General features: G+C 56.4%; 865 protein-coding genes, 13 tRNA genes, 3 other RNA genes, 5 pseudogenes and 1 riboswitch (2 of these 887 only partly in view). Of the genes and pseudogenes, 532 read left to right on the top strand and 354 right to left on the bottom strand.

Annotated features, from left to right (window positions below; all coding sequences use genetic code 11):
* The 8 genes in view from EUU25_RS07860 to EUU25_RS07825 are tightly spaced (at most 40 nt apart) and all read left to right on the top strand, a layout consistent with a single transcriptional unit that may run on beyond the window.
* Window positions 1–61: the 3' portion of an AAA family ATPase gene (locus EUU25_RS07860; protein WP_158899864.1), read on the top strand. Its footprint begins 923 nt before the window's first position; only the last 61 of its 984 coding nucleotides appear in the window; its start codon lies off the left edge, out of view; it ends in the stop codon at window positions 59–61.
* A 5-nt stretch (window positions 62–66) separates the two neighbouring features.
* Entirely contained in the window at window positions 67–1767 is a 1701-nt protein-coding gene (locus EUU25_RS07855; protein ID WP_158899862.1) for a hypothetical protein, read from the top strand.
* An 11-nt stretch (window positions 1768–1778) separates the two neighbouring features.
* A complete protein-coding gene (locus EUU25_RS07850; RefSeq protein WP_158899860.1) occupies window positions 1779–2921 on the top strand; it encodes an XrtA/PEP-CTERM system-associated ATPase in 1143 nt (380 codons plus the stop codon).
* A gap of 40 nt (window positions 2922–2961) precedes the next feature.
* Window positions 2962–3810, top strand: coding sequence for an XrtA system polysaccharide deacetylase (locus EUU25_RS07845; RefSeq protein WP_158899858.1), 849 nt, complete (start codon window positions 2962–2964; stop codon window positions 3808–3810).
* Window positions 3807–4877, top strand: a complete 1071-nt coding sequence (locus EUU25_RS07840; RefSeq protein ID WP_158899856.1) for a FemAB family XrtA/PEP-CTERM system-associated protein — start codon at window positions 3807–3809, stop codon at window positions 4875–4877. Before EUU25_RS07845 ends, EUU25_RS07840 begins: the two co-directional genes overlap by 4 nt.
* Window positions 4874–6085 carry a TIGR03087 family PEP-CTERM/XrtA system glycosyltransferase gene (locus EUU25_RS07835; protein ID WP_425505213.1) on the top strand — a complete coding sequence of 404 codons (1212 nt, stop codon included), beginning with the start codon at window positions 4874–4876 and terminating at the stop codon, window positions 6083–6085. Before EUU25_RS07840 ends, EUU25_RS07835 begins: the two co-directional genes overlap by 4 nt.
* The gene (gene xrtA / locus EUU25_RS07830; RefSeq protein ID WP_158899852.1) at window positions 6082–7668 is read left to right on the top strand and encodes an exosortase A; all 1587 of its coding nucleotides are present in this window, start codon (window positions 6082–6084) and stop codon (window positions 7666–7668) included. The genes EUU25_RS07835 and xrtA overlap by 4 nt, the downstream gene beginning before the upstream one ends.
* An 11-nt stretch (window positions 7669–7679) precedes the next feature.
* Window positions 7680–9572 carry an XrtA/PEP-CTERM system amidotransferase gene (locus EUU25_RS07825; protein WP_158899850.1) on the top strand — a complete coding sequence of 631 codons (1893 nt, stop codon included), beginning with the start codon at window positions 7680–7682 and terminating at the stop codon, window positions 9570–9572.
* Window positions 9573–9600: 28 nt separating this feature from the next.
* On the opposite strand, the gene truA is transcribed toward EUU25_RS07825, so the two are convergent.
* A complete protein-coding gene (gene truA, locus EUU25_RS07820) occupies window positions 9601–10341 on the bottom strand; it encodes a tRNA pseudouridine(38-40) synthase TruA (protein ID WP_158899848.1) in 741 nt (246 codons plus the stop codon).
* Window positions 10338–11246, bottom strand: coding sequence for a methionyl-tRNA formyltransferase (gene fmt, locus EUU25_RS07815; protein ID WP_158899846.1), 909 nt, complete (start codon window positions 11244–11246; stop codon window positions 10338–10340). The genes truA and fmt overlap by 4 nt, the downstream gene beginning before the upstream one ends.
* 42 nt (window positions 11247–11288) lie before the next feature.
* Here fmt and recR point away from each other — a divergent pair, with 42 nt between their 5' ends.
* Together recR and def are read left to right on the top strand one after the other, a co-directional pair.
* Window positions 11289–11885, top strand: coding sequence for a recombination mediator RecR (gene recR, locus EUU25_RS07810; protein ID WP_158899844.1), 597 nt, complete (start codon window positions 11289–11291; stop codon window positions 11883–11885).
* 45 nt (window positions 11886–11930) lie between these two features.
* Window positions 11931–12485, top strand: a complete 555-nt coding sequence (gene def, locus EUU25_RS07805) for a peptide deformylase (RefSeq protein ID WP_158899842.1) — start codon at window positions 11931–11933, stop codon at window positions 12483–12485.
* A 16-nt stretch (window positions 12486–12501) separates the two neighbouring features.
* Here the strand turns inward: def and EUU25_RS07800 are convergent, their stop codons facing one another.
* Window positions 12502–13671 carry a penicillin-binding protein activator gene (locus tag EUU25_RS07800; RefSeq protein ID WP_158899840.1) on the bottom strand — a complete coding sequence of 390 codons (1170 nt, stop codon included), beginning with the start codon at window positions 13669–13671 and terminating at the stop codon, window positions 12502–12504.
* A gap of 33 nt (window positions 13672–13704) precedes the next feature.
* On the opposite strand from EUU25_RS07800, the gene rsmI reads away from it, so the two are divergent.
* From rsmI to EUU25_RS07780, 4 genes are read left to right on the top strand one after another with little or no spacing between them, the layout of a single operon-like run.
* Entirely contained in the window at window positions 13705–14538 is an 834-nt protein-coding gene (gene rsmI, locus EUU25_RS07795) for a 16S rRNA (cytidine(1402)-2'-O)-methyltransferase (RefSeq protein WP_158899838.1), read from the top strand.
* Window positions 14535–14885 carry a YraN family protein gene (locus EUU25_RS07790; RefSeq protein ID WP_158899836.1) on the top strand — a complete coding sequence of 117 codons (351 nt, stop codon included), beginning with the start codon at window positions 14535–14537 and terminating at the stop codon, window positions 14883–14885. The genes rsmI and EUU25_RS07790 overlap by 4 nt, the downstream gene beginning before the upstream one ends.
* An 11-nt stretch (window positions 14886–14896) precedes the next feature.
* Entirely contained in the window at window positions 14897–15853 is a 957-nt protein-coding gene (gene gshB / locus EUU25_RS07785; RefSeq protein WP_158899834.1) for a glutathione synthase, read from the top strand.
* Window positions 15854–15857: 4 nt separating this feature from the next.
* Window positions 15858–16454, top strand: a complete 597-nt coding sequence (locus tag EUU25_RS07780) for a DedA family protein (RefSeq protein WP_158899832.1) — start codon at window positions 15858–15860, stop codon at window positions 16452–16454.
* A 29-nt stretch (window positions 16455–16483) separates the two neighbouring features.
* On the opposite strand, the gene EUU25_RS07775 is transcribed toward EUU25_RS07780, so the two are convergent.
* Genes EUU25_RS07775 through rph form a run of 4 tightly spaced genes read right to left on the bottom strand, consistent with a single transcriptional unit; the run spans window position 16484 to window position 19893 of the window.
* Window positions 16484–17377, bottom strand: coding sequence for a tyrosine recombinase XerC (locus tag EUU25_RS07775; protein WP_158899830.1), 894 nt, complete (start codon window positions 17375–17377; stop codon window positions 16484–16486).
* A 14-nt stretch (window positions 17378–17391) separates the two neighbouring features.
* Entirely contained in the window at window positions 17392–18552 is a 1161-nt protein-coding gene (hemW, locus tag EUU25_RS07770) for a radical SAM family heme chaperone HemW (protein WP_158899828.1), read from the bottom strand.
* Window positions 18549–19175 (bottom strand): RdgB/HAM1 family non-canonical purine NTP pyrophosphatase, encoded by a 627-nt coding sequence (gene rdgB / locus EUU25_RS07765; protein ID WP_158899826.1) that lies wholly within the window; start codon window positions 19173–19175, stop codon window positions 18549–18551. Before rdgB ends, hemW begins: the two co-directional genes overlap by 4 nt.
* A 4-nt stretch (window positions 19176–19179) precedes the next feature.
* A complete protein-coding gene (gene rph / locus EUU25_RS07760; protein WP_158899824.1) occupies window positions 19180–19893 on the bottom strand; it encodes a ribonuclease PH in 714 nt (237 codons plus the stop codon).
* 81 nt (window positions 19894–19974) lie between these two features.
* Between rph and hrcA the strand changes: the two genes are divergently transcribed.
* Window positions 19975–21018: a heat-inducible transcriptional repressor HrcA gene (hrcA, locus tag EUU25_RS07755; protein ID WP_158903217.1), complete on the top strand. Its 1044-nt coding sequence runs from the start codon at window positions 19975–19977 to the stop codon at window positions 21016–21018.
* Between the two features lie 112 nt (window positions 21019–21130).
* Complete coding sequence (gene grpE, locus EUU25_RS07750) at window positions 21131–21709, top strand: nucleotide exchange factor GrpE (RefSeq protein WP_158899822.1); 579 nt, start codon at window positions 21131–21133, stop codon at window positions 21707–21709.
* Window positions 21710–21798: 89 nt separating this feature from the next.
* On the opposite strand, the gene EUU25_RS07745 is transcribed toward grpE, so the two are convergent.
* Entirely contained in the window at window positions 21799–22239 is a 441-nt protein-coding gene (locus tag EUU25_RS07745) for an HNH endonuclease (RefSeq protein ID WP_158899820.1), read from the bottom strand.
* A 95-nt stretch (window positions 22240–22334) separates the two neighbouring features.
* Between EUU25_RS07745 and EUU25_RS07740 the strand changes: the two genes are divergently transcribed.
* A complete protein-coding gene (locus EUU25_RS07740; protein ID WP_158899818.1) occupies window positions 22335–23732 on the top strand; it encodes an MATE family efflux transporter in 1398 nt (465 codons plus the stop codon).
* Here EUU25_RS07740 and EUU25_RS07735 read toward each other — a convergent pair.
* Complete coding sequence (locus EUU25_RS07735; RefSeq protein ID WP_158899816.1) at window positions 23721–24185, bottom strand: vgr related protein; 465 nt, start codon at window positions 24183–24185, stop codon at window positions 23721–23723. The two genes, EUU25_RS07740 and EUU25_RS07735, sit on opposite strands and share 12 nt — an antisense overlap.
* Before the next feature lie 4 nt (window positions 24186–24189).
* Window positions 24190–24660, bottom strand: coding sequence for a copper chaperone PCu(A)C (locus EUU25_RS07730; protein ID WP_158899814.1), 471 nt, complete (start codon window positions 24658–24660; stop codon window positions 24190–24192).
* 211 nt (window positions 24661–24871) lie between these two features.
* Between EUU25_RS07730 and dnaK the strand changes: the two genes are divergently transcribed.
* The 3 genes from dnaK to EUU25_RS07715 all read left to right on the top strand — a co-directional run bounded on the left by dnaK (window position 24872) and on the right by EUU25_RS07715 (window position 28954).
* Window positions 24872–26782, top strand: a complete 1911-nt coding sequence (dnaK, locus tag EUU25_RS07725; RefSeq protein WP_158899812.1) for a molecular chaperone DnaK — start codon at window positions 24872–24874, stop codon at window positions 26780–26782.
* Between the two features lie 70 nt (window positions 26783–26852).
* Complete coding sequence (gene dnaJ, locus EUU25_RS07720) at window positions 26853–27974, top strand: molecular chaperone DnaJ (protein WP_158899810.1); 1122 nt, start codon at window positions 26853–26855, stop codon at window positions 27972–27974.
* A gap of 92 nt (window positions 27975–28066) precedes the next feature.
* On the top strand, window positions 28067–28954 hold the full coding sequence (locus EUU25_RS07715; RefSeq protein WP_246162958.1) for an MBL fold metallo-hydrolase: 888 nt from the start codon (window positions 28067–28069) through the stop codon (window positions 28952–28954).
* On the opposite strand, the gene EUU25_RS07710 is transcribed toward EUU25_RS07715, so the two are convergent.
* Window positions 28951–31308, bottom strand: coding sequence for a patatin-like protein (locus EUU25_RS07710; protein WP_158903213.1), 2358 nt, complete (start codon window positions 31306–31308; stop codon window positions 28951–28953). The two genes, EUU25_RS07715 and EUU25_RS07710, sit on opposite strands and share 4 nt — an antisense overlap.
* A gap of 93 nt (window positions 31309–31401) precedes the next feature.
* Here EUU25_RS07710 and radA point away from each other — a divergent pair, with 93 nt between their 5' ends.
* The 4 genes from radA (at window position 31402) to EUU25_RS07690 (ending at window position 35578) form a co-directional block, all read left to right on the top strand.
* Entirely contained in the window at window positions 31402–32766 is a 1365-nt protein-coding gene (radA, locus tag EUU25_RS07705; protein ID WP_158899808.1) for a DNA repair protein RadA, read from the top strand.
* Between the two features lie 81 nt (window positions 32767–32847).
* Window positions 32848–33366 carry a CvpA family protein gene (locus tag EUU25_RS07700; RefSeq protein ID WP_158899806.1) on the top strand — a complete coding sequence of 173 codons (519 nt, stop codon included), beginning with the start codon at window positions 32848–32850 and terminating at the stop codon, window positions 33364–33366.
* Complete coding sequence (locus tag EUU25_RS07695; RefSeq protein WP_158899804.1) at window positions 33366–33797, top strand: iron-sulfur cluster assembly scaffold protein; 432 nt, start codon at window positions 33366–33368, stop codon at window positions 33795–33797. The genes EUU25_RS07700 and EUU25_RS07695 overlap by 1 nt, the downstream gene beginning before the upstream one ends.
* Complete coding sequence (locus EUU25_RS07690; RefSeq protein WP_158899802.1) at window positions 33797–35578, top strand: monovalent cation:proton antiporter-2 (CPA2) family protein; 1782 nt, start codon at window positions 33797–33799, stop codon at window positions 35576–35578. The genes EUU25_RS07695 and EUU25_RS07690 overlap by 1 nt, the downstream gene beginning before the upstream one ends.
* Here EUU25_RS07690 and aroB read toward each other — a convergent pair.
* Window positions 35575–36675 (bottom strand): 3-dehydroquinate synthase, encoded by a 1101-nt coding sequence (aroB, locus tag EUU25_RS07685; protein WP_158899800.1) that lies wholly within the window; start codon window positions 36673–36675, stop codon window positions 35575–35577. The genes EUU25_RS07690 and aroB overlap by 4 nt on opposite strands.
* Window positions 36672–37190 (bottom strand): shikimate kinase, encoded by a 519-nt coding sequence (locus tag EUU25_RS07680; protein ID WP_158899798.1) that lies wholly within the window; start codon window positions 37188–37190, stop codon window positions 36672–36674. Before EUU25_RS07680 ends, aroB begins: the two co-directional genes overlap by 4 nt.
* Window positions 37191–37350: 160 nt before the next feature.
* Between EUU25_RS07680 and EUU25_RS07675 the strand changes: the two genes are divergently transcribed.
* The 5 genes from EUU25_RS07675 to EUU25_RS07655 all read left to right on the top strand — a co-directional run bounded on the left by EUU25_RS07675 (window position 37351) and on the right by EUU25_RS07655 (window position 42768).
* Complete coding sequence (locus EUU25_RS07675; protein WP_158899796.1) at window positions 37351–37491, top strand: hypothetical protein; 141 nt, start codon at window positions 37351–37353, stop codon at window positions 37489–37491.
* A complete protein-coding gene (locus EUU25_RS07670) occupies window positions 37488–39308 on the top strand; it encodes a hypothetical protein (protein WP_158899794.1) in 1821 nt (606 codons plus the stop codon). Before EUU25_RS07675 ends, EUU25_RS07670 begins: the two co-directional genes overlap by 4 nt.
* The gene (locus EUU25_RS07665) at window positions 39309–40235 is read left to right on the top strand and encodes a tyrosine recombinase (RefSeq protein ID WP_158899792.1); all 927 of its coding nucleotides are present in this window, start codon (window positions 39309–39311) and stop codon (window positions 40233–40235) included.
* Window positions 40232–41176 (top strand): acetyl-CoA carboxylase carboxyltransferase subunit alpha, encoded by a 945-nt coding sequence (locus tag EUU25_RS07660; RefSeq protein WP_158899790.1) that lies wholly within the window; start codon window positions 40232–40234, stop codon window positions 41174–41176. The genes EUU25_RS07665 and EUU25_RS07660 overlap by 4 nt, the downstream gene beginning before the upstream one ends.
* A gap of 95 nt (window positions 41177–41271) precedes the next feature.
* Window positions 41272–42768, top strand: a complete 1497-nt coding sequence (locus EUU25_RS07655; RefSeq protein ID WP_158899788.1) for a M48 family metalloprotease — start codon at window positions 41272–41274, stop codon at window positions 42766–42768.
* A gap of 93 nt (window positions 42769–42861) precedes the next feature.
* On the opposite strand, the gene EUU25_RS07650 is transcribed toward EUU25_RS07655, so the two are convergent.
* Both EUU25_RS07650 and EUU25_RS07645 read right to left on the bottom strand, forming a co-directional pair.
* A complete protein-coding gene (locus EUU25_RS07650) occupies window positions 42862–43020 on the bottom strand; it encodes a Flp family type IVb pilin (RefSeq protein ID WP_143774979.1) in 159 nt (52 codons plus the stop codon).
* A 113-nt stretch (window positions 43021–43133) separates the two neighbouring features.
* Window positions 43134–43307 carry a Flp family type IVb pilin gene (locus EUU25_RS07645; RefSeq protein WP_158899786.1) on the bottom strand — a complete coding sequence of 58 codons (174 nt, stop codon included), beginning with the start codon at window positions 43305–43307 and terminating at the stop codon, window positions 43134–43136.
* Window positions 43308–43391: 84 nt separating this feature from the next.
* On the opposite strand from EUU25_RS07645, the gene EUU25_RS07640 reads away from it, so the two are divergent.
* The gene (locus tag EUU25_RS07640; protein ID WP_158899784.1) at window positions 43392–43802 is read left to right on the top strand and encodes a (deoxy)nucleoside triphosphate pyrophosphohydrolase; all 411 of its coding nucleotides are present in this window, start codon (window positions 43392–43394) and stop codon (window positions 43800–43802) included.
* Here the strand turns inward: EUU25_RS07640 and EUU25_RS07635 are convergent.
* Complete coding sequence (locus tag EUU25_RS07635) at window positions 43799–44656, bottom strand: methyltransferase domain-containing protein (protein ID WP_158899782.1); 858 nt, start codon at window positions 44654–44656, stop codon at window positions 43799–43801. The two genes, EUU25_RS07640 and EUU25_RS07635, sit on opposite strands and share 4 nt — an antisense overlap.
* A gap of 15 nt (window positions 44657–44671) precedes the next feature.
* Between EUU25_RS07635 and EUU25_RS07630 the strand changes: the two genes are divergently transcribed.
* From EUU25_RS07630 to EUU25_RS07615, 4 genes are all read left to right on the top strand, one after another.
* Window positions 44672–45427 (top strand): ComF family protein, encoded by a 756-nt coding sequence (locus EUU25_RS07630; protein WP_158899780.1) that lies wholly within the window; start codon window positions 44672–44674, stop codon window positions 45425–45427.
* Window positions 45428–45435: 8 nt separating this feature from the next.
* Entirely contained in the window at window positions 45436–45744 is a 309-nt protein-coding gene (gene grxC, locus EUU25_RS07625) for a glutaredoxin 3 (RefSeq protein ID WP_246162957.1), read from the top strand.
* A 6-nt stretch (window positions 45745–45750) separates the two neighbouring features.
* Window positions 45751–46239: a DUF1178 family protein gene (locus EUU25_RS07620; RefSeq protein ID WP_158899778.1), complete on the top strand. Its 489-nt coding sequence runs from the start codon at window positions 45751–45753 to the stop codon at window positions 46237–46239.
* Window positions 46240–46274: 35 nt separating this feature from the next.
* Window positions 46275–46351, top strand: a tRNA-Arg gene (locus EUU25_RS07615).
* 27 nt (window positions 46352–46378) lie between these two features.
* Here the strand turns inward: EUU25_RS07615 and virB11 are convergent.
* From virB11 to EUU25_RS16620, 8 genes are read right to left on the bottom strand one after another with little or no spacing between them, the layout of a single operon-like run.
* The gene (virB11, locus tag EUU25_RS07610) at window positions 46379–47371 is read right to left on the bottom strand and encodes a P-type DNA transfer ATPase VirB11 (protein ID WP_158899776.1); all 993 of its coding nucleotides are present in this window, start codon (window positions 47369–47371) and stop codon (window positions 46379–46381) included.
* Window positions 47371–48477, bottom strand: coding sequence for a type IV secretion system protein VirB10 (gene virB10, locus EUU25_RS07605; protein ID WP_158899774.1), 1107 nt, complete (start codon window positions 48475–48477; stop codon window positions 47371–47373). The genes virB11 and virB10 overlap by 1 nt, the downstream gene beginning before the upstream one ends.
* Entirely contained in the window at window positions 48474–49286 is an 813-nt protein-coding gene (locus EUU25_RS07600; RefSeq protein ID WP_158899772.1) for a TrbG/VirB9 family P-type conjugative transfer protein, read from the bottom strand. The genes virB10 and EUU25_RS07600 overlap by 4 nt, the downstream gene beginning before the upstream one ends.
* Window positions 49283–50530, bottom strand: coding sequence for a TrbL/VirB6 family protein (locus tag EUU25_RS07595; protein ID WP_158899770.1), 1248 nt, complete (start codon window positions 50528–50530; stop codon window positions 49283–49285). Before EUU25_RS07595 ends, EUU25_RS07600 begins: the two co-directional genes overlap by 4 nt.
* Complete coding sequence (locus EUU25_RS07590) at window positions 50530–52956, bottom strand: VirB4 family type IV secretion/conjugal transfer ATPase (RefSeq protein WP_158899769.1); 2427 nt, start codon at window positions 52954–52956, stop codon at window positions 50530–50532. The genes EUU25_RS07595 and EUU25_RS07590 overlap by 1 nt, the downstream gene beginning before the upstream one ends.
* 3 nt (window positions 52957–52959) lie before the next feature.
* Window positions 52960–53244 (bottom strand): VirB3 family type IV secretion system protein, encoded by a 285-nt coding sequence (locus EUU25_RS07585; RefSeq protein WP_143774990.1) that lies wholly within the window; start codon window positions 53242–53244, stop codon window positions 52960–52962.
* A 3-nt stretch (window positions 53245–53247) separates the two neighbouring features.
* A complete protein-coding gene (locus tag EUU25_RS07580) occupies window positions 53248–53565 on the bottom strand; it encodes a TrbC/VirB2 family protein (protein WP_158903209.1) in 318 nt (105 codons plus the stop codon).
* Between the two features lie 13 nt (window positions 53566–53578).
* On the bottom strand, window positions 53579–54142 hold the full coding sequence (locus EUU25_RS16620) for a lytic transglycosylase domain-containing protein (protein WP_281347008.1): 564 nt from the start codon (window positions 54140–54142) through the stop codon (window positions 53579–53581).
* A gap of 243 nt (window positions 54143–54385) precedes the next feature.
* Between EUU25_RS16620 and EUU25_RS07570 the strand changes: the two genes are divergently transcribed.
* Window positions 54386–56215 carry a DUF1800 domain-containing protein gene (locus EUU25_RS07570; protein WP_158899765.1) on the top strand — a complete coding sequence of 610 codons (1830 nt, stop codon included), beginning with the start codon at window positions 54386–54388 and terminating at the stop codon, window positions 56213–56215.
* An 11-nt stretch (window positions 56216–56226) separates the two neighbouring features.
* Window positions 56227–57660 carry a DUF1501 domain-containing protein gene (locus EUU25_RS07565; RefSeq protein WP_158899763.1) on the top strand — a complete coding sequence of 478 codons (1434 nt, stop codon included), beginning with the start codon at window positions 56227–56229 and terminating at the stop codon, window positions 57658–57660.
* Between the two features lie 74 nt (window positions 57661–57734).
* On the opposite strand, the gene EUU25_RS07560 is transcribed toward EUU25_RS07565, so the two are convergent.
* The 4 genes from EUU25_RS07560 to EUU25_RS07545 form a co-directional block, all read right to left on the bottom strand.
* Window positions 57735–58031 carry a hypothetical protein gene (locus tag EUU25_RS07560; RefSeq protein WP_158899761.1) on the bottom strand — a complete coding sequence of 99 codons (297 nt, stop codon included), beginning with the start codon at window positions 58029–58031 and terminating at the stop codon, window positions 57735–57737.
* Window positions 58032–58102: 71 nt separating this feature from the next.
* Window positions 58103–58516, bottom strand: a complete 414-nt coding sequence (locus tag EUU25_RS07555) for a holin family protein (protein WP_158899759.1) — start codon at window positions 58514–58516, stop codon at window positions 58103–58105.
* Window positions 58517–58538: 22 nt separating this feature from the next.
* The gene (locus EUU25_RS07550) at window positions 58539–59087 is read right to left on the bottom strand and encodes a glycoside hydrolase family 108 protein (protein ID WP_158899757.1); all 549 of its coding nucleotides are present in this window, start codon (window positions 59085–59087) and stop codon (window positions 58539–58541) included.
* A gap of 134 nt (window positions 59088–59221) precedes the next feature.
* A tRNA-Pro gene (locus tag EUU25_RS07545) sits at window positions 59222–59298 on the bottom strand.
* A 180-nt stretch (window positions 59299–59478) separates the two neighbouring features.
* On the opposite strand from EUU25_RS07545, the gene yajC reads away from it, so the two are divergent.
* The 3 genes from yajC (at window position 59479) to secF (ending at window position 62470) form a co-directional block, all read left to right on the top strand.
* Window positions 59479–59805 (top strand): preprotein translocase subunit YajC, encoded by a 327-nt coding sequence (yajC, locus tag EUU25_RS07540; RefSeq protein ID WP_158899755.1) that lies wholly within the window; start codon window positions 59479–59481, stop codon window positions 59803–59805.
* 68 nt (window positions 59806–59873) lie between these two features.
* A complete protein-coding gene (gene secD / locus EUU25_RS07535) occupies window positions 59874–61472 on the top strand; it encodes a protein translocase subunit SecD (protein ID WP_158899753.1) in 1599 nt (532 codons plus the stop codon).
* An 11-nt stretch (window positions 61473–61483) separates the two neighbouring features.
* Window positions 61484–62470 carry a protein translocase subunit SecF gene (gene secF, locus EUU25_RS07530; RefSeq protein WP_158899751.1) on the top strand — a complete coding sequence of 329 codons (987 nt, stop codon included), beginning with the start codon at window positions 61484–61486 and terminating at the stop codon, window positions 62468–62470.
* 250 nt (window positions 62471–62720) lie between these two features.
* Here the strand turns inward: secF and EUU25_RS07525 are convergent, their stop codons facing one another.
* Window positions 62721–63881: a glycosyltransferase gene (locus tag EUU25_RS07525; RefSeq protein WP_158899749.1), complete on the bottom strand. Its 1161-nt coding sequence runs from the start codon at window positions 63879–63881 to the stop codon at window positions 62721–62723.
* Window positions 63882–63892: 11 nt separating this feature from the next.
* On the bottom strand, window positions 63893–64456 hold the full coding sequence (locus EUU25_RS07520; RefSeq protein ID WP_158899747.1) for a helix-turn-helix domain-containing protein: 564 nt from the start codon (window positions 64454–64456) through the stop codon (window positions 63893–63895).
* Window positions 64457–64545: 89 nt separating this feature from the next.
* Here EUU25_RS07520 and EUU25_RS07515 point away from each other — a divergent pair, with 89 nt between their 5' ends.
* The gene (locus tag EUU25_RS07515) at window positions 64546–65061 is read left to right on the top strand and encodes a DUF6456 domain-containing protein (protein ID WP_158899745.1); all 516 of its coding nucleotides are present in this window, start codon (window positions 64546–64548) and stop codon (window positions 65059–65061) included.
* Between the two features lie 7 nt (window positions 65062–65068).
* Here the strand turns inward: EUU25_RS07515 and EUU25_RS07510 are convergent, their stop codons facing one another.
* Window positions 65069–66874: an ABC-F family ATP-binding cassette domain-containing protein gene (locus EUU25_RS07510; RefSeq protein ID WP_158899743.1), complete on the bottom strand. Its 1806-nt coding sequence runs from the start codon at window positions 66872–66874 to the stop codon at window positions 65069–65071.
* 115 nt (window positions 66875–66989) lie between these two features.
* On the opposite strand from EUU25_RS07510, the gene EUU25_RS07505 reads away from it, so the two are divergent.
* From EUU25_RS07505 to EUU25_RS07485, 5 genes are all read left to right on the top strand, one after another.
* Window positions 66990–67838, top strand: a complete 849-nt coding sequence (locus EUU25_RS07505; protein ID WP_158899741.1) for a D-amino-acid transaminase — start codon at window positions 66990–66992, stop codon at window positions 67836–67838.
* Window positions 67839–67866: 28 nt separating this feature from the next.
* Entirely contained in the window at window positions 67867–68583 is a 717-nt protein-coding gene (locus tag EUU25_RS07500) for an SIMPL domain-containing protein (RefSeq protein WP_158899739.1), read from the top strand.
* Window positions 68584–68959: 376 nt separating this feature from the next.
* Entirely contained in the window at window positions 68960–69256 is a 297-nt protein-coding gene (locus tag EUU25_RS07495) for a hypothetical protein (RefSeq protein WP_158899737.1), read from the top strand.
* 71 nt (window positions 69257–69327) lie between these two features.
* The gene (locus EUU25_RS07490) at window positions 69328–69993 is read left to right on the top strand and encodes a response regulator (protein WP_143775006.1); all 666 of its coding nucleotides are present in this window, start codon (window positions 69328–69330) and stop codon (window positions 69991–69993) included.
* An 83-nt stretch (window positions 69994–70076) separates the two neighbouring features.
* On the top strand, window positions 70077–71387 hold the full coding sequence (locus EUU25_RS07485; protein ID WP_158903207.1) for a sensor histidine kinase: 1311 nt from the start codon (window positions 70077–70079) through the stop codon (window positions 71385–71387).
* 358 nt (window positions 71388–71745) lie between these two features.
* On the opposite strand, the gene EUU25_RS07480 is transcribed toward EUU25_RS07485, so the two are convergent.
* Entirely contained in the window at window positions 71746–72033 is a 288-nt protein-coding gene (locus EUU25_RS07480) for a chorismate mutase (RefSeq protein WP_158899735.1), read from the bottom strand.
* Between the two features lie 95 nt (window positions 72034–72128).
* Here EUU25_RS07480 and EUU25_RS07475 point away from each other — a divergent pair, with 95 nt between their 5' ends.
* Genes EUU25_RS07475 through EUU25_RS07460 form a run of 4 tightly spaced genes read left to right on the top strand, consistent with a single transcriptional unit; the run spans window position 72129 to window position 76105 of the window.
* A complete protein-coding gene (locus EUU25_RS07475) occupies window positions 72129–73142 on the top strand; it encodes a polyprenyl synthetase family protein (RefSeq protein ID WP_158899733.1) in 1014 nt (337 codons plus the stop codon).
* 2 nt (window positions 73143–73144) lie between these two features.
* On the top strand, window positions 73145–73333 hold the full coding sequence (locus tag EUU25_RS07470) for a hypothetical protein (protein WP_158899731.1): 189 nt from the start codon (window positions 73145–73147) through the stop codon (window positions 73331–73333).
* Window positions 73318–75771, top strand: coding sequence for an ATP-dependent helicase HrpB (gene hrpB / locus EUU25_RS07465; protein WP_158899729.1), 2454 nt, complete (start codon window positions 73318–73320; stop codon window positions 75769–75771). Before EUU25_RS07470 ends, hrpB begins: the two co-directional genes overlap by 16 nt.
* A 55-nt stretch (window positions 75772–75826) precedes the next feature.
* A complete protein-coding gene (locus EUU25_RS07460) occupies window positions 75827–76105 on the top strand; it encodes an NADH dehydrogenase ubiquinone Fe-S protein 4 (protein ID WP_158899727.1) in 279 nt (92 codons plus the stop codon).
* A 178-nt stretch (window positions 76106–76283) separates the two neighbouring features.
* On the opposite strand, the gene EUU25_RS07455 is transcribed toward EUU25_RS07460, so the two are convergent.
* From EUU25_RS07455 to EUU25_RS07435, 5 genes are all read right to left on the bottom strand, one after another.
* Window positions 76284–76697, bottom strand: coding sequence for a hypothetical protein (locus tag EUU25_RS07455; protein ID WP_158899725.1), 414 nt, complete (start codon window positions 76695–76697; stop codon window positions 76284–76286).
* Window positions 76698–76996: 299 nt separating this feature from the next.
* Window positions 76997–77515 carry an NUDIX hydrolase gene (locus EUU25_RS07450; protein WP_158899723.1) on the bottom strand — a complete coding sequence of 173 codons (519 nt, stop codon included), beginning with the start codon at window positions 77513–77515 and terminating at the stop codon, window positions 76997–76999.
* Window positions 77512–78201 carry a TPM domain-containing protein gene (locus tag EUU25_RS07445; RefSeq protein ID WP_158899721.1) on the bottom strand — a complete coding sequence of 230 codons (690 nt, stop codon included), beginning with the start codon at window positions 78199–78201 and terminating at the stop codon, window positions 77512–77514. Before EUU25_RS07445 ends, EUU25_RS07450 begins: the two co-directional genes overlap by 4 nt.
* A gap of 12 nt (window positions 78202–78213) precedes the next feature.
* Complete coding sequence (locus EUU25_RS07440; RefSeq protein WP_158899719.1) at window positions 78214–79017, bottom strand: TPM domain-containing protein; 804 nt, start codon at window positions 79015–79017, stop codon at window positions 78214–78216.
* 23 nt (window positions 79018–79040) lie between these two features.
* Window positions 79041–79649: a LemA family protein gene (locus EUU25_RS07435; RefSeq protein WP_158899717.1), complete on the bottom strand. Its 609-nt coding sequence runs from the start codon at window positions 79647–79649 to the stop codon at window positions 79041–79043.
* Between the two features lie 155 nt (window positions 79650–79804).
* On the opposite strand from EUU25_RS07435, the gene mscL reads away from it, so the two are divergent.
* The 8 genes from mscL (at window position 79805) to EUU25_RS07395 (ending at window position 87828) form a co-directional block, all read left to right on the top strand.
* Window positions 79805–80221, top strand: a complete 417-nt coding sequence (gene mscL / locus EUU25_RS07430) for a large conductance mechanosensitive channel protein MscL (RefSeq protein ID WP_158899715.1) — start codon at window positions 79805–79807, stop codon at window positions 80219–80221.
* Between the two features lie 55 nt (window positions 80222–80276).
* The gene (locus tag EUU25_RS07425; RefSeq protein ID WP_158899713.1) at window positions 80277–81530 is read left to right on the top strand and encodes an SAM-dependent methyltransferase; all 1254 of its coding nucleotides are present in this window, start codon (window positions 80277–80279) and stop codon (window positions 81528–81530) included.
* A 46-nt stretch (window positions 81531–81576) separates the two neighbouring features.
* Entirely contained in the window at window positions 81577–82779 is a 1203-nt protein-coding gene (locus EUU25_RS07420; protein WP_158899711.1) for a serine hydrolase domain-containing protein, read from the top strand.
* A gap of 149 nt (window positions 82780–82928) precedes the next feature.
* On the top strand, window positions 82929–84038 hold the full coding sequence (locus EUU25_RS07415; RefSeq protein ID WP_158899709.1) for an ABC transporter substrate-binding protein: 1110 nt from the start codon (window positions 82929–82931) through the stop codon (window positions 84036–84038).
* 3 nt (window positions 84039–84041) lie between these two features.
* A complete protein-coding gene (locus EUU25_RS07410; protein ID WP_222848836.1) occupies window positions 84042–84956 on the top strand; it encodes an ABC transporter permease in 915 nt (304 codons plus the stop codon).
* On the top strand, window positions 84956–85798 hold the full coding sequence (locus EUU25_RS07405) for an ABC transporter permease (protein WP_158899707.1): 843 nt from the start codon (window positions 84956–84958) through the stop codon (window positions 85796–85798). Before EUU25_RS07410 ends, EUU25_RS07405 begins: the two co-directional genes overlap by 1 nt.
* Complete coding sequence (locus EUU25_RS07400) at window positions 85798–86928, top strand: ABC transporter ATP-binding protein (RefSeq protein WP_158899705.1); 1131 nt, start codon at window positions 85798–85800, stop codon at window positions 86926–86928. Before EUU25_RS07405 ends, EUU25_RS07400 begins: the two co-directional genes overlap by 1 nt.
* 3 nt (window positions 86929–86931) lie before the next feature.
* A complete protein-coding gene (locus tag EUU25_RS07395) occupies window positions 86932–87828 on the top strand; it encodes a hypothetical protein (RefSeq protein ID WP_158899703.1) in 897 nt (298 codons plus the stop codon).
* Window positions 87829–87831: 3 nt separating this feature from the next.
* Here the strand turns inward: EUU25_RS07395 and EUU25_RS07390 are convergent, their stop codons facing one another.
* From EUU25_RS07390 to EUU25_RS07370, 5 genes are all read right to left on the bottom strand, one after another.
* Window positions 87832–88623 carry an FKBP-type peptidyl-prolyl cis-trans isomerase gene (locus EUU25_RS07390; RefSeq protein WP_158899701.1) on the bottom strand — a complete coding sequence of 264 codons (792 nt, stop codon included), beginning with the start codon at window positions 88621–88623 and terminating at the stop codon, window positions 87832–87834.
* A 72-nt stretch (window positions 88624–88695) separates the two neighbouring features.
* The gene (locus EUU25_RS07385) at window positions 88696–90084 is read right to left on the bottom strand and encodes an aspartate aminotransferase family protein (RefSeq protein ID WP_158899699.1); all 1389 of its coding nucleotides are present in this window, start codon (window positions 90082–90084) and stop codon (window positions 88696–88698) included.
* Window positions 90085–90255: 171 nt separating this feature from the next.
* Complete coding sequence (locus EUU25_RS07380; protein WP_158899697.1) at window positions 90256–90993, bottom strand: gamma-glutamyl-gamma-aminobutyrate hydrolase family protein; 738 nt, start codon at window positions 90991–90993, stop codon at window positions 90256–90258.
* Complete coding sequence (locus tag EUU25_RS07375; protein WP_158899695.1) at window positions 90990–91304, bottom strand: hypothetical protein; 315 nt, start codon at window positions 91302–91304, stop codon at window positions 90990–90992. Before EUU25_RS07375 ends, EUU25_RS07380 begins: the two co-directional genes overlap by 4 nt.
* The gene (locus EUU25_RS07370) at window positions 91301–92467 is read right to left on the bottom strand and encodes an isovaleryl-CoA dehydrogenase (RefSeq protein WP_222848835.1); all 1167 of its coding nucleotides are present in this window, start codon (window positions 92465–92467) and stop codon (window positions 91301–91303) included. The genes EUU25_RS07375 and EUU25_RS07370 overlap by 4 nt, the downstream gene beginning before the upstream one ends.
* 106 nt (window positions 92468–92573) lie before the next feature.
* Here EUU25_RS07370 and EUU25_RS07365 point away from each other — a divergent pair, with 106 nt between their 5' ends.
* From EUU25_RS07365 to fdxA, 4 genes are all read left to right on the top strand, one after another.
* A complete protein-coding gene (locus EUU25_RS07365) occupies window positions 92574–93812 on the top strand; it encodes an NAD(P)/FAD-dependent oxidoreductase (RefSeq protein ID WP_158899693.1) in 1239 nt (412 codons plus the stop codon).
* Window positions 93813–93815: 3 nt separating this feature from the next.
* The gene (locus EUU25_RS07360) at window positions 93816–96593 is read left to right on the top strand and encodes a helicase-related protein (RefSeq protein ID WP_246162955.1); all 2778 of its coding nucleotides are present in this window, start codon (window positions 93816–93818) and stop codon (window positions 96591–96593) included.
* Window positions 96594–96599: 6 nt separating this feature from the next.
* The gene (locus EUU25_RS07355) at window positions 96600–96863 is read left to right on the top strand and encodes a S4 domain-containing protein (RefSeq protein ID WP_158899691.1); all 264 of its coding nucleotides are present in this window, start codon (window positions 96600–96602) and stop codon (window positions 96861–96863) included.
* 106 nt (window positions 96864–96969) lie between these two features.
* Window positions 96970–97308, top strand: coding sequence for a ferredoxin FdxA (fdxA, locus tag EUU25_RS07350; RefSeq protein WP_143775031.1), 339 nt, complete (start codon window positions 96970–96972; stop codon window positions 97306–97308).
* 47 nt (window positions 97309–97355) lie between these two features.
* Here fdxA and EUU25_RS07345 read toward each other — a convergent pair whose 3' ends face one another.
* From EUU25_RS07345 to EUU25_RS07320, 6 genes are read right to left on the bottom strand one after another with little or no spacing between them, the layout of a single operon-like run.
* Window positions 97356–98654, bottom strand: coding sequence for an NADH:flavin oxidoreductase/NADH oxidase family protein (locus EUU25_RS07345; RefSeq protein ID WP_158899689.1), 1299 nt, complete (start codon window positions 98652–98654; stop codon window positions 97356–97358).
* Window positions 98651–98938, bottom strand: a complete 288-nt coding sequence (locus EUU25_RS07340; RefSeq protein ID WP_158899687.1) for a hypothetical protein — start codon at window positions 98936–98938, stop codon at window positions 98651–98653. The genes EUU25_RS07345 and EUU25_RS07340 overlap by 4 nt, the downstream gene beginning before the upstream one ends.
* Window positions 98939–98951: 13 nt before the next feature.
* Window positions 98952–99617 (bottom strand): lipoyl(octanoyl) transferase LipB, encoded by a 666-nt coding sequence (gene lipB / locus EUU25_RS07335; protein WP_158899685.1) that lies wholly within the window; start codon window positions 99615–99617, stop codon window positions 98952–98954.
* Window positions 99614–100201, bottom strand: a complete 588-nt coding sequence (locus EUU25_RS07330; RefSeq protein WP_158899683.1) for a GNAT family N-acetyltransferase — start codon at window positions 100199–100201, stop codon at window positions 99614–99616. The genes lipB and EUU25_RS07330 overlap by 4 nt, the downstream gene beginning before the upstream one ends.
* A gap of 6 nt (window positions 100202–100207) precedes the next feature.
* Entirely contained in the window at window positions 100208–101065 is an 858-nt protein-coding gene (hemF, locus tag EUU25_RS07325) for an oxygen-dependent coproporphyrinogen oxidase (RefSeq protein ID WP_158899681.1), read from the bottom strand.
* Window positions 101062–101523 (bottom strand): tRNA (cytidine(34)-2'-O)-methyltransferase, encoded by a 462-nt coding sequence (locus tag EUU25_RS07320; protein ID WP_158899679.1) that lies wholly within the window; start codon window positions 101521–101523, stop codon window positions 101062–101064. Before EUU25_RS07320 ends, hemF begins: the two co-directional genes overlap by 4 nt.
* Before the next feature lie 55 nt (window positions 101524–101578).
* Between EUU25_RS07320 and EUU25_RS07315 the strand changes: the two genes are divergently transcribed.
* The gene (locus tag EUU25_RS07315) at window positions 101579–102583 is read left to right on the top strand and encodes a glycosyltransferase (RefSeq protein ID WP_158899677.1); all 1005 of its coding nucleotides are present in this window, start codon (window positions 101579–101581) and stop codon (window positions 102581–102583) included.
* 337 nt (window positions 102584–102920) lie between these two features.
* Window positions 102921–103907, top strand: coding sequence for a cell wall hydrolase (locus EUU25_RS07310; protein ID WP_158899675.1), 987 nt, complete (start codon window positions 102921–102923; stop codon window positions 103905–103907).
* A 238-nt stretch (window positions 103908–104145) separates the two neighbouring features.
* Here the strand turns inward: EUU25_RS07310 and EUU25_RS07305 are convergent, their stop codons facing one another.
* From EUU25_RS07305 to petA, 7 genes are all read right to left on the bottom strand, one after another.
* Window positions 104146–105513: a sensor histidine kinase gene (locus EUU25_RS07305; protein WP_222848834.1), complete on the bottom strand. Its 1368-nt coding sequence runs from the start codon at window positions 105511–105513 to the stop codon at window positions 104146–104148.
* Window positions 105514–105569: 56 nt separating this feature from the next.
* A complete protein-coding gene (locus EUU25_RS07300) occupies window positions 105570–106289 on the bottom strand; it encodes a response regulator (RefSeq protein WP_158899671.1) in 720 nt (239 codons plus the stop codon).
* Window positions 106290–106422: 133 nt separating this feature from the next.
* Window positions 106423–107010, bottom strand: a complete 588-nt coding sequence (locus EUU25_RS07295) for an EF-hand domain-containing protein (RefSeq protein ID WP_158899670.1) — start codon at window positions 107008–107010, stop codon at window positions 106423–106425.
* Window positions 107011–107178: 168 nt separating this feature from the next.
* Window positions 107179–107252, bottom strand: a tRNA-Gly gene (locus tag EUU25_RS07290).
* Window positions 107253–107374: 122 nt separating this feature from the next.
* Window positions 107375–108220, bottom strand: a complete 846-nt coding sequence (locus EUU25_RS07285) for a cytochrome c1 (protein WP_158899668.1) — start codon at window positions 108218–108220, stop codon at window positions 107375–107377.
* 19 nt (window positions 108221–108239) lie between these two features.
* Window positions 108240–109535, bottom strand: coding sequence for a cytochrome b (locus EUU25_RS07280; RefSeq protein ID WP_158899666.1), 1296 nt, complete (start codon window positions 109533–109535; stop codon window positions 108240–108242).
* Window positions 109536–109549: 14 nt separating this feature from the next.
* Complete coding sequence (gene petA, locus EUU25_RS07275) at window positions 109550–110083, bottom strand: ubiquinol-cytochrome c reductase iron-sulfur subunit (RefSeq protein ID WP_246162986.1); 534 nt, start codon at window positions 110081–110083, stop codon at window positions 109550–109552.
* A 388-nt stretch (window positions 110084–110471) separates the two neighbouring features.
* Between petA and EUU25_RS07270 the strand changes: the two genes are divergently transcribed.
* The 3 genes from EUU25_RS07270 to EUU25_RS07265 are packed head-to-tail and all read left to right on the top strand — an operon-like array spanning window position 110472 to window position 112594.
* On the top strand, window positions 110472–111845 hold the full coding sequence (locus EUU25_RS07270) for a class II 3-deoxy-7-phosphoheptulonate synthase (RefSeq protein ID WP_158899662.1): 1374 nt from the start codon (window positions 110472–110474) through the stop codon (window positions 111843–111845).
* Window positions 111846–111859: 14 nt separating this feature from the next.
* Window positions 111860–112009, top strand: a complete 150-nt coding sequence (locus EUU25_RS16490) for a hypothetical protein (RefSeq protein WP_187351300.1) — start codon at window positions 111860–111862, stop codon at window positions 112007–112009.
* A 60-nt stretch (window positions 112010–112069) separates the two neighbouring features.
* Window positions 112070–112594, top strand: a complete 525-nt coding sequence (locus tag EUU25_RS07265) for a hypothetical protein (RefSeq protein WP_158899660.1) — start codon at window positions 112070–112072, stop codon at window positions 112592–112594.
* Between the two features lie 16 nt (window positions 112595–112610).
* Here EUU25_RS07265 and EUU25_RS07260 read toward each other — a convergent pair whose 3' ends face one another.
* The 5 genes from EUU25_RS07260 to EUU25_RS07240 all read right to left on the bottom strand — a co-directional run bounded on the left by EUU25_RS07260 (window position 112611) and on the right by EUU25_RS07240 (window position 118308).
* Complete coding sequence (locus tag EUU25_RS07260) at window positions 112611–114833, bottom strand: CHASE2 domain-containing protein (RefSeq protein ID WP_158899658.1); 2223 nt, start codon at window positions 114831–114833, stop codon at window positions 112611–112613.
* Between the two features lie 43 nt (window positions 114834–114876).
* Window positions 114877–116163 (bottom strand): FecR family protein, encoded by a 1287-nt coding sequence (locus EUU25_RS07255; RefSeq protein ID WP_158899656.1) that lies wholly within the window; start codon window positions 116161–116163, stop codon window positions 114877–114879.
* 23 nt (window positions 116164–116186) lie between these two features.
* Entirely contained in the window at window positions 116187–116882 is a 696-nt protein-coding gene (locus EUU25_RS07250; protein ID WP_158899654.1) for a response regulator transcription factor, read from the bottom strand.
* Between the two features lie 156 nt (window positions 116883–117038).
* A tRNA-Gln gene (locus EUU25_RS07245) sits at window positions 117039–117113 on the bottom strand.
* A 106-nt stretch (window positions 117114–117219) separates the two neighbouring features.
* Window positions 117220–118308, bottom strand: coding sequence for a branched-chain amino acid aminotransferase (locus tag EUU25_RS07240; protein ID WP_158899652.1), 1089 nt, complete (start codon window positions 118306–118308; stop codon window positions 117220–117222).
* 77 nt (window positions 118309–118385) lie between these two features.
* Here EUU25_RS07240 and EUU25_RS07235 point away from each other — a divergent pair, with 77 nt between their 5' ends.
* The 4 genes from EUU25_RS07235 to EUU25_RS07220 all read left to right on the top strand — a co-directional run bounded on the left by EUU25_RS07235 (window position 118386) and on the right by EUU25_RS07220 (window position 121220).
* A complete protein-coding gene (locus EUU25_RS07235; RefSeq protein WP_158899650.1) occupies window positions 118386–118895 on the top strand; it encodes a MarR family winged helix-turn-helix transcriptional regulator in 510 nt (169 codons plus the stop codon).
* Window positions 118895–119212, top strand: coding sequence for a phosphoribosyl-ATP diphosphatase (locus tag EUU25_RS07230; RefSeq protein ID WP_158899648.1), 318 nt, complete (start codon window positions 118895–118897; stop codon window positions 119210–119212). The genes EUU25_RS07235 and EUU25_RS07230 overlap by 1 nt, the downstream gene beginning before the upstream one ends.
* 3 nt (window positions 119213–119215) lie before the next feature.
* Window positions 119216–119593: a histidine triad nucleotide-binding protein gene (locus EUU25_RS07225; RefSeq protein WP_158899646.1), complete on the top strand. Its 378-nt coding sequence runs from the start codon at window positions 119216–119218 to the stop codon at window positions 119591–119593.
* 67 nt (window positions 119594–119660) lie between these two features.
* Window positions 119661–121220, top strand: coding sequence for an amino acid permease (locus tag EUU25_RS07220; RefSeq protein ID WP_158899644.1), 1560 nt, complete (start codon window positions 119661–119663; stop codon window positions 121218–121220).
* Window positions 121221–121458: 238 nt separating this feature from the next.
* On the opposite strand, the gene EUU25_RS07215 is transcribed toward EUU25_RS07220, so the two are convergent.
* Window positions 121459–122712: a multidrug effflux MFS transporter gene (locus EUU25_RS07215; RefSeq protein ID WP_158899642.1), complete on the bottom strand. Its 1254-nt coding sequence runs from the start codon at window positions 122710–122712 to the stop codon at window positions 121459–121461.
* A 39-nt stretch (window positions 122713–122751) separates the two neighbouring features.
* Entirely contained in the window at window positions 122752–123447 is a 696-nt protein-coding gene (radC, locus tag EUU25_RS07210; RefSeq protein ID WP_158899640.1) for a RadC family protein, read from the bottom strand.
* A gap of 111 nt (window positions 123448–123558) precedes the next feature.
* Between radC and EUU25_RS07205 the strand changes: the two genes are divergently transcribed.
* The 11 genes from EUU25_RS07205 (at window position 123559) to EUU25_RS07155 (ending at window position 134445) form a co-directional block, all read left to right on the top strand.
* Window positions 123559–126747 carry an intermembrane phospholipid transport YdbH family protein gene (locus EUU25_RS07205; RefSeq protein WP_158899638.1) on the top strand — a complete coding sequence of 1063 codons (3189 nt, stop codon included), beginning with the start codon at window positions 123559–123561 and terminating at the stop codon, window positions 126745–126747.
* A complete protein-coding gene (locus EUU25_RS07200) occupies window positions 126740–127012 on the top strand; it encodes a YnbE family lipoprotein (protein WP_246162952.1) in 273 nt (90 codons plus the stop codon). The genes EUU25_RS07205 and EUU25_RS07200 overlap by 8 nt, the downstream gene beginning before the upstream one ends.
* Window positions 127012–127401: a YdbL family probable chaperone protein gene (locus tag EUU25_RS07195; RefSeq protein ID WP_158899636.1), complete on the top strand. Its 390-nt coding sequence runs from the start codon at window positions 127012–127014 to the stop codon at window positions 127399–127401. Before EUU25_RS07200 ends, EUU25_RS07195 begins: the two co-directional genes overlap by 1 nt.
* Window positions 127402–127611: 210 nt before the next feature.
* Window positions 127612–127929: an AtpZ/AtpI family protein gene (locus EUU25_RS07190; protein WP_158899634.1), complete on the top strand. Its 318-nt coding sequence runs from the start codon at window positions 127612–127614 to the stop codon at window positions 127927–127929.
* Window positions 127930–128029: 100 nt separating this feature from the next.
* On the top strand, window positions 128030–128785 hold the full coding sequence (locus tag EUU25_RS07185) for a F0F1 ATP synthase subunit A (RefSeq protein ID WP_187351315.1): 756 nt from the start codon (window positions 128030–128032) through the stop codon (window positions 128783–128785).
* A 43-nt stretch (window positions 128786–128828) separates the two neighbouring features.
* The gene (locus EUU25_RS07180) at window positions 128829–129056 is read left to right on the top strand and encodes a F0F1 ATP synthase subunit C (protein ID WP_123153826.1); all 228 of its coding nucleotides are present in this window, start codon (window positions 128829–128831) and stop codon (window positions 129054–129056) included.
* A 61-nt stretch (window positions 129057–129117) separates the two neighbouring features.
* Window positions 129118–129612: a F0F1 ATP synthase subunit B family protein gene (locus tag EUU25_RS07175; RefSeq protein WP_158899630.1), complete on the top strand. Its 495-nt coding sequence runs from the start codon at window positions 129118–129120 to the stop codon at window positions 129610–129612.
* A 55-nt stretch (window positions 129613–129667) separates the two neighbouring features.
* Complete coding sequence (locus tag EUU25_RS07170) at window positions 129668–130273, top strand: F0F1 ATP synthase subunit B family protein (protein ID WP_158903197.1); 606 nt, start codon at window positions 129668–129670, stop codon at window positions 130271–130273.
* A gap of 228 nt (window positions 130274–130501) precedes the next feature.
* Entirely contained in the window at window positions 130502–131404 is a 903-nt protein-coding gene (locus EUU25_RS07165; protein ID WP_158899628.1) for a DUF2167 domain-containing protein, read from the top strand.
* A 155-nt stretch (window positions 131405–131559) separates the two neighbouring features.
* Window positions 131560–133497, top strand: a complete 1938-nt coding sequence (uvrC, locus tag EUU25_RS07160) for an excinuclease ABC subunit UvrC (RefSeq protein WP_158899626.1) — start codon at window positions 131560–131562, stop codon at window positions 133495–133497.
* Window positions 133498–133554: 57 nt separating this feature from the next.
* Window positions 133555–134445 carry an alpha/beta fold hydrolase gene (locus EUU25_RS07155; protein ID WP_158899624.1) on the top strand — a complete coding sequence of 297 codons (891 nt, stop codon included), beginning with the start codon at window positions 133555–133557 and terminating at the stop codon, window positions 134443–134445.
* Here the strand turns inward: EUU25_RS07155 and EUU25_RS07150 are convergent.
* Window positions 134442–134699 carry a YjhX family toxin gene (locus EUU25_RS07150; protein ID WP_158899622.1) on the bottom strand — a complete coding sequence of 86 codons (258 nt, stop codon included), beginning with the start codon at window positions 134697–134699 and terminating at the stop codon, window positions 134442–134444. The genes EUU25_RS07155 and EUU25_RS07150 overlap by 4 nt on opposite strands.
* A gap of 242 nt (window positions 134700–134941) precedes the next feature.
* On the opposite strand from EUU25_RS07150, the gene EUU25_RS07145 reads away from it, so the two are divergent.
* The 6 genes from EUU25_RS07145 (at window position 134942) to EUU25_RS07120 (ending at window position 139427) form a co-directional block, all read left to right on the top strand.
* Window positions 134942–135244 (top strand): hypothetical protein, encoded by a 303-nt coding sequence (locus EUU25_RS07145; protein WP_158899620.1) that lies wholly within the window; start codon window positions 134942–134944, stop codon window positions 135242–135244.
* Window positions 135245–135295: 51 nt separating this feature from the next.
* Window positions 135296–135886 (top strand): DNA repair protein RecO, encoded by a 591-nt coding sequence (gene recO / locus EUU25_RS07140; RefSeq protein WP_158899618.1) that lies wholly within the window; start codon window positions 135296–135298, stop codon window positions 135884–135886.
* Between the two features lie 64 nt (window positions 135887–135950).
* Window positions 135951–136997, top strand: coding sequence for a 3-isopropylmalate dehydrogenase (gene leuB / locus EUU25_RS07135; RefSeq protein ID WP_158899616.1), 1047 nt, complete (start codon window positions 135951–135953; stop codon window positions 136995–136997).
* A gap of 26 nt (window positions 136998–137023) precedes the next feature.
* On the top strand, window positions 137024–138232 hold the full coding sequence (locus EUU25_RS07130; RefSeq protein ID WP_158899614.1) for a trans-sulfuration enzyme family protein: 1209 nt from the start codon (window positions 137024–137026) through the stop codon (window positions 138230–138232).
* Window positions 138229–138639 (top strand): Co2+/Mg2+ efflux protein ApaG, encoded by a 411-nt coding sequence (gene apaG, locus EUU25_RS07125; protein WP_158899612.1) that lies wholly within the window; start codon window positions 138229–138231, stop codon window positions 138637–138639. Before EUU25_RS07130 ends, apaG begins: the two co-directional genes overlap by 4 nt.
* Window positions 138636–139427, top strand: coding sequence for a LysR family transcriptional regulator (locus EUU25_RS07120; RefSeq protein ID WP_158899610.1), 792 nt, complete (start codon window positions 138636–138638; stop codon window positions 139425–139427). Before apaG ends, EUU25_RS07120 begins: the two co-directional genes overlap by 4 nt.
* A 21-nt stretch (window positions 139428–139448) precedes the next feature.
* Here EUU25_RS07120 and EUU25_RS07115 read toward each other — a convergent pair whose 3' ends face one another.
* From EUU25_RS07115 to EUU25_RS07105, 3 genes are all read right to left on the bottom strand, one after another.
* The gene (locus tag EUU25_RS07115) at window positions 139449–140747 is read right to left on the bottom strand and encodes a serine hydrolase (RefSeq protein WP_158899608.1); all 1299 of its coding nucleotides are present in this window, start codon (window positions 140745–140747) and stop codon (window positions 139449–139451) included.
* A gap of 83 nt (window positions 140748–140830) precedes the next feature.
* Entirely contained in the window at window positions 140831–142819 is a 1989-nt protein-coding gene (parE, locus tag EUU25_RS07110) for a DNA topoisomerase IV subunit B (RefSeq protein WP_158899606.1), read from the bottom strand.
* Window positions 142820–142893: 74 nt separating this feature from the next.
* Entirely contained in the window at window positions 142894–143556 is a 663-nt protein-coding gene (locus EUU25_RS07105) for a GcrA family cell cycle regulator (RefSeq protein ID WP_158899605.1), read from the bottom strand.
* Window positions 143557–143725: 169 nt separating this feature from the next.
* Here EUU25_RS07105 and EUU25_RS07100 point away from each other — a divergent pair, with 169 nt between their 5' ends.
* A complete protein-coding gene (locus EUU25_RS07100; RefSeq protein ID WP_246162985.1) occupies window positions 143726–144505 on the top strand; it encodes an ABC transporter permease in 780 nt (259 codons plus the stop codon).
* Window positions 144506–144758: 253 nt separating this feature from the next.
* Here EUU25_RS07100 and EUU25_RS07095 read toward each other — a convergent pair whose 3' ends face one another.
* Entirely contained in the window at window positions 144759–145181 is a 423-nt protein-coding gene (locus EUU25_RS07095) for a DUF2147 domain-containing protein (RefSeq protein WP_158899601.1), read from the bottom strand.
* Window positions 145182–145274: 93 nt separating this feature from the next.
* Between EUU25_RS07095 and maiA the strand changes: the two genes are divergently transcribed.
* From maiA to EUU25_RS07070, 5 genes are all read left to right on the top strand, one after another.
* A complete protein-coding gene (gene maiA / locus EUU25_RS07090; protein WP_158899599.1) occupies window positions 145275–145910 on the top strand; it encodes a maleylacetoacetate isomerase in 636 nt (211 codons plus the stop codon).
* Window positions 145907–148042, top strand: coding sequence for a TonB-dependent receptor (locus tag EUU25_RS07085; RefSeq protein WP_158899597.1), 2136 nt, complete (start codon window positions 145907–145909; stop codon window positions 148040–148042). The genes maiA and EUU25_RS07085 overlap by 4 nt, the downstream gene beginning before the upstream one ends.
* Window positions 148042–148494: a MarR family winged helix-turn-helix transcriptional regulator gene (locus EUU25_RS07080; protein WP_158899595.1), complete on the top strand. Its 453-nt coding sequence runs from the start codon at window positions 148042–148044 to the stop codon at window positions 148492–148494. Before EUU25_RS07085 ends, EUU25_RS07080 begins: the two co-directional genes overlap by 1 nt.
* A 76-nt stretch (window positions 148495–148570) precedes the next feature.
* The gene (gene hppD / locus EUU25_RS07075) at window positions 148571–149665 is read left to right on the top strand and encodes a 4-hydroxyphenylpyruvate dioxygenase (RefSeq protein ID WP_158899593.1); all 1095 of its coding nucleotides are present in this window, start codon (window positions 148571–148573) and stop codon (window positions 149663–149665) included.
* Window positions 149662–150210 (top strand): VOC family protein, encoded by a 549-nt coding sequence (locus EUU25_RS07070; protein ID WP_158899591.1) that lies wholly within the window; start codon window positions 149662–149664, stop codon window positions 150208–150210. Before hppD ends, EUU25_RS07070 begins: the two co-directional genes overlap by 4 nt.
* Before the next feature lies 1 nt (window position 150211).
* On the opposite strand, the gene EUU25_RS07065 is transcribed toward EUU25_RS07070, so the two are convergent.
* Window positions 150212–151141: a C13 family peptidase gene (locus EUU25_RS07065; RefSeq protein WP_158899589.1), complete on the bottom strand. Its 930-nt coding sequence runs from the start codon at window positions 151139–151141 to the stop codon at window positions 150212–150214.
* A 113-nt stretch (window positions 151142–151254) separates the two neighbouring features.
* On the opposite strand from EUU25_RS07065, the gene EUU25_RS07060 reads away from it, so the two are divergent.
* Window positions 151255–152262, top strand: coding sequence for a fumarylacetoacetate hydrolase family protein (locus EUU25_RS07060; protein WP_158899587.1), 1008 nt, complete (start codon window positions 151255–151257; stop codon window positions 152260–152262).
* A gap of 62 nt (window positions 152263–152324) precedes the next feature.
* On the opposite strand, the gene EUU25_RS07055 is transcribed toward EUU25_RS07060, so the two are convergent.
* From EUU25_RS07055 to EUU25_RS07025, 7 genes are all read right to left on the bottom strand, one after another.
* On the bottom strand, window positions 152325–153320 hold the full coding sequence (locus tag EUU25_RS07055) for a type II secretion system F family protein (RefSeq protein WP_158899585.1): 996 nt from the start codon (window positions 153318–153320) through the stop codon (window positions 152325–152327).
* 21 nt (window positions 153321–153341) lie between these two features.
* Window positions 153342–154307 (bottom strand): type II secretion system F family protein, encoded by a 966-nt coding sequence (locus tag EUU25_RS07050; protein WP_158899583.1) that lies wholly within the window; start codon window positions 154305–154307, stop codon window positions 153342–153344.
* Window positions 154308–154373: 66 nt separating this feature from the next.
* On the bottom strand, window positions 154374–155630 hold the full coding sequence (locus tag EUU25_RS07045; RefSeq protein ID WP_158899581.1) for a CpaE/TadZ family protein: 1257 nt from the start codon (window positions 155628–155630) through the stop codon (window positions 154374–154376).
* Window positions 155630–156235, bottom strand: coding sequence for a CpaD family pilus assembly protein (locus EUU25_RS07040; protein WP_158899579.1), 606 nt, complete (start codon window positions 156233–156235; stop codon window positions 155630–155632). The genes EUU25_RS07045 and EUU25_RS07040 overlap by 1 nt, the downstream gene beginning before the upstream one ends.
* Before the next feature lie 21 nt (window positions 156236–156256).
* Window positions 156257–157759 carry a type II and III secretion system protein family protein gene (locus tag EUU25_RS07035; protein ID WP_158899577.1) on the bottom strand — a complete coding sequence of 501 codons (1503 nt, stop codon included), beginning with the start codon at window positions 157757–157759 and terminating at the stop codon, window positions 156257–156259.
* A gap of 1 nt (window position 157760) precedes the next feature.
* Window positions 157761–158810 (bottom strand): Flp pilus assembly protein CpaB, encoded by a 1050-nt coding sequence (gene cpaB, locus EUU25_RS07030; protein WP_158899575.1) that lies wholly within the window; start codon window positions 158808–158810, stop codon window positions 157761–157763.
* 44 nt (window positions 158811–158854) lie between these two features.
* A complete protein-coding gene (locus tag EUU25_RS07025) occupies window positions 158855–159328 on the bottom strand; it encodes an A24 family peptidase (RefSeq protein WP_158899573.1) in 474 nt (157 codons plus the stop codon).
* Window positions 159329–159389: 61 nt separating this feature from the next.
* Here EUU25_RS07025 and EUU25_RS07020 point away from each other — a divergent pair, with 61 nt between their 5' ends.
* The 3 genes from EUU25_RS07020 (at window position 159390) to EUU25_RS07010 (ending at window position 161738) form a co-directional block, all read left to right on the top strand.
* Window positions 159390–160325, top strand: coding sequence for an alpha/beta fold hydrolase (locus EUU25_RS07020; protein ID WP_246162950.1), 936 nt, complete (start codon window positions 159390–159392; stop codon window positions 160323–160325).
* On the top strand, window positions 160322–161431 hold the full coding sequence (locus EUU25_RS07015; RefSeq protein WP_158899569.1) for an NAD(P)/FAD-dependent oxidoreductase: 1110 nt from the start codon (window positions 160322–160324) through the stop codon (window positions 161429–161431). Before EUU25_RS07020 ends, EUU25_RS07015 begins: the two co-directional genes overlap by 4 nt.
* 130 nt (window positions 161432–161561) lie before the next feature.
* The gene (locus tag EUU25_RS07010) at window positions 161562–161738 is read left to right on the top strand and encodes a YegP family protein (protein WP_158899567.1); all 177 of its coding nucleotides are present in this window, start codon (window positions 161562–161564) and stop codon (window positions 161736–161738) included.
* A gap of 608 nt (window positions 161739–162346) precedes the next feature.
* On the opposite strand, the gene EUU25_RS07005 is transcribed toward EUU25_RS07010, so the two are convergent.
* The 9 genes from EUU25_RS07005 to EUU25_RS06965 form a co-directional block, all read right to left on the bottom strand.
* Complete coding sequence (locus EUU25_RS07005; protein ID WP_158899565.1) at window positions 162347–162673, bottom strand: hypothetical protein; 327 nt, start codon at window positions 162671–162673, stop codon at window positions 162347–162349.
* A 316-nt stretch (window positions 162674–162989) separates the two neighbouring features.
* Window positions 162990–163781, bottom strand: a complete 792-nt coding sequence (gene istB, locus EUU25_RS07000) for an IS21-like element helper ATPase IstB (RefSeq protein WP_158899513.1) — start codon at window positions 163779–163781, stop codon at window positions 162990–162992.
* Window positions 163778–165292, bottom strand: coding sequence for an IS21 family transposase (istA, locus tag EUU25_RS06995; RefSeq protein ID WP_158899511.1), 1515 nt, complete (start codon window positions 165290–165292; stop codon window positions 163778–163780). Before istA (EUU25_RS06995) ends, istB (EUU25_RS07000) begins: the two co-directional genes overlap by 4 nt.
* Window positions 165293–165829: 537 nt before the next feature.
* Window positions 165830–167857 carry a 6-hydroxypseudooxynicotine oxidase gene (ndpC, locus tag EUU25_RS06990; RefSeq protein WP_158903195.1) on the bottom strand — a complete coding sequence of 676 codons (2028 nt, stop codon included), beginning with the start codon at window positions 167855–167857 and terminating at the stop codon, window positions 165830–165832.
* A gap of 136 nt (window positions 167858–167993) precedes the next feature.
* Window positions 167994–168377 (bottom strand): nuclear transport factor 2 family protein, encoded by a 384-nt coding sequence (locus EUU25_RS06985; protein ID WP_158899563.1) that lies wholly within the window; start codon window positions 168375–168377, stop codon window positions 167994–167996.
* 120 nt (window positions 168378–168497) lie between these two features.
* Window positions 168498–168995 (bottom strand): c-type cytochrome, encoded by a 498-nt coding sequence (locus EUU25_RS06980; protein WP_158899561.1) that lies wholly within the window; start codon window positions 168993–168995, stop codon window positions 168498–168500.
* Window positions 168988–170433, bottom strand: coding sequence for a flavin monoamine oxidase family protein (locus EUU25_RS06975; RefSeq protein WP_158903193.1), 1446 nt, complete (start codon window positions 170431–170433; stop codon window positions 168988–168990). The genes EUU25_RS06980 and EUU25_RS06975 overlap by 8 nt, the downstream gene beginning before the upstream one ends.
* A 66-nt stretch (window positions 170434–170499) precedes the next feature.
* Window positions 170500–171900 carry an aldehyde dehydrogenase family protein gene (locus EUU25_RS06970; protein WP_158899559.1) on the bottom strand — a complete coding sequence of 467 codons (1401 nt, stop codon included), beginning with the start codon at window positions 171898–171900 and terminating at the stop codon, window positions 170500–170502.
* A 582-nt stretch (window positions 171901–172482) separates the two neighbouring features.
* Window positions 172483–172728: a hypothetical protein gene (locus EUU25_RS06965; protein ID WP_158899557.1), complete on the bottom strand. Its 246-nt coding sequence runs from the start codon at window positions 172726–172728 to the stop codon at window positions 172483–172485.
* Window positions 172729–173127: 399 nt separating this feature from the next.
* On the opposite strand from EUU25_RS06965, the gene EUU25_RS06960 reads away from it, so the two are divergent.
* From EUU25_RS06960 to EUU25_RS06945, 4 genes are all read left to right on the top strand, one after another.
* Window positions 173128–174267: an ornithine cyclodeaminase family protein gene (locus EUU25_RS06960; RefSeq protein WP_158899555.1), complete on the top strand. Its 1140-nt coding sequence runs from the start codon at window positions 173128–173130 to the stop codon at window positions 174265–174267.
* 67 nt (window positions 174268–174334) lie between these two features.
* Window positions 174335–174751, top strand: a complete 417-nt coding sequence (locus tag EUU25_RS06955) for a RidA family protein (protein ID WP_158899553.1) — start codon at window positions 174335–174337, stop codon at window positions 174749–174751.
* A gap of 67 nt (window positions 174752–174818) precedes the next feature.
* Window positions 174819–176117 carry an NAD(P)/FAD-dependent oxidoreductase gene (locus tag EUU25_RS06950; RefSeq protein WP_158899551.1) on the top strand — a complete coding sequence of 433 codons (1299 nt, stop codon included), beginning with the start codon at window positions 174819–174821 and terminating at the stop codon, window positions 176115–176117.
* A 272-nt stretch (window positions 176118–176389) separates the two neighbouring features.
* A complete protein-coding gene (locus EUU25_RS06945) occupies window positions 176390–178474 on the top strand; it encodes an oxidoreductase (RefSeq protein WP_158899549.1) in 2085 nt (694 codons plus the stop codon).
* A gap of 193 nt (window positions 178475–178667) precedes the next feature.
* On the opposite strand, the gene EUU25_RS06940 is transcribed toward EUU25_RS06945, so the two are convergent.
* Together EUU25_RS06940 and EUU25_RS06935 are read right to left on the bottom strand one after the other, a co-directional pair.
* Entirely contained in the window at window positions 178668–180098 is a 1431-nt protein-coding gene (locus tag EUU25_RS06940) for an NAD(P)/FAD-dependent oxidoreductase (protein WP_158899547.1), read from the bottom strand.
* A 182-nt stretch (window positions 180099–180280) separates the two neighbouring features.
* On the bottom strand, window positions 180281–181480 hold the full coding sequence (locus tag EUU25_RS06935) for an MFS transporter (RefSeq protein ID WP_158899545.1): 1200 nt from the start codon (window positions 181478–181480) through the stop codon (window positions 180281–180283).
* Window positions 181481–182129: 649 nt separating this feature from the next.
* Between EUU25_RS06935 and EUU25_RS06930 the strand changes: the two genes are divergently transcribed.
* A complete protein-coding gene (locus EUU25_RS06930) occupies window positions 182130–182639 on the top strand; it encodes a hypothetical protein (RefSeq protein WP_158899543.1) in 510 nt (169 codons plus the stop codon).
* Window positions 182640–183152: 513 nt separating this feature from the next.
* On the opposite strand, the pseudogene EUU25_RS06925 reads toward EUU25_RS06930, so the two are convergent.
* The 3 genes and pseudogenes from EUU25_RS06925 to EUU25_RS06915 form a co-directional block, all read right to left on the bottom strand.
* A pseudogene (locus tag EUU25_RS06925) lies at window positions 183153–184315 on the bottom strand (CaiB/BaiF CoA transferase family protein).
* Window positions 184315–185489 (bottom strand): annotated as a pseudogene (locus tag EUU25_RS06920) (acyl-CoA dehydrogenase). Before EUU25_RS06920 ends, EUU25_RS06925 begins: the two co-directional pseudogenes overlap by 1 nt.
* A 76-nt stretch (window positions 185490–185565) precedes the next feature.
* Window positions 185566–187032: an APC family permease gene (locus EUU25_RS06915; RefSeq protein ID WP_158899541.1), complete on the bottom strand. Its 1467-nt coding sequence runs from the start codon at window positions 187030–187032 to the stop codon at window positions 185566–185568.
* A 637-nt stretch (window positions 187033–187669) separates the two neighbouring features.
* Here EUU25_RS06915 and EUU25_RS06910 point away from each other — a divergent pair.
* The 9 genes and pseudogenes from EUU25_RS06910 to EUU25_RS16545 all read left to right on the top strand — a co-directional run.
* Window positions 187670–189955 carry a TonB-dependent receptor gene (locus EUU25_RS06910; RefSeq protein WP_158899539.1) on the top strand — a complete coding sequence of 762 codons (2286 nt, stop codon included), beginning with the start codon at window positions 187670–187672 and terminating at the stop codon, window positions 189953–189955.
* A 1058-nt stretch (window positions 189956–191013) separates the two neighbouring features.
* Window positions 191014–191766 carry a maleate isomerase gene (gene ndpH, locus EUU25_RS06905; protein ID WP_465270199.1) on the top strand — a complete coding sequence of 251 codons (753 nt, stop codon included), beginning with the start codon at window positions 191014–191016 and terminating at the stop codon, window positions 191764–191766.
* 10 nt (window positions 191767–191776) lie between these two features.
* Window positions 191777–192556, top strand: a complete 780-nt coding sequence (gene ndpF / locus EUU25_RS06900; RefSeq protein ID WP_187351299.1) for an N-formylmaleamate deformylase — start codon at window positions 191777–191779, stop codon at window positions 192554–192556.
* A gap of 19 nt (window positions 192557–192575) precedes the next feature.
* Window positions 192576–193652 (top strand): 2,5-dihydroxypyridine 5,6-dioxygenase, encoded by a 1077-nt coding sequence (gene ndpE, locus EUU25_RS06895; RefSeq protein WP_158899535.1) that lies wholly within the window; start codon window positions 192576–192578, stop codon window positions 193650–193652.
* A complete protein-coding gene (locus EUU25_RS06890) occupies window positions 193639–194307 on the top strand; it encodes an isochorismatase family protein (protein ID WP_158899533.1) in 669 nt (222 codons plus the stop codon). Before ndpE ends, EUU25_RS06890 begins: the two co-directional genes overlap by 14 nt.
* Entirely contained in the window at window positions 194304–195467 is a 1164-nt protein-coding gene (locus tag EUU25_RS06885) for an FAD-dependent oxidoreductase (RefSeq protein WP_158899531.1), read from the top strand. Before EUU25_RS06890 ends, EUU25_RS06885 begins: the two co-directional genes overlap by 4 nt.
* A gap of 7 nt (window positions 195468–195474) precedes the next feature.
* The gene (locus EUU25_RS06880) at window positions 195475–196431 is read left to right on the top strand and encodes an alpha/beta fold hydrolase (protein WP_158899529.1); all 957 of its coding nucleotides are present in this window, start codon (window positions 195475–195477) and stop codon (window positions 196429–196431) included.
* A 35-nt stretch (window positions 196432–196466) separates the two neighbouring features.
* Window positions 196467–197174, top strand: coding sequence for a TetR/AcrR family transcriptional regulator (locus tag EUU25_RS06875; RefSeq protein WP_158899527.1), 708 nt, complete (start codon window positions 196467–196469; stop codon window positions 197172–197174).
* A gap of 373 nt (window positions 197175–197547) precedes the next feature.
* Window positions 197548–197673: pseudogene (locus EUU25_RS16545) on the top strand (IS110 family transposase); the annotation flags it as partial.
* A 348-nt stretch (window positions 197674–198021) separates the two neighbouring features.
* Here EUU25_RS16545 and EUU25_RS06870 read toward each other — a convergent pair.
* On the bottom strand, window positions 198022–198561 hold the full coding sequence (locus EUU25_RS06870) for a 2Fe-2S iron-sulfur cluster-binding protein (protein ID WP_158899525.1): 540 nt from the start codon (window positions 198559–198561) through the stop codon (window positions 198022–198024).
* Window positions 198562–198714: 153 nt separating this feature from the next.
* On the opposite strand from EUU25_RS06870, the gene EUU25_RS06865 reads away from it, so the two are divergent.
* The 7 genes and pseudogenes from EUU25_RS06865 (at window position 198715) to EUU25_RS16695 (ending at window position 204697) form a co-directional block, all read left to right on the top strand.
* Window positions 198715–199164, top strand: coding sequence for a nuclear transport factor 2 family protein (locus tag EUU25_RS06865; RefSeq protein WP_158899523.1), 450 nt, complete (start codon window positions 198715–198717; stop codon window positions 199162–199164).
* Between the two features lie 249 nt (window positions 199165–199413).
* Entirely contained in the window at window positions 199414–199875 is a 462-nt protein-coding gene (locus EUU25_RS06860; protein ID WP_158899521.1) for a (2Fe-2S)-binding protein, read from the top strand.
* Window positions 199872–202136, top strand: a complete 2265-nt coding sequence (locus EUU25_RS06855; RefSeq protein WP_158899519.1) for a xanthine dehydrogenase family protein molybdopterin-binding subunit — start codon at window positions 199872–199874, stop codon at window positions 202134–202136. Before EUU25_RS06860 ends, EUU25_RS06855 begins: the two co-directional genes overlap by 4 nt.
* Before the next feature lie 99 nt (window positions 202137–202235).
* Entirely contained in the window at window positions 202236–203087 is an 852-nt protein-coding gene (locus EUU25_RS06850; protein ID WP_158899517.1) for an XdhC family protein, read from the top strand.
* Window positions 203084–203728, top strand: coding sequence for a nucleotidyltransferase family protein (locus tag EUU25_RS06845; RefSeq protein ID WP_222848833.1), 645 nt, complete (start codon window positions 203084–203086; stop codon window positions 203726–203728). The genes EUU25_RS06850 and EUU25_RS06845 overlap by 4 nt, the downstream gene beginning before the upstream one ends.
* A 211-nt stretch (window positions 203729–203939) precedes the next feature.
* A pseudogene (locus EUU25_RS16700) lies at window positions 203940–204356 on the top strand (FAD-dependent oxidoreductase); the annotation flags it as partial.
* The gene (locus EUU25_RS16695; protein ID WP_425505211.1) at window positions 204356–204697 is read left to right on the top strand and encodes an oxidoreductase C-terminal domain-containing protein; all 342 of its coding nucleotides are present in this window, start codon (window positions 204356–204358) and stop codon (window positions 204695–204697) included. The pseudogene EUU25_RS16700 and the gene EUU25_RS16695, both read left to right, overlap by 1 nt.
* 62 nt (window positions 204698–204759) lie before the next feature.
* Here the strand turns inward: EUU25_RS16695 and istB (EUU25_RS06835) are convergent, their stop codons facing one another.
* The 9 genes from istB (EUU25_RS06835) to ispH all read right to left on the bottom strand — a co-directional run bounded on the left by istB (EUU25_RS06835) (window position 204760) and on the right by ispH (window position 215672).
* Complete coding sequence (gene istB / locus EUU25_RS06835; protein WP_158899513.1) at window positions 204760–205551, bottom strand: IS21-like element helper ATPase IstB; 792 nt, start codon at window positions 205549–205551, stop codon at window positions 204760–204762.
* Window positions 205548–207062, bottom strand: coding sequence for an IS21 family transposase (gene istA, locus EUU25_RS06830; protein ID WP_158899511.1), 1515 nt, complete (start codon window positions 207060–207062; stop codon window positions 205548–205550). The genes istB (EUU25_RS06835) and istA (EUU25_RS06830) overlap by 4 nt, the downstream gene beginning before the upstream one ends.
* A 247-nt stretch (window positions 207063–207309) precedes the next feature.
* Window positions 207310–209235: a TniQ family protein gene (locus EUU25_RS06825; protein ID WP_158899509.1), complete on the bottom strand. Its 1926-nt coding sequence runs from the start codon at window positions 209233–209235 to the stop codon at window positions 207310–207312.
* Between the two features lie 9 nt (window positions 209236–209244).
* Window positions 209245–210246 (bottom strand): TniB family NTP-binding protein, encoded by a 1002-nt coding sequence (locus tag EUU25_RS06820; protein WP_158899507.1) that lies wholly within the window; start codon window positions 210244–210246, stop codon window positions 209245–209247.
* A complete protein-coding gene (locus EUU25_RS06815) occupies window positions 210239–212389 on the bottom strand; it encodes a DDE-type integrase/transposase/recombinase (protein ID WP_158899505.1) in 2151 nt (716 codons plus the stop codon). The genes EUU25_RS06820 and EUU25_RS06815 overlap by 8 nt, the downstream gene beginning before the upstream one ends.
* Window positions 212386–213102 (bottom strand): hypothetical protein, encoded by a 717-nt coding sequence (locus tag EUU25_RS06810; protein ID WP_158899503.1) that lies wholly within the window; start codon window positions 213100–213102, stop codon window positions 212386–212388. Before EUU25_RS06810 ends, EUU25_RS06815 begins: the two co-directional genes overlap by 4 nt.
* 183 nt (window positions 213103–213285) lie before the next feature.
* Window positions 213286–213726: a ribonuclease HI gene (gene rnhA, locus EUU25_RS06805; protein WP_158899501.1), complete on the bottom strand. Its 441-nt coding sequence runs from the start codon at window positions 213724–213726 to the stop codon at window positions 213286–213288.
* Window positions 213713–214705, bottom strand: coding sequence for a homoserine kinase (thrB, locus tag EUU25_RS06800; RefSeq protein WP_158899499.1), 993 nt, complete (start codon window positions 214703–214705; stop codon window positions 213713–213715). The genes rnhA and thrB overlap by 14 nt, the downstream gene beginning before the upstream one ends.
* Before the next feature lies 1 nt (window position 214706).
* Window positions 214707–215672 (bottom strand): 4-hydroxy-3-methylbut-2-enyl diphosphate reductase, encoded by a 966-nt coding sequence (gene ispH, locus EUU25_RS06795; RefSeq protein ID WP_158899497.1) that lies wholly within the window; start codon window positions 215670–215672, stop codon window positions 214707–214709.
* 135 nt (window positions 215673–215807) lie between these two features.
* Between ispH and EUU25_RS06790 the strand changes: the two genes are divergently transcribed.
* The 9 genes from EUU25_RS06790 (at window position 215808) to tatC (ending at window position 222935) form a co-directional block, all read left to right on the top strand.
* A complete protein-coding gene (locus tag EUU25_RS06790; RefSeq protein ID WP_158899495.1) occupies window positions 215808–216458 on the top strand; it encodes a hypothetical protein in 651 nt (216 codons plus the stop codon).
* Between the two features lie 26 nt (window positions 216459–216484).
* Complete coding sequence (gene argS / locus EUU25_RS06785; RefSeq protein WP_158899493.1) at window positions 216485–218206, top strand: arginine--tRNA ligase; 1722 nt, start codon at window positions 216485–216487, stop codon at window positions 218204–218206.
* A 25-nt stretch (window positions 218207–218231) separates the two neighbouring features.
* Window positions 218232–218909, top strand: coding sequence for an SPOR domain-containing protein (locus EUU25_RS06780; RefSeq protein WP_158899491.1), 678 nt, complete (start codon window positions 218232–218234; stop codon window positions 218907–218909).
* 154 nt (window positions 218910–219063) lie between these two features.
* Window positions 219064–220113 carry a glycoside hydrolase family 3 N-terminal domain-containing protein gene (locus EUU25_RS06775; RefSeq protein WP_158899490.1) on the top strand — a complete coding sequence of 350 codons (1050 nt, stop codon included), beginning with the start codon at window positions 219064–219066 and terminating at the stop codon, window positions 220111–220113.
* On the top strand, window positions 220110–220889 hold the full coding sequence (locus tag EUU25_RS06770) for a segregation and condensation protein A (RefSeq protein ID WP_158899488.1): 780 nt from the start codon (window positions 220110–220112) through the stop codon (window positions 220887–220889). Before EUU25_RS06775 ends, EUU25_RS06770 begins: the two co-directional genes overlap by 4 nt.
* A complete protein-coding gene (gene scpB / locus EUU25_RS06765; protein ID WP_158899486.1) occupies window positions 220886–221491 on the top strand; it encodes an SMC-Scp complex subunit ScpB in 606 nt (201 codons plus the stop codon). Before EUU25_RS06770 ends, scpB begins: the two co-directional genes overlap by 4 nt.
* Window positions 221492–221559: 68 nt before the next feature.
* The gene (locus EUU25_RS06760; RefSeq protein WP_158899484.1) at window positions 221560–221781 is read left to right on the top strand and encodes a twin-arginine translocase TatA/TatE family subunit; all 222 of its coding nucleotides are present in this window, start codon (window positions 221560–221562) and stop codon (window positions 221779–221781) included.
* A 48-nt stretch (window positions 221782–221829) separates the two neighbouring features.
* The gene (tatB, locus tag EUU25_RS06755; RefSeq protein WP_158899482.1) at window positions 221830–222165 is read left to right on the top strand and encodes a Sec-independent protein translocase protein TatB; all 336 of its coding nucleotides are present in this window, start codon (window positions 221830–221832) and stop codon (window positions 222163–222165) included.
* The gene (gene tatC, locus EUU25_RS06750) at window positions 222162–222935 is read left to right on the top strand and encodes a twin-arginine translocase subunit TatC (protein ID WP_158899480.1); all 774 of its coding nucleotides are present in this window, start codon (window positions 222162–222164) and stop codon (window positions 222933–222935) included. The genes tatB and tatC overlap by 4 nt, the downstream gene beginning before the upstream one ends.
* 11 nt (window positions 222936–222946) lie before the next feature.
* Here the strand turns inward: tatC and EUU25_RS06745 are convergent, their stop codons facing one another.
* The 3 genes from EUU25_RS06745 to EUU25_RS06735 form a co-directional block, all read right to left on the bottom strand.
* The gene (locus EUU25_RS06745; protein WP_158899478.1) at window positions 222947–223072 is read right to left on the bottom strand and encodes an entericidin A/B family lipoprotein; all 126 of its coding nucleotides are present in this window, start codon (window positions 223070–223072) and stop codon (window positions 222947–222949) included.
* A gap of 93 nt (window positions 223073–223165) precedes the next feature.
* A complete protein-coding gene (locus EUU25_RS06740) occupies window positions 223166–223288 on the bottom strand; it encodes an entericidin A/B family lipoprotein (RefSeq protein WP_143775107.1) in 123 nt (40 codons plus the stop codon).
* A gap of 77 nt (window positions 223289–223365) precedes the next feature.
* Window positions 223366–225399: a TonB-dependent receptor gene (locus EUU25_RS06735; RefSeq protein WP_246162948.1), complete on the bottom strand. Its 2034-nt coding sequence runs from the start codon at window positions 225397–225399 to the stop codon at window positions 223366–223368.
* Window positions 225400–225662: 263 nt separating this feature from the next.
* On the opposite strand from EUU25_RS06735, the gene EUU25_RS06730 reads away from it, so the two are divergent.
* The 27 genes from EUU25_RS06730 to EUU25_RS06600 all read left to right on the top strand — a co-directional run bounded on the left by EUU25_RS06730 (window position 225663) and on the right by EUU25_RS06600 (window position 255653).
* On the top strand, window positions 225663–226655 hold the full coding sequence (locus EUU25_RS06730; RefSeq protein ID WP_158903189.1) for a cysteine synthase A: 993 nt from the start codon (window positions 225663–225665) through the stop codon (window positions 226653–226655).
* Between the two features lie 56 nt (window positions 226656–226711).
* Window positions 226712–227002 (top strand): hypothetical protein, encoded by a 291-nt coding sequence (locus tag EUU25_RS06725; protein WP_158899474.1) that lies wholly within the window; start codon window positions 226712–226714, stop codon window positions 227000–227002.
* Between the two features lie 8 nt (window positions 227003–227010).
* Entirely contained in the window at window positions 227011–227847 is an 837-nt protein-coding gene (locus EUU25_RS06720) for a DUF4350 domain-containing protein (RefSeq protein WP_158899472.1), read from the top strand.
* Window positions 227848–228161: 314 nt separating this feature from the next.
* Window positions 228162–228653, top strand: coding sequence for a division/cell wall cluster transcriptional repressor MraZ (locus EUU25_RS06715; protein ID WP_158899470.1), 492 nt, complete (start codon window positions 228162–228164; stop codon window positions 228651–228653).
* A complete protein-coding gene (gene rsmH / locus EUU25_RS06710) occupies window positions 228650–229606 on the top strand; it encodes a 16S rRNA (cytosine(1402)-N(4))-methyltransferase RsmH (RefSeq protein WP_158899468.1) in 957 nt (318 codons plus the stop codon). Before EUU25_RS06715 ends, rsmH begins: the two co-directional genes overlap by 4 nt.
* A gap of 8 nt (window positions 229607–229614) precedes the next feature.
* Window positions 229615–230163: a hypothetical protein gene (locus tag EUU25_RS06705; protein WP_158899466.1), complete on the top strand. Its 549-nt coding sequence runs from the start codon at window positions 229615–229617 to the stop codon at window positions 230161–230163.
* The gene (locus tag EUU25_RS06700; RefSeq protein WP_158899464.1) at window positions 230160–231893 is read left to right on the top strand and encodes a peptidoglycan D,D-transpeptidase FtsI family protein; all 1734 of its coding nucleotides are present in this window, start codon (window positions 230160–230162) and stop codon (window positions 231891–231893) included. The genes EUU25_RS06705 and EUU25_RS06700 overlap by 4 nt, the downstream gene beginning before the upstream one ends.
* Before the next feature lie 2 nt (window positions 231894–231895).
* A complete protein-coding gene (locus tag EUU25_RS06695) occupies window positions 231896–233323 on the top strand; it encodes a UDP-N-acetylmuramoyl-L-alanyl-D-glutamate--2,6-diaminopimelate ligase (RefSeq protein ID WP_158899462.1) in 1428 nt (475 codons plus the stop codon).
* Window positions 233320–234705: a UDP-N-acetylmuramoyl-tripeptide--D-alanyl-D-alanine ligase gene (locus tag EUU25_RS06690; RefSeq protein ID WP_158899460.1), complete on the top strand. Its 1386-nt coding sequence runs from the start codon at window positions 233320–233322 to the stop codon at window positions 234703–234705. Before EUU25_RS06695 ends, EUU25_RS06690 begins: the two co-directional genes overlap by 4 nt.
* Window positions 234705–235775 (top strand): phospho-N-acetylmuramoyl-pentapeptide-transferase, encoded by a 1071-nt coding sequence (gene mraY, locus EUU25_RS06685; protein ID WP_158899458.1) that lies wholly within the window; start codon window positions 234705–234707, stop codon window positions 235773–235775. Before EUU25_RS06690 ends, mraY begins: the two co-directional genes overlap by 1 nt.
* Window positions 235772–237061, top strand: a complete 1290-nt coding sequence (gene murD, locus EUU25_RS06680; protein WP_158899456.1) for a UDP-N-acetylmuramoyl-L-alanine--D-glutamate ligase — start codon at window positions 235772–235774, stop codon at window positions 237059–237061. The genes mraY and murD overlap by 4 nt, the downstream gene beginning before the upstream one ends.
* The gene (locus tag EUU25_RS06675; RefSeq protein WP_158899454.1) at window positions 237058–238281 is read left to right on the top strand and encodes an FtsW/RodA/SpoVE family cell cycle protein; all 1224 of its coding nucleotides are present in this window, start codon (window positions 237058–237060) and stop codon (window positions 238279–238281) included. Before murD ends, EUU25_RS06675 begins: the two co-directional genes overlap by 4 nt.
* Window positions 238278–239459, top strand: a complete 1182-nt coding sequence (murG, locus tag EUU25_RS06670; RefSeq protein ID WP_158899452.1) for an undecaprenyldiphospho-muramoylpentapeptide beta-N-acetylglucosaminyltransferase — start codon at window positions 238278–238280, stop codon at window positions 239457–239459. The genes EUU25_RS06675 and murG overlap by 4 nt, the downstream gene beginning before the upstream one ends.
* Window positions 239456–240862, top strand: coding sequence for a UDP-N-acetylmuramate--L-alanine ligase (murC, locus tag EUU25_RS06665; RefSeq protein ID WP_158899450.1), 1407 nt, complete (start codon window positions 239456–239458; stop codon window positions 240860–240862). Before murG ends, murC begins: the two co-directional genes overlap by 4 nt.
* Window positions 240859–241755, top strand: coding sequence for a UDP-N-acetylmuramate dehydrogenase (gene murB / locus EUU25_RS06660; protein WP_158899448.1), 897 nt, complete (start codon window positions 240859–240861; stop codon window positions 241753–241755). Before murC ends, murB begins: the two co-directional genes overlap by 4 nt.
* On the top strand, window positions 241752–242675 hold the full coding sequence (locus EUU25_RS06655; RefSeq protein WP_158899446.1) for a D-alanine--D-alanine ligase: 924 nt from the start codon (window positions 241752–241754) through the stop codon (window positions 242673–242675). The genes murB and EUU25_RS06655 overlap by 4 nt, the downstream gene beginning before the upstream one ends.
* Complete coding sequence (locus EUU25_RS06650) at window positions 242675–243589, top strand: cell division protein FtsQ/DivIB (RefSeq protein WP_158899444.1); 915 nt, start codon at window positions 242675–242677, stop codon at window positions 243587–243589. The genes EUU25_RS06655 and EUU25_RS06650 overlap by 1 nt, the downstream gene beginning before the upstream one ends.
* Window positions 243586–244851: a cell division protein FtsA gene (ftsA, locus tag EUU25_RS06645; protein ID WP_158899442.1), complete on the top strand. Its 1266-nt coding sequence runs from the start codon at window positions 243586–243588 to the stop codon at window positions 244849–244851. The genes EUU25_RS06650 and ftsA overlap by 4 nt, the downstream gene beginning before the upstream one ends.
* A gap of 105 nt (window positions 244852–244956) precedes the next feature.
* Complete coding sequence (gene ftsZ / locus EUU25_RS06640) at window positions 244957–246450, top strand: cell division protein FtsZ (RefSeq protein WP_158899440.1); 1494 nt, start codon at window positions 244957–244959, stop codon at window positions 246448–246450.
* 114 nt (window positions 246451–246564) lie between these two features.
* Window positions 246565–248454 (top strand): tetratricopeptide repeat protein, encoded by a 1890-nt coding sequence (locus EUU25_RS06635; RefSeq protein WP_158899438.1) that lies wholly within the window; start codon window positions 246565–246567, stop codon window positions 248452–248454.
* Between the two features lie 39 nt (window positions 248455–248493).
* Entirely contained in the window at window positions 248494–249639 is a 1146-nt protein-coding gene (locus tag EUU25_RS06630) for a deoxyguanosinetriphosphate triphosphohydrolase (RefSeq protein WP_158903187.1), read from the top strand.
* A 4-nt stretch (window positions 249640–249643) separates the two neighbouring features.
* Window positions 249644–250294, top strand: coding sequence for an NAD-dependent epimerase/dehydratase family protein (locus EUU25_RS06625; protein ID WP_158899436.1), 651 nt, complete (start codon window positions 249644–249646; stop codon window positions 250292–250294).
* Between the two features lie 34 nt (window positions 250295–250328).
* Window positions 250329–250418, top strand: a riboswitch (glycine riboswitch).
* A gap of 132 nt (window positions 250419–250550) precedes the next feature.
* The gene (gcvT, locus tag EUU25_RS06620) at window positions 250551–251690 is read left to right on the top strand and encodes a glycine cleavage system aminomethyltransferase GcvT (RefSeq protein ID WP_158899434.1); all 1140 of its coding nucleotides are present in this window, start codon (window positions 250551–250553) and stop codon (window positions 251688–251690) included.
* Window positions 251687–252058, top strand: a complete 372-nt coding sequence (gene gcvH / locus EUU25_RS06615) for a glycine cleavage system protein GcvH (RefSeq protein ID WP_158899432.1) — start codon at window positions 251687–251689, stop codon at window positions 252056–252058. Before gcvT ends, gcvH begins: the two co-directional genes overlap by 4 nt.
* Window positions 252059–252100: 42 nt before the next feature.
* On the top strand, window positions 252101–253459 hold the full coding sequence (gene gcvPA, locus EUU25_RS06610) for an aminomethyl-transferring glycine dehydrogenase subunit GcvPA (RefSeq protein ID WP_158899430.1): 1359 nt from the start codon (window positions 252101–252103) through the stop codon (window positions 253457–253459).
* Window positions 253456–255027, top strand: coding sequence for an aminomethyl-transferring glycine dehydrogenase subunit GcvPB (gene gcvPB / locus EUU25_RS06605; protein ID WP_158899428.1), 1572 nt, complete (start codon window positions 253456–253458; stop codon window positions 255025–255027). The genes gcvPA and gcvPB overlap by 4 nt, the downstream gene beginning before the upstream one ends.
* A complete protein-coding gene (locus EUU25_RS06600; protein WP_158899426.1) occupies window positions 255024–255653 on the top strand; it encodes a DUF938 domain-containing protein in 630 nt (209 codons plus the stop codon). Before gcvPB ends, EUU25_RS06600 begins: the two co-directional genes overlap by 4 nt.
* Window positions 255654–255670: 17 nt before the next feature.
* Here the strand turns inward: EUU25_RS06600 and EUU25_RS06595 are convergent, their stop codons facing one another.
* Window positions 255671–256846, bottom strand: a complete 1176-nt coding sequence (locus EUU25_RS06595; protein ID WP_158899424.1) for an energy transducer TonB — start codon at window positions 256844–256846, stop codon at window positions 255671–255673.
* Between the two features lie 134 nt (window positions 256847–256980).
* Between EUU25_RS06595 and EUU25_RS06590 the strand changes: the two genes are divergently transcribed.
* A complete protein-coding gene (locus tag EUU25_RS06590; RefSeq protein WP_158899422.1) occupies window positions 256981–258540 on the top strand; it encodes a fatty acid--CoA ligase in 1560 nt (519 codons plus the stop codon).
* On the opposite strand, the gene EUU25_RS06585 is transcribed toward EUU25_RS06590, so the two are convergent.
* The 11 genes from EUU25_RS06585 to EUU25_RS06535 form a co-directional block, all read right to left on the bottom strand.
* On the bottom strand, window positions 258528–259826 hold the full coding sequence (locus EUU25_RS06585) for an O-antigen ligase family protein (RefSeq protein ID WP_158899420.1): 1299 nt from the start codon (window positions 259824–259826) through the stop codon (window positions 258528–258530). The genes EUU25_RS06590 and EUU25_RS06585 overlap by 13 nt on opposite strands.
* 8 nt (window positions 259827–259834) lie before the next feature.
* Window positions 259835–260872, bottom strand: coding sequence for a phosphatase PAP2 family protein (locus EUU25_RS06580; protein WP_158899418.1), 1038 nt, complete (start codon window positions 260870–260872; stop codon window positions 259835–259837).
* 206 nt (window positions 260873–261078) lie between these two features.
* Window positions 261079–262374 (bottom strand): UDP-N-acetyl-D-mannosamine dehydrogenase, encoded by a 1296-nt coding sequence (wecC, locus tag EUU25_RS06575; RefSeq protein WP_158899416.1) that lies wholly within the window; start codon window positions 262372–262374, stop codon window positions 261079–261081.
* The gene (wecB, locus tag EUU25_RS06570) at window positions 262352–263482 is read right to left on the bottom strand and encodes a non-hydrolyzing UDP-N-acetylglucosamine 2-epimerase (RefSeq protein WP_158899414.1); all 1131 of its coding nucleotides are present in this window, start codon (window positions 263480–263482) and stop codon (window positions 262352–262354) included. Before wecB ends, wecC begins: the two co-directional genes overlap by 23 nt.
* Window positions 263483–263554: 72 nt before the next feature.
* The gene (locus EUU25_RS06565) at window positions 263555–265063 is read right to left on the bottom strand and encodes a tryptophan halogenase family protein (RefSeq protein WP_158899412.1); all 1509 of its coding nucleotides are present in this window, start codon (window positions 265061–265063) and stop codon (window positions 263555–263557) included.
* The gene (locus EUU25_RS06560) at window positions 265063–265989 is read right to left on the bottom strand and encodes an alpha/beta hydrolase (protein WP_158899410.1); all 927 of its coding nucleotides are present in this window, start codon (window positions 265987–265989) and stop codon (window positions 265063–265065) included. Before EUU25_RS06560 ends, EUU25_RS06565 begins: the two co-directional genes overlap by 1 nt.
* The gene (locus EUU25_RS06555) at window positions 265989–268049 is read right to left on the bottom strand and encodes a glycoside hydrolase family 97 protein (RefSeq protein WP_158899408.1); all 2061 of its coding nucleotides are present in this window, start codon (window positions 268047–268049) and stop codon (window positions 265989–265991) included. The genes EUU25_RS06560 and EUU25_RS06555 overlap by 1 nt, the downstream gene beginning before the upstream one ends.
* Window positions 268050–268069: 20 nt before the next feature.
* Window positions 268070–269698 carry an alpha-amylase family glycosyl hydrolase gene (locus EUU25_RS06550; protein ID WP_246162944.1) on the bottom strand — a complete coding sequence of 543 codons (1629 nt, stop codon included), beginning with the start codon at window positions 269696–269698 and terminating at the stop codon, window positions 268070–268072.
* Window positions 269695–271497 carry an alpha-amylase family glycosyl hydrolase gene (locus tag EUU25_RS06545; protein ID WP_158899404.1) on the bottom strand — a complete coding sequence of 601 codons (1803 nt, stop codon included), beginning with the start codon at window positions 271495–271497 and terminating at the stop codon, window positions 269695–269697. Before EUU25_RS06545 ends, EUU25_RS06550 begins: the two co-directional genes overlap by 4 nt.
* Window positions 271494–273017, bottom strand: coding sequence for a tryptophan halogenase family protein (locus EUU25_RS06540; RefSeq protein ID WP_158899402.1), 1524 nt, complete (start codon window positions 273015–273017; stop codon window positions 271494–271496). Before EUU25_RS06540 ends, EUU25_RS06545 begins: the two co-directional genes overlap by 4 nt.
* Before the next feature lie 74 nt (window positions 273018–273091).
* Window positions 273092–275815 (bottom strand): TonB-dependent receptor, encoded by a 2724-nt coding sequence (locus tag EUU25_RS06535; protein ID WP_158899401.1) that lies wholly within the window; start codon window positions 275813–275815, stop codon window positions 273092–273094.
* 272 nt (window positions 275816–276087) lie between these two features.
* Between EUU25_RS06535 and EUU25_RS06530 the strand changes: the two genes are divergently transcribed.
* Both EUU25_RS06530 and EUU25_RS06525 read left to right on the top strand, forming a co-directional pair.
* Window positions 276088–277113 carry a LacI family DNA-binding transcriptional regulator gene (locus tag EUU25_RS06530; RefSeq protein WP_158899399.1) on the top strand — a complete coding sequence of 342 codons (1026 nt, stop codon included), beginning with the start codon at window positions 276088–276090 and terminating at the stop codon, window positions 277111–277113.
* Window positions 277114–277225: 112 nt separating this feature from the next.
* Entirely contained in the window at window positions 277226–278713 is a 1488-nt protein-coding gene (locus EUU25_RS06525; protein WP_158899397.1) for an MFS transporter, read from the top strand.
* Here the strand turns inward: EUU25_RS06525 and EUU25_RS06520 are convergent.
* Both EUU25_RS06520 and EUU25_RS06515 read right to left on the bottom strand, forming a co-directional pair.
* On the bottom strand, window positions 278705–281809 hold the full coding sequence (locus tag EUU25_RS06520) for an efflux RND transporter permease subunit (protein ID WP_158899395.1): 3105 nt from the start codon (window positions 281807–281809) through the stop codon (window positions 278705–278707). The genes EUU25_RS06525 and EUU25_RS06520 overlap by 9 nt on opposite strands.
* A gap of 6 nt (window positions 281810–281815) precedes the next feature.
* Complete coding sequence (locus EUU25_RS06515; RefSeq protein WP_187351298.1) at window positions 281816–282868, bottom strand: efflux RND transporter periplasmic adaptor subunit; 1053 nt, start codon at window positions 282866–282868, stop codon at window positions 281816–281818.
* Window positions 282869–283034: 166 nt separating this feature from the next.
* Between EUU25_RS06515 and EUU25_RS06510 the strand changes: the two genes are divergently transcribed.
* Genes EUU25_RS06510 through EUU25_RS06480 form a run of 7 tightly spaced genes read left to right on the top strand, consistent with a single transcriptional unit; the run spans window position 283035 to window position 291393 of the window.
* Window positions 283035–284189, top strand: coding sequence for an acyl-CoA dehydrogenase family protein (locus EUU25_RS06510; RefSeq protein ID WP_158903183.1), 1155 nt, complete (start codon window positions 283035–283037; stop codon window positions 284187–284189).
* 3 nt (window positions 284190–284192) lie between these two features.
* On the top strand, window positions 284193–285395 hold the full coding sequence (locus tag EUU25_RS06505) for a CoA transferase (protein WP_158899393.1): 1203 nt from the start codon (window positions 284193–284195) through the stop codon (window positions 285393–285395).
* Window positions 285392–286603, top strand: a complete 1212-nt coding sequence (locus tag EUU25_RS06500; RefSeq protein ID WP_158899391.1) for an acetyl-CoA C-acetyltransferase — start codon at window positions 285392–285394, stop codon at window positions 286601–286603. The genes EUU25_RS06505 and EUU25_RS06500 overlap by 4 nt, the downstream gene beginning before the upstream one ends.
* Complete coding sequence (locus EUU25_RS06495; protein WP_158899389.1) at window positions 286600–288192, top strand: acyl-CoA dehydrogenase family protein; 1593 nt, start codon at window positions 286600–286602, stop codon at window positions 288190–288192. Before EUU25_RS06500 ends, EUU25_RS06495 begins: the two co-directional genes overlap by 4 nt.
* The gene (locus EUU25_RS06490; protein ID WP_158899387.1) at window positions 288192–289049 is read left to right on the top strand and encodes an HTD2 family dehydratase; all 858 of its coding nucleotides are present in this window, start codon (window positions 288192–288194) and stop codon (window positions 289047–289049) included. Before EUU25_RS06495 ends, EUU25_RS06490 begins: the two co-directional genes overlap by 1 nt.
* A gap of 1 nt (window position 289050) precedes the next feature.
* Window positions 289051–290208 carry an acyl-CoA dehydrogenase family protein gene (locus tag EUU25_RS06485; protein ID WP_158899372.1) on the top strand — a complete coding sequence of 386 codons (1158 nt, stop codon included), beginning with the start codon at window positions 289051–289053 and terminating at the stop codon, window positions 290206–290208.
* An 18-nt stretch (window positions 290209–290226) separates the two neighbouring features.
* Complete coding sequence (locus EUU25_RS06480; RefSeq protein ID WP_158899369.1) at window positions 290227–291393, top strand: acyl-CoA dehydrogenase family protein; 1167 nt, start codon at window positions 290227–290229, stop codon at window positions 291391–291393.
* A gap of 31 nt (window positions 291394–291424) precedes the next feature.
* Here EUU25_RS06480 and EUU25_RS06475 read toward each other — a convergent pair whose 3' ends face one another.
* Entirely contained in the window at window positions 291425–292690 is a 1266-nt protein-coding gene (locus EUU25_RS06475) for a lipopolysaccharide biosynthesis protein (RefSeq protein WP_222848832.1), read from the bottom strand.
* Window positions 292691–292700: 10 nt separating this feature from the next.
* Window positions 292701–294131, bottom strand: a complete 1431-nt coding sequence (locus EUU25_RS06470) for a hypothetical protein (protein ID WP_158899365.1) — start codon at window positions 294129–294131, stop codon at window positions 292701–292703.
* A 115-nt stretch (window positions 294132–294246) separates the two neighbouring features.
* Here EUU25_RS06470 and EUU25_RS06465 point away from each other — a divergent pair, with 115 nt between their 5' ends.
* Both EUU25_RS06465 and EUU25_RS06460 read left to right on the top strand, forming a co-directional pair.
* Window positions 294247–295287, top strand: a complete 1041-nt coding sequence (locus EUU25_RS06465) for a D-alanine--D-alanine ligase family protein (protein WP_158899363.1) — start codon at window positions 294247–294249, stop codon at window positions 295285–295287.
* 19 nt (window positions 295288–295306) lie between these two features.
* Window positions 295307–296095 (top strand): NTP transferase domain-containing protein, encoded by a 789-nt coding sequence (locus EUU25_RS06460; RefSeq protein ID WP_158899361.1) that lies wholly within the window; start codon window positions 295307–295309, stop codon window positions 296093–296095.
* A gap of 6 nt (window positions 296096–296101) precedes the next feature.
* Here EUU25_RS06460 and EUU25_RS06455 read toward each other — a convergent pair whose 3' ends face one another.
* Both EUU25_RS06455 and EUU25_RS06450 read right to left on the bottom strand, forming a co-directional pair.
* Entirely contained in the window at window positions 296102–297436 is a 1335-nt protein-coding gene (locus EUU25_RS06455; RefSeq protein ID WP_158899359.1) for an alkaline phosphatase family protein, read from the bottom strand.
* On the bottom strand, window positions 297436–299649 hold the full coding sequence (locus tag EUU25_RS06450; RefSeq protein ID WP_158899357.1) for a TonB-dependent receptor: 2214 nt from the start codon (window positions 299647–299649) through the stop codon (window positions 297436–297438). The genes EUU25_RS06455 and EUU25_RS06450 overlap by 1 nt, the downstream gene beginning before the upstream one ends.
* A gap of 224 nt (window positions 299650–299873) precedes the next feature.
* Here EUU25_RS06450 and EUU25_RS06445 point away from each other — a divergent pair, with 224 nt between their 5' ends.
* From EUU25_RS06445 to EUU25_RS06365, 17 genes are all read left to right on the top strand, one after another.
* On the top strand, window positions 299874–300254 hold the full coding sequence (locus tag EUU25_RS06445; protein WP_158899355.1) for a tetratricopeptide repeat protein: 381 nt from the start codon (window positions 299874–299876) through the stop codon (window positions 300252–300254).
* A 288-nt stretch (window positions 300255–300542) separates the two neighbouring features.
* Window positions 300543–302114, top strand: coding sequence for a hypothetical protein (locus EUU25_RS06440; RefSeq protein WP_158899353.1), 1572 nt, complete (start codon window positions 300543–300545; stop codon window positions 302112–302114).
* 78 nt (window positions 302115–302192) lie between these two features.
* Window positions 302193–304913 (top strand): TonB-dependent receptor domain-containing protein, encoded by a 2721-nt coding sequence (locus EUU25_RS06435; protein WP_158899351.1) that lies wholly within the window; start codon window positions 302193–302195, stop codon window positions 304911–304913.
* A 189-nt stretch (window positions 304914–305102) separates the two neighbouring features.
* Window positions 305103–305933 carry a type II secretion system protein N gene (locus tag EUU25_RS06430; protein WP_158899349.1) on the top strand — a complete coding sequence of 277 codons (831 nt, stop codon included), beginning with the start codon at window positions 305103–305105 and terminating at the stop codon, window positions 305931–305933.
* On the top strand, window positions 305930–308119 hold the full coding sequence (gspD, locus tag EUU25_RS06425) for a type II secretion system secretin GspD (protein ID WP_158899347.1): 2190 nt from the start codon (window positions 305930–305932) through the stop codon (window positions 308117–308119). Before EUU25_RS06430 ends, gspD begins: the two co-directional genes overlap by 4 nt.
* Before the next feature lie 32 nt (window positions 308120–308151).
* Window positions 308152–309672 (top strand): type II secretion system ATPase GspE, encoded by a 1521-nt coding sequence (gene gspE / locus EUU25_RS06420; protein ID WP_158903181.1) that lies wholly within the window; start codon window positions 308152–308154, stop codon window positions 309670–309672.
* Window positions 309665–310879: a type II secretion system inner membrane protein GspF gene (gspF, locus tag EUU25_RS06415; RefSeq protein WP_158899345.1), complete on the top strand. Its 1215-nt coding sequence runs from the start codon at window positions 309665–309667 to the stop codon at window positions 310877–310879. Before gspE ends, gspF begins: the two co-directional genes overlap by 8 nt.
* A gap of 2 nt (window positions 310880–310881) precedes the next feature.
* Window positions 310882–311358 carry a type II secretion system major pseudopilin GspG gene (gspG, locus tag EUU25_RS06410; protein WP_158899343.1) on the top strand — a complete coding sequence of 159 codons (477 nt, stop codon included), beginning with the start codon at window positions 310882–310884 and terminating at the stop codon, window positions 311356–311358.
* Window positions 311330–311824, top strand: a complete 495-nt coding sequence (locus tag EUU25_RS06405; RefSeq protein ID WP_158899341.1) for a GspH/FimT family pseudopilin — start codon at window positions 311330–311332, stop codon at window positions 311822–311824. Before gspG ends, EUU25_RS06405 begins: the two co-directional genes overlap by 29 nt.
* Window positions 311811–312197 carry a type II secretion system minor pseudopilin GspI gene (gene gspI / locus EUU25_RS06400; RefSeq protein WP_246162942.1) on the top strand — a complete coding sequence of 129 codons (387 nt, stop codon included), beginning with the start codon at window positions 311811–311813 and terminating at the stop codon, window positions 312195–312197. The genes EUU25_RS06405 and gspI overlap by 14 nt, the downstream gene beginning before the upstream one ends.
* Before the next feature lie 5 nt (window positions 312198–312202).
* Window positions 312203–312838, top strand: a complete 636-nt coding sequence (gene gspJ, locus EUU25_RS06395; protein WP_158899339.1) for a type II secretion system minor pseudopilin GspJ — start codon at window positions 312203–312205, stop codon at window positions 312836–312838.
* A complete protein-coding gene (gene gspK / locus EUU25_RS06390; protein WP_158899337.1) occupies window positions 312835–313821 on the top strand; it encodes a type II secretion system minor pseudopilin GspK in 987 nt (328 codons plus the stop codon). The genes gspJ and gspK overlap by 4 nt, the downstream gene beginning before the upstream one ends.
* Complete coding sequence (locus EUU25_RS06385) at window positions 313818–314903, top strand: type II secretion system protein L (RefSeq protein WP_158899335.1); 1086 nt, start codon at window positions 313818–313820, stop codon at window positions 314901–314903. The genes gspK and EUU25_RS06385 overlap by 4 nt, the downstream gene beginning before the upstream one ends.
* A complete protein-coding gene (gene gspM, locus EUU25_RS06380; protein ID WP_158899333.1) occupies window positions 314900–315379 on the top strand; it encodes a type II secretion system protein GspM in 480 nt (159 codons plus the stop codon). Before EUU25_RS06385 ends, gspM begins: the two co-directional genes overlap by 4 nt.
* Window positions 315376–316074, top strand: coding sequence for a type II secretion system protein N (gene gspN / locus EUU25_RS06375; RefSeq protein ID WP_158899331.1), 699 nt, complete (start codon window positions 315376–315378; stop codon window positions 316072–316074). The genes gspM and gspN overlap by 4 nt, the downstream gene beginning before the upstream one ends.
* A 53-nt stretch (window positions 316075–316127) precedes the next feature.
* Window positions 316128–316838 (top strand): prepilin peptidase, encoded by a 711-nt coding sequence (locus tag EUU25_RS06370; RefSeq protein ID WP_158899329.1) that lies wholly within the window; start codon window positions 316128–316130, stop codon window positions 316836–316838.
* A 228-nt stretch (window positions 316839–317066) separates the two neighbouring features.
* A complete protein-coding gene (locus tag EUU25_RS06365) occupies window positions 317067–318362 on the top strand; it encodes a tyrosine-type recombinase/integrase (protein WP_158899327.1) in 1296 nt (431 codons plus the stop codon).
* Between the two features lie 7 nt (window positions 318363–318369).
* Here EUU25_RS06365 and EUU25_RS06360 read toward each other — a convergent pair whose 3' ends face one another.
* Together EUU25_RS06360 and EUU25_RS06355 are read right to left on the bottom strand one after the other, a co-directional pair.
* Window positions 318370–318579 carry a DUF5818 domain-containing protein gene (locus tag EUU25_RS06360; RefSeq protein ID WP_158899325.1) on the bottom strand — a complete coding sequence of 70 codons (210 nt, stop codon included), beginning with the start codon at window positions 318577–318579 and terminating at the stop codon, window positions 318370–318372.
* Between the two features lie 14 nt (window positions 318580–318593).
* On the bottom strand, window positions 318594–319268 hold the full coding sequence (locus tag EUU25_RS06355; protein WP_158903177.1) for a lytic transglycosylase domain-containing protein: 675 nt from the start codon (window positions 319266–319268) through the stop codon (window positions 318594–318596).
* A gap of 126 nt (window positions 319269–319394) precedes the next feature.
* Between EUU25_RS06355 and EUU25_RS06350 the strand changes: the two genes are divergently transcribed.
* Together EUU25_RS06350 and EUU25_RS06345 are read left to right on the top strand one after the other, a co-directional pair.
* Window positions 319395–320303 carry a DUF7146 domain-containing protein gene (locus tag EUU25_RS06350; protein WP_158899322.1) on the top strand — a complete coding sequence of 303 codons (909 nt, stop codon included), beginning with the start codon at window positions 319395–319397 and terminating at the stop codon, window positions 320301–320303.
* A 91-nt stretch (window positions 320304–320394) separates the two neighbouring features.
* The gene (locus EUU25_RS06345; RefSeq protein ID WP_158899320.1) at window positions 320395–324627 is read left to right on the top strand and encodes a strawberry notch family protein; all 4233 of its coding nucleotides are present in this window, start codon (window positions 320395–320397) and stop codon (window positions 324625–324627) included.
* 256 nt (window positions 324628–324883) lie between these two features.
* On the opposite strand, the gene EUU25_RS06340 is transcribed toward EUU25_RS06345, so the two are convergent.
* Entirely contained in the window at window positions 324884–326299 is a 1416-nt protein-coding gene (locus EUU25_RS06340; protein WP_222848831.1) for a UvrD-helicase domain-containing protein, read from the bottom strand.
* A complete protein-coding gene (locus EUU25_RS06335; protein ID WP_158899316.1) occupies window positions 326292–327998 on the bottom strand; it encodes an ATP-dependent nuclease in 1707 nt (568 codons plus the stop codon). The genes EUU25_RS06340 and EUU25_RS06335 overlap by 8 nt, the downstream gene beginning before the upstream one ends.
* Window positions 327999–328526: 528 nt before the next feature.
* Between EUU25_RS06335 and EUU25_RS06330 the strand changes: the two genes are divergently transcribed.
* From EUU25_RS06330 to EUU25_RS06295, 8 genes are all read left to right on the top strand, one after another.
* Window positions 328527–330548, top strand: a complete 2022-nt coding sequence (locus EUU25_RS06330) for a ParB/RepB/Spo0J family partition protein (RefSeq protein ID WP_158899314.1) — start codon at window positions 328527–328529, stop codon at window positions 330546–330548.
* Window positions 330549–330709: 161 nt separating this feature from the next.
* Entirely contained in the window at window positions 330710–331648 is a 939-nt protein-coding gene (locus EUU25_RS06325; RefSeq protein WP_158899312.1) for an ArdC family protein, read from the top strand.
* An 86-nt stretch (window positions 331649–331734) separates the two neighbouring features.
* Complete coding sequence (locus EUU25_RS06320) at window positions 331735–332112, top strand: MbcA/ParS/Xre antitoxin family protein (RefSeq protein ID WP_158899310.1); 378 nt, start codon at window positions 331735–331737, stop codon at window positions 332110–332112.
* Window positions 332084–332818, top strand: a complete 735-nt coding sequence (locus tag EUU25_RS06315) for an RES family NAD+ phosphorylase (protein ID WP_158903175.1) — start codon at window positions 332084–332086, stop codon at window positions 332816–332818. The genes EUU25_RS06320 and EUU25_RS06315 overlap by 29 nt, the downstream gene beginning before the upstream one ends.
* A gap of 278 nt (window positions 332819–333096) precedes the next feature.
* Window positions 333097–334050, top strand: a complete 954-nt coding sequence (locus tag EUU25_RS06310; protein ID WP_158899308.1) for a DUF2493 domain-containing protein — start codon at window positions 333097–333099, stop codon at window positions 334048–334050.
* A 126-nt stretch (window positions 334051–334176) separates the two neighbouring features.
* On the top strand, window positions 334177–334611 hold the full coding sequence (locus EUU25_RS06305; protein WP_158899306.1) for a DUF6878 family protein: 435 nt from the start codon (window positions 334177–334179) through the stop codon (window positions 334609–334611).
* Between the two features lie 11 nt (window positions 334612–334622).
* Entirely contained in the window at window positions 334623–335015 is a 393-nt protein-coding gene (locus EUU25_RS06300; RefSeq protein ID WP_158899305.1) for a DUF6915 family protein, read from the top strand.
* 334 nt (window positions 335016–335349) lie between these two features.
* Window positions 335350–335742, top strand: coding sequence for a single-stranded DNA-binding protein (locus tag EUU25_RS06295; protein ID WP_158899303.1), 393 nt, complete (start codon window positions 335350–335352; stop codon window positions 335740–335742).
* Between the two features lie 120 nt (window positions 335743–335862).
* On the opposite strand, the gene EUU25_RS06290 is transcribed toward EUU25_RS06295, so the two are convergent.
* The gene (locus EUU25_RS06290) at window positions 335863–336093 is read right to left on the bottom strand and encodes a DUF6437 family protein (RefSeq protein ID WP_158899301.1); all 231 of its coding nucleotides are present in this window, start codon (window positions 336091–336093) and stop codon (window positions 335863–335865) included.
* Window positions 336094–336431: 338 nt separating this feature from the next.
* On the opposite strand from EUU25_RS06290, the gene EUU25_RS06285 reads away from it, so the two are divergent.
* The gene (locus tag EUU25_RS06285; RefSeq protein WP_158899299.1) at window positions 336432–336668 is read left to right on the top strand and encodes a hypothetical protein; all 237 of its coding nucleotides are present in this window, start codon (window positions 336432–336434) and stop codon (window positions 336666–336668) included.
* Window positions 336669–336830: 162 nt separating this feature from the next.
* On the opposite strand, the gene EUU25_RS06280 is transcribed toward EUU25_RS06285, so the two are convergent.
* From EUU25_RS06280 to copC, 3 genes are read right to left on the bottom strand one after another with little or no spacing between them, the layout of a single operon-like run.
* Window positions 336831–337568: a hypothetical protein gene (locus tag EUU25_RS06280; protein WP_158899297.1), complete on the bottom strand. Its 738-nt coding sequence runs from the start codon at window positions 337566–337568 to the stop codon at window positions 336831–336833.
* On the bottom strand, window positions 337523–338467 hold the full coding sequence (copD, locus tag EUU25_RS06275) for a copper homeostasis membrane protein CopD (protein ID WP_158899295.1): 945 nt from the start codon (window positions 338465–338467) through the stop codon (window positions 337523–337525). Before copD ends, EUU25_RS06280 begins: the two co-directional genes overlap by 46 nt.
* 3 nt (window positions 338468–338470) lie before the next feature.
* Window positions 338471–338860: a copper homeostasis periplasmic binding protein CopC gene (gene copC, locus EUU25_RS06270; RefSeq protein WP_158899293.1), complete on the bottom strand. Its 390-nt coding sequence runs from the start codon at window positions 338858–338860 to the stop codon at window positions 338471–338473.
* A 129-nt stretch (window positions 338861–338989) separates the two neighbouring features.
* Here copC and EUU25_RS06265 point away from each other — a divergent pair, with 129 nt between their 5' ends.
* From EUU25_RS06265 to EUU25_RS06220, 10 genes are all read left to right on the top strand, one after another.
* On the top strand, window positions 338990–339256 hold the full coding sequence (locus EUU25_RS06265) for a hypothetical protein (protein ID WP_158899291.1): 267 nt from the start codon (window positions 338990–338992) through the stop codon (window positions 339254–339256).
* 1 nt (window position 339257) lies between these two features.
* Window positions 339258–339695, top strand: a complete 438-nt coding sequence (locus EUU25_RS06260) for a periplasmic heavy metal sensor (RefSeq protein WP_158899289.1) — start codon at window positions 339258–339260, stop codon at window positions 339693–339695.
* Window positions 339692–340264, top strand: a complete 573-nt coding sequence (locus tag EUU25_RS06255; RefSeq protein ID WP_158899287.1) for an RNA polymerase sigma factor — start codon at window positions 339692–339694, stop codon at window positions 340262–340264. The genes EUU25_RS06260 and EUU25_RS06255 overlap by 4 nt, the downstream gene beginning before the upstream one ends.
* Window positions 340265–340601: 337 nt before the next feature.
* Window positions 340602–342440, top strand: coding sequence for a copper resistance system multicopper oxidase (locus tag EUU25_RS06250; protein ID WP_158899285.1), 1839 nt, complete (start codon window positions 340602–340604; stop codon window positions 342438–342440).
* Complete coding sequence (locus EUU25_RS06245; RefSeq protein ID WP_158899283.1) at window positions 342437–343636, top strand: copper resistance protein B; 1200 nt, start codon at window positions 342437–342439, stop codon at window positions 343634–343636. The genes EUU25_RS06250 and EUU25_RS06245 overlap by 4 nt, the downstream gene beginning before the upstream one ends.
* A gap of 90 nt (window positions 343637–343726) precedes the next feature.
* Complete coding sequence (locus tag EUU25_RS06240) at window positions 343727–344092, top strand: hypothetical protein (protein WP_158899281.1); 366 nt, start codon at window positions 343727–343729, stop codon at window positions 344090–344092.
* A 67-nt stretch (window positions 344093–344159) separates the two neighbouring features.
* A complete protein-coding gene (locus tag EUU25_RS06235; protein WP_158899279.1) occupies window positions 344160–344879 on the top strand; it encodes a PepSY domain-containing protein in 720 nt (239 codons plus the stop codon).
* Complete coding sequence (locus tag EUU25_RS06230) at window positions 344876–345217, top strand: hypothetical protein (RefSeq protein WP_158899277.1); 342 nt, start codon at window positions 344876–344878, stop codon at window positions 345215–345217. Before EUU25_RS06235 ends, EUU25_RS06230 begins: the two co-directional genes overlap by 4 nt.
* Before the next feature lie 13 nt (window positions 345218–345230).
* Window positions 345231–345434 carry a hypothetical protein gene (locus tag EUU25_RS06225; protein WP_158899275.1) on the top strand — a complete coding sequence of 68 codons (204 nt, stop codon included), beginning with the start codon at window positions 345231–345233 and terminating at the stop codon, window positions 345432–345434.
* Between the two features lie 59 nt (window positions 345435–345493).
* Complete coding sequence (locus EUU25_RS06220; protein ID WP_246162940.1) at window positions 345494–345922, top strand: DUF411 domain-containing protein; 429 nt, start codon at window positions 345494–345496, stop codon at window positions 345920–345922.
* Window positions 345923–345935: 13 nt separating this feature from the next.
* Here the strand turns inward: EUU25_RS06220 and gnd are convergent, their stop codons facing one another.
* The 10 genes from gnd to EUU25_RS06170 all read right to left on the bottom strand — a co-directional run bounded on the left by gnd (window position 345936) and on the right by EUU25_RS06170 (window position 354805).
* Window positions 345936–346922 carry a phosphogluconate dehydrogenase (NAD(+)-dependent, decarboxylating) gene (gnd, locus tag EUU25_RS06215; protein ID WP_158899273.1) on the bottom strand — a complete coding sequence of 329 codons (987 nt, stop codon included), beginning with the start codon at window positions 346920–346922 and terminating at the stop codon, window positions 345936–345938.
* Window positions 346923–346934: 12 nt separating this feature from the next.
* The gene (locus tag EUU25_RS06210; RefSeq protein WP_158899271.1) at window positions 346935–347852 is read right to left on the bottom strand and encodes a ribose-phosphate diphosphokinase; all 918 of its coding nucleotides are present in this window, start codon (window positions 347850–347852) and stop codon (window positions 346935–346937) included.
* Window positions 347849–349399: a thymidine phosphorylase family protein gene (locus EUU25_RS06205; RefSeq protein WP_158899269.1), complete on the bottom strand. Its 1551-nt coding sequence runs from the start codon at window positions 349397–349399 to the stop codon at window positions 347849–347851. Before EUU25_RS06205 ends, EUU25_RS06210 begins: the two co-directional genes overlap by 4 nt.
* 117 nt (window positions 349400–349516) lie before the next feature.
* A complete protein-coding gene (locus EUU25_RS06200) occupies window positions 349517–349960 on the bottom strand; it encodes a DUF1622 domain-containing protein (protein WP_158899267.1) in 444 nt (147 codons plus the stop codon).
* Window positions 349947–350666, bottom strand: coding sequence for a cytochrome C (locus tag EUU25_RS06195; RefSeq protein WP_246162938.1), 720 nt, complete (start codon window positions 350664–350666; stop codon window positions 349947–349949). The genes EUU25_RS06200 and EUU25_RS06195 overlap by 14 nt, the downstream gene beginning before the upstream one ends.
* A gap of 5 nt (window positions 350667–350671) precedes the next feature.
* Window positions 350672–351400 (bottom strand): hypothetical protein, encoded by a 729-nt coding sequence (locus tag EUU25_RS06190; RefSeq protein ID WP_158899263.1) that lies wholly within the window; start codon window positions 351398–351400, stop codon window positions 350672–350674.
* The gene (locus EUU25_RS06185; protein WP_158899261.1) at window positions 351400–353349 is read right to left on the bottom strand and encodes a 2Fe-2S iron-sulfur cluster-binding protein; all 1950 of its coding nucleotides are present in this window, start codon (window positions 353347–353349) and stop codon (window positions 351400–351402) included. Before EUU25_RS06185 ends, EUU25_RS06190 begins: the two co-directional genes overlap by 1 nt.
* 26 nt (window positions 353350–353375) lie before the next feature.
* Window positions 353376–353774, bottom strand: a complete 399-nt coding sequence (locus EUU25_RS06180; protein ID WP_158899259.1) for a hypothetical protein — start codon at window positions 353772–353774, stop codon at window positions 353376–353378.
* 88 nt (window positions 353775–353862) lie between these two features.
* The gene (locus tag EUU25_RS06175; protein ID WP_158899257.1) at window positions 353863–354321 is read right to left on the bottom strand and encodes a heavy metal-responsive transcriptional regulator; all 459 of its coding nucleotides are present in this window, start codon (window positions 354319–354321) and stop codon (window positions 353863–353865) included.
* Between the two features lie 130 nt (window positions 354322–354451).
* The gene (locus EUU25_RS06170; RefSeq protein ID WP_158899255.1) at window positions 354452–354805 is read right to left on the bottom strand and encodes a hypothetical protein; all 354 of its coding nucleotides are present in this window, start codon (window positions 354803–354805) and stop codon (window positions 354452–354454) included.
* 609 nt (window positions 354806–355414) lie between these two features.
* Here EUU25_RS06170 and EUU25_RS06165 point away from each other — a divergent pair.
* Together EUU25_RS06165 and EUU25_RS06160 are read left to right on the top strand one after the other, a co-directional pair.
* A complete protein-coding gene (locus tag EUU25_RS06165) occupies window positions 355415–355744 on the top strand; it encodes a hypothetical protein (protein WP_158899253.1) in 330 nt (109 codons plus the stop codon).
* 273 nt (window positions 355745–356017) lie between these two features.
* Window positions 356018–357598: an oleate hydratase gene (locus tag EUU25_RS06160; RefSeq protein WP_158899251.1), complete on the top strand. Its 1581-nt coding sequence runs from the start codon at window positions 356018–356020 to the stop codon at window positions 357596–357598.
* A 271-nt stretch (window positions 357599–357869) separates the two neighbouring features.
* On the opposite strand, the gene EUU25_RS06155 is transcribed toward EUU25_RS06160, so the two are convergent.
* The 6 genes and pseudogenes from EUU25_RS06155 to EUU25_RS06135 form a co-directional block, all read right to left on the bottom strand.
* Window positions 357870–358268 (bottom strand): response regulator, encoded by a 399-nt coding sequence (locus EUU25_RS06155; RefSeq protein ID WP_158899249.1) that lies wholly within the window; start codon window positions 358266–358268, stop codon window positions 357870–357872.
* Between the two features lie 76 nt (window positions 358269–358344).
* A complete protein-coding gene (locus EUU25_RS06150) occupies window positions 358345–358971 on the bottom strand; it encodes a response regulator transcription factor (RefSeq protein ID WP_158899247.1) in 627 nt (208 codons plus the stop codon).
* The gene (locus tag EUU25_RS06145; protein ID WP_425505210.1) at window positions 358964–360499 is read right to left on the bottom strand and encodes a PAS domain S-box protein; all 1536 of its coding nucleotides are present in this window, start codon (window positions 360497–360499) and stop codon (window positions 358964–358966) included. Before EUU25_RS06145 ends, EUU25_RS06150 begins: the two co-directional genes overlap by 8 nt.
* Before the next feature lie 320 nt (window positions 360500–360819).
* Window positions 360820–361356, bottom strand: a pseudogene (locus tag EUU25_RS06140) (glycoside hydrolase family 130 protein); the annotation flags it as partial.
* Window positions 361357–362052: 696 nt separating this feature from the next.
* Window positions 362053–362145, bottom strand: a complete 93-nt coding sequence (locus EUU25_RS16690) for a hypothetical protein (protein ID WP_425505209.1) — start codon at window positions 362143–362145, stop codon at window positions 362053–362055.
* A 190-nt stretch (window positions 362146–362335) separates the two neighbouring features.
* Window positions 362336–362770, bottom strand: a complete 435-nt coding sequence (locus EUU25_RS06135) for a MerR family transcriptional regulator (RefSeq protein WP_187351297.1) — start codon at window positions 362768–362770, stop codon at window positions 362336–362338.
* Between the two features lie 76 nt (window positions 362771–362846).
* Between EUU25_RS06135 and EUU25_RS06130 the strand changes: the two genes are divergently transcribed.
* Genes EUU25_RS06130 through merA form a run of 3 tightly spaced genes read left to right on the top strand, consistent with a single transcriptional unit; the run spans window position 362847 to window position 365078 of the window.
* Window positions 362847–363242: a mercuric transporter MerT family protein gene (locus EUU25_RS06130; RefSeq protein ID WP_158899243.1), complete on the top strand. Its 396-nt coding sequence runs from the start codon at window positions 362847–362849 to the stop codon at window positions 363240–363242.
* A 13-nt stretch (window positions 363243–363255) separates the two neighbouring features.
* Complete coding sequence (locus EUU25_RS06125) at window positions 363256–363582, top strand: heavy-metal-associated domain-containing protein (protein ID WP_158899241.1); 327 nt, start codon at window positions 363256–363258, stop codon at window positions 363580–363582.
* A 38-nt stretch (window positions 363583–363620) separates the two neighbouring features.
* The gene (gene merA, locus EUU25_RS06120) at window positions 363621–365078 is read left to right on the top strand and encodes a mercury(II) reductase (RefSeq protein WP_158899239.1); all 1458 of its coding nucleotides are present in this window, start codon (window positions 363621–363623) and stop codon (window positions 365076–365078) included.
* Window positions 365079–365195: 117 nt separating this feature from the next.
* On the opposite strand, the gene EUU25_RS06115 is transcribed toward merA, so the two are convergent.
* The gene (locus EUU25_RS06115) at window positions 365196–365630 is read right to left on the bottom strand and encodes a MerR family transcriptional regulator (protein ID WP_158899237.1); all 435 of its coding nucleotides are present in this window, start codon (window positions 365628–365630) and stop codon (window positions 365196–365198) included.
* A 73-nt stretch (window positions 365631–365703) separates the two neighbouring features.
* On the opposite strand from EUU25_RS06115, the gene EUU25_RS06110 reads away from it, so the two are divergent.
* From EUU25_RS06110 to EUU25_RS06095, 4 genes are all read left to right on the top strand, one after another.
* Window positions 365704–366336: a cation efflux transmembrane domain-containing protein gene (locus EUU25_RS06110; protein WP_158899235.1), complete on the top strand. Its 633-nt coding sequence runs from the start codon at window positions 365704–365706 to the stop codon at window positions 366334–366336.
* An 81-nt stretch (window positions 366337–366417) separates the two neighbouring features.
* Complete coding sequence (locus EUU25_RS06105) at window positions 366418–368295, top strand: cytochrome c/FTR1 family iron permease (RefSeq protein ID WP_158903169.1); 1878 nt, start codon at window positions 366418–366420, stop codon at window positions 368293–368295.
* 43 nt (window positions 368296–368338) lie between these two features.
* The gene (locus EUU25_RS06100; RefSeq protein WP_158899233.1) at window positions 368339–369304 is read left to right on the top strand and encodes a bile acid:sodium symporter; all 966 of its coding nucleotides are present in this window, start codon (window positions 368339–368341) and stop codon (window positions 369302–369304) included.
* 181 nt (window positions 369305–369485) lie between these two features.
* The gene (locus EUU25_RS06095; protein ID WP_158899231.1) at window positions 369486–369797 is read left to right on the top strand and encodes a hypothetical protein; all 312 of its coding nucleotides are present in this window, start codon (window positions 369486–369488) and stop codon (window positions 369795–369797) included.
* Between the two features lie 194 nt (window positions 369798–369991).
* Here the strand turns inward: EUU25_RS06095 and EUU25_RS06090 are convergent, their stop codons facing one another.
* Together EUU25_RS06090 and EUU25_RS06085 are read right to left on the bottom strand one after the other, a co-directional pair.
* Window positions 369992–370429, bottom strand: a complete 438-nt coding sequence (locus EUU25_RS06090; protein ID WP_158899229.1) for a CBS domain-containing protein — start codon at window positions 370427–370429, stop codon at window positions 369992–369994.
* A 196-nt stretch (window positions 370430–370625) separates the two neighbouring features.
* Entirely contained in the window at window positions 370626–371024 is a 399-nt protein-coding gene (locus EUU25_RS06085) for a MerR family transcriptional regulator (protein WP_158899227.1), read from the bottom strand.
* Window positions 371025–371094: 70 nt separating this feature from the next.
* Here EUU25_RS06085 and EUU25_RS06080 point away from each other — a divergent pair, with 70 nt between their 5' ends.
* Complete coding sequence (locus EUU25_RS06080) at window positions 371095–371721, top strand: cation efflux transmembrane domain-containing protein (protein WP_158899225.1); 627 nt, start codon at window positions 371095–371097, stop codon at window positions 371719–371721.
* Window positions 371718–372545: a DUF3703 domain-containing protein gene (locus EUU25_RS16665; RefSeq protein WP_425505206.1), complete on the top strand. Its 828-nt coding sequence runs from the start codon at window positions 371718–371720 to the stop codon at window positions 372543–372545. Before EUU25_RS06080 ends, EUU25_RS16665 begins: the two co-directional genes overlap by 4 nt.
* A gap of 207 nt (window positions 372546–372752) precedes the next feature.
* Here the strand turns inward: EUU25_RS16665 and EUU25_RS06065 are convergent, their stop codons facing one another.
* A complete protein-coding gene (locus tag EUU25_RS06065) occupies window positions 372753–372965 on the bottom strand; it encodes a hypothetical protein (protein ID WP_158899223.1) in 213 nt (70 codons plus the stop codon).
* On the opposite strand from EUU25_RS06065, the gene EUU25_RS06060 reads away from it, so the two are divergent.
* The 17 genes from EUU25_RS06060 (at window position 372960) to EUU25_RS05980 (ending at window position 393320) form a co-directional block, all read left to right on the top strand.
* Complete coding sequence (locus tag EUU25_RS06060) at window positions 372960–374168, top strand: TolC family protein (RefSeq protein ID WP_158899221.1); 1209 nt, start codon at window positions 372960–372962, stop codon at window positions 374166–374168. The two genes, EUU25_RS06065 and EUU25_RS06060, sit on opposite strands and share 6 nt — an antisense overlap.
* An 11-nt stretch (window positions 374169–374179) precedes the next feature.
* Window positions 374180–375355: an efflux RND transporter periplasmic adaptor subunit gene (locus EUU25_RS06055; protein WP_158899219.1), complete on the top strand. Its 1176-nt coding sequence runs from the start codon at window positions 374180–374182 to the stop codon at window positions 375353–375355.
* A 1-nt stretch (window position 375356) separates the two neighbouring features.
* Window positions 375357–378611, top strand: a complete 3255-nt coding sequence (locus EUU25_RS06050; protein ID WP_158899217.1) for an efflux RND transporter permease subunit — start codon at window positions 375357–375359, stop codon at window positions 378609–378611.
* A gap of 12 nt (window positions 378612–378623) precedes the next feature.
* Entirely contained in the window at window positions 378624–379031 is a 408-nt protein-coding gene (locus tag EUU25_RS06045; RefSeq protein ID WP_246162936.1) for a hypothetical protein, read from the top strand.
* 52 nt (window positions 379032–379083) lie between these two features.
* Window positions 379084–381018: a heavy metal translocating P-type ATPase gene (locus EUU25_RS06040; RefSeq protein WP_158899215.1), complete on the top strand. Its 1935-nt coding sequence runs from the start codon at window positions 379084–379086 to the stop codon at window positions 381016–381018.
* Window position 381019: 1 nt separating this feature from the next.
* Window positions 381020–381946, top strand: a complete 927-nt coding sequence (locus EUU25_RS06035) for a cation diffusion facilitator family transporter (RefSeq protein WP_158899213.1) — start codon at window positions 381020–381022, stop codon at window positions 381944–381946.
* A gap of 390 nt (window positions 381947–382336) precedes the next feature.
* The gene (locus EUU25_RS06030; protein WP_158899211.1) at window positions 382337–382753 is read left to right on the top strand and encodes a hypothetical protein; all 417 of its coding nucleotides are present in this window, start codon (window positions 382337–382339) and stop codon (window positions 382751–382753) included.
* Window positions 382754–382776: 23 nt separating this feature from the next.
* Window positions 382777–383232 (top strand): SRPBCC family protein, encoded by a 456-nt coding sequence (locus tag EUU25_RS06025; protein ID WP_158899209.1) that lies wholly within the window; start codon window positions 382777–382779, stop codon window positions 383230–383232.
* Entirely contained in the window at window positions 383229–383669 is a 441-nt protein-coding gene (locus EUU25_RS06020; RefSeq protein WP_158899207.1) for a disulfide bond formation protein B, read from the top strand. Before EUU25_RS06025 ends, EUU25_RS06020 begins: the two co-directional genes overlap by 4 nt.
* The gene (locus tag EUU25_RS06015; protein ID WP_158899205.1) at window positions 383666–384322 is read left to right on the top strand and encodes a DsbA family protein; all 657 of its coding nucleotides are present in this window, start codon (window positions 383666–383668) and stop codon (window positions 384320–384322) included. Before EUU25_RS06020 ends, EUU25_RS06015 begins: the two co-directional genes overlap by 4 nt.
* Window positions 384323–384550: 228 nt before the next feature.
* The gene (locus tag EUU25_RS06010) at window positions 384551–384871 is read left to right on the top strand and encodes a hypothetical protein (protein ID WP_158899203.1); all 321 of its coding nucleotides are present in this window, start codon (window positions 384551–384553) and stop codon (window positions 384869–384871) included.
* 65 nt (window positions 384872–384936) lie between these two features.
* Window positions 384937–386175 (top strand): TolC family protein, encoded by a 1239-nt coding sequence (locus EUU25_RS06005; RefSeq protein WP_158899201.1) that lies wholly within the window; start codon window positions 384937–384939, stop codon window positions 386173–386175.
* Entirely contained in the window at window positions 386172–387416 is a 1245-nt protein-coding gene (locus EUU25_RS06000) for an efflux RND transporter periplasmic adaptor subunit (RefSeq protein ID WP_158899199.1), read from the top strand. Before EUU25_RS06005 ends, EUU25_RS06000 begins: the two co-directional genes overlap by 4 nt.
* A gap of 14 nt (window positions 387417–387430) precedes the next feature.
* Complete coding sequence (locus tag EUU25_RS05995) at window positions 387431–390604, top strand: efflux RND transporter permease subunit (RefSeq protein WP_158899197.1); 3174 nt, start codon at window positions 387431–387433, stop codon at window positions 390602–390604.
* Between the two features lie 35 nt (window positions 390605–390639).
* Window positions 390640–391320 (top strand): HupE/UreJ family protein, encoded by a 681-nt coding sequence (locus EUU25_RS05990; RefSeq protein ID WP_246162978.1) that lies wholly within the window; start codon window positions 390640–390642, stop codon window positions 391318–391320.
* A gap of 12 nt (window positions 391321–391332) precedes the next feature.
* Window positions 391333–391977, top strand: a complete 645-nt coding sequence (locus EUU25_RS05985) for a transmembrane anchor protein (protein WP_158899195.1) — start codon at window positions 391333–391335, stop codon at window positions 391975–391977.
* A gap of 11 nt (window positions 391978–391988) precedes the next feature.
* The gene (locus EUU25_RS05980) at window positions 391989–393320 is read left to right on the top strand and encodes an MFS transporter (protein WP_158899193.1); all 1332 of its coding nucleotides are present in this window, start codon (window positions 391989–391991) and stop codon (window positions 393318–393320) included.
* A gap of 294 nt (window positions 393321–393614) precedes the next feature.
* Here EUU25_RS05980 and EUU25_RS05975 read toward each other — a convergent pair.
* The 7 genes from EUU25_RS05975 to rpsD form a co-directional block, all read right to left on the bottom strand.
* Window positions 393615–393690 (bottom strand) — tRNA-Lys (locus tag EUU25_RS05975).
* A 50-nt stretch (window positions 393691–393740) separates the two neighbouring features.
* Window positions 393741–394262, bottom strand: coding sequence for a 2-amino-4-hydroxy-6-hydroxymethyldihydropteridine diphosphokinase (gene folK, locus EUU25_RS05970; protein ID WP_158899191.1), 522 nt, complete (start codon window positions 394260–394262; stop codon window positions 393741–393743).
* On the bottom strand, window positions 394249–395118 hold the full coding sequence (aguB, locus tag EUU25_RS05965; RefSeq protein ID WP_158899189.1) for an N-carbamoylputrescine amidase: 870 nt from the start codon (window positions 395116–395118) through the stop codon (window positions 394249–394251). Before aguB ends, folK begins: the two co-directional genes overlap by 14 nt.
* A 6-nt stretch (window positions 395119–395124) precedes the next feature.
* Window positions 395125–395988 carry a class I SAM-dependent methyltransferase gene (locus tag EUU25_RS05960; RefSeq protein WP_158899187.1) on the bottom strand — a complete coding sequence of 288 codons (864 nt, stop codon included), beginning with the start codon at window positions 395986–395988 and terminating at the stop codon, window positions 395125–395127.
* Window positions 395989–396052: 64 nt separating this feature from the next.
* On the bottom strand, window positions 396053–397033 hold the full coding sequence (locus EUU25_RS05955) for an agmatine deiminase family protein (protein ID WP_158899185.1): 981 nt from the start codon (window positions 397031–397033) through the stop codon (window positions 396053–396055).
* 6 nt (window positions 397034–397039) lie between these two features.
* Window positions 397040–398719 (bottom strand): M28 family metallopeptidase, encoded by a 1680-nt coding sequence (locus EUU25_RS05950; protein WP_158899183.1) that lies wholly within the window; start codon window positions 398717–398719, stop codon window positions 397040–397042.
* Window positions 398720–398830: 111 nt separating this feature from the next.
* Window positions 398831–399445: a 30S ribosomal protein S4 gene (gene rpsD, locus EUU25_RS05945; RefSeq protein WP_158899181.1), complete on the bottom strand. Its 615-nt coding sequence runs from the start codon at window positions 399443–399445 to the stop codon at window positions 398831–398833.
* Between the two features lie 179 nt (window positions 399446–399624).
* Between rpsD and EUU25_RS05940 the strand changes: the two genes are divergently transcribed.
* Window positions 399625–399942: a chorismate mutase gene (locus EUU25_RS05940; RefSeq protein WP_158899179.1), complete on the top strand. Its 318-nt coding sequence runs from the start codon at window positions 399625–399627 to the stop codon at window positions 399940–399942.
* A gap of 39 nt (window positions 399943–399981) precedes the next feature.
* Here the strand turns inward: EUU25_RS05940 and EUU25_RS05935 are convergent, their stop codons facing one another.
* The 6 genes from EUU25_RS05935 to rpiB all read right to left on the bottom strand — a co-directional run bounded on the left by EUU25_RS05935 (window position 399982) and on the right by rpiB (window position 403634).
* Window positions 399982–400227, bottom strand: coding sequence for a hypothetical protein (locus EUU25_RS05935; protein WP_158899177.1), 246 nt, complete (start codon window positions 400225–400227; stop codon window positions 399982–399984).
* A gap of 65 nt (window positions 400228–400292) precedes the next feature.
* Window positions 400293–401015, bottom strand: a complete 723-nt coding sequence (locus tag EUU25_RS05930; protein ID WP_158899175.1) for an RNA methyltransferase — start codon at window positions 401013–401015, stop codon at window positions 400293–400295.
* Entirely contained in the window at window positions 401012–401473 is a 462-nt protein-coding gene (nrdR, locus tag EUU25_RS05925) for a transcriptional regulator NrdR (RefSeq protein ID WP_158899173.1), read from the bottom strand. Before nrdR ends, EUU25_RS05930 begins: the two co-directional genes overlap by 4 nt.
* Window positions 401474–401824: a zinc ribbon domain-containing protein gene (locus tag EUU25_RS05920; protein WP_158899171.1), complete on the bottom strand. Its 351-nt coding sequence runs from the start codon at window positions 401822–401824 to the stop codon at window positions 401474–401476. It lies immediately after the preceding gene.
* Window positions 401825–401871: 47 nt separating this feature from the next.
* Complete coding sequence (gene glyA, locus EUU25_RS05915; protein WP_158899169.1) at window positions 401872–403185, bottom strand: serine hydroxymethyltransferase; 1314 nt, start codon at window positions 403183–403185, stop codon at window positions 401872–401874.
* A complete protein-coding gene (gene rpiB, locus EUU25_RS05910) occupies window positions 403182–403634 on the bottom strand; it encodes a ribose 5-phosphate isomerase B (RefSeq protein ID WP_187351296.1) in 453 nt (150 codons plus the stop codon). The genes glyA and rpiB overlap by 4 nt, the downstream gene beginning before the upstream one ends.
* A gap of 69 nt (window positions 403635–403703) precedes the next feature.
* Here rpiB and EUU25_RS05905 point away from each other — a divergent pair, with 69 nt between their 5' ends.
* A complete protein-coding gene (locus EUU25_RS05905; protein WP_246162935.1) occupies window positions 403704–403955 on the top strand; it encodes a hypothetical protein in 252 nt (83 codons plus the stop codon).
* 18 nt (window positions 403956–403973) lie between these two features.
* Here EUU25_RS05905 and EUU25_RS05900 read toward each other — a convergent pair whose 3' ends face one another.
* The gene (locus EUU25_RS05900; RefSeq protein ID WP_143775205.1) at window positions 403974–404630 is read right to left on the bottom strand and encodes an alpha/beta hydrolase; all 657 of its coding nucleotides are present in this window, start codon (window positions 404628–404630) and stop codon (window positions 403974–403976) included.
* Between the two features lie 114 nt (window positions 404631–404744).
* On the opposite strand from EUU25_RS05900, the gene EUU25_RS05895 reads away from it, so the two are divergent.
* From EUU25_RS05895 to EUU25_RS05885, 3 genes are read left to right on the top strand one after another with little or no spacing between them, the layout of a single operon-like run.
* Window positions 404745–405785, top strand: coding sequence for a cysteine desulfurase family protein (locus EUU25_RS05895; RefSeq protein WP_158899165.1), 1041 nt, complete (start codon window positions 404745–404747; stop codon window positions 405783–405785).
* Complete coding sequence (locus tag EUU25_RS05890) at window positions 405749–406828, top strand: cysteine desulfurase family protein (RefSeq protein WP_158899163.1); 1080 nt, start codon at window positions 405749–405751, stop codon at window positions 406826–406828. The genes EUU25_RS05895 and EUU25_RS05890 overlap by 37 nt, the downstream gene beginning before the upstream one ends.
* A complete protein-coding gene (locus tag EUU25_RS05885) occupies window positions 406825–407157 on the top strand; it encodes a 2Fe-2S iron-sulfur cluster-binding protein (protein ID WP_158899161.1) in 333 nt (110 codons plus the stop codon). Before EUU25_RS05890 ends, EUU25_RS05885 begins: the two co-directional genes overlap by 4 nt.
* 19 nt (window positions 407158–407176) lie before the next feature.
* On the opposite strand, the gene EUU25_RS05880 is transcribed toward EUU25_RS05885, so the two are convergent.
* Complete coding sequence (locus tag EUU25_RS05880; protein WP_158899159.1) at window positions 407177–407440, bottom strand: hypothetical protein; 264 nt, start codon at window positions 407438–407440, stop codon at window positions 407177–407179.
* A gap of 68 nt (window positions 407441–407508) precedes the next feature.
* Between EUU25_RS05880 and ssrA the strand changes: the two genes are divergently transcribed.
* Window positions 407509–407853: a transfer-messenger RNA gene (ssrA, locus tag EUU25_RS05875) on the top strand.
* 42 nt (window positions 407854–407895) lie between these two features.
* Here ssrA and EUU25_RS05870 read toward each other — a convergent pair.
* The 8 genes from EUU25_RS05870 to EUU25_RS05835 all read right to left on the bottom strand — a co-directional run bounded on the left by EUU25_RS05870 (window position 407896) and on the right by EUU25_RS05835 (window position 417484).
* On the bottom strand, window positions 407896–408120 hold the full coding sequence (locus EUU25_RS05870) for a hypothetical protein (RefSeq protein ID WP_158899157.1): 225 nt from the start codon (window positions 408118–408120) through the stop codon (window positions 407896–407898).
* 94 nt (window positions 408121–408214) lie between these two features.
* Complete coding sequence (locus tag EUU25_RS05865; RefSeq protein WP_158899155.1) at window positions 408215–409468, bottom strand: N-succinylarginine dihydrolase; 1254 nt, start codon at window positions 409466–409468, stop codon at window positions 408215–408217.
* A 3-nt stretch (window positions 409469–409471) separates the two neighbouring features.
* On the bottom strand, window positions 409472–410503 hold the full coding sequence (locus tag EUU25_RS05860) for an arginine N-succinyltransferase (RefSeq protein WP_158899153.1): 1032 nt from the start codon (window positions 410501–410503) through the stop codon (window positions 409472–409474).
* Window positions 410500–411708 carry a hydrolase gene (locus EUU25_RS05855; protein WP_158899151.1) on the bottom strand — a complete coding sequence of 403 codons (1209 nt, stop codon included), beginning with the start codon at window positions 411706–411708 and terminating at the stop codon, window positions 410500–410502. The genes EUU25_RS05860 and EUU25_RS05855 overlap by 4 nt, the downstream gene beginning before the upstream one ends.
* 267 nt (window positions 411709–411975) lie before the next feature.
* Window positions 411976–412800, bottom strand: a complete 825-nt coding sequence (gene rsmA, locus EUU25_RS05850; RefSeq protein ID WP_158899149.1) for a 16S rRNA (adenine(1518)-N(6)/adenine(1519)-N(6))-dimethyltransferase RsmA — start codon at window positions 412798–412800, stop codon at window positions 411976–411978.
* Window positions 412797–413810 (bottom strand): 4-hydroxythreonine-4-phosphate dehydrogenase PdxA, encoded by a 1014-nt coding sequence (gene pdxA / locus EUU25_RS05845; RefSeq protein ID WP_158899146.1) that lies wholly within the window; start codon window positions 413808–413810, stop codon window positions 412797–412799. The genes rsmA and pdxA overlap by 4 nt, the downstream gene beginning before the upstream one ends.
* Window positions 413810–415150, bottom strand: coding sequence for a peptidylprolyl isomerase (locus EUU25_RS05840; RefSeq protein WP_158899144.1), 1341 nt, complete (start codon window positions 415148–415150; stop codon window positions 413810–413812). Before EUU25_RS05840 ends, pdxA begins: the two co-directional genes overlap by 1 nt.
* Window positions 415151–415252: 102 nt before the next feature.
* On the bottom strand, window positions 415253–417484 hold the full coding sequence (locus EUU25_RS05835; protein WP_158899142.1) for an LPS-assembly protein LptD: 2232 nt from the start codon (window positions 417482–417484) through the stop codon (window positions 415253–415255).
* 179 nt (window positions 417485–417663) lie between these two features.
* Between EUU25_RS05835 and EUU25_RS05830 the strand changes: the two genes are divergently transcribed.
* The 4 genes from EUU25_RS05830 (at window position 417664) to ndk (ending at window position 420634) form a co-directional block, all read left to right on the top strand.
* Window positions 417664–419121 (top strand): leucyl aminopeptidase, encoded by a 1458-nt coding sequence (locus EUU25_RS05830; RefSeq protein WP_158899140.1) that lies wholly within the window; start codon window positions 417664–417666, stop codon window positions 419119–419121.
* A gap of 12 nt (window positions 419122–419133) precedes the next feature.
* A complete protein-coding gene (locus EUU25_RS05825; RefSeq protein ID WP_158899138.1) occupies window positions 419134–419571 on the top strand; it encodes a DNA polymerase III subunit chi in 438 nt (145 codons plus the stop codon).
* A 39-nt stretch (window positions 419572–419610) separates the two neighbouring features.
* Window positions 419611–420120 (top strand): hypothetical protein, encoded by a 510-nt coding sequence (locus tag EUU25_RS05820; protein WP_158899136.1) that lies wholly within the window; start codon window positions 419611–419613, stop codon window positions 420118–420120.
* 91 nt (window positions 420121–420211) lie between these two features.
* A complete protein-coding gene (gene ndk, locus EUU25_RS05815) occupies window positions 420212–420634 on the top strand; it encodes a nucleoside-diphosphate kinase (RefSeq protein WP_158899134.1) in 423 nt (140 codons plus the stop codon).
* Between the two features lie 174 nt (window positions 420635–420808).
* Here ndk and EUU25_RS05810 read toward each other — a convergent pair whose 3' ends face one another.
* From EUU25_RS05810 to purM, 3 genes are all read right to left on the bottom strand, one after another.
* Entirely contained in the window at window positions 420809–421792 is a 984-nt protein-coding gene (locus tag EUU25_RS05810; protein ID WP_158899132.1) for a Kelch repeat-containing protein, read from the bottom strand.
* A gap of 72 nt (window positions 421793–421864) precedes the next feature.
* Window positions 421865–422815 (bottom strand): phosphoribosylglycinamide formyltransferase, encoded by a 951-nt coding sequence (purN, locus tag EUU25_RS05805; RefSeq protein WP_158899130.1) that lies wholly within the window; start codon window positions 422813–422815, stop codon window positions 421865–421867.
* 18 nt (window positions 422816–422833) lie between these two features.
* Window positions 422834–423940: a phosphoribosylformylglycinamidine cyclo-ligase gene (gene purM, locus EUU25_RS05800; protein WP_158899128.1), complete on the bottom strand. Its 1107-nt coding sequence runs from the start codon at window positions 423938–423940 to the stop codon at window positions 422834–422836.
* A 61-nt stretch (window positions 423941–424001) separates the two neighbouring features.
* Here purM and EUU25_RS05795 point away from each other — a divergent pair, with 61 nt between their 5' ends.
* Together EUU25_RS05795 and EUU25_RS05790 are read left to right on the top strand one after the other, a co-directional pair.
* A complete protein-coding gene (locus EUU25_RS05795; RefSeq protein WP_158899126.1) occupies window positions 424002–425075 on the top strand; it encodes a heavy-metal-associated domain-containing protein in 1074 nt (357 codons plus the stop codon).
* A gap of 18 nt (window positions 425076–425093) precedes the next feature.
* A complete protein-coding gene (locus EUU25_RS05790) occupies window positions 425094–425678 on the top strand; it encodes a P-loop NTPase family protein (protein WP_158899124.1) in 585 nt (194 codons plus the stop codon).
* Here the strand turns inward: EUU25_RS05790 and EUU25_RS05785 are convergent.
* Both EUU25_RS05785 and rnd read right to left on the bottom strand, forming a co-directional pair.
* Window positions 425675–425986 (bottom strand): I78 family peptidase inhibitor, encoded by a 312-nt coding sequence (locus tag EUU25_RS05785; protein ID WP_158899122.1) that lies wholly within the window; start codon window positions 425984–425986, stop codon window positions 425675–425677. The genes EUU25_RS05790 and EUU25_RS05785 overlap by 4 nt on opposite strands.
* Window positions 425983–427167: a ribonuclease D gene (rnd, locus tag EUU25_RS05780; protein WP_158899120.1), complete on the bottom strand. Its 1185-nt coding sequence runs from the start codon at window positions 427165–427167 to the stop codon at window positions 425983–425985. Before rnd ends, EUU25_RS05785 begins: the two co-directional genes overlap by 4 nt.
* 95 nt (window positions 427168–427262) lie before the next feature.
* Between rnd and aspS the strand changes: the two genes are divergently transcribed.
* Window positions 427263–429047: an aspartate--tRNA ligase gene (gene aspS, locus EUU25_RS05775; RefSeq protein ID WP_158899118.1), complete on the top strand. Its 1785-nt coding sequence runs from the start codon at window positions 427263–427265 to the stop codon at window positions 429045–429047.
* 92 nt (window positions 429048–429139) lie between these two features.
* The gene (locus EUU25_RS05770; protein WP_158899116.1) at window positions 429140–429919 is read left to right on the top strand and encodes a polyphosphate kinase 2 family protein; all 780 of its coding nucleotides are present in this window, start codon (window positions 429140–429142) and stop codon (window positions 429917–429919) included.
* A gap of 207 nt (window positions 429920–430126) precedes the next feature.
* Here the strand turns inward: EUU25_RS05770 and EUU25_RS05765 are convergent, their stop codons facing one another.
* Both EUU25_RS05765 and EUU25_RS05760 read right to left on the bottom strand, forming a co-directional pair.
* Entirely contained in the window at window positions 430127–430615 is a 489-nt protein-coding gene (locus tag EUU25_RS05765) for a GreA/GreB family elongation factor (protein WP_158899114.1), read from the bottom strand.
* A gap of 14 nt (window positions 430616–430629) precedes the next feature.
* Complete coding sequence (locus tag EUU25_RS05760) at window positions 430630–432669, bottom strand: lytic transglycosylase domain-containing protein (protein ID WP_158899112.1); 2040 nt, start codon at window positions 432667–432669, stop codon at window positions 430630–430632.
* A gap of 88 nt (window positions 432670–432757) precedes the next feature.
* On the opposite strand from EUU25_RS05760, the gene dapA reads away from it, so the two are divergent.
* The 9 genes from dapA to alaS all read left to right on the top strand — a co-directional run bounded on the left by dapA (window position 432758) and on the right by alaS (window position 444816).
* Window positions 432758–433633: a 4-hydroxy-tetrahydrodipicolinate synthase gene (gene dapA / locus EUU25_RS05755; protein WP_158899110.1), complete on the top strand. Its 876-nt coding sequence runs from the start codon at window positions 432758–432760 to the stop codon at window positions 433631–433633.
* Entirely contained in the window at window positions 433633–434115 is a 483-nt protein-coding gene (gene smpB, locus EUU25_RS05750) for an SsrA-binding protein SmpB (RefSeq protein ID WP_158899108.1), read from the top strand. The genes dapA and smpB overlap by 1 nt, the downstream gene beginning before the upstream one ends.
* Window positions 434112–434678 (top strand): DUF2062 domain-containing protein, encoded by a 567-nt coding sequence (locus EUU25_RS05745; RefSeq protein WP_158899106.1) that lies wholly within the window; start codon window positions 434112–434114, stop codon window positions 434676–434678. The genes smpB and EUU25_RS05745 overlap by 4 nt, the downstream gene beginning before the upstream one ends.
* A 62-nt stretch (window positions 434679–434740) precedes the next feature.
* A complete protein-coding gene (locus tag EUU25_RS05740; RefSeq protein WP_187351295.1) occupies window positions 434741–436795 on the top strand; it encodes a M13 family metallopeptidase in 2055 nt (684 codons plus the stop codon).
* 45 nt (window positions 436796–436840) lie between these two features.
* The gene (locus tag EUU25_RS05735; protein ID WP_425505215.1) at window positions 436841–439210 is read left to right on the top strand and encodes a hybrid sensor histidine kinase/response regulator; all 2370 of its coding nucleotides are present in this window, start codon (window positions 436841–436843) and stop codon (window positions 439208–439210) included.
* Between the two features lie 181 nt (window positions 439211–439391).
* Window positions 439392–440477, top strand: coding sequence for a recombinase RecA (recA, locus tag EUU25_RS05730; protein ID WP_158899104.1), 1086 nt, complete (start codon window positions 439392–439394; stop codon window positions 440475–440477).
* A gap of 153 nt (window positions 440478–440630) precedes the next feature.
* A complete protein-coding gene (gene speB, locus EUU25_RS05725) occupies window positions 440631–441449 on the top strand; it encodes an agmatinase (protein ID WP_158899102.1) in 819 nt (272 codons plus the stop codon).
* Between the two features lie 9 nt (window positions 441450–441458).
* Entirely contained in the window at window positions 441459–442085 is a 627-nt protein-coding gene (locus tag EUU25_RS05720; RefSeq protein WP_158899100.1) for a glutathione S-transferase family protein, read from the top strand.
* Window positions 442086–442173: 88 nt separating this feature from the next.
* Complete coding sequence (alaS, locus tag EUU25_RS05715) at window positions 442174–444816, top strand: alanine--tRNA ligase (protein ID WP_158899098.1); 2643 nt, start codon at window positions 442174–442176, stop codon at window positions 444814–444816.
* Between the two features lie 3 nt (window positions 444817–444819).
* On the opposite strand, the gene EUU25_RS05710 is transcribed toward alaS, so the two are convergent.
* Window positions 444820–446583, bottom strand: a complete 1764-nt coding sequence (locus EUU25_RS05710; protein WP_158899096.1) for a cation:proton antiporter domain-containing protein — start codon at window positions 446581–446583, stop codon at window positions 444820–444822.
* Window positions 446584–446690: 107 nt separating this feature from the next.
* The gene (locus EUU25_RS05705; protein ID WP_158899094.1) at window positions 446691–447911 is read right to left on the bottom strand and encodes an NADP-dependent isocitrate dehydrogenase; all 1221 of its coding nucleotides are present in this window, start codon (window positions 447909–447911) and stop codon (window positions 446691–446693) included.
* A 152-nt stretch (window positions 447912–448063) separates the two neighbouring features.
* Between EUU25_RS05705 and EUU25_RS05700 the strand changes: the two genes are divergently transcribed.
* Genes EUU25_RS05700 through EUU25_RS05690 form a run of 3 tightly spaced genes read left to right on the top strand, consistent with a single transcriptional unit; the run spans window position 448064 to window position 450950 of the window.
* On the top strand, window positions 448064–448798 hold the full coding sequence (locus tag EUU25_RS05700; RefSeq protein WP_246162933.1) for a phosphatidylserine decarboxylase: 735 nt from the start codon (window positions 448064–448066) through the stop codon (window positions 448796–448798).
* A complete protein-coding gene (locus EUU25_RS05695; RefSeq protein ID WP_158899090.1) occupies window positions 448798–449565 on the top strand; it encodes a CDP-alcohol phosphatidyltransferase family protein in 768 nt (255 codons plus the stop codon). Before EUU25_RS05700 ends, EUU25_RS05695 begins: the two co-directional genes overlap by 1 nt.
* Before the next feature lie 53 nt (window positions 449566–449618).
* Window positions 449619–450950 (top strand): DNA recombination protein RmuC, encoded by a 1332-nt coding sequence (locus EUU25_RS05690; protein ID WP_246162931.1) that lies wholly within the window; start codon window positions 449619–449621, stop codon window positions 450948–450950.
* 6 nt (window positions 450951–450956) lie between these two features.
* Here the strand turns inward: EUU25_RS05690 and EUU25_RS05685 are convergent, their stop codons facing one another.
* Genes EUU25_RS05685 through EUU25_RS05655 form a run of 7 tightly spaced genes read right to left on the bottom strand, consistent with a single transcriptional unit; the run spans window position 450957 to window position 456126 of the window.
* Complete coding sequence (locus tag EUU25_RS05685) at window positions 450957–451760, bottom strand: TrmH family RNA methyltransferase (protein WP_158899088.1); 804 nt, start codon at window positions 451758–451760, stop codon at window positions 450957–450959.
* Entirely contained in the window at window positions 451760–452038 is a 279-nt protein-coding gene (locus EUU25_RS05680) for an HPr family phosphocarrier protein (protein WP_143775244.1), read from the bottom strand. The genes EUU25_RS05685 and EUU25_RS05680 overlap by 1 nt, the downstream gene beginning before the upstream one ends.
* The gene (locus EUU25_RS05675) at window positions 452025–452438 is read right to left on the bottom strand and encodes a PTS sugar transporter subunit IIA (protein ID WP_143775245.1); all 414 of its coding nucleotides are present in this window, start codon (window positions 452436–452438) and stop codon (window positions 452025–452027) included. The genes EUU25_RS05680 and EUU25_RS05675 overlap by 14 nt, the downstream gene beginning before the upstream one ends.
* A complete protein-coding gene (rapZ, locus tag EUU25_RS05670) occupies window positions 452435–453400 on the bottom strand; it encodes an RNase adapter RapZ (RefSeq protein ID WP_158899086.1) in 966 nt (321 codons plus the stop codon). The genes EUU25_RS05675 and rapZ overlap by 4 nt, the downstream gene beginning before the upstream one ends.
* A complete protein-coding gene (locus EUU25_RS05665; RefSeq protein ID WP_158899084.1) occupies window positions 453397–453873 on the bottom strand; it encodes an HPr kinase/phosphorylase in 477 nt (158 codons plus the stop codon). Before EUU25_RS05665 ends, rapZ begins: the two co-directional genes overlap by 4 nt.
* Window positions 453870–455450: a sensor histidine kinase gene (locus tag EUU25_RS05660; RefSeq protein WP_158899082.1), complete on the bottom strand. Its 1581-nt coding sequence runs from the start codon at window positions 455448–455450 to the stop codon at window positions 453870–453872. Before EUU25_RS05660 ends, EUU25_RS05665 begins: the two co-directional genes overlap by 4 nt.
* Entirely contained in the window at window positions 455419–456126 is a 708-nt protein-coding gene (locus tag EUU25_RS05655; RefSeq protein WP_158899080.1) for a response regulator transcription factor, read from the bottom strand. The genes EUU25_RS05660 and EUU25_RS05655 overlap by 32 nt, the downstream gene beginning before the upstream one ends.
* Before the next feature lie 147 nt (window positions 456127–456273).
* Between EUU25_RS05655 and EUU25_RS05650 the strand changes: the two genes are divergently transcribed.
* Window positions 456274–457875, top strand: a complete 1602-nt coding sequence (locus EUU25_RS05650; RefSeq protein WP_158899078.1) for a phosphoenolpyruvate carboxykinase — start codon at window positions 456274–456276, stop codon at window positions 457873–457875.
* Window positions 457876–457913: 38 nt separating this feature from the next.
* Window positions 457914–458366, top strand: a complete 453-nt coding sequence (locus EUU25_RS05645; protein WP_158899076.1) for a hypothetical protein — start codon at window positions 457914–457916, stop codon at window positions 458364–458366.
* A gap of 20 nt (window positions 458367–458386) precedes the next feature.
* Here EUU25_RS05645 and EUU25_RS05640 read toward each other — a convergent pair whose 3' ends face one another.
* Window positions 458387–458890 carry a hypothetical protein gene (locus EUU25_RS05640; RefSeq protein ID WP_158899074.1) on the bottom strand — a complete coding sequence of 168 codons (504 nt, stop codon included), beginning with the start codon at window positions 458888–458890 and terminating at the stop codon, window positions 458387–458389.
* A 173-nt stretch (window positions 458891–459063) separates the two neighbouring features.
* On the opposite strand from EUU25_RS05640, the gene EUU25_RS05635 reads away from it, so the two are divergent.
* Together EUU25_RS05635 and EUU25_RS05630 are read left to right on the top strand one after the other, a co-directional pair.
* Window positions 459064–460032 (top strand): helix-turn-helix transcriptional regulator, encoded by a 969-nt coding sequence (locus tag EUU25_RS05635; protein WP_158899072.1) that lies wholly within the window; start codon window positions 459064–459066, stop codon window positions 460030–460032.
* Entirely contained in the window at window positions 460029–460364 is a 336-nt protein-coding gene (locus EUU25_RS05630; RefSeq protein WP_246162927.1) for a cupin domain-containing protein, read from the top strand. Before EUU25_RS05635 ends, EUU25_RS05630 begins: the two co-directional genes overlap by 4 nt.
* 23 nt (window positions 460365–460387) lie before the next feature.
* On the opposite strand, the gene EUU25_RS05625 is transcribed toward EUU25_RS05630, so the two are convergent.
* Window positions 460388–460840 carry an NfeD family protein gene (locus EUU25_RS05625; RefSeq protein ID WP_158899070.1) on the bottom strand — a complete coding sequence of 151 codons (453 nt, stop codon included), beginning with the start codon at window positions 460838–460840 and terminating at the stop codon, window positions 460388–460390.
* 38 nt (window positions 460841–460878) lie between these two features.
* On the bottom strand, window positions 460879–461793 hold the full coding sequence (locus EUU25_RS05620; protein ID WP_158899068.1) for an SPFH domain-containing protein: 915 nt from the start codon (window positions 461791–461793) through the stop codon (window positions 460879–460881).
* Window positions 461794–461934: 141 nt separating this feature from the next.
* Between EUU25_RS05620 and EUU25_RS05615 the strand changes: the two genes are divergently transcribed.
* From EUU25_RS05615 to EUU25_RS05595, 5 genes are all read left to right on the top strand, one after another.
* A complete protein-coding gene (locus tag EUU25_RS05615; protein ID WP_158899066.1) occupies window positions 461935–462762 on the top strand; it encodes an HpcH/HpaI aldolase/citrate lyase family protein in 828 nt (275 codons plus the stop codon).
* Window positions 462763–462778: 16 nt separating this feature from the next.
* Entirely contained in the window at window positions 462779–464263 is a 1485-nt protein-coding gene (locus EUU25_RS05610; protein ID WP_158899064.1) for a M28 family peptidase, read from the top strand.
* A 66-nt stretch (window positions 464264–464329) separates the two neighbouring features.
* The gene (guaB, locus tag EUU25_RS05605; RefSeq protein WP_158899063.1) at window positions 464330–465790 is read left to right on the top strand and encodes an IMP dehydrogenase; all 1461 of its coding nucleotides are present in this window, start codon (window positions 464330–464332) and stop codon (window positions 465788–465790) included.
* 3 nt (window positions 465791–465793) lie between these two features.
* A complete protein-coding gene (locus EUU25_RS05600) occupies window positions 465794–466975 on the top strand; it encodes an RsmB/NOP family class I SAM-dependent RNA methyltransferase (protein ID WP_158899061.1) in 1182 nt (393 codons plus the stop codon).
* A 35-nt stretch (window positions 466976–467010) separates the two neighbouring features.
* A complete protein-coding gene (locus EUU25_RS05595; protein WP_246162926.1) occupies window positions 467011–467538 on the top strand; it encodes a tetratricopeptide repeat protein in 528 nt (175 codons plus the stop codon).
* 16 nt (window positions 467539–467554) lie between these two features.
* Here EUU25_RS05595 and EUU25_RS05590 read toward each other — a convergent pair whose 3' ends face one another.
* Both EUU25_RS05590 and EUU25_RS05585 read right to left on the bottom strand, forming a co-directional pair.
* Window positions 467555–468040, bottom strand: coding sequence for an RNA pyrophosphohydrolase (locus tag EUU25_RS05590; RefSeq protein WP_158899059.1), 486 nt, complete (start codon window positions 468038–468040; stop codon window positions 467555–467557).
* Window positions 468037–468996 carry an alpha/beta hydrolase gene (locus tag EUU25_RS05585; RefSeq protein ID WP_158899057.1) on the bottom strand — a complete coding sequence of 320 codons (960 nt, stop codon included), beginning with the start codon at window positions 468994–468996 and terminating at the stop codon, window positions 468037–468039. Before EUU25_RS05585 ends, EUU25_RS05590 begins: the two co-directional genes overlap by 4 nt.
* 147 nt (window positions 468997–469143) lie before the next feature.
* On the opposite strand from EUU25_RS05585, the gene EUU25_RS05580 reads away from it, so the two are divergent.
* From EUU25_RS05580 to EUU25_RS05565, 4 genes are read left to right on the top strand one after another with little or no spacing between them, the layout of a single operon-like run.
* Window positions 469144–471015: a 2-oxoacid:acceptor oxidoreductase subunit alpha gene (locus EUU25_RS05580; RefSeq protein WP_158899056.1), complete on the top strand. Its 1872-nt coding sequence runs from the start codon at window positions 469144–469146 to the stop codon at window positions 471013–471015.
* Entirely contained in the window at window positions 471012–472046 is a 1035-nt protein-coding gene (locus EUU25_RS05575) for a 2-oxoacid:ferredoxin oxidoreductase subunit beta (protein ID WP_158899054.1), read from the top strand. The genes EUU25_RS05580 and EUU25_RS05575 overlap by 4 nt, the downstream gene beginning before the upstream one ends.
* Before the next feature lie 59 nt (window positions 472047–472105).
* The gene (locus EUU25_RS05570) at window positions 472106–473068 is read left to right on the top strand and encodes a metal-dependent hydrolase (protein ID WP_158899052.1); all 963 of its coding nucleotides are present in this window, start codon (window positions 472106–472108) and stop codon (window positions 473066–473068) included.
* The gene (locus EUU25_RS05565) at window positions 473065–474462 is read left to right on the top strand and encodes a cryptochrome/photolyase family protein (RefSeq protein WP_158899050.1); all 1398 of its coding nucleotides are present in this window, start codon (window positions 473065–473067) and stop codon (window positions 474460–474462) included. The genes EUU25_RS05570 and EUU25_RS05565 overlap by 4 nt, the downstream gene beginning before the upstream one ends.
* 8 nt (window positions 474463–474470) lie before the next feature.
* On the opposite strand, the gene EUU25_RS05560 is transcribed toward EUU25_RS05565, so the two are convergent.
* Both EUU25_RS05560 and purF read right to left on the bottom strand, forming a co-directional pair.
* Window positions 474471–475181 carry an SDR family NAD(P)-dependent oxidoreductase gene (locus EUU25_RS05560; protein WP_158899048.1) on the bottom strand — a complete coding sequence of 237 codons (711 nt, stop codon included), beginning with the start codon at window positions 475179–475181 and terminating at the stop codon, window positions 474471–474473.
* Between the two features lie 3 nt (window positions 475182–475184).
* Window positions 475185–476642: an amidophosphoribosyltransferase gene (gene purF, locus EUU25_RS05555; protein ID WP_158899046.1), complete on the bottom strand. Its 1458-nt coding sequence runs from the start codon at window positions 476640–476642 to the stop codon at window positions 475185–475187.
* Window positions 476643–476772: 130 nt separating this feature from the next.
* On the opposite strand from purF, the gene hisI reads away from it, so the two are divergent.
* Window positions 476773–477132 carry a phosphoribosyl-AMP cyclohydrolase gene (gene hisI / locus EUU25_RS05550; RefSeq protein ID WP_158899044.1) on the top strand — a complete coding sequence of 120 codons (360 nt, stop codon included), beginning with the start codon at window positions 476773–476775 and terminating at the stop codon, window positions 477130–477132.
* Window positions 477129–477656, top strand: coding sequence for a hypothetical protein (locus EUU25_RS05545; RefSeq protein ID WP_158899042.1), 528 nt, complete (start codon window positions 477129–477131; stop codon window positions 477654–477656). The genes hisI and EUU25_RS05545 overlap by 4 nt, the downstream gene beginning before the upstream one ends.
* On the opposite strand, the gene EUU25_RS05540 is transcribed toward EUU25_RS05545, so the two are convergent.
* Window positions 477653–478693: an SPOR domain-containing protein gene (locus EUU25_RS05540; protein WP_246162924.1), complete on the bottom strand. Its 1041-nt coding sequence runs from the start codon at window positions 478691–478693 to the stop codon at window positions 477653–477655. The two genes, EUU25_RS05545 and EUU25_RS05540, sit on opposite strands and share 4 nt — an antisense overlap.
* A 243-nt stretch (window positions 478694–478936) precedes the next feature.
* Between EUU25_RS05540 and EUU25_RS05535 the strand changes: the two genes are divergently transcribed.
* Genes EUU25_RS05535 through EUU25_RS05525 form a run of 3 tightly spaced genes read left to right on the top strand, consistent with a single transcriptional unit; the run spans window position 478937 to window position 481681 of the window.
* The gene (locus tag EUU25_RS05535; RefSeq protein ID WP_158899040.1) at window positions 478937–479656 is read left to right on the top strand and encodes a ParA family protein; all 720 of its coding nucleotides are present in this window, start codon (window positions 478937–478939) and stop codon (window positions 479654–479656) included.
* Between the two features lie 23 nt (window positions 479657–479679).
* A complete protein-coding gene (locus tag EUU25_RS05530; RefSeq protein ID WP_158899038.1) occupies window positions 479680–480297 on the top strand; it encodes a hypothetical protein in 618 nt (205 codons plus the stop codon).
* A 31-nt stretch (window positions 480298–480328) separates the two neighbouring features.
* A complete protein-coding gene (locus tag EUU25_RS05525; RefSeq protein WP_158899036.1) occupies window positions 480329–481681 on the top strand; it encodes an SPOR domain-containing protein in 1353 nt (450 codons plus the stop codon).
* Window positions 481682–481722: 41 nt separating this feature from the next.
* Here EUU25_RS05525 and EUU25_RS05520 read toward each other — a convergent pair whose 3' ends face one another.
* From EUU25_RS05520 to EUU25_RS05505, 4 genes are read right to left on the bottom strand one after another with little or no spacing between them, the layout of a single operon-like run.
* Window positions 481723–482946: a dihydroorotase gene (locus EUU25_RS05520; protein ID WP_158899034.1), complete on the bottom strand. Its 1224-nt coding sequence runs from the start codon at window positions 482944–482946 to the stop codon at window positions 481723–481725.
* Window positions 482943–483938 carry an aspartate carbamoyltransferase catalytic subunit gene (locus EUU25_RS05515; RefSeq protein WP_158899032.1) on the bottom strand — a complete coding sequence of 332 codons (996 nt, stop codon included), beginning with the start codon at window positions 483936–483938 and terminating at the stop codon, window positions 482943–482945. Before EUU25_RS05515 ends, EUU25_RS05520 begins: the two co-directional genes overlap by 4 nt.
* A 42-nt stretch (window positions 483939–483980) precedes the next feature.
* Window positions 483981–484439, bottom strand: coding sequence for a Holliday junction resolvase RuvX (ruvX, locus tag EUU25_RS05510; protein ID WP_158899031.1), 459 nt, complete (start codon window positions 484437–484439; stop codon window positions 483981–483983).
* Window positions 484436–485557 (bottom strand): DUF3089 domain-containing protein, encoded by a 1122-nt coding sequence (locus EUU25_RS05505; protein ID WP_158899029.1) that lies wholly within the window; start codon window positions 485555–485557, stop codon window positions 484436–484438. Before EUU25_RS05505 ends, ruvX begins: the two co-directional genes overlap by 4 nt.
* A gap of 144 nt (window positions 485558–485701) precedes the next feature.
* Between EUU25_RS05505 and gatC the strand changes: the two genes are divergently transcribed.
* The 3 genes from gatC to gatB all read left to right on the top strand — a co-directional run bounded on the left by gatC (window position 485702) and on the right by gatB (window position 489165).
* The gene (gatC, locus tag EUU25_RS05500; protein ID WP_143775277.1) at window positions 485702–485989 is read left to right on the top strand and encodes an Asp-tRNA(Asn)/Glu-tRNA(Gln) amidotransferase subunit GatC; all 288 of its coding nucleotides are present in this window, start codon (window positions 485702–485704) and stop codon (window positions 485987–485989) included.
* Window positions 485989–487473 carry an Asp-tRNA(Asn)/Glu-tRNA(Gln) amidotransferase subunit GatA gene (gene gatA / locus EUU25_RS05495; protein WP_158899027.1) on the top strand — a complete coding sequence of 495 codons (1485 nt, stop codon included), beginning with the start codon at window positions 485989–485991 and terminating at the stop codon, window positions 487471–487473. Before gatC ends, gatA begins: the two co-directional genes overlap by 1 nt.
* Before the next feature lie 216 nt (window positions 487474–487689).
* Window positions 487690–489165, top strand: a complete 1476-nt coding sequence (gene gatB / locus EUU25_RS05490; protein WP_158899025.1) for an Asp-tRNA(Asn)/Glu-tRNA(Gln) amidotransferase subunit GatB — start codon at window positions 487690–487692, stop codon at window positions 489163–489165.
* Window positions 489166–489167: 2 nt separating this feature from the next.
* Here gatB and EUU25_RS05485 read toward each other — a convergent pair whose 3' ends face one another.
* The 3 genes from EUU25_RS05485 to EUU25_RS05475 all read right to left on the bottom strand — a co-directional run bounded on the left by EUU25_RS05485 (window position 489168) and on the right by EUU25_RS05475 (window position 491468).
* Entirely contained in the window at window positions 489168–490025 is an 858-nt protein-coding gene (locus EUU25_RS05485; protein ID WP_158899023.1) for a hypothetical protein, read from the bottom strand.
* Window positions 490026–490133: 108 nt separating this feature from the next.
* A complete protein-coding gene (locus EUU25_RS05480) occupies window positions 490134–490652 on the bottom strand; it encodes a hypothetical protein (RefSeq protein WP_158899021.1) in 519 nt (172 codons plus the stop codon).
* Window positions 490653–490817: 165 nt separating this feature from the next.
* Window positions 490818–491468: a hypothetical protein gene (locus EUU25_RS05475; RefSeq protein WP_158899019.1), complete on the bottom strand. Its 651-nt coding sequence runs from the start codon at window positions 491466–491468 to the stop codon at window positions 490818–490820.
* A gap of 305 nt (window positions 491469–491773) precedes the next feature.
* Here EUU25_RS05475 and EUU25_RS05470 point away from each other — a divergent pair, with 305 nt between their 5' ends.
* From EUU25_RS05470 to tig, 5 genes are all read left to right on the top strand, one after another.
* Window positions 491774–492370 carry a hypothetical protein gene (locus tag EUU25_RS05470; RefSeq protein WP_158899017.1) on the top strand — a complete coding sequence of 199 codons (597 nt, stop codon included), beginning with the start codon at window positions 491774–491776 and terminating at the stop codon, window positions 492368–492370.
* Window positions 492367–492591, top strand: coding sequence for a hypothetical protein (locus EUU25_RS05465; RefSeq protein WP_158899015.1), 225 nt, complete (start codon window positions 492367–492369; stop codon window positions 492589–492591). Before EUU25_RS05470 ends, EUU25_RS05465 begins: the two co-directional genes overlap by 4 nt.
* On the top strand, window positions 492581–493285 hold the full coding sequence (locus EUU25_RS05460) for a hypothetical protein (RefSeq protein ID WP_158899013.1): 705 nt from the start codon (window positions 492581–492583) through the stop codon (window positions 493283–493285). The genes EUU25_RS05465 and EUU25_RS05460 overlap by 11 nt, the downstream gene beginning before the upstream one ends.
* Window positions 493286–493401: 116 nt before the next feature.
* Window positions 493402–493486 (top strand) — tRNA-Leu (locus tag EUU25_RS05455).
* Window positions 493487–493579: 93 nt separating this feature from the next.
* Window positions 493580–495097: a trigger factor gene (gene tig / locus EUU25_RS05450; RefSeq protein ID WP_158899011.1), complete on the top strand. Its 1518-nt coding sequence runs from the start codon at window positions 493580–493582 to the stop codon at window positions 495095–495097.
* Window positions 495098–495171: 74 nt separating this feature from the next.
* On the opposite strand, the gene katG is transcribed toward tig, so the two are convergent.
* Entirely contained in the window at window positions 495172–497355 is a 2184-nt protein-coding gene (gene katG / locus EUU25_RS05445) for a catalase/peroxidase HPI (RefSeq protein ID WP_158899009.1), read from the bottom strand.
* 212 nt (window positions 497356–497567) lie between these two features.
* On the opposite strand from katG, the gene EUU25_RS05440 reads away from it, so the two are divergent.
* From EUU25_RS05440 to EUU25_RS05430, 3 genes are all read left to right on the top strand, one after another.
* Complete coding sequence (locus EUU25_RS05440) at window positions 497568–498203, top strand: ATP-dependent Clp protease proteolytic subunit (RefSeq protein ID WP_158899007.1); 636 nt, start codon at window positions 497568–497570, stop codon at window positions 498201–498203.
* A gap of 136 nt (window positions 498204–498339) precedes the next feature.
* Window positions 498340–499611: an ATP-dependent Clp protease ATP-binding subunit ClpX gene (clpX, locus tag EUU25_RS05435; protein WP_158899005.1), complete on the top strand. Its 1272-nt coding sequence runs from the start codon at window positions 498340–498342 to the stop codon at window positions 499609–499611.
* Window positions 499612–499882: 271 nt separating this feature from the next.
* Window positions 499883–503164: a TonB-dependent receptor gene (locus EUU25_RS05430; protein ID WP_158899003.1), complete on the top strand. Its 3282-nt coding sequence runs from the start codon at window positions 499883–499885 to the stop codon at window positions 503162–503164.
* A gap of 56 nt (window positions 503165–503220) precedes the next feature.
* Here EUU25_RS05430 and mtgA read toward each other — a convergent pair whose 3' ends face one another.
* The 3 genes from mtgA to EUU25_RS05415 form a co-directional block, all read right to left on the bottom strand.
* A complete protein-coding gene (gene mtgA / locus EUU25_RS05425; RefSeq protein ID WP_158899001.1) occupies window positions 503221–503922 on the bottom strand; it encodes a monofunctional biosynthetic peptidoglycan transglycosylase in 702 nt (233 codons plus the stop codon).
* A 53-nt stretch (window positions 503923–503975) separates the two neighbouring features.
* A complete protein-coding gene (gene rpoH, locus EUU25_RS05420; RefSeq protein WP_158898999.1) occupies window positions 503976–504881 on the bottom strand; it encodes an RNA polymerase sigma factor RpoH in 906 nt (301 codons plus the stop codon).
* Window positions 504882–504954: 73 nt separating this feature from the next.
* Window positions 504955–505896, bottom strand: a complete 942-nt coding sequence (locus EUU25_RS05415) for an RluA family pseudouridine synthase (RefSeq protein WP_158898997.1) — start codon at window positions 505894–505896, stop codon at window positions 504955–504957.
* Window positions 505897–505912: 16 nt separating this feature from the next.
* Here EUU25_RS05415 and EUU25_RS05410 point away from each other — a divergent pair, with 16 nt between their 5' ends.
* The 14 genes from EUU25_RS05410 to EUU25_RS05345 all read left to right on the top strand — a co-directional run bounded on the left by EUU25_RS05410 (window position 505913) and on the right by EUU25_RS05345 (window position 518940).
* Window positions 505913–506320 carry a M67 family metallopeptidase gene (locus EUU25_RS05410; protein WP_281347007.1) on the top strand — a complete coding sequence of 136 codons (408 nt, stop codon included), beginning with the start codon at window positions 505913–505915 and terminating at the stop codon, window positions 506318–506320.
* A gap of 57 nt (window positions 506321–506377) precedes the next feature.
* Window positions 506378–507019, top strand: coding sequence for a histidine phosphotransferase family protein (locus tag EUU25_RS05405; protein ID WP_158898993.1), 642 nt, complete (start codon window positions 506378–506380; stop codon window positions 507017–507019).
* Between the two features lie 81 nt (window positions 507020–507100).
* The gene (locus tag EUU25_RS05400; RefSeq protein WP_158898991.1) at window positions 507101–509482 is read left to right on the top strand and encodes a chemotaxis protein CheA; all 2382 of its coding nucleotides are present in this window, start codon (window positions 507101–507103) and stop codon (window positions 509480–509482) included.
* Window positions 509482–509916: a chemotaxis protein CheW gene (locus tag EUU25_RS05395; RefSeq protein ID WP_158898989.1), complete on the top strand. Its 435-nt coding sequence runs from the start codon at window positions 509482–509484 to the stop codon at window positions 509914–509916. Before EUU25_RS05400 ends, EUU25_RS05395 begins: the two co-directional genes overlap by 1 nt.
* Before the next feature lie 96 nt (window positions 509917–510012).
* A complete protein-coding gene (locus EUU25_RS05390) occupies window positions 510013–510378 on the top strand; it encodes a response regulator (RefSeq protein ID WP_158898987.1) in 366 nt (121 codons plus the stop codon).
* 12 nt (window positions 510379–510390) lie between these two features.
* Entirely contained in the window at window positions 510391–511476 is a 1086-nt protein-coding gene (gene cheB / locus EUU25_RS05385) for a chemotaxis-specific protein-glutamate methyltransferase CheB (RefSeq protein WP_158898985.1), read from the top strand.
* A gap of 2 nt (window positions 511477–511478) precedes the next feature.
* The gene (locus EUU25_RS05380) at window positions 511479–512336 is read left to right on the top strand and encodes a CheR family methyltransferase (protein WP_246162922.1); all 858 of its coding nucleotides are present in this window, start codon (window positions 511479–511481) and stop codon (window positions 512334–512336) included.
* A gap of 37 nt (window positions 512337–512373) precedes the next feature.
* Entirely contained in the window at window positions 512374–513066 is a 693-nt protein-coding gene (locus EUU25_RS05375; RefSeq protein ID WP_158898981.1) for an N-acetylmuramoyl-L-alanine amidase, read from the top strand.
* A 6-nt stretch (window positions 513067–513072) separates the two neighbouring features.
* Window positions 513073–513442: RNase P RNA component class A (gene rnpB, locus EUU25_RS05370), an RNA gene on the top strand.
* A 465-nt stretch (window positions 513443–513907) separates the two neighbouring features.
* Complete coding sequence (locus EUU25_RS05365; RefSeq protein WP_158898979.1) at window positions 513908–514543, top strand: Yip1 family protein; 636 nt, start codon at window positions 513908–513910, stop codon at window positions 514541–514543.
* A 51-nt stretch (window positions 514544–514594) separates the two neighbouring features.
* Window positions 514595–515128 (top strand): J domain-containing protein, encoded by a 534-nt coding sequence (locus EUU25_RS05360; RefSeq protein ID WP_158898977.1) that lies wholly within the window; start codon window positions 514595–514597, stop codon window positions 515126–515128.
* A 39-nt stretch (window positions 515129–515167) separates the two neighbouring features.
* Complete coding sequence (locus EUU25_RS05355) at window positions 515168–515560, top strand: hypothetical protein (protein WP_158898975.1); 393 nt, start codon at window positions 515168–515170, stop codon at window positions 515558–515560.
* A 51-nt stretch (window positions 515561–515611) separates the two neighbouring features.
* On the top strand, window positions 515612–517588 hold the full coding sequence (locus EUU25_RS05350) for a TonB-dependent receptor family protein (RefSeq protein ID WP_158898973.1): 1977 nt from the start codon (window positions 515612–515614) through the stop codon (window positions 517586–517588).
* Between the two features lie 11 nt (window positions 517589–517599).
* On the top strand, window positions 517600–518940 hold the full coding sequence (locus EUU25_RS05345) for a PepSY-associated TM helix domain-containing protein (RefSeq protein ID WP_158898971.1): 1341 nt from the start codon (window positions 517600–517602) through the stop codon (window positions 518938–518940).
* Here EUU25_RS05345 and EUU25_RS05340 read toward each other — a convergent pair.
* The 12 genes from EUU25_RS05340 to EUU25_RS05285 form a co-directional block, all read right to left on the bottom strand.
* Entirely contained in the window at window positions 518928–519332 is a 405-nt protein-coding gene (locus EUU25_RS05340; protein ID WP_158898969.1) for a SufE family protein, read from the bottom strand. The two genes, EUU25_RS05345 and EUU25_RS05340, sit on opposite strands and share 13 nt — an antisense overlap.
* Before the next feature lie 27 nt (window positions 519333–519359).
* Window positions 519360–519602 carry a hypothetical protein gene (locus EUU25_RS05335; protein WP_158898967.1) on the bottom strand — a complete coding sequence of 81 codons (243 nt, stop codon included), beginning with the start codon at window positions 519600–519602 and terminating at the stop codon, window positions 519360–519362.
* A 34-nt stretch (window positions 519603–519636) separates the two neighbouring features.
* Window positions 519637–519894 (bottom strand): hypothetical protein, encoded by a 258-nt coding sequence (locus EUU25_RS05330; RefSeq protein WP_158898965.1) that lies wholly within the window; start codon window positions 519892–519894, stop codon window positions 519637–519639.
* A gap of 2 nt (window positions 519895–519896) precedes the next feature.
* Window positions 519897–520187: a hypothetical protein gene (locus EUU25_RS05325; RefSeq protein ID WP_187351294.1), complete on the bottom strand. Its 291-nt coding sequence runs from the start codon at window positions 520185–520187 to the stop codon at window positions 519897–519899.
* Window positions 520188–520199: 12 nt separating this feature from the next.
* Window positions 520200–520499 (bottom strand): hypothetical protein, encoded by a 300-nt coding sequence (locus EUU25_RS05320; RefSeq protein ID WP_158903147.1) that lies wholly within the window; start codon window positions 520497–520499, stop codon window positions 520200–520202.
* Window positions 520500–520550: 51 nt separating this feature from the next.
* The gene (locus EUU25_RS05315; protein WP_158898963.1) at window positions 520551–520841 is read right to left on the bottom strand and encodes a hypothetical protein; all 291 of its coding nucleotides are present in this window, start codon (window positions 520839–520841) and stop codon (window positions 520551–520553) included.
* Entirely contained in the window at window positions 520838–520996 is a 159-nt protein-coding gene (locus EUU25_RS05310; RefSeq protein WP_158898961.1) for a hypothetical protein, read from the bottom strand. Before EUU25_RS05310 ends, EUU25_RS05315 begins: the two co-directional genes overlap by 4 nt.
* Window positions 520997–521020: 24 nt before the next feature.
* Window positions 521021–521293, bottom strand: coding sequence for a hypothetical protein (locus EUU25_RS05305; protein WP_158898959.1), 273 nt, complete (start codon window positions 521291–521293; stop codon window positions 521021–521023).
* Between the two features lie 25 nt (window positions 521294–521318).
* Complete coding sequence (pspC, locus tag EUU25_RS05300) at window positions 521319–521699, bottom strand: envelope stress response membrane protein PspC (protein ID WP_158898957.1); 381 nt, start codon at window positions 521697–521699, stop codon at window positions 521319–521321.
* A gap of 1 nt (window position 521700) precedes the next feature.
* Complete coding sequence (gene pspB, locus EUU25_RS05295) at window positions 521701–521991, bottom strand: envelope stress response membrane protein PspB (protein WP_158898955.1); 291 nt, start codon at window positions 521989–521991, stop codon at window positions 521701–521703.
* Between the two features lie 4 nt (window positions 521992–521995).
* Window positions 521996–522679 (bottom strand): phage shock protein PspA, encoded by a 684-nt coding sequence (pspA, locus tag EUU25_RS05290; protein WP_158898953.1) that lies wholly within the window; start codon window positions 522677–522679, stop codon window positions 521996–521998.
* Window positions 522680–522779: 100 nt separating this feature from the next.
* Complete coding sequence (locus tag EUU25_RS05285) at window positions 522780–522968, bottom strand: hypothetical protein (protein WP_143775314.1); 189 nt, start codon at window positions 522966–522968, stop codon at window positions 522780–522782.
* Between the two features lie 169 nt (window positions 522969–523137).
* On the opposite strand from EUU25_RS05285, the gene pspF reads away from it, so the two are divergent.
* Window positions 523138–524175 (top strand): phage shock protein operon transcriptional activator, encoded by a 1038-nt coding sequence (gene pspF, locus EUU25_RS05280; RefSeq protein WP_158898951.1) that lies wholly within the window; start codon window positions 523138–523140, stop codon window positions 524173–524175.
* Between the two features lie 64 nt (window positions 524176–524239).
* On the opposite strand, the gene EUU25_RS05275 is transcribed toward pspF, so the two are convergent.
* The 6 genes from EUU25_RS05275 to EUU25_RS05250 form a co-directional block, all read right to left on the bottom strand.
* Entirely contained in the window at window positions 524240–524806 is a 567-nt protein-coding gene (locus EUU25_RS05275) for a urate hydroxylase PuuD (RefSeq protein ID WP_158898949.1), read from the bottom strand.
* Between the two features lie 58 nt (window positions 524807–524864).
* Window positions 524865–525494 (bottom strand): inner membrane-spanning protein YciB, encoded by a 630-nt coding sequence (locus tag EUU25_RS05270; RefSeq protein ID WP_158898947.1) that lies wholly within the window; start codon window positions 525492–525494, stop codon window positions 524865–524867.
* Complete coding sequence (gene ftsY / locus EUU25_RS05265; protein WP_158898945.1) at window positions 525491–526423, bottom strand: signal recognition particle-docking protein FtsY; 933 nt, start codon at window positions 526421–526423, stop codon at window positions 525491–525493. The genes EUU25_RS05270 and ftsY overlap by 4 nt, the downstream gene beginning before the upstream one ends.
* Entirely contained in the window at window positions 526420–527673 is a 1254-nt protein-coding gene (gene mtaB, locus EUU25_RS05260) for a tRNA (N(6)-L-threonylcarbamoyladenosine(37)-C(2))-methylthiotransferase MtaB (RefSeq protein WP_158898943.1), read from the bottom strand. Before mtaB ends, ftsY begins: the two co-directional genes overlap by 4 nt.
* A complete protein-coding gene (gene dapF, locus EUU25_RS05255; protein ID WP_158898941.1) occupies window positions 527670–528476 on the bottom strand; it encodes a diaminopimelate epimerase in 807 nt (268 codons plus the stop codon). Before dapF ends, mtaB begins: the two co-directional genes overlap by 4 nt.
* 71 nt (window positions 528477–528547) lie before the next feature.
* Window positions 528548–530206: a putative bifunctional diguanylate cyclase/phosphodiesterase gene (locus EUU25_RS05250; RefSeq protein WP_158898939.1), complete on the bottom strand. Its 1659-nt coding sequence runs from the start codon at window positions 530204–530206 to the stop codon at window positions 528548–528550.
* A gap of 278 nt (window positions 530207–530484) precedes the next feature.
* Between EUU25_RS05250 and ffh the strand changes: the two genes are divergently transcribed.
* From ffh to EUU25_RS05210, 8 genes are all read left to right on the top strand, one after another.
* Entirely contained in the window at window positions 530485–531972 is a 1488-nt protein-coding gene (ffh, locus tag EUU25_RS05245) for a signal recognition particle protein (protein WP_158898937.1), read from the top strand.
* Window positions 531973–532018: 46 nt separating this feature from the next.
* The gene (rpsP, locus tag EUU25_RS05240; protein ID WP_158898935.1) at window positions 532019–532579 is read left to right on the top strand and encodes a 30S ribosomal protein S16; all 561 of its coding nucleotides are present in this window, start codon (window positions 532019–532021) and stop codon (window positions 532577–532579) included.
* A 3-nt stretch (window positions 532580–532582) separates the two neighbouring features.
* On the top strand, window positions 532583–533077 hold the full coding sequence (gene rimM, locus EUU25_RS05235) for a ribosome maturation factor RimM (RefSeq protein WP_158898933.1): 495 nt from the start codon (window positions 532583–532585) through the stop codon (window positions 533075–533077).
* Window positions 533074–533814, top strand: a complete 741-nt coding sequence (trmD, locus tag EUU25_RS05230; protein ID WP_158898931.1) for a tRNA (guanosine(37)-N1)-methyltransferase TrmD — start codon at window positions 533074–533076, stop codon at window positions 533812–533814. The genes rimM and trmD overlap by 4 nt, the downstream gene beginning before the upstream one ends.
* Before the next feature lie 7 nt (window positions 533815–533821).
* Entirely contained in the window at window positions 533822–534214 is a 393-nt protein-coding gene (gene rplS / locus EUU25_RS05225; protein WP_143775326.1) for a 50S ribosomal protein L19, read from the top strand.
* 175 nt (window positions 534215–534389) lie between these two features.
* The gene (locus tag EUU25_RS05220; protein WP_158898929.1) at window positions 534390–535415 is read left to right on the top strand and encodes an aspartate-semialdehyde dehydrogenase; all 1026 of its coding nucleotides are present in this window, start codon (window positions 534390–534392) and stop codon (window positions 535413–535415) included.
* 15 nt (window positions 535416–535430) lie between these two features.
* The gene (locus EUU25_RS05215) at window positions 535431–536213 is read left to right on the top strand and encodes a dimethylarginine dimethylaminohydrolase family protein (RefSeq protein ID WP_158898927.1); all 783 of its coding nucleotides are present in this window, start codon (window positions 535431–535433) and stop codon (window positions 536211–536213) included.
* The gene (locus EUU25_RS05210; protein WP_158898925.1) at window positions 536210–536857 is read left to right on the top strand and encodes a 2-hydroxychromene-2-carboxylate isomerase; all 648 of its coding nucleotides are present in this window, start codon (window positions 536210–536212) and stop codon (window positions 536855–536857) included. Before EUU25_RS05215 ends, EUU25_RS05210 begins: the two co-directional genes overlap by 4 nt.
* A 9-nt stretch (window positions 536858–536866) precedes the next feature.
* On the opposite strand, the gene EUU25_RS05205 is transcribed toward EUU25_RS05210, so the two are convergent.
* Genes EUU25_RS05205 through EUU25_RS05195 form a run of 3 tightly spaced genes read right to left on the bottom strand, consistent with a single transcriptional unit; the run spans window position 536867 to window position 539877 of the window.
* On the bottom strand, window positions 536867–538423 hold the full coding sequence (locus EUU25_RS05205) for a DHA2 family efflux MFS transporter permease subunit (protein ID WP_158898923.1): 1557 nt from the start codon (window positions 538421–538423) through the stop codon (window positions 536867–536869).
* On the bottom strand, window positions 538398–539444 hold the full coding sequence (locus EUU25_RS05200; RefSeq protein WP_246162920.1) for an HlyD family secretion protein: 1047 nt from the start codon (window positions 539442–539444) through the stop codon (window positions 538398–538400). Before EUU25_RS05200 ends, EUU25_RS05205 begins: the two co-directional genes overlap by 26 nt.
* Window positions 539437–539877: a MarR family winged helix-turn-helix transcriptional regulator gene (locus tag EUU25_RS05195; RefSeq protein WP_158898921.1), complete on the bottom strand. Its 441-nt coding sequence runs from the start codon at window positions 539875–539877 to the stop codon at window positions 539437–539439. Before EUU25_RS05195 ends, EUU25_RS05200 begins: the two co-directional genes overlap by 8 nt.
* A 125-nt stretch (window positions 539878–540002) precedes the next feature.
* Between EUU25_RS05195 and EUU25_RS05190 the strand changes: the two genes are divergently transcribed.
* The 4 genes from EUU25_RS05190 to EUU25_RS05175 are packed head-to-tail and all read left to right on the top strand — an operon-like array spanning window position 540003 to window position 543735.
* Complete coding sequence (locus EUU25_RS05190) at window positions 540003–540764, top strand: alpha/beta fold hydrolase (protein ID WP_158898919.1); 762 nt, start codon at window positions 540003–540005, stop codon at window positions 540762–540764.
* Complete coding sequence (locus tag EUU25_RS05185) at window positions 540761–541321, top strand: GNAT family N-acetyltransferase (RefSeq protein WP_158898917.1); 561 nt, start codon at window positions 540761–540763, stop codon at window positions 541319–541321. The genes EUU25_RS05190 and EUU25_RS05185 overlap by 4 nt, the downstream gene beginning before the upstream one ends.
* Window positions 541318–541848, top strand: a complete 531-nt coding sequence (locus EUU25_RS05180) for a hypothetical protein (RefSeq protein WP_158898915.1) — start codon at window positions 541318–541320, stop codon at window positions 541846–541848. The genes EUU25_RS05185 and EUU25_RS05180 overlap by 4 nt, the downstream gene beginning before the upstream one ends.
* A 54-nt stretch (window positions 541849–541902) precedes the next feature.
* Window positions 541903–543735, top strand: a complete 1833-nt coding sequence (locus EUU25_RS05175; RefSeq protein ID WP_158898913.1) for a M2 family metallopeptidase — start codon at window positions 541903–541905, stop codon at window positions 543733–543735.
* Window positions 543736–543830: 95 nt separating this feature from the next.
* Here EUU25_RS05175 and EUU25_RS05170 read toward each other — a convergent pair whose 3' ends face one another.
* From EUU25_RS05170 to EUU25_RS05160, 3 genes are all read right to left on the bottom strand, one after another.
* Window positions 543831–544316, bottom strand: a complete 486-nt coding sequence (locus EUU25_RS05170; RefSeq protein ID WP_158898911.1) for a hypothetical protein — start codon at window positions 544314–544316, stop codon at window positions 543831–543833.
* Window positions 544317–544381: 65 nt separating this feature from the next.
* Entirely contained in the window at window positions 544382–545827 is a 1446-nt protein-coding gene (locus EUU25_RS05165; protein WP_158898909.1) for an AMP nucleosidase, read from the bottom strand.
* Window positions 545828–545937: 110 nt separating this feature from the next.
* Window positions 545938–546417, bottom strand: coding sequence for a peroxiredoxin (locus tag EUU25_RS05160; protein ID WP_158898907.1), 480 nt, complete (start codon window positions 546415–546417; stop codon window positions 545938–545940).
* Between the two features lie 259 nt (window positions 546418–546676).
* Here EUU25_RS05160 and EUU25_RS05155 point away from each other — a divergent pair, with 259 nt between their 5' ends.
* The 9 genes from EUU25_RS05155 (at window position 546677) to trxA (ending at window position 560053) form a co-directional block, all read left to right on the top strand.
* Window positions 546677–547165 carry an S-adenosyl-L-homocysteine hydrolase gene (locus tag EUU25_RS05155; RefSeq protein WP_158898905.1) on the top strand — a complete coding sequence of 163 codons (489 nt, stop codon included), beginning with the start codon at window positions 546677–546679 and terminating at the stop codon, window positions 547163–547165.
* A 99-nt stretch (window positions 547166–547264) separates the two neighbouring features.
* Complete coding sequence (gene ahcY / locus EUU25_RS05150) at window positions 547265–548659, top strand: adenosylhomocysteinase (protein WP_187351293.1); 1395 nt, start codon at window positions 547265–547267, stop codon at window positions 548657–548659.
* 117 nt (window positions 548660–548776) lie between these two features.
* On the top strand, window positions 548777–551137 hold the full coding sequence (locus EUU25_RS05145) for a PAS domain-containing sensor histidine kinase (RefSeq protein WP_158898903.1): 2361 nt from the start codon (window positions 548777–548779) through the stop codon (window positions 551135–551137).
* Window positions 551134–551565 carry a tRNA (adenosine(37)-N6)-threonylcarbamoyltransferase complex ATPase subunit type 1 TsaE gene (tsaE, locus tag EUU25_RS05140; protein ID WP_158898901.1) on the top strand — a complete coding sequence of 144 codons (432 nt, stop codon included), beginning with the start codon at window positions 551134–551136 and terminating at the stop codon, window positions 551563–551565. The genes EUU25_RS05145 and tsaE overlap by 4 nt, the downstream gene beginning before the upstream one ends.
* On the top strand, window positions 551549–552541 hold the full coding sequence (locus tag EUU25_RS05135; RefSeq protein ID WP_158898899.1) for an aminoglycoside phosphotransferase family protein: 993 nt from the start codon (window positions 551549–551551) through the stop codon (window positions 552539–552541). Before tsaE ends, EUU25_RS05135 begins: the two co-directional genes overlap by 17 nt.
* Window positions 552538–553266 carry a nucleotidyltransferase family protein gene (locus tag EUU25_RS05130; RefSeq protein ID WP_158898897.1) on the top strand — a complete coding sequence of 243 codons (729 nt, stop codon included), beginning with the start codon at window positions 552538–552540 and terminating at the stop codon, window positions 553264–553266. The genes EUU25_RS05135 and EUU25_RS05130 overlap by 4 nt, the downstream gene beginning before the upstream one ends.
* The gene (locus EUU25_RS05125; RefSeq protein WP_158898895.1) at window positions 553253–556228 is read left to right on the top strand and encodes a PD-(D/E)XK nuclease family protein; all 2976 of its coding nucleotides are present in this window, start codon (window positions 553253–553255) and stop codon (window positions 556226–556228) included. The genes EUU25_RS05130 and EUU25_RS05125 overlap by 14 nt, the downstream gene beginning before the upstream one ends.
* Window positions 556225–559656, top strand: a complete 3432-nt coding sequence (gene addA / locus EUU25_RS05120; protein ID WP_158898893.1) for a double-strand break repair helicase AddA — start codon at window positions 556225–556227, stop codon at window positions 559654–559656. The genes EUU25_RS05125 and addA overlap by 4 nt, the downstream gene beginning before the upstream one ends.
* A 76-nt stretch (window positions 559657–559732) precedes the next feature.
* Window positions 559733–560053: a thioredoxin gene (gene trxA / locus EUU25_RS05115; protein WP_158898891.1), complete on the top strand. Its 321-nt coding sequence runs from the start codon at window positions 559733–559735 to the stop codon at window positions 560051–560053.
* Between the two features lie 57 nt (window positions 560054–560110).
* Here the strand turns inward: trxA and argJ are convergent, their stop codons facing one another.
* Window positions 560111–561295, bottom strand: coding sequence for a bifunctional glutamate N-acetyltransferase/amino-acid acetyltransferase ArgJ (argJ, locus tag EUU25_RS05110; RefSeq protein ID WP_158903141.1), 1185 nt, complete (start codon window positions 561293–561295; stop codon window positions 560111–560113).
* 85 nt (window positions 561296–561380) lie between these two features.
* On the opposite strand from argJ, the gene EUU25_RS05105 reads away from it, so the two are divergent.
* The 4 genes from EUU25_RS05105 to EUU25_RS05090 all read left to right on the top strand — a co-directional run bounded on the left by EUU25_RS05105 (window position 561381) and on the right by EUU25_RS05090 (window position 566511).
* The gene (locus tag EUU25_RS05105) at window positions 561381–562460 is read left to right on the top strand and encodes an energy transducer TonB (RefSeq protein ID WP_158898889.1); all 1080 of its coding nucleotides are present in this window, start codon (window positions 561381–561383) and stop codon (window positions 562458–562460) included.
* 72 nt (window positions 562461–562532) lie between these two features.
* On the top strand, window positions 562533–562814 hold the full coding sequence (locus tag EUU25_RS05100; RefSeq protein ID WP_158898887.1) for a hypothetical protein: 282 nt from the start codon (window positions 562533–562535) through the stop codon (window positions 562812–562814).
* A gap of 98 nt (window positions 562815–562912) precedes the next feature.
* Window positions 562913–565642, top strand: coding sequence for a preprotein translocase subunit SecA (secA, locus tag EUU25_RS05095; RefSeq protein WP_158898885.1), 2730 nt, complete (start codon window positions 562913–562915; stop codon window positions 565640–565642).
* A gap of 122 nt (window positions 565643–565764) precedes the next feature.
* Window positions 565765–566511 (top strand): sulfite exporter TauE/SafE family protein, encoded by a 747-nt coding sequence (locus tag EUU25_RS05090; RefSeq protein WP_158898883.1) that lies wholly within the window; start codon window positions 565765–565767, stop codon window positions 566509–566511.
* A gap of 7 nt (window positions 566512–566518) precedes the next feature.
* On the opposite strand, the gene EUU25_RS05085 is transcribed toward EUU25_RS05090, so the two are convergent.
* From EUU25_RS05085 to moaA, 3 genes are all read right to left on the bottom strand, one after another.
* Window positions 566519–566593, bottom strand: a tRNA-Asn gene (locus tag EUU25_RS05085).
* A gap of 73 nt (window positions 566594–566666) precedes the next feature.
* Window positions 566667–567443, bottom strand: coding sequence for an NAD kinase (locus EUU25_RS05080; protein ID WP_158898881.1), 777 nt, complete (start codon window positions 567441–567443; stop codon window positions 566667–566669).
* Window positions 567440–568435: a GTP 3',8-cyclase MoaA gene (gene moaA, locus EUU25_RS05075; RefSeq protein WP_158898879.1), complete on the bottom strand. Its 996-nt coding sequence runs from the start codon at window positions 568433–568435 to the stop codon at window positions 567440–567442. The genes EUU25_RS05080 and moaA overlap by 4 nt, the downstream gene beginning before the upstream one ends.
* Before the next feature lie 82 nt (window positions 568436–568517).
* Between moaA and EUU25_RS05070 the strand changes: the two genes are divergently transcribed.
* Window positions 568518–569813 carry a GGDEF domain-containing phosphodiesterase gene (locus EUU25_RS05070; protein WP_281347006.1) on the top strand — a complete coding sequence of 432 codons (1296 nt, stop codon included), beginning with the start codon at window positions 568518–568520 and terminating at the stop codon, window positions 569811–569813.
* Between the two features lie 226 nt (window positions 569814–570039).
* Here the strand turns inward: EUU25_RS05070 and mfd are convergent, their stop codons facing one another.
* Both mfd and EUU25_RS05060 read right to left on the bottom strand, forming a co-directional pair.
* Window positions 570040–573525 (bottom strand): transcription-repair coupling factor, encoded by a 3486-nt coding sequence (mfd, locus tag EUU25_RS05065; protein ID WP_158898875.1) that lies wholly within the window; start codon window positions 573523–573525, stop codon window positions 570040–570042.
* A gap of 149 nt (window positions 573526–573674) precedes the next feature.
* The gene (locus EUU25_RS05060; protein WP_158898873.1) at window positions 573675–573953 is read right to left on the bottom strand and encodes an FAD assembly factor SdhE; all 279 of its coding nucleotides are present in this window, start codon (window positions 573951–573953) and stop codon (window positions 573675–573677) included.
* Window positions 573954–574013: 60 nt separating this feature from the next.
* On the opposite strand from EUU25_RS05060, the gene recG reads away from it, so the two are divergent.
* Entirely contained in the window at window positions 574014–576074 is a 2061-nt protein-coding gene (gene recG / locus EUU25_RS05055) for an ATP-dependent DNA helicase RecG (protein WP_158898871.1), read from the top strand.
* A 1-nt stretch (window position 576075) separates the two neighbouring features.
* Here recG and EUU25_RS05050 read toward each other — a convergent pair whose 3' ends face one another.
* Both EUU25_RS05050 and tyrS read right to left on the bottom strand, forming a co-directional pair.
* A complete protein-coding gene (locus EUU25_RS05050; protein ID WP_158898869.1) occupies window positions 576076–576399 on the bottom strand; it encodes a PilZ domain-containing protein in 324 nt (107 codons plus the stop codon).
* Between the two features lie 97 nt (window positions 576400–576496).
* On the bottom strand, window positions 576497–577723 hold the full coding sequence (gene tyrS / locus EUU25_RS05045) for a tyrosine--tRNA ligase (protein WP_158898867.1): 1227 nt from the start codon (window positions 577721–577723) through the stop codon (window positions 576497–576499).
* A gap of 32 nt (window positions 577724–577755) precedes the next feature.
* On the opposite strand from tyrS, the gene EUU25_RS05040 reads away from it, so the two are divergent.
* Together EUU25_RS05040 and EUU25_RS05035 are read left to right on the top strand one after the other, a co-directional pair.
* Window positions 577756–578316 (top strand): DOMON-like domain-containing protein, encoded by a 561-nt coding sequence (locus tag EUU25_RS05040; protein ID WP_158898865.1) that lies wholly within the window; start codon window positions 577756–577758, stop codon window positions 578314–578316.
* Window positions 578313–579512, top strand: coding sequence for an exo-beta-N-acetylmuramidase NamZ family protein (locus tag EUU25_RS05035; protein ID WP_158898863.1), 1200 nt, complete (start codon window positions 578313–578315; stop codon window positions 579510–579512). Before EUU25_RS05040 ends, EUU25_RS05035 begins: the two co-directional genes overlap by 4 nt.
* A gap of 39 nt (window positions 579513–579551) precedes the next feature.
* On the opposite strand, the gene EUU25_RS05030 is transcribed toward EUU25_RS05035, so the two are convergent.
* On the bottom strand, window positions 579552–580862 hold the full coding sequence (locus tag EUU25_RS05030; RefSeq protein ID WP_158898861.1) for a DUF418 domain-containing protein: 1311 nt from the start codon (window positions 580860–580862) through the stop codon (window positions 579552–579554).
* A 148-nt stretch (window positions 580863–581010) separates the two neighbouring features.
* Window positions 581011–582195 carry a vWA domain-containing protein gene (locus tag EUU25_RS05025; protein ID WP_158898859.1) on the bottom strand — a complete coding sequence of 395 codons (1185 nt, stop codon included), beginning with the start codon at window positions 582193–582195 and terminating at the stop codon, window positions 581011–581013.
* 131 nt (window positions 582196–582326) lie between these two features.
* On the opposite strand from EUU25_RS05025, the gene EUU25_RS05020 reads away from it, so the two are divergent.
* On the top strand, window positions 582327–583727 hold the full coding sequence (locus EUU25_RS05020) for a methyl-accepting chemotaxis protein (RefSeq protein WP_158898857.1): 1401 nt from the start codon (window positions 582327–582329) through the stop codon (window positions 583725–583727).
* A gap of 3 nt (window positions 583728–583730) precedes the next feature.
* On the opposite strand, the gene EUU25_RS05015 is transcribed toward EUU25_RS05020, so the two are convergent.
* On the bottom strand, window positions 583731–584576 hold the full coding sequence (locus EUU25_RS05015) for an AAA family ATPase (RefSeq protein ID WP_143776296.1): 846 nt from the start codon (window positions 584574–584576) through the stop codon (window positions 583731–583733).
* Between the two features lie 84 nt (window positions 584577–584660).
* On the bottom strand, window positions 584661–585362 hold the full coding sequence (locus EUU25_RS05010) for a DUF6975 family protein (protein WP_158898855.1): 702 nt from the start codon (window positions 585360–585362) through the stop codon (window positions 584661–584663).
* 291 nt (window positions 585363–585653) lie between these two features.
* Between EUU25_RS05010 and EUU25_RS05005 the strand changes: the two genes are divergently transcribed.
* On the top strand, window positions 585654–587663 hold the full coding sequence (locus EUU25_RS05005) for an acyltransferase family protein (RefSeq protein ID WP_158898853.1): 2010 nt from the start codon (window positions 585654–585656) through the stop codon (window positions 587661–587663).
* Between the two features lie 53 nt (window positions 587664–587716).
* Here the strand turns inward: EUU25_RS05005 and rpoD are convergent, their stop codons facing one another.
* From rpoD to EUU25_RS04990, 3 genes are read right to left on the bottom strand one after another with little or no spacing between them, the layout of a single operon-like run.
* Window positions 587717–589720, bottom strand: coding sequence for an RNA polymerase sigma factor RpoD (gene rpoD, locus EUU25_RS05000; RefSeq protein WP_246162916.1), 2004 nt, complete (start codon window positions 589718–589720; stop codon window positions 587717–587719).
* Between the two features lie 58 nt (window positions 589721–589778).
* Window positions 589779–591644: a DNA primase gene (dnaG, locus tag EUU25_RS04995; protein WP_158898849.1), complete on the bottom strand. Its 1866-nt coding sequence runs from the start codon at window positions 591642–591644 to the stop codon at window positions 589779–589781.
* A 1-nt stretch (window position 591645) separates the two neighbouring features.
* Window positions 591646–592098 (bottom strand): GatB/YqeY domain-containing protein, encoded by a 453-nt coding sequence (locus EUU25_RS04990; protein ID WP_158898847.1) that lies wholly within the window; start codon window positions 592096–592098, stop codon window positions 591646–591648.
* 184 nt (window positions 592099–592282) lie between these two features.
* Here EUU25_RS04990 and carA point away from each other — a divergent pair, with 184 nt between their 5' ends.
* The 5 genes from carA (at window position 592283) to EUU25_RS04965 (ending at window position 598539) form a co-directional block, all read left to right on the top strand.
* Entirely contained in the window at window positions 592283–593527 is a 1245-nt protein-coding gene (gene carA, locus EUU25_RS04985; protein WP_158898845.1) for a glutamine-hydrolyzing carbamoyl-phosphate synthase small subunit, read from the top strand.
* Window positions 593524–593865, top strand: a complete 342-nt coding sequence (locus EUU25_RS04980) for a hypothetical protein (protein ID WP_158898843.1) — start codon at window positions 593524–593526, stop codon at window positions 593863–593865. The genes carA and EUU25_RS04980 overlap by 4 nt, the downstream gene beginning before the upstream one ends.
* A gap of 3 nt (window positions 593866–593868) precedes the next feature.
* Complete coding sequence (gene carB, locus EUU25_RS04975) at window positions 593869–597189, top strand: carbamoyl-phosphate synthase large subunit (RefSeq protein ID WP_158898841.1); 3321 nt, start codon at window positions 593869–593871, stop codon at window positions 597187–597189.
* A 96-nt stretch (window positions 597190–597285) separates the two neighbouring features.
* Complete coding sequence (gene greA / locus EUU25_RS04970; RefSeq protein WP_158898839.1) at window positions 597286–597762, top strand: transcription elongation factor GreA; 477 nt, start codon at window positions 597286–597288, stop codon at window positions 597760–597762.
* Window positions 597763–597873: 111 nt separating this feature from the next.
* Window positions 597874–598539 carry a rhomboid family intramembrane serine protease gene (locus EUU25_RS04965; RefSeq protein WP_246162914.1) on the top strand — a complete coding sequence of 222 codons (666 nt, stop codon included), beginning with the start codon at window positions 597874–597876 and terminating at the stop codon, window positions 598537–598539.
* Between the two features lie 48 nt (window positions 598540–598587).
* Here the strand turns inward: EUU25_RS04965 and EUU25_RS04960 are convergent, their stop codons facing one another.
* From EUU25_RS04960 to EUU25_RS04940, 5 genes are read right to left on the bottom strand one after another with little or no spacing between them, the layout of a single operon-like run.
* Window positions 598588–598806 carry a DUF4170 domain-containing protein gene (locus EUU25_RS04960; RefSeq protein ID WP_158898837.1) on the bottom strand — a complete coding sequence of 73 codons (219 nt, stop codon included), beginning with the start codon at window positions 598804–598806 and terminating at the stop codon, window positions 598588–598590.
* A gap of 11 nt (window positions 598807–598817) precedes the next feature.
* The gene (locus EUU25_RS04955; RefSeq protein ID WP_158898835.1) at window positions 598818–599324 is read right to left on the bottom strand and encodes a DUF883 family protein; all 507 of its coding nucleotides are present in this window, start codon (window positions 599322–599324) and stop codon (window positions 598818–598820) included.
* A 14-nt stretch (window positions 599325–599338) separates the two neighbouring features.
* Window positions 599339–599644, bottom strand: coding sequence for a hypothetical protein (locus EUU25_RS04950; protein ID WP_158898833.1), 306 nt, complete (start codon window positions 599642–599644; stop codon window positions 599339–599341).
* A gap of 10 nt (window positions 599645–599654) precedes the next feature.
* Window positions 599655–600050, bottom strand: a complete 396-nt coding sequence (locus EUU25_RS04945; protein ID WP_158898831.1) for a phage holin family protein — start codon at window positions 600048–600050, stop codon at window positions 599655–599657.
* Between the two features lie 53 nt (window positions 600051–600103).
* Window positions 600104–600625 carry a hypothetical protein gene (locus tag EUU25_RS04940; protein ID WP_158898829.1) on the bottom strand — a complete coding sequence of 174 codons (522 nt, stop codon included), beginning with the start codon at window positions 600623–600625 and terminating at the stop codon, window positions 600104–600106.
* Between the two features lie 185 nt (window positions 600626–600810).
* On the opposite strand from EUU25_RS04940, the gene eno reads away from it, so the two are divergent.
* From eno to EUU25_RS04920, 4 genes are all read left to right on the top strand, one after another.
* On the top strand, window positions 600811–602085 hold the full coding sequence (eno, locus tag EUU25_RS04935) for a phosphopyruvate hydratase (protein WP_158898827.1): 1275 nt from the start codon (window positions 600811–600813) through the stop codon (window positions 602083–602085).
* A 44-nt stretch (window positions 602086–602129) separates the two neighbouring features.
* A complete protein-coding gene (locus EUU25_RS04930; RefSeq protein WP_143775380.1) occupies window positions 602130–602441 on the top strand; it encodes an FtsB family cell division protein in 312 nt (103 codons plus the stop codon).
* 126 nt (window positions 602442–602567) lie between these two features.
* Window positions 602568–603638, top strand: a complete 1071-nt coding sequence (gene pdhA / locus EUU25_RS04925) for a pyruvate dehydrogenase (acetyl-transferring) E1 component subunit alpha (protein WP_158898825.1) — start codon at window positions 602568–602570, stop codon at window positions 603636–603638.
* Window positions 603638–605002 carry a pyruvate dehydrogenase complex E1 component subunit beta gene (locus EUU25_RS04920; RefSeq protein WP_158898823.1) on the top strand — a complete coding sequence of 455 codons (1365 nt, stop codon included), beginning with the start codon at window positions 603638–603640 and terminating at the stop codon, window positions 605000–605002. Before pdhA ends, EUU25_RS04920 begins: the two co-directional genes overlap by 1 nt.
* Window positions 605003–605024: 22 nt before the next feature.
* Here the strand turns inward: EUU25_RS04920 and EUU25_RS04915 are convergent, their stop codons facing one another.
* From EUU25_RS04915 to EUU25_RS04905, 3 genes are read right to left on the bottom strand one after another with little or no spacing between them, the layout of a single operon-like run.
* Window positions 605025–605729: a TadE/TadG family type IV pilus assembly protein gene (locus EUU25_RS04915; RefSeq protein ID WP_158898821.1), complete on the bottom strand. Its 705-nt coding sequence runs from the start codon at window positions 605727–605729 to the stop codon at window positions 605025–605027.
* Window positions 605722–606348: a TadE/TadG family type IV pilus assembly protein gene (locus tag EUU25_RS04910; protein ID WP_158898819.1), complete on the bottom strand. Its 627-nt coding sequence runs from the start codon at window positions 606346–606348 to the stop codon at window positions 605722–605724. The genes EUU25_RS04915 and EUU25_RS04910 overlap by 8 nt, the downstream gene beginning before the upstream one ends.
* 5 nt (window positions 606349–606353) lie before the next feature.
* Window positions 606354–608696, bottom strand: coding sequence for a TadE/TadG family type IV pilus assembly protein (locus tag EUU25_RS04905; RefSeq protein ID WP_158898817.1), 2343 nt, complete (start codon window positions 608694–608696; stop codon window positions 606354–606356).
* 135 nt (window positions 608697–608831) lie between these two features.
* On the opposite strand from EUU25_RS04905, the gene EUU25_RS04900 reads away from it, so the two are divergent.
* Both EUU25_RS04900 and EUU25_RS04895 read left to right on the top strand, forming a co-directional pair.
* A complete protein-coding gene (locus EUU25_RS04900) occupies window positions 608832–609431 on the top strand; it encodes a squalene/phytoene synthase family protein (protein ID WP_158898815.1) in 600 nt (199 codons plus the stop codon).
* Window positions 609432–609471: 40 nt separating this feature from the next.
* A complete protein-coding gene (locus EUU25_RS04895) occupies window positions 609472–609939 on the top strand; it encodes a CREC-EF hand family protein (RefSeq protein ID WP_158898813.1) in 468 nt (155 codons plus the stop codon).
* An 11-nt stretch (window positions 609940–609950) separates the two neighbouring features.
* Here EUU25_RS04895 and EUU25_RS04890 read toward each other — a convergent pair whose 3' ends face one another.
* Both EUU25_RS04890 and EUU25_RS04885 read right to left on the bottom strand, forming a co-directional pair.
* Window positions 609951–610430 (bottom strand): GNAT family N-acetyltransferase, encoded by a 480-nt coding sequence (locus EUU25_RS04890; protein WP_158898811.1) that lies wholly within the window; start codon window positions 610428–610430, stop codon window positions 609951–609953.
* Window positions 610431–610435: 5 nt separating this feature from the next.
* Window positions 610436–611671: an MFS transporter gene (locus EUU25_RS04885; protein ID WP_158898809.1), complete on the bottom strand. Its 1236-nt coding sequence runs from the start codon at window positions 611669–611671 to the stop codon at window positions 610436–610438.
* Window positions 611672–611809: 138 nt separating this feature from the next.
* Between EUU25_RS04885 and EUU25_RS04880 the strand changes: the two genes are divergently transcribed.
* Window positions 611810–612667: a DUF1499 domain-containing protein gene (locus tag EUU25_RS04880; protein WP_158898807.1), complete on the top strand. Its 858-nt coding sequence runs from the start codon at window positions 611810–611812 to the stop codon at window positions 612665–612667.
* 23 nt (window positions 612668–612690) lie between these two features.
* Here EUU25_RS04880 and EUU25_RS04875 read toward each other — a convergent pair whose 3' ends face one another.
* Window positions 612691–613830 carry a PQQ-dependent sugar dehydrogenase gene (locus EUU25_RS04875; protein ID WP_158898805.1) on the bottom strand — a complete coding sequence of 380 codons (1140 nt, stop codon included), beginning with the start codon at window positions 613828–613830 and terminating at the stop codon, window positions 612691–612693.
* A gap of 181 nt (window positions 613831–614011) precedes the next feature.
* Between EUU25_RS04875 and rimP the strand changes: the two genes are divergently transcribed.
* From rimP to EUU25_RS04795, 16 genes are all read left to right on the top strand, one after another.
* Window positions 614012–614590, top strand: coding sequence for a ribosome maturation protein RimP (rimP, locus tag EUU25_RS04870; RefSeq protein ID WP_187351292.1), 579 nt, complete (start codon window positions 614012–614014; stop codon window positions 614588–614590).
* Window positions 614583–616193: a transcription termination factor NusA gene (gene nusA / locus EUU25_RS04865; protein WP_158898803.1), complete on the top strand. Its 1611-nt coding sequence runs from the start codon at window positions 614583–614585 to the stop codon at window positions 616191–616193. Before rimP ends, nusA begins: the two co-directional genes overlap by 8 nt.
* A complete protein-coding gene (locus tag EUU25_RS04860; RefSeq protein WP_246162912.1) occupies window positions 616171–616881 on the top strand; it encodes a DUF448 domain-containing protein in 711 nt (236 codons plus the stop codon). The genes nusA and EUU25_RS04860 overlap by 23 nt, the downstream gene beginning before the upstream one ends.
* Before the next feature lie 21 nt (window positions 616882–616902).
* The gene (gene infB, locus EUU25_RS04855) at window positions 616903–619428 is read left to right on the top strand and encodes a translation initiation factor IF-2 (protein ID WP_158898798.1); all 2526 of its coding nucleotides are present in this window, start codon (window positions 616903–616905) and stop codon (window positions 619426–619428) included.
* 142 nt (window positions 619429–619570) lie between these two features.
* Window positions 619571–619972, top strand: coding sequence for a 30S ribosome-binding factor RbfA (gene rbfA, locus EUU25_RS04850; RefSeq protein WP_158898796.1), 402 nt, complete (start codon window positions 619571–619573; stop codon window positions 619970–619972).
* Window positions 619973–620069: 97 nt separating this feature from the next.
* Complete coding sequence (locus tag EUU25_RS04845; protein ID WP_158898794.1) at window positions 620070–620588, top strand: hypothetical protein; 519 nt, start codon at window positions 620070–620072, stop codon at window positions 620586–620588.
* A gap of 22 nt (window positions 620589–620610) precedes the next feature.
* Window positions 620611–621192 carry a thymidine kinase gene (locus tag EUU25_RS04840; protein WP_158898792.1) on the top strand — a complete coding sequence of 194 codons (582 nt, stop codon included), beginning with the start codon at window positions 620611–620613 and terminating at the stop codon, window positions 621190–621192.
* Window positions 621193–621234: 42 nt separating this feature from the next.
* Window positions 621235–621663 carry a DUF6491 family protein gene (locus EUU25_RS04835; protein ID WP_222848829.1) on the top strand — a complete coding sequence of 143 codons (429 nt, stop codon included), beginning with the start codon at window positions 621235–621237 and terminating at the stop codon, window positions 621661–621663.
* Window positions 621664–621708: 45 nt separating this feature from the next.
* Window positions 621709–622626: a tRNA pseudouridine(55) synthase TruB gene (gene truB, locus EUU25_RS04830; RefSeq protein WP_158898790.1), complete on the top strand. Its 918-nt coding sequence runs from the start codon at window positions 621709–621711 to the stop codon at window positions 622624–622626.
* Between the two features lie 24 nt (window positions 622627–622650).
* Complete coding sequence (rpsO, locus tag EUU25_RS04825) at window positions 622651–622920, top strand: 30S ribosomal protein S15 (protein ID WP_158898788.1); 270 nt, start codon at window positions 622651–622653, stop codon at window positions 622918–622920.
* A gap of 169 nt (window positions 622921–623089) precedes the next feature.
* Window positions 623090–625414 carry a polyribonucleotide nucleotidyltransferase gene (gene pnp, locus EUU25_RS04820; protein WP_158898786.1) on the top strand — a complete coding sequence of 775 codons (2325 nt, stop codon included), beginning with the start codon at window positions 623090–623092 and terminating at the stop codon, window positions 625412–625414.
* A gap of 330 nt (window positions 625415–625744) precedes the next feature.
* The gene (locus EUU25_RS04815) at window positions 625745–627961 is read left to right on the top strand and encodes a M28 family peptidase (RefSeq protein ID WP_158898784.1); all 2217 of its coding nucleotides are present in this window, start codon (window positions 625745–625747) and stop codon (window positions 627959–627961) included.
* Between the two features lie 97 nt (window positions 627962–628058).
* Window positions 628059–628853: an outer membrane protein assembly factor BamD gene (locus tag EUU25_RS04810; RefSeq protein ID WP_158898782.1), complete on the top strand. Its 795-nt coding sequence runs from the start codon at window positions 628059–628061 to the stop codon at window positions 628851–628853.
* Between the two features lie 4 nt (window positions 628854–628857).
* Entirely contained in the window at window positions 628858–630513 is a 1656-nt protein-coding gene (gene recN / locus EUU25_RS04805) for a DNA repair protein RecN (protein WP_158898780.1), read from the top strand.
* Window positions 630514–630548: 35 nt separating this feature from the next.
* Window positions 630549–632564: an NAD-dependent DNA ligase LigA gene (gene ligA, locus EUU25_RS04800; protein WP_158903133.1), complete on the top strand. Its 2016-nt coding sequence runs from the start codon at window positions 630549–630551 to the stop codon at window positions 632562–632564.
* Between the two features lie 6 nt (window positions 632565–632570).
* Entirely contained in the window at window positions 632571–633461 is an 891-nt protein-coding gene (locus EUU25_RS04795) for a Crp/Fnr family transcriptional regulator (RefSeq protein ID WP_158898778.1), read from the top strand.
* A gap of 10 nt (window positions 633462–633471) precedes the next feature.
* Here EUU25_RS04795 and EUU25_RS04790 read toward each other — a convergent pair whose 3' ends face one another.
* Window positions 633472–634152 (bottom strand): DUF2459 domain-containing protein, encoded by a 681-nt coding sequence (locus EUU25_RS04790; RefSeq protein ID WP_158898776.1) that lies wholly within the window; start codon window positions 634150–634152, stop codon window positions 633472–633474.
* A gap of 16 nt (window positions 634153–634168) precedes the next feature.
* Between EUU25_RS04790 and phhA the strand changes: the two genes are divergently transcribed.
* Window positions 634169–635038, top strand: coding sequence for a phenylalanine 4-monooxygenase (phhA, locus tag EUU25_RS04785; RefSeq protein ID WP_158898774.1), 870 nt, complete (start codon window positions 634169–634171; stop codon window positions 635036–635038).
* Between the two features lie 41 nt (window positions 635039–635079).
* On the opposite strand, the gene EUU25_RS04780 is transcribed toward phhA, so the two are convergent.
* The 7 genes from EUU25_RS04780 to EUU25_RS04750 form a co-directional block, all read right to left on the bottom strand.
* Complete coding sequence (locus tag EUU25_RS04780) at window positions 635080–635649, bottom strand: fasciclin domain-containing protein (protein WP_158898772.1); 570 nt, start codon at window positions 635647–635649, stop codon at window positions 635080–635082.
* 96 nt (window positions 635650–635745) lie between these two features.
* Complete coding sequence (locus tag EUU25_RS04775; RefSeq protein WP_158898770.1) at window positions 635746–636432, bottom strand: anti-sigma factor; 687 nt, start codon at window positions 636430–636432, stop codon at window positions 635746–635748.
* Window positions 636429–636980, bottom strand: a complete 552-nt coding sequence (locus EUU25_RS04770; RefSeq protein WP_187351313.1) for a sigma-70 family RNA polymerase sigma factor — start codon at window positions 636978–636980, stop codon at window positions 636429–636431. The genes EUU25_RS04775 and EUU25_RS04770 overlap by 4 nt, the downstream gene beginning before the upstream one ends.
* An 82-nt stretch (window positions 636981–637062) precedes the next feature.
* Window positions 637063–638037, bottom strand: a complete 975-nt coding sequence (locus EUU25_RS04765; RefSeq protein ID WP_158898768.1) for a 50S ribosomal protein L11 methyltransferase — start codon at window positions 638035–638037, stop codon at window positions 637063–637065.
* A complete protein-coding gene (bla, locus tag EUU25_RS04760; RefSeq protein WP_246162910.1) occupies window positions 638034–638864 on the bottom strand; it encodes a subclass B3 metallo-beta-lactamase in 831 nt (276 codons plus the stop codon). Before bla ends, EUU25_RS04765 begins: the two co-directional genes overlap by 4 nt.
* Window positions 638865–638925: 61 nt before the next feature.
* Complete coding sequence (locus EUU25_RS04755) at window positions 638926–639618, bottom strand: SDR family NAD(P)-dependent oxidoreductase (protein WP_158898764.1); 693 nt, start codon at window positions 639616–639618, stop codon at window positions 638926–638928.
* A gap of 68 nt (window positions 639619–639686) precedes the next feature.
* Entirely contained in the window at window positions 639687–641024 is a 1338-nt protein-coding gene (locus EUU25_RS04750) for a methyl-accepting chemotaxis protein (RefSeq protein ID WP_246162908.1), read from the bottom strand.
* A 195-nt stretch (window positions 641025–641219) separates the two neighbouring features.
* Between EUU25_RS04750 and sdhC the strand changes: the two genes are divergently transcribed.
* Genes sdhC through EUU25_RS04730 form a run of 4 tightly spaced genes read left to right on the top strand, consistent with a single transcriptional unit; the run spans window position 641220 to window position 644652 of the window.
* Window positions 641220–641660: a succinate dehydrogenase, cytochrome b556 subunit gene (sdhC, locus tag EUU25_RS04745; protein WP_158898762.1), complete on the top strand. Its 441-nt coding sequence runs from the start codon at window positions 641220–641222 to the stop codon at window positions 641658–641660.
* Window positions 641661–641663: 3 nt separating this feature from the next.
* Window positions 641664–642053, top strand: a complete 390-nt coding sequence (gene sdhD / locus EUU25_RS04740) for a succinate dehydrogenase, hydrophobic membrane anchor protein (protein WP_158898760.1) — start codon at window positions 641664–641666, stop codon at window positions 642051–642053.
* Complete coding sequence (gene sdhA / locus EUU25_RS04735; RefSeq protein ID WP_158898758.1) at window positions 642053–643855, top strand: succinate dehydrogenase flavoprotein subunit; 1803 nt, start codon at window positions 642053–642055, stop codon at window positions 643853–643855. The genes sdhD and sdhA overlap by 1 nt, the downstream gene beginning before the upstream one ends.
* The gene (locus tag EUU25_RS04730; RefSeq protein ID WP_158898756.1) at window positions 643852–644652 is read left to right on the top strand and encodes a hypothetical protein; all 801 of its coding nucleotides are present in this window, start codon (window positions 643852–643854) and stop codon (window positions 644650–644652) included. The genes sdhA and EUU25_RS04730 overlap by 4 nt, the downstream gene beginning before the upstream one ends.
* 6 nt (window positions 644653–644658) lie before the next feature.
* Here the strand turns inward: EUU25_RS04730 and EUU25_RS04725 are convergent, their stop codons facing one another.
* Window positions 644659–645645, bottom strand: coding sequence for an LLM class flavin-dependent oxidoreductase (locus EUU25_RS04725; protein ID WP_158898754.1), 987 nt, complete (start codon window positions 645643–645645; stop codon window positions 644659–644661).
* Here EUU25_RS04725 and EUU25_RS04720 point away from each other — a divergent pair.
* Window positions 645644–646336, top strand: coding sequence for a LysE family translocator (locus EUU25_RS04720; protein ID WP_222848828.1), 693 nt, complete (start codon window positions 645644–645646; stop codon window positions 646334–646336). The two genes, EUU25_RS04725 and EUU25_RS04720, sit on opposite strands and share 2 nt — an antisense overlap.
* Window positions 646337–646451: 115 nt before the next feature.
* Complete coding sequence (gene creD / locus EUU25_RS04715) at window positions 646452–647861, top strand: cell envelope integrity protein CreD (protein ID WP_158898752.1); 1410 nt, start codon at window positions 646452–646454, stop codon at window positions 647859–647861.
* Here creD and EUU25_RS04710 read toward each other — a convergent pair.
* A complete protein-coding gene (locus EUU25_RS04710) occupies window positions 647842–648990 on the bottom strand; it encodes an alpha-hydroxy acid oxidase (protein WP_158898750.1) in 1149 nt (382 codons plus the stop codon). The two genes, creD and EUU25_RS04710, sit on opposite strands and share 20 nt — an antisense overlap.
* Before the next feature lie 5 nt (window positions 648991–648995).
* Window positions 648996–649883, bottom strand: coding sequence for a KPN_02809 family neutral zinc metallopeptidase (gene ypfJ / locus EUU25_RS04705; RefSeq protein ID WP_158898748.1), 888 nt, complete (start codon window positions 649881–649883; stop codon window positions 648996–648998).
* 89 nt (window positions 649884–649972) lie between these two features.
* On the opposite strand from ypfJ, the gene EUU25_RS04700 reads away from it, so the two are divergent.
* The gene (locus tag EUU25_RS04700) at window positions 649973–650758 is read left to right on the top strand and encodes a 3-hydroxybutyrate dehydrogenase (protein WP_158898746.1); all 786 of its coding nucleotides are present in this window, start codon (window positions 649973–649975) and stop codon (window positions 650756–650758) included.
* 16 nt (window positions 650759–650774) lie between these two features.
* Here the strand turns inward: EUU25_RS04700 and EUU25_RS04695 are convergent, their stop codons facing one another.
* Window positions 650775–651206: a hypothetical protein gene (locus EUU25_RS04695; protein WP_158898744.1), complete on the bottom strand. Its 432-nt coding sequence runs from the start codon at window positions 651204–651206 to the stop codon at window positions 650775–650777.
* 334 nt (window positions 651207–651540) lie between these two features.
* Complete coding sequence (locus EUU25_RS04690; protein ID WP_158898742.1) at window positions 651541–653142, bottom strand: isocitrate lyase; 1602 nt, start codon at window positions 653140–653142, stop codon at window positions 651541–651543.
* A 153-nt stretch (window positions 653143–653295) separates the two neighbouring features.
* Between EUU25_RS04690 and EUU25_RS04685 the strand changes: the two genes are divergently transcribed.
* Window positions 653296–654714 carry a helix-turn-helix domain-containing protein gene (locus EUU25_RS04685; protein ID WP_158898740.1) on the top strand — a complete coding sequence of 473 codons (1419 nt, stop codon included), beginning with the start codon at window positions 653296–653298 and terminating at the stop codon, window positions 654712–654714.
* Here EUU25_RS04685 and EUU25_RS04680 read toward each other — a convergent pair.
* Complete coding sequence (locus tag EUU25_RS04680) at window positions 654711–656084, bottom strand: bifunctional AfsR/SARP family transcriptional regulator/alpha/beta hydrolase (RefSeq protein WP_222848827.1); 1374 nt, start codon at window positions 656082–656084, stop codon at window positions 654711–654713. The two genes, EUU25_RS04685 and EUU25_RS04680, sit on opposite strands and share 4 nt — an antisense overlap.
* A 116-nt stretch (window positions 656085–656200) precedes the next feature.
* Between EUU25_RS04680 and EUU25_RS04675 the strand changes: the two genes are divergently transcribed.
* Window positions 656201–656692 (top strand): class I SAM-dependent methyltransferase, encoded by a 492-nt coding sequence (locus EUU25_RS04675; RefSeq protein WP_222848826.1) that lies wholly within the window; start codon window positions 656201–656203, stop codon window positions 656690–656692.
* A gap of 17 nt (window positions 656693–656709) precedes the next feature.
* On the opposite strand, the gene EUU25_RS04670 is transcribed toward EUU25_RS04675, so the two are convergent.
* Window positions 656710–657609 carry a LytTR family DNA-binding domain-containing protein gene (locus EUU25_RS04670; RefSeq protein ID WP_158898736.1) on the bottom strand — a complete coding sequence of 300 codons (900 nt, stop codon included), beginning with the start codon at window positions 657607–657609 and terminating at the stop codon, window positions 656710–656712.
* Window positions 657610–657641: 32 nt separating this feature from the next.
* Here EUU25_RS04670 and EUU25_RS04665 point away from each other — a divergent pair, with 32 nt between their 5' ends.
* Both EUU25_RS04665 and EUU25_RS04660 read left to right on the top strand, forming a co-directional pair.
* Window positions 657642–658085, top strand: a complete 444-nt coding sequence (locus EUU25_RS04665; RefSeq protein WP_222848825.1) for a DUF2141 domain-containing protein — start codon at window positions 657642–657644, stop codon at window positions 658083–658085.
* Between the two features lie 23 nt (window positions 658086–658108).
* Entirely contained in the window at window positions 658109–659560 is a 1452-nt protein-coding gene (locus tag EUU25_RS04660) for a carotenoid oxygenase family protein (RefSeq protein WP_158898734.1), read from the top strand.
* 13 nt (window positions 659561–659573) lie between these two features.
* Here the strand turns inward: EUU25_RS04660 and EUU25_RS04655 are convergent, their stop codons facing one another.
* Window positions 659574–660611 carry a mannose-1-phosphate guanylyltransferase/mannose-6-phosphate isomerase gene (locus tag EUU25_RS04655; protein WP_158898732.1) on the bottom strand — a complete coding sequence of 346 codons (1038 nt, stop codon included), beginning with the start codon at window positions 660609–660611 and terminating at the stop codon, window positions 659574–659576.
* 169 nt (window positions 660612–660780) lie between these two features.
* Here EUU25_RS04655 and EUU25_RS04650 point away from each other — a divergent pair, with 169 nt between their 5' ends.
* From EUU25_RS04650 to EUU25_RS04635, 4 genes are read left to right on the top strand one after another with little or no spacing between them, the layout of a single operon-like run.
* The gene (locus tag EUU25_RS04650; protein WP_158898730.1) at window positions 660781–662169 is read left to right on the top strand and encodes a TIGR03013 family XrtA/PEP-CTERM system glycosyltransferase; all 1389 of its coding nucleotides are present in this window, start codon (window positions 660781–660783) and stop codon (window positions 662167–662169) included.
* A complete protein-coding gene (prsK, locus tag EUU25_RS04645) occupies window positions 662169–664262 on the top strand; it encodes an XrtA/PEP-CTERM system histidine kinase PrsK (protein WP_158898728.1) in 2094 nt (697 codons plus the stop codon). Before EUU25_RS04650 ends, prsK begins: the two co-directional genes overlap by 1 nt.
* Before the next feature lie 2 nt (window positions 664263–664264).
* Complete coding sequence (gene prsR / locus EUU25_RS04640; RefSeq protein WP_158898726.1) at window positions 664265–665626, top strand: PEP-CTERM-box response regulator transcription factor; 1362 nt, start codon at window positions 664265–664267, stop codon at window positions 665624–665626.
* A 13-nt stretch (window positions 665627–665639) separates the two neighbouring features.
* Window positions 665640–667604, top strand: a complete 1965-nt coding sequence (locus EUU25_RS04635; protein WP_158898724.1) for a tetratricopeptide repeat protein — start codon at window positions 665640–665642, stop codon at window positions 667602–667604.
* On the opposite strand, the gene EUU25_RS04630 is transcribed toward EUU25_RS04635, so the two are convergent.
* Both EUU25_RS04630 and EUU25_RS04625 read right to left on the bottom strand, forming a co-directional pair.
* A complete protein-coding gene (locus EUU25_RS04630; protein WP_143775431.1) occupies window positions 667587–667928 on the bottom strand; it encodes a GntR family transcriptional regulator in 342 nt (113 codons plus the stop codon). The genes EUU25_RS04635 and EUU25_RS04630 overlap by 18 nt on opposite strands.
* A 46-nt stretch (window positions 667929–667974) precedes the next feature.
* The gene (locus EUU25_RS04625) at window positions 667975–668544 is read right to left on the bottom strand and encodes a nitroreductase family protein (protein ID WP_158898722.1); all 570 of its coding nucleotides are present in this window, start codon (window positions 668542–668544) and stop codon (window positions 667975–667977) included.
* A 136-nt stretch (window positions 668545–668680) separates the two neighbouring features.
* Between EUU25_RS04625 and EUU25_RS04620 the strand changes: the two genes are divergently transcribed.
* Genes EUU25_RS04620 through EUU25_RS04605 form a run of 4 tightly spaced genes read left to right on the top strand, consistent with a single transcriptional unit; the run spans window position 668681 to window position 673714 of the window.
* Complete coding sequence (locus EUU25_RS04620) at window positions 668681–670300, top strand: peptide MFS transporter (protein WP_158903121.1); 1620 nt, start codon at window positions 668681–668683, stop codon at window positions 670298–670300.
* A 6-nt stretch (window positions 670301–670306) separates the two neighbouring features.
* Window positions 670307–671698, top strand: coding sequence for an amidohydrolase (locus EUU25_RS04615; RefSeq protein ID WP_158898720.1), 1392 nt, complete (start codon window positions 670307–670309; stop codon window positions 671696–671698).
* A complete protein-coding gene (locus EUU25_RS04610) occupies window positions 671695–672987 on the top strand; it encodes an amidohydrolase family protein (RefSeq protein WP_158898718.1) in 1293 nt (430 codons plus the stop codon). Before EUU25_RS04615 ends, EUU25_RS04610 begins: the two co-directional genes overlap by 4 nt.
* A 49-nt stretch (window positions 672988–673036) precedes the next feature.
* Window positions 673037–673714, top strand: coding sequence for an NnrU family protein (locus EUU25_RS04605; protein WP_246162906.1), 678 nt, complete (start codon window positions 673037–673039; stop codon window positions 673712–673714).
* A gap of 242 nt (window positions 673715–673956) precedes the next feature.
* On the opposite strand, the gene EUU25_RS04600 is transcribed toward EUU25_RS04605, so the two are convergent.
* Both EUU25_RS04600 and EUU25_RS04595 read right to left on the bottom strand, forming a co-directional pair.
* Window positions 673957–674952, bottom strand: coding sequence for an aldo/keto reductase (locus EUU25_RS04600; protein ID WP_158898716.1), 996 nt, complete (start codon window positions 674950–674952; stop codon window positions 673957–673959).
* Window positions 674930–676183: a dicarboxylate/amino acid:cation symporter gene (locus EUU25_RS04595; protein ID WP_158898714.1), complete on the bottom strand. Its 1254-nt coding sequence runs from the start codon at window positions 676181–676183 to the stop codon at window positions 674930–674932. The genes EUU25_RS04600 and EUU25_RS04595 overlap by 23 nt, the downstream gene beginning before the upstream one ends.
* 97 nt (window positions 676184–676280) lie before the next feature.
* On the opposite strand from EUU25_RS04595, the gene glmM reads away from it, so the two are divergent.
* From glmM to EUU25_RS04560, 7 genes are all read left to right on the top strand, one after another.
* On the top strand, window positions 676281–677621 hold the full coding sequence (gene glmM, locus EUU25_RS04590) for a phosphoglucosamine mutase (protein ID WP_158898712.1): 1341 nt from the start codon (window positions 676281–676283) through the stop codon (window positions 677619–677621).
* On the top strand, window positions 677618–678763 hold the full coding sequence (gene thiD, locus EUU25_RS04585) for a bifunctional hydroxymethylpyrimidine kinase/phosphomethylpyrimidine kinase (RefSeq protein WP_158898710.1): 1146 nt from the start codon (window positions 677618–677620) through the stop codon (window positions 678761–678763). Before glmM ends, thiD begins: the two co-directional genes overlap by 4 nt.
* Window positions 678760–679314: a ribonuclease HII gene (locus EUU25_RS04580; RefSeq protein WP_158898708.1), complete on the top strand. Its 555-nt coding sequence runs from the start codon at window positions 678760–678762 to the stop codon at window positions 679312–679314. Before thiD ends, EUU25_RS04580 begins: the two co-directional genes overlap by 4 nt.
* Window positions 679315–679534: 220 nt before the next feature.
* A complete protein-coding gene (locus EUU25_RS04575; RefSeq protein ID WP_158898706.1) occupies window positions 679535–680665 on the top strand; it encodes a site-specific DNA-methyltransferase in 1131 nt (376 codons plus the stop codon).
* Window positions 680662–681753: a dihydropteroate synthase gene (folP, locus tag EUU25_RS04570; protein ID WP_343032383.1), complete on the top strand. Its 1092-nt coding sequence runs from the start codon at window positions 680662–680664 to the stop codon at window positions 681751–681753. The genes EUU25_RS04575 and folP overlap by 4 nt, the downstream gene beginning before the upstream one ends.
* Before the next feature lie 85 nt (window positions 681754–681838).
* The gene (locus EUU25_RS04565) at window positions 681839–682255 is read left to right on the top strand and encodes a DUF2177 family protein (RefSeq protein WP_158898704.1); all 417 of its coding nucleotides are present in this window, start codon (window positions 681839–681841) and stop codon (window positions 682253–682255) included.
* A 290-nt stretch (window positions 682256–682545) separates the two neighbouring features.
* Window positions 682546–683127: a hypothetical protein gene (locus EUU25_RS04560; protein ID WP_158898701.1), complete on the top strand. Its 582-nt coding sequence runs from the start codon at window positions 682546–682548 to the stop codon at window positions 683125–683127.
* Window positions 683128–683291: 164 nt separating this feature from the next.
* On the opposite strand, the gene EUU25_RS04555 is transcribed toward EUU25_RS04560, so the two are convergent.
* Complete coding sequence (locus EUU25_RS04555; protein ID WP_158898699.1) at window positions 683292–684476, bottom strand: acyltransferase family protein; 1185 nt, start codon at window positions 684474–684476, stop codon at window positions 683292–683294.
* A gap of 291 nt (window positions 684477–684767) precedes the next feature.
* Between EUU25_RS04555 and EUU25_RS04550 the strand changes: the two genes are divergently transcribed.
* Entirely contained in the window at window positions 684768–685148 is a 381-nt protein-coding gene (locus EUU25_RS04550; protein WP_158898697.1) for a hypothetical protein, read from the top strand.
* 248 nt (window positions 685149–685396) lie between these two features.
* On the top strand, window positions 685397–685711 hold the full coding sequence (locus EUU25_RS16685) for a PilZ domain-containing protein (protein WP_158898695.1): 315 nt from the start codon (window positions 685397–685399) through the stop codon (window positions 685709–685711).
* Window positions 685712–685736: 25 nt separating this feature from the next.
* On the opposite strand, the gene EUU25_RS04540 is transcribed toward EUU25_RS16685, so the two are convergent.
* A complete protein-coding gene (locus EUU25_RS04540) occupies window positions 685737–687164 on the bottom strand; it encodes a sigma-54-dependent transcriptional regulator (RefSeq protein ID WP_158898693.1) in 1428 nt (475 codons plus the stop codon).
* 157 nt (window positions 687165–687321) lie between these two features.
* On the opposite strand from EUU25_RS04540, the gene EUU25_RS04535 reads away from it, so the two are divergent.
* The 7 genes from EUU25_RS04535 to EUU25_RS04505 all read left to right on the top strand — a co-directional run bounded on the left by EUU25_RS04535 (window position 687322) and on the right by EUU25_RS04505 (window position 693359).
* The gene (locus EUU25_RS04535) at window positions 687322–687456 is read left to right on the top strand and encodes an aa3-type cytochrome c oxidase subunit IV (protein WP_158898691.1); all 135 of its coding nucleotides are present in this window, start codon (window positions 687322–687324) and stop codon (window positions 687454–687456) included.
* 1 nt (window position 687457) lies between these two features.
* Complete coding sequence (locus tag EUU25_RS04530) at window positions 687458–688588, top strand: Re/Si-specific NAD(P)(+) transhydrogenase subunit alpha (RefSeq protein WP_158898689.1); 1131 nt, start codon at window positions 687458–687460, stop codon at window positions 688586–688588.
* A 10-nt stretch (window positions 688589–688598) separates the two neighbouring features.
* Complete coding sequence (locus EUU25_RS04525; RefSeq protein WP_143775446.1) at window positions 688599–688880, top strand: NAD(P) transhydrogenase subunit alpha part 2; 282 nt, start codon at window positions 688599–688601, stop codon at window positions 688878–688880.
* 3 nt (window positions 688881–688883) lie between these two features.
* Window positions 688884–690296 carry an NAD(P)(+) transhydrogenase (Re/Si-specific) subunit beta gene (locus EUU25_RS04520; RefSeq protein ID WP_158898687.1) on the top strand — a complete coding sequence of 471 codons (1413 nt, stop codon included), beginning with the start codon at window positions 688884–688886 and terminating at the stop codon, window positions 690294–690296.
* Window positions 690297–690378: 82 nt separating this feature from the next.
* Window positions 690379–691077 carry an aspartate/glutamate racemase family protein gene (locus EUU25_RS04515; RefSeq protein WP_158898685.1) on the top strand — a complete coding sequence of 233 codons (699 nt, stop codon included), beginning with the start codon at window positions 690379–690381 and terminating at the stop codon, window positions 691075–691077.
* A 66-nt stretch (window positions 691078–691143) separates the two neighbouring features.
* Window positions 691144–692343, top strand: a complete 1200-nt coding sequence (locus EUU25_RS04510) for a parallel beta-helix domain-containing protein (protein ID WP_158898683.1) — start codon at window positions 691144–691146, stop codon at window positions 692341–692343.
* Window positions 692343–693359 (top strand): SO2930 family diheme c-type cytochrome, encoded by a 1017-nt coding sequence (locus tag EUU25_RS04505; RefSeq protein WP_158898681.1) that lies wholly within the window; start codon window positions 692343–692345, stop codon window positions 693357–693359. The genes EUU25_RS04510 and EUU25_RS04505 overlap by 1 nt, the downstream gene beginning before the upstream one ends.
* Here the strand turns inward: EUU25_RS04505 and hspQ are convergent.
* Window positions 693353–693703 (bottom strand): heat shock protein HspQ, encoded by a 351-nt coding sequence (gene hspQ / locus EUU25_RS04500; protein WP_158898679.1) that lies wholly within the window; start codon window positions 693701–693703, stop codon window positions 693353–693355. The genes EUU25_RS04505 and hspQ overlap by 7 nt on opposite strands.
* A gap of 132 nt (window positions 693704–693835) precedes the next feature.
* Here hspQ and EUU25_RS04495 point away from each other — a divergent pair.
* The 3 genes from EUU25_RS04495 (at window position 693836) to EUU25_RS04485 (ending at window position 695835) form a co-directional block, all read left to right on the top strand.
* A tRNA-Ser gene (locus EUU25_RS04495) sits at window positions 693836–693925 on the top strand.
* Window positions 693926–694012: 87 nt separating this feature from the next.
* Window positions 694013–694735 (top strand): polysaccharide biosynthesis/export family protein, encoded by a 723-nt coding sequence (locus EUU25_RS04490; RefSeq protein ID WP_158898677.1) that lies wholly within the window; start codon window positions 694013–694015, stop codon window positions 694733–694735.
* 161 nt (window positions 694736–694896) lie between these two features.
* On the top strand, window positions 694897–695835 hold the full coding sequence (locus EUU25_RS04485; RefSeq protein ID WP_158898675.1) for a crotonase/enoyl-CoA hydratase family protein: 939 nt from the start codon (window positions 694897–694899) through the stop codon (window positions 695833–695835).
* Here EUU25_RS04485 and EUU25_RS04480 read toward each other — a convergent pair.
* The 3 genes from EUU25_RS04480 to EUU25_RS04470 form a co-directional block, all read right to left on the bottom strand.
* A complete protein-coding gene (locus tag EUU25_RS04480; protein WP_158898673.1) occupies window positions 695828–698332 on the bottom strand; it encodes an ATP-binding protein in 2505 nt (834 codons plus the stop codon). The two genes, EUU25_RS04485 and EUU25_RS04480, sit on opposite strands and share 8 nt — an antisense overlap.
* The gene (locus EUU25_RS04475; RefSeq protein WP_158898671.1) at window positions 698329–700476 is read right to left on the bottom strand and encodes an EAL domain-containing response regulator; all 2148 of its coding nucleotides are present in this window, start codon (window positions 700474–700476) and stop codon (window positions 698329–698331) included. Before EUU25_RS04475 ends, EUU25_RS04480 begins: the two co-directional genes overlap by 4 nt.
* A gap of 86 nt (window positions 700477–700562) precedes the next feature.
* Window positions 700563–700639: transfer RNA gene (locus tag EUU25_RS04470), tRNA-Pro, on the bottom strand.
* A gap of 130 nt (window positions 700640–700769) precedes the next feature.
* Between EUU25_RS04470 and thyA the strand changes: the two genes are divergently transcribed.
* The 4 genes from thyA (at window position 700770) to EUU25_RS04450 (ending at window position 705398) form a co-directional block, all read left to right on the top strand.
* Window positions 700770–701705, top strand: coding sequence for a thymidylate synthase (gene thyA / locus EUU25_RS04465; RefSeq protein WP_425505202.1), 936 nt, complete (start codon window positions 700770–700772; stop codon window positions 701703–701705).
* A 111-nt stretch (window positions 701706–701816) separates the two neighbouring features.
* Window positions 701817–703103 (top strand): 3-methyl-2-oxobutanoate dehydrogenase (2-methylpropanoyl-transferring) subunit alpha, encoded by a 1287-nt coding sequence (locus EUU25_RS04460; protein WP_158898669.1) that lies wholly within the window; start codon window positions 701817–701819, stop codon window positions 703101–703103.
* Window positions 703103–704131: an alpha-ketoacid dehydrogenase subunit beta gene (locus EUU25_RS04455; RefSeq protein WP_246162904.1), complete on the top strand. Its 1029-nt coding sequence runs from the start codon at window positions 703103–703105 to the stop codon at window positions 704129–704131. The genes EUU25_RS04460 and EUU25_RS04455 overlap by 1 nt, the downstream gene beginning before the upstream one ends.
* A 4-nt stretch (window positions 704132–704135) precedes the next feature.
* A complete protein-coding gene (locus EUU25_RS04450; protein WP_158898665.1) occupies window positions 704136–705398 on the top strand; it encodes a dihydrolipoamide acetyltransferase family protein in 1263 nt (420 codons plus the stop codon).
* Here the strand turns inward: EUU25_RS04450 and EUU25_RS04445 are convergent.
* The 4 genes from EUU25_RS04445 to EUU25_RS04430 form a co-directional block, all read right to left on the bottom strand.
* Window positions 705395–710512 (bottom strand): hypothetical protein, encoded by a 5118-nt coding sequence (locus tag EUU25_RS04445; RefSeq protein ID WP_246162903.1) that lies wholly within the window; start codon window positions 710510–710512, stop codon window positions 705395–705397. The genes EUU25_RS04450 and EUU25_RS04445 overlap by 4 nt on opposite strands.
* Window positions 710513–710530: 18 nt before the next feature.
* The gene (locus EUU25_RS04440) at window positions 710531–711628 is read right to left on the bottom strand and encodes a hypothetical protein (RefSeq protein WP_158898663.1); all 1098 of its coding nucleotides are present in this window, start codon (window positions 711626–711628) and stop codon (window positions 710531–710533) included.
* Between the two features lie 66 nt (window positions 711629–711694).
* Window positions 711695–712171, bottom strand: coding sequence for a DUF11 domain-containing protein (locus EUU25_RS04435; protein WP_158898661.1), 477 nt, complete (start codon window positions 712169–712171; stop codon window positions 711695–711697).
* Window positions 712168–713187, bottom strand: coding sequence for a hypothetical protein (locus EUU25_RS04430; RefSeq protein ID WP_246162901.1), 1020 nt, complete (start codon window positions 713185–713187; stop codon window positions 712168–712170). Before EUU25_RS04430 ends, EUU25_RS04435 begins: the two co-directional genes overlap by 4 nt.
* A gap of 372 nt (window positions 713188–713559) precedes the next feature.
* On the opposite strand from EUU25_RS04430, the gene EUU25_RS04425 reads away from it, so the two are divergent.
* A tRNA-Asp gene (locus EUU25_RS04425) sits at window positions 713560–713636 on the top strand.
* 13 nt (window positions 713637–713649) lie between these two features.
* Here EUU25_RS04425 and EUU25_RS04420 read toward each other — a convergent pair.
* From EUU25_RS04420 to EUU25_RS04400, 5 genes are all read right to left on the bottom strand, one after another.
* A complete protein-coding gene (locus EUU25_RS04420; RefSeq protein WP_158898658.1) occupies window positions 713650–713886 on the bottom strand; it encodes a DUF2842 domain-containing protein in 237 nt (78 codons plus the stop codon).
* Window positions 713883–714446, bottom strand: coding sequence for a 5-formyltetrahydrofolate cyclo-ligase (locus tag EUU25_RS04415; protein ID WP_158898656.1), 564 nt, complete (start codon window positions 714444–714446; stop codon window positions 713883–713885). The genes EUU25_RS04420 and EUU25_RS04415 overlap by 4 nt, the downstream gene beginning before the upstream one ends.
* Before the next feature lie 31 nt (window positions 714447–714477).
* Window positions 714478–714634, bottom strand: a non-coding RNA gene (gene ssrS / locus EUU25_RS04410) — 6S RNA.
* Between the two features lie 25 nt (window positions 714635–714659).
* The gene (locus tag EUU25_RS04405) at window positions 714660–714986 is read right to left on the bottom strand and encodes a cell division protein ZapA (RefSeq protein WP_158898654.1); all 327 of its coding nucleotides are present in this window, start codon (window positions 714984–714986) and stop codon (window positions 714660–714662) included.
* Window positions 714986–715177: a hypothetical protein gene (locus EUU25_RS04400; RefSeq protein WP_158898652.1), complete on the bottom strand. Its 192-nt coding sequence runs from the start codon at window positions 715175–715177 to the stop codon at window positions 714986–714988. The genes EUU25_RS04405 and EUU25_RS04400 overlap by 1 nt, the downstream gene beginning before the upstream one ends.
* A 226-nt stretch (window positions 715178–715403) precedes the next feature.
* Here EUU25_RS04400 and tkt point away from each other — a divergent pair, with 226 nt between their 5' ends.
* The 7 genes from tkt (at window position 715404) to EUU25_RS04365 (ending at window position 722720) form a co-directional block, all read left to right on the top strand.
* A complete protein-coding gene (gene tkt / locus EUU25_RS04395) occupies window positions 715404–717371 on the top strand; it encodes a transketolase (protein WP_158898650.1) in 1968 nt (655 codons plus the stop codon).
* A gap of 11 nt (window positions 717372–717382) precedes the next feature.
* Window positions 717383–718390: a type I glyceraldehyde-3-phosphate dehydrogenase gene (gene gap, locus EUU25_RS04390; RefSeq protein ID WP_158898648.1), complete on the top strand. Its 1008-nt coding sequence runs from the start codon at window positions 717383–717385 to the stop codon at window positions 718388–718390.
* A gap of 11 nt (window positions 718391–718401) precedes the next feature.
* Window positions 718402–719598: a phosphoglycerate kinase gene (locus EUU25_RS04385; protein WP_158898646.1), complete on the top strand. Its 1197-nt coding sequence runs from the start codon at window positions 718402–718404 to the stop codon at window positions 719596–719598.
* A gap of 78 nt (window positions 719599–719676) precedes the next feature.
* A complete protein-coding gene (locus EUU25_RS04380; RefSeq protein ID WP_158898644.1) occupies window positions 719677–720564 on the top strand; it encodes a fructose bisphosphate aldolase in 888 nt (295 codons plus the stop codon).
* A 70-nt stretch (window positions 720565–720634) separates the two neighbouring features.
* Window positions 720635–721258 carry a thiamine phosphate synthase gene (gene thiE, locus EUU25_RS04375; protein ID WP_158898642.1) on the top strand — a complete coding sequence of 208 codons (624 nt, stop codon included), beginning with the start codon at window positions 720635–720637 and terminating at the stop codon, window positions 721256–721258.
* An 80-nt stretch (window positions 721259–721338) separates the two neighbouring features.
* A complete protein-coding gene (gene efp / locus EUU25_RS04370; protein ID WP_158898640.1) occupies window positions 721339–721902 on the top strand; it encodes an elongation factor P in 564 nt (187 codons plus the stop codon).
* Window positions 721902–722720, top strand: coding sequence for an inositol monophosphatase family protein (locus EUU25_RS04365; RefSeq protein WP_158898638.1), 819 nt, complete (start codon window positions 721902–721904; stop codon window positions 722718–722720). The genes efp and EUU25_RS04365 overlap by 1 nt, the downstream gene beginning before the upstream one ends.
* 2 nt (window positions 722721–722722) lie before the next feature.
* On the opposite strand, the gene EUU25_RS04360 is transcribed toward EUU25_RS04365, so the two are convergent.
* On the bottom strand, window positions 722723–723265 hold the full coding sequence (locus EUU25_RS04360) for a YbjN domain-containing protein (protein ID WP_158898636.1): 543 nt from the start codon (window positions 723263–723265) through the stop codon (window positions 722723–722725).
* Window positions 723266–723457: 192 nt separating this feature from the next.
* On the opposite strand from EUU25_RS04360, the gene ndhC reads away from it, so the two are divergent.
* Genes ndhC through EUU25_RS04260 form a run of 20 tightly spaced genes read left to right on the top strand, consistent with a single transcriptional unit; the run spans window position 723458 to window position 741674 of the window.
* On the top strand, window positions 723458–723832 hold the full coding sequence (gene ndhC / locus EUU25_RS04355; protein ID WP_158898634.1) for an NADH-quinone oxidoreductase subunit A: 375 nt from the start codon (window positions 723458–723460) through the stop codon (window positions 723830–723832).
* On the top strand, window positions 723823–724359 hold the full coding sequence (locus EUU25_RS04350; RefSeq protein WP_158898632.1) for a NuoB/complex I 20 kDa subunit family protein: 537 nt from the start codon (window positions 723823–723825) through the stop codon (window positions 724357–724359). The genes ndhC and EUU25_RS04350 overlap by 10 nt, the downstream gene beginning before the upstream one ends.
* Complete coding sequence (locus tag EUU25_RS04345; protein ID WP_158898630.1) at window positions 724356–725111, top strand: NADH-quinone oxidoreductase subunit C; 756 nt, start codon at window positions 724356–724358, stop codon at window positions 725109–725111. Before EUU25_RS04350 ends, EUU25_RS04345 begins: the two co-directional genes overlap by 4 nt.
* Entirely contained in the window at window positions 725108–726319 is a 1212-nt protein-coding gene (locus tag EUU25_RS04340; protein ID WP_158898627.1) for an NADH-quinone oxidoreductase subunit D, read from the top strand. The genes EUU25_RS04345 and EUU25_RS04340 overlap by 4 nt, the downstream gene beginning before the upstream one ends.
* On the top strand, window positions 726316–726498 hold the full coding sequence (locus EUU25_RS04335; RefSeq protein WP_158898625.1) for a hypothetical protein: 183 nt from the start codon (window positions 726316–726318) through the stop codon (window positions 726496–726498). Before EUU25_RS04340 ends, EUU25_RS04335 begins: the two co-directional genes overlap by 4 nt.
* Window positions 726491–727159 carry a complex I 24 kDa subunit family protein gene (locus tag EUU25_RS04330; protein ID WP_158898623.1) on the top strand — a complete coding sequence of 223 codons (669 nt, stop codon included), beginning with the start codon at window positions 726491–726493 and terminating at the stop codon, window positions 727157–727159. The genes EUU25_RS04335 and EUU25_RS04330 overlap by 8 nt, the downstream gene beginning before the upstream one ends.
* The gene (locus tag EUU25_RS04325; RefSeq protein WP_158898621.1) at window positions 727159–727296 is read left to right on the top strand and encodes a hypothetical protein; all 138 of its coding nucleotides are present in this window, start codon (window positions 727159–727161) and stop codon (window positions 727294–727296) included. Before EUU25_RS04330 ends, EUU25_RS04325 begins: the two co-directional genes overlap by 1 nt.
* On the top strand, window positions 727296–728591 hold the full coding sequence (gene nuoF / locus EUU25_RS04320) for an NADH-quinone oxidoreductase subunit NuoF (RefSeq protein ID WP_158898619.1): 1296 nt from the start codon (window positions 727296–727298) through the stop codon (window positions 728589–728591). Before EUU25_RS04325 ends, nuoF begins: the two co-directional genes overlap by 1 nt.
* A 2-nt stretch (window positions 728592–728593) precedes the next feature.
* Window positions 728594–730594 carry an NADH-quinone oxidoreductase subunit NuoG gene (gene nuoG, locus EUU25_RS04315; protein WP_158898618.1) on the top strand — a complete coding sequence of 667 codons (2001 nt, stop codon included), beginning with the start codon at window positions 728594–728596 and terminating at the stop codon, window positions 730592–730594.
* Window positions 730591–731772 (top strand): NADH-quinone oxidoreductase subunit NuoH, encoded by a 1182-nt coding sequence (gene nuoH / locus EUU25_RS04310; RefSeq protein ID WP_158898616.1) that lies wholly within the window; start codon window positions 730591–730593, stop codon window positions 731770–731772. Before nuoG ends, nuoH begins: the two co-directional genes overlap by 4 nt.
* Window positions 731769–732257, top strand: a complete 489-nt coding sequence (gene nuoI / locus EUU25_RS04305) for an NADH-quinone oxidoreductase subunit NuoI (protein ID WP_143775498.1) — start codon at window positions 731769–731771, stop codon at window positions 732255–732257. Before nuoH ends, nuoI begins: the two co-directional genes overlap by 4 nt.
* Before the next feature lie 12 nt (window positions 732258–732269).
* Entirely contained in the window at window positions 732270–732890 is a 621-nt protein-coding gene (locus EUU25_RS04300) for an NADH-quinone oxidoreductase subunit J (RefSeq protein WP_158898614.1), read from the top strand.
* Window positions 732887–733192, top strand: a complete 306-nt coding sequence (gene nuoK / locus EUU25_RS04295; protein WP_143775500.1) for an NADH-quinone oxidoreductase subunit NuoK — start codon at window positions 732887–732889, stop codon at window positions 733190–733192. The genes EUU25_RS04300 and nuoK overlap by 4 nt, the downstream gene beginning before the upstream one ends.
* A gap of 7 nt (window positions 733193–733199) precedes the next feature.
* On the top strand, window positions 733200–735239 hold the full coding sequence (nuoL, locus tag EUU25_RS04290; RefSeq protein WP_158898612.1) for an NADH-quinone oxidoreductase subunit L: 2040 nt from the start codon (window positions 733200–733202) through the stop codon (window positions 735237–735239).
* A complete protein-coding gene (locus EUU25_RS04285) occupies window positions 735239–736804 on the top strand; it encodes an NADH-quinone oxidoreductase subunit M (protein WP_158898610.1) in 1566 nt (521 codons plus the stop codon). Before nuoL ends, EUU25_RS04285 begins: the two co-directional genes overlap by 1 nt.
* A complete protein-coding gene (gene nuoN / locus EUU25_RS04280) occupies window positions 736804–738246 on the top strand; it encodes an NADH-quinone oxidoreductase subunit NuoN (protein WP_158898608.1) in 1443 nt (480 codons plus the stop codon). The genes EUU25_RS04285 and nuoN overlap by 1 nt, the downstream gene beginning before the upstream one ends.
* Window positions 738243–738959, top strand: a complete 717-nt coding sequence (locus EUU25_RS04275) for a biotin--[acetyl-CoA-carboxylase] ligase (RefSeq protein WP_343032390.1) — start codon at window positions 738243–738245, stop codon at window positions 738957–738959. Before nuoN ends, EUU25_RS04275 begins: the two co-directional genes overlap by 4 nt.
* A 14-nt stretch (window positions 738960–738973) precedes the next feature.
* Window positions 738974–739753 carry a type III pantothenate kinase gene (locus EUU25_RS04270; protein ID WP_158898606.1) on the top strand — a complete coding sequence of 260 codons (780 nt, stop codon included), beginning with the start codon at window positions 738974–738976 and terminating at the stop codon, window positions 739751–739753.
* A 2-nt stretch (window positions 739754–739755) separates the two neighbouring features.
* On the top strand, window positions 739756–741399 hold the full coding sequence (locus EUU25_RS04265) for a ribonuclease J (protein ID WP_158898604.1): 1644 nt from the start codon (window positions 739756–739758) through the stop codon (window positions 741397–741399).
* Window positions 741396–741674, top strand: coding sequence for a DUF1467 family protein (locus EUU25_RS04260; protein ID WP_158898603.1), 279 nt, complete (start codon window positions 741396–741398; stop codon window positions 741672–741674). The genes EUU25_RS04265 and EUU25_RS04260 overlap by 4 nt, the downstream gene beginning before the upstream one ends.
* Here the strand turns inward: EUU25_RS04260 and EUU25_RS04255 are convergent.
* Window positions 741671–743983, bottom strand: a complete 2313-nt coding sequence (locus EUU25_RS04255) for a coiled-coil domain-containing protein (protein ID WP_158898601.1) — start codon at window positions 743981–743983, stop codon at window positions 741671–741673. The genes EUU25_RS04260 and EUU25_RS04255 overlap by 4 nt on opposite strands.
* A gap of 71 nt (window positions 743984–744054) precedes the next feature.
* On the opposite strand from EUU25_RS04255, the gene EUU25_RS04250 reads away from it, so the two are divergent.
* The 4 genes from EUU25_RS04250 (at window position 744055) to EUU25_RS04235 (ending at window position 747996) form a co-directional block, all read left to right on the top strand.
* The gene (locus EUU25_RS04250) at window positions 744055–744366 is read left to right on the top strand and encodes an Hpt domain-containing protein (protein ID WP_158898599.1); all 312 of its coding nucleotides are present in this window, start codon (window positions 744055–744057) and stop codon (window positions 744364–744366) included.
* Between the two features lie 269 nt (window positions 744367–744635).
* The gene (locus tag EUU25_RS04245) at window positions 744636–745652 is read left to right on the top strand and encodes a hypothetical protein (protein WP_158898597.1); all 1017 of its coding nucleotides are present in this window, start codon (window positions 744636–744638) and stop codon (window positions 745650–745652) included.
* Window positions 745653–745696: 44 nt separating this feature from the next.
* On the top strand, window positions 745697–746668 hold the full coding sequence (locus EUU25_RS04240) for a hypothetical protein (protein WP_222848824.1): 972 nt from the start codon (window positions 745697–745699) through the stop codon (window positions 746666–746668).
* Entirely contained in the window at window positions 746665–747996 is a 1332-nt protein-coding gene (locus tag EUU25_RS04235; RefSeq protein WP_158898593.1) for a sensor histidine kinase, read from the top strand. The genes EUU25_RS04240 and EUU25_RS04235 overlap by 4 nt, the downstream gene beginning before the upstream one ends.
* Before the next feature lie 11 nt (window positions 747997–748007).
* Here the strand turns inward: EUU25_RS04235 and EUU25_RS04230 are convergent, their stop codons facing one another.
* On the bottom strand, window positions 748008–749294 hold the full coding sequence (locus EUU25_RS04230) for a citrate synthase (protein ID WP_158898591.1): 1287 nt from the start codon (window positions 749292–749294) through the stop codon (window positions 748008–748010).
* A 318-nt stretch (window positions 749295–749612) separates the two neighbouring features.
* Between EUU25_RS04230 and EUU25_RS04225 the strand changes: the two genes are divergently transcribed.
* Window positions 749613–751688 carry a ComEC/Rec2 family competence protein gene (locus tag EUU25_RS04225; RefSeq protein WP_158898589.1) on the top strand — a complete coding sequence of 692 codons (2076 nt, stop codon included), beginning with the start codon at window positions 749613–749615 and terminating at the stop codon, window positions 751686–751688.
* Here EUU25_RS04225 and lexA read toward each other — a convergent pair.
* The 9 genes from lexA to EUU25_RS04180 form a co-directional block, all read right to left on the bottom strand.
* The gene (gene lexA / locus EUU25_RS04220; RefSeq protein ID WP_158898587.1) at window positions 751682–752368 is read right to left on the bottom strand and encodes a transcriptional repressor LexA; all 687 of its coding nucleotides are present in this window, start codon (window positions 752366–752368) and stop codon (window positions 751682–751684) included. The genes EUU25_RS04225 and lexA overlap by 7 nt on opposite strands.
* An 89-nt stretch (window positions 752369–752457) precedes the next feature.
* The gene (locus EUU25_RS04215) at window positions 752458–753636 is read right to left on the bottom strand and encodes a molybdopterin molybdotransferase MoeA (RefSeq protein WP_158898585.1); all 1179 of its coding nucleotides are present in this window, start codon (window positions 753634–753636) and stop codon (window positions 752458–752460) included.
* A complete protein-coding gene (moaC, locus tag EUU25_RS04210) occupies window positions 753630–754106 on the bottom strand; it encodes a cyclic pyranopterin monophosphate synthase MoaC (protein WP_158898583.1) in 477 nt (158 codons plus the stop codon). The genes EUU25_RS04215 and moaC overlap by 7 nt, the downstream gene beginning before the upstream one ends.
* Entirely contained in the window at window positions 754103–754882 is a 780-nt protein-coding gene (gene trpC, locus EUU25_RS04205; RefSeq protein WP_158898581.1) for an indole-3-glycerol phosphate synthase TrpC, read from the bottom strand. The genes moaC and trpC overlap by 4 nt, the downstream gene beginning before the upstream one ends.
* Complete coding sequence (trpD, locus tag EUU25_RS04200; protein ID WP_158898579.1) at window positions 754882–755859, bottom strand: anthranilate phosphoribosyltransferase; 978 nt, start codon at window positions 755857–755859, stop codon at window positions 754882–754884. The genes trpC and trpD overlap by 1 nt, the downstream gene beginning before the upstream one ends.
* The gene (locus tag EUU25_RS04195) at window positions 755856–756440 is read right to left on the bottom strand and encodes an anthranilate synthase component II (RefSeq protein ID WP_158898577.1); all 585 of its coding nucleotides are present in this window, start codon (window positions 756438–756440) and stop codon (window positions 755856–755858) included. Before EUU25_RS04195 ends, trpD begins: the two co-directional genes overlap by 4 nt.
* A gap of 42 nt (window positions 756441–756482) precedes the next feature.
* Window positions 756483–757547 carry an alpha/beta fold hydrolase gene (locus EUU25_RS04190; protein ID WP_158898574.1) on the bottom strand — a complete coding sequence of 355 codons (1065 nt, stop codon included), beginning with the start codon at window positions 757545–757547 and terminating at the stop codon, window positions 756483–756485.
* A 35-nt stretch (window positions 757548–757582) separates the two neighbouring features.
* Complete coding sequence (gene trpE / locus EUU25_RS04185; protein WP_158898572.1) at window positions 757583–759058, bottom strand: anthranilate synthase component I; 1476 nt, start codon at window positions 759056–759058, stop codon at window positions 757583–757585.
* Window positions 759045–760985: a peptidylprolyl isomerase gene (locus EUU25_RS04180; RefSeq protein ID WP_158898570.1), complete on the bottom strand. Its 1941-nt coding sequence runs from the start codon at window positions 760983–760985 to the stop codon at window positions 759045–759047. The genes trpE and EUU25_RS04180 overlap by 14 nt, the downstream gene beginning before the upstream one ends.
* A gap of 155 nt (window positions 760986–761140) precedes the next feature.
* Between EUU25_RS04180 and tpiA the strand changes: the two genes are divergently transcribed.
* From tpiA to pyrG, 3 genes are all read left to right on the top strand, one after another.
* On the top strand, window positions 761141–761887 hold the full coding sequence (gene tpiA, locus EUU25_RS04175; protein WP_246162899.1) for a triose-phosphate isomerase: 747 nt from the start codon (window positions 761141–761143) through the stop codon (window positions 761885–761887).
* Window positions 761888–761968: 81 nt separating this feature from the next.
* Window positions 761969–762328, top strand: coding sequence for a preprotein translocase subunit SecG (secG, locus tag EUU25_RS04170; RefSeq protein WP_425505201.1), 360 nt, complete (start codon window positions 761969–761971; stop codon window positions 762326–762328).
* 102 nt (window positions 762329–762430) lie between these two features.
* Window positions 762431–764065: a CTP synthase gene (gene pyrG, locus EUU25_RS04165; protein ID WP_158898566.1), complete on the top strand. Its 1635-nt coding sequence runs from the start codon at window positions 762431–762433 to the stop codon at window positions 764063–764065.
* A gap of 165 nt (window positions 764066–764230) precedes the next feature.
* Here the strand turns inward: pyrG and EUU25_RS04160 are convergent, their stop codons facing one another.
* Complete coding sequence (locus tag EUU25_RS04160) at window positions 764231–764713, bottom strand: Hsp20 family protein (protein WP_158898564.1); 483 nt, start codon at window positions 764711–764713, stop codon at window positions 764231–764233.
* 422 nt (window positions 764714–765135) lie between these two features.
* Here EUU25_RS04160 and EUU25_RS04155 point away from each other — a divergent pair, with 422 nt between their 5' ends.
* The 6 genes from EUU25_RS04155 to EUU25_RS04130 all read left to right on the top strand — a co-directional run bounded on the left by EUU25_RS04155 (window position 765136) and on the right by EUU25_RS04130 (window position 773218).
* On the top strand, window positions 765136–766386 hold the full coding sequence (locus EUU25_RS04155; RefSeq protein WP_158898562.1) for a lipoprotein-releasing ABC transporter permease subunit: 1251 nt from the start codon (window positions 765136–765138) through the stop codon (window positions 766384–766386).
* Window positions 766379–767050, top strand: coding sequence for an ABC transporter ATP-binding protein (locus EUU25_RS04150; RefSeq protein ID WP_158898560.1), 672 nt, complete (start codon window positions 766379–766381; stop codon window positions 767048–767050). The genes EUU25_RS04155 and EUU25_RS04150 overlap by 8 nt, the downstream gene beginning before the upstream one ends.
* A 40-nt stretch (window positions 767051–767090) precedes the next feature.
* Window positions 767091–767579 (top strand): glutathione peroxidase, encoded by a 489-nt coding sequence (locus EUU25_RS04145; RefSeq protein ID WP_158898558.1) that lies wholly within the window; start codon window positions 767091–767093, stop codon window positions 767577–767579.
* Between the two features lie 97 nt (window positions 767580–767676).
* Window positions 767677–771153 carry a DNA polymerase III subunit alpha gene (dnaE, locus tag EUU25_RS04140; protein WP_158898556.1) on the top strand — a complete coding sequence of 1159 codons (3477 nt, stop codon included), beginning with the start codon at window positions 767677–767679 and terminating at the stop codon, window positions 771151–771153.
* Window positions 771154–771179: 26 nt separating this feature from the next.
* Entirely contained in the window at window positions 771180–772778 is a 1599-nt protein-coding gene (locus EUU25_RS04135; RefSeq protein WP_158898554.1) for a long-chain fatty acid--CoA ligase, read from the top strand.
* Window positions 772779–772780: 2 nt separating this feature from the next.
* A complete protein-coding gene (locus EUU25_RS04130) occupies window positions 772781–773218 on the top strand; it encodes a DUF1330 domain-containing protein (RefSeq protein WP_158898552.1) in 438 nt (145 codons plus the stop codon).
* Here the strand turns inward: EUU25_RS04130 and EUU25_RS04125 are convergent.
* From EUU25_RS04125 to EUU25_RS04110, 4 genes are read right to left on the bottom strand one after another with little or no spacing between them, the layout of a single operon-like run.
* Window positions 773215–774303 carry a PA0069 family radical SAM protein gene (locus EUU25_RS04125; protein WP_425505200.1) on the bottom strand — a complete coding sequence of 363 codons (1089 nt, stop codon included), beginning with the start codon at window positions 774301–774303 and terminating at the stop codon, window positions 773215–773217. The two genes, EUU25_RS04130 and EUU25_RS04125, sit on opposite strands and share 4 nt — an antisense overlap.
* A gap of 54 nt (window positions 774304–774357) precedes the next feature.
* On the bottom strand, window positions 774358–774885 hold the full coding sequence (gene moaB, locus EUU25_RS04120) for a molybdenum cofactor biosynthesis protein B (protein WP_158898550.1): 528 nt from the start codon (window positions 774883–774885) through the stop codon (window positions 774358–774360).
* The gene (locus EUU25_RS04115; protein WP_158898548.1) at window positions 774872–776614 is read right to left on the bottom strand and encodes a lytic transglycosylase domain-containing protein; all 1743 of its coding nucleotides are present in this window, start codon (window positions 776612–776614) and stop codon (window positions 774872–774874) included. Before EUU25_RS04115 ends, moaB begins: the two co-directional genes overlap by 14 nt.
* On the bottom strand, window positions 776611–777342 hold the full coding sequence (locus tag EUU25_RS04110; RefSeq protein WP_158898546.1) for a uracil-DNA glycosylase family protein: 732 nt from the start codon (window positions 777340–777342) through the stop codon (window positions 776611–776613). Before EUU25_RS04110 ends, EUU25_RS04115 begins: the two co-directional genes overlap by 4 nt.
* Window positions 777343–777490: 148 nt before the next feature.
* On the opposite strand from EUU25_RS04110, the gene EUU25_RS04105 reads away from it, so the two are divergent.
* Genes EUU25_RS04105 through EUU25_RS04075 form a run of 7 tightly spaced genes read left to right on the top strand, consistent with a single transcriptional unit; the run spans window position 777491 to window position 785709 of the window.
* Entirely contained in the window at window positions 777491–779131 is a 1641-nt protein-coding gene (locus tag EUU25_RS04105; protein WP_158898544.1) for an electron transfer flavoprotein-ubiquinone oxidoreductase, read from the top strand.
* A gap of 22 nt (window positions 779132–779153) precedes the next feature.
* The gene (locus EUU25_RS04100; protein ID WP_158898542.1) at window positions 779154–780749 is read left to right on the top strand and encodes a tetratricopeptide repeat protein; all 1596 of its coding nucleotides are present in this window, start codon (window positions 779154–779156) and stop codon (window positions 780747–780749) included.
* Window positions 780749–781585 carry a 4-(cytidine 5'-diphospho)-2-C-methyl-D-erythritol kinase gene (locus tag EUU25_RS04095; RefSeq protein ID WP_158898540.1) on the top strand — a complete coding sequence of 279 codons (837 nt, stop codon included), beginning with the start codon at window positions 780749–780751 and terminating at the stop codon, window positions 781583–781585. The genes EUU25_RS04100 and EUU25_RS04095 overlap by 1 nt, the downstream gene beginning before the upstream one ends.
* Window positions 781582–782328 (top strand): N-formylglutamate amidohydrolase, encoded by a 747-nt coding sequence (locus EUU25_RS04090; RefSeq protein WP_158898538.1) that lies wholly within the window; start codon window positions 781582–781584, stop codon window positions 782326–782328. Before EUU25_RS04095 ends, EUU25_RS04090 begins: the two co-directional genes overlap by 4 nt.
* A gap of 26 nt (window positions 782329–782354) precedes the next feature.
* Window positions 782355–784076: a dihydroxy-acid dehydratase gene (gene ilvD / locus EUU25_RS04085; RefSeq protein ID WP_158898536.1), complete on the top strand. Its 1722-nt coding sequence runs from the start codon at window positions 782355–782357 to the stop codon at window positions 784074–784076.
* Window positions 784063–784473, top strand: a complete 411-nt coding sequence (locus tag EUU25_RS04080) for a hypothetical protein (protein WP_158898534.1) — start codon at window positions 784063–784065, stop codon at window positions 784471–784473. The genes ilvD and EUU25_RS04080 overlap by 14 nt, the downstream gene beginning before the upstream one ends.
* A gap of 30 nt (window positions 784474–784503) precedes the next feature.
* The gene (locus tag EUU25_RS04075; protein ID WP_158898532.1) at window positions 784504–785709 is read left to right on the top strand and encodes a class I SAM-dependent RNA methyltransferase; all 1206 of its coding nucleotides are present in this window, start codon (window positions 784504–784506) and stop codon (window positions 785707–785709) included.
* Window position 785710: 1 nt separating this feature from the next.
* Here EUU25_RS04075 and EUU25_RS04070 read toward each other — a convergent pair whose 3' ends face one another.
* The 5 genes from EUU25_RS04070 to EUU25_RS04050 form a co-directional block, all read right to left on the bottom strand.
* The gene (locus EUU25_RS04070) at window positions 785711–786154 is read right to left on the bottom strand and encodes an MAPEG family protein (RefSeq protein WP_158898530.1); all 444 of its coding nucleotides are present in this window, start codon (window positions 786152–786154) and stop codon (window positions 785711–785713) included.
* 12 nt (window positions 786155–786166) lie between these two features.
* Window positions 786167–786592, bottom strand: coding sequence for an MAPEG family protein (locus EUU25_RS04065; protein WP_158898528.1), 426 nt, complete (start codon window positions 786590–786592; stop codon window positions 786167–786169).
* Between the two features lie 67 nt (window positions 786593–786659).
* Complete coding sequence (locus EUU25_RS04060) at window positions 786660–787865, bottom strand: type III PLP-dependent enzyme (protein WP_158898526.1); 1206 nt, start codon at window positions 787863–787865, stop codon at window positions 786660–786662.
* A gap of 128 nt (window positions 787866–787993) precedes the next feature.
* A complete protein-coding gene (locus tag EUU25_RS04055; RefSeq protein ID WP_158898524.1) occupies window positions 787994–789148 on the bottom strand; it encodes a carboxynorspermidine decarboxylase in 1155 nt (384 codons plus the stop codon).
* Window positions 789148–790356 carry a saccharopine dehydrogenase family protein gene (locus EUU25_RS04050; protein WP_158898522.1) on the bottom strand — a complete coding sequence of 403 codons (1209 nt, stop codon included), beginning with the start codon at window positions 790354–790356 and terminating at the stop codon, window positions 789148–789150. Before EUU25_RS04050 ends, EUU25_RS04055 begins: the two co-directional genes overlap by 1 nt.
* Before the next feature lie 53 nt (window positions 790357–790409).
* Between EUU25_RS04050 and EUU25_RS04045 the strand changes: the two genes are divergently transcribed.
* Window positions 790410–791387 (top strand): threonine ammonia-lyase, encoded by a 978-nt coding sequence (locus EUU25_RS04045; RefSeq protein WP_158898520.1) that lies wholly within the window; start codon window positions 790410–790412, stop codon window positions 791385–791387.
* Here EUU25_RS04045 and hemA read toward each other — a convergent pair.
* Both hemA and murI read right to left on the bottom strand, forming a co-directional pair.
* Window positions 791384–792604 carry a 5-aminolevulinate synthase gene (gene hemA, locus EUU25_RS04040; protein ID WP_281347004.1) on the bottom strand — a complete coding sequence of 407 codons (1221 nt, stop codon included), beginning with the start codon at window positions 792602–792604 and terminating at the stop codon, window positions 791384–791386. The genes EUU25_RS04045 and hemA overlap by 4 nt on opposite strands.
* Window positions 792605–792731: 127 nt before the next feature.
* Window positions 792732–793535 (bottom strand): glutamate racemase, encoded by an 804-nt coding sequence (murI, locus tag EUU25_RS04035; RefSeq protein ID WP_158898516.1) that lies wholly within the window; start codon window positions 793533–793535, stop codon window positions 792732–792734.
* Between the two features lie 101 nt (window positions 793536–793636).
* Between murI and plsY the strand changes: the two genes are divergently transcribed.
* The 3 genes from plsY (at window position 793637) to topA (ending at window position 797958) form a co-directional block, all read left to right on the top strand.
* On the top strand, window positions 793637–794236 hold the full coding sequence (gene plsY / locus EUU25_RS04030; protein WP_158898514.1) for a glycerol-3-phosphate 1-O-acyltransferase PlsY: 600 nt from the start codon (window positions 793637–793639) through the stop codon (window positions 794234–794236).
* A 9-nt stretch (window positions 794237–794245) separates the two neighbouring features.
* Entirely contained in the window at window positions 794246–795337 is a 1092-nt protein-coding gene (dprA, locus tag EUU25_RS04025; RefSeq protein WP_158898512.1) for a DNA-processing protein DprA, read from the top strand.
* 80 nt (window positions 795338–795417) lie between these two features.
* Window positions 795418–797958, top strand: coding sequence for a type I DNA topoisomerase (topA, locus tag EUU25_RS04020; protein ID WP_158898510.1), 2541 nt, complete (start codon window positions 795418–795420; stop codon window positions 797956–797958).
* Window positions 797959–797976: 18 nt separating this feature from the next.
* On the opposite strand, the gene era is transcribed toward topA, so the two are convergent.
* Genes era through lepB form a run of 3 tightly spaced genes read right to left on the bottom strand, consistent with a single transcriptional unit; the run spans window position 797977 to window position 800359 of the window.
* Window positions 797977–798870, bottom strand: a complete 894-nt coding sequence (era, locus tag EUU25_RS04015; protein WP_158898508.1) for a GTPase Era — start codon at window positions 798868–798870, stop codon at window positions 797977–797979.
* The gene (gene rnc, locus EUU25_RS04010) at window positions 798867–799535 is read right to left on the bottom strand and encodes a ribonuclease III (RefSeq protein WP_246162897.1); all 669 of its coding nucleotides are present in this window, start codon (window positions 799533–799535) and stop codon (window positions 798867–798869) included. Before rnc ends, era begins: the two co-directional genes overlap by 4 nt.
* Entirely contained in the window at window positions 799532–800359 is an 828-nt protein-coding gene (gene lepB / locus EUU25_RS04005; protein WP_158903103.1) for a signal peptidase I, read from the bottom strand. The genes rnc and lepB overlap by 4 nt, the downstream gene beginning before the upstream one ends.
* Window positions 800360–800527: 168 nt before the next feature.
* Here lepB and pgi point away from each other — a divergent pair, with 168 nt between their 5' ends.
* Together pgi and gorA are read left to right on the top strand one after the other, a co-directional pair.
* Entirely contained in the window at window positions 800528–802030 is a 1503-nt protein-coding gene (gene pgi / locus EUU25_RS04000; RefSeq protein WP_158898506.1) for a glucose-6-phosphate isomerase, read from the top strand.
* Between the two features lie 97 nt (window positions 802031–802127).
* The gene (gene gorA, locus EUU25_RS03995) at window positions 802128–803474 is read left to right on the top strand and encodes a glutathione-disulfide reductase (protein WP_158898504.1); all 1347 of its coding nucleotides are present in this window, start codon (window positions 802128–802130) and stop codon (window positions 803472–803474) included.
* Here the strand turns inward: gorA and EUU25_RS03990 are convergent, their stop codons facing one another.
* The 3 genes from EUU25_RS03990 to EUU25_RS03980 are packed head-to-tail and all read right to left on the bottom strand — an operon-like array spanning window position 803475 to window position 806477.
* Window positions 803475–804101: a glutathione S-transferase gene (locus EUU25_RS03990; RefSeq protein WP_158898502.1), complete on the bottom strand. Its 627-nt coding sequence runs from the start codon at window positions 804099–804101 to the stop codon at window positions 803475–803477.
* A 3-nt stretch (window positions 804102–804104) separates the two neighbouring features.
* Entirely contained in the window at window positions 804105–805043 is a 939-nt protein-coding gene (gene trhO / locus EUU25_RS03985) for an oxygen-dependent tRNA uridine(34) hydroxylase TrhO (protein WP_158898500.1), read from the bottom strand.
* A gap of 27 nt (window positions 805044–805070) precedes the next feature.
* Entirely contained in the window at window positions 805071–806477 is a 1407-nt protein-coding gene (locus tag EUU25_RS03980; RefSeq protein ID WP_158898498.1) for a helix-turn-helix domain-containing protein, read from the bottom strand.
* Window positions 806478–806617: 140 nt separating this feature from the next.
* Between EUU25_RS03980 and EUU25_RS03975 the strand changes: the two genes are divergently transcribed.
* The 9 genes from EUU25_RS03975 to EUU25_RS03935 all read left to right on the top strand — a co-directional run bounded on the left by EUU25_RS03975 (window position 806618) and on the right by EUU25_RS03935 (window position 816021).
* Window positions 806618–808144, top strand: coding sequence for an acyl-CoA carboxylase subunit beta (locus EUU25_RS03975; RefSeq protein WP_158898496.1), 1527 nt, complete (start codon window positions 806618–806620; stop codon window positions 808142–808144).
* Window positions 808125–808529, top strand: a complete 405-nt coding sequence (locus EUU25_RS03970; RefSeq protein WP_158898494.1) for a hypothetical protein — start codon at window positions 808125–808127, stop codon at window positions 808527–808529. The genes EUU25_RS03975 and EUU25_RS03970 overlap by 20 nt, the downstream gene beginning before the upstream one ends.
* On the top strand, window positions 808526–808963 hold the full coding sequence (gene mce / locus EUU25_RS03965; protein ID WP_158898492.1) for a methylmalonyl-CoA epimerase: 438 nt from the start codon (window positions 808526–808528) through the stop codon (window positions 808961–808963). Before EUU25_RS03970 ends, mce begins: the two co-directional genes overlap by 4 nt.
* A gap of 38 nt (window positions 808964–809001) precedes the next feature.
* Window positions 809002–809784, top strand: a complete 783-nt coding sequence (locus EUU25_RS03960) for an enoyl-CoA hydratase-related protein (protein ID WP_158898490.1) — start codon at window positions 809002–809004, stop codon at window positions 809782–809784.
* A gap of 41 nt (window positions 809785–809825) precedes the next feature.
* Window positions 809826–811949 carry a methylmalonyl-CoA mutase gene (gene scpA / locus EUU25_RS03955; protein ID WP_158898488.1) on the top strand — a complete coding sequence of 708 codons (2124 nt, stop codon included), beginning with the start codon at window positions 809826–809828 and terminating at the stop codon, window positions 811947–811949.
* Window positions 811946–812479, top strand: a complete 534-nt coding sequence (locus EUU25_RS03950; RefSeq protein ID WP_158898486.1) for a hypothetical protein — start codon at window positions 811946–811948, stop codon at window positions 812477–812479. The genes scpA and EUU25_RS03950 overlap by 4 nt, the downstream gene beginning before the upstream one ends.
* Window positions 812476–813483, top strand: coding sequence for a biotin synthase BioB (bioB, locus tag EUU25_RS03945; RefSeq protein WP_158898484.1), 1008 nt, complete (start codon window positions 812476–812478; stop codon window positions 813481–813483). The genes EUU25_RS03950 and bioB overlap by 4 nt, the downstream gene beginning before the upstream one ends.
* Before the next feature lie 105 nt (window positions 813484–813588).
* Window positions 813589–815610 (top strand): acetyl-CoA carboxylase biotin carboxylase subunit, encoded by a 2022-nt coding sequence (locus EUU25_RS03940; protein ID WP_158898482.1) that lies wholly within the window; start codon window positions 813589–813591, stop codon window positions 815608–815610.
* Between the two features lie 6 nt (window positions 815611–815616).
* Window positions 815617–816021: an MAPEG family protein gene (locus EUU25_RS03935; protein WP_158898480.1), complete on the top strand. Its 405-nt coding sequence runs from the start codon at window positions 815617–815619 to the stop codon at window positions 816019–816021.
* On the opposite strand, the gene EUU25_RS03930 is transcribed toward EUU25_RS03935, so the two are convergent.
* Window positions 816018–816791 (bottom strand): cyclase family protein, encoded by a 774-nt coding sequence (locus tag EUU25_RS03930; RefSeq protein ID WP_158898478.1) that lies wholly within the window; start codon window positions 816789–816791, stop codon window positions 816018–816020. The genes EUU25_RS03935 and EUU25_RS03930 overlap by 4 nt on opposite strands.
* 110 nt (window positions 816792–816901) lie before the next feature.
* Here EUU25_RS03930 and EUU25_RS03925 point away from each other — a divergent pair, with 110 nt between their 5' ends.
* Window positions 816902–818488, top strand: a complete 1587-nt coding sequence (locus tag EUU25_RS03925) for an MFS transporter (protein WP_158898476.1) — start codon at window positions 816902–816904, stop codon at window positions 818486–818488.
* 30 nt (window positions 818489–818518) lie between these two features.
* Window positions 818519–819559, top strand: a complete 1041-nt coding sequence (gene alr, locus EUU25_RS03920; protein ID WP_158898474.1) for an alanine racemase — start codon at window positions 818519–818521, stop codon at window positions 819557–819559.
* Window positions 819560–819628: 69 nt separating this feature from the next.
* Here the strand turns inward: alr and EUU25_RS03915 are convergent, their stop codons facing one another.
* Together EUU25_RS03915 and EUU25_RS03910 are read right to left on the bottom strand one after the other, a co-directional pair.
* Entirely contained in the window at window positions 819629–822925 is a 3297-nt protein-coding gene (locus tag EUU25_RS03915) for a TonB-dependent receptor domain-containing protein (protein WP_158898472.1), read from the bottom strand.
* Between the two features lie 199 nt (window positions 822926–823124).
* A complete protein-coding gene (locus tag EUU25_RS03910; protein WP_158898470.1) occupies window positions 823125–826319 on the bottom strand; it encodes a TonB-dependent receptor domain-containing protein in 3195 nt (1064 codons plus the stop codon).
* Between the two features lie 456 nt (window positions 826320–826775).
* Here EUU25_RS03910 and phaR point away from each other — a divergent pair, with 456 nt between their 5' ends.
* The 4 genes from phaR to rnr are packed head-to-tail and all read left to right on the top strand — an operon-like array spanning window position 826776 to window position 831617.
* The gene (gene phaR, locus EUU25_RS03905) at window positions 826776–827324 is read left to right on the top strand and encodes a polyhydroxyalkanoate synthesis repressor PhaR (RefSeq protein WP_158898468.1); all 549 of its coding nucleotides are present in this window, start codon (window positions 826776–826778) and stop codon (window positions 827322–827324) included.
* 35 nt (window positions 827325–827359) lie between these two features.
* Entirely contained in the window at window positions 827360–828889 is a 1530-nt protein-coding gene (gene proS / locus EUU25_RS03900; protein ID WP_246162895.1) for a proline--tRNA ligase, read from the top strand.
* Between the two features lie 38 nt (window positions 828890–828927).
* Window positions 828928–829359, top strand: a complete 432-nt coding sequence (locus EUU25_RS03895; protein ID WP_158898466.1) for a GxxExxY protein — start codon at window positions 828928–828930, stop codon at window positions 829357–829359.
* Entirely contained in the window at window positions 829356–831617 is a 2262-nt protein-coding gene (rnr, locus tag EUU25_RS03890; RefSeq protein ID WP_158898464.1) for a ribonuclease R, read from the top strand. Before EUU25_RS03895 ends, rnr begins: the two co-directional genes overlap by 4 nt.
* Before the next feature lie 11 nt (window positions 831618–831628).
* Here rnr and EUU25_RS03885 read toward each other — a convergent pair whose 3' ends face one another.
* Window positions 831629–832084: a universal stress protein gene (locus tag EUU25_RS03885; RefSeq protein WP_158898462.1), complete on the bottom strand. Its 456-nt coding sequence runs from the start codon at window positions 832082–832084 to the stop codon at window positions 831629–831631.
* 153 nt (window positions 832085–832237) lie between these two features.
* Here EUU25_RS03885 and EUU25_RS03880 point away from each other — a divergent pair, with 153 nt between their 5' ends.
* The 9 genes from EUU25_RS03880 to EUU25_RS03840 all read left to right on the top strand — a co-directional run bounded on the left by EUU25_RS03880 (window position 832238) and on the right by EUU25_RS03840 (window position 840433).
* Window positions 832238–833518, top strand: a complete 1281-nt coding sequence (locus EUU25_RS03880; protein ID WP_158898460.1) for a pyruvate dehydrogenase complex dihydrolipoamide acetyltransferase — start codon at window positions 832238–832240, stop codon at window positions 833516–833518.
* A 49-nt stretch (window positions 833519–833567) separates the two neighbouring features.
* A complete protein-coding gene (gene lpdA / locus EUU25_RS03875; protein WP_158898458.1) occupies window positions 833568–834959 on the top strand; it encodes a dihydrolipoyl dehydrogenase in 1392 nt (463 codons plus the stop codon).
* Complete coding sequence (locus EUU25_RS03870; protein WP_158898456.1) at window positions 834959–835867, top strand: aminotransferase class IV; 909 nt, start codon at window positions 834959–834961, stop codon at window positions 835865–835867. Before lpdA ends, EUU25_RS03870 begins: the two co-directional genes overlap by 1 nt.
* On the top strand, window positions 835864–836598 hold the full coding sequence (locus EUU25_RS03865) for a sulfotransferase-like domain-containing protein (RefSeq protein WP_158898454.1): 735 nt from the start codon (window positions 835864–835866) through the stop codon (window positions 836596–836598). The genes EUU25_RS03870 and EUU25_RS03865 overlap by 4 nt, the downstream gene beginning before the upstream one ends.
* Before the next feature lie 13 nt (window positions 836599–836611).
* Entirely contained in the window at window positions 836612–837220 is a 609-nt protein-coding gene (locus tag EUU25_RS03860) for a hypothetical protein (protein ID WP_158898452.1), read from the top strand.
* A complete protein-coding gene (locus EUU25_RS03855; protein ID WP_158898450.1) occupies window positions 837210–837872 on the top strand; it encodes a phosphatase PAP2 family protein in 663 nt (220 codons plus the stop codon). Before EUU25_RS03860 ends, EUU25_RS03855 begins: the two co-directional genes overlap by 11 nt.
* Window positions 837873–837954: 82 nt before the next feature.
* Window positions 837955–839259, top strand: coding sequence for a Xaa-Pro dipeptidase (locus EUU25_RS03850; protein WP_158898448.1), 1305 nt, complete (start codon window positions 837955–837957; stop codon window positions 839257–839259).
* Window positions 839260–839381: 122 nt separating this feature from the next.
* On the top strand, window positions 839382–839726 hold the full coding sequence (locus EUU25_RS03845; protein ID WP_158898446.1) for a hypothetical protein: 345 nt from the start codon (window positions 839382–839384) through the stop codon (window positions 839724–839726).
* Between the two features lie 119 nt (window positions 839727–839845).
* A complete protein-coding gene (locus EUU25_RS03840; RefSeq protein ID WP_158898444.1) occupies window positions 839846–840433 on the top strand; it encodes a hypothetical protein in 588 nt (195 codons plus the stop codon).
* A gap of 48 nt (window positions 840434–840481) precedes the next feature.
* Here the strand turns inward: EUU25_RS03840 and EUU25_RS03835 are convergent.
* Window positions 840482–840571 (bottom strand) — tRNA-Ser (locus EUU25_RS03835).
* A gap of 290 nt (window positions 840572–840861) precedes the next feature.
* On the opposite strand from EUU25_RS03835, the gene EUU25_RS03830 reads away from it, so the two are divergent.
* From EUU25_RS03830 to mazG, 8 genes are all read left to right on the top strand, one after another.
* Window positions 840862–841839 carry a lytic murein transglycosylase gene (locus EUU25_RS03830; RefSeq protein WP_158903097.1) on the top strand — a complete coding sequence of 326 codons (978 nt, stop codon included), beginning with the start codon at window positions 840862–840864 and terminating at the stop codon, window positions 841837–841839.
* The gene (locus tag EUU25_RS03825; RefSeq protein WP_158898442.1) at window positions 841823–842800 is read left to right on the top strand and encodes a septal ring lytic transglycosylase RlpA family protein; all 978 of its coding nucleotides are present in this window, start codon (window positions 841823–841825) and stop codon (window positions 842798–842800) included. The genes EUU25_RS03830 and EUU25_RS03825 overlap by 17 nt, the downstream gene beginning before the upstream one ends.
* A 262-nt stretch (window positions 842801–843062) precedes the next feature.
* Window positions 843063–843695 carry a dTMP kinase gene (gene tmk, locus EUU25_RS03820; RefSeq protein ID WP_158898440.1) on the top strand — a complete coding sequence of 211 codons (633 nt, stop codon included), beginning with the start codon at window positions 843063–843065 and terminating at the stop codon, window positions 843693–843695.
* Complete coding sequence (locus EUU25_RS03815) at window positions 843692–844654, top strand: DNA polymerase III subunit delta' (RefSeq protein ID WP_158898438.1); 963 nt, start codon at window positions 843692–843694, stop codon at window positions 844652–844654. The genes tmk and EUU25_RS03815 overlap by 4 nt, the downstream gene beginning before the upstream one ends.
* Window positions 844655–844676: 22 nt before the next feature.
* Window positions 844677–846245 (top strand): methionine--tRNA ligase, encoded by a 1569-nt coding sequence (metG, locus tag EUU25_RS03810; protein WP_158898436.1) that lies wholly within the window; start codon window positions 844677–844679, stop codon window positions 846243–846245.
* On the top strand, window positions 846245–847021 hold the full coding sequence (locus EUU25_RS03805) for a TatD family hydrolase (protein WP_158898434.1): 777 nt from the start codon (window positions 846245–846247) through the stop codon (window positions 847019–847021). Before metG ends, EUU25_RS03805 begins: the two co-directional genes overlap by 1 nt.
* Window positions 847018–847620 (top strand): retropepsin-like aspartic protease family protein, encoded by a 603-nt coding sequence (locus EUU25_RS03800; protein WP_158898432.1) that lies wholly within the window; start codon window positions 847018–847020, stop codon window positions 847618–847620. Before EUU25_RS03805 ends, EUU25_RS03800 begins: the two co-directional genes overlap by 4 nt.
* A 53-nt stretch (window positions 847621–847673) precedes the next feature.
* Window positions 847674–848450, top strand: a complete 777-nt coding sequence (gene mazG / locus EUU25_RS03795; protein WP_281347003.1) for a nucleoside triphosphate pyrophosphohydrolase — start codon at window positions 847674–847676, stop codon at window positions 848448–848450.
* On the opposite strand, the gene hflX is transcribed toward mazG, so the two are convergent.
* From hflX to dusB, 7 genes are all read right to left on the bottom strand, one after another.
* Entirely contained in the window at window positions 848447–849787 is a 1341-nt protein-coding gene (gene hflX, locus EUU25_RS03790) for a GTPase HflX (RefSeq protein WP_158898430.1), read from the bottom strand. The two genes, mazG and hflX, sit on opposite strands and share 4 nt — an antisense overlap.
* Window positions 849784–850281 (bottom strand): RNA chaperone Hfq, encoded by a 498-nt coding sequence (gene hfq / locus EUU25_RS03785; protein ID WP_158898428.1) that lies wholly within the window; start codon window positions 850279–850281, stop codon window positions 849784–849786. Before hfq ends, hflX begins: the two co-directional genes overlap by 4 nt.
* 121 nt (window positions 850282–850402) lie before the next feature.
* Window positions 850403–851800 carry a nitrogen assimilation response regulator NtrX gene (gene ntrX / locus EUU25_RS03780; RefSeq protein WP_158898426.1) on the bottom strand — a complete coding sequence of 466 codons (1398 nt, stop codon included), beginning with the start codon at window positions 851798–851800 and terminating at the stop codon, window positions 850403–850405.
* A gap of 2 nt (window positions 851801–851802) precedes the next feature.
* Window positions 851803–854052 carry a sensor histidine kinase gene (locus tag EUU25_RS03775; RefSeq protein WP_158898424.1) on the bottom strand — a complete coding sequence of 750 codons (2250 nt, stop codon included), beginning with the start codon at window positions 854050–854052 and terminating at the stop codon, window positions 851803–851805.
* Window positions 854053–854150: 98 nt separating this feature from the next.
* Window positions 854151–855572, bottom strand: coding sequence for a sigma 54-interacting transcriptional regulator (locus EUU25_RS03770; RefSeq protein ID WP_158898422.1), 1422 nt, complete (start codon window positions 855570–855572; stop codon window positions 854151–854153).
* Window positions 855569–856663, bottom strand: a complete 1095-nt coding sequence (locus tag EUU25_RS03765; RefSeq protein WP_158898420.1) for a two-component system sensor histidine kinase NtrB — start codon at window positions 856661–856663, stop codon at window positions 855569–855571. Before EUU25_RS03765 ends, EUU25_RS03770 begins: the two co-directional genes overlap by 4 nt.
* Window positions 856663–857658 (bottom strand): tRNA dihydrouridine synthase DusB, encoded by a 996-nt coding sequence (gene dusB, locus EUU25_RS03760; RefSeq protein WP_158898418.1) that lies wholly within the window; start codon window positions 857656–857658, stop codon window positions 856663–856665. The genes EUU25_RS03765 and dusB overlap by 1 nt, the downstream gene beginning before the upstream one ends.
* An 83-nt stretch (window positions 857659–857741) precedes the next feature.
* On the opposite strand from dusB, the gene EUU25_RS03755 reads away from it, so the two are divergent.
* A complete protein-coding gene (locus EUU25_RS03755) occupies window positions 857742–858893 on the top strand; it encodes a bifunctional 2-C-methyl-D-erythritol 4-phosphate cytidylyltransferase/2-C-methyl-D-erythritol 2,4-cyclodiphosphate synthase (protein WP_158898416.1) in 1152 nt (383 codons plus the stop codon).
* On the top strand, window positions 858890–859402 hold the full coding sequence (locus tag EUU25_RS03750; RefSeq protein WP_158898414.1) for a CinA family protein: 513 nt from the start codon (window positions 858890–858892) through the stop codon (window positions 859400–859402). The genes EUU25_RS03755 and EUU25_RS03750 overlap by 4 nt, the downstream gene beginning before the upstream one ends.
* Here the strand turns inward: EUU25_RS03750 and EUU25_RS03745 are convergent.
* On the bottom strand, window positions 859366–859824 hold the full coding sequence (locus EUU25_RS03745; protein WP_158898412.1) for a type II toxin-antitoxin system RatA family toxin: 459 nt from the start codon (window positions 859822–859824) through the stop codon (window positions 859366–859368). The two genes, EUU25_RS03750 and EUU25_RS03745, sit on opposite strands and share 37 nt — an antisense overlap.
* Window positions 859825–859841: 17 nt before the next feature.
* A complete protein-coding gene (gene lipA, locus EUU25_RS03740; protein ID WP_158903093.1) occupies window positions 859842–860768 on the bottom strand; it encodes a lipoyl synthase in 927 nt (308 codons plus the stop codon).
* An 84-nt stretch (window positions 860769–860852) separates the two neighbouring features.
* Here lipA and EUU25_RS03735 point away from each other — a divergent pair, with 84 nt between their 5' ends.
* The 4 genes from EUU25_RS03735 to EUU25_RS03720 are packed head-to-tail and all read left to right on the top strand — an operon-like array spanning window position 860853 to window position 863365.
* Complete coding sequence (locus EUU25_RS03735) at window positions 860853–861800, top strand: sodium-dependent bicarbonate transport family permease (protein ID WP_158898410.1); 948 nt, start codon at window positions 860853–860855, stop codon at window positions 861798–861800.
* A gap of 3 nt (window positions 861801–861803) precedes the next feature.
* Complete coding sequence (locus tag EUU25_RS03730; protein WP_158898409.1) at window positions 861804–862115, top strand: P-II family nitrogen regulator; 312 nt, start codon at window positions 861804–861806, stop codon at window positions 862113–862115.
* Entirely contained in the window at window positions 862116–862739 is a 624-nt protein-coding gene (locus EUU25_RS03725) for a carbonic anhydrase (RefSeq protein WP_158898407.1), read from the top strand. It begins immediately after the preceding gene.
* Window positions 862736–863365 (top strand): pyridoxamine 5'-phosphate oxidase family protein, encoded by a 630-nt coding sequence (locus EUU25_RS03720; RefSeq protein WP_158898405.1) that lies wholly within the window; start codon window positions 862736–862738, stop codon window positions 863363–863365. Before EUU25_RS03725 ends, EUU25_RS03720 begins: the two co-directional genes overlap by 4 nt.
* On the opposite strand, the gene EUU25_RS03715 is transcribed toward EUU25_RS03720, so the two are convergent.
* The 3 genes from EUU25_RS03715 to ettA form a co-directional block, all read right to left on the bottom strand.
* A complete protein-coding gene (locus EUU25_RS03715; RefSeq protein WP_158898403.1) occupies window positions 863342–864118 on the bottom strand; it encodes a hypothetical protein in 777 nt (258 codons plus the stop codon). The two genes, EUU25_RS03720 and EUU25_RS03715, sit on opposite strands and share 24 nt — an antisense overlap.
* Before the next feature lie 164 nt (window positions 864119–864282).
* Complete coding sequence (locus EUU25_RS03710) at window positions 864283–865113, bottom strand: diacylglycerol/lipid kinase family protein (RefSeq protein ID WP_158898401.1); 831 nt, start codon at window positions 865111–865113, stop codon at window positions 864283–864285.
* 6 nt (window positions 865114–865119) lie between these two features.
* Window positions 865120–866799: an energy-dependent translational throttle protein EttA gene (gene ettA / locus EUU25_RS03705; RefSeq protein ID WP_158898399.1), complete on the bottom strand. Its 1680-nt coding sequence runs from the start codon at window positions 866797–866799 to the stop codon at window positions 865120–865122.
* A 115-nt stretch (window positions 866800–866914) separates the two neighbouring features.
* On the opposite strand from ettA, the gene EUU25_RS03700 reads away from it, so the two are divergent.
* The 7 genes from EUU25_RS03700 to EUU25_RS03670 all read left to right on the top strand — a co-directional run bounded on the left by EUU25_RS03700 (window position 866915) and on the right by EUU25_RS03670 (window position 874865).
* The gene (locus tag EUU25_RS03700; RefSeq protein ID WP_158898397.1) at window positions 866915–868288 is read left to right on the top strand and encodes a M28 family peptidase; all 1374 of its coding nucleotides are present in this window, start codon (window positions 866915–866917) and stop codon (window positions 868286–868288) included.
* Complete coding sequence (locus tag EUU25_RS03695) at window positions 868285–868518, top strand: hypothetical protein (RefSeq protein WP_158898395.1); 234 nt, start codon at window positions 868285–868287, stop codon at window positions 868516–868518. Before EUU25_RS03700 ends, EUU25_RS03695 begins: the two co-directional genes overlap by 4 nt.
* A gap of 302 nt (window positions 868519–868820) precedes the next feature.
* On the top strand, window positions 868821–869426 hold the full coding sequence (locus EUU25_RS03690; RefSeq protein WP_158898393.1) for a hypothetical protein: 606 nt from the start codon (window positions 868821–868823) through the stop codon (window positions 869424–869426).
* 121 nt (window positions 869427–869547) lie between these two features.
* Window positions 869548–870201, top strand: coding sequence for a hypothetical protein (locus EUU25_RS03685; RefSeq protein ID WP_158898391.1), 654 nt, complete (start codon window positions 869548–869550; stop codon window positions 870199–870201).
* A gap of 92 nt (window positions 870202–870293) precedes the next feature.
* The gene (locus tag EUU25_RS03680) at window positions 870294–871055 is read left to right on the top strand and encodes a fimbria/pilus periplasmic chaperone (protein WP_158898389.1); all 762 of its coding nucleotides are present in this window, start codon (window positions 870294–870296) and stop codon (window positions 871053–871055) included.
* Window positions 871056–871104: 49 nt separating this feature from the next.
* Entirely contained in the window at window positions 871105–873906 is a 2802-nt protein-coding gene (locus EUU25_RS03675) for a fimbria/pilus outer membrane usher protein (protein WP_158898387.1), read from the top strand.
* Complete coding sequence (locus EUU25_RS03670) at window positions 873903–874865, top strand: hypothetical protein (RefSeq protein ID WP_158898385.1); 963 nt, start codon at window positions 873903–873905, stop codon at window positions 874863–874865. Before EUU25_RS03675 ends, EUU25_RS03670 begins: the two co-directional genes overlap by 4 nt.
* Before the next feature lie 22 nt (window positions 874866–874887).
* Here EUU25_RS03670 and EUU25_RS03665 read toward each other — a convergent pair whose 3' ends face one another.
* The gene (locus tag EUU25_RS03665; protein ID WP_158898383.1) at window positions 874888–875316 is read right to left on the bottom strand and encodes a hypothetical protein; all 429 of its coding nucleotides are present in this window, start codon (window positions 875314–875316) and stop codon (window positions 874888–874890) included.
* Window positions 875317–875498: 182 nt separating this feature from the next.
* On the opposite strand from EUU25_RS03665, the gene EUU25_RS03660 reads away from it, so the two are divergent.
* The gene (locus tag EUU25_RS03660) at window positions 875499–876125 is read left to right on the top strand and encodes a GNAT family N-acetyltransferase (protein ID WP_158898381.1); all 627 of its coding nucleotides are present in this window, start codon (window positions 875499–875501) and stop codon (window positions 876123–876125) included.
* Window position 876126: 1 nt separating this feature from the next.
* Here EUU25_RS03660 and EUU25_RS03655 read toward each other — a convergent pair whose 3' ends face one another.
* The 5 genes from EUU25_RS03655 to EUU25_RS03635 all read right to left on the bottom strand — a co-directional run bounded on the left by EUU25_RS03655 (window position 876127) and on the right by EUU25_RS03635 (window position 882265).
* Window positions 876127–878925 (bottom strand): DUF3857 domain-containing protein, encoded by a 2799-nt coding sequence (locus EUU25_RS03655; RefSeq protein WP_246162893.1) that lies wholly within the window; start codon window positions 878923–878925, stop codon window positions 876127–876129.
* A 343-nt stretch (window positions 878926–879268) separates the two neighbouring features.
* A tRNA-Pro gene (locus EUU25_RS03650) sits at window positions 879269–879345 on the bottom strand.
* A gap of 110 nt (window positions 879346–879455) precedes the next feature.
* Window positions 879456–879532 (bottom strand) — tRNA-Ile (locus EUU25_RS03645).
* A gap of 65 nt (window positions 879533–879597) precedes the next feature.
* Window positions 879598–880632, bottom strand: a complete 1035-nt coding sequence (locus EUU25_RS03640) for a polysaccharide deacetylase family protein (RefSeq protein ID WP_187351291.1) — start codon at window positions 880630–880632, stop codon at window positions 879598–879600.
* Between the two features lies 1 nt (window position 880633).
* Complete coding sequence (locus EUU25_RS03635; protein WP_158898379.1) at window positions 880634–882265, bottom strand: histidine kinase dimerization/phospho-acceptor domain-containing protein; 1632 nt, start codon at window positions 882263–882265, stop codon at window positions 880634–880636.
* 165 nt (window positions 882266–882430) lie between these two features.
* Here EUU25_RS03635 and EUU25_RS03630 point away from each other — a divergent pair, with 165 nt between their 5' ends.
* Window positions 882431–882907 carry an Lrp/AsnC family transcriptional regulator gene (locus EUU25_RS03630; RefSeq protein WP_158898377.1) on the top strand — a complete coding sequence of 159 codons (477 nt, stop codon included), beginning with the start codon at window positions 882431–882433 and terminating at the stop codon, window positions 882905–882907.
* Between the two features lie 52 nt (window positions 882908–882959).
* On the opposite strand, the gene EUU25_RS03625 is transcribed toward EUU25_RS03630, so the two are convergent.
* Complete coding sequence (locus EUU25_RS03625) at window positions 882960–884294, bottom strand: hypothetical protein (protein WP_158898375.1); 1335 nt, start codon at window positions 884292–884294, stop codon at window positions 882960–882962.
* A 133-nt stretch (window positions 884295–884427) separates the two neighbouring features.
* On the opposite strand from EUU25_RS03625, the gene EUU25_RS03620 reads away from it, so the two are divergent.
* Both EUU25_RS03620 and gyrA read left to right on the top strand, forming a co-directional pair.
* A complete protein-coding gene (locus EUU25_RS03620) occupies window positions 884428–885123 on the top strand; it encodes an SDR family NAD(P)-dependent oxidoreductase (RefSeq protein WP_158898373.1) in 696 nt (231 codons plus the stop codon).
* A 126-nt stretch (window positions 885124–885249) separates the two neighbouring features.
* Window positions 885250–887970: a DNA gyrase subunit A gene (gyrA, locus tag EUU25_RS03615; protein ID WP_158898371.1), complete on the top strand. Its 2721-nt coding sequence runs from the start codon at window positions 885250–885252 to the stop codon at window positions 887968–887970.
* A 250-nt stretch (window positions 887971–888220) separates the two neighbouring features.
* On the opposite strand, the gene EUU25_RS03610 is transcribed toward gyrA, so the two are convergent.
* Window positions 888221–888898, bottom strand: coding sequence for a lysoplasmalogenase family protein (locus EUU25_RS03610; protein WP_158898369.1), 678 nt, complete (start codon window positions 888896–888898; stop codon window positions 888221–888223).
* Window positions 888899–888917: 19 nt separating this feature from the next.
* A complete protein-coding gene (locus EUU25_RS03605; protein ID WP_158898367.1) occupies window positions 888918–889751 on the bottom strand; it encodes an NAD(P)H-hydrate dehydratase in 834 nt (277 codons plus the stop codon).
* A gap of 59 nt (window positions 889752–889810) precedes the next feature.
* Between EUU25_RS03605 and trmFO the strand changes: the two genes are divergently transcribed.
* The 4 genes from trmFO to EUU25_RS03585 all read left to right on the top strand — a co-directional run bounded on the left by trmFO (window position 889811) and on the right by EUU25_RS03585 (window position 893588).
* Window positions 889811–891148 carry a methylenetetrahydrofolate--tRNA-(uracil(54)-C(5))-methyltransferase (FADH(2)-oxidizing) TrmFO gene (gene trmFO, locus EUU25_RS03600; RefSeq protein WP_158898365.1) on the top strand — a complete coding sequence of 446 codons (1338 nt, stop codon included), beginning with the start codon at window positions 889811–889813 and terminating at the stop codon, window positions 891146–891148.
* A 96-nt stretch (window positions 891149–891244) separates the two neighbouring features.
* On the top strand, window positions 891245–891796 hold the full coding sequence (locus EUU25_RS03595; protein WP_158898363.1) for a DUF1285 domain-containing protein: 552 nt from the start codon (window positions 891245–891247) through the stop codon (window positions 891794–891796).
* On the top strand, window positions 891793–892365 hold the full coding sequence (locus EUU25_RS03590; RefSeq protein ID WP_158898361.1) for a CoA pyrophosphatase: 573 nt from the start codon (window positions 891793–891795) through the stop codon (window positions 892363–892365). The genes EUU25_RS03595 and EUU25_RS03590 overlap by 4 nt, the downstream gene beginning before the upstream one ends.
* Window positions 892362–893588, top strand: a complete 1227-nt coding sequence (locus tag EUU25_RS03585) for a CCA tRNA nucleotidyltransferase (protein ID WP_158898359.1) — start codon at window positions 892362–892364, stop codon at window positions 893586–893588. The genes EUU25_RS03590 and EUU25_RS03585 overlap by 4 nt, the downstream gene beginning before the upstream one ends.
* Here the strand turns inward: EUU25_RS03585 and EUU25_RS03580 are convergent.
* Together EUU25_RS03580 and parC are read right to left on the bottom strand one after the other, a co-directional pair.
* The gene (locus tag EUU25_RS03580) at window positions 893546–895285 is read right to left on the bottom strand and encodes a putative bifunctional diguanylate cyclase/phosphodiesterase (protein ID WP_158898357.1); all 1740 of its coding nucleotides are present in this window, start codon (window positions 895283–895285) and stop codon (window positions 893546–893548) included. The two genes, EUU25_RS03585 and EUU25_RS03580, sit on opposite strands and share 43 nt — an antisense overlap.
* A gap of 83 nt (window positions 895286–895368) precedes the next feature.
* On the bottom strand, window positions 895369–897693 hold the full coding sequence (gene parC, locus EUU25_RS03575) for a DNA topoisomerase IV subunit A (RefSeq protein ID WP_158898355.1): 2325 nt from the start codon (window positions 897691–897693) through the stop codon (window positions 895369–895371).
* Window positions 897694–897819: 126 nt separating this feature from the next.
* Here parC and purB point away from each other — a divergent pair, with 126 nt between their 5' ends.
* From purB to EUU25_RS03525, 10 genes are all read left to right on the top strand, one after another.
* Entirely contained in the window at window positions 897820–899130 is a 1311-nt protein-coding gene (gene purB / locus EUU25_RS03570) for an adenylosuccinate lyase (RefSeq protein WP_158898353.1), read from the top strand.
* Window positions 899131–899436: 306 nt separating this feature from the next.
* Window positions 899437–899742 (top strand): hypothetical protein, encoded by a 306-nt coding sequence (locus EUU25_RS03565; protein ID WP_158898351.1) that lies wholly within the window; start codon window positions 899437–899439, stop codon window positions 899740–899742.
* Entirely contained in the window at window positions 899739–900413 is a 675-nt protein-coding gene (gene pyrF, locus EUU25_RS03560) for an orotidine-5'-phosphate decarboxylase (RefSeq protein WP_158898349.1), read from the top strand. The genes EUU25_RS03565 and pyrF overlap by 4 nt, the downstream gene beginning before the upstream one ends.
* A gap of 37 nt (window positions 900414–900450) precedes the next feature.
* A complete protein-coding gene (locus EUU25_RS03555; RefSeq protein WP_158898347.1) occupies window positions 900451–900897 on the top strand; it encodes a hypothetical protein in 447 nt (148 codons plus the stop codon).
* A gap of 65 nt (window positions 900898–900962) precedes the next feature.
* Window positions 900963–901328, top strand: coding sequence for a bleomycin resistance protein (locus EUU25_RS03550; RefSeq protein ID WP_158898345.1), 366 nt, complete (start codon window positions 900963–900965; stop codon window positions 901326–901328).
* Between the two features lie 23 nt (window positions 901329–901351).
* Window positions 901352–902029: a phosphoribosylanthranilate isomerase gene (locus tag EUU25_RS03545; RefSeq protein ID WP_246162891.1), complete on the top strand. Its 678-nt coding sequence runs from the start codon at window positions 901352–901354 to the stop codon at window positions 902027–902029.
* On the top strand, window positions 902016–903257 hold the full coding sequence (gene trpB, locus EUU25_RS03540; RefSeq protein WP_158898343.1) for a tryptophan synthase subunit beta: 1242 nt from the start codon (window positions 902016–902018) through the stop codon (window positions 903255–903257). The genes EUU25_RS03545 and trpB overlap by 14 nt, the downstream gene beginning before the upstream one ends.
* The gene (gene trpA / locus EUU25_RS03535; RefSeq protein ID WP_158898341.1) at window positions 903254–904039 is read left to right on the top strand and encodes a tryptophan synthase subunit alpha; all 786 of its coding nucleotides are present in this window, start codon (window positions 903254–903256) and stop codon (window positions 904037–904039) included. Before trpB ends, trpA begins: the two co-directional genes overlap by 4 nt.
* A gap of 2 nt (window positions 904040–904041) precedes the next feature.
* A complete protein-coding gene (gene accD, locus EUU25_RS03530; protein WP_158898339.1) occupies window positions 904042–904896 on the top strand; it encodes an acetyl-CoA carboxylase, carboxyltransferase subunit beta in 855 nt (284 codons plus the stop codon).
* Between the two features lie 132 nt (window positions 904897–905028).
* Window positions 905029–906366 carry a bifunctional folylpolyglutamate synthase/dihydrofolate synthase gene (locus tag EUU25_RS03525; protein ID WP_158898337.1) on the top strand — a complete coding sequence of 446 codons (1338 nt, stop codon included), beginning with the start codon at window positions 905029–905031 and terminating at the stop codon, window positions 906364–906366.
* A 10-nt stretch (window positions 906367–906376) separates the two neighbouring features.
* Here the strand turns inward: EUU25_RS03525 and EUU25_RS03520 are convergent, their stop codons facing one another.
* On the bottom strand, window positions 906377–907942 hold the full coding sequence (locus tag EUU25_RS03520; protein WP_158898335.1) for an AmpG family muropeptide MFS transporter: 1566 nt from the start codon (window positions 907940–907942) through the stop codon (window positions 906377–906379).
* A gap of 127 nt (window positions 907943–908069) precedes the next feature.
* Here EUU25_RS03520 and EUU25_RS03515 point away from each other — a divergent pair, with 127 nt between their 5' ends.
* From EUU25_RS03515 to cysK, 10 genes are all read left to right on the top strand, one after another.
* A complete protein-coding gene (locus tag EUU25_RS03515) occupies window positions 908070–908915 on the top strand; it encodes a pseudouridine synthase (protein ID WP_158898333.1) in 846 nt (281 codons plus the stop codon).
* Complete coding sequence (rsmD, locus tag EUU25_RS03510) at window positions 908915–909466, top strand: 16S rRNA (guanine(966)-N(2))-methyltransferase RsmD (RefSeq protein WP_246162889.1); 552 nt, start codon at window positions 908915–908917, stop codon at window positions 909464–909466. The genes EUU25_RS03515 and rsmD overlap by 1 nt, the downstream gene beginning before the upstream one ends.
* A complete protein-coding gene (locus EUU25_RS03505) occupies window positions 909463–910386 on the top strand; it encodes a DMT family transporter (protein WP_158898331.1) in 924 nt (307 codons plus the stop codon). Before rsmD ends, EUU25_RS03505 begins: the two co-directional genes overlap by 4 nt.
* A gap of 10 nt (window positions 910387–910396) precedes the next feature.
* Window positions 910397–912685, top strand: coding sequence for an ATP-dependent helicase (locus tag EUU25_RS03500; RefSeq protein WP_158898329.1), 2289 nt, complete (start codon window positions 910397–910399; stop codon window positions 912683–912685).
* A 74-nt stretch (window positions 912686–912759) separates the two neighbouring features.
* Window positions 912760–913650: an alpha/beta fold hydrolase gene (locus EUU25_RS03495; RefSeq protein ID WP_158898327.1), complete on the top strand. Its 891-nt coding sequence runs from the start codon at window positions 912760–912762 to the stop codon at window positions 913648–913650.
* Between the two features lie 214 nt (window positions 913651–913864).
* Window positions 913865–914521: a PilZ domain-containing protein gene (locus tag EUU25_RS03490; protein WP_281347002.1), complete on the top strand. Its 657-nt coding sequence runs from the start codon at window positions 913865–913867 to the stop codon at window positions 914519–914521.
* Window positions 914515–915846, top strand: coding sequence for a cyclic di-GMP phosphodiesterase (locus EUU25_RS03485; RefSeq protein WP_158898323.1), 1332 nt, complete (start codon window positions 914515–914517; stop codon window positions 915844–915846). The genes EUU25_RS03490 and EUU25_RS03485 overlap by 7 nt, the downstream gene beginning before the upstream one ends.
* 88 nt (window positions 915847–915934) lie before the next feature.
* Entirely contained in the window at window positions 915935–917077 is a 1143-nt protein-coding gene (locus tag EUU25_RS03480; protein WP_158898321.1) for an aspartyl/asparaginyl beta-hydroxylase domain-containing protein, read from the top strand.
* Window positions 917078–917149: 72 nt separating this feature from the next.
* The gene (locus EUU25_RS03475; RefSeq protein WP_158898319.1) at window positions 917150–918472 is read left to right on the top strand and encodes an MFS transporter; all 1323 of its coding nucleotides are present in this window, start codon (window positions 917150–917152) and stop codon (window positions 918470–918472) included.
* On the top strand, window positions 918469–919389 hold the full coding sequence (gene cysK / locus EUU25_RS03470) for a cysteine synthase A (protein ID WP_158898317.1): 921 nt from the start codon (window positions 918469–918471) through the stop codon (window positions 919387–919389). The genes EUU25_RS03475 and cysK overlap by 4 nt, the downstream gene beginning before the upstream one ends.
* An 84-nt stretch (window positions 919390–919473) precedes the next feature.
* Here cysK and EUU25_RS03465 read toward each other — a convergent pair whose 3' ends face one another.
* From EUU25_RS03465 to EUU25_RS16530, 4 genes are all read right to left on the bottom strand, one after another.
* Window positions 919474–919758, bottom strand: a complete 285-nt coding sequence (locus tag EUU25_RS03465) for a hypothetical protein (RefSeq protein WP_158898315.1) — start codon at window positions 919756–919758, stop codon at window positions 919474–919476.
* A 147-nt stretch (window positions 919759–919905) separates the two neighbouring features.
* Window positions 919906–921705: an acyl-CoA dehydrogenase C-terminal domain-containing protein gene (locus EUU25_RS03460; RefSeq protein ID WP_158898313.1), complete on the bottom strand. Its 1800-nt coding sequence runs from the start codon at window positions 921703–921705 to the stop codon at window positions 919906–919908.
* A gap of 51 nt (window positions 921706–921756) precedes the next feature.
* Window positions 921757–922209 (bottom strand): MerR family transcriptional regulator, encoded by a 453-nt coding sequence (locus tag EUU25_RS03455; protein WP_158898311.1) that lies wholly within the window; start codon window positions 922207–922209, stop codon window positions 921757–921759.
* Window positions 922210–922289: 80 nt separating this feature from the next.
* Window positions 922290–922746, bottom strand: partial view of a L,D-transpeptidase family protein gene (locus tag EUU25_RS16530; RefSeq protein ID WP_281347001.1) — the 3' portion only. It continues 86 nt past the right edge of the window; 457 of the gene's 543 nt are visible here — the last part of the coding sequence; the start codon falls outside the window, past its right edge — the gene reads right to left on this strand; the stop codon is at window positions 922290–922292.

Raw genomic sequence — 922746 nt, 5'->3', positions numbered from 1 at the left:
CACCAAATTCTCTCCGACCGGACGAAAGTTCGGCAATTACTACGGATATGGAGCTTCGTAATGCACATGCCTGTTTTGAAAATTGCATTGCTGGCAGGGGTCGCACTCTCGCCGTTACCAGCGTTGGCACAACAAATTGATCCGGACTGGTCGCCCGTCGAAGATAATTATGCCAGTTCCGATGAGGCGTCGGACGATGCAGCACCGGTGAGCAAAAAGCGTGGAAAGAAGCGCGCCGAGCCCCGTGTCGAAGTCGTACCTTATATCGAAGTGCAGCAGGTTCTGGTCGCCGATCTGAAAAATGGCGGGGATGTATTGACCTACTCCACGGTTGCGGCAGGCGTGGATGCGTCGATTGCGACCCGCCGGGCCGAAGGTCAGGTCAGCGTCCGCTATGAGCGGCTGATCGGTTATGACAATGGCGTTGATGATCAGGATATCGTGACCGGTCTGGCGCGTGGTTCTTTGGCGGTGACGCGGAACCTCAGCCTTGAAGCCGGCGCAGTTGCCGCACGCTCGCGCGTCGATGGTCGCGGTGCAGCCCCTGTCAATCTTGTGGGTAATCCCGACAATATCACGCAAGTCTATTCCGTTTATGGTGGACCTACTTTTACGACCCAGGCTGGGGACCTCAGTATCAACGCCGCCTACCGTGCAGGTTATACGAAGGTCGAAACCAAAGATTCGGTTGTCCTGCCCGCAGGCCAGCAGCGTTTTGACCAGTTTGACGACAGCGTCAGCCAATTGGCGACGGCTTCTGTCGGTATGCAGCCTGGTCCTTTGCCCATCGGATGGGCCGTCAGCGGCAGTTGGCAGCGCGAAGATGCGGGGCAGCTTGATGGCCGCTTTGACGGCAAATATGTCCGCGGCGATGTGACTGTTCCGGTGTCGCCCACCTTGGCGCTTGTTGGCGGCATTGGGTATGAAGATATCGAGATATCGGAGCGTGACGCACTGCGCGATGCCGGCGGCGTTCCGATCGTCGGCACGGACGGACGGCTTGTTAAAGACCCGAACTCACCCCGGCTGATTGCCTATCAAACCGATGGCCTGATCTGGGATGCAGGCGTACTGTGGCGTCCAAGTCCCCGGACTTCGGTCGAGGCGCGTTACGGTCGCCGCTATGGATCGGACATTTATATCGGTAGCCTCAGCTACCGGCCCGGACGCGACTGGGCGGTGAATGTGTCGGTGTACGATACGGTCACTGGCTTTGGCAGCCTGTTGAACGACAATCTGGCGGCGTTGCCTACGCAGTTCCGGACCACACGCAATCCGCTTTCCGGCGATATTGGCGGCTGCGCCTTTGGACAGAGCGGGGGGCTGTGCCTGAACGACGCATTGCAAAATGCGTCCTCAGCCGCATTCCGCCAGCGCGGTATCACGGCATCCTTTAGCGGGACGACTGGTGGCTGGGACACGGGTGTGGCGTTGGGGTACAACCGGCGCAAGGCGATAGCCTCAAGCTTGGGCGCGCAGGCCGTGGTGAATGGCGTGACCGATGAATTTTTCTTCGCGGCAGCCTATCTGGGAACCAATATCGACCAGCGGACCCGCTTTGAATCAAATATTTATGCAAGCTATTTCGATTCAGGATTTGCAAGCGCCAACGATGTTCTGCAAACTGGTGCAAATGCAGCGCTTTACCGCCAGATTATTCGTGGACTTTCTGCGAAGGCTGCGGTCGGCCTCGACAGCTATCGCCAAGAGGATTTCGACAGCGAACTGACGGCCTCCGCCCTGCTCGGTCTGCGGTATAGTTTTTAAGGGACATCACGATGTACGACCAATATTACAATCTATCCTCCCGTCCTTTTCAGCTCACGCCTGATCCGCAATTCTATTTCGAGAGCGCGACGCATCGTAAAGCCTTGTCCTATCTTGGCTATGGCCTTGCCCAGGGCGAAGGGTTCATCGTGATCACAGGGGAGGTCGGTGCAGGTAAATCGACCTTGGTCAGCCATCTGATGCAGAGCGTTGATAAGGCCCGGCTGACGGCGGCGACAATCGTTACAAGCCAGCTTGATGGACTTGATATGGTGCACATGACCGCCGAATCCTTCGGGATCGACACACGTGGGCTGGACAAAGCGGCAACATTGAAAAGCATCGAAAACTTCCTGCACGCCGAAGCGCGCGCCGGGCGTCGTTGTTTGCTGGTTGTGGACGAAGCGCAGAATCTTTCGGTGGATGCACTGGAAGAACTGCGCATGCTGTCCAATTTCCAGCTAGGTTCGTCCGCCTTGCTGCAGATTTTTCTGCTCGGCCAACCTGAGTTTCGCGACCTCGTCCGCGATGCCCCCGAACTTGAGCAATTGCGTCAGCGTGTGATCGCGACGCACCATCTTGAGCCGATGGATGCGAACGAAGTCGAGCCTTATATCGTGCATCGCCTTTCACGCGCCGGCTGGAATGGCCGACCTGAAGTTACGGCGGATGCCTATGCCGTGCTCTTTGCCGAAACGGCTGGGGTTCCCCGCAAGCTGAATACCCTTATGAACCGGGTCATGCTGATGGGAGCGGTTGAACAGGTCGACACATTGGACGGTCGCATGGTTGGCGCAGTCATTGCGGATATGGCAGGCAAGCCTTTCGCCTATGAAGCGCCGATGTCTACACATGCTCCGGTCCAGGAAACTGCACCTGAAGCCGAAAAGCGCTCGGCGGTTCCAGAACCTGAAATGACGAAAACGCCGGTAGAAGACGTGGCGACGGACAAAATTGCCATCGTCCCGCAGACTGCGCCATCATTTGCTGACAGCGCAGAATTGGAAGCGCTGACGGCGCGTATCGCAATGCTGGAACAGCGTGTGACGGAGCAGGAAGCCGCTCTGCGTCGCGTTCTGTCGATGATGATTGATTGGATGGATAAAGAAACCCGTCTCGACGCGCGGTTCATGCAGAATAATCGCGCAGCTTAATCGCGGCGTCCATATCGCTTTTTAAAGGGATTATCATTCGGTGCTTAACGCGCTCTCTGTGGATGTTGAAGACTGGTTTCAGGTCGGGGCGTTTGAAACCGTCATCGACCGGAACAGTTGGGATTCGCGGGAGTGCAGGGTCGAGCGCAACACCGATTTGGTGTTGGAATTGTTCGATGATGCGGACGTAAAGGCAACCTTTTTCACGCTTGGCTGGGTAGCCGAGCGTTATCCCGCGTTGATCCGTCGTATCGTTGAAAATGGGCATGAAATCGCCAGCCATGGTTACGGCCATGACCGCGTCTTTACTTTCACTCCGGAACAATTTGCCGCCGACCTCATCCGGTCGCGCGCGTTGATCGAGGATGCCGCAGGCGTCGCCGTGACCGGCTATCGTGCGCCCAGCTTTTCCATCGACCAGCGCACGCCATGGGCGCATGAAATTTTGGCCGAGCAGGGCTATGCCTATTCCTCCAGCGTCGCCCCGATCAAGCACGACCATTATGGCTGGGCAGAGGCCCCGCGCTTTGCCTTTCGCCCCGTTGCCGGAAGTGATTTTCTGGAAATACCGGTCACGACGGCGGAGCTTGGTCCAAAGCGCCTTGCGGCCGGTGGCGGAGGCTTCTTCCGTCTGTTGCCCTATGCCTTTTCGCGATGGGCGATCCATCAGGTCAACGAGCGCGATGGACGTCCGGCGGTTATCTATTTCCATCCCTGGGAAATTGATCCCGAACAGCCACGTGTCGCGAACGCACCGCTCAAGTCGAAAATCCGCCACTATACCAAGCTGGACGTGATGGCCGCCAAATTGCGCCGCTTGCCGCAGGATTTCCAATGGGAGCGGCTGGACAGCGTTGTCGCACGGGAAAAAGCAAGGCTCGCGGCATGAACGCCCCGCTGTTGCGGTCTAGGCTTGCTGTGCGCATGGCCAATCTAAAAGACGCGGACGAAGTGTCGCGCCTCGGTGCGTGGATCATGGCGCACGAACAAGGGTTGCCATTTCACCGGCCCAATTGGCTTTTGGCGATCGAAGAAGCGACCGGCCAAAGGGCGCATTGCCTGATCGCCGAGCGGGCAGGAGATATTGCCGCAATCCTGCCATTCCATCTCGTGCACTCACCACTTTTCGGGCGGGCATTGGTTTCGTCTGCATTTGCTGTGGGCGGCGGAATAGTGTCGAATAGCGCAACGGCGACGCAGCGGTTGGCGGCCGAAATTTGTGGTCTCGCCGAACGTTGGAGTTGCCCGACGGTCGAACTGCGCGGCGGATCGATGCCGGGGCGCGGCTGGATCGAAAAGCGGGATTCGCATGCAAATTTCCTGAAGCCATTACAGGCGGATAGTGAAGCCGAGCTTCTGGCGATACCGCGCAAGCAACGTGCCGAAGTGCGCAAAGGTCTGGAAAATGGCTTGGCTGTGGTCACGGGCCGCACCGACCGGGATCTGGATTGGCATTATCGTGTTTATGCGGAGAGTGTTCGTAATTTGGGCACGCCGGTATATCCCAAGGGATTGATGGCTGCAGTCCTGCAACGTTTCGGCGAGGATGCGGACATACTAACGGTGCTGCACGAAGGACAACCCGTCGCCAGCGTATTCAGCCTTTATCATAAGGGCATTGTCATGCCCTATTGGGGCGGCGGTGTGTGGGATGCGCGGCGGTTGCGGGCAAATGATGTCATGTATTACGCCTTGATGGATCACGCGCGCAATCGCCGCTGCACCCATTTCGACTTTGGCCGGTCAAAGACGGATTCGGGCGCCTATCATTTCAAGAAAAACTGGGGTTTTGAACCCGAGCCAATGGCCTATGCCATCCATACGGCGGATGGTCAGGAACCGCGCGATATCAACCCCAATAGCCCAAAATATCGGGCACAGATTGCGCTCTGGCAAAAACTGCCTTTGCCCGTTGCCAACTATCTGGGGCCATGGATTGCCAAAGGACTAGGTTGATGCGCGAGATCCTTTTTCTCGCCCACCGCATTCCTTGGCCAGCCGATCGGGGCGATAAAATCCGGTCGCACCATATTTTGAAGCGGCTATGCGAAATCGCGCCGGTCCATGTAGGCACTTTTGCCGATGATGAGCGCGACATGGGCTTTGCAGAGGCGATGGATGGACTTGTGGCATCCCGCCATGTCGAATTGCGCAGCAAGCCCCAATGGCAAGCGGGATTGGAAGGACTAGTCACCGTACAGGCCATATCTGTGCGCAGTTTCGCAAGTCGATCAATGCAAAACTGGGTGGATGCTACCATCGCATCGGGGCAAATCAGCCATATTTTCTGTTTTTCTGGGCAAATGGCGCAATATGTCCCAGCGGATTTTCATGGCCGCTTCATCATGGACTTTGTCGACGTTGATAGCGCCAAATTTGAAAGCTACGCCGAAGAGGGGCATGCCTTAATGCGCTGGGTGAACCGGCGTGAAGGGCGTGTGCTGGGCACGTTCGAAGCGGAAATCGCAGCCCGCGCCGATGCGAGCCTGTTGGTGAGCGAGGCGGAGGCAGAGCTGTTCCAAAGGCGCACAGCAGCCAGCACAGTGATGGCGTTGGGCAATGGTATCGACACCAGCTTCTATGATCCCGAAGGGCATTACAAAAAACTGCACCCACCTTTTCCCGATCCCTTGATCGTCTTCACCGGCCAGATGGATTACAGGCCCAATATCGAAGCCGTTTCGGATTTTGCGCAGCACGCCATGCCTGCAATTCGCGCGCAGCATCCCGAAGCCACCTTTGCGATTGTAGGGCGTAGCCCGACGCAGGCGGTTTCCGATCTGTCGATGTTGCCAGGTGTCCAAGTCACAGGCGCGGTCGACGACGTGCGGACATGGCTTGCTGCGGCGGATGTGGTTGTTGCCCCACTGCGTATTGCAAGGGGTATCCAGAACAAGGTGCTCGAAGCGATGGCGATGGCGAAGCCGGTTGTCGCTTCGCCTGCCGCAGCCGAAGGCATTGACGCCGAACATGGGCAGCATTTTTTCGTGGAAGAGAATGTCGGTGCAGAGGCCGCGCGCGTTTGCGCCTTATTGGCCGAACCCAGTTCAGGTCTCTCCATCGGAAAGGCCGCACGTGCCCATGTTATCAACCATTATGGGTGGCGCAGCCAGCTTACACCGCTTGATCGCCTGATGGGCCTTGGCACGGATGACCCGCAATGAGCGACGATGTGCCGCAGGACAATCCGGACGAGGAAACTATTCCTGAAACCGTCCCAGCCGAGACGGAAGAAGAACTCACCCCCGCTCTGACCGATTTTGTTGATCAATGGCATCGCCCGCTCCAGCTTCTCGCTGCACTTTGGGCTGCTCTGCTCCTGCTGTTCTGGCGCGACACGGCGGATATGGTGGCCATTTGGTGGAACAGTTCCACCTTTAACCATTGCCTTTTGATCGTGCCGATCCTCGGTTGGCTGGTGCTGCAACGCAAGGAATTGCTTTTCCAACTGAAGCCCGAGCCGTGGACACCAGCGTTACTTTACGGGGCCGTAGGCGTGGGCGGCTGGTTGCTCGGCGATGCCGCAGGATTGGCGGTCGCGCGACAGTTAGGCCTGATCATGATGCTTCAGGGCAGCGTGGCGGCAGTACTGGGTGCGAATGTCGCACGGGGCCTGCTCTTCCCGCTTTTCTATATGTTCTTTCTGGTGCCTATTGGCGAAGAGGCGGTGCCTGCTTTGCAAACGCTGACCGCGAAAATGTGCATGATCCTGCTCGGCTGGACCGGAATTCCGGCGCACATAGACGGGATATTTATCACAACCCCCACGGGCTATTTTCGTGTCGCCGAGGCATGCTCCGGCGTCAAATTCCTGATCGCAATGATTGCTTATGGCGTTTTGGTTGCCAATCTGTGCTTCAACCATTGGCCGCGGCGGATCGCCTTTCTTGCGGCATGTGTTGTCGTGCCAATACTAGCCAACGGCCTTCGCGCTTTTGGTACCATTTATATTGCCCATCATAGCAGCAATGAATTTGCATCCAGTTTTGACCATGTCTTTTACGGGTGGATATTTTTCGGCATCGTCATTGCGATCGTAATGGCCGCAGGTTGGCCCTTTTTTGACCGGAAGGCGGATGCGCCCGCTTTTGACCCAGCTGCGCTTCAGGCACCGGTGGGTCGATCGACCACATATCTGCGCGCCTCCATTGCAATTATGTTGGTCGCCGCACTGCCTTTTGGATGGTCGACCTATAGCGCAACCAAATCCTCCCCAACGCCCGAGCGCATAACATTGCCGCAGGTGGAGGGCTGGGACATTGTTCCTTACGCGCCGACGGTCCACTGGACGCCGCGTTTCGTGGGTGGCAGCCATTATTTGTCGGGGCGGTATCGGAATAAGGCAGGGCAGGAGGCCGATCTCTTTGTAGTCGTTTATGATCGGCAGAGCGAAGGGAGCGAATTGGTCGGCTTTGGTCAAGGTGCCATTGATCCGGATGGTTTCTGGTCGTGGACCGCAAACACATCTGCACCGCCCAATGGGAAAGCCGAACGTATAAAGACGCAAGGTGCAGCGCGCGAAGTGGTGAGCTTTTATCGTGTGAACGGCGTCACCAGTGGTTCGGGTCCGCGCATCAAACTGGCCACATTGCAGGCGCGCCTCTTGGCCGGAGACCAGCAGGCAGTGGCAATCGTTGTGTCGGCGGAACAGATCGGCAATCAGTCGCCTCGGCCCGCTATCGATGCTTTTGTCAAATCCTTGGGCGATATCGATAAAATGGCTGACCGCTTCGCCGGTTTGCGATAGGGACCGCCCCCATGTGTGGCATTGCAGGCATTTTTCATATCGAAACGGCCAAGCCGGTTGACCCTGAACGGGTAAAGCGGATGACGAATGCCATCGCCCATCGGGGCCCCGATGGATCGGGTGTATGGACCGCACCGGGAGTCGGGCTGGGCCATCGGCGCTTGTCTATCATTGATCTTGAAGGCGGGGCGCAGCCGATGCATTCGGACGATGGCGCGCTGACCCTGACCTTTAACGGGGAAATCTATAATTTCCGGGAATTGCGGAAAGAATTGGAAGCGGCCGGTTATAGCTTTGCGACCCAAAGCGACAGTGAGGTCATCCTGCACGGTTGGCGCCACTGGGGGCTAGACTGTGTATCGCATTTTCACGGCATGTTTGTCTTTGCGATCTTCGATGCCCGCACCAAACAGCTCTTCCTCGCGCGAGATCGGCTCGGTGTAAAACCGCTCTTTTACGCGGCAATTCCTGACGGCAGCATCCTGTTTGGGTCGGAACTCAAGGCGCTAACGGCCCACCCCGCATTGCGCCGCGAAATCGACCTTTCCGCCGTCGATGATTATCTCACCTTTGGTTATGTACCCGACCATAATTGCATCGTGCGGGGGGTCAGCAAACTGCCGGCTGGGCATTATCTTCTGCTGCAACTGGGGCAACCGCTTGGTAAGCCGGTTCAATATTGGGATCTGGATTTTAGCAAGCGGACGCGCGGCAGTCAGGGTGAACTGTCCGAAGAATTGCTACGTCTGATGCGGCAGGGTGTCACTTCACGCATGGTCGCGGACGTGCCGTTGGGGGCATTTCTGTCCGGCGGGGTCGACAGCAGCAGCGTCGTCGCGCTGATGGCGGAAGCCTCCCGCCAGCCGATCAAGACCTGTTCCATCGGCTTTGATGTCGGCGCGCTTGATGAAAGCGAATATGCCGAAACTATCGCTCGTCGTTTTGCAACCGACCACCGTAGCCGCAAAGTCGCCGCGGATGATTTCGGCCTGATTGACAAACTGGCCCATCATTTTGACGAACCTTTTGCAGATGCATCCGCCTTGCCCACTTATCGGGTGTGCGAACTGGCACGCGAGCAGGTAACCGTTGCATTGTCGGGCGATGGCGCGGACGAGGCGCTTGCTGGCTATCGGCGGCACGTGTTCCACCACAAGGAAGAGCAATTGCGCGGTCTTTTGCCGCAAAATGTGCGCGGTCCGCTGTTCGGTGCGCTGGGTAAATTCTATCCGAAAGCCGATTGGGCACCACGTCCGCTGCGCGCAAAAACAACGCTGCTGTCGCTCGCCCGCACCGGTCCGGAAGGCTATACCGATGCCGTCAGTCTGACCAACGCGGACCAACGCCACCGACTATATTCGCAGCGTATGCGCGGGGCGCTGGATGGATATCGCGGCGAAACCTATATGGAAAATCTGATGGCGAGGGCGCCCGCACAGAGCGGCCTTGATCAGGCCCAATATGCCGATATGAAAATGTGGCTGCCGGGCGATATCCTGACCAAGGTCGACCGCACCAGCATGGCCGTCGGCCTCGAAGCACGGGAGCCGCTATTGGACCACCGGCTGTTGGAATTTGCCGCAAGCCTTCCCGAGCGCATGCGTATCCGTGGCGGGCAGGGCAAATGGCTGATGAAAAAGACGATGGAAGGCCACCTTCCACACGATATTCTCTACCGGCCAAAAATGGGTTTTGTGACCCCTATTGACCAATGGTTTCGAGGGGCTTTGGCGGACGAAGCTCGTGCTCTTTCATCAAGCCGCATTTTTGCACAGATGGACCTGTTCGACAGCAAAATGATTGCGAAAGCCGCCGAGGATCATATCGCCGGACGCGTCAACAACGGGCGACTTTTGTGGCAGTTGGTTATGCTCGAAAAATCATTGGCCGGACTTTTCGGCTGACGAAACATGCGGGCCAGTTAAAGACCGATTACGGGTAACGCGCGGCTACAAAGTAAAGACCCTCCGGCGGGGCATTTTCCGCGAGCGCCGACCGGTTTCGCGCGGCAAGCGCTGCCTTTAAATCTTGTGTGGTCCAGCGACCTAATCCTACGGCGGCAAGGCATCCAACCATGGACCGGACCTGGTGATGCAAGAACGACAATGCTGCGGCCTCAACAATGATATGATCGCCCTCGCGCCGCACATTCAAACGGTCGAGGGTTTTGAGCGGGCTGGCGGATTGGCAGGCCGTGGAACGAAATGTTGTGAAATCATGCAGGCCGACGAGCAACTGGGCCGCCTCGTGCATGGCGTCCGCATCCATTTCTGGCCCGATCCGCCAAACGCGGCCCTTCTCCAATGTGAGTGGCGCGCGGCGGTTGAGAATGCGGTATTCGTAGGACCGGCCGATGCACGTGTAGCGGGCATGCCATTCCGGATCCACTTCCTCACAGGCCAAAATCGCGATGGGATGCGGACGCAGATGGGCGTTGATCGCGCCCATCAGGCGAAAGGGCGGCAAAAGTTTCTGGACGTCGACATGCGCCCGCATTCCTAGCGCATGCACGCCCGCATCGGTGCGGCCCGCACTGTAGACCAGCGTTTTCTCGCCGGTGGTTTTGAAGATAGCCTCCTCAATCGCACCTTGCACGGAAGGACCATGGTCCTGCCACTGCCAGCCCATATAGGGACCGCCATCAAATTCGATGGTCAACGCAAATCGGGTCATGCGAGCATGGTACCTTGTGCGATAGGCTTGCCGCGCAACAGATCGGCAGTCGGCATGGCAGGCTTTCCAGCGCGTTGGATTACGGTCGGGCGGATTGCATCCGTGCCGCACGCTATGGTGAGGCCGTCGTCCAATACTTCGCCTGCTGTTTGGGGCTGTGCTGGAATGATCTGCGCTTCCAATATGCGATAACGCTCGCCTTCATATTCGAACCAGGCGCCTGGGGCTGGGTTGAACGCACGGATTTGCCGTTCGACCACTTCGGCGGGTTGCAGAAAATCAATGCGGGTTTCGGCCTTGTCGATCTTGGCGGCGTAAGTAATGCCCTCGCCGGATTGCGCGATGGCCGGATGCGCTGCCATGTCCTGCAAGACAATGACCATCAATTCTGCCCCCAGTTCGGCGAGTTCGGCGGTCAATTCGCCCGTAGTTTTGCTGCCAATTTCAATCTCGGTCGTTGCGCGAACCGGGCCTGTGTCCAAGCCGGCCTCCATTTGCATGACCATGACGCCTGTGGTCCGGTCCCCCGCCAAAATGGCACGCTGCACTGGCGCAGCCCCACGCCAGCGAGGGAGCAGGGAGCCATGGACGTTGAGGCAGCCAAATTTCGGTGCGTCCAAAACGGCTTGCGGCAAAATCAGGCCATAGGCCGCGACGATAGCTGCATCGAGGTCAAGCGCGGCAAACTCCGCCTGCGCCTCTGCGGTACGAAGCGAAAGCGGACTTCGCACGGGCAGGCCAAGTTCCTCGGCGCGTGTCTGCACAGCCGACGGTGTCAGCTTTTTGCCGCGATTGGCAGGGCGCGGCGGCTGGGTATACACTGCGACAAGCTCATGCCCCGCAGCGACCAGGGCATCAAGGCTTGGAACCGCAAATTCCGGTGTTCCCATAAAGGCAAGGCGCATCGTGACTTTTCCTTTGTTTGAAAGCCCCCTAAGACGTGGTGCATGGCATCGCAAGAAATAGACGCATTGGCACAGGCCCTGTCAAAATTGCCGGGTCTTGGTCCCCGTTCGGCGCGGCGTGTTGTTTTGCATCTTATGAAGAAGCGTGAAACCGTGCTGCGTCCGCTTCTGCGCGCATTGGAACAGGTGGAACAACGTCTGGTCGTCTGTGACATTTGCGGCAATATCGATACCGGAAACCCCTGCGGGATCTGCGTCGACCCACGCCGCGACACGCGCTCTATTTGCGTCGTTGAAGATGTGCCTGATCTATGGGCACTGGATCGCTCACGCCTGTTTCCCGGTAAATATCACATCCTGGGTGGCCGTCTTTCGGCTCTGGATGGCGTCCGGCCTGAGGACCTCAATATCGACGGCCTGATTGCCCGCGTCGCCGCTGGCGGCGTGGACGAAGTCGTTCTGGCTATGAATGCGACGTTGGAAGGGCAAACGACCGCGCATTATCTGGCGGAACGGTTGGAGGAATATCCCATTCGCCTGACGCAATTGGCGCATGGCGTGCCGGTCGGCGGGGAACTGGATTATCTCGATGACGGCACGCTGGCGCAAGCGTTACGGGCGCGGCGTCCAGTGGGATGACAAGAGGGCGTTGATTTCCCCCTCGGCCATGCCTATCTGCGACCCATGGCCATATTACCTATTCTTGAAGTGCCCGATCCGCGGCTGAAAACCATCTCCACACCCGTGGAAAGCTTTGATGCGGACTTGAAAAAGCTTGTCGATGACATGTTTGAAACCATGTATGCCGCGCCTGGTATCGGCCTTGCGGCTATTCAGGTCGGCGTGCCCAAGCGCCTTTTGGTCATCGATCTGCAGGACGAAGGACCCGACGGCGAAAGCATCCGCAACCCCCGCGTCTTCGTGAATCCCGAAATACTTGATCCCTCCGAAGAGTTGTCCGCCTATAATGAAGGCTGTCTGTCGGTCCCGGATCAATATGCCGAGGTGGAACGCCCGGCTAAAATCCGTGCTCGCTGGCAAGATCTGGATGGCAAAGTCCACGAAGAGACGATGGACGATTTGATGGCCACCTGTCTGCAGCACGAGATGGACCATCTCGAAGGCATTTTATTCATCGACCATCTCTCGCGCCTGAAGCGGCAGATGGTGTTGAAGAAAATCGAAAAGGCCCGCAAAATGGGTGGCAGCCACGTTCATAACGAACACTGCAACCACTAAAATCTAGGTCTTCAGCCTATTTTGCAAAGGCTGTCGGCGCGGGATCTATCGTGACGAACTTGCCCGCCTGAATTTCCTGTACCTCCAGCATGCGCTCGGTCAGCCCGTTCGCCATGAAGCGGAATGCGCCATCGACGCCAATGAATCCCTGCGGGTCGGTCAATTGCGAAACAGGAAAGGCGGTGCCGGGCCGCCAATTGCGCGCAACGCGCGCCATTAGCAGGATGGAATCGTAACCAAGGCTGGACAAACGAAGCGGTGCGCGCCCGAAACGGGTGCGGTATTTGGCGGCATATTGGTTGTAGAGCGTGTCCGAAACGCTGGCGAACCATGCGCCATACATCGTGCTGTTGCTGGCGAGCGAGCCATCAATATTCCATAAATCTGTCCCTAGAACCTTGGCATTGCGAAGGCCATTGCGGCGAAGCGCCGGAACTGTAACGAGAGCCGCTCGGCCGCTATCGGCAACCAAAACGACGTCCATTGCACCGAGCGCAGATAGCCGCTTCGTCGCTGCATCCACCGATGCCGCGCCGCCCTCAACTTCTTCTACACCCACCAAAGTGCCGCCCGCGGCCCGCACGGATTGTGTCAGGGTCGCATAGGCGCGCTGTCCATAAGTGCTTTTGGGGACGAGTGCGCCGAACCGTGAGAAGCCCTTCATCCGCGCATAGCGGACCGCACGGTCGATCGACTGGTTCGGCAGATGCCCAAGCAAGAAGACATTGCGTCCCGCAACGCCAATATCGTTGGAAAAGCTGAGGATCGGGATGTTCTTGGGACGCGCGATATTTGCAACTTCCAACACCTGATCACCGCGCAAAGGGCCAAGGATTACCTTGTTCCCGTCCGCGACAGCGCGATTGGTCGCGGCTGTGACGCCCAAATTGGTGTCGTAGGTCGTGAGCTGGATATTGGTCGATTTGGTATCCGTCAGCGCCAGCGCAGTCGCATTGGCAAGCGACAAGCCGACATCTCCATCCGGACCAGTCAGCGGCAAAAGCAGAGCCACGCGGTGCATACCGTCAAGCGGGTCGGGCGATACCACCGGCGGCGGACCTTCACCGCCACGCGGGATTGCGGCGCACGCGGCCAGAAGCACCAGCATGGCGAGCGCCAGAATCCGTTTTAGCCCGCTCGCTATGGCTTGCGGCTGCGCGCCGGTTGCTGCAATGGTTGCGCTCATGATAGGGTCCTCAGCGAATAGCTTGTATTTTTGATGTCGTTCGAGTCGGGCTTATATGTCGTTGCGACCCCCATCGGCAACCTTGCAGATATGTCACAACGGGCAATTGCTGTTCTGGATGCGGCAGAAATCGTCGCAGTAGAGGACAGCCGCGTCACTGGTAAATTGTTGCATCATCTCGGTCTCAAGAAGAAAATGCGCCGCTATAATGACCATAGCAGCACAAATGATCGCGACAGCTTGATTGCCGCCGCCCGCGACGGGGTCGTGGCTTTGGTGTCCGATGCCGGCACCCCGCTGATATCCGATCCGGGCTACAAACTTGTCCGCGCAGCACGCGAGGCAGGCGTGCCGGTTTACACCATCCCGGGCGCGAGCGCCGTGATTGCAGCTTTATCCATTTCCGGCCTTCCCACCGATCGTTTCCTTTTTTCCGGCTTTTTACCCAATAAGGCAAAGGCGCGCGCCGATGCACTTCTGGAACTGGCGCCGATCAAGGCGACGCTTGTTTTCTACGAAAGCGGACCGCGTCTTGCGGCGTCGCTCGAGACAATATCGGAAATCTACGGTGACCGCGATGTGGCGGTTGCCCGTGAATTGACCAAGAAATTTGAAGAAGTTGTGACCGGCACCGCAGCCGAGCTTGCGGCACGCTATGCTGTGCAGGATCCGAAAGGTGAAATTGTCCTCATCATCGGCCCGCCCTCAGAGGATGCAGCGACCGCCGACGCAGGTGACGTCGATGCGGCTTTGCGCGAGGCGCTGCAAAGCATGTCCGCTGCGAAAGCGGCCGGTGCCATTGCCAAGAAATTCGGGCTGGAACGGGCCGCTCTTTATGCACGGGCAACGGAGATCAAGGGCCAATGAACCGTGCCATTGCCGAAAAGCGGGGGCGCAGGGGCGAAGCGGCGGCGGCGTGGTTTCTGCGCATCCGGGGGTGGCGGATCGTCGGCGAACGCGTGAAAACGCCGCGCGGTGAAGTCGACCTGATCGCCCGCCGCGGCAAAACTGTTGCCTTTGTTGAGGTTAAAATGCGCAGCAGGGCGCTGGACCTTGCCACCGCGATCGATGCTTATCGGTTACGCCGTGTTGCGGCGGCGGCCGAAATTCTCTTGCCCAAATATGGCAAGGACACTGAAAATATGCAGATTGATGTAATATTGGTTGCACCTTGGCGATGGCCACACCATCTGCAAAACGTCTGGCACGGATAGGGACCCACAGAATGACAATCAAAGTCGCAGTCCAGATGGACCCGATGGACGGTATCAATATCCACGGCGATTCCAGTTTTGCACTGATGCTCTCCGCCCAGGCGCGGGGATATGAGATTTGGCATTATGATGTCGGGACGCTGACATTGGACGCTGATGACCGGCTCACCGCGTGGGCGCATCCGGTATATGACGTCCAACGCGTTGAGGGCGCGCATTACCGTTTTGGCGAAGCCCGGCGCATTGACCTGGGGTCGGATATCGATGTCGTTCTGATGCGGCAGGACCCGCCTTTTCACGTGGGCTATATCACGGCAACCCACCTTCTCGAGCGGATCGAGGGTGAGACTTTGGTGGTCAATAATCCGGCAAGCGTCCGCAACGCACCGGAAAAGGTGATGGTGCTGGATTATCGTCGCTTCATGCCGCCGACGTTGATTACACGTTCGACCGACGAAATCCGTGCCTTCCAGAAGGAACATGGCGCAGTGGTTATCAAACCGCTGCACGGCAATGGCGGAAAGGCAATATTCCGGGTCCCTCCTGAAGGCGACAATCTGGGCGCCTTGCTCGAAGTGTTCAACGGTACATGGCCCGAGCCCCATATGGTGCAGCCTTTCCTGCCGGACGTGGCCAAGGGCGATAAACGGATCGTGTTAATCGACGGCGTTGTGGCCGGCGCGATCAACCGGCGGCCGGGGGAGGGCGAGTTTCGGTCCAATCTGGCGGTCGGCGGCAGCGCCGAAGCGACCGGGCTGACCCCGCGCGAGCAGGAAATCTGCGCCGCTATGGGACCACGTTTGAAAGAACTGGGCCTCATTTTTGTTGGCATTGACGTGATCGGCGGTGAGTGGTTGACCGAAATCAACGTGACATCGCCCACCGGGATCGTGGCGATCGACCGATTCAACGGAACAGATTCAGCCGGGATGATCTGGGATGCCATAAAGGCCCGCTTGGGGCGCTGAAGCAATGGATGACTGGATTATCCGGCTCGTCGATCAAGGCGGCTATTGGGGCGTTGCCCTTCTCATGTTTCTGGAAACCGTATTTCCGCCTGTGCCGTCGGAAGTGATCATGACTGTGGCCGGCGTTTCTGCGTCGCGCGGGAACATGACCTTTGCAGGGGTCGTGGGTGCTGGAACGGCAGGCGCCATGCTGGGCAATTATCTCTGGTTCTGGCTGGCGATCAAATTCGGCTCCGACAGACTGCACCGCTTTGCCGACCGCTATGGCCGCTGGCTGACGCTGAACTGGAAAGAGATTGAACGGGGTCAGGAACTGTTTCGCAAGCATGGCTCGATCATCGTCCTGATCGCCCGAATGTTACCCACCTTGCGTTCACTAATCTCGATACCCGCGGGAATTTTCGGAATGTCCCATCGCCGGTTTCTCCTGTTCTCCACCATCGGTACCGCGGGCTGGAGCGCCGCACTTGCCGGGGCCGGCTATGCGCTCGGTTCCCAATTTGAAGATGTCGAAAAGATATTGGGGCCTCTGTCGACGGCGGTTATCGTGCTTATCGTGATCGGCTATGTCTGGCGGCTTATTCGCTGGAAACCCGAATAGGCGAAGGTCGGTTTGGGCTAGTCCTGTTTCTAACCCGACGCGCGGGGATGCGCGTTGAAATATTCGTCGAGCAACATCGCCGTATCCACCGCTGTATAGACTTGCGTCGACGACAGGCTGGCGTGCCCCAACAATTCCTGCAGGCTCCGCAAATCCGCGCCGCCTGCCAGTAGATGCGTCGCAAAGCTGTGGCGCAATGCGTGTGGGGTGGTCCGTTCAGACAGGCCCAATCGGCCGCGCGCGCCCTGAACCGCACGGCGGACCAAGGCGGGCGATAATGCACCGCCACGTGATCCGCGGAACAATGGCTCATCGCGCATCATAGGGTAGGGGCATAGCTCGATATAGTCTTCAATTGCGGCTTTAACCGCTTCCAACAAAGGGACAATTCGTGTCTTGTTGCGCTTTCCGGTAACCCGCAAAGTGGATCCCAAGGGCAGTATGTCGCCCATTAGTCCTGTCGCCTCACTGACCCGCAGTCCGCTTCCGTAAAGCAGCAACAAGATGGCCCAATCACGTGCGCCGACCCATCCTTCGCGCGCTGTACTCGCGGCATCTTCGGCAAGAGCGACGACATCTTCCGGGTTAACTGGGCGAGGCAGGCTGCGCTGCACACGTGGCCCCTTCAACGCTGGTAGATGGGCATCTTCACCCAAAGCAAAGCGCAGAAAATGACGGACCGCCGACAGTTCACGCGCGGTCGAACGGTTGGTCAATCCATCGACGCGGCGGTCCGCAAGAAAGGCGCGTAAATCGCCTGCGCTGATTCTGACGAGCCCGGTGCGGTCCACGGCCCCGCCCCAATGCCGTTCCAGAAACCCGCTTAAACGTTCTGCCGTGGCCTGATACGCGCGCACGCTATGTGGCGACATATGGCGGTTGTCGGTCAAAAAAGCGTGATATTCGGCGAGCAGGGATGCCATCGCGGTAAACCTTATCAGGCAGGCGCGCTTGCCTCAACCGCTACTATTTCCGGCAGGATCGCATCGAGTAGGGGCATGCCCTGCGTCGTTACGATGACGCGACTGCCTGCGCGATGGATCAGTCCCAGCTTTGCGATGCGGTCGACCGCTTCCGTATCGAGCAGCGATTCAGGGGCCATGCCCGTTTTTTGGGAGAGTCGATCGACGCAAATCCCCTCCGAAAGACGCAAGCCCATCAGCAAAGCTTCGGTCGCGCGCGATTCGGGGTCGAGCGCTTCCTCGCTTGCAAGGGCATGTCCGTTGCGGTCTATCGCAGAGATGAAATTCTCTGGTTTTTTATGGCGTTGGGTTGCGTTGTTCAGGCGCCTTCCATGTGCACCCGGACCAATGCCGATATAGTCGTCATAGCGCCAGTAGCTGAGATTATGGCGGCTTTCCGAACCGGGCCGGGCATGGTTGCTGATCTCGTAAACCGGCAATCCAGCCGCCGCCGTTAAGGATTGCGTCATGTCATAAAGCGTCGCTGCTTCGTCATTGTCGGCCGCCACAAATTGACCGGTACGAACCATTGTTTCAAACCGGGTGCCGGGCTCAATGGTCAATTGGTAGAGCGACATATGGTCAGTGCCAAAGGACAGGGCCTGGCGTAATTCGGCCTCCCACTGTTCGCCCGTCTGGTCGGGGCGGGCGTAGATCAGGTCGATATTGACGCGCGCGAAGTGCTGCTGCGCTATCGAGAGGGCATCGAGGCTTTCGGCAACGCTATGCGCGCGCCCCAGAAAAGCGAGCGCGGCGTCGTCGAGTGATTGAAGCCCCAGCGACACCCGGTTCACTCCGGCTTGCGCAAGGTCGGCGAAGCGGGCCGCTTCAACCGAGGAGGGATTGGCCTCAAGCGTTATTTCTATATCGTCGGCAAAGCTCCAATGCGCCTGTGCAGCGTCGATCAAAGCTGACACGGTAGCAGGCGGCATCAATGATGGCGTACCGCCGCCGAAGAAAATGGAGGTGAGCGGACGACCCTTAGTCAGCCCGGCTTCATGCGCCATATCCTTCAACAGAGCGGTTCGCCATGCGTCTTGATCGATGCTTTCGCGGACATGGCTGTTAAAATCGCAATAGGGGCATTTGGAAACGCAAAAAGGCCAGTGGATATAGAGGGCGAGGGGTTCGCTCAAAAGACCGCCTCTACCAGTTTGCGAAAGGCATCGGCCCGATGGCTCATCGCATGCTTTTCCGCCGGATCAAGTTCGGCAAAGGTTTCTGTCCGGCCTGACGGCACGAACACCGGATCATAGCCAAAGCCCAATGTACCGCGCGGCGGCCATGTCAGGCTGCCTTGCACGCGTCCTTCGAACACCTCTTCATGACCATCCGGCCAGACAAGCGCGAAGGTGCAGATGAAATAGGCGCTCCGGTCGGTATCCGGTCCCTGTTCGGCCAGCTTACCCTCAACCTTGCCCATCGCCATGTACCAGTCGCGCCCGGGACCACCTTCAAAGCCCTGCTTCTCCGCCCAATCCGCGGTATATACACCCGGCGCACCAGACAGCGCTGCCACGCAAAGACCACTGTCATCGGCCAAGGCAGGCAAGCCTGATCCCTGGGCCGAGGCATGGGCCTTTAACAGCGCGTTCTCGGCAAAGGTCGTGCCTGTTTCTTCCGGCTCGGGCAAGCCAAGTTCGCCCGCCGAAACCGGTTCGATGCCGAAAGGGGCAAGCAGGGCGCGGATCTCCCGCACCTTGCCTGCATTGTGGCTGGCGATAACCAGCTTTCCGGGCAGGAGTTTGCGGTGCGTCATGCTTTTACTTCACCGCGTCTGCCTGCACCGCGAATATCCGGTCGGTGCCCATACGCGCTAGACGAAGCAGACGAAGGAGGCTCTCTTCGTCATAAGTCGCGCCTTCGGCGGTTGCTTGAACCTCGGCAATCTGGCCGCCTTCGATCAGCACGAAATTGGCATCGGCATCCGCGCTCGAATCTTCGATATAGTCGAGGTCGAGGACGGGTGTGCCGTTGTAGATGCCACAGCTGATCGCCGCGACGCGGCTGTTGATCGGGTCTTCCTTGATTGCTCCCGACGCCAGCAAGCCATCAACCGCCAGCCGCAAAGCCACCCAAGCACCGGAAATCGCCGCTGTGCGCGTGCCGCCATCGGCCTGCAGCACATCGCAGTCGAGCGTGATCTGATGCTCGCCCAGCTTCTTGAGGTCGACAACTGCACGCAAGGACCGTCCGATAAGGCGCTGGATTTCCTGTGTCCGGCCGGATTGCTTGCCCTTTGCCGCTTCACGCTGACCACGGGTGTGGGTGGCGCGGGGCAGCATGGAATATTCCGCCGTCACCCAACCTTCACCCTTGCCGCGCAACCATGGCGGAAGGCGGTCTTCGACACTGGCGGTCACCAGAACGCGGGTATCGCCGAATCCGATAAGGCAGCTACCTTCGGCATGCTTGGTAAAATGGGTTTCGATTGAAATGGGACGCATTTCGTCGGGCGCACGGCCAGATGGACGCATGATAATCTCCTGATAACGGGTTGAGGGCCGCCATAGCCTCCCCCGCTTGCTTTGCAAGCGTGCTGCGCTACATCTATGGTTGTGAGCCAGACACCGATCAATGAACTGAACGACCGTACACGCACCATTTTCCGGATGGTGGTGGAAAGCTATCTAGATAGCGGCACGCCCGTGGGGTCGCGGACCATTTCGAAATTTGCCGGACTTAACCTGTCGCCGGCATCGATCCGGAACGTCATGCAGGATCTGGAAGAGGCGGGTCTGCTCGCTGCACCGCATACAAGCGCTGGCCGTATGCCGACCGAAACCGGACTGCGGCTGTTCGTGGACGGTATGATGCAAGCGGCTGAACCGTCCGCTGAAGAACGCCGCGCCATCGAATCCCAGATAACCGGGGATGGCCCGATCGAAGAGGCGCTGGCAGCGGCAACATCTGCTCTGTCTGGATTGTCCGCATGCGCAGGCGTAGTGCTGGTGCCCAAACGCGATGCCGTGTTGAAAGCTTTTAGTTTCGCCCGATTGTCAGCGACACAAGTGCTGGCGATCATGGTTGGCACGGACAATAGCGTCGAAAATCGGGTGGTCTCCATCGACCCCGCGGTCAGCGACAGCGCATTGGTCGAAGCATCCAATTATATTTCGGCGCGGCTATCGGGACTTACGCTCTCCGAAGCACTGTCCCGCCTCGACAGTGAGATCCGTGCCGAAAAAGCCGAACTGGACAATGCCAGCGAAAAGCTGGTGCGCGCCGGATTGGTGGTCTGGTCACTCGACGCCAATGACCGCCCCGTCCTGATAGTCCGGGGGCAATCGAACCTGATCGACGAGGCGGCGGCGGCCGATCTCGACCGGGTCCGGCAATTGCTGGACGAACTGGAAAGCAAGGAAGAGATTGCCCGACTGGTCGACAGCGCCCGCGAGGCGCAATCGACACGGATTTTCATCGGATCGGAGAATAATCTTTTCTCGCTTTCGGGGTCCTCGGTCATCGCGGCGCCCTATCGCGAAGCGGGCGGCAAGGTGGTCGGCGTGGTCGGGGTCATTGGGCCTACCCGTCTCAATTATGCGCGCATTGTCCCGATGGTCGATTTTACCGCCCAGGCGCTTAGCCGGCTCATGAAGTAAAATTCTGACGCACCGAAACTATTGGGGTGCTTGATGATTCCCGCCAACTACCTATATGCGCATCGCAAGACGCGGCTTTGTCCGCCGCTCAACGAACAGGTTAATGCAGGTTATGACAGATAAGAAAAACGAAGCAGCCGACAGCGCCGCCGAAAAGGAAATGGAAGGCGTTCCCGAACATTTGCGCGAAGGCGGGGATGAGCCCGCCGCGAACGCCGATGCCGAACGCATCGCGATGCTCGAAGAACAACTAGCCGCTGCCAAGCAGGACGTGCTCTATGCGCAGGCCGACACGCAAAATGTCCGCCGCCGTATGGAAAAGGAAGCCGCCGATGCGCGGGCCTATGCCGCGACTAATTTTGCGCGCGATATTCTCTCGGTTTCCGACAATCTGACCCGTGCGCTGGATGCGATCCCTGCAGAATTGCGCGAAGATGAAAAGATGAAGCCGCTGGTCACCGGATTGGAAGCAACCGGCCGCGAACTGGAAAGCGTCTTCGCCAAGAACGGCATCACGCGCATCGCCGCCATGGGCCTGCCGCTTGATCCCAATCTCCACCAGGCGATGGTCGAAATCCCGAATGCGGAAAGCGAGCCGGGCACGATCATAACCGAAATGCAGGCGGGTTATATGATCAAGGACCGGCTGTTGCGGCCTGCTTTGGTCGGGGTGGCGAAGAAGCCGGATTGAGGGTTGCTCGTTTGAAAGGTTAGACTATGCGTCGCCTTTCGACGACTTGCGCGTCCGTCAAATAACCATACGTCACAGGGACGTGATTGTCATTTAGAGGTATCGATCCGTTTTAATCGATCTTCCACTTGCGCAAGAAGAGCGGTCAGCCATTCTTTGCCAGCATCCGGATGAAAAGCCTCAATCGGCAATGCCGCCTTTTTCTGATTGCATTTACGATGGGCAATCAGCAAATTTTGGATTGCTTTGCCGCCTTCATTGGACGTCGGTTCCACATGGTCGATGGACAAGTCAGCTTCCAAAATGGCTTTTTTGCAATAGAAGCAACTTCCACCGTGAATACCAAAAGCGACCTTTAGCGCTTTTTCTGCCTTGCATTTTGGAGCGCTTGATCCTCCTACAAAATAGAGAGGAACATTGTGCTGATTAAGTTCAGCAAAAACCACTGCGCGATAAGGCATCTCCGTTAGGCATGGGCGTGCTGCATTTTCCGGACGTTCAGAAGGCTTGGTTTTTTTAGCGGCAGTCATTTGAGACGGGCTAATTGAAAGGTCTCAACGCTAAGTTAATCTGCTGTCTAGTTTTGCTAGCCGCAAGGCCCCCATTCCGCTATCCGGCCCGTCCCATGACCACCCACGCAACCTCTCCTAACCTCCCGTCCCCGTGGCGCGAAGAGTTTCGGGCGACCTTGGCGTTGGCGTGGCCGTTGGTGCTGACCAATGTGACCATGGTCCTGATCAACTCGACCGATGTTTTCCTTCTGGCGCGGCTCAGTCCGGACGCGTTGGCGGCTTCGGCTCTAGGGTCGGGCATTGTGATTGCGGTGCTGCTGTTCGGCATTGGCGTGATCACAGCGGCCTCGCCCCTGATGGCGGCAGAGATCGGGCGCAAGGCCCATTCGGTGCGCGATGTCCGCCGCACGGTGCGGCAGGCGTTCTGGGCTTCGGTCGCGGTGTGTATACCGCTCTGGCTCATTCTCTGGTTTACAGGTCCCTTCCTGATCTGGGCGGGGCAACCGGTGCGCCTTGCGGAGGACACGGGGCTTTTTGTGCGGGCCCTCCAATGGATGATCCTGCCCACGCTCGGTGTGGTTGTGCTTCGGTCGTTCATGGCGGCGCTCGAACGGCCCAATTGGGCGATGGCCGCCGGAATCGCCGCGGTGATCGTCAATGCCGTCATCAATTACGGGCTGATTTTTGGCCATTTCGGCCTGCCACGACTGGAGCTTGTTGGCGCGGGTATTGGCAGCTCGCTGACCGCGCTTTTCCAGTTCATCTTCCTAGCCGCCGTCGTCATGCGCCACCCGAAATTCCGCCGCTACCATCTGTTCGGCCGCTGGTGGCGTGCCGACTGGACCCGCTTTTTCACCATCTGGCGGCTCGGTTTTCCAATCGGACTGCATATGGGGTTTGAGGCCATGGTATTTGCCGCAGCGGTGTTCCTGATGGGCTATATCGGTACCAGTTCGGTCGCGGCGCATGCGGTTGCGATCCAGATTGCTTCGATGACCTTTATGGTCCCGATGGGGCTGGGGCAGGCGGCGACCGTTCGGGTCGGGCTGGGCTTTGGTCGCCTAGACAAGGACGCGATCCGACGCGCGGGCTGGACGGCCTATATTTTGGGCGTCGGTTTCATGTCGGCAATGGCGCTGATCATCTGGCTTTTTCCCGCAACACTCGCCGGATTTTTCCTCGATCCTGAGCTAAAGGGAAATGTGGAGGTGCTGAACCTTGCGGTTTCATTCCTGTTGGTCGCGGCTGTTTTCCAGATTGTCGACGGTGCGCAAGTGGTCGGCACCGGGATGTTGCGCGGGCTGCAGGATACGACCTGGCCCATGCTGTTTGCGGCACTCGGCTATTGGGTGATCGGCATTGGCTTTGGCTGCTGGCTCGCCTTTTACCGCGGCTGGGATGGCGCTGGGATCTGGATCGGGCTTGCGGTCGGTCTCGGCATTGTCGCAGCGCTCGTGCTGACCCGCTGGTTGATGCGCGAACGGCTCGGACTGTTGCCCTTAAAAGGGTAGAATTCCATCATATTGGGAAAGCGGCGGCGCACCTGCCACCTTTGCTCCGTTGCGCAGCAGGAATATGTGGCGCACGATCTCGGCCTGCTGCTCAATCCCGTATCGCTCTAACGTCCATCCCGGTTTCAGGCTGTAATCATATCGGGAAAAGGGATGGCGGCGAAGGGGTAGGAACACACCCTGTTGATGCTGCCAGACATGGACAAGCTCATGGATGAACAGCCCTTGTAAGCCCAGATCGCGGTCGCAAAAATCGTCGCAAAACATTTGGTTTTTCGGATGGAACCAAAGGTGCCCGTCGGGGGCCATCGTCACACGCGAGGGTTGAAACCACCACCATTTGCGGTTGTGGATACGGATTTTGTCATAATCCAGCGCATCGCCAAATACGGATTTCGCCAGTGCACGTTCGCGCACTGTCAGGGGACGGCCGGATTTATGCGGACCGAACATCCGTTTAGTTAAGCGCCTTTTTCTCGTCCGGGTCTGTGCCGTCCATTTCCTGAACGCGCGCCTTTACCAGGATGCGTTCATTATTCGAAAAAAGGAATTCGGTCTCAATCTCGCCAAGGCGGCGCGGGATCAGGTTTACGCCCCACATCATGACGTGTTTGCCACCTTTTTTGAACTCGATCTTTTCACCAGAAGGGATAAGGACCCGGTTCATCGGCTTCATGGTCACGGCGCCGGTTTTGGGGTCAACCCCTACATCGTGCATCTCGGTGCGAATGGCGGAAGGCGAGCTGACACGCAGCAAATACACGTCCGTCGGGCCGCCATAGACGTTAAAATGGTAGGAGGACGGATTGCTGTCGACAGGCGACAGTGTCAGCACGGCTTCCTTCACTTTCAATTGGGGTGTCGGGCCGCAGGAAGTCAGAAAAAGCGCTGTGGCAGCGCCGAATAGGGCTAAAACCGGCTTGTTCATGTGCGACCTCATGTGCGTCCTTTAAAAATTGTCCAAAACTGGGGCGATACATCGCTTTTTGCTTATCTAGGTGCCCCCAAGCCTTGTGCCAAGCGAATTGGCACCTATATCGCCGCAGCAAGGACAATTTTCCGACAATAAGGGTGCCTGATGGGGCCCTTACGGAAAAGTCCGGTTTATAGTTCAATATAGAATTTCGGGGTAAGTTTTTATGGCTAAAGTTATTGGTATCGACTTGGGCACGACAAACAGCTGCGTTGCGGTTATGGACGGTGGCAAGCCCAAGGTCATTGAGAATGCAGAAGGTGCGCGCACCACACCGTCGATTGTTGCCTTCGCCAAGGATGGCGAGCGTCTGATCGGGCAGCCTGCCAAGCGTCAGGCCGTAACCAATCCGGAAAGCACTGTTTTCGCAGTGAAGCGTCTGATTGGCCGTCGTTTTGACGACCCAATCACCAAGAAAGATACCGAACTGGTTCCTTACAGCATCGTCAAGGGCAAGAATGGCGACGCATGGGTCAAGGCAGGCGGCGATGATTATTCGCCTTCGCAGATTTCGGCGTTCATCCTGCAAAAGATGAAGGAAACTGCGGAAGCTTATCTGGGCGAAACCGTGACGCAGGCCGTTATCACGGTCCCTGCCTATTTCAACGACGCCCAGCGTCAGGCAACCAAGGATGCTGGCCAGATTGCCGGCCTTGAAGTGCTGCGCATCATCAACGAGCCGACCGCCGCTGCATTGGCCTACGGCCTCGACAAGGACGAAAACAAGACCATCGCGGTTTATGACCTTGGTGGTGGCACGTTCGACATTTCGATCCTCGAAGTCGGCGACGGCGTTTTCGAAGTGAAGTCGACCAACGGCGACACCTTCCTGGGCGGTGAAGATTTCGACAGCAAGCTCGTCGAATTCCTCGCGGCTGATTTCCAGAAGGCCGAAGGCATTGATCTTACCAAGGACAAGTTGGCGCTGCAGCGTTTGAAGGAATCGGCTGAAAAGGCGAAGATCGAGCTGTCTTCGACCCAGACGACTGAAGTGAACCTGCCGTTCATTACCGCTGACCAGAATGGTCCGAAGCACTTGGTGAAAACCATCACCCGTGCCGACCTTGAAAAGCTGGTCGACGACCTGATCAAGCGCACGCTGGAGCCTTGCAAGAAGGCCATTGCCGACGCCGGGATCAAGGCCGACGCGATTGACGAAGTTGTGATGGTTGGCGGTATGACCCGCATGCCCAAGGTGCGCGAAGTTGTGAAGAGCTTCTTCGGCAAGGAACCGCACACCGGCGTGAACCCTGATGAAGTCGTTGCCATGGGCGCTGCTATTCAGGCTGGCGTTTTGCAAGGCGACGTGAAGGACGTGCTGTTGCTCGACGTTACCCCGCTTTCGCTGGGTATCGAAACGCTGGGCGGCGTGTTCACCCGCATGATCGACCGTAACACAACGATCCCGACCAAGAAGAGCCAAGTCTATTCGACTGCGGAAGACAATCAGAATGCGGTGACCATCCGCGTCTTCCAGGGCGAGCGTGAAATGGCGGCCGACAACAAGTTGCTCGGCAATTTTGACCTCGTTGGCATCCCGCCCGCACCACGCGGCGTTCCGCAGGTCGAAGTGACCTTCGACATCGACGCCAACGGTCTTGTAAGTGTTACCGCGAAGGACAAGGGCACCGGCAAGGAACAGCAGATCAAGATACAGGCCTCGGGCGGTTTGTCCGATGCGGATATCGATCAGATGGTTCGTGATGCCGAAGCTTTTGCCGAAGAAGACAAGAAGCGTCGCGAAGCGGCCGAAGCCAAGAATAATGCGGAAAGCCTCGTCCACACGACCGAGAAGCAGCTTGAAGAGCATGGCAGCAAAATCGATGCCGGCCTGAAGAGCGAGATCGAAGCCGCCGTGGCCGAGACCAAGACCGCCATCGAAAGCGGCGATGCCGAAGCGATGAAGGAAAAGGCAACCGCCTTGGCCCAGATCGCCATGAAGCTTGGCGAAGCCATTTACAAAGAGGAGCAGCAAGCTTCAGCCACGTCAACAAGTGACGCTGCAGAAGATGCACCGGCCGATGAAAATGTGGTCGATGCCGAGTTCTCCGAAGTCGAAGACGACAAAAAAGACTGATTTTAAAGGAGCTTCCGGCCGTCACCTTTCGAAACGCGGGTGGCGGTCGGGACCGGGGGTTTAATCAGCTATGAGTCTCGATGTTGATTATTATGAATTGTTGCAGGTTGACCGGACGGCGGATGAAAAGACGCTGAAGACGTCCTACCGCCGCTTGGCGATGGAATGCCATCCCGATCGCAATCCGGGCTGTGACAAGTCCGAAGCCAAGTTCAAAGCCATTAGCGAAGCCTATGACGTCCTGAAGGACCCGCAAAAGCGCGCCGCTTATGACCGCTTTGGTAAAGCGGCATTTGAAAATGGCGGAATGGGCGGCGGTCAAGGTGGCGCTGGCTTTGGCGATTTTTCGGATATCTTCGAAAGCTTTTTCGGCGATGCCTTTGGCGGCCGTCAACGTGGGCCTGCGCGTGGCGCAGACTTGCGCTATGACCTCGAAATCTCGCTGGACGAAGCCTTTCATGGCAAAGAAGCCGAAATCACGATCGATGTCGCTTCGGCCTGTGGAACCTGTGAAGGGTCCGGCGCGACCCCCGGTTCTGGCAAGCGGCGGTGCAATCTGTGCGGCGGGCATGGCAAAGTGCGCGCACAACAGGGCTTTTTTGTCGTCGAACGCACATGCCCGACCTGCCATGGGCGCGGCGAAGTTATCGAAGATCCGTGCAAGGTTTGCCGTGGCGAAGGCCGGGTGGATGAACGCAAGACTATTTCGGTCACGATCCCGCCCGGTGTGGATGAGGGCACACGCATCCGCGTGGCGGGTCGCGGCGAAGCCGGCCCCAATGGTGCGGCAGCAGGTGACCTGTATATTTTTATCCACATGTCGCGGCACAAAGTATTCGAGCGCGAAGGAACCACTTTATTCTGCCGCGCCCCGATCAGCTTTACGACGGCCTCGCTAGGCGGCGAAATCCGCATTCCGGGATTGGACGGGGCCGAGCATATCATCATTGTTCCCGAAGGAATTCAGTCCGGCAAGCAATTGCGTCAGCGCGGGGCAGGCATGCCCGTGTTGCAGGGACGGGGTCGCGGTGACATGGTGGTCCAAATTGATGTCGAAACACCGACCCGCTTGACCGCACGGCAAAAGGAATTGCTGCGCGAGTTCCGGGAAACCGAAACGGGCGCCGAAAGCCCGCAGTCCGCGGGATTTTTTGACAAGCTCAAGGGCATTTGGGACGAATTGACCGACTGAGTTTGCGTTCCGGGGTGTCGAAGGCATCTCGGCGCTGGCTTTTGCTCCGCATGGTCGCTAACTTTCCCCCAACTTCATTGGGAGAGTGTATCGTGAAAAAGCTTTCGGCCATCCTGTGCGCTGCTGCAGCGCTGTCTCCAGCGGCGGTTTACGCGCAGGATATGTCAAAGGTCGAGATCAAGGCCGAACAACTGGCGCCCGGTGTGGCGGTCTTGTTCGGTGCAGGTGGCAATATCGGCGTTTCCTATGGCGAAGATGGCACCATATTGATTGATGATCAATTCGCGCCGCTAACCCCGAAAATCCAGAAGGCCATCACTGATCTGGGCGCGCAGCCCGTCAAGTTCCTGATCAACACGCATTGGCATTTCGACCATAGCGGCGGAAACGAGAATCTCGGTAAAGCCGGGGCCGTGATCATGGCGCACGACAATGTCCGTGTTCGCATGGCGGCAGGGGCAACGGTCGCCGGAAACACCGTTCCGCCTGCGCCAAAGGCTGCGTTGCCCGTCATCACCTATTCCGACGGACTGAAGCTGCATTTGAATGGTGAGGAAGTGCGTGTGGTTCATGTCCCTGCGGCCCACACCGATGGCGACTCTTTCATCCACTGGACCAAATCAAATGTCATCCACATGGGTGATCTTTTCATGTTCAAAATCAGCTTTCCCTTTGTCGATGTGGGAAGTGGTGGCGACGTTCGGGGATTTGTAACGGCCGCCGATAAGGCCCTGGCCATCGCAAACGACCAAACCAAAATCATTCCAGGTCACGGCGCAGTCGCCACCAAGGCAGATTTGCAGAATCACCGGAACATGGTCGCAACCGTCATCGCGAAAGTGGAAGCGGGAATAAAGGCCGGCAAAACGCTTGATCAGATTAAGGCGGGCAAACCGACTGAAGGTTTTGGCATCAATGCCGACGGCTTCATAACGGCCGACCGCTTTGTTGAAACCGTTTTTAACAACCTGAAAAACTAGGGCGCAGTCCCGCCCAACGCCTCGATTTCGGAACGCAGCGACCGGATTAACGGCTGGATCCGGTGCAGGCGAGGTGACTCCTCGTCTAATATTGCGCCGAACATGGCCCGTTTGAAATTGCGAATCTCGGCGTCTGGTAGCGTTAGGGATTGGGGCAGGGACGAGAGTGTTATGTCGATCAAACGCTCCGCACCATGCAGGCGGCCCCACAGATAGTCATTTTCCCGGTAGGTCCGGCTGAAAAATGCGCCGAAGTTGTTGAACTCTATCCCTTTCAGGACGTTTGCAGCGCCTCCGGTCCGGATGGCGTTGCAATCTTCGGGTGAGATGCGGTCCACTTTGACAGGATCAAATTCATCCAGACCTTCGCCTTGCAGCAGGGGCAATGTGGCAATGTCGTAAAGCGGGTAGCCGATATAGCCGAGCAGCATGATCCGGCGGTTCTCGTCGGGCATCTGCAGCAGAGCATCGCACAGCATGCGGTCGGCAAGGCGGTCGGTTTCAATAAGCTTACGCCGATCGGCCAGCGCGTCGATCAACAAGCCAGGTTCGTCGATCCCGTCCTGCACCAACTGCACAAAATCATCGCCTAGATATTCCGATGTCTCCCGTTCCAGAAACAGCGACAGGCAGGCATAGATATTGTCGTGCATCGCCTTTGTGCCAATGCCCTCGGTCCCGTAATCCGCCTCGATTTCATGTGCCAACCGGCGCGCAAGGAAGCGTAACCGACGGATACGAAATCGGATGTCGTGATCGCGGAAAAACTCGATGGATTGCTTGGTCGCGCCCACGCCTTGGTCGCCCGACATAGCTTCCAGTCCCCTGCGGCGTATCTCCTCCCAAATAGCGGCGCGCAGCTTGCGATAATGCATGGAAGGCGCATCAGGATAGGCGCGCCGGGCGATGGCGATGATGTCATCGACGACGCCCGCCATTTTGAGATGCCCGTACGCAGGATAGCTATAACCGGCGGCCAACGCGCCCTTCTGGTTGGCCGTCGCACGCCATTTCTCCAGCCGCTGCGGGGTTGGTTGCGAAAGGAACCATGTTTTCCCGAGCATTTTCTCGATCGTGTTTTCGACCTCCTGACGCAAGCTGTCAGTGATCTGGCGCATACGTTCGACGCGCTCGGTGCGGCCCTCCAATTTTTCCAGACTGTCGCGGATGGGTTGTTCGCGGGGGATATTCGACGTGGCCCCGAAAATGGTCGAGAAAAAGCCGGGGGGCTTCATGCGCATCCCGTCTTTCGCGTTCGAACCGCCGCGCTTGCCGAAGCGAAAGCTTGGCCGACCGGGTTTTGGATCGATATAAACGAAGCGGCGGTCGACTTCGCGCCGGGCGGGCCTGTTTCGCAGTGCTTCAATCGCCTGATTGAAGGGCGCGTTCGCCAACACGGAGCCGTCAATCAGCATCGTATCGGCCGCAACACCCGCCGCGAATTGCTGTGGCAATATCCGCTGCAAAAAGCTGTCGCGACCTTCCCAAACCAGATTGCGCGCCGTGATCTGGGCATCCAGCTCATGCGCGGAAAAGGGAGGAAAGGCGCCAGGAAAGCTGGCCGTTGCCCGGGCGGCAAATACCAGTTCCGGTATTGCACCAATGTCCGTACCTATGCGTCCGCGGGTCGAAAAGCTGATGGTGATGCGATGTTCCGATTCAACGACCATCGACGGGCTATTGAGCATCAGGATCTGGTCGTGCCCGGCAAAGTCGGTGACCGTCACGAACAGGTCCAGGGGCTGGTGCTGTGGCAAGAGGGTCTTGCCGGTCATGCCCTTCGCCATCGCGTCGAACGCGTCGAGCAAAAGACCTGAAAAGACCCGACCTCCAAATGGCGGCGCAAACCATCGCGCGCGCACAAACCGTGACAGCTTGGTGGCGACTTCCTCTTTTGCTTCGTCGGCGACCAGACGGTCAATCGCACCGCCTTTTCGGCGCAGGATCATCCAGGCAATCGGAATGGCCCAGAATTTTGAGAAGCGAGAGAAGGGGCGTGCGTCGGGATCGAGCAGGACTTCGACATCAGCCTTTTCCAGCCAAAGGTCGGTTAGCGGTGCCAGCGACTGCCCCGTGACAATGGCCTGTGCCAAAAACACACCGTTGATTCCGCCAGCGCTGGACCCAGCGATGATGTCGGTAAAAATACGCAATTTTGTTCCGGCAGCATCTTCGATTTTTGCCAGCAAGTCGCGATAGACTTTCTCGCTGCCGCCCAGATCATCGTCACCATCATGGTAGGCACGGCTGGCACGGATGAGATGCCAGATCTCGCGCGTTACGCCGTGCATATAAATTGCGAGACTGACCCCACCGTAACAGATCAGCGCCAGTCTTAGTTCTTTCTCCCGCATGACAGGGATGTGGCACCGGTCGGCCATGCGCGCAAGCACAGAAGCGACCGGATTGGGGCTTGAGTTCCTGTTATGTTCTGTTATTCATCCTCCATGGCAAAAGCAAAACGCAGATATGTATGTCAGGCATGCGGCTCGGAAGCCTCGCGCTGGCAAGGGCAATGCGACGATTGCGGGGAGTGGAACACACTCGCCGAGGAAGCAAGCGCGACTGTTTTTGAAATGAAGCATCACCTGCGTTCGGGTGGTCGTTCCGTAGAATTGTCGGGCCTCGATAGCGATATCAAGCTTCCCGAACGGGCGTCGACGGGCATAGCCGAATTTGACCGCGCACTGGGCGGGGGACTGGTGCCCGGTTCGGCCACATTGCTGGGCGGCGACCCGGGGATCGGAAAATCGACCTTGCTGTTGCAAGCCGCCGCCAATCTTGCGCGACGCGGTCTGTCCGTCGCTTATATTTCCGGGGAGGAGGCCGTTGATCAGGTGCGGTTGCGCGCCAGAAGGCTCGGCTTGGGCGATGCGCCCGTGCAGCTCGCATCTGCGACATCGGTGCGCGACATACTGACAACGATCAGTCAGGGCGCGCCGCCGGCATTATTGGTGATCGATTCTATCCAGACGATGCATAGCGATCTTATCGAAGGCGCGCCGGGGACAGTGAGCCAAGTGCGCGCTTCGGCGCAGGAGCTGATCCGTTTTGCAAAGGAGCGTGGTTCGGCTCTCATGCTTGTCGGTCATGTTACCAAAGACGGCACAATCGCGGGGCCCCGTGTTCTCGAACATATGGTCGATACCGTGCTCGCCTTTGAAGGTGAGCGTAGTCATCAGTACCGGATCTTGCGGGCGTCCAAAAACCGTTTTGGCGGCACCGATGAAATTGGTGTCTTTGCAATGCAGGAAGAAGGGCTGGCTGAGGTCGGTAATCCAAGTGCCCTTTTTCTCACTGATCGCGCCGAGCAGGTCACGGGCGCTACCGTATTTCCCGCGCTTGAGGGCACGCGCCCTGTTCTCGTGGAAATCCAGGCGCTCGTCGTGCGGCTATCCAGCGGTGCGACACCGCGAAGAGCGGTTGTCGGGTGGGACAGTGGGCGTTTGGCCATGATCCTTGCGGTTCTCGAGGCGCGCTGTGGCCTCAGTTTTTCCACAGCAGAAGTCTATCTAAATATCGCTGGCGGATATCGCATCTCCGACCCTGCCGCCGATCTCGCGGTTGCAGCCGCTTTGGTGTCGGCCTTATCGGAGCGGCCATTACCTTCGGATGCTGTCCTGTTTGGCGAAGTCGCCCTTTCCGGCGAAATCAGGCCGGTGGCGCATGCGGCCTTGCGCCTGAAAGAGTCGGCGAAGCTTGGCTTCAGCCGAGCTCTGGTGCCCCCATCGGTAAAGGCGCAGTCAGGGGTTTCGACGCAGGAATTCCGCACTTTGGCCCAGCTTGTGGATCATATGCTCGGACGAAACTGAGAATAGAAAAGACAAACATCGTGCGAGCAAATTTCAATCTCGCTCTTGTCTTTGCATCCTGTCACCCTTAGCAACAGCAGCATGACGGCTCTCGATATCATCGTGCTCTTTTTGCTCGGGAGCGGGGCTGTATTCGGCTTTATTCGCGGATTTGTGCAGGAAGCGCTGTCCCTAATCGCATGGATAATGATCATCGCGGCGGTACGCATTTTTCATGCGCCCGCATCCGCGGCATTGAGCGAACCGATAGGGACCGATTCCGGCGCTGCCGTCCTCGCATTCCTCGCCATTGTGATTGTCACCTATGCGCTCGGCAAATGGATCGCGAAATCGATCGGGAAAAAGTCCCGGAAATCGGTGCTCGGACCCATTGACCGCGTGCTTGGGTTCGGGTTCGGGATGCTGAAAGGCTTGATATTTTCCACGCTGATATTCCTGCTCCTCGTGATGGGCTATGAAACGCTGTTTGGCGACAAGGAACCCCGACCCGACTGGATGGTGAAATCCCGGACATATCCCTTGTTGAACGCCAGCGGGAACGCCATGTCCGAATTCGTACGTCAACAGCGCGACACTCTTGAAACCAACACGGCCGAGTGATGGACAGCGGACTCTACAATAGGGATATTTTACGGCTCGCATCTTCTTTGGTGGCTGGTGAACGTCTTGAAAATCCGGATGGCGTTGCCGAGAGCCGCTCCCCTGTCTGCGGTAGCCGAATTCACGCCGAAATCGCGATGGCGGGTGACGGAACAATCGCAGCTGTCGCGCTGCGCGCCAACGCCTGCGCCTTGGGTCAGGCCTCAGCCGCTATCGTCCGCGCGCATGCGGCAGGCTTGGACCTTCAAAGCATCGCCGAAATCCGTGACGCGGTAGAGCAAGCCTTGAAACAAAGTGCGGAAATGCCAACGAAATGGCCCGAATTGGCCTCGCTTGCACCCGCGCGGGATTATCCGTCCCGCCACGCTGCCATATTGCTGCCTTATGACGCATTACTGGCCGCCGCGGCGCAAATGAAACTGGCGAGCTGATGGAAGAATCGACCCACCATCTGGCCGCCGATGTCATGTTCGGCGGCGTCGTTCTGCTGGGCGCTGCATTGATCGCGGTTCTGATTTTCCGGCGTTTGGGCTTGGGCGCTGTCCTCGGCTATCTGGTCGCCGGGATCGCGATTGGACCGGACGGACTGGGCCTGATTGGCGAAGCCGAGACGATCCTCGCTTATTCGGAAATCGGCATCATTCTGCTGCTCTTCCTAGTGGGGCTGGAACTGTCGCCGAGCCGGCTCTGGCTGATGCGGCGGGACATATTATTGTTCGGCCCGCTGCAGGTGGCGTTGTGCGGGCTTGCGATGTTCGCCGTCATCCAACTGGTCATGCCCAGTTTCAGCTGGGAAGCCGCACTGGTTTTGGGGCTGCCGCTGGCTCTGTCTTCCACGGCCCAGGTGCTGCCCCTGTTGCAATCGAGAGGGCGCCTGAAAACAGATTATGGGGAAAAGAGCTTCTCGATCCTGCTGTTTCAGGATTTATCGATCGTCCCGCTTCTGACTATCGTGGCCGCACTCTCCCGCGCGCCAGCCGAAGAAGGCGCGGTCAGCGGATGGCTGCTGGTGGTCTACGCCCTGTTGGCGATTGTCGGGCTGGTCCTCGCGGGTCGTTATCTTCTCTCACCCTTGCTGAAACTGGTCGGAAAAATTTCGGAACGCGAATTGTTCATTGTGACCGGACTATTTACGGTTTGTGCAAGCGCGGCCGTCATGCAGATGATCGGCGTTTCCGCCGCCTTGGGTGCTTTCGTGGCGGGTGTCATGCTCGCCGAGTCTCCTTATCGGCATGAGCTGGAGGCCGATATTGACCCGTTCCGCTCAATCCTGCTGGGTCTGTTTTTCCTTGCCGTGGGAATGCTGCTCGATCTGGATGTCATCGCTGCGCAACCGGGGGTTGTGCTGGGCCTTGCCGTCGCCCTGATCCTCGTCAAAACGAGTGTGATTTTTTTGCTGGCGCGGTTTTTCGGACTCAGTGGCTCGGCATCCATCATCACGGCCTTGTTGCTCAGCCAAGGGGGCGAGTTCGGTTTCGTGCTGTTTGCCGCAGCGCAGGGGGCATTGTTGATTGAGCCAGAGGCCGCGAGCCTTTTTGGTGCGGTCGTGACGCTGTCAATGGCGGCGACCCCGTTCCTGATGATCCTCGCGGGCAAGCTTGCGTCCCGCAAGCAGGCGAGCGAAGTGCAGCTTGATGATCCGGAATTGGCGGCGCAGGCGAATGTGATTGTCGTCGGGCACGGCCGCTTCGGCCAACAGGTCGCGCAGATCATGTTTGCCGCTGGCCGAAGCGTTACGCTGATCGACATTAATCCGGAAACGATCGACATTAGCGGCGAGTTCGGGCGGAAGGTCTTTTATGGCGACGGCACGCGCATCGATCTGCTGCAACGTGCCGGAGCGGACAAGGCGTGCGCCCTATTCTTTTGCATCAACGACCGCGATCTCGATGCGGAAACGCTGACGCCTGTGCGCCAGGCATTTCCCAAGACGCGTATCTTTGCCCGCGCCTATGACCGGCGGCAAGCCATCGAGTTGATGCACGACAAAGAGATCACGATTGTGCGCGAGGTGTTTGAATCCTCGATCAGGTTGGCAGTCGAGGGTTTGAAATCCCTAGGCGTTGCCAAGCCGCAGATTGAAAAAATTGTTAGCGAGTTTCGCGTTCGCGACCGAAGCCGTCTTACCGCGCAGTTTGAAAGTGGCGACATGCACGCGGGCCAGCGGCACAGTTTCGGCGGTGATGATTCCGACGATTTTATGTACGATTAGGCTTGGCCGTCCAGAAATGTAGCAACATCGGCAAGGTCGACATCTTTCGAAAGAAAGGTCCGGCCAATGCCGCGGGCCAGCAGGAACGGCAATTTCCCGCCCGCCATTTTCTTGTCGTGGAGCATATACTCCACCAGCTTCGCACCATTGGCGGTCACGCCTGCGTCCGCTAATGTGACCGGCAGACCGGCCCTGTGCAACACATCCGCAGCCCTGTCGGCATCGTCTTGACCGCACAGGCCGAGCCGCACCGAATAGCGGAAGGCCAAGGCCATTCCCGTCGCGACAGCTTCCCCATGGAAAAGCCGATCGGAAAAACCGGTATCCGCCTCCAACGCATGCCCGAAGGTATGGCCCAGATTGAGGAGCGCGCGTGTGCCGGTCAGTTCCTTTTCATCCGCCGCGACAATGCGGGCCTTGGACGTGACCGAATGTTGTATGGCATAGCGCCGTGCCTCGGCATCACCGGCAAAGAACGCGTCCAGATGGCTGTCGCACCAGTCGAAAAATTCCTGATCATCGATCAAGCCATATTTCACCACTTCGGCGAAACCAGCGGCCAGTTGGCGGCGCGGAAGCGATTCGAGCACATCGGGATCAATGAGCACCAGCGAAGGCTGATGGAACGCACCCACCAGATTCTTCCCCGCTTTGCTGTTGATCGCGGTCTTGCCCCCGACGCTGCTGTCGACCTGCGCCAACAGAGTCGTGGGAATCTGGATGAAGGAACAGCCCCGCTTGATGATGTGGGCGGCAAATCCTGTGATGTCGCCGACAACCCCGCCTCCCAACGCAAGGATGTGGTCGCTGCGTTCAATATGTTTTTCCAACAGCCAATCGGTCAGCTTTTCGAGCTGTTCCCAGCTTTTCCCGTCTTCTCCGGCGGGCAATATGAACAATTCGGCGGCAAGATTTGCGCGCGTGAGTGACGCGAGCACGTCTGGCCATACATCGTTGGCGACATTCGCGTCGGTAACGACAAGGAAACGACCGGATCGGGCATAACCCGAAAGCTGTTGCCCGATATCCTGAAGCAGGCCGGCCTCAATCCGGATGTCATAGGGCCGGTCGGCGAGATCGACGGTGACAGTGCTCATGCAGAAATGGCTTTCAGGATATTTTCGACGGTGCGGGCGTGCGGCGACGCGTCGCTTCTGATGTGGATGTTGGCCTCGGCATAGAGCGGGTTTCGGACCCTGCCAAGTTCGGTCAGCACTTCAACCGGGTCGCGTCCTTTCAGCAGTGGCCGGTTGTTCCGCCGCGATACACGGTCCGCCAATATCTGGATATCCGCATCCAGCCATATCGAAAGCGCACGCTCGCGGATCAGCGCGCGGGTCGCATCATTGACAAAGGCACCACCGCCCGTTGCGATGATTTTGGGCTTACCTTCAATCAGGCGGGCGACGACGCGCCGTTCGCCGTCTCTAAAGTAAGCCTCGCCGAATTTTTCAAAAATCTCTGCGATCGACATGCCTGCCGCGGTTTCGATTTCCTCATCGGCATCGACAAATTCGCACCCCAGCCGCGCAGCAAGTCTTTTGCCGATGCTGGTTTTTCCGACACCCATCATGCCGACGAGCACCACAGAACGCTCCAGGGGCGTCTTCATCGCCGGTCCCGCGGTGGGGCTATTCAGATCATCATGTGAACCCATTGCGATGGGGGCTATATATCGGCTAGGTGGAACCGGAAAGCAATTTGCCGCAAAACCGGACATACCGTTAAAACAAAGTCCGGCGGAAACGACGTAAGCAGGCAAGAGGAAACGCATGGCTGTTGGCATTTTTCCCGCTGTCGCATTGAACGTCGCGACGTTAAATGCACCGGGATGGTCCGGTGGCGAGCGGCCATTGCAGTACAAGGAAATTCCGGTACAAGCACCGGCAGAAGAAGCGGGCCCGCAAAGTTGACCAAAAAAGCTACAAAAACAGTGTTATTTGCCGCCAGCGCGCTTGCGCTGGTTTTTGCGTTGCCAGCCTTGGGTCAGCAAGGTCCCGAGTCCCTTTTGCCTGAAGGATTTGGCGATCCCGCGCCGCCACCGCCGAGTAACCGGCCAACGCCCAACACGACCGGACCAGCAACGCCGACGACATCGGCACGACCGACAACGCCGGGGGATCCTCTGGCTACGGCAACGACCGACAATCCCGATGATGCCAAAGAAGAGGATGAGGAAGAAGAAGACGAGGAAGAGGAAGAGCTCGTCATTCGGTATGACGTGCCGCCCGCGGCGCGGCGCTCACTCTCGGCTGTCGGCATTATTTCGAACGCATCTGGCGGGTTTCCGGCGGAATCCTTCGGTGCGCTTAATGGCACCTTTCTCAATCAGGTGGTCAACCGGACAACGGGTCCGATCGCGTCGCGTTGGGGGACAATATTGGGCCGCCGACTGCTTATAAGCCGCACAAACACCCCCAAGGGTGTCAATGGCGCGGACTGGACTGCGGAAAGAGCATGGCTTTTGCTGCGGATGGGCGATTCGGTGTCGGCCCGCCACCTGATCCAGGAAGTGGACGCGGGCAATTATACGAAGCGCATGCACGAGGTCGCGCTTCAGGTGTATCTCGCCAATGGCGATCTGTCGGGCATGTGCCCACTTGTCGAAAATGGTGTTCGTCTCGTCAACGACGGCCGCTGGAAAATGGCCCGCGCGATATGCGCGTCTTTATCCGGCGAGCAGGGAAGTGCCACTGCCTTCATCAATCAGGGCCGGTATCAGGGTTGGGTCCGGGGTGTTGACTATCGCCTGACCGAAAAGGCCGTCGGCGCGGGTATCAACGGACGCCGGTCGGTGAAGATCGAGTGGGAGGGCGTTGAAGGGATGAATCCCTGGCGCTTTGGCTTGGCCTCGGCAACCGGGCTTGAACCACCCGAACGGCTGTTCGCCAAAAGCGGCCGTCAAATGGCGGGCTGGCGCGTGCAATTGCCGATGTTCCAGGCTGCGGTCCGGGCCAAATATGCCCCCCAAGCTGCTGCGTTGGGAATATATTCCAATCGTGAAATGGTCGATCTGTACGGCCAGGTGATCGATGATGAAGAGGCGCCGGATCCCTTAAAGAGCCGTGCGGAAGGCTTGCGATCGGCCTATACTGCATCGGGCGACGCCGCCAAAGTTGCGGCGATGGCGTCCTTATGGACAGGTGCCGCCGCAGGTGCGGATTATCATGGCGCTTTGGTCATGACGGCGCGGGCTGCGGCGCTCATCCGGCCGGATGAAGCACATGCCGGTGCGGCGGACCAATTGATTGCATCCATGTTGACCGCCGGCCTTGATCGCAACGCTGCCGCATGGGCAGGTATTGTCGATGAAGGCTCACTGGGCTGGGCGCTGCTTGCTCTGGGAACCCCCACAAATATTGCGGCTGTTGATTCCGGTGCGCTTGGCGATTTCTATGGCAATGACAATAGTGAAAAAGCCCATAAGTCAGCCCTGTTGCTTGCGGGTCTCGCGGGACTGGGCCGGGTTGACGCAGGTGCCCAATCGGATTTCGGACGCGATCTGGAAGTGAATGTGACGCGTCAGACACCGTGGAGCCGCGCCATCACCGCCGCTGCCGAACGCGGGGAGCAGGGCACTGTCGCGTTGATGGCTGTTGCGGGAATGCAGGCGCCGAACTGGAGCTTGGTCCCGGCGAACCACCTTTACTATATCGTGCGCGCGTTAAAGCAGGTTGGGTTGGACGCAGAGGCGCGAATGATTGCGGCCGAGGCGGTAGCCTTCGGTTGAATGGCCTCAACCGACGCGAACCTGATTGATCGCTTTCTCGAAATGATGGCGGCCGAACGCGGGGTCGCCCGTAACACGATGCTGGCCTATCAAAGCGATTTGAGCGCGGCGTCCACTTTGACAGGTGGAAGACTAGCTTCCGCCGATGCCGCTGTCCTTGCCGATCTTGCGCATCAATGGGGAGGTCTGGCCAACAGCTCAGTCGCACGCAAGGTGTCCGCACTCCGGCGCTTCTATGCATTTTTGCAGGAAGAGGGCCTGCGCGACGATAACCCGTCATCTGCGCTGCCCAAGCCGTCGCAGGGGCGTGCATTGCCGAAAATACTCGACCCGCACGAGGTTGATCTGCTTTTCCAGATTGTGGAGAAGGCGCTGTCGAAACCCGAGCCGGGGGAAAGGGACTATCGTCTCGCTGCGCTTGTGGAGCTTCTCTATGGGTCCGGGCTGCGCGCAACCGAACTTGTTGCCTTGCCGCGCAGTTCGGTTGTTTCCGATCGTCCGTTCATCATTCTGACGGGCAAGGGCGACAAGGAACGGCTGGTTCCCATTTCGGACCGGGCGCGGCATGCGGTTGGTGCCTGGCTCGCCTTTGTCCCCAAAGATTCCCGCTATCTTTTCCCATCGCGTGGGAAGCATATCAGCCGCATCCGGCTCTACCAGATCATCAAATCCTTGGCGGCCAAGGCTGGATTGGATCCCGAAAAAGTAAGCCCACACGTACTTCGCCATGCCTTTGCCACGCATCTGCTGGCAGGGGGTGCCAATTTGCGAGCTCTGCAGGCGATGCTGGGCCATGCCGATATCGCGACAACGCAAATTTATACGCATGTCGACAGCAGCCGGCTTGTCGAACTTGTGAACAAGCGTCATCCATTGGCAAACCGCACGTTGACCCGAGGCGCTTCAGGTTCTAACCCGCTGCAATGACCGTCTATCTGGATTTTGAAAAGCCCATCGCGGCGTTGGAAGCGCGTATCATCGAACTGCAGGAAGCTGCGGATGAGAGTGAAGTCGACGTAGACGCAGAGATTGGCAAGCTGCGTGACAAAGCCGATAAGCAGCTCAAGGACACTTACAGCAAGCTAACCGCATGGCAGAAAACGCAGGTCGCGCGGCATCCGGAGCGGCCCCATTTCAAGCATTTTATCGCGTCGATGTTCGACGATTTTCTGCCATTGGCGGGCGATCGGGCCTTTGCCGATGATCAGGCGATTTTGGGCGGTCTTGCACGGTTGAACGAGCGCAAGGTGATGGTGATCGGGCATGAAAAGGGCGACGACACACAAAGCCGCCTGCGCCATAATTTCGGTATGGGAAAGCCGGAGGGCTATCGCAAAGCCATACGCCTGATGGAATTGGCAGACCGCTTTTCTATTCCCGTCGTCAGTCTCGTGGACACGTCGGGTGCTTTCCCGGGCATTCAGGCAGAAGAGCGCGGCCAAGCCGAAGCGATTGCCCGTTCGACCGAAAAATGTCTGCAACTGGGCGTTCCGATGATTGCCTGCATCGTGGGCGAGGGCGGGTCCGGGGGCGCAGTGGCGCTTGCGGCAGCCGATCGGGTGTTGATGTTTGAACATGCCGTTTATTCGGTGATTTCACCGGAGGGCTGCGCATCCATCTTGTGGCGTACCGGTGACAAGGCAGCCGATGCAGCGCAGGCCATGAAAATGACCGCCGAGGATCTGAAATCCCTGGGCGTGATTGACCGTATCGTCAAAGAGCCGATGGGCGGTGCTCATCGCGACCATGGTATGGCGGCAGCATCCTTGGGCAAGGCAATTGGTGAAGAACTGGACGCCTTGTCCGCGTTCAGCAGCAAAGAGCTTTTGCAGCAGCGGCGGGCCAAGTTTCTGTCAATGGGTGCCTGACGGTTCGAAGGTAAGCCTTTGCTGCGGGTCGAGATTTTACGCCCGCGGAACATAAATCATGCTATTCTGGTTCTCGCGACCCAAGGAGACCCGATATGCATTTCAGCAAGAAGACTTTGATTCTAGGCGGGGCAATATTGTCGCTGGCGGCCGTGAACACCGCTACACCCGTAGCAGCGCAAAAGAAATCCGCCGCTTCTGTACCCAAGCCCTTTACGGCGCAGGAAAAGTCCGAAGGTGCCAAATATCATCCTGAAATCCTGAAAGAATTTGGCGGCGCCATGCAGAGCCCGCAGACCGCTTATGTGGTGCGGGTGGGCAAGGGGATTGCCGTCCAGTCCGGACTGGGCAACGCCGAAAGTGATTTTACCGTTACGCTTCTCAACTCCCCGGTGAACAACGCGTTCGCGATTCCCGGCGGCTATGTGTACATCACGCGGCAGTTGGTCGCCCTGTGCAACAGCGAAGCGGAGATGGCAGGAGTTCTCGGCCATGAAGTCGGTCACACCGCGGCGCGTCACAGCCAGAAGCGCCAGAAGAATGCGACCTTGGCAAATATCTTGGGCGTCGGCGGTTCCATTTTGGGCGCCGTCATTGGGGACAGCGGTGGCTTGCTCGGCGCGCTGGGGGGCGGATTGAAGCAATATTCCGGAACCTTCGCGCAATTATTCAGCCTCAAATATTCGCGCGGGCAGGAGGAAGAGGCAGACGATTACGGCATCCGCTATCTAAGCAAAGCAGGCTATGATCCCTCGGCCTTGTCCTCCATGCTGAATTCGCTGGCCTTGCAAACCGCCGTCGATGTGCGGGTTGCAGGTATGGGCGATAATCGCGTGCCCGAATGGGCAAGTACGCACCCTGACCCGGCAAAGCGCGTCGTACGCGCCGCGAACGGAGCGAAGGCTTATCCGGTCAATAGCGTGCGAAAGGCAGACTCGCATTTGGCGGCCATCAACGGAATGCTCTACGGGGATGATCCGGCCCAAGGTGTGGTGGAAGGGCAGGAGTTTCTCCATCCGCTGATTAAATTGAAATTTGCCGCACCGACCGGATTCGGCATGCAGAACGGAACGGAAGCGGTTTCCATCAACGGCAACAGCGGAAAGGCTATCTTTTCACAGGGCAATTTCACCGGCGACCGGCAGGCCTATGTGGCTGCAGCCTTCAAATCCGTTTCCGGGCAGAATATGTCCATTCCAGTGGGTGATATAAGGCAGACTACCGTCAACGGCATACCTGCCTTCTACTCCTCCACCATCGTCAATACGCAGCAAGGCGCGCGTGAGGTAACGGTGTTCGCCTATGAGTGGGGCGGCAATGTCGGCTATCATTTCGTCACCATAACCGCTGCGAATTCCAGCCCGTTCAATACGATGTTCAGCAGCATGGCCCGTTTGTCCGATTCCCAGGCGGCGGCCATCAAACCGCGTAAGTTGCGCGTGGTGACGGTGGCCAAGGGCGATACCCTTTCGACCTTGTCAGCGCGAATGGCCTATACATCGTTGCAGACGGAACGTTTTAGGGCATTGAACGGCTTTTCTACCAATCAAAATGTGACGATTGGACAGAAGGTCAAAATCGTCACCTACTAATATTCGGCACGTTCGAACAAAAAAGGGCGGTAACCGAAGTTACCGCCCTCTATTTCCTGTCAGGCAACTAGTGCCCGAGCAGCACAGCTTCTATTAGAGGCTGTTGCTGACTTCAGTGAAGGTGTTCGACAAGTTGTTGCCGAGGCTGCCCATGGCAGTGATAGCTGCAACTGCGATCAGAGCGGCGATCAGGCCGTATTCAATTGCAGTCGCGCCGTCTTCGTTCTTGAAGAGTTTCTTGATAACTTTCATTTTAGGTCTCCTGTTGCTTGTTCAATTCACCCGAGCGGATATTTTTATTACTTATAAAACTATCCGACTTTGGCCTGATTATTCCTAAATCTATACCAAATCGTTAACGTCACTTAGCTTGCATTAATTATTTTATTCGACACGCTGTTCCACATACTTGTGGAACCTTCACCGAATTCACCAAGCGATGCCACGATTGCGATAACAATCAGTGAAACAATCAAACCATACTCCACAGCCGTCGCCCCCTGTTCGCATCGCGTGATACGACGAATTAGATCCAACATACTTGGCCCCACTTCTTTCCCTGGTTGCGAGCAGTCAGGATTTCCCACAGAAGCGTTAACAAAAACTTGCAAGGCGATGAGAAAATGGAAAAAAATCCGACAATGCTGTTTGTGGTTGCCGCTGCGTTAACCAACGAAGTGGGTGAAATATTGCTGCAAAAGCGGCCCGAGGGTCGTCAAATGGCAGGGCTGTGGGAGTTCCCTGGCGGCAAGGTCGAAAGCGGCGAATCACCCGAATCAGCATTGGTTCGCGAGCTGAAAGAAGAATTGGGCATCGATGTTGCCGGTCCGGATCTGATTCCTTTGACCTTTGCCAGTGCACAAAATGGGGACCGTTATATGGTCCTGCTCCTATATCGCTGCACAAGCTGGCAGGGGCAGCCGACCGCTTTGGAAAGTCCGGAGCTCTGTTGGCTTAAACCTGCCGACATGCATGCCCTACCAATGCCACCCGCCGATGAACCACTGGTGCACTTTTTGGAAAATTGGCCTTAGCCCTTGTCGGCAGGCCGCAAGATCGACGCCAAGGAAACCTCACCGCTTCCACGCCGGGCAGGTTTGGGTTGATTCGCGGACGGCGACCATCCGCTCAGGAACAGGTGCATAAATTGTTCTTCGCAGCGCCCGCTTGGATCGGCACCCGCCTGCCATGCGCGGTCCAGCCTCGCCATATAGTCGCGCCCCAGATAGCGCCGGGGTCCCGTCAGTGCGTTCCCGATTCCTGCATCCCGCAGATCGCGAACGAGCGTGCGCCAATCGCCATAGCGTACCGGCAACATATCGCCGTCTGCCACCGGCAGGGTAAATCCCGCGCGCGACAAAAGATCAGCGGCGCTGCGCAAATCAATCTGCGGATGGATATGGGGTGTCGCCACAGGCGCTTCCGCCGCCACCATTCGGGATTTCAGGGTGGCGAGCGAGCCCGCACCAAACATATGCCCCAGAAACAGTCCATCGGGCTTGAGAATATGCCGGATCTGAATGAGGGCACCCGGCAGATCGTTCACGCTGTCCAGCACACCGGCCGATACCACCAGATCAAAGCTGTGCTGCTTATAGGATAGCCTGTCTTCCTCCGCCCGCACCATCGAGGGCAGGGTCGGGTCGACTATATCGACGATGTGCACGGCGCAGCTCCGGTCCCCGAGAATTTCCCCGGCAAAGGCCGCGATGGGGCCGATCAAGAGCACATCCTGAAGCTCGCGGGTCACAAGGGCGAGCCGCTCCTTCAACTCCTGCGCTATATATTGCCAGAGAAAGGCGCGCGCCGCATGGCGATGCGCACGTTGCCGCATCGCGTACCGCCGTTTCCGGTCGAATATCTCGGGGGGTGCTTCAGAAGACTGCATTTCTGTCTTGTGGAGATGTCCGCATTATCCGACAAGAGGGCGATGCGGTTGGTGCTCAAAATAGCGAAGCCAGTGTTTGACTATGCGCTGCCCGAACGTTGTCCTTCCTGCGGAGAGATATCGACCGACGGAACCAATTTTTGCGCCAAATGCTGGCCGCACATCAGGTTCCTCAATCCTCCCTGGTGCGATAGCTGCGCGCTTCCTTTCGACTATGAACAGCCGGCAGGCGCGCGATGCGCCGCTTGTCTCGCCGATCCACCGATCCATGACGGTATCCGCGCCGCCGTCGCCTATGATGGCACGACCCGTAAAATTGCCCTGCGCCTCAAATATGGAGGCAGGATCGGACTCGCCAAATTGATCGCGCGCCATCTGGTACGCCATCTGCCCGCCGACCGTACCGGCATGATCGTCGTGCCGGTTCCGTTACACTGGACACGGCTGTGGTCGCGCAGTTTCAACCAGTCGGCATTGATTGCGCAGGAATTGGCTCGTCTGGGCGGGCTGGTCTATGCCCCGGATGTGCTTTTGCGGATAAAACGCACACCGAGTTTGCGCGGGCTTTCCGGAAAAGAACGGCGCAAGGCGGTCGCGCGCGTTTTTCGTATCAATCCGGCTAAAGCCCATGTGCTGTCGGGTGCCCGGGTGATTCTGGTCGACGATGTTTTGACGACCGGCGCGACAAGCGATGGCTGCATCAAGACCTTGAAAAAGTCGGGTGCCAATTGGGTGCAACTCTTCTGCTGGGCACACGCCGCCCCACTTTGAAGCGGGTGATGCTTGACTTGGCCGCGCAGGCACACCATTTCACGTTTATGACAGCAAAAGTTGAAATCTACACCAAGTTCGGCTGCCCCTATTGTGTGCGGGCGATGCACCTGCTCGACACCAAGGGCGTGGCCTATAGCGAATATGATGTGACCATGGGTGGCGCAAAGCGCGACGAAATGGTTGCGCGTGCGCCGGGTGCCCGGACCGTCCCGCAGATTTTCATTAATGATGTCGCGATCGGAGGCAGCGATGACCTTCGGGAGCTGGATTATGAAGGTAAGCTGGATTCATTGCTTGCCGTTGCCGGCAATTAACACCGAATGATCGCTTTTGATTTGAAGTGCGGTTCCGGCCATAGCTTTGAAGGCTGGTTCGCATCGTCACAGGACTTTGATGCGCAGAGGTCAGGTGGGCTGATTGTCTGCCCGCTGTGCAACACCGCCAATGTTGAAAAGGCGTTGTCGGTCCCAAATGTCGGACGCAAATCGAATCAAGGAAGCAACCTGCCGGCCGAACGGCCCGTCACCGCTGAACCTGTAACAGGCGAAGTGATGAACGCGCCGGCCTTGTCCCCCGCTATGGTGGAGATGATGCAGAAGCTGGCGGTGGCCCAATCCGAAATGTTGAAAGAATCCCAGTGGGTCGGCCGCGATTTTGCCGATACCGCACGCGCGATCCATTATGGGGAAGAGAATGAACGTCTGATCCACGGCGAAGCCAGCGTCGACGAAGCTGCCGCGCTCGCCGACGAAGGAATCGCGGTCGCGCCGCTACCCTTTCCTGTCGTGCCCCCTTCGGCAAAAAATTGACCCGCCAAAATCGCACAGCTATGGAAAGCCCCGGCGCACCCATAGCTCAGCAGGATAGAGCATCAGATTCCTAATCTGGGGGCCACTGGTTCGAATCCAGTTGGGTGCACCAACGTTCCAACAATAAAGACAGACCGGCTCAATCGCCCTTGAACTGGATATCCGCGATGGAACGTTGCCCGTTCTTCCGGTCGAGCTGCACGATGATGTCGATCATGGACCGTGCATAATCAATTGTCTCGTTGCGGCCGAGGCCGAGGTCGGCCTGCATGCACATCAGCGCCAGTTGTTCGAACGCGCCTTCCGTTGTGCTCGCATGGATGGTGCTGATCGAGCCGGGATGGCCAGTGTTTATGGCGCGCAGGAAAGTGACTGTTTCGGCACCTCGTAGCTCGCCTACGATCAACCGGTCCGGACGCATGCGCAAGGATGCGCGCATCAGTTCTTCGATGGTTACCCGCGCTTCGCCCTGATCGCCCGATACCGCGACGAGGCCGATGGAATTGTTGCGGCCGAGCTTGATCTCGGGGGTGTCTTCGATGGCGATGACACGCTCGTTTTGCGGGATTTCCTTCAGCAGGGCGTTGAGGAGGGTGGTTTTCCCCGACGACGTTCCGCCCGACAGCAATATGGTTTTGCGCATGGCCACCGCCTTTTTCAGGAAGGTGGATACATCGCCTTTTTCGAGCAACGCCGATAAAGACAGTTCGGATTTCGCTGCGTTCAGCGAACCCGTGCGGCATTGCGCCAGATATCCGTCTACGGTCATATCATGCAGCACATGTTTGCGGATCGCTATGGCGACCGATCCGCGTGTGGCGGGTGGCAGGACAATCTGGATACGCGCGCCGCCCGGCAGGATGGCCGCCAAAAGGGGGCTTTCGCGGTTGATGCCCTGATGGCTTATCCGTGCCACCTGTTGCGCAAGACGTTCGAGCAGCTGCGCATCAATGGCGGGCGCGTCATGGCACTCCATCTCGTCCGCGCCCATGCGCTCGACCCAGACTTCGTGCGGTTGGTTGACCAAAATCTCGGTGACATCGTCCGCCGCCAGCCACGCCTCAAAAGGCGCGAGGTAGCTGTTGAGGTAGACATTGCCGCCACTCCCCGAAAGCGGGGTCATCATGTTCATTACGAACCGCCGTCCGTGCCGGAGAAATCGAGATCGCGGGCAATGAAAATGCGGATCGCGGTGCCTTGGGCCACTTTGACCGTGGGCGGGATGCTGATGTCGCGCTGTAATGCGATACCGGCGACGCTTTTCGCATCATCCGCGGTGCGCACGACGACATCATTGCCGCCGCGCTGCAACAGACCGAGGCCGGATTGCACGACCGAGAGCAGAATGGCCGAACCGAAGCGTTTGAGGAAATGGCTGTCCACCTTGCCGCCAAGACCGGCGCGGCCCAGCGGGTCCGTGACGGGCGAGCCCAGCGATACGGTGACGCCGTCCGGGCGAGTCAGACGAGTCCAGACAATGAAGGCGCGCGATTGACCCGCTGCGAGGCCAGAACGATATTGGCCGATCAGGCGGCTGCCACTGGGGATCAGCACCCGGCGTCCGTCAAAGCCCATGACATCGCGGCTGACCACCGCGCGCACATAGCCCGGAAGGTCGGAGTTGATGGCGGTTTCCAGAACACCGGCGATGATTGCGCCCTGCGGCACGGTATAGCTGCTGTTGGAAATGCGGACTGCGCGCGCTGGCGCATTTTCTGCGGCAGCGACGCGGTCGGCGAATTTGTCGTCGGCGCTGAGGTCGTCATTCTTTACGCCCGCCAGTCCCGGTGTCGGCGGTAGGGCAGCCGCGCCGCCCTTGGTCAGATCGACGACGACGCCCGGCGACATCAGGCGGTTGGCACCCGGGACCTGCGACGCAACAACGCCCATGACCGGAGCCGTTACGTCCAGTGGCGGCGGGATCAGCGTGGGGGGCGGCAGCTCGGGCGGGCCGGGAAGCAGAACAGGCTTGGGAACCACGCCGCCTACCGGCATGACACTGGCCGTCACGGGCAGGGCCGGATTGGCGCCTGCTTGTGTTGCGTCACCCCGGCTGGAGGCCAGGGTCGTGAAGGTGAGGATACCGAGCAGGCCGATACCTACAAAGCCGAGCTTCATACCGGGCGACAATCCGGCCGGCATGGCAACCGGCGACAAGACCGGCGCATTGGCATCTTCCAGCGCGCCCGGCTCCATTGAGGTGCGGGGATCGGTCCCTTCGGGTTTCAGAACACTCATGGTTTTGCCTCCCGTGATTTGCAGCCGAACAGGCCGCACTTCTTTTTGGCCCGTTCACGCGGAGCATCCGCGCCGGGGGTTGGTGCGGCGTAGGCATCGTTGAAAATGATGGTCACTTCCTTGCCGTGCCGCAGGACGAATTGCGGGGCGATCTGTTCGACCACCACATAGGGGCCGCGCACCGCAAAGTTGACGATGCTTTCGCCCGCATCGGGGGTGATGCTGAAAATGGCGGGGGTAGCCGCGCCCGCAGCGAAGCGGAAATAGGTGGCTTTGCCGTCGTCAAAGACCTGATCGGGCACATTGGCCTTTGCGCCATCATAGCTGTAGGCGCGGTTCCACAATTCAGGGGGTGTCGCGATGATCGGCGGGGCGGCGGCGTTGGCGGCTTCGTCCACCGGCTTTTGCGGATAAGTGAACCGCACGGCATAGGTAACCTGGCTCGGCGCGACCTTCAGACCGGATTTTGCGACCAGCTCAAGATTATAGCGGCGCATGTTCGTAATGATCGACATGTTGGTCGTGCGCGGAATGCCCACAGGCTTCAGGAACATGACGGTGCCCGACCCGTTGGGCGTCACCTGCCAGCCGGAAGAATCGCCAAGGCCGACCGTTTCGATCCGTTCGCCCACGTCGAATTCCAGCGTCATCTGATAGCCGGTATGTCCGGTCAGGCGGACCACGCTATTGGGGTCGTAATGGACATAGCGGATATTGGGCGCGACCTTCACGGATTCCGTCGTCTGGGCCAATACGGGTGTTGCAAGGGGTAAGCTGGCGAACAGCAGGGCGAGATATTTGGCGGTCATGCGGCGTTCCTGACGGCTTTAATGGGGGCACGGACGGCGGTGACGCGTCCTCGGGTGATGCGGCGGTCAGCTTTCATTTCGGTCGCCCTTTGCGCGCGGCCTTCGGTTTCTACCCGATGTGGCAAAAGGATGGCGCGCTGGTTTGCAACGCTGTCGGTTGCGGTGACGCTTGCGGTCCGCTCGATGGCGCTGACCATGCTCTGCATGCGTTCATTGTAGATCATGGCAGGCGCAGAAGCCGTCGCGATGGTCTGTGCGCCTTGCGACTGCACAGTATCTGCGGTGCTATTCGAACGCAGGGACAGGGTCCATCCGCTGACGATGGTGCGGCCGATGCGGAACAACTGCACCGCCACCGCCACCGTGATCAGCACGATCACCAGGATCGTCAGCGCAGCGCGAAGCGAGAAGACGCCCTGACTTGCCGAGACATACATGTCGGCCAAGACAGGCTCGATCAACGCGGTCGATCCGGCGGTCGTCATGATGGCCATGACAGGGACCAGCGCCATCAAAACCGCGGCGCGCGCCCAGCCGAGCGTTAGGCCGCGTGTCACCGAGAACAGCCCCAGTACCGCAAAGAGCGGTCCGAGAAGAAGGAGAAGCCCTAATATAATCTTCGCCACCACCAGCACGCCTGCCGAAGCGAGCACCAGCAACAGCGCACTGAGCATCAGCATATTGGGGCCGAGCGAATCCTTGGGCGCGACGATCGCGGTAATCCCCGTTGCGGTCGGGGGAAGCGCTTCGGCCTCGTCCTTATCCTCGGTCGGCATGGCGGCGTCGGGCGCGGCATTTTCGGGGCGTGCGTCAAATTCGGTCCAGGCATCGGCAAGATCGACCATCCGCCCGGACAGCATATCCACGCGCTGGTTGACGCTGCTGCTCTGTCCGGCGGACGGATTGACGGCGCTGACAATTTCCTGCGGGCCGTCGGTGAGCACATCGTAGACAAGTATCTGGTAGGTTGCCCAATTGCTGGTCAGCGCGAGCACCGCGCCGATCAACAGCATCCGCGGCGCCATTTCGCCCATGCTGAGCGAGGAACGGCCGAAGATCAGGCGGTAGCCGACGATCGCGACGTAAATGGTAAGCGCGATTGTCAGCGCATAGCCGAACACGCTACCGGGGCCGAGCAAATTGGCGTAACCGGCCTGAACCGTCGACTGCATGTAGCAATCCACGGTGTTGACCATGGTTTCAGCCGAACCTGCTGTGGCGTTTATGGCAGCGCATTTCGCCATCAGCCGCGCGTTCCTGTCTTGGTGTTTTGCCACAAGGCCGACGGGCCTTCTTCGGCGGCCTGCAACAATTGCGGCATCCAGTCAGACGGCGCATCACCATGGGCATCGCGCAGTTCGTCCAATTTGCGGACGCTGCTTTCGCGGCCGGACAGGACGGTCATCGCATCGGGCATGTCACCCATATCGAGGCGGGCAACAACGCTGTTGCCGCTTTGCTTGACCAGCACGCAGCGCAAATGTTCGGGCAGCGAGCGGACGAGATCAAGCTCATGTTCGGTCAATCCGAAACCGTCGCAATAGTCCGAGGCTTGCGCCTTGGGATTGCTCATGAACAATTGCGTGGCCGATTGTTCGATGATGGTCGCGGCGATCTTGCTTTCGATAGCATCGCTCGCGCTCTGGGTTGCAAATCCGACCACGCCGTTGCGTTTCCGGATTGTCTTCATCCAGTCTTTCAGGCGGTGCACAAAGATTTCATCGTCCAACGCCTTCCATCCTTCGTCGATAACGATCATCGAAGGTGTGCCGTCCAGACGTTCGTCCACGCGGTGGAACAGATACATCATCGCCGGGGTCCGCAGCACGGGATTGTCGAGCAGCGATGTCATGTCGAAACCGGCGGTACGGGTATCAAGGTTCAGCTCGTCCCGTACATTGTCGAACAGCCACGCATGCTCGCCTGCACCATACCAAGGCGCAAGCCGCGACGCGAGGTCGCCACGCACAGGGCGTGCGCCACCGGCGAGAAGCTCAACGAGGTAGCGCAACTGGCGGTGCTCCATCGGCTGGTCAAAATTGGCCTCGACCGCGCTGGCAATGATCGCATTTTCATCGGCGGTCAGCTGACCGCCCATCGGCGTCAGCATCTGCGACAACCATTGCCGCAAAAACGCCTGGTTGGCAGCGTTGCTTGGCAGTTGCAGCGGATTGAAACCCGTCGGCTTGCCCGGACGCAGCACATCATAATGGCCGCCAATAGAGCGAATGAAGATTTCCGCACCCCGGTCCTTGTCGAAGAAGAAAGTGCGCGGATTGAACTTTTGCGACTGGGCAATCAGGAAATTCAGCACCACCGTCTTACCCGATCCCGATGGACCGATCAGTGTGAAGTTGCCCAGATCGCCGCTGTGCAAATTAAAGAAATAGGGCGTGCTTGATGTGGTTTCGAGCACGGTAATCGGCTCTCCCCATGGCCCGCCTGCTGGTGCGCCGATAGGAAATCCATGCAGGGAGATCAGCCCCGACAGATTGGCGGTCGAAACGAGCGCCTTGCGGGCGATGAATTCTGCATTGCCCGGAAACTGGCCCCAGAAGGCGCTTTCCAGATTGAGATCTTCGCGCACCGATACCGCACCAATGTCGGCGAGCGATGCCTGCACATCGGCAACCGCGGCGTCGAGCGCGGGCAGGCTGCCGGCGCGGACATGGACGCTTAAATGATGCTCGCCATAGGCGGCTGCACCACCGGTCAGCTCATCTTTTGCACCCAGCAGACCCTGCCGCAAAGTGGTGGTTTCATCGGACGCCGCCCGCAAACGGCGCAACGCCAATCCGATCCGTTCGTCGGCAATCTGCCGGTCCACAAAGGCAAAGCTTTCGGTCAGCGTCAGTTCGTGCGGCAGGCGCAGCAAATTGTCGAGCATGCCCGGGCTGGTCGTGGCGGGATAGTCCTTGATCGACACGATTGCGCCAAAGCGCGATGTCTCCGCACTTGATCCCTTCAGATGCAGCGCATCAAGGCCAAAGCTGATGCGCTTATAAGGCAGATACTGTCCGGCATCGCCCGTGGGTTCTAGCAACGGCTGCATTTCGCTATTGTACAATGCCGACAAAATTTCGAGAGGTTCGGAACAGATGCCGCTCGCACCCTGATAGCGTTCCAGAACGCGCGGGCCATAGCGGCTGAGTGCGGACAGAAGATTGGTGCGTGCGCTGTCCAGTTCGCGCAGTTCGCGGGCCTGTTCGGCAAGCTTCTCTTCCGGCGAGCGCTTGCCGCTACCCCATTTGGTTAGCCGTTCGACAAAGCCGACCTTGCCACGGGCGGGTCGGCGGACCAGCATCAGAATGATGTCGTTGATATAAAGCTGTTTGCCGCGCAACCGCTCCTGCCATGCAGCGTCGAGGTCGCGGGCAAAGCCCTCGGGCTGGGGCGTCGTCAATTCGGCGGCCACACGGCGCCGGATGACATGGCAATAGAGCATCAAATTGGAATTGGCGATGCCGCGCATCACGACATCGCGCACGGCGGCCATGTGGTTCAGTGTTTCGCTATCGGCGGTTTCAAACGCGATACCGTCGATCTGGATCATCTGGATCAGCTCGCCATTGCGGGTGGCCAATGTATGGTCATTGACATGGCCGGCATAGGGCAAACGGTCCCCGGCGCGCGGGTCCAACTTGGCAAGTTTTTGCGAAGATAGCTTCATAGGTTAGGGCCGATAGCTGTTGCAGCGCCACAGATCGTGCGTACGCGTCCGGCCGCAACGGCTGACCTTGGTAATCCAGAGGTCAAAGATGCGGGGTTCGCGCAAACAGGCCATGTAGCCGATGGCGTGGATCAGGACGGCGGCGGGTATCGCCCAAAAGGACCCGCTGATGAGGAAGATTTCCGTCGTCACGATCAGGTTGATGATGAAATAGCTATAGGTCACGCCCGCAAACATCTGCGGCTGGGTCAGAGCGCGAAAAACAGGCGTGCGGTTTAGCGGAGTCATTGATTAGCCCCCGATTGCGGCGACACGGATCCCCGAAACAATGGCAGTCGCCCCGAACAGGACGAAGCAACCCACGATGACCGTTGTGCCAAAGCGCCAGTTCATCCGGCCAGTCAGCATCATCATGCCGACAACAGCGACCGCGATGACGGCTGCTGTAGTTGCCACATTGCCCAACAGAGTGCCTTGCATCCAGTTCAGGGCATTGACGATAGGGCCTGATCCTTGCGGATCGGCGACGGCGGTTTGCGCCAGTGCCGCTTGGGGTAAGGCAGCGGTCAATGCGGCTAGTGCGGAAAATTTTGCTTTGAACTTCGTCATCGACATGCTGGCCTCATTCATAGGAGTTACGCTGGAGCGAAATGGCAGACAGCCTGCGCATGATCTGGCGGACATAATTCTGCGTTTCGCGATAGGGCGGTATCCCGCCATATTTCATCACCGCGCCCGGTCCCGCATTATAGGCGGCGAGGGCGAGGGGAACGTTATTGCCAAAGCGTTCAAGCTGCTGACGGAGATAGGCTGTACCACCTGCGACATTCTGGCGGACGTCATGTGGGTTGGTTACGCCCAGCGTACGCGCAGTACCGGGCATCAACTGCATCACGCCAATTGCCCCGGCGGAGGACCGGGCGCGTGGGTTATAGCGTGATTCCTGCCACGCGACCGCGTCGACCAGATCGCTGCTGATGCCATATTTGGCGGCGGCATGCTGGATATGCTGGCGTACGGTTCCCGTGGGCGGCGACGGCATTTGGGTCGGTGCGACGATTTCTGCGCCCACATAATCGGGCACCAACGCCGGTTCAGGCGTCCATGCCGGGCGCGAAATTTGAACAAAATTGCCATTGCTCGCCAGCTCGAACACTTCGGCTCGGGCGGCATGGGGTGTTGCCAAGGCTCCGCAAAGTACGAAAACCGTAGGAAGGATGCGACTTATGACCATGGCAAAAGGGGTAGATGCCACAGGTTGATAAATGGTTTATATTTACTAATCCATATCGTCGAAAAAACACGCTTAACGGGGATTTACCACCTCCCGAAACTATCTCTTGAGCAATGTCCCATAGCAGACCGTTAATGACGAAACCGGGTCCGGCATTTTCGGGTCTCGCTTTCGTCAATTTGGCGAGGGCGGGATATGAAGGAAGCACTGCATCAGATTTGCCTTGAGGGGGCGTCAGAAATTGAAATGCCGGACGATGTTGTTCCGGCGTTGGCCGAGGTTCCGGCACAGACTTCACCCTATGTATATGCGCTGCCTGCGGCATCATTGCTGGTGGCGGCGTGCGGCGGCGGTGGCGCGGGAGGTGGTTCGTCCACAACCCCTCCGCCGACAGCACAAGTTCCAAAACCGTCCACCGACGCCCAAGCATCACGGTTCATTCTGAAATCCAGCCTATCCGTCAGCGAGGCGGAGATCAGCAACATCAAATCAATCGGCTACGAACCCTGGCTAAACGCCCAGATGGATGCACCGATCAACCAGACCGGTGTGGCATGGCTGGCGTCGCGCGGCTATGATCAGGTTACCGCCGACAATTTCTTCGATAATGAATATCCCGGCGACTACATGATCTGGAACCAGCTCATGTCCGACGCAAACGGCGTCCGCAAACGCGTCGCGTTGGCGCTGTCCGAGTTTTTTGTCGTGTCGCTGACGGGACTGGACTTCAGTTGGCGCGCACAGGCAATTGCCTTTTTCTGGGATCAACTGAACTCCAACGCCTTTGGAAATTTCCGTAAATTGCTTGAGGATGTGACCCTCAATCCGGCGATGGGTTATTATCTTAGTACGCGCGGCAACCGGAAAGAAGATACACGTACCGGCCGCGTACCCGACGAAAATTATGCCCGTGAAGTCATGCAGCTGTTCACAATTGGTCTGTACCAGTTGAACAATGACGGCACACGCAAACTGGATGCCAACAACCAGCCGATCGAGACCTACACCAACAGCGACGTCACCAATCTGGCGCGTGTTTTTACGGGGTATAACTGGGACTTCACAGGCAATGTCAAAACGCCTGCGACTAATGATCCGACACGTCTGATCAACAGCACGGGCTATGTCCTGAAACCCATGACGATTGACCCCACAAAGTGGGAATTTCCGTCGACCACGAGCCAACATTCTGCATTGGAAGTAAACTTTCTCGGAACAAATATTCCGGCGAACACGGATGGAACGGTTGCGTTGAAGACAGCGCTTGATGCGCTGTTCAACCACGCCAATGTCGGACCCTTCTTCTCCAAGCAGATGATCCAGCGGTTGGTGACCAGCAACCCCAGCACGGCCTATGTCGACCGGGTTGCAAAGGTCTTCAACAACAATGGTTCCGGCACACGCGGCGATCTGCGCGCCGTGTTCAAGGCTATCCTGCTCGACGACGAAGCGATGAATGCTTCCGGCCTTACGGCCCCTACTTTCGGAAAAGTGCGCGAACCCATTCTCCGCTTCGTGCAATGGGGCCGGACTTTCGGCGCTGCGTCGACCAGTGGCAACTGGCGGATCGGCAATCTGTCCGATCTGGTCAGCGGGCTGGGGCAAAGCGCGTTGCGGTCCCCATCGGTTTTCAACTTCTTCCGGCCGGGTTATGTGCCCGCCAACACCGCCATTGCCACAAACTCGCTGGTTGCACCGGAATTCCAGCTCATCAATGAATCGAGCACGCCCGGTTATGTGAATTACATGACTTCGGCCATTGGTAGCACCAACGGGGTGGGGGGCGATGTGAAGGCCGCCTACACCAGCGAGCTTGCCATCGCGCATGACTCGACAGCTTTGCTCGACCGGATCTGCCTATTGCTGGCAGCGAACCAGATTTCGGACACGACCAAGGCAACGATCAAAACCGCGCTGGATGCAACAACAGTCACGCAAACCAGCACCACCGCCGAAAAGCAGCGCCGGGTCTATATGGCTGTGCTGCTCGTCATGGCCTCACCCGACTATCTCGTTCAGAAGTAAAGGCTTTCGCTATGCATATCGGTAAAGCAAACGAACTTTCGCGGCGTGCCTTTCTTCGTCGTTCGAAACAATTGGCGGTCGCGGGTTCTGCGTCGTCTTTCGCCCTTGGTCTCGCCGGAATTGGCGAAGCTGCAGCGTTCAGCGCGGGCAATGATTACAAGGCGTTGGTCTGCATCTTCCTTTACGGCGGGAACGACCACAACAGCACGTTGATGCCGTTCGATTCCACCAACTATGATCTCTACAGCGCCATTCGCGGAGGAGGTGCGGGGCAGACGGCAGGCGGGATTACCCTGGCGCGCTCCAGCCTTGCAGCGACAGCTTTAACGCCAAGTGGCGGGCAGGTGCTGACGAACAATTTGCAATATGCGCTCGCGCCGCAGATGACGCGGTTGAAGGCCCTGTTTGACGCCGGGCGGATGGCACCTTTGTTGAACGTCGGGCCCTTGGTCGCACCGTTGACGCTTGCGCAGTATAACAGCTCCAACCTGGTCGCGAACCCTCGCCCGGCGAAGCTGTTCTCGCACAATGACCAGCAGTCGACGTGGCAGTCCTCCAAACCGGAAGGCGCCACCGACGGCTGGGGTGGACGCATGGGCGACCTCGCCATGTCGAGCAACGCCAACGCCTTGTTCAACTGCATTTCGGCGACGGGCAATGCCGTGTTCCTGTCCGGCCAGCAGGCATTGACCTATCAGGTATCGTCGAGCGGCGCGCTGGCGGTCAACGGGATCAAGAACAACCTCTACGGATCATCTGCCGGCAGCGCGGCCTTGCGCACCTTGATGACGCAGACCAGCAACAATGTGTTCGAGGCCGAGTATAACCGGGTCGCCAAACGCTCGATCGATGCCGAGGGTGTCGTGACCGCAGCGTTGCAGCCCATAACGCTGGCTACCTCGTTCCGGCCTGCCACCGGACGCAATGGCCTGGCCGAACAGCTGCAAGTCGTCGCCCGCCTCATTGCAGCCCGCCAACCGCTGGGTGCACGCAGGCAGGTGTTCATGGTCAGCATGGGCGGTTTTGACCTGCACGACAATCTGATCAGCAATCAGGCCAATTTGATGGGGCAACTCGATTTCGCGATGGACGCTTTTTACCGGGCGACGGTGGAATTGGGCGTTGCGGATAAGGTCACCACCTTTACTGCGTCCGATTTCGGCCGGACGCTGCAATCCAACGGCGATGGTTCGGACCATGGCTGGGGATCGCACCACTTCATCATGGGTGGCGCCGTCAATGGCGGGCGCTTCTATGGTGTGGCGCCGCAAATCTCGGTCACCAGCCCCGATCAGGTCGGGCAGGGCCGCCTGTTGCCGAGTATCTCGGTTGACCAATATGCGTCGACGCTGGCAACCTGGTTCGGCGTATCGGCCAGCGAGTTGCCGAGCGTATCGCCCAATATTGGCCGGTTCTCGACCAGCAATCTGGGCTTCATGGCCTAAACGGGAGCCATTTCAGGCATAAAAAAGCCCGCCGCTGCGTATCGCAGGGCGGGCTTCTTTACAAAGAGCGCGATTTACTTCGCAGCTTCCTTCATGTCCTTGCCAGCTTCTTCGACAACGGCGCCAGCAGCGGCAGTTGCGTCCTTGGCAGCATCGGCGGTTGCGTCAGCAGCTTCGCCAGCGGCTTCTGCAGTCTTGTCTGCAGCGCCTTCAGCAGCTTCCATCGCGCCTTCAGCGCCAGCTTCAACAGCATTACCGGTTGCTTCTGCAGCTTCCGTGGTTTCTTCAGCAGCCTTTTCGGCTTCCTGGCCACATGCGCCAAGAGCTACGGTGAATGCCAAAGCGGCGGCGGTTGCGACAAATTTCTTCATTTCTAATCTCCTATATCCCTATGGCCCCTCTCGGGGACTTCGGCCTAACGGAAGAATCGCGCTTTATGCAACTATTTTTCGTTGCCTTTGCCCTTTCCCCATTGGCGCGCGAGCGTGTATCCGAGATAGCCTGTGCCAAAGAGGGCATAAAGCGGCTCGGGCAAGCCGCCCAGATAGGCGTTCATTCCCGCCGCAATCTGCGCAGCCGCTTCGGGGCGGACGGCAGCGATCAGGCCCATGGGGATGGCCCACAGGATCATCGCATACATGACATAGAGGAAACTCGGCCGCGCGCGGCTGGTCCATGGGTCGGGTGACTGCGCCTCTGCCAGCACCGCCGACAATTGGGTGCGCAGACTTTCCATCTCCAGACTGCCCTGCAGCTTGATGAGTTCCAACTTCGCCGCATCGCGCGCCTTGGGGTCGGGAATGATCTTGTCGATCAGGCCCGCAATGGGGCCGATGATGTTTTCAATAAGCGCCATATTCTATCTCCATGTGATGAAATTATCCAATACGGTTCGCAATCCAGCCATAAGCGAACGCCTCCTGCGACGGGTTTGTTTCGGCAAGATGGATGTAGTGAACCCCTTGCAGGGCATCGATCGCTTTGCGTAAAACCTCTTCGCCCTCCGCGCCGCGCACCCGCAGAAAGCTATCCAGCGCGCCGAGCGTTAGCGGCCCGATATGCCGGTCCACCACCAGATCGGGAAAGTCGCGGCCGTTGCGGTTCAGGGCATTGAGCGCGCGCTGCAAAAATCCCGTAGCCACCGCAGGCCCCACATTCACGCCGCTGTCGAGCAGCTCGATTGCAAGGCGCGGTGACCGTGTTGCGACTTTATCGAACGTGGGAGCAGTCCAGTATAAATCCCGATAAATCGCTTCGGCCCTGGCGCGGGGGAGGCGGCGCATGTCACCGGAATAGCCATTCTGCCGTGCCACGGCCTCGGTAATCCCCCACCGAGTTCGCCCTCCGCGGTCGGCGGGATGATCCACATAGCCGCCTTCGCGCGTAATCAGGGCGTCGATATAGGGACTTATATCACATATCGTCATTTCGTTCCTCACTTTCGCGAATCGAAATAACCGATATGGTTCGTTGTAGGAAAGCAGGGAATGTCGGGCACGCGAAACCCGAAGCCCGCGCAGAAAAGCCGCTTCTGCGGCGTTCTTATATGTTGGTAGAAAATTGGTCGGGACGACAGGATTCGAACCTGCGACCCCCACACCCCCAGTGTGATGCGCTACCAGGCTGCGCTACGTCCCGACCGCCAATGTCCGCGCTGCGGCATTGGAAGCGCGCCTATATGGTGGTGCTTTGGCAAAAGCAAGGCGGTTTCGGTGCTTTGACGTTGCGTCGCAGGGGTGCAGGTGATAATCGCGCCCGATTGTTTCACCGCACCGCTCAAAAGACGGTGCCTTAAAATCATTGTCGCAAGGATTTTCGATGGATTCGCTTCTTTTTTTGGCTGCTGCGCCAGCTGCCGGTGGTTCGGCTTTTTTTGTGCAGATCGTTCCGCTCCTCCTGATTTTCGTTGTTTTCTACTTCTTCCTTATCCGTCCGCAGCAAAAGCGCGCCAAGGAACATGAGGCCAAGATCAACGCTGTCCAGAAGAATGACGAAGTTGTGACCGGCGGTGGCCTGATGGGCAAGGTAACCAAGGTTGCCGACGATCATGTCGAAGTCGAAATCGCCCCCAATGTGCGCGTAAAGGCGTTGAAGGCGACACTGGCCAATGTCCAGTCGCGCGGCACCAAGGCGGCCAATGACTGATCCATTGGGGTTGAACGCTTAGGCCGTCGACCCCAAATTCCCTTTTCCAGTCCGTTCGGAACCCGATTATGTTAGATTTTCCCCGTTGGCGTGTATGGATGTTGAGCCTTCTGGTGCTCTTCGGCGTGATGCTTGCCATTCCCAGCGTTTTGCCGACCTCTATGCGTGCGCAGTTGGCACCCTATGTGCCTACGCCCACGATCAATCTGGGCCTCGATCTGGCGGGCGGTAGCCACATATTGCTGGAAGCCGATACGTCGCAATTGGCGGAAACCCGGCTGGAGGCGCTGGAAGATAGCGTCCGGTCCGCAATGCGCCGGGCTGATCCCCGCATTGCAATCGAGAATGTGTCCCGCGCGAATGGGCAGTTGAGCTTTACCGTCACGGACAGTTCGCAGATCGATGCGGCACGTGAAGCGCTTTTGCCCCTGACCAGCAACACATTGGGTAGTCGGGACTGGAATATCGGAGTCAACGACGGCAACCGCATTGTTCTCACCCCTGCCAGCACCGGAAACGAAACCGCGCTGGATCAGGCAATGGATACGGCGAAGGACGTTATTGACCGGCGTATCAACGCGCTGGGTACATTGGAACCGACCATTATCCGCCAGGGCGAAAATCGCATCGTGGTTCAGGTTCCTGGCCTGGACGATCCGGAAGCGTTGAAGGCATTGATCGGTAAAACGGCAAAGCTGGAATTCAAGCTGGTGGATGAGCAGGCCGATCCTGACCAGACGGCCAAGGGCGTTGCCCGCGTGGGCAGTCAGGTGTTACCCTATCCGGATAACCCCTCCGGACTTCCCAATATCGCGGTGCGCCGCTTGGGCGGTATCTCCGGCGACAAGCTGCTCAAGGCCGATCCGACCTTTGACCAGCAAACCAACGAACCCGCCGTGACCATCCAGTTCGACAGCGAAGGCGGCCAGAAATTTGCCCGCATGACGCAGCAGAATACCGGCAAACTCTTCGCCATCATCCTTGACGGACAGGTCATTTCCGCGCCGCAAATCAAGGAGCCCATCTTCGGTGGTATTTCCCAAATTTCCGGTAGCTTCACGGTCGAAAGCGCCAACGCGCTCTCGATTTCGCTGCGCTCCGGTGCGTTGCCGGTGGATTTGAAAATCGTCGAAGAACGCTCGGTCGGTCCAGATCTTGGTGCCGATTCGATCCGGCGTGGCGTTCTTGCCGCGGTTATCGGGACGACCGCCATTTTGGTGTTGATGTTCCTGGTTTATGGCCGTTTCGGCATGTACGCCAATATGGCTTTGGTCATCAATATCGGCCTTATCCTTGGCGTCATGGCGATGGCGAATGCCACGCTGACGCTGCCCGGTATTGCAGGCTTCGTGCTGACGATCGGTGCGGCGGTTGACGCAAACGTGCTAATTAACGAACGTATTCGTGAAGAATTGAAACGAGGGCGGCGCGTCGTGCAGGCGATCGAGTTCGGATATAAAGAAGCAAGCCGCGCCATTTTCGACGCGAACAGCACCAACGTCATTGCGGCGGTCCTGCTGTTCATCTTCGGCTCCGGCCCCATTCGCGGCTTCGCCGTCGTTCTGATGATCGGCATTGTCACATCGGTCTTCACGGCCGTCACGCTGACCCGCATGTGGGTCGCCGGCTGGGTGAAGCGCACCCGTCCGCAAGAATTGGTTATCTGAGGTAAAGTGCCATGAAATTACTCAAGCTTGTTCCCGACGATACCAATATCGACTTTCTCAAATGGCGCGTGATGGCCTTTGCGCTGAGCTTGGTGCTGATGGCGGCCTCAGTCGGTCTGGTTGCAACCAAGGGACTGAATTTTGGCGTCGATTTCATCGGTGGCCAAATGATCCGCGCGACCTTTACCCAAAGCACCGAGGCACCGGTTGCCGAACTGCGAAGCAAGGTTGCAACGCTTGGCTATGGCGAACCGACGATCCAGCGCTTCGGCAAGGAAAATCAGGTGTCTATCCGCATGAAACTGCCTGAAGGCGCGGACAAGAAACCGGAACTCGCCAACGCGATGGCTGTGAAAATTACCGACAAGCTGAAGTCCGATTATCCCGGCGTCCGTATTGACGGGGTCGATTCGGTGTCGGGTAAGGTGTCGGAGGAATTGTTCAGCAAGGGGATGCTTGCGCTTTTGGCCGCCATGGCCGGGGTCTCGCTCTATATCTGGATACGGTTTGAATGGCAGTTCGGGGTCGGGGCGATCTGGTCCCTTGTTCATGACGTGACGCTGACATTCGGGCTATTCTCGCTGCTGGGGCTGGAATTCGACCTCAATATCATCGCTGCGTTGCTGACGATTATCGGCTATTCCTTGAACGATACCGTCGTGGTCTATGACCGAATACGCGAGAATCTCATGAAATTCCGCAAGATGGATATGGCCGGTTTGCTGAACCTGTCGGTGAACGAAACATTGGCCCGTACGGTGATGACCAGCGTCTCGATCTCGCTGCCGTTGCTGGTGCTGGTGTTCTTCGGACCTGACGTGATTTTCGGGTTCAGCCTTGCCATGGCGTTCGGGATTATCATCGGGACCTATTCGTCCATCTATCAGGCTGCGCCGATCCTGATCTGGCTGAAGGTCGGACCGCACAGCTTCGTGCCCGGCGAAAGCGCAACGCCCAAGGCCGAGCGCATGGGCGAAAGCTTCGGCGCGCAGCCTTAAATTTTTTCGATCATGCGACTACCCTCTCCCCTTCAGGGGAGAGGATACGCAGCCTTATTGCTCTGGCAATTAGGCGAAGTTGGAGAGGGGCGAGTTCACGCGCGCACGTCACCGTCGCTCCCCTCTCCGCTGCGACTAGACGGCAAGCCGTCAAGTCTCGCGCCTCTCCCCTGAAGGGGAGAGGGTAGTTCTCTCTGTCATCCATGAAAAGGGGACAGTCCCTAAAGGGACAGTCCCCAACAACTCGGTCCTACCGCACCACATCCCGGAAAAACGCCGCCAGTTGCCGCGCATTTTCGTCCCATGAAAAGGCGCTGACATTGGCAGCGACGGCGTCGCGAGCGGGCGGGTTGGCGAGGATGTCGCGTGCGGCATCGGCCACGGCTTGCGGCGTGCGGGCGACGATACGGCCGGCGGCGGGCGTTTTGACAAGCTCCCTGATGCCGCCCACATCGCTCGCGATAATCGGCGTTCCGCAGGCGAGCGCCTCGACCCATGCATTGGCCAGTCCCTCGCTGGCAGATACCAGCGCCATGATATCGGCCGCCGCGAACAGGGCAGGCAGGTCGTCATGCGGCACGCTACCCAGAAAGGCGACGCGATCGGCGACGCCCAGCTCGGCCGCAAGGGCACGAAAATCGGCTTCGCTCTCGCCCTTGCCCGCCAAGAGTAGCATAGCGTCAGGCAGCGACGGGAGCGCAGCGATCAGCAGATCCTGACCCTTACGGGGGATGAGCGCCCCGACACTGAGGATGAGCGGACCGGAGATGCCGAGCTTTGCCTTTTCGGCGGCACGGTCGCGCGGCGCGAACCGGCTTTGATCGAGGCCGGTATAATGCACGCGGATCTTGTCCGCATCCATCCCGAGCGCCACCATGTCGGCCTTTAGCGCGCTGGAAACCGCCAGTAATCCAGCGGCCTTGTCGGCGGCCTCCAGCACTTGTGCCGCGCATCCGGGTTGATTGCCCCAATGGTGGATGTCGCCGCCACGCGCCTTGATCGTGAAGGGTATGCCGAGCTCGCGCGACAGCCGCATCGCCGCCGGACCGTCGGGATAGAAAAACTCGGCATCGATCAGGTCGAAGCCAATCTGCACATGCAGTTTGCGCGCAAGCGGCAGGACCGCGCGGGCGATCATCGCAGGGTTCATCCGCCCGCCGATCTTGGGGACGGCGGTGAAGCGGGGGCGATAAACATCCAGTTCGCCCCATTGCTCCTTTTCGGCGACATGGGTCAATGCGGGCTGGTCGGCCATCAGGCTGAGCGGCCAGGGGGCGACGCCGATGGGGTTAATCACCGTCACCGCAAAGTCCCGCACCGCTGTCAGCGCGGCTGTCTGGCGCTCGACAAAAATGCCGAAATTGGGCCGGTGTGCCGCCGGGAACAGGGTCGAGAGCGTGAGGATGCGCATGGGCTTTGCCCCTAAAGCTTGCGGATCAGCCGGACCGCCTTGGCAATCCATGCGGGATCAGTAACGACCTGCTGCCGCGCTCCGGCCTCCAGCGGGAGGATATGCAGCTTTCCGGCTTCGCGCCCCAAGAGCCGCCCAAAAAGGAACCGCCCGCCCGGACGCGGTACAAGGACATCAAGGTTGAGTGCCGTGGCGTAGGCATCGAGCTGCAATTGCTCCATCCACAGTTCATCGCCGCGCCTATATTCGCCCGTCGAAACGGCGATGCGCAGCCCGACCATCGTCCCGCCGATATTGGGGACCATGATCCGCTCCTCCTTGGTTGGCGCAAAGGTTCCGTCGTCCTGCAGCACGGCAGCGACGGGGAGATATTGCTGGTCGGGAAGGGCGACGAGATCGCTCGAATCGACGCCGAGAGCGTCGGCGATGCGGTTGATCCAGATGAGCGAGAGAACGCGCATTCCGGTTTCGAGCCGCCCGATGGTCTGCGCCGTCGTCGGTGGTGTGCAGCGTTCCGCCACATCTGCCAAGGTCAGCCCCTTTGCCCTGCGCACGTCCCGGATACGGCTCTGCATCGTTTCGTCTCCTATCACCAAATAGGTTTTTTCTTTCCTACATTATTTACCGGATGGCAAGGGTGATTCCTGTTGAATGGAGAAATGCAATGCCCCGTAAAGTCTGTGCCCTTCCACGCCATATCGATCCACGTCCCTTGGTGGAGCGCGAGCTGGCTGAACCGCTGTCGGAAGCAAAAGGGCGGGCGCGGGGACGGACGGTGACCGTCAATCTTGCGGAATCGCCCTTGTCCTGGCTCTATACGCGCGGCTTTTTGTCGGACCGGCAATTGCTTGCGGGGGAAACGTTGCGGGCGGATTATAGCTCTGCCGCAATGGAGCCGCGGGTGACGATGCGCTGGGATGCGGTTCCGTCTGTTCGGTCAAGGCGGAACGCGCCGGAGGGCTTGACTCCCAGCGAGCGGATGGTGGCCGCAAAGGCGCGCTTTGATGCGGCAATTGCGGTGGTGGGGCCGGATCTTGCCGATATTGCCTGGCGCGTGGTCTGTGCAGGCGAGGCGATCACGGTCGCCGAGCGGGCCCTGGCGTGGCCGGTGCGCTCAGGAAGGCTGGTGCTTAAAATCGCGCTCGACCGGTTGGCGGATTTTTACCGCCTGCCGCATTAGGCGGCGCTTAGCCCGCCATTTCCTCCACAAGCATCGCCAGTTCCAGCCACCGTTCCTCGGCCGCTTCCTTTTCGGCACGCAATGCTTCGCACTTCGCAGTCAGTTCCGAAAAGCGGGCGGGGTTGCGGGTGTAAAGCGCGGGGTCGGCCATCTCGGCCTCCGCCGCCGCAATCTCCCCGTCAATCGCCTCGATCCGCCCGGGCAGCAGGTCATAGTCGCGCTGGTCCTTATAGGATAATTTGGCGGGGCGGGCAGGGGGCTTGGGCGCGGATTGCTCCGCAGGGGCTGCGGCCTTGTCGGCTTTCTTGCGGGCATCGTTGGTGTCGCGGCGGTCGCGCTTGGCTTCCCAGTCGGCATAGCCGCCCGCGATGATGTCGACCTTGCCTGACCCATCAAGGCCGAGCGTCAGGTTCACCGTGCGGTCGAGAAAATCGCGGTCATGGCTGACGATCAGGACGGTGCCGTCATAATCGGCAATCACCTCCTGCAACAGGTCGAGCGTTTCCAAATCGAGATCGTTGGTCGGCTCGTCCAGCACCAGCAAGTTCGCCTCCCGCGCAAATTCGCGGGCGAGCAATATGCGCGACTGTTCGCCGCCCGACAGCGTGCCGATGCGCGCCTCGATCAGTTCGGGGTCGAACAGGAATTCCTTGAGATAGCCCTGCACATGCTTGCGCACCCCGCGCACATCGATCCAGTCGCTGCCGTCGGCCAGCACATCGCGCACGCGTTTTTCAGGCGAGAGAAGCTTGCGCTGCTGGTCGATGACGATGCCGGTCAGGGTTGGCGATAGCGTGATGGAGCCGGTGTCCGGCTGCGTCTCGCCGGTCAGGATGCGGATTAGCGTAGTCTTCCCCGTCCCGTTGGCACCGACAATCCCGATCCGGTCTCCGCGCTGGATACGCAGGGTGAAATCCTTGATGATCGTGCGGTCGCCAAAGCTTTTGCCGACGGCTTCGGCGTTGATGACGGTCTTGGTCTTGCTGTCGTCGCTTGCTGCCGCCAGTTTGGCGGTGCCTTGCGGCCCCATCATCGCTGCCCGCGCCGCGCGCATTTCGTAGAGCTTAGCGAGCCGCCCCTGATTGCGCTTGCGCCGCGCGGTCACGCCGCGTTCCAGCCAGTGCGCCTCGATCTTCAGCTTCGCGTCCAGCCGGTCGGCATTGCGCGCATCTTCGGCATAGACCCGCTCGGTCCAGGCGTCATAGCCGCCAAAGCCGATCTCATTCCGGCGCAGCAAGCCCCGGTCCAGCCAGAATGTCTGCCGCGTCAACCGCGTTAAAAAGGTTCGGTCATGGCTGATCACCATGAAGGCGCCGCGATAGCGGGTCAGCCAGTCTTCGAGCCATTCAATGGCCGCCAGATCGAGGTGGTTGGTAGGCTCGTCCAGCAGCAAAAGATCAGGCTCGCTTGCCAGCGCCCGGCAGATCGCAGCGCGCCGTTTTTCGCCTCCGCTTGCGGTTTTGGCTTCACGGTCGAGGTCGATGCCCAACTGGTCGGCAATCGCACGCACCGCATATTCGGGCGGGCCTTTTTCGCCATGCACCGCAAAATCCACCAGCCTGTCGAAGGAGGCGACATCGGGGTCCTGGTCAAGCATCACGATATTGGTGCCGGGCACCACTACGCGCTTGCCCTTGTCGGCCTCGACCGTTCCGGCAACCAGTTTCATCAAGGTCGTCTTGCCCGCACCATTGCGCCCGATCAGCGCGAGCCGGTCGCGCGCGCCGATGAACAGGTTGATATCTTCAAACAACCAACCGCCGCCCTGCTGCAGCGCGAGATTTTCAAAGGCAAAGATCGGGGGTTGGGACATGCCAGCGCGGATAGGGGGAGGGCGGTTGCATTGCAACCTTCTCTGCGGGGTTACACCGAACTTGTTTCTCGCCCGTCCGCGCTTTACGACCCAAGCCAGCGAAAGGGCCAAGCACATGCGTACCATCTACCTCAACGGCAGCTACATCCCGGAAACCGAAGGACAGGTGTCGGTGTTCGACCGCGGCTTTCTCTTTTCGGACTCGGTGTATGAGGTCGTCTCGGTTCTGGATGGCAAGCTCGTCGATTTCGGCGGCCATGTACAGCGCCTTGCCCGTTCTTTAAGCGAACTTGGCATAAAAGGTGCCCCCGATGCCGACGCGTGGCTTTCCATCTGCCGCGACCTGGTCGCGCGCAACGCAGTGGAAGAGGGCATGATCTATTGGCAGGTCACACGCGGCGCGCCATCGGACCGGGATTTTGTCTTTCCCGCACCCGGCACCGCGCCAACGGTGCTGGCCTTTTCACAAAGCCGCATTCTTGCCGATAACCCGTCCGCCGTACGCGGCATCCATGTCGTTACCTTGCCGGATTTGCGCTGGGGCCGGGCGGATATCAAGACGACGCAATTGCTTTATGCATCGTTGATGAAGAATGAGGCGATTGCCCGCGGTGCCGACGATGCCTGGATGGTGCGCGACGGGTTTATCACCGAGGGCACGGCGCAAAACGCGCATATCATTACGCAGTCGGGTACATTGGTGACGCACCCTCTCAACCGCGAGATATTACACGGCATCACCCGCGCTTCAGTTCTGCCGTTGGTTGGTCATCCTATTGAAGAGCGGCCTTTTTCTGTCGCCGAGGCGGAACAAGCTGCCGAGGCGTTTGTTTCCTCCGCCTCTGGCTTTGTAATGCCGGTTGTGCGGATAAATGATCAGATAATCGGTGATGGAAAACCCGGTTCGGCAACCGTTCAGCTTCGCAAAGCCTATATCGATTGGGCACGTCGCACCGCCACATGATCGGTCCGTGCACTGTAGGAGTATGAATATGCGTAAGTACATTTTGGCAGCGCTTTTGGCAGCGGGCAGCATGACAGCGGGGGAAGCGATGGCAACGCAGGTAAATATCACGGCAACAAATCCGGTCATTGACCTGACGATCAGCGATGCCGTTGAAGCCAAGCCCGACATCGCGGCATTTACCACTGGCGTACAGACTCTAGCTCCGACCGCGAGCGAAGCAGTGCGCCAGAATAATGTGCAAATGGCCTCCGTCGTCGCGCGTCTCAAGAAACTGGGCATTGCCGACAAGGACATCCAGACTACGCAAATCAGCCTGAACCAGCAATTCGACTATCGCGATGGCCAGCAGGTGTTCAAAGGCTATCAGGCATCGAATATGGTCAACGCCAAGCTGCGCGATCTGAAAAAGCTCGGCGCATTTCTGGATGCGCTGGCCGTGGATGGCGCGACCAATTTCAACGGTCCGACCTTCGGTATCGATGACGATAGCAAATACCGCGAAATGGCCCGCGACAAGGTGTGGGCAACCGCAATGGCTCGCGCAAAATCCATGGCGCAAAAGGCAGGCTACACCAATGTGCGCGTGCTGCGTGTTGAAGAAACCGAGGGTCAAGGCGGCGGTTATCAACCGATGCCGATGATGGCCCGCGCGATGGACGCATCGGAAAAGTCGACGCCAATCGCGCCGGGTGAACTGAGCGTCGGGGCGACGGTTTCGTTTACGTTTGAAATGGTGAAGTGATCGACTGTCGGGGCAAGAGCCGCGCCGTCGAACCCCTCACCAACTCCGCCTAGGCCATACGGCCAAGGCTCCGTATCCTCTCCCCTGAAGGGGAGAGGCCAAGCGCCATTTCCCTCTCCCCTTTAGGGGAGAGGTACGCAGTCTTACGGCTTTAGCCGTTAGACGAAGTGGAGAGGGGGAGGTCGTGCGCTGCTACATCCGTGGCAAGGCAACAATCCCGACGTCACCCTGAAACAAGTTCAGGGTGACGGGGGGGATTATCAAAATGCCAAGCAGCATAAGAGGTATTGCCAACGCCCTAAACGTCCCATCAACCCTAACAAAAGGTTGATACCCCATTCAGATTGTGTTCAAGCCGGATTGCTAAATGGGGGCTATGTTGAACCGAAAGAAATTTCTGTCATTGGCCATGCTGGCCGCGATCGCCGCAACACTGCCTGCCGAAGCACGGCGCGGTGAACAGGATGACGCGCGGGAAGATTGGCAGAACGGCAAGGTTAAATCCTTGCGGGAAATCGAAGGCACTGTCGTTCCCCGTATGCGCGGCATGCAATATCTTGGCCCTGAATATGACCCGACGGCTCAGGTGTATCGCCTGAAATTCATCAACAAGGATCGGGTTATTTTCGTGGATGTCGATGGCAGAACGGGCAGCGTCCTGCGCCAGCGTTGATAGGATTTTGCGTGCGGCGGCTAATCTGCTAGCCCATTTCCAACATCATTACAGCATTTGAAGGGGACAGCATGCGCATCCTTATAGTGGAAGACGAACCGACACTCGGCCAGCAGTTGAAATCAACGCTGGAGGGTGCAGGATATGCCGTGGATCTGTCGGTTGATGGCGAAGACGGCCATTATATGGGCTCGACCGAGAATTATGACGCTGTCATCCTCGATCTGGGTCTTCCCGAAATTGACGGACTGACCGTGCTGGACCGCTGGCGCAAGGAGGGGCGCAAATTCCCCGTTCTCGTGCTGACCGCCCGCGATAGCTGGTCGGACAAGGTCGCCGGATTGGACGCAGGCGCCGATGATTATCTCGCCAAGCCTTTCCAGACCGAAGAGCTGATTGCACGGTTGCGCGCGCTTATCCGCCGTGCGTCGGGCAATGCATCGTCGGAATTGACGGTCGGTGATGTGCGCCTCGACACGCGCTCTGGCCGCGTGACCCTTGATGGCCAGCCGGTCAAACTGACTGCGCAGGAATATAAGCTGCTATCCTATCTGATGCACCATAAGGGCAAGGTGGTGTCGCGTACCGAGCTGATCGAGCATATTTACGATCAGGATTTCGACCGCGATTCCAACACGATCGAAGTGTTCGTGACCCGTATCCGAAAGAAACTGGGGCAGGATGTCATTTCGACCATCCGTGGCCTTGGCTACAGCCTTGAGGAACCGGTCAGCTGAATCCGCCTGCCGTCATAAATACGGCGGTGAAACCCCCGTCATGGCGGAGCCAGTTTCAAAGCACGGGTTCGCTTACCCGCCGCATGATCCTGACAGCGGCGGCGTGGATTACGATCTTGCTGATTGGCGGCGGCGCGGCGCTGGACCGGGTTTTGACCAACTCGGTTGAACAGAATTTCGACAATCAGCTCGAATATGTTCTGACCGCCATGATCGCCTCGGCAGAGATTGGCCCCGATGGCGAAATCCGGATGAACCGGCCCTTGGGTGATCAGCGTTTTCTGGAACCCAATAGCGGACTTTACTGGCAGATTACCGGACCCGGCGCGATGCCGTTTCCGTCGCGATCTTTATGGGACCGCGCCTTGAAAACACCGGCGGGCCATAATGACCAGGCCGTCCATTTCCGCGATAGCGATGAATTCCGGGATGAACCGCTGCGCATTGCCGAGCGCAATATCAAGCTGCCGGACTCCGACATCAGCTGGACTTTCATGGTGGCGCAGAGCCGTGACAGTCTGGATGGCCAGATCCAGGAATTGCGCTCTGTTCTTGTGATCAGCTTTTTGTTGCTGGCACTGGGGTTGATCATATTGGCGGCGTTGCAGACATTTTACGGGCTATGGCCGCTGCGTGCGGTGCGGCAGGCGATTGCCCAGATGCGCAGTGGCCGGGAAAGCCGCGTGACCGATGCCTTACCCGACGAGGTGATGCCGATGGTCAATGAACTCAACGCGTTATTGGATCATAATGAGAAGCAGGCTGAGGAGTCCCGGCGTCATGCAGGCAATCTCGCCCATGCGCTGAAGACCCCGCTGACCGTGATCATGAACAGCGCGACGGCGCAAGCGCCCGACCTTTCGGAAACGGTGATCCGCGAAGCGACCACCATGCGGCGGCAGGTGGACCATCATCTGGCCCGCGCCCGCGCCGTCGGTCGGCGCGGCCATAGCCATAGCCGCGCGCAAGTGTGGGATAGCCTTGAATCGGTCGAACGCGCTGTCAGCCGACTTTACGCGCATGTACGGCTCGACATGGCCGGCGACAAAACGCTAGCGGCGCGTGTGGAGCGGCAGGATCTGGACGAAATGCTCGGCAACCTGATCGAGAATGCAGCCAAATATGGAGGCGGCAGTGTGTTCGTGACCGTCGAGGATGCGGGCGATTTTGTTGAACTGCTGGTCGAAGATGACGGCCGCGGTATCCCCGAAGGCGAACGCGAACGCCTGTTCGACCGCGGCGCACGGCTGGACACCGGCAAACCCGGAACCGGCCTCGGCCTCGCCATCGTGCGCGATGTTGTCGAAATCTACGGCGGGTCGGTCAAATTGGAAGAAAGCGAAGATCTCGGCGGTCTGCTCGTGCGGTTAAGGTTGCCCAAGGCGTTGGGGTAACTTCGCCGTTGCTGCCCCTCACCAACTCCGCCTAGGCCTGTCGGCCAAGGCTCCGTATCCTCTCCCCTGAAGGGGAGAGGCCGTGTCCCATTTCCCTCTCCCCTTCAGGGGAGAGGTACGCAGTCTTACGGCTTTAGCCGTTAGACGTAGTGGAGAGGGGGAGTTCGCGCTCGGTTTTGAGGGTGGTTTTGGCCGGGTATGTGGTATCCGTATTGTTTCACTCAGCCAGTCTAGTAAAAAGACTGTCACCCTGAACTTGTTTCAGGGTCTTAGTTTCGACGTCGAAGGAATAAGACCCTGAAACAAGTACAGGGTGACGGAATGGCGGAAGTAGGCAAGGTCTGGAAAGGACCCCCAATCACCCCGCGTCGCGGATTTGCTGGTGGTGGCGGATCACTTCATCAATGATGAACCGCAAAAACTTCTCCGTAAAATCGGGATCGAGCTTTGCATCGCGGGCCAATTGGCGCAGGCGTTCGATTTGCCGCTCTTCGCGGGCGGGATCGGCCGGTGGCAGGGCGGATACGGCTTTGAATTCGCCGACGGCCTGCGTGATCTTGAAGCGTTCGGCGAGCATGAACACCAGCGCGGCGTCGATATTGTCGATGCTGTCGCGGTAGCGTCTCAAAGTGTCTTCGTGGTCCATAAGGCACCATCTGCCGCGATTGCCGCATCAGGACAAGAGGAAAAGCCCCATTTGCACTTGCCTTGCCGCCTCCGGCTTGCCAGAGCGGAAGCGTTATGACAGCTACCATTCACCAAATCGGCGGACACCGCGCACCTTCGCTGGATCCCATCCTGAAACTCGTTGCGCCCGAAATGAACAAGGTGAATGCGGTCATCCTTGACCGGATGCAGTCGGAAATCCCCTTGATCCCCGAATTGGCCGGGCATCTGATCGCAGGCGGTGGCAAGCGGATGCGGCCGATGCTGACCCTGGCCTGTGCGCGCTTGCTCGATTATCCCGGGGAACGGCACCACAAGCTGGCGGCGGCGGTGGAGTTTATCCATACCGCGACGCTGCTGCATGACGACGTCGTTGATGGCAGCGATATGCGCCGGGGCAAGACGGCGGCGAACCTGATTTTCGGCAATCCTGCCGCTGTTCTGGTCGGCGATTTCCTGTTCAGCCGGTCCTTTGAGCTGATGGTCGAGGACGGATCGCTCAAGGTTCTGAAAATTCTTTCCCATGCATCGGCGGTGATTGCGGAAGGCGAGGTCAACCAGTTGACGGCGCAGCGGCAGATTACGACGACCGAAGAAAAATATCTCGACATCATTGGTTCCAAGACCGCCGCCCTGTTTGCGGCGGCGTGCCGGATTGCGGCGGTTGTGGCCGAAAGCGGCGAGGCGCAGGAAATGGCGCTCGACGCCTATGGCCGCAATCTTGGCATCGCGTTCCAGCTGGTCGACGACGCCATTGATTATGTGTCCGACGGGGCGACGATGGGCAAGGATATCGGCGACGATTTCCGCGACGGCAAGGTGACCCTGCCGGTCATTCTGGCGCACAGCCGGGGCTCGGCGGAGGAGCAGAAATTCTGGCATGATGCGATGCTGGGCAATCGCGTGTCCGACGAAGATCTGGTGCACGCAACGACCCTTTTGCGCGCCCATGACGCCATCGACGACACCATCGACCGCGCCCGTCACTATGGCCAGCGCGCCATCGATTCCATCGCCCATTTCCCGGGTGGTGAGGCCAAGGCGGCGTTGATTGAGGCGGTCGAATTCGCCATCGCCCGCGCCTATTGAGCATGGAGCCCCGCGAGCCTCTGTCAGACGGTTTTGACCCGATCGGGCCGTTCCATCCCTATGTGGTGATGGGCGCGGTCTTGCTGCTCGATCTGCTTGCTATATTGCTCGTCCTGTCGGCGCTGACCTTTGCCGGGGACAAGATTGAGGACATCATCTGGCCGGGCGGCAGGGAATGGGTCGACCTTTGAATGCGGGATTGCCGGTGGACGCTGTCTTGCCGGATTTGCTTGCCACTCTGGCCGCACAGCCCAATGCCGTTCTGATTGCTCCGCCCGGTGCGGGCAAGACCACGATGGTCGCGCCGCGCCTGCTGAACCAGCCGTGGTGCAGCGGCAAAATCCTTCTCCTGTCCCCACGCCGTCTCGCGGCCCGCATGGCGGCCGAACGGATTGCGGAGCTGATGGGGGAGCAGGTGGGCGGCCTTGTCGGCTATGCGACGCGCATGGACAGCAAGCAGTCCGCCGCGACGCGCATCCTGGTCCTGACGGAGGGGATATTCCGCAACCGCATCATCGCCGACCCCGAACTGGCGGGCATCTCCGCCGTGCTGTTCGACGAGGTGCACGAACGCAGCATCGACAGCGATTTCGGCCTCGCGCTCGCGCTGGAGGTGCAGGGGGCGTTCCGGCCCGACCTGCGGCTGGTCACAATGTCCGCGACGCTCGACGGCGCGCGCTTTTCCGCGCTGATGGACGGCGCGCCGGTCATTGAAAGCGAAGGGCGAAGCTGGCCGCTGGAGCTGCGCTACGTCGGACGGCAGGTCAGCCAGCCGGTCGAGACCGACATCGCCCGCACCATCCGGCAGGCACTTGGTGAGGAGAGCGGTGACCTGCTCGCCTTCCTGCCCGGCACCCGCGAGATCGACCGCACGGCAGAGGCGCTGGCCGGGATGCCGGACAGCATCGTCGTCCACAAACTGCACGGGCAAGTCGACCCCGCGGCGCAGCGGCAGGCGGTCCGGCCCGATCCCGAAGGCCGCCGCAAGATCATCCTTGCCACCAACATCGCAGAGACCAGCCTCACCATCGATGGTGTCCGCATTGTCGTCGACAGCGGCCTCGCCCGCCGTGCGCGCTTTGACCGGGCGGCGGGGGTGACGCGGCTGGTTACCGAACGCGCCAGCTTGTCCGCTGCCACCCAGCGCGCAGGCCGCGCGGCGCGGCAATCGGCAGGGGTCGCCTACCGCCTGTGGGAGGAGGCGGGCAATGGCGGCCTTCCGCCCTTTGATCCGCCGGAAATCCTGGAAAGCGACCTCGCACCGCTGCTGCTCGATTGCGCCTTATGGGGGGAGGGCGATCCCACCCGCCTGCGCTGGCTCGACGCGCCGCCCGCCTCGGCGCTGAACGAAGCGCGCAAGGCGCTGCTCGCCATCGACGCGCTCACCGACGGTGGAGCGATCACGCCCCTTGGCCGAAAGCTCGCCACCCTGCCGCTGCCGCCGCAGCTGGCCCATATGGTCCTGCGCGCTGCCGCGCACGGACAGGCAGACACCGCCGCAGAGCTTGCGTTGCTGCTGCAGGAGCGCGGGCTTGGCGGGCAGGGCGAGGATCTGGAAAGCCGCCACGAACGCTTCCGCCGCGACAAGGGTGGCCGCACCGACGCCGCCAAGGCGCTCGCCCGACGGATCGGCAAGATGGCAGGCGAAGGTGGCACCCAAGCCCCGCTGTCGGTCGGCGCACTGGTCGCACTGGCCTATCCCGAACGCATCGCCAAACGCCGCGATGCCAAGGGCGAGAACTGGATCAGCGCATTGGGCCGCGGCCTGCGTCTCGACCCGCTGTCGCCGCTGGCACAGGCCGAATGGCTCGCCGTCGCCGACCTGCAGGGTGCAGCATCCGGCGCGCGCATATTGTCCGCCGCCGCCCTCAGCGAGGCCGAGGTGTTGGACCTGTTTGCCGACCGTTTGGAGACAAAGACCGAAACCCGCTACGACGCCGCCAACGACCGTGTCGAAATCCGGCAACGGCAAAGGCTCGGCGCGATTGTGCTGCGCGAGGCAACCGTCGCCAAGGCGGACGAGGCTGTGCTGGCCGACGCGCTGCTGTCGGCGGTGCGCCAATGCGGCATTGCCGCGCTGCCCTGGTCCGATGCCGCCATTGCCCTGCGCCAACGCGCCGCCTTTGCCGGACATGAGGGATTGTCGGACGAAAGCTTGCTGGAGACGCTCGACCAGTGGCTGCCCCCTTGCCTGAACGGCGCGGCGCGGTTGCGGGATATCTCGAAACAGGCGCTGTCCGATGCACTCGACACCCTGCTCGGCTGGGACAGCAAGCAACAGGTCGAACGGCTTGCCCCCGCCCATTTCACCAGCCCCGCCGGCACCACGCACCCTGTCGACTATTCGGCGGAGGCGGGACCAACCGTCGAGCTTCGTGTGCAGGCGCTGTTCGGGCTGGACGCGCATCCGTGCATCGGCATGGAACGCCTGCCGCTGGTGCTCAGCCTGACCTCACCCGCAGGCCGCCCGATCCAGACCACCCGCAACCTGCCCGAATTCTGGCGCGGCACTTGGCGCGATGTCGCCAAGGAGATGCGGGGACGCTATCCCAAGCATAATTGGCCCGACGCCCCGTGGGAAAGCGTGGCCAGCCTGAAAACCAAAAAGGCCCAAGCACGCAGCGCTTGACGAATCCGCCCTATTTGGCGCAAGGCGACAGCAATCCCATAGTCAGGAAGTTCCGATGTCCGCACGTATCTATCAGCGTCCCAAAAACGCCATGCAGTCTGGAAAAGCCCATACGGACCTCTGGATTCTTGAATTCACGCCGTCGGAACCACGCAAGGCCGACCCGCTGATGGGCTGGGCCGGATCGGGCGACACACAGGTGCAGGTGCAACTGAAATTCCCGACCCTCGCCGCCGCACAAGCCTATGCCGCGAAAAAGGGCATCCACGCCACCTTCATCCCAACCCCGCCCAAGACCCTGAAGATTCAGGCTTACGCGGATAATTTCCGCTAGGGTCGGTCGGTCCTCCTCCGCCTTCTTGGGCTTTGGAGGGTGGGATTTGCTAGAAGGAATAAGGGAAAAAGGAAGAAGGCGTTGTGCCGCCTTTTGCGGTGGGCGCGGCTTTTTTATGTCTGGTTTTCCCGAATCGTAGTTGGATGCGGACTTTCGGGATTCGACAACATTGCGGACATCAGAACTTTCGGCTCGAGGCAAACCAGATGATAGCGCAGATGCTGCCGTAAATCGCGCCTATGGATATTCCGGAGGGAGTGAGGTATGAAAGCACCGCGTAGAGAAAACCTACGCCTAGGGCGGCTCCGACAAGGGCATAGATTAGCCAGTTTTCCAATCCAAGACGGCGTAGCAAGTAGGAGGTCGGGAAGCCTACAATTAGCAACGCCAGAAGAATGAACGGTATTGTCAAAGCATATGAGAATATTGCCTGAGTGACCGACGGCTCTGCGGCGTAAGCTTCAGGATCAAAATACTTCCTGTAAAGGAAGTTTAGCACCGCTCCGATAAATGCAGTTAATATTGCAGTCGCAAGCAATCTTGACGCGACCGAAATTGATTGTTTGCCAAGACTGTAGGGTCGGATCTGCATTTAAGAATCAATACCCAAGAAACGGTCGAATGTAACGTCAGAAATCCACAACATTCCAGACATTCCCGATAGTTTTTGAGCGCGCTCAAACCTGCCGTTCGTTCAGGGTGACGATAAAAAAAAGGCCTCGCACGTCTGTGCGCGAACTCCCCCTCTCCAACTTCGCCTAGGCCTGAAGGCCAAGGCTACATATCCTCTCCCCAAAAGGGGTGAAGGAAAGGAGCAACGCCTTCTTCCTTTTTGCCTTTTTCCTTTTAGCGAAAAAACGAGGCGCAACCTAAAGGCCCAACCGCCCCTGCCTAAAACACCATCCCCGGCAACATCAGCAACTTCACATCCACCACACAGCCTTCGGCCCGCTTGTCGGCGACAAAGGCCGGAAGCTGCGCAAGCGCCACGCGGTGGACGATGATGTTTTCGCCGTCGACCCCGCCGCCATCACCGACCTTGGTCAGGCCCGCGGCGCGGACGAGGGTGAAGCTTTCGCTGACCATGCCGGGGGAGGAGAAGAATTCGCCGACGATGTCCAGCTTGCCGGCGCGATAGCCGGTTTCTTCCTCCAACTCGCGTGCGGCGGAGGTGAGGGCGTCTTCGCCGGCGTCGTGATCGCCGATCAGCCCTGCGGGCAGTTCGATGCAGGATGTGCCCAAGGGCACGCGATATTGTTCGACGAGGAGGACATGGTCATCCTCGACCGCCAATATGACGGCGGCCTTTATGCCGCGTGCGCGGGAGACATATTCCCATTTGCCTGTTCTTTTGGCGGTGATGAAACGCCCCTGCCACATGATTTCTTCAGGCTCGGCATCGGTCGTCATAGTTCAATCAATCTGTCGGGTAACTCGTTTGGATTTTCATGGCCCTTGGGGAAATGTTCGGCAAGAACAATGCCCATTTGCCGCACGGCTTCGGCCATGCCTTCGCCCGGCTGTCCGGCCTTGACCCGTTCAATCAAGGCGACCATCGCATCGCCCCAGATTTCGGGGGTGACCAGCTTGGCGATTTCTTCATCGGCCACGATTTCCGCACGATGTTCCTTCATCGACAGATAGAGCAGCACGCCGGTGCGGCCCACGGTCTTGGCTTCGGTGCCGACCTTGAACAGGCTGATTGCGCGGGCGCGGACCCGGGCCATCTTGATGGCTTTGGGCGTGAGGGCAAGACGCAGCGGCAGCCATTTCAGGATCAACCATGTGCCCACCCATTTGAGGGCCATGGCGACAAAGATCATCGCCATGATTTCGCCCGCGCTATAATCATGTGCCCAGCCACCGGTCACGCTGTCGACAAGGCCCAGATAGAAATCGGGGAACAGGCCATAGGCCGCAAAGGCGAGGAACGCGGCAACGCTGGCCCAGAACAGGCCGATATCTTCATAATGGTCCGACAGGTCGGTGACGATCGTGACGATTTCGCCGCTTGTATGCAGTTCCGCGGCGGCAACCGCCTCGGTCACGCGCATATGGTCGGCTTGTGTCATCCGGTTTATTTTATGTAAGGCCATATCGTCCGCTCCTTACCAGCCGCCCGATGCGCCGCCGCCGCCGAAGCCGCCGCCGCCACCCGAGAAACCACCAAAGCCGCCGCCTCCGCCGCCGCCCCAGGAGGAGCCGCCACCGCCGCCCCAGTCGCCGCCACCCCAGATGATGACCGGGCCAACGCCGCCGCGCCGGTGCCTGCGCCCGCCGCCCTTCATGCTCTGCATGATGGGTAGCAGGACGAAGAAGAAGATGAAGAGAAGGAAGATAAGGGCGCCCAAGGGGAAGCCTTCGTCATCCTTCTGGTTTTTCTGCGCTTCGGCGGCCACTTTCGCGGCTTCGTCCGCAGGCAGTTCCAATTGCGTGACAATGCGGTCGACACCGGCATTGATGCCGCCGGGGAAATCGCCATCCTTGAAACGGGGGGTGATGTCGTTGCGGATGATGGATGAGGACAGGCCGTCGGTCAGTATGGGTTCGAGGCCGTAGCCGACCTCGATCCGCATCTTGCGCTCATTGGGCGCGACGATCAGGATCGCGCCGTTATCCTTTTCGCTTTCGCCCTTGCCATCCTGTCCGATGGCCCAATGCCGTCCGAGGCGGTAGCCATAGTCGGATATCTCATAGCCTTCGAGGCTGTTCAATGTCGCGACCACGAGTTGCCGGTTGGTGCGGGTTTCCAGACCTTCCAGCTTGGCGGTGAGCGCGGCCTCTTGCGCGGGGTCGAGCAGATTGGCCTCGTCCACCACACGGCCGGACAATTTGGGAAATGTCTGCGCGAGCGCCGACTGGCCGGTTAGGACCAGTAGCGCCGCGACGAGAAGGCCGATGGCCTTTTTCATTTTTATTTCCTAAGCGAGAAGGATTAGCCGGTTGGCGCCATATCAAGCTGGGGCGCGGCTTCTGCGCCCGGGGTGGTCGCCTGATAGGGGATCATCGGCTTTGCGCCATGGATGACCTTGGCACCGATGATGTCCGGGAAGGTGCGGATCGTCGTGTTATAGGACCGGACGGCTTCATTATAATCGCGCAGCGTGATGCGGACGCGGTTTTCCTGACCTTCCAACTGGTCCTGCAGCTTCAGATAGCCTTCCTGGCTCTTCAGCTCGGGATATTGTTCGACCGACACCAGCAGGCGGGACAGGCTGCCCGAAAGCTGGTTCTGTGCGGACTGGAACGCGGCCATCTTGGCCGGATCGCTCAAATCATCGGGGTTGACCTGAATATTGGGCGAAGTCGCTTTGGCGCGTGCCTCGATAACTTCGGTCAGTGTCTTGTTTTCCTGCGCAGCGGCACCCTTGACCACATTGGCAAGGTTGGGGATCAGATTGGCGCGTTCCTGAAACGCGGCCTGCACATCGGCCCATTTGGCTTTCGCATTTTCCTCAGCGGTCGGAACGCTGTTGATACCGCATCCGGCGAGTGACGCCGCAGCCACGGGAACCAAAAGAAATTTCGCAAAATTGGTACGCATCAATGGAACTCCTCTGACAGGCGATATGCCCAATAGAACACGAAGGCCGTGTATTACTCATATAAGGCGCGTGAAGATTTTACGCAATGACCGCTATCGTTTCTTTGCGAATTATGACATTTCGGCGCGGGGTTTTTCAAAATGGGAGTTTCATTATGTTGGGCGAATTCAAGGCTTTTATAGCACGTGGGAATGTTCTCGATCTTGCGGTCGGTGTTATTATCGGCGCAGCTTTCGGGAAAATCGTGACATCGATGACCGAAGACCTGATCATGCCGCTTATCTCGCTGGCAACCGGTGGCGGTGTTGATTTCAGCAGCAAATATATCGTGCTGGGCGGCGCAGACAAGGTGACTGCCGGTATGTCGTTGGCTGATGCGAAAGCCGCAGGCGCAAATCTGTTCGCTTATGGCAGCTTCATCACTGCGCTGATCAACTTCGTCATCCTGGCATTTGTCATCTTCATGATCATCCGTCAGGCGAACAAGGTGCTTCCGCCGCCTCCTGCGGCGACGGGTCCGACCGATGTCGATTTGCTCACCGAAATCCGGGACGAATTGCGCAAGAAGTAACTCTGCGGTGTTGGAGTAATTGCCAAGCGGCATAGGCTGTAGCATAGGCGCGGGCATGAATGCTCCGGAAGTGAAAAGAGGCCGCCATTTGACCCGCGCACGGGGATTGCGCGCGTTGACGGGCGGCCTTTTTGCGCGCGGCTTTGACCGGATAGTCGACCGTATCGATCGCGGGTTCGACTTTGGCACTGTCGAAGGCGTGTTGCCCGACGGTTCGGTGCGGATCGTCGGCGGCCGTGGCCCGGGGCCTGTGGCGCATATCACGATCCACCATTGGAATGCGCTGTTCCGGCTGGTGCGCGGGGGCTCGATCGGCTGGTACGAAGCCTGGGCGGCGGGCGAATGGAGCAGCCCTGATCCGGTTTTGATATTTGACCTGTTCATGCGTAACCGTGTGAAGCTCGGCAATGTGGGGCGGCCGTCGGGGCTGGCAAAGATTGTGGGCAAGATCGTCCACCGCCTGCGCGACAACAGCCGCAGCGGGGCGCGGCGGAATATCGAGGCGCATTATGACCTCGGCAACGACTTTTACGAGGCGTGGCTGGACCGCAGCATGACCTATTCGAGCGCGCTCTTTGCCGAGCCGGTTTTGGCGGACGAACCGCTTGAGGCGGCGCAGGCGCGCAAGATCGAAACGCTGCTGGCGCGGTTGGATTTGAAACCGGGGGATTCGCTGCTGGAAATCGGCTGTGGCTGGGGCAGTTTGGCGGAAATAGCTGTACAAAAACAAGGTGTTAAATATCATGGCATCACCCTGTCGAGCGAGCAGAAATCCTACACCAACGCCCGCCTCCCAACCCCTGCCGAAGCTTCAGCCGAGTTAACAGACTACCGGGATGTCACCCAAATCTACGACGCCATCGCCAGCGTCGAGATGGTCGAAGCGGTGGGGCAACGCTACTGGCCAGACTATCTTGCAACCCTGTCCCGCTGTCTAAAACCCGGCGGCAGGGCGGCCATCCAATATATCCGGATCGAAGACGATGTCTTCGAAGCCTATGCCAAAGGCACCGATTTCATCCAGCACTATATCTTCCCCGGCGGCATGCTGCTGTCGGAAAGCAGGTTCAGGGCACTCTCCGAAGCCAATGGTCTGGAATGGCGCGACCAACATGATTTCGGCCTCCACTATGCCGAAACGCTCAAACGCTGGCGGCAGAGGTTTGACGAAGCAATTGAAGGCGGCAGACTCCCCGGCGGCTTCGACGAAAAATTCATTTCACTATGGCGCTATTATCTGATGTATTGCGAAGGAGGATTCCGCGGCGGAGGTATCAATGTTGCGCAGGTCACATTGGTCAAACGCTAAAGCGACGCTGGCGGGATGATAGAGAAAACAAAAGGGGCGGGACGCGATGAAAAAACTGATATTGGCGATACTTCTTATTCTGGCAGGCGCAGCAGGAGGTTTCTGGGCGACTGCCGATGACGATATGAAGGCGCTGGTATCCAGCATGCCGACTGATGCAAACGTCCTGTTCTGGAATACCGCCCAACGCGACGCCGCATTCCGCGCCATGGACCGCATCCCGATCCTTGCCAAATCGCACATCATCGAGTCGGGAGACGATGTGTACCCGCTTCCCAAAGGCGCCCCGATCACAATCGGCACCGATGTCGACGCTTATATGAAAGCCCAACGCACGGCCGGCCTGGTCATCGTTCAAGACGGTAAAATCCGGATGGAAAAATATGGCCTGGGATTCACCGGCAACGGAAAGTGGACCAGTTTCTCGGTTGCGAAATCCTTTACCTCAACACTGGTGGGTGCTGCGATAAAGGATGGTTATATCAAAAGCATTGAGGACAAGGTTTCAACATATATCCCCGACCTTAAAGGTTCGGCTTATGACGATGTCACCATCAGGCAATTGTTGACAATGACCTCGGGCGTCAAGTGGAACGAGGATTATGCCGATCCAAAATCCGATGTTGCCTTGTTTAACCAGCATAAGGCGAAGGACGGCATGGACGTGACGGTCAGCTATATGCGCACTTTACCCCGCGAAGCACCGGCCGGAACCAAATGGGTTTACAAGACAGGCGAAACCAATTTGATCGGCGTTCTTGTAAGTTCGGCGACCAAGAAAAACCTGTCCGAATATCTTTCGGAAAAAGTCTGGGTGCCTTTTGGAATGGAGCAGGACGGTAGCTGGCTTCTGGGGTCCACTGGACATGAGATCAGCGGATGCTGCATCCAGGCATCGACCCGTGACTATGCCCGCTTTGGCCTTTTCATCATGGGCGGTGCGAAGGTCAACGGTGTATCTATTGTACCAGATGACTGGATTGCTCCTGCAACATCCACGCAGGCCGACATTGGTGCGCCTGGCAAAGGCTATGGCTATCAATGGTGGACCTATGACGATGGCAGCTTCGCGGCGCAGGGAATTTTCGGGCAGGGAATCTTTATAGATCCTGCGCGCCGTCTGGTTGTCGCATCGAACAGCAATTGGCCAAAGGCGACCGATCCGAACACTGTCGGAAAGCAACGCGAAGCCTTTTATAAAGCCGTGCAAGCGGCCGTGGATGCAGAGACAAAACCGGCGGCCGAATAACTTTGCTGCACCGCACAATTATTGCTGTAGCGAGACATAATATTACGTCGGGGTTATCCATGCAAAGGTCGGAAAAAAGGGGCTTTTCCTGAGGGATATTTTGGTCCAGCATGCACCTATAAATCGATAGGGTCAGCTGGAGAAAAAAGATGGACTTCAAGACATTTTTGCACGCAGGAAGCAACCGCCGCGCGATGTTGAAAGGCATGGGCGTCGCTGCCGTGGGCTTCAGTTTAACCGGCGCGCTCGCCGGATGTGGCGAAAAGAAAGCCGAGAAGTTGGCCAATGGCGAAGAAGCCAAACTGAACTTCTATAACTGGGACACCTATATTGGTGAGACTACGTTGGAAGATTATAAGGATAGCTCAGGCGTTGACGTCAATATGACGTTGTTCGCCAGTAACGATGAACTGTTCGCCAAATTACGAGCCGGCAATCCGGGCTATGATGTCATAGTTCCTTCGAACGATTTTGTGGAACGTATGGCAGCGGCCGACATGCTGATGGAGCTCGACAAAGCCCAGATTCCCAACTTCAAAAATGTCGCCAAAGACTTTCAGGATGTTCCTTACGATCCCGCCCGCAAGCATTCGATGCCTTACACATGGCTTGCTCTCGGCATCGGTTACCGCAAGTCGAAGGTCAACGGTGTCCCCGACAGCTGGAAAGTGCTGTTTGATAGCGATGAGTATAAAGGCCGGATCGCTGTATTATCCGAAGCCGGAGATATGTTCCGTTTATACGGCAAATATATGGGCAAGTCCGTCAATGCACTTACCGACGCAGATATCAAAACCATTGAGGCGATGATGATCAAGCAGAAGCCAAGCATCAAATCCTTCCATGAAGATAACGGACAGGACCTTCTTTTGAAGGGTGAAGTCGATCTGGTTCTCGAATATAATGGTGACATTGCTCAAGCAATGACCGAAGATTCCGACATTGGCTTCATTATTCCCAAGGAAGGAAGCCAGCTCAATTCCGACAATCTGTGCATTCCGAAGGAAGCGCCACACCCCAAAAACGCCCACGCATTTATCAACTATCTTCTGGATGCCGAAGCCGGAAAAAAGATTACAGAAACGATCCTATATCCTACGCCAAACGACGCGGCCAAGGCTTTGATGCCGGAAGAGTATAAGAGCAACGCGGTCATTTTCCCGCCAGCGGACGTGCTTGCGAAATGCGAATATGCGAAGTTCAACCCAGAGCTTCAGCCAAAATATGAGGAGGCCTTCACTCGCGTGCGGGCGGCCTAACCGGTGGCGGGGGCGTTGCAAGACTGGAAAAGCCAGAAAAAACCTTTCGCCGCTATTGCGTCGGTGCCGGTGTTCTGGCTCGCCCTTTTCTTTGTGGCGCCCATGGCTATCGTCTGGCTTTACAGCTTCGGCCAGAATGCAGGGCCAGCCGATATTGCGATTTCAGGAACGCTTGAAAATTACAAGCGCGCAACCGAGTGGTTGTATCTGTCGATCTTCCTGAAAAGCCTTGCGGTTGCGGCGCTTACTACTCTGATTTGTCTGATTATTGGTTTTCCGGTTGCGATGGCTATCACATTCGCGGCTCCCAAATGGCGCCCATGGCTACTGCTTGGCATCATGCTGCCTTTCTGGACCAATTTGCTGATCCGTACCTATGCATTGATGGCTCTCATGGGCACGAACGGATATATGAACAAGGGACTGGGTGGCCTTTGGGAAGGGGCAAGCTGGCTCCGCACTTTAGTTGGCATGCAGCCATTGGAGGCTTGGACGCCGGTTCAGTTGCTCTATAACAATTTTGCTGTCATATTGGGGCTGGTCTATGTGCACCTGCCATTCATGGTACTGCCACTTTATTCCGCACTTGATCGTCTGGACAAAAGTCTGATTGAAGCAAGTCTCGATCTTGGGGCAGGGCATTTCAAAACTTTCATGCAAATCGTGGTGCCGCTTGCGGCACCGGGCATTGTTGCCGGTGTCATGATTACACTCATCCCTGCGTTGGGGGCGTATTTGACACCCGACCTTATGGGCGGGACCGATAGCCAGATGATCGCCAACGTCATCGAACGGCAATTCAAACGCGCCAACGATTGGCCTTTCGGTGCAGCGCTTTCGTTCCTGCTAATCTACGCCATGTTCATCCTGATTGCCTTGCAATCGATGAAAGCGAATAAGACGAAGGAGGTGCGCTGATGGCTTTTTTCCGTTCTGCACCTATCGCACCGCTTGAATACACCCGAAAGCTATGGATGCGCAGCTGGGTCGGCCTGACCATGTTGTTTCTGTATGCGCCGTTGCTTGTGTTGATGGTGTTCAGCTTCAACGACAGCAAACGCAACGTCGTCTGGAAAGGTTTCACGCTTAAATATTATGAAAAAGCGCTCAATAACGACAGTCTGGTGGAGGCACTTGTCAATTCCTTGACCATAGCTTTCCTGGCGACCGTCGTGAGCCTTGTCATAGGTGCTTTGGCAGCGGTGATGCTCTGGCGTTTCCGGTTTCCATTTAAGGGCCTTATCGAAGGCACCATGTCGCTGCCGATCATCGTTCCTGAAATCTGTCTCGGCGTTGCGTTCCTGATCTTCTTTGCCAAGGTAGATTGGCCAACCGACCTCATCTGGCCGCTCAACCTGTCCGCAATTACCATAGCCCACATTACCTTTTGCTTCCCCTTTGTAGCGATGGTTGTGCGTGCACGGCTGGCGAGCTTTAACAAGGAAGAGGAAGAAGCAGCCAAGGACCTGGGGGCAACCGAGTGGCAAGCCTTTCGTGATGTCCTCCTGCCGCATATCAAACCCGGCCTTGTAGCAGGGGCGTTGCTGGCGTTCACGCTCAGCCTCGACGATTTCGTGATCACATTTTTCACCAGCGGCCCGGATACGATTACATTCCCTGTGAAAGTCTATTCCATGGTGCGCTTTTCGGTCACTCCTGAAGTAAACGCCGCCTCAACATTGCTCATCCTATTGACCGTCATCCTCACCTTCATTGCGCTGAAGTTGCAAGGGGTGAAGGGTATAGCGGAGACCCACTAATGACCGAAACAAAACAGCCCATCATTCAGATCCGCAACGTGTCGAAACGCTTTGGTAAAGTAACGGCGGTCGATAACATCAGCCTCGACATTCTAGCTGGCGAGTTCTTTGTGCTGCTTGGCCCGTCTGGCTGCGGCAAGACGACCCTGCTGCGCATGATTGCGGGGTTTGAAATGCCAACCGAAGGGCAGATCATCATTGACGGTCAGGATATGAGTTTGGTGCCGCCGAACAAGCGGCCCGTGAACATGGTGTTCCAAAGTTACGCGGTGTTTCCACACATGAATGTTACCGACAATGTAGGCTATGGACTACGCATTGCAGGTGTCGCCAAGGGTGAAATACGAGATCGCGTGGCGGAAGCACTCGAACTCGTCAAACTGGGTGGATTCGAAGATCGCATGCCCGATCAGATGTCGGGTGGACAGCGGCAACGCGTAGCCTTGGCGCGGAGCCTCGTCATGCGGCCCAAAGTTCTGCTTTTGGACGAACCGTTATCGGCATTGGATGCGAAATTGCGCGCTCAGATGCAATTTGAACTTTCGGATTTGCAGGACAAGGTCGGGATTACATTCGTTACCGTCACGCATGACCAGGATGAAGCGTTATCGATGGCCAGTCGTGTCGCTGTCATCAATAAGGGCGAAGTCGCGCAGCTCGCGGGACCTTCAGATCTCTACGAATATCCCGCCAACCGCTTCGTTGCTGACTTTGTTGGCTCGGTGAATATCTTTGAAGGCAAGCTCACTTTGGATGAACCTGACAAGGCGGCTGTCGACTGTCCCGGGTTGGGCAAGGTGTATCTCAATCATGGCGTGACAGGGCCTCATGGCGCTGATGTGTGGGTGGCATTGCGGCCGGAGAAGATATATCTGCACGTACCGGGTGAAGGTAAAGCCATCCGCGCCGCCGCGCAGGATGCACCGGACGGGCATAATTTGGCGCGGGGCACCATCAAAGGCATGAGTTATTTGGGCGACATCACCCTCTATGAAATCCAATTGGAAGGCGGGCAAATTATACGTGTTTCACGCCCCAATCTGTCACGGCACGATCAGGAAGACTTTACGTGGGACGACAAGGTCAGCATGCATTGGCGCGCAGACAGTCCTGTCGTTTTGCTGAGCTAATCTTTGAACCGCTCAGTAGCGTTTATTTCTTTAGTCGGCGTATTGGCGGCCGGACATGCCCTCTACGCCGAACAGCCTCCAAAGATATTGGAACTCAGCGGGGACTTTACAGTCCCACTCTTGATCGAAGGCAGGCCGATGCGGCTTCGGGTCGATCCCGATATCGGCAGTAGCCGCGCCTTGAATGCACAGGCTGCGCAAACACTCGGCTTAAAAGAGGGAATGATAAGGGGCGTCCATATGGTTGGCCCCGTGAAGTTGATTGCCGGTTCGCGGACAATCAGCATCGACTATGGCATCCAAAAAGCAAAAGACAGGGTGTTCTGGTTTTTTGACCGTGCCGCATCCCCAGTAGGGGACGGGATCATTGCGCCCACCGCATTACCTTATGACATCGTCATTTTTAAGCTTCGGGCGCCGATGACGGATGAGCAGCAATTTACTCTTCCGCTGAGCTCCAATGGACGGAATGCCCTGCTCACGGTTGGGACAGCGCAGATTGCAGTGGGCTTCAACCTCTTGCGAGAGGAAACATTAGCGACGGCATCTACTGGCAATCTGATTGCAGCTTCATTTAAGGGGGCTTTTGCAGAGAAGCAAAAGCTCGCGATGATACGCTTCGGCGTCGAACGGCCGGTGCGTGCAGTCAAGCTAGGGCTACCCTTTGATGTTGGAGGCCGTAATCTTAACGAGATACTGGTCCGGGTATCTGACTTCGGTGATGCCTCAGACATTCCTGAAACGCAGCGGGGCGATGAAGATGAAATTGTGGTGACGGCCAAGTCAAAGAAAAAGCCTAACTACAGCATGGCCCTAGGTCGGGCCTACCTTAACGGATGTTCTTCATTGACCTATGATTTCAAGGCTAAATTGGTGCGCATGTCGTGCGTCCCAAATTAGCTCTTACTCCGTGGCAGGAGCGGGGCGCACATCAAGCAGATCGACCCGAATGTTTATCTCAGGCTCGCCCGCTATCGCGCCATCTTCGGTTTTCGACTTAGGCAAGCAGAAGGTGTAGCTTGACCCGACCTTCATCATCTTGAGTGCCTCGACAAATACCGCTGTTGCCTGTGATAGTGGAATTTTTTCCCATTCCCTCTTTTCAAGGGAAGCACCCGTTTTGCCGTCAAAGGTGGTGAAGTCGACCAAAGCCATATCGGTTTCGGTCGGCGTTTTGCCATTGCCTTGCTTGATCGCCAGATAACCCAGTCCCGACCCGGTCGTATTTGAACAGGCACGCTCAGCCAAGGGGACCACTGGCTTAGGTGGCGGCGTAGTAAAAGACAGAAGATCCACTTCGAAAACAAGATCTGCATTCGCAGGTATGGGGCCGGTCCCTGATTCACCATAGCCAAGCTTTGATGGAATGCAGAGGCGATAGCTGCCCCCGGGCTGCATTAATTGCAGGCCTTGTGCAAAGCCCGGAATGACTCCGCCGACTTTGAATTCTACACTCTGGCCAGAATCAAACTCTTTGCCATCCGCCGTCAGCATGCCCTTGTAATTGACTTTTACCTTCGCGTCCGCTCCGGGCCGTTCGCCTTTGCCCGCTTTGATCACCGTATAAGATAACCCCTCAGGTGTCGCGATTTTACAGGAAAGCACAGGTGGTTTTGGTTTTGCCGGCTTTGGTGCCGCGATTGCGGGAGTCGACAAAAGCGCTGTGACGAGAAGGGTCGAAAGTATTTTGCTCATGTCACGGTCGTAACGCCTCATTGATGTTTGTCCAACAAGGATTATCCCCATCTCATCGAGATGGGGATTGTCTCAGATCGCGCGCAATTTTGGTTCAGCCTCGTCGAGCGACTTCCCGATAATGCCTACTAGGTCGTCAATCTGGGACGTTGAGATGATCAGCGGCGGACACATAACGATGCTATCGCGGATTCCGCGAACCATAAGACCATTGCGAATGCAAATATCACGAACCAGTGGCCCTGCTGTTCCTTCGGCACCACCAAATCTGGCTCCGGTTTCTTTGTCAGCGACAATTTCAACGGCACCGAGCAAGCCGACAGAGCGGGCTTCACCAACCAAAGGATGGTCGTTCAGCTTGGCGAGAGCTTTTGCCAGATAGGGTCCGGTTTCGTTTCGTGTGCGTTCGACGAGCCCTTCACGCTCCATGATTTCAATATTTCGCAAGGCCACTGCGGAAGCGACGGGATGGCCCGAGTAGGTGTAGCCATGTACAAAATCCCCACCGGTTTTCATGACCGATATGATTTCCGCGCTGACGGCGACAGCGGAAATTGGCAGATAACCTGACGAAAGACCTTTTGCCATCGCGATGATATCAGGCTTAACGCCCATTGTTTCATGACCCCACATGTTGCCGGTCCGTCCAAAACCGCAGATAACTTCGTCGCAAACCAGAAGGATGCCATACTTCCGGCAAATTGCTTCGACCTGGGGCCAATAATTGGACGGTGGAATAATCACACCACCAGCGCCCTGAACGGGTTCGCCGATGAACGCCGCGACATTCTCGGGTCCTACTTCGATAATCTTGTCTTCAATTGCTTGCGCACAGACGTTCCCGAACTCTTCAGGCGTCATGTCGCGGCCTTCATTATACCAATAAGGCTGACGAACATGTTCGATGCCCGCAAGTGGCAATATGCCTGGGGCAGGGAAGCCCTGTCCATGCATCGCTTTCATACCGCCCATGCTCACGCCTGCGACTGTTGAGCCATGATAGGCATTGTGCCGGCTGATAAAGATTGTTCGGCTGCTTTCACCCTTCACTTGCCAATAGTGGCGCACCATTCGCAAGATGGTGTCATTCGCTTCCGACCCTGAACTGTTAAAAAAGACATGAGGTAAGCGACCGTCTGTGAGGCTTGCAATTTTGTCGGCGAGCAAAACGGCGGGCGGGTTAGCGGTTTTGAAGAAGCTGTTGTAATAAGGCAGTTCCAGCATCTGTTCACGCGCAACTTCAGCCAGTTCATCGCGTCCATATCCTACATTGACGCACCACAAGCCCGCCATGCCATCCAATATGCGATTGCCGTCGCCGTCATGGATGTAGCATCCGTCGGCGTGGGTTATGATGCGGCTACCACCAAGATCTTCAATTTCCTGCCAATCCGCTTGAGCTGGAAGGTGGTGGGCGATGTCGAGGCGACGAAGTTCTGCGATGTCGTAATTGCGGGGCATAATGGTGTCCTTTTGAAATGGGTTTGTGCGAAAACACAGAGTAGCTGCAGTCGGGCGGTAATTACGGAGAGCAAAACTCCCCATCTTTCCCGACATGGCGTGATTCAAAAGGATGTCAGGGTGAAAAGCCTATCCGCGCCTGGTAGCGGTTATAACGGGTCACGCAACGGTTCATAACTCCCCTCTTAACGCCTTTCCCAGCAGGTGAAAATAGGTTTGGGAATCCGGGTCATTTTCTGTGCCCCATTCCGGATGCCATTGCACGGCAAGCAAGGGTGCGCCATTGGGGCGGGCGCTATACGCTTCGATCAGACCATCGGGCGCGCGCGCTTCAACCGACAGACCTTCACCCAGCTGACCGATGCCCTGATAATGGACTGAGTTTACATTCAGACTGGCTTTTGAATAGGCCGCCTCAAGCAACCCACCCGCAACAATCTCAACGGGATGGCGGTGGCTGAACATTGCGTCGAAACTAACGTCATCCGGCGCATGATGGCGGATCAGATCGTCGCTTGCGCTTGTGTCGCGCCGTAATGTCCCACCCAAAGCCACATTGATTTCCTGAAATCCGCGGCAGATACCAAAGACAGGTTTTTGCGCATCAATCATGCGAGCTACCATCGATAAAGCGATTTCGTCACGCGCGTCGTCGAAGGGGCCTTCGCCGCCATCCTGGTTATAACGCCGCGTTGCGACATTGGACGGACTTCCGGTTAGCAATATTCCGTCCAACCTAGGGACCACTTCGGCAGCGGACATCAAGTCCGGCAGAGAGGGTACAATGAGCGCGGCTACATTCGCATAGGCCATTGCCGCGCGGATATAGCGATCCATGACAGCCTGCGCGCTCTCGGTTCCAACAGTACGGTTGCAAGCGATCACGCCTAACACAGGTCTGGCGATCATTGACGGGTTTCCTTTACCACTTCCTGTTTCGCTTGATCGGCTATTTCTTCGGCCTTTTTGATTTCCAGTTTCTTCTTCCGGCTGATCAAAAACTGCCAAACGCCGAAAAGATTTATGAGTAATAACACCGCATTTTGGATTGCAAGTGGTGTGCCATCTTTTGCGGTGAGACCGGCATAAACCCACAAACACGACACGATCGAAAAAAGCAGAAAGCCAGTCCCGGTAACCCGCCGGCTATAGTCGGCAGCTACCATTGTCGCCGCTAAAATGGTGCCAAACGCTGCGATCCATTCGATTGGGCCATTCATGCCGCGCCGATCAGCTCGCGCCCGATTAGCATGCGTCGAATCTCATTTGTTCCTGCGCCAATGTCGAGCAGCTTTGCATCGCGAAACAGACGTTCTACCGGCCAATCCTTTGTGTAGCCTGCTCCGCCTAGAGCTTGAATAGCCTCTCCAGCGACCTTCACCGCATTTTCCGAAGCGAGCAGAATCACCCCAGCTGCGTCAAAACGGGTAGTTTGGCCGGCATCACAAGCGCGGGCAACGGCATAGGTGTACGCACGCGCCGAGTTTAGTGCGACGTACATGTCTGCGACTTTGCCTTGCATCAATTGAAACGCGCCAATGGGTTTGCCGAACTGTTTACGCTCACGCACGAAAGGCAGAACGACATCAAGACACGCTTGCATGATGCCGAGTTGTAATCCTGCAAGGACCACACGTTCATAATCCAGCCCGGACATCAGAACACCAACTCCCCCATGCAGTGGTCCGATTATCTGTTCTTCGCTGACAAAGCAGTCGTTGAAGACAAGCTCAGCCGTTGGCGATCCGCGCATACCCATCTTGTCGATCTTTTGACCGATCGAAAAACCATCCATTCCCTTTTCGATGAGAAAAGCAGTGATACCCCGCGAGCCGGCTTCCGGCGACGTCTTCGCATAGACTACAAGCGTGTCGGCATAGGGTGCGTTGGTGATCCAAAATTTTGTACCGTTCAGAACATAGCCGCCTTGAACGGCGTCCGCCTTTAATTTCATGGAGACAACATCCGACCCGGCACCTGCCTCGGACATCGCCAAACTGCCGACATGTTCACCTGATATGAGTTTTGGGAGATATTTTGCTTTCTGTTCAGGCGAAGCCCACCGCCGAATCTGGTTCACGCACAGGTTGGAATGCGCACCATATGACAATCCGATAGATGCAGACGCGCGGCTGACTTCTTCAACGGCAACGACATGCTCCAGATAACCAAGTCCAAGGCCGCCATCCTCTTCCTCAACCGTAAGACCGTGTAGCCCGAGATCGCCCATTGCGGTCCAAAGCTCATCACGGGGAAACCAGTCATCGGCGTCTATTTTAGATGCCAAGGGTGCGATTTTGTCGGTAGCAAAACGCTGTGTTGTGTCGCGGATCATCTCGGCATTTTCGCCAAGGGCAAAATCTAGATTCATATGTGTTGTCATGCCGATGTCCTGCCATCTATTTGGCTGTTCCGCAAGCTTAGGGCTGGCTATTCGGCTGCCATCTGCTTACCGCTTATGCAACGAATGGGAATAAGGATGCGGTTAAATGCAGCATTATGACGTGTTGATTGTCGGTGGTGGCCACAGTGGTGCACAGGCGGCAATTGCGCTGCGCCAGGCGAAGTTTGAAGGTAGCGTGGCGATCATCGGAGATGAAACTGAATATCCCTACGAACGCCCGCCACTGTCCAAGGACTATTTTGCAGGGGATAAGGCATTTGAACGTATATTGATCCGTCCTCCCGCATTTTGGGCGGAGCGTTCCATCGATATGCTCATGGGGAGGCGCGTCGAAAGCGTTGATCCTGTCGCGCAACAAGTTGCATTTTCTGATGGCGAACAGGTCGGCTATGGCCAACTGGTTTGGGCAACAGGTGGCTCTCCGCGTCGGTTATTGTGTGAAGGATCACAATTGGCGGGCGTACACGTCGTTCGGAACAAGTCCGATGTTGATGCAATGATCGGCGAACTTGACGATGTTGCCCGTGTTGCGATCATCGGGGGCGGCTATATCGGTCTTGAGGCAGCGGCTGTCCTGCGTAAAATGGGTAAGGAGGTGGTCGTCCTTGAAGCGTTGGATCGTGTTCTCGCCCGCGTAGCAGGCGAAGAATTGTCGCGCTTTTTCGAAGCGGAGCATCGCGCCCATGGGGTGGATATCAGGTTAGGCGTAACTGTCGAATCGTTGACGGGTGACGATTATGTGGATGGCGTCCAACTCGGCGATGGCGAAGTTATTGCAGCACAAATGGTCATTGTGGGGATTGGTATCATTCCGGCAGTCGCTGCTCTTTTGAACGCCGGTGCTGCGGGTGGCGCAGGGGTAGATGTCGACGAATATTGTCGCACTTCACTCCCCGATATCTATGCAATCGGAGACTGTGCTGCGCATGCCAACAGCTTCGCTGGTGGCGTGATTATGCGTGTCGAATCTGTGCAGAATGCGAATGATATGGCGAATGCCGTAGCCAAAAGCATCACTGGCGAACTTACAGCTTACCACTCTGTGCCGTGGTTCTGGTCAAACCAATATGATTTGCGCCTGCAGACTGTGGGTCTTTCGGTTGGCTACGACGATCATGTCGTAAGAGGCGATCCTGCGGCGCGAAGTTTTTCCGTAATTTACTTGAAGAGCGGGAAAGTTATCGCTTTGGATTGTGTAAACATGACCAAAGACTACGTGCAGGGCAAAGCCTTGGTCACGGAGGGAGCGCGCTTTACAAAAGAGCAATTGGCCGACACTTCCATTACACTGAAAGAGTTGAGTGCAGGCACGGCCAGCATCTGAAATTTGCCACACGAAAAAATTTCCCTGACGGCCATTCTTGGTCCTACCAACACCGGCAAAACCCACCTCGCCGTTGAGCGAATGTGTGCCCATTCGAGTGGTATGATCGGCTTTCCACTGCGCTTGTTGGCACGGGAAATTTATGATCGTGTTGTAGCGATCAAAGGCGTTGATCGGGTCGCGTTGATAACAGGCGAGGAGCGAATCGAGCCGCCACAGGCGCGCTGGTATTGCTGCACAGTCGAATCCATGCCGATCCAAAAGGATTTCGCCTTTGTCGCCGTTGACGAGGCGCAACTGGGTGCGGATCCCGAGCGGGGCCATATATTTACTGATCGAATACTGAATGCCCGCGGGCGTGAGGAAACGATGATTCTGGGATCGGAAAGTCTGCGCCCGCTTATCCGAATGCTTCTGCCGGAAGCTGAAATTATTTCGCGCCCTCGTTTCTCGACTTTAAGCTATGCTGGAGCGAAGAAGCTTTCCAGATTACCGAAACGCTCGGCAATCGTCGCATTCTCCATTGAGCAGGTATACGCCGTGGCGGAAACGCTCCGTCGTATGCGTGGTGGTGCAGCAGTGGTAATGGGAGCACTCAGCCCGCGCACTCGCAACGCACAGGTCGCTATGTTCCAGTCGGGCGAGGTAGACTATCTGGTCGCCACCGATGCTATTGGTATGGGTCTTAACCTGGATGTGTCCCACGTCGCATTTGCGAGTTTGTCGAAGTTCGACGGAGCACGCCGGAGGCGGCTGACCGTTGCCGAAATGGCGCAAATTGCAGGTCGGGCCGGCCGCCATCAAAGGGACGGAAGCTTCGGTACATTAGCCGGCGAAGGAAGCGAGTTTTCGCCCGAAGAGGTGTTGGCGGTTGAAAACCACAAATTTCCGCGCCTTGATTGGTTGTACTGGCGTGAGGCCGCGCCAAGATTGGATTCGGTTGCAGCGCTGATTGCCGATCTGGAGTCAAAACCCGATCGTCCGGGGTTAAAGCCGGCGCCCAAAGCTATTGATCTCGCAGTCTTAAAGCGGCTCGTGGAAATACCCGAAGTTATCATGCTCATCCGTCATCCCTTGGATGTGGGCCGACTATGGGAAGTTGCAAGCCTTCCTGATTTTCGCCAGATGGGCGAGGAGCATCACAGCCGCTTCGTCGCCTCCCTGTGGCAACATCTGGGGCAAGGTGAACGCGTGATACCGCAATCTCTATATGCGAACGAGTTGGCGAGGCTCGATAACATTCAGGGTGATGTCGATACCCTGTCGGCCCGGATCGCTGCTGTTCGCACATGGACATATATTGCTCACCGCGTTGACTGGCTTGCCAATCCAGCGGCCATGGCAGAACGGGCACGTGCTTTGGAAGCCAAGCTTTCTGACGCTTTGCACGATGCGTTGCGGCAACGTTTTGTCGACAAACGGACCGCCATGCTCTTGCGGAAAGCAGGTGGGGATACAGCGCTTTTCCCTGTCGAGATAGATGAAGCTAGTCGCGTTCTGGTCGACGGGGAAGATATTGGAACTTTACATGGCTTTTCGTTTCGGGTTGACCCAGGAGCGAAAGCAGGTGACCGGAAGCTGCTATTAGCTGCAGCAGAACGGCATTTGGCAGGAATATTAAGGCAAAAGGCGAGGGATGTAGCAATGGCTGAGGATAGTGACTTTGCACTTGCAGGCGACAGTGATGGTAAGCCGGCGATCTTGTGGAAAGGTGAGCTTCTTGGTTTCTTGACTAAGGGGCGCAGTCTGATGCAGCCTAACTTCACACCGGTCAAAGCAGTTGCCGGCTTGGAAGGCGATGCTTTGCGCGAAATAACTGTACGTGCTGAACAGTGGATTGAAACGCAGCTGGCAAAAGCCATGGGTGGGATTGTAGGCTTACAGGAACTTGCACAACAGGTAGATATTGACGGCAATGTCCGTGCGCTTGCTGTGCAGTTGGCCGACGCAGGTGGGATTGCTGGTCGCCATTATCTGGCTGAAGCTATTGCCGCCCTTCCAAAAGAAGCGCGCGGTGCGGCACGCAAAGGCGGTATCGTCTTTGGTGCGCTCGATATCTATCATCACGCCGCTTTAAAGCCTGCAGCAGCGAAATGGCGCGCCGCGCTATTCGCGGCACGAGATGGTCGTTCGATGCCGCCATTGCCTCCGGAGAGTGCCGTTCACTTGAAGGAATGGAAGTTTGCGCACCCGGGTGAAGCGCGAAATGCCGGCTACCGGCGGGTTGGAAATGAATATGTCCGTATCGATTTGGCCGAACGCGTCATCAAGAAGGCGCACGAGGCAAGAGGACAGTCGAACAATTTCAGCATGGATATGGCCTTCGCGACGTCCCTGGGGCTCAGCGATGCCGGTTTAAAAGCGTTGATGCGGGATGCTGGATTCCGCCATTTAGAGGCACCCGCCGAAAAGGCCGGGGCGCCAGAGGAGGCGGGTGCAGTTGTCGCAGAAACCGTTGTTTCTGAACCAGAGAAACAGGAAGCTGCTATTCCGGATCAAGCGGGAGGCGAAGCGAGTGCGCTTGAAAATGACCCGGTTGTCGAAATGCTGTCAACGGCGCCGGTGCCATCAATAAATCTTACCCATTGGCGTTGGGTCGGGTTGCCGAAGCCAAGGCCACAAGAACAGCGGTCGCATCGGACTAGACCCGTGCGACCCAAGTCAAAAGACACAGCCAAGGCGAAAGGCATGCCGGATCGCGCGCCGGCAAAGCCAAGGGAAGCTGCGCCACCTTCGGCGCTCGCGTTGCAACTGGCGGCATTAAAAGGTCTAAAGCTTTAAACAGCCATGCCGGAAACTGCGCTACGGATCGACAAGCTGCTGTTCCTTCTGCGTATAGCCAAAAGCCGGAACTTGGCGCTGAGCTGGGCTGAAAGTGGATTTATCCGCGTCAATGGACGAAGGATTGAAAAGGGTAGCGCCACAGTTGGTATAGGAGACGTGGTAACAATGCCCCGGGGCGAAGCAGTGCTCACATTCAAGTTGATCATAATGCCTATAAGGCGCGGTCCAGCGCCGGAGGCAAAGGCGTGCTATCAGATTCTGAGCTAAAAATTTATTGTGCGCTATACATCGGCGTTGACTTGACCGAGTGACTGACAATAGGCAAGAAAAGTGAAGCGGCTAATTCGCCGCCGCCTTTGGGAGAATTCCGCCGATGACTTATGTTGTTACCGATGCCTGCATACGCTGCAAATATATGGATTGCGTTGAAGTTTGTCCGGTGGATTGTTTTTATGAAGGCGAGAATATGCTCGTCATCAATCCCAATGAGTGCATCGATTGCGGTGTTTGTGAACCCGAATGTCCTGCAGAAGCTATTTTGCCTGACACCGAAAGCGGTCTTGAGCAGTGGCTTGAACTGAACGCTACCTATAGCGCTGAATGGCCGAATATCACGAGCAGTCGCGAACCGCCTGCCGATGCCGATGAGCATAAAGGCGAAGAAGGCAAATTCGACAAATATTTCTCTGCAGAGCCCGGCGAAGGGGATTGACCGTTAGAAGGTCTCGCTCCGAACAGGGTTTGGAGTGGGGCCGTCGTTTAACGGCGGGCTAAAGCGGCGCGTCGATTCCGCAGCCAGTTTTTCTGGTATGTTTCGACTTCGCGCAGAGCGGCAAATACGGTCATATTGAGATCTGTCCGACCCGTTCTGCCTAGTGCGTATATCTGACTGTAATACCAGAATTGTACGGCGAAGCTGTCAATAGCCCGTATCATTTTGATTTTGCGTAGCCCTGCGAGCCATTCTGGTAAAAGCGCCAATTGGGTTTCTGTTTTCGGTAAAATAGCCATGCCACCCAACAGACGTTTTGGTCCGTCGGGCATGACGCAGAGCGGACGCCCCAGGCCAATGACATCCGCAGCACCCGATTTCAGCGCTTGCTCCATAGCTGAAGCACTACGGAAGCCGCCCGTCACCATGAGCGGTATGGAAAGCTCGTCCTTCATTGCTTTGGCAAAATCCACGAAATAGGCTTCCCGGGCTATTGTCGATTCCGCAACAGCCTGCGGATCGGCCTCTTCCATTCCTTCAATACCTAATAGTTTAGGCTGCTCGTAGGTCCCGCCTGAAATCTCGATAAGGTCAACGCCCGCCTCTTGAAGCCAACGCGCCACAATCAAGCTGTCTTCAAATGCGAATCCCCCCCGCTGGAAATCAGCGCTGTTCAGTTTGACTGAAATGGGGAATTCAGGCCCGACTAATTGCCGGACTGTGTTGATTGTAAAAAGTAAAAAACGTGCGCGGTTTTCCAGACTCCCGCCCCACCGGTCATCGCGCAAATTGCTCAAGGGGCTCAAAAACTGGGAGATAAGGTAGCCATGGGCGGCATGTATTTGAACGCCGGTGAAACCTGTCTCCTTGCAGATTTGTGCTGCCTGACCGAAGCGACTGATCAATTGCAGGATTTCTGTTTCGGTTAATGCAACGGGCATCCCAAATTGACCGCCCGGCAAACTCAATTTTACCGCCGATGGTGCTTTCGGACGCGGGTTGACCGTTTTCATGGTCTGGCGCCCGGCGTGGCTAATCTGCGCCCAGAAATGATTCCCGCCACGGGTGGCCGCCTTTGTCCAGCGGATGAGGGATTCCCGCATCTCCGGTGTCGGCATTTGGTCGATTATGACGTTACCAGGCCGTTCCAGATGTTCGGCATCAATATGGATATTTCCTGAAAGATCGAGCGCTGCACCTCCGTCCGACCAAATTCCGTAAAGTTTCTCCAATTCCGCCGTCGGTTGTCCGTTTATATCGGCCAGACCTTCGGTCATGGCTGCTTTGGCAATCCGGTTCGACAGGTGGACGCCGCATGGCAACGTCAGGGACTCGGCAAGTTTCATTCGGCAGCTGCTTTGTCTTCTGTGATGGCCGCCGCAGGCCCCGTCATTTTTTCGGTGGATTTGTCGTCGGTCTTTGCTGTCGGCTTTGCTTCGATAGGCGGAGCTGCTTCGATAGGTCCTTCGTCTGTCGATGTGTCGGTGTTGACCATATCGTCGCTAATTGTGCCTTCAAGGCTATCGAGATCGTCCATTCTCGTTTCCGTTAACTGGCTGTCTTCCTTGTTGCCGCCACAGCCGGACAATCCCACCAAGATAAACGCTGCGATTAAAGTTCTGGCATGCATTAAAAATCTCCATTCACGGCATCGGGACCCTACAATCCCCATTCGCTTTGGCAAGGTTGTTGAGGAATTGGGGGAATGTGGAAAACAATGCCGCGTCAAAATCTGCTAACGACGCGGAGATGCCCAGATCTGCAAGACTGGTGACCGGATATTCTGCAATACCGCAAGGAACGATGCCTCCAAAATGACTGAGGTCCGGCTGAATATTTACTGCAAATCCATGCATGGTGACCCAGCGACGGATCCGCACTCCGATTGCACCGATTTTTGCTTCGCGTCCGTCGCGTGTATCGCACCAGATCCCGATACGCCCGTCGGCGCGGCGGGCTTCAACGTTAAATTCGGCCAAGGCATCGATGACCCAGCCTTCCAAAGCATGCACGAAACAGCGGACGTCTTTGCACCGTTTCGCCAAATCCAGCATCACATAGCCGACACGTTGTCCAGGACCGTGATAGGTGTAACGGCCGCCACGCCCTGTGTCGTAAACGGGGAATTGTCGGCTCAGCAGTTCCGCCGGGTCCGCACTGGTGCCGCCCGTGTAAAGGGGCGGATGTTCTAGCAACCAGATGAGTTCTGAGGCATCTTCTTCCCGGATCGCACTTTGCAACCTTTCCATGCGCGCCAAAGCGTCCGGGTAAGATGTTAAACCTTCGCTAACTTCCCAACTAACTTTCATGGGATGACCGGAATCTGGGGCGCGGCATCGGATGGTATCAGGCCTATCAGACGGGGGTCGACAAATGTTTCCACCTGCCGCTGATAGGGTGTGAAGCCTGAATTGATATAGAAATTAAGCGCGCCCGGCGCATCAAGGGTGCATGTATGCACCCATATGCGTTCAACGCCGGGTTCGCTCCAGCCGAATTGTAGCGCCATGGCCATCAACCATTTTCCATGACCCTTGCCCGTTAACTCGGGCACAAGCCCAAAAAAGGCAATTTCGCATTGTCCTGATTCACGAAAATCGAGTTCAACAATTCCGAGTTCGACTCCGCGTTGGTCAATTACCGCCCAAATCCGGACTTTTGGATCATGGATGATCCTGCATAATTCGGCATCATCAAGCGTAAGCCGGGAGAACCAAAGCCAGGGTTCTCCTATCCGGCGATACAGTGTGCGATATTTATCCGCAGTCGGATTGGGCCATCTCTCCAGCCGCAAATCCGTTGCAGGAAGCGCACGCAGCGAAGGCTTGTTTCGCATTTCCAGTGACGTCACGATCGCGCCAATTTCACCTTTGGCAATGGGTGTAAACGGCATAGTTTGTTAATCCCAAGCCACCTCGGGTGGCAGGCTCATCAAAATCGCATCCACATTTCCGCCAGTTTTCAAACCAAAGGTCGTGCCGCGGTCATAGACAAGGTTGAATTCGGCATATAGCCCACGCCAACGACGCTGCGCCTGCTTCTGCTCTGGCGTATATTCCATGTTCATCCGGCGGCGAACCAGTTTGGGGAAAATATCAAGAAATGCCTCGCCTACATCACGGGTTAGGCCGAAATTCTGTTCAAAAAGTGCATCGCTGCTGTTTTCCAGATGATCGTAGAAAATTCCGCCGACGCCGCGGTGAAGGCCGCGATGCGGGATCCAGAAATATTCTTCAGCCCATGCACGGTATTTTTCGTACACCTCGGGGCCATATGGCGCACACGCGGCCCGAAGTCGGGCATGAAAATCGGCCGTATCGTCTTCATAGGGAATAGGGGGATTGAGGTCGGCCCCGCCCCCAAACCAGCTTTTGGTCGTCACGAGATAACGGGTGTTCATATGCACTGCAGGGACATGCGGGTTGGACATGTGCGCGACCAGGCTGATTCCCGTTGCAAAGAAATTGGGGTCTTCTGCTGCGCCATGAATGGTCTTGGCAAATTCGGGATTGAAACTGCCGCCGACCGTCGAAACGTTTACGCCGACTTTTTCGAAAACCTTGCCCTTCATCACGCCGCGGACGCCTCCGCCGCCCGGTGATCCGTCATGATCGGTACGGTCCCACGGTGTATATTCAAACGCGGCATCCGAACCCATTTCACGCTCAATTTCTTCGAAGGATGCACATATCCTGTCTCTCAGCGATTCAAACCAGGTGCGAGCTGCCTGCTGACGTGTATCTAGGGTAAGGGTCACGCATCTTCTCCCGGGAATTGTCTGGTTTGTCGTAATGCTTCGGCTAAAGCGATGCCAGCCGACACCGCAACATTCAAGGACCGAAATTCGGGATGCATTGGAATGTGCACGCGAGCATCCGCGCGTTCATGCACCTCCATAGGGACCCCCGCACTTTCCGAACCCATTAAAATGATGTCATCCGGCTGAAACGCAAATCGGGTCAATGACGTTGATCCTTTTGTCGTCATCAATACAAGCCGCGCGCCGCCGATAGCGGTTTCAAAGGCGTCCCATTCCGCATGCCGTTGTAGCGAAGCTCCGGCGGCATAATCCATACCAGCCCGCTTCAATGCACGTTCCGAAAATGCAAACCCACAAGGCTCGATGATATCGCAGGGGACATTAAAACAGGCGGAGATCCGTAAAATTGTCCCCACATTTCCGGCTATGTCCGGCTGGTAAAGCGCGATGCGCATCAAAATTCCTGTCGCTGGAAACTAATTTGTGACGATTAGCGGTTAGAGGGTCCACATGGCAACAGGGTCCGCAATTTCGGTCATCATGAGCGTGTATAACGGCGCGCCGCATATACACGCCAGTGTACAATCGATTCTTCAGCAGAGCTTTACGAATTTCGAGTTGCTGATCCTTAACGATGGATCGACCGATAGCAGTTCGCACATCCTCAACGGATTGGCAGCCAGTGATCCTCGTATCCGATTGATTGAACGTGAAAATCGTGGCCTTGTGGCGAGTTTGAACGAGTTGATTGCAGCGGCAAAATCGCCGCTGCTGGCACGAATGGACAGTGATGATATCGCAATGCCGGATCGTCTCGGGCTGCAGTTCGATTATTTGGCGGCGAATCCAGGCATTGGAATAATCGGAACCAATACGCACGACCTGGATGAAAACGGCTTCTTGCAAAAAGCAGTGGAAAGATATCCATTAACGCCACAAGACGCCCGCCTCAGCTTGCGCAACGGTCCGCCTGTATGCCATCCTTCGGTCATGATGCGAACGGACATAATCCGTGCGCTTGGCGGCTATCGCGCTGCGTTTCGTCATGCCGAAGACTATGACCTTTGGTTGAGAGCGTCTTTGGTTACGGATATCTGCAATTTGCCTGATCGGTTGCTCCTATATCGGCGCAGCCCGCAGCAAATTAGCCAAAAGCACGCGGCCGAACAGGCAAAGGCGGCTGCTGTTGCGTGGCTTGATCATGTGCGTTGCAGTGAAGGCAAAGCCAGCCTTTTTGATCACATGCCGCATTTGCCCCACTATGATGCTTTGGATGCGTTGTTCGGTAATGAAAACTCTTCGGCTTATGTGCGCCGTAAGGTTGTGGAACGTATGCGCTATTCCAACGAAATGCTGAAAGGTCCCGAATTCAGCATGATGTTGCAGCAGGTGCGGGCCGGTGAAGGCTTCGAGGGTGTGGGCCGCACGATCTTACGACTGGGTCGCAAAGGGCGTATGTTGCGGGCCGTTGTTTTGGCGTCAGCAGCGGCCGGCGTACTGATAAGCGGTTCCTAAATCTCTCGATTTTACAATAATTAACATGTCCGACATTCCGCGTCCCATGCTGGCACAGGCCGAAAATCGGTGGCGCGGCCGTAAAAGCTTTCATGTAATGGGACGGCTTCTGGGGTTTGCCGAATCTCTTAATGCAAAGCGCGACATGATTCATGAGCACATAAACGAAGCGAACTTAGCGTCCGTGGGGACGAAAAGGAAAAGTGCGCCTCGTCGGTTGTTCGGTACGCGCGAAACTCTTTTAGTGCTTATTGCATTTGCCCTATTGGCCTTCGTTCCTTCCGTCGCGCAAATCTCGCCATTCGGTCGTTCGGACACAGAGACTACGCCAAGCAAAATGACTTGGGATGCCGAATTGCCCGGTGAAAATTTCCCTGGTTCGGCATTTTTTTACCTAGATCCCCAAAGCCTAACCGATGTGAAAGCGGCACCTGACGCGGACGCGGTATCCGGCTTAAAGGGTGATCTGTCTGATGGTGCAGGCGTTGCTCCAATGGTACTATCCGGTTCTAGTGCGCAGCCGTTCATTTTGAAGGCAGGGACTTCGGAACATAGCCGGGCGTTAAAATGCTTAACCGATGCGATCTATTATGAAGCCGCGAATGAACCGGAGGCAGGCCAACGCGCCGTGGCGCAAGTGATACTGAACCGCATGCGTCATCCGACTTTTCCGAACAGCGTATGCGGGGTAATCTATCAGGGTTCCGAACGCGCAACCGGGTGTCAGTTCAGTTATAGCTGCGACGGCTCCATGGCGCGTCAACCGGCACGGATATCGTGGTTGCGGGCCCAGAATGTAGCGGCTCAGGCACTTGCTGGATTTGTCTATGGTCCGGTGGGGATGGCAACGCATTATCATGCGACTTATGTCTATCCCTATTGGGCGCCCAGCCTGAATTTTGTCGGCACGATCGGTGCCCATCGCTTCTACAGCTGGAAAGGGAGTGCCGGCCGGCCGTCAGCATTCTTCCGCCGTTATGCAGGCTATGAGCCTTTTCCAGGGCCCAAGCCTCGGGTATTGCAGCCAACTTTGGTCGATGATCTTGACCCCATCAAGCTTCAACAACGTTACGAACGGGAATTCGCGGCCGCACGGGTCAAGGCCGAAGCCGACGCTTTGGCGGCATCTCATAATCCTGCCTATGCGGCCCAGCTTGCCACACGCCAACGCGAAACTACTGTCTATAATACCCCCAGCTATTCCCGCGAAGCTCTTGATCGAGGTGGCGATACGCAGTTTCGTGGTGAGCGATTACCTGCTGCAACGGATGTGCGACCCGAATATCAAAAGAGCGGGACTTGGAAGACGCAACCTGTTGGTTGAGAAGTCAATTTACCAGCTTCAAAAAAACTTTTCTAAATCGGTAAACTAATGCCGCGTCCTGCCGTTTTACATTTTAGACCGGCTGGACGGCCATTTCTTGAGCAGCGTAAGCTGCGATACTGGTCCATCTGAAATGGCTTTCTGCGCGGTCGGCAGAGGTTGGCGGCATAGACCCGCTACGCTCGAAAACATCGGCCTCCGGACGCGATCCCACATCCACGCGACCGGAGGCCGACAGTTACCCCTGAAATGAAAAGGTCGCTCTCAGGCCACCTTCTTCGCGATTTGACAAAGTCAGGTCACCACCATGCGCACGCGCAATGGCGCGCGAGATGGTAAGCCCCAGCCCCGAACCACCGGTTGACCTGCTGCGCGATTTTTCGGCCCGGGTGAAGGGTTCGAACATGCTCTCGATTTGGGTCGGATCGATACCGGGGCCTCTATCATCTATATTGATGGTCACGAGATTGGCGCGGCTATCAATTTGGATCGCAGCGACTCTTCCATATAGTATCGCATTTCCGATCAAGTTCCGAAGTGCACGCCGCAATAAAACGGGCCTGATGCTCGCAATAACGCGAGTATCAGGCATCTCGAACTCGACAGGTTCAAATTCACCTGCGACAGACTCGATCAACGCGCCGATGTCTACGGTTTGGAGCGCTTCGCCTGATTTGCCGAGACGGGCTAAGGTCAAGATATCATCCAAAATCGTGACCATTTCGTCGACGGTCGCGGCCATTTTTTCCCGTTCGTGATCATCTTCGACCGATTCAATGCGAACGCGCAATGCGGCCAAGGGCGTCTTTAGGTCATGCCCGATAGCGCCGAGCATGACGTCTTTTTCTCCCAGCAAAGCCGACACCCGCGCATGCATCGCGTTAAAGGCCTCTATCAGTTGCTTTACATCATCGGGCCCTGCAGGCTGAAGCACATCAACCTCGTCGGTTAAACCAACGCGCTGAACGCGTTGGGTCAGCTTGTTAAGTGGGTCCGCAATTCTGCGCGCGACTAGCGCGAGAGGGATCATGACCGCAATAAACAAGGTAAAGGTTTGCAGCAGCAGGGCAAAGATGGATGCACCTTCATCAGGTCGCACAAGCCCTGCGGCATTGACCCACGTTCCGTCTGGCAGTTGGGCCGATAGTAACACGGCTCGATTGGGAGCGCGCAGATTGGGGTCGCGCATGCGCCCGCCGTTCCATCGGCGCAACTGCGCTTCGCGCAGCGCTGCGGGAAGGAGTTTTACGGATACGGTCGATATGCGTACCGCCGATACATTAATCTCTCCTTGCCGGAAGAATTCCTGGGCTCGTTCGGATATCTCCTCTTGCACGTCGGATCGCTCAATCAAAATCGGGCCGGTGCCGACTGTGATAGCAACGGGGGGAGATCTGCGTCGCCTTTCTCCAGAACGGCTTTCTTGTCGTTTGAACCAGCGGTCTGGTTCGCCGACAGGGGTGCCTTCCGCTTCAAGTCTTTCTATTTGATTGGCGACCCGGCTTACAACCATGGCAGCCGTTTCCGAAACAGCGCGATTTCGCACGCCGAAGACCAACAAGGTGGCATTTATCGATTGCGCTATTAGTAGCGCAGAAGCGGTCACCAACAGGATCTGCCCATAAAGGCTCCGCGGCCAAAAACGAAATCCTCTCAGCATTGTCAGAGGCGCTTCACTTCGGTGGAAAAGCGATATCCGCCCCCCCAGATAGTTTTGATATGTTGGGGATCCTTGGGGTCTGCTTCAATTTTGCGTCGGAGACGGCTCACCTGATTGTCTATCGCCCGATCAAACGGGCCACCCTCCCGGCCGCGTGTAAGATCAAGCAACTGGTCGCGGGATAGAATATGTCCGGCGCGGCTGACGAGAGCTTCGAGCATACGATGTTCGCCAGAAGACAGTGGGATAAGCACACCATCGGGATCATGCAGGCTTTGTTCCGCCGTATTGAGGGTCCAGCCCGCAAAGCTGAAAACTTCACCCATCCGGTCGGGTTTAGGTGCGCCCGACGATATGCGGCGCAATACAACTTTGACACGCGCGACGAGTTCGCGCGGCGAAAATGGCTTTACGACATAATCATCTGCGCCGATTTCCAGGCCAATGATCCGGTCCGTTTCTTCTGACTTGGCGGTCAGTAATATGACCGGTGGCCCATCATTTGCCGAAATATGGCGGCACAGGCTCAACCCGTCTTCGCCGGGCATCATGATATCCAGAAGGACCAAGTCGATATCATAGGACAAAAGCATGGAACGCGCCGTCGACGCATCGGGTGCATCGCTAACGCGAAAGCCTTGCCGCTCCAGATATTTTCCAAGCGGATCGCGGATGGAAGCCTCATCATCGACAAGCAGCAAATGGGGACGGGATTTATTCATGCTGGTTTCAACCGATACGCTTTATCAGGCCTTCTGCAACAAAAAGGCCGGAGAAGAAGGAGGGGAAACTTCTCCGGCCAAGTTTTGACACGATCTCCAAAGGGGAGGGGAAAGATCGCGCCAGCAAAGCTCTTTATTTTGCGCCACTTTCAGGTGGCGGCGGGCGGCGGTCCCAGCGGTCCTTGCGCATTGACTTACGCTCTGCGGCAGTGATGGTCCCGTCATTATCTGTATCGGCCTTGGCAAAGCGCACTTCAGCTGCTTTTCGAAATTCGGCTTGTGTCACGGCCTTGTCGCCATTGCTGTCTGCAAGCGCCAGCATCTTCATGCCGCCGCGTCCATGCCCACCCATATGGCGTTCCGGTCGGTGACCTTTCGCATCGCCATTCGACTGGCCAGCGCGTTGTACATGGCGGTCTCTGCGTTCCGCTATGCGTGCTTCATGGGCAGCCAAAAATTCGGTTTCACTGATAGCGCCATTTTTGTCGCTGTCCATTTCTGCAAAATGCTTTTTAGCCATCGCAGTACGATCCGCGCTGTTTAGCGTACCGTCACCATTTACGTCCATTTTGGCGAAGCGCGCATCTGCCTGCGCAAGCGCTTCCGTTTTGGTCACGATCTTGTCACCGTCAGCATCCGCTTTCATTCCGGGAGCTGCGTAAAGCGCTGCGGTTGTCAGCGAGGCTGCAAGCACAGCTGCTATAATTTTTGTCCTATCCATCTTTTCAATCCTTATCATCAAGTCCGACGAAGTGGCCGGATGACTATGATGTAGGGATAATATGTCGCAGGGGTGTGTCAGCGCAATTGCTGCATTGTCGCAAAGTGTATCAGATGGCCGGAATGTTCATCTTGGCGCAAGTTCGGCTGAGCGCCTTATCTGCAGCTTTGGAGCGGGTAAGGGGAATCGAACCCCTCTAGCTAGCTTGGAAGGCTAGTGCATTACCACTATGCTATACCCGCGGTCACGGCGAACCGTTGAGCGGGCCGCTATTGCCAGCAAGTTGCCCTGTCGTCAACGGGTCGATTGCAAAAGAAAGGGGCCGCAAAGTGCGGCCCCGTCCAAATTAGCGCTGATTAAGCGATCAATGCTTTTTGTCGGCCCAGATGCTCTTGTAAGACATCCATGCAAGCCCAGTGAAGATAATAAGGAAGATCAGGGCTGCCCAACCTGCGCTCTTACGGTTTTCCATCTTCGGCTCAGCCGTCCAGGTCAGGAATGCGGCAACGTCCTTGGCCATCTGAGCCTTGGTTGCCTTCGTACCATCGTCATAGGTGACTTGGTCGTCAGCGGCCAAAGGTGCGGCCATCGCGATGTTGAGGTTCGCGAAATAGGGGTTGTAGTGCAGCCCGTCGGGAGTCTTTGCATCCGGGAACTTCTTCAGCAATTCCGCAGGCTGAGTTTCCTCATAGCCGATCAGCAACGAATACACATAGGCTGGGCCATCCGCACGCGCCTTGGTGATCAGTGAAAGATCAGGCGGAAGCGCATTGTTGTTCGCGGCGCGAGCAGCAACTTCGTTCGGGAAGGGTGAAGGAATACGGTCGGCAGGGATACCAGGCCGTGTAGCAGGCTCACCCGTTTCAGGGTTGATCGAGGGAACCTCGGTCTTCCAACCCTTGGCGATCGCCTTCACCTGTTCTTCATTGTAGCCCAAGGCTGCAAAGTCACGGAAGGATACAAGCTTCAAGCTGTGGCATGCCGAACATACTTCCGAATATACCTTAAGGCCGCGCTGCAGCTGTCCCTTGTTATATTTGCCCAGCGGACCGTCGTGCGGGAATTTTTCCGCAAGCGGCATTTTATGGAATTCATGCTCGGCAGTTGGAACGGCAGGTTCCTTGATTGCACCAATGATGGTGTCCCCAAGGCCGATCAGCAGCATTCCGCTGAAAAACACGCCTACCAAAAAAGCAATTAAACGAACCATGATAGTGGCTTTCCCTGTTTTACGCGGTCGCCGTTTGAAGCGGCTTTCCTGTCACGGCTTCGGTGATCGAATTTGGCAGCGGAAGCGGCCGTTCGATACGCGAAACGATAGGCAGGATGATCAAGAAGTGAGCGAAGTAATAGGCTGCTGCGATCTGGCTCAGTACAACCCACTGGGTGTAAGGAGGTTGCGCACCGCAATAGGTCAGCACGACAAGGCTCGGAATGAGGCCATACCAGAAGAACTTGCGGAACAGCGGACGATAATGGCCCGAACGCACCGGCGATGTATCCAGCCAAGGCAGGAAGAACAGCAACAGGATCGAACCGAACATGGCAAGCACGCCCATCAGCTTCGCTTCAATCAGCACGATGCCGGTGAAGGGAATGCCGAAGTTCACGGTGAACGCCTTCAGGATCGCGTAGAACGGCAAGAAATACCATTCGGGAACGATGTGTGCCGGCGTCGACAGCGGGTTAGCCTGGATATAGTTGTCCGGATGGCCAAGCAGGTTCGGTGCAAAAAATGTGATGGCGACGAAACCGATCAGGAATATGCCCAATCCGAAGCCGTCCTTTGCTGTGTAATAGGGGTGGAAGGGAACAGTGTCCTGTTCGGCCTTTACGCTGACACCCGTAGGGTTCGAAGACCCTGGGATGTGCAGCGCCCAAACGTGCAGGATGATCACACCAGCAATCACGAAGGGCAGGAGGTAGTGCAGCGAGAAGAAGCGGTTCAGCGCGGCCTGGTCAGGCGCAAAGCCGCCAAGCAGCAACTGGCGCAACGGTTCGCCAACCAACGGAATGGCGGAGAAGAAACCCGTAATTACCTGCGCACCCCAGAAGCTCATCTGGCCCCATGGAAGCACGTAGCCCATGAATGCCGTAGCCATCATAAGCAGGAAGATCACTACGCCCAGCAACCAGATCATTTCACGCGGAGCTTTGTACGAACCGTAGAAAAGGCCGCGGAAAATATGGATGTAGACCACGATGAAGAAGAAGCTGGCGCCGTTCATATGCGCGTAGCGGATGAACCAACCGGCATTTACGTCACGCATGATGTGCTCAACCGAGTTGAACGCGCCATCGACGCTAGCATAATAATGCATGGCCAGAACAATACCGGTCACAATCTGGATAACCAGCGCAACACCGGCGAGAACACCGAAGTTCCAGAAATAGTTCAGGTTACGTGGAACCGGATAACCGGCGCCCACTGCATTATACACCAAGCGGGGCAAGGGGAGACGTTCGTCCACCCACTTGGTTACCGCGTTCTGAGGCTTATACTCATTTGCCCAAGGGAAGCTCATCTTGTTTTAGCTCCTCAACCGATTTTTACGACTGTGTCGGAAAGAAATACATATTCTGGAACCGCAAGGTTCAATGGCGCGGGGCCCTTGCGGATGCGTGCGGCAGTATCATAGTGCGAACCGTGGCAGGGGCAGAAATAGCCGCCATATTCACCCTTAACTTCGCCGGATGCGGCACCAAGAGGAACGCAACCGAGATGGGTGCAAACGCCAAGGGTGATCAGCCAGTTTTCTTTGCCTGGCTGGGTGCGCTCTGCGAGTGTTTGGGGATCGCGAAGGGAAGCGGCATCCACCTTGTTGGCGTCTTCAATTTCAACCGGAGTCAGATTGCGGATGAAAACAGGCTGTTTGCGCCAGCTGGTCTTGATGGCCTGACCGGGCTGAATGGCGGCAACATCGACTTCGATCGATGCGAGCGCAAGAACGTCTGCGCTTGCGCTCATTTGCGAAACCAGCGGAATTGCCACTGCGACCGCGCCGACGCCAGCAAAGCTGACCGTTGCGATGTGTATGAAATCGCGCCGACGCACGCCTTCGCCTTCGTCCACAGTTGCTGTGGAGGTCGGCGCTGTTAACTCGGCTGACGCTTCAGCCGCGTTTTTGCGCGGAGCTTTGGATGTGCCTGTTGTCTTTTTGACCGTAGCCATATGCTGCCCTTATTAGCGACGCGGATTTGAAGCCCGCAATACCGTCGAAACCCCATGATACCCTGACACCAAAAGGATTTTCACCTATGCTGACAGGGCGATTCAGCGGGCCTGATAGACGTCTTTTGGCAAATTTGCCAACAGGGAATTTGGCAGATAATATACTAAAACATTGCGACGCAGTTGCAAATTGCGAAAGTGACGGAAAATTGCCGCTTTTGCTTGCTAGTGCACATAAAATGAGCCTAAAGGGCGCCCCTTTGAAATGAACAAAGCTGGAGTAATGGGCATGGCGACAGATTGGACGCCGGACAGTTGGAGAAACGCAAAGGGCATTCACATGCCCGAATATCAGGATGCAGCTGCGCTTGCGGCCACTGAGGAGACCTTGCGTAATTATCCGCCGCTGGTCTTTGCAGGAGAGGCCCGCAACCTGACCGCTGATCTTGCCAAGGTCGTCGAAGGCAAAGCCTTTTTGCTTCAGGGCGGCGACTGCGCCGAAAGCTTTGCCGAGTTCCATCCGAACAATATTCGCGATACCTTCCGCGTCATCCTGCAGATGGCTGTCGTTCTGACCTTTGCGGGCAAGGTTCCCGTGGTCAAACTCGGCCGCATGGCAGGCCAATTTGCCAAGCCACGTTCCACACCTACCGAAAAGATTGGTGATGTCGAATTACCAAGCTATTTCGGGGACATAATCAACGACATTGAATTCAATGCTGAAGGTCGGGCGCCCGATCCGGCGCGTATGGTCCGCGCCTATAGCCAGGCGGCATCGACGCTGAACCTGCTGCGGGCGTTCTCCAACGGGGGCTATGCCAATTTGCAGCAGGTGCATGCATGGACCCATGATTATATGGGACGCTCGCCATGGGCGCAGAAATATAAGGAAACGGCGGACCGTATCGGCGAAGCCTTGGCCTTTATGGAAGCCTGCGGAATCACCCCCGAAACCGTACCCCAGATCAAGGGCACCAGTTTCTACACCAGTCATGAAGCGCTGTTGTTGCCCTATGAGCAAGCCATGACACGTCAGGACAGCTTAACGGGTCGGTGGTACGATACCTCGGCCCATTTCCTGTGGATCGGCGATCGCACCCGCTTTGAAGGTTCGGCCCATGTCGAATATCTGCGCGGCATCGGCAATCCGATCGGGATCAAATGTGGACCAAGTCTGGAACCTGATGCTTTGCTGCGGATGCTCGACACATTGAACCCGTCGCGCGAAGCGGGCCGGATGACGCTGATCTCGCGCTATGGCTATGACAAGGTGGAAAGCGGATTGCCCAAGCTGGTCCGTGCCGTTCAACGCGAAGGCCATCCCGTAATCTGGTCCTGTGACCCGATGCACGGCAATGTGGTCAAGTCCGCTAGCGGGTATAAAACCCGTCCGTTCGAACGGATATTGGCCGAAGTGCGCGGTTTCTTTGCTGTCCATCGGGCAGAGGGCAGTTTTGGCGGCGGTATTCATATCGAAATGACCGGTCAGAATGTAACGGAATGCACGGGCGGTGCAGTCGCGGTTACCGACGAAGGCCTGGCCGACCGGTACCACACCCACTGCGATCCACGGCTTAATGCGGCACAGTCGCTTGAACTGGCGTTTTTGCTCGCCGAAATGTTGAATCAGGAACTGAACGAACGCGCCAAACAAGCCGCATGAGAAGGGACTTTGCCATGCAAGGAACAGTCGTCAAATCGGGGATCGGTTTCGGAAGCGCTTTGGCGATGGTGATAAGCTATACCGCGCACCAGTCGGTATTATGGGCAATCATCCACGGCATATTGAGCTGGTTCTACGTCATTTATTTCGTCGTTACCCGGTAAAGCGGTGTAACATGATGTAGAGGTTGCATGTAGGGGACCGGTATTGATAATGCAGGTCCCATGCACCGCTTACTTTGCGCCCTAGGCATTTCACTTTTGGTATCAGCCTGTTCTTCGGGGATCGAGACACGAGTCCAGAGCGCGGGTGTTACAACCCTTGAAAGCCAGACCTATGCCGTTGCCGCGACCGAATATGAGTCGGCCGACCTGAAGATCGCCCATGATCTTGTTGAAGGCGCGCTGACATCGCGTGGTTTTGCGCGTGCCGATACCGCGCCGCTTCATCTGCAGGTTACAGTCGACTCGCGCGATGCTTCCTTAGCGGTGGGAAGCACCGCCGGACCACAGAGCCTGTCGCCTGCCAAGCGCCGCAAGCCGCTCCAGAGCTGTGCCGACAAGGAATTTCGGGTGGGCATTACCTTGACCCGTGTGGCCGATGGTTCGGAAATGTACCGCAGCCGGGTTTCGGAATATCATTGCAGACTACCGCTGGCTGAAGCCTTGCCTATCATGATCAATGCGGCACTTGCCGATCTGGGCAAGCCTCGCGGAAGTTATTCCACCCTCCGCAGCGGGATCGAATAATCCGGCAATTTTATTGCTAGGCAATCGGCAGGGTGAAGCTGAATCTGGCACCGCCGTTCTCGCCGTTCCCCGCCCAGACCGTACCATTGTGCCGTGTAATAACAGCATGCACAAAGGCCAGCCCCAGACCGACGCCCTTTACCCGTCCGGCATGATTTCCTGTGGAGGCAAATCGGGTGAACAGGCTGGGCAACAGATCGGCTTCTATCCCGTCTCCGCTGTCGGATATTGTCACGATCACGTTCGTTCCGTCCTGCCGGCCAATGTCTATGCCGATGACTGCATCCGCCGGACTGAACTTGATGGCATTATCCACGAGGTTGCAGATTGCACGGTGCAGGCTTTCCGGTTCGGCCAGTACAAAGGCGCTGTCGCTTGTGTCGCGAACCGAAAAACTGATTCCACGCTCCCGCGCGAGCGGCCATAGACTGTCGGTCGCTTCCCGGACGAGATCTGCGAGCAAGACGTCTTGTCCGGCAAAGTCGGTCTCTCCCATGCGGGCGATTTCGACAAAGTCTTGGGCAAGCTGGATGGTCCGCCGGGCGTTCCGCTCGATCCGTTTCTTGGCATCGGCATCGACAGGGCCATCGAGCAAGGCGATGATGGATGATTGCGGTGCGCGCATGTCATGGGACAGAAGTTGCAACACCTCCTCCCGATCCCGCTCAGCCTTTGCCAATGCCGTTATGTCGGTCAGATAATGGATATGGCCATGCAGTACGCCTGAATCGCTACGCACTTCGGACCGGCGCATGACAAAAGTCTTGTCCGCGGGCGATACGAACCGCACATATTCCTGACCCTTGGCCTGTGGCTGCCCGATATAATGGTCGACTGCCGCGCGTTGTTCCGCAACGACCATCAGGTCGAGTGCATCGGACAGCAGCCATCCGGAAATATCTTTGTCCAGACTTTCATTGAGCAATTTGTTCGTAAGGGTGACCTTGTCGCCGGGGTCGGTCACAAACATCGGGTCGGGTAAATCCGCCAGCGTGTCCGACACAAAGCGACGCAGGTCGCGCATATGGTCAATCGCGCTCGCAAGAGCTTCGCTTTGGCGGCCCACCATATCCGTCGCCTGATTTGCGGGGATGGGAAGGGGGCGGACTTCGCCGCTTTGTTCGAGCGCGCGCAACTCGGAATCCATGAACACGCTCATCGCTTGCAAACGGCGCCATCCCCATAAGGGATAGACCAATAATATACCGAGCAGGGCGGCGCCGGGCGGAAACCACAGGCGGCTGAACAAAAGGGCTATGCTGATTGCGAGTATCCCTGCCAGCGAAACAAGGGAAACCATCAACACAACCCTTGGCCGAAACCGCAAAAAGCCGACCATCAACAACCACATAGGCGCAAGCGTCAGGGCATAGGTCCATGGGTCGGACAGGGGGCGGATGAAGTCATTTCGGCGCGCCGCGGCCAGAACATTGGCCATCACCTCTACCCCAGACAACATGCCACCTTCGCCATTGGGCGTCGGGAAATTATCACCCATGCCGGCGGCGGTCGCCCCGATGATGATATTTTTGCCGCGTACCAGTTCATCGGGCACATCGCCGTTCAAGATGTCAGCGTAGGAAATTTCGGAGAAGCTTCCCCGCTCGGCATAGGGGATGAGCAGGGGTGCGGAACATCCGGTCTTTGGAAGTTGCGGGCGCGTGGGCTCGAACAGGCGCGTAATCAAATGCGGCCATGCTTTACCGCCCTTGTCCGGCGTGAAGCAGAGCGTTGTGTGGCGCACAATACCGTCGTCATCAAACTGGATGTTGACATGCCCTATCCCTGCCGCCGCTTGTACAAAAACGGGCGCGGGCAATATCGTGTCATAGTCCCGGCCGTCGCTGCCCGGCGCATTGAAATGCAGCGGTATGAACAACGGCGCGGGGCCAGCCGCCATGGCAGCCGCAAGCCTTTCGTCCGATTCCGGTGTGCCCGGCTCGCTCAACAGGATGTCGAATGCGATGGCGCGCGGTTTTTTCTGCTGGAGTTTGGTAATCAGCCGCGCATGGATATCCCGGTCCCACGGCCATTTGCCGAGCGCGGACAGGCTGGGATCGTCGATGGCGACAATCAATATGTCGCCATCCGCCGGCGGACGCTCGACCGCGCTGAGCTGGTCATAGAGCAAATGGTCGAACGAAGCCGTCCCGCGCCAATAAAGTGTGGCGACGAGCAGGCAGGTCGCAAAAAGTCCGATTGCCAACCATTCGATCGCAAGGCGACGCTGCAAATTCACGACCGGTTTCAGCCTTTTTTACTCGGCGCGGGCAAGGCCACCGTCAAGGGCCTGCGACCGTGATTTTCTCGATTGGGGTCCAACTGGTGGACGCTTCGCCATCGGCATATTGGGTAGATCCCACGCGCCAATAATAATCGGCCGGGGGCAGGTCGGACAAGGTGATCATCATCGAATCCAAGCCTGCCTCATCGACCATCGCCACATTTGTGACGGCGTTGCGGAACAGTTGGAAATGGAATTTTTGCGGCCCGTCACCTTCGGCGCGCCAGCGGAAAACAAATCCGTCCTTTTCCTTGCCAGCGCTTCCCGTCACACTGTTCAGGCGTCGCTTGAACGTAAATGTAGCCGGTATTCCCTGCAATCCTGCTGCTGATATGGCGCGGGCACGGACGAAGTAATTGCCGTTGGGTAGATCGGCAAACTCCGCCTTTCCATCCTGCACGATGCTGTCTGCGATCTGTTCAATAAAGCCGGAGTCGGTTGCAATAGTGTAGCGGATGGGTCCGGACAGGGCGGCTGCGAAGCGGACTATTTTGTCGGCTTGCAGTTTTCCGGGCGTGAGCAGCTCAGGCGCGGGCAGCAGCGCTTCGGTCAGAACGCCGCCATCGGCTTTGACTGCGAGGCCATTTCCTGCGGGAAGGGCACGCGCATTTTCCCCACCGGTGTCGACCGAAAGTCCGCCTTCGACGACTTCGGCAAAGTCATTCTGGGTATCGGCATCATAGCGCGATTGGAAATCGGTGCCGCGGACGGCGGAAACCGCCTTGGGGGTGCGGACGCGGTAGCTGTCGTCGGGCGATTTCTGCTTCACCACCGACGACCGGATGCCGCCCCGGGCAACGTCGAAGTCGTAATCGAGGATATTGCCCAGAAGATATGTGCGTAAACGCCGGATGCGGATTGCACTATTGGAGGGCAGGGAAATGCGCGAGCCGTCGTCGAGCACCATGGTCGCAAAAGATGACGGCCCCGTCGTAATCGCAGTGCCTTCCTGCAATTTCTGCCCGGTCGTGGCGGCGCTATTGTCCTGTGTGACCTGACCGCGCACCGCAATGATTTCGGCAGAGGCCGGCCGGTATTTCAGCAGGCTCCGTGGAATGGACAGGATCTTGCCGATGGGAATCGCATAGGGATTGGCGATCCGGTTCTGCCGCTGCACAATCTTGTAGCTTTGCGGAGTACGGAAATAGCGGTCGCCCAGCCCGATCAGCGTATCACCCTTGCGGACGACATAGCGAATTGGCGCATCCTCATTCTGCGCTGCCGCCCCGGTTGTTGCACAAAGGCTTAGTACTAAACCCAAAATTGCAGTTGCAAGCCGTGGCATAGTTGGCCGCATAATATGTCCCGTCAGTTGCTTGTTGTAATCGTTTCCAGACGGTATCCATAACCGAAGACGGTAAAAATCCGAAATCCGTTTTCGGGTTGCAGGTCAAGCTTGGCGCGGACACGCGAAATATGCATGTCCAGCGTGCGCGTAGCGAGCACGGCATTGGTGCGCCAGATCGTTTCCATGATGTAATTGCGGGACAATGTGCGGTCCGCGTTGCGGAAAAACAGATCGGCCAGCTCGAATTCTTTGGCGGTCATGGTGATGGTCTCGCCATTCACGGTGACGCTTTGGTCCAGCCGGTTCAGATGGTATTTCCCGTAAACCGCCTCTGCATCAAATGCTCCGGCACCCGCATTGCGGCGGAGCATGGCGTTTATCCGTGCGGCGACAACCGAGCGGTCTTCCGGCTTGGTGATATAGTCATCCGCACCGGCATTCAGCGCATCGCTAATATCTTTTTTCGCAGACCGGTTGGTCATCATGATGACCGGAGGATGCTCGGGCAAAGCAGTCTGCATCCATTTGAGCAGATCAATCCCGTCTTTCCCGGGGATGTTCCAGTCCAGTATGACAAGATCGAATGTCTCACGCATCAGCGCCTGCGCCAATTTGTTACCGTCCGCAAAGCTGACGGCGATATGGCCCAGTTCTTCGACAATCGATTTCAGAAAAGCTACGACGTCCGCTTCGTCATCGGCAATAACAACACGCATATGTTCGACCCTACCCAACGGCACCAATTTTTTAACAGGTGTCCCTCGGGAGCCTAAATAAAAGGAATTGCCGGTTCGCGCCAGTGCGGGTTGCACGTTGTTACAACCATTTACAAAGCTTGCGAGGCGATGAAGCAAAAGCGGGTCGGAGGAAGATGGCTGGGGCGGCAGGGATCGAACCTGCGAATGGCGGCATCAAAAGCCGCTGCCTTACCGCTTGGCGACGCCCCATCATCTTGGCATTTTGCGCATTCAGCCGGCCGAAGCCACCTGTGCTGCGGCGGCCTTATAGCGCGAGTTTCGGCAATGGCAATTGCCGAAACGCGGGAATTTTCGATCAGCTGATCTGCTGCACCCAACCATGCGGATCGGGTGCGATACCGCGCTGGATATCGACCAGTTTGGCGCGCAATTGCTGGGTTATTTGGCCGGGCCCACCGGCTCCAATGGTGAAACTGCCATTTTGGCTATGGACGCTGCCGACTGGTGTCACGACCGCTGCGGTACCGCAGGCAAAAGCCTCAACCAGCTTACCGGACGTCGCATCGGCCCGCCATTGGTCGATGGCATAGCGTTCTTCGCGGACATTCAAGCCTTGTTCGCGGGCGAGCACCAGAATCGATTCGCGGGTAATGCCCTCCAGGATCGTGCCGTCCGTTGGCGGTGTGATCAACGTACCATCGTCAAAGAGGAAGAACAGGTTCATGCCGCCCAGTTCCTCAATCCAGCGATGTTCCGCTGCATCGAGAAAGACGACCTGGTCGCATCCGTTCCGGATGGCTTCGGACTGGGCAACCAGACTGGAGGCATAGTTGCCGCCGCATTTCGCTGCACCCGTGCCGCCCGGGGCCGCGCGGGTATAATGTTCGGAGACCCAGATCTTGATGGCGGGCGCGCCGCTCTTGAAATAATTCCCGGCTGCCGATGCGATGACCATATAGAGATATTCCGCCGATGGCTTGACGCCCAGGAACACCTCGCTGGCGATCATGAAGGGACGCAGATAAATGGAGCCGCCCTCAACCGGCGGGAACCAATGCTGATCGACTTCAATAAGCTGACGGCAGGATTGCAGAAACAAGTCTTCCGGCAATTCCGGCATGGCAAGGCGCTTGGCCGAGCGTTGGAAGCGACGCGCGTTCTGTTCGGGGCGGAACAGCGCCATCGAGCCATCGGCGAGTCTGTAGGCTTTCAATCCTTCGAAAATTTCCTGCGCATAATGGAGAACGGCCGTTGCCGGATCGAGCGTAAGTGGCGCGCGGGGGCCTACCTTGGCATCATACCATCCTTTGTCATCGGAATAGCGAATGGTGACCATATGGTCTGTAAAGACGCGGCCAAAGCCGGGGTCGGCGAGCAGTTCCGCGCGGCGGGCGGCATCAACAGGATTCGGGTTCGCCTCAAATGGAAATGCGCCAGCGGTCATATCTGCTCTCGATACCTAATTGTGTTCGTCCCTTAAGGGCTTGCACTGTCCTATGGGCTGCGCCAAGATACGTCAATATGGCTGTCCCATCTCCCGCACCTGCAACGCCCGCAGCTTCGCCGCTCTTCCTGCGTGAGCATGAGGTGCGCCGCGGCGTCGAGCTGCTGTTTTTCGGCTACACACGGCTCACCCGGTCGATTGATGAAGGATTAGCCGAGCATGGACTGGGGCGCGCGCATCATCGTGCGCTTTATTTTATTGCGCGGCAACCCGACCTGACAATCAGCGAACTGCTGAAGATATTGGCTATCACAAAGCAGTCGCTCGGACGTGTGCTGAACGATCTGTCCGCGCGCAATCTGGTCGAGACGCGTAGTGGTTCGGCGGACCGGCGGCAAAAGCTGTTGCGGTTGACCGATGAAGGCAAAGCATTCGAAGCGCAATTGTTCGAGGCGTTGCGCACCAGCCTTGCGACCGCCTATGCCGCGGCAGGACAGGAATCGGTCACCGGATTCTGGCGCGTGCTTGAAGGATTAATTCCGGTAGAAGACCGCGCGATGGTGGCCGCGCTGCAGAAGGATGTGTGATGAGCGATACGCTTAGCAGGCTGGAAATGGTGATTGCCGAACGGCGAGGTGCGTCTTCGGACAGCAGCTATGTTGCATCGCTCTTTGCCAAAGGCCGGGAGAAAATCGCACAGAAGGTGGGGGAAGAAGCCACCGAAACGGTTATCGCGTCCTTGTCCGGCGATCCTGCAAAATTGACGGCCGAGGCCGCAGACCTGCTTTTTCATTTGCTCGTCCTTTTGGCGGAAGGTGGCGTGTCGGTGGATGATGTTCTTGCCGAGTTGGATCGCCGCGACGGCATCTCGGGAATAGCAGAAAAGGCCAGCAGAACGGAGTGACCTATGCCCATTGACGCGACACAGCCCTATGATGACCAGAATATCTTCGCCAAAATCCTGCGCGGTGAAATTCCCAATCGGACAGTGTATGAAGACGAATGGGCATTGGCCTTTCACGACATAAACCCGCAAGCGCCCGAGCATGTCCTGGTCATCCCAAAAGGCGCTTATGTGTGCTGGGATGATTTCAGCGCCAACGCAAGTGACGCGGAGATTGCCGGATTCGTAAGAGCGGTGGGCCATGTCGCGCGCACCATGGGGTTGGTGGAGCCGGGCTATCGCCTGCTTGCCAACACCGGATTCGACGCACATCAGGAGGTTCCGCACCTGCATGTCCACATTTTTGGTGGAAAACCCTTGGGACCGATGCTTGTTCGTTGAAATTAAGTTGCGCGCTTTGCATTTGCGGTTAGTTTCCGCGAAATAACAATCCTTCGGGGAGAAGAAGATGGCGAGTGAACCGCAAACCGTGATGCAGCGCATGTTCGCGCGCAAAACGATCGCGCAAGTACAAAGAGAAACGGCCAGTAGCGAACTGAAACGTTCGCTGGGCAAATGGAACCTGCTTTTGCTGGGGGTTGGCTGCATCATCGGTGCAGGCATCTTTGTCCGTACCGGCAGTGCCGCGGCGCTGCATGCTGGTCCGGCTGTTATGCTCTCCTTCGTTGTGGCGGGCCTTGTCTGTGCTTTCGCAGGCCTGTGCTATGCCGAGCTTTCTTCAACCTTGCCGGTATCCGGCTCTGCTTACACATATAGCTACACCACGCTTGGCGAATTTGTTGCCTGGATCATGGGGGCGTTGTTGTTGCTCGAATATGGCCTTGCCGCGTCGGTGGTCGCGGTCGGGTGGAGTGGCTATGTGGTCAGTTTGCTTGCGGATTTTGGCCTTGTCATACCCGCACAGTTTACCGGCCCGACCGGTCAGGTGCTGATGCGTGATGGCGCACCATTGCTTGTCGATGGCGCGCAGGTGACCGCGATCTTCAACCTTCCTGCTTTCCTTATCTGCATGGCGCTCGCGCTGCTGTTGATGGTGGGCGTGTCGGAATCGGCGAAGGTCAACAACATCATCGTGGCGATCAAGGTCAGCGTATTGGCGGCCTTCATTCTTGTCGGCGGCTTTATCGTGTTGTCTAATCTCGGCGAATATATGGCGACCAACTGGACGCCGTTCATTCCCGAAAACACCGGTGACGGTGAATTTGGCGTGGATGGCATTATGCGCGCCGCTTCGATCGTGTTCTTTGCCTATATCGGTTTTGAAGCTGTTTCGACCGCAGGTCAGGAAGCCAAGGACCCGAAACGGGACATGCCCTTTGGTATCATCGGGTCGTTGATTGTCTGCACGGTCATCTACATGCTGGTTGCAGCCATTATGACCTTGCTGGTTCCCTACGCGTCGCTGAACGTGCCGGATCCTGTGGCCGTTGTTGTCGACAGCTTCGGTGCGCAATGGGCCTGGTTGGCCAAGACCATCAAGGTCGGTGCCATCATCGGTCTGACATCGGTGGTGTTGGTTCTGATGTACGCCCAGACACGTATTTTCTACACCATGGCGCGTGACGGTTTGTTGCCCAAGATTTTCTCGCGGGTGCATCCGAAGTTCCACACACCTTATATCAACACGATGCTCGTCGGCACGATCACAGCCGTTGCGGCTGGCTTCTTCGACATCAACGTGTTGGGCGACATGACTTCGGTAGGTACGTTGGCGGCCTTCGCTATTGTGTGTCTGTCGGTTATCTATCTGCGCCGTGCAGCACCTGATCTGCCGCGTGGCTTCTCGGTACCGCTGTACCCGATCACACCTGCACTGGGGATCTTGTCGTGCCTCTATCTGATCACGACCGTTCCTTTCAATGTGCTCATTTTCTTCATCTACTTCCTGGTTGGTGCGGTTGCGCTCTATTTCATCTACGGAATGCGTAATTCGAACCTTCAGCATGACCAGATGATGGATGATGCGCCGGATATGGGTGAATTCCCCGGACCCGTGCACGACAATTAAAAACTGTCGCATCGTGAAATAGAAAGGGAGGCTCCGGCCTCCCTTTTTGCGTCTGAATACCGTCACCCAAATTGAACACCAGACTGTCACTCGACAAACACCTCACCGTCACCCTGAACTTGTTTCAGGGTCTTAGATTTCAACGCCGAAGGACTAAGACCCTGAAACAAGTTCAGGGTGACATAGTTTGTGTATCGACGGCCGTATTTGTGTCTAAGAATAGCACCGTGCCGGGTTGTTACCCGCGTGGGTTGTTCGGTATTTTAGGGGTCGTTCCCGGGCGCGTGAACAGCAGGCCTTTTTCGCACCACAGGACAAGAGCAAGCGCGACAAGGCCACACACCAAAAAACCAGCCGCGACCGGCAGGACGCTTCCATCAAACTGCTGTCCAATGGCCGCGCCGATCCCCGCCGCCAAAAGCGTTTTGACAAAGGATTGGAAGGACGATGCCGCGCCAGCGACGTCCCCGAACGGGGTCATCGCAATCGATGAAAAATTGGACCCGATAAATCCGACCATGGCCATGTTCGCCGTCAACAGAGCTAGAAACAAGGGCAATGACGTCGGTGCAAATTCAGCGGCCGCCACCTGCAACGATCCCAAGATAATAAAGCTGATCAGCGCCGTCTGGGATACGCGGCGGGCACCAAACCGTTCGACAATTTTGGAATTGGTGAAATTCGATGCCGCAATGCCAAGCGCAACAATGGCAAAGCCAATCGTAAAGAAATCGGCCGCGTTGAAAACTTCATCAAATAACTGCGGAGAGCTGTTCAGATAGCCGAACAGGGCCCCTTGCACGATACCTGCGCCGATCATGTACCCAGCGGCATTGCGATTGGTGACCACTTTCGTCCACGCTTTAGCAAGCGCGTGCGGTTCGATGGGGATCACATTTTCCGGATGCAGCGTTTCCGGCAAGCGGTAGTAAACCCAGCCAGCGGCCATCAGCGCCATAAAGGCCATGAGGTCGAAAATGGTGCGCCATCCTGCGAACAGCAGGACGAATTGCCCGATGGTCGGCGCGATGATCGGCACAATCATGAAGATCAGGAAGATCGTCGACATACGCCGCGCCATGGCGTCACCTTCGAACTGGTCACGAATAACGGAAATCACAAGAACGCCCATCGCAGCGGCCATCAAGCCATGGCAAAAGCGCATCGCCAGTAACATCTCGAAACTGGTCGACAAACTGCAGGCAAGCGAAAACAGCGCCGCACCGACGGTCGCAATCAACAGGATCGGCTTGCGCCCGTAACGGTCCGACAAAGGGCCATGGATCAACGCGCCGATGCCGGTGCCTGCCAGGAATATCGAGATGATATACTGGATGCTGTTGGGGTTTGCGAGGCTGAGGTTGCCGACAATCGCCGGAAAGGCAGGCAACATGGAATCGATCGCCAAGGCATTGAGCGCCATTAGCGACGCCATCATGACGGTCAGTTCTTTATCACCAAGAGTCTTTTTGAGGGGGAGGGGAGAGTTCATGTGCAACCTATGCTGCACCCGCACAGTTTTGGCCACCCGCTAAATAAGGCCCGCGCTCCGCATACTGGAATAGCCGTCTTTACCGATGATGATATGGTCATGTACCGCGATGCCGAAGCTTTTGGCGGCGGTTATGATATCGCGCGTCATGGCAATATCCTGACGGCTGGGGGCGCTATCGCCGCTGGGATGGTTGTGGACCAGGATGATTGCCGCCGCGCCAAGGTCAATCGCACGTCTTATCACTTCGCGCGTGTAGATTGCGGCCTGATCGATGGACCCTTCGCTCGTAACCTCGTCGCGGATCAGCATATTCTTGCTGTTCAGATAAAGGGTGCGGACGCGTTCGATGGTCAGATGCGCCATGTCGGCGCGCAGATAGTCGAGCAGGGACTGCCACGATGCAAGCATAGGCTGCTCGCGAACCGGTTCGCTCAGCAGGCGTAGTGCAGCGGCCTGAACGATTTTTAGTGCCGCAGTGCTGGTTTCGCCCATTCCGGCCTGCCGCACGATATTTTCTGTATCCGCCGTCAGCAACGCCGAAAAGCCGCCATAGTGCGCCAGCAACTGCTTCGCCAAGGGCTTGGTGTCTTTGCGCGGAATGGCCAGTGCCAGAATATACTCGACCAGCTCATGGTCCAAAAGCGAGTCACCACCGGCTTCGAGCAGGCGCGTTCGCAAGCGGGCGCGGTGGCCTGTTCCATGGTGTGAATCAGTTCCGTGGGCGACCCCCATCGCAGCTATCCTTTTGCAATTTATCGCCTTTTCGGAAATTTTCGTCGTTCAGGCAAGCTTATAGATGCGAATGGCATTGCAACCCTATGCCCTTTCACGCATTTGATAGTCATGCAGGAACCTGCCGACACCGGTATAACCATGGATAGCGCGCCCGAACCCTTTCGCGGCTGGCGGTGGAAGCACATCATATTTGCCACCGTTGCGGCGCTTTTTGTCGGCCTGGTGTTGATCGCATGGGCACAGCGTAACACCATTGCGGACCGTTTCGTACAAAGCGAACTGCAAAGCAGAGGTATTCGTGCAACCTACAGCATCGATCAGATCGGCTTTCGCACCCAGCGTATCCGCAATCTGGTCATCGGCGATCCAGCACGCCCCGATTTGACCGCCGAAGAAGTTGAAGTCGACGTTGCCCTCAATTTTTCCGGCGCGAGTTTGCGCGATGTCCGCGCCAAGGGTGTTTCGCTGCGTGGGCGCTATGCCGACGGAAAGCTGTCCTTCGGTGAACTCGACAAATTCACCGACCCCACATCGAAGGAGCCTTTTGAATGGCCTGACATCGGGCTCGTCATCAAAGACGCAAAGGCGCGGATTGAAACGCCATGGGGGAATATAGGTGTCGGGCTAAGCGGTAGGGGGCTGCTCCGCAACCAGTTCGCCGCCCGACTCTCTTTGCGCTCGACCGCCATCGCCGCCGGTGGATGCCGCGCGCCTGCGGTCGCCTTTGACGGAAAGCTGTTGCTTGAATGGCGGCAGCCGCGTCTGATCGGACCATTGTCCGCATCTTCTTTGGGCTGCACGGCGCAGGGATTGGCCGTTGCAGCGCCCAAATTGGATGTCGATGTCAAATTGTCCGAGCGTCTGGACAAATGGGTAGGGGATGTCGGATTTGCCGCAGCCACCATCCGCTATCCCGGCATTGCCGCGACTGCGCCAAAGGGTGTCGTTTCGGTCGATGGTGGAATGCGCCGGACCAATTTTACGCTGGCTTTGGAAAAGGCAGGCCTGCGGTCGGCGCCCTTGACCGTTCCACGCCTGTCGCTGAATGCGAAGGGCTATGGAGGTCTTAACGACGGCAAATTCGCTCTGTCAGCCCGCGGAGACATGGCAGTTGCCAGTGGATCTCTGGACCGCGGATCATTGGGAAGCCTGCGCGCCTTGGTTGCGCAGACACGGGATACACCGGTAGGGCCGCTGCTTGCGCGTATTGCACCGGTCGTTGAGCGGGCAGGGGATCGCTTTGACGGCAATCTCGAATTTGATGCCTTCCGCGATTTTCAGGGGCGGATGGGCGCGACCATTTCGTCGTTGGCACTCAAAAGTGGTTCGGGCGCGCAGCTTCGCCAGAATAGTCCGCTGGTGATCCAGTCTTCTTCATCCGGTTGGCGGATCGGTGCGCCTGTCCAACTGGCGCTCGGTGGACGGGATGTTCCGAATGCCACGCTTTCCCTGCGTCCGGCTGCCGGATCGCAATGGGCTGGTAATTTAACGGTCGCGCCTTTTACAGGCGGGGCGGCCCGGCTGGCTATACCTGCATTGGCATTCAGCGGCAGCCCGGGCAGCGCGTGGCGCTTTAACGGTCAGGCTTTGGTGTCGGGACCGATACCGAACGGATTTGTCAGCGGCATGCAATTACCCCTGTCGGGCCGCTATGACGGGCAAGGGCTCGCGCTTTATGAAAGCTGCCAATCGGTCCGTTTCGATTCCCTGAAAATCGCCAATGTCGCCTTGCGATCGCAGAGCCTGCGGCTTTGCCCTGACGGGGGAAGACCGGTTTTTTCAACCGGCAATGGGCGGACCCGTTTTGCTGCGAACCTGCCGAATTTGGCGGTGCGCGGCAATCTGGGCAGCGCGCCCCTTTCAGCAAAAAGCGCGTCCATCCGGTTCAGTCTGGACGAAGGTTTTGTGGCGCGTGATGTAGCGGTCACTCTTGGCCAAGAGGAGAGCGCCACCGATTTTACCGTGGCGGAACTGACGGGCCGATTTGGCGGGGGCGGTATGAGCGGCACGTTGCAGGGCGGTTCCGGGCAGATCGGGAATATCCCTCTTCTGATCGACGAGGCGGCAGGCAATTGGCGTTATCTGAACAATGCGCTGACGCTGGACAGCAATCTGCAAGTGTTGGATGCCGAGCAGGTGGACCGGTTCCAGCCGGTGCGCGTTCCCGACATGCTGTTGACGCTGGAAAACAGCATTATCACTGCAATTGGTAACATTACAGAGCCGGAAACAGGCACGCGCGTTGCCGGAGTCGACATCCGGCATTCGCTGAACGACAGCAGCGGGCGAGCCTTATTGGCCGTCGATGATTTGCGGTTTACCCAACGCTTCCAGCCGTCCTTGCTTACACCCTTGGTGCTGGGTGTCTTTGCAAATGTCGATGGCGTCGTGAACGGAGACGGCCGTATTGAATGGGATAGCCAGGGGGTTCGGAGCAGCGGACGCGTGGCGACCACGGGCATGAATCTCGCGGCGGCTTTTGGTCCGGTTGAAGGACTGACCACCGAGATGGTCTTCACCGATCTTCTTGGTCTGGAAACCGGACCCTCGCAGATTGCCACAATAGCTTCCGTCAATCCGGGCATCCCGGCCCTGAACGGGTCGATCCGATACCAATTGCTCCCTGACCAGCAGGTCCGCATCGAATCCGGACGTTGGCCCTTTGCAGGAGGCGAGCTCTTATTGGAGCCGACGACGCTTGATTTCGGGGTTGAGAAAGAACGGCGGCTGACTTTTCGGGTAGTGGGCGTCGACGCGGAGCAGTTCCTCGCAGGCTATGACTTCCAGAATTTGCGTGTGACCGGCGTTTTCGATGGCACCTTACCCATGATTTTCAACCAGGACGGCGGCCGGATTGTCGGCGGGGCGCTGGTGTCCCGTCCCGGGGGCGGGGAGGTGAGCTATCTGGGGGAATTGGCGTATGAGGATATGGGGACCTTCGGCAACTTTGCGTTCCAGGCGCTGCGGTCCATTCGCTATTCGTCGCTAACCATCGGTGTTGGTGGTGAGCTGGACGGAGAGATCGTCACGGATATCAGCTTCACTGGCCTGCAACAGGGTAGCGGGGCGAAGCGCAATTTCATTACGAAGCAACTGGCGCGGATACCTATCAAATTCAATGTGACAATCACGGCGGAGTTTATGGCACTGATCAACAAAGTCAGGGACTATTACGACCCCAGTCTTTTTGTTCAGCGGGAGCTGCCGGGACTGATGGAAAAGAGACGGGAAGGGGCGTCTGAGCCGTCTTCGTCAAATGATAGCCCTGTTAAGAAAGATGAACAAACTGATGAATGACCCATTCAGCAAGGGGAAAGCGGACATGACGCATATGCAACGGCAATTGACGAACCGCATGGATAGTGCGATTCGCCGTAACATGGGGAAAGCGATACTCGTTCTGACACCGATCATGCTCTCAGTATTGTCCGGCTGCGTCCAGGTAACCGCGCCCGACAAACCGATAGTGATCAACCTTAACATCGCGGTTCGGCAGGAAATTCTGCTAAAATTATCCGCGGCGTCCGAGAAGGTGATTGAAGAGAATCCGGAGATATTTTGATGAAAGAGTCAGTTGAAATGGTCATTGCCGCATTGTTGCTTGGCGCTACGGCGTCGGGTGCAATTGCGTTTCAGTCTGGGCGTGATCCGGCATATCAGGGCGCGCGCGAAAGCGGGCTGGTCGGTGAAAAGGCCGATGGATATCTCGGCTTCGTGACCCCGCCATCGCCCGCCATCAAGGCGCTGGTCGATGATATCAACATCAAGCGCAAGGCGGCCTATTCCAAGGAAGCACTCGCCAATGGCGCGACGGTTGAGGAAATGGCGCTACGCAGCGGATGCCGCCTGATCGCCGAACGCACCGTTGCCGGCGAGAAATACCAGACCCCCGGCGGGCAGTGGAAAACGCGCGACGCCGGACGTCCTGAACTCGACCCGCGCTGTCCCTGATCTGACGGGATGAATGTCTCGAACCATATCGGGAGGCACATTGTTATATACAGAGCCGTACCAGCAATGGTGCGGCTCTTTTCTTTTGCGGCGCAACAAACTTGTGGTCGGCCTGTTGACTTGTCGGGAGGCCTCTCCTAAAGCGCCCGTGCCTAGGCGGGGTTGACCCGATTTCGTGGTGGTTTCTCTTCGCAAAAAGGTAGGAATCACATGGCATCGAACAACTCCGGGCAGGATGGCAACGGTAAAAGTGACGCTCGGCTCGATTCGTTAGACATGCAGCTGAAAGCGGCGCGGAAAGCCGAAGCGGTTCGTTCGGGTACAGATCAGGTTCCAGCCAAAGGAATGCGGCAAGGGAACAGGGTTCTAACCGAATTGATCGCAGGTCCTGCAGGTGGTGCTTTAGTGGGCTGGTTGTTTGACCGCCTCTTCGACACTTCCCCTGCGCTTCTGTTGGTCTGCATGTTTTTGGGCATCGCAGTCGCCTTCAGGAATATCATAAAGATCTCCAACGAGCGTCCGGAATAGCCCGGGCGCTTGCGTCGTATAATGTGCCCGCGTCCAAGTGCGCGGGTGGGTATTTTACAGGGTAGTGAACGTGGCAGGCGAAAGCGGCAAAATCGATCCGATGCACCAATTCCAGATTGAGCCGCTCGCGCCGCTCAATATTGGCGGTTATGACGTCTCCTTCACCAACTCATCGTTGTTCATGATGATCGTCCTCGGCGCTCTCTGGCTCTTCATGTGGGGCGGAATGAAGCGCGATCTGGTCCCCGGCCGCTGGCAAATGGCGGTCGAAGGCGTAACCGGCTTCGTCAACAACATGGTTTCTTCCAGCGTCGGTCCCGAAGGCAAGAAATATGTGCCTTTGGTGTTCTCGTTGTTCATGTTCATCCTGATGGCGAATTTCATGGGCATGATGCCATTCGGTATCGTTCCTGGCGTCCATCCTTTCACGGTAACCAGCCACCTGACCGTCACGGCCGTATTGGCAGTGCTCAGCTTCGGCACGGTATTGGTCGTCGGTTTCTGGCGCCATGGTCTCCACTTCTTCAGCCTCTTCGTCCCGCACGGCACACCTTGGTGGCTGCTGTGGTTGATCCCGCTGATCGAGCTTTTCTCGTTCCTGATCCGTCCTTTCAGCCTCGCACTTCGTTTGTTCGTGGCAATGACCGCCGGACACGTGCTGATGAAGGTGCTCGCCGGTTTCGTCATCAACGGTTTGAATGCACAGGCTGCATGGGTGCCGCTGGTGGTCAGCATACCGTCGTTCATTCTGATGATCGGCATCACCCTGCTTGAGCTGCTCGTGTGCGCCATTCAGGCTTATGTTTTCGCGCTTTTGACCTCGCTCTACATTAACGACGCGGTCAATTTACACTGAGTTTTTCCACTACCCATTTTAGTTTTGAACAGGAGTTAATATCATGGACGCAGAAGCAGCAAAGTTGATCGGTGCCGGTCTTGCAGCAATTGGTGCCGGCCTTGCCGCCGGTGGTGTGGGTAACGTCTTCGGATCGTTCCTTCAGGGCGCTCTTCGCAATCCTGCAGCGGCTGATGGCCAGCAGGGCCGTCTGTTCATCGGCTTCGCGGCTGCTGAACTTCTCGGTCTGCTCGCATTCGTCGTCGCTATGATCCTGATCTTCGTTGCTTAATTGACGGTTTAGCCCCGGCACATCGCCGGGGCCCAATCTTCAATAAGGACAGCCAAGTATCATGCCTCAAATTGCTCAAATTCTTGAAACCTATGCGTCGCAGTTTTTTTGGCTGCTGATTGTCTTTGGTCTGATCTATTTCACGATCGGCAAAGGCATGTTGCCAAAGATTGAAGCGAATATGGACGCACGTGATCGCAAGATTGCGGACGACCTTGCGGCCGCAGAACGCGCTCGCGCCGAGGCGGATAATCTGGGCGACAGCGGAGAAGCCGATCTTGCCGCAGCCCGTTTGGTTGCGCAGGCAAAGGCGAACGAAGCAAAGGCAAAGGCTGCGAAGGATGCTGAACAGCGTCTTGCCAAGGCGGATGCGGAAGTCGGCGTTAAGCTGGCGGCGGCTGAAGCCGACCTTGCAAAGGCAAGTGCCGCTGCGATGGCCAGCATCGAAAGTGTTGCAGCAGAAGCTGCAGCCGACATCGTTGCAAAGGTCTCGGGCGCAAAGGTAAGTGCGGCGCAAGCCGCATCGGCAGTGAAAGCGGTAATGGCAAATGGCTAATCAACAAGCTCCCGCTACAACAGCAACTGAAGCTGATCCGCATGCGGGTCACGATATGAGTGCATCGTCTTCGTCCAAGATCGGGGAAGCCGAGAAGGCACTCGACATGCTTGAAAATGACGAAGTGCCTGCGACACATGCCGGCACACAAGCGCATGGCGGTGAAGAGCATGCCACGCCATCTGCACTTGGATTTGATGCGACCATGCTTGTCGCGCTCGCCATGATTGTGGTGATTGCGCTGGCGCTTTGGAAAAAAGTACCGGCAATGATCGGCGCTGCGCTCGACAAGCAGATTTCGGGTATCAAGGAACAGTTGGACCAAGCCACCGCTCTGCGTGCCGAAGCTGAAGCCATCAAGGCTGAATATGAAGCCAAGGCGAAGCAAGCTGCAACAGACGCAGAAGCCATGAAGGCGGCGGCTGAAGAAGAAGCCAAGCTGATTGTTGCACAAGCGAAAGAAGACGCCACCGCGCTCATCGGACGCCGCGCCAAGGCAGCCGAAGAAAAGATTGCAGCCGCAGAACGCGCCGCCATCGCCGACGTTCGCGCAAAGGCAGCCAGCGCGGCTGCTGCGGCGGCAGCTCAACTGATTGCCACGCATCACGATGCAAAGGCGGATGCCACGCTCATTGACGAGTCGATAAACTCGCTGAATTGATCATTAGAAATCCGCCCGTTGCCCCCGCATTTGCCCTTAACGGGCAGGCGCATGGGCAGCGGGCGGTTTCTTTTTAAGCCGCTGGCAATTGGTTTTTCAAAATCGCGATTGCCAATGGCGTGAAGTAACACGGAGCATGTCCGGCACGCCCGCACAGTATAGCCCTAATATTTACCGTTGATTTTTAAGTGCTGACTTTTACCCTCTGGCCCATTGAGGGGGAAAGCTATGAAATTATCAGCCTATGTGACGCGTGCAGCTTTGGCCTTTCTGGCCATCACAGCGCAGCCGGTTCTTGCGCAAAATGATCAAAGTGCGACGCAAGCACAGGCGCAATTTCAAGCTTTACCTTGGGTAGAGGCTCCGCAAAAGCCGCAGGTGACGGATCGCGCATCGATCAAGTTGCCGAATATGGTGCAGTATCTGGATGCCGACGGGACCAACAAATTCCTGCGGCTGACCGGTAATTTGCCGGAAGATGATTCGTACACCATTGCATCCAAAAATTCGAACTGGTTCGCAATCTATAGCTTTTCTGACATCGGCTATGTGCGCGACGACGAGAAAATTGATGCCGATGCGCTGCTTCAGGAAATGAAGGACGGCGACGCTGCCCAGAATGAGGCGCGGCGTGAACAAGGGTTGGAACCGCTTACGACGGTCGGCTGGGCAGTCCCTCCGCATTATGACAAGGTGACGCATAATCTCGAATATGGCGTGATCCTTTCTTCACCGTCGGGTCAGAACATAAACTACCATATGCGGATTTTAGGCCGCCGGGGCGTGATGGATGCGGCGCTTGTAACTTCACAGGAAACGCTTCAATCCGATCTGGCTGCGTTCCGTGAAGCCAATAAGGGTTTCTCGTTCAACAATGACGAACGGTACGCGGCGTATAAGGATGGCGATAAAGTCTCTGAATATGGCCTCGCCGCGCTGGTCACAGGGGGCGCCGCGGCAGCGGTTGCGAAAACCGGACTATTCAAGGGGCTGTTGATCTTCCTCCTCAAATTCTGGAAGCTGATTGCGCTTGGCGTCGTCGGTTTGCTTGTATCGCTGAAGCGCTTTTTCGGATTTGGCGGCGATGACGGTAGCGACCAGGACGGCGATAACGACCGATACGCCTCATGAGCGTGCCCAATATGCTGCTTGTCGGCATATGTGCCGCACTGGGCTTTGGAATAGTGTGGCATTTCATGAGTTCGCGCGAGCAATAGACATAATTAAAAACAGGGTAGGGCTGGCAAATTTTGCCAGCCCATTTAAGAGGTCCAGACCCTAGACCTATGTCCAAAGCCGACCGCCCCGATCAGCCAAATGCAGCCTCCCGTTTCAACGAGGAGAAGGCAACCTATGCAGTGCGGGGTGCCGATGCGCCCGATCTGGAAACCGGTGTTGCGGCCATTCGCAATGTCCTGAAAACCCTGCCGCACAAGCCGGGTGTGTATCGGATGCACGATGCGCGCGGCGACGTGCTTTATGTCGGCAAGGCGCGTGCGCTTAAAAATCGCGTGAACAATTATGTGCAGATTGACCGGCTGCCTAACCGGTTGCGACGCATGGTCGCGCTGACGCGGTCGATGACGATCGTGACGACCAACAGCGAAGCCGAAGCCTTGCTGTTGGAAGCGCAGCTCATCAAGCGGTACCGTCCGGCCTACAATGTCCTGCTGCGCGACGACAAAAGCTTTCCGTTCATCCTGTTGCGCGCCGATCACAAATTCCCACGCATCCAGAAACATCGCGGGGCACGGCGGCATAAGGGGCAATATTATGGCCCGTTTGCCAGCGCAGGGTCGGTGAACCAGACACTGAACGCTCTCGAAAAACTGTTTCTCTTGCGCAGCTGCTCGGACAGTTTTTTCAACAACCGCGACCGGCCGTGCCTGCTGTACCAGATCAAGCGATGCTCCGCGCCATGCGTAGGCCGGATTGACGATGGCGCCTATGCCGACCTAGTTGCCGATGCCAAAGCCTTCCTCGATGGCAAATCCTCCGGCGTACAGGCGAAGCTCGCCGCCGAGATGGAGGCCGCTGCGGAAGGGTTGGACTTCGAACGTGCCGCCATGCTGCGCGACCGGCTAAAGGCATTGACCTTCATTCAGGGTAGTCAGGCGATCAACGCGCAGGGCATCGGCGATGCCGATATTTTTGCGCTCGCCCACCGCAACGGCGTCATGGGCATTCAAGCCTTCTTCATTCGCGGCGGACAGAATTGGGGGCACCGCTCCTTTTTTCCGTCGCATGTTTCGGAGCTTGGCGAAGACGAAGTGTTCACCAGCTTCCTCGCGCAGTTTTACGAAGATGTGCCGCCCGCACGTCTCATCCTGCTCGACCGAGAACTGGCTGAGGCCGATTTGCTGGCACAGGCGCTGTCGGAAAGGGCCGAGCGCAAGATTGAAATTGCCGTTCCCCAGCGTGGCGACCGTGTGCGTCTGGTCGCGCAGGCCACCCGCAATGCGGAAGAGGCGCTGGACCGGCGGCTGGCCGAGAGCACTACGCAGGGCAAGCTTTTGCAAGAGGTGGCCGATCTGTTCGAATTGTCCGAACCGCCCAAACGCATCGAGATTTATGACAACAGCCATATCCAGGGGACGAATGCCCTTGGCGCCATGGTCGTTGCCGGGCCGGAAGGGTTTATCAAAGGGCAGTATCGCAAGTTCAACATCAAGCAGGCGGCGACGGACGACGATTTCGCCATGATGCGCGAAGTGTTCCAGCGGCGCTTTGGCCGGGCGCAGGAAGAGGATCCCGACCGGGACAACGGACTCTGGCCGGATCTCGTTTTGATCGATGGCGGAAAAGGACAAATGAGCGCAGTGAAAGCCGCGCTTGAAGAAATTGGTGTCGAAGATGTTCCTTTGATTGCCATCGCCAAAGGACCGAACCATGGGCGCGAGGGGCGTGAAATCTTTCATTTCCCCGATGGACGGGAAATCACCTTGCCGGTGAACGCGCCGGTTTTATTTTACCTCCAGCGTTTGCGCGACGAGGTGCACCGCTTTGCCATTGGTGCGCACCGGACGAAACGGAGCAAGGCGATCACCGCAAGTCCTTTGGACGAAGTCCCGGGTATCGGCCCATCGCGCAAAAAGGCGCTTCTCATGCACTTCGGTACCGCCCGGGCTGTCCGCAGCGCGAGCCTCGAAGATTTGCAAAAGGCACCGGGCGTGTCGGCAGCGGTCGCGCAGACGGTTTATGATTTCTATCATAGCAGTGGATGAGCTAAGCATCATGCCACATAATCCGGACAGACATGAATTTGGGAGCAGGGGAAATATATGCCAACCATCAACGCCAACGGCATCGAGATTTATTATGAAGAAGCGGGCGCGGCTGATGCGCCGGTAATACTTCTCGTCATGGGCCTGGGGACGCAGATGATTGCCTGGCCGGATGACCTGATCCAGGGGCTGGTCGCCAAAGGTTTCCGGGTGATCCATTATGACAACCGCGACGTCGGATTGTCACAGCGCATGGATGGTGCCCCGGCGGGAAGCCTTGTGTGGGCCATGCTCGCGTCACGTTTCGGCCTGCCTGTGAAAACCGCCTATAGCTTGACGGACATGGCGAAGGATGGCGTAGCATTACTGGATGCCCTGGGCATCTCCCGCGCGCACATTGTCGGGGCCTCCATGGGCGGAATGATCGTGCAATTGATGGCGGCACATCATCCGGACAAGGTGCACAGCATGACATCAATCATGTCCTCCAGCGGCAAGCCCGGTCTGCCCGGACCGCGAGCTGACATCCGCAAACGTCTGATGGCACCGCGGCCGTCCAATCCGACGCGCGAAGAGGCGGTCCGACTGGGTGCCGAAGCGCTCGAATCCATCTCCTTTGCGGATCCGGCACGCCCGCCGAGCGCCTACGCCGAAATGGCCGCGCGGGCGTTTGACCGTGGCTATTATCCGGTGGGCATGAAGCGGCAGCTCCTCGCCATCGTCGCGGATGGCAGCCGGGTCGACCGGTTGAAATCGATCAAGGTGCCGACCCTCGTTGTGCATGGCGGTGCGGACCCGCTGGTGCCGAAAGAAGGCAGCGAAGACATTGCCCGCCATATCGCCGGTGCCCGACTGGAGATAATCGACGACATGGCGCACGACCTGCCACCGTCGCAGGTGGGCCGCATGACGGACCTAATCGCCAGCCATGCGGCCTCTGTGCGCTAACGGTTGTCGAGTTGCGACCTGACCGCGCATAGGCCCTCGCGCGTAATGCGGTAGGGCGCGCCACCTAAGCTGCCGATCAGCTTTCTGCGCCGCAGTTTGTGAAAGACGGCAAGCGTGCAATCGGCGAGGCGCCAGCCATCGCGGTTCATGCAGTCGACCTCGACGATATGTCCGCGTTCGTCAAAGCGGTGGATAATTGAACCGCCTTGGGCCAGCGCGTGCAGCACGCGCTGTTCCTGTTTTGAAATATTCATGGAATGTAACCCGTTGAATAGGTTTAGAGACCGGCCTGCGCCATGCGCATGGCCGGGGCTAAAACTTCAGGTCTGCGGATGATCCGCAGGCACTGAGTTAACGGGTGGCAATCTCGTGCATAAATTCCTCAGATAGAGCTTCAAGATATCGCCGGTAAGGATTTTTGCAAGTCCGCTTGATTTTGTGTTGCGCTGCACAATTTTACACTTGCGCGAAGCGGTGGCTGCGATAACTTGGCGTTATGTCTACAAATCAACTTCTGCTGGAAGCCATCGCACTGAAAAAATGTGTGACGGCGGTCTATAATGGCGTTGCCATGAAGCTTGCGCCGCATGTCCTGTACACCAAGAATAATGCGCTGTTCATCGATGCGATCACCCTCGAAAAGCACGGCGAGCCGCCGCGTGAAAAGAAGCTGGGGGCTTTTCATCTGCAAGGGTTGAACGATCTGCAGATTACCGACAGCCATTTTGAAATTGATGAGCTGTTCGAACCCGAGGCCGAAAAATATGAGGGCGCGGCGCTTTTCAAAATCTCGGCTTAGCAAATAGGGGATATCGCTTCCCCTATGGACACCGGCTTGGCATGATAGCCTATGCACATTAGCGCCACCGCCATAATCTGCTCGGTACGCAGCCACGGTGAGACCGGGGCCATCGTCAGGGCGTTCAGCGCCGATGACGGTTTGCTCGTCGGCTATGTGCAAGGCGCGCGGGGGCGGAATTTGCGGCCTGTGCTTATTCCCGGCAATGTCATCAAGGGCGAATGGCGGGTGCGTACACCGGGGCAATTGGCGTCTCTTGTGGCAGAGCCACTCCACAGCCGCGCGCATTTGCTTTCTGAACCGCTGGCGATCGCTGCGATTGACTGGGTGACGGCGCTGACCGCTGCGACATTGCCAGAGGCGCATCCCTATCCACGGCTGCACAGTGCGCTGGACGGTATGCTCTCGGCCATTGAGCTGGCGCCTGCTGCACGCATATGGGCGGGCGCGCTGGCGCAATATGAGACCCTCCTTCTTGCGGAGTTGGGCTATGCCGAAGAGGGCGGACCGGACGGAGCTCCGGTCGCCATGATGGCCCAGAACCGTGAGCGCTTGGTGGCGCATGTGCTGGGAGAACGCCGCACCGATGTGATGGCGGCGCGGGAACGTCTGGTAGACAGGCTAAAAAGGGCGGTTGCCTAATCGGGGCTGGGACGGCAAGGGAAACCGGACTTTTCATATCATATACCAGAAGGATATCGGACCCGTGCTCATTGCTTTGCTTCCCGGTGACGGAATTGGACCCGAAGTCATTGCGGAGACCCGCCGCGTGCTGGAAGCACTTTCGCTCGACTCGCTCCATTTTGAGGAGGCTCTAGTTGGCGGCGCTGCCTATAAGGCGACCGGACATCCTCTGCCGCCTGAAACGCTGGACCTGGCCCGACGTGCTGATGCCATTTTATTCGGTGCCGTGGGTGATCCTGATTGTGATGCGCTCGAACGGCATCTGCGCCCCGAACAGGCGATCCTTGGTTTGCGGAAAGAACTTGGCCTTTTTGCCAATTTGCGTCCTGCCAAACTATTTCCCGAACTCGCCGACGCCAGCGCCTTGCGTCCCGAAGTCGCCAGCCAGATCGATATGGTCATCGTGCGCGAATTGAATGGCGACGTCTATTTTGGCGAGAAGGGCATGCGCACCACAGCGGACGGAAAGCGCGAAGGCTATGACATCATGTCCTATGATGAGGATGAGGTCCGCCGGATTGCCCGGGTCGGATTTGAAACCGCCATGGCGCGGGGAAAAAAGCTGTGCTCGGTGGATAAGGCCAATGTGCTGGAGACATCGCAATTGTGGCGCGATGTGGTGATTGAAACCGCGCAGGAATATCCCGATGTCGCGCTCAGCCATATGTATGTCGATAATGCCGCGATGCAGTTGGTGCGCAACCCGGGGCAGTTTGATGTCATCGTGACCGGAAATTTGTTCGGCGACATCCTGTCGGATCAGGCCAGTATGTGCGCGGGATCGATCGGAATGCTGCCGAGCGCCTCGCTTGATAGCGCGCAAAAGGGGCTCTACGAGCCCATCCACGGAAGCGCGCCGGATATTGCAGGGCAGGGCAAGGCCAACCCGTTGGCGACCATATTGTCGGCGGCGATGATGCTGCGTTATTCGCTGAATCATGCCACCGCGGCGGACCGGATTGAGCGTGCGGTTGCCATGGCGTTGGCAAATGGTGCGCGCTCGCCTGATCTGGGCGGTACGCTATCCACCCGTGAAATGGGCGATGCCGTTCTTGCTGCCTTGACCTGAACCCTTTGCTACCCGAAAAGCGACCCATGAAGAAAACCACCGGCCAGAATCGCGCTATCACCAGCACTTGGCGCCCCGCCACCCAAGCTATCCGCGGCGGCACATGGCGCAGCGAACATGGCGAGACATCGGAAGCCTTGTTCCTGTCGTCCGGCTTCACCTATGACGATGCCGAGACTGTCGCGGCGCGCTTTGCCGGTGAAGCCGAGGGCATGACCTATTCCCGGCTGCAAAATCCGACGGTGCAGATGCTGGAAGAACGCATCGCGCTGATGGAAGGGGCCGAGGCGTGCCGCGCCCAAGCCACCGGCATGGCCGCAATGACGACGGCGTTGCTGTGCCAATTGGAACAGGGCGACCATGTTGTGGCGGCGCGGGCCGCATTTGGGTCGTGCCGCTGGCTGACCGACAATCTGCTGCCAAAATGGGGGATTACGACAACCACCATCGACAGCCGCGACAATGACGCGTGGAAAGCGGCTATCCAGCCCAACACCAAAGTCTTTTTCTTCGAAACGCCGGCGAACCCGACGATGGATATCGTAGATATGGCCTATGTGTGCGGGCTGGCAAAAGAGCATGGCATCACCACCGTTGTCGACAATGCCTTTGCCACGAGCGTGCTGCAACGTCCCATGGATTATGGCGCAGATGTCGTGGCCTATAGTGCAACCAAATTGATGGACGGGCAGGGCCGCGTGCTGGCTGGTGCCGTGTGCGGGACGCAGAAATGGATTGATGAGGTGCTGTTGCCGTTTCAGCGCAATACGGGGCCGAACATCTCCCCCTTCAATGCCTGGGTGGTGCACAAGGGGCTGGAAACGCTGGAACTGCGCGCGATGCGGCAGTCGGAGAATGCGCTGAAAGTCGGCAAATTTCTGGAAGGGCGCGTGCCGACGATCCTGCATCCCGGTCTTGCCAGCCACCCGCAGCATAATCTGGCAATGAGCCAGATGAAGGCCTGCGGCCCGATCTTTTCCTTTGTCCTCGACGGCGGACGCAAGCAGGCGCACCAGTTGCTGAATGCCCTGCAGTTGATCGATATTTCGAACAATATCGGCGATGCCCGCAGCTTGATGTGCCACCCGGCATCGTCCACACATCATGGCATGGGGCCAGAAGGCCGTGAAGCAATGGGGGTCGGCGAAGGGATGATCCGTATCAATGTCGGGCTGGAGGATCCGCAGGATCTGATCGACGATCTGGATCAGGCATTAAAGGTGGCCGGTTTATGAGCAATATTCTGGATTCCTTCTTCACCGCCAGCGCGACCACCAACGGCATCACGGTCCGCGTCGCACCCAATTATCTCAATGAACAATCGCAGCCTGCGCAGGGGCGGTGGTTCTGGTCCTATCATATCCGGATCGAAAATCACGGTGACGAACCTGTGCAACTGCTGACCCGCCATTGGAAAATCACCGATGGCCGCGCGATGGTGAACCATGTCGATGGCGACGGGGTTGTCGGCGAACAACCGCTGCTCAATCCCGGTGACAGCCATGACTATGTGTCCGGCTGTCCGCTCGGAACGCCGAGTGGTATGATGGAGGGGCAGTATCGCTTCATCCGCGCCGATGGCAGCACATTTCTGGCAGAAATCCCGCGTTTCCAATTGCTGGCACCGGCGACGACGCGATGAAACGGACGCATTTGCCGCTCAATGGTCTGCGCGTCCTCGACGCAGCCGCGCGGCATTTGAGCTTTACCAAGGCTGCAGATGAGCTGGCGGTTACGCCAGCGGCGGTTGGTCAGCAGATCCGCGCCTTGGAAGATATGCTGGGGGTGGTGCTGTTCCGGCGCACGCCCAAGGGTTTGGAATTGACCGGTGAAGGCACCGCAGGGCTGGAGGCTTTGCGTCAGGGCTTCCTTATGTTTGAAGATGCCGTGCGCGCCATGCAGGCGGGGCAGTCATCCAACTCCCTGACCATCGCCGCCCCGCGCGACTTTACCGCAAAATGGCTGGCCGCGCGCCTTGCGACATTTGGGCAGGCCAATCCCGATACGCGCTTCACCCTGATTTCGGCGGATGAAGATATCGACTTTACCGAAGCCAATCTCGACCTGGCGATCCGGCTGACCGATGGGCCCGGCGAGCATGAAGGCGTGCGGCTTGCGGAAGGCGCCTTTGTTACCGTCGGCGCACCCGAAGGTGGCGCGGATACACCTATTAGCTGGCCGCATTGCCCGATAGCTGACGGGCTTCCCGCGCTCCGTCTTGCCGATGCCGGACTTGCAATAGATGCGGCGGCCATTGGCCTTGGCCGGGCAAATGTTCCGCATTTATTGGCAGAGGCCGATTTGGCGGCCGGTCGGGTGAAGGCATTGGATAATGCCAAGGAAAGCCGGCTTGCCTACTGGCTCGTCGCGCCGCTGCCGCAGTGGCGCCAGAAAAAGGTGAAGGCGCTGGTGGAATCGCTCACCGCCTGATCCGGCAATTACCGCACTAAATCAGCTCGCAACACTGTCCAGCAGCCGGGCCATCAACGCGGCAAAAGCCTCGTTTTGCACCTCTTTCGTCGTGTCATTCCAGCTACCCGTGATGACATACCAGTTACCCGCTTTTGACTGGGCGAGGAAGCTCATGGAGATGACGCCGGGCTCGGAACCGCCCTTATAGCCGAGATACTGCCACTTATTGGCCGAAGCAGGGGCAACTCCTTTGTTGACGGCCATCACGTCAAGCGCGGTTTGGCTTCCGGTCTGGCGGATATTGCCGAGCAGATTGGCAATGTCGGAAGGGGAAGCGAACCATTCGATGCTGTCGATTGCAACAGGGCCTGAACCCAGATTTACCAGATCTACCTTCTCAAAGCTGAGCGAAGTGGCTTCCTTGTCGAGAATGTTGCGCTGTTCCGCCTCATTGGCTTTCTGGAAACGGGTCCGCAAATCCGCGTTGCTCTTCAAGGCAAATGCCTCGACCGTATTCAGCATGGGCAATGCCTTGTCGGGATCGCTATGCCCGATGGTCGCCAGTTTTCGTTCGACCGCATCCCGGCCAAGAACCCGCATGAGCGCATCTGTTGAGGCATTGTCACTCGCCGATATCATCCATGTCGCAAGCGTCTGCAGGGTGACCGGCGTGTTGCGGGGCCAGTTTACGGTGGCGCTGGACGAATGGCTGTTCGCAAGAATGGGGACGACATCCGACCAACTGCGGCGACCCGCCTGCACTTGGGAGGCGAGTTCGGCGAGCACATAAAGTTTAAAGGTCGAGGCTATCGCAAATTGCTGTCCGGTCGCGCGACCTGCAATTTGGGTCCGCCGCCCATCCGCGCCGATTTTTTCAACCAGATAGCCCGCTTTCCCCGGCAATGCGGCAAACGCGGCATCGATTTTTGCAGGACTGTCTCCCTTCACGTCAAAACCGGTGATCAGCAAACCCACAACCTTATGGGGCGCGGCTGGTTCAACCGAGATTTGCGCGGTTGCAATGGCCTTTTCATATTCGATTTTGACCGTGGCGCTGTTTTGCCCTTGGGGTTCAACCGAGATGATCTTCAACGGTTTGCCGTGCTCGGCGATGAATTGGTCGGATACCAATTTAAGTTGAGCGACCGGGACAGCAGCCAAAAAACTCGGCGCGAAAAACATATCATAGGGGAGCGTCCCGGCAAGTACCGAGGGAAGCTGTTCAATCCGCATATCCATCGGTTTTGCAGGGGTGGCTTCTGTCTTTGCCGGGGTTTGGGCATAGGCAGGTGAGCCTTGTAATGCCGCGAGCGAGAGCAGGAGTATCCATTTCTTCATGCATATTCTCCGATCATTGTCCCGGTCCGAATTTTGAAATCTGCCGGATCTGGGCAGTTTAACAGACAGGCTATGGCGTTTTATCAGGCGTCAATCGCCTCCTCGTCAAGCTGGGCTGCGTTGTCCTGAATGAAGTTGAACCGGTGCTCCGGATTTTTACCCATGAGACGGTCGACCAGATCGGTTACCGCCGCGCGCCGTTCATATTCGTGCGGCAATGTAATGCGGATGAGCGATCGGCTCTTGGGGTCCATCGTCGTTTCGCGCAACTGGCCAGGGTTCATTTCGCCCAGACCTTTAAAGCGGCCGACTTCGACCTTCTTATTCTTGAACACGGTCGCTTCCAATTCGGCGCGATGCGCGTCGTCGGCGGCATACACACTCTGGCTACCATGGGTGAGGCGATAGAGCGGCGGCCGTGCGAGGAATAGGTGACCCGCCTTCACAATCTCTGGCATTTCCTGAAAGAAGAAGGTCATCAGCAAGGTCGCAATATGCGCCCCGTCGACATCGGCGTCGGTCATGATGATGACACGTTCATAACGCAGATTGTCAGGGTTGCAGTCCTTGCGCACGCCACATCCCAGCGCGAGTTGCAGGTCGGCGATTTCGTTATTGGCGCGAATTTTGTCCGCTGTGGCGGATGCGACGTTCAGGATTTTACCCCGGATTGGCAAAATTGCCTGCGTCTTGCGGTCACGTGCCTGCTTTGCGCTGCCGCCGGCGCTGTCGCCTTCGACGATGAACAATTCGGTCCCGGTCGGATCATCCGAGGCGCAGTCGGTCAGTTTGCCCGGCAAACGCACCTTGCGGCCGGATGTCGCCGTCTTGCGCTTGACCTCGCGCTCGGCCTTGCGGCGGAGGCGGTCGTCCACCTTTTCCAGGATGAAGCCCATCAAGGCTTTGCCGCGTTCCATATTGTCCGTCAGGAAATGGTCAAAATGATCGCGGATCGCATTTTCGACCAAACGCGTCGCCTCGGGCGAGGTCAGCCGGTCTTTCGTCTGGCTCTGGAACTGTGGGTTCCGGATGAAGACCGACAGCATCAGCTCTGCTTCGTTGAAGATATCTTCTGCCGTGATCTGCGCGGCTTTTTTCTGTCCAACCAATTCGCCAAAGGCGCGCAAGCCCTTGGTCAAGGCTGCGCGAACACCCGCTTCATGCGTGCCGCCATCGGGGGTCGGGATGGTGTTACAATACCAGCTATAGGCGCCGTCGGAGTATAACGGCCACGACACTGCCCATTCGACGCGGCCCTGGCTGTCCGGAAAGTCTTGCGTTCCTGCAAAAAAGTCGGTGGTGGCGCAGGCGCGCGTCCCCAGCTGCTCGCGAAGATGGTCGGACAGGCCGCCCGGAAACTGGAACACAGCCTCTGCCGGAACGTCCGCGCTTGCCAGTTCGGGGTCGCAGCGCCAGCGGATTTCGACGCCCGCGAACAAATAGGCCTTGGACCGCGCGAGGCGGAAAAGCCGTGCCGGTTTGAACTTGGCATCCGGTCCGAAAATCTCTGGGTCGGGTGTGAAAGCGATGGTGGTCCCGCGCCGGTTCGGTGTGGGCCCTAATTCTTCAAGCTTTCCGAGGGGGTGGCCCTGTGCGAAGCGTTGGCGGTATAATTGCCTGTTACGCGCGACTTCGACCACGGTATCGATCGACAAAGCGTTCACCACCGAAACGCCGACGCCGTGCAAACCGCCTGAAGTGGCGTAAGCTTTGTCAGAGAATTTGCCGCCCGAATGGAGCGTGGTCAAAATTACTTCGAGCGCCGACTTGTCGGGGAACTTCGGATGGGGATCGACGGGGATACCCCGGCCGTTGTCGGTTATCGTCAACCGGTTACCAACGCCCAGATGGACTTCGATCCGGTTGGCGTGTCCAGCAACCGCCTCGTCCATCGAGTTGTCGAGCACTTCCGATGCAAGATGGTGGAGCGCACGTTCATCAACGCCGCCGATATACATGCCGGGCCGGCGCCGGACAGGCTCCAGACCTTCCAGCACCTCAATGGCTGAAGCGTCATATTCGTTGGAGGCGGCGGTCGCTGCGGCGCTGCCACCAAAAAGATCATCACTCATGCAGGTGCTATATGACGCGGGGAGTCAGCGGCGCAAGCACCGTCTAACTTTGCCCACAGGAAATATGCGCAGGATTAACGGACGCGCGGGCCGCCGAACGGCATGGGCGGCGGCGGACGACGGACACCGCGTGGCAACTGCGCCTGATAGGCGCGCCCACAATGTTCGACGCAATAGGGGAAGCCGGGGTTCACGGCCTCACCACAGAAATGGAAATCCGCTTCACCCGGATGTCCCAAAGGCCAACGGCACACCCGCTCGTTCAGATCGAGCAGCGAAGTCTTGTCGGCCATTTCGGGGCTTGGCTTTGCAGGCACCAGACGGCGGGGCGGGGCAGGCGGAATGGGTGCCTGTTGATCGCCAGGTCCCTGACGCATGAAGCCGCCCGGTCCGATTGAAACGATACGCGGCATCGAGGATGCAGGGCGCTCTGCGGGTGCCTCGCCCGATGCAGGCGCAGCTTCTGCTGTGCGCGGTGCCGGGGCAGAAGGTGCGACGCGGGGCTTGGCGATAGCAGCCGCAACGGGCTTTGCTGGCGCTGCCTTCTTGGGCGCTACCTTTTTCTCAGCCTCATTGGCCTTGACGGGTGACGGGCGTGATTTCAGGCCTAAACGGTGCGCTTTGCCGATAACCGCGTTGCGCGAAACACCGCCCAATTCGTCGGCGATCTGACTCGCGGTGAGCCCTTTTTCCCAAAGGTTCTTCAATTGGTCGATCCGCTGGTCAGTCCAGGACATAAATGCTTTCCCAAATTCTAAATTATATTGCCGCTTCGCTGGCGCAATTGCGCCTTGCGGTTCAAGCTGCAAGCCGATAGTCGATTGCGCGATGAGTATCCACCAAAAAACCGCACAAGGCCCAGATAGGGACTCGACGCCGATCGTTCAACTGCCCGATGGTGTCCGGATGATCCGCCACGTCAACTGGATCGGCCTGAAGACGCTCTATATGAAGGAAGTGCGCCGGTTTTTTAAGGTGCAGTTGCAGACGATCTGGGCACCGGCCATTACCACGCTTTTGTATCTGATCATCTTCACGGTCGCCTTGGGTACGGTAAAGCCCACGGTGCTGGGTGTGTCCTTTGCCGATTTCATCGCGCCGGGGCTTATCATCATGGGCATGATGCAAAATGCTTTTGCCAATTCGAGCTTCTCGCTTCTGGTCGGGAAGATCCAGGGAACGATCGTCGATTACCTGATGCCGCCGCTGTCCAATGCCGAAGTTTTGGCAGCGCTTACGGCGGCCGCCGTGACACGGGCGTTCCTTGTGGGCGGCACCATATGGTTGGCCATGGCGCTTTGGCCGGGGGTGAATGTAACACCTGCGCATTTCTGGGCGGTCCTGTGGTTCGGCCTGATGGGGTCCATGCTCCTTGCGCTCATCGGCGTCATGACGTCAATCTGGGCTGAGAAGTTTGACCACGCTGCGGCGATTTCCAATTTCGTGGTCGCGCCCGCTGCGCTTCTGTCCGGGACCTTCTATTCCGTCGACAAGCTGTCCCCGACCTTTCAGGTAATTAGCCACGCCAACCCGTTCTTCTACGCAATTTCCGGATTTCGCTATGGCTTTATCGGAAGCGCGGACAGTCCGGTCGAATTCGGTGCATTTTTGTTGCTCGGCATTAATTTGGCGCTGGCGCTGATATGCTATCTCTTGCTGCGCTCCGGCTGGAAACTGCGCGCCTAAATTCCGGGAGCTTTTTGCCGTTTACCCTTTGATAGAGGGGGCAAAATGGTCAAAGCTGCATTGGCAAAGCTGCAACATCGTTGCGAACGGCTGACATCGATTCTCGCATTCGGAACTGCCACCGAAATAAGTGCCGCCCGCGAATTGCTCCGGCAGTCGCTGGTCGAGCTGTATCAGCTTGGCTACTGGCGGGAACAGCCGGACCAATTCAAGCGTCATATGCGCCTGTTTAGGGCCAGCAGCTCAGATCAGTTCAGCGTGCCGGTGTCCATGTCTGCGCCTGACAGAAGGGGCCGATACATCCCTTGACGACCAGATTGCCGGACTTGCCTTTATAGATCACGGACCGGTAGGTTTTGCCGGATTTCGGATCGTAGATCTGGCCCTTCCACTCGTCACCCGCGGCTTTGAAGCCGGTCAATATGTTCATACCCAGCAAGGTCCGGCTGCGGAGTGCTTTATTCGGGTTATTTATATCTTTTTGTCCAACACCATTGGGTGGAGGGACGAGAAACTTCGCGAGCTTACCGCAGATGGTTGCACCGCATTCGTAAATTTCGACCACACCGTCTTTGCTTTGGGTGGTCCAGCGGCCCGTCACAGGTGCTGCCGCCTGCACCGAAACAGACAGAAAACCTAAGGCAATCAATGCCGCAGATGATTTGGGAAATGCCATAAACTCTCCTCGAACTGGTTCGATTACCATAACGCGCAATCCTGTTGCCGCAATGTTTTTGCCTTTTGAAGACATCCTGCTAACCCGATTTCCATGACAGAAATTGTTCTTTTCGATTATTGGCGCTCGTCCGCCAGTTACCGTGTTCGCATTGCGCTCAACCTAAAAGGCGTCAGCTACACTTCGGTTCCCACCAGCTTGGTGGAAGGCCAACATAGAGCGCCCGAATTTGTGGCGCGTAATCCGCAAGGATTTGTGCCCATGCTGTCCATTGACGGCCACGACCTGACACAGAGCCTTGCGATCATCGATTATCTCGATGCGCATTATCCGGATCCTGCCATGGTTTCTTCCAACCCGGCGGACAGGGCAAAAACGCTGGCGCAAGCGCTTGTCATCGCTGCGGACATTCATCCGGTGAACAATCTGCGCATTCTCAAATATCTCAAGGATGAATTAGGCCAAAGTCAGGAGGCTATCGACACCTGGTATCGCCACTGGATTATCGAGGGGTTCACAGCTTTGGAGGCGATGGCCCCCGCAGACGGTCTTTTTGGCGGCGATTTGCCGAATTTGGCGGATGTCTGCCTTGTTCCGCAAATGGCCAATGCACGGCGATTTGCAACACCGCTCGACGCATTTCCCCGGTTGGTCCGCATTGATGCGGCATTGACGCAAATGCCTGCATTTATCGCAGCTCATCCCGATGCGGTGAATCCCGACACATGAAAAGCGCACTGTTTTTAACCTTGCCGCTATGGATGGCGGCGACGCCCCTTTGGGCGCAGGATTGCCATTTGCCGGTGCGGGACGAAAATGATCAAGCCCATTACGGGTGTCGTCGCGCCAACGACTTACAAGTGCCCGTTGCGGTTGCAGCTCTAACTGATGCGGACATACTTGTTGTGGGAACGCTGTCCGAGCCACGGTCCGACCTCGCCTACCCTGTTACGCGCATTGACATCGCCGACCATCCGGGTGCCCGGCTGGAAACAGCATTGCAACAGGCGGCGGGTTTGCAGCAATTCCGTCGATCCGATGCACGCACGGCCAATCCGACAAGTCAGGGGATCACCATGCGCGGGCTCGGCGGAAATGCTTCGTCCCGCGTGCTGCTGGTTCTCGACGATGTGCCACAGGCCGATCCCTTTGGCGGTTGGGTCAGTTGGCCTGGTTATGACGCGCTCAATCTGGCCCGCATTACGGTCCGCCGGGGTGCGGGGCAGGTGACGTCGGGCGCAGGTGCGCTCGGCGGCGTCGTCGAACTCGACAGTCTTCAATATCGCGATCTGCTTTCAGGTCGCCTGGCCTATGGCAGCCGCGAAAGCGTCGATGCCAAGGCGTCGATCCTCCGCAACTTGGGCGCAGGCAGCATTTCGCTTTCCGGAAGCTATGCACGTGGCGATGGTTTTGTACCGGTTGTGAAAGGGCAGCGCGGTGCGGTGGACCGTCCGGCGCCCTATGAACAGGCCGGGCTTGCTTTGCGCGCCGTTGCGCCGGTTTCGGACAACACCGAATTGCAAGCAAACATGCGGGTGTTCACCGACGACCGCGACCGCGGCTTTGACTTTTCCGATAGCCAGAACAGCGGCGTCGATGCCAGCCTTCGTCTGGTCAACCGCACTGCCGGTGGCTGGCAATGGAGTGCGCTTGCCTATGTCCAAATCCGCGAATTCGCCAATCGCTTTGGCGCCATTGCGGCCGGAAGGAACAGCGTTGCGCTGACATTGGACCAATATTCCGTGCCGTCCACAGGCCTCGGTGCGCGGGTCGAGGTGCGGCCGCCCCTGAGCGACAAGGCCGAACTCCGCCTTGGCGGGGACTGGCGGCGCACGTCGGGCCAAACGAACGAGAATTTCTTTTTCACCGGCCTGATCCCGGGACGCAGCCGGCGCGCAGGCGGTCAAAGCGATGTTTTCGGGCTCTTTGCCGAGGGTAGCTACGCCCCGGTCGACAGCTTGACCTTGACCCTTGGCGGACGTGCTGACCGTTGGAAAATCACCAACGGTTTCCGGAAAGAAGTGAATATCGGCGGTACGGTGCGATCCGATGATGTTTTTGCGGACCGTTCGGGCTGGGAGGGAACGGGCAGGGGTAGCTTTGCCCTGTTCCTGAACGACGAAGTGAAACTGCGGGGCGCAGCCTATGCAGGTTGGCGGTTGCCGACCCTGAACGAGCTTTACCGGCCGTTCCGCGTAGGTGCGGATGCAACTGCCGCCAATGAATTGCTAGCGCCGGAAAAGGTGCGGGGTCTGGAGATCGGGGCAGATGTGGAGGCCGGCGCGGTCACCGTCCGCGCCACCGCCTTTGCCAATAGGTTGAAAAACGCCATCGCCAATGTGGGGCTAGGGGTCGGGCCCGGCAATTTCCCCGGCGTCGGTTTTGTCGCGGCGGGCGGCGTTTACCGGCAGAGGCAGAATCTGGACGCCATCAACAGCAAGGGTCTCGAATTCGAGGCCGATTATCGACAAGGCCCGTTCACGATGAGCGCGCGCTATGCCTATGTCGACGCAAAAGTTGATGCATCTGGCCCCTCGACCCTTCTCGACGGGTTACGTCCAGCCCAGGTTCCGCGCCACTTTGGGTCGGTCGGTGTCGCCTATGATGCTGCAGCGTTCAGGGCCGATGTGGATATACGGTACGTAGGCGGGCAGTTTGAAGACGACATCAACAGCCGCAATTTGGACGATGCGCTGACCTTTGACGCCGGACTGAGCTATCGCGTGTTTGATAACCTCAGGCTTGAACTGCGCGGCGAAAATCTGCTTGATAGGCAGGTGGAAGCTGCGGTCGGGAGCGACGGTGTGGTTGAACGGGCAACGCCAAGGACCATATGGGCGGGAATATCGGTGGGATTCTAATGTCCAAAGCAAAACAACAACTGAAACTGGCGGAGTTTCTCCCATACCAGTTGTCGATTACATCGAACGCGGTCAGCGACCTGATCGCACGGGCCTATCGTGGCCGTTTTGCACTTAAAATTCCCGAATGGCGCTTGATGGCGGTTCTGGGCGAAGTACCTTCCGCGACACAGCGCGAGCTGGTTGCTGCGACCGCTATGGATAAGGTGACGGTAAACCGCGCTTCCAAAGCATTGGAGGATCGGATGCTGATCGGCAGGGCACCCAATGTGGCCGATGGCCGGTCCCATCATCTCGCGCTCACCGACACAGGCCGCGAACTTTACGATCAGATTGTTCCGCTGGCGCTTTCGGTGGAAGCCGAGCTGGAAAAGATATTGGGCAGTGGTGAAGCGAAGGCGCTTGAAAAAATGCTCGCGCAGTTGCGCGCCCGTGTTGCCGAATTGGGATAAGTTAGCCCTTTCCAAATTTGGTTTCATTTGTTACCAGTTTTCGCACGAATGACCCCAAATGAAAGCGTGGATCCGGATGACTGACCTGTTTGAAAATCCCCTTGGGCTTGACGGCTTTGAATTTGTCGAGTTCGCTGCACCCGAAAAAGGTATTTTGGAACCCGTATTTGCAAGCATGGGCTTCACCCATATCGCATCGCACCGATCCAAGGATGTCGATTTGTGGAGGCAGGGTGAAATCAACCTGATCGCCAATTACGAACCACGCAGTCCGGCCGCTTATTTTGCAGCAGAACATGGCCCATCCGCATGTGGCATGGCATTCCGTGTAAAAGATGCGGCCAAAGCTTATCATGAAGCCATCGAACGTGGCGCCGAACCGGTGGAGAGCAAGACCGGTGTGATGGAATTGCGCATTCCTGCGATCAAGGGCATTGGCGGCGCGTTCATCTACCTTGTCGACCGTTATGCGACGCTCGACAATCCTGAAGCGCTATCAATTTACGACATCGACTTTGAATATCTTCCTGGCGTTGTCCGCAATCCGGTCGGGGCCGGTTTCCAGAAAATCGACCATCTCACACATAATGTCTATGGCGGGCGGATGGCCCATTGGGCAGGGTGGTACGAACGGATATTCAACTTCCGCGAAATCCGCTACTTCGACATCAAGGGCGAATATACCGGCCTCACCAGTCGCGCCATGACGGCTCCGGACGGAAAGATCCGCATTCCGCTCAACGAAGAAGGTAAGGCCGGAGGCGGGCAGATTGAAGAGTATCTGCGCGCCTATAATGGCGAAGGTATCCAGCACATTGCGCTGATTTGCGACGACCTCATCACATGCTGGGACAATCTGCAGAAACTGGGCGTGCCGTTTATGACCGCCCCGCCCGAAACCTATTACACGATGCTCGAAGGCCGTTTGCCCGGCCACGGCGAACCTGTGGCGGAACTGCAGAGCCGCGGCATATTGCTGGACGGTACGACCGAAGGCGGACAGCCACGGTTGCTGCTGCAGATTTTTGCCCAACCCCAGATCGGTCCGGTGTTTTTCGAATTCATCCAGCGGCGCGGTGACGAGGGCTTTGGCGAGGGCAATTTCAAAGCGCTGTTCGAGAGTATCGAGCGCGACCAGATAGAGCGTGGCGTGCTGGAGGTCTCCTCATGACCGTGCCTTTTACATCCGAACGGATCCATCATGTCGCTTACCGCTGCAAGGATGCAAAGCAGACGGTGGATTGGTATGAACGGGTCATGGGCTTTTCCTACACCAATGCCTTTGCCGAGGATTATGTCCCTTCGACAGGGGCTTATGACCCATATATGCATATCTTTCTCGATTGCGGCGGTGGCAATGTGCTGGCCTTTTTCGAGCTGCCGAACCAGCCCGAAATGGGCCGGGATGAGAAGACGCCTGCATGGGTGCAGCATCTGGCTTTCAAGGTGGCGGATTTCGATACGCTCAAGGCGGCCAAGGCGCATATCGAGGCGCAGGGCGTCGAAGTGCTTGGGCCGACCTATCACGGTATTTTCCGGTCAATTTACTTTTTCGATCCCAATGGTCATCGGCTGGAACTGGCCTGCGATATCGGCACGGACGAGCAATATGCGGAACTGAAGCGTGTCGCGCCGTTGATGCTGGAAGAATGGGACCAGACGAAGAAGGCGCCCAAGCACGCCGACTGGTTGCATATCGAACCCGGAGGCGAGTAAATCAGTTGAATGCTTCTATGGCCGGTTTACCTACTTTGGGCGTATCGGTTTTCGGCATCTTCGCCTCCAATGGCGCGAGCCAGACATTTGCCTTTTCGCCAATGAAAATCTGGGGACGTGAAGGGATCAATTGTTTCGAATTCTCCCAAGTGCTGATGAGGCTGACCGCCTCGGCTGTCGCATTTTCAAAACTTTGCGGTTTGCGCAGACTGTTGTTGATCAGTGCATCACCGAAGAAAGTCCAATCATTACCTGGTGCGCATCCGAACGAGGTTCTGTTTGATGCTGCCGCGGTAACAATGACCGTATTTTCGTTTGTCAAAAGCGGAAGGAAGACACCTGAATAGCATGCAGACAGCAATATCATCCGTCGTTCAAACCCCAAATCGTCCAACAGACGCGCAAGACGTACAGGGGCGATCATCCCGATCCCCTTCTCCCCGTCCCGATAGGCAAGCCCGCTATTGGGATCGCCATGCGATGTCGTGAAAAGGACAAGCACATCTTCTTTAAGGTTCATCTTAGACGCCACAGCCGCCAGCGCCGTTGCCAGATTGGGCGGCGATCCTTGTGGCGTGCCGACGCTCTGGTCGTCGGCACCTGCGGCGAGGTAGATGGTACGCCCGATGGCACCATAACGGCGGCTCAATACTTTTGCGGCTTCGCTGGCCTCTTTGGAAAAGACAGAATCGGAATCGAGTCCGATCGAAACAACGTAGGAATCAATCACTCCATTTCGTTGTGGTTGGAGCGCGGCTATGGCGGATGCCAGGCGCTTATGCTGTGCGAGATGCCAATTGGCGCTCCGGTTTTGCTCCATCGACCATCCGTTTTTAGCGGCATCCACCGGATTGAAGCCTTGCTGCCCCGTCGCCGGATTGGTCGCGATCATGGCGAGCGCCAGCGTTATCGCTTTCAGTCTTTTTCGCATGATGTCGCTAGTTCCCCCGCCATCGTCATTCATGGCCGGAATGTAAGACGACACAAACGGTTGCCGCAACCGGAATGTGCAGGCATCATACAATGCAACCAGAGAGGATATCTATGAAACTTGCATCCCTGAAATCAGGCCGTGACGGAAAACTGGTGGTCGTATCCAACGACCTCGCCTGGTACGCCGATGCCGGTCATATCGCGCCGACATTACAGGCAGCGCTTGACGACTGGGACCGTGTTGCGCCCCGACTTGAGGCGCTGGCGACCGACTTGGAACATGCTGCGATCCCGCGCGAACGCTTTCACGAGCATGATGCCGCAGCGCCGCTGCCCCGTGCCTATCAATGGGCTGATGGTTCGGCTTATGTAAATCATGTCGAGCTGGTCCGTAAGGCACGTGGGGCCGAGCTGCCCGCAAGCTTTTGGCATGATCCGCTAATGTATCAGGGCGGATCGGACGAGTTTCTGGGCGCGCGTGACGATATTCCGCTTGCTGACGAAGCCTGGGGTTGCGACCTGGAGGCTGAGATTGTGGTTGTCACAGGCGACGTGCCACGCGGCATCTCCGCCCAGGATGCGCTTTCGCACATCCGCTTGGTCGGATTGGTGAATGATGTAAGCCTGCGTAACCTGATACCGGCCGAACTCGAAAAAGGGTTTGGCTTTGTGCAATCCAAGCCGGCCAGTGCGCTGTCGCCCGTCTTTGTGACACCGGATAGCCTTGGTGATTTTTGGCAAGACGGAAAGCTGCATCGCACGTTGATCGTCGACCTGAACGGAGCGCCTTTCGGTCGCGCTGTTGCGTCAGATGACTGCACCTTTGATTTCGGAGTTTTGATCGCGCATCTGGCGAAAACGCGGAATTTGGGGGCAGGGTCGGTCATAGGTTCCGGCACGGTGTCCAACCGCGACGCTGACGGCGGGCCGGGGCGGCCGATTGCTGAAGGCGGTTTAGGCTATAGCTGCATCGCGGAAGTCCGGATGGTTGAAAAAATTCAAACCGGCGAGATGAAAATGCCATTCCTCAAAGATGGGGACATCGTGCGGATAGAAGTGCGCGACGATGCGGGGCATTCGATCTTTGGCGCTATCGAGCAATCGGTACGCAAGGTTTGAGATAGAAAAAGGGGCAGAGTTTTAACTCCGCCCCCTTTTTTTTATGTGCGTGTCTGGATGCCTTATTTCTTCGCGAAGGCATCGCCGATGGAACAGGCTGCTGGTCCAAGAATAACGATGAACAACACCGGCAGAATAAAAAGAATCAGCGGTATGGTCATAATGGCGGGAAGGCGCGCGGCCTTTTCTTCAGCCCGCATCATGCGTTCGTTCCGGAACTCTGCCGACAGAACGCGAAGAGCGGATGCCAGCGGCGTACCATATTTCTCGGTCTGGATCATGGTGGTCACCACGCCCTTGATCGAGTCAAGGTTCACACGGTAAGCCAGATTTTCAAAGGCCATACGGCGCTCTGTTAAGAATCCGAGTTCAATAGCCGTCAGTGCGAACTCATCACCGAGTTCGGGATAGCCACGGCCCAATTCCTTGGCCACGCGGTTGAACGAGGTGTCGACGGTCAAGCCGGCCTCTGCGCAAATCACGAGCAAGTCGAGGGCATCGGGCAGGCCTTTGCGGATGGCATCGGTACGCTTCTGGATCAGGTTGCTGAGATAAATATCCGCAGCCTTATAACCCAAAATTGTGATGATGGCGAACGCGGCAAAGCGTTTAAACGTGCTGTACGTTTCCATACCGCCGAAACCATAAATCCAGAGCGCAGCGCCACCGCCGAAGATAACGGGAAGTACGAGCCGGCTGAAGATGACCGTAACGGCCAGTTCCTTACGGCGGATCCCCGCTTGCGCCAGTTTCTGCTGAACGATCTTGATCTGGTCCTCTTGCAGAACCTGCAATTTGGACAGCATTTGCCGCATCTTGTCCGTTGTTTCGGTCTTACGGACAAGCTTCGCGCGCTTCTTCGACGTTGTTGCGGTAATACCAGCCTTCAACTGTTCGCGGCGTTCGCTCAGCGCTTTTACACGCTTCGTCATTGGATCACGTACGGTTACGGCAGCATAAATTGCGAAGATCACAGCTACGGCAGCAACGGCCGATAGCATCGTTGCGACCCACAAGACATCAATGCCTAAAAGTTGAGGTCCACCTGGATTGGTCATTTTTCTATCCCGCCCCCAAATTTAGATTTCGAAATTGACCATTTTGGCCATGATGAATGCGCCGATCGACATCCACACGATGCCAATCATGCCAGCAATCATCAGTCGCGGCTCAAAGAAGAAGCCTGCCAGATATTTCTGGTTCACCGACCAGACCATGCCGAAAACGAAGAACGGCAAGGAACCGACGATATAGGCAGAAGCTTTGGATTCCGACGACATAGCGCGAATTTTCAGCTTCATTTGTGCACGCTTGCGAAGCACATCGGCCAAATTCGCCAGAGTTTCCGCCAAGTTGCCACCCGTTTCGCGCTGAATGGCGAGGGTAATGACGAAAAACTGGAATTCGGGTGTGCCCATACGATCCGCAGTTTCCTGCAAAGCGTCTTCCATCGTCTTACCGATGCGCACCTTTTCGGTCACCATCTTGAACTCTTCGCCAACTGGGCCTGGAATTTCTTTCGCAACCATGCCCAGTGTTTCACCAACCGGGAGGCCCGACTTCAGACCACGAACGAGCAGTTCGATGGCGTCAGGAAAGTTGGTCGTGAATTGCTTGATACGCTTTGCCATCAGAAAATTGACAGCGAAATGGGGCAAGCCCGCACCCAGCATCAGTCCGCCAAACAGGGCCAGATACATGGGTGCACCTTTAATCCACAGCGCTGCCATGACGAGAAAGGCAATGCTGGCCGATGTGATCATATATTGCTGCAGGGTCCAGCTTTTGCCGGTCTGGGCGAGTCGCAAGCGCAACTGGTCAGTACGGCTTATGCTGCGGCCATCTGTAAAAATCATCGGACGACGCGCGGCGAGTGCCTTGCGCATCTGCTGTTCGACGCGCGCATCCGCGCTGTCGGAATGACGCATTTTCACGGCACCGAGACGGCGAGAGGTTGCCTTGCCTACATTGGGGCCCATGAATGCGAGTGCAATCAGGACCAAAACCAGCATGAAACCCGTTGCAAGTATAAGATTCTGCATCATTTTCCGCTCAGTTCGTGGTGGTCGATGGCGCTGTGTCCTGTCTGGACACAGCGGCCATCAAAACGATTATTTCTTTTTCAACAGCGACTTGAAGCCCGACATCACCGATTTCTTGGACTTCTCGTCTTCCGGAGCTGCCTCTGCAGCTTCTGCCGCGCTGCCCGCAATCATGTCAGCCAAGTTGACGATGCCCGCAGACAATTTGCTGCCACGTACGGCGTCGACCACGGGCTGGCCAACTTTGGCTGCCTGCGCAGTTGCCTTGGGATCGGACGGCAAGATTAGATCGATCTTACGTTCGATCGTGCTTTCAAAGTCTTTCCGGCTGATTTCGAGTGCGGCCGTCTGAACATTGTTTGCCACCACAAGTGTTTTGCAATGCGGCGCATTCTGTTTCAGCCATGCAAGCACACGGATCGTATCGCGTGCCGATGCCAGCGTGAGTTCGGTTGTAACAACCGCCATGTTCACGTCCTGCATAAGATGCGGGTAAGCGATGAGCATGCTTCTCGGCATGTCGATAACGGTGTTTTCAAAAGCCGCGCGGAATTCTTCCTGCAGCTGGTAAAACGCACTGCCGTCTGTCAGCACGGGGCTGCTCATCGGAGCTTCGGCGGACAAGATCGACAGCTTTTCGTTCGCCTTGATCATTGCGCGCTCAATAAAGAGCCCGTCGATACGGCTGGGATTGTCGATGGCGTCCGTCAGACCGCGACCTGGTTCCAGGTCCATGGCGAGAGCGCCGGTCCCGAAATGGACGTCGAGATCGAGAAAGCCGGTCGGATGACCTTGCGTTTGCGAAAATGTCCACGCGAGCGACGAAGCAATAGTCGACGCTCCACATCCACCGCGCGTTCCAATGACGGCGGTTGAAATATGGGGACGATCGGCCGAATGTTCCTCATGCTTGGGTGCGTTCAGGATCGTCTGTGCATTTGCAAATGCGTCGCGCAAAGAATCTGGGCTAAGCGGTTTCAGCAGATAATCCTGCAACCCGGACATGAGAAGGTCACGATACAGGCGAACATCGTTCACCTGGCCCACTGCGATAACAATGGTTCCGGGCTCACAAACCTCGGCCAAGCTGTTGATGTCCGAAATCGGATCGCCTGACTCGGAAAGATCGACCAGAAGGATCTGCGGGCTTGCCGATACCGAAAGCGACTGGATAGCGTTACGCAGACCGCCCTTATAGGCCTTGTCCTGGCTCCAACCCATTTCTTCGCATACGCCGCGAATGACGTCGAGCGTCATGTCGTCGCAGACATAGGCGTTTATCGGATCACGTGTACCGGCAACGCCGGATTTCCATGGAGCGTTCATTAGTTGCCTCCAGTTTTGGCGCGGTAGGTGTCGACCGCTCTTTTGCCGCTGTTCGTATCGAGCCGCTTGTTTTCCTGGCCACGGACGAGATCTTCCGGATTCGCGATCATCGCTGCGAGGTTGCTGTTAACAGAGCAGCCGTGATTGCTATGATTGCTGGCGTTATAGTTACGGTCGTGATCCGTCGTGAAGTCGGGGCAGGAAGGCACCGACGCCTTTGAACGCGTCACAATCACGCGAACCATGCCTGGTGCAATCTGACCAGCAGTTACCGGAGCAACCCCATCAAGGAGAACTCCCCGGTCTGAAGCAACTTTCGAAACGATTTTGGTTGCCGATTGATCAGCGTAGCTCGAACCGAAGTCGACCGAGACGCTATCGCCGTAGCCGAGCCGCAAGGCATCAAACCATTCGCCAAGGCGGTTTTGTTCTGCAGTTGAAATGCCACCGCCATCGCTGTTGAGATCGATAGCAAAGTTGGTACGTTCAACTACCGGCTGATGGACCGAGTACATCGAAGTGTTCGTTGTTCCCAGCGAGCCTGCAGCACATCCGGCCAATGTAAGACTGGCTGCAACTGCGGTCAGGAATTTCATGTTACGCATAGTCATTCTCCTGAACTGGGATTACTGGTCGAAGCTGAAACCGGGGCCAGAAGCCGCGGCTTGTGCTTTCGCTTTGTCACCTTTTTGCGGCAAGGCTGGCGCTGCTTCGCTGATGGAGCCCATTTCGGGTCCGCCAGAGGGGGCAGGGGCGATGGTCGGCATCGGGCGGTTCTTGTCACCATTTTTGTCGAGAACCTTGCCGAGCAAAACACGCTCCGCATCGTTCGCCGAATGGATGCCATCGGTCGGTAACTTGATCTCGCTATCCGAAACAGGTTTGACCAAATAGGGCGTGATGACGATCATCAATTCTGTTTCGTTGCGGCGCCATCCGTTGGATTTGAACAGAGCACCCAAAACCGGAATGTCGCCAACGCCTGGTGTTTTATCCACCGAGCTGTTCAACTGATTGCTGAGCAATCCTGCGATCATCATGCTTTGACCCGAGCCGAGCTCGACGGTTGTTTCTGCCATACGGGTCGTCGTGGCTGGAACTTCAAGACCACCCACGCGCACTGCGCCCTGCGACGAGATATCCGAAACCTCGGAACGGACGCGCAAAGAAATGCGGCCATCGGCCAAGACAACGGGCGTGTAAGTCAGGCTGACACCGTAGGATTGATACTGGACGGAAACGCCGTTGTCCGACGATGTCACGACGGGGAAGGTGCCCCCAGCCAGAAATTCTGCAGTTTCGCCCGACACCGTGGTCAGGTTTGGATTGGCGAGAGTTGAAACAAGTCCTGCGCGTTCGGACAAGTCGAATGCAGCTTCAACATCGATGCCGAACAACTTTCCGATGCCGGCAACCGTGGTGGTGCTTTCCGGAAATGTAACGGTTGTACCGGTCGTGAAGTCCCGGCCACGGCCAAGCCCGAAGAAATAGGGGTCGCCCGAACTGTTGGTTCCGGGTTTGCCGCCCTGTATGTTGCCCGATATTTCCTTGGAAAGTGAGCGACTAACTTCGGCAACACGCACTTGCAAATTGATCTGCAAGGGCGTGGCTGTTTTTATCCGGTTGACGATCTTTGACTGTCCGCCGCTAAATGCGGTTACAAGGTCCATCGCTTCGGATGCTTCTTCCGGCTGCTTTACCGTTCCGGTCAGCATGATGATACCATTCATCGTCGTGACTTTGATATCGGCATCCGGCATGGCCACGGCCAACATCTGGTCGATGGAGTCCAGGTTCATACCAACGCGGACGGTCGCCGAATAAACGGTACGTCCGGCGGCATCGGTTGCAACAATGCTTGTTTCGCCGGGATTCTTTGCCAAGATGTAGATCTGGCGACCGGATTTGACTTCGACATCGGCAACTTGCGGGTTAGCGACAACCACGTCCGTGATGGTGCTTCCCAGGTTGATCTGCTGACCGCGACCGATGGAAAGGGTTACGAGTTTCGCATCCTTTGCCGATTGCGCATGCGCTACTGTTGGAAGGGCAACAAGAGCGATCGTTCCCAAGGCTGCGGTCAACGCAGCGGCTGCAAAGCCGGATTTGAGTTTTGATATCTTGTTCATCTTACTGTCTCCGGCTTACGTCAACGACGGTTTCGGCACCTGCGCGTGACACGCGCACGGTTTGCGAGCTGACGACTTTCTGGACTTGTCTTTGAATGCGAACATTTTCGGCTGCGATTGCAAGCGGCGTCTGGGCAGGGATGCTGCTCCGCTGGAACCGCGATACGTCGCCTCCGGTCGTGTAGGTGCTTTTGCCTGCTACAGGACGCTGAGCCAGCTTTTTCATGATGGCGGCTTCCTGCTCTGCAGTTGCGCCTTCAGGAATGTTGACTTCACCCGAAGCCAAAGCTTGCTCAAGTTCCGCTGCATTGTCTGCGAGCGAACGAAGCGAAAGGCTGATCGTTCCGATAGACTGGGCAACCGTGATTCGTTCGGCGATCGATGGGGTCGCTTCCATCGTAACAAGCTTATATTTGCGGACGACGGTTTTACCTTCGGCATCCACAGCATTTGTAGAGCGTTGATCGGTTGCCAGAACGCGCATGTTACGCAGGATTGTTTCGGATACCTTCAGCGGCGGGCCGCCAGGGCCTGCGATATTCTGGGTCAATACAAGGTCGACGCGGTCACCGGGGAACACAAAGCCTGCAACACCGGTCAATGCCGACACAGGAACGGTCACAGCGCGCATGCCAGGGCCAAGCGCCGCAGCGAGGAACCCGCGATCACCCGGCTTCACCAAAGAACCCTTGGTGATGGGCTGACCTGCCGTGATGGCGTTGCGTACAACGGTGCCAACCAGCTCTTCAGGTGTGACGCCAGGCGATGCAGTTGCACCATCAGGGCCAGAGGTGCCGCCGGGGCCTTCGATGAAGTAGGCGTCCTCGACCAGTTCTTTCGGCCATGGCTGATAGCGGAAGCTATCGGCGGTGATGATTGTACCAACCGGCAATGCCTTGGTCGCGACCATGACCTTGGGTCCGGTTTCGACCGGTTTGGCTGCTGCCGCTTGTGGCGCAGCTGCTCCGGTGAACATGCTGCGCGCCATGAAGGCGGTAATGGCGGCGATGAAAAGCGCGGCCACCAGCAATATGACTTTTTTCCTATCCATGACGAACTGTCCCCTGAAAGGTCCCCTGATTGAAGAATGCTATTTCACGTAAAATGGTTAAAAATCCGTTCACCGGCTATCCACAAGCCGGCGAGGGCTATCGCGACCCCATAGGGTATGCGTGCCCTACCATCTTGTTGTTTTGCCTTGTGAATCATCACAAAAACAATGGTTACCAAGGCCCCGAGTATCGAGGCATAAAGAACCATCCGGACCACATCGATCCAATGCCACCACAGCGCCAAAGCCGCGAAAAGCTTGACATCTCCGCCACCCATCGCCCCAAAACGGAAGGCAATCAGGAAGAAGATGAAAACAATCGTGGCGGTGAGAAGGTGGAGGCCAATTTCCGGCAGGTTGAAACCGCCTGTTGCAGCCCAATAAGCAGGAGCCGCCAACGCGATAAGCAATGTTATCCTGTTGAAAATTAAGCGATATCGTACGTCGGTATAGATGGAGTAAATCAGCGCAATTGCCAATCCCCCAACTAGTGCGTAAGTGAGTGCTTCACCGTTCATTTGCCAAGCATTAACCATCAAAGCTTGCTAAAAGGTAACCATGCACGCCCAGAAAATTCACATGGACCGACGCGCAATCCCGTCGGATGCTACCGAAAGCCTCTGGACCGCCGAAGATGGCTGGTCGATCCGCCGGATAGACTGGGCGGGGGGACATGAACCGCGTGGATCGATGCTGTTCCTGCCCGGGCGCGGCGATCATTATGAGAAATATCTTGAGACGCTCGCGTATTATGCCGCGCGCGGCTGGAGGGTGACATCGGTTGATTGGCGCGGGCAGGGTGCGTCCGGGCGGCTGCTTGCCGATCCTGAAGTCGGTCATATCGATGATTTTTCAACCTGGATTGCCGACCTGCGTTATTTTTGGACGCGGTGGAAAGCCGAAACGCCCGGTCCTCACGTCGTGTTGGCGCACAGCATGGGTGGGCAATTGGCCATGCGCGCGCTGGTGGAAAAGGCTATCGATCCTGATGCCGTAGCAATGAGCGCGCCCATGCTCGGCATCCAGACGGCAGGACTGCCGCTTTGGTTGAACCATACCTTTGCGAAGATGATGTGCAGCATCGGCAGAGACGAGCTGCCCGCCTGGAAGGTGAGCGAGAAGCCATTATCGCCCATGCATGATCGCGGCAAAATACTGACAGGTGACAAGGACCGCTACGAGGATGAGCTTGCGTGGTGGGCCTTACGCCCTGAGGTAAAATTAGGCCCGCCGAGTTGGCACTGGATCGAACGCGCCATAGATTCGATCCGCTTGCTTGATCGCCCCGCTATGCTTGAGAAGGTGCAGACACCCATTTTGCTTCTCGCAACAACGGCCGACCAACTGGTCAGCACGCCCCGGATTATCAAGGACAGCAAGCGCCTGCCGCACGCCGAGACACTCATCTTCGGGAAAGAAGCCGCACATGAGCTTTTGCGCGAAGTGGACGCCGTTCGGGATCAATGCCTTTCGCGTATCGACGCCTTTTTGGACATGCACGCCCCAGTCAAATGAGCGATTTCGATATTGCCATTATCGGCGCCGGAATAGCGGGCGCCAGCCTTGCTGCCGAGATTTCGGCGCACAAGTCTGTTTTGCTGATCGAAGCTGAGGCGCATCCCGGTTATCATTCGACGGGGCGTTCCGCAGCATTTTGGGATGAGAGCTATGGTGGTCCGGCCGTTCAGCCGTTGACCACCGCTTCCGGTCCGTTTCTCGCAAATCCGCCGAGCGCCTTCCATGAAGGCCCCCTGATGCATCCGCGCGGGGCACTGCATTTGGGAACGGATGCGCATCATTTGCTGGCCGATGCATTGTTGACGGATTTTGCCGATAGCGGTGTCCGGTTTGAACGGCTTGATCGTCAGGGTATCGAAGCGCACGTGCCGGGACTGCTGCCAGCCTGGACGTCGGGCCTATGGGAACCTGATTGCTGCGATATTGATGTTGGCGGTTTGCACGGCGCTTATTTGCGACAGGCAAAGCGGCAGAATGTCATCCTGCAATGCAATTCGAGGGTGCAATCTGCGCAGTGGAATGCGGGGCGTTGGCATTTAGCCACGATTGGCGCGTCCTTTACCGCAGACATGATTGTCAATGCGGCAGGTGCATGGGCTGACGAGGTGGCGCAATTGGCACAAGTCAGGCCGCTCGGCATCCAACCCTATCGCAGAACAATTGCTCAATTGTCCGTGTCCCCGGCTGCTCCTGCCAATCTGCCACTCGTCATCGGGTTGGATGGCAGCTTCTATTTCAAGCCGGACAGTGGCGGGACGTTGTGGCTTAGTCCCCATGACGAAACGCCAACGCCGCCATGTGATACCGCGCCGGAGGAACTGGATGTCGCCCTTGCCATCGCGCGTTTGCAGGAAGTGGTCGACTGGGACATTCGGCGCGTCGAACATAAATGGGCAGGACTGCGAAGCTTTGCGCCTGACCGCAAGCCCGTGATCGGCCACGACCCTGTTACTCCATCCTTCTTCTGGCTGGCAGGGCAAGGCGGTTTTGGGATCCAGACGGCTCCCGCTGCTGCAATGCTCGCGGCCTCAATGCTTTCCGAAGCCGTCGCGCCGCCACCAAATGTCGATGGCAACGTCTATCTTCCCGACCGTTTACACTGATTTACTTGGCAACGGATTGTTGCTGGCTAAGGTTGGCTTTGCCCGGATTCGACGGTCTTTAGACGTTATGTTAAGTTCGCCCCGGGTTCGTGACCAACTGGCCTCACCGGCCCGGTAAGAGGAGGATTTCATGGCACATTATTTCGAAATCAAAAAGAACAAGAAAGGCGAGCATGTCGCCTATTTCAAATATAACAGCGAAGCTATTTTCTGGACCGAAGGCTATTCCAGCAAAGCGAGCGCCAAAAAGGCGATCGAGTCTATATTGAAGAACGGGCCCGGCGCCGAAATACGCGAAGCCGAATAAGGGTGTCGCTCGCCCCAAAAGTCTTCTGAATGCGTGGGGTAAATCGCGAAAACGCTAGGTTGGCGAAAAGCGGTTTGCCCCATATGGGGAGCAGATTCGCCGCATAAGTTCGTCTTTAGGGCGAATTTTGCCTCATAAGTTGCGATCGTTAATCCTGTTGGTGGGGCGGCAGAGCGTATAGGACGTGTTTTGACGAGATATAATTGTAACACTTTCAGTGGTTTAGCCGATAATTTTACGAACCATTTTTGCTTGGTGTTTATTGCTGTGGTAGGGGTGTTGTGGCGCTAGCCATGGGCCACACATCGGACATTCATCCGACAGTGCTCGGTACGCAAGCTAATATCCGAGCCCTTCATATATCCGCGGTTGCGCAATGGATCAGACAATATTGTTCGCCGACCCATCGTCAATCTATCGGTGGTGTCGTAATCGCGAATTCAGGCTGATGCAGTTATCTAAGCAACAGCTGATCAAACCGCATTAAAGAAAGCATGCAGTGTAGCTAGTATATTGCACCAAGCATGCGAGCGAAGGCACGCGGCATGCCCTTAAGCATCCGAATTACATCCGACATGTGTGGTGCAAGAGTGTCTGATGCTCAGGGGTCAAAGCTCCGAACAATTTGGCGCCATGATCGCCAGAAACATGCTCCCAATATCGACGTCTTCGGAAACTTCGAATGGGAAATCGGTCACGCCAAATATCGAGAATGCCTCCTCGGCAAGATCAATCGGGTAAAAGGCTTCCGCAAGGCTGCGCACATGCATATTGCAATCAAGCCCGACGTCGTTCAGCAAACTGCGATACTCGTTGAGTTGATCAAACGATGCAAACCTCGCCGAGATATTCGTGGCTGCCATGTGCCGGGCAATGCTATGCGCAATTGAACGACCTAGCTCATTCACGGTCAGGCGCAACACAAGGGCACGCATCGGCTCCTGCCAGATGCCGCCGGTCTCATGGACGACAAGTCGCCAATCACTTTTCCTGCCTACTAATCCCGATATGCTCGGTAACGCTGCAACAAGACAACAATCATCGACTGGGGTGCTAGGGGCAGGTGTAATGCTAGAATTCCAATCGGCCAGCGCTTTGACGGTGAAGTCCGGCCAACCCTCAGACTGTAAGCTGTCTGAAGGAATAAAATGGTCAGTAGGTATCTGTGTTGATTACCGCTGAGAGTTGACCCGGGATTTTCATCGAGAAGTGACCCGGGTAGTTGTTATGTCCCGCGATGCGGGGCTTGGGTCAAGCGGGTAATTTTTCCTTTCGTGTTTTGGGGGTGGCAGAGCTCGCACGGAACCGGAAGCTGTCGTTGCCGGTCTCGAGGATGTGGCAATGGTGCGTGAGCCGGTCCAGGAGGGCGGTGGTCATTTTTGCGTCGCCGAACACGTCGGCCCATTCGGAGAAGCTGAGGTTAGTAGTGATGACGACGCTGGTGCGTTCGTAGAGTTTGCTCAGCAGGTGGAACAGCAGCGCCCCGCCGGACGGGCTGAACGGTAAGTAGCCCAACTCGTCGAGGATGACGAGGTCGAGACGCAGCAGGCGTTCGGCAAGCTGGCCTGCCTTGTTCATGGCTTTTTCCTGCTCAAGCGCGTTGACCAGATCGACCGTGGAGAAGAACCGCACTTTTTTGCGGTGATGCTCGACCGCCTGGACGCCCAGAGCTGTTGCGATGTGCGTTTTACCCGTGCCGGGGCCGCCCAAGGCCACGACATTATGCGCGCCATCGATAAACTCGCCGCGATGGAGTTGGCGTACCAATGCCTCATTTACCTCGCTGGATGCAAAGTCGAACCCCGCCAGATCCTTGTAAGCCGGGAACCGGGCCGCCTTGATCTGGTAAGCGATAGACCGGACCTCGCGTTCGGACATCTCTGCCTTGAGCAGCTGGGAGAGGATCGGCACGGCGGCCTTGAACGCGGGCGCTCCCTGTTCGATCAGCTCCCCGACTGCCTGAGCCATGCCATACATCTTGAGGCCGCGTAACATGACCTCGACGGCAGCGCTTGCTGGATCATGACGCCCAAGACCGCTCATGCGCGCAGCTCCCGCAGGTTATCGTAGCGGCCGACATCGGCACGCGGCTCCTGTGTAAGACGCAGGGCCTGCGGCGCGTCGATCGGTGCAACCGGCGGCGCCTTGCCGTCGGTCAGCCGGTGCAGGATGTTGAGAACGTGAGTCTTGGTCGGCACGCCTCCCTTCAGCGCGAGCTCGACGGCGCACAACACCGCCTGTTCGTCATGTTGGAGGACCAGCGATAATATCTCGACCATCTCACGGTCACCACCGACACGCTTGAGAAGATGGCCTTGCAACTGGCGGAACGCATCGGGCATCTCGATGAACGGCGCGCCGTTGCGTAGTGCACCGGGCTTGCGCTGGATTACTGCCAGATAGTGCCGCCAGTCATAGACGATCCGCCCCGGCAGATGATGCGATCGCGCAATGATCCGGCCATGCTCGCACAAGACCCGTCCCTCGGCGGCAATGACGATCCGGTCCGGGTAAATCCGCAAGGACACAGGCCGGTTGGCAAAGGATGCCGGCACAGAGTAGCGGTTGCGTTCGAACGTCACCAGGCAGGTGGGAGATACCCGCTTGGTGTGCTCGACAAAGCCGTCAAAGGGACGGCCTAGCGGCATCAGACTGGTAACCTCTTCGGCATGGGCATCGGCAACAGTGCCGAACAAGCTGCCGTGCTGGATATGGCTCCATTGCATTATGCACTGCACCTCAAGCCATGCATTGAGCGTCTCGAGATCGGGGAAGCTGGGCATCGGCTGCCACAAGCGGCGGCGCGCATCCTGCACGTTCTTCTCAACCTGCCCCTTCTCCCAACCCGATGCAGGGTTACAAAACTCCGGCTCGAACAGGTAATGACTAGCCATCGCCGCGAAGCGCGCATTTATCTGCCGCGCTTTGCCCGAACCGATCCGATCAACTGCGGTCTTCATGTTATCGAAGATCCCGCGCTGGGGCACACCACCCAGTACACGGAAGGCTTGGGTCAGCGCATCGAACAGCATCTCGTGGGTCTGGAGCATGTATGCCCGAACGGTGAAGGCCCGGCTGTGTGACAACTTGGTATGCGCAACCTGCAGCTTGGTCTGCTTGCCCGCAATGATCGCCCAGTCCTCGCTCCAGTCGAACTGGAACGCCTCTCCTGGCGCAAACACCAGCGGCACGAATGTACCGCGTCCGCTGGCCTGGGCGTCCCGTTGCCTGTCCGTCTTCCATGCCCGCACGAACGCTGCGACACGGCCATAACCACCGTCAAAGCCAAGGGACACCAGGTCCGCATGCATCTGCTTGGCAGACCGCTTCTGCTTGCGGGACTTGGTCGCGTCTATCCGCAGCCAACCGGTCAGCTTCTCGGCAAACGGGTCCAGCTTGCTGGGTCGGTCAGGAACCCTGAACTTCGGCTCGACCGTGTGCTCACGCAAATACTTGCGGATCGTGTTCCGAGACAAGCCTGTACGCCGTTCAATCTCGCGGATCGCCATCCCTTCACGAAAATGCCAGCGCCGGATTACACTCAATAATGCCATGTAGATCACTCCATGTTGCCTCCAAACCTGCGTCCAGAGGTGGTTCAAACATGGGTCAGTTCTCGACGGAAATTTATATCCCTCCCGGGTCAACTCTCAGCGGTAATCAACACCAATACCAATGTAAGAAGACGGTTCGTGCTTCATCGCTTTAGATTATCCAAAGGCGAAACTAGCCGATTTCTGCCGCTCGGTCAAAGATTCCGAGTTTCGAGCATCTTCCAAAATTGGCGCTTCCCCGAAGCCACTCTGGCGCTAGCTTGAACTGAACCAGGAATTCTGGATCGTTTTGAGCCGGAAAAATCCGTTTTAGGATTGGGCCTGGATGATGGAAGCGATGTTGCAGGATTTCGTCTCATGAAACCTTTGAAGCCAGATCGGCAGCGCAAGTTCGGAAAATTTACGAAATCAATGTGTTGGACAGCCAAAAATTATTCATAAGCATGCAACTACATTTTTGAGTTGGCTCACGGGCGAAACTAACAAGCGACTTGCCCTATGTCACAGAACATAGTGAACGGGTGTCAGTCCATTTTCTCACCGCGCTAGCCCCCCAAATTGCATGCCGGCCTTTCGGCCATCTCTGGTGGCTTGGGCGATCTGTCCCGGGCCAAGGCAATCGCCGACGCGCTCCAAGGAGGCTATTTCTCCGGCTTCGCGTTTTTTGACAAGTTCATGATAGAGATTGTCGTCGGAAACCTGACCGGTAACCAATACCACCGCATCAGCAGGTCGGACTTGTTCGGCGCCGGTGAGCAGGCGGCTGGTTACGACTTTGCCCTCTGAAATGCTGACGATCGAAGTGCCGACGACAATTTCGATGCCGATTTCGTTCATGGAATTGATGACGTGGACCATTTCCAACGTGTTTAACGTCCAAGGCGCGGGATCGCTTGCGGTCGTAACATATGTAACCTTGCAGCCGGCACGAGCGAGACGTTCCGCGACCACCGTGGCCATGTAAAAATAATCTTCGTCATACACGATGACGTCGCCGCTTGGCAGCTTGCCGTCCAGTATGTTTTCGGGATTGAAAACATGGGGCAGCTCATGTCCTGGTATCGGCTCATCATGATTGCGGCCGACTCCGTCCCCACGCCATGTTGCACCTGACGCCACAATGACGTGGTCAGCCTCGAAACCGGCGACGTCCTCAGCGGTCAACATGCTGTCGAGGTACATGTTCACATTCACCATCGTCTGGAGCTGACCGACGCGATAGTCGACCACGCGCCCCCAAGTGCTTAGGCGCGGCATCTTGCGCTCGCGCACAAGGCGACCGCCCCATTCGGATCCTGCGTCGGCAATCGAAACCTGATAACCGCGCTTGGCGAGTGTGTGAGCAGCTTCCAGTCCGGCAGGCCCTCCACCCACAACAAGAATATTCTTGTCGGGGTCGTCCGCCGGTGGCACATTTTCGGGATGCCAGCCCATCAGATGCTCTTCACCGGCAGAGGGATTTTGCGTGCAGCGGATCCGCACGGACGTCATGACTTCCGCGGTGCAAGCGTTGCACCCGATGCATTCGCGAATATCGTCGTGGCGTCCCTCATTAATCTTGTTCGGCAGGAATGGATCGGCAATGGAGGGGCGGGCGGCGCCGATCAGATCCAGAATGCCGCGCTTGATCTGGCTTACCATGGCGTCGGGGGACGTGAAGCGCCCAACGCCGACCACCGGCTTGTTCGTCACCTTCTTCACGAAGTCTATAAACGGTTCCTGCTGGCCTTCTTCGAAGAAGCGGCTACTGCCGCTATCCCACGGCCAATCGCTTACGTTGACGTCCCAAAGATCAGGAACATCGGCCAAGGCTTCCACAACCCGGCGTCCGTCTTCCTGCGCGGTGATGTTCGATACTCTGCGTCGATCCTCCACGGCGAAACGAACGGCGACCGCACAGCTATCTCCGACCGCGTCCTTTACGTCGCATAGCGTTTCCCGGAGCAAGCGCACGCGGTTTTCGAACACGCCGCCATATTCGTCGGTTCGCTTGTTTGTCTTGGTATCGAGAAAGTCCTGCAACAGCGACAGATTGTGCGCGCAATAGACATAAATGATGTCGAATCCCGCTGTCTTCGCACGGACTGCCGCATCGCGATACCAGCGCCGGAAATCGGCGATGTCCTGCTTGTCGATTGTTCTGGCGGAAATCGGATTGTAAAAATAGTGAGGAAACTTGGCTGTTGGAGACAGCGGATGCTCGCGATAGTAGGCTGCCGGTCCCGACGCGCCGGCGTGAGCCAACTCGACCCCAGCCAACGCCCCATGTTCCTTCACGGCCGCGACAATGCGCGAGATTGGCTCGATATGCTTGTCATTGTACAGGCACGGATCGGGCAGGGGGGCGTGATCCGACGTTTCGTGGATCATCGTTTCTTCAATGCAGACCACCCCCCAGCCGCCTTCGGCGCGCGTTTTTCGGTAGGCGACCATCTCATCCATTGACGACATCCCCATGCTGATCGCGTGCGGGACAACGTAAAATCGGTTCTTGGTCTTGACCGGTCCGATTTGTACGGGTTCAAAGAGGATGTCGTAGCGTGGATCTCGCATAAGTCGCTCCATCGGCAAATTAACAATCAATGACCGCCTGGATGCTGGTTTTCGGAGTTCCTCAAATGCAATCCTGCCCTTGAAAGGGATCGGCGATTTCAAATACAGCAAGGTTCCCGGGCGATTTCCCGTCGAGAATTAGGCGGCGTCAAGCGACCTTCCGAATGGTGAGTTCGTTCGCCTTGCAGAAGGCATTCTTCAACACAATCTTGCCATCTTGGACGTGAAGTATATCCAGGCCGTCGATCGCGGATTTTGTTCCGTCCGGGGCAGTTATGACCAAAGTCCAAGTAACAAGCGCCATGGATTGGCCTTCATCGATAATGGTCGATGTAATCTGATAATGGGACTTGCTATCGGATACCTCAAAGCTGGGCGCGAGCGCATCCCCAATGGCGGAAACCCCGTTATGTTCGACGCCGTATGGATCGATGTAGACGCTGCCCTCCGAAAAGAATTCCAGCATCGCCCCAAAATCACCGGTGTTGAACGTCCCCATGAAGGAACTGACAATTTCAGATAGGCTTTTCATTTTGAAACTTTCATCACAAATTTGGTGCTAAAATCGGCTAAGATTTTGTTGAGGATCATAAGCGGGAATCGTCCAATCGCTCGACGAATGGGGCCGACAGCTTCATTGCGCCGGTGGGGGTCATTTCGGTTGAATACTTGCAAGATATGCGATGATCGCCTTGCGATCTGCCTCCTTCGCAAGCCCCCCAAAGGCCATCGAGGTGCCCGGATAAGCCGCCATCGGATCCTTCAGAAACACGTCGAGCTTCTCTGGAGTCCATGAGCCATCGGCATTTTTCAGCGCCTGCGAATAGCGGAAATCTTCTGCTCCGCCGATCTTGCGACCGACCACCGCTATGAGCTTCGGACCTGCTGGCGAAGGGTTGCCGGGATCGACCGAATGACACACCGCGCAGTTGCTGAACAGTTTCTTGCCCGCTTCGACTTGTCCCGCATCGGCGGCCAGCGTCGCATAGTCGCTTGATCCAGCAGCGGGGGTCGACGAGGTCGCCTCAACGCTGGCTCCGGGGTTGCTGTCTTTACTATCCTCCGCAGGCTCGGAACAAGCAGCCGTTCCGGCCAGGCACAGTGCCGACAAGAGCGCCAGCCTAAATTTGCCAATATGAGCTTTATCCATTTGCCGCCTCCTCACGCGCAAGCTTTTCAGTGACTTCCCGACAGGCGCGAATTCCGCTTTCCACCGCGCCGTCAATGTATTCGTGCCAGCCGTCGGCAGTAGCGGAGCCGGCGAAGAACAGGCGGCCTTCGGCTTTTGCCATGTCCTTGTATTTTTTGAACCATCCGACCTTGTAGGCCGGCCATGCTTGTTTCGAGAACGGATCCTTGACCCAATTATAGGGTGCGATGTCGGTGATTTCCGCATTGGGATGGATCTTTCGCAGTTCCGCACCGACAGCATCTAGATCGTTCATGTCGATCAGCGATTGCCGACCGAGCGTCGCCTTCAGGATCGTGCCGTCGTCACCGAATTCCTCGGTCTGGATTGCGTTCAACGGGTTGGGATCATCGCAAAAGGCAAACGTGTTACCGAGGTTGTTTTTTACTTTCATGTACATCGTGGCGCCGTCGGCGCTATCGCCATGGGCGATAAATTCACGTTTGGCGGACGACAGTCCTGGCTTGAAGTTGATGTCTGGATAGACAGAGGTAGGTAGAGTGAAGACAGCAGCTCTTGCCTCGACTGTTTGTCCGTCGGCAGTCCTGAGGGTGACGCCCTTATCTCTCTGTTCTACTTCTTTGACCACAGTGCCGAGCCGCACATCGGCCTTGCTGTCGTCAAGGATTGCCTTGGCCAATGCAGCGGTTCCGCCATTGGCGATATGCCAGTGCTTCTCCGAGTCAGTGAAGGTGAAAGGATCCCACGCCGCGAGAGCGAAAAGTTTGACGAAACTTGCATAGCTGAATGTTGATGTCGGGCCACCGGCATAGAGTACGAGTTCTGCGCTCAATGCCGCTTTCCCCAGCGGATCGAGGCCGAGCGACGCAAGGTGCTGAGCTGCCGAGATGTCATCGATCTTCAGAACTTCGGGGTTGGCGAAGGGCTTGTATGGTTGTGGAAACAATGTGCGCGAGTTGGCGCAGAATCTGTTGAACGCGTCGTTGTAAAGGGTGTCGAACTTCGCGGGCGGCACATTGTGGACGGCTCCATCCGACGTCATGATATAGGATGCGTCGAGATCGTAGAGAGGCACTTCTTCGAAGTCGAAGCCGTAGCGCTGCATTTCCGTGAAGACATGCGGCTGTACCCAGTGGACGGACGATCCTCCCAATTCCACTGGGCGGCCGAGAAACTCACTGGTGAAAGTGCGTCCGCCGATGCGCGGCCGCGCTTCCAGCACGACCACGCGCCAGCCCTTGGCGGCAAGGTCGCGCGCGGCCGTGATGCCGGCATAACCCGCGCCGATGACGGCGACATCATAAGGGCCGCCTTCGCCGCCGCCATCGCGTGTCTCGCGCCCCGGATTTTCCTTTGCGCAGCTCGCCAGCGCAACCGCGCCAGCTGCGGCAGCGCCGAACCTTATCAGTGAACGCCGGTCGACGGGCCGGTTCGTCATCGTTAGTTCTTCATCCGAATTCCTGATCACGGCATCCCCCTTTTCCATTATTCAATCCCCAGTCCATCATGTCGCGGCATTGATCACTTGGAGGCGGGTGAATTCGCACACGCCTTCAATGCCGCCCTCCGTTCCGACACCGGACTGCTTCGCGCCCGAGAAAGGTATGTCGGGGTAAATGGCGACATGCTGATTGATCCACACCGAGCCGGCTTCGAGTTCGCGCGCGAGCGCGCGAGCGCGATCGATGTCGCGCGACCAGATAGAAGCGCCGAGGCCGTAGGGGCCGACGTTGGCCCGGGAAATCGCATCCGTCTCATCAGAAAAGCGTAGAACCGGCACCACAGGCCCAAACTGTTCGTCGGCGACCAGCCTGGCCTCGTCGTCGAGATCGGCGATCACCGTCGGCTCTATGAAAAAGCCAGGACGCTTGGCGGTATGACCGCCGGTCAGGACCCTGCCATGGGATGCCGCCTCCTCGATAATCTCGCGTACTTTATCGAACTGCAGGCTGTTCTGGATGGGGCCGAGAGTGACCCCGTTTTCGTCCCCCGCGCCGAGCTTTAATGCTTTGGCTGCCGCGACCAGCTGTTCACAAAAAGCGTCGTAAATCTCGTCGGCGACATAAAGGCGTTTGGGCGCTGCGCAGATCTGGCCCGCGTTGAGGAACGCGGTGGCGGCGAGACCCTGCGCCGCGCCCTCCACATCGGCGTCCTTGAGGACGATGGCCGGGTCATTTCCGCCCAGTTCCAGCGTCACCCGCTTCAATGTCTCTGCCGCGCCTTGCATGACGCGCTTGCCGGTGCCGGTCGAGCCTGTGAAGGAGATCTTGGCGATGTCGGGGTGGCTGGTGAGGCGCGAGCCAAGATCGTTATCGTCAGCAATGACATTGAACACGCCCCGGGGAAAAATCTCGCACGCCAGCCGGCCCAATTCAAGGCTTGTCAGCGGCGTGGTCGGCGCAGGCTTCAATATCACGGTGTTTCCGGTCAGCAGGGCAGGGCCGAATTTGTTGCTTGCCAGGATCAATGGATAATTCCAAGGCGTGATCGCCGCAACGACGCCCAGCGGGCGGCGCTCAATCTGGTAGCTGCCATTTGCATGGCTTCTCGTTTCGGCAGGCAGTTCGACGCTGGCGTAATAGCGTATCCCCTGCACCGCGGCACCAATTTCGAACCGGGCCTCTGCCAGGGGTTTGCCCTGTTCTTTGACAAGCAGACGCGCAAAGTGATCGGCCTCTTCCTCAAGCCGTTGCGCGAACAGCAGGAGACAATCCCGACGCTTGCTCCAGGATGTTGCTGCCCAGGCGGGAAAAGCGCGTCGCGCAGCCGCCACGGCGGCGTTGAGCTGGTCTTCGTCCGCTACGGGGGCAGTCGTGAAGGGCTCGGCCGTCGCGGGATTGACGATTTCAATGGTCTTCGCGCCCTCAACCAGTTGTCCATCGATGAGCATTTTATAAGCGTACATGGTTTACCTAACTCTTGCATCAATTACCCGATTGCGCGCCTGACAACCCAGGCTGGTTGGCGCACATCCGTCGCTCAAGCTGTCCGCAAAATGCCGCACTTTTGATACATCGTCCAAAGGGGCATATATTCGCGCGCTTTTAGCCCAGCGCCGGATCGGCTGCGACGCTCTTCCGCACAGTTTGTTTTACAGCATATGTGTTGGAATTTGTAGCATCTCTCGTGCCATTCGCAACTAAATTCGTCAATCGCAGATATTTTCTAGGAGCATAGAGATGGCATTTTTGGCCCGTAGGTGAGCGCAAGAATGGAGACTAAATATATGATAATCCGTGAAATAAAGTGATATCATCCCATCAGATTCTTTGGAAAGTCGAGCTTAATTGACCGCCAATTCAACAACTGAAAGATTGTATAATTCCTCATAAAGACAATTATATAGGTCAACTGATAGTCGATGCGTCGCGATGGCGAAAAATGGCATCATCCGCCTTTCCGTTTGCTGCGAGTCGGGAGATATTCAAGCCATGAAACCTGTTTCAATCTCGATGTGTCGATGTCCCAGCTTGGTAATCAGGCGATATCATTCGTGCCCCGTCGGGCCTGCCTCATAGCAGAAATGTACCACGTCGTACTTTGCGGCAATCCGCTGCAAGACCTGCCGAATCGCATCGGGTGATGCGTCAACTTCACCGATGAAACGCACTTCGCCGCCACGTTCTGCATCCGCGACTGTGGTCGCATTGCGCGCTTTTCCAACATCGATTCCGATGGAAATGTGTGTAGAGCGAACTAACATATCCAGCGCGAAGAATATATGATCGTACACAAGGCCTAAAAAGTGGCGCTGCAGGGCCTTTTAAGTTCGGCCGTTTGGCGTAATGGGAACCTTCATCGACTTGTGGAGGATCTCCCAATCAGAGGAAAAAGTCGGCAGTCCGCGCCGTCCGACCGATGGCCCATCGCTGACTTTTTGATTGACACCAGTTTAAATTCCTCGATTGTATAATATAATTTTCTTGTGGGATTGAGACTGGGTGATGTGCCGCGCTGATCGGTCCGGAGGCGACAGATGTGGGGCCGCTGAGCAATTTTCCCTTTGGAAGGAAAAATTGGTCGGCCCACGACCTGTGGTGTCTTGTTTGATGTCTGTTGTTGAAAGCATGAAAGGTGTCATGCTTTCCAATGGTGTTGAGTCGAATGAGAGAGTGAGTTGGAGAGCAAAATAATGACCGGATCGGCAAAAATAGATTTCTTGTATCTGTCAGAGCAAGACATGATCAAAGCTGGTGTTACCGATATGGCAATGTGCGTTGACACCATGGAGGAAATGTTCAGCCTGTTATGGCATGGGGATTACCGCATGGCAGGGGCGAACAACGATTCCCATGGGGCGATGGTCTTGTTTCCAGAAAGCTCGCCGTTTCCTGACATGCCAAAGGGAACTGCTGACCGCCGTTTCATGGCAATGCCCGCTTATCTTGGCGGCCGTTTCCGGACCGCAGGCGTGAAATGGTATGGATCGAACCTCGAAAACCGGGAAAAGGGTTTGCCGCGTTCGATCCTCACTTTCGTACTCAACGACGCCGATACCGCTGCCCCGCTCGCCTTCATGTCAGCGAATCTCTTATCGGCTTACCGGACCGGAGCGATCCCAGGCGTGGGGGCACGTCATCTTGCGCGAAAAGACGCAAAGGTTTTCGGGCTTTTAGGCCCGGGTGTCATGGGCAAGACAACACTCATGGCGCTGCGTGCCGTCTGTCCTAAGATCGACACGATCAAGATCAAGGCGCGGGGGAAAGCGAGTCTTGAAAGTTTCCTCGATTGGTTAAAGTCGGACATGCCGCAGGTCACAAACATTGAGGTGGTTGATACGATAGAGGCTGTTGTTCGCGGTTCCGATATAGTTAGTTTTTGTGGCTCGGGCGCGGCGGGCGACCCTTCGACTTATCCTATCGTCAACCGCGAATGGGTGAAGCCGGGCGCGTTTCTGGCGATGCCATCGAGCTGTGAGATTGACGAGGCGATGGGGACTAAAGACGTCCGAAAGGTCGTCGACAACACCGGTCTCTACGAAGCCTGGTTTGATGAACTGCCCAAGCCTGCGCACAACATTATACCGATTATCGGTGTAAAGTTCATGGATATGATTGCCAGTGGACGGATGGAGAAAGAAGATCTTGAGGATCTTGGTCGCATCGTAGCTGGGGAGGCCCCGGGTCGGCAGAACGACGAGGAAATCATCATCTTGTCTGTTGGCGGAATGCCAGTCGAGGATGTTGCCTGGGGCACCGTCGTTTATCGCAACGCCCTTGCGCGCGGTGTCGGTCAGTCGCTCAATCTTTGGGATGTGCCAGCCTTGCGCTGACCCCGCAGCGTCGGCTGCGCCTCTCTGGTTTCCGCAGCATTATCTGTCCTTTTGAATTGGAGTTAATATGGTCGAGATTTTGAAGCTCAAAACGGGTTCACGATATGAGGACCTGGCGAGCTACTCACGGCTCGTCAGCGTCGATGATTGGATCTTCGTTTCCAACACCGCGGGGCGCAATCCTCTGACACAGGAGATTCCGGAAGACGTCACCGAACAAACCGAGCAGGTGCTGGCCAATATCGAGCGCGCGCTGCTGGCGGTCGATGCGAGTCTTGGCGATGTCGTGGCCTCGCGCATCTTCATTCAGAACCCCTCCGATACGTCGGCCGTCATGGCCAAGATTGGAGAGCGGTTTCGCGGTATCGATCCGGCGATGACTCTGACCTGTCCGCCGCTCAGCTCGAAAGACTATAAGGTCGAGGTCGAAGTCACTGCTTACAGAGGGGCTTCGAAGAGCAATATAGAAGTGAAAAACATATAGATTTCCATTTGGTTATACGCCGCGCTGCTCAATAGTCAGTCTGCGGTTCAACTTGAAAGATGGCCTGGTGGCACCCCATATCGCGCCCGTACAAACTTGTGAGGATTTTCCGTCTTCCGTTCCTGTAGTCATCATCGGGGGCGGGATTGTCGGTCTGGTCGCGGCGCTTACACTCAGTGAGCGCGGTATTCCTGTCATCGTGCTTGAGAAGGGCGTGGTCGCCGGCGAACAATCGTCACGCAACCAGGGCTGGATTCGCAAGACGAGTCGCGCTCCGGCCGATATGCCCCTCGCCGTCGCGTCCGATCGCCTCTGGGCTCGCCTTCCGCAAAAGGTGGGAACAGATGTCGGCTATCGAGAAGCGGGCATTCTTTTTCTTGCCAGGAACGAGGCAGAAATGGAGGCTCATGAAGCCTGGATCCATTCCGTGGAACCTCTCGATCTCGACTCGCGCCTTCTGACCCCTGGCGAGATCGATCGACTGGTGCCTGGGGGGCGGGGAAATTGGGCCGGCGGTATATACACGCCGTCCGATGGGCGCGCCGAGCCATCGCTCGCGGCGTCGGCTATTGCGCGCGCTGCAATGGCGATGGGAGCCATTATCGTCGAGAATTGTGCCGTGCGCTCACTCGTCCGCTCTGCGGGGCGGGTTACCGGGGTGGTTACGGAACGCGGCGAAATCGGCTGCGATACGGTCCTGCTTGCAGGCGGCTTATGGTCCCGGCGCTTCCTTGGGAACCTCGGCATCGACCTGCCGACCCTGCCGCTCACGGTTTCCGTGGCACGCACTGTTCCCATGGATGGCCCCACCGAGATCGCGGTTGGCGGACCGGATTTCTCTTTTCGCAAGCGCGCAGACGGTGGATTTGTAATAACCCAGCGCAGCGCCATCAAAGCCCCGATTACGTTCGATCATTTGCTTATTGGGCGTAAATATTTGTCGTCGCTTCGATCGCAGGGCCGCTATCTGCGTCTGGCGTTCGGACGCGACTTCATCGACGACCTAACGCTACCTCGTCGTTGGAAATCCGGAAGAATTTCACCCTTTGAGCGCATGAGAATCAAGGATCCCGCTGTTGACGAGGGCGCCATCCACGAAGCCTTTGTCGCACTGCGCGCGGCCTGGCCTATATTCGACGATGCCGAGATCGCGGAACTTTGGGCAGGAACAGTGGATGTGACGCCCGATTCCCTGCCGGTAATCGATCAGGTTTCGGAAATTGCAGGATTGATTGTCTGCTCTGGATTCTCGGGACACGGCTTCGGTACAGCTCCGGCGGCGGGCGAACTTGCCGCCGATATACTGATGGGTTCGACCCCGATCATTGATCCCAAACCCTATCGTTTTTCGCGTTTTGAGCGGTAATCGGACTGATCTGCGGCGAAGTAGCGCGAGGATTGCTCACCGTCGTGGCGACTGCCGACCGCTGCGCCGACGATGCGGCTGGATCGGCTCGAGTTACCGTAGCGGGGTGGTGGGGCACGAAGGTTGCAGGTTGATATGCTCACTGACCGGGGCTGCTCGTCACTGAGGCGCCCCATGGCGGAAAGATCGTCGGCACTGTGACTAGGCTGCGGCGTTGGTCTGCCGGGGATATTTGCGACCGGTGGGAACGGTAAACAGAAGGAGATGGCAAGATGCGCGATCCACGATTTGATATTCTCTTCGAGTCCGTGAAAATCGGGCCCAAGACCACCAAAAATCGCTTTTATCAGGTTCCGCATTGTACGGCGCTTGGTACATTTTCTCCGCACGCTACCGCAAAATTTCGGGAGATAAAGGCCGAAGGCGGATGGGGCGTCGTGAACACCGAACTCTGTATGATCCATCCTTCTTCGGATTCGTCCCCCAGCGGTGGGGAGCGGCTCTGGTCGGACGATGACAAGCCTGGGCTTCAGCTCATGGTCGAGGCGGTTCAAAAGCATGGCGCCCTTGCCGGGTGCGAATTGACCCATCAGGGTGCCCTGGCCGGAAACCGCATGTCCAGAGAACGCCCGATGTCGGCCTCGCCCAGGCCGGCAATGGATGTACCAGCTGTCGTCCGGCAGATGGACAAGCAGGATATCAGCGATGTCAGAAGATGGCACCGCGCTGCTGCCCGGCGCGCACGCGATATCGGCTTCGACATCGTATATGTTTACGCAAGCCACATGATGGGCTTGCCCGGCGACTTTATTACGCAGCGTGTCAACCGGCGAACGGATGAATATGGGGGCGTTATCGAGAATCGCGCCAGGCTTTTGCGTGAGTTGATCGAGGACACCAAAGAAGAGATCGGATCCGACTGTGCCGTTGCCGTCCGTTTTGGGGTGGACGAAGGCCTTGGCGATGCGGGTTACACCTGTAGCGGCGATGGTCGGCGGGTCGTCGAGATGCTGGCCGAGCTGCCCGATCTGTGGGATGTCAATGTTCAGAACATCAATCTCGATGTGATGACTGCCCGCTTTGCCGACGAAGGGTGGCAGGAGCCATTCACTGCCTTCGTGAAACAGGTGACAAGCAAGCCGGTGGTCGCTGTCGGGAGATACACGTCGCCAGATCGCATGGTGTCGCTCATCAAAAATGGGTTGGTCGATCTGATCGGTGCGGCGCGTCCGTCGATTGCCGACCCTTTTCTGCCAAAGAAAATAGAAGAAGGCCGCATCGAGGATATTCGTGAGTGCATAGGCTGCAACACGTGCCTTTCCATGCAATATATGGGCGGCGCAATTCGTTGCACGCAAAACCCGACAACCGGCGAAGAGTGGCGGCGCGGCTGGCACCCGGAGCGGGTTCCGGCAAAAATGTCCGATGAACGCATCCTGGTAATTGGGGGCGGCCCGGCAGGACTCGAAGCGACTCTCACGCTTGGAAGGCGTGGCTATTCTGTTGCGCTTTCGGAACGGAGCAATTTTCTGGGTGGACGCTCCGTGCTTGAATCGGCGCTTCCCGGTCTGTCCACCTACCGGCGCGTAGCCGATTATCGAATTGGTCAGATCCATAAGCTGGCGAATGTCGACATTTACCTCGGAAGCGAAATTCAAGCTTCCGATGTGGCCGATTTCGACTTCACAACGATAGTCGTCGCAACCGGATCGACATGGGACCGGGACGGAATCGGCAAAGCGAACAGATTTCCCGTCAACGGTTGGGACCAGCCGCACGTCATCACGCCCGATGACGTGATGGCGGGCCGGACGATCGAAGGGCCGGTCGTTATAAATGACGATGAAGGCTATTATCTTGGAGGTGTAATCGCCGAGAAGCTTGCCAAGCAAGGGCTGGATGTCACGCTCCTTACCCCTGATCCGGAACCTTCCCCGCTGCTCAAATATACATCCGAGCGAGAGGCCGTTCACCAGACCCTGCTTAAACTCGGCGTGAAGCTTGTTACAGCGAGACGCCTGGTCGAGATCGGTGCCGACGAGGTGGAGGCTCATTGTATCTATACCGGCAAAGCAATCCGTTTGCCCGCGGCGATTGTGGTTATGATCTGCCTACGGTCACCGAACGACGGCTTGCTTCACGATTTACGTAAAACAGTTGCAGAGAACTCACCGATGTTCACCGTCCACGCAATTGGTGACTGTTTTGCGCCAGGCACAGTCGCTGATGCGGTCCATTCAGGTCATCGGTTCGGTCGAGAGATGGACCAAACGCCAATCGGCGATATTAACTATTTGATCGAAAAACCTTTCGTCCGCGACCCGAACGGGTGGGACCAGTTTGCGAGCAGGCGTTAGGCTTGTGGTCAATGGATCGCTTCATTTTCGGAAAAAGGCGATTCAAGCTCCCTTTTGAGCGTGAAGGGATGGATCCGACCCGTTTTGTTGTGCGTCACGCGGTGTGATCGCGGCGAGAGGGGGAGGGGCTTTTGCCGGAGACGATGCGGCAGACGCTCCTGGTCGGCGACAAGCTGCCCGTCGCAGGCAGCCCTTATTCCTGGAGATCGCCGTCGCATCCCTCGAAAATGGACCCCCGTATCTGCTTACGCACTTTGCGCTTGAGCAAAGACCAGGCGAGTTGCTTGCCGATAAAATCGAGAGGCCAGACCGGCCAACTCTTGGGCTTCCGGTCGACAATCCAGAAATCGGTGAGGTCCGTTGACCGTTCCGCCAACATGTCTGCCACTGTCTGGCCATGCAGGTGGTTGATGGCAAGGCCATGGCCCCAGCAGCCGCCGATGTAGATAACGCGCTGATCACCGATACTCGTCAAGTGAGGGACCATGTCGCGCGTGGCCGACATGTGCCCGCCCCAATTATGCTCCAACCGGACGTCTCGGAGAGCCGGGAATATGCGTTTCAGATGTGCCAGCGAGACGTCCGAACCCTTGGCGCTGACCGCCGGTTCCATCTCATTGCGAACGGGATGGCCGCCATAATAGATGAAGTAGAACTGGATACGTTGGTCGGCGGTGGGCGCCATATAGTGAAACAGGTCAAGCGAGCTCTCGATCGCATTACCCTGCTCCCAGCCAACTTCGGCCCACTGCTTGTCCGAAAGCCGCTCCGTTACCGCGCCGCGCGCGAATACCGGCGCCTGGTACGAAGCGAGTTCTCGGCCCACTGGCCCTTGCAGTTGGTGCGTGAAAGCATTTGTGGCAATCACCACCTTGCTCGCCTGAATCGAGCCGCCCGGCGTAATGACCCATACGCCGCCCGGCCTTCGCTCGATATGTGTCGCGGAGGTGTTTTCATAGACCGTAACGCCCGCCGCTTCGGCCAGAGCCTTGAGCGCGCGCACCTGTTTGCAGGGGTTGAGCAAGCCAAGGTCCGTGTCGGAGATGGCCGCTTTGAAGTTGCTATTTCCGTTATAATGGGCCTGAACGTCCGGTGCGGTCAGCCATGACACCGTATCCACACCGATATCCTGGTAGGTGGAATACAGGTCATGGAGATCGTCCACCCAACGGTCGTCAAAGGCCACCCGCATAAGGCCGGGCGCGCGATAATCGCTTTCGATGCCGTTTTGCTCGATGATCTCGCGCGTATAAGCGGTTGCGCGCCGACAATATGCGAAGGCCGCTCTGGAACGCTCGACGCCATATGCCTTGCGGATGGACAATTGGTCCATCCCGAACTGGGGCATGATCCAGCCCGCCGCGCGGCCGCTCGCTCCGAAGCCGATGACCTCGCTCTCGATCAGGACAACCTTGCCCAAGCCGCTTTTTGCGGCATGCCAGGCCGATGAAAGGCCTGCAATGCCACCGCCGATGACGAGGATGTCGCAGTGTATATCCGTATCCAGGTCGGGATTTGAAGAATAGGCGCCAAAGTCACGAATCCAGAAGGACTTTCCGGCATGCGGCGGCGATGAACGGCCACCGGACCCGTGGGGCGTCGAATCATCAGCTGCCGCTGCCATTAGAGCGTCGCCCACAGATCGGAGGAATCGAGCATCGATGTGCTGCCGAAGTCAAAAATCTTTACCGGGTCGACCAAATCCTGGTCGTTTGAACTCGCCAATGATCTTACCTTTCCAAAGTTGAACCATTGCCACGCCGAACTAGGGCGACCCGCCAAGTCCCAGTCACGCTTCCGGCCAATCTAGAGGGATGCCGGCAAATTGCGCGGCTGCCGCGATGTATAAAAAGCTACCAAGAGCAGGGCACCTATTGCGGTTATAGGAGCAATCAAGAACACAATGGTGATAGGATAACCTATCAGTATCAGGGCGCCAATGGCGGGGCCAAGCGATTGAGCGGTAACATTTACGATATATATCGCCCGCGTATAATGTTCCTCGGGATCATTTTCCGCTACCACGGACATATAGTAGGCAAGGCCCATATTGAATACCGAAAGATATATGGAGAAGGCGACAATATATAGGGTAATTGTTGTGGCCGTGTAGAAGAGCCAAAGTGCAATGATGAAAAACGCAGTCGTTATAGACAGCCATTTTATCCGCCCGCCAGCTGCACCGAATATCGTCGGCAAAAGGCAACCGGCCAAGGAAAATATGCAGCCGATCGCGAAGGATCTGGCTATAGCGCTCGGCGCCAAGCCGTTGTCCAGTCCTACCCGTTCGGTAAAGCTGAAGCCGACGTTGGCGCTTATGGAAAAGAGTAGCAGCGCGATGAGGCCGACCTTGCCGAGTACGCGCATATTTGCCTGTTCCGGGTCGGCGCTGAAGGCGCCTGCCTTATCTGTCCGCCCGCGCAGGTCGCGAGGAAGCATCAGCGCAAGGCCCGCGGCGATGCAAAGCCACAGAGCACCCGATCCCAAGCTTGCGCTGTAGCCAAAATCCGTCCTTATCGCATCCAGCACCCAGATCGCGACGGCGGAAAGAAGCATGCCGAGCATCAGTCCAAACCCAAATGCACGGTCCGGGACGCGCGCGCGGGCCAGGGTGCATGCGGAGACTGTAGTCAACAGGACTACCGCAAACCCTGCGACAAACCTGATCAGGCACAGAAGTACGTAACTGTCGGCCAACGCCGTTGCCGCATTGGCCATCGTTGCCACGAACGCAGCGCAAAATGACAGCGTCCGCCAGGAGAGGCGCGGCATGAGAAAGAAGCCTAGGACGGCCCCGATGATGCCGCCTGCTTGATCAATGGTTTGGACAAACCCCGCTTCGCTCAAGCTTATGTGAAGCGTATCGACGTAGAGCCCGACAAAGAATGGCGCGATATTGATCAGGATGATCGAAAGCGCGTAAAGGATGCACGCGATAGCCAATGTCTTTACCGGCCGCACGCCGAGCCCGCTATCCATCCATTCCACCTTCGCAATGCGGTTCATTACCTGCCCGCTATGTGCGGCACCCGGGTCGGTCCGGTTGAACGCGTCGCGGCGAGACTACGGCTTATATTCCGCCACGATCCGACATGCAAATCAATTCTGCAATCGACGAATTATGGGCTTGCACTGCGAGACGAGCGACATGAGGAAAAGATTCTCGCGGCGCGCTCACTGCGGGTCGATGCGAGTCTTGGCGATGTCGTGGCCTCGCGCATCTTCATAGGACATGGCCCTCGCACTCTGCCCGACAAGACCATACCGTGGTTTGGCGATTCGAAACTTTCGTCTGCGGGCGGAGAGGACGTCGGCGCGGCAAGGCGGCTCGATGTCATCCCAGGTGTCTTTCGAGCAGGATTACGGCTCATTGGCGACCTGAACTCGATTTGGCGTGTCTCCTTTTGGCGTGGCCGGGATTTTCAGCAGTGGCGCGAGGGATGCGGCAGATCTAGCTGCTTATGCCCCGCCCGCCGCGATAGTGGTTTGGCCGGGCTGTGAGGCCCGATATGGAATGGGGACTTTCCAGGCATGCCGCCCAACCGCCAATCCTCGCTTGACACCCAAATCGCAGACAGATAATTATCTCGGTGTAGAATTAATTATATGCGGCCCAGTAAGCTGCCGTATTGTCACAGGGAAATGAGGAGATTATATGACCTGTAACCTTAAGACGCGCTTGGCTCTGCTCGCATTGATGTGTGCCCCTTCGCTATCAGCGGCGGCGCACGAAACGCCTGTGCAAGCGGCGCCAGCCGATGTCGTCCAGGAGCTCCATGCCTTCTACGCCGACCAAGATCAGGCCAATCGTGATGGTTTGACGTCGACCGAACTCGCAGAGCGATTTTATAGCCACGATGTGATTATCACCGGCGAGGGGGATGTTGCGGCGAGGCGTGGGATCGAGGCGTCCGTAAAAGCTCTTGACGACTGGTTTGCTTATCTTGGCCCCAATGGCAATAAGGGCTGCGCCTTTGCCGTGCAGGATACTGTTGTCTCGTCGGACCGGGACATGGCTTCGGTGTTTGCGGTATTGACTTGTCAGCCTAACCCGCCCGCGACCACGAAGCAAGAGACGATTCGCCAGCTTTTCGTGCTGAAGCGTACAGTTCATGGTTGGCGAGTAGTGCGGGAGATGTGGCAAGCAGGTGGCTTCGGCAACTGATTGCTTCTGGGAAGCCCATCGCGGTATTGAACCGCCGCACGATGTCAAGGGTCTTCCCGATCAAGTTCGGGGGCGCTGCACGCGGTGCACCCTCAGGTCATGTACAAGGCTCATTAGTCTGTCTTCCAGAGCCGGGCCGATTGGCTTTCCGGCCCTTTGCTGGATATTTCCGGTCCTTGCAGACGCCTTCGACTATGTCGGCTATGACATTCTCGACGTTGCGATCATCACTCGCGGCCGGAAGCCGAGAACTCCTCCTGTTCGGCCGGCAAGCTTACTGCAAAGTAGGCGCGGTCGGCGGGCGGGGCGGTGTCATCGTGTCTTTGTTGGGCCAATCGCGCTCGATGTGGGGACGGCGAGGTGCTTCAGTCGATCGCCCGAACCCGCTTTCATCGGTCGCCGAACAAGCGTAACAAGGAGTGACGTTGGCTTAGATTTGCGGCGGGCGCTGGTTGTTTCCTAGTGCTGCAATGCGTCCAATGTGACGATCGCTGCCTCGGGGAGTACTGACCTTCAAAGCCAGCAGGGCTGATCTCGTCCTAGCAAGGGCGATCCGCAGTCGAGTGACAGGCCGGCATGCTCAAATATAAGCGGCGTGCGTATCCCCTCGACCGGGGACGCGCCGGCTCGATCAAATCGTCTTACCAGTCCGCGCGCCGTAATCTGGGGATCAGCCAACACCTGGGCAACTGTATTGATTGGGCCAGCTGGTACCGTCGCGGCCTCCAGCGCACCCAGTAAGTCGTCACGCAACCAATTTTGCGTGATTGCGCTGATGATGGTGGTCAATTCGTCCCGGTTGGCTACCCGCGAAGAATTGGTCGCGAATGAAGACGACGCCGATAGTTCGTCGAGTCCGACTACTTTGCAAAAGCGGTCAAACTGACCATCGTTGCCCACCGCAAGTATTAGCCAGCCATCCTTGGCCGGGAACACTGCATAGGGTGCGATATTCGGATGTGCGTTGCCCAGTCGGACCGGATTTTCCTGCGTCGCCAGGTAGTTCATCGCTTGATTGGCAAGAACACCGGTCATGCAGTCAAGCAGGGCAACATCCACATGGTCACCGCGGCCGGTCCGTTCACGGCGCGTGAGGGCGGCCTGGATGCCGATGACGGCATATAGGCCGGTCACGATGTCAGCCAATGCCACGCCGATTTTCTGCGGTGCGCCGGCGGGTTCGCCTGTAAGGTCCATGATCCCGCTCAGACCCTGCACGATGAAATCATAGCCGGCACGAGCGGCATAAGGACCGTCCTGACCAAAGCCACTGATGGAGCAATATATGAGGCGGGGGTTCAGGGCCGAGAGGCTTGCATAGTCCAGCCCGAACTTGGCCAGACCGCCCACCTTAAAATTTTCGAAAACGACATCGGCTTCGATCGCCAGGCGGCGCACCTCCTCGAGATCTCGGGCCTGCCGAAGTCGGCGGTAATCGAACGCTTCCCGCGATTGCAGGCGTGGAAATAAGCTGCGTCATGTGTCCCGTTGCCATTGTCGATAAATGGCGGCCCCCATCGGCGCGTGTCGTCGCCGTCCGGACTTTCTACCTTCAATACGTCCGCGCCAAGATCCCCGAGGAGCTGTCCGGCCCACGGGCCGGCCAGAATTCGGGCCAGTTCAAGGACCCTTAGGCCCTTGAGCGGCTGGTTTACGCTCGCGGTTTCTTGCTGCATCAGAAAGCCGCGATCCCCGTGATGGCCCTGCCGATAATCAGGGCGTGGACATCATGGGTACCCTCGTAGGTGTTGACCGTCTCGAGGTTGACCATATGGCGGATGACCTGATATTCTTCTGAAATACCATTTCCACCATGCATGTCGCGAGCGGCGCGCGCAATGTCCAGCGCCCTGCCGACATTGTTGCGCTTGACCATCGAGATTATCTCGGGTGCGAAGCGATCGTCGTCCATCAGGTGGCCCACCCGCAGACTCGCCTGCAGACCCAAGGCGATGTAAGTTGCCATATCCGCCAACTTCTTCTGACAGAGCTGGGTTGCCGCCAGCGGTCGTTCAAACTGTTTTCGATCCAGCCCATATTGGCAGGCAGCGGCATAGCAAAACTCGGCCGCTCCAAGCGCACCCCAGCTGATGCCGTAGCGGGCGCAGTTGAGGCAACTGAATGGCCCGCGAATCCCCTCGACGCCTGGTAGCAGGGCATCATCCGGTACGAAGACCTCGTCCATCATGATCATGCCCGTGATCGAGGCGCGAAGTGACAATTTTCCAGATATCTTGGGGGCGTCGAGACCCTTGATTCCCTTTTCAAGGATAAACCCGCGGATCTTCCCGCCATGAACTTCCGAAGTCGCCCACACAATGAAGACGTCGGCGATCGGAGCGTTCGAGATCCAGGTCTTGGCTCCCGTCAGCACGTATCCTCCATCGACCTTGCGCGCTCGGGTTTTCATTCCAGCCGGATCGGATCCTGCATCCGGTTCGGTGAGGCCAAAGCAACCGATCAGTTCGCCGCTTGTCAGGCCGGGCAGATACTTCGCCTTCTGCTCTTCCGAGCCGAACGCATGGATCGGGTACATGACCAATGAGGATTGCACCGACATCATCGAACGATAGCCGGAGTCGACACGCTCAACCTCCCGGGTGACGAGGCCATAGCTCACATAACTTGCACCCGTGCCCCCGAATGCCTCGGGAATGGTGATGCCGAGCAACCCTTGCGCCCCATTTCCGAAAAAATCGCGGTATCGGTGTGTTCCTGAGCAAAAGCCTCGGCAACCGGGGGCTGCAACTCGTTCTGAGCGTAGGCCCGCGCGGCATCGCGGATCATGCGTTCTTCTTCACTCAGTTGGTCTTCAAGGTAAAAGGGGTCGGACCGTAAAAATTGATGCATCCAAAATCCGATCAAAATTCACATACATGTTGACTGCAGCCATGTTTGACGCGCCCTGCCGTTGAATGTCAGATCATCACAGGTCGTCCAGCTGCATCTCAGCGAACTTCGCTGGACGATAACGGCGGAGCCAAAGCGCGAACCCTATGCCGGCCGCCATTGCCAACGGTATGCCAATCGGAATGCGATTGACCACCGGATTCTGGCTGCCGCTCAGATATTCGAAGTTTGTCACCGCGAAGTACAGCGCCACCAACAACCCGAGAAACGCTAATATCGGCGCGATCACGTGCTGCCAGAGGTGACGTTCGGGATGCTTTCGGAAATAGGACACAACCGCAACACTGGTCAGAGCCTGCATGAACATTACACCTACCGCCGCAAAACCAAGAACGATCAAGCCCAGTCCAAGCATTGGGTGCAGCCCCAGAAATGCAGCGCTTGTAAAGACAATAAGCGCGACGACCGAAATCGAGGCGCTTGCTGCTGTTGGCGCGCCGTGTACCGGATGCGCGCGACCGAGCACGCGGGGCAGAAAGCCCTGACGGCCAAGCACGAACAGATAGCGCGCAGCAACATTATGCATCGAAAGAACGGTCGCAAACATGCTGGTAACGAGAGCCGCCTGGATGATAGTTGTAAATGCGTCATTTACATACTTATCACTCAGCTTGAAATAGACGAGGCCGACGTCTGCTTCGGGAATTCCCTTAATGTTGTCGGGTCCAATTGCACCTATAGTAATCCACGAAGTGATGAAGTAGAAGATACCGATTATGAAGATTGCGATGTAAGTTGCCCGGGCCACCGATTTTTGGGGGGACTTTGCTTCCTCGGAAAACAGTGCAGCGGACTCGATACCGAAATAGCAGGTAAACGCGAGCAGGATCGCAACACCGGGCGCACCACCTAACAGACCGCTGAAATCGAGCGATTGAGCCGGGAAAGCCGCGCTGCCCAACTGTCCAACAAGAATTGCATCGAAAAATAGCAGTAGCATGAATTCGATAAGGATGACGATCAGCACCACTCTGGCACTGAAGTCGATCTGGCGAAGGCCCAAGAAACCGATAATTACCCAGGCTACCAGAGAATAAACGACCCAGTGGAGATCGAATCCGAGCAAGTCGCTGAATGTGGTTTGCATCATATAACCGAGATAACTGAATCCCCCTGGCACAAACATTGTGTATGATGCGACCGCGACGCCGGCTGCTCCCAAGCCTACAACCGGACCGAGGCCGTGCGCGATATAGGTGTAAAATGCGCCGCCAGTCACCACTTCGCGACTGAAAGCGGAATAGCCCACTGCGAACAATGCCGTGACGACCGTCGCAACGACGAATGCCAGCGGGAGGGCCGTGCCACTACCGAACACAAGTGCCACGGGCAGCACCCCAATGACGCAGGCGAGTGGCGCGACGGCCGCGATAACAAAGACAGCGAGCCGGAATGTGCTCAGAGAGCGCGGAAGCGCAACGGATTGACCGTCAACGGCGGGCTGAACAGACCCAGATGCGACGGCGACCTTTGTTTGGGTCATATATTCCTCCATGAACGACCAATAATTTCATTGGATGCCGAATTTGACGGCAACAGTTCTGATCTCGAGGGCTTCAACGAAAGAGCATCCAACCCCTGCTTGATCGCAACACCGATGCCTGATCGATAGCGCCGTGAACGAAGCTCAACAATTCCCGTTTTCTGCATCCACCCCTCCATCTCGTTCGCACTGCCCCAAAGACAATTGCGCTATCGTCTGCAGGCAAACTGGCATTCGCTGCGTCGCCTGAAAATCGCGCTGGTCGCGAACGACTCACACTAGTAGCAAAATTGCTTTTCTCCACAACTAATTTATGCGAGTGGTGATTTTATGTCAGGATGGCAAGGTGGTCATATCTCCTCCGATTCGATCCATAAAAAATTTCATAAACTAATGATAATATGCTATATTCTAGGTGCTTTTTTGGCGCAGAGTGGACCGCGAGGGCAATTAAGATAGGCTTGCATTGACGTTGACAATGACATAAATTATGCAGTAGGATAATTATAGCAAAGGTGGTTTAACCGTACTTCTCTGGGCGGGAGTGCTTGTTCGCGAGCGGGAGGAGGATGGCGGAATTCGAATGCCATGGAGTCCTGATCGGTGGGAATGACATACATAAAGAGGGAGAATTGAAATGATTGCTCGATTGATACGCGGTTCAGCACATACTGCGTTGGCAGTTTCGCTCGCTTCGTTGCCGCTGGTTTATTCTTCGGCGGCTTATGCTCAGGATGCCGCAACGCCCGAGGAAGAGCAGCAGGTTGCAGGCGACTCCGGCGACATTATTGTTACCGCGCAACGGCGCGAGCAACGTCTCCAGGACGTTCCGGTTGCCGTCTCCGCCTTTGGCGAAGTGGCGATTGCGGCCCGCCAAGCGGTGCAGATTGGCGATTTGATGAAGGTTACGCCAAATACACAAGTCGCATCTCCCTTCGGTGAAGGCGGTCCGCCCAACTTTGTTATTCGGGGTATTTCTTCAACCGACTATTCTGCGAACCAGAGCAAGCCTATTGCCGTCTATATCGACGAAGGCATCCGCGGTCTTTCAACATTTGAAACGATGCCTTTGTTTGACGTCGAGCGCGTCGAGGTTCTTCGCGGCCCACAGGGAACGCTTTACGGGAAGAATGCGACAGGTGGTGCCGTAAACATCGTAACCAAAAAGCCTAGTTTTTCGACCGAAGGATATGTAACCGGCTCTTACGGTAACTTTAATCGTGTTCGGTTACAGGGAGCCGTGCAAGCTCCCTTGATAGATGGAGTGCTGGCGGTGCGCGTTGCTGCGCTCTACGTCCATGACACTGGCGTGCTTGAAAACGTGACGCCGGGCCTTGGCGATCTGGACCAGACGGACGTCTTTGCTTTCAGAGGGGCACTGCAGTTCGAACCCTCGAACAGCTTTGAGGCTACGCTACGTTACAACCATGTTAGGAGCGGTGGCCGTAACTATGCGCCGTTCGCCGGGAACATTGATTTCAATGATCCGGCAATTTTGTTTCCCGGCAATAATTTGTCCGGTCTTCCCGGATCGAACCGAAATGGCTTGGGCTTTTTTCAAACTGCAACGACCAACACGCCAGAGCGGACTATCCGCAGCGATGGGCTAAACCTGATCATGAATTGGGATGCATCCGATGTTATCAGGCTGACCTCTGTGACGACCTATGACTGGGGCAAGTGGGTCGATATTGGAGATGACGACGGCCTTGTTATCGAGGCGGATGACCCGATCGTCACCTTTGGCCGAGATATCAAGCAGTTCGTTCAGGAGTTGCGTTTGGCGACGTCATTTGATGGACCATTCAATGCTCAGGCCGGTCTTTTCTATTCGAAAGACTCGGTCAATGCCGGGTTCGATTATTCGCTCCTTACCGATCCGGGTTGCGGTCCCGCATGCAGCTTTGGATTTACGCCAACCGGAACGGGTTTTGTCCAGTCAAATAGTTTCGATCAAGAGCGCAAAAGCTATGCGGCTTATCTTCGTGGCGATTTAGAAATAACTGAGACAGTTTCCGTATATGGCGGTGTGCGATTCAGTCGGGATAAAGTCGCTGTTGCAAACTTCAACGCATTCCTAGGGGATAATATAGATCCCTTGGCCTTCCCAACCATAAGTGGCTATTCCGACCGCAGCACCTTTAGCAATACCAGCTTCGAAGTAGGTGTAAATTGGAAGCCTTCCGACGACGTCTTGCTCTATGCCTCCATGCGCGAAGGCTATCGCAGCGGTGCAGTGAATGCGCAAGCGTTCAGTGATCCGTCCGAAATCACCTTCGCGCCCCCTGAGACGGCGCGGACCTATGAAGCTGGCTTCAAATCTACCCTGCTAGATCGCACGCTGACGATCAACGGTTCACTGTTCCAGACCGACTACCGTAACCAGCAGGTCGTCGTGACTGAAGCGGGGGGGTTGTTTCCTCTCCGTTCGATCAGTGGTGCCCGCGTCCGCGGTATCGAAGCCGAGATAACTGCGCGGCCAATAGATCGGGTAACGCTTGGTGTGGGCATTGGTGCACTGGATCCCGAATATGACAACGATGCTGTCGTATCAGGTTCGAGCGGCACCATTGTCGCCGGGAACCAAATATCAAATTCTGCGAAATTTAGCTTAAACCTCACGGGCGGCTTCGTGCTCGCGGAAATTAAAGATGGGACGGTCGATCTCAACATTGATGCGTCTTATACCTCGCGCATCTATTTTGATATTGCGCAAACGACAGCGGTTTCCCAGAAGGGCTATTGGGTTTCCAACGCTCGGATTGCGTACAACGGAGATCGTTTTTCTGTTGGTGCAGGCGTGAAAAACCTCTTCAATCAGAAGTATTTCAACTACGGTTTAGCGTTGAGGTTTGCGGGGCTTGATTACCTCATTCGGGGCACGCCGCGCACATATGGCGTAGATGCTACTTTCCGGTTCTAACCCGGGAAGCCACAAACAAATCTCTTGGTAAACTTCCCCCGCTGCGACGCTGCAGCGGGGGCAAATTGAATGATAATCCTTCCGTGTCTGGTTTGACGTTAGCCGCCGCGTTTTTGAAAACTCGTATAGTGTTCGGCCTCTCGCCTATCGCAACCGGCAGCGATAAAACTGAATGTTTGATCATCATGCTTTGCGCGTGCCACATTCGGGAAAGAGGCAAGTATCCGCCATTTCACTGTGCTACCAAAGTGGTTTGTTGGTGTCCCATTGCGAGAGATGATTTCCTCAAGCGCTCACAAATCCACAATAGTGCATTGGAAAGCCAATGTTTGATCAGCGCTCAATTGCTGCTTCAAGTAGTTGAATGCGCGTAAAAGTTTGAGGGGATAAACGTCGCAGGCGTTACCCAGTGCCAAGGAGCTACGACTGCGAGAGCTTTCGCGTCGGGGGGAAGCATCGGCGGCGTCGGGTGGCAGCCCTTGAGGTATTCAATGGTAGTAAGCGACTAACCAGGTTGGAAAGTTCCTTCACCAAACGCCGGCAAAAAACATTGGGGATTGATGTTGTGATAGGTTTTATTTTGATCGCCTGCTTTCAAGTCGACTAATCGGCCCATGTGCTCGACCTGCATGAGTTAACGGGCGATTTTCAAGCAATGGTTGGCGGATCTGCAAAAATGGCTGCGCAGATTGGCCTCAGTTCTTTTGCTTTCGGCGCGGCAAGTACAGCCCAACAAAATTGATTGTGGACGTTTCAGAAAATACCGCATTCGCAGAATTTGATCGTATTGCAGAACTTTTTCATAATCGTCTGGCCTAGGCGAGATTGCCATAGCGTGGGAAGCCCTCACCGCTTCAAGCCAACAGCTTTGTACGGAGGTTTTTATGGCATACCCCTTATAGCTATGAAACTGTTACATTATATTGAGAGTGGTGGGTTGCTATGCGATTTTGTTACTGCAACGCTTCGCTCGGCGTGTATCCAATGCATGCGGCCGGCGAATTTCGCTTGTATTTATACGAGTGACTAATTAATATATATGAGTAAAGGAGATCCTCATGAGAACCTATCGCATCGGCCAGATCGTGCCGAGTTCCAACGTGACGATGGAAACCGAGATTCCGGCACTCTTGCGTGCGCGTGAGACGATTTCGCCTGAGCGCTTCACCTTCCATTCCTCGCGCATGCGGATGAAGCATGTCACGAAGGAAGAATTGGCCGCGATGGATGCGGCGAGTGATCGCTGCGCGCTTGAACTGTCCGACGCTGCGGTCGATGTGATGGGCTATGCCTGCCTCGTGGCGATCATGTCGATGGGGCATGGCTATCATCGCGAGTCGCAGGCGAGGCTGCATCAGGTCACCGTCGACAACGGCAATTCAGCGCCCGTTGTCTCCTCCGCCGGAGCGCTTGTCGATGGCATCAAGGCGATTGGCGCGAAGAAGGTCGCTATCGTTGCTCCCTATATGAAGCCGCTGACGGAGATGGTCGTGAACTATATCCGCAGTGAGGGTATTGAAGTGACGGAATGGCGCGCTCTTGAGATTTCCGACAATCTCGCGGTTGCCGGGCACGACCCGGCCCGTCTTCCCGGCATTGTCGCCAGCATGGAACAGATCGGCGACGTCGACGCGGTCGTGCTGTCGGCATGTGTGCAGATGCCGTCTCTGCCCGCTGTCTCGATTGTCGAGGCGCAGGTCGGCAAGCCCGTTTTGACCGCGGCGATCGCCACGACCTGGGCGATGCTCAAGTCGCTCGATCTCGACACGCGGGTGCCCGGCGGCGGCACCCTGCTTTCTGGCGCCTACTAAGGGGATGGCGATGCGCGGCTATAACGTCCATGCGAACGGCATCCGGCACCATCTGATTCAGCACGGTGAGGGCGGCCCGCAAATGCTGTTGATTCCGGGGATTACCTCGCCGGCGGTCACCTGGGACTTCGTTGCAAAACCCCTTTCGGAGCATTTCGAAGTTCATGTTCTGGATGTGCGGGGGCGCGGGCTCAGCCAAGGGGGAGACCTCGACTATTCGCTCGATGCGATGGCGGACGACGCTGTCGCTCTTGTTGAGGCGCTCGAAATGGACGCGCCTATCGTTCTTGGCCATTCGATGGGCGCACGCACGGCGATCCGCGCTGCGCGCAAGGCGCCGGGGGCCTTTGGCGGGCTGATCCTCGTCGATCCGCCGGTAAGCGGACCCGGCCGGCGTCCCTATCCCTCGGCCTGGCCCTGGTACGAAGACTCCATCCTGTTGGCACAGCGGGGCTGTTCGGCGGAGGACATGAAGGCCTTCTGCCCCACCTGGACCGAAGAGCAGCGCGCGCTGCGGGCTGAGTGGCTCCATAGCTGTGATCTTGATGCGATCGATACCGCCTATAAGGGTTTTCACGCCGACGACATTCATCAGGACTTGCCGCACCTCGATTTGCCGATGCGCCTGGTAGTGGCCGGCGCCTCTCCGGTGATCGAAGAGGCTGACATCACAGAGTTCAAGTGCCTTGCGCCGAACATCGAAATCACGACGGTCGAGGGCGCGGGGCACATGATCCCGTGGGACGACCTAGATGGTTTTTTGCGCGCCGTCAGCGATTTCAGAATTTGACAGAATTGGAGCGTCCGCAATGGATCGCGCAAGCTTTATCGAAATTTGCCTGCATCAACTGAAGATGTCCGGAGTGGGTGCGAACGAGCGCCTGATTGTCCTCACCCAGGGCGACGAACGCCTCGACTATGCGGATGCCTTCCTCGCTGCCGGCAGGACGTTGGGCGCGAATATTTATCACATGCGCCTTCCCGCGGCGTCTCCAACGGGGGGGTGGGCGGTCGGCCAGACGTCGCTCGCCGCCATGCCAGAGGCGGTTGAGGCCCTCAAGAACGCCGACATGCTCATCGACTGCATTTTTCTGCTGTTCTCGCCGGAGCAGATGGCGATCCAGGCGGCCGGCACGCGCGTGCTGACCGTGGTCGAGCCGCCCGAACTGCTCGCGCGCATGTTGCCGAACCCTAAACTGCGCGAGAAAGTCGAGCGGGCGGGGGAATTGCTGGCGCAGGCCAAGTCGATGCACATCACCTCTCCTCATGGAACCGATGTGATCTACAAGCTCGGCACATACCCCATCATCACCGAATATGCCTGCACGGACCAGCCCGGGCGTTGGGATCATTGGCCTTCAGGCTTCGTATTTACCGGCGGGGACGATGACGGTGTCGATGGTCAGATCGTCGTGGGGCCGGGCGACGTGCTCCTCCCCCAGAATATCTACGTTCGCGAGCCAATTACCTATACGATCAAGCGGGGATGGATCACGGACATCCGCGGTGGCTTGGAAGCCGACCTCGTCAAATCCTATATGGCCGACTTCGAGGACGAGCGCGGATTTGCCATGAGCCATATTGGCTGGGGGATGAATCCGGATGCCAAATGGCATCGAATGACGCCGGGCGAATTCCCCGGGGGCATGGGGATGGAGCCGCGCAGCTATCTCGGCAATGTGCTGTTTTCGACCGGCCCCAACAACGAGCTTGGCGGAATGAATGATACGGCCTGCCACCTCGATATTCCCATGCGCGGCTGCTCACTCTTCCTCGATGGCAAACCGGTGCTGATCGATGGTGAAATCGTGGTCAAGGAACTCCAGTTCGACCGAAATGGCAGTTCGAGGGAGACGGAAAGCAAGGTGTTTGATGTCGCAGGCTGAGGTTTATGAAAGGGCGGGATTCGGCCGCAGCGCTCCCAGAGGAATTCGTCCGGCGGTTATCGTGGTCGATTTCTCCTACGGCTTTACCGACACCAGCTATCCCACAGCCGCGGATATGAAGGCTGAGATCGCTGCGACCCGTCGGCTCACCGATGTTGCGCGCGAACGCGGTTTTCCCGTTATTTACACGACCATCGCCTATCAGCCATGGGAGGCGGAAACATTACCCTGGCTTCGCAAAGCGACCGGTATGAAGGCGCTGAAGGTGGGTACGAGGTTGGTCGAGATAGACAGTTCGACCGGCATCACCGCAGGCGATCCCATCATCGCCAAGCATGGCGCCTCGGCCTTTCACGGCACCAATCTTGCCGGTCTGCTTACCGCTGCCGGGGTCGATACGGTTGTAGTTACGGGAGCTACCACATCGGGATGCGTGCGCGCCACCGTCGTCGATGCCGTGCAATCCGGTTTTATTGTGCTGGTGCCGCGCGATTGCTGCGCGGACCGGGCGTCCGCGCCGCACGAAGCCAACCTATATGACATCGCCCAAAAATATGGCGACGTTACCAGCTCTGACGACATCCTGAACTGGTTCGGCCAGCTCGGGGCTTTGGAGGGGCGTCGCTCGGTTAATCAAGGAGAGGTAGATCAATGACCCAACATGTAATCATCGCCGGCGCGGGACCGACCGGCCTGCTCACGGCGATCGGCCTCGCGAAAGCAGGGGCGCGCGTTACAATCCTCGAATCCGAGGCGCAGCTCAACGATAGTCCGCGAGCGCTTGTGTACCACTATCCAGTTTTGCCGTACCTCGAGAAGCTCGGGCTTCTGCAGGACTGTGTCAACGAGGGCTTCCTTCGGCAGACCTTCGGCTGGCACATCCACAGCACGGGCGAAATGATCGAGTGGGCGGGTTCGCCAGCCTATGAGGACGGCCAGGCCCTCCATCTGCATCAAGGCTTGCTCTCCCGGGTTCTGGCCCGCCATGTCGCGATGCTTCCCAATATCGAAATCCGCTACGAGGCGCGCTTGAAAGGTTGCAGCCAGCATGCGAGTGGCGTGGTCGCCGAGCTTGACGGACCGGGCGGGCCGGAACGCTTGGAGGGTGATTTCCTTATTGGCGCCGACGGCGCGAACAGCGCGGTGCGCAGAGATGTTCTTGGGCTGCAATTCTTCGGCGTGACTTGGCCCAACCGCTATGTCGCGACCAATACAAAGATCGATCTGTCATCGTTGGGATATTCGCCGACAGTCATGCAGATCGACCAAAAGCATGGCGCAGTTATCTGCAAGATCGATCAGTCGGACGCATGGCGCGTTACCTTCGTCGAAGATCCGGAATTGCCCCTCGAGGGGTTGCCCGAACGCATCGATGCCATGTTCGCCGACCACCTGCCCGATCTGCCGTACGAAGTTCTGGCCGCCTCGCCCTACCGGATGCACCAGCGCGTGGCGGACAAGATGCGTGTAGGCCGCGTCATCCTCGTAGGCGATGCCGCACATGTGACCAATCCGACCGGTGGCCTCGGCCTCACGGGCGGAATGTTCGATGCGTTCGCTTTGATCGAAGCTCTGAACCGGGTGATACATGATGGCGCCGATCACGACATTCTGGAATTCTACGAACAAGACCGGCGGCGCATTTTTACCGAAATCACATCACCGCGCGCTTCGCTCAACCTGCGCAACCTCTATTATCTCAAGGAAGGCCAGGAGAAGGAGGAGCGAATTCAGTTCCTCCGCACCGTCGCGGGGGATCAGGAACTGATCCGAAGGGAACTGAGTTTCACCGACCAATTGATCACTCATTTCTGAGGTCATCGTGGGGCCGTATCGACTCAAGGACTTTGGCGGCCGGTTCCTCACCGGTGAACCCGTTCACACTGAGGGCAAAATCTGGCCGGGGATCGGTGCCTATGTCGAGTGGTTCATACCCGAGCAGTCGCGGCCGGTGTCCGTGCTCTTCGTTCACGGAGGGGGCGGGCAAGGGTCCGAATTCCTGCGGACACCCGATGGTCGGCCTGGCTGGGCGCATAGCTTTCTGAGCGCCGGCTATCCGGTTTTTATCCTTGATCGCCCTGGACACGGGCGGTGCGCCTGGAACGAACGGATACTTGGCCCGGCGTTGCCGCTTCCGGACTATGGGTTCCTTTATCCTCGTTTTGTTGAACCGGCACGGCATGATCTCTGGGCCGAGGCGGCAAAGCATGATCGCTGGCCCAAGGATCCCCAGGCTGGCGACCGGTTTATGGCGAGCCAAGGACCGATGGCGACTACGCTTGCGGCGAGCCAGCATCATGTCGAGGCAATCGCCGACCAACTGTTCGAATTGACCGGCCCTACGATCATCGTTAGTCATTCGGCCGGTGGTCCGTGCGGTTGGGCCCTAGCTGCCAAGGGCGGCGATAAGGTTGCGGGGATCCTCGCGATCGAGCCACTGGGCTATCCTGGGATGGTTCATCCACTCGGAACGTTTGAGAACGGTCTTTGTGCGGCCCCCTATGCCGGGACGGCCGATCCGTTTGAGCGACCCGTGGCAATCGTCTCGGCCGAGGCAAGTTGGATGCGTGATGCCAATGCGCGCGCGGCCGCGTTCATTCGCGATCGCGGAAACATTTTTGAGTATATCCGCCTTGAAGAGCATGGCCTTGGGGGCAATGGACACATGCTGATGAGTGAGATAAACAGCGCAGCGATCGCGGATTTGCTTGTCGGATGGATCGAGCAGAACCTCTGCGGACAGGCTTCCCTTCCTAACAATGAGGCCGTACAAGGGTAGAAATGGGTTCGAACTTGAATGCGGAAAGAGTACAGATGGATGCCAATGTCACGGTCGTTGCTGAAAAGGCGATAAAAGGTGAGAGAAAGAAACCCGCAAGGCAGCCCGGGCGCCCCAAGTATAATGGCAAATTGAAGGAAAAGATTCTGGATGCAGCGGAAATCGCCTTTGCTGAGCGCGGTTATACTGGGATAAGCGTTCGTGACATTGCGAAACGCGCAGGCGTTAATCAGGGGCTGATACGCTATTATTTCGAAACAAAAGAACAACTTTTCGATGAAGTTTACAAACGACGCGGCGGTCTGCTCTCCGGGCATCGTCATGTATTGTTAGACCGGTTGCTTGATTCTGACCAGCCAATACATGTACGGGACATCATTCGGGCCTATCTCCAGCCTCAGTGGGACTTGAAGCACAGCGGCGAGTCTGGCGCAGCGTTCGCGCGATTGCAGTCCCGCCTTCATTCGGAGGCTGAAGAACACGCCTTGCGACTTCGGAAGGAAGTTTATGATGCGTCGGTCAAACGATATGTAGACGTCTTGGCTCAGGCTATTCCTCATCTGCCACGACGGACGATCGGGTTGCGAATGTCGTTCCTGGTCGGCACATATATGTTCATGTTAAATGATCTCGGGCGCATCGAGGATTTAACGGAAGGCAAGATACACCATCTGTCCAAAGACGAGATGCTCGATAATATAGTGGCGTTCCTCGCCGCCGGGATGGAGTCTGATCAGCCCTGATAGTGCTCCGCGCAAAGGAAGAACGTAACCGGCCGGAAACCGAAGGTATTCAAAGCCGTCCAACGCCCGAATTTGCGGTCGAACCGAGCCGCTTCTTTCTGTTTGGGCCACAAGCGCTATCAAGGCGAGCGTCTCCGGAAATGGCGTTGCGGCGTCGCCGCAGCCGGAGAATTACAAACCGAGCGCCCTCCCGGGCAAGATCAAGTTAATGTCATTATCGTCAAACCCAGTCATCACATGCTGGGACCAAACACCTAGATGCCGTAATGGGCCGGCGTCTCAAGAGTAGCCAGGCTGGTGGCTGTCCCTCAGAATGATGGTGTTGAAAACGGGTTCCGAGTGATCGGCCCCAAGCATCGTGAGAGGAACAGCCATTGAGTATTGTGCCGGGATCGATGTCTCTCTGAAAGAGAGCAGTGCGTGCATCGTGGATGCAAAGGGTAAAGTCGTCTTGGAGGTCAAGGTCGCCAGCGATCCCGAAGCGCTTGCAGGTTATTTCTACGAGCTGAGGCCACCGCAACCATTGTTCTGTGAAACACGATAAGGGAGAACATTATAGGAAAATAGCAAGTGTGGGAGATTGCCTTTCACGCCATTTGGCTTTTGCTGCCTGCGATCCGGATATGATGATAACGTAGCCACCGTCACAGATTAAGATCATCCCGTAAGCAGGCGTTTTTAAGGTCTTCACAAGAGAAACACCGCACCATTGCGACGGTGGCCGCCCGAAGGCACTTGCCCTGATCGCGACATTCAATTTGGCGCCAGTCGCTAACAAGGCCGCCGTTTCCTTCGAAAATTGTGCCCGATAAAACTTGCGATACATTCACTGGCTGGCAGCGCATCGCTAATGGCAAGGAGCCGCCAGTTCCAAATCGGTCAATGGGATGGCAACGCAGGGCAGACATTCCCCTGCCTTGACCTCGCACGCAAGGGCAGGCCCGTGGATCACATCTCCGCTAACGATCCTACGGCGACACAGCCCGCAATGCCCCGCGCGGCAATCGGCGACAACCGGGATGCCGTGTCCGTCCATCGCCGCAAGCAGGCTGGGATAGCCCTCAACATCGACGGTTTGTGTGCCAACGGTCAGGGTGTGACGTCCGCAGATCCCTGCTCTGCCGCCGAACAGTTCATGATGGAGCTGCGTCTCTCCCACGCCCAGCCGGATCGATGCCAGGGATATTGCCGCTGTAGCTGTAGAACTCCTGCTCGGCCAGGATTGCGGCAAGCAAGCACTCACATTGACTGGGCCTGATTCGCTCACCCTCGACCAGCTCGCGGATTGCTTATCAGCAGTCGCCGGGGCGGTTGTCCGGCCCGTCGAAGAGACGACCGAGGCGGCAGAGGCAAGGCTGCGAAACGCGGGCGCGTCGGAGCAATTCATTGAGTATTTCTCCGACATAGGGCGCAGCATCATGAAGGGGGACACGGCTGTGGTTACCGACGTTGTCGCTCGTATCACCGGACACCCTCCGCGCAACCTAAACGCCTTTCTGGCGGAGCACGCGCTGCTACTCCGGCGAACTGGGGGAATATAATGGTCGAGGCGTCGGTCGAAATGCAGCTCGCGCGCGAGAACGAGGCGTTGCTAAAGAGGCAAGTTGACGCTTGGGCGCGCAACGATCTGGATGAGCTCTTAACGGTTTACAACGAGGACATGGTATATGTAGACATTCCTTTCTCGGATCGTCCCGTGCGGGGCAAGCATGCGTTTCGCGAGTATCTGGAAGACTACAATGCGCAGTTCGTAGCGGGAACCGTTCAGGTCGAATATGCGAATATTGTTGCAAGCTCCAAGGCCGTCGTAGGCGAATTGCGAGTAAAGGCACGATATGTCGGCGAGGGCGCGCCCGTTGGCGGCGCGGAAATCTCGTGGGACGTCGTATTGATCGATACCATCGTGGAGGGCAAGGTTAGCACCGAACACGCCCATTTCGACTCGATGGCTTTTACCAAGGCCATCGAACAACACGATGACGGCCTCTAGTCGGAACCGAGCCGAGGTTGGGGCACCGTATTTCCCCCTGGCGCCGACTGAAAAGGACAACTGTACCAGCTATGGGCGGGGAACGTGTCCGCCCGATCGCTGACTGATTAATTATTCGTTTGTATAATTCAGTAGTAGTGCTACCGATTTTGGAGCGTCGATGCGCGTAGTTTGGTGTGGATTCCGCTAGGCCCGTGAATCCCAGTCGCACCGAGCCCCTCGAGCATCGCATGGGAGACGGGAGGCATCATGCTTGAAATTGAATTGAATGGAGCGAAGCACCGGCTCGATGTCGATCCGGCCGTGCCGTTATTGTGGGTATTACGCGACAGCTTGGGCCTCAAGGGGACCAAATTCGGCTGTGGGGCGGGTCTGTGCGGTGCTTGCACAGTTCACGTCGATGGGGCTGCTGTACGCAGTTGCGTTTATTCGGTTGGCCAGGCTGTCGGATCGAAAATTACGTCTATCGAGGGGCTTGGTGAAAGCGGTGAGCATCCCGTACAGGCTGCTTGGCGCGAAGCCGGTGTGCCGCAATGCGGCTACTGCCAGCCAGGTATGATCATGGCCGCTGCCGCCTTGCTTAAAAACAATCCCTCCCCAAGCGATGACGAGATAGCACAGGGCGTCACCAATATCTGTCGCTGCGGCACTTACAATCGCATCCGCAAGGCGATCCGTAGTGCGGCTGAGAGCGGGAGGGGCGGTCAGTGAAGGAACCTGTTCTCACCCGGCGGGGTTTCGTCACGGGCGCGCTGGTGACTGCGGCGGGCGTGAGTTTCACGCTCTCGCTCGCGGGCTGCAAGGACCGGACGAAGTTTCCCGATGATAGCGAACCGGGGGTCGAACTTCTCTCCTGGGTGGTGATCCATCGCGACAACAGCGTCACCTTGCGCGTGCCCCAAACCGAGATCGGGCAGGGGGTCTTGACGACGATCCCGCAAATGCTGGCCGAAGAACTCGAAGTGGATTGGTCAACACTAAAGAGCGAATTTTATGATCCGGCCGTTAACGCAACGCGGGGCAATGTCTACGTCTGGACGGCGGTCTTGAGCAGCCATTCCGCGCAGACCTTGTTCGAACCGACCCAGCGAGCGGGTGCACAGGTGCGGACTATGTTGATTCGCGCCGCGGCTGCGCGGCTGAAGGTGCCCGAAGTCGAGCTGGAAGCGGTTAAGGGGGCGGTCCATCACAAGGCGTCTGGAAAGAAACTGAGTTATGCGTCACTGGCGGAAGCAGCCGCGAAAATGCCGATTCCCGATCCGAAAACGGTGAAGCTGAAGGACGCAGCTGACCGGCAACTGGTCGGCAAGGCAATTCCGCGCCGTGATGTGGATGCCGCAATCCACGGTAAAATTACTTACGGCATTGATTTCGAACTGCCCGGTATGCGTTTTGCGGTCGCCCGCCAAAGTCCAACTTTCGGCGGAAAGCTGCGCAGCATCGACAAGGGCAGCATCAAAGACATGCCGGGCAATCCCAAAGTCGTCGAGATCAAGGGAGCCAAGGTCGGGTATAATGGGCCCGTTCCAGAAGGCGAGGATCCGGATGTTTGGGCTGCGCCGGTCAAGATGGATGATGCGGTGGCGGTCGTCGCCGACAGCTGGTGGCAGGCAAAAACCGCCCTCGATGCGCTGACAATCGATTGGGACGCCGGTCCTCATGCTAAATTTTCAAGCGTGGAGTATATAAAGACGCTTGCCAACCAGGCCCGGAGCGATGCCCCGGTGGTTGTCGAGGCTGGCGACGCCCGGAGCGCGCTTGCAAAAGCGGCGAAGACGCTGTCGGCGGAATATAGCTATCCCTATATGGATCCGGCGCCGTTGGAGCCCATGAACTGCAGCGCGTGTGTCGATGGCGGAGAGGTTCATATTTGGACCAATAGCCAGTTTCCCGACGATGCCTGGCGCATCGCCCATAGCTTGGTCGGGGTGTCGCCCGACAAGGCGCATGTCCATATCCTCCCGGCCGGCGGGGGCTTTGGCCGGCGCCTGCAAAATGATTTCGTCCATCAGGCGGTACAGATCGCGCTAGCCTGCAAGGGCACGCCCGTGAAACTGCTGCTGACGCGCGAGGAGTGCGTGCGTAAAAGCTATTATGCGCCAATCACGGCGGCACGCTTTGAAGCGGGGCTGGACGGCGCCGGCAATGTGACGGTCTGGACCTGTTCTGTCGCCAGCGGAACGTCGGCCGAGCAGAGCTATGGCGAAACGCGCTTTCCTTTCCAGCCGCCCAATGTCCGCTTTGCCTATAAGCGGAATCCCGACTCGCCGCTTCCGTTCGGTTGGATGCGGGGCGTCGGCTTCACCCAGCATCTTTGGATGAACTTCGGTTTCCTCGACGAACTGCGTCTGCTGACTGGCCGAGACGTCCCCGAATTCTACCGGTCGCTGCTCGATCCTTCCTATATTCCCGCCGATATAGAGGACCGCGACATCGCCGTTGCCCGGGTGAAGAATCACCTCAAGCTTCTCGATTTCGCGATCCAGAAAGGACGCTGGCACGCTCCGAAGGGGAGGGGACGCGGCCGCGGGCTCGCGGTAGGGGACACGAGCTACTATCCAAGCTATCCTTCGTCGACAAAGGCGGCGATCGTCGACGTCAGCTTGGACGAACAGGTCGGCCTGCGGGTCGACCATGTCTTTCTCGCAATCGATGCCGGCACCGTAATCAATCCCGATATCGTCCACGCCCAATTGGAGGGAGGGATCGCCTACGCTCTGACGACCGCACTCCATAGCGAGATCACGGTCGAGAATGGACAGGTGCAGCAAAGCAATTTCCATGATTATCCGATTCTGAAGCTTGACCGGATGCCCGCGGTTACGATTGAAATCCTGCCCTCAACTGAGCCGCCGGCCAGTATCGGCGAGGACGCAGTGCCGGTGACGATCGCGGCCTTGGTCAACGCGATCGCGGATGCCGGCGGCCCGCGTTTGCGCACTCTGCCTGTTACCAAAATCCTGGCGAGTTGACGGAATGCGACGACAAATGTTGTCGCTTGAAAAGTCGGTCCCGGTTTCGAGTGCAAGCTCCTCCAAAATCGCACGGCCAGCGAAGAGTGCGGGAAAGGAATGATGTCTTCCGACCACGCAGCCCTCGTTTATGCGGCAAACGCACCGGCCGCCTTGTGCACAATCATAGGGATCGACGGCAGCTTCTCGCGTCGGTGCGGCGCGCAACTCGCCATCGGTCGCGATGGTACGTTGGTAGGGGACATGGCCGACAATTGTCTGCAGAATGAACTGGCGGGCCAAGCGAAAATTTCCGCGCGCGACGGGATCATAAAATTGCTGCGCTACGGAAAAGGATCGCCTTTCATCGACTTTCGTCTCCCTTGCGGGTCAGGCCTCGACATTCTGATTGATCCCGCTCCGCAAATGCAACATCTGTCGAAGTGCGTCGCCGATCTCGACGCACGCCGGGCGACCGCGCTGTCTTTAGCTGTTCCGGCCGCCGACGATCGGCATTTCTTGCGCATGAGACGCTACATTCCGCGGCTCCGGTTAATTGTCGTGGGAACTGGAGCGGAGTGTGAGGCGCTGCAACGGCAGGCCAAGGCAACAGGCGTCGAGGTCGAATGGCACGTGGCCGGTCAGCATTTTTCCTTGAATACGGTCCCCACCGGGATTTCAGCAGATCCTTGGACGGCGGTTCTTCTCCTGTTTCACGATCATGAATGGGAGCATCGCCTTCTCGCGTGGGCCCTTCACACGTCGGCCTTCTACATCGGTTGCCAGGGCGGGGCTCAGGCGCGCGCGCGACGGCTTGAGTCGCTGCGCGCCAATGGCTGGGACGACACAGCCCTGGTCCGCATCAACAGCCCCGTGGGGCTTGTGCCTCGAGCGCGCGCGCCGGAAGTCTTGGCCTTATCGATACTATCGGAAGTGGTCGGCGCTTATGAAGCATTGCACCCCCATCCGTGAGCGACCGGCTTTGCATAGCCATCATGGCGGCCGGCATGGCCCGCCGTTTTGAAGGGCCCAAGCTTGACGTCGAATTTTCTTCAAAGCGCTTGGGACGCCATGCGGTGGATGCGGCTCTCGAGTTCGATACGAGGAACTTGGTCATTGTCGTCGGCGATGCCTGCCCCAAATTTGCGAAAGAGGCCGAGGCAGAAGGTATCGCCAAGCTCCTCGGCAATCCGGAGGCTCGGCTCGGTCTGTCGGGGTCGATCGCGGTCGCCATGCGGCACGCCGTGGAGATAAATTGCGAAAAACTGCTACTTATGCTTGGTGATATGCCGTTTGTCACATCCGCGACACTGCGCCTTCTCGCCGATGCGGCTACCGTTGGCTGTCCGTCCGCAGCGAAATATCCAGACGGCAAGGCGGGCATTCCTGTCTGTTTGACGGTGGATCAGTTCGCGGAAATGCTGCCGCTGCTGCAAGGCGACCGCGGCGTAGGATCCTATCTCAGCGCAAGGGCGCAATGCCTCAGAGTTGATGTGCCTGTGCATGAACTGAATGATATCGACACCCGAATGGACCTCGCCGCGTCCAAGGTCACGCCGTCATTTCGCTCGGAGCAATCGGGGACCGTGCAGCATGGCAAAATTCGAAGCTGAATCAGCGATAAAATTCGCGCGCAGCGAGTCGCGTTACCTGCTTCCGTCAGGCCGAATAGCCATTGTTTCTTGTGCGCTGCCTCGGCGCGTGTCAGGAAACCGCGCATAAAAGCTTAAGATGCCGTAACGGAGGGATGATGAAGTTTGACGTGCTTATCGTGGGCGGCGCGCAGGTAGCGGTTATGCTACGCGCGCAAAGTTTTTAGGCAGCATCGCGATCATCGGGGAAGAGCCCGAACTGCCCTATGAGCGTCCACCCATGTCGAAGGAATATTTCGCAGGCGACAAGCCATTCGAGCGGATACTGCTTCGTCCCGCCAAATTTTGGGACGCGCGCGCTGTGACAATGCGCCTTGGCAAACGCGTTGTGTCGCTCGATCCGGCGGCGCTCACGGTCACTACCGATAGCGGCGAGACCATCGGTTATGGCAAGCTCGTATGGGCAACCGGCGGACATCCGCGCATGCTGCCGATTCCCGGCAGCGATTTGCCCGGCGTGCAGGGGGTGCGCACCCGCGCCGACGCAGATGCGATGAAAGCTGCGTCGGAGACCGCGGGGCAGATCGTCGTGATCGGCGGCGGCTATATCGGTCTCGAGGCGGCGGCGGTGCGGACTGCGCCAACGGCGTGCGCGTCGATCGCCTCTGCAAGACGAGCCTGCCAGACATCTATGCGATCGGCGACTGCGCGGCGCATGCGAACGACTTTGCCGAAGGCGCCGAGATCCGGCTCGAATCGGTGCAGAATGCCAATGATCCGGCGAATGTCGTCGCCAAGGGCATCTGCGGCGACGAGGTGCCCTATCATGCGATCCCCTGGTTCTGGTCGAACCAATATGACCTCAAGCTCCAGACCGCCGGGCTTTCGACCGGGCACGACGAGGCGGTGCTGCGCGGCGATCCGGCGACGCGCAGCTTCTCGGTCGTCTATCTGAAAGCGGGCAAGGTGTTGATTACCGCTGAGAGTTGACCCGGGATTTTCATCGAGAAGTGACCCGGGTAGTTGTTATGTCCCGCGATGCGGGGCTTGGGTCAAGCGGGTAATTTTTCCTTTCGTGTTTTGGGGGTGGCAGAGCTCGCACGGAACCGGAAGCTGTCGTTGCCGGTCTCGAGGATGTGGCAATGGTGCGTGAGCCGGTCCAGGAGGGCGGTGGTCATTTTTGCGTCGCCGAACACGTCGGCCCATTCGGAGAAGCTGAGGTTAGTAGTGATGACGACGCTGGTGCGTTCGTAGAGTTTGCTCAGCAGGTGGAACAGCAGCGCCCCGCCGGACGGGCTGAACGGTAAGTAGCCCAACTCGTCGAGGATGACGAGGTCGAGACGCAGCAGGCGTTCGGCAAGCTGGCCTGCCTTGTTCATGGCTTTTTCCTGCTCAAGCGCGTTGACCAGATCGACCGTGGAGAAGAACCGCACTTTTTTGCGGTGATGCTCGACCGCCTGGACGCCCAGAGCTGTTGCGATGTGCGTTTTACCCGTGCCGGGGCCGCCCAAGGCCACGACATTATGCGCGCCATCGATAAACTCGCCGCGATGGAGTTGGCGTACCAATGCCTCATTTACCTCGCTGGATGCAAAGTCGAACCCCGCCAGATCCTTGTAAGCCGGGAACCGGGCCGCCTTGATCTGGTAAGCGATAGACCGGACCTCGCGTTCGGACATCTCTGCCTTGAGCAGCTGGGAGAGGATCGGCACGGCGGCCTTGAACGCGGGCGCTCCCTGTTCGATCAGCTCCCCGACTGCCTGAGCCATGCCATACATCTTGAGGCCGCGTAACATGACCTCGACGGCAGCGCTTGCTGGATCATGACGCCCAAGACCGCTCATGCGCGCAGCTCCCGCAGGTTATCGTAGCGGCCGACATCGGCACGCGGCTCCTGTGTAAGACGCAGGGCCTGCGGCGCGTCGATCGGTGCAACCGGCGGCGCCTTGCCGTCGGTCAGCCGGTGCAGGATGTTGAGAACGTGAGTCTTGGTCGGCACGCCTCCCTTCAGCGCGAGCTCGACGGCGCACAACACCGCCTGTTCGTCATGTTGGAGGACCAGCGATAATATCTCGACCATCTCACGGTCACCACCGACACGCTTGAGAAGATGGCCTTGCAACTGGCGGAACGCATCGGGCATCTCGATGAACGGCGCGCCGTTGCGTAGTGCACCGGGCTTGCGCTGGATTACTGCCAGATAGTGCCGCCAGTCATAGACGATCCGCCCCGGCAGATGATGCGATCGCGCAATGATCCGGCCATGCTCGCACAAGACCCGTCCCTCGGCGGCAATGACGATCCGGTCCGGGTAAATCCGCAAGGACACAGGCCGGTTGGCAAAGGATGCCGGCACAGAGTAGCGGTTGCGTTCGAACGTCACCAGGCAGGTGGGAGATACCCGCTTGGTGTGCTCGACAAAGCCGTCAAAGGGACGGCCTAGCGGCATCAGACTGGTAACCTCTTCGGCATGGGCATCGGCAACAGTGCCGAACAAGCTGCCGTGCTGGATATGGCTCCATTGCATTATGCACTGCACCTCAAGCCATGCATTGAGCGTCTCGAGATCGGGGAAGCTGGGCATCGGCTGCCACAAGCGGCGGCGCGCATCCTGCACGTTCTTCTCAACCTGCCCCTTCTCCCAACCCGATGCAGGGTTACAAAACTCCGGCTCGAACAGGTAATGACTAGCCATCGCCGCGAAGCGCGCATTTATCTGCCGCGCTTTGCCCGAACCGATCCGATCAACTGCGGTCTTCATGTTATCGAAGATCCCGCGCTGGGGCACACCACCCAGTACACGGAAGGCTTGGGTCAGCGCATCGAACAGCATCTCGTGGGTCTGGAGCATGTATGCCCGAACGGTGAAGGCCCGGCTGTGTGACAACTTGGTATGCGCAACCTGCAGCTTGGTCTGCTTGCCCGCAATGATCGCCCAGTCCTCGCTCCAGTCGAACTGGAACGCCTCTCCTGGCGCAAACACCAGCGGCACGAATGTACCGCGTCCGCTGGCCTGGGCGTCCCGTTGCCTGTCCGTCTTCCATGCCCGCACGAACGCTGCGACACGGCCATAACCACCGTCAAAGCCAAGGGACACCAGGTCCGCATGCATCTGCTTGGCAGACCGCTTCTGCTTGCGGGACTTGGTCGCGTCTATCCGCAGCCAACCGGTCAGCTTCTCGGCAAACGGGTCCAGCTTGCTGGGTCGGTCAGGAACCCTGAACTTCGGCTCGACCGTGTGCTCACGCAAATACTTGCGGATCGTGTTCCGAGACAAGCCTGTACGCCGTTCAATCTCGCGGATCGCCATCCCTTCACGAAAATGCCAGCGCCGGATTACACTCAATAATGCCATGTAGATCACTCCATGTTGCCTCCAAACCTGCGTCCAGAGGTGGTTCAAACATGGGTCAGTTCTCGACGGAAATTTATATCCCTCCCGGGTCAACTCTCAGCGGTAATCAACACATAAAGCTCAAATGTCTGAAAATCGCTGAGTCGGATGGCTTCGGCAGGATAAGGTCGTGTTTTTCAGGGTACGAGTGGAGAAGCCGTTGAACTGCTTATCCATAGAAGCTAAATGGGATCGCGACGTTCAGGTTTTATCCCTGAATTTCAAACTGACCTATTATTGGCGCAACTGATTGTTCGCCGAAATTAGGCTTCAGAACGTGTTCTATAAAATCTCCGGCGGAATAAACATAGGAAGAATGATATCTCTGACCATCGTACACCTCGGATTTTTGAAACCGGAGAGTGCCGGCACATCTAAGTCGTTTCATGTCGGCTGGCGTGAAAGGTTGCAAATTGCCTATCAACTTTAACGACAAGCGATTTAGATCACTCAGTTTAAGAAATTTTCCATTTTGTAATACAAGCGCTAGATCTCGGCGCGTGAGGTATGTTTCCATTTCTTTCGCATCTACGAAAAGATCAAAAACATGCTCAGGCTGGCCAACTTTGTACAACGCAATCCTGTTCTTTAGCAGGTCGACGAGGAGGTCGGTTTTGTTATACTTTTCAGTAAGAAACATCCGTGCTGCTCGCGGAATTTCGCATAGGCTGGCGATAGCGTCGGAACGTATAGCCAGCGCGATGAACCGGTCGCGGATAGATAGCACATCTGAAAGCCTGTAAGAAACTTTGCGCTTTTTAAAATAATTCATTGATGCTGATATAGGTTGAAGGAGGGCAGGGTCATCCCACCCGCAAAGTTGGCGATTTAGGGCGCCTCCTTCCAGCATAACAGCCGCTGCAGTGCTTGAAATAGTATCCATACATTGCTCAAGCTGTTTAACAACTGACGCCCGCAAGGCAGCGGCCAGTTGATCGGTTTCAACGCCTTGCTCGGATGAGGACAATTCTTCAATTGATCTCCGATAGGCCTTTTGAAATACGCTGCCAGTTGAATTGAGATCCAATTGTCTAGCAAGTGCGGACATGTTAGCTATGCGTTGAACCCGTAAGGCACACGGGTTTTGTGTCGCGAGATTTCTCTTGCGCCGAATGATGTTCAGCTTTGACGCACAGTATTCGTCAACCTGTTTTTGGAGTATTTTAAGCGGTACGCCGCTAACCGACTTGCGTGGAAACAGTACCATTGCTCCGATCTTTGTTGCAAATGCTCGGCGATCTATCTGCTGCGGTAGTGGAGCGGGATTGCGAAAAGCAATTTCTGAGAGAAGCTTCTGATAACTATCTGGCCAATTAGTCATGATCTCGCCTGCGGCATGTACCCGCCGTTTATAGGTGTGCAGATCGGCCGAGCGGTCAATGACGCCGTTTTGATAGCAAGCTGTCCTGCTATTGATGGGGATATCCTCATCCGAATTGCTGGTTGCAGCAGTCCCAATGATGTCCACGAAGGTCAGCAGGTCGTTAGGCGGTAAGCAAGCAATCTCTTCGTTTAACGCAGGGTAGGGACTGCCTTCGGAGATGTCGGGCTTTAACGATTGTTCTATCGCCGTGGAAACTAGCAGCGCCTCCGGACGCGCTGGTCTCGTTACGATCTCGCCAAGATGACGGCCGCAATGGCAGTTCCAAGCGCGAGTAGCGGACGAATATTTTAGCGGAGTAGCTTCGCCCGGAGCAACAAAGCATTGATCGCATGAGTCGACCAGTTCCGTAGCGTGAATGGTGCAGGCTGTGACATGAAATAACGACCACGTGTCCCGTATTATCTCGCTGATGCGAATGCATTGAGGGCAAACTCTTAGCCGACTTGTTCTCAGATACTTTTTTTGGACCGCGAAGCCGCGAAAATTTAGTAAACCTAGAAGGGCACCTGCGTCACGTTTTTGCCATTGCATCGCAGCCAGCAAAGAAAGTGGCTGAAGCGCTGCTTCAGCAAGTTTTGTCCACGATTGCACATCTGAAGTTGTCGATGATAACTTGCTGACGCCTAGTGCTTTGCGGAATAGGGCAAGATTTTGCACGCCGTTTAAAGCACAAAGACGTCTTAAATAACCGTTTATGTTCTCATCTGGATGTGGAGCTGTCGTCAGCGGTAATATGCATTCAACATTCATTTTGCAGATTCATGCGGCAGATGCGACGTCTTCATCGCTCTCATCATATATGTTTGACATTAGTTTAAAGGGATTCGGCGCTTGGCACCAGTCAGACAGTAGAGCGAGTTCTTCGACTGCATCGCGCAAGTCAGTGACTTCAATTCTTGAATGGTCGTTGTCGATAGCTATCTCCGCAGCTTCGCGCAGTAACAGGTTTAGCGGTCGCAAATATCCATGGGTAATGCTATATATTCCGTCCGAAATGCCACTAATCATCACGTCTTGATCAGTGCGCTGACTGGGCTGTCCGAGATAGCTAAAACTGTTAAAAGGAAGCTTGTTATCAACTTCTGCAAGAAATTGCCGAAAGTCGTCTCGAAGTACAACAGAGTCGTATTCAAACGGCGTAATGGCTGTTCGGAATGGCGTGAGGCTCTTCAATTGATCGTTATTGTCGATGATGGCAGCAACCCCGTCGTGGCCAGGCATGCCAGCCATTACGAATGGAACACGAGTATCTTTCACTACCTCCTTCACCCATTCAGCAGCTTGATATGTGCTGATCGAACCACCCGACTTTACGATATGTTGAAATTCGTCACAGATGACCAGTTCCACCCGCTGAGCCAGTAAATGGTGCTTCACCAAATCTGTGAGATTTTTTAGTCCCCCTTTTGCAACTGTAGGAGAAACTAACTGGCTAACCATTTGCTGTGCGGTAGTAAGGGGAGTCGAGCGTGCTTGCAGCGACAAATAAAACACCGGTCGAACGATGTTATTGTTTTCGTCGCGATATTCAGCGCCATGCATATCTCTATATCGCTTTAGGAATGTCGTCTTACCGACACCGGTTTCGCCGGTAATGATCATGCATGTCGGTTCGGCGGCAATAAGTCGATCTGATCGAATTTTGGCCAACCGCTTCTCGATATTCTGAGTTGAAGTCCGATCCACGAAAATATCAGCAACCCTCTCAAGCCGCTTATCTTTCGGAAACGTATCCCAATTGATAGTGCTATGTTTAGCCATTCTTCGGTCCGATCGTTGCATATGGGTCACGTTCTTGCGATACGGATTTAGGAGATAAATCTTTAGATTTGCTTGGCAAAACTACGATATTCCTCCCTGCTTGCTTTTTCTTAACGGTTTGTCGTGAAGGCGTAGGTTGACATTGATCCGGTTCTACGACTGCGAAAACAGGATCGCTTGGCGTGAAATTTGTATGTATGTCTTTAAAATCACCGGAGTAAGCCCGTCGACCTGTGCCTACGAACCGTTCGGATTTTGCATTGTTTGATTGCCCCCGACGTTTTGAACTTTTGGGCCTGAATTTCCGCATAATGTCATATAATTCAACTTTTGCTTTGATAAGATCGTGGGCTTCCAGAGCCGCTCTATTCTCTGCATTCAGATATTTAATGATGCATTTGTGCTGCCATATTGAGACGTTTTTTGCGTATTGTTCCCATTTTCGGGATATTGGTACCGTTAAGATATCTCCATTTTTTTTAACGATCCGAACTTCTTTAAGGTCTGCTGGATCGTACAGAAATTTAACTTTTCCGTCCGAACCCCGCAATTTTTTGCATTCGGGAGAATCGCGAAAGTTGCCATATTCAGCGCTTTGATAGGTCAGGTGCAGCAGCTTAATGCCGGTTCGGCGCATCGAAGACCGCTCTGATCGCCCAATTACCGAATCTATCTCTCGCCTGTCAGTGACAATTCTAATTCGGTGTTTTTGGGTAAGGTCATTCCATAGAGCGCGCGGTGTTCTGCCTATTCCCCGATGTGGGTTATATTGATAAATATCAACAAGCCATTTGTGCAGGGCCTCATACAACTCGTCAAGCGTGACAACTGCACGGCCAACAGCGTTATACTCAGCTTTTTCTAAAGTGTTGCTGAATGTGGTTCCAGGCGAAGTATGCGCCACTTGTCGGTTTGTGGTACCAATGAACCTCTCGATGGCCCCTTTGTACCAGGGTGATCGACCGGGCATAAAATGCACTTCGTTTATGCCTACACGAAAAGCAAAATCACGTAAGTCTGTCGAAACATTTTCGCGTGCTAAGTCGACGACGAGCGAATGTGGGATGCCACCTACTGGCCAGTCATTATCGATATTCCAAGGATTTTCTGTATCTGCCTTTTTCTGTTCTAAGTAGCTTTTCGCGAGTAACCCGTTCTTTAAGCACTCCATTACGGTCTGAAGGCTCGGTGGATCGAATGACAAATGAATTCCGAAAGGCATACGCGTGCAGCGATCAATTGCCATTGCAAGGGTTGGTCGCCCAATGGGTAAATAATTGACCGGGTCGACTACGATTATGTCAAAAACCGTGTGATCAATTTCAACTCTTTCGAGAGGGCGCGTTGGCTCTGGCATCTCAACTGCATGGCCTTCTTTAGAAAACGCAATTGTTGGGCCCTTTTGGGCCGCCAGAATCTCAAATTTAGTTAGAAGCGCTAACTGGTTACGGATGACCTTTTCTCCCACCTCGGGTAAAAAGTCCGATGTACGTGATGCATTTCTACGCCTAATTTCGTGCAGTACGAATGTTCTAATGCCACTTTTGGGGATTGGTTCGAGTACCAAAAATTTCTCTTTGATCACGTTATCAATGATTTCCAAAATCTCCGGGCCATAACGCCTTTCGCGATTTCCTTTCTGTTCGTGAAGTGCGCTTAGCCTTCGCGCATTTGGTGAAGGACCGGATTTAAGCATCCAATTGCCGACCGATTTTGGTGCAGGCACGACCTTATCACCTCTCTCGTTAGCAACTTCGATTGCGACTTGACGCAGCCCGTCTAAGCTTCTTGAAATATGAAGACCTTGAGCAACGGCTGCCTTCACGTAGGCCAGGCGGTCCTTGCCAGTCATACCGTTGGCGGTATCTGCGCGCAGCTTTAGACTTTTACCTTTATGGCTTCCGTCTTTTCTATCCGGGTCGCCTACAATTTCCAGGTGGGTTTGACTGTCATACGAATAGCCGGGTTCTTGCAGAATTACGGTTCCGTTACTGGTGTGCTCATGCAGTTCCAAATCGGTGAATGTTAAAAGATCGCGTGTCTGATCGCTGACCCAATCGAGGTGGTCGTTTCTTCGTTCCCGGAAACGGAAACTTACGCCATTATATATTAGCCTCCAGCCGCCGGTTATATCTATCTTCATGGTCGCGCTTCCAGAATCGGCGAGAAAAATGGAATGAGCCGAGGCGGTGGGTTTGTCGGATCAGGAAATCTCACTAAAGTCGCGAGCGAGAAGTCATTGCTGGCGTCAATGTATATTTTGCCTTGCGCAGCTAGTGCCAGCAACTCGTCAAAATGAGGTTTCGGGGGCGACAACGCCTCAATGATAGTGCCAATTTTAAGCGGGCATGCTTCGAGCAATGACTGAATTCGAAGTGTTAAGAACGCATCTACGGTGCGATTGTACTGAAACCACAAATCCGAAATACAACGGCTTTGCACTGGTCCTTCTAGATGTGCGTCCAAAGTCAATGAGTAGGGAACACCGAGTTGCCAACACCAATCAGCCCAACCGCATCGTGTATTCCATTCCACATCCTCATGGATCTTCGCTAATTCTTTTACCTCATGGATCTCAGCGGACCCGTTGATTACTAGTCCAAAATCAGGCCAATGTTTTTTGCGCTGTCCATCAAAGTGGTGACTCCATGAGAAAGGCTGGCTGAAAATTTCGGTAACGTTTGGATCAAGTTCGGCAAGTATCGCAAAATCAGCTTCGTGGTCCGACTCGCATTCGATCATTCCATCAGCAGACTTGATGCTTTTTATTGCACGCTTCCTACGGATTGAGGACGATTTGACAATTTTCCTTAATGGCGTCGGGGACGGCGTCAGGACACTAGGCCAAACGGACATGGCACTCTCCAAAAGAACCTACTGTAAGCGGAAGCCCATTTGCACTAATTGAAGAGTTGCAATTTGCCCCATATGTTTGGCTTTATCGCGTTAACTGTTAAAATAACGCTAATCCTAGCGTTTCACGGCACGACGGCTCAATCGGACAACTTTCGGAAGACTTTTGGGGCGAACGACAAAGGGTCAGGACGCGCGGGCTGCCTCGGCGGCATCGCTTGCCAGCCGGTCTGCGCGTTCATTTTCAGGGTGGCCATCATGGCCCTTGACCCAAATCCATTCGACTTTATGCCGCGCGACGGCTTCGATCAGGTCATGCCATAAATCGGCATTTCGAACTGGCTGCTTTGACGCATTTTTCCAGCCATTTCGCTGCCATCCGTGAACCCACTTTGTGATCCCGTCGAGGACATATTTGCTGTCGGTGTGCAGCTTGACGTTGCACGGTTCGATCAGAATTGTGAGCGCCTGAATGGCTGCCCACATTTCCATCCGGTTGTTGGTCGTGTCCGGATCGCCACCCGATATTTCTTTCTCGTGCTTGCCATAGCGGATTACGGCACCCCAGCCGCCTGGCCCGGGATTTCCTTTGCACGCGCCGTCGGTAAATATTTCAACCTGCTTCAATACCGTTTCCCAACTGCCCCATCAGTTCAGAAATATTGGCATCATCGCTGTAAAAATCCAGTCTCCGCAAAAATGCGAGCGGGTCCTTTCTGGTAACCAGCGCATTCGCAGGAGTGTTTATCCAATCGTAACAGCGGGTTAGTAAAAAGCGCAGGCAGGCGCCGCGAAAGAAGAGCGGCAGAGCGTCCCGCGTTGGGGCATCAAACCCGTGCACCGAATCATATCCGCGAAGGAGATTGGCACTCAGATCACTCTGAAAACGGGTTCCGTCATTGGTGAAACACCACGCGCTGTGGGTTACCGCGAGATCATATCCCAATGCGTCGGTGCAGGCGAAATAGAAATCGATCAAGCCGGTGACCCGGTCCCCCAGCATGAGGACATTGTCGGGGAAAAGATCGGCGTGGATTGCGCGTTGCGGCAGATTTTTGGGCCAGCGTTCCTCCAGAAAATCGCATTCGGCCTCAACTCTTTTGGCCAAGCCCTCATTTATGTCTTCCAGGCCGCGCGCTGTGCATTGTTCGGCCAAAGGACGCCATGATAATAGTCCGAGGCTATTGGGGCGCTTTTGGTCGAAATCGGCAAGCGCGCTATGCATTTGTCCAAGTGCCACGCCGGTAGCTTTTGCTTGCGCGGGGGTTGGCTGGGTCACCGATACACCCTGCAAAAATTCTATGAGGCACGCTGGGCGTCCGGCAAGGTTCTGTAGCCATTCGCCATTTCGGTCGGGTATGAAGCGCGGCACCTTGCAGCCCGCTTCGTGAAGATGCTTCAGTAAAGCATAGAAGAAGGGGAGGTCGGCCGGATCTACGCGGCTTTCATATAGCGTCAGAATGAAGCGGCTTTTCGTTGTTTCGACGAAATAATTGCTGTTCTCGACGCCCTCGGCAATTCCCTTTAGCGCGATGAGCTCGCCGGCGTCATATTGCGCGAGAAACGTCGAAACCTGTTCGGGCCCTAATTGCGTGTAAACGGCCAATTCAGGCCACCGCGCCGGCCACTTCGCGCGGCAGTTTGAAGATGATGCTTTCTTCGGCTGTCGTAACCTGCTGTTCGTCGAGATCGAAGTGGTTGGCGAGAGAGTCGATTATTTCGCGGACCAGTAATTCGGGCGCCGATGCACCTGCGGTCAAACCCAAAGTCTGAACGCCATCAAACCAGTTCATGCTGATATCGTCAGCGCGTTGAACAAGATGTGCTTTCGATCCCGCCCGTTCGGCGACTTCGACAAGGCGCACAGAGTTGGAACTGTTCGGCGCGCCAATGACGATGACGAGATCGCATTCACCCGCAATCGCCTTGACCGCATTTTGCCGGTTGGACGTCGCGTAGCAGATATCTTCGCCCTTAGGCCCCACAATCGATGGAAAACGGCGCTGCAACGCCTCGACGATTTCGGCCGTATCATCGACAGACAATGTCGTTTGCGTCAGAAAAGAGAGATTGTCTTCGTTGGCGGGCACCAAATTTGCGACATCTTGGACGGTTTCGACGAGCGACATGGAGCCGGCAGGAACCTGGCCGAAAGTGCCGATCACCTCAGGATGACCGGCGTGGCCTATAAAGATGATGTGGCGTCCGGCCTCGACCTGACGTTCGGCCTGGCGGTGGACTTTGGACACCAGCGGGCATGTCGCGTCCAGATAGGCAAGCCCACGCTCTTCTGCATTTGCCGGAACCGATTTCGGCACGCCATGCGCGGAAAAAACAACATGTCCACCATCAGGGACCTGATCAAGTTCGTCTACGAACACAGCGCCCTTGGCTTTAAGGCTGTCGACGACAAATCGATTGTGCACAATTTCATGCCGGACGTAGACAGGTGCGCCATGCTGTTCCAGCGCGAGCTCGACAATTTTGATAGCGCGGTCGACACCCGCACAAAAACCGCGTGGAGCGGCAAGGAGGAGCTTCAACGGGCGCTTGGGGGGATTTTGTTCAGTCATGGGCAATGTCCTTTAGGTAAAGTCTCGGCTTCCGCCAAGACCTTTCCCCTGTTGCGTGTCCCGCTATGGACGGATAAGGACCTTTCAGAAACGCGCTTAGGCGAAACCAAATAAGAATCCTGAGGATAACCCTGTATGAAATTTGTCGCCAAAGTCCTTCTTGCGGGCACAATCGTGGCATCACTTGCCGGATGCGCAAAGGATGGGGAGTTGGATCTGTCCTCCGGCGTGGGAATCAGTGTGACGCGAACAGGCTGTCCCACGGTTGCTATCCCCGATGGCACGGGCGACATCACACTTTTCAACACAGCGGGAAGCCAGGATGCGAATGCAATCGACGTCGTTGCGTCGATTACGAACGTCCGTCCTACCTGCAACAGCGGCGGCGAGAAAATCTACTCGCAGGCCAGTTTCGAGGTTCAGGCCCGACGAAATGACGTCCAAGGCGCGAAAACGGTAACTCTTCCCTATTTTACGACTGTGGTGCAGGGCGGCAGCGCTGTTGTTGCCAAGCGCGTTGGGCAGGTTACGCTGCAATTTGCCGACGGGCAGTCCAAGGCAAGTGCAACCGCGCAGGCGGCAAGCTATGTCGATGGCAACTCGGCACGTTTGCCTGCCGAAATCGTCCAGAAAATCACAAAAAAGCGCAAGCCAGGCGATCCCGATGCCGCGCTCGATCCTATGGCTGATCCCGAGGTTCGGGCCGCTGTGGTTCGGTCCAGCTTTGAAATGCTGATTGGTTTCCAACTGACCGAAGAGCAACTGCGCTATAACGTCACGCGCTAATTGGCGCTCCGTCAAAGGCACAGCTTATGACCCTTTTTGAAAAATTCGCCGCGCATGTGGACCATGCGCTCGACGCTTTGGTTGCGGCTGGAACATTGCCCGCAGATATTGATCGCAGCAATGTGACTGTAGAACCGCCGCGCGAAGCGTCGCATGGTGATCTGTCGACCAATGCCGCGATGGTGTTGGCCAAACCGGCGGGAACCAACCCACGGGCGCTTGCCGAGGCGTTATCTATCGAACTCGGCAAGATCGACAATGTTACCGCCGTCGAAATTGCTGGCCCGGGTTTTCTGAACTTGCGGCTAAATGCTTCGGCATGGTTGGACGAACTGCGTGCCATCGGCCAATCGGCGGACGACTATGGTCGTTCGACTGCGGGTGCGGGTAAAGTCGTCAACATTGAATATGTCTCGGCCAATCCGACCGGTCCCATGCATATGGGCCATTGCCGCGGTGCAGTGGTCGGTGACGCCTTGGCGTCACTGCTCGAATTTTCGGGTTATAAGGTTATCCGCGAATATTATATCAATGATGCCGGTGGACAGGTTGATACGCTCGCCCGTTCCGCGCATTTGCGTTATCGCGAAGCGCTGGGTGAAAGCATCGAAATCCCGGAGGGTTTGTATCCCGGGGACTATCTGATCCCCGTGGGTAAGCGGCTCGCCGAATTATATGGCGACAGATATGTGGCCGCCCCGGAAGGCGAATGGCTTGTTCTGTTCCGTAAAGCTGCCGTTGCCGACATGATGGAGATGATCAAGACCGACCTGGCTTTGCTCGGTATACATCATGATCTGTTTTCGTCCGAAGCCGAACTGCATGAGGCTGGCAAAGCCGAAGCAGCCGAGGCCGAGTTGCGCGCGCGCGGGTTGATTTATGACGGCGAACTGGAAAAACCCAAGGGCAAGGAGATCGAGGATTGGGAACCCGTAACGCTTCCGCTTTTCCGGTCGACACAGTTCGGCGATGATCAGGATCGGCCCATCAAGAAATCCAATGGCAGTTGGACCTATTTCGGTGCCGACCTCGCCTACCATTATCAAAAGAGCCAGAATGTCGATGCGATGGTCGACATCTGGGGTGCCGACCATGCCGGAACGGTCAAGCGCATCAAGGCTGCAGTCAATGCGCTGACCGGCGGAAAAGTCCAGTTTGACATAAAGCTGGTGCAAATGGTGCGGTTGCTGCGCGGCGGCGAACCTATCAAAATGTCCAAGCGTTCGGGCAGCTTTATTACCCTGTCGGAAATGGTCGAAGAAGTCGGCAAGGATGTGGTCCGGTTCACCATGCTTACGCGCAAATCCGACGCACAAATGGATTTTGATTTTGCCAAGGTGGTCGAGGCATCAAAAGACAATCCCGTATTCTACGTGCAATATGCCCACGCCCGGATCCAATCGACATTGCGCAAGGCAGAGGCAGAGGGTCTAGGGCTGGACGCAACGCAGCTTAGTCTGTTGGGCGATGCGGAAATTGCCCTGATCCGTGAAGCGGCCAACTTCCCCCGGATTGTGGAAGCTGCGGGTAAGGCAAGCGAGCCACATCGTATCGCATTCTACCTCAGCGATCTTGCGGCGGCTTTCCATGCCTATTGGAATTTGGGCAATGACCAGCCGGATAAACGCTTCATATTGGCACATAATCCGGCATTAACGGGCGCAAGGCTTTTCATGGCGGCCAATATCGGGCAAGTTATACGCAATGGGCTTCGTCTGATGGGGGTTGAGGCCGCAAATAGCATGTAGCGATAGTGGATTTTGGGGATTTGGCATGAGCGATGAGACCAACGACAATCGTAATGATGAAGCACTAGGATTGGAAGATCCCGACCGTTTGCCGTGGTTGGAAACTGCGGACGGTTATGACTATGAAGAAGGTGCTTCACCCCTGAAAGTTGCCGGCATGGTGCTGGGTGGTTTGATATTGTTGGCTGCAATTGTAGGCGGCATTTATTGGGCCCAGCAAAAGCAGAGTGGCGGAAATACCGGAAATGGCGAGCTGATCGCCGCGCAAGAAGGCGACTATAAGGTCAAGCCCGACGTTGCCGGTGGCAAGACATTCGAAGGCGAAGGGGACTCGGCTTTTGCAGCAAGCGAAGGCACGAAAACAGGCGCCACAATCGCTCCGGCTGCTAAGCCTGCCGATGCCAAGTTTGCTCCGCCGGCTCCTGTTGCAGCAAAGCCTGCACCTAATGCCGCAGCGCCCGCCGGTGCTGTGATGGTCCAATTGGGTGCATTTGGCGATTCTGCCAAGGCAGAGGCCGCATGGGCGGCATTTGGCAAACGTTTCGGCTTCCTGTCGGGCACAAACCGCCGCATCGCCGAAGCCAGCGTTGAAGGTGGCCGCAAGGTATTCCGTTTGCAGGCCGTAACAGCCAATGCCGCTGCTGCGCAGCAGCTTTGCGCCAAATTGAAGGCTGCTGGCGAGAACTGCCTGATCGTTCGCTAACCCGATAATCTTCTCTGGAGGGGGAGAGGCCGCAGCGGAGAATTCCGCTGCGGCTTTTATTTTGCGAACAGCATCCGGTTATGCACAGTTTTGCGGATGATCGAAATCGTTCGCAGCTTGCGCCTTGGGCATATGGGCCTTAGCGTTCCTGCGCATGAAGCCCGTGATTTTTGGCCTTTCCAGCCTGACTCTCACCGACGATGAAAAGCGCCTGTTCCGCGATGTTGAACCGGCGGGGTATATCCTGTTCAAGCGCAATATCGAGGATCGCCAGCAAGTTCGCGCTTTGACCGATAGTCTTCGCGCTCTGCATGGTCACGATAAGGTTCCGGTTCTGATTGACCAGGAAGGTGGACGTGTCGCCCGGATGCGCCCGCCCGTGTGGCCGGACTTTCAGGCTGGTGGTGCGTTCGATGCCCTTTACGACGTCGCGCCGATCACCGCGATTGAAGCCGCCAAAAGCAATGCGGAGGCAATTGCGCTGACACTGGCAGAAGTCGGCATCAACGTTGATTGCCTGCCGGTGCTGGATGTCCGTGTGCCCGATACCCATTCCGCCATTGGCGATCGGGCGCTGGGTAGCGACCCGATGCGCGTTGCGGCTTTAGGAAAGGCGATATTGGACGGCCTTGCAGCGGGCGGCGTTATCGGCGTTGTGAAACATATGCCGGGGCAGGGCAGGTCGGTGGTCGATACCCATCACGACCTCCCGCATGTCCATGCCAGCGAAGAAGAACTTGAGCAGGACCTCGAGCCATTCCGCGTTTTGAACAAGGCGCCGATGGGCATGACGGGGCATGTCGTCTACGATGTCTGGGATTCCGAGCATACAGCGACCATGTCGCCCTTTGTTATTGAGCACATCATTCGCGGAAAGATCGGATTTGACGGTTTGATGATGAGCGATGATCTCGACATGAACGCACTCACAGGTGATGTCCCCACCCGGGCGGCACAATGCGTTGCGGCAGGGTTGGACCTTGCGCTCAACTGCTGGGGACGATTTGACGAAATGGTCGCGATCGCCGAAAAATTGCCCGAGATTACCGGGGCGGCGCGTGCACGGCTCGATAAGGCGATGACCGGAGCTTCTCTGGATTTTGATGCCGACCGTCTCGCACATCTCCTCCACAAACGGAGCCAGTTGCTCGCATTGGCCGATACCGAAGCCAAGCTAACGCATGGTGCAACGGGCGCAGCATGAGCGAAGATAATCTTTTTGATGAGGATTTAGTCCTTCGCGAAGAGGATGATTTTTCGGCTGACGTGTTGACGATCGACATTGACGGTTGGGAAGGGCCGCTCGACCTTTTGTTGACGTTGGCCCGAAACCAGAAGGTCGATTTGCGGGCGATCTCCATTCTCGCACTGGTCGAGCAATATTTGCTGTTCATTGAGCAGGCACGCACGCTGAAACTGGAACTGGCCGCTGACTATCTCGTCATGGCGGCGTGGCTGGCCTATCTCAAATCAGCTCTGCTGCTGCCGAAGGATCCGACCATTGACCCGTCGCCGGAGGAACTGGCGCTTCGTCTGCAGCTTCGGCTGGAACGGCTGAATGCCATGCGCGAAAGCGGTGCCCGGCTGATGGCGCGGGACCGCATCGGGCGCGACGTGTTTCTGCGCGGCGCTCCGGAAGGACTGCGCGTTGTAAAGGCCCGCGCATGGGATTGTGATTATTTCGAACTGATCACGGCCTATGGCCAGATAAAGGCCCGCACACAGCCCGTTTTGCATGTCGTCAAAAAGCGCGCGGTCATGACTTTGGAAGAGGCTCTGGAACGGGTTTCTGCCATGATCGGCCGGGCTGTTGACTGGACGACTATTGAATCCTTCCTGCCTGATTTTACAGAGCCGGCAATGCGAAAATCGGCCTTGGCGTCCAGCTTTGTTGCCGCATTGGAATTGGCGAAGCGCGGCAGGATCGATTTGCAGCAGGAAAGCACATTCGCCCCCCTGATGGTCAGGATGAAAGCATGATGATCGAACATGATCCCGAACTTCGGGCGGTCGAAGCGACATTATTTGCGGCCGAGCAGCCCATGACGACGGACCAGATCCGCGCCTATGTCGGAGACGAAGTTGACGTGTCCTCAGCCTTGTCGCGGTTGGCCGAGCATTATGAGGGCCGGGGGATTGAGCTGGTCCGGCGAGGCAGTAGTTGGCATTTCCAGACCGCTGCCGATCTTGCCCATTTGCTGCGCCGTGAGCGTGAGGAGACCCGCAAGCTGAGCCGCGCGGCCGTCGAAACATTGGCGATCATCGCTTATCACGAGCCCGTCAGCCGCGCAGAGATTGAAGCAATTCGCGGCGTCCAGATTTCCAAGGGTACGTTGGACGTCCTGATGGAAGCGGGCTGGGTTCGGCCCGCAGGCCGCCGCGAAGTGCCGGGCAGGCCGTTAATATACGCCACCACGCCCGGTTTTCTAACGCATTTCGGATTAACATCCCGAAAAGATTTGCCCGGTATTGACGATTTGAAGGCTGCGGGATTGCTTGACCCGATCGATATGGCGTTAGGCGATATGCAATTCGGCGAAGAAAGCGACGGCGAACTGGAAATTGGCGAAGACAATGACTAGATGCTATATAGGTAATGAACGGCAACACATGTTGCCTTTGCCGGGGACAGCCCCGTTAGGAGTATGAAATGGGTGGATTGAGCATCTGGCATTGGCTGATTGTCGGCATTTTGGTGCTGCTTTTGTTCGGCAAAGGTCGCTTTTCCGACATGATGGGCGATGTGGCCAAGGGCATTAAGAGCTTTAAAAAAGGCATGAGCGAGGACGACGAAGCGCCGAAAGCTCCGCCGCAAATTGGTGCAACGACCGTCATCGATGCCGAAAAGCAGACCGACAAGACTCAAGGCTAAGACAGATGTACGCGACGTTCCTTATGCCCTCGTTACCGGGGGTGTTGAATGTTTGACGTCGCCTCGTCCGAATTTCTGCTTGTTGTCCTCGTCGCGCTCCTGGTCATTGGACCCAAGGACCTGCCCAAGGTTTTGCGCGTCGTTGGCAAATGGGTTGGTAAGGCGCGGGGCGTAGCGGCGCAATTCCGGTCCGGTTTTGATGAAATGGTGCGCCAGTCCGAACTTGAGGAACTGGAAAAGAAGTGGAAGGCCGAGAATGAGCGCATCATGCGCGAACATCCGGCAGACCCGCGTGCAGAGGTTATTGGTGAGGATAATCCGCCTGCGCAACCCGAACTCCCGATGGGCGCTGCTCCGGCAGCCGAGGCGCCGACAAAGCCATGAGCGAGATTGACGACAGCAAAATGCCATTGCTCGATCATTTGATCGAATTGCGCAGCCGTCTTTTGTGGAGCTTTCTCGCGCTTGCCATCGCGTTCGGCATATCCATATATTTCGCCCGGCCGATCTTCGGATTTCTGGTGCAACCCTTGCTGGCGTCGGGGCAAGACAAGCTGATTTACACCGCAATATTCGAGGCCTTTTTCGTCGAGATCAAGGTGGCCTTTTTTGCCGCCGCTTTCTTCTCGTTTCCGGTATTCGCGACGCAGCTTTGGCGCTTTGTAGCGCCTGGATTATACGCAAAGGAAAAGCGGGCTTTCCTCCCTTTCCTGCTGGCAACGCCCGTTTTGTTCACCATCGGCGCGGCGATGGCCTATTATATGGCGATCCCCGTTGCATTGAACTATTTGCTTGGCTTTGGCGGTAATGTTGGCGGCGTGGAGCAGCAGGCTTTGCCCGGCGTCGATAACTATCTGAACTTTGTGATGAAGTTCATCTTCGGTTTCGGCATTTCGTTCCTGTTGCCGGTGCTGTTGATGCTCTTGGAAAAGGCCGGGATTATCACGCTCGCCCAGCTCAAAGGCGGGCGGCGCTATGCGATTGTCGGCGCGTTCGCAATTGCCGCCGTGCTGACTCCGCCCGATGTGGTGTCCCAGCTTCTGCTCGCGATACCATTGTGCATTTTGTACGAACTGGCGATCATCGCCATATGGCTCACCCACCGGGGAAAAACAAAAACGGCCCCGGAAGTATCCGAGACCGTCGCCGAATAAAATCCGGCTTTTTAGTTGATAATCTCTTCGCCCTTTTTGCCGACGGACTCAATGTCCTCGCCTGCGCCTTTTACGGTGTTGCAAGCCGCGGCCAGAAGGGAAGCCGAGAGCAAAATTACAGTAGCCAATTTACGCATATAAGCCTCCTATGTTGATGTGAACAAGTCACCAGGACCTGCCTTATCAACACGGGGCAGCGTTTAATGTTCCGGCCAGGCCCAGTCCCCGCCTTAGATCGCGCGGTCGCCTGCTTCGCCAACGGACTCGATATCTTCGCCCAAGCCTTTCACCGTGTTGCAGGCCGAAAGTAGAATTGAGGCCGAAATCAAAATTGCCGTCGCTAATTTACGCATAAATGGTCTCCAGTTTGACAGATGCCATTTTGTGCACCTGTCAAACTGAACCAAAGCTTACAACCGACGTCGATTTGTCAGAAACTGAACCGCGCTGTCAGTTTGAAATCCCGACCGGCAAGCGCGACGAAATCCTTGGTGAAGGATGCCGCACGTCGGGCTTCCACATCAAAAATGTTGTTTGCGGCTGCGATCAAGCTGATGTTCTTGTCCCGCCCGAAAGGCCGCCATGTGACGGAGGCGTTGACCATCATAAATCCGTCGGTCGGATTTTCGAAGCTTGCCGTTCGCGTCTGGCTGTCGGTCCATTCGACCTCGCCACGCAAATCCAGTGCGCCACTTTGCAACTCGAGCCCGCCTTGAAGACGCAGCGGCGGAATGCGCGGGGCAGGGCCATCGCCTTTGATTGTCGCACGGGTATAGTCGGCAACGCCATCAACAACGACATCAAAGCCTGCGGCGTGACCCAGCTGAGCACTTGCTTCTGCCTCTACGCCCCACACATTTGCCTTCCGTTGCAGATAGACAAATTCGGGCAGGTCATCGACGATATTGCCGGTGTCGTTTTCATAGATAAAATTGCTAAAACGATTGGTGTAGACCGTCGTGGTAAAATCAAAACGGGTGCTGTCGTAGCGGGCATAAAGCTCCCCATTCCAGCTGCGTTCGCTCCGCAAGGTCGGATCACCGACCTCGAATGATTGCGTAGCAACATGGGGACCGTCAGAGAACAGCTCCTCCACCGAAGGGGCGCGGCCAGTGCGTGAAATGTTCGCCCCAATTTTCAAGTCGCCAATATTATATCCGATGCCAAAAGCGGCAGACAGATTATTGAATTTCCTCGTTATACCGAGAGGCTGGGCTTCCAGATTGGCGTGGTCAAAACGAAGTGCAACTTCCGTATCCAGATTGCCGATCGAAAATTCCTGCAATGTGAACAACCCAAGCTGGTTCGTACGCGTCGGCGGCAAAAATGCTTCGTCGCCGATAGCTTCAAAATCGCGGGTCTGGAATTGCAGGCCGCTTGCCCCGCGCCATCCACCCTGCTCATTTTGGGTCAGCTCAAACCGGGCTTCGATTGCCTTGCTGAAGAAAGTTGTGCCGACATCGGGACCTTCAAGTTCCTTATGGGTATAATCAGCGTAGCCGGCACGGATCCGGGCTTTATCCAGAAAGCCTTCTCCCAACTCTACCTCACCGCGGAGGTCAAACCGATATTGGCGCAGGTCAATGCTGACTTCGCCGCCTACCGGTTCGGTGAATTCGGGACGCTCCGGTATGCCATATACCGTGTCGTAAATATTAAAGGACACGCCGAGACTGCCGCCGTCATCAATGAAGGCTCCCCCGGCACCGAACGTCCAGGTTTCCACGCCGCTATTGGGAAGACGTCCGCGGAACTCAGCCCAATCACGGGCATTTGCCGCTTCGGCGACATTGCCTAGTGCGGTTTCATCTGCGGCAACATCCAATGCTTCGGCGCGTAATTCGGGGGACAAAAGAAAGCCGCCGATGCGTAAATCTTTCGATTTGCGATAGCTGCCGTCAACATGCGCTACAAAACGATCAGACAGGGGTACGTCAACGGATGCACCACCCGAATATTCCTTGGATACAGTCGAGTAACCCAAAAGCGCGTCGATATGAATTGGCTCGGATGGCACTGCGCGGGGAATGCGCTTATCAATGACATTGACCGCGCCGCCGACAGCTTGTCCGCCAAAAAGCAAAACCGCGGGGCCGCGCAGCACTTCGATACGTTCTGTTGTCAGTGCATCAATGGTAACCGCGTGGTCGGCTGAGGTATTCGACGCGTCGATATTTCCGATACCATCCGTCAATACCGCGACGCGATTTCCTTGAAATCCGCGCAAGACCGGCCGTGACGCCCCGGGAGAAAAGCTTGTTGCGGATACGCCGGGAATATTGGTGAGCATGTCGCCAATCTGACCCTGCGTTTCTGCGGCAAGGTCCTCGCCCGACAGTGCGGACGTACCGGAGAGGATATCCAAACGCTCGACATAAGGCGCCGTTACAACAATTTCTTTTTCCGTATGAAAATCGTCATCGCTGGTCGTTGCAGAGCCTTGCTGCGCATGTGCAGGTGCCATTAGCGCAAGAGAAAGAGCGCAAAGGCTCGCGGAATAGAGCGTCGTACGTGTTAGAAGCATTGAAATAATTACCATTTTTTGAAGGGAGACGTGTAAAGATAGACAATATGTTATAATATAACAATACCTAAATCGCGCTTTCGACGAAGTGGCGGTTGCCGCCGACGATTTGCAATTTATGCGCGATGACTCATGCTTCCCAGACCAACCGCTTGCACACTGCGGCTTGCGGATGTGACGGAACGTCTTTAGCACCCGACGGCATGACGACATTGCCAAACACACTTGATCTTATCGGAAATACCCCGCTGGTTCGCTTGCGCGGACCTAGTGAAGAAGCGGGATGCGATATTTTCGGCAAATGTGAGTTTGCCAACCCCGGTGCATCGGTCAAAGATCGCGCCGCATTGTTCATTGTCCGGGATGCCGAACGTCAGGGATTGCTGAAACCGGGTGGCACAATTGTAGAGGGTACCGCTGGAAATACAGGCATTGGCCTTGCCTTGGTAGCGAATGCGCTGGGCTATAAGACGATTATTGTTATGCCTGAGACCCAGTCGCAGGAGAAAAAGGACACGTTACGCGCCCTAGGCGCGCAATTGGTTCTCGTTCCCGCCGCGCCTTATTCAAATCCGGGACACTTCGTGCACACATCGCGCCGCTTGGCAGAAGAAACCCCAAATGCGGTATGGGCAAACCAGTTCGATAATATCGCCAACCGGAAAGCGCATATCGAGACGACTGCCGAGGAAATCTGGACCCAGATGGAGGGGCGCGTTGATGGCTTTACCTGCGCTGCCGGTACCGGTGGCACGATCGCGGGCGTTGGATTGGGGCTGAAGGCCAAGAATGAAAATGTAACGATTGCTCTGACAGATCCCCATGGGGCTGCGCTTTATAATTACTTTGCATGTGGCGAACTGCATTCCGAAGGTAGCTCGGTCGCAGAAGGAATTGGCCAAGGACGTATCACGGCCAATCTGGACGGCGCGCCCATTGATACCCAATTCCGTATTTCCGATGAAGAAGGTTTGGTCTGGGTCCGGCGTTTATTGGCCGAAGAAGGTCTTTGCTTGGGGCTGTCGTCCGGTATCAATGTTGCGGGCGCTATCGCGCTTGGAAAGCAGCTCGGTAAAGGCGCGCGGATAGCGACGATCCTGTGTGATACCGGATTTCGCTATCTTTCGACGATCTACAACCCGCAATGGATGCAGTCCAAAAACCTGCCTCCAATGCCTTGGCAACTGGAAAATTGACGCTATCGTCTCCATATAAGGTTCGTGTCTGAATATTGTCGCGAGAAAGATGTCACATGGTAGAACCACGCCAATCGGCTATGCAGCGAATACAGGTCGGCGTTATTGGTCTCGTCGTCGTGCTCTTGTTCGTCAGCCTCGCGACGATGGTGCTCGACCGCGTGAAGTCGGGGCCAGACGCTGCCTCCACACCGGATAGCGGCGCCATCGTAGATTCAGGTATCGCACCGCCCGATGAGCCATTGGCTGAACTTGGCGTGACGCCCATTGCAAAGGATGATGCGGCAGACAAAGCGCTGGAGGAACCCGCGCAATCCATACGGCAGGTACCGGGCCGCACCCAATAAGGATGCCGATGCGCACGCTCAATTCATTGTTTCGCTCCGGCGCGCAAAAGCGCTTGCTGGTTGGTTTGCTTCTGGTCCTTGGTGTCGTGTTTTTTCTGTCCGCCATGCGCTATTTCCAAAGCGACGATGTCGGCGTTAAGCCGACAATAGGTTTAATGACCACCTTACCCTTGCAATGGAGCGAAGGCGGAATCGAGGCGGATCTTTCCCAGGACGCACAACCGCATCCCGCATATGCGCGCTTGCAACAGCAATATGATGTCCGTCCGGTTGACACTTTCGATGTCCTGGATGGCCAGCCCATGGACATGCTCATTCTGGCGCAGCCACGAGCGCTGTCTCCGGCCGAGCTTGTGAAATTGGACGGCTGGGTGCGGGCCGGCGGCCGTCTTCTGGTCTTTGCCGATCCGGCGCTGCAGTGGGGAAGTCTATATCCCATTGGTGACAAACGTCGGCCACTGTTCACAACAATGTTGTCGCCGTTATTCTCCCATTGGGGAATGGAGCTTGTGCTGCCCATCACCGGCCAGGAAGCCATCACCCTTTTGGACGTCAACGGCCTGACCTTGCGAACGCAAACGGCAGGAGAGTGGATTGAAAGAGCGGGCGAGGACAAAGGGAGTTGCCGGATTTTGGAGCGCCGGATTTTGGCGGACTGCAAAATTGGCAACGGGCGCGCGTTACTCGTGGCTGATGCCGACCTTCTCGATACTGTTTATTGGGAAGGACAGGGGGTGCGGATGGTGACCGGCACCGATGAATTCCCAAATCTGCAGTGGGTGGAAAAACTTGTTTTCGCGATCCGAAATAACAAGGACGTTTCCGGGGATTTTGTGGGTCAATGATGGGTGTTTTTCTGACATTGCCGGGATTCCATGGAAAATGGGCGGAATTGCCCCCAAAAAAGGTAGAATTCAGGAGGAATTGCAAAAGTTTTTTAGGCAGGCTGTTCAAAATATATGGTTTAAAATCAGGTATTTACTGACAATAGCGACAAAATTCCCATAAATTCCCTCTTTTCATCCATAAAATCCCTTGTTATGCCCAGTCATCCAAGGGGTGGATTCCTGATTCTTTCGGTCGTTACGGCGTCCGCATGGCGATGTTCTGTCGCCATGGTCGGCAATCTGCGCCCTGCTTCGGAGGGTGGGTTAGAACAGTGTCAGCATTGGTCGTCTATGCAGGTTCGGGGGTGTCTTCAGTAGACGCCAAGGGCCGCGCGACGATTCCCGCTGAACTCCGCGACAGCGTTCAGGCATCAAGTGGTGCCAACACCGTATGCATTTCACGACATGCAAAATTGCCCTGCCTGATTGGTTTTGGCGGAGCGGAGCGTCTGAAAATGCGTGCCGATGTTGAGGCGCAATGGCAGAGTGCGGTAAGCCGGGGCGTTGAATTCGACCGTGAGCTTGCAGGCGTCACAGCATCCTCCATTTTTGAAACAAATTTCGAAGCCAGCGGACGGTTTGTTTTGTCGCCCATGCTGCGGCATTTCGGGAAGATTGAAGATCGGGCATTCTTCTTCGGCGCCACCACCCACTTCATGCTGTGGAACCCGGATGTATTCCTGTCCGACGCGCCCGCAGGTTTCGACGCCGTAAAGGATGAACTGCACTATTGGCTCGCCCAAGCCGGAAAGCGCGACAAATGATCGCGCTGGCTCCCCATATTCCCGTTTTGTTGGATGAAGTAATTCACGCTCTGGCCATCACCCCTGGATCAGAGATTGTGGATGGCACCTTTGGGGCAGGAGGATACAGCCAAGCGATACTGGCTGGCGGTGCACGCGTTTACGCGTTCGATCGCGATCCCGATGCCCTATCAGAAGGTGCAGACCTTGCAGGCCGCAGTGAAGGTGCTTTGCGCCTTTACTCGGCCTGCTTTTCTGATCTCGACACCGTGTTGCTGGCAGATGGTGTAAACGAAGTTGATGGCGTTGTGCTCGACATCGGCGTGTCATCGATGCAGCTCGACCGCGCCGAGCGCGGCTTTTCCTTCCAAAAGGACGGTCCGCTGGACATGCGTATGGCGCAAGATGGCATGTCGGCAGCCGATTTTGTCAATGAGGCGGACGAAGCCGAGATTGCCGATGTGATCTATCGTTATGGTGAAGAACATCGCTCGCGCCGGATTGCGCGCGCGATTGTTGCCGCACGTCCCCTGACCACAACGGCGCAATTGGCGGCGATTGTGCGCAAAGCCGTGGGCCATAAGCCCGGTGCCCCGAAAGACCCGGCAACCCGGGCGTTCCAGGCGATCCGTATCCATATCAACCGCGAACTTGATGAACTTACCGATGGGCTGGAGGCGGCGGAACGCATGCTTAAGCCTGGCGGTCGTTTGGCTGTAGTGACGTTCCACAGCCTTGAAGACCGCATAGTAAAACAGTTTCTGCGCCGCCGTAGCGGCGCGGAGGGTGCAGGGTCCAGGCATATCCCGGTGGTCGCAAATGCTGGCCCTGCATCCACTTTTGAAAAAGCCGACAAGGCCATCCGTCCATCCGAGGCGGAACTCACCAGAAACCCGCGGGCACGTTCAGCCACGTTAAGAACGGCAACCCGCACAGCAGCGCCCGCATGGGCCGAAGGAGGATTGGCAGCATGAGTCTCGCCATGAAGCGTTTAAAGAATTTAGGCTGGCTCGCGCTGGTGTTCATGGTGGCTATTCTGCTTTATCCGCTGTCGCTTAACGTCGCGGCGGTTCACAGTGATCTGATCGCCGTGGATCGCGAGATTTTGGATACCAAGCGCGAAATCAGCTTCTTGCAGGCTGAAATACGGACGCGCGCCAGTTTGCAACAGCTCGAAGAGTGGAATGAACTGCTCTATGGCTACGCGCCACCGACCGCGGCACAATTTGTCGATGGAGAGGCTGCGCTTGCCGGTCTCAGTTCAGATGTGCCGGTAACAAAGCCCGTTATGGTCGCATCCAGCGATCAGCCGTCTGGTGCTATTGGCAATGGTGGACATAGTTCGGCGCCCGTGCCTTCCGAACCAGACTTCAAGATTGCACAGGCCTCAAATCCGGCGACGTCTGTTCAGGCACCCAAAGTCGAGCAAAGCCGTACGGAACGGCTCGCACGGATGGATGAAAAGCTGCTTTCGGACGACCTTATGCGCGATATCGCCGCTAAAGCCGATCGGGAGCGCAAAGGTCGATGACCATATTGGCAGCCCGAACGACAACACGCAAAAACGGGATAGGTACTCCGCCTTTCGCGGCACTCGGATTTTGGCGCCTGCTTGTTTTGCTGGCGGCGTTCGGACTTTTCGTTCTTTTGTTGATCGGTCGATTGGCCACACTTGCGCTTTTCGAAAGCACGCGCGCCTACGGTGCGACGAACACCGACTATGTTCCGGACCGTGGCGACATCGTCGATCGGAACGGCGTGCCTTTGGCCCGCAGTATTTATGGCTATGCGATCTGGGTGAAGCCTGACCAACTGCTTGGCGACAAGAAGGAGCTGGCCAATCAATTGGCGGCGATTTTCCCGGATACAAGTGCAGCAGAGTTTTATGGTAAGCTTACCGCGGACAAGCCTGGCTATCTGCGCAAACGTGCTTTGCCGGAGCAGGTGCGTCAGGTGCATGACCTTGGCGAAATAGCCATTGAATTCCCGCGTGAAGCGACGCGACTATATCCGCAGCACGACATGGCGGCGCATGTTCTGGGCTTTGTAAACCGTGACGGCAATGGCGCCATGGGGATGGAGCGGGTGATGAACGAACATCTCCGCAATCCCGGAAAGCGCTCGAAGCCGTTAAACTTGGCGCTCGATGTTCGTGTGCAAGCCGCTTTGGAGAGTGAGCTCCTGTCAGGTATGCGCTCCAACGGTGCCAAGGGCGCTGCGGGGATTGTGCTCGACGTGCAAACAGGTGAGGTTGTTGCCATGGCGACGCTCCCCTCGTTCAATCCCAATCGCCCGTCGTTTGCCAATATTCCTGATCTTGGGGAAACCATTGTAGATGGTCGCTACCCCATTTCGCGCCAAACCAATAATGTAACCAACCGCGTCTATGAATTAGGATCAACATTTAAACCTTTGACCGTGGCTGCTGCGCTGGACGCAGGCACCGTGCGTGACCTGTCGATCCGCTATGACGCCACCAGGCCGATAGAAATTGGCGGCTTCAAAATTCGGGATACCCATCCTTCGGGGCGCTGGCTCAATACGCCCGAGGCATTAATTCATAGCTCGAACATTGTCACAGCGCAGATCGCCGATAATCTCGGCGCGGCGCGTATGGATGCCATGCTGCGGACGATGCACTTCAACGGGCGGCCAGACATTGAGCTCGCCGAAAAGGCGATGCCAATTTATCCGAAAAAGTGGGGACGGTTGACAAATATGACGGTCGGTTTCGGCCATAGTATCGCGGTAACACCTCTGCATTTGGCGAGTGGATATGCCGCGATGGTGAATGGCGGGATTTATCGTCCCGCCACCATGTTCAAAACGGATCCCAACGCAAAACTCCCCGGAAAGCGCGTCTTTACCGCAGCGACCAGTGCGCGGATGCGTCAGCTTATGCGGATGATCGTTGTCGATGGCACCGGACGCAAGGCGGATGCGCTGGGTTACCGGGTCGGTGGAAAGACTGGATCGGCTGAAAAGCCGGGCGTCGGTGGATATAGCCGCAACCTGGTTGTTGCTACATTTGCTGCTGCGTTCCCGATGGACAATCCGCGCTATGTCGTCCTGGCAATGCTCGACGAGCCCAAAGGCACAGCCGAAGCAAGCTTCCAGCGGACTGCGGGCTACACAGCGGCGCCCGTGGTGCAGAAAACAATCACGCGCATCGGTCCTTTGCTGGGCATTATCCCCGATATGAAGCGCGATGTTGATGTTTCGGAACTGATGCCTCTATTGTGGAAGGCAAAGGGAGAGTAATAATGCGGCTGGGACAATTGCTGACCGATCTGGACGGTGCAGCCGCCGAACAAACCGTCACCGGTTTCGCCATCGACCACCGCAAAATTGCACCGGGGACAATCTTCGGAGCATTTCAAGGCGCGGCCTTCAACGGTGAAGATTTCATCGACGAGGCGATCGCTGCCGGTGCGATCGCCATTGTCGCGCGCCCCGAGGCAAAAGTGTCAGGTGCCGTCCATATAGCCGATACCGTTCCACGGCGCCTATTCGCGCAACTGGCAGCGAAATATTTCCGGCCTTTCCCGCAACATATCGCCGCGGTGACGGGCACAAATGGCAAGACGTCGACTGCCGAGCTGACGCGGCAATTGTGGCGGATGGCCGGACATCACGCCGCGTCCATCGGAACGCTTGGTATAACCACGGCTTCCGATCAGGCGAAGACCGGGCTGACCACCCCGGATATTGTTACCTTTCTGTCGAATATGGCGGGCCTGTCGCGCGAAGGTGTGACCCACACAATCTTTGAAGCATCGAGCCACGGCCTGTCGCAATATCGCAGCGAAGGCGTTCCTGTATCCGTCGCCGCATTCACCAATTTGAGCCGGGATCATCTCGATTATCACGGCACGATGGAAGACTATTTCGAGGCCAAGATGAGGCTGTTCGATGAAGTCGTCGACGAAAATGGTACTGCCGTGATCTGGGCTGATGACATCTGGTCGGACAAAGTCGTTGAACGGGTAAAGAAACGGGAAATCCGGCTGATCACCGTGGGCGAAAAAGGCAAGGGCATTCAGCTGCTATCGCGGCAACCCACGCAATTGGGCCAGACACTTGAGCTGCGCATTCAAGGCGATGTGACCAAGGTCAAATTACCCCTGATCGGGGCATATCAGGCGGCAAATGTGCTTGTTGCGGCAGGAGTGGTCATGGCCAGTGGTGGCGATGTGGAGGATGTGCTCGCGCATATGGCACGTCTGCAGCCGGTGCGCGGACGCCTGGAGCGTGCAGTTATCACCAAAAGCGGCGCGCCCGTTTATGTGGATTATGCCCACACCCCCGATGGTTTGAAAGCCGCCATCGCCGCATTGCGGCCGCACACAAAAGGCAAGCTTATTACCGTGTTTGGCGCAGGTGGGGACCGAGACAAGGGCAAGCGACCCGAAATGGGCGCTATTGCCGTTGCCGATTCCGACATCACCATCGTCACCGACGACAATCCGCGTAGCGAAGATCCCGGTCTTATCCGTGCCGATATCATGGCAGGTGCACCCGGTGCGCACGAAATCGGGGACCGCCGTTATGCCATCGCCTTTGCCATCGAACATGCCGAACCGGACGATATCGTCCTGATCGCCGGTAAGGGGCATGAACAGGGTCAGATTATCATGGGCCGCGTTCTGCCGTTCGATGACGTCGAAGTCGCGCGCGAGTGTGCGGCATGATGCCATTATGGACCCATGCCGAACTGGTAGCCGCAACAGGAGGAAAGGCGACCGGCGAATTTGATGCAAATGGCGTCGCATTCGATTCCCGAGAAATCGGGAAAGGGGACTTGTTTTTTGCCCTGAAGGGCGAGGAAACCGATGGGCATTTGTTCGTGGACAAGGCGTTTGCAAACGGTGCCGCTGGCGCGATTGTAAGCGAACACGTTGATTTCCCGCATATCCTTGTCAGCGATACTTTCGCAGCGTTGAACGATCTGGCCCGCGCATCGCGTGCACGCATGGACGGTAAAGTCGTCGGCGTAACCGGCTCTGCGGGCAAAACGGGCACGAAAGAAGCCTTGTTTGCCGCGCTTGATCGTTCGTCACGCGGCAAAGCGCATCGATCGGTCAAAAGCTATAACAACCATGTCGGTGTCCCGCTCAGTCTTGCGCGCATGCCGCGCGATACGGTTTTCGGCATATTTGAAATGGGAATGAACCACGCCGGTGAACTTCGCGCGCTGACGGCATTGGTCCAGCCGCACGCTGCGATCATCACAACCATCGCACCCGCGCATATCGAGTTTTTCAAGGATGAAAGCGGCATTGCCGACGCCAAGGCCGAGATTTTTGAAGGGCTATTGGCCGACGGAACAGCAATCATCCCGCGCGACAATGCGCATTACGAACGTCTGCGCGACGCCGCAAAGCTCCATGCCAGCCACATCGTCAGCTTTGGCTTTTCGCCTGAAGCGGATGTCCGATTGCTCGATCATGTCGCCGGATCGAATGGCGAAACTTTGATTACTGCCCAGTTGCCGCACGGCGCACTTTGCTATGGTCTTTCGCAATCCGGGGAGCATTGGATATCCAACTCGCTTGCTGTTCTCGCTGCTGTTGAAGCGGTCGGGGGCGATCTTGCTGCAGCTGGTCTGGCACTGGCCGAATTGGGTGGTCTGGCCGGACGTGGGGCCCGGCATATCGTTCCGGTACAAAATGGCACCGTGCTGATCATAGATGAAAGCTATAATGCTAACCCCGCTTCAATGGCCGCAACACTCGCCGAACTCGGGAAAGTTGCGGGCCGGAAAGTCGCGGTGCTTGGAACGATGAAAGAGCTGGGCGACAAAAGCAGCGAATTTCATCGCGCGCTTGCAGAGCCGTTATCTTCTGCAAAGGTCGATTTTACAATATTAGTCGGCGAAGAGATGGAAATTCTCGCCGAGAGGTTGAAGGCGGGGGTTGAGGGACTGCCCGAATTCGCGCATTGCGCCACGGCGCGCGAAGCTCTCGAGCTTCTCAAAAGCAATTTACGTGAATCCGATACGGTTTTGGTCAAAGGCTCCAATAGCATGGGGCTTTCGGCGATTGTCAGTGACTTGGTGGGTGGGAAAAGCTGATGCTCTATTTATTGGCAGAATATCTGGGGTTTCCCGGCATTCTGAACCTTTTACGCTATTTGAGCTTCCGCTCCGGCGCGACCGTGGCCACGGCACTTGTCATCGGCCTTTTGATTGGACCGAAGTTCATCGGCATGCTCCGCGTACGTCAAGGCAAGGGGCAACCTATTCGAACGGACGGACCGCAGACGCATTTGGCTAAAGTAGGTACGCCTACGATGGGCGGTCTAATGATCCTGATCGCTGTATCCATCTCGATGCTGCTTTGGATGAACCTCGAGAATATTTATGTGTGGGCATGTCTTTTGGTGATGGCCGGCTTTGGAATTGTCGGGTTCATGGACGATTATGACAAGGTCAAGAAACGCAGCCACAAGGGCGTTTCCGGCAAAGTGCGCCTGCTTTTCGAATTTGCGATTGCCGGCGTCGCCGTTTCCCTGATCGTGTGGCAATCGGGGGGTATGTTGTATCTGCCCTTTGTAAATGGTCCGGTTCTCGACCTCGGTTGGTGGTATGTTCCGTTCGGGGCCTTTGTGATCGTTGCCTTTGGTAATGCAGTTAATTTGACTGATGGCCTGGATGGCTTGGCGACCATGCCTGTCATTATCGCCTCGATTGCCTTCATGTTGATTGTCTACATGGTCGGAAACGCCAAATATGCTGCGTATCTGGGCATCCCATTCTATCTCGGTGCGGGTGATCTTGCGATGCTGTGTGGGGCCATCGTCGGCGCCGGTCTCGCATTTCTTTGGTTCAACGCGCCGCCTGCGGCGGTTTTCATGGGCGACACGGGAAGCCTCGCGCTCGGCGGTACGCTTGGCGCAATCGCTGTGGTTGCGCACCATGAATTTGTGTTGGCCATCATCGGCGGCCTTTTTGTGGTCGAAGCCTTGTCGGTCATCATCCAGGTGTTCTGGTTCAAGCGGACCGGCAAGCGTATTTTCCGTATGGCGCCGATCCACCATCATTTCGAACAGCTTGGCTGGTCAGAGCCTACGGTTGTTATCCGCTTCTGGATTGTGGCTTTCGTTCTGGCGCTTGCGGGTCTATCAACCCTCAAGCTCAGATGATTACCAGCCCGGCCTTTAAAAACCGCAAATTTGCTCTGTTGGGCCTTGCACGGTCGGGCCTTGCTGCGGCGCGATCCCTTTCGGCTGGCGGCGCTGAAATTCTGGCGTGGGATAATGATGAAAATGCACGCGCCAAGGTAGCAGATATTGCGACGATAGCGGACCTGCTGGATGCCGATTTGTCCGGTTATGACGGGATTGTCGTGTCCCCCGGCGTTCCCATAAACCGACACCCGATTGCCGAAAAGGCGAAGGAACAAGGCATCCCGTTGATCGGGGACATCGAACTGTTTGCGATGGCCCGGGCGGATTTGCCGCCCCACCGCGTCGTGGGTATCACGGGAACAAATGGCAAGTCCACCACAACGGCGCTTGTCCATCATCTGTTGAAAAGCGCTGCACTTCCGGCGCGGATGGGCGGCAATATAGGGTTGCCGATTTTGTCACAGGCGCCGCTTCCCGCGGGTGGGGTCTATGTACTCGAACTGTCGAGCTATCAGATTGATATAACCCGTACCCTTGCGTGCGAGGCAGCGGCGCTCATAAATCTCTCGCCGGACCATCTTGACCGTTATGACGGTTATGAAGCCTATATCCGATCAAAAGCGCGGCTGTTCGACATGCAGACGGCAAAGCAGCATTCCATTTTTGGCAATGGCGATGAAGACACTTTGCGTATTTACGGCGAAGTATGTGAACGTCGCGGAGCAGATGTCGTCCATTTGGCCGATCCGGCCCATATTTCGGGACAGCAGGACTGGCCTTCGTTGCAAGGGCCGCACAATCTGCAGAATATTGCGGTTGCCGTCGGTCTTGTCGAAGCGCTTGGTTTGACAGAAGCGCAATGGCGTCCAGCCATGCGGAGTTTCAAGGGACTCGCGCATCGAATGGAAGTTGTGGCTGAACGCAATGGCGTATTGTTCGTCAATGACAGCAAAGCCACAAATGCCGCGTCCACTGCACCGGCACTCGCCGCATATCCGCGTGTCCACTGGATTGTCGGCGGTTTGGCGAAAAGCGATAATCTTGACGAATGCATCCCCAATTTCGGACATGTCGTCAAAGCCTACACCATCGGTGAAGCAGGGCCATTGTTCACAAAATTACTGTCGCCCTACATGGCTGTTGAAAGCAGCGAGATGATGGGGGCTGCCGTTCATTCGGCAGCCGCGCAGGCACAGGCAGGTGATGTGATCATGCTGTCCCCCGCATGTGCGTCTTTTGACCAGTTCAAAGATTTCGAAGCACGCGGCGATGCCTTTAAAGCCATAGTCGAGGCCTTATGAACGGCGATCGTGGCGAGGTTCCTTGGGTATTGGCTGCCAAAACCGGCAAGATCGGGTTTGCAAACCGTTTGGGTCGCGGTGACCGTTCGCCCTTGGGCGTCTGGTTCTGGGAGCTGGACCGTGTTTTGCTCACGCTCATGATCGTGTTGATTGCCATTGGACTGTTGTCGGTCGCGGCCGCATCGCCCGCTGGCGCGCAGCGTTTATCGTCGTCTACGACCCAGCTTAACTCGCTATACTTCTTCTACCGCCAACTCATGTGGGTCATTGTCGGCGTTCCGTTGATGCTGGTGGTCTCCATGTATCCGCGCGAGCAAGCGCGACGTTTTGCTGTCGTGGGCTTTTGCATATTTTTTGTGCTCTTGGCGCTCGTGCCTGTTTTGGGCCGGGAGGTGAATGGCTCGCAACGGTGGATAGGCGCAGGTTTTGCCGGCCTCCAGCCTTCGGAATTCCTAAAGCCTTTTTTCGCGGTCACCATGGCATGGATCATTAGCTGGCGGCTGAAAGATCCGACGCTGCCGGTCCGATTGCTCAGCAGCATCGGTACAGGGCTGGTGTGTGTCTTTTTGATGGCGCAGCCGGACCTTGGACAATCCATACTCTTCGCCGGAACATGGTTCGCTCTAATGATGGTATCCGGTGTTCCGGCGTCGCGACTTTGGGCGATGGTTATCGGTGGTCTGGTCGGCCTTGTGCTTGCCTATAATTTCTATCCGGTGGCGACCCAGCGTATCGACGCATGGATTTTTGGTACCGAAGGCTTGACGCATGACAAGATGGCATTGGCTACATTGACAAGCGGCGGCTTCATTGGCGTTGGACCAGGTTTGGGAACAAAGAAATATTCTTTGCCGGAGGGTCACACGGATTATATTTTCTCGGTCATAGGCGAAGAATTCGGATTGCTGGCCTGTATGGTGATCGCCATTTTGTACTTCGCCATACTCGTAAGGATCATTATCCGGCTGCTCGATGAAAAGGATCAGTTTGTCGTCCTTGCCGTGACGGGTCTGGGTGCGCAGTTTTGCGGTCAGGCGATGATTAATATGGCGGTGAACCTTGGCGTGTTCCCTTCCAAGGGGATGACCTTACCCTTTATCAGCTATGGCGGATCGTCCATTTTGGCGCTGTCGATAACATGCGGTCTCATACTGGCACTGACGAAGCGCAACCCGTATCTTGACCGTTCCGCCTATATGGTGAAGGGACAGATGCCATGAGCATTTCACGGCACTATGTCCTCGCCGCTGGTGGTACCGGCGGTCATCTCATCCCGGCATTCGCCCTTGGGCAGGAATTGCTGCACCGCGGCCACCATGTCGCCCTGATCACGGACGAACGGGGCGCCAAGATTCCCGGCGCACCGGAGAAAATCGCAACGCATATTCTGCCCGCTGGCCGCATCACCAAAAGCCCGGGAAGCTGGCTGCCCGGCGTCAAGGCGATTGCCGAGGGCCGCTTGATGGCGCGGCGTCTTTACGACAGTTTTGAACCCAGTGCTGTGGTCGGCTTTGGCGGCTATCCGGCATTTCCGGCACTGTTGGGCGCATTTGCGGAAAATGTTCCCACCATCATACATGAACAAAATGCCGTGCTGGGCCGCGTCAACCGCTTCACCGCGCGGCAGGTCAACGCGATTGCAACGGCCTATCCCGACATATTGCGCCTCTCGCCCCGCTATCAGGACAAGGTCCACTTGGTCGGCAATCCGGTGCGTGAAGAGGTTCTGGCCCTGCGCGATCAACCCTATCCGCCCATGTCGGCCGACGGAATTTTCCGTGTTCTGGTCACCGGCGGCAGTCAGGGTGCCACGGTACTGTCGGACGTCGTTCCCGATGGGCTGGCCCGTTTGCCACTGAACCTGCGGCGTCGTCTGCAAGTCACGCAGCAATGCCGCGCCGAGGATATAGAAACCGTGCGCCAAGCCTATGCGGCACATGAAATTCCCGCCGAGCTTGCGACCTATCTGCCCGATCTGCCCGAGCGTCTGGGTTGGGCGCATCTTGTCATTGCGCGGGCAGGGGCCTCGACCATTGCAGAACTGACCTGCGCCGGACGCCCCGCCATATTGGTTCCGCTGCCCAGCGCGACGGACAATCACCAAAGCTTTAATGTGAAGGAAATGGTGCAGGCGGGCGGTGCACGCGCAATTGCACAGACCCAGTTCACGCCGGTCGAACTTGCTAAGCAGATCCAGAAAATCGCGCTGGAACCCGGCGCATTGGAAAATGCGGCGAAAGCAGCGAAAAGCTGTGGTCGACCCCAGGCCGTTTCCGATCTTGCCGATCTGGTGGAATCCTTCGGCAAAGCGCCCATCATGCACACCATAAAGCAAAAGCACGAGACTGCTTCCGCCTTTGCCCCGTCACCCGCACTCGCCAAGGATACGGCACTATGAAGGGCGTCCCTAACGACATTGGCACGATCCATTTTGTCGGCATTGGCGGCATCGGCATGTCCGGTATCGCCGAAGTGATGCACAATCTTGGCTACACCGTCCAAGGCTCCGATATGGCCGACAGCTACGTCATCGACGGTCTGCGCAAGCGCGGCATAAAGGTGATGATCGGGCATAGCGCCGATAATCTGGGCGACGCGGCTGTGGTGGTCACATCTACCGCGGTCAAAAAGGGAAATCCCGAACGTGATGCGGCTCTAGAGCGCCGTATACCCCTGGTACGCCGCGCCGAAATGCTTGCCGAGCTGATGCGGCTGAAAAACACTGTTGCTGTGGCAGGGACGCATGGAAAGACAACGACGACATCTCTGATTGCCGCGATGCTGGACCATGGCGGCATTGACCCCACCGTGATCAACGGCGGTATCATTAACAGCTATGGTTCCAACGCCCGTCTGGGCGCGAGCGACTGGATGGTGGTCGAGGCGGATGAAAGCGATGGCAGCTTTTTGCGTTTGGACGGCACGATTGCCGTCGTCACCAACATCGATCCCGAGCATCTCGACCATTATGGCGGATTTGATGCCATCAAGGATGCCTTTGTCGAATTTGTCGAAAATGTCCCCTTCTACGGCGCCGCCATCATGTGCCTCGACCACCCTGAGGTGCAGGCCATTTTGCCGAAGATACGCGACCGGCGGATCATCACTTACGGGTTTTCCGCGCAAGCCGATATCCGTGGCGAGAATGTAACGCCTTTCCCCGGCGGCAACCGCTTCGACGTGGTCGTGCGCACCCGCGATGGTGCACAGCGCAGCATCACCGGCATCGAACTGCCGATGCCCGGCCGTCATAATGTCCAGAACGCCCTTGCTGCAATTGCCGTCGGTTTGGAAATGGGCATGGATGACCAATCGGTTGCCCATGGCTTTGACAAATTTGGCGGGGTCAAGCGGCGCTTTACGAAGGTGGGCGAAGTCGATGGCGTCACGATCATCGACGATTACGGGCATCATCCGGTCGAGATACGCGCCGTCTTGTCCGCCGCACGCGAAGGCGCGCAGGGCAGGGTGATTGCCGTGGCGCAGCCCCATCGCTTTACCCGGTTGCGCGACCATATGGATGATTTCCAGCAGGCCTTTAACGATGCGGATATGGTGTTCATTTCCCCCGTATATGCGGCAGGCGAAGCGCCTATCGAAGGCATTGATTCCGAGGCGTTGGTCAACGGCATCAAGGCACGCGGTCACCGCTCAGCCGCCACGGTCAATGATCAGGCGGATCTGGCACAAAAGCTGGCAGGCATCGTGCAGGATAAGGATATGGTCGTCTGCCTCGGGGCTGGCGATATCACAAAATGGGCCGCAGGGCTTGCCGACGCGATCAAGGCGGAGCGCGGATGAGCGTTGCCGAACTTCCACGGGTAGCTGGAAAGCTGACGGCCAATGCGCCACTTGCACCATTGGTATGGTTCAAGTCGGGCGGCTGTGCCCAGTGGTTGTTCGAACCAAAGGATATGGAGGACCTGCAGTCCTTCTTGCGTAACCTTGATCCCGCGACGCCGGTCATGGCCTTGGGGCTGGGGTCGAACATGATTGTGCGCGACGGCGGTGTCCCGGGTGTTGTGGTCCGGCTGGGCAAGGCATTTGCGAAGGTGAAGCCCGTCGATGCGATTACGCTGGACTGTGGCGGCGGTGCGTCCGGCATTTTGGTGTCATCGACAGCCCGCGACGCGGCGATTGCCGGTCTCGAATTTCTGCGCTCCATCCCGGGTACCGTCGGCGGTTTTGTCCGGATGAACGGCGGCGCCTATGGCGGCGAAGTGAAAGACATATTGGTGGATTGCGACGTCGTCCTCCGGGATGGCGAACACGCCAATCTTTCGGTTGAAGAACTGCACTACAGTTACCGCCATTCGGAACTTCCCGATGGCGCCATTGTCGTATCCGCCCGGTTTCGGGGAAAACCCGGGGAACCTTCCTCCATTCAGGCTGAGATGGACCGGATATCGGAATCGCGTGAAGCATCGCAGCCGTTGCGATCCAAAACCGGTGGTTCGACATTTAAAAATCCCGATGGCCATAAAGCATGGCAATTGGTCGATGAAGCCGGTTGCCGGGGGCTGCAAATAGGTGGAGCGCAAGTGTCCGAGAAGCATACCAACTTCCTGATCAACACGGGCGACGCCAGCAGTGCGGATATCGAGGCTTTAGGTGAAGAAGTCCGCCGGCGCGTGATGGCGAAGTCGGGGATTGATCTGCAGTGGGAAATTCAGCGCGTGGGTGAAGTCAAATGAGCGAGCAAATCCACGTTGCAGTGTTGATGGGCGGTTGGTCCAATGAGCGCCCCGTTTCGCTGATGAGCGGCAATGGCGTGGCGGACGCCCTCGAACGCGTTGGTTACAAGGTAAGTCGTGTCGACATGGACCGGAATGTCGCGCAGGTCTTGGCGGCATTGCGGCCGGACATTGTATTCAACGCGTTGCACGGTGTACCCGGCGAAGATGGTAGCGTGCAGGGCATGCTGGACCTGATGGGAATCAAATACACCCACAGCGGAATGGTGACGTCGGTGATCGCGATCGACAAGGAATTGACGAAGCAACGTCTTGTCCCTGCCGGCATTCCCATGCCCAAAGGAACAATCGTCGATAGCGAAAGCCTGTATTCAGGTGATCCCCTGCCACGTCCTTATGTGTTGAAGCCGGTGAACGAGGGTAGCTCTGTCGGCGTCGCGATCGTCAAGGCCGACAGCAATTATGGCGATCCGATCGCGCGTGAGTCAAAGGGGCCTTGGCAGGAATTCGACACGTTGCTCGCCGAACCCTTCATCAAGGGGCGTGAACTGACGGTCGCGGTTCTGGGCGACAAGGCATTGTGCGTGACCGAATTGAAACCCAAAAGCGGGTTTTACGATTTCGATGCCAAATATACAGATGGTCTTACCGAACATGTGTGCCCCGCCGAAATCCCTGCGGATGCTGCGCAATATATGATGGACATTGCGCTGAGGGCCCACCGGTTGTTGGGGTGCAAGGGGGCATCGCGCACCGATTTCCGCTGGGACGATGAACTGGGCCTCGAAGGCATTTTTGTGCTGGAAACCAACACCCAACCCGGCATGACGCCGCTCAGTCTGGTGCCGGAACAGGCAAAATATGTTGGCATCAGTTATGAACAACTGGTCGATATCATTGTGAAAGAGGCGCTGGCATAATGGCTACTACCTCCCGCAAAGCGAGCACCAAACGGAGCGTAAAGGCACCGCGGCCTCGGCAAAAGGTCCGGCAGATTTCGGTGCTTGATCGTGTCTTTCAGGCTTTGCCTTTTTCTGAAGAGGATATTCAACGCGCCGCGACCTGGCTGATTATTGCAGCGATGACAGTCCTGGCCTTCGCCGCCGCCCAATGGGCAGGTCTGACGACTGCTGCCTATTTGCAATATTCGGATCTGGCGGCGCGCGCCGGCTTTCAAGTCGAGCGCGTCGAAGTGACGGGTATGGAGCGTGTCGACCAGCTCAAGGTTTATGATCTGGTGCTGGCGGAAAAAGACCGTGCAATGCCTCTGGTCGATATCGACAAGGTGCGCGCCGATCTTTTGCAATATGGCTGGATACAGGACGCCCGCGTTTCGCGTCGCTTGCCGGACACATTGGCGGTGGAAATTGTCGAACGTAAGCCTGCTGCGGTGTGGCAGCGCGATGGCAAATATTCCCTGATCGATGCAGAAGGCAATGTTCTTGAAAATGTAAAACTTGGGGAGGTCGGTGACCTGCCGGTTTTGAATGGCGCGGATGCCAACCGCCAGGCTGTCGCGCTGAACGAATTGCTGGATAAAGCCAGTGCGCTGAAGTCTCAGGTCACGGGTGCAAGCTGGATCGGCAACCGTCGCTGGGATCTGAAGTTCAAAAGCGGTGAAACTCTGGCTCTACCGGAAGGGGAGAAGGCGGCCGCCGAAGCATTGCTGAATTTCGCCCGTATGGATGGTATTCATCGGCTGTTGGGGCGTGACCTTATCCATTTTGATCTGCGCGACCCGGAGCGCGCCTATTTTCGAAAAGCGCCCAAAGCTGCTCCGGCAAATGCCGGGAGCGAAACATCCAGTGCAAAAAATGGCGGAACGCAAGCATGAAAGCCGCACGCGTAGAAAAGCTGATTTCCGCGATTGATATAGGATCGTCCAAGGTGTCGGCGTTAATCGCCGGACGGACGGATACAGGCGAACTGATCGTGTTGGGGACTGGCCAGCGCGAAAGCCGCGGCGTCACGCGCGGCTATGTGTCGGATATCGAACAGGCCGAACTTTCCGTGCGCCATGCCGTTGAGCAGGCCGAACGGATTGCTGGCATCAATATTGAGCGTGTCTGGGTCGGGATGTCGTCCGGCGGTCTGGACAGCCTGCTTGCACCGGTTGAAATTGAACTGGGTGGCGATCGGATCACGCAGGAGGATGTGGACCAGTTATTACAGGCAGGTCGTGCGAACATCCACACGGGCGGCAAAATGCCGCTGCACATCCGGCCAACGCTCTATTCGCTGGATGGTGTTGGCGGTGTCGCCAATCCGGTTGGGCTTCACGCCGACCGCCTGGGTGTCGATATACATGTTGTCCTTGCCGACCAGTCGCCTGTCCGCAATATCGACATGACGGTGCGTGCAGCGCACCTTGATGTGGAATCGATTGTTGTCGCGCCCGTCGCGACCGGCTTGGCATGTCTGACGGCGGAAGAACGCGAATTGGGCGTGGCTCTGGTCGAATTCGGGGCTGCGGTCACCAATGTGTCGGTATTTATCGGCGGAATGTTGGTGGGACTGGAAACTATCCAAAAGGGCGCGTCGGACATTACCGACGACATCGCATCAACCTTCGGCATACGCCGTGCCCAGGCGGAACGCCTGAAGTGCTTTCACGGATCGGCTTTGACCAGTCCGCGGGACCATCAGGAGGTGTTGGAAGTGGGGCCCGATGAAAATGGCACCGAAGCCGGCACCCACGCGCCGCGCATAACCAAGGCGCAATTGAACGCGGTGGTATGCCAGCGTGTGGACGGGATCGTGTCCGAAATCGGACGGGCGCTCAAAACGCTTGGATTTTCGGGGCCATCAAGTCACCAGATCGTCCTCACCGGAGGCGGCGCTGAATTAAAGGGTATTGCAGAGCATATGCAGGGTGCTTTGGGCCGTACGGTCCGAATTGGCCGCCCTGCCGGATTGAATGGCGTTCCAGAAGCGCACGCCGGTCCCGCATTTTCAACTTTGGTTGGTTTGATTCATTACGCGGCGATTGACCGCGTCGACTTGAAATCCGGCTATGATTTGCATGGCGAACATATGCCATCGGGCATGCCGAGCCTATTTGAACGTATAAAACGTGCGATCCGTGAGAATTTTTAACAGAAAGCTGTGCAAAAAGGTTAATTTTCGAGTGTGCGCTGTTTTCTTTTGTGTCAGAAGCATGAAAATTTCTAATAAGCCAATGTTGGCTAGGGGGATGTAGACATGAGCATCAATATCGGTCCACCCGTGGTTGATGAATTAAAGCCAAAGATTGCTGTGATCGGCGTTGGTGGCGCTGGCGGAAACGCTGTCGCCAACATGATCGGTGCAAAAGTCGAAGGTGTAGATTTCGTCGTTGCCAATACTGACGCACAGGCGCTCAACGCATCGCCGGCGGAATATCGCATCCAGCTTGGCCCTGATATCACGCAGGGACTTGGCGCCGGATCGCGGCCCGAAGTCGGTCGTGCCGCTGCCGAAGAGACGATTGAGCAGGTTAAGGCAGCTCTTGCGGGTTGCCATATGTGCTTCATCGCTGCGGGCATGGGCGGGGGTACCGGCACCGGTGCGGCACCTGTCATCGCCAAGGCTGCGCGTGAGATGAACATTCTGACGGTCGGCGTTGTTACCAAGCCGTTCCTGTTTGAAGGTTCGCGCCGGATGCGTTCGGCCGATTCCGGGATTACGGAACTTCAACAGCATGTTGACACGCTGATTGTGATTCCGAACCAGAACCTGTTCCTGGTCGCCAATCCGAATACGACATTTAAAGAAGCCTTCTTGCTGGCCGACGAAGTTCTGCAGCAGGGCGTGCGTGGTATTACCGACCTGATGGTGATGCCGGGCCTGATCAACCTCGACTTTGCCGACGTGCGTTCTGTGATGCACGAAATGGGTAAGGCGATGATGGGTACTGGTGAGGCGGAAGGCGACGGTCGTGCGCTGGAAGCTGCCGAAAAGGCGATTGCCAACCCCTTGCTCGACGGCGTGTCGATGCAGGGTGCAAAAGGCGTTATCGTCTCCATCACCGGTGGCGAAGATATGCGCCTTATGGAAGTCGACGAAGCTGCCAACCATATTCGCGAACTGGTCGATCCGGACGCAAATATTATCTGGGGTTCGGCGTTTAACGAAAATCTGAACGGTAAAATCCGCGTTTCCGTGGTTGCAACCGGTATCGACAATGACGGTTCGGTTGCTTCGCCTAGCGCGCATGCGACACGTCCTTTTGCCTTCAGCCGTCCGACAGAAACCGTTGCAGAGCCTGAAGTTGCACCGGTGGAAGCACCGGTCGCTTTTGCGGAACCGACACCGGAAATCGTTGTCGAAGAGCCATTTGACGTTTCGACGGAAAATGACAGCGATAGCCTGGAACTTGGTCGCCAGCATGTTGCGGATGCCGACTATGAACCCGTTGCTGCCGCTTCTGAAGACGAAGCTGCCGAAGAGGGCGATGATGACCTTCTGGAACTGGGCGAAGCGCTTGTTGAACCCGCAGAGGATGCGGCGCAGTCCTATGAGCCTGCTGCAGACGTGACACCTGCACCCGATCGTCCCGCGCCACGCGTGTCGACCGGTGGAACCTTGTTTGAGCGAATGTCCAACCTCTCACGCGGACTGTCCCGTGGTGAAGAGGAAGAAGACAGCAGCAAGGATGCAAGCGCAGCAGGCGGCCTCAACATCCCGCGGTTTTTGGACCGTCAAAGCAACAATTGATCGTCGGCTGACAAGCTGACGTTCATTTTGTCTCCTTTATGCAACCATTCAGCGAAGGAGGGCGGCGCCCTTCTTTGCTTCGGTTCTGTGTGGCACCATTAGAGGCGCATGAATGTGACAATGTTACGTGCGATTCCCGCCATTGTTTACGCTATGGTTGCGACGGGTGCCGCTGCGCAGGCGGTCGATGAATCCGCGCTGGAGGCGCTCGAAAAGACCAGTCCTGTCGTCCAACCGGTTGTGGCGGAACCTGCGGGTGCTGCCGAGTTGCGGTCCGCAATGCGGCGCATCTCGCTAAGCCCGTCCGATGCCGATGCACTCGCCGATGCCGGGAATGCGGCATTGATGTTGGGCGATGCCAACGCCGCGCTCAATTTCTTCACCCGCGCCAATGCAATCCGGCCAAATAATGGTCGCATCGTTGCTGGCCTGGCAACGGCGACAGTCCGCACCGAAAATCCCTTTGAGGCGCTTCGGTTATTCGACGACGCAGTCCGTCTGGGCGTCAGCGAACGATCCATTGCTGCGGATCGTGCACTTGCCTTTGATTTGCTCGGCAATTTCGGACGGGCGCAACAGGATTATAAGCTTGCGCGCACTGCGTCTGTTTCAGATGACTTGATCGTCCGTCACGCCATATCCACGTCGCTGTCCGGCCAAAGCGCGGATGCAGACGCGATGCTGCTCCCGCTTTTGCAAAAGAATAATCCGGCAGCGTGGCGGGCGAGGGCATTCATTCTCGCCTCCCGCGGTGACTTTCGGGAGTCGGCAAAGGTAACCCAGGGCTTCATGGACGCCCCTTCCGCGCAACGCATGGAACGCTATTTGCGATTGATGCCCGATTTGACCGGCGCACAACAGGCGGCGGCGATCCATTTGGGGCATTTCCCCGCGAGCCAATATGTCGGCCGTGACAGCGAACAGGTCCGCCAGGTTGCATCCACCATTCCGGCCGTGAAGCCGGCCGCGAACGATAGCCGCTTGATACCGTCTGGCGATCCTTTTGGAGCGAAACCGGCGAAAACTGCGGTTGCTGAGAAACCCAAAACGACGGAACGCCGCCGCGACCGGAAGGCAAGGGAGCAAGAAGAGGTCAAGGCAATTGTTGCCAACATCCCGGACTCACAAAAACTTCCCAAGGTGGACACCGCGCGCCTAGGTACCGAAACCGCGCGCGCCAAAGTTGAAGAAGCTAGCAGTGCCAAGATGGTTGTAGCGAACAGCTCTGCGCTTCCTCCGCCTGAATCTGCCCGACCTCTGGAGCGCGTGGATATCGGTCCGCGCGATACCAAGCCGGCGATCCAGACCACGCCGCCGCCGGTAAGTGTTGCCGTTCCGACTATACCCCAACCCGTCAGTCAGGCGCCGGCAATCACCACCGATAGCGTCGTAAAGACAGAAACAGTCGCAGCGCGCATGGAGCCTGCTGCCGCCGCACCTGAGGCTGTGAAGGTAAATGCGGAGCCTGAAGGCACGAAGATGGCTGCGCTTCCACTGGAAACCGCGCCAATACCGACGCCTGCACCCCAAACCGCCGCCAAGCCAGCTTTCGATCTTGGCGCAATTGTAAGCTCCATCGAGATTCCCGAAAGCGAGCAAAAGCCTTCGGCAGTTGCGGTCGATTTGAAAAAGATCAAGCCAGTGACTCCTAAAATTGCGGCCGTTGACGAAGCCGGTAAGGCGGCAAAAGCCGACCCCAAAGCCGCCGCCAAGGCCAAGGCACCACCACCCAGTCCGGCACGTTTCTGGGTCCAGATTGCGACAGGTGATGCCGGCGCATTGGGCTTTGATTATCGTAAATGGGCAAAGAAGAGCCCTGACCTGTTCAAAGCGACATCGGGCTGGACATCCGCATGGGGCAAAACCAGTCGCTTGCTGGTCGGACCTTTCGCAGACCAGAAGCTCGCCAAGAAATGGGAAACCGATTTCAAAAAGGCAGGCGGCGACGGCTTTATGTGGAAAAGCGAAAATGGCGTAGTGGTGACCGCGCTAAAAGGCAAATAGCGGCTAGCAGTTGCCATGGCTAAGCGGCATAAGCCGCGCATGACTTCAATTGCCTCTTATGCCTGCCACCCCGAAAAGAGCCGGGGGCGATATTATCCTGAACCAGATCATAATGTGCGCGGGCCCCGCAATATCTTCCAACGCGACCGCGATCGCATCATCCATTCCATTGCGTTCCGCCGTCTGCGGCACAAGACGCAGGTGTTCATCTCGCCCGATGGCGACCATTACCGCGTCCGTCTGACGCACAGTCTGGAAGTGGCGCAAATCGGGCGCACCATCGCGCGGGCGCTTGGTTTGAATGAAGATCTGACCGAGGCATTGTGTCTGGCCCATGATATCGGGCATCCGCCATTCGGGCATGCAGGTGAAGATGCCCTTGAAGACGCGATGAAACCCTATGGCGGCTTTGACCATAATGCCCAGACACTGCGCTCATTGACCGAACTTGAATCGCCTTATCCTGCATGGCCCGGTCTCAATCTGAGTTGGGAATTGCTGGAAGGTCTGGCGAAACATAACGGGCCGGTTGAAAATCCCGGTTGGGCGCTGGCGCAAGTGGATGCCAGGCATAAGCTGGACTTGCGAAGCTGGCCTTCGCTTGAGGCGCAAATCGCCGCGATTAGCGACGATATCGCCTATGATAATCATGATATTGATGACGGAATACGGGCGGGATTGCTGGATATCGATCAATTGCTCGAACTGCCGTTCGTCGCGGAGCGGTGGCGGGGGATCGAGGCGCGGTTTCCGAATGTCAAACCCCGCCGTCTGATCGGGGAGCTAACCCGCGAGCAGATCGGGACAATGGTCAACGATGTGATCAGCTCAACACGCGAACGGATTGCAAAATTGGGAATTTCATCTGTCGACGATGTGCGTCAGGCAGGCGTGATGATTGGCGGCTTTTCCGATGCGATGGCGGCTGAAGAGCGGGTGTTGAAAACATTCATGTACCGAAACCTATACCATCACCAGACACAGCTGGATGCGGCAGATCACGCCAGAACCATCATTTCGCGCCTATTTGCTATCTATCATGCAGAGCCGGATCGGATGCCCGCGGAATGGCAAGAGAATATGCCTGCGACAGAACCGGAAGCCAGCCGCCACATTGCCGACTTTCTGGCCGGGATGACCGACCGTTATGCGACAAACAGATATGAAGAACTGAACGCGGAGTAAGCGCATGAGCCGAGTCATTATTGCTGGGGCATCAGGTCTGATCGGCAGCAACCTCTGCACTATGCTGGACGGGCATAAGGTGGACTTATTGGTGCGGAGGCCGATTGCGAACGTGCGCGATGCCATCACACAGCATGTTGCCGATCCCTCGCGTTGGCCTGACATCATTACGACGCTAAATCCGGATGTCGCTATCTCATGTCTCGGAACAACCTGGAAAAAATCAGGTAAGGACGCGGCACAGTTTCGCGCGGTCGATCAGGATCTGGTTCTGGCCTTTGCAACCGCTGCCCATTTTGCCGGGGCAACGCAGTTTATTACCGTATCTTCTGTCGGTGCGACCAAAGACACCAGCAATCTCTATTTGCGGACGAAAGGGGAGGTCGAAGATTCGCTGGCGCTTCTGGCCTTCGATCGTCTCGACATATTGCGCCCCGGCTTGCTGACTGGCGACCGGCAAAATGATCGTCGCATAGGCGAACGTGCAGCCATTTTGGCCGCACCTATTATCGACCGATTGATTCCCAGTGCCTTTAGCCGTTTTCGGTCAATTCCGGCGTTTGCGGTTGCGCGCGCAATTGCGAAGCTGGTTGGAAACGGGACAATGGGCAGGTTTATCCACGAAAATGAGGCTATCGGTACGCTGGCCGGTTGACTCTCTCACGGCACATAGCCAAGGGAGAGGTGTCGCTGACGAAACGGGAGAGTGACAGGTTCGCCTGTCCGCCGAAGGAGCAACCGCCCCGGAATCTCTCAGGCAAAAGGACCGCTTCGGCTTTTGCGACACTCTGGAAAGCGCTCACCCTATGTGGGCCACCGAAGGGGTAAAGCTCTCAGGTATCCGTGACAGAGGGGGTAGCAGGTAAGACATCAACCGGTGTCTGTCGCTGCGACTCTTGGAACGGATTGATATGAGCGACGAAGAATTAGAACCCATCGAAATATTGGAATTGCCGCTGGGTGACTGGCATCGGGCACGCGGAGCCCGCATGGTCGAATTTGCCGGCTATCATATGCCGATCCAATATGAAGGCATCATGGCCGAACATTTATGGACGCGCGAAAACGCAGGTCTGTTCGACGTAAGTCATATGGGCCAGTTAATGCTGTCCGGCGAAGGTGCAGCGGATGCTCTGGAAAAGCTGGTGCCCGGCGACATCAGCGCGTTGAAAGAGGGGCGGATGCGCTATTCGCTACTGCTCGACGAAGATGGCGGCATTTTGGACGATCTGATGGTTACGGCCACCCCTATGGGGTTATATGTGGTCGTCAACGGCGCCGTAAAGTGGGACGATATCGGCTTTCTGCGCGAACATCTCCCTGATGAAATCACCATCAACCATATGGACGACCGTGCATTGCTCGCACTTCAGGGTCCTAAAGCCGTTGATGCCCTTTTGCGTGTCGTGCCGGGCGTCGACGCACTGTTTTTCATGGAGGCAGGTTCCTTTTTCTGGGGACCAAAGTCCGATCCCGAACCCCTCTGGATCAGCCGTTCGGGCTATACCGGCGAAGACGGATTTGAAATTTCGGTGCCCGCATCGCATGCAAAAGTATTGGCAGACGCCTTATGTGCCCAAGCTGAAGTCAAGCCTATCGGCTTAGGCGCGCGGGACTCGCTGCGGCTGGAGGCCGGGCTGCCCCTGTACGGGCATGATATGAACCCGGAAATTGACCCGGTTGAAGGCAATGCATCCTTCGCAATATCGAAGCGTCGCCGTGAAGAGGGCGGGTTTAATGGTGCCGACCGCATTTTGAAGGCGTTGGCACAGGGTCCAGCACAAAAGCTGGTCGGGTTTGCCGTGGACGGCAAAATGCCCGTGCGCGAAGGCGCGCCCGTTTATGCACAAGACGGTCAAGTGGGATCAATCACATCCGGTGGTTTCGCCCCCAGCGTCGGTGCGCCCATCGCCATGGGCTATGTCGCCAGCCAACACACGCCAATTGGCACCAAGCTTGAGGCAGAGGTTCGCGGCAAACGCGTTGCCCTGACCGTCGCCGCCTTACCCTTTATTCCCCATCACTATCACCGGAGAGGAAAAGCCCTATGACCCGTTATTACACCGAAGATCATGAATGGATTGACGTCGATGGCGACAGCGCAACCGTCGGCATCACCGACTATGCGCAAAGCCAGTTGGGCGACATCGTATTTGCCGAAGTGCCCGCACCTGGTGCCGAGTTGAAAAAAGGCGGAGATGCGGCGGTGGTTGAATCTGTAAAGGCGGCATCGGACGTCTACGCCCCTGTCAGCGGAACGGTAACCGAAGGCAATGATGCCCTGGAAGGCGATCCGGCTCTCGTAAACAGCGATCCCGAAGGTGAAGGCTGGTTTTTCAAGCTGACCCTGAGCGATACCAGCGAACTCGACAGCCTTATGGACGCAGCCGCCTACAAGGCATTTGTAGAAGCATTGTAAACGCAATCCTGCATCTGGAATTGCGAATAAGGATAAGATTACATGCGTTATCTCCCACTTACCAATACGGACCGTCAGGCCATGTTGGCTGTTATCGGCGCAAAATCCATCGATGACCTTTTTGTCGATGTTCCCGCAGAGGCCCAGTTGGCCGGCCCCATCGCCGGTTTGCCCAACCATGCGAGCGAAATGGCGGTTGAGCGGCACTTTTCCGATCTTGCGCGCAAGAATATGGCGGCGTCGCACCATCCCTTTTTCTTAGGCTGCGGCGCCTATAAGCATCATGTGCCGGCGTCGGTGGATCATATCATACAGCGCGGTGAATTTCTGACGGCCTACACGCCTTATCAGCCCGAAATTGCGCAGGGCACGCTGCAGATGCTGTTCGAATTCCAAACGCAGGTTGCGCGTCTTTTCGGATGCGATGTTGCCAATGCGTCCATGTACGACGGTTCGACGGCATGCTGGGAAGCCATTGGTATGGCTGGACGGATCACGAAGCGGCACAAGGCAATCCTGTCGTCAGGCCTGCACCCGCATTATGTCAGCGTCGCCCGCACCATGGCAAAATATACCGGCGACAATCTCGATACGGCATTGCCCGAATTGTCTCCCACCTCCGACAGCGCGCGTCTATTGGATGCCATTGATGGCGAAACAAGCTGCGTTGTCGTGCAATATCCTGACATTCTGGGACGCATTGAGGATCTATCGGCAATTGCCGCGAAGGCGCATGAACATGGCGCATTGTTGATCGCGGTCGTCACAGAGCCTGTTGCTTTGGGTGCAATCAAGGCACCAGGTGAAATGGGGGCGGACATCGTGGTGGGTGAGGGGCAGTCCCTCGGGGTCGGCCTTCAATTCGGCGGTCCATACGTCGGGCTGTTTGCCTGTAAGGAAAAATTCGTGCGCCAGATGCCGGGGCGTCTATGTGGCGAAACGGTTGATGCCGAAGGCAAGCGCGGCTTTGTGCTGACCCTGTCGACCCGCGAGCAGCATATCCGGCGGGAAAAGGCGACGTCGAATATCTGTACAAATTCAGGATTATGCGCCCTTGCCTTCAGTATTCACATGACATTGCTGGGTGAAAAGGGACTGCGCGGATTGGCGCAGGTCAATCACGCATTGGCAGTTCAGGCGGCTGACCGGTTGACCCAAATACCCGGAGTGGAGTTGGTCAACGACAGCTTCTTCAACGAATTCACCCTGCGCTTGCCAAAGGAAGCACGGCCGGTTGTGCGCGCTCTTGCGGACAAGAAAGTGTTGGGCGGCGTGTCACTCGGACGCCTTTATCCCAAGGCCACCGAACTGGAAAATGGACTGGTTGTGGCGGTGACGGAAACCTCTTCAGCCGAAGACATCGAAACCTTTGCCACCGCTTTGCAGGAGATTTTGTCATGAGCGCGCTCAATCAAAGCGGCTGGAAGCCTGAAATGGGTCCTTCGGGCGACGCCAAGCCGGCGACCTTTACCGGCAATCGCGCATTGATGCTGGAAGAAGCACTGATTTTCGAGATCGGCACGACCGATACGACTGGCGTAGATTTGCCGGAAGTTGGCAATGTTACCTCACGCCTTGGTGGTCTGGAACGTAACCGCACGATCGGGATGCCCGGCCTGTCCGAACCCGAAACGGTCCGCCACTATACGCGATTGAGCCGCCAGAATTACGCGATTGATCTGGGCTTTTTCCCATTGGGAAGCTGCACAATGAAGCATAACCCGCGTCTGAATGAAAAGGTCGCACGGATGGCAGGTTTTGCCGACGTGCATCCATTGCAGCCGGTCGAGACAGTGCAAGGTGCGCTTGCAGTTATCAATGAACTGGCGGTCTGGCTGATCGAACTGACCGGCATGCACGGCGTTGCCATGACACCCAAGGCTGGTGCGCATGGCGAGTTGTGCGGCATATTGGCGATCAAGGCCGCATTGGAAGCGCGGGGCGATCCACGCAGCGTCATTTTGGTGCCCGAAAGCGCGCATGGCACCAACCCGGCGACGGCGGCCTTTGCCGGATTCTCGGTCGAAAATATTCCCGCAACGTCCGAAGGGCGCGTTGATCTGGATGCGTTGAAGGCGCGGCTTGGTCCGGATGTGGCCGGCGTCATGATTACTAACCCTAACACATGCGGCCTGTTCGAACGGGACATGAAGGCCATTTCCGATGCGGTCCATGCCGCAGGCGGCTATGTCTATTGCGATGGTGCGAATTTCAATGCCATCGTCGGGCGGGTGCGGCCGGGTGATTTGGGCATCGATGCGATGCACATCAACCTGCACAAGACATTTTCGACCCCGCATGGCGGCGGAGGCCCCGGCTCCGGTCCGGTGGTGATGTCCAAGGCACTTTCGCCTTACGGACCTTTGCCCTTTACCGAACGCCATGCCGACGGACGCTACTCGCTGGTCGAAGAAGAAACGGTGGGCGAACGCCATCCGCACAGCTTTGGACGGATGACCGCTTTCCACGGACAAATGGGCATGTTCACCCGCGCGCTGTCCTACATCATGTCGCATGGCGCCGACGGCTTGCGCCAGGTTGCCGAGGATGCTGTGCTCAACGCCAACTATATCCTGCGCAGTCTCGAAGGGACAATGGACGCGCCATTCGCGCATAGCGGGCCGTGCATGCATGAGGCTTTGTTCAGCGACAGTGGTCTGGCCGAAGGTTTCACCACCCTCGACATTGCCAAGGGTTTGATCGACGAGGGCTATCACCCGATGACGGTGTATTTCCCGCTGGTCGTACATGGCGCAATGCTGATCGAGCCCACCGAAACCGAAAGCAAGGCGACCCTCGACCAGTTTATCGGGGCCATGCGGTCCGTTGTGCAGCGCGCGAAAGCAGGCGATCCCTCGCTTAAATCCGCACCGCACCATGCGCCGCGCCGCCGTTTGGACGAAACGCTTGCGGCCAGAAAACCCATGCTGGTCTGGCATGAACCTGAAGAAGCTGTCGCCGCCGAATGAGTGATCCCAAGCCCTTTGTGTTCGAACCGTCGGCAGAGGCCAAGCGCACCGCCCCTGCCACCGAGCGCAATCGGGATGCGATCACCCATGTCTTGAAGGGGTACTTGCCCGCGCAGGGAACGGTTCTGGAAATCGCCAGCGGGACGGGCGAGCATATCGTCCATTTCGCGGCGCAATTCCAGCATCTGGCGTGGCAGCCCAGCGATAGCGATCCGTTGGCACTTGCATCGATCGCCGCGTGGCGCGCCGAATCTGGCGGCGAAAACCTGCTGGCACCGGTCGAAGTTGATGCGGCGGCCGACTGGAAGGTGCCGGATATATCGGCAATATTGTGCATTAACATGGTGCATATCAGCCCATGGGAAGCGACCAAGGGCCTGATGCGTAACGCGGGGCGCCTGTTGCCCAAAGGCGGTGTGCTTTATGTATACGGACCGTTTCGCCAGCAAAACCGGCCCACGGCACCCAGCAATGAAGAGTTTGATCGCAACTTGAAAAGCCGGAACAGCCAATGGGGTCTGCGCTTTGTCGAGGACGTGGCGCAGGAGGCATCGCTCCACGCCTTGCATCTCGATCAGATCATCGAGATGCCCGCAAACAACCTGTCGTTACTCTTCAGGGCCTGAAACCCGAAGCGGCCCGTTCAACTGGTCAGGTCGATACGTTCAATCTTGGCTACAGGTGAACGCTGGCGAATGCGGGTTCCGGTCACGTCGTCCTCATATTGCGCGGTGAGTGAGTAACGCTCGATAGCGTAGATGCCGGGCGATGTGCCGTCTTTCTCCGCTTTCAAAGGCGCGTAGATGCGCGTCTTTATGGCTTTAAGAACGACATCGGTCCACTTGGTGTCGCCCTGGCTGCGCAGGATTTCCGGTTCGTCGACCTTGCCGTCGGCACCGATCCAGAAACCGATATCGACCCAACGCTTTTCGACAACTTGTGTGCCGATGCGGTTGAGGTCACTGCCACCTGCCGCGGCGCGAGCGGCTTGGGCCTCGTTCATTTCAATGGGCTTTGAATGCAGAAGCAAAGGACGATCGGTGCCGCCCAAGGCCGCATAGCGCGCAATGAGTTTATCGGTGGTTTCGCTGTTGCCGTTGTTCCGGTCCATCCGGGACTTCAGAACTTCGGCGACAATCTTGAACTGCTCGGCGCCTTCTCTTGGCTGAAGCAAAAATGCGTCGATCGCTTCAACTGCCTCTTTCTTGCGAAACTCCGTTTTTTCGGTTTCGGCGCGTTGCACGCGCAGGGAAAGGTCGCGCACGCGCGCGATTGCCGCGACTTGCGGGAGGCCTTTTGCCAGAGCCTGCTTTTCAAGCTGCAGATATTTGGCGCTCGCTTCGTCATAATAACCAAGCTTCATGCGCGAATCCGCCACCTCGATTTCGGCGCCGAACACGCGAAAGTCATCGGGCTTGAGTGCGCCTTTCAACGTGTCGCGCATGTCGAGGACGGACAGCCGATAGATGTCGGCCTCGCCAAGATGGATGGCGACATTGCCATTGGCGCGCAGCAGGTCGGAAACTTCGATCGGAAACTCGTCTTTATGCTTGCGGTTACGTCCTAATGACTTGGCCAGCGTTTCACGTGCGTTGCGATAGTCGCCTTCGACAAACTGGTTTTCCGCATGCGCAAGCGTTGCCTTGATATCCTGATCGGGCGGGCAGCCTCGCGCGATGCAGGCTTTCAAATCATTCTCGGTGTCTTTGAGCGAACGTGCCGTGACAACGATTTCGCGCTTGTCATCATTTTGCGCGACAGCGGGGACGCTGATTCCAGCTAAAAGGACTAATAAAATTGTACGGCCGCGCATGTTCATGTTCAAGAATCCCCAGATTTGAAACTGTTTCACGCTGTCCTTAGTGGGGACATTGACATGAAGCCAATATCTCTCGACAAAACGTAGTGAGGCCTCTGCCAATAACAGGCCCGCGCTGATGGAGAGATATGCACATGGGTGACCCAACGACGGATATTCTGACCTTTGATGATTTCTTGATCCATTGGGTGACGGAAAAGCCGAACGGCCCTGCGCTGATGGAAGCGGACCGGGCTCAGTCCTATGCCGATCTGGAAGAGACGACGGCAAAAATCGCCACCATGCTGCTTAATTCGGGATTGAAGAAGGGCGACCGAATTGTGTGGATCGGCAAGAATAGCGATCTCTATTTCAGCCTTTTCTACGGCGCCGCGCGCGCGGGCATCGTGATGGTTCCGGTCGGATGGCGGCTCGCACCTTCGGAATGGGCCTATATTGTGAACGATACACAGGCGCGATTGGTATTCACCGGCGCGGAATTTGACCAGGTCGAAACGGCATTGGCGGCCGCTGTCCCACATGTGGAGCGGTTTATTGGCGAACAGGCTGCCCGCCAACAGATTGCAGCAACAGCACGATCGGCATTTGAGGCGTCTGGTCCGGATGATGCCGTGTTGCAGCTTTACACTTCGGGGACGACCGGCAATCCAAAGGGGGCGGTTCTGTCCAACCGGAACCTATTCGCGTTGCGCAAGAATAGTGCTGACCTTGACCTCGCATATACCCGCTGGGATGCGGATGAAGTGGTGTTGGTTGCAATGCCGTGCGCCCATATCGGTGGCACAGGATTGGGCATCATGGCCATCGCGTCGGGACTACCCGCACTGGTACTTTCCGAATTTACGCCGGACGGCGTGTTCGACGCCATTGAAAATAGAGGTGTCACGCGCCTCTTCGTCGTGCCGGCGGCGCTCCATATCATGCTGCAACATCCGCGTTGCACGTCGGTCGACTATAGCCGGCTGCGCTATATTCTCTACGGCGCGGCCCCGATGCCCTTGGAGTTACTGCGCCAAAGCATCGCCGTTTTCGGGGCGGAATTCATTCAGGTGTATGGCATGACTGAAACGACCGGTACGATCGTCATGTTGCCGCCCGAGGATCATGATCCCAATGGTAATGCCCGCATGAGGTCGGCTGGTAAGCCCTTGCCTGGTGTCCAAATTCGTATCGTGGATGAAAATCACGCCGATCTTCCCTTGGGTCAGGTCGGCGAAATCTGGACATGTTCTTCAAATAATATGATCGGCTACTGGAATCTGCCCGACGCTACCGAAAGTACAATGGCGCAGGGCGGTTGGATCAAAACAGGTGATGCCGGTTATCTCGATGAAGATGGCTACCTGTTCATCCATGACCGAGTCAAAGACATGATCATATCAGGCGGCGAAAATGTGTACCCCGCAGAAGTTGAAAGTGCTATTTTCGGGCATCCCGATGTGCTCGAAGTCGCTGTAATAGGTGTTCCCGACGACAAATGGGGAGAGGCCGTGAAGGCTGTCTGCGTGCCCAAATCGGGATGCGAAATTCAAGAAGACAGCGTCATAGCATGGGCTCGTGAACGCATCGCCGGATTTAAGGTCCCTCGCAGCGTCGATGTCATTCCTGCTCTCCCGCGTAATGCCTCGGGCAAGATACTCCGAAAGGACTTGCGCGCACCTTATTGGGAAGGACGGGATCGTCAGGTTAACTGATTGTCGCGCGATGCCTTTTCCGCAAGGGCAGGGGCAATAAGCGCTAAGGCTATGATCATCGGTAATGGATAAAACAGAGTTCCATCAATCAAGGCTACCGATGTAATCGCGGAAAACGCACCGATGGCCGTAGCCTTTGGTACAATGGATGCAGATAGCAGCAACAGTAAGTTAAGACCAAACAATATAACGAATATCGCCGCAATTCCTCCGCCCAAAAAGCCCCAATCATAAATGAATTGGAGAATGAAGTTATGCGGATGATTATAATGATATCCTTTGGTCCGGGCCATATTGGAGCGAAAAGTTCCAGACCCGTGACCGATTAGAGGTGCTTCTTTGATCGCTTCAATTGTAGAGTTCCAAACGGCAAGTCGACCGCTAGTGACATCTTCCGCTTTCATGCTTTCTTGAACACGAATAAGTCCAAAGCCTTCAGCTGGAATGGGCAGTGCCAAAGCGATCCCGACGGAGGTCGCCCAGGTGAGCAACATTGTTGTGATAATTCGCCGGTTCAACAACTTCCATGCGAATAGGGGGATCATAGCGATGGCAATGAAATAGCCGACTAGGCCGCCCCGTGTTCCGGACCACATCAAAAATGCCAACAGCGTGATGTTTGCCGCGACAATAAATGGCCAGTAAATCCGTTCTCGAACGGTGTATAGCAGTACAACCGGAACGATTGCCAATATCCCTATTACATTTCCGATTTGTCGAATATTTGTTGCAGACGGTATTCGCTCAACCCAGCGGAACGTATCCGGATTTGGGATGATCAAGCAAAACAGCACCATCAATGCGACATAGGCGCAAGCGCCCAATGTAATGAAAGAATGCCATTTCAATAAGTTAAACTTCGGACTGTTCGTAATAGTATAAGTCATCGCACTTAGAAACAATATCTGCATGATAGATTTGAAAAAATTCAATAAAGACAGAACAAGCAAATTTCCTGATTGAATTGAGCTTACAAATCCCACGCCTAAAAATATGTAGGCGGCTATCTGTATGATTTTCGGAATTGATTTGAACTGCTCCCAAGGCCGCCATCCCTTCACGTAAGAGAATATCAGAAGAAATATCTCAAGCAGTATTACAGGAAGACTGAAGACCCTTAATATATGGGCATACCACGTCAGGTTTCCGTCAGCATCCCATGTTGCGACCATATGAAAAGCAGGCATTATCGCTAACACCAGAATAGCAATGCGCCAAATTTCGGTCTCGGAACCGTCAATTTTCGTTTCTGCTGCAAAGGGCGCAGATTTCATTATCAAAGTCATTGGCGATCCTAAGCCTTTAGTCCAGCGTCGGCGTTGGTTCGATTGTAATCGGTCTGTGAAGCGTCGTCATAACCGGAGGTCACACACCACCAGTTTACCAACTTCCAGATTCCCCACATGCCGAATGCCGAGAAAATGCCATCCACCGCGTAATGCCAGCCCAGATGGATCGAGCCGATAAAGATGATCACGGCATAAGCGGTCGCAACCCATCCAAGTAATTTGCCAAAGCGAAACGCCATGAAAGCATAAAGCACCGCGATTGCATTGTGCAGGGACGGCATCGCCGAGATACCCATGCCAAAGCGGTAGGTCTGGCTTTCATAACCGTTCCAAAGCATTTGTTGCCATTCGACCGCTTGCGCCACGGTATCCATCGAATTACTGGCCGCATGCAGGCGTTGCATCAAACCAGCAAATTCTGGCGCAAGGGGCGAATTCAGATTGGCCAGAAAACAAGGCCCAGCCGATGATCCCAACCAAGCCCCGATGAAGCCCAGCAAAAACCAAGCACCTCCGAAGGAAAGGAAGAAGCGCGCGCGCTCCTTGCGTGGCGCAAACAAGGCAAACCCGGCAATCGCGACAGGCAACAATATGACCCAGACAGAATAGAAGAGGTCGAGTGTGACAGTCGCTTCGGGCGAGGTGAACACCGCATGGGTCAACTGCCAAGGGTGATATCCAAAAAAGAGAAACTGGTCCATCCGCGCAAAAGGCTCGTCCAGCCAGAACGGCACATAACGTGGCATCAGCATTTTGAGTACGCTGAACGATGCAAAGAAAAAGGGCATCATGATAATCGGTGCAACGCGCGCTGCGAGCAAGTAGGGATTAAGCAGCGCAGCCCGCCATTGGCCCATGACTTGATCTACGGCTGTCCGGTAATCCCGGGCAATGGCGATTAGAAACTGGCAAAGAATGCCTATGGACGCCACGAAAGGCAGTAAACGTAGGGCCTTGCCACCATATCCCGCGATCATACCAATCGCCGATGTGCCATTCAGGTAAGAAAGCACCTCAGCCGTTACGACAAGCATCAAGAACATGGCGAACAGCGGAACGATTCAGAGTAATTCTCGGTCGTCGCCTTTGAACCGAATTGCGGTCCCGTGTTTCAGTTGTTCTTCGACAAGGGCCGTAGCCATGGTTGGTCCTCCTGATCCACTCATCTGCTAGACCGTCCGCATAAAGATACGGTTAACAAATAGTGAAAGCTGGGGCGGACGGGGAATATGTCGCGGGATAATTTGGGCTAACCGACCAGACGCAGCTGGCGGTGTGGGACTTGGCCAGGCTGATCGTGCCAAATGCCGCGTACGTCATAGACGATTTTGTCCGCCCGTTCCGCAAGCGGGATCGCTTTGAAGGCGTCGTGATCGACCAGCGTGATTAGCATGTCGCATTCAAGTAAAGCGGTGTCGATATCGATCAGGCGCGCCCCCGTGCCGTCAAACTCCTTTGGCAGGGTCGACGCATAGGGTTCGACAATCTGTACGCGCTGCCCGAAACGCTGGGCGAGTTCGGCCGCTACTTTCATTGCGGGGCTTTCCCGGAAGTCATCGATATTCGCTTTAAAGGCCAATCCCATGCACCCGATTTTTGCGGTGGGGCTAACCATGATCATGTCCGTTGCGCGTTGGATAACATGATCCACCTTACCGTCATTGACGTTCCGCGCGGTGCGGATCAGCGGGCTTTGGTCTGGCGCGCTGTGGACAATGAACCAGGGATCAACGGCAATACAATGGCCACCGACGCCGGGGCCGGGATGCAGGATGTTTACGCGCGGGTGGCGGTTTGCAAGCCGGATAACCTCCCACACATCAAGGCCCATATGGTCGGCAACAATCGACAGTTCATTGGCAAAGGCAATGTTGACGTCGCGGAATGCGTTTTCGACCAGCTTTGTCATTTCAGCGGACCGGGCATCGGTGGTAATGCATTCACCGCGAACAAAGCGCTTGTAAAAGGTCAGCGCCTTTCGCGCGCAGCGGGGTGTTATTCCGCCTATCGACCGGTCATTGTTGGTCAATTCTTCAAGGATGCGTCCGGGCAAAACCCGCTCCGGGCAATATGCGATGGAAATGTCCGGCGTGTCTTTCGCTACGCCAGGTATTTTTAGATCCGGCCGCAATTTGGCAATCAGGTCGCGCACCTTGTCAGTGGTGCCCACTGGAGATGTGGATTCAAGTATGATGGTATCGCCGGACTTTAAGACAGCTGCGATATTGGTCGCAGCATCCAGCACATAAGTGACGTCGGGCGCGTGATTTTCGTCAAACGGCGTGGGAACAGCAATCACGAATATATCGGACGGCTCTACCATCAAGGATGCACGAAGCATTTTCCGGGAGACGACGCCTTGCACCAGACCATCAAGATCGACTTCTTCGATATGGATCTCGCCGCGATTGATCGTGTCGACAACATGCGGGTTCACGTCTACGCCGACGACACGGCAGCCTGAACGGGCAATTACAGCAGCAGTCGGCAGGCCGATATAGCCTAGGCCAAGTACGCAAACGTCAGGTTTTTTGTCGACTAGCATTCCAAATGATCTCCGCTATGCGCTGGCTAGCCTTGCCGTCCCCGAAGGGATTGTGCGCGCGGGCCATCGCCGAATAGGCGGTATCATCGTCCAAAAGAGTGAAAATTTCGGAAACTATGCGATTTTTATCGGTACCAATCAGTTTGGCGGTACCGGCCGTGACGCCTTCGGGGCGTTCCGTGGTGTCGCGCATCACAAGAACCGGCTTGCCAAGGGCAGGGGCCTCTTCCTGTACGCCGCCGCTGTCCGTCAGCATGATATGGCTGATCGAGAGGAGGCGGGCGAAATGGGGATAGTCCAGTGGCTCGATCATTGCGACATTGGGCTCATCGCCTAACATCTTGTCCATCACGGCCCGGACATTGGGGTTCAGGTGGACTGGGAAAATACAAGCTACATCGTCGCGCGCCGCAATCGTCTTGATCGCAGAGGCTATATTCTCCATCCCGTCCCCGAAATTTTCCCGGCGATGGGTTGTGATGCCGATGATTTTCTTGCCGGCAAACCGCGATTCTAACTCGGCAAGGTTGGCAGCGAGTTCAGGACGGTGTGCGATCCGGTCGGTTATCCAGTGCAGGGCGTCGATTACCGTGTTTCCGGTAACAAAGACACGGTCCGCTGGTACGGCTTCTGCCTTTAACGCTCCAGCCGAAACCTCCGTGGGCGCGAAATGCTGGTCAGCGATGGATCCGATAATCTTGCGATTCACTTCCTCTGGCCAGGGCTGGTAAATGTCGTAACTGCGAAGCCCGGCCTCGACATGGCTGACGGGTATCTGGCGGTAATAGGCGGCAAGAGCACCGACCATAGCGGTGGCGGTGTCGCCCTGCACGACGACACGGTCAGGCTTTGCCTGATCAAGAACATGGCCGATCCCCTCCAACAGTCGTGCTGTCAGGGCATCAAGCGATTGTCCCGGTTGCATGATGTTCAGGTCATAGTCCGGTGTAATGCCGGTTATCGAGAGCACCTGATCCAGCATTTCGCGATGCTGAGCTGATACCAGCACTTCACACCGCATTTTACTTTGCTGCTTCAACGCATTGATCACAGGAAATAATTTTATGGCTTCGGGACGCGTGCCGAAAATCACCATATTCTTGTACATTGTAATTTCCTGCGACCTTATCCGTTTCAATGACGGAAAGCTTAAAGGAAAAGATGTTAAAAAGTCACGAAATCACAAAGATAAATTCGCAAGCGCCGCGCGGTGTGACGGGAAATTCTGGAGACAGCCCGATATGTAGCGGTCAATGTGCTCCATATCCGCAAGAGGCAGGCCATCTGTCGAAGCGATCAGCTTTTCATCAGCCGGAAATGTGCCGTAACCCGACAACAAACAATGCCAGGACAGAGAACTGTAGAACTGCGCAATGTTCAATTTCTGAATCACTTCGGTCAGGTCGCCTCCTGAATACCATGCCGTCATGATGGCTTTTAGGTTGTCCGACAGATTACCATTCTGCGCATTGTCGCGCCAATAATCCGAATCAGTGCGCTGGTTCATGCGGTAGTGGGCGACGATATAGTCTCGTATGCCGTCATAGCGTTCATTCAGGCTTTGGTTGAAGTCCGCCGCTCCGTCATCGGTTTCGCCGCCATTCGCATAGGCGCGGATGAAACCCTCTACGGTTGCCTGCACAATATGGAGCGCGGTCGCCTCCAGCGGTTCGATGAAGCCTTGCGATAACCCCACAGCGAGGCAGTTCTTGACCCAGCTACGCTGCACGCGGCCTACGTTCATTTTCAAATGGCGCGCCTCGACCTCGTTGTCGAGCATGCCGAGATGCGTGCGCAGTTCCGTTTCGGCAGCATCCTTGTCGATATAGCGGGACGAATACACATAACCATTGCCGACCCGGTTTGTCAGTGGGATCCGCCACGCCCACCCCGTCGACAATGCGGTGGCGCGTGTCTCGCTACGGATGTCGCCTTCGTCATTAGGGGAAGGCATGGCAACGGCAGCATTGTTGAATAGATTATCCGCAAATGGAAGGAAGGGTTCCTTCAACGCTTCCTGAATAATTGCACCCCGAAACCCGCTGCAATCAACGAAAAAGTCACCGCTGATAACAGCGCCATCCTCTGTTTGCAGCGATTCTGCATTGCCTGACTTATCCAGTTTCACCCCTGTGACGGTGTGTTCAAGATGCCGGACACCCAATTGTGTCGTTGCATGTTCCCGCAGCATTTTGCCGACAAGTACCGCATCAAAATGATAGCCATAGCCTATCGCGAATGGAAAGTTGGAAGGAGCTAATGGCGCACGTCCATGTGCCGCGATGGATGCGGGCAGGAAAAAGCGGTCCGGGTGCGCCCATACATCGCGACCTGTCCGTCGCGCACGGGTATGAAAAGTGAATTGCGGTTCCGTGAACAGGTCGATCTGTGTGTGGAAGGGATGAAAATAACTTTCAAATCCCGGCCTTTCCGACCAGCCATCAAAGCGGATGCCAGCCTTATAGGTGGCGTTACATTTCGGCATCCAATCTGCTTCGGCTATACCTAGGGTGTCAAAGAAGGCTTTGAGTTGCGGGGTCGAGCCTTCGCCGACACCAATTATCCCGATATCCGGCGATTCCACCACAGTGATGCGATGTTGCGGCCAATGATGCGCCAGAAGACAAGCAGCCATCCAGCCGGCCGTGCCGCCGCCCAGGACGACGAAATGTTTGGAGTCAGAGACCATTACCAGCGTTGAAGCATCCAGCCAAAGACGTCGTCAAGCCGCGCGGCCCATGCATTTTCTTCATGTGGAGTGCCAACGTACACTTTGCTTGAAAAATCACGCCCTTTATTCCAGCCATTCGCCACCAGCGCCGCATCCAGATTCTCCTGATAGGGCTGGTAAAAGGCATCAAGCGTTTCGGTCCCGTGATCAAACCAAATCCGCCGTCCGGCAGGTTTGCCAAGCTTTTCTTTCACATAACGGCGCCATCCTGCGAGGATATCATTGCGTTCTTCAGCGCTCCAATTGGGATCGCCCAAGGGCAAATGTGTCGACACCGCACCGGCATGGCCAAATATATGGGGATAGCGGGTAATAGCATAGAGCGAAATCAGTCCGCCCATGCTTGAGCCAGCAATCGCCGTGTGTTTGCGGCCCGCCTTTGTCCGAAACTCCGCATCGATGCGCGGCTTCAATTCTGTGACGATGAATGTGAGATATTCGTCCGAAATCACAGGCAGGTCATTGCTTTGCTTTTGCAGTTTTTGACGTACCGATGGAGAGACAAAGTCCAGCATTGGCTTGGGAAAATATTGGCGGCCGCGATCCACACCCGGTTGGTCAATTCCAACAATGATAAAAGGCTTCGTCTTCTTGGCGGCAATCAAGCGCAATGCCGATTTATCTGCGGCCCAGACCTTGTTGAAATTTGACCGTTTCGGATCGAACAGATTTTGACCGTCGTGCATATATACGACGCCATAGCGTTCGCGCGAGCTATCATAACCCGGCGGTAGCCAGATCACTACCTTGGTCGGGGCGAGTACGGCCGAGGAAACGGGCCCCAGATCAACAAAGCGCCCACTGTCTTGTCCCATCGCACCCTGCGGGAAAAGCGCGAGCAGCCCTGCTGCAAAGCTTGTCGCCAACAGGCTGCGCCGATCCATCACTTGCCTTTTGCCGCCACAAGACGGATTGCAAAGCCGCCACCCGGCGCCAGACGCAAGGTGAGCGTATCGGCGCTGGTCAACTTCTTGCTTTCTATCACGATCGAGTGACGTTTTTCGGTGCGATAATCGGCATCGTCACCATCGCGGTAGATTTCCGCAACATAGTTTTTACCGGGGCTGAGAAAGTCGAGTTTAAATGAAACAGTCCGTTCCTGCTCATCTCCTACAGCGCCTACATACCAATTCTCACCGTCACGTTCTTTCCGCGCAATGGTAACAAAATCGCCAATTTCAGCATTCAACACGCGGGTGTCCTGCCAATCGGTAGGTACATCACGGATGAACTTCATCGGCTCGGGATATTTGGCGTAGTTCTCGGGCGTATCCGCCACCATCTGCACAGGCGAATAGATCACGACATACAGCGCGAGCTGCTTGGCAATTGTCGAGAGCAGGTTGCTATGATCACTGCCCTTGAGGCTGAGAATGCCTGGCGTAAAATCCATGGGTCCTTCGAGCATCCGGGTGAACACGACATTGGCTTCATGCTCGGGCGGGTTTTTGCCAGGCCAAGCATTATATTCCATCCCGCGCATCCCTTCGCGCGCGACCCAGTTCGGATAGGTGCGATGCAGCCCGGTACCCTTCACTGGCTCGTGGCTGTCGATACCGATCTTATACTTTGCAGCAGTCTCGACAACGCGCAGCTGGTGATTGACCATCCACTGGCCCTGATGCCATTCGCGGTATTTCTTACCGTCGGGATCTTCACGTTCCATCTGGGCGGCGTCGGTAACATAACCAGTTTTGACGACCATATAATTATGGTCAGCGGCGAATTTGAAAGCCTTGTCGAACTGCTTTTCATAATGGGACGCCGCGCCACCGGTTTCATGATGTCCGATCAGGCGAACGCCCTTTTTCTTGCCGTAGGCGACCAGCATATCAACATCGAAATCTTCGGTAGGTTGGGCAAAGTCCATATCATAACCGTTGCCGAACCAATCGCCATCCCAGCCTACATTCCAGCCTTCGACGAGCAGATGGGGAATTTTGTTGGCCGCAGCGAAATCAATGTAGCGTTTCACATTTTCGTTGGTGGCGCCATGCTTGGGGCCGCGGGCCCAGCTCCATTCGCCTTTGATCATATTCCACCACACACCCGCAAATTTGCCGGGCTTAATCCAGCTGACATTGCCTAATTTGTTGGGCTCATTCAGGTTGAGCATCAAATGGCTGTGGTAAATTCCGGCGGCGTCATTCGCGATGATCAAGGTACGCCATGGCGTCGTCCAAGCGCCCCTTTTCTGAACTTTGGGTTCTCCGGCACCGGGGTGGAGTGCCGCGCGAAGCGTTGTCCCTTCGGTCCGAGACACCGCCATGCCCGAATAATCGACAAGCGCCGCTTCATGCAGCGCGACATGCGTGCCGTCGGCCAATTTGATGGTGATCGGCGTGTCAGCATTGCTAACCGCCGATAGCGGCGTTTTATTGTAGAGATATTCTTCGCGATTCCACAGGAATGCTGGCTTCCACCACGCGGTGCCATCGTTGGCGAAAACAAATTCGGTCAATTCATCGGCAATGTTTGCTTGCGCTAGATTGGGTTGTTCTGGAAATTCGTATCGGAAGCCAACACCGTCCTCGTATAGCCGGAAGGTTACTGTAAACACGCGCGCAAGCGCCGTTGTTTCTTTGAAATGAACTTTCAATTCCCGATAGCGGTTGCGGATCGTTTTCCACTCACCCCACGGCTGGGTCCAGCTTTCGTCGAAATCGCGCACTTCCTGTCCCGTAACCGAAAGGCGGCGGTCAATTTTGACGGCGTCGGTCAGAAGGAAACCAAGCTTGGAAGGCGCAAGTATCGCCTTTCCATTGCGCGTCACGGCATAGGCCGCACGACCATCACCATCGAGTGAAATTTCTACTTTCACTCCGCCATCGGGTGAAGATGCCGAAGCAAGCGGCTGGCCCTGTGCGGATGCTGCAGCCAGCAAGGCACCACCTAGCGCTGCAACGCTCCGGACAATTTTCTGTTTCGATTTCGTCTTGTCCATGCTGCGTCTCCTCTTCGCTATCATGCTATTTTTTCTAAGATTTGTGCGCCGTAGGGCGGTAAAGATTCAGGGCGCGCATCATTGACGGATTTGACCACACGCCACCTATCGGGTTGCGCCGGTTGCCAAGCGATTGTGTCGTTGCCCATATTGAATGCGCAGATCAGATGCTGGTTGTCGCTAATTCGTTCGAAGATCAGCAGATTTGACTGCGCCTCGATAATGTTAAGGCTGCCCACAAGCATCGCTTCGTTCGCGTTGCGAAATGCAACAAGCTTGCGGGTGAGGTTCAACATCGAATCCGGATCGGCTTCGGCACGATCCACGGCGAGATCGCGATGGTCGGCGCCCAAGGGAAGCCAAGGCTCCCCCTTGCTAAACCCGCATTGTGTGTCGGCTGCCACCCATGGCATGGGTGTGCGCGTTCCGTCCCGGCTTAGTGTGAGGGGCCAGTTGGCGATGGCTTCAGGATCCTGAAGTTTCTCGAACGGTATATCGACTTGCGTCAACGCCAGTTCTTCACCCTGCCAAATGATGACATTTCCGCGCAGCGACACAAAAAGCATCATAACCATAGCGGCATAGGATTGCTGCGCATCGGCCGGTGCCCAACGGCTGATCCATCTTGGGGCATCATGGTTTGAAAAGGCCCAACTGGGCCAGCCAATATTTGCGTCGTCGGGCCAAGCCTCCAGCGCCTCACGCACCAATGCGGGGGTCAAATTTTCGGCGTAGAGAAAGTTAAAGCCGTATGCGCTGTTGAAATGGTTGTCGCCGGCAGTGAAAGCTTTCATTTCACGGTCGGGATCAGGCCCGCCGACCTCGGCCACCGTGAAGCGGTCGGGATATTGGTCTAACAGCTTACGGATCCGGCCGATAAATGCCGGGATGTCGGGATGCGACTGATTGTGGACTTTCAATTGGAAATCGAACGGACGGGTGCGCACGCCATTTCCTGCCGGGGCAGGGGGGTTATCCTTCAGTTCAGGATCATGCATCGCAAAGTTGATGGCATCTACCCGGAAACCGTCGACGCCGCGATCCATCCAGAATTTCGCGACTGCCAACAATGCTTCTTGCACCTCTGGATTGTGCACATTCATCTGTGGCTGGTTGCTGAGGAAATTGTGCATATAATATTGCCCGCGTCGTGCATCCCATGTCCACGCGGGGCCGCCAAAAACCGATTGCCAGTTGTTCGGTGGCGTACCGTCTGGATTTGCATCTGCCCAGACATACCAGTCCGCCTTGGCATTGGTCCTGTTAGACCGGCTTTCGGCAAACCAGGCGTGCAGATCTGACGTGTGCGAATAGACCTGATCAATCAGAATTTTGAGGCCAAGATCATGCGCCTTTGTGATCAGGGCATCAAAATCCGCGAGCGTGCCGAATATGGGGTCGACGCCGCAATAGTCGGCGACGTCATAGCCGAAGTCCTTCATCGGTGACGTAAAGAAGGGCGATAGCCAAACTGCGTCTACGCCAAGCGATGCGATATAATCGAGCTTGCCCGTGATGCCGGGCAGATCGCCAATGCCATCGCCGTTGGAATCGGCAAAGCTGCGGGGATAGACCTGATAAATGGTCGCACCGCGCCACCAGGGGTGATCAGATTGGGTCATATGCAATAATTTCGGTATTTCAGTCATTTGACGGCGCATATCATATAGTCAAGAGGGGCAAGTTCAATGGCAACCGAACCCGGCGCGCGTGGTGCGGTCGGGCAATTACCGTGTAACGAAGAAAACACTGTGCTTTTGGGGTCAAGCTCGACATTGGCCAAGAGTTGCGCCGTCGATGTGTTGATGACCGTTAGCACCTCCTCGCCACTCGCCTTGTCGATGCGGCTAAAGGCAAACAGGCCCGGGCGTTCGGCATAGTTACGGACAACCGTATCGCCGCGACGAAGGGCAGGGCTGCCCGTACGGATTTTGGCCAGCTTGGCGATTGTAGTATACAATGGATGCTGCTCGTTGAAATTCGGCTGGGCTGTCGTGTTAGTCGTGCCGAGCAACTTATCTTCATTATAGGTCGCAGTCTTTGACGCGAACAGCGGCTGGCGCGAATCCTGATCGCCGCCCTTGCCGACAAAACCTTGTTCGTCGCCCGAGTAAACGGTGGGCACGCCGCGCATCGTAAACATGAGCGCATGGCCAAGGATGACCCGTTTCAGCAGCTCGGCATCATCGGCTTGAGGATTTAGTCTCTTCACAAACATTGCGAAGCGTCCGGCATCATGGTTGCCGATAAAGGTCGGCAAGCGTCGCGCAGTTCCACTTCCGCCTTCGTACAGAACGTCGTCCTCGATCAGCCGGTTTAGCTTTTCGGTTGCGGCGTTTCCGCCGACTGTGTCGACAGTGGCGCGACCGAATGCGAAATCAAGGATTGCGGGCAGCTTCGCTTCACGCGTGAAGCGGGCAAGCAAGGCTGTATCCTGGTCGCCGGTCGCAACTTCGCCAAAGATATGGAAATTGGGGATGCCCTTGGCTGCGGCACGTTCGAGCATGGCAGGCGAAAACTTCGCCCAGAATTCCGGATTTACATGCTTCGCGGTATCGATGCGGAAACCGTCGATTCCGTAATTGTCGATCCACGCACCGTAGATGTCAATGAACCCGTCGACCACCTTCGGATTTTCGGTGTAGAGATCATCGAGCCCGACAAAATCGCCCATCGTCGAATTCTCGCCGGTAAAGGTCGTGTCGCCGCGATTATGGTAATAGCGGATATCGTTGAGCCATGCGGGAACCTTGATGTTCTTTTCCGCCTCCGGGACGACCGGCGTGTAAGCAAAATTCATGTTGATTAGTTTGGCGAAATTCTCCGCCGTTTTGACGCTGTCTCCGGCAAAACCGTCGTTGATGGGCGCACCGTCCGATGCGCTGCGGGAATAGGGATAGTCTGCGCGGCTGCGATAGCTGCAAGCAGAGGTCGGGCATTCTTTATACTGGATGACATCCGCGCTGTGGTTGGCGATGATGTCCATATAGACCTTCATTCCGCGATTGTGCGCGGCATCGACGAAAGCCTTGAATTCAGCATTTGTGCCGAAATGTGGGTCTACGCTGGTGAAATCGGTCACCCAATAGCCGTGATAGCCAGCACTTTCCTGACCAGCGCCACCCTGCACGGGCTTGTTTTTGAAAACCGGCGCAAACCAGATCGCGGTTACACCCATCGACTGGATGTAATCGAGCCGCTTGATGAGGCCTGCAAGATCGCCACCTTGGTAAAAGCCTTTCGAACTCGGGTCGAAACCATGCTTCATACGGTCGCCCTTAATACCGCCGGTATCGTTTTTGGGATCTCCATTTTCAAATCGGTCTGGAAGGACGAAGTAGATGACCTCGTCCTCGGGCAAGCGGTCCCGGAAGCTTTGCGCCGCCAATGGCACGGGGCAGGCAGATGCGAGCAAATAAGCTGCGAAACATAAGGCCTTTGTCTTCATGGCAGGGCTTTCTTCATTTCGAGGGGAGGGGCCGCACATTGCGCGGTGATGTAATCCTGATGGGGTGCCATCTGGTTGGCAACAAAGGCAGCATGCTTGTGCGCCACGTTCAAAAACTCATCCAATTGTGCAGGTGTCAGCTGATCGGCGAGGGGGTGATAGCCTCTGGGCCGTAAGCCTTGTCCCCACATGACCTGCAACCAGCCCAGTTCGGTGAACAGTTCGTCATTGTGGCGGACAATCCGGCCATTGGCCTGGAACAGCTCCATTTTGGCAGCGAGGCTTTCGGGCACGTCCATCTCGCGGCAATGCTTCCAAAAAGCGCCGTCGCGGTTGTTGGCTTTGTAATGCAAAATGATGAAGTCGCGGATTGAATGGAATTCAAAATCCATCTGCGCGTTAAAGGCATCAATATCGGCTTGGTCCGGGTGATCCGACGGGAAGAAGTTCAACAGCTTTGCAATAGCGGCTTGGATCAAGTGAATGCTGGTCGATTCCAGTGGCTCGAGGAAGCCGCTCGCCAAGCCAAGCGCGACGCAGTTTTTCTTCCAGATCTGCTTCCGCTTGCCGGTCACAAAACGCAACTGTCGAGGTTCCCCGAACGGCGCGCCATCTAGGTTTTGCATCAATATGTCGGTCGCTTGGGCGTCGCTGATAAAGTCGCTGCAATAGACATGGCCGTTCCCCGTGCGATGCTGCAACGGTATACGCCATTGCCAGCCCGCCTCGCGCGCGGTGGACCGTGTGTAGGGGGTGAGCGGAGTTACCGATGCGCAGGGCACTGCCAATGCGCGGTTGCACGGTAGATATTCGGACCAATCCTCATAGCCGCTGTTCAAAGCTTCCTCAATCAACAGGCCGCGAAATCCAGAACAGTCGATGAAGAGATCGCCGGATATCTTCGCGCCCGACGCCAGGGTAACCGCGTCAATATGGCCGTTTTGGCAATTGAGTTCCGTACCGACGATCTTCCCTTCGGTCCGCACAACGCCGCGCGCTTCGGAATAGCGCCGCAGAAAACCGGCGTAGAGGCCGGCGTCAAAATGATAGGCATGGGCAACGCCGCTCGGCAAAGCGCCGGGCTTTTCCTGGGGCGGGGTGAAGCGGTTTTGCGCGGCTGCAAGCGCGGTCGGCGCATAATCCCATAACGATGAGGACCCGCCTTGCTGGTGGTGCCGCAACCAATAGTGGTGAAAGGGCACGAGGCCCAAGGGCCTTCCGACTGCGCCGAATGCATGGATATAGCGGTGTCCGGGGTCATGCCAGTCGACGAACTCGATACCGAGCTTGAATGAGCCTTGTGTGGCCCGGACAAATTCCTTTTCGTCGATACCCAGACTTTGATTGAACAACTGGATAGCGGGGATGGTCGCCTCACCAACGCCGACGGTGCCGATTTCGTCAGACTCGATGACATGTATGGAGTAGCCCGGACCCAAAAAGCGGGCAAAGGCCGCCGCGGCCATCCAGCCTGCAGTCCCTCCACCCACGATGACGATCTGTTTCAGAGCGCTCTCCATGCTCTCAACTCATAAAAAAGGCCCCCGCCACGTCAGGTTGCATCCTTACGCGGCGGGGGCCCATGATTAGCTCATCAGAACTTGTAGGTGAACCCGGCCAAGAAGCGGCGGCCATAAATCTGATAATCAATTACCTGATTGCGGCTGGCGCCGACCGAAGCGAAGCGCTCATCCGTCAAATTCTGGCCCTGCAAGTAGAGCGATAGACCTTGAAGCGCGCTTCCTTCCTGGAAGTCGTATCCGATTTGTCCGTCGACAATCATTTCAGCCAGAGCCGTACGACGCGTTGGCGAACCACCGAAGCCGGTGAAGTCACCTAGGAATGTGGAACGGTAACGTACCGAGCCGCGTGCGTTGAAGCCCCATTTTTCGAAATAGGCGGTGCCGTTGGCAACCCATTTCGAATAGCCAGGGATCTGGTCGACATTGCCCTGGGCATCCTTGACCTTGGTCTTGGTATAGCCAACGCCGCCAGTGATACCAAAGCCATCAAGTGCCGAGCTGAAGTTGCTGAACGGCAAGGTTACAGCCAATTCACCACCATAAAGCTTGCCACCACCCGTATTGAACGACGATTCCAGGCGTCCAATAAGTGTTGCAGGTGGCAAGCCGGTTGGCAGCGGATAGCCTGCAAAATCAAACGGGAAACGTGTCCGGTCGATGTAGCTCTTCACATCCTTGTGGAACAACTGGAGCGAAATCACGCCCGATTGACCGAAATATTTTTCAAAGTTCAGGTCGAACGCATTGGCGCGATAAGGACGAAGTTGCGGGTTGCCGCCATTGCCGTCGATGAACGGGGCCAAACCGGTTGGGCTGTCGGCTGCGTTGTTGTTGATGCCGTAGGATACGGCAACGCGCAGGTCATCGAGACGGGGACGCTGAATCTGGCGCGACGCGGCGAAGCGGATAACGAAGTCGCTGTCAAAACGCATTGACAGGTTCAGGCTGGGAAGGACATCCCAATAGCTCGCTCCTGCACGAACCGAACGCGCTACACCGCCCGCAAACACCGTACCCGACGATTCTTGGTCGGTATGGATGGCTTGGACACCGATGTTACCGGTCAACGTTCCATTGCCCAGTTCCTGTTCAATGTCGGCCTGCAGATAAGCGGTCATCAAATCTTCGGTGACGCGGAATGCCTTCGCTGGAATATCCGGCGAGAGGTTACGTTCAAGAACCAATGTGCCGTCTGCAATCAGGTCGCGTGCGTCATAGCTGACGATCGGACCAAGGCCCAGATAACCGAGATTGGTCGGACGCAGAAGGGCGTTGGTCGGGATCGCCAATTCAAGTGCCCCACCACGCAAACGAACGAGGAATTCGTCCGGCGTCAGGCTTTTGCCACGGTCGGTGTAGTTCATGCCGAACTTGATTGCGGAGAAAAAGCCTTCGACTTCCTTTTCAACGCCGACACGATACTGCTTCAATTCGTCTTCCACGATACGGTTGTTGTAATAACCGGCTTGGGGAACAACGCCGCCGCCCCAGCCCAATGGGTCGGTCAAGCGGATGAGTGCAGGGTTGCTGTAATCGAGCGTAGGATCGAAAACGGTGCCCGAAGGACCGGAAACAAAACCGATGGTGTCGGTTGCGCCAAGAGCCTGGCCAAAACCGGTGCCCGAATAGGCCTCAATGCTCAATTCGTTCCGGTCCGTCTTGGAATAACCAAGGTCGATGAACGCTTTCCAGCCGTCTTCGCCGTCATATTCGGCGTTGTAGCCGAACGAATAGAGGTTGGCTTTCCGTTGGAAGATGTCGTTACGAACAACACCCTGAACATTGTTGAAAGTGCCAGCGGTCACAAAACCATTGCTGACCGTTGCGGTCGCAGGATTGAAGGTCGTGCCAAAGGCGCCGAAGCCTAAAGGCAGTTCGATGCCGCGTTTCGACTGGTCGTCTTCAAAATTGGAATAGAAGCCATCCAAGGTCATACGCACCGTGTCCGATGCCTGATATTGCAAGGTGCCGTTAAGGCCGAGGCGCTTCAACTGGGTCGATGTTACATAGGATTTGGAACCACCGATGACGGCAGGCGATGCGGCGGTGCCTGCACCGGCGTAACCCCAGGCGTTGAATTCCTGCAGTTGATAGGGCTCATCCACATAAGAAGCCGACAGCGCGATGCCGATGGTGTCGTCTGCGAATTGATCAATGAAGGTTGCGTTGGCACGATAGCCATATTTTTTCGAACCGGCGTTCAGCGCGCCGAGGTCGGCGTAGGTTCCACGGGCACCAACAGCAAGAACCGACTTGCCATAATCCAGCGGACGCACGGTGCGGATGTCGATGGTGCCAACAAGGCCCTGACCGACAAGCGAAGCGGTTGGCGATTTGAAGACGACAACCTGGCTGACGATTTCCGAAGGATATTGGTCGAATTCGACCGCACGGTTGTCACCGGTCGAAGTTTGTTCGCGACCATTCAGCAGCGTTTGCGAAAAGTCGGGGCCAAAGCCGCGGATCGAGATGTTGTTCGAGCGGCCGTTCAAACGCTGCGATGTAACGCCGGGAAGGCGGGCAATCGATTCACCAATCGACGCATCCGGCAGCTTGCCGATATCTTCTGCCGAAACCGACTCAACGATCTGGTCGTTATTCTTCTTTTCGTTGACGGCGTTTTCAAGCGAAGCGCGGAAGCCGGATACGACGATCGCATCTTCCTCATCTTCCGCAGGTGCGGCATCTTGTGCGAAGGCAGGTGCAGCAAAGGCTGCAACAAGCGCAGTGCCGAGCGCAAAGCGGCTTGCACTATGCGCAAATTGGCGCGCAGAATTAAACTGGAACTTGGCCATGATTCACTCCCCTAAAAGGCCCCATCCAATTTCACGGACAGTAACCGGCTACGTTGAAGCATCCAGACGCAGGCTCGCTTGGATGCATGTATGACCATGACAAAATGCGCCTGACGCGGCGGAATGACCAGAAATCCACATACGTATTCAGAATATGCATTGGCGACTGTTGCCCATCTGCAACATATTTCGAAAAGCGGACGGGCCGCCATTGCTTCGACCCTGCCGTAAGTCTAAGGCTGGGAAAGGAGTTGGAAAGGCGCTGACCGCCAATGGCAGGCAAAGCCACATCATTTGATATTGCACAGCTTGCGGGCGTTTCGCAGCCTACCGTATCGCGGGCGCTGCGCGGCAGTCCTTCGGTATCCGAACAGACGCGCAAACGTATCGAAGCCATCGCCCAACAGCTGAATTACAAGGTCGACAAGAACGCATCAAATCTGCGCCTGCAGGAAACGCGCACCTTGGCATTGTTGTTTTTCGAGGATTCAACGCCGGATGAGACAGGCATCAATCCTTTCTTCCTGTCCATGCTCGGGTCTCTCACACGCACATGTGCGCATCGGGGCTATGATCTGTTGATTTCCTTTCAGCAGCTCTCGTCCAACTGGCATGTCGATTATGAAGATAGCCGCAAGGCCGATGGGATCATCCTGCTTGGCTATGGTGATTATGAACTTTATCGGGCCAAGCTTGAGCAACTGGTTGAACAGGGAACGCATTTTGTGCGCTGGGGCTTCGCGCAGGAAGGCCAGCCGGGAACGACGATCGGGTGCGATAACTTCCGCGGCGGGATCGATGCTGCGCGCCATTTGATGCAGCATGGCCGGCGGAAGATCGCCTTTCTCGGCGATGCCAGCAGCCACTATCCCGAGTTTCAGGATCGCTATCGGGGTTCATGCGAAGCGCAGGGCGGCGAGGGCATCGTGGCCAATCCCGCGTTGCAGATCGACGCCCTGAATTCGCAGGAGGCAGGCTATGAAGCCGCCAATATCCTGATTGCGAGCGGCGAGCGGTTCGACGCCATTTTTGCCGCCAGCGATACGATCGCAATTGGTGCGATGAAAGCATTGCGCGAACATGGGATCGATATTCCGGGCGATGTGGCCATAGTCGGTTTTGATGACATTCCGGCAGCCAGCCTGACCCATCCGCCCCTGACCACTATCCAGCAGAATTACAAATTGGCGGGCGAAGTTCTGGTCGACGGCGTGTTGAAGCAAATCCGGAACGAAGCTGTGCCGACGGCCGTCCTTCCCGCAAAGCTAATCGTCCGGCAATCCTGCGGTTCGCATTAATCACTCTATTCCTTATACGTATGCGTAACCGCTGATCGGTGTCGCGGCCATTGCGGCTGCCCTGTGTTTCTGCCAGCCTAAGAACAGAATATAAGTCGGGAGAGGAGTGATCGTGGAGAAACCGCGTCAGGGATTTTGGGGTCTGTGGAACATAAGCTTCGGCTTTTTCGGTATCCAGATCGGATTTGCGCTTCAAAACGGCAATATGTCCCGCATCTTCCAGGCATTGGGAACGAGCTTGGATGACTTGCCCGCATTATGGATTGCCGCGCCGTTAACAGGCTTGCTGGTTCAGCCGTTGATTGGGCATTTCAGTGACCGGACATGGTTCGGACGACTTGGCCGCCGCCGGCCCTATTTTCTGGCTGGCGCGTTTTTGGCCGCACTCTCCCTATTCATCATGCCTCTCTCTGAAGTGCTGCTGGTCGCCGCGGTCATGCTCTGGATTCTCGATGCGTCGCTGAATGTATCGATGGAGCCGTTCCGCGCTTTTGTGGGGGATATGTTGCGCAAGGACCAGCATACGGCTGGCTATGCGGTACAAACGGCTTTCATCGGTGCGGGCGCGGTTGTCGGGTCGGTATTTCCCTATCTTCTCGATAGCTGGGGCGTCGCCAATGTCGCGCCAATCGGGCATATTCCCGACACGGTGAAATATAGTTTCTGGTTTGGCGGACTGGCTTTGTTTCTGGCGGTGCTGTGGACCGTGCTGACGACGAAAGAATATAGCCCCGCAGAAATGGAAATGTTCGACGGTCCAGCGCCGGACAGTGGTTTGACCATTCGCGCTTTGGCGTCACGTTCCTTATCGGGTGCCGCGCTCTGGATATTGGCTGGTGCGGTGGGGACTGTTCTTGTCGGCCTTTTGGGCCTTGAAAAGGAAGTCTATCTTTTAGGTGCCCTGCTTGCCGGATATGGGGTGGCCAGTTTGCTCGCAATCCGGATGGCACAATCCGGCCGTGACAATAATGTCCTGTCCCATATTGTGGGCGATTTTTCCGGAATGCCGGACATTATGAAAAAGCTCGCGCTGGCGCAGTTTTTCAGCTGGTCCGCTCTGTTTATCATGTGGATTTATACCACCCCGGTGGTTGCCCAATATATGTTCGGATCGGCGGACCCAGCCAGTGAAGCTTATGGCGACGGCAGCAACTGGGTTGGTACCTTATTTGCCGTCTACAATGGCGTCGCCGCTGTGGCGGCGCTGCTATTGTTGCCGAAGATGGCGGCTAAATTCGGCAAGGTGAAAACGCATATCATTTGCCTGGTTGCAGGGGCCGCAGGTTATCTGAGCTTTCTCTTTATTCGTGACCCTAATCTATTGATCCTATCGGAAATTGGTGTGGGTATCGCTTGGGCGTCGATCCTTGCCATGCCCTACGCAATTCTTGCATCCAGCCTGCCGCCCAGCAAAATGGGCATCTATATGGGTCTGTTCAACGTGTTTGTGGTGATCCCGCAATTGCTTGTCGCCACCGTCATGGGCAGCATATTGAAGGCTTATTTCCCCACCGAACCTATCTGGACCATGGCCTTTGCCGCCGCTGTTATGCTCTGCGCCGCATTAGCAATGCTGCGTGTGGAAGAAGTATCAGACTGATCCGTCTTCCAACGCCTTCATCTCGCTTTCAAGCTTGCGCGTAACCGCCTCGGGTGAGCCGGTATACCGGGCGAGGCGGGCGTAGATGATAGGGATAAGGATGAGGGTGATCAGCGTTGCGAGTGTTACCCCGAATACGATGACGACACCGATAGCCGAGCGGGCCGCGCCACCTGCACCACTGGCCAGGGCAAGGGGAATGGTCCCGAACACCGTTGCGATTGATGTCATCAGGATCGGGCGTAGGCGGCGCGTGGCGGCTTCCTGAACGGCCTCGACAATCTCCTTGCCTTCATCGCGTAACTGGTTGGCGAATTCGACGATCAATATCCCGTTCTTTGCGGCCAGGCCGACGAGCATCACGATCCCGATCTGGCTATAGAGATTTAGCGTCGTTCCTGTGATCGCCAAACCCACAAGACCGCCACCTACGGCCAACGGTACGGTCGTGATGATCGTCAATGGATGGACAAAGCTTTCGAATTGGGCCGCCAAAACGAGGTAAACGATCACGATCGTCAAAAGGAAAATGATGACAATTGAACCGCCGGTTTCTTTATACGCCTGACTTTCGCCGCGATATCCGATGGCGAGAATTTCCGGAGACTGGCTGGCTTCCTGTTCCAGGAAGGTCAGGGCTTCGCCCATGGTGTATCCCGGTGCAAGGCCGCCCGACAGGGTTATGGCGCGCAATTTGTTGAAGCGGCCCAGATCCTTAGCGCCTGCGGTTTCGGAATAGCGCACGAGATTGGCGAGAGAGACCAATGACCCGTCGCGCGCGCGCACCTGAATGGCCGTAAGATTTTCCGGCGATGCACGGTCCTCGGCATCAGCCTGGACAATCACGCGATATTCTTCGCCGCGGTCAACATAGGTCGATACGCGGCGCGATCCCAAGAGCGTCTGGAGCGCCTGGCTGACATCGGCGACCGATACGCCAAGATCACCCGCGCGGGTGGTGTCCACCTGGATCTCCATCTGTGGTTTGGTTTCCTTGTAATCGGAATCCAGATTGACGATGCCGGGGTTGTTGCTCGCCGCGGCCAGAAGCCGATCGCGTGCGAGGCTGAGAGATTCATAGGTTCCGCCGGCGATTACGAAATTGAGCGGCTGACCCCGGCTACGCCCGATTGAAGAGCGCGCCGCCGCATTGCCCCGAACGGCAGGCAGGTCAGCGAGGATTTTGTTGATCTGGCCGACGACGTCGTTCGTCGTTTCCGTCCGGCTTTCCCAAGGCTTTAAGAAGACAATGAATGTGCCATTGTTAAAGTCGTCGCTGGCGGAAAATCCACCGGGAGTGCGCTGGATTATCGAACGCACCGTGCCCTGTTCCAAAAGGCCGAGGACGGGTTTGGACGCATCAAGCATATAGCGGTCCATTGCCTCGAATCCGGTTCCCTCTGGCGCCGATATGTTGACGTTCAGAACGCCGACATCCTCGGCAGGTGCGAGTTCGGAATCGAGCAGCGTAAAGCAAAAGGCCCCTACAAGCAGAAATGCGCCTACGCCCAGAAGCGAAAATATAGGCTTCGCAACAACCCGCCCGACGGTGCGGTGATAGGAGTCCTCCAGCTGGGTAAATCGGGTATCGACCCACTGCGCCAGACGACCGCGCTCCTGATTGCGGAGCAGTTTGGAACATAGCATCGGCGCAAGGCTGAGCGCGACAAAGCCGGAGAAGGCGACGGCCGCGATCATCGTTCCTGCCAATTCGCGGAACAGCAATCCGGTTTGCCCAGCCAAGAACATGACAGGGACAAAGACCGCGCAGACGACAATGGTCGTTGAAATTACCGCAAAGGCGACCTGTCGCGTCCCTTGAACGGCCGCAACAAGAGGGGGCTCGCCCTTTTCTATGCGATGATAGACATTTTCCAGAACGACAATCGCATCGTCCACCACCAGACCGATCGCCAGCACCATGGCAAGAAGCGTCAAAAGATTTACCGAGAAGCCGAGCATCCACAGCACGGCAAAGGTTGCCAGCAAACAGATAGGAACTGTAACCGCCGGTATCAGGGTCGCCCGCCAGCTTCCCAAGAACAGGAAGATAACGAGCACGACCAATAGCGCGGCTTCGGCGAGTGTTTGCCACACGCCATCAATGGCGCGGCTGATGAATTGGGAGTCGTCCGAACCTACGGTGATCGTCATGCCTTCGGGCAAGGTCGTCTTGATCTCTTCGGCAAGTTTCTTGGCGCTTTCCGCAACCGCTAGCGTATTGGCCCCCGATTGCCGGACAATGCCCATGCCCAGCGCCGAATTTCCATTGAGACGAAAGGCCGAATAGGGGTTTTCCGCACCGGTTTCGACGCGGGCGACATCGCCCAAGCGGACCAGATATCCATTCTCACCACGTGCGACCACCAATTGGCGGAACTGCTCCTCGTCTCCGAATGCGCGGGTAACACGCAGAGTGATATTTTGCGATGCCGACTCCAGTCGGCCTGCAGGCAATTCGACATTCTGGCTGCGCAGGGCGTTCTCAATATCGGCTGGCGTCAGGCTGAGTGCCGCAAGTCTGTCTGGCTTCAGCCATATTCGCATCGAAGGGCGGGCTTCGCCTCCGACGAAGACACGGGCTACGCCGTCAATTGCGGAAAAACGGTCCACCAGATTACGATCGACATAATCGCTCAGTTCCAATCGGGACCAGCCGGGCTTTGATACCACGAGAAACAATATAGGCGATGCGTCCGCATCCACTTTGCGCACTTCGGGTGCCAAGACCTCTTCTGGCAGGTCGTCAAGTGCGCCGCCCACTCTGTCCCGCACATCGTTCGCAGCGCTGTCGACCAATCGGCCTGGTGCGAATTCAATGGTAATTTGTGATTGCCCGTCGCGCGAGCGGGACGTCAGCGTTTGAATGCCCTCGATGCCGGCCAGAGCGTTCTCGAGAACCTGCGTGACACGGGTTTCGACAACGGTCGCCGCTGCACCTGTGTAAGTTGTGTCCACCGACACAATCGGCGGTTCGGTATCCGGATATTCGCGCACCGGCAGGCTCATAAATCCTACGACGCCGACCAGAATCATCAACATTGCTAGAACTGCCGCAAAAACCGGGCGCCGAACGGAAATGTCGGAGATCGTCATCGGCGGTTATTTACGTCCGGATTTGCTTTGAGCGGCCGCACCGTCTGCTTTTTTCAAACGTACTTTCACGCCATCCGACAATTTCACCACACCTTCGGTGACAATCGAGTCCCCCGCTTGCAAACCGCTCAGCACTTCGACCATTTGGCCCTGCCGTGCGCCGGTGGTCACGGGGACACGCTTCGCCTTGCCATCCGAGTCTATGGTATAGACAAAACTCGCGCTGCCTTCGCGCACCAGGGATAATTCGGGGACAGCAGGGGACGTCCGCGAATTGGATTCAATCGTGACGCTCATCAACATACCGGGTTTCAGCATACCGTTCCGGTTCAGCAAAGTGGCCCGAAGAGTTGCCGTCCTCGTTTGCGCGTTCACCACTGGGTCAATCGCCTTGATCGTTCCACTGAACAGAGCATCCGGATAAGCCGCCGCTTTTGCGGTTATGGTTTGACCTGTCGCCACGCGCGAGAGCATGGTCTCGGGGATCGTGAAATCCAGCTTGATGGAACCGATATCGCTGATTGTCGCGATTTCATCTCCGGCACTTACGACGGCACCGACCGAAATACGGCGCAGGGATGCATAGCCCGAAAAGGGTGCCCTGACGACGCGGTCTCCTACGGAAGCGCCCGCCTCATTGGCTTGCGCCTTTGCGGCGGCAGCGATTGCAGTTTGGCTGTCCAAACTGGCGTTTGTGGCAAAGCCGCGGCGATGCAATTCCGCGACCCGGGCAAGTTGCTGCTCTGCTTCCCGTGCGCGGGCTTGCGCACTGGCAAGGGATGCGGTTTCCTGTCCTTGGGCGAGAACCGCCAAAGTTTGACCACTTCGAACAAATGAGCCATCGGAAAAGGCGAGTTGCGTAATTCGCTCGGTGACGGGTGCCCGCACGGACACTTGTTCATTTGCAAATGCGTTTCCGACCGCAATATAGCGATCGGCAAACGGCTGAGCAGAGACCGTGGACGTCGTGACAAGCGGCGCTGGCCGATCGCGGCGGTCTTCCGATCCACCACAAGAGGTCAACAGCAATGCAAGCAGGGGGAGAGTGCGAATAGACATGTTTTTCCGGGGAAGTTTAGCGCACCATAAGGCAATATGTTCCCAAGAACAGTGCAATCTCGATAAATTTAAATAATCAATCAGACTCAATTTTCTCCCACATCGTAGGTTGGTGTGGCTAATAGCGGTGCTGAACCATAATGCCCGCATGCGAAGGGAACGGATGATGGATGCTGATATATTCGATCAATTTATTGACCAACTGGGACGTTATGTCCGGGAACGTTTGATACCTGCGGAAAAGGACATTCTTGAATCGGACGTCATTCCGGACGCGATTGTTGATGAAATGCGGGAATTGGGTTTGTTCGGACTCACCACGCCTGAAGAATATGGCGGCGCGGCAATGACCATCGCGCAATATATCCGCACAATCCGAACCCTAAGCTACGCCGCGCCCTGCTACCGGTCGATTGTGTCGATCAACATCGGCATGGTCTGTTCGGCGTTAAAAAATGGCGGAACCGAAGAGCAAAAGGCCGAATGGCTCCCCAGACTTGCTGCAGGTGAAATTGCATCCTTCGGGTTGACCGAGCCGGGATCAGGTTCGGATTCTGCCGCGATGCAGACGAGCGCGGTCAAGTCGGGCAATGGCTGGGTGCTCAATGGAACGAAGCGCTACATCACCAATGCACCCTTTGCGAAGGTTGCGCTGATCATGGCGCGCACCAACAAAGAAGCCTTGCCTAAAAACGCGCATGTGTCGGCGTTTATCGTGCCTTTGGATACGCCGGGCATTTCGGTCGGAAGCCCGGATAAGAAAATGGGGCAGGCCGGCGCGCATATCGCCGATATCATCATGGAAGACGTCAAGCTTCCTGCAGATGCCCTTTTGGGGGGCGAAGAGGGCAGAGGCTTCGCCCTTGCCATGAAAAGCCTCGACAACGGTCGTCTGTCCGTCGGTGCGGCGGCCACGGGCTATGCCCGGCGTGCACTCGACAGCGCGCTTCGCTATGCGAATGAACGCAAGGCATTCGGCGAGCCCATCGCCAATTTCCAGCTTATCCAGCAAATGTTGGCCGACAGCGAAATTGAAATCTATGCAGCGGAATGCATGCTGGAAGACGCGGCGCGGCGTGCCGATGCGGGAGAGAATATCTTGCGAAAGGCCGCCGCCGCCAAAGTGTTCGCAACGGAAATGTGTGGGCGCGTGGTGGACAGGGTGGTCCAGATTTATGGCGGGGCAGGGTATCTGGCGGAATATGATGCTGAACGGTTCTTCCGGGATGCGCGCATTTACCGGATATATGAAGGAACAACGCAAATTCTCCAGCTTCAGATCGCCAAACATATGTTGCGGGAATGGGCAGCGCAGGCGTGACCCATGTATAATTTACTCGGCGATCTATCGGTTATCGAAGCGTCGTCCTTCGTGGCGTCGCCCACGGCAGGACTTTACTGCGCCCAGTTCGGTGCCGAGGTCATACGCGTCGACCAGATTGGCGGTGGGCCCGATTACCGGCGCTGGCCGGTGACGGATTCGAATGACTCGCTCTATTGGGAAAATCTGAACCGCGCCAAAAAATCGGTGGCACTGGACCTGTCCCGGCCGGAAGGTCGCGAATTGTTGCAGGCATTGGTGCGCGCTACCGGCCAGTTGATCACGAACTTTCCGGCCGAGGGGTTTCTGGGCCACGACATATTGGCTGCCGGCCGCCCCGATCTGGTGACGGTCCGCATCATGGGATGGGCCGACGGTGCGCCTGCGCTGGATTATACGGTGAACAACGCTGTGGGCTATCCGATGCTGACGGGCGAGGGTCCCGAGCCTGTCAATCATGTCCTGCCCGCGTGGGATTTGCTGAGCGGTGCTTATGCGGCCTTCGCCATGCTCGCCGCCATCCGGCGCCGCGAACAGACGGGCGAAGGCAGCGAAGTGCGCATCCCGCTATCCGACGTCGCGATCGGCACCGCGGCCAATCTCGGAGGAATTGCCGAAGTCCTTTATTCTGGAGCAAACCGGCCGAGGTTGGGGAATACAGTTTATGGATTGTTCGGTCGCGATTTCGTGACCAAAGATGATGTGCGGACGATGTTGGTTGTGGTGACGCACCGGCAATGGGCAAACCTGCTGTCTGCTCTGGATTTACGCGACGCCGTTGCCGCACTCGAGGCGGAGAGAGCGGTAAGTTTCGCGGCCGATGACGGACTTCGCTACATGCACCGCGACGCACTTTATCTTCTTTTTGAACGCGCGATTGGGTCCTGGGATCATACCGCGTTGGCGGCAAAGCTGGATGCTGCTGGAATAGTGCATTCTGCCTATCGCACCATGCTGGACGCTGCGCGGGACGATCGGTTGGTGACGAATAATCCCATGTTCAGCCAATTTGGCGCCAATCCATCGGGGTTCAGCTATCCGGCTGCAGGGGCGATAGGCACCATCGCGGATATGCAAAGGAGCGATCCGCGCGCAGCGCCCCGCAATGGCGAACATAGCGAAGAAATTCTATCGGCGCGCTTGGGCTTGCCTTCGGTCGAAATTGCCCGTCTCATCGATTCTGGAACTGTAGGAACCGCCACATGACATTACGCCGCGCCGCGATTGTATCACCCCTCCGGACACCCGTCGGCAAATTCGGCGGTGCGCTCGCGACGTTAAATGCGGGGGAATTGGGTGGCCTCATTCTGAAGGCATTGATTGAACGGACCGGAATTGATCCCACACGCGTCGACGATGTCGTATTTGCGCAAGGCTATGGCAGTGGTGAAGCACCGTGCATAGGGCACTGGTCATGGCTGGCCGCTGGCCTACCGATCGAGGTGCCGGGATATCAGGTCGACCGTCGCTGCGGTTCGGGGCTTCAGGCCATCGTGAATGCGGCGATGATGGTACAAACGGGCGTCAGCGATGTGGTCGTCGCCGGAGGCTGCGAAAGCATGTCGAACGTCGAACATTACACCACGGATGTTCGTAACGGCGTGCGCGCAGGCAGTCTGACATTGCATGACCGTCTGACCCGGGGCCGCCTGATGAGCCAGCCGGTCGAACGGTTCGGGGTCATAACCGGCATGATCGAGACTGCGGAAAATCTCGCGAAAGATTGGAGCATCAGCCGCGAGGCCTGCGATGCTTATGCCGCCCGTTCGCACCAGCGTGCCGCGGCGGCATGGGCAAATGGCGTCTTTGCCGACGAACTTGTACCCGTCATCGTCCCGCAGAAAAAAGGTGATCCGCTGCTTTTTGATCGGGACGAAGGCTATCGGGCCGATGCCACGGTCGAAACGATGTCCAAGCTCCGCCCGCTGGAAGGTGGTGTGGTCACGGCAGGCAATGCCAGCCAGCAAAATGATGCCGCCGCGGCCTGCTTGGTGGTTGCGGAGGATAGGCTAGAGGAATTGGGTCTTGAACCGATAGCTTGGTTCCATAGCTGGGCCGCCGCCGGTTGCGACCCAAGCCGCATGGGCTATGGCCCGGTCCCGGCGACTGAGCGTCTGTTTGCGCGTAACGGGCTTTCTTGGTCCGATATCGGCCTCATCGAACTCAACGAAGCATTCGCCCCACAGGTGCTCGCTTGCTTGAAAGGATTAGGATGGAGCGATGATGACAGCCGCCACGACATATTGAATGTAAACGGATCGGGCATCTCGCTCGGCCACCCCATCGGGGCGACGGGGGGACGTATTCTCGCCAACCTGACGCGCGAAATGCAACGCCGCGATGTGCAATATGGCCTTGAAACCATGTGCATTGGCGGAGGGCAGGGTATCGCGGCGGTTTTTGAACGCGCATGAATCTGGAGAAGAGCCTTAAAGCAGCGCAGTTCTATCGTGATGCCGCCAAATCGGCATTAGGTACACGGTTCGACACGCGTACACTCGATCAGGAACAACGCGCGGCCCATGGCTTTGCATGGGTGGCGACGAGCGTTGCGGCGTTGGAAGCGGTAGTCGACTGGCTGGAACAGAACGGTGGCGGCACCTCGCTTGACCAGCAGGTGGGGACTTTGATCTTCGCGGAAACTCTCGGGCAGCTTGCCGGCGGCTTGCCGATGGGTCAGAACGAGATATTTCGTGCCGCCGACCTGGGCGTGGGCGAAGCCGCGCGGGCACTTGCGGCAAATTCGGCAGCGCTTCTCGAAATGGATCATGTGGCAACCCGCGCCGCCGTCGCGCAGGCACTTGCCGAAGGCCACGCGCCCAGCGAGAGTTTCCAGAATGCCGAGCTCGACACAATCCGTGATCAGTATCGGCGCTTCACCGACAGCGAAATTATCCCGCACGCGCATCAATGGCATTTGGCGAATGAACTTGTTCCAGATGCCAGTGTCGCGGCCATGGCGGCGCTTGGCACCTTCGGCGTTTCCATTCCCGAAGAATTTGGCGGGCTTGGTCTGTCCAAACTGGTCATGTGCGTCATAACCGAGGAGCTTTCGCGCGGCTGGCTCGGGGCAGGGTCGCTTGGGACACGTTCCGAAATAGCGGGCGAGTTGATTGTTCTTGGCGGGACACGGGAACAGAAGTTGCAGTGGCTGCCCAGGATTGCGAGCGGGGAGGTTCTGCCAACGGCGGTGTTTACCGAGCCGGATACGGGGTCCGATCTCGGATCGCTCCAGACCCGCGCCCGTTCCATTCCGAACGAAGGGTGGTGTATCGACGGTGCCAAGACGTGGATTACCCATGCAAGCCGGTCCGACTTGATGACGATGCTTGTCCGCACGCGTCCCGAGGCCAAGGGTTATGAGGGGCTCTCCATGCTGCTTGTGCCCAAGGCACGCGGGACGGCAAACGATCTTTTCCCTACTGCGGGTATGACCGGCAGCGAGATTGAGGTTCTGGGTTATCGGGGCATGCGGGAATATGCGTTGCAATTTGACGCCATGGCAGCACCGGCGGATGCGTTGCTGGGCGGTGAAGAAGGGCAGGGATTCAAGCAGCTGATGCGCACCTTCGAAGGCGCGCGCATCCAGACCGCGGCCCGTGGCGTCGGTGTTGCCAAGCGCGCACTCGAACTCGGTCTCGACTATGCGTTGAACCGTGTGCAATTTGGAAAGCCGATCTTTCACTTCCCCCGGGTCGCGGATAAGATCGCCATGAGCCTTGCAGACTTCATCATGGCGCGCGAACTGACCTACGCCGCCGCCCGTGCCAAGGATTTGGGAAAACGCTGTGATATTGAGGCGGGGATGGCCAAGCTGCTCGCCGCGCGGGCCGCGTGGACCAATGCCGATGCCGCGCTCCAGATTCACGGCGGCAATGGCTATGCGCTGGAATATGAAATCAGCCGTGTGCTGTGCGACGCGCGCATCCTTAACATCTTTGAAGGCGCCGCAGAGATCCAGGCGCAGGTGATCGCCAAGGGCTTGGTGGGAGGACGGAGCTGATGGATGCTTGGGACGCATGGATCGGACGAAGCGAAAACCGGCAAGATCATATCGATCCCGCGCTGGTGCGGCGCTGGCTGGCGATGCTGGATATGGAGGAGCTTTCGGATGATGTTGTGCCTCAGGGTTTGCACTGGTGTTTGTGCACCCCCGAAACGGCGACAGCGGGCTTAGGCCCCGACGGCCATCCGCTTCGTGACGCCAGCCCGAACAGCTTTCTGCCCCCCGTGCCCTTACCGCGCCGGATGTGGGCATCGAGCATAGTGGAATTTCTAACGCCGCTTCATATCGGCGAACATCTTTCCCGCCGGTCGAAGATCATGTCGATTGCCGAAAAATCGGGAGGATCGGGAAGTCTTGTATTCGTCGAGGTCGAACATTTGACTGCAGGCGCCAAGGGAACCGCTATCCGGGAAGTGCAGACCATCGTCTATCGCGAAGCCGCAGCTCCCGACGCCCCGCTGACGCCGCCACCGCTCGGTGAAACAGCTTTCAATCCTGCCGACTGGACGACGCATCATATTGTTTCGCCGAACGAACCAATGCTCTTCCGTTATTCGGCCCTCACCTTCAACAGCCACCGCATCCATTATGATCTTCCATATGCAACAGATGTGGAACGCTATCGGGGGCTTGTCGTCCACGGGCCGCTCACGGCGACGTTGATGCTCGATTTGGCATCGCGGCAGTTTGGCAACAACGCACTCTCCGGCTTTGCCTTTCGTGGACTTTCGCCCGCCATATGTGGCGAATTGCTTCATCTCGTAATGCGTGAAAATGACGCGGAAATCGAGTTTGGTGCCTTTGCCGATGACGGCAGGCCGGTTATGGCTGCGAGTGCCACTAGGAAAATATGACATGACCGAAAGCACAGACATTACCGAAATTCGCCGTGCCGTGCAGGCATTGTGCGAGGATTTTCCGGGAAGCTATTGGCAAGAAAAGGACCGGGATCGCGCCTATCCCGGCGAGTTTGTCGACGCGCTGACACGCTCCGGTTTCCTGGCCGCGCTTATACCCGAAGTATTTGGCGGATCGGGTCTGACGCTGGATGCGGCCGCGGTCATCATGGAGGAAATTCAGGCGGCCGGCTGTAACGGGGCGTCGGCCCATGCGCAGATGTACATCATGAACACGCTTCTCAAATATGGAAGCGATGCGCAGAAGCGGGAGTATCTTCCCGGCATTGCCAATGGTACGATGCGGCTTCAGGCCTTTGGTGTTTCGGAACCCACCAGCGGAACAGACACGTTGAGCCTACGGACATTCGCCGTGCGCGACGGCGACAGCTATGTGATCAACGGCCAGAAAATCTGGACAAGCCGCGCCGAGCATTCCGATCTCATGCTACTTCTGGCGCGCACCACCGCGAAAGAAGACGCGGCGAGTAAAACCGAAGGGCTTTCCATCTTCCTCGTCGACATGCGCAAGGTTGTGGGGAATGGAATGACCATCAAGCCGATCCGCACTATGATGAACCACTCGACTACCGAGGTTTTCTTTGATGACATGCGGATACCGGCATCGGCGCTGATTGGTGAAGAAGGAAAAGGTTTCCGCTACATTCTGTCCGGCATGAACGCGGAACGCATTCTGATTGCCGCCGAATGTATCGGCGATGCCAAATGGTTCATCAATAAAGCGACGGATTACGCGAAGGACCGTCAGGTTTTCGGGCGTGCCATCGGCCAAAACCAGGGCGTGCAATTTCCCATAGCGCGCTGCTACGCACAAATGTGTGCAGCGGAATTGATGGTCCATCACGCGGCCAAAACCTATGACGCAGGCGGCAATCCGGGGGCCGAGGCCAATATGGCAAAAATGCTCGCGTCGGAGGCCAGTTGGGCTGCAGCCGACATGTGTGTGCAGACCTTTGGCGGTTTCGGATTTGCAGAAGAATATGATGTAGAACGCAAGTTTCGGGAGGCACGGCTTTACACCGTTGCACCCATCAGCACGAACCTCATACTCAGCTATCTGGCGGAGCATGTACTGGGCTTGCCCCGTAGCTATTGAACAAAGGATCACACGGACATGAATTTCGAACTGGCTGAAGAGCACCGGATGCTGAAAGATCTGGTTCGCAAATTTGTGGACTCGCAACTGGTCCCGCTGGAAAGCGAAGTGCTTGCCCGCGAAAGCTCCGGAAAAGGTAGCTATCTCACGAAAGAGGAGCAGGCGAAGGTGGACGCTGTGTCGCGCGAACTTGGCTTGTGGGGTCTCGACGCGCCGGAAGAAGTGGGCGGTATGAACCTGCCGATGGTGGCTATGGTGGGCGTGGGCGAAGAGTTGGGGCGCACGGCGACGCCCTATACGCTTCCGCCCGATTCCCCGAATTTGCGCATGATGATGGCCGCCGCGGATGAAAAACAACGTGAACATTATCTGGCGCCCTATGTGCGCGGTGAGACCGTCTCGGCCATTGGTATATCGGAACCTGGCGCCGGGGCCGATCCACAGTTGATGAAAACAACGGCGGTGCAGGATGGAGACGACTGGGTTATTAACGGCCGCAAAATCTGGATTACAAAGGCCGACGAAGCCGACTTCACCATATTGATGGCGGTGACCGATAAGCAGCCCAATGGTCGTAACGGCATGTCGGCATTCCTTGTGGACCGCGATACGCCTGGCTTTAACGTCTTGCGGAAAATACCGATGATAGACGGGACGGCGACCTATGAGATCGCTTTGGACGATTGCCGCGTTCCGGAATGGAAGCTCTTGGGCAAAAGGGGACAGGGCTTTTTGCCCATGCAGATCCGGCTGGGCACACGGCGTATCGAGATGGCATCATGGTCCATTGGCATGGCGCAACGTGCGCTGGATATGATGATCGAATACGCACCGCAGCGCATGACCTTTGGCAAGCCGCTGTCCTCTCGGCAAACCGTCCAGAATTGGGTTTCGGACGCCGCCACGAAAATTCATGCAATGCGGTTGATGACCTATGACTGTGCCTGGAAAATGGATGAAGGCCGCGACACGCGTCTGGAAATTTCCATGATCAAATCCTTCTGCACCGAATCTGCTTATGAAATTGTGGACCACGCGATGCAGATGTTTGGCGGCATGGGAATGACCTGCGAATTGCCGCTTTATCTAATGTCGAACAAACTGCGCACCATGCGGATCTATGACGGCCCCAGTGAAATTCATAATTGGGTCGTCGCACGGGATCTGTTGGGCACACGGGATTGAGGCTGAAATCCCGCTCGCCAGACTGCCCCGCTCACTGTGCTTCAAACATATCCGCCGTCGGTGGATGTTGATCTCTTTGCTGGCGCGATACGGCAAGCCCTAATCCAAATGACGATAGCGCGCTCATCATCAATATGCCCGCGGCAGCGCCATCGAGTTGCCAATTCGCAATGAGAGATTGCATTGCGGCTATCACAAGGATGAGGGGCGCTATACGAAGCAAAAAGGGTGTAATCGCTTTATGCTTGGCGACCAGCAACGATTCCCAATTCGCCGCGAGAAGTTCGAGGGCACCGGCGCACGCCAATATGACCATAGCGGAATGCACGAACACGAACTCGGGTCCGGCAAGCAACCGGATAGCCCATTCGCCACCCCAATAAGCCACAGGAATGGCGACTGCGCCGGTCATCAGGCAGAGCAAGGTGATCTTGTTCGACAGGACAATGGCGGCATCTTTTGTTTTCACAAATTCGGGATAAATCGCGCGCGAAAGCGCTTCCCCCAGTTGAACGAGCGCTTGCCCCAATTGCGAAGCGACCCGGTAACCGCCCGCCAGAGTAGCGCCGCCCAAGGCGCCAACCAGCAGGATCATGCACTGCTTTGAAATAACCGCCAAGGTACGCGACAGGCTCGTGCCAAGAATGAACTGCCACACATCGGGCTGCTGCTCCGGTAGCCGTTTCAAGCTGATGTCCGGCAATCCAATGGAAACATAGCGCGCGGAATATTTCCAGAACGCCGCCGCACAGGCCAATTCAGCGATGGCCCATGCCACAATAAAACCGGTCACACTTGGCGCAAAAAGGGCAGCCAGTCCTGCACCGATGGCGCGTGTCACAGGCAACACGGCATCGGCCTTTGCGGCCAGATCATAGCGTTCATAAAGCCGCAGCACACCGGTCGGAGTGGATCGTATAGCTACAATCGTAGCTGCACATAATCCAAAGGTCGGCCAGAATAGAGTGTCCGGTAGAGGCAACCAGTAACTGGCAAGCGCGGTTAAGCCCAATGCGAGAAACACGCCGACGAATATACTGGAAATATCAAGCGCAAGTGCAAAACCTGTGGCGGTTCGGGCCGCTGCCGATTCAACGCCCCAGCGGACAACGGCCTGCCATCCGTTGAAGCTGACGAAACCGGCCAACGCCTGCGCCAGCACTACAATCAATGTGAAATAACCGAAATTCTCCAGTCCCAATGTCCTGGTCGTCAACGCAAGGTAGACAAGACTGAGCAGGGCATTGATGCCACGGCTTGCGAGCAGCCATCCCAAGTTTCGGAATATGGTTTCCACGAAATACTGTTCAGGCAACCACAGGTCGGGCTGCTGCCTCCAGGACATCGGCGATCCGGGTTATGTCATTTTGAAGTCGCTGGTGTAGTTTTTCCGACGACAAATCCGATAACTCGACAATGAGCGGCATCGACAAGCTTATCCGCAAAGTCCCCGCCCATTCGCCGTTCGGGAATTTCCGGCATTTCACCGGCTGTCCCAGTCGTAGCCCGCGCGCGGAAAGGACACGGCACCAACGTTGTGCAGTCGCAAAATCGGGCTGCCCCTGACATTTGGAAAGGTCGAGTGTGGCTAAAGTGGACTGATGCAATGCCGGACCTGACAGGGCAGGCATGACCAGTTCTGCCCCAAGCCTGTCTGACAGTGCGCGCACAGCTTTGCCAAATGCGTCAATCACTTCGTTCCGGCATTCCTGTGGCAACAAACGATATCTTTCCAGTTCGAATAGCGCTGCTTCGACGCGCAAAAGCAAACCGGGATTGGCGCCATCGGGCAATTGGGCCGCGCTTTGCCAGCCAACTGGCCATTCGGCGCGGCGGAATAATGTAGTGAGGCCTTTTGCCAACTCGCGGCGCGGGGCTTGGTGGGGTGGGACGAGCAAGAAGCCAGAGAAGGGAGGGCCACCGATAAATTTCGAGCCCGAAAGCATCACCATGGCGCCCCGGTCCAGATAAGCCTGAACCGCCGAAGGCTCGAGCCGAGACTGACACGCATCGACAACAATGGAGATGGAGTCACCAAATTGGGCCCGTAAGCGGTCAATCTCGGCGAGATCGGGAAGGATGAGGCCCGTCTTGGATCCGTGTACCGCATGCACGAGCAGATGGTGACCCATCTGGATATGGTCTTCACCAATGCGGTTCAAGCGCTCCATTATGGCGGCGCTGTCAAAAGGATGGCCTTCTTCATCCCGGATGGGGAGGTTGACCAAATCTGTTTCTTCAAGCCCCTCGACATAGGTCCCCTTGGCAACATGGGGTTCCAAAGCCGTCTCGCCGGCGAAAAATTGTCCGGCCGCTGCAAACACACAGCCGCTACCCACTTCATCCTGTCCGAGCAGAATGTTCACGATATGCTTTCCTGACCATGCCTTTGCCAGTGCAAGTGCCACAAATTCTAAGTCCGTTCCGGACGGAGCGAAAATGACATCGACAGCCTCGTCAAGGTCCCATGCCTGGCGCAGCCTGCTACGCTGCATTTCCAATGTCTGCGCATAATAGGCAGGATCGGAAAGCGCACCTGCAGGCGCCTGCGACACGAAGCTTTCCAAATGTCCGAAAGCCGCCAGCGAAATATCGTTCGCCGTTGACGATGCATACCCCAAGGTGGCGCGGGGGTAGGGCGATGCGCCGTAACGGTTGGTGTTTTGCCCGCTCGGCACCAATATGCGGTTGTCGCCACCGGAGGTGAGCATCAACGATAGAAAGGGTTCGCTGTTCATTCGGGCGCTTCCATTGAAGTTTCGCACCAAAGCTAACAAGCAAATGCGACCGACATGTTACAAACGCGGCGAGCTTTCACGTTAGTGTCATATTGCTGCGCGATAACATGTCGCCATGCAGATACTAAGTTTTGGCGATCGTCGCATTTCACGCATTCCCGAAGAAACCCTCCGGCGGGTCCGGATATTATTCGTGGCCAAGCATGTGTTTTGGCAGGGCGGCTTACATCATGAAGATGGCAATCATGCACTTTATCATCGCGAAATAAGGGAGGTTTTAGAGGGCATTGGCCTTAACCTCCAACTGGCGGACAGCTACGAAGCGCTCTTTGCCGATCCGGGTTGCGACTTTGTATTTCCTCTCCTCAATCGCGGTGGCTTCCTGAATTCGGAAATGCTTTTGCCGCTGCTGACGACGCGTCTGGGTATTCCATTTTTGGGTGCCAGCCCGATTTTGCGCGGACTTTCGGATGACAAGCATTTGACAAAGCTGGAGGCACAAGCGCGCGGAGTGCCGACAGCGCCATGGGCGATTTACCGGCGGGGCATGCCCGTACTGCAAGATCCATGTCCACGTGCCGAGCGACTCGTGATCAAGCCCAACGCATCGTCCGCCAGTTGGGGTGTACGTGACGCGACCAGTTGGGCCGAAACGCGCATCGCGATCGAAGAGATCCACAGCGAGGGCCATGATGCGCTCGTCGAACCATTTCTGGATGGAAGCGATGTGGAAGTGCCCGTGATCCATTGCGGGGGCTTGCCGACCATATTGCCGATGATGTTGTTCGAACAGACCGATCCGAGCCATTTGCGCACCTATCAGGAAAAACGCGACCTGGTTGAGCGTGAACAGAAATACCGGTTGGTGCCTTTTGAAGGCAGCGAATGGGCGCCCAAGATTGCGGAATATACCAAGATCATGGCCGGCATATTCTTCCCCTTCGATTACGGGCGGTTCGAATTCCGGCTGGATGAGCGCAACGGCAAGTTGCACATGCTGGAAGTCAATCTGAACTGCAATCTATGGTCGCAAAAGGTCTTCGGGAAATCGGCCGAGCTGGTTGGCTGGAGCCATGCGGATCTGATCGAGACCATCTTGTGCGAGAGCTTGCTGCGGCAGGGTCTGATTACCCAAGCTGAAGCCGTAGCGGCCTGAAATCCCCTTAAGGACCAATATGCCCCATGTTCGCACCATAGTGCTTGCTGCCCAACGAAAAGGGCAGGTCGATCCGCTCGCTCTGCGATTTGGTACGAGCCACAAATGCCTTGTTCCCCTGCACGACGAGCCGCTGATCATTCATGTCCTCCGGACATTGTCGGCGCATCCGGATGTCGAAAGCATCATGGTGTCGATCGAGCCTGAGATATTCCAGACAATAGGAACCATCGTTGAACGGGATGGAGGCATGGCCGACAAAATCCGCTTTTGTGCAGCAGCCGATAATATTGCCGACAGTGTCCGGAACGCAGCCGAAGGGCATGACGGTCCACTGATCGTAACGACAGCAGACAATGCGCTTTTGAAGGCGGCTTCTGTCAACGCAATGGTCGGGGCACTGCAGAGCCATGATGTCGCAATTGCCATGGCGTCGCGCGAGGCCGTTTTGGCCGCCCATCCCGAGGGGCAACGCCGGTTCTACCGGTTCAAGGACGGCGAATTTTCCAATTGCAACCTCTATGGCCTGCGCGATGTGTCCGCCCTGAAAGCGGCCGAGTTTTTCCGCGGCGGCGGGCAGTTCGCAAAGAAAGCCAGCCGTATTGTTCAGGCGTTCGGGCTGATCAACCTGCTGCTCTTGCGTTTCCGTCTGGTTAGCCTGCCGACCGGGCTTGACCGTATCGCAAAGCGGATAGGCCACACCATTGCCCCGGTCATCTTGCGCGATGGAACGCAGGCCATCGATGTCGACAATGACCGGACCTATGGCATCGTCGAGCATTTGATGGCGCAGCAACGCGCCGCCTAACGGCGCCTATTTCAGAGGCGCAGCCTCTGCATCCGGAAGCGATACGCCCAGCCATTCTGCCAAGGTCGGCGCAATGGCGCGCATGTCTATTTCACCAACATTACGGCCTTTGGCGACATTCTTGCCCATCATCATGAAGGACGAGCGCATCAGTGGACTGGTGGGAAAATAGCCGTGGGTTCCTTTGCCGGGCGAAGGGGAAAGTAAGGGGGCATCCTTACCCTTGAAGCCGCCGCTATAGGCGTTCGGCGCAAAGTTGACGTAGAAACTCGCCTGCGGATTGCCGCCCATTTTCGCGATCGCAGCCTTGTCCGCAATGGCAGCAATGCCATTTGCGGGATCTACTTTCAGCTTTTCGAGCACTGTCGACACGCGCGCCGTTAGAGTAGTGTCTTCGGGTCGTGCCAGCACGATGGCGGACGAACCGCCCGAGTTCCAGGGACTAGCTTCCCATTTTGAAATCTTGCCATTGGCATCGAGGGTAATCAGCCCGGCATCGATAAAGGCCCGATACAGATTAACCTCGGTGTCCACCTTGGAAAAGCCATGGTCCGAAACGACGGCGATGATGCTATCAGGCTGAGTCTCTAGTTGGACGGAAACCAGCTTGCCAACAATGGCATCGATCCGTTTCAGCACCGCATGCGCCGCAGCGGTGTCGGGGCCTTTTTCATGCTGTTCATGATCGAGCGCCGTAAAATAGAGCGTGGTGAAATAGGGCTTCTGCTGTTTAATCAGAGCCGCGCCAAACACACCCCGGTTTTCGTCAGCCTCGATGCTCTCGTCTATTCCGGCGGCATATGTCCCGAGGTCAGCCTCAAGCCCTTCCACCAGTCCGGGTGTTGCGAGCGCCTTTATCAATTTGGCATCATCGCCATGACCAGTCCGCCAAATCTGCGGTATATTCCATGTAATCCCCGCCGTCTTGACGCTCACTGGCCAATGCACATTTGCCGTCGAGCGTCCGACCTTGTGGACCGCGTCCCATAGGGTAGGGACCTTGAAATCGCTGGCATACCAGTACCATCCGGTCTGGTTGATCTGCATAGGATCGAAGCTGGTATTGCCTATAATGCCATGTTTGGAGGGGCTCACGCCAGTCAACAAGGTTGCATGGCTCGGGTAGGTAACGGTGGGAAGCACCCCTTTTACGCCGCTGGCATATGTGCCCTCGGTGACGAAACGCTTCAAATTCGGAATATCGATCCCGCGCTTGTCGGCTTCGATCACATCTGCTGGCTGCAGCCCGTCGATCGAGATCAACAGAACTGGTTCGGCAAGGGATGCCGATGGCAGCGCGCTCATTACAAGCGCGCTGCCGATCCACCATGCAGACTTCATCAGAAACCGACCTTGACCGTGGCAAAGAATTGCTGCGGTGCGCCGGCAAGCAGTGTCTGGTTGTCGCCGCTGTTGCCGAAGCCGTTGGAGCCGATTGTCGACACATATTTTTTGTCGAGCAAGTTGGTCGCATTCAATTGCAGCTCAATCGGCGTCCGCATACCCATGTCGAAGCGATAACCGATGGTGGCATCCACCAACACGCGGCTGGATACAGACCTGTCGTTGAGATAGTTGAAGTAACGTTTGCTCATATAGTTTGCGCCGATCCGGCCGAAGAAGCTGTCGCTATCATAGGCGATTTCGCCGCGAAGCAAATGCTTCGGGGTATCGACCACATCCTTGCCCTTGGTCGGGATTATTGCGGTCGGCGTGACCACGTCGTCCCGATATGAGGCATCGGTGTAGCTATAGGATGCAAACAGTGTCAGGCCGCCTCCCAAGCGCAGGTCGCCAGCGGCTTCGAAACCGATGGAGCGAACCGAGCCCACATTCTGCAAGATCGCAGGGTTGCCGACGATACCGGCACCGGTCTGCACACCGAGCAGGCGGTTGCGGAAGTTCACATAATAAACGCCGATAACACCGTTGAAGACGCTGTCATTATAGCGGGCACCCAATTCATAGGTATCCGATTCCTCCGGCTTCAGACCGCGCGCGATCAGGGCATTGAAGCCAGCCTGCGTGGTGGAGAAAGGACCGCTGGTCGCGGAAGAGACGAAGGCGCGGGTGACTTGGGTAAAGCCCCCGAAGACTTCCGCCTTGTCCGTCAACTTATAGGCCACGCCGGCATGGGGCTGGAACCAGTCTCTCGATTTAATCTTACCGGCTGCCAAAGCGCCCTGAACTCTCGGATCAGCTTCATTGTTTACCTGAAAGCCCTTCCATCCCAAATTGATGGTCAGATCACCGAGACTGATTTTGTCCTGCACATAATATTGCAGCGTGTCGGTGTTGAAGTCGAACAACCATTGGGTGAAAAAGGGGTTGCGCTGGAGCTTTGTATGGTCGCGACCCGGTGTCGTCAGGCTTTCATAGGCGTAGAAACGACGGGCCTGCGTAAAGTCATTATGCTCATACCAGCCGCCGACCGTAATTTCATGGTCACCCACTTCAGCATTGAGCGAACTGAAAACGCCGCCGCGCTGGATGTCATATTCGGTGGTGCGGATTGACATGGGTACACCGTTCGGGCTGGGGACATAGGGCGTGCCCCATGTGCCTTGGCCGGTATTGTCATGATAATAGGCTTTGATCTTGAATGTCACGCCGTCGCCCAGAGGCGCTGTCAGGCCATAAGCGGCAAGGGTGTCTTTGCGCAGACCCGATGCGTCATAATAGCTGTCGTCCAGATTATTGATTGGCGCTGCAAAAACGCCCTGAGCTGCGCGGATTGCAGCCGCATAATCAGGGAAGTAATTGTCGTGATCATAGCCGAGCCGCGCAATCATTTCGAGCGAGAGGTCTTGATAATCCTGCTCTGCACGGTCGGAATAGGCGAAATAGGCATCGAATTCGGCAACGCCGACCGGAATGATCGCCTTGGCGTTGATCTGCCAGTTCCGCTGGTCGCCGCCGCCTTTCCACTTTTCGGCGTTATGATAAACGCCCGAGATAAACCCGCGGATGCCATCGGCTTCGCCAAAGTTGACGCGACCAAAGCCTCTGATTGTGTTTTCCGAACCGTAGGTGAGGTTCGCGTCGACGCCAAAGCCGTCGCTGGGGTCGGCCGAGAAGAATTCGAGTGTGCCGCCGAGATTGTTGGTCGCTTGTGTACCGATCGAGCCGGAACCCTGGGACACCCGGGTCACACCGATATTTTCGGAAATGATGGCGCGGCCGATGTGGAGGCCGTTGTTGTTTCCATAGGTCGAGTCGCCCAAGGGAATGCCGTCGAGCGTGTAGCCCAATTGGTTCTGGTTGAACCCGCGGATGGAAACGCGGCTGGACCATTCATAAGTGCCGAATGGGTCTGCTGATTGGAAGTTCACGCTGGGCAGTTTCTCAATAGCCTTTAGCGGGCTGGTCCCGGGGGCGAGAATCAGCAGTTCCTTGCTGCTAATCTCCTGAACCTGCCGGGTTTCGCCCTGGCCGAAAACGACAATTTCGTCTTCCGTTGTCTCTGTTTCTGCAGGTGAATTCGCCTGTTGCGCCATTGCCGGAGAAGCAATGAGGGCCACACTTGCCAAGAGTATCGAAGTAAATTTACGCATTATTTTTTCCTTCCCTGAGATCGTTTGCAGTCCGCGAATTAGGGTCGGTCGATTGCGCTTTGATGCTGTTATGCATTCAGTTTGATAGATATTTCACGACAGCAATGTGACAGCCGTAGAGCGGTTATTTGCGCGAGCAGGAGAAAGATGACAGAAATATTACAATTATATTGCACTCATGTCATATAACTGTAATATTTAACTCAGGAATGAGGAGAATTGCCATGAAAACTCTATTTATCAGTGCTTTGCTTTTAGCTGGTATGAGTGGAGTCGCACACGCACAGCCGACAGCGAACGGCGAGGTTGGATATCCCAAAGGATCGATTGGATATGATGCGTTGGTCGCAGGGGATAATGAGCGCGCGATTACGCAGATTTTGGCAAATGAACGCGTGAGCCGGCACGACCCTGCAAAACTCATCAACTTGGGACAGGCATATGCGCGCACAGGCCGCATCGCCGAGGCTGCCGATCTCTTTTCAACCGCGCTGCAAAGCCGTGAAGAAGTCGATCTTGTTCTGGCCGACGGACGGGTCATGAACTCGAAAGACGCCGCGCGGCTTGCTTTGTCGGGACTGCAGATGAAGCTCGCTTCACGCTGATCACACATCAGTTATAAAAGTGTCGTCAGACACTATCAAAAGAGGGCGGGCCGATTTGGCCCGCCCTTTTTCTGTACGCAGAAAATAAATATTGCGCTGCACCACATGAAACCGCGGATGTCACAAAAGTGTCCAAAATGATTCTCTCAACTGTAATGCGATAACCACAGCCCCGTCACAGGCGGCTTCTATCGGCAACCTCGACAACGGGTGGGGCCTCTGTTGATTCGTCGCTGGTCCGTTGCATACGCCTGAATACAGGCTTCTTATTTGTTGCGGAGAATCAGAATGTTAGATCCAAAATTGCGTGGCATTATATATGCAACTGCGGCGGCTGCCCTTGTTGCCGGCTGCGGCGCAGACGATATCGCATCGCCTGGAACGGGCGGAAATATTACCATTAACAATCCGGCGCCTCCGCCACCCCCGCCGCCGCCACCTCCTCCCCCTGCAGCAGTAACGCCTGCTGGAGGCTGCCCGACGATCGCGGACGCTCAAGGCCTGACCGATTCAGGCACGATTACCGGACCAACCGGAACCTATCGGGTTTGCACGCTGCCCGCGCGCATCAATACGACCAGCACATTGCCGAAGATTACCGGCGTGCTGTACCGTCTGGGTGGCCGAGTGGACGTTGGTACCGACCAGGGTCCCGCTTCGACCAACAACGTTGTGACTTTGAACATCGAACCCGGCGTTATCGTCTTTGGCGGAACCGGCGTATCCTGGTTGAACGTCAACCGCGGAAACCGTTTGAACGCAGTTGGTACGGCAGCATTGCCCATCATCTTCACCAGCCGTGACAACGTGCTGGGCTTGAACACCGACAGCTCGATCGGCCAGTGGGGCGGCGTCGTTTTGAACGGCCGCGCACCAATCACCGATTGCGCTGCACCTGCAGCTACGCCGGGTACTGTTGCGTGTGAACGTCAGGTCGAAGGCGCAGTTGACCCTGCACTTTATGGCGGCGCAAACAGTGCCGACAACAGCGGTCGTTTGAGCTTTGTCCAGATCCGTTATTCGGGCTTCGTGCTTTCGGGTAACTCGGAACTGCAGTCGTTGACGACAGGCGGAACGGGGACAGGTACGGTTCTTGACCATATCCAGACCTTCAACAGCTCGGACGATGGTGCAGAATTCTTCGGCGGTAGCGTCAACATGAAGTATTTCGTGTCGATCGGCGCCGACGATGACAATCTCGATACCGACACCGGCGTTAAGGCGAACTTCCAGTATGTTCTCGCTGTTCAGCGCTCAGGTGCAGGCGACTCGATGATTGAAGCAGACTCCGATAACGCTCTGGATGGGAACACGCCACGCCAGAATACGCGCGTCGCAAACTTCACCTTCATCCAGCGTGCCAATACCGGTAACTTGTCCGCAATTCTTCTTCGCGGCGGTACCGACTATACGTTGGCAAATGGTGTGATCGTTAGCCCGAACACATCCTGCCTCCGCATCAGCCGCCCCCAGACTATATCCGCAACAGTTGATGCGGCGATTGATGAAGCGGGTGCGCCGGTTATCCGTTCGGTTGTCGCGCAATGCGGAACCCCTGCTTTCGTAGGTTCGAACGGCGTAACCGAAGCTCAGGTTTCTGCGATCTTCGGATCTGGCAGCAACAACAATAACAGCGCGTTCACACCGACCTTGACGTCGCTGTTCATCAACGGTGCGAACGAGACTGCCGTGACGGCGTTTAACGCCAGCACGCTGAACGCGTTCTTTGATGCCACGACCTATGTTGGTGCCGTACGCGACGCCAACGACACCTGGTATGCCGGTTGGACCTGCAACAGTGCGACGGCAAATCTCGGAACCAGCACGTCGGGTCTCTGCACCTCCCTGCCGACCTTCTAATAGGCAGCACGATACAGGGTGGGGTGCACGCTTGACCGCGCACCCCACCTTTTTTGAATGAAAAATAAGGGATAGTTTATGTTGAAGCCATTGGGGGCCATCAGCCTGTTGCTTTTGACGTCAGCGCTCGTTTCGCCTTCGATGGCATTCGCGCAAGATGCAGAGCCAGCACCAACCGAGACCGCAGCCGAACCGCAGGAACCAGACGCGAGCAGCGAACAAGCGCCTGTTGATCCAGCCGCCGACCCCGCCACCGCGGAAGAAGAACAGGTCGATGTTTCCATCCCCGGTGGTGACGAAATCGTTGTACGCGGTTACCTGGACCGCAACATTTCGAAAAACGCCCCCCAAGTTGTATCGGTTCTTTCCAGCGCGGATATCGAACGTACCGGCGAAGGCGATATCGCTGGCGCGCTTGCACGCGTTACGGGTCTCAGTGTTGTCGGAAATGGCTTCGTATATGTGCGTGGTCTGGGCGATCGTTACTCTCTGGCGCTGCTCAACGGTTCGCCGCTGCCAAGCCCGGAACCGCTGAAGCGCGTTGTTCCGCTCGACCTTTTTCCGACCAGCGTTATTGCGTCGTCACTGGTGCAAAAAACCTATTCGGCCAATTTTCCCGGTGAATTTGGCGGCGGTGTTATCAACCTGACCACCAAAGCCATCCCCCGCGAAACCTTTTTGACCGTTGGTGGCGATTTGAGCATCAATGGCGAAACCACAAACCAGTTGGGCTACACCTATTATGGCAGCTCGCAGGATTGGAGCGGATTTGACAACGGAAACCGCGACTTGCAACCGGCGCTTGCTGCCTACTTCGCAAGTGGCGAGCGGATCAGTGCGGGCAACGTAAATACGCAAGCCATCGCAGGGCAACTGGTAACCGGCCGGAATGCCGTGATCCAGCGCAACCGCAATCTTCCACCAAATGGTTCGGCCTCTATCACGGGCGGCACCAACTTTGATATTGGCGACGATGCCACCATGGGCATCATCTTCAATGCCGGTTACAGCAACAAATGGCGTACCCGCGACACTATCCAGCAAACCGCGTCGACCCTCGATCTGTCCCAGAAAGAACTCGATTTCCAAAAGGTGATTACGGATAACCGTATCGTCGTAAACGGTCTGGTCGGTTTCGGTATCGAAGCGGGCGACCAAAAGATCCGCTGGACCAACCTGTTCATTCGCGACACGCTGAAGCAGGCTCGCCTCGGCGTCGGTACGCGCCAGACGACTTCGCCGACTGCAACCTTGATGCAGCAGGATACCGCCTGGTTCGAACGCCAATTGGTGGACTCGCAGCTTGTCGGCGAATTCAAGCTGTCGCCCGACGTGAACCTCAGCTTCCGCGTCGCCTATGCCAATTCAAAGCGTGAAGCACCGGACGAGTTCAGCTTCGAATATTTTCGTAGCAACCTGGCATCCGATCCTTTCGGTCAGCAGTTCATCAACCGCCTGAACAACGGTCAGCAGGGAAGCGCGGAAGTCAGCTATTCCTATCTGAACGAAGATTTATGGGCTGGTGGCCTCGACCTTTCGGTCAAGGTGACCCCGGACATCACGGCGACATTGGGTTATGCCTATTCGGATACCACCCGCCGGACCGAACGTCGTGACTTCCAGTTTACGGCACCGGCCACATTCCCGACGGCAGTGGCGTTGTTCCGGCCTGACTTCCTGTTGCAGCCTGCTGTGATCAATTTCTACAACATCGCGCTGATCGATACCAACGAAGCTAACCCGGTGTTTGATGCGCGTTTGTTGAACAATGCGGGTTACGCCCAGATTCAGGCGTTTATTACGCCGGAAATCAGTCTGAATATCGGTGTGCGCTACGAAACCGCGAAGCAGACTGTTAATCCCGTTCAGGTGTTTAACACGCCGACGGCATCGCTGGCGTCGACCAGCCTGAACAGAAATTACTGGCTGCCCGCTGCGACGTTGACGTGGGATCTGACCGATCAGATGAAATTGCGCCTCAGCGGTTCCAAGACCATTGCACGGCCCCAGTTTCGTGAGCTGATTTTCCAGAACTATTACGACACCGATTCCAACCGTCTGTTCCGCGGCAACCCGCTATTGACCGATAGCCAGTTGTACAATGCGGAAGCGCGGTACGAATGGTATTTTGATCGTGACCAGCGTTTGACGGTCGCCGGATTTTTCAAACGGATCGATAAGCCTATTGAGTCTTTTTCGAGCTTTGACGACAACTCGGTTATCACCAGTTTCGCAAACGCCCCGAAGGCCGACCTTTACGGTGTGGAAATCGAGACCCAGAAATATTTCGATCTGTCGGGCATCGGAGACAAGGGTTTCTTTTCGACGCGTCGCGCCGTTGTGATTGCGAACTACACCTACACCAAGTCGAAGATCAGCGTAAAGTCGGGTGACACCGTCGCGGTGTTCAACTCGTCCTCAACCAACGCTCTGGACTTTTTCACCAATGGATCCCCCTTGACCGGACAGTCCGATCATCTGGTGAACTTGCAATTCGGTCTGGAAGATACCGAACGCTTATCGCAGCAGACCATCCTGCTGACCTATGCCAGTGAACGCGTCACCAGCCGCGGCGCATCAGGACAGCCAGATATCAAGGAAAAGCCAGGCTTCCAGCTGGATTTCGTGGCGCGTGAAGGTTTCACCTTTGCGGGCAAGGAAGCCGAGCTGAAGTTCGAACTGCGCAACCTGACCAATACCAAATATCAGGAATTTCAGGAAAGCGGCGATAACAAGATTTTCTACAACCGCTATCGTCAGGGCATCAGCGCCTCGGTCGGCGTAGAGATCAATTTCTAACCCCTACACAGCCCCCTGACTCGCGGCAGCACGTCATATCGATGTGCTGCCGTTATTTTTTGGGGCACCTTAAGTGCGGCGGCACGCCTCACTTAAAACTGGTCACTAAACTGTCATTTTAGCGTCATTCACGAGTCACAGCCCCGCCTTAGGCCCGCATTTGAAAGTACAGAATCATCGGGGGAAATAGTGGCGTTTTTGCTGGCGGATAGACTGAAGTTGCGCCCGCGCCGGATTGCTTCGGTTCCGGTGGCGACGCTGATTATCTGCCTTTTGGCGCTGTTGGCTGCACTGCAATTTGCCCGGTTGGTCTGGTTTATCGCGACGCCCGTAGGACCAGTTGGCGACTGGCGTCCGGTGGCCGTTAAGATCGTACCACAATCTGCGCGTGCGGCCCTGTTCGCAGGCTTTGACCCCTTCTTTCGCAGCGATCAACCGGCGGCAGGCGCCGACAATATCACGTCGCTGAACCTGACCTTATACGGCATACGTGCCAATGAAAGTTCGGGTGGCGGATCGGCGATTATTGCTAGCGAAGATGGTGTCCAGCAAAGCTATGCTGTGGGTGAAGAAATCGCCCCCGGGGTTACACTTGATGCTGTCGCCTTTGACCATGTCATCTTGTCGCGTGGCGGGGTGAAGGAATCGCTGTATCTTGACCAGTCGGTCCCGGCCGAAACGGTGAATCCGTCCGGCACCACTGCTGCTCCCATCATGCCGTCTGCACCTGCATCCACCGGCGCAGCCCTGAATGCCGCGAGCCTGCAAAAATCCATCGGCTTCGCGCCACGCAATGAAGGTGGCCGCGTGACAGGTCTTGTCCTGCAACCGCGTGATGACGGCACGATGCTGCGCCTCGCCGGATTTCAGGACGGCGATGTCGTCGTGGCGGTCAACGGACGGCCTGTTTCTTCGGCAGCCGATGTTGCCGCCCAATTCCGACCCGGAACCCGCCTCAGTGTCGATGTCGAACGCGGCGGGGCCAAAGTACCCATCTCGATAAATCTGGAACAACCGTGAACTCTAAACTTCCCATTTGGCTGGCGTGCGCAGCCCTGATCTTTGCCGAACCGCTCGCCGCGCAACATACGTTGAATGTGCGCGATGCCGACATCCGCGCTTTTGTTCAGGACGCGGCACGGGTGACCGGACAGACCTTCATCGTGGATGGCCGCGTGACCGGGAAAGTGTCGGTCGTGACCGATCGTCCGCTTTCGCGCTCCGAATATTTCGAAGTGTTCTTGTCGACGTTACGGGCCAATGGCCTTGTCGCCATTCCGATGCGGGGTGGTGGCTATCGCGTACAGCCGTCGGAAGGTGCCGCCACACAACCGAGCCGTGTCGGCAGCAAATCGGCCGCTCCGAGCCAGTTTGTCACCGAAGTGTTTCGCCTGCGGTCGATCGACGCCACTACAGCGGTCGAAACATTACGCCCGCTGGTAAGCCGTGAAGGCTCCATTACCGCCAACCGCAATGCTAATAGCCTGGTTGTTGCCGACTATGCCGACAATTTGCGCCGCATCCGCGAGTTGGTCCGTCAAATCGACAGAGACTCCGCCGCGACGCAGATCGTCACTTTGGACAATGCGGGCGCGCGCGAAATTGCGGCAGCCTTGCAGGGTCTGGCCGGGCAGGGCGGTGGTGAGGGTGGACGTCCGCCTGTCACGGTCGCCGCAATCGACAGCAGCAACGCGATCGCGCTTCGCGGTGATCCGACGTCGGTTGCGCGCTTCGCCGCTATGGCCAAACAACTGGATGCGCGCGCGCAATCCGGCGCGGAAATCCGTGTTTACCGGCTGGAGCATGCAAACGCGGAAACATTGCTGGAAACGGTGCAATCCCTCATCGGCGGCCAGAAAGGTTCCGATTCCAGTGCCGATCTTCCTCCGGTTGCGGCTGCCGCTGGCGCGGCAGGTACTCCGGTTTCGGCGCCAGCCCCCATCACCACGGTTTCATCCGGTACTGGCACAAACGGTATCGGCGGAAGAGGTCCGGTCGTCGTTACGCGCTATGAAGGCGCGAACGCGCTGATCGTTGCCGCTAATCCCGAAATGCAGCGGACACTCGGTGAGCTTATCCGCCAACTCGACACACGCCCCGAACAAGTTCTGGTCGAAGCCATCGTGGTCGAGATCGGCAATGAGGCCGCAAAGAAACTGGGCGTCCAGTTTCTTGTAGGCGGCGAAAACCTGCCCTTTGCTGCCACCAATTATTCGAATGCAACGCCGAATATCCTGACCATTGCCGGTGCCATCGGCGCTGAGGAGCTGACGCGGACCACGACGACGGTCAACGGCAATACGACGACCACGGCGACAAACAGCGCGCTCGGCGACAGTTTGCAAGAAGCCGCCGCCGCTTCGATCTTGAGCGCAACAGGCGGGTTCGGCGGTTTTGCCCTGGATATCGGAAAGAATGCGATTTTCGGCACGATCATCAACGCGATTGCCGCGGATACGGAATCCAACCTTTTGGCCACGCCGCATATCGTCACGCTGAACAACCAAAAGGCGAAATTCCTGGTTGGTCAGGAAGTGCCTGTCAGCACAGGCGAGCAGCTGTCTGCCAATTTTGAAAACGCCTTCCGCACCGTTCAACGGCAGGAAGTCGGGATCAAATTGGAAGTGACACCGCAAGTAAACTCCCAGGGCGATGTAAAGCTGTTCCTCAAACAGGAAGTGTCAAGTGTTGCGGGGCCCGTATCCTCGCGGTCGAGCGACCTTATCCTCAACAAACGCGAATTTGAAACGACGCTAACCGTGGGCGATGGCCAGTTGCTCGCAATCGGCGGACTGCTGAATGACGACGAACGCCGGACGATCGAGCGTATCCCACTTTTGAGCGATATTCCCCTGATCGGCGAACTGTTCAAATCGCGCAGCCGCAGCCGGAGCAAAACCAATCTCATGGTTTTCATTCGCCCGACGATATTGCGCAGCAAAGCCGACGGCGACCGGCTGACGGCCCGTCGTTATGACTATGTCCGTGGCATGCAATTGGCGCGCAATCCGGATGTCGAACCGAGCATCGACGAACTGTTGCGGGACTATATGGGCGCTGTGCCACCGATCGCACCGGTTGCCGGACCAAATGATGTGGTAGTCGGCGCAACAGATACTCTGGAGCGATCAACGAATGACGGTGCGCTTCAGCCTGCCGACGTTCCACCTAGCAACATCAATCAAACAGGCGGGGGCGGCCAATGATCATACGGCGTGGTGATGCAGACCCTGCAGAAATGACAGAAACCGTATCGGAAGAGGCGGTGGAGAAGGTTGCACGCGCCCCCTTGATCGACATTCCCTATGCTTTTGCAAAAGCCCATGGCGTTGTGCTGCGCCATCAGGTTGATGACCGTTTGGTCGTCGCGATGCGGGAAGGTGCGGACCCTTTGATACTGCTGGAAGTCCGGCGTTATTTGTCGATGCCGTTTGACGTCGAGATATCCGACAACAGCACGTTCGACCGCTATCTGTCCGACCATTATGCCATGGATGGGTCCGCCGCCGCCATGGCCGGTTCCATCGGCATGGGCGACAGCGACTTGCTGTCCGACATGTTGCCAAGCGCCGACGATCTTCTCGACAGTGCCGATGATGCACCCGTTATCCGGCTGATCAACGGCATCATCGCCGAAGCCGTCCGTCAGGGCGTATCGGATATTCACATCGAACCTTATGAAACCGGCCTCGTCATCCGAATGCGCGCGGATGGCGTGCTGCAGGAACGATTGCGACTGCCCGCCAACGTCGCGCCTGTAGTGGTCAGCCGTATCAAGGTCATGGCAAGGCTGGATATCGCGGAACGCCGGATACCGCAGGACGGCCGGATAGGCCTGACACTGGGCGGGAAGCTTATTGACGTTCGTGTATCCACACTCCCCAGCCGCGTGGGCGAACGGGTCGTGATGCGTATTTTGGACAAGGAAAACACCGGCATCTCGCTGGATGTTCTGGGCATGTCCGACGACACATTGAAAATATTGCAGGAAGCTTTGGCGGAACCAAATGGCATCATTTTGGTCACGGGTCCGACAGGGTCGGGGAAGACGACTACGCTCTATGCAGGTCTGAAAAGCCTGAACGACGGCACGCGTAATATCCTGACGGTCGAAGATCCGGTTGAATATGCCATTGACGGCGTCGGACAGACGCAGGTTAATTCAAAAGTCGGCATGACATTTGCGGCCGGATTGCGTGCGATTTTGCGCCAAGATCCCGACGTCGTGATGGTCGGTGAAATCCGTGACCGCGAAACCGCGGATATTGCGGTCCAAGCGGCGCTTACAGGGCATCTGGTTCTGACAACCGTCCACACCAATGACGCGATTGGCGCGATCACGCGGATGCGGGATATGAAAGTCGAACCCTTTCTGCTGGCATCGACATTGCGTGCTGTCGTCGCGCAGCGTCTGGTCCGGCGGCTTTGTCCCTCGTGCCGGCAGACCGTACAAGCGGACGGCAATGCGGCTTCGTTGCTGGGTTTTGATCAGGGAACTGCAGTGTTCAAAGCCGTGGGATGTCCTGAATGCAACAACACAGGATATCAGGGTCGCATCGGTGTATTCGAAGCCATTCGCGTGGACGAGACAATCCGCCGCCTGATCAACGATGGCGGCGATGAGGCAATTTTGGCGCGGCATGCCTTTGTGAACCAGCCCAATTTGAGCGCGGCGGCACGCAAATTGGTGCGCGCTGGCCTTACGACACCCCAAGAGGCCATTCGTATTTCCCGCCGAGAAGACATTGACGATGCCTGAATTTGCCTATCAGGTAATCGACCCACTGGGTCGGGACATAAAGGGTAAGGTTCATGCCGCCAACGACGACGCCGCGCGTGCGGTGCTCGCCAAGAAGAATTTCTATGTCGTAAAGTTGAACGAAGCTGAGGCCCGACGTTCTGTTTTGTCGGATCTGCAACGGCGCCGCAGACGGCTGTCGACCAAGCAGCTGACGCTGTTCACGCGCCAGTTTTCGTCCCTCATCCAGGTGAGCCCGCTTGAGGAAGCCATCCGGACGATCAGCCGACAGAGCGAACAGGCCCATGTGCGCGATATTCTCGGCAATGTGCACGCAGGCGTCGTGGAGGGCCAGCGATTTTCCGAAGCAATGCGCCGCGAGGCATCGAGCTTTCCGGCGCTATATCGCGCGATGATTGCGGCAGGCGAGGGGGCAGGTACCCTGTCCCTCATCGCCGAACGCCTTGCCGCCTTGCTGGAACGGCAGGCGGAGATGCGTGGCAAGATTATCGGCGCCTTGGCCTATCCGGCGGTGCTCTCGCTTGTGGCAATTTTGGTCGTGATGGGGCTGATGGTATCTGTAGTGCCCCGGGTTGTCGAGCAGTTCGACAATGTGGATCAACAGCTTCCCCTCTTAACCCGCATCGTCATTGGCATGTCGGCATTTCTGGCGAGCTATTGGTGGGTGTTGCTTCTTGCTATTATCGCCTTTGCGGTGCTGTTCTGGCGGGCTTTGCAACAACCCGCGTTCCGCTTGTACGTCGACCGGAAAGTGCTTCAAATTCCCGTCATCGGCAAATTGCTCCGCAATCTTCACGCCGCGCGGATGGCGCGGACCTTGTCGACGATGGTTGCCAGCCGATTGCCCCTACTGGAAGGCTTGCGCCTTACGGGCGGGACAATCCGCAACAAACTCTTGCTGCAAGCCAATGACGATATTGTCGAGGCGGTGCGCAGCGGAGGCAGCCTTTCGGGTGCCATGCGCGCGAGTGGCGTCTTCCCCCCGTTGCTCGTCTATCTGACCGCCAGCGGCGAAAGCGCTGGGCAACTTGAATTGATGCTGGAACGTGCTTCGGAATATCTGGAGCGGGAGTTCGACAATTTTACCAGCGCCGCGCTGTCCTTGCTTGAACCGCTGATCATCGTCGCCATGGGCGGCGTTGTGGCGGTCATCATCCTGGCAATCTTATTGCCCATTCTCCAACTTCAAAATCTTACGGGAATATAGAAATGCTACGCATCTTGTTTCACCTGTTCACCGACCTCGAGCGCGCACCGGTCGAATTCCGGCGGTCGCGGGCAAAGACCAAGGCCAATGGCTTTACCCTTGTCGAAATGATGGTGACGCTCTTCATCCTCGCTCTGTTGACGACGATTGTCGCGATCAACGTCCTGCCCAATCAGGACAAGGCGATGGTGCAAAAGGCCAAGGCCGATATCGCGGTATTAGGGCAAGCGATGGAGACCTATCGTCTTGACAATCTGACATATCCCGACACCGGCGCAGGATTGCAAGCCCTTGTAAACCCGCCCGCGGTCGCAGGCGGCCGGACCGAGGGCTATATCAAGAAATTGCCGAACGATCCTTGGAACCGACCTTATCAGTATAGCGTTCCCGGCCGGGACGGGGCGTTCGATATTTACTCGCTAGGCGCAGATGGTGCGCCTGGCGGCGAGAATGAAAATGCGGATATTTACGGCGAATAAGCCAACATCCACATCCAACTTCGCCCTTCGCGAGCGTGGCTTTACTCTGGTCGAACTGATGGTGGTGTTATTCATCATCGGTGTGGCGAGTGCTGCGGTGGTGATGACGGCGCGTTCGACAGACCGTGATGCGCGTGATGAAGCCGAGCAACTAGCGGCACGCCTTGCGGCGCTGCGCGACCAGTCCATTCTGCAATCGACGCCGATGGCCTTTGCCATCCGACCGTCGGGCTATTCGTTCGAAGTGCGGGGGGATGGGGTGTGGAGGCCGCTTCAGGAAAAGCCGTTCGCCAGCCAGAAATGGACACGCGGAACAAGCGCATCAATAGGCGGTGCGCGTCAGTTGCGGGTGGCGTTTGACAGCACCGGCTTACCCTCCAGCAGCGCCGCCATCGGGGTCAAGCGCGGCGATAGGGTCGTAACGGTCAATCTCTCCGCGACAGGAGACGTTCGTGTCGCGCGCTAACGCACCCTTGTCACGTAACGGGTTCACCTTACTGGAAATCATGGTCGCGCTGGCGATCTTCAGCCTGGCTGCGTTGGCAATGGTGCGGTTGCAGGGCTATTCGGTCCGGTCAACGTCGCAACTGGGCGAAAGCGGTTTGGCGTGGCAGGTCGCGCGCAATGTCGCGGTTGAAATATTGTCGAACCCTTCGCCCCCCACCTTGGGCGAAACGGGCGGTGAAGAGGTGAACGGCGGACAAAATTGGCGTTGGACCGCGACGACCAAGAAGACCGACGACGCGCGGCTGGTGCTCGTCGACATCAATGTTGCCGGCACGGGCATAGCGTCAGCGCGCAAGGCTCAATTGACCATAGCGCGACCGGTCGACCAATGAACGCGGTGAAGACATCCGAAGCCGGTTTCACGCTGGTGGAACTGCTCGTGGCTTTGGCCATATTTTCGCTTTTGTCGGTCGCAGGGGTGATGCTTTTGCGGTCGGGAAGCGATACGCAGCTTGCCGTCAAGGGCCGCTTGGAAGAGCTGTCACGCGGCAACCGCCTGTATAACAATATCGAGGGGGATCTGGCGCAGGCTATGTCCCGTTCGGTCCGCGACCCGGCAGGCGCGTCTATCCCCGCCTTTGTCGAAGAGAGTAGCGACGTGCCCGGCATGTTGTTCGGCTTCGTGCGCGCCGGATGGTCAAATCTGGACGAAGCCCCGCGCGCGGGACTGCAACGGGTGGCCTATGTCCTCGACAAGAATGCGCTGAAACGGCTGAGCTGGCCGATGCTGGACGGCGCGATACCGTCGGATGCTGCGGTCATTGTCGACAATGTGGCATCGGCACAAATCCGTTTCCGTGACGATCGGGGCGAGTGGCGGAGCGACTGGACCGCCGTTGATGCCGACGCACTTCCGCGCGCTGTGGAAATGCGCGTCACGGTCACAGGCAAGCCCGAGCAACGGATGCTCTTTCTGGTCGGTCCGCAAAACAGAGACAAGCCGGTCGAAACGGATGAAGGGTTGGACGGATGACCGGGCCCAAATCGTCTGAACGCGGCGCGGCCTTGCTTTCGGTCCTGCTAATGGTTTCCATTCTGACGGTGATCGCCGCAACGACGCTCGACCGCCTTGCGATTGCGACCAAGCTGTCGGGAAATGGCAACAGCCTCACACAGGCCCGGATGTTCAGCTATGCCGCCGAAAATCTGGCGAGTACGCGGCTTGAAGATTTGCTTGCCCGCGATGCCGCGCAAACCACGCTCGAGGGAAATTGGCTGGGGAAAGAGCAGATCATTCCCATACCCGTCGGGTCCGCATCTGCAACTGTGCGCGACGGTGCTAATTGTTTTAACCTCAACAGCCTCGTTATCGAAACAGAAGGCCGATTTACACAAAGTTCGATCGGTCAGGAGCAGATGGTTTCACTGATGGTCGTTCTCGGCATCAACGAAAATGCAGCGCGACCGGTCGCGGCGGCGGCAGCGGATTGGGCCGATAGCGACAGCATCCCGTCGCCTGCTGGCGCCGAAGACGATGCCTATCAATCTGCTGCGACACCCTATCGGACGGCAAACCGCCTGTTCGCGCATCCGTCCGAGTTACGCGCGGTCAAAGGCGTCTCTCCCGCTCTTTATGCAAAGCTGCGGGGCTGGATTTGCGCGCTGCCTGAGGCAAAGCTTTCGCCGCTGAATGTCAACACGCTGTTGCCCGAACAAGCGCCCTTGCTGGCCATGCTCTTTCCCCCCGGACAGTTTAGTCCGATCACCGCGCGTAGTTATCTCGCCAAGCGCCCCGCAAGCGGTTATGGCAGCCTCATTCGATTCTGGGGGGCACCCGAAATGGCGTCTATCGAGGCGTCTTCTCCGGTCCAAGGGCAAGTGAAACTGACGAGCACCTATTTCCTGTTACGCACAAAAGTGTCGGTCGGTGAACTGATGCTGGAAGGGGAGTCCATGCTCGCCGCCAAGTCGGGTCAGGTCCGCCTGATCTGGAGGAGTTGGGGGGAGCAGCTATGACGCTGATCGTCACATTCCTTCCGAGCGTCGACCACAGCAACCCGATGGTGTGGACGCTGTCGGATTCGGCATGGTCCGAACCATGCCCGCTTTCCGAATTTGTCCCGGACGCTGCCGACGACCGCATGGTCGCGATTGTGCAGGCGGAGGCGTCGCGCTGTATCTGGCTTTCATTGCCCGATCTGGAGCCGCGACAGGCCGAGGGCGTTGCCAAAGTCCGCGCCTTTGAGCAATCCTTGGGGGCGGTGCACGCGGTAGCGCGGTATTTGGATGCCGGTGATGTGGTCACAGCGACAATAGACACGGGCGTATTGGAAACAGGCTTGGCGATGTTGCAGGCCCGTGGCTTGAACCCGGATGTGGTCATTCCCTTCGGGTTGCTTGTTCCGTCCGATCCGCAGCTAGTAGTGCGTGCGGAACTTGGCAACAGCACCGTTCTGCGCGGGGACCGCTTTGCCGTTCCCGACGAGCAGGTGTTCCGGACGATGCTGGTCGGCGACGCCGCCGTTAAGGATATGGATCAAGCGGCGCTGCATCAGGCATTGCTAAATGCCAGTGTGCAACCCGCGCTCAACCTGCGCGAAGGACCATTTGCGAAACGCGAGCCCCGCATGCTCGCTACCCCGGGACAGCGCACGTGGATTTTGCGCCTGTTAGGCTTTTGTATACTGGCGACACTGCTGCTGGGTGTGGCGGCCTTAACAAAATATAGCCTTGCGACATCCGCCGAAAATGATCGGGCCTTGGCTGCCGCACGGAAAATCAATCCTGCCATCGCGGATATTGCACAAGCCGAAGCGCAGCTTGCCTCGGCCTTGCCGCAAAAAGGTCTGGCGGTAGGACGGTTCACACCGCTGTCCGCAGGCTTGTGGCGCGCCGTTCAGGCATCTCCTAATGTGTCTGTGCGGGAGCTTCGGATCGGGCGCGACGGGATTTTGACTACCGTTCTTTCCGCCCCTGATGCGGGAAGCATAAACAAGGTACTGATCGCCGTGCAACGCGATGGTTTCCGCGTGACGGCAACATCGCGGCAGGACACGACGGGCGCGACTTTGGTAGACCTGACCATGAGTATGCCATGATGGAAAATCTGAAAACATGGTATGTTGCGCTGTCCAATCGGGAGCGTGTTCTGGTGTCCGTTGCGGGCGTCCTGACGGCTGTTGTCGTGCTGATTTTCGGGATATTATTACCAACCATGTCGGCACTCGAGCAGGCTGAAAGCGGTTTGGATGAAGCCGTCCAGCGGCGCGGGCGGATCGAAGCCACCGTGGCGGCTGCGTCGCTGCAAACCCCGGCCGCAGCCCGGCCTGCGCCAGCAGGTATCGATCTGGTCGTGACACAGGGTGCCGCCGAAAAGGGCTTCGATCTTGTAAAGCCGACCAATTCCGCACCTGGTCAGGTTGATTTCCGAATCGAACAGGCCCGCGCACCGGCCTTGTTGGCCTGGTTAAGCGAGCTGGAATCACAAGGCATCTTTATAACCAGCATTACCATGCGAAGCGCCACAAATGGCAGCGTTACCGTCGAAGCCCAGTTGCGGCAGACGGCACCATGACGCGTCGATCCTACATCATCGCGGTTGCCGTGCTGCTGGTTGTCGCATTCAGCATTTTCATGCCGCTACGGACCATTGTGGACGGTAACCAGATTTCGGCGCGGAAAGTGGACGGCATTATCTGGGACGGGTCGATACGCGAACTGAGTCTCAGCAAAGTGCCGATTGGCGATGTGAATGCCCGCCTTAAATTCCTGCCCCTACTTTTGGGACGCGCGGAAATCGCGTTGTCGCGGGGCGATGCACCTTTCGCCCCGGGAATAAGCGGATCAGTGACAAAGCGTTTTGGCGGCGTTTCGATCGACAGGTTCAATGCAACACTGGCCATTGGCGCGATGTTCGATCCGCTCCCGGTCGAAGATATCATATTGCAGGACTTTTCGGCTCGCTTCACCGGCGGTCGTTGCTCCGAAGCCGGCGGTGCCGTGCGAATGACCTTGACCAAAGCGATACCCGGACTTGATTTGTCGAACGGCTTGCTTGCCAAACCGCGCTGCGACCGTGGACAGCTTCTGATCCCGTTGCTCAGCCAGTCGGCAACGGAACATGTCGACATCCGTCTGTCCGCCGACGGGGCCTATAGCGTGACCATCTTGCTCGAAGGCGACAACAGCCTAAATGCAGATGCCCTTGCGCTCACCGGTTTCCGGAAAGGCGCGCGCGGCTATCAGATGATTAAAAGAGGTCGGCTCTGACGAGTATCTATATCACCGTCGAACTATGGCTTTCCAGCTTACCGCTGTGGTTCGTGACTGCGGGGCTCGCAACATTGGGGGCAATTTGGGGCAGTTTTGCAGGCGCCTTGTGCAGCCGTTGGCCGGACGGCAGAAGCATCACACGCGGGCGATCGCACTGTGATAGCTGCGGTGCGCAGATCGCGCCCTATGACCTCATTCCCATTATTTCCTTTCTTTTATTAAAAGGAAAATGCCGCAGTTGCGGATCACCTTTTACCGTTGGGACTGAATTGATCGGCCTGTGCATCGGGGCTACTGCTGCGTTGTTCTTCCCTCCGGCGCAAGCGCTTTCCGTCGCCATGTTTGGCTGGTTCCTTCTGCCCTTGGCGATCCTTGATTTCCGGCATCTGTGGTTGCCGAACAGGCTTTTGGGTTTACTGCTTGTGGTCGGGATACTCTTTGCGCCCTTATGGGATAGCGGCATCAGCTGGACCGATCGCGCTATCGGAGGCATCGCTGGCTTTGCGACGCTGGAAATAGTGCGGCAACTCTACCGCCTCGTCCGCCGAAAAGAGGGCATGGGTGCCGGTGATCCAAAATTGCTCGGCGTTTTGGGTGTCTGGCTGGGCTGGCAATTGCTACCGATGACGGTGCTGATCGCAAGTTTTTTGGGGCTGGCCACCGCGTTGCTGTCAGGGCACCGGAAAGAGCAGGAATCGATGGAATATCCGCTAGGGACATTCCTTGCCGTTGCCGCATATATAGCCGTGTTCTTGCCCTGAATATCCCGTGCTGTGCGGGATGACCGGATCAAATTGCCATACCATTGAAAAATGGTGAGCCCTGCTGGGTTCGAACCAGCGACCTACTGATTAAAAGAATAATCAGTGGGTCGCTAAGTGTCCTTAACTGTCCAAAAATGGCAGAAAACCTAGACTCACCATCCATATAGTTCTTGATATGTTCACTAGTACCCAGTACAAAATGTTACCTAAGGTAACAGGTGATTTGTGTCAAAAAAAGTCGGTCTTACAGATGCCCGTATCGTTGGATTATTACCACCGAAAATCGGACAAATCGAAATTACGGACTCAATCGTAGCTGGTTTACGCCTGAGGGTCGGAGCGAGTGGCGTTAAAACTTACATCTTGCGAAAGCGTATCGGCAGCAAGGTTCATAATGTGACATTGGGCAGGCATTCGCTGGGCTTTGGACTTGCCGCTGCGCGTCGTCGTGCGCGAGATTTGCTTACCGACATTGAGCAGGGACAAAGCATCCCCAAGCGGTCCGATCCCAATCGCGGATATGCCCAGGGAATTGGCACAATTGGCGAGCTGTTTGAAACATATTTGACGAACGAGGTCATAGGGAAAAAGCGAACTGCGCGAGAAATAGAGCGAGTATTTCGCAAATATATTCTTCCGGAAATGGGCGACCGGATAGCTGATACGGTAACCCGCGGCGATGTGACACGCTTCATCGAGAAGATGGCATTTTGCCGGGGTAAAGAAACGCTGCGTATGGCGCGGTCAGTGCATCAGCATTTATCGAGTTTTTATTCATGGGCGATGCCAAAGCTGGACCGATTACCGGCTCATCCTTGCAGGGATGCGTGGCGACCAAAAGCATCTAAGCCGCGCGACCGTGTTTTGTCAGACTATGAACTCGGGCAGTTGTGGGATGCTTCACTTGGCGAGGGGTATCCTTTCGGCACGGTGGTGCGTTTACTGATTTTGACTGCGCAGCGCCGCGGCGAAGTCATCAATGCGGAATGGGACGAATTCGACTTTGACGCAAATCTGTGGACCATTCCTGGCAGCCGAGCGAAAAACGGGATCGCCAACATCGTTCCCTTATCGGCTCAATCTGTGAGCATTATTGAAGAAATACGAGATATGTTTGCATCAAGCTCCAATGAGTTTGGGTTGTCCGGGAACAGAGTTTTTCCGGCAATTGGCAATCCAGCTCATAGTACCGGCGGCATGCCTAAAGGTTGGCGACGGATTATGGCTTCAGTGCTGCGCGAAACAGATCGTAACATCTTGCACTTCACGCCGCATGACATCCGCCGTACCGCTGCGACGGGCTTACAACGCTTGGGCGTACCGCTGGTTGTGTCCGAAGCAGTGCTTAACCATCAGTCTGGAGCTGCCAAAGCCGGGGTCGCTGGAGTTTATCACCGCCATAAATATACGGTCGAAAAACAAGAGGCGCTAAGGTTGTGGGGCGATGAGGTTCAACGCATTGTAGATGCGCATGCCGCCGTCAAAAACCGGGGTTCCTCTTGGATGATCGCGCAGGGCTAAATGCGCATCAGCCGTCGGCGCTCGATGCTGCCCAGTCGACGCTTATTCGATCAAAGCCGGCTTGAATGCCTTCGATGATAACTGACTTCGTTTTTGGCACATCCACGTCTTCGCCGAAGTCTAGCACCCAGATCTTTTTTTCGGCAGTTTCGATTAAAAGTCCGCGACGGCTCTTGCGCAGATTTCCGGCCAGCCTGATCCTTGCGGGCTTTGACACTGAACTTCCCCTAATCAATTTAATGCCCACCGATCCAGAACGTTACGCACATACCCGGGAGTTTCGCCATTCAGCGGAATTCGTCCCAATCGCGAAACAGCGCCAGGGCCAGCATTATAGGCTGCAACTGCCAGATGCACCACGCCAAATCGGTCAAGCATTTGCCGAAGATATTGTGCTGCGCCAGTGATGTTGGCTTTTGGGTCGAAACGGTTTCGTACGCCCAGGTCTCGGGCAGTACCGGGCATGAGTTGACCAAGGCCAGCCGCACCAGCACTGCTTACGGCAGAGGGATTGTAACGAGATTCTGTCCAGATCAATGCATCAAGCAGCCCGTGAGGGATACCAAAGCGCGCTTCAGCTGCATGAACGTCGCCCAGAAAGCTCGTCCGCTGAAAGTTTGATCGAAATTTCACGGATTTCTCATTCGGGCGTGAGCGCTGGACGGAAAATACGGCTTCGCTGGCCAAATGCTGCGTTGGTGTTGGGCGGTAGGGCGGCGACCAGTGACCATGCTCTACAACCTGAAAATCGCCTCGCTCATTGATTCGATATCCCGGATCAATACTGACATCGGACGATGAAAGCTGCTCTGACGTCCCGATATTTTGGGCTGAAGGCGCATCAGCCCTTGCAGATGCTGTGTAAATCAGACCGGGGCCCAATAGCCCCACTAACAATATTTTCATTTTGCATTCCTTTTTGATAGACACAAAAAAAGAACATACAAGGAACATTGACGAGACGGAAGGGCTGCGGCTATGTGAAGAGCGGAGGCGGCGCTCGGTTGCAGGTAGCAACAGCAGGACTTCAGCATGCCCAACAGCCATCCCATTCTCCAATCTTCTCTTGAGACCCGAGCCCGTCAAATCGTCAAAGCCTTGGGCGGGCACTGGTCGCGCAAATCAGGCATGTGCCGTTGTCCAGCCCATGACGACAGAACACCGTCGCTCTCGGTTGGCGTCGCACAATCGGCAATATTGTTTCATTGTTTCGCTGGATGCTCGAGCGAGGAGGTGCTCGCTGGCTTTAAGCGGCATGGTATCCAACCACGCGACCTGTTCGACGGTAGGGGCAGTGTGGTTGTGCCAGCTGAAAAGCCATTCGGACCCGACGCCAATGCTTTGAGACTGTGGCAGCAGGCCGTTCCGCTCTCAGATACGCTCGGTGAGCACTATCTTGCCAAGCGTTCCATATCGCTTCGTTCCTGCGAACTGCGGTTTTTGGATCGAACGCCTTTGGGGCGCAAACCCAACGTCCGTTTCCTTCCTGCGCTCATTGCCGCTGTGCGGATGGATATCGGCATTGTTGCTATCCAGCGAACATTTATTGATCGCGCCACAGCGTCCAAGGCAGATTTTTTCAAAACTAAGCGCGCACTTGGGCAATTGGGAACCGGTGCCGTTCGGCTGTCAGATCCTGTGAGCGGACGGCTCGGACTTGCCGAAGGATCGGAAAGCGCACTTTCAGCACAGACTCTTTTTGGAATTCCGTGCTGGGCAACACTTGGAAACGAGCGCTTCGGAATAGTCGCAATTCCGGAAAGCATTACCGAGCTCCATCTCTTTGTCGATGCCGACAAAGGCGGTGAACTCGCTTTGAAGCGCGGGTTGGACGCTTACACGAGGGAAGGGCGATGCATTATTCCGCGCACGCCCGACCGGGAAAATCATGACTGGAACGATGAACTTCGGGAACGGCTTCGTATTAGGGCTTCGGTCTGACCACATGCGAGAGGGGAGGAGGCGCTTGCTCATGTGAGGCGCGATTGGCATTTCCGCGAAGATCGCTGGCCTTGATCAGGAGGCCTTTCCCATGAACCAGCCCGCGTTCAATCTCGACTTTTCACCAAACGAAGTTCCCGCGATCGCAGCAGCGCGATACCTAGCTGCTGATCTTGCGGCCAATATCCCGCTCACGCGCAAACATCTGTCAGAAACCTTTACCAGGTTGACCGGGGCCACAGATGCCGACAATCGCTGGTCACTGTCCGATACGCATGCATCGGTTGAACTGGCGCAATTGATCTATTTGCAGGAGGCTCGAGCTCTTTGTCAATCGAGTGACAATAGAGTGATCTTTGAAGTATTTGATCAGATGGAGGCGTTGACGCCGATCCAGTATAACCGCTCCGAAGAGCAGATCCGTTTCCAGCAATTCTCGACACCATTGCGGCTCGCCTGGATTGCGGCGCGTGCAGCCAGACTTTCGAGCAGCAATCTAACCTTGGAACCGTCGGCGGGAACCGGAATGCTTGCCTTTTGGGCCAAGCAAAACGGGTCCAAACTTGCCCTCAATGAAATTCACATATTGCGACGCGATGCATTGCACGTTCTATTTCCTGATGTTGCGGTGTCGATGCATGACGGCGAGTTGATCGACGAGCTTCTCAATCCTTCAATTTTGCCTGACACGGTTCTTATCAATCCGCCATTTTCGGTCGGCCTGGAACGCGGTCAGGATGGCCGAACTGGCGCGCGTCATTTGCGCTCGGCGCTATCACGGCTTTCGCTCGGTGGCAGGGCGGTGGCCATCATGCCTGAATGGTTTGATGTGAGTGTTTTTCTGGGCCGTTGTCGCTTTCCGCTCGCGGTGCGGCTCAATGTGTTGATGGACCGCGCATTCGCGCGTTCTGGAACCTCGATCTCAACGCGTCTCCTCGTTTTCGATAAAGCGGAAGATGATGCTCCTGCTATCACGGCGCATGTAAACGACGTGATAGACCTTGTTTCTCTGGTTGATGCATTGCCTACCCGCAGCGGTACTATAACCCGCCCCGTTCTGCCCAGACCACTTACCACCTCCGTGCGCATACTACCGCAAACGCATCGCCGACCGGTGGCGCCCGTTCGACCGATATCGCGCGGCGGCGCCAAGCCCATTCTGCTAGAATTTGTGCCACTAGAAGAAGCGGCGCCGATTGCAGAACAAGTTGGACATTATCTGCCATATCGCCCCAGCCGAATTTCGATACCCGCTGCAATGTCGCATCCAACACCGCTTGTAGAGTCGGTTGCCATGGGTTCGATTGCTGCGCCCGTTCCCAATGTTCAACCGATGGTGTCGGCAGATCATATCGAGCGCGGGCTGTTATCTGAGGCGCAGCTTGAAACCCTGATTTACGCAGCCAATGCATTTGAACGAGATTTGGTGGGGTCATTTCAGCCCGTCGACAGAGGTTGTGCGCTGACGCCGGACGCAGACGGCTATCGTTACCGGTGCGGATATTTTCTGGGAGATGGCACGGGCGCTGGCAAGGGCCGTCAGGTGGCGAGTGTCATCCTGGACCGCTGGTATCGCGGCGAACGCCGTCATGTCTGGCTTTCCAAAAACGAGACGCTTCTTGAGGATGCGCGCCGAGACTGGGCAGCTCTTGGCGGACTGCCTCTGGACATCCAGCCCTTGTCGCAGTGGAAACTGGGCGGCGCGATCAACATGCCCGAAGGCATATTGTTCGTGACATATCCGACTTTGAGGTCCGGCCGCGTCGATGCAACCCGGCTTGAGCAAATCATCGAGTGGGCGGGTCTCGATTTTGAGGGTGTCATTGCATTCGATGAAGCGCATGCCATGGCAAATGCTGCAGGCGGCGAGGGGAGCCGAGGAAAAGTCAAAGGCTCCGAACAAGGCGTTGCCGGCGTACGTCTCCAGAACATGCTCCCGCGCGCCCATGTTCTTTATGTGTCGGCCACCGGGGCATCCGACGTCAACAATCTGGCTTATGCGACACGGCTTGGTCTGTGGGGATCGGAGACTGCATTTGCGACACGCGAGAAGTTTGTCGGCGACATTCGCGAGGGCGGCATTGCAGCGATGGAACTTGTTGCGCGCGATCTCAAGTCTTTGGGGCTCTATGCATCACGAGCTCTGTCATTTGCAGGTGTCGAATATGAAATTCTCGAACATGAACTGACCGATGCACAGATATCTGTCTATGACGCATATGCTGAAGCCTGGGCGATTATTCACGGCAATCTGAGGGAGGCCTTGGAAGCGACGCGCATCGTCGATGCTGATAGCGGCGATACGCTCAACAGCGGCGCCAAAGCCGCTGCGATGTCCATATTTGAGGGTACGAAACAGCGCTTCTTTGCGCAACTTCTCCTGTCGATGAAGCTTCCGAGTCTTTTGCCAGCAATCGAGCAAAGTTTGCGCGACGACCATTCGGCCGTGGTTCAACTTGTCTCGACTGCGGAGGCAATGCTCAACCGGCGGCTTGCGGACCTGACGCCTGACGAGCGCGAGCATCTTGAGATCGATTTATCCCCTCGTGAATATGTGATCGATTATCTCAGTGGCAGCTTCCCGGTTCGGCTCATGCAGATATTTGTCGACGAAAACGGCAACGCACGGTCCGAACCAATGTTCGATGCAGACAGCAATCCTGTACTATGCCGAGCGGCAATCGCTGCGCGGGACCGAATGATCGAGCAGTTGTGCGCTTTACCACCCATCGCTACTGCACTGGACGCCATCATCGAGCGCTTTGGCGTTGAGAAGGTTGCAGAGGTGACGGGCCGGACGCGCCGTTTAATTGTCGGCACTGACGGCAGACAAAAACTCCAATCGCGCACGCCCAGAGCCAATGTGCTTGAAACCCAAGCCTTTATGGACGGCGACAAGCGGATATTGGTGTTTTCCGATGCCGGAGGGACTGGTCGCAGCTATCATGCCGACCTCGATGCCAAGAACCAGCAGCGCCGTGTTCATTTTCTCTTAGAGTCCGGTTGGCGGGCTGATGCCGCCATTCAGGGGCTAGGGCGCACAAATCGCACCAATCAGGCATCTGCGCCCTTGTTTCGGCCCGTCACAACAAACGTGAAAGGCGAACGTCGGTTCATTTCGACCATCGCCCGCAGACTCGATAGCCTTGGCGCATTGACCCGCGGGCAGCGCCAGACAGGCGGCCAGAACATGTTCAATCCAGCCGACAATCTTGAAAGCATCTATGCCAAGGATGCTTTGAACCGGTGGTTCGGACTACTGTATGAAGGCAAATTGAGTGCTGTCTCACTCGGAAAGTTCGAAGAACTGTCCGGACTTACGATTTCAGCCAAAGATGGCGGCATGGTTGAAGATCTACCCACGATCCAGCGCTGGCTCAACCGAATATTGGCGTTTCCGATCCTGTTGCAGAACATGATTTTCGATGAATATTTGGGGCTGGTCGAAGCGCGCGTTGATGCAGCAAGGAGGGCAGGGACACTCGTTCTCGGTGTCGAGACCATATTGGTTGAGCAGTTTGAAATTAAATCCGACAAACTATTGCGCACTGATCCTGCATCCGGCGCAACTACGCATCTCTTGGAAATAGAGGTTGCGAGAAAGCTCAATCCGCTATGCTTTGAAGAACTCAATCGGCTGCACGACCTCCGGTCAAGCCGTATCAAGCCTATGCTAAATTCACGGTCTGGGCGGGTTGCGTTGCTCGTTCGCGCCCGACGGCTAATGCTCGATGATGGTGAGCGGGTTGAACGCTTTGAGCTGTTGCGCCCTCTGACACGCGAATATTTGACCAGAGAGCAAATTGAAGAAAGTAATTGGAAAGCCATTGGTTTGGGGAAGTTTAAACAGGCATGGCGAACCGAAGCGGCCTGTGACGCAGCGACACTGAAACATGATCGCCTGTATCTTGCGACCGGACTGTTGCTGCCAATTTGGGATAAATTGCCAGATGATCATGTGCGCGTGAGCCGAGTTGCGGCCAAAGATGGCCCGTCAATACTTGGTCGTGAAGTTCCGCCTTCGCATGTTCCAGCACTTATGGATGCGCTCGGCTTTAATGAGCCGGTCCATTTGGACATCAACGATCTTGCGGATTTAGTGCTAAAATCGGGGAAAGTGGTTCCGATCAACGGACCAGAGAGACTCCAGATGAAGCGTTCGTTGGTCAATGGGGTGCAACGCTTGGAGTTGATCGGATGGTCGATCGAACGACTTGAGTGGTACAAAGCGCAGGGCTGCTACACAGAGATCATTCGCTATCAGACACGGCTGTTTCTGCCGGTAAGCGATGCCGTTTCTGTATTGCGATGCATCGCGTTGTAATTCCTCCGCACCCAAACTCGATATTGCGTATTGTAGCGGTGGCCAGCGAAAGTCGGCTTTTTGGACATTCCGGAAAGTCACCTCTGGACGACGGAATTGCAGTAAGCGGACATTCGTTCATCCGGTGCCTCTGAGGCAACATCGACGGACGCTCCGGAATGTCTCTTTCGGGAAACGAACGGCCTCGAGTTGAACTACATTTATCTCGGCAGATCTGCTGACGACGGGGTTCCTCCAACATTTTCCGTCTATTTCTTCATGCAGGCGTCAACCGCGCATTTCGAGAGCAAATGATCAGACGTTTGGCACCTCGGGTCATCGCCACGTAGAGATGGCGTCGATCCATGTCGCTTGGGTCGAGAATGACCGCCGCGTCGGCCTCCAGACCCTTGAGAAGCAACGTGCTGCCGACGGTTCGCTTCGCAAGTGGTCGACCAATGAGCCGCGAGCGCTCGCGCTCTTGAACGGCCGCGTTAGCCGGCGACATATCGGCGTCATCGCCGCAGCTTTTGAGCAATCGGAGAGCGCCGCGCAGGATAGCAGGCCTGTGTGTTCGGACACCGTGCTCCTTGCCGATTTCGACGAGAAGATCAGCTGCCGCTGCGTAAGAAGGTTTTTCGACCAGCCTCATGGCCTCCGCCTCGACGGGCGATGCCGGTCTCCGTTCTCGCCCGGCACGCAAAGTGGCGACGCGGTTGAGCAAGTTAGCTCCGCCTGTGTTCGTCATCACCGTGGTCGCAAAGGTTACTACATGGTCGAGCAATTCGGGCGACGAAAGATCGATATTTTCGCCGAATGTGACGAGATCCCGCATGTCCACATTCTCGACCGTGACGGCGCCGTGGATCTGACTGGCAAACTGCCTTTGTCCGTTGGGACTTTTTGAATCCGCGATGATTAGCACTTTCTCGCCATCGGCGGTCGCGACCGCGCCCGCACGCAGCCGTCGCTGATGATCTTCGGTGCCATCTAGGTGGACCCACGAGATGTTTGGCGGCGCAGCGGCAAGATCAACGCTCTGACCTGCCACCAGGGCACGCCGGACATCGAGTAGGTAGCGCCCGAAGCCCTCTTCGCCGGCGTTGATCCAACGCCATGGCTTGGTCAGCTCGGCAGCTACTGGAAAATGTGCGCAGACATGCTGATCCCAGTCGGCGAGAGTATTGCCCTGGAAACCGAAGATCGCCTGCATCGGATCGCCCAAGACACAAGTTCGCAGGCTCTGCGCAGCATAGTAGATGATGGCATGCTGAACCTGTGAACAGTCCTGATATTCGTCGACGATCAGGCGATCATAGGTCGCCGCCAATACGTCGTTGATGTGGCCGTCACGAAGCAAGACTCCTGCCGCCTGCCGTATCGCTGGATAATGAGCTTTTGGATTGCCGATCGACAGAATGGCGGGATCGTGGCCACCGCGCTTTGGAAACAAAGTCAACAGGCGCATGCACCAACCATCGATCGTCGACAGGCGATAACGGCCGGGTGCGACGCCAGCTTTGTCGAGGCGCGCCCGCAATGCCGCCACCCCGGCGTTGGTGTGAGTCAGAACAAGAACCGGTTTGGTTTCGCTATGCCGCGTGAGCGCCTGTGCAATAAGATGGGTTTTGCCGCATCCGGCAGGCGCGGTGACGGTACCGCGGTCGATTGCCAGGAGATCGACGTCAAGCACCGTGAGCCCACTGAAAAATGTTGCTGACCGCTGTTCGGAATTCCAAGGTCGCATTCTGATGATGCGGACCAATGATGTCGCGAGCGGCTTCCTCCATCCAGCTCACAGTCTTGAACCAGGCGTTCTTCTTCCACTTCGCAGCAATTGCCAAGGTCTGTCGCGTTGCTGGGGTAACTGGCCCTCGACAATGCGCCAGCGAAACCGTGCCTTGCGATGCGGCTAAAATATGCTCGCCGATGAGTTCCTCGCCATGCAGATCTATGGCGCGCTCAAGCAATTGGTGAACCGCCGCGTCGCTGACGCCGAGGAAAATGGCATGTTCGAGCGCCTGGCCAGCCGCCCACTTGAAGAGGGAGCCACCATTAAATGTGAACAGCCCCTCTTCTACAGCATCCGGCTGCACGTCGTCGTCGCGAAGGGAGGCCGTGCGGTAGCCCAAATTACGCAGAACATCGGCGCGACCGTAAATCTTGTTGACGCCGCCGGCATCGACCAACGCGACCCCTTGTGCATTGATTGAAGCATAACCGTGCACGGCGAAAAACAGGTCGAGACCGCGAATAAGTCCCACTTCACTGGCGCCCTCACACACGAGCACGGAATGTGAGAGGAAGGCTTCGGGATGCGCGCGGATAGTGCCTTGTATGGGGTCCGCGATCCCGACGAGGTCCAATTTGTGACCGCCCGGCGGCTTGCGCACCACCCAGAGCTGGTCGCCACGCAGTTCCCGCAATGCGACCGGTGAATGCGTGGTCACGAAAGCTTGAATCGGCGGCGGTGTTTCTTTGGCACCGATCGAGCTAAGCAAGCGGATGATCCGATGCGGCTCGAGACCGTGTTCGAGTTCATCAACGAGCAGAACGCTTGATTCCTTGGCGGCCTTGCGCTGCAATCCGGCGACCAGCAAGCGTGTCGACCCGACCCCCAACGCCCTAAGAGGAACACCGTCGTCGCCATGCAACGCCACCGTCCCGCCGCTAAATGAGACCGAATGGGCATCGAGCATAGCTTTCACCTTATCGCCTGCGGGAATACCCAGTTCGCGCGCGGTGTCGGCGACGATCTTCAAGGTTTCACCCAACTGCGCATCAGCAAGATCGCCAAAGGCTTTGCGGGCATCGCGCGCCGCACTGGCGAGCGCAGCCGAAGTGTCCGCCTTTTCCTCGGTAAGACGGTTAAGCACTGAGCCGCGCCGCCATGCTAAATTGTGTTCGGCGTGCGCCCCAATTCGCGTCGGAGACAGGCGGGTACGATCGCCCCATGTGAGATTGCGTGACAATCCCTGCGCCTTCGCTCGGTCAGAGACCAGCGTCCAAACGGGATCCAAGTCGCTTCCCACCGAAAGTTGAACTGTGAGCACGGTCTCCTTGCCAGTTTCGGGTTCATCGTCGATCAATCCCGTCGTTGGATCAAAGCTGCGAACGAATGCGCCGTAGGTATCAATGCTTTTGAGTGCATCGGACAAGTCGCCAATTGTAATGCTAATTGAGATCGGTGTAGTAACATCGAGGCCGTGAAAGTCGGCGTCGGTGAATTGGACGGTTCGACGTGCCCCGAGGCAATAGTCGATGGCGTCGAGAATTGAGGACTTCCCGGCGTCACCTGGCCCGATCAGGCAATTGATCCCGGGCGAAGGAACCCAGTCAAGCTTTTCGACGCACCGAAAATTGTTGATCGCGATATAGACAATCCGTGCCATCTTGCTCTCCCTTGCCGCACGAAGGGATCATCCCCTAGCGCGTCAATGCCGTGCCAGCATCATGCGCAGAGAGGAGCCAAAACGTGGTGAGTCTGCTCTTCCAAGATCTCACTCGATAGCTGACAGGCGGCTGACGGCCAACCTAGTTCAATCGACGATTGCGTCTTTGCAAGGCTGGACTGTCTGCTGTCGCCGAAAACCGCCATTCAAATGCCTAACCGAAACGACGGCTTCGTCCCAGTCTCCGTAACTACAGCTCGCCGCGAAGATGGTGAGTCAACGACCGGTTCCGACGCCTCAGCGCGGGCCTATGAATGTCTGGTTTGTTAGCGGAAGCAGCGACTTCTCCCGCAGCATGTCGCTTTGTGAATGTACCACAGCAATCGGGCATATCCGTTCCCATCAAATTTTTTGCTAACACTACGAAGCTCGTGACCAATTTGATTGGGAGAGGAGAGGGCGCTTCGCGTTTTTGAGCTTTGATGTGCCGAATGGCGGAGCATCGGCTCAAGCATCAGGAGTGTTATCATGATCCAGTCAATTCCATTGAACAAGCTCGTTCCAAGCCCCCGAAATGTCCGCAAGCATACAGACCCGAAAGCCGACGCCGAGCTAAAAGCCAGCATAGCAGCACAAGGGTTGTTGCAAAATCTCGTCGTCCGGCCCGCCAAAAAGGGTATGTTCGAGGTCGAGGCTGGTGGTCGCCGCCGCACAGCACTTTTGGCACTGGCGGACGAAAAAGCGGTTGCACGCAATGTTCCGATTACGTGCCTTGTTATCGGCGGCGATGAGACAGCGATCCGCGAAGTCAGTCTTGCCGAAAACTTCCACCGTCTTGCGATGAACCCTGCTGATGAAGCCCAGGCATTCGCCAGCATCATTGAATCTGGCGCAAGTGTTGAAGATGTGGCGCGCCGATTTGGTCAGACGACGCGGTTTGTGGAAGGCAGACTTCGGCTCGCATCCTTGGCGCCGGTCGTTTTCGAGGCGCTTGCAGCCGGTGAAATCACGCTCGACATTGCCAAAGCATATGGTGCTACGTCAGACCAGGCTGTGCAGGAACGCGTATTCGAAGATGCGTCCAAGGCTTGGTACGCTACGTCGCCTGACAGCATTCGCCGAATGGTGCTCAATTCTACTGTCCACGGCAGCGATCCGCGGGCGCGTCTGGTCGGCAAAGATGCATATCTCGCTGCCGGCGGCCGTATTGACCGCGAACTGTTCGATGACGAAGACAGCGAGAGCTGGTCCGATATTGCGCTGCTTGAACAGCTGGCGACCGCCAAGATGAGTGAAATTGCAGCCTGTCTTGCATCCGAAGCGGGCGTCGCGTGGGTAAAGCCGACATTGGAAAGCTATGTGACGCATGATGTCACGCAAGGCTTGCAGCGCGTTCCAACGTCCGAGTTGCCTATGACCGAAGCTGAAATCGAACGGCTGAGCGAACTCGATACAGCTTATGATACCGCGGCTGAAATCCTTGAGGATGAAGGCTCGGATGAAGAGGCGATCCGCGCCGCAGAAACCAAAATAAGCGAGATCGATGCAGAAACCGCGGCTATTCGTAATCGACCCCAGATCATCGACCCTGATATCAAAGCCAATACCGGATTGATCCTGACGCTCGGCCGTGACGGCGCGCCTGTTCTCCAGCCGCAATATTATGCCGATACCGATGTCGTTCTGGGTGACGACGGGAGCGCGATCACAATTGTCACAAGCGAAGGCAGCCCAAAATCCAAGCGGGCGGCAATGTCGCAGCGGCTTGTGGACGAACTGGCAATGCAGCGCCGTGACGTCTTGGCTCTTCATATTGCAAGCGATCCGGGTCTTGCACTCGATCTGTTTGTCTTTGCGCTAGCGGAGTCCGACACGACGCGCTTCGGACCAACGCCAGGCCTAACGATCCGCGGAGCGGCTGCATCAGGTCCGGCGCACGGCTTTGTCGCCCATGATGCCGCAGCAACCGCGTCGCTTGCAGAACTCCGTTCCGGCCTCGATGAAAGTTGGCGTGCGGGCGATACGGTAACGGTTAGGTTCGACCTGTTCCGCAGTCTCGACGAGGCAGCGCGCGCCGCATGGCTCGGTTGGGTTGTTGGACGGACGCTGGAAGCTAGCCTCAACATGCAAGGTGGCCGCAGCAATATCTTCCATGACCATTTGGGCCGCCTGATGGGCATCGACATGGCTGCTTGGTGGCGACCGTCCGCTGCCAACTTCTTTGACCGCGTATCCAAATCGGTCATACTGGACGCACTTGCGGACGTTGGCGGTGCAACATTGTCGTCGCGCTTTACCGCTTCGAAAAAGGGCGACCTGGCTGCCAGTGCTGAACGCATTTTTTCGGGCAATTTCATCACCGAAGTTGAGGTGAAAGACCGGGCACTGGGCTGGCTTCCTGCAGCCATGACTTTTGCCGTAGCGCCATCCGAACGATCGGATGAAATATCTGCAGTGTGCGGTGATGAAGACGACGCTGATACCCAAGCTACCATGAATTCGCTGGAAGAGGGCGATGACAGTCACGTGAGTGCCGAATTGGCCGCCTGATCTCCTCCTGACAGGAAAGCCAGAAGGGTACTTGCGGGAGCGGCTCCCTCGCAAAAGCGAGGGGGCCGTTTTTGCGTTGCTACCGGCTGTTTAGAGAAGAGGGAGCGCGGGACTGGTGTCATGACCGGAATAGGTCCGGTTGACATCAGGAGATATCTATCATGACCCGCAAAAATTACGCGCAGACCCAGCAATCGCCTGCCGCCCGCATAACTGCGCAGATCATTGAGCGCCTCGAAGCTGGCACCAAGCCTTGGGTTCAACCATGGCGCGGCGTACCTGTTTCACGACCATTACGGGCCTGCGGGACACCTTATCGCGGCATGAACGTATTCTGGCTCTGGATGGTGGCAGAAAGCTGTGGTTATGCCTCGCCTTATTGGATGACCTATGCGCAAGCTGTCAAACTGGGCGGTCAGGTCCGTAAAGGCTCCAAATCCAGCCAAGCGATATTCTACAAAAGCTATGTCAAGGAGGTGGAAGCCCCTGCAGGTGGCGCGGCTGAGGAAGAAACACGCCGTGTTCTCAAAGCCTATGCGGTTTTCAATGCCGACCAGATCGATGGACTGCACCAGCGTTATCATCCTGTCGCGGTGCAGGAAGTAGCGGAACCGGTAGGCCGGGAAGCTGGCCTCGACGCATTCTTCGCCGCCATGCCTGCCAATTTGCGTCATGACGGACAGCAGGCCTATTACGAACCCAAAGCTGACCGGATTACGATGCCTCCAGCATCGCTCTTTACCGGGTTCGATCATTATTATGCGACGCTTGCGCATGAGCTATCGCATTGGACCGGGCATGCCTCGCGACTGGATCGCAATTTGAAGAACCGTTTTGGAAGTGCGGCTTATGCCGCAGAAGAACTGGTCGCTGAACTTTCCAGCGCAATCATTGGTGCGGAGTTGGGCCTTCCCGTCAGCCACTTGGACAGCCATGCCAGCTATATCGGGCATTGGTTGAAACTGCTGCGCAGCGATGATCGCGCAATCCTTACAGCCGCGGCGCGCGCCGAAGAAGCGAGCGCTTTGTTGTTGCAACTTGGAGGTCGTACCGCTGTCACAGAAGCCGACAGCGCTTACGACTTGGCTGATGCTGCGTAATCGGCGAGGGTATACTGTGCTACCGCGATATTTTTTCTGTTCATTTGAATGATATTAAGATATATACACCAAATGAAAGGAATGATATGGCAACCCAATTAGCCTCCAATAAAGGCGATGACGCGCGTATTCTCAGTTCTGCGGTAGCAAAGATCGCAGAATTCTGGGGGTTGAGCAACGCAAAGCTGGGTATCGTGCTGGGTCTGTCGCAGGCCACAGTCTCGCGGCTGCGATCAGGTCAGACCACACTCGATCCTGCATCCAAATCCTTTGAAGCCGGCCAGTTCCTGCTGCGTCTGTTTCGCAGCCTTGATGCTCTGCTTGGAAGCGATGATGCGGCTTCGCGCCGGTGGTTGGATGTCGCCAATCTTGATCTTGATGCACGGCCGATAGACCTCATCGACAGCTTCAAAGGCCTGCTGACAGTTTGTGACTATGTTGACGCCCACCGCGCTCGCGTCTGAAGTCAGGCGCTATGAGGGTACGGTCTGGCGGGTCGTTGAGGCGCAGCACCGGATTTCCACCAACAGGCTCGCCGCGTCGCTCGAAGATCAGACTCGGCTTGAAGCACTGGCCGAAGCTGCAAAGCCTGACCTGCCCAAGGAGGCGCGGGGACTTCATTTTCTTCTGTCATCGCCATTTCGCTATGGTCACCGTACCGCGAGCCGGTTTCGCAGGGCCGATGAACGGCCCGGCATTTTCTATGCCAGTGAAACCGAAAGCACTGCAATTGCCGAGACAGCCTATTGGCGATTGCGGTTCTTTCTGCGCTCGCCGGGCTTTGTACCCCCGTCGACAACGACCGAGCATTCGAGCTTTACCGCCAAGGTTCGCACCGACTACGCGATTGACCTCACACTTGCTCCTTTTGTCGCCGATACTGCGCTCTGGACGCACAAAAGCGATTACACCGCGTGCCAGGAACTTGCATCGCTGGCGCGATTGGTCGAGATCGAACTGATACGCACGACCTCAGCCCGCGATCTGGCAGGTGGCTGCAACATTGTCATTCTTGCCCCTACAGCTTTTCAGTCCAAGCCGCCGGTGCCACAGCGTACCTGGCATTTCCGTTTCGAGGACGGCCGCTTGACCGCCCATGCGGCATTTCCAGCGACCGAACGGTTGGTGTTTACGGCTGAGCTATTTGGTCTTGGGACGGTTACGGACTGACCATTTTCCGGGCGTTAGCGCTGATTTTTTTGGCTGAAAGCACTGCAGTGCGGGGTCCGCCATTCGAGAGAGGCCCTGGGCCAGCAGTTCTGATTGCGCAACCCGCCCGGGGCAGGCCCGTGTTGTCCAGCCGGTGGCTGTCCTGCCCGCGCCAGCCTTGCCCTTGGCAGGTTTCCCGGAAGCAGAGCTCCGGTGCGCAATCAGCCCTGAAAGCTGGCCCTGACGGGCTCTCGCTGGCGGAATTCCCGCTTGGCTTGAGCACCTTCAGGAGAAAAATCATGCAATCCACTTTTGCCGACCAACTGGCAGGCCTAGACCTTGCCGGTTTTACCATCGGGCCGCCGCCTGTTACCTCAACCGATTACCCGTCAACCGATGCCATAACGCAGACGCTGGTCGGCGTGTGGTCCGATCTCTTTGCGATGTTTGTCGATACAGCGCTTGAAGCCGACGCGGAAGATATTGGCTGGGGGCTGGTCAATCTATTTCACCGTGCCGCGCAGCGCAAATCATCGGCTGTCGACCGCGCAACCGACGAAGTTCGCGCGCTTGTTGCCACTAATGACGGCTCGGAAGTTCTGACCCATGATCTGGAAACCCAGATCGAGCGCGCGCAATGTGCTGAAGCTAGCATGGTTGCGCTTGAAGAGATACGCGAAGTCGCAGCAGGCCTGTTCCTCAACGAGTTTGGATCATCGTGGAAGCCCGTATCGAGTTCGCGGTTCAATCACGGTGCGATGCTTACGTCCGCCGTTGTTCAGGGTCGCGATTTTCTGCGTGCGCGCAGCGCGTCGAAGCGCAAGGCAGCAATGCCGGAAGGTACACCCGTTGTCTTTGCCGGCGGTCGTAACCGCTTTCAAACCGACGAGGATGCTAAGACCTTTGCCAGCAATGTGTGGGCTACTCTCGACAAGGTTTATGGCCGGGTGCCTGACATGGTTTTGATCCATGGCGGCGACACGAAGGGCGTCGACCGCCTGGCTGCATCCTGGGCCGAACGTCGCGGTGTGGTGCAACTGACTTTTGCACTCGATATGCGGCTTGGTGCACGCGCCGGGTTCAAGCGTAACGAGCAAATGCTCTCGCTTGATCCGCGCTATATTATAGCGTTTCCCGGCAATGGTGTTCTCGAGCGCTTGGTCATCGATGCAAAGGCACGGCGCATTACCGTTGTCGATCGTCGTGGTCCTATCGGAACTTGCCCTAAAGCGGTCAATCAAACCCCGTCCTGATAGTACCCAGTTCATTGCGCCAGCGCATATTTGCGCTGGCGTATCTGGCGAGAGCGAAGGCGTCTTTTGTGCGTTCGAACTGATGTGGATGGTCCGCAGCAGGTTCATGCAAAGGAGGACTTTATCATGACCGATTTCTCGCAGATTGCGGCTGATTATCTCGCAGGCCAGGCTGAACGCGACGCTACCGCAGACGTCGAAATAGCCAAAATGAAGTCGCTATTGCTTTTACATTTCAAGGCGCATGGCATTGCGACGATCGAAATCCGTTTCGATGGCTACGGCGACAGTGGCGCGATCGAACAAACCACCTTCTTTGGCGCCGACGGCAAGGTGGTGGACTGCCCAGACATCGCCGTTGCGCGCGAGGGCAGGGACGACGCCAAACTTGCCTCGCTGCTGGAAGACTTCGCCTATGAAGTGCTGGAGCGGCATCATGATGGCTGGGAGATCAATGATGGTGGATTCGGCGAATTACTGATCGACGTTGCCGAAGAAAATTTCCAGCTCGACTGCAATCTTCGCTTCACGTCGTACAACAGCCATTCAACCGAATTTTGACGGAGGAGGTCATGGCACATTGCTATTATCACGCGCTTTCGTCGGTCCGCAAGTGGGGCGGAACGAGCGATGATTATCTTGCTCTCCACCAATGGTTCGACGAATCCAAGGCCATTTTTGCAGACCCCAGACACCGCGCATTACGCCATCATGCCGAAGGCATATTCATGCTCGAAACATTGTTCGGTGCAACCATCACCAACTCGGACGGCAAGGTTGTTCCGGTTCGGCTCGTCGGCGAGCAGCATGTTATCGAGGACTTGGGCTTCATCCCTTCCTTTGCGGATTGGGGCCGCCTTATCCAGCCGCAGACCTGGATGCTGAAAGGGCGCCAATTGGACCAGCCGGCGAGCGATGCACCGCCTGAACCCGCTCCAGCGGTGCCAGTCAGCCGTGCAGCATAATCCGTCTTTGTACTGGGCGATATGATTGCAAATCAAGGAACATTCGCCGCGCTTTGGCGGGTAGAATAGGCAATACACCAGCGTCCAGAATGGAACTCGCTAAAACTTCACAACTGGGACCAGTCCGGCTGTGTGCGCGAACCTCCGGATGAATCAGCCAGCAGTCTCTTGCAACCCCGACGCTACCGGCCGTGTTGCCCTTGGCAGGGCTGCCCGCACCACCCGGCGCTTAAGGGGTTCCCCGCAGTCTCTGCGGTGCAAGTGCCTGCTGCCCGCTCCTCCTGTCTGGTTCGCAGCCGGGATGGTCCCGGATGCAATATTCAGGAGAATACCCATGACAAATCTTGTTATCCTCGTTGGCCGTATCGCCCGCGATCCAGAAACCCGCACAACACAAAGCGGCTCGTCCATCACCTCGATCAGCGTTGTTACCGACCGCCCGGCGCGTAACAAAGAGGGTAAAACATACAAGGACGAGAATGGCTATACCGCGAAGGACAGCGAGTTCCACCGGGTGACATGCTTCAATGGTCTGGGCCAGAATGTCGCCAAATATTGCACCAAGGGTCAGCTGGTTTCGCTGGAAGGCCGGATCCATTATTCACAGTGGGAAGATGCCGAAGGCAACAAGCGCTACGGCTGCGAAATCTACGCCGACAAGGTCGACTTCCTGACCAAATCGCGCGAAAATAACAATGAAGGTGCGCCGCCAATCGACGAAGATTGATTGGCAAATCGCTTCCTGCAATCAGGCCCCGATGGCACGTGCCGCCGGGGCCTTTTCTTTGCTCGGATACCGAAGACGGCGGCACAGGGCATCGAGCCCCATGCCGCCGTCATTTGTACTTCAAGGTGCAGAAAGCCTGCTGAGCGCAGTATCGATTCCCAATGTCATCGATGCACGGATCAGCTGCTTGAGTTTTGCAGGGTCGATTGATGCAGTGTCGCCATTGATAAGCAATCTGCCGAGTTCAGCGGCTGCTTCTTCGCGCAAGCTTACCTCACGAGCGTCGAGTAATCGGCGTTCTTCACCGAGCTTCCTTAGAGCTTCGAGCGCATTGGGTTTGGACCGGGCCATTTAAGTTCCTTTCACTGGCCATAGTCCCCTCCGGCACGTCTTGTGACAGGCGATAAGCCTGTAGGAAAATGTTTTCTGGCGATGGGCTGTGCGGGCGCTTTGGTTCCGAGAGGAGGGAGGTTTCTATCACAGATTGATAAGTGTGATGCGCGCTTGGGGGCCGCCTCAAGGACGACGGGGCCCCACCATTTTTCCCCCAGACGGCTTTGCCGCCTGCCGAAAAAATCGTTGCCCCCATCGCCGCTGGCGCGGCCGCGCTAGGGCGCGGTCCTTGACCCGTCCCGTCGCACGCATCCGCAATTTGCCTGTTGTTTCACAACAAACTTCAGGAGGATATTATGAACGGTTCACAAGCACTTTCCATTACCGACCGTAAGGCCGACGAGCAGGCGATGATTGCAGCGCATAATTGCGCGGTTGCACGGTCGTTTCACAGCTACTTCAATCAATATATCCTAACCGATCATGAGCGTGGATATATCGTCATCGACGAAGGTGATTATGGCGCTCTGCCGCAGCATCTGATGGACCGAGTTGTCGATGCTGTGCCAAGCAAAATGATCGACGAACATTGATCTTATTTTTACGAGGAGGAAGTCCACCCGGGCTTCCTCTTTTTTTCTTGTTCATGGTCCTTTTCGAAATGCTTTTAGGCGGCCTTTTCATCCCAATTTGGCGCTGATGATCATCAATTGCACGTGGTCCCGCCGGTAAGAATTGCAAAGCTGACCATCACATCAAAACGGCATACCCGGATCGAATTTGAAGCTAGGGAAGTAAGCACACCGTATGCCTGATCGGAAAAGCCACCGGCCGCGGCCGCGTCTGCCAGATTGCGCGATTGACGAAGCGCCTCGATGGCGCGTTGCAGCTGCAGCCATTGCAGGCAATTTTGATGGGGGCACGCCGAAGTCACGAACCGCAATTTCACGTAACCGTGCGGGCGATAGTCCGATCATCCCAGCAAGCGCGGTCGGACTGGTTCCAGGTTCGCTCTCAGCAAGACGGGCGCGCAGTCTCTTGTCGATGATCCGCGAGCCAATCAATCCGAGAAAGTCGGCGATCCACTGCCGGGCTTGCTTGCCATCCTGTATGGCCAGCAGTGCGGACGCATCGCCACGACTGAGCCGGGTGCAGCCAGCCTGAGCGACCGGACTATTTCTTCCCCGAAACATCGGATCCACATAGATTGTCCGGACCGCGATACCTACTGGTGCAAGACAATGTAGTGTCCCAGCCGGAATCAGCGCTGCGTCGCCTCGCGCGAGACGTAGCGGACTGGGCCCGCCGATTTCGCACGCATCATCCAGCGCAAGGCTAATCTGGTGGGCGATGTGGCGGTGCGCGCGATTGTCGCCGATCCGTGCGTCGAGCCAGGCCCAGCCCATGCCAAGGGTCATTGCCCCTGACCATGATGCGCCTTTGCCGTTCACGACATCGCAGCGCTGGCTGTTGGTTCGAGCGTGCCAAGCCATGCGACCGCACTCAGAACTACAACGCCCGCCGCTGCTTCGATCAAAAGACTCGCTCGCAGCGCGGAAACGGCCTTTGCCGTATCGCCGTCGGCGAGCGCCTGGCCAAGACCGGGTGTCAGCCGCCACCGGTTCTGGGCGCCCAGTAGCATCATCATTCCAACTAGCAGTAGCTTCAAAATCAGCAACCAGCCATAGAGGCTATCGACCAGGACCGTAATGTTGGAGATCCCGACCAGGATCTGGCTGTTGATCAGGCCCGTCACGATAATCACTGCCACACAAATCGTACCGTTTCGGGCAAAACTGTCCAGGGCCCGGTGCGAAACAGTCAAGCGGTCGCCCCAAAGACCATCATCTGGAATCCGCAACATAGCGAGAAAGGCTGCAATACCGCCGAGCCAGATGGCGGCAGCAATCATGTGCAGCATGTCGCTGGCCTTGTGGATACCGCCGACCATGCCCTCGGTCGCCCCGGCATGTCCGGTCCACACCAGCGTCGCAAGAGCCACCGCACTTGTTCCAAGAACGGTGGCCAGCCGAGTTTCGTCGGAGCGCTTGATCAGGATCGCGGCAAGCAAACATGCGATAAGCGCAACCATGCGCACGACCCAGGCAGCACCAATTGGCGTCTCGATAATGATCGAACGGCTTGTTTGCCAATCGATGTCGGCAATCGAACTGCCCATCATCTGGGCAACAAGCGCGAGGAAGCCAAGCAACGACAACAGGATCGACGCGCCCGACCAGAAAACAAGCGTTTTCTTGGTTGCCAACATGACCCCGTCGCGTCGTTCGCCCTCGCGAAGGGCGTAAAGCGGAAATGCGGCCAGCCCCACCAGCAGCATCAGGCTCAGATATAATCCGAGCCTGATCGCGATCATCCCCCAATCGGTGTCCACGTCTTATTTGACCGTGAAGCTGAATTCGCTGCCCATCCGGTGCGTGTCTGCCCCAGCAGCTGACCATGCAACCTTATAGGTTCCTGGCACGAGCGCCTTTTTCGGCATAAGCATCATCGATTTGCCGTCTTTGCCCATCATCGACGAAAAGGCGACTTTCATCGGGGGGTGATCTTTCATTCCTGGCATAGCTGTCATGACGAGCTCAGCTTTCACTGTAGATGCCATCAGTTTTTCATTAAACACGAGAGTAATGGATTTTGCCTTGTCCTTTGAGACGGTAGCATTGGCCGCGGGCGTTGATGACAACAGCTTGGCGTGAGCGAACGCCACGTTTGGCGTCATGATCGTGGTAATGGCAGCAAGGGCAAGAGGAACGATGAACTTACGCATGAGCAGTCTCCAAAAAATTGCGTCTGATGGTAGATACGCATTCACGAGTTTCACCCCTCGAAATGAAGTTTTGAGGGATTTCTTTGCCAAGCGCGTATATGTGGAGGAAGCAAATTGGATGAGGACGCTATGGACAACCTTTTAATGCAGCTGAAGCGTAATCCGCCGGCAGGCCTGCTTGACGGACTGGACGACCGGGTGCTGATGACGCTCGGGATACGGCAACGTGAAGCGCGGGAATCGCGAAAGTTCATGGCCTTGGCGGCGTGTGTTTCGCTTGGCGGAGGCGCCTTTGCCGGGATCGCGATGGGCGAGCCTGCGGTTGCAGCGCAGCCGCTGTCGCCATTTGCTCCGACCGCAATGTTGTCGCCGTCTTCGCTGTTGGACGCACGCTGACATGCGTTCGCGGCAGTTACTGCTTTTGGCGGTTGTGGCATTTGTTTCGGCCGCCTGCGGTGTTTTTGTCGGACGGGCTATAGCGGATCGTCCCCGTGCGAGCGAAACCGAGCTCCATGCTTTACTCCACGACGACCTGAAGCTGACCAGCCAACAACAGGAAAAATTAGATAAGGAAGAGGCGCGGTTTGCAGTCCGCCGCAAGGCGCTTGAACTCGAAATGCGCGCGGCTAATGCGCGCCTCGCAGAGGCGATCGAAGAAGAACATGGATATGGGCCGAAGGTAACGGCAGCTATCGACAACAGCCACATCATGATGGGCGAACTTCAAAAAGAGACGCTGGAACATCTGTTCGCCATGCGTGCGATCCTTAATCCGGAGCAGGCAAAAATGTTCGACAGAACTGTGGTCAAAGCCCTGACCGCCGATGCGCGGTGACGCTGGACCTGTCGCGATGTGATGACCGGGAACTGGCGAGCCTGGCGGTTGCGGGTCAGCAACAGGCATTCAAGGAACTGGTGGGGCGTCACAAGAGCGCCGTTTTCCGCCTGATCCGGAACAATGTAGGCGACACTGACGAAGCACTCGATCTCGTCCAGGAGAGTTTTGTTTCGGCTTTTTCGGCGATCAATCGCTATGATCCCGCTCGCCCGTTCCGGGTCTGGATTTCGCGTATTGCTCTCAACAAATGTCGCGACTGGGGGCGAAGGCGTGCCGTGCGGTCCTTTTTCTGGCTGGCCAAGCCGATCGACGCTGATGACATTCTAGAGAGCGATGCGCCTGGGCCTGTACGCGAAGCAGAAAGCAGAGCCGAACTCAAGCTCGTTCGAAGGGCGATGATGGATATGCCGACACCGCTTCGCGAAGTCCTTACTCTGCGCACAATAGAAGAGCTCACCCAGACCGAAACTGCAGCCATTTTGGGGATCAGTGAAAAGGCGGTTGAAACAAGGCTATATCGGGCTAGAGCACGGCTAAAAGGAGTGCTGGGCGAGGCTGAAGCTTAACGCGCGCAGTTGGGTTGGCCATTTTTCCGCGAGGGGAGCGGGATGCACGGTCAGCTCGTGGTTGTCGATCTGGAGTCGACGCACTCGGTGGGCGTGCATGATTATGTTGTGTTCTTCATGCCCCGCGCGCGAAACAGGCAGGCAAGGGAGCGCTTTGCCCCGTGGTCCGCACAAGTGGTGCAACGGAATAGGCGTTTGCCGATGGGAGGGCTTCCATAGCGCGCCTGGGTCAGCCCCCGGTTTCTCATTCAATACGACCAAAAGAAATGATTGAGGCAAGGGGTGTGCCGCCGGGCTGCGTATGGAGTTAAGTAAGACACTTGCTCATGGATCCGTTATGCACATTAATCGACGACATTTTGTAAGCGGAACGGTCGGAAGCGGCGCCGCTCTGGCGCTGGTTGGCTGGATGCCCGCTTGGGCACAACCTGTATCCTCTGGCATCGTTGCCCCCCTTCCTACCGTGTCGGGCAGTGATATCAGCTTGCGCATTGCGCGCCAGACAATGCGCGTCGATGGCAAGGTTAGTCGGGCTATCGGCATTAACGGGACGGTTCCAGCACCTTTGATCAGGCTTCGCGAAGGGCAGAATGTCCGGCTTTCGGTGACGAACGATCTCGATGAAGACTCTTCAATCCACTGGCACGGTCTGATACTGCCTTTCCAAATGGACGGGGTGCCGGGCGTTAGTTTTCCTGGCATCAAGCCGCGTTCGACCTTCGTTTATGAATTCCCGGTGGTTCAATCAGGTACCTATTGGTATCACAGTCATTCAGGGCTTCAGGAGCAACTTGGCCATTACGGCCCCATCGTTATCGATCCAAAAGGACCCGATCCAGTCGGCTATGACCGTGAGCACATTGTTGTGCTCTCCGATCACAGCGAGCTCTCACCGGAGGCCATCTTTCGCAAGTTGAAGGTCAATCCAGGCCATTTCAACATGCAGCGTCAGACATTGGGCGGATTGCTTGCTGGCAAGGACCAGCCGCTCAAGGATCGGCTGGAATGGGGCGCGATGCGGATGGACCCGACCGATGTCGCCGATGTCAACGGATCGACCTATAATTTCCTTGTGAACGGCTATGGTCCCAAAGACAATTGGACGGCGCTTTTTGAGCCCGGCGAGCGGGTGCGCCTTCGCATCATCAATGCGGCAGCGATGACGATCTTCAACGTTCGCATCCCCGGGTTGCGTATGACGATCGTGCAAGCGGACGGATTGAACGTCCGTCCGGTCACGGTCGACGAGTTCCAGATGGGCGTTGCTGAAACCTATGACGTCATTGTCACGCCGACCGACGACCGCGCCTATACGCTTGTGGCCGAAGCAAATGACCGTTCGGGACTGGGCCGCGCAACACTCGCGCCGCGTGCCGGGATGGCGGCAGAAGTCCCCCCCTTGCGGGAGCGGCCGCTGGCAACGATGAAAGACATGGGCATGGGGGACATGGACATGTCTGCAGGCGGTGCGATGGAGGGAATGGATCCTTCGTCCGCAGGCGCGGCGCCCGCGCCGGATTGCCCGCCCGAACATGCCAAGATGGGTCATTGCACCCCTGCCGATGCGGCTGCAGCGCCGGCCGATCATAGTGCGATGGGGCATGGTGCCGCTGGCATGAGCCATAGCATGCGCGATTTCAGCGTTGCCCCGCAGGTCAAGCGCGATCCAAGCGTGCAGACGATTTCGCCTATGCCCGTGGATCGTATGGGCGAGCCTGGGCAAGGCCTCGAAAATGCCGGTCATAAGGTGCTGACCTATCATGACCTCGTCGCCCTCGACAAAAACCCGGATGTACGCGCGCCCGAACGGTCGCTCGACATTCACCTGACCGGCAATATGGAGCGCTTCATGTGGTCGTTCGACGGCATCAAGATGTCGGACTATCACGAACCCATTCCCTTCCTTGAGGGTGAACGGGTTCGCATCAATCTCATCAACGATTCTATGATGAGCCATCCCATCCACCTGCATGGCCATTTCTTCGAACTGGTCACAGGCAAGGGAGATCATGCCCCGAGGAAGCATACTGTGCTCGTTCAACCTGGCGGCAAGGCAAGCTTTGATTTTACCGCCGATGCGCTTGGCGATTGGGCCTTCCACTGCCATCTTCTCTACCATATGCACGCAGGGATGATGCGCGTTGTCAGCGTACGTCCGCGGGGAGAGGCGGCATGAGCTTGACCCGTATCATGTTGGCTGCGACGGCGGCATTGGCCCTCACTACGCCCCTGCAGGCCCAATCGATGCAAGGCATGGATCATTCGTCGATGCCTGTGGCCAAGCCCAAAAAGCCGGACGCAAAGCCAAAGCGGCCCGTCGCGCAACAGCCCGCCGCACAGCCGGCTTCCGATCCGATGCCGAAAATGGACCATGACAATATGCCGGAAATGGCCGCGCCAAAGGAGGAGCAAAGTACCACATCCGACTGTCCGCTCGAGCACGCCAAAATGGGGCATTGCACGCCAGCTGATGAAGGCATGTCTGGTATGACGATGCCAGGTTCGCCCATGGCTGAGCCTCCGGCCGATCCCGATTGTCCGCCCGAACACGCACAGATGGGCCATTGCACGCCCAAATCAATGCCAAAACTGTCTTCGGCAGCGGGTGATGCGAGCGGCACGGATCTGGAGCCCGGCGATGCACCGGCTCCGGCACCGCCTTCTGACTGGTACGCTGATCGCATCTTCCCCCAAGAGGAGATGGCGAAATCGCGCGAGGAGATGATGAAAGAAAGCGGGGGCTCGACCTTTCGCTATCTCTCCTTCGATTTGGCCGAGTTTGTCGTCCACGAAAACAAGAACAGCTATCGCTGGGATGGCGAGGCATGGTTTGGTGGTGACATAAACCGTTTTGTTTTCAAATATGAGGGTGAAGGAGAGTTTGGTGGTCCGCTCGACGATCTGGAACTTTTCGGGCTCTATTCGCGTGCGATATCACCCTATTGGAATTTGCAGGCCGGCATCCGGTACGATGTCAAACCCGATCCGTCGCGGACCTATGCCGTGATTGGCGTCGAAGGCCTGGCACCCTATTGGTTTGAGGTCACAGCAGCGGCCTTTGTTTCGAACAAGGGCGAAGTCCGGGGCCGCATCGAGGGTTATTACGACCAGCGCATTACGCAGAAGCTGATATTTCAGCCGAGGTTCGAAGCTAATCTGTCAGCGCAAACCATTCGCGAACTTGGCGTTGGTGCCGGTCTCAACAATCTCGAATTGGGCGCGCGCCTTCGCTATGAAATCAAAAAAGAGTTCGCACCCTATATCGGTTTTGAGTGGATCCGCCAATTTGGCGAATCGGCGCGGTTCACCAGAGCGAGTGGCGGGCAGGTATCCGATCCGCATTTTGTCATGGGTGTGCGGGTCTGGTTTTGACGTTCTCCAGTACCATACGACGATCCTTGAGACGGGTGGGATGCCAATTGTCCGGGCATTGCAGGCCGGCATATGGGTAGGAATAGGGAGATGAGAAAGCCAACAGCGATTCTCTGGATCGCCCTATTGTCCGGTGTGCTTGCCGCTTGCGGCACCCAAGAGGCTCGCGACGAAAAGGCGACGGAGGTCAGTACGGAGGCTGTGCCTGCGAACGATCCCGTGCCTCAGCCCGCTGCTGCGGACAAAAAAGCCGTTACTCGAGACGTCGGCGTCCCGGCTGTAGTTCGAGCGCAAGACCCTGGGAAAGTGACCGTGCGAGACAGAGTAAAGCCAGCCAAACCTGTCCCTAAGACCGAAACCAGCCCCCAAGCTCCCGCACCTCGCGAAAACGCGGCGCCTGCCGAATCTCCCCCTGATCCGCATGCCGGACACGACATGAAAGGCGCGCAACGTTGAATGAAACAAACCATCACGACCGCCGAACCATGAGCCATCTTCCTCTTCCTTCGTCGCCCCGCACCTGATGGCATTCAGGACGCGCTTCCATCTTATCGCAAGCCGCATCCACAAATGGCTGGCGCTTGTTATCGGCGCGCAGCTGCTGATCTGGTTCGCCAGCGGCGCAATCATGAGCTTCCTGCCCATCGACAAGGTGCGCGGTGAACATCTGGTTGACCGTGAGAGTATCGTTTCAATTCCTGACGGCGCCGCTTTTATCGATCCGAAGCGGATCGTCGTTCAAGTAGGTGCACCCGTCGAGGCAATGACCTGGCGCATGCTTGATGGTCGACCCATCGCCGAGGTGGCAACCAAGCGAGGCATCAAGCTCTTTGATGCCGCGACCGGCAGGCCCGTTCCTCCAGTTGATTCAAAACTCGCAACGCGGATTGCCGAAGCTGCCTGGAAATCCGCGAAAAAACCCAAGGTAGAGGCAAGCCTAGTCAAGCAGGAAAGCCCCGAATATCGAGCTGCGCTTCCTGCTTGGCGGATCGCGTTCGCCGACCCCGACTATACCAGCATATTCGTTGCCGCTGACACTGGCAGGATCACTGCCGTGCGTACCGGCACATGGCGGCTCTATGACTTCTTCTGGAGCCTCCACATCATGGACTGGAAGAATCATGAGAACTTCAACTCATGGTGGCTGCTCGCTTTCGCGATCGGCGGACTGATGCTTGGATTGGCAGGCACGGCCTTGCTTGTGATCCGCTGGCCTTTTAAGCGGAAGAGACGGACGGCATGAAGCTATTGAGCATAGTCTTGCTTGCCATGGCCATCCTGCTGCGCGCCGATCCATTGTGCGCCGCGACGGTAGGAAATCCGACAATTTCTGCAAGCATGAGCTGCGACAATATGGCCAATAATCTGTTGCCCGAAGACGAGCGCGAATCGACGGCCGAGGCGAGGCTCTGCCACGCTTGTACCTTTCCGGTTGCGGGCTTTAGCTCGCAGACCCTGCTCCGAGCGTGGGCCGAATTACCGCACACAATAGCCTTAGCGCGGCAATCTGCGGGGCATATTCCAGAGCCGCCGGTACCGCCGCCGCGCGCCGCCGTGCAAGACCAGGAATCAACATTTTAATTGGAGTGAGATCATGAAAACCAAATATCTTATCGGCGCGTTTGCGCTCAGCATATCCAGTGCTGCCTTTGCCACCGAACCGGCGCCAGCGCCCAAGAAGGAGTGCTGTTGCTGCAAGAAGGACGAGCAGGGCAAGATGGCCTGTTGCAAGGACAAGGCTGAAAAAGCCGAAGATGATCACAAAGCCCACGACATGGGTGGCATGGATCACAAGTGAACAACCTTAGCGGGAGGCTGGCGACAGCCTCCCGTATTCCGAATTGGAAGGAGCCTATCATGAGAAAGCTATTTTTGGCCTTAGCCCTTGTTGCAACGCCAGCGCTGGGCGCGTCCGAAATGGTTATGCACCGCGATCCCGGCTGCGGTTGCTGTATGAAGTGGGCAGCTCAGGTCAAAGCGGCGCTTGGCCGATCGGTCAAGGTGGTCGATAATGTAAACCGCGCTGCACTTCAGAAAAGGCTCGGCATAACCTCGTCGCTCCAATCGTGCCACACGGCGTTCATAGACGGGATGGCTTTTGAAGGTCATGTTCCGATCGCCGATATCAAGCGGGTTCTAGCGGCAAAGCCCAAGGGCGTGAGCGGTCTCGCTGTCGGCGGAATGCCGCTGGGATCGCCCGGGATGGAAGTTCCTGGGCAAAAACCACAAGCCTATATCGTCTATTCTTTCGGATCGGCAGGTCAAAAGATTTACGCCCGACACTGATTGGGTTTGCGCCTCAGTTTTGGCTGGGGGGCTCTTTGTGCCCCCCAAAACCCATGCGCATGGCAGAGAGCAGCTGATTGCCGAACCTGGTGTCGGTTCGGGATTCGAAACGGGCAAATAGTGCAGCTGCGAGAGACGGCGTCGGCATGCGATTGTCGATTGCTTCATTGAGCATCCAGCGCCCTTCACCCGAATCGTCGATCCGTCCCGAAAAGGCCGAAAGCTGCGGATCATTGAGCAGAGCTTCAGCGGCAAGATCGACCAGCCATGAGGAAATGACGCTCGAACGGCGCCAGGCTTCCGCAATTTCATCAAGTTTCAGCTCGAATTTCTCGTTCGCCAGCCTGGGCGGTGCAGCCGCCGCTGCCAGAAATTCGAAACCTTCGGCGATCGATTGCATCATGCCATATTCAATGCCGTTGTGGACCATCTTCACGAAATGGCCCGACCCGCAAGGACCGGTTCTGACGAATCCCGGACGCTTGCCATGCGGTTCTCTGTGATGGGGTTCCTTGCCATTGGCTGCAAGCTCTGCCGGGGCCAGACTTGCGAAAATCGGATCAACTAAGTCGGCCGCTTCAGCTGGCCCTCCCACCATCAGGCAGAAGCCGCGCTCCAGCCCATGTACCCCGCCTGAGGTTCCGACATCAAGAAATGCGATTCCGCGCCTCTCTAGCATGGCTGCACGTCTGGCTGCGTCCTTCCAGTAGGAGTTGCCGCCATCGATCAGCACGTCGCCTGGAGACAGCAACTCGGATAGGGCAACAAGCGCCTCGTCGGTGGGCTCGCCAGCCGGGAGCATGAGCCAGATGCAACGCGGCGCTTCCAACTGGCTGACAAGGTGGGCGAGCGAAGTCGCTCCTTGAGCACCCGCTTGGACAAGCGAGGCGATCGGTTCCGGGCTTCGATTGAAAACATGGATCCGATGACCATTTCTGAGCAGCCGAAGCGCAATAGCCTGGCCCATCCGACCCAATCCATAGATTCCAAAGCTCGCCATCTCTCTATCCCTTCATTCAATTGGTTTGCGCGCCGGTTCGGTACCCAGGCGCATCTCTTCGACCGCCTTGGCGAGGACATCGCCCAAGGCAATCGCATTGGTGCCATGCGCGACCGTGTCCGTGCTGACGATCTGGACCGATCGATCATCGAAGACATCCTCGACCTTCCGATCAAACAGCGCATGGACGACAATGCAGCAGCTGGTTTCGAAGCCCGAATGGTTGAGTGCGCGCACAGATTCCACAAGCGTTTGGCCCGACGAGCCGATATCATCGACAATGACGGGTCGGCGGCGCGCGAAGGGTTCGATGTCTGGCAGGGTGACGCTGACCCTGCGGTCTCCGGTACGCGATTTGGTCAAGACGAAGTGCGGGGCACCGATTAGCCGGGCGACACTGCTCACCCATTGTTCGCTCTCAAGGTCCGGACCGATGATCACGGGGTAAGCGACGTTCGCCTCTATCCAGCGCGCGATCGACGGTGCGGATTGGACGACGATGGAGCGAATCGAATAGATCGCATCGAGCGACGCATAGCGGTGAAGGTGCGGGTCGACGGTGACGAACCAGTCGAACGCGCTCGACAACAGTCGCGCAAATGTCCGCGAACTGACCGCTTCGCCTGATCTGAAACGACGGTCCTGGCGCATATAGGCCAGATAGGGCGCAACCAGAGCCACTTCGCTGGCACCCAGATCCCGCGCCGCATCGGCGGCCAGCAGCAGCGGCACGACGAGCTCGTTTGGCCGCGCGAGCGTGCACAGCAAGATGACCGAGCGTCCAGCGACGTCGCAGGCAAAGCGCAGATATGTTTCGCCGTCGGGAAACTGGCGTATTTCTAGCGCGCCAATTTCGGCATCAATGGTGCCGGCAATGCTGGCAGCGAGGTGTTCGTTTCCCGGGAGGGGGATGAGAATGGGCGGGTTCATGGCTCTTCGATTCCGAATATTGCGCCAGCTCCGGCGTAGAATTGCATTGCGTAGTCGAGCTCGCCGCGGCTTTCGGCGTGAACGGTGCACAGCGTGGCACCGGTTTCGACTGCGTCTCCCAGCCGGCAGTGTAGTTCAACGCCTGCCGCCTTCGACGCAGGTGCGCCGGCGAGCTTGGCGAGCTGGGCCAGGCACCGGTTATCGATGGAACCCAACATTCCGGCATTCGGGGCAAGCACAACCTGCCTATGGGCCGACACCGGCGGCTCGCGCAATCCGCCCTGTGCCTCGCAAATTGCCTGAAATTTGTCCCAGGCTCGCCCGCTTTCGAGAGCGTTTCGGGCTAGCATCGCCCCGCCACCTAGGGGCGCGAACTCGGCGAGTTCCAGCAGCGCACCGGCAAGGTGGCATGCCCGATCGGCAAGGTCAGCGGGCGGGTTGCGCTGCTGCAACACCGCCAACACATCTCGTGCTTCGAGCGATGGACCGATGCCGCGACCGATGGGCTGGACTCCGGGGCCTTGAAGGATACGGATCTTGACGCCGAACGAAGCGGCAACCGCCTCCAGCCAAAAGCTCAATTCATCAGCGGCTTGAAGGGTCCTGACCTTTGCCGTCGGGCCGACCGGCATATCGATGACGAGGTGCGTGGCACCTGCCGCAATTTTCTTTGACAGCACAGATGCGACCAACTGGCCTGCGGAATCGAGATCAAGAACGCGTTCGACCCCGATGATGATATCGTCGGCTGGACTAAGGTCGACGGCTCCTCCCCAGACCAGGCAGCCGTTCTCCCGCGCAACCACGTCGCGGATTTGTTCGATGTCGAGATCGACCGGTGCAAGCGTTTCCATTGTGTCGGCGGTGCCGGCCGGCGAGGTAATGGCCCGCGAGGACGTTTTCGGAATGACCAAACCGAGCGCGGCTACGATAGAGACGATGATTGGTGTTGTCCGATTTCCCGGTAGTCCGCCGACGCTGTGCTTATCGACGATAACCGGCTGATGCCAGGTTAGCCTTTTGCCCGCGCCGATCATCGCCTGCGTCAGCGCGATCATTTCATCAAGGTCGAGGGGAAAGGCCGAACAGGCGGTCACGAACGAGGCGAGATGGACATCGCTGTACGTCCCGGCGACAAGGTCAAACATGATGTTTGCGAAGTCGGCTTGGGCCAGCCTGTTGCCGTAGACGCGCTTGCGTAAGGCGCTGAGCGACGGCACCGGCTGCGGATGGCGCACATTGACAGGCTCACCGCCGCTGAGACCAAGTCTGGTCCAGGCTTCATCGGAAAGTCCGATGTCGCCTTCGGCCACCAGATCATTTGTTGATCGCATCAATCGGGCAACAATCTGGCGATCACCTGCTTCGACAAGAATCGAAGTGCGCGCCGTCAACCCCTCGGCCCGGCATATGGCGCAGTCCTCGGGCATCACCGCGATCGGCTCGGCCGACCCCGCAATCAGCCCCAATTTCCGAGCTTTGAGGCCATGTCCGCTTGGACCAAAGGGAATGACACCGGTCTGGCCGGGCTCCACTTGTCGGCTCATTGGCAGCCCTCCTCGCGATGAGCGGGAGTGCGGCAATGCGGGGCCTGCTCGTAGAGGGTTTGGACATGGCGGCCAGCGGCGCAGACAAGCCGGTTTTCGTCGGGAGCCGGGTGATCGCTATCCCTCATCCTGGCCTCGTGGCGGATCGTTCTTCGCGCGATAGTTGGGGCGCACAACGGGTTGGGTCCGTCCTGCCATGGCTGTTTCCTGCCAAGGCCAATGGCCGTTGATCTCGACCCCGAGCGAAACACTCAGAAATGTACGGACGAGAATAAGGCCGGCAAGGACAAGAAGGTCATCAAGGCTGGGATTGATGACGAGCGACTTTAATATGTCGCCAGCCACCAGAAACTCGAGGCCCAGCAGAATGCTGCGGCCCAAAACGGCTCGGACGGGCTGGTAAGCGGCCTGAATGCCGCACGCGCGCACGCGCGACACGAACAGGAAAATGGCGGCAACGGCGCCTGCCAATATCGTCATCGTCCCGGCGAGTTCGAGCAGCAGCACCGCGAAACGGACGAGCGTGTCGAGCGCGGCATTTGCAGGCTCAATGATGGTCATACCATCCGACCTTGCGAATATTGTTCCAGCTGTCAGTGGTATGACAGGCGACGCATTGATTGACTGGAGCGTGCTCTTTGGCCACGCGTTGTGACACCATTTTAAAGTGCATCATGAAGTGACTTGGCGGTGCTTTGTGACATTCGGCGCATTGCCGTGAATTGACCGAAGGGTGACGAAATTTGGCAATTTTCCATTCTATAAGTGTGTGACAGCTCTTGCAGTCCTTGCCGAATAGGCCCTGATGCGGATCGCGTGCCGCGTGACAGCTTGCGCATGACAGGGCATTGCTGGTCTTGGATGATGTGCCTATCGGACTTGCATCTGCTGTTACGCCCGGGCCTCGCCAGAGCTTGGGGTCGAGCAGCGCCAAATGATCCATGCGTGTGAGGCTCGCGCCGCCGTCATGTTCGAGATGGCAGGTTGTGCATTGTTTGGCGTTGGCGTGAAACCGCGTCGATGCCTTGGTGCCGAAGTCCGCCCCGATATGGCAGGCAATGCATTTTACCGGATCGACGCCCTTGTGCGGCGTATGACAGCTTTCGCAATCCGCCTTCACAGAAGCATGTTGGGCGGACAGCGGGCCGGGATCGACCAGTGCCGTCCAGCCCTTGACAGCACTGCTCCCGCCGCCATGGGTCATGAGTGGCACAATGATGACCAGCAACACCAGGGCCAGCGCATAGACGGCGTAGAGGAGCCGCATGCCCTTCATAGCCAGCGAAACCCGAAATAGTAGCCGGCCCAGATGTGGAGCAACAGCAGCGCATAGAGCAATGTGCTGGTGGCGATATGGATGGTCCGCCAGGTCCCGAACAGCCGGGAGACCGCCCGTTCGGCGCGCACGGCATATTCGGTATCTGCCAGCGCTTCGGCGCGTTGTTTGGCGTCGGCCAGATCCGCAGGGTCGAGGTCGTCAGTCGGGGCAAACAGAAAACGCCAGCGGCTAAGGCCATTGCTTGCGTCTCCCTTGGGCGGCTCAGATTTTGGCGGCTGTGCATCCAGACCCAGCCGCAGCATTGCTAACTCGGATTCGCGCGCCCGGATGGCTTTGGATACCTGAATCAGAAAATAGCGGCCGACGAAACCACTCCAGACGACAAGGATCGCAGTACCCGTCAGCGCGATCCCAAGCGGGCTCTCGAATTTGTGTGCGGCATGGATCAGCGCGAGGATTGGCCCGAATGCCCCGGCATAAATGTGGATCGACAGCAAAGTCCGCTTGCTGATCCGCAGGTCGAGCCACTTCCCGAATGATGGAATGCGCCGCGCAGCGACATGGACGAGGGGAACCAGCATCAGCAAGGCTGCGGCTATCCCGAGAAGGCTGCCTGACAGGCTACCGGGAAACCGAGGTGAGGCATGAACAATAAAGCCGAGCAGAAAGATCAGCAGGAAGGCGAACAGCAACCCCATCAAGATGTCGCTGCGCTCACGCATCAGGCTTCGACCACCAGCGGGCCGCGCGTGCACCGCGCCTGGCAGGCAAGCACATAGCCTTGCGCCTTATCGGCGGCATCCAGACCGGTTTCGACATCCATTGTAACTTCGCCTTCGAGGAGTCGTGTGACGCAGACACCGCACTCACCGACCCGGCAGGAATAGGGGATTTCGACCCCCGCCGTCTCGGCGGCTTCAAGGATCGTTTCGTCGGTATCGAGCGGAGCCGATATGCCCGCAATCGAAAACGTCACGGTTGTCGCAGCCAGTTCATCACGTGCCACTTTTGTCTTCTCCGGCGCCGCCTCTGCAGAGGACGCCTCGGGCTGTTCTGCACCATCTTCCTTGGATAGGTCATCGATTGGCAATGAGGCGGGGCCGAAGGCTTCGCTGTATATTTGGGCCTGGGGTACGCCGATCTGTGTCAGTATGTCGCGCATTGCGGCCATCATCGACGGTGGTCCGCATAAATGGACGCGCCGCTTGGCGATCTCGGGGACGGCGCTTTCAAGCAACTCACGCGTGATATGCCCTTCGGCTCCGTGCCAGACGGTTCCTGGCGAACGTTGCATCGAAGCAAAGACATGCAGATTGGAATGACGCCGTTCGAGCTGCTCGATCTCGCTCCTGAAAACAAATTCTTCGGTCGAGCGAGCAGCGTAAACGAAGAAGATGTCCCCGCTCCATGCCGTGTCGGTCAAGAACCGCAGAACCGACATCATTGGAGTAATGCCGACGCCGCCAGCAATCAGAACGATGCTCTCAGCATCGGTGCCGGTGAAAGTGAAATGGCCGAAGGGACCGGCGATATGGAGGAGATCGCCCGGCTTCAACGCGTCGTGCATGTAACGCGAAACCGCACCCTGCGCTTCGCGTTTGACCGTAAGTTCAACATAAGCGCGCTGAGTCGGTGAGGAGGCAATCGTATAGGAGCGCTTGGCTTTGCTGCCATCGTCTTTCGGCACCTCGACCTGGAGGAATTGGCCGGGCATGAAGTCGAAGGGAAGCCGATCCGCACCAGGCAGGATCATCCGAAAGCTTTTGACGGTCGGTGTCTCGTCGAAGATCTGCGCAATCCGCAACTCCCCGCTCCAGCGGTTGAGTTTGGTCGCTGCCGCGCGGTTCGGAGGGGCGGCCTGCCGCGCCGGTACCTGATCGGTATCGGAAAGTTGCTGGCGGGCGACTGCCGTGCCTGTCTTGGCGCGCCTTGGATCCAATGATGCACTAGGCTTTAAGTCTACAGGACGCGGCAGCTGACCCGGGGCAATGAGCGCGCGCACGCGGCGCAGACGCAGCAACTGAAGGAGTAGCAGCGCCGCCAGCCCAAGCAGTGTTACCGCCATGAACAGCCAATGCCCTGCGGACAGCCCCCATAATTTTCCCTCCATCGAGGCATGATCCTCAGGTGTTCCCAGCCCCATTTCGGACCGGAACCAGTCGTTGGCGATCTTGCTACCAGGTCGGCTCCCGTCCAGTGCCGCCGTGGTCGCAGCTCCGCTCTCTACCAGCGCTGCGGCTTCGCGCAGCTGGCTCGCTATCGCAGAGCTATCGGCCTGACCGGGGCCATGGGCATCGCCTGCTTGTCTCGCAAGGGTCACGCCCTGATGGAGACGCGCCGCTGCCTCAGCTGCAACGGTCGTCCGAGCGCGTTGATCGAGTTCAGGTAAAGTCAGCAGCGCCGAATAGGCGGCGGTCTGCTTACCGCCTTCCATCTCGCTGCCCATCATCTCGTCCATCATTTTGGACATGGCTGCGCCTGTATTCGCGGACGGACTCGCTGAAGGCGGGGCGGGCGCTGCGGGCTGGGGCACCGTGGCAGCCGGAGTGCCGTTGCCGGGGTGGTGCGCGGCATGATCGGCAACTGCCTGAGCCGCTGCCGCCTGTGGGGGTAAGGCAGCGGCAGCAAGCAAAATAGGTACTGACCGGCGCAATATAGAAATGATTAGCATGTCCAACAGACGCCAGGCTTGGCCGATCACATATCGTTCATCGGCATCGGATCGGCCTTGTCCTTCGGTGCCGGGTCTGAGGGGGCTTTGCCGCCCATGCCCTGCATTGCGCCGCCCTTCATAGCCGGATCGTTCATTCCGCGTTGGTGCATCTTGTCCATTTGATCATCAGGCATCCACCCGCCTTTCATCGAATCATGCATGGCCTGGTCTTCGTTCATCCGGTTATGCATTTCGCGGGCGACTTCTGCGGCGTCCTCAGAGGTGTCCGTCTCGTTGGCAGGCACGGCCTGGACTGTTGTATTGCCGTCCGAAGCGTTTGTGTCTGACTTGCTGGCCGGGCTGCAGGCGCTGAGCACCGCCGCAGCCGCCGTCATGGCGATGACGGGTATGGCATAACCCGATTTGAGAATGTACTTAATCATGATCTTTCCTTTGGTTTTTGGCGAACTGTCCCCGGCAGGCGGCGTCGGGGGGAAGTTCAGGGGGGAGTGCGCCGCCTGCCGAAGGCTGTCAGGGGTCTGCGGCTTTGGGCATGGTTTCACTTTGGATCTTATGCCTGTGCCGATGCGTCGGATGCGACATGTACAAGATGATCGGACAATCGCTGACCGGGACATCGATCGGGCAATCCGCAACGAGCTGTTCCAGCGCATGCTTGATCCCGCGCAGCTGCCGAAGTTTGGCTGACAGGTCGCGAATTTTTTCTTCTGTTAGCTTTACGACGTCGGCAGCAGAAGCCGAGGCTTGGCCGCGTATCGATAGTAAAACTCCTATTTCACTTAACGTGAACCCCAGCGTCTGTGCGGTCTTGATGAAATTGACGCGTTCGACATCGCGGTCGCCGTAGATACGGTATCCGCTGCTCGTCCGGTCGGCGCGAGGCATAAGACCCGACCGTTCATAATAGCGGATCGTGTCGCGCCTGACTGAGCAGGCGGCCGCCAGGGCACCAATGGTATATCCTCGCATGCTATCATCCTCTCGTCCGACGACGAACCCACCTACCGCCGGCCCATTTTCATGCCTGCGGGCCCAAAGTAGTAAGTGAGGTGTCTCAGCCGGTGAAGGAGCAGCCCGGACGGGACTGCCCCGCCTTCGGTCAATTCTTTCGGAGTTCAACGATGTCGTGCTTTTCCAGCTTACCGTCAGTGATCTGCGCACGAGCAAAGTGATCGTCGATTACTTCACTGATCGTGACCGAACCGACCTTGACCCGCGTGTAATTGGGTAAGTTCGATTTGGTGCCGTGGGGGTGATATTTCGCGCGATAGACATCCAGAACCTGACCAGGCTGCGCACCGTCACTCTTGCCAATACAGATGACGAGTCCAGTTGGTTCTACGGCGATGACCTGGCCGCGCATGATCCACGTATGGCCGAGCCCTTGGGCGAGAGCGGGAGCTGCTGCAAACAGCGCCGCTCCGATCAGAACGGGTGCAAAAAATTTCTTCATGGCTAATCATATCCTTTCGATTTAGGCTGTTGGCTACTTTCCATACAGCGGGCTGAATGTTCCTCCTGCGAGTCCAGAACGATATCTTTTGACCCGAACCACCGGTCGAAGGGGCACCCCCGAAGCCAGCCCCCATGCCGACAAAATTGTACTGCGACGGATCATGCTTGTTTCAACCGAAGCCATTTGCGCTCATTGTCGGACCATCCTCAATACGTATTGTGCACAGGATGGCGGCCGCTTTTCAGCATCTGCTAGGCTCTAATCGCGGATGCAGATGTGTCATTTGTTACTCTAACATCAAGCACTTGATCCTTCGCCTTCCGTCAAGCCATAACCTTTGATGATGACTCTCGGGGCACTGGTTAGCCTATTGACCATGGTCCAAGGTCAAGGGGTAAATCGGTAGTTGCGAAAAAATCTGCTGCCGTAGGGCAGAGGTAGACGGGCTCGCCTGCGCCATGAGGCTCCAAGACTAAGCAATCTCCCGAATTGTGGACTACACGTATAGCCCCGCAATGCAGGAAGTAGCATTTTCAGTGCACGGCTTGGCCCAGATTTTGAACGCCAAGCAGATTTCCTCGTTTTGATTTCAGTCTGGAGAATGCAATGCGCAGTTTTTCTAAAGTGTTCACCGCTTTGAGCTTGGTTGCTTTGGCAACAGCTCCTGTTTACGCCGACGAAGCGCCCAAGGCGCCACCGAAAAAGCCTGCAGCGAGTGCGAGCAAGGCGGAACCATCCCAATCCAATGGTCACTGCATGCAAGGCAGCGATAAGCCGATGCACGACCAAAAGATGAAAGGCCATGGTGGCAAGAAGGGCAAAGCTGGAATGGGGGGCATGGGCAAAATGGGATGCGCCGGTATGGACGGCCAGATGAAACCGATGGGGACAGCCAAGCCATCGGACAAGCCGATGCCAGAACACAAACACAAGTAGAGCGTTTTTGGGAGGAGCGGCGTCTGGCCTGCTCCCCCAAGTCGGCATTAGAGCGGTTTTCGACCCATTTGAATCGCGAGGGATTTCCACGGGGCGGATTTCTGATTCAGAATTCGCGCTGGTGAGAGAGACAGCATGGATGGGTCAGCCTTTATCGTTGGATTTGGGTGTCCGATTGCTTGCGGCGGTTGATGCTTGGATGAGTTGCCGTGTGCTGTGGCAACTCGCTTTGGGGTGGCACCCTTGACGGACCTCGAATGAATGCGGGATGACATGCTAGAGAATAACCAAAATAGGAAAGCCTATCTCGTCGGCGGCGGCATTGGCTCGTTGGCCGCTGCCGCCTTCATGATCCGCGATGCCGGCATGCAGGGCAAAAACATAACGATTTATGAAGCAAAGCCGCTTCTCGGTGGAAGTCTTGATGCGGCACCGATCGCAGAAGGCGGATATAGTCTACGCGGTGGAAGAATGCTCACGACCGACAACTATGAATGCATGTGGGATCTGTATAAAACGATCCCGTCGCTGAACGATACTGATATGTCCGTTTACGACGAAGTTGTTGCGTTTAACAAGAGAGTAAAAGCGCATTCACAGGCACGGCTCATTGATCGCAATCGTTCCATAGTTGACGTTTCAACCATGGGGTTTACCATGCGGGACCGCGCAGAATTGCTAATTCTTAGCGAAGCCAGCGAAGAAAAGCTCGGAACCAGTATCATAACCGACTGGCTGTCCCCTGGATTTTTCACCAATAATTTCTGGTACATGTGGCAAACGACTTTTGCCTTTCAGGCTTGGCACAGTGCGGTTGAATTCAAGCGCTATCTGCACAGATTTATGAAGGAATTCTCCCGGATCGAGACTCTCGCAGGCGTCAAACGCACGGTCTATAATCAGTATGATGCTCTTGTTCGGCCTCTAGTTCGCTGGCTTGAAGATCGTGATGTCCAATTCGTGAACAATTGTACTGTTACCGATTTTGACCTCGAAGCGGGGTCTGAGATCGTTGTGAAGGGCATTACGATGCAGCAATCAGGAACCAAAAAAACTGTCACGGTGGGAAAAGACGATATTGTCTTCTTCCAAAATGGTTCGATGACCGACGCCTCAAGCCTGGGTAGCATGACCGCTGCTCCGGAGCATTTGACTAAAGCGGAAAGCGGCGGTTGGACGCTTTGGGAAAAACTGGCAGAGGGCCGCCCAGAGCTAGGTAATCCGGCTGTTTTCAATTCGAGTATACCCGAATCCTACTGGGCTTCCTTTACGGTGACGCTCAAAGACACGGCTTTCTTTGATCAAATGGAGAAATTGTCCGGCAATACCGCAGGTACTGGCGGCCTTGTTACCTTCAAAGATTCCAATTGGCTGATGTCGGTCGTCCTGTACCATCAGCCGCATTTCATCGATCAGCCCGACGATGTTCAGGTGCTATGGGGCTATGCTTTGCATCCTGACCGTATTGGTGATTTTGTCGCCAAACCAATGTCAGACTGCTCGGGAGCGGAAATCCTGCGTGAGCTTGCAGGGCATCTCAATTTTGACTTCGACGAAACATTTTCAAATGCGAACTGTATCCCCTGCCGCATGCCCTATATCACCAGCATGTTCATGCCCCGCGCGCACAGCGACAGGCCGTTGCCAGTGCCTAAGAATTCCAAGAACCTGGCCTTGGTGAGTCAGTTTGTCGAAATTGCCGACGATGTTGTCTTCACCGTCGAATATTCGGTGCGGGCTGCTCAGATGGGTGTCTATGAACTGCTCGGGGTTGACCGTAAAGTTCCGCCAGTCACCCAGCATGACAAGTCAGTTAAAGTGAAGATTGACGCCGTGATCAAGGCCTTCAAATAAATGAAATTTCTAGGAAGAGGCTGACATGGGCGGTTTAAGAGGCTGATCCGAAACTAGACCATGATAAAAAAAGACTTTAGAGTGGTTTTCGAGCGTTGCTTGACCGCTGCATGATGCAAGTCCGCGCCTTTGCCTTGAGCGGAGAAGGCAGCTCTCCTGCCATTATCAGTCAACGCCGCCATGATATGGCGATGAGCGTTTCTTGTAATCTGACAACGCAGGTCAGCGCCTTGCCGAGCCGATGGACGCGAAATCCCGGCCAAAAATGGTCTCAATCCGCACCTTTTGCGAAGCGGGCGACCGCATCGATTATTGCGCGCGCCACAAATGGCTTTGCTACCACCTCATCGAAGCCGGCAGCGAGGGCGCGCGTTTCGAGAGCATGATTGCAATATGCCGTCACCATGAGAGCTTTTCCCTCCCATCCTTTCGCTCTTAATTCCTGAAGGACCGAAAATCCGTCAACATCGGGCATTCGGTAGTCAACCACCAGGCAATCGGCGGACAGCGCCTGCGGGTCGGCGATGAGCGCATTCCCGCTGGCGTAGCTTCTGACTGCGTAGCCGCATGCACACAGCATGAGCTGCATCGAGCGCCGCACCGCATTTTCATCGTCCGATATCAGAATTGTGAAGGCTGTTCGGGGCTTTACGCCGGTTGACGCGGACATGGTTCCAGACAATCAAATGAAGGTATTGCTTGTCCAACATTGCGATCAATGGCGCTTCAGTCTGTACGTAAACCTCCTAGCGAGCTCCCATACGTCCAACGCCGGCTGCAAAGGCAATCCGCAAGACGTCGGAAAGATTGTGCGCCGACAATTTGCCCATGAGGCTTGCGCGATGAACCTCGACTGTGCGCGAAGATATGCCGAGATCATAGGCGATTGTCTTGTTGGGATGGCCGCGCACAAGGCCCGCAAGCACTTCGTGCTCGCGCGGCGTGAGAAGCGCCAATCGCACCTGAGCTTCAGATTCTTCCAACGCTCTGCTATCCGTGTCTTCAATCCGGGCAAATGCGCGCTCAATCGCAGCTAGCAGGGCAGCCTTTTCAAAAGGCTTTTCGATGAAATCGACGGCACCGGCCTTCATTGCCTGCACCGCCACGGACACATCGCCATGTCCTGTGAGAATGACCACGGGCATCGCCACACCCTTGACTTTCATGGCGGACTGAACCTCCAGGCCATCCAGATCGGGCATGCGAACGTCGAGCAAAACACATCCGGTGCTCGCATTCGGCGCTGCTTTCAGAAATTCGGTGCCCGATGAGTAGCTGTGCACGGTGAAGCCCGAGGTTCGAAGCATGAATCCCGCTGATTTCCGGATAGCTTCTTCGTCGTCCACGAGATGGATGATTTTGCTCTTAGTCATCGGTGTCTTCCGTGCGGGCATGAATCAATGTGAATAGGAAAATTGTGCCTCCGTCCGGCGGTTGTTCGGCCCAGATGCGACCGCCATGAGCTTCGATAATGGTGCGACAGATGGAGAGACCGAGCCCCATCCCGTCAGCCTTGCCGCTCACAAAGGCATCGAAAAGTCTCGGCCAGATCTCGGGCGCAATTCCCGTTCCGCTATCGGCGATGGATACTTCGACAAAGCCTCCAGGCGTCAATCGCGTCGAGACACGCAGTTCGCGGCGACTGACATCGACCATCGCCTCCACGGCATTGCGCATGAGATTGACGAGGACCTGCTGGATCTGGATGCGATCGACCAGAACGGGCGAGGCCGCAGGGTCCAATGTAAAAAAGCTCCGCACGCCTCGTTCACGCGCACCCAAGAGAGCGAGCTTTGCGGCCTCCTCGATTAGCTCGCGAAGGCCTTCGATAGTTTTTTCTACCTCGCCGCGGCCAACGAAATCTCGCAGGCGTCGAACGATGTTTCCTGCGCGAAGCGCTTCCTCGGCTGCTTCACTCACTGCATCGCGGAGTTTGTCCGGCGGGAGACTGCTTTGCCCATCCAAGACATCGCGCACCGTTTCAAGATAGTTTGCAATGGCCGTGAGCGGCTGATTGAGTTCATGGGCCAGTGTTGACGCCATCGTGCCCATCGCGCTGATTCTTGAGACATGGACTAACTCGGCTTGAAGCGTCTTGATCTCCAATTCGTCCCGTTCCTTTGCCGAGAGGTCGCGGATGAAGCCGGTGAATACCCGGCTTCCTTGTTCGCCCGCTTCGCCAACCGAAAGTTCCATGGGAAAGGTTGTTCCATCGCGGCGTTGGCCAACGACAATGCGGCCAATCCCTATGATCCGGCGTTCGCCGGTGCTCAGATAGTGCGCGATGTACTGGTCATGCCGCGAGCGGTCGGGCTCGGGCATGAGACAAGAGATATTGGCGCCGAGCAGCTCTTGCTCGAGAAAACCAAATAGCCGCTCTGCAGCAGCGCTGAACGAGGTGATACGTCCCTTCTCGTCAATGACAATCATGGCATCGGGGACGGTCGCAAGGATCGACCGCAAATGTTGCTCCCGCGCTTCAAATGACGTCCGAACGGACACCTCGTGAGTGATATCGCGCTCGATGCAGCCAAAACCAAGCACTCTCCCATCTTCATCGAGAAGAGGGTCGATGGTTAATTGGGCCAGGAATTCTGTCCCGTCGCCACGCACGCGCCAGGCATCTCGCTCCAGCTTTCCGTCGCGCGATGCCATTTCACGGTCAGCGATCGGTTGACCTGCAGCCCGCTCATCGAGAGGATAGAGGAGATCATGGGGGTTGCCCAAAAGGCTCGACAAAGGCCGTCTGAGAATGGCTTGCGCATCGTCGTTGATCTCGATGATCACACCGTTCCGGTCCAAAGTGGACACGACATATCCGGTGACAGCGCGCAACGCTGATCGAGTAAGATCTTGCCCGAAGCCATCGACAGTGCAGCGGGGTTCAAGTGACGCAGTCACAGGACTGGCCTTTGGAATACCCACGAGCGGCATCGATTTTCGGTAGCGCCGGACGGATCGGTGGCAGAGCTGCGACAGCCAGCTTCAGGAGAATTGCGACCATGCCCGCGCGCAGACGCGGCACGCCTTTGCCAATGTCGGCTGAGGCCCGCCGCCCTTCCAGTCCGGACTTGGTCGCCCTTCGTCATTTTGTGGCAGCTTCCCGCTTCGCTCGTGTCTGACTTTATATACGCACGCGGCGGGTCGACCCCTTGCAATCGGTGCTGGAGAAAAACGCTGGGCCGAAATCGTGCCGATCAGCTGACTTGTGCAGGGAAAGCTCAGTCCATGGCGCTAAGGAGATCGCTCAGATCGATTGTGACAAAGGTCGTGAAGCTATCTGCGAGTGCATAGGGCAGAATGAGCTGACGACCATGCAACATCGATCCACAGCTATAGGCAACATTGGGGACATAGCCTTCGCGCTCTTCCATGTCGGACCGCAACAATGGTTGCTTGGTCCGCGCCAACAGTTTCGAGGGGTCTTTGCGATCAAGCAGGCAAGCCCCGATGCAATAATTGCGAACTGCCCCAACCCCATGCGTGACAACCAGCCAGCCTTCATCGATTTCAATCGGTGATCCGCAATTGCCGATCTGCACAAATTCCCAGGGCCAGCGTGGTTCAACGGCTATGGCACCGCCATTCCATTCGTGAATGTCGGTGGACGTCAAGAACCAGATATTTTCATTATCCGCACGACCAAGCATGGCGAACTTGCCATCTATCGCCTTTCCGAATTTCTGCTCGGCGCTCCAGCCAAGCGAGACGCTTTTCTTTTTGCTGGGGGGTTTCCGACCGGAAACCCGGTGAGCCCGGCTTTTGCGCCGAAGCGGGTGCTGCGCAGATCTGCGGCACCAGCAAAACCAGCGCGGTTAAATAGAACATAGATTTCATTTTTAGAGCCCTCATAAGCGAGATTTCAGCGCAGCTGGTTGGTCACCTCTGCGCCGATATTTGCGTGCGTTTCCGCGACGCGAGCATGATTTCAGGTTATGAAGCGGGGGTAGGCGGGTGAAGCAGAGGCGCGATGGCGATGCCTCCGAGCAAAGCGATGCGCATCGTTCCTTGGTTGCCATCGGAGCAACTATATATGGGGAATAGAATATCAGGCACAGAGAGCCCGACATTGGAGAAGCAAGAAGCAGCCGTTAAGCAGCCCGCGCGCATTTTGCCGCAAGGGATTGTCCCATTCTCGGTTCGAAGAAACCCTTGAGCACAGTCAGACAGCACTGTCGGCGAAAGCTCTTGCAACTGCATTTGTGGCACACAAGGACCACTGGCGTGCGCAAGACTGGCTGCCCCTAACCCAAGCACCATTATAATTGAGATGCATAGTCTGACAAATGTCTGCCGCATGCCGCAAATATCTGCGCCCCGCCCCCGATTGTCAATCGGGCGCGCGATCTCAACCCCTTGGCGCAAACGCTTCGACGATGCGGCATGAGCGAACGGTTCCTGTCTCGCAAGGAGAAACCAGCTGGAAGAGCTCTGACCGAAGCCGCATAAGATCTTCAATCTTCGCGTCGATTTCGCAAGTTTTTTCTGAAAGCCATACTGTGTATGTTCGCGCATGGCTGATCTGGATCATCTGCAAGCCGAAGCAATTCGCAAACTGCCTCGAGACCGAAGTTCAAACTCCGTGCTCGGCTAATGCAAGAGTGGCGTGCGAGATGCTCACCCTCATAATCGCAATAGTTCGCAGTCTTACGGCCCGGTGCGTGCAGTAGGCAGATTTTTCGTAAAAGCGCACTGTCTCAACCTTGGTCGCGGTTGCGCTTGGCATTTCCCCGATTTTCACTGTTTAGTTCTCTGCGCGTTCAGCGACGAACCCGACAAAGCGTTCAAAATCGGGCAGCCGCCGAAATCGCGCGACTCACAATCGGCAACCGCACTCGCAAGGATCGCCTCCATTTTTTGCAAATCGGAAATCTTGGAGCGCACCGCAGCCAGATTGGCCTTGGCAATGCCATGAGCGTCGTTGCAGGCATTTGGTTGAACTGCATCGAGGCCAAGCAGTGCTTTGATTTCTTCGAGCAAAAAGCCAAGTTCGCGCGCACGCAATACAAACTGTAATCTTTCCACCAGTTCGGGCGAATACACGCGGTAACCGTTGGAACTGCGCGGCGGCTCCGGCAGCAATCCGACCTTCTCGTAATAGCGGATGGTTTCGAGATTGCAGCCGGTTTTCCGGGCGAGTTGGGCACGCAAAATACCGCCATGTGTTTCCACTAAAATACCTCTTGAGTCTGTAGCCGCTACAGAGCTTACAGTGAGAATCATACAACCGGAAGAAAGGATTTTTGTCGTGGCCTCAGCGCCTGAACAGCAGCAACCCGCCATACTTGAAACGCAAAAACCCAAATCGGCGAGCTGGATTGCCACTGGCGCTCTGATCGGCGCGGGGCTGGCCTCGGCTTGCTGTGTCGTGCCGTTGCTGTTCGTCACACTAGGTATTTCAGGTGCTTGGATTGCCAATCTGACTGCGCTCGAACCCATTAAGCCCTATGTTGCGGCGGTTACGCTTGCGCTGCTCGGATATGGCTTCTGGCATGTCTATCTCAAGTCAAAGCCTGCTTGCGAATACGGGCCATACTGCGCGCGTCCGCAATCCGCTCGCACCACGAAAACTGTGCTGTGGTTCGGACTTGCCATCATCATCCCCGCGCTCACCATCGACTGGTGGGCGCCTTGGTTCTACTGAAAGGAAGTTTTCAATGAGAAAATCACTACTTATCGGATTGGCCCTGCTGGTAACGGCTAGCGGCGGGGTCGCCTATGCGGTTGGCGGTAAGGCGCAAGATCGCCCTGCTGCGGCAACGGCGCAACGGCAAACCACCTTTGCCATTGAAAACATGACCTGCGCCACTTGCCCGATCACCGTCAAGAAGGCGATGGAAGGCGTGACTGGCGTGACTGCGGTTAGTGTCGATTTCGCGTCCAAAACCGCGCGTGCCACATATGATCCGCGCCGAACCAATGCGGCCGCGATCGCCGCTGCATCAACCAATGCGGGTTATCCGGCGCGGGCCATCCAAAACTGATTAAAGGCGGCATTCGCGCTGTAGGAAAGCAAAATTCAATGAACGATTGTCGCAACCGCTCTGGGCAGGACAAATTCGACGTGGCCGTTATCGGCGCAGGCTCGGCAGGATTCTCCGCCGCGATTACCGCCGCCGAACTTGGGGTCAAAGTCGCACTGATCGGTCATGGCACAATTGGCGGGACGTGCGTCAATGTCGGTTGCGTTCCGTCCAAAACGCTTATCCGCGCTGCCGAAGCGGTGCATGGCGGACGCGCCGCCGCGCGCTTTCCGGGTCTTGGTGGAAGTGTCGAGCTAAGCGACTGGACACAGCTCGCTGCGTCAAAAGATGATCTGGTCGCGGAGCTGCGCCAAAAGAAGTACATTGACCTTCTGCCCCTCTATGAGGGCGTGAGCTACATTGAGGACAGAGCGCGCTTTGCCGGTGGTGAGCTGCTGGTCGGCGACGCGCCGATAAAGGTCGGCAAAGTCATACTGGCGATGGGCGCCCGCGCCGCAGTGCCGCCCATACCGGGGCTGGACAGCATTCCCTATCTCACCAGCACTTCGGCTTTGGCACTTGATCGTCTTCCAAAATCGCTGCTCGTGATCGGTGGCGGCGTCATCGGCGTTGAGCTGGGGCAGATGTTCGCGCGCCTTGGTGTAGCTGTTACCATCTGTTGCCGCAGCCGCCTGCTCCCCGAAATGGACCCCGAAGTGAGCGCAGCACTGCAATCCTATCTCGAAGCCGAAGGTGTGCGGGTGTGTGCCGGTGTCGCCTATCAGCGCATTGACCGCGCGGGCGAAGGGATCGAGTTGACTTGCGAGACCCTATCCTGCGACAGCGGAGACCATTTTGACACTGTCGCTGCGATTAAGATCATCTCGGCGCAACAAGTGCTGATCGCCACCGGACGCCGTGCGAACAGCGATGGTCTAGGCTTGGTAGAGCATGGCATCGGTGTCGTCGAAGGCGGAGGTGTCATCGTCGATGATTATCTCGAAACGACCGCCCCAGGCGTTTACGCTGCTGGCGATGTCACGGGCCGAGACCAGTTCGTCTACATGGCCGCCTACGGCGCTAAGCTGGCCGCACGCAACGCGGTTCAAGGAAACCAGCATCGCTATGATAATAGTGTGATGCCATCTGTTGTGTTCACCGACCCGCAAGTTGCAGCTGTCGGCCTCACGGAAACGGTAGCCCGAGCGAAGGGACTGGACGTCAAAGTGTCGCTTCTCCCGCTCGACGCTGTTCCACGGGCATTGGCAGCGCGTGACACGCGCGGGCTCATCAAGCTGGTTGCGGATAAAGCAACCGACCGTCTGCTTGGTGGCCAGATCATGGCCCCCGAAGGCGCGGACTCTATTCAGACGTTGGTTCTGGCGATCAAATGCGGAATGACGGCAGCCGATCTTGGCGCGACAATCTTTCCATATCTCACCAATGTCGAAGGCCTGAAATTGGCGGCGCAGACATTCGACAGGGATGTAGCAAGGCTGTCCTGCTGCGCTGGATAGCATATGAATAGGACAGTCCGAATATAAGCAGGTAGGGGTAGCGTCGGCTGTCGCTTGTCATTCCGATCATGCATTTGACGAAGGTTACAATATAAAAATAACGCCAATATTGTTAGGCTATTCGGCAAGGAACTCACTGGCTCCGCCGATTCCGACAATAGCTTCGATGATGCTACAATCAGCGGCGCGCCCACCTGCGCAAGAGGTTGCAATTTCTGTCAATTGACTTTGTAAAGCCTCAAGTTTTGCGATACGATCTTCAATGCTATTGAGATGACGACGGGCAATCATTGCCGCTTCTGCGCAATCTTGATCTGGCTGGTCTGACAATGCCATGAGTGATCTGATTTCGTCGATCGAGAAACCCAATCCCCGACTATGGCGAATAAATGAGAGCCGCCGAAAATCAGCTTCGGCATATATTCGCCGCCCTGCTGCCGTCCTAGCCGCCTTTGGCATCAGGCCGATCTCTTCATAAAAGCGGACCGTGTTGATTTTTGTGCCAGTTCGCCGCGCAAGATCACCGATCAAAGTAGATTTTTGGACGGACATCTCTTTCCTTAATGCAAGCGATTCGCAAGATTTCGCTTGCTCCTACAGCTACTGGAGGAATTATACACCAATTATGAGCGAAACAAACACGAGCGATTGTGGCTGCACAGGTGATACCAAAAGGGCTGAAAAAGACCCGGCTTATGCCCGTGCATTATGGATCGTCGTGATCCTCAACCTGGGTTTCGGGGTTTGCGAGATATTAGGTGGGTTCATCGCCAACAGCCAGGCCCTGAAGGCGGACGCGCTGGATTTCATTGGCGACGGGTCGATAACGCTCGTCGGGCTTATGGCGCTGGGCTGGACGGCACATGAGCGCGCTCGGATAGCGTTGACACAAGGGCTTTTTCTGGGCGCGCTTGGGATCGGGGTCCTCGCGTTCGCAGCTTGGCGCGCGTTCAATGCTGTTGCGCCCGAGGCCGAATTGATGGGCGGAATCGGTATTGTTGCTCTTATTGTGAACATCAGCGCCGCACTGGTTCTTTCCAGATTTCGTGATGGGGATGCGAATGTCCGCGCTGTCTGGCTGTTCAGTCGTAACGATGCTCTTGCCAATGTGGCCGTCATCTTCGCGGCAGCACTTGTCGGATGGACAGGACAAGCATGGCCAGATCTTGCGGTCGCAGGCGTGATTGCATTATTGTTTCTCCATTCAGCTTTCGAAATTATCCGGCATGCTCGCGTTGACATGCGCGAGACTGCATAACGAAATAGATAAAGGCCGCTCACCGTGAACATTCGCCTCCTCAAAGCACACGTCATTCTCGTATTCACCCTATTGGGGATTATGTTTCCTGTTATGGCGCGCGCCGTACCGGGGGATGTTCAAACGGTATGGCGACTGCTTGATTATGTGGCGGTCGATTACAGTGGGGCGGTTTCGAACGGCCAGATCACCAGCGAAGCTGAATATGCGGAGATGACGGAATTTTCTGCTACGGCGCGTCTGCGTATTGCTTCGTTGCCGAAAACGGGCGCGCAACAAGCACTGGTTGGACAGGCGGTCGGACTTGAGCGAGCAATAGCGGGCAAGGCATCTCCCGAAACGGTAGCCAAGAATGCTCGCTCGCTGGCGGCCGCGCTGTTGGTAGCTTATCCGGTAACGCTTGCGCCAAGGAAAGCTCCCGATTTTGCCAATGGCGCAAAACTGTACACAGAAAATTGCGCGGCTTGTCACGGCGCGACCGGCGATGGTCGGGGACCAAGCGCGGCCGGCCTCGATCCGGCACCGATAGCTTTCGCGGACATATCTCGCGCGCGGCAGCGTAGCCTTTTTGCGCTCTATCAAGTAATCTCACAGGGCCTTGACGGAACCTCAATGCAGGCGTTTTCGCAATTGTCTTCCGAGGACCGCTGGGCCCTTGCCAACTACAGCGGCGGCATTGCGTTCACAGATACGAGTGTTGGGGAAAAGCTATGGAAAGGCGATCGTTCAATCCGGAAGGAAATTCCTGACCTGACCACGCTGGCAACAATCACGCCAGCCAAGCTGGGTGCAGCAGTTGGCCAGGAAAAGGCCGATGCTGTTATCGCCTATTTACGCGCGCACCCGGAAGCGATTGCTACAGCCCCTACCGGATCACTCGCGGTCGCCCGAGAGAAATTACGCCTGTCTCTGGCTGCATATCGGGCCGGTAACCGAGGTGAAGCCGAAGAACTGGCGCTGTCGGCCTATCTCGACGGGTTTGAACCTGTTGAGCCGATGCTTGCGTCCCGCGATGCGGCACTTATGGCGCGTATTGAACGCGCAATGGGCGGTCTGCGTTCAGCCATCAGCAAAGCTGTTCCAGTTTCCGAACTCGAAACCCAAGTTGAAGTCCTTGACGGACTTTTCAGCGAGGCGGAGGTTGCGATCTCGCCCAGTGCCGCGAGCGATGCGTCAACTTTTGTCGGGGCGCTCACCATCTTGCTTCGAGAGGGGCTTGAAGCTTTGCTCATTGTCGTCGCAATGATTGCTTTTCTCCGCAAAGCTGACCGCGCCGATGTATTGCCTTATGTTCATGGCGGCTGGATCTCGGCTCTTCTTGCAGGTGTAGCAACGTGGATAGCTGCTACATTTGTCATCGGCATCAGTGGCGCCAGCCGCGAACTGACCGAAGGGTTCGGTTCGTTATTGGCAGCCGTCATCCTCTTATCGGTTGGTATCTGGATGCACGGCAAGTCGCAAGCGGACGAATGGCAGAGATATATCAGGGCGACACTTGGTAAAGCCCTTACGCGTGGATCGGCATGGTTTCTTTTCGGCCTTGCTTTTTTGGCAGTGTACCGAGAGGTCTTTGAGACGATCATATTTTACGCAGCGCTTTCCGCCCAAGGAAACGGAGGGGTGATGTTTGCAGGTGCAGCCACCGCAATCGCCCTGCTCGGTGTTATCGCTTGGGCAATGTTGCGGTATAGTCGTCGGCTTCCGATCACGAAGTTCTTTGCCTATAGTTCGCTGCTCATGGCAATCCTTGCGGTAATCCTGATCGGTAAAGGCGTCGCTGCACTACAGGAAGCTGGCCTGATCAACATAAATTCACTGGACGGGTTCCCGCGCATAGGATCATTGGGAATTTTTCCCGCAACGGAACCTTTATTGGCGCAGGCCGTCATGCTGGCCGTCCTCGTTGTGGGATTTTGGTTCAATTTGCGACGAGGGGCTGCATTGAATGCGCCGGCCTGATAAGCGAACTTCTAGACCATTTTAGATGTAAGGCGACGGGTTCATGCAACGGGTGAGAGATTTACTCGAAACACGCCAAGTGCCTATATACTTTAATTCAGTCGTCGCTGGCGCAGTTTTCGCTCTGATAGCTCCGGCGACAATGGTTTTCGAAGCGACAATCAATCCCGCGCTTGCCTTCATGCTGTTTGTAACCTTCCTACAGGTTCCGCTCGCCGATCTTGGGCGCGCACTCACGCGGTGGCGTTTTACATCGGCGCTGCTCGCCGCAAACTTTGTAGCGATTCCGCTACTCGTTGCAGTGCTTGCACAACTCCTTCCCGTCGACCCGTTAATCCGGTTGGGAGTTCTCTTGGTGCTTTTGACCCCTTGCATCGACTACGTCGTTACCTTCGCTCATCTCGGTCGCGCCGACGCCAAATTATTGCTTGCGGCGACGCCCACGCTGCTTTTGCTCCAGATGGCATTGTTGCCAGTTTATCTGCGCCTGATTCTAGGTGACGCCGCCGCCGAGCTCGTCCGTGCCGGCCCGTTCATTCATGCGTTCTTGTGGCTGATCGTCATCCCGCTGGTGTTCGCAGGCCTCGTCCAGTTATGGGCTGCCCGCGTGTCGCTCGGCGCGCGGGTCTCGTCGATCCTAGGTGTTCTCCCCGTGCCAGCGACCGCATTTGTACTCTTCGCCGTGGTCGCCGCCGTCGTACCGCAACTTGGGCAAGCCTTGGATGCGGTCCTGTTCGTCGTCCCGTTCTACGTTGCCTTCGCAGTCCTCGCTCCTTTCACCGGATGGGCGGTGGCGCGAGCGTTTCGACTAAAGGCCGAGGAGGGGCGCGCAGTTGCCTTCAGCACCGCAACACGCAACTCGCTTGTCGTACTGCCGCTGGCTCTTGCCGTGCCCGGCGCGCTTCCCGTTTTACCCGCAATCATCGTGACGCAGACGTTGGTCGAACTCATCAGCGAACTTTTCTACATCCGAACCATTCCAAGGCTTGGACGGGCTGTGGCTGCTTAGGGTCAGCCATTACGGCAAGCTGCTGCGCGCTAACGTCGGATTTGCCTAGTGCCGGTTAGTAGATGGTCGCTGGCAAACACCAGAACACATCGAAAATAGTTAACTGCCAGTTCATTTCGACAACAATATACCGATTTCATGAACCGCCCATCTTGGGCGTTTTGATAAAGTGAGCAGTGCTATGAAAATGAAATTCATGTTCATTGTAACCGCTACCGTCGCAGCAATGGTGGCCTCTCCCGCGTCTGCGCGCGATAGACATCACAGTCGCGGTCATGGCGGGGTCAGTATCAGCATTGGTAGCGGATATGGCGGCTATGGTTATTATCAGCCGGTGCGCCGCGGTTACAATTATGACTATGCAGATCGCTATTACGACGATTACGACCGGCAGCCGCGTCGTCATTACCGCGAGCGTAATCGCCACCGTGACGACCGTCATCATCGCCGCGACCGTGATAGCTATCACCGCGAATATCGTCGCGGACATTAAGCTCGAATAACCAAGGTCCGATGTCCCTTCGGCCATCGGACCCTGTTAAAACGTCCTGCCGGTTGAGCGCTTACCGGCCGCATCCGCGAAACTTACTATGACAAAATTTTTCAACCTCGTGACTGTCAATCAATATTAAGTCTGGCCAAAATAGTTATCGCAACATACCGATCTTGTTGAGACCAAATGAGAGATCAGTCCGCGTGCGACGGGTCATGATTGGGTTTCGACATATCACGGACCAGTTGGCCTGTTTTTTCAGTGTCCGAGCCAAGAGCAACATCCGCCTGCGATACCATTCCGCAGCATTTGCCGGTGTCGTCTACAACCGGCACCCGACGAATCTGATTTTCTTCCATTACCGCACAACAGTCCGCCAAGCTAGTCGCTGGCGTCACCGTCACAACCGGCGATGACATAACATCGCTAACGCGTGTGTCATTTGTTTTACCCTCAGCAACGCAGCGACATGCAATATCACGGTCGGTAATGACGCCAATGGGTATGCCGTTGTCGTCTAAGACAGGAATCTCCCCGCAGTCGTTCTCCATCATCAACTTAGCTGCTGCCTGCACGGTAGCGTCGGGCCCACAGCACGTGGGATTTTGTGTCATGATGTCTTGGACGTGCATTATATTTTCCTTGCGATGTTAGGGTAACAGCGAATTTAGCCATGTAGCTGCTAAACCGCCGCCGATCAAAACAGTTCCCGATTGCCCCCGGTTCTTGGGTCCTGATCGCCGCTATCGCGATGATCGTTCTTACTATCGTGAGCGTTGAGCCAAGTTAAATGAACGGGCTAACCATCGGGTGATCGATTCACGCTGCCTAACATGCCGCCCGCGGCGCGAGCGTGTCGATAATCTTGCATTCGCCAACGGTGCCGTGACGGCAGCTGCCTATAACGCGTTCCAGCTCACTGCGAAGGGAAGTTAGGTCGTCGATCTTGCGTTTCACTTCGGCCAGATGGCTATTAGCAATAAGATCCACCGCTTCGCAACTTTGACCAATGTTATCAGACAGGGCGAGCAATTCGCGCACGGCTTCCAAGGGGAAGCCCAGGTCTCGCGCTCGGCGAATGAAGGACAGACGGGCTAAATGTTCGCTACCGTAATTGCGATAATTAGCTGCATTCCGCGCAGGCGGCGCGAGCAAACCGATTGTCTCGTAGTAACGAACCGTCTCAACCTTAGTCGAAGTCGCGTTCGCAAGCTCACCAATTTTCACTGCTTGACCCTCTAGTTGCTAGAGGGTGTAGATAGTTGTCCGACTCGGGATTTGTCGAGAAGGATGTTTGATGGCTGACAACTGTTGCGAAAGCGCTTGTGGGAACGAGACGGCGAAGGCCGATCCGCGCTGGCGGCGCGTTTTATGGGTGGCGCTGATCGTCAACGCTGCGATGTTTTTCGTTGAGATGGTGGCGGGTGCGGCGGCGGACAGCCGCGCGCTTCAAGCCGACGCGCTCGATTTTCTCGGCGATGCTGCCAACTATGCGCTGAGCCTTGCAGTCGTCGGCGCAGCGCTAACTTGGCGGGCACGGGCGGCGTTGCTCAAATCGCTATTCATGATCGGTTTTGCTGCTTGGGTGTTTGGCAGCGCAATCTTGGCGTTCGTGAACGGCACTGCGCCCGACCCCGCCACAATGGGCGCTGTTGGTGCGCTCGCGCTGACCGCCAATGTCGGCGTTGCCTTGCTGCTATACCGCTATCGGATGGGCGATGCCAATATGCGCTCGGTGTGGTTATGCTCGCGCAACGATGCCATTGGCAATGTCGCGGTGATGCTGGCGGCGCTTGGCGTGCTTGGCACGGGCAGCGCGTGGCCTGACTTGATTGTCGCGTCGATCATGGCGGGGCTGGCACTAACGGGCGGGCTTCAAGTGTTCCGGCAAGCAGTGGCCGAGTTGCGAACGGTGGCGTTATGAAGGTGTCACTTTCAACGATAATTGACATCCCTCCTGATATTGTCTGGTCGGAAGTTCAAACTGCGCCCCTGCTCGTGCATATCGCGTGGCCGCTGGTGCGTTTCATACCGGTCGGCAGCGAACCGTTCGAACATTTCAAACCCGGTGGCCGGTATCAGGTGAAATTAAGGCTGCTCGGGATATTGCCGTTTGGCACGCAATGGATTGTGACTTCTGTGCACGAACCGGAAAGCGGCGATTGGCCAAAGCGCCTGCGCGACAACGGTTACAGCGCTCTGATTAGGAAATGGGACCACTGGATCACGATTTCGCCAGATGGCAAAGCTAGCACGCATTACAGCGATGAGGTTGAAATCTCGGCCGGACTAATGACGCCGTTCGTTTGGGCCTTTGCGCAGGTTTTTTACTGGCATAGGCAGCGGCGCTGGCGCGGTCTTGCACGCACGTTGCAAGCGCGCCGCGTGATTGCCGAAGAAATGGCGCTGTTCAAAGAAGCGAAGACTTTGGGCGACAATGAAAGGGCATGGACTGCGCTAGAACGCGCGCACATTGTCTCGCAGCCCTATTTGGGGCCTCATCTTGCCAGCCATTGGGCCATGCTCCGATTTGCTCTTATTGAACGGGATGCAAAGGAAGTAGCAGGGCAGATTTTTCGGCTGGCTTTGGCACCAATGGCGCAATTTCCGGACGGATTCCAAAAGGAAACACCGGCAGGGCCAATGTCAGCGCCTTTAAGGCCATGCCCATACCCGCTGATCTGGAATCCCGACTTAAAGAATATCGACCGTGATTGTGCCATTGCGAAACATAAAGGCTCATGCTAGCAGCATGCCGATGCGCTTGCGGTTGTTTACCTTTTTGGTTGCTTTTGCAGTTCTCTGGTCAGGTGCCGGAGGGTCGGCGTTGGCGTGTGCCGTGGAGAGCCCTGCGAGCGTTTTTTTGACGGTTGATGCTAGCCACGAACTTGCGCCGACTGGTGATGACGACAAAGAGCGTAAGTCGAGTCCCGCCGGACAAGCTGTTGCCCATCATCACTGTTGCACGGCAACGCCTGCTGTTGAGGCACCCTTGGCTGCTGTCCTGCCTTTGAAAGAGGCTGCAGTAGTGCCATCTATCTCATCTGCGCTAATTTCATTCGCGCAAGCGCCGCCCGTCCAACCTCCCGCTGCCTGAACTGAGTCCGTTGCACGGATGCCAGTGTGCATCTGCGCCAGTGTCACACGTTCAGGGATTTTTTTATGCATATTTCATTGCGCGCTGCGCTTTTGGCGGGGGCGCTTGTCTTCAGCGGTGCTGCCATTCGCGCGGAACCCATTTCACTCAGTCAGGCATTAGCAAAAGGAACCGAGAGTTCACCGCGCGTTACGCAAGCGAAGGCTCAGGCTGACGCTGCGGAAGCCCGGGCAAGGCAGGCTGGCGTTTCGCCAAACCCTGAGCTCAGCATCGAGGTAGAGAATTTCGCCGGCAGCGGCGCGTTTCAGGGGCTTCGGAGTACTGAAACCACGTTGGCAGTAAGCCAGCGGCTTGAGCTTGGTGGCAAGCGCAGTGCGCGGGTGGAGGTCGCTCGCGCCGAACGGGATTTTGCGTTTCTATCATACAAGACTGCTTTGGCGGATCTGGACCGTGATATCCGTCTTGCACATGCCGAGCTTCGGGCTGACGAAGACCGGGCGGTGTTGGCACGCGACAATACCGCCGCCGCCGAAGAGCTGGCGAGGATAGCAAAAGTCCTTGTCGATGCCGGTCGGGAGCCGCCCTTGCGCCAGCTTCGTGCGGAGGCTGCGTTGGCTGAGGCACGGGCGGAACAGGCGCGCACCTTGGGTGAATTGTTAAGTTCGCGGCGCCTGTTGGCAACGCTGATCTGGAGCGACGATCCTGAATTATCCGCCACATTTACTGATGAGTCGGCACCTCCCAACGTGCCAGTTGAATTGCCCTCGCTGAACGAACAGCTTGCGATAGCGCAAAAAAACGCGGCACTTGCCAGAGTGAGGCTGGCGCGCGCAAACGCCGTGCCCGACGTCACGGCGAGCGGCGGTGTCCGTCGCTTTGCTGAAGGAAGAGAAACGGCTTTGGTCGCCGGTGTCTCGATTGCAATGCCGTTCCGTGACCGAAATCGCGGTAATATCGACGCAGCCCAATCTGAAAGTCTGGCGGCAGAATCGGCCACGATGCTTGCACGGATCGAAGCAACCAGAGTCCGTCAGGATGCGCGGATATTGCTGGGCGCTGCCGAGGTACGTTATGAGGCCCTGGCGGGGCTTGGCATCTCGCAGGCTGAAGAAGCCCTCCGACTGACACGGATCGGATATAATGCCGGCAAATTCTCGCTGCTGGAACTGCTCGATGTGCAAACTGCACTGACCACCGCCAAACTCAATCTCATCCAGGCGCGGCTCGACCGTGCCGAAGCGCTTGCCGCTCTCATCCGCGCAAACGCGCTGTAAAGGACAATCTTATGGAAACCGAAAATAACAGAAACAAGCTTATAGCTGGAGTGGCCGTTGCGACGCTCGTGCTTGGCGGTGGCGGGATAATGCTGGGCCGCACAATGTTCGCTCCGGAAACTACGGCTGCCGCAGCAGCGCCCGCCGAAGAGGCCGAAGAGGAAGGCCATGTCGAAGGCCAAATCCTCATGGAGGAGTCTCGCGCAAAAGCTGCTGGCATCGTTACCGAGGCATTGCAATCGGGCGGATTGGGTGCCGAGATATTGGCGCAAGGCGTTGTCGCCTCGACACCCGAAGGCGAAGCAGTTCTAACCGCACGCGCGGATGGCGCCGTCGTCCGCATCAACCGCCAACTGGGCGACTTCGTGCGTGCCGGTGAAGCATTAGCGGTCATGGAAAGCCGCGATGCCGCGTCGATTGCCGCAGAACGCAGTTCGGCATCGGCCAATCTCGCGCTGGCCCGTTCGACCTATGCGCGTGAGAAAAAGCTGTTCGATGCCAAGGTTACTGCGCGGCAAGATTTGGAGGGCGCACAAGCGGCGTTGGCCGCAGCCGAAGCAGAGGCGCGGCGCTCACAGTCCGCCGCTTCCGCTGCGAAGGTGTCAGGAGATGGCCGCACCTTGGGTGTCGTCAGCCTGATCTCGGGCCGTGTAACCAAGGCCGACGCCAAACTAGGTTCTTATGTCTTGGCAGGAACCGAACTGTTCCGCGTTTCCGACCCCAATCGCATTCAGATCAACGCATCGGTGCTGGCCGCCGACGCGCGCCGCATCAAGCCCGGCGATACAGCGGTCATCGAACTTCTTGGCGGCGAAACGGTCACCGCCGTGGTCCGCTCTGCAACGCCCAGTCTCGACCCTGATAGCAAAACCGCAACCATAGTTCTGACGCCGCAAGGGATCGGCGGCCTAACCCCCGGTCAGGGCCTGCGCGCGCGCATCAAGCCGCGTGGCGGCGGCGATAGCGCTTTGATCGCACTGCCCGAAGAAGCGGTGCAAACCGTTGAAGGCAAGGAAGTCGTGTTCGTCAAAACCGCCAAGGGTTTTCAGTCTACGACAGTTGTCACTGGCAAGCGTGGCGGTGGCCGTATCGAGATTGTCGATGGACTGAAACCAGGTGCCGTCGTCGTCACCAAGGGCGCGTTCATGCTCAAAGCCGAACTCGGCAAGGGCGAGGCGGAGCATTGATATGATCGATAAACTTTTAGACGCGTCGATCCGCTTCCGCTGGGGCGTGGTCATCCTGACGCTTATCATCTCGGCTTACGGCCTGTCGGAGCTTTTGAAGCTGCCGATCGATGCCGTGCCCGACATCACCAACAAGCAGGTGCAGATCAACACGGTCGAACCCAATCTGGGGCCGCTCGACATCGAACGGCTCGTAACCTTCCCGGTTGAAACGGCGATGGCGGGGATTCCGGGGCTTGAAACCTCGCGCTCGATTTCGCGTAACGGTTTCAGTCAGGTTACGGTGATTTTCGAGGATCATACCGACCTCTATTTCGCCCGCCAGCAGGTCGCCGAGCGGCTCAATCAGGCCAAAGGCACATTGCCCGAAGGGGCCGAACCGCAAATGGGACCGGTGTCAACCGGCCTTGGCGAAGTCCTGATGTATACCATCGATTATGCAAAGGCCGGGACAAAAGAAAACCCGAAAGTTGCAGGCAAGCCGGGCTTCCAGCCGGACGGCTCATATATAACGCCGACCGGCGAAATCCTGACCGATGATGTTGCCAAGCTTGGCTATCTGCGCACCGTGCAGGATTGGGTTATCCGCCCGCAATTGCGTTCGGTGTCGGGGGTGGCCGGGATCGATTCGATCGGCGGTTATGAAAAACAATTTGTTGTTCAACCCGACGCTTCCAAACTTGCCACTTACGGCATTTCGTTTTCGGAGCTGGCCGAGGCCTTGGAAAAGGCCAACATCTCGGTAGGCGCAAACTTTGTCGAACGGGGCGGTGAGGCATTCCTCGTGCGCGCCGATGGCCGCATTCGAACAGTCGATGAAATATCCCGCGCTACGGTTGCAAGCCGTGGCGGCGTTCCTGTCATGGTTGGCGATGTAGCTACGGTTAAGGTGGGAGGCGAACTGCGCACCGGGTCGGCGTCGGAAAACGGCAAGGAACTTGTGGTCGGAACTGTCCTGATGCTTGCGGACGGCAACAGTCGGCTCGTGGCCTCGGCGGCGGCTGAACGGCTTGCGGAAGTAGCAAAGTCGATGCCGCCGGGTATCGTCGTGAAGCCAGTGCTCAACCGCTCCGAACTCGTTGATGCCACCATCGGCACCGTCGAGAAGAATTTGGCCGAAGGCGCCTTGCTGGTTGCAGCAGTGCTGTTCTGGCTTCTTGGCAACTTCCGCGCTGCGGTCATCGCCACGTTGGTCATTCCGATTTCATTCCTGATGATGGCGATGGGAATGAATGCTACCGGCACGCCGGGTAACCTGATGAGCCTTGGCGCGCTCGATTTCGGTCTGATTGTCGATGGTTCAATTATCATCATCGAAAACTGTTTGAGGCGTCTTGCCGAGCGACAACATCACGAAGGGCGAATGCTCACGCTGACCGAACGCCTGCACGAGGTGTTTGAAGCGTCTCGTGAAATGGTGAAGCCGACGATTTACGGGCAAGCAATCATCTTCCTCGTATTCGTGCCGTTGCTCACCTTTACCGGCGTTGAAGGTAAAACCTTCTCGCCGATGGCGATCACGGTCATGTTGGCACTTGCTGGAGCGTTCATTGCTTCACTGACGTTCGTGCCTGCAATGGTTGCTTTGCTCATTCGCGGAGAAGTTGCAGAAAAGGACGTCAAAGCAATTGCTTGGGTCAAAACGCGTTACGAACCGGTATTGCAACGCGTCATTGCACGTCCGTGGCCCTGGATTGGCGCAGGCGGCGGGACATTTGCCGCCGCCGCTCTTGTCTTCACTATGCTTGGTAGTGAGTTCATACCGGTGCTGGGCGAAGGCAATCTGGCGATGCAGGCGCTCCGCATTCCTTCAACCTCGTTAAACAAGTCACAGGAGATGCAGCTAAAGGTTGAAAAAGCGGTTTCTGCGTTGCCTGAAGTTGCGTTCATCTACTCCAAAACCGGCACCGCAGAAGTGGCCAGCGACCCGATGCCACCGAACGCATCAGATACCTTCATCATTCTGAAGCCGCGCGAGGCATGGCCTGACGGCGTTGATACCAAAGACGAGGTCATCGAGCGCGTCGAAAAGGCATTGGAACCGTTGGTTGGCAACGCTTTTGAGATCAGCCAACCAATCCAGCTGCGTTTTAACGAACTGATCGCTGGTGTTCGCGGCGATGTCGCCATTAAGATATATGGCGACAATCTCGATGAAATGGGCCGGACAGCAAATCAGGTGGCAGCCATTATTGGAACCGTTCCGGGTGCTGCCGACGTCAAGGTTGAACAAACGGCTGGTTTCCCGGTCCTTGATGTCCAGTTCGACCGTAACGCTATCGCACGCTATGGTTTAACGCTTCAGGATGTCAGCGACACCGTGTCTGCCGCTCTTGGCGGGCGCGAAGCTGGCATTGTGTTTGAAGGGGACCGGCGCTTCGACATCGTTGTCCGGCTTGACGGGGCAACGCGTGACGATCTCGATGCAGTAGGAGCGCTTCCAGTGCTGTTGCCCGGCGAAGGCGGCGCACGGTCCTCGGTGCCATTAAGTGAACTGGCCAAGTTCGGCTTCTCCGAAGGCCTAAACCAGGTCAGCCGCGAAAACGGCCAGCGCCGCGTTGTGGTGCAGGCCAATGTGCGCGGCAACGATCTGGGATCGTTTGTCGCCGAGGCGCAGGAGAAGGTAGACGCGCAAGTGAAACTGCCAACGGGCAGCTTCATCGAATGGGGCGGTCAGTTTGAAAATCTGCAAGCTGCTTCGGCACGGTTGTCGATAGTCATCCCGATCATCTTTGCCGCAATCTTCGGTATCCTGTTCATGGCCCTTGGCGGCGTGCGTCAGGCGATTGCGGTTTATTCCGCAATACCCTTGGCGCTTGCAGGCGGCGTGTTCGCGCTGCTGCTGACCGGATTACCGTTCTCGGTATCGGCGGCGGTCGGGTTCATCGTGCTTTCGGGTGTGACGGTGCTGAACGGACTAGTCGTGATGTCCAGCATCAACCAGCGCATAGACGAAGGCAAACCGATCGATACGGCAATTAGCGAAGGGACGATGGAGCGCGTTCGCGCGGTCCTCATGACCGGTATCGTTCCTGCCATCGGTTTTGTGCCGATGGCGATTGCGACCGGCGTCGGTGCCGAAGTGCAAAAGCCATTGGCGATTGTCGTGATCGGCGGGTTGATTACGTCGACCCTGCTGACGCTTTTTGTGTTGCCTGCGATCAGCCACTTGTTGTTGCGTGGACGCCATAAACAGCATGTTGCTGGCGATTACAGCGACGTGACGGCATTCGGTACCGAATTGCCGCAAAAATAGGAAGGAGAGACCATGAGAAAGTCTATTTTCATTTTGGCGGCTGCGCTTACCTTGCCCGTTTACGCAGCGGCACCTGACCCTGCATATATGTTCGGCGTCTGGAGCCTTGGCGAAAGCAAGAATTGCGAGGCGGGTCCGGCATGGGTGTTTCTGGCCGACGGCTATTATGCCGAGGTCACCTTACCTGACAAAGGCCCCTTCGCAACCGGCCTGTGGAAAGACGAAGGCGGGGCGATTGCCTATACGCACAGCCATATGCCTTTCCCCGACATGATGAAGGCCAACGAAATGAAGCGCCTGAGCGTAGAGGAGCGCACACCCGACAAGCTAATGACGCGGAACTATCGCGGCGTCGCGCGCGTTTTCCATCGGTGTCCGACGGACGCACTCAAGGCACCGGCTGGACAAACGGCGCATTGAGCCGAACGCGCATTTAATCACAGCAGATCGGTAAGCTCAGGAAAGGCCGAATATGGGACAGAGTGACGATCTTGCGGTCGAAAAAGCACACAGCGATGACGACGGTCATGCCCACGGAGTCGGGCAGAGCGCCGGCCTTCGCATCTTCCTGTTTGCCTGTGCGGTTGCGGCCATTTCCTATGGGATTTCGTGGCTGCGCCCGGAATGGTCGCCATGGGCTTATGGCATCGGCGCGGTCATTTCGGTTGCACCCTTTGCCAGAACGGCATTTACGAAGGCGCTAAAAGGCCGTCCGTTCAGCATCGAAACGCTAATGACGATTGCAGTTCTCGGCGCGATTCCCATCGAAGCCGGAGCGGAGGCTGTCGTTGTCGTCGTGCTGTTTTCGCTTGGCGAACTGCTGGAAGGGTTTGCTGCTGCCCGAGCGCGTTCGGGCTTAAACTCGCTGGCAAAGCTGCTTCCGTCCCAGGCTGTGATCGAGGTCGATGGCGAGCGGCGCACCGTCGATGTCACCACCCTTGCCATCGGCTCGATCATGCTGGTTTCTGCCGGAGACCGAATTGCCGCCGATGGCCGCATTATCGATGGGCGTTCCGAGATAAACGAAGCGGCCATTACCGGCGAATCGCGCCCGGTCGAAAAAAGCATTGCCGCCGACGTATTTGCCGGATCGATCAATGGCGACGGCACGCTGAAGGTCGAGGTGACCAAAGATGCCTCGAACAGTGTCGTGGCTCGGATCGGCGAATTGGTCGCACAGGCGCAGGAAAGCACTGCTCCGACCGCCCGTTTCATCGACAATTTCAGCGCTTACTACACACCTGCCGCCATAATCCTGGCGACGCTTATCGCGCTGGTGCCGCCGCTAGCCTTCGGTGGCGAATGGGCGACCTGGACCTATCGTGCGCTAACCGTGCTGCTGATTGCTTGCCCCTGTGCGCTGGTGCTATCGACGCCCGCCGCCATTGCCACCGGCATCGCCACCGCAGCACGCAGCGGGATCTTGATCAAAAGCGGCGAGGCACTCGAAATGCTGGCGAAAATCGGCATCGCGGCTTTCGACAAGACCGGCACGCTGACTCGCGGGCATCCCGTCGTGACCGATGTTGCGGGCGTAAACACGCTCGAACTGGCGTCTGCCATTGAAACCGGGCTGACGCATCCGGTCGCCAAGGCCATTGTAACAGAGGCAGAGCGGCTGAAGATCGCCGTGCCCAAGGCCAGCGATGTGACGATCCGTCAAGGCGAAGGTGCCATCGGCATGGTCGGCAGTAGGCAGGTCGCGCTGTTCAGTCCGCGTGCAGCAGGCGCGCTCGCCCCGGACGTTGCCGCCAGCATCGATGCCCTTGAACGCGCCGGAAAGACGATTGCCGTGCTGCTGGTGGATGGAAAGTATCAGGGGCATATTGCTGTGCGTGACGAGGCGCGCGATGACGCCAGACCCGCCGTCGCCGCGCTCAATGCAATCGGCATTCGTTCACTGATGCTCAGCGGCGATAATCAGCGTACCGCAACCGCAGTGGCGCAAGCGCTGGGGATGGAAGCCGAAGGCGAGTTGATGCCCGCAGACAAGCTTAAGCGGATCGAAGCGCTCAAGGCCGAAGCGCCCGTGCTAATGGTAGGGGACGGCGTCAACGATGCCCCCGCGCTCGCGACCGCGTCTCTTGGCCTCGCTATGGGCGGTGGCACCGATGTTGCGATTGAAACAGCCGATATAGGCCTATTAAAGGACCGCCTGTGGGGCGTGCCCGATGCGATCCGGCTGGCCCGCAAGACCCGCCGTACCATTATGACCAACATCGTTATCGCGGTGGGCTTGAAACTGGTGTTCCTTGTGCTCGCGGTGTTCGGTATCACCAATTTGTGGACCGCGATCATCGCCGATACGGGCGCGACCATCCTTGTCACATTCAATGCGCTGCTGCTGTTCTGGACATTCCGACCAACGATAGACGGAAGCACTTCTGCACCTTCCAAGGCTTTCTGAAATGGGCGCTGGACATAATCACGGCGATGAAGGGCATGGGTCTCCTGGCCACAGTCATGGCGAAGGGGCAAACACTCGCAGTTTAGCGATTGCGCTTAGCCTTACCGGCAGCTTTCTTGTCGCAGAGCTTGTTGGCGCATATTGGTTCAACAGCCTCGCGCTGCTGTCTGATGCTGCTCACATGTTCACCGATGCCGCGGCACTCGCCATTGCGCTCGTTGCTGTGCGGATTGGACAGCGGTCTGCAGATGCACAGCGTACCTATGGCTATCGCCGCTTCGAGATATTAGCCGCTGCTTTCAACGCGGTGCTGCTGTTCGTGGTCGCGGGCTACGTGCTGTATGAGGGTATCTCGCGTTTCTTCGACCCGCAGCCGGTGGAATCAATCGGTATGCTGGCGGTTGCTAGCCTCGGACTTGTCGTGAACCTTATCGCCATGCGGGTCTTAGCGGGCGGCAAAGAAACCAGCCTCAACATGAAAGGTGCCTATCTCGAAGTTTGGGCTGACATGCTTGGATCATTGGGGGTAATTGCGGCAGCCATTGCAATCTGGCTCACCGGCAAAACCTGGATCGACCCTATCGTCGCCATCGCCATAGGCTTATGGGTGCTGCCACGCACCTGGACTTTACTGCGCGATACCACTCATATTCTGCTTCAAGGCGTGCCGCGTAGTATCGACCTTGATAAGGTAAGGGCGTCGATCAATGCTGTGAATGGCGTCGCTGGTGTCCACGACTTGCATATTTGGTCGGTGGCCGGAGACGATGCCAGCCTCACTGCGCATCTCGTTCTTCAACCAGAGGCAACGGGTGAAGTGACCCGCAAAGCGGTCGCAGAAATGCTGGAAACGCAATTTAATATCCATCACGCAACGCTTCAAACCGAAACGACGCCGTGCGGCGATGCTGAAGCACTTCATGCCTGACCACCTGCACAATCCGGCGGCCATGCGCCACACCCCGGTACCGCTGGCAGGCGCAGCGGAACGGCTCTTCGACCCTATCGGTCCCCGCTCACCGTCCCGTTTGAGGCTTCCATACGAGAAGAAGCCCTGGTTCGCTGCGGAATGGGCCTTGCCGTGGGCGCCGGACCCCCCGACCGCGCCCACGGCTAAACCATGCGCGCTACAGTGCGGTGCTGCCAACATGTCGCACTCAGAGAAAGTATCAAGGAGATCGAAATGAACCAGCTATCGTCAACGGCGCAAGCAGGCATTTTATATCCACGTTGCGACGTCAAGCTCGGCAGCCGTGCGGTTGCGGTGCAGTAAACCTATTTATGGCTCGAATGTTTAATTCGAGAGAGGAGATGCAAGATGAAAGCAGTTTTGACCAAGGCAATGCTTATCGCCGCTGCCGCTGCCACATTGGGTGGTTGCTCGTCTTACGGCAACGAACGACCAAGATTTGCTTACTTCATCGTCCCTTGCAACACTCCCGGAGCTATTGCTGCACAACCGGTGAACACAGCCGACAATGCAGTAGTTGCTCAGCCACAAGAACCGCTCCCAGATACTACGAACCCCGCCCAGTCTGCTGATACATCACAGAAAACAGAAGTTACCTGCCTCGTCGCCGCAGCTAGTTCAAGGCCGTGGACTTCGGGTTACGCGGAATATGGTTTTCCGTCCTATTTTTCTTATCCATATCGACGGAGCGGCGGGATCGGTGTTGTTTTGCACGGCGGGGGACATCGCGGTGGGCATCATGGCGGCGGTCATCGCCGCCACTAATATTTGGGAATAGGAGTTGCGGCATGAAGATTAGCACCGAAGTGCTCATCACCGCCAGCTTGAGTAAGGTATGGGGAGCACTCGTCGATTTTCCGCGCTATCGCAGCTGGCATCCGCTCGTCGAAATCGAAGGAACTGCCAAAGAAGGCGCGGACGTCGAATATTACTATCGCAGTAATTCGGAAGCGCCGAGCGGCATGAGCATGACCGCCAGAATCACAAAGCTTGAACCGGTGCGAGAAATGGTCCTGGAATTCGGTGTACGCGGCTTCGCTAACATCGAAGAGCGGTATCTTTTGCTGCGCGAAGGTACGCATGTGCGGCTTGTTCATTCAGCAAATCTCAAAGGTTTGCTCCCGTTCATTGGCGCGCGCCTGTTCCGAAAGCGGCTCATCGAAAAATTCCAGCTCCCGATCGATAGGCTTTCGCATCATTTAGCGTCGAAAAAGCAATTGCCCCGGTCTGCACGGAAATCATGAACCCTGAGCTACAACGTCACTACTCATATGCTTGGGCGGCGTTATTTGCTGCCTGGATCGTTGCGCTTGCGGCCAGCCTGGGTGCCCTTTTCATTGGCGAGATCATGGGTCAATATCCGTGCGAGTTGTGCTGGTTTCAGAGAGTTTTTATGTTTTCGCTGGCAATCATACTCGGTATTGCGGCCTTCAGGTCTGATCGCGGTGTGACCCCATATGCCCTCACACTCGCAGGCGCAGGATGGGTCGTTTCCTTCTATCACGCTTTGCTATATTTTGGCTTTGCACCCGAAAAAATCCAGCCATGCGGTTCAGGGCCTTCCTGTTCGGACAGCGCGATGACGCTTTTTGGCAGCGTCCCAATCCCGCTTCTTTCGCTCTCCGCCTTTACAGCCATCACCTTTTTCCTCGCCCTCGTATTTCGGAGAACTCGATCATGAATAGACGTTTTGGAGTTATACTAACTGGCTTGCTGGCCATTGGCGCGTTTACCGCCGGGGCAGCCATTTACGGCCGTACATATGCCGAAGAACCTGCTGCCAAGGTTGCGACTGTGCAAGCGGATGTATTTGTTCGCGCTCACTCGCCGATCATCGGACCCAAGACAGCGCCGGTGACGATTGTAGAATTTTTCGATCCGTCCTGCGAGGCTTGCCGTGCCTTTTATCCGGGAGTTAAACAGATACTGGCCGCCTATCCCAATGATGTCCGTCTCGTGCTTCGCTATCTGCCACTACATCAAGGTTCAGCGGAAGCGATCGGCATTCTGGAAGCCGCTCGCGCACAGGGCGTTCTGGAGCCGGTGATGTCCGCACTCCTTGAAGCGCAGCCTGCGTGGCATGACGGTAACATGGCTAGCGCTTGGGTGGCCGCAGAGGCAGCCGGACTTGACGTTGAAAAGGCCAAGGCGATGCCCATGACCGGTGCTAAAGCCATCATGGAAGCCGATATGGTCGATGCTAACAGCCTCGCGGTGAAGGGAACGCCAAGCTTTTTCGTAAACGGGAAGCCCCTTGCCGAGTTCGGTCCCGAACAACTTTACGCGCAGGTTCGCGCCGAGGTCGAAGCTCTACGAAGCGCAACGCAACAGTGAAGACCGAGGTTGGCAGGGCAGACAAGGCGCGTCTCGACCGGTTCTCTGCGATGGCTATTGGCGAAGCTCACGCTCTTTGACCAAGAACACCGGTGGTGATCATTGATTGTTACCGTTAGCTCCAACCCTATTATCGAGACATCCGGTGGGCGAATTTTGTTTTCGGCCGAAATAGCATTTGCCCTCGTTTTAGCTACCGGATAAGGACGGAAATATATGCGGTGGTTGATGACTCTTGTTCTTGGTATAGCGCTTGTCGCCGGGATGTCTCACGCCCCGGCAATGGCGCATCCCGACGAAGCACATGCTCATTCGTCGGGTGAAATTTCGACCGCTGAATCCGCGTCGGAAAATGATCACGAAGACAGCCAGCCATTACCGGGCAATGCCGAAAGCAATGCTCACACCCATCTGCCACCGGCCCTCGCAACGATTCATGACAGTCTTTTCGGAAACGCGTTTGCTTCCAAGAAGCAATTTCTGTTCGTGAAGACCGACGTTCTGACCTCTTTCAGTCAGGCGCCACCCACCGAACCACCCTCCGCCTGAACCGCGCCATTAGGGCGGGCCTCGCGCCCGGCCCTTGAATGCGTCCACGGTTCAGGAGTTTTAATATGTTTCCCAAATTGCGCACCGCCTTGCTGGCGGCGGCGCTGGCCTGTCCGGCTACGGCTACGTTCGCGGAGCCGATCACGCTGGATGATGCCATTGCCAAAGCCGTAGAAGCGGCTCCCTCTATTCGCGCCAACGAGGCGGCGATCGCCGCTGCGCGTGCTGGCCGTGTCCAAGCGGGCGTTCGGCCCAATCCTACAGTAACCGTTGAAGGCGAGAACTTCGTCGGCAGTGGACCCTATAATGTCTTCGGCCAAGCCGAGATAACGGGAACCTATAGCCAAACCATCGAACGCGGTGGCAAGCGCGATGCACGATTGGCTTTTGCTGACCGTGACATCGGTGTTGCCGAGGCATCGTCGCGCGTAGGTCGGCTCGAGCTTGTTAGCGCCGTCCAGCGTGCGTTTCTCAATGTCGTAATCGCTGGCTATGTCGTCGAGATCGCGGAAACACGATTGGGTGTCGAAATCGAGATGCAGCGGGAGGCGCTGCGCCGTGTGCGCGGATATAAAGATCCGCTATTTGTTGAAACCAGCGCGTCGGCGCGGGTTACGCAGGCGCAGCTTAATCTTACCGAAGCGCGCGCGCGGCACGTTGCGGCGCGTGACGGGCTTGCCGCTTATTGGGGCGGAAGCGGCATGGACATCGAAACCGAGGGCGAAGTGATGTCGGGCATCCCGGCAGCGCGGCAACTGGCAGAGGCCGATGTCGCGCTTGCACAGGCCGAGGCTGAACGCGCTTTGGCGGCGGTAACGCTCGAACAGACGCGCGTCCGCCAGGATTATACACTGAGTGGGGGCGCACGCTTTTTGCGTGGCACCAATGACGTAGCGCTGGTTGCGGGCGTCACAATCCCATTGGGACGCTTTGACCGCAATCAAGGAAATATCGCGAGGGCACAGGCTGAAAAATTGCGGATCGAGCTGACCGCAGAGGCACAAAGACTCGACCGGCTTCGCCGCCTTGCCAGCCTTGGGGCTGAAGCAGACGCCGCGCGAGCGCGCGCTGATGCCATCGTCGTTGAGGTCTATCCACAGACCACCAAGGCACTCCGGCAGGTGCGCGAAGGCTATGCGCGCGGCGGCTTCACGTTCCGCGACATGCAAGGTGCCGCCGATGCCATCATCCAAGCGCAGGCCGAATGGCTCAATGCCGTGACGCGCTACCGTGACCTTCAAACTGAAATAGACCGGCTGACCGGGCGCTTTGACGCCGCAGCTGACAAGGGGATCAATCCATGAAACAGTATCTGCACATTCGCATGGCTGCGGCCTTGTTGTTCATCGTCCCGCTTGCTGCCTGCGGCGGCGAGGCTGAAAAACCGGCTGAAGGTGAAGGCACGTCCGCATCCGAATATGAAAAAGGGCCGCACAACGGTCGGATGTTGCGCGACGGCGATTTCGCGATTGAAGTCACTATTTTTGAAGATGGCCAACCGCCGCAATACCGGATGTATCCGACACGCGGCAACAAACCGGTCGACCCTTCAACCGTCAATCTTGCGGTGACGCTGACGCGGCTGGGCGGTCAGATCGACCGTTTTGCCTTCAAGGCAGAGAAGGACTTTCTGGCAGGCGACGGCGTGGTGACCGAACCGCACAGTTTTGATGTACAGGTCGTCGCGACCGAGAACGGCAAGCGCCATGTCTGGAAGTTTGCAAACCCCGAAGGTCGAACCAAAATTACTGCCGCTGCCGCCAAAGAAGGCGGAATAGAGATTGAAACCGTCGGGCCCGTCACCATTAGCGAAACGCGCGAGGTGCAAGGGATCGTGCAACTGGCAACGACGGCACGGTCCGAAGTGCGCGGCCAGTTCCCCGGACGCGTGGTCCAAGTCACAAAGGCGGTTGGCGACTATGTCCGCAAAGGCCAGCTACTGGCGCGCATCGAGTCGAGCGAGTCGCTACAAATCTATCCGGTTTATGCGCCAGTCAGCGGTGTGATCGCAGAACGAACGGCAAATGTCGGCAATGTCACATTCGACCAGCCGCTTTATGTCATTACTGACCCAGGACAGACGACCGTGGTGTTTAACGTCTTTCCGCGCGATCTTTCAACGATCCGGCCTGGCCAAAAGGTCGTTATCGAAACAATTGATGGGCAGCCGGTCGCAGAAGCCACGCTCGGCGGCTATCTGCCCGAAGGTAATGCAGCGGCAGGAACCGCATTGATGCGCGCTTCGCTGCCGAACCGGGACGGCAAATGGCGACCCGGTATGGCATTGCAGGGCCGCGTCACCGTGAGTGCTTTCACTGTGCCGCTTGCAGTTCGCACCGAGGCTTTGCAGCGGTTCCGCGACTTCACCGTGGTCTTCGCCAATTTCGGCGACGATTACGAGGTGCGGATGCTTGAGCTGGGCCGCAAGACTCCCGAATGGACCGAGGTACTTTCCGGTATCAAGCCGGGCACGCGCTATGCTGCCAAGGGAGCCTTTCTCATTCGCGCCGACATTGAAAAGTCGGGCGCGAGCCACGACCATTGATCGGAAACCAGACTATGCTCGCCCGTATCATCGGATTTTCAATCCGCCAGCGTTGGCTGGTGCTTGGCATTGTCGCCTTGCTCATCGCGCTTGGCGGGTGGAGCGCCACCCGCCTTCCAATCGACGCCGTCCCTGACATCACCAATGTGCAGGTGCAAATCAACACCGAAGCTGAAGGATTTTCGCCGCTCGAAGCCGAGCAGAGGATCACTTACCCAATTGAAACCGCAATCGCGGGCGTGCCGAAGCTGAGCTACACCCGCTCGGTTTCGCGATACGGATTGAGCCAGGTTACCGTTATCTTCGAGGACGGCACCGATCTTTATTTTGCGCGTCAGCTCGTCAACGAGCGTTTGCAGGCCGCGAAATCGCAATTGCCACCGGGCATTGAACCGCAAATGGGGCCGACAGCCACCGGGCTTGGCGAGATTTTCATGTATTCAGTCACTGCGAAACCGGGGGCAAGCAAGCCCGATGGCTCCGCTTGGACACCAACCGATTTGCGTACGCTTCATGACTGGGTAGTGCGGCCGCAAATGCGCAATGTCCCCGGCGTTGCCGAGGTCAACACGGTCGGCGGCTATACCAAGCAATATCACGTCACACCGAACCCGGCGCAGCTGGCGACGCTCAAGCTGTCGCTCACCGATGTCGTCAACGCGCTTGAGGCGAACAACGCAAACGCTGGCGCCGGCTATGTCGAACGGGCTGGCGAACAGGTTTTGATCCGGCTGCCTGGCAGAGCTGAAAACGAGAGCGACTTGTCGCAGATCGTCGTTGCCAAGCGAGGCGGAATTCCCATTCGAATCGGCGACATTGCAGAAGTCGTTATCGGGTCTGAACTCAGGACCGGTGCGGCGACCGAGAACGGCAAGGAAATTGTCCTCGGCACGATCTTCATGTTGACCGGAAGCAACCCGCGTATCGTTGCGCAGGCAGCTGCCGAACGGCTGCAGGCGGTCAATAAATCGCTGCCGTCCGGTGTTGTCGCGCAGCCGCTTTATGATCGCACCGAGCTGGTTGAGCGGACGATTAGCACGGTCGAAAAGAACCTTGCCGAAGGCGCATTGCTGGTCATTGTTATCCTGTTCCTACTTCTAGGCAATGTCCGGGCGGCATTGATCACTGCGGCGGTTATCCCTGTGGCGATGTTGATGACGCTCACGGGCATGGCAGCGGGGCGCGTGTCGGCGAATTTGATGAGCCTTGGCGCACTTGATTTTGGACTGATCGTCGACGGCGCAGTGATTATTGTTGAAAACTGCCTGCGCCGCTTGGGCGAGGCGCAGCACCGTATGGGACGCCTGCTTACCCGGGACGAGCGGTTCGGTCTGGTTGCCACGGCAAGCAGCGAAGTCATTCGTCCGTCGATATTCGGGGTAATCATCATCACGGTTGTCTACCTGCCGATATTCGCGCTGTCCGGGATTGAAGGCAAAACCTTCCATCCGATGGCGATTACGGTGATGCTGGCGTTGACCGCAGCGATGATCCTCTCGCTTACCTTCGTGCCCGCCGCGATTGCGATGTTTGTGACCGGCAAAGTCGAGGAGAAGGACAACCGGGTGATGGCATGGTCGCGCGCGCGCTATGCCAGCATATTGGATCGCACCTATATGCGCGGGAAGTTGCTGATTGGCTTGGCGCTCGGACTGGTTGCGATCAGCGCTTATGGCGCAACGCGGCTGGGGTCAGAGTTTATCCCCAATCTCGATGAAGGCGACATTGCCATGCACGCATTGCGTATTCCGGGCACCAGCCTGGGGCAAGCCGTGCAGATGCAGGAAGTGCTTGAAAAGCGGATCAGCAAATTTCCCGAAGTCGAGCGGGTTTTTGCCAAAATCGGGACAGCCGATGTTGCCACCGATCCGGTGCCGCCTTCGGTCGCGGATAACTTCATCATGCTGAAAGACCGCAAGGACTGGCCCGATCCGCGCAAACCGCGAACACAGCTCGTGGCGGAACTGAACGCGGCGGTGCAGCAAATTCCGGGCAACAATTATGAGTTCACGCAGCCGGTGCAGATGCGGCTAAATGAGTTGATTGCGGGCGTTCGCGCCGACGTTGCGGTCAAGCTGTTCGGCGAGGATCTTGACGAATTACTGGCCTCTGGCGGTGAAATCGAAAATATCGTCTCGTCGATTCCGGGCGCCGAAGATGTCAAATTGGAACAGGTCACAGGCCTGCCAGTACTTTCGGTAACACCTCGAAGGGCGATGCTGGCACGATATGGCATCAATATCAGCGATGTTCAGGATGCGGTTTCGACTGCAACCGGCGGGCGTAATGCGGGTGAAGTGTTCGAGGGTGACCGCCGTTTTGCAGTCGTCGTCCGATTGCCAGAGGAGGCGCGCACAAATCTCGATTTGCTCGGTAGTCTGCCGATCCCGCGCACCGGTGATGGTGGCACTGAATTCGTACCGTTGTCAGAGATTGCAGATATCGAACTGTCGGTCGGTCCCAACCAGATCAGCCGGGAGAACGGCAAACGCCGGGCGGTGATTACAGCAAATGTTCGCGGGCGCGACCTGGGATCGTTCATCACCGAATTGCGTTCCAAGGTCGAAAGCGATGTCGCGCTGCCAGAGGGCTATTATGTCCAATATGGCGGCACGTTCGAGCAACTCCAGTCGGCTGCGACGCGGCTTCAGATTGTCGTTCCACTGGCGTTGGTTCTGATCTTCGGATTGCTGTTCATGCTGTTCGGATCGACGCGTGATGCAGCAATTGTGTTCTCGGGCGTGCCGCTGGCACTGACCGGCGGTGTGGCTGCTCTGGCGCTGCGAGATTTTCCGATGTCGATTTCTGCAGGCATCGGATTCATAGCTCTGTCAGGCGTCGCCGTTCTCAACGGTGTGGTCATGCTGTCATTCATCAAGGACTTGCGAGAACGCGGCATGGCGCTCGATGAGGCTATCCGCGAAGGCGCGCTGACCCGGTTGCGACCGGTGCTGATGACCGCCTTGGTCGCCTCGCTTGGCTTTGTGCCAATGGCGCTCAACGTGGGTGCCGGTTCTGAAGTTCAGCGTCCATTGGCTACCGTCGTGATCGGGGGCATCATTTCCTCGACTATCCTGACGCTGATCGTGCTGCCCGCGCTCTACCGGCTGATCCATGGCCGGGAAGAGCGCCCCGCTGACGACATAACAACCACCCCATCGCCCCGTCTGGCGCAAGGAACCGCATGATGAATTTAATGTCCGGCAAGAAAGCTTATCACCCAATGGTCTGGGTCCTTCTGACCATATTGCTGTTCCTCGCAACGGGCATTGCCGATGCTTATGCCCACGGCGTTGCCGAGGGTGATCAGGGCTATGTGCAGGAGGTAACCGGTGTGCAATTCATGCCCTTCATGTATCTGGGCGCGAAGCATATGGTGACCGGGTACGACCATCTGCTGTTTCTGTTCGGCGTCATCTTCTTCCTTTACCGGATGAAGGACATTGGCCTGTATGTAACACTCTTCGCCGTCGGCCACTCGACTACGATGCTGTTCGGCGTGCTCACCGGGATCAGCGCTAACGCCTACATCATCGACGCGATCATCGGCCTGTCTGTAGTCTACAAGGCGCTCGATAATCTTGGAGCCTACCGCCGCTGGTTCGGTGTGCAGCCCAATACAAAGGTCGCAACTCTGGTCTTCGGTCTCTTCCACGGCTTCGGGCTTGCAACCAAGATCCAGGAATTCGAGATGTCGAAAGACGGCTTGCTGCCCAATCTCATCGCCTTCAACATCGGGGTCGAGATCGGCCAGTTGCTGGCCTTGTTTGCCATCCTGATCCTCATGGGCTTTTGGCGCAAAACCCAAGGTTTTGCGCGTTATGCCTTCGCCGCCAACGTCCTGCTAATGACAGCAGGGTTTGTTCTGGTCGGCTATCAACTCACCGGCCTAGCCATCGCTTAAGGAGAACTTTCCATGTTCAATTCACAATTGCCAAACATGTCCGACCTGCCGACATCGCGCCAGCTTATAGGTTCTACTCTTGTCGCCATCGCAGGCGCAGCTGCGATTCTGGTCACGGTTGTCCTGCCATCCGAATATGGTATCGACCCGACCGGTGCAGGAAGCGCCTTCGGCCTCACTGAAATGGGCGAGATCAAGGTTCAATTGGCGCAGGAGGCAGCAGCCGACCGGGTCAGCGAACCCAGTAAGGCTTCCGATGAAGCCGTTGCCAGCGGGGCGCCGACTGTAGGCCAGGAAAATGCTCCTGCCCAAGCCGATGCCCAGTCACCTAATACCGCAGGCCGCAGCGACCAGACAGAGGTTGTTTTGAAACCGGGGCAGGGCGCCGAAGTCAAGGTCGCTGCTGCCAAAGGCGTGCGGATCGGATTTAACTGGTCGGTGCGTGGCGGTGTAGTCAATTATGATACCCATGCCGATGCTCCCGGTATCTCTTATCATGGATATGGCAAAGGCAAGCAGTCCGGGGGTGAAACCGGAACACTTGTTGCCGCCTTTAACGGAAAGCATGGCTGGTTCTGGCGCAACCGGACAGAAAATACGGTGACCATCATTCTGAAAACCACCGGTGATTACACCGATGTCAAGCGCGTCGTTTGAACGGCTAAACAATGCTAACAGTGCTCGCCAATCGAACCTACCGGAACCTGCTCGCTGCGCAGGTGATCGCGCTTGTCGGAACCGGGTTAGCGACGGTCGCACTGGGCCTGCTGGCCTATGACATAGCGGGTGCGGATGCAGGCGCAGTCCTTGGCACGGCCCTGGCAATCAAGATGATCGCCTATATCGGTATCGGTCCCATCGTCGGTGCCTATGCCGATCGCCTGCCTCGCCGCGCGTTTCTAGTGACAATGGATATGATCCGCGCCGGCGTTGCCCTGTTGCTGCCCTTCGTTGATCAAATATGGCAGGTCTATGTGCTGATCTTCGCACTGCAATCCGCCTCTGCTGCCTTCACCCCTACTTTTCAGGCGACCATCCCCGATGTGCTTCCAGACGAGGCGGAATATACGCGCGCGCTGTCGCTTTCTCGGCTCGCTTATGATCTCGAAAGCCTGCTCAGCCCTATGCTGGCAGCGGCGTTGCTCAGTGTGATCAGCTTCCACTGGCTATTCGGCGGCACCGCAATCGGCTTTGTCGGCTCGGCACTAATGGTGCTGTCGGTAACGCTGCCACGGTCGCCCGCCAAACCTCGCGAGGGCGGCATTTACGCGCGCACCACACGCGGGATGCGTATCTACCTCAAAACCCCTCGCTTGCGCGGGTTGCTCGCGGTCAATCTCGCAGCCGCGGCGGCGAGTGCGATGGTCATCGTCAACACCGTCGTGATCGTACGTGACACGTTCGGCTTAGGGCAACGCGAAGTGGCTCTGTCGCTCGCGGCCTATGGCGGCGGCTCGATGCTAGCCGCGCTGGCCTTGCCGCGCCTGCTCGATCGGATCGAAGGCCGCACTGTGATGCTCGGCGGCGCGGTCGTCTTGACAGCGGCGCTCGCTGCTCTGGGCCTTGCATCTGGAGGCATGTCGGTAGCATTTTGGCCCTTTCTGCTCGCAGGCTGGTTCGTAATGGGTATGGCCTATGCGGCTCCCTTAACGCCATCAGGGCTGTTACTCCGACGCTCAGCTCACGCAGAAGATCGGCCCGCCGTTTTCGCAGCGCAATTCGCACTCAGTCATGCTTGTTGGTTGATCGCCTATCCGCTGGCTGGACAGATCGGCGCGCGGTTCGGCCAGCAGTTAGCATTCTACTCATTGGCAGGGCTCGCGCTTTCTGGTGTCGCAGCTGCCCTCTGGCTGTGGCCCACGCGAGATCCAAAGGAGATAGAGCATGAACATCCCGAACTTCCAGATGATCACCCTCATCATAGTGTTCACCGCGCAGGCCAATCCAGTCACGCACATGATTATATGATCGATGATCTGCATCATAAATGGCCGCGCTAATCCGGGGTCATTGGAGGAATACTGACGGCACGCCCAGGTTGAAATCAGCAATTCATTGAGCCCCAATGGCACATAGCCGAGCCAACGACCGGGATTCGCATTCAGATACCTGAGTGATTCTGCCTTGGTCTAACCTTCATCAGGACGAAGAAAGGGAGATTGGAGAAATCCAGCGCACCTATCGTTCGAGCGTATTTTACTTCCCAATGTTACCTAGAATGTTACCTAGAGCAGGCTTTAAGGGAGCGTCTCCCGATAGCCAATCAACTAAATACCTAATATACCACAATAATATGGTGAGCCCTGCTGGGTTCGAACCAGCGACCTACTGATTAAAAGTCAGTTGCTCTACCGACTGAGCTAAGGGCCCGGACCAAAACCGGGGTGCCGGTTTGAACGAGAGCGCTCCCCCTAATGGCGCTAGAGTGCGGGGTCAAGCCGCTTTGGACGGTTAAATCGTGTTTGTAGCTGCCTAATTGTCAGGCCGGTGACCGGGTCGCGCCAGTCAGGTGCGATCATGGCGGCTGGCGTGAGGACAAAATTGCGGGTGCGGAGCGCTGGATGGGGTATCGACAGATGTGGCTGGCTCTCCGCCCATATGCCTTCAGACCAGAGGAGAATGTCGAGATCGAGCGTCCGGGCCTGCCACGGCTGGCCACGGCGTGTCCGGCTGAAATGCGCCTCTATATCCTGCAGCCGCTGGAGAAGGGCAGGCGGGGTGAGGGTCGTTGCCAGAACGGCTGCGGCATTCGCATATTGCCGCCGCGATGGGCCCACAGGCGCGCTGGATATCACTGCCGACTGCGCGAAGACGTCTATGTCGTCCATTTCGAGCGCGGCAATGGCCTGATCTAGTATCTGGTGCGGGCGGCCTACCAAGGGGAGCGATTGGTTCGATCCCAAGCCGATGAGGTAGAGATAGGTCAGACTAGATATCCTCAACCAAACGGCCGTAAAGCTGCGGTCGGCGATCACGGAAAAAGCCCATGCTTGCACGGTGCGCGCGGGCTTGATCCAGATCGAATGTGGCAATCAATATCCCGGTTTCGGTATCGTCGAGATCGGAAACGACATCGCCCCATTCGTTTGCGATAAAGCTGGTGCCGTAGAATTTCTGCGGCCCATGGCCATGGTCATCTTCACTGCCGACACGGTTGGCGGCGATAACCGGCATGCAATTGCTGACCGCATGACCGACCATGGCGCGGCGCCACATATGCCGCGTGTCGAGCGTTGCGTCCTGCGGCTCAGCCCCGATCGCGGTGGGGTAAAACAGCATCTCCGCGCCCATCAGAGCCATTGCCCGCGCGCATTCGGGATACCACTGGTCCCAACAGATGCCTACGCCGATGCGGGTGCCGAACACGTCCCAGACCTTGAATCCGCTATTGCCGGGCCGGAAATAATATTTTTCCTGATAACCGGGGCCGTCGGGAATGTGGCTTTTGCGATAGGTGCCGAGAATTTCGCCCTCGGCATCAATCATTGCCATCGTGTTGTAAAAATGCGCGCCATCACGTTCGAAAAAGCTGGTGGGGATGGCGACGCCCAATTGCTTTGCAAGTTTTGCCATCGCCTGGACCGACGGGTGTTCCAACGTCGGGCGGGCAAGGGCGAAGTGGTGTTCTTCCTGCGTCTTGCAGAAATAGGGGCCGGAGAAGAGCTCCGGCGGGAGTATGATCTGCGCGCCATGTCCCGCTGCCTGACTTACGAGGTCGGACACGGCTTCGATATTTGTCGCCTCATCCCCGGCAAGGGGGAGTTGCAAGGCCGCAACGGTAATTGAGCGCGCAGTCATTGGACGTTAGGGCCGCTTTTTGAACAAGAGCGTCATACGGTCGGATTCGCCGATGGCTTCATATTTTGCCTTGTCGGTTTCACCCTTGGCAAGGCGCGGGGGCAGGGTCCACACGCCGTCGGGCCAATTGGCTTCGTCCTTGGGATTGGCGTTGATTTCGCTTTTCCCAACCAGTTCAAAGCCGTTCACTTCCATGAACTTGATAACGTCGGCTTCACGAAGATATCCGTTCTTGCCATCGGCATAGCTATAAGGCGCGTCGGCCTTGGCGCGGTGCTGTTCAATGCCGAGAAGGCCGTCGTCCTTAAGCAGGTCGCGCATTGCCTTGATTTCGGCGTCGGCAATGTTCCAGCGTTGCATATTGTGCAGCATGCGCATGACAATGATGCGGTCGAATGTGCCTTTCGCGCCATCAGGAATCTCGCTCAAGGAAAAGGCGCTGAAGTCGGTTGCTGGCCGACCGGAAACAGCGGCAACATCAGCAGGGAATTTTGCAATCCCGGCCTTGATGCCTTCTTTTGCGGTGTCGCTGAAATGGGTCTTGGTGCCGAAGAAGAGTCCGACATATTTGCCCTTGTCGTCAACGTAACGGCCCAAAATGCGCGACACCCATTCGCCACCGGGGGCGTATTCGCCGATCACATGATCGGGGTGAAGGCGGAAGAAGTCGAATGTTTCTGCCGGATGGCGGTATTTGTCGCGCTTGGAATCTTCAGCACGCGACGGGTCGGTCAAGATTTTCGCCAAACGCTCCTGATGCGCCTTGTGCATCTTGTCATGCTCGGCCTTACTCATGCCCTTATGGTCGTCGGCATAGGATGGGACAGTCAGCGCGGTTGCGGCGAGTGCGAATAGAAGGGATTTTTTCATGGGGGATTCCTCTCTGTTTAACTGCGGTTGTATATGGGTCGAAAGGGATCAAAAGCCAATACAGCTAAATTGGCACCTGCTGGCTGGAACAATGGAAGCTGCCGCCGCCTGTGAGGACGGCATCGGCGGGTAGGCCCACGATTCTATGGGCCGGGAACAGGCTTTGCAACTCTGTCAGAGCCGCATCATCATGGCGACTGCCGTAGGTGGGAACGACCACCACGCTATTGCCGATATAGAAGTTCATATAGCTGGCCGGGACGGTTTCCCCATATTGTTCGAACCGCCCGACCGAAGGCAGGGGGGTCACTTGGCACCCGAAGTCCTCCGCCGCTTTGCGCGCGGCGACGTATACGTCGCTGTTCGGGTCGTCCGCATCGCGTGCTTCAGGGATTACCAGATGGTTCGGCCCCACGAAACGCGCGAGATTGTCGACATGCCCGTCGGTATGATCGTTGGCGAGGCCATCGCCGAGCCATAGAAGTTGTTCGATTCCAAGGTCGCTGCGCAAACGTGCTTCGATTTGCGCCTTGCCCAGTTCCGGGTTGCGGTTGGGGTTCAGCAGGCAGTCGACCGTAGTCACAGCGCGGCCTTCGCCATCGACATCGATGGAGCCGCCTTCCAATACCCAATCGCATGGCGTTACAGTCAGGCCAGCCGCCTGCGCCAGCGTCTTGCCGATATCCTGATCGCCATCAAAATTGAACCGGTTGCCCCAGCCGTTAAAGCCGAAATCGCGTGCGATCCGTCCATTGCCTTCACCGACAATGATGCAGCCTGTGTCGCGTAGCCACACATCGCCGATATGGCGTTCCTCAACGATCACGCCCGGCGCGGCGAGGTCGCGGGCGACTTTTGCCGCATCGGCATTGCCCGCGATCAGATACACCGTCTCACCCTTGCCGCCGTCGTGGACGGCATTGGCAAAGGCCGCAATCTGCTTCTGGGCGGCAGCAAAGGGTTCTTCCCAATGGCCCCAAAAGCTGGGGAAGCCTATCCAGACACGCTCATGCGGTGCCCATTCGGCCGGCATTCTCAACGTCATGGGACTTTATTTCCCGTCGCGGCTTTTGTCACGGATGGCGCGGAATTCGTCGCCGTCATTCCAATTGGGCCAGGCATCGGTCATCGCCAGCATCCGGCCTACGCGATAATAAAGGCGAAGATCGGCCATCACACCGGACCAGTCCCATGCCTCGTCATATTCGTCGCCGGGTGCGTGGTAACGGTTCTTCTCATAATCCTCGGCAGCCGCCTTGGCCGCTTCCTTGCCGCCAGTGACAAGATCATCTCCGCCTTCAAAATAGACCATCGGCACACCCAATTTGGCGAAGCTGAAATGGTCCGAGCGGTAATAGAAACCTTTTTCGGGGGTCGGCTCCATTTCGGGGGTGCGTCCCTCGGCCTTGGCGGCGGCGTTCAGATAGTCGTCAAGTTGCGATTTGCCTTTGCCAATGACGGTCAGATTCTTCGCAGGGCCTGCCATGGAGAAGGCGTCCATGTTGACGCCGCCGACGGTCTGGCTCAGCGGAAAGACCGGGTTTTCGGCATAAAATTTGGAACCAAGCAGACCTGATTCCTCTGCGGTGACCGCAAGGAACACGACGCTGCGGTCCGGTGCGCCAGCTTTCTTGAAGCCTTCAGCCAACGCAACGAGAGCAGCTGTGCCGGTCGCGTTGTCGACGGCGCCGTTGCAGATGTCGTCACCATCGGCTGCCGCGGTGCAGCGGCCCAGATGGTCCCAATGTGCGGTGTAGAGGACATATTCTTCAGGCCGTTTTGCGCCTTTCAGGACGCCGACAACATTCTTGCTCGCCTTACGCGCAATGTCATTGTCAAAGCTCAACGACGCCGTCAGGCCCAAAGGCACAGCCTTGAAGCCTTTCTTTTTTGCGGCCGCCATCTGCTTGTCCAGATCCTGTCCGGCGGCGGCGAAGATTTCCTTCGCGACATCTTTCTGGATCCAGCCATTGGCGGCTGTCTGGCTGGCACCGGCGTCTTTGGACTGGGCCAGAAACTGCGTTCCGGTCCAGCTCGAATTGACGACATTCCAGCCATAAGCGGCGGGCGCATCGTCATGGATAATGAGCGCGGCAGCGGCGCCCTGCCGTGCGGCTTCCTCAAATTTATAGGTCCAGCGGCCATAATAGGTCATCGCCTTTCCGCCGAAGTCGCCTGTGAGATCGGCGGCATCGAAATCGGGGTCGTTGACCATGATCACTACGGTTTTGCCTTTGACGTCCAGGCCTTCATAATCGTTCCAGCCCTTTTCCGGGGCGACGATGCCATGGCCGACGAATATCATTTCGCTCTGGTCAATCTTGGTCTTGGGCGTTTCGCGATAGCTGCCGACGACAAATTCGCTGCCATAGGCAAAGGACATGGCCTTGCCGCTCTTGTCCGCGATGCTGAGGGCGGACACATTTTTCGCGGTGATCTCGACCAGAGGGACATCCTGCGTCCAACTGCCGTTGTTCCCGGGCTCCAGCCCTGCTTTTTTGAAGCGGTCGATCAGATAGGCAACGGTCTTTTCCTCACCCACCGAACCCGGCGCACGACCTTCATAGCTGTCGAGCGACAATTCCTTCACGACGTCCTTCATGGTCTGTTCGGACAGTTCCGGAACCGATACTTCAGGTAATGCGGATGCCTTGACCGCCTCGTCGTCCATCTGTTTGCAGGCTGTGGACAGCATTAAAGCGGATGCAACCGCAAGCGTCAGAATTCGCATTAAAAAACTCCTGGATTTCGCGTTCGCTTCTCTTTTGCCAGACGCAGCGTATATCCCCAAACAAAAAAGGCGGCCCCGAAGGACCGCCCCTTTGTTGGCTAAAAACCAGAATTAGCGCGAATAGAATTCGACGACCAGATTCGGTTCCATCTTTACAGGATAAGGTACTTCGTCGAGCGTCGGTACGCGTGCGAACGTCACCTTGTCGTTGCCTTCGACAGCAACATATTCCGGAATGTCACGCTCGGCGAGGCCTTGAGCTTCGATGACCAGTGCCATTTCCTTCGCCTTGTTGCCGAGGCTGATGATGCTGCCTACGTCAACCTGACGGCTGGCGATGTTGCACTTCACGCCGTTGACACGGATGTGGCCGTGGCTGACGAGCTGGCGGGCGGCGAAGATCGTCGGTGCGAACTTGGCGCGGTATACGATCATGTCCAGACGACGCTCCAGCAGACCAATCAGGTTCTGCGAGGTATCGCCCTTCATGCGGTTGGCTTCCTGATAAGCGCGCTTGAACTGCTTTTCAGTGATGTCGCCATAATAGCCCTTCAGCTTCTGCTTGGCGCGCAGCTGGATACCATAATCGGACAGCTTTCCCTTGCGGCGCTGACCGTGCTGGCCGGGGCCATATTCACGCTTGTTGACAGGTGATTTAGGACGACCCCAGATATTTTCACCCATCCGGCGGTCAAGTTTATACTTCGAGCTTGTACGCTTCGACATTTACAGTCTCCAATTTGCTAACAACGATGTTCCCGGTACCGCGCGACACATGCTAGATGGGCCGGACACCTGCTTCACCGGGATGCAGGGTCAATTGCGAAGGCGGGCCTATGGCCGCAAAGAGCCCAATTGTCAACATCACGCTCGACTTTATTGCCGCAGCTTTCTAAGGCGCGGCCATGTCCGAGATCGAACCGAGCGTAGACCCGCAAAATTGCCGCAACATGACCGAAGTCCGGGCCGGAGTCGACGCCGTCGACCGCGCTCTGGTTGAGCTGCTTGTCCGGCGCTTTGGCTATATGGACGCGGCGGCACGTATCAAGACCGAACGCTCCGCTGTCCGTGACGAAGCGCGCAAGGCGCAAGTGTTGGCCAACGTAAAGGCGGCAGCAGCGGCGAGCGCGATACCGGTCGATATTGTTGAGCAGCTTTGGGACCAGCTGGTCGAAGCGTCCATCGCTTACGAATTCCAGCATTGGGACAATATTCGTAAGTAATGCCGGGGGTTTAACCCGGCATCCCTTATAATATGTAGCTTAGCGGCTGATGCTGCCCTGAGCGCCTTTCTGGCCGAGCTCCATGACGCTTTCGCTCTGTTCCCACTCTTCCTTGGTCTTGCACTTGCGTTTGCCGATGCGGCTGCCGGTCAAGTCGACATTTTTGCAGATTTTCTTGGGCTTTGATTTCGCCACTTCGGTGGGTGCCGGACCGTCTGCGGCAGGGGCGGCATCGCTTGCGCCCGAGGCGAGCAGCAGGATGGACACAAGTGCGTAAGTAAACATGTAGGGGGTCTCCAGTAATCGATTAAGCCATGACCTTATCGAAGCGGTGCCCGACCGCCAAGCGGCTATTTCTCCGTTCGTCGATTTCGCGACAATGTTGTCAAAACGCCACGCAATGTCCGGACTTCCAGGGCGTTCCATGCCGGTTTGGTCAACAAGTTCCGCAAAGTCCGGCGCGTAACAGGCGCGCGATCTTCCGGGCGGAAATAGCCAAGCGGATCGAGCATATCGTCCAGTTGCTGGATCAGGCCATCGAGTTCGAATTGCGACGCGGGCGGGTCCAGATCGGTTTTGGGCGGACTCGCAAGATCTTGCGTCTTCGACCATTCATAAGCGCACAGGATCACCGCCTGCGCCAGATTGAGCGAACCGAATTCAGGATTGATTGGGACTGTGATGATCGCGCGGGCTACGGTGACCTCGTCGCTTTCGAGGCCTGACCGCTCTGCGCCGAACAGGATCGCGCTGCGGCCCGCATTGCCGAGCACTTCGCGTGCTGCCGCTTCGGGCGTGATAACAGGCTTGGTCACACCGCGTTTGCGGACTGTGGTGGCGTATATATGGCTGATGTCGGCGGTAGCATCGGCAACTGAATCGTAAACCTGCGCATTGGCGAGCACGATGTCGGCGCCCGAAGCGGCCGGTCCGGCGGAAGGGTTTGGCCAGCCGTCGCGCGGCGCCACAAGCCGCATTTCAGTGAGCCCGAAGTTGAGCATGGCACGCGCAGCCTTGCCGATATTCTCGCCCAGTTGCGGGCGGACGAGGATGATAATGGGCGGCGCGCTCATTTCTTCGCCGCTTCAACCACGCTCCCGGCGAAATCTTCAAAATCCTTGGCCTCGCTGAAATCCTTATAGACCGAAGCGAAGCGGATATAGGCGACGCTATCGAGCGCTTTCAGGCCCGCCATCACAAATTCACCGATGCGCTTGGACTCGATTTCGCTTTCGCCCAGGGTTTCCAATTGGCGTTGTATGCCCGAAGCCAGCTTTTCGATCTGGCTCGCATCGACGGGACGCTTGCGACAGGCGACCGATAACGAGCGTTCCAGCTTTTCCCGTTCAAAAGGTTCGCGTTTGCCCTCGGACTTGACGACGGTTAGCTCGCGCAGCTGGATGCGCTCAAAGGTCGTAAACCGGCCGCCGCACGCCTCGCACTGGCGACGGCGACGGATGGCGCTATTGTCTTCCGTCGGCCGGCTGTCTTTGACCTGGCTGTCGTCATGTCCGCAAAATGGGCAACGCATCTATTTCTGGTTTTCCTGATTTTTCTTTTTATTCACATGGCGGTAGGCGACAATCCCTGCACCGATCAATGCACCTGTGGCAAGACCGATAGGCGCGATAACCGCTGCAGCTGCGCCGATGGCAGCACCGCCCGCGACTTTTTTCACCGTGTCCTGATCGGCGAGATGCTTGCCGGTATGGAATGCGTCCTTGGTCGCACCCCATAATTCGTCCGCAGCCTCACCAACATAATGTTTGGCCTGGTTCGGAATGCTTTCCGCCGCACGTTGTTCAGGCGTTTTTGCCCCGCAATGTGGACAAAATTTCGCACCGTCCTGATATTCGCCGTCACACTCGTTACAATATCCCATGGTCAATTTCCCTTCTGTGTATTAGATGGGTAAGTCACCTATATAGTTCAAGAGGGATAGATTGGGAAGCGCTTGCACATGGCTTCTGCTTCTGCCTTCACCCGTGCTTCGATCTGGCCGTCACCGGCTTCACCATTTTTGCGCAGACCTTCGACGACGTCGGCGATCATCCTGCCGATTTCGCGGAATTCGGCCGGACCGAAGCCACGCGTCGTTCCCGCTGGCGTGCCGAGACGCAGGCCGGAGGTGAGGGTTGCCTTTTCTGTGTCGAACGGAATGTTGTTCTTGTTGCAGGTGATCGACGCGCGGTCGAGCGCATGCTCGGCATGTTTGCCCTTGGCTTCCTTGGGACGCAGGTCGACGAGCATCGAGTGGTTGTCGGTTCCGCCCGATACGATGTCGAGGCCCTGTTCCTGCAAGCTTGCCGCGAGCGCCTTGGCATTTTCCACAACGCTTGCGGCGTAGGTTTTGAACTCGGGCTTCATTGCTTCGGCAAAGCAGACAGCCTTGGCGGCGATCACATGCATCAGCGGTCCGCCCTGAAGCCCCGGGAAAATTGCCGAATTCAGCTTCTTGGCCAATGCTTCGTCATTGGACAGGATCACACCCGAGCGTGGTCCACGAAGCGACTTGTGCGTGGTCGTGGTGACGATATGCGCATGCGGAATGGGCGAGGGGTGCGCGCCACCAGCGACAAGACCCGAAATATGCGACATGTCGACCAGCAGAATTGCACCGATTTCATCGGCGATGGCGCGGAAACCGGCCCAGTCCCATATCCGGGAATAGGCGGTGCCGCCTGCGATGATCAGCTTGGGTTTGTTTTCGCGGGCAATGCGGGCGACCTCGTCCATATCGATGATCTGGTCTTCGCGGCGCACGCCATAGGGGATGGGGTTGAACCATTTGCCCGATTGGTTGACCGGCGAACCATGGGTCAGGTGACCGCCGGCTGCGAGGTCGAGGCCCATGAAGCTGTCGCCCGGGTTCAGCAGCGCGAGGAAAACCGCCTGATTCATCTGGCTGCCGCTGTTGGGCTGCACATTGGCGAAATTGCAACCGAACAGCTTTTTGGCGCGTTCGATGGCGATTGTCTCGATCTCGTCGACATATTCGCAGCCGCCATAATAGCGTTTGCCGGGATAGCCTTCGGCATATTTGTTGGTCAGTATGGAACCCGTCGCCTCCAGAACAGCGCGCGAGGTGATGTTTTCCGATGCGATTAGCTCGATCTTGTCCTGCTGACGTTCCAGTTCCTTGCCAATCCAGCCCGAAATTTCGGGATCTGCCTCGGCTAGGCCACGGGTGAAAAAGCCGTCGGGCTGTACATTGCTCAGATCATTTGCGGGATGGCTGCTCATGCTGATTCCTTCGCATTTTGCGGGTTGGACAATTTATCGACGCGGCGCTGGTGACGGTCACCACCAAATTCCGTTGTAAGAAAGCGGTCGACGCAAGCTTTCGCCATTTCGATGCCGATCAGGCGTGCGCCCATGGCAATCACATTTGCGTCATTATGTTCGCGGGCGAGTTGCGCCGACAGCGGTTCGGATACGAGCGCAGCGCGTGCGGCGGGGTTGCGGTTGACGGCAATCGAAATACCGATGCCTGACCCGCATAAGGCAATGCCGCGCTCGGCATCGCCATCGGCGATCGCAGCGGCAAGTTTATACCCATAATCGGGATAATCGACCGAGCTTTCGTCGTGCGGACCAAGGTCGGTGATGTCATGGCCTTGTTGGCGCATATAGTCGACCAGCGCGGATTTCAGCGCGAGGGCGGCATGGTCGGAGGCAATGGCGATACGCATGGGCATATCCTTCGCGGGCGTGGGGACTCGTCAATGGCGTCCCTCTAAGCGAGGGGCAGCTAAAACGCTATGGCGAATTTGCCCGATTGTGCAGCTTTTCCACGGGCTTTATGGGGGGATATGCTCAACGCCATTCTATCGCTCGCCATGATTGCCGCCTTTTTGCTCCTTTTCGGGGCGTGGAGGCGTTGGCGGCGCGACGGTTTAAGCCAGCAAATGTGGCTTATGATAGCGGCTGCGCTGGTGATATTTGCCAATATCGCAATCTGGGTCGTGCCCGATGAAAAGGGCAACAGTCTGGTGACCGGCGAAGTGAAATAGCACTTCGCCCGTCCAACATCACTTAATGGGTGAATTGGGGTCCAGACGGAAATCCAGATAATTGTTCACCGACGCCATCAGCATATCCATTTCATTTTCATAGAAATGGTTGGCGCGGGGAATTTCGTCATGATGGATCGTAATGTGGCGCTGGGTCCGCAATTTATCGACCAGCTTCTGCACCGCATTGGGGTTCACGACTTCATCCTGCGCGCCCTGAATGATGATACCCGAAGACGGGCAAGGGGCGAGGAAGCTGAAATCATACATGTTCGACGGCGGTGAGACCGAGATGAAGCCACGGATTTCGGGGCGGCGCATCAGCAATTGCATGCCGATCCATGCGCCGAAGCTGAACCCTGCGATCCATGTGGTCGATGCTTCGGGATGGAAGCTTTGCACCCAGTCGAGCGCCGATGCCGCGTCGGACAATTCGCCGATGCCATTGTCAAATTCGCCTTCGCTGCGGCCGACGCCGCGGAAGTTGAAGCGCAATACGGCAAAGCCGCGCGCCACAAAGGTCTTGTACAAGGCCTGTGTGATGCGGTCATTCATCGTGCCGCCTGCCTGCGGATGCGGGTGCAGAATCATCGCAACCGGTGCACGTGGGCGTGGCGGGGGCGAAAAACGGGCTTCGAGACGGCCTTCGGGACCTGGAATAGCAATGGCAGGCATCTATTTTTTCGATTCTATATTTAAGTGCCGCGCAGCAACCGATTGTTCGGGCTTTGCAGGAAGTCGAAGCGCTATATAGAAGCAGTCACGATTTTCGCAACTGTCATGGAACAAATGGCCCCGATTCCGCGCATATATCTCGACCACGCCGCCACGACGCCGCTGCTGCCAGCGGTGCGCGAAGCCATGGCCGACGCGATGGCGCGGTGGGCGAACCCGTCCTCCCCGCATAGCGAGGGCCGTGCGGCACGTGCGGCGCTGGAAGATGCGCGCGCACGGATTAACGCCGTCTTGGGCTGGGATGGCGAACTGATCCTGACAAGCGGTGCCAGCGAAGCCATCGCACTTGCCCTGCGCGGGCAGGATGCCATCGCCAGCGCGGTTGAGCATGATGCGGTGCTAGCCGTGGCTGGAAAAACGCGCCTGCCGGTCAACGCGGACGGCTATGTGGAGGCATCCGCAATTCAGGCCGCCGCCCGCTATGCCGTGCAGTCGGTCAACAATGAAACCGGTGTGATCCAGCCGCTGCCCGACATTCTGGCGGCGGTCCGTGCCGTTGGAGGGACATTATTCACCGATTGCTCGCAAAGCGCTGGAAAATTGCCTTTGCCAGAGGCGGACCTTATCGCGATTTCTGCGCATAAACTGGGCGGGCCGCCGGGTGTCGGGGCCTTGCTGACCCGCAATTTGGGGCTTTTGCAACCCACCGGCGGGCAGGAGCAGGGCTATCGTCGGGGCACCGAAAATCTCCCCGCCGCGATTGGCTTGGCCGTTGCATTGGAAGCCGGATTTGCATGGCTGGCCGAAGCTGCGCGTCTGCGGGCCGTTCTGGATGCGGCGGTGCGCGAGGCCGGGGGAATTGTGGTTGCCGACGCGAGCGATCGGCTTGCGACCATTGCGAGTTACCAGATGCCGGGCGCTGCGGCATCGAGCCAATTGATCAACTTCGATATGGCAGGGATCGCCGTGTCGGCAGGTAGCGCCTGTTCTTCGGGTACATTGAAAACCAGCCATGTGCTGGGTGCGATGGGCTGGGATGAAAAGGCGGCCTCGCAAGTCATCCGGGTTAGCTTCGGTCCCGAAACTAATGCAGCCCATATCGACCGCTTTATCGATGTGTGGCGCGGCATCGCGGCGCGGACAAAGGCGGCGTGATTTACCTCGATTATCAGGCAACAACGCCACTGGCTCCGGAAGCCTTTGCTGCGATGGAGCCCTGGTTGAAAGACGGTTTCTGGAATCCGCACAGCGCCCATGCCGGTGGACGTAAGGCGGCCGCCGCCGTGGAAGTGGCGCGGGACCAGATTGCCGCCTTGCTGCCCAAAGGGGGCAAGTTGATTTTCACCAGCGGCGCGACCGAAGCGCTCAACCTCGCCATCAAAGGCTGCGGCTTGCCGGTTGCGGCGCTTTCCACCGAACATGCGGCGGTGCTGGATTGCGTGGCCTATCTGGGCGGCGCAGTTGTGCCGGTCGGGACCGACGGGCGCGCTGGGTTTGATGGTGCGGGGCAGGGCCTGTTTGCGGCCATGCTCGTGAATAATGAAATCGGAACGATCCAGCCGGTCGCCGATCTTGCCGAGCAATGCCATATACAGGGCGGTCTGCTGCTGTGCGATGCGGTGCAGGCCTTTGGCCGGATGCCAATCCCCGACGGGCCGGATATGATTGCGGTGTCCGCGCACAAGATTCACGGACCCAAGGGCATTGGTGCCTTGTGGGTGCGCGACGGGATTGAACTTACACCCTTGATGCATGGCGGCGGGCAAGAACAGGGGCTGCGTTCTGGAACCTTGTCGCCAGCCTTATGCGCAGGCTTTGGCGCAGCGGCGCAGCTGGCCGCACAGCGGATGGAGCAGGATGACGCGCATGTCGCGCTGTTATGGGACCACGCCATTGCGGCATTTTCGGACTGGACCGTGAACGGGTCGACAATCCACCGCTACAAAGGCAATCTCAACATCCGCCGGGACGGGGTGGATGTGGGCCGCCTGATGTCGGAATGCCGCAACATTGCCTTTTCCGCCGGATCGGCATGCGCCAGCGGTTCGGGCCGCCCGAGCCATGTGCTGTCGGCGCTCGGACTGTCCCAAACACAAGCAAAATCTTCGATAAGGCTTGGTTTTGGGCGCTATACGACGCTTGCGGAAATTGATATTGCTGCCGAAGCAATCAATCGTGCAGCAGGGGCGATGTTATGATCAAGATAACCTTCATCAACGCCGAAGGCGACGCACATGAGGTTGAGGCCGAAACCGGCCTAGGGTTGCTGGAGGTTGCGCAGGGCGCCGGGATGCCACTCGAAGGGACATGCGAGGGGCAGATGGCCTGCTCCACCTGCCATGTAATTGTGGACAAGGCATGGTTCGACAAATTGCCGCCCGCCGTCGAAGATGAAGAAGATATGCTCGACCTCGCCAGCGGCGCACGGCGCACCAGCCGCTTGTCCTGCCAGATCCTGTTGACCGACGAACTCGACGGCCTCGTCGTCCGCATTCCGGCGGAGAGCCGGAATATGCAGGGCGTTTGAATTCTAAAACTTGAATATGTTATGGGCCGAAGACCCACTCAGGTGGAATGATTTCAAACAGAAAGAGTGCTACAATCGCGCTAACTAAGACGAGCGCCCAAAAATATACTTTCCAAGCTGCAGCCATGGCTTTTTTTAGGGCTTCGTATCTGCGGTCGTTCCAAAATATTTCACTTCGGATGTCATCCGGCAGGTTGTTCCGATATTCTTTCCAACCTCGCCAAATACCTAGAAGTCCAGTTGCTACAGCAATGGCTAGAACCCTCGAGTAATCAATATCCATTTCAATGCCCTCTAATTGTAGAACTTTAAGGGCTAATCATGTTGTTACAATGTTTAATTTAACGCTCTTCACTTCCCATTCACGAAAGATCGCCTATATGGGTCGGTGCCGGGTTCGCCCGGCTATGGCGATAAATTGCGATGTGCAATAGATGCAGCGGACCCGGGGGCGGTACCCGGCAGCTCCACCATATCTCCCGGTTTACCGGGCGTTCTGATGGGGCTGAACTAGGATCGACGTGCGTTGAAAAGCATTGTTTTTGCCCGGCATGAATAAGCCGTGAAATGGTTCAAAACTCATAAGTGCAAACGATAACGAAGCACTTGCTCTCGCAGCGTAATTTTGGGCCTCACGGTCTGAAATTATCCTAAAAGAACGCGGCCGAACCGGCCGGGCAACAGAAAGGTTACAGCGGCCCCCCGGAGCCGGGCAACAGAATCCGGGGACTTTCCCCCTCAATCCACCCCAAACGCCTTGTGCAGGTCAATCGCCTCCAACATCTTGGACGCCGCGATGAACACCGCGACGGTGCACAGCACGAAGAACATCTTGCCCACATTGCCCGGATATTGGACCATATAGTCCTTACCCCTTTCAGCCGCACCCAGGCCGAGCGCGTAGGTGATGAGGAAGACCTCCAATTTGGTCTTTATGGTGAACAGGCGGGCGATTTTTTTCATAGTTAAAATAATTAACAGCAATGCCTGTGCCAGTTCAGCATTTGCAGGCATCACAATGGTTAACGCGCACGCCGATTGTAAAGGAATTCGACGCTTAGCGCAGCTCCGCCAGACCGCATGCATCGAGCAGCGCCTCGCGGGCCTTGCGGACGGTGGAAACCAGCGCGGAATTGCCCAGTTGATCGGGCGCGATTGTCTCCGGCCAATGCGCCGCGATAACGTCGGAAATCCGGTCCAGTTTCGCCTCGTCCGCCATGAAGCGTGGGTCGACCGTGGCGGGATCGCATGCGACGCGCAACCGCAGACAGGCGGGACCGCCGCCATTGGCCATGGACTGGCGTACGTCGACAGGTATGAGCGTGCGGATCGGGCCGTTGCCCGCCACCATCTCGCTCAGCCAGCCCCAGACCCGCGTATTTTCCTGCGCCTCGCTGGGCAGGATCAGCGCCATGCCGCCATCGGGCAGGGTCACAAGCTGCGCGTTGAACAAATAGCTCTGGATCGCATCGGCCAGCGACACGCGGTCGGCAGGGACAATCACAATCTCCGCCTCGGGCATCAGCCTTTTGATGTCGGCATAGGTTTCGTCCGGATATTCAAAGGCCTGTTCGTGGGTGAACAGAACGCGCTCATTGGCGACGGCAACGACGTCATTATGGAAGGCCCCGGCGGCGATGGCCGTTTCCGACTGCTGCACGAACAGCGTCTTTGCCGGGTCCAGCCGATGGGCGCGGGCGATGGCTTTGGACGATTCGACATGCTGCCGCGCGGGGAAGGGGCCGCCAGCCTTGCCATAGACAAAAATCTCGATGCCCGCCTCACCATGCGAAGGGCATAGCCGCATGAAATTGGCGGCACCCTCGTCGCCATAGGGCGGCGGGACGGGGCCATGTACCGTGAAATGCTGTGTATCGGCAAAGGCGAGGCGCAACTGTGCGAGCGTGCCTGTCCATTCATGGCTGCGGTGTGCCATGGTCAGCAGGTTCGCCGCCGACAGATGGCATTTGCCGTCCAGCGTATCGGGCGCTGGCGACACCGTCGCAGCATTGGCTGCCCACATGGCCGAGGCAGAAAAAGCGGCCGCGCGGATGTGCGGCTCGGCGCTTTCCATATCGGTCGCCAATCCCGCCAGCCATGCTGTGTTCGGCCGGTCGAGCGGCATGAAGAAACCCTGCGGCAGGCCAAGACGCAGATTTGCGCGCATCTTCTCGACACCCTGCAACGCGGCAGCACGCGGTTCCGAAACCGCGCCTGCATTATTGGCCGACGCGATATTGCCGAGGCTCAGGCCCGCATAGTTATGGCTTGGGCCAATGATGCCATCAAAGTTGATTTCCGCGAACGCCATGTCTTACCACCTAGGAACATATGTGACGGTTTCACCCGCCGAAAGCTGAAGCGCCTTTGCGCTGTCGGGGTCGAGAAAGACCTTGTCGCCATCCTCCAATACCCAGCCATAGGCCGCCGCAAAGCTGCCCAGACGGCCACTGCTGACGAGCATTTTGGCGCCTTCCTTATGCTCGCCCAGGCGGTCGCTGATGTCGCTGACGACCGCATCCTTGGCTTCGCGGACGCTGCGGACCTGATCGGTGCGTGCGGTCATCGTCGGGCCACCGTCGAAGATATCGACATAATTTTCCCACGCAAAACCTTCATTTTCGAGCATCCGCATTGCAGCGCGGCCCGAAGGATGGGGCACGCCGATAACCGATTTCGCGCTTTCGGGCAGCATCGCGATATAGACGGGGTGCTTGGGCATCAGGTCGGCGATGAACTGGTTGCCGAACTTGGCGTTGAATTCGTCCGCCTCTTGAAAGCTCATGCCGAAAAAGCGGCCTGCGACGCCATCCCAGAAGGGCGAACCGCCCGCTTCGTCAATGACACCGCGCAGTTCGGCAATGGTCCGGTCGGCAAAGCGCGCCCGATGGTTGCGAATGAACAGATAACGGCTGCGCGCGATCAACATTCCGAGGCCACCGGCGCGTTCACCGGGGTGAAGAAACAGGCCACCGACTTCGGTCGTGCCTTCGAGATCGGTCGACAGGTTCAAAATATCGGCGCGGAATGTCCGGCCAAGTTCTTCGCTATGCTGCGTCAACGCCCCGATGCGATAGCTGTAAAAGGGCCATTTCTGTCCGACATTGCCGAAGATCTGGCAGGTCCCGCGCACTTCGCCGGTCGCGGTATTTTGCAGGACAAACACATAGAGATCGTCGCTGACGCCATCTTCGACCCGGCTGAACCCTGCAACCGAACGCTCCAGTTTTGCCGTCAATGCCTTGCGATCCGGCGGCAGATTGGTGAACCCGCCACCGGTCCGTTTGGCCATTTCGTAGATGGGCTGCAAATCGTCCATATTTGCCGGACGGATAATGAAAGTCATAAGGCTCCCTTTTTGGCGATACGCAATATGGTCAAGGCGGACAGGCGCGCGCGCTCGACCAGGCTTTCGGTAATCAGAAATTCGTCGGCGCTGTGGATCGCGCCACCGCGCACGCCCATGGTGTCGACCACGGGGATGCCGCAGGCGGCGATATTATTGCCGTCGCACACGCCGCCGCTGGCTTTCCACGCAATCGAAAGGCCAAGGTCGGCCCCGCACTGCTTGACCAGATCGAACAGCTTGGCGGCCCCTGCATCAATGGGCTTGGGCGGACGGCCGAAGCTGCCGTGCAGATGGGCGCTGACGTCATGTTCCCGTTCGATATCGGCAATCAACGTGCGCAGCGCGAGATCTGTTTCCTCGACAATTTGAGGTGTCATGGGCCGAAAATTGACGCGCAATATGGCGTGGTCGGGCACGACATTATTGGGGCTGCCCCCTTCGATCCGTGCCGGATTGACGTTGAGGCCGGGGCGGGTGAGCGCCTTCAACCGCAGAGCGAGGTCGGCAGCGGCGAGCAGCGCGTTGCGGCCATCTTGCGGATTGCGTCCGGCATGCGCGCTTTTGCCGGTAAAGATGATCGAGAAATTCCCGCTGCCCCCGCGTTCACCCGCCAAGGTCCCATCGGGCAGGGCGGGTTCGTAAGTCAGCGCTGCGGTCTTCCCTTTGGCAAGCGCGGTAATCAGCGGCGCGGACGAGGGCGATCCGACTTCCTCATCGCTGTTGATCATCACCTGATAGCCGACATTTGCAAATTCAGGCGCTGTCTCGGCAGCGGCGAGGGCGGCCAGCATGACGGCAATGCCGCCCTTCATGTCGGCGACGCCGGGGCCGTTCAACACGCCATCCTCCAGCCAACGCTGCTCCTGAAAATTGTGGTCGGCGGGAAATACGGTGTCCATATGTCCGGTGAAAAGCAGTTGCACCGGCGCTTCGGGCCTGACGGTCACGACCAGATGACGACCATGTTCGACGATTTCGACGACCCCGTCTGCCCGCACCTTTTCGACAGGTGCCGGCTCTTGAAGCTCGATATTTCCGGGGAGAATGGCAAAGGCATCGGCCAGCAGATCGGCGGTCGCTTTCAACCCCGCGAGGTTGCCCGATCCGCTATTTATCGCGGCCCATTGCTGCACCTGTGCCAGCATCGGATCGTGCGTGATCCTTTCAAGCGCAGCGCGTTCGGTGGAAGCCAGATTTTGCATCCACCGCCTTTAGCCGCGCACAATGCGAAGCGCCACCCCTAGCGAAATGTTGAGTTGAACCGGACGCTGAATGACACATAGCCGGTCAATTCAACAACACACCCGTCACCCTGAACTTGTTTCAGGGTCTTATTCAGCGACGGTGAAAACTAAGACCCTGAAACGAGTTCAGGGTGACGGTGCAGTAATCTGGGAGTGCAGCGGGGTGACGATGAAGTAATGGGGAAGTGTCGCCGGGGTTCAGGCGAATGGAGCGGGACGCCCCCATTAACCCAAATGCCGCGCCAGTTCGCACCATTCGGGGATCGTCACCGTTTCAGGCCGCCGGTCGGCTGCAATTCCGGCTTTCTCCAGCGCATCCAATGCGCCGGGCACAGCCTTCAGGCTTTGCCGCAGCATTTTGCGCCGCTGCCCGAATGCTGCGGCGGTCAGTTTTTCGAGGACCGCCATCTTCACGCCTTCGGGCGCTTCGCCGGGGGTGATGTGCACGACGGCCGACATGACTTTTGGCGGGGGGGTAAAGGCGGAGCGGTGGACGGGCATCGCGATCTTGGCCTGCGAACGCCACTGCGCCAAGATGGCCAACCGCCCATAAGCATCGCTGGCCGCAGGCGCAACGATCCGGTCGGCAACTTCGCGCTGGAACATCAGGGTCAGCGATTGCCATTCCGGCGGCCACACATCGCCACCCAACCAACCGACGGCAAGCGCGGTGCCGACATTATAGGGCAGGTTGGACAGAATGTGGAACGGTCCGCCGATTTCCTTGGCCGGATCAATTTTCAGGGCGTCGCCCTCGATCACCCTCAACTGTCCCGGAAACGCCTCTGCCAATTCGGCGAGCGCGGGTAGGCAGCGATGGTCGCGTTCGACCGCCAGAACATTGGCGCCGGCGCGCAGCAATGCGCGCGTCAGGCCACCGGGGCCGGGGCCGACTTCATAGACATTCTGTCCCTTGAGCGATCCGGGGATGGCGGCAATGCGGTCGAGCAATTGTTCGTCGAACAGGAAATTCTGACCGAGTGCTTTGCTGGCCGACAGGCCATGGCGGGCGATAACATCCCGAAGCGGGGGCAATGTGGGAAGGGTCATGCCGCGTCTGCGGCTTGGCGGTTGAGCGCCGCCATTTCCGCCATCTTGATGGCCGCAATCATCGAATGGGGCATTGCGATGTTCTGGCCTGCAATGCCAAAGGCGGTGCCGTGGTCTGGCGACGTCCGCACCACCGGCAGGCCAAGCGTGATGTTGACGGCGTCATGGAAATAAAGCGTTTTCAATGGGATCAGCGCCTGATCATGATAGGCGCACAAGGCGGCATCATAATGCGACCGCGCCTCGGCATGGAACATGGTATCGGCGGACAGGGGGCCGACAACGTCAAAGCCCTCGCTGCGTATTTGCGCGATCGCGGGTTCGAAAATGTCGATTTCCTCGCGGCCCATATTGCCCGATTCGCCCGCATGGGGGTTGAAACCGGCGACCGCCAAACGCGGGTTCTCTATCCCGAAATTGCGCTGCAGCCCCTTGGCCGTGGCGCGCAGCCGTTGCCGGATCAGGCGCCCGTCCAGTTTGGAGGCCACCGATGCGAGCGGGATATGGGTTGTCATGGGCACTACGCGCAAGTCTGGCCCGGCGAGCATCATGACGGCATTATTCTTGGACACGCCGCAGCGTTCGGCGATAAATTCGGTTTGTCCGGGATGGGTGAAACCGACGGCGTAAAGCTGGGTTTTTGAAACAGGCCCTGTGACCAATGCCGCTGCACTGCCTGCGCGGGCGAAGCCGATGGCCATTTCCAAAGCCTGATAGGCGCAATGCGCGCCGTCCAGATCGGGTTCGCCCGGTATGACCGAAAGACAAGTGTGCACCTCGATAACGGGAAGCGCCGAATCGAAATGCGCAAAGCTATCGGCGGGGTCGTCGATCTTGACGACCGGGCCGTTCCAGTGCGGCGCGAAACTGCCCATATCGCCAATGGCGAAGAAGGGTGGAAGGTCCGCGCTTTTGCGTGCCTCCCATGCTTTGCCGATAATTTCCGGTCCTATGCCCGCCGGGTCGCCGACCGAAATCGCTAACGGCAGATCAAGTCGCCGTGGCGGCATCAGTTATATTCGATGACTGCGTCGCGGCGAAGGTCACGCAGATAGATACGTGCCCGTTTGTTGACCCGTTCTTCTTCAAGCCGCGACATGATTTCGTCGAAGGATTCCGAAGACGCTTCCTGCGGGGCATCGCGGCCGCACATGACGAAGACGCGGACGCCATCTTCCAGCGAACCATAAGGCGGTGTTGACTGGCCGACTTGCAGATCAAGCATCACTTGCTGCAGCGGGGCAGGGAGGTCGCGAACCTTGATACCATCGCGGTTCACCACATCAGCGTTCAGCTGGCGCGCCATTTCATCGGCCGCGCCGCAACCACTGATTTTGCCGGTTTCTTCGCTGAACCGCTTCACCAGCGGCGCAACCTGCGCTTCGGTTGTGCCGGCGGGGAAGGTAATCGCAATCTGCTTCAGGCTGAGCACCGAATCGCGCGGGTCGGACGTTGCGACCTGACGGCGGTCGATCAGCAACAGGATCGAGATGCCGCCGGGCGAAGGAACAGCCTGGATTTCATTGGCCCGCATATTGCTGGCTGCGGTCGCGAGCGATGGCGGCAATTGGGCTAGCGACAGCCAGCCAAGGTCGCCGCCGACCGATGCGGTCGATGCTTCCGAAAACTGGCGGGCATAGGCGACAAAATTGCCGCCCTGACGCAGTTGGTCCATGATCTTGCGTGCATTTTCGGTCACTGCTGGCATCGTTTCCGGCGTGGCCGAAAGGTAGATTTCACCGATGCGATATTCGGTTGTGCCCTTGGTGGCCTTGATACGCTCGATAATCGCGTTGACCTCGTCATCGCTGACATTGGCCGACGGACGCACGTTGCGCGACAGCAGACGGCTCCACGACAATTCGCCCTTGATCTGGCGCTTTAGCGTGGCGACCGACGAACCGATGGAGATGAGATATTTTTCGACTTCATTGGCCGGACGGTTGAAATTCTGTTGCGCGACACGGTCGAAATACTGGTTCACCTCGGCATCGGTGACTTCGATTTCATTGGCGGCCGCTTCTTGGATCTGGAGCGTTTCGTCGATCAGGTTGGTTAGAATCTGCGCACGGAAACGCGCGACTTCTTCCGGCGGAAGCTGGTTGTTGTTGGCCGCAACGATCAGGGCGAGGCGGTGGTCAATGTCGGTACCGGTAATGATTTCGCCGTTCACCTGCGCGGTTGCGCGGCGCACATTGGGGTCATTTTTGCCGAACAAGGTCTGGCCATCGGGAATGTCGAGACGGGCCTCTGGTGTGACTTCGTCCGAAACGGTCTGCGCAACCGAAGGTGTCAATGCAGTGGCAGTTGCCAGCAATGCCGCAATGGAAAAGCGCTTGGAAAACTTCATCGATGACAATCCAGTATATAATCAAATTCGAGCGGGAAATAGTGTGACGCTGCTGAACCGCAGATGAGCAGCTGCCGCCCTGTCCCCCATGTGCAGTCGGCCTTACACACCCAGATTACGAAATGCCAGCCGGAACAGGAAACTGTTGCCACGGCGCGCATCGCCCGTCGGCTGGTAATCGCGCCGCCATGTCAGGCTGAGCGAGAGACAGTCGTCATCATAGGCGACGCCAAGGCGATGGCGGATGGGATCAAACCCGTCGGAAAGCGTGGTGGGATCCTCGGTCGTGTCGGTCAGGTCGATAATGGTCGACCCGAAAACAGACCAGTAGCGCGCGACGCGGACACGGCCGGCAAGCCGGATTTCTTCACGGTCCGACAAATCTTCGACCGTGGGACCAATGTTGCGGTTTAGCTTGAGATAGCCTGCCTGCACATAGGTGCCGCGTGATCCGATGGTCGCGTCAATCTCGTTGCGCCGTACCGCCAAATTATCCTTGTCGAGCCGGAAACGGTGGGTCAGCTTGACGATGTCCTTGAAACGGAACTCGCTGCGGCCCACGATGTCGGATGCCTTGTCCGACAGGCCGGTGCCATCGGGGAAGATCGACTGGCGGTTCGACAAACGGTAGCTTTGCCCGATATTGATATCGGCGGTGAAGTTGGTTTTCCGCAAGGTCCAGTCGAAGCCATAAGTGATGCGGTAGTCATCCTCGAACCGGTCATAGCCCGGGAAACGGTTGAGCGCGAACAGGTTGCTGTCTTCGAGATCAACGGCCCGCGAATCTTCGTTCGGTATCTTCAAATTGGTCACCGACGGCGCCGCCACGAGTTGGACGCGGGGGGTGAAAATCTGGGTGCCGCCCAAGGCTTTGCCGACGAAGGGCCATTTGACGTCCATCGCGCCTGCGAAAATGGCCCGGCTCTGCCACCCGCTGTCGCCGCGATAGATGGCGGTGGTGGTGCTGGCATTTTCGTCGCTGTGGTAGACGTCGCCGCGGGCAAGTGCGGTGAAGGTCACTTCCTGGCCCAGCTTCGTAATCTTGCGCAAATCCCATTTGACCGATCCGAACGCGCGCTGCGTGTCCTGTCCGGCGGTGCGGCCGATGGCGAGGCTGTTCGCCTGCAGCTGGATGTTCCCGCCGAGAAGCGGGTCGCTCAGGCGGCGGCGGTAGTCGATTTCGGGCAGGGCAATGGGCGCGAGCCCCTGCTTGTCACCGGTCCGCAAAGTCTGCACCGCCCAACCGGAGAGCGAGAAATAGCTGTTGTCATCGATCCGCTCGGCAGCAAAGGTGGAGCGCAGGCGGTCGTCGCGGCTGATATCGTAACGGCGCAGAAATGTCCGGTCGGACGCCCTGCGGCCCGATGCGGAGATCGACCAATAGGGATCAAGCTGGAATCGGCCCGCACCCTCGACATATCCGCGAAACACATTGCTGCCCGTGGGGATGACCGCGCCGCTGGTGTCGATCCGGTTGCTGTAGGTGCCGTAGGCGGTAACTTCGAACGCACCGGTCTTTTCCAACGAACGGAACTTGACCTGCCCCAGGGGCGCGGCATTGGAAAAGGCCGTAATCGCTCCCGTCAGGTCGCGGTTCTGGGCGATGCGCCAATAATAGGATTGCTCGATCTCAAGTCCGTTGTTCCGCGAAAAGCCGACGCTCGGCACCAGAAATCCGCTACCCGCCTTGGTATCGACTGGGTGCGACAGGAACGGCAGGGGCACGATGGGCAAACCGAAAAGCTCGATCCGCGCGCCTTCATATTTTACGCGCTTTGTGGCAGGGTCATAGACGACCTTGACCGCCTTTACTTCCCAGCTCGGCTTTTTGGGGCAGCCGTCGGTGCCTTCGACCTTGCACGCCGTGTAGGCTGCATAGTCGAGCGAATAAACGCCATCCTTGCGCGCGCCGCTTTTGGCGGCAAGGCGGCTTTCGTCGGCGAGAACGACGAGGAGATTTTCGACGATGCCGTCTTTCAGCGTGTCCGTGACGACAATCTTGTCCCCATAGGCCACATCGCCTTCGGGACCGACCGACCGGATATTGCCTTCGGCCGTGACTTCGCCGCTGGTGCGGTTCCACACCACCGTATCGGCACGCAAGGTGTAGCCATCGCGGTTGACGACAACATCGCCCTTGGCCGTGACGACTTCGCTGTTCGAGTCATATTCAACGACAGCCGCCGCAAAGCCAATCTGGTCGTCGGCGGCCTTGGCTTCCACCGGCGCAGGCTCGGCTTGCGCAAAAACAGCGGTCGGCAACGCTCCGCCCGCGAGCAGCAAAGCCGCCAGCAAAAGCCGGGAAGAAGAGGGCTGTAGGGCGGGGATAATCATATAAACCGGCACGTCCTTTATAGCCGCTCTAAGCTCAGGTCCACCCATCTTGCGCCGGATGGCTGTATATGTGGTTAACAGCGGACAAACTGTGCTTATCTTTTGCTTTAAGTGACAGGCCAAATGGGCCTATAGAGCGCGGCAATAACCAACGCCCAGCGGAAAGGCTGACTATTTCCATGAAGATTGAATTTGTCCCCACACGTCCTGCCGAAGCCGATGTGCTCGCTTTCATCGTTACGAAAAGCAGCTTCGACGGATTCGCATTCCCCCTCGAAAATGCGCAGATGGTGCACGACACCGCGAAACTGGCGCGCTTCAAGGGCGAAGCAGGGCAAAGCTTCCTGCTGATCGCCAGCGAAGGCGGCAAGCTGGTCCGCATCGTCCTGCTGGGCGTTGCCGACGGGGATGCAGGCGATTACCAGAAGGCTGGCGGCGAAATCATCGCCAAGGTGCAGACCTCGGGCGCCAAGCATATTGCGATCCACGCCGAAAACCTCTCGGCGCAGGCCGCTGCCGAGGCCGCCTATGGCGCGACCTTGCGCAACTGGCGGATGGACAAATACCGCACCAAGCTTGCCGAAACGTCGAAGCCCTCGGTCGAGGCGCTGAGCGTCGCAGGCGCACCGGCAGAGGCCGCAGCGCTTTGGTCGCGTTATGCTGCCATCGCTGACGGTGTTGCACTGACCAAGGAACTGGTCACCGAGCCTGCCAATATCATCTACCCCGAAAGCTTTGTTGAACGGTGCAAGCATCTGGCGGATCTGGGCGTCGAAATCACCATCCTCGACGACAAGCAAATGGCCGAGCTCGGGATGGGCGCGCTGCTGGGCGTGGCGCAAGGTTCGCGTCGTCCGGCACGTCTGCTGGCGATGAAATGGGACGGTACCGGCGGCGCGCAAGCACGTCCGGTGGCGTTCGTCGGCAAGGGCGTGACCTTTGATACCGGCGGAATTTCCATCAAGCCTGCCGCAGGTATGGAAGATATGAAGTGGGATATGGGCGGCGCAGGTGCCGTTGCAGGCGTGATGAAGGCGCTCGCCGGACGCAAGGCCAAGGCCCATGTCGTCGGCATTTGCGGCCTTGTCGAAAATATGCCCGACGGCAATGCACAGCGTCCGGGCGACATCGTTACCTCCATGTCGGGGCAGACCATCGAAGTGCTGAACACCGATGCCGAAGGCCGTCTGGTCCTCTGCGATGCGCTGCACTGGACGCAGGAAACTTATAATCCCGAATATATCGTCGATCTCGCGACTCTGACAGGTGCGATCATCGTTTCGCTGGGCAGCGAATATGCCGGTATGTTTACCAACGACGATGGTCTTGCCGACAAGCTGACCGCCGCAGGCAAGGCCTCGGGCGACCCGCTCTGGCGTTTCCCGCTGTCCAAGGCCTATGACAAGATGATCGACAGCCCCATAGCCGATATGAAGAATATCGGCGGAAAGGGCGCAGGCTCAATCACCGCGGCCCAGTTCCTGCAGCGCTTCATCAAGGATGGCGTGAAATGGGCGCATCTCGACATCGCCGGCACGGTCTGGGCCGACAAGCCAGGCGCCGTCTGGGACAAGGGTGCGACCGGCTTCGGCGTGCGCCTGCTCGACCGCTTTGTGGCCGATAATTTCGAAGGCTAACGCCAAAAGGCGATGCAAGTCGATTTTTACCAGCTGACCCGTGACCCTGCCGAAAAGGTGATTCCCGTTCTCGCCCAGCGCGTGCTGGACGGGGACGGGCGGATGCTGGTGGTTAGCGGGGAAGGGGATCAACTGGACCGGCTGTCGACCGCGCTTTGGAATGCCAAGCCCGACAGCTTCCTCGCCCATGCAAAGGCAGGCGACGGGGATGATGCATTACAGCCCATCCTGCTCTCTGCCACGCCAGATGCGGCCAATGGCGCACGCTTCGTGGCGCTGGCCGACGGCGAATGGCGCGATGAGGCTCTGGGTTTCGACCGCATTTTCTACCTGTTTCCGCCCAGCCACACGGACAATGCCCGCACCGCCTGGCGCACGCTTGCCAGCCGTGAGGATGTCGAGCGCCGTTATTGGAAACAGGATGGCGGCAAATGGGTGCAGGGCCCCTGATTTTATGATAGGTCGCGGTGCACTTTTTGGAGGAAAAACATGCGACACCTTATCCCTTTTGCCGCGCTGCTGGCGCTGACCGCTTGCGGAAGCAAGGACGAAACGACCACCGTCACCACCGCTGATGGTGAGGAAATCAAGATCACGTCGGACACCGATAATAATTCCGAAAGCGGCACGATCACCTTTGAAGGCAAGGATGGCGAGGGCAAGATTACCTTCGGTGACGCGGCTTCGGGCCAGAAACTTCCCCTTGATATGCCTGTCTATCCGGGCGGCGAAGTGAAGGGCACCTTTACCGGAGGAGACGGCAAGGGCGAGCAGGGTGGTATGGCCACCGTGATGACCAAAGATCCCGCCGCAAAGGTCATCGACTATTATAAAGCGGAAGCAGCAAAGCGGGGTTACGCCATCAAGACCACGTCGTCGGCCAATGATATGGCCAGCTTTTCCGCCGAAGGAAAAGGCGGCGAGACTTTGGTGATCACGGCCTCGCCCAGTGAAGGCGAGGGCACGGCGGCTGTCATCATGGGTGGCACGAAGAACTAAAGCCACGCCTCTATCACAACCCTTGCCATGCTGCGCCGCAGCGGCTAGAGGCGCGCCAGTTTTTCACACATAGTTATCAGGAGTTTCTCCCATGGCGGTTACCCGCACCTTTTCGATCATCAAGCCCGACGCAACCCGCCGTAACCTGACCGGTGCGGTCACCAAGATGCTGGAAGAAGCCGGTCTGCGCGTCGTTGCGTCCAAGCGCATCCACATGAGCCGCGAACAGGCCGAAGGCTTCTACGCCGTGCACAAAGAGCGCCCCTTCTTCGGCGAACTGGTTGATTTCATGATCAGCGGCCCCGTCGTCGTGCAGGTTCTGGAAGGCGAAAACGCCATGCAGCGCAACCGCGACATCATGGGCGCAACCAACCCTGCAAATGCCGAACCCGGCACGATCCGCAAGGAACTGGCCGAAAGCATCGAAGCCAACACCGTCCACGGTTCGGACAGCGACGAGAACGCCGCGATTGAAATCGCCTACTTCTTCAAGCCGGAAGAGATTGTCGGCTAATTAAAACTCCCTCTCCCGTTGGGAGAGACACCGAGACTTTTGATCTTTGATCGCAAGTCGCAGCGGTGAGGGGAACGGCCTTATCGACAGGGCCCACCCCCTCACCAGCACCGCCGCATTCGCTGCGCTCATAAGGCTTTGTATCCTGGCCCAATGAGAAGGGGAATTGCCTTCTCAAACCTTTCGCATTTCCCAGACATCGTTGGAATATTCGAACAGGGTTTCACCATTTTCGACATGCGATGATTTTCCACCGGTCATCAACATCCGTGTGCCGTCCGTCCATGTCGCCATGCCTCCCCTGGCAGACCAGGGAGCCGATATCGGGGTCCAGTCCCGGCCATTGGGTGAAACGATCATTTCGCTTTTGAACGCGCCCGAACGGTTTGCCCCGACAAGCCAGAGTTGGTTGTCAAAGACCTGGGGGACATAGGCAGTCGGATCGGGATGTCCCACATGATCGGCGATCTTTGTCCATGCACGACCATCCCTGGTCGACCAGACTTCGCTGCGTATGATGTCGCTGCCCGGTTCGCCATCAATCTCACCGCCACCAATCAGGAGCAACCGGTCCTGAAATGCGACCGCTTTCGCCTGAGTCCGTGGGGACCAAGGGGGATCGGGCATCTTGTCCCAAGACTGTCCGTCTGCTGAACGCCAAATATGATTGACGCTCTGTCGCCCGTCAAAGCCGCCCAATAACCAGATAAAGCCGCCGAAACTGACGCAGCCATAGAATATCACGCCGGGCAAGGATGGCGTGTCCAGTTCCTCCCACCGCCGATAGTCCGTTGTGCGCCAGACTTTTTTGTCGATCGTAAATTCCTGATAATTCCCCTGATGCCGTCCGAGCGCGAAACTTGAGTTCCCGTGCTGAACGACGCCCATATAGGCGGTGTTGTTGGGAACAGCCGGCAGGCTTTCCTTTGTCCATGTGACGGCATCGGTCGATGACCATGTGCCGCGGGGATGCAGGGCGAAATATCGGCCACCGGGCGCGATATGTACCGGGTAATTGTAGGATTTCGGGTAAGGTGCCTCGTCCAAAATCCGTGTCCACCGATACTGTGTAGACGGCGCTGCGCCCCGTTCATCCGCTGGAAAACACGAAATGGCAGGCAAGCTCGCCATGCCCGTCAAGACCGCCCTGCGGCTCATGTAGAAATCATTTGCCACGGGGTATTTTAACCCCGCTGGCAATTCAGGCGCAATGGATTTTGCGGTAATCCTTTAAAACTCCCCCGCCACATCCATCAGCTTTGTCAACTTTTTCGGAGCCACCGCGCGCCAGCTTTTGGCGAGCCAGTCGGCAATATGGTCCCAGTCTGTGTCGCCCAGATCAAGTCGGATGCCGATCCAGCCGTCGCCGAAATAGGCGGGGCGGTAATAGCGGTCTTCGTCGCTGTCGATCAGCATCGCCTGTTCTTCCGCGCCGCTGATTTTCACCAAAAGCGCGGTTTTGCCGTCGCCATGGTGGTCGACCGAAACATAAGCGAATTTCTTGCCGCCGATGATGCCGAAGCAGGGCATGCCATGGGAGGATACCTCGTCTGCTTCGGGTTGCGCCATCGCGCGTTCGCGGACTTGCGCGACCAGCCATTCGGGATCTTTATCGCGCGACACATAGGCGGACAGGATGCGCGGGTAGAGCTGGTGTTCGGCTATTTTAACTCGCTCCGCGAGCGTTTCGGCGGTGTCGTTGGGGCGGATTAAGACTTCGGTCTGGCCGAGTACAGGGCCTGCATCAAGCTCCGGGGTCACCAGATGTACGCTGCATCCTGCCACTTTATCGCCCGCATCCAGGGCGCGCTGATGCGTATGCAACCCGGTATATTTGGGGAGCAAAGACGGGTGGATGTTGAGCATCCTGCCTTCCCATTGCTGGACAAAGGCGTCGCTCAATATGCGCATATAGCCTGCAAGCGCGACATGGGTCGCGTCGGCTTTCTCGATCTGCTGCTGCATGATCGCGTCGAAGGCGGCGCGATCGATGCCCTTGTGCGATTGGGCGAAAGTGGAGATGCCTTCGCCCTGCGCCAATGTCAGCCCTTCGGCATCGGGATTGTTGCTGGCCACCAGAACGATTTCATAGGGGCAATCGGGGTGCTTGGCGGCGTAGAGCAGCGCAGCCATGTTCGTGCCGCTGCCCGAGATCAGGACGGCGACTTTGGCTCTGGTCATTGCGCCGCCTTTAGATTGTCATCCCGCATGCGTAGCGGTCCAGTCGCTTTTCGCGCTCCATGTTTCGGTGCTGCCTTTAACCGTGCAGCCTTTCTCTCCGGCTGCGATATGCCCGATGCGATATGCAGTTTCCCCGGCGGCTTCCATTGCCGCAAGCACAACCGCCACGTCCGCTTGTGCGACGACAATAGCCATGCCGATGCCACAGTTGAAGGTGCGGGCCATTTCCTCAGGCTCGATATTTCCCTGTGCCTGCAAAAATGCCATCAGGCGTGGCTGTTCCCATGCGTCCGCGTCGATATGCGCGTGCAGGCCAGCCGGCAGGATGCGGGGGATATTTTCCAGCAGGCCGCCGCCGGTGATGTGCGCCATGGCGTGCACCTTGCCCGTGCGGACGAGCGGCAGAAGCGATTTCACATAGATACGCGTCGGCGCCATCAGCGCATCGATCAGCAGCACATTCTGGTCAAAAAGGGCAGGGCGGTCGAGTTTCCAGCCCTTGTCAGCGGCAAGGCGGCGGACAAGCGAGAAGCCATTGCTGTGCACACCCGATGATGCGAGGCCGAGAATGACATCGCCGTCGGCAACCTTGTCTGCGGTCAGCACCTGATCGCGCTCGACCGCGCCGACGCAGAAACCGGCGAGGTCGTAGTCGCCCTCGCTGTACATGCCCGGCATTTCGGCCGTTTCGCCGCCGATCAGCGCGCAGCCCGCCTGTTTGCAGCCTTCAGCGATACTGGCGACGACGGCGGTTGCGACATCATTGTCGAGTTTGCCAGTCGCATAATAGTCGAGGAAGAACAGAGGCTCGGCGCCCTGGACGATCAAATCATTGGCGCACATCGCGACAAGATCGATCCCGACACCCTCATGGCGGCCCGATTCGATGGCGAGCTTCAGCTTGGTGCCGACGCCGTCATTGGCGGCGACCAAAAGGGGATCGTTAAATCCTGCTGCTTTCAGATCGAAAAAGCCCCCAAATCCGCCGAGATCGGCGTCTGCGCCGGCGCGGCGCGTGGCCTTGGCCAGCGGCGCAATGGCGCGCACCAGTGCGTTGCCGGTTTCGATGGATACACCCGCCTTGGCATAGGTGTAGGATTCGGATTGCTGATCTTTTGCGTCCATTTGTCGCCGTTAGCGAGAACAGGGTTGGAATTCCACGTCTATGTCGCCTAAAGGCAGGGTGATGTTAAAAATGGGCGGGAAATGGTTTCGAATTGCGGCGATCGGCCTGCCTTTGGCGCTGATCGGCGGCGGGATTGTTGTCGCCCAGATCGAAGGCCCCAAGCGCGGAATAGCGCCGATTGCAAGCTCGGGTGACTTTGAAGTCACGGGCGTTGCGGTCAATATCAGCGGCAAAAACGCATTCGACGCCCGGCAAAAGGGCTGGGAAGAGGCGCAGCGTCTCGCCTGGGCGGCCTTGTGGCGCAAAACCCATGGCGGCGCGGGATCGACTCTGTCCGATTCGACGCTGGACGGAATTGTCGCCGCGATCGTGGTGGAAAATGAACAGATTGGCCCGCGGCGCTATGTCGCGAAGCTGAGCGTGCTGTTCGACCGCGCGAGGGCAGGGCAGTTGCTGGGGGTTAGCGGGGTGACGATCAAATCCGCGCCGCTCTTGCTGTTGCCGGTGACCTATTCGGCGGGCGCGCCCACGGTATTTGAGCAGCGCACCTCGTGGCAGCGCAGCTGGGCCAAATTCCGCACCGCCGAAAGCCGCATCGACTATGTGCGGCCAAGCGGGGCAGGCGGCGAATCGCTTCTGCTGAATGCCGGGCAAATGGACCGGCGCAGCCGTATCTGGTGGCGCACGATCCTCGACCAGTTTGGCGCGGCCGACGTTATCATCCCCATTGCGCGGATCGAGCGGCAATGGCCGGGCGGTCCGGTTATCGGCCGTTTTTCCGCGCGCTATGGTCCGGATAACAAGTTTCTGGGGTCTTTCACCCTCAAAACCAGCAGCAGCGCCGGGATACCGGCGATGATGGACCAGGCCGTGGTGCGGATGGACCAGCTGTTCCAGTCCGCGCTGAGCGCCGGGACATTGCGCGCCGACGCCTCGCTCGTCCTCGAACCCGAAGTGGTGGAGGAAGAGGAGCTGGAGACCGAAGAGGAAGTGCCGCTGGAGGGTGAGGTCGATCCCAATATCGAGGCACCGGCGGTGCAATCGCTGGAGGATGTCGTCCGGTCCATCGCGCCCGAACCCGCGCCGCAGCGTGAACCTGCCGCCCCGGCCCCGGCGCAGCCTCCGCGTCCGTGAGCGACCATCGCCGGTAAAATGCGCCAGATTGCCTTACCCTTGGACGAATTGCGCGGTGGCGCGTCGTCCAGCCTGATTATCACGCCATCCAACGCCACCGCCTTTGCCGGCCTCGGCAGCGCGGCAAACTGGCCCCGGCATTGCGCGATCCTTGTCGGGCCCGCACGGTCGGGCAAAAGCCTGATGGCGCGCTATTTCAGCGGGCAGGGCGGGACCGTCATCGACAATGCGGAGGCAAATTCCGCCGAAAATCTGTTCAACGCGTGGAACAGGGCGCAGGAAAGCGTGGTCCCGCTTCTGCTCATCTCGCGCTGGTTGCCCGCCGATTGGAACATCGCCTTGCCCGATCTGAAGTCACGGCTGGGGTCGGCTATGCTGCTGGAAATCGGGGCGCCCGATGACGAGATGGTCGAACAGTTGCTGCAAAAGCAGCTCGCCGACCGGGGCGCCGCCATCACCATGGACGCGCTCAGCTATGTCAAAAGGCGCATCGAACGCAGCTACGCCGGGATCGAAAGCTTCGCCCGCGCCGCCAACGCGATGGCGCTCGCGGAAAATGCGCCGGTCAACCTGACATTGGTGAAAAAGGTACTGGACGCCTAGCCGCAGTTGATGCGGGTGATGATCATGTCGTCATTATAATGCACGTTCAGCCGGTCGGCGCGATAGTCCATGGTCGCGGCGGAGCGTGGCGGCATCCAGCGGAGCGAGGCGGAACCACTTTCCTTCACCAGCTTGCTTCCCAATTCGGGGCTGCTTTTCTGGCCGATGGCATATTGTACCGATTCGGCCGCACAGGCGAGGCCGGCCGCTGGTACCGCCGGAAGCGGTTCAGCGGCGGCAGGCGCGTCCTGCTGCGGTTTGGCGCAGGCGGTGGCCGCCATACAGGCAAGCAATGCAATCATTCTCATGGGGCCAGATCCTCTTCATGGGTGCGCGTCATCTTCAGCTTACCATTGACGACAGCAAAGGCCAAACGGCCTTCCACCAGATCCAACGCATCATGGCCAAATTGTTCGTAACGCCAGCCGGTCAGAAGCTCCAACCCCTCCCGCTCGCCTGCCGCCAGCCGTTCCAGCTCTTCGGTCCGCACGATCAGGCGCGGCGCAACATTGATTTCCCGCGACCGGATTTTCAGCAACAGCTTCAGCAGATCGGCGACCAGAGACCCTTCCTTGCCGCCGCCCGCACCATTGCGGTGGCGTTCGGGCAGATCATCCTTGGAAAGCGGCTTGGCCCCCTCGATAACGCCAATCAAGCGCGCGCCGATTTCATTGTCGCGCCAGGCTGGCGAAAGACCGCGCACCTTGGGCAGGTCGGCCTGCGTTTTGGGCGGATGCGCGGCGATGTCGGCGAGGGTTTCGTCCTTCATGATCCGCCCGCGCGGGATATTCTTGCGCTGCGCCTCTCGCTCGCGCCAGGCGGCCATGGCCTTCAGACGGCCGAGCACATCGGGTTTACGCGACTGCACCTTGATGCGCATCCACGCCTTTTCAGGATCATTGCGGTAGTTTTCCGCGTCCGAAATCCGCTCCATCTCGTCATTCAGCCATAGACCGCGGCCCGTGCTTTTTAGCTTTTCGAGCATCATCGGGAAAATCACCGACAAATGCGTCACATCGGCAATGGCATAGTCAATCTGCCTTTTGTCGAGCGGACGACGCGACCAGTCGGTAAAGCGCGCACCCTTGTCGAGCTGGATACCCATCCACAGATCAACCAGATTGGAATAGCCAATCTGCTCGCCTTGGCCCAGCGCCATCGCCGCAATCTGCGTGTCAAACATCGGGTGCGGTGTCTTGCCCGTCAGGTTGAAGAAGATTTCGATATCCTGCCCACCGGCATGGAAAACCTTCAGCACATCTTCATTATTGCACAAAAGTTCGAGCATCGGGGTCATATCGAGCCCGTCGGCCTTGGGATCGATGGCCGCCGCTTCGTTGGCGTCGGCCAACTGGATCAGGCAAAGGTCGGGATAATAAGTGTTTTCCCGCATAAATTCTGTATCAACCGCAACAAATGGCGATTGCGCAAGGCGCGCGCATAATTCGGCGAGGCGTTTGCTGTCGGTGATGAGTGGATGAATCTGCATGTGGCATGGGCCATAACAGGCATTCACGACTTGACAAAGTGTTGCTGCAAGGTTGTTAGGCGCGCTTTCCACAGCTTTTTTGAATTGAGTAAACAATGCACGCTTATCGCACGCACAAATGCGCGGAACTTCGCGCTTCCAATGTTGGAGACACTGTCCGTCTGTCGGGCTGGATCCATCGTAAGCGCGATCATGGCGGTGTTCTCTTCGTCGACTTGCGCGACCATTATGGCATGACGCAGATTGTCGCGGACAGCGACAGCCCCGCTTTGCCGATTCTGGAAGGTCTTCGCCTTGAAAGCGTCGTCACCATCGATGGCGACGTAAAGGCGCGCAGCGAAGCGACCGTCAACCCGAACCTACCCACCGGCGAGATCGAACTGTTCGCGCGCAGCGTGACGATCCTCAGCAAATCCGAAGAATTGCCGCTGCCCGTCGCAGGGGAGCAGGAATATCCCGAAGAAACGCGCCTGAAATACCGCTTCCTCGACCTGCGCCGCGAAACGCTGCACGCCAATATCGTGAAGCGTACGCAGATCATTCGCGAAACCCGCCGCCGGATGGAAGATATCGGCTTCACCGAATATTCGACGCCGATCCTGACCGCATCCAGCCCCGAAGGCGCGCGCGACTTCCTCGTGCCCAGCCGTATCCATCCCGGCAAATTCTTCGCGCTGCCGCAGGCGCCGCAGCAATATAAGCAATTGCTGATGGTCGCCGGTTTCGACCGCTATTTCCAGATTGCGCCATGCTTCCGCGACGAAGACCCGCGCGCCGACCGTCTGCCCGGTGAATTTTACCAGCTCGACCTCGAAATGAGCTTCGTCACACAGGAAGAAGTGTGGGACACGATGGAACCCGTCATGGCGGGCGTGTTCGAAAGCTTTGCCGAAGGCCGCAAGGTCACCCCCGCAGGCGAATTCCCGCGCATCCCCTATTCCAAGGCGATGCTCGACTATGGCACCGACAAGCCCGACCTGCGCAACCCCATCATCATCCATGATGTGACCGAGCATTTCCGCAAGAGCGGCTTTGGCCTGTTCGAGCGCATCGTTGAAGGCGGCGGCGTTGTGCGCGCTATCCCTGCGCCAGGCACGGCGGAAAAGAGCCGCAAATTCTTCGACGACATGAACGACTGGGCCCGCAGCGAAGGCCATGCAGGCCTTGGCTATGTCACGCGCAAGGGCGGCGAATTTGGTGGACCTATCGCGAAGAACCATGGCGAAGAGGGCATGAAGGCGCTGTATGAGGCCATCGGCCTTGGCCCCGATGACGGCTGCTTCTTTGCCGCTGGCAAGGAAGATCAGGCGGCGAAGCTGGCTGGTGCCGCACGCACCCGCACCGGCGAGCAACTTGACGTGATTGAAAAGGACGCGTTCCGTTTCTGCTGGATTATCGACTTCCCCTTCTACGAATGGGACGAAGAGGAAAAGAAGGTCGATTTTGCGCACAACCCATTCTCGATGCCGCAAGGTGGCCTCGAAGCGTTGGAAACGCAGGACCCGTTGACCATAAAGGCATTCCAATATGACATGGTCTGCAACGGCTATGAACTTGCCTCTGGCTCGATCCGGAACCAGCATCCCGACCTGATGGTCAAGGCGTTCGAACTGACCGGCCTGACGCAGGCCGATGTCGAGGAACGCTTTGGCGGCATGTATCGTGCTTTCCAATATGGCGCGCCCCCGCATGGCGGCATGGCGGCAGGTGTGGACCGTATGGTAATGTTGCTGTGCGGCGTGCAAAACCTGCGCGAAATCACGCTATTCCCGATGAACCAGCGCGCCGAAGATCTGTTGATGGGCGCTCCGTCGCCCGCCATGGCGAAGCAATTGCGCGAACTGCATATCCGCGTGGTGGAACAGCCACCCAAGGCATAAGCGTCTAACGTACAGCCCAAACCTGTCCCCCTTTAGTACGCTGCTGAATGGGGGGCTTGTTTGCGGCGGCAACTGCATTGCATAACGGCTTCATGATAGACCTTTCCGACTTTGAATCCGGCGCCAAATATGATGGCGATTATGATGCGGATCTGAAGGCGCTGCAGGACCGCATGGCGGAACTGCAATCGCTTCATATCCTGCATGGCGCGCGTACGCTGATTATCGTCGAAGGCTGGGATGCGGCCGGAAAGGGCGGGGCGATCAAGCGCCTGACCGCCACGCTGGATCCGCGCTATTATCAGGTTTTCCCCATATCGGCGCCCACGCGCGAAGAGAAGGACAAGCACTTCCTCTGGCGTTTCTGGAACAAGCTGCCCGGAAAATGCGAAATGAGCATCTGGGACCGCAGCCATTATGGCCGCGTGCTGGTCGAACGGGTCGAGGGATTTTGCAGCGAGGCCGAATGGCGGCGCGGCTTTGACGAGATCAACGAATTTGAATCGCGTCAGGGCGAGATTGGTACCAAGATCATCAAGCTGTTCCTGCACGTGACGCAGGAAACACAGGACAAGGTCCTGACCGAACGCCTGGATGACCCCGCAAAACGGTGGAAAGTAACCACGGAAGATTTCCGCAACCGCGATAAGCGCGAAGAATATCTCGACGCGATGAAAGACATGTTCAAACGCACCCACACCCATTGGGCACCCTGGACTGTCATCGACAGCAACAACCAGAAAGCCGCCCGCATCGCCGTCCTCGCGTATGTGGTCAAGGAACTGGAAAATAGCGTCCCGCAGCATTTCCCCGATGCCGACGAAGCGATCCTGGCGCTGGCCAAGGATGCGTTGGGGTATAAGTCGGATTGATTGCGTAATTGCTCGCGACGGTTGCTCTAAGCCTCACTGTCGCGCCCCTCACCAACTCCGCCTAGGCCTTGCGGCCAAGGCTCCGTATCCTCTCCCCTAAAGGGGAGAAGCCAGGCACTATTCCCTCTCCCCTTCAGGGGAGAGGTACGCAGTCTTACGGCTTTAGCCGTTAGACGAAGTGGAGAGGGGGAGTTCGTCCGCTAAACCCTACTCCACCCCATCCGGATAGCTGATCTCCATCACTTCCCATTCCTTGGGACCTGACGGCAGAGTGACGGTTTTGACATCGCCGACCTTGGCCCCGCGCAGCGCGCGGGCGAGGGGGGAGTTCCAGCCTATGCGGCCGTCGGACGCTTCGGCTTCGTCGTCGCCGACGATGGTGACGGTGCGGTGGGTGTCGTCAATGTCGGCGAGCAGGATTGTTGCGCCGAAAAACACGCGGCTGCGGTCGGGTTGTTTTGCTGGATCGAGGACATTTGCAAACTTCATTTTCTTGGACAATTGGCCAAGTTCGCGGTCTATCGCGCGCAGCTTTTGCTTGCCGTAGATATAGTCGCCATTTTCACTGCGGTCGCCATTGCCTGCGGCCCAGCTGACCGTTTCGACTACAGCGGGGCGTTCCACGGCAAAGAGTTGCTGGTATCGCGCGCGCAAGGCTGCGAATCCGGCGGGGGTAATCGGGTTGGTACGTTCCATGGGGGTGACCTATGTCACCCCGGCGTGGATTTGCCCAGATAGGTACTGAGCGGCGTTGCCGAGCGGATCCGCGCCTTTTCCGGATGCAGATGGTCATACATCACGGCATTTTCCAGAACGCGGTACACATAATCGCGTGTCTCGCTCAGCGGGATTTTCTCGATCCATTCCATCATGCCGATCTCGCCGGTACGCGGGTCGCCATAAGCTTTAAGCCATTTGTTCACATTGCCCGGACCACCATTATAGGCCGCAATCGCCAGCGGGTAGCTGCCGCCGTAATAATCGAGCATCCGTTGAATATAAGTCGAGCCGAGCGAAATGTTGTAGTCGGTATCGACGGTCAGCGCATCGGGGCGATAGGCCATCGATATCTTGCCCGATGTCTCGCGGGCGGTTCCGGGCATCAACTGCATGAGGCCGCGCGCGCCGGCGTGGCTGACTGCGGCTTTGTCGAACTGGCTTTCCTGACGCATGATGGCGTGCGCCAGCGTCCAGTTGTGATTTTGCGAGGCCGGGACGTCAACGGTGGGGTAACCATTGCCCAAAAGATCGGCATAGCCATAATAGCGGGCGGTACGACCCGCCATGACCGCCAGATCCGGGCGGTTTATCTTTTTGGACAGACCGATCGCACTGGCAAATTCGGCCCGGGTTTTCGCATTCTGTGAAATCGCGCGGAGGAAGTTGCTCTGGTCCCTCCAGGTGCCATATTTCGATGCGAGTGCAGCCGCCAGATAAACGGGAGGCGTGTTTGTGTCGGTAAGCTGGGGTGGCGTAACGGCGATCTTCGGTACAGGCGGAAGAGGGCGTTTCAACTGCTCAAGCGACAATTGCCCAAAAAAGCTGTCGTAATAAATGGCAGCCTGCTCATAATATTTGGTCGCACCGGCAACATCTCTATTCTGGGCGGCGGCTTTGCCTGCCCAATGCCAACCCTTTGAACGGGTTTGCGGCGATTTAGCGGCGTTTGCATAGCTCACGAACATCGCCGCGGCATCGCCGGGTCGGTTCAGGCGATCCATCGCCAATGTGCCAGCGAGCCAGGTGAGGCTTGTATAATGGTCGCGTGTTGTCAGGTCTTGGTCGACCATGACCAGCCCCGGTGTTGGCGCGTCATCGACCCGTGAGGCGATGCGGTAGGCTACGTCATATTGTCCGTCTTTTGCGGCTGCTTGGGCGTGGGTCAGAAGTAGCTTGTACCAGTCTTTCAACACAGGGGCAGGTGCGACGAGGCGGCCACGATTCGCAAGAAGTTCGCGTGCCGCATAAGTGTTGCCGGAAACGCGCAAGGCATCGACGCGCGCGGCGAGCAGGCTTGCTTCGTTATTGGCACTGTTGCCGGCTTCCTGGACTTTCAGGGCAGCGTCAGGGCTGTTCTGGCGTGTCGCCAGTGTCGCAGCGAAGGCTGGTCGGCGTTGCGGGGACGTATATCCGATCCATCTTTCTGCCGCGCGGGTTGAACTTGACCAGAGAAGGCGGTCAACGCGGGCGTCATGGTCTGTCGCAGTCAGGCTGGACCCTGCGATGCGGAACAGGCGGGCCTCGTCATCATCGGACAAGGGGCCGCCACGCCACGCTTCACGGGCGAACTTTGCGGCACGCGCCTTGTCGCCGCTGGCATCAAGCGCCATCGCGAATTTGGCCCGTCCGCCGTTGGTCAGCGGGGGTAGGCGGTCGAAATAGGCAACGACCTGCGACGGCGAAAAACTGAGCGGGTTGATCGCTTGCTCGGCATTTTTGCGCATATCGTCGGCATTGGGCCAGTCGGGATAGTCCATCAGGAACGACGCATAATCGCTGAAGCTGTAGCTTGCTGACGCGCTCAACATCTTCCAGCGTTGCAGCGCGGCGGGGATTTTGCCTTCGCTGGGGTCATATTGGACGACGGGAGCGACAGGTGCAGGCTGTCCGGCCGTCGGGGCAGGGGTGGTTGCCGCCGTGCCGGTCCCGGGCTGCCAGATAATTTCAGGTTGCTGTTGTGCCGCTGCCATCGCAGTAGCAGGAAGAATCAGCAGTGATGCTGAAATGAGATGCTTTACCATGCTGGACATATTATGTGCCCCATCCTTATCAGGTGCTGAACGAACGACTATATTCCCCATAGCCGCCATCTATGGTCTAAAATGAAAGATATATGCCATGTTTTCCGGATCAATACCGGCCCTAGTGACTCCTTTTTGCGACGGGGCGTTTAGCGAGAAGCATTTTCGCGCGCTGATCGACTGGCAAATCGACAATGGATCGAGCGCTTTGGTGCCTGCCGGGACGACGGGGGAATCATCGACTCTGTCCAATGCGGAGCATCATCGCGTGATCGAGGTGTGCATCGAACAGGCCGCCGGGCGCGTGCCGGTCATTGCGGGCTGCGGCTCGAACGACACCAATAACGCGATCCTGCACCTCAATTTCTCCAAGAAAAGCGGTGCGGCGGCTGGGCTTGTGGTTGCGCCTTATTATAACCGGCCCAATCAGGAGGGCATCTATGCCCATTTTGAGGCGATGACGAAGAAGAATGACCTGCCGATCGTGCTGTATAACGTCCCGGCGCGGACGGTGACGGATATCAAGCCGGAGACTGTGGCGCGGCTGGCGAAGCTGCCGACGGTTATCGGGATAAAGGATGCGAGCGGGGATATGCCACGGGTTACCGATCATCGGTTGGCCTGTGGCCCGGACTTCTGCTTATTGTCCGGCGTGGATGAACAGTCATTGGCCTTTAACGCTGCAGGCGGGGTGGGCTGCATCTCGGTGACCGCCAATGTCGCGCCCAAGCTGTGCGCGGAGTTTCAGGCGGCCTGCGCAACGGGCGACTATGAGTTGGCACGTAATCTGAATGACAAGCTCTATCCGCTTCATCTTGCGCTATTTTCCGATGCATCGCCCGGGCCGATCAAATACGCCCTGTCGCGCGTTATCGAAGGCTTCCCCACCGAACTCCGCCTGCCGATGACCCCGCCGAGCGAGGCCAGCCGCCGTCAGGTCGACGCCGCTTTGGAGAATGCAGGTCTCATCTGATGTCGCGTCCCAAAACCGAAGAGTTCAACAAGGTCAAAACCGTCGCCGAAAACCGGCGCGCGCGGTATGATTACCATATCGACGATAAATATGAGGCCGGGATCGTGCTGACCGGGACAGAAGTCAAATCGCTGCGCTTTGGCGAAGGATCGATTGCGGAGAGCTATGCCGAGGTCAAGGACGACCAGATTTGGCTGATCAACGCAAATATCCCGGAGTTCAGCCACGGCAACCGCTACAACCATGAACCCAAGCGGCCCCGTAAATTGCTCCTTAATCTTCGCGAGATAAACAAGCTGCACGGCGCCGTGATGCGCCAGGGTATGACGCTTGTCCCGCTGTCGATCTATTTCAACGGCAAGGGGCGGGCAAAGGTAGAACTTGCGCTCGCCAAGGGTAAGAAGGCCCCCGACAAGCGCGCGACCGAGAAGGAACGCGATTGGAAGCGCGAGCAGGGACGTATCATGCGGGATCGCGGATGAGCAAATTTGGCGCCTGGATACAGCGGCAAGCCCCGACGCGTGACAGCTTCGAGCGCAGCCGTTTCCTGCGCCCCTTTGCGCAGCGTGTCTTCCATCCCGCGCTGTGGCGTTTCACGCGCCGTTCGGTGCCGCGCGGCGTTGCGCTGGGCCTGCTTGTCGGTATTTTCCTGCTGATTCCCGGCGTCCAGATCGCAGGCGTTGCCTTGCTGGCTTTGCCCGTGCGCGCCAATATTCCCATCGGCGCGGCCATGACTTTCCTAAGCATGCCCGCCACGACTCCCTTCATCCTGTTCGCATCGGTCTATGTCGGCGAATCGGTACTGCGGCTGAGCGGCGGGTCGGGGCGTTTTTACGAATTGATCGAAACCAGCGCGCCCTTGTCGGCGTGGATGGACTTCGTGTGGACCGAGGCACCCATGGCGCTGGTACAGGGCGTCGCGGGACTCGCCATCATCTCGGTGGTGGCCGCAGCACTGGGCTATGTGCTGGCTGCATGGTTCTGGCGCTGGTGGATCAGTTCCAAATGGCGACGCCGGTCGAAAGCACTTGCGGCTGGTGGATAATCTGTAGCTTGGCATTGCCGCTCAGATAGCCAATACTCCCCTGTAGTTAAGGGGAGTACACCATGAAGATTACCAAAAGCTGGGCTTTGGGCCTGTCCGTATCGATGCTCGCGCTGAGCACGCCTGCAATGGCGGAAAATGTAGCACCACCGCAGGAAGCAGAAACAGCAGCCAAAAGCGGCCCGCAACTCGGCACCTATGGCTTTGATAGTGAAGGCATGGATACCAGCGTATCGCCCGCCGATGATTTCTATCTCTACGCCAATGGCAAATGGGCCGAGAAAACCCAGATTCCGGCCGACAAGTCCAACTATGGCATGTTCACCGCACTCGACGATCTGTCCAAGGATCGGGTGAAACTGGTTCTGGAGGCCGAAAAGGACGTTAAGGGCAGCAAGGCTGGCGATGTCTATGCGAGCTACCTCGACACCGCGACCGTCGAAAAGAAGGGCCTGAAGCCCATCCAGCCCTGGCTGAAGCAGGTGCGCGGAATCAAGAACAAGGCTGCTTTTGAAAAGATGCTGCCGACCGCCGCACGTAATGGTGTAGGCGCGTTGTTCGGTGGCTTTGTGGGTCAGGATGACAAAAACCCCGATGTCTACATCTTCCAGATTTATCAGGGCGGCACCGGCTTGCCCGACCGCGACATGTATCTGGTCGAAAACGACAAATTTGAAGCGATCCGCAAGGCCTATAAGGAATATCTGGCCAAGATGCTGACCCTTGCCGGTGAGAAAAATGCCGTTGCACGCGCCGATGCCATCTTCGCAATGGAAAAGAAAATCGCCGAAGTTCAATGGACTCGCGAAGATTCTTCAGACGCCACCAAAACCTATAACAAGATGACCTTGGCTGAGCTGGATGCACTGACGCCCGGGTTGAAGCTGTCGTCGGTCCTGACCGGTGTCAGCCCGAAAATCACCGAAGTGGTAGTGGGGCAACCCAGCGCCATTACCGGCATCGCCAAGATTTTTGCCGATACCGACCTCGCGGTGCTGAAGGACCAGATGGTGGTCAACAGCCTCGCCACCTTCTCTAATGTGCTTCCCGATTCGGTGTCCGACACGACCTTCGCCTTTTACGGCACCACCCTTCAGGGCACGCCGCAGCGCGAACCCCGTTGGAAACGCGGCGTTTCCTTGACCGAAGGAACCGTCGGTGACGAAGTCGGCAAAGCCTATGCCGCCAAATATTTCCCGCCGGAAACCAAGGCGGCGATGAATGTTCTGGTCAAGAATGTGCTCGCCGCACTCGGCCGCCGGATCGACAATCTTTCTTGGATGCAGCCGCAAACCAAGGTGAAGGCGCAGGCCAAGCTTGCCAATTTCACCACCAAGATCGGCTATCCCGACCGGTGGAAGGATTATTCGAAGCTGAAAATCGTTCGGGGCGACCTGTACGGCAACGATCTGCGCGCCAACCAATGGGGCTTTGATGACAATATCTCCAAACTGGGCGGTCCGATCCGCCGCTGGGAATGGGGCATGTTGCCGCAGACCGTGAACGCCTATGCCAATTTCGGCATGAACGAGATCGTCTTCCCTGCCGCGATTCTGCAGCCGCCCTTCTTTGATCCCAAGGCGGACCCGGCCATCAACTATGGTGGCATCGGCGCAGTCATCGGCCATGAAATCAGCCATCATTTCGACGACCAAGGCGCGAAATATGACGAAAATGGCAAGCTTTCCGACTGGTGGACCGAAAGTGACGTCAAGGCGTTTGAAGCCGCCGGCAAGAAATTGATCGCCCAATATGACGCCTACAAGATTTTCCCTGACGCTTCGGTGAAGGGCGAATTTACGCTGGGCGAAAATATTGGTGACCTTGCCGGTCTGACCATCGCCTATGACGCCTACCGGACGTCGCTGAATGGCAAGGAACCGCCGGTTATCGACGGTATGACCGGCGACCAGCGCTTTTTCCTGGGTTGGGCACAGGTGTGGCGGCGTAATTATCGCGAGGCGAATTTGCGCCAGCGCCTGATTACCGACCCGCATAGTCCTTCGGCACAGCGCGCTTGGGTGGTACGCAATCTTGACAAATGGTACGATGCGTTCCAGCCGAAAGCGGATGGAAAATTATACCTCAAGCCCGAGGAACGCGTCCGTATCTGGTAAGGAGCCGCTTTGACAACCCCGATCCCGCCTGCACAATTTGAGCTTTTGGGGGGCACGGGGGACGAAGACGCCCGCCAGCAATGGCAACAGGCATTATGGCTGGTGGCGGCAACCCTGCTGTCGCTGGCCATTTTGTGGTTCGTGTCCAAAAATGTCCTGCTTCTGGGAACCTGCGCCGCTACAATGGTCGCAGCCTGGGGGCTGGTCGACTATGTCCGGCGGACACGCCCCAAGGCGGATGATGTCGAACTTTCGCCGCCCGACTGGTCAATTACCCACGCCACCGCGCAATTGAGCAATGCGGCAATTGCCGTCAGCGACCGCGCAGGCCGTCTGGTGTGCGCCAACGACCATTTCACGAAAGCCTTTGCCGGCCTGAAAGCACCGCCCGACCTCATCGTTGATGATGCGAGTCGCGATTTGCTGGTGGCCGCAGGACGCGCCGCATGGCGCGATGGCAACGCGCAGATTGATTCGATTACCAAGGATGACCGGCAATTCAGCGTCAAAGTCGCGCGTGCCGGGACTGCGGACGAATATCTGCTGTGGCGGCTGGCCCCCATTGAGCGGCTGGACATTGAAAGCCGTGCAATCGAGCTCATCTCTGGCCGGATCGGCCGGGCTATGGCGCAAAGCGGTATCATGGCGGTCTCGCTTGCCAATGATGGCCGTATTCGTGCGGCCAATGCGGCATTTGCCCTGCGCGCCGTCGGCAGCGATCAGGAACCCATTACCGGCCGGCCTTTCGCAAATTATATGCGGATGGACGAGAAGGGCAGTATCTTCTTCGAACGCGAAGGACGTCGCGGCCTGCCGATCCGCTTGCTCAATGTTCCCCTGACCGAGGACAAATCCGACGGTGCGGCCTTGCTTTTGGCCGTGGATGAAGAAGGGCCCAAGGTCGAACGGGGCATGGCGCTTGCCCATGTCGAACAATTGCTTTCAACGCTTCCACTGGGGTTGGCGCTGGTCGACCGGGACGGACGTTTCCTGTTTGCCAATGACGCCTTTGCGCGGGTTCTGGACATCAGTGTCGAGGCGCTGCCGTCCTATCCCGCAGATCTGGTGATTAACGAAGACAAGGCCGCCGTACTCGACAGCATCCGCCGATTCGGCAGCGGGGCGATGACCTCGGGCGATATTGCGGTACGGTTGAAAGAGCGGCCGGACGAGGTCATCGCGCTGTCCATCGCGGGTATTCGCGGGCTGGGTGAGGCGGCTGTCTTGCTGGGCCTCAAGGACAATAGCGAGGAAACGAAGCTGAAACGTCAGGTGGCGCAGCAGACCAAGATGGAATCCATCGGTCAGTTGGCGGGCGGCGTGGCGCATGATTTCAACAATATCCTGACCGCTATCATAGGCTATTGCGACCTGATGTTGATGCGGCACCAGCCGGGCGACGGCGATTATGACGATATCCAGCAGATCAAGAACAACTCCAACCGTGCGGCCAGCCTGACGCGGCAATTGCTCGCCTTTTCGCGGCAACAGACCTTGCGTCCGCAGATTTTGCAATTGCCCGATGTGGTGGCCGATGTGTCCAGCCTGTTGAAACGCCTGCTGGGCGAAACAGTGCGGCTGGAGGTGCATCATGGCCGCGCGCTGGGCCCCGTGCGTGCCGACCCGGGCCAATTGGAACAGGTCATTGTCAATCTTGGCCTCAACGCCCGCGACGCGATGGAAAAGGGCGGTGTCGTGCATATCAGCACCAAGGCCGTATCGCAGGACGATGTGCGGGCAATGGGTAGCGAGATTTTGCCCATCGGCGATTATGCGCTGTTGTCGGTGGAAGATAGCGGCTCCGGGATAGCCAAGGAAAATCTGGCCAAGATTTTCGAACCGTTCTTCACCACCAAGGAAGTGGGCAAGGGAACGGGGCTGGGCCTGTCGACGGTCTATGGCATCGTCAAACAGTCGGGCGGGTTCATCTTTGCCGAATCGGAAGTGGGGCAGGGCACGCGCTTTGACATCTATCTGCCGGTGCATGTCGGCGAAGTGCCTTCGGCAGATACCGGCAAACGCGAATTTTACCGGCCCAAGGATTTGTGGGGCAGCGGGCGGATCCTGATCGTCGAGGACGAAGACATGGTCCGCGCCGTCGCCGAACGCGCACTGGTGCGGCAGGGCTATGTCGTCGAAACCGCGAGCGATGGTGAAGAGGCGCTGGCGCTCTTTGCCGAGGGCAAGCGCTATGATCTGGTCGTATCCGACGTGGTCATGCCCAATATGGACGGGCCGACCATGGCGCGGAACCTGCGCGGGCAATTTGGCGACATAAGGTTGCTCTTCATGTCAGGCTATGCCGAGGAACAATTGCGCGAGACCATCAGCCTCGACAATGTATCGTTCCTGCCCAAGCCCTTTTCGGTACAGCAAATTGCCGAAGCGGTGCATGATGCCATGGCGATGGAGTAGGCGTTGGGGTGTTAGGGCTGTCCCCAACAACAGAGGTTTCGCAAAAAAAACAGTTTAAATATCTAAAAAACAACATTAATAAAAATTATGTTCCGCTCTTGTTCTTTGAGAACAAATAACGTACATCATCCTTCGTTCCGGTAATGTTCCGGATGCAGGCATGACGCTAAGGAGTGGAAAAATGGCAGCAAGTCTTAAAGTTATCGATGGAGTTCAGGCAAAGAATATGAACAGCGCAGAACGTGATAAAGCACTCGAAGCCGCATTGGCGCAGATTGACCGTGCCTTTGGCAAGGGTTCCGCCATGAAGCTGGGCAGCCGGGAGGCGATTGCCATTGATGCGGTTTCGACCGGATCCTTGGGCCTCGACATCGCGCTTGGAATTGGCGGTTTGCCAAAGGGGCGTGTGATTGAAATTTACGGTCCGGAAAGCTCGGGCAAGACGACCCTGACCCTGCACGCCATTGCGGAAGCGCAAAAGGCAGGGGGCACGGCGGCCTTTATCGACGCGGAACATGCGCTCGACCCCGCTTATGCCAAGAAACTGGGCGTCGATATCGACAATCTGATCGTGTCGCAGCCGGACACGGGCGAACAGGCGCTGGAAATCGCCGATACGCTCGTCCGGTCCAACGCCGTCGATATTTTGGTCATCGACTCGGTTGCCGCACTGGTGCCGCGCGCTGAAATCGAGGGCGAAATGGGCGACAGCCATGTCGGTCTGCAGGCCCGTTTGATGAGCCAGGCGCTCCGCAAGATTACAGGTTCGATCAGCCGGTCGAACTGCATGGTCATCTTCATCAACCAGATCCGTATGAAGATCGGCGTGATGTACGGTTCGCCTGAAACCACGACCGGCGGTAACGCGCTCAAATTCTACGCATCGGTCCGTCTCGACATCCGCCGCACCGGCCAGATCAAGCAGGGTGAGGATATTGTCGGCAACACCACCCGCGTGAAGGTTGTGAAGAACAAGGTGGCGCCGCCCTTCAAGCAGGTCGAATTCGACATCATGTACGGGCAGGGCATTTCCAAGACCGGCGAGTTGCTCGATCTGGGTGTGAAGGCCGGTATCGTCGAAAAGTCGGGTAGCTGGTTCAGCTACGATTCGATCCGCATCGGGCAGGGGCGTGAAAACTCCAAAACCTATCTGACCGAAAATCCCGAAGTGGCCGCAAAACTCGAAGCTGCGATCCGCGGCAAGACCGAGGAAGTGGCCGAGGTGATGATGACCGGTTCCGACGCGGAAGACGATATCGTCGAATAAGTTTCCTCTCCCCCTGAAGAGGATTAAGCGCGGTCTTGCCTGAGACCGCTGCTTTAGACCCGCCCTGGTCCACCCCGGGGCGGGTCATTTCGTTGGAGCCTTTAGCATTTTACCGTCCTTGACAGGGGCGAAGGCAAAAGCCCATCTGCTGCCATGCATCCCGCTATCCACCTTCTCGGGCTTCCCACGGACCAGAACAGCTCGTTCGAACGCGGCGCGGCGCAGGGGCCCGCCGCAATCCGCGCGGCCTTGTGGAGCGACCGGGGCAACCTTTCGTCCGAATCGGGGCTGGAAATCGGTAGCGATATCGAGCTTGTCGACCATGGCGACCTGCCGCTGACCGATAGCGACTGCGCCGCCGACGATGCGATGATCGCCAATGCGGTGGCCGGCATTCTCGCCCGGGGCGGCATCCCCCTTGCGCTGGGCGGTGACCATGCTGTGACCTATCCGCTCGTCGCGGCGGTGGCGGCGCATCATGGCCCGCTGAACATCCTGCATTTCGATGCCCATCCCGACCTTTATGACGATTTTGAAGGCAATCCGCGCAGCCATGCCTCGCCCTTCGCCCGCATATTGGAGGGCGGCCATGCCAGGCGGCTGGTGCAACTGGGCATCCGCACGCTCAACCGCCACTGCCGCGCGCAGGCCGACCGTTTCGGCGTTGAAATCATCCCCATGGCCAACTTCGCCCCCTCCCAGGTGCCGGTGCTGGACGGTCCGCTCTATATCAGCATCGACCTCGACGGCATCGACCCCTCCGAAGCCCCCGGCGTCGCCCATCCCGAACCCGGCGGCCTCACCGTCCGCGAAGTCCTGGCCGTCCTAGCCCGCCAAAAAGGCCGGATTGTGGGCGCCGACATCGTCGAACTGAACCCGAAAAACGACCGCAACGCCGTCACCGCCACCCTCGCGGCCAAGCTCCTCAAAGAGCTCGCAAGCTTCAGCCAAGTTAACAAACCTGATTTTTAGGAGAGCAAAATGTCACTGATCGTCCACCATCTCAACAATTCCAGGTCCCAGCGTATCCTCTGGCTGCTGGAGGAACTGAACCTGAATTACGAAATCCGCCACCACCAACGCGACGCCGTCACCAATCTCGCACCCCCCGAATTATTGGCTGTCCATCCGCTCGGTAAATCACCGGTGATCGAGGACGGCGGCAAGGTGATCTACGAATCCGCAGCCATCGTCGAATATATCTGCGAACGCCACGGCGGCGCGCATCTAGTTCCGGCACGCGGCACCGACGACCATATCCGCTACGTCGAATATCTCCACTTTGCCGAAGGGTCGGCCATGACGCCGATCCTGTTGAACCTCTACACCGCACGCCTCGGCGAAGCCGCCGCACCGCTGCGCCCCCGGATCGACCAGCAACTGCAAAGCCACTTCCAATATATGGAAGACCAAATTCTGCCATCAGGCTGGTTCGTCGGCGACGCACTGACCGGTGCGGACATCATGCTCAGCTTCCCGGCAGAAGCTGCTGTCAAAATGGGATATGCCGCCGACAAGCCGAAACTCACAGCCTATGTGGCCGCAATCCACGCCCGCCCAGCCTATCAGAAAGCACTCGAAAAAGGCGGGCCCTATGCCTATGCCTGACAATATCGTCGATTATCGTCAAAAGACGGTGATTTCTTGCTTGTTACATGTTCCATCTATCTGGAAATCCATCTAAGTCGCTCACGCTATGACCTCAACAAATGACATCCGCCGCGGTTTTCTCGACTATTTTGGCAACGCCCAGCATGACGTAGTGCAGTCTGCACCGCTCGTGCCCTACAATGACCCTACGTTGATGTTCGTCAACGCCGGGATGGTGCCGTTTAAAAATGTCTTCACCGGCCTTGAAAGCCGGGAGATTCCCCGGGCGACGTCGAGCCAGAAATGCGTGCGCGCCGGTGGCAAGCATAATGACCTCGACAATGTCGGCTATACGGCGCGACACCATACTTTCTTTGAAATGCTGGGGAATTTCTCCTTCGGCGATTATTTCAAGGAAGATGCGATTGTTCATGCCTGGACGTTGCTGACGAAAGTCTGGGGGCTTGATCCCAACCGGTTGACGACCACCGTTTATCACACCGATGACGAGGCATTTGACCTGTGGCGCAAGATTGCAGGCCTTCCTGAAGAACGTATCATCCGCATCGCAACCAACGACAATTTCTGGTCGATGGGCGATACCGGGCCGTGCGGACCATGCAGTGAGATTTTCTACGATCATGGCGACCATATTTTTGGTGGCCCTCCGGGAAGTCCGGATGAAGATGGCGACCGCTTTGTCGAAATCTGGAACCTTGTGTTCATGCAGTTTGAACGGCATGACGATGGCAGCCAGACCGAACTGCCCAAACCGTCTATCGACACCGGCATGGGTCTGGAGCGCATCGCAGCGGTGTTGCAGGGTGTCCACGACAATTATGATACCGATACGTTCAAGGCGCTGATTGCAGCATCGCAAGAACTGACAGGAACCAAGGCCGAAGGCGAACAGATGGCCAGCCACCGGGTCATTGCCGACCATCTTCGGTCGACCAGCTTCCTGTTGGCGGACGGGGTCATGCCGTCCAATGAAGGCCGCGGCTATGTCCTGCGCCGCATCATGCGCCGCGCAATGCGCCATGCCCATATCTTGGGGGCGAAAGAACCCTTGATGCACCGGCTCGTGGGCAATCTCGTGTCCGAAATGGGCGCTGCTTACCCCGAACTGATCCGCGCACAGCAGCTGATTGAGGCCACTCTCAACCAAGAAGAAACCCAATTCCGCCGCACGCTCGACAAGGGTTTGAAGCTGCTGGATGAGGCGACAATGGGCATGCAGCCGGGCGACACGCTCGCCGGCGAAACCGCGTTCAAGCTCTACGATACATACGGCTTCCCCTACGACTTAACCGAAGACGCACTTCGCGCCCAAGGTTTCGGTATCGATGCCGAAGGCTTCGATGCTGCCATGACGGCGCAAAAAGAACGCGCGCGGGCTGCATGGAAGGGATCGGGCGCCAAAGCATCCGACGATGTGTGGTTCGATATTGCCGAACGAGTCGGTTCGACAGAATTCACCGGTTACTCCGCCAGCGAAGGTGAAGGTCAGGTGCTTGCCCTCGTCAATGATGGCATCGAAGTGCAATCAGCTGTTGCGAACGACACGGTAACAGTGATCACCAACCAGACTCCTTTTTATGGGGAAAGTGGTGGGCAGATGGGCGACGCCGGCACGATTTCCGGCGCGAATATGAAAGGCGAGGTGACAGATACCGCCAAGCCTTTGGGCCGTCTGAACGCGCATCAAGTGACCTTGTCGTCTGGGGAGATCAAGGTCGGCGATGTCGTCACGCTAAAAATCGATACTAAGCGCCGCGATGCCTTGCGTGCAAACCACAGTGCGACTCATTTGTTGCACGCGGCGTTGCGGAATAGCTTGGGCGGCCATGTGACGCAGAAGGGTAGTCTTGTTGCACCGGATCGCTTGCGCTTTGACTTCTCGCACAATCAGGCGGTCAGCGCGGCAGAGATTGCGCAGATCGAGGCCGACGTGAACGCGCAGATTCGCGGCAATCGCGCGGTCACAACGCGCCTGATGACCCCCGACGATGCTGTGGCCGCCGGTGCGCTTGCCCTGTTCGGCGAGAAATATGGCGACGAGGTCCGCGTGCTCAGCATGGGCGACGCAGAAGGTACAAATTACTCTGTCGAATTGTGCGGCGGTACGCACGTCAATGCATTAGGCGACATTGCCTTATTCACGGTCCTCTCCGAAGGTGCCGTCGCTAGTGGTATTCGCCGGATCGAAGCACTGACGGGCGAAGCGGCACGGCAACATTTGGCTGGCCGCGAGGTTCAGTTGAAAGATGTGGCAGCGCTTTTGAAAACCGCACCGGATGAAGTAGCGGCGCGTGTCGAAACCCTGCTTGCCGAACGCAAGCGGCTTGAAAAAGAACTGAGCGAAGCGAAAACTGCGCTCGCGCTTTCGGGCGGATCTGGACCCAAAGCGGAAGCAGAGGACGTAAACGGCGTTTCGTTCATGGGTCAGGTCATTACAGGAATCGAACCCAAGGCGCTGCGCGGATTGGCCGATGACCAGATGAAAGCTATTGGAACCGGTATTGTAGCTATTGTGGCGGCAAACGAAACAAGCAACACCGTTGTGGTGGCGGTCTCTGAAGCACTGCATGGGAAAATCACGGCCCCTGATCTCGTCCGCGCTGCGACTGCAGCGATGGGCGGGCAGGGTGGTGGCGGTCGCCCAGACATGGCTCAAGGCGGCGGCCCAGCAGGTGCAGATCAGGCTTCAGCCGCGCTCGACGCGATAAAGGCAGCGTTGAGCGCCTGACTTTTACGAGGGCGCTTGCAGCTTCAGCTTGGGGGCCTCGTCCAAGCCTCCTTGCTCCATGATGATACGGCGGAATTCGTCGCGTTTTTCATGGATGGACGCGATGACAAAGCCCATCGGTATGCCGAGGTCCACAAGAACCGCCTCCGATAACTGGAGCGAGCTTTCCAGTGTTTCAGGAACGGCGTCCGAGACACCAGCACGATAAAGCTCGGCGGCATGATCGGCATCGCGGGCACGGGATATGATGGTCAAATCCGGGAAATCAGTCCGCACACGCTTGACAATGCGCGCCGCCAGAACCGGTTCATCCATTGTAATGATCAGTGCTTTTGCATTGGCGATATCCAGCTTTTCCAGAACTTCGGGTCGGGAAACATCACCAAACATCACATCATAACCCCGTCGCCGCGCCGACGTCACCGCGTCGATATTGGCTTCAACAGCAACATAAGGCAGGTCATGTTTACCCAGCATGTCGGCTATCAGGACGCCGACACGGCCAAATCCGACAATGATTGCCCGTTCAACCTGAGTAGGTGCGGCCGCAGGTGGAGGTTCGCTTTCACGCAACTCGATGCGCTTGGCCATGTCGTGACCAATCCGGGCGAGAATTGGCGTGATGGTAAGGCCAATCGCTGTTGCTGCCTGCCAAAATGTGGCAGTTTCTGCGCTGATCAATTGTGCGGCGCTGGCGGCGGCCAATACGATCAGCGTCGTTTCTGATGGGCTGGACATCAGAAGGCCTGTTTCCGTCGCAGTACCAGTACGCGCGCCCGCGATTTTCAAGAGGCCGCCCGTAACAAAGGCTTTTACAAGAATTATCCCAGAAACAGCTGCCGCAAGCATGGACCAGTTTTCACGAATGAAATTGAGGTCAATCTGCATCCCGATCGTAATCAGGAACACGCCTAGCGCGAGCCCTTTGAATGGGGCGGTGATGACCTCCACTTCGTGCCGATAATCGGTTTCGGCAATTAACAATCCGGCGATGAGGGCCCCAAAAATCGGGGAAAGACCCACTGCGCTTGTGGCAAGGCTGGCTATGATTACGACCAGCAAGCTTGCCGCCAAAAACAGTTCGGGGCTTTTTGTTCGCGCCGCTTGACCAAAAAGATAGGGTAACAGGAACCGACCCAATATCAGCATCAGACCCACGACAAGCGCGCCCTCTGATAGAACCGTCAGCAATCCGCTCCATGATCCACCGGTTGCTTGGGGTGCCAAAGCGCCCAAAATGAATATGATGGGAACAATTGCCAGATCTTCGAACAACAACATGCCGAGCGCACGCCGTCCAACGGCGGATTGCGTGCCTGCAATCGGGACGACAAGTGCCGTTGACGATAATGCCAAGGCTAGGCCGAGGCCTACCGAGCTTCCCCAGCTATAATCAAGAAATGAAAGCCCAAGTGCAATGAGCAGGCTGCTTGTAAACAGCTCTGCCGGTCCGAGGACAAAGACCATGCGCCGCATCTTCCAAAGCCGCCGGAACGACAGTTCGAGACCGATTGTGAACAGCAACAGGATAATGCCGTAATCCCCCAACGGGCTTATTTCTTCGATGTCCGATATCGTGATCCATCGAAGCCAGTGGAATTGCGCGGCGAGCGACCCGAGCCCAAATGGGCCGACCAAGACACCGACGAGCAGGAATCCGACGATCGGATTTATGCGGACGCGGGCAAAAGCAGGAATCACGACACCGGCGGCGCCCAGTATGACCAGAGCGTTGCTGAGACCTTCGGTTTGGAGTTCGCCTGCCATGGCCATCTATTACGCACATGCAGTCCGCAAAGGGAAGGGGCGCTCACAAACAAAAAGGCGCGAGACTTTGGTCTCGCGCCTTTTGATGCCTGATGCTGGCGGTTGGCTTATTGCCAGCTGCCCATCTTGTTTTCCAGATTGAGACGCACTTGCTCGAAGAATTGTTCGGTGGTCATCCATGCCTGATCGGGACCAATCAAAATGGCGAGGTCTTTGGTCATATGACCGTCTTCAACTGTCTGGATGCAGACTTCTTCCAGCGTTTCTGCAAAACGCGTCACGTCTGGAGTTTCGTCGAACTTACCGCGGAATTTTAAACCGCCTGTCCATGCAAAAATGGAAGCAATCGGGTTGGTTGAGGTCGCCTTTCCTTGCTGATGCTGGCGAAAATGGCGGGTTACGGTGCCATGAGCGGCTTCGGCTTCCACCGTTTTGCCATCTGGGGTCATCAGGATCGACGTCATCAGGCCGAGCGAACCAAAGCCCTGTGCAACTTGGTCGGACTGCACGTCACCATCATAGTTTTTGCACGCCCAGATGAACTTACCGGACCATTTCAGAGCCGACGCAACCATGTCGTCGATCAAGCGATGTTCGTAGACGATGCCCAATTCCTTGAACTTGGCCTCGAATTCGCTTTCATAGACTTCCTGGAAGATATCCTTGAAGCGGCCATCATAGGCCTTGAGAATGGTATTCTTGGTCGACAGATAGACCGGCCATTGGCGGCCAATACCATAGTTCAGTGACGCACGCGCAAAGTCACGGATGGAGTCGTCGAGATTGTACATCGCCATGGCGACGCCCGCCGATGGGAAGCGGAACACTTCTTCATCGATCGTGCGGCCATCATCACCGTCCCATACAAGCCGCAATGTGCCTGGGCCGGGAACGAGATAGTCTGTTGCCCGATACTGGTCGCCAAAGGCATGGCGGCCAACGACGATCGGGTCGGTCCAACCCGGAATGAGGCGTGGGACGTTCTGAATGACGATCGGTTCACGAAAAACAACGCCGCCCAGAATGTTGCGGATCGTACCGTTTGGCGACTTCCACATTTTCTTGAGGTGAAACTCTTCGACGCGTGCTTCATCGGGAGTGATAGTAGCGCATTTCACGCCAACGCCATATTCGCGGATCGCGTTGGCCGAATCGACGGTGATACGGTCATCGGTCTCATCCCGCTTCTCGACGCCGAGGTCATAATATTTCAGGTCGATATCAAGGTAAGGCAGGATAAGCCGTTCACGTATCCATTCCCAGATGATGCGGGTCATTTCGTCGCCATCAAGTTCGACGACCGGATTTTTCACCTTGATTTTTGCCATGTCAGGAAGCGCTTTCCATTGGGAAGGTTGGTTGTTCGAGCGGTGCCATAGCAAAGTCTGCCATATGTTCAACTGCGCTTTGCCAAGCAGGTAGGGCGACGTAAACCAACCTAACGGTTGTAACATGGCGTTCATTGCCCTAGCTAATGGGGATGAGCAGACAAGAACTGACAAACCGGGGCACCGGGGTCGCAAAATGGTCGTTTCCTCCCGTTCATCCAGAGGGCCGCAAATTTGGCCTGATCGCGGGCGGAATCACGTTATTCTTCGCCCTTATGGCGTGGGAAACACTCGCATGGCCGATGGCGGGTGTAACGCTTTGGACCTTGGCCTTTTTCCGTGATCCAGCACGCGCAACACCCACCGATGACCGCTTTGTGGTTTCTCCCGCAGACGGATTGGTGACACTCATCGAACGCGTCCTGCCGCCGCCTGAATTGAGCGGTCCTGACGGTCTTGGCGATCAGCCAATGACTCGCGTGTCCATTTTCATGAGTGTCTTTGACGTCCACATCAACCGGACGCCGATCCGCGGGACGATTAAGCGTGTCGTATATATCGCTGGCAAGTTCCTGAATGCCGACCTCGACAAAGCCAGTGAGGAAAACGAGCGTCAGCATTTCCTCGTGGAACGCAGCGACGGCGTTCGCATCGGCTTTACGCAGATCGCCGGGCTTGTTGCGCGCCGAATCGTTGCCTTTGTTAAAGAAGGCGACAGCGTTGCGAACGGACAACGCGTCGGCCTTATCCGCTTTGGCAGCCGCGTCGATGTCTATCTACCGAACGGCACAGCTTCGCGCGTTATCAAGGGGCAGCGGTGTGTCGCGGGTGAAACGGTGATCGCTGAACTAGGCGTGGACCAAGACCTTATCGCGGTCGCGCATTGATGGAACCTGGCAGTACCCGGCCTGGCATCTCGCTGCGGGCACTCGCGCCCAATGCAGTCACCGCCGTTGCTTTGTGCACCGGCCTTTCGGGGGCCTGGTTTGCGCTTCAGGGGCGCTGGGAAAATGCTGTTGCCGCAATTGTGGTAGCTGGTGTTCTGGACGCCATGGATGGGCGGATTGCCCGCATGCTGAAGGGCGAAAGCCGTTTCGGCGCTGAGCTCGATTCCCTTTCAGACGTCATTGCATTTGGCGCGACGCCCGCTCTGATCATCTATATGTGGGTCATGCAGGACATGCCCCGTTTCGGATGGACAATCTCTGTCTTTTTCGTGCTCTGCGCTGCGCTCCGGCTTGCACGGTTCAATGCGCGAATCGACACAGAGCACCAGCCCCATAAATCGGCTGGATTCAATACAGGGGTCCCATCGCCTCCCGGTGCGGGCCTAGCGCTTTTGCCTATGATTATCTGGTTTGAAACCGGAGCCGAATGGGTGCGGGATTATCGGTTTATTGCGCCTTGGCTGCTCATTGTTGCAGTACTCATGATATCAAATGTCGCAACCTACAGCTGGTCTTCGCTGAAGGTCCGCCCGAGTTTCCGTTTCATGGCAATCGCTGCAGTCGGACTTTTTGGCGCAACTCTCGTCGCGGCGCCCTGGGTCGCACTTATTGCCGCAAGCGTGGTCTACGCGCTGTTGATCCCGCTCAGTATGATCAGCTACTCCAAAGTGAAGCGCGCACGCAAGGCAGCTGCAATCGCGGCTTGACCTGATACGCCTTCGGGCTATGTTCCTTGTTCGTTCTGTATTGGGGAAGTGCGTTGGAGCCCTTGTTAATCGCCGTTGTTGGAATTTGTGCCCTGTTGCTGGGTCTGGCACTTGGCTGGTTTGCCGGTGGACGAAGCGTTAGCGGAGGTGCCGACACCGTCGCGTCCATGCGCCTGAGCCTCGATAGTGTCGTATCCGAGCGGGACGAGGCACGCATCAAGCTAGCACAGGTAGAAACGGCCCTGACCGAAAGGGAACGCGCATTTGAAGATCAATTGGCAGCAATGATGGATGCGAAAGATGCGCTTGCAGGGCAATTCTCCGAAATAAGCCAGAAATTGCTGCATGAGGCGCAGTCCCGATTTTTGCAACGGGCCGATGAACGGTTTAAGGAATCCGAAACGGTTGCGGGGCAGAGGTTAAGCGCCTTGTTACAGCCGGTGCACGAACGGCTTGAGAAATATGAGACCGCCGTAGGAAAGGTAGAGGCCGAACGACGCGAAGCCTTTGGCAATTTGCACGGCCTAATGGAATCGATGCGTATTAGCACTGAGGCGGTCAAGACCGAAGCCCAGCGTCTCGGTAACTCGCTTCGCAATGCGCCCAAGGCGCGCGGGCGTTGGGGCGAGCAGCAGTTGCGCAACGTGCTTGAAAGCTGCGGCCTGTCAGAACATGCCGACTTCCAGACCGAGGTGTCAATGGAGGGAAGCGAGGGGCGTTTGCGTCCGGACGTGATTTTGCGCGTACCGGGCGGCCGCAATTTGGTCATTGACGCGAAGGTGTCGTTGAACGCTTATCAGGATGCCTTTGAGGCAGGGGATGAGCACGGACGCGAGAATTCATTGGCTGCCCATGCCGCCTCCATGAAAAACCACGTCAATTCGCTTGGTCAAAAAGCCTATCAGGACCAGTTCGAAGACACGCCCGACTATGTCATCATGTTCGTTCCCGGCGAACATTTTCTGGCGGCGGCCTTGGAAAAGGACCCAGACCTCTGGGATTTTGCCTTTAGCAAGCGGGTGTTGCTGGCAACGCCGACCAATTTGATCGCCATCGCCCGCACAGTTGCCGCGGTCTGGAAGCAGGAAAAAATGGCCGGTCAGGCGCGCGAGATCGCCGAGCTTGGCAAGGAGCTTTACGCCCGTCTTACTACCATGGGCGCACATGTAGGCCGCATGGGTAAAAATCTCGATACCGCTGTATCGGCGTATAATGCTTTGGTCGGAAGCCTTGAGTCGCAAGTGTTGACGCAGGCAAAACGGTTTGAGGATTTGAGCATTGATACTGGCGGAAAGGCGATAGAATTGTTGCCCGTCGTCGATCAAACGACCCGGCCGTTGGTAAAACTGGTCGAGGCTCCATCGCAGGATGAAGATGCCGCTTAGGCTGGCCTATTTCCGGCGAAACTGGTTCAACACTTCGTAAGCCATGACAGCGCTGGCAATTGCCGCGTTCAAGCTGTCCGCCTTGCCCCGCATAGGCATTTTGACGCGCAGGTCGCATTCGTCTTCATAGTCCGCTGGCAATCCCTGGGCTTCGTTTCCTGTCAGAATGAAACATGGTGCTGCATATGTGGCGGATTGATAGTCGATGTCGGTGCGCAGACTGGTACCGACCAATTGCCCTTCGCCTTTGCGCAGCCAGGTTAAGAAATCGTCCCACCGGCATTGAACCACTTTCTGGGTGAATATTGCCCCCATACTGGCGCGCACGGCTTCGACGGAGAAAGGGTCGGTGCAATCATCGATCAGGATCAAGCCGCCCGCACCGACCGCGTCGCCGGTCCGCAGCATAGTGCCTAGATTGCCAGGATCGCGCATGGCCTGTGCCACCAGCCAGATAGGCGCCTGGCTCCGGTCAATATCCTCCAACGCCGTCGCATGGTCCCGGTAAACGCCGACTAGGGCCTGCGTATTATCTTTGCCCGAGAGCTTCGCCATGATTTCGGCGCTTGTTTCGATGACATCGCCACCGGCAACGAGGACAGCGGCTTCGAGCGCAATCTCCAGTGCATGCACCTCGCGGTCCTTCACGCGGAACAGCATTTCGGGAAGGAAGCCGGCGTCGCGCGCTTCGGTCATAATCCGCAAACCTTCGGCGAGGAAAAGCCCGGCACGTTTGCGTAGTTTCTTTTCCCGTAATCCCCGAACTTCTTTCAAGAGGGGATTGGAGAAGCCTGTAATTTCACGGCGCATCAGTCTTCGCCGAAACCGTCTACCACCAGTCCAACCAGCTTACCCAAAGCCATTTCGGCCTGCTCGCCTTCGACATGAACCGTAATCTCGCTACCCTTGGCGGCGCCCAACATCATCAGACCCATGATCGATGTGCCAGTCACACATTGACCGTCCTTTTCGACCTCCACCTTCAAACCTTCAGGAAGACGGCTGACGAAGGTGACGAATTTTGCGCTGGCCCGCGCGTGCAGGCCCTTCTGGTTGACGATCGTGACTTGACGGCTAAGCCTGCTCACGCGATGCCTCCAAAACCTCGGACGCGACGCTGATATATTTCCGGCCAGCTTCGCGTGCAGCGGCGACGGCTTCCCGCACGTCCATATTTTTTCGTGCGCTGTCGAGACGGATAAGCATTGGCAGGTTCACGCCCGCAATGACTTCCACACTTCCGGCATCCAGCAGAGAGATTGAAAGATTGGACGGTGTTCCACCGAAAAGGTCGGTCAGGATGATGACACCTTTCCCATCGTCAACCTGCTTGATCGCGGTTGCGATTTCCTTGCGACGGCCTTCCATATCGTCTCGTGGACCGATGCATACAGTCGCAATGTTTTTCTGCGGCCCGACAACATGCTCTAGCGCGACGAGAAATTCCTCAGCCAGCCTGCCGTGTGTGACCAAAATCAACCCGATCATTTGCGTTCGCTACCCCGTTTAGTCTTTTTCGTTTTGGCGCCGTTAGCAGGCCCTTCCAGCGCGTCAATTACTCTTGACGTCAGATTACGATGCACCACCGTGGGCGAAAATCCTTCCTCGCGCAACCATTTGCCGAACTGTTCGGCAACATGTACCGACCTGTGACGCCCGCCAGTGCAGCCAAAAGCAATATTGACATATGCCTTGCCTTGCGCATCGTAGAGCGGAAGAAGATAGGACAACAGATCGCGAATTTTGAGCATTGCCTCTTCGTAAGTAGGGTCTGCCTCCACATATTCCGAGACAGCAGCGTCCAGTCCCGTCAGGGGCCGCAGCTCGTTATCCCAGTGGGGATTCCGCAGAAATCGCAAATCGAACACAAGGTCTACATTGTGCGGAACGCCGCGTGAAAAGCCAAAGCTTGTGATCGTAATGATGGAATGCGGCGTAACTTCGCTGTTAAAGCGGACACGAATGTCGTTCTGCAGATCATGGGCCGACATCTTGCTCGTATCAATGACCGTCTCGGCCCAGCGACGAAGTGGCTCCATCATCATGCGTTCTTGCGCAATCCCGTCCATGGCGGGACGGTCTTGTGCCATCGGATGGCGTCGTCGTGTCTCCGAATAGCGGCGCTCGATTTCAGTTCCAGCGCAATCCAGAAAAAGCGTCATCACGTTCAGGTCCGGATTCTTCTGCATCTGCTTTATCTGGCGGATAAGCTTGTCTGCCTTGAAACCTCGGGTGCGGCTATCAAATCCTAATGCGAGAGGAATAAACGGGTCGGATCGCCCGCCCGATGCTGGAATATCCAGCAAAGGACCGGCGAGGCGGATGGGGAAATTGTCCACCGCTTCCCATCCCAAATCTTCCAAAGTCTTGAGTACTGTTGTCTTTCCGGCACCCGACAAACCGGTGACGAGCAGAATTGTCTGAACTTTGGGCGTGGATTTGCGGGTCAATCGTTCCGGCTTTCCTGGGTCAAGTCGGCATGTGATGCCATTGGCTGGGTGCCAGCGTCAATGACCATGCGCAAGGCATATTCGACCTTTAACGGCGCACTGGCCTCGAATGGAAGTATCTTTGTAGTCGAGACCGAAAAGCCGCAAATGTTCGTGCACCGCCCCTCGGCGGGCAAGCGTTCCACCGACTCGGCCAGTTCGATGACGAGACGGAGCGGAGCACACGCAACAAGCGGTACCGAGACGATACCGATTCCGCGGACTTCCAGGCGGCCCTCAATGTTCCGTGCTGAATGAAGCTCCGGACCTGAAGCGCCGATGACAACGGGCACAGCATCATCGCTGATTAACATCGCACCTCGGTCAATCAGGCGAAGGGCGAGGTCCGACTTTCCCGCTGCAGATGGGCCAAGAAGCAATACACCGTACCCGTTGATCGAAACAGCAGTCGCATGGAGTAGTGCGTCGCTCATTGGCTTGAAGATGCGGCGCAGGGCAGGGCGATTTCGAAGCAAGCGCCACCTTTACCATCGACACGGTCGCGGACCGAGATGCGGCCATGATGCCCTTCGATAATCGTTCGGGCGATTGCCAGACCTAGCCCACTATGTTTGCCGAAATTTTCCGATACCGGACGCTCGCTATGGAACCGACGGAAAATCGCTTCACGATCCTGCGCAGGGACGCCCGGTCCTTCATCGCTAATCCGAATAACGACCTCGTCATCGGCCAAAGTGGCAGAAATTTCCACCACCGATCCGGGAGGTGAAAAAGAAACGGCGTTGTCGATCAAATTTGTTAGCATCCGCTCCAGCCGGACATCCTCGCCCATCACGGTCGCAATCGTCCGGCGCGGACGGGCAAAGGCAATGTGCACATCGCCGTCGCTGGCGCGATCTTCACGTGCTTGAAGCAGCTGTTCGATCATATCGCCCAAATCAATGGGTTCAAACTTTGCTTTAGCGAGTTGTGAATCAACACGGCTTGCGTCCGAGATATCGCTGATCAGGCGATCCATGCGTTGCACGTCAGCCTTGGCAACGTCCATCAACTGTTTGCGCAAGCCGGGGTCCTCGATCCGCTCCGCCCCATCAAGCGCAGAGCGTAACGATGCGAGCGGATTTTTGATTTCATGTGCGACATCGGCAGCAAATGCTTCGGTGGCATCGATACGTTGACGCAAGGCAATGCTCATGTCGGATAGCGCGCGCGCCAACATTCCGATCTCGTCTCGACGCGATGGTAGGCGCGGTACAGTCACTTCCTGCGCGCGTCCCAACCGCACCTTGACCGCGGCGCGTGCCAAATGGCGCAAGGGACGGACGATGGTACGGGCAAGAAATATCGAAAGCAGGACGCCAATTCCCAAAGCGAGCAGGAAAAACATGCCGATCTTAAAACGCTCTGCCCGGACAAAAAGCCTGATATCGCGTTCATTGGCGGTGGTGAGGACTGAATAGGAGCCGGAAGGTGCGACAGCGCCTGCGCTGATCATATGTGTCAAATCAGGCGCAAAGCGGGCGACCGAAGACGCTTTGCCCGGCTTGGCGCGGGCAAGTTCGCTCCATTCGCCTCCGGTGTCGTTCTTGGGTTCGACAAAAGGTTGCAATTCCGGCGCGCCCACGAGAAAATCGACGACCTTATCTATTCCCCGCGCGGCAACCTTGCGCCATGGTTCCTTGGTCGGATCGCGAAATTCATAAGCGGGCTGCCCCAGCTCGAAACTGTCGAACAGTTTGGCGCCATCCTGATCATAGAGACGGATACGGGACGAGTTCCGCGCCCCAAAAGCCGAAATATACGCGCCCTTTTTTTCGGGACTGACCAATGCGAGGCTCTCGACCAGAAACTCCGCCTGCGTTCGCGCTGCGGTTTCCCGTTCGGCAATCAACCGTACGCGATAGCTATCGAGAAAAAACAGACCGGCACCCAAGAGGGCGAGCACAAAGAGATTAACTGCCAAGATACGGGCGGTTAGCGATAACCCCCGGCTCCAACCCAGCTGCAAGTCAGCGGGTTCAGCTGTCTGCGAAACGATATCCGGCCCCATAAAGCGTGTCGATAGCGGAAAAGTCGGGATCTGCCTCGCGGAACTTGCGCCGCAAGCGTTTGATATGGCTGTCGATGGTCCGGTCATCGACATAGACATCGTCCTGATAGGCCGCATCCATCAACTGGTCGCGGGTTCGAACAACGCCGGGCCGGTTTGCCAAAGCCTCCAAAATCATGAACTCAGTAACAGTCAACGTGACCGACTTGCCATCCCATTTCACATGGTGGCGGGCGGGATCCATCTCCAGCCGGCCGCGAACCATAGGCTCGGGTTCCTCCGTCGGCTCCCCGTTAGCGAGCGGACGATCATAGGTCGCCCGCCGCAGGATAGCTTTTACCCGGGCAATCAGAAGGCGCTGTGAAAAAGGTTTGGTGATATAATCATCGGCACCCATGGCGAGCCCGAGTGCTTCATCAAGCTCTTCATCTTTCGATGTCAGGAAGATAACAGGCATGTCGCTTTTCTCGCGCAGGCGGCGCAAAAGCTCGAGACCATCCATTCGGGGCATCTTTATATCAAAAATACCCAAGTCGGCTGGATTTTCCAAAATCGCCTTCAATGCACTTTCCCCATCGGGGTATAGGCGGGTCACATAACCTTCGGCCTGCATCGCGATAGACACGGATGTCAGGATATTTCGGTCATCATCCACAAGGGCGATTGTTGCACTCATGCCCTGCCTATAGGGATGACATTGCGCAGGTTCAATCCATAGCATTTGACGTTGTCTTTTGTCTCGGCTACCGGCGCAAAAGCTTTAGTGCATACGTATGCCCTAGATTCGTTTTAATGCTCATTTCGCCGATTGGAGAAAGTTGTAATGTCTGTGGCCCTTAATATTCCGCTTGAAGAGCAAGGTATTTCAACGTCCGCGCGCGTTTTTGCCAATCTCGGCACCGCTCCCCTTGTCGAAGCGGCTTTGGCAAATGGCGAAGGTACATTGGCCAAAAATGGTCCATTGGTGGTGAAGACCGGCGCGCATACCGGCCGCTCGGCGAAGGACAAGTTCATCGTCCGCGATTCAGAAACGGAAAACAGCATCTGGTGGGGAAAAACCAACGTTCCCATGGACCCTGCACATTTTGCGGCGCTGAAGGAAGATTTCCTCGCCGCGCTAGGCGGCAGGGAAAAGCTGTATGTTGCTGATCTCTTCGGCGGATCACAGCCGGAGCATCGCGTCAACGTACGAGTCATCAACGAATTGGCGTGGCACAATCTGTTTATTCGCACGCTGCTGGTACGGCCGACCAACGACGAGTTGGCTGGGTTCGAACCTGAATATACCATCATTGATCTTCCGAGCTTCCGCGCCGATCCCGCGCGCCATGGTTGCCGCAGCGAGACCGTTATTGCGGTCAACTTCACCGAGAAGTTGATCCTGATCGGCGGCACGGCTTATGCCGGCGAAATGAAGAAGTCGGTCTTTGGCATCCTGAACTATCTGCTGCCGGTGAAGGGCGTGATGCCGATGCATTGTTCGGCCAATATCGGCGCGAATGGCGATACCGCTGTGTTTTTCGGGCTTTCTGGCACCGGCAAGACCACGCTTTCAGCCGATGCGAGCCGCACACTGATCGGGGATGACGAGCATGGCTGGTCGGACACCGCAGTGTTCAATTTCGAAGGCGGCTGCTACGCCAAGATGATCCGCCTTTCGGAAGAAGCCGAACCTGAAATCTTCGCAACAACGAAGCGTTTCGGCACAGTGCTTGAAAATGTCGTCATGGATCCCAAAACGCGGGAACTCGACTTTGACGATGCGACCCTCGCCGAAAACAGCCGTGGTTCCTACCCGATCGAGTTCATCCCGAACGCGTCGGAAAAGAATATGGGCCCTGTGCCCAAAAATATCATCATGCTGACCGCCGATGCTTATGGTGTCCTGCCTCCCATCGCGAAGCTCACGCCGGAGCAGGCCATGTACCACTTTCTGTCCGGCTACACCGCACGCGTCGCTGGTACGGAAATCGGCGTGACCGAGCCAGAAGCTACCTTTTCGACCTGCTTTGGCGCACCCTTCATGCCGCGTCACCCCAGCGTCTATGGTAATCTCCTGAAAGAGCGGATTGCCAAGGGCGCCGTGCAGTGCTGGCTGGTCAACACCGGCTGGACCGGCGGCAAAGCGACGATGCCCGGCATCAACCGTATGCCCATCAAAGCAACGCGCGCTCTGCTGAACGCTGCGCTTGATGGAAGCCTGAACAATGCGGAATTCCAGAAGGATCCGAATTTCGGTTTCGAATTCCCCGTAGCGGTCCCCGGCGTCGACAGCTCCATCCTCAATCCGCGCGAAGCCTGGGCTGACAAAGCGGAATATGATGTGACGGCCCGCAATCTGGTCCAGCAATTCATTGATAATTTCGCGCAATTTGCCGATCATGTCGATGAGGGTGTAAGGCAGTCCGCACCAAAAGCAGCGTAATCGCCCGGACATTTCCGGGCCCAATAGAAAGCCCGGAAATGTCCGAATATGAAGTCCGCCTGTTTCAAGAAGATGCCGCAATCGTCGCGATTGGCGAGGGCTTGCTTGCGCGCACGCTGCCCCGCGACGCGTGGACGCATGAGGCGCATCTTGCTGCGTGCACATGGATCGTGCGGGATCGCCCGGACATTGCCCCCGAAGACGATATGGCTGCGATCATCTCCACCTATAATGTGGCGGTGGGCGGCGTGAACGATGACAGCCAAGGCTATCATGAGACCATCACACAGATTTATATCGCGGCGGTAAAGGCCCATTTGTCGGAAATCAAATCCGATACGCCGCTCTGGCAGTCGGTAAACACCCTGCTGCTTTCGGAACGGGGAGGGCGGGACCTGCCGCTGAAATTCTATTCGAAAGAGCGCCTGTTCTCTGTCGCGGCAAGGCGCAATTTTATCGAACCGGATCTGCTGGAATTGGAGTATATTTAGTCTCGGCGCGGATGCTTGGATCAGGAAACACGCGTCCAATCCATCCACCAATTCCATGCCCAGCTTTTCCCACCATCGCTGGACGATGATTGGTGCCAGCGGCAACTGGTCGCTGTGATCCGGTCCCAAATGCCGCGGTAAAGCCATGTCACACCGTCCACGACCTCCTCGCTGATGAAGACACCTTCGCCATCGATGAATTCGCCCTTTTGCGCCGGATTAACGATACCATTATATGTGCCGGTCCAATGGTCTGCCCATTTCTTTTCCTGAGGAAGCCAGACGCGAATGCCCATGCCCATAAAACTGCCATCGGGTTTGCGCAGTTCCTCGATACTGCCCATCCCGTCGAGCACCCGGTGAACAGTCGCGCCGCTTTGCGATTCCTCCCAGACATCCGTCGTGCCATCCTTCAGACGTCGATGTGCAATCGTCCACTCACCGGCCAGAAAATCAAAATCGCCTATACCTTTACCGGTTACTTTGCCGGGCTTTCCTGTGGTTGAATAGTTGGCGTCATTCATTGCTAATGCTCCCGTGGATATGAAGAACAAGCCTGCGGTTCCTCTCAAAAGGTCGCGTCGATAGATGGGAAAGGTCATTTTCAATTCTTCCTGTGCAACCGCGACCGGGTTTTCACCAACTTAACCAGCTATAACTGACAAGATATGTCAGCTATTTCCTGCTATACGAAATTATGCGTGCAAGCCGCCTTCTATCGATCCTAATCCTCCTGCAATTGCGGACCCGATTGACCGCTGAGTATTTAGCAGAGGAATTTGAAGTGTCGGTCCGCACGATCTACCGCGATATCGATGCCCTGAGCGCGGCCGGTGTTCCGGTTTATGGCGATCGTGGTCCCGGGGGCGGATTTGCCCTGTTGGGCGGATACAAGACGCGATTGACCGGACTGAATACTTCAGAGGCCGAAGCAATGCTGATGATTGGGCTTCCGGGACAGGCGGCAGAATTGGGCCTTGGGGCGGCAGCCGAGCGCGCCAAAGGCAAGTTGCTCGCGGCACTGACGCCCGAGGGCAATGCGGTTGCGGATCGCATAACAGGGCGTTTTCATTTGGACCCCGTCGACTGGTACCAAGCTGCCGAACCGATTGCGTGCCTCCCTTCGCTCGCGCGGGCCGTAATCGACAATCATTCCATTTCCATGATCTACGAAAGTTGGAAGGGCGTGAAGGAGCGCACCGTCGATCCAATAGGCTTGGTTCAAAAGGGAGCGAATTGGTATCTGGTCGGCCGGGCGCAAGGCGGCATGCGCACCTATCGTGTCGGTGCGATCCAAAGGATGAACGTTTTGGAGCAGCAATTTCAACGTCCCGCGGATTTCGATCTTGCCACCCATTGGACGCAACAACTGCAACGGTTCGAACAGGAATTGCGCCCGGAAGTGGCCCACGTTTCCGCGTCGACAGAAGGCTGTCGTCGTTTGGCTGAGCTTGGCGCTTATGCAGCGCGTGCAGTTGCGGAAGGCAGTGCCACGGATGCCCGCGGCTGGCGCAAAATACATCTGCCGTTCGAAAATATGGAGCAGGGCGCCCGTCTGCTGCTCTCTCTTGGGCCCGAGATTAGGGTACAGGGACCACCAAAGCTTCGCGACGCGGTGCGAGATATGGCGCAGGCGGCGCTCGAAAATTTGGAGGATGTCGAATGAGCGATGCAATAATGAGCTTCAACCAAAATGATCTGGTAGCTCACATAAGCTTGCTACCCGAGCAGAGCCGGTTCCATTATCCGCTCCATCACGGGTCAATGAAGGTTGGTATCTATGCTCCGGTTGGAGAAGACGACCAAACTCCGCACGAGCAGGATGAGCTCTATATCATCCTTTCTGGCACCGGCGTGTTTGAGCAGGAGGGATCATCCATTCCCTTTACGTCGGGCGAGGTCCTGTTTGTGAAAGCAGGTGCGACCCACCGCTTCGCCAACTTTTCCGACGATTTCAAAACCTGGGTTATCTTCTGGGGACCTGAAGGCGGGGAGTGAGGAGGAGGGGTCCTCGCTCAACCTTAGGGTGTTACAGATTCCACCAGCAAAACCGCCCCGTCCGCACCCGTAACGCGCACCCGCGCGCCGGTCGCTGCATCTGTACCGCGCGCGGCCCAGACAGTATCACCAACCTTGACGCGCCCTTGGCCGTCGGTAATCGCCTCGACCACTGTCACAATTTCTCCGGTCAAACGCGCGCCTCGGTCGTTGAGTTTCGGGTCGTCGGTTTCAATCGGATTGTCTGCGAGAAACTTTTTGCCCGCAAAGACGGTCAGCACGGACAATATTGCAAACATCGCAACCTGATAAGCGACGGTGATCGGCAAGAAATAATCCAGAATCCCGACGATAATGGCGGCAAGACCCAGCCACATCAGGAAAAAACCCGGCGCAACCATTTCGGCTGCGCCCAGGATCAGGCCGAGCGAAAGCCAGAACCAATGTGTCGAAATGCTATCTAGCCATTCGGCCATATCAAGACTCCCCTGCCATTTTATCTGGCGCGTTGATGTTATTTATCTTTTGGTGCCCATGCATCTTTTGCCAATTCGCCGATGCCGCCGAGGGTCCCGATCAACTGCGTAGCTTCAACCGGGAACAAGATTGTCTTGGCATTAGGCGATGTCGCAAATTGGCTGATAGCTTCGGTATATTTCTGGGCGATAAAGTAGTTGAGCGCCTGGGTACCCGATGATGCAATGGATTCCGACACCATGACGGTAGCCTTCGCTTCGGCCTCGGCTTCGCGTTCGCGGGCTTCGGCGTCGCGGAATGCGGCTTCCTTGCGCCCTTCGGCTTGCAGAATCGCGCCCTGTTTTTCGCCTTCTGCACGCAAAATTTCGGCGGCACGCATGCCTTCAGCTTCGAGAATTTGCGCGCGCTTCTCGCGCTCAGCTTTCATTTGCCGAGCCATCGCATTGCTGATGTCGGCCGGCGGGCGAATGTCTTTGACCTCGACGCGTGTGATCTTCACACCCCAAGGACTGGTGGCATGATCAACGACGGAGAGAAGGCGACCATTGATATCGTCGCGCTTCGATAGGGTTTCGTCGAGGTCCATGCTGCCCATAACAGTGCGCAGATTTGTCGTCGTAATCTGCATGATGGCAACATAAAGGTCGCTGACTTCATAAGCGGCCTTGGCGGCATCCAATACCTGAAAGAACACGACAGCATCGACGCCAACCATGGCATTGTCTTTCGTGATGATTTCCTGCCCCGGAATATCCAGCACCTGTTCCATCATGTTCACTTTACGCCCGACGCGATCAAAGAAGGGGATGATGATGGTCAAGCCGGGCTGGGCGGCATGGGTAAAGCGCCCGAAGCGCTCAATCGTATACACAAACCCCTGCTGCACGACGGTAACCCCCATCATCACAAATATGATGACGATCAGGACCAGAAAGCCGAAAAAATATTCCATGAAATTCCCTCCGTTTGACCTGAGGCGGATTGTCGTAAATATGACATCGCTTGCCAAGGAAAATCGGACTGCCCTGACGAATAATCGTCAAGACAGGCGGGGCTTCCGTATCTGAATGACGAAGGGGTTTTGAACAGCTTTATGGAAACCGTCGACCGATTGAAATTCGTACGTTCGGCGCTTTATGTGCCGGCTTCCAATGGACGTGCGCTTGAAAAGGCGTTGGGCTTGGCCGCCGATATGATTATCGTCGATCTGGAAGATGCGGTTCCCGAAGATGCAAAGGCGCAAGCAAGGGGCGCTGCTTTGGCTTATGCGAAATCGGGTGTTGGGAACCGTTTACTGGCCATTCGCGCCAATGTCTATGACAGCCCTCACCACGCGGACGATGTGGCGGCGTTGAAAGATTGTGCTGCGGACTTCGTGGTGCTGCCGAAAGTTGAAGATATTTCTGAAATCTCGGACTTTGGCGTGCCGGTTCTGGCTATGGTTGAAACCCCGGCAGGTCTTTTCAATGCCCGGTCGATTGCGGGACATCCACGTGTTGCCGGTCTTATTGCCGGTATCAACGATATCGCGGCGCAAACGGGGATACGACCCGGGCCAAAGCGGGAGGGGTTGGAGCTATCGCTGCAGATGATCGTGCTGGCCGCCTCCGAATTTGGGAAACCGCGTTTTGACGGGGTCTGCAACCGGCTGGATGATCTGGACGGATATGATGCCGAATGCCGTCAGGGTGCAACCTTCGGGTTTACGGGCAAGACCCTTATTCATCCCAACCAGATCGCGTCTGCGAATGCAGCATTTGGGCCAAGTGCGGCTGCGATTGCCGAGGCAGAAGAACTGATTGCGGCGAGCCGAGGTGGAGCACAACGATTTAAGGGTCGCATGATTGAATCGATGCATGTAGAGGAGGCTAAATTGACGATAGAGCGTTCCCGACATGCGATGGGTGACGTCATCGGTTAGCCTGGAGCGGAATTAGATGCGCCTGTTTTTGAGAGCGGTTTTTGCAGTACTTGTCCTTGGTATTTCCGTTCCCTCACTCGCCAAAGGCGTGAGCGAAACCGACCTGCGTGAACATATTGCTGTGTTGGCCAGCGATGAATTTGAAGGACGCAAACCGGGCACTGAAGGTGAAGCGAAAACCGTCAAATATATTGCTGAGCAATGGGCCAAGGCAGGACTTAAGCCCGCAGCGGGCGATGGCAGTTGGTTTGAGCCCGTTCCTTTGATCCAGCGTGGACGTGGCGAGGCGACCTATTCTTTCAATGCCAAAGGACGGAAGCTGCGGATTGTTTCCGATGAAATCGTTTTGATCGGCAAGGAAGCCGAATATGCCAAAAAGGATTTGCCGGTCGTCTTTACCGGTATTGGCGTGAAATCGGACGGCAGCGTTGGCGCCGACGTCTCGGGCAAACTGGCATTAGTGCTTTTTGAGGCAGACAATGCGCCTGCGAAAATGAAATCACCTCGCGCACGGCGGGAGGCGCTGATTGCGGCCGGTGCAGAGGGAGTCATTTTTGTAGGTGATAGCCAAGGCAATTGGCCGATTCTGCGGCGGCAGCTGTTGTCGCGCCCTATCGGGCTGGAAAGCCGTGAAAAGCGAGCGAAGCTTGAAGGCGCCATAAGCACCGAATTTGCGGTTGCTCTGGTGACTGCAGCCGGACGTGATTGGGATAAATTGCGGGCGCACGCCAAGGGGGCCGACTATACAGGTGAAGCCTTGGGCATTGATGCCGACTTTAATGTCATGACCGATATCTACCGGTTCAACAGCTCCAATGTGATAGGCAAGCTTAGCGGAAAGAAGAAAGGCAGCGGTGCTGTGCTCTATATGGGGCATTGGGACCATCTTGGCATTTGTGCGCCCGACGATGCGACAGACAAGATTTGCAACGGTGCCGTCGATAATGCGAGCGGTATTGCCGTGTTGACCGAAGTGGCCCAGCGGCTCGCGAAGAAACGACATGACCGCGATATTTATTTCATTGCCACCACGGCAGAGGAAAGCGGTCTTTTGGGGGCTTATGCATATGCGGACAAGCCTGTCTTTCCGCTCGAAGATATTGTGATTTCGCTTAACGTCGACACGATTGCCATCGCAGGTCGTAATTCGAAGGTGGCGATTATCGGTCGAGGTACGACTTCGTTGGATGCGACCGTTGAGGCGGTGGCCCGAAAGACGGGGAGAGCCATCGAAAGCTCTACTGACGCGAATGATTTTATCCAGCGGCAGGACGGTTGGGCGCTGGCGCAAAAAGGTGTGCCGGCGTTGATGGTAGGTGGCTCTTTTGCCGATCTTGACCTGATGCAGAAATTTCTGGGCAGCGATTACCACGGTCCCAACGACGAGTTGACGGACCAGACCGAATTGGGCGGCGCGGCCGAGGATGCGGACCTGCATATCGCGCTAGGGAACTATTTTGCGGATACGCGAAAATATAAAGTCACGAAGGCTGGCGAATAAAAGGCTTACTGTTTACATGGGCCGCCACGAATCGAACGATAATGCGAACGTAGAAGCGGTGGCAGCATGAAAGATATACCTCTCGGCCTTACATTTGACGACGTGCTGTTGCAGCCAGGGGCTTCGGATATGCTTCCGAGCCAGGCCGACACGCGCACGCGACTGACGCAAGGGATTTCGCTGAACATTCCCATCCTGTCTTCGGCTATGGACACGGTAACCGAGGCGCGCATGGCCATTGTGATGGCGCAGCTTGGCGGCATTGGCGTGTTGCACCGCAACCTCAGCATCGAAGAACAATGCGCCGCCGTGCGGCAGGTCAAGCGCTTCGAAAGCGGGATGGTCGTAAACCCTATCACGATCGCTCCGGACGCAACTCTGGCCGAGGCGCAGGCGCTGATGGCGACACACTCTATCTCCGGCATACCGGTGGTTGAGAACAGCGGTAAATTGGTAGGTATTCTAACCAATCGCGATGTGCGCTTCGCCGAAAATCCACTGCAAGCCGTATCTGAACTGATGACTCATCATGATCTGGCCACCGTATCGTCGGGGGTCACACAAGAAGAAGCACGCCGACTGCTGCACCATCGGCGGATTGAAAAGCTTTTGGTTGTGGATGAAAGTTATCGGTGCATTGGCCTGATCACCGTCAAGGACATTGAAAAGGCTGTTCTTTACCCAGAGGCAACCAAAGACAAGTCCGGGCGTTTGCGGGTGGCTGCGGCAACCACTGTAGGCGAAAAGGGCATGGCCTACACCAAGGCCCTTATCGATGCGGAATGCGACCTGATCGTCGTCGATACCGCCCATGGACATAGTGCGATGGTGGCGGCGGCGGTTGCGGAAATCAAACGTATGGCGCCTGAAGTCCAGGTTGTTGCCGGAAACGTTGCGACGGCCGAAGCAACGCGGGCTTTAATCGATGCTGGTGCGGATGGCATCAAGGTCGGGATAGGTCCGGGGTCCATCTGTACGACACGCGTGGTTGCAGGTGTGGGTGTGCCGCAACTAACGGCAGTAATGGAGTCGGCAGCTGAAGCCGCGAAATCGAACATTCCGGTAATCGCTGACGGCGGTCTTCGTACATCAGGAGACGTCGCCAAAGCGCTTGCGGCGGGTGCCTCATCGGTGATGGTCGGGTCACTTCTCGCAGGGACCGAAGAGGCTCCCGGCGAGACATTCTTGTATCAGGGCCGCGCCTATAAAAGTTACCGGGGCATGGGTTCGGTCGGTGCAATGGCGCGCGGGTCTGCCGATCGATATTTCCAACAAGACATCAAGGACCAGCTTAAACTGGTACCGGAAGGCATCGAAGGGCAGGTGCCGTTCAAAGGACCGGCCCGTGATGTCATCCATCAGCTTGTCGGCGGTGTCAAAGCGGCGATGGGATATACAGGATCGCGCACAATTGCCGATCTCCAGCAACGCGCGCGGTTTGTCCGTATCACCAACGCTGGTTTGCGCGAGAGCCATGTGCACGACGTGACGATTACGCGCGAAGCACCCAATTATCCGACACGCTAATCCATGAGGCCGGCAGCGCGCCTGCAATCGGCAATCGAGTTGCTTGACGCGATACTGGTCGCGGCGAAAGAGGGTGGGGCGTCTGCGGATCAGCTAGCCAAAACCTTTTTTGCCGAGCGGCGTTATGCCGGATCGAAAGACCGCAGAGCGGTGCGAGAGTTGGCATGGAAGGCGATCCGGCGATTCGGAGAGGCTCCGGCAACCGCGCGTTCGGCTTTCGTCGCTTTGGCGGATGAAGATGAAGAGATTGCCCTTCTGTTTGACGGCAGCGACTATGGCCCTGCTGCGATTGCCCCGGACGAATTGCGTGCACAGGGCGGGCCATTGCCGGCATGGATTTTGCCGCATTTCAGTTCGCTGATCGATGAATCCGAACGACTGTCACTTCTTGATCGCGCGCCGTTTGATATTCGGGTCAACGCACTGAAGGGAACACGCGAAGAGGTCGCACGGCAATTGCCCGAGGCGGAGATGTTGGAGCAGTCGCCTTTTGCACTGCGTCTTCCCGCCGGATTTCCCGCCGACAACCACCCGCTATTTGGCGCTGGTCTGGTCGAAGTTCAGGATTTGGGCAGTCAGCTCATTGTCGATGCCTGTGCCGTAGCGGCCGGTATGACTGTATTGGATTTATGCGCCGGTGCAGGCGGCAAGACCCTGGGATTAGCGGCCGCGATGCAAAATACGGGCAAACTGATCGCCAGCGACACCAACCGGAACCGCCTTCAGAAGCTTCAGCCACGTCAAATTCGCGCCGGTGCATCCTGTATCCAGACCAAATTACTGGATCCGGGACACGAAATTGTCATGCTATCTGAATTGTCGGGAGCGTGCGATCTTGTGCTGATTGATGCCCCCTGTTCCGGCAGTGGGACATGGCGGCGGAACCCCGAAACCCGTTGGCGCCTTAATTCGAAACGTTTGGATCGAGTGCGTGCAGAGCAGGAGAAGTTATTGAACATCGGCGCAGAAATGGTCGCGCCTGGTGGTCATTTGGTATATGCTGTATGCTCAATCATCGCGGACGAGGGCAGGGAACAGGTGGCCAATTTTCTAGACACGCATCCCAAATGGCGTGCCGTTTATCCCAGTATTGGTGCCGGAAGTGCGGATGGGGTGGGCGTTCTGTTGACACCGAACCATGACGGGTCCGACGGATTTTTCTTCGCCAGACTTATGAAGTTGTGATAGTGATGCAACTTAAACAGATTTGGATATTGATTATGCGTTTTTCTCCGGCTGCCATTGCGCTTTCACTTAGTTTCGCCATGATTTCCAGTGCAGGAATCGGCGGGCGTGCCGATGATGATATTGATCCGCAATCCACGGCGCTGCTCCAATCCGGTCAGGAAGCGATGAAGGCCGGAAAAGTTGAAGACGCAATTGGCTGGTACGAAACTGCTCTCGCGGTCGATCCGCGGAACCGTGCTGCGTATATTTCTATGGCTGAAGCGGTTCAGAAACAGGGTTTGAACGGTAAAGCCATCCGCTTTTATAAAGAGGCACTCGAAATTGATCCCAATGATCAAGTTGCGCTGGGCGGCCAAGCTGAAGCAATGATTGCCAAGGGTGCCATTGAACCCGCCCGCAAGAACATCGCCCGGTTGAAAATGCTGTGCCGCAGCGATTGTGGAGCTGTCGACAAATTGGCTCTAGCTGCTACGAAGGCCAGCGAAAAGCCGCAGCTTCAAGCAAGCGCTCTTGAAATTAAGCCGACTGTTGGGGAAACTCCAAAATCCCAACCTAATTAAAACCGTCGATTTGGCGTCAGATTAGCTCGCCAAACTCTGAGACAAGGCTTTCGTAGAGGCGCTTTTTGAACGGTACGATGAGTTGGGGTAGTCTGTCGGGGCTAACCCACTGCCATCGGGAAAACTCGGGGTGGTCGGTATCGATATTAATGTCGCCGTCGACGCCCTTGAAGCGCATCAAAAACCACCACTGACGCTGTCCGCGATACTTACCTTTCCAGATTTTACCGAGAAGTTCTTCGGGTAAATCATAGAAATGTTCGTTGCGGCTGCGCGCGATCACATCGACGAGTCCCGGTGAAATGCCTGTTTCTTCAACTAACTCGCGCAAGGCAGCTTGTTCGGCCTCTTCCCCGTCATCAATGCCACCTTGAGGCATCTGCCAAGCATCGCCTTCGGGCGCTTTGTCGATGCGTTGTCCGACAAAAACCTTTCCTTCTGTGTTGGCAAGCATGATTCCCGCGCAGGGGCGGTACGGTAATTCTTCAAATTTCGGGTTCATGCGTCAGCCATGACCTCTGCGAGCATTGATTTCAAGGCTTCAATATTGCCTTCAACATCCTGCTGGGTCGATGGAATTGCCTGCCGGATGTTGATGTGGCCGTGGATTGTGCCGTCCGCACTGCGGTGTACGACGCGGATACCGGCCTGTTTTAGCTTTTCAACATAGGCGATCCCTTGGTCTCGCAAGGGGTCGAGGCTGGCGGTTGTCACGAGGCTGGGTGGCATTCCACTCTGGTCAAAGTTTAACGGCTCTGCGCGATAATCACCGGGTGTAGCCGCGTGACCGTCCCCAAAATATGCCATCGCTTCGTCTGTCAGCAAATAACCCGTGGCGAATTCGCGCATGCTCGGCCAGTCGGCATCAAGGGTGACGACAGGATAGATCGGGTGCTGTACCAAAACGGGAACTGCAGCCGGATTGTCACGCAACGCCATCGTCGTCACAATCGTCAAATTACCGCCAGCACTATCTCCCGAGGTTATTAGACCTGTTACTTCTAACCCGAGTTCCGCAGGACTTGAAGCGATCCAGCGAGTCGCCGCTTCACAATCTTCAGCCGGGGCGGGAAAGGGGTGTTCTGGCGAAAGACGATAATCAATAGAAATCACTGGCAGGTCGAGCAAGCGCGCTACTTCGGCGCAATAGGGTTCATAGGTGTAGAGACTACCGATGACAAAGCCGCCACCATGGTAAAAGACCATGACTGGCCCCGCGCCGCGGTCTGCCCGCTTATCATATACACGCGCAGAGATTGGTCCGGTCGGTCCGGGAATGGAGATATCACGAATAATGGCCAATTTCCCGACAGGCGCATCGGCAACATCGCGCATCGCCGCTGTCATTGCCCGCGCATCGTCCGCTGGCACTTCCCAAAATTTCGGGCCGGGGACTGCATTCAAAAATTGCAGGAACAGGGCGACATCGGGCCGCACATAGGGTTTAGTATCGCTCATCTTATTCTCCCTCTGTCACACGTGATACGGCGCCTTACCGGACAGGTCTAGCATATCCGCACATAGTTTTTCTAACATTGCAGTGCGGTCGGAATGGGATTAGGCGAATCTGTAATAGACAAGCAAACTTAAGACGGGCTGGAACGAATGGCTACGGCATTCAAAGACGATCACACAGGCGCGCACACGCCTGTTCATAGCGACGCGGTTGTCGTTCGCTTTGCGGGCGACAGTGGCGACGGCATGCAGTTGACCGGAGGGCAGTTCACACTGTCTTCGGCACTGGCGGGCAATGATTTTGCGACATTCCCCGATTTTCCTGCGGAAATCCGGGCGCCACAAGGGACACTGTTCGGCGTTTCGGCTTTTCAGATCAATTTCGGATCGCAGGCAATTGATACTGCTGGTGACCAACCCGATGTGCTAGTGGCGATGAATCCCGCCGCGCTCAAGACCAATGTCGGATCGTTACGCGAAGGCGGATTGATTATCGCGGATACAGGTGAGTTTACACCACGTAACCTCGACAAGGCGAAATACACCACCAACCCGTTCGAAGATGGCAGCTTGGCCAAGTGGCAGGTGCTTGCGTTTGATATCAGCGCGCTGACAATGGAATCGGTGAAGCCTTACGGGCTTGGCAACAAAGAGGCGCTTCGGTGCAAGAATATGTGGACGCTGGGCCTAGCGCTCTGGATGTTCGACCGCGACCGGCAGCCAATTATCGATTGGCTCAATGCCAAATTTGCGAAGAACCAGGTTTTGGCTGATGCCAATATCGCCGCCCTTAATGCAGGCCATGCTTATGGCGAGACCGCCGAGCTTTCCGGACCGCTGAAGCAATATCATGTGGATGCCGCCCCGGCACCTGCAGGTGTGTACCGCACAGTCACCGGTGCCGAGTCGATTTCTTATGGCTTGGTTGCGGGCGCGCAGTTGGCGGGACTGAAGATGTTCTTCGGCGGTTATCCGATCACGCCTGCTTCTGCGATCTTGCATCATCTGTCGCGCCTCAAGGAATATGGAATAACAACATTCCAAGCCGAAGACGAAATTGCGGCGATTTGCTCGGCAATCGGCGCCAGCTATGCTGGGCAATTGGGCGTTACCAGCTCATCCGGCCCCGGTATCGCACTGAAGGGCGAGGCTATGGGCCTCGCGATTATGACCGAATTGCCCCTGGTCATCGTGAACAGCCAGCGGGGCGGGCCTTCCACTGGACTTCCCACAAAAACTGAACAGTCCGACCTCTATCAGGCCGTCTATGGCCGCAATGGCGACGCACCAATGCCGGTCATTGCCGCGCGTTCGCCAGTGGATGCTTTTGATTGCGCTGTAGAAGCGGTGCGGATTGCGGTCGAATATATGACCCCCGTCATGCTGCTGACCGACGGTTATATCGCCAACGCCGCAGAGCCATGGAAGGTACCGGACCTAGAAAGCTACAAGCCGTTCCCGGTCGAGTTTCTGGAATCGGTGCCTGAAGGGGGCTTCAAACCCTATGCGCGCGATCACAAGCTGAAGCGTCCTTGGGTCAAGCCCGGCACGCCCGGTTTGCTCCACCGCATTGGTGGTATCGAAAAGGAAGTCGATACTGGCCATATCAACTATGCGCCGGCAAACCATCAGGCCATGACCGACATCCGTTCGGCCAAGGTCAATGGCGTGGCTAACAGTATTCCCGACCAGATTGTCGAGCAGGGTGCTACCGGTGCCAAGGTCGCAGTTGTGGGCTGGGGATCAACTTATGGCCCGATTGCGCAAGCGGTTCGCCGCAAACGGGCAGAAGGTGTGGATGTTGCGCATGTGCACATCCGACATATCTGGCCAATGCCGAAGAATCTGGGCGAATTGCTCAAAAGCTTCGATCACATCATCGTTCCCGAAATGAACACCGGTCAATTGAAAACGGTGCTGCGTGACCAGTTTCTTGTCGACGCCAAGCCGGTGAACAAGGTCTCCGGACAACCCTTTACCATCGCCGAAATCGAAGCCGCGATTGAGAGTGCATTATCATGAACGACATGACCCCCGTAAAAGCGACAAGCCCCAAAGATTGGGAAACCGATCAGGAAGTCCGCTGGTGCCCCGGCTGCGGCGACTATGCCATATTGAAAGCCGTTCAGCGCACGATGCCCGAATTGGGCAGCACACCCGAAAATACGGTTTTCATCAGCGGTATCGGCTGCTCGTCGCGCTTTCCCTATTATATGGAAACCTATGGATTCCACACAATCCATGGTCGCGCACCGGCAGTTGCCACGGGTGTTAAGCTTGCCAATCCCGACCTCGACGTCTGGATTATCACCGGCGACGGGGACGCTTTATCGATCGGCGGCAACCACACAATGCATTTGCTGCGCCGCAATCTGGACTGCCAGATCATGCTGTTCAACAACGAGATTTACGGTCTGACCAAGGGGCAATATTCACCCACGAGCCGCGTCGGCACCACTAGTCCGTCGACACCCTATGGTTCGGTTGACCGTCCGGCGACACCTTGCGCCTTTGCGTTGGGCTCTGGCGCGCGTTTTGTTGCCCGTGGGTTTGATGTCTCCAAGAATTTGCCTGAAGTGCTGAAAGCCGCCCACGCCCATCGCGGTGCTGCATTCATCGAGATTTTCCAGAACTGCATTGTTTATAACAAGGATGTGTTCGAAGATTTTGCCGCCCCCAAGGGTGCAGAGGACCATCAGCTTTGGCTGCGCCATGGCGAACCGATGCTTTTTGCCAAAGGAACCAAGGGTATTGCGCTGGATGTGGATGCCCTGACGCTAAAGGTTGTTGATGTAGTTGAGGACGACTGGAAATCAGCGGGCGTTATTGTCCATGATGTGACTAACCGCTCGGTAGCGCATATGCTGGTAGAAATGCGCTTTGGCGAATTCCCGATGGCTTTGGGCGTGCTTTACGACGATCCGCGTCCGACCTTCAACGATGCCGTCATCGCGCAAAATGTCTCGGCCAGCGCCGGCAAGACAGCCGACCTCGGGAAGCTTCTAGCCAAGGGGCAGACCTGGACAGTCGAAGACGGACATCCCGAAGTTTAAGGTCGGTGCCGACATAACGCTGTATTGCAATCGGCGGCTTAGTCCGCCAGCACAGCGTCATGGACAATCTTACGCACAGCCTGGTTGGGGCGTTGCTTGGGCAGGCTGGTTTAAAACGTAAAACCGGTCTGGCAATGCCGACGTTAATCATCGCCGCCAACATTCCCGACATCGACGCTATCGCCGTCTTGCTGGGTGGCGACGAGCATTTGGCGCTTCGTCGAGGGATTACACACGGGCCGATCGCTATGGTGCTGCTCCCGCTGCTGCTTTGGGGTATCATGCTGTGGTATGACCGATGGCAGACCAAACGGGGTGCGCGCCCCGAAAAGCGGCTGCCCGTTGATGCAAAGTGGTTGTTGATGTTGGCCTATATCGGCTGTCTCAGCCATCCGCTGTTTGACTGGTTCAACAGCTATGGAATCCGGTTACTGGAACCCTTTTCGAGCCAGTGGTTCTACGGCGACACCATTTTTATCATTGATATCTGGCTCTGGTGCGCACTGATCGCGGGCGTTTGGCTATCGCTGCGAGGTGAACGGCGAGGACAGCCGAGTTGGCGAGTACCTGCCATCACAAGCATGGCCGCCATCATTCTCTATATCTTTGCTAATGGCCTCATCACGGGGCGAGCGGAGCAACTGACCGGAAGGGCTGTACAGAGCCAATTTGGTATCGTCCCGGCAATGGTGGTGGCCAATCCGGTGCCTGTGCAGTTCTGGAAACGTGAAATGCTGTGGCGCGATTCAAACCACTATGGACAAGGCGTTTTTTCGGCCCCTGATCAGGTCGTTCTCGATCCCAAAATCGGTCAGCATGAAATGTCAAACACATTTGCTTTAGCCGAACTATCCAAGGATAAGAATGCGAAGGCCTTTTTGTTCTGGTCGAGGATGCCCGTTCTGCGCGAAGAACTGCGCGAGGAGTCCAAGGTGCGAATTCTGTCCGACCAACGCTTTGGTAATCCTTTGGTGCAGGACCGTTTCAGGGTCGTTGTTCCCACCGAACAGGACGCAAAATGACCCAGCCAGTAATCCTCTGGTTTCGCCGCGATTTGCGTCTTGCGGATCAACCGGCGCTGACGGCTGCTGTCGCGAGCGGCGCGCCGGTTATACCTGTATATATACTCGACGATGAAAGCCCCAAGCATCGCAAGATGGGCGGCGCATCGCGATGGTGGCTGCACCATAGCCTCGCATCGCTCAACGCCGATTTGCAAGCGATCGGATCCCGCTTGCTTCTGCTGCGCGGCAAGTCTGATGCGGTTTTGGGTCGCCTGGCTGAACAAACGGGCGCAAAAGCCATTCATTGCATACGTCACTATGAACCATGGTGGCGCAATGCCGAAAAGGCGGTGGCGAAAGCCTTGCCAGAAGGCTGTCAGTTTAATTGCCACGATGGCAATTATCTATTGGCACCTGGCAGTGTAACGACTGGCAGCGGTGGGCAGTATAAAATCTACACACCGTTTATGCGCGCTTTGTGGCAGCATATGCCGCCGCATGATCCGGTGCCCGCGCCACAGAAGTTGAACGCGCCAGAGTGCTGGCCGAAGAGCGAATCGCTTTCGGATTGGAATCTGCTTCCAACGCGGCCCGACTGGGCGGGCGGCATGAAGGACATGTGGACCCCGGGTGAAGCCGCGGCGAAGGCGCGGCTTGATGCCTTTGCCGATAAAGCAAAATATTACGACGAGAAACGCAATCTGCCCTCCATCGCGGGGTCATCTTTTCTATCACCGCACCTTCACTTCGGTGAAATATCAGCCGCGATGTGCTGGCATAGGACCATGTCGGCGGGCGGGTCGGTCGATGTGTTTTTGAAGGAACTTGTGTGGCGCGACTATGCGCAGAATGTCATTTGCCAGTTCCCCGAATATGGCGGCAAGAACGCACGCGACGCCTTTGACATGATGCCCTGGCGTGATCTCGACGACCCATCGGTCAAAGCGGATTTTACCGCCTGGACAAAAGGGCAGACCGGATATCCGATCGTCGATGCCGGTATGCGCCAGCTTTGGATCACGGGCTGGATGCATAACCGTGTGCGTATGATAGCCGCATCTTTTCTCATCAAACATTTGCTTATCGATTGGCGGGCCGGGGAGCAGTGGTTTTGGGATACGCTTGTCGATGCCGATTATGGATCAAACGCCGTGAATTGGCAGTGGACTGCAGGATCCGGCGTAGACAGCAACATGTTCGTCCGCATTATGGCGCCGCTGTCGCAATCCGAGAAATTCGATGCAGCCGGCTATATAAGGCAATGGGTGCCGGAGTTATCCGATTTGCGCGAACCCTATATCCACGATCCCGAAGAGCATGGTGCTCGGCCCAAAACATATCCGCGTAAATTGATTGGACATAAGCAAGCGCGGGAACGGGCGCTGGCGGCGTATGCAACAACGAAAGACTAGGACGTATATTAGCCGTCAACGGCGATGCGCTTACCTGTTTCAAACTCGCGCTGCAGCAAAGCTACGATCGCATCGGCCACAACAGACGGTTCCTTAACCGAGGTGGGGTCTTCACCGGGATAGGCGGCAGCGCGCATTTTGGTGCGGGTTTTGCCGGGGTCGACAATGGCGGCACGCACTGCGGAGATGTTCTTCACTTCTTCGGCATAGCTGCGCACCAGCGTTTCCAGCGCGGCTTTGGATGCCCCATAGGCACCCCAAAATGCGCGCGGTGCGGCGCCGACTGATGAGGTGAGGGCGATCAAGCGCCCGGCTTCGCTCTTGCGAAGCAGAGCGTCAAAGGAGGCGATCAGAACTTGCTGCGCGGTGACATTCAGGGTGAACAGACGCGCAAATTCTGCACCATCGATTGCCGGCACCGGGGCCAGCGTTCCGAGCATCGCGGCGTTCAGAACCAGATGGTCCAGTTTACCCCAGCGTTCGGTCACCGCGGTCGCAAGGCGTGCAATGCTATCGCCATCGGTCAGGTCGAGGGGTGCGATCGTGGCGCTGCCACCAGCTTCGAAAATTTCGTCCTCGACCGCTTCCAGATCTTTTGCCGTACGCGCTGTGATGATTACATGCGCACCTTGAGCGGCCAGTGCCTTTGCCGTTGCGGCACCAATCCCTCGGCTGGCACCGGTAACCAGTGCGACCTTAGCTTCAAAAATACCGGTCATGAATCAGGCAAGCTTTCTTTCGCCAAGCATGATGAGGTCGCCGGCTTCGGCTTCTTCATGGTCGGTCAGGCTTGTAGGATAATCGCCCGTGAAACAGGCGTCGCAATATTGCGGCTTACCGTTGTTGCGCGCATCTTCACCCAAAGCTCGGTAAAGTCCATCGATGGACAGGAAGGCCAAGCTGTCTGCCTGGATGAATTTGCGCATTTCTTCGACATCCATCCGGCTGGCAAGCAGCTTCGAACGCTCGGGCGTGTCAACGCCATAGAAGCAACTGTTCATTGTTGGCGGACTGGCGATACGCATATGAACTTCGGCCGCGCCGGCTTCGCGCATCATCTGAACGATTTTCAACGAGGTCGTGCCGCGCACAATGGAGTCGTCGATGAGGACGATTTTCTTGCCAGCGACCAGATTTTTATTGGCATTATGTTTCAGCTTCACGCCAAGATGGCGCACGCCATCACCGGGTTGAATGAAGGTACGTCCAACATAATGTGAGCGGATGATGCCCAGTTCAAAGGGGATACCCGCCGCTTCGGCATAGCCGATGGCTGCCGGGGTGCCGCTGTCGGGAACCGGAATGACATAGTCGACATCGACCCCATTCTCACGCGCCAGTTCCGCGCCAATGGCCTTACGAACCGAATAGACACTGATTCCCTCAACGATCGAGTCGGGCCGAGAGAAATAGACATGTTCGAAGATGCAGGGACGCTGCGCGACGGGGATGAAAGGCTTGTGGGAATGAACCTCGCCATTGCGCACGACGATCAGTTCGCCCGGCTCCACCGCACGGATAAATTCGGCGCCGACAATATCCAACGCCACGGTTTCGGACGCAAAAATGAACGAGTCGCCTAGCTTGCCCATGACCAGCGGACGGATGCCCAGAGGATCGCGGCACGCAATCAGGCCCTCGGTCGTCAGGCAGATGAGCGAATAAGCACCTTCAACTCGCTTCAAGGCGTCGATTAGCCGGTCGAGCAATGTCCGGTAACCCGAGGTCGCCACCAAGTGGATGATGACTTCGGTATCCGATGTCGACTGAAATATAGACCCGCGCCGAACAAGGTCGCGCCGCAAGGTCATTGCGTTCGAAATATTGCCGTTATGCGCAATAGCAAAGCCGCCGGTCGCCAGATCAGCATAGAGCGGCTGCACGTTGCGCAGCGAAGTCTCGCCCGTTGTGGAATAACGCACATGCCCGGCGGCGCTGCGTCCGATCAGACCGCCGATGATTTCTTCACGGTCGAAATTACCCGCAACATGGCCCATTGCGCGATGGGTGTGGAAGTCATGTCCGTCATAGCTAGTAATGCCAGCCGCTTCCTGGCCGCGGTGCTGCAAGGCGTGCAAGCCAAGAGCAACCATGGCAGAAGCACCTTCGGCGTCAGTCACGCCAAAAATGCCACACTCCTCCCGAAGTTTGTCGTCGTCAAATGGGTCGGTGGTCAGCATTTATTCGAATCCCGCTGCGCTTCGCTGGCTGGCATATAGGCATGCTTCGCCCTCTTGTCTCCCCCTTGTCGTGATAGTGTCATAAAGAAAATGTTGGCGAGCCTTTTCCGCATGGTTTAGGTCCCTTTCCATGACAGATGACCGCGAAACAGGGCTGGAGCTCAATCCTAAATTTGACGCCAATGGTCTAGTGACCGCTGTCGTGACCGATGCAGCGGACGGCGCTGTCCTTATGGTCGGCCATATGAATGCGGAAGCGCTCGCGAAAAGTCTGGAGACGGGGACGGCCGTTTTCTTTTCACGCAGCCGCCAGCGGCTTTGGCAAAAGGGTGAAAGCAGCGGAAACCTTTTGATTATCAAGGAAATGCGCGTTGACTGCGACCAAGATGCCATCTTGGTGATTGCAGAGCCAAAGGGCCCTACCTGCCATACCGGCGAACGTAGTTGTTTTTACCGCCGCTTGACGGATGGCAAGCTGGAGCGCGCGTGAACTACCGAATTGCCCGTTCTGCTATCCTACTGCTGGCGCTCGCTGCATGCGGGAAAAACACATTGTCGCCATCGACCCAAGAGACGGCTTCGGGCGATGCACTAGACGATCAGGCGGTAGCTGTCGGCATAATGCCTGATCCGGATGATGTCGAATTTGCTGGGCGTTTTGAAACCCGCAGCGATCTTGGCACTGATAAATTCTGCGCCGTTTCAAACGGGACACAACAGTTTAATATCGGGTTTCTTGCGGTCTATGGTCCGGAAAGCAAGTGCGAAGGAACCGGAACCGCCACGATTAAGGGGCAGACCGTGCGCGTGGTTTTAACAGGGCAGGGAAGCTGCTCCTTCGATGCCCGATACGATGGCATTGAGCTACGCTTCCCGGGCACTGTCGAGAGCGGTTGTTCGACTTACTGTTCGGCCAATGCAAATCTGTCGGGCACCCATTACTTCATGGTGCAGCCTGGCGATGAAGCCGCACGCCAAACACTGGGACGTGATACCGAAAGGTTGTGCGGTTAACCCGGAACGACGAGACAGGCTTGTCCGACAGCTTTGAGTTTTCCGCACATGGCATCGGCAGCCGCCCGGCTTGCAAATGGACCAGCCTGTAGTCGTGTGATTTGTCCGCTATTTTTGTAGCTTGGTTGCAAGGAGTCGATTCCCGCAACTTTGCCCTTCAACGAAGCCCAAAGCTTCTTGGCATTGGCATCCTCGCTGAATGCACCCAACTGGATACGCCATGGACTGGCTACAGCAGGCGCTGCAGGTTTGACGACCGGCGCTGAGGCAGGTTTAGCCACAGCCGGCTGCACAACTTTTGGCTTTCCGGCGGGAACCCCTACGGCCGGAATGTTCGCCGGAAATCCGGGAGGATTTGCGGATGGAATCGACGACGGTGGCACCGCGACCTGTTTAGTGGGTTTGGATGGCGGGGTTGTATTGATCGGGAATCCGGCGGCCTGCGCCGAAGCATTCCTGCTGGCGCGCTGTTCCAGTTCGCCTGCTAGCACCGTTGCTGCCTGACGCTGTTCCAGCGGAACATATGTATCCATTTGCGACAGACTTTGCGATGCAGGTGCCATGCCTGCAGAGGAAGCAAGTGACATCAAGGCGTAAGCACGGACCCAATCTTTTGCGATATGGGTGCCATTAAACAGTTCGGTTGCAAGCAAATACTGCGCGCGCGGGTCTCCGCGATCCGCCGACGCCTGCAATATGGGGAGCGCTTCTACCACGCGACCCTGATAGTGAAGAAGGTGGCCGTAGCTGTCCATTGCCTTCAAATGGCCCTGAGCCGAAGCCTTTTTATACCAGTCCAGGGCAATATTCAGGTCGGTTTTTACACCGCGCCCCGTCTTATATGCCTGGCCCATGTTGAACTGGGCATCAGGATCACCTTTAAGTGCAGGTTCGCGCCATTCTTTGACGGCCGCTTCATAGTCGCCACGGCTCCAGGCATCGACGCCCGCCTTGACGTCAGCAGCAGCTGGGGCGGATTGCAGCGATAGCGCCAAGGCAGCCATTGCCAGTTTCGAAAGGTGCGACCCTAACTTCATGTAATTCCTCCGAACAAAAAGCGAGTTTCTTATAATATGCAAGAAACTCAAAAATGGTAAACATTTCCGATTAATCTCTTAACCAGCCCAATGCCCCAAATCATTAGGTCAGATGCGGCTATATAGATTAAGGTTTAGGCTAAGCCAGCCAATATTTGTGCGGTGAAATCGGGTGCAGCGTTAACGGATTTTTAGCCCTGTTCTGTCACATCCCCATTTGAAACATTTACAAAGGGGAATGATGTGAGGGTTCTCGCATTAGCATCACAGAAGGGCGGGTCGGGCAAAACCACCCTTTCTGGCCACTTAGCGGTTCAGGCACAACTCGCCGGAGCCGGGCCTGTCGTTTTGATTGATATCGATCCGCAAGGGTCGCTGGCCGATTGGTGGAATGAACGTGAAGCCGACCTTCCCGCATTTGCCCAAACAACAGTTGCCCGCCTTGCGGCGGATTTGGCTGTTTTGCGGCAACAGGGTTTCAAGCTTGCGGTCATCGACACGCCACCCGCCATTACCATGGCGATCCAGAGCGTTATATCGGTCGCCGAGCTGATCGTCGTTCCAACCCGCCCGAGTCCCCATGACCTGCGCGCCGTAGGTGCTACTGTCGATTTGTGCGAGCGGGCCGGAAAGCCATTGATCTTCGTGGTCAACGCGGCAACGCCAAAAGCGAAAATCACTTCGGAAGCAGCTGTTGCACTGTCGCAGCACGGCACCGTCGCACCAATTACACTCCATCATCGTACCGACTTCGCAGCATCGATGATCGACGGTCGCACGGTTATGGAAATCGACCCCAACGGCCGGTCTTCGCAAGAAGTTATCCAGCTTTGGGCATATATTTCGGACCGACTGGAAAAGAACTTCCGCCGGACCGTTTTCAGCGCTCCCGCCGCCGCGGCTAACCCGCAAGTTGCCACCGCACGACCGATGGGCGGCTTTGGCCGTCGCGTTGTTGGTTAAGCGAAGAAAAGGGGGCAACGAAGATGAGCGAACCTAAGCCAATAGCATCACTTTCCGGCATATTGCTGGCTCGTAAGGGTCTGGCACGTCCCGCCATGCGTCGTCCATCGATGATGGGCAGTAACGGTAACGCCGCACTGTCGCAGGATGATCTAGGTTGGAACGACATGGGATATGATGTCGATCCCGATCCCAATACGCCGATGGATTATGACCACAGCTTTCATGGGCAAAATCCGCTCGCGGGAGCCGTTCCCGAGGTCAAGAACCAGCAGGAGCGTATTTTTGACGAATATGATTCCGAACTTGATGTCGGTTTCGAAAGCTTGTCCGGAGCCGAGACTGAAGTCGAAACGACACTGACGGTCGTCAGCATGATCCCTGAACCACCGGTGCAGCCCATTGCGCGCCGTGGAAAAACCGATGCGCCACGTTCGCGTGCTCGGTCGAAACCGGGGCTTAAAGACAAAGCGGCCTTCACGTTGCGCCTCGACGGCGAGCGTCATTTGAAGCTTCGTCTTGCCTGCGCCGTCCGCCATCAGTCGGCACAAAATCTTGTGACCGATGCGTTGGACGCATTTCTCGATTCCATGCCGGAAATTGGACACCTCGCGTCCCACGTTCCGACGAAAAAACATTAAACCCGAGTTTGAGCTTTTTTGAGGTGATACCATGAATAGCAAATTTGTCGTAAAGCTCGCATTATCGACTGCTTTTGTGGCAGTGCCCGCGATGACAACGTCGACTGCCGGTTTCGGGAGCACTGATAAGGTGTCGGCCAAAAAGGCAGGCCCTGAAAAGGCTTATGGCTGGGCGAAGAAAGCCGAGCAGGCTCTTGCAAAGGGTAAAGCCGATCGAGCGTTGACCTTCGCTGAATTGGCCGTTGAAGCCGATATGCAAAATCGCGATTATCGTGGCCTTCTAGCCCGCATTTATATGTCGCAAGGCCGTTTCGTTTCCGCAGAACGCACCTTGATGGACGTTATGGAACTGGGCCAGGTGGACCCGCGTACCGTGATCAGCCTTGCGCTTGCACGTATCGCCCAAGGGAATGTTGATTCGGCCGTCATGCTGGTGGAAGCAAACCGTTCGATCATCCCCGTCAGCGACTATGGTCTGACCCTCGCACTTGCGGGGCGTTCCGATGATGCCGTCAATATACTGACCGATGCGATCCGCACCGACAGCGCGACCGTTCGTACTCGTCAGAATCTTGCACTTGCTTATGCCCTTGATGGTCGCTGGCGCGATGCCCGCGTCATGGCGTCACAGGATATGGCGCAGTCGCAAGTCAACGACCGGATTGCCGAATGGGCCCAGTTCGCACGCCCTGAAGCCTATACTTTGCGCGTTGCCGGACTTTTGAAAGTTCGCCCCAATATGGCCGACACCGGACAGCCCGTTCGGTTGGCTCTAAACAGCTCCGCACCTGCTGGATTGGCGCAAGCCGAAGTTCAGGCCGCACCGGTAGAAATGGCCTCCGCACCTCAGCCTGAGCCCGTCGAACTTGCTGCGCTTGGCCCTGCGCCCGTTTCCGACAGCGTTGGCTTTGCCGCGGTCGAAGCCGCGGTAAACATGATTGAGCCCGCTCCGGTTGCTGTTGCTGCCGTTGAAGAAGCTCCGCTGATTAAGGCATCAGCCGGTCCTGCAAAAGCTGCCGCGCCGTCCGCACCGGTTAAGCTTGCACTGGCGGATGTTCCGGCATCGAAGCCGTCGATGAAGTCTTCGACCCATCTGGTCCAGCTTGGTGCGTTTTCGAACGCAGCAAATGCAGCCGCAGCATGGAACAAATATAGCAAGCGCTACGGCGTTCTGAGCGGAATGGATTCGGCAAGTTCCACCGTTACGGTGAATGGCAAGAAATTTGTCCGCCTGGCTGCGATGGGCTTCACAAACGGCGCATCTGCAAATGCTGCGTGCAGTAAGATCAAGGCACAAGGTGGCGTTTGCCTCGTCCGGACTATCGGTGCCGATAAACCTGTGCGGATGGCAAGTGCAACGGGTCGCAAGATCGCAGCGCGCTAAACTGTAGAATATACAAGTCCTTAAGGGGCGGCGGGTTCGGCTTAGGCCGGTATGACCTTGCCGCCCTTTAACATATGCCGCACGCGGCCTTGAACCGGCAGGCGGTCAAAAGGAGTGTTGCCTGCCAACGCGGCCATTTTATCGCCATCAACTTGCCAAGGCGCATCCGGATCGATCAGGATAAGGTCGGCTTCACATCCTTCTGCAATTTTCCCTGCATTTAAACCGAGGATTTGCGCTGGATTGGTTGCAAGCAGTTCGAAAAGACGACCTGTCGAAATGGTGCCTTCACGTACCAGATTGAGCGAGAGCGCAAGCAACGTCTCAGCGCCCGCCATTCCTGGTGCAGCCTCTGAAAAGGGAAGGCGTTTGTCCTCCGGCCCGCGTGGGTCATGCCCTGACGAGATCACATCAATCGTCCCGTCAGCCACCGCCGCGATGCAGCTCAGGCGATTATCTTCGTCGCGCAAGGGCGGCGAAAGTCGGGCAAAAGTTCGGAAGTCGAATATGGCGTTGTCGGACAGGAAAAGGTGCCCGGGCGTGATGCCGCAACTGATCCGCAGACCGCGTGCCTTGCCATCCCGAATCATATCAAGACCGCGCGCCGTGGTGACCTGCCGGAAATGGACATGGGCGCCACTTTCTTCGGCAAGGATAAGATCGCGGGCGATGGCGAGTGCCTCGGTCGCGGGCGACGCACTCGAAAGGCCGAGCAAGGTTGCTGTTTCGCCATTGGTCGCAACCGCCTTGCCGGCAAGACCGGCATCTTCGCTATGGACGAACACGGGCAAGTCAAGCGCCGCACAATAGCGCATGATGCGTAGCATGATCCCGCTGTCCGCAATCCAGTTGCGTCCGGTGGCGACACCAACGGCACCGGCTTCTTTCATCAAGGCGATTTCCGCCATGTGCAGCCCGTCCAACCCTTGCGTAGCTGCCGCAAGCGGGTGAACCCACAGATCGGGTTTACCTTTTAGCGCGGCATAACGGACCGTGGCGGGGTCATCGTGAACAGGTGACTGGTCCGGCATCAGCGCTGCCCGCGTTATCCCGCCGAAACGGAAGGCTGGTTTATCGGTTTTGAAGACGCCCAGATCGATGATCCCGGGTGCAACAATAAGGCCCGATGCATCCAGTTGTTCGGCAATTGGTGCGGCTTTGCCTACGGACGCAATGACGCCATTTTCGATATGGATGTGTGCAGCCTCGGCCTTCGCGATTCCGGGAAGAACCGCATGGCCATTCAGGATATTGATACCGGTCATGCCCAACCCTCCACGCAGCGTGCCTTTCGGGTCAGGATATCCAGACAGGCCATGCGTACAGCGACGCCCATTTCCACCTGCTCGGTGATGGCCGAACGTTCGACATGGTCGGCAATATTGCTGGCGATTTCCACTCCGCGATTCATGGGGCCGGGGTGCATGACCAGTGCGTCGGGCTTTGCAATCGCGAGCCTGCGTTCATCTAGTCCGTAAAGATGATAAAATTCGCGGGGGGAGGGGATGAAGTCGCCCTGCATCCGTTCATTTTGCAGCCGCAGCATCATGACAACGTCTGCGCCGTTCAGCGCGGAATCAAAATCGGTGTAAGATTCGGCCCCGAACGCTTCGATCCCGTGCGGCATCAGGGCAGGCGGCGCGACCACACGTACGTCGGCACCCAGGCTTTTCAGGCAGAAAATATTGGAGCGTGCCACGCGGCTATGCAGCAGATCGCCGCAGATGACCACGGTCTGTCCTTCGACAGACCCCCTGCGGCGTGTGATGGTCAGCGCATCGAGCAACGCCTGTGTCGGGTGTTCATGGCTGCCGTCTCCGGCGTTCAAAACGGGGCAGTCGACCTTGCTGGAAATAAGCTGCACCGCTCCAGAACTTGCGTGACGAATCACAATGGCATCCGCGCGCATGGCGTTCAATGTCATCGCCGTGTCGATTAGCGTTTCGCCTTTTTTGACGCTGGACTGTGCGGCGTGCATATTGACGACATCCGCGCCCAGCCTTTTGCCCGCAATCTCGAATGAAAGAAGCGTGCGGGTCGAATTTTCGAAAAAAGCGTTGATGATGGTCAAGCCTGACAGCCGGTCATCATGCTTGGCAGGGCCCGAACGGTTCAGCGCGACCCAATGTTCAGCCTCTTTCAAAATGTAGAGAATTTCCCATTTTTGAAGTCCGGCAATGCCAAGCAAATGCCTGTGCGGAAAAGCGTCCGAACCAGCTGGAAAGCGGTCGGCGGCGATATTCTGTGTCCATGTCATTAAAGCGATGCCCTTAGAGGGAAAGCGGTCGCTTAGCAAGCTTCACGCAGTCAATGCGTCGATGGCCCCCTGAAGGATAAAAGCCGCAGCGCCGCTGTCGATCTTTTCCGCTCTTTTGGCACGGCTCATATCGGCGGCGATCATGTCGCGTTCGACGGCTTGGGTGGACCAACGTTCGTCCCGCAGCAGGATGGGCAAACCGAGATCGGCGATGTTGCGGGCAAAAGCTCGGCTTGACTGGCTCCGTGGGCTCTCGCTGCCGTCCATGTTCAGGGGCAAGCCGATGACGATACCCTTTGTAGGGCGGGTGGCCATGGCGGCTTGCAATGCGACTTTATCTTTGGAGAATTTACTGCGCTTTATAAGGTCGGCAGGTGAAGCGAAGGTCCAGCCCGCGTCGCAGAAAGCTGTGCCGATAGTCTTGCTTCCCACATCGAGTCCGATCAGGACGCCGCCACCCGGAAGCGCATTCCGGAAATCCGAAACCTGCTCAAAAATCATTTGGCGAGAAACTTCTGCGTCCGCCACAGCGCGTCGGCACGGACATTGGCCCAGAAGAGCGGGTAGTCGTACACATGGTAGTTATTACCAGGCAACACATAGGGCCCCATGTCCACCGGATCGCCTATGAGCAAAAAGCCCTTTTCATCGCAGCGGGCAGGGACCGTGGTGGGGATTAATTCGCCCGTGCTCATATCCCCTGACGGCTTGAGTGTTCCGAGATTCGCCTGCGCCAAGGCATCCGCTTCCGCTCCGCCGTTGAGCGGGTTGGTGCACAGGATCGGCGTGTCCTTGCGAGATTCGCCGTTAAAGCCCGTAGTGGCGTTGTAGAGTTCGAGGATTTTGCCATATTTCGCCGGTTCAGCGTAGCTTTCCCAGCCCATGATACAGCCCGTCTGATCCGGCGATGTGCAGACGGGAAGGCCCATTTCCGGCATGTCGGACGTGATCGACACCGGCCAGCCAACGACATAGGCCGCGACAATACGCTTCGCGATGGGTTTGCCCGCGATCCGATCCTTTAGTAAATGGGTCAGATGCAGTGCGCCCTGACTATGGCCGGCAAGGATGATGGGCCGGTCCTTTTGCACCGTTTTCACAAAATGGTCGAAGGCAAGCAGGATATCCTGATAGGCATCATTAAGCGCTTGCGCCCCTTCGGGTTTGGTCGTCAAAAACGCACCAATCCCGGCCTGACGGTAGCGTGGAGCCCAGATTTCGCCAGATGCGGCAAAGGGTGTTGCGAGCCCGCGCAGGAAAAGCCGCGCGCGCGCCTGCGATTCCTGATCGTCTAGCGGCGCGTTCCAATGTGTGCGCGCCATGAATGACGTAGGATGAATAAAGAAGATGGCCGCCGAACCCGGAACTTCGGTCTTTGGCGCGCCCACCGGTTCCCACAAGGTCGGGTTATCGTTCTTCTGACCGCCCCGCGAGAACCACATGCCGGGGTCTTCATAGACATTGGTGGCCAGTGCTGCCTGTTTTTCGAACTTTACGGTAGGTTCAAGCTGGCCAATCGCAAAGTCGGTCAGCTCGTCCTGGTAGATACGCAGAACGAAACCACCGGCGATGACCAATACGATCAGGCTAGCGAACAGATAAAGAAATTTGCGAGCCAAAGTTGTAATTCCCAATAATCGTGCGGCTGAAACAGCCAGCGCATGTAATCTATTTGGCAAAAATAGCACCGCAAAATTGAATGTGGCCTGACAAGGGCCGCTTTTCCGTTGAAGCGAGGCATACGCAATGCTAGCGGCGGCGCTATGTCTGTAGATAAAGATACCGTGAATAAAATCGCACGGCTTTCGCGCATCGCGATCAGCGATGCAGAGGCTGACAAGATGGTCGGCGAGCTCAATGGCATTCTGGCCTGGGTGGAGCAATTGGGTGAGGTGGATGTCACCGGCGTAGAGCCGATGACCGCCGTCATCCCCAACAAGCTTCGCTTGCGCGACGACGTCGTCACCGATGGCGATGTGCGCGAAAAGGTCCTTGCCAACGCTCCCGCTCGTGAAGGCAGCTTTTTTGGCGTGCCGAAGGTGATTGAATAATGACCGACTTTTCCAGAATGGGCGTTGCCGCCATCCGCGATGGCGTAGCTAACGGCGAGTTCAAAGCCGTAGAGGTCGCCGAAGCTCTCAACACACGCGTCGCCAATGCCAAAGCATTGAACGCCTTCATTGTCGAAACGCCGGAAAAGGCGCTTGAAGCCGCGGCCGCCGTTGATGCTGACCGCGCCGCGGGCAAGGCGCTTGGCAAGATGGCGGGTGTGCCGATCGGAATGAAGGACCTGTTCTGCACCGAAGGCGTGCAGACCACAGCCGCCAGCCATATTCTCGAAGGCTTTGTGCCGACGTATGAATCGACCGTGTCCGCCAATTTGTGGAAAGCGGGCGCCGGGATGCTGGGTAAGCTCAATCTCGACCAGTTCGCCATGGGGTCGTCCAACGAGACCAGCTATTTCGGTAACGTCATTTCGCCCTGGCGGCGCAACGATGGCGGCAACGCGGCATTGGCGCCTGGCGGTTCGTCGGGGGGGTCATCCTCGGCCATCGCGGCACGTTTGTGCCCTGCAGCTACCGGAACCGACACCGGCGGCTCAATCCGCCAGCCTGCTGCGTTCACGGGCATCAGCGGTATAAAGCCAACATACGGCCGCTGCTCACGCTGGGGTATTGTCGCCTTTGCAAGCTCGCTCGACCAGGCTGGCCCGATGGCGCGCGATGTGCGCGATTGCGCCATCATGCTAGAGGCGATGGCTGGCTTCGATCCCAAAGATTCAACTTCGCTCGATTTGCCCGTACCCGCATGGGAAGCTGGCCTGAACAGCGATTTGAAGGGTAAACGGATCGGTATTCCCCGCGAATATCGCCTCGACGGCATCGATGAAGACATCGCCGCCATGTGGGACAATGGCATTGCCTGGCTAAAAGACGCCGGCGCGGAAGTCGTCGATATCAGCCTGCCGCACACCAAATATGCTTTGCCGGCCTATTATATCATCGCTCCAGCAGAGGCATCTTCCAATCTCGCGCGCTATGACGGCGTCCGCTTCGGCCTGCGCGATTTGCCAGATGGTTCGGGCCTTCAGGACATGTACGCTGCCACCCGAGCCGCAGGTTTCGGCGAAGAAGTCCGCCGCCGTATCATGATCGGTACCTATGTGCTGTCTGCAGGGTTCTACGACGCCTATTATACACAGGCCCAAAAGGTCCGCGCTCTGATTGCCCGCGACTTTGAACAGGCATGGGCCAGCTGCGACCTGATTTTGGCTCCGACCGCGCCGAGCGCTGCGTTCGGGCTCGGTGAAAAGACGAGCGATCCGTTGTCGATGTATCTGAACGACGTTTTTGCCGTGCCTGCTTCACTGGCAGGTCTTCCCGCCATGTCGGTTCCCGGCGGCCTTAGCAAAGACGGCCTTCCATTAGGCCTGCAGATCATCGGCAAGGCGCTCGACGAGCAAGCCGTGTTGAACGCCGGTCTGGCAATCGAAGAACGTTCCGGATTTAGGGCGGAAGCTAAGGAGTGGTGGTAATCAAGAAAGCGCCATTAAAACGATGGTACTTTCGGAAACCCTTCGCGATAGCAACTATTTTGGCTTTGCTGCTTGCAGCATTAGATATTGCAGTTTTGAAGTCGTCAATCGATGCGGGCTTCGTGATGGTGACGCTACAGTCGATAGTAAACCTGTGTTCGTGGGCCTACGTTATCGTAAGAATTCGCAACTGGTTAGTTTTTAGGCGGAAAGCAAATGACTGAATCAACATACCGTATCCAAGGAAACACCGGCGAGTGGGAGGTCGTGATCGGCCTTGAAGTCCATGCGCAGGTGACGTCCAACGCCAAGCTCTTTTCGGGCGCATCCGCCTCTTATGGCGGGGAACCGAACAGTCATGTGTCGCTCGTGGATGCGGCGATGCCTGGTATGTTGCCGGTGCCGAACCGCGAATGCTTGCGGCAGGCTGTTCGCACCGGCATGGCGATTAACGCGCAGATCAATCGCTGGTCGCGTTTTGACCGCAAAAACTATTTCTACGCCGACTTGCCGCAGGGCTACCAGATTTCGCAGCTTTACCACCCGATTGTCGGCGAAGGCGAAATCGAGGTCACGCTGAACGAGAAGGATCCCGATAGCCCGACCAAGAAGATCGGTATCGAGCGGATCCATGTCGAGCAGGATGCCGGTAAGCTGATGCACGACCAGCACCCGACCATGTCCTTTGTCGACCTCAACCGGTCGGGCGTCGCGCTGATGGAAATTGTCTCGCGGCCGGACATGAGTTCGCCGCAAGAGGCGGGGGCTTACCTTAAAAAGCTGCGGTCGATCCTGCGCTATGTCGGGTCGTGCGACGGCAATATGGAGCAGGGCTCCATGCGCGCCGACGTCAACGTATCGGTCCGCAAGCCGGGTGGTGAACTCGGGACGCGAACCGAAACGAAGAATGTGAACTCGATCCGTTTCATGATGCAGGCGATCGAATATGAGGCGCAGCGGCAAGTCGATCTGATCGAAGGCGGCGGCGCTGTCGTCCAGGAAACGCGCCTGTTTGACCCCAATAAAATGGAAACCCGGTCCATGCGCTCCAAGGAAGACGCGCATGATTACCGCTATTTCCCGGACCCGGACCTGTTGCCGGTCGAATTGGACGATGCATTTCTAGAAGAATGCAAGGCAAGCCTGCCTGAACTGCCCGACGCGAAGCGCAAGCGTTACGAAAGTATGGGGCTCACAGCTTATAATGCGGCGGTTTTGACTGCGGAAGCCGAGACGGCGTTCTGGTTTGAAGATCTGCTGGGCCACGGCGTGGACGCCAAGCAAGGATCGAACTGGCTTCTGTCCGAACTGTTCGGCGCGCTCAATAAACTGGGCAAGTCGCTGGACGAAAGCCCGGTAAATCCGGCGCAGGCTGCGGAATTGCTGGGCTTGGTCGCGGATGGCACAATCAGTGGCAGCATCGCCAAGCAGGTCTTTGAAATCATGCTCGAAACCGGGCAGGGCGCTGCGGCCATTGTGGACGAGCGCGGGTTGAAGCAGACCAACGATACCGGAGCCATCGAAGCCGAAATCGCCAAGATCATGGCTGCCAACGAAGACAAGGTCGCCGAATATCGTTCGGGCAAGGACAAGCTTTTTGGCTTCTTCGTCGGTCAGACCATGAAGGCGATGCAGGGTAAAGCCAACCCGCAGGTCATCAACGAGCTGTTGAAGAATGTGTTAGACGTCTGATCTTAGGGCAGAACGTGCAGGAACAACAGTCCATTTGACCAGATCAGAATATCGTCCGGGCTGAGGCCACCACGCTTTATGATCGGGCCATTGTAGCCAGCAGCGAACCCCTGCTCACGGTTCTTGTTGCCAAAAGCGTTTAAGTCGGCGGACGTCATGTTCAAAGCGATCGGGATCAGCTGCTCCATTTGGCGAAAAGAATCGACGATCGCCTCTTTGGCGCGTTTGCCCTCGTCTTCACTCCAAAGAAGGGCATTTTCGTCTTGTTCGAACGATCGTTTTTTTAACTGAACGATGCTCGTCACAGTTTGTTTGAAAACAACCGCATTATTTCGAGCCAGCCGTACATCAGCGAAAACACGGATACTGGAAAAGTCAGGAGACAGATCATAGCGGAAGGAAATCTCTGCTACATTCTCACCGGGCTGACCTGTATAGGACATGTCCTTGTACAGGGCAGGCGTTCCTGCGTGTAGCCAATCAATAGTAGCCAGCGCTTTCGTTGAACTAGTTAGCGCAAGTGAATCAACGTCAAACCCGCTCAGTACTCCGCGTATAGGCTGTATGGTGTGTTCTGCTTTATCTTTCAGGGACTTGGATAAAATCTTCTTTTTGTCGTCAAGGGAATAGACGATCAAGGTATCAAGCAATCCCCCTGAAGGCGAGCGTGCGACACGGCCGACATCGACGGTGGATTCGATCGCAGTTTGGGGCAAAAACACGCGAACCTCGAATAGATCCGCCGACGTACGGTCCTTGGCAGAAAGCGTTGCTGGATCGTTTCGCTTGCCTTGTGAGGCATCCGCAACAGCCGAATGCAATCCAGCGCACAGTCCCAAGATTAGGATCGGTCTCAGCATAGGACGGCTCTCTGTAAATGGCAGGATGAACGGTTTTTTGATTTGCCCGTTCGAGGCGAACTGCGGTGGGTAGCCGAAAAGCTCCCACCGCAGGATCGGGTAATTGTCTTATTTCGCAGCCTTTATGGTTTTCGCGAACTCGACAAAGTTCTTTGCAAATACTTCGCGTAATTCGGTTTCGGCCGCTTCTGTTTCGTCCGTGGTTTTCGGAGGAAAGCTCGACAGGCCATTGCCACCCCGACCTTTGACCAGCTTAGCCTTGGTTTTCCCGCCTCTGAAGTCCTTGAAAATGAAGCGGTTGTTCAGCGAGCGACCATAAATAGCCCTTTTGGTATAGAAATTCTGCGTGATTAGCAGCTCCACATAGCAAGGGGCGGTCGATGAGCTAAGCCGGTTGGTCGCCTTTGTCGATACGTTCCTGTCGGCAATCGGGGTTTCATAGATGATCTGCGAAGGCTGCAGCTTCAGTTCCGTAACCAAATCAAGCGATTTTAGTGCTTCGATTTGGAGCCTAGGCCCGAGTGCTTCTTTCAGATATTCGGCTTCACTAATGTTCCGGTCCTTATTGGCGGCGGCATCGGCAACGGCTCCGATGATTCCGAAGCCCGAGAGAAGGCTAGTGGTCATGGCCTGTCCTTCCAATGTGGGAAAAACATGCAATTCACATTCGGGCGCTGCGGCATCCTGTGCCATTGCAGGGTACGTAACGCTAACTGCAAACAATGCAGCAATTTTGCTTATAGTCGAAAATTTCATCATTCAGTCTCCAGCTTGAATTTAGAAAAGGGCAGGTCAGTACGGAGGCGTATTGGCTTCCGGGGGTTTTGGCGGTGAGTCTTGCGGTAACTCTGGTGCTTTGGTCTCAGAAATCGGACCAGAAGAAGGTTCGGTTACTGGCGCGAAGCTGATGTCTTCGCCGGTTCGTGCTTTCAGTTCGCGGCCTTTGGGAATGAAACTCGATTTCCCCTTCACCAGCGCCGCCGCGACACCGACCGCAAACATTGTAGCTGCCGCTGCGCCGTTGTTGTTGCCGCCTTCTTCTCTATACCGTCCGTCGAGTAGAATCCGTTGGCCGTTGAGTTCGAGAGAACGTAATGAAATTCCCAAAATGCCGGGTTTGCCAAATGCACCGTTCTTGGTGACGAAGGTGACTACACCTTCGCCTAACGCGCCTTTCGGAATGACAATAGTTCCACCCTGGACGACGTCATGCACAACCATGACCTTGAACTTGTCGCCTATATTGCTGCTCGTTGTTGAAATGTCGTCGATCAGAGACACAATTACCGGCGAACCGGCGAAAAGCTTCGCCTTTAATGGCTCTACCTGCGTCTGGGCCGTTTCCGAGGTGGGGTTCGGAAGAGATGTGACAGGAGTTTGTAAATCTTGGGCATTAACCGCAGCGCAGCAAATGCCGAAAAGCGGCGCAATTATTGTTTTCATGTGCCCCCCGGCAAAAGTCAGTGAAGATATAACTGGCTTATGGTTGCTTTGTACGTTTCAGGGGATGCCGATGCCCCGTTTATATTGCAAGCTGTTTTGGGGCCTTGATTGTTCAAAAAGCTGTCAATTTTACAACTAGGCAGAAAGTTGCCGGTGGCTTGTCTAATAGCTATACAGAGTTTGGCATTAGAAATCCGCCTTTGGCGAAAAGTTTTACTTTCTTTCCGGCGCCGCTGATTTAGAAAACATACGCACAAGCAATAGACTGGTTTCTGTACCGGTCCGCAAAAGAGGGGGAGTTTTGCGTGCGTCCATTGTCCATCGCGCTTGTCTTGAGCGCGTCATTCCTGTCCAGTCCGATTTCCGCCAATGACAGCGATAGCCTGAGTGCTTCGCCCTTTGGCGTAGTCGAAATCGCTGCTGACGAAGCTTCCAAGCTCGAGATGCCCAAACTGGAATTTACCGAGGGCCTTGAAGACGCGAAAAATTACGACAAATATTATTATTTCCGGCGCGACGAGACGGATTTTGCAACGGCCTATGCGGATATAACGGAATGCGACGGCTACGCCCGCGCGCTGGTTTCCAGCTATAAATATCAGGAAGCGCCTTATCCCTATGCCGGGACATTGGCCGGTGCTGCGGGCGGTATGATCGCCAATGCTATGATGGCTGCGATTTTTGTGCCTGGCGAAAAACGTCGGATGCGCCGTGTGAACATGCGGCAGTGCATGGGTTTCAAAGGCTATGAGCGGATCGGGTTGAGCAAGGAATTGTGGGAGACTTTCAACTTTGAAGAAGGGACAGGGGCCGAGGAAGAGGAGTCGCGATTGCGCGCGCTGAAGCTTCAGGCGCTCGTTGCGTCAAAAGCCACTGCTTCGGAAAAGGTATTGCCACGATGAACAAACTAATCCTCACGCTCGCAGCGCTATCCGCCTCGGTTGCGCCCCAAATTGCTCTCGCCAAATCGAAAGTGCCGGTTTTTGTCGAGGCCAAGCATGTCAAAGACGCCCCTGCGGTCACGCTTGACCCTGCAAAAGCGTACATCCTGCTCCGCACGCCCAATGCGATGCCCATGCATTTTGTCAAAATCCCGAGCGCCGAGGACCAGATTGCTTTATGATAAGCTTCGGGAAGAAGCTTTCGCCGAAGCCAAGGAAGATTATGCCAAAGCGGTCGTAAAATATGAGCGCGATCTGGCTGTCGCCAAGAAGACATCCGGCATGAAATTGCCGAAAAAGCCGGTTGAGCCGACCGAATCCAACTTCCAGTTCACCCAGTTTTCGCAAATGGCGAATTTTACGATGGGACCGTTCAACCGGTTCTACAGCAAGGGTGGCGGGACGTATCTCCATGCCGTGACCCCGGGCACTTACCGGATATTCGGTCAGGTCGACCCCTTGAACGGGATGGGCGTCTGCTATTGTATGGGCAGTGTCACCTTCACTGCGGAAGCCGGGAAGATCGTCGATTTGGGTACGATGACAACCGATTTGGCCAATTCGGGCCCCGCCGAAAAAGGCGACAGCAGTTCGCCTCGTCTTGCGGCGATGACCTTGGCGTTGGATCCTGTTGACGACACGACGCCTGTCGATCCGAGGCTTTCGTCTTTGCCCCGTATTCCCGCCGATCTGCATGCCGCAGGTAAGGTAGCCAATTATATGGGGATAGCAATATCGCGTTTGCCAGCAATCAAAGGTGTTCTGGGCTATCAACGCGACCGTATCATCGATCGCAAGGCAACCACAGAAACTGCTGCGCCGGCATCGCTTGAAGGCGGTCAAGTGGTCTTAGAAGCACCGAATGCCCAAAATTAAGGTCTGTTATTGAGACAGCGGGCCTGCGGCGAAGCCCAATCGCCGCTTGGCACTTGCCCTTGTGCACCTTTCCCGTTAGAGGCTCCCGTCGTTTGTGAAACGGCAGCTTTTCGTAAGCGGGCGTGGCGGAATTGGTAGACGCACCAGATTTAGGTTCTGGCATCGCAAGGTGTGGGGGTTCGAGTCCCTTCGCCCGCACCACGAAATGAGGTATAACCTCGGCTGCCGTTGAACCCGAAAGCCATTTAACAGTTTAAGGCAAGCTACCCGCTTGTCCCAGATAGAGAAGATAACATGCAGACCGTCGAGACACAGAATGAAGGCCTGAAGCGCGCATATCGGATGACGATTACCGCGAAAGATGTCGAATCGCGCATTGATGCCGAGGTAAAGAAAATCGCCCCTCAGGTGCGGATGCCCGGCTTCCGTCCTGGTAAGGTTCCCGCCAATCTGGTCAAGAAAATGCACAAGGACTCCTTGTTGCAGGACGCGCTGAACAGCTCGATCCAGGAAGGCGTCCAGAAGGCGATCACCGATAACAAGCTGCGTCCTGCGACCCAGCCCCATGTTCATCTCGATAATGACTATGCGCCCGGTAAGGATGCGGTTGTCGACTTCCATCTCGAAGTATTGCCTGCGATTTCGGCGCCGTCGATTGACGGGATCACGCTGGAGCGTTTGACGGTCGAAGTCAGCGATGCTGCGGTGGACGAATCGATCTTGAAGTTGGCCGCTGGCCAGAAGAGCTTTGAAGCAGCAGACAAGAAATACGCCGCCAAATTGGGCGATAGCGTTGTTATCGACTTTGAAGGCAAGGTCGATGGCGTTCCGTTCGAAGGCGGCAAGGGCGAAGGCATGGCGGTCGAGCTTGGTTCGGGTCAGCTTATCCCCGGTTTTGAAGACCAGCTTGTTGGTGTGAAAGCCAATGATGAAAAGGTCATCAACGTAACCTTCCCCGAAGATTACAACGCCGAGAACCTGAAGGGCAAAGCTGCAACCTTCGATATCGTTGTGGCCGAAGTCCGCAAGCCTGTGGAAGCTAAAGCCGACGACAATCTTGCCAAGATGTTCGGTCTGGAAGGCATCGACAAGCTGCGCGAGCTGATGAAAGTCCAAGTCGAGCAAGAACATAACGGCCTGACCCGCACATATATGAAGCGCCAGCTACTCGATCAGCTTGCTGCGGACCATGATTTTGAAGTTCCGCCTTCGATGGTCGAAGCCGAGTTCGAGCAGATTTGGGCGCAACTTGAGCAGGAAGCTGCACGTGAGGAAGATCCCGAAGCGGCCAAGAAGGAAATGGAAGCAGAGCGCGAAGATTATCGTGACATCGCCGTCCGCCGCGTTCGCTTAGGTTTGTTGCTGTCTGAAATCGGTCAGGCAAATGGCGTAGAAGTCAGCAGCCAAGAAATGAATATGCTGGTCCAGCAAGCTGCCCAGCAATATCGCGCTGAAGACCGCCAGCGGTTCGTACAATATCTGCAAGAAAACCCGATGGCAGCCGCCCAGCTGCGTGCCCCTCTGTTTGAAGACAAGGTCGTTGACTTCCTTTTCGACAAAGCAAGCGTCACCGAAAAGACGGTAACGAAGGAAGAGCTCGAAGCAGCGATCGAAGCTGAGCCCGACGCAAAGCCTGCTGCGAAGAAGAAGGCGCCTGCCAAAAAGGCTGCGGCCAAGGAAGAAGCTCCTGCGAAGGAAGCCAAGCCTGCGGCAAAGAAGGCTGCCCCTAAAAAGGAAGCTGCCGAGCCTAAGGAAGAAGCCAAGCCAGCCGCCAAGAAAGCGCCTGCAAAGAAGGCTGCCGCGAAGAAGTAACCTTGCGATACAGGTAAAGATAAAGAGAAAGGGCCCGGAGTGATCCGGGCCCTTTTCATTTAAGGTTGCGCTGTTTATGCGAGATCAAACCGGTCGGCGTTCATCACCTTGACCCAGGCTTTTACGAAATCGCGTACGAACTTCTCTTCATGACCGCGCTCGGCATAGACTTCGGCGGTTGCACGGAGTTGGCTGTTCGATCCGAAAATGAGATCGGTGCGGGTTGCGCGCCATTTTTCGGTGCGCTCACCGCGCGTGTAGCCGATAAACTCTTCGTCGCTGGCGGTGTCGGCTAGATCCCAGAAGGTATCAATGTCGAACAGATTGACGAAGAAATCGTTGGTTAGAGCGCCCTTGCGATGAGTAAATACACCCTTAGGGATACCCTTATGGTTCGCGCCAAGGACGCGCAATCCACCCACCAGCACGGTCATTTCCGGACCGGAAAGGCCGAGCAGCGACGCTTTGTCGAGCAGTAACTCCTCGGTTTTTACCGGCTGGCGCGTTTTCAGATAGTTTCGGAAGCCATCCGCCTGAGGCTCCATCCAATGGAAGCTCTCAACATCGGTCCAGTCCTGCGTCGCATCGCCGCGGCCGCCGGTGAACGGTACGGTAACGTCAAAACCGCCGTCTTTTGCTGCCTTTTCGACCGCCGCCGAGCCAGCCAGCACAATCGCGTCGGCAAGGCTCATGGACCCGCGCAGTTCATTAAGCTTCGCGAGAACCGTGGCCAGTTCGGCGGGCTCATTGACGTCCCAATCCTTCTGCGGCGCGAGCGCGATGCGGGCACCGTTGGCACCGCCCCGTTTGTCCGACTTGCGATAGGTCGAGGCGGAAGCCCAGGCCGTCTTTACAAGCTGCGAAACGGTCAAACCGCTCGACAACACCGCCGACTTAAATGCCAAAACATCTGCATCAGAAGGCGCGGCGCCAGCAGGTACGGGGTCCTGCCAGATCAGTGTTTCTTCGGGAACTTCCGGTCCGAGATAGAGGCTTTTTGGACCCATATCGCGGTGCGTCAGCTTGAACCATGCGCGTGCGAATGCATCATCAAGAGCGGCTTGGTCGTCACGGAACCGTTCCGAAATCGCGCGGAACTCGGGATCCATTTTGAGCGCCATGTCGGCCGTGGTCATCATTGTCGGCACGCGCTTGTTGGGATCCCGTGCGTCCGGGGCCATGTCTTCACGATCGGGATTGATCGGTTGCCACTGTTTGGCACCGGCAGGGCTCTCGACCAGTTCATAGTCATATTTGAACAATAGACGGAAATAATCGCCGCCCCATTGGGTCGGGTTGTTCGACCACGAACCCTCAATTCCCGAGGTGGTGATATGGCCCTTACCGATTTCGTCTGCGTCGGTCAGCCAGCCAAAGCCCTGCTGGTGGATTGCTTCGCCTGCAGGGGCCTTGCCGAACGTTTCGCCGGGCTTTGCGCCATGTGCCTTGCCGAAGGCATGCCCGCCTGCGGTGAGTGCGACGGTTTCTTCCGAATTCATTGCCATGCGAAGGAAGGTCGCTTTCATATCGCGAGCCGACTTGAGCGGGTCAGGGTCGCCGCCCGGACCTTCCGGGTTCACATATATCAGGCCCATCTGGATCGCGGCCAGCGGCCCTTCCAGCTCGACCTGCTCTTCGGTGATGCGGGTCTGGGCGCCTTGGTCTACCCAGATTTCCTCGGCACCCCAGAAAGTGTCACCTTCGGATTGGTACACGTCTCTGCGGCCGCCGCCAAAGCCGAAAACGGGCCCTCCCATGCTTTCGATTGCGACGTTACCGGCGAGGATGAACAGGTCAGCCCAGCTGATCGATTGGCCATATTTTTGCTTGATCGGCCACAACAGGCGTCGTGCCTTGTCCAGATTGCCATTGTCGGGCCAGCTGTTCAGCGGTTCGAAACGCTGCTGCCCACTGCCTGCACCGCCACGGCCGTCGGTGACGCGATAGGTTCCAGCGGCGTGCCATGCCATACGGATCATGAACGGGCCATAATGGCCATAGTCGGCGGGCCACCAAGATTTGCTGTCGGTCATCAAGGTGGTAAGGTCCGCCTTTAACGCCGCATAATCGAGTTTTTTGAACGCTTCCGCATAGTCGAAATCTTCACCCATCGGGTCGGGTGAAACGCCATGCTGATGGAGCATGTCCACCGGCAGCGCGTCAGGCCACCAATCCTTATTCTGACGTCCAAGCAATGAGCGAATTTTCATTTCTCCGCCATGTACCGGACAACCTGCCTTGGGGTCTGCATCTGCCATAAGTTGTTCCTCTTCTATCGGGTTCGGGTCTGTCTTTTCAGAATGTCACGTGCGGTTTAATCGGTCAAAGCAATGATACGACACACACTAATCGATTTTATCGAATTTAGATTCGGGGTGTCGAACGCAATCTTAACCCTTTTCCTGCTTGAAACTTTAGCCCGTCACGCCGATGTAGGCACAAAGGCAATTGAGCCAAACCAGAGGTATATATGCACGATCCTTATTTCGATCCCACCACAGCACTCGTTCCCGTCGTTATTGAGCAATCAAACCGAGGCGAGCGCAGCTGGGACATTTTCTCAAGGCTACTGCGTGAACGTATCATTTTTGTGACGGGTGAAGTCGAAGACGGCATGGCTTCGATCATTACGGCGCAATTGCTATTCCTCGAATCGGATAACCCCAAAAAGGATATCTGGATGTACATTAACTCGCCCGGCGGCGTGGTTACGGCCGGCATGGCGATCCATGATACCATGCAATATATTCGTCCCAAAGTGGGCACGGTCTGCATCGGGCAGGCGGCGTCCATGGGCAGTTTCCTGCTGGCCGCAGGGGAGCCCGGCATGCGCGTTGCGCTGACCAACAGCCGCATCATGGTGCATCAGCCTTCAGGCGGCGCGCGTGGTATGGCGTCGGATATCCAAATCCAGGCGAATGAAATCCTGCGTATTCGCAAGCGCATGAACGATCTTTACGCCAAATATACGGGCAAGCCGCTCAAGGATATTGAGAAGGCGATGGACCGCGACACTTTCTTGGAAGCCGACGAAGCCAAGGCGTTCGGTATAGTCGACCAAGTCTTTGACAAGCGTCCGGCAAATACCGAAGCTGAAGCGGGATAAGCCTGTTAGGCTTTTGTCCACCAGTTTTACTAACATGGCGAACCCCTTTTTGGGCTATTGCCAAAATCGAACGCATCTTTAGGATGACGTTTCTATTACAGTTCGCGCCCCTATGGGCGTGGAAGCAGGACACTTTATGACGAAGCTAAGCGGATCTGATACCAAGAGCACACTTTACTGCTCCTTCTGCGGGAAATCGCAGCATGAAGTCCGCAAACTGATCGCCGGGCCCACCGTGTTCATCTGCGATGAATGCGTCGAGTTGTGCAACGACATCATTCGCGAAGAAACCAAGGGTACGCTGACCGGCCGTAAGGAAGGTGAAGTGCCAAGTCCGCAGGAAATCTGCGAAGTTTTGGATGATTATGTCATTGGCCAGCCGCAGGCGAAGCGCGTTCTGTCGGTTGCCGTCCACAACCACTATAAGCGTTTGAACCATGGCGCGAAGGGCGCCGACGTCGAGTTGGCAAAGTCGAATATCCTGCTTGTCGGACCGACCGGCTGCGGCAAGACCTTGCTGGCGCAGACATTGGCGAAGACATTTGACGTGCCGTTCACAATGGCCGACGCAACGACTCTGACCGAAGCCGGCTATGTCGGTGAAGATGTCGAGAATATCATTTTGAAGCTGTTGCAGGCCTCCGACTACAATGTCGAAAAGGCACAGCGCGGCATTGTGTATATCGACGAAATCGACAAGATTAGCCGCAAGGCGGAAAACCCGTCGATCACCCGCGATGTCAGCGGTGAAGGCGTTCAACAGGCTCTGTTGAAACTGATGGAAGGCACAACCGCCAGTGTTCCGCCGCAGGGCGGTCGCAAGCATCCGCAGCAGGAATTCCTGCAGGTCGACACGACCAACATCCTGTTCATCTGCGGCGGTGCTTTTGCTGGCTTGGAAAAGATCATTTCCAACCGTCTTGAAGGCAAGTCCATCGGCTTTGGTGCCCATGTGGCTGACCCCGATGAGCGCCGGACGGGCGAGGTGCTGAAGCAGATCGAACCAGAGGATTTGCTGAAATACGGCCTGATCCCTGAGTTTGTAGGCCGTTTGCCGGTAACCGCGACGCTGGAAGATCTCGACATTGCTGCGCTTGTGAAGATCCTGTCCGAGCCGAAGAATGCGCTGGTAAAGCAATATCGCAAGCTGTTCGAGATGGAGGATGTGGGCCTGAGCTTCACCGACGACGCACTAGAAGCCGTTGCCAAGAAGGCAATTGAGCGCAAAACCGGTGCACGCGGTCTACGGTCTATTCTTGAAGCAATCCTGCTCGACACCATGTTCGACCTGCCGACATTTGACGGTGTGGATGAGGTTGTCGTCGATAAGGATGTTGTCGAAGGTCGCAAAACGCCGGTGCTTGTCTACGCCAAATCGGCAAAGGCTGAAAAGGAAGACGCGGCTTAGGGTCGATCGTCCAAAGGGCACTGTTGCACCGCTGCAACAACTTCTAAAAAAAACATTAAATGACCACTTATGGCGGAGTTGCTGCAGCGCAGCACTTTGCCTGCGTGTGCGCAGTCGCTAAGGCCGAATCACTGCTGAATTGGGGCCCGGCTGTCATTTAACTGACATTTTCCGGCTTCAAGGGGGCGCTGCGACCACTCCCGCCGCCGCGATTCGACAAACCGGACGCTGGCTTAATTGTTGGGTTGTCAGAATTTAAGGGGTCTTAAAAATGCAAATTCGTTATTATTTAGCAGCTAGCGCCGCTGCGCTTTCGATCGCCACAGTTGTGGCAACTCCCGCCATGGCGCAGGAAACGACGTCATCGGTACGTGGTACTGTTGAAAGCGCCGGTGGGCCTGTTGCCGGTGCTAACGTGACTATCGTACACGAACCATCGGGTACGACCGCTACGAGCACGACCGACAGCCAAGGTAACTTTGCTGCAAGCGGTTTGCGTATTGGAGGACCGTTCACCGTAACAGTTGAAGCCGATGGCTTTGAAAGCGCGCAGGTAACAGATTTGTCTCTGAGTGCAGGTCAGAGCTACCGTTTGCCGGTAGTTCTCCAAGCACAACAGGAAATCGTTGTGACGGCGTCCGCACTTCGCGGAGCGACCGAGACAAGCACCGGCCCGATCACCGCGCTGAACCGCGAAGATATCGAAGGCGTTGCTTCGATTAACCGGGATATTCGTGACCTTGCACGTCGCGATCCGTTCGTAACGATCGATCTTTCCAACAGCCGTACGATTGAAGTCGCCGGCCAAAATGGTCGTTTGAACCGCTTCTCAGTAGATGGCGTCCAGTTCTCTGACGATTTCGGCCTGAACAACGGTGGTCTTCCGACATCGCGTGGACCCGTTCCTTTCGATGCTATTGAACAACTTTCGGTGAAAGTTGCACCCTATGATATTTCTGAAGGTGACTTCCAAGGCGGTGCGATCAACGTTGTTCTGCGCTCTGGTGGCAATGATTTTTCAGGATCGGCATTTTTTACGTATACCGACGAGAAGTTGACTGGTGATCGTACGCGCGGTCGCAATGTCGCGCTCAATTTCGATTCCAAACAATATGGCGGCATAATTTCAGGTCCGATCATCAAGGACAAATTATTCTTCATGTTCGGATACGAAAAGACCGAAGAATCCGATCCTTTTGATGACGGTGTAGGTGCCGGATTCTCAAACCAGGTTCCCGGTATAACGCAGGCGCAGATCGATCAGATCAGCTCCATCGCCCAATCGGTTTATGGCTATGACACCCTTGGCCAGATACAAAATGCCGTCGAAGAAGACGAGAAATATGTTGCGAAGCTCGACTGGAACGTCAACGACGACCATCGCGCGTCATTGACGTATATTCGCAACGTCGGCACGCAGCAGTTCCAACAGAACACATTTACAACACCTCCGTTCGCACTCGGTCTGTTCTCGAACGGATATGAATTGGCAGAAGAAGTAAATTCGGGCGTGTTCCAGCTGAACTCGCAGTGGACGGATACTTTCTCTACTGAACTGCGTGCGTCTTACCGCGACTATAACCGGGACCAAACTCCGTTTGGTGGCCGTGAATTCCCACAATTTGAAGTCTGTCTTGACCCGACTTCGGTGACGACGGGCGCGAGCACCTTTATCACTTGCGGTGGTTCGCGTGTATTCTTTGGTCCTGATGTCAGCCGCCAGTCGAACGACTTGAACACCGACAATCTCTCGATCGATTTCACCGCACGTAAAGACGCTGGTTCGCATCGTATTAAAGCGACCTTTGGCTACTCGGAAATCAACACCTTCAACCTGTTCTTGCAACGGTCGTTAGGTGATTATTACTTTGACTCAATTGCGGACTTCCAGAATCGCATCGCAAGCCGTTTGCGCTTTGGTGCTGCCGTACCAAGCCTCGATCCAAATGATGCAGCGGCTAGCTTCAAGAGTCGTGCGTATACCTTCGGTATCCAGGATGACTGGGAAGTGTTGCCCGGTCTCGAAATGACCTTCGGTTTCCGCTACGACATGTATGACAACCCAACCGATGTCCCGTTGAACTCCAACTTCCTTGGCCGCCAAGGTTTCTCGAACCGGAAAACCTTTAACGGTGAAGGTGTATTCCAACCCCGTTTTGGCTTTAACTGGCAAGCAACAGAACGTTTGGTTGTCCGTGGTGGCATTGGAATTTTCGCAGGCGGAACTCCCGACGTATTCTTGTCGAACAGCTACTCGAATACAGGTCAGTTGACCAATGCGATCGATATTCAACGCAACGCAACACCGGCAACCTGTAATCTTTCTCCAGCCAACCCTGCGCTTTGTGCAACGGCTCTGACCGGAGTGAATGGTGACATTCCTGGTGCAGTAGGTAGCTTTGTGGCAACCAATACTGCATCCTTAGCTGCGGCACCTGTCAACGCTATCGATCCCAACATCTCTACAGCGCGTCAGGCTCGTGCGACTTTGTCAGTCAATTATGATGCGGATCTCGGTGCGCTTGGTGATGGCTGGCTGTTCGGCGTCGATGCGCTCTACGGTAATGTTATCGAAGGATATCAGTGGACGGATGCACGGTCGGTTGTAGTTGGCACATTGCCAGACGGACGCCCGCGTTACGCGCCATTGGGTGGTGTCGCCACTACAAACCAGGACCTGCTGATGACAAACGATCAGCGTGGCCGGTCGTACGTCGGTGTGGCACGTCTGTCGAAGTCTTGGGATTGGGGCCTTTCGATCGACGCGAGCTACACACGTTCGAGCATTAAGGACACCAACGCGATTACCTCGGCCACTGCTGGGTCGTTGTACTCCAACAACGCGTTCGCAAATCCGAACTTTGCTGCATACGGAACGTCCATTTACCAGATCAAGGATCAGTGGAAGTTCGGGATCGATTTTAACCGTGCGTTCTTCGGTGAAAACAAGACCCGTTTGTCGCTATTCGGTGAATATCGTTCAGGTCGTCCTTACAGCTTGACGATGAATGACCAGACGAACCGCTCGGCAGTTTTTGGAACTGTCGGCAATGGTGCTCGCCATTTGCTCTATGTTCCTACCTTGAACGACAGCCGCGTTTCCTTCGCTACTGCTGCTAACGAGACAGCGTTTAACGCACTCGTCGATCAGCTGGGCATTGGAAAATACCGTGGCGGCATCATTGCCAAAAACACGCAACAATCACCTGATTTCTTCAAGGTGGATTTGAGCATCAGCCAAGAATTGCCGCTATTTGTTGGCAAATCGAAGCTTCGTTTGTTCGCGGATATCGAAAATGTGCTCAACCTGATCGATAGCGATTGGGGTGCACTGCGTCAGGTATCGTTCCCGCAAACCGCAGCGCTGGTCACTGTCCAGTGCCTCAGCGTAGCGACCCCCACTGGAACGGCACCCGCAACTGGTGTTGTGAATACGGCATCGACACAAAATTGTGCCCAATATCGATACTCCAATGTCCTTGCACCCAATGAAGCGCTTGTGACGCGTCAATCGCTGTATGGCATCCGCGTTGGCGTAAAAGTCAGCTTCTAAGTCGGACTAATAGTTTAACCGAAAGGGCGGGGCTTCGGCTCCGCCCTTTTTGTTTGTTATTTATAGATGCAGTTGTCGAGACCGTCGCGCTGCACCACGCGTATGCGGGAGGCGATGCTGTTGCCATAGCGGCGGGTAAAGCCGCCTGCGCCGTGGACAGCGCGTTTCTTGGGCAGTGGTAGCACCGCAGCAATCCTAGCCGCTTCCTGACGCGTCAGGTTCTTGGCGCTTTTCTTATAATAGCGTTGTGCACCGGCCTCTGCGCCATAGGTGCCGATGCCTGTTTCCGCGACGTTCAGATAGACTTCCATGATGCGGCGTTTGCCCCAGATGGTCTCGATCAGGAATGTGAAATAAACCTCCGGCACCTTGCGCAAATAGCGTGTCCAGCCGCTGCCTTGCCAGAGGAAGACATTTTTGGCCGTTTGCTGGCTGATCGTTGATCCGCCGCGCATCCGGCCTCCGCTTTTGTTGCGCTGTAGGGCCTTTTCGATGGCTTCGCGGTCGAACCCGTCATGGCTGCAAAATTTGCCATCTTCCGCTGCGATAACGCCGCGCACCAGATTAGGGGAGATGTTGGATAGCCGTGTCCAATCCCGCGTCGCACCATTGCTGTCGAACAGCATGGTGAGCGTCGTGGGTACCGGAACAATGGCGTAGATCGCAGTCAGCGCGACGCTACCGATCACAAAGTACAGCAACCATTTAAAGGTAAAGCGGAAGAAACGGGCGGAAAACGAGCGCTTCGGTTCAGTCATGGACCAAAGCTAGCGCAGCATATTCCGTCCGTCACCTGTTTTTACAAATCGCCTTAATTGGCGAGAATTAAACGCTTTTCGCCGGCAATACGCATCATCGCCTTTTGCAGCTTTTCAAAAGCACGAACCTCAATCTGGCGGACGCGTTCGCGACTGACATTATAGGTCTGGCTCAGTTCTTCGAGAGTCTTTGGCTCGTCGATCAGTCGGCGTTCGGTCAGGATATGCTTTTCGCGGTCGTTCAGGCTGTCGAGTGCCTCTGACAGCATCGCATGCCGCATATCGCCTTCCTGCGCGTCAGCAACGCGTTCATCCTGCAAAGGCTCATTATCGACAAGCCAGTCTTGCCATTGACCGTCACCATCTTCGCGCATCGGCACGTTCAGCGATGTATCGCCGCCCATCGCCATGCGGCGGTTCATATTGTGCACTTCTTCTTCGGACACGCCCAGATCCGTTGCGATCTTGGCCACCGCTTCTGGATTTAAGTCACCATCTTCAAAAGCTTGCAGGTTATTCTTCATACGGCGCAGGTTGAAGAATAGTTTCTTCTGCGCGGCAGTGGTGCCGATTTTGACAAGGCTCCAGCTGCGCAGGATGAATTCTTGCATGGACGCGCGAATCCACCACATTGCGTAGGTCGCAAGGCGGAAGCCACGGTCGGGATCGAACTTCTTCACGCCCTGCATCAACCCGATATTACCTTCGGAAATCAGCTCGGACACCGGCAGGCCGTAGCCGCGGTAGCCCATTGCGATTTTCGAAACGAGGCGCAGGTGTGACGTGACAAGCTGCTCGGCAGCTTTGGGGTCACCATGTTCTTGGTAGCGCTTCGCAAGCATATATTCTTGCTCGGGCTTCAAGACCGGAAACTTCCGGATTTCACTCAAATAACGGTTAAGGCTTGCATCCCCCCCGAGAGCAGGGATCGTCGCCGGAACATTCTTACGATCAGACATGTTTCTCTCTTTCATTTTTGCCTGCAACCGAGCCTCATCAAGCACTCGATAGCATGCGTTCCCTATCAAAACTTTATAGCTGAAGCTGACTTAACAGAAGCTGCATATCTTCTGGTAAACTGCTTTCGAACAATAATGTTTCTCCAGATATCGGATGAATAAACCCCAGCGACGCGGCGTGCAATGCCTGTCTATCGAATTTGGACTGGTTTTGTCCGATTCTGTAAGGGTTTTGTCGATTAGAATAAACGGAATCGCCGATTAAAGGGTGTCCGATATGCGTCATATGGACACGGACTTGATGCGTCCGGCCCGTTTCCAACGTGCATTCGACCAATGCGGTTTTGGCAAAGCTTTCGACCGTCCTGTAATGGGTAACTGCATGTTTGCCTTTGTTTTCGGGCAAAACCGCCATCTTCTTGCGGTTCGTGGTAGACCGCCCGATTTGCGTCCTGACGGTCCCTGCGGGCGGGGCAGGGACACCGCTGACGATCGCGAAATAGCGCCGTTCGATATCATGTGCGGCAAATAGCTTGGTGAGCCCTTCATGCGCGGCATCGCTTTTGGCGACGACGAGCAGACCAGAGGTATCCTTGTCGATTCGATGGACGATTCCGGGGCGTTCGACACCGCCAATGCCAGATAGCTTTCCCTTACAATGGTGGAGCAGCGCATTGACCAGCGTCCCGTCGGCATGTCCGGCAGCCGGATGGACAACGAGGCCAGCGGGTTTGTCGACGATGATAAGGTGATCGTCTTCAAAAACGATCGTCAGGCCAATATCCTGCGCTTCCGCCTTGTCCGGGCGCGGGGCAGGGACGGAGAGTTCAAAGCTCTGTCCGGCAAATTTCTTCGAGGCGGCGTCATTGGTCGCTTTTCCGGCAATAAGCACGGCATCTTCGGCAATCAGGCCCTGGATACGGGCACGCGAAAACTGGGGCAGGGCATGCGCCAATGCACTGTCGAGGCGACCTTCGCCTAACACGCCTGAAAATATGGTATTTTCCCCAACCATCGCCTAGACATGGGTGATGCCGCTGCGAATATCAAGGAAGCACCATAACGAACTTCTGGAAAGGGCGTTGGCTGCTGGAAATCAGGAGTGTTGTGGCCTCTTGTTGGGGCGGGATGATCGGCTGTTTGAGTTGGTGTATTGTGCCAATGTCGCAGAGAATCCCGATCATAATTTCGAACTGGATCCGGTGGAACTGCTATCCCGCCACAAAGCCGCGCGCGATGGGGGTGTGCCCATCATCGGCTATTACCATTCCCATCCCAATGGTCTCGCTCGGCCGTCGGCCACCGATACGGCACAGGCGGTTGCCGATGGGCGCTATTGGCTGATAATCGCCGGCGACGGCGTGACGGCTTGGAAACCTCTTGCGGAAGCAGCGCAGGTAATTGAATTTGAATCCATTCCCATCCTAGTCGAGGGTTGAATCCACGGGAAACAACGTCCATGAGCGCTGCAACAAGCTAATCTGGGAATTTTATCAATGACGGAGTCCGAAGTAGACCTTGCCAGCCTTTTGTGTTCGCGGTTGTGCCATGACCTGCTCAGCCCGGTAGGTGCGATGAATAACGGCCTGGAATTGCTCGCGGACGAGCACGATCCGGAAATGCGGCAGCGCTGCATGGATTTGCTGGCGGAAAGCGCGAAGTCGGCGGCGGACAAGCTGAAATTCTTCCGCCTTGCTTTTGGCGCAGCCGGTGGTTTCGGATCGGAAGTCGATCCCAATGACGCAAAGGCGGTCATCGAGCCTTTGGTAACGGCAAGCGGCCGGACAACGCTTGAATGGGCCGTGCCCGCAGCATTCATGCCCAAGCGCGCGATCAAGATTTTGCTGAACCTCGTTTTGCTGGCCAATGACGCGCTCGTGCGCGGCGGAACCTTGTTTGTTGGGGCCGAAAGCCGAGAAGGTGAACATGAAATCGTTATCCGCGCCAACGGTCCTCGGATTGTGATGGACGAAGCGATCCGCACCACTCTGGCCGGAAATCTGGACGCGGCATCGGTCGATTCGCGCACGGCCGCGGCATGGATGGCCCGCAATCTTGCGGTACGCGGCGGCGGATTGGTGCAGTTGGCCGAGCCCGACCCCGAACATCTGATTATCGGCGCGCTCATCCGCAATTGAGCTGTCCGAAAAGGCGCTGTGTAAACGGCATCTTAACCATATCAGGGCACATCCTCAGCTTCGCTTATCGAGGCTGGGTAAATGGACGAACTGCTGGACGAATTTATCGCTGAAACGCGCGAAACGCTTGAGGCGTTGGCCGGTCAGTTGGTCCAATGGGAAAAAAACCCGCAAGACCGCGCACTCATCGATAGTGTTTTCCGCTTTGTGCATACCGTAAAGGGAAGCTGTGGCTTCCTCGATTTGCCCCGTCTATTGCGGCTGAGCCATGCGGCGGAGGATGTTCTAAGCTGCGCGCGCGACGGCCTGATCGTCGCTTCTCCCGCGCTTGTCTCGGCTATCTTGGCCGTTGTGGACCGCATTGCTGCACTCACCGAGGCGCTGGAATCCGGCCGCGCCGTTTATGATGACGATGGCGCGCTCATCGACACCATGCACGGTTTCCTGCCGACCCATGGCGGAAACGCATCATCGTCGTCGCCCGGCGACGAAGGTGCGCAAACCGATCTGGAAGACGACGCAACCGGCGGTCGGTCCAAGGCGCGAACGGTTCGTGTTTCGCTCAGCCTGCTCGACCGGCTGATGAACGGCGTTTCGGACATGGTCCTGGCGCGAAACGAAGTCTCTCGCCAATTGCGAAAGTCCCAGACGGGTGCGGAAGTAGATCACGCTTTTGCCCGGCTGTCCGCATCAGTCGCTGAAATGCGCGATGCGGTGGGGCTAATGCGCATGCAGAATATCGATCGCCTTTTCTCGTCCTTGCCCCGTTTGTTGCGGGATATCACGCTCGAGCTTGGCAAAGATGTTGAGCTTCGGATCGACGGTAGCGAAGTCGAAGTTGACCGCGAAATGGTCGAAGCTCTGCGTGATCCGCTAACGCATATCCTTCGGAACGCAGTGGATCATGGCATAGAACATGCCGACGAACGTATTGCGGCAGGAAAGGACCCGGTCGGCCACATTCGCATCGTTGCACGCCAGTCGGGTAACCAGATTCTAATCGAAATCATCGACGACGGGCGTGGCATTAATCTGGAAAAGCTGGGCGCGCGCGCCGTATCCGCGAAAATTGTAAGCGCCGCTGACTGGCAAAAAATGTCCGAAAAGGCGCAGCTAAGCACCATCTTCATTCCCGGCCTGTCTACGGCCGATACGGTCACGGCAATTTCGGGCCGCGGTGTCGGCATGGACGTTGTCAAAAGTAACCTGCAGGCCATTGGCGGTACGGTTGATCTTGAGAATTATGAAGGCCTAGGCCTGAAAATGACATTACGCCTGCCGCTGACGCTGTCGATCATCGCGGGGCTGACCATAAAGGCAGGAAGCCAGTTCTTCGGCATTTCGCGCAATTCCATCGTCGAAATTTTGTCCACGACCAACAAGAACGTCTCGATCGAAGAATTGGGGGGCTCGCAAATCGCGCATATCCGTGGAGAACGCTATCCCTATGCAAAGCTCGAAACGCTGCTCGGCATTGATGAAACCACCGATAGTATCGCGACGAGCAGGACTTTAGTCGTCATTCGTCCAGCGATGGGGACAACCTATGCGCTCGATGTCGAAAATGTGATTGATACCGAAGAGCTTGTGGTCAAGCCGGGTGCGCCGATCATCATGGAAACCGGGCTATATGCCGGAACAACGCTGCCCGATAATGGCCGGCCGATGCTGTTGCTTGATGCGAGCGGCCTTGGCGCAGCGATTGGCATCGAACAGACCGAAGATAATACAAATGTGGCCGTCGCGGAGTCCGCCGTCAAGGAAGCCAAGCGTCCGTCCGCTTTGCTGTTCGTCGCAACAGATGGAACGTCGCGTGCCGTGCGCCTGAATGTAGTGGACCGAATCGAAGATATTGATGCGGCGCAAATCGAATTTGTCGGTGGCAAGATGCGCGCGAAAGTGGGCGAAGGCTTGTTCGATGTTTGCGAACTGGTCGATGTTCCCTCCGACGGCTTGATAAAGGCGCTGCGACTGACCGATGGTGTGAGCACCAAATATCTGGCGGTGGAAGATGTCCTTGATATCTTCACACTGGACGAAGACATTTACCCCAGCGCCCATCCCGAGCAATGCGAGGGTGTAGTATCCGCGCTCGGCAAGTCCGTTGAACTCATCAATATCTTCCAATATTTCGAAATGGACGGCACCATGTCGCGCGACATTTCGGCGCGACCGCTCTGCTATATTGGCAGTGATGGCGATGTAGAATGGGAGAAGCGCATCCTGGCTCCCTTGCTCTCTGCATCTGGTTACATGGTCAGCTTCGATGCTGAAGACCGCGCGCAGGCGGCAGTTGTATTGAGCCGAACCAACGATGCGGACACCGCACATGGCGATGATGCGCGGCTCTTACTGCTGCGCGATACTGTCCACGTCAAACCGGACGCCCGGTCGAGCATTTACCGGTATGACCGTATCGGCCTGCTGTCGGCCATTGAAGCCAAGTTAGCGGGAGTCGCCTGATGCCCAGCCTGTTTCTGATTGCCCATATACACGGATGCCGAGTGGCCATAAACAGCGACCAGATCGAATCCATTGTGCATGTGCCCGACGTTATTCCGGTACCCCATTGCGACCCGCGCGTCGCGGGCCTTTTCGCACTGCGCAGCCGCGTGCTGACCCTCATCGACAGCCAATATGTCGTCACGGGTGAGCGCCGGACGCTGCAGCGCGGCTGCCTTGCCGTGGTGGTCGAAATTGCAGGCCATTATTTCGGTTTGGCGGTCGACAAGGTTGAAGACGTGGTGCCTCTATCTGCCGAAAAGATCCAGCAGTGCATCCAGCCGGATAGCCATTGGCAATCTGTCGTGTCGGAGACCGTCGAAGTTGGAGAACAGCTTGTCATGATCCTCGATCCGGCCAAGCTGGTGTCGCGCGAACAATTGATGGCCGCATAAACGGAACGGAATTTCGCGGACGTCGCGGGAAATTAACGTGTCGATAACGAGCGACCGATAAGGTCTCGAACGGATCAGAATGAAGGTGGATTATAGATGAAATCCTGTTTGATAGTCGATGACAGCAAGGTAATCCGCAAGGTAGCGCGGCATATCCTTGAAACAATGCAGTTTGACGTGGCGGAAGCTGCTGACGGCAAGGAAGCGCTCGACCATTGTGCGCAAACCACACCGGACGTTATATTGCTCGACTGGAATATGCCGATCATGAGCGGCATGGATTTCTTGCGCGCCTACCGGTCATCCGTAGCGTCTCCGATGGCCAAGGTTATTTTTTGCACAACCGAAAATGGCATTGGTCATATCAAGGCGGCAATCGATGCCGGGGCAGACGAATATGTGATGAAGCCGTTTGACCGCGAGACACTTGAGGCCAAGCTGCAAATCGTCGGCTGTATCTAAAGGCAGTTGACGGTGACGGTCACGCACCAACTATCTGGCGCAACGCCAGACCCGGATGTGGCGCCTATCCGCGTTATGCTGGTCGATGATAGTGTGGTGGCCCGCTCCATTTTTGCGCGTGTGCTTGGCCAGCACAAACATATCGAAATTGTATGCGAAGCGCCCGATAGCGACGTCGCACTCGAACATCTGGAGCATAAGGATGTCGACATCATCCTGCTCGATATTGAAATGCCCAAGCGCTCCGGTCTCGATGCGCTGCCGGACATTTTAGACAAGTCTAATGGCGCGCGGGTTCTGGTCGTTTCGGCTTTTGCGGAAGAAAACGGCCCTGCCGCATTGAATGCCTTGTCGCTAGGCGCCTGTGACACATTGGCCAAACCGGGGCGCTCCGGATTCTCGGGACGCTTTTCGGAAATTCTCATTGATAAGGTGGTCCGCCTCGGCCGGACCGCACGCCAGCATAACCGTAGCGAAGCTGTGGTCACCGCAAAGCTGGCGGTGGAATATCAACAGATTGTAAGGCCAAAATGCATCGCGATTGGCGCGTCGACGGGGGGTATTCCGCCAATCTACGAAATCATCCGCAATCTCGATCCGGCATTGGATTGCCCGATTTTCATCACGCAGCATTTGCCCGACGCCTTCATGCATTTTTTCGCCCGGCAATTGGGCGGACTGACAGATCGTCAGGTCTCTGTCGCGACAGCGCAAGAGCCTGTGCAAAACGGACATATTTATATCGCACCTGGCGATGCCCATCTCGTGTGCCGACGCGAGCGGCATGGCGTGATCCTCGACCGGCTCGAAGAATTTACCGAAAGCCGTTACTGCCCGTCAGTTGACGCGATGTTCCAGTCACTCGCGCGCATTTATGGCGCTGGATGTCTGGGCATTGTTTTTAGCGGTATGGGCAATGATGGCGCTAGCGGTGCTGAAGATATTATCGAAGCAGGCGGAACCACTTTGGTTCAGGATGTTGAAACATCTGTGGTCTGGGGTATGCCCGGCGCCGTTGCTAAAGGTGGCTTCGCCAGTGCGATATTGGCGCCCCACGAAATGACCGACTTACTTGGCCGTATTGCGAAAGCGGCATGAGTATGACCCAGCCCAAAGCCTATGCGTCGCTGTCGGCGCTTTTGGAAAAGCATACCGGGCAGACATTGTTGGCCAACCGGCACTGGCGCATCGACATGGCTTTGAAGCCGTTGATGCGCGAAAATTCAATCCCTGATCTCGATACGCTGATTGGCTTGATAGAAATTGACGCAGACCCCAAATTGACGAGCGCCTGCGTAGAGGCGATGATAAACAACGAAACCTGTTTTTTTCGGGATCAGGCAAATTTTGCTCTACTGACTGGTCCGGTATTGGATATGCTGCGCGAACAGCGCATGGCGAGTAAAAAGCTGCGTATCTGGTCGGCGGCCTGTTCGACAGGGCAAGAACCCTATTCTCTGGCAATGGCTATTCAGGAAAATGCGGAAAAATGGCGGGGATGGACGATCCAGATCATCGCCACCGATATTTCGACTTCCGCGCTCACGCAGGCGCGGGCAGGGCGCTATTCCCAATTTGAAATCCAGCGCGGCTTACCTGTGATGCAGATGCTGCGTTATTTCGACCAGGATGACGAAGACTGGGTAGCCAAGGACAATCTGCGGCGCGCCGTTACCTTTTCCGAACATAATATGCTGCTACCGGCTCCGCATTTCGGCAAGTTCGATGTTATCCTTTGCCGCAATATGCTCATGTATCTGGGCGAAGATAAGCGGGTGCAGGTACTAGATGCCATTGCGGCGCGCATCGCCGATGACGGCATATTGATGCTCGGTGCCGCGGAAACCGTGATTGGACAAACGCAAAAGTTCAAATCGAGCCCCGAATTTCGCGGCTTTTACGAGCCGATGACCCGGGCTGCGACCCAAAGCATGATCGCGCAACACCGCTTCGGCTGATATTGCGCCAACCCGTTGCTTTGCCTATGGTTAGGCCATGACCATGATCTGGAACCCATCGCCCAATTTCGGCGAACGTACCCTGCCTATCACGATGCTGGTTCTGCATTACACCGGAATGCCGACGGGCGCCGCTGCGATTGACTGGCTCGCTAACCCCGCATCCAAGGTTTCGGCGCATTATGTTGTCGATGAAGATGGGCAGTTGGTTCACATGGTTCGCGAAGAACAGCGCGCGCAGCATGCCGGACTGTCTTATTGGCGCGGCATTACCGATTGCAACAGCGCCAGCATCGGGATCGAGATTGTCAATCCAGGGCATGAATTCGGTTACCGTCCATTTCCCGAAGCGCAGATGGATACGGTTACGCGCCTCGTCGCCGAACTCGTTAAAACCTACGGCATCGATCCAAGGAATGTTGTGGGCCACAGCGATGTCGCGCCCACGCGCAAGGAGGATCCTGGTGAATTGTTCGATTGGGCACGTTTGGCAAAATTAGGGCTGGCGGTGCCACGGCCGAGCGAAAAGCTCGTCGATCCCGGTTGGACCGACGCAGCCTTTCTGCTGGCGCTGGAGCGCTATGGCTACAGCGTGGCCGATGGCCGTGCTGCCGTGGTCGCGTTTCAGCGTCGTTTCCGGCAGGAAAATATCGATGGTGTGATCGACGGCGAAAGCCGCGCAATATTGTGGAGCCTGCTCTTGGCCTATGAAGGCGGGGGTGCTACATAGTCCGTGCCAGAGGGTTGGGCGACCGCCGCTTCACGGGTAACTGTGTTGGGGAGGAAAGTCCGGGCTCCAGCGAGGAACGGTGCCGGATAACGTCCGGCTGAGGTAACTCAAGGGAAAGTGCCACAGAAATCATACCTCCGCATTGCGATGCGGTAAGGTCGAAATGGTGCGGTAAGAGCGCACCGCGTTGCTGGTAACAGGAACGGCACGGCAAACCCCACCGGGAGCAAAACCGAATAGGGGCGGCACATGGCATCCTCCTGCCAGTCGCCCGGGTTGGTTGCATGAGCGGCGCAGCAATGTTCCGCCTAGATGAATGGTCGCCCAATCGCCTTCGGGCGGTGGACAAAACCCGGCTTATAGACCCTCTGGCTTTTTACCCCATGCCCAATAGGCCATGGCAAAGATAGCGACGATCAGTGCTTCAATCGCTATCGGTGCGCCGACGCGTGGGCCAAAACCGTCTATCGCAAGGCTGACAAAGCGGCCGACCAAGGCGCTGCCGACAAGTACCATCGCGGCCAATGCCCATGTTCTGCTTTGTTTGGCTGCGGCGATAAATGCGAACAGAGCGATCGCCAAAAACAAGCCGCCGACATCGGCACGCACATTGGCGCGCCCGACTTCCCCGAGCGCCTGCATGCCACGTTCAACAGGCAAATGCTGCAACCGGAACCAGTGTGGCCCCACGCCTAGCAACGCCATCAGACCGATGATACCTACTAAAATTCTCGAAATCAGCGCCATAGTTCCCCCCGTTTACGCTTACGTCACATTTACTTATCCTATCGATTATGGTCTGTGTCGACGCAAGAGGCCAATTTGTTTGAGGGGTAAGTTCATGTCGATAATCGATCGTGCGAAGAATATAATTTTGAAGCCCGCTGAAGAGTGGAATGTGATTGCGGACGAACCAGCTACGGCTAGCGGGCTTTTCACGGGCTATGCCATGATTTTGGCGGCCATTCCTTTGGTTGCCGCAGTTCTGTTCACGGGTGTCTTTGGAATTACGGCGGCCGGACTTGGCGGAATGGGCGGCGGCATGATGGCGATGGGCTTTAGCGCGATCACCACCATGGCGTTATTGGGTTATGTGCTTTCCTTGGTCACACTTTATGTGATGAGCATTATCGTCAACGCGGTGTCCCCCAGCTTTAACGGCAAATCGGATATCGTGCAGTCAACCAAGTTGATGACCTATGCGTCGACCCCCACTTGGGCCGCTGGCTTGGTAAGCTGGATCCCGATTTTGGGAGGTCTCATTTCACTCGCGGCTATCGCGTATGTTGTATACCTGATCTATCTGGGTTTGCAGCCTGTTCTGGGTGTTCCAAAAGAGAAGGTCGCTGGCTTCACCGTTGTCATCGTACTGATATATATCGTGCTGTCGCTGGTGGTTTCAGGTGTGATCGCGGGTCTGCTGTTCACGACATTTTTTGGCGCTGGTATGATGGGCGGCGCACTCACCGGCGCATAAAAAGCATATAGCGCTCTAGCAATATCTCCATGCCGTCGCTAAGTCGGCGGCATGGTTCGATCCACGCGAAAAAATGACTGGGGATTTCCCCGCTGGCGCGGCTATGGCAGCAGCAGTGACGCGCAGCAGGTGCGGCTTTGCGACCGGCATGGCTGCGCCAAAGCGGGCAATTGCCCGGCACCCAAATCACCCAATAATCCGGACCGCTGGATGTTCTGCGAAGAACATGCCGCCGAATATAATCGCGGCTGGGACTATTTTGAGGGCCTGACTAAAGAAGAGGCGGAGCAGCGCGAAGCCAATGAGCGGCGCGATGCATCAGGCTATAAGGAAGCCGCCCATTATGGCTGGGCAGGGTCCGGCGACGGCAGCCGGACTCGCGACGAGATGCATGCCCTTGATATTCTGGGCCTCGACAGTGATTCCACCTTCGAAGATGCCAAAAAAGCCTGGCGCAAAATTGCCAAGGAAACCCACCCCGACGTCAACCCCGGAAATGCCGACGCGGCCAAGGCTTTTCAGGCCGGGCAAGCCGCGTATGACGTCTTGCGCGTTGCCGAGGAGCGGCGGGAGTGGAAGGGTTAAGGGCTTGCACGACGAAAAGTGCAGGCGCATAGGGCGCGCGTGATTCGCACATTTTTGCCTTTCCGGAACCTGGCTGCTGCACTGATCGTGCTCGCGCTGGCGGTGCGCATTGTCCTTCCTGCGGGCTTTATGCCGTCCAGTGAGCGTGGTTTCGCGCTGACCATCTGTACCGGCATGGACACGCAGACGGTCTGGATGGACAAATCAGGCAAGCTGCACAAAGAAGACCCGGCCAAGGGTAAATCGGTCGAACATCAGCCCTGCGCCTTTGCAGGTGCCGCGATGGCCGGCGATGCTCCCGCCGACACAGTCTTTATCGCAATGCCGCCCGTCGCAACGGCGGTTCCCGTATTTGCGATGCGCGAGATTTCGGTCGGTCACGGCCTCGCCGCGCCGCCGCCACCGGCCATAGGCCCACCGTCCTACATCTAAACCTCAGGGCTGCTTTGCGGCCTTTCTCCCGTTTAGAATTAGGAAAAAACCATGAATATCAAAAGCTTTTTGCGTGCCACTTCGGCATGCGCCCTTACCGTTACGCTTGCCCAGAATGTTGCCGCCGAAGAGGCTGCCGATCCCACGATCATTGTGACCGGCCGCGCTGCGTCTGACGAAGCAGAAGAGCGGGCCACCAAGACTCCTGGCGGCACAGACATTGTCAGCCATGAAGATTATGCCGACAAGACCATAGTTTCCCTGCGCGATACGCTCGCCTTTTCGCCCGGTGTCTACACGCAGCCGCGCTTCGGGCAGGAGGTCCGCATCTCGATCCGCGGATCGGGCCTTTCGCGCGGGTTCCATATGCGCGGCCTGACGCTGCTGCAGGATGGCATTCCTATCAATCTGGCCGATGACAATGGTGACTTCCAAGAATTGGAGCCGATCTTTTTCGACCATCTTGAAGTCTATCGCGGCGCCAACGCCCTACGTTTCGGATCTGGCACTTTGGGCGGGGCGATCAATGGCGTCACGCCAACCGGCGACAATGCGCGGGGCCTGTATTTGCGTGGCGATGTCGGCAGCTTCAACTTTTACCGCGGTCTTGCATCCTATGGAGCAGGTGACGAAAATGCGAACGTCTGGGCGGCGATCAGCGCCGATAGCCATGACGGTGACCGCCAGCATGCGCGGCGCGATTCCATCCGTTTTAATGGCAATGTGGGCTTACGTATTTCGGATGTGATCTCCACCCGTTTTTACGGAAGCGCGACAACGTTGGATCAGGAACTTCCTGGAGCCCTGAACGCAGCGAACGCACTGAACGTGCCGCGTACCGGCAATTTTGTCGGCGATCAGGCCCGCGATATCAACTCGATCCGCATCCAGAACCGCACGCGCTTTGATTGGGGGCAGAGCCGCCTTGATGTCGGTGCGTTCCTGAATGCCAAGGAACTATATCATCCTATTTTCCAGGTGGTCGATCAGGTGTCGACCGATCGGGGCGTGTTTGCGCGCTATGATCGGGAAGGGGAAGGGTGGAGCCTGACTCTGGGCGGCGAATCGCGTTGGGGTACGATTGATGCGAAACGGTTCGTCAATGTGAACGGCAAACGTGGTGCCCTTACATTTGACGCAGACCAGACGGCACGCACATCGAATATCTACGGCGAAATCAGGTTCAGCCCGGTCGCGCAATTGACTCTGGTCGCAGGTGGTATTTATGCCGATGGCTTCCGCAAGCAGGCGCAGATCGTCCCGACAGCCGTTACCGGCAGTGCCTCTTTCAATGCCTTTTCGCCGAAAGCGGGTCTCTTGTGGGAACCGACCGCTGACGTCCAGTTCTTCGCCAATTACAGCAAATCCGCCGAGTTTCCGACCTTTGTGGAATTGGCACAAATAGCAGCGTTCGTGCCGGTAAAGGCCCAGACCGCCTGGACCGGGGAAATCGGTACACGCGGCAAGGCGGGTTGGGCCAGCTGGGATGTTGCTTTCTACCGTGCGTCGGTGACGCGCGAAATGCTGCAGTTTACCGTCGGCCCGGACATCCCCGCCTCGACGTTCAACGCGGACAAGACACGGCATCAGGGCGTCGAAGCGGCGTTCAGCGCAGAACCAACCGACTGGCTCCGTTTCCGGCAGATTTGGCAATATTCCGACTTCCGTTTCGTGAACGATGCCCAATATGGCAATAACCGCCTACCTGTTGTTCCCAAGCATGTTCTTCGGTCGGAAGTGCGGATCGGCAGTGATGATCTGCACATAGCGCCGAATCTGGAATGGGTGCCACAAGGTGCATGGGCCGATTACCGCAACACGACGCGTACTTCGAGCTATACGCTGCTTGGCATTTCGGGCAGCGCACGCGTGCTGGATGGTGTGGATCTGTTTGTCGACGCGCGCAATCTGACGAACGAGAAGGCGATTGGGGACGTTTCCGCAGCGATCCTGGCAACGCCTGCGTCGGTCATCTACTACCCCGTTGAACGCCGTGCCATTTATGGCGGCATTCGCGCGCGCTTTTAAGGGAGGGCATTATGGAAGCGACATCCTTTTACCGCACGATCTGGCGCTGGCATTTTTATGCCTCGCTGTTCGTGATGCCGCTCGTGCTGCTGCTGGCGACGACGGGTGCGATCTATTTGTTCAAGCCGCAACTGGATCGATGGGAGGAGCGGGCCTTTTCCGGCCTGCTAACCGACCAAGCGGTGTCGCCTAACGCGCAACTGGGGGCCGTCATGGCGGCAAATCCTGATGCGCAATTCCACGGTTATCGCTTGCCCGAAAGGGCAGGCGATGCCGCGGTGATCCATATCGGCCTCGCCGACGGTCGGTCGATGCGCGATGTCTATGTGTCGCCGCAGGGCAAAGTTCTCGGCAGTGTCGATCCGGAAAGCCGCATTTCCGCCACGGTATCGCGTATCCACGGCTCGCTATTTCTGGGTAAGGTCGGCGACTGGATTGTGGAGCTGGCAGCGTGCTGGGCGATCGTGATGATCATCACAGGCCTCTATATGTGGTGGCCGCGCGGGCAGGGGCTGGCCGGTGTGGTCTGGCCCCGGCTACAGCGCGGGCAACGCGCGTTCTTGCGCGATCTGCATGCCGTCACAGGATTCTGGGTATCAGGGCTAGCACTTGTGTTGCTGACCACGGGTTTGCCTTGGGCGAGCGTCTGGGGCGACGCATTCCGTTTGGCGCGCACCGAACTGGGACTGGTGCAAGGGGCGCAAGATTGGAAAACCGGAGCCGCAGCGCCCCATGCCGAACATGACCATGAAGCCATGATGAAGATGCAAGCCGCCGGTGTGCCGTTGGTGGCGCTTGGGGATATGGTCCGCAAGGCCGAAGCCGAAAAGCTGCCGCATCCGGTCTGGGTCAAGCCACCAGGTGCACCCGAACGTTTTGGTCCGCCCGCGGCCATGGCATGGACGGTGAAGTCGGAGGCGCAGAACCGGCCGCTTAACCGGACCATTACGTTCGATATGGCAACTGGTGCGGAAATGTCGCGCACAGGGTTCGCCGACAAACATGTCATCGACCGTGCCGTGAATTATGGCATTGCCTGGCATGAAGGTCAGCTGTTCGGATGGATCAACCAGCTGGTGGGTGTGCTGACCGCAGTTGCGCTAATCACCCTGACGGTAACGGGTTTCCTGATGTGGCGGAGGCGCAAGCCTGCGGCTTCCCTGGGTGCCCCGCCAATGCCGTCGGCAACGCACAAGATGCGGGGTGCGGCCATAATCCTGGTCGTGTTGGCGGTGCTGCTGCCGTTGCTGGCGGCTTCATTGCTGCTACTCTGGTTGTTTGACCGCTTGCTGTTGCCGCGCCTTCCATCGCTGGCGCAATGGCTCGGCGTGCGGTCGGCTCAGCCGGCGTAGCGCGCGGCGGTTTCGCGGATTAGCGCGATCATATTGGGGATGCCCTGCGTCCTGTTCGAACTCAGCTGGTTTTTGAGGTCGAACGGGGCGAGGGCGCCCTCGATATCTGTCTTGCCGATTTCGCCGGCGGACTTGCCTTCGACGGTTTTCAGCACGAGCGCGATAATGCCTTTGGTGATTGCGGCGTTACTGTCAGCGAGAAACGATAATTTGTCCGCATCGGTAACCGGATAAACCCACACGCTCGCCGAACATCCGCGCACCAACGTCGCATCGGTTTTAAGCGCGTCGGGCATTGCGGGCAATTCTTTGCCAAGGTCGATCAGCAAACGGTAACGGTCGTCTGCGTCCAGAAAATCATATTCTTCAAAAATGTCGTTCAGAGCGCTCATGTCGCGCCCCGCTTATGGCGGCAGGGCTCAGATATCAATCCCTGCCGCAATAGCTTCCAGCTTTTTCACACGTTCTTTCAAATCGGCGACTTCGATCCGTGAGGTAGCCGACGGCACCGGAGCATCGCTGCCCTGCCGCGCAAGGTCGAGTTCGGCATGCTTTAGCGCAATCCAGTCGCGCCAGCCGCGCAAACTCAGCGTGGAGACAATACCGACGCACAGGACGGCAAAGGCACCTACGATGATATAGAAATTAGGATCCTGTGGCATGGTTCCTTCCTTTCCTTCCTTCTTCGCGTCCGCCTTAGCGGTTACGCAATTCCTCTATCTGACGGTTGAGATCTGTGGCGCTGTTATTGTCGGTCGCGATCCGTTCAAGAACCTGAATGCGATCCTTCAGCGTGCGGATCTCCTCCCGCATGTGATTGGCGTCTGGATCATCCAGCATTCGTTGTTGACTGCCGCCCATCTCCATCTCTTTTTGTTTGTGTTTCGACCAAATAGCGAAACCACCAAGAATGAACGGTGCAAGCGGTATTAAAATCCACAATTCATCGAACATCGTTACACTTCCTCTTTTTCGATCCGTGAAACGGGGGGTTCACGGAGACTTTCTATCGCGTGGGCGACTTCGTACCCGCTGTCGGTAATGATCCGTTCGAGCACAGCAACCCGTTCTTCCAACACGGCTTGCTTGCTTGCATATTGGGCTGCCTTTTCGGCGATCATTTCGGCTTCCACGGCCATGCGCTGCTCCTTCAGCTTGAACCAGGGCTTCACAAAAACTCCACCAAATATCGCGAGTAGCCCGCAGGATATTCCAAGAATGGGTATCAGGAGAGGGTTGATGTCCATCAATCCTGCCTCCTAATTTGACGGGCCGCGAAGTGCGTCGATTTCCGCGGTCAGCCTGTGGCTATCGTCAACAACGATCTTCTCGATATTGGCGAGCCGGTCTTTGACTGAACCTAGCTCTGCGCGCAGTTGGGCATTTTCCTGGCTCAGCAGGCGAACCCGTTCGATCGCTTCCTGGTCATTTTTCGGATAGACTGCCTGACCCCAGGCTCCATCCAGCGGATAACCGTTTTTGATGCGCAACCATGTGGTCGCGACCCATCCTGCCACACCGACTACGGTGATGAGCGTGATTGGCATTGCGAGCTTCATTAAGCCTTCGACTAAAGTAGGATCAGCCATGATTATTCCCTCCCTTCGCGTTTAGCGTAGTTTCTCGATTTCTTCCGACAGGCGTCCCGCCTTGTCGGTGACGATGCGTTCCAGAACCGCAATGCGCTCTTCCAGATTGCCGACCTTGCCGTTCAGCGATTCATTTTCGTTGCTCAGCAGGGTAATTTTGCGTTCGGCATCGACATCGACCTTCGGTGTCATTCCACCCCACTCATTTTCAAGTGGGTAGCCGTGGCGTGCCCGGATCCAGTTGTTGATAATCCATCCGGCGGTGCAGATCATGACGATCGCGACGATGAAAGATGGGCCTCCAAAACTCATGCTATGTCCTTCCAGGGTAAACGGCGGGTCACCGGTTTAATGTCCGAATTGCGATACTCGACCCGCCAGTTGCGTTGGTCGGCATCCCGTTTTTTCTTGGCGAAGTGCCGGTAAGCAAACCAGGCAATCAGGCCGAGGACGATCAAAGTGAACATGGTATTTCCTCCTTTGCGCGCTGCTTAACGCAGGCGTTCAAGCTCTTGATTTAAGCTCATATGGCTATCTGTCGTGATGCGTTCCATCACCGAAAGGCGTTCTTCGAGCCTTAGCATCTGGCCGCGCATCACCTCATTCTCGTTGCTCAACAACTCGGTTTGGCGGCTCGGCGTGATGCCTTCCGACTTGAGGGCTGCTTTAACCTTGCGTCGTCCGTACCACTGTATTGTCAATGTGCAGATGGTTCCGATCCCCATTCCAAAGAATGTTGTCAGAAAAAATGCATCGGCTTCCATTATCTATCCCTCCCAATAACCGCGCTTAGCGCAGGCTTTCGATTTCGTCGGCCAGCTGCTTGTTGTTGCTGACATAATAGAGTTCGACATCGGCAAGGCGGTTGTCGATTTCCCGGAAGCGCGAGCGAATGTCGCGCGTTGTGCGGGCAGGGGATTGCCGGACGCCTTGCCAGAATTTCTGGTCGTCATTGTCGACATAAAGGTGGATCGGCTTTTTGTTGGCGAACCACGCGGCGCCGAAATAGGCGACCAACGTCCAGGGGAAACCGCCCGCCAGTGTCAGGATGACTGCGCCGAGACGGACCCAGAGAACATCCACACCGGTATAGTCGGAAATCCCCGCGCACACGCCTTTCCATTTGGCATTTTGCTTGTCGAGATAGAATTGTGTGTGTTTGCTGCTCATCTCAACGGTTCCTTTCCAGCCGGCGGATATTTTCTGCGGTATAATCTTCTGCTTCATGGTCGATGCGGCGCGGTGTGAAATTGGGGTTTTCCTGCCCAACAAGACGTTCCACCGTATCCATGCGATCTTCCAGGCGGCGGGCGAGTTCGTACATTTCGCCCAAAAGCCGTTCGTCATCATTGGTCAGCGTCGCAGCCGTTTTCCATTTCGTGACGTGATGCAGGATGAGCCATGGGAGGCCGAGAAAGAGGATGCCAACAACAATCGGCACCATGATGACTTCACCGTCCATAATCTCAACCCTCCTTCTTCGCGTCTTGCTTCATGGCTTTTTTCATCGCCTCCAGTTCGGCATCGACGACATCGAAGGATTCGAGGGCGGCGATTTCGTCACCAAGAGTGCGTGGGGCGTCGCTGCCGATAGCCAGTGAGTCTGCATAGCCTTGGGCTTCGTCAACCCGGCGCTCCAGCACGTCAAAGCGGGAAAAGGCTTCGCGGACCTTGTCACCATTGTACATGGTGCGCAGCTTGACCTGATTTTCCGCACTTTCGAGGCGGGTCATCAGCGCGTTCTGGCGGCTGCGGGCATCGGCAAGCTTTTTCTGAAGCTTGTGAATATCCTGCTCCGATGCTTTCAGGGCATCGTTGAGAACATCGACTTCAGCGGTCAGCTGGTCCTTCATGTCGGTGGCCTTGCGCTTTTCGAGCAAAGCCGCCTTGGCGAGGTCTTCACGACCCTTCGACAGCGCCAGATGCGCCTTGTCCGTCCAATCCGCCTCAAGGGTGTTCAGCTTGTCGATATGGCGACGCAGTTCTTTCTGGTCGGCGATCGTGCGCGCGGCAGAGGCGCGGACTTCGACAAGGGTTTCTTCCATCTCGAGGATGATCATACGGATCATCTTTGCCGGGTCTTGCGACTTGTCGAGCAAGTCGGTGACATTGGCGGCGATGATGTCGCGGGTTCGTGAAAAAATGCCCATAGGGTAACTCCGGTTATGACTTGTTCTGTACGTGTCTTCAAAAATTGGGGCGACCGGGGCTAGGGGGGAGCTGGGGGACCCCGGTCGCGGGCTCACGAAGTCAGGCAAGATAGCTGACGACGATAGGCCGTTGGGAGTGGGTGTATGCATTGACCTGGTTATCTTCCTGGTGATTGAACACCGAAATCGCATAGCTGGTGAAGATCATGGACATGGACAAGGCCACGGCCACCCAGAGACGGCTTTCGCTTTCTTTGAAGCTTTCCTGTGCTTTGTGTTCGGTGTTCATTTTGGTCTTCCCTTTGTTTGCTTTGCCTGCTTTTGCCGGCTTGCAAACAGTATTGCAGGGAGCGTGCCAATTTCAGTTTTTCGCGGAAATTAGCCAGTTTTTCATATTTATCGCCCATATCGACTAGTAAATATTGCTATTAGGTGGTGAAATATGCCAATCTTTAAAAATGGAGCGTGATAGCCATCAATTTATCGGGCAATCGTCCGCCTTTCTGGACGCGGTGGAGCGTGCCAGCCGCGCTGCGCCGCTGAACCGGCCTGTGCTGGTGGTTGGCGAACGGGGGACGGGTAAGGAATTGATCGCCGAGCGTCTACACCGCCTCAGCTCCCGCTGGGACGGGCCGCTGGTGACGATGAACTGCGCTGCCCTGCCCGAGACCCTGATCGAAGCGGAATTGTTCGGGCATGAGGCAGGCGCCTTTACGGGTGCCACGCGCTCTCGCGAGGGACGCTTTGAAGAGGCGGATGGCGGGACGCTATTCCTCGACGAGCTGGGCACGCTTAGCATGGGTGCACAGGAACGGTTGCTGCGCGCGGTGGAATATGGCGAGGTGACCCGCATCGGATCCTCGCGTCCCGTCCGCGTCGATGTGCGCATCGTTGCGGCGACCAACGAACATCTGCCCAATATGGTCGAGGCCGGAAAATTCCGCGCTGACCTTTTGGACCGGCTCTGCTTCGAAGTCGTGACCTTACCCCCGCTGCGGGTGCGGGAGGGCGATGTCGAGGTGCTGTCCGATTATTTCGGACGGCGTATGGCGGCGGAACTGGGCTGGGATGGCTGGCCCGGCTTTGGCGAGCTGGCACGGCGGGCGATGGAAAACCATCTGTGGCCGGGCAATGTGCGCGAGCTGCGCAATGTCGTCGAACGCGCGGTCTACCGTTGGGCGGACCCGAGCCAGCCGGTGGACTATATCCAGTTCGACCCGTTCGACAGCCCGTGGCGTACCGGCATTGCCGCAGCCGCACCGACCAACGCGCCGACGAGCAAGGACAACGAAACCGCCGAGCCGCGCTATTCGACCGATTTGAGTCAGATGGTGGACGTCTCCGACTTTCGCGAGGCGACCGAGAAATATGAAAAGGCGGTGCTGGAACAGGCGCTGGCCAAATGCCGCTATAATCAGCGCCAGACCGCAAAGGCGCTCAACCTCAGCTATGACCAGCTAAGGCACACGCTAAAGAAACATGATCTGTTGAGCTAAAAAATCCCCCTCCGTTTAGGGAGGGGGATCTTGTTTTGCGTTACGCGCAAAGTGGGGCGGTCAATCAGCCGCCGTTGGCGCTGACCATGCAGTAGAGCATCGGGATCGACAGAAGCGTGTTCAGGCGCGACGTCATCATGGCGGTGGTGGCCGCCTTTGCCTTGGTTGCATCGTCGGCCTCGACAATGCCCAGCGCCTTTTTCTGGTTCGGCCAGATGATGAACCAGACGTTGAACGCCATGATCACCGCAAGCCACATGCCGATACCGATCAGCTTGAACGGATCCTGCAGGGTGAATGCCTGATGCGCATAACCGGCAAGAACCGACACGATCAGACCGGTCAACACTGTCAACGCCGCGCCCCAGCGGAAGAAGAACAGAGCCGCAGGCGCGATATGCTTCGATACGCCGGGTTTCAGTTCGGCCGGAATTTTGGGCATGGTCGGGATCTGCACAAAGTTGAAATAATAGAGCAGACCAATCCACACGATACCAAAGAAGGTGTGCAGCCAGCGGGTAACAGCATGCGCGGTCACTTCATCGGCACCGTGCACCGAAAACATGACGGCAAATGCCAGCACCAGTCCGGTCAGCAGCACCAAATGCAAATTTCCAAAAAACTTCGCCATTCCAAATCCCCTATATTGAACGTCTTTATGCCCTCAGACTAGCCAAGCGCGGGTTGTCTTACAAGCCGGGCGTGCCCCCATCTTTTGTTTCATCGCCCAAATTCAAACCATGCCGCAAGAGCATGGGGATGTTCGCCATCGCGAACAAAAAGGTTAGCGCGGGCAGACCGAATGTTTTGACGGTGATATATTGGTCGCTGGTCAGCAACGGGATCATCGCCTCGTTCAACCCGGCAAGAACCAGAAAAAAGATGCCCCAACTGAGGGACAATTTCAGCCAGCCTTGCTCGCTCAGCCCGTCATAGGCCTGCTCCAGAAGATATTTCAGCGCGGGCTTTGACCGCAGCCAACCGATCAGGATGATCGCGGCAAAGAGCAGATAGACTGCCGTTGCCTTATGCTGGATGAACCCGAAATCACGGAACCACAAGGTCAGCGCGCCGAACCCGATAACGAACACCGCCGACATCTTCATCATGGGCGAGATGCGTCCGATTTTCCATTTCGATACGATCATGGCGATTACAATCGCGACCATGAAAGCCGCCGTACCGGCCAGAGGCCCTTGCACGGGGTCGGTGTCGGAATGGCCGAAACGCGAACCCAGAAAGAAGATAAGCAACGGCCCGAAATCGAGCGCAAAGTTAAGCAAGCCCGAGGGCTTTTTTGCCGTTGGTTCGGATGTCATTGCGCACCGCCGCTAATCGCGCGGGCGAGATCCTGCGCGTTGAAGGGGCGCAAGTCATCGATGGTTTCACCGACGCCGATGGCATGGATCGGCAGGCCGAACTGCTTGGCTGCTGCAACCAATATACCGCCGCGCGCGCTGCCATCCAATTTGGTCATAACGAGGCCGGTAACATTGGCGACTTCCTTGAAAATCTCGATTTGCGACAGGGCGTTTTGCCCGGTCGTGGCATCCAGAACCAGCACGACATCATGCGGCGCCTCAGGATTGAGGCGGCCGAGGACGCGGCGGATTTTGGCGAGTTCGTCCATCAACTCGCGCTTGTTCTGCAGCCGTCCTGCGGTGTCGACGATCAGAACATCGATACCTTCGGCCGTAGCGCGCTTGACCGCGTCAAACACCACCCCTGCGGCATCGCCGCCTTCAGGGCCGGTCACAATCGGTACGCCGATACGGTCCGCCCAGACCTTCAACTGTCCAATGGCCGCGGCGCGGAATGTATCGCCTGCGGCAAGCATGACGCCATAATCCTGCTCCAGAAACAGATGGGCCAGCTTGGCGATGGTTGTCGTCTTGCCGGACCCGTTCACACCGATCACAAGGATAACTTGGGGCCGTGGAAACGCATCGATGTCGAGCGGTTCGGCGACGGGCGCCAGAACGGCGGCAATTTCATCTTCTACAATTTGCCGGATGCCTTCGGCATCAATGCCTTTTTCAAAACGTCCGGCGGCAATTTTTTCCCGGATTTGCGCGGCCATCGCCGGACCCAGATCCGATGCGATCAACGCATCTTCAATCTCGTCCAGATCCTCGGTGTCCAGCTTCGCCTTGGTGACCAGACCGGTGATATTGTCGGTCAGCTTGCTCGATGTCTTTTTGAGCCCGCCAAACAGCCGGTCTTTCCAACCTGCTTTCTCCTCGCTCATGCAATGACCTCTGCGTGCAACATACCGTCCTTTATCTCTATTATGCGGGCCGACACGGTGCTGCCTTCGGGCATTGGCCTGTTGAGACCCACATAAGCAAAATTTTCGGCATGACCAGCACGACCACCTTTTTCGACGGCAATTTTCTGCACCGAACCGGTCAACCTGTCGAGCCATGCGCTGTGTTCGGCGGCGACCGCTTCGCGTAGCGCCTTGGCACGCGCCTTGATCTGATCTGCCGGGACTTGCGGCATTTTCGCGGCGGGCGTTCCCAATTTGGGGGAGTAGGGAAATATATGCCCATGCACGATCTGGCATTGGCGGACCAGATCGAGACTGTTCTGGAACATCGAATCATCTTCGGTCGGAAATCCGGCAATGATGTCGGCACCTATTGCGACTTCAGGACGCAAGGCTTTCATCCGCGCAACCAAGTCGATGGCCATTTCACGGCTATGCCGGCGCTTCATCCGCTTCAGGATCATATTGTCGCCTGCCTGCAGCGACAGGTGAACATGCGGCATCAGGCGCGGTTCACCAGTCAGCAGCGCAAACAGGCGCTCGTCAATCTCAACGCCATCGATGGACGATAAGCGTAGCCGTTCCAGATCAGGAACAAGCTTTAAAATCCGCTCCACCAGCAGGCCCAGATTGTCTTTTCCGGGCAGATCAGGGCCATAGCTTGTAACATCGACACCGGTCAGCACGACTTCCTTAAAGCCTTTGTCGACCAGAGTGCGGATATGCTCGACCACGCTGCCCGCCGGAACCGAGCGGCTGTTGCCGCGACCATAGGGTATGATGCAAAAGGTGCAGCGATGGTCGCAGCCATTTTGTACCTCGACAAAGGCCCGGGTCTTTCCCGAATAGGCGGTGACCAGATGCGGCGCGGTCTGCTGCAACGTCATGATGTCGGATACGACGACGGGACGGTCGGGGCTCTGCACGATCTGGTTGAGCAAAACGGGGTCCTGTTTTTCGGCATTGCCAAAAATAGCCGAGACTTCGGGCATATTGCGGAAGGTTTCGGGCTCCACCTGTGCGGCGCAGCCTGTGACCATGATGCGGGCATCGGGGCGTCGTTTGCGCGCTTGCCGGATTGCTTGCCGGGTCTGGCGCACGGCTTCATTTGTCACCGCGCAGCTGTTGACGATGACGACATCATCCTGATCCGCCAGCTGTTCGGCGAGCGCGTTGCTTTCCGCCAGATTGAGTCGGCATCCCATGCTGATGACTTCAACCTTGCTCACCCGAAATCGTCCCAGTCGACTTCGCCCATGAAAACATAAGTCGCCCCGCCGGTCATTTCGATCAGCCCGCCCGGTTCCCAGCCTATGGTCAAACTGCCCCCAGCCTGATTGACGGTGACAGGTGAGGCTACCTTACCTTGCCGGATGGCGGCGACTGCCGTGGCACATGCGCCCGTGCCGCAGGCCCGTGTTTCACCGACGCCGCGTTCCCAGACGCGCAAGAACAGAGCCCCGTCCCGGACCGACGCGACATTGACGTTTACGCGTTCGGGGAAGGCGGCGTCATGTTCGATTTGTGGCCCCAGATGAAGCAAATCGATCGCGTCTTTATCGTCGACAAAAAAGACCGCGTGGGGATTGCCGACATTTACCGCCATCGGGTTTGCCAGTTCATCCCAAGCCATGGGCATGGCTGCGCTATCCATCGCGAATGCGAGTGGAATATCCTGCCAGTCGAAACGGGGGGGCGGCATTTGGAGCGTAATACGGTCTTCGTGGTAGGCGCCGTCGATCTTTCCGCCGTCGGTTTCGATCGTTGCATCCTGCCCGAGCAGCGATACGACACACCGCGTCGCATTTCCGCAGGATTCGACTTCACTGCCATCCTGATTGAATATCCGCATCCGGACCGTCGCCATATCGGAGGGTTCGAGAAGGATCAGTTGGTCGCAGCCAATTCCGGTTTTTCGGTCAGCCAAAGCGCGCGCGCGCGCTGTGGTCATCTCCACAGGGGATGTCCGGGTATCAATGATTATGAAATCATTGCCCAGTCCATGCATTTTATGAAAGTTACCACGCGCCATGCCGCGCGATTTAGGGGCAGTGTGCGCTCAAGTCCAGAATTCATCCAACGTCCCGCAGGACATTTACGCTATCAGGACGCCTTGCGCTCCTCATAGTCGTCAGGCCGTACGGCTTCAGAATTGCTATGGCGACGTCGGTTGGTAATCAGATCTTTCTGCGTCAGCATCGTGCGAACCTGATCAATATTCATCGGTTGACCGAAATACCAACCCTGTCCCTTGGTGCAGCCAAGTGCTTTCAACTTGGCGATGCTTTCTTCATCCTCAATGCCTTCGGCCGTAATTGGCACGTCCAGGCTGGCGCCAAGTCCGGCGATAGCGCTGACAATTGCGGCGCTCTCGGCATTTTCGAACATGGAGGATACAAAGCTGCGGTCAATCTTGATCCGGTCGAACGGCAACGCACGCAAATGGGCGAGCGAGCTATAACCTGTGCCAAAATCATCAAGCGCGATGCGGATGTCCTGATTTTTAAGGCTTCCGACAATCGATTGGGCGAGGCTCAGATTCTTGAACAGCGAGCTTTCGGTGATTTCGACTTCCAGACGGCTGGCCGGGAAGCCGGTTTCCACCAGCAGCTTGACGATTTTCTGGGCGAGCCACGGATCCTTCAACTGGACCGGCGAAATATTGACCGAGATGGTCAGCTTCGGGTCCCAGTTTTTCGCCTCAATCATGGCCTTGCGGATGATGCTCAGCGACAGGTCGCCAATCATACCGGTTTCTTCGGCGACGGGAATGAAATCGTCCGGGGAAATGAGCCCGCGAACGGGTGAGACCCAGCGAGCCAGCATTTCAAATCCGACCAGTTCACCGGTATTGAGGTCTATCTGCTGTTCGAAATAGGGCACAAATTCGTCATTGGGTATGGCAGCACGAATGTCGCCTTCCAGAGAATTGCGCGACCGCAACTCGACCTCCATGCCGCTTTCAAACCAGCTATAACCGTTCCGCCCATTTTTCTTGGCAGCGTACAGCGCGATGTCGGCCCGGCGGATCAGCATGTCGATTGAATCGCAATCAAGTTCCGGGCGGCTTATGCCGACCGAAGCGGTGACGGTCTGTTCGCTGTCGGAAATGGATACGGGGCGGGCAAGGGCATCGACCAGATCTTCGGCAATGCGATCGACCGATTCCGGATATTCCGGTTCAAACACGACGCATATGCCAAACTCGTCACCACCCAGTCGGGCGATCACGCTGCTCGGCGGAACGACATCGCGCATCCGGTCTGCAACTTCGCGCAGCAAGAAATCGCCGCTGTCATGGCCATACAGATCGTTGATTTTTTTGAACCCATCGAGGTCCACCATCAAAAAGGCGATGGATTTGCCACGACGCGAGGCGCGGGCGCTGAGTTCGGAAGTCTTTTCCTTGATTGCGCGGCGGTTGAACAAATTGGTCAATGGATCGGTCATGGCCAGATGCTGCGCCCGTACTTCCGCCTTGCGGTATACGTCGATTTCATCGCTCAGCACGCTCGTCCGGCGCCAGATCAGCAGGATCAGGGCAATATTCAGCAACAAAGCGGTGACCATGACTTGGTCGGTGCCCTTTTGATTGTCACCGATGATCGAACGAACTGTTTGTGCGCCGACTTCACCACCAATTGCTACAAACATGGCAATCGCTGCGAACATGACGAAGCCGTACATGACACGGCGGCCCTTGCCCTCCCGTGCCACTTTCGGCAACGTCACCTTCTCTGCCTCAGATGGTTGTAGTTCCATAGCTTTTGCGCATTCCAATCATGCACGTGCATGCACTTGGAAAGGTCAAGATTTGATTAAATTCGGTTCAGTATAAACTTGAAAAACGGGCAGGGCGGCGCGGTTGCGCAAAGATTCTTGCATTTGGCATATAATCAGACTAAGGACCCGCTCATCGGGCGAAGGCTCGTATCTGAAATTATGGAAAATCAATCTTTTCCAGGCTGGTCGGCGAAGTTTCGCTCACCGGCTTTTTGTTCGTTTATGCCCGGAAACGGGTATTTTGGTAAGGAAGACGCATGTTTGACAAGCTAAGCGACCGGTTAGGGGGGGTGTTTGACCGCCTGCGTGGTCGCGGTGCGTTGAACGAGGCTGATGTCCGCGAAGCAATGCGCGAAGTGCGCGTCGCTTTGCTGGAAGCCGACGTGGCCCTGCCAGTTGTCCGGGAATTTGTGGACAAGGCGACCGAAAAGGCCGTTGGCCAGTCGGTCCTGAAATCGGTCACTCCCGGCCAGCAAGTCGTCAAGATCGTCAACGATGCGCTCGTCGAGATGTTGGGTGCGGAGCAGAGCGACCTGAATTTGGCGGTTGCGCCGCCGGCGATCATCATGATGGTCGGTCTGCAAGGCTCGGGTAAAACCACCACGACCGCGAAAATCGCGAAGATGCTGAAGGCGAAGCAGGGCAAAAAGGTCCTGATGGCGTCGCTCGACGTTAACCGCCCTGCCGCGCAGGAGCAGCTTGCAACGCTCGGAACGCAGACCGAAGTCGCGACCTTGCCGATCGTGCAGGGGCAGCAGCCCGTCGACATCGCCAAGCGCGCGATGCAGGCCGCAAAGCTGCAGGGCTTTGATGTGCTGTTGCTCGATACGGCTGGACGCCTCCACGTCGACCAGCAGCTGATGGACGAAATGCAGGCGGTGGCGAAGGTTTCGACGCCGCAGGAAATACTGCTCGTCGTGGACTCGCTGACGGGCCAGGATGCCGTCAATGTCGCCAAGAATTTCGGCGAGCGGGTTGATCTGACCGGTATCGTGCTGACCCGTATGGACGGCGATGCGCGCGGCGGTGCGGCGCTTTCGATGCGCGCGATCACCGGCAAACCGATCAAATTCGCGGGTGTTGGCGAAAAGCTGGACGCTATCGAAGCGTTCAACCCTGAGCGCGTTGCGGGCCGCATCCTCGGCATGGGCGACGTCGTTGGTCTGGTCGAGCGGGCGGCGGAAATCGTCGACAAGGACGAAGCCGACAAGCTCGCCGCGAAAATGGCCAAGGGCCAGTTCGACATGAACGACCTGCGCATGCAGTTCCGCCAGATGACCAAAATGGGTGGTCTTGGCGCGTTGGCGGGGATGATGCCCGGCATGAAAAAGGCCAAGGCGGCCATGGACGCCAGCGGCATGAACGACAAGTTGCTGGTCCATATGGACGCCATCATTGGCTCCATGACGCCAAAAGAGCGGGCGAAGCCGGAATTGCTGAACGCCAAGCGGAAAATACGCATCGCCAAGGGCTCGGGCATGACGGTGCAGGATGTGAACAAGCTGATCAAGATGCACCAGGAAATGGCCACCGCCATGAAGCGCATTCGCAAGATGGGCGGGCTGAAGGGCCTGGCTGCGATGTTTGGCGGCAAGGGCGGCGCAGATCTGGGCGGGGCGATGGAGGGTATGCACGGCCTGCCTCCCGGCGCGATGCCGCCGGGAATGGGCGGAATGCCCGGTATGGGCGGAGGAGCAGGCGGACTTCCCCCTGACCTCGCACGACTTCTTAGTAAAAAGAAATAAGTTTCGGATTTAATATAATTTAATACCAGAAAGGTGAGTTAGTTTTATGGCATTATCCATGCGTTTGTCACGCGGCGGTTCCAAGAAGCGTCCTTATTACAAAATCGTCGTAGCCGACGCCCGCGCACCGCGCGACGGCAAGTTCATTGAACGTATCGGCAGCTACAACCCGCAGCTTCCCAAGGACAGCGACCTGCGCGTTGTGCTGGACGGTGAGCGTGCGAAGCATTGGTTGGCCGCAGGCGCGCAGCCTTCGGACCGCGTTGCCCGTTTCCTCGACGCCGCAGGTGTCAAGGAGCGCAAGTCGAAGACCAACCCGAACAAGGGTGAGCCTGGCCAGAAAGCCAAGGATCGCGCAGAAGACAAGGCTGCCAAGGCCGCTGAAGCTGCCGAAGCCGCTGCTGCCGCCGCCGCTGCGCCTGCACCTGAGCCAGAGCCCGAAGTAGTCGAAGAAGCTCCCGCTGCAGAAGAAGCAGCCCCGGCTGAAGCGGTTGCTGAAGAAGTGCCTGCCGCTGAAGAAGCTGCGCCCGCAGCCGAAGAAGCACCTGCTGCTGAAGAAGCTGCACCTGCAGCCGAAGAAGCTCCGCAAGAAAAGGCAGAGGGCTAAGCCTTGCCGAACACCACCGTCACGCTGGCCGCCATTTCGGGCGCGCATGGCGTGACGGGTGAGGTGCGGTTGAAGCTGTTTGCCGACAGCATCGACAGCCTCAAACAGTATAAAAGCTTCAATGATGGCGCGCTGACGGTCAAATCGCTGCGCCCCACCAAAGACGGCGCCATTGCGCGCTTTGCCGAAATCAACGATCGCAACGCAGCGGAAAAGCTGCGTAGCACCCTGCTGACCGTCCCACGCGAGGCTTTGCCGCCGTTGGGTGAGGGCGAATATTATTACAGCGACCTGCTGGGGCTGCCCTGCGTGTCCACCGAAGGCACGGACCTTGGCACCTGCATCGCCGTCGAAAATTTCGGTGCGAGCGACGTGCTGGAAATCCAATTGCCACCCGAAGACGGTAAACCGGGCAAAAAATTCATGGTGCCTATGACGAAAGAGGCCGTGCCCGAATGGGGCGACCGCATCGTTATTGATGCCGACTTTGTAATATGAGCTTTCACGCCCAAATTCTGACGCTCTACCCCGAAATGTTTCCGGGGCCGCTTGGCGTGTCGCTGGCGGGACGGGCTTTGGAGGAAGGCAAATGGTCCTGCGCACCCATCCATATCCGCGATTACGCCACGGACAAACACCGCACGGTTGACGATACACCGGCTGGCGGCGGGGCAGGGATGGTGCTGCGCGCGGATATATTGGCGGCGGCTGTTGACGACGCCCTTGCACGGCAGCCGACTGCACCGATCCTCGCCATGACCCCGCGCGGCGCGCCTATAACCCAAGCACGCATCCGCGCGTTGGCTTCGGGCCCCGGTGTGACCGTGCTATGTGGTCGTTTCGAAGGCTTTGACGAGCGTCTTTTCGACGCGCGGCCGCAGATCGAGCAAGTGTCGATGGGCGATATCGTGCTTTCCGGCGGGGAAATTGGCGCTTTAATGCTGTTAGACGCTTGCATTCGGCTGCTTCCCGGCGTAATGGGCGCGACTTCCAGCGGTGACGAGGAGTCCTTTGAACAAGGATTGCTTGAATATCCGCACTATACCCGACCCAGTGATTGGGAAGGGCGGATGATCCCTGAAGTGTTGCGATCGGGGGATCATGCGAAAATCGCCGCCTGGCGGAAACAAAGGGCGGAGGAAGATACTCGGTTACGCAGACCGGACCTTTGGGGGCGTTACAAGGACGCTCGGGTTCAGCCTGCCTCTAACGTGCAACAGAAGAATAAGGATTAAATGGGGCATGAACCTCATCCAGACACTCGAAGCCGAAGCCATCGCGGCACTGGCAGAAAACAAGAAAATCCCGGCGTTCCGCGCGGGTGACACCGTTAAGGTGGGCGTGAAGGTTATCGAAGGTGACCGCACGCGTATCCAGAATTACGAAGGCGTTTGCATTGCGCGTTCGAATAAGGGAATGGGCTCCAACTTCACCGTACGCAAAATGTCGTTCGGCGAAGGCGTTGAGCGCGTTTTCCCGCTGTACAGCCCGAACATCGACAGCATTGAAGTTGTCCGTAAGGGTGTCGTACGTCGTGCGAAGCTTTACTATCTGCGTGGCTTGACCGGTAAGAAGGCGCGTATCGCCGAACGCCGCGACCCACGCACTATTAAGACCACCGAGGCTGCCGAATAAGGCAGGGGCTCGCTTACGTTCTTAAACCGAACATGAAAGGCCGGGCTCCCACAAAGAGCCCGGCCTTTTTCTTTGTCGCTGATGCGGCATCCACACCCGTCACCCTGAACTTGTTTCAGGGTCTTAATTAAGATGCTGAAACAAGTTCAGCATGACGCAACTGAGGGAAACATTTATGGGTTATCGTATCGTAGTTGCGGGCGCGACGGGAAATGTTGGCCGCGAAGTCGTGAACATCCTCGCCGAGCGTGAATTCCCCGCAGACGAAGTAGCCGTACTGGCGTCTTCACGCAGCCAAGGTATCGAAATCGAATATGGCGACACCGGCAAAATGCTGAAGGTCCAGAATATCGAGAATTTCGACTGGGCCGGTTGGGACATGGCGATTTTCGCGATTGGCTCCGACGCAACCAAGAAATTCGCGCCTATTGCGGCTGCGGCCGGATGCGTGGTGATCGACAACAGCTCGCTTCACCGGATGGACCCGGACATTCCCTTGATCGTTCCGGAAGTGAACCCGGATGCGATTGACGGTTACAAGCGCAAGAATATCATCGCCAACCCCAATTGCTCGACCGCGCAGCTTGTGGTCGCGCTGAAGCCTTTGCACGATTATGCGAACATCACTCGCGTGGTGGTATCAACCTATCAGTCGGTGTCCGGTGCAGGCAAGGAAGGCATGGACGAACTGTTCGAACAGAGCCGCAATATCTTTGTCGGCGACAGCGCCGAGCCGAAGAAATTCACCAAGCAGATCGCGTTCAACGTCATTCCGCACATCGATAGCTTTCTGGAAGACGGCTATACCAAGGAAGAATGGAAGATGATGGTCGAGGTCAAGAAGATCCTCGATCCGAAGATCAAGCTGACTGCCACTTGCGTCCGAGTGCCTGTCTTTGTTGGACATAGCGAGGCCGTGAACATCGAATATGATCGTGAAATGTCGGCAGCCAAGGCAAAATCGATCTTGCGCGAAGCGCCCGGCATCATGCTGGTCGATAAGCAGGAAGATGGCGGCTATGCGACGCCAATCGAAGCCGCAGGCGACGATGCAACCTATATCAGCCGCGTTCGTGAAGACCCCACTGTCGATAACGGACTTGCCTTCTGGTGCGTGTCCGATAACCTTCGCAAGGGGGCGGCTTTGAATGCCGTGCAGATCGCTGAACTTTTGGGACGGCGGCATTTGAAGAAGGGGTAATTCCGGTCACCGTGCATGTTTGATTATAGCCATGCCATCGTCCGAAGCCCTGCTGCGTCTGTCGTGGCAGGGCTGCGGGCAGAGGATGGGCCGGACCCTGATTTTGAGGCGCTATGCGCCGAACATGCGGCTTATGTCCGGACGCTCGAGGGACTCGGGCTGCATGTGACGCAGCTTGCGGCATCGGAAGAGTTTCCCGATTCCATATTTGTGGAAGACCCTGCGCTGGTCTTTGGCGAAGGGGCCATAGTGCTCAACCTCGCGGCGCCAAGCCGGGCAGGGGAATCGGCTTTACTTTCGCCCGTCCTTGAAGATCGTTTTGAAACCGTTCTGCACATGCAGGGGCCGGGCCATGCCGACGGTGGGGATATATTGGTTCTTCGGGATCGCGTTCTGATCGGCCTGTCCAATCGTACGGATCGTGCAGGCGCGGAAGAACTGATTTCGCTTTTGGCGCGTCTGGGCAAAAGGGGCGAGATTGCTGAAACGCCGCCCGGCATTCTGCATTTCAAAACAGGGTGCAGCCTGATTGATGAAGAGACGGTATTTGCCCTCGCACCCATGGTGAATTCGCCTGCTTTTGCGGGCATGCGTGTGGTTGAGGTTCCTGCAGGCGAAGAGAAAGCTGCAAACAAACTGCGTATCCGTGACAGCATTTTGATGGGTGCGGAATTTCATAAAAGCCGCGCCATTGTGGAATCCTTTGGTATTCCGACCATCGGCTTGAGTGTCGAACAGATCGGCCGCATCGATGCGGGCCTGTCTTGCATGTCTTTGCGTTGGAGAGAGAAAATATGACACTGACCGCCGACCTGTTCTGGTCTTTTCGCAGCCCGTATAGTTATCTCGCCACGCGGCGCTATCGTGCTTTGACCGAAGAACATGATCTGATGGTTAACCTTCGGCCCGTCTATCCGCTGGCAATCCGTGAGCCGGCCTTTTTCGAACGCAATCATCCTAACTGGCTGCGCTATACCTTTACCGACATGTTCCGCGTGGCGCAGTTCCATGGCATTCCATTCGGACCACCAAAGCCTGATCCTATCGTCCAGAACGTCATCACGCGGGAGATCGCAGACGAACAACCCTATATCTTCCGCCTCACACGTTTGGGTCAGGCTGCAGCGCGGCGGGGGCAGAGCCTGCCCTTTTGTGACGAAGTGTCGCGGCTGATCTGGGGCGGTGCGGAGAATTGGCATGAGGGCGATCATCTCGCCGGCGCGGCGACACGCGCTGGACTGGAACTCGCCGAGCTGGATGCCGAAGCTGTGGAAGACGCCGAAGCACTCGACGCAGAAATCGCCTCCAATCAGGCTGCTCTCGAAGCCGCTGGCCATTGGGGCGTGCCCACACTTGTCTTTGATGGCGAGCCCTTTTTCGGGCAGGACCGGATTGAAATGGCGGTCTGGCGGATGCAGCAAAAGGGTCTGGCGCCGCGCTGAATAACGCTGTTAATCTGCCATCGCCGGTTGCTGGCCCGGGGCCGGTTTTCCCGGTTTGAGCATAAAGATCAGCGGGCTCATCAATATGAGCAGGAACATCATTATCTTGAAGTCGTCCAGATAGGCGATCATCGCGGCCTGCCGATTAATTTCCAGGTTGATCAGTTGCAGACCCGCTTCGCCCAATGCACCCAGTCGATCAGTGGTCGACAGGTCTAGCGTAGGAATGGACGACGCGGTAATGTGCCCAGCCAAGTCCGCATGGCTCGTTTGCATGTTGCGCGCGAGCATCGTCGTCATGATCGAAATGCCGAAACTGCCCCCCAAACTGCGGAACAGGTAGAGCAAGGCCGAACCATCCGTACGCAGCCGCATGGGCAAGGTGGAAAAGGCAACGCCATTCAGTGGAATGAAGACAAAACCCATGCCGAAACCCTGCAACAGGCCGGTATAGACGATCAGGTGCCAATCCATGTTGAGCGACCATTTTGTCATTATCCACATCGATAAGGCAGTCATGACGAAACCGCTGAAAATGATGATCCGCGCATCCATCTTGCCGGTTAGGCGCGAAGCGATGAACATAGCCAGCAAAATGCCGACACCCCGTGGTGCCAACAAAACCCCGGTGTCATAAACACTATAACCGTACAGATTTTGGAGCATGGGCGGCAACAGGGCGAAAATTCCGAACATCATCATGCCGACGAGCAGCATCATGTTTAGCGCGATGAAAAAGTTCCGATCGCTGAGCAGTAGCCGTTCGAACATCGGTCTTTTGGTCGTCATTTGATGGACGGCAAAAATCCACAAGGCACCGATAACCACAAGCAGTTCGATGATGATTTCCCAGCTTTGCAGCCAGTCTTCCTGCTGACCTCGGTCCAGCAGCAGCTGAAGGGTTGCGAGGCCTATGGCCAACATGGCAAATCCGAACCTGTCCAGTTCACGCCGCACAACGGGGCGGGATGGCAAGAGCCACCACAATATAATCAGGGTCGGTATTCCGATTGGCAGGTTGATATAGAACACCCAGCGCCAGTTATAGCTTTCGGTCAGCCAGCCTCCCACCATCGGGCCCATGATCGGGGCAATCATGATACCCATGCCCCATATGGCCATTGCCCGGGGGGCTTCCGATGGCTTGTTAATGTCCAGCATGATGGTCTGGGACAGGGGGCCGATGAACGCAGCGCAAATCCCCTGGAAAACACGGAATATAACCATTTCCGTCAGGCCGGTTGCGATGCCGCAGAGCATTGACGCAAAAATGAAACCCGCCACCGCACCCAGAAACAAATTCCGGCTGCCAATCCGGTCGGACAGCCATCCGGTTATGGGCATGGCAACTGCACTGGCTACGATATAGCTCGTCAGGACCCAGGTGATCGTATCCATCGTGGCGCCAAGGCTGGTCTGCATATGCGGAATAGCGACATTGGCGATCGTGGAATCGAGAATTTGCACGATACTGGCGCCCATCACGGCAAGCGTGAGCAGCGCCTTGTTCTTGACCGGATAGGCCGCGACGTCGTCGGGATTATTGATCGGTGTCGATGCGGACATGTGCCGACAGCCCCGCGATCATTTTGCGCTTTGGTTTGTCGGTAATCATAATGCGAACCGGCACACGCTGCGTCACTTTCACCCAGTTGCCATTGGCATTTTGCGCGGGCAGAACGGAAAATTCGGATCCTGTTCCGGCGCCAATGCTGGAAACCTTGCCGCGTACTTTTAGTTCAGGATAAGCGTCGAAGGTGATTTCGGCAGGCTGTCCAACCCGCATTTTGGCAAGATCGGTTTCCTTGAAATTGGCTTCAATCCAGCTTCGGTCGCTGGCGACGATGGTGACGCCGGGCAGGCCCTGGACCATCATCTGGCCGACTTGCAATCGGTCTGCCTGGCTTATAATACCCGCGACAGGTGCACGGACAGTGGTGCGGGAAAGGTTGAGCATGGCTTGGTCACGCTGTGCCTGTCCGGCTTTAACGGCTGGATTGATACCGGGTGCTGCGGACCCCGTGGCAAGGGCGGCACGCGCTTTGGTGGCCTCGGCCTGCGCGGAGGCAACGCGGCTGCGCGCGTCGGACAGGGCATGCTCGGCCGCCTGCAAACGGGCGCGCGTCGTAAATCCGTCCTGCATCAGGGACGACTGGCGCTGATATTCTTTTTCGTAAAAGGCCACGTCTTCACGCGCACTGTCAATATCGACGCCGGTGGTCTGATAATCGGTTTGCAATGTCGTAACGCGGACCTGTGCCGCGGCGATGCTGGCGTCGGCTTGTTCTATCGCGATGCGATAGGGTTCCGGGTCGATGCGGAACAGTAAATCGCCTTCTTTAACCTGCTGGTTCTCGCGCACGGCGACCTCGACGATGCGGCCCCCGACTTCGGCAGAGATCGATATCTTGTCCTGCTGCACATAGGCATTGTCGGTGGATACATAATGGTCGTTGGCGATATAATAGCCCACGCCGCCTGCAATCAGAAGCAGCGGAACGGAGAGCATGAGCGCGAGCCGACCAAGGCGGCGCGGCTTCTTTTGTGTTTTGCTGCTGATGTCCATCTTGAGATCGGCTTCAGCCATGTGCCGTCTCCAGAGGTTTTCGCGTGAGATTGGTGCAGATGACGCCCAGCATCGACTGAAGTTCCGACTGCTGCGCGGCATCAAGGCCTGCCAGCGCATCCTCGAACAAGGCTAGCGCAGTTGGACGTAAGGTGGTGATCTTTTCCTCGCCCGCAGGCGTTAGGTGAAGGCGCCATGCCCTGCGGTCCTTGGGGTCCGCGCGACGTTCGACCAGGCCTGATTCCTGCAGCCGGTCGATCATCCGGCCCAGCGTGATCGGCTCCACATCCATCATGTCCGCCATGGTCACCTGGGTACAGCCGTCAAAGCGTCTCAGCAAGGCCAGCACTCGCCACTGGGGACGGGTGACGCCCAAGGCGCGGGCGCGCCCGTCAAAGGAACGCCGCATCAGGCGGGCCGCATCGCTTAGCAAAATGCCGATATCTTCACTCATGACATCAACATAATAGCTATGCTTATTATGTGCAAGCCTGATGGTATTGGGCCAGCAGAAAAATACCTTTTCTCCGACGGCCGGCCATGGCAACACTGCAGGTCAACAGTGTTGGAAAGGCCGGAATGACCGTTAGTTCAAACAGCTTCGAAAGCTTCAGCCAAGTTAACATTGCTTGGAAAGAAACCGGCGAAGGAAGGCCATTGCTCCTAATTCACGGCTATTTCAGCGAGGCAGATACCAACTGGATCAAATATGGCCACGCCGCCGCGCTTGCTGAGGCAGGCTATCGGGTAATCATGCCAGACCTGCGGGCCCACGGGCTTAGCGGTAAGCCTCATGATGCCGCATCTTATCCTCCGGATATCCTGGCCGATGATCAATTTGCTTTGCTCGAACATCTTGGGATCACCGATTATGATCTGGGTGGTTATTCATTGGGTGGCCGAACCGTGGCTCGGATGTTGGCCAGGGGGGCGACACCCGGTCGGGCGATCATTTCGGGGATGGGCCTTGAAGGATTGACGCAAACCGGAAAGCGTAGCGGGCATTTCAAACACGTCCTCGATAATCTTGGCCAGCACGAACGGGGTTCACCTGCCTTCATGGCGGAAGCTTTCCTGAAGACAACAGGTGGCGATCCTGTCGCCTTGCGACTGATCCTCGATAGCTTCGTCGACACCGATGAAGCGCAGTTACGCAGCTTTAACCTTCCGGTTGCTGTCATTTGCGGCGTGGAGGATCAGGACAATGGCTCGGCCGCCGATCTTGCGGCGCTACTCCCACAAGGAAAGCTGTTCGAAGTGCCCGGAAATCATATGAGCGCAGTCGTGAAGTCCGAACTGGGTGCAGCGATGGCCGCGGCTTTGAAGGGGCCTGTCTGGTGACCTTGCCACCCTTTGATATCCAACCCACGCTGATCGGAGAGAAGGTTAGCCTACGACCGCTTGCCGAAACAGATTTCGAGGAACTTTACGCCGTGGCCGCGGACCCGGAAATCTGGGCGATGCACCCCTATCGCGACCGATACAAACGCGAAGTGTTTGAAGGCTTTTTCGCGGAAGCCATGGCGTCGCAAGGCGCCTTCGCCATTGTCGATAAGGCAACCGGCAATATGATCGGGAGCAGCCGTTTTGCAAATTATGACGGGGCGGCGGGTGAAATTGAGATCGGCTGGACCTTCTTCGCCTGCAGCCACTGGCGCGGTGGCTTTAATCGGGACGCGAAAGCCCTGATGCTCCGGCATATTTTTCGACATGTTCGCACCGTTGTGTTTCAGATTGGCGCGCATAATCTGCGTTCACGTACCGCTGTCGAACGCCTCGGCGGAAGGTTCATCCGGGAATATAAGCGCGAATATCGGGGGCAGATTCAGGACTATGTGATGTATCATCTGACGGTAGAAGATGCGCGAAACGGAGCGTTGGCATTGGAGGGTATATGATGCGCGAAAGCAGATTGGAGCGGCATTTCTGGCGTTTTTGGCTAGGCGGATTGCTAATTCTCGCCGCGATGATCGCAATGAATCCTTGGTTCGCCAACGCGGTCTCGCCATGGGGTATCAGGGACCATCAAGCCGCTGCGACTGCTCTCCGTGTCGATGCAATTCAAGCAGCCTGGCAAACCGCCGGCGTTATGAATTTGGCACGCTTCGGCATGGCTCTCGATCTCGTGTATATCGGAGTATATTCTTACGGAGCCTATTGCGGTGGTCGCTTATTTGCCCGGTCTGACGGTGCTGCGCTGCGTCGTCTGGGATGGGTTATTGTTGGAGCTGCCGTTGTGGTAGGCTTTGCGGACTATCTCGAAACTATCTGCCAGTTCGTTCAGGCTGTGACTTTCAAAGGCGACGACAGGTTGGCCTCCATTGCCGCAACAGCGCAACCGATTAAATCAACTGCATTCCTAGTGACGTTCGTCGGTCTGCTAGTCGCGTTATTCCTTCGACGAAGGTCAAGGCGGGCCGCTTGACGGCAGCGTAAGAAAGTTCCAACATTCCGTCATAATATTTGCTGGGAACCTCATATGAAAAATTTAGTCTCGCTGGCTGCACTGGCGGTCGCTACCATTTCGATTCCATCGGTCGCATTCGCGCAAAGTGCGGACGTTGTTAGTGCGAACCCTTCGGTTGCTGAGGCAGAAGCCTTTTTGTCGCGCGCAGAAAAGGACCTATTTGACTTTTCGGTCGAAGGTGGTCGCGTAGCCTGGGTGAATAACACTTATATCACCGATGATACGGATGCGCTGGCAGCAAAATATGGAGAGATTGGTACTGAAAAATCGGTTCAATACGCGCTAGAAGCCGCGAAATACCAGAATGTCAGCGGCCTTTCGGCAGAAGCCAAGCGGAAGCTCGATATATTGCGCGGCGGCTTGGTTTTACCCGCACCGACAACGCCGGGCGCCGCAAAGGAACTGTCTGAAATCGCAACCAGGCTAAATTCTTCCTACGGCAAAGGGAAGGGAACGCTGAAAGGTCAGCCGATCAACGGGTCGGATATTGAGGCCGAAATGGGTACGAACCGCAATCCGGAAGAATTAAAGGAGATGTGGGTCAGTTGGCATGACAATGTCGGCGCGCCTATGAAGGCAGATTATGTCCGCATGGCTGAAATCGCCAATCAAGGCGCCCGTGAATTGGGCTTTGCCGACTTGGGCGCCATGTGGCGCTCGGGTTATGATATGCCCGCAGATGATTTTGCGAAACTCACCGACAAGCTGTGGCTGGAGGTAAAGCCGCTCTATGACGAACTGCACACTTATGTTCGTGCGCAGCTGAACAAGAAATATGGTGATGCGGTGCAGGGTAAGGCCGGTGCCATCCGCGCTGATCTGTTGGGCAACATGTGGGCGCAGGAATGGGGCGATATCTACGATATCGTCGCACCGGCCGGTTCCGGCGACATCGGCTATGATATCGGTGAACTGTTGAAAGCGAAAAAAGTTGATGAGATCGGCATGGTCAAAATTGGCGAAGGCTTTTTCTCGTCGCTCGGTTTCGCGCCGCTGCCCGAAACATTCTACGCCCGTTCACAATTCCTGAAACCTGCTGACCGTGAAGTCGTGTGCCATGCGTCGGCATGGAACATCACAAATGTAGATGATCTCCGCATCAAGATGTGCATCAAGATCAATAGTAATGATTTCGTCACGGTGCACCATGAACTCGGCCATAATTATTATCAACGTGCATATAATAAGCAGAGCTATTTACATCTAAATGGAGCCAATGACGGGTTTCATGAAGCAATTGGTGACGCAATTGCGCTTTCGATTACGCCGGATTATTTGGTTCAGATCGGTCTGCTTGATGCGTCGAAGGTGCCGAGTGCAGACAAGGACAACGGCCTGCTGTTGCGTCAAGCGATGGACAAAGTCGCTTTCCTTCCGTTTAGCGTTATTGTCGACAAGTGGCGTTGGGGTGTCTTTGCCGGGGATATCAAACCTGCCGATTATAACACTGCTTGGACGAAGCTGCGTACGCAATATCAAGGCATTGTGCCTCCCGTGGTGCGTGATGCGAATGCCTTTGATGCTGGCGCGAAATATCACGTGCCGGGAAATACGCCTTATACACGCTATTTCCTGGCGCGCATTTTGCAGTTCCAATTCTACAAAGCCGCTTGCGACACCGCCGGATGGAAGGGACCGCTGCACCGCTGTTCCTTTTATGGCAACAAAGAAGTCGGCAAGCGCCTGAACGCGATGCTGGAAATGGGTGCGTCGAAACCTTGGCCTGACGCACTCGAAGCGTTCACGGGCAGTCGCGAAATGTCAGGCAAGGCAATGCTCGAATATTTCGCCCCCTTGATGAAATGGCTCGAAACGCAGAATAAGGGAGCGAAAAAGGGTTGGTAAAAGAAAAGCGGCCCGCCTTTCTTCGGGCCGGCCGCTTTTCCTCTTTTGCTGGTTCACGGCAATTGGATCGTGCGGTCAGCGCTTTCGTAGTTTGCTTACTTTGCGGTCGGCTTGGACGTTGTCGTAGATTTTGGTGCAGGCGCTCGCTTGCTAGCAGTTGACGACTTTGAGGTCGTTGTGCTTGCACTTGGTTTTGGTGCTGCCTTCGGCTTGTTGGGCGCTTTCGCCGCTGGCGTTGCGGGCTTTTTAGCAGCCGGTTTCTTTGCTCCGGCGCTTTTTGTAGATGCCTTTTTGACGGATTTCGATTTCTGGGCGTCGTAGGCTTTTTTCCCAGCGACCGCCGCTACCGCTGCTGCTGCGACTACTGCGCCTGCGACGGCTGCAGTTTTACCCTGATTGGCTTTTACAGACTTCACTGCCCGAGTTGCCGCGTCACCGATGGTATCAGCCGCTGAGCGCGCACTGGCCGATGCGGAATCAGCGCTTGACTGGGCTGTGTCTTTTACTTTTTCAGCAAAACTGCGCAGCTTGGCTGCAGCTTTGTCCAATGCATCCGATGTTTTGCTTTTTTGTACCATCATCTTCTCCCTTGCGGCCTAGCATTGTTACATAACACGATCAATCGAGCTAAAGTTCCAGCCGGTCCCTAGCGGAAAGGAGGCTCGTTAAAGGCTCGGAGTTTGCGGCTATGCAGGCTGTTGCCCGCTTCGCGCAACAAGTCGCAAGTTTGAATGCCGATTTGGAGGTGTGCGGCAATCGCTTCTTCATAAAAGCGGTTCGCTTGCCCAGGCAACTTTATCTCGCCGTGCAAGGGCTTGTCGGAAACGCACAGCAGCGTGCCATAAGGAACACGGAAGCGGTATCCTTGAGCAGCAATTGTGGCCGATTCCATATCGATCGCGATAGCGCGACTCTGAGAAAAACGAAGCGCGGAAGCAGAATAACGCAATTCCCAATTGCGGTCGTCTGTTGTTACGACGGTACCAGTTCGCATCCTTCGCTTCAGATTGGCGCCACTTGTCCCTGACACATGTTCGGCGGCAACGGCAAGCGCTTGCTGGACTTCCGCGATCGGAGGTATGGGGATCTCAGGCGGTAAAACATCATCGAGAATGTGGTCATCGCGCAAATATGCGTGGGCGAGTACATAGTCCCCGATGCGTTGTGTTTCGCGTAAACCCCCGCAATGGCCAATCATCAACCAAGCCTCAGGCCGCATCACTGCCAAATGGTCGCAGATGGTTTTGGCGTTTGATGGACCAACACCAATATTCACAAGAGTGATACCGGTCCGGTCTGGTGCCATCAAATGATAAGCGGGCATCTGGTGACGCCGCCATGTGCTGTCGGCTACCAGTTGCGCGGCATTATCTGTTGCCTGATCGACATAAAGACCACCCGCACCGGAAAGAGCGGTATAGCGGCCGTTGCCCACCTGTGTGCATGCCCAACTGACGAATTCGTCCACATAGCGATGGTAGTTGGTAAAGAGGATGTAATTCTGCACATGCTCCGCCGGAGCGCCGGTATAATGGCGCAGGCGGGCAAGCGAAAAATCGGTGCGCAGCGCATCGAACAAGGCTAATGGCGAATTGTCACTGCCCTTAACGCGCAATAGACCGTCGGCAATCTCGTCACCGATGTCAGCTAGCTCGGTTGTAGGGAAATGGCGCGCCAGTTCATTGGGGCTGGTTGTGCCCAACTCCAAATCAGCGGAACCATCGAGTACATAGGGAAACGGTATTTCCTGACGGCTCCGACCGACTGCAATCTCTAATTCATACTGCTCGACAAGCAGGTCAAGCTGTTCTCCAACGTAATCGGCAAACATCTCCGGCTTGGTAAATGTGGTGCGGTATGTTCCAACCTTCTCTAATTTTCCGAAGGATAAGTTCGTGACCGTCTCCCGCTCTTTGCCGCGATAGGTAATCACAAGTTCGGGATAGCAGAAATCGCGGCGATCGCGCTCCTCTGCTGTGGGTGGTACGCCAGTCTTTAAATAGTGCGCAAGTGCATTTTGGAGGCGTTTAACCGAGGCATCGTACTCAGTTACAAGCTGCTGTATGAGTGTGTTTGAATCTTCGCTAGGCATAAGCACGCATCCACGAAATTTTGGATTTTCGCAACAAAAAAGGGAGGGTTGCCCCTCCCTAAGCTGTGTGTCGATTCATCGAACCCCATCCGGGTTCCTTCAAAATCTACTTAAAGTTGCCCGAGCATATGTTCGGCCGAACTGACGTTGAAGTCGCCTGGTGCTTCGACGTTAACTTGTTCCACGACGCCGTCGTTGACGACGAGCGAGAAGCGCTGCCCGCGCTTGCCCATCCCGAACGCTGTTCCATCCATTTCAAGGCCTAGCGCGGCGGCAAAATCGCCATTACCGTCCGCGAGCATTGTAATCGCCTCCGATCCGCCAGACTTATTCCATGCGCCAAGCACAAATGCATCATTCACTGCTGTGCAAGCGATTTCATCAATGCCCTTTGCTGCCAAATCGTCCGCTTTTTCTACAAAGCCCGGAAGATGGCGCGCGGAACAGGTCGGCGTGAAGGCGCCCGGTACCGAGAATAGCGCGATACGTCGGCCAGCGAAGTAATCGGCCGACTGGACCGGCTGTGGGCCGTCGGCGGTGGCCTTGACCAATTTAACATCGGGTATTTTGTCGCCAACTGAAATACTCATATTCATTCCTTTCGGGGGTAATTTTGATTCATTCTAATCCGTGACGACCATCCATGTGTCAAGCATGTCGAGGAGGGAAGGGGTATCCGACGTGTCACGTGAACCATTCGTTCCGAAAATTGTGCCATTTGGACGGAATTTTATCTCTCACAATTTTCAAGAAGATATGTGGTTTAACTTTGTTAACCCCACCCCTTAGCTGTTGATTCATCAGGATCGTCAATTCTTGCCTTGTTGAGCAAGCAAAGGGGTTGGGGAAATGATCAGCTTTTCGAAAAAATTGGCGTGCGTTGCAGTCATGGTTGCGTTGTCGTCGCAACCTGCACATGCGTGTTGGACCAATGCCGCGCAGGATGCTGCCAAAATCAAGCATCTCAACACTATGTTGATGGTAACTGCCTTGCGGTGCCGAAACACACCGGACAATTTCCTACCGCACTATAATCGTTTCGTGACAAAGCATAACAGCCTGATCGGGTCGCAAAATGCCGCGTTGAAAGGACATCTTGCCCAGACATACGGTGCCCGCGGTGCCGAAGGGGCCTTAGATCGGATGTCTATCGGATTTGCGAATAGTTATGGGAACGGCCATAAGACATTGAACTGTAAGCAACTAAAAGAACTTGCGGCAAAATTGTCTTCGGAATCCCACGGCGTCGTGACTATGGCGGCCGCTGCAGATTTAACGGTCGTCGGTCAATCTTGGAGCGGCCCGGTCTGTCCGGCACGGATTGCAACGCGCCCATAAATCGTCTGCCCAAACATATAAAGTAATCTTTATATTTGATTTCGTTGAAGGCCAAGGCTAAGGGCGGGGCCATTCTAAACCCTCCCGGAGATCAAGCCCGTGGCTTTCAACGATTATGTCATTGCCGATATCGGCGAGGCCGATTTTGGCCGTAAAGAAATCAACATTGCCGAAACCGAAATGCCCGGCCTCATGGCCCTGCGTGAAGAATTTGGTGCGTCTCAACCCTTGAAGGGTGCGCGGATCGTTGGATCGCTGCACATGACGATCCAGACAGCAGTTCTGATTGAAACCCTTGTAGCACTCGGCGCTGATGTGCGTTGGGCGACTTGCAACATCTTTTCGACGCAGGACCATGCTGCGGCTGCGATTGCTGCGCGCGAAATTCCCGTCTTCGCGGTAAAGGGTGAAAGCCTTGCCGATTATTGGGATTATGTTGGTCGTATTTTTGACTGGGGCGACGATACCACTGCGAATATCATTTTGGACGATGGTGGCGATGCAACCATGTTCGCGCTTTGGGGGGCGAAGCTGGAGCGGGGCGAGAGCTTTGGCGAACCAGAAAACGAAGAAGAAGTGGAATTCCAGCGTGCGCTGAAGGCTTTTGTTGCCGCAAAGCCCGGATATCTGACCGAGACGGTCCGCAACCTGAAGGGCGTGTCAGAAGAAACCACCACCGGCGTTCACCGCCTTTACGAAATTGCCAAGAAGGGCGAACTGCCTTTCCCGGCCATTAACGTCAATGACAGCGTGACGAAGTCGAAGTTCGACAATCTATATGGTTGCAAGGAATCGCTCGTCGACGCCATCCGTCGTGCCACCGACGTTATGTTGGCGGGTAAAGTTGCATGTGTTGCCGGTTTCGGTGATGTAGGCAAAGGCTCTGCCCAGTCGCTCCGGAATGGCGGCGCGCGCGTGATGGTTACCGAAGTTGACCCGATTTGTGCTTTGCAGGCGGCGATGGAGGGCTTTGAAGTCGTCACTATGGAAGAAGCTGTGACGCGGGCGGATATCTTTTGCACCGCGACAGGAAATGCGGACGTCATTACCGCCGAGCATATGATGAACATGAAACCGATGAGCATTGTATGCAACATCGGCCATTTCGACAGCGAAATCCAGATTGCGGCTTTATCCAATTATAACTGGACCGAAGTAAAGCCCGGAACCGACCTCGTTGAGTTTCCTGATGGCAAACAGATAATCGTGTTGGCAAAGGGTCGTCTCGTGAACCTCGGCTGTGCAACCGGGCATCCGAGCTTCGTGATGTCGTCGAGCTTTACCAACCAGGTCCTGGCGCAGATCGAGCTTTGGACCAACGGTGCAAGTTATAAGAACGAAGTCTATGTTCTGCCAAAGCACCTCGATGAAAAGGTGGCTATGCTGCACCTTGAAAAGCTGGGCGTTAAGCTGACGAAACTTACCGAAAAGCAGGCCAGTTATATTGGCGTGTCTACCGAGGGTCCCTTCAAGCCGGATCATTATCGATATTGATCCACATAAATCTGATATCAGAGGAGCCCGCTGCGGAAACGCAGCGGGTTTTTTTGTTGCGCCGCGTCGCCTTTCGGGCATTAGAAAGTCTGTGAAAGTGCAAAGGACAGCGAACTAATGACGGGCGAAGGCCTGCCAATTGCATTGATAGGCGTTTTGATGGCGCTGTGGCTTGTAGGAGCCACGGTCGCTATTTGGATCGGCTTTTCTCTGCGCAGGCGTTCGCAAAAAATATTGCGGCAGACCTCGCGACTGGCCCGGCTCCTCGAGACCGCACCGGCGTTCCCGGTCGTGGTAAAAGGGGACGGCCGGATCGAAGCGGCTGACCGATTTTCACGATTGATGGGTTTGTCTGGCCCCGCAGTGTCACTGACCGATCTTGGCGGACGGAGCGAAGGGGGATTGAGTAATTCGGATCTTTCTCGGCTTGAAGAAAAAGTCCGAGAAACGCAGAGGACGGGCAAAGATTTTGTTCTGCCCTTGGCGATCACGGGTTCGCCCCGCCGTTTGCTTGTTATGGGCGAGATCGCCGACACCGTAATCTATCCGAATGGCGCAGCGTTACTGTGGTTTTTCGACTCCACTGAAAGTCTGCGTGAATTGGAGGCGCGGACTGAGGAGTCCGAAAAGGCAAAAGCCGCCTTTTCTGCCTTGGCCGGTTTGATCGAATCCGCGCCTTTGCCGATGTGGCACCGCAGTCCGGATATGTCGCTGAACTTCGTGAATCAGGCTTATGTTGACGCTGTCGGTGCTTCGGACGGATTTCAGGTCGTGCAGGATGGCATTGAGCTTCTCGAACCGGAAAATGGCAAAACTGCAGCGTCTTTTGCCGCCGAAGCGATGCAGAGTGGCCTAAAGACAGAGCGAATTGTATCGGCAACTTTGGGTGCCGAACGACGGCAACTGCGCGTGTTCGACATCCCGCTCGGAACGGACGGTGCGTCAGGAGTTGCTGGGATGGCCATTGATGTTCAGGATCTGACCGCAGCGCGGACGGAGTTTCGCCAGTTGTCCGATGCGCAACGGCATCTGTTGAACATGATGTCGGCGGGTGTCGTGCAATTCGGTTCGGACTATTCGCTAATTTTTGCAAATCTTCCTTTTCAAAGGCTATTTGCTTTTCGCGACCAGTGGCTGACCGAAAAACCGGAGTTTGCACGGGTGCTTGATCGGATGCGTGAAAATGGCAAGCTCCCGGAAGTTCGTGATTTTCCGGCATGGCGTGGTGAGAGGGAAAATTGGTTTCGGAATCCCGAACCAAGCGAGGAAAACTGGCTGTTGCCTGACGGGACGCATTTGCGCGTATTGGCACAACCGGTACCCGATGGCGGGCTTTTGCTGATATTTGAGGACCGGACCGAACAGGCGCAGCTGGCGAGTGCGCGGGATATCTTGCTGCGGGTGCGGACGGCAACCTTTGACAATCTGTTTGAGGCGATCGCGGTATTTGCCGCCGATGGTCGTCTCAGCATCTGGAACCGCCTGTTTGCCGAAACATGGGGCTTGCCGGACGAGATATTGATCCGGCATCCGCGCCTTGACGAAATTCTGCCGTTGATGTCCAAGCACCTCAAGAAGCAATCGCAGATATCTATCATCGGTGAACTGGTCCGGATGACTACTGCCAATCGGGAGCAGCGTCGTAGCAAGGCCGTTTTTGCCGACGAGCGGATATTCCAGATTGCCACCATTCCGCTACCCGACGGCAATGCACTGTTTACGATGCTGGATATGTCCGACAGCCTGAAGATCGAGCAAGCGCTTCGGGATCGGAATGCGGCGCTGCAGGAGGCGGACGGTATCAAAGCCAAGTTCCTAGCCAATATGAGCTATGAGTTCCGGACGCCGCTTACCTCGATCAGCGGCTTTGCCGATCTTTTGAAAGCGGGCGTTGCCGGGGAGTTGAACGGGCAGGCGCTGGAATATGTCGATGCGATCCTGACTTCGGCTGAGCGGTTGTCGGAGCAGATCAATACGGTCCTTGATTACAGTCAGAGCGAAGCCGGAGCGATGCCGATTGCTAGGGAGAAAGTCGACGTTCGGACCCTACTTGTTAACTCGGCTGAAGCTAAGTCGGCTTTTGCCAGGGAGCGGGGGGTTGAATTGCATCTTCGGTTGGAGGAGGCAAAAGGGCTTTTTTCCTTGGATTCCAAGCGGATCGGGCAGGCGGTTGGGCAAATTCTTGATAATGCAATTCGTTATCATAAAGAGGGTGGCGAAGTACTCCTGTTCGCCCGCACGAGCAAGGACCTTCTCGAGATCATCGTCTCCGATAATGGCCCTGGCATCAGTGAGGAAAACCAGAAAATCGTCCAGGGCGATGGCAAGAAAGCGTTGCAGCTTTCCGACGATCCCATTTTGCAAGGGCTCGGCCTACCGCTCGCCAAGCAGTTGATCGAAACGCATCATGGCACGTTCCGGATCGAGTCCAAACCGGGCGAAGGTTCTACCATCATCATGACGATCCCGAGCCGATGATCCTGAAGACCGAAGAGGATATGCGCGCCTTTGGCCGGGAGTTGGCGGGGACGCTGCACGCGGGCGACTGGGTATCGATTGACGGTCCCTTGGGCGCCGGAAAAACAGTGCTGTGCGCCGGCATATTGCAAGGTCTGGGTTTCAGAGGCGAAGTCGCGAGCCCGTCCTATGCCATCGTGCATCAATATGAGCCCCCCGAAGTATCGATTGCCGTCGCCCATGCAGATTTGTATCGGTTGGACGGTGTCGCCGACCTGGAGGAACTCGGCCTTGCGGACGAACGGTCCGACCGGATCACCTTGGTGGAATGGGCGGGTCGGGCAGGCCCCGAATATACGGTGCCCACCCTCTCGATCGACATACAGCCTCAGCCGGACGGTTCGCGTACGGTACAGATGAAGACGGAAGAAAATGACGCAACAGATTGACCCTGTCATGCCCGCCGGGCTGGATGAATTTCTGCACCAGACAGGCTGGAGCGCCGCGCGCGTGTACCCGATGCCGGGCGATGCCTCGTTCCGCCGCTACTTCCGGGTGTCGCATGCCGACAAGGGGAAGGCCATTTTGATGGACGCCCCGCCGCCCCATGAAGACCCCAAGCCCTTTATCGATGTCGCCCAATATCTGACCGGTCAGGGATTTCGCGCGCCGATCATCTATGGGCATGACCTGAAACGCGGGTTCGTCTTGATAGAGGATTTCGGCGACCGGCGGATGCGCGAGCATTTGGACGAATGTCCGTCGGATGAAGCGAAAATATATAAGCAAGCCATCGACACGATCATTGCCCTGTCGAAAAGCACACGTGCCGACCTGCCGCCTTATGACGAAGCCGTCTATTTGCGCGAAGTGCGCCTGCTCGCGGAGTGGTATATGCCGGCCATGCGGCTCGATTTCGATCCGGCCGAATTTGACCGGATTTGGAGTGAAGCACTCGCACCGATTGCCAATGCTCATATGGTGACCGTCTTGCGCGATTATCACGCCGAAAATGTCATGCTCCTCGACGATGGCGATCAGGGCCTTATTGATTTTCAGGACGCCTTGATCGGACACCCCGCCTATGATCTGGTGTCGCTCTTGCAAGATGCACGGCGTGAGGTGTCCGCGGAACTGGAGGCGGAAATGCTGGATCATTATATTCAGACAGCCCATCCGGACGCCGATTTCCGCTATCATTATGCTCTCGTTGGTGCGCAGCGGAATACCAAGATCATCGGTATCTTCACGCGGTTGTGGAAGCGTGATGGGAAGGAGCGTTACCTCGACTTCTTGCCGCGCATGTGGACATTGCTCGAACGCGATCTGGATCATCCTGGGCTAGCGCCGCTGAAAAGCTGGTTCGACACATATATCCCGCAGGAAGTCCGCCGGATCGCCCCCAATATGCTGGCGCCGGAATGAGCCATCATGTGAACACCGCCATGATCATGGCGGCGGGCAAGGGGACCCGGATGATGCCGTTGACGGCAGACCGGCCCAAGCCGCTGGTTGCGGTCGCGGGCACCGCGTTGCTCGACCATGTGCTCGACCACCTGCGCGACGCAGGCGTCGGCCAGATTGTCATCAATGCCCATTATCGCGCGTCGCAGGTCGAAGACCATATGGCCGACCATGCCGCCGATTTTAAAGTCGCCATCTCGGACGAGCGCGATCTGCTGCTGGATACAGGTGGCGGGCTGGTGCGGGCACTGCCGTTCATTCCCGACGACCCTTTCATTTGCGTCAATGCCGACAATTGGTGGACTAATGACGGCGAAAACGCCTTCACCCGGTTGATGGCGGCATGGGATGACAGCGCTATGGATGTCCTCATGCTGCTGATCCCCTATGCAGAGGCAAATAACACCCAAGGGCAGGGCGACTTTGATCTTGATGTGGATGGACGCTTGTCCCGCCGGAAAGCCGACCAGCAGGCCGCTTATGTCTGGACCGGAATCCAGATGCTGTCCAAACGTCTCATTATCGATCCGCCGTCGGAAGTATTTTCCACCAATGTCTTTTGGGATCGCGCCATTGCTAGGGGGCGTTGCTATGGTTTGGTGCATGAGGGACTGTGGTTTGATGTCGGATATCCCGACGCAATCGCAGCAACCGAGGCTAAATTGATGAGCCATGCCCAGCGCTGAACCCGCACATCGGGCGACACGCGTCTTCACGGTTCCTCTCGGCTCGGATTTTTGCGACGCGACGGTCGGATTTGTTCTGGCGAACTGCGGCGATGATCCGCTTGGCATAACGCGGATGACGCTGCTGTTGCCGAACAACCGCGCGATCAAGGCGATGACCGAAGCCTTTGTGCGCACGGTTTCGCCGGGATTGCTGCTGCCGAAAATGGTGGCGATTGGTGACCTCGCACTGGACGAAGCATTGGGGCCAATTTTGGACCCGCTGTCGGACGATGATGTCGTATGGCCGGTTATCAGCCCTGCCAGCCGCATCCTGTTGTTGGCCGATCTGGTTGTAAAGAACCGTCCAACAGGGCAATCGGTCACCGCGGCAGAATCCCTGCGGCTTGCGCGCAAATTGGCGGAAATGATCGACGAGCTGGAAATCGAGCAGGTCGATTTTGAACGGCTCAAGTCCCTAGAGGCGGTAGCTGAACTGCCCGAACATTGGCTCAGCGCATACGGGCAGATCAGCGAAATTATCCCTGCCTACCGAACCGAGCTTGCCAATCGAAAGCTTCTGGGCCCTGCCGAACGCAGGAATATTTTGCTGGGCAGGCTCGAACAGCGTTTGCGCGAAAATCCGCCGTCTTCGCCCCTGATTGCCGCGGGGATAACAACATCGGCTATCGCGGTGTCCAATCTGTTGCGCCGTGTTGCCCGCCTTCCGAACGGGTCGGTGATCCTGCCAGGCGTTGACCTGAATATGCCTGAGGCAGATTGGGATGCGCTGCGTCCACCGAAGAGCGAGGATGGTGTTTCCAAGCCCCGTCGCAATGCCGAAGTGCATCCGCAATTCCATCTACGCCTGTTGCTTGATCGCATGGCGATTGCGCGGGACGAAGTTGCAACGATTTCATCCGGTGCAGCGCCCGCAATGGCCGACAGCATCACCGATATTTTCTGCGTTCCCGAACGAAGCACGCATTGGCGTGAACTTCCGCCCAACCGGAAAAAATTGGCGCATGTACGCCTGATCGAAGCCGACGATAGCGCGCAGGAAGCAAAAATCATTGCCGTCCATATTCGGCAAAGGCTCGAACACCCTGGACAACGCACGGCATTGATTACCCCCGATCGTGAAATTGCCGCACGGGTAACATCACAGCTGCGTCGCTGGGGCATTTCCGTCGATGACAGTGCGGGCAAGCCTTTGCTGCAGTCGCCCGAGGGGGCCTTGTTTCTGGGGCTGGCTAATGCCGTGGCACGACGTTTTGCGGCGACCGACATATTGGAGATCGCGAAGCATCCGCTTGTCCGAATGAAAATGGACCGTCTGGAATGGCTAAATCAGGCGCGCTCTCTCGATGCCCGTATGCGTGGGCCAAGTGTCGGCGTCGGCATTTTTGCTTTTGCGGATGAAATTGCCAAGGCGGCGGATGACGCGTTGAACCTGTGGTGGACGGACTATAGCGCTCAGCTCTCAGCGTTGGACGATGGTGCAAAGGGCGGGCTGGTCGCTGCGCTCGACGCCCTGAAGACGGTCGCCGACACGTTGACGGACGGCCAGATCTGGAAAGGTACCGCAGGCCGGGAGCTGGCGAGGGCCTTGGCCGAATTGGGTGAGTGCAACCTGTCCGCCATTCCCATGGACGATAGCAGCGCGTTGCCTGCAATCATAACCGAACTGCTTTCCGGTGCTGTCGTTCGTCCACCCTATGGTGGCCATCCACGGGTCGCCATATACGGTTTGCTGGAAGCCCGCTTGCAACAGGCGGATCTTGTCATCTGTGCAGGGTTGAACGAAACAGTCTGGCCGCAAATTGCGCAGCCGGATCCTTGGCTGGCATCTGCCATCCGTCGCCATTTGGGTCTGGCCACGCTCGATCGCAATGTCGGCCTTTCGGCGCACGATCTGGCGACCGCGCTCGGCGCAAAAGATGTGGTGCTCACGCGGGCACGCCGTGATCGTGGAGGGCCGGGCGTTGCATCGCGCTTCCTGCTTCGGATGCGTGCCTATCTTGGTGAGGCGTTGCAGCAAGATGCAACCACGCCGCAACTTGCCGCGCTATTAGACGATGCGCCTAAAAAGCTGGACTTCGCGCCCCGGCCCAAACCCATGCCCGCGGCGGAGCAGCGTCGCGTCCGCATTTCGGTGACCGATTTCGACCAGCTCAAGTCGGACCCCTATTCCTTTTACGCCAAGCGTGTTTTGCGGTTACGTCCTATGGACCCGGTTGATGCCGAACCCGACCATAAATGGCGCGGCATCCTTGTGCACGACATATTGGAAAAATGGTTTCGCGACGACAAATGCGCCCCGGAAAAGCTGGTCGCACGGGCGGAAGCTCTGCTGACCAATGGCGCGCTTGATCCCATCCTCCGGACGCTTTGGCAGCCCCGTATTGCGGACGGGCTGCGCTGGATTGCCGAACAAACGCAAAAGCTGCGCGACGAAGATGGTCGACAGCTGTTGATCGCCGAAGAAAAGGGATCGTTTGAACTGTCCGGCATCACCATTACCGGCCGCGCCGACCGTATCGATGCCGCCGCCGATGGCAGCCTGATCATCATGGACTATAAAACCGGCGGATCGCCCAAGCCGAAGCAGATCAATGCGGGCTTTGCGTTGCAGTTGGGGCTGATCGGTTTGATGGCCGAACGCGGCGCGATAAAGGGCGTACGCGGCGAGGCGCTGGGCTTCGAATATTGGAGTTTAGGCAAAGACCAGAAGCGTGGTGCCTTTGGATATATCGCCCATGCCACGGCAACGAAGGCTAGCGACAAAAAGAAGGCTGCCGATGAATTTGTGACCTTCATTGCGGGCCAGGCCGAAGAAGCGTTGAACATGTGGATATTGGGTGAAGCACCTTTCACGGCGAAACTGCACCCCGAATATTCCAACTATGCCGACTATGACCATTTGATGCGTCTTCAGGAATGGGACGGTCGCCAGTCGATTGCCGAGGCGGACGGGGCATGAGCGAAGACACGTCCCTTACGCCGCTCTATCCGCTCATCCCCGCGCAACTTGCTGCGGTGCAGCCGGAGGAGAATGTCTGGCTGAGCGCGTCGGCTGGCACCGGCAAAACGCAGGTTCTTACAGCACGCGTTATCCGGTTGCTGCTCGAAGAAGGCGTCGAGCCTGAAAATCTGTTGTGCATCACCTTTACCAAGGCGGGTGCAGCGGAAATGGCGGAACGTATCAACCAGCGGCTCGCCTCCTGGGTCCAGTTGGAAGATACCGCGCTGTTCAAAGATATGGAGGCGATCGGGGCCAAGTCGGGCCCGGAATACCGCCAGCGCGCCAGCGAATTATTCGCCAAAGTATTGGACGCGCCGGGTGGCGGTTTGCAGATTTTGACCATCCACAGTTTCTGCCAATCGCTTTTGGGAAGCTTTCCCGAAGAGGCGGGGCTGGTCCCGGGTTTTAAGCCGATCGAAGGAGCCGAGCAGCAGGCGCTTTTGCGCGAAGCGCTTGCCAGCATGGTCATCGCGGCTGAAGAGGCAGATGATCAGGACCTGATCCGCAGCCTGCAAAAGCTGAGCCTTGCCATGGGCGAAGAGGCGGCAGAGAAATTCCTCGCCAAATGTGCGGCGGTTCCCGATGTTATGGAGGGTATTCCCGATGGGGCGGGGGCTATTTCATGGGCACGGCGTGTGGCGGGGGTTGAGTTTGATGAGCCGTTAGACGAGTGGATCGCATCGGCGTTGTCCGATGGCGCGATAGACCGCAGTGCGTTAGAATCCGTCGTTGCGTTAAACAAAGTCTGGGGAACCGCGACTGGTTTGAAACGTGCTGCCACCATATCGGAGTGGCTTGAATCTGATGTGGCACAACGTGGTGCGACCCTTGAAAAGCTGCATTTCTGCTGGTGGAACAAGTCGAAAGACGAACCGCAGACACAAACAAAAGGTCAGGTTCCTCAAGTCGATGAGTATCCTGAATTAGCTCTCGACCTGGCAAACTGGACCAAACCGCTGTTGGAGACTCTGACACGCGCTGACTATGCCGAACGTCTCGCCAGCGCCTTGCTCGTCGGGAAGAGGCTGGCCCAATTTTACACACACGCCAAGCATGCGCGGGGTGTGATCGACTTTGACGATATGATCCGGCGTACGGCCGCGCTGCTCAACAGCGGCGCGATGGCCCAATGGGTTCGGTTCAAGCTGGATAAGCAGATCGACCATATTCTCGTCGACGAAGCGCAAGATACAAATAAGGCGCAATGGGACATTGTGGCCGCGCTCGCGTCGGACTTTTTCAGCGGCTTTGGCCAGAATGCCGATAGCATCCGGACCATATTCTCGGTCGGCGATTTCAAGCAAGCCATTTACGGTTTTCAAGGCACCGCGCCCGAACGCTACGAAGAGGCAGGGAATAAATTCGGCGAGGATATAAAAGGTGCAGGGGGCGAACTTGCCCGCCTGACCCTGTCGCAAAGTTTCCGGTCAACGACACCGGTTCTGCAATTCGTCAATGCGCTGATCGACGAAGCAGGGCATGCGAATTTCGGTATCTTGGACCCAGTCCCCGACCATTATAGTCGCATGCCGGCCGAGGTCGGGATGGTCGAACTCCTCGCACCTGTATCGCCGAAGTCCGCTGACGAGGAGGGGGATGATGACGAGGAAAGCTGGGTCCCCAATCAAAAGCGCGACCTTGCCGAAAGGCTGGCGGATTATGCGAAGGAACTGATCGACCAGAAGCCGTGGCTTGCGACGCAGAAGCGGCCGTTGGAGCCTAGGGATATCATGTTCCTCCTGCGCAGCCGCGGCGATGTGGCCTCGCTGCTTGTCGCGCAATTGCATGAGCGTCGGGTTCCGGTCGCCGGTGTAGACCGCCTGCGGCTCGCTCAGCCCTTGGTGGTGCAGGACCTGCTTGCGGTTATCCGCTTCGTGCTGCAGCCGCTCGACGACCTCAGCCTTGCGTGCATCATGGTGTCGCCGATCATCGGCTGGACGCAGGAAAAGTTGCTCGAATATGGCTACCGGGGGGAGCGCAAGGTCAGCCTGTGGCAGCATCTGCGGGGGCAGGAGGCAATTGCCGATGAACTGGAGCCGCTGCGCGCCATGCTGGATGCGGCGGATTTTGTGACCGTCTATGATTTCCTCGAACAGATCCTGTCCGGCTCCATCGGTGCGCGCCGGAAGTTTGTGGCGCGGCTGGGGACCGAGGCGTTGGTGCCGATGGAGGAAATGCTGAACACTGCGCTGCTGTTCCAGCAACAGCAGGGCGGCGGGCTACAGAGTTTTCTGCATTGGTTCGAAAAGGGCGAGAATATCATCAAGCGCGAAGGCGAGGGTGGTGCGAACGAGGTGCGGGTGATGACGGTGCATGGCTCCAAGGGGCTGCAGGCACCGGTCGTCATACTGGCCGACGCCACCTCCGATCCACGTAAGAAGCCCGACCGGACGTCGGCGTTGGTCATGGATGAAGGCAAGAATGTGCCGCTGCTCGCCATCCGAAGCGCTGAAAAATCCGGGCGGTTGCAGGAGATTGTGGAGCTGCAGGAAACCCGCGAACTGGAAGAGCACCGCCGCCTCCTCTACGTCGCCGTCACCCGCGCCGAGGAGCGGTTGATCATGGGCGGGGCGTTGAGCGGACAGAATAAGGGCGTTCCCCCGGCGGACAGCTGGTTCGCGATGATGGAAAGCGCGATGCGCGCCCTTGGCCATGAATGGGAGGATAACGCGCGCTGGGGCCAGGTCATGCGGCATGTGGGTGAAGATGGCGTCTCGGCCGCGCCGCCCGCCACCCGCGATCAAAGCGCAAAGGACGACCCCGCGCCGCTGGAAGCACCTGCTTGGCTCTTCACCGCAGCTCCGCAGGAATCCCGCCCGCCAAGGCCTCTGGTGCCCTCACGGCTTGAGGATGACGACTATGGCGACGCCCCGCCCAGCCTCGCGATGCAGGCGGCGGCGGCGCGGGGGAAATTGTTGCACGCGCTGTTCGAACGGATAACGGACGAGGCGTCCCTAGATGCTGCGGCGAAATGGCTGGACATCACGGTGCGCGACGCAGCCATCGACAAGCGCCAAATCCTCGAAGCGGTGACAGCTGTTGTTCGCAACCCCGAATGGGCGGATTTCTTCAAACCCGAAGCGCAAGCAGAGGTGCCCTTGGCGGCGCTGGTCGGCGAAACGGTGATTACAGGCCGGATCGACCGTATGATCGTCGAACCCGGACGCGTGCGCATTATCGACTTCAAGACCGGCCGCTCTGTCCCCGAAGATGCGCAGGGCGTTATCACACCGTATCTGCGGCAAATGGCGCACTATGTCGCCGCATTGGAGACGATATTCCCGGATTCCTCGGTGGAGGCATCACTGCTCTTCACCCACGCCCCGCGCCTGGTCCGCTTGCCGGATGCCGTTTTGCAGCCCCACAAACCTGCCTCTACCGTTTAAAAGCAATTCTATCGCGCCGCTGCCTTGTCAGTCCGCCCTGCAACGCATAGATTGCGGGTCAACAAAGGAGATTATTATGGCTACCAAATCCGTAGGCGATAGCGATTTCAGCGCTCAGGTGCTGCAATCCGAACGTCCCGTTCTCGTCGATTTCTGGGCAGAATGGTGCGGCCCGTGTAAAATGATTGGCCCCAGCCTCGAAGAAATCAGCGAAGAACTGGGCGGTCAGGTCGATATCGTGAAGCTGAATATCGACGACCATCCAGATACCCCAGCCAAATATGGCGTGCGCGGTATTCCGACGATGATCCTGTTCAAGGGCGGCGAAGTTGCCGACACCAAAGTTGGCGCCGCACCCAAGGCGCAGATCAAAGGCTGGCTCGAAGCCGCACTTTAGAGAAATTTGCGGCATCGCGGGGTTATCCCTTCGATGCCGTCAAATAGGGTTTCGACCCTAACTTCGATAATCGGCGTTGATGCTGATATAGCCGTGGGTGAGGTCGCACGTCCACACGCTCGCCCGGCCAGTGCCGAGCCCCAGATCAACGCCGATTTCGATTTCCTGCCCCTTCAGATGCGCTGCCACCGGGGTTTCATCATAACCGTCCACCGGCAACCCGTGCCGCGCGACCTGGGTTGAACCAAAGCTGATCGACAGCAAATCACGATCTGCAGGTTCGCCCGCTTTCCCGACCGCCATCACGACGCGTCCCCAATTGGCATCCTCACCGGCAATCGCTGTTTTAACGAGCGGCGAGTTGGCGATAGCCAAACCGACGCGGCGCGCGCTGTCATCATGTGCGGCACCGCTGACATGGATCGCGATAAATTTCTGCGCGCCTTCGCCATCGCGGACGACCAGATGTGCAAGCTGAAGGCAAATATCGCGCAGCGCGGCGGCGAAGGCATCGGCACCTGCATCGGCATAGGAGCCAAGCGGCGCGTTTCCGGCCTTGCCGGTTGCAAAGGCGAGCACGGTATCGCTGGTCGACGTATCGCTATCCACCGTGATGCAGCTAAAGCTGCTACTATTTGCTTCGGACAAGAGTTGTTGAAGAAAGGGTGCCTCGACGGCGGCATCGGTGAAGATATAGCCCAGCATGGTGGCCATATCGGGCGCGATCATGCCCGACCCTTTGATGATCCCCACCAGGTTCACCTTGACCCCGTCAATCATCGCGCTGGCCGTGGCACCTTTTGCAAAAGTGTCCGTCGTTCCAATCGTGTTCGTTGCATCTTCCCATGAACAGGGCTCGGCCTTGAATACAGCGTCCAGACCGGCTTCGGCTTTGTCTTTGGGTAGGGGGACGCCGATGACGCCCGTCGATGACACAAACACCGCGCCTTGCGTACATCCCAGATGTGCCGCGACTTTGGAGGTAATGGCTTCGACGGCTTCCAGACCGCGCCGTCCGGTAAAGGCGTTGCTGTTACCGGCATTGACGACCAGCGCACGCGCCTGTCCGCCCTTGATATTCTGGCGGCATAATTCGACTTCGGACGAACAACATATGTTCTGGGTCGTCACACCGGCGACTGTCGTGCCCTCGTCGAGTTCGACAAATGTCAAATCGCACCGCCCCCAATCCTTGTAACCCGCCCGCGCAATACGCGGCGTTGCCCCTGCAATCGATGGCATTGCAGGAAAGGGCAGGGCGAGAGGCGATTTTGCTAACACTTCCGGAAACTTTCATTAAATATCAGGCATCGAAAGGGAGTATCGAATGTCTATTTACGTCCTTGTGGCGCTAGCAGCAATTTCTGTCGAAACAAATGTGGAAACGACGGCTCCACCCGCTCCGCCGCCAATGGTAGTCCCAGTGTCGACAGTTGATGGTCCAACGCCATTCGCTCCTCCACCCAAAAAGGGTGTGGAAAGTCCGCCAATTCCTAGAGGCAGTCCAGGCTTTTGGGCAAATACCGGCGACTATCCTACGCTTGCCCTCAAAGAAGAGCGTGAGGGGATATCCGCATTTCGCGTGACTGTCGGTGTAGGCGGACGCGTTACCGCTTGTGAAATCACCGAGTCCAGCGGGCATCGTGATCTGGATGAAGCAACCTGCGCAAATGTAACGCGGCGCGCGGTCTTCTATCCGGCACAGGATAAAAAGGGAAAGGTTACGAGCGGTACCTACGCCAACCGCATCCGCTGGCAGATACCCGTTGTGGCAAGCTATGCAACTGGTCCAATGCGGTCCGAAAGCTATCCCTATCCCCCGCAACCGGCAAACCGCGCAGAGCTGCAAGTTGCCACGGAAGATTATCCCGCGGCTGCTTTGGCATCAGGGGAAGAGGGCACGAGCATATTTACTCTTGATATTGATGACACCGGAAAAGTGCAGGGATGCAGCATCACAACGTCGAGCGGTTCGTTGGCCTTGGACCAAAAGGCCTGTGTCTTTTCCGCCCGATGGAAATTCCAACCGGCGCGCGACGTGAATGGAAAGCCGACCTATGGCCGGACAAAGCACAATCTTGTCTGGCGACTGCCGAAAGGTACGCCGCGCGTTACTGCTGGGCCAGCCCGGCCAACATATAACCCCTTTGAAAAATCGGGCAGTTTTACACTGACGATGGATTTTGATGCGCAAGGCAAAATGGCAGATTGTGCGTTTGAAAAAACAGGCGATAATATGCCCATGGGACCGCTAAACCCAAGTCGTATGGAAAATGTGTGTTCCGAAATGAGGTCACCGAATATCAAACCCTTCATCGACGCCGAAGGCAAGCCAGAGGCCCGAAGGGTCATTTTCCGCATGGGTGTGGAACATGCCGATGCCGTTCTTCCCGAAAAGGCGAAATAGCATTTCCGCGTTCGGGATAGACTTTACTGCGGGGCATCCCTATATGCGCCAGAGCACGAAACAGGGCCCACCATGCGTTTGCTGATTTATCTTTTGGCGATGTTGACCGGATTTTCCGCGGCGGAAGCTGCGCGTCCGGTGTCAGCAACGCCTGCTACGCTTGGTTCGGCGGTCTCTTCGGCGGCAATCGTTGCCGCATCCGTGTCGATTGCGGAGCGTCACGAAACAACACGTCCGCTGCGCACCTATGAAACAACTGTGCAGAGTGCGAAAGCTATTGTCTGGCCCGCGTTTGATCGCGACATCTTCAGCTTTCCGACCCCGGTCACGGCACATGATGTTTTGCGGCTCTAGATAGCCGCCTGCGCGGCGTCACTCCGCGCCACACAAAACCAATTCTATTGTCGCTGAAAAAGCGACGCAATCACATGTAAAATTAAAAGGAAACACCCATGCTCGGTGGAGTTGCCAAAGCTTTATTCGGATCGTCGAACGACCGTTACGTAAAATCGGTCATGAAGATCGTGCAAAAAATCAATGCGTTGGAGCCTGAAATCTCCGCAATGACGGACGAACGTCTGACGCAGCAAACACAATTGTTCCGTGACCGTTTGACGGCGGGTGAAACGCTGGACGATATATTGCCGGAAGCATTTGCAACGGTTCGTGAAGCATCCAAGCGCGTCATGGGGATGCGCCATTTCGACGTCCAGATGGTTGGTGGCATTGTGCTTCACCGTGGTGAAATTGCCGAAATGCGGACTGGTGAAGGTAAGACCCTGACCGAAACCCTGGCCTGCTATCTGAACGCCCTTGAAGGCAAGGGTGTCCATGTTGTGACGGTCAACGACTATCTGGCGCGACGCGACGCCGAATGGATGGGCCGGATATACGGGTTCCTGGGCCTGACCACGGGTGTGGTCGTTCCCAATGTATCCGAGCATGAGCGTCGTGCCGCCTATGAATGCGACATCACCTATGCAACCAACAACGAACTGGGTTTCGATTATCTGCGCGATAATATGAAATATGAACGTGCCCAGATGGTGCAGCGCCCCTTCAATTTCGCCATCGTCGATGAAGTCGACTCCATTTTGGTGGACGAAGCGCGCACGCCGCTGATCATTTCAGGTCCGACCGACGACAAGTCCGAATTATATATGCAAGTGCATGCGGTCGTGCTGCAGTTGGACGACGGCGATTACGAAAAGGACGAAAAGAGCCGCAACGTCACCTTGACCGAAGACGGCACAGAAAAGGCAGAACGCCTGCTGGAGTCCGCTGGTTTGCTGACTGGTTCCAATCTGTATGATTATGAAAATACATTGGTTGTGCACCATCTTGACCAGGCACTGAAAGCCAATGTCATGTTCAAGCGCGACATTGATTACATCGTTAAGGACGGCAAGGTCATCATCATTGATGAGTTTACCGGCCGCATGATGGATGGCCGCCGTTGGTCGAATGGCCTGCATCAGGCGGTTGAAGCCAAGGAAGGCGTCCAGATCGAGCCGGAGAACCAGACGCTAGCGACGATTACCTTCCAGAATTATTTCCGCATGTATCCGAAATTGTCCGGTATGACCGGAACCGCCGCCACCGAAGCGGGCGAATTTTTCGAGATTTACAAGCTGAACGTCGTTGAAATCCCGACGAACCTGCCTGTGCAGCGCATCGACGAAGACGACCAATTCTACAAGAATACGCAGGATAAGTTCGGGGCGATTGCCAAGACGATCAAGGAAGCCAATGATCGCGGCCAACCTGTGCTAGTCGGTACGGTTTCGATCGAAAAGTCGGAACTTCTGTCCGAATTCCTTGAAAAGGAAGGCGTGAAGCATAGCGTCTTGAACGCACGTTTCCACGAAAGCGAAGCGCATATCGTGGCGCAGGCCGGACGGTTCGGCAGCGTAACCATTGCAACCAACATGGCTGGACGCGGCACCGACATCCAGCTGGGCGGCAACTATGAATTCCGCCTGGAAGATGAAATTGGCGATATGCCCGAGGGGCCCGAGCGCGATGCCGCCGTTGCGGCCTTGAAGGCGGAGATTGCCGCCGAAAAGGCAAAAGTCATCGACGCCGGTGGCTTGTTCGTTCTGGCGACCGAGCGCCATGAAAGCCGTCGTATCGATAACCAGTTGCGCGGCCGTTCGGGTCGTCAGGGCGATCCCGGTCTTTCGCGTTTCTATCTGTCGCTGGACGACGATCTTTTGCGCATCTTCGGTTCGGAAACACTGTTCTCGCGCATGATGAATTCCAGCCTGGAAGATGGCGAAGCGATTGGCGGCAAATGGCTGTCAAAGGCGATCGAAACCGCGCAGAAAAAGGTCGAAGCCCGCAACTATGATATCCGCAAGCAGCTTGTGGAATATGACAACGTCATGAACGACCAGCGCAAGGTCATTTATGACCAGCGCAGCGACATCATGGACGCCGAAGCTGTCGATGACATCATCGAGGATATGCGTAACGATACGGTCAATATGCTTGTGGGCGACCATTGCCCCGTCGGCACCTATCCCGAACAATGGGATATTGACGGACTGAAACAGAAATGCGCCGAGGTTTTGGGTCTGGCACCCGACATCGACAGCTGGTTGCAGGAAGAGGCAATCGAGCCCGAGATCATTGAATCGCGTTTGGCCGAAATGGCGACGGCGAAATTTGCCGCCAAGGGCGTTGAGCTTGACGAGACCGTCTGGCGTCAGGTTGAAAAGAGCATATTGCTGCAGACACTCGACCATCACTGGAAAGAGCATCTGTCCACGCTCGATGCCTTGCGGCAGGTGATTTACCTGCGCGCCTATGCGCAAAAGAACCCGATCAACGAATATAAGCAGGAAGCGTTCGGACTGTTTGAACGCATGCTTGCCGCTATTCGTGAAGGTGTCACAAAAACCATCGCGACCAATGAATTCCGTGCCGAACAGGAATTTACGCCGCCGGAATTACCTGAACTGCCTGACTTCCTGACCACCCATATCGACCCCTTTACGGGCGAAGATGACAGTGATGATGTGGATGGCGGGTCTTTGGGCCTTGTGACGACGCGTGCGGTTCGCCAGACACCGGCGCCGCAAGGTGGTGATCCTTTCGCGGGCAATCCCGATATTCGCCGCAATGATCCTTGCCCCTGTGGTTCCGGGGACAAGTACAAGCATTGCCATGGCGCCTATTGAGGAATGATGGGGCGTTCCGCCTGATCATCCCGCATCCCGGTTAGGCCGGGATGGAAAAGCATAGTTGCAGGACATCCTGAAAATGGTTCAGGATGGCCGTGCCGATATGGGGGAGGGCAGGAATGTTTTGGCTAACCGGATTATTCGCCATCGTTGCGTTGGTATACGCCTCGGTGGGTTTTGGTGGCGGTTCGACCTATACAGCCCTGCTGGGTCTCTGGGGCGTTGACTATGCCCTGATCCCTATCATTTCCTTGCTGTGCAACATCATCGTTGTAACCGGTGGCAGCGCGCGCTTTGTACGGGCGGGGCTGGTGAAGTGGCCGCAGGTCATGCCGTTGTTGCTTGTTTCTGCGCCGCTGGCCTTCATTGGCGGGCTTGTGCCGCTTAAGCAGTGGCTGTTCCTGATGATATTGGGCACCGCGTTGCTGTTGTCGGCGGCGGCGTTACTGGTGCAGCCCGATAAAATGGCGCCGCGGCGTATCTCCAAGCGGATGTTGTTGGTCCTTTCGGGCGGCGTGGGCTTGCTGGCCGGCCTGTCCGGTATTGGCGGCGGTATATTCATGGCGCCGGTGCTGCACCTGATCCGTTGGTCCAATGCCCGCCGGATTGCGGCCTTTGCGTCATTATATATCCTGATCAACTCGGTCACCGGATTGGCGGGGCAGCTTATCAAGGCTGGGCCGCAATCGCTGGCGGAACCGGCGGGGCAGTATTGGCCATTGCTGATCGCTGTTTTTGTGGGCGGCCAGATTGGCAGCATGTTGGGGATGAAGATCCTGACACCGCGCCTGCTCAAGACTTTGACTGCGCTTTTGGTGGGCTATGCCGCGCTGCGTCTGCTGTGGCAGGGCTGGGGCCTGATGTAGATGAAAATGGCTCCCCGGGAGGGATTCGAACCCCCGACCAATTGATTAACAGTCAACTGCTCTACCACTGAGCTACCAGGGAGCAGCCCGATTGCTCGGGCAGAGGCGCGCCTATAGCAGCGCTTTTTAAACTTTGGCAAGCACCCTTTGCAAATTCAGACAATAAATTGTTCCATCGCAATCCGGTCGTCCAATGCATGTTCCGGATCGAACAAAAGTGTGAGTGCGCGGTTGCGGTCGAGGGCCACCTCGACATGCGAAATGTCGCGGATTTCCCGCTGGTCGGCGACGGCGCTGACGGGGCGTTTGCCGGCCTCCAATATCTTCAGCTTGATGACATAGCGGTCGGGCAAGATCGCGCCTTTCCACCTGCGGGGCCGGAACGGACTGATGGGGGTGAGCGCAAGCAGCGACGAATCAAGCGGCAGGATCGGGCCATTGGCCGACAGATTATAGGCTGTTGATCCTGCGGGTGTGGACACCAATATGCCGTCGCAAATCAGCTCGGGTATGACCGCCCGGCCATTCACCGAAATCTCCAGCTTTGCCGCCTGCCGGGTTTCGCGCAGCAGGGATACTTCGTTGATCGCGGGCAGGGTGAAGCTCTGTCCACCGACAGTCGTGATCGTCGCGACCAGCGGTCGGACCTGAAAGGCCTTGGCGCGGGACAGGCGGTTCAACAGCTCGCCCGGCTGCCATCCGTTCATCAGAAAGCCGATGGTCCCCCGGTTCATGCCGTAGGCGGGAATGTCGCGCCTATCCTCGTGCAGCCGGTGCAAAACCTGCAGCATATGGCCGTCTCCGCCCAGCACGATTACCGCTTCCGCATCGTCCAGCGGGACAAAGTCGATCTGCTCGCGCAAAATGGCCTCTGCCTCCCGCGCGGTGGGTGTGGCGGACGCGAGCACGGCGAGGCGGGTATAGTCCGTCATCCGCCGGTCGCATTCATATGGCGGGACAGGCGAAGTTCGGGATCGGCCAGTTGCCGTTCGAAATCATGCCGCGCCGGCTTCAGACGCAGCGCCTGCTGCAGCAATTTGTCAACCGCCGCCATACCATCCTCGCGCAGCGCCTTGCGGAAATCGACATGCATGGAGGACCCCAGGCACATATAAATCTTGCCATCGGTCGTCAGTCGTAGACGGTTGCAATCGTCACAGAAATTATGGCTGAGCGGCGTAATCAGCCCCAATCGCAGGCCCAGCGGCGCGACATTCCAGTAACGCGCGGGGCCGGAACTGCGATGCGCCAGCGGCGACAAGGCATAGCGTTCGCGCAACGGTGCGATGAAGTCATCCATGGCGATATAGCGGTCTTGCCGGTTCGCGACACCTTCGCCCAAGGGCATGGTCTCGATCAGCGACAAGTCATAGCCATTCGCAGAGCAAAATTCGGCCAGGGCGAGCAATTCGGCTTCATTCTCGCCTTTCAGCGCCACCATGTTGATTTTGATGCCTATTCCCTGCGCTGCTGCCGCCGCGATTCCTTCCAAAACCTGAGCCAGATCACCCCCGCGGGTGATGGTGCGGAACGTTTCGGGGTTCAGGCTGTCGAGGCTCACATTAATCCGGCGGAAATGCGCCGCGGCCAATATCGGTGCGAATTGGGCCAGCCGGCTGCCATTAGTGGTCAAAGTCAGCTCGTCCAGACGGCCCGCCGCGACATGCCCGCCAAGCTCCTTCAACAATATCTCAATATCCCGCCGAACCAGCGGTTCGCCGCCTGTCAGGCGGATTTTGCGGATGCCGTGGGCGATGAACCGGTTCGCCAAAAGCGCGATTTCGCTATAATCCAGCAGGTCGCCATGGGGCAGAAAGGTCTGCTTTTCGGGCATGCAATAATGGCACCGGAAATTGCACCGGTCAGTCACCGAGATACGGAGATAGTCGATGTGGCGCCCTTGACCGTCAATCATGCTGGTCATGTAAGCGGAAATCTAAGGGCTTACAAAGCCGAAATGCGAAAATCGCAAGAGTTGCTAAAGATATTCGCGCTAAAGCCGCAGGATGCACTCTTTGCGCGACACACAGACCAAGATACGGCCGCATGGCGCACTTACTATGCGCCGTGCACGCCATGTGCGCGAATGGCTGGCCGAAGCGTCGCAGGAACCGGTGACGGTGCTGCTGCTCGGTATCAAGGATCTGAAGCAGATTAACGACCGCTTGGGCCGCGCCGTGGGCGATGCGGTTATCCGGCGTGTGGGCCAGCAAATCCGAGCCTTTGCCGAGCAACAGCTATCGCCCATCCGCCTCATGGCCAAGATGCCGGGGCGGGAATTCATGCTGGTGGTCGATGGCAATGCGGGCGGGAAACAGCTTGAGCTCGCCGCGCAAAAACTGCTCGAAATGGTATCGGTTGATCTTGGCGAGGGCGATGCCCCGCTGCACATCAACGCGCGGTTGGGAATCGCCTTGTCGCGGCCCACCGAAAGCCGCCCAAACCTAGCTGCCCGTGCTGCCGACGCGCTTGCCAAAGCCTATGGCCGCAAGGGCAAACGCTATGTCGTTGCCGAGGCGCAGGCCCCGTTCAACCCCGCCATGGAGCAGGTCGATGTCGCGCTGCGTTCGGCGCTTGCGGCGCGCGAGATCGTGATATTGCTGCAACCGCAGTTCGAAGTGTCGTCCGGTCGGCTTGTCGGCGCCGAGGCACTTGCCCGGCTGAACCATCCCCAATTGGGGGAAATCAGCGCCGGCGACCTGTTCGCCTCAGCGGACCGGTGCGATTTGCGCGAGGAATTGTCGCATCTGATACAGGACAAGGCCATCAACATCGCCGCCGCATGGCCTGCCGCGTTGAGTGACCTGCGCCTTGCGGTCAATCTGGGTGCGGAGGAGCTGACCGAATATTATGGCGCGCACCTGTTGGAATTGTTGGCTCAAGCCGGTTTTGCACCCGAACGCTTAACGCTGGAGTTGACCGAAGAAAGCCTGATCCGCGATCTGGAGCGGACGGCAGCGCAGTTGGAATTGCTGCGCGCAAAGGGCATGCGGATCGCGGTTGATGATTTCGGGACCGGCTATTCCAGCCTGGCGTATCTCAAATCCTTGCCGCTTGATTATCTCAAAATCGACAAGGGCATGACGCCGGATATTGTCGGCACCGGCAAAGACCGGATCATCATGCGCGCGATCATCGCGATGGCGAAGGCGCTCGGAATGGCGATTATCGCCGAGGGCGTGGAAAAGGCCGAGGAGCTGGAGATGTTGAAGGCCGAAGGGTGCGACTATTTTCAAGGATTCCTGAGGTCGCCTCCGCTGGCGCCAGCCGAGTTCGAGCGGTTTGCGTTGAGGGCGAATTGAGGTTGGGGGCTTAAGGGGACAGTCCCAACGACATTACCTCTCTCCTTTAGGGGAGAGGTGCGAGACTTGGCGGCTTGCCGCCTAGTCGCAGCGGAGAGGGGCTGGACGGTGAGGTTTGTGCCCGAACTCCCCCTCACCAACTTCGCCTAAGCCTGATGGCTAAGTCTTCGTATCCTCTCCCCTAAAGGGGAGAGGCTAGGCATTGGACCCTATCCCCAACGCCCGACTACCCCGCCTTGCGCGCCAGATTGGCAAGGCCCTTCGACAGCTGCAAACATCCGTTCAACCGTGACGCAGGGTCGCCCCACACGCGGTTGATGACGAGTTTGCTGTCGGGTCGCAGCTTTGCCGTTTCGCCCAATTTGGCGACATAGGCGAGCAGGCCCGGAACATTGGGCGGGGTGTCTTCGTGGAAGCTGACCAGCGTTCCGCGTGCGCCAACTTCGATCTTGGCGACCTGTGCGACAAGCGCATTTTGCTTGATCTGGATAAGCTTGAGCAGATTTTGCGTCGGTTCCGGAATGGTACCGAAACGATCGGTGATTTCGGCGGCAAAGCCTTCGATATCCTGACCTTCTTCCAGTTCGTTCAAGCGGCGGTAAAGCGCCATGCGGACTGAGAGGTCGGGGACATAATCGTCGGGGATCAGGATCGGTGCATCGATGGTGATCTGCGGCGAGAAGCTGCCGCGCGGTTTGGCGAGCCCTTGCGAATCCGCCCGCGCTTCCAAAATCGCATCCTCCAGCATCGACTGGTACAGTTCGAAACCGACTTCCTTGATATGCCCCGACTGTTCGTCGCCCACCAGATTGCCTGCGCCGCGAATGTCGAGGTCATGGCTGGCAAGTTGGAATCCGGCGCCAAGGCTGTCCAGATCGCCCAACACCTTGAGCCGTTTTTCCGCCGTTTCGGTCAACACGCGGTTCGCCTCATGCGTCATATAGGCATAGGCACGCGTCTTGGACCGGCCAACACGTCCACGTAACTGGTAAAGCTGCGCGAGGCCGAAGCGGTCGGCCCGGTGGATGATGAGTGTGTTGGCGCTGGGGATATCAAGACCGCTTTCGACGATGGTCGTCGACAGCAGGACGTCATAACGCTTTTCGTAAAAGGCGCTCATCCGCTCTTCGACCTGCGTTGCCGACATCTGGCCGTGCGCGGTGACATATTTGATTTCGGGCACTTCGGTGCGCAGGAATTCTTCAATCTCGGTCAGGTCGGCAATGCGCGGCACCACGAAAAAGCTTTGCCCGCCGCGATAATGTTCGCGCAGCAATGCCTCGCGCAGGACAACGGGATCCCATGGCATGACATAGGTGCGTACGGCGAGCCGGTCGACCGGCGGGGTCTGGATTACCGACAATTCGCGCAAGCCCGACATCGCCATCTGCAAGGTCCTGGGAATGGGGGTCGCGGTCAGGGTCAGCATATGGACGTCGGTCTTCAGCGCCTTCAACTGTTCCTTATGATTGACGCCAAAGCGCTGTTCTTCATCCACGATGACCAGACCGAGCCGCTTGAACTTCAGCGATTTGGCAAGGACAGCATGGGTACCGATCACGATGTCGACCGTGCCATCTGCCAGACCGTCGCGCGTGGTGGTGGCTTCGGCGGCGGGCACAAGACGCGAAAGCCGTCCGAGTTTCAGCGGCAGGTCGCGGAATCGTTCAACGAAGTTGGTATAATGCTGCCGCGCCAGCAAGGTTGTGGGCGCTATGACGGCAACCTGATGCCCGGCCAATGCCACGGCAAAGGCGGCGCGCATCGCGACCTCTGTCTTGCCAAAGCCGACATCGCCGCAGACCAGACGGTCCATGGGCTTGCCCGCCGACAGGTCTTCCAGCACCTCGTCAATGACGCGCAACTGGTCTTCGGTTTCTTCATAGGGGAAACGGTCGACAAAGCTGGCATAAGCCTGATCATCAACTTCGATGACCGCACCGGGGCGCAGGGCCCGTTCGGCAGCGGTTTTCAGCAGTTCGTGCGCAATGGCCCTAATGCGTTCTTTCAGCTTCGACTTGCGCCGTTGCCATGCTTCGCCGCCCAATTTGTCGAGCGTAACATTCTCGCTATCCGAGCCATAGCGCGACAGGACATCGATATTTTCAACAGGAACATAGAGCTTGTCCCCACCCGAATAGCTCAACGCCACACAGTCGTGCGGGCTGTTGCCGACGGGGATAGATATCAGCCCTTCATAGCGGCCAATCCCGTGATCCTGATGCACAACCAGATCGCCGGGGCTGAGCGCGGCCAGTTCGGCGAGGAAGGCATCTGCGGATTTGCGTTTTTTGTGACGGCGCACAAGCCGGTCGCCGAGCATATCCTGCTCACTGATCAGCGCGATATCGCTCGACGTGAATCCATGGTCGATGGGCAGGACGACCATGGCAACGGTACCGCGTCCACTGGCCGGGGCAGCAAGCCCGAGCGCCGCTTGCCAACCATCGGCATCGGCAAGGGGCGGGGCACCATGATCTTTCAGCAAACCCTTCAGCCGTTCCCGCGCGCCGTTGGAATAGCTGGCGATGATGGGGCGGCTTCCCGCCTTCAAAAGTGATTTCAGATGGCCAGCGACAGCCTCGTACACATTTGCCTTTTGCGTGCGTTCGGGGGCAAAATCGCGGGCGGCGGCGATCGCAAAATCGATGGTCCGGTCGGAATCCGGCTGCGCGAACGGGGTCAGAAGATGTGCGGCATTGTCGGCCAACACCTTTTCAACTTCATCGCCTGAAAGATAGAGCATTTCGGGTGGCAAGGGACGGTAGCTGCCGGGTTCGGCGACCTGCGCCTTGACGCGGTTGTCGTAATAATCGGCGATTGCATCCAGCCGTGATTGCCCTGCGGCGATAGCGCCCGCATCGCGGATAACCAGCGCATCTGCACCTACATGGTCGAAGATCGTCGCCATGCGTTCTTCGAATAGCGGCAACCAATGGTCCATACCGGACAAGCGGCGGCCTTCGGACACGGCCTGATAAAGAGGATCGCCGGTGGCAGTGACGCCGAATCGTTCACGGTAGCCGACGCGGAACCGCTTGATTGCTTCCTCGTCCATCAACGCTTCAACAGCGGGCAGGATATCGAAATGCTCGACCCGATCGATACTGCGTTGGTCCGACGGGTTGAAACGGCGGATGCTTTCAATCTCGTCGCCAAAGAAATCGAGGCGCAGGCCAAATTCGCTGCCCGCCGGAAACAGGTCGACGATACTGCCGCGGATCGCAAACTCGCCCGCTTCGGCAACGGTATCGACGCGGAAATAGCCGTTGGATTGCAGCAGCGAGGCCAGCCGTTCGCGTGTGATCTCGCGTCCTGCCGTCAGCCGCTCGCCCGTTTGGCGGATGCGGAAGGGCGTCACATATTTCTGGATGACCGCACCGATGGTGGTCAGCACCAACTGCTTTTTGGATGTCGGTTGCTGCAAAGCTTGCAGGGTGGACATACGTTGCGATGTGACCGCGACGGAAGGCGAGGCGCGGTCATAGGGGAGGCAATCCCACGCCGGAAGCTGCAAGATTTCGACTTCGGGGGCAAAGAAGGGAACCGCATCGGCAAGGGCGCGCATCGCGCTATCGTCGGGCGCGATGTACAATGTCCGCCCTTTTGCAGCACGTGTCAGATCGGCAAGCAGCAGCGGCGCGAAGCCGGACGGCACCGACGACAGGGTGAGAGGTGACTTGGCCGTTATGATTCTTTGGATGTCGGGCATGAAAACCTATCGAACCGCATCAATCTGCAAATCAAGCCAGTCGCACATCACTACGTCACCCTGAACTTGTTTCAGGGTCTTAGTATTTTGCCAGGTTGTAAAATAAGATGCTGAAACAAGTTCAGCATGACGGCGAAAAGCGGGGGAAATCATTTCCCAAGTCCTTCCGGCAAGGAGATGAAATCGAGCCGTTGGAGCAGGTCCATCATCGGTCCTGCCAAATTCGGGTCGGGTGCTGCGGTTTGCAGCGCCCAGGCCATGATGTCGACATCCTGCTCTTCCAACAGCCGTTCGAACCAGGCGAAATCCGCTTCGCTCCACTGGGCGTGGTAAGTGTCAAAAAAGCCGCCGACCATGGCGTCCGCCTCCCGCGTGCCACGGTGGTGCGCGCGAAAGTGTAATTTGCGAAGATAGGGGTCGGCGTCCATCGCGCGCATCCTTTATGCTTGTGCTTTTATGAGGGTTTCCGGTTATAGATGGCCCTAGCCATGCGTCCAGATATTCTCAATCCGTTATTTGCAGAAGTGCGCGCGATGAAAGGCGTTGGACCGGGGCTGGCCAAACCGCTTGAGAAGCTCGGTTTGGTGCGGATCAAGGATGTGCTGTACCATTTTCCCGCAAGCTGGACCTACCGCAAGGCTGTTCAGCGGCTCGATGTTGCGGATGTTGGCAGCAACATCATTCTCGCCGTCACCGTGATGGACCATCGCAGCAGCGGCAGCGCGCGGGCACCTTTGCGGATATATGCCGCCGATGCGGAGGGCAATTACATCACGTTGACTTTCTTCGGCCGTAATGGAGGCTGGGCGCGCAAGCAGTTACCGGTGGGGGAAGCGCGGATCATCTCCGGCAAGCTCGACCGCTATGGCGATGAATTGCAGATGGTGCACCCCGACCATATTGTTGCTGTGGGCGAGGCAGGCTCCCCCGGCCTTGCCGAACCGGTCTATCCGTTGTCGGAAGGATTGACTAACAAGCGGATGGGGCAGCTTGCGACGGCGGCGCTCGAGCATTTGCCGGACCTGCCCGAATGGATTGAGCCCAGCTTGCTGACGGCGCGCAATTGGGCGGGGTGGAACTCCGCGGTGAATCAAGTCCACCATAAGGATGATGAGGCCAACCGGGACCGGCTGGCCTATGATGAACTGTTTTCCAACCAGCTCGCCATGCGGTTGGTGCGGGCGGCGATGGACCAGCGCAAGGCGGTGCCGATCGCGGGGACGGGGCAACTTGTGGACCGGCTGCAACTGCCCTTTGCGCTGACCGGCGCGCAGCAGCGGGTGATTGCGGAAATTGAAGGCGACATTGCCCAATCGCGCCCGATGCTGCGGCTTTTGCAAGGTGATGTCGGCGCGGGCAAAACGATGGTCGCGCTGCGTGCGCTGCTCCGCGCGGTTGAGGCCGGGATGCAGGGCGCAATGCTCGCCCCGACCGAAATATTGGCGCGGCAGCATTTTGCGGGACTGCAAAAGCTTTTGGCGGGACTACCCATCAATATCGCCATCCTGACCGGCCGCGAAAAGGGGAAGTTGCGTGAAGCGACGCTGATGGGGCTAGCCGATGGCAGCATCCATATTTTGGTCGGCACACACGCGATATTTCAGGAGGCGGTGACCTATAAGGCGCTCGCGCTCGCGGTGATTGACGAACAGCACCGCTTTGGTGTGTCGCAGCGGCTGATGCTGTCGCGCAAGGGCAGGGGCGTGCCGCATCTGCTGGTGATGACCGCGACGCCTATCCCGCGCAGCCTTGCGCTTGCGGCCTATGGCGAGATGGATTCGTCGCAGATTGACGAACTACCACCGGGGCGCACACCGGTGGAAACACGGGTGATTTCGCAGGAACGGCTGCCCGAGATTGTTGACGGTGTGGCAAGGCATCTTTCGGCGGGGAAGCAGGCTTTCTGGGTCTGTCCGCTGGTCGAGGAAAGCGAGAATAGCGACCTCGCCGCCGCCGAACAGCGCGCCGAAATGCTGCGGCTACGCTTTGGCGAGCAGGTGGCGGTCGTGCATGGGCGGATGAAGGGGCCGGAAAAGGATGCGGTCATGGAACGCTTCATCCGCGGCGAAACCCGGTTGCTGGTGGCGACCACGGTGATCGAGGTCGGGGTCGATGTGCCAAATGCCAGCCTGATGATCGTCGAAGCCGCCGACCGCTTCGGCCTTGCACAGCTGCACCAGTTACGCGGGCGAGTGGGGCGCGGGGCGGAAAAATCCGTGTGCCTGCTGATCCGCAGCGCCCAGATTGGCGAGACGGCGCGGGCGCGGCTGGCGCTGATGCGGGAGACCAATGACGGCTTTCGTATTGCCGAGGAGGATCTGAAGCTGCGCGGGGCAGGTGAGCTATTGGGGACGCGGCAGTCGGGCGACAGTCCGTTCCGCGTCGCAACGCCCGAACAGGTGCGCGCGTTGATCAGCGTGGCGGCCGACGACGCGCGGCTGTTGCTCGACCGCGACGGCGGACTGGCGGGCCCCCGTGGGGAGGCTGCGCGCTTGTGTCTTTATCTGTTTGAACGGGACGCCGGGATCGCGACCCTGCGCGGCGGTTAGTTTACCGCAACTTGGGGCTTACATGCTCCAGAAGCGCAAGGAAATCGGGCAGGCGAACCACGCGCTCGAACTGGAATCCGGCACGGTTTTCTACGGTCCAGATGACCAGAGCCTCCAACCGGCCAACGACAGGCAAGCGCAATTCCACGCGGTCGCCACGTTCGAACACCGTGTTGTCGTCGATCATGAACCCATGGGCGGACACGTTGACGATGTGGATCGTCTGGTCACCATGAAACTTGCTTTCCGCGATAACCTTGTGGTTCGCACGATGGCGAGCCGCGCGGCGGAGATCCATGTCGTTATTCGGTGCGGGTTGCGCCATTCAGTGCGGCCTTTGTTTTATTTTCGATAGCCGCAACATGACATGAAGTTACAAATAAATGGTAAAATAGTTGGGGCTGCACGTTTACCCTGCGGCCTTAGCTAAAGCGCAAAATTCCGTGCTTTTTCTTCCCCGCCGACAGCTTTACATCATCCGAAGTTACCGAAATTAAAGCATTTTCGTCAGCAACTGCCTCCCCATTGATGCGTGCGCCGCCGCCTTCGATCAGACGCCGGGCCTCTTTCTTCGACGCAACAAAATTAAGTCCAATTAGGGCATCAATTATCGATACAGCGCCAGAGGCTTCGAAAATCGGCAGATTGTCGCCCGTCGCGCCCTCTTCAAAAGTCTTGCGCGCGGTTTCCTCGGCGAGCGCCGAGGCCTCTGCACCCCGGCACATTTCGGTCGCCGCATTGGCGAGCGCAATCTTGGCCGCGTTGATTTCGGAGCCCTGCAAAGCCTCAAGCCGTGCGATTTCGTCGAGCGGCACATCGGTAAACAACCGCAGAAAACGGCCCACATCGCGGTCATCCGTGTTGCGCCAGAACTGCCAGTAATCATAGGCAGGCAACTGGTCCTCATGCAGCCAGACAGCGCCCGACATCGTCTTGCCCATCTTGCCACCGTCTGCCGTGGTGATCAGCGGGGTTGTGACGCCATATACTTCGGTGCCGTCCATGCGGCGGGCAAGCTCAATGCCGTTGACGATATTGCCCCATTGATCGGACCCGCCCATTTGCAGGCGGCACGCGGCACGGCGTGACAATTCCATGAAGTCATAGGCCTGCAAAATCATATAGTTGAATTCTAGGAAGGAGAGCGATTGTTCGCGGTCGAGGCGCAGTTTGACCGAATCAAAGCTGAGCATCCGGTTGATCGAGAAATGCTGCCCGACTTCACGCAGGAAAGGGATATACTCCAAAGCATCGAGCCATTCGCTGTTATCCAGCATGATCGCATCGGACGGCCCGTCACCAAAGGTGAGGAAGCGTTCGAAAATCCGCCTGATCGAGGCGCAGTTTTCCTGAATGACCTCGTTGGTCAGCAATTTGCGCGCTTCATCCTTGAAGCTGGGGTCGCCAATCTTGCCGGTGCCACCGCCCATCAGGACGATCGGCTTGTGCCCTGTCTGTTGTAGACGGCGCAGCAGCATGATCTGCACAAGGCTGCCGACATGAAGCGATGGCGCAGTCGGATCGAAGCCGATATAGCCCGGGACAACTTCTTTCGTCGCCAAGGCATCAAGCCCGGCGGCATCGGTTGCCTGGTGAATGTAGCCACGCTCATCAAGCAGGCGGAGGAGGTCGGATTTGTAAGCAGTCATAACGCGGCAGCGCCTAGCATGGAGTTTCGAGATTGGCCAATATTTCGATAGAGGAAATCGCGCTCACCTGCCATCCCGCAACCCCGCCCTTCATGGTCGACACAATTCTGGTGTCGGTTACCCGTGCAGAGGGCGGTGCGCTGTGGCTGCGCTACCATGTCGATTGCGATCTGAATGCGCTGGAAATTCCCCGCACATTGCCACCCATGCGAACAGATGAATTGTGGAAAACGACCTGTTTTGAACTGTTCGTCAGGCGCGACGATGACGAGGCGTATCTCGAGTATAATTTCGCCCCCTCGACCCAATGGGCCGCATACAGCTTTGCCGGTTATCGGGCAGGGATGACCGAACTCATGACCTATCGCCCGGAAATTAACGGGGATGCCAGTGAAACCCATTTCGCGCTGGAGGTCGAAATCTCATTGCCCGACCAATGGCGCGATGCGGCTTTGTGGATCGGACTGACTGCGGTCATTGCGGAAAGCGGGGACACGAAATCCTATTGGGCCTTGGCGCACCCCGAAGGAAAGCCTGATTTTCATCATAGGGATTGCTTTGCGCTTTATCTGGAGGCACCAAGCGCGGCATGAAATTTGGAATAGATCGCCTGCTCACCGAGCCTTCGCTGCGTGCACCGTTAAAGGGTAAGCGCGTTGCGCTTCTCGCCCATCCCGCCTCGGTCACATCGGACCTGACACATAGCTTCGATGCGCTTGCGGCGTTGGACGATATCAACATCACCGCGGCGTTCGGGCCGCAACATGGACTGCGTGGCGACAAGCAGGACAATATGATGGAATCGCCTGATTTCACCGATCCTGTCCACGGTGTGCCGGTGTTCAGTCTCTATGGCGAAGTGCGTCGTCCTACCGGACAATCGATGGGGACATTTGATGTCATCCTGATCGACATGCAGGATCTGGGCTGCCGCATCTATACCTTCATTACGACGCTGCTCTACATGCTGGAGGCCGCCGCCGAACATGGAAAGTCGGTCTGGGTGCTCGACCGCCCCAATCCGGCGGGACGGCCGGTTGAAGGTCTGACATTGTTGCCCGGTTGGGAAAGTTTTGTGGGCGCGGGGCCAATTCCCATGCGTCACGGCCTGACCCTGGGCGAACTGGGGCAGTGGTTCATTGACCATTATAAGATCGATGTGGATTACCATGTTGTTGCGATGGAAGGGTATCAACCCGATGCCGCGCCGGGCTATGGCTGGCCAGCAGACCGTTTGTGGATCAACCCCAGCCCCAATGCGCCCAACATCAACATGGCGCGTGCCTATGCAGGGACGGTGATGCTGGAGGGCACCACATTGTCAGAGGGACGCGGCACCACGCGGCCCTTGGAAATTTTCGGTGCACCCGACATCGACGCCCGCGCGGTCATCGCCGAAATGCGCCGCTTTGCCCCCCAATGGCTCACAGGCTGCACGTTGCGCGAAATATGGTTTGAACCGACTTTCCACAAACATGTCCACAGCCTCTGCCACGGCGTGCATATTCATGCCGAAGGCGCGGCCTATGACCATCAGGCGTTCCGTCCATGGCGCGTGCAGGCACTGGCGTTCAAGGCGATCCGGAGCCTGTATCCCGACTATGATCTGTGGCGTGATTTTCCTTATGAATATGAATTCGGGAAACTGGCGATTGATGTGATCAATGGCGGTCCCGGCCTGCGCGAGTGGGTGGATCGGGATGGGTCGACAGCGGATGAGTTGGATGCGGTGACCGGGCCGGATGAGGAGGCTTGGGTTACCGACCGACGCCCCTATCTCTTATACTGACCGGCGGTTCCTTGGTCTTAAGTCATTGGCCCGTGGGGTCTATCTCCGCATCGGTTGTCGTTCCCAATAGGTCAATGATCTCCATAGCCACTCCATCGGACCGAAGCGGAAAAAGCGAAGCCAAATCGGGCTCCAAATGAGCTCGATAGCCCAGATTGCAGCTACCACATAAAATAGTTCATGGCGTTCCAACCTGTTGAATAGACCAAAGCCAAATCCGTAAAATAGCATGGTGCAGATGAGTGTCTGTGCAATGTAGTTTGTCAGCGCCATTTGGCCGGTCGCGGCAAGGACGCGCTGCAAAGGCTTCAACCATCCGCCCTTAATGATGCTCAAAAACAGTCCAAGATGTCCGATGACCATAGCGAGCCTGCTAATTTCATAGGTAATGGCCGCTTCGCTATACCCCAGAACGGTGAAACCGCTATGCTGGAAGATATGTAATTCCATATAGTTGAGCGGTAAGCCTACCACATAGCCTACGACCATCATGCTGAAATAATATGCCCGGCTTTTGTACGCGCCCAGTATTCCAAGACCCAGAAAGGCCATGCCAATCATCATGAATGACATCATGTCGAACACAAGCCACCAAGGTAAATGGGTCCACTGGAACTCATAAGCTATGGGGAACTGATCCTTCACCGCTTCGAAATATCCTTCGCGGTGAATTTTCAAAATGGACTCGAGATCTTCCATCTTTGGAGAAAATTCACTCTGAGCTTCTTCCCATTCTGTAACGGACGCCTGTTGTTCCTCCGTCAATTTTACTCCGGCGGTTTTCGCTTCAGATGCCTTTTCGGCGGCAGTGCTGGTTTCGACCATGTCGCGATGTTCAACGGCAGAAATCGCAACGCTTGTGAGCAACAAGGCGCCTGCGATCATCAGAAGATGCTTTGGCGCCATTTTCCGAAAAGCGAAGAGAAGGAGTCCGCCGATCGAATAGGCAAATAATATCTCGCCGATCCATAGCAGTAGCGCCCAGTGTATTATTCCGAAAAGAAGCATCCAGAGCATCCGGCGGAAATGGATGTCGGCTGTTTTCAGCCCAGCGCCGGACTTTTCCATCCGGTCGGTCAGCAGGACAATGCTGGCGCCGAACAGCAGCGAAAATATTCCGCGCATTGTGCCTTCAAAAAACAGGGTCGGAATGACCCATGCCCAGTAATTGGGTGGGTCCATACCGCCGGCGACGGTGGGATTGTCATATGCCCAGGGCAAGCCAAAGCCGATGATGTTCATCAGCAATATTCCGAGAACGGCAATTCCCCGCAAGATATCGAGCGACCCGATCCGTTCGGTTTGGACCAGTGGCGATAATGCCTCACTTCTGGCTTCTTCGATGACCATGGCATCCCCCTTACCGTTGGTTCGCACAAGAGAGCGATACTGGTCCGCCTTCCTGATGAAGTGGGCAAAGGCTAAAGGCTATCGGGATTAATGCAAATTATTTTACAACTGCACACATGGTCGACACTGTTGTTGCGAAATGGATCGCTCAATGCCCATGCTTCCGGCTCAATTCCCGCATGGCATCGTCCAGACCCTCCAGCGTCAGGGGATACATCCGGTCGTTCATCACTTCCTTGATGATCTTCGTCGACTGTGAATAGCCCCATTGCTTTTCCGGCACCGGGTTCAGCCATACGGTCGCCGGGTAGGTATTGCTGATCCGGTGCAGCCAGACCGCGCCCGACTCTTCGTTGAAATGTTCGACGGAACCGCCCGGATGGGTGATTTCATAGGGGCTCATCGACGCGTCGCCGACGATGACGACTTTATAGTCGTGCGGGAATTTGTGCAGGACTTCCCAGGTGGGCGTGCGTTCACTAAAGCGGCGCTTATTGTCTTTCCACAGGCCCTCATAGGGGCAGTTGTGGAAATAGAAAAATTCGAGATTTTTAAACTCGCTTGTCGCCGCGCTGAACAGTTCTTCACATAATTTGATGAAGGGGTCCATGGACCCGCCCACGTCAAGAAGCAGCAACAGCTTAATGGCATTGCGCCTTTCGGGCCGCATCTGGATATCGAGCCATCCTTTGCGCGCCGTGCCGTTGATGGTGCCATCAATATCCAGCTCTTCGGCCGCCCCGTCGCGGGCAAAGCGGCGAAGGCGGCGCATGGCGATCTTGATATTGCGGGTGCCCAGTTCGCGGGTGTTGTCGAGATTCTGGAACTCGCGCTTTTCCCACACTTTGACAGCGCGTTTATGCTTCGATTCTCCGCCGATGCGGACGCCTTCGGGATTGTAACCGGAATTGCCATAGGGCGAAGTTCCGCCGGTACCGATCCATTTACTCCCACCCTGATGACGCTTTTGCTGCTCTTCGAGCCGCTTTTTCAGCGTATCCATCAACTCGTCCCAGCTGCCCAGCTTGTTGATTTCCGCCATCTCTTCGGGGGTCAGATATTTTTCGGCAATTGCCTTCAGCCATTCGGACGGGATGTCGATCGGTTCTTGGCCATATTCGGTGAAAATGCCTTTGAAGACTTTACCAAACACCTGGTCAAACCGATCCAGCAGCGCCTCGTCCTTTACCAGGGTGGCGCGAGCGAGATAGTAGAATTCTTCCGGATTCTGGGCGATTACGTCGGCTTCTAGCGCCTCGAGCAGGGCCAGATGTTCTTTAAGCGATGCGGAAATCCCTGCAGTTCGCAACTCGTCCATGAAAGAAAAAAACACCGGCTCTATCCTCGCAAAACTCTATCTTGGGCTTGTGCCGATTTGGATGCTTCACGTCAACTAAAGAGGGTTAACGAAGCGCTAACCAAAACAGGTTACACGGCTTTGCAACTGTGATGAGGGTCGCCTGCATGAAGATGGAAAAGATCGACGTTCCCGAAAATGCGTGGATACGGGAAACGGCAAAAATCTGTGGCGATGTGACGGTAGGATGTGCCGGTGCCGCAGGCGTTTTGGAGCAGGCGCTCGATTCTGCCGACTGGCTGAAAACCCGGCATTCGGAGCTGACCGAACTGACGCTGCGTCTGGATTCGGATATAGCCGAAGTCACGCAGGCCACGTCTGAAGCAAGTGCTTTGTCCGAAGCCGCGGTGACCCGTCTAATGGGCGGGAACGATACCATCAAAATGTCGATTGCGAGCTTTTCGGCGCTGATCGGACTGATCGAAAATCTGGGAGCGCATATCACGGGCTTTGCCGCGGCAATGGAGCAGGTGAAGCGGGTGTCGCAATCTATCGATACCATTGCGCGCACAACGAATATGCTGGCGCTGAATGCCGCCATCGAGGCCGAGAAGGCCGGAGATGCCGGGCAGACATTTTCGGTGGTTGCCGCAGAGGTCAAAAAGCTGGCGCTGGATTCGCGCGCCGCAGCCGTGGAAATTACCGGGACAGTCAATTCGCTGTCGAACGAGGCAGCAAAATTTGTTGGCCAGATCGAGGATGGCATCGCGACCAGCAGCGAAGCGCAGCAGCAGTTTTCCAGCCTTCAGGACCTGATTCACGGGGTTAGCGACATCATCGGCCAAATGGGCGACCGGAGCCGCGAAATCGCTTCGAACACCGCCGATGTGCACCAGAGTTTGATTGAATCACAACGTGTCCGCGACGCGGTGGCCGAAGCCAATGGCGCGATGTTCAGCGCCGTGGGCAAAGCGCATCACCAGCTTGTCGAACTGGAAGCGCTGGCGAATGGAATGTTTGATTCCATCGTCCACAGCGGACTGTCGCTCGACGATCTGAAATATGTCGAGCTTGCCACCGAACAGGCGCGCAAGGTCGAGTCGTTGACCGAAAATGCAATCGGGCAGGGTACGCTCTCCATGGATGCGCTGTTCGACGCGGACCTCCAGCTTATCGAGGGCAGCAACCCGCCCCGTTACCGCACCCGTCTGACAGATTGGGCGGAGCGTAACTGGCAGCCGGTTCTGGAATCGGTAAAGGCAATGGACCCGGAAGCGATCATGTCGGTGGTGTGCAGCAGCAACAAAGGCTTCCTCCCCATTCACCTCAAGGAATTTTCGCGGGAGCCCACGGGCGAAATTGCCCATGACACCAAATATTGCCGCAACGGCCGCGTCCTGTTCGAAGGATGCGACATCACGGCCAAGGCGAGCGAAAAGGACTTCACCATGGCGGTGTACCGGCATGAAGGCGATGGCAAGACGTACAAGATCGTCCGCAACGTCTATGTTCCGCTGCGCATCAATGGCCGCCGCTGGGGCGACCTTGAAATAGCCTATGTGATTTAGGGCTTAGCTGCCCTGACGTCGTGCCATGAAGGCAAGGCGTTCGAACAGCATCACGTCCTGTTCGTTCTTCAGCAGCGCACCGTGCAACGGCGGGATCGCCTTGGTCGGGTCGCGCGATTGCAGAACGTCGAGCGGCATATCTTCGTGCAGGAGCAGCTTGAGCCAGTCGAGCAGTTCTGACGTCGACGGCTTTTTCTTCAGGCCCGGCACATCGCGGACTTCGTAGAAGATATCCATCGCCTTGGAGACCAGGATTTTCTGGATGTCGGGGAAGTGGACGTCGATGATGGACTGCATCGTGTCGCGGTCCGGGAATTTGATATAGTGGAAGAAACAGCGGCGCAGAAATGCGTCGGGCAATTCTTTTTCATTGTTCGAGGTGATGATGACGATGGGCCGTTCGACCGCCTTGATCGTCTCCTGCGTTTCGTAAACGAAGAACTCCATCCGGTCGAGTTCCTGCAACAGATCGTTCGGGAATTCGATGTCAGCCTTGTCGATTTCGTCGATCAGCAGCACGGGCAGTTGCGGGCTGGTAAATGCCTCCCACAATTTGCCTTTCTTGATGTAGTTGCGGATGTCGTGCACCCGCTCGTCACCCAATTGGCTGTCGCGAAGGCGAGCCACGGCGTCATATTCATAGAGGCCCTGATGCGCCTTAGTGGTGGATTTGATGTTCCATTCGATCAGCGGCGCGCCCAGGGCGGTTGCGATTTCCTGGGCCAGCACGGTTTTACCGGTGCCCGGTTCACCCTTGACCAGCAGCGGACGGCGCAGCTTCGTCGCCGCGTTGACCGCAACCTTCAGATCATCGGTTGCCACATATTTGTCGGTGCCTTCAAAACGCATCATCAAATCCCATCACTTAATCGAACGGTTAATTCGTTAAGTGCGGATGCTGTTATATGCAAGCCACTATATCGGGCAGGGGGTTTAGCCGGCCAGCGCCTCGGCGTGACGGGCGGCGATCAGACGCCATAGGCCGCGTTGCTGCGCGAGAATTTGCTCCGCACCAAAGCGCATCGCGCGCCGGTAATTGTCGGTTGCGCCTAGTTTGTCGGCTACATCGGTGCATTCGCTGATGTCGGGCAGTGCCAGTGGAGGCACATCCATGCCGACATGCAGGGCGACTGCGGAAAGCAAGGGGCGGCTGCGGTGCCAATCGATAACGAAGGCCAGAGCCGCGCCTGCAGGGCAGCCTTTGCGGTCGGATGTTGCCAGCATCTCAAAATTGCGCGCCTGTCCGGTGATAAGCGCGGCGACCTTGTTTTCACCATTGTGGCGGCGCTCTGGCCCTGCGGCCACGGTCAGCGCATTCATGAAGCTGCGCTCCACTGCAAATCCGTCAATGGCCTTGATCAGCCATTTGCGCGCGGCATCGTCGACAATCTTGTGGGCCGCATGGTCCACAATGCCCGGGTGCCGTCCGTGCGAGATATTGATGAAATGCGCGATATCGGCAACCAAAGCGCCGCGCGCATATTTGAACGGTGAGCGCAAATCGGGCCGGGTCGACCCTTCGCTGATAAAGCTGGCGAGCGGTTCGATAATGGACACACTGCCGTCCGCCAGAACGGCGTCGGTAAATAGTGATCCAAAATCACGTACTGTGTCCGGCCGCGCCAGATTGTCCATTGCCCACTCCGCATGACGATCAAGCGGCCTTTTCACAGCGCTTGATTGAGGAGGGGTAGCAAAAAGTCCTAAATGACATGTTTACGAGGATAAAAGTTTCTGTTGAACCATTTATCCGGAGCGATGCCATGGCGGGGCGGAGTCCCAAAATGGGACCGGATTGTCCCGTTTTTGCTTAAAACCTAGCTATTTCTGGGTACTACCTTTGCTTAAATGACTTGGTGCGCTGCCTCGCTAAGGTGATGTGGCGAATTTCTGTATTTTTGCAGGGCAAGAGCCGGAACAGAGTAAATGAGTGCACACGGCAAAACGACCGCGTCGGCGCCATCCTATCGCCCCGATATTGACGGGTTGCGGGCGATTGCCGTGCTGGCGGTCCTGTTCTTCCATGCCGATCTGGGCTTTGTCCCCGGTGGTTATGCCGGCGTCGATATCTTCTTTGTCATTTCCGGCTATCTGATTACCCGGTTAATCGTCGGCGAAATTGACGAAGACAATTTCTCGCTGATGCGCTTTTACGAGCGGCGGATCAGGCGGCTGTTTCCGGCGCTGTTCCTCGTTCTCTTCGTTTCGCTGGTCGCCGGCGCGCTGATCCTGTTGCCGCAGGACTTTACCTATATGTCGCGCAATACCTTTGGCGCGGCGGCTTTTGTATCGAACATCGCCTATTGGACGCAGACAGGCTATTTCGAAGGCGATGCCAAGGTACGCGTTCTGCTGCACACATGGTCGCTCGCTGTCGAAGAGCAGGTGTACATCATTTATCCGATCATCCTGATGGTCATCCTCAGGAAATGGGCGTTGCACATCAAAAGCATATTGCTGTGCCTCGCAGGACTGTCCTTTGCCGCTTGCGTCTGGATGACCGGTATCGACCAGTCGACGGCCTTTTACCTGATGCCATTCCGCGCGTGGGAGTTTCTGATTGGTGCGCTGCTGGCTGTAGGCCTGTTCAAGGCACCAGAGAGCAGGCAGATGGCAACCTTCGCGGGCTTTGCGGGGCTGGCGTTGCTGATCGCCACCTTTGCCATTTTCGATGATCTAACCGTTTTTCCCGGGGCCGCAGCGTTGATCCCCTGTCTGGGCACCGCATTGCTGATCTGGGCTGGCAAGGACGTGCTGACCGGACGGATGCTTTCCATCGCGCCCATGCAGTTCGTCGGTAAAATCTCCTACTCCGTCTATCTGTGGCACTGGCCGCTCTTTGTATTCGTCAATTATGTCAACATCGGGAAGTTGACCCTGCTCGAGAACGCCGGATTGACTGGCATCTCGATCGGTCTAGGCTATCTGTCCTGGCGCTTTGTCGAGCTGCCGTTCCGGCGGCCCTATGATGAGACACCGCAACGTTCGGTGTTCGCGTTGGGCGGTGCGTCGATTTTCGTCGTGTCCTGCGTCTCGGCCGCTATCTACTTTAGCGGAGGTTTACCGGACAGGTTCAAGGACCGGACCGTGGAACTGGCCTCTTACGGACAGTCGATGAACCCGGAATCGGATATGTGCGGGAAAGTCGACTTGCAACTGGAACCCAATTCCCGGTGCACCATTGGCGATCCGACGGATGCTTCGGTCTTTCTGTGGGGCGATTCCCATGCAGGGGCGCTTTTCGGTGCGCTTGATCAGGTCGCCAAAGATACAGGTTCAGGCATCATTTACGGCGCGTCCCCGCAATGCCCGCCGCTGTTGGGGGCAGGAACAAGTCCGGGATGTGTTGAGGGCAACCGCAAAAGGCTGGACTATGTTCTCGCGAACAAAAACATCCACACCGTCATATTGGCAGCGCGTTGGTCGCTTTATTTGGAAGGGCGCTTTGTTTCGACCGGAGAGGCCGAAACCAACAATGGCGCGCCGAAGCTTATCGGCCCGGATGGCGAACCCTATCCGCTGTTCAGCGATGCCGCGCGCCATCATTTCCGCGACGGCATCCGCAATCTGGTGCAAATCCTAATAGCGAACGGCAAGCATGTCGTTCTGGTCTATCCGGTGCCGGAAACCGGATATGACATTCCGAAAACCCTTGCGATACTCAGCTCTCGTGGTGAAGACCCCGCCAATTTCACCGTGTCGCGTGATCTCTATGTAGAGCGGCAATGGCGGGCGACCAAGATTTTGGAAGATCTCGGCCATCACAGGCTGCTGACCCGTATCTATCCGGCACGGATATTCTGTCCCACCTCGCGCTGCATGACCTTTGCCCATGGATCGCCGCTCTATTTTGATAGCCATCATCTCAGCGTTCCGGGTGCACTTATGTTGAAACAGCCTATTGAAGAGGCGATCAACCGGGTGCCGCAGGCATAAAAAATGGCTGCCCTTCATCGAAGGACAGCCATTGAATAGCGTTAGCTCTGTTTTTATTGGTCGAGGAACGACCGCATCTTGCGGCTGCGGCTCGGGTGCTTGAGCTTGCGCAGCGCCTTTGCCTCGATCTGACGGATACGTTCGCGGGTAACGCTGAACTGCTGGCCGACTTCTTCCAGCGTATGGTCGGTGTTCATGCCGATCCCGAATCGCATACGCAAAACGCGTTCTTCACGCGGGGTGAGTGACGCAAGGACACGGGTCACCGTTTCCTTGAGGTTCGCCTGAATAGCAGCATCCACAGGGATGATCGCATTCTTGTCCTCGATGAAGTCACCCAGATGGCTGTCTTCCTCATCCCCGATCGGGGTTTCAAGGCTGATCGGTTCCTTGGCGATTTTCATCACCTTGCGGACCTTTTCGAGCGGCATGGAAAGACGCTCGGCCATTTCCTCCGGTGTCGGTTCACGACCCTGTTCGTGCAGGAACTGGCGGCTTGTGCGGACCAGCTTGTTGATCGTTTCGATCATATGCACCGGAATACGAATGGTCCGCGCCTGATCGGCGATCGAGCGTGTAATGGCCTGCCGGATCCACCAGGTGGCATAGGTGCTGAACTTGTAGCCGCGGCGATATTCGAACTTATCGACCGCTTTCATCAGGCCGATATTGCCTTCCTGAATGAGGTCGAGGAACTGAAGTCCGCGGTTGGTATATTTTTTGGCGATGGAAATCACGAGGCGCAGATTGGCTTCGACCATTTCCTTCTTGGCGATACGTGCCTCGCGCTCACCCTTTTGCACCATGTTCACGATGCGGCGGAATTCGCCAAGGCTCATGCCGGTATTCGCCGCAATATCGGCGATTTCGGCACGGATGCGCTCTACGCCATCGGCTTCGTTGGTTGCAAAGGCATTCCATTTCTTGTCGATATTGGCGACGTCGGTCAGCCAGTTTTCGTCAAGCTCATGGCCCATATAGCTGTCGAGAAACGCCTTGCGCGGTACCTTATGCCGTTCGGCCAAGCGCAGCATCTGGCCGCCAAGGGCGGTCAAACGACGGTTGAACGAATAAAGCTGGTCGACAAGATATTCGATCTTGTTCGCGTGAAACTGGACCGATTCTACCTCGGCGGTCAATTCTTCGCGTAATTTGTGATATTTATTTTCCGAAGCTGTGGAAAAGTCTTCACCGGCATTCAGCGCGCGCATACGGTCGAGCTGAATATTGGAAAATTTCTTGAACAGCGATGCGATCTTGGCAAAACGCTCCAAAGCCGCAGGCTTCAGGGCTTCTTCCATCTGTGCGAGACTGAGGGTGTTGTCCTCTTCTTCTTCCTCGACAGGACGCGCGCGGCGCTCGGTCATATCGTCATCGTCATCATCCGACGATTCCGGTTCATCCTCGACTTCTTCTTCTTCCTTGTAGGAAGGACCAGCGGTCTTCTCGCTGATTTCGCCATCGCCTTCTTCCTCACCATCTTCGGTCAGGCTTTCGGGCGCTGGTTCCTTGGACAACATGGCGTCCAGATCGAGAATTTCGCGCAACTGCATATTGCCGTCGTTCAGCGCGTTGGACCAGTCGATGATGGCGTGGAACGTGATCGGGCTTTCGCACAGGCCGAGGATCATGGTGTCGCGGCCGGATTCGATGCGCTTTGCAATCGCGATTTCGCCTTCGCGGCTCAGCAGCTCGACGGCGCCCATTTCGCGCAGGTACATGCGCACAGGGTCATCGGTGCGTTCGCCCGTGCCGGTCTTCTTGGTCGTGTTGGTCAGCGAGCGGGGATCATTCTCGGAAATATTGTCGATGGTTTCGACTTCTTCCTCAGGCTCATCGCCATCTTCGCCAGCTTCGTCATTTTCGACAATCTGTACGCCCATGTCGTTGATCGCAGACATGACATCTTCGATCTGCTCCGAAGACATCTGGTCCTGCGGCAGGGCAGCATTCAGTTCGTCATAGGTCAGGAAACCCCGGCGCTTCGCCTTGGCGAGCAGCTTTTTGACGGTCGCATCATTGAGGTCGATCAGCGGTGCATCACCGTTTTCGGACATATCTTCTTCATTTTCGTTTGCGCGACTTGCCAAAATAATTCCCCGATAACTCTAAATTCTATAAACCGTCCGCATCGCGCCGAAAAAATGCGATGATGCGATCGTCAAATGCCTTTTTCTCGGCGCGCAATCGTTGCTGTTCCGCAAAAGTCTCGTCGGTCATCTCTGAACTTGCCCGCAATGTGGCGCGTTCCAGAGCTTCTTCCAGCGCAGGACGCTGCTTCATAAGCCTGATTGCTTCACCCAATTCCTTTGAAGCGTTGGACAATCCGTCGCTTCCAACCCCGACATCCCCACGGTTAAAGGCAAAGACTTTGCCGTTGCTGTGGAGAAGCGATATAGCGACATTATACAACTTCTCGTCCAATATGGTAATTAACCCCTCCGTATCAAGCGATTCTTTGGCAAAACTTGCATCAAGTATCGCACCCAGCAATTTTGCGTGATTCGGGTCGGGCGGAACGAAGTCACTGAGCGCCTCCTGGTGCTGTAGAATCAGGGCCGGATTTCGCAGAAGAGCGCCCAGCACGCCTTGCACCAGAAAATCGGAATTTTTGGCGTTGAAGCTTTTGGTTTCTGCGCCCGGCGGCAGGATTTGCGGCGCGCGCCAATCGCGGGCCTTGCCTTTGCGCGGGGCGGCGCTTGGTTGAAATGGCGCACGGGGCTTGGGTGCGAACAGGCTGTCAAACCGTTCGCGGAAGGCATCGGCATAATGGCGACGAATTTCGGCATCGGCGATATTCGCCATATGCCCGCCCAACCGCTGTTTCAGGCCCGCGCGGTCTTCGGGGGTGTCCAGCGGGCCTGCGGCCACTTCGCTGCGCCAGAGGCGCTCGACAAGCGGTTCGGACGCATCCAATAGTTCGGCGAGCGCCTTTGGCCCTGATTTCTTGACGAGATCGTCCGGGTCTTGCCCCTCCGGTAAGGTCACAAATTGCAGGCTGTGGCCGGGTTTGAGCAAGGGCAACGCCCGCAAGGCGGCGCGCATGGCGGCCTTCTGCCCGGCGCTGTCGCCATCAAAGCAGAGCAGGGGCTTTTCGGTCATGCGCCACAGCATCTGGATCTGTTGCTCCGTCAGCGCGGTGCCCAGCGGCGCAACAGCGTCGGCAAACCCCGCCTGTGCGATGGCGATGACGTCCATATAGCCTTCGACAACGATCACCCGGCCTGTCTTGCGCGAGGCGGGTGAGCATTTGTCGAGATTGTAGAGTGTACGCCCCTTATCGAACAACGGCGTATCGGGGGAGTTGAGATATTTCGGCTCGCCATCCCCTAAGATCCGCCCGCCAAAGGCGATGACGCGTCCGCGCGGGTCGCGGATCGGGATCATCAGGCGGCCGCGGAACCGGTCATAAGGTTCCTTGTCGTCGACCGCGATCAGCAGGCCTGCCTCGACCAGCATGGGGACGCCGAATTTCAGCAGCGCGGATTTGAGCGCGGTGCGGCTGTCAGGCGCGAGGCCGAAGCCGAACTCCTGGATGGTCTTGGCCGAAAAGCCGCGCTTTTGCAGATAGGCCCGCGCACCTGCACCCTCGACGCCTTGCAATTGCTGGACGAACCAGTCCTGCGCTGCCGTCATGACGTCATATAAATTATTCGCTTTTTCAGCGCGTTGCGCCGCCCTTGGGTCTGCAGCCGGCACTTCCATGCCAGCTTCGGCCGCGAGTTCCTTGATCGCGTCCATGAACGACAGGCCGCGCTGGTCGGTCATCCACCTTATGGCATCGCCATGCGCGGAACAGCCGAAACAATGGTAGAAGCCCTTTTCATCGTTGATCGTGAAGCTGGGCGTCTTTTCATTATGGAACGGGCAACAGGCCTTAAACTCCCGCCCCGCACGCGTGACCTTCACCGTACGGCCGATCAACGCGGAAAGCGTGATCCGGGAACGGAGTTCATCAAGCCATTGCGGGGTTAGAGACACTTCAAGCCAGCGCCGCTTTCACCAACCCGCTGGCCTTGCTCATGTCGAGTTGAGGGCCGTGGCGTTCTTTAAGGGTTGCCATGACGCGGCCCATATCCTTGACGGTGGAGGCGCCGAGTTCGGCCTTGATCGCTTCGATGGCGGCGCTGGTTTCAGCCTCGGTCATTTGCGCGGGCAGGAATTCTTCGATCACGGTAAGTTCCGCCGCCTCGACTGCGGCAAGTTCTGCACGGCCACCTTGTTCGTAAAGGGCGATGGATTCGCGGCGTTGTTTCACCATTTTCTGCAGCACTTCGACGACAAGCGCGTCATCATCGGGCAGCTGCGACGCAGTGCGCAGTTCGATATCGCGGTCCTTTACCTTGGCAAGGATCAGGCGGACGGCGGCAAGGCGGTCTTTTTCGCCGGCCTTCATCGCGGAGATTTGGGCGGCTTTAATGGTGTCACGAATCATTTTTGTTTTCCGAATTTTTGAAGAAGAAGTGCGTTAGACGAACATCCATTTTTCGTCACCCTGAACTTCTCCGGCGACTATTCCACAACTTTCTCGTTTTCCGCATTGACGCCTCCGCCCGCCATGTCTAGGCGCGGTGCCTTAGCGACATTGCTGCAATCTTCTGACCGGAGCGACCCCAATCATGGCCGACCCCACCTCTACGCGCGCGCCCACCGGAGCGACAGGCGTATTGGTATTGGCGTCTGGCGAGGTTGTCTGGGGTAGGGGCTTTGGCGCCGAAGGACAGGCGGTGGGCGAAGTCTGCTTCAACACCGCTATGACCGGCTATCAAGAGGTCATGACCGACCCGTCCTATGCCGGGCAGATCATCAACTTCACCTTTCCCCATATCGGCAATGTCGGTGCCAACCCAGAGGATGTGGAGGCGCTGAACCCCCATGCGCTGGGCGCGATCGTGCGTCAGGATGTGACCGATCCGTCGAATTTCCGCAGCACGCAGCATTTTGATGCCTGGATGAAGGCCAATGGCCGCATCGGTATCTCCGGCGTCGACACCCGCGCGCTGACCCGCCTGATCCGCATCAATGGAGCGCCGAATGCCGTCATTGCGCATTCTTCGAGCGGCAAGTTCGACATTCCCGCTTTGCTCGCGCAGGCCAAGGCCTGGGCCGGGCTGGAAGGAATGGATCTGGCGAAAGATGTCACGGCCTTGCAGACCTATGGCTGGGACCAGGGTTTGTGGAAGCTTGGCGAGGGTTATGCAGGGCCGATGGGTGTCTCGACTTCGCTCGACACGAACGGTGAAGGTGATGGCAGTTCTATAACTCCGTTCGTGTCGAGCGAAGTCGAGACACCCCGAAGGCAAAAACCCAAGGTCGTTGCCATCGATTATGGCATCAAGCACAATATCCTGCGCAATCTGGTCGATGTCGGTTGTGACGTGACGGTGGTACCGGCGACGGCAGCCTTTGACGAGATCATGGCGCACGCGCCGGATGGCTTGTTCCTGTCCAACGGCCCTGGCGACCCTGCAGCAACCGGCGTCTATGCGGTGCCGGTCATTCAGCAATGGTTGGCCACGAAAAAGCCGCTGTTCGGCATTTGCCTCGGCCACCAGATGCTCGCCCTCGCGGTCGGCGCGACGACGGAGAAGATGCATCAGGGCCACCGCGGCGCGAACCATCCGGTCAAGCGCCTGTCCGACGGCGGGGTCGAGATTACGAGCATGAACCACGGCTTTGCTGTCGATGCGGACACGCTCCCAGCCAATGCCAAAGCGACGCATACCAGTCTGTTTGACGGGTCAAATTGCGGCTTTGAACTCGTCGATCAGCCCGCGTTCAGCGTGCAATATCACCCCGAGGCCTCTCCTGGGCCGCAGGATAGCCATTATCTGTTCGAGAAATTTGCGGGGATGATGGGTTGAGCTTCGAACGCGCCAACATCGTCTTTATTTCCAGCGCGACGCTGCTCCTCGGCGCGTGCGGGGGGGCGGGCAGTGGCAGTTCGGGGCCCAAAACGGCGATGACCGAAGCGCAATTTGCCGAGTTAAAGGCCAACTGCAAGCTGCAGACCGCGCGTTTCGGCCCCTCGACAACATCCGAAACGTCTGTCGTTGATGGCGTGACCATGACCGTAGAAGAAACAAAAGGCACCAGTGGCGTAATGATCAAGCTCAGCCAGGCAGAGGGCACATCGGCCTTTTCATGCATAACGGAAGAGTTTGAGCGCATGGGCGCCGAAGCCTATGTGAGCATGGAATAGAGAATGCCCAAAAGAACCGACATCTCCTCCATCCTGATCATCGGTGCGGGTCCGATCATTATCGGGCAGGCGTGCGAGTTTGACTATTCGGGAACGCAGGCGTGCAAGGCGCTGCGTGAAGAGGGATATCGGATTATCCTCGTCAACTCGAACCCCGCGACGATCATGACCGATCCGGACATGGCTGATGCGACTTATGTCGAACCGATTACGCCTGAAATCGTGGCGAAGATTATCGAAAAAGAGCGCCCAGACGCGGTCCTTCCGACCATGGGCGGACAGACGGCGCTGAACGTCGCGCTCGCGCTGTTCAACGACGGCACGCTGGCCAAATATGGTGTCGAGATGATCGGCGCGGATGCCGAGGCGATCGACAAGGCCGAGGACCGGATCAAATTCCGCGACGCGATGACCAAGATCGGGCTGGAATCGGCACGCTCGGGCATCGCGCATTCGATGGACGAAGCGCTTGAAGTGCTGGAACGTACCGGCTTGCCTGCGATTATCCGGCCCAGCTTCACCATGGGTGGCACGGGCGGCGGGATCGCCTATAACCGCGACGAATTTATCCAGATCGTGACCGGCGGCCTCGACGCCTCGCCCACGACAGAGGTGCTGATCGAGGAATCGCTGCTCGGCTGGAAAGAATATGAGATGGAGGTCGTGCGCGACCGCAACGACAATGCCATCATCATCTGCTCCATCGAAAATGTCGATCCGATGGGTGTGCATACCGGGGATTCGATTACCGTCGCCCCGGCGTTGACGCTGACCGACAAAGAATATCAGATCATGCGCAACGCAAGCATCGCCTGCTTGCGTGAAATCGGTGTTGAAACAGGGGGTTCGAACGTACAGTTCGCAGTGAATCCGAAGGATGGTCGCCTGATCGTGATCGAGATGAATCCGCGTGTGTCGCGGTCCTCGGCGCTCGCGTCCAAGGCCACCGGCTTCCCCATTGCCAAGGTCGCGGCAAAGCTGGCGGTTGGCTACACGCTCGACGAGATTACCAACGACATCACCGGCGCCACGCCAGCGTCGTTCGAACCGACAATCGACTATGTTGTCACCAAAATCCCGCGCTTCGCCTTTGAAAAGTTCAAGGGTGCCGAGCCGTTGCTGCACACGGCGATGAAGTCGGTGGGCGAGGTGATGGCGATTGGCCGCAACATCCACGAAAGCATGCAAAAGGCCCTGCGCGGTCTGGAAACCGGGCTTTCGGGCTTCAACTATATCGATGGGCTACGCGGCGCGTCGAAAGACGAGCTGTCCGCCGAACTGTCGCGAGCTACGCCTGACCGTCTTCTGGTTGCGGCGCAGGCATTGCGTGAGGGCATGACCGTTGCGGAAATCCACGCCATCGCAAAGTTCGATCCGTGGTTTCTGGAGCGGCTCGAAGAAATCATTGCCGAAGAAAATGCCATTAAGGCCAATGGCCTGCCCAATGGCCCCGAGGCGCTGCGCCGTCTGAAGGCGATGGGCTTTTCGGACAAGCGACTTGCTTATCTGGCGGTGGAATCGCTGAATATCCGGCCCGGCATGGAAACCGCCGTGCGCCACGGCTCCGGTATTGCGATGCAGGCGGCACGCGCCATGGCCGGCGCGGTGACCGAGGAAGAAGTCCGCGCGCTGCGCCACAAACTGGGCGTCCGTCCCGTGTTCAAGCGCATCGACACCTGCGCCGCCGAATTCGAGGCGAAGACGCCTTATATGTATTCGACCTATGAAGCGCCCAGCTTTGGCACGCCCGAATGCGAGAGCCAGCCGTCGACTCGCGAGAAGATCGTGATCTTGGGTGGCGGTCCGAACCGCATCGGGCAGGGGATCGAGTTCGACTATTGCTGCGTCCATGCCTGCTTTGCACTGGCGGATGCGGGCTATGAGACGATCATGGTCAACTGCAATCCCGAAACGGTGTCGACCGACTATGACACATCCGACCGGCTTTATTTCGAGCCGCTCACCGCTGAAGATGTGCTCGAAATCCTGCATGTCGAACAGCAAAATGGAACGCTGAAAGGCGTGATCGTGCAATTTGGCGGGCAAACCCCGCTGAATTTGGCCAAGGCGCTCGAAGCGGCCGGCATTCCGATCCTCGGCACATCGCCCGATGCGATTGATCTGGCCGAAGACCGCGAGCGTTTTGCCGCGCTCATCAACAAGCTAAAGCTGCGGCAGCCTGAAAATGGTATCGCGCGCAGCCGGGAAGAAGCCATCGCGGTGGCCGAAAAGATTGGCTATCCCGTGTTGATGCGGCCTTCCTATGTTCTCGGTGGCCGGGCCATGGAAATTGTCGATACGCAAGCGCAGCTCGAAAACTATATCCAGACCGCCGTCATCGTCTCGGGCGACTCGCCGGTCTTGATCGACAGCTATCTGCGCGATGCTATCGAAGTCGATGTTGACGCCATTTGCGACGGTGATGATGTGGTTGTGGCCGGAATCCTTCAGCATATCGAGGAAGCCGGCGTGCACAGCGGCGACAGCGCCTGCACCATCCCGCCATATAGTCTTCCCGCCGACATTATCGCGGAAATACGACGCCAGGCCGAATTGCTCGCGTTTAACCTGCACGTGCGCGGGCTGATGAATGTCCAGTTCGCGGTCAAGGAAGGCAAGGTCTATCTGATCGAGGTCAATCCACGGGCGAGCCGGACCGTGCCCTTTGTCGCCAAAGCCATCGGCGCGCCAATCGCCAAGATTGCCGCGCGGGTCATGGCTGGCGAAAAGCTCAAGGACTTGCCACCGATCAATCTCGATATCGACTATATCGCGGTCAAAGAGGCGGTTTTCCCGTTCGACCGCTTCCCGGGCGTCGATCCCGTGCTGTCGCCCGAAATGAAATCGACCGGCGAAGTCATGGGTATCGACAAGGATTTCGCGACAGCCTTTGCAAAGTCGCAGATCGGCGCGCGGATGCCGCCACCTATGGGCGGTAAACTGTTCGTGTCGGTGAAGGACAGTGACAAGCCGGTCATCGTTTCCGCTGTGAAGCAAGCCATCGAATGTGGCTTTACCGTGTGCGCAACCGGCGGCACCGCCGACTATCTGTTGGCGCAGGGAATCGAAGTCGAACGGGTGAACAAGGTCGCACAGGGCCGCCCGCATATCGTCGACAAGATCAAGGATGGCGAAATCCACCTGATTTTCAATACGACGGAAGGCTGGCAGAGTCTGAAGGACAGCGAAGAAATCCGCCGTTCCGCGCTGGTGAACAAGGTATCGCAATATACTACAGCCGCCGGAAGTGTCGCTGTGGCACAGGCGATTGCGTCGTTGCAGCAACGGCAACTTGAAGTTCGGCCACTTCAGGACTATTATTAAGGGAAGCAGTATCTCTCCCCTAAATTTGAAACTGCATATCGGATGGGTTTGACCGCTCCTCCGGTGGGGAAGTTTTTGTGACGAAGGGCAGCCAAAATGGCGAGTTTTGAAAAATATCCGATGTTGGCCGAAGGCTATGAAAAGCTGACGACCGACCTGAAGCGCCTCCGCGATGAGCGCCCTATGATTGTGGAAGCAATCGAGGAAGCGCGTGCGCATGGCGATTTGTCGGAAAATGCCGAGTATCACGCTGCCAAGGAACGTCAGGGTCAGGTTGAAGCCGCGATTTCCGAAATCGAGGACAAGATTGGCCGTGCGCAAATTATCGATCCCACGACCTTGTCGGGCGACAAGATCGTTTTTGGCGCCACCGTCACCTTGCTGGACGAAGACGATAAGCCTGTACGCTACCAGTTGGTGGGCGAAACCGAAGCCGACGCAAAGGCTGGCCGGATTTCCTATAATTCGCCATTGGGCCGTGCGTTGATCGGCCGTGTCGTCGAAGACGAAATCGAGTTGACCGTGCCGTCAGGCGACAAATATTATCTCGTGTCGAAGATCGAGTTTATCTGATTTGACCCCGACACATCAAAATCATGCCGCCTTTTCCGCCCAAGAGCAGAGCGGCCTGGTTTTGAATGAGGTTTCTGGAATGCGATACGCCGTAGTTCCATTGGGAGACCGATGATGCAGTTCCCGCGCGGTCCTGTTACCAACGCACTTGTGGTTATCAATCTGGTGATCGCGCTGCTGTTGCTCGTGCCGCATTGGTGGGAATATGCCGTTATATCCGGCGGGCTCTGGCCGATCCGGCTGAGCGGCGACAGCTCCCAATTTGAAGCCATTCGGTTCCTTGTTCCAGCATTTCTGACGCCGTTGACGGCGGCATTCCTGCATGGCGGACTGATGCACGCGATATTGAATATGGTCATGCTCCTGCTGATCGGAAAAATGGTCGAGCGTGTGCTGGGCGGCGGAATCTATATCTTCTTATATCTGATTGGCGCTTATGCTGCCGCGGGCACAGAATGGCTGGCGGCGGTGATGCAATGGCCACTATCGGCGGATATGATGGCCCCTGCCATCGGTGCTAGCGGGGCCATTTCCGCAATTATCGGCGCCTATGTTCTGCTTTTTCCCAACAAGCCTCCAACGGCGTGGGGGCCATTGCCTGCGCATATTGCACGACCAATCCACCTCACCCTTGCATGGGTTGCGCTTAATCTTGCTTTGGGATTTGTCGGACCGGGCCTGGGCATAGCTATTGCCATCTGGTCGCATATCGGCGGTTTTGTGGCTGGCCTGTTTCTGGCGCGCCCTTTGCTTTTGTGGCGTTACCGCAAAGCCTGAACTGCAAAATAGGTGGAGCGCCGCACAAGGGCAGCGCCCCGAGCAGCCTTATTCCTGAGGTTGCAGCAATTTGTGCAGATGCACGACGACATATTTCATTTCGGCGTCGTCGACCGTTTTTTGTGCTGCGGCACGCCATGCCTCTTCCGCGGATGCATAGTCCGGGAACATGCCGACGATGTCGAGCTTTTCAAGATCCGTGAATTCCAGTGTCTGCGGGTCTTTGACCCGGCCCCCGAACACCAGATGCAATTTAGCTTCGCTCAAATTCTTGCCCCTTAATCCTTTTTTTTGGCCGCTTCCGTAGCGGCCACGCCCGCCGCCTTTACCGCTTCTGCTGCTTTGCTGACAAGGTCCCTAAATTGATCACGGACCGCATCGCCGTTCAGGCCCAGACTGTCCACTTTCTCTTTACCCGCCGACTTTGCGGCCTTCGCCATTTCCTTGGCTTTTTTGTTCAGCTTCTTGCCGGTCTTGCCCATCAATTTGGTTTCGCGTTCGGTGCGGGGCAGCAAGGCGCCGACGATGGCGCCAATCGCTACGCCGCCCAGCACGATGGCAAGCGGGTTCTTATCGATGCCCTGCGACGTCTTCTCGGCAGCCTTATGCGCGTAATCGCACGATTGCTGAACACCGCGCGCGGCGGCTTCACGGCCCTTTTCATAAGCATCTGCAGCCTTTTCACGGGCGGCCGCACTTTTCTTGCTTGTCGTGGCCTTGGCCGATGCCAGACCTTCTTTCGCGCTGTGGGTCGCGGTTTTGATGCTGTCGCCGATCTTGCTCATATATCGTTCCTGTCTCAGTTGCCGTCAGGCAAGTTGCTTTTACTCTTTCGCAGCTTTGAAAGCCAATTGGAAATAGGACGGCGGGCGGCAAATATAATTGCCCCCAAGCCGACCGCCCCGATTAGCGGTGCATTTTTGCGGGCAAGTTGCGTGGCGTCTTCCGACACCTTCACCGCTTGCGTTTTTTTCCGCTGCAGAAACCGCCGGATCTGGTTGCGCGGGTGCAGAACATCCTGCGCGACCTCGACAGTTCCCCGCAGCTTGCGGCGCAAGTTGCGCCGTTCCGCATCGGATAGGATTACGGATTTCCGATCGGTCACCTCGGGATCCTTAGGTAATAGGGTCGTCATCGCGTTCAATCTCCGGGAAGTAAACCTTCCGCAGCCATTTTCGTGCCTTGAACCCGCAGATTATTCCGATGATGATGAATGCCGCCGTAACCGTTAATGTGGCCCAGCCGGGTCCAATCACGGGCGACAATGTCAGCACGAGTCCGATCACGAGCGCTATGGCCGCCCCGCTAAACGCGAAGGCCGCGATGGCGCCGAACCGGAAGGACCATCGAAGCACGTGGCGGCTGTAATCCAGCCGGGACTGATAATAATCGACCTCAGCCCGGACAAGCGCACGCAGATCGTCGAGGACCAGTGTGACCTGTTCCACGGGCGATGGTTCGGACTGGGTGTCCGTCACGTCCTTGTCTGTGTTCTGATGCTCGTCCGTCATTCCACCCGCTTAACGGCCAATGGCCGTCTATGGCAATGCCACTGTTATGGAAATCAGGCGTCTTTGCCACCTGAACGGAACAGACGGGCCAGAACAAAGCCTACCGCTGCCGCTGCGCCAATGGCAACTGCCGGGCTTTTGCGGACGAACTGCCGGGCATCTTCTGCGAGGGCATCGACATCCTTTGCGTCGAGCTTGGTTGCAAAGCCGTCGACTGCGTCGGCGGCGCCACGAGCGTAGTCGCCATATTGCTTGCCTACATTTTCATCGATCGTCGCGGCGCTGTCGCGGATGAGCTTGCCGATGCTGCCAACCGCTTCGGTGGCGCGTTCTTTGCCCTTTTCAGCGGCAGCCTTCGCGCTGTCGGTGGCTTTCGCCTTGAAATCATTCATGTCGGTTTTCACCTTTGCGGTAACATTCTCTGTCTTGCCCTTGGGCGGTGTTGCCTTGGCGACCGCCTTGGATGTTGCAGCCGGCTTTGCGGCGGTAGCGGTCTTGGCGGTGGTCTTTTTAGGGGCAGCTTTGGGCTTTGGCGCTGGTTTGGCAGCAGCTTTGGGTTTTGCGGTTTCGACCATTTCGGAACTCCTTGGGGTTAGGGGTGGGGCGTTACACAGATCAGATATTTGTATTCAAGGTGCCTTAGTCAACTATAGCACCACAAAATAGATTATAAATCTTTATCTCTGCGCAACATTGCCAAATCAAAGGCAGAACGATAGAGGCGCGCATACGTTCCCTCAGCCACCAAATGGAGCCTTTCATGACCGGAATTATCGACATTCACGCCCGCGAGATACTGGACAGCCGGGGGAACCCGACGGTGGAAGTCGATGTGCTGCTGGAAGATGGCAGCTTCGGTCGCGCGGCGGTGCCCTCGGGCGCCTCGACCGGCGCCTATGAAGCGGTGGAAAAGCGCGATGGCGACAAGGCGCGCTACATGGGCAAGGGCGTGTTGCAGGCGGTCGAATCCGTCAACGGACCCATTTCCGAAGCGCTGCTTGATCTGGATGCGGAGGATCAGGAAGATATCGACGCCGTCATGATCGACCTCGACGGCACCGATAACAAAGCAAATTTGGGCGCCAATGCCATATTGGGTGTCAGCCTTGCGGTTGCAAAGGCCGCCGCCGATGCGCGCGGATTGCCGCTGTACCGCTATGTCGGCGGCGTCAACGCGCATGTCCTGCCCGTGCCGATGATGAACATCATCAATGGCGGCGAACATGCCGACAATCCCATCGATTTCCAGGAATTCATGGTCATGCCGGTCGGCGCCGATTCCATCGCGGAAGCCGTGCGCTGGGGTTCGGAGATTTTCCATACCTTGAAAAAGGGCCTGCATGAAAAGGGTCTGGCCACGGCTGTCGGTGATGAAGGCGGTTTTGCGCCCAATCTGGCGTCGACCCGTGACGCTCTCGACTTCATCATGGCGTCGATTGAAAAGGCCGGCTTCAAGGTTGGCGACGACGTCGTCTTGGCGCTCGACTGCGCGGCGACCGAGTTCTTCAAAAATGGCAAATATGAAATTTCGGGCGAGGGGCTATCGCTCAGCCCGCATGAAATGGCCGATTATCTGGCCGCCTTGTGCAAGGACTACCCAATCCGCTCGATCGAAGATGGCATGAGCGAAGATGATTTCGAAGGCTGGAAGGCGTTGACCGACAAGATTGGCCATGAAGTCCAGTTGGTCGGTGACGATCTGTTCGTGACCAACCCGGAACGTCTGTCGATGGGTATCGGTAAGGGCCTTGCCAATTCGTTGCTGGTGAAGGTCAACCAGATCGGCACGCTGACGGAAACGCTGGCTGCTGTGTCGATGGCGCACCGTGCATCCTATACTGCGGTCATGTCGCACCGTTCGGGTGAGACGGAAGATGCGACGATTGCCGACCTCGCCGTCGCGACCAATTGCGGACAGATCAAAACCGGTAGCCTCGCGCGGTCGGACCGGTTGGCGAAGTACAACCAGCTCATCCGTATCGAGGAGGAGCTGGGCGCCGCCGCTCAATTCGCAGGGCGCAGCATATTCCGCTAATCCACATTCTTGCCTTGGCGCTGAAAATGGTGTTCTAATTCGGCATGGCCCAAGGCAAGAAGAATCCCCAATATGTCAAAACGGTCATCGGACCGGGGCTGGCGCTTGTCGCGTTGCTGGGGATCGCATCATATGCGCTGCTCGGACCTACGGGGATCATCGCCTGGACCGATTATCGCGCTGCCTTGAGCGAACGGAAAATCGAGTTGGCCCAGTTGAAAAAGGAGCGGGACGCCTTGCGCAACCGGCAACTTTTGCTGGACCGCGACAATGTCGATCCCGATCTTGCCGGCGAATTGATGCGCAAAGAACTGAACGTAGTCGCGCCGGACGAGGTCGTCGTTCCGCTAAAGTAATAGCCCGGAACGCATAATGAATAGCTATGCACCCTGTTTCGTAGCGGAAAACTGCTTTTCACCTCGCATGAATTTGACTAGGCGGGAAACACTTAACGCCTGAATATAGCAGCAGAGGATTACGCTTTGGCCAAGACCCCCGCGAAGAAATCCGCCCCCAAGAAAGCGAGTGTCAGCGAGGATCTATCCCGCGCAAACCGGGAGCGTCCAGCCGAGCCTGTTCCCTATAAGGCGACCAAAGAAGAACTTCTGAAATTCTACCGCGATATGCTGCTGATCCGCCGGTTTGAAGAAAAGGCGGGGCAGCTTTACGGTTTGGGGCTGATCGGCGGCTTTTGCCATTTGTACATCGGACAGGAAGCGGTCGCGATTGGGCTCCAGTCGGCGTTGACGCCCGGCAAGGATAGCGTGATTACCGGCTACCGCGACCATGGCCATATGCTTGCTTATGGCATAGACCCCAATGTGATCATGGCCGAACTCACCGGCCGCGCGGCTGGGATTTCGCGCGGGAAGGGCGGGTCGATGCACATGTTTTCGACCGACCACAAATTCTACGGCGGCCACGGCATTGTCGGCGCGCAGGTCTCGCTGGGCGCGGGGCTTGCCTTTGGCCATAAATATTCCGGCGATGGCGGCGTTTGCCTTGCCTATTTCGGCGACGGTGCCTCCAACCAGGGGCAGGTCTACGAAAGCTTCAACATGGCCGAGCTTTGGAAACTGCCGATCATCTTCGTGATCGAAAATAACCAATATGCCATGGGTACCAGCGTCAACCGCGCATCGTCCGAAGACCAGTTGTATCGCCGCGGCGAAAGCTTCCGCATTCCCGGTATTCAGGTCGACGGGATGGACGTGCTTGCCGTGCGCGGCGCGGCTGAGGTCGCGCTCGAATGGGTACGCGGCGGCAATGGCCCTGTCTTGCTGGAAATGAAAACCTATCGCTACCGCGGCCATTCCATGTCCGATCCGGCCAAATATCGCAGCCGTGACGAAGTCCAGTCGGTTCGCGACAACAGCGATCCTATCGAAGGCTGCAAGGTCTATCTCGCGGAAATGGGCGTTGGTGAGGACGAATTGAAAGCGCTTGAAAAAGAAATACGGACCATCGTGAACGAGTCAGCCGACTTTGCGGAAAGCTCGCCCGAACCCGAATTGAACGAACTTTATACCGACGTGCTGGTGGAGCAATATTGATGGCAATCGAACTTAAAATGCCTGCGCTTTCGCCAACAATGGAAGAAGGCACACTCGCCAAATGGCTTGTGAAAGAAGGCGACAGCGTCAAATCGGGCGATATTCTTGCTGAGATTGAAACCGACAAGGCGACAATGGAATTTGAGGCGGTGGATGAAGGTGTCATTTCTTCGATCACCATCCCTGAGGGCACCGATGGCGTAAAGGTCGGTACGGTGATCGCGTTGATCGCCGGCGATGACGAAGCGGCCACCCCGCCGCCACCGCCCGCTGCCGCACCCGCTCCGGTTGCCGTGACGCCTGTTGCGGCGCCTGTAGTTGCCGCCCCGGCACCGGTTGCGACCGTTGCAAAATCTGATCCTGCGGTACCTGCAGGAACCGCGATGGTATCACTAACCTTACGCGAAGCCCTACGCGACGCGATGGCGGAGGAAATGCGCCGCGACGACCGTGTCTTTGTGATGGGCGAGGAAGTCGCCGAATATCAAGGCGCGTATAAGGTCACCCAAGGCTTGCTCGCCGAATTTGGCGCGCGCCGTGTCATCGACACGCCGATTACCGAATATGGCTTTGCCGGTATCGGAACCGGCGCGGCGATGGGCGGATTGCGGCCGGTTATCGAGTTCATGACCTTCAACTTCGCGATGCAGGCTATCGACCACATCATCAACTCGGCTGCCAAGACCAATTATATGTCGGGTGGCCAGATGCGGTGCCCGATTGTCTTCCGTGGCCCGAACGGTGCAGCTGCACGTGTGGGCGCACAGCACAGCCAGAATTATGCGCCATGGTACGCAAGCGTCCCCGGCCTGATTGTTATCAGTCCCTATGATGCGGCCGATGCAAAGGGTCTGTTGAAGGCCGCGATCCGGTGCGAAGATCCGGTCGTATTCCTTGAAAACGAGCTGCTGTATGGCCGCACATTCGACATTCCCGATCTCGATGACCATGTTTTGCCCATCGGCAAGGCGCGCATCATGCGGGAAGGGACCGATGTCACCCTCGTCAGCTATTCTATCGGGGTAGGCATGTCCTTGGAGGCAGCGGAAGTTCTGGCTGGCGAAGGCATTAGTGTTGAAGTCATCGACCTGCGCACTATCCGCCCGCTCGACAAGGCAACCATTCTTGCAAGCCTTGCGAAGACAAACCGTCTCGTCATTGCGGAAGAAGGCTGGCCGGTCTGCTCGATCGGGAGCGAAATCGTCGCCATTTGTATGGAAGACGGGTTCGACGACCTCGACGCACCTGTGATCCGCGTGACCAACGAAGATGTGCCGATGCCTTATGCGGCCAATCTGGAAAAGGCGGCGCTCGTCAATCCTGCCAAAATCGCGGCAGGGGTGCGCAAGGTGCTGGGTCGTTAAGACCCAGCAGCACGCATTTTAATCAGGTGCAGGTCGCGGCTGGAGCAGCCTCGGTATTGTAGACCTGGGTCAAGTCGCGCGCGTCGCGAACCATCATTGCGGCAATTGCGTTGATATTTTCATAGTCCTTGATGGCAAAGCCATTCAGGAACAACGGCCGATAGCGGTAATGCACTTCGGCAAACATGACCGGTGTCCCGGCAGGAGCCGTGACCTGACGGCCAGCAGGACCCATCGCATTCATATTTAGACCGCTTGGCTGACCAGCTACGCCATATTGCGGCGTATAGGTGGTCGCAAGGCCGCGGCACCGTTGCCAGGCAATTTTCAATTTGCCGGTAGGGTTCGGGTTGGCCACGGTTTCCAGACTGGACAACACGATCCGACCGTTCGGCACCATATTTCCGTCTTCTTCATGGCTGCCATAGATGTCGAGTTCGCCCGCGTGAATTTCGGCACCGGTGAACAAGTCATTGATCTGCGTTTCGGTGATCTTCTTGTTGGCGAGCGGGTCGCCTTCGCCGATACGTGCGGCGTTGTCCGCGACCTGCAAGGCCAATTGCGATACCTGCGTCGAATCATTGGCGTAATTGGCCAACTCCGCGCCGGAAGCCACAAACACCATGAAGACAGGCGCGATGAACGCGAATTCGATCAACGCGAGCCCGCTTTCATTCTTCGCTATCGAAGGCGAGTTGCCCAAAAATTTCCGGAGTTTCTTACGCATCTTCACACTTTCGCGTAATGGCCGCAGCCTTTTGCCCATAGGGCTGGTTTGCAATCACGGTCGACGCAGACAGTTCCACGCGGTCGCTGACACCCAGCAATCCGGCCAATGGAAACAGGCGATCATAGCTGATCGTCGCGGAATATTTCACCGCGTCGCGGGTATAACCCTGACCATCGGCGATACCGTCTTCATCGAATGAGCTGTTGTTGTTTTCGTCGATGTAATTTTCGTCATTATTACATTCGCCATCGCTGTTGGTATCATCCCACACTTCGCTTTCCGGGAAAGCTGCATCGGTGAACGTCCGGAAATAAGAGCGGCTGAAGCTATCCGCGTCGAATTCAGCGGTGCGATGGACAGCGGTCACCTGGTCGATCACCTTTTGATCGACTGCGGCCTGTATTTCCGCAACTGTGCCGGTTTCCAGGGCGGAGTCACGCGCCGCCTTGTTGATGGCACCTTGCAGAACAGACTGCATATAGAGCGTATGGCCGAAGTCGAAGCCGCCAAAGAGCAGCGTGAACATCACCGGTGAAATAACCGCGAACTCGACGATGGACGTACCTTCGCGGTCATTTACGAACTTCAAAAATGGCTTGTGCAATTTGGTAAGCATTGTGATTACCCCGTCAGCTTGAGTTCGGAAATCGATTCAGCGATCTTGTTGAAGGACTCGATCAGCAACTGCGTGTTGGACGCCTGGAAGAAGTGGTTGTTGCGTGATGTTGCGCAGTTCTTCATCCGTTCGGTCGTCGCGAAATCGGTTGTTCCGTAATAGACAACCCACAGCGTCACGCCGTTATTCCCCATATTCTTGATAGCCGTGCACAACGCGGTCGTGCGGGCATCAGTATTGGCGTTGAGCACAGCCAATGTAGGCGCCGAGCCCGATGCCGTGCGCCGACGATCCCAGCTTTCAATGCCGTAAGGAGTATAGTTGTTCCCGACGTTATAGGTTTCCCCGTCGGTCATGAAAATCATGTGACGCTGGATTTCCTGACCATCTGGCGTTGTCGCATTCTCGGCTTGGAAAATGCCGGTCGGCGACATCAAACGCGCGCCCCAGATGAGGCCAATGTCGTGGTAGGTGTTGCCACCCGTGGGCAAGGCATTCACATAATTCTTATAGTTGGTAGCACCGGTTGCATCGCGATAGGTCGCCAATTTCCGGGCCGCGGCCGTCGGGCAGCCTGGGCTGGTGTTGCGTGACATGCCAGCAGGGTTGCTGCTGCTTGTTGTGGCACGCCAGACATCACCGATGACTGGCTCATTATAGCCCAGTGTGGCATTATAGACGTTCTCGTGACGGCCCCAGACGGCATTCGCCAGTTGGAAACCCCAACGGGTCGCTTCATCGCCGGTATCCGGAATCATGTCGATATCGAGGTCGAACGCATCGTCCGGAATCGGATTGAAGTCGTCGCTTGGATCGCCATCTTCATCCCGAACGGTCTGCCGTTCTTCGATGCAGCCACTCCAGGCAACGGTCGCGTTGGATATGATCTTGATGTTGGACGCACTGGATTGGCCCGAAAGATTTACGGCAACCGTAGTTTCGTTCAGCGGCAGGGCGATCGACGCGTTATAGGACGTGCTCGTGTCATCACCGCCGCCTGCTTTGAGAGACGATACATCAAATGTAACAGGCTTATATACCCAGCCGGTAATCCGTTGGCGCTGGACCCAGTCTATGGGACGGGTCGATGTGCCGCCTGTCTGGATTTTGTTATAGGTTGTCGTATGGTTCCGACTTTCCAGAAAGCAACCCGTGACGCCGCTACGGGATTCCCAGACATAGCGATATTGTGTGACCGTATACGCGCGCCTCTGTTCATGCGAGGTTACCTGCTCCGTCGCCGGATAGACGGGCGGATTGTTAGTGGTGCCAATCGCGACGGTTGTCGTGCTGCCGCCGCTTTCGGTGAGCCCGGTTAACTGGTTGCTGCTGCCGGACAGGGTGTTGTAATTACTGTTGCAGTTTGAACTGTTGGTCGCCCCAGTTTGACGGAACGGTTTCGAGCCTTGAAGCGTAGTTACACTCCCCGACGTCACGTTCGTCCAACTACTTGTGCTTTGCCGCGTATGGTAAGGACTTGTCGGCGGCGCAGAGGGCGACCAGTCATTCAGCCAGCCGGTGATCGTGCTTGCCGTGCCCAAGGTCCAGGTCCACACATTTTCCAGATTCGCTTCGCGCGACTGGAAGGTTTGCGTGTTCTTATAATAACCATTCTGCAGGATGTTGCCGATGTTGACCTGCTCGTCGAACGGCACAAAGCCGAAGCGAAGCTGCGTCAGGGTCGACAAGTCGCCGATGGGGTTGGACGTCTTGTAGCAATCGGCCGGCGCAACATCGTCGATATTCTGGCGGGCAAGCGCTTCGTAGAAGCATTTGGTAGCTCGCTTCAGGCCGTTGATCTTGGACAGACCAGTAGGGTCACCTGGAATGGCGCTCGACATCGATCCGGTCACGTCGAACACGAACATCACGTCGGTGTGCGGAATTTTCATCTGGCTGGTGCAGGTCACTGATACGGTGCGTTCTTCTTCACCCAATATACGCATCAGCGTCATCGGGACGTCGGCTGATGCTGTGCCCGTTACGGTGCCGTTGGATTCAACAAAATTGCGCGTCCGGTTTTCGGAACCCAGATAGCCATTTTCGAAGTTGAAATCGAACATCTGCAACCCGCCCAGATAGGTCGCGTCGTTGTTGCGGTTGCCGTCATTGTTGACGTCCCAGCGGCCATTGCCCATGATTTTGCGCGAGGCGAGCGATCCTGCGTCGCAACCAGCCTGAAGCCGGTTTTTCACGGAATAGAGGCGCGCCATGTCGACCGCGCCGCCGACCAATCCGGCCATAGGAAAAAGAGCCGCCGCGAATATCGCTACGGTGTTGCCAGACTGGTCCTTGCGCAGACGTGCGAGAATTCCGGTCCGCTTTTCAGCGTCGGTCTTTGCAGACATTGTGGCGTTCCCCTGTTCCACAGATTAAAATTCAATGTTAGTGATTACCAAATCAGAGTAAGTGCTTCTTAAATTTAAATGGTTAGTGGCCCGTTAACTTTGATTTGCCCTGCAGATCTCTTGGGTTTTGGGAAAATGACCGCATCTTTCGACCAACTTTCACCGCCCCAGCGACTCGCAATCGTCTATGCACCCGCAAAGGTTAGAGATGCGTTTGCGCTGCTTTTGCAGTTTGACGAGCGGCTGTCGGATATTGTGAGCCGGATCACAGAACCGATGATCGGGCAGCTCAAACTGGCTTGGTGGCGGGACGCGCTAAATGCTGCGCCGGGGCAGCGGCCGAAGGGGGAACCGCTGCTGTCGGCTCTATCGGAAATGGACCGACCGGAATTGACCGCCGCTGCGCACGGACTGGTCGACGCATGGGAAATGCTGTTGATGGAGGAGCAATGGTCCGATGCCTTGCTCGACAGCTTTGCGTCTGCGCGGGGGGAGGCGGTGTTCGGCGGTTATGTGCGCCTGTTGGCAAAGGATATACTGGTGGGTGCCATGGCACAGGAATGGGCCAAGCGCGATCTTGCGACCCGCTATCCCAAAGCCATGCCCGCGACCCTATTACTTCACACAGAAACACTACCGAGCCAGCGCCCGTTGCGGCCACTTACCCTTCTGGTGATGTTGTCGAGGGGTGTGTCTGGGCCCCGGCTAATTTGGCATGGCTTGACGGGACGCTGATTTTGCGGTCATGACGTCATTTCATGCTAGGGGTATGGAATTGCACAGAATTTTAGTTGGTGGATTGGCCGCCCTGCTGTTCATGGCGGGTAGTTTTTGGCTCTGGCAGATACAAGCGTCGACAGAAAATGCGATACCAATCGCCCCGCCGCCGCCCGCCGCTATGGATGATGCGCTACCCTCCGCAGGTCCAGACGCGCCGCTCGTCGGACCCGCCCCGCCAATCCCGCCCGAGGCACCCAAGGCGAGCCGGGAAGAGGTGCGTTTCAACCGCTATGACCGAAACCGCGACGAACTCATCTCGCGGGTCGAAATGATGGGCAGCCGGACCAAAGCTTTCCGGCAGCTCGACAGGGATGGAAACAATCTGCTCACATTTGAAGAATGGGCGGTCGCAACTGGCGAGCGTTTTGCGGTGGCGGATGTCAATCGAGACAGCTTGCTGACCCGCAAGGAGTTCGTCCGCACCCGCCCGAAAGTGGCGCCGAAGCCGGCCTGCCGTTGCTGACTGCGGTCAGATTAACGCCGAGGGCCCAATTCTGCATGGAAAGGAAGTGCCGTGCCATTCGGGTTGCGCAGTAACAAACGGCGCGGTTCCCAAGGCCCGGGCAGGGTCCAATGCCCTGTACCTTCGGCATCAAAACCGAAGCGTCCATAATATTCGGGGTCACCAATCATCACCATGGGTGGATCATCCGGCCGGATCTCAGCGAGCATGGCGTTCATCAACTGGTGGCCTAGCCCCCGATTTTGCCAGGCAGGTGCAACCGCCACAGGGCCGACCAACAGGATCGGCGTGGTGTTAACGGCGATCGGCCAACACTGGATGCTGCCAATGCATTGCTGGTCTTCGACAATGCCAAAGGAAAGATGGTCGACGACCGGCATCCCCTGACGCAGCTTATAGGCCGTGCGCAGGTGCCGGTCTGTGCCGAAGGCGTCGTCGAGAAGCGTTTCAACATCCTCAAACGGGATTTGGTTCAGGGAAAGCAAAGGCATGGTCGTCAATTCTGTTCGGGATCAGGTTCGCGTTTCGACACGAGTAACAGGGCGAGCAAGGTCGCCACACTCAACCCCGCCGCCACCAGAAAAGGCGCGCCCGGGAAATAGACAGGCGCCCCGTCGGCGGTGAAGGTCGCGAGAATATTATTGTAGACCAGTTGCGCCATCAAAAAGGCGAGGGCGGACATGCTGCCGTTCAGACCCTGTAATTCGCCTTGCTGGCTCGGCGGAGTGCGGCGGGACATCATGGCGTTGATCGCGGGCATGGCCATACCGGAAAATCCGTTCAGCACATTCAGCAGCAGCGCAATCGCACCATTGGTCAGAAATGCCGTAATCGTGAAGCTTGCCAGACCGAACGCCATGCCGATGATCGCGGTATTCCGCTCGCCAAAGCGTTTCACGGCGCGGCCGATCACGAGCGACTGGAACAGCAGCAGCGAAACCCCCACCAGCGTGAGGGAAATGCCGACCATCTTGCTGTCCCAACCAAATTGGATGGGGGCGAAAAAGGTCCATGTCGCGGGGTAGATATTGGTCGCCCACACCCACAGGAAATAGATCAATGCGATCGGCAATATGCCTTTGATCTTCGCCAGATTGGCCAAGGCCCCCAACGGGTTGGCGCGCCGCCATTGGAAGGGCCTCTGCCGTTCTTTGGGCATCGTTTCGGGGAAGACGAAATAGCCATAGATCCCGTTGGCAAAGGCAAGCGCCGCGGCAAGAATGAAAGGTAGGCGGGTTCCATAATCGGCAAGCAGCCCGCCCAAGGCCGGTCCCAAAATGAACCCCAATCCAAAGGCTGCGCCTACTTTACCGAAACTCGCCGCCCGATCCTCCGCGCGGGACATATCGGCCATGGCGGCGTTCGCGGGACCAAAAATCGCACCCAGGCCGCCCGCAATGGAACGGCCGATGAACAGCCAGATGATCGAGGGTGCCAACCCCATCAGAAGGAAGTCGACACCGAAGCCGAACAGGGAAAACAAAAACACGGGGCGACGACCGAAGCGGTCACCCAGATTGCCCATCAAGGGGCCAAGAAGAAACTGGAAGATCGCATATGCCGCGCCAATCCATGCCCCCAAACGGGTTGCTTCCGACAGGCTGGCGCCGCTCAATTCCTGGATCAGTTCGGGTAAAACCGGTGTAATTATGCCGAAGCCCACGGCATATATGAACACCGTCAACAGGACGAAGCGTTGCGCACGTTTCTGCAGAACGGGGTCGGTAAACATGCCGCCTACTGTCAGCTAGACCCCATTTTGTCCAACGGATTGTCATGTCTTTACATTATATCAGTAGAGCAAAATTGCCTTGGACGGGAACTTCGATTAGCATCCTGATGTTATACCGAAATCATGAGGGAGCAGACCTTGAACGATCAGGAAATTCCAGCCGAAACGGTTGAGACCGTAACGGTAGCCCAACCCGCCCCGTCACCGGTAACCGAAAAGAAGAAATTCGATTTTCAGGGAACGCTTGTTCTCGTGGCCGGTGTCGGCGCACTTTTGTGGGGCCTTGTCTCTGCCGTTGGCACGGGCTGGGGTTTTTGGGAATATACCAGCGGGCTAAAGGGCGTCACCTGGGCATTCTTCCTTGGCATCGGTGCGCTCCTGTTCGGCCTGTTGTTCGGATGGCGCGCACGTAAGTCTATTTCGCCTCCGCCACGCACCCGCCGCTGGGTCGGGATGCTGGCGGCTCTCATCTATGTTGGCTGGGTCGGCACCTTTTTGGCCTCGGCGCTGACAGTGCCGGCCATCCACGATATCTCGACCGACTTGGCAGACCCGCCATCCTTCCAGACGCTGCAATTGCGCGCGGATAATCTGGATAATGTCCCCGGGGCCGATGATGCGGAAATGAAGGGCCTGACACCGCAGCAGCGTTGGGTGACAGTTCACCAGAAATCCTATGGCGATATTCGCTCTGTCCGGATTAACGAGCCAGTACCCACGGTAGTTGCAAAAGCCGAGCGTCTTGCCAAAGACCGCGGCTGGGATATCGCGGTATCTCTGCCCGAAGAGGGAAGGTTGGAAGCAACCGAAACAAGTGCCTTTTTCCGGTTCAAGGACGATGTCGTCATTCGCGTTCGTCCGACCGATACGGGTGAGGGCAGCGTCGTCGATATGCGCTCCGTCAGCCGCGTCGGGGTCAGCGACCTTGGCATGAACGCAAAGCGCGTCCGCTCATTTTTAGGTGATTTGACAGGAACAGTGACGGCAGCGCGTTAAAGCGCCGCCGTCACGGGTTATTGTTATTTCTTGGGGGTGAGCTTCAACAGCCGCCCTTCGGAACCTGCGCGCTGGTCTTCCAGCACCCAGATCGCACCATCGGGACCTTGTTCGACCTCGCGTATACGCGCGCCCATGTCCCATTGGTCGGCCTTGGTGGCACTTTCGCCATCCAGCTTGACCCGGACCAGCGCCTTTGCGCCTAGGCCGCCTATGAAAGCGCTGCCTTTCCAGTCTTTGAACAGATCGCCTGAATAGATCATCAGACCGCCCGGCGAAATTGCCGGGTTCCAGAAAACCTTGGGTGCTTCAAATCCGTCCCCGGGTGCATGATCAGGCAAGTCGTCGGTTGCGGCACCATAGTTGCGGCCGTTGGATACCTTGGGATAGCCGTAATTTGCCGCCTTTTTGACAAGGTTCAATTCGTCTCCACCCTCAGGTCCCATTTCCTGGTTCCACAAACGACCTTGTGCATCGAACGCGATACCCAAGGGATTGCGGTGTCCATAGGACCAGATTTGCGATTTGATGCGGCCCTGATCGTAGAAGGGATTGTCGGACGGGACCATTCCGCCGTCGGTCAATCGCACGATCTTGCCCAGATTTTGGTTGAGGTCCTGCGCAGGCTGGAATTTCTGTCGCTCGCCGCTGCTGATATAGAGCATGCCGTCGGGGCCGAATGCCATGCGGTGACCATAATGGCCCTGGCCTGACACCTTGGGTTCCTGCCGCCAGATAACCTGTACATCGGTCAAGGCCGGCTTCGCAGCTTTCAGGTCCAGCTTGCCGCGTGCAACCGCCGCGCCAAAACCGCCTTCGCCTGCCTCTGCATAGCTAAGATAGACATAACCATTATTGGCAAAGTCGGGATGCAGAATGACATCGCCCAGGCCGCCCTGACCGCCATAGGCAACGGTCGGGACGCCTTCGACGTCGACCACAGCGCCTTCATTTTCCCAAAGCTTCAGCTTTCCCTTTTTCTCGGTAACCAGCGCATAGGGCGTGCCGGGAATGAATGTCATTGCCCAAGGTTCGTCGAAATCGGCAACCACGGTCGTTTCAAAAGGCTTGTCGCCACTGCTGGTGGGGGCCGCATCGCTGACCGACGGCTGGCATGCGGCGGCAAGAAACGAGGTACACAGTAAAAGGGGGATTTTCTTCATTGGGGGATGCTCCTTCTCTTCGGATGAACGCAAATTGGGTTGTCGATGTTCCAATAGCAAGAGGCTTGCATAATCCCGATGCGAGATATATACGGGTCACATCCTTACATCGCGAGATTTTGGAACGGTTGGCGCCGGATGGGGCCGGCGCGCTAAAGCCTTGCTTGCTGTAACAGAAAGAATGACGTTGCCCGATTTAGACAAGTTAGCCGCATTGATCGCGCCCGAAGCCAAAGCCCTTGGCTTTGATGTGGTGCGCGTCGCGTGGTTTGAAAACGGCGCACAGGGCAGCGATGAGCCGACATTGCAGGTGATGGCCGAACGTCCTGACACGCGCCAACTGGGTATCGATGACTGTGCGGCCTTGTCGCACCGCATTTCCGACCGTTTTGACGAACTTGACCCGATTGAAGAGGCCTATCGCCTTGAAGTTAGCTCGCCGGGTATTGACCGTCCGCTGACGCGGCTCGCCGATTTTGCCGATTGGGCAGGGCATGAGGCCAAGATCGAGCTGGCCGAGCCTATGGATGGCCGCAAGAATATCCGCGGCGATCTGGCTGGTGTCGAAGGCGAGACCATTTTGGTGGACGACCGTAAGGCGGGCCGCCTGACTTTCCCTTATTCCGCACTTGGCCATGCCAAGCTGCTCTTGACAGACCGCTTGATTGCGTCGACTGCCCCCATCAACAGTGATGGGGCCGACGAAGTCGAGGCGGAACCCATTAACGACGAAGCACAGGAAGACGAAGACAATGGCTAATACGATTGCCGCGAACAAGGCTGAATTGCTCGCAATTGCGAATGCAGTTGCCAGTGAGAAGATGATCGACAAGGCGATTGTCGTCGAGGCGCTTGAAGAAGCGATCCAGCGTGCTGCCCGTGCACGTTATGGTGCCGAGAACGACATCCGCGCAAAGCTGGACACCCAGACCGGTGATCTTCGCTTGTGGCGCGTTGTGGAAGTCGTCGAAGAAGTTGAAGACTATTTCAAGCAGGTGGACCTGAAGCAGGCTGAAAAGCTGCAAAAGGGTGCGGCCGTTGGTGATTTTATCGTCGACCCGCTGCCTCCTGTTGATCTGGGCCGCATTGATGCCCAGTCGGCGAAGCAGGTCATCTTCCAGAAAGTCCGCGATGCCGAGCGCGAGCGTCAATATGAAGAGTTCAAGGAACGTGCGGGTGAAATCATCACCGGTGTCGTGAAGTCCGTCGAATTTGGCCATGTTGTGGTCGACCTCGGCCGTGCCGAAGGCGTCATCCGCCGCGACCAGCAAATTCCGCGCGAAGTTGTCCGCAATGGCGACCGCGTCCGTGCCCTTATCATGAAGGTGCAGCGTGAAAATCGCGGTCCGCAAATTTTGCTGAGCCGTGCACATCCCGACTTCATGAAGAAGCTGTTCGCGCAGGAAGTTCCCGAAATTTACGACGGCGTGATCGAAATCAAGGCCGCTGCGCGTGACCCCGGCAGCCGTGCAAAGATCGGTGTCATCAGCTATGACAGCAGCATCGACCCTGTCGGCGCCTGCGTCGGCATGAAGGGCAGCCGCGTGCAGGCTGTTGTTCAGGAAATGCAGGGTGAAAAGATCGACATCATCCCCTGGTCGGAAGATACCGCAACCTTCATCGTGAACGCGCTGCAGCCCGCAACGGTTAGCCGCGTTGTCATCGACGAAGAAGAAGGCCGCATCGAAGTTGTTGTACCTGACGATCAGCTGAGCCTTGCCATTGGCCGTCGCGGACAGAATGTCCGTCTGGCGTCGCAATTGACCGGTCGCGGTATCGACATCATGACCGAGGCGGAATCGAGCGAGAAGCGCCAGAAGGAATTTGTAGAGCGTTCGGAAATGTTCCAGCAGGAACTCGACGTTGATGAAACGCTTGCACAGTTGCTGGTTGCCGAAGGCTTCAGCGAACTGGAAGAAGTCGCTTATGTCGATCCGTCGGAAATCGCCGCGATCGAAGGCTTTGATGAAGACCTCGCCGCCGAATTGCAGAGCCGCGCACAAGAAGCTCTTGAGCGTCGTGAAGAAGCCAACCGCACCGAGCGCCGCGAACTGGGCGTTGACGATGCGCTTGCCGAACTGCCGATCCTGACCGAAGCCATGCTTGTTGTGTTGGGCAAGGCGGGCATCAAGACACTCGACGATCTGGCGGATCTTGCCACGGACGAACTGATCCAGAAGGCCCGCGAACCGCGCCGGAACGAACGGAGCGATCGTGAAACGCGCCGCAACCGCACCGAAGACAAGGCCGGAATTCTGGCAACCTTCGGATTGTCGGAAGAGCAAGGCAATGAAATCATCATGGCCGCGCGCGCACATTGGTTTGAAGAGGAGGACGCCGTTGCAGCGGAAAACTCCCAATGAGGACCGACACTCCCCAATAAGGAAGTGCATATTATCGGGTGAGCATGGCGAACGCGCCGCGCTCATCCGGCTCGCGCTCGGTCCAGACGGCAGTGTGGCACCAGATCTCTTCGCCAAGGCCCCCGGTCGTGGCGCTTGGATCGGTGTCGACCACGCCGAATTGTCCAAGGCTCAGGCCAAGGGCAAATTGGCCGGATTGCTGCGCCGTGCTTTCAAAACGGACAAAATCGAGATCATCGATGACCTTGCCGGACGCATTGACCGCGGGCTAGAAAAGGCTTTTCTTGACCGGCTGGGCTTGGAAGCAAGGGCAGGGCACCTTATCTTGGGTGCCGAGAAAATCGATACAGCATCCCGCAGCGGCCAGGTCCGGCTTTTGCTCCACGCATCGGACGCAAGCGCCGACGGCAGCGGCAAGCGTGACCAAGCCTGGCGTGTGGGCGAAGATGCCGAAGGTTCCGGCAAGGGCGGCGTAAAGCTTCCGGTGGACCGGGATGCGTTGTCGGCGGCGCTTGGACGGCAGAATGCTGTGCATGTTGCCTTGATCGATCAAAAAGCAGCGGACAGGGTGATGCATCATCTTGGACGCTGGCTAAATTTCAAAGGATGCAGTAAGGCGCCCCTCGATTCCGCAAGCAATGCTTCGGACGCGCGGGGCCGTGATACTGACATCTCCGCTATTGACTGAGTAAGGACGGGTTCTGTTTCGATGAGTGATGATACCAATAACAAGCCGACATTGACGCGCAAGCCGCTTACCTTGAGCCGCTCGCTCGAGTCTGGTGAAGTCAAACAGACCTTTAGCCACGGCCGCACCAACAAGGTTGTGGTCGAGGTGAAGCGCAAGAAGTTGGTAGGCAAGCCCGGATACGCACCCGAACCCGAGGTCGCCGCCCCCGCGCCACCACCCCCGCCACCACCTCCGCCTCCTGTAGCTGCGGCCCCTGCGCCACGTCCTGCGCCAAACGACATGCTCAGCCGTCAGGAGCGTCAGGCCAAGTTGCTGCGCGAAGCGGAAGAAGCCCGCCTTGCCATGCTCGAAGAAAGCCGCCGCCGCGAAGACGAAGCGCGCGCCCGTGCTGCCGAAGAAGAAAAGCGCCGCGCCGAAGAAAACCGCAAGGCGGAAGAAGCACCTGCTGCACCCACGCCTGAGCCTGTTGTGGAGCAGGAACCCGAACCTGCCGTCAGCAATGACGACGGAGCCGCACCTGCGCCACGCCGCTTTACCCCTGTGGAATCGCCCAAGCGTCCTGCGGCTGCCCCGGCACCGACCGAGCGTGAGCGCGAGGAAGCCAAAAAGGCACCGCATCGCCCGACCCGTGACCGCACCGCCGATCGCCGCCAGTCCGGCAAGCTGACCGTAACCCGCGCGCTTGATGATGATGAAGGCGCACGCGCCCGCTCGCTCGCCGCGTTGAAGCGTGCCCGCGAAAAGGAAAAGCGCCTGCATGGCGGTGGCAACCGTCAACAGCAGCCCAAGCAGAGCCGCGATGTTGTCGTGCCTGAAACCATCACGGTGCAGGAACTCGCCAACCGTATGGCCGAAAAGGGCAGCGACCTGGTCAAGGCCTTGTTCAAGATGGGCATGCCTGTCACGATCAACGAGACGATCGACCAGGATACCGCAGAATTGCTGGTCGAAGAATTTGGCCACAACATCACCCGTGTTTCCGACGCCGATGTCGACATCGTGCATGACGAAGACGTCGATGCACCCGAAACGCAAAAGCCGCGTCCGCCGGTTGTCACGGTCATGGGCCATGTCGACCACGGCAAGACCTCGCTGCTTGATGCCTTGCGCGGTGCCAATGTGGTGTCGGGTGAAGCCGGTGGCATTACCCAGCATATCGGCGCCTATCAGGTGAAGGCGAAGGACGGTTCCGTCATTACCTTCCTTGATACACCGGGTCACGAAGCCTTCACCCAGATGCGCCGCCGCGGCGCTTCGGTGACCGACATCGTGATCCTCGTTGTCGCCGCTGACGACGGCCTGATGCCGCAGACGATCGAAGCCATCAAGCACAGCAAGGAAGCTGGCGTGCCGATGATCGTCGCGATCAACAAGGTCGACAAGGAAGGCGCGAACCCGCAGAAGGTCCGTGAACGTCTGCTCGAACATGAAGTGATCGTCGAACAGATGGGCGGCGATGTGCAGGATGTTGAAGTCTCCGCACTGAAAAAGACCGGCCTCGACACATTGCTCGAAAAACTGGCGCTTCAGGCCGAGGTTATGGAATTGAAAGCCAATCCTGACCGCGCAGCCGAAGCAATCGTGGTGGAAGCCCAACTCGATAAGGGACGCGGTGCCGTTGCGACGGTACTCGTCAAGCGCGGCACGCTGAAGCGTGGCGACATCTTTGTTGTCGGGTCGGAGAGCGGAAAAGTCCGTGCCTTGATCAACGACAAGGGCCAGCAGGTTACCGAAGCAGGTCCTGCAACACCTGTGGAAGTGCTCGGTCTGACCGGCGTGCCTTCGGCAGGCGACGTTTTGACGGTTGTCGAAAATGAAGCACGCGCTCGCGAAGTTGCCCTTTATCGTAAGGAACAGTCGACCAAGGTCCGTACGGCCCAGGTTACACCGAACCTTGAAAATCTGTTCGACAATCTGTCGGCCACACGGGCGAAAGAATATCCGGTGGTTATCAAGGGCGATGTGCAAGGTTCGGTCGAAGCGATCGTTACCGCGCTCAACAATATCTCCACCGATGATATCAAGGTCCGCGTTTTGCTGGCCGGTGTCGGTGGTATCACCGAATCCGACATGCTTTTGGCAGCCGCGTCCAACGCGCCGCTTATCGGTTTCAACGTGCGTCCGAACACCAAGGCCGCTGCACTCGCCAAGCGCGATCGGGTCCGCCTGAAATATTTCGACGTGATTTATCACCTGACCGCCGACATCGCGAAAGAGATGGCTGGCGAATTGGGTCCGGAAATCATCGAAACGGTCGTCGGTCGTGCCGAAGTCAAGGACGTGTTCAAATCGGGCAAACGCGACAAGGCAGCCGGTCTTCTGGTTACCGAAGGCGTTATCAAGAAGGGCCTGCACGCCCGTCTTACCCGCGACGATGTCATCGTTTCGAAAACGACAATCGCATCGCTGCGTCGCTTCAAGGATAACATCGACGAAGTCCGCGCGGGCCTCGAATGCGGTGTTGTCTTGGCCGACACGAACGATGTCATGGCAGGCGATATGCTTGAAGTCTTCGAAATCGAGGAGCGTGAACGGACATTGTGACCGAGGAGGAGCAGGAAGCCGCTGACGATAAGGCGTTTGAACGCGCCAAGAAAGCAGGTGGCTGTATGCTTGACGGTTGTTTGTTCTGGACCGTAGCCTCGGTTGTAGTTTTGACAGCCGTTCCGGTAATGAGGTTGTTTTGATGGCCAAACATAATGATGTCTCGCCAGAAGGGCGCTCCGTCCGCTTGCTGCGTGTAGGCGAGCAATTCCGCCATATTCTGTCGGAACTGCTCGCGCGTGGCGAAGTGCATGACGATGTCCTCAACAGCCACAGCGTCAGCGTCACCGAAGTGCGGATGTCACCCGACCTGCGCCACGCGACGGCTTTCATCAAGCCGCTCCTCGGCGCGAATGAGGAAGTGGTTCTGAAAGCGCTGCGCACGAACACTGCATTCTTCCAAAAGGAAGTCGCATCGCGCGTGAGCATGAAATATGCGGCAAAGCTGAAATTCCTTGCGGACGACAGCTTTGACCAGGCGACTCACATTGAAACCCTGTTAAGCGCGCCCAAGGTGCAACAGGATTTGGGAGGAAGCGATTAGGGTAATCGCACCTCTAAAAAATCACCAGTCCATAGGTGTTTGCACGTTGCTGGTGTTTGTTACATCCTGCGGAATGCCATCCCTTTCAGAAGGACCAGTGGCAATTGCAAGTCGCGCTGAGCAAGCTGAAATTGCTGAGATGATTATTTCGGAAGACGCGAATGAGAAATGGGGGCCCGTTCAAACATTTTGCATAGGCACAAAATTCAGTCCGCCTTTGGACGATATTTACAGCGAATTGGATGACCTAAAAACAAAACTGCCTCCGAACTTTAAATGGTTTAAAAAAGCAGAAGTGGATCGCGCATTTAAGAAGCTGATAACTGCTGAAAATACCAAGCAAATTCGCAAGCATGGTGCGACCGCATTCCCTTCTAATGTATCAGAATACACAACTTGTCCGAATAACATTCGCGCCGGCATCGGTGAGGACGACTCATTCTATAAGTATCGTACAATCGATGTTTCGCTCCCGGTCAAATCGGGTCATTTTGTGTTTGTTGAAGTCGGCTCTATTTGTGGCCCCTTATGCGGAAGCGGACAATTGCTTGCACTGCAAAAAAATATGGTTGGAAAATGGATCGTAGTCGAAAGGCTCGATACGTGGATAAGTTGAATGGGATGACGGCGGGTAACTGATGGCTAAACTCTATTTCTACTACGCATCCATGAACGCCGGAAAATCGTCGACCTTGCTGCAGGCGGCGTTCAACTATGGCGAGCGTGGAATGAAGGTCATGTTGTGGACGGCGGCGATCGACGACCGGCCCGGCTTTGGCGCCATCAGCTCGCGGATCGGTCTTGCGGGTGACGCAAGCCGGTTTGAGGCAACTACCGATATTGAGGCCGCCGTGCTGCGCCAGCATCAGGAAAGCCCGCTGGCCTGCATTTTGGTCGACGAGGCACAGTTTCTGTCGAAAGAGCAGGTGTGGCAATGCGCGCGTCTGGCAGACAAAGCCAATATTCCGGTTGTATGCTATGGCCTGCGTACCGATTTCCAGGGCGAGCTATTCCCCGGTTCTGCGGCTCTGCTTGGTATTGCGGATAGTCTGGTGGAGCTGAAAGGCGTCTGCGACTGCGGCCGCAAGGCGACCATGAATTTGCGCGTGGACGAGTTCGGCAAAGCCGTGATTGATGGCGCGCAGACCGAAATCGGCGGCGATGACCGCTATGTAGCGATGTGCCGGAAGCATTTTATGGAAGCGCGGGCGCGGAGCTGAATTTTAATTGGCGGTTCATTTTCGTCCGATTAGTGTTGCTCTATGAACAAGACTCTCCTCGTCGCGCTTGGCGCGCTCATACTGGCCGTTCCGGCCCAAGCCAAAAAGCCTGAGCCGCATGTGTGGCCGGAATTGGGCGTGGAAAGCAGCATAGTTTTTCCGAACTACGGCGCGATCCGCAATTTCGAAGCGGACGGCACCGACGGGATATGGCTGGAAGACCAGCACCGGCGCTGGTATTATGCCGAATTGCAAGGTGGATGCCAGGATTTGAATTTTACGCAGGCAATCGGCTTTGACACAGGCGGCGCGGCAACTTTCGACAAGTTTAGCTCCATTGTCGTGCGCGGCTGGAAATGCCCGTTGGTAAGCCTCGTGACCTCCGAAAAACCCTTGCCCCGCAAGGAACGGCAGAAGCTGCGCAAGGCGGCAATCGCCGCGGGCAAAGAGGTTGCTGCGCCCTCAAATTGAATTGCGGCAAATTGACTTGCGGCCATGGTGCCCTAAAGGCACGGCATGCACGGCTGGATCATATTGGATAAACCGCTGGGTCTGGGATCTACGCAAGCTGTGTCTGCGGTAAAGCGCAATTTGCGCCAAGCCGGGTTCGGGAAGATCAAGGTTGGCCATGGCGGCACGTTGGACCCGCTGGCCACAGGTATCCTGCCCATTGCTTTGGGCGAAGCCACCAAATTGTGCGGGCGGATGCTGGATGCATCGAAGATTTATCAGTTCACCCTGGCGTTCGGAACTGAAACGAGCGGCCTGGATGCGGAAGGGGACATTGTTGCCACGTCCGACCATCGGCCAACACGCAGCGCGGTAGAGGCCGTCTTGCCGCGCTTTACAGGGCAGATCGAGCAAATCCCGCCGGCATATTCCGCGATCAAGATCGACGGTAAACGCGCCTATGACCGGGCGAGGGCAGGCGAAGATGTGGAGATGAAGGCGCGCGGCGTCACGGTGTATGAGCTGCAAGTCGTGTCGGTGTCACCCTCTCTGGAGGATGCATCCGCAGATGGGCCGTTGAATTCGGTGACCTTTTCGGCGCATGTGTCCAAAGGCACTTATATCCGCTCGCTGGCGCGAGATATCGCTTATGCTGTTGGTACGGTCGGTCATGTGACGATGCTCCGCCGGACGCGCGCCGGACCATTTGACCTGGAAAGCGCGATTTCGCTGGACAAACTGAATGCTTTCGGCCAAGGGGCGGCCCAAGAAGACATTATCTTGCCGATAGAGGCAGGGCTGGTCGACATCCCGGCTCTTGATCTCTCCCCGGAACAGGCAAGGGCGATCCAACAGGGTCGCGTCTTGACCGGGATTGCCATGAAAGATGGTCTACATTGGGCGAGGGACGCGGAAATGCGGCCTATTGCGCTGGTGGAGAACATCGACGGAGAATTAAGATCCGTCCGTGGCTTTAACCTTTAAAACCATGATGTTCGAAGGAAAAATATGTCTATTACTGCAGAACGTAAAGCCCAGGTTATCAAAGAGCATGCTCGCGAGCCTAACGATACCGGATCGCCTGAAGTGCAGGTTGCCATTCTGACCGACCGTATCAACACCCTGACGGGTCATTTCAAGGATCACCACAAGGACAATCACTCGCGTCGTGGTCTTTTGATGATGGTCAACAAGCGTCGTTCGCTTCTGGACTATTTGAAGAAAATTGATGCGGACCGTTATGCCGCACTCATCGCGAAGCTCGGTCTTCGCAAGTAATTATGCGAAAGCGGCCCCCAAACGGGCCGCTTTTTGCTTATGGGGCGATCCGGCAATGAGGCTGGTTTGCCATAGGGGCGCTTTTTAGCCCCACCCGCAGCGGATCGGTATTTCCGCAATCAAGAGGCCTCACACCGCAATAGGGCGGTGCTGAGTCAAAGGAAAATCTATGTTTAATACGAAAACTGTATCAATCGAGTGGGGCGGACAAACCCTGACACTCGAAACGGGCAAGGTTGCCCGTCAAGCCGACGGTGCTGTCATGGCGTCGCTGGGCGAAACTGTTGTTCTTTGCGCGGTTACCGCTGCAAAGTCGGTGAAAGAAGGTCAGGATTTCTTCCCGTTGACCGTTCACTATCAGGAAAAATATTCCGCAGCCGGCCGTATCCCCGGTGGCTTCTTCAAGCGCGAACGTGGCGCCACGGAAAAGGAAACGCTGGTTTCGCGTCTGATCGACCGTCCGGTCCGTCCGCTTTTCCCCGAAGGCTTCTACAACGAAATCAACGCCATTGCGCAGGTTCTGAGCTATGATGGCCACAACGAGCCCGACATTCTTGCCATGGTTGCAACGTCGGCTGCTCTGACCATTTCGGGCGTTCCCTTCATGGGCCCGATCGGCGCGGCACGCGTTGGTTATGTGAATGGCGAATATATCCTGAACCCCACCGACGAACAGGTTGCCGAAGGCGATCTCGATCTGGTGGTTGCGGCAACTTATGATGCCGTGATGATGGTTGAATCCGAAGCGAATGAGCTTTCGGAAGAAATCATGCTTGGCGCCGTCCTGTTTGCGCATGACGCATGTAAGGAAGTTGTCAAAGCCATCGTGAAGCTTGCCGAGCAAGCCGCCAAGGAACCTTGGGCAATGGCAGAGCAGGCCGATCTTTCGGCTGCAAAAGACAAGCTGAAGAAACTGATCGGTAAGGATATTGCCGCAGCCTACAAGCTGACCGACAAGTCGGCGCGCAGCAATGCCCTGAACGAAGCACGTGCAAAAGCGAAGGAAGCTTTCGCCGATGCAACCCCGCAGGACCAGATGGCTGCTGGCAAACTGATGAAGAAGCTGGAAGCCGAAATCGTTCGCGGCGCCATCCTGAAGGACGGCACCCGCATCGACGGACGCACCACCACGCAGATTCGTCCGATTCTCGGCGAAACGCACTTCTTGCCGCGCACACATGGTTCCGCCCTGTTTACCCGTGGCGAAACCCAGACCATCGCAACCTGCACCTTGGGCACCAAGGACGCAGAGCAGATGATCGATGGCCTTGGTGGCCTGCATTATGAGCATTTCATGCTGCACTATAACTTCCCGCCCTATTCGGTTGGTGAAGTCGGCCGCTTCGGCGCGCCGGGCCGTCGTGAAGTCGGCCATGGCAAGCTTGCATGGCGCGCTCTGCACCCTGTTCTGCCGAGCAAGGACGAGTTTCCCTATACCATTCGTCTGACCAGCGACATTACCGAATCCAACGGTTCGTCGTCGATGGCATCGGTATGCGGCGGAAGCCTCGCCATGATGGACGCCGGCGTGCCGATCAAGCGTCCGGTCAGCGGCATTGCCATGGGCCTGATCCTCGAAGGTAAGGATTTTGCGATCCTCTCCGACATTCTGGGTGATGAAGATCATCTGGGCGACATGGATTTCAAGGTTGCCGGTACCTCCGAAGGTATCACCACGATGCAGATGGACATCAAGATTGCCGGGATTACCCGTGAAATCTTCGAAGCCGCATTGACCCAAGCCAAGGAAGGCCGCGCGCATATCCTGGGCGAAATGGCCAAGGCACTGGGCGAAGTCCGTGGCGAACTGTCGGCGCATGCTCCGCGCATTGAAACGATGCAAATCGACAAGGCGAAGATCCGCGACATCATCGGCACCGGTGGTAAGGTTATCCGCGAAATCGTGGCAACAACCGGCGCCAAGGTGGACATTGATGATGAAGGTCTGATCAAGATATCTTCGAGCGACCTCAGCCAGATTGAAGCGGCTCGCAAGTGGATCAGCGGTATCGTTGAAGAAGCTGAAGTCGGCAAAATCTATGACGGCAAGGTTGTAAACCTCGTCGATTTCGGGGCGTTTGTGAATTTCATGGGCGGCAAGGACGGTCTCGTCCACGTCAGCGAAATGCGCAACGAACGCGTTGAGAAGGTGACCGACGTTGTTAGCGAAGGCATGGACGTCAAGGTCAAGGTTCTCGAAATCGACCCACGCGGCAAGGTTCGCCTGTCGATGCGCGTCGTCGACCAGGAAACCGGCGAAGAACTGGAAGACACACGTCCGCCCCGCGAAAAGAGCGAGCGTAGCGATCGTGGTCCCCGTCGTGATGGCGGCCGTGGCGAAGGCCGTGGCGATCGCGGTCCACGCCGGGATGGCGGCCGGGGCGAAGGCCGTGGCGACCGTGGCCCGCGCCGTGAACGCTCCGAAGGTGGCAATGAAGGCGGCAACAATGGCGGGGGCGATCCCGACCATGTACCGGCCTTCCTGAAAGACTAAGCCTGTAAAGGCACTGGAGAGGAAAGGGGTCGCTGCGGCGGCCCCTTTTTTCATGTGGGCCAAATGAACGACATGCACGATTGCTCACTATTAAAAAAGCTAATGCTATCGGCAACGAATATTGGAACTGATGTAGAAGTCGCGCCTACTTCCGCCCGGATGGGGTAATTTACCCCGCGCTATATTGAACCCAATCAATTGAAATGTTTCATAATGTGACAACATCTTACATCAGGAAACACCTGACTATTTGTTTTATGGTTAATTTTCTCTATAGCCATAAAGATAAACATAATTCGGGTCGTATAGGGTTGGGGAGACCCTTTCTGAATGCGTGATTATATATTGTTGCCTGTCGTGGTCGCATTAGCCATTGCGATTGCGCTGATTACCCGTGTTGCCCCATTTGGAGATGGCGCGACCGGCTTTAACTTGAAAGAGGCGCAAGTGACCTTGCACGCCATCGCGTCCGAACCGAGATCGGTTGGATCCGTAGGGCATGCAAAAGCGCAGCTGTGGCTATTAAAGCGCTTTTCGGACCTGGGATTACAAGTTGATACACAATCGGGGATCGGTGTCCGGCAAGCCAATTTTGACGCACGCCGCAAAGGCGCAATCAGCGTGGCGCCGTTTAACAATATAATAGCGACATTGCCGGGACGTGACCGGAATAAAAAGGCTGTCGCATTGATGGCGCACTACGACAGTGTCTTTGGTTCGGATGGTGCCGCCGATGATGGTGCGGGTATCGCGTCCCTGCTCGAAACGGCCCGTATTCTTGCCAAAGGGCCGAAGCCCGCGCGCGACGTAATTTTTATCGCAACAGATTCCGAAGAACTGGGCTTGATCGGCGCACAGGAATTTTTTGATCGCCATCCTTTGGCAAAGCGTATTGAAGCCGTTGTCAACGTCGAAGCACGCGGATCGCGCGGACGCGCAATCATGTTCCAGACTTCGCCCGGAAATGCCGAGCTTATTGAATTATGGGCGGCTAATGCTGTCCACCCAACCGGCAATAGTCTGGCCAACAATGTGTATCAGCACCTGCCGAATGATACGGACCTGTCTGTACCGCTTGCTAAGGGCATTACAGGAATCAATGCGGCCTTTATCGATCGGTTAAAAGACTATCATATGCCGACCGATACGATCGAAAATCTCGATCCACACGCGCTGAGGCATTTGGGAAATTTCGCGCTGACAACGACCAAGGCACTTGCCTATGCCGAAACGCTTCCGAAGCAGGGTATCGAAGCTGCCTATTTTGACTTCTTCGGTTTGTTCATTGTTCGCTATCCCATGTGGTTTGGATGGGTACTCGTCGCAGTAGGCTTTGCGTTTTTGTTCACCGCCCGATTGCAGCGGATGGGTGTGCGTTGGCCGCAAGTGGTAGGTGGAGCGCTCGGCGTATTGGGCCTTATGGTCGGCACAGGTGTCATCATCCATTTTGTTTCGGCATGGGCCTACGGCACGGGTATGATACCCTTGCGTGAGCGTATAAACGAAATGGGCCCGGCGCTTTGGATGTATGTCACATTTGTCTCGGGTGTCGTCCTGCTCGCACGGCCGAAGGAGGCTTTGTGGGTTGGTTCCGTCGTCCTCATGCTATGCTGTGCGCTCGCGGCTCAAATCTGGATGCCCGGTGCCAGCTGGCTGTTCGACTGGGGCGGCTTGATTGGCGCCATATTGGTCTATCTGGCGTCCCGCTCAGGCTGGCAGTCTTCGCCGGTGATTTACATTAGTGCTCTGACCGGCGGTTTGTGGGGGGCATTATTGCTCACCGGTGTGATCGTAACCTATGTTTCGGTCGCGCCAATGACCCCGGCGCCGGTCGCGCTGATTATACCCTTTGCGATAACGCTCATTGGTCCTGTCATCATGGCTTATGGGCAGCTGCAGAATTCGAGGCGTGTCGGTGGCGGATTGGTGGCCCTCGCATCGCTCGGTGCCGTGTGGTTCGCTCTCAATCCCAGTTTCTCCGAGCGCAACCCGCGTCCGGGCGATCTGTTCTATTATAAGGATGGCAATAGCGGGAACAGCTATTGGGCGACCAGCTCGACTTCGCATGAGCTTCCCGATGGTCCCGCGACGAAGATTTCCCCGAAAGGATTTGACAGTCTTCGGTGGAAAGCGGTTCCTGCTCCCGCATCGGACGTAGAGTTGCCTGTCGTCCGTTTGCGCGAGCAAGGTGATAAAATCGTCCTGACAATGGTGAGCAATGATGCGCCGCGATTGATGAATTTCATCGTAAAATCCAAGATACCTTTGATCAATGTCGATGTGAACGGCAAACCGGTCCGCGTGGTACCGGGGACAGATATCCGGTTAGGATGGAGGTCGGAAACGCCGGACGCCATATTGCAAATGCGGTTTGACAAAGAAAGCGCGGGCGCGCTGGATATTGACTTTGTCTATGCGATGGCCGGTATGCCGCAAGGCGCGCCGCCAGCGGGCGGTCCGGACACGGATTGGACCCGACTCAATGGTGCGAAAGTGGTCAGCGGGTCTCTTAACATTGCCTATGGAACCAATGTAGCCAGCCGATAGGGTGCAAATTCATCTGCGATACAGGCAGAAGCAGGCATCTGGGGACAATATCAGCAAAGCACTTGGCGACGGGGCCAAGATTATCTAGGGAACATCCATGAACAAAAAATTGCTTGTGCCCGTGGCAGTGCTTGCCGCCTCTTCTCTGCTATCCGGTTGCGCCGCGCTTGGTCTTGGCGGCGGCGATGCGAAGCCGGGAAGCAACACCCGTTATGTAGCGCGCGATGTAAACACGCTGTACGCGGCAGCCAAGGAGAAGCTGGATAACCAGCAATATGTGGTCGCGGCGGCATTGTTCGATGAAGTCGAGCGCCAGCATCCCTATTCGCCATGGGCGCGGCGTGCGCAGTTGATGAGTGCTTTTAGCTATTATATGGCGCAGAAGTACAACGAATCGATCCAGTCATCGCGTCGCTTTTTGTCGATCCATCCCGGGAACAAGGATGCGGCCTACGCTTATTACCTGATTGCGCTCAACTATTATGAGCAGATCAGCGACGTTACCCGTGACCAGAAGATTTCAGAGCAGGCTTTGGCAGCTTTGGGTGAGGTGCAGCGTCGTTATCCGAATTCGCGTTACGCAGCCGATGCGACGTTGAAAATGGACCTGGTGCGCGATCACCTTGCTGGCAAGGAAATGGAAATCGGTCGCTTTTACCAGCGCCGCGCGCTGTGGCTGGCGTCTTCGCTGCGCTTCCGTGAAGTTGTCGACAAATTTGATACGACGACGCACACGCCAGAGGCCCTATATCGCCTGACTGAATCCTATCTTGCGATGGGTGTGCCCGAAGAAGCGAAGAAATCCGCCGCTGTCCTTGGGGCCAATTATCCCGGCAGTGAGTGGTATAAACGCGCATATGAACTGATGCAGAAGCACGCGCCTTCGGCCTAATGCCATGCTAACGGGGCTTTCGATCCGCGATGTGGTGCTGATCGAGGCGCTAGACCTTGAATTTGCAGGTGGATTGGGCGTCCTGACCGGTGAGACCGGTGCGGGTAAATCTATATTACTGGATGCATTAGGGCTGGCGCTCGGCGCGCGGGCCGATAGCGGCCTTGTCCGCAACGGCGCCGAACGGGCGCAAGTGACGGCGAGTTTTGATGCACCCGAAAATGTCGTTAGTCTGCTGGCGGAAAATGATATCGAAATCGATAAAAAAGAGCCGTTGCTGATCCGGCGTTCGGTCAAGGCCGATGGTGGCAGCAAGGCCTTTATCAACGATCAGCCCTGTTCTGCTGCGCTACTACGTGATGTGGGCGCGGCTCTGGTGGAAATTCACGGGCAGCATGATGATCGTGGCATGCTTAATCCGCGCGGGCACCGGCTTTTGCTGGATAGCTTCGGACGGTGCGATACCGCCTTGGTCGCGAGTCACTATACCGCCTGGCAAGAGGCCAAGTCGCGGCTTGATGTCGCGCGCGAGGCGCTTGAAAATGCGGCGCGTGACCGGGAATGGCTGGAACATGCTGTTGCCGAATTGGCAAAATTCAATCCGCAACCCGGCGAAGAAGAGCAATTGGCCGGTGAACGCTCCGATATGCAAAAGGGCGAGCGTATCGCCGAGGATTTGAAGGCCGTCCTGGAAAGCTTCGACGGTCCAAAAAGCGGTTTGGCCTTGATCCGCTCGGCTGCCCGCAAACTGGACCGGTTGGCGGATGCACATCCCTTACTGGCCGAGGCGCTTACCGCGCTTGATCGCGCGGTTATTGAGGCGAGCGAGGCGGAAGACAAATTGAACGCTGCTGCGCGGGCGATCGAGTTTGAGCCTGCGCGCCTCGATGAAATTGAAGAGCGCCTGTTCGAGTTGCGGGCATTGGCGCGTAAACATAATGTTGCGCCCGATGCGATTGTGTCGTTGCAGGAAAATCTGACCGCGCGGCTGGATTCGATTCAGGCAGGTGGCGAAGGGCTCGCCAAGCTCGAAGCGGAGGTCAGGGCCAAGCATAGCGCTTTTGTCGACGCCGCTGAAGCGATGAGCGCAGCGCGCGCGCAAGCCGCCGCAAAGCTGGACGCCGCGGTCAAGGCCGAGCTTGCCCCGTTAAAACTGGATGCTGCGCAGTTCCAGACCGCCGTTGAGCGTCTGCCTGAGGATCGTTGGAGCAGTACCGGTATGGACCGGGTGGAGTTTCTTATCTCCACAAACCCGGGCGCGCCATTTGCGCCGTTGGCGAAAATCGCATCCGGCGGCGAATTGTCGCGCTTCATTCTGGCTTTGAAGGTTGCCTTGGCCGAAGAGGGTGGGGCGGCCACGATCATTTTCGATGAAATTGACCGCGGCGTTGGTGGCGCGGTTGCCGCGGCCATCGGTGAGCGGCTTGCCCGGCTCGCCCGCCATACGCAATTGCTGGCGGTTACACATAGCCCGCAGGTCGCGGCCAAGGGGCAGGCGCATTACTTCATTGCCAAGTCCAGCCAAGGGACCGTTACGCGGACGGGTGTCGTCCTGCTCGATGCCGAAGCAAGGCGGCAGGAGATCGCGCGGATGCTCTCGGGCGCCGAAGTGACTGATGAGGCACGGGCACAAGCCGAACGGTTACTGGAGGGTGTGTGACAGTTCCGAATGAAGCGGATGCCGCCAATGAACTGATGCGGCTTGCCAAGCAGATCGCCTATCACAACAAACGCTACCATGCCGAAGACGCGCCGGAGATTTCCGACGCGGAATATGACGCCTTGGTGCGCCGCAACACCGAACTTGAAACGGCATTCCCGCATCTCGCCCGCTCTGACAGCCCGAACCGCCATGTAGGCGCCGCCGTAGATGGCTCCGGCCTCAAGAAAATCACCCACGCCAAACGCATGATGAGCCTCGATAATGCCTTCAGCGCGGAGGACGTCGAGGACTTTGTAGGACGGGTCCGCCGGTTCCTGAATTTACCTTCCGAAGCGTCAGTGGAGTTAACAGCCGAAGATAAAATCGACGGATTGTCCCTATCACTGCGCTATGAAAATGGCGTTCTCAAACAGGCAGCAACCCGGGGTGACGGTACCGTTGGCGAAGATGTCACTGCGAATGTGGCGACCATATCCGATATACCGCAGCAACTTTCAGGCAACCCGCCTGCACTGTTCGAAATCCGCGGCGAGGTCTATATGGCCAAGACAGACTTTGCGGCGCTTAATGCCGAGCAAGAAGCAAAAGGCGGAAAAATTTTCGCAAATCCGCGCAACGCGGCCGCCGGGTCATTACGCCAGAAAGATGCGGGCATCACAGCATCTCGACCATTACGCTTTTTGGCACATGGCTGGGGCGAAGTAAGTGCGTTACCCGCAGTCAGTCAACTGGGCGTCATGAATGCGATTGCCGCATGGGGCGTTCCGGTGTCGCCCTTATTGGTTCAAATCGATAGCGCGACCGGTGCACTGGCGCATTATGCGGACATCCAGCGCCAGCGGGCTGAGCTGCCCTATGACATTGATGGCGTGGTGTATAAAGTAGATCGGTTGGATTGGCAGGAACGGCTTGGCTTTGTGGCTAAGGCACCGCGGTGGGCAATCGCGCATAAATTCCCTGCCGAGCAAGCCGAAACAACCTTGGAATCGGTCGATATTCAGGTTGGTCGCACCGGGAAGCTAACGCCCGTCGGCCGTTTGAAACCCGTAACGGTTGGAGGTGTGGTCGTCTCCAATGTTACCTTGCACAACCGTGACGAAATTGCCCGTTTGGGCGTAAGACCCGGCGACCGGGTCATAGTTCAGCGGGCAGGGGACGTTATTCCGCAAATTGTGGACAATCTGACACGCGATATTGAGCGGCCCGCCTTTGATTTTCCCAACCACTGCCCCGAATGTGGATCTGAAGCGGTGGCGGAAGAGGGCGAGGTGGATGTTCGCTGCACCGGCGGTTTGATCTGCCCCGCGCAACGCGTACAGCGGCTCATCCATTTCGTCAGCCGTGCAGCGCTTGATATCGAAGGACTGGGCGAAAAATCAGTGCAGGAGTTCTTTGCAGCTGGCTGGCTGGAAAGCCCCGCGGATATTTTTCGCCTTCACACGCGCCGAAAAGAGATTTTGGCGCGTGACGGGTGGCAGGATAAGTCTGTGGATAACCTGTTGGCAGCCATACACGCAAAACGCACGCCGGATGCCATGAAGTTGCTGTTTGGATTGGGAATCCGACACGTTGGGGCGGGGACTTCAAAGGATCTGGTGCGCAATTTGGGGTCTCTTGATGCGATTGCTGAGGTCGGCAAACGTGTTGCCGACGGCGACGCATCTGCCGTAGCCGAGCTTACGAGTATTGACGGGATCGGTCCCACAGTCGCTGAGGCATTGGGTGATTTTTTTCACGAACCGCATAACCGTGAAGTTTGGGATGATTTGATGCGGGAAGTTGAACCGCCCGCCTATGTGTCGAACATCCGGGAAAGTGAGTGGACAGGAAAAACGATAGTGTTCACTGGGAAGCTGGAGACAATGAGCCGCGATGAAGCAAAAGCGCAGGCCGAGGCATTGGGAGCAAAAGCAGCAGGCTCTGTAAGTGCAAAGACAGATCTTGTCGTAGCAGGTCCCGGTGCTGGTTCGAAGTTAAAGCAAGCTACAGCTTTAGGGATCAAGGTTATTGACGAAGCGGAGTGGGCAGCGATTGTTGCGGGAAATTAGGGAAGCTTGGCGGCGCGTCGACCAGAAAAGGAGCAGCCGACGCGCCACCAGAACCGCAGCGATCCCCCTCGTGCCGCGCGGTTCAAAGCTTTATCCCCCTCAATTTGGATCGATATTGGCCTTGTGCCTGCTATCTTATCCCGCGACTCCAAAAGGGCTTGCTTCGATGTCAGTTATATGACGGTTAGGACTGTGATAATGTCAACAATTTTACAATCATCGGATCAAGACGAAAATATAGGTCGTTCGATAGGGGCGCCGGCTTTATTTGCGAGTTTTCCGTCCGCACTTCAGGCCGAGTTGAGGCAGAAAGCGGTACGCCGCCATTTTTCAAATGGGCAGTTTCTACAGCATCGCGGCGACGAAGCTGATGGCTTTTGGGTCATCGATAAGGGGCAGGTAAAACTTGGCCATCAGGATGCGCATGGCACCATGCACGTCCTCTTCATCCTTGGACCCGGCGATAGTTTTGGCGAACTGGCGTGTCTTGGTCAGTTCGCCCGAGTGCTGGACGCAGAAGCACTTGGCAAAGTCGAGCTAACTTGGGTGAGCGACAAGATTATGTCGGAGGCTATAGCAGGATCTGCCGTGATATCGCGCGAAATGCTGAAAATACTGGCTAAGCAACTCCAGGAGGCGCTGGATAACTTGCTTGTTTTCCGAAACATGCCTGCACCCAAAAGGTTAGCGCAGCGTTTGCTTGCTTTTGTTGCGGATCGGGAGCCACCTGTAAAACTAGGCATCAAACAACAGGAATTGGCAGAGCTGATAGGCGTGTCCCGCATGACAATCGCGTCTGCACTTTCGGAACTTGAGGCCCTGGGTCTAGTCACGCGCCATTATGGGCATTTGATTATCGAAGACCCGACTGCCTTGCGACATTGGATGAAAAGCTGACACGATAGAATCAGAACCAGCGCATCACACCCCCGGGCATAGGCGTCCAGATACCGATACGTACTCCGGCATTTCTCAACACCCTTCCGGTCCATGTATTGCAGGTGTTAAAAGCAGAATAGCGCCCCATACTGTCGTAGAAAAGATTGTCGGGACCATAAGCCGGAAGGGCGGTACTCCTACCATCAGGGTCGAGCCGGAATGCCGCTCGTATTTGCTTTGCGATCAACCGATATTGCTTTTGCGAAACGCGAATTCGTTTACGGTTATCTTGGGGTACCGGATTGATCACATGTTTAATATGCAATATGCTATCGTCCGAACCCATTACCGCGCTAGCAATGTCTCCGCTTTTGACGTCAGCCCACGTCTCGGCATTGCGATACACACGGCCGTGACCCCAGCCAATCATCACATGAGTTCCAAAGAGACCGCTATCGCTCAATTGATCCGGTCTGATCAGGTCGCTAAGATTTTCCGTCGCCTCATTAATTGGCACAATCAAACCTACATGGACCCCGTTCGATTCTACAAATATGTCGACACCTTCTCGCGCGGGAATCCAGCCGTTGTTCGCAGGAATATGACTGCCGATAAACGCGCAAGCCATGTAGAAACCGACTATCAGAAAGGGCCACGCAACAAACGCCCGCATTACGGTCCACACGCTGTTGATGCGAAACAGTTTCAAGTGTAACCACTTCCTCATGGCCGATTTTCTGCATGTGTATGATACACCGCCCGAAGGCGCAAATGCCGACTGGACGATTCCTCAAAACTGGGAGAAGTTTGGTGAGAATGATCACCAGATGTGGGACAGGCTGTTCGCAAGACAATCTGAAATGCTCCCCGGCCGCGCAGCCGACGCCTTTTTGCGGGGGTTGGATGTGCTGAAGCTTTCGAAGCCCGGAATTCCGGACTATCGCGAATTGAATGCGCGCTTAAATAACGCCACTGGCTGGGAAGTTGTTGCTGTACCTGGGCTTGTACCCGACGATGTGTTCTTTGATCATCTGGCCAACCGTCGTTTCCCTGCTGGCAACTTTATTAGAACACCAGAGCAACTCGATTATCTGCAAGAACCCGATGTATTTCATGATGTTTTTGGCCATGTACCGATGCTGGCTGATCCGATCTTTGCCGACTATATGGTTGCCTATGGGAAAGGTGGATTAAGATCATTGGGGTTTGGCGCTCTCGATCATTTGGCGCGGCTCTATTGGTACACGGTGGAGTTCGGATTGATCGAACAATCCGACGGTCTTCGAATCTACGGAGCGGGAATTGTCTCAAGCTATGCGGAAAGCATTTTTGCGTTGGATGATCCGAGTCCGAACCGGATCGGCTTTGATCTGCTTCGTGTCATGCGGACGGAGTACCGTATCGACGATTTCCAACAGAACTATTTCGTAATTCCCGGGTTGGATGAACTTTTACAGGTAACGGTAGAAACCGACTTTGCGCCTTTGTACGCAAAATTGGAGAATTTGCCGGATATTGCCATTGCGGACATACTGCCGACAGATCGGGTAATGACTCGAGGCACTCATAACCATGCTCAAAGGGCCGGTCGCTAAAAGGGAGGGGAAAAGCAACCGGCCCCCGCATTCACTGCCTGTTAGGGCAGTAAAACAGAGTCAATGACGTGGACCACGCCATTCGACTGCATCACGTCCACAGTTGTTACCGCAGATTGGCCACCTTTCGCATCGGTAATCACGACGCTGTTGCCTGACATGCGCGCGGTAAGCTTTTCGCCTGCAACTGTGGTCAACGAAGCTTTGCCGCCACCGGCCTTGATTGCTGAGATAATGTCGCGTGCCGTCAGCTTGCCGGCGACTACATGATAAGTCAGAATCTTGGTTAGCGTCGCTTTGTTTTCGGGCTTAACTAAGGTCGCTACGGTGCCTTCGGGCAGCTTTTCAAAGGCTGCGTTGGTTGGTGCAAAAACAGTGAATGGTCCCGGGCTGGCAAGTGTCTCGACCAAGCCAGCAGCCTTTACCGCAGCGACCAGAGTAGTCAAATTGGGGGCTGCTGATGCGTTTTCAGCAATCGTTTTTGCAGGGTACATGGCGGCTCCACCAACTGTGGGGTTTGCCATCTTATGATGGTTAGAAAATGCCGCCGTGCCAGCGAGGGTCGTCGAGGCGAGGGTAATTGTAAAAAGCAGTTTCTTTGTGATGTTCATGATGTCAACTTTCCTGTTCTGCGCACGTCCGGGGGATGGCGTGCTGATTTCAGGAACGATGACGTTTCGTATACGGATGCATTGTGGTGAAAAAAATTAAAGCTTTGCGATTTTTCCGCTAGCAATAACAGGCCCCGTTGCCTTTCCTTCAGGCGCTCCTCCTTCGGGTTCGGGTGTAATCGCCAAAGTACCACCCGATGCTAGATATTGTCGCATGTCAGAGGGGATGATCACGGTGGTGGGAGTTGCTTGTGCAACTATGCCTAACGAACGCGCCTGACCGTCGGCGGGAATTATCCAAAGCTCGGGGTATAACTTACCCGTATCGAGAGACACAGGCAAAATGACCATACGACCGGTGCTAGAATCGTAACTTGCGGTCAATGAAGCTGCGCCATTGTCGCTTGATAATGCTGCTATCAAGGGTGTGGGTTTCGAAACTTCAGGTTCGGTGACAGGCTTTTGCAACAACAATATGCCCAATATGGCGGCCGCGCTGACTGATATACCAGTTAAGGTCCGCCAAAATGTCAATTTTTCAGAGCCGAGGTCTTGGCTCGAAGTGGGTGGAAGGGACGTTTCTATCGCGGCCCACAAATGAGGAGAAGGTTCGACATCGCTTACTAGCAAAGGCTGTAGGCGCGTACGCCAAGCCTCGACCTCCTTCGCAAAAACAGCATCAACCGTGATGCGAGCTTCCACGGTAACTTCGGTCGCGACGTCAAGTAGTCCAAGAACATACTCCGCCGCCAGAGCAATATCGTCTTCGTTAATTTGTGTCACGACGCGCCCTCCATACAGGTGCGTAACTTCATAAGTGCACGACGTATGCGGCTTTTGACTGTGCCGAGCGGCTCTCCTTCACGAGCCGCGAGATCTGCATATGTAGCGCCACCCATAAAAGCGCTCTTGATGAAATGTGCATCGCGTTGGTCAAGGCCGTTGATACAACCATGTAGCAGCTTATCTTCACCAAACGCCAACAACTGCGCCTCGGCGAGTGGCGAGGGGTCTGCTACGTCCGATGCCTCGTCAATCGAAGCAAGGCCAGCTTTTCCTTTCGACCGCAGGCGATCAATCGCGCGATTACGCGTGACGGTGACCAGCCAGCTGATGGGACTCGCTCGACCAGCCTCGAAGCTGGCAGCCCTGTTCCAAATAGTGATATAGGCGTCCTGCAATGCTTCTTCCGCTTCGTTTCTGTCATTGAAGATACGCATGCAGACACCAAATAGTTTCGCGGAAGTAGCCTTGTAAACTGCCTCGAAAGCAGATCGGTCACCTTTTCCTGTGCGCAATAGTGCTTCCGTAAGCGAGGCCCTGCGCGCCATTTCAAAGTCTACAATACCAGAATCTAATGCCATCGGGGTACGATATGACCCAAGCAAACAATTGATGCAATTGGTCCTTGCATCACCACGTGCCAAAATCTCCAGGCGGTTGGGTTGTGCGGCCGTCAGCGCGCGAAGGGCGTTCCCAACGGTAGCGAGTGCGCTTTATCAGCATTAGACAGGGCCAATCACCCGTATCTGATCGCATCTGCAAACGAAAACCAAGCTTGCGGTATGCGCTTATGACCGCTGCCGCTTGGGTGTTTAGCAAGCCAGCCAAAATCAACGCACCGCCGTCGCGAGTGATTTGTACCAGCGAAGGAGCTAATTCGATAAGTGGACCTGCCAATATGTTAGCAATTATCAAATCATAAGGAGCCCGTTGTTGAATAATCGGGTGATCAGTACCGGAAGCAGCGCACAGCGCTATGTGGCCCTGTCCCATGCCCAGAGGGTAGCCGTTCAATAGAGCATTATCCCTCGTAACATCCACGCTAACGGGATCAATGTCCGATGCCGTGAGATAGGCGCGGGGCCATAAATGGCACGACGCAAACGCCAAGAGCCCAGTGCCGGTACCGATATCGGCGATAAATTCGAACCTCTTGCCTTGCCTCTTAAGCTTGTCGAGCATTTCGAGACAACCACTGGTCGTTTCGTGACCCCCCGTACCGAAGGCACGACTAGCTTCGATATGGAGCGGGACTGCGCCGTCTGGAACTTCGCCTCTATTGGAACTTGTATGTACGTAGAAACGCCCTGCACAGACAGGGGTTAAGCCTTGCTGGCTCAACACCACCCAGTCTTCATCTGGCAACTTTGCTATGACCGGCTCTGCTTTGGCAGCACTTGGCAAGCGGCTTTGAATCAAATCGACAGCGGCTTTGCTCGGTTTATCCGGGAAATATGCCTCAATCCGCCATTTGGCGTCATTGAACGCTTCTACCTCATCAGCAACGACAGATGGGATTGGATCTAGAGACTCCAACCAGTCGTCCTCATCATGCAGAGCTTCTGCTTCTTGTCGGGTACAAGGTAGCGTTACTTTCCAGCTCATCGCGACACCTCTTCGGTAAGGCGAGTATTAAGCCTATTGGCAGCAGCGATTGCATAATTTCTGCATCCGTTTGGATTGACTAGAGTTTCCTTTCCGGAAAGGCGCTGAAAAAACTGGCTTTGCGATGGGTGTGGAGTGACAAGAATATCGCAAGGGGTAAACGATCCGATTTTTTGAATGGTATTGCGCAAAGTCGCTACATATTCAGGATTTTTTGTGAACTTATACATTTGCGCCGAGACGGCACTCAGACTGTCTGCATATACAAATTGGAAACACTTACCTTCTTCACAAGATTTCCATGTCCAGCTTGTGCCTCCAGGTGAGTGGCCTGGTGTTGCAAGTGCTTTTACATGGATGCGGCCAAGTTTGACCAATTCGCCGTCCATTATAGTTCGATCAACTCTGATCCCTATAAACGGCGGCAAGACATCTTTCTGTGGATCCGTGTGATCGGACCGGCCAGTTTCTAAGCTGGCGACGGCTTGGGGGCGTGCGATCATCTGCGCGCCCGTTAAGCGCTTTAATTCAGCTAGCCCGCCGACATGATCCAAATGTTCATGGCTGCTTAGAAGATACTTTACGTCTGACAGTTTGAAACCAAGATTGCGGATATTTTCTGCAATGGACGCTGCGGCATCTTGGGTAGCGCCGTCTATGAGGATGTGGCCCTGTTTTGACGTGATCAGAAGAACAGTGATTCCACATGTTCCCACCATGAATACATTGCCATAAATATGTGCAGGTGGAGCAGGATCGCTCCAGCCATCCCGGCCTTCGCACTTTTGTGCTAGTACGCCGCCATCATGTTGGGCAGCAGCCTTCATTGGTAAAGATTCCGTTGCCGGCGTGCATCCCGCCAGGATTAGTGCGCAAAACGCGATTCGTTTAACGAACATAACTAGCGCCATTCACATCAACAACAGCCCCGGTCATGGACGCAGGGGCGTCCGTGGCGCAGAATTTGGCGATCGCCGCCACTTCCTCGGGGTCAGCAACCTTGCCCAAAGGTATGTCCGCTAACAACTTGTCACCACCACGAATGGCCAGATAATCATCCGCCATACCCGTCATGGTGAAGCCTGGGCATATCGCAAAAGCCAATATCCCTTCCGATGCATAGCCACGCGCTATCGTCTTGGTCATGGCCACCATGCCCGCCTTGGACGCCGCATAATGCCAATGCGCCGGGCTATCCCCCCGATAGGCCGCACGGCTCGCCACATTGACAATCCGCCCGGGGCGCCGATTTTCTTTCCAGTGCAACACCGCCGAACGGCAGAGCGCTGCGCTCGCCGTCAGGTTGATCTGCATCGTCCGGTTCCAACTTTCGAGCCAATCCGCCTCGGATGAATCGAGCGGATTTGCATCAAAGATGCCGGCATTGTTGATAAGTACATCGATATGGCCATCAAGCCGCTGCACCGCATCGTCCCACAGACGGGAAGGCATGTCAGGATTGGCCAGATCACCATCCCGGCTGGAAAGGCCGATAACGTCACACAAATCCGGGTCAAAGGCGCTGACAATAGCCGCGCCGATTCCCCGTGATGCACCGGTCACTAATATTTTGGTTTTCATCCCCGCTGCTTTTCACAACGGGTCAGAAAATTCAATGTCCGTTATTGTAAATCGCCGCGACTTTGGGATTATCCGAGGCTGCCGGCAAATTTGCTGGCATTGTGGCGCAGCGACGACAGCTTGGAATTCACTTCGTTAAAGCCTTGCTCGAGCGCCGTGATTTCGGACACCACATTTTCGGTATCAGAACGGATGGCGGATATGGTGTTCGACATCAAATCGGCGGCGAGGGCGGTTTCATCGACAGAGGCCGTAATCATGGTCACGGTCTGCGCCTGATCTTCCATCGCATGCCGGATACGCTCGGCGGAATGCTGCACTTCGCCCACGATCGAACGGATGGCTGCGTTGGATTCGACAGAAGCTTTGGTCGCATTCTGGATCGCCGAGATTTTCTGGGCAATTTCGTCGGTGGCCTGCGCTGTCTGGTTGGCGAGGCTTTTGACTTCCTGCGCAACCACAGCAAAGCCGCGACCGGCATCGCCCGCGCGGGCCGCTTCGATGGTAGCGTTCAAGGCAAGCAAATTGGTTTGACCTGCAATTTCGCGGATCAATGCCAGAATCGAGTCGATAGATTGCGATTGTTCCGACAAGGTGTCGGTTGCAATAACGCTTTGCGATGCCTGCGCGGCAGCCCGCGTCGCTACGTCGGAAGCAGTTTCCACCTCGGTACGTGCGTCTTCAATGGCGCGGATGAGGCCTGCGGCCGTCTGGGCTGCTTCACGCATGGCAACGGCAGATTGCTCCGATGCTGCGGCGACTTCCGATGTTTTGGCCAACATGCCATGCGCCATTTGCGAGCTGCTCGCTGCCTGGTGCTTTAACATATTCGTCTGTTCCGAAATCGCCGAGGTTGCATTGCCAATATCAGCTTCGAAACTTGCGGAGCTTGCAGCTTTTGATTCCAGAAAGCGCTTCTGTTCATGCTCACGATAAATCACGGAAAATGTCGTCAATTCGATCGCGTTCAGTTTCAACATCGTGTCGACCAAAATGCGGATGTCATCAATCGTCAGGGCAGGGCGGGCCAGAAGCTTTGCTATCGTCCGGCTGTTTGCGGTGCCTGTGGCGGCAAGGACCGCATCGAGGGGGATACCCCGTTCGAATGAGTCGACGATCAGTGCCCGGCTGATACTCAACCACTTGCGTTCTTCAAATCGGGTGAAGCGCATTTCCATATATGCGGCGAGCAGATCGCGCGATTTCGTGTAGGTTTCGCCGTTAAGGCTCGGGCCGAAAACAGGCGAGTTTTTCCAGAAAGACCAGTAATCTTCACTAAGGTCCTCATAGGCATCCGTGAAGAAAGCCGAGACCCTTTTGCAGTTCTCGGCAAGCTGCCTGTCCACATCATAGGGAGCGATAATCGCTTCAATATCCAATGCCTGAACATGATTATGCGGGGTCATTCAATCGCTCCATAAGCTTTTCGCGCCACCATTGCTTGGCGTTGCATTCTGTCTAACCGTAAAATGGTTAACGCCGCGTTATGGATAGTTGTCGATTTCTATGCAGAATTGACTTGCCTGAGGCCTTGCGCACCAGCGCTAAAGCGGTAAAGAGCGACACGCATTCGCGAATTAGTTTTTGAAGGACTGCAAATCATGGGGCAGAAAACGACCCGGCCATTGTCGCCGCATCTGCAAGTTTATCGCTGGTCGCCGCAGATGGCGATTTCCATTTTCCACCGTGCCACCGGTTTCGTACTTGCAACGGCGGGTATGCTGACTCTGCTGTGGTGGCTGTCGGCGATTGGCGGCGGTGCGGAAAGCTATGCAGTCTTCCAGAAATATGTCGTTGGCGCTGGCGACAGCGCAACAAGCGTCGAACTCGCGATCAACTGGTTCTTCCGGCTACTCGCTCTGGCTGTGATTTTCAGCTTTTTCCAGCATCTGTTCTCGGGCTTGCGCCACCTGGTGCTCGATATGGGGGCTGGATATGAGCTCAAGACGAACCGGACATGGGCGCTTGCTGCATTCGTAGCGGCCATTTTTGCAACTGCATTGGTTGCGCTGGTCGTGGCATCACGCGTTATCGGAGTTTGAAGCATGGGTAGCGGTACAAATATTGGTAAAGTGCGTGGCCTCGGTTCCGCGAAACATGGCGGCACACATTGGATCAGCCAGCGCACGACGGCGGTTGGCAACTTATTGCTGACAACATGGCTGGTTGCGTCATTGCTGCTGATGCCCAATTTTGATCAAGCGACACTTGCACTGTGGCTGGCAAAGCCCTCGGTCGCTGTGCCCATGATCCTGATGCTGGTCAGCGTTTTCTGGCACGCCCGCTTGGGTCTGCAGGTATTGATCGAGGATTATGTCCACGATGACGCCCTGAAATTCGGTGCCATGACCCTGCTTAATTTCTACGTAGTTGGCGGAGCCGTTTTTGGCATTTTTACCGTCGCTAAACTTGCATTCACCGGAGCTCCCGCCTGATGTCAGACGCTTACAAGATTATTGATCACACCTATGACACCGTTGTTGTCGGCGCGGGCGGCTCTGGCCTGCGCGCGACCATGGGAAGCGCGGAAGCGGGTTTGAAAACAGCCTGCATTACAAAGGTTTTTCCGACACGTAGCCACACAGTTGCGGCACAAGGCGGTATTGCTGCGTCGCTCGGCAACAACAGTCCCGACCATTGGACATGGCATATGTACGACACCGTCAAGGGGTCGGACTGGCTGGGCGATCAGGACGCGATTGAATATATGGTGCGTGAGGCACCTGCTGCTGTTTATGAACTGGAGCATGCTGGTGTGCCGTTTTCGCGGAACACGGATGGAACCATTTATCAGCGTCCCTTCGGCGGCCATATGCAGAATATGGGCGAGGGACCTCCTGTCCAGCGGACATGCGCTGCTGCTGACCGCACCGGCCATGCGATGTTGCATGCCCTGTACCAGCAAAGCCTGAAATATGACGCAGACTTCTTTATTGAGTATTTTGCGCTCGATTTGATCATGGAAGACGGCGAATGCCGGGGTGTGATCGCGCTGTGCATGGAAGACGGTAGTATCCACCGGTTTAAAAGCCATGCTGTGGTTCTCGCGACCGGCGGTTATGGCCGTGCCTATTTCTCCGCGACATCGGCGCATACGTGCACAGGTGATGGTGGCGGCATGGTGTTGCGCGCGGGATTGCCGTTGCAGGATATGGAGTTCGTGCAATTCCATCCGACCGGCATCTATGGCGCGGGCGTACTGATTACCGAAGGCGCGCGCGGCGAAGGCGGTTATCTGACCAACAGCGAAGGCGAGCGCTTTATGGAGCGTTACGCACCGTCGGCCAAGGATCTGGCGTCACGTGACGTGGTGAGCCGTTCCATGGCGCTTGAAATGCGCGAAGGACGCGGTGTCGGACCGGGCAAGGACCATATTTACCTGCACCTCGACCATATCGATCCCAAAGTGCTGGGTGAACGTTTGCCGGGTATTACCGAAAGCGGAAAGATTTTTGCTGGCGTTGATTTGACGCGGCAACCGCTGCCAGTTTGCCCGACGGTGCATTATAATATGGGCGGAATTCCGTGCAATTATCATGGTCAGGTTGTGACCAAAAAAGATGGCAATGATGATGCAGTTGTCCCCGGACTTTATGCCGTGGGTGAGGCTGCTTGCGTTTCGGTTCATGGCGCGAACCGCTTGGGTTCCAACTCCCTGATCGACCTTGTCGTGTTCGGCCGTGCAACCGGTTTGCATCTGAAGGAAAGCTTGAAGCCTGGTGCATCACATCGCCCGCTTCCCAAAAGTGCAACCGACCTGCCGCTGGCGCGCGTGGAGAAATTCCGCAATGCCAAGGGCGGTTCGCCGACTGCCAAAATCCGGTTGGAGATGCAGCAGACGATGCAAAAGCACGCCGCTGTGTTCCGCGATACCGAATTGCTCGCCGAGGGTGTGACGCTGATGCAAAAGGTCAACAAGCGAATGGAAGACGTCGCCGTCACCGACCGCAGCCTGATCTGGAACACTGACCTCATTGAAACGCTCGAGCTCGACAATCTGATGGCGCAGGCCGTCTGCACGATGGAGAGCGCAAACAACCGCAAGGAAAGCCGCGGCGCCCATGCACATGAAGATTTCCCTGACCGCGATGATGCGAACTGGATGAAGCATACCGCGTCATGGTTTGAAGGCTGGGGCGGCTCCGGCGGCAAGGTAACCTTGGATTACCGCGCAGTCCACGACTACACGCTGACCGACGAAGCCGAGTATATCAAGCCGAAGGCGCGGGTTTATTGACCGAAGTTGACGGTCTCATGAAGCGGCCGGTATTTTTTTGGGCAATAATTATCTTAACGATTATCGTTGGTGCGGTTCTGATCCAATATGGTCGGACGATAGAGCCGTACAGAGATGCGGCGCGTGCTGTTGATCTGATGAATGCAGACTATTGTCTATATGGCGGTACTGCAGAAAAAGCCGCCCAATCCGCAAACTGGTTTCGTGAGAGGGATACCCTGCTCACGCTGCGCTATCCGATCATTAATAGTGGGTGCGCGATTATTGTAGCCACTATGGCTTTTGCAGTGTTGTCATTTTGGCGGCGCAAAATAACAGTTGATGACGGTATTTTGTGGCAGACGCCTGCGCGAATATGGCATTTTTTTGCGATTGGTTTGGGCATATTAGTAGGAACCTACCTCGGCCTCGTTTGCGGGTTGATCCTCAATCTAGAGCGAGGAATGCTCCCTTGGTGCGCCGATAGCATAGGGATACCTATTTTCAGCTTAGGCTTCGCTACCCTGATTCTATCGCCTATTTTGCTGTTTGTTGGCTGGACTTTAGCCCAATTTTTTCGCGGCCTACCAACCTCGCTTTGGCAATGGAATAGAGACGAGCCAATTAGATCATGGGTCGCAACTGCTATTTTTGGTTCGCTTGCATTTTTTTGGCTTTGGATATTGGTTGACGCCGCTCCAACGGAAGATCTTTTGATAGTTGGACCCGGAGTATTCGCGATTTACCTCACATTGTCTTGCCGTGCAGCGATTTTAGCATCGTCAGATTATTCCGTCGAACCGACTCCAGATACGTAAGGCGGGTCAATGTGATGTTAGAATCTCCGCTGCAAATTCCAAACTGCGCTTGCGCATCTCATGATCAAATATGGAACAGGCAACGATGATCTCGTCGGCCTTGGTGCGATCAACAAAAGCAGTTACTGCAGTTTTAACGCTCTCGGGTTCGCCGATTGCGCTACAAGACAGCACATGATCGAGCATGCCCTGAAACTGTAGAGGCAGAGATTCGTAATAGCCTTCAGCAGGTGGTGGCATTTGACGCGGATTGCCGGAACGCAGCGATACAAAACTCTGTTGCATCGAAGTGGCGAGATACGCAGCTTCTGAATCTGTCGGAGCAGCGATGATGTTGAAAGCGGCCATCGCATATGGTGCTTCTAGCACAGCACTCGGTTTAAAATGACTGCGGTAGATGTGAAGTGCCTCATCCAGCATATCCGGCGCAAAATGGCTTGCGAAGGCGAAAGGCAAACCTAGCGCTGCTGCCACTTGCGCGCCATAAAGGCTGCTTCCAAGGATGTAGAGCCGGACATCCGCCCCAGCACCGGGTGTTGCAACAATTCCTGTTTGGCCGTCATCCGCGAAGTAGCTTTGTAACTCCATTACGTCGCGAGGGAAGGCGTTTGGATCGCTATCGAGTGTACGACGGATTGCTGTCGCTACCCGCTGGTCGCTGCCCGGCGCACGGCCAAGGCCGAGATCAATGCGTCCGGGATATAACGCATCAAGCGTTCCAAATTGCTCAGCAATTACCAACGGCGCATGATTAGGCAACATGATGCCACCTGATCCCACGCGGATCGACTGCGTTGCTGCAGCGATATGGGCGATTACCACACTGGTTGCTGCGCTAGCGATGCCACGCATGCCGTGATGCTCGGCCACCCAATAACGAGTAAATCCAAGCTTCTCGCAGTGTTGGGCGAGGTCAGCAGCATTGGCGAGGGCAGTCGCAACGGTTCCCCCTTCGACAACGGGTACAAGATCCAGCAGGGAAAATTTGGTCATGATGTCTACATGGTCATCAGGACCGCTAAAGCCAAGCGCAATCGACTATCTTATCCAGCCGTGCCATAGGCTTTCGATGGTAACCGCTTTGTACGTACCGTTTCTGATCACGGCATTGCTCATTGAGCTAACCCCCGGACCCAATATGGCATGGCTGGCGTTGACCAGTGCGAGTAAAGGTCGGAAATCTGGGTTTGCAGCGGTCGCGGGTATAGCCTTGGGGCTCGCGCTTTTGGGGGGAGCTTCTGCATTCGGCTTGTCCGAACTGGCAACTGGTTCGCCCGTTGTGTTCAATTTGTTGCGCTATGCCGGTGTCGCCTACCTTTTGTGGCTGGCCTGGGAAACGTGGTCCAGTGGGAACGAGACTACCGAAACGGCCTTGGATCATAGCGGGTTGATGGACTGGTTTCGGCACGGTTTGCTTCTCAATTTACTGAATCCCAAGGCGGCAGTTTTTTTCATCACCGTGCTTCCGGCCTATATCAGCGCTGGCGTTCCCGTTGCTTCCCAGACTCTTCTGCTCTCGTTTAGCTATGTAGGCATCGCGACCGCCATCCATCTTGTCATCGTTGTTTTGGCAGGATCGGTGCATGCATGGCTTGCGCAAGGCGGCCGCCAACTCTTGATCCGGCGGATATTTGCGGTGATGATAGCGCTCGTCGCAATCTGGTTTTTACGCAGCACAGCCTGAGTGAAGTTGTGCCAACGCTGCTGGCAGCTTGTTAATCTGGCGTTCATCGCGCGGTTTATAGACGAAACGTGCTATTTCATAGACGAACCGTTTGGCGGTGAAAGGAAAGCATATCATGACATCTGAACGAAGTCCCGGCTGGAAACTCTTCTTTGCCGGTATCATTGGCCTTGTCCTCATCATTCCCTTGATGATGGTCTACCTGTTGCTGGGCGACCGTCAGGAGCAATCCAATATTGCCCAGAATGCGATTGCGGCGGGGTGGGGCGGGCCTCAGGTGGTTGTCGGGCCCGTTCTTGTTTTGCCCTACACCGCGAGCAGCGTGGAAACGGTCGACGAGAAAGGTCGGCAAACCACGCGCACGATTCAGGTGAAAAAGGAACTTTTCCTGTCGCCGGAAACAAATGCGATCAGAACCGAGCTGAAACCCGACCGGAAGAAGAAGTCCATTTATGAAAGCGTGCTGTTCGTTGCAGCAAATAGCGGGAAGGCGCGCTTTGCCTTACCGGATGATTTCGCGCGTTACGGTATTCCACTTGAAAATATCGACTTTGCTGGGGCCGAACTGCGCTTCGGCGTGTCCGATGCGCGCGGGCTTCAGAAGGACAGCAACGTTCAGGTGAACGGTACCACGCTGGGTTTGCAGCCGGGCAAGGGCTTGGCGGCGTCCAACAATTCGGGCTTCTTCAGCTTTGTTGACTGGACAGGCGCGGCGCCGCTGGATGTAGAATATAGCTATGCAATACGCGGCAATAAGTCGCTGACAATGGTGCCGCGCGGTGGCGAAACGACGTGGGATGTAAAGTCCACTTGGCCCAGTCCAAGCTTTACGGGTGATTTTCTGCCCGTCAAAAGGGACGTGAAAACGAGCGGGTTCACGTCGACCCATGCGGTGACCAATCTGGCTTTGGGGCAGGCGATTGTTGCAACCGACGACAATGCGCCGCCGTTGACGACCGAACAATATGGCGCCGTCACTCTATCCTCAGCGCGTGATGTCCCGGCGGTTGGCGGGCCGAGCCAGGCGGCGACGGTTGGCTTGATTGAGCCTGTTGATCTGTACAGCCAGGTAGACCGGTCGGTTAAATATGGCTTCTTGTTCATCGGCTTCACGTTCCTTGCCTATCTGATGTTCGACGTGATCGCAGGGGCCCGCGTTGCGGCAGCGGAGTATCTGCTGACCGGGGCAGGGCTCGTGCTGTTCTTCGTGCTTTTGCTGGCCTTTGCCGAGGTAGTGGGTTTCATGTGGGCCTATCTCATCGCCGCGGGTGCGATAACGGGGTTGTTGACGGCCTATTCTGCTGCGGTCCTGAAAAGCTGGCTGCGGGCGCGGTTTATTGGCGCATTACTGGTGGGGCTGTATGCGACGCTTTATGTGCTGCTGAACCTTGAAGCCTATTCGCTGATCATCGGGTCGCTGCTGCTCTTCGTCGCCCTTGCGGTTGTCATGTGGGCCACACGCGCCATCGACTGGGGAGCCCGGCGAGAAACGAAAGAAGAGGCGCCTACCGCCAGCGCAGTTTAGACGCATCGAGTTCCGGGACGGATCGGATACCCATGAGCTTCATGTCGCGTTCGATTTCGTCCCGTAACTTCCCAACCACGCGCTGTACGCCCGCTTCGCCCGCTGCGGCCAGTGCGTAAAGATACAACCGCCCGCCGGAGCATGCCGTTGCTCCGGCGGCGATTGCTTTAAGGACATGGCTGCCCCGCCGGACCCCGCCGTCGCAGATGATGTCGATTTTGCCGCCGACTGCATCGGCGATTTCCGATATCTGGTCAAAAGGTGCCCGCGAGCCGTCAAGTTGCCGCCCGCCATGGTTGGAGACCATGATCGCCGTGGCACCAATATCGACCGCGCGTTTGGCATCCTCAACCGACATGATCCCTTTCAGGCAGAATTCACCACCCCAGTCCGAACGCACCTTTTCGGCCATGGCCCAGTCCATTGATGTATCCAGCATCGTGTTGAAATATTCTGCCACGGAGACCGCCACATTACTCCCCGCATCCACATGCGTTTGGAGATTAGGCAGCGCAAATTTCTCGCGGAACATATAGTTCAGAGCCCACATCGGGTGGATCGCATAACTGAGCACAGATGCAGGCGTAAACCGTGGCGGCGACGTAAAGCCGCTCCGCAGGCAGCGCTCGCGGTTACCCGAAACAATGGTATCAACGGTCAAGGCAATGGCATCAAACTTCGCCGCTTTGCAGCGCTCGATCATCGACCTGTTCAGGCCTTTATCTTTGTGAATGTAGAGCTGGAACATCTTCGGCGATTCTATGGTTTCCCCGATCTCCTCGATGCTTACGGTCGCTAAAGAAGAAATTCCGAACCACGTGCCAAATTTCTGTGCCGTTGCTGCCACCGCACGCTCACCTTGCCAGTGGAAAAGCCGCTGCAACGCCGTTGGCGACAGCATCAACGGCATGGCGATGGGCTTGCCCATCACCGTCACGCCCATCTCTATTTCCGACACCCCAGCAAGGACATTGGGAACGAGATCGCAGTCATCAAATGCCGATGTGTTGCGGTCTTTGGTCCGCTCGTCATCCGCAGCGCCGTCTATATAATTGAAGATAGGTTTCGGCAGGCATGCCTTTGCGAGACGCCGGAAATCCTCGACATTATGGCAATCACTCAACTGCATGAAGGTTACTGCAGGCCTTGAAGATAATTGCAGGCATTGGGGTTCTTGCTACGGATACCCCGTTGTAGCGCCTCCATACGCTGTTCCGATGTGCCGTGCGTAAACATGCTCTCGACGGGCGCACGCCCTGCCTGCTGCATGAGGGTATCGTCGCCAATGGCATTGGCTGCACGCATTCCTTCTTCTATGTCTCCTGGCTCGATACGGTTGGAATTAATACCCGCCCACACGCCGGCAAAGCAATCTGCCTGTAATTCCATCCCGACTTGCAGGCGGTTCCCGTCGGTCTGGCTTGATTGTGCCTGAAGCTTCCGCACCTGGTTTGCAATGCCCGCCAGATTCTGGACATGGTGTCCAACTTCATGCGCTACAACATAGGCATAGGCAAAGTCGCCGCCCGCACCCATCTGTTTGTCCATCTGTTCAAAGAAACTTGCGTCCAGATATATGCCTTCATCCGAGGGACAATAAAAGGGCCCCATTGCGGACTGTGCCGCGCCACAGCCTGATTGACCTCCACCCTGATAGAAGGTGAGTTTCGCAGGTCGATAGTCACGCAACAATTTGCCCCAGGTGTCTTCCGTGGATTTGAGGACACGGCAAGCGAACAGCTCTTCCTGTGTATCGCATGCCACATTGCCCGCGCTCGATTGCTGGCTGGTGCCGGGTGCTGACAAGGGGCCGCCCATAGTCAGCATACCGCTGGAAATGACAAAATACCCCACGACCGCAATCAGCAGGACCGAGCCGCAGCCCATTTTACGGCCAAGGAGCATGGGCAGCAAGCTGAAGACAAGCCCGAGCATGCCGCCCCCGCCCCCACCTCCAAAGCCGCCACCTCCCGATCCTTGATCGCTGACATTTCCGCTCGGGTCTAGATCATCGAGGCGCATGTGATTCTCCGTTATTGCCGTCCGCCAACATTGCGGTTAGCGGGGTAAAGCGCAAGTAAAGTTCCCGTTCCATGCAAAGGTCATTGCTTATGTTTCTCAAGGGTAAAACCGCTCTTATCACCGGATCCACTTCGGGCATTGGTCTCGGATATGCGAAAGCTTTGGCGGCTGAAGGCGCACAGGTTATGATCAATGGTTTTGGCGACCAGACGGCGATTGACGGCCATGTGTCGGAGTTGACCGCAATCAGCGGAACAGGCGCGCTTCATTCTGCGGCCGATATGACCAAGCCCGATGAGATCAGGGCTATGGTTGCCGATTGCACCGAAAAACTGGGAGCCCCCGATATCCTGATAAACAATGCGGGGATCCAACATGTGGCGCCGGTCGATGAATTTCCCGAAGATAAATGGGACGCCATTCTTGCGATTATTCTTTCCTCGGCGTTTCACACGACGAAGGCGGCGTTGCCTGGAATGAAGTCAAAGGGTTGGGGACGTGTTATCAACACCGGATCAATGCACAGTCTGGTCGCTTCACCTTACAAGTCCGCCTATAATGCAGCCAAGCACGGCTTATCCGGTTTTACCAAGACGATCGCTCTCGAAGTCGCGACAAAAGGTATTACCGTCAATTGCATCTGCCCCGGCTATGTATGGACGCCTTTGGTGGAGGGGCAAATTCCCGATACCATGAAAACACGGAATCTTACTCGGGATCAGGTCATCAATGACGTTCTGCTCGCGAACCAGCCGCAAAAGCAATTTGTGCAGGTTGAACAGTTAGCCGCGCTCGCCTTGTTTTTGTGTCGCGATGAAGCGAGTGCCATAACAGGCGCTAACCTATCCGTTGATGGTGGCTGGACGGCCCAGTAACTCCGTTTATCGAGGCTTATTGCCCGCCGTTACCCTGAACGAATTCGGCAGGATTTTGTGGTTGTGAATTTACCTGAGGAACGGTGTAATTCGGCATGGCTGGCTGCGCGTAATTATAGGGTGCGTTGGGGATTTGTTCCTGCGGAATCTGCACTTCACTCTGCAAATTCTGTTGTTGCTGCATGCTGCTGCCATAGGGATTTCCGTCTATTACCGGGTCGCCGACCGCAAGCATGTCTTCGCCATCTTCCTCAGGCGATCCTTCGTCGAAGCTTTCTTCGGCAGAAACATCGGTATTACCTTCGTTGGCCGGAGGTGCCACGGGTGCTGCAGGAGCTGTTTGGGCAACGGCAACAGGTTCGCTGTCGAAGGTAAGGTTGGCGGTGACGAATGTGATGAGCGCGGCTACACCCAAGACGCCCAGCAGCAGTTTCAGAATATTGTCCATTATCGTTCCCGACCTGTTTCGTGCAGGCGTGTTACCTCAAGGCTGTTAATATTATATTAGCGATGCAAATGAGCGACAGCCGAGAAAAAAGCCGCCGACATTGCTGCCGGCGGCTTAGGCGTTTTCCTCCCCAGGAAAACCGTTAAACTGATGTGGCGGTTACTTTCCGCCTGCGCTCCCTAACCGATGGTAAAGGCGAGCGAATTTTACTGATTCCGGCTTGTCCTTGATCTCTTCCAAGTAGAATACCAAGGCTTGTCGGAGCAAGGTTAAATCTTCGGTCGACAGAACAGCTCTGGCGCGTTGTGGCTCTCCCATAAATTTTCTCCCTGCGTCAGGCTGCGTTTGCAAACTGGTTCATGGTGTTGTCCTTGCCGCCTGCTTTCAGGGCAGCTTCACCAGCAAAATATTCCTTGTGATCGTCGCCGATGTCGGACCCGGACATATTCTGGTGCTTCACGCACGCGATGCCTTGGCGGATTTCCTTGCGCTGGACGCCTGCGACATAGCCGAGCATGCCCATTTCGCCGAAATAATCCTTGGCGAGATTATCCGTGCTTAGTGCAGCCGTGTGATAGGTGGGCAGCGTGATCAGGTGATGGAAGATGCCTGCGCGCTTTGCCGAGTCCCGCTGGAAGTTCTGAATGCGGTTGTCCGCTTCTTCACCCAGTGCGGTTTCGTCGTAGGATGCGCTCATCAGATTGGCACGGTCATAGGCCGAAACATCCTTACCCTCTGCGCTCCAGGCGTCGAAAACCTGCTGGCGGAAGTTGAGGGTCCAGTTGAAGCTGGGCGAGTTGTTATAGGCCAGCTTCGCATTGGGGACAACTTCGCGAATACGGTCAACCATGCCGGCAATCTGCTCGATATGGGGCTTTTCCGTTTCGATCCAGATCAGATCGGCACCATTTTGCAGGCTGGTAATGCAATCCAGAACGCAGCGGTCTTCGCCAGTGCCCGAACGGAACTGGAACAGGTTGGACGGCAGGCGCTTGGGGCGCAACAGCTTTCCATTGCGGTTGAGGATAACGTCGCCATTGCGCGCCGTGGCCGGATCGATTTCCTCGCAATCGAGGAAGCTGTTATACTGGTCGCCAAGATCGCCTGCTTCCTTCGAAACCGCGATTTGCTTAGTCAGGCCAGCGCCGAGCGAGTCGGTGCGCGCCACGATGATGCCATTGGGAACGCCGAGCTCGAGGAAGGCATAACGGCAAGCACGGATTTTCTGCAGGAAGTCTTCGTGGGGCACGGTGACTTTACCATCCTGGTGGCCACATTGCTTTTCGTCCGAAACCTGATTTTCGATTTGCAAGGCGCACGCACCTGCTTCGATCATCTTCTTGGCGAGCAAATAGGTGGCTTCTGCATTTCCGAAACCGGCGTCGATATCTGCGATGATCGGAACCACATGTGTTTCGAAATTCTCGATCTTCGAAAGCAATTCAGCTTCTTTCGCGCTTTCGCCATTTTCCCGGGCCTTGTCGAGGTCACGGAACAGCAGGTTCAGTTCGCGGCTGTCGGCCTGGCGTAGGAAGGTATAGAGTTCTTCGATCAAAGCCGGAACGCTGGTCTTTTCGTGCATCGACTGGTCGGGAAGGGGGCCGAATTCGCTGCGCAATGCCGCGATCATCCAGCCGGAAAGGTAGAGATAGCGTTTTTTCGTGGTTCCAAAGTGCTTCTTCACCGAGATCATCTTCTGCTGGGCGATGAAACCGTGCCAGCAGCCGAGCGACTGGGTGTATTGGGCAGGGTCGGCATCATAGGCTGCCATGTCCTGCCGCATGATGTCGGCGGTGTAGCGGGCGATGTCGAGGCCGGTCTGGAAGCGATTCTGCAGCTGCATTCTGGCAACCGATTCGGGGCTGATGGAGTCCCAGGTTCCGTTCTGTGCTGCGATCAGCTTGCTGGTTTCGGCTATTTGGTTTTTGTACGACATTTACAATTCCTTGGGGTTTATTAACTCGGCTGATGCTTGGTCTGCCTGATTTGGGCTGGAGGGGCGAGTCAGAATTGTAATATTTGTTGTGTGTGCGTCGCACAAAACGTGATTAACGTTGTAATGTTGTAAATATTGTGACAATATCAACCCATGTCCGAGCAAAAGCTTTTCGCGGGCCATGCCGTCCGCCGTATCCGCAGGGCCAATGGTCTGACCCAGGCGTTGATGGCCGAGGCGCTGGAGGTTTCGCCCTCTTATCTGAACCTTATCGAGCGCAACCAGCGCCCTTTGACGGCGACATTGCTGCTGAAACTCGCCGAGCGCTATGATTTCGACCCGCGCACCTTGACCGGATCGACGCCTGGTGGCGGTGTTGAAGCCATCCGGCGTCGCCTGTCCGACCCGATGTTCGCCGACCTGTCGATCGAACGCGTCCAGATCGAAGACTGGATCGCCGCCAGCCCCGACGCTGCCGAAGCCTTTGCCCGCGCATTCGACCGGGTGTCGGGCGGATCGCATGGCAGCAGCGGTGTGGGCGAGGCCGGACGCACGGCGACCATCGAACCCGAATCCATAGCCTCCGCACGGCGCGAAATCGAACGGTGGCGTAACCATTTCGCCGACCTCGACGCGCAGGCCGAGATATTGGCGGATGAACTGCGACTCGCCAATCCTGACCTGTATGGCGCGATCATCGAACGGCTGCGGGTGAAGCACCAACTGTCGATCCGCATTCTGCCTTTCGATGTAATGCCCGATAATCTGCGCCGGTTGGACCTGCACGCCCGCCAGTTGCAGCTTTCAGAGCTGCTCGACCCGGCTAGCCGGACTTTTGCGGCGGCATTCCAGCTTGCGATGCTGGAGGCGAAATCGGAAATTGACGCTCTCGTCGCGGGTGCCAGCTTTACCGAACGGGCAGGGGAGCGGCTGTATCGCCGTCATCTGACCAGCTATTTTGCCGCCGCCGTCATGATGCCCTATGCCCGTTTCCTGCGGGCGTGTGAAACGACCGGCTATGACATATTGCTGCTGCAGCGCCGTTTCGGCGCCGGTTTTGAACAAATCGCCCACCGCCTGACAACCCTGCAAAGGGTGGGGCAACGCGGATTGCCTTTCTTCATGCTGCGGATCGACCGCGCAGGGCAAAGCAGCAAGCGTTATGCCGGGGCCAGCGCGTCGCCCTTGGTGGAAACCGATCGCCGATGCCCGCTGTGGCACGTGCATAATGTATTTGCCCGCCCCGGAACGTTACTGCCCCAACTGGTGGAGTTGGAAGATAACAGCCGCTGGTTCACCCTGTCGCGCACCGTGCATCCGCAAACCGCAGTCAGCGGTGCGGTCGAGGCGGAATTTGCCATTTGTCTGGGGCTGGACGCCAAATTGGCCGCTCCTTTGGCGGCTGCGCGCGGCGTTGACCTCGAAACCGGTGCGGCCACGGCCATCGGGCTTGGCTGTTCCGCGTGCACACGGCCCGACTGCCCCCAGCGTAGTGCACCGCCCGCCGGTCGTGTGCTGGTGTTCAACGATCGCGAACGGGGCATGTCGCCCTTCGCCTTTGACCGGGATTAGCGCAGAAATTCGCGGATACGGTCCAGCACGACTTCCATCGCCGGTTCGCGGGCGCGCAAGATATGGTTGTCGGAGTCGAGAGTGACGAGCGACGCGCCCTTGATATTGGAGGCAAGCTCGATCGCCTGTTCCATACCCACCCGCTTGTCACCACGGGCATGGAAAATGAGCGTGGGGACATCCAACTCGGATAGCCGGTGGCGCACATCGATACGGCTGAATATTTCAAGGAACGCGACGGCGTTGGCGGGGGAAACGGTCTGCCGCTGGAAATTGTTGAACCATTCCAGTTCCTCCGCCGTTGCCGACGGGGTGAAGGATTCGGAGAATATCTGCCGATAAAGCGGCGTGTCCTTGCCCCAGCCATTTTTCACCAAGGTGATAACGGCCTCGCGCTCCTTTGCCTCTTCGGGCTCCGCCCAGTGCCGCCAGCCACTGCTATAGCCGCCCAATAATATAAGGTGGGACACGCGTTGTGGATGGCGGGCGGCATATTCGATGCTGACGGCGGCGCCCTGCGAGAGGCCGAAAAGCGGAAACCGCTCCAGACCCAATGTGTCCACGACAGCCTCCAGATCGGTCACCATGGCTTCGAAGGACAGGTCTTGCACATCCCAGTCCGACAGGCCATTTGCGCGTTCGTCATAACGGACGAGCCGGAATTCCTCGGATAGGCCGCCAACCATCCGCCCCCATAAGGGGCTGCCCCAGTCGAGTTCCAGATGGTTGAGCCAGTTGGCTGTCTTCACCAGCGTCGGCCCCGCGCCGGTAACGGCATAGGCAATGCGTGCGCCATCTTGCGCGAAGCAATAATGGATGGACTGGTCGACGGCAGGGGTAGTCCGTTCATTGGATCCCTCGGCCAAATCAAGTGCCATGGCGGCAAAACGTCGGCGATCGGCCTCTGGATAGACTTTGTTGCGCGATGCTTCGTCGAGATGGCGCGCGCGCTTCCGGTCAATCGACGCACGTTCGGAGGCCAGCCATAGGGAATATTCGTCCAACGCCGGCAAGTCGATGCCCGGCAAGGGAAGTTCCAGCGCTTGGGGCGCGTCGAGATGATCGATGTCGAGCGTGAAACCTGACGCATCAAGTGACACACGTTCCCGATCTGCGGACAGCAGCGCGGCATCGTCCCCCAACATGGCGCGTATCTTGGACAGCGACCAGCGCAACGCGGCGCGGGGGTCGTCGGGAATGTCGAAGAACAATTCGCAAAGCCGTTCCCGACGGACGGGCTTGGTGCTGAGCAACAGAAACACGAACAACGCCCGTGTCTTGCGCGACGCCGGAAGCTCGATCGGTTGGCCCAGCCGATCAAGCCCTATCTCACCCAATAATTTGACATGAATTGGTGCGGGGGGTCGCAAAACAGTCTCCAAACATCACGTTTCCACGCACGAAAGATGAATTCCAACGCTCGTTCAAACGCAAAGGCAAACGGTGCGCCGGTTAATGCGCGGCTTGATTTATAGAGAGTCAAACTATGTTTAACAAGCGAAACGAACCAAGGCTCATGATTGTTAAGAGCAATCCGGCGACCAATAAGACGATCCAGTTCACCCAAGATATCAGTTCGGGCGATTTTTCGGGGCGGGGTGATCCGTGCGAATTTGCCGCCTTTGAAGAGCATGTCCTGAAAAGCGAACCCGGCCTTTTGGCCCGCTTGGAAGCGGGCATTGATGTGGCAGATATTGGCTGCGGTGCGGGGCAGGCAGTCAATCACCTTGCGAAGCTATATCCGAACAGCCGCTTTACCGGCTTTGATGAATCAACCGGAGATATCCGTCAGGCGAAACGCATGGCATCGGAAATGGGCCTGACGAATGTTGATTTCTTAGCCGTTGATGCAGCTTCGCTGGATGCGAATGTGGTCTTTGACCTCATTCTGCCGTCGACCCGCTATATTACCGGAAGCTACCAGCGGAAATGTGCCCGCATCGATATATGCGCGGAGAAAACGGCCATCTGCCGGTAAAATACGCGCCGCAACGCTTAAGCAAACCAGCCTTCGTCGTTCAGCCGCTTGTAGAAGCTGCGGCTGACGGGAGCCGAAACGCCATTTGACAGGTTCAGTGTTGCGCGGCCATCGCCTTTAGTCAGATCGCCTACTGCTGACTTGGCGACCCACCAGCTACGGTGCGTTTGCGCGCCGAGTGCGTCGGGCAATTCCGCGATCGCATCCGATAGCCGCATAAGGATGAGCGTCGATCCGCCATCGTTAAAGTGCACCCGCAAATAATGGTCTTCGGCTTCGAGCGCGATAATTTCCAGTTGCCGGTATTGCAGCGGCAGCCGTGCCGACAATTTGGCCGGGGATGCATTTTCGACGGCAAATTGTGTAGGTGGCGCAACTACTTCCGGAATGACCTTGCCCGGCCAATGAATGAAATAGTTCAGCGCCGTCATCACCATGCTGATGGTGAAGGTGATCGCAAACATGGTCGCAAAGGCATCAAAAGTCGGTTGCCGGGTATTGAAGAAGAGCGAACTGGTGCCGATGACCATCAGGGTGAGGGGTAAGGCAATCAGGGTCGCAATCAGCGGCATCTCCGCCCATTGGCGCGACCGCAGGCGGCCCCATTTTTCGACCATCTCCGAAACGCCAAGGCCGATCAGCGCGCCGGACAGCATCAGTATTTCCCAATAGGCCAGTCTGGGAAGAAACGGGATTTCGGTCGTTTCGAGCGCCCCGACCATGGCGAGCAGAAACCCGACAATGGCCGCGATCATGAATCCCCGCCGGTGACGCGCACCAAAGCCGGCTTCTTTTGGCGTATAAGAGGGCGCCATTGGCGAACCGTGAACGGCATTTTCGGTCATGTCGCGCAGAATTCCAGGTCTTTCACGTAAACGGCGTTGAACGATATCAACGGTCCGCCATGTCTTGGTCATCCCTAGCAAACATCCCAATTGGAGCAAGCGACATGAACAATCTACAATCCATATGCACCGTCATCGCCATGTGTGCCGCGTCGATTTCGACGGCATCCATCGCCCAGAATGCGGCGGCCAAGTTGGACGTGAACTTCACTGGTATAGAAGAGAAGGAAGGCGCCATATTGGGCGTCGTTTTCAACAGCGAAGACGCGTATAATGGCAAAGGCGCGCCGGTGCGGCAGATCATGATCAGCGCGGATAAAGCCGAAGTCAGCACCGCGCTGGAGGGGCTTGAGGCGGGCGTCTATGCCATCAAGGCCTTTCACGACATCGACGGCGACATGAAAATGTCCACCAATCCCTATGGCATGCCGATTGAGCCCTTTGCTTTTTCGAACAATGCCGTCGGCAATATGGGGCCTGCGAAATGGGCGGATGCCAAATTTGAAGTGAAGCCCGGTGCCAATGTGCACGCGATTGTCATCAAGTAATTTCGATCCGGAGGCTATCGACCATGACCCAATTTGACCGTCGCCATTTCCTCGGAAGCGGACTGTTCGCCGCCGCAGCCGCCACCATCATCACCCCCGAAAGGGCACTTGCCGGAACAAGCCCCGCAGGCTGGAGCCTGGCCGTTGCCGATGTCGACGCGGATGTGCCGGTGGAGACATTGGAGCTGGTGCACGGGAAAGTGCCCGCCGATTGCGACGTGACGCTTTATCGCAACGGACCTGCGAAATTTCGCCGGGGCACAGGAACATCCGGCCACTGGTTTGACGGCGACGGACTGGTGCGCAAATTCCGGGTGGGCGATGGCAAGGCCCATCTGACGGCACGCTTTGTCGATACGCCCAAGCGCCGCCTTGAAACCAAGCTGGATGCCATTGTGCAACCGGGTTTCGGATCCTCGCGCCGCGACGGTGCGGTGGTGAACGGACCCGACGATACCAATGCGGCAAATACCAGCGTGTTGATGTCGGGCGGCCAGTTGCTGGCCCTATGGGAAGGTGGGTCGCCTGCGATCGTTGACCCGGAAACGCTGGAAACAAAAGGCTTTAAAACCTTCCGCCGGGATTTGAAACAAATGCCATTTCTGGCGCACCCACGGGTCGAGGCCGATGGAACGGTCTGGAATTTGGGGGGTAACGGCAAAGGGACCTTCGTCTGGAAACTGAACCCCGACGGATCGCTCGGAAAGGCGGAAATGCTCGACGTTGGGCGGGCGAGCTATTTCCATGATTTTACTGCGACGGCACGGCATCTGATTATCGTGCTTCAGCCCTGGGTGCAGGAAGGGTTCAAATTCCCCCTGTCAACGGCCATGGCGTGGAAACCGGAATTGGGGACCCGCATCCTCGTCATCGACAAGGATGATCTGTCGAAAAAGCGGACCTATGAATTGCCCGCTTTTTCCTTTTTTCATCTGGCCGACGGGTGGGAAGAAAGTGATGGCACGATCCGCTTTGACGGATGCCTGGAAGAAAATCCGACCTTCGGGCAAATCGCGGCGTCGGCTCTGCTGCGCGGCGAGCATATCAAGGCGCCTTCGCCCATGCTGACCCAGATTGTGCTGCATCCCAATGGCAAGGCCGACATGAAAACCACGCGCATTTCGGGCGAATTCCCCGCAACGGACAAGAGGCGGGCAGGGCAAGCACGGCGCTTTACCACCCATGTTGCCGGGTACCGCCAGACGCCTTTTCCCCACGCTATTGCGGCATGGGACTGGAAAACCGGCCGCGATGATAAGTTCGATTTTGGCAGCCACCAGCTGGTCGAGGAGTTTTTGTTCGTGCCGACAGGATCGGGTGAACGCGACGGATGGCTCATGGGCACCACGTTAAACCTGAAGGAGCGCAAGACCGAGTTGCACCTGATCGATGCACGCCGCGTTTCCGAAGGACCCTTGGCGACATGGCGGGCGTCTTTGCCCCTGCCGTTGACCTTCCATGGGACGATTGCCTAGGCGCTAACGCGCCTCAGCCTTTGGCGAAATCGCGGACCTTCTGGCTGGTGCCGCGGGGCATGATCAATATTTCTGTGCCATTGGCGACGACGATCAGATTGTCGATCCCGTGCACCGAAATGCGGACCCCGTCGCTATAGACCAGGTTGCCTGTCGAGGCATGGACACGCACTGCGCCGGACAGCACGTTTCCGTCCTCGTCCTTTGCGCCGATGTCGTGGAGCGAATCCCAGCTGCCGACATCGGACCAGCCCATATGGACGGGCGCGACGGCAACACGGTCCGCGGTTTCCATCACCGCATAGTCAATGCTGTCCGATGGGCAGGCGGCAAAGGCGTCTGGGTCGGGGGTTATGCGTGCATCGGAGCGGGTGGCGGAGCCCATGGCGCGTTTGCTTTGGGCCAGCATCTTCGGCGCATGGTCGGAAAGCGCTTGCAGATATGTATCCGCGCGAAACAGGAAAATGCCACCGTTCCAGACATGGTCGCCGCTTGCGATCATCTCCTGAGCGCGGTCTTTGTCGGGCTTTTCGACAAAGCGGTTTACTTTGCGGACGGCGGTGGCAAGTTCCGCTTCGTCCATTTTGATATAACCATAGCCGGTTTCGGGGCCGGTCGGGCTGATCCCGTAAGTGGCCAGCCAGCCATTTTCGACGAGCGGCAAAAGCGCCGCCGTTGCCGCATCGAAGGCGGCGGTGTCGAGGATGACATGGTCGCTCGGCATGACCAGTAGCGTCGCCTCAGGCCGCGCGACTGTCAATGCCGCAAGCGCGATGGCAGGCGCGGTGTTGCGCGCGCAGGGTTCCAAAATGAGGGTGGCATCGGTCACGCCGATGGCGGCCAACTGCTCCTCGACCAGATGGGCATGGGCAGCATTTGCTACGATGATCGGGGCGTCAAAGCGCTGGCGATCTGTCACGCGCAGAACGGTGAGCTGGAACATCGTATGTTCGCTGGTCAGCGCCTGAAACTGTTTCGGGCGATCGGGCGTGGACATCGGCCATAGCCGTGTGCCGCCGCCGCCAGACAGAATGACAGGAGTGATCGTCACTTTTACCTCGAATAATCTTGTGCGTTAACGATTGCTATCGCTGATGAAGGGTTCATCGTCAAATCACAAAAAACCGCCTTGTTCCAGAAACTTGGAATAGAGGTGTAAAATTAATCGACACTTTACCTTTGGCCGTTAAAAAATCCGACATGTTAGGTGAACCGACGCCATGATCAGGCTTTTCAAACATTATATTCCCTATGCGGTTCTGTTTCTCGCGATAATCGACTTTTGTCTGCTTGTCGTGGCGGCCGAAACGGCATGGGTGATCCGGGCGAACCAGATCGGTATGCATGTCGATTATATCGGCAACCGGTTCGGGCAATTGCTCACTTTTGCGGCCTCGGTCCATGTCGCCGGTATGGCCGTGGGGGTCTATGGACCCGATGCGTTGCAGTCGCTCCGCTTCGCGATTGCGCGCCTGTTGGTGGCGGTGTCGCTGGGGGTTATCTTCCAGTCGGTGATGGCCTTTGCCTTTCCGGGGCTGACCCTTTGGCGTTCCAATTCGCTGTACGCGATGATCCTTGCCTTCGTTTTCCTCGCCACCAGCCGCGCCATCCTCGGCAGCTTGATCGGTGGGGAAAGCTTCAAGCGACGCCTGCTCGTGCTCGGCGCAGGCCGCCGCGCGCAGCGTATCAAGGATCTGGAGGCGAAACCGGGATCGGGCTTTGTCGTCGTCGGCTTTATCGCCATGGACGAAAACAAGCGCGTCATCCCCGAGGCCATCAACCGCAGCGCGATCTACAACCTCTCCGATTTTGTCGTGAAGCTGGGGACGAGTGAAGTCGTCCTGGCGCTCGAAGAGCGGCGCAATGCGCTACCGCTGGATGACCTGCTGCGGATCAAGACGACGGGTGTGCACGTCAACGACATCTCCACCTTTCTGGAGCGTGAAACGGGCCGTGTCGACCTCGATAGCGTCAATCCGAGCTGGCTGATCTTCTCAGACGGCTTTTCGTCAGGTCGCCGTTTGTCGGGCATCGCAAAGCGGCTCTTCGATGTCGCCGCCAGCTCGCTCCTTCTGTTTTTGACCGCGCCGATCATCTTCTTTTTCGCGCTGCTGATTAAGCTCGAAAGCAAAGGCCCTGCATTCTACCGCCAAGTGCGCGTCGGCCTGTTCGGGCAGCCTTATACGGTACTGAAACTGCGGTCCATGCGGGCCGATGCGGAAGCAGCCGGGAAAGCGGTCTGGGCGGAGAAGAATGACCCGCGCATCACAAAGGTCGGCCGTTTCATCCGCAAGGTGCGGATCGATGAGCTTCCGCAAACCTGGAACGTGCTGAAGGGTGAAATGAGCTTCGTCGGCCCGCGTCCCGAGCGTCCGGAATTCGTCGCCGATCTGGAACAACAGCTGTCCTATTATGCCGAACGCCATATGGTAAAACCGGGTATCACCGGCTGGGCACAGATCAATTACCCCTATGGCGCGTCCAAGGCGGATGCGCAGCATAAGCTGGAATATGATCTCTATTATGCGAAAAACTACACGCCCTTCCTTGATCTTCTGATCCTGCTGCAGACCATTCGCGTTGTCATCTGGCCGGAGGGTGCCCGCTGATGGAAGCGGTGCTTCCTTTTATCGGATTTTGGGGACATGCGGCGGTTGGTTTCGCTTATGCGGCGCTGGCGATCTGGTTGCTGCACAAATATCGCGAGCGCAACCGGCAGCAGGTGATGCTCATCGGCGCTATGGCGCTGACCTCTTTATGGGGGATTATCTCTACCGTAGCCGGTCCGCTCAGCCTCGCGGCGCTGTGTGCGGAAAGCGCACGCAACCTTGCGTGGCTGTGCTTTATGTTTTTACTGCTGCGAAGCGGCGAAGGGCGCGAACAGCCCCGCACCATCAACATGATCTATGGTGTCCTGCTGATCGTTTTGCTGTTCCAGCCCGTGAACGACGCAGTTGTAGCGATTTTCGGTAACGCGAATACAGGCCCCCATCTGGCGACGCAATCCGCCATGACGATGCGGATGATCTATGCCGTCGGCGCGCTCGTCGTTGTGCACAATCTCTACACCGTGTCCGCGCCGGAGACACGATGGGGCATAAGTCTCCCCATGGCGGCGTTGGCGGCCATGTGGACCTATGACCTCAACCTCTACACCATCAGCTATTTGACATCCGCACCTTCGGAAGAATTGGTCCAGACACGCGGCTTTGCCACTGCGGTGCTTGCTCCGGTCTTTGTCATGGCGGCAAAGCGCAACAGCAATTGGGGTATCCGTCTGTCCCGGTCGGTTGCGTTCCAGTCCGTGTCGCTGGTTGCTATTGGTTTCTACATGCTCGGTATGGTCGTTCTTGCAACCGCGCTGGAGCTTGTGGGCGGCACCTATGTGCGTCTGGCGCAGATATCGCTGATATTCGGCATGTCGCTTGCCGCGCTGCTGATCCTGCCATCCGGGCGGTTCAAAAGCTGGCTGAACGTGGTTATCGCCAAAAACTTCTTCCAGCACCGCTATGACTATCGGTCCGAATGGATGCGCTTTGCCGATACGATCGGGTTCCCGTCCAAGGAGGCTGCGCCATTCTATGAGCGTGTCGTGAAATCTCTGGCGGATATATTTGACAGTCCCGGCGGCCTTTTGCTGGTCCCGGACGATGAAGGGCGCCTGACCTTGCAGGCGCGTTGGAACTGGGCGACGGCTGATGTCCCGTCCAATTGCGTTACGTCGCAAACCATGCCTTTTTTTGAATCGACCGGGCATATTGTTTCAATGGACCAGATACGCGCAGGCACCGACGAACGGTGTGATCCGCGCGCCATTCCGCACTGGCTTTATGACGAAGCGCAGGCTTGGGCTGTTGTACCGCTCGTGCATTTCGGGAAACTCGCTGGCCTTGTCATATTGGCCCGGCCACGCTTGCCGCGCGCGCTGGATTGGGAAGATCTCGATATGCTGCGCGTTGTTGGCCGCCAATTGGCCAGCTATCTGGCCGAAGCGGCAAGCCAGCAGGCTTTGGCCGAAAGCCAGCAATTCGAACAATTCAACCGCCGCTTCGCCTTTGTTGCGCATGACATCAAAAATCTGGTGAGCCAGTTGAGCATCCTGGCGCGCAACGCCGAACGCCATGCCGAAAAGCCGGAGTTCCGTGCCGATATGATCGAGACGTTGCGGTCTTCGGTCGATAAAATGAACGAGTTGTTGGCGCGTCTTTCGCAACACAACAAATCGCGCCACTCCCTGCCGGTGGTCATCGACATTGGCGAGGCGGTGATGAAGGCGGTGCATGATAAGCGCCTGATTTATCCGATCGACGCACAATTAAAACCGGGCCTGTTTGCCAATGCTGACCCGTCACGCGTTGAAACCATTATCGGGCATCTGGTCCAAAATGCCATTGAAGCGACGGCGGATGGCTCGCCCGTGCGGATCACCTGCCGAAAGCAGGGCAATGACGTCGCCGTAAACATCACCGACACGGGCGTCGGCATGACCGAAGCTTTTGTGTCCAGCCAATTGTTCAAGCCCTTTGAATCTACCAAGGAAGGCGGGTTCGGCATCGGTGCCTATGAAGCCCGCGCTTTGGCGATTTCAATGGGTGGACAACTGCGCGTTGATAGCCGCGTCGGCAAGGGCACGACCTTTACGCTGTTGCTGCCCATTGCCGACGAAAAAGACAACCACATCTCTATAGAAGAGGCCGCCTGAACATGATGGACGTGCGCCAGAAATTGCTCATTGTCGAAGACGATCTCGGGCTGCAGAAGCAGTTGAAATGGTCGTATGAGGATTTTGATGTCTATTGTGCCTCCAATCGTGACGAGGCCATGGCTTTGTTGCGGTCGGAAGAACCGGATGTCGTAACACTCGACCTCGGCCTGCCGCCTGATCCGGATGGCGTGACCGAAGGTTTCGCCGTGCTTGATGAAATGCTAAAGCTGAAACCGGATACCAAAGTCATTGTGGCGTCAGGCCATGGGGCAAAGGAAAGTGCCTTGCGCGCCATATCGGCGGGAGCATGGGATTTTTACCAGAAGCCCGTCGATATTGATGAGCTGCACCTGATCGTCAAACGCGCTTTCCATGTGCGCAGTCTGGAAATGCAGAACGAGCTTTTGCAGCAACCCGATGCCGATGGCGAATTGCTGCTCGGCTCCATCATTTCGGGATCGCCCGAGATGGTGAAGGTCGCCCGCACCATTGAACGCGTCGCGCCGACCGGTGTGTCGGTCATGCTGCTGGGAGCCAGTGGGACGGGTAAGGAATTGCTCGCCCGTGGTCTGCACAATGCGAGCAACCGCGCCGACAAACCCTTCATTGCGATCAACTGCGGTGCAATCCCGGAGAATCTGCTCGAATCCGAATTGTTCGGTCATGAAAAAGGCGCCTTCACCGGGGCTGTCAAAACCACCGAAGGCAAGATCGAAATTGCCAATGGCGGCACGCTTTTCCTCGATGAAGTCGGCGACATCCCGCTGCCTTTGCAGGTCAAACTGCTCCGCTTTTTGCAGGAACGCACCATCGAACGCATCGGGGGACGAAAGCCGATACCCGTTGACGTGCGCGTGGTGTGCGCCACGCATCGTAACCTCAACCAGATGATCGTGGATCAAAGCTTCCGCGAAGACCTTTATTATCGCTTGGCAGAGGTCACGGTTGCTATTCCAAGCCTGATCGAACGGTCGGGCGACGCGGTGTTGCTAGCGAAATATTTTGTCAGCCGCTTTGCACGCGAAATGAACCCGTCGATCAAGGGCATGTCGACCAGCGCTCTGACCGCCATCGACCATTGGACATGGCCGGGCAATGTGCGCGAACTGGAAAACCGGGTGAAGCGCGCAGTCATTATGGCAGACGGGAAATTTGTTACCGCAGACGATCTCGATTTCGGCGATGAAGACGAGGACGAATTGTTGCTGAACCTGAAGGCGGCGCGCGAAGCTGCGGACCGGAAAGCAATAAAGCGCGCGATCGCCCGTACGGAAGGGAATATTTCGGGGGCTGCAAAGCTGCTCGGGATCAGCCGTCCGACTTTATACGATCTTCTCAAGCAATACGACCTACAGGTCTGACCGGGTCAGGCCGGTGTCACGCAGGCTCGTCTTCTCTCTTCTGGCGGCGGCGGCGCTCGCGGCCGTTGGCGGTCTGCTGTGGATGCAAGCTAGTGGCCCGCAGTCGGGCGCAGGTTATAGGTCCGAGGCGCAGGCCTATATGCAGCAAGGCGATTTGCGATCGGCGCGTGTTGCCCTGATGAATGCGGCCAAGGCGGATCCCCGCAATGTGGATATTTTCCTGACCCAAGCCAAAGTGTCGCTCGACCTTTTTGATTCTGCCGCCGCGCTTGTTGCCCTCAACCGGGCGCAGGCGTTGGGTGCGTCCAAGGCGGCGACGGCGCATTTTTGGGGCCATGCCTATTGGCTCGATGGTGACCTCGATTCTGCGCAAGCCGCACTGCAGCGCGACGACATTCCCGACCGCAACAAGGCCTATGCCCTGCGCATCGCTGCCCGTGTGGCAATGGACAAAGGCGACTTGGCGCAGGCACAGTCCTATTTTGATGCGGCGCTGCAGATGGCACCCAGGGATAGCCAGCTTTGGACCGATCTTGCCCGGCTGCGTTTCGTGCAGGCGGACCAGAAGGGGGCGATTGACGCTGTCGACTATGCCTTCAAACTTGATCCCCAAAATGTCCGCGCGCTGGAGTTTCGCGGCCGGCTGATGCGTTCCCAATTTGGAGTGGTGGCGTCGCTGCCATGGTTTGAACGGGGGTTGCAACTGAACCCCGTTGATATACCCTTGCTCGAAGAATATGGCCTGAGCCTTGGGGATGCGGGACGCTATCGGGACATGCTGGCCGTGGCCCGCAAAATCATCAGCCTCGATCGCACCAATGCCAAGGCCTATTATATGCAAGCCGTGCTGGCGGCGCGGGCGGGGGAATATGAACTGGCGAGCCGGATATTGCCCAAAGCAGGCTCGAATTTTGAACAAGTCCCCGCCGCGATGCTGCTCAATGCGATCTGCGCCTATGAACTGGGGAATTACAATAAGGCAGTCGACCATCTGCAGGAATTGCTGGGCATGCAGCCTCGCAACCGCCGTGTGCGTATCTTGCTGGCGCAGGCATTATATCGGGCAGGGGATCCGCTGGGTGCGCTCGATACCATCAAGGAAATCGCGTCCCGGCCGGATGCCGATAGCTATAGCCTGATACTGACCGCGCGCGCATTTGAAGCGAGCGACCAACCTTTGCGGGCATCGGCGCCGCTGGATGACGGGGCGTTGGCGACCGTGCGACCAGCGCTTCCGCTGCCCGAACCCATTTCTTTGGAGGCGGCGGCTTTTGAAGCGCAGCGCGAGCCGAATAATGCGCGCATTGTGCTGCCCTATATCCGGCTGCTGGCGGCACAGGGCAACAATGATGCGGCATGGACCGAAGCCGTCCGTCTGCAAAATGCCAACCCGGGTGTTGCCGATGCGCATGTGATTGTCGGCGACATCGAAATGGCGCGCGGTAACACCCAGTCCGCTGTGAACGCCTACCAACAGGCACGGCAGATCACTTTTACCGAACCGGTGATGCTGCGGCTCGTCGACGCGCTGGCGCGGCTGAATCGGCAGAAGGAGGCCGGCGAAACCCTGTCTGCCTATTTACAATATAACCCGACCAACCTGACGGCGCTGCGCCTTGCAGGCTATCGCCACCTTGATACCGGGAACTGGGCCGATGCTATTCGCCTGCTGGAACGTGTGCGCAAGCGGCTGGGGAATAATGACGCCATCCTGCTTGCCAACCTTGCGCGGGCTTATGCCGGGGCGGGGCAAATGGAAAGGGCGATCAGTTATGCGCGGACGGCTTATGATATTGCCCCCGCCAATGCGATGGTGACCAAGATTTACGGGCAGCTTGAACTGAAACGGGGCAAGCGGCCCAAGGCAGCTATGGAGTTGTTGCAAAAGGCCCAGGCGATGATGCCGGAAAATCAGGAAGTCGCCGCGCAGCTCAGGCGCGCGGTTGCGGCCTATCGGAAATCAGCAAAGCGCCAATAGTTCGGCAGGATCAACACCGGCACGTTGCATCTGTGCCTTGACGTCGGGCCATACATTTTTGACGAAATGTTCGCGTTCAAAACTGCGCAGCTTTGCAACGGCTCCGCCCGCAACGAACAGGCCTACGCCCCGTTTGACATCGACCAGACCGCTGTCCTGAAACAATTGATAGGCTTTTGCGACGGTCAGCGGATTGGCACCCTGATCGGCTGCAAAAGCGCGAACCGAAGGCAGCATATCGCCTTCCTTATACTCGCCGTCGAGGATGGCCGCGGCGATAACGTCGCGTAATTTCAGGTAAACCGGTTTTGCATCGCTTTTCATCGCAACCTTACTGCCATAATACAGTAGGGCGCGTCAAGTTTTGCGTTCAGGGCCAGTGGCGCACAATGTCCGATGCGTCGGGGCGCGGGCGTTCTTCCAAAGGCTGGGCGGGGGAGCCCATGAAAAACAGACCGGCAATCTGTTCGTCGCCGTTGCACAGTGCGGACCGGACCACAGGGTCATAGCTTGCCCATCCGGTAATCCAGCTTCCGACAAAGCCATGGGCATGGGCGGCGTGCAGTAGGTTCATGCCGACCGCGCCGACGCTCATCTGCTGTTCCCACAGCGGTATTTTCGCGCTGGGTTGCGGGGCGAAGAGCAGCAGGACCAACGTTGGGGCCATGCGGGCAGGGGCGACCGCTGCCTCGATCTGCGCTGCGCGTGCGTCCGGATTGGCAGCGGTAAAGGCGCGCGCGAGCAGATCGGCAAAGGCATCGCGATCGTCGACCACCACAAAGCGCCAGGGGAACAGCTTCCCATGGTCGGGCGTACGCATCGCGAGCTTCAATATCTCCCCGAGCATGGCGGCATCAGGACCCGGAGCGACCATATCGCGGGGCTTGCCCGACCGGCGGGTGGCGAGATAGCGGGATACCGAGGAGAGATCGTTGAACATGAAGCGGTCATTCGTCGAAATTTGCCGAACTGCGCAACAAAATTCTTCACAGCCGCAATTTTTTCGTTAGGGTTTGACCATCTGCTCGGGGAGAGCATTACAATAATTGACAATTAGAGGGGTTCGCATGACCGATATGAAGCCAATGGGTTTATGGGCTGAAGGCGACTGGATAGCGGCAATCGCTGTCGTCGTACTTGGCATTTTTCTCGCGATGGGGGCCAAGATTGCCATCCAGCGCGAACCGGAATTCGCAGGCCATCCCAAGGGCCTCTACATGCTGTTCTTCGCTGAAATGTGGGAGCGTTTTTCGTTCTACGGTATGCGCGGCATTCTGGTATTTTATCTTACCAAACATTGGTTGTTCGGGGACGGCGACGGACAAGGCATTTACGCTTCGTATCTCGCGCTCGTTTATATTACTCCTGTCTTAGGCGGGTACCTCGCCGATCGCTACATCGGGCAACGGAAAGCTGTGTTATTTGGCGGGATACTGCTCGCAATCGGCCACACGCTTATGGCTTTTGAAGGTGTCGGGGGACAGGATGATCCTACTATCAATATCTTTTGGGGTGCACTTGCCTTCATCGTTGTCGGGTCAGGTTTCCTAAAGGCCAATATTTCGGTTATGGTTGGGCAGCTTTACAAGCTCACGGATGTTCGCCGAGATGGTGCTTACACGATTTTCTACATGGGAATTAACGTGGGTGCGGCGCTTGGCGGCATCATGGTGGGCTATCTCGGTGAAACCATTGGTTGGTCCTACGGTTTCGGACTGGCCGGATTTGGGATGCTCTTGGGACTTGTCGTCTTTGTGCTAGGCAAATCGTCACTCAATGGTGGGGGGGAAGCGCCGGCTCCGTTGGCGCGAAGCAAAGAGATCACGCTTTACGCAGTTGGCGTTGCTTCGGTCGCCGTGATCTGGTTGCTCCTGCAGTATCGCGATGTCATTCAAACGCTGCTCATTGTCTGCGGCGTGTCTCTGCTGGGCTATGTGCTTTACGAGAGCTTCAAACTGCAGCGGGAAGCAAAGCACCGCATGTTTGCTATCCTGTTTCTGATCAGCTTAAATCCAATTTTCTGGTCGCTATTTGAACAGGCGGGTGGTTCGATGAATCTGTTCACGGATCGTTATGTCGATCGTGCCGGCATTCCGGCGTCGCTGTTTCAATCTATCAACCCCATTTACATAATCCTGCTTGCTCCTCTGTTTGCGGGTTTGTGGCAATGGCTCGGTTTGAAGGGCAAGGATCCGTCCGCTCCAGTTAAATTCGGTCTGGCACTTGGCTTGATGGGATTGGCCAACTTAACGTTGGTTTGGGGTGGCGAAGCCGTCGGCGTGTCGGCGATGACGCCGGTTATCTTTGTGCTGCTTTATTACGGCATCGCAACAATGGCTGAGCTCTGCCTGTCACCCGTCGGACTTTCAGCTATGAACCGGCTCGCTCCCAAATTTCTGGCGTCGTTGATAATGGGGGCTTGGTTCTACATGACTGCCGTTGGAAATTTCCTTGCCGGAAAAATTGGCGAGGCAACAGGCGGGCATGGCGGTGAAATGACCAAACAGGGCCTGTTTGATGTCTACGAGTTGTTCGGCTTCATCTCGGTTGGTGCCGGTGTTCTGGTATTGGTGCTGTCCCCAATTGTACGGCGTTGGATGCACCTCGATACGCTCGAAGACGAAAAGCTCGAAGGTGCGGCCGAAATGGGTGAGGCACAGGCTGCCGGTACCCATCCTGCTACGAATAGGAACTAAACGAAGATGACATTCACCCGGAAGGCCATAGCAGCCTGTCTGCTTCCGCTCAGCATGGCGGCATGTACCTCGACCGAGAAACCGGCAACGGTATCTACGGTCAAGCCGGTGGAAAAGGCGCCCGCGCCTTTTCCGTCGACCTATAAAGCCTATCCGGGTGTCGCCACGGCGATCCGCAATGTCACCATTTATGATGGTGAAGGCGGAAAGATCGACAATGGCGTGGTGTTCATGTCGGGCGGCAAGATCAGCAGTGTCGGCGGGCCGGACACCCCGATACCTGCCGATATTGCGGTCTTCGACGGGGCTGGAAAATATGTGACCCCCGGGATCATCGATATCCACTCCCATCTGGGCGATTATCCCACGCCTTCGGTGGAAGCGCATAGCGACGGTAACGAGGCGACATCGCCTACAACCCCGGAAGTATGGGCCGAACACAGCGTATGGCCACAGGACCCCGGCTTCAGCCGCGCACTCGCCAATGGCGGCGTGACGTCGCTGCAAATCCTTCCGGGTTCGGCAAATCTGATGGGTGGCCGTTCGGTTGTCCTGAAAAATGTCTATTCCCGCACGATACAGGGCATGAAATTCCCCGGCGCACCCTATGGGTTGAAAATGGCCTGCGGTGAGAACCCCAAGCGGGTATATGGCACAAAAGGACGTATGCCCTCGACCCGCATGGGCAATTTGGCCGTCAACCGCCAGACATGGATCAAGGCGCAGGAATATCGAAAGAAACGTGATAGCGGCAAAGAGTTCACCCGCGATTTGGGTATGGAGACTCTGGCAGGCGTATTGGACGGCGAAATCAGCATCCAGAACCACTGCTACCGTGCCGACGAAATGGCGCTCGTCCTCGATATGGCGAAGGAATTCGGCTATAAGGTCGCCGCATTCCACCACGCCGTGGAAAGCTACAAAATTGCAGACCTGTTGCGTGACAATGGCGTGTGCTCGGCTGTGTGGGCCGATTGGTGGGGTTTCAAGATGGAGGCCTATGACGCCATCCCGGAAAACGCTGCTATCCTCCAGAATAGCGGCGCGTGCGTCATCATCCATTCCGACGATGAAAACCAGATCCAGCGTCTGAATCAGGAAGCTGCCAAAGCGCAGGCCGATGGCCGCCGGATGGGCATCCAGATTTCGGATGCCGAAGTCATCAAATGGCTCACCTACAATCCCGCCAAGGCGTTGGGCATTGCCGACAAGACCGGAAGCCTGAAGCCCGGCAAAATGGCCGATGTCGTCCTGTGGAACGGCAACCCGCTCAGCGTCTATTCCCGCCCCGAAATGGTGTGGATCGACGGCGCGCTGATGTATGATGCGAAGGACCCCAAAAGGAGGCCGGTAAGCGATTTCGAGCTTGGCCAACCCGGCGAAGGAGATGTGAAATGAAGCATTTCCTTTATGCAGCAGCCGCAATGGCAGCTTTGACCTCGCCATCCTACGCCGAAACCATTGCCATTACGGGCGGCAAGCTCGTCGTCGGCGACGGCAGTGCGCCCGTTGAAGGCGGCACTGTTGTCATTCGCGATGGCACCATCGTAGCAGCAGGCGTCGGCATTGCCGTCCCCGCTGGCGCGCGCCAGATCGACGCCAGCGGTAAATGGATCACGCCGGGCGTGTTCGCCGGCTTCACCCGCCTTGGCCTGTCCGAAGTGGACGCCGTGAACGGCACGAACGACAAGAGTGGTGGCAAAAGCGGATTTTCGGCGGCGATTGATATTGCGCCTGCTATCGACCCCTTCCGCTCGCCCTTTGCGGTGAACCGGTCCGCAGGCGTCACGCGCGCCGTTGTGGCACCCGAAGCCGCGGACAATATCTTCGCAGGGCAGGGCGCAATCGCCGATCTGGGGGCAGACAGCAACCCCGTGACCAAGGCCCGCGCCTTCCAATTCGCCGAATTTGGCGAAGACGGGGCGGCGAACGCCGGGGGCAGCCGTGCCGGAACGCATCTGCACTTCCGCGCGATGTTGCGTGAGGCGCAGGATTATGCGGCAGGGCGTGATACCTTTGACGATGATCTGCTGAAAGCCGAAGATGCCAAGGCATTGCTGTCGGTCCTGCGCGGCGAAACGCGTTTGCTGATCCATGTCGAAGGTGCGAACGACATGTTACGCCTGCTGGAGCTGAAGCGTGATTTCCCGACCATCAAGATGGTCTTCGTCGGCGCGACCGAAGGCTGGCGCGTTGCACCGCAACTGGCGCAGGCAGGTGTTCCTGTCATAGCCTCGGCACTCAACGATTTGCCCGCAACATTCGAAATGCTGGGGGCTACGCAGAGCAATATCGGGCGTATGAAAGACGCCGGAGTGAAGGTTGCCATCGGCATGATCAACGACCGCGATTCCCACCAGTTGCGTTACACCACGCAATATGCAGGCAATCTGGTCAGTCTGGAAAAGCTGCCCAACGCAACGGGCCTGTCCTGGGACGAAGCCTTCGCCGCGATCAGCTCGGTTCCCGCCGACATCATGGGCGTGGGTGACCGCTATGGCAGCCTGAAGTCGGGTAAAGCCGCCGATGTGGTGGTATGGGACGGGGACCCGCTGGAGCTTTCCAGTACGCCGACCGCCGTCATCATCGACGGGGTTGAGCAGCCCTTAGGCAACCGGCAACAGCGGCTACGTGACCGATATGCACGCCCGACCGAAGGTGATTTGCCAAAAGCCTATGACCGCTAAAGATCAAAGCTGTTAAGGACAGCATGTTTCGGGGGCCGGAGACGTTGAATTGAACGCATATCTTCCTTTGGCTGCCGCCTGTATTGCCTTTGTCGGCACGCATTTTCTGATGTCGCATCCGTTGCGGGCCATGTTGGTATACCGGCTGCGGGGCAATGGTTTTGCCTTGCTCTATTCGGCGGTGTCGCTGGGGCTGTTTTATTGGATGATTACGGCCTTTGTGCAGGCACCCAAGGAAGGATATTTCTGGCCCGTTGGTGATGTGCTGTGGGGCGTAACCAGCGTCCTGACGCTGATCGCAGGCGTGCTGTTTTCCGGGTCCTTCATCCGCAATCCGGCATTGCCGGGGGTTCCCGATGCCCTCGCGGCGCAGGAACCCGCCGGCGTGTTCAAGGTCACCCGTCACCCGATGATGTGGGGCTTTGCCCTATGGGGCATCGGCCATATCCTGATCGCGCCCCGAATCGACAGCTTCCTGTTTGCCGGAAGCATCGTCTTTCTTGCGCTCGTCGGGTCGAAGGGGCAGGAAATCAAAAAGAAGAAACTGGCCGGTGTCGAATGGGATTCATGGCTAAGACGGACGCATTTCTGGCCGCGTCTGTCCGCACTGCCGTCGGTAGGTGTCGGTCCGTGGATCGCCGGTATTGTCCTGTGGATGGTGGCCACATGGAGCCATCCTTTCATGGGCGTTGCCGGCGCGGGTATCTTTCGCTGGTTTGCGGTTTAGGGGCGGATGCACGCTAGTACTCAGCCCAATATTTCGAATTATATTCAACCGTCACCCCGAACTTGTTTCAGGGTCCATTTGTAAGCCCTCAACCGACCTGTAGTGACAAGCCATGCTGCGACGCACGGTTGCGTTTGGCCCACGCCGACGGAGTCGCTGCACGATCGACCCTGAAACAAGTTCAGGGTGACTGGGGTTGGTTCAGGGTGACGGGGGGTCAGCTTGAAATTGGGCGACGGCCCCTACAACCGGACCATCTTCATCCCGCGCTCGCCGTAGCGTGGACCGGCGGTTCCGCCGCGGGGGGCTGCGGCTTCGAGTTTGGCCAGATCTTCCGCGTCCAGTTGGATGTCCGCCGCCTTTGCGCTGTCTTCCAAGGTGGCACGCCGTTTGAAGCCGGGAATGGGAACAATGTCGTCACCCTGTGCCATCAACCAGGCGAGCGCAATTTGTGCATTCGATGCGTCGTGCTTCGCTGCAACTTCACCAACAATATCCACCAGCTTCAGATTGGTCGCGAAATTCTCGCCCTGATAACGCGGGTCCTGCCGCCGCCAGTCATTTTCCGGCAAGTCATCAAGGCTGCGGATCGAGCCGGTAAGAAAGCCGCGTCCCAAGGGGGAGTAGGGCACAAAACCGATGCCGAGTTCGCGGCAGGTAGGTAAAATCTCATCTTCAATGTCACGCTCCCACAGCGAATATTCGCTTTGCAGGGCGGAGATCGGCGCGACCGCCGCAGCACGGCGCAGGGTTTCTGGTCCGGCTTCGGACAAGCCAATATGTTTGATTTTGCCATCGGTGATGAGGTCGGCCATCGCGCCGACAGTTTCCTCGATCGGCACGGCAGGGTCGACGCGATGCTGGTAATAGAGATCAAGGCAATCGATGCCGAGGCGCTTCAAGGTTCCTTCAACCGCCGACTTCGCATTTGCGCCTGATCCATCGACGCCGACAATATTGCCGCCATCGAATTTGAACCCGAATTTGCTGGCGATAACCAGCCCGTCGCGCTTACCCTTGATGGCTTCGCCCACCAGTTCTTCGTTGGAAAAGGGGCCGTAGATTTGGGCGGTGTCGAAAAACGTCACGCCGAGGTCGATGGCGCGGTGAATGGTCTTGATGGCCTCATCGGGATCGGCATCCTCGCCATAGACGATATTACCGCCCTTGATCATGGGCATGCAGCCCACGCCGATAGCGCTGACCTTTAATCCGTTACCGAGATTGCGATACTGCATCCAACTTCTCCTTTTCCGGCGCTTCAATGGCGGTGGCGAGCGCCACATCCATCTGCACATTGCCTGTTGTTCTGAAAATGTCGGGCAGCGTTTCGACCGCGATTAGCAAGGCCAGCGGTTCTACCGGAATGCCCAGGGCCAGACAGATTGGCGCAATCGAGGTGACGAAGCTGACCGTGCCGGGCAGACTGACGGCGCCCATCGAGGTCAACGCGGCGATGAAAATGGCAAAGGCATAGTCGAACCCGTCCAGCTTCACGCCGAACCAGTTGGCGACATAGAGCGCCACCGCGAGGTTCATTGCAGGGCCGGTAACGCGCAGCAAGGCAACCGCCATCGGCAGTACCAGACCAGCGGTGGATTCCCGTACACCCAGTGCTTCGGATTTTTGCAGCATCAGGGGCAGGCTGGCGAGCGAGGATTGCGTCGAGACGGCAAAGGCCTGCACCGGTGCAATCTGGCGTGCATAGTCGGTGAAACGGACCTTTCCGGCAAAGACGGCAACGGGATAGGCGAAGGCACCGACCACGATACCGACCATCGACACGATGCCAATATAGTGCAGAACTGCACCCAGCGCAGCAAAGCCCGACCGAGCGCCGACGACAAAGGCCAGCGCAAAAACGCCGATGGGGGCTAGTTTCAGTACCCATTCAATCACGATCACCATGGCATCGGCCAGCGCGCTGAAAAAACCGGCCATTTGCTTGCGCGGTTCGGCTGCGAGCCGCGTGATTGCAAAGGCGAAGGTCATGGTGAAGATCAGCAGCGGCAGAATGGAATCGCTGGCCGCCGCTGCAATCGCATTGGTAGGAACAAGCGCGAGGATAAAGTCCCGCAAGCCGGGCTGTTCGCCAACCGCGGCGGCGGTCGTCAGCGCGGACCGTAGCGCATCGGCGCTTTCCTGCGGCATCGGAACGAGCGCGAGGAAGGTGGGCGTAAGGATCGCGCCCATGCAGGCGGACAGGCTCATCATTACAACGATCCAGGTCACGGTGCGCGCCGCCATGGGGCCGGCACGTGCGGCCTCTGCGCTTTTAACGATGCCGGTGATAACCAGTGCGACGATTAAAGGCACGACCGTCATGCGCAACCCGTTCAGCCATAATGTGCCGACGATATCGAATGCGAAATCCAGTTGTTTGGCAATGGCCGGTATCTGGGCGGTCAACAGGATGCCGAGCAATAGACCGGCAACCAAGGCGATAAGAATACGTGTTGCGTTAGACATGACGAGAGGTCTTGCCAGCCTGCCGCCCCCTATGCAAGGGAGAGGCATCGCGGTTGCACTTTTTTGTCGTAATTCCGCACGGATATCAGGAACTGGCATGGCGCGTAAATATTTCGGAACCGACGGGATCAGAGGCCGCACCAATGCCAGCGCGATGACGCCGGAAATGGCGATGAAGGTCGGACAGGCGGCAGGCGCGCATTTCCTGCGCGGCAAGCACAAGCACCGCGTGGTGATCGGCAAGGATACGCGGCTTTCGGGCTATATGATCGAAAATGCTCTGGTCGCTGGATTCACCAGCGTGGGTATGGATGTGGTGCAATTCGGGCCCATCCCGACACCGGCGGTGGCGCTGCTGACCCGGTCGATGCGTGCCGATCTGGGCGTGATGATTTCGGCGAGTCATAATCCTTATGAAGATAATGGAATAAAGCTGTTCGGGCCGGATGGCTTCAAGCTTTCCGATGCGGATGAAATTGCGATTGAAGCATTGCTCGACCAGCCATCCAAACTGGCCAATGCGCCCGATGTGGGCAGGGCGCGGCGGATCGAGGATAGCCGGGGCCGCTACATCCATGCGGTCAAGGCGTCGGTCCCCGAACATATCCGCTTTGACGGTCTGCACGTCGTGCTCGATTGTGCCCATGGCGCCGCCTATCAGGTCGCCCCGACCGCGATTTGGGAATTGGGTGCGAAGGTGACGCCCATTGGGGTCACTCCCAATGGCAAGAATATCAACGACAAGGTCGGCTCGACCTATGTCTCCACCTTGCAGGAAACGGTCGTTTCGGCAGGCGCGGATATCGGCATTGCGCTTGATGGTGATGCCGACCGCTTAATCGTAGTTGACGAAAAAGGCCGCGTTGTGGACGGCGACCAGATCATGGCGCTGCTCGGTACAGCGATGAGCCGGGCGGGCAGGCTGACGGGGGATGGTATTGTTGCCACGGTCATGTCCAATCTGGGGCTGGAGCGTTATCTGGAAAGCCAGCATCTGAAGCTGGTGCGCGCCAAGGTTGGCGACCGCTATGTTCTGGAGGAAATGCGCAACCACGGCATCAATGTTGGGGGCGAGCAATCGGGGCATATGATCCTGCTTGATCACGCCACAACCGGCGACGGCACCATTGCTGCGCTGCAGGTATTGGCGCAGCTGGTTGAAAGCGGGAAGCCTGCAAGCGAGGTGCTGCACCTATTCGATCCTGTCCCGCAGCTTTTGAAAAATGTCCGCTTTTCGGGCGGCAAGCCGCTCGACAATCCGGCGGTTCAGGCCGTTATCGCGCAGGCCGAAGCTGAACTGGCGGGCAAGGGCCGTCTGGTCATCCGCCCGTCGGGGACAGAGCCCGTCATCCGCGTCATGGCCGAAGGCGACGATGCGGCGCAGGTTGAAAAGCTGGTCGATGCGATCTGCGATGCGGTAAAGGTCGCGGCAGCTTGAACAGCGACGGCAAGCCTGTCCGTGTCCTCATCATAGCTGGTTCGGACAGCGGCGGCGGCGCGGGTATTCAGGCGGATATCAAGACCGTCACCATGCTCGGCGGCCATGCGATGACATCGATCACCGCCATCACCGCGCAGAACACTTTAGGCGTCGACGCGGTCCATATGGTGCCGACCGACATGGTCATCGACCAGATCGCTTCGGTCGTCAGCGATATCGGCGTTGATGCGGTCAAAATCGGAATGATCGGAAACGTCAGCACAGCACATGCGGTGGCCGACAGCCTCGCCGAACTATCCTGTCCGATTGTGTTTGATCCGGTGATGGTCGCGACAAGCGGCGCGGTTTTGGCTGATGCCGACACGATCTCCGCCTTTGAACGGCTGATGCGGCTTGCCACGATTACGACGCCCAATCTGCCGGAGCTGGAGGCATTGGGCGGCAAGAACGCCTTGCTGGCGCGGCATATACCCTTGCTGATAAAGGGTGGCCATTCCGAAGACGATCTGATCGTCGACCAACTCCATCTGGCCGAGGAGCAATGCGTTAGCTGGTCCGACGAACGGATCGCGACGCGCAGCACACATGGCACGGGCTGCACGCTCGCCACGGCCATTGCGACGGGGTTGGGGCAGGGGATGGATCTGGTCCCCGCCATTGAACGGGCGCGCCTGTTCGTGCGCCTCGCCTTGCACGATGCGCCGGGGCTCGGGCAGGGACATGGGCCGATGGGACACCAGTCGGTGCGTGAGGATGCGATGGTCGCAGGGCCCTCGCTCAATCAGGTCACGGTGGGCTGCCGTGACTATGGCGCATCGGTCGATTTCTACCGCACGCTTGGTTTGCAGCAAATTGTCGACAGCCCCTCCAATGGCTATGCCCGTTTCGAAATGCCCAATGGCGTGACTTTCTCTATCCACCAGAATGACGCGTGCTCAACATCGACCGTCGTCTATTTTGAAAGCAAGCGGCTCGATGCCTGGGTCACCGAATTGCTCAGCCAAGGCTATATGTTCGACCAGATGCCGCAAGACGAGAGTTGGGGCTGGCGTGAAGCGCGGCTGCTGGATCCCGCGGGCAATATGGTGTGCCTCTATAGCGCAGGCGAAAACAGGCGCTATCCAGCCTGGCGGATATGATTGTCGGTGTAGACGAAGCCGGGCGCGGTCCGCTTGCGGGGCCTGTCGTGGCCGCCGCCGTGGTGCTGTGTGAAGAGGGGATCGCCGGGCTGGATGACAGTAAAAAGCTGTCGCCCAAGAAACGTGCGGCCTTGGAAGAGCAGATAAAGGCCAAATGCCGCTGGGCCGTCGGACTGTGCAGCGTCGAGGAAATCGACCGGATCAATATCCTGCAAGCAACGATGCTCGCAATGACGCGGGCGGTGGAGGCGCTGGCGATTGCGCCCTCGCTGGTCATGGTCGACGGCAACCGACTGCCCAAATGGGCCTATCAGGCGCAGGCGGTCGTAGGCGGCGATGCCATCCATCCCTGTATTTCGGCCGCCAGCATCATCGCCAAGGAACATCGCGATCGCCTGATGGTCGAGGCAGACCGGGAGTTTCCCGGCTATGGATGGGCGTCGAATAAGGGATATGGTGCCGCGATCCATATGGAGGCGTTGCGCCGTTTGGGCCCTACGCCCTTGCACCGCAGGAGCTTCGCGCCCGTCGCACAGATGATTTTGGTGTAACGGAATGTAAAATCTTCGGGTGTGAGTCCTTCGCGCAACACCACCACCCGTTGAGTCCCGCACGAATCCTGAGACTCTACATCTTGTGTCGGACTCCTTTCGTTCTCTCCATATAGCGCATTTATGGCGCACTTTCCGGCGACTTTCCACGGGTTAACGGCCTTGACGTTAACCATATGGGGACTCACTGCGGGCTAAACAGGGCTCGGGAGTAGTGCATATGGGTGTCATTGAAAAAATTCGGCCAGCGACGGTAAAGACCGCAACGCCACAGGCCGATTTGCCTTTGAACCAGATTTTGAAAATGGACTGCATCGAGGCGATGCGGACGCTGCCCGACGCCTGCATCGATATGGTGTTCGCCGATCCGCCCTATAATCTGCAGCTTGGCGGCGACTTGCTGCGTCCCGACAACAGCAAGGTCGATGCGGTCGACGACGATTGGGACAAGTTCGAAACCTTTGCGACCTATGACGCCTTTACCCGCGCATGGCTCGCCGAAGCGCGCCGGATCTTGAAGCCCAACGGTTCGCTCTGGGTCATTGGCAGCTACCATAATATTTTCCGCGTTGGCACGGCGGTGCAGGATGCGGGCTATTGGATTTTGAACGACATTGTCTGGCGCAAGTCGAACCCGATGCCCAATTTCAAGGGCACCCGCTTTACCAATGCGCATGAAACGCTGATCTGGGCGTCGAAAAGCGAGAAATCGAAATATACGTTCAACTATCGCGCCATGAAGACGATCAACGACGAACTTCAGATGCGTTCGGACTGGCTGATCCCGATTTGCGGCGGTCAGGAACGGCTGAAGCGTAACGGCACGAAGGCCCACCCGACACAAAAGCCCGAGGCATTGCTCTATCGCATCCTGTTGGCCTGCACAAAGCCGGGCGATGTTGTCCTTGATCCGTTTTTTGGAACCGGCACCACCGGCGCTGTTGCGCGCCGTCTGGGTCGCGACTGGATCGGTTGCGAACGCGAAGACCTATATTGCGAAGTCGCCGAAGAGCGGATTGCCGCGGCACTGCCGCTGGATGAAAGCGCATTGAAAACGATGCAGTCGCCCAAGGCCGCACCCAAAGTCGCTTTCGGGCAATTGGTCGAAGCAGGCTATCTGAACCCCGGCGCAAAGCTTTTCGACCGCAAGCGGCAGTTCGAAGCGGTCGTGCGGGCCGATGGGTCGATTGCCTGTGGCACCGTTGATGGTTCCATCCATAAAGTCGGTTCGACCATCCAGAATGCGCCGAGCTGCAATGGCTGGACCTATTGGCATTATGAGGCGACCGACGGCGCGATGAAGCCGATCGATGATCTGCGCCAAACCTATCTTCTTGCAACCGAACCGTGATCGACCTTTACCTTCGTCCCACGGCTTTTGTTGAAAGTCCGCAGCGGCATGACGGCGCCGCTGTCCGGCTTGCAGGCACCATGCTGTGGTTTTCGCACATCGAGGTCATCGACCGCACAGGCGCCAGCACGGTGCGGCAGCTTGTCGATATGCGGCGGTGGGAGGAATTTCTTGAGGCTATCCCGGCGGAAAAGCAGGCGCGCTGCGCGCAGCTTTACACCCGTCTGACCGCGCCACGCACGGCGCTGCAAATGGGGGAACGAACGATCCGTCTCGACCAGCCGCAGGTGATGGGAATCATCAACATGACGCCGGACAGTTTTTCCGACGGCGGTAAAAATGCGGATATCGAGACGGCTGTCGATGCCGCATTCGCCATGACGAGCGCCGGCGCAGCAATGATCGACGTCGGTGGAGAGTCCACGCGCCCTGGAGCGCCCTTGGTGTGGGAAGGCGACGAAATTTCACGGGTCGAACCGCTGATCCGAAGACTGGCCGCTTCGGGAACCGCTATATCCATCGACACGCGCAAGGCCGCGGTGATGGAGGCTGCCGTGACTGCGGGCGCGGCCATGATTAACGACATATCGGCACTGCTGTTCGATGACCGGTCGCTGGAGGTTGCAAAGGCTCTCAATGTGCCGGTCGTCCTGATGCACGCGCCCAGCCATGGTACCGATCCGCATAAGGGCGGCGACTATGATGATGTGGTGACCAACGTGTTTGACTGGCTGGAAGAGCGCGTGGAGGCTGTCGAAGCTGCGGGCATATCGCGTGACAAGATCTTGGTCGATCCCGGCATCGGCTTTGGCAAATCGCTGACGGACAATCTGTCGCTGATCAACAACCTGTCGGTATTTCATGGTTTGGGCTGCGCCTTGCTGTTCGGGGCGAGCCGGAAACGGATGATTGGCGCATTATCAAATGAAGCCCCTGTGGAACAACGCCTCGGCGGATCGCTTTTCCTCGCCATGAAAGCGGTGGAGCAGGGCGCGCATATCATCCGTGTCCACGACGCTGCTGAAACCGTCCAGGCTGTTCAGGTCTGGCGGGGGCTTCGCGACGCGGCTTTGACGGCAAGGGCATAACCCCAACCTTACAGGGCTTTGACCGCATTGCTCCTTGGCCGCCGGTGGCCGACAATGTGACCAACAGTGCGGAAAAGGAAATGCCATGATTGCCAAATATATCGTCGGTTACATCGCAACCGGAATTGCCTTTGCCGTGATCGACAGCTTCTGGCTTCGCACCATGTATACCCGGCTGTATCAGCCGGAAATTGGCGAACTGATGATGAAAAACGGCTTCCGCCTGGGGCCGGCCATTGTTTTCTACCTTCTCTATATTTTAGGCATGATGATCTTTGCGGTTGGCCCTGCGCTGCTCAGTGGCAAATGGCAGACGGCCTTGATCTGGGGCGCGCTGCTCGGATTCTTTTGCTATATGACCTATGACCTGACCAACCACGCCACATTGAAGGTGTGGAGCACCAAGGTGACGGTGCTGGATATCATTTGGGGCACTGTGCTGACCGGGTCGGCCTCGGTTGTAGGCTATTGGATAACGACCGCGATTTTGGGGAAGAATTAGGGGGCTGCGTAAAGCGGTGATCGAAATCGGCCTATAAAACACCACTCCGTCACCCTGGAGCCAAAGGCGTGCAGAGCACAACTTGTTTCAGGGTCCATTTTGCAGCGGCCCCGTCGATCTGGTATGAACGCAACCGTGCGTCGTGGCACGGCTAGTCACGACGGGGCAGGGTAAGGCTTACAAATGGACCCTGAACGAATGGCAGGTGTCAGCGTGCTCAAAAACTAACGGGAATGTCTGGAATGTTGTGGGAAGCGGACATTGCAAGCAAGTCATGCTAGAGACCCAGCATGCAACGGAAATCCAAAATATTCTTGATCACCGCAGTTGCGACTATTGCTGCGCTCGTTCCAGTATTTGGTCCATTCACGTTCTACCATGCCGTGGTGCCTTTCTTGGGTCCTGTTCTACCAAAACATGATGGTGTGCCCAGTTATGCGTCGGCTACCTACAATTGGAAAGGGGCGGGGCTGATTTGGAATTGGGAGCAGGCTTTGCCAAACGGTTGCGCGAAATGGGACGCAACTAACGGTCAAATCGCTTACTACGGACTAACGCTAATTTCAGGCGCAAATGGTTGCGATAGCTCTGGCTTAATTTTGAGTTATATCTCTTATTCAGACCATATTGTAATCGGAAAAGGTGGAGATCGGGGGGGTGGAAAACCATGCCCCTTTAAAGTTTCCGACGAGCAGATTGCCCTTTTCAATAGCCTATTGCAACAAGCTAAGAGGAGAGCCACTCCTGAGATTGAAATGCGCGCTCTGCATGCGATTGAGCGTCGACTTGACAACTTAAACGGTAAAACACTTACTACCGATCATACGGGTGGGTGTAACGATCTTAGTTTAGCTGATTACAGCAATTCCTGATGTGGCTCCGCTCAGTTAACGAGAACAGTTCCATTGATCTAATGCCCGAAATGTTGTCGCTCGCTGCCCGTCCACTTTGGCAGAATTGTTGTAGGGTGCTGACGGGCGGCTTTAGGACGATCACATTCAAAGGCTGTCATTGCATCATGTGCTTTTGCTTCGCCTTAAAGCCGGATGTGAATGCCGCGCCGGTGCAGTGGAAAGATCATCAAAAAGATCAAAAGGACGATGCCGAAAGCACAGGCCAGCGATGCAAGATGAGGGTCAGGGACCACCGCCGACATTATCCTGAACCCCGTGCTTTGTAATGTCGGGGGGTCTTCGACAGATGCCAGCGGAATGCCGGCGATAGCCGACAGAAAGATGGAGATGGAAAAGGCAAGGATCGCATTGCCGCCAAGGACCCTGAAGGGTGCAAGAAGCGGCAGCATGCCCGCCCGAAGCAGTGTTGCAACGGCTGCCAGGGCGACAAATGAAATCCCGCTCGTTAAAAGAGCGAATGTGCTGGTCCAAATCTTCTTGTTGATCGGAAATAGCGGCTCGAGCAGCAAGGCAGCTGCAATCAGCAATCCTCCGGCAACCAGCAGGGCCGGAATACACCGATCCCCCAACTTTGTCCAAATACTGACTGCAAGCACCCCAAACAGGATATTGGCGCTTGCCGGGAACGTCGCAAGAATACCCTCCGGATCATAGAGCACGGGACCGCGCCAGCTTTCCGCAGCAAGCGGCCACATATGCTGTGTTCCAAATACCGCGCGGTCGATATAGGCAGCCAGATTACCTTCCATATCGAGCCGCCCGGCACCATATCCAGGGACAGTCACAAATGATAAGGCAACCCAATAGCCAATCAAAAGAACGGCGATGGCGATGCCTATTTGCACGGGTTGCGGGGCCTCACGATGGGCGACGACACTGGACAGCCACATAATGGAAACCGCACTAAGATAGGCGGCAGCAATTCTTTGCAATACCCCCGGAATGCGCCAGGTCGTATAGTCTTGGGGTCCGACAGGCGGTGCGCCAAGCAGGCCTGAAATCACAGCAAGATAGTTGAGTGCCAAACCAAGCAAAGTAAGGCCAATCACGCGACGGCCAACCTTCGTCCAGAAAGCGGTCTGTTCATTTGGATCGAGCGACCTGCCAAACGTGAGGCCGAGCGCCATACCAACGCCAAAAAGAAAATCGGGAAAGACCAGATCCGCAAAAGTCCATCCGTGCCAATCGGCATGACGAAGGGGAGCATAAGTGTGACCCCAAGAACCTGGACTGACAACAAGGATCATCACCGCAACCGCAAATCCGCGCAAGATGTCCAGCTCACTCATTCTCTGAACGTTCGTCATGCTCGCCTCCTCGAAATGAGAACGTTCACATTAGCAGTGGCCGAGATGATTGCAATGTTTCGCTCACGGCTATGATATCAACGGCCGGCTGATCAACAGACGATCACAATGGCAGCTTTTGGAATTTCGATCATCGAGGCCAGCGACCGCAATGTTGTCGTGTCCGGACATTCCGCTTTGGCATCTCTATTGTAAGGGGCGGACCCTTCGCGCAAGGCATCCATTGCGTTCCTGAAATAGATATGTCGTTATAGCGCGAAGCCAGGCTCGAAAAAGTCGGAGGGTCCAGTCATGCATCCACTTCACATCCAGCGTTTGATCGCGCTTCCCTATTTCATTCTTGGTGGATGGTGTCTATTCGCACCGGGAATGGTTGAGCGTCTTACTGTCGCTCCCGATTACCAGCATCTCAGTGCGACAAGTGCACTATTCATTGGTTGTTTTGGCGCTCAGGCCATTCTCGGCGGCCTGTTCATCTGGTTCAGCCAGTGGCAGCGTAGGACATTCATGGTTTACGCAATCGCGCTTTTACCGTTTTTCTGGTTCAACTATTGGTTTGTTTTCGAAGTACCGATCTTCAATCGCTGGCTGGCTCTGGATTTTGTATCAAACTTGGCGATGCTGACGCTCAGCCTATGGGGCTGGAAACTGATGGGCAAAGCTCAGCCATAACGTCCGCAAACCTGTCGCGTCGGTACAGGCGGCGCCGTTAAAACGACAGGCGCGTTGTAAAGGATATCAACCGGTAAGCAGGATTGCGCAGGCAAGATAAATAGGAATAAGGTAGCAAGGATAGATTCCGGACTTACTGGGGGCATTCGAATGATTTTGAACGGGACCACCGAAAGCGTAAGCGCAATTTTGGTCGCCTCCATCGGTTCGGGACTTGGCGTCCTTGTCGATGGCGGTAGTAACCGATAATGCTAAAGCCATCGAAAACAACAACCGGAAATCAAGTGCGCTACCGAAAGGGAACGCGCAGAGCCAGTCGAATTGAAGTAGACATAGATAGTGGTAACGGGAATTGGCAAAAGTTCAGTGTTGTCAATTTATCCCAACAAGGTTGTAATATTGACTCAGCCGAATGGAAATTTCGCATCGGTGAATCCTTGTCGGTCAAATTTGCAGAAATGCCCCGAATACGTTGCAGTGTTCGTTGGGTTCGTGACGGCCAGGTTGGAATAGAATTTACTGTACCGCTATCGGCAGAAATGGTCGACGGGATTACGCGATAGGCTTGAATGTGGCTGCAACGCCGCCTCAAGCGACGTCGCTGATGCCCAAATCCGCCAGCTTGCGATACAAGGTCGACCGGCCGATGCCCAAGCGACGTGCGACTTCGGTCATGCGTCCGCGATAGTGGCCGATGGCGAGGCGGATCACATCCGCTTCGATCTCTTCCAGTGGACGCATATTGCCATCCGCCTCGTAAAGGGTCACGCCAATACCGTCGTTCGCACCCGCTCCGTTGGAGCCGCCATTGCCGGGAACGCCCACAGCAGCCGAAATTTGTGGAAACTCTTCGGGCGTCAGCGCATCGCGCTCGCACAAGACAGCCGCGCGGAACAGCGCGCTTTGCAACTGGCGCACGTTACCGGGCCAGCTATAGCCCCGCAGCATGGTGAGCGCTTCATCGGTTATGCCCAGACTGCGAAGGCCGGGCTGGCTTGCAAGGCGGCCCAGAAAATGGCGGGCCAAGGCCGGAATGTCGCTTGTACGCTCACGCAGCGGCGGGATCGTCAGTTGGACAACATTCAACCGGTAAAACAAATCCTCGCGGAAATCGCCTGCCGCCAATTTGTCGGCAAGGCTGGAATTGCTCGCGGAAATCAGGCGTACGTCAATTCGGAAGCTGTGCGCAGCGCCTAAAGGTTGGATTTCATTCTGGGTTAACAGGCGAACAAGCCGGACCTGCGTTTCCTGCGGAAGATGGTCGACCTCGTCCAGGAATACCGCGCCGCCTTCGGCCTGTTGCAATATGCCGATCCGCCTGTCGAATGCGCCTGCAAAGGCATCTTTTTCATGACCGAACAGAACCGAATCGAGAAGGGTTGGTGAAATCGCGCCGCAATTCACTTTCAGCAGCGGCAGCTTTGAACGGGGGCTGGCGGCGTGGATCGCGTCGGCGACCACTTCTTTGCCGACACCCGATTCGCCTTCAATGAAAATAGGTGCCCGGCTGCGCGCTGCTTTTGCCGCGATTGCCAAAGCCGCACGAAATGCGGGGGCGGAACCGATAATCTCTTCGAAGGCCAGTGGCTGCGTAATTTTTTCGGTGAGCGGATGGAGTTCGCCGAACTCCTTGCTCTTGTCGGATGCAAGGCTGAGCGCCGCGATCAGGCGCTCGGCGGCAACCGGCTTGATGATATAATCCGATGCACCCGCGCGCATGGCTTCAATGGCTGCTTCGTTGGACCCAATAGCGGTCATCAACAATATAGGAAGCGCAGGACGGCGTGACTTCAGTTCCGCGATCAAAGATGCCGCGTCAGAGCCGGGAACCCACTGATCAAGGATAATCGCGTCCAGCATCATGCCATCTTGGGTGCCGAGCATGGCTATGGCGGTCTCGGCATCGCGCGCAAACACGGTGCGCCAGCCGGCACGCGACGCAATTGCCGACACCAGCCTGCATTGGGCCGGCTCGTCATCGACAAGCATCAATAATCGGGTCTCTTGTTCTAGCATTCAACATCCATGAACAGGTTCAAGGAAAGTTGTGGTAACGCAAAGGAGTAAAGAGCCGATTAAGCATGGGCTATATTTTCTTTGGCGCGCCGGGTTGAGCATATGGATAGGAGCGGTTAAGGCAAAAGTTGGATAAAGCTTAAGAATGGAGGCAACAATGGCACAGAATAATGATTTGGGTCCTGCACGGGAAACGTACGAAGGCTTTGTTACACTTTTCAAATGGGGCACGATCGTATCCGTCGCCGTGACAGCGCTTGTTGTGCTGATCATCGCCAGCCGCGCCGCCTGACGTGGTAAAAATCGCGGTATTGAAGGAAACCGCCGCTGGCGAAACACGGGTTGCTGCATCACCGGAAACGGTTAAAAAGTTTATCGCTTTGGGTGCCAGCGTGTCTGTCGAAAGCGGCGCAGGCCTTCTCGCTTCGGTAAGCGATGCGGAATATGAGGCCATGGGTGCCTCTGTCGGTGCATCGCCAGCGGTCCTGAAAGATGCCGATATCATCCTCGGCGTTCAGGGACCTGATCCAAAAGCCCTGAAGGGATTTGCACCGGGCGCATGGCTTGTTGCCGGGCTCGATCCCTTTGGACAGCGTGCCCGCGTCGATGAATATGCGAAGGCGGGCGTCGAGGCCTTGGCGATGGAATTCATGCCGCGCATTACCCGTGCGCAGTCGATGGATATCCTTTCATCGCAATCAAATCTGGCCGGATATAAGGCCGTGATCGAAGCCGCCTCGATCTATGGCCGCGCTTTCCCGATGATGATGACCGCCGCAGGCACTGTCAGTGCCGCAAAGGCTTTCATTATGGGCGTGGGCGTCGCCGGTTTGCAGGCCATCGCCACCGCACGCCGTTTAGGCGCGCAGGTTTCCGCAACGGACGTCCGATCGGCAACCAAGGAACAGATCGAATCGCTGGGCGCCAAAGCCATTTTCGTTGAAAATGTCGCCGGTATCGAAGGCGAGGGCGCTGGTGGCTATGCAACGGAAATGTCCGACGAATATAAGGCCGCGCAAGCTGAACTGGTGTCCAGCCATATCGCAAAACAGGATATCGTCATCACCACAGCACTGATCCCGGGGCGTCCTGCGCCACGGCTGATTTCCGATGCGCAAATTGCCAGCATGAAGCCCGGCTCGGTCATCTTCGACCTTGCCGTCGCACAGGGCGGCAATGTCGAAGGCTCCAAGCCCGATGAAGTTGTCGTCAAACATGGCGTCAAGATTATCGGCTATGCCAACACACCCGCGCATTTGGCGGCGGACACGTCGGCCTTGTTCTCGCGCAACCTCTTCAACTTCCTGTCCGCCTTCTGGGACAAGGAAGCCGGTGAGCCGGTGTTGCCCGATGACGATGAAATTACCGCTGCAATCCGTCTAACAAAGGACGGAAAGGTTGTGAATGAACGCCTGTTGGCGTGAGGGGGATTTAATGGACTTTATTTCAATCTTATCCATCTTCGTGATGGCCTGTTTCGTGGGCTATTATGTTGTTTGGTCCGTCACGCCTGCCTTGCACACACCGCTGATGGCGGTCACCAACGCGATTTCATCGGTTATCATCGTCGGCGCGCTGATCGCTTCGGCGGCGGCGGGGTCGCCGAGTGCCAAATGGCTGGGGCTGATTGCAGTGGCATTGGCCAGCGTCAATATTTTCGGCGGCTTCGCCGTGACGGCACGCATGCTCGCCATGTACAAGAAAAAGGAGCGCTGATCGATGGAACATGCCGCTCCTCCTGCATGGGTTATGCTCGCCTATCTGATATCGGGCGTTTTCTTCATTCTTGCGTTGCGAGGCCTATCCTCGCCGGCGACGTCGCAGCGGGGTAACCGCTTCGGCATGGCAGGTATGCTGATTGCCGTGGTGACGACGCTGGTGACGCACGAAGTCGCGTCTCTGCCAGAGATATTGGGTGCGATCGCCATCGGCGGTGGCATTGGTTGGATCATCGCCCGCCGCATAGCCATGACCGACATGCCACAACTTGTGGCTGCGTTTCACAGCCTTGTGGGTATGGCCGCTGTGCTTGTTGCCGCGGCTGCGTTTCTCAATCCGGTTGCCTTTGGCATCACCGGAGCGGACGGCCTGATCAATCCAGTCAGCCGCGTCGAAATGGGCTTGGGCATTGCTATTGGTGCGATCACCTTTTCGGGATCGGTCATCGCTTTCCTGAAACTGGCGGGCAAGATGTCGGGTGCGCCGATATTGTTGCCTCTCCGCCATTTGATCAATCTTGGAACGCTTGCGGCCATCATCGGCCTCGTAGGCTATTTCACCATTGACCAGTCGCCTTGGGTGTTCTGGACCATCACGGCGCTGAGCTTCCTGATCGGCTTCCTGCTGATTATCCCCATCGGCGGCGCGGATATGCCTGTCGTTGTGTCGATGCTGAACAGCTATTCCGGCTGGGCCGCGGCCGCTATGGGTTTCACCCTGCACAATACGGCGATGATCATCACCGGCGCATTGGTCGGTTCGTCGGGTGCGATTCTGTCCTACATCATGTGCAAGGCCATGAACCGCAGCTTCATCAGCGTCATCGCGGGTGGCTTTGGTGCCGAAGCATCGTCCGCCAGCGGCGAAGCCAAGGAACAGCGCCCCTGGAAGCGCGGCTCTGCCGAAGATGCCGCCTATATGATGCAGCAAGCCGAAAGCGTGATCATCGTCCCCGGTTACGGCATGGCGGTGGCGCAGGCCCAGCACGTACTGCGCGAAATGGCGGACGTCCTGAAAAAGCAGGGCGTGTCGGTGAAATATGCGATCCATCCTGTCGCTGGACGCATGCCTGGACATATGAACGTGCTGCTCGCCGAAGCATCGGTTCCCTATGATGAAGTCTTTGAACTGGAAGACATCAACAGCGAATTTGCGCAAGCCGATGTTGCGTTCATCATCGGGGCCAATGACGTCGTCAATCCTGCTGCAAAGACCGATAAATCATCGCCCATCTACGGGATGCCGGTGTTCGATGTGGACAAGGCCAAGACGGTTTTCTTCGTCAAGCGATCTATGGGCGGCGTGGGCTATGCGGGTGTCGACAACGACGTCTTTTACATGGACCAGACCATGATGCTCCTCGCCGATGCCAAGAAGATGTGCGAAGACATCGTCAAAGCCTTGCAGCATTAGGCCACTTCACGCTAACGAAGGTCAACAGCCGCTCCGATACTATATCGGGGCGGCATTTTGATTGGCTTTTGTGAGGTGACCCATGCGTAAATTAGGATTGATCGGGGGGATGAGCTGGTACTCAACCGAGCTCTATTATGCACGTATCAACAAACAGGTAGTCAAGCGCACAGGCGGCACCTGCAACGCACCACTGGTCCTGGAAAGCCTGAATTTCTGCGACATTGCAAAAGCAACCAGCGACCAGGATTGGGACCATGTTGCCGAAGTGCTCATCGCGGCCGCGCAACGGCTTGAAGTCGCCGGCGCCACGGCGATCCTGATTTGTGCGAACAGTATGCACAAGGTGTATGAACGCGTTGAACAGGCCGTCTCGATACCGCTGATCCACATTGCCGATGCCGTGGGTACAAAAATGAAAGCTGATGGCGTGCAGTCGGCGGCTTTGCTTGGCACCGCCAATGTGATGGCCGAAAACTGGTACCGTCAGCGTCTGGTCAAGCATGGCGTCACCCTGATGCCTGCCGAAATGGATGATGTGCAGGATCTGGACCGGATCATCTATGAAGAGTTGATGCTGGGTCAGGTGAAGCGTGAATCGGAACGCACGCTAAAGACGATCATCACCGAAATTGATCAGGAAGGCATAAAGGCCGTGGTTCTCGGCTGCACCGAATTGTGCATGATCGTGGACACAAAGGCCAATGTCCTGCCTATTTATGACAGCACGGAGATACATGCCGACGCAGGTGTGGAGTGGATTTTGGGCGACGCATCCTGAATTTTCGTGCGGCCCTGTTTTGGGTTGGCAATTCCATATAACTGCGGCATCTTGTGCTGCATGAGGATGAGGAAAATCGCTATCGCCAGCGCTGCAATCTGCGCGCTAATTCAACCGGCATTTGCCAAGACCATAGCGGTTGCAGCAGGCGACGGAGCGCAGGAGCGCTTGCAAGAGGCGCTGATTGCCGCACAACCCGGCGATATTGTTGAACTGGGGGCAGGGCGTTTCAGCCTGACCGATGGCCTTTCGCTCGATGTGAATGGCGTGACGGTCAAGGGGCAGGGCGCCAAGGAATCCGTTCTCGACTTCTCAAACCAGAAAGGCGCGGGCGAGGGGCTGCTTGTAACTTCGGACGATGTCATACTGCGTGATTTCGGCGTCGAGAACAGCAAAGGCGACGGCATAAAATCCAAAGGTGCAGACCGCATCGTCTATCACAAGTTGCGCGTTGAATGGACGGGTGGCCCCAAGGCCACCAATGGCGCTTACGGTATCTATCCGGTGGAAAGCAAAGATGTGCTAATCGACACCGTCGTGGTTCGCGGGGCTTCGGACGCCGGAATCTATGTCGGGCAATCGCGCAACATCGTGGTGCGCGGATCCGTTGCTACGGAAAATGTGGCCGGCATTGAGATCGAGAACAGCTTCGACGCCGATGTGCACGATAATATCGCGACCCATAATACCGGCGGCGTGCTGATATTCGACTTACCCAATTTGCCGCAAATGGGCGGGCATAATGTCCGCGTTTTCGACAATATCATCGTCGATAACATGACGCCGAATTTCGCGCCCAAGGGCAATATCGTCGCCAATGTGCCGACCGGCACGGGTGTGATGGTCATGGCGAACCGCAATGTCGAAATTTTCGACAATATTTTGGGGGACAATGGCACGACCAATATCATGGTCGTTGGCTATCGTTTTCCGCATCAGGACGCCAAATATGATCCCCTGCCGCGCGATGTTGTGATCTGGGATAACCAGCATGGAAAGGCAGGTTGGGACCCCCAATTTCGTGGCGGCAAGGAAATCGCGGCGGCCATGGGCGGCAGCTTCCCTGCCATTTTCTGGGACGGGGCAGGCGGACCGGAGCGTGCGCCGATCATCTCGGATACCGTGCCAGCGCTTTCGCTCGGTCTGACCGACATTGCGGCCGATCCCACGACGGCCAATCCGACGCCGCTTGCGCCATCGGATAAGCGTCCGGCGGCTTTGCCTGCAATCATCCTGCCGGCGGCGATGGAGGCTGCGGTCCGTTAATGCGCCTTCTGCTGCCATTCATGGCGTGCTTTGCCGCGGCCGTTGGACTGGCAACGCCGCATGGGCAGGTTTCGGATCAGCAGATAGCGGGAACAAATTATCCGGCGACATTATCGGCCTATGGCTTCTTTGACGGCGCGGCGAACCGGCCCTCCCGGCAATTGATTCCCTATCAACTGCGGACGCCGTTGTTTTCCGATTATGCCGAAAAACAACGGTTTATTTACCTTCCGGAAGGTGCGCGATTGACGTCTGATCAGGCAGGTAAGCTCGAATTCCCCGTGGGCGCGGCGTTAATCAAATCCTTTGGATATCCCGACAAGTCTGGCGCGCTCCGTATTTTGGAAACGCGTGTGTTGTTGCACCAGCAGGATGGCTGGGTGGCTCTACCTTATATATGGCGCGATGATGGCGGTGACGCGGATTTGCGCGTGGGCGGCAAACGCATGGCGGTCGATGTCGAGCTGCAAGGAACGCCGACGACGATCAGCTACGCCGTCCCGAATAAAAACCAGTGCAAGCAATGCCATTCCTCGGATGCCAGCATCGTGCCGATCGGGCCTATCTGGCAAAATATGGAGTTTCCGCGGCAGGGTGACCGCGAAAAACTGCTCCAGTGGATGCCCCAACTGGCGAAAATGGCAGCATGGGGAAAATGGGATGATCTGGAAGGCGGCACACTCAACGAACGCGCCCGCCATTATCTGAAGGTCAATTGCGGCCATTGCCACGCCCCAAAGGGGTCGGCGAGCAATAGCGGTCTGTTTCTCGACGGTTCCGCAGGCGACGCCGCGGCCTACGGGATCGGCAAGCGACCTGTGGCCGCAGGGCGGGCAAGCGGTGATTTCGATTTTGTGATCGAAGCGGGCCGTCCTGACCGGTCCATATTGATTTACCGGATGAAGAGCACCGATCCGGGCATCGCAATGCCGGAGCTAGGCCGGGCAACGGCCCATGCGGAAGGCGTCAAATTGTTGGAAGACTGGGTCGCTGCAATGCCGAGCGGGGGTCACTGACGCATTGAGCGTTTGAGCTCATAGCGTGTGCCCGTCCACCCTTCGAATACCGCGTTGATCCCGGGATGGGCGATGGGGCCATGTTCCACGTCTGCCAACAGATTTTGCTGGCTGACATAGGCGATGTAGCTGCTTTCGGCATTTTCCGCGAACAAATGGTAAAATGGCTGGTTCTTGGCGGGCCGCACAGGTTCTGGAATGGACTCATACCATTCCTCGCTATTGGCAAAAACGGGGTCGATATCGAACACGACACCCCGGAAATCAAATATACGGTGGCGCACGACATCACCGATGGCGAACTGGGCTTCAACGACTTCGGGAAGGGCAACTTTTTCAATCATGCCACCAATATCATATCAATGTGTCCGCAAATCAACCTTGTCGCTTGGCAAAGCGAAAAACATCGGCTAATGGCCCCGCTCTGTCTTTGGGACGCGCCAGTTTTCCGGCAATGACCAGTCCTAAAGATCTGCGGAGAGATGGCTGAGTGGTCGAAAGCACCGCACTCGAAATGCGGCGTGCTCGTGAGGGTACCTAGGGTTCGAATCCCTATCTCTCCGCCAATTTGGTGGTTCAGCTTATGGCAAAAGGGGTGGCATTACGGTGCCGCCTTCGCTAGCACGCGTGCAATAGTTTTTTGGGATTTTCATATGCGTAACCGATTCTTGCTTCTCATTCTGTCTACCGCACTTGCTTCTTGTGGCAGTTCGCAACTTGGCAGTGCAGGCAGTGTTTCAGACGTAAAAGTCGTTGAAAGTGACGTTCTCCCTGAACCCACACGGCTCGATTTGTTTGAACAGAATCGCCCCTATCTGATCGGCCCGTTTGATAAATTGGTTATCGACGTCTTCGGCATCGAAGAATTGAGCAAACAGGAAGTTCAAACCGATGCGGGTGGCCGCATCTCGTTCCCCTTGGCCGGTATCATTACCGCCGCGGGAAAGACACCAGGCGAGCTGGAGGAAGAAATCGAAAGTCGTTTGCGTGGTCAATATGTCCGCGATCCGCAGGTTACGGTCAATTTGAAAGAGACGGTCAGCCAGGTTGTTACCATTGACGGTCAGGTTCGCGAACCGGGCTTATACCCTGTGATTGGCCGGATGACATTGATGCGCGCAGTTGCCGTTGCAAAGGGCACTGCAGAATTTGCCAAGCTGGACGATGTCGTTATCTTCCGTACGGTAAACGGGCAGAAAATGGCTGCGCTCTACAATCTCAAGGCTATCCGCCGGGGCTATTATAATGACCCGGAAGTGTTCGCAAATGACGTTGTCGTAGTCGGGGATTCGCAGGCCCGTCGCTTGTTCAAGGATGGCTTGCAGCTTGCGCCAACATTGCTGACGCCGCTGGTATATCTGCTGACCAACAATTAGACTCTTCATACTTTGCCCTCGATTTTTTTGGGTCAGGGCAATTTGCGACGAGTTGAAACCTGCTGGGTTGGATTTGGATATATTTGATCTTGCTCTTCAAAATAATATGCTATGGTTGGTCTCTGGTTGGGGTGGCCAGACACTGATTTATCGGGGGCTTTATGGCATTCCACTCCCGCGTCCTTGATGGCGCTGTTGAAAAACCAGTATTGGCGCTGCAGGAACGCATGCTTGGCGTTCCTATAACCGATCGGAATTTCCGCGAAATATCGTTGCGCCATGATAAGGAAGATCGCATCTTCTGGTGCTTTATGGACCAGACCGGCCGTCCGAGCTATACCTATAGTCTCGGCGCAGAAATCCAGCAGGTTCAGGACTGGATTGCGAATAACTACACCATGCCCGCCAATGGCGGCCCCGATGATTTGCGCTATTTTGTGTGCGGTTCAAAAACGCCCGGAATTTATAATCTCGGCGGCGATTTGCGGCATTTCGCGGAATGTATCCGCAACCGCGATCTGGCGGCGATGCGCACCTACGCGGAGACCTGCGTGCGTATGCAATATGCCAATGCAAACAGCTTCGGAGCGCCGATTATTACCATGGCGCTGGTCCAAGGCGATGCTCTTGGTGGCGGGTTCGAACATGCTCTGGCCTTCGATATTCTCGTCGCGGAACGCAGTGCCCGCATGGGTCTTCCCGAGATTATCTTCAACCTGTTCCCGGGAATGGGGGCGTACAGTTTCCTGCTCCGCAGGGTCGGACGCAAGGTTGCCGAAAACTTCATCCTTGAAGGCAAAATCCACACTGCGGAAGAACTGCATGAACTGGGCATTGTCGATATCCTCGTAGAGGATGGACAAGGCGAGGCAGCAATTATCGATTATTGCCAGCGGGGACAGGCGCGGTTCGCCGCCGAGCGGGCTGTTTATCTCGCCCGCCGCGTCGCAAATCCGGTCGAGCTTGAAGAATTGCTCAGGATTACAAACATTTGGGCTGAAACTGCTATGACCTTGTCCGAGGCCGATGTGCGCAAAATGGAGCGGCTTGCCGATGCGCAGGAACGGCGCATTCAGAGGAGCCTGAAAGTCGTTACTTGACCGCTACGAGTGGGGCTTTCGCCGCATAGCCTTCCAGCATCGGCTTTAAAGCTTCGAGCACATTGTCGAGTTCAGCTTCTATCTTCGCTAGATATATAAAGCGGTTTTCGTCAAATTCTGCTTCGGTCACCCGCTCAAGCCGACCACAAATTTCGCCTAATGTTTTGGCACCCATATTGTTGCTCGAACTCTTAATGGCGTGGGCACAAAAGCGGAAATCGCGCACTTTTCCTTCGTGTACTGACACGCGAAGGGGCTCGAGAGTTTGCGCCGCGTCTTCGAAAAATCCTTCGATCATCCCACGTACAAAATCGTCGTCGCCGATGGACATCAAATAGCCGAGCTGGCTCGAATCAATCGCGTCCGCAACGGCGGTCTGCTGCGGGTTCAGAGGCACTACGACCTGTAACGGATCGCTGGCGCTGCCGATGATAGGCATGCTGTCGGAATCCCCCGCGCATAAATGTTCGATGGTCGAAAGGAGCAGCTTTGCGTCAACCGGCTTGGTAATCCGCAGATCCATGCCCGCCGATTTGCAGCGCATTTCCGTTTCGGCAGTCGCATCTGCTGTAACGCCGACAATCGGCAGATGCTGACGGCCACCCTCGATCTGCCGCCACATCATGCAGGCATCAATACCGTTGAGCCGCGGCATATTGATATCCAGCAGCAATATGTCGAATGACCCTGCTTCAAGCGCGTCAAGCGCTTCGTCACCGTCAGTGACCATGGTGACCTCATGCCCCGCCGAGCCCAATATGGCGCCCAGAACATTCCGGTTTGTCCGATTGTCATCGGCCACGAGTATCTTGCGTGGACTATATTCCACCACGACCGGCGTGGCTTCACTTTCACCGGTGCGGAAATGCGATGCGAACGAACAGCCGATCCGGATGGCGCTACGTAGCTCAGCAAAATTGGCGGATGCGGGCAGGATAGAGGCGAATGCAGCGCGCAATGCAACCTCTTCCAAATCGACGTCGCGACCGCTGGATATCAGAACCGGAGCAATTTCAGCCGCAGCAAACTGTTCCCAAATGGCGCTGTCGGGATCGATTTGCCGCGCCAGATCATGCGAAATCAGAGCAACCTTATATCGTTGCAGCCCTTGGTTGGCGAGGATCGACGCAAGTTGGTCTGGCGATTGGCAATTCACATGCTGGAGGATGAAATTATCCGCCGAACGCGCCTCGTTCAACAATTCAGGTGCGATATCGCCAAGGGAAACAATGTGGACGATATCAGTCGTGCTGGTCAGTATGTCGGTTTCTTCGGTCGCGACCATGTTCACGGGAACTTCAATCCGGAAACTACTGCCTTGGCCAACGGTGCTTTTTGCGGAAATCTTTCCGTTCACCTGTTCAACCAGCTGTTTGCAGATCGCAAGGCCCAATCCTGTGCCGCCGAAACGGTTCAATACGGTATCGTCGGCTTGTTGGAAGGGCTGGAATATGCGCTCAATTGCAGCTTCGGCTATGCCGATACCGGTATCCGAAACGGTGAACCAGATGACGTCTTTCCCGCCTTCGCTCGAAAAGCCGCTGTGCACGGAAATGCTGCCAGCTTCGGTGAATTTGAGGGCATTTCCTACCAGATTGAGCAGGATGTTGCGCAATACGTCGGTGGGGCCTTCGACCAGACGGTCTGATAATGGTTCGGCCTGCAGATGGATCGAAAGACCTTTGTCTTCGATCCGGACCGCCATGATGTCCCTGATTTCAGTAAGAAGTTCGGTCGGCCTGAAGGCAGAGGTCTTGATCTGCGCCGAGCCTGCGCCGGTTTTGGCAACTTCGATCAATTGTTCGATCAGATGCAGCAAATGCTCGCCTGCCAATACGCTGGCCTCGACCATTTCCTTTTGGTTGCGGGGCATGTCGGACTGGCGCAGATGGTTGCCATATCCGATAATGGCATTGAGCGGCGTGCGAAGTTCGTGGCTGACGCTCGCCAGAAAGTAGCTTTTTGCCTTACTGGCGAGTTCGGCCTGTTCCTTTGCCAAAGATATTTTGCGGATTAACGTCGAACAATAGGCCGGAATGATCAGCAGGGCGAGGGCGAGGGCACAGCCCAGAAAGATGTTCTGTTGCCAATAATCGGTCGACAGGACGACCACACCGAAAGTTAGCGTTGATAATCCCGCCGCTATAAACAGCCATTTGACGCCGTATCGAAAACCATTGCCCAGGATCATCCACAATATGATGGGGTAGAAGATCGACATATGCTCCGGCTCGCGGAGCATGACGGCGAAGGCCATCATGACATCAAGGATAATGGCCGCTAACCAACGTTCGCCGGGTCGCCAAATTTCCCTCTTCTGCATCGCATATAGGGCGGCGTTGAAAGACAAATAGGTGAAAAACGCCGTGAATATGACAATGTCAAAGGCAAAGAAATAGCAGCCGATCCCGGACGCTCCGCCCATCACCAGACGGTTGCGCAAGATTTCCTGCTCCGGGCTGAGTTCCGCCCGAAGCTTTTTCAGATAGGCAATCATTGCGCACCTGTGTCGGATTGGGCGTTATCGGTGCGGAAAAGCTCGCGCAGTTCGTTGACCGACAGCGGCCGACCCAGCAAGAAGCCTTGCACTTCATCGCAGCCCGATGCGCGCAGAAGCGCATATTGCGCCTCGTTCTCGACGCCTTCGGCGACCACTCGCATGTTGAGCGCGTGGGCCAGATGCGCGATGGTCGAAATGATTGCACGATCCGCAGATGAATTTTCGATACGGGCAATGAAGGTCTGATCGATTTTTAACCGCGTGGCAGGCAGGTCACGAAGATATTGGAGCGACGAATAGCCGGTCCCGAAATCATCAATCGAAATACCGATCCCGCCCAACCGGAGCGTTTCCAGCTGGTCGTGCACTTCCTGATTATGATCGAGCAGAAGTTCTTCAGTGATTTCGATCGAGAGCTTGCCGCGCGTAATATTATATTTGGCGACCTTTTCGAGGATATCAGCGCTCATATTGCTGAACTGGAATTGCTTCGGTGAAACGTTCACTGCGACGGGAGGCAGGGTAATGCCCTGCGCTTCAAATTCCGCAATTTGCGCGCATGCCCGGTTCACGACCCACTGGCCGATATTGCCGATCAAACCTGAGTCGTTCGCGACCCGAATAAAGTCGTGCGGCACAAGCCGCCCGCGAACCGGATGCTGCCAGCGAAGCAGGGCTTCAAGCCCGGCATATTCACCGCTCGCAATGTCGACAATCGGTTGATATTCCAGAAACAGTTGGTCGCTGTGCAGGGCATCGCGCAGGTCGCTTTCGACGCCAGCGTTCAGCTGGGCGATCTGGTTCATCCGTGGCGAGAAGAAGCAGAAGCGGTTGCGACCGGAAGATTTGGCTTCATACATCGCAAGATCTGCCAGACGCAGCAGCTCATCCGACGAGCTGCCGTCCTCGGGAATCAGGGCGATACCAATGCTTGCGCCAATCAATTGTTCCACGCCGCCCACGGAATAGGGCTCGCCAATTTGCGCCAGCAATTTGGAGCAACTTGCCACAACATCTTCCTGGCTATCCAGATTCTGGAGGACGATGGCGAATTCGTCTCCGCCGATGCGCGCGGCAAAGCCGTTGCTATCGAGAGCATTGCTCAGGCGTTCGGCCACCTGACGCAGCAGCATGTCCCCGGCCTGATGCCCGCGTGTGTCGTTGATAACCTTGAAGCGGTCGAGATCGAGTAGCAGCAACGCCGCGCCTTTGCCGGTCGTGTTGCAGTTGTCGATGGCGACACGCATCTTGTCCGACAGAAGTGTGCGGTTCGGAAGACCTGTCAGCATGTCGTGCAGCGCCAGATGGGTGCGGTGTTCCTCCGCAAATTTGCGCGCGGTGATATCGAGACCCGTCGTCAAAATGCCGATGGTCTGATTGTCTTTGTTGAGCAGGGGCGACTTGTTGCAGTGGAAGGTGAGTTCGATATCCTCGCTGAAGAATTTCTCTTCATAGTTCGGTATCGAAATGCCGGTTTCCAATATCACATTGTTGCGGCGCTTTTCGCGTTCAACCAGATCGGGCGGCAATATTTCGGATATCGATTGGCCAACCAGTTCTTCCGGATCGCGGCCGAACAAGGCGGCCTGATAGGAGTTCAGGAACAGGAACTTGCCGTTGCGGTCCGTGGCATTGATCAGGATCGGCGTCGTATCGATAATCTGTTCGAGCATCGACTTTCCGCTCGGCTCGCTGCCTTCTTCGTCTTCTTCCGAGCTGGGGCGGTTATTGGTGGCGAGCGATTGCTTCAGCTCTTGCTGTTTTTGGTACTGGCCAAGCAGCAAAATGGCCCGGTCGCGAAATTCGATATGCGAGACCGGACTTTGCAGGAAGTCGGTGGCACCGGCATCAAGGGCGCTGATGCGGCATTCACGGTCCTGCCGTGCTGTAATGATGATGGCGGGAATATGCGCACCGACTGTCCGGGCCCGGAATTTGGAAATGAACGCGGCGCCGTCCATTTCCGGCATGCGGTAGTCCACGATCAGCAAATCGGCATGTTCGGTTTCAAGCCATTTCAGGGCTTCCACGGCGCTGTGAAAGCAGGTCGCGGAATATTCCGGACCCATCATAGCGACATATTGCGCATAGACGCGCAAATTGGTCGAACGATCATCAACAATGACTATGCGCGCCTGCATACTGCTCGCGATAGTCGGAGAACCTCAAGGATTGGTTAAGGGCGCGTTTGTAATTTGGTTAAAATCACGTTTTCGCTAAAGAAAACTGGTCGGGAAAAGAGGATTCGAACCTCCGGCCCCTGCCTCCCGAAGGCAGTGCTCTACCAGGCTGAGCTATTTCCCGACCGCGACCATTTGGGGCCTAAGACCACCGACCGCAGGCGGTGCCTATAGTCCTGCGATTTTGGCGTTTCAAGCCGAATATTGAACGCCATGCGGCGGTTGCCAGAATCGTTACCGCGCTCTAGCTTCGCATGATGGGAACAACGCCACATTATGAGGAGCAATATCTTGCGCTGATGCGGAAGATATGGACGGAAGGTACGATCCAGCGGGATCGCACAGGGGTCGGAACCCGCGCGCTTTTTGGCGCCATGATGCGTTTTTCGCTGGCGGACGATGCGGTGCCCTTGCTGACAACCAAGCGTGTGTACTGGAAAACAGCGGCCCGCGAGATGCTGTGGTTCCTGACCGGCAACACGAATATCCGGCCCTTGCTCCAGCAAAATGTGCGGATCTGGACCGACTGGCCGCTGGACCGGTACCGACGCGAAACGAGTAGCGATATCACGCAAGAGGATTTCGAAGCGAAAATCGTGGAAAGCGCTGAATTTGCGGAACGGTGGGGCGATTTAGGACCTGTATATGGCGCGCAATGGGTGAATTGGCCGGTGTACAAGCCAGTGGGTGAGGGCCTTTTCCAAAAGATGGATAAGGGGATCGATCAGGTTTCGATGCTGGTCGAGAGCCTGAAAAATAACCCGGGGTCACGGCGTCACATAATCGAAGGCTGGAACGTTGCCGAACTCGATAAAATGGCGCTGCCACCCTGCCACAAAACCTATCAATTCCATGTCGCCGACGGGGTGTTGAGCTGCATCCTGTTCCAGAGATCCTGCGATCTTGGATTAGGCTTTGCTTTCAATGCCTTTTCCGCAGCACTTTTGACACGGATGCTGGCGGCTATTTGCGGATATCAGCCGGGCGAACTGATTTGGCAGGGGGGGGATGTGCACCTTTACCTCAACCACAGCGATCTTGTGGAAGAACAATTGTCGAGGACGCCGTCCGGAGCACCAAAGCTCAAGCTGCTACGGACACCCGACAGTATTTTTGATTTCCGGATTGATGATTTCGAAGTGCTAGATTACGCGCCGCAGGCTCATATATCCGCGCCTGTGGCGGTTTGAATGCTCCGATAGGTCAATACTATTGACCTAAACCAGTGCTTGAAATATTATAACAATCGCAGACAATAAATTACCTGAGTCGGTCAGGAAGACATTTGCGGAGGAACAAGCATGGGGCAGCATAACCGGGACAATCTTGCGCCTTTGCATCTCCATGTTCCTGAACCGAAATTTCGTCCCGGCGACAAGGCTGATTTCAGCGATATTGTTGTTCCCGAGGTGGACGCGGTTACCCGCCCCGATGAGCATGTTGCCCCTGCGGATATCCATCCATTGGCGTACGGTCTGGTACGCGTATTGGGCGACGACAACAGGGCAACAGGCAGTTGGAATCCGGGCCTGAGCGCCGACACGTTGCGGTTGATGCTCCGCAAAATGCTGATGCTGCGCGCATTCGATGATCGCATGTTTCGCGCGCAACGGCAGGGCAAGACAAGTTTCTATATGAAGTCATTTGGTGAGGAGGCGACTTCGGTTGCCACCACTATGGCGTTGCATCGCGATGATATGTGTTTTCCGAGCTATCGCCAGCAAGGTATTCTAATTACACGGGATTATCCGCTGGTCGACATGATGAACCAGATCTATTCCAACCGCGGGGACAGGCTGAAGGGACGGCAGTTGCCGATCATGTATTCGGCCAAAGATTACGGCTTTTTCAGTATCTCGGGTAATCTGACGACCCAATATCCGCAGGCTGTGGGCTGGGCGATGGCGTCGGCTTCACGTGCGGACACACGGATCGCTGCGGTCTGGTGTGGTGACGGGTCGACGGCTGAAGGCGACTTCCACAGCGCGTTGACCTTCGCCGCCGTCTATAATGCGCCGGTCATCTTCCAGGTTGTGAACAACCAATGGGCGATTTCCTCCTTTTCGGGCTTTGCCGGTAGCGAGCGCACCACTTTCGCCGCACGCGCCATTGGCTATGGAATTGCGGGATTGCGGGTCGATGGGAATGATGCGTTGGCGGTCTATGCCGCGATGCAATGGGCGGCGAACCGTGCGCGGACCAACAATGGCCCGACGCTGATTGAATATTTCACCTATCGTGGTGAGGGGCATTCAACTTCGGATGATCCCAGCGCCTATCGCGCCGCTGAAGAATATGCACTTTGGCCACTGGGTGATCCGGTGGAACGGTTGAAGACGCACCTGATTTCATCGGGCGAATGGAGCGAAGAGCAGCATTCTGCGCTGATCGTGGAATTGTCGGACGAAGTTAAGGCGAAGCAAAAGGAAGCCGAGCAAAATGGCATTTTGGGCCATGGTCTCCACCATCCCTTCGAAACCATGTTTGAAGATGTCTTCGAAGAAATGCCGGCGCATTTGAAAGAGCAATGTGCCCAGATGCTGGAGGAGCAGCGCGACAAATTCGGCCCGGAATGGGAGGCGCGCTAATGTCTGAAGACGCGACGAAAACCATGAATATGATCGAGGCGATTAACAGCGCGCTGGACGTGATGTTAGGCCAAGACCCCGATGTCGTCATCATGGGGGAGGACGTCGGCTATTTCGGCGGCGTGTTCCGCGCGACGGCGGGCCTGCAGAAAAAGCACGGCAAAACGCGCGTGTTCGATACACCCATCAGCGAATGTGGCATTATCGGCGTGGGCGTCGGAATGGCGGCCTATGGTTTGCGCCCGGTGCCGGAAATCCAGTTCGCGGATTATATCTACCCCGGCCTCGACCAGTTGGTCAGCGAAGCGGCGCGTATGCGCTACCGCTCGGCGAATGACTTCATTTGCCCGATGACCGTGCGCTCCCCGTTCGGCGGAGGTATATTTGGCGGCCAGACACACAGCCAGAGCCCTGAAAGCCTGTTTACCCATGTGTGCGGGATCAAGACGGTCATCCCTGCGACACCCTATGACGCCAAGGGGTTGCTGATCGCGGCAATCGAGGACAATGACCCGGTTGTATTCTTCGAACCCAAGCGCATTTATAACGGGCCGTTCACCGGCTATTATGATCGTCCGGTCGAGCCCTGGTCCAAGCATGAGGGCAGCGCGGTTCCCGAAGGCTATTACCGTATCGATCTTGGCAAGGCAGCCGTTGTGCGCGAAGGGCAGGCAGTTACCGTGCTGACCTACGGGACGATGGTCCATGTGGTCAAAGCCGTGGTCGCCGAACATGGCATTGATGCCGAGATTATTGACCTCAGGACTTTGCTGCCGCTGGACATTGACACCATTGAGGCGTCCGTCAAAAAAACCGGACGTTGCATGGTGGTGCATGAGGCGACACGGACGAGTGGTTTTGGCGCCGAGCTTTCGGCGCAGGTGCAGGAACGTTGCTTCTATCATCTCGAAGCGCCAGTCGAGCGCGTGACCGGATTCGACACGCCTTACCCCCACAGCCTTGAATGGGCCTATTTCCCCGGACCGGTGCGACTCGCCCGCGCGTTCGACAAGATCATGAAGGATTGAACTGATGGCCAAATTCACATTCAACCTGCCCGACATTGGCGAAGGCATTGCCGAGGCAGAGATCGTGGCGTGGCACGTCAAGGTCGGTGACCAGATTTCGGAAGACCAACCGCTAGCCGACATGATGACCGACAAGGCAACCGTCGAAATGGAAAGTCCGGTTGCAGGAATTGTGACGCGGGTTGCGGGCGAGGCGGGCGATGTCATCGCCATCGGATCGATGCTGGTCGAGATCGAAACCGCGACTGACGTCAATGACGTCAGTCATGTTCCCGAGGTAAAAGCTGAAGAACCGGCAGCGGTCGCGACGGTCGCGGACGAGGTGCCACAGGCGCCTGAACCGGTGGCTGCACCTGTACAGCCTGTGGCGGAAAAGCCCGCAGAAGCTGTGGTTTCTACGCATCGCGACGTTGTAACGGCTTCCCCTGCTGTCCGTGCACGTGCGAAAGATCTCGGGGTTGATTTGACTGACGTCAAGACGGCAGGCGGACATGTCCGTCATGCCGATCTCGATGCCTATTTGAGCTATGGGTCGGGGCAGGGCTATCGTCCTCCGCACAGTTCGGCGAAACGGGACGATGAGGTCATCAAGGTGATCGGCATGCGCCGCCGGATCGCCGATAATATGGCCGCGTCCAAGCGCCACATCCCGCACTTTACCTATGTCGACGAGATTGACGTTACCGCCATCGAGGCCGTGCGTGCCGACTTGAATGACAACCGCGGCACGAAGCCGAAGCTGACTCTTTTGCCGATGCTGATTGTCGCCATTTGCAAGACAATCCCGCAATTTCCGATGCTTAACGCCCGCTTTGATGACGAAGCCGGTGTTGTTACGCGGCATGGATCGGTGCATTTGGGCATGGCAACGCAAACGCAGGCCGGTCTGATGGTTCCGGTTATCCGCGACGCGCAGGACAAGAATATCTGGCAATTAGCGAGTGAAATCAGTCGTTTGGCGGACGCAGCGCGGAACGGTACTGCAAAAAGCGAGGAGCTATCCGGCTCCACATTGACGATCACGTCGCTCGGCCCACTTGGGGGTATCGCGACGACGCCCGTCATCAACCGTCCGGAAGTGGCCATTATCGGGCCAAACAAGATCGTTGAGCGGCCCATGTTCGTGGGTGACACTATCGAGGCCCGCAAGCTGATGAACCTGTCGATCAGTTGCGATCACCGTGTCGTGGATGGCTGGGATGCGGCGAGCTATGTGCAGGCGCTCAAGAAAGTGATTGAGACGCCGGTCCTGCTATTCACCGATTAAAATTTGAAGCCGGCAAGGCTGTTCTGGTCGAACTTCAGCTTGAAGGTGACAAACGGCCCGCTGCGTGTGTAGCGGCTTTCTTCAAAATCGCGGTCTTCAAAGCCGACGACATTGTAGCCCAGCGAGATGTTCGCGTTCTGGAACGGCGTCACGGTCAGTACCGGGCCGCCTGAATAGGCGATATTCTTGCCATTCGTACCGATCCGGACCGTACCGGCGGCACCGATATCAGCGACATCGCTCAGGTCGAATTTCAGATCTGCGCCGAAAACATTGCTCCAGCCTTTGACATCGTCCTGGCCGAAACGGTCAGTGTTATAGCGCGTGCCCCAGAAGAAGGCATATTCGCCACGCTCTATGAAGCTGCCATCTTGTTCGTCGATCGGCGTGTAGTTGACCGACAGGCTATTGATGACCCGGCGCGATTTGGCATCGCCATCGATGTTGAGCAGTGCGCCGCCAATGGGTCCGGCTTCACCGGCCACGGCATCGCGCACGGCGTCATAACGGAACTCGGTCTTGTTGAGGACTGACCACTGGCTGTCGGCAGGGCGGTGCGCCCAGCTGATTTCGGCCTGCGCTGTGGTGGTGGATGCGCCACCCTTTTCGTTGGCACGGAACCAGCTCAAGGCACCACCCACCGCACGACCTTCGCCAATCTGGCGCAGCACGGCAGTGGTAAAGCCATAACGGTTCGTTGTTTCGCCGTCGCGATATTCGGCGCGGCCTGTCCAGCTCCAGCGATCGCCACGGTATGTCGCGCCAGCGGTAATCGCGGTAAAGTCTTCGGTCAGGCTGCTGTCGCTGCCCAGGAAGCCACCTGAAGCAACAGGCTGCAACGGATTGACGACATCAGCGCGGCTGAACCCGCCCAGTGTCTTGTTGCCGTCGAGCGTGACATCAGCCGACCATTTTTCGCTGATACGGAAGGATTGCGCCAAGCCGTAGGCCGCGAAGGTACGGGGGCCGAATTCGGTTATCTGCTGCTGGTTCGCGCTGGCAAGGATGCGGCCGCCTGCCCAGGGTGCAACGTCAAATCCAAGCCGCGCGGTGCGGGCGTCGATATTTTCGCCCTTGGCGATTTCATAACCGGCGACAAGCGCAACATCGGAACGCACGGCATAGCGTGCAGACACGCTGTGGCGGGCAGGGAAGTCGACGCTTTCATCCTGATCGCTCAGCGCGAATTCGGTTTGTCCTGAAAGCTCAAGCTTGCCATCCAGCAAACGCTGCGATGCGCCGAGCTTGACGAGGGTCGACACATTGGTCGTACCATCGGCCAGCTTGTCATTGGCGTGCGTCAATCCGGCGCGCAGTGTCGTGTCGCCGTCGCGATATTCGAGCTCGCTGATCGCGGCGCGGCGGCGGGCGTCGTCACCGAAAAATTCTTCCTGATATGCAAGGAGCGATGCCGAGAGCTTTTCAGTCAGACGCAAGCGACCATCGACACCGAACTTGCGCGTGCCGATTTCCGAACGGTTGATCTGGCCCACGCCAAAGCCTGCCTGCTGTTCGCGGACATAGGCGATGATGTCGAACTTCTCGTCATGATGCTCGGCTTCCACCAGCCATGCCGTTGCACCGCCCGAAGACGCTGCTGCTGTTTTGGCTTCACCGGACGACCCCGCAAATTCGGCGCGGATTTCGGTGCCGTTAGCCGGGCGATAGATCAGGTCCGCGCCCAGCAGGTCTGTTTTGGCGGCGTCGCTTTCGTCGTGAATGCCTGTGGCGGCAATCTGCAGCTTTTCGTCGGCACTCTTCCAGCGGACGCGTCCACCGGCGTTGGCGACGCGCTTGCCGATGCCATCGACCTCATATTCCGCGATGATGAACTGCGGATCGAGCCCGCTGCCGCGCGAAAGAATCGGTTCGCGAAAACGCAGCGTTCCGGCGAGATAATCGATATCATAGTCAATATGGCGGAACAGCGACTTGCGGTCGACAATACGGTCGGAACGCAGGCGGTCGCGTGTTTCCAAGGTAATGCGTTCGCTGTTCGCGATAATGTCGCGTGCACCTAGGGCGTAGGGCCCCGACAGGCCGTTGCCCTGGATCTCGTCACGGCGGTAGCGTGTGGGTGTGTCCGAACCAAAGGCGGTCGCCTGGATGGCATCGTTGCGATATTCCGCCTTCACGCCGTTGAAGGCGCGCTGGTATCGTGCAAGCTCAGGCTCATCGATACCGGTCTGGTAATCGCCGAACAGGGCGTAGAATTGTGGACGCTCCAGTTTCAGGTAGAGACGACGCACCGATGCGGCGTCGTAACGCTGGTCCGTGCGGTCGGCGTAGATGGTGTAATAACGACGCGGATCAATGACGCCGGCAAAGCGGGTCTGATCCTCTTTCTTGTCGGTGTCATAGGCCATGGTCATCAACCATTTGCCCGTGACGCGACCCTTTGCATAAAGCGCGATCCGGCCGTCGACACTGATGGGATCATCATCGCCAACCTGTTCTTCCAGACCTTCTTCCAGCTTGTTGAAGCCGATGGTGCCCGCGGCAAAGCCGACAACAGTCCAAGGGCGATTGCCCGGATCAAGCCAGGTTTCGACGCGTTGTTCGCGACGCACTTCGCCATCGACAAAGTTGAAGCTGATGGCCAGCGATCCCGAGGCTGTTGTGGGTTCCAGTTCGATATAGGCGATACCGTTGTCGCCATGCACACGCCAGACGGGTGCTGCGCGCTCCAGACCGGACAGTTGGCGTGCTTGCTCGGCATCTACCTCGACAGCGGGGCGATAAGGCTCAGTGACGCTGAAATCGCCTACAGCGCCATGTTGGATCGGTTTGCCCAAACGGTCCGTCAGGCGCACGGCGATGCGTGGCCGTGTCACACCGTCGGCGAGTAACACCGACTGGTCTTTCAGGAATTGCGCGCGCATCGGTGCGTGGGCGAAGTAGACATCGCGCTCCAGCGTCTCGACTACGGCGCCCGATGCGTCCTTGATTTTCGCGGTCAGCTTCGTGGTGCCGTCCTCAATACCAACGCCGCGCCAGATGGCGACCTGCACCTGACCATCGGCGCTTTTCTTGGTGCCGTCATAGTTCAGCGCGTCGACTTTCTTGCCGTTGGTGAACAGCTCGATGGTCTGACCGGCACGGTATTTGATGGCGACGCGGATCGATTTGACGCGCGGATTTTGGTCCGTGGCGGGGTAGAGGAAGCCGGTGCCGGGTTCCTGGCCTGTCAGCCAATCGCGGTCTGCACCTGCCGCTTCAGGGTCGCTGAGGACCGGAGGCAGCGGTGTGGCGTTGATACGGCTATCGGCGCGTTCTGCGGTTTCCACAGCGCGGAAATCGGCGCGTTTCAGGCTGCCGCCGCGTCCTTCGACAAAGCGGGAGATGGCGCTACCTGCGCTGCGTGTGTTCTGCGCGCAATCGACCGGAGCCTGATTGGGCGGGAAGCTTGTGGGGTCGACCTGAACGACATGGATGCCGGGGATCAGCCCTTCGAAATGGTACCGGCCGTCAATGTCGGTGACCGTGTAGGTGCCGTCCTGCAACATTACCCGCACGCCGGCAATTCCCTTGGCTTTGCGCGGGTCTATAGTGCATCCGCCCTCGGTCACGCGGCCGACCAGAGTGAAGCGTTCGCTGATACCGTCGCGGATGATCCGAACAGCCGCATCGACTTGGTCACTGGCGGCACCGCGATTGTCGCGCGCAATGGCGAGGTTGATCGCATTTCCGGGCCGTGCATCCTGCCGCACTTCGGCAAGATAGGTGAGCAGGCCCGATCCGCCACCCGTCAAGGGCGGGAGGGCGACCGAGAAACTGCTGCCGTCCGGCGCAATTGTCGGCGTAACTGTAATACCCTGATATCGAACGCTATTTTGTCGCAAACGCATGGCGTTCGGCAATTGGTCGGTAATCGTGACCGGCCCTGTATTCCGGATTCGGTCCGTATTGCGGACCTCGACACGATATTGCACCACGTCGCCCGGCGTCGCAGTGACCGTGGAGGTCGATTTTCGGAGTGACAATATGCCGCCGGGACGATCCAGCGGGATGTCAATGCGCACGGGGGCAGGGTCGGACAAGGTAATTGTCCCCCCATAGGAGCCCGGTGCGATGATGAATTGCCCCCCGTCGGGTCGTGTCAGCGCCGCCAGCTCGGGCGGCGTGGCCTGCGACGGGAATGTATAGGGTCCCGGAGGCGTGACAATGAGCCGGTAGGTTCCTTGTCGCAAGAATGGGAAGCGGTAAAATCCTGAAGTAAAAGGATAAATTCTGCCGCTGCCATCGGTTACGGTGCTCCCCGTCACGATCGTGCTGGGGAAGGTGGAGACGCCATCGTCCCCGAAAACAGGTGCAGGTGCACCTGTGGCTGCATCGACAATTGTCACTGTCGAGCCATCGACAGGCGCGCCATCGCCACTGTCGAATGTCAATCCGAAAGGATCGACCAGAATTTCCACCTCGGCATCGCCCAAGCGATTGCCGGTCGTCGTATCGTCGAATTCGACGTTGACGGTATCGCCCGGATTCACCGAAAGTACGCAATCACCCTGCACCGGAACCGGCGGGATTGCGCGTGTGTTGATGAAACCGAGGAAACGGCCACTATTTGTGGCCGATTCGGTGAGCGTAATACGCTCCCGATCGCCCGCAGGCGTCACGACGACCACTTCGAAGCTGTCGATGGCGGTCGCATTCAGATTTTTGGTCGCTGCGTCCATCTGGATGACCAGAGGTTCGCCGGCGCGAATCGCCGTTGCGGGCACCAGACTTGCTGGTGAAGTGCTCAAACCGGAATAGACGCCCTCAAACCGGATGGGAGTTGCACCATTATTGCCAGTACAGATCGTCGTCGGCAAATTTGTGCTTGATGCGTCGGGTGTATTGGAAAATCGCAACAAAGTGAGCGAAGTTGCCGGAACAGGTGCGGGTTCGACCGCAAATTGCACCGTATTTGACGTCCGTGACAGCCTCTGAGCACCTGCATCCCACTCGACGGTGGCTGTATTGGTGATAATTTGCGGCGTCGTTTGCGCGGACGCAGGTAGGCTGGCGACAGGAAGAGCAAATCCTGTCGCCAGCACACCGGCGGCTTGCATAATGAAGGTGGTTAATGGTCGCATTGGGGAAAAGGGCGACGCCGACAAAAGTCGCACGCCGCCCTCCTCTATCTCTTAGTTGATGGTGGCGCGGAAAATAAGCGCGCTGGAGCTGCCGCCAGCGATGTTATTCAACGTGCCTGCCACTGTGTTGGCTGGAGTGCCGAAGCTGCCCGCATCTGCGTCCGAAGCATCGGTGACAACCGTTCCTGCAGCGCAGGTTTGGCTTGCACCAGGGCTTGTCACCGTGCCATTTACGCGGATCGTACCGGCCTGATAGGTTGTGTTCGTCGGCACAAGGTCAGAAATGCTGATGTTCGTCGCCGTCGCACCGCCAGCGGCGTTTGCCACCGAGATGCAATATTCAACCACAGCGCCAGGAACAGACTTGAAGTTGCTGCTGCTGACGCCATCGCTGATGATCCGGCTCGTTTTGAAGACGCTCAATACGGCCGCCTGGACAGTATAGTCGTCGGTCGCAACATCGATACCGTCACGTGCAGCTGAAGTGCCGCCGTTTCCGGATTTCGCGGTGTCAGCGAAGATGGTTTCCACGGTGCCCGCACCGTTGACTGTCGCGTCGGTCGCGGCGGTAATTGCCGTGCCATTGCTGTTGAGCGCGGCTGCGCTCAACGAAATGCCTGCAACCTGACCATTAGTGGCGGACAAAGGAATGTCACCAACCACCAGAATGGTGGTATTTGCATCAGCAATTAGATCATTGATTGTCAAAGTCGCTGTAGCTGCTGAATCGCAGGTGTTGTCTGCGTTCGCATCAAGGCAAACCAGCAAATTGGTGACGTTGAACGCATCCGTACCGCCATGTGCGGCCGTTCCGCCCACCAGTTGTGATGGTGTGATCGTGAAATCGAGCGTGTCGTTTGACGTGTTAGTCAAAACAAAGGTCGTAATCTGACCTGTTTGGCCCGGGCTGACATTTGTCGTTCCAGTTGGCGCCTTTTCCGCGAGAGAGAAGATGACCTTACGGTCAACGACAAAAACGTCGGAGGCCGACGCTTGTGTTTGTGCAACGCCACCCACCTGGAAATTGACGTTCACATTGTTCGTAATGCTCGTGCCTTGCGTGGTACCCGCGGCAAATGCAGGTGCGGAACACAGCATAGCCAAGGATACGGTCGACGAGGCAACGAGCAGTTTTAGCTTACTGGTCATAGCGTTTACTCCTGTTGCAAATTATGGATCGCGCCCACTCCGCCGCGATCGAAACGGTTTCGGGTGTCATTTTACGACTCCCCGAAATATCAATTTGCCTTCCGCCCCAACGGTCAGCGGTTGATTCAGATTCCACTTCAAGTGGGTGACATCGCTGCGCAGCGCGGGACGGGTCGTACCGTCCGCCTTCGCCACGCGCAGAGTGCCGAGGATTCCCCAGTTTCTGCCGCCATCGACTGAAACAATTTCCAGTCCATCGGACGTGCCATCAAATTTGACGGCAGCGGGCAGGGGGTTGGTGACCACAAAATTGCTCGCGGTCTCGGTGCCGACATTTTTATATTTGACGACAAACACCAGATTGTCGCCCGGCGTCACCATGGTCGGCTTTTCCAGCGTGACTTTCTTGGTCCCGTCCGCACGCTCGATCTGGCGTTCGACATAGACATCGCTGGTCAGTTGCAAAGGCGTTGCCGCAAATGCAGAACTCGCGCCGGTGAGCGCGAGCAATGCGGTGAAGGTGGTTTTGAATGCTTTCATCATGGTATCAGAACCTTGAAGGTGACAGTGCGTGTTTGGCCCGCCGGGACATTGCCCGCCGCGACAGAGATGCTCGTGCCGGTAAAGCGGCCCGCGTCCGCGTCGGCGGCGTCGGTCAAAGCCGCCGCTTCCAGCGTGATGGAAGCAGCCTGATATTGTGATCCGGCAGGGATCGGGTCAGTGATGACCAGATTGTTCATTGTTCCGGTTCCAGAAACCGTCGCGACTAGGCTGTAGGTTATGACAGCGCCCGGAACTGGACGGTTGCCACCAAAGGGATCCAGGATGGTCGCGGATTTCAGCAGCGCGACCGAAGTAGCGCGAACGGCGAGGAAGCCGCTGGCGGTCCCTTGTGCGGTCGTCGAACCGACAACAGCATCGCCGCCACCTTGACCTGCACCGGCAAAGCTGGTGCCCGGCGTGCCGGTTCCGGTGCGCGCAACGGCATTCAGGCTGACATTGGCGCGGTTGGTGTCGACAACGCCGGCTGGCGTCGCTGTGATCACAAATACCGTGACGCTTTGGTCAGGAGCAATGACGGGATCGTTGACGCCCGAGGTATAGACCGTGTCTACGCCAGCATCGTAAACGCCGTTATTATTCGTATCGATAACGATCTGCTGCAAGGTGGGGTCGAAATCATCGCCGCCATTTGCAACATTGGCGGTCAGACCAAATGCTTCATCGCCATTGCCGGTATTGGTGATCCGGAACGTCTGCACATTTCCGGTTGCACCAGGAGACGTCGTGACATCGCCGGGGTCGGTCGATGCAACGGTGACGTCAAGCAGTTCGTCGACCTTGATCACGACCGTGTTGGACTGGATCGTGACAGGCCCACCTGCTGTATCGAACGTTGCAGACGCAATATTCTGGATATCGGTTCCAGCCAACGTACCCGCCGCATAAGCAGGGTTGGCCGACAAAGTGGCGGCGATGATGCATGACGTCAGCAGCGCAGGTGCAATGCTGTGACGGCCCGTATCAAGGCGACGCGAAAGAGGTTTTCTGGTCATCATCACCCATCTTATGCCGCAATAACGTCAAGAAACCGTTAATTGCGCGCGCCTCGGTTAACCACCCTAAAGTATTGAAAAACATATATAATAACATGCTGCAAACGGTAACAATTTGTAAAATCGTAAAAATCTATAACCAAAGATATAGCACAGGACGTCGTGACGTCAAATATGCTTGCAAACTGGCCATTGCTGCCGGTTCCGGGCACGGGAAATAGACATGGTTTTGGATGGGTTAGGGTGTCAAAATTTTGACAAGCGATCACATGAGGCGTGCGCTATTTGGTGCCCATGTGCAGCAATTTTGAGAATAGCGACAAAGGGCGTTGACAGAATCTGTCCTCGCTTCTAGTGCGCCTCCACCGCAAGTTAGCGGGTGTAGCTCAGTTGGTTAGAGCGCCGGCCTGTCACGCCGGAGGTCGCGGGTTCGAGCCCCGTCACTCGCGCCACTTCCCAAGTTTTTTAGACTTCGGGCGGTGCGCTAAATGACCCCGTCTCGATCCAGATCAACAACGGCCTTAGCGGGGCAATCCATACAATTCCGGCGACAAGATAAATCAGCGCCTGCGCCAATATGTGCAGTTGCCCGATATAATCCGACGCGCTGACGACAAGGATCGCCCAGATGAGGATGATCGCCAAAATAGCCAACATTCCAGCAGGTTTGCGCCATGAAGGCGGGGTAATGGGCTTGGTCATAAGCTTATCCAGGATTTTTCGGTCAGAACGGCGTTGAGCGGCATGTCCCATGGGTCGTGGGGCAGGGCCGGAGAATATTGTATGGACCAGGCGAGGCCGACGGCAAAGCTGTTTTCAAGCACGCTGAGCGCGCGGTCATAATGGCCGGCGCCTTGTCCCAGCCGCATCAACTGGTCGTCAAATGCCACCAAAGGCACGAGCAGGACATCCGGGCGCACCGGTTCTGCCTGCGCATCGGGCTGCATAAGCCCGAACGGCCCTTCAATCAGGGCATCGCCCGGGTTCCAGCGCAAGAAACGCATGGGTGAGGCTTTGGAAACTACATGGGGGAGGGCGATGATACATCCCTGCTCATGCGCCTCTACCAGCAAGCGCGACGGATCGGCTTCCGAGCCTATCGCCACATAGCCCGCCAGAACCACACCCGGTGTCAGATGCCCGCTCAACAGGCCGGGGATACGGGAAAAGGACAAGGAACGGTCATTGTCGGACAAATGCCCGACATATTCGTCTCTGATTTTCCTGAAATTTGCGCGCTGTGCTTTTTTGACGTCGATCATGTCCACAGCATCAATGTCCCTTCAAAGGGTTAGCGGAACCACAATGGGTCGTTTCCCGGAATATCCTCTGACGCCAAAACGTCAGGTGGGCGCCGTTTAGTCTGGACCACGGTCCAAACAGGGACAGCTCCCTTAGATAAATAATCGCCTCAGGGATGTTCTCATCAGTTCGTGCCGTGCAGTCCCGCCAAGCACTATATAGGCCTTGTGGACCTATACCTCAAGTCTATCCGCAAGTGCTTCGAGCCGATCGGCTAGTTTATCGAGGGTGGCAAGCGCCTGATCATAACTGTTGCTGTCGTTGGAATCGGCATGAGCCGCCATATTTGATCCGACATTCCGGCTGTCCTGCAATTTGTCGGCGAGCAGTAAGGCTGAAAATAAAAGCAGCCGGCTTTCGTTCAGGCCGCCCGAAGCGCCGCCCGCCTCGCGCGCCATTTCATCGACCATGCTGCCCAATGTCTGCAGCCGGGGTTCTTCGCCATCTTTGCAGGTCACGATATATTCACGGCCAGCGACCATCAAACGAACGTCGGCCATCAGCTTGTACGTCCTGCAAGGATGTCTTCAATCGCGCCAATTGCGGCGCGTGTCTCGGCCTTCAGCTTCTCATGCCGTTCCAGCAGATCCGAATCCCGCGCCGCAGTCTGAACGCCCGATGGAATCCGTTCCAGCCGCGAAAGCGCCCGCTCAATCCGGCCTATGGTCAAAATTAGTTGTTGCTGGGGCATATTTTACTCCCGTTACTTACTGCAATTTAGCAAATTAAAACTATTTAGCAAATGCGCTTCCTATTGAGACAATAGCCCCGTAGTTGCGCAAATCAGCCGCCTATGGCTTGACGCCTGCACCTTCGCTCCGCAAAGGGTGCCCACGCGCGACTCGGAACAGCACGGCCTGCTTCAATATCCGTCGATTTTTTGGAGGCAATCAGGTCGTTAAAGGGGAATGAGATAGATGACTGTCAACCAACGGCAGATGGCCAATGCAATTCGCGCACTGGCTATGGATGCTATTCAAGCTGCCAATAGCGGGCATCCCGGAATGCCGATGGGCATGGCAGACGTTGCGACAGTTCTTTATTCCGACTTTCTAAAATTCGATCCCGCCGACCCGAAATGGCCAGACCGCGACCGTTTTGTGCTGTCGGCAGGACATGGATCTATGCTGGCCTATGCCACGCTGCACCTGACCGGTTATGCGCGGCCGACCATGGATAACATCCGCAATTTCCGCCAATTGCACAGCCCTTGCGCGGGTCACCCGGAGAATTTCGAGCTGGAAGGTGTGGAAGCCACGACCGGGCCCTTGGGGCAGGGTCTGGCGATGGCGGTGGGCATGGCGATTGCCGAGCGGCATTTGAATGCGGTTTTCGGTGACGATCTGGTGGACCATAAAACATGGGTTGTTGCTGGCGACGGCTGCCTGATGGAAGGCATAAACCATGAGGCGATTGGTTTGGCCGGACATCTTGGCCTCGGTCGTTTGAATGTGTTGTGGGACGATAACCGGATCACCATCGACGGTGCAGTCGATCTGTCGTCAAGCGAAGATATCGCGGCCCGCTATGCCGCCACCGGATGGCATGTGGTGAAATGCGACGGTCATGATTTTGACGATATCAAACGTGCGATGGCAGAAGCCGTCGCAGACCCGCGGCCGTCGCTGATCGCCTGCCACACGATTATTGGCTATGGTGCCCCCAATAAGCAGGGCAGTTCCAAGGTCCATGGATCTCCGCTGGGCGACGAAGAGATCGCCGCGACACGCCAGCAACTGGGCTGGGATAGCGCCCCGTTTGAAGTACCCGAGGACATTTTGTCGGCTTGGCGCGCATTGGGTGCCAAAGGTGCATCTGCTAAGAGTGAATGGCAGGATCGTCTTTCAAATAGCTCGAAAAAAACAGAATTCACGCGCCGGATGACAGGCGATGTCGATTCAACAGCGGCGATGTCGACCTATAAGGCGCAACTCGCGGTGGACCTGCCCAAGGCGGCAACGCGCAAATCCTCGGAAATGGCTTTAGGACCGTTGACCGAGGCATTTCCCGAACTGTTGGGTGGTTCTGCCGACTTGACTGGTTCCAATAATACCAAAACATCTTTTACCAAGCCTCTGAATAAAGACGATTATTCGGGCCGCTATATCTATTACGGCATCCGTGAATTCGGCATGGCGGCGGCGATGAACGGTATGGCCTTGCACGGCGGCGTCGTACCTTTTGGCGGTACGTTCATGATCTTCTCGGACTATGCCCGCCCCGCAATTCGCCTGTCGGCATTGCAAGGGCTGCGGGTGGTTTACGTGCTGACCCATGACAGCATCGGGCAGGGCGAAGACGGCCCCACGCATCAGCCGGTCGAGCAGCTGCAGAGCCTGCGGATGATCCCGAACCTCGAGGTTTTCCGCCCCTGCGACGCCATCGAAGTGGCAGAATGCTGGCAACTCGCGCTGGAACGCAAAGATGGGCCGTCTGTTTTGGCACTCTCGCGTCAGGATCTGGCAATGGTGCGCACGTCGGTCGACAGCAATTTGTCGGCCAAGGGCGCTTACCGCATCCAGACTGCCGGAACAGCGCGTAAGGTCGTTTTGATTGCCACCGGATCAGAAGTGGCACTCGCAACCGAAGTTGCGGCGCAACTGGAAGCCAAAGGTATCGGCGCGGACGTCGTGTCCATGCCCAGCATGACGCGTTTTCTGGCGCAAGATGCCGCCTACCGCAACGATGTGCTGCCGGACGATGGCACGCTGCGTGTTTCGATCGAAGCCGGTACGACCTTTGGATGGAGCGATATTACCGGGTCCAACGGTCTCCACATCGGCCTTGATCGCTTTGGCGCATCGGCCCCGGGCAAGGTTCTGATGGACCATTTTGGTTTCTCTGCCGACAAAATTACCCCTCAAATCATCGCCAAATTAGGCTGATAGGAGCATATATGACTGTCAAAGTAGCTATTAACGGATTTGGCCGCATCGGCCGTTTGGTTGCTCGTGCGATACTTGAGCGCGACGACCATGACCTGGAACTGGTCGCCATCAACGATCTGGCGCCGGCAAAGGCGAATGCCCTGCTTTTCAAGCGCGACAGCGTGCATGGCCCGTTCCCCGGCACCGTCGAAGCGGATGGCAATGACATCATCGTCAACGGCAAGCGCATTCATGTGACTGCCGAGCGTGACCCTGCAAATCTGCCGCACGCCGCCAATGGCGTGGATATTGCGCTGGAATGCACCGGTTTCTTCACGGATCGTGCCAGTGCCGAAAAGCATCTGGCTGCGGGCGCCAAGCGCGTGCTGATTTCGGCACCCGGGAAAAATGTCGACAAAACCGTCGTTTTCGGGGTCAACCACGATGTTTTGACCGCTGCAGACGTGATTGTTTCCAACGCAAGCTGCACCACCAACTGCCTTGCGCCGCTCGCGAAAGTTCTGAACGACGCCATCGGTATCGAGCGTGGCCTGATGACCACCATCCACAGCTATACCAATGACCAGAAAATCCTCGACCAGATCCACGACGACATGCGCCGTGCACGTGCCGCCGCCATGTCGATGATCCCCACCACCACCGGCGCTGCCCGTGCGGTGGGTGAGGTTATGCCCGAACTGAAGGGCAAGCTGGACGGTTCGGCAATTCGCGTGCCGACGCCCAATGTCAGCATCGTCGACCTGACCTTCACGCCAAAGCGTGATACCACCAAGGAAGAGGTCAATGAACTGCTAAAGACGGCGTCGGAAGGCGCACTGAAGGGCGTTTTGGCCTATTCTGACGAGCCGCTGGTTTCGATCGACTATAACCATTGCCCGGCGAGCTCGACCATCGATAGCCTGGAAACAGCGGTCATTGACGGCAAACTGGTTCGCGTTTTGAGCTGGTATGACAATGAATGGGGCTTCTCCAACCGCATGGTAGATACAGCCGGCGTCATTGGCAAACTGCTGTAAGGGCTGAAACCATGGCATTTCGCACTTTGGACGATCTTGGGGATATCAAGGGCAAGCGCGCGCTGGTGCGGGTTGACCTGAACGTCCCCATGGCCGACGGCCGTGTCACCGATGACATGCGCCTGCGCGCCTTGCTGCCAACCGTATTGGAACTGAGCAACAAGGGTGCTAAAGTGCTGCTTCTGGCGCATTTTGGTCGTCCAAAGGGCGCAAAGCATAGCGAAATGTCGGTTTCCATGGTGCTCGATGCGCTGCAGGAAGTTGTCGGGCGTGAAATCATGTTTGTCCCCGAAATCGCGGGTGATGTGGTGCGGCAATCGGTTGGTATCCTTGCAGATGGTGACATCGCACTGCTTGAGAACACACGTTTTTGGCCAGGCGAGGAAAAGAACGATCCCGAGCTGGCCAAGGCTGTTGCGGAAAATGGCGATTTCTATGTGAATGACGCGTTCTCTGCAGCCCACCGGGCGCATATGTCGACCGAAGGGCTAGCTCATATATTGCCCGCTTATGCCGGTCGCTCGATGGAGGCCGAACTCAAGGCGCTGGAAGCGGCTTTGGGGAATCCCGAACATCCCGTGGCAGCAGTTGTTGGCGGGGCGAAGGTTTCTACCAAGCTGGACGTGCTCAACAATCTGGTAAAGCAGGTCGATCACCTGATCATCGGTGGCGGAATGGCCAACACCTTTTTGGCGGCGCGCGGTATCGATGTGGGCAAGTCGCTGTGCGAACATGACCTCGCGGACACTGCGAACGCCATTTTGGAAACAGCGGATGCATCGGGATGCACTGTCCATCTGCCTTATGACGTCGTGACGTCAGTCGAATTCCGCAGTAATCCGCCAATCCGTATCGTGAATGTGCATGAAGTTGCAGCCGATGAAATGATTTTGGATGTCGGTCCTGCCGCTGTCGAAGCGCTCGCCGATGTTTTGAAGACCTGCAGGACGCTGGTCTGGAATGGCCCCTTGGGCGCGTTCGAGATTGAACCTTTTGATAAGGCAACCGTGGCGTTGGCAAAGACTGCCGCCGCGTTGACCATAGAAGGTTCGCTTATCTCGGTTGCCGGTGGCGGTGATACCGTCGCAGCTCTGGCGCATGCTGGTGTGTCCGATGATTTCACCTTTATTTCGACCGCTGGTGGTGCGTTTCTCGAATGGATGGAAGGCAAACCCTTACCGGGAGTCGATGCGCTTCAAACGGATTAACCCCACGGGGCGCATTGCCCCGTTTTTTTTATTGTGCTCTTGCATACGTATGCAAACTGGAAAGATTAGGAATTGAGAATGCACGATCCCAAAATGTTCGACAAGATCGCCAATGGCGCCGGCTTTATAGCCGCGCTTGACCAGAGCGGTGGTTCGACCCCAAAGGCGTTGCGTGGCTATGGTATCGAAGAAGATGCCTACGGCAATGACGAGGAAATGTTCGGTCTGATCCACGACATGCGGACCCGCATCATCACATCGCCCAGCTTTGCCAACGGCAAGGTGATTGGCGCGATCCTGTTCGAACGCACTATGGACGGTACAGCAGAAGGCAAGCCTGTTCCGGAAGCCTTGTGGGAACGCGGTGTTGTTCCATTTCTGAAAGTCGACAAGGGCCTGGAAGACGAAGCCGACGGCGTGCAGATGATGAAGCCGATGCCGGAACTCGACAGTTTGTTGGCCCGCGCCCGGGAAAAGGGCGTGTTCGGCACCAAGAAGCGTTCGGTCATCAATAGCGCGTCGCCCACGGGAATCGCGGCTATCGTGAAGCAGCAGTTTGAAGTTGCGGAACAGATTTTAGGTCATGGCCTGATGCCGATCATCGAACCTGAAGTGAACATCAAAAGTGCGGACCGTGCGCAAAGCGACGCGATCCTGCGTGACGAAATCCTGAAGGCTCTCGACAATGTGTCGGGTGACCACAAGGTTATGCTGAAGCTGTCGATCCCGGCCGAAGCCGGACTGTTCGATCCATTGGTACAGCATCCGCGCGTATTGCGTGTCGTTGCGCTGTCCGGCGGATTTGCCCGCCCAGAAGCATGCGTGGAATTGGCGAAGAACCAGGGCATCATTGCAAGCTTCTCGCGCGCGTTGCTGGAAGACCTGCGTCACCAGATGACCGACGCCGAATTCGACGCCTCGCTTGGCGGTGCGATTGACGAGATTGCCGCCGCTTCGGCGACCTGAGGTTGGAGAGGGGCTGGCGGTGATGCGTAAGACATTTGCCGCCAGCCTAAACCCTCGCTAAAGGCGCGGCATGACCGACATTGGATGCCAGCTTTATCTCATTTCCCCGCTCGATGTTAGCGGGGCGTTTTCTGAAAAACTTGAACAGGCCTTGTCGGCCGGACCCGTTGCGGCGTTCCAGTTCCGGGTCAAAGGCATCGACCAGCATGAGGCAGCTGCCTTGGCAGCACCGCTGCAGGAAATCTGCGCACGGCATGACGTCGCCTTCATCGTCAACGACAGCATATCACTGGCCAAACGTTTGAAAGCCGATGGCGTTCATCTGGGGCAGGGTGATGGCGATGCGCGGGATGCCCGTGAACAATTGGGCCGTGACGCCCAGATCGGCGTAACCTGCCACAACAGCCGCCATCTGGCGATGGAAGCGGCTGAGGCCGGTGCGGATTATGTAGCCTTTGGCGCATTCTTCCCGACAAACACCAAAGAGGTCGAGCATATCGCCGAACTCGATACCGTTCAGAAATGGACGCTGGTGACGGAAATCCCATGCGTCGCCATCGGCGGAATTACGCCGGACAATGCAAAGCCGCTTATTGAGGCGGGTGCCGATTTTCTGGCGGTGTCCGGTGCGGTGTGGAATCATCCCCAAGGTCCCGCCGAAGCGGTAAAAGCGTTTAACGCCCTGCTTGCCTAATTCGGTCGCGCCCGTTAAAGGCCGCCACCAACGGCACGCGGCGCGTGTCTGCTCTTTCCATTTGTTAGCGAGTTCGTTCCATGAAAATCAACGCGGTTGAAATCAAGCCGGGTAACATCCTTGAATATGAAAACGGTCTGTGGCGCACGGTAAAGACCGCGCATACCCAGCCGGGCAAGGGCGGTGCCTATATGCAAGTCGAACTCAAAAACCTGCGCGATGGCCGCAAGAACAACGTTCGTTTCCGTTCGGCCGAAAGCGTTGAGCGCGTCCGCCTCGACCAGAAAGATTTCCAGTTCCTCTATGCAGAGGGCGACAATCTCGTGTTCATGGACAAGGAAACCTATGATCAGGTGACACTGCCAAGTGACCTTTTGGGCGATGCTGCCGCCTTTTTGCAGGACGGCATGGATGTCGTCATGGAAATGTATGAGGAAGAGGCGCTTTCGGTGGCCTTGCCCGACCAGATCGAGGCAACCGTTGTGGAGGCCGACGCGGTCGTCAAAGGCCAGACCGCTTCGTCCAGCTACAAGCCTGCCATCCTCGACAATGGTGTGCGCGTCATGGTGCCGCCCTTTATCAGCTCGGGCACGCGGATCGTTGTTGACGTTTACGAACGGGAATATGTCCGGAAGGCCGACTAATGCCAGCATTGACCGGTCTTTTGACCATCATGGAAAAGGCGGCTCGCAAGGCGGGTGGCAAGCTTCGCCGCGATTTCGGTGAAATCGAGCATTTGCAGGTCTCGCAAAAGGGACCGGCTGACTTTGTTTCAAAAGCCGATGAGCGCGCCGAAGATACTATCTTTCGCGAATTGGAAGTTGCCCGTCCGGATTGGGGCTTTCTTTTGGAAGAAGGCGGCGAGATTGCGGGTGCGGATGGAAAGCCGCGCTTCATCGTCGATCCGCTCGACGGCACAAGCAACTTTTTGCACGGTATCCCGCACTTCGCGATTTCCATCGCGGTACAGGATCCCAAGCCGGATGGTTCCGGTTGGGGCGATATCTTTGCAGGTCTGGTCTATAACCCGATCACCGACGAAAGCTTTTGGGCAGAACGTGGCAAGGGCGCATGGCTCGGCCACCGCCGTCTGCGCGTTTCGGCACGCCGGCAACTTAATGAAGCGCTGATCGCCACCGGCACTCCCTATAAGGGCCATGGCGATTTTGACGAATGGGGCAAAATTTACGCTTCTATAGGTCCGCAAGTCGCCGGTATCCGCCGTTTTGGTGCCGCCAGCCTGGATCTGGCATGGCTTGCCGCCGGACGTTATGACGGCTTTTGGGAAAGCGGTCTTTCGGCGTGGGATACGGCGGCTGGGTGTCTGTTGGTGCGCGAAGCAGGGGGCTTTGTAACCGACTATCGGGGACGCAGCCCGCATATCGCGGACACGCAGGTTCTTGCTGCAAATGACATTTTGCACAGCAAGCTGCACAAATTGCTCGTCGGCGCGCTGAAATAGGGTCAGTTCATCTTGTAAATCGTGTCGTGAAACCGGCCGAGCGAGTCTAGCCAGACATATAGGTTATCCTGAAACTGGCAGTCCGCCATGCCGCCATATTCCATGTTAAGGTCCATTTCGAGAACGGCCATCTTGTCTTTGGTTAAATAGGCACGGGTAAAGCGCCGTTTTTCGTTCCACTCGTTAATTTCTTTCATTCCGACTTTGATTTTCTCGAATCTGATGTTGAACGCCAGGCTGTGGAACCCTTCGTCATTTTTGTAAAAATCGATGTAGTAAAACAGTTCGCCATCAAACACTTTGAAAGAGGCATCATCGACTTTTTCGAATTTCAGTCGATAATTGTTCAGTGCATTTTCGGTGGAGGCGGGTGTTCCGGTGTTTGTGCGAACTTTTGAACAGGGCATCATCTCGGATATGGCCGCTTCCGTCGTGGCGGGCGGCGCGGGTGTGTCTTCGGCATGCGCCGTTGCGGTTGCCGCCCCGGCCAACGCAATTATCGTAAAAAACTTTGTAAGCACCTGTTCCTCCCGAGCAGCTTTCATGGCCGGTGTTCCATTCTTTTCCTCCTAAAACAAGGTTGCTGATTCAATGCGTCCATCTTGGATCAAAATCGATACGGCACCGCGCAAAAAATAATTGAAAAAAGCCCACAAAATCTGGCTTTCCGCCCTTGCGGTAGCCGGACCTTGCCCCTAAAAGCGCGGCACGTTTACGGGGGCCAAAGCGAGTCTGTTATGACTGATTTATCGCAATATTTGCCGATCTTATTATTCCTATTTGTGGCGCTTGCCCTGTCGTCGGCCTTTGTATTTTTGCCTATGGGTGTGTCGCGCCTGACCGGTTCGCACCAGCCGACAGAGGCAAAGTTGGCGGAATATGAGTGCGGATTTCCCGCATTCGAAGATTCGCGCAGCCAGTTTGACGTGCGCTTTTACCTTGTCGCCATCCTGTTCATTATCTTCGATCTCGAAGCTGCGTTCCTTTTTCCATGGGCAGTCAGCCTTGGTGAAACAGGTTGGGTTGGCTGGGGCACCATGATGCTGTTCCTTTTCGAACTGGTCATTGGCTTTATTTATGCGTGGAAAGTGGGAGCCCTCGAATGGGAGTAATCGCACAGACACCGGCGGACGCGTCCGTTCCTGATTCCGGTTTCTTCAAGGATATTGAAAGCGAAGTGAACGACAAAGGTTTTGTCGTTTCATCGACAGAAGATCTGTTCAACTGGGCGCGGACCGGTTCGTTGTGGCCGATGACTTTTGGTCTGGCCTGCTGTGCGGTCGAGATGATCCACGGCTATATGCCGCGCTACGACTTTGAACGTTTCGGTATCGCGCCGCGCGCATCCCCGCGTCAGTCCGACGTCATGATTGTTGCTGGTACGCTGTGCAACAAAATGGCGCCTGCATTGCGCAAGGTCTACGATCAGATGTCGGAACCCAAATATGTCATCTCCATGGGCAGCTGTGCCAATGGCGGTGGCTATTATCATTACAGCTATAGCGTCGTGCGCGGTTGCGACCGGATCGTACCTGTAGACATTTATGTCCCCGGATGTCCTCCGACCGCCGAGGCGCTGCTCTATGGTATCATGCAATTGCAACGTAAAATCCGCCGGGTAGGGACGCTGGAACGGTGACACATCCAGCCCCACATATTGAAAAGCCCAAGGGCACGGTTGCTGCAATCAAGAAGCTGCTGGGTAAAGACCTTGTCAGCGTTGATGAGGATAATGGCGAACTCGCGCTGCATGTGAAGCGGGATTCGCTGGTGGGTGTTTTGACCCAATTGCGCGACGAGTGCGAATATCAGCAACTGATGGAAATTGCCGGTGTCGACTGGCCCGACCGCGACCCGCGTTTTGAAGTCGTATATTTCCTGCTCAGCCTGACTAAGAACCACCGCATCCGCGTGCATGTCACGACCAGCGAAGATGTCGCTGTTCCGTCGGTGACCGGCATCTGGCCAGTCGCTGGCTGGCTGGAGCGTGAAGTGTTTGATATGTATGGCGTGCTGTTCTCTGGCAATGAGGATCTCCGCCGCATCCTGACCGATTATGGCTTTACCGGGCATCCGCAACGCAAGGATTTCCCGCTGACCGGTTATGTCGAGTTGCGTTATTCCGAAGAAGAAAAGCGCGTGAAATATGAGCCGGTGCAGCTGGCGCAGGATTTCCGCAGCTTTGACTTCCTCTCGCCATGGGAAGGTGCGGACTATGTACTGCCCGGCGATGAGAAGGTGATCAAATCAAACGAACCGCCGCGTGGCACACCGCCGCAGGTGAATGATCCCAAAACGACAGAAAAGCCATCGCAGACCGGCGCCGGAGCGGCAGCCAATGTGGAAGCTAAAAAGCGTACGGTGCGGAAACCGAAGGCGGTGAAAGAATGAACCTTCAACAGGATCTGGCCCCCACCACCGGTGACGAGGTCATTGAAAATTACACGATTAACTTCGGTCCGCAGCATCCTGCAGCGCACGGCGTTTTGCGTCTGGTCATGGAACTGGACGGTGAAATCGTGGAGCGGCTTGATCCGCATATCGGCCTGCTGCACCGCGGCACCGAAAAGCTGATCGAATATAAGACCTATTTGCAGGCGCTGCCCTATTTCGACCGGCTCGACTATGCTTCGCCTCTGGCGATGGAGCATAGCTATGTGCTGGCGATCGAAAAGCTGCTGAACCTCGAAGTGCCGTTGCGCGCGCAGTATCTGCGGGTGCTTTTCGCGGAAATGACTCGCATTTCCAACCATCTGCTCAACATCGCGCACCATGCGCTCGACGTCGGCGCGATGACTCCGGGCCTTTGGCTTTACGAAGCACGCGAAGATTGCATGGGCTTTTTTGAACGCGCCAGTGGCGCGCGTATGCACACCGCATGGTTCCGTCCCGGCGGCGTGCATCAGGATGTGCCGTTGAAGCTATTGACCGATGTTGGCGAATGGCTCGACGACCGTCTGCCGCGCCTGTTCGAAGACGCGATGAAGCTTGTCGTCGACAACCGCATTTTCAAACAGCGCAACGTCGATATTGCCATCGTCTCCAGAGAAGACTCCATCAAATGGGGCTTTTCCGGTCCGATGATCCGCGCGGCGGGCATCCCCTGGGATATCCGCAAAAGCCAGCCTTATGATGTCTATGCCAAGATGGACTTCGACATTCCCGTCGGCACACGCGGCGATTGCTACGACCGCTTCATGGTCCGCGTCGAGGAAGTGCGCCAGTCGATCCGCATCATGAAACAATGCCTCCAGCAAATGCCCGAAGGCCCTGTGTGCAGCGACGACCGCAAGATCGTCCCGCCCAAGCGCGCCGAAATGAAGCAGAGCATGGAAGCGCTGATCCACCATTTCAAACTTTATACCGAAGGCTTCAAGGTTCCGGCGGGCAGCGTCTATGTCGCCACCGAAAGCCCCAAGGGAGAGTTTGGCGTCTATCTGGTGTCGGATGGCACCAACAAGCCCTATCGCTGCAAAATCCGCCCGACGGCTTTCTCGCATCTGCAAGCCATGGACTTCATGTCGCGTGGGCACATGCTGGCCGACACGACCGCGATTTTGGGCGCGCTCGACATTGTGTTCGGGGAGTGTGACCGGTGATCTTGAGAGAAGTCCTGTTCATCGCGGCTGCCCTTTTCGGGTCATTTGCACTGGTGGCGACCTATCTTTGGCTGTTTCATAGCCACGTAAATGTGAAAGAACTCGGTTCGACCGGGGCGGCAATGGCCTTTGGCGCTTATGCCGGACGAATTTGGGGACGTAAGGAACGACATGGCTGACGCAGCACATATCCCTGACGAAGCAGAAACCCGCGCAAAGTGGGGCAATTTTGCTTTCTCGCCCGACTATAAGAAGAAAGCTGATATCTATATCGGCCGCTACCCTGCTGGGCGTCAGCAATCGGCGGTTATGGCGCTGCTGGACCTTGCCCAGCGGCAGGTCGGGGAAGAAACGAAGACGCAGGGCTGGCTGCCGGTCCCGGTCATTGAATATGTCGCCCAATATCTCGGCATGCCCTATATGCGCGCCTATGAGGTTGCGACCTTCTACACGATGTACAATCTCGCGCCGGTTGGCCGCTATCATGTACAGGTGTGCGGAACGACGCCGTGCATGCTGCGCGGGTCGGACGATATCATGGCGGCGTGCAAAAACCGCGGCCTTGTCAAAGGCGCGACCACGCCTGACGGCCTGTTCACGCTGACCGAGGTCGAGTGCATGGGCAACTGCTCTTCCGCACCGATGGTCCAGATCAACGATGATAATTTCGAAGATCTCGATTATGACAGCATGACCGCAATTCTGGGCGACCTTGCCGACGGCAAGCAGCCCAAAATTGGGACGCAATTGCCCGGACGGCATACGGTGGAGCCCTATGGCGGTCCGACGACATTGAAGGCGATGGTCGACAAGAACCATGATTATCGGGGTGAGTGGTAATGGAATGGCTCCCCTTGGTCGGCGTTCTGGTCGCCGCATTCGTCGCTTGGAAACTGCTGACGGGCATCATTAAGCTGGCGGTAATCGGTCTGATTATTGCGGGCGGTGCCTGGTTCATGCTCGGAGGATTGGGTTGATGCTCCACGATAAAGACCGTATTTTTACGAACCTCTATGGCTATCAGGATTTCGGCCTGAAAGCAGCGCAGAAGCGTGGGGATTGGGACAAGACTGCCGCCCTGATGAAGGTCGGGCAGGATGCGATTATCGAAGAAGTGAAAGCTTCCGGCCTGCGTGGGCGCGGCGGGGCAGGGTTCCCTACGGGGATGAAGTGGAGCTTCATGCCCAAAGCCCCGACGCCCGAGCGTCCCAACTTCCTCGTCATCAACGCCGATGAATCCGAGCCCGGTTCGTGCAAGGACCGCGAAATCATCCGCCACGATCCGCACAAGCTAGTCGAAGGTGCGCTGATCGCCGGTTTCGCAATGCGCGCACGCGCCGCCTATATCTACATTCGTGGCGAGTATATTTTCGAAGCCAAGGTTCTCGAAAAGGCTGTGGCCGAGGCGTATGCCGCCGGTCTGCTTGGCAAAAATGCCGCCAAATCGGGCTATGATTTTGACGTCTTCGTCCATCGCGGCGCGGGCGCCTATATTTGCGGCGAAGAAACCGCCATGATCGAAAGTCTGGAAGGCAAAAAAGGCCAGCCGCGCCTGAAACCGCCATTCCCGGCAGGCGCCGGTCTTTATGGCTGCCCGACGACCGTGAATAATGTGGAGAGCATCGCGGTGGTTCCGACCATCCTGCGGCGCGGTGCCGCGTGGTTCAAAAGCTTTGGCCGTGAAAACAACCATGGCACGAAACTTTTCCAGATTTCGGGCCATGTCGAAAAACCCTGCGTCGTCGAAGAGTCGATGAGCATTCCTTTCCGTGAGCTGATCGAAAAGCATTGCGGCGGCGTGCGCGGCGGGTGGGACAATCTGCTCGCGGTGATCCCCGGCGGATCTTCGGTTCCGCTGGTTCCGGCGGCCATGATGATGGACGTGCCGATGGATTTCGACGGCTGCAAGGAAGTTGGCTCCGGCCTTGGTACTGCGGCCGTCATCGTAATGGACAAGTCCACCGACATCGTCCGCGCCATTTCGCGCTTGTCCTATTTCTACAAGCATGAAAGCTGCGGCCAGTGCACACCGTGCCGTGAAGGCACAGGCTGGATGTGGCGTGTGATGGAACGTATGCGCACCGGTGATGCGGCGGCGTCCGAGATCGACATGCTATATGAAGTTACCAAACAGGTCGAAGGCCACACCATTTGCGCGCTCGGCGACGCAGCAGCTTGGCCGATCCAGGGCCTCATCAAGCATTTCCGCCCAGAGATGGAGCGTCGGATTGCGGAGAAGCATGGTGACAATATGTTGGAGGCGGCGGAGTAGTTATGCCTAAAGTCACTGTAGACGGCCTCGAAATCGAAGTCCCCGCTGGCGCGACCGTGCTGCAGGCGTGCGAGCTTGCGGGCAAGGAAATCCCGCGCTTCTGTTATCATGAGCGGCTGTCCATTGCGGGCAATTGCCGCATGTGTCTGGTGGAGGTTGCTCCCGGTCCGCCCAAGCCGCAGGCAAGCTGCGCACTGCCCGCGACCGAGGGGCAGATTATTAAGACCGACAGTGCGATGGTCAAAAAGGCACGGGAAGGGGTGATGGAATTCCTCCTGATCAACCACCCGCTCGATTGCCCGATTTGCGACCAGGGCGGTGAATGCGATTTGCAGGACCAGTCTGTGGCCTATGGCCGGGGTGCCTCGCGCTATGACGAAAACAAGCGTGCGGTGACTGAGAAATATATGGGCCCTATCGTCAAGACGGTGATGACCCGCTGCATCCAGTGCACGCGCTGCGTCCGCTTTGCCGAAGAAGTCGCCGGCATTGAGGAAATCGGCGCGATTGGTCGCGGCGAGAATATGCAGATCACCAGCTATCTTGAGCGTGCGGTGACCAGCGAATTGTCCGGCAATGTGGTCGACCTATGCCCCGTGGGCGCGCTGACATCGAAACCCTATGCGTTCGAAGCCCGTCCTTGGGAACTCAAGAAAACACCGAGCATCGACGTCATGGATGCGGTCGGCACGAACATTCGTCTCGACAGCCGTGGCCGCGCCGTGCTGCGCGCTTTGCCGCGGATCAACGATGATGTGAATGAAGAATGGGCGTCGGATAAAACCCGTCACGCTGTCGATGGCCTAACCCATCGTCGCCTCGACAAGCCTTATGTCCGCAAGGACGGTAAGCTGGTCGCCGTAAGCTGGGCCGAGGCGTTCGACGCCGTGAAGGCACATTGGTCGGGCGAAGCCGCAGTGCTTGCCGGTGATCAGGTCGATTGCGAAACGATGTTCGCAGCACGTGAACTGGCAGGTGCAGCGATGCTCGAAGGGCGTCAGACCGGTCTTGCCTATGACACTTCGTCACTGAGCGCTGTCAATTTCAATACAACCATCGCCGGCATTGAAAATGCCGACATCATCCTGCTCGTGGGCAGCGACCTGCGCCGCGAAGCCGCGCTAGTGAACACTCGCGTGCAGAAGGCCGTCCGCAAAAAAGGCGCGAAGGTTTTTGCGATCGGTCCGGTGACCGACCTGACCTATAAGGTCGAGTGGCTGGGTGACGATCTATCGACACTTACCAAAGCGCCAAAGGCGTTGGCCGATGCATTGAAGGCGGCTGAGCGTCCTGCGATCATCGTCGGCGGTGGCGCGTTGCGGTATGAGGGCGTGCATGGCGCAGCGTTGGCTTTTGCCAAGAAATACAAGTTGGTGCGCGATGGCTGGAATGGCTTCAACGTCCTCCATTTCGCGGCAGCCCGCATGGGCGGCCTGATGCTGGGCTACGCCTATGAAGGTGGCATCAAGGCTTTGGCCGCGAAAGCGCCAAAACTGGCTTTCTTCCTCGGCGCGGATGAAGTCGACTATAGCCTCTTTGCCAAAACGTTCAAAGTCTATGTGGGCCACCATGGCGACCAGGGCGCGCGGCATGCCGACGTTATCCTACCCGGTGCAGCCTATAGCGAGAAGTCCGGCACTTATGTGAACCTCGAAGGTCGCGTCCAACGCGGCGAACGTGCGGTATTCCCGCCCGGCGATGCCCGTGAGGATTGGGCGATTTTCCGCGCGCTTTCCGATGTGCTCGGCAAGCGTTTGCCGTTCGATAGCCTCGACGCGTTGCGCGCCGAAATGGCAAAAGCCGCTCCCGCTCTCGGCGTCGAAGGTCTGGCCAATTATGGCTGGAGCGAACCCAAGCTGTCCGCCACCGTCAGCGGCAAGATCGCCGACTATCCCGTGAAGGATTTCTACCTGACCAATGCCATCTGCCGCGCGTCGGAGACGATGCAACGTTGCTCGGCCGAATTGGTGCATGGTGAAGAGTTTCTGGAGGCTGCGGAATGACCTCTTTCTTCCAATCTCTCGGCATGTCCTATGAAGGTGCGTGGTTTACCGCGACCATCGCGGGAATTTTGCTAATTGCATTTCCGTTGATGCTCGCTGTGGCGTTGATCATTTATGGCGAACGCAAGCTTTGGGCTGCCTTTGCGCTGCGTCGTGGTCCAAACGTAGTCGGTCCCTTCGGAATTTTGCAGTCCTTCGCCGACGGTTTGAAGGTGTTCCTGCAGGAAACGATCATTCCAAGCGCGTCGAACCGGGGCCTGTTCCTGATCGCGCCGATCATCACCTTCACTGTGGCGTTGATGGCCTGGGCGGTTATTCCCTTTGGCGATGGCGTCGTGCTTGCGGATATCAATGTCGGTCTGCTCTACATCCTCGCTATCAGCAGTCTGGGCGTCTACGGCGTCGTGATTTCGGGTTGGGCATCCAACTCCAAATATCCCTTCTATTCCGCGATGCGCGCCGCCGCGCAGATGATTTCCTATGAAGTCTCCATTGGTTTTATCCTGATCTGCGTTGTTCTGTGGGCGGGCACATTTAACATGGGCGGCATCATTGCAGGGCAGAAGGGCCATGTGCTTGGCTTCATCAACGCTTATGCCCTGAACCCGCTCCTGTTCCCTATTGCGGTCATGTTCCTTATCAGTGCGATGGCCGAAACCGCGCGCGCGCCATTCGATCTGACTGAGGCGGAAAGCGAACTGGTCGCCGGTTACCAGACCGAATATTCGTCGATGGCCTTCGCGCTTTTCTGGCTCGGCGAATATGCCAATGTACTGCTGATGTGCGCGCTGAACGCGATCCTCTTCTGGGGCGGATGGCTGCCACCGGTCGATTGGGCGCCCCTCTATATGGTACCAGGTATCATCTGGTTCTTCGCCAAAATCCTCGTGATGTTCTTCATCTTCGCCTGGGTAAAGGCCACTGTTCCCCGCTACCGCTATGACCAACTGATGCGTCTGGGTTGGAAAATATTCCTACCGATCTCGCTGTTCTGGATGTTTCTGGTGAGCGGATATTTGATGCTGACACGATATGACTGCAAAGACAGTGAACGCATGTACATCAGCCAAGTGACTGACGTTGAGAAGGGCAAAACCTACACGGCGGAAAAGCCTGCCAACCGTTGGGATGGCATCTGCAGAAGCGAACTGAATGTGGCTGGAAAGGCCAGTAAATGACCACCATTGCCCATCTCATCAAATCCTTCACCCTGTGGGAGTTCGTCAAGGCGCATTGGCTGACCTTGCAATATTTCTTCAAGCCCAAGGCAACAGTGAACTATCCGTTTGAAAAGAACCCGCTTAGCCCACGTTTCCGAGGCGAACATGCGCTGCGGCGTTATCCCAATGGTGAAGAGCGTTGCATCGCGTGCAAGCTGTGCGAGGCAGTGTGTCCGGCGCAAGCAATCACTATCGAGGCCGAACCGCGTGAAGACGGCAGCCGCCGGACCACGCGCTACGACATCGATATGACGAAATGCATCTATTGCGGTTTCTGTCAGGAAGCCTGCCCCGTCGATGCCATCGTTGAAGGGCCGAATTTTGAATATGCCACCGAAACGCGTGAGGAGCTTCTCTATGACAAGAACAAGCTGCTCGCCAACGGCGACAAATGGGAACGCGCGATTGCTGCGAACCTTGCCGCCGATGCGGCCTATCGATAAGGGGCGCGGATTGTGATTCAGGTCATCTCATTTTACCTCTTCGCCAGCATCCTCATCGCGTCCGCTGCGATGGTGATCTTTGCACGCAATCCGGTGCACAGCGTGCTGTGGCTGATTGTCGCCTTTTTCAACGCGGCGGGACTGATGGTTCTGATCGGCGCGGAATTTATCGCGATGCTGCTTGTCATTGTTTATGTCGGCGCGGTTGCTGTGCTGTTCCTCTTTGTCGTGATGATGCTCGACATTGATTTTGCCGAATTGCGGGCCGGTTTTGTCAAAAACGTACCGCTTGGGCTACTGCTGGCGGTGGTGCTGGTGGCGGAACTCATTCTCGGCGTCGGTGCCTATCGCGCCGGTGCGGTCAAACTTGGCATTCCAGAAGCTGGACCGGCAACGGTGTCCGACCGCGTACCGAATATCGAGGCGATCGGGAATCTGCTCTACAGCAAATATATCTTCCTGTTCGAAAGTGCCGGTTTGATCCTGCTCGTCGCCATGGTGGGCGCGATTGTTCTGACCCACCGCCGTAGTCACGGAACAAAGGGCCAGAATATCAACAGCCAGAATATGCGCCGTCCACAGGATGCTACGCGCAACGTGAATCAACCGGTCGGGCAGGGGGTCGAACTGTGATAGGCATCGAACATTATCTGGTGGTCAGCTCCATCCTGTTTGTGATGGGCGTGCTCGGCATTTTCCTGAACCGCAAGAATGTCATCATCATCTTGATGGCGATCGAGTTGATCTTGCTCGCTGTGAATATCAACCTTGTGGCGTTCAGCGCTTTCTTGGGCGATCTGACCGGGCAGATTTTCGCGATGTTCGTGCTGACCGTCGCGGCCAGCGAGGCGGCCATCGGGCTTGCCATTCTGGTTATCTATTTCCGTGGTCGCGGCACCATTGCCGTTGACGATGTCAACCGGATGAAGGGGTAAACATCCAGTGACTTCGATACATATCATCGTTTTCCTGCCGCTCTTGGCAGCGCTGATCGCGGGTCTTGGCCAGCGTTTTATCGGTGCGGTTGCGGCCAAGACGATCACGACCGCCGGCCTGTTTACAGCCTGCCTTTTGAGCTGGCCGATCTTTATCGGCTTCCTGACGGGTGATGAAAAGGCATATGTCCAACCGGTCATGACCTGGGTCCAGTCCGGTGCGCTTGCCTTTGACTGGGAATTGCGCGTCGATGCGCTCACCGCGGTCATGCTTGTGGTTATCACCACCGTATCCGCGCTCGTCCACCTGTATAGCTGGGGCTATATGGAGGAAGATCCAGACCAGCCGCGTTTCTTTGCCTATCTGTCGCTCTTTACGTTCGCCATGCTCATGCTGGTCACCGCGAATAATCTGGTGCAGATGTTCTTCGGGTGGGAAGGCGTCGGCCTTGCGTCCTATTTGCTGATTGGTTTCTGGTACAAGAAACCCAGCGCCAATGCGGCTGCGATCAAGGCGTTTGTAGTCAACCGCGTTGGTGACTTGGGCTTCATGCTCGGTATCTTTGGCGTTTTCTGGCTATTCGGCACGGTTTCGATCCCCGATATCCTCGCAGATGCGCCGGACAAAGTAGGGTCGAGCATAGGTTTCCTCGGCTACCGCGTGGACACGATGAGCCTGCTCTGCGTTCTTCTGTTCATCGGCGCGATGGGTAAATCGGCACAGTTGGGCCTGCACACATGGCTCCCCGACGCGATGGAAGGCCCGACACCTGTGTCGGCGCTGATCCACGCCGCGACGATGGTGACCGCTGGCGTGTTCATGGTTTGCCGCTTGTCGCCGCTGTTTGAAACAAGCCAGTTTGCGCTGAACGTCGTCACGATTGTCGGTGCAACGACCGCGATTTTTGCCGCGACAGTGGGTCTGGTCCAGACCGACATCAAACGCGTTATCGCCTATTCGACCTGCTCACAGCTCGGCTATATGTTTTTCGCCGCCGGCACCGGTGCCTATGGCGCCGCGATGTTCCATCTGTTTACCCATGCATTCTTCAAGGCGTTGCTATTCTTGGGCGCAGGTTCGGTGATCCATGCGATGCACCATGAACAGGATATGCGCTATTATGGCGGCCTGCGGAAACATATCCCGCTGACCTTTTGGGCAATGATGGCGGGAACGCTCGCCATTACCGGGGTGGGCATAGTCGGTGTCGGTGGATTTGCGGGCTTCTATTCCAAGGACGCCATTATTGAGGCTGCCTTTGCCAGCGGATCGACTTACCATATGTATGGCTTTGCCATTGGCGTTATCGCCGCATTGTTGACCAGCTTCTACAGTTGGCGCCTGATGTTCCTGACCTTCTTCGGAAAGCCGCGCTGGGCAGGCTCGGAGCATATCCAGCACGCCGTTCATGACGATCACCATCATGGAGACGATCACGCCCATCATGGCGGACATGGGGACCATGGAGACGGCACCGCTGGATATCATCCGCACGAAAGCCCGCTGCCTATGCTTATTCCGTTGGGTGTCTTGACCCTCGGCGCTCTTTTTGCAGGCTTTCTGTTCCACGGTGGCTTTATTGAAGCGGAAACGGGCAAGGAATTCTGGGCCAACAGCACGCTCTATTTCAACGAGCATTTGATGCATGCGATGCATGAAGTGCCGCTATGGGTGAAATTGTCGTCAACGGTGGCGATGCTGACCGGTCTTGCCATTGCGTATCTGATGTACCAGCGCTCCGACGATGCACCGCACAAGGTGGCAACCATGTTCGCTCCTCTCTACCGTTTCTTCCTCAACAAATGGTATTTTGACGAGCTCTATAACCTGATTTTCGTCCGTCCGGCCTTTTGGTTCGGCCGCCTTTTCTGGCAGCAGGGGGACATTGGTATCATTGATAAATATGGTCCCAATGGTTCCGCCGCGTTGGTGAACTTCAGCAGCCGCATGGCTGTGCGGATGCAGTCGGGATATCTTTACACCTATGCACTGGTCATGCTTTTGGGCCTTGTCGCGGCGGTTAGCTGGATGATGGTGAAAGCATAATGAACGCCTCAGCACTCCCAATTCTTTCGATCATGCTAGCTATCCCGATGGTGGCCGCAATCGCCTGTCTGTTTGCGCGCGCCGAAACCGCCCGTCTGCTGGCGCTAGGCGCAACTCTATTCAATCTTGCATTGGGCGCTTGGTTGTGGGTCAGCTATGATCCCGCAGGTGCGCAGTGGCAGTTTGTGGAAAGCCTTCAGTTGTTTGGCCCCATAGGCTGGAAACTGGGCATTGATGGCATTTCCCTGACGCTCATCATGCTGTCGGTATTCCTGATGCCGATCTGCATCGGGGCTAGCTGGCACGCCATACAAAAGCGTGTTGGTGAGTATATGGCCGCGTTTCTCCTGATGGAAACGCTCATGATTGGCGTATTTGCGGCCCAGGATCTGCTGTTATTCTACATCTTCTTTGAAGCCGGCCTGATCCCGATGTATCTGATCATCGGCATCTGGGGCGGGGCAGAGCGGATTTACGCCTCTTATAAATTCTTCCTCTACACGCTTCTCGGCTCGGTCGTAATGCTGATCGCCATGTTGTGGATGATCCAGACCGCCGGAACCGCGGACATACCGACGTTGCTTAATACCGATTTTCCGGTCGAGGCGCAGAAATGGCTCTGGCTGGCGTTCTTTGCGAGCTTTGCCGTAAAGATGCCGATGTGGCCGGTCCACACATGGTTGCCGGATGCCCACGTTCAGGCGCCGACCGCCGGTTCGGTGATCTTGGCGGGCGTCCTGCTGAAAATGGGCGGATATGGCTTCCTGCGTTTCTCGCTTCCGATGTTCCCGGAAGCGAGCGCGGACTTCATTCCGTTGGTTTTCGGCCTGTCGATGGTCGCCGTGGTGTACACGTCGCTCGTTGCGCTTGTTCAAAACGATATGAAGAAGCTGATCGCCTATTCGTCCGTCGCCCATATGGCAATTGTGACCGTGGGTCTGTTCACTTTCAACCAGCAAGGTATTGAAGGCGCGATTATCGTTATGTTGAGCCATGGTCTGGTCTCGGGCGCGTTGTTCCTGTGCGTCGGGGTGATCTATGACCGGCTGCATACCCGCGAAATCAACCGTTATGGTGGGTTGAGCATCAATATGCCCAAATATGCACTGCTCTTCATGCTCTTCACAATGGCGAGCGTAGGGCTTCCAGGAACCAGTGGCTTTGTGGGCGAGTTCCTGTCGCTGGCGGGGGCTTATAAGGTTTCGACCTGGGCGACCTTGATCGCAACAACAGGCATCATTTTGGGTGCGGGCTATATGCTGTATCTCTATCGCCGGATTGCCTTTGGCGAACAGAAAAACGCCGATGCGGCGGCAATGTCTGACATTGATGGTCGGGAGATGTGGTTGCTCGCGCCGATCGCTGCGGCTGTGCTCTGGATGGGCGTCTATCCCGAAAGTTTCCTGGCTCCGATCCGCCGCGATGTTGCAACGATTGTCGCTCGCATTGAACGTGCGGCACCTGCTGGGGACAGCAAATTGAAGGCCAATGATCCTACCACGGCCAAATATCGGGTCGGGGGCCATGGCGAAGAAAAGAACAAGGCTGAGGGGAGCCACCACTAATGGACCTTAATGCTTCACTTTTCCTCGTTCGTCCCGAGGTTATTCTCAGCTTTTCCGCTCTGGTCTTGCTGCTTCTTTCTGCATGGCGGAGCGAAGCTGGCCGGTTGGCGAGTATCTTGGCCGTTGCTGCGCTGGTTGGCGCTGGTGCCTATGTAGTCCAGTTTATGGCGGCAGGTACCGATGCCTTGGCGTTTGACGGTCTGATCGGCAACGATGCCTTTGGCAATTTTGCCAAAATATTGATCTACTTCGCCGCCGCCATCTCGCTGATGATCGCCCCGCGTTTCCTAGAAAAAATGGGTGCGATGCGTGCGGAATATCCCGTACTGATCCTGCTTGCTGCCACTGGCATGGGCATCATGGTGTCGGCGACGGATCTGGTGACGCTCTACATCGGGCTCGAACTCAACAGTTTGGCTGCTTATGTCCTGGCGAGTTTTGCGCGCTATGACGGACGTTCGGCCGAAGCAGGTTTGAAATATTTCGTACTCGGCGCCTTGGCGAGCGGGATTTTGCTCTTTGGTATGTCGTTGCTGTATGGCTTTGCCGGCTCTACCAGCTTTAGCGCGATCGGTTCAGCCCTGAATGGCGACATCAGCCTTGGAATGATATTCGGCATCGTATTTGTTCTGTCCGGCTTGGCCTTCAAGATTAGCGCCGCGCCTTTCCACATGTGGACACCGGATGTGTACGAAGGTGCACCGACCCCGGTAACCGCCTTCTTCGCGAGCGCCCCGAAGGTCGCGGCGAGCGCATTGCTGATCCGGATTGTCATTGAGGCGTTCGGAAACGAAGCAATGGTCTGGCAGCAGATTGTCATCGTCGTGGCTCTGATGTCGATCATCATCGGTGCCGTCGGCGCAATTGGGCAGCAGAATTTGAAACGCCTTCTGGCTTACAGTTCTATCAACAATATCGGCTTCATCCTCATCGGCTTGGCTGCCGGGACGGAGCAGGGTGTTGCAGGGATGCTCGTCTATCTTGCGATCTATGTCGCCATGACATTGGGTAGCTTCATAGTGCTGATGCAGTTGAAAGCGCATGACGGATCATATCGGGAAACATTTGACGACATCGCTGGACTTTCGAAAACCCGTCCCGCTTTAGCTGCCGTCTTCGCCATCTTCATGTTCAGCCTTGCGGGTATTCCTCCGTTGTTCGGTTTTTGGGGGAAGCTGGTGGTGTTTCAGGCCGCTGTGGCTGCAAACTTGCTTCCGCTTGCCGTGGTCGGGATTGCGGCGTCAGTAATCGGAGCGTTCTACTATCTGAAGGTCGTCAAGGTCATGTATTTTGACGAGCCGGCAGATGTGATCGCACCGTCCGACGATGCGGTCTTGAGCTGGACCGGCGGCATTATGGCTGCGGCGGTGTCGCCGCTAGGCTATCTCGCCATTCCTATTCTGGCGGCTCTGTCGGCACAAGCGGCAAGGGCGCTCTTCTGAACCCCATTTTCGAAGAAGTTGCATTAACCGGGTCGACCAACGCCGACCTGCTGCAACGTGCAGCTGTTGGCGCGCCGGAAGGTCTTTGGCTTCGCGCTGATGCACAGGACGGCGGTCGTGGCCGTATGGGACGCAGTTGGGAAAGCCCCGCTGGCAATCTGTTCGCCAGCACCATCGTACGCCTGCAACCGACCGATCCGCAGGCGCCGTCTTTGGCGTTTGTTGCTGCCTTGGCGGTGCGCGACACGTTGCACCAAATTGCACCAGAATGCGTCGTGCAGATCAAATGGCCAAATGACGTTTTGTCGGCAGACGGTGCCAAATTATGCGGTATCTTACTCGAACGGACGGGTGACGCGGTTGTTGTTGGTATCGGTATCAATTTAACCTCGTCACCCGAGATTCCGGGGCGTGCGACATCCAATCTGAAAGCACTTGGCGTCCTGCCACCGCATCCGCAAGCCGTCGTCGAGATTTTGGCGTCTAGCATGGCAATCTGGTTGGCGCGCTGGCGACAATATGGCCTGCAGGCATTGACCGCCGAATGGCAAAAGGCGGCCCATCCCATCGGAACGGCGTTATCGGTGCAGTTACCCGATGGTGCCCGTGAAGATGGACTTTACGCAGGGTTGACCGCAGAAGGTGCACTTCAGCTTCGCTTGGCGGATGGGTCGATCCATGCCATTCATGCCGCCGATGTTTTTCTAGTTTAAGCAGAGGACCGACTATGCTTCTCGCCATTGATACCGGCAACACCAACGTGAAATTCGCGCTGGTCGACGACAGTGGAGAAATTGTAAAGCGTTGGCGCATCGCCACCGACGCACGGCGCACGGCGGATGAGTATGCGGTGTGGCTGGATCAACTGATCCAGATGGCCGGTTTCCGCCGAAGCGACATCAAGGCCGTGATTGTCGCAACGGTAGTGCCCCGCGCGCTGCATAATTTGCAGTTGCTTGCCTCCCATTATTTCGATTGTGAGGCGTTAATAGCAGGTCGGGGGTCGGTTGGCTGGGGCATCCAGTTGAAGGTGGATGAACCCCAATCGGTTGGCGCCGATCGCGCGGTAAATGCCATTGCCGCACAATCCTTGGCCGACGGCGACAAGCTGGTTATCAGCTTCGGCACGGCGACCACGTTCGACTATATCGGTCCCGACGGTTCCTATCGGGGGGGCAGTATTGCGCCGGGCGTTAATCTTAGCCTTGATGCACTTTACGCCGCAGCGGCCATGTTGCCGCGTATTGCAATCGAGCCGCCGCCAAATGAAAGTGTCATTGGTACGACAACAGTTGGACAAATGCAGATTGGTATCTATTGGGGCTATGTGGCGATGATCGAAGGAATGATCGCCCGTATGAAGGCTGAAATTGGCAAACCGGTCACGGTCATCGCGACTGGCGGTCTTGCTATCCTTTTTCAGCAACATGGCCATTTATTTGACCGGGTAGAACCGGATTTGACGCTGCGGGGGCTGGCGCATTTGTACAGGAATCGAGAAACATAATCATGACTACCCCAAAGAATGAGTTACTTTTCCTCGCACTGGGCGGGTCGAACGAGATTGGCATGAACGTCAATCTTTACGGTTGCCAGGGCAAATGGGTCATGGTTGATCTTGGGCTGACATTCGCCAATGCGGAATATCCTGGGGTCGAACTGATCCTGCCCGATCTGGAATTTATCGAGCAGCGCAAGGATGACCTTTTGGGTATCGTGCTGACGCATGGTCATGAAGATCATATTGGCGCGGTTGCTTATTTCGCCGCCGATCTCGGCGTTCCACTCTACGCCACGCCCTTTACCGCGACCCTGATACGCGGAAAGCTGGAAGAAGAAGGCATCGCCGATAGCGTCGAATTGAACATCATTCCGATGGAAGGTAGCTTTGATTTGGGACCATTCGGGTTCCAGTTCGTGACGCTCGCCCACTCGATCCTCGAAATGAGCGCCTGTCTCATTACAACACCCTATGGCAAGATATTCCATACCGGCGACTGGAAGTTGGATGAGCGGCCCGTTATCGGAACGCCGTCCACGGCGGATCAGTTAAAGGCCATCGGAGAAGAAGGCATTTTAGCGCTGGTGTGCGATTCCACCAACGCGTTCAATGCAGATGATAGCGGCAGCGAAGGCAGCGTGAAAGCGGACCTGTTGAAATCCGTGAAAGAAGCAAAGGGCAGGGTGCTGCTCACCACCTTTGCATCCAACGCAGCGCGTCTGCAGACCATGGGCGAAGTTGCGCGCGAGACAGGCAGGACCCTTTGCTTCGCCGGTCGTTCCTTGCACCGGATTATCGATGCTGCACAGGCCAATGGCTATTTGAAAGATATGCCCAAGACGGTGGATATGGAGGCTGTCGACGGCCTTGCCCGCCATGAGGTGATGGTTGTGGCCACAGGTGGTCAGGGCGAAGCACGTGCGGCTTTAGCCCGTATTGCGGAAGGAAATCATCCGGTTAAGCTGGAGGAGGGCGATACAGTCATCTTCTCGTCCAAACAGATTCCAGGGAACGAAATCGCTATCGGTGTAATCATGAATAAGCTTGCCGAGCGTAATATTCTGACCGTTACCGAAAAGCAGGCGCATGTCCATGTGTCGGGACACCCCGGCCAACCGGAACTGGCGTTGCTTTACGACTGGATCAAGCCGTCGGTACTGGTACCGGTTCATGGCGAGCGCCGCCATATGGCCGAACAGGCCCGCTTTGCAAAAGCACATGGCGTCAAGAACACTCTCGTTCAGTCCAATGGCGATGTGGTGCGTCTGGCCCCCGGAAAGCCAGAGATCATCGGGCAAGAGCGTACAGGCCGGTTGATATTGGACGGCGATACGATCATTTCAGCCGATGGGGCCACCATAAACGAACGCCGCCGTCTGTCATGGTATGGGCTGATTAACGTCGCCTTCGCCCTAGATGAGCGCGACCGCCTTCTGGGTGAGCCACAAATCCGTTTACACGGCGTGCCTATTGAAGAGGATATGGAGGATTTTCTGGAAGAGGCTTCGGCCGCAGCCGTAAAGGCCATCAGGGAGAATAAGGGCGATTTCGAGAAACTTCGTGAATCGGTTCGCCTTGCTGTGCGCCGCGTGGCGACCAGCTGGACGGGCAAGAAGCCCATCGTTGACGTCATGATATTGGAAACCGCATGAACTGGACATCGATTGTTGCAATTTACGTGCTTTTCTGGGTTTTAAGCGCCTTTGTAATCTTGCCAATAGGCGTCAGGACCCACGACGAACTGGGGTTGGAGAAAACGCCTGGTCAAGCCGACAGCGCGCCAGGTAATTTCCGGCCATGGGTGATTATATTGCGGACCACGTTGTTGTCTGCGGCGCTATTCGGGCTCTATTATGCTAATTACACCCAAGGTTGGGTTGACCGGCACAGCTTTGACTTTTTGGTTACGCCACCAACGGCAAGCTAGTTCCGAAGCCGCTCAATTGCTTGGGCCAAAGCTACGTACAATTTGCCGACGTCGGATGACAGGAGTGTAACGCAAATCGCGTTGCCATCACGTGTGCTCAGCAAAATCCGCATCATCGCCTCAAAGTCATGAATGTAGCGGTTCACATGTTCACGGAATTCCGCGTCTTGACCGTAATGCGTCGCGATCGCGCGTGACTCGCCTGCATCAAGGAGGCGCACGGCACGGCGAGTGAAGACCCCGCGGTCGCCCTTCAGATAAGCTGCCCATGCGGTGTCGGTGACTTCGTTCGAGAGTATCTTTGCCACATCGATTGACGTGGAGTTCAACGATTCGGTGAGCAGGACCATCCGCCGTGCGAAGCTGTCATCATCGATACCGTCAAAGCTGTTCCGGCTTTCGGCAATCCGCTTTTCAAGATTATCGGCGAGTTCATCCAATTCCTTCAACTGCGTTGTCAGTTGCGCTGTTGAGCTTTCAGACAGGCTGATATTGCGTTCAATGGCATTTTGAACTTGTTCGTTCATTGCCTTCAATTGGTTCTCGACGGCGCCTTCAAGTGCAATGCGGTTCTGATCCGCCAACCGGTCCGCCACATGCGTGAGTTCATTCTCCACGATCTTGCGGCTGTCCTGCACCGCGCCTTCGGTTACTTCCCGAACGCGCAAGAGAGACGATACCAGCGCACCTTCGGTCACTTGCGTGATCGACTCAATTAGCGTGCGGGTTTCGTTCAAAGTTGCCGAAAGGGCGTCGGCTTGCTCATGACGCGCGGCGAAATGCTCATCGCTGTCCTGCATGATTATGCCAATTTTTGCGCTTTGCTCATCAATCAAAGCACTCAGTGAAGACGCGACTTTCAGCAATTCGCTGCTTTGCGCGTTCAGATCACGGGCACTCCCCGTCGCTGACGCTAGCTGATCCGTTGTTCCGGAAATCTGCAATCCAACTTGCCCGATAGATGCAGGGATGTTCTCGGCGATCTCGGCGTTGATCCTGTTGAGCGATGACAATAGACCGTCAGCTCTCTCCAGCAGTTGCTCGGTGCGGCTATGGCTGCCGTCCAATTCGGAATTCACCTCTTTCGCACTCACGCCAAGTGCGGAAACGGCGAAAGCGAGCTTGGCTGTCTGATCGGTTGCGGCCTTGTCGATTTCCGATATCGTAGCCGCGCTGGCGCTCAGGTGGTTCTCGATATCACCAATGATCGACGCAATGCGGTTTTTCTCTTCCTGCGATTGCAGCGCAATTTCACCCATGGCTTTTTTCAGCAAGCCGACATTTTCTTCAATCTTTGCTCTGTTGTCCGAAAGGAGTTGGCTAAGCTCGGACGTCACATTGCCGACCTGCGAAGACATATTCTGCGCCGCTACATCGAGAAGCTTCGCTGCGGCCGACGCACGCTTTTCGGCAAGCAAACTTGCTTCATTCAATGAATCGGCGGTTTCGCGGGAAATATTTCCAAGCTGTTCAGAGACCGCATCGGCGCGATTGCCGACGTCATCAATATAGGCACGGGTCGACGTTCCAACCTCGCCAATACGGGCAAGTCCGGCAATCAACGACTTTATCTGCAATTGCGCATTATTCCCTGCGCTACCAATTTGGTTTGTAACGTCTTTGGCAGCGCTAGTTACGACGGGCAAATGCTTGCGGAGTTGTTCTAGATTGGTGGTGGCGGCATTGCTTACCGTTTCGAGCGTTTTTGCTTTTTCATCGCTGTCCAACAATGCAGCGGTCAAAATTTGCGCGGCTTCCATCAAACTTTGTGAAGATTGCTTTCCGACTGTTTCCAGTTCCCGAGCATTCTGGGCCAGAAAGCTGCGCGCCATGGATATTTCTTCATTCACCGTGCGCATGCGCATTTCGAGCGCTTCGCTTTCCTTGCGCAGCGAGAGCGCTACATCGCGAAACCTGAACGCTTCAGCACGACTGGATCGCATAACCAAGAGCCATAAAATTGCCAGAAACATAGCAGGAGTAGCCCAGATGCTGATCAGGGTGATCAGATACTCACCCTTGAGCCCGTCCTTGATCAGCGGTAGATAGGTCCACACAAAATAGGCGGTCCAACCGATCGTCAGCGTGACGATCGCAAAAGGTAAAAGATAGCTCGTCCAACGGACAGATTTTTCTGAATATTCTTCAGCTACATCCTCCGGCTGATCATAATCGGGACTCGCGTCCGGCATGGGAGATGGTTCCGCGCCGGACACCAAATCATGTTCAGAGATATGGATTTCCATTTCGTCAACGGAACCATTTTCAATCTGCCGAGTTAGGCCAACAATTTTAGAGCGTGCAGTCATAGAACTTTGTTAACCATATTTTATCCACAGGGGAAACGCAAACTTAACACTAAGTGGCGTATGACTGTGGAATGTCTATGGATTATGGCTCTTTTGACACAGCGATAAAAGCCGCTTCAGGCGATGATTATGCCTTGATGGCGGAGTTGCGCCATTCTTTCGTAGAGAGTGCCCGCCGGCAATTAAGCTTGCTTTCCCGGTCGCGTTGCGACGCCAATTGGCAGTACACAAGCTGGCGATTAAAGGGTCTCGCCGCAAGTTTTGGGGCAACACGCCTCATGGAACTGGCAGATATGGCCAGCGTCGGAGCACCCGGTGACCCGGTTGTAATTCGTGACATCGAGGCCGCAATTATCGAAATCGAAACGCACGAAATTTCCTAGAACAGGGACGATGCCAACAAAATAGTTGGAAATGAGGTAATATCGTCCATATCGGGCGGATGTTATCTGCCGACAATATCCAAGGTCCACCAGCGGCACTTTTGTCCGTTGTTTCTACAATAGAAACTCCCAATTTTGCTGAGCATCAGTCGCAATCTCTTACAATTGCTGGCCAGTCGGTTCTGGAATGGCAGCTGGCTGCTCTCCAAAAGTCCGGAATTACAACCTGCTTCGTTGAAGTGGACAACGTGTCCGGCGCTCTGCTCAAAATGTCAGATGCTGGCGAACGCTTTGGGCTTACCATCCACTTTGTGCGGACGCTTGAGGATCTGCAGAAGTCCAGCGATCTTAAATCCCGCCTCGTTATCCTCGCCGAAGGCCTGTATTTTTCTGAAGACATTTTGCATCGGCTGATCGGGTCGGGAACGCCTTGCGTAGCGACCTGCGATATTGGAAATGAAAGTGCCGATTTCGAGCGGATTGATCTCACGCGATGCTGGGCAGGATTTACGCTGCTCGAAACGGGAAAGCTGGGGTCGATTCACGACATTCCTGAAGGATGGAGCATAGCATCAACTTTGCTCCGCTTTGCCATCCAGATCGGTACGCCATTCCATCCACTGCCACAGAGCGCCATTCAAAATGCTGAAATCGCGAAGATAAGCAGCGCCGCAGACGCTCAAGCTATTGGCGCGAAAAAAATGCAGGCACGGGTCGACGTCGTGAAAGGGTGGATCGAGCGGAATATTTTTGGCGCCATTGCGGAGCGGCTTGCGCCCGTTGCTTGGGGCAATGCCAGTTTTTCCAAATTTGCACATCTTCCGGCCGCAGTTGCCGTTGGCTTGAGCCTGGTTCTTACGGCCGTGAATCAGGCCGTATTCGCATTGCTTTTCATTTTCTTGGGTCTGATGCTGAACCAGATCCAGACGTTGATTGACATCAAGTCCCATAGAGGACGGAGTCCTATCCATGGCACGGTTTTCTGGGTGGTTTCAATTATATCCGCGCTTTATGTGGCATTTAGCGAGGCTACAGTCGGGTCAAATGCGGTGGAATTCACGACCATCATGCTGGGATTGGCGGCATTGGCGCTGCCAATTCCCGCAAAACGTTGGACTGCGAACTTTTTATGCTCGCCGGCGCTCTTGGTCCTTGGGATGGCGATGTCAGCCTATTTCTCGGAATATGCGTTTGGGCTAAAAATTATTGTTTTTGCGCAACTTGCGCTTCTCTTGACGGAACAGTATCTAGCCAGGCGCGTGGTTGCTGCTCAGAAACAGCCTTAAAGCCGTGTAAACCTTTATTTGATAGGCTATTCGCTGTTCTCAGCATGGAAATTCCGTTGGATCACGGTGTCGATGATATTAATGTTTTGATGAAAGTCGGCGCCGAGCATGCGCACGACATCGACGCTCTGTGTACAGATATCGCTTCTGTTATTTTCCCAACCGCCGTCAATCCGCCGACTGAGGCAACGATTAGCGCCGTTTCGGCGAAGCTGATCCAGTTGGTCTCCGATTTGGAAGCGCGGCTTTTGTCGAAACGCAACCCGCATTTCCCCTTAACTTGGGACATATTATCCAAATCCGGATTTTTGCGTGAACCGGATTTAATCGATTTTATCTTGGCGCGCGTCGCTGAAGACCGTCTTGGCGCGTGTATCGCCCAAGATAAGGTCAAGTCGGCATCGGCATATCTTGACCATCAAAACGGGATGTTGGCGGATGCTGCGCAAACCTTATTGGCTGCAGAAAGCTTACATCGGAGCGGGGCAGGGAATACCTATCTGGGTCTCACGTCCGAATTGCTCTATAAGCTAACTTGGCAGATTGTGGCTGCCATCGAAATATTTGAAGGCGCGCGGCAGCCCGCCATAATTGCTTCAGCAAAATCCCTTCTCTCCAGCTTTTGCGAAGCTGATCGTGCACAGGATGCAGCGCGAAAAATCGTGCACTTTTCGGACGATCCGACCCATACGCTGGTCGGGAATCCTGAGATTTATGGTCTGCATTTGCATGTGGCTGCGCTTTCTGCCGATCTGGAACTCGACCATGACCATATTCTGCGTCTCATCGACGCGTCATCGTCGGCACCCTATGCCGTCATGCTGGCAGCGTGCGGCGTGTCCAAGACACATGCGCTCAAGAACATCTTTCTTTTCCGTGGCGACCTGATCACACCCAGAGAGGCGGGAATATTCGAGTACGGCTACGCAAATCTGCAAGCTGATGAAGCCTTAACCCAGATCGGATATTGGGCATCTGCGCGCGCGCAGTTTCTGTCGGGCGGAAAACTGCCATGAGTGGTGCGCAGCTTATTAATCCCATTTCGGGTGAAGTAGATGCTGACGGCCGTCTAGTTTCGGCCGACGATGCACTGGTGCGTCTCAACGAGCGCGCCGGGGGACGCAAGAATGAATTGCTGGCTGTTCCGGCAATCAAGACGTTGGCGTTATTGGCGATAAAGCTGCAGATGAAATTATCGCGCGCGGTTCGCGTGGCTGACGATGCCGAACATCTGGAGCTCTGGATCGAGATCGATCCTACACCGGATAAGGCAAGGCTCTCTATTATAAGCTGGCGCGTGTTGCCCGAGGTCCGGCGCACCGGCTCAACCAGTGCACCGGCCCCAATTGTCCACGAAAATGTGATGAAGTTTGATCCGGTCGGTCGACTGGTCAGGGCGACCGGGGACGCGTCCCACGGCCTGATGCCGTCCGATTTTGGCCGTGATGGCAGGGCGTTGTTAGCGTCGGTATTTGAGGGCGGGGCCGCTCTGGATTCATTGCTATCGTCAATGTCCGCCAGCATTGCGGTTACGTCATGTAGTTTGACGCGTGTGAGCGATGGCTTGGTTTTCCATGTCAACGGCGGATCCGTTGCGAACGGATTTGAACTGCAGTTTGAACGGGTCGAAGAACCAAGCACTCCTATTGCTGCGCCGAAGGAAAGCGTAGCAGCAGGCGCACTATTCGGGAAAAATCTGGCTCCTGTGCTGCGTCAGCCTTTGGGGCGCATCATTGCCAATGCCGAAACCATAGGCAGTGAATTGCAAGGCCCAATCCGAGAGAATTATGCCCTATATGCGCGTGATATTGCGAATGCTGCCCGCCACTTGTCGGCCCTAGTTGACGATCTGGGTGATTTGGAGGCGGTAGAACGTCCGGACTTCAAAGCCGCGCGGGACAATATCGAACTGGGTGACGTTGCGCGACGCGTGGCGGGGTTGCTTGCACTCAAGGCGGCCGACCACCGCATATCGGTCCACACCCCGCCAGAAGACATGCTGGTACCAGCGGTGGCAGAGTTCCGGCGTACGCTTCAGATCATTCTGAATTTGGTCAATAACGCCATTCGCTATTCACCGGACGGCACGAACATTTTTATCGACATCGCCACAGTGGACGCAGAGGCGGTTATTTCGGTGCGTGACCAAGGTAAGGGTATTGACCCTGCCGACCGGGAAAAGATATTCGAGAAATTCGAACGTCTGGGACGGTCCGGCGATGGCGGTAGCGGCCTGGGTCTGTATATTTCCCGCCGACTTGCCCGTGCGATGGGCGGCGAACTGCATGTTGAAAATGCAGAAGACGGAGGTGCGATTTTCACCCTCCGCCTTCCGAATAGCTAATCCAACAGCAATTAACGCTCGTCAAATCCGGGGTAGGGCCGATGCTTTGGGCCGGTGTAAAGCTGACGCGGGCGGCCGATCTTCTGGCCAGGGTCCGAAATCATTTCGTTCCACTGTGCAACCCAGCCTACGGTCCGGGACAGGGCGAACAACACGGTAAACATTTCAGTCGGGAAGCCGATGGCTGAAAGAATGATACCTGAATAGAAGTCGACGTTCGGGAACAGCTTCTTTTCGATGAAATAAGGATCGTTCAACGCCATGTCCTCCAACTGGAGGGCCACATCAAATATTGGATCGTTGACCTTCAGTTCGCTCAAAACTTCACGAACCGTCTTTTGCATCACAGAAGCGCGAGGGTCGTAGTTTTTGTAAACACGATGTCCAAAGCCCATCAGGCGGAACGGATCATTCTTGTCCTTTGCGCGCTCAATATAGTGCGGGATTTTGTCGGGCGTGCCGATTTCGCGAAGCATGTTGAGCGCCGCTTCATTGGCACCGCCATGCGCCGGACCCCACAGGCAGGCAATGCCGGCTGCAATACATGCAAAGGGGTTGGCCCCCGATGAACCGGCGAGACGCACGGTCGATGTCGAGGCATTTTGTTCGTGATCCGCATGCAGGATGAAAATGCGATCCATCGCACGTTCAATGACGGGATTTACCACATAAGGCTCAGCCGGGACGCCGAACGTCATGCGCAGGAAGTTTCCAGTGTAGGACAGGCTGTTGTCGGGGTACAAGAAGGGCTGCCCGATCGAATATTTATACGCCATCGCTGCAATGGTCGGCATCTTGGCGATCAACCGATGGCTGGAAATCATCCGGTGGGTCGGATCGCTGATGTCTGTGGAGTCGTGATAGAATGCGGAAAGAGCCCCCACGACGCCGCACATGATCGCCATGGGATGCGCATCGCGGCGGAAGCCACGATAAAAGGTCGCCAGCTGTTCGTGTAGCATGGTGTGCCGCGAAATTGTCTGGCTGAACTCGACCAACTGCGTCTTCGACGGCAATTCGCCGTTGAGCAGCAAATAGGACACTTCCATGAAGCTCGACTTTTCGGAGAGTTCTTCGATGGAATAGCCACGATGGAGAAGGATACCTTCATCGCCGTCAATGAATGTCAGGGCCGACTCGCAACTGGCGGTAGAGGTGAAACCCGGGTCGAACGTGAAATGGTCGGATGCGCCATATAATTTACGGATATCCAAAACATCGGGGCCTTCATTGCCCTTCATGATTGGCAAATCGTAGCTGGTATCTCCGATTGTCAGCGTTGCATTATTTTCCGCCATTTTTACACTCCATAACTTCGAACCCGATAATTGGGCGCCCCTTTTCAGGCTATGTTCCATGTCCGACAAAAGGCGCCGAAACGCCAGATGCGTTTGCTTTAGGCCCCTCAACTGCCATTATTTCTTGGGGAGAAGTTGGCATTATCGTTTTGTCGGCAATGGTGCCAAAATACACGGTCGTCAAGGCAAAGCATTTAGATTGACCGACGATATAATTGTTATTTGTGGCAAAGATGCTACACCGCTGACATGATTAGTTTTTTTGGAAGTTTGCCGCGGCAATATGCCCGTCCAAATTTCCAAATAGCGTCCATAAGCATGGCGATAGACCGCAGGTTGGAACGCGAACGCGAGCAACTCCCACTCTGGTTGCCGGTCGGGATCGGTTCGGGAATAGGCATTTGGCAGGTGACCGGGGATAGCGGATTGGTTCCGTTGTTGATTATGTCCGTATCTTTAGTCCTTTTCAGCGTCGCCATTGGCCTTCGAAGGCGTTTGGCAAGATTGCTCGTCATCGCTGCCATTACTCTGATAGTTGGTTTTGCAGCGATTTCATTGAAGTCTGCATCCGTAGCCGGGCCAGTAATGCAAAAAGTTTGGACGGGCTCGCTTTACGGGCGCGTCGATAAGATCGAATATATGGGCGCACGCGGAGTTATCCGCTTGGAAATCGCAACAGGCGAGGGTCAAAATTTACCTCCCAAAATCAGGCTGAATCTAACGCAGGAGCAGATTGGAACAGCATCACTCAATGTGGGTGCCATTATTCAGGTGCGGGCACGATTGATGCCGCCAAATGGCCCAATTCTACCGGGTAGTTATGATTTTGCACGCAGGGCATGGTTTCAGCAATTAGGTGCTACGGGCCGCGCATTAGGTCCTGTAGCTATCGTTAAATCCACTGCAGCTTCCAACTCAATTCCGGAAGTTCGTAATTTCCTAACGCAGCATATCATCGCGCAAATGCCTAAGGGCACGGGCGAGATCGGTGCTGCGCTTATTACGGGTGATCAGGCGAATATTGACCCCGTCGACGCGCAGGCGATGCGCGATAGTGGTATGGCGCATTTGTTATCCATTAGCGGACTGCATGTTACGGCCGTCGTCGGCTTTCTGTTTTTCCTGGCGGGCAGGGTTTTTGCACTATTTCCGATGGTCGCGCTCCGTTACCCGGTTCCTCTATTGGCAGCCGGTTTCTCAGCGTTAGGGGCTGTCGCATACACATTGTTAGCTGGGGCTGAAGTCCCCACCGTCAGGTCGTGTATTGCCGCGTTGCTCATTCTTTTGGCTATGGCGCTCGGGCGCGAAGCGTTAACGTTGCGCCTCGTTTCGGCAGGAGCGATCATTGTATTGCTCTTCTGGCCCGAGGCTATGGCAGGACCAAGTTTCCAACTCAGCTTTGCGGCTGTGGCAACGATCGTGATTCTGCACGAAGCAGGCTGGATGAAGCGCTGGACCGAGCGCCGCGATGAAGCCCTGATCGCACGGGCATTGCGGGCGATTGTCGCGTTGATTGTTACGGGCATAGCCATCGAATTCATTCTAGCGCCTATCACGCTGTATCACTTTCATCGCACCGGGATGTACAGCGCCTTTGCCAACGTTATGGCGATCCCGCTCACAACCTTTCTCGTGATGCCGGCACAAGCCTTAGCGCTGATGCTCGACTTGGCGGGAATTGGTGCTCCGGCCTGGTGGATAGCCGGGCAGGGGATCGAGGCCATTCTCACCTTGGCCCGTTCCGTCAGTTCGTTGCAGGGCGCTGTGATGATGATGCCCGCCATGCCACTATGGGCATTTGTCATGATGGTTTTCGGAGGGCTGTGGATCGGCCTGCTCAAGAGCCCTGCTCGTGTTGGGGGGCTGCTCCCCGTTGCGATTGGCATGTGGGCAATGCTGTCCGCACCAAGACCTGATGTGTTGGTAACGTCGGACGGCAAGCATTTGGCTGTGTCGGAGCCCGACGGACGTGTTGCGTTGCTACGTGCGCGAACGGGTGAGTATATTCAGGACATGATGCTCGAAAGCGTCGGTACATTGTCCGAACCCGTGAATATTGAGCAATGGCCTGGGACACACTGCTCGCCCGATGTGTGTGTAATTAGCATGCGGAGGGGGAGCAGAGAGTGGAGCATTATGGCGACGCGGACAGCCTATGCCATACCGGAGCTTGAAATGGCCGCTGCCTGTCGCCGGGCAGATATCGTTGTGAGTGATCGCTGGCTACCGGTATCCTGTCAGCCCAAATGGATCAAAGCAGATAGGGGAATGCTTGCCGAAAGCGGCGGGCTGGCGTTCTTCCTTCCGAGCGGCACCGTCGTTAGTGTCAACGATGAAAATGCGCACTATCCTTGGGTAAAAGCCGCCCGAACCGAACCGCCGATAAATCAGTGATAGCGACGTAATAGCCCAGCCAGCTTTCCTTGCACCTCGACTTCATGGGACTCGAAATATTGCGGTTCATAAAGCGAGTTTGCCGGATCGAGACGAATTCGCTGACCTTCGCGGCGCAGATATTTCAGTGTAGCCTCTTCACCCCGTACAAGAGCAACGACGATTTCGCCGTCACGCGCTGTGCTCGCCTTTTTAATCAAGGCATAATCGCCATCCAATATCCCGGCTTCCACCATGGAGTCTCCAGATACTTCAAGCGCATAATGTTCACCGCTGCCGAGCAAAGCCATCGGTACAGAGAGCGAGTTTTGTCCCTCAAGCGCTTCGATAGGAACACCCGCAGCAATCTTGCCGTGCAGAGGAATTTCGAGAACATCGTTGGCAGCGACGGGTAGATTAACCTGCGCTTTGTTCGACGCGATGGCAGGGGTTAGCTTGGTGATATTGGAAGGTCGGCTCGTCCCACCTTCCGGCATTTTTACAACCTCAAGTGCGCGGGCGCGGTTGACGAGGCGGCGGATAAACCCGCGTTCCTCTAACGCACCAATCAGCCGGTGGACACCGGATTTGCTTTTCAAATCGAGAGCTTCCTTCATTTCTTCAAATGAAGGTGAAATACCGCTTTCTTCCAGATGCTTATGGATAAAAAGAAGCAATTCATGTTGTTTTGCGGTGAGCATGTGACGTTCCCGATATGTTGAACATGAATGGAACGATTAGAGAACAAATGCGGTTAAGTCAACACTTGGTAATCCGAACACAGTTTCCGTCAGTCGATCCGCAAAAACTGGGCAGGTTCCCCCGCTACCCGTGCGGGCGCGTCAACGGGGTTGATTAGCAGAGCATTTGCCATGGAAAGCGGTGTCAGCATTCCGCTATCTTGCCTTGAAAATATTGAGATCACGCCATTTTCTTCAAGGGCGCGGAACAACTCTGTTCTTTTGCCACCCGCGGCGATCGCATGGTTTAGTGTGCCATTATTGACCTTAGGTAGCGGTGCTGTGCAACCCGCCAGAAATCGCACTAAGGGCAAAAGAAAGAGTGTTGCTGTGACATATGCCGATGACGGATTTCCGGGCAATCCAAGGATGATAGTCTTACCGATTCGTCCTACAATGAGGGGCTTTCCAGGTCGGATGGCTACTTTCCAGAAGTCGATTTGGGCACCCAATTTACGGAGCACCGGTTCCACCAGATCATGATCGCCGACAGAGGCGCCACCTGTAGTGACGATGATATCGGATTGCATGCAGTTCTGGATTGCAGTTTCAAGCGCTTCCATCGTGTCTTCTACAATTCCGCAATCCGTTACATCACATGGTAACCCTGATAGCATAGCGACAAGCATTGGGGTGTTACTGGAAGGTATATGGGCATCATCGCAAAGCTCGCCGGGCGCACGTAATTCGTCTCCCGATGCCAAAATGCTTACATGCGGGCGGCCACCGACATTTAACGTTCCATAACCGGCCATCGCCGCGACCGCGATGGCGCCGGGGGTAAGTTTGATCCCCGTATCCAGCAAAGTGGAGCCTTCGAGGAAGTCGCCACCGGCACGTCTGATATGCGCCGCTGGTTTCAGGAGTTCCGATCCATTCAGTTTTAGTGTCGCGCCATCGCGGATCGCATCTTCTTGAATAAGCACCGTGTCGCAGCCTGCCGGCACATGTGCGCCAGTAAAAATACGGACCGCTTCGCCTGCGCCGACTTCGTTCCCAAAAGGTCGACCTGCTGCGCTTTCACCAATGACGCGCCAAGGGCCAGGTTGGGTGAAACTGCTGAGGGCATAACCATCCATCGCCGAAAGATCCGCAGCGGGCTGGGTGCGTTTCGCGATAACGGGTTCAGCCAGATAGTGGCCGGAACAAGCGGAAAGCGGCTTTGATTGGGAAGGTAAGCGGGTAGCCAAAGCCAGTAGCTGCGATTGGGCCTCGTCCAAGCTCAGCATGCGGGACGCACCCAATCACCTGATTTGCCGCCACTTTTGGTTAAAAGACGAATTTCTGTAATCGTCATGCCTTTGTCGAGAGCTTTTGCCATGTCGTAAATGGTCAGGAGCGCGACAGACACCGCCGTCATCGCTTCCATTTCTACGCCTGTTTGCCCGGTAAGACGCACACGCGACGTTGCGCGAATGCCATCGGATTCAAAGGTGAAATCTACTGCTATTTTCGAAAGCAGCAACGGATGGCATAGTGGTATGAGTTCGCTCGTTTTCTTCGCAGCCATTATCCCGGCGATGCGTGCGGTGGCGAGGACATCGCCTTTCTTGGCGCTGCCTTCAACGATAGCCTGCAATGCGTTCGCCGACATTTGAATCCGGCCCTCGGCCACCGCCTCGCGAACAGTGTCGGCTTTAGCCGATACATCCACCATATGCGCAGCACCGCTTTCATCGAGATGGGTCAGTTTCGTCATGCACCCGTCAATAGCATATGCGTTGCTTTTTCGACATCCTTCTGCCGCATCAAGCTTTCGCCGACCAGAAATGTGCGGACCCCGGCTTGCGCCATCCGTGTGCAATCGGCGTGGGTCGAAATACCACTTTCGCACACCAACAATACGTCTGACGGAGCCATTTTGGCCAGACGCTCGGTCGTCGACAGGTCGACATCAAATGTCTTCAAATTGCGGTTGTTTACGCCGATCAGCTTCGACTTTAAATGTTGAAGCGCGCGCTCCATTTCACTCTCGTCGTGCACTTCGACAAGTATATCGAGGCTTTGGGCGAGTGCCGCGTCTTCAATCTCGCACATTTGGCTGTCTTCTAATGCGGCGACAATGATCAGGATCGCATCAGCACCCATGGCCCGCGCTTCGTCACATTGCCAAGGGTCGACGATGAAATCTTTGCGGATAACAGGCAAGTCGCATGCTGCCCGTGCGGCGACCAGATAATCTTCATGTCCCTGGAAATAGGGAGCGTCGGTAAGAACCGACAGGCATGCTGCACCACCGGCCTGATAAGACCTCGCATGGGCCGCAGGATCGAAATCGGCACGGATGAGGCCTTTGGAGGGGCTGGCTTTTTTAATCTCTGCGATCAGGGCAAAACCGGTTTGCGCACGCGCGCGTAGAGCCGCTTCAAAGCCGCGGACTGGCGACGGCGAAGGCCAATGTGCCAAGCCTTTCGGCTTTCGAGTGGCAACTTCGCCCATTTTCGTGGCGCAGATTTCGGCAAGTTTGTCGGACATTAATAAGCTACCCAGCAGTTTAACAGAGCCTTGGCCAAGCCCTTGTCAATGGCTTCGGCCGCTTCTTCGACACCGGAATGCCAATCATGCACATGCCCTGCCACCATGAGCGCCGCCGAAGCATTCAGGAGGACGGCGTCGCGATAGGCACCGGCTTCCCCATCAAGGAGTCGCATCAATGCCGCGGCATTATAAGCCGCATCGCCACCCCGAAGTTCCTCCGAAGGGTGTTGCGCCAATCCGGCGCTTTCAGGTGTAATCCGGGTCGATGACTGGCCAAGCCGATGGACGCTACTGGGACCCGAGATCGAAAGTTCATCCAAGGGTTCGTCTCCGGCGACCAACATCGCATCTTCATAGTCGAGGAGTTCCAAGGCACCCGCATATACCGGCAGGAAATCGGGCCGCGCTACGCCGATCAACTGGCGCTTTACTCTCGCCGGGTTAGCAGCGGGTCCGGTCAGGTTGAATATGGTGCGTTTGCCAATCGCCTTGCGGATCGGAGCAAGCGGCGCAAGCGCGGGATGATGCTTCTGCGCAAACAGAAAGCATATTCCAAGATCGGCTAGCGTGGCTTCCGCCGTTTCGCTCGCCCGGTCGAGATTGAGACCCAGCGCCTCCAACGTGTCCGCAGCACCCGCTTTGGATGAGGCGGCACGGTTACCATGTTTCGCAACGGGCACCTCACAGGCAGCGACAACGATCGCGACTGCGGTTGAAATATTCAGACTATGGCTTCCGTCGCCGCCGGTGCCGCATACATCGATGGCGCCCTCAGGAGCCGAAATTGTCTTCATCCTTTTGCGCATCTCGCGCACGGCGGCGGTGATTTCGATACTGGTTTCGTCGCGGTCCGACATGACAGTCAGAAAATGCTGGATGTCGTCCGGCGCGACCGCGCCATCGAGGATCGCAGCAAAGGCTTCAGCCGCCAATTCCGCAGTAAGCGGCTGAGACGCATCGGGCAGAAGTTTCACACCCGTTCCTTTACCGGAATCCCCGCGATGTGCATGAAATTGGCCAGCATGGCATGTCCGTGCTCAGTGGCGATGCTTTCCGGATGGAACTGCACACTATGGATAGGCAGCGTCGCATGCCGGAACCCCATGACATGGCCGTCATCACTCGTCGCGTTGACGACCAGTTGCGGCGGGATGTTTTCAACAATCAGCGAATGGTATCGTGTTGCCGTAAAGGGCGAGGGAAGGCCGGCGAACAAACCAGACCCGTCATGTGTAACCGGAGATGTCTTGCCATGCATCAAGCCGCCACGGGAAACAGTTCCGCCGAAATGCTGGCCGATTGTCTGATGCCCAAGGCAAACCCCCAACAGCGGCTTCCCGGCATCGGCGCAGGCCGCCACCAGATCCAGGCTGACCCCGGCTTCATTGGGTGTTTTTGGACCTGGGGAAATCAGAAATGCCTGTGCCCCTGAAGACAAAGCTTGACTCGCCGACATGGCGTCGTTGCGGACGACATCCACTTCTGCGCCCAGTTCCATCAGATAATGGACAAGGTTCCAGGTAAAGCTGTCATAATTGTCGATGACGAGGATCATGCGCGTGGCCCTAGCGCCTTTATATCGCGGGTGGAAGAGGCACTATTGCGCTAATAATCGGGCCAAATCGTCTTTCCAGAATTTGGCCCAAGTATGGGTGCCGTGGCCTTTCGTTTCAGGGCTAGCCGGAATGAGAATGAATTTGGCGGTGGGCATACGCTTCATGGCGAGTACGGTGATGCCATAGTTGGACGGGTTGATGAAATCGTCCGCCGAATTGATCCAAAGCATGGGTGTCCGGATCTTCTCGAGATGTGGCCATGGATTATAGGTGCGCGAGGAATCGAGCTGGTAGATGATATCGTTAGCATCGTTCCGCAAGGCGATCCGCTGAAAAGCCTCATCGGTAAATTTCTCTGCCGCATCGCGAGACGGGAACTGCGCCTGCAGCGCCAAGGGGTTTGCACCGGCTATCATTGACAGCGATGCTGCAGTGCGCAGCCCAGCTAATGGGGGCGAGGTGTAATTACCGTTGTGCCACGCCGGGTCCGCCTTGATCGCATCCATCGACAATTTGCGCCACATACGGTTCTGGCCGGCAATCTCGACAGGCAGGCAGGCAAAGGGCGCAAGTTTTTCGACCGCTTCGGGATATCGCGTCGCCCAGACGAACCCGTGCATGCAACCCATTGAGGTGCCCAATATCAGTTTCAGTTTCTTGATGCCGAGCTTTTCCGTCACCAACCGGTATTGGGCAGTGACCATGTCGTCATAGTCATATTTCGGGAAGGCCATCCGCAACCCGTCGCTTGGTTTGGATGATTGGCCATGGCCGATATTGTCCGGCAAGATGATGAAGTAGCGGGTGGTGTCGAGAACCTGGCCTGGGCCGAACAGTTCGTTGGCGAACTGGGGTTGAAAGAACTGTTTTCCGGTTCCGCCCGTCCCGTGCAATATCATCACGGCATTGGAGATGTTTCCGTCTTTATCACGGTGCGGGGTGCCTAGGCTGGTATAATGGATTTTGAGATCGGATAACTTCGCACCGCTGCCAAAGGCGAATTCCGAAAAAACGGCATCGCCTTCCTTCGCATCGGGTGTTTGCGCCTGAACAGGCGAAGAATGCATTGCGAGAATGCCAAGCGAAGCGAGTAATAATTTGCGCATCGGGATATGCTAACGGGCTATCCCATCAGGTCAAGCTATTGCCCGAATTGGGCTTCCCCTGCGACGCGTAATGCTTCGCGTGCCGCGGCGATCAGGGCACCTGCCTTTGCTTCACATTCTTTCTGCTCATATTCAGGGTTGCTGTCGGCGACGATTCCAGCGCCGGCCTGCACATGCATGACGCCGTCTTTAACAACCGCCGTTCGCAACACGATGCAGCTATCCATATCGCCATTGGGAGAGAAATAGCCCACCCCGCCTGCATAAGCGCCACGCGTTTCCGGTTCCAGTTCTGCGATGATTTCGCATGCGCGCACCTTGGGCGCGCCACTAACGGTACCTGCGGGGAATCCGGCAAACAAAGCGTCGATCGCATCCTTATCGTCCGCGAGTTCCCCCACCACGTTGGACACGATGTGCATCACATGGCTGTAGAATTCGACCATATAGCTGTCTGTCACCGTTACGCTGCCGCCCTTTGTGACACGGCCGACGTCGTTGCGGCCCAGGTCTAGCAACATTAGATGTTCCGCCCGTTCTTTGGGATCCGCCAGCAGGGACGCCTTGTTTTCCGCATCCTCCATGCTGTTTTTCCCGCGGGGCCGAGTTCCGGCAATCGGGCGAATAGTCACTTCGCCATCGCGCGCACGCACCAGAATTTCGGGGCTAGAGCCGATTAGGGCAAAGCCCGGAAGGTCGATGAAATAGAGAAATGGCGACGGATTAATCCGGCGTAAGGCGCGGTATAGGTCAATTGGCGGCAGCGAAAATGGAGCAGTAAAGCGCTGCGCCAGAACAACCTGAAAGATATCGCCCGCCTCGATATACTCTTTGGCTTTGGCAACCATCGTCCCATATTGACCTTCAGGCAGTACCGGGTTGAGTTGAATCGATTGTGGGTCAAAATGCTCTGCACCCGCAACGTTTTTAGATACAGCCGCTTCAAGCAGCCGTTCGGTCTCATCAAGACGCTCATGTGCCAGGGCGACAGCTTTTGCATCGTCGGCACCCGTCCAAACGGGCGATACAAGAAACATCTCATCTTTCAGGCGGTCGAATACCAAGATGACCGTTGGCCGGACGAAAAGCATATCCGGCAGTTCCAATTGGGACTGCGCTGCGCGCGGCAGTTTTTCGACAAGACCGATGGTTTCATAGCCGAAATAACCCACCAGACATGCCAGAGCAGGAGGTAGTTCGGCAGGAACATCCATACGGCATCGAGTTGCCAGCGCGCGTAAGGCGTCCAACGCAGGCAGGGCTTCCTGCTCAAACGCATCCCGCTTCGTCAACCATTCCCTATTGATCTCGGCTTTCTGTCCCTGCGCACGAAACACCAAGTCGGGCGCTAAACCGATGAGGCTATGACGGCCACGCGTCTCTCCCCCTTCGACCGATTCAAGGATGAAATCACCACGTTCGGGTTCAAAAAGCTTGAGCGCGGCAGATACCGGCGTTTCGGTATCTGCAATGCGTTTACGCCAGACGAGGGCGGGTTTAGTTGCCGTCACGGTTGGTCAGGCGCGCTCGTAGTTCTGCGATGCCATCGTCATTTTTCGTGACACCGACGTCCTTGGCCGCAGCCGCAATCAATTGAGCGCCATATTCGGTTTGCAGCAGCCCGGAGATTTCTTGCTTACGTGCAAGCAACATTTCCGTGTTTCCGCGCGCATCGCCTTTTACGACATCGGTTAGATATACAATGTACCAGCCACGGTTTCCTCCACCCTGCAACGTTTTCGCCGTTCCTTTTTTCATGGCGAACATCATCGCAACAGGGGGAGCAATCTGTTGTCCTTGGCGTGACAAATCGGCCCGTGTACCTTTGATGGATTCAATCTGCGCGCCCTGAATATTGGCCGCGGATAGGGCGGTCTGAAGAGGCTGTCCGCCATCTACCGCCTTGCGAATCCGTTCGGCTGCAGCACGCGCGGCCTTTGCACCTTCGGCAAGAGCCCATTGCTGTTGCACGATCGGACGTACATCCGCGAGGGGCGGGGGAGCAGCTTCGTCGAAGTCGGCTACCGCGATCATCGCGAATTTTTCGCCGGGAACGAGCTCAACCAATTGGGCTTCACCATTTGTATCCAACTGGAAAGCTGCAGGCAGAATGACCTGCATTTCCGGAATTGGCTTATAGCCAGGATTGGCCGTGTTTTGGCCGTTTGCCAGCAACTTGGGCGACGTTTCGACCTTCAATCCATTTTGCTTTGCCATATCGGTAATGGTCGAGCCGTCCGCGAAGGAATCTTCAATCTCGGCCGTCATTTCGGTGAGCATTTCTTCGCCACGGGTCTTGGTCAATTCGGTTTCAATTTCGGCACGCGCGGCTGCGAGCGATTTTGCCGCCACCTGGTTAATCGCATCGACGCGAACAACCGCCCAACCCAGTTTCCCACGCGCAGGTTTTGCTACGGTGCCCTTGGCGGCTGCAAAGACTGCATCTGCAATTGCGGGAGACGCGGTTCCGGCAAGGTTCGCCTTGGCAACGTTATTCATTGTCGTCACGGCCAAGCCCAAGCCATTGGCTACTTCGGCAAGCGATTTGCCTGCGGTCACTTGCGCAACGACCGATTTGGCGGCGGCTTCGGTTGGAACAATAACCTGGCTGATGTTGCGGGTTTGTGAGGCCGCATATTTCGCTGCATTGGCTTTGTAGTAAGCCGCAATATCTGCCTCAGAAGGCTTCGCCCGGGCAGCGATAATGGATTTATCGAAGATTGCGTAACTGATTGCCCGTTTTTCAGGAATCGTGAACTTGGCCGCATTGTCATTGTAATATTTGGCCAGAACCGTTTCGCTCGGGGGGTTCGGAGGGAAAAATGCGGTCGAAGGAATGGACGCTACCTGACCGGAACGCTGCTCCAAAACCAGCGATGCATAGGGCAATACCATGCTGTCCGGCGCAGCTGGTCCGCTGGCGGCCGCAGGGATGATCTGTTGTGCAAAAAGATTCTGGGTGATGTCGTCCCGGATTGCTTGCTCGCTCACGCCGATTTGTTGCGCGAATGCGCGGAAAGCTTCGGCACTGAATTTCCCGTCGAGACCCATAGCACCGGGAAGCTTGCGAATTTCCGATCCTATAAGACGATCGCTCACCGCCACGCCATATCGTGTGCCGAATTCGGCTAGAGCATAACGGTTGATAAGCTGTTCGAGGGTAGAATCGAGACCGCCGCCTTCAACGAAATTCGCCATATCCAAGGTGGGGTTGTTTTGGCGTTCGGCGCGCAGTCTGTTGTCGAGCGCGTCGTTCAATTCGCCCAATGTGATGTTGCGATCGCCAACACGAGCGACGTTTCCGCCGCTCAAACCACCAAAGCTGCCTGATCCTGTTACATCACCCAATGCAAAGGCAATGGCGATCATTCCGACAAAGAGGAGCGCAATCACCGCTCCGAATTTTGAATTTATAAGCGAACGGATGGAACTGATCATGAACTGCGTTTTCCAGACAAATGGCGCGGATGCGTTGAATTTGGTGTCGCTTTAGGCGGCAAGGCATCCGCAATCAAGGGATAGACTTGCAGGAAATGCGGAAACGAGGGCATAGCGCGCTCAGATTCGGGAATATGCCAAATGGGAGCAGGGCTATGCGCAAATTTATCGTCGGTAATTGGAAGATGAACGGAACATCGGCAGATCTGGCAGAAATTGAAGCCATTGCGGCAATGGCAACATCCTATGCCGCGTCCGTCGATAGCGCATTGTGTATTCCAGCCACTCTGATTGATCGCGCAACGTCGCGGCTTCTCGAGTACACCCTGGGTGGTCAGGATTGCCACATGCAGGTGTCCGGGGCGCATACTGGATGTGTATCTGCCGAGATGTTGGCCGATGCAGGGGCAGCTTTGACGTTAGTGGGGCATAGCGAACGTCGTGCAGGGCAGAATGAGACCGATGCGGATATCCGTGGTAAGGCACAGGCAGCTCAAAATGCGGGACTGAAGGTCATCATTTGCGTCGGTGAAACTTTGGAAGAGCGCGATGCCGGCCAGGCGTTGGAAATCGTTCTCGGTCAGGTTCAAAAGTCGGTACCGGATGAAGCGGGCTCAGACTGGCTCAGCATCGCCTATGAACCTGTATGGGCCATTGGGACGGGGCGCATACCTGAAGACTCGGATGTCGCGGAGATGCATTGGGCTATTCGGGAACAACTCGTCGCACGCTTTGGTCCAGACGGAAAAAACATATCAATATTGTACGGCGGCTCCATGAATGGAGATAATGCACCGATGCTTTTAGCCATTCCCAATGTCGACGGTGGTTTGATTGGAGGGGCTAGTCTGACCGCAACGAAATTCGAACCCATTTTGGCCGCAGCAGCAAAATCCTCTTAAGAGCATTGAAGATTGCGGGTGCGGTCGCTATGTGGGCCGCATCAACGGCGGACCGCCACATTTAATCGTTCGGAATTTTTCATGGGTATTTTCCATTTCCTCATTGTTGTGCAAGCCATCATCGCGGCTTCACTGGTTGGCGTTATCCTGATGCAGCGTTCCGAAGGTGGTGGTCTTGGCATGGGCGGAAGCCCCTCGGGCCTTATGTCGGCACGCGGTGCGGCAGATTTCATGACCCGCCTGACCACGATATTGGCGACCCTTTTCATTTTGCTGTCAATTTCGCTCGCTTTCGTGGCCGCTCGCGAAGGTGGAACGGCAAAGATCGATACCTCGCTTGAGCGTACCGAAGTTCCGGCAGCGCCTGCGGCTCCTGCGGCGGCAACGCCTGCACCTGTCGAGAAGACCGCTCCCGCAACCGAGGTTCCACTCGACAAATAATTGGGTTGAGTGCGTAAAATCGTTTTTTGCACATATTTATTTGTGCAGGATAGATTCGCCCGCTTGTCTTTTCCGCTAAAGGCGTCTTAGGCCTTTACCCCCATGGCACGGTTCATTTTTATCACCGGTGGCGTGGTCTCCTCGCTTGGCAAAGGTCTTATGGCGGCTTCGCTCGCCGCGCTTTTGCAGGCGCGTGGGTACCGCGTACGCATCCGCAAATTCGATCCCTATCTCAATGTCGATCCGGGCACGATGTCGCCCTATCAGCATGGGGAAGTTTACGTCACCGATGACGGTGCGGAGACCGACCTTGATCTGGGGCATTATGAACGTTTTACGGGCGTATCTGCGCGGCAGTCGGACAACATAACCTCGGGTCGGATTTACCAGAACATCATCCAGAAAGAACGACGCGGCGATTATCTGGGTGCGACGGTGCAGGTGATTCCGCACGTTACGGATGCGATCAAAGAATTTGCCAAAGCGGAAACCGATGATCTGGATTTCGTTCTGTGCGAAATTGGCGGCACCGTAGGCGATATCGAATCGCTGCCTTTCATCGAAGCGATCCGCCAGCTCCGTAACGAATTGGGTCGCGAACTTACATTATCGGTTCATGTAACACTGGTTCCCTATATTGCCGCGGCAGGCGAACTGAAGACAAAGCCAACGCAACATAGTGTGCGCGAATTGACATCACTGGGAATCCAGCCCGATGTGCTATTGTGCCGGTGTGAGCATCCCTTGCCCGAAAATGAGCGTGCGAAGATCGCGGCCTTTTGTAACGTGCGCAAGGAAGCCGTTATCCCGGCATTGGATGCGAAGAGCATCTATGCCGTCCCGCTACAATATCATGCAGAGGGGCTTGATAATGAAGTTCTGCGTGCCTTCGGTCTCGATTATTCCGGAGAGCCGGACTTGTCCCGTTGGGAAGATATTATCGAGCGGCAGTCCAACCCCGAAGGTGAAGTCACCATTGGGGTCGTCGGGAAATATGTCGGCTTGGCCGATGCCTATAAATCCTTGAACGAAGCGCTTGTCCATGGCGGGTTGGCCAATCGGGTAAAGGTCAATATCAAGTGGATTGATGCGGAGCTATTCGCACAGTCTGAGGCCGAGATTGCCGCCGCTCTGGAACCTATGCACGCTATTCTGGTGCCAGGTGGATTTGGTGAACGCGGCTCGGAAGGCAAGATTGCGTCCGTGAAATTCGCGCGGGAACGGCAAGTGCCGTTCTTCGGGATATGCCTAGGCATGCAGATGGCCTGTATAGAAGGCGCGCGTAACACCGCGGGAATTGCCGAAGCTTCAAGCACGGAATTTGGGCCTACTGAAGAACCTGTGGTCGGCATAATCACCGAATGGATGGCCGAAGAAGGCTTGCAAAAGCGTGAGGCTGGCGGGGATTTGGGCGGTACGATGCGGCTTGGTGCCTATGACGCCAAGTTGAGCGGTAACAGCCATGTGGCGAACATTTACGGCGCAAATGACATCTCGGAACGCCATCGTCATCGTTATGAAGTAAACGTCCATTATAAGGACGCACTGGAATCAGGGGGACTTGTCTTCAGTGGGATGTCACCGGATGGCGAACTGCCTGAAATTGTTGAACGACCGGAACATCCGTGGTTTATCGGGGTTCAGTTTCATCCGGAGCTTAAGTCGAAACCTTTTGCTCCACATCCTTTATTCGCGAGCTTTGTCGAGGCCGCAGTGAAACAAAGCCGTTTGGTCTGATAACAAAATATTGACATATTGCCGTTAACCCATGTTGTTGTAACGGGGTGTCAATTCAGTTTCATATCCAGTGGGCCCAATTGCGACCCGGGCTGATTGGATGGGAAGGGCGCATATGTGCCCGGGGCGGTCGAGAAGTCGACCGCCCCGAACCATTTTCCTAAATTAGGCGACTTTGCTGCCCTTTTTCTTCGAATCGTCATGCTCAATGACGGTAGGGGCCGTCTGGCCGCCGATTTCGATCTTGCGCGGCTTCAGCGCTTCCGGAACCTCGCGCACCAAGGAAATCAACAACAGACCGTCGGCCATGTCGGCATTGGTCACATGGATGTGATCAGCCAATTGGAAGCGCCGTTCGAAATTGCGACTTGCAATGCCCATGTGGAGAAAGTCACGATTGTCGTTGCTATCGGCATTCTTGCTGCCAGTCACGACTAGCAAATTCTGCTGGGCGGTGATTTCAATTTCATCCGGCTTGAAACCGGCGACAGCGACAGTGACCTGGTAGTCATTCTCACCGGTCCGCTCGATATTGAACGGCGGATAATTTTCGTTCTGGGCGATACGACCTGTGTTCTCAAGCAGTTCAAACAGGCGATCAAAGCCAACAGTGTTGCGGCGATAGGGGGTAAAATCAAAACGGTTCATGTCAAATTCTCCATCAAGCAATTTGGTTTTTTTGCAGGCCCGTTGTGGCACCTGCGGTCATGTTTGGACCCTTTTGGGCGTCCGGATGACAAGATGGTAAAGTCGGGGCATATTTCAAGAGGGCAAAAAACAAGGCCGCCCGAAATATCGGACGGCCTCGCTCTGCAGCTTTGCTAGCGCAATATTTTCAGTCCTCTACCGATCCCCATCGGCGGGTCTGATTTTTTCCCCCTGAACCCTCGGCCACATGGCGGTCGACGAATTCACATGCCTTTTCCGCCCTAGACCGATTCTTTGCAAACGGAACCGGACGTCGGGCCGCGCTTTTTCAAAAGCTGTTGCAAGGCTGCAACAACGCTTGCCAGCGGCTTTGGCGACTCCTAAGAGCGCAACATGCCTGAAATGCTGAATAAAGACGCTTTATGATCCTCTCGCGATACGAACGGATGGTCACCCGCCGATATCTTTTGCCGAATAAGGGTGAGGGATTCATCTTTCTGGTGGCGAGCATCAGTCTGGTCGCCGTCGCGTTGGGTGTTGCCGCGCTGATTATCGTCATGAGCGTAATGAACGGATTTCGCGCCGAGCTGTTTGACAAGATTGTTGGCCTGAACGGGCATGCAGTCGTCCAAGGATATGGCGGGCGACTACAAGATTGGCGGCAAGTTCTGAAAGATGTACGTGAAACGCCCGGCGTCACAGGTGCGACGGCTTTAATCGAACAGCCTCTGCTGACAACCTACGAAGGCCGGGTCGAAGCTATACTTGCGCGCGGGATGTCGGTGCAGGATATTCGGAATAACGAGACGCTCAACGGCAAAACGGTTGCTGGTGACTTGGGCGCGCTTCGTGCCGATGAAGACAAGGTAGCAATCGGATCGCGCCTTGCCCAAAATTTAGGTGTGCAGGTTGGCCAGAGCATCACGATTATCAATCCCTCCGGCCGAACCACACCGTTTGGAACTGTGCCGCGCGAGATTTCATATGAGGTTGCCGCCATTTTCGAAGTTGGCGTCTATGATTATGACAAGGCCTTTGTCATTATGCCGATTGAACGCGCACAGATATTGATGCTGCTCGGCGATGAAGTTGGCATGATCGAAATCAAAACCAACGACCCCGACAAGGTAAATGAAATTTTGCGGCCACTGCTGCCGAAAATCGAAAACAAAGCCATGATTGTGGATTGGAAAAGTATGAACGCATCATTGTTCGAGGCGTTGGCGGTCGAACGGGTGGCGATGTTCGTGGTCCTGTCCATCATTGTCTTGGTTGCTGTGTTCAATATCCTGTCGTCGCTCATCATGCTGGTCCGGGCGAAAACACGGGACATCGCGATATTACGAACCATGGGTGCATCCCGGAAGTCTCTCTTGCGCATATTCATGATGGTCGGACTGCTCATCGGGTCCGCGGGCATCGTCCTGGGTCTGATATTGGGCGCTATATTTCTGTATTTCCGTCAATCCGTTGTTAATTTTGTGCAATTCGTCACAGGCCAGAACCTGTGGGATCCGTCCATCCGCTTTCTGACGGAGTTGCCTTCGCGCACGGATCCTATGGAGGTTCTTGCAATTTGCGGTCTGGCTTTGCTGTTCAGCTTCTTGGCGACGTTGTACCCAGCTCTGAAGGCCGCAAGCACCGATCCGGTACAGGTGTTGCGTTATGAGTAAGATTGTCGAAATATCCGATGTCCGCCGCACATTTGTGCAGGGCGACGTCACCATCGAAGTCCTTCGGGGCATCAATTTGTCCGTGGGTGACGGAGAACTTGTTGCGCTATTGGGCCCGTCTGGATCCGGAAAATCAACGCTGTTGCAGGCAATTGGCCTTCTCGAAGGTGGATTTGCCGGATCTATTAAGTTGGACGGTGAAGAGGTCAGTTCGAGCAGTGTGGATCGGCAGACGGAGATACGGCGCGAAAAATTGGGCTTTGTGTACCAGTTCCATCACCTGCTTCCAGACTTCGACGCCTTGGAGAATGTTATTCTACCGCAGTTGATTGCGGACGCAGCGCCAGATGAGGCAGAAGACCGTGCAAAGCATTTGCTCAGCAAACTAGGATTAGCCGAACGTCTGCACCACAGGCCATCAAAGCTATCGGGTGGTGAGCAACAACGTGTAGCTGTCGCGCGTGCGTTGGCAAACCGACCGAAATTGGTTCTTGCCGATGAGCCAACCGGTAATCTCGACGAGCATACTGCAGATATTGTACTGGGTGAATTCATGGCACTTGTCCGGGGTGAGGGATCGGCCGCCATTGTGGCCACCCATAATGAACGATTGGCCGCAAAAATGGATCGCGTGTTCCGGTTGCACGAAGGCGTACTTACATAGATCAAATGTTGGTCATAATATCAGTTTGAGAGGAATGGATATGGGCGTTTATGATTACCGTGTAAAAATGCCTGGGGGACGCGAAGAGGCCATGTCGGAACATGCCGGCAAAGTTCTGCTCATCGTAAATACCGCGTCTAAATGTGGATTTACGCCGCAATATGCAGGCCTTGAAAAGCTTTTCAAAAAATATGGTGACCAAGGGTTCGAAGTCCTGGCATTCCCGTGCAATCAATTTGGGGAGCAGGAACCCGGTGACGAAGAAGAGATCAAGAATTTCTGCTCGCTGACCTATGATGTGTCGTTTCCGCTTGCCGCAAAAATCGATGTGAACGGCAAAGACGAAGACCCGCTTTGGCATTATCTGAAACAGCAGCAGGCCGGCCTTATGGGGTCGCGCGGAATTAAATGGAATTTCACGAAATTTCTGGTTGATCGCAAAGGCAATGTGGTCGCGCGGCATGGGCCGCAGGTCAAGCCGGAAGCTTTGGCGAAAGATATTGAGCGGCTATTACAGGAACCAGTCTGATCACCAAGTGGATCCGCTGCACTATCGCACATTTGTCCACAACGAACCGCTGGTCTGAAATTGCCAAAAGGGGCCAGTCCATATTAAGTTCTGTAGCATGAGCTATGTGCCCTTTGTCCCTTTGCGCGTTTTTTCCGCTTACACCATGTTGGAAGGCGCGATTGAACCTAAGGCGATTGGCGAAGCAGCCAAAAAGCTCGGTTTTCCGGCAATCGCGATTTGCGACCGAAACGGGCTTTATGGCGTCATGCCCTTTCAGGATGGTGCAAAAGCCAAGGGAGTTCAGCCCTTAATCGGGACTTTGCTGGGCGTTGGACGGCCCGGAAGCGATGGTCACTTCATTCGCGACTGGTTGGCGCTCTACGCACAGAACGAACGGGGATATCATAATCTGTGTCGGCTTGTCTCGATGGCGCATCTCGATCGTCCCGAAGATTTTGATGCCCATGTCACATTAGAACAATTGGCTGATTTTACCGAGGGGTTGATTGCCCTAACTGCCGGCAGCGAAGGTGCTTTGGCTCAACTGCTCGCAGACGGACAAGTTAGCGCTGCCGTTGAATATACCGAAAATTTGCAGGCCCTCTTTCCCGGTCGACTATATATCGAGTTGTCCAGACGAAATAATCCGATTGAGGATGCGGCAGAGGATGCCTTAATCGATCTCGCATATCAGCATGACATCCCGCTGGTCGCAACGAATCCTGCCTTTTTTGCCGAACCCGAATTTTTCGACGCCCATGATGCGATGCTTTGCATTTCGGATGGCGAATATGTCGAAAACATGGATCGTCGGCGCAGTAGCCGCGACACATGGATCAAAACCGGCAGGCAAATGGGCGAGCTATTCGCCGATATCCCCGAAGCCATCGCAAACACCCTGGTCATTGCGCGCCGTTGCGCAGCCTTGGCGCCCTACCGCAACCCAATTCTACCAAGCTTGGCCGGAAACAAGGAAGCTGAAGAATTGCAGCTGCGCGAGGATTCGCGGATTGGTCTGGAAAAGCGCCTAGAGACGGCGGGCATAACGGATGAGGCAGCGCGAAAGGTATATTTTGACCGGCTGAAATTTGAAGCCGATGTTATTTGTTCGATGGGCTTTTCGGGCTACTTCCTGATCGTTGCCGACTTTATTAAATGGGCAAAAGAGCAGGATATTGCGGTAGGTCCGGGCCGTGGTTCGGGGGCAGGCTCGCTTGTCGCTTGGTCACTGACCATTACCGATCTCGATCCAATCAAGCTTGGCCTTCTGTTCGAACGCTTTTTGAACCCCGACCGTGTATCGATGCCTGACTTCGATATCGACTTTTGTGAAACGCGTCGTGGCGAAGTCATTCGCTATGTTCAAAAGAAATACGGCCACCGGCAAGTGGCGCAGATCATCACATTCGGTAAGTTAAAGGCGCGAGCCGTATTGCGCGATACCGGACGTGTGCTCCAGATGAGTTACGGGCAGGTGGACCGGCTGTGCAAGCAGGTTCCCAATCATCCGACCGACCCATGGGATTTGAAACGCGCGTTGAGCGGTGTCGCAGAACTTCGCGAAGAATATCGGCGCGATGAACAGGTCAAACGGCTGTTTGATCTCGCCATGAAATTGGAAGGATTGCCGCGCCATAGCTCAACACACGCTGCAGGTGTTGTTATTGGGGACCGCGAGCTTTCCGAACTGGCGCCGCTCTATCGTGACCCACGTTCCGACATGCCTGTTACGCAATTCGACATGAAATATGTCGAAAGCGCAGGGTTGGTGAAGTTCGACTTTTTGGGACTGAAAACGCTTTCCGTGCTGCAGAAGGCGAGCAAAATGCTGGCCAAGCGGGGTGTGCACATAAACCTCGACCTGCTGCCCCACGACGACCCTGAAGTATATGAGTTGCTACAACGTGGCGATACGGTGGGCGTGTTCCAGCTTGAATCGGAAGGCATGCGCCGCACTCTTGCCGCGGTTAAGCCTACAAATTTTGGCGACATCATCGCACTTGTTTCGTTGTACCGACCTGGCCCGATGGACAACATTCCCATGTTTGGCCGCCGGAAAAACGGCGAAGAGACGATAGAATATCCGCATCCGCTGCTTGAGCCCGTGTTGAACGAAACTTACGGGATATTCGTTTATCAGGAACAGGTCATGCAGGCGGCACAGATCTTGGCCGGCTACAGTCTGGGTGAAGCAGATTTGCTCCGCCGCGCAATGGGTAAGAAAATCCAGGCAGAGATGGATGCGCAGCGGCAAAGGTTCGTAACTGGGTGCGCAACACATGACATCCCGCCCAACCGCGCGAATGAGTTGTTCGACTTGATCGACAAATTTGCGGGCTACGGCTTCAACAAGAGCCATGCGGCCGCCTATGCGGTGCTCGCCTACCAGACCGCGTGGCTGAAAACACATCATCCGCAGGAGTTTTTTGCTGCATCAATGTGTTTCGATATGCACCAGACCGACAAGTTGGGCATCTTCATCGATGATATGCGGCGCCTGGAGGTCAGTTGCTTGCCGCCAGACATCAACCAAAGCGAAGCCGAATATACAGTTGAAAGTGACCATGAAGGTGGCCTGGCGGTCCGCTATGCATTGGGCGGCATCAAGAATGTCGGCGAAAAGGCAATGGAGGGCATCGTTGCCGAACGCGAAAAAAGCGGACCATTTGCCAGTCTCGATGACTTTGCCAACCGCGCCGATCCAGCGCAGTTAAACAGGCGTAGCCTCGAAAATCTGGCCGCTGCTGGAGCGTTTGATAGCCTTGAACCCAATCGTGCCGCCGTGCACGCTGCCGCCGAAACATTGCTCGCGGCCGCGCAGTCGGCCCGTGATTCACGCGAAAGCGGTCAGGGCGGGCTATTCGGCGAAGGTGGTTCCGATATAGCCAAATTACGCATCGATCAAGATATCGAGTGGGCTCTGGGTGAACAGATGAACCGCGAGAAGGAGGCGTTCGGATTCTATTTCTCGGCGCATCCCTGTTCGCAATATGATGCGATCGCCGCGAGCCATGGTGCCAAAAGCTATGTAACATGGCTCGAAAGCGGGCCAATACCGGAAGGCGTAAGGCGCTCTGCTACGATTTCAGCTTTGATCGAAGGCGTGCGTTGGCGGGAGTCGCGAAAGGGCAAACGGTTCATGGTTGCCGACTTTTCGGATCAAAGCGGCCAATTTTCGGTGCGCTGCTTTGACGAGGCTGTCGGCTTGATGTTGTCCGAATGGGCAAAGGAAGCAGCATGTCTGTTGCTACATTGCGAGATGGATATGCGTGCTGGGGACGAGGTCCCCAGTTTTACTGTGAAAAGCGCCAAGCCGCTGAGCAGTCTGACGGGTGTTTCACGGTTGAAAATGCAGCTCGATGTTACCAGCGAACAGGCATTTGCGCATTTGGCGGAGATTGTGACACCGCTGCAAGGTGGCAAAAGCGAGTTGATCATCAAGACGCGGACAGCAGATGGGCATTGGACCCGTATAGCCTTGGGCAGACGTTACCAATTGGACGCATCATTGCTGGACAAATTAAAGGCAATCGACGGTATCGCAAATGTAGAGCTTGCGCCCTTGGGTCCAGTTTTGGCATTGGTGCACTAAGAACTTAAAAATCAGAGGAGAGAGCCATGCGCGGCACCATGCAGGATTGGGATTTAAGGGTAACGCACCTGATCGATTATGCAGCGCGGGAGCATGGAACGCGGGAAATCGTGACACGCTGGGCCGACGGGAGCATTGAGCGTTCCAACTGGGCAAGTGTTGCGACCGAGGCGCGCAAGCTATCGCAGGCGTTTGCCGGTTTCGGACTGCAAAAAGGTGACCGGATCGCGACTTTTGCCATGAACCACCACCGTCATCTGGCGGCCTGGTACGGGGCAATCGGTTTTGGCGGCGTTATTCATACTGTAAATATCCGCTTGTTCGATGAAGACCTGATCTACATCATGAACCATGCCGAAGACAAAGTCCTGATGTACGACGCTGCGTTCCAGCCTATCGTCGACAGGCTGAAGCCGCACTTGAAAACAGTGGAGCATTACATCGTTTTTGATGATGCTTCGAGCTATGGCGCATTGCTGGCAGCGCAGGATGGCAATTATGGATGGGCCACCGGTGACGAACGCGACCCGTGCATGCTGTGCTATACAAGCGGCACGACAGGTAACCCGAAGGGTGTTCTTTACCAACACCGATCGACGATGTTGCATGCGATGGCCGAAATCGCGCCATCGGTTTTCGATTTGAGCCCGCAGGCCACGCTTCTTCCTATTGTACCGATGTTCCATGCAGCGAGTTGGGGATTACCCTTTGCCGGCGCAGCCGCGGGCGTTAAATTTGTGTTCTCGACGACTAATGAAGCCCCGATCCTCCATAAATTGATGTTGGAGGAAGGTGTCACACACAGCGCGGGCGTTCCAACGGTTTGGTTGGCCATGTTTGGCCATCTGGATGCTGAGGCGGCCGCTGGACGTTCCGCTTCTCTTGGCAAGCTGAGATTGGTCACAATCGGTGGCTCTGCCGCACCGCGTGCGATGATCGAACGCCTGATGAAGTCCGGCGTGCGCGTTAGCCACGCATGGGGCATGACCGAAACGTCGCCGATCGGGACAATGGGTTCGCCAACGCCCAATTGGGATGAGTTGACTCTTGATGAGCAGATTGATGTCGTGTGCAAGCAGGGCAGGGTGCCCTTCGGCGTAGAATTGCGCGTGATCGACAAGGACGGCAACGTCGCCCCGCGTGATGGCGTCACCTCGGGCGCGCTGCAAATACGCGGTCCTTGGGTCATCAAACGCTACTTCAAGGCTGAGGATGATGCTGTCGATCCGGATCAATGGTTCGATACCGGCGATGTTTCAGTCCTGCACCCTGATGGCACCATGCAAATTACCGACCGCGTAAAGGATGTCATCAAATCGGGCGGTGAATGGATCAGCTCGGTCGAACTTGAGAATATTGCCGTTGGGTGCCCCGGTATCGCTGAGGCGGGTGCTATTGGCGTACCGCATCCAAAATGGGACGAGCGTCCGGTTCTGATCGCCGTGAAGAAGCTCGGAGCTGAGGTGGATGAGGAGACAGTGAAATCCTATCTCGCCGAACGGATCGTGAAATGGTGGATGCCCGACCGCGTTTTGTTCGTTGATGAACTGCCGCACACAGGAACAGGCAAAATTCAAAAAGTTGCCTTGCGCCAGCAATTCAAAGATTTTGTGTTGGAGGATTGAGCATGGCCGACAGCTATATCGATCCGACACGCGAAGCATTTGACCTGTTCAAACAGCTTCCGCGCGATGAACCCATCAACATGCTCAATCTACTGCGCTTTAATGAAAATGCCGTCTATCCCGAAGATCACCCGAATGCAGGTCAGGGTTGGAGCGGCGCGCGGGCCTATGAAGAATATGGAAAAACTAGCGGTCCTATTTTCCAGCGTGTAGGCGGAAAGATTATTTGGCGTGGCAAAATGGAGGTCATGGTAACCGGGCCGCAGGAAAATCAGTGGGACTCCGTATTCATTGCTTACTATCCCAATAGCGCCGCGTTTCTGGAAATGGTGACCGACCCCGACTATCGCAAAGCCGTCATAAACCGCCAGGCTGCCGTGCAGACCAGTCGGCTTATTCGTTTTAAGCCACTTGAAGGCGACGACACGACCTTCGGTTAAAAGAGGTTGAGTTGTCCGCTCACATTGGGCGGCGTAAACAGGTCGCTTCGTACCGACCATTTAGACGAACCCAATCCGTGTCTGCTTTTGGCGATACGCATCCGCGCCCGGATCAATTCCGCCCAAGAACCTGACCCGCGCATACGGCTAAAAAAAGCGGGATCATTATCTTTGCCGCCGCGCAAGTCACGGATGATGTTCATGACCTTTGATGCGCGATCCGGGAAATGGGTGTCGAGCCACTTGCGGAACAGGGGTGCCACTTCGTGCGGTAACCGGATCGGTATCCAGGATACGCTTTGTGCGCCATATTCCGCAGCAGCCGCCACGAGCGCTTCAATTTCGGTGTCGGTAATCCCTGGAATAATTGGCGCTATGTTCACATGAACATATATACCCGCATCTGCGAGAAGCCGTACTGCTTCGAGCCGCTTTTGCGGAGTCGATGCCCTGGGCTCCAATATTCGGGCAAGTTTCCCGTCCAACGTTGTCACCGATAACGCAACACCAGTCAGATTGTCTTTCGCCAAATCGGCGAGTAGCGGAATGTCTTCCACAACCTTGGCCGATTTTGTGGTTATCACAATCGGATGCCGTGTTTCGACCATGACCTCCAATATCTGGCGCGTGATCCGGTATGTCCGCTCGATGGGTTGGTACGGATCAGTATTTGTTCCAATAGCTATTGGGGCAGGGCGATAGCCCTGTTTGGCGAGCGTCTTGCGCAGTAATGAGGCTGCTTGTGGCTTTGCAAATAGCCGGCTTTCAAAATCCAACCCAGGCGACAGATCGTGAAACGCATGGCTTGGCCTAGCATAACAGTAGATGCATCCATGTTCGCAGCCACGATAGGCGTTCACCGAACGATCAAAGGGTATATCCGGCGATGCGTTGAAACTGAGGATGGATTTGGGATGTTCTTCGGTAACGGTAGTGCGCAAGCGTGGAACGCCACCGTCCTGCCACTCCCGTTCGTCGAGCCAATCGCCATCCGGTTGTCGGTCCGGTAAGTTGAACCTGACGGGAACCCGGTTTTCACCTGCGCCTCTGCCGGAGACAGGACTAGAAGATATGGGCTTTGACACTCCGCTGTCATGGCAGAATGCATAGAACAAATAAAGAACAAATAGCGCGAATTTTTAAATTTCGCGCAACCTCGGCATTAGTTCCACAAAATTGCATGGCCGGTGGCGGCTGTCGAGTTGATGGACCAAAATCTGGTCCCAGCCATCTTTAACCGCGCCATTGGAACCAGGCAGCGCGAAGATGTAGGTGCCTCGTGCCAAGACCGCACAGGCCCGCGATTGAACTGTAGACGTTCCGATCGAGGCGAAACTGAGCCAGCGAAATAGTTCGCCAAAGCCCGGTATATCTTTCGACTTTACGCGATCCAGCGCCTCAGGCGTAACGTCGCGCCCTGTAAGCCCGGTTCCCCCGGTCGAGATGACAACATCGATGCGGTCATCATCGATCCAGTTGTGCAAACGAGCGGTCAATAGTGCGACATCATCGCGCAGGATCGCGCGTTCAACAATTTTGTGTCCAGCGGCTGTGATGCGCTCGGCCAAAATGTTTCCGCTTGTATCGTCTTCTGTTGTGCGGGTGTCCGATACCGTCAACAACGCAATGTTGACTGGTTTGAAAAGCCGGCTTTCATCGAGAGGCAATGGAGCCTCCCGTCATACGCCGGGCCAGAACATTGCCATTACCATCCGGAAAATTCGGCCAGAGATATTGGGCTAGACCTTTGAGGCTTCCGGATGCCTTGTTTTCGCGCATTTCGTAAATCCAGTAGTTGCGCAAAATAATCGCAACATAACCGCGCGTCTCCCAATAGGGGATGGATTCAACGAAAAGCAGCGGATCGCCATTGTCACGTATCTCCATATTCCAACGGGCGAGCGGCGTTGGCCCGGCATTATAGGCTGCGATTACCTTGGGCAGTAAGCCGCCTGTCGAGGGCATGTCGCGCAGTTTTTCGAGATAAGATTGCCCATATTCCAGATTGACCGAAGGACGGTCGAGTTCCGAAGCAACAAAGCTATTGCCGCGTGCGCGCGCGATGTCTTGCGCAGTTCCGAGACGAACTTGCATCAATCCCCGTGCACCTGCCGGGCTTACGACATCGGTTCGGAACGTGGATTCCTGAAGAGCATGGGCATAGACGAGTGAAGGCGTCACGCGCCAGCCACCTGTTGGCTCCCAATTGGGCATAGGATAGCGGGCCATCGCATTGCTTTGGTCGCGTGACGGGCCGTAATGTCCCATCCAATATTGGGTTGATGCCAGATTGAGCGAACCGGCGAGTTGCGCAAGATTGGCATGTTGGCGAGCATCGCCGATTTTCGCCTGATGCCGAAGGGCTTCATCCGCCAGCTTGGTTTGGCCGACTTCGGTAAGTGCCACGGCAAGGAGGGCATTTTGCTGGTCTTTGAGGGCATTCCAGTCGAGTTTGGAAATCTTAGCTGCTTTCCTGGCGATGGGCTCCATCCCGAGGGATTCGCTCGCCAACAGGCCGTAAAAAGTTTCTGGCAATTTAGCGGCATATTGCATGCGCGGCTGAACCTGTTGTGGCTGTTTTGCCGCCATGGCCGCCCGCGCACTCCAAAAAAGTCCAGCGGCTTTCAGATCATCGTTCGAGGCTAGCCGTGCGACGCTGTCAAAAGCTTCAAAGGCCGCGGCATAATCTTTGAGCCTCCAGGATGCCAAGCCATAAGCCCATGACGCTTGTGTCGCCCACTCACCTCCGGCAGCGCGTGCGACACCAGCAAGGCGTTTGGCCGACTGGTCATCATTTTCGATATAGTAGGACCACGCCACGCGGTAGCGCAATTCTGTCAGCGCATCGGTTGTGAGATCGTTTGCCTTGCTTTCCAATATCCGTTCGGCGGACGCAGGATCATCATTCTTGATAAAAACCTGCAGTTCGCTGCGCAAGGAATCGCTGGCTGCATTCGCGGGAAGGTCCCTCTTGGGTGCTCCACCGAGCCAAGAGAAACGGCGAATCCCGGGGCGATCCGGCAAGGCGTCCGCTCCCCGCTTTTTCGCCATCGCAGCCAGTTGTTCAGCCTGCGGCAAATACGGTGCGCTTTGCAATAGTGCTTGTAAGCGTTCGGCGTCGACCTTCGGACTGTTGGGAGCCAGATAATATTCAGCCCGTGCCATTGCGGCCATCGGACCTTGCGGCGCTTTATCGATCAGCTTTTCGGCTTCGTCCCATTTCTGGGCTTTGATAGCTTGATAAATAGCAGTGAAGGCTTGTCTCTCACTGCTGTTTAAAACGGTCGGGGCTGGCTGAGCGGAAACGATCGCACGAAAGCCTTCACTCGTATTCGCGTGAGCAGCGGATAAAGGAATTAGCGTCGTTGCAAAAATTGCCAGTCGGATTTTTTTCACACTTGGGACCTTTTTGCGAACATCTGCAAATCCCGCCACGCCTGCGCTTTCAAGGCAGGTCTTGCGATAAGGGTCCGCGGATGAAATGTCGTCAGTACCGGCAAGGTGATGCCGCCATGGTTAATATTTCCTAAATTTTGCCGGGCTTTCATCAGTTCTTCGCCGAGCAGAGCATAACTTGCCGTTGAACCGAGCAGGATGACCGACTTCGGTCTCACAAGCTGAAGCTGATGCAGCATGAACTTGGCCAGGCCCGCAAATTCGGTTTCCGGAATTTCACCGGTTGATGGTCGCGTCGTCGCGAGAATGGCCCAATGGCATTTATCAATATCTACGCCGATGGCATGCATCATACGCCTCAGTAATTGCCCGTTGGCGCCGTTCAGCAGCGAGCCTAGATCCAAATCATCCGGATCCGGTACATCGGACACAATCATCACATCCGGGTGGGAAGGACCAACGGAAGGCATATATCTGGAGCCAAAACTGTTGCCCGGCAATGGAGCGCCGGAGACAACCTTCTGTCGCACGCCTTCGATATCATTCGGCCATTCAATAGCTGGTTCGCTTGGCGCAGCTTTAGCGACGACTTGAGTGGCCTGCGTCGGGGGCTGCTGGTTCCCAACAGATTCGTTGCGTGCCCCGACCTCCAGCCAGTTAACCGGCAATTCGTCTACCGCACTGTCTACACCCGCTAGTTTCCACCACCCATTAAGCGATTCAAACATGCGGGATGCGTTAAATTGCCCCTGTTGCTCCATATTTCCCTTCAGTCACCGGTTGACGGCGGGGTCAATTGCTTGGCATGGCAATATTCCACAAGCTGTTCGGTAATCAGGATGGCCTGAATAGATGATGGGGTAAAGGAAAAAGGCGATGAGTGAACGGGAATCGATGCCTTATGACGTGGTCATAGTCGGGGCAGGGCCAGCGGGTCTTTCCGCAGCGATCAGGATAAAGCAGAAATCCCCCGATACCAGCGTTTGCATCCTGGAAAAAGGTTCCGAAGTCGGCGCTCATATCCTGTCTGGTGCCGTCATTGACCCCAAGGCTTTGGACGAACTAATTCCGGATTGGCGCGATCAAGGCTGCCCTCTTGCCGAAGTGCCGGTTAACGATAACCAGCATTGGGTGATGACCAAAACGGGCAAGTTCAATGTGCCGCACTTCCTGACTCCGGGGTTCATGCATAACAAGGGGACCTATACCGGTTCGCTCGGCAATCTTTGCCGTTGGCTGGCAGGGCAAGCCGAAAATATGGGCGTGGAAATCTTCCCGGGATTTTCGGCCGCCGAAATCCTCTACAATGATGATGGATCGGTTAAGGGCGTGGCCACCGGTGACATGGGCATCGCCCGTGATGGTAGCCACAAGGCCGATTATATGCCGGGCATGGAATTGCATGCGAAATATACGTTTTTTGCTGAAGGTGTGCGGGGGCATCTAACGAAGCAACTAAAGCCGAAATTTGCGCTTGATGCCAATTCGGACCCGCAGGTTTACGGCATCGGGATCAAGGAACTGTGGGACATCCCGCCTGAGCAGCATCATGCGGGCCGTGTCATCCACAGTCAGGGCTGGCCCCTGAGCGACGCCAATGGCGGAGCGTTTCTATATCATCAGGCGAATAATCAGGTCGCATTGGGCTTTGTTGTCTGGCTGAATTATTCCAATCCCTATCTGTCGCCATTTGAAGAACTACAGCGCTGGAAAACCCACCCGGAGATTAAGAAGATCCTGACAGGTGGAAAGCGTGTTTCCTATGGCGCACGCGCGATCAGCGACGGCGGCTTCCAGTCAGTACCAAAGCTGACATTCCCGGGCGGCGCATTGATCGGATGCACCGCGGGTTTCCTGAACGTGCCCCGCATCAAGGGTACGCATACCTCGATGAAATCCGGCATGCTGGCGGCCGATGCTGCGATTGAGGCGTTATCGGCAGGACGGGAGCATGACGAACTTGTTGCCTATCAGAGCGGTTATGAAAATAGCTGGATCTACAAGGAATTGAGCATTGTGCGTAACGTTCTCCCGCTGGTAGAAAAATATGGCAATTTCTGGGGAACGATGTTGTCGGGCATGAATATGTGGCTCGAGAATTTCGGGATCAAAATGCCGTTTACGATGAAGCATCATCCCGATCACAAAGCGTTGAAAAAGAAGGCTGCGGCTACACCTATTGAATATCCCAAGCCCGATGGTGTGTTCAGTTTTGACCGGCTGTCATCCGTATTTTTGTCAAACACTAACCATGCAGAAGATCAGCCGGTGCACTTGCAGGTCAAGAACCTTGAACTGCAAAAGAGCAGCGAATTTGACGAATTTGCAGGACCTTCAACACGTTATTGCCCCGCGGGCGTTTATGAGTGGATCGAAGAAGCCGGAAAAGAACCGCGCTACCAGATCAATTCACAAAATTGCGTCCATTGCAAAACCTGCGACATCAAAGACCCGAACCAGAATATCAATTGGGTATCTCCGGAGGGTGGCGGTGGGCCAAATTATCCAAATATGTAAAACTTCGCTGGGCGTCGCATTATTGGCTTTGCCAATCGTCGCCCAGGCGAAAACCGAAAGTTTCGCCGACCAATATGTCGCGGCGCGTGTTGCCGAAATCGGGGAGCAGGATCGCCTTGCGGTGCAAGGCTATCTTAAGCTTCAGGCGCGAATTCCCGAAAGCGATATTCTCGCAGACCGTCTGTTTGACGCCTCTATTCGTGCAGGTGATATGCCGGCGGCCGTCCGGGCGGCGCGAGCGCGGTCGCTGGCCAAACAAGGGACTGCAGAAACCGCGCTCTTGTTATTTGCCGATGCGTGGCGGCAACGTAATCATGATATGGCGGATTTGGCAGCCGACGAGTTGGCTTCGCGCGGAAGTCTGGCGTTCATGTCGCCTGTATTGAAGCAGTGGGTATTGATCCGGCGGGGTGATGCGCCGGAATTTGCCGAAGTCGACCCTGCGGTAAATGGCGTGCTTGCCTATTATTCAACCGATCAGCGTATCTATTTTGATCTGGCAACAGGTCGATTGGCGAAAGCAAAGCTGGGATTGCGGTCAATCGCATCTCAGTCCGGCGATTATGTCCGCAACGTCCTGTTGGCAGGTGCGGAAACCTTGTCGGGACCCAAGGGTGATCCGGTCTTCGCGCAAGCCCTCATGCGCGCAGCCGCTGGCTCTTCTGCCATGACGCCATCAGCGCCCAAAACAGGGACGGCGCTGTCGCCAGACATCGGTCTTGCTGCTTTCTATGCCCGCATATCCGCAGCTCTGGCCGAACAGAACCAGCCAGAAGAAGGGCTTGTGTTGGCGCGCATCGCGACATGGCTGGCCCCGGATCGTGCGGAAATGAAATTGGCGCTTACGCATGCTTTACATGCCAATGGATTGTTGTCTGAGGCATTGCAGTTGCTCGCAACCGTTCCGGTCGAATCGCCTCTATATTTTTCAGCGTTTGAAAAGCGCGTCGATTACTTGATCGGTGCGGGCCAGGTCGAAAATGCTCTCAGCCTGACCAAATCGGAAATGGATCGGAACCCGAAATCGGTTGCCACACAATTGCTGCGCGCGCGCGCGTTGCAGGCACAAGGAAGCACGGCGGAGGTCGTTTCGATTTATAGGTCGATGACGCAGTCCGATGATTTTGCCGCGTTACCACCGCGCCAACAAGCCAGTTACCGGCTGCTGCTCGCCTCTGCGCTGGATCAGGCAAATGATTGGCCTGCAGCGAAAGTTGAACTGGAAAAGCTTCTGATTGCCGACCCCAATAATGCGCAAGGATTGAATTATCTGGGGTATGCCTTGCTGGAACGGGGCGGAGACAAGGCAAAGGCCTTTACGCTGGTGAAGCGCGCCTATGAAATCAATCCGGATTCGAGCGCGATTATCGATTCGCTTGGTTGGGCCTATTATCTTCAGGGAAATACGGCACTGGCACTTCCGTTGCTCGAAAAGGCGGCAAAAGCGGCAGGACCGGACATTGCGATCAATGAACATCTCGGGGATGTATATTGGGCGGTCGGCCGTCGCCGCGACGCCCGCTATGCGTGGCGGATTGCAAGCTACGGCACGGAAGGTGAAACCGCGGAACGGCTGTCGCGCAAAATTGACATTGGATTGAATGGGCGCAAGCCATAATGGGGACTTCCCATGCGACGGCATTTGCCAAGATAAATTTGGCGCTGCATGTCCGTAAACGGCGTGCGGATGGCTATCATGAACTGGAAACGGTTTTTGCGTTTCTGGATCAGGGCGACTCCCTTTGGATGGAGCCGTCAGAGCAGTTCTCACTCGATCTTGAAGGGCCATTTGGACGCAATCTGGCCGACGAAGATTATGAGACTAATCTGATCTATCGTGCAGCGAAACTGCATCGCAATGGAGTAGTGCCGCCTGTGGCCTTCCGGTTGAACAAAAGGCTACCCATTGCTGCCGGATTGGGCGGAGGGTCAGCAGATGCCGCCGCGGCACTTCGGCTTTTGAACGACAAGTGTGAAGTACCGCTAAGTACAGATGAGCTGCATGCGATCGCTGCCCAATTGGGGGCAGATGTGCCGGCCTGTATCGACAGTCTGCCCGTCGTTGGCCGCGGAACAGGCACGTTGCTTGAACCAATCGAGAATGATGTCAGCGGATTGCACTGTCTGCTCGTAAATCCCAATATCTCCGTGGCTACCGGACCAGTATTCAAGGCCTGGGATGGTGTCGACCGCGGACCGATGCCGGAGGGTTCAGCGCGATCCATATTGCAGGATGGACGAAACGATCTTGAGCCGATGGCGCTGAAAATCTGTCCGCAAATCGGAATTATCTTGCAGGAACTTAGAGAAGCTAAGCCGCTTGTCGCGCGTATGTCCGGATCGGGCGCGACCTGCTTCGGGCTATTTGATGATGCCGAAACCCTTCAGCGTTCCGCTGCTGAAGTTGCTAGTCGGCATCCCGACTGGTGGACAATGACAGGACGTTTGCGATGAGCGAACTGCCTTTTCGGATATTGGGTCAACCCGAACGAAACCGTCTTCTAATTATCGGGGACCACGCGTCCAATCATGTTCCGCACGACGTCGATCTCGGAATCGCGGCGCCGGAGCTAAGACGACATATCGCCTGGGACATCGGCGTTGCCGAAGTGGCAGAGCTCATCGTTTCCCATTACCCGTGCGCCGCATTTCTGGGGAATGTATCGCGCTTGGTCACGGACCTTAACCGGTATCCCACTGATACCGATGTTGTACCTGCGCAAAGCGATGGCCTTGTCATTCCAGGAAATGATTTGTCGCCCGAGAAGAGAGACGAGCGGATTTGGCGGCATTTTACGCCTTATCATGACCGACTATCATCAATTTTACAGGAACAGCGTCCGGCGCTGATATTGTCGCTACACAGCTTTACGCCGTCGTTGGCTAGTCGTCCTGAGGAACTCCGTCCGTGGGAGGTCGGGGTATTGTATAATGAAACTGAACTACCCTCCAAACATGCGATCGCATTTCTGGAAGCGGCCGGCATCTGCGTCGGTGATCAATTGCCCTATTCTGGCAAGGTTTTGAATGCGACGATGAACCGGCATGCGGAAGCCAATGGCATACCCTATATCGGTATCGAACTACGCCAGAACGAGGTGAACCATCCATCAGGGCAGGAAAGATTCGCACGCGTTCTGATCGAAATGTGCCATTATGTTTCAGAAAAGCTTGGCTTGGGGCTGCAAAAGCCATAGAGGCGCGCCTGTATCAGGAGTTCAAAATGCCGCATCAATTTGACAAATCGAAATTGCCCAGCCGTCATGTCTCGGTAGGGCCCGAGCGCGCGCCGCACCGCAGCTATTATTATGCCATGGGTCTGACCGCGGAGGAAATCGCGCGTCCGTTCGTTGGCGTCGTTTCTGCAGGCAATGATAGTGCGCCATGCAACACAACACTTGATGCGCAGGCGGATATCGCCCGCAAGGGTGTCGAGCAGGGCGGGGGTATGCCCCGCCGGTTTAACACGATCACCGTCACCGACGGCATTGCGATGGGCCATCAGGGTATGAAGTCGTCCTTGATCAGCCGCGAAGTCATCGCGGATTCGGTCGAGCTTTCCGTTCGCGGTCATTGCTACGACGCGCTGGTGGGTTTTGCAGGCTGCGACAAATCGCTTCCCGGCATGATGATGGCCATGTTGCGGCTGAATGTGCCATCCATCTTTGTCTATGGCGGCTCCATCCTTCCCGGGCGCTACCGGGACAAGGACGTCACAGTAAAAGACGTTTTTGAGGTCGTCGGAAAATATGCAGCCGGTGCTTGTCCCTTATCCGAGGTCGAGGAACTGGAGCGTGTTGCTTGCCCAGGGCATGGCGCATGTGGAGGGCAGTATACGGCCAACACAATGGCATGCGTAGGGGAGGCGATTGGCCTTTCTTTGCCCAATAGCAACATGGCCCCCGCACCTTACTCAACCCGCGACCAAATTGCCCATGCCGCTGGCGTGCAGGTTATGGACTTGCTCGCCAAAAATATCCGGCCGCGCGATATCTGCACACGTGAAGCGTTCGTAAACGCGGCGCGCATTGTTGCGGCGACGGGCGGTTCGACAAATGGTGCTCTTCATCTGCCCGCTATGGCGCATGAGGCTGGTATTTCGTTTGACCTGTTTGACGTCGCCGAGATTTTCAAGACCACACCTTATATGGCCGACCTGCAACCGGGCGGCCAGTTTGTAGCGCGTGATATGTATGATGCAGGCGGCGTGTATATGCTGATGAAATCGCTGCTCGATGAAGGGTTGCTGCACGGCGAATGCATGACGGTGACCGGCAAGACGCTTGGCGAAAATATCGCCGAGATTACATGGAACCCGAGCCAGAAGGTGATCTACCCCGCCAATGCTCCTATCACGCCAACCGGCGGGGTTGTAGGTCTGCGTGGATCGCTGGCACCTGAAGGTGCGATTGTGAAGGTCGCAGGGATGGAGCGCCTTAAATTCACCGGGCCTGCGCAGGTTTTCGATTGCGAGGAAGATTGCTTCGCAGCCGTGGAAGCGCGCCAGATACGTGAAGGCTCCGTCATCGTGATCCGCTACGAAGGACCAAAGGGCGGTCCCGGCATGCGCGAGATGCTGTCGACGACGGCTGCGCTCTACGGGCAGGGCATGGGTGAAAAAGTTGCCCTGATTACAGATGGACGTTTCTCAGGGGCTACCCGTGGTTTCTGCATCGGCCATGTTGGGCCTGAAGCTGCCGACTGTGGTCCCATTGCCCTTATTGAAGATGGCGATGAAATCGTGATCGACGCAGATTTGGGTGTCATTGATCTGAACGTAGCGCCAGAAATCCTCGAAGAGCGCCGCAAAAACTGGAAGCCACGGTCAACAGACTACGCATCCGGCGCTTTGTGGCGCTATGCCCAGAATGTTGGCCCTGCATATCAGGGTGCCGTGACACATCCGGGCGGCAGCGCAGAGACCCATGTTTATGCAGACATTTAAGTCGGCACTATTCCTGGCCGTGGCCCTTACACTCGCCGCCTGTAACGGCGGCGATGACCTTAGTCAGGCTGAACGCGAGGCCGCCGAGCAGGCCGCCCAAGCCGGCAAAGTCGAATGCGCCCTTGCAGGTTCCGATTCTTTCGAGCGTGTTTGCACGACCGAGCAGATCGTGAGCGATGAAGGTAAGATACTCGTTATCCGTCATCCGGACGGTGGCTTCCGCCGTTTTGATATTTTGACCGATGGCCGGGGGCTTGCCCCTGCGGACGGGTTTGATGAGACACGTATTACGCTGCTGGATAGCGGGATGATCGAGGTGCGCTCTGGCGACGACAAATACCGGCTTCCTGCACTGATAAAGGGAACTGAAGCCAGTCAGGATAAAGACGCAGGTTGATTGCCGACGCCTTCACGGGCATGGGGCGCTATGACCGTTAGCGAAGAAATTATCAGAGTAGCTGCACGTGGCGATGGCGTGACCGCCGATGGCCGTTATGTCGCGCATGCCGCACCGGGCGATATACTTGATCCCATGGGTGGATTGATCCATGGACCACATCATGCCACGCCGCCGTGCCAGCATTTTCCGTTATGCGGCGGATGCCAGTTGCAGCATCTCGACGAAGAAAGTCTCCGGACATTTATTGCGGATAGGGTGTCGCATGCCCTTGCCACGCAGCAAGTCGATATCGGCGAAATAATGCCGGTTCATCTGTCACCGCCCTCGACGCGGCGTCGCGTTGCTGTGCGATCGGCATGGGCCGGAAAACAACTGCAGCTCGGATTCAGTACGGAAAAAAGCCATCGTATCATTGACCTGCGCCAGTGTGACGTCATGGCGCCGCAGTTGTTTGCGCTGCTCAAGCCACTGCGGGAATTGCTTGCCCCCCGGCTGAACCGTGCGCGGCAAGTCCAGATCAAGTTGGCCATTGTTGACCAGGGTATCGATGTGCTCATCGAAAACTGGATCGCAAATGACCTTGATACACATGAGGCGCTTTCAGAATTTGCTAAGGCAAACGGTCTCGCCCGTGTGTCGCTCGATGAAGGTTATGGCCCGGTGCCTTTCTGGGAACCTGAGCCCGTTACCGTTACTTTAGGCGGCGTCGCTGTCGCCTATCCACCTTATGGGTTTCTGCAAGCGACGCCGGATGGAGAAACGACACTGATTGCGGCCGTCCATCACGTTGTCGGCGCAAAGAACATCATCGCGGATCTGTTTGCCGGCTTGGGGACATTTGCGCTTTCATTCGATGCCCGCCGAAAAATATATGCGGGCGAAGCTGATCGTGAAGCAATTGCGGGCTTGAAAGCAGCTGCGGGTCGGGCGGGTAGATCGGTGTTTGCCGAACACCGCGATCTGTTCCGGAGACCGTTGAGCAATGAGGAGTTGAACAAATTCGAGGCTGTAATCCTCGATCCTCCGCGTGCGGGTGCCAAAGAGCAGGTTGCCCAATTAGCGGCCTCAAAGGTTCCCGACATAGCTTATGTAAGCTGCAATCCTGCGAGCTTTGCACGCGACGCCAAAACCTTGGTGTCTGCCGGATATGGATTGCAGCGGATTTGGCCCGTGGGACAATTCCGCTGGTCAACCCATATCGAGCTTGTTGGCCATTTCAGCCGGTCAGCCTGACTTAATGCAGCAAGACTGCCATCGCGGCATGTGTCACCAGCATCATCAGCGCCAAAGTAGACAACACAAATAGCAGGAACCGCACGACAACGCGGTTGACCAATATCTGCACCAAGCTGTGCGCAACGCGTAAGCCGACATAAGCCCAGGCGATGGTTGCGTTCAGGCCGTCACCCTGTCCTATGAACGCAAGGACAATAGATATCGCGTAAAAGACTGTGGGAGCCTCATGAAGATGGTTGTAGTTATCGGCCACCCAAGATGCCTTGACCTCGCCCTTTGCGGTCAAATCGCTTCGAAGGCCGCCACCTGTAGACCCGACCATGTTCACGCCGTCGATACCTGCGCGGTTCATGGCAGGGATTCGCGTTGCGTACATCCATATCCAGACAATCATTGTCCATACGGCCAGCGCGACCACTGGTTCTAAAATTGCACTTGTCATTGTTTCCCCCCCCTAAATGGTTGCGAGTACAGCGTGCACCGCCAGAAACAGCAGGCACAATGTTGATGCTAAAAAGATCGCAAAACGGACCATCACCTTGTTTACCGTCGATTGATAGACGGAATGGATGATGCGTAAGATCACATAAGCCCATGCCATGATGACGGTGACCGGCGTGGCAGTGCCCGTCAAAAACAGGATGAAAACAGTCGGATAGAATATTGTCGGCTGTTCCATCAAATGTGCATAGTTATGCGACTTCCATGCGGCCGACGGGGGAAGCTTGGGGTCAATATCCTGACCGCGGAGCCCTGGTGCCACAGGCTCTGAATTGCCGAGCTTTGCGGCCGCGCTGAATCGCGCATAGGCCAGCCAGAACAACATGATCAACGACCATAGAACCAACACCGCAGCCGGTGTTAATATTGACATGTCCATAGATTTCCCTCCTCAATTACGAACATTGAGGAGGGTGCGTCACAGCCATTCAATTGTCAATTGCAACCTATTTTTTGGAGGCCCGAGCTTGGCGGTTTGTAAGGCCGACATCATTGGCAGCCGACCTGGAATAAAGAGTTGCCATAGGCTCATCTTCTACCACCACGGTTTCGGTTTCTCCAAAGCCGTTGAATTCTGTACGCATGGCACAACCATAAGCACCCAGCATGCCGACTTCGATATAGTCGCCCGCCTGAATGTCATCAGGGAGGACGAAAGGTCCTGCCATATGGTCCATGTCGTCGCATGTGGGGCCATAGAAGCTGAACTCTGCCATCTGCGTACCGATCGAGGTATCCGAACGCTGCAATTGGACAGGGAAGCGCCAGCCAACATGGGCGGCGTCAAACAGCGAGCCATATGCACCGTCATTGATGTAAAGCTCACTTCCGCGACGCTTTTCCACGCGCACCAACAGTGAAGCATATTCAGCGCACAAAGCCCGACCCGGTTCACACCATAATTCAGCCGAATAGCTGATGGGAAGATCTTCGAATGCGTCGTGGATGACGTCAAAATAGGATTCGAGCGGGGGAGGCTCCATGCCCGGATACACGGAGGGGAACCCGCCCCCTACGTCGACGATATCGACCGTTACGGATGCCTGCACAATTGCCGCGCGCACGTGCTCCATCGCCTCGGAAAAAGCCGCGGGGGTCATGGCTTGGCTACCAACGTGGAAGCAAATGCCGAGCGCATCCGCAACCTGACGGGTTGCGACAAGCAGGTCAGCGACTTCCGACGGATCAGCGCCAAATTTGGAAGCAAGACTCAGCTTGGCATGTTCGGACGAAACGCGGATACGAACGCACAATTCCAGGTCTGTTGCGCCATTGGTGGCCCGAACGATCTTTTCGAGCTCGTCATGGCTGTCGAGGCTGAATGTCCGCACGCCATGGTTGTGGTACGCCTGCGCAATGGCACGCTCCGACTTCACGGGATGCATGAAGCAGAGTTTAGCGTCGGGCAGGAATTTGTTCACCAAGCGGACTTCGCCCAGCGATGCGACATCAAAATGGGTGATGCCGGCATTCCACAGCAACTCAAGGAGCGCAGGTGAGGGATTGGCCTTTACCGCATAGAGCGACTTCCCCTGAAACTTCTCAACGAAGAAACGGGCAGCGCGCGTTGCAGCGTGCGGGCGAAGGAGCGTGATTGGTTCGTCCGGGCGAAGCGCGCGGACTACAGCAAGTGCGTCAGTGTTCTCGTACAACTCAAGGGACCCCCAAAAAATAAACGGAAACAACAAGGCTGCCTTGCGGTTATTGGAAGTCCCCCTGGGGCAGCGGATGAGCGCATTATGAAAAACAGGGGGGGTTGTAAAGCGATTCGTGTAGTTTTTTAGCTGAGCCGGTCCCGGAACTCGGTCCAATCGAATTGCTTGACGCATTTCAGCTCGTCTGTCGCGCTGTTCCAGAGCCAGATGGAGGGCAAAGGTACGCCATTGAAGGTGTTTGTCTTCACCATGGAATAATGCGCCTGATCAAGGAAGGCGAACCGTGCTCCGGGTTCAGCAGATACGGGCAGACGGTAATCGCCGATGATATCGCCTGCCAAACAGGACGGGCCGCCAAGGCGGATCGCAGGGCCGTCATCCCGTTCGCCAAGCATCGCCGGGCGATAGGGCGCTTCGATGACATCGGGCATGTGGCATGTGGCGCTGATGTCCGTAATCCCGACGCCTATACCATTTTCAAACACGTCGAGCAGTTCGCCGACCAATATCCCTGCATCTAGGGCAATTGCTTCACCAGGCTCCAAATAAATGTCGAGGCCGGTTTCGGCCCGAACCGATTGTAGGAAAGTGATCAATTCCTCGCGCTGATAATCCGCACGGGTGATGTGGTGGCCGCCGCCGAAATTAAGCCATTTGATCTGGCTGAAATAGGGCGCGATCTTCGGCTTCAGGGCATCCCATGTCCGTTTGAGTGGAGTAAAATCCTGTTCGCACAGCGTGTGAAAATGCAGGCCGGACACGCCTTGGAGATGTTCCGCGTTCAACTGACTGACAGGAAAACCGAGGCGTGAGCCAGGAGAGCAAGGGTCATATTTGGCGACCTCGCCCTCGGCATGTTCGGGGTTGATTCGCAAACCGACATCGGTGCTGTCGTTCAGGAAAGAGGCAAAGCGGCGGTGCTGGTTCGGACTGTTGAAGATCACATGGTCCGAGATGTCGACAATCTCCGCCATGTCGGCTTCTTTATAGCCCGCGCAATAGGTCGCAATTTCGCCGCGATATTTCTCACTCGCCAAACGCGCTTCCCATAGGCCGCTCGTACAGACACCGTCGAGATATTCGGCGATCACCGGGGCGAGTTCCCACATGGAGAACGCCTTCATGGCAGCCAAAATCTTGGCTCCCGATCGCGCCTTCACATCGGCCAGAATAGCAAGATTCCGCCGGATCGCCATTTCGTCCACGACAAAGGCGGGCGATGGCACCCGATGTAGGTCGAAATGCGCAAAAGCACCGGGATCGCCCGCTTTGGTCTCCATTAGAACTGCAAAGGTCCGTCGAGTTCCTTCACCTGCCAAGGCAAGCCATGAGCGTTCAGCATGTCCATGAAGGGATCGGGATCGAACTGTTCCATGTTCCAGACACCCGCGCCTGACCATTTACCAGTCACCAGCATCGCTGCGCCAATCATGGCGGGGACGCCTGTCGTATAGCTGACGGCCTGGTTGCCGGTCTCGGCATAGGCGTCTTCATGGTCGCAGATATTGTAGATGTAGAGCGTCTTTTCCTGGCCATCCTTGCCAAGGCCGGTCGCAATGCAACCGATATTGGTCTTGCCTTTGGTCGTTGGACCAAGGCTGGCAGGCTCAGGCAAAACTGCCTTCAAAAACTGCAACGGAATGATTTCCTTGCCTTCATACATCACGGGGTCAATCCGCGTCATACCCACGGCCTGAAGCACATTGAGATGTGTGATGTAAGCATCGCCGAAGGTCATCCAGAACCGGATGCGCTTGATTTCGGGCAAATGGGTTTTGAGGCTTTCGATTTCCTCATGATACATGAGGTACATGTTTTTGGGGCCGACCGCCTCGAAATCAAAGCTCTGCTTTACGGCCATGGGCGGGGTTTCGACCCACTCACCATTTTCCCAGTGCCGCGCAACCGCCGTTACTTCGCGGATGTTGATTTCCGGATTGAAATTGGTGGCAAAGGCCTGGCCGTGATCACCGCCATTGCAATCCAAAATGTCGAGCGTGTCGATCCGGTCGAAATGATGCTTTTTCAGATAGGTGGTGAACACGCTGGTCACCCCAGGGTCGAAACCGGACCCGAGCAGCGCGGTCAGGCCTGCGTCTTTGAAGCGGTCCTGATAGGCCCATTGCCAATGATATTCGAACTTGGCGACATCCAAAGGTTCGTAATTGGCGGTGTCCATATAATGCACACCAGCCGCAAGGCAGGCCTCCATGATGTTGAGATCCTGATACGGCAGGGCGAGGTTCACTACCAAGGCAGGCTTGATATTGTTCAGCAGCGCGGTGGTTGCCGCGATGTCATCCGCATCCAATCCATAGGTATCGATGACAACACCGGTGCGGGTCTTTACCGAATCCGCAATTGCATCGCACTTCGATTTGGTGCGGCTCGCAAGGCTGATATGGCTGAAAATTTCGGGGTTCATTGCCATCTTGTGGACCGCTACCGAACCAACGCCGCCTGCGCCAATTACCAACACCTTGCTCATTCGCCCGTTCCTTTTATCAGGGATTCGTTAGCGCACGCATATAGGGGCCTTTTATGACAGAACAAGAATTGCTCTCGCCAAATCGCAAGCCAACCCATGCGGGTGTCCAGCGTGCAATGGATAAAGTGGCTGCAATCCTGCCGCAAACGCCACTTTTGCCGCTGGAGGTCGATGGTGTAACGATATGGTGTAAAGCCGAGATGCTCCAGCCGATCGGTGCCTTTAAGATTCGCGGTGCATGGCATCGTTTGACGGATTTGACGGACGATCAGCGTCGCAAAGGCGTGGTCGGCGTTTCCAGTGGAAACCATGCGCAAGGTTTGGCCTGGGCTGCAAAGCGCTTGGGTGTCGCGGCGACCATTGTCATGCCGTCCAACGCTCCTAAGATGAAATTGGCCGCCACGCGCGCATTAGGCGCATCGGTCGTGCTTTATGACCGCGCAACCGAGTCCCGCGACGCCGTTGCCTCCGAACTAATCGACCGCAATGGTGGGACATTGGTGCATGCCTTTGGCGATCCGTGGGTTATCGAAGGGCAGGGCAGCGCAGGATTGGAAATCGCCGCCCAATTGCGTGCCATAGGCCTAGATGGTCCTGACCAGATTGTTGCCTGCTGCGGTGGCGGCGGTCTTGCCGCCGGGCTTTCCTTGGCGTGCCCCGATACGGAGATGGTAATTGTAGAGCCGGAAGGTTGGGATGATATCATCCGTTCCTTGGAAGCCGGCAAGATACTACCCGTCGAGGACCTGACCTATCCAACGCAATGCGACGCACTGCAAACGCCGCAGACATATCCGATCAACTTTGAAGTCCTTCAGCGCCGGGTTTCGAAGGGTGTGTCGGTTTCCACACAAGAGGTCGCGGCCGCCATGCGTCTGGCATTTGAAAAACTGCACCTTGTGGTCGAACCCGGGGGTGCCGTTGCGTTGGCTGCTGTTTTGGCTGGAAAGGTATCGCTAAAGCCCGTCACCGCCGTGACACTGTCCGGCGGGAATGTGGATCGCGAAACCTTTATTCAGATGATCGGCTAGGCCGCCTGCGCGATACGCAATTCAAAGCGTTCCCAGATTTCCACCAAGGCATCGGTCAACTCGCGCATCATGGTTTCATCATGCTGTGGACCCGGTGTAAAACGCAGACGCTCGGTACCGCGCGGCACCGTCGGGTAATTGATCGGCTGAACATAGACGCCATATTCCGCCAGCAAGGTGTCGCTGATTTTCTTTGCCTTGACCGGGTCACCGACCATCAACGGGACGATGTGCGTGTTGCTCATCATCACCGGAAGGCCTGCATCGGCAAATAGAGTTTTCAGCATGGCCGCATTTGCTTGCTGGGCATCACGCTCTTCGCTGGACGCTTTCAGATGTTTTACGGCCGCTAATACACCAGCAACCAAAACAGGTGAAAGCGACGTGGTGAAGATGAAGCCTGGTGCGTAGCTGCGGATGACATCGACGATTTTCTGGTCGGCGGCGATATAACCACCCATCACGCCAAAGGCCTTGCCCAATGTGCCTTCGATGATGGTAACGCGGTCCGCTACCCCGTCGCGCTCGGTAATGCCGCCGCCGCGTGCGCCATACATGCCAACGGCATGGACTTCGTCACAATAGGTGAGGGCGTTATACTTGTCGGCCAAATCGCAGATGGCTTCGATAGGGGCAACGTCGCCATCCATCGAATAGACGCTTTCAAAAGCGATCAGTTTCGGCGCTTCGGGATCGTCGGCGGCCAACAGCTCTTCAAGATGAGCCAGATCATTATGGCGCCACACGCGCTTTTCGCATCCTGCATTGCGGATACCGGCAATCATCGATGCGTGATTGAGTTCGTCGGAATAGATAATGCAGCCCGGCAAAACCTTCGCCAAGGTCGACAAGGTCGCGTCGTTCGACACATAGCCCGAGGTGAACAGCAACGCGCTGCCCTTGCCGTGCAGGTCGGCGAGTTCCTGTTCCAATTCGATATGGTAGTGGGTGTTGCCGCCGATATTCCGTGTGCCGCCCGATCCGGCACCTACGTCGTGCAAAGCCTCTTCCATTGCGGTAATCACCTTAGGGTGCTGACCCATGCAGAGATAGTCATTGGAGCACCATACGGTGATTGGCTTGGGGCCATTATGTCCGGCAAAGCAGCGCGCATTCGGATAAGCGCCTTTATTGCGCAGAATGTCTATGAAAACGCGATAGCGGCCCTCGGCATGGAGACGATCGATAGCTTTTTCGAAAACAGCATCATAATTCACGGAACATAACCCCGATTTGCACTGCCGCGGCAGCATTTAGTCGCCCATAATCGCCGAAAATCCAAAAATCCAGCGCGAACGACTTGCAATAACGGTCGTTCTGATAGTCGCAATGCGAAATTATCGCTCACAGTGATTTGATCTGCGTCAAACCATAGGAATGTAACGCAGTTTGCAGACCCTCCACATCTGCCAACGATCCTGTGGTGACGAAAACACCTTCGGAAGACTCGGCGGGCCACTCCTGTCCTGCGGTCAAATAGCGTATCCGGCGCGCAATTCCGGCGGAGCCATCCACGAAACGCATTCGTGGGCATGCCGCAGACAGTTCGTCCTGGACCAGTGGAAAGTGGGTGCAGCCCAAAGCAGTGACATCCAAACGGTCACCGTCGGGAAGCAGCGTCAGACCCTGCATCGCCCGGGAAAAAATGGAAGGATCCGGAGCTTCGCCCCGTAACTTGCTTTCCGCCGCATGCACCAACTCAGGCGCGGCATGACGCAGCAGGGTCATTCCGGGCGCATGTGCCGTTTGCAACCGGTCAACATAGGCCTGCCTTATGGTTGCGGCTGTCCCCAGCAGCCCGATAACTCCCGTACGCGTTGATTCTGCTGCTGGTTTGATTGCCGGAACCGTACCCACGACTGGAACATCCAACGCGGCGCGGACATGGGATAGTGCGATCGTGCAGGCGGTGTTGCAGGCGATGGTGACTAGTCGTGGCCTGTATCGTTCAACCAGTCGTCCCAGCAGTGCTGGTACACGCGCCATAATTTCGGCTTCACTTTTGGTTCCATAGGGTAAACCGGCATAATCGGCGGCATATACAATCGGCGCAGTCGGCAGACTTTTCCGCACAGCCTGAAGCACCGACAGGCCGCCAATCCCGGAATCAAAAAATAATAACGGGGCGTCTGTGTCGATTGCAGGCATTAAAGTGTGTTATCGAGGGCAAGAGATTAAGGCAACCCATGCTCCCTTGAGCCGGCAGAACAAAACAGCTACATAATACAGTAAGTTAGAGGATTCGGCACATGACAGCCTTTTGGCTCAATATGATATTTGCGTTGGGTTTGGGCTATGGGCTTGGTTCCATTCCTTTCGGGCTTTTGCTGACCAAAGCAGCCGGTGGAGGCGATATCCGGTCCATCGGTTCGGGTAATATCGGCGCGACCAATGTGCTTCGGACAGGCCGAAAGGGCCTAGCCGCCCTGACTTTGCTTCTGGATTTACTCAAAGGCTTTGCCGCGGTGTGGATTGCCGGGCACTTTTTCCCAGGCGCCGAACTGGCTGCGGCCGCGGGGGCATTTTTTGGTCACCTCTACCCTGTTTGGCTCAAATTCAAGGGCGGCAAGGGCGTCGCCACCTACGCAGGTATCATGTTCGGCCTGTTCTGGCAGGGAGGGGTCGTTTACGCGATTACATGGATTGGAGCATTGCTCATCTTCCGAATATCATCGGTAGGTGGGTTGCTCGCTGCCTTGATGGCGCCAGTCGCGGCCGCTTATTTTGAACGTTACGACCTGGTTCCGCTTCTGTGCGCATGCACATTGATCATATTCTGGAAACATCAGGCAAATATCAGTAATTTGATCAACGGAACAGAACCCAAGATCGGTAAAAGCAAAGACTGATCTTGTCCTATGCCGTTTGGCGAAGAAACCATTGATAAACTGCGCCTGATCCGCACTCCGCACATAGGACCTGTATCGTACCGGCAGCTTATGGCCCGGGTCGGCAGTGCCAGGGCGGCGCTGGACGCGTTACCCGACCTGGTTATGCGTGGCGGAGGCAAACAACTGAAAGTTGCAAGCCGTGAATCGGTCGAAACGGAGATGAAGGCGGTTGCGACCTTGGGTGCCCGTTATCTGTTTATGGATGATGCAGACTATCCTCAGTGGTTGTTGCATATCGATAATGCTCCGCCGGTTTTGACAATCAAGGGCAGAATGGAACTGCTGGATCATCCTTTGGTGGCGATGGTGGGGGCACGTAATGCCTCGGCGGGTGCGTGCAGATTTTCACGGACGCTTGCATATGATCTGGGGCAGGGCGGGATAATGGTCGTTTCGGGATTAGCCCGCGGGATAGACACCGCGGCGCATATCGGGTCGCTGGATAGCGGGACGGTCGCGGTGATCGCAGGCGGAATGGATATCTATTACCCTCCGGAAAACCGGGAATTGCAGGGGGCTATCGCAGACCGTGGACTGTTAATTGCAGAACAGCCGCCGGGCACCGAACCACGTGCCCGGCATTTTCCATATCGTAATCGCATAATCGCCGGTTTAGCCAAAGCTACGGTCGTGGTCGAAGCCGCCCCGAAGTCGGGCTCACTGATCACGGCGCGGTTGGCAGCGGAAGCAGGGCGGGAGGTCATGGCTGTTCCAGGTTCGCCACTCGACCCCCGATCACAGGGCTGTAACCAGCTGATACGGGAAGGCGCGACCTTGGTGCAGAACGCGTCCGAGATTGCGGAGCTTCTTGGTCCGATTGATTCCCGCATGGCATTTCCGGCCTCGCCCCCGCAACCGATGCAGCTTTCCTTTGAAGGTGAAAGCGAACCGGCACGACGGGCGATCACGGACCTATTGGGTATGAGTTATGTTGCTGTGGATGAACTCGTCCGTCAGTCTGGCGGAAGCCAGGCCGTGGTCCAGACCGTTTTGCTCGAACTAGAATTGTCTGGACGATTGGAACGTGGAGCGGGTGGAAAAGTGCGTTTGACAGCATGAATTTTTTGGCTTGACGGCACAGTGTTAACCCCATCAGCCTATACGCGTACGCGAGAGATTTTGGAAAAGTTCATATTATCATGCAATTAGTCATCGTTGAATCACCTGCAAAAGCCAAGACAATCGAGAAGTATCTGGGCCCTGGCTACAAGGTGCTTGCTTCCTATGGACATATTCGGGATCTGCCGCCGAAAGATGGATCGGTTGACCCGGACAACGGCTTTGAAATGCTGTGGGACAATTATGCCGACAAGGCGAAGCAGTTAAAGGCGATCACCGATGAAGCCAAAAAAGCGGACGGCCTGATACTCGCAACTGACCCCGATCGCGAAGGTGAAGCCATCAGTTGGCATGTTCAGGAAGTGTTGGCGAAGAAAAAGGCGCTTCCCAAAAATGTAGGGCGCGTGACGTTCAACGCCATTACCAAGGCGGCAGTCACCGAAGCCATGGCGCGCCCGCGCGAACTCGATATCGACCTGATCGACGCCTATCGCGCCCGACGCGCGCTTGATTATCTGGTCGGCTTCACGCTTTCACCCGTGTTATGGCGCAAACTGCCCGGCGCAAAATCCGCCGGTCGTGTGCAGTCCGTTGCGCTCCGCCTTATTGTTGAACGTGACCGGGAAATAGAGGCTTTTCGTCCGCAGGAATATTGGTCGGTTAAGGCCAATATGGAGCATAAGGGCCAGAAATTCGAAGCCCGTTTAACTCGGCATCTGGGCGTAAAGCTCGACAAGATGGATTTGAAAACAGAAAGCGATGCAGAGGTAGCGCGTCTGGCAGTAGAGACGGGTAATTTCCGGATCGAGACCGTCGAAACGAAGCCGGTAACCCGCAACCCACAACCTCCGTTCACAACGTCTACCTTACAGCAAGAAGCTGCGCGGAAGCTTGGCTTCTCCGCAAGTCACACCATGCGCATTGCGCAGGGTCTCTACGAAGATGGCGCCATCACCTATATGCGGACCGACGGTGTGCAGATGGACGGCAGCGCCATTTCGGCGGCCCGAAAAACAATCTCTGATCGTTTCGACAGCGGTTATCTTCCGGAAAAACCACGCATCTACCAAACCAAGGCCAAAAATGCCCAGGAAGCGCACGAAGCGATCCGGCCGACTGACTTTTCGAAAGACAAGGCCGGGTCGGGGGATCATGGCCGTCTTTATGACCTGATCTACAAACGTGCGATGGCGAGCCAGATGGCGTCAGCACGCTTGGAACGCACTACCGTGGATATGCTGGACGGCACTGGACAAACCGGACTGCGCGCGACGGGCCAGGTGATGAAATTCCCCGGATTTCTTGCTGTTTATGAAGAAGGTCTGGACGATAGCGAGGGCGAAGACAGCGCGATTTTGCCGCCGATGACTGCAGGTGATGCGCCAGCAAAACATGCCGTCGAAAAGACCCAGCATTTCACTCAACCCCCGCCCCGTTTCTCCGAAGCGACCTTGGTCAAGCGGTTGGAAGAGCTCGGTATTGGTCGGCCTTCAACCTATGCGTCGACCATTCAGGTATTGAAAGACCGGGCCTATGTCCGTGTCGAGAAAAACCGTTTCTTTGCAGAGGAATCGGGGCGTCTTCTCACGGCATTTCTGGAACGGTTTTTCGAACGCTACGTCGCCTATGATTACACGGCGGGGCTGGAAGACCAGCTGGACGACATCAGTGGGGGACGGGCCCAGTGGCAGGCATTTCTGGAAACGTTCTGGCGTGATTTCAAGCCCAAGACCGTCGAGGTGATGGACCAGAAGCCGTCGGATATTACCGCTGAACTCGACAAATTCCTGTCCCCCTATCTCTTCCCGGAACGCGAAGACGGCAGTGATCCACGCCTATGTCCAAAGTGCGGTGAAGGACGCCTTGCATTGCGCGGCGGTAAGTTCGGCGCTTTTGTGGCGTGCTCCAACTATCCGGATTGCAAATATACACGGAAATTCGCGCAACCTGGCGGCGAAAATGGCGAGGATACCGGTCCCGAAGTCCTCGGTGTTCATCCGGAAACCCAGTTGGAAGTTAGCCGCAAGTCAGGTCGTTTTGGCCCTTATGTGGAAATTGGAGAAGGAAAAGAGGCCAAACGCGCTTCGATCCCCAAGGATGTGCCTGCAGAAGATTTTGGTTTGGAGTGGGCCGTTAAACTGCTTTCGCTTCCACGCACAGTCGGGCTTCATCCTGAGAGCGGAGAGCCGGTTACGGCGTCCATTGGACGCTATGGCCCCTATCTTGCGCACGCCGGTAAATATGCGCGTTTAACGTCGACCGCCGAAGTGTTCGAGACAGGCATGAACAGCGCAGTCGTCAAATTGGCAGAGGCGGCTGCGAACCCCGGGCGTGGTCGCGGTGCAGCGCGGGCTCCCTTGAAGGAACTGGGCAAGCACCCGCGTACGGAAGCTGAAATAAAGCTGATGGAAGGTCGCTTCGGTCCCTATGTCACCGACGGAACGACCAACGCGACACTGCCCAAATCAATTGCACCCGATGCCCTAACTTTGGAAGAAGCCGCGCAACTCATTGATACGCGCGCCGCCATGCCGTCGAAGGGCAAGCCTAAAAAGAAAGCCGCGCCGAAGAAAAAGGCACCGGCCAAAAAAGCAAAGAAAGCTGCGGCCAAGGCGGAGTGAATTGGAGTAGCCTAAGCGCTACTCCACCCATTCCAGTCCGATATCGCGGTACAGGCTGCGGTCCTCGTCCCATTTGGCATGCACTTTCACGTGCAGGTAAAGATGCACCCGCACGCCCATCAATTTGGCGAGTTCGGTACGCGCAGCTTCACCGATCGCTTTAATGCGGGTTCCGCCTTTGCCGAGCACGATGGCGCGTTGGGTCGGACGAGCCACCAATATTTGCTGGTGGATTTCCAGCGAGCCGTCGTCCCGCTCGACATATTTTTCGGTTTCAACTGCGCTTGCATAGGGCAACTCTTCATGGAGTTGCAGATAAAGTTGTTCCCGCGTGATTTCCGATGCGATCAAGCGATCGGTGGCGTCTGAAACCTGATCCTCCGGAAAATGCCATTCGCCCTCGGGCATGGCATCGGCCAAAGCGGTTTTGAACTCGTCAAGCCCATCGCCGGTAGCTGCGCTGATGAAATAGATTTGCTCAAAAGCACAGATATCGGTGATCTTGGAGGTCAGCGACAGGAGCTTTTCCTTCGCCGCAATATCGACCTTGTTCAGAACCAGCCATTTGCGTTCGGGACGGTCTTTCAGGCCTTGCAGAATTTTTTCGACCTTTGGCCCTGCACCGGCCCGCCCGTCAACGATCAGGGCGATGAGATCGGCATCACCAGCACCGTCCCAAGCGGCCGCCACCATCGCGCGGTCAAGACGGCGTTGGGCGGCGAAAATGCCTGGTGTGTCCACCAATATAATCTGCGTGTCACCCTGCAGGGCGACACCCAACATACGGGTTCGGGTGGTCTGCGCCTTCGGACTGACAATGGCGACCTTTTGCCCGACCAACGCGTTTACGAGCGTCGATTTACCCGCATTTGGTGCGCCGATAATGGCGACATGCCCGCATCTTTTTGTCATGCGTAGGCCTCCAGAAAGGCGAGGGCAGCGGCCGTTTCGGCGGCCTGTTTGCTGTTCGCCGACGCGCTGACCGGATCGAAGCCTTTCACGGTAACAGTAATTTCAAAGCGCATGGCGTGGGGTGGGCCTTCCTTTTTTGTGATTTGGTAATCGGGTACTTTACGACCATTGGCCGCACACCATTCCTGTAGTGCAGATTTCGGATGCTTGGGCGCACCTTGTGCGGTTTCGATCATCGTGCCCCAAAGCCGTTCGATAAAACCGCGTGCTGCCTCCAGACCTTGATCGAGATAGAGCGCGCCAATGATAGCTTCCATGGCATCGCCCAGCACATTGTCGCTCTGCTGCGCGCCATCGTCGCGTGCCTGTTTGCCCAGCCGTATATAAGTGTTGAGATTGATCTGCCGTGCAATTTCGGCGCATGTGCTGCCTGCAACGAGTGCGTTTAACCGATGGGATAAACGGCCCTCGGCCTCATCCGGATAGCGCCGGTACAGCATTTCCGAAATGACGAGGCCCAGAATCCGGTCCCCCAAAAACTCAAGGCGCTGGTAATCCGGCTGCCCTGTGCTTCCATGCGTGAGCGCACGGTTGTAAAGTTCAATGTCGGTTGGTTTTTCTGGCAGTAAATCAGCCAGCCAGTCGGCTTGGGACTTCTCGGTCAAAATCCCTGTCCAATCCGTTCCGGCCGTGCCGCGCTGAACCATGTCCATGGCAACAGCCAACGCGAAGAGCCATCGGTCGAGAACACCGTCACAAGTGCGCGTCCGACAAGATATTCCTGCGGCACGATGCCGATTGCCTTGCCATCGGCAGGAAAGCGGCTGTCTGCGCTCCGGTCGCGGTTGTCACCCATCAGGAACAGTTTGCCCTCACCAACAACAAAGGCTTCGGTATCGTCGCCGGGCAACGCATCATCTAAGTCCAATATCTCGTAGGATTTACCCTCGGGAAGCGTTTCTTTGTAACGTGGATAACGACATTGGGTGCCGCCATTCTTTGCAGGCTCTTCAAAATCCTGACGCCAGCAGGGGAACTGTGTTCCTTCGAGCGACGCGGCCTCTTTCATATTGTCCGTGACCGGAATGACCAGATCGGCAATCCGTTCTTTCTTCACAGCCACGCCGTTAATTTCGAGCACGCCTGCGCGCATCTGGATAACGTCACCGGGCAGGCCGATAACACGTTTGATATAGTCGTCCTTCAATGATGGCGGCGCTTTGAACACCACCACATCACCCCGTTTGGGCTCAGATGCGAAGACTCTGTCGGGGATAAGCGGGAGGGAGAATGGAAGGCTGTATTTGGAATAGCCATAGGGCCATTTGGCCACCAGCAGATAATCGCCGATTAACAATCTGGGTTGCATGGATTCCGAAGGAATATTGAAAGGCGAGACAATGAAACTGCGTAAGATAAACACAAACAGAGCGAGTTTCAGAAGAAACGTACCATATTCGCGCCATTCGGACGCTGACTTGCCGCTGATATCGGCACTATTCCCCTGAACAGAAGCAGCTTCGGGTTGTTCGGTCGTTGATGTCACATAAACTCGCAAATTAACTGTCATTTTCGGACGTAAGGACTGGCCTTCTAATGCCAAGCCGCGCTATTGGCCAGTGCCGAGATTCCAACATGATTTAAGCTAGGACCGCAAATGACCGACAGCAACTGGGCGCAACTGGAAAACCACAAGGCGCCAGCTCTTCTTTCTCTCTTTGAAAGTGATGCGGAACGTGTTGCCAAACTGACGGTAGAACTGGCGGGGATATATTTTGATCTGTCCAAAACCCATCTCGATGATGCCCTTCTGTCGGAATTTTCGGCAATGGCTGAAAATGTCCAGTTAGGCGCCGCGAAAGAAGCCCTATTTAGCGGGGCTATTGTCAATCCGACCGAAGGCCGTGCAGCAGAACATACGGCGGAACGTGGCACCGGTAACCCCGATGCCGTCGCCCATGCGCGGGAATTACACAACCGGATGCGCAGTCTGATCGACGCGATAGATGCGGGTGCGCTGGGTGAAGTTGAGCATGTTCTGCATATCGGTATCGGCGGTTCGGCCCTAGGTCCGAAACTGTTAATCGATGCTTTGGGCCGCGAAGATGCGCGCTACAATGTAAAGGTCGTCTCCAACGTCGATGGCGCGGCATTGACCGAAGCCATTGCCACCATGGATCCGCACAAAACCATTGTCGCGGTGGCATCAAAGACCTTCACAACCACGGAAACATTGCTCAACGCCAGCAGCGCGATGGAGTGGATGCGCAAGGGCGGCGTTGCGGACCCCTATGCCCAGTTCGTCGCGCTTACGGCCTATCCCGAGAAAGCTATCGAATGGGGCATCGATGAAAGCCGTGTCTTGCCCTTTAACGAAGCTGTAGGTGGACGTTATTCGCTGTGGTGCTCAATCGGCTTTCCCGTCGCGCTTGGGCTGGGATGGGGAGCCTATGAAGAACTGCTGGAGGGCGCGGCGGCGATGGACCGGCACTTCCGTACAGCGCCAACGTTGGAAAATGCGCCCACAATGGCCGCATTTGCTGACCTCTATTACGCCCAATGTCGGGGCTGCGAGACCCGCGCGGTATTCGCCTATGACGAGCGTCTGCGTTTGCTTCCCGACTATCTCCAGCAATTGGAAATGGAATCGAACGGCAAATCAGTCACTGCGCAGGGCGCTCGGCTTGGTCGTCATAGTTCACCCGTAACATGGGGTGGCGTCGGTACGGATGCGCAGCATGCCGTGTTTCAACTCTTGCATCAGGGCACGCATCTCATCCCTGTCGAATTTATCGCCAGCAAAACACCCGGGCATGATTTTGATACAGCTCATCACGAGGCCTTGCTGGTCAATTGCTTCGCGCAAGGGGCGGCGTTGATGACCGGTCGTTCCTCCGACGATCTGGCCCGCAACTATGAAGGAAATCGTCCATCAACAACATTGTTGCTCGACGATGTGACGCCGGGCACGGTGGGCGCGCTGATTGCATTTTATGAGCACCGGACTTTTGCAAATGCGGTGATGCTCGGTATTAATCCATTTGACCAATTTGGCGTCGAGCTTGGCAAGCAAATTGCCAAGGATATCGGCGAAAATGGTCCGAGCGGTTTTGATCCGTCAACCACCGCGCTGATCGAGGCGGCATTGGGCGAGTTGTAACCTTGATTGCTTGTGTCGATAACTGTGGTGAACAAAAGCTATTGGTGACAATCCTTCCGGCACCCCACATGGTCTCGTAAACTGAAAGAAATTTCCCATGTCCGACTTTGACTATGATCTCTTCGTTATTGGTGCTGGATCCGGCGGCGTCCGCGCTTCGCGAATAGCTGCTTCTCATGGCGCGCGCGTAGCCGTCGCGGAGGAATATCGCGTCGGCGGGACCTGTGTCATTCGTGGGTGTGTTCCCAAGAAACTATTGGTTTATGGTTCGCATTTTGCCGAAGATTTGTCCGATGCCCGCCGTTTTGGGTGGGATACGAAAGGCGCAACTTTCGACTGGCCAACGTTGCGTGACAATGTCGCTGCCGAAGTTGACCGCCTCGAAGGTCTTTACGGACAGACCTTTGCGAACAACAAGGTCGAAGTGTTCCATGAGCGGGCGACATTGTCCGGCCCGCAGAGCATCAAACTCGCCAGTGGCAAGGAAATTACCGCGCGCACCATTTTGGTTGCGACAGGTGCCTGGCCCTCCGTACCCCCGATTCCGGGAGCTGATTTGGGCATCACATCCAACGAAGTCTTTCATTTGCCGGCACTGCCAAAAAGGGCGGTAATTGCTGGCGCAGGTTATATTGCCAATGAATTTGCCGGCATCTTCAACGAACTCGGCGTCGAGGTCACATTGGTCACCCGCGGCGATAAGATGTTACGCAGCTATGATCAGGAGATAGTCGAGAAGCTCGTCGGGATCAGCCGGGAAAAGGGCATCGATATCCGCATGAACTTCCCGTTCAAAGGCGCGCAAAAGCAAGCTGATGGATCTATCTTGATCGACGGTGGCGACGCAGGAATGATTGAAACCGATCTGTTGATGTGGGCGATCGGGCGGGTTCCTAATACGGCCAATCTGGGCCTAGAAGAGGTGGGGGTTAGTCTTGACGCGACTGGCGCGGTTGTAGTTGGCGCGGATAATCGTACCAATATTGAGAGCATTTACGCGGTGGGCGACGTAACGAACCGCGTTCAGCTGACACCCGTCGCCATTCGGGAGGGTCATGCCTTTGCGGATTCCGTCTTCGGCAATAATCCGCAGACCATTGATTATGGATGTATTCCGACGGCTGTTTTCTCCAACCCCCCGATAGCAGGGGTCGGACTGACGGAAGAAGAAGCGCGGGCAAAGCTCGCTGATGTCAAAATCTACCGGAGCGATTTCCGGGCGATGAAGAATGTGCTCGCCGGCCGAAACGAGCGCGCTCTTTATAAAATGATCGTAGACGGGGCTACCGACAAGGTTGTCGGCCTACACCTTATTGGACCCGACAGTGGCGAAATTCTGCAGGCTGCCGCAATCGCCGTTAAGGCCGGACTAACGAAGCAGGCATTTGACGACACGGTTGCGCTACACCCCAGTATGGCGGAAGAACTTGTTCTGATGAAATGATCAGGGAAAATATGTCGGCTCATCGCCCGCACGCCATTGCGGATATCGCTTCATAATGGCGTCGAACAACGAAGATGTGACGAGATTGTCGAGCCAATGATGCAGTGGCTTCAAGGGCAAGGCTTCGAACCAGTTTGGATCGGTCGCGGCAAACTGGCGGACAAACGGAAAAAGGGCGATATCGGTAAAGCCCGCTTGGCCAGTCCCAAGGTAGCCGCTGGCGGCAACCTTATCGTTCAATATTCTTAAATGGGGCAATGCCGCGTCGCGGTGTTCCGTTCCATCCGCCAAATCGTAACGGCTCGGATATTTGTATCGGTCCAAATGCTGTTTGAACGGACCATCATTCGCGGCGATCAGGTCTTCATCAACATGTTGAAGCCACTTTAGCGGATCATTTTGCCGCAGTGCCCAGCCCATGATGTCGACGCTCTCTTCCAAAACGCTCTGACCATGAACTAAAACGGGTACGGTAGCCTTTGGCGAGACTTCGAGCATCTCTGGAGGTTTATCGCGTAGCACAACCTCCCGGATTTCAACGGTTACCCCGCTGACGGCGATGGCCATACGCGCCCGCATTGCATAGGGGCAGCGACGAAAACTATAGAGAAGGGGAGGGGTGGTCACCGCCTACAGCGCGCGCGGGTTGACGCCGATATGCTGTTTACCCCGCTTCGACGCGAGCGCGATTTGCTTTTGCCGTTCGGCATAACGCTGACGATCGGCTTCGCTGCGTTCGTTGAAGCAGGCGGGGCAGGACACGCCTTCCTGATAGGATGGCGATTGCTTGTCCTCGTCCGAAATGGGGTGACGGCAAGCGCGGCAAAGCTCTTTAGTTCCAAGTTCAAGGCCATGTTTGACCGAAACACGGTCATCAAACACGAAGCATTCGCCCTGCCACTTGCTCTCCTCCGCGGGGACGGTTTCGAGATATTTCAATATCCCGCCTTCGAGATGATAGACCTCGTCTATCCCCTCAGCCTTCAGAAAAGCCGTCGATTTTTCGCAACGGATCCCGCCCGTGCAGAACATGGCGAATTTGGTTTTTCCTTCCGCCAAACTGTCCCTATTTTCACGGAACCATTGCGGAAAGTCGCGGAACGCCTTGGTGCGCGGGTCAATGGCGCCTTCGAAGGTTCCAATCGCCACCTCATAATCGTTCCGTGTGTCGATCAGCACCGTATCGGGATCGGAAATAAGCGCGTTCCAATCCTCCGGTTGTACATAAGTGCCAACTTCGCGCTTGGGATCGATCCCGTCCACACCCAGCGTTACAATCTCCTTTTTCAGGCGTACCTTCATCCGGTAAAAAGGCATTTCCTTGGCGTGGGAGTATTTCACATCCAAATCGGCGCAGCCGGGCAGGGTTTTCAGGAAAGCCACTACTGAGTCGATACCTTCCGCACTGCCCGCAATTGTGCCGTTAACGCCTTCATGCGCGATCAGGATCGTGCCCTTAATACCGTGCGCAATGCACAAATCCGCAATCTGCGGTTGGAGCCGGGCAGGCTCGTCAAAGGCCGCAAAACGATAGAGCGCGGCCACTTTGATGGGATGGGGCTGGGACATGCCGCGCCTATAGGCAATCTAGCCTTTTCAGGCAATGCGGTAAGGCACCACATCGCGCAGATTGGGGTCAACGATAATCGCCCGGTCGCTGGGCGGGAAAGCGCGCTGGTCGCAATCGCTGCGTGGGCAGATGCGGCAGGATGCGCCTATCGGTGTTGCCGCTTGGGGGGAAGCGAGGTCGAGGCCATCTGCATAAATGAAATCCCGCGCATGTTCGATCTCGCACCCTAATGCCACAGCATAACGTCGCGGCGCGCGGGCATAGCTTCCCGAGGGTTTTACCAGTCCTTTTGCCATCGAAACATAACGGACGCCGTCAGGTGTTTCGGCGAGCTGGACCAGAATACGGTCAGGAATGGCGACTGCCTCATGCACAATCCATAACGGGCAGGCACCCCCAAAACGCGCGAATTGAAGGCGCGTCGCACTATGACGCTTGGTGATATTCCCGGCCATGTCGACGCGGCAGAAAAAGAATGGCAATCCGCGCGCGCCCGACCGTTGCAGGGTCGAAAGCCGGTGGCAGGCCTGTTCGAAGCTGACCCCGAAAACCTGCCGCAACCGGTCGATATCGTGGCGTAGGTTCCGTGCCTCTTGCCGGAAACGGTTGTACGGCATCAACAGCGCGCCCGCGGCATAATTGGCGAGGCCGACGAAGAGCAGTTGTTGCGACGACCGGTTACGAAGACCTGCACCTTCGACGATGGCGGAGATGTCATCCTGCAATGCCAGGGCGACCAACTGATGCGCGAGTTGGAATCTTTGGCTTTCTGCCGGTTGGCTCTGGTCGATCTGCAATTCACCGGCTCCGCTGTCATATTGGCGTAAGCCCGAATGCGCAGTGTAGATAAGCGAGATAGCCAATGCATCGCGCAAATAACGTTCGATCGCTTCGGCCGTTGGAGAGACAGTTTTGCTCGTCAGTTTCTCCGCCAATTCTTCCGCCGCTCGGTCAAGCCGGTCGACATAGTTTCCTTCCATATGAAACCAGTCGCGCACCTCTTCCCAGGGCAAACGACTTCCGCCCGCATTTTCGCTAGCCAGCGCCTCATCGACAATCTGCAGTCGTTCGCCGGTCCGGCGGTAAGCAGCGTGGAGGGCCACAAACTGATCCGCCAAAGCGGGCTGTTGTTCGGCGATACGCGTCAATTGGTCCACGGATAAGGGCGCAGGAAAAAGCGGATCGCTTGCCGCCTCGCGCAATGCGGCAAAGCGGCGGGTTGTCGCGTCCTCCTCGACATCCTGCCAATCCATCGGGAAATCGCGCGACAGCAGCTCGATTAGCGCAGGGGTAAGCGGTCGGTCGTCATGTTCGAGCTGCGACAGATAGGAAACCGAAATCCCCAACAGACCCGCCATTTCCGACTGTTTATGACCCCGCGCGTTGCGGAGATTTCGCAATTGTGTTCCGGCAAAAACGCGGCGCTTCGCCATAATGTCCCCAATGCTGCTCAAGCCATAAGTTCTGAGGCCCAGCATAGTTTGCAAAATGACACTTCGCAACTTTGCAAATTCACATTGGACTTTGCACTATAACTGAAGCAAGAAGCCCACTTGGATTTTGGGGGATTGCCATGTCGGCAAACATTGCTGAACTTGAAAAAAGACGTGCTGCTTCGAAAATGGGCGGTGGTCAAAAGCGCATCGATGCGCAGCATGCGAAAGGTCGCCTGACAGCGCGCGAGCGGATCGACATCCTGCTGGACGAAGGTTCGTTTGAAGAACTGGACGCCTATGTCGAGCATAATTGCACCGACTTCGGCATGGCTGAGCAGAAAATTCCGGGCGACGGCGTCGTAACCGGTAGCGGCACGATCAACGGCCGCCTTGTCTATGTCTACAGCCAGGATTTTACCGTATTCGGCGGGTCGCTTTCCGAAGCGCATGCGATGAAAATCTGCAAGGTGATGGACAACGCCATGAAGGTTGGCGCGCCGGTCATCGGTCTTAACGACAGCGGCGGCGCGCGTATTCAGGAAGGCGTGGCAAGCCTTGGTGGCTATGCCGAAGTGTTCCAGCGCAATGTGCTCGCATCCGGTGTCGTGCCGCAGATCAGCCTCATCATGGGCCCCTGTGCAGGTGGCGCGGTTTATTCCCCCGCCATGACCGACTTCATCTTCATGGTGAAGGACAGCAGTTATATGTTCGTGACCGGCCCCGATGTGGTCAAGACAGTGACCAACGAAGTGGTGACGCAGGAGGAGCTTGGCGGAGCCGTGTCGCACACCACCAAATCCGGTGTGGCGGACAATGCGTTCGAGAATGATATTGAAGCACTGCTCTCGGTACGCGACTTTTTCGATTATCTGCCGGAAAATAACCGCACTGGCGTGCCGGAGCGACCAACGGAAGATCCATGGGACCGGATGGAGCCAAGCCTGGACACGCTCATCCCGCCAAGCGCGAACCAACCCTATGATATGCACGAACTCATCCGCAAGACAGTGGATGAAGGTGACTTCTTTGAAGTGCAGCCCACCCATGCGGCGAACATCATCATCGGATTTGGGCGGATCGAAGGCCGCACGGTCGGTATCGTCGCCAACCAACCTATGGTGCTCGCGGGTGTACTTGACATCAACAGCAGCCGGAAGGCCGCACGCTTCGTGCGTTTCTGCGATGCTTTTGAAATTCCGATCTTAACTTTCGTTGATGTTCCCGGCTTCTTGCCCGGTACGGCGCAGGAATATGGTGGCATTATCAAACATGGTGCCAAACTGCTCTTCGCCTATGCGGAGGCAACCGTGCCGAAGATCACCGTCATCACACGCAAAGCCTATGGCGGTGCGTATGACGTGATGGCGTCAAAGCATCTGCGCGGTGATTTGAATTATGCGTGGCCGACCGCGGAAATCGCGGTGATGGGCGCGAAGGGCGCGGTGGAAATCATCTTCCGTGGGCTGGGGCCTGAAGAAATCGCCGAGAAAACCAAGGAATATGAAGACCGCTTCGCCAATCCTTTCGTTGCGGCCAGCAAGGGCTTTATCGACGAGGTGATCTATCCCCATTCCACACGCAAGCGCATTGCGTTGGGCTTGCGCAAACTGCGGAACAAGGGGCTGGAGAATCCTTGGAAGAAGCATGACAATATTCCGCTCTAGCACTGCTGCTCTTGCGGTCTGCTTTTCAATGCTCGCCGTCGCTGATGCTGGGCATAGCCAGCCACGTAGCCATGTGGAAGAAATGCTCATGCTTGATGTCGATACCGCAAAACAGAAGCTGGAAAATTGGATCGGCGCAAACAGGGGAGGCGAAGCAGCGGTGTCGCAGGACTTGCTGGACGCCGGGTTTGCGCCGGACAAGGGATCGCCGCAATGCCGTTTTTACAGCTATTATCGAAAAACCGGTGAAGATGGGTCGGCCCGCACCTCTTCGATCGCTCTGTGCGATGCTCCCCGTGACGCGATGGTGTTGGTGCTGGATATGCTTCCTCATGCGAAACGGCAGTGGACAGGCCAGATGAGTAAAGAGAAAGTGCGGAAATGAAACTAGGTCGTCTTAACCATATCGGTGTCGCAACGCCGTCTATCGCCGATAGCATCGTCTTCTATCGCGATGTGATGGGCGCGACGAAAATCCACGACCCGTTTGATTTGCCCGAACAGGGTGTGAAGGTCTGCTTTGTCGACACGCCGGGATCGGATGGCGCGCTGAACGGAACACAGATAGAATTGATCGAGCCGCTGCCCGGTAACGCGTCTATCGCGGCTTTTCTCGAAAAGAACCCCGCCGGCGGACAGCATCATGTTTGTTATGAAGTACCCGATATCCACGCCGCCAAGTCTGAATTTGAGGCATTGGGCAAACGCGTATTGGGCGAACCGCGTATCGGTGCGCATGGAACGCTGATTTTCTTTGTACACCCCAAGGATATGGGCGGTGTGCTGACCGAGATTATGGAAACACCGAAAAACCATTAAAGACCCGTCCCATATACGGGAGAGGGAAGGGAGCAGGAATGACTTATTCTACGATTAATTTGGACATCGCGGACCAGATCGCAACGATCACGCTGAACCGACCGGAGCGGCTTAACGCCTGTTCGCTGGATATGGCGGACGAAATTTCCGATGCGCTGGACCGATTGGAAGACGCCCGCGTGCTCGTCATCACCGGCGCGGGTCGTGCCTTTTGTTCCGGCGCTGATCTGGCTGCGCGCAGAGACCGTCCAGTCACCGGTGGGCAGGGCAGCTATATCGCACTGACCGAGAAATATAATCCGATGATCGTCAAGTTGCTGCGGCTCAATATCCCCGTAATCACCGCGGTGAACGGGCCTGCCGCAGGCGTGGGCTGTTCCATCGGTCTGGTTGGTGATTTCGTGCTTGCGGGCAAGAGCGGATATTTCCTGCAGGCTTTCGTCAATATCGGTCTGGTGCCAGATGGTGGTTCCACATGGATGCTGCCGAGGCTTGTCGGAAAAGCACGCGCTACACAGATGATGATGCTGGGTGAAAAGATTTTCGGTGAGCAGGCCGAAGATTGGGGCCTCATTTATAAATGCGTAGCGGACGAAGCGCTTTTGGAAGAAACCAAGGCTCTCGCGACACGGCTCGCAACCGGCCCCACGCTTGCCTATGCGACAATGCGCAAGAACATTTTGACCTCGCTTGAACATGGTCTCGCCGACACCTTGCAGGCCGAAGCCGAAGGCCAACGTATTGCAGGTTCCAGCGCGGATGCACGAGAAGGTGGAATTGCATTCCTTCAGAAACGCAAAGCAGAGTTTAAGGGAGCATAACCCCCTCTCTTCTTTAGGGGAGAGGGAATTGGGAAGATCGAATGACAAATTACGACGATTGGAAAAAGGCAGCGGATAAAGAGGTCAAGGGCAAGGACCTGACCTGGCGTACGCCAGAGGGTATCGCTGTCAAACCCCTTTACACATCCGATGACGCAGGCGATCCGGGGCTTCCCGGTTTTGCGCCGTTCACGCGGGGCGTTCGGGCGTCGATGTATGCGGGCCGGCCGTGGACTATTCGCCAATATGCAGGCTTTTCAACTGCGGAGGAATCCAACGCCTTTTACCGCCGGAACCTGGCCGCAGGGCAAAAAGGTCTGTCTGTTGCCTTCGACCTAGCGACGCACCGCGGTTATGACAGCGACCATCCCCGTGTCGTCGGCGATGTCGGCAAAGCGGGTGTCGCTATCGACAGTGTCGAGGACATGAAAATCCTGTTTGACGGTATTCCTTTGGACCAGATGTCGGTCAGCATGACCATGAACGGCGCGGTTATACCAATCCTCGCCTTCTTCATCGTCGCTGGTGAAGAACAGGGCGTTTCACAAGCGCAACTGGACGGGACCATTCAGAACGATATTCTGAAAGAGTTCATGGTCCGCAACACTTACATCTATCCGCCCGAACCTTCGATGCGGATCGTTTCGGACATCATAGCCTATACCAGCGCGAATATGCCGAAGTTTAACAGCATTTCGATTTCCGGCTACCATATGCATGAAGCCGGCGCGACGGCGGTGCAGGAACTGGCGTTCACCATCGCAGACGGCAAGGAATATGTGCAGCGTGCCATGGCAAGCGGCCTCGATATCGACGCCTTTGCCGGTCGGCTATCCTTCTTCTTCGGCATCGGCATGAACTTCTTCATGGAAGTGTCGAAGCTGCGTGCCGCACGTACGCTCTGGCATCGCGTCATGGATGGTCTTGGTGCCAAAGATGAGCGCTCCAAAATGTTGCGCACCCATTGCCAGACATCGGGCGTGTCGTTGCAAGAGCAAGACCCCTATAACAATGTTATCCGCACCACGATCGAAGCGATGGCCGCGACCTTGGGTGGAACGCAATCCTTGCACACCAATGCGCTTGATGAAGCCATAGCATTGCCGACTGACTTTTCGGCGCGGATTGCCCGCAACACGCAGATCGTTTTGGCGGAAGAAAGCGGAATTACGAAGGTCGTCGATCCGTTGGGCGGTTCCTATTATGTCGAGGCACTGACCGCAGAATTGGTCGATCAGGCGTGGAAAATCATCAGCGAGGTAGATGCATTGGGCGGCATGACCAAAGCCGTGGCATCCGGCATGCCCAAGCGCCTGATCGAAGAGGCGGCTGCGGCACGTCAGGCGCGTGTCGACAAGGGCGAGGATGTCATTGTCGGGGTCAACAAATATAAACTCGCCACCGAGGAACAACTCGATACGCTCGAAGTCGATAATGACTTTGTTCGGCAGGGCCAGATCGCCCGCCTCGCGAAGACCCGTGCGGCCCGCGATGAAAGCGGATGTCAGGCGGCACTCAAAGCGTTGACGGAAGGCGCGAAGGTGAATGAGAATCTCTTGGCTCTCGCCGTCGATGCAGCGCGTGCGCGCGCGACATTGGGTGAAATTTCAGACGCGATGGAGGCTGTTTTCGGCCGCTATGCGACAACGCCGGTACCGGTTCAGGGAATCTATGGCAGCGCGCATGAATTCGACACTCGCTGGGCGCAAGTGCTGGACGGCGTGCAAGCCGTCGAGCGGCGTTTGGGGCGCAAGCCGAAATTACTGGTCGCCAAAATGGGCCAGGACGGACATGACCGGGGCGCCAATGTCATTGCCTCAGCCTTTACCGATATGGGCTTTGAAGTAATCAGTGGTCCCCTTTTCCAGACACCACAGGAAACCGTTGTTCTGGCTTTGCAGCATGACGTGGACGCCGTAGGTGCATCAAGCCTTGCCGCCGGACATAAGACGCTTATTCCCGAACTGGTGAAGGGACTGCGCGAAGCAGGTCGCGGAGACATCAAGGTGATCGCAGGCGGCGTCATTCCGCCGCAGGATTATGACTTTCTGCGGGAGGCGGGTGTTCAGGGCATTTATGGTCCCGGCAGCAATATTGTCGAATGTGCCGTAGATGTGCTGACTCTGCTGGGGCACAATATGCCGCCTATAGGAGAAGCTGCGTGATTGCCCTGTTTCTCGTTCTCCAAGCGGCACCACTGGCCGAAATGAAATCATCAATGCAACCGGTGCCGCTGGACGAGGGCGTCGGTCTATTTCGCCAAATTTGCTTTGAAACTATGCCTGATCCCAAGGCAGCGATGAATGTCATCAATAGTCCGGAATTGGAACTAGCTAAGCTTCCTGAAACGCCGACACAGGCGATGCAACCTGGTGATGCCTGGGCTTCACCAAAAATGTCCGTGACCTATGTCGATACCCAATGGCTGCCGATGGATTTTGGTTCTCCACAATGCTCGGTAACGGTCGTTCTCGAAGGAGGCGACACGCATAACGCACTCGCCACAGCGATGCAGTCGAAATTGCAATTACCTTCGGTCAAATTTGGAAAAGAGGCGGAAAGTGCCCGTACAATGTGGGATGTCCCGCAAACCAATGGCGATAAATGGCGACTATTCCTTACAAGCACCAAAACACCCAGTGGTACGCAAATGACCGCCACCATCATGAATTTACGAGGGAAGAAAAAGAAATGACCGTCCGCACTGATTGGACCCGCGAACAAATCGCTGCACTGTTCGACCTGCCCTTTGACGAGCTGGTTTATCAGGCCGCGACGGTTCATCGCGCCCATCATGCTGTTGGGGAAATCCAACTGTGCACATTGCTCAGCATTAAAACTGGCGGATGTCCCGAAGATTGCGGCTATTGCAGCCAGTCGGTGAAGGCCGACAGCGGTGTTGAGGCAACCAAGTTGATGGATGTCCAGGCTGTGTTGCAGAAGGCCGCACAAGCGGCCGATGCGGGCTCTCGCCGTTTTTGCATGGGTGCGGCTTGGCGTAACCCCAAAGACCGCGACATGCCCGCGATTGTTGAAATCGTGAAGGGCGTGCGGGACATGGGCATGGAAACCTGCATGACCCTGGGCATGCTGACGCCAAAGCAAGCCGGAATGTTGGCAGAGGCCGGGCTCGATTATTACAACCATAACATCGATACCTCGCCCGAGCGTTATAACGAAATCATCACAACGCGCACCATGGAGGACCGTCTCGAAACGCTGGATCATGTGCGCAAGGCCGGCATCAATGTATGCAGCGGTGGGATTGTGGGCATGGGTGAAACCCGCGCCGATCGTGTGGGCTTTGTCCATACCTTGGCGACGTTGGAGCAGCATCCTGAGAGCGTTCCGGTCAACGCACTGGTTCCGGTTAAAGGCACCGTATTGGGCGATATGCTCGCCGACACGCCGCTCGCCAAGATCGACGACATTGAATTCGTCCGCACGATTGCGGTTGCACGCATCACCATGCCGATGAGCATGGTGCGCCTGAGTGCGGGACGCGAGAGCATGTCGGAAGCGACACAAGCGCTATGCTTTATGGCGGGTGCGAATAGCATCTTCACCGGCGACAAGCTGCTGACCGCGGCCAATGCCGGTGATGACAAGGATGCTGCGATGCTCGCGAAATTGGGGCTGGTTCCGATGGAGGCCGAAGAGCCTTTGCGGGCGTGCAAGGCGTTGGAGGCGGCGGAGTGAGTGGGCGTGGACTAGCCGCCTGTCTTTTCATGGTGCTAATTCTATTCGGCCTAATGTTCTATTCCGGCATGTTCATGCACGGCGATCCAGTGGAGGAACCCACCGTTGTTCAATAAAATTCTCATAGCAAACCGTGGCGAAATTGCTTGCCGCATCATTAAGACCGCGCGCCGGATGGGGATCGCGACCGTTGCCGTCTATTCCGACGCCGATGCGCGCGCGCCTTTTGTGCAGATGGCCGATGAGGCGGTGCATATCGGGCCTTCGCCTGCTGCGCAATCTTATCTGATCGCGGACAAGATCATCGCTGCGTGTAAACAAACAGGTGCGGAGGCGGTGCATCCGGGCTATGGTTTCCTGTCCGAACGCACCAGCTTTGCTGAAGCCTTGGAGGCAGAGGGCATCGCCTTCATTGGCCCGCCAGTAAACGCGATTGCCGCGATGGGCGACAAGATCGAGTCCAAGAAACTTGCGATGCAGGCGGGCGTCAATGTCGTTCCCGGCTTTGTCGGCGAGATTGACGACACAGAGCATGCTGTGCGGATTTCAGAAGAAATCGGCTATCCCGTGATGATGAAAGCCTCCGCAGGCGGCGGTGGTAAGGGCATGCGGCTTGCCTATAGCGAGCAGGATGTCCGCGAAGGATTCGAGGCGGTCAAGCGTGAGGGGCTCAACAGCTTCGGCGACGACCGCGTCTTTATCGAGAAATTCATCCTCAATCCCCGCCATATCGAAATCCAGATATTGGGCGATAAGCACGGCAACATTCTCTATCTGAACGAGCGCGAATGTTCGATCCAGCGGCGCCACCAAAAGGTCGTCGAAGAAGCACCGTCGCCCTTTGTCACGCCGAAGATGCGCAAGGCCATGGGTGAGCAGTGCGTCGCGCTTTCCAAGGCCGTTGGTTATTATTCCGCCGGCACTGTAGAGCTTATCGTGTCGGGCGCTGACCCCAGCGGAGAAAGCTTCTACTTCCTCGAAATGAACACCCGTTTGCAGGTGGAGCATCCGGTGACCGAATGCATCACTGGGATCGATCTTGTCGAGCAGATGATCCGCGTGGCCTATGGCGAAAAGCTGGCCATGACGCAGGATGATATCAAGATCGACGGTTGGGCTATCGAGAACCGTGTCTATGCCGAAGACCCCTATCGCGGATTTCTTCCTTCGACAGGTCGTTTGACCCGCTATCGCCCGCCTGTTGCAGGTTGGACCGATGACGGCGCCGAAAATGGCCGTCGTGGCGTCGATGGCATTCGGGTGGATGACGGCGTTTATGACGGCGGCGAAGTGAGCATGTTCTATGACCCGATGATCGCCAAACTGATCACCTGGGGACCGAACCGTGATGTCGCTGCGGACTTGCAAATTGCCGCCTTGGACCGTTTTGAAATTGAAGGTCTTGGCCACAATATCGATTTCGTCAGCGCGATCATGCAGCATCCCCGGTTCCGTTCGGGCGAATTGACCACGGGCTTCATCGCCGAAGAATATCCCGATGGTTTCCACGGCGCATCGGCAGAAGCAGGCCTCATTAAATCGCTCGCGGCGATTGCCGGATTTCTCGCAACTGCTGAAGCCGACCGCGCCCGTCAGGTGGATGGCCAATTGGGCGGTACACTCCCACCGCCATCGCGTTGGCAGGTCAAAATCGGCGATACGGTGCACGACATCGAAATGGATGATGGTGCCATCCTGGTGGATGGTGAGGAATTCGCGTTATCGATGGAATATGTCCCGGGTGACCGTCTTGTTGAAGCCGAAGTCGGGGATGAGGAATTGGCGGTCAAAATCGCCAAAACCCGCACTGGATTCAAGCTGACCACCCGCGGCGCGAGCCATAGTGCCCGCGTCCTGCCCGGACACATTGCCCATCTCGCATCGCATATGATCGAAAAAATCCCACCTGATCTTTCGAAATATTTGATTTGCCCTATGCCGGGCCTCATCACTGCGGTCCATGTATCGGTCGGCGACAAGGTTGAAGCGGGGCAGCCACTCGCTATCGTGGAAGCCATGAAGATGGAAAATATCCTGCGCGCCGAAAAAGCGGGTGTGGTAAAGAGCGTAAATGCCAGTGCAGGCGAAAGCCTTGCCGTGGACGCGGTTATATTGGAGATGGAGTAACCGACAATGACGCTACCTGTAACTGCCTTTGTTGCCGCCATTTGCGCGATTATGTTGCTGATTACCGCCATCGATACCGTGCGGCATCGTATGCGAGCGAAGGTAGCTTTCGGCGATAATGCGGATCAGGGGATTATCAGCGCAAGCCGCAGCCATGGCAATTTGGCGGAACATGCGCCGATCGTTATCTTGCTGCTGGCCTTTTTGGAGATGAGCCGGGCCAATCATATGGCGTTGATGGCGATAGGCGCGCTGTTTCTCGCAGGGCGCGTCGCTCATATCATCGGTCTGTACGCCAAAGTGGAGCCGGGCAAGCCGCCTTTGCCCCGCAGCATCGGGGTAATATTGACCTGGCTGACATTGGCGCTGTTAAGCGGATGGACGATCGGCCTTTTGGCCGTCAGCAACTAGGCTTCGTCCAATATCGCAACGGCGCGTATCCAGCCTGCACTGGCGCGCTCAATCTTCACGGGAAAGCAGCTCAGCGTCCAGCCAAAGGCGGGCAGGGACGCCAGATTGGTCAGTTTCTCAATCTGGTAATAGGGCATGATACGTCCGGCCTTATGCCCTTCCCAGATGATATCCGGGTCACGCGTTTCCACCCAGCGACGGGCGGTATGGCTGAAAGGTGCGTCCCAACTCCATGCATCGGTGCCGACGACTTGTACGCCATGTTGGGTAAGATACAGCGTTGCTTCTGCCCCCATGCCACAACCCTGGTCGGTGAAGTTGTCGGTTCCGTATACGGCGCCTGACTGGACGAGTACGATATCATTCGGCTGCAGCGTGTAGCCGATACGCTCAAGTTCATTTTCCACTTCCTGCGCGGTAACGACATGACCGGCGGGCAGGTGTGAAAAGTCGAGTTTCACCCCTGGCCGGAAAAACAGGTCAAGCGGCGCTTCGTCGATAGACGGGGCAGGGGTAGCGCCACTGTCTGTGGTCGAATGAAAATGCCAAGGGGCATCCATATGCGTCCCATTATGTGTGCTCAACGTCAGGCTTTCGACGGCCCATCCTTCGCCATCGGGCAAGTCCTCTCGCGTCAGACCCGGAAAGAACATCGCGATCTGCTCCCATGTGTTGTCATGGGTCATATAGGTGATCTGCGGCCGCATGACGGGCGGGTCAGAAACGACATCATTGGTGATGGGGATGGATAGGTCAATGAAGCGGGGCATAGGTCTCTCCTCAAGCGGAAAGCTAAGGGCGGTTGTGGATAAACGCAACAAGCTGCTTGAACCGCGCCTCGTTCGCGATAAGACAGGGCCAAGAGCTAGAGGGGAAAATCATGGCGGATGCCGCTGAAACCGAAGTCGCGCTTGATCCGAAACGGGATCGGCTCGTTATTACCGCATCGTCCTTGGGGACTGTGTTCGAATGGTATGATTTCTTCGTCTATGGCATATTGGCCGCGCTGATAGGAAAACTGTTCTTTCCGGCAGACAATCCCACAGCAGCAACACTGGCTTCACTTGCAATTTTTGGGGCAGGTTTCGGGGTCCGTCCTTTCGGTGCCATCCTGTTCGGCTATTTTGGCGACAAGATCGGCCGCAAATATACCTTCCTGGTCACCATCACCTTGATGGGCCTCGCGACCGCTGCAATCGGCATATTGCCGACGTTTGAGACCGCGGGTCTGTGGGCGGCAGGAATGCTGTTACTGCTTCGCTGTTTGCAAGGTCTTGCCCTTGGCGGGGAATATGGCGGGGCAGCGATTTACGTTGCTGAACATGCGCCTGACGGCAAGCGTGGGCAGTATACGAGCTGGATCCAGGCTTCGGTTGCCGGCGGGTTCTTGCTGGCGGTTATCGTGGTTTTGGCAACGCGCCAGTCGATGAGCCCGGAAGCGTTTGATGCATGGGGTTGGCGCGTTCCTTTCCTCACCTCAATCCTGCTTCTCGCCATTTCGCTCTATATGCGGTTGAAGTTATCCGAAAGCCCGGTGTTCAAGGCGATGAAGGAAGCGGGCACAACGTCCAAAAATCCCTTTGTCGACAGCTTCAAATATCCCGGAAACATCAAACGGATTTTCGTGGCGATGTTCGGTGTCGCAGCCGGATTGACGGTGATCTACTACACTTCGCAATTCGGTACGCTCTACTTCCTGACCGGAACCGCGCGCGTACCGGAAACCGACGCTTTGTTATATATGGCGGTGGGTGCAGCTTTGGCGGCGCCGACTTATGTGGCATGCGGATGGTTGTCCGACAAATGGGGTCGCAAACGTCTGCTGCTGCTGGGGTATGCCTTGGCGATTGTCGGCGTGTTTCCCATTTTCTGGATGATGGCCGATGCAGCCAATCCGGCGCTGGAACGGGCAACCAAAAGCAACCCTGTCACCCTGTCGCTTCCCGCATGCGATTTTAACGCGCTCAACCGCGTTCATGAAAGCGAGTGTGCGAAAGCACTGAACTTCCTGACCAAGCGCGGCATTGCGTATAGCAAGGTCGAAAGCGAAAGCGTTGCGTTGAAAGTCGGGTCGACCGAATTGAAGGGCTTTGACGAAAAAGCCTATGTCGCAACACTTGAAAAAGCGGGCTACCCTGACAAATCCGATCCGGCAGAACGGCAACCGTGGAAGATTATCTTGTCGGTGTTCCTGATGGTCGCCTTGTCGGGGATGACCTATGGTCAGGTCGCCGCCATCATGGTCGAGATGTTTCCGGCAAAAATCCGCTACACCTCCATGTCGATACCCTATCATATCGGGACGGGTTATTTCGGAGGGTTCCTGCCCTATATATCGCAATATATCGTAGCGCAGACGGGGCAGCCTTTCTCGGGACTCTGGTATACAGTAGCGGTAACTGCGATGGCGTTTATCGTGGCGCTGATCTGGTTGCCGGAAACGTCGGGCAAAACCGAGCTGGATTGACAGGACCGCCGGTGCACGCAATGGGCGGATATGACTGATTTTCAGCCCCCGTTGCGCCTCACCCTGGATGGAGAAGCGTTGGTGTCCAACTGGCGTTATCTGAAAGCGCAGGGACAGGCGAGTTGCGGTGCGGCCGTAAAGGCAAACGGTTATGGCTTGGGTGCGGTCGACGTTGTGCGCCGCTTGCGGGACGCTGGGTGCCGCGACTTTTTCGTTGCCCATTGGGGCGAGGCGGCGGCCATTTCACACTTGGTGACGCCGGAATGGATATCGGTTCTCAACGGCATCACGGCGGACGACATCCCTCACATTCGACAGATTGGTGCCATTCCCGTCCTGAATACGCCAAAGCAGATCGCCTTGTGGCGCGCGGCAGGTGGCGGGCGGTGCCACGTCATGCTTGATAGCGGGATCAACCGCTTGGGTATCGGTTCCGAGCAATTCGCAGCGCCTTTGTTTGAAGGGCTGGATATCGATATCCTCCTGTCCCATCTGGCCTCCGCCGATGAAGACAGTCCGCAAAATAGCGCACAGCTCAATCTGTTTCGCCAACAGGCCAAGCTGGTCAAAGCCAAGCGGCTCAGTTTGGCAAATAGCGCCGGAATTATGTTGGGGCGGGATTTCCATTTTGACCTGACTCGCCCGGGGCTTGCCCTTTATGGGGGCGTGCCACGGACAGAAATGGCCTCATCGATAAAGCCGGTGGTGTCGCTATCGTCACGCGTGCTGCAGGTGCGGACTTTGATGGCGGGGGATGCGGTAGGGTACAACGCCACCCATATATGCACGTCCCCGACAAAGGTCGCTACGATTTCACTCGGCTACGCTGATGGCTATCTGCGGAGTTTTGCGGGCAAGGGTAAATTGCGTGCGGACGGTGTTTCCATTGCCATCATCGGGCGTGTATCAATGGATCTGGTCACTGCGGATGTCTCGGCGCTTGTCGATGTGGGCGAGGGCGATTGGATCAATGTGGACTATGACTTATCCCGAACGGCGGAATTAACCGGTTTGTCGCAGTATGAGTTGCTGACAAATTTAGGGCAGAGGTTTGAGCGGCAGTGGGTCTGACTTAGGGGTCGAGTGTAAAAAGAAGGGCGCCCCGAGAGGCGCCCTTTTCGTTTGCAGTTTCTGCTTCGCTTAGAAGTTGGCTTCAAGACCAAAGAAGAAGTTACGGCCGAAGCTGTCGAACGGATCACCGCCGGCGGTGCCAAGCAGGCCGAGTGGTGGCTGACGGTCGAGAAGATTGTTGACGCCTGCGTAGAAGCGGAAGTCTGTATTGATATCAAATCCGACGCGGATATCGTGATACAATACATCGGGGAAGAATATCTGCGGGAACTGGTCAGCATTTTGGGGAGCTAGGAGAACGATATTCCCCACGACCGGATCGCAGGTGCCTCCGTTTAACCCTGTTTGGCCCCGGAAAGCGCCAGCCAGCGGGCATTGACCCAAGAAATTATTCTGTGCCTCAAAAGTACCAATGGTCTGCTTCCCGATATATCGCGCGGCATAGAGTATATCGAAGTCGCCAAAATCATAGTTGAATGAAAAGCTGGCCGACCAGGCAGGGTCACCCAATTCACTCAATTGCCGGTTAGGCGCAGCAGGGTTGGTTGGGTCCGTAAAATTGTTAAGCGCCAAAACCTTGGTTGCGATGAGCCGGGTAGTCATGCGGTGCCCATTATCGAATGATTTGCGGTAAGCCAGATCGAAATCTATCCCCTTTGTCTTCTGGGCCGCAAAGTTAATCCCGCCCGAAATGACTGCGGGTTCGACAAACAATCCCGTTGCCGGATCGCGCGAGACCGTGGCGCAGAACGGATTATTGATACCAGTTGCATTGCTGTAGCAAAGGTTGATGATCTGCTGTGCACCGAGAGCAGCAATCAGATCTTCCACCTTGATCCGGTAAAAGTCGACTGTCAGGCTTAAGCCGGGCACGAAGCTTGGTTCAACCACTACGCCCAACGTCAAGCTCTTGCCCTTTTCTTCGATTAGGGTGGGATTGCCGCCGGAAAGGAAACCGGTGGAAGACGTACGCGCAGTGCAGTTCACGAACGGTGCCCCCAAAGCCACAGGAAAGGCGGTGCTGGCACAGGCGGCTACCAACGCGGCATTCGCGGTCACCGGTACGCCGTCTGCCGCGCAATTGGCGGCTGTAATGCTGCCCGGAGCGGGCAGGTCACAGGGATCGGCAATCTGTGCGAAGTTTTCAGATGCCGTCGCAAACAAATCGCCTTGGGTCGGCGCACGCACCGAGGTCGCATAGGCCGCACGCAGCCGTATATCGTCTATGGGTGCATAGACACCCTGGATATTATAGGCATAAACCGTCCCTGTTGCGGTATTATAATCGGAGATACGGCCAGCAAGATTTACCGATAGTTCCTTGGCAAAAGGTGCGTCTTTCAGCAGCGGTATTTGTAGTTCGCCATACACCTCTTTGACAGTCAGCGCAGGGGGGCGAAAATCCTGCAACGCATTCAGGAAGGTCGCGCCGCTGGAAGTGACATCGTCGAAATCAACAACAGCTTTTTCTTTTCGATATTCAGCACCTAGCGCGAAGGAAACGGGACCCCCGGGCAATTCAAATATCTGGGACAAATCACCGCCGATGAAGGCGGAAGCGACGAACTGGCTTGCAAATTCGTCTGTACGACCTTCGGTGTTTACAAAATCCAAAGCCCTTGGATCGGCATTGCCTTGGCCGAAAATGTTGATGGGAACACATGCTTGATTGACATTTGTTACCGCGTTCATGGCGCAGATAACTTTTTGTCCGGCACTGTTCAGGACAAAGTTTGATCCGGTGAATGAAGCGGGGGCCAATACCGCCTGCACAGCCTGATTAAACCCATCAAGGTCATTTCCATCTTGGGTCAGCAAAAGCAGATTGTTTGTATTGAAGCCGACAGCTTCAAACCGACCATAGTTAAGCGCAACCTCATATTTCCAATCGTCGTTAAAGCTGCCTTCAACGCCACCTACAAAGCGAAAGGTTTCGCGCGTCCCCTCAAAACTCCGGCCTCCTAAATCGATATTGAACCTCGACAGCGGTAATACGGCATTCGGGTCAAACACGCGGTTTCCGGCAGCATCCAGAACAAATCCAGTAGCAGCTCCAGCTGCATTTCGTGTCTTTGCGGCGCACGCCGTTCCGGCACTTGTCAGGCTGCTGTCGCCGTTGACAAGAAGATTGCGGTTTTGATCTGACAAAAAGGCGTTGTTGCACCGGAGTGCTTGTCCGCCAAGCGTTGACGGAATGCTGTTAAAGAAGCTCGGTTGCCCTTCGCCCGCAACATCGACGCGGACATATTTCCCTTCAAAGAAGGGCTTAAAAGCTTCAGAAAAGTCATAATGAGCGAGAACATTGAACGCGTAACGATTAACGGAAGAGAGCAGGCTGCCGGTATTCCGCAACGTAGAACCAAGTCCGCCTTGCACATTTCCTGAGCCAAAGGCTGCGAAGTTTTGGGTTGGTGTATCCACAACCAAGTCGCCCGCGTCATTGAACCGAAGGAACCGCCCTCCGGTCAATGCACCCACCGTGCCAGCATCCGATATAGCCGCGTTACGGATTCCGCACAGGAAACTGTTATCAGGAATACCGTCTGTCGCGCTAAACCCGACTTCACCGCCTGCAGCGCCTTGGATGTCAGTCAACTGGAACTGGCACCGGCCGCTTGCCGCGCCGGTCAAGCTGTCACGGTCACGCAAAAGAAGTGGCTCTTGCCGTGAATACTCGGCGGATATCGCAAAGTTACCGCGACCATCGCTGAAATTTTGCCCGGCGAGTATGCTTGCGAAATAGTTTCCACGATCACCACGCGAAGAGATGCCACCCTGGGCACGCAGCGCAATCCCCTCATAATCGCGCTTCATGATAAAATTGACGACACCTGCGACCGCATCGGAGCCATAGACTGCAGAATTACCGCCGGTAACGATGTCGATACGATCTACCAGGTCAGTTGGAACGGTGTTGACGTCAAACCCATTGTCGCCCGGCGTGGAAGTTACGTGGCGACGACCATTGACCAATACGAGTGTACGGTCGGTTCCCAATCCGCGCAAGTCGAGTAGGCTAAGTCCTGCGGTCCCAATGAAGCGGCTCGAATTTCCCGAACTAAAGGTGGAACGGAGCGAAGGCAGGTCATTCAGCGCATCGCCAAGTGAAACTTCGCCCGTGCCTGTGAGATCCTCTACCGTAACCGAAGTTAAGGGAACAGCCGATTGCAGTGTAGGACGCGCAATACGTGTTCCTGTAACCAAAATGGGCTCGTCTGTGGTTTCTTCCGCACCCGCTTCCGTTTCACTTTGCGTTGAAACTTCTGCACTTTCCGGTTGATCAACCTCTTGTGCAAAAGAGGGTAGGGCGCCGAAAAGCGTAAAACTGAGCGCGGACCCTGTAACAAATAGGCGTGACTTTTTCATTTCTTATGCTCCCTGACCGACATTAGACTATATCGTTGGATATATCTAAAGTTATAGTTTGAGGAAGTGCAAGAGATATTTTGCCAAACGAAAGCCTATTGATTCAGCTTTCTAGGAAGCAAGGGAGCCCAAACGCCACATCCAGAATCAAAAAGGGCGCCCCGAGAGGCGCCCTTTCCGTTTGCAGTTTCTGCTACGCTTAGAAGTTGGCTTCAAGACCGAAGAAGAAGTTACGGCCAAAGCTGTCGAACGGATCACCACCGGCGGTACCAAGCAGGCCGAGTGGCGGTTGCTTGTCGAGGAGGTTGTTGACGCCTGCGTAGAAGCGGAAGTCATTACCTACGTCGAAGCCCAGACGGATGTCGTGGTACAGAACATCAGGATAGTTCTTTTGAGGGAACTGGTCGGCGTTCTGAGGTGCCAACTGGACGATGTTGCCCAGAACTGGATCGCAGGTTCCGCCATTCAGACCGGTCTGTCCACGGAAAGTACCCGCCAATGGGCACTGACCGAAGTAGTTGTTCTGCGCTTCATAAGCACCGATGGTCTGCTTGCCGATGTAACGTGCGGCATACAGGATGTCGAAGTCACCAAAGTCGTAGCTCAGCGAGAAGCTAGCCGACCATGCAGGGTCGCCCAGTTCGCTCAACTGACGGTTCGGGTTCGCAGGGTTGGTCGGGTCGGTGAAGTTATTCAGCGACAATACCTTGGTAGCGATCAAGCGTGCGGCCAGACGATCGCCATTGTCGAAGGTCTTCCGATAGGCGAGGTCGAAGTCGATACCCTTGGTCTTCTGTGCTGCGAAGTTCACGCCGCCCGAGATAACGGCAGGTTCAGCAAACAGGCCGGTTGCAGGGTCACGCGATACAGTGGCGCAGAACGGGTTGTTGATGCCGCCAGCGTTGGTGTAGCAGAGGTTGATGATCTGCTGCGCGCCCAATGCGGCGATCAGGTCTTCCACCTTGATGCGGTAGAAGTCGACCGTCAGGCTGAGGCCAGGAACGAAGCTTGGCTCAACAACAACGCCCAAGGTCAAGCTCTTGCCCTTTTCTTCGATCAGGGTGGGGTTACCGCCCGAAAGGAAGCCGGTCGAAGCGGTACGTGCCGTACAGTTGATGAACGGTGCGCCCAAAGCGACAGGGAAGGCCGTGCTTGCGCATGCAGCAACCAATGCCGCGTTAGCGGTCGTTGGAACGCCGGCAGCAACGCAGTTTGTGGCTGCTGTGCTTCCGGGTGCCGGCAAATCGCAAGGGTCAGCGATGAAGGCAAAGTTTTCCGACGCGGTCGAGAACAGGTCGCCCTGTGTCGGTGCACGTACCGAAGTTGCATAGGCTGCACGGAAACGGATGTCTTCGATCGGTGCGTAAACGCCCTGGATGTTGTAGGCGTAAACGGTACCCGTCGAATTGTTATAGTCGGATACACGACCTGCGAGGTTGACCGACAGTTCCTTGGCGAAAGGCATATCCTTAAGCAGCGGGATCTGAAGTTCGCCGTACAGTTCCTTGACGGTCAATGCGGGCGGACGGAAATCCTGAAGTGCGTTCAAGAAGGTCGCGCCGCTCGATGTCAGATCGTCATAATCGATCGAAGCCTTTTCCTTGCGGTATTCAGCGCCGATAGCGAATGCGATTGGACCGCCGGGCAGTTCAAAGATCTGCGACAGGTCGCCGCCGACAAATGCGGATGCGACAAACTGGCTTGCGAATTCGTCGGTCCGGCCTTCGGTGTTGATGAAGTCCAGAGCGCGCGGATCAGCATTACCCTGACCAAATACGTTGATCGGAACGCAAGCCTGGTTGACGTTCGTTACTGCGTTCATGGCGCAGATAACGCGCTGACCAGCGCTGTTCAAAACAAAGTTTGTGCCGGTGAACGACGCAGGAGCAATAACTGCCTGAACAGCTTGGTTGAAGCCGTCATAATCGCTGCCGTCTTCTGTGAACAGGATCAGGTTGTTGGTGTTGAAGCCCTTGGCTTTGAAACGGCCGTAGTTGATGGCCAGTTCATATTTCCAATCTTCATTGAAGTTACCTTCAATGCCGCCAACAACGCGGTAGGTTTCACGTGTACCTTCGAAACGACGACCGCCGAAGTCGATGTTGAAACGTGCCAGCGGGAATGTTCCGGTCGCAGGCGTTGCGCACAGGCCAACGCTTTGCAAGGTTGCAAGGTTTGCGGCCGTCAAGAAGCCGTTATTGCAGCGGAAAGGTTCGCCGCCCAGAGTTCCGGGAACGCTGGTGAAGAAGCTTGGCTGGCCTTCGCCCGATACGTCGGTGCGGACATATTTGGCTTCGATGAACGGCTTGAATGCGTCGGACACGTCATAATGTGCCAGAACGTTGAACGCATAACGGTCAACAGCAGCAAGCAAGCTGCCGGTGTTACGCAGGGTCGAACCGAAGCCGCCCTGGCTGTTGCCCGAACCTACGCTCGCGAAGTTCTGCGTCGGGGTGTCGATGAAGAGGTTGCCGGCGTCGTCGAAACGCAGGAAGCGTCCGCCGCTAAGGCCACCGATCGTACCGGCGTCGGAAATCGTGCTGTTGCGGATGCCGCACAGGAACGAGTTGTCGGGAATACCGTCGGTTGCGCTGAAGCCGACTTCGCCGCCTGCTGCACCCTGTGCGTCGGTAAGCTGGAACTGGCAACGGCCGCTTGCGGCACCGGTCAGGGCGTCACGATCGCGGAAGTACAGAGGTTGCTGACGGGTATATTCTGCGGAAACGGCAACGTTACCACGGCCATCAGCGAAATTTTCACCGGCGAGAATGCTGGCGAAATAGGTACCACGGTCACCGCGCGACGAAATGCCGCCCTGTGCACGGGCAACGATACCGTCATAGTCGCGCTTCATGATGAAGTTGACAACACCGGCCACAGCGTCGGAACCGTAAATAGCCGAGTTACCGCCGGTGACGATGTCGATACGGTCAACCAGATCGGTTGGGATCGTGTTGACGTCGAAGCCGTTGTCGCCTGGTGTCGAGGTGACGTGACGACGACCGTTTACGAGAACCAGCGTACGGTCCGTACCCAGACCGCGAAGGTCGAGAAGGCTAAGACCGGCGGTGCCGATGAAGCGGCTCGAGTTACCCGAGCTGAAGGTTGAACGCAGCGAAGGAAGATCGTTCAACGCGTCACCCAGCGAAACTTCGCCGGTGCCGGTCAGATCTTCAACGGTAACCGAAGTCAGCGGAACGGCGGACTGCAGGGTAGGGCGCGCAATACGCGAACCGGTAACCAGAATAGGTTGCGACGGGCCTTCTTCTTCGGCTTCGTCTTCACTTTCTGCTGCAGCTTCATCGCTTTGCGAATCCTGCGCGAACGACGGCATGGCCGCGAACAACGCAAGGCTGATTGCCGAACCCGCAATCATCAGGCGTGACTTCTTCATATATATAGCTCCCCAGCTAGTTTGTTCATTTAGAATTAATGCGCCGGTTAAGCGCACGGACTTTAGATGCGCAAGAGGTAAGGAAGCATATTTTGCATTTTTGGAATTTTGTTGCCGCATTGCAACAATGTCACAGAAGCGCCAGCATTCGATATACGCAATTATTAAGCCAAATATTGCAGTTCAATGTAATATAGTTGCACTCTTCCTGAGTAATTTGTCGCTTAAGTTCCACTAACGGCGTAATCCAGCCGTTGTCGATTTTATACAATTTTAGAAGCTGTGATTGGTAAACCACACTGTTTCGAGGGGCGGGAGCAGCGCTTTTGCACGTGAATAGCGCTTCGATCGATCGAAGTGATTCGCGCTTCGTCCGACCTGCAATGTGCGAAATGTTGCAGTGCAGGATAAACTAGTGCTACGGGGTCAAAGACTATCCCGAAAGGAACACAGTTCATGGCACGCGCAGCCAGCAAAAATGGTGACGGCCCGGTCATCATCAAAAAATATGCCAACCGGCGGCTTTATAATACGCAGTCATCCAAATATATTACGTTGGATTTCCTGGCCGATCTGACGCGAAAAGAAATCGATTTCAAGGTTCTGGACGCGAAGACTAATGAAGATATCACCCATGGCGTTCTGACCCAGATCATCATGGAGGAAGAGAATAGTGGCCAGCAAATGTTGCCGGTCGGCTTCCTTCGGCAGTTGATCGCAATGTATGGGGATTCGATGCAGGGGATGGTCCCCCAGTTCCTCGAAAGCTCGATGGACAATTTCCGCAAGAACCAGAAACAGGTTCAGGAAGTCATCGAAACCGCCATCACGTCGGGCCCGTTTGGGCATATCGCAAAGCAGAATATCGAATTCATGCGGTCTGCGCGGGAGGCGTTGATGCCTAACCTCGCCGGTAAAAAACCGGAAAAGGCGGAAAGCATTGATGATCTGAAAAAGCAGATGGCCGACCTTCAGGCAAAGATCGACAAACTGTCGGCTGACTAATATTATAATCTATAACATATATCGCGGATAAGAACTTGATAAAGCATGCATTAAATGTCACCCGGACCCAGAATTTTGCGGGCTGGTACCAGGAGGTTATTTCCGAAGGCGATCTCGCCGAGGAATCAGGTGTCCGCGGATGCATGGTCATACGTCCTTGGGGTTACGGCATTTGGGAGCGCATCCAGAAACTGATGGATGCCGAAATCAAGGCTGCAGGCGTCGATAACTGCTATTTCCCGTTGTTTATTCCCTTGTCTTTCTTTGAAAAAGAAGCCGACCATGTGGACGGCTTTGCCAAGGAAATGGCGGTTGTTACCCATCATCGGCTAGTGGGTGACGGCAAGGGGAAGCTGATCCCGGATCCTGAATCCAAGCTGGAAGAGCCGTTGGTCGTGCGCCCGACATCGGAAACGGTAATCGGTGCCGCCATGAGCCGTTGGGTTCAAAGCTGGCGCGATTTGCCTTTGATGGTCAACCAATGGGCCAACGTGGTGCGCTGGGAAATGCGTACGCGCATGTTTTTGCGTACGAGCGAGTTCCTGTGGCAGGAAGGGCACACGGCCCATGTCGACAGGGAAGATGCGCTCAAGGAAACCATGCGCGCACTCGAAATGTACCGTGCTTTTGCGGAAGGTCCGCTCGCGATGCCGGTCGTTGCCGGTGAAAAGCCGGAAAATGAACGTTTCCCGGGTGCTGTAGCGACCTATTCCATCGAAGCGATGATGCAGGACGGCAAAGCCCTGCAAGCTGGAACGTCGCATTATCTCGGCACCGGTTTTGCGGAGTCTTCTGGGATCCGGTATCAGGACAAAGAGGGCAGTCAGCAATACGCACACACCACCAGCTGGGGCGTATCGACGCGTTTGATTGGCGGGGTCATCATGACCCATGGCGACGATGACGGCTTGCGCTGCCCGCCCCAGATTGCACCGCACCAAATTATCATCATTCCGATGCTGCGCGACAATGACGATGACGAGGTGGTTTTAGAATATTGCCGCACCCTGCGTACCGAATTGCTGGCGCTTTCGGCGTTCGGTGAGCCTCTTCGTGTATTGCTCGACACCAAAGCGACAAAGGCGTCTAACAAACGCTGGTCCTGGGTCAAAAAGGGTGCACCGATCATTGTCGAAGTCGGCCCCCGGGATGTTTCCGAAGGGAAAGCTGCCGTTTTACGGCGTGACCGTTTGTACAAGGACGATGGCAAGCTCGCCACAGCCTTCACGCCACGAGCCGAATTCGTCAGCGGCGCTGTTGCAATGATCGAAGATATCCAGGCGACACTTTATGCAGAAGCGAAGGCCCGCATGGACGCGAATATCCGCCGCGATGTGACGGACCTTGCGACCCATTTTGCGGGTGACGAAGCAGGCTTTGCAGGCTGGGTCGAAGTGCAATGGGCACGTCCTACGGGTGCTGCTCTCGATAAGATTGTCGAGCAGTTGAAGGCCCTGAAACTGACCATGCGCAACAGTCCGCTTGAAGCCGCTGCCGTGGATGGAGCTTGTTTCTTTACCGGAGAGCCTGCGGTCGAGCGGATATTGATCGGGCGGACTTATTAGGGGTTCGCACAAAGACACAAAGGCACAAAGAGGGTAGAATGGAGATTGAACATATCTGCTCTATCATCGTGGATGCGGCCTTCAAGATTCACAAAGATATCGGATCGGGGTTGCTTGAAAGTGCCTATGAGGTGATCTTGGCAGCCAAGTTGCAAAGCAAAGGGCTTACAGTGGATCGGCAAGTGCCGATCGATATTGAATATGATGCTATTCGACTACCTTCGGCATTCCGGGTAGATTTACTTGTTGAAAAACGTATCATCCTTGAAATCAAATCGGTCGGGAAGACGCTACCGGTCCATGCGAAGCAAGTCATAACCTATCTACGCCTCACCAATTTGACCCACGGGTTTGTCCTCAATTTTGGCACATCACTGTTCAAGGATGGAATAAAACGCTTGTTAAATGACCGCCCGTCTTCTGTGTCTTCGTGTCTTCGTGCGAACCAAAATTGTCTCGGCGCGACATGACAAAAAAACACCCTGTTGGTCTCCCTAACCGCGAACAAATTCTCCAGTTTATCCAGACGTCCAATGAACCCGCCGGAAAGCGCGAAATTGCGCGTGAATTCGGGTTGCGTGGGAATGAGAAGATAGCGCTCAAGGCACTGCTGAAAGATATGACCGATGAGGGGCTGATCGACATGGCTCCCGGTCGCGCATTTCATAAGATGGGCGGCGTTCCCAAGGTTACGGTTCTCAAAATCGTCGGCATTGATGGCAACCAGCCTGTTGCTGTTCCCGAACATTGGGAAGCGGAAGGCATCCCGATCCCCAAAATCCGTGTTGTAGAGGCCAAGGGAAAGCGCGGGGCGCTTGGAATAGGCGACCGTATCCTGGCCCGCACCGAAGAGCGCGGCAATGGCTGGACGGCGCATGTCATGAAAAAGCTCGCCAAGGGAAGCGAGCAGATATTGGGCGTGGTCGAAGGCGGCGACAATGGACGCTTCTGGCTGAAATCCGTCGACAAGAAGGCGCGTTTCGACACGCCCATTGGTGACGTAGGCGACGCAAAGGCAGGCGATCTGGTCTTGGCGGAACTAACCGGCAACGCACAACGCAAGTCGGCGCGGGTGACCCAAGTGCTCGGTGATCCTTTTGCGCCGAAAAGCTTCAGCCTGATTGCGATCCACAAATATGGCATTCCTTTTGAAATGCCGGAAAATGCGGAAGTGGAGGCCGCTTTGGTCAGCCGCTTGCCGGTCACTGCCGACCATCGCGAAGATTTGCGGCATTTGCCGATCATTGCGATCGACCCACGCGATGCCCGTGATTTCGATGATGCCATTTGGGCAGCGCCCAATGCGGAGACGGGTGGCTTTGATGCGATCGTCGCCATTGCCGATGTCAGCTATTATGTCCGCCCTGGCAGCGCGCTCGACCGCGAAGCCGTGAAGCGCGGCAATAGTGTTTACTTCCCGGACCTCGTGGTCCCGATGCTCCCCCACGCCTTGTCCTCCGACAAATGCTCTTTGCGCGCTGGCGAGGATCGGGCGGTCATTGCCTGCCATCTGGCGATCGGCAAGTCCGGACAAGTGACGTCATGGCGTTTCGCCCGCGCTGTGGCCCGGATTTCCGCCAATATTCCCTATCCCGACGCGCAGGCTGCGATTGACGGAAAGATGGAAAGTCCCCTGCTGGAGACCGCGCTCAAGCCGCTTTGGGCGTGCTGGCGGTTGCTGGCGCGGGCAAGGAGCAAGCGCGCGCCGCTGGAACTGAACTTGCCAGAAAAGCGGATCACATTGGACGAGCAGGGGCGTGTCACGGGCGTTGCGGAGCGTGAACAACTGGAAGCACACCGGCTGGTCGAGGATTTCATGATTGCCGCAAATGTCGCGGCTGCAAAAGCCCTGGAGGCAAAGAAATCGCCGCTCATCTACCGCGCGCACGAACCACCGAGCCGAGAAAAGCTGGTCGCTCTGAAGGAATATCTGCAGACCTTCGACATTGATTTCGCGTTGGGCCAAGTCATCAAGCCCGAGACATTCAATACGATCCTGAGCAAGGTCATTGACGAAGAAATCCGTCCGCAAATCATGGAAGCTGTGCTTAGGAGCCAGACCCAGGCTTATTATGGCCCCACAAATGTCGGCCATTTCGGACTATCGCTGGGCAGTTACGCCCACTTTACCTCGCCCATTCGTCGCTATGCCGACCTGATCGTCCACCGCGCACTTGTCAGCGCCTATGGCCTGGAAATGCCGAAGCCGAAGCTGAATGATGTGGAGCCGATGACTGGCCTGACCGAGGTTGCTGTCGCAAAGCTCGCCGCCACGGCCGAAGCAATCAGCCGCACCGAACGCCGCGCCATGGAAGCGGAGCGCGAGACGACCGACCGCTACATCGCCGTCTATCTGTCGGCGCATGTCGGAGAAATCGTGCAAGCGCGCATTACTGGCGTGCAGAATTTCGGATTTTTCGCTACAGTTGAAGGGGTTGGCGGCGATGGCTTGGTGCCTGTGTCAACTCTCGGGAAAGACTATTTCCATTATGACGAAGCAAGCCAGACGCTGATCGGCGAAAAGACGCGGCAGGAATTCCGGCCTGGTATGCGGCTCGAACTCAGGTTGGCAGAGGCCAATCCCGTGTCGGGGTCGTTGCGCTTCGAATTACCCGATGGCGCAACATATCCATCAGACCGGCCAAAGCATAAGCATAAGGCGGGCAAGTTTGACGTCGGCAAGCGCGGGCGACCGAAAAATATCCGGCATCAGGGAAAACGACGCTAAATAGGCCGACCTCAGCTCAATTCGTCGAGCGCCTCATCGCTCAAGGACCCCGGAATCACCATGACGGGGCAGGGAAGCGTCCCCGCATTTATCCCGGTAAAGTGCGCAATCAGCGGTCCCGGCGCACCCTGCGCAGCTGCGCCAAGTACCAGCGCGGCGATTTCAGGCTGTTCCGCCAACATCACTTTGACGACTTCAATCGCATCGCCTGATTTAACGGTAATGGCAGGCCGAACGCCCATTTCTTCGAAAATAGATCCCGCAGCGCCCGTCACCAACTCTTCGGCCCGAACCCGGGCTTCTTCTTCCATTGTAGCTTGAACGCCGCCCCAGGCGACGAAATCGGCCTGTTCGACCAATGCCAATATGTGCACGGCGCCGTCGGTCTTTGCCGCACGGCGCGAAGCAAAACGTAAGGCCAGCCTGGCTTCTTCCGTTTCGTCTATAACAACCAGATAAGTCCGCATGTGCTCCCCCAGACCGGTCTCTTATGGTCCGGCCATTATGAATTCGTATAGCCTGCGCGATATTTGCAGCCTTGGCAACCTTATCGCGCTTGACGCTGGGGAAAGCTTGGCTATTCGATGAACGGAAATCTTGTCCCAGAAAAGGCCTTTAGGATGCCCATCGAACTCAAAATGCCCGCGTTGTCCCCGACCATGGAGGAGGGCACGCTCGCAAAGTGGCTGGTGAAGGAGGGGGATAGCGTGTCTTCCGGCGATTTACTCGCCGAGATCGAGACCGACAAGGCCACCATGGAATTTGAAGCCGTGGATGAAGGGGTTATCACCAAATTGCTCGTTGCCGAGGGTACGGATGGCGTAAAAGTGGGCACGGTGATCGCCATGATCGCCGGCGATGATGACGACGCGGCCCCCGCGCCCAAGGCAGCGCCCGCCGCGCCAAAGGTCGAAGCCGCCGCACCACCGCCTCCTCCGCCTCCAGCAGCCGTTCCGGTAATAGCAGCACCTGCACCGGTGGCGTCATCGAGCGACGAACGCGTCAAGGCCAGCCCGCTCGCCCGCCGCATCGCCGCCGAAAGGTCGGTTGACCTGTCACAGCTTTCCGGCACCGGCCCCAATGGCCGTATCGTCAAATATGATGTCGAGGCCGCCATGGGTGGCGCACCGGCTGCGCCCGCAACCGCTTCGGCAGCTCCACAAGCGGCAGCTGCGCCTAAACCGGCTCCTGTCGCGGCAATTGAAACCGATATCCCGCACGAGGTCGTCAAACTCAGCAATATGCGCAAGACCATTGCGCGTCGCCTGACCGAGAGCAAACAGCAGGTTCCGCACATCTACCTGACGGTCGATGTCCGGCTCGACGCCTTGCTGAAGCTGCGTTCCGAACTGAATGCCAGCCTTGAAAGCCGCGGTGTGAAGCTTTCGGTCAACGATATGCTGGTCAAGGCACTGGCCCTGTCGCTGATTCAGGTTCCCAAATGCAATGTCAGCTTCGCCGGCGACACCATGCTGCAATATAGCCGCGCCGATATCAGCGTCGCCGTATCGGTGCCCACAGGCCTGATCACGCCCATCGTGAAGGGCGCAGATGGCAAGACTTTGTCGGCCATTTCGACCGAAATTGGCGAGTTGGCGGGCAGGGCAAAGGAAGGCAAGCTTCAGCCCCATGAATATCAGGGCGGCACGGCCTCCATCTCCAACATGGGCATGATGGGCATCAAGCAATTCGAAGCCGTCATCAACCCGCCGCAGGGCATGATCCTAGCCATTGGGGCAGGTGAAAAGCGCCCCTATATCGTCGATGACGCCCTCGCGATCGCTACGGTCATGAGCGCAACCGGCTCGTTCGACCACCGCGCTATCGACGGTGCGGATGGGGCTGAATTGATGAAGGTGTTCAAGGAATTGGTAGAGAAGCCATTGGGGCTAGTTGCCTGATCGTACCGTCGAATAGCGACGGAATTCGTTCGAAATCTGGAGTAAATCTGTGAGCAATTACGACCTTATCGTCCTCGGTTCCGGCCCCGGCGGCTATGTGGCCGCTATCCGTGCCGCACAGCTTGGTCTGAAGACAGCGATTGTCGAGCGTGAAAATCTGGGCGGGATTTGTCTCAATTGGGGATGCATTCCCACCAAGGCATTGCTGCGGTCGGCGGAAATCTACCATTATATGCAGCATGCGGGTGATTATGGCCTGACGGCGGCGAATATCAGCGCGGATATCGATGCGGTTGTGAAGCGTTCGCGCGGTGTAGCCAAGCAACTCAATCAGGGCGTCACGCATCTGATGAAAAAGAACAAGATTTCCGTACATATGGGCGACGGCAAACTGACCGCGCCGGGTAAGCTGAGCGTGACCAAAGACGGCAAGGTGGAAGAACTCACCGCCAAGAATATCATCATCGCCACCGGTGCACGCGCACGCGACTTGCCCTTTGCGCCTGCCGACGGAAAGCGCATCTGGACCTATCGCCATGCTATGGTGCCGCCGGCAATGCCGAAGAAGCTGCTGGTTATAGGTTCCGGCGCCATCGGCATCGAATTTGCGAGCTTCTATAATGACATGGGCGCCGAGGTGACCGTTGTCGAAATGATGGACCGCATTGTTCCCGTTGAAGACGCCGATGTCTCAACTTTCCTTGAAAAGTCTCTGAAAAAGCAGGGAATGACGATCATGACCGGTGCAGGTGTCGAAAGCCTGAAGGCGACGGCTACCGGCGTGTCTGCCGCGATCAAGGGCAAGGACGGCGCGATCGTGAATGGCGAATACTCACATTGTATCGTCGCCATCGGCATTGTCCCCAATACCGAGAATATTGGTCTCGAAACGCTGGGCATCACAACCACCAAGGGGCATATCGATACCGATCCCATGTGCCGCACCAATGTTCCCGGCGTCTGGGCGATCGGCGATGTGACCGCGCCGCCTTGGTTGGCGCATAAGGCCAGCCATGAAGGCGTTATCGCCGTCGAAGCCATTGCCGGAGGGCATCCGCATGCCATGGACCCGAAAAACATCCCGGGCTGCACCTATTGCCACCCGCAGATTGCCAGCGTTGGCTTGACCGAAGCCAAGGCCAAGGAAGCCGGCTATGACGTGAAGGTCGGCAACTTCCCCTTCATCGGCAATGGCAAAGCCATCGCGCTGGGTGAAGCAGAGGGCTTCATCAAGACCGTTTTCGACGCCAAGACCGGCGAATTGCTGGGGGCCCATATGGTCGGCGCGGAAGTGACCGAGCTGATCCAGGGCTATACCATCGGCAAAACAGCTGAACTGGTCGAAGCCGACTTCATGCACACCGTCTTCCCCCATCCGACTTTGAGCGAGATGATGCACGAAAGCGTGCTGGGGGCCTATGGCAAGATGTTGCATATGTGATGGCCAAGGGCACGCAGGATTTCACGCCCGATCCACGCAATGAGCGGATTCTGATCAACGTCAACGGCGTGCTTACCCCGCGTGCACAGGCCGTTGTCTCGGTATTCGACAGCGGTTTCATGCTGGGCGATGGCGTGTGGGAAGGTATCCGCGTCTACAAGGGGCGGATGGCATTTCTGAAAGAGCATCTCGACCGGCTTTGGGAAGGGGCAAAGGCGATCGCGATGGATATCGGGATCAGCCGTGATGAAATGATCCAACGCCTTGAGGCTACGGTCGCGGCAAATGCCATGGACGCGTGCCATATTCGCCTGATGGTCACACGCGGCGTCCGTTCCACACCCTATCAGGACCCGCGCGTCGTGGTCAGCCCGGCCACCATCGTCATCATTGCCGAGCATAAAGAACCCCATGCCGAAGTCATCGAGAAGGGCATCAGCCTGTTCACCGTACACGTTCGTCGGGGCGGTCCTGCGGTTCAGGACCCGAAGCTGAATTCCCACAGCAAGTTGAACTGCATCACCGCCTGTATCCAGGCGACCGAGGCGGGTGCAAATGAAGGCTTGATGCTCGATCCGCACGGTTTTGTCGCCACCTGCAATTCGACGCATTTCTTCATCGTGCGAAAAGGCGAAGTCTGGACCTCCACCGGTGATTATTGCCTTGGCGGAATTACGCGCGGCAACGTAATCAAAATCTGCCGAGAGCAGGGCATTCCGGTGTTCGAAAAGAATTTCTCGCTGACCGAAGTCTATAGCGCCGAGGAAGCCTTTGTGACCGGAACATTTGCCGGGGTTTGTCCTGTACATACAATCGACGGCCGCAAGATAAGCGAGAGCAGGGGCCCGATGGTCGAACGGCTGCAGTCGCTTTATAAAACGCTGGTGGAACGGGACATCGCCGGATGAGTGTCCGTATTGCGATGTGGTCCGGCCCGCGCAATATTTCCACCGCGATGATGCGAAGCTTTTCCGCGCGCAGTGACTGCCATGTCACGGACGAGCCCTTTTATGGTGCCTATCTGAAGACCACGGGCGAACCGCATGCGATGGCCGCCGAGATCATGTCGGATATGGATGTCGACTGGCAATCCGTTGCCGCCACCATGCGCGGACCAATTCCCGATGAAAAGACGCTTTGGTACCAGAAACATATGTCGCACCATATGGAAGGGCCGATCAGCGTTGATGATTTTCCGGACCATAGCCATGTATTTCTTGTACGCGACCCCGACCTGATGGTCGCGAGTTACCGGCAGAAGAATGATCTTCGGGATGCCAAGCAGTTGGGTTTTGAGCGTCTGGTCGAATATCATGGTCGTGTATCCGAAAAGATGGGCCGCCCGGCTCCGGTCGTTGACAGCAACCGCTTGCTTGCCAACCCCGAGCGCGGGTTGCGCGCTTTGTGTCAGGCGATTGGCATCGTCTGGGACCCTGCAATGCTGAGTTGGCAAAAGGGGCCGCATCCCTCCGACGGTATCTGGGCGTCACACTGGTATAATGCTGTCTGGAACAGCACCGGCTTTGGAAAACCTACAGCGCCGTCGGAATTGACCTTGCACGAACAGCAAATCGCCGATGAGTGCCGCCCGCATTATGATGATCTGACGCGGTATTGTATAAACGAGAAATTCTTCTGATAAGGCGTGCTGGATGAAGGAATTACGCATATCATTTCCAGAGCCGTGCGGCGAGAAATGGGAAGACATGCCCGTAAGCGGGTGCAATCGACATTGCACAAGTTGTGACAACATCATTTACGACCTATCGCAAATGGCGTTTGACGACGTGGAAACACTTTTGACCGTGAAGCCTGATGTATGCGTCCGCGCCGCCGTCGACGTCAATGGTAGCGTCCGGCTCAAGGAAAAATTTGGAAAGAAAAGCGGAAAAATGGTCGTCGCGATGGGTGCATCGCTGGGACTTATGCTGGCGGCCGCGCCTGCGGCCGCAAGTCCGGCTGGCTCCCGAGGAACGATCAGCGGCAAGTTCGAGGGCTATTTTGCGGACGGATGGGTAACCGCCACCGATGCTCAAGGCAAAGAATATCGAACCAAAGTGTCGCGCTACGGTCATTACAAATTCAAGAAATTGCCGGACGGCATCTATGTTTTGCGATTTGACACCGACTGTGGCTTGCCATGGGTGAGCGAACCTGTGGTAGTACACATGGGTTCGAAGTCCAAACTGCCATCTGTTTTTCCAGACGACAGCGACTGTATAATCATCGGCTCAATGAAGCTGGACCAAAATGCCGGCTGACAAAAGCATCGCCTTTAGGTTGGCGATAACATCTTGCACTTTCTCAATTCTGGTCGTTGCCCTCGGCTACGCAGTTAACGTAGGCTATTTCCGTTCGTTCGATCTCGCCATTTCCCACGCGCTAAATATGCAGCGTGGCGTTACACCGGAATGGCTGATCCTTTTCATGCAGGGCGTCAGCTGGATCGGCGGCGGGGTGCAGCGTTATGTGATTGTGACGATCCTGACTTTGGCCCTGTGGCGCTGGTGGGGATGGGGCGCGGCGCTGGCTATGGGGCTTACAACCTTGGTTTCGGCCTTTACGTCTGACGTCATGAAGGCATTTTTTGGTCGCGTGCGTCCGGATTTGGTGCCGCAATTGGATATCATCCACAGCCCTGCCTTTCCCAGTGGTCATTCGAACAACGCCGCCGTGGTCTACATCCTGTTTATCATGCTGGTAGCCCAGGCACGCCATCCCCTATGGCAGGTGGCAGCGGCCATCATGATCGTTCTTACCGGTGTGTCGCGCATCATGCTGGGTGTCCATTGGCCTACCGATGTGCTGGGTGGCTGGATGCTCGGCGCGTCCTTTGCCATGGCGGCCGCTGCGGTCATTGCGTATCGCCAGCACCAGCGCACGGCCCATTTCCCATCGGTCCTCTCGCCTTAATCGGCGGGATCGCGTTTTTCTCTGTCCAGCAGGCTGGCTTTTTGCCATCGTGAAGCAATTGGGATTCTATAGGATATCGAACATGAAAAAGACGGGGAACTTCGGGAGAAACGCGCGCATTTTGGCTCTTTGTGGCGCCGCACTTTTTGCAACGGCAGCGGATGCGCAAAACACAGTGATCACCGCGGACAAAATGATCGATGTGCTGACCGGCAAGGTCGTCGAGTTTCCAGCCATTTTCGTGGGCGAAGACGGCCGTATTACCAGCATAGCCGACGCGCGCACCGTGCGGTGGGGCAGCGATGTCAAACATATCAACTTGTCTGGTAAAACCCTGCTTCCCGGGCTGATCGACATGCATGTCCATCTGGACGGGCCTGCCGATATTGGCGGCTATCGCGGACTGGAGTTTACCGACAGCTTCTGGGGCATGACGGCGGTGGGCAATGCGAATGCCATGTTAAAGGCCGGCTTTACCACCGTGCGCAATGTGGGGTCCGGCAATCGCAATGATATCGGTCTGAAGCAGGCGATTGAAAACGGATATGCAACCGGGCCACGTATCGTTCCGGCGGGCTATGCACTGGGTGCGACCGGTGGCCACTGCGACTCGACCTTCTTGCCGCCCAGCCTTGAAAAGGCCGAAAAGGAAGAAGGCATTGCCGACAGCCTGGATGAACTGCGCTATCAGGTTCGGCGTCAACGCAAATATGGCGCTGAGGTCATCAAGGTTTGTGCGACGGGCGGCGTATTTTCCCGGAACACAGAGCCAGGGCAACAGCAGCTTTCCGAGAGCGAACTGCGCGTGATTGCCGATGAAGCGCATCAATGGGGTCTGCGCGTCGCGGCGCACGCCCATGGTGGCGATGGCATTAAAGCGGCTGTCAAGGCGGGGATCGATACCATCGAGCATGCCAGCCTTGTCGATGATGAAGGCATCAAGCTTGCGGCAGCGCGGGTCCGTCCGGTCTGGTTCTCGATGGATATCTACAACACGGAATATACCCAGTCCGAAGGCGCGAAGAATGGCGTGCTCGAAGATAATCTCAGAAAAGACCGCGAAGTTGCTCAAATACAACGCGATAATTTCCGCAAAGCGCACAAGGCAGGGGTCAAGATGGTCTTCGGATCCGACGCCGGCGTGATGCCGCATGGCGAGATCGGCAAGCAATTCCGCGTCATGGTCGAATATGGCATGACCCCGTTGGAAGCTATCCAGGCCGCGACCCGCAACGGCGCGCAGGCGCTTGGCCGGGAAAAGGATGTGGGCGCCATTGCGGTGGGCCGCTTTGCCGACATCATCGCGGTCGATGGCGATCCCTTGACCAATGTGCGCGAACTTGAGTCGGTCGACGCCGTTGTAAAAAGTGGCAAACTGATCGATTAAATTGCACACATTCAGCTTACCTGCAGCGATGTAAGTGCATTGATTGCAGGGCGGCGATTGTGGTAATCATGCGGGGCAAGGTTCACAGAACCGCAATGGAAATGTAGCTGGGGGTTACGAATATGTTGACTTTGGTCGCAGCAACAATGCTGAGCATGGCCGCCATGAAGGCCGATCCGATGGACAACGCCCGCAAGGCGTTCAACAATTGCATGATCGAAACGCATAATAAGGGCATCACCGAGAAAATGTCGCCGAGCAGCTTTACCAAGGCTGCGGATGAGGCGTGCATGACCGAACGTACGGTGTACCGCGATATCCTTATCAAGTCCGAGCGTTCCTATGGATCGAGCCAGAAGGATGCGGAGAAATTCGCGAGCGAGGAAGTCCAGATGATCGTCGACTCGGTGGTCAGCAGCTTCAACGAAAATGTCGAAAACGGCGCCAAACTGACGCCCGAGAAATAAGGGAAGGGGCGGTTGCTATTCCGCCCGTTTCGCTTCACTCCGAATGACCGGTTAGACATATATGCTTGCCGGTCACAGTCGGGGCCCCTTAGATCCCATGCTAAAGATAAATTAATGTCGTGCGATTAATTCGTCGCCCGATGGTGGATTGGTACGAAAAATTTCGGGATACATATGACGATGGCCTGTCGGAAGCATCGATAGGGAATATCAGCACAAAGTTCTTTGCCCCCGATGTTCCCGGTGAACGCTTGGAAATGGGGCCAGATACCGATCCCAAAACCGGAACAACATTGATCAAATTCCGGGCACGCTGGTTTTTGGTTCCCATCATTTTATGGTTGCTCGCCTATATCTCGGCAGCATTTCCATATATCGGAACCTATGCATATAACAAAGGACATGGTGAGATTACCTATGCCCTGCAAACCCCAAGCCCACGCGTCATGCCGTTATTCAAGGGGCAGGTTGCCTTCATCGATTATAAGCTGGATTCAAACCCGAATAAGGAAAGCAGAGTATATCTCGACATCAAACCCTGGCCGGGTTTTGCACCATCCAAGAATAGACTGGTTATTACGGGGAAGACTGAAGGTCGCCTCGCGGTTCCAATTACCGAGACAGATCTTTATCAGTTCACATTTTCATCGGCTTCTTCAACAAAAAATGCGGAAATATATTATTCTGCAACATGGGGCGCGCGTTGACCCTTAATGCTGAGAGCAGTTTAGACGAGCCGAAGTTTTGGAATAATATGGCGGACAGGGTGGGATTCGAACCCACGGTAAGCTTACACCTACGACGGTTTTCAAGACCGTTGCCTTAAACCACTCGGCCACCTGTCCGCGAAGAAATTGCCCCTAGCCAGCAATGCCTGCGCTGGCAAGTGCTTCGCGCGTTCCTCCGTACCGAGGTCGGTTTCCTCATGGATCCAGTGGCGGAACGCCTGCCAAATGCGGCAAAGCGTATCGGATTGTGACGCAAAGCAATTCCCATATCCTCCGCACTATGGCACACTGACGTCAAGACGGCTCACAGGGGATAGATTTTGGTCACGCGTAAGATTCTGTATTCATTGGGCATCTGCGTGATTGCCTTTCAGGTGCCGCAAAGTTCCGAAGCACAAGAGACGATCATGCCGTCGCAGCCTGCGATTGCAATGGAAACAGGCTTTCGCGCCTATCTTGCCGAAGTCCGCCAAAAGGCGCTTGCAGATGGTGTTACCGCCGCAACGCTGGACAGGGTGCTACCCTCGATAAGCTATAATGAACGGGTGGTTAGGCTCGATCGCGCACAACCGGAAGGGCCATCGGACGCGCCTATCCCCAATTTCGCCCCCTATAAGGCCCGCCATGTCGATACATCGCGGATAACACGGGGTCGCGCCAAATATACCGAGTTGCGTCCCTTGCTGGGCAAGATCGAGGCCGAAACCGGCGTTCCGGAAGAAATGATGATTGCCATTTACGGGCATGAAACAAATTACGGCACCGTCACCGGCAATTACAACGCACCCGAAGCGCTCGCATCGCTCGCCTATGAAGGTCGCCGCCGTGCCTTGTTCGAAGCAGAACTGATCGCTGTCCTGAAGATGATCGACCGTGGCGTTCCCCAATATGCCATCACCGGAAGCTGGGCGGGGGCGTTGGGCAAGCCCCAGTTTTTGCCATCTGTCTACCTCCGGTTGGCGCGCGATGGAGATGGGGACGGTTATGCCGATATCTGGAAAAGCGAAGTCGATGCGATGACCTCCATCGCCAATTACTTCGTCAATGCCGGTTGGCGTCGTGGTGAAGAATGGGGGTTTGCGGTCAATGTCCCGGCAGCCCTTGATCGCCGTGCGATTCAATCCCGCATGACCGCCCCGCGCTGCCCAAGAGTATTTGCCCGCCATAGCCAGTGGAAAACAATCGCGGAATGGCGCCAGCTTGGCGTCGTGCCGCAGCGCGGATACTGGCCAAAAGACACTATGCTCGCCACATTAATCGAGCCCGACGGGCAGGGGCAGACCGGATATTTACTCGGTGGCAACTACCGCGTGATATTGGACTATAATTGTTCCAATTTTTACGCGCTTTCCGTGGGGTTATTAGCTGATGAGGTTCGCAACTGAGACATTTGGCGCAGTCGCAAGTCTGGCTTTGCTCACCGCCTGCGGTGCGGGAGGAGGCGAACGTCCAACGTCCGCAATTGGCTCGACCGCCGTGGCACCCGAAACCGTTGTGGATGGTCCGGCTGTGCTGGGTGCGCCCTATACCGAGTCTGGCGTAACCTATACCCCGCAAGACAACCCGCTTTATGACGAGGTTGGCTACGCAGGGATCGTGGTTGCCGATCGCATCGGCAAATCCACTGTCACAGGCGAAATCTATAGCGCGGCCAGCATTTCTGCTGCCCATCGGACATTGCCTGTTCCAAGCTATGTCGAAGTAACGGCGCTTGACAGCGGACGCACGATATTGGTGCGCGTGAACGACCGTGGTCCGGTACCGAAAGACAATGTGGTCCAAATCTCTGAAGGCGCAGCCCAGCAACTGGGCCTGACCGGAACCGCTACCACTGCTGTACGCGTGCGCCGCGTCAATCCGCCCGAACAGGAAAAGGCCGTGTTGCGCATCGGCGCGCGCGCCACTGAACGTATTGAGACGCCGGAGCAGTTGCTCAAGGTTTTACGCACGAAAATCGCCAAACCGCCGCAACTGGCTGTAGAGATTGCTGAACCCGCGAAGCCAGTGGAGGTTGTGGCGAAACCGGAGGTTAAGGCAAAGGACGTAAAAGCCAAGGCACCGGTTGCTGTAAAAGCGGCACCTGTTGCCAAGAAGGCGCCCGAAGTCGCGAAGCCGAAGCCGGTGTCCCCCGTTGCAGGATCCTATTTCGTTCAGGTCGCAGCTTTTTCGTCCCGCGCCCGCGCCGATGCGTTGGCCCAAAAGCTGGGCGGTATCGTTTCAGCTCAATCGAGTTCCGGCCTGTTTCGTGTGCGGATTGGGCCATTACCGACCAAGGCCGAAGCAGACCAGAAACTGGCTGCGGTCCAGAAGAATGGCCACCCTACTGCGCGGATTTATCGCGAATAATTTACTAGCCGACCCTATGTCTCGCGCTCTATGAGGGGCTCTGGCGTCACTTTAATCGCTGCTGTTCTGTTCCATGAAGCACTGGTAATCGCCCGTGCAACGTGTGACGTTATACGTGAACACGACGATAAAGCGAAGCTGGCAAAATATCAGGCATAAAGGGACGTCGATTGGCCGAGCGTGTTGCAAAACTTAGAAATCGGGCGAGTGGATATGCGCCGTCCGCCACCGATACATCCCTGAACAGACAGGCGATATGCGGATGACGCGGGGACGCTTTATATCGGTTGAGGGCGGCGAGGGCGTTGGAAAGACGACCCAGATTATCGCCCTTGCCGATGCGATCCGGAATGCCGGGTTTGAAGTCATCATCACCCGCGAGCCAGGAGGTACGCCGGGAGCGGAAACCATACGCCAGCTACTGTTGGGTGGAAGCGACGAGCGTTGGCTGCCCCGCGCTGAAGCCCTGTTGTTCGCAGCCGCGCGCAGCGATCATGTCGAACGCCTGATTGAGCCGGCGCTTGAAAAAGGCAAATGGGTGATATCGGACCGCTTCATCGACAGCAGCCGCGCGTATCAGGGAACCGGATCGGGTCTCTCCGACGCCGATATCATGGCGCTTCATGCCATCGGCAGCCGCGGGCTTTTACCCGACCGCACATTGGTCCTGCGCCTTGACCCGATCGAAGCAGGTCGACGGGCAGATTTACGGGATCAAGGACAAGCCGACCGCATCCAAAGCCGCGATCCGTCTTTCCATGCCGAAGTCGACATTGCCTTTGTCGGTTTTGCGGAGAATGACGCACGGGTAAGACTAGTCGACGCCTCGGGCGATGCCGCTACGGTGACCGCGCGTTTGCTGGCCGAAATCGACGATTTGCTTGTTCGCCCATGACCCATTTGATCGGACATGATGCGGTTTGGCGCCATTTCACGTCCGCACTGGAGTCGGGCAAACTGCATCACGGCTGGATATTGGCCGGCCCGCGTGGCTTGGGGAAGGCCAGCTTTGCCTTGCGGGCGGCCGCGTCACTTGTGGATGCCGAAGACCGCTACTCCAATTTGATAGCACGCGGCACGCATCCCGATATCCTGACAATCAAGCGCCTCCCCAAGGAAGCCGCAAAGGATGATGACGAACCCGATACAAATGCCGAACTAAAACGTAGCATTACCATCGAACAGATCCGCAATTTGCAAGCGAGCCTGACGACGCGGCCTGGCTTGGCCGACAAGCGGGTTATCATCATCGATTCCGCTGATGATCTGGAACGCGGCGGGGCGAACGCGCTTCTCAAATCGTTGGAAGAACCGCCTGCGGACACCTATTTCCTGCTGATCAGCCATGCGAGCGACCGGTTATTGCCGACAATAAGATCGCGGTGCCAGATGCTCCGCTTTGAACCGCTCAATCATGATCAAATGACCGCAGCGCTGTCGGATGCTGCGCCGGAAATAGACCCAGCAGATCTGGATGCCCTGATCCGCGCAGGGAAGGGGTCACCCGGGCAGGCCATCGATTTTATGGGGTTGGATCTGGGTAAGCTGGATCACGCCATGCACGCAATTATCCAGTCAGGTGATCCGGGCAATGATCTGCGCGTTGCGCTTGCCGAACAGTTATCGCTGAAAGCAGCGCAGCAACGATATGAAGCCTTTTTGCGTCTTGCCCCTGCGCTCATCGCCGAACGGGCACGCCGGATGGATGCGGCACATGTTCTCGCCGCGACCGAAGTCTGGACCGCGGCCTCTGCCCTTGCTAACCGGGCGATAGCGCTCAGTCTCGATAAGCAGAGCGTCATTTTTCAAATGGGAAGCTTGCTGGCTTCGCTTCAAACCCATAGGGCCTCTTGAGCCCCAAACATTAAGAGTATCCATGTCTGAGCCCTTCTATATTACCACGGCCATCGCCTATCCAAATGGCAAGCCCCATATCGGCCACGCCTATGAGGCCATCGCGACCGATGCAATTGCGCGGTTTCAGCGGTTGCAGGGGCGCGATGTGCGCTTTGTCACCGGGACAGACGAGCATGGACTGAAAATGGTGCAGACAGCGCGCGCCGCAGGACGCGAGACGCTGGAGTTCGCTGATGAAATGTCGTCTTATTTCAGGGATATGTGCGACAAACTGAATATTTCATATACAGCCTTCATGCGCACCAGCGAGGAACGCCACCATCAGGCGAGCCAGGCGCTGTGGACCGCCATGCAGGAGCGGGGGGACCTGTATCTTGATCGCTATGAAGGCTGGTATTCTGTCCGGGACGAAGCCTTTTACGACGAAAGCGAGTTGGTCGAAGGGGAAGGGGGCGTCAAATTGTCTCCCCAAGGCACGCCTGTTGAATGGACGGTCGAAGAAACATGGTTTTTCCGCCTGTCGCGCTATCAGGATGCGTTGCTTGAACTGTACGCACAAAATCCCGAATTCATTCAGCCCGAAAGCCGCCGGAATGAGGTCCTTCGCTTTGTCGAAGGCGGACTGCGCGATTTAAGCGTGTCGCGGACCAGTTTCGACTGGGGCGTTAAGGTTCCGGGATCGCCGGATCATGTGATGTATGTCTGGGTAGACGCCCTGACGACCTATATGTCGGGAATTGGCTATCCTGACACGAGCGGCGACTTTGCGCGCTTCTGGCCTGCGGATGTGCATATCATCGGCAAAGACATTGTGCGCTTCCACGCCGTCTATTGGCCGGCCTTCCTGATGTCCGCCGGTCTTCCTTTGCCCAAGCGGGTGTTCGGGCATGGTTTCCTGCTGTCGCGAGGCGAAAAAATGTCGAAGTCGCTGGGCAATGTAGTTGATCCCATGGAGCTGGCGGACCTGTTCGGCGTTGATGCGCTGCGCTATTTCTTCCTGCGTGAGGTCAGCTTCGGGCAGGATGGCAGCTATAGCGCCGAAGCAATTGTCACCCGCGTCAATGCCGACTTGGCCAACAGTTTCGGCAATCTGGCACAGCGTACCTTGTCGTTGATCTTCAAAAATTGCGATGCCTATTTACCGGCCATTCGGGGCCATGCCGACGAAGATGCCGCCTTATTTCAACTGGTGGGCTCGGTTGTGGCGACCGAAATTCCGGCGCATTTCGAAAATCTGGCGATGTCGCAGGCGCTGGAAAGCTGGATGAAGGCCGTTTTTGCCTGCAACGCCTATATCGACGCGCAGGCGCCCTGGGCGCTCAAAAAGACCGATCCCGAGCGGATGGAAACGGTGTTGGCGACGCTGTTCATCTGCATCGCGCAGCTCGCAATGGCGGCCCTGCCCATCATTCCGGAGGCAGCAACGAAGCTGCTCGATCAAATGGGCGTGCCAGAATCGGTCCGTAACTTCGCGCAAATCGGCTCGCACTGGTACTCGCCCCTGGCCGAGAGCGATTTCCGTATAGAACAGCCAAAAGGCCTGTTCCCGAGGCTCGAATTGGACCTCGAAAGTGGCGGAAATCCTTGATGTACATCGATTCCCACTGCCACCTCAACTATAAGGGCCTGGTCGAACAACAAGCCGACGTCCTAAGCCGCGCAAGGTTCAGCGGAGTTAACAAAATGCTGAACATCGCAACCCGGGAAAGCGAGTGGGACGACGTTCTGCACCTCGCCGAACAGGAACCGGACGTCTGGGCAACCGTAGGTATCCATCCCCACGAAGCAGACAGCCATACCGGTGTCGACAGCGCGAAATTAATTGCCAGAGCGGAACATCCCCGGGTTATCGGAATCGGCGAAACGGGGCTCGATTATTATTACGACCACAGCGACCGCGCCCAACAACGTGCTTCATTCTCCGAACATATCGTTGCTGCACGCGAAACGGGACTCCCCCTGATCGTCCACACCCGCGATGCCGAAGAGGACACCGCAGCCATCTTGACCGCGGAAATGCGGGCTGGTGCCTTTCCCGGCGTTATCCATTGTTTCACCGCCAGTGCGGATTTCGCCCGGATAGCATTGGATCTTGGCCTTTACATTTCGCTTTCGGGCATTGTAACTTTTAAAAATGCGAAGGATTTACAGGAGGTTGCCCGGTGGCTTCCAGAAGATCGGCTGTTGCTGGAAACAGATTCACCGTTCCTGGCCCCCGTGCCTCACCGCGGCAAGACGGGCGAACCCGCTTTTGTTGCCGATACAGGTAAATTCGTGGCAAATTTGCGTGGGGTAGGGGAGGAGTCCCTCGCCCATCAAACCACGGAGAACTTCTACCGGCTCTTCAAAAAGGCCAAGCCATGAACGTGATGGAAGACGGACCGTCCATTATCTGGGGCGTAACATGTTTGGTTTTGCTCATTGCGTCGTTGGCTGCGCGCCGTTTGCCTTTGGGACAAGTGGCCAAAATGAGTTTGGCTTGGGTCGCCATTTTTGCTGCGCTTTTTGCGGTGTTTAGCTTTCGGTTCGAATTCCAGTCCATTTGGGAGCGCGTTAAGGCGGATTTCAGCGGCACGGCAGGTCAGAATGTATCGGGTGAAGCTATCACGCTACGTCGCCAGGATGATGGACATTATTGGCTGCAGGTGCTCGTCAACGGCAACGACGTGCGGTTCATGATCGACAGCGGCGCCACGACGACGGCGGTGAACGCAAACACGGCCGCAGCGACCGATGTAGATGTCGATAGCAGCGGTTTTCCAGTGATTCTAGATACGGCAAACGGTCGCGTCACAGCAAAACGCGGTTCGATAAAGACGTTACAGATTGGACCGCATAAGATTTCCGACCATCATGTCGTTGTGTCGGAGAATTTCGGGGAAACAAATGTCCTTGGTATGAACTTTCTGGATTCGATGCAGAGCTGGAAGGTCGAGGGCAATGTGATGACGTTGCAACCTTGATAACAGATATTACTTAACATAATATATATTATCGAACTTATTTTAGGCCAAATGTGAAACCGACCGACATAACCCCTCTCACCGAAATCATGGCTCGTTTACGCGATCCGGATGACGGCTGCCCGTGGGACGTCACGCAAACATTTCAGACAATCGCACCCTATACGATCGAAGAAGCCTATGAAGTTGCCGACGCTATCGAACGTAACGATATGGACGATCTTAAGGACGAACTTGGCGATCTACTGCTTCAAGTAGTGTTTCATAGCCAGATGGCTGCGGAAGCCGGAAGTTTTAATCTACAAGATGTTATTGCCGGCATCTGTGACAAAATGACCCGTCGTCATCCGCACATATTTGGTGACGTCGATGCCAAAGAAGCGGCGCAAGTGACCCAAAATTGGGAAACAATCAAAGCTCAGGAGCGTAGCACACATTCCGATGGCAGCGCATTGGCAGGTGTAGCGAAGGCTCTGCCCGCCCTGCTCCGCGCGCAAAAAATTCAAAAGCGTGCCGCCCGGACGGGTTTTGATTGGCCTGATGTGGATGGTGCCAAATCAAAAATATTCGAAGAGCTGGATGAGATCTCATCTGCAAATACACAAGACGAGCGAGCGGATGAAGTCGGCGATTTACTGTTCGCCGCTGTCAACTTGGCCCGTTTTTATGATGTAGATGCAGAAAATGCCCTGAAAAACGCAACGGCAAAATTCGACCGCCGGTTTCGTGCCATGGAAGATATGGCCGGTACAAACTTCCCTGCTCTATCGCTCGACGAGAAAGAAGCGCTGTGGAGCCGTGCAAAAGAGCAAGAAATCAAGAAAGTTTAGACGCCTAGCGCACCTTTTTCCTCAAATTTGAACTTCTTCTCAAACTGCCCCCAAAACTGACGGCTCAGCGAGACATCCAGATGCAGCAGTTCCTTTGTTTCGCGCTTCACATCAACCTTCCCTCGTGCATGCAGCCAAGCGAAAGCCGCACCATCACTTGAGGGCAATGTTATCGCGCGCGTGACGTTCTTTTTCGCAATCAGATCGGACAGAAGGTTTTTGAAATCTTCAATCCCCTCACCTGTGACGGCAGACAGTAACAATATATCCGAATTACGCTGGGCTATGCCGCGCATTTCAGATAATTTATCCTCATCGAGGAGGTCGATCTTGTTCCAAATCTCGACCATCTCCGGTTGGACACTTCCCTCCACATCGTTCCCGATTCCCAAATCGCGCAAAATCGAGAGGACATCGTTGCGCTGCGCGTCTGTTTCTTCATGCGCAATATCCCGCACATGAACGATGATGTCCGCGGAGATAACTTCTTCCAAGGTCGCACGAAACGCCGCGACCAATTGGGTGGGCAAATCAGATACGAAACCCACAGTATCCGAGAAAATGGCCTTTTCGACACCCGGCAATGAGATTTCCCGCATCGTGGGGTCAAGAGTTGCAAAAAGCATGTCTTCCGCGAGCACCGTTGCACTCGTTAAGCGATTGAATAGCGTCGATTTTCCGGCATTCGTATAGCCGACTAACGCGATAACGGGCCATGGAGCTCGCTTGCGACGTGCACGGTGAAGCGAACGGGTCCGTTTGACCTCTTCCAGTTCCCGCCGCAATCGCGCCATCCGGTCGCGGATCATCCGGCGGTCGGCTTCAATTTGGGTTTCGCCTGGCCCGCCCAGAAAACCGAAGCCACCACGTTGACGTTCCAAATGGGTCCAACTGCGTACCAACCGTCCTGCTTGGTAGTCGAGATGCGCAAGTTCCACCTGCAAACGTCCCTCGGCCGTAGCAGCACGCTCGCCGAAAATTTCGAGGATCAAACCCGTACGATCAATTGTCTTGAGACCCGTTTTTTCTTCGAGGTTTCGCTGCTGAATGGCGGTCAGTGTCGCATCGACTACAAGCAAATCGACTTCGAGCGCTTGCCCGGTCGCCGCTATGTCCTCGACCTGTCCACCACCCAAGAGCGTGGATGCACGCGGATTCCGCACGCGGTAGTGGGTTTTTTGCACAACATCCAAACCGATAGCCAAGGCAAGGCCTTCAGCTTCTGCAAGCCGCGCAGCAGGGCCAACCGATGCCTTACCCGGAAGTTCGGGATAAATTATGAGAGCGCGGTCGCCACGGGCGAACTCGTCGGCGTCGCTCCTGTCAAAAACGCTCAAACATCGCCCTCGTCTAAGCCCTGATTATACTCTGCCAAATTGACCGGATGAGCGGGCTGCACAGTCGAGACAGCATGTTTATAGACAAGTTGCGTTGTTCCATCGCGCTCAAGCAACAAAGAGAACAAATCATAGGCAGCAATCGCGCCCTGCAACATCACTCCATTCACCAGGAATGTGGTGACCGATTCGCGTTTGTCACACATGGCGTGCAGAAAAACGTCTTGCAGCATCCCTGCCCTGTGGCTGGTCCGCGACATTAATTCTTCAAATAATGAACGGTCAGGCGAGGTCGAAGGCATGATCGTTGAAATGGAGTGCTTGTATACAAGCTGGGACATTCCATCCCGTCGCAGTAAAACGGAGAAATTGTCAAACCACGTAACAACGCCCTGTAGTTTAACCCCTTTTACAAGGAACATTGTGACAGGTGTTTTTGACTTTCGCAGGGAGTTTAGAAAGAGGTCCTGAAGACCGTTATTCTTTTCAGTCATTGTCATTATCCGATTATTTTATGTTTTTGCGAATATGCACCTGCACTTCGAAGAAGACGCCGATGCACGTACTCGGTGTAACTTACTTACATCATCGGCACTGTTTTCGCAATTGTAGGATTCAATCCTCCTCATCCCCGCCTTCATCACCATTTTTGCGCACCGATATCCCGAGAAGTTTAAGCTTACGGTGTAATGCCGATCGTTCCATTCCCACAAATGCCGCCGTCTTGGAAATGTTGCCGGAAAAGCGTTTGATTTGAACCCGCAGATATTCGCGCTCAAACGCTTCACGTGCTTCACGCAGCGGGGCTCCCATCAACGAGGTTACATTATGTTCCGAACCTTCATAGCTGTTGATGATTTCCGAAGGGAGCATATCTGCCTCGATCCGGTGTATGCGGTTTGACGGCGCCAGTATAATCGTGCGCTCGATGATGTTTCTTAGCTGTCTGACGTTGCCGGGCCACTCACATGCTTGAAGTGCGGCCATTGCGTCATCGGAAATGACCGGCGGGGCAATCCGATGCTCGGACGCAAACCGCGCCGCATAATGATTGGCAAGATCCGGAATATCTTCACGGCGGCTTGCAAGGGGTGGAATCTCGACGGGGACAACGTTCAGTCGATAGAATAAATCCTCCCGGAATCGCCCTTCCGCAATCTCTGTAGCCAGATCGCGTGCGGTTGCAGAAACAAACCGTACATCGACCCTGATTTGACGGTCGCCGCCTACGCGCATGAAACTTTGATCGGTAAGAACGCGCAGAATCTTGCCCTGCGTCGTCCAAGGCATGTCGGCGACTTCGTCGAGGAACAGCGTTCCACCATGGGCCTTTTCAAGCATCCCAGCTTGAACCAGACGACCGTCCTGTTCGATACCGAACAGTTCCTCATCAAAGCGTTCAGGTGACAATCGTGCCGCACTCACGGAAACGAATGCAGACTCGGCGCGTGGGCTCCAACTGTGCAAAAGACGCGCGGCAACTTCTTTCCCGACACCTGCAGGACCGGTAATCAGCATCCGGCTTCCCGTACCAGACACTTTTTTCAGCGTTGCCCGTACGGTGTTAATCGCCCCCGACGAGCCGTTCAGTTCTTCAGCGTGCCCTACCCTTGCACGTAGCGATGCATTTTCAGCCCTAAGCCGTTCCGTTTCGGTCGCTTTAGCAACCAGATGTAATAGCTTGCCGGCTTCAAATGGCTTTTCAATAAAGTCGACGGCACCCTGCGAGATTGCGGCAACGGCCGTGTCGATATTCCCATGTCCGGAAAAGACGATCACGGGTATTTGAGGATCTCGGCTTTTGATGGCCTTTAAAAGCTCGATGCCGTCCATTGAAGAGCCGCGCAGCCATACATCGAGCAATATCAAAGACGGGAGGCGTTCATCCAGAGCGGCGAGTGCTTCGTCGGCTGTGGCCGCTGTGCGCGTCCCATATCCGTCATCGTCCAGCACGCCGGAAACTAGATCCCGGATGTCCTGCTCGTCGTCTACAATTAAAATATCCAGAGCCATGTCTAAGCTAAGTCCTCTGCCAATTTATCCGGGCCACCTGTTTTTAAGTCGGTGCCAACTTTTTCTTCCACCAAAAGCGGTGCAAATTTGAGTGTAACGATTGCCCCTCCCCCAGGCGCATCCCGCAAGGAAATTTCGCCGAAATGCTCCTCAACGATCTTTTTGACGATTGCTAAGCCTAAACCGGAGCCTGTCGCACGGTTTGTGATATATGGCTCCATGATGCGGTCGCGATCTTCGGGTAGGCCGATACCGTTATCGCCAATTTCAACTGTGATGCGCCCGTCCGATTCCACGATTTCCACAGTGATGGCACCTTCGCCGGGGTCGTTCTTTTTCCGCTCCTGAATCGATTCCACAGCATTCTTAAGGATGTTGGTGACCGCCTGCCCAAGTTGGCGGCGATCAGATATAAGCATGGGGGCTTTTTTGGGCTGGTGGAATCCGAACTGAATATCAGGATGTGCCACTTCAAACATAAACACGGCGTGCCCAACGATATCCTGTAAGTTTTCATTTCGGAAAACAGGTTTTGGCATACGGGCGAAAGACGAGAATTCATCAACGATATTTCGCAAATCACCTACCTGACGAACGATCGTGCTGGTGAGTTGTTCGAAGATACCGCTATCCTGTTCAACTTGCTTCCCAAAACGTCGCTGCAAACGCTCCGCCGCCAGTTGGATTGGTGTCAGGGGGTTTTTGATTTCATGCGCAATGCGACGTGCAACGTCAGACCAGGCAGCACGTCTTTGATCTGCGAGCTGCTGGCTTATATCTTCGAAGGTGACAACAATCCCCCTTTCACGCTGCGTGGCTTTCACCGCCACGGTCAGGGGTTCGGGACCGTCACCAAGTTGAACGACGCCGCGAGACCTGTCCTCGGTTAACTCAGCAAGTGCGGGTGCTACTGTTTTGAAATTAAGTCCGACAATCGTCTGCTCTTTCCCCCGAAGCATCTTTTCGGCGGTCGAGTTTGCAAGTTCGATCTCGCCACTTTCATTGACCGACACGACCCCTGCCGAAACGGATTCAAGGACGGTTTCGATAAACACCCTTCGCTCACCCAATTGGTGATTAGTCGCCAATAGCGCCCCGGTTTGCCGTTCAAGACGTTCCGTCATACGGTTGAAAGACTTGGAGAGGAAGCCAACCTCATCGGCCCGATACTGGTCTTCACTAACCCGTGCGGAAAGGTCGCCATCGGCAATCCTCTGCGCTGCATCAACGAGATTGTTCACCGGGCGGACCAGGCGGTCAGCAACACGCAACGCAATCCAGAGTGTAATGCCGATAATCAGGAGCGAAACAACATAGAGGGCGATGTTAAACTGTAATTGCAATGCCCGGGATCGCGCGACCATCTTGTCGTAATCCTGGAGCACGGACTGCGCCTTCTCGCCCAACTGAAAAGACGGTACCGACAAAGCACGGCTGGCAAAAAGATAGCTGCGTGGTGAATCAAACAGCACTGTCACAACCTCAATGCGGTCAGTGCGGTTAGTAACTATAGTGCCCTCGCCCGCCTGAAGTTTGCTTAGAATATCGGGTGCAATCCAATCTTGTGTACGATTTTGGTTTTCCGTGGCCACGGCTTCGGTGCGTTGAATTCCGTCTGCGCCAACAGAGACGATCGCAGATTCGCTCAAACGACGACGGAATACCTGTTCGAAATAGTAACTTAAAAACGCAGGGTCATCAGGACGGGTCTGGCTCAATGCGTTGCGAAAATCGCCCGCCATGGTCAGCGTTTCGTCACCTACGTCGCGCGCATTTACCTCATAATATCCCTTGGCCAGTTCGCCCGCATTTTCCAGCATGCCGCGTGCAGAACCTGAAAACCAGAATTGTACGCCGCTTTGGAAAAGCAACGAAGCAAAGACGACCAGAAGCAGCGTGGGAACAGCGGTGATCGCCGAGAAAATGGCAACTAACCGTACATGCAGCAACTGTTGGCTATCGATATTGCTGCCAACCGCGCGACGTAAAGCGATGCGTCGGCCAAAAAGTACCAAGAGCAACGTCGCAGGCAAAAGATTTGCTACAAGCATCGTTGCAGAGGCTGCAGGAGATAGCGGTTCCGATTGCGGTCCCTGATCCAGCAAAATGTAGGCCGTGGCGCCGGTGATCAACAGCAGCAATATCGCGCTGGCTATCTCGAGGAACTTGATCGACTGGCTATTTCCAAGGGCATGTACGATGAATTGGAAGAACCGTTTGGCAAGCGACTGCCCTTGTCCTTCATCAATCATCGGGGTTGTTGCCATATTGCCACTGTGGCATTGTAAGCGTTGCCTGAAAAGCACAAAATTGTGACTGAAAAATCACATTATCGTGCAGGCGGGTCGCTTCACCCCCCGTTGCCGGTGCCAATTCCGTAGTCGGTCAGTTTCTTGCGAAGGGTGTTCCGATTTATCCCGAGTAGCGCAGCTGCCTTGAGCTGATTGCCTTTCACCTGCCGCATGACATGTTGGAGCAACGGCGTCTCGAACTGCGCTAGGGCCTTTGGATAGAGTTTATCGCGCGATGTGCCCCGCAATTTGTGGTCTCGCAGGAATTGCACCACAGCAGCTTCAAAACTGGCTCCCTGAATAGGTGCATCTGATTCCGGAGCGCTTTCGACATTCTGGACAATTGTAGCTTCCGTTATCGTGTCTTCGCGACACACCAAGGCCAAGCGATAGATTAGGTTACGTAATTCCCGGATATTCCCCCGCCAAGGCATCGTCATCAGTGCTGCAATGGCGCTGTCGTCGATCTTTCGTAAGGGTAACCCGTCTTTCGCGGCCAATAACAAGAAGTGTTGCGCTAGGAGCCCGATATCGTCTGTCCTGTCGCGCAATGGTGGCATATGGATTGGAACCACATTCAGCCGGTAGAAAAGGTCCTCGCGGAACTTGCCGCTGGCGATCAATTCCTCCAGCTTTTGGTTGGTTGCCGCAACGATGCGGACATCAAGGCGAATGCTCGCCTTACCGCCGATCCTGCTAATCACGCCGCTTTGCAGCGCGCGCAACAAGCGGGTTTGTGCGTGCTTGGGCATGTCGCCTATTTCATCGAGAAAGAGCGTGCCACCTTGCGCCTGCTCGAACCGACCAATGGCCTGCCCCACTGCGCCGGTAAAAGAGCCTTTTTCATGACCGAATAATTCAGCCTCGATAAGCTCGCTCGGGATCGCGGCCATGTTTACCGCAACAAACGGCCCTGTTTTGCGGTGCCCCAGACTGTGAATAGCTTCCGCCACCAACTCCTTACCGGTTCCGCTTTCGCCGGAAATCAGAACGGAAAGGTCGTTACGCAAAAGCCGCGCGACCATGCGGTACACATCCTGCATCGCAACACTTCGGCCGATCATTGGTAGATTGGCCTCTGACAACGTATCGGTCACGCTGTCCGGAGCGGAGCGGCGCTTGTCGATTCCCTGTTTTACCGCCAGAACCAGATCGTTGAGATCAAAGGGTTTGGGAAAATATTCAAACGCATTAATTTCACTCGCCCGTACCGCTGTCTCCAAGGTATTTTGGGCGGACATAATGATCACCGGCATATCCGGTGTCGTCGCCATAACCTCTTTCAGCGTAGCCAAGCCATCACTGTCTTTCAGGACTACGTCCGTCAGCATCAAATCGAAATGGCCGTTGGCGAGAGCCGCGTCCCGTGCGCTGACGGAATCACAAATCTGGGTCTCGATATTTTCGGCGGTCAGCGCGGCGCTGACAACCAAACCGATCGATGCATCGTCCTCTACAATAAGGACTTTGGGAACAGTCATGATTCACCCTTCTTTGGTGCCACCGGCAGAAACAGCCTGAACACAGTCCGTTGCTTTTGCACGTCGCGCTCGAACACGATGCGGCTGTTCATTTGCTGCACAAGGTTGCGCACGATCGCGAGACCGAGGCCCTGCCCATCTCGTTTGGTCGTGACGAACGGTGAAAACAGCTCGTCCTCGATATGTTGCGGCACTCCAGGCCCGTTGTCGGATATAGCTATTTCGACAGGTAGCTTGACCGTACGCCGTTCCATATCTGCCTCACGGAGTGCGCCGCTCATGACGAAACGCGTCGATATTCCGATGACTCCATCCAATCGACCTTTGAGCGCATCGACCGCATTTTGAAGCAGGTTGATCAAAATCTGGACCATCCCGTCCGCATCAATCAAAACCTCGGGTAAGGATGGATCATAATTGATCGAAAGTTCGGGCATCGCGCGGTTTGCGGCGCGCAACGAACGGATCGCTCTTTCGATCAACAAATGGACGTTGGCGGGCGCGAGCTCCGGCTCTTCCGACCGGCTGAGTTTCTGCATCTGGTCTAACAATCGGGCAATCCGGTCGACCTCGTTTACAATCAACTCGGTCAGAGGCTGGTTTTTCTCATCGACATGGCGGGCGAGAAGTTGGGCCGCACCTTTTATCCCCGCGAGCGGATTTTTGATTTCATGCCCCAATATCGCCGGCGCACCCATCGCTTGCTGTTGGCCGCTATCCTTTTGCTCTCCAATATGTTCACGTCCGCCATGTCTTGGGGAAATGATCGCGATCCGCCAATCGGTTTCGCCTGGAAGAAGGGAGATATTGATGTCGACAGTAATGCTGCCATGGGCCGACTTCAGTTCCATGTCCTGCGCCGAAATATCGTTTTCCGACGATATGAGCGCAAAGTTCATGCGCTCGCTTTCGAAGCGGAGGACGGCGGCGGTCGGCTGCCCTTCCAAACGCTTGCGGCTCCGCCCGAAAAACGCCTCACTTGCATCATTTGCATAGGCAATGCTGTTATCCGGACCGATCAAGAGGACGGGAATGGGGATATTGGCCAACACATGGCCGTTATCCGGTCTATTCCCCTCCGAATTGACCATCAGGCTGCCGTACGTGTCAGGAAAGGTTCGTAGAAGCGCGTCAACTCGTCGATCACAACTTCCGCATCGTCAATTCGGTTGACGAAGTTACGGAACTCAGCCGACCCTGTAAGACCTTTTGTGTACCAGCCGATATGTTTGCGTGCACAACGCAGGCCGACGTCACTTCCATAGTGATCAAGCATCGCCCGGTAATGCTCGATGATGAGTTCATATTGCGCGTCGATGCTCGGGTCAGGCAAGTTGGCGCCTGTGCGGAACCAATGCATCATCTGTCCCAAGAGCCACGGTTTGCCATAGGCGCCCCGCCCCACCATGACGCCGTCTGCTCCGCTCCGTTGCAACGCTGTTTCCGCGTCGGCAATCGTGCAAATATCTCCGTTTACGATCACGGGAATTGAAACGGCATCTTTGACTTTTCGAACAAAGCCCCAATCGGCGGATCCCTTGTACATTTGATTACGCGTGCGGCCATGCACAGTGACCAATTTGGCCCCTAGATCTTCCGCTATGTGCGCAAGTTCAGGGGCATTCAGGCTCGCATGATCCCAACCCATCCGCATTTTGACCGTAACCGGGACCGAAACGGCTTCGACTGTTGCTTCAATCAGGCTCGCAGCAAGGGGCAGATCGCGCATCAAAGCGGAGCCTGCATCCCCGTTCACCACCTTTTTGACGGGGCAGCCCATGTTGATGTCGATGATTGCCGCGCCCCGGTCTTCATTCAGCTTCGCCGCTTCACCCATTTCATAAGGGGTGCACCCTGCCAACTGCATGGAAACAGGCTCTTCAATGGCATCCCATTCGCATTTCTGCAGAGACTGACGTGTTTCGCGAATCATGGCCTGACTTGCGATCATTTCGGTAACATTCAGGCCAGACCCGAAACTCCGGACTATTTTGCGAAACGGCATATCGGTTACGCCCGTCATCGGTGCCAATATGACGGGGCATGCAATCTCTATATTGCCAATATTTATGGGTGCGAGTTTCATTGTGCCAACATTGCCTAAAATTTAGGCAGGCCGTTACTCGGTTTCGGCTTGGCGTGCAACAGTGGGATGGCTAAGGCGCGGCTATGGCCTCACGTCCGCATATTGTTGCCCTCATTGTAGCCGCAGGTTCTGGCAGCCGCGTCGGAGGCGATATCCCCAAGCAGTTCCGGTTGGTTGAGGGGCGTCCGATGCTCGCCCATAGCTATTCTTCCCTCGTGGATCATGCCGACATCCGCACGGTGTTCGTTGCTGTGGGCGACGGACAAGAGAGTTTGGCGTCCGATGCCCTAGCAGGCCTAGCTGCTCCTGTTTTGGTGCCGGGCGGCGCAACCCGACGGGAAAGTGTTCATCAAGGGCTGGAGGCGATAGCCCTGCAGGGTGGAGCGGATATTGTTCTGATCCATGATGCGGCACGGCCTTTTCTTCCTGAATCGGTGATCGACGGTCTGATAGACGCATTGCAAACATCGCCCGGCGCAGTTCCGGCATTGCCGGTTGTCGACAGTCTTTCGCGCGGAGCCGACATTTTGACCGAAACCGTGGATCGTTCTCAGCTTTGGCGGGTTCAGACACCGCAGGCTTTCCATTATGACGCTATTCTGGACGCACACAGGTCTTGGTCGGGCGAAGAACCAACCGACGATGCGCGGATGCTGATGGCGAAAGGTGGAGACGTCCGGATCGTACCGGGTTCGGAACGCTTATCAAAATTTACGTTTTCGTCCGATTTTGCAGGAAATGATATGACCCCCTCTATACGCAGCGGCTCAGGCTTTGACGTCCATCGCCTCGTCGCAGGTGAAGAGTTGTGGCTATGCGGTATCCGTATTCCGCATGACAAGGGTCTCGCCGGCCATAGTGACGCCGATGTTGCGATGCACGCCCTGACCGATGCCATATTGGGTGCATTGGCATTTGGCGATATCGGCGATCATTTCCCGCCTTCGGATCCCCAATGGAAAGGGGCATCTTCGGATCGGTTTCTGGTGCACGCGCTGACGCTCGCCGCACAAGAGGGCTACAGTCTGGCAAATGCGGATATCACAATCATTTGCGAAGCTCCAAAGATCGGGCCACACCGTCAGGCAATGCGCTCTCGGCTTTCGGAAATCATGGACACTGAAGTGTCACGTATCTCCGTCAAAGCCACAACCACCGAATTGCTTGGCTTTACCGGTCGTGGAGAAGGTATAGCCGCCCAAGCAATTGTCACTTTCGAGAAAACCAACCGATGAAATCCGTCCTACCCCAGAAAATTGCCAAACTAGCGGAACAAGTTGTAGCAGAAAACAAGGCTGCAGGCCGCGTTATCGCGACCGCAGAGAGCTGCACCGGAGGCTTGGTTGCTGCGGCGATTACCGAGGTTCCAGGCAGCAGCGCTGTATTGGGAAGTGGCTTTGTAACCTATTCGAACGAAGCCAAGATGAAGATGCTCGATGTCAACTCAGACATTCTCGATACCTTTGGGGCCGTATCGGTTGCCGTCGCATGGGCAATGGCGCAAGGCGCGCTTAAGAAGAGCGGGGCCGATATTGCCGTAGCCATCAGCGGCATCGCCGGTCCGGATGGTGGTACCGAGAAGAAGCCTGTCGGGACTGTGGTTTTTGCAGTCGCGGAGAAGGGCAAGGATGCCGAAGATATGGTCGGCGATAAAATCCAGTTCGGATCGGACAAAAGCCGTGCCGATATCCGCGCCTATGCAACGCTTCACGCGCTTGGGTTGCTGCTCCCACCCGCACCATAAAGATTATCAGCGCGTTCGATAAAGGCGGACGTCATCTTTCTTAAGGCGGAGTCAAAAAACTGGCCTGCAAGCGCTTCGAACACTCGGTTTCGAAATGAGAAATCGACCGTGAAATCCACTGAAGATCCCCCTTCCGGGAGGTCCGCAAACTGCCAAGCATTGTGCAAATGCTTCATCGGGCCGTCGAGATAATCTACGACAATTGACGACTTGGGAGTTTTAACAACCCGGCTGCTGAAGGTTTCGCGCAACGATTTAAAACCAACGACCATGTCGGCCAGCATTTCCTGTTCGTCATTTTTGCGGATGCGGATGGCACTTACCCAAGGCAAAAACTCAGGATAGCTTTTAACATCCGCGACCAGATCAAACATCTGCGCTGCGCTGTGTGGCAAAATACGCTGTTCGTGATGATGCGGCATGCCCCTGCCCCTCTTCGTTACCCAGCCTTGGCCAACTGCGCCGCACGCGCGTCACGCATTTTCGCGAAATCTTCCCCCGCGTGGTAGCTTGAGCGTGTAAGCGGACTCGATGCGACCAAAAGGAAACCTTTGGCGCGTGCAATAGCCGCATAGGCGTCGAATGCCTGCGGCGTTACAAAGTCCATCACCTTGGTATGTTTAGGTGTGGGTTGCAGATACTGACCCATTGTCAGAAAATCGATATCGGCGCTGCGCATGTCATCCATGACCTGATGAACTTCAAGACGCTGCTCGCCCAATCCCAGCATCACCCCTGATTTTGTAAAAATAGATGGGTCATGCTTCTTGACCGATTCAAGCAGGCGGAGCGACGCGTAGTAGCGTGCACCGGGGCGTATCGTGGGGTACAGGCGCGGCACGGTCTCAAGGTTATGGTTATACACATCGGGCCGCGCCGTCACAATCGCTTCGACGGCAGCGTCTGCCTTGTTCCGGAAATCTGGAGTCAGGATTTCAATCGTCGTGTTGGGCGTGTTACGCCGCAACGCTTCAATAACCTTCACAAACTGGCTAGCGCCGCCATCCGGCAAATCATCACGGTCAACGGATGTGATGACGATATGCTCCAGTCCCATTTTGGCCGCTGCAATCGCGACATGTTCAGGCTCCAGCGGATCGACCGCCTTTGGCATCCCCGTTTTTACGTTACAAAAGGCGCATGCTCTGGTGCACACATCACCCAAAATCATCACAGTTGCGTGCTTTTTGGTCCAGCATTCCCCGATATTCGGACATGCAGCCTCTTCACACACCGTGTTCAGATTTAGATCGCGCATCAGGCGGCGGGTTTCGTTAAAACCGGCACTTGTCGGTGCCTTTACGCGGATCCAGTCGGGTTTGCGTTCGCGCGGCGCGCGTTCTGGCGGTAAAACGGGTGCATTCATGGGGTCCAGATAGCGGCGCAACACCCACTTGCCAACTGCAACTTCGCTGCTATCGGAGGCATGTTTTTGCAATCGGGAGACGGTATGATCATCGATACACTAACATCTCCCGTGATTTTGTTCTTCGTTTTGGGCTTTCTGGCCGCGCTTGCAAAATCGGACCTTTCCATTCCGGAAGCCTTTGCAAAGGCGATGTCGATATATCTTATGGCAGCCATCGGCCTAAAAGGTGGTGTCGAAGTTGCATCAAGCGGGATAACGGCAGACCTTGTGGCTGCGGCTTTGGCAGGGATTGCGTTAAGCTTCCTGTTGCCCGTCATCGCCTTCGCTCTTCTCCGCAGGGTCGGGGGACTTTCTCAGGTCGATGCGGGGGCTGTTGCAGCCCATTATGGCTCTGTCAGCGTCGTTACATTTGTGACGGCAAAGGAGATACTGACCGGTCAAGGACTGGGTCCTGCGGGGTATATGGTTGCAGTTTTGGCGCTCATGGAGACACCGGCCATTATCAGCGGTTTGGTGCTGGCGAGACGAGGACAAACCGCAGGAAGCAATGCGGTCCCATGGCACGAAGTATTGACGAACGCGTCGGTGGTGCTGCTGATTGGAAGTTTTCTGATCGGCGTGATCGCGGGCAAAGATGGTTTTGCGCCGGTGAAACCGCTCTTCGACACCGGTTTCCGGGGTGTGTTATGCCTTTTCCTCTTGGACATGGGTCTGATTGCAGCACGGCGATTGGTCCAATCGCGAAAAATTACATATAAGCTGGTTATACTGGCTGTCGCACTCCCCATATTGAACGGCGCTATTGGAACGGCACTTGGCACAGCGATTGGATTGGACGTGGCATCTGCGGCCGCGCTGGGAATTTTGGCCGCGAGTGCTTCTTATATCGCTGTTCCTGCCGCCATGCGCCTCGCCCTTCCAGAAGCAGACCCCGGGATTTATCTGAGTATGTCGCTCGGCATTACGTTTCCGTTCAACATCATATTCGGCATTTCGCTTATGGCCGCTTTCGCTCAGATGATAGGATAAACCATGGTTGAGACCGTCACCCGGAAACGCATAGAAATTCTCGTCGACACACCGCTGGTCCCCAGGATTACGAGCCATATCAAGGCAGTCGATATTTCCGGCTGGAGCGTGATCCATGTTGATTCCGGCGGCGGCCGGGCGGGCCAGTGGCAGCATGATGATGTTACTGGCGCCGCTGCAAAAACCATTGTTCTGGTTGTTGCATCAACAGAAAAAGCAGATCGGCTAGTGGACGCGCTTGCACCTTTGCTTGATAGCTATCGGTTGCTGCTCACAATCGGTGAGGTGCAAGTCGTACGTGGAGAACGTTTTTAAATGCCAGAATTTGCTTCGTTAATTGAGGGATATAAGCGGTTTCGAAATGATGCTTATGTCAAGCAGAAGGCGCGGTTTGACGCGTTGGCGAGCGATGGACAATCTCCTCCCGTCATGATCATCTCCTGCTGCGACAGTCGAGTCGATCCTGCAACCGTGTTTGACACTGTCCCGGGCCAGGTTTTTGCGTTGCGTAATGTCGCAAATCTGGTGCCGCCTTACGAAATTGGCGGCGGTCTGCACGGGGTGTCCGCAGCCATCGAATTTGGCGTACTCGGTCTTGAAGTCAGGCATATTGTCATTCTCGGCCATGCCCAATGCGGTGGTATTACAGCCTCACTTTCTGGAAGCGATCTGGGTCAGCAGGGGCATAGCTTTGTCGACAAATGGGTCGGCATAATTGATGAGGCACGCCAAGCGGTGCTTGCATCAAATACCGATGATCCGCAGCACGCCCTCGAATTGGAAACGGTCAAAGTCAGCCTTGCGAACCTGCGTACATTCCCTTTCATTGTCGAACGGGAAAAGGCTGGTTTGCTCAAGCTACACGGGGCGTATTTCGGCATCGCCGAGGGCGAGTTGCACGTGCTAGATGAAACAACAGGTGTTTTTACGCCACAATGACGTCGAACTCTTCACCACCGGATTATTATGATGATTTGGACCTGAGCTTTGCAAAAGCATGGGATCTGATCGAACCAGGCGCCAACAAGCGCACATCCCCCGCCCACACGCCAGTCGTTGGAAGTGTTAATGCGTCTGGCTTGGCCCAACTACGGGTCATGGTGCTCCGGGAAGCTGATCGAACCCTTCGCTGTCTTCGCTTTCATACCGATTCCCGGTCCCCGAAAGTTGGCGATCTTAAAAACAATAATCTCGTATCGATCCTGATGTACGATGCCGCCGAAAAACTGCAATTGAGGCTATTCGGTACGGCGCGTCTGGAGAGCAACGGAGCAGCAGTTGATGCCGCATGGACGGAATCTACCACATTTGCGCGTCGCTGTTACCTGGCGGAATCTGCACCCGGACTGACGTCTAATGTACCGACTTCCGGGTTACCCGCATGGATTGAAGGTAAACAGCCTTCTGAAATGCAACTCACCGAAGCGCGTGCCAATTTTGCAATATTGTGGTGCGACATCACGGAGTTGGAGTGGCTTTATCTCGCAAATAGCGGGCATCGCCGCGCGCGGTGGACATGGGATGAGGCGCAGCAGGTTTGGTCAGGGCGCTGGCTTATCCCCTGATGCGCAATTCAAAAGATAAGTGTCGATCATGATTTTGTGCCGTGCAGCCGCCACTCCTAGATCGATCTCTGCTCTGCTTTCCGCGTTATAATAGGCAATGTCGGGCCGGTGCAGGATCAGATAGTTAGACATTGATCCGTCACTTTTTGCCACACGCTCATGCCAGAAATGCACACCGGAATTGGCTATTTTGCGTCCGCACTCCTGTGCAGCTAACGATGGCCGTCCATCTTGAGCAAGATAGGCCGTTAAGCTCAGAGTATCAAAATTTGCCATAGATTCGGTTGGCGAAACAGCAAGCAATCCGTCCGCCCTTGGGGATGTCACGCCTTGGCGATATGCGGCTTTATCAACGATAGTGATGTCCCCTCGCCCGCCATGTCCGTCACCGGTAAAGCCGAGACTATTTGTATGCAATGCAATGATTGGTTGCCCGGCAGGCCGCTGATCAAGGATAGCTGTTGTGAATTTCGGTGTCTGTGGAGCAAAATTCCTGTTGGGATCACAGGTCGGTCGTACGCCAAATCGAACGCCACATATTCCAGACCCCGACTGCATCCGAAGGCTGTCAGGTCCGGAATTTACAGCAATTCCGACACCACCGCGTTCCCTTAGAGCCGCGATCATCGCGTCGAATGCCGCATTTTCGTCATCGTGCGGGACGAGCCATAAGGGGCCTGCCTTTTCGTCAGTCCGTTTGTATCGGAGCAGGTGCCAGGCGAAGCCGTTCTCGGTGAAACGAATTTCGCGCACCTCAATTCCATCAAAAAATCCAGGCTGATTATTATTTCGCCGAACATCATCATCGAGCTCCGCCAACTGCGAAATCTCAATCTTGGTCCATTGGGATGCATTCGTATCAGGCGTAATTGTTGGGCCATTTATTGCCTGTGCCCAAAGGAGAAGCGCGAACGACATCATTGCTTGTGTACCAGAAAGTGGACTTCGGACATCTCGGCGCGACAGTGGATCGGGACAGGAAGCTCCGTTGCCTCTCCATCGATCAGAGCAGAGGCTGTAATTCCTTCTGCTGATATTGTTACATCACACATGATACCTAAATCAATGTGCGGACCATCCCTGAAATCTTTGCGCAACCATGCCAACCCATGGCCGACCATATCGCCTATATTGGACGCTAAAAACGCGATAACAGACAGGTGGTCGCCATCTACAGGCTCCACGAAAAGACTGGCAAACTGATGTTCAGTATCCTCTCCCACCCATACGCCTTCATCGGATAGCGTTTCGGACCAAGCGGCCGGTATGGTCTCGGCCAAGCTCTGTAAATCGGCATGGCGCATACCCTCCCGCACTTCCGCCCAGCGGGTCGATGGGCCGACGGTCAGACCTGTTAGAATATGTTGGTCAGAAACAGCAATCAGCGAAATTGGCTTTGGCACGAGCGTGCTTGTTTGCAACGCGTCCAGCAGCGCAGCCAACGAAATATCACCATGCAATCGGCGCGACAGGAGGTTCATGGTGCCGCCTGGAAGTACTAGAATGGCGCCAGACCATTTCGCCAATTTTTTGTAAAGGTTGCTGATCGTTCCGTCACCGGAGAGTATGGCAACGGCTTCAATCAAACTGCTTTCCAAGTCGCGTTGCGAAGGTAAATCCTGTTCAGGAAGGATCCGCTTTTCAACGACGTCAAATCCAGCCTGTTCCAAGCTGGAAGCAACGGTCTGCTCATCCACACCGTTTGCGCTACCGCTACTGGTGTTGGTGATGAGCAGTGTCCGTTTCATTCCTGTTTAACGTGTCATCTTCTTATAAGTTGCACGGTGCGGGCGTGTTGCCTCGTCTCCGAGGCGTGCAATCTTGTCTTCCTCGTAAGATTCAAAGTTACCCTCGAACCATTCCACATGGCTGTCGCCTTCAAACGCCAGAATGTGTGTTGCCAGACGATCGAGGAAGAAACGGTCATGGCTTATGACAACCGCACACCCAGCAAAGCTCTCAAGAGCTTCTTCCAACGCCGAGAGCGTTTCCACATCAAGATCGTTGGTCGGTTCGTCAAGCAGCAAAACGTTTCCACCTTCCTTGAGCATCTTCGCCATATGGACGCGGTTACGTTCACCCCCGGAAAGGAGGCCGACCTTTTTCTGTTGATCCGTCCCTTTAAAGTTAAACGCTCCGACATAGGCACGGGTTGGGGTTTCATGTTTCCCAAGCTTCATAAAGTCGGCACCGCCTGAAATTTCTTCCCAAACATTTTTGTTCGGATCGAGATCGTCACGGCTTTGGTCAACGAAACCGAGCTTGACGGTCTCACCAATTTCCACTTCGCCGCTATCTGGTGTTTCTTGTCCCGTGATCAGGCGGAAGAGCGTCGACTTTCCGGCGCCGTTCGGACCAATTACGCCCACAATGCCACCCTGCGGGATCGTGAAGGACAGGTTTTCAAACAGCAATTTATCGCCATAGGCTTTGGTTACATTTTTAACCTCGATTACCTTGCTGCCAAGGCGCTCGGGCGTTTGGATGACGATCTGTGCTTTGCCAGGCGCACGGTTCTCCTGCGCTTCGACGAGCTGGTCGAAAGACTTGATACGTGCCTTTGACTTGGTCTGTCGTGCCTTGGGGCTTTGTCGGATCCACTCCAACTCGTCCTTGATTGCCTTTTGACGGCCCGCGTCTTCGCGCGATTCCTGCTCAAGTCGCTTGGCCTTCTTTTCGAGATAGGTCGAATAATTGCCTTCATAGACAAAATAACGACCACGATCGAGTTCAAGGATCCAACTGACCACATTGTCGAGGAAGTAACGGTCATGGGTAACGAGAATGACATTACCTTTGTAATCCACCAGATGCTTTTCTAGCCAAGCGACGGACTCGGCATCAAGGTGGTTGGTCGGTTCGTCGAGTAGCAAAATGTCGGGCTTTTCCAGAAGCAGACGCGTCAAAGCAATCCGGCGTTTTTCACCGCCTGACAAATTGGTGACGGGGCTGTCTGCAGGCGGACACCGCAGTGCGTCCATCGCGAGTTCAAGCTGGCTGTCGAGGCTCCAGCCATCGACGGCGTCGATCTTTTCCTGCAACGTGCCCATTTCCTCCATCAATGCGTCAAAATCGGCATCCGCAGGTGGATCGCCCATCAGCATCGAAATTTCGTTAAACCGATCTACAAGATCGGCGATGGGACGCACGCCGTCCATGACATTTTCTTTGACGGTCTTGGTTGGATCCAGTTCCGGTTCCTGCGCAAGATAGCCAACACGGATATGTTCTCCGGGCCATGCTTCGCCTGTAAATTCTGTATCCATACCGGCCATGATTTTCATCAAAGTCGACTTACCGGTGCCGTTCGGCCCCACGATGCCGATTTTGGCGTCGGGGTAAAATTGCAAATTGATGTTGTTAAGGACGGGCTTGTTCGCACCGGGGAAGGTTTTGGTCATTCCCTTCATTACGAAGCTGTATTGCGCTGCCATTTTGGTAACTTTCCTGTCTGGGATTATCTTTGATTTGGCCGCATCCCTAGCTATCTGGCCCGGTCCTCGCAAGGCGGGATTGCAAAACTGTGGAAGCTGATTATGCCTGCATTGCATGAACTTCTTGCACAAATCGTCCGCCGTGGCTTCATTGCTGCTTGTTTCAACCGCTTTCACACCGCTTCTTGCGGCACCAACCCTTGAAGATGTGCGTTCTACCGCACTTAATTCGGACGAAATCGCCTATGACATCGTGGAGGGCCTGACCACAGAGATCGGGCCTCGTCAGGGTGGTACCGAGGCTGAGGCACGGGCACGCGCTTGGTCTGTGGCAAAATTGAAGTCGCTGGGCTTCGACAATGTGCGTATTGAAGAATATCAAATGCCAACATGGGTGCGCGGTGAAGAAACGGCGGAAATTGTAGCGCCTTTCACTCAGAAACTTGCGGTAACCGCACTAGGCAATAGCGGAAGTACCGGTGACAAAGGGCTGGAAGCGGAAATCGTGTATTTTCCGACTCTGGAAGATCTTCGCTCAGCGCCCGACGGCAGTTTGAAAGGCAAGATCGCTTTTGTCAGCCATTCGATGATGCGCACGCAAGATGGCAGTAGCTACGGCGCCTTTGGTCCGGCGCGCTTTGTTGGCCCCAATATAGCCGCCAAAAAAGGGGCGGCTGCGATCGTCATCCGCTCGGCCGGTACCGATTATCATCGCAATCCACATACTGGGAACACCAATTTTGATGCAGGCGTTACCCCCATTCCTGCCGGAGCGCTCTCGATACCCGACGCTGAAAATCTGGAGCGAATGCTAAAACGCGGCAAGCCTGTGGTCATGAAATTGAAGCTGACGCCCAAAAATGTAGGCATGCACGTGTCAGGCAATGTACTGGCCGAAGTTAAAGGGTCAAATCCACAACTGCCCATCATTGTCATCGCATGTCACCTCGACAGTTGGGATCTAGGGACCGGCGCAATTGACGATGCGGCGGGCTGCGGAATCATCGCCGCCGCCGCGAAACATCTAAAGACGCTGGGTCAACCCAAGCGCACCGTCCGTTTGTTATGGGCCGGTGCAGAAGAAGTCGGCATTTGGGGCGGCAAGGACTATGGTTCAAAACATGCAGCCGAGCCTCACGCGCTGGCGATGGAATCCGATTTTGGTGCCGGCAAAGTCTGGGCCGTCGACTTCACGCTTCCCGAAAGTGCGAGTGAACAGAAAGCCAAAATCATCGCTGCGCTAGCGCCCCTGGGTGTGGTTCCCCGCAAGACACCTGCCAGTGGCGGAGCAGATATTGGTGCGATAATCGCCGCCCAAAAACTCGGCATTATTGATCTTCAACAGGATGGCACGAAATATTTCGATCTCCATCACACCCCGGACGATACCTTGGACAAAATTGACAAGGCTGAAATGCGGCAGAATGTTGCCGCATGGGTTTCGACCCTCGCAATCGTTGCGAACTACGAAGGTCAACTAAAGCCATGAAGACTTGGATTGCTTTGACTCTTCCTTGCCTGGCCTTGTCAGCCTGTACGGAGGAACCAAATCGCAAAACAGCCGAAGAAGCTAGCGTCGTGTTGGCGAATGAAGCGACGCAGGAAGCAGTGAAGGAAAAGCGCCAATCCATTGAAGAGGCGGCAGAGCAGGCAACGAAGTTGATCGAGGCGGACGCGAAAGCCGAGATTGATGCGGCAGCGACGCCCCCTGCACAATAACGCCGAAGCAAAACACCATCTTCGTCACGCGATATTTCTCCATTCTATCGTTGATTAGTTTACAACGATGGTTAATCGACCAAAAGTTGGAAATCCGATATATTTGTTTAATATCAATATGATGTAAAACGTTACATCTCTTAACCATCAATTATTTCGACACAGTTTTTGCGCAAGTTTACACAAAATTAATCAGTCGATTCGGGTCTTGAAAACTTCGGATACCTGAGGGTCGCAAACCACTGAAAAGTCCCCCCGAATGTCGGAGCGGTGACTGAAAAGAAAATAATGGGCGGTGTTTTGTGCGAATTTCAGGGAACAGACTATTTGCGGCATGCGCGCTCTTCAGCGTTGTATGTGCGGCCATTCCTGAAAATGTTCAGGCGAAGGCTCCTTCCGGGAATACGCTACATATCGACATCGAGGCATCGATTAGCCAACGCTGTGGAATATCGGCACTCGGCTCAAATTCCAACGACAGCGGCCGTATCGACGAACCAACGCGAATTGCATTCCGTTTCGGACTTGATTGCAACACACCCTTCAAAATCGGTGTGGCAGCGCAAAATGGTGCGCTGCAACTCGTAGGCACGAATAGCCAGAGCGCCGGAACAGCGGGATTTGCGTATCGCAAAAATTATGTTGCCGGGCTTCAATTCAATACTGATCAAACAGGCTTGGTCGCTGCAGGCGAATGCGCATCGTCGACGTTGACCTCGGCCAACACCAACTGCCGTTTTTACGGGTCGGAACCCGGTTCGGGACTTTTTTCAGGACGCAACACCACGGCCATCGGACGTGAGGGCGAACTTACCGTGACATGGCAAGGTGAAGAGAGCGATGCCGTCCGACTTGCTGCGGGCGCCTATCAAGAAATTCTGACGATTATTGTGGCGCCGAGCACATGACGATGCACCACATCTAAAGCAATTCCGAACTGCTTTTCACTGGAGAGGAAAGCGATGGGGCAAGGAGAGGGTCTGATCTCCCCCAAAATCAGACAGGTTTTGAGTACAAAGGAACAAGCTGATGAAAAAATATCTTGTAGCCGCAGCAACTTTCGCTGCAATCACTTCGACCCCGGCATTTGCCGATGGCGACAACCGCAGCACCGACACCGAAATTTTTACAATCAACGCTACGAACCCCGCAAAGTGCAATCTGGAGGCGACAACCTATACGCTTAATCTGGATACCAACGCGCTTTCAAACGACGAAGGTTTCGCACTGGCAACTGTTTCGAGCTCGGTAGCCAACAAAATGAATCAAGCTAATGTCACCGCATGGTGCACCGGCGCAAAGAACACATTGCAAATGTACCGTACCGCATTTGTGACCGACGGCGGCGTTAAGGGTACTGACGGCTTTAACCGCGCGGTCGTTTACGATGTGAACATGAACATTGCTGGCGCCGTCCGTTCGGATGGCTTCACCCCCACCGAAGGCACTTCCGATGGTCAGGGTAATGGTCCAGGTGTAGGTTCGGGTGCAGGCATTACCGTTGGTCGTTTTGGTGCAACTGGTACCGGAGCGCAGGTTGTTTTCTCCGCAGAGCTGAACTCTGAAGCCGTCACCAATGGCAACAGCACGGCTGCGCGCGGCAATTTTACCGCCGATGCAAACCGCTTGATCGCAGGTCAATATATCAGCACGTTAACCATCGAGTTGACACCCGGCGTATAAAAAATGGATAGAGACACCCGGGGGCGGCATTTTCTGCCTCCGGGATTCTTTTTGTCCTACCCGAAGGACAAAAAAGTGGGGACTTATCTAAAATGCCGTTCCGGCCTAAAACAGCTGTTTACGCTGCTCTTGCGGTTGCAACCAGTGCAAGCATAGCGACCGCCCTTTACGCGATGACCGTTTCACCGGTTGTTATTGATTTGCAGACATCAGGGCAGCGTATGTCCCAAGTCGTCACTATCGAAAACAAATATGCCAAGCCTGTCATTCTCGAAGTTTTGACACAAGAAGCCGAGTATACAGACGAGGGTGTGCGCGGAACGGGCAAAGCGACCGACGATTTGCTGGTTTTTCCTCCACAAGCTCAAATAGCGCCGGGCGGCACTCAGGCTGTCCGCATCCAATATGTCGGCGACCCGGATCTCGCAAAAAGCCGACACTATTTTGTGACGGTCGCACAATTGCCGGTCAAAATTCCCGAGGGGGAATCTGCCCTACAACTGCTATATAATTTCCAGATTGTGACGGGAGTCAGCATGGCGGGAAAACGGCCAAATATCTCCGTTTCCAATGCCGAATCCTATGTCGGTGGTGATGGCAAACCCCGAGTATTGCTCGTGCTCAACAACAATGCGGACACATATGGATATCTTTCCAACGGTTCCCTTCGCATTGTTCAGAAAGACGATACCGGGAAAGAAATTTTCAGAAAGACGATGACTGGTGACCAGATATCCCAGGAAATCGGTTTTGGTCTGGTGGGTGCAGGGCAAGTTCGGAAAATGCAGACCGGAATAGTGTTACCGGCATCAGGGGGCAGCGTTGAGGCGTATTTCACACCATCAACACGCTAATTCGACGCACCTGCGGACTTCGTCGATAATCCTCCTAGGTATGGGGGGCTTGTCATTTTCGAGCCCCGCAATAGCTTCGTCAGGCGCAAGTAGCGCAGCGTTGGCCTTGTCTAACCCCGGGCTTTTGCAGGCTCTTGCGGCCGATTTTGATGCAGACATTTTTGGCGATCTGGATGGGGCGCAGGATGTTGGTCAAATCACCACCAACATCGCACCTCTACAGGCTGCAATTGCCAATCCACCCAAATATCTTTCGTTTGAAGATTTATCGTCCGGCGTGGCAGTTAATGCTGGCATACATTCTTCAGTCGCGGCCAAAATAGCGCCAGAAGGCACGCACAAACCTCCGGCAACAGCAACTCTCCCATCTGCGCCTGAATATCAGTTTTTCGCGGACGATGCCGAAACATCGCCGCCAGCTGCTGCAGTCCAATACAGTTTTGCACCTAAGCAACCTGTCGATTTGGCCGAACAGCCAGCACTCCGCCTCAATCCCACTGGCCGCGATATTAATCTGTCGGCGCCTTTGCGGGCCGGAACATTCATTTTGAACGAAGTATCGTTCGTTCTGACAGCCGACGACATGATCAAGGTTGAATCCAAATCTTTCATCGAAGCGGTTCGCCCCGTAATTTCGACCGAAAAACTGCGCGTGCTAGAGACTGAGCTCGCCGGACTAGATTATGCGCTTTCCGCGCAAATTGGTCGTCTGGGATACGTCATCAATTACGATCCCACGTCCATTAGCCTCAACGTGCAAATCCCGGCCGATGCGCGCGATGCCCAGGACATCTCCTTGCGCCGTTTCGAAGATGGAGCCACCGGACAATATTCGGAACCGGCGACTCTGAGCGGTTACATCAATTTCCGTAGCTATGGCGATTATGTCTGGAACGGGACCGATTCTGGCTTCCAGTCGCCAACCAGTTTGATTGACAGCGCTATCCGTTACCGTGGTGTTGTCCTCGAAAATGAAGCGACCTTGCGGCTCGATTCAGATTCCCAGAAATTCTTCACCCGTGAAGGGACCCGATTGGTCTACGATGACCGTCAACATTTGGTCCGTTTTGCAGCGGGCGACTTGATTACAAGCGGCAGGGGATTTGCGGGCAGCCCGCAGATAGCCGGATTGTCTGCAACACGCGTCTACTCAATTGTCGATCCGCTTCGCAACGTTCAGCCACGTGGTGACCGGTCGTTTACGCTGACACGGCCATCAACAGTGGAAGCCATGATCAATGGGCAGCTAATTCGCCGCGTAAGGTTGCAGCCCGGTGTTTACAACATTCGCGACTTCCCCTTTGTTCAAGGAACGAACAACGTCGAATTCAATATCCAGGACGATGCCGGCGGGACACAGCGGATAAGCTTTTCGCAGTTTTTCGATAGGACCCTTCTTGCGGAAGGTTTGAGCGAATTCTCTTTTCAAGCCGGGATACTCGCCCCATTTCGCCGGTCGTCCCGTGATTATCAAACGAGCGAACCTGCGGCGTCCGGATGGTATCGCCGCGGGATCAGTGAAACCGTCACTCTGGGCGGCAATTTCAATGTCAACAAGTCCGGGGCCACTGCAGGCGTGGAGGCCGTAATCGCCAGCGCCATCGGAATCATCGGCATCGACGCCGCGGCGAGTGATGTGGATGGCATCGGGACGGGTTTTGCCGCCAATGTCGGCTTGCAGAAAAGCTTTGGCGGGTACAACGCGGCTCCGAGATCCATTGCAGCTGGCGTCGAATATCGCAGTGCGAAATTTGCAAATCCCGGATTTGCAGGTGTCGACAATCGCATCAAATGGAACCTTTCGGCATCCTATGCGCAGCCCATAGGGCAATCCCAATTCATATCGCTCAGCGGTGATTATGGCGTGGCACGCGGCCCCTTCCGAAATGAAGTCAGCACGCGCCTCACCTACGGATACACGATCAATTCCCGCTTAAACTTTACTGTCGATGGCACCTACGAACGCCGCGCTATCTTCGGCAGCGAATTCGGCGTTCGCGCCACCTTGGCCGTCAAATTGGGACCGAGATCCAACGGTGTTGCCGAAGTCGACACGCGCACCGAACGGGCTCGCATTGGATACCAGACCGCTTGGGGTGAAGGTGTCGGAAGCTGGACGGCATCAGGCGATCTCGACGTGAGCCAGGAAGATGTAGGTTTTAACGGCGGGTTTAATTATACCGCGAACCGTGCAGAACTCGGACTGACCCATACGACCGTATATGAACTAACCGGGCGCCGGACAGATTCACAACGTACTTCACTTCGCTTGGGGACAGCAATTGCCTTTGCGGATGGGAAATTTGCCCTTTCGAGACCGATTTACGATTCCTTTGCTATGGTCGCGACGCATAAATCCCTCGATGGAGCGCAGGTTATCATCGATCCACGCGACGACCATTATACTGCGAAATCAGGCCTATTCGGGCCCGCCGTCGATCCCAATCTGGGCGCTTATATCCGCCGCACCCTGACCTATGATGTACCCGAAGCTCCGGTTGGATATGACCTGGGCACCGCGAGTGCCAAAATACTTCCGCCTTATCGTGGCGGCTATCTGGTAACGGCGGGGTCGGATTATTCCGTTACCGCTCTAGGCACATTGATCGGCCTTGATGCGGCACCGGTCAGCTTGTTATCGGGTAAAGCAACCGAAATAGGTGTCAGCAACCCACGGACCTTGACCATATTCACGAACCGCACGGGCCGCTTTGGCATTTCAGGAATGCGCCCGGGCCGTTGGCGGATTGAAATGCCGACCGAGCCACCCACCATTGTCGAAATCGTTATTCCGGCAAAGAGCCTTGGCGTGGTACGCTTGGGCGACGTTACATTAGGAGACGCGCAATGAAACCGGTGATTATGTCTTTGATGGCAGGCACGGCCATGCTGGTGACCACTCCGGCATTTGCACAAACACAATGCGCGCAATTTGAATTGGTCGGCAATGGGGCACGGGTAGCCTATCAGCCGTTCGAAACCAGCCCTACCATTGAAACCTTCGATCTGCGCATCCGCAGGTTGGCAGATGGCATTAGCGGGGTTCGTTTTCTTCTCGTCGACACCACACCACAGATGAACGGGCCACAGATTGGCACCACCGGCCCTTCCGTCTATGACATTAGTTGGTTGGAAGATAACACGCGGCGAATGCTCGTCGTTGGCAATGAGCAACCACAACCGACCACAGGCGCACAGGTTCAATTTGCCGAGCGCGCCGGCGTCCAACTGACGCGGTTTCGGCTGTCCGTGCCGGCAGGGCAACAAGCCCCAGCCCGTGTTCATCGCGAAAACCTGACGGTACGATATCAGTGCCTCGATTCCCAGGGTCGGCAGATTGGGGCAACGCAAGAACAACCTGCATCGGTGGAACTTTCCCTGACGGTGCCACGCTATGTCGCGGCCTATATCGGCAGCGCAGGGCAAACCCGCGGTACAATCAACTTTGGTGATGTCGGATCCGCATCGGCCACGTTAAACCGGGCTATCAATATCACGGCATTAAGTACCCTGCCCTTCGCGATTAAATTCGAAAGCGAAAATGGCGGATTGCTGAAACGGCGTGCGACCGAAGCCCAAGGCATCGTTTACGCCATGAACTATGCAGGTGTTGCGGTGAGCCCTGGTGACACGCTGCAGTGCCCGATGACCCCTGCCCCCATGGGTATCGGTAACCAGTTTGAAGTCGGGTTGAACCGTTCGTCCATCACGTCCCTGCCCGCCGGGAATTACAGGGATACAGTCACGCTTACTTTCACACCGCGTGACGGCGTCGCTTCGGCTAATTGCGCCATAAGGCGGGAAAACTGAATACCGGAACCCGTTCAGGTTTTTAGTAAACCGATCCCTTGGGGTCGATGCGGAACGACAGGCTGCTGATTGGAACGTCTACCCCGCGGATGTCGAGACGCACATCGCTGTATTTTGACGCAGCATGGTTTTCATCGGCAATGACAGTTTCATTACCCTGCGAAATCGGAACCGCACGGCCGTCCCAGAAAAGAGTAGCCCCTTCCATATTGGCCGGATGACGCATGACAACGCGATATCCGTTACGCGCGTTGCAGAGTTGGTAAAAGGAACCAAAATCGATAATCTGGCCACTTGTGCCGGCACTGGCGCCGGGAAGTTCAAGGCGACAAACCGTATTCACAACTGCAGCAAGGCGGAAACCTGCACGTTCACTGGATGCCTGAACAGTAGTCCCAACTGCGGTTGCAGCGAGGCACATTGTGCCGAGCAATAGCATTGATTTTCGCACGCCTGCACTCCTTCTGGTTCAACCGTCGCTAGTGCTGATGGCTAAACATTGCGTTAATTTGGCAGTTTCAAAATGTGACGTGCCAAAGTGACGTGGAACAAAGACCGCCCCCAAATGTTAGCCCCCGACATGGTTGCATAGCATAACAATGTATATTGCATCTACAAGGCCGAGGCATCGAAATGGCTACCAGCATCAATTTTCCAGTTCGAAGTAATGCAGAAATCGTCACTCGGCTCGCCGATGGCCGCCGTGTCATTCTGCGTCCGATACGCCCTAGCGACCAAAGCAGAATCCGTAATGGCATCCTCCAAATGTCGGACGAGGCACGCTATTTGCGGTTTTTTTCTACGTTTAGAGAGCCTCCCGAAGGCATCGTCAGACGTTTAGGAGCTGTCGACGGCCTTACCCACATAGGCTGGGGCGCATTATTGATGGAGGGAAATCACTGCCCCGCTTTGGGTGCTGCACACGCGATACGCGAAACGGAGATTAGCTCCCGTGCCGAACTGGCCGTTGCCGTACTCGACGACTATCAAGGGCTTGGTCTTGCACGCATGCTTATCGCGGCTGTCCTCGCGCATAGTTTAAAGGCGGGCATGCAGACGTTGGAAATTCACATACTTCCGGAAAACAAACCCGCAACAACACTGATGTTGTCGTTGGGAGCTAAACGAACACATGCACTTGATAGCGTCTACCATTATGACCTCGACATACGAGATGCATTGACAGCCCTCAACGATGCCTCGCAACCCGCCGGAGTAGCGGACATACTTGCATCCTTTGCACTGTTGGAACCCGCTTAACTTAGTGCTTCAGCCCAAACCGCGCATATTTTCGTTCTACCGAGGGCGACATGCGCCGCGCGACCGCCAGATCCGCTGCAGCTTCTTTTGCCTTACCCAATCGTGCATAGACGATTGAGCGAAGGAAGCGACTTTCTGCAAAGCCGGGCGCCTGTAGCAACACCGCGTCCAAATCCTGAAGCGCTTCTTCGTAGCGCCCCATTCGAAACCAAACGAGAGCGCGGCTGTCCAAAATGGTCGTGGAGCTTTCGCTGAGTTCTATCGCCGACGTGCAATCCTTCAATGCTGAAGGCAGCTCAATATTCTGTGTTCCCTTCAACCAGCAGCGCTCGTTGAGCAAAGAGGGCGTACCGGGCTTATCCAAATTTAGGCGATCCAGTTCCGACAAAGCGGCGTCGACTTTACCATGTTCACCCAACAAACTGGCTTTTGAACTCCGATATTCATCCCGGGTTTTCCCACCCAGTGCGATGCGCTCATCCAAAAGAGCGACCGCTTTGTCCAACTCCCCCAATTCTGCAGTATAAGTTGCGACCGACACGACCGCCGACGATGACGAAGGGTCCAGTTTTCGTGCCTCTTGCGCGTCGCTAAGTGCTCCTTTGGCATCTCCAAGTTCATAACGCGCTGATGCGCGAGACAGGTAAGCGTCGGCCGACGGTAAAATTGCAATTTGCTGCGTCAAGATTTCTGACGCACCCCGATAGTCGCCTATCCCGTTCAAGAACGACCAACTGCTCGTGAGCGGAGATATGTTGTCTACATCGGCGTCTGCGCGTGTTTTCTTGTAAACGGCCTTGATGCTATTCAATTGGGAGAGCGAGTTGGCGCCCTCTAATTCCCATCTTCGGCGCGTATCAGCTGGCGCGATCAGTCGCGGCGAACGGGCAAGGGTAGTCGTGACCAGGTCCCGCTCAGTCGAAATCTGCGATGCTGGGATCTCCTTTCCTAGATAGGAAAATGTCTCGTCGACTGTGAGAATACCATTTTCGACATTCGCCGCCCTTTTAATTGCGACGCCACCTATTTCTGTTTGTAAATTCGCATCGCCTTCCATGACGAAACCTCGGCCGCCGTCAGGAAGTTTTATGCGCATCCGAAAACGGTGGAGTTCAGGCCCCGCTGTCAGCACGGGAATGTTAGCCCATGCAGGGCGAGCGCGATCAGGTTCAAAAGCAATTAAATCCGGCGCACGAGAAAAAACCTTTTCAGAGCGACGGTCTTGCATTTCCCAGCCCGAATTAAAGACACCTTTGCCTTTTAAAACGACAGTACCTCGATCCGAATCCACAGTTGCAGACAGCGTTTCATATTGCGCCTCTCCAACAAATCTCTGTAGGAATTCATCGATAAAAGCTTGCTTTTCCTTCTCCGCTAACTGCGTAGAAGCGAGCGTGAGCGTGTTTGCCAATTCGCCACGCACGACCATGGTAACATCGGCAACCGAAGGCAGATCAACACTGGTGCTTTCGTCTGCGTCCAAAGTGAGGTCGATGGTCGCCCGAGCAGGTTCACGGATATCCATCTTCATCAATTCCGCACCTTCAAGACGTAGAGGCAGCAGATGCCCTAATGCAGGCGTGTCTCTAACATCTTCGATCCTTGAACCCAGTCCGGTTCCATCAAGAAACAGCGATTCCCCGTTGATTGTAGCGCGCACGAGGATGTGGTTGAATGCGAGCGCGCTTGGGACGCGCAACGGAACAATATCGCCTAATACCGTATGGGCAAGTACAGGTTCCGCTTCGATATTCATGACGTCCAGCATGGCTAATAACAGCAGAGTCTTTGCCTTGCAGTCGCCGTAGCGCACTTCCCACGTCTTAGAAGGAGATTGTGGGATATAGTTTCCACCGTCCATGCCAACCGCTAAATATCTGATCTTGTCCTGAACAAGTTGAAGCGCTTTAGCAGTTCGGACCATAGGGTCTTGGGTTGCAGACATTATGGCCTCAACCTCGGCGAGAACTGCTGAACCTGGGGGTAATAGTCCATCTGTCGCGTAAAGAGGCGCCATTACCTTTGAAACATCGGCCCAATCCTCAAAAGTCGACGACTCAATTATCTGCGGATTGTTGAAACGGCCCGGCGCGTCGGATGGCAGGTCGCTCTGTTTAGGCAACGGCAGTTCGATTGCGAGCTCTTCAAAAGTACCTTTTCGCTCGCGCTTTGAACGAACTTTTTCGGCGAATATTTTGGATTTTACCTTGTCACCCTCCCCCCAAAGAAGACGGTAACCTGCAGAAGGAATGACGAACGGTTCGGCAATCAGGCTTTGAATGACCTGAGCTCGGCCATTTAACGCCTTATCTTTCATCGTCGTGGAAAAGCGAAGACGTAATATATCGCCAACACGTAAACCTTCGACAGCGATAGTCGCCGTTAAAATTCCAGTTAACTCCCGACGCTCAAGTTGCTGTTCGCGGCGTAAAACTGTGAACTTCTGTCCGGAGGCCAGAACATCTATTTCTTCCGTTCCACGGATGATGGTTAGTTGGTGAACGATTAAATCGCCCTTATCCGGGTTCCAAGGCAAAGTTATGTTGTTACTCTGCGATAGAGCCTCGGGCGTATCGAGGCTCATTGCCATATCCACAAAGGACCAAACTGTGGGTCCTTCGATACGCTGCTGAAGATCAAGTAATATCGGGCCGCCAGCTGCCGATTGTTTTTGACCTTGCGCCAATTTTACGGACGTAACCCATGAAGGAACGGTATCATAAAGGGGAACATCGCCAGCTATTGCAGGACCAGAAATTATAGCTACCGCTCCAAAAGCCACCCTGCGCCAAATGTTCATAAATTCTCCCCAAAGAAGTCGGCAGATTGGCATTGCTCTTTAAAAAAGCAATTGAAATATTTGAGCGATGGCGTCTGTTGCTGATCAAGTATTAACGAGAATTGTAAGAGCTTTACAAAGCTCAACCTTGGTCTTCGTGAAAATGCAAATCCAGATAAGATAATATTGCTGACACGGTCACCGAACAAACATTGTTCGATATATCATTTTGCCCGGACATCAATCGCCGCAGCAACAGGTTGCCTGAAATTTAAAGTGTTTGGAATAGCGAAATTGACGCAGTTTTGAAAACATACACGGCGTAAAATTACCAAATTCATGATAAACCGTCACTTCAAAGAAGTGGTCGGGGAGACAGGATTCGAACCTGCGACCCTCTGGTCCCAAACCAGATGCGCTACCAGGCTGCGCTACTCCCCGACTGGTATAACAATGTTGCGATCCTTTCGAACCGCCTTCTACCAACTACGTTGGCAGGTAACCTTCGCTTCGAGCCCGCCTGACGCTTCCGTCAAAGACGTCGCGGAGGCTGGTGGGCCCGGAGGGACTCGAACCCCCGACCTAGCCGTTATGAGCGGCCAGCTCTAACCAACTGAGCTACAGGCCCCGACCGGCTCGCCAATCGCAAGCGGGCCGATAGCGGAACTAGGGGACCGCTGGCAAGTGTTTATCTTACACCAGCCAAGGAAACTGGCTGGCGGTCTTGATTTCGGCCATTGTCGTTGGCCGGATCCCGCGGTCGTGCAAATGTTGGAAGACATTGCTGAACCATGCGTAGAGGTCATCCAACTGCTCTTCGGTGCGCACATACGGTGTATAGCCGACGGCTAGCGAAGGTGAGTGGAATGACAGGTTGATCACCGGAACGCGTTCCTCAATGGCGAGATCGATGCCCTCCAGCGCTTTTGCGAGAGGAATACCTTCCGGCGTCAATGCGATGCGTTCGAGCATATTGGATCGTGCGAGCATCGAGCGCGCGACTTGCGAACCGAACCATTCGCCAAAGACGACATTTCCCGCAGACCGCATGGCGCCGGAGAACACGGTAGTGAGCGGGAGTTCTAACAAGGTTCCCTTGCGGATCCAGTAAGGGCTTACGGGGTGATGCGTATAGTCCGGACCACCCTGTTCCGAATAATCGAATCGGGCGCGCACTGATGTATCGATGGAAAGCCCAAGATCAGTCAAAATATCGGTGGTATGTGTACCTGCCCCATACCGACCGGCGCGATAAGCATCCGGTGTGATACCGGTGCGCTCCACAATGGCATTGAACAAATTGGTCAGTTTCGCCCGCTCAAGTTCTGGCGGCAAATTGCATGCATAGCTGTTGTGATGGCTCACGATTTCATCAAAGGGCGGATTGACCCATGGATGAAGTTGCACACCTATTTCGGCGCGATTGCTATGGGCATAACTGCTGACCAATTCGACGCCCAGCGGGTCTTCCATGATCGGATAGTCAACCAGATAGCAGGGCTTAATACCGTGCCGGTCGCACAATTCCTGAAACTTTGGCAAAGCCGCAAGGTGTTTCGTCCCATAGCCTTGCCGGGAAAATGGGCTACCCCAATCAAATTCTTCTTCGGTATCGACGGTTAAAAGAAAGCGCTGGCTCCCGAGAGCCGTGAGATCCGCGAATTCGAAATTGTCAGAATAATCGGTGGAGAGAACGGATTTTTTGTCGTCTGCCCTCTGTGCCAACATGTCACTCTCGCTCTTCGTCTCGAATTCCTGTGCGGCCGTCATTGGTCGCTGGAAGAGACAATATCAGCGCTTCATTGTAGAAACGTAAATCACCGCCCACATTTTTGGCTAGGCTCCGCACGAGCCGCAAGGAGAAGCCGAGACCGAGCAATGGCGCTTCTGTCGAATCATCGAGCGCGGCAGGACCCGAACCAAAAAGTTCGGCTTCATCCATTTCGAGCAGCTTGCGGGGCAGCGTTAGGACGAAGCGGTTTGTCGCGTTGACACCTGGTTCTGTTCGAAAACGGCCGTCCAAGACCTCATGGGGTTCGCATCCGATTATGACAGCCGACAGCAGGCGCGAAAATATGCGTTCCGCGAGTTCCTTTTCAACCGCGAATGGCCGCACCGGATGCGCGTGCACCAAATTGAGCGTAACCTGGAGTAGATCGCTCAATCCGCGCAGACGGTCTGCCAAGCGGACGGTCAGCCAGTCGCAGTCGGTCGCACCGGGCTCGGCAAAGAAATTGCCTGCTTCGATCTTTGCGGCAGTTGTCAGATCATCAAAGCCGGCAAGCAGCCGCTCGGCATCGTTCAGTATATTACGCGCCAATTGGCGGTAATCTTCGGTGACCGGTCCAAAAAGCTGCTGCTCGATAATCTCCGAAAAGCCTATAATTGCACCTAAGGGCGTGCGCAGTTCGTGTACCAGTTGCTGGATATGTTCCGAGCTCTGTTGCGCGGCGGTCGGCAGAAGCGCGCTTTCCGCCACTGTTGGCCGACGAAAAATGCCACGATACCCGTTAAAGCGGCCGCTTACCGGGTCGAAGAAAGGTGACGCATTGATCCGCCAGTCGCCAGCGACCGAAGGCGCACCGCACAAGCGCATCCGGGCATTTTCCAGGGGCATTCGTTGGCGGAAGGCAGCCGCTCCATAGGCATCTGGACCCGGTCCTTCATCAAATGCCGGTTCTGCGATGTCCACACCGACGACGGCCCCTGACGGTGCACCTTCAATCCAGCTTACGGTCCCATTTTCATCGGTTTCAAAACGAATCTCGGTAACCGGCGTCAGCAATTCGCTGAAATGGTCCATCGCGCTGCTGATGTCTGCAACCGGCGTGGATTGCCGCTCGGTGCGCAACCGCTCGATGCGCTCAACAATATCGCGTATCTGGACGCCATTTTGCATCTGCTTGTCGGAAGATATGGCAGGTAGTGGTAGAACGAAGTCTGCGCTCGACCAGACCGACAAGGCGCGTCGCGTGTGAGGACCAAGGTCTTTCCGGTTTCGTAAAAAACCCCGGGCACGGACAGGCATCGTGGGTACAATTTCCGCCCATTCTTCGTCCGAAAGGCGCGCACCCGAGACAGCAGCGGAGGCTACGGCGGGAATATCGCCCGACAAAAGCAATACCAATGGTGCGGACATGATACGCCCGGCCAAAGATTTAACGCATTGTTCGCGCGTTTGGGGGGATATTATAGGCAGGAAGTCACGCACCTTTTGAAGGCCGCGCGCTACATATTCTATGTCAAAGTCGATGGGATTTTGCGCCAGAATATCAACAAGTTGTTGCCACTTCGCGGCCGCGCCGTAATCACTGTCATTTGCTTGTCGCAATGCAGTTTCGAGGCGGTCGTCAAAGCGCAATTGAAAATATTCCTAATGTAAAATTATCCCTGCCCCTATACCGATATACGTGCTGAAAGCTATGCGAAAGCGGCAAAATATGCGCGTCACACTATGGGACAATTGCAATCCGCTATAATAATATTATAAGCGCGTGCACAATTGGAAACGGGAAATGTCGCAAGCATGGCTAATATGAACCTTGATTCGATAGATTTGAAGCTTCTTGCAGAATTACAGGCAGATGGCCGAATCACGAATGTGGAACTTGCAACCAAAGTCGGGCTGACCGCCCCGCCCTGCCTTCGCCGCATGCGCGCGCTCGAGCAATCGGGCACGATCAAATCCTACCATGCCGACATCGACGCTGCGTCCTTGGGCTATACGATAACCGTTTTCGCCATGGTCAGCCTCAAAAGCCAAGCGGAAGATGATCTGAAAGCATTTGAGCAGCATGTTAGGGCGTTACCCGATGTGCGGGAATGCCACATGCTTAATGGTGAAATTGATTTCATCCTGAAGATAGTCGCGCGTGATCTGCAGTCGTTTCAGGAGTTTCTGACGTCGAAACTGACGTCTGCGCCCAATGTGAACAGCGTTAAAACCTCGCTCACAATCCGCACGGCGAAGGATGAACCTGGCGTACCTATACCGGCAGTATAAAAAAGGGAGGCCGAAGCCCCCCTTTTTCTGTTCCAATCAATGTCGCCCGTGATCAGGTCGCCGTCGGCGCGGCAGGTGCTGCAGGTGCCTTCGACAATTGGTCGATATACATCAGCCAATATTCGGCGATCGCTTTACGATTTGCACCGGTAATCAAAGCGAAGTCCGCCTTCGCGCCAGGGTAATCGCCCAGCATTACCTTTGACATCGCGAGACGGAAACGCGTGCGTTCAGTCTGGTCCTTTCCATCCTTATCAAGAACCGGTCCCTTAGAAATAGCGGACTCATAAAGCTCCTTCGCCGTGTCATATTTCTTGTGCGAGAAGAATGAATCGCCGGTCAGAGATGCGAGCATACCTTTGGGGCTCGCTTTCGCCGGCGCTACTGTGCCGGCGAGCGTGGCGGTGTCTTCCGTCAAACGTGCCTTTGCTTCGGTATATTTCTCGCTGAAGGTCACGTTGTTGCGGGAGATGACCCCCTTGGCAAAACCTTCTTCAAGCACAGAGACGGCTTCCGCCGGATAACGCACACCAATGTAGCTCAAGCTATCAAGATACTGCGCATATTCCTGCTGGAACCGAAGTCCGTTGGTCACGCGCATCAGACGCATCACATCCAGCTCTTCTTCGGGGCTCAATGTCAGCGAACGATCAAAGAACGCCAAGGCATCATGCCAATAGTCCGGGTTGTTTTCCGTCGCGAGCAACTGCTTGTACCAGTTCGCAGCACCCGCATAATTCTTCGTTTTAGCGGCCAGATTGGCTGCGCGAACAAAATAAGCCTTGTTCACTTTGCCCGCCGCCTTGTCGGCTTCAATTGCCTTGCCGAGCCAGGTCATGGCCTCCGCATCCCGGTTCTGTTGCGATTGGGCGTTGGAAATCAGGAACTCGATATTATTGCCGCGATGCCCCATGTTGTAAGCTTCGAGCATCAATTTTTCGGCATTGACGAAATTCTTGCCATCATAGGCAATGGCGCCCTTGCGGAACGTATATTCCGTTTTGATGTTCGCGGGCGTGGTCGCGGAAGCCAGCAACAGATCGATGCCCTGCTCCTGCAATGCGAGATCCTTCACCCCTGCACCAATGTTAATGGCCAGAATTCCGGCTTCGTAGCGGTCATCGTCATTGGCAATCGCTGCAACAACCTTCGGAAATTCGGTTTTTGCACCTGCAGGATTTTTCTGCTTGTTCAGAAGATCGACCACGGGCGTATAAGCCGCAATGAAGGGCTTAGAATAGTTACGCTTCGGAGCCGCAGGTGCAGCTTCCTTCTTATCCTTGCCCTTTTTCTCCTTGGCAGGCTTTTCCTCAACGGCAGCATGCGACGCCGCCAACGGCAGCGCCAGAAGCGACAAGGTAAGGGCAAATTTGGAAACAGACTTCATTCTACTCTCCGCGATTAGGGTGTTTAGGCATATTATCTCAGATGGGGATTACTATAGATATTCGCCCTGCATAGAGCAAATAGGATAGCGACCGCGCATGAATTGCGGTTGAACGATGGAAATTGGATATCAAATGACAAATACCGGCGCAATTATCATCGGCGCAACAGGCGGCATTGGTGGTGCGCTGGTGGAAAAGCTCTCTTCAGACGGAAATTTTGAGAGCGTTGTGGGGCTTTCCCGTCACTCTGTTCCCGCTATCAACATTTTGGATGAAAGCAGCATTGCCGCAGCGGCCAACCATGTCAGGCTATCAGGAATCACCCCGGAACTCATCATCGTCGCTACAGGAATTCTGCACAAAGACGGGCGGGGCCCTGAAAAGAGCCTGCGTGAACTGGACGCCGATTGGATGATCGAAAATTATCGCCTGAACGCCGTGGCCCCTGCCCTGATCGCCAAGCATTTTCTACCCCTTATGCCGCGCACGGGGCGCACTTGCTTTGCAGCTCTTTCTGCGCGTGTGAGCAGTATCTCCGATAACCGGTTAGGCGGTTGGCATAGCTATCGTGCATCGAAGGCAGCGCTCAATATGTTGATCCGGAATCTATCGATCGAATGGCAAAGGAAAAATCCCGAGGCGATTATTGTCGGGCTGCATCCCGGCACGGTCGAAACCGGCTTGAGCGCGCCGTTTAAGGGCAATCCGGAGCATGAGCGGTTTTCCCCTGCCAAGGCAGCCGGCCAATTACTCGACGTGCTCCAAGGCCTTGAAACGGGCGATTCAGGCCAAGTTTTTGCTTATGATGGGCGCTTAATCGCACCCTAGGGTCCAGGCACCCCTTATCTGTGGATAAGTTGTCGAAAAAGTCGTTTTTCGAACCCCTTCGGGTGGCTTTCGGCGGCTGGCTGGTCTAGGGTCGGACTATTCTAAAAATATAAGGATTTTCGCGGCGTGAGCGATGATAGTGCCACTCTAGACCCCTCCGATATTTCTCCGGTCGACATCGTCGATGAAATGAAGTCGAGCTACCTCGACTATGCCATGTCCGTGATTGTAGCGCGCGCTCTTCCGGACGTCCGCGACGGCCTGAAGCCTGTGCACCGCCGCATACTTTTCGCCAGCCAAGAAGGCGGATTTGTCGCAGGTCGCCCGTACCGTAAATCGGCCAAGATCGTCGGCGACGTGATGGGCAACTATCACCCGCATGGCGACAGTGCGATTTATGACGCGCTTGCGCGCATGACGCAGGACTGGTCGCTTCGAGTGCCTTTAATCGACGGTCAGGGCAATTTCGGCTCCATGGACCCTGATCCGCCTGCATCAATGCGCTACACCGAAGCGCGCCTGAACAAGGTCGCCAATGCACTGCTCGACGACCTCGACAAAGACACGGTCGACTTCCAGCCCAACTATGACGGCAGCCGCCAAGAGCCTCAGGTTCTGCCTGCCCGCTTTCCAAATCTGCTGGTAAATGGTGCCGGCGGTATCGCTGTCGGCATGGCCACCAATATTCCTCCACATAATCTGGGTGAAGTCATCAAGGCGTGCCTTGCCTATATAGACAATCCTGCGATTTCTGTGGACGAATTGATCGAAATCATCCCGGCACCCGATTTTCCGACCGGGCCACTGATTCTCGGCCAGGGCGGCGCACGCGCCGCGTATCGTGAGGGCAAGGGCTCGATCATGATGCGGGCACGGCATGAAATTGAAGAAGGCCGGGGCGACCGCCGTTCGATCGTTCTGACCAGCATTCCATTCCAAGTGGGCAAATCCGGACTTGTCGAGAAGATTGCCGAGGCCGCCAAGGATAAGCGAATCGAAGGCGTTTCCGATATCCGGGACGAATCAAGCCGCAAGGGTGTGCGGATTGTCATCGATTTGAAGCGTGATGCGACACCCGATGTTGTTCTGAACCAGCTTTGGCGCCATACGCAGGCGCAGTCCAGCTTCCCGGCTAATATGCTCGCCATTCGCGGTGGTCGCCCCGAAGTCCTGAACTTACGCGACATCATCGAGAGTTTCGTCCGCTTCCGCGAAGAAGTCATCACCCGCCGTACCAAATTTGAGCTGAATAAGGCGCGTGAACGTGCCCATTTGCTGCTGGGTCTTGTGGTCGCCGTGACCAACCTGGATGAAGTGGTCCGCATCATTCGAGGCTCTGCGAGCCCTGCCGAAGCGCGTGCCGCTTTGCTTGCACGGCAATGGCCGATTGCCGAAATCGCGCCCTATATCAAGCTTGTCGAAGCGGTTGAGGCCGATGTCACCGGCGACAGCTATCAATTGTCCGAACTTCAGGTTCGCGCGATCCTAGAACTGCGTTTGCATCGCCTGACGGCGCTTGGCCGTGATGAAATTGGCAAGGAACTTTCCGGCCTCGCAGTCAGCATTGCCGAATTTCTCGCCATATTGGGCGATCGGGTCAAGCTTTACGAAGTGCTGCGCGCCGAACTGGTCGCGATCGATGCCGAATTTTCCACGCCGCGCATATGCGAAATCACGGCGAGTTGGGATGGTTTGGACGACGAAGACCTCATGGAACGTGAGGAAATGGTCGTTACCGTTACCCACGCCGGATATATCAAGCGCACGCCACTTGCGACCTTCCGCGCACAGGCCCGGGGCGGCAAAGGCCGTGCGGGCATGGCAACCAAAGAGGAAGATGCGGTCACCGAACTGTTTGTCACCAGCACGCACACGCCGGTGCTCTTCTTCTCGAATATCGGCAAGGTTTACCGCCTGAAAGTGTGGAAATTGCCGGAAGGCGGACCGCAAACTCGCGGCCGTCCCATGGTAAACATCCTGCCGTTGAGCGAAGGAGAGGTTATTTCCAACGTGCTGACCTTGCCGGAAGACGAAGCAGAATGGGGTGGATTGAGCGTCGTCTTTGCAACGGCAAAGGGCTATGCCCGCCGTAACAGTATGGACGCATTCGCCAATGTCCCGTCAAACGGCAAAATTGCGATGAAATTTGAAGGCGAAGATGCGGACGATCGCCTTATTGGCGTCGAACTGCTCAGTGCCGAAGATGACATCCTGCTGGCAAGCCGCAACGGTAAGGCCATACGTTTTGCCGCAGACGATATCCGTGAATTCCAGAGCCGTGCCTCAACTGGCGTACGCGCCATGAAGTTGATCGGTGACGATCAGGTTATGTCGCTATCGATCCTGAAACGGGTCGGTACTTCGGCGGAAGAACGTGAGGAATATCTTCGTTTTGCTCCGTGGAAGCCGGAAAAGGATGGCGAACCGACGCTGACGGCCGAACGGATCGCCGAAATGGCCGATAAAGAGCAATTCATCCTTACGGTCTGCGCCAATGGTTACGGAAAGCTGTCTTCTGCCTATGGCTACCGCCGGACGGGACGTGGCGGACAGGGCATCACCAACATCGATAATGTGGAACGTAACGGCCCTGTCGTGGCTAGTTTCCCGGCGACGAAAGGTGACCAGTTGATGCTGGTGACTGATCAGGCAAAGCTTATCCGTATGCCGCTGGACAGCTTACGCGTTTTGGGCCGTGGCACTGCCGGTGTGCGTTTGTTTAATGTCGGCGAAAATGAACATGTAGTAAGTGCTGCCAAGATCGACGAGAGCGATGAAAGCGAAGATACATCTGACAGTGCTGAAACTGGTCCTGCAATTACCGATGAAGGAAGCGCTGCAGAGTAGTTGGTCACTCCCATCAGCAAACACGCAGCCGCGAAACTGATGAACAACAGCACGCCTTGAAATGTTGGAATCAAATTGTGAATGAGCACAGCGGTTTATGCAAACCGCTGCGCTCTTTGACTTGTGAAAAGCACTGAAGTTTTTACGTCAATTGCTTTAACTTAAAGCAACAAAGGATACAAATTCGGAGCCGTTTTCGGTATCCTTTGTATCCTTATGCACGTCTATTTTTAGGCTTCGTTCAATTGCCTCATTCTTCACCGTGCGGAAAATGGCCTCTTTTGACGAGAGTCTGGGCAATTCCGATCGCAATCATGAGCACGCCAAAATAGTACAAGTACCAGATGGCAAGGCTGGTCAATTCAGAATTGGCCAGCGGCCCCAAGCGCGCGAAGATCAAAAGATCGGAAATAACGAAAAAGACTGCGCCGACACCGACCCGGTAGCGGGGGAAATTACTGCTCCACGCCATCGCGGCCATCGCACCCAAAATGACGCTGTAAGCGGCGACTTGAAGGCCCTCCTCGCTGTTGCCCGGCATAAGGTAGGCGATAACAGGCGTTAGCAAAAACAGGCATAAAGCCAAAAACTTTTGGCTGAAAACCGCGCCCACGCGGCGATGGCGGAAATAAATCGCAATCGCCACCAGATGACCAGCGGCGAATGACAACGCCCCGGCGACCATGGAAAGCTCGATCAAGCCGTCCCCGACCGCATATAAAGCGAGAACAAGGGCAAGAAGCGCAAATTCGCCTTCGTGATGGCGCCGCAAGGCAAAAGGTACGAGAAATCCTACCGCCGCCATCTTCCAAATTAGAGCATAAAGACTACCTTCCAATGGAAGGAACAGCCAAGTCGCGGGAAAACTCAATCCCGCCAGTAAGCTTGCCAATAGCCATGGACGTTTGTGCGCGAGATCTTGCGCCATATGCTAATTCCCCTTTGCCTCAGTCTTCTTGCAAACAGCCTCGCAAGACAAGTGGAATGTAATCGGGCATTGCATCGGCGGTCAGTCCCGGGCCAGCGCGAATACCAATATCGCCATGAAGCCATGCTCCAATAGCTGCGGCATCGAAACTTGGGACACCTTGCGCCAAGAGCCCGCAAATCAACCCGGTCAATATATCGCCGGACCCTGCCGTAGCGAGCCAGGGTGACGAATGCCGGTTTATGGCCCATTTGCCACAAGGCGCTGCGATAATAGTGTTCGGCCCCTTCAACACCACAACGCATCCCGCTCGGCGCGCGGCCGCACAGGCTGCTGCAAGAGGTTCATCGTCCGCAAAATCGGGGAACAAACGGCTAAACTCGCCATGATGTGGCGTCATGACGTCATTTTGATCCAAGTGCTTGAAAAGTAATTGTGAAGATTCGGAAAAAACCGTGATTGCATCGGCATCCAATACAACAGGGACATGGGCTTGAAGCATTTTGAGGACGTGTTGTTGTGTCTCGGGTGTTACCCCTGCCCCCGGACCAATCGCCACTGCCTTGACCCGACCGTCCAAGCTTTCGCTAACAGGGTCAAACTCCTTGAGCATGATAGCCGTAACGTGCGCCGCCTGTTCATCCAGGGCCGCTCGATCACCGATAAGGGTCACCAAACCAGCACCAACGGCTAACGCTGCTCTGGCTGCCAGACGAGATGCCCCTGTCTTCAAAGCGGGCCCGCTCATGACCACAGCATGGCCGCGGCCATATTTGTGGATGTCTTTCGCGGGCATGGTCAGCACCGGTTGCGCTACACTATTGCCATCAGCCAGTTGGAGTTTGAATGTCATGCGTTCATCATGCCGCTTTTGCCTGTGCTTTCCCATGAAATTTTGTTAGCCGCGCCGGCATGAGCAAAGATTATGACGTGCATATCATTGGAGGCGGGCTTGCTGGTAGTGAAGCGGCCTGGCAACTTGCCCGGCGTGGCTTCAAAGTCCGCTTGTCCGAAATGCGGGGTTCGGGTGACACGACCCCAGCACATCAAACCGACGGACTGGCTGAACTCGTCTGTTCCAACAGTTTCCGTTCCGACGATGCCGAAAGCAATGCCGTAGGCCTTTTGCATCAGGAGATGCGCTCACTCGGTTCTCTTGTGATGGCGGCGGCAGAAGTTGCCAAAGTACCGGCGGGCTCTGCGCTGGCGGTAGATCGAGATTTATTCTCAGAAACCGTTACTAAAGAACTGCAAAATATCGGAAATATCGATATTGTAAGAGAACGCGTCGACGAAATCCCGACTGATGTGCCGGTCATCATCGCGACCGGTCCCCTAACGGCCACAAATCTCGCGCACAATATCATGGCAAAAACAGGGGAAGACCGCCTCGCCTTCTTCGACGCGATTGCGCCAATCGTTTATCATGACAGCATCGACATGGATATCGCCTGGTACGCTTCACGTTGGGATAAGGGCGAAGGCAAAGACTACATCAATTGCCCTATGGATGAAGCCCAGTATCGGGCCTTTCATCAAGGGTTGCTCGATTCTGAAAAGACGGAATTCAAGGAATGGGAGACAAACACGCCTTATTTCGAAGGGTGTATGCCGATCGAAGTGATGGCATCCCGAGGTCTGGACACGCTGCGCTTTGGCCCGATGAAGCCGGTGGGGCTTGATAATCCCAAGACTGGCCGTTGGATGCACGCTGTGGTGCAACTGCGGCAAGACAATAAGCAAGGCACGCTCTGGAATATGGTGGGCTTCCAAACCAAGATGAAGCATGCTGCCCAGGTTGAGCTTTTTCGTACCATTCCCGGGTTGGAGAAAGCAGAATTTGCGCGTCTGGGCGGCCTTCACCGGAATACCTTCATTCGCTCACCTATATTGCTGGATCGCCAATTGCGTCTCAAATCTGCGCCGCATATCCGCTTTGCCGGCCAGATCACGGGCTGCGAAGGCTATGTTGAAAGCAGCGCAGTCGGCCTCATGGCTGGAATCATGACCGCCGCACAATTAAATGGTGGCGAGATTTTGCAGCCGCCGACAACGACTGCTTTGGGGGCGTTGCTGGGTCATATAACCGGTGATGCGCATGCTGATGACTATCAACCGATGAACGTCAATTTCGGTCTTTTTGCTCCGCTTGACGATAAGACCCACAAAAAACAACGCAAAGCCGTAATGACGGCACGCGCCCGGGCGGACTTGGCGGGATGGATTAACGCTCAAAAATTGTCGATCTAATTCCTCTAAAGGATAGGCCGCCCCTCCCTTTCGTTCCGGCTCTGGGATATTCGCCAAGACTTTGACGAACACTAACTTTGCACCTATCGGTTCGGTATGCCTTACGACGCGCCCGATCTTGCCATGCTGAACCTATCGGAAATTGCTGAATTAGCTGCAGCACGAAAATTGCCCCCAGTTGAAACATGGGACCCAGCACAAACTGGTGATAGCGAAATGCGTATTGGAGCCGATGGTACATGGTTTCATCAGGGCAGTGAAATTCGAAGACCGGCCATGGTTCGAGCGTTTTCAAGCCTGCTGCGCTGCGAATCCGATGGCCAACATTGGCTCGTAACGCCCTCCCAAAAGCTCTCGATCGACGTAGAAGACGCGGCTTTTGTTGCGGTCGAAATGCAGAGCGAAGGTGAGTTCGAGAAGCGATGCCTAGCGTTTCGGTTGAATAGTGATGATCTGGTAATGGCCGGCCCAACCTCGGAGTTGGCGCTTCGCGAGGGCCTTCCTTATCTATATGTCCGTAACGGATTATGGGCAAAAGTCGCCCGTTCCGTCTATTATGAACTCGCTGAAATAGGGCTTTCAGAAAGTCCTGAATTTCCTAAGGTTTGGAGTAATGGCGTCGCGTTTAAGATTGGCGCATCCGAATGACATGGATCGAACGGATTAGCGCCGCGTTAAACTCAGACATTAGTTTCTCAGTCGAGGATGAACGGGGGTTGGGATTAATTGAGCATCGTGCCGCCGCGGTCTTAATACCCATTACTAACCGACCCGAGCCGGGAGTTATACTGACACAAAGACCGGATTGGTTGCGAAGCCATGCGGGTCAAGTGGCATTCCCGGGTGGTAAAATAGATGAAGACGATACTGGACCCATTTCTGCGGCATTGCGCGAGGCGCATGAAGAATTGTCGATCCCTCCTGATGATGTCACGATCTTGGGCGTGGCCGACACCTATTACTCCGGCAGCGGTTATCGCATAGAACCCGTGATAGGGGTTATTCCGGCAGACCTTCCTTTAATTCCCAATCCTGATGAAGTGGAAGATTGGTTTGAAGTTCCCTTGTCCTTCTTGCTCGATCCTGCAAACGCTGTGAAGAAGTGCGCGGAATGGAATGGTCGCCAAAGGACATATTATGATATGCAATGGGGTGAGCGAAGAATTTGGGGTGTCACGGCGGGTATCGTCGCAAATCTAGCGCGCAGGTTGGCATGACCGAAATCATCTATAATTCAGACTGGTTTCAGGCAAAAGGCTTGCGCAATATTGTGGATGCGCTTTCCAAGGAAAATGACGGTCTGCGGATCGTGGGTGGAGCAGTGCGAGATAGTTTGCTCGGCCTATCCGTTTCCGACGTGGACTTGGCTACGAAATTGCTACCAAAAGAAGTTATGGGCCGCCTTGAGAGAGCAGGCATCAAATCTGTCCCAACCGGAATTGAACACGGAACAGTCACTGCAGTCTCCGATGGCAAAAATTATGAAATTACAACGCTCCGACGGGACGTTGCTACAGACGGTCGAAGGGCAGTGGTCGCCTTCTCGACCGACTGGAAAGAAGATGCGGCACGGCGTGATTTCACGATCAACGCGCTTTATGCCGACGCTTATACTGGCGAAATCTTTGACTATTTTTCAGGACAGCACGACCTTAACCTTGGAGTTGTCCGGTTCATCGGGGATGCCGAGCAGCGTATCGCGGAGGACTATCTCCGTATCTTGCGATATTTTCGCTTTCTTGCGCGTTTTGGAACGGGATCGGCAGATCAAGAGGCGTTAGCCGCATGCGCTAAGGGCGCGCATGGACTAACAGCCCTTTCTCGAGAACGTATAGCCCAGGAACTCACCCGCTTAATCACTTTGCCAAATCCTGTGTTTTCAGTGCAACTGATGGTAGATCATCAAATTTTTGCACCCTTTTTACCTGAATTGGACAAAGCAGCTGTGGAAAGGCTTCCGTCTATCCTTGACCGCGAAGTCCAACATAAGCTCGCGGTATCGCTACCCGCTCGCCTTTTGACTTTGCTGCCGCGCGACCAAGTCATTGTAGATAGAGTTTCGGCAAGACTGAAGCTTTCTAACCGGCTGAGGGAACAACTCACAAATCGCGTGAGCGGGGATTTGCCGACCGAAAACAACATCCGAGAACTTGCTTACCGTAAAGGTACGAGTTGCGCCATTGATACGGCGGCGCTTTACACTAACTCCAATGTCTTCGCATTATGCCTGAAGCGTTTACTGAATTGGGATGTTCCCGTGTTCGGAATCAAAGGAGGAGATGTGATCGCGATGGGCGTTCCCGCGGGTCCAATGGTTGCGAAAACTCTTCATCTGCTTGAACAAACTTGGATTAATGACGATTTTCCAGCTACCGACGATCTGTTGACGAAATCACATCAAATTGTAGTAGAGCTTTTATCCGCTACCAAGAAAGCATAAGCGGCATCTCCAGTCATGGGCCGTGCGAAGTAATAACCTTGCCCGACCGAGCAACCTAAGCGGCGCAAAACTTCTGAAATCTCACTGCTTTCAATGCCTTCAGCTGTCGTCTTCATTCCTAAAGCCCGAGCAAGCGACAATACTGTGCGGACGATTGCGCGCTTGTCCTTGTTGACCATCATTTCAGAAACAAAGCTTCGATCAATTTTCAGAACGTCGATTGGAAGTTGCTGGAGGTAGGCTAAGTTTGAATATCCAGTCCCAAAATCGTCCATCGCCAAATTCGTATCCAAAGATTTCAGATTATCGAGCAAGCGTTTCGCTCCATCTGGGTCGTTGATAAAAGCACTTTCGGTCAACTCCAGAGTCATCCGATTGCCCGCTATGTTCGCTCCACGAAGCGCCGAGGAAACCGCTTCCACCACGTCATCACGTTGAATTTGAACAGCTGACATGTTTACAGAAATCCGGAAATCCTGCTGCCCGGGCAAACGCTCGTCCCAGAGCGCTATGGTTTTGGCCGCTTCTTCAAGTGCCCAGCGCCCAAGCGGGACAATCAAACCGCTTTCTTCAGCAACAGGAATGAAATCCACCGGCGAAATAGCGCCCAAATCGGCATGCTGCCACCGCGCCAATGCCTCAAATCCACTTAGAAGTCCGGTATCAAGATCAACCAACGGTTGATAATGTAGCTCGAGTTCACCCATTTGCAAAGCACGGCGCAGGTCGGTTTCCATGCTGAAACGACGGCGGGCAGTGTCCACTGTGCCGGGAGTATAGAGCTCAAATGACTTAGTGAACTTTGCTTTTTTGAGAGCAATCTGGGCATGACGAAGCGTGTCCATCGGATCATCGTTTCCAACCCGACCAATTGCAGCAGCAGCGGCGCAGTCCACTTGGATCTCCAGACTGGAAAGCTGGCACGGCTTCAGGAATGCGTCGGTCAAACGTTGCGCAATGTGTCGAACATTTGTGGTTTCGTCGTCCATTTGAACAAACAGCGCAAATTCGTTTCCGCCGAGGCGGCAAAGGATTTCATTTGAACGGATTCGGGAATTAAGACGGCGGGCGACGGTGATGATCAACTCATCGCCGACCATGGCGCCAGCTGATTCATTAATTCGGCTGAACCTTGCGAGGTCTATCAGGATGATGGCGTAGCCCTTGGCAGAGCCGCTCTCAAGCAAAGATTCAAGCCGATTTTCGACCTCTTCTTCAAAGCCGGTGCGATTGCAGAAACCAGTCAGACTGTCGCTCAACATTTCGCGTCTCAGGTTGAGGCGGCTGGTTGCTTCAGCGGTCCGGTCGACCATCGACAGCAGGATCATGCTCCCGTCGATTCCAAAGCGTGCGATGCTGATTTCTAGCTCTCGTTTGTTGACCGGGTCCGACGATTGCCAGCATTCGAAATGCGTCTCGCGACCCTCGTCCACCATGGTGAATGCGCGGTCGGCCAGGGTGCCTAGGTCAAGGCCAGCTTCGCGTTCAAAACCCAGTGCCAGGTCGTCAAACTTGGGATTGCTGAGAACATATTCGACCCGGTCCGACTGAAGCCGGAAAACGGCCCCTGCAATAGGTAACGATGCAAGCCAGCCATATTCAAGCCGGGGATCCACCGGATTCACCAAGGCGACCTTTGGCAGCTTTGGGCTGAAAGGGGTTAATTCGGCAATATCGCGGCGGATAATATGCTTCATACTATAAGGTCATAAGACCTAGTTGTAAAAAATAGTCACCTAAGTTGTGGTGGATATTTGGTTAATTTTTGCGCGACAGGATATTAGTCAAACCGGTTATTTCGCGGAAATCCTTGAGGTGGCAGCCTTCCCGCGGCCCCGCGCGCCACGCGCCAGAGCGACATGTCATTTTCGGTTCGTGTCCGACCGCTGTCGCCACCCATTGCCCAGCTCAATCCTTCGCTCAAAAGGAAGCACATGGTATCTGCAAGTCCGCCATCCTTATAGCGCTGTAGTGTTACGCCCTGCCCCTTGGACATTTCCGGCACCTCGCTCAGCGGGAAGACGACCAGTTTGCGATTATCACCAACGACCGCAAGATACTGGTCCTTCAACAAGGCTTCATCTGTGGTTTCTGTCGGTGCCGGACGCACAACCTTTAACCGCGCACCGGGTTTCAATGTCACGACGCCACGCCCCTTGCGGGTTTCGGCGATCACATCCGCCATCTTGGCAATGAAGCCCTTGCCCGTCGAGGCCGCCAGCAACATCCGTCCATTGGCCGTTGCAGGAAAGACAGAAACAATGTCATTGCCGGCTTCAATATCTACCATCGATCCCACTGGCTCACCAAAGCCGCGCGCACCCGGCAATTTGTCCGCGCCCAATGTGTAGAAACGGCCATTTGCCGTCGCAATCAGGATTTTGTCCGTCGTCTGGGTGTGGAATGCGAAGGCTAGGCTATCGCCTTCCTTGAATTTGTAATCTGCCTTTGCAGACAGGTCCGCATGACCTTTCATGGCCTTTATCCAGCCCCGTTTCGACATGATGACCGTTACCGGCTCGCGCTCGACAAAGGCTTCCAGTGAAATTTCCCGCGCCTGCCCGGCTTCTTCCAGCGACGTACGACGCCGACCCAGTTCCGTATCCTCGGCGTAGCTTTTACGCAACGCCGCCAAATCCTTCTTCAGCCGCGTCTTTTGCCGCGCAGGGCTTTCGATCAGCTTGACCAGATCTTCCCGTTCCGCCCGCAACTCTTCCAATTCGCGGCGGAGTTCCATTTCCTCAAGCCGACGCAGCGACCGCAGACGCATATTCAAGATCGCCTCTGCCTGCCGGTCGTTTAGCTGGAATTCGTCCATCATTACTGGTTTCGGCTCATCCTCAGTCCGGATGATTTCGATAATCCGGTCCAGATTGAGAAAGGCGATGATATAGCCTTCGAGCAATTCCAGACGGCCATCAATCTTATCGAGCCTATGCTGCGAACGGCGCACCAAAACTTCCAGTTGATGGTGGAGCCAGTGCCGCAGCACCTCACCGATGCCCATGACTCGCGGAGTGCGCTCTGCATCCAGCACGTTCAGATTGAGCGAAAAACGGGTTTCCAAATCCGTCAGGCGGAATAGAGCGTTTTTCAGGTCATCGGGGTCAACATTACGGCTTTTAGGCACCAACACGATGCGGATGAGTTCGTCACTCTCGTCGCGAATGTCTTCTAATATTGGCAGTTTTTTATCGGCGATCAGTTGGGCGATTTGCTCGATCAACTTGCCCTTTTGCACCTGATAGGGAATTTCCGAGACCACAAGTTGCCATGTCCCGCCCGACTGCTTTTCAACGCCGGTTTGTTCCCAGTTGCCTGCCTCGTCACGCCCGGTCGAAAAGCGTGCGCGGACCCGCATCGCGCCACGACCGCTGGCATAGGCGGCGCTGATTACGTCTTTGCTGTCGACCAACAGGCCACCCGTTGCAAAATCGGGACCCTGAACAATTCCCATTATCTGTTCATGCGATGCAGAAGGCTCGTCAATCAACAGCGTCGCAGCATCAATTATTTCTGCGACATTGTGCGAAGGGATGCTGGTCGCCATACCCACGGCAATGCCGCTTGCCCCATTTGCCAGCAAATTGGGGAAAAGCCCAGGCATAACCTCGGGCTCTTCATCTTCGCCATTATAAGTTGGACGGAAATCAGCGGCATTTTCGTCCAGACCATTCATCAACTCGATAGCCGTCTTGGTCAGACGAGCCTCGGTGTAGCGGTATGCCGCCGCATTATCGCCGTCGATATTCCCGAAATTCCCTTGCCCGTCGACAAGCGGATAGCGGAGCGAAAATGTCTGCGCGAGGCGCACCATCGCATCGTATACCGACTGGTCACCATGGGGATGATATTTACCGATGACATCGCCCACAACACGGGCGCATTTTTTGTACCCCTGCGACGGATCAAGCTTAAGCAACCGCATCGCCCACAACAGCCGCCGGTGTACCGGTTTCAAGCCATCGCGCAAATCCGGCAAGGACCGCGCGGTGATCGTCGACATCGCGTAAATCAGATAACGTTCGGACAAAGCCGCATCAAAGGGCGCATCAACGATGGCGTCAAACGGGTCTTCGGGCAATGTATCAACTGTATCGGACATTGCAGCCCCGATAGCGGCGGTTGCGCGACGCGCAAAGTAGCGAATTCAGCAATCCACAGATTTGTTATCAAACGCCCGCTCTGCTAACGGGGCCGCGACTCTGACATTCTGCTGAAAGCTGCGCCCATGATCCCTCGTTATTCCCGCCCCGCCATGACCAAAATCTGGGAGCCGGAGAACCGGTTCCGCATCTGGTTTGAAATCGAGGCGCATGCAACGGACGCACTTGCGGAACTGGGCGTCGTGCCCAAATCAGCTGCCGAAGCCCTCTGGGCCTGGTGGGCGACAAACCCTGCTATCGATGTAGCGGCAATCGACGCCATCGAAGCGGTCACCAAGCATGACGTTATCGCGTTCCTGACATGGGTTGCCGAACAGGTTGGCGATGAAGCACGCTTCATGCATCAGGGCATGACATCATCCGACGTGCTGGATACCTGCCTCGCTGTGCAGTTGACGCAGGCAACCGACCTTCTGCTGACCGATATGGATGCGCTGCTAGAGGCCCTGAAAGCGCGGGCGATGGAGCATAAATTTACGCCCACGATCGGCCGTAGCCATGGCATTCACGCAGAACCCGTGACCTTCGGATTGAAACTGGCGCAGGCATATGCCGAATTTGCGCGTGGACGCGAACGTCTGGTCGCCGCCAGAGCCGAGATTGCGACCTGCGCGATATCAGGCGCCGTCGGCACATTTGCCAATATCGACCCCAAGGTCGAGGCGCATGTGGCCACGAAGCTAGGGCTATCGGTTGAGCCCGTTTCAACACAGGTTATCCCACGTGACCGGCATGCCATGTTTTTTGCAATTCTGGGCGTTATTGCATCGTCCATAGAACGGCTCGCCATAGAGATTCGTCATCTGCAACGCACCGAAGTGTTGGAGGCGGAGGAATATTTCTCGCCAGGTCAAAAAGGCAGTTCGGCCATGCCGCACAAACGCAACCCGATCCTGACCGAAAATCTGACGGGACTTGCCCGTATGGTCCGTAGCGCGGTGACCCCGGCGATGGAAAATGTCGCGCTGTGGCATGAGCGGGATATCTCGCACTCCTCGGTGGAGCGTTATATCGGCCCCGACGCGACGATCACGCTCGATTTCGCACTGGGCCGTTTGACCGGTGTTGTCGAGAAACTGCTGGTTTATCCCGCCCGCATGCAAAAGAATCTAGACCGCATGGGCGGCCTTGTTCATTCACAGCGCGTTCTGCTTGCTCTCACACAGGCCGGGATCAGTCGCGAAGATAGCTATGCAATCGTACAGCGCAACGCGATGAAAGTATGGGAGTCAGATGGTGCGCTGTCACTTCTGGAACTGCTGAAATCAGACCCTGACGTCGCAGAAAAAATGAGTGCTACCGAGATCGAAGACCGGTTCAACCTCGATTATCATTTCAAACATGTGGATACCATTTTTGATCGGGTGTTTGGATAAGTTATTGATTGGTAATTGCGCCGCTACGTAATAACTTCGCACAACCACCCACGTCACCCTGAACTTGTTTCAGGGTCCATCGGGCAAAGTTACCCATAATGTGAAAGGTAGCGTAGCCGTAATGATAATCGAGGCGGCATCGTTTGGCTTGCCAAGACAAGCAAGGGGTGGGCTGTTAAATAGACCCTGAAACAAGTTCAGGGTGACGGGTTAGATATTTTGATCGGGTTGGAGCAATAATCAGTTCTTACCCCTACCCAAGGTCGCAAACATCCCATAAGGTAAGTCAAAAGGAGCTGACCAAGCATGCGATTTTTGAAAACACTGATCTGGGTGACCGTGATTGTCGGCCTGATTGTGTTTGCAACGAATAATTGGGTGCCCGTTTCGATCAGCCTTTGGGGCGGTTTGCGGTTGGACACAAAGTTACCGGCTCTCGTCATTGCAGCGTTCATGCTGGGCTTTTTCCCGCTTTATTTCATTCACCGCACAGTTTTGTGGCGGATGAAACGGCGCATTTTGACGCTGGAAGGGAACCAACGCACTACCGCATTCCCACCGCCTCCACCTGTCACACCGCGGCCAAGCTATGTTTCAGGGGATGCGGCATGACCAACCCTCTCTACGTCGCCATCGACACGCCCTATCTTGAAGATGCGCTGGAATTGACCAAGCGGATCAAGCATCATGTCGGCGGTGTAAAACTGGGCCTCGAATTCTTCTGCGCCAACGGCCATCATGGTGTGCATGAAGTGCAGAAACTGGGATTGCCGATCTTTCTCGACCTGAAATTGCATGACATTCCCAACACCGTCGCAAAGGCGATGCAGGCGATCAATACGCTCGAGCCCGCCATCGTGACGATTCATGCAGCAGGTGGCCGCGCGATGATGGAAGACGCCAAGGCTGCGGCAGGCGCCCATACCAAAGTTGTCGCAGTAACTGTTTTGACCAGTCTCGACGACCATGACCTGAGCCGCGTCGGCGTGCCCGATAGCCCGGACGCCCAGGTAGCGCGCCTCGCGGCGCTCGCTCAAGAGGCCGGTCTGGACGGTATTGTGTGTTCGGGTCATGAAGTGAAAGCCGTCAAAAAGCTCTGGAAAGACGGCTTTTTCGTCGTTCCCGGACTACGCCCCGAAGGCGGCCATAGCGGCGATCAGAAACGCACCGTGACGCCACGACAAGCACGCGACGATGGTGCTAGCGTTCTTGTAGTCGGGCGTCCGATTACCAAGGCGGAAAATCCGGATGAAGCAGCGCGGGCTATTGTCGGGACGTTGTAGCCATCTTTTGGGTCGAGCAATTATCTGTGGCAGCTTGATGGCATTTTTTATCAGTTGCCAACGGCATGATACGGGTGCGGATATTTCTGAGCAAGCCACCGAAAGCTCCATCCCGGGTATCTATATTGTTGAAGGATTGCCAACATTTCTAGGGCCATCAACCGTTTACGAAGGTGTATGGTTGTCGGAAATGGAAGGTTCTCAATTTTTTGAAAATGAGACCGAAATACAAGACTATTACAACGATGAAGTTTACTTCGACACGTGGATACAAATGAGGTTTTCTAACGCAGCTTTTCCGCCCAACGCACCAATTACAAACTTTCGAACACAATATGGGCCAAGCTCTGCGACGTTTATATGGGTCAAATTCAAAGGACGTAGAAACTTATTTCCCGGACCCTATGGCTTCGGGCACTTAGGCACATCGAATAACATTGTGCTGGTGGAAAAGGTGATTTCCTCCCGTCCCTTAAAGCGATAGACAAGACAGATGCAAGCCAGGGTCAAAATAGTTATTTACTCGCTAAAAACCATTAGGGCATTCCTGTGACTGACTATGCAACGCCTAATTTGCCGTCCCGTGAATACGCGAACACGATCGATTTTTACCGACGACTGGGCTTTGAAACGAGTTGGCACGACAGCAATTGGTTGATTCTTGAGCGCGGCGGCGTCTGTCTTGAGTTTTTCCGCTATCCCGATCTGGACGCCTCACAAAGTTCGTTCAGTTGCTGCTTGCGACTGGACAATGTCCATATGTTTCATAGAATGTGCCTAGAAGCCGGTATTCCCGAAAAAACAACTGGTTGGCCGAGAATACATCCGCCAAAGCTGGAGCATAGCGGATTGGTTGTCGGCTATCTGGTTGACCTAGACGGGTCGTTGTTGCGACTTGTGCAAAATCCCGATTAAGACGCCGGATCGTGAACTTCCGGATGACGAACGCCACCGGTTCGGCTAACCGCGCGCACATGCCAACCCAAATCAAAATATGCGGCCTCAAGGATGAGGCCGGTGTCGATGCCGCCTCACGTGCCGGTGCGACCCATATCGGGCTCAATCTCTATGAGAAAAGCCCGCGCTACGTACCGCTTGAGCAGGCCGCCGCCTTACGTATGCGGACGCCGGAACAAGTGAAGGTTGTCTTGCTTCTCGTCAACGCGGAACCCGGTTACACGGCGAAGGCTCTTGAAATTGTAAAGCCCGATGTCGTGCAATTCCATGGCACAGAGACACCCGAATGGCTTCGAGTTTTGAAGGGTGCGACTTCGGTCGAAATTTGGAAGGCACTTGGCGTGAAAGACGCAGAGACGTTGAAAAATAGCGCGCGTTTTGTCGGCGCGGCGGATCTATTGTTGTTTGATGCCCCGGCACAAGCCCTTCCCGGCGGCACCGGAATGCGGTTTGACTGGTCGCTACTTGCCGAGCATCGCCATGAATTGGCTTGGGGTTTGGCGGGCGGATTGACTCCGGCAAATGTTGCCGAAGCGCTGCGCCAGACACGGGCGCCGATGGTGGATACATCGTCAGGCGTGGAATCAGCGCCCGGCATCAAGGATATGGACAAGATTGCCCAGTTCTGCAAAGCGGTGCGCGACCATGACCATAGCTGAACCCACCCCGAACTCTTTCCGCAACCAACCCGACGAAAATGGCCATTTTGGCCAGTTTGGCGGACGATATGTGGCCGAAACACTGATGCCGCTCGTGCTCGATCTCGAACGGCATTACCGGCTTGCAAAAACCGACCCGGCATTTCAGGCGCAGTTTGACGATTTACTGGAACATTATGTCGGACGCCCGTCACCGCTTTATTATGCCGAGCGGCTGACCGAAGAGGTGCGCAAGACGGCGCCCGAGGGCAAAGGCGCGCAAATCTGGTTCAAGCGTGACGAGTTGAACCATACTGGCGCGCACAAAATCAATAACTGCATCGGCCAGATTTTGCTCGCCATGCGGATGGGCAAGACGCGGATCATCGCCGAAACCGGTGCGGGACAGCATGGCGTTGCAACTGCCACCGTATGCGCGCGCTTTGGCCTGCCTTGCTTCATCTATATGGGCGCCAAGGATGTCGAGCGGCAGCAGCCCAATGTGTTCCGCATGAGGCTTTTGGGAGCCGAGGTCATTCCTGTGACGTCGGGTGCAAATACGCTAAAAGATGCGATGAACGAAGCGTTGCGCGACTGGGTCGCCAATGTGCATGATACCTTCTACATCATCGGCACCGCGGCTGGTCCGCATCCCTATCCCGAACTGGTCCGTGATTTTCAGAGCGTAATCGGCAAAGAAGCCCGCGCCCAGATGTTGAGCCGTACGGGTCGTTTGCCCGACATGCTGGTCGCCGCCATCGGGGGTGGTTCCAACGCCATTGGCCTGTTTCATCCGTTTCTTGACGACAAGGATGTCGCGATGCTTGGCATCGAAGCCGCCGGACATGGTCTGGAAAAAGAGCATGCTGCGAGCCTCGCGGGCGGTCGCCCCGGTATCTTGCATGGTAACAAGACCTATTTGCTCCAGGACGAAGACGGCCAGATTGCCGAAGCGCACTCTATTTCGGCGGGGCTTGATTATCCTGGCATCGGGCCGGAGCATAGCTGGCTGAAGGAAATCGGTCGTGTGCGCTACGACAGCGTAACCGATGTCGAGGCGCTGAATGCCTTCCAATTGCTCTGCCGGACCGAAGGCATCATTCCAGCCCTCGAACCAGCCCACGCCATCGCGGCGGTCGAGCGTGAGGCCAAGAAAATGGATCGTGACCAGATCATATTGGCGAATCTGTGCGGCCGCGGGGACAAAGATATCTTCACCGTAGCCGAGGCTTTGGGGACGGCGATATGACCCGCCTTTCCTCTGCATTTTCAAAACCACACGCCGCTCTTGTAACCTTCATCACCGCAGGCGATGGAGACACGGCGGCCAACCTTGATGCGCTTGTCGCTGGCGGTGCGGATGTGATCGAGCTGGGAATGCCGTTTACCGACCCGATGGCTGACGGGCCGGCAATACAGGAGGCGAATATCCGCAGCCTTGGCGCTGGCACCACCACTGCTGATATTTTCGCAATCGCCGCCGCATTCCGCACGCGCCATCCCGACACGCCACTGGTCCTAATGGGCTATGCCAACCCGATGACGATCCGGGGCGGAGAATGGTTTGCGTCGGAGTGCAACAAAGCAGGCGTCGATGGCGTCATCTGTGTCGACATCCCGCCAGAGGAAGACGCCGAACTCGGCCCATTACTGCGCTCGGCAGGGATCGACCTGATCCGTCTTGCCACCCCGACCACCGACAAGGCGCGCTTGCCGGCGGTGCTGGATGGCGCCTCCGGCTTTCTCTATTATGTGAGCGTCGCCGGGATCACAGGCTTGCAGCAGGCTGCCCAAACCAGCATTGATGAGGCGGTTGCCCGCTTGAAAGCCTATACCGACCTGCCCGTCGCCGTCGGCTTCGGCGTTCGCACGCCGGAGCAGGCGGCCAACATTGCCCGGGTCGCAGATGGCGTCGTGGTCGGGTCTGCTCTTGTGGAACTGGTCGCCCAGCACGGCAGCAATGCCGCTGGTGCGCTGCAGGATTATGTGGCATCCCTGAAACACGCAATTGTCGCAGCCAGAAAGGCGTAAATATGAACTGGGTAACCCGCGTCCGCAACGCTATCCCCTTCATCGCGAAACGCGAAACAGCGGAAACCCTGTGGCACAAGTGCAAGGGCTGCAATGCCATGATTTTCCTCAAGGAATTTGAGGAAAACCAGTCCGTCTGCCCCAAATGCGACCATCACGGTCGTATCGGCCCAGCAGAGCGCTTCGCCGCCTTGTTCGACGATGACAGCTATGATGTTCTCAAGCCCCCCGTGGTGGGCGAAGACCCGTTGAAGTTCAAAGATACCAAAAAATACATCGACCGCATCAAAGCTGCCCGCCTCGCCACCGGGGAGCAGGACGCCATGATCAGCGCCAAAGGCGAAATCAACGGCCAGACTGCCGTCGTTAGCGTTCAGGATTTCGCTTTCATGGGCGGATCCATGGGCATGGCTGTGGGCGAAGCCTTTGTCGATGCGGTCAAGGCCGCAATCCGTGCAAAATGTCCCTATATCATTTTCACCGCTGCAGGTGGCGCACGGATGCAGGAAGGGATTTTGTCCCTGATGCAGATGCCGCGTTCCACCGTCGCGATCCAGATGCTCCACGATGCGGGCCTGCCCTATATCGTCGTACTGACCGATCCGACTACCGGCGGGGTAACGGCATCCTATGCCATGCTGGGCGACGTTCAAATCGCGGAGCCGGGTGCGCTTATCGGATTTGCGGGACAACGGGTGATCGAACAGACAATCCGCGAAAAACTGCCCGAGGGGTTCCAACGCGCGGAATATCTGCTTGAACATGGCATGATAGACATGGTCACCCACCGCCACGACCTGCGCGGTGTATTGTCGCAGCTGATTGGATTTCTGGCGCCCGAGAAGAAGGCAGCCTGAGCGCATTGTCCAACTACTCATGGCTGTCACCCTGAACTTGTTTCAGTATCCTAGTTGTTAAACGGCAAAATAATAAGACCCTGAAACAAGTTCAGGGTGACGTCGCGGTGTTCTGCAGCTATCCCGCCAAAAATGCCCGACCACGCCCACTCCACCAATCCTGCCGTTCAAGCGCAGCTGGACAGGCTGACCATGCTGTCCCCGGGCCGGGATGTACTGGGCTTGGAACGGATTACCGCCTTGCTCAACAGGCTTGGCAATCCGCATCAAAAATTGCCTCCAACCTTCCATGTTGCGGGCACTAATGGAAAAGGGTCCACCTGCGCCTTTTTACGGTCGGCCATCGAGGCTGCCGGAATGACAACCCATGTTTATTCCAGCCCGCATCTTGTGCGCTTTAACGAACGAATCCGCGTTGCAGGGCAATTGATCGGCGACGCACCTCTTGCATCGCTGCTGTCTGAAGTGCTCGACCAAGCCGAGGGATTGCAGGCGAGCTTCTTCGAAGTCACCACCGCCGTTGCATTCCTTGCCTTTGCCCGCACGCCCGCAGACGCCTGCATCATTGAAGTCGGTTTGGGCGGACGGCTTGACGCAACCAATGTTCTCGAAAGCCCTGTCACATGTGGAATTGCGTCGCTTGGCATCGACCATGAAGCATTTCTGCTAGCGCCCGAGGCGGGTACACCCGACGCACCGCTCGACCGGATTGCCTTTGAAAAGGCTGGCATCGCAAAAGCAGGGTCGCCCTTGCTCATTCAGAAATACGCGGCATCGATGATCGAAACTATCAGCGCGACGGCCCAGCGGACGGGTGCAAAGCTGCTCGCGCGCGGAACGGACTGGGATGCCGCGGTCTATGAAGGGCGCCTGCATTACCGCGATGATAAAGGGAAGCTTACCCTCCCCCTGCCCCGCATGTCCGGTATACACCAAGCGGATAACGCGGCCCTTGCCGTTGCGATGCTCCGTCACCAATCCGCGCTCGCCATCCCCGAGGCAGCTTTGTCCGCTGCCATGGAATGGACCCGTTGGCCCGCACGGATGCAAATGTTGGCGGACGGCCCGTTGAAGGCCAAATTGCCAAAAGGCCGCACACTATGGCTGGATGGAGGCCATAACCCTGATGCCGGCGTTGCTATTGCAAAGTTGCTAACCAACGGCCCGCCTGTGCATGTCATTCTAGGAATGCTTAAAAACAAGGATGTCGCCGGTTTTCTAAAGCCGTTTTCCGATAAGATCGCTTCTCTGCATGCTGTGCCTATCCCCGGACATGAACATCATGACCCAAAGGATATCTGCTTATTGGTCCAAGACGATATGGGTGTGTTGACCGCGAACCCGGTCGCGACCGTGTCGGAGGCTTTGGATAGAATTGCGGCAACAGAGGTAAATGGTGACGTTCTGATCTGCGGTTCGCTCTATCTTGCGGGCGAAGTTTTGCGTGAGAATGAGCAGATTCCGGATTAAAAACGGATAATCAGGGCGAAGCCGTTTTACGCTTTCCCTGTCCCTTCCAAGCCAGCAAGCCACCCAGTGCCAAGACCGCTGCAAAAATAGCTGTGATGCTATTCGCTAGTTCCAAGGGTTGCGACAGAAGAAGCCCGATCAAACCCGCAACAACCAGGACAAAGCCGAAGATGCGCAATGGGCCCACCGGTTCTTTCAGCACCTTTTCGTCGACAGCTTCCACCTGATGGATACTCTGTACGACATAGCCTTTGCTCCACAATACCCATAACAGGATCATGCCGGGGATAGCTGCCACAACGGTAAAGCCCCAGAAACCGACCCAACCCACCTTTTCGGCAACGATACCCGCAGGCCCCGCCATGAATGTCCGTCCAACACCTGCAAAGGAGGATAGAAGGGCAAATTGCGTAGCTGTGTAGGCGATACTGGAAAGCCCCGACAAATAGGTAGTGAACACGGTCAGACCGATGCCGCTGGTCATATTTTCGGTGCAAATCGCGGCAACCATCATCCAGTAATTGTTGCCGGACGCCGCCAAGATCATGAACATGACATTCGAAAACATCATCATCAAGCCGGAAATCAAGAGTGCTCGGCCCATGCCCAGCCACAATATGAAGGGTGCGCCAAGAGCAGAACCAACAATCAGTGCGCCAAAGCCCCAGAGCTTATTCGCCGAGATATAATCAAGATCGGAAAAGCCGAGATCGACGATCATCGGACTGAGCATCGCCTGCCCCATGGCATCGCCCACTTTGTAGACCAGCACGAAACCCAAAATGATGAACGCACCGTGGCGTGTCAGAAACTCGCGGAAGGGATTAACCACCGCTTCTGTCAACCACTGGCCCGGCTTCATGCCGGCCACATGTGCAAACCGGTCGACAAATTTGCCCGGGCCTGCCCAAAGCGCGCCGATAATGGCGGGAATGATACAGAAAGCGGTCAATCCGTAGGCTGTGGCCCATCCAAGACCCAATCCTTCCTGCGATGCGAAATAGATGGTGCCGGCACCTGCGATAAGATTACCGGTCCGATATCCAAATTGGTTTGTGGCGGTTCCGTGTGCAAATTCGTCTTCCTCCAATATCTCGATTCGATACGCATCGATGACAATGTCCTGCGTCGCAGAGAGGAATGCCGTTATCAGGGCCCAAATGGCGAACAGGGTCATGTTACCCGGCTGAGGGTTGCTTGCGCCCAATTGCCATATCGAGAAAAACAGCAGCGCTTGCACAAAGAACAACCAACTGCGCCGCTGGCCGAAAGCTTTCGTCAATATCGGCAAATGCAGTTTGTCGACCAAAGGTGCCCAAAGAAATTTGATTGTGTACGGAATCCCCAAGGCCACAGCGAAACCAATCGTCGCTGTGTCGATGCCAACTTTTGCCAGCCAAAATGTCATTGTGGCGACCAACAGGGTCAGCGGGAAGCCGCTCGATATTCCCAGAAGAAAGGTAATGACCGGATTTTTACGGAGATAGGGACGAAATGCGGGAACAAGCAAGGCGATCACTGGCAGAGACGCTAGGATCGCAACAAAAATGAAAAAGCGTATTAAATCGACCGACATCCGGACCCCTCCGATATTCTTTGTATGAATGACTAACGTCATTTTCCTGAATGGCCAGTGACTTTAACAATGAAGTGACTTTAACAGTGACGTGACTTTTCAATCGCAATGCGTCAAAGGCGCTACCATGGCCAAACCACCGACCAGAGCGCCCGCGCGCGCCGCCAAACCGCCCCGCTTGCGCTGGGACAAAAAGCCTGTGCGCAAACCAAGGCCCGATGCAGCTCCTTCCAAGGGTGCATTGGAACGCGCCGATGGAGAGGAACGCATCGCGAAATTGCTCGCACGCGCCGGCGTTGCTTCGCGACGAGAAATTGAACGGATGATCGCCGATGGCCGGATAACCCTGAATGGCGAGAAGGTAGAAACCCCCGCAACCTTGCTAAAATCGCTCCATGGTGTTGCCGTGGACGGGAAGGCTGTGGGGCAGCCGGCGCCTACGCAGCTCTATCTTTTTCATAAGCCCGAAGGGTGTTTGACGGCCGAACGTGATTTCAGCGGTCGCAAAACCATCTACGATGTTTTGCCCAAGGATTTGCCGCGTCTGATGCCGATTGGACGGCTCGACTTGAACACAGAAGGTCTGCTGCTGCTGACGAATGATGGCGAGTTCAAACGGCAGATGGAGTTACCCTCCACCGGAATCGAACGCACCTATCGTGCACGCTGCTTCGGCGATGTGACGCAGGAGCAGTTGGAAGAGTTGATCCACGGTATCGAGATAGAGGGCGTTCGCTACGGTCAGATCGACGCCAATCTGGAACGGCGGACCGGACGCAATGGCTGGATCGAAATGACCCTGACCGAAGGCAAGAACCGCGAAGTACGGCGCGTTTTGGAGCATCTCGGCCTTGAAGTAAGCCGCCTGATCCGCACGCGGTACGGACCCTTTGTACTGGGCGATATGGCACCTGGCACTGTCGGAGAGGTGCGCAGGGTGGACCTGATCGAGTTTCGAAAGACGTTGAAATAATGCGGATCATTGCCGGCCAGTGGCGGTCGCGCCCTTTGGTGGCCCCCAAGGGGGATACGACACGCCCGACAGCGGATCGTACCCGCGAAACGCTGTTTTCCATGTTAAACAGTCGCCTGGGTTCGTTCGACGATTTGGCCGTACTGGATCTGTTTGCCGGATCAGGTGCCTTGGGGCTCGAAGCCTTGTCGCGTGGTGCGGCGCATTGCACATTTGTCGAGCAGGATGCCAATGCGCTGAAGGCGCTGGAAACCAATATCGACAAGCTCGGTGCCAAGTCGCAGTCTGACATCCGTCGCGGCTCGGTGCTATCTCTGGGTTCGGCTATCAAGCCATTTGACCTTGTGTTGATGGACCCACCCTACGCCAGCGGCGCTGGATCCGTTGCACTCGACAAACTGGCGCGATTGCGCTGGTTCGCCCCTTCGGCATGGATAAGCGTCGAAACGGACACTAAAGAGAATATCGACGTCAAAGGCTTTGCAATCGACACGGTCCGCGATGTCGGGAAAGCGCGGCTGACATTGCTTCGTCCGGACGACACGCTTTGACCACTCCCAAAATGACAGGTGGGGATTGGGGCATCATCCTTTTCCTGTCGCTCCTATGGGGCGGTGCATTTTTAATGATCGCGCTCGGCTTGCGCAGCTTTCCGCCCATTACCCTCGCCTTCATGCGCATGGCCCTCGCTGTGCCATTCATGTTGCTGGCGCTCAAATATCTGGGACAGAGACTACCCACTGATGGCAGGAGTTGGCGGAAGTTGTTCGTCTTGGGCGGATTGAACGCTGCCTTCCCCTTCATGCTGTTTTTCTGGGGACAATCTTACATCAGCACAGGTCTTGGATCGATATTGAACGCAACAACGCCTTTATGGGGAGTGGTGCTGGCACATCTGTTTACGCGGGATGAAAAGGCAACACCGTCGCGGATATTGGGTGTATTGCTCGGTCTCGCAGGTATCGTTGTGATGGTCGGGACCGGCGCGCTTAAAGGTATGACCAGCGACGTTCTGGCGCAGATCGCCTGCCTCAGCGCGACGGTTCTATATGCCTTGGCGGCGATTTACGGGCGCACTTTGTCGCAGTCTACCATGACACCGATTGTTGTCGCGACCGGGCAGGTATTTACCGCCGCGATCCTGATCCTGCCTTTTATGATGGTGTTCGACCATCCATGGACCCTGCCCTTTCCCCGATGGGATGCATGGATTGGCGCGATTGGCCTTGCCATTCCATCAACCGCCTTTGCCTATTTCCTTTATTTCCGGCTTATCGACCGGGCGGGCGCATCGAACGCTATGCTGGTGGCCTTCATCATGCCAGTTGTTGCTATATTTCTGGGCGTCGTAGCCTTGGGCGAGTCGGTTTCGGTCAAGGAAATGTTAGGAGCGACGCTGATTGCGTTGGGTCTGGTCGCAATCGACGGACGGCTGTTTGCAAAGCTTGCGCCGAGGCGTTCCGTTCACTAACTGTTCGCTAATGCCCGAAGCTAGCCCCCAAATTGATCCGCCGTGGTTGAATGGCCTTAATGCTCCACAACGTGAAGCTGTGCTGACGACCGAAGGCCCAGTCCTCCTGTTGGCCGGTGCGGGCACCGGCAAGACTGCTGCCTTAACTGCGCGTATGGCGCAGATACTGTACACGCGGTTGGCGTGGCCGTCAGAGATATTGGCCGTGACCTTCACCAACAAGGCAGCGCGCGAGATGCGTGAACGGATTGGTGCGATGGTAGGCGAGGCAGTTGAGGGTATGCCTTGGCTCGGAACGTTCCACAGCATCGGTGCCAAACTGCTCCGCCGTCATGCCGAGGTTATCGGCTTGCAGAGCAATTTCACCATCATCGACACCGACGACCAAATCCGCCTTTTAAAGCAGTTGATCCAGTCCGAAGACCTTGATGAAAAACGTTTCCCTGCCCGCGGCCTTGCGGCTTTGCTCGACAAGTGGAAAAACGCCGGAAAATCGCCATCGGACCTCGATGCAGCCGACAATGAAGCCTATGCCAATGGTAAGGGACAGCGGATGTACGCGCTGTATCAGGCTCGGCTTCTGGCCCTAAATGCCTGCGACTTCGGGGATTTGTTGCTACATGGTTTGAACCTGCTCAAGAACAATCGCGATATTCTTGAGAAATATCAGGCGCAGTTCAAATATATACTTGTGGACGAATATCAGGACACGAACGCAGTCCAATATCTCTGGCTGCGTCTGCTCGCGCAAAAGCGAAAGAATATCTGCTGCGTCGGTGATGACGACCAAAGCATCTATTCCTGGCGCGGAGCGGAAGTTGCAAATATCCTGCGCTTCGAAAAGGACTTTCCGGGCGCGAAGATCATCAAGCTTGAGCAAAACTACCGCAGCACGCCGCATATCCTTGCCGCGGCCAGCGGCCTGATCGACGCCAACAGCGCGCGTCTGGGCAAAACTTTGTGGACCGAACTGGATGAAGGCGAAAAGGTCCGCATCATCGGCGTGTGGGATGGTCCTGAAGAAGCACGGCGTGTCGGTGAGGAGATCGAAAGCCTGCAATATAAGGGCGAGAGCCTCGACAGCGTCGCCATCCTCGTCCGCGCCCAGCACCAGACCCGCGAATTTGAAGACCGCTTCATCCAGATCGGCATGAACTATCGCATAGTCGGCGGTTTCCGTTTTTACGAACGTGCCGAAATCCGTGATGCCATCGCCTATTTGCGGATAGTCAACCAACCCGCCGACGACCTCGCCTTTGAACGCATCGTCAACGTCCCCAAACGCGGCATTGGGGATAAGGCTGTGGAAAAGATCCACATCGTCGCCCGCGCGGACCAAACTCCACTTAGCGTTGCCGCCACCCGACTGGTCGGAACGGACGAACTTTCCGGCAAAGCGCGCAAATCGCTCGCCGACCTTGTCGTCGACATCGCCCGCTGGCGGGACGAGGCATCGCGCATGACCCCAGCTGACCTGACGCGCCTAATCTTGGACGAAAGCGGCTATACCGCCGTGTTGCAGGCCGAACGTAGCGTGGAAGCATCAGGACGGCTTGAAAACCTGAACGAACTTGCGCGCGCAATGGAGGAATATGAAACCCTGGGCGAGTTTCTGGAACATGTCAGTCTGGTCATGGACAATGACCGCGGCGACCCGGGTGCCAGTGTAACGATCATGACGATCCACGCAGCTAAAGGCCTTGAATATGACAATATATTCCTGGTCGGTTGGGAAGACGGCATTTTTCCTTCGCAGCGCGCCTTGGATGAAGGCGGACTAGCCTCATTGGAAGAGGAGCGCCGCCTGGCCTATGTCGCGATCACCCGTGCCCGGCGTAAATGCACGATCATCCATGCCGCCAACCGCCGCATCTATGGTCAATGGACGTCGAGCATTCCGAGCCGGTTTATCGAAGAACTGCCGCTCGATCATATAGAGGCCGAACAGACGATGACCGGCGGAGCGTCGCTGTGGCGCGCCAATTGGTCCGAACAGGCCGATCCCTTCGCTCATCTCGCGGCCTCCAACCAAGGCCGCAGCAACGCGCGCGGCCCCGGATGGCAGCGCGCCGCGACCAGCGGTGGCTTCAACCCCCGCCCGCAACGTATCGCCGAAAACACGCGTAGTGCAGTCAGCTTGGGCAATAAGGGGCGCAGTGACCTCTCCGTAGCCATGCGCGTGTTCCATGAAAAGTTCGGCTACGGCACGATCGCAGAGATCGAGGGCAACAAGCTGGAAATCGATTTTGAGGTCGCAGGTCGCAAGCGCGTAATGGATAGTTTCATTTCCATCGCCTGATTCCAAAACATCCACGCCATCATGGAACGTGAATTCGCATTCGGCGTTTCCTTCTTTTGAAAAGGAGAACCGACATGGCGATGATTGAAACACGCGACGGCGCATGGCTTTACGTAAAAGACTGGGGGAAAGGCGATCCAGTTGTCCTGATCCATGGCTGGCCGCTATCGTCTGACAGTTGGGATCCGGTTGCGGATGCTTTGGCTAATGCCGGACGTAGGGTCATCTCTTATGACCGGCGCGGTTTCGGGCGTTCGGAACAGACATGGGATGGGTATGACTACGACAGTCTTTCCGATGACTTGGCCGACGTGCTGCAAGCGACCGGTACTACCGAAAACGTCACTTTAGTTGGCTTTTCCATGGGTGGCGGCGAAGTCGCCCGATATATGTCTAGGCATAATGGCGCCGGCGTCGTTCGTTCGGCGCTTATTTCGTCGGTTGTCCCATATATGTTGCAGTCAGATGATAATCCTGACGGCGTACCACAAGAAACCTTCGACCAGATGTCCCAGCAAATGCTTGATGATCGTCCAGCCTTCATGAAGTCATTTTTGAACGATTTTTTCGGTGTCGGCTGGTTCAGCAAGCCGGTTAGTTCAGCAGTCCTTGATTGGGCTTGGCGCTTGACGATGCAGGCGGGATTACGGCCAACGCTGAAATGTGCCGAGGCATTTTCGACCACCGATTTCCGCCCTGATCTCCCCTCTTTTCAAGTCCCAACGCTAATTATCCATGGGACTGCTGATAAAACCGTGCCGATCGAACCCACCGGGCGCATGGCTGCTTCGTTGATTGATGACGTCCAACTGGTTGAATATTCCGGTTCTCCACATGGGCTTTTTGAAACGGACAGAGATCGATTGATCGGCGATCTAATGGCTTTTCTAAATGGCGAAGAAGTTCGCGTTCACATCATAGAGGAACAGATGGTCGATCCCGTGTTGCCCATGGGCAGCTATTAAACCCGTCTTAACCACCTATCACTGCAGGGGACGGGTCATTTCTGTTTTAGGTCCTCCTCTGCATTGCGATAAAATAACCAATAAATTCGAATTTGTAACTTCCCGATAAGATGCTCTTTTTCAGGGTCCCAGCGCTAAAGTTTTGAAACCGATTGCCGTAATTCCATGAAATGCACGGTGACCATTTCGAAACACCCCAGAAACGGACCATTTCATGGAACTGAACTATTCGTTGAATACAGCTTCGAGCTCAGCGGTCGACGAATGCGCTCCGGCAAGGGAGCGCCGGTCAGCCAACCGCCAGGTGTCCGTTATGCTCACGGCGAAACTGGAAACATCCGGCCGCCAACAGCCGTGCCGCATCCTCAACATATCGAGCAAAGGTGCCAATATTGAGTCGCTGATCAGCCTAAAGGTCGGCCAGCCGATCGAGATCGAATTTCGATCCAATTTGAAATCCAAAGGTACCATACGCTGGATCCGGGATGCACAGGCGGGGGTCGAGTTTAACGAAGCCATTGACCTTAATGAAATCTGGAAGCGCTCGGAAGTTAGCATTAAGCGCATTAAACCGCGGCCTCCACGGTACTGCTGTTTTGCACCAGCCATGGTTGAGCATGGCGAAAAGCGCTTGCAATGCCAGATCATCGACATTTCGGCATCAGGTATGCGTGTTGTTGACGTAAAAAATATGGTGCTTGGCGCGACGGTGATGATTGAACCATCGGGACTGCCCCGGCATCGGGCTAAGGTTGTCTGGTGCAACAAGGAGTCGGCCGGTCTCAAGCTGGTCAACCCCTTCAAATATCACGAACTGGAAATGTGGCTTCTGCAACAGGAGAGTTCGCACTTTCGGGACGGGACATGCTGATTGAAGTTGGGGCCGAACAGCTATCGGTTGGAATGTATGTCCATTCACTGGACCTAGCTTGGTATGAACATCCCTTTTGGAGCCGCCGGTTCCTGATCCGCGACCAATCCGATTTGGAAGCACTGCTGAATGCCGGTCCCAAAGTGATTGTGATCGACGACAGTAAAGGCGTCGGGTTTTCGGCAGCGTCGGATGACGAGAAATCAGTAAAACCCGTCGACGCGGAGGCTTCTCTCACACAGGATACAACTTTTGCATCGGGGCCACTGGAAATAAGTCCGCCTCAGGTGACAGGCCGCAAATTAAACACACCTCAAATGCCAAGTGCATTTTTTATTCCGGAGCCGGAGATTAGGCGGACGCCATTGCTTGGCGATGCGCGGGCTACCGAAATGAGGCGCGCCACGAAAATGCTGGAGAGGTCCAAAACAGAAGTTATTAATCTGTTTGAAGACGCTCGTTTGGGTAAAGCAATCACGACGGATAAAATATCCAGCCTTGTCTCCCAGATTTCGAAAAGCGTAAACAAGGACCCGTCGATTATTCTCAACGTTGCGCGGCTAAAAACTAAAGACGAATATACCTACCTTCATTCGGTATCCGTATGCGCCCTTATGATAAATTTGGGGCGGAGATTAGGTCTAGAAGAAGCCGTTGTGAAAGACTTAGGCTTAGCCGGCATGCTGCATGATCTTGGCAAGATGTCGATCCCGGACCTCATATTGAACAAAGCGGGAAAATTGGATGACGATGAGTGGAAGGTTGTCCGGAATCATCCGGAAAAAGGACATGCTATACTGTTACAAGCAGACTGCGGCACCCCGACGGCGCTAGATGTATGCTTGCATCATCACGAAAAAATGGACGGTAGCGGTTATCCTTTCCGCATATCCGGAGAGAATATCAGTTTGGCAGCGCGCATGGCTGCAATCTGTGATGTATATGACGCGATTACGTCCCAGCGTAGCTACAACAAACCATTGTCGGGTGCGATGGCCTTGGCAAAAATGATGAGTTGGAATGGCCATTTTGACCAGAAGTTGTTGCGCGCTTTCGTCGAAAGCCTCGGAATATTTCCAATCGGAAGTATTGTGCATTTGACGAACGAAACCTTGGCCGTTGTTATCGGTGAGGACCCGGAAGATTATTCGATGCCCTTGGTTCGAATCTTTTACGATCTTCCGAGCCGAAGTGCGGTCGAAAACCGGGACATCCAGATTATCAGGGATTCAGGTACAATCCAGTTTCATGCAACTTATTATGATCCCGATCCCGCTATTGAGGCATTGGCAAAGGAAGCCCTTCATCAAGGCGAATTTGCCTAAGCCTTTTTTATAAGCCGAAAACCGCACCTGATCCCGCAGTGCAATCTTACGCTGGTCAGCCGCGACAATATTTGGCAAGTCAAAGGCTATGCGCGATCAAAGCCAATCTTTAGCGGACGAAGCCCGCGGTGCATTGCAGCGGCGAGATGGACATACCGCGCGCAGGCTCCTTTTGGAAATCGACGAACAAGAGCGGCCTTGGCTGATGCTTGCGCAAGCCAGTAATATGATCGGCGATACCGAAACGGAAGAAGCCGCCCTTCAAGCGCAATTGAAATTGAATAGCCGTGACATACCCGCCCTCATTCTGACGGCGGAGTTGAAAGCACGGCTCGGCGACGACCGCGCAGCAAGTGCGTTCTTCCAAGCCGCGCTAAATCAGGCGTCTTCGCAAAGTGACATTCCCATAGCGTTGCGGCCAATGCTGCAACGTGCGGAAAATTTTGTGGTGGAGAGCCAAAAACGATTTGAGCAGCACTTGCTCGATAGCCTTCAGAAAAGCGGCGTCGCTGGCGAAGCGCGCATCCAAAATGCAATCGATCTTTTGTTGGGTAAGAAGCAGTTATATCTCCAGGAGCCCTCAAGCTTCTATTTTCCGGGCTTGCCTCAAAAACAATTTTACGAGCGGTCCGAATTTGACTGGATTGGCGAAATAGAAGCAAAAATCCCAGCGATGCGCGCCGAGTTGGTCTCGGTGTTATCCGACGGGCAAGATTTTGCACCCTATGTTGAATCAAGCGGTGACCGACCGCATGCCGCCAACCCCTTGATTAACGACCCGAGTTGGGGTGCCTATTATTTCTGGAAGAGCGGCGAAATTGTCGAAGAGCACGCAACGCGCTGTCCGACAACAATGGCCGCTTTAGAATTGGCACCGATGCCGCGGATCGACAAACGATCGCCCATTGCGCTTTGGTCTCTGTTAAAACCCGGCACCCATATCAAGCCCCACCACGGGTTGCTCAACACGCGCCTGATTTGCCACATCCCGCTCATCATACCGGAAAACTGTGCCTTACGTGTCGGGAGTGAAACGAGAGCATGGAAAGATGGCCAAGCACTCATATTCGATGACAGTATCGAACATGAAGCATGGAATCGCAGTAAGGAGACGCGGGTCGTATTGTTGTTTGAGGTTTGGCGACCGGAAATCAGTGTCGCTGAACGCGAAGCGCTGACCGCACTGTTCGAAACGATCAACCTCTACCAAGGTGTCCCCGAGGAAATCTGAAATCAATTCGTTGCAAATGCTAATTTGATAGCTAGCGAAAAAGCACCATCCTGTTTCCTTTTTAAAAAGCTAATGACCACCAAAGAAATCCATCCTCTCGCGATAGCTGATTTCCGCTTTTACTGGCTGGCACGCTTTACGGCGGTGCTTGCTACGATGGGGATGGTCGTCGTGATCGGCTATCAGGCCTATGACATTGCGCGCAGCGATTACGGCATGTCGATCCGTGAAGCTTCGCTGCAGTTAGGGTTACTCGGGCTATTCCAATTTGTACCTTTGGCACTTCTGACACCCGTCGCCGGTTGGGCAGCGGACCGATGGGAACGTCGTACCGTGGCGCGAGTTGCCAATTCCATCGACATGCTTGTGGCGTTGGCCTTGGGTTGGTTCACCTACAGCGACACCCTGACATTACCCCTGCTCTTTGTATTCGCAGCGTTGCATGGGGTTGCGCGGGTGTTTGTTGGCCCGTCTATGTCGGCAATTGCGCCCAATATCGTACCGCCCACTTCCCTGCCCCGTGCGATCGCAATGAGCTCTATTGCTTGGCAGGTCGGATCGGTCTTCGGCCCCGCTGCCGGAGGGCTTCTTTTTGCGACAAATCCGTCTACGCCTTATTGGGTCTCCGCCGCATTGTTATTGCTGGCCTCGACCAGCCTCAGTTTCGTGAAGCCGGTGTATCCGCCTCCCATGGAGCGCAAGGTTCATCCGGTGCGGCAAATGATCGATGGCATACGTTATACCTGGTCGGAACGCTTTTTGCTGGGGGCGATAACACTTGATCTGTTTGCCGTGCTGTTGGCAGGGGCAACCGCGCTTTTGCCCGTATATGCCCGCGACATCTTGCAGGTCGGGCCCGATGGGCTCGGCCAACTGAGAGCCGCACCGGCCATAGGCGCTTCGCTTGTTGCACTGCTCCTGACCTTTCGCCCTTTGCGTCACAATGTCGGTAGCAAAATGCTGTGGGCCGTTGTGGTTTTTGGATTGGCGACAATCGGGTTTGGATTGAGTCACGAGATCGGCACGCATGTCTTCGGCGATGGCCGGATCGCTGCGTTGAATATGGGCGCTGGCATGGCTGTGGCGCTCATCATGCTTATCCTGCTTGGCGCTTCCGACATGCTCTCGGTATATGTCCGCTCGTCCTTGGTGCAATTGAACACACCCGACGATATGCGAGGGCGTGTGAGTTCAGTATCAGGCCTCGCCATTTCCGCATCTAACGAATTGGGCGAGTTACAGTCCGGTGTTGCGGCGGCTCTGCTTGGTCCAGTCGGTGCGGTTGTTTTTGGCGGAGCAGGTGCCATAATAGTAACAGGCGCTTGGGCGTGGCTATTTCCAGAGCTCAAAAATGCCCGAACATTTGAACCGCAATATAGAGGAAAAAGTCCATGAAAGCCCAATCCATCCTCGAGACCATCGGCAATAGCCCGCATATCCGGCTTGCACGTATGTTTCCTAACGCGGAAGTGTGGGTGAAGTCGGAGCGGTCGAATCCCGGCGGATCAATCAAGGACCGTATTGGGCTTGCGATGATCGAAGCAGCCGAACAGGACGGAAGTCTGAAACCCGGCGGCACCATCATCGAACCGACGTCAGGAAATACTGGCGTCGGGCTTGCTATGGTAGCGGCGGTGAAAGGATATAAGCTAGTCCTTGTAATGCCCGAGTCCATGTCGCTGGAACGCCGGCGTTTGATGTTGGCCTATGGCGCGACGTTTGACCTTACCCCCCGTGAAAAAGGGATGAAGGGCGCAATTGAGCGTGCGATAGAGTTGGTGGCGGCGACGCCAAATTCGTGGATGCCTCAGCAATTTGAAAACCCGGCGAACATCAACGTCCATGTCCGCACCACAGCGCAGGAAATCCTCGCAGATTTTGCGGACACGCCGATTGACGCGATGATCACCGGAGTTGGAACCGGCGGCCATATTACCGGCTGTGCCGAGGTCCTGAAAAAGGCATGGCCGAACATGAAAGTGTTCGCCGTGGAGCCTACCCTATCCCCTGTTATTAGCGGCGGACAGCCGGGACCGCATGCAATCCAGGGTATCGGGGCAGGCTTCATTCCTGAAAATCTGCACACAGCGCTTCTGGACGGCGTCATCCAAGTCGACCCTGACGTTGCCAAGGAAACAGCACGCCGCGCGGCACGGGAGGAAGGCATGCTGGTAGGCATATCCTCCGGGGCAACGCTGGCTGCAATCGCGCAGAAGCTGCCCGACCTTCCTGCAGGCAGCCGGATTTTGGGCTTCAACTATGATACCGGGGAACGGTATCTTTCCGTCCCCGATTTTCTGCCCGTCGAATAAGGAAAATATGCCGGGGCATGTATTTGCCCCGGCACAGTTTTGCATGCCCCATTATCGGGCGCTGCTTGCGACCGTTCAGCGCTCCTATTTAGGAGTCATTGGTTTTTCGGATTTCTCATCCGGCTTACCATCCCCATCATTGTCGAATTTGTCAGGCTTTCCATCGCCGTTAACATCCCATGCGTCGGGAACACCATTGCCGTCCCGATCCCAGGCATCGGCCTTGCCGTCTTCGTTTGAATCTATTGTGGGGGGCGGCACCGACCCTTCGGGCGCTGGTGCCGGTTGCGCGAAAGCCGCGCCGTGTAAAGAGACCGTACCCACTGCGCCGAGCAGGGCGGTCATGACCCATTTATGTGAATGTGACATTGGTTGCTCCTTTAAAGCCAACCCCCTGTCTGCATTCAGCGTCCGCTATTTTGCCGGTAACCGCCACCGGATTGCGTCCATGAGAGACGGACGAGAGGTTGTCCGAAAACGCACTCTCATCCGTCGCACACCTCGCGCACTTTATCTCTACGCTACGGCGAACATTTCCGGTTCAAGCGCCATGATGGCCTCGGATCCGGCTTCAATCTTGCGCCGCAGTGCACCGCAATCGGGCATGAAGCGTTCGGCAAAATAGCGTGCTGTGACCAATTTGGTCTGATAGAACGCTGCATTGTCAGTACCTTTATCCAGTGCAGCTTGCGCAGCTTCAGCCATACGCAGCCACTGCAAGCCAAGCGCCACGATGCCCATGATATGCATATAGTGATGTGCGCCTGCGCCGACATTGTCGGGATTTGCCATGCCGTTTTGCATAAACCACATTGTCGCAGCCTTCAATTCGCCGTTCGATTTTTCCAAACGATTAGCGAGATCTGCCAGTGGTCCAACCTTCGCCGAGGCGCACTCCTCGTCAACTACCTTGAAAAATGCCTGCACGGCACGGCCGCCGTTCTGGGCAAGCTTGCGGCCAACCAGATCCATGGCCTGCACCCCGTTAGTGCCTTCGTAGATCATCGCGATGCGGGCATCGCGGACATATTGTTCCATGCCCCATTCGCCAATATAGCCATGGCCACCGTAAACCTGCTGGGCGTTTGTCGCGACATCATAGCCCTTGTCTGTGCCATAACCTTTGATGACCGGAGTCAACAAAGACAGAAGATCATCGGCCATCTGCCGCTCTTCTTCGGTCTGCGCATAGTGCAACAGATCCGCTTGCAAAGCGCCCCACAGACATAGAGCGCGCATACCTTCGGTGAATGCCTTTGAATCCATTAGCATCCTGCGGACGTCGGGGTGTACGAACAAGGTGTCCGCTTTTTGATCGAGGTCTTTTGGTCCGGTAAGGGCGCGGCCCTGGCGACGGTCGTGCGCATAATGCACGGCATTCTGGTAAGCGACCTCTGCGATGCCCAGACCCTGTTGACCAACGCCTAGCCGCGCGATGTTCATCATGATGAACATCGCGGCAAGACCCTTGTTCTCATCACCGACGAGATAACCCGTTGCGCCATCATAGTTCATCACGCAGGTGGAATTGCCATGGATACCCATTTTGTGTTCAATTGAACCGCACGAAAGCGAATTGCGTGCACCAATCGAGCCATCGTCGTTTACTAGGAATTTGGGGACGATGAATAGCGATATACCCTTCACATTGTCGGGTGCATCCGGCGTTTTGGCCAAAACGAGATGGATGATGTTCTCGGTCAGGTCATGCTCACCAGACGAAATGAAGATCTTCATACCGGTGATGGCATAACTGCCATCGCCATTGGGAACGGCTTTGGTGCGGATAAGGCCAAGGTCGGTTCCGCAATGCGGCTCTGTCAGGTTCATGGTGCCGCCCCATTTGCCTGAAATCAGATTGGGTGCATATTTCGCCTTCTGCTCTTCGCTGCCCTTCACCAATATTGCCGATACGGCACCGTGGGTAAGGCCGGGGTACATCGCAAATGCCATGTTGGAGCTTGCCATATATTCTTCGAAGGCCATCGACACGATATGCGGCATTCCCTGCCCGCCAAATTCGGCGGGAGCAGACAATGTGCCCCAACCCGCCGCGCAATATTGGTCGTAGGCGTCCTTAAAGCCTTCGGGCGTTGTCACGCTGCCGTCGGCGTGCCTTGTACATCCCTGTGCATCGCCAACCTGGTTGAGAGGGAAAAGGACGCCTTCGACGAATTTCGCACCTTCATTCAGGATGGCCTCAATCATATCGGCACTGGCATTTTCAAAACCGGGCAGATTTGCGAAACGTTCAATCCCGAGCACTTCGTTGATTATGAACTGCGTGTCGCGGACTGGAGCTTTATAGCTAGGCATGGAACTTCCTCTTTGAATTCGGGTCAGGATGGGGGCATTTAGACAACGGGGTCAGGCGGCGCTTTTATTCTCGGCAGCTTCGACATTTTCGACCATGGCGACGAAATCCGTCAATTCTTTGATCGCGCTTTCGATATCGTCACGTTGGGCCTTCAGCAAATTGATGCGATCGCGGCACTTTTCGATAGTTACGCGCCGCTGGATATTGCGGCCGTCGTTCAAATCATAGAGATCGATCATCTCACGGATTTCGGCCAAGCTGAAACCGACGCGCTTGGCCCGCAATATCCAGGCCAAGCGGGCACGGTCTCTTTTCGAATAAATGCGCGCAAGGCCCATTCGTTCCGGCGAGATCAAGCCTTGGTCTTCATAAAAACGCAATGCCCGCGCGGTTACATCAAATTCCGTCGACAAATCGGATATTGTGAAGGAATCGCGATTGAACGCATCCGGCGTATCGATGGTGGCGTCCGCGCGCCTTTCATCATGTGTGAATTTATCCATGGCGACGCTTTCCCTCTTCGTTGCACTAACGTAACTACTTTACGTTAGCGTAAACGTCAACCGGGATTCTACCGAGGCTTTTATGTTTTAATCGGTGTCGGTGGGGCGGGTGCTGGGGTAATCACCGGCTGTACCGACGCCGGAACCGGAGTTACAGGATCAATGACGGGTTCAGGCTTGGGTTCTGGACGCTTCGCTGGTGTAGCCGTGTCTTTCAAAACCACCACTTCCTGGTTCATCTGCGTAACACCGAAAAGGAGCTTGGCAAATTCATGCGGCAAGCGGATGCAACCATGCGAAGCGGGATAACCGGGAATATGCCCGCCGTGTAGCGCAATGCCGTCCCATGTCAGGCGCTGCATATACGGCATTGGCGCGTTGCTGTAGAGGTTAGACTTGTGGTCGATATTCTTCTGCAGGATATTGAAATATCCGGTCGGTGTTTCCTTGCCCTTTTTACCGGCTGAAATAGTGCTAAAACCAATCAACTTGTCATTCTGGAAGATATAAATTCTTTGAATATCCAGCACGGCTACG

The organism is Sphingorhabdus lacus (genome assembly GCF_009768975.1).
In the GTDB taxonomy this organism is placed as follows: Bacteria; Pseudomonadota; Alphaproteobacteria; order Sphingomonadales; family Sphingomonadaceae; genus Sphingorhabdus_B; species Sphingorhabdus_B lacus.
Note: the sequence above shows the minus strand (reverse complement) of the source record. Positions and strands in the feature narration are given on the sequence as shown.

What these genes read in the sequence shown, in the direction of transcription:
- topA (WP_158898510.1), top strand. Translation starts at nt 795,418, where the DNA reads ATGCAATTAGTCATCGTTGAATCACCTGCAAAAGCCAAGACAATCGAG.
- EUU25_RS03515 (WP_158898333.1), top strand. Translation starts at nt 908,070, where the DNA reads ATGGCCAAACCACCGACCAGAGCGCCCGCGCGCGCCGCCAAACCGCCC.
- EUU25_RS07400 (WP_158899705.1), top strand. Translation starts at nt 85,798, where the DNA reads ATGACCGAAACAAAACAGCCCATCATTCAGATCCGCAACGTGTCGAAA.
- grpE (WP_158899822.1), top strand. Translation starts at nt 21,131, where the DNA reads ATGACAGATAAGAAAAACGAAGCAGCCGACAGCGCCGCCGAAAAGGAA.
- tyrS (WP_158898867.1), bottom strand. Translation starts at nt 577,723, where the DNA reads ATGACTGCTTACAAATCCGACCTCCTCCGCCTGCTTGATGAGCGTGGC.
- trmD (WP_158898931.1), top strand. Translation starts at nt 533,074, where the DNA reads ATGAGCTTTCACGCCCAAATTCTGACGCTCTACCCCGAAATGTTTCCG.
- rbfA (WP_158898796.1), top strand. Translation starts at nt 619,571, where the DNA reads ATGGCCAAACATAATGATGTCTCGCCAGAAGGGCGCTCCGTCCGCTTG.
- EUU25_RS07595 (WP_158899770.1), bottom strand. Translation starts at nt 50,530, where the DNA reads ATGGCGAAATGCGCTGCCATAAACGCCACAGCAGGTTCGGCTGAAACC.
- EUU25_RS05060 (WP_158898873.1), bottom strand. Translation starts at nt 573,953, where the DNA reads ATGGACGCCGACCCCTATCTTCGCAAATTACACTTTCGCGCGCACCAC.
- rsmD (WP_246162889.1), top strand. Translation starts at nt 908,915, where the DNA reads ATGCGGATCATTGCCGGCCAGTGGCGGTCGCGCCCTTTGGTGGCCCCC.
- EUU25_RS07630 (WP_158899780.1), top strand. Translation starts at nt 44,672, where the DNA reads ATGTCCGCATTATCCGACAAGAGGGCGATGCGGTTGGTGCTCAAAATA.
- purF (WP_158899046.1), bottom strand. Translation starts at nt 476,642, where the DNA reads ATGCTGACCACCGACCCATTTGACGACGACAAACTTCGGGAGGAGTGT.
- murD (WP_158899456.1), top strand. Translation starts at nt 235,772, where the DNA reads ATGATTACCAGCCCGGCCTTTAAAAACCGCAAATTTGCTCTGTTGGGC.
- cysK (WP_158898317.1), top strand. Translation starts at nt 918,469, where the DNA reads ATGAAAGCCCAATCCATCCTCGAGACCATCGGCAATAGCCCGCATATC.
- EUU25_RS06115 (WP_158899237.1), bottom strand. Translation starts at nt 365,630, where the DNA reads ATGTCCGTCCAAAAATCTACTTTGATCGGTGATCTTGCGCGGCGAACT.
- EUU25_RS07775 (WP_158899830.1), bottom strand. Translation starts at nt 17,377, where the DNA reads ATGGCATCCCTGCTCGCCGAATATCACGCTTTTTTGACCGACAACCGC.
- EUU25_RS06655 (WP_158899446.1), top strand. Translation starts at nt 241,752, where the DNA reads ATGAGCGAGCAAATCCACGTTGCAGTGTTGATGGGCGGTTGGTCCAAT.
- EUU25_RS04900 (WP_158898815.1), top strand. Translation starts at nt 608,832, where the DNA reads ATGACCGCATCTTTCGACCAACTTTCACCGCCCCAGCGACTCGCAATC.
- EUU25_RS04560 (WP_158898701.1), top strand. Translation starts at nt 682,546, where the DNA reads ATGCAACGGAAATCCAAAATATTCTTGATCACCGCAGTTGCGACTATT.
- EUU25_RS05615 (WP_158899066.1), top strand. Translation starts at nt 461,935, where the DNA reads ATGGAAACCGTCGACCGATTGAAATTCGTACGTTCGGCGCTTTATGTG.
- EUU25_RS07560 (WP_158899761.1), bottom strand. Translation starts at nt 58,031, where the DNA reads ATGAAGAAATTTGTCGCAACCGCCGCCGCTTTGGCATTCACCGTAGCT.
- nuoF (WP_158898619.1), top strand. Translation starts at nt 727,296, where the DNA reads ATGCTCCACGATAAAGACCGTATTTTTACGAACCTCTATGGCTATCAG.
- EUU25_RS04485 (WP_158898675.1), top strand. Translation starts at nt 694,897, where the DNA reads ATGGCATTCCACTCCCGCGTCCTTGATGGCGCTGTTGAAAAACCAGTA.
- EUU25_RS06455 (WP_158899359.1), bottom strand. Translation starts at nt 297,436, where the DNA reads ATGAAGTCTGCATGGTGGATCGGCAGCGCGCTTGTAATGAGCGCGCTG.
- EUU25_RS06630 (WP_158903187.1), top strand. Translation starts at nt 248,494, where the DNA reads ATGACTTCAATTGCCTCTTATGCCTGCCACCCCGAAAAGAGCCGGGGG.
- EUU25_RS06025 (WP_158899209.1), top strand. Translation starts at nt 382,777, where the DNA reads ATGAAGATTAGCACCGAAGTGCTCATCACCGCCAGCTTGAGTAAGGTA.
- EUU25_RS07485 (WP_158903207.1), top strand. Translation starts at nt 70,077, where the DNA reads ATGATCCTGACAGCGGCGGCGTGGATTACGATCTTGCTGATTGGCGGC.
- EUU25_RS05375 (WP_158898981.1), top strand. Translation starts at nt 512,374, where the DNA reads ATGACCATGATCTGGAACCCATCGCCCAATTTCGGCGAACGTACCCTG.
- moaA (WP_158898879.1), bottom strand. Translation starts at nt 568,435, where the DNA reads ATGACCAGCATGATTGACGGTCAAGGGCGCCACATCGACTATCTCCGT.
- EUU25_RS05540 (WP_246162924.1), bottom strand. Translation starts at nt 478,693, where the DNA reads ATGAAGTTAGGGTCGCACCTTTCGAAACTGGCAATGGCTGCCTTGGCG.
- EUU25_RS06090 (WP_158899229.1), bottom strand. Translation starts at nt 370,429, where the DNA reads ATGCACGTCCAAGACATCATGACACAAAATCCCACGTGCTGTGGGCCC.
- EUU25_RS07055 (WP_158899585.1), bottom strand. Translation starts at nt 153,320, where the DNA reads ATGACCAATCCAGGTGGACCTCAACTTTTAGGCATTGATGTCTTGTGG.
- tmk (WP_158898440.1), top strand. Translation starts at nt 843,063, where the DNA reads ATGACGCGGGGACGCTTTATATCGGTTGAGGGCGGCGAGGGCGTTGGA.
- EUU25_RS05390 (WP_158898987.1), top strand. Translation starts at nt 510,013, where the DNA reads ATGAAATCCTGTTTGATAGTCGATGACAGCAAGGTAATCCGCAAGGTA.
- pspB (WP_158898955.1), bottom strand. Translation starts at nt 521,991, where the DNA reads ATGGACGGTGAAGTCATCATGGTGCCGATTGTTGTTGGCATCCTCTTT.
- EUU25_RS07085 (WP_158899597.1), top strand. Translation starts at nt 145,907, where the DNA reads ATGAAAAGCGCACTGTTTTTAACCTTGCCGCTATGGATGGCGGCGACG.
- EUU25_RS05865 (WP_158899155.1), bottom strand. Translation starts at nt 409,468, where the DNA reads ATGGCGTTCGCGGAAATCAACTTTGATGGCATCATTGGCCCAAGCCAT.
- EUU25_RS05005 (WP_158898853.1), top strand. Translation starts at nt 585,654, where the DNA reads ATGAGTGCACACGGCAAAACGACCGCGTCGGCGCCATCCTATCGCCCC.
- EUU25_RS04550 (WP_158898697.1), top strand. Translation starts at nt 684,768, where the DNA reads ATGCATCCACTTCACATCCAGCGTTTGATCGCGCTTCCCTATTTCATT.
- EUU25_RS05315 (WP_158898963.1), bottom strand. Translation starts at nt 520,841, where the DNA reads ATGAGTTTTGGAGGCCCATCTTTCATCGTCGCGATCGTCATGATCTGC.
- EUU25_RS07180 (WP_123153826.1), top strand. Translation starts at nt 128,829, where the DNA reads ATGGACGCAGAAGCAGCAAAGTTGATCGGTGCCGGTCTTGCAGCAATT.
- EUU25_RS06325 (WP_158899312.1), top strand. Translation starts at nt 330,710, where the DNA reads ATGACCCGCAAAAATTACGCGCAGACCCAGCAATCGCCTGCCGCCCGC.
- EUU25_RS07470 (WP_158899731.1), top strand. Translation starts at nt 73,145, where the DNA reads ATGGAGCCCCGCGAGCCTCTGTCAGACGGTTTTGACCCGATCGGGCCG.
- EUU25_RS04945 (WP_158898831.1), bottom strand. Translation starts at nt 600,050, where the DNA reads ATGACGGACGAGCATCAGAACACAGACAAGGACGTGACGGACACCCAG.
- EUU25_RS06650 (WP_158899444.1), top strand. Translation starts at nt 242,675, where the DNA reads ATGGCTACTACCTCCCGCAAAGCGAGCACCAAACGGAGCGTAAAGGCA.
- ettA (WP_158898399.1), bottom strand. Translation starts at nt 866,799, where the DNA reads ATGGCAGCGCAATACAGCTTCGTAATGAAGGGAATGACCAAAACCTTC.
- EUU25_RS04690 (WP_158898742.1), bottom strand. Translation starts at nt 653,142, where the DNA reads ATGTCGTACAAAAACCAAATAGCCGAAACCAGCAAGCTGATCGCAGCA.
- EUU25_RS05145 (WP_158898903.1), top strand. Translation starts at nt 548,777, where the DNA reads ATGACGGGCGAAGGCCTGCCAATTGCATTGATAGGCGTTTTGATGGCG.
- EUU25_RS03750 (WP_158898414.1), top strand. Translation starts at nt 858,890, where the DNA reads ATGAAATCCGTCCTACCCCAGAAAATTGCCAAACTAGCGGAACAAGTT.
- fdxA (WP_143775031.1), top strand. Translation starts at nt 96,970, where the DNA reads ATGACTTATGTTGTTACCGATGCCTGCATACGCTGCAAATATATGGAT.
- EUU25_RS03595 (WP_158898363.1), top strand. Translation starts at nt 891,245, where the DNA reads ATGCCTTACGACGCGCCCGATCTTGCCATGCTGAACCTATCGGAAATT.
- EUU25_RS07680 (WP_158899798.1), bottom strand. Translation starts at nt 37,190, where the DNA reads ATGAAGACGCCCCTGGAGCGTTCTGTGGTGCTCGTCGGCATGATGGGT.
- EUU25_RS05320 (WP_158903147.1), bottom strand. Translation starts at nt 520,499, where the DNA reads ATGAAGCTCGCAATGCCAATCACGCTCATCACCGTAGTCGGTGTGGCA.
- EUU25_RS06445 (WP_158899355.1), top strand. Translation starts at nt 299,874, where the DNA reads ATGAAAACTCTATTTATCAGTGCTTTGCTTTTAGCTGGTATGAGTGGA.
- EUU25_RS07635 (WP_158899782.1), bottom strand. Translation starts at nt 44,656, where the DNA reads ATGCAGTCTTCTGAAGCACCCCCCGAGATATTCGACCGGAAACGGCGG.
- EUU25_RS04070 (WP_158898530.1), bottom strand. Translation starts at nt 786,154, where the DNA reads ATGACAAGTGCAATTTTAGAACCAGTGGTCGCGCTGGCCGTATGGACA.
- EUU25_RS06320 (WP_158899310.1), top strand. Translation starts at nt 331,735, where the DNA reads ATGGCAACCCAATTAGCCTCCAATAAAGGCGATGACGCGCGTATTCTC.
- EUU25_RS04905 (WP_158898817.1), bottom strand. Translation starts at nt 608,696, where the DNA reads ATGTCTGCAAAGACCGACGCTGAAAAGCGGACCGGAATTCTCGCACGT.
- EUU25_RS05180 (WP_158898915.1), top strand. Translation starts at nt 541,318, where the DNA reads ATGATGCGCGAAAGCAGATTGGAGCGGCATTTCTGGCGTTTTTGGCTA.
- EUU25_RS07495 (WP_158899737.1), top strand. Translation starts at nt 68,960, where the DNA reads ATGTTGAACCGAAAGAAATTTCTGTCATTGGCCATGCTGGCCGCGATC.
- ftsY (WP_158898945.1), bottom strand. Translation starts at nt 526,423, where the DNA reads ATGAGCGAGGAGAAAGCAGGTTGGAAAGACCGGCTGTTTGGCGGGCTC.
- EUU25_RS04460 (WP_158898669.1), top strand. Translation starts at nt 701,817, where the DNA reads ATGGGGCAGCATAACCGGGACAATCTTGCGCCTTTGCATCTCCATGTT.
- EUU25_RS04130 (WP_158898552.1), top strand. Translation starts at nt 772,781, where the DNA reads ATGGCCGACAGCTATATCGATCCGACACGCGAAGCATTTGACCTGTTC.
- EUU25_RS06745 (WP_158899478.1), bottom strand. Translation starts at nt 223,072, where the DNA reads ATGCGTAAATTGGCTACTGTAATTTTGCTCTCGGCTTCCCTTCTGGCC.
- tkt (WP_158898650.1), top strand. Translation starts at nt 715,404, where the DNA reads ATGACTGTCAACCAACGGCAGATGGCCAATGCAATTCGCGCACTGGCT.
- EUU25_RS05220 (WP_158898929.1), top strand. Translation starts at nt 534,390, where the DNA reads ATGGGTTATCGTATCGTAGTTGCGGGCGCGACGGGAAATGTTGGCCGC.
- EUU25_RS06245 (WP_158899283.1), top strand. Translation starts at nt 342,437, where the DNA reads ATGAGCTTGACCCGTATCATGTTGGCTGCGACGGCGGCATTGGCCCTC.
- EUU25_RS04490 (WP_158898677.1), top strand. Translation starts at nt 694,013, where the DNA reads ATGCGTAACCGATTCTTGCTTCTCATTCTGTCTACCGCACTTGCTTCT.
- EUU25_RS05665 (WP_158899084.1), bottom strand. Translation starts at nt 453,873, where the DNA reads ATGAGCGACGCACTACTCCATGCGACTGCTGTTTCGATCAACGGGTAC.
- rdgB (WP_158899826.1), bottom strand. Translation starts at nt 19,175, where the DNA reads ATGACGCACCGCAAACTCCTGCCCGGAAAGCTGGTTATCGCCAGCCAC.
- EUU25_RS07385 (WP_158899699.1), bottom strand. Translation starts at nt 90,084, where the DNA reads ATGCCCCGCAATTACGACATCGCAGAACTTCGTCGCCTCGACATCGCC.
- EUU25_RS04660 (WP_158898734.1), top strand. Translation starts at nt 658,109, where the DNA reads ATGACCCAATTTGACCGTCGCCATTTCCTCGGAAGCGGACTGTTCGCC.
- EUU25_RS03460 (WP_158898313.1), bottom strand. Translation starts at nt 921,705, where the DNA reads ATGCCTAGCTATAAAGCTCCAGTCCGCGACACGCAGTTCATAATCAAC.
- EUU25_RS05270 (WP_158898947.1), bottom strand. Translation starts at nt 525,494, where the DNA reads ATGACATCCGAACCAACGGCAAAAAAGCCCTCGGGCTTGCTTAACTTT.
- carB (WP_158898841.1), top strand. Translation starts at nt 593,869, where the DNA reads ATGCCCAAAAGAACCGACATCTCCTCCATCCTGATCATCGGTGCGGGT.
- tatC (WP_158899480.1), top strand. Translation starts at nt 222,162, where the DNA reads ATGAGCGAGATTGACGACAGCAAAATGCCATTGCTCGATCATTTGATC.
- EUU25_RS06285 (WP_158899299.1), top strand. Translation starts at nt 336,432, where the DNA reads ATGAACGGTTCACAAGCACTTTCCATTACCGACCGTAAGGCCGACGAG.
- EUU25_RS06310 (WP_158899308.1), top strand. Translation starts at nt 333,097, where the DNA reads ATGCAATCCACTTTTGCCGACCAACTGGCAGGCCTAGACCTTGCCGGT.
- EUU25_RS04780 (WP_158898772.1), bottom strand. Translation starts at nt 635,649, where the DNA reads ATGAACATCACAAAGAAACTGCTTTTTACAATTACCCTCGCCTCGACG.
- EUU25_RS05335 (WP_158898967.1), bottom strand. Translation starts at nt 519,602, where the DNA reads ATGCCACAGGATCCTAATTTCTATATCATCGTAGGTGCCTTTGCCGTC.
- EUU25_RS07060 (WP_158899587.1), top strand. Translation starts at nt 151,255, where the DNA reads ATGAAACTTGCATCCCTGAAATCAGGCCGTGACGGAAAACTGGTGGTC.
- EUU25_RS04435 (WP_158898661.1), bottom strand. Translation starts at nt 712,171, where the DNA reads ATGATGAAAGCATTCAAAACCACCTTCACCGCATTGCTCGCGCTCACC.
- EUU25_RS03850 (WP_158898448.1), top strand. Translation starts at nt 837,955, where the DNA reads ATGAAAAAGACGGGGAACTTCGGGAGAAACGCGCGCATTTTGGCTCTT.
- EUU25_RS06790 (WP_158899495.1), top strand. Translation starts at nt 215,808, where the DNA reads ATGAAATTTGTCGCCAAAGTCCTTCTTGCGGGCACAATCGTGGCATCA.
- gcvPB (WP_158899428.1), top strand. Translation starts at nt 253,456, where the DNA reads ATGAGCGCGCTCAATCAAAGCGGCTGGAAGCCTGAAATGGGTCCTTCG.
- EUU25_RS04720 (WP_222848828.1), top strand. Translation starts at nt 645,644, where the DNA reads ATGATGTCTACATGGTCATCAGGACCGCTAAAGCCAAGCGCAATCGAC.
- radC (WP_158899640.1), bottom strand. Translation starts at nt 123,447, where the DNA reads ATGGGGGTCGCCCACGGAACTGATTCACACCATGGAACAGGCCACCGC.
- EUU25_RS03525 (WP_158898337.1), top strand. Translation starts at nt 905,029, where the DNA reads ATGCCCGACCACGCCCACTCCACCAATCCTGCCGTTCAAGCGCAGCTG.
- EUU25_RS06220 (WP_246162940.1), top strand. Translation starts at nt 345,494, where the DNA reads ATGAGAAAGCTATTTTTGGCCTTAGCCCTTGTTGCAACGCCAGCGCTG.
- EUU25_RS04930 (WP_143775380.1), top strand. Translation starts at nt 602,130, where the DNA reads ATGGCCCAAGGCAAGAAGAATCCCCAATATGTCAAAACGGTCATCGGA.
- EUU25_RS07645 (WP_158899786.1), bottom strand. Translation starts at nt 43,307, where the DNA reads ATGTTGGATCTAATTCGTCGTATCACGCGATGCGAACAGGGGGCGACG.
- nuoN (WP_158898608.1), top strand. Translation starts at nt 736,804, where the DNA reads ATGGACCTTAATGCTTCACTTTTCCTCGTTCGTCCCGAGGTTATTCTC.
- nusA (WP_158898803.1), top strand. Translation starts at nt 614,583, where the DNA reads ATGGCTAATACGATTGCCGCGAACAAGGCTGAATTGCTCGCAATTGCG.
- gap (WP_158898648.1), top strand. Translation starts at nt 717,383, where the DNA reads ATGACTGTCAAAGTAGCTATTAACGGATTTGGCCGCATCGGCCGTTTG.
- EUU25_RS06045 (WP_246162936.1), top strand. Translation starts at nt 378,624, where the DNA reads ATGAGAAAGTCTATTTTCATTTTGGCGGCTGCGCTTACCTTGCCCGTT.
- EUU25_RS06975 (WP_158903193.1), bottom strand. Translation starts at nt 170,433, where the DNA reads ATGACGAACCGGCCCGTCGACCGGCGTTCACTGATAAGGTTCGGCGCT.
- EUU25_RS03565 (WP_158898351.1), top strand. Translation starts at nt 899,437, where the DNA reads ATGCGATTTTTGAAAACACTGATCTGGGTGACCGTGATTGTCGGCCTG.
- EUU25_RS04440 (WP_158898663.1), bottom strand. Translation starts at nt 711,628, where the DNA reads ATGACCAGTAAGCTAAAACTGCTCGTTGCCTCGTCGACCGTATCCTTG.
- guaB (WP_158899063.1), top strand. Translation starts at nt 464,330, where the DNA reads ATGAAAGATATACCTCTCGGCCTTACATTTGACGACGTGCTGTTGCAG.
- EUU25_RS06580 (WP_158899418.1), bottom strand. Translation starts at nt 260,872, where the DNA reads ATGTTCTTGATGCTTGTCGTAACGGCTGAGGTGCTTTCTTACCTGAAT.
- EUU25_RS06385 (WP_158899335.1), top strand. Translation starts at nt 313,818, where the DNA reads ATGACGCTGATCGTCACATTCCTTCCGAGCGTCGACCACAGCAACCCG.
- EUU25_RS05860 (WP_158899153.1), bottom strand. Translation starts at nt 410,503, where the DNA reads ATGACTTTCATTATCCGTCCGGCAAATATGGACGATTTGCAGCCCATC.
- rsmA (WP_158899149.1), bottom strand. Translation starts at nt 412,800, where the DNA reads ATGACCCTTCCCACATTGCCCCCGCTTCGGGATGTTATCGCCCGCCAT.
- EUU25_RS03455 (WP_158898311.1), bottom strand. Translation starts at nt 922,209, where the DNA reads ATGGATAAATTCACACATGATGAAAGGCGCGCGGACGCCACCATCGAT.
- EUU25_RS03500 (WP_158898329.1), top strand. Translation starts at nt 910,397, where the DNA reads ATGCCCGAAGCTAGCCCCCAAATTGATCCGCCGTGGTTGAATGGCCTT.
- hppD (WP_158899593.1), top strand. Translation starts at nt 148,571, where the DNA reads ATGACTGACCTGTTTGAAAATCCCCTTGGGCTTGACGGCTTTGAATTT.
- EUU25_RS05930 (WP_158899175.1), bottom strand. Translation starts at nt 401,015, where the DNA reads ATGAGCGCGCCGCCCATTATCATCCTCGTCCGCCCGCAACTGGGCGAG.
- ndpF (WP_187351299.1), top strand. Translation starts at nt 191,777, where the DNA reads ATGCGCGGCTATAACGTCCATGCGAACGGCATCCGGCACCATCTGATT.
- EUU25_RS04535 (WP_158898691.1), top strand. Translation starts at nt 687,322, where the DNA reads ATGGCACAGAATAATGATTTGGGTCCTGCACGGGAAACGTACGAAGGC.
- EUU25_RS07740 (WP_158899818.1), top strand. Translation starts at nt 22,335, where the DNA reads ATGACCACCCACGCAACCTCTCCTAACCTCCCGTCCCCGTGGCGCGAA.
- EUU25_RS05440 (WP_158899007.1), top strand. Translation starts at nt 497,568, where the DNA reads ATGCACGATCCTTATTTCGATCCCACCACAGCACTCGTTCCCGTCGTT.
- EUU25_RS07020 (WP_246162950.1), top strand. Translation starts at nt 159,390, where the DNA reads ATGGACCGACGCGCAATCCCGTCGGATGCTACCGAAAGCCTCTGGACC.
- bioB (WP_158898484.1), top strand. Translation starts at nt 812,476, where the DNA reads ATGACCGTCCGCACTGATTGGACCCGCGAACAAATCGCTGCACTGTTC.
- EUU25_RS07310 (WP_158899675.1), top strand. Translation starts at nt 102,921, where the DNA reads ATGACTTGGGATGCCGAATTGCCCGGTGAAAATTTCCCTGGTTCGGCA.
- gatB (WP_158899025.1), top strand. Translation starts at nt 487,690, where the DNA reads ATGACTGAATCAACATACCGTATCCAAGGAAACACCGGCGAGTGGGAG.
- EUU25_RS05895 (WP_158899165.1), top strand. Translation starts at nt 404,745, where the DNA reads ATGGCCCCGATTCCGCGCATATATCTCGACCACGCCGCCACGACGCCG.
- rsmI (WP_158899838.1), top strand. Translation starts at nt 13,705, where the DNA reads ATGTCGTTCGAGTCGGGCTTATATGTCGTTGCGACCCCCATCGGCAAC.
- EUU25_RS04235 (WP_158898593.1), top strand. Translation starts at nt 746,665, where the DNA reads ATGAGTGGTGCGCAGCTTATTAATCCCATTTCGGGTGAAGTAGATGCT.
- EUU25_RS03975 (WP_158898496.1), top strand. Translation starts at nt 806,618, where the DNA reads ATGTCGGCAAACATTGCTGAACTTGAAAAAAGACGTGCTGCTTCGAAA.
- thyA (WP_425505202.1), top strand. Translation starts at nt 700,770, where the DNA reads ATGATGGGAACAACGCCACATTATGAGGAGCAATATCTTGCGCTGATG.
- EUU25_RS07235 (WP_158899650.1), top strand. Translation starts at nt 118,386, where the DNA reads ATGGCTGTCCCATCTCCCGCACCTGCAACGCCCGCAGCTTCGCCGCTC.
- EUU25_RS03805 (WP_158898434.1), top strand. Translation starts at nt 846,245, where the DNA reads ATGTACATCGATTCCCACTGCCACCTCAACTATAAGGGCCTGGTCGAA.
- EUU25_RS03685 (WP_158898391.1), top strand. Translation starts at nt 869,548, where the DNA reads ATGAAAAAATATCTTGTAGCCGCAGCAACTTTCGCTGCAATCACTTCG.
- addA (WP_158898893.1), top strand. Translation starts at nt 556,225, where the DNA reads ATGAGCGAAGACACGTCCCTTACGCCGCTCTATCCGCTCATCCCCGCG.
- EUU25_RS06165 (WP_158899253.1), top strand. Translation starts at nt 355,415, where the DNA reads ATGCGCAGTTTTTCTAAAGTGTTCACCGCTTTGAGCTTGGTTGCTTTG.
- EUU25_RS05100 (WP_158898887.1), top strand. Translation starts at nt 562,533, where the DNA reads ATGCGTTTGCTGATTTATCTTTTGGCGATGTTGACCGGATTTTCCGCG.
- EUU25_RS04195 (WP_158898577.1), bottom strand. Translation starts at nt 756,440, where the DNA reads ATGATCCTCGTCATCGACAATTATGACAGCTTTACCTGGAACCTTGTC.
- EUU25_RS07420 (WP_158899711.1), top strand. Translation starts at nt 81,577, where the DNA reads ATGAAAAAACTGATATTGGCGATACTTCTTATTCTGGCAGGCGCAGCA.
- EUU25_RS05855 (WP_158899151.1), bottom strand. Translation starts at nt 411,708, where the DNA reads ATGCAAAATCTGGCTTCCACCGAACGCGCTGCGCTTGAAAGGATCACG.
- EUU25_RS04245 (WP_158898597.1), top strand. Translation starts at nt 744,636, where the DNA reads ATGTCAGATGCTGGCGAACGCTTTGGGCTTACCATCCACTTTGTGCGG.
- EUU25_RS06870 (WP_158899525.1), bottom strand. Translation starts at nt 198,561, where the DNA reads ATGAATTGCTCCGACGCGCCCGCGTTTCGCAGCCTTGCCTCTGCCGCC.
- EUU25_RS07780 (WP_158899832.1), top strand. Translation starts at nt 15,858, where the DNA reads ATGGATGACTGGATTATCCGGCTCGTCGATCAAGGCGGCTATTGGGGC.
- EUU25_RS07435 (WP_158899717.1), bottom strand. Translation starts at nt 79,649, where the DNA reads ATGCGTACCAATTTTGCGAAATTTCTTTTGGTTCCCGTGGCTGCGGCG.
- EUU25_RS07340 (WP_158899687.1), bottom strand. Translation starts at nt 98,938, where the DNA reads ATGCATGCCAGAACTTTAATCGCAGCGTTTATCTTGGTGGGATTGTCC.
- EUU25_RS03695 (WP_158898395.1), top strand. Translation starts at nt 868,285, where the DNA reads ATGAAGACTTGGATTGCTTTGACTCTTCCTTGCCTGGCCTTGTCAGCC.
- EUU25_RS03865 (WP_158898454.1), top strand. Translation starts at nt 835,864, where the DNA reads ATGAGTGTCCGTATTGCGATGTGGTCCGGCCCGCGCAATATTTCCACC.
- EUU25_RS04875 (WP_158898805.1), bottom strand. Translation starts at nt 613,830, where the DNA reads ATGAAGAAAATCCCCCTTTTACTGTGTACCTCGTTTCTTGCCGCCGCA.
- EUU25_RS06125 (WP_158899241.1), top strand. Translation starts at nt 363,256, where the DNA reads ATGAGAAAATCACTACTTATCGGATTGGCCCTGCTGGTAACGGCTAGC.
- recA (WP_158899104.1), top strand. Translation starts at nt 439,392, where the DNA reads ATGGCAGCAAGTCTTAAAGTTATCGATGGAGTTCAGGCAAAGAATATG.
- EUU25_RS05695 (WP_158899090.1), top strand. Translation starts at nt 448,798, where the DNA reads ATGGAACCTGGCAGTACCCGGCCTGGCATCTCGCTGCGGGCACTCGCG.
- mraY (WP_158899458.1), top strand. Translation starts at nt 234,705, where the DNA reads ATGCTCTATTTATTGGCAGAATATCTGGGGTTTCCCGGCATTCTGAAC.
- EUU25_RS03680 (WP_158898389.1), top strand. Translation starts at nt 870,294, where the DNA reads ATGCCGTTCCGGCCTAAAACAGCTGTTTACGCTGCTCTTGCGGTTGCA.
- EUU25_RS05990 (WP_246162978.1), top strand. Translation starts at nt 390,640, where the DNA reads ATGGTCTGGGTCCTTCTGACCATATTGCTGTTCCTCGCAACGGGCATT.
- EUU25_RS05795 (WP_158899126.1), top strand. Translation starts at nt 424,002, where the DNA reads ATGTTAAAAATGGGCGGGAAATGGTTTCGAATTGCGGCGATCGGCCTG.
- EUU25_RS04840 (WP_158898792.1), top strand. Translation starts at nt 620,611, where the DNA reads ATGGCTAAACTCTATTTCTACTACGCATCCATGAACGCCGGAAAATCG.
- EUU25_RS04330 (WP_158898623.1), top strand. Translation starts at nt 726,491, where the DNA reads ATGGCTGACGCAGCACATATCCCTGACGAAGCAGAAACCCGCGCAAAG.
- EUU25_RS06700 (WP_158899464.1), top strand. Translation starts at nt 230,160, where the DNA reads ATGACCATATTGGCAGCCCGAACGACAACACGCAAAAACGGGATAGGT.
- EUU25_RS05885 (WP_158899161.1), top strand. Translation starts at nt 406,825, where the DNA reads ATGATCAAGATAACCTTCATCAACGCCGAAGGCGACGCACATGAGGTT.
- EUU25_RS04725 (WP_158898754.1), bottom strand. Translation starts at nt 645,645, where the DNA reads ATGACCAAATTTTCCCTGCTGGATCTTGTACCCGTTGTCGAAGGGGGA.
- EUU25_RS04455 (WP_246162904.1), top strand. Translation starts at nt 703,103, where the DNA reads ATGTCTGAAGACGCGACGAAAACCATGAATATGATCGAGGCGATTAAC.
- EUU25_RS05340 (WP_158898969.1), bottom strand. Translation starts at nt 519,332, where the DNA reads ATGAGCGCTCTGAACGACATTTTTGAAGAATATGATTTTCTGGACGCA.
- EUU25_RS07315 (WP_158899677.1), top strand. Translation starts at nt 101,579, where the DNA reads ATGGCAACAGGGTCCGCAATTTCGGTCATCATGAGCGTGTATAACGGC.
- EUU25_RS06485 (WP_158899372.1), top strand. Translation starts at nt 289,051, where the DNA reads ATGACCGAAAGCACAGACATTACCGAAATTCGCCGTGCCGTGCAGGCA.
- EUU25_RS07200 (WP_246162952.1), top strand. Translation starts at nt 126,740, where the DNA reads ATGAATGACCCATTCAGCAAGGGGAAAGCGGACATGACGCATATGCAA.
- EUU25_RS07695 (WP_158899804.1), top strand. Translation starts at nt 33,366, where the DNA reads ATGGACAGCGGACTCTACAATAGGGATATTTTACGGCTCGCATCTTCT.
- ffh (WP_158898937.1), top strand. Translation starts at nt 530,485, where the DNA reads ATGTTTGACAAGCTAAGCGACCGGTTAGGGGGGGTGTTTGACCGCCTG.
- EUU25_RS07170 (WP_158903197.1), top strand. Translation starts at nt 129,668, where the DNA reads ATGAGTGCATCGTCTTCGTCCAAGATCGGGGAAGCCGAGAAGGCACTC.
- pspF (WP_158898951.1), top strand. Translation starts at nt 523,138, where the DNA reads ATGGAGCGTGATAGCCATCAATTTATCGGGCAATCGTCCGCCTTTCTG.
- EUU25_RS06885 (WP_158899531.1), top strand. Translation starts at nt 194,304, where the DNA reads ATGACCCAACATGTAATCATCGCCGGCGCGGGACCGACCGGCCTGCTC.
- EUU25_RS04765 (WP_158898768.1), bottom strand. Translation starts at nt 638,037, where the DNA reads ATGAGCTGGAAAGTAACGCTACCTTGTACCCGACAAGAAGCAGAAGCT.
- EUU25_RS06450 (WP_158899357.1), bottom strand. Translation starts at nt 299,649, where the DNA reads ATGCGTAAATTTACTTCGATACTCTTGGCAAGTGTGGCCCTCATTGCT.
- EUU25_RS07655 (WP_158899788.1), top strand. Translation starts at nt 41,272, where the DNA reads ATGCATTTCAGCAAGAAGACTTTGATTCTAGGCGGGGCAATATTGTCG.
- EUU25_RS04045 (WP_158898520.1), top strand. Translation starts at nt 790,410, where the DNA reads ATGACAGAACAAGAATTGCTCTCGCCAAATCGCAAGCCAACCCATGCG.
- EUU25_RS03960 (WP_158898490.1), top strand. Translation starts at nt 809,002, where the DNA reads ATGACTTATTCTACGATTAATTTGGACATCGCGGACCAGATCGCAACG.
- EUU25_RS05305 (WP_158898959.1), bottom strand. Translation starts at nt 521,293, where the DNA reads ATGGAAGCCGATGCATTTTTTCTGACAACATTCTTTGGAATGGGGATC.
- EUU25_RS06040 (WP_158899215.1), top strand. Translation starts at nt 379,084, where the DNA reads ATGGGACAGAGTGACGATCTTGCGGTCGAAAAAGCACACAGCGATGAC.
- cpaB (WP_158899575.1), bottom strand. Translation starts at nt 158,810, where the DNA reads ATGGATAGGAAAAAAGTCATATTGCTGGTGGCCGCGCTTTTCATCGCC.
- EUU25_RS05625 (WP_158899070.1), bottom strand. Translation starts at nt 460,840, where the DNA reads ATGGCCGAATGGCTAGATAGCATTTCGACACATTGGTTCTGGCTTTCG.
- EUU25_RS04595 (WP_158898714.1), bottom strand. Translation starts at nt 676,183, where the DNA reads ATGTCTAACGCAACACGTATTCTTATCGCCTTGGTTGCCGGTCTATTG.
- lexA (WP_158898587.1), bottom strand. Translation starts at nt 752,368, where the DNA reads ATGCTCACCGCAAAACAACATGAATTGCTTCTTTTTATCCATAAGCAT.
- EUU25_RS07295 (WP_158899670.1), bottom strand. Translation starts at nt 107,010, where the DNA reads ATGGATAGGACAAAAATTATAGCAGCTGTGCTTGCAGCCTCGCTGACA.
- moaC (WP_158898583.1), bottom strand. Translation starts at nt 754,106, where the DNA reads ATGACGAAACTGACCCATCTCGATGAAAGCGGTGCTGCGCATATGGTG.
- rpoH (WP_158898999.1), bottom strand. Translation starts at nt 504,881, where the DNA reads ATGTCTGATCGTAAGAATGTTCCGGCGACGATCCCTGCTCTCGGGGGG.
- EUU25_RS05880 (WP_158899159.1), bottom strand. Translation starts at nt 407,440, where the DNA reads ATGGATATTGATTACTCGAGGGTTCTAGCCATTGCTGTAGCAACTGGA.
- virB10 (WP_158899774.1), bottom strand. Translation starts at nt 48,477, where the DNA reads ATGAGTGTTCTGAAACCCGAAGGGACCGATCCCCGCACCTCAATGGAG.
- EUU25_RS06510 (WP_158903183.1), top strand. Translation starts at nt 283,035, where the DNA reads ATGGATGCTGATATATTCGATCAATTTATTGACCAACTGGGACGTTAT.
- EUU25_RS04700 (WP_158898746.1), top strand. Translation starts at nt 649,973, where the DNA reads ATGTTTCTCAAGGGTAAAACCGCTCTTATCACCGGATCCACTTCGGGC.
- EUU25_RS05010 (WP_158898855.1), bottom strand. Translation starts at nt 585,362, where the DNA reads ATGGACAATCTGGCGCGGCCGGACACAGTACGTGATTTTGGATCACTA.
- EUU25_RS07590 (WP_158899769.1), bottom strand. Translation starts at nt 52,956, where the DNA reads ATGAAGCTATCTTCGCAAAAACTTGCCAAGTTGGACCCGCGCGCCGGG.
- EUU25_RS05900 (WP_143775205.1), bottom strand. Translation starts at nt 404,630, where the DNA reads ATGCCTGCCATTGCTATTCCAGGTCCCGAAGGCCGTCTCGAAGCCCGT.
- EUU25_RS04955 (WP_158898835.1), bottom strand. Translation starts at nt 599,324, where the DNA reads ATGAGCAAGATCGGCGACAGCATCAAAACCGCGACCCACAGCGCGAAA.
- dapA (WP_158899110.1), top strand. Translation starts at nt 432,758, where the DNA reads ATGTTTTCCGGATCAATACCGGCCCTAGTGACTCCTTTTTGCGACGGG.
- EUU25_RS07185 (WP_187351315.1), top strand. Translation starts at nt 128,030, where the DNA reads ATGCACCAATTCCAGATTGAGCCGCTCGCGCCGCTCAATATTGGCGGT.
- EUU25_RS04090 (WP_158898538.1), top strand. Translation starts at nt 781,582, where the DNA reads ATGAGCGAACTGCCTTTTCGGATATTGGGTCAACCCGAACGAAACCGT.
- EUU25_RS03580 (WP_158898357.1), bottom strand. Translation starts at nt 895,285, where the DNA reads ATGAAGCATATTATCCGCCGCGATATTGCCGAATTAACCCCTTTCAGC.
- EUU25_RS05660 (WP_158899082.1), bottom strand. Translation starts at nt 455,450, where the DNA reads ATGGGGCCGGATATCGTTTCGCAGACAGCTGAACCCGCTGACTTGCAG.
- EUU25_RS04380 (WP_158898644.1), top strand. Translation starts at nt 719,677, where the DNA reads ATGCACGATCCCAAAATGTTCGACAAGATCGCCAATGGCGCCGGCTTT.
- EUU25_RS06355 (WP_158903177.1), bottom strand. Translation starts at nt 319,268, where the DNA reads ATGAAAATATTGTTAGTGGGGCTATTGGGCCCCGGTCTGATTTACACA.
- EUU25_RS03495 (WP_158898327.1), top strand. Translation starts at nt 912,760, where the DNA reads ATGGCGATGATTGAAACACGCGACGGCGCATGGCTTTACGTAAAAGAC.
- trmFO (WP_158898365.1), top strand. Translation starts at nt 889,811, where the DNA reads ATGAGCAAAGATTATGACGTGCATATCATTGGAGGCGGGCTTGCTGGT.
- EUU25_RS06960 (WP_158899555.1), top strand. Translation starts at nt 173,128, where the DNA reads ATGACCGGATCGGCAAAAATAGATTTCTTGTATCTGTCAGAGCAAGAC.
- EUU25_RS07855 (WP_158899862.1), top strand. Translation starts at nt 67, where the DNA reads ATGCCTGTTTTGAAAATTGCATTGCTGGCAGGGGTCGCACTCTCGCCG.
- EUU25_RS05325 (WP_187351294.1), bottom strand. Translation starts at nt 520,187, where the DNA reads ATGGACATCAACCCTCTCCTGATACCCATTCTTGGAATATCCTGCGGG.
- murI (WP_158898516.1), bottom strand. Translation starts at nt 793,535, where the DNA reads ATGCCTGCAATCGACACAGACGCCCCGTTATTATTTTTTGATTCCGGG.
- EUU25_RS06015 (WP_158899205.1), top strand. Translation starts at nt 383,666, where the DNA reads ATGAATAGACGTTTTGGAGTTATACTAACTGGCTTGCTGGCCATTGGC.
- EUU25_RS06250 (WP_158899285.1), top strand. Translation starts at nt 340,602, where the DNA reads ATGCACATTAATCGACGACATTTTGTAAGCGGAACGGTCGGAAGCGGC.
- uvrC (WP_158899626.1), top strand. Translation starts at nt 131,560, where the DNA reads ATGTCCAAAGCCGACCGCCCCGATCAGCCAAATGCAGCCTCCCGTTTC.
- EUU25_RS03620 (WP_158898373.1), top strand. Translation starts at nt 884,428, where the DNA reads ATGACAAATACCGGCGCAATTATCATCGGCGCAACAGGCGGCATTGGT.
- EUU25_RS06240 (WP_158899281.1), top strand. Translation starts at nt 343,727, where the DNA reads ATGAGAAAGCCAACAGCGATTCTCTGGATCGCCCTATTGTCCGGTGTG.
- EUU25_RS06550 (WP_246162944.1), bottom strand. Translation starts at nt 269,698, where the DNA reads ATGACTGAAATACCGAAATTATTGCATATGACCCAATCTGATCACCCC.
- EUU25_RS03815 (WP_158898438.1), top strand. Translation starts at nt 843,692, where the DNA reads ATGACCCATTTGATCGGACATGATGCGGTTTGGCGCCATTTCACGTCC.
- EUU25_RS05525 (WP_158899036.1), top strand. Translation starts at nt 480,329, where the DNA reads ATGAATAGCAAATTTGTCGTAAAGCTCGCATTATCGACTGCTTTTGTG.
- EUU25_RS07190 (WP_158899634.1), top strand. Translation starts at nt 127,612, where the DNA reads ATGGCATCGAACAACTCCGGGCAGGATGGCAACGGTAAAAGTGACGCT.
- ndpE (WP_158899535.1), top strand. Translation starts at nt 192,576, where the DNA reads ATGGATCGCGCAAGCTTTATCGAAATTTGCCTGCATCAACTGAAGATG.
- fmt (WP_158899846.1), bottom strand. Translation starts at nt 11,246, where the DNA reads ATGCGCCTTGCCTTTATGGGAACACCGGAATTTGCGGTTCCAAGCCTT.
- rph (WP_158899824.1), bottom strand. Translation starts at nt 19,893, where the DNA reads ATGCGTCCATCTGGCCGTGCGCCCGACGAAATGCGTCCCATTTCAATC.
- EUU25_RS05285 (WP_143775314.1), bottom strand. Translation starts at nt 522,968, where the DNA reads ATGAACACCGAACACAAAGCACAGGAAAGCTTCAAAGAAAGCGAAAGC.
- EUU25_RS06495 (WP_158899389.1), top strand. Translation starts at nt 286,600, where the DNA reads ATGAATCTGGAGAAGAGCCTTAAAGCAGCGCAGTTCTATCGTGATGCC.
- EUU25_RS05980 (WP_158899193.1), top strand. Translation starts at nt 391,989, where the DNA reads ATGCTAACAGTGCTCGCCAATCGAACCTACCGGAACCTGCTCGCTGCG.
- EUU25_RS07650 (WP_143774979.1), bottom strand. Translation starts at nt 43,020, where the DNA reads ATGAAAGTTATCAAGAAACTCTTCAAGAACGAAGACGGCGCGACTGCA.
- radA (WP_158899808.1), top strand. Translation starts at nt 31,402, where the DNA reads ATGGCAAAAGCAAAACGCAGATATGTATGTCAGGCATGCGGCTCGGAA.
- EUU25_RS06440 (WP_158899353.1), top strand. Translation starts at nt 300,543, where the DNA reads ATGTTAGATCCAAAATTGCGTGGCATTATATATGCAACTGCGGCGGCT.
- EUU25_RS04810 (WP_158898782.1), top strand. Translation starts at nt 628,059, where the DNA reads ATGAACAAAAAATTGCTTGTGCCCGTGGCAGTGCTTGCCGCCTCTTCT.
- EUU25_RS07145 (WP_158899620.1), top strand. Translation starts at nt 134,942, where the DNA reads ATGTCTACAAATCAACTTCTGCTGGAAGCCATCGCACTGAAAAAATGT.
- EUU25_RS05200 (WP_246162920.1), bottom strand. Translation starts at nt 539,444, where the DNA reads ATGGCTGAAGCCGATCTCAAGATGGACATCAGCAGCAAAACACAAAAG.
- EUU25_RS07525 (WP_158899749.1), bottom strand. Translation starts at nt 63,881, where the DNA reads ATGCGCATCCTCACGCTCTCGACCCTGTTCCCGGCGGCACACCGGCCC.
- EUU25_RS07285 (WP_158899668.1), bottom strand. Translation starts at nt 108,220, where the DNA reads ATGGTTCGTTTAATTGCTTTTTTGGTAGGCGTGTTTTTCAGCGGAATG.
- EUU25_RS06055 (WP_158899219.1), top strand. Translation starts at nt 374,180, where the DNA reads ATGGAAACCGAAAATAACAGAAACAAGCTTATAGCTGGAGTGGCCGTT.
- pyrG (WP_158898566.1), top strand. Translation starts at nt 762,431, where the DNA reads ATGGCACGGTTCATTTTTATCACCGGTGGCGTGGTCTCCTCGCTTGGC.
- metG (WP_158898436.1), top strand. Translation starts at nt 844,677, where the DNA reads ATGTCTGAGCCCTTCTATATTACCACGGCCATCGCCTATCCAAATGGC.
- hspQ (WP_158898679.1), bottom strand. Translation starts at nt 693,703, where the DNA reads ATGATTGAAAAAGTTGCCCTTCCCGAAGTCGTTGAAGCCCAGTTCGCC.
- EUU25_RS06565 (WP_158899412.1), bottom strand. Translation starts at nt 265,063, where the DNA reads ATGGTCTCTGACTCCAAACATTTCGTCGTCCTGGGCGGCGGCACGGCC.
- EUU25_RS05620 (WP_158899068.1), bottom strand. Translation starts at nt 461,793, where the DNA reads ATGGAATATTTTTTCGGCTTTCTGGTCCTGATCGTCATCATATTTGTG.
- gspK (WP_158899337.1), top strand. Translation starts at nt 312,835, where the DNA reads ATGACCGGGCCCAAATCGTCTGAACGCGGCGCGGCCTTGCTTTCGGTC.
- EUU25_RS03590 (WP_158898361.1), top strand. Translation starts at nt 891,793, where the DNA reads ATGACATGGATCGAACGGATTAGCGCCGCGTTAAACTCAGACATTAGT.
- gatC (WP_143775277.1), top strand. Translation starts at nt 485,702, where the DNA reads ATGTCTGTAGATAAAGATACCGTGAATAAAATCGCACGGCTTTCGCGC.
- EUU25_RS07380 (WP_158899697.1), bottom strand. Translation starts at nt 90,993, where the DNA reads ATGATCGCCAGACCTGTGTTAGGCGTGATCGCTTGCAACCGTACTGTT.
- EUU25_RS06825 (WP_158899509.1), bottom strand. Translation starts at nt 209,235, where the DNA reads ATGAATGTTGAATGCATATTACCGCTGACGACAGCTCCACATCCAGAT.
- EUU25_RS05035 (WP_158898863.1), top strand. Translation starts at nt 578,313, where the DNA reads ATGAAATTTGGAATAGATCGCCTGCTCACCGAGCCTTCGCTGCGTGCA.
- EUU25_RS04755 (WP_158898764.1), bottom strand. Translation starts at nt 639,618, where the DNA reads ATGAAAACCAAAATATTAGTGACCGGTGCATCACGGGGAATCGGCGCG.
- recG (WP_158898871.1), top strand. Translation starts at nt 574,014, where the DNA reads ATGCGTCCAGATATTCTCAATCCGTTATTTGCAGAAGTGCGCGCGATG.
- dusB (WP_158898418.1), bottom strand. Translation starts at nt 857,658, where the DNA reads ATGAAACTCGCACCCATAAATATTGGCAATATAGAGATTGCATGCCCC.
- EUU25_RS06225 (WP_158899275.1), top strand. Translation starts at nt 345,231, where the DNA reads ATGAAAACCAAATATCTTATCGGCGCGTTTGCGCTCAGCATATCCAGT.
- EUU25_RS07520 (WP_158899747.1), bottom strand. Translation starts at nt 64,456, where the DNA reads ATGCAGAGCCGTATCCGGGACGTGCGCAGGGCAAAGGGGCTGACCTTG.
- EUU25_RS04080 (WP_158898534.1), top strand. Translation starts at nt 784,063, where the DNA reads ATGCAGACATTTAAGTCGGCACTATTCCTGGCCGTGGCCCTTACACTC.
- EUU25_RS05920 (WP_158899171.1), bottom strand. Translation starts at nt 401,824, where the DNA reads ATGGGATATTGTAACGAGTGTGACGGCGAATATCAGGACGGTGCGAAA.
- ntrX (WP_158898426.1), bottom strand. Translation starts at nt 851,800, where the DNA reads ATGGCTCTGGATATTTTAATTGTAGACGACGAGCAGGACATCCGGGAT.
- EUU25_RS06705 (WP_158899466.1), top strand. Translation starts at nt 229,615, where the DNA reads ATGAAGCGTTTAAAGAATTTAGGCTGGCTCGCGCTGGTGTTCATGGTG.
- EUU25_RS07580 (WP_158903209.1), bottom strand. Translation starts at nt 53,565, where the DNA reads ATGACGAAGTTCAAAGCAAAATTTTCCGCACTAGCCGCATTGACCGCT.
- EUU25_RS04505 (WP_158898681.1), top strand. Translation starts at nt 692,343, where the DNA reads ATGCGCCTTCTGCTGCCATTCATGGCGTGCTTTGCCGCGGCCGTTGGA.
- EUU25_RS07065 (WP_158899589.1), bottom strand. Translation starts at nt 151,141, where the DNA reads ATGCGAAAAAGACTGAAAGCGATAACGCTGGCGCTCGCCATGATCGCG.
- EUU25_RS03765 (WP_158898420.1), bottom strand. Translation starts at nt 856,663, where the DNA reads ATGGTCAATTCGGAGGGGAATAGACCGGATAACGGCCATGTGTTGGCC.
- EUU25_RS06300 (WP_158899305.1), top strand. Translation starts at nt 334,623, where the DNA reads ATGGCACATTGCTATTATCACGCGCTTTCGTCGGTCCGCAAGTGGGGC.
- EUU25_RS06780 (WP_158899491.1), top strand. Translation starts at nt 218,232, where the DNA reads ATGAGCGATGAGACCAACGACAATCGTAATGATGAAGCACTAGGATTG.
- EUU25_RS06150 (WP_158899247.1), bottom strand. Translation starts at nt 358,971, where the DNA reads ATGACTAAGAGCAAAATCATCCATCTCGTGGACGACGAAGAAGCTATC.
- EUU25_RS07460 (WP_158899727.1), top strand. Translation starts at nt 75,827, where the DNA reads ATGTCCGCACGTATCTATCAGCGTCCCAAAAACGCCATGCAGTCTGGA.
- trpB (WP_158898343.1), top strand. Translation starts at nt 902,016, where the DNA reads ATGACCATAGCTGAACCCACCCCGAACTCTTTCCGCAACCAACCCGAC.
- phhA (WP_158898774.1), top strand. Translation starts at nt 634,169, where the DNA reads ATGGCCGATTTTCTGCATGTGTATGATACACCGCCCGAAGGCGCAAAT.
- EUU25_RS03730 (WP_158898409.1), top strand. Translation starts at nt 861,804, where the DNA reads ATGGTTGAGACCGTCACCCGGAAACGCATAGAAATTCTCGTCGACACA.
- phaR (WP_158898468.1), top strand. Translation starts at nt 826,776, where the DNA reads ATGGCACGCGCAGCCAGCAAAAATGGTGACGGCCCGGTCATCATCAAA.
- EUU25_RS07440 (WP_158899719.1), bottom strand. Translation starts at nt 79,017, where the DNA reads ATGAAAAAGGCCATCGGCCTTCTCGTCGCGGCGCTACTGGTCCTAACC.
- EUU25_RS06860 (WP_158899521.1), top strand. Translation starts at nt 199,414, where the DNA reads ATGCTTGAAATTGAATTGAATGGAGCGAAGCACCGGCTCGATGTCGAT.
- greA (WP_158898839.1), top strand. Translation starts at nt 597,286, where the DNA reads ATGGCGAGTTTTGAAAAATATCCGATGTTGGCCGAAGGCTATGAAAAG.
- EUU25_RS06095 (WP_158899231.1), top strand. Translation starts at nt 369,486, where the DNA reads ATGAAAATGAAATTCATGTTCATTGTAACCGCTACCGTCGCAGCAATG.
- EUU25_RS03855 (WP_158898450.1), top strand. Translation starts at nt 837,210, where the DNA reads ATGCCGGCTGACAAAAGCATCGCCTTTAGGTTGGCGATAACATCTTGC.
- thiE (WP_158898642.1), top strand. Translation starts at nt 720,635, where the DNA reads ATGACCGACATTGGATGCCAGCTTTATCTCATTTCCCCGCTCGATGTT.
- EUU25_RS04510 (WP_158898683.1), top strand. Translation starts at nt 691,144, where the DNA reads ATGAGGAAAATCGCTATCGCCAGCGCTGCAATCTGCGCGCTAATTCAA.
- EUU25_RS07745 (WP_158899820.1), bottom strand. Translation starts at nt 22,239, where the DNA reads ATGACTGCCGCTAAAAAAACCAAGCCTTCTGAACGTCCGGAAAATGCA.
- EUU25_RS05050 (WP_158898869.1), bottom strand. Translation starts at nt 576,399, where the DNA reads ATGGCGCAACCCGCACCGAATAACGACATGGATCTCCGCCGCGCGGCT.
- EUU25_RS06010 (WP_158899203.1), top strand. Translation starts at nt 384,551, where the DNA reads ATGACTCTTGTTCTTGGTATAGCGCTTGTCGCCGGGATGTCTCACGCC.
- EUU25_RS06735 (WP_246162948.1), bottom strand. Translation starts at nt 225,399, where the DNA reads ATGGCACCTGCACATGCGCAGCAAGGCTCTGCAACGACCAGCGATGAC.
- EUU25_RS06915 (WP_158899541.1), bottom strand. Translation starts at nt 187,032, where the DNA reads ATGACCCAAACAAAGGTCGCCGTCGCATCTGGGTCTGTTCAGCCCGCC.
- EUU25_RS05580 (WP_158899056.1), top strand. Translation starts at nt 469,144, where the DNA reads ATGGCTACGGCATTCAAAGACGATCACACAGGCGCGCACACGCCTGTT.
- EUU25_RS06985 (WP_158899563.1), bottom strand. Translation starts at nt 168,377, where the DNA reads ATGAAAAGCCTATCTGAAATTGTCAGTTCCTTCATGGGGACGTTCAAC.
- EUU25_RS06720 (WP_158899472.1), top strand. Translation starts at nt 227,011, where the DNA reads ATGCGCACGCTCAATTCATTGTTTCGCTCCGGCGCGCAAAAGCGCTTG.
- EUU25_RS06480 (WP_158899369.1), top strand. Translation starts at nt 290,227, where the DNA reads ATGAATTTCGAACTGGCTGAAGAGCACCGGATGCTGAAAGATCTGGTT.
- EUU25_RS07405 (WP_158899707.1), top strand. Translation starts at nt 84,956, where the DNA reads ATGGCTTTTTTCCGTTCTGCACCTATCGCACCGCTTGAATACACCCGA.
- pspC (WP_158898957.1), bottom strand. Translation starts at nt 521,699, where the DNA reads ATGAGCAGCAAACACACACAATTCTATCTCGACAAGCAAAATGCCAAA.
- EUU25_RS04415 (WP_158898656.1), bottom strand. Translation starts at nt 714,446, where the DNA reads ATGATCGACGTCAAAAAAGCACAGCGCGCAAATTTCAGGAAAATCAGA.
- dnaJ (WP_158899810.1), top strand. Translation starts at nt 26,853, where the DNA reads ATGAGTCTCGATGTTGATTATTATGAATTGTTGCAGGTTGACCGGACG.
- EUU25_RS05090 (WP_158898883.1), top strand. Translation starts at nt 565,765, where the DNA reads ATGTTTTGGCTAACCGGATTATTCGCCATCGTTGCGTTGGTATACGCC.
- EUU25_RS03465 (WP_158898315.1), bottom strand. Translation starts at nt 919,758, where the DNA reads ATGTCACATTCACATAAATGGGTCATGACCGCCCTGCTCGGCGCAGTG.
- EUU25_RS05595 (WP_246162926.1), top strand. Translation starts at nt 467,011, where the DNA reads ATGCGTTTTTCTCCGGCTGCCATTGCGCTTTCACTTAGTTTCGCCATG.
- purM (WP_158899128.1), bottom strand. Translation starts at nt 423,940, where the DNA reads ATGGACGCAAAAGATCAGCAATCCGAATCCTACACCTATGCCAAGGCG.
- infB (WP_158898798.1), top strand. Translation starts at nt 616,903, where the DNA reads ATGAGTGATGATACCAATAACAAGCCGACATTGACGCGCAAGCCGCTT.
- EUU25_RS06205 (WP_158899269.1), bottom strand. Translation starts at nt 349,399, where the DNA reads ATGAGCCGACAAGTGGAGCCCGGCCAGACCGGTGTCATTCCCTTTGGT.
- murG (WP_158899452.1), top strand. Translation starts at nt 238,278, where the DNA reads ATGAGCATTTCACGGCACTATGTCCTCGCCGCTGGTGGTACCGGCGGT.
- EUU25_RS04620 (WP_158903121.1), top strand. Translation starts at nt 668,681, where the DNA reads ATGAAGCCAATGGGTTTATGGGCTGAAGGCGACTGGATAGCGGCAATC.
- rimP (WP_187351292.1), top strand. Translation starts at nt 614,012, where the DNA reads ATGACGTTGCCCGATTTAGACAAGTTAGCCGCATTGATCGCGCCCGAA.
- EUU25_RS03825 (WP_158898442.1), top strand. Translation starts at nt 841,823, where the DNA reads ATGAGGTTCGCAACTGAGACATTTGGCGCAGTCGCAAGTCTGGCTTTG.
- EUU25_RS07555 (WP_158899759.1), bottom strand. Translation starts at nt 58,516, where the DNA reads ATGGCGCTTATTGAAAACATCATCGGCCCCATTGCGGGCCTGATCGAC.
- EUU25_RS05820 (WP_158899136.1), top strand. Translation starts at nt 419,611, where the DNA reads ATGCGACACCTTATCCCTTTTGCCGCGCTGCTGGCGCTGACCGCTTGC.
- EUU25_RS05770 (WP_158899116.1), top strand. Translation starts at nt 429,140, where the DNA reads ATGATAGACCTTTCCGACTTTGAATCCGGCGCCAAATATGATGGCGAT.
- EUU25_RS06695 (WP_158899462.1), top strand. Translation starts at nt 231,896, where the DNA reads ATGCGGCTGGGACAATTGCTGACCGATCTGGACGGTGCAGCCGCCGAA.
- EUU25_RS04340 (WP_158898627.1), top strand. Translation starts at nt 725,108, where the DNA reads ATGAACCTTCAACAGGATCTGGCCCCCACCACCGGTGACGAGGTCATT.
- EUU25_RS03475 (WP_158898319.1), top strand. Translation starts at nt 917,150, where the DNA reads ATGACCACCAAAGAAATCCATCCTCTCGCGATAGCTGATTTCCGCTTT.
- prsK (WP_158898728.1), top strand. Translation starts at nt 662,169, where the DNA reads ATGGAAGCGGTGCTTCCTTTTATCGGATTTTGGGGACATGCGGCGGTT.
- trhO (WP_158898500.1), bottom strand. Translation starts at nt 805,043, where the DNA reads ATGTCCCAGCCCCATCCCATCAAAGTGGCCGCGCTCTATCGTTTTGCG.
- EUU25_RS06435 (WP_158899351.1), top strand. Translation starts at nt 302,193, where the DNA reads ATGTTGAAGCCATTGGGGGCCATCAGCCTGTTGCTTTTGACGTCAGCG.
- ligA (WP_158903133.1), top strand. Translation starts at nt 630,549, where the DNA reads ATGCGGCTTGCCAAGCAGATCGCCTATCACAACAAACGCTACCATGCC.
- carA (WP_158898845.1), top strand. Translation starts at nt 592,283, where the DNA reads ATGGCCGACCCCACCTCTACGCGCGCGCCCACCGGAGCGACAGGCGTA.
- EUU25_RS05765 (WP_158899114.1), bottom strand. Translation starts at nt 430,615, where the DNA reads ATGGAACGTACCAACCCGATTACCCCCGCCGGATTCGCAGCCTTGCGC.
- EUU25_RS06460 (WP_158899361.1), top strand. Translation starts at nt 295,307, where the DNA reads ATGCCCCATGTTCGCACCATAGTGCTTGCTGCCCAACGAAAAGGGCAG.
- EUU25_RS03930 (WP_158898478.1), bottom strand. Translation starts at nt 816,791, where the DNA reads ATGCCCCGCTTCATTGACCTATCCATCCCCATCACCAATGATGTCGTT.
- EUU25_RS04135 (WP_158898554.1), top strand. Translation starts at nt 771,180, where the DNA reads ATGCGCGGCACCATGCAGGATTGGGATTTAAGGGTAACGCACCTGATC.
- ftsA (WP_158899442.1), top strand. Translation starts at nt 243,586, where the DNA reads ATGAAAGCCGCACGCGTAGAAAAGCTGATTTCCGCGATTGATATAGGA.
- EUU25_RS07045 (WP_158899581.1), bottom strand. Translation starts at nt 155,630, where the DNA reads ATGAACGCTCCATGGAAATCCGGCGTTGCCGGTACACGTGATCCGATA.
- EUU25_RS05940 (WP_158899179.1), top strand. Translation starts at nt 399,625, where the DNA reads ATGTCCGAGATCGAACCGAGCGTAGACCCGCAAAATTGCCGCAACATG.
- EUU25_RS04385 (WP_158898646.1), top strand. Translation starts at nt 718,402, where the DNA reads ATGGCATTTCGCACTTTGGACGATCTTGGGGATATCAAGGGCAAGCGC.
- EUU25_RS06760 (WP_158899484.1), top strand. Translation starts at nt 221,560, where the DNA reads ATGGGTGGATTGAGCATCTGGCATTGGCTGATTGTCGGCATTTTGGTG.
- EUU25_RS06180 (WP_158899259.1), bottom strand. Translation starts at nt 353,774, where the DNA reads ATGATTAAGTACATTCTCAAATCGGGTTATGCCATACCCGTCATCGCC.
- EUU25_RS06540 (WP_158899402.1), bottom strand. Translation starts at nt 273,017, where the DNA reads ATGGAGAGCGCTCTGAAACAGATCGTCATCGTGGGTGGAGGGACTGCA.
- EUU25_RS06810 (WP_158899503.1), bottom strand. Translation starts at nt 213,102, where the DNA reads ATGTCCGTTTGGCCTAGTGTCCTGACGCCGTCCCCGACGCCATTAAGG.
- xrtA (WP_158899852.1), top strand. Translation starts at nt 6,082, where the DNA reads ATGAGCGACGATGTGCCGCAGGACAATCCGGACGAGGAAACTATTCCT.
- EUU25_RS04520 (WP_158898687.1), top strand. Translation starts at nt 688,884, where the DNA reads ATGGAACATGCCGCTCCTCCTGCATGGGTTATGCTCGCCTATCTGATA.
- EUU25_RS03915 (WP_158898472.1), bottom strand. Translation starts at nt 822,925, where the DNA reads ATGAAAAAGTCACGCCTATTTGTTACAGGGTCCGCGCTCAGTTTTACG.
- EUU25_RS04670 (WP_158898736.1), bottom strand. Translation starts at nt 657,609, where the DNA reads ATGACCAAGACATGGCGGACCGTTGATATCGTTCAACGCCGTTTACGT.
- EUU25_RS06000 (WP_158899199.1), top strand. Translation starts at nt 386,172, where the DNA reads ATGAAACAGTATCTGCACATTCGCATGGCTGCGGCCTTGTTGTTCATC.
- EUU25_RS06350 (WP_158899322.1), top strand. Translation starts at nt 319,395, where the DNA reads ATGCCCAACAGCCATCCCATTCTCCAATCTTCTCTTGAGACCCGAGCC.
- EUU25_RS05170 (WP_158898911.1), bottom strand. Translation starts at nt 544,316, where the DNA reads ATGATGGTACAAAAAAGCAAAACATCGGATGCATTGGACAAAGCTGCA.
- EUU25_RS07205 (WP_158899638.1), top strand. Translation starts at nt 123,559, where the DNA reads ATGCAGGAACCTGCCGACACCGGTATAACCATGGATAGCGCGCCCGAA.
- EUU25_RS07700 (WP_158899806.1), top strand. Translation starts at nt 32,848, where the DNA reads ATGACGGCTCTCGATATCATCGTGCTCTTTTTGCTCGGGAGCGGGGCT.
- EUU25_RS06335 (WP_158899316.1), bottom strand. Translation starts at nt 327,998, where the DNA reads ATGGCACGGATTGTCTATATCGCGATCAACAATTTTCGGTGCGTCGAA.
- EUU25_RS06330 (WP_158899314.1), top strand. Translation starts at nt 328,527, where the DNA reads ATGATCCAGTCAATTCCATTGAACAAGCTCGTTCCAAGCCCCCGAAAT.
- EUU25_RS05195 (WP_158898921.1), bottom strand. Translation starts at nt 539,877, where the DNA reads ATGAGTGAAGATATCGGCATTTTGCTAAGCGATGCGGCCCGCCTGATG.
- purN (WP_158899130.1), bottom strand. Translation starts at nt 422,815, where the DNA reads ATGACCAGAGCCAAAGTCGCCGTCCTGATCTCGGGCAGCGGCACGAAC.
- EUU25_RS05275 (WP_158898949.1), bottom strand. Translation starts at nt 524,806, where the DNA reads ATGGCGAAGTTTTTTGGAAATTTGCATTTGGTGCTGCTGACCGGACTG.
- nrdR (WP_158899173.1), bottom strand. Translation starts at nt 401,473, where the DNA reads ATGCGTTGCCCATTTTGCGGACATGACGACAGCCAGGTCAAAGACAGC.
- EUU25_RS05515 (WP_158899032.1), bottom strand. Translation starts at nt 483,938, where the DNA reads ATGACATGGACACAGAATATCGCCGCCGACCGCTTTCCAGCTGGTTCG.
- EUU25_RS03720 (WP_158898405.1), top strand. Translation starts at nt 862,736, where the DNA reads ATGACGTCGAACTCTTCACCACCGGATTATTATGATGATTTGGACCTG.
- EUU25_RS05430 (WP_158899003.1), top strand. Translation starts at nt 499,883, where the DNA reads ATGCAAATTCGTTATTATTTAGCAGCTAGCGCCGCTGCGCTTTCGATC.
- EUU25_RS04160 (WP_158898564.1), bottom strand. Translation starts at nt 764,713, where the DNA reads ATGAACCGTTTTGATTTTACCCCCTATCGCCGCAACACTGTTGGCTTT.
- EUU25_RS07850 (WP_158899860.1), top strand. Translation starts at nt 1,779, where the DNA reads ATGTACGACCAATATTACAATCTATCCTCCCGTCCTTTTCAGCTCACG.
- EUU25_RS06200 (WP_158899267.1), bottom strand. Translation starts at nt 349,960, where the DNA reads ATGACCATCATTGAGCCTGCAAATGCCGCGCTCGACACGCTCGTCCGT.
- EUU25_RS03585 (WP_158898359.1), top strand. Translation starts at nt 892,362, where the DNA reads ATGACCGAAATCATCTATAATTCAGACTGGTTTCAGGCAAAAGGCTTG.
- EUU25_RS04110 (WP_158898546.1), bottom strand. Translation starts at nt 777,342, where the DNA reads ATGTTTGAATCGCTTAATGGGTGGTGGAAACTAGCGGGTGTAGACAGT.
- EUU25_RS05570 (WP_158899052.1), top strand. Translation starts at nt 472,106, where the DNA reads ATGGACAATCTTACGCACAGCCTGGTTGGGGCGTTGCTTGGGCAGGCT.
- apaG (WP_158899612.1), top strand. Translation starts at nt 138,229, where the DNA reads ATGAGCAATATTCTGGATTCCTTCTTCACCGCCAGCGCGACCACCAAC.
- EUU25_RS04940 (WP_158898829.1), bottom strand. Translation starts at nt 600,625, where the DNA reads ATGGTCGAAACCGCAAAACCCAAAGCTGCTGCCAAACCAGCGCCAAAG.
- rpiB (WP_187351296.1), bottom strand. Translation starts at nt 403,634, where the DNA reads ATGCGTATCGCCATTGCCTCCGACCATGCCGCCCTCGCGCTGAAATCC.
- EUU25_RS07365 (WP_158899693.1), top strand. Translation starts at nt 92,574, where the DNA reads ATGCAGCATTATGACGTGTTGATTGTCGGTGGTGGCCACAGTGGTGCA.
- EUU25_RS05650 (WP_158899078.1), top strand. Translation starts at nt 456,274, where the DNA reads ATGTCTGTGGCCCTTAATATTCCGCTTGAAGAGCAAGGTATTTCAACG.
- EUU25_RS04525 (WP_143775446.1), top strand. Translation starts at nt 688,599, where the DNA reads ATGGACTTTATTTCAATCTTATCCATCTTCGTGATGGCCTGTTTCGTG.
- secA (WP_158898885.1), top strand. Translation starts at nt 562,913, where the DNA reads ATGCTCGGTGGAGTTGCCAAAGCTTTATTCGGATCGTCGAACGACCGT.
- EUU25_RS07665 (WP_158899792.1), top strand. Translation starts at nt 39,309, where the DNA reads ATGGCCTCAACCGACGCGAACCTGATTGATCGCTTTCTCGAAATGATG.
- pspA (WP_158898953.1), bottom strand. Translation starts at nt 522,679, where the DNA reads ATGGGCATTTTTTCACGAACCCGCGACATCATCGCCGCCAATGTCACC.
- EUU25_RS04565 (WP_158898704.1), top strand. Translation starts at nt 681,839, where the DNA reads ATGATTGCCAAATATATCGTCGGTTACATCGCAACCGGAATTGCCTTT.
- EUU25_RS05160 (WP_158898907.1), bottom strand. Translation starts at nt 546,417, where the DNA reads ATGAGTATTTCAGTTGGCGACAAAATACCCGATGTTAAATTGGTCAAG.
- EUU25_RS07475 (WP_158899733.1), top strand. Translation starts at nt 72,129, where the DNA reads ATGACAGCTACCATTCACCAAATCGGCGGACACCGCGCACCTTCGCTG.
- istA (WP_158899511.1), bottom strand. Translation starts at nt 165,292, where the DNA reads ATGGCATTATTGAGTGTAATCCGGCGCTGGCATTTTCGTGAAGGGATG.
- EUU25_RS07010 (WP_158899567.1), top strand. Translation starts at nt 161,562, where the DNA reads ATGGCACATTATTTCGAAATCAAAAAGAACAAGAAAGGCGAGCATGTC.
- dapF (WP_158898941.1), bottom strand. Translation starts at nt 528,476, where the DNA reads ATGGCGCGTGGTAACTTTCATAAAATGCATGGACTGGGCAATGATTTC.
- EUU25_RS06875 (WP_158899527.1), top strand. Translation starts at nt 196,467, where the DNA reads ATGGATGCCAATGTCACGGTCGTTGCTGAAAAGGCGATAAAAGGTGAG.
- EUU25_RS05565 (WP_158899050.1), top strand. Translation starts at nt 473,065, where the DNA reads ATGACCCAGCCAGTAATCCTCTGGTTTCGCCGCGATTTGCGTCTTGCG.
- EUU25_RS07675 (WP_158899796.1), top strand. Translation starts at nt 37,351, where the DNA reads ATGGCTGTTGGCATTTTTCCCGCTGTCGCATTGAACGTCGCGACGTTA.
- EUU25_RS04835 (WP_222848829.1), top strand. Translation starts at nt 621,235, where the DNA reads ATGAACAAGACTCTCCTCGTCGCGCTTGGCGCGCTCATACTGGCCGTT.
- EUU25_RS07825 (WP_158899850.1), top strand. Translation starts at nt 7,680, where the DNA reads ATGTGTGGCATTGCAGGCATTTTTCATATCGAAACGGCCAAGCCGGTT.
- EUU25_RS05825 (WP_158899138.1), top strand. Translation starts at nt 419,134, where the DNA reads ATGCAAGTCGATTTTTACCAGCTGACCCGTGACCCTGCCGAAAAGGTG.
- EUU25_RS07155 (WP_158899624.1), top strand. Translation starts at nt 133,555, where the DNA reads ATGCCAACCATCAACGCCAACGGCATCGAGATTTATTATGAAGAAGCG.
- EUU25_RS04420 (WP_158898658.1), bottom strand. Translation starts at nt 713,886, where the DNA reads ATGACCAAGCCCATTACCCCGCCTTCATGGCGCAAACCTGCTGGAATG.
- EUU25_RS04260 (WP_158898603.1), top strand. Translation starts at nt 741,396, where the DNA reads ATGAACTGGACATCGATTGTTGCAATTTACGTGCTTTTCTGGGTTTTA.
- EUU25_RS06185 (WP_158899261.1), bottom strand. Translation starts at nt 353,349, where the DNA reads ATGCTAATCATTTCTATATTGCGCCGGTCAGTACCTATTTTGCTTGCT.
- EUU25_RS05530 (WP_158899038.1), top strand. Translation starts at nt 479,680, where the DNA reads ATGAGCGAACCTAAGCCAATAGCATCACTTTCCGGCATATTGCTGGCT.
- EUU25_RS05560 (WP_158899048.1), bottom strand. Translation starts at nt 475,181, where the DNA reads ATGACCGGTATTTTTGAAGCTAAGGTCGCACTGGTTACCGGTGCCAGC.
- EUU25_RS06945 (WP_158899549.1), top strand. Translation starts at nt 176,390, where the DNA reads ATGCGCGATCCACGATTTGATATTCTCTTCGAGTCCGTGAAAATCGGG.
- EUU25_RS06740 (WP_143775107.1), bottom strand. Translation starts at nt 223,288, where the DNA reads ATGCGTAAATTAGCGACGGCAATTTTGATTTCGGCCTCAATTCTACTT.
- pgi (WP_158898506.1), top strand. Translation starts at nt 800,528, where the DNA reads ATGACCGACAGCAACTGGGCGCAACTGGAAAACCACAAGGCGCCAGCT.
- EUU25_RS06065 (WP_158899223.1), bottom strand. Translation starts at nt 372,965, where the DNA reads ATGCATAAAAAAATCCCTGAACGTGTGACACTGGCGCAGATGCACACT.
- smpB (WP_158899108.1), top strand. Translation starts at nt 433,633, where the DNA reads ATGTCGCGTCCCAAAACCGAAGAGTTCAACAAGGTCAAAACCGTCGCC.
- EUU25_RS03925 (WP_158898476.1), top strand. Translation starts at nt 816,902, where the DNA reads ATGGCGGATGCCGCTGAAACCGAAGTCGCGCTTGATCCGAAACGGGAT.
- efp (WP_158898640.1), top strand. Translation starts at nt 721,339, where the DNA reads ATGAAAATCAACGCGGTTGAAATCAAGCCGGGTAACATCCTTGAATAT.
- EUU25_RS06020 (WP_158899207.1), top strand. Translation starts at nt 383,229, where the DNA reads ATGAACCCTGAGCTACAACGTCACTACTCATATGCTTGGGCGGCGTTA.
- EUU25_RS04480 (WP_158898673.1), bottom strand. Translation starts at nt 698,332, where the DNA reads ATGATTGCCTATCTGAAAAAGCTTCGGGCGGAACTCAGCCCGGAGCAG.
- EUU25_RS04145 (WP_158898558.1), top strand. Translation starts at nt 767,091, where the DNA reads ATGGGCGTTTATGATTACCGTGTAAAAATGCCTGGGGGACGCGAAGAG.
- EUU25_RS05640 (WP_158899074.1), bottom strand. Translation starts at nt 458,890, where the DNA reads ATGAATGACGCCAACTATTCAACCACAGGAAAGCCCGGCAAAGTAACC.
- EUU25_RS06770 (WP_158899488.1), top strand. Translation starts at nt 220,110, where the DNA reads ATGAGCGAAGATAATCTTTTTGATGAGGATTTAGTCCTTCGCGAAGAG.
- EUU25_RS16685 (WP_158898695.1), top strand. Translation starts at nt 685,397, where the DNA reads ATGCTAAAGCCATCGAAAACAACAACCGGAAATCAAGTGCGCTACCGA.
- ypfJ (WP_158898748.1), bottom strand. Translation starts at nt 649,883, where the DNA reads ATGCGCCTCGATGATCTAGACCCGAGCGGAAATGTCAGCGATCAAGGA.
- EUU25_RS07550 (WP_158899757.1), bottom strand. Translation starts at nt 59,087, where the DNA reads ATGACGATATGTGATATAAGTCCCTATATCGACGCCCTGATTACGCGC.
- EUU25_RS04105 (WP_158898544.1), top strand. Translation starts at nt 777,491, where the DNA reads ATGAGTGAACGGGAATCGATGCCTTATGACGTGGTCATAGTCGGGGCA.
- EUU25_RS05995 (WP_158899197.1), top strand. Translation starts at nt 387,431, where the DNA reads ATGCTCGCCCGTATCATCGGATTTTCAATCCGCCAGCGTTGGCTGGTG.
- EUU25_RS07015 (WP_158899569.1), top strand. Translation starts at nt 160,322, where the DNA reads ATGAGCGATTTCGATATTGCCATTATCGGCGCCGGAATAGCGGGCGCC.
- EUU25_RS06560 (WP_158899410.1), bottom strand. Translation starts at nt 265,989, where the DNA reads ATGGATCGGCGCAGCCTGTTGGCGACAAGCTTTGCAGCAGGGCTGCTC.
- EUU25_RS06590 (WP_158899422.1), top strand. Translation starts at nt 256,981, where the DNA reads ATGGGTGACCCAACGACGGATATTCTGACCTTTGATGATTTCTTGATC.
- EUU25_RS04450 (WP_158898665.1), top strand. Translation starts at nt 704,136, where the DNA reads ATGGCCAAATTCACATTCAACCTGCCCGACATTGGCGAAGGCATTGCC.
- EUU25_RS05575 (WP_158899054.1), top strand. Translation starts at nt 471,012, where the DNA reads ATGAACGACATGACCCCCGTAAAAGCGACAAGCCCCAAAGATTGGGAA.
- scpB (WP_158899486.1), top strand. Translation starts at nt 220,886, where the DNA reads ATGATGATCGAACATGATCCCGAACTTCGGGCGGTCGAAGCGACATTA.
- EUU25_RS07040 (WP_158899579.1), bottom strand. Translation starts at nt 156,235, where the DNA reads ATGCGTAACATGAAATTCCTGACCGCAGTTGCAGCCAGTCTTACATTG.
- EUU25_RS04610 (WP_158898718.1), top strand. Translation starts at nt 671,695, where the DNA reads ATGAAGCATTTCCTTTATGCAGCAGCCGCAATGGCAGCTTTGACCTCG.
- EUU25_RS05705 (WP_158899094.1), bottom strand. Translation starts at nt 447,911, where the DNA reads ATGGCAAAAATCAAGGTGAAAAATCCGGTCGTCGAACTTGATGGCGAC.
- EUU25_RS07175 (WP_158899630.1), top strand. Translation starts at nt 129,118, where the DNA reads ATGCCTCAAATTGCTCAAATTCTTGAAACCTATGCGTCGCAGTTTTTT.
- EUU25_RS07080 (WP_158899595.1), top strand. Translation starts at nt 148,042, where the DNA reads ATGTCCAAAGCAAAACAACAACTGAAACTGGCGGAGTTTCTCCCATAC.
- EUU25_RS03770 (WP_158898422.1), bottom strand. Translation starts at nt 855,572, where the DNA reads ATGACTGTTCCCAAAGTCCTTATTGTAGAGGACGATGCATCGATCGGT.
- EUU25_RS06775 (WP_158899490.1), top strand. Translation starts at nt 219,064, where the DNA reads ATGAAGCCCGTGATTTTTGGCCTTTCCAGCCTGACTCTCACCGACGAT.
- EUU25_RS05365 (WP_158898979.1), top strand. Translation starts at nt 513,908, where the DNA reads ATGTCGATAATCGATCGTGCGAAGAATATAATTTTGAAGCCCGCTGAA.
- EUU25_RS06955 (WP_158899553.1), top strand. Translation starts at nt 174,335, where the DNA reads ATGGTCGAGATTTTGAAGCTCAAAACGGGTTCACGATATGAGGACCTG.
- EUU25_RS06160 (WP_158899251.1), top strand. Translation starts at nt 356,018, where the DNA reads ATGCTAGAGAATAACCAAAATAGGAAAGCCTATCTCGTCGGCGGCGGC.
- rnr (WP_158898464.1), top strand. Translation starts at nt 829,356, where the DNA reads ATGACAAAAAAACACCCTGTTGGTCTCCCTAACCGCGAACAAATTCTC.
- ilvD (WP_158898536.1), top strand. Translation starts at nt 782,355, where the DNA reads ATGCCGCATCAATTTGACAAATCGAAATTGCCCAGCCGTCATGTCTCG.
- EUU25_RS04630 (WP_143775431.1), bottom strand. Translation starts at nt 667,928, where the DNA reads ATGAAAAGCGATGCAAAACCGGTTTACCTGAAATTACGCGACGTTATC.
- EUU25_RS07035 (WP_158899577.1), bottom strand. Translation starts at nt 157,759, where the DNA reads ATGAACAAGATATCAAAACTCAAATCCGGCTTTGCAGCCGCTGCGTTG.
- EUU25_RS06675 (WP_158899454.1), top strand. Translation starts at nt 237,058, where the DNA reads ATGAACGGCGATCGTGGCGAGGTTCCTTGGGTATTGGCTGCCAAAACC.
- EUU25_RS07355 (WP_158899691.1), top strand. Translation starts at nt 96,600, where the DNA reads ATGCCGGAAACTGCGCTACGGATCGACAAGCTGCTGTTCCTTCTGCGT.
- EUU25_RS05395 (WP_158898989.1), top strand. Translation starts at nt 509,482, where the DNA reads ATGCCCAGCCTGTTTCTGATTGCCCATATACACGGATGCCGAGTGGCC.
- EUU25_RS03555 (WP_158898347.1), top strand. Translation starts at nt 900,451, where the DNA reads ATGGCATTTTTTATCAGTTGCCAACGGCATGATACGGGTGCGGATATT.
- EUU25_RS07005 (WP_158899565.1), bottom strand. Translation starts at nt 162,673, where the DNA reads ATGCGTGCCCTTGTGTTGCGCCTGACCGTGAATGAGCTAGGTCGTTCA.
- grxC (WP_246162957.1), top strand. Translation starts at nt 45,436, where the DNA reads ATGCTTGACTTGGCCGCGCAGGCACACCATTTCACGTTTATGACAGCA.
- EUU25_RS04255 (WP_158898601.1), bottom strand. Translation starts at nt 743,983, where the DNA reads ATGACTGCACGCTCTAAAATTGTTGGCCTAACTCGGCAGATTGAAAAT.
- EUU25_RS06235 (WP_158899279.1), top strand. Translation starts at nt 344,160, where the DNA reads ATGGCATTCAGGACGCGCTTCCATCTTATCGCAAGCCGCATCCACAAA.
- EUU25_RS07225 (WP_158899646.1), top strand. Translation starts at nt 119,216, where the DNA reads ATGCCCATTGACGCGACACAGCCCTATGATGACCAGAATATCTTCGCC.
- gspM (WP_158899333.1), top strand. Translation starts at nt 314,900, where the DNA reads ATGATGGAAAATCTGAAAACATGGTATGTTGCGCTGTCCAATCGGGAG.
- EUU25_RS03980 (WP_158898498.1), bottom strand. Translation starts at nt 806,477, where the DNA reads ATGGCGAAGCGCCGCGTTTTTGCCGGAACACAATTGCGAAATCTCCGC.
- EUU25_RS03970 (WP_158898494.1), top strand. Translation starts at nt 808,125, where the DNA reads ATGACAATATTCCGCTCTAGCACTGCTGCTCTTGCGGTCTGCTTTTCA.
- EUU25_RS06520 (WP_158899395.1), bottom strand. Translation starts at nt 281,809, where the DNA reads ATGACGATCTCCGACATTTCCGTTCGGCGCCCGGTTTTTGCGGCAGTT.
- EUU25_RS04920 (WP_158898823.1), top strand. Translation starts at nt 603,638, where the DNA reads ATGGCAATCGAACTTAAAATGCCTGCGCTTTCGCCAACAATGGAAGAA.
- ispH (WP_158899497.1), bottom strand. Translation starts at nt 215,672, where the DNA reads ATGACTGAACAAAATCCCCCCAAGCGCCCGTTGAAGCTCCTCCTTGCC.
- EUU25_RS05015 (WP_143776296.1), bottom strand. Translation starts at nt 584,576, where the DNA reads ATGCGTTTTGAAGGCACCGACAAATATGTGGCAACCGATGATCTGAAG.
- EUU25_RS07445 (WP_158899721.1), bottom strand. Translation starts at nt 78,201, where the DNA reads ATGGCCTTACATAAAATAAACCGGATGACACAAGCCGACCATATGCGC.
- EUU25_RS05125 (WP_158898895.1), top strand. Translation starts at nt 553,253, where the DNA reads ATGCCCAGCGCTGAACCCGCACATCGGGCGACACGCGTCTTCACGGTT.
- EUU25_RS04555 (WP_158898699.1), bottom strand. Translation starts at nt 684,476, where the DNA reads ATGACGAACGTTCAGAGAATGAGTGAGCTGGACATCTTGCGCGGATTT.
- EUU25_RS06595 (WP_158899424.1), bottom strand. Translation starts at nt 256,846, where the DNA reads ATGAACATGCGCGGCCGTACAATTTTATTAGTCCTTTTAGCTGGAATC.
- hrpB (WP_158899729.1), top strand. Translation starts at nt 73,318, where the DNA reads ATGGGTCGACCTTTGAATGCGGGATTGCCGGTGGACGCTGTCTTGCCG.
- EUU25_RS04675 (WP_222848826.1), top strand. Translation starts at nt 656,201, where the DNA reads ATGTTTAACAAGCGAAACGAACCAAGGCTCATGATTGTTAAGAGCAAT.
- EUU25_RS04580 (WP_158898708.1), top strand. Translation starts at nt 678,760, where the DNA reads ATGATTGTCGGTGTAGACGAAGCCGGGCGCGGTCCGCTTGCGGGGCCT.
- EUU25_RS05700 (WP_246162933.1), top strand. Translation starts at nt 448,064, where the DNA reads ATGAGCAGACAAGAACTGACAAACCGGGGCACCGGGGTCGCAAAATGG.
- EUU25_RS05410 (WP_281347007.1), top strand. Translation starts at nt 505,913, where the DNA reads ATGCCGCTGCGAATATCAAGGAAGCACCATAACGAACTTCTGGAAAGG.
- aguB (WP_158899189.1), bottom strand. Translation starts at nt 395,118, where the DNA reads ATGACTGCGCGCTCAATTACCGTTGCGGCCTTGCAACTCCCCCTTGCC.
- lipB (WP_158899685.1), bottom strand. Translation starts at nt 99,617, where the DNA reads ATGAAAGTTAGTTGGGAAGTTAGCGAAGGTTTAACATCTTACCCGGAC.
- EUU25_RS03885 (WP_158898462.1), bottom strand. Translation starts at nt 832,084, where the DNA reads ATGCGGACTTATCTGGTTGTTATAGACGAAACGGAAGAAGCCAGGCTG.
- EUU25_RS07840 (WP_158899856.1), top strand. Translation starts at nt 3,807, where the DNA reads ATGAACGCCCCGCTGTTGCGGTCTAGGCTTGCTGTGCGCATGGCCAAT.
- EUU25_RS05350 (WP_158898973.1), top strand. Translation starts at nt 515,612, where the DNA reads ATGAATATCAAAAGCTTTTTGCGTGCCACTTCGGCATGCGCCCTTACC.
- pyrF (WP_158898349.1), top strand. Translation starts at nt 899,739, where the DNA reads ATGACCAACCCTCTCTACGTCGCCATCGACACGCCCTATCTTGAAGAT.
- EUU25_RS05785 (WP_158899122.1), bottom strand. Translation starts at nt 425,986, where the DNA reads ATGAGAATGATTGCATTGCTTGCCTGTATGGCGGCCACCGCCTGCGCC.
- ndpC (WP_158903195.1), bottom strand. Translation starts at nt 167,857, where the DNA reads ATGGAGCGACTTATGCGAGATCCACGCTACGACATCCTCTTTGAACCC.
- recO (WP_158899618.1), top strand. Translation starts at nt 135,296, where the DNA reads ATGCACATTAGCGCCACCGCCATAATCTGCTCGGTACGCAGCCACGGT.
- sdhA (WP_158898758.1), top strand. Translation starts at nt 642,053, where the DNA reads ATGTCAGACGCTTACAAGATTATTGATCACACCTATGACACCGTTGTT.
- parC (WP_158898355.1), bottom strand. Translation starts at nt 897,693, where the DNA reads ATGTCCGATACAGTTGATACATTGCCCGAAGACCCGTTTGACGCCATC.
- EUU25_RS16490 (WP_187351300.1), top strand. Translation starts at nt 111,860, where the DNA reads ATGCAAGGAACAGTCGTCAAATCGGGGATCGGTTTCGGAAGCGCTTTG.
- tig (WP_158899011.1), top strand. Translation starts at nt 493,580, where the DNA reads ATGCAGACCGTCGAGACACAGAATGAAGGCCTGAAGCGCGCATATCGG.
- rpsO (WP_158898788.1), top strand. Translation starts at nt 622,651, where the DNA reads ATGTCTATTACTGCAGAACGTAAAGCCCAGGTTATCAAAGAGCATGCT.
- EUU25_RS07240 (WP_158899652.1), bottom strand. Translation starts at nt 118,308, where the DNA reads ATGACCGCTGGCGCATTTCCATTTGAGGCGAACCCGAATCCTGTTGAT.
- EUU25_RS07300 (WP_158899671.1), bottom strand. Translation starts at nt 106,289, where the DNA reads ATGAATAAATCCCGTCCCCATTTGCTGCTTGTCGATGATGAGGCTTCC.
- scpA (WP_158898488.1), top strand. Translation starts at nt 809,826, where the DNA reads ATGACAAATTACGACGATTGGAAAAAGGCAGCGGATAAAGAGGTCAAG.
- EUU25_RS07270 (WP_158899662.1), top strand. Translation starts at nt 110,472, where the DNA reads ATGGCGACAGATTGGACGCCGGACAGTTGGAGAAACGCAAAGGGCATT.
- pnp (WP_158898786.1), top strand. Translation starts at nt 623,090, where the DNA reads ATGTTTAATACGAAAACTGTATCAATCGAGTGGGGCGGACAAACCCTG.
- EUU25_RS04240 (WP_222848824.1), top strand. Translation starts at nt 745,697, where the DNA reads ATGGAAATTCCGTTGGATCACGGTGTCGATGATATTAATGTTTTGATG.
- EUU25_RS04095 (WP_158898540.1), top strand. Translation starts at nt 780,749, where the DNA reads ATGGGGACTTCCCATGCGACGGCATTTGCCAAGATAAATTTGGCGCTG.
- aroB (WP_158899800.1), bottom strand. Translation starts at nt 36,675, where the DNA reads ATGAGCACTGTCACCGTCGATCTCGCCGACCGGCCCTATGACATCCGG.
- EUU25_RS05585 (WP_158899057.1), bottom strand. Translation starts at nt 468,996, where the DNA reads ATGAGCGATACTAAACCCTATGTGCGGCCCGATGTCGCCCTGTTCCTG.
- EUU25_RS05130 (WP_158898897.1), top strand. Translation starts at nt 552,538, where the DNA reads ATGAGCCATCATGTGAACACCGCCATGATCATGGCGGCGGGCAAGGGG.
- EUU25_RS05210 (WP_158898925.1), top strand. Translation starts at nt 536,210, where the DNA reads ATGACACTGACCGCCGACCTGTTCTGGTCTTTTCGCAGCCCGTATAGT.
- EUU25_RS07415 (WP_158899709.1), top strand. Translation starts at nt 82,929, where the DNA reads ATGGACTTCAAGACATTTTTGCACGCAGGAAGCAACCGCCGCGCGATG.
- EUU25_RS05215 (WP_158898927.1), top strand. Translation starts at nt 535,431, where the DNA reads ATGTTTGATTATAGCCATGCCATCGTCCGAAGCCCTGCTGCGTCTGTC.
- EUU25_RS04430 (WP_246162901.1), bottom strand. Translation starts at nt 713,187, where the DNA reads ATGATGACCAGAAAACCTCTTTCGCGTCGCCTTGATACGGGCCGTCAC.
- mscL (WP_158899715.1), top strand. Translation starts at nt 79,805, where the DNA reads ATGTTGGGCGAATTCAAGGCTTTTATAGCACGTGGGAATGTTCTCGAT.
- EUU25_RS04405 (WP_158898654.1), bottom strand. Translation starts at nt 714,986, where the DNA reads ATGGCCGACGTTCGTTTGATGGTCGCTGGCCGTGAATATATCGTGACC.
- accD (WP_158898339.1), top strand. Translation starts at nt 904,042, where the DNA reads ATGAACTGGGTAACCCGCGTCCGCAACGCTATCCCCTTCATCGCGAAA.
- rplS (WP_143775326.1), top strand. Translation starts at nt 533,822, where the DNA reads ATGAACCTCATCCAGACACTCGAAGCCGAAGCCATCGCGGCACTGGCA.
- EUU25_RS04360 (WP_158898636.1), bottom strand. Translation starts at nt 723,265, where the DNA reads ATGAAAGCTGCTCGGGAGGAACAGGTGCTTACAAAGTTTTTTACGATA.
- ndhC (WP_158898634.1), top strand. Translation starts at nt 723,458, where the DNA reads ATGACTGATTTATCGCAATATTTGCCGATCTTATTATTCCTATTTGTG.
- hisI (WP_158899044.1), top strand. Translation starts at nt 476,773, where the DNA reads ATGACAGATGACCGCGAAACAGGGCTGGAGCTCAATCCTAAATTTGAC.
- EUU25_RS06535 (WP_158899401.1), bottom strand. Translation starts at nt 275,815, where the DNA reads ATGGCCAAGTTCCAGTTTAATTCTGCGCGCCAATTTGCGCATAGTGCA.
- EUU25_RS07165 (WP_158899628.1), top strand. Translation starts at nt 130,502, where the DNA reads ATGAAATTATCAGCCTATGTGACGCGTGCAGCTTTGGCCTTTCTGGCC.
- dnaE (WP_158898556.1), top strand. Translation starts at nt 767,677, where the DNA reads ATGAGCTATGTGCCCTTTGTCCCTTTGCGCGTTTTTTCCGCTTACACC.
- EUU25_RS06175 (WP_158899257.1), bottom strand. Translation starts at nt 354,321, where the DNA reads ATGCGAGGATATACCATTGGTGCCCTGGCGGCCGCCTGCTCAGTCAGG.
- secD (WP_158899753.1), top strand. Translation starts at nt 59,874, where the DNA reads ATGTTAGATTTTCCCCGTTGGCGTGTATGGATGTTGAGCCTTCTGGTG.
- argJ (WP_158903141.1), bottom strand. Translation starts at nt 561,295, where the DNA reads ATGCCATCGATTGCAGGGGCAACGCCGCGTATTGCGCGGGCGGGTTAC.
- EUU25_RS05835 (WP_158899142.1), bottom strand. Translation starts at nt 417,484, where the DNA reads ATGATTATCCCCGCCCTACAGCCCTCTTCTTCCCGGCTTTTGCTGGCG.
- EUU25_RS07800 (WP_158899840.1), bottom strand. Translation starts at nt 13,671, where the DNA reads ATGAGCGCAACCATTGCAGCAACCGGCGCGCAGCCGCAAGCCATAGCG.
- EUU25_RS04265 (WP_158898604.1), top strand. Translation starts at nt 739,756, where the DNA reads ATGACTACCCCAAAGAATGAGTTACTTTTCCTCGCACTGGGCGGGTCG.
- EUU25_RS07620 (WP_158899778.1), top strand. Translation starts at nt 45,751, where the DNA reads ATGATCGCTTTTGATTTGAAGTGCGGTTCCGGCCATAGCTTTGAAGGC.
- EUU25_RS04575 (WP_158898706.1), top strand. Translation starts at nt 679,535, where the DNA reads ATGGGTGTCATTGAAAAAATTCGGCCAGCGACGGTAAAGACCGCAACG.
- EUU25_RS05720 (WP_158899100.1), top strand. Translation starts at nt 441,459, where the DNA reads ATGTCACTGATCGTCCACCATCTCAACAATTCCAGGTCCCAGCGTATC.
- virB11 (WP_158899776.1), bottom strand. Translation starts at nt 47,371, where the DNA reads ATGAACATGATGACCCCGCTTTCGGGGAGTGGCGGCAATGTCTACCTC.
- EUU25_RS04180 (WP_158898570.1), bottom strand. Translation starts at nt 760,985, where the DNA reads ATGATCAGTTCCATCCGTTCGCTTATAAATTCAAAATTCGGAGCGGTG.
- EUU25_RS04270 (WP_158898606.1), top strand. Translation starts at nt 738,974, where the DNA reads ATGCTTCTCGCCATTGATACCGGCAACACCAACGTGAAATTCGCGCTG.
- EUU25_RS05345 (WP_158898971.1), top strand. Translation starts at nt 517,600, where the DNA reads ATGGAAGCGACATCCTTTTACCGCACGATCTGGCGCTGGCATTTTTAT.
- trpC (WP_158898581.1), bottom strand. Translation starts at nt 754,882, where the DNA reads ATGTCCGACAAACTTGCCGAAATCTGCGCCACGAAAATGGGCGAAGTT.
- EUU25_RS07490 (WP_143775006.1), top strand. Translation starts at nt 69,328, where the DNA reads ATGCGCATCCTTATAGTGGAAGACGAACCGACACTCGGCCAGCAGTTG.
- EUU25_RS05830 (WP_158899140.1), top strand. Translation starts at nt 417,664, where the DNA reads ATGAAGATTGAATTTGTCCCCACACGTCCTGCCGAAGCCGATGTGCTC.
- EUU25_RS04885 (WP_158898809.1), bottom strand. Translation starts at nt 611,671, where the DNA reads ATGTTTACCGACCCCGTTCTGCAGAAACGTGCGCAACGCTTCGTCCTG.
- mtgA (WP_158899001.1), bottom strand. Translation starts at nt 503,922, where the DNA reads ATGACTGAACCGAAGCGCTCGTTTTCCGCCCGTTTCTTCCGCTTTACC.
- nuoG (WP_158898618.1), top strand. Translation starts at nt 728,594, where the DNA reads ATGCCTAAAGTCACTGTAGACGGCCTCGAAATCGAAGTCCCCGCTGGC.
- speB (WP_158899102.1), top strand. Translation starts at nt 440,631, where the DNA reads ATGCATCCCGCTATCCACCTTCTCGGGCTTCCCACGGACCAGAACAGC.
- EUU25_RS04400 (WP_158898652.1), bottom strand. Translation starts at nt 715,177, where the DNA reads ATGCCCCAGCAACAACTAATTTTGACCATAGGCCGGATTGAGCGGGCG.
- EUU25_RS05205 (WP_158898923.1), bottom strand. Translation starts at nt 538,423, where the DNA reads ATGTCCGCATCGACACCGATCAATAATCCCGACGACGTCGCGGCCTAT.
- era (WP_158898508.1), bottom strand. Translation starts at nt 798,870, where the DNA reads ATGACAAAAAGATGCGGGCATGTCGCCATTATCGGCGCACCAAATGCG.
- EUU25_RS06470 (WP_158899365.1), bottom strand. Translation starts at nt 294,131, where the DNA reads ATGAACAGCGAACCCTTTCTATCGTTGATGCTCACCTCCGGTGGCGAC.
- EUU25_RS07195 (WP_158899636.1), top strand. Translation starts at nt 127,012, where the DNA reads ATGAAAGAGTCAGTTGAAATGGTCATTGCCGCATTGTTGCTTGGCGCT.
- trxA (WP_158898891.1), top strand. Translation starts at nt 559,733, where the DNA reads ATGGCTACCAAATCCGTAGGCGATAGCGATTTCAGCGCTCAGGTGCTG.
- EUU25_RS07330 (WP_158899683.1), bottom strand. Translation starts at nt 100,201, where the DNA reads ATGCCGTTTACACCCATTGCCAAAGGTGAAATTGGCGCGATCGTGACG.
- dprA (WP_158898512.1), top strand. Translation starts at nt 794,246, where the DNA reads ATGCCGTTTGGCGAAGAAACCATTGATAAACTGCGCCTGATCCGCACT.
- EUU25_RS03830 (WP_158903097.1), top strand. Translation starts at nt 840,862, where the DNA reads ATGCCGTCGCAGCCTGCGATTGCAATGGAAACAGGCTTTCGCGCCTAT.
- EUU25_RS06980 (WP_158899561.1), bottom strand. Translation starts at nt 168,995, where the DNA reads ATGGATAAAGCTCATATTGGCAAATTTAGGCTGGCGCTCTTGTCGGCA.
- EUU25_RS07390 (WP_158899701.1), bottom strand. Translation starts at nt 88,623, where the DNA reads ATGAGCAAAATACTTTCGACCCTTCTCGTCACAGCGCTTTTGTCGACT.
- rpsP (WP_158898935.1), top strand. Translation starts at nt 532,019, where the DNA reads ATGGCATTATCCATGCGTTTGTCACGCGGCGGTTCCAAGAAGCGTCCT.
- EUU25_RS07280 (WP_158899666.1), bottom strand. Translation starts at nt 109,535, where the DNA reads ATGAGCTTCCCTTGGGCAAATGAGTATAAGCCTCAGAACGCGGTAACC.
- EUU25_RS05935 (WP_158899177.1), bottom strand. Translation starts at nt 400,227, where the DNA reads ATGTTTACTTACGCACTTGTGTCCATCCTGCTGCTCGCCTCGGGCGCA.
- EUU25_RS05175 (WP_158898913.1), top strand. Translation starts at nt 541,903, where the DNA reads ATGAAAAATTTAGTCTCGCTGGCTGCACTGGCGGTCGCTACCATTTCG.
- EUU25_RS04475 (WP_158898671.1), bottom strand. Translation starts at nt 700,476, where the DNA reads ATGCAGGCGCGCATAGTCATTGTTGATGATCGTTCGACCAATTTGCGC.
- rpoD (WP_246162916.1), bottom strand. Translation starts at nt 589,720, where the DNA reads ATGTCCGAAAACGGTGATGCACCGCTGATCGACCTCAATGATGCGACC.
- EUU25_RS05685 (WP_158899088.1), bottom strand. Translation starts at nt 451,760, where the DNA reads ATGCGCCGTGAAATTACAGGCTTCTCCAATCCCCTCTTGAAAGAAGTT.
- EUU25_RS04665 (WP_222848825.1), top strand. Translation starts at nt 657,642, where the DNA reads ATGAACAATCTACAATCCATATGCACCGTCATCGCCATGTGTGCCGCG.
- EUU25_RS05740 (WP_187351295.1), top strand. Translation starts at nt 434,741, where the DNA reads ATGAAGATTACCAAAAGCTGGGCTTTGGGCCTGTCCGTATCGATGCTC.
- istB (WP_158899513.1), bottom strand. Translation starts at nt 205,551, where the DNA reads ATGAGCGGTCTTGGGCGTCATGATCCAGCAAGCGCTGCCGTCGAGGTC.
- mce (WP_158898492.1), top strand. Translation starts at nt 808,526, where the DNA reads ATGAAACTAGGTCGTCTTAACCATATCGGTGTCGCAACGCCGTCTATC.
- EUU25_RS05485 (WP_158899023.1), bottom strand. Translation starts at nt 490,025, where the DNA reads ATGCTGAGACCGATCCTAATCTTGGGACTGTGCGCTGGATTGCATTCG.
- EUU25_RS06405 (WP_158899341.1), top strand. Translation starts at nt 311,330, where the DNA reads ATGAAAATGCGGATATTTACGGCGAATAAGCCAACATCCACATCCAAC.
- gcvT (WP_158899434.1), top strand. Translation starts at nt 250,551, where the DNA reads ATGAGCGACGAAGAATTAGAACCCATCGAAATATTGGAATTGCCGCTG.
- EUU25_RS05080 (WP_158898881.1), bottom strand. Translation starts at nt 567,443, where the DNA reads ATGACGGACTATACCCGCCTCGCCGTGCTCGCGTCCGCCACACCCACC.
- EUU25_RS06865 (WP_158899523.1), top strand. Translation starts at nt 198,715, where the DNA reads ATGGTCGAGGCGTCGGTCGAAATGCAGCTCGCGCGCGAGAACGAGGCG.
- EUU25_RS03490 (WP_281347002.1), top strand. Translation starts at nt 913,865, where the DNA reads ATGGAACTGAACTATTCGTTGAATACAGCTTCGAGCTCAGCGGTCGAC.
- creD (WP_158898752.1), top strand. Translation starts at nt 646,452, where the DNA reads ATGACATCTGAACGAAGTCCCGGCTGGAAACTCTTCTTTGCCGGTATC.
- def (WP_158899842.1), top strand. Translation starts at nt 11,931, where the DNA reads ATGGCCATATTACCTATTCTTGAAGTGCCCGATCCGCGGCTGAAAACC.
- EUU25_RS05955 (WP_158899185.1), bottom strand. Translation starts at nt 397,033, where the DNA reads ATGACGTTGAGAATGCCGGCCGAATGGGCACCGCATGAGCGTGTCTGG.
- EUU25_RS05610 (WP_158899064.1), top strand. Translation starts at nt 462,779, where the DNA reads ATGCGCCTGTTTTTGAGAGCGGTTTTTGCAGTACTTGTCCTTGGTATT.
- rpsD (WP_158899181.1), bottom strand. Translation starts at nt 399,445, where the DNA reads ATGTCGAAGCGTACAAGCTCGAAGTATAAACTTGACCGCCGGATGGGT.
- istA (WP_158899511.1), bottom strand. Translation starts at nt 207,062, where the DNA reads ATGGCATTATTGAGTGTAATCCGGCGCTGGCATTTTCGTGAAGGGATG.
- sdhD (WP_158898760.1), top strand. Translation starts at nt 641,664, where the DNA reads ATGGGTAGCGGTACAAATATTGGTAAAGTGCGTGGCCTCGGTTCCGCG.
- EUU25_RS05790 (WP_158899124.1), top strand. Translation starts at nt 425,094, where the DNA reads ATGCGCCAGATTGCCTTACCCTTGGACGAATTGCGCGGTGGCGCGTCG.
- EUU25_RS04695 (WP_158898744.1), bottom strand. Translation starts at nt 651,206, where the DNA reads ATGGACAATATTCTGAAACTGCTGCTGGGCGTCTTGGGTGTAGCCGCG.
- EUU25_RS06625 (WP_158899436.1), top strand. Translation starts at nt 249,644, where the DNA reads ATGAGCCGAGTCATTATTGCTGGGGCATCAGGTCTGATCGGCAGCAAC.
- yajC (WP_158899755.1), top strand. Translation starts at nt 59,479, where the DNA reads ATGGATTCGCTTCTTTTTTTGGCTGCTGCGCCAGCTGCCGGTGGTTCG.
- aspS (WP_158899118.1), top strand. Translation starts at nt 427,263, where the DNA reads ATGCACGCTTATCGCACGCACAAATGCGCGGAACTTCGCGCTTCCAAT.
- EUU25_RS07345 (WP_158899689.1), bottom strand. Translation starts at nt 98,654, where the DNA reads ATGAAACTTGCCGAGTCCCTGACGTTGCCATGCGGCGTCCACCTGTCG.
- EUU25_RS05630 (WP_246162927.1), top strand. Translation starts at nt 460,029, where the DNA reads ATGAGCGATGCAATAATGAGCTTCAACCAAAATGATCTGGTAGCTCAC.
- EUU25_RS07450 (WP_158899723.1), bottom strand. Translation starts at nt 77,515, where the DNA reads ATGACGACCGATGCCGAGCCTGAAGAAATCATGTGGCAGGGGCGTTTC.
- EUU25_RS07115 (WP_158899608.1), bottom strand. Translation starts at nt 140,747, where the DNA reads ATGAAGAAATGGATACTCCTGCTCTCGCTCGCGGCATTACAAGGCTCA.
- gspE (WP_158903181.1), top strand. Translation starts at nt 308,152, where the DNA reads ATGACAGAAACCGTATCGGAAGAGGCGGTGGAGAAGGTTGCACGCGCC.
- EUU25_RS04250 (WP_158898599.1), top strand. Translation starts at nt 744,055, where the DNA reads ATGTCTATGGATTATGGCTCTTTTGACACAGCGATAAAAGCCGCTTCA.
- glmM (WP_158898712.1), top strand. Translation starts at nt 676,281, where the DNA reads ATGGCGCGTAAATATTTCGGAACCGACGGGATCAGAGGCCGCACCAAT.
- EUU25_RS07150 (WP_158899622.1), bottom strand. Translation starts at nt 134,699, where the DNA reads ATGAATATTTCAAAACAGGAACAGCGCGTGCTGCACGCGCTGGCCCAA.
- EUU25_RS06050 (WP_158899217.1), top strand. Translation starts at nt 375,357, where the DNA reads ATGATCGATAAACTTTTAGACGCGTCGATCCGCTTCCGCTGGGGCGTG.
- prsR (WP_158898726.1), top strand. Translation starts at nt 664,265, where the DNA reads ATGATGGACGTGCGCCAGAAATTGCTCATTGTCGAAGACGATCTCGGG.
- EUU25_RS03710 (WP_158898401.1), bottom strand. Translation starts at nt 865,113, where the DNA reads ATGAAACGGACACTGCTCATCACCAACACCAGTAGCGGTAGCGCAAAC.
- EUU25_RS04750 (WP_246162908.1), bottom strand. Translation starts at nt 641,024, where the DNA reads ATGACCCCGCATAATCATGTTCAGGCATTGGATATTGAAGCGATTATC.
- EUU25_RS03860 (WP_158898452.1), top strand. Translation starts at nt 836,612, where the DNA reads ATGAAGGAATTACGCATATCATTTCCAGAGCCGTGCGGCGAGAAATGG.
- gspF (WP_158899345.1), top strand. Translation starts at nt 309,665, where the DNA reads ATGCCTGAATTTGCCTATCAGGTAATCGACCCACTGGGTCGGGACATA.
- EUU25_RS06315 (WP_158903175.1), top strand. Translation starts at nt 332,084, where the DNA reads ATGTTGACGCCCACCGCGCTCGCGTCTGAAGTCAGGCGCTATGAGGGT.
- EUU25_RS07735 (WP_158899816.1), bottom strand. Translation starts at nt 24,185, where the DNA reads ATGTTCGGTCCGCATAAATCCGGCCGTCCCCTGACAGTGCGCGAACGT.
- EUU25_RS04965 (WP_246162914.1), top strand. Translation starts at nt 597,874, where the DNA reads ATGATGCAGTTCCCGCGCGGTCCTGTTACCAACGCACTTGTGGTTATC.
- EUU25_RS04325 (WP_158898621.1), top strand. Translation starts at nt 727,159, where the DNA reads ATGGAATGGCTCCCCTTGGTCGGCGTTCTGGTCGCCGCATTCGTCGCT.
- EUU25_RS03870 (WP_158898456.1), top strand. Translation starts at nt 834,959, where the DNA reads ATGGCCAAGGGCACGCAGGATTTCACGCCCGATCCACGCAATGAGCGG.
- EUU25_RS03775 (WP_158898424.1), bottom strand. Translation starts at nt 854,052, where the DNA reads ATGATTGATGAAGGACAAGGGCAGTCGCTTGCCAAACGGTTCTTCCAA.
- EUU25_RS05590 (WP_158899059.1), bottom strand. Translation starts at nt 468,040, where the DNA reads ATGAACCCGAAATTTGAAGAATTACCGTACCGCCCCTGCGCGGGAATC.
- secF (WP_158899751.1), top strand. Translation starts at nt 61,484, where the DNA reads ATGAAATTACTCAAGCTTGTTCCCGACGATACCAATATCGACTTTCTC.
- EUU25_RS06155 (WP_158899249.1), bottom strand. Translation starts at nt 358,268, where the DNA reads ATGTCCGCGTCAACCGGCGTAAAGCCCCGAACAGCCTTCACAATTCTG.
- EUU25_RS05760 (WP_158899112.1), bottom strand. Translation starts at nt 432,669, where the DNA reads ATGTCCAGCATGGTAAAGCATCTCATTTCAGCATCACTGCTGATTCTT.
- EUU25_RS06265 (WP_158899291.1), top strand. Translation starts at nt 338,990, where the DNA reads ATGGACAACCTTTTAATGCAGCTGAAGCGTAATCCGCCGGCAGGCCTG.
- EUU25_RS07375 (WP_158899695.1), bottom strand. Translation starts at nt 91,304, where the DNA reads ATGAATGGCCCAATCGAATGGATCGCAGCGTTTGGCACCATTTTAGCG.
- EUU25_RS07025 (WP_158899573.1), bottom strand. Translation starts at nt 159,328, where the DNA reads ATGAACGGTGAAGCACTCACTTACGCACTAGTTGGGGGATTGGCAATT.
- EUU25_RS04990 (WP_158898847.1), bottom strand. Translation starts at nt 592,098, where the DNA reads ATGATTCGTGACACCATTAAAGCCGCCCAAATCTCCGCGATGAAGGCC.
- EUU25_RS06195 (WP_246162938.1), bottom strand. Translation starts at nt 350,666, where the DNA reads ATGCGGCTCCTCTACGCCGTCTATGCGCTGGCCCTGGTGTTGCTGGTC.
- EUU25_RS06210 (WP_158899271.1), bottom strand. Translation starts at nt 347,852, where the DNA reads ATGAACCCGCCCATTCTCATCCCCCTCCCGGGAAACGAACACCTCGCT.
- EUU25_RS05675 (WP_143775245.1), bottom strand. Translation starts at nt 452,438, where the DNA reads ATGATCGGGTTGATTTTGGTCACACACGGCAGGCTGGCTGAGGAATTT.
- EUU25_RS07320 (WP_158899679.1), bottom strand. Translation starts at nt 101,523, where the DNA reads ATGCGCATCGCGCTTTACCAGCCGGACATAGCCGGAAATGTGGGGACA.
- EUU25_RS07565 (WP_158899763.1), top strand. Translation starts at nt 56,227, where the DNA reads ATGCATATCGGTAAAGCAAACGAACTTTCGCGGCGTGCCTTTCTTCGT.
- EUU25_RS04685 (WP_158898740.1), top strand. Translation starts at nt 653,296, where the DNA reads ATGTCCGAGCAAAAGCTTTTCGCGGGCCATGCCGTCCGCCGTATCCGC.
- EUU25_RS03800 (WP_158898432.1), top strand. Translation starts at nt 847,018, where the DNA reads ATGAACGTGATGGAAGACGGACCGTCCATTATCTGGGGCGTAACATGT.
- nuoI (WP_143775498.1), top strand. Translation starts at nt 731,769, where the DNA reads ATGACCACCATTGCCCATCTCATCAAATCCTTCACCCTGTGGGAGTTC.
- EUU25_RS07510 (WP_158899743.1), bottom strand. Translation starts at nt 66,874, where the DNA reads ATGTCCCAACCCCCGATCTTTGCCTTTGAAAATCTCGCGCTGCAGCAG.
- mfd (WP_158898875.1), bottom strand. Translation starts at nt 573,525, where the DNA reads ATGCCCGACATCCAAAGAATCATAACGGCCAAGTCACCTCTCACCCTG.
- EUU25_RS04215 (WP_158898585.1), bottom strand. Translation starts at nt 753,636, where the DNA reads ATGCTGAGCTTGGACGAGGCCCAATCGCAGCTACTGGCTTTGGCTACC.
- EUU25_RS06545 (WP_158899404.1), bottom strand. Translation starts at nt 271,497, where the DNA reads ATGAAGACAAAGGCCTTATGTTTCGCAGCTTATTTGCTCGCATCTGCC.
- EUU25_RS07120 (WP_158899610.1), top strand. Translation starts at nt 138,636, where the DNA reads ATGAAACGGACGCATTTGCCGCTCAATGGTCTGCGCGTCCTCGACGCA.
- EUU25_RS05070 (WP_281347006.1), top strand. Translation starts at nt 568,518, where the DNA reads ATGCACTCTTTGCGCGACACACAGACCAAGATACGGCCGCATGGCGCA.
- EUU25_RS06930 (WP_158899543.1), top strand. Translation starts at nt 182,130, where the DNA reads ATGACCTGTAACCTTAAGACGCGCTTGGCTCTGCTCGCATTGATGTGT.
- EUU25_RS07250 (WP_158899654.1), bottom strand. Translation starts at nt 116,882, where the DNA reads ATGCGTGTTGTTATTGCCGATGACGAAGCGGACGTCGTAGCTTTTCTG.
- EUU25_RS06030 (WP_158899211.1), top strand. Translation starts at nt 382,337, where the DNA reads ATGAAAGCAGTTTTGACCAAGGCAATGCTTATCGCCGCTGCCGCTGCC.
- EUU25_RS05600 (WP_158899061.1), top strand. Translation starts at nt 465,794, where the DNA reads ATGAGGCCGGCAGCGCGCCTGCAATCGGCAATCGAGTTGCTTGACGCG.
- EUU25_RS06530 (WP_158899399.1), top strand. Translation starts at nt 276,088, where the DNA reads ATGGCAGGCAAAGCCACATCATTTGATATTGCACAGCTTGCGGGCGTT.
- EUU25_RS06295 (WP_158899303.1), top strand. Translation starts at nt 335,350, where the DNA reads ATGACAAATCTTGTTATCCTCGTTGGCCGTATCGCCCGCGATCCAGAA.
- EUU25_RS04190 (WP_158898574.1), bottom strand. Translation starts at nt 757,547, where the DNA reads ATGCGCAAATTATTACTCGCTTCGCTTGGCATTCTCGCAATGCATTCT.
- EUU25_RS07480 (WP_158899735.1), bottom strand. Translation starts at nt 72,033, where the DNA reads ATGGACCACGAAGACACTTTGAGACGCTACCGCGACAGCATCGACAAT.
- EUU25_RS05165 (WP_158898909.1), bottom strand. Translation starts at nt 545,827, where the DNA reads ATGCCTAGCGAAGATTCAAACACACTCATACAGCAGCTTGTAACTGAG.
- EUU25_RS05400 (WP_158898991.1), top strand. Translation starts at nt 507,101, where the DNA reads ATGGACGAACTGCTGGACGAATTTATCGCTGAAACGCGCGAAACGCTT.
- wecC (WP_158899416.1), bottom strand. Translation starts at nt 262,374, where the DNA reads ATGCTAGTCGACAAAAAACCTGACGTTTGCGTACTTGGCCTAGGCTAT.
- EUU25_RS04225 (WP_158898589.1), top strand. Translation starts at nt 749,613, where the DNA reads ATGGCGATAGACCGCAGGTTGGAACGCGAACGCGAGCAACTCCCACTC.
- gcvH (WP_158899432.1), top strand. Translation starts at nt 251,687, where the DNA reads ATGACCCGTTATTACACCGAAGATCATGAATGGATTGACGTCGATGGC.
- EUU25_RS05645 (WP_158899076.1), top strand. Translation starts at nt 457,914, where the DNA reads ATGTCCGAATATGAAGTCCGCCTGTTTCAAGAAGATGCCGCAATCGTC.
- EUU25_RS05190 (WP_158898919.1), top strand. Translation starts at nt 540,003, where the DNA reads ATGACCGTTAGTTCAAACAGCTTCGAAAGCTTCAGCCAAGTTAACATT.
- EUU25_RS04540 (WP_158898693.1), bottom strand. Translation starts at nt 687,164, where the DNA reads ATGCTAGAACAAGAGACCCGATTATTGATGCTTGTCGATGACGAGCCG.
- EUU25_RS07105 (WP_158899605.1), bottom strand. Translation starts at nt 143,556, where the DNA reads ATGTCCTGGACTGACCAGCGGATCGACCAATTGAAGAACCTTTGGGAA.
- EUU25_RS06345 (WP_158899320.1), top strand. Translation starts at nt 320,395, where the DNA reads ATGAACCAGCCCGCGTTCAATCTCGACTTTTCACCAAACGAAGTTCCC.
- EUU25_RS05465 (WP_158899015.1), top strand. Translation starts at nt 492,367, where the DNA reads ATGAACAAACTAATCCTCACGCTCGCAGCGCTATCCGCCTCGGTTGCG.
- EUU25_RS06260 (WP_158899289.1), top strand. Translation starts at nt 339,258, where the DNA reads ATGCGTTCGCGGCAGTTACTGCTTTTGGCGGTTGTGGCATTTGTTTCG.
- EUU25_RS05415 (WP_158898997.1), bottom strand. Translation starts at nt 505,896, where the DNA reads ATGGTTGGGGAAAATACCATATTTTCAGGCGTGTTAGGCGAAGGTCGC.
- EUU25_RS03520 (WP_158898335.1), bottom strand. Translation starts at nt 907,942, where the DNA reads ATGTCGGTCGATTTAATACGCTTTTTCATTTTTGTTGCGATCCTAGCG.
- ftsZ (WP_158899440.1), top strand. Translation starts at nt 244,957, where the DNA reads ATGAGCATCAATATCGGTCCACCCGTGGTTGATGAATTAAAGCCAAAG.
- EUU25_RS04770 (WP_187351313.1), bottom strand. Translation starts at nt 636,980, where the DNA reads ATGGCGCGCAGGGCCTCGCTTACGGAAGCACTATTGCGCACAGGAAAA.
- EUU25_RS06110 (WP_158899235.1), top strand. Translation starts at nt 365,704, where the DNA reads ATGAGCGAAACAAACACGAGCGATTGTGGCTGCACAGGTGATACCAAA.
- rnd (WP_158899120.1), bottom strand. Translation starts at nt 427,167, where the DNA reads ATGCAGATTCATCCACTCATCACCGACAGCAAACGCCTCGCCGAATTA.
- EUU25_RS06290 (WP_158899301.1), bottom strand. Translation starts at nt 336,093, where the DNA reads ATGGCCCGGTCCAAACCCAATGCGCTCGAAGCTCTAAGGAAGCTCGGT.
- EUU25_RS03910 (WP_158898470.1), bottom strand. Translation starts at nt 826,319, where the DNA reads ATGAAGAAGTCACGCCTGATGATTGCGGGTTCGGCAATCAGCCTTGCG.
- EUU25_RS04815 (WP_158898784.1), top strand. Translation starts at nt 625,745, where the DNA reads ATGCGTGATTATATATTGTTGCCTGTCGTGGTCGCATTAGCCATTGCG.
- EUU25_RS07660 (WP_158899790.1), top strand. Translation starts at nt 40,232, where the DNA reads ATGACCGTCTATCTGGATTTTGAAAAGCCCATCGCGGCGTTGGAAGCG.
- EUU25_RS06230 (WP_158899277.1), top strand. Translation starts at nt 344,876, where the DNA reads ATGAAGCTATTGAGCATAGTCTTGCTTGCCATGGCCATCCTGCTGCGC.
- EUU25_RS03605 (WP_158898367.1), bottom strand. Translation starts at nt 889,751, where the DNA reads ATGACATTCAAACTCCAACTGGCTGATGGCAATAGTGTAGCGCAACCG.
- EUU25_RS04890 (WP_158898811.1), bottom strand. Translation starts at nt 610,430, where the DNA reads ATGCCTTTGCTTTCCCTGAACCAAATCCCGTTTGAGGATGTTGAAACG.
- gorA (WP_158898504.1), top strand. Translation starts at nt 802,128, where the DNA reads ATGTCCGACTTTGACTATGATCTCTTCGTTATTGGTGCTGGATCCGGC.
- EUU25_RS03640 (WP_187351291.1), bottom strand. Translation starts at nt 880,632, where the DNA reads ATGTTGGCACAGAGGGCAGACGACAAAAAATCCGTTCTCTCCACCGAT.
- EUU25_RS05905 (WP_246162935.1), top strand. Translation starts at nt 403,704, where the DNA reads ATGGCGAATTTGCCCGATTGTGCAGCTTTTCCACGGGCTTTATGGGGG.
- EUU25_RS04350 (WP_158898632.1), top strand. Translation starts at nt 723,823, where the DNA reads ATGGGAGTAATCGCACAGACACCGGCGGACGCGTCCGTTCCTGATTCC.
- EUU25_RS05950 (WP_158899183.1), bottom strand. Translation starts at nt 398,719, where the DNA reads ATGCGAATTCTGACGCTTGCGGTTGCATCCGCTTTAATGCTGTCCACA.
- EUU25_RS03700 (WP_158898397.1), top strand. Translation starts at nt 866,915, where the DNA reads ATGAACTTCTTGCACAAATCGTCCGCCGTGGCTTCATTGCTGCTTGTT.
- EUU25_RS05655 (WP_158899080.1), bottom strand. Translation starts at nt 456,126, where the DNA reads ATGAGTGCAACAATCGCCCTTGTGGATGATGACCGAAATATCCTGACA.
- trpA (WP_158898341.1), top strand. Translation starts at nt 903,254, where the DNA reads ATGACCCGCCTTTCCTCTGCATTTTCAAAACCACACGCCGCTCTTGTA.
- EUU25_RS04615 (WP_158898720.1), top strand. Translation starts at nt 670,307, where the DNA reads ATGACATTCACCCGGAAGGCCATAGCAGCCTGTCTGCTTCCGCTCAGC.
- EUU25_RS07230 (WP_158899648.1), top strand. Translation starts at nt 118,895, where the DNA reads ATGAGCGATACGCTTAGCAGGCTGGAAATGGTGATTGCCGAACGGCGA.
- EUU25_RS07215 (WP_158899642.1), bottom strand. Translation starts at nt 122,712, where the DNA reads ATGAACTCTCCCCTCCCCCTCAAAAAGACTCTTGGTGATAAAGAACTG.
- EUU25_RS07585 (WP_143774990.1), bottom strand. Translation starts at nt 53,244, where the DNA reads ATGACTCCGCTAAACCGCACGCCTGTTTTTCGCGCTCTGACCCAGCCG.
- EUU25_RS07265 (WP_158899660.1), top strand. Translation starts at nt 112,070, where the DNA reads ATGCACCGCTTACTTTGCGCCCTAGGCATTTCACTTTTGGTATCAGCC.
- EUU25_RS05635 (WP_158899072.1), top strand. Translation starts at nt 459,064, where the DNA reads ATGCGTGCAAGCCGCCTTCTATCGATCCTAATCCTCCTGCAATTGCGG.
- EUU25_RS06005 (WP_158899201.1), top strand. Translation starts at nt 384,937, where the DNA reads ATGTTTCCCAAATTGCGCACCGCCTTGCTGGCGGCGGCGCTGGCCTGT.
- EUU25_RS06600 (WP_158899426.1), top strand. Translation starts at nt 255,024, where the DNA reads ATGAGTGATCCCAAGCCCTTTGTGTTCGAACCGTCGGCAGAGGCCAAG.
- EUU25_RS04055 (WP_158898524.1), bottom strand. Translation starts at nt 789,148, where the DNA reads ATGGAGACCAAAGCGGGCGATCCCGGTGCTTTTGCGCATTTCGACCTA.
- EUU25_RS06910 (WP_158899539.1), top strand. Translation starts at nt 187,670, where the DNA reads ATGATTGCTCGATTGATACGCGGTTCAGCACATACTGCGTTGGCAGTT.
- EUU25_RS07730 (WP_158899814.1), bottom strand. Translation starts at nt 24,660, where the DNA reads ATGAACAAGCCGGTTTTAGCCCTATTCGGCGCTGCCACAGCGCTTTTT.
- EUU25_RS05710 (WP_158899096.1), bottom strand. Translation starts at nt 446,583, where the DNA reads ATGGCAGGCGAACTCCAAACCGAAGGTCTCAGCAACGCTCTGGTCATA.
- EUU25_RS03755 (WP_158898416.1), top strand. Translation starts at nt 857,742, where the DNA reads ATGGCCTCACGTCCGCATATTGTTGCCCTCATTGTAGCCGCAGGTTCT.
- EUU25_RS04915 (WP_158898821.1), bottom strand. Translation starts at nt 605,729, where the DNA reads ATGCGTAAGAAACTCCGGAAATTTTTGGGCAACTCGCCTTCGATAGCG.
- gspG (WP_158899343.1), top strand. Translation starts at nt 310,882, where the DNA reads ATGCTACGCATCTTGTTTCACCTGTTCACCGACCTCGAGCGCGCACCG.
- EUU25_RS06505 (WP_158899393.1), top strand. Translation starts at nt 284,193, where the DNA reads ATGTATAATTTACTCGGCGATCTATCGGTTATCGAAGCGTCGTCCTTC.
- truB (WP_158898790.1), top strand. Translation starts at nt 621,709, where the DNA reads ATGCACGGCTGGATCATATTGGATAAACCGCTGGGTCTGGGATCTACG.
- EUU25_RS05360 (WP_158898977.1), top strand. Translation starts at nt 514,595, where the DNA reads ATGGTTCGATCCACGCGAAAAAATGACTGGGGATTTCCCCGCTGGCGC.
- EUU25_RS04625 (WP_158898722.1), bottom strand. Translation starts at nt 668,544, where the DNA reads ATGTTCAACGATCTCTCCTCGGTATCCCGCTATCTCGCCACCCGCCGG.
- EUU25_RS05480 (WP_158899021.1), bottom strand. Translation starts at nt 490,652, where the DNA reads ATGACCACTAGCCTTCTCTCGGGCTTCGGAATCATCGGAGCCGTTGCC.
- EUU25_RS07100 (WP_246162985.1), top strand. Translation starts at nt 143,726, where the DNA reads ATGATCCGCCACGTCAACTGGATCGGCCTGAAGACGCTCTATATGAAG.
- EUU25_RS05020 (WP_158898857.1), top strand. Translation starts at nt 582,327, where the DNA reads ATGAAGATGGAAAAGATCGACGTTCCCGAAAATGCGTGGATACGGGAA.
- EUU25_RS07130 (WP_158899614.1), top strand. Translation starts at nt 137,024, where the DNA reads ATGAAGAAAACCACCGGCCAGAATCGCGCTATCACCAGCACTTGGCGC.
- ruvX (WP_158899031.1), bottom strand. Translation starts at nt 484,439, where the DNA reads ATGATTTTTGAGCAGGTTTCGGATTTCCGGAATGCGCTTCCGGGTGGC.
- EUU25_RS06465 (WP_158899363.1), top strand. Translation starts at nt 294,247, where the DNA reads ATGCAGATACTAAGTTTTGGCGATCGTCGCATTTCACGCATTCCCGAA.
- wecB (WP_158899414.1), bottom strand. Translation starts at nt 263,482, where the DNA reads ATGTACAAGAATATGGTGATTTTCGGCACGCGTCCCGAAGCCATAAAA.
- EUU25_RS06500 (WP_158899391.1), top strand. Translation starts at nt 285,392, where the DNA reads ATGACATTACGCCGCGCCGCGATTGTATCACCCCTCCGGACACCCGTC.
- EUU25_RS06490 (WP_158899387.1), top strand. Translation starts at nt 288,192, where the DNA reads ATGGATGCTTGGGACGCATGGATCGGACGAAGCGAAAACCGGCAAGAT.
- EUU25_RS06850 (WP_158899517.1), top strand. Translation starts at nt 202,236, where the DNA reads ATGATGTCTTCCGACCACGCAGCCCTCGTTTATGCGGCAAACGCACCG.
- eno (WP_158898827.1), top strand. Translation starts at nt 600,811, where the DNA reads ATGACCGGAATTATCGACATTCACGCCCGCGAGATACTGGACAGCCGG.
- tsaE (WP_158898901.1), top strand. Translation starts at nt 551,134, where the DNA reads ATGATCCTGAAGACCGAAGAGGATATGCGCGCCTTTGGCCGGGAGTTG.
- tatB (WP_158899482.1), top strand. Translation starts at nt 221,830, where the DNA reads ATGTTTGACGTCGCCTCGTCCGAATTTCTGCTTGTTGTCCTCGTCGCG.
- EUU25_RS06060 (WP_158899221.1), top strand. Translation starts at nt 372,960, where the DNA reads ATGCATATTTCATTGCGCGCTGCGCTTTTGGCGGGGGCGCTTGTCTTC.
- EUU25_RS06730 (WP_158903189.1), top strand. Translation starts at nt 225,663, where the DNA reads ATGACGACATTGCCAAACACACTTGATCTTATCGGAAATACCCCGCTG.
- EUU25_RS07710 (WP_158903213.1), bottom strand. Translation starts at nt 31,308, where the DNA reads ATGCGGGAGAAAGAACTAAGACTGGCGCTGATCTGTTACGGTGGGGTC.
- EUU25_RS06100 (WP_158899233.1), top strand. Translation starts at nt 368,339, where the DNA reads ATGCAACGGGTGAGAGATTTACTCGAAACACGCCAAGTGCCTATATAC.
- EUU25_RS05840 (WP_158899144.1), bottom strand. Translation starts at nt 415,150, where the DNA reads ATGAAGTTTTCCAAGCGCTTTTCCATTGCGGCATTGCTGGCAACTGCC.
- EUU25_RS06305 (WP_158899306.1), top strand. Translation starts at nt 334,177, where the DNA reads ATGACCGATTTCTCGCAGATTGCGGCTGATTATCTCGCAGGCCAGGCT.
- EUU25_RS04650 (WP_158898730.1), top strand. Translation starts at nt 660,781, where the DNA reads ATGATCAGGCTTTTCAAACATTATATTCCCTATGCGGTTCTGTTTCTC.
- EUU25_RS03880 (WP_158898460.1), top strand. Translation starts at nt 832,238, where the DNA reads ATGCCCATCGAACTCAAAATGCCCGCGTTGTCCCCGACCATGGAGGAG.
- EUU25_RS04155 (WP_158898562.1), top strand. Translation starts at nt 765,136, where the DNA reads ATGATCCTCTCGCGATACGAACGGATGGTCACCCGCCGATATCTTTTG.
- EUU25_RS06035 (WP_158899213.1), top strand. Translation starts at nt 381,020, where the DNA reads ATGGGCGCTGGACATAATCACGGCGATGAAGGGCATGGGTCTCCTGGC.
- gnd (WP_158899273.1), bottom strand. Translation starts at nt 346,922, where the DNA reads ATGGCGAGCTTTGGAATCTATGGATTGGGTCGGATGGGCCAGGCTATT.
- EUU25_RS05250 (WP_158898939.1), bottom strand. Translation starts at nt 530,206, where the DNA reads ATGGAACTACAACCATCTGAGGCAGAGAAGGTGACGTTGCCGAAAGTG.
- rsmH (WP_158899468.1), top strand. Translation starts at nt 228,650, where the DNA reads ATGATCGCGCTGGCTCCCCATATTCCCGTTTTGTTGGATGAAGTAATT.
- EUU25_RS06190 (WP_158899263.1), bottom strand. Translation starts at nt 351,400, where the DNA reads ATGCGTGAGCGCAGCGACATCTTGATGGGGTTGCTGTTCGCCTTCCTG.
- EUU25_RS07570 (WP_158899765.1), top strand. Translation starts at nt 54,386, where the DNA reads ATGAAGGAAGCACTGCATCAGATTTGCCTTGAGGGGGCGTCAGAAATT.
- EUU25_RS05310 (WP_158898961.1), bottom strand. Translation starts at nt 520,996, where the DNA reads ATGTTCACTTTGATCGTCCTCGGCCTGATTGCCTGGTTTGCTTACCGG.
- EUU25_RS04075 (WP_158898532.1), top strand. Translation starts at nt 784,504, where the DNA reads ATGACCGTTAGCGAAGAAATTATCAGAGTAGCTGCACGTGGCGATGGC.
- alr (WP_158898474.1), top strand. Translation starts at nt 818,519, where the DNA reads ATGACTGATTTTCAGCCCCCGTTGCGCCTCACCCTGGATGGAGAAGCG.
- maiA (WP_158899599.1), top strand. Translation starts at nt 145,275, where the DNA reads ATGACAGAAATTGTTCTTTTCGATTATTGGCGCTCGTCCGCCAGTTAC.
- istB (WP_158899513.1), bottom strand. Translation starts at nt 163,781, where the DNA reads ATGAGCGGTCTTGGGCGTCATGATCCAGCAAGCGCTGCCGTCGAGGTC.
- EUU25_RS03630 (WP_158898377.1), top strand. Translation starts at nt 882,431, where the DNA reads ATGGCTAATATGAACCTTGATTCGATAGATTTGAAGCTTCTTGCAGAA.
- EUU25_RS04365 (WP_158898638.1), top strand. Translation starts at nt 721,902, where the DNA reads ATGCCAGCATTGACCGGTCTTTTGACCATCATGGAAAAGGCGGCTCGC.
- EUU25_RS06940 (WP_158899547.1), bottom strand. Translation starts at nt 180,098, where the DNA reads ATGGCAGCGGCAGCTGATGATTCGACGCCCCACGGGTCCGGTGGCCGT.
- EUU25_RS03655 (WP_246162893.1), bottom strand. Translation starts at nt 878,925, where the DNA reads ATGAACATTTGGCGCAGGGTGGCTTTTGGAGCGGTAGCTATAATTTCT.
- EUU25_RS03480 (WP_158898321.1), top strand. Translation starts at nt 915,935, where the DNA reads ATGCGCGATCAAAGCCAATCTTTAGCGGACGAAGCCCGCGGTGCATTG.
- EUU25_RS03660 (WP_158898381.1), top strand. Translation starts at nt 875,499, where the DNA reads ATGGCTACCAGCATCAATTTTCCAGTTCGAAGTAATGCAGAAATCGTC.
- bla (WP_246162910.1), bottom strand. Translation starts at nt 638,864, where the DNA reads ATGAAGGCTGCTGCCCAACATGATGGCGGCGTACTAGCACAAAAGTGC.
- EUU25_RS04050 (WP_158898522.1), bottom strand. Translation starts at nt 790,356, where the DNA reads ATGAGCAAGGTGTTGGTAATTGGCGCAGGCGGCGTTGGTTCGGTAGCG.
- EUU25_RS07050 (WP_158899583.1), bottom strand. Translation starts at nt 154,307, where the DNA reads ATGATGCAGAATCTTATACTTGCAACGGGTTTCATGCTGGTTTTGGTC.
- EUU25_RS07500 (WP_158899739.1), top strand. Translation starts at nt 67,867, where the DNA reads ATGCGTAAGTACATTTTGGCAGCGCTTTTGGCAGCGGGCAGCATGACA.
- EUU25_RS03935 (WP_158898480.1), top strand. Translation starts at nt 815,617, where the DNA reads ATGACGCTACCTGTAACTGCCTTTGTTGCCGCCATTTGCGCGATTATG.
- EUU25_RS05155 (WP_158898905.1), top strand. Translation starts at nt 546,677, where the DNA reads ATGATCAGCTTTTCGAAAAAATTGGCGTGCGTTGCAGTCATGGTTGCG.
- EUU25_RS05105 (WP_158898889.1), top strand. Translation starts at nt 561,381, where the DNA reads ATGTCTATTTACGTCCTTGTGGCGCTAGCAGCAATTTCTGTCGAAACA.
- EUU25_RS04285 (WP_158898610.1), top strand. Translation starts at nt 735,239, where the DNA reads ATGAACGCCTCAGCACTCCCAATTCTTTCGATCATGCTAGCTATCCCG.
- EUU25_RS06170 (WP_158899255.1), bottom strand. Translation starts at nt 354,805, where the DNA reads ATGAAGAAATTTTTTGCACCCGTTCTGATCGGAGCGGCGCTGTTTGCA.
- EUU25_RS05745 (WP_158899106.1), top strand. Translation starts at nt 434,112, where the DNA reads ATGAGCAAATTTGGCGCCTGGATACAGCGGCAAGCCCCGACGCGTGAC.
- EUU25_RS05380 (WP_246162922.1), top strand. Translation starts at nt 511,479, where the DNA reads ATGACCCAGCCCAAAGCCTATGCGTCGCTGTCGGCGCTTTTGGAAAAG.
- EUU25_RS03725 (WP_158898407.1), top strand. Translation starts at nt 862,116, where the DNA reads ATGCCAGAATTTGCTTCGTTAATTGAGGGATATAAGCGGTTTCGAAAT.
- EUU25_RS06105 (WP_158903169.1), top strand. Translation starts at nt 366,418, where the DNA reads ATGTTTCCTGTTATGGCGCGCGCCGTACCGGGGGATGTTCAAACGGTA.
- EUU25_RS06515 (WP_187351298.1), bottom strand. Translation starts at nt 282,868, where the DNA reads ATGTCTATTCGCACTCTCCCCCTGCTTGCATTGCTGTTGACCTCTTGT.
- EUU25_RS07220 (WP_158899644.1), top strand. Translation starts at nt 119,661, where the DNA reads ATGGCGAGTGAACCGCAAACCGTGATGCAGCGCATGTTCGCGCGCAAA.
- EUU25_RS04910 (WP_158898819.1), bottom strand. Translation starts at nt 606,348, where the DNA reads ATGCTTACCAAATTGCACAAGCCATTTTTGAAGTTCGTAAATGACCGC.
- EUU25_RS06280 (WP_158899297.1), bottom strand. Translation starts at nt 337,568, where the DNA reads ATGGCTTGGCACGCTCGAACCAACAGCCAGCGCTGCGATGTCGTGAAC.
- purB (WP_158898353.1), top strand. Translation starts at nt 897,820, where the DNA reads ATGATCCCTCGTTATTCCCGCCCCGCCATGACCAAAATCTGGGAGCCG.
- EUU25_RS05810 (WP_158899132.1), bottom strand. Translation starts at nt 421,792, where the DNA reads ATGAGCCGCAGGGCGGTCTTGACGGGCATGGCGAGCTTGCCTGCCATT.
- EUU25_RS07095 (WP_158899601.1), bottom strand. Translation starts at nt 145,181, where the DNA reads ATGGCATTTCCCAAATCATCTGCGGCATTGATTGCCTTAGGTTTTCTG.
- EUU25_RS06555 (WP_158899408.1), bottom strand. Translation starts at nt 268,049, where the DNA reads ATGGACAAGACGAAATCGAAACAGAAAATTGTCCGGAGCGTTGCAGCG.
- EUU25_RS03895 (WP_158898466.1), top strand. Translation starts at nt 828,928, where the DNA reads ATGGAGATTGAACATATCTGCTCTATCATCGTGGATGCGGCCTTCAAG.
- EUU25_RS06585 (WP_158899420.1), bottom strand. Translation starts at nt 259,826, where the DNA reads ATGACTTTGATAATGAAATCTGCGCCCTTTGCAGCAGAAACGAAAATT.
- hfq (WP_158898428.1), bottom strand. Translation starts at nt 850,281, where the DNA reads ATGACTGAAAAGAATAACGGTCTTCAGGACCTCTTTCTAAACTCCCTG.
- recN (WP_158898780.1), top strand. Translation starts at nt 628,858, where the DNA reads ATGCTAACGGGGCTTTCGATCCGCGATGTGGTGCTGATCGAGGCGCTA.
- EUU25_RS06890 (WP_158899533.1), top strand. Translation starts at nt 193,639, where the DNA reads ATGTCGCAGGCTGAGGTTTATGAAAGGGCGGGATTCGGCCGCAGCGCT.
- EUU25_RS07505 (WP_158899741.1), top strand. Translation starts at nt 66,990, where the DNA reads ATGCGTACCATCTACCTCAACGGCAGCTACATCCCGGAAACCGAAGGA.
- EUU25_RS07690 (WP_158899802.1), top strand. Translation starts at nt 33,797, where the DNA reads ATGGAAGAATCGACCCACCATCTGGCCGCCGATGTCATGTTCGGCGGC.
- EUU25_RS05985 (WP_158899195.1), top strand. Translation starts at nt 391,333, where the DNA reads ATGTTCAATTCACAATTGCCAAACATGTCCGACCTGCCGACATCGCGC.
- tpiA (WP_246162899.1), top strand. Translation starts at nt 761,141, where the DNA reads ATGCGCAAATTTATCGTCGGTAATTGGAAGATGAACGGAACATCGGCA.
- EUU25_RS05520 (WP_158899034.1), bottom strand. Translation starts at nt 482,946, where the DNA reads ATGACCGGTATCAATATCCTGAATGGCCATGCGGTTCTTCCCGGAATC.
- merA (WP_158899239.1), top strand. Translation starts at nt 363,621, where the DNA reads ATGAACGATTGTCGCAACCGCTCTGGGCAGGACAAATTCGACGTGGCC.
- EUU25_RS07455 (WP_158899725.1), bottom strand. Translation starts at nt 76,697, where the DNA reads ATGCAGATCCGACCCTACAGTCTTGGCAAACAATCAATTTCGGTCGCG.
- EUU25_RS07425 (WP_158899713.1), top strand. Translation starts at nt 80,277, where the DNA reads ATGAATGCTCCGGAAGTGAAAAGAGGCCGCCATTTGACCCGCGCACGG.
- EUU25_RS05030 (WP_158898861.1), bottom strand. Translation starts at nt 580,862, where the DNA reads ATGGTCATCGAAGAAGCCAGAAGTGAGGCATTATCGCCACTGGTCCAA.
- EUU25_RS07515 (WP_158899745.1), top strand. Translation starts at nt 64,546, where the DNA reads ATGCCCCGTAAAGTCTGTGCCCTTCCACGCCATATCGATCCACGTCCC.
- EUU25_RS07255 (WP_158899656.1), bottom strand. Translation starts at nt 116,163, where the DNA reads ATGCCACGGCTTGCAACTGCAATTTTGGGTTTAGTACTAAGCCTTTGT.
- parE (WP_158899606.1), bottom strand. Translation starts at nt 142,819, where the DNA reads ATGAGTGATGATCTTTTTGGTGGCAGCGCCGCAGCGACCGCCGCCTCC.
- EUU25_RS05135 (WP_158898899.1), top strand. Translation starts at nt 551,549, where the DNA reads ATGACGCAACAGATTGACCCTGTCATGCCCGCCGGGCTGGATGAATTT.
- glyA (WP_158899169.1), bottom strand. Translation starts at nt 403,185, where the DNA reads ATGAGCAGCCATCCCGCAAATGATCTGAGCAATGTACAGCCCGACGGC.
- katG (WP_158899009.1), bottom strand. Translation starts at nt 497,355, where the DNA reads ATGGCAGATGCAGACCCCAAGGCAGGTTGTCCGGTACATGGCGGAGAA.
- gatA (WP_158899027.1), top strand. Translation starts at nt 485,989, where the DNA reads ATGACCGACTTTTCCAGAATGGGCGTTGCCGCCATCCGCGATGGCGTA.
- EUU25_RS06725 (WP_158899474.1), top strand. Translation starts at nt 226,712, where the DNA reads ATGGTAGAACCACGCCAATCGGCTATGCAGCGAATACAGGTCGGCGTT.
- ndpH (WP_465270199.1), top strand. Translation starts at nt 191,014, where the DNA reads ATGAGAACCTATCGCATCGGCCAGATCGTGCCGAGTTCCAACGTGACG.
- EUU25_RS06935 (WP_158899545.1), bottom strand. Translation starts at nt 181,480, where the DNA reads ATGAACCGCATTGCGAAGGTGGAATGGATGGATAGCGGGCTCGGCGTG.
- EUU25_RS03545 (WP_246162891.1), top strand. Translation starts at nt 901,352, where the DNA reads ATGACGAACGCCACCGGTTCGGCTAACCGCGCGCACATGCCAACCCAA.
- EUU25_RS04515 (WP_158898685.1), top strand. Translation starts at nt 690,379, where the DNA reads ATGCGTAAATTAGGATTGATCGGGGGGATGAGCTGGTACTCAACCGAG.
- EUU25_RS07790 (WP_158899836.1), top strand. Translation starts at nt 14,535, where the DNA reads ATGAACCGTGCCATTGCCGAAAAGCGGGGGCGCAGGGGCGAAGCGGCG.
- EUU25_RS05475 (WP_158899019.1), bottom strand. Translation starts at nt 491,468, where the DNA reads ATGAAAACAATAATTGCGCCGCTTTTCGGCATTTGCTGCGCTGCGGTT.
- EUU25_RS03845 (WP_158898446.1), top strand. Translation starts at nt 839,382, where the DNA reads ATGTTGACTTTGGTCGCAGCAACAATGCTGAGCATGGCCGCCATGAAG.
- EUU25_RS04710 (WP_158898750.1), bottom strand. Translation starts at nt 648,990, where the DNA reads ATGCAGTTGAGTGATTGCCATAATGTCGAGGATTTCCGGCGTCTCGCA.
- dnaK (WP_158899812.1), top strand. Translation starts at nt 24,872, where the DNA reads ATGGCTAAAGTTATTGGTATCGACTTGGGCACGACAAACAGCTGCGTT.
- EUU25_RS03610 (WP_158898369.1), bottom strand. Translation starts at nt 888,898, where the DNA reads ATGGCGCAAGATCTCGCGCACAAACGTCCATGGCTATTGGCAAGCTTA.
- ndk (WP_158899134.1), top strand. Translation starts at nt 420,212, where the DNA reads ATGGCGGTTACCCGCACCTTTTCGATCATCAAGCCCGACGCAACCCGC.
- EUU25_RS03670 (WP_158898385.1), top strand. Translation starts at nt 873,903, where the DNA reads ATGAAACCGGTGATTATGTCTTTGATGGCAGGCACGGCCATGCTGGTG.
- EUU25_RS06080 (WP_158899225.1), top strand. Translation starts at nt 371,095, where the DNA reads ATGGCTGACAACTGTTGCGAAAGCGCTTGTGGGAACGAGACGGCGAAG.
- secG (WP_425505201.1), top strand. Translation starts at nt 761,969, where the DNA reads ATGGGTATTTTCCATTTCCTCATTGTTGTGCAAGCCATCATCGCGGCT.
- EUU25_RS03625 (WP_158898375.1), bottom strand. Translation starts at nt 884,294, where the DNA reads ATGAAGTCTGTTTCCAAATTTGCCCTTACCTTGTCGCTTCTGGCGCTG.
- EUU25_RS04150 (WP_158898560.1), top strand. Translation starts at nt 766,379, where the DNA reads ATGAGTAAGATTGTCGAAATATCCGATGTCCGCCGCACATTTGTGCAG.
- EUU25_RS06970 (WP_158899559.1), bottom strand. Translation starts at nt 171,900, where the DNA reads ATGTACGCTTATAAAATGCTCATCGATGGACAACTGGTTGAGGGCGCG.
- gshB (WP_158899834.1), top strand. Translation starts at nt 14,897, where the DNA reads ATGACAATCAAAGTCGCAGTCCAGATGGACCCGATGGACGGTATCAAT.
- pdxA (WP_158899146.1), bottom strand. Translation starts at nt 413,810, where the DNA reads ATGCCGCCACGGCGACTTGATCTGCCGTTAGCGATTTCGGTCGGCGAC.
- EUU25_RS04065 (WP_158898528.1), bottom strand. Translation starts at nt 786,592, where the DNA reads ATGGACATGTCAATATTAACACCGGCTGCGGTGTTGGTTCTATGGTCG.
- alaS (WP_158899098.1), top strand. Translation starts at nt 442,174, where the DNA reads ATGACCTCAACAAATGACATCCGCCGCGGTTTTCTCGACTATTTTGGC.
- EUU25_RS06815 (WP_158899505.1), bottom strand. Translation starts at nt 212,389, where the DNA reads ATGAAGATAGATATAACCGGCGGCTGGAGGCTAATATATAATGGCGTA.
- EUU25_RS07640 (WP_158899784.1), top strand. Translation starts at nt 43,392, where the DNA reads ATGGAAAAAAATCCGACAATGCTGTTTGTGGTTGCCGCTGCGTTAACC.
- gspN (WP_158899331.1), top strand. Translation starts at nt 315,376, where the DNA reads ATGACGCGTCGATCCTACATCATCGCGGTTGCCGTGCTGCTGGTTGTC.
- sdhC (WP_158898762.1), top strand. Translation starts at nt 641,220, where the DNA reads ATGGGGCAGAAAACGACCCGGCCATTGTCGCCGCATCTGCAAGTTTAT.
- murC (WP_158899450.1), top strand. Translation starts at nt 239,456, where the DNA reads ATGAAGGGCGTCCCTAACGACATTGGCACGATCCATTTTGTCGGCATT.
- EUU25_RS05870 (WP_158899157.1), bottom strand. Translation starts at nt 408,120, where the DNA reads ATGAAAAAAATCGCCCGCCTGTTCACCATAAAGACCAAATTGGAGGTC.
- recR (WP_158899844.1), top strand. Translation starts at nt 11,289, where the DNA reads ATGGCATCGCAAGAAATAGACGCATTGGCACAGGCCCTGTCAAAATTG.
- plsY (WP_158898514.1), top strand. Translation starts at nt 793,637, where the DNA reads ATGACAGCCTTTTGGCTCAATATGATATTTGCGTTGGGTTTGGGCTAT.
- lipA (WP_158903093.1), bottom strand. Translation starts at nt 860,768, where the DNA reads ATGAATGCACCCGTTTTACCGCCAGAACGCGCGCCGCGCGAACGCAAA.
- EUU25_RS05330 (WP_158898965.1), bottom strand. Translation starts at nt 519,894, where the DNA reads ATGTTCGATGAATTGTGGATTTTAATACCGCTTGCACCGTTCATTCTT.
- EUU25_RS06820 (WP_158899507.1), bottom strand. Translation starts at nt 210,246, where the DNA reads ATGGCTAAACATAGCACTATCAATTGGGATACGTTTCCGAAAGATAAG.
- EUU25_RS06690 (WP_158899460.1), top strand. Translation starts at nt 233,320, where the DNA reads ATGATGCCATTATGGACCCATGCCGAACTGGTAGCCGCAACAGGAGGA.
- EUU25_RS05960 (WP_158899187.1), bottom strand. Translation starts at nt 395,988, where the DNA reads ATGAAAAAATCCCTTCTATTCGCACTCGCCGCAACCGCGCTGACTGTC.
- EUU25_RS07600 (WP_158899772.1), bottom strand. Translation starts at nt 49,286, where the DNA reads ATGACCGCCAAATATCTCGCCCTGCTGTTCGCCAGCTTACCCCTTGCA.
- copC (WP_158899293.1), bottom strand. Translation starts at nt 338,860, where the DNA reads ATGCGTAAGTTCATCGTTCCTCTTGCCCTTGCTGCCATTACCACGATC.
- EUU25_RS03745 (WP_158898412.1), bottom strand. Translation starts at nt 859,824, where the DNA reads ATGCCGCATCATCACGAACAGCGTATTTTGCCACACAGCGCAGCGCAG.
- EUU25_RS05405 (WP_158898993.1), top strand. Translation starts at nt 506,378, where the DNA reads ATGACGGAGTCCGAAGTAGACCTTGCCAGCCTTTTGTGTTCGCGGTTG.
- EUU25_RS03485 (WP_158898323.1), top strand. Translation starts at nt 914,515, where the DNA reads ATGCTGATTGAAGTTGGGGCCGAACAGCTATCGGTTGGAATGTATGTC.
- gcvPA (WP_158899430.1), top strand. Translation starts at nt 252,101, where the DNA reads ATGCGTTATCTCCCACTTACCAATACGGACCGTCAGGCCATGTTGGCT.
- clpX (WP_158899005.1), top strand. Translation starts at nt 498,340, where the DNA reads ATGACGAAGCTAAGCGGATCTGATACCAAGAGCACACTTTACTGCTCC.
- truA (WP_158899848.1), bottom strand. Translation starts at nt 10,341, where the DNA reads ATGACCCGATTTGCGTTGACCATCGAATTTGATGGCGGTCCCTATATG.
- EUU25_RS03735 (WP_158898410.1), top strand. Translation starts at nt 860,853, where the DNA reads ATGATCATCGATACACTAACATCTCCCGTGATTTTGTTCTTCGTTTTG.
- murB (WP_158899448.1), top strand. Translation starts at nt 240,859, where the DNA reads ATGAGCGTTGCCGAACTTCCACGGGTAGCTGGAAAGCTGACGGCCAAT.
- EUU25_RS07370 (WP_222848835.1), bottom strand. Translation starts at nt 92,467, where the DNA reads ATGACAACACATATGAATCTAGATTTTGCCCTTGGCGAAAATGCCGAG.
- nuoH (WP_158898616.1), top strand. Translation starts at nt 730,591, where the DNA reads ATGACCTCTTTCTTCCAATCTCTCGGCATGTCCTATGAAGGTGCGTGG.
- EUU25_RS16665 (WP_425505206.1), top strand. Translation starts at nt 371,718, where the DNA reads ATGAAGGTGTCACTTTCAACGATAATTGACATCCCTCCTGATATTGTC.
- argS (WP_158899493.1), top strand. Translation starts at nt 216,485, where the DNA reads ATGACCCTTTTTGAAAAATTCGCCGCGCATGTGGACCATGCGCTCGAC.
- EUU25_RS07070 (WP_158899591.1), top strand. Translation starts at nt 149,662, where the DNA reads ATGACCGTGCCTTTTACATCCGAACGGATCCATCATGTCGCTTACCGC.
- EUU25_RS04600 (WP_158898716.1), bottom strand. Translation starts at nt 674,952, where the DNA reads ATGCAGTATCGCAATCTCGGTAACGGATTAAAGGTCAGCGCTATCGGC.
- EUU25_RS04230 (WP_158898591.1), bottom strand. Translation starts at nt 749,294, where the DNA reads ATGGCGGAAAATAATGCAACGCTGACAATCGGAGATACCAGCTACGAT.